General features: G+C 72.2%; 885 protein-coding genes, 7 tRNA genes, 3 rRNA genes, 6 pseudogenes and 3 riboswitches (2 of these 904 cut by a window edge). Of the genes and pseudogenes, 540 read left to right on the forward strand and 361 right to left on the reverse strand.

Annotation, left to right across the window (positions count from 1 at the left end; all coding sequences use genetic code 11):
* Positions 1-145: the end of a saccharopine dehydrogenase NADP-binding domain-containing protein gene (locus tag DSM112329_RS10255; RefSeq protein WP_354701723.1), read on the forward strand. Its footprint begins 1,001 nt before the window's first position; only the last 145 of its 1,146 coding nucleotides appear in the window; its start codon lies beyond the left edge, outside the window; its stop codon occupies positions 143-145.
* Between the two features lie 242 nt (positions 146-387).
* Here the strand turns inward: DSM112329_RS10255 and nhaA are convergent, their stop codons facing one another.
* From nhaA to DSM112329_RS10275, 4 genes are all read right to left on the reverse strand, one after another.
* Positions 388-1,617 (reverse strand): Na+/H+ antiporter NhaA, encoded by a 1,230-nt coding sequence (nhaA, locus tag DSM112329_RS10260; RefSeq protein WP_354701724.1) that lies wholly within the window; start codon positions 1,615-1,617, stop codon positions 388-390.
* Entirely contained in the window at positions 1,614-2,087 is a 474-nt protein-coding gene (locus tag DSM112329_RS10265; protein ID WP_354701725.1) for a CBS domain-containing protein, read from the reverse strand. The genes nhaA and DSM112329_RS10265 overlap by 4 nt, the downstream gene beginning before the upstream one ends.
* Before the next feature lie 12 nt (positions 2,088-2,099).
* The gene (locus DSM112329_RS10270; RefSeq protein WP_354701726.1) at positions 2,100-3,350 is read right to left on the reverse strand and encodes an ArsB/NhaD family transporter; all 1,251 of its coding nucleotides are present in this window, start codon (positions 3,348-3,350) and stop codon (positions 2,100-2,102) included.
* Positions 3,351-3,500: 150 nt separating this feature from the next.
* Complete coding sequence (locus tag DSM112329_RS10275) at positions 3,501-4,148, reverse strand: TetR/AcrR family transcriptional regulator (RefSeq protein ID WP_354701727.1); 648 nt, start codon at positions 4,146-4,148, stop codon at positions 3,501-3,503.
* Positions 4,149-4,279: 131 nt separating this feature from the next.
* On the opposite strand from DSM112329_RS10275, the gene DSM112329_RS10280 reads away from it, so the two are divergent.
* Entirely contained in the window at positions 4,280-5,767 is a 1,488-nt protein-coding gene (locus DSM112329_RS10280) for a lipase family protein (protein WP_354701728.1), read from the forward strand.
* A gap of 159 nt (positions 5,768-5,926) precedes the next feature.
* Here DSM112329_RS10280 and DSM112329_RS10285 read toward each other — a convergent pair whose 3' ends face one another.
* On the reverse strand, positions 5,927-6,907 hold the full coding sequence (locus DSM112329_RS10285; protein WP_354701729.1) for a zinc-dependent alcohol dehydrogenase family protein: 981 nt from the start codon (positions 6,905-6,907) through the stop codon (positions 5,927-5,929).
* 78 nt (positions 6,908-6,985) lie between these two features.
* On the opposite strand from DSM112329_RS10285, the gene DSM112329_RS10290 reads away from it, so the two are divergent.
* Positions 6,986-7,552, forward strand: a complete 567-nt coding sequence (locus DSM112329_RS10290; protein ID WP_354701730.1) for a helix-turn-helix domain-containing protein — start codon at positions 6,986-6,988, stop codon at positions 7,550-7,552.
* A 423-nt stretch (positions 7,553-7,975) separates the two neighbouring features.
* On the opposite strand, the gene DSM112329_RS10295 is transcribed toward DSM112329_RS10290, so the two are convergent.
* On the reverse strand, positions 7,976-9,484 hold the full coding sequence (locus DSM112329_RS10295) for a lipase family protein (RefSeq protein WP_354701731.1): 1,509 nt from the start codon (positions 9,482-9,484) through the stop codon (positions 7,976-7,978).
* 49 nt (positions 9,485-9,533) lie between these two features.
* Here DSM112329_RS10295 and DSM112329_RS10300 point away from each other — a divergent pair, with 49 nt between their 5' ends.
* The 3 genes from DSM112329_RS10300 to DSM112329_RS10310 all read left to right on the forward strand — a co-directional run bounded on the left by DSM112329_RS10300 (position 9,534) and on the right by DSM112329_RS10310 (position 12,536).
* Complete coding sequence (locus tag DSM112329_RS10300) at positions 9,534-10,133, forward strand: TetR/AcrR family transcriptional regulator (RefSeq protein ID WP_354701732.1); 600 nt, start codon at positions 9,534-9,536, stop codon at positions 10,131-10,133.
* Between the two features lie 157 nt (positions 10,134-10,290).
* Positions 10,291-11,082 (forward strand): phosphodiester glycosidase family protein, encoded by a 792-nt coding sequence (locus DSM112329_RS10305; RefSeq protein ID WP_354701733.1) that lies wholly within the window; start codon positions 10,291-10,293, stop codon positions 11,080-11,082.
* 44 nt (positions 11,083-11,126) lie between these two features.
* Positions 11,127-12,536: a glycosyltransferase gene (locus DSM112329_RS10310; protein ID WP_354701734.1), complete on the forward strand. Its 1,410-nt coding sequence runs from the start codon at positions 11,127-11,129 to the stop codon at positions 12,534-12,536.
* 253 nt (positions 12,537-12,789) lie between these two features.
* Here DSM112329_RS10310 and DSM112329_RS10315 read toward each other — a convergent pair whose 3' ends face one another.
* Positions 12,790-13,185, reverse strand: coding sequence for a cupin domain-containing protein (locus DSM112329_RS10315; protein WP_354701735.1), 396 nt, complete (start codon positions 13,183-13,185; stop codon positions 12,790-12,792).
* A 94-nt stretch (positions 13,186-13,279) separates the two neighbouring features.
* Here DSM112329_RS10315 and DSM112329_RS10320 point away from each other — a divergent pair, with 94 nt between their 5' ends.
* From DSM112329_RS10320 to DSM112329_RS10350, 7 genes are read left to right on the forward strand one after another with little or no spacing between them, the layout of a single operon-like run.
* Positions 13,280-13,915 (forward strand): TetR/AcrR family transcriptional regulator, encoded by a 636-nt coding sequence (locus DSM112329_RS10320; protein ID WP_354701736.1) that lies wholly within the window; start codon positions 13,280-13,282, stop codon positions 13,913-13,915.
* Positions 13,916-13,974: 59 nt separating this feature from the next.
* Complete coding sequence (locus DSM112329_RS10325) at positions 13,975-14,814, forward strand: lysophospholipid acyltransferase family protein (protein ID WP_354701737.1); 840 nt, start codon at positions 13,975-13,977, stop codon at positions 14,812-14,814.
* Positions 14,815-14,870: 56 nt separating this feature from the next.
* Entirely contained in the window at positions 14,871-15,815 is a 945-nt protein-coding gene (locus DSM112329_RS10330; protein WP_354701738.1) for a fumarylacetoacetate hydrolase family protein, read from the forward strand.
* On the forward strand, positions 15,815-17,356 hold the full coding sequence (locus tag DSM112329_RS10335) for a bifunctional 3-(3-hydroxy-phenyl)propionate/3-hydroxycinnamic acid hydroxylase (protein WP_354701739.1): 1,542 nt from the start codon (positions 15,815-15,817) through the stop codon (positions 17,354-17,356). Before DSM112329_RS10330 ends, DSM112329_RS10335 begins: the two co-directional genes overlap by 1 nt.
* On the forward strand, positions 17,353-18,243 hold the full coding sequence (locus tag DSM112329_RS10340; RefSeq protein ID WP_354701740.1) for an NmrA family NAD(P)-binding protein: 891 nt from the start codon (positions 17,353-17,355) through the stop codon (positions 18,241-18,243). Before DSM112329_RS10335 ends, DSM112329_RS10340 begins: the two co-directional genes overlap by 4 nt.
* A 3-nt stretch (positions 18,244-18,246) precedes the next feature.
* Entirely contained in the window at positions 18,247-19,170 is a 924-nt protein-coding gene (locus DSM112329_RS10345; RefSeq protein ID WP_354701741.1) for a VOC family protein, read from the forward strand.
* A complete protein-coding gene (locus DSM112329_RS10350; RefSeq protein WP_354701742.1) occupies positions 19,171-20,328 on the forward strand; it encodes a cytochrome P450 in 1,158 nt (385 codons plus the stop codon).
* A gap of 19 nt (positions 20,329-20,347) precedes the next feature.
* Here the strand turns inward: DSM112329_RS10350 and DSM112329_RS10355 are convergent, their stop codons facing one another.
* Entirely contained in the window at positions 20,348-20,974 is a 627-nt protein-coding gene (locus DSM112329_RS10355) for a TetR/AcrR family transcriptional regulator (RefSeq protein ID WP_354701743.1), read from the reverse strand.
* Positions 20,975-21,066: 92 nt separating this feature from the next.
* Between DSM112329_RS10355 and DSM112329_RS10360 the strand changes: the two genes are divergently transcribed.
* From DSM112329_RS10360 to DSM112329_RS10375, 4 genes are all read left to right on the forward strand, one after another.
* The gene (locus DSM112329_RS10360) at positions 21,067-22,269 is read left to right on the forward strand and encodes a lipid-transfer protein (protein WP_354701744.1); all 1,203 of its coding nucleotides are present in this window, start codon (positions 21,067-21,069) and stop codon (positions 22,267-22,269) included.
* A gap of 101 nt (positions 22,270-22,370) precedes the next feature.
* Entirely contained in the window at positions 22,371-22,805 is a 435-nt protein-coding gene (locus DSM112329_RS10365; RefSeq protein WP_354701745.1) for an SRPBCC family protein, read from the forward strand.
* Positions 22,806-22,812: 7 nt separating this feature from the next.
* Positions 22,813-23,691, forward strand: a complete 879-nt coding sequence (locus DSM112329_RS10370; RefSeq protein WP_354702465.1) for a MaoC/PaaZ C-terminal domain-containing protein — start codon at positions 22,813-22,815, stop codon at positions 23,689-23,691.
* A gap of 38 nt (positions 23,692-23,729) precedes the next feature.
* Positions 23,730-24,617 carry an SDR family oxidoreductase gene (locus DSM112329_RS10375; RefSeq protein WP_354701746.1) on the forward strand — a complete coding sequence of 296 codons (888 nt, stop codon included), beginning with the start codon at positions 23,730-23,732 and terminating at the stop codon, positions 24,615-24,617.
* Positions 24,618-24,665: 48 nt separating this feature from the next.
* Here the strand turns inward: DSM112329_RS10375 and DSM112329_RS10380 are convergent, their stop codons facing one another.
* Positions 24,666-25,616: a prenyltransferase gene (locus DSM112329_RS10380; RefSeq protein WP_354701747.1), complete on the reverse strand. Its 951-nt coding sequence runs from the start codon at positions 25,614-25,616 to the stop codon at positions 24,666-24,668.
* 191 nt (positions 25,617-25,807) lie between these two features.
* Between DSM112329_RS10380 and DSM112329_RS10385 the strand changes: the two genes are divergently transcribed.
* Positions 25,808-26,374, forward strand: a complete 567-nt coding sequence (locus DSM112329_RS10385; protein WP_354701748.1) for a hypothetical protein — start codon at positions 25,808-25,810, stop codon at positions 26,372-26,374.
* A 14-nt stretch (positions 26,375-26,388) separates the two neighbouring features.
* Here DSM112329_RS10385 and DSM112329_RS10390 read toward each other — a convergent pair whose 3' ends face one another.
* A complete protein-coding gene (locus DSM112329_RS10390) occupies positions 26,389-26,970 on the reverse strand; it encodes a TetR/AcrR family transcriptional regulator (RefSeq protein ID WP_354701749.1) in 582 nt (193 codons plus the stop codon).
* Positions 26,971-27,023: 53 nt separating this feature from the next.
* On the opposite strand from DSM112329_RS10390, the gene DSM112329_RS10395 reads away from it, so the two are divergent.
* The 6 genes and pseudogenes from DSM112329_RS10395 to DSM112329_RS10420 all read left to right on the forward strand — a co-directional run bounded on the left by DSM112329_RS10395 (position 27,024) and on the right by DSM112329_RS10420 (position 33,275).
* Complete coding sequence (locus DSM112329_RS10395; RefSeq protein WP_354701750.1) at positions 27,024-27,866, forward strand: alpha/beta hydrolase; 843 nt, start codon at positions 27,024-27,026, stop codon at positions 27,864-27,866.
* Positions 27,867-28,217: 351 nt separating this feature from the next.
* A pseudogene (locus tag DSM112329_RS10400) lies at positions 28,218-28,766 on the forward strand (ATP-binding cassette domain-containing protein); the annotation flags it as partial.
* A gap of 408 nt (positions 28,767-29,174) precedes the next feature.
* Complete coding sequence (locus DSM112329_RS10405; protein WP_354702466.1) at positions 29,175-29,942, forward strand: ABC transporter ATP-binding protein; 768 nt, start codon at positions 29,175-29,177, stop codon at positions 29,940-29,942.
* A complete protein-coding gene (locus tag DSM112329_RS10410) occupies positions 29,939-30,829 on the forward strand; it encodes a branched-chain amino acid ABC transporter permease (RefSeq protein ID WP_354701751.1) in 891 nt (296 codons plus the stop codon). Before DSM112329_RS10405 ends, DSM112329_RS10410 begins: the two co-directional genes overlap by 4 nt.
* The gene (locus DSM112329_RS10415; RefSeq protein WP_354701752.1) at positions 30,822-31,952 is read left to right on the forward strand and encodes a branched-chain amino acid ABC transporter permease; all 1,131 of its coding nucleotides are present in this window, start codon (positions 30,822-30,824) and stop codon (positions 31,950-31,952) included. The genes DSM112329_RS10410 and DSM112329_RS10415 overlap by 8 nt, the downstream gene beginning before the upstream one ends.
* Positions 31,953-31,970: 18 nt before the next feature.
* Positions 31,971-33,275: an ABC transporter substrate-binding protein gene (locus DSM112329_RS10420; RefSeq protein WP_354701753.1), complete on the forward strand. Its 1,305-nt coding sequence runs from the start codon at positions 31,971-31,973 to the stop codon at positions 33,273-33,275.
* Between the two features lie 90 nt (positions 33,276-33,365).
* On the opposite strand, the gene DSM112329_RS10425 is transcribed toward DSM112329_RS10420, so the two are convergent.
* On the reverse strand, positions 33,366-34,205 hold the full coding sequence (locus DSM112329_RS10425) for an arylamine N-acetyltransferase (protein ID WP_354701754.1): 840 nt from the start codon (positions 34,203-34,205) through the stop codon (positions 33,366-33,368).
* Positions 34,206-34,257: 52 nt separating this feature from the next.
* Here DSM112329_RS10425 and DSM112329_RS10430 point away from each other — a divergent pair, with 52 nt between their 5' ends.
* Positions 34,258-34,800: a hypothetical protein gene (locus tag DSM112329_RS10430; protein ID WP_354701755.1), complete on the forward strand. Its 543-nt coding sequence runs from the start codon at positions 34,258-34,260 to the stop codon at positions 34,798-34,800.
* Between the two features lie 90 nt (positions 34,801-34,890).
* Here DSM112329_RS10430 and DSM112329_RS10435 read toward each other — a convergent pair whose 3' ends face one another.
* From DSM112329_RS10435 to DSM112329_RS10460, 6 genes are all read right to left on the reverse strand, one after another.
* Positions 34,891-35,643, reverse strand: coding sequence for a dienelactone hydrolase family protein (locus DSM112329_RS10435; RefSeq protein ID WP_354701756.1), 753 nt, complete (start codon positions 35,641-35,643; stop codon positions 34,891-34,893).
* A 234-nt stretch (positions 35,644-35,877) separates the two neighbouring features.
* Positions 35,878-37,335 carry a hypothetical protein gene (locus DSM112329_RS10440; protein WP_354701757.1) on the reverse strand — a complete coding sequence of 486 codons (1,458 nt, stop codon included), beginning with the start codon at positions 37,333-37,335 and terminating at the stop codon, positions 35,878-35,880.
* Positions 37,332-39,134 carry a sulfatase-like hydrolase/transferase gene (locus DSM112329_RS10445; protein ID WP_354701758.1) on the reverse strand — a complete coding sequence of 601 codons (1,803 nt, stop codon included), beginning with the start codon at positions 39,132-39,134 and terminating at the stop codon, positions 37,332-37,334. Before DSM112329_RS10445 ends, DSM112329_RS10440 begins: the two co-directional genes overlap by 4 nt.
* Positions 39,131-40,123, reverse strand: a complete 993-nt coding sequence (locus DSM112329_RS10450) for a hypothetical protein (RefSeq protein ID WP_354701759.1) — start codon at positions 40,121-40,123, stop codon at positions 39,131-39,133. Before DSM112329_RS10450 ends, DSM112329_RS10445 begins: the two co-directional genes overlap by 4 nt.
* On the reverse strand, positions 40,120-41,931 hold the full coding sequence (locus DSM112329_RS10455; protein WP_354701760.1) for a sulfatase-like hydrolase/transferase: 1,812 nt from the start codon (positions 41,929-41,931) through the stop codon (positions 40,120-40,122). The genes DSM112329_RS10450 and DSM112329_RS10455 overlap by 4 nt, the downstream gene beginning before the upstream one ends.
* Complete coding sequence (locus DSM112329_RS10460; RefSeq protein WP_354701761.1) at positions 41,928-42,812, reverse strand: YncE family protein; 885 nt, start codon at positions 42,810-42,812, stop codon at positions 41,928-41,930. Before DSM112329_RS10460 ends, DSM112329_RS10455 begins: the two co-directional genes overlap by 4 nt.
* A gap of 277 nt (positions 42,813-43,089) precedes the next feature.
* Here DSM112329_RS10460 and DSM112329_RS10465 point away from each other — a divergent pair, with 277 nt between their 5' ends.
* From DSM112329_RS10465 to DSM112329_RS10475, 3 genes are all read left to right on the forward strand, one after another.
* Positions 43,090-43,701, forward strand: a complete 612-nt coding sequence (locus DSM112329_RS10465; RefSeq protein WP_354701762.1) for a TetR/AcrR family transcriptional regulator — start codon at positions 43,090-43,092, stop codon at positions 43,699-43,701.
* A gap of 156 nt (positions 43,702-43,857) precedes the next feature.
* Positions 43,858-44,544: a hypothetical protein gene (locus DSM112329_RS10470; protein ID WP_354701763.1), complete on the forward strand. Its 687-nt coding sequence runs from the start codon at positions 43,858-43,860 to the stop codon at positions 44,542-44,544.
* Positions 44,541-45,122 carry a DsbA family protein gene (locus DSM112329_RS10475; protein ID WP_354701764.1) on the forward strand — a complete coding sequence of 194 codons (582 nt, stop codon included), beginning with the start codon at positions 44,541-44,543 and terminating at the stop codon, positions 45,120-45,122. Before DSM112329_RS10470 ends, DSM112329_RS10475 begins: the two co-directional genes overlap by 4 nt.
* Here the strand turns inward: DSM112329_RS10475 and DSM112329_RS10480 are convergent.
* From DSM112329_RS10480 to DSM112329_RS10500, 5 genes are all read right to left on the reverse strand, one after another.
* Entirely contained in the window at positions 45,119-46,036 is a 918-nt protein-coding gene (locus DSM112329_RS10480) for a haloalkane dehalogenase (RefSeq protein ID WP_354701765.1), read from the reverse strand. The two genes, DSM112329_RS10475 and DSM112329_RS10480, sit on opposite strands and share 4 nt — an antisense overlap.
* Positions 46,037-46,085: 49 nt before the next feature.
* Positions 46,086-46,892, reverse strand: a complete 807-nt coding sequence (locus DSM112329_RS10485; RefSeq protein WP_354701766.1) for a methyltransferase domain-containing protein — start codon at positions 46,890-46,892, stop codon at positions 46,086-46,088.
* A 47-nt stretch (positions 46,893-46,939) separates the two neighbouring features.
* The gene (locus tag DSM112329_RS10490) at positions 46,940-47,299 is read right to left on the reverse strand and encodes a plasmid stabilization protein (protein WP_354701767.1); all 360 of its coding nucleotides are present in this window, start codon (positions 47,297-47,299) and stop codon (positions 46,940-46,942) included.
* Positions 47,300-47,374: 75 nt separating this feature from the next.
* On the reverse strand, positions 47,375-47,911 hold the full coding sequence (locus DSM112329_RS10495; protein WP_354701768.1) for a DUF6328 family protein: 537 nt from the start codon (positions 47,909-47,911) through the stop codon (positions 47,375-47,377).
* Positions 47,908-48,318 (reverse strand): hypothetical protein, encoded by a 411-nt coding sequence (locus DSM112329_RS10500; protein WP_354701769.1) that lies wholly within the window; start codon positions 48,316-48,318, stop codon positions 47,908-47,910. Before DSM112329_RS10500 ends, DSM112329_RS10495 begins: the two co-directional genes overlap by 4 nt.
* Before the next feature lie 72 nt (positions 48,319-48,390).
* On the opposite strand from DSM112329_RS10500, the gene DSM112329_RS10505 reads away from it, so the two are divergent.
* Positions 48,391-49,005 (forward strand): type 1 glutamine amidotransferase domain-containing protein, encoded by a 615-nt coding sequence (locus DSM112329_RS10505; RefSeq protein ID WP_354701770.1) that lies wholly within the window; start codon positions 48,391-48,393, stop codon positions 49,003-49,005.
* A 30-nt stretch (positions 49,006-49,035) separates the two neighbouring features.
* Here DSM112329_RS10505 and DSM112329_RS10510 read toward each other — a convergent pair whose 3' ends face one another.
* The 3 genes from DSM112329_RS10510 to DSM112329_RS10520 all read right to left on the reverse strand — a co-directional run bounded on the left by DSM112329_RS10510 (position 49,036) and on the right by DSM112329_RS10520 (position 52,305).
* Positions 49,036-50,232: an acyl-CoA dehydrogenase family protein gene (locus DSM112329_RS10510; RefSeq protein ID WP_354701771.1), complete on the reverse strand. Its 1,197-nt coding sequence runs from the start codon at positions 50,230-50,232 to the stop codon at positions 49,036-49,038.
* Between the two features lie 66 nt (positions 50,233-50,298).
* On the reverse strand, positions 50,299-51,453 hold the full coding sequence (locus DSM112329_RS10515) for a CaiB/BaiF CoA-transferase family protein (RefSeq protein ID WP_354701772.1): 1,155 nt from the start codon (positions 51,451-51,453) through the stop codon (positions 50,299-50,301).
* Between the two features lie 114 nt (positions 51,454-51,567).
* Positions 51,568-52,305, reverse strand: coding sequence for a sporulation protein (locus DSM112329_RS10520; protein WP_354701773.1), 738 nt, complete (start codon positions 52,303-52,305; stop codon positions 51,568-51,570).
* Positions 52,306-52,357: 52 nt separating this feature from the next.
* On the opposite strand from DSM112329_RS10520, the gene DSM112329_RS10525 reads away from it, so the two are divergent.
* Entirely contained in the window at positions 52,358-52,765 is a 408-nt protein-coding gene (locus DSM112329_RS10525) for an RNA-binding S4 domain-containing protein (RefSeq protein ID WP_354702467.1), read from the forward strand.
* A 40-nt stretch (positions 52,766-52,805) separates the two neighbouring features.
* Positions 52,806-54,218: an alpha/beta hydrolase gene (locus DSM112329_RS10530; RefSeq protein WP_354701774.1), complete on the forward strand. Its 1,413-nt coding sequence runs from the start codon at positions 52,806-52,808 to the stop codon at positions 54,216-54,218.
* A gap of 71 nt (positions 54,219-54,289) precedes the next feature.
* Here DSM112329_RS10530 and DSM112329_RS10535 read toward each other — a convergent pair whose 3' ends face one another.
* The 4 genes from DSM112329_RS10535 to DSM112329_RS10550 form a co-directional block, all read right to left on the reverse strand.
* Positions 54,290-55,123 carry an ABC transporter ATP-binding protein gene (locus DSM112329_RS10535; protein ID WP_354701775.1) on the reverse strand — a complete coding sequence of 278 codons (834 nt, stop codon included), beginning with the start codon at positions 55,121-55,123 and terminating at the stop codon, positions 54,290-54,292.
* Entirely contained in the window at positions 55,120-56,193 is a 1,074-nt protein-coding gene (locus tag DSM112329_RS10540; protein WP_354701776.1) for an iron chelate uptake ABC transporter family permease subunit, read from the reverse strand. The genes DSM112329_RS10535 and DSM112329_RS10540 overlap by 4 nt, the downstream gene beginning before the upstream one ends.
* On the reverse strand, positions 56,190-57,170 hold the full coding sequence (locus DSM112329_RS10545) for an iron chelate uptake ABC transporter family permease subunit (protein WP_354702468.1): 981 nt from the start codon (positions 57,168-57,170) through the stop codon (positions 56,190-56,192). The genes DSM112329_RS10540 and DSM112329_RS10545 overlap by 4 nt, the downstream gene beginning before the upstream one ends.
* Before the next feature lie 98 nt (positions 57,171-57,268).
* A complete protein-coding gene (locus DSM112329_RS10550; protein WP_354701777.1) occupies positions 57,269-58,318 on the reverse strand; it encodes an ABC transporter substrate-binding protein in 1,050 nt (349 codons plus the stop codon).
* 49 nt (positions 58,319-58,367) lie between these two features.
* On the opposite strand from DSM112329_RS10550, the gene DSM112329_RS10555 reads away from it, so the two are divergent.
* Genes DSM112329_RS10555 through DSM112329_RS10570 form a run of 4 tightly spaced genes read left to right on the forward strand, consistent with a single transcriptional unit; the run spans position 58,368 to position 62,350 of the window.
* A complete protein-coding gene (locus tag DSM112329_RS10555; protein ID WP_354701778.1) occupies positions 58,368-59,426 on the forward strand; it encodes an iron-siderophore ABC transporter substrate-binding protein in 1,059 nt (352 codons plus the stop codon).
* 60 nt (positions 59,427-59,486) lie between these two features.
* The gene (locus tag DSM112329_RS10560) at positions 59,487-60,314 is read left to right on the forward strand and encodes a hypothetical protein (RefSeq protein ID WP_354701779.1); all 828 of its coding nucleotides are present in this window, start codon (positions 59,487-59,489) and stop codon (positions 60,312-60,314) included.
* Positions 60,315-60,326: 12 nt separating this feature from the next.
* On the forward strand, positions 60,327-61,967 hold the full coding sequence (locus DSM112329_RS10565) for an AMP-binding protein (protein WP_354701780.1): 1,641 nt from the start codon (positions 60,327-60,329) through the stop codon (positions 61,965-61,967).
* A 53-nt stretch (positions 61,968-62,020) separates the two neighbouring features.
* Complete coding sequence (locus tag DSM112329_RS10570; RefSeq protein WP_354702469.1) at positions 62,021-62,350, forward strand: DoxX family protein; 330 nt, start codon at positions 62,021-62,023, stop codon at positions 62,348-62,350.
* Here DSM112329_RS10570 and DSM112329_RS10575 read toward each other — a convergent pair.
* Positions 62,328-62,999, reverse strand: a complete 672-nt coding sequence (locus tag DSM112329_RS10575; protein ID WP_354701781.1) for a hypothetical protein — start codon at positions 62,997-62,999, stop codon at positions 62,328-62,330. The two genes, DSM112329_RS10570 and DSM112329_RS10575, sit on opposite strands and share 23 nt — an antisense overlap.
* Before the next feature lie 153 nt (positions 63,000-63,152).
* On the opposite strand from DSM112329_RS10575, the gene DSM112329_RS10580 reads away from it, so the two are divergent.
* Positions 63,153-63,782 carry a PilZ domain-containing protein gene (locus DSM112329_RS10580; protein ID WP_354701782.1) on the forward strand — a complete coding sequence of 210 codons (630 nt, stop codon included), beginning with the start codon at positions 63,153-63,155 and terminating at the stop codon, positions 63,780-63,782.
* A gap of 8 nt (positions 63,783-63,790) precedes the next feature.
* Here the strand turns inward: DSM112329_RS10580 and DSM112329_RS10585 are convergent, their stop codons facing one another.
* Positions 63,791-65,380 (reverse strand): ABC-F family ATP-binding cassette domain-containing protein, encoded by a 1,590-nt coding sequence (locus DSM112329_RS10585; RefSeq protein WP_354701783.1) that lies wholly within the window; start codon positions 65,378-65,380, stop codon positions 63,791-63,793.
* A 33-nt stretch (positions 65,381-65,413) separates the two neighbouring features.
* Here DSM112329_RS10585 and DSM112329_RS10590 point away from each other — a divergent pair.
* The 6 genes from DSM112329_RS10590 to DSM112329_RS10615 all read left to right on the forward strand — a co-directional run bounded on the left by DSM112329_RS10590 (position 65,414) and on the right by DSM112329_RS10615 (position 71,195).
* Positions 65,414-65,497 (forward strand) — tRNA-Leu (locus DSM112329_RS10590).
* A 148-nt stretch (positions 65,498-65,645) separates the two neighbouring features.
* Entirely contained in the window at positions 65,646-67,016 is a 1,371-nt protein-coding gene (locus tag DSM112329_RS10595; protein WP_354701784.1) for an NAD(P)-binding domain-containing protein, read from the forward strand.
* Positions 67,013-67,594 carry a TetR/AcrR family transcriptional regulator gene (locus tag DSM112329_RS10600; RefSeq protein WP_354701785.1) on the forward strand — a complete coding sequence of 194 codons (582 nt, stop codon included), beginning with the start codon at positions 67,013-67,015 and terminating at the stop codon, positions 67,592-67,594. The genes DSM112329_RS10595 and DSM112329_RS10600 overlap by 4 nt, the downstream gene beginning before the upstream one ends.
* The gene (locus DSM112329_RS10605) at positions 67,591-68,517 is read left to right on the forward strand and encodes an alpha/beta hydrolase (protein WP_354701786.1); all 927 of its coding nucleotides are present in this window, start codon (positions 67,591-67,593) and stop codon (positions 68,515-68,517) included. Before DSM112329_RS10600 ends, DSM112329_RS10605 begins: the two co-directional genes overlap by 4 nt.
* Positions 68,518-68,627: 110 nt before the next feature.
* A tRNA-Glu gene (locus DSM112329_RS10610) sits at positions 68,628-68,700 on the forward strand.
* A 371-nt stretch (positions 68,701-69,071) separates the two neighbouring features.
* A complete protein-coding gene (locus tag DSM112329_RS10615; protein ID WP_354701787.1) occupies positions 69,072-71,195 on the forward strand; it encodes a hypothetical protein in 2,124 nt (707 codons plus the stop codon).
* A gap of 72 nt (positions 71,196-71,267) precedes the next feature.
* Here DSM112329_RS10615 and DSM112329_RS10620 read toward each other — a convergent pair whose 3' ends face one another.
* The 3 genes from DSM112329_RS10620 to DSM112329_RS10630 all read right to left on the reverse strand — a co-directional run bounded on the left by DSM112329_RS10620 (position 71,268) and on the right by DSM112329_RS10630 (position 76,374).
* Positions 71,268-71,939, reverse strand: a complete 672-nt coding sequence (locus tag DSM112329_RS10620; protein WP_354701788.1) for a helix-hairpin-helix domain-containing protein — start codon at positions 71,937-71,939, stop codon at positions 71,268-71,270.
* 309 nt (positions 71,940-72,248) lie between these two features.
* Positions 72,249-75,896 (reverse strand): M36 family metallopeptidase, encoded by a 3,648-nt coding sequence (locus tag DSM112329_RS10625; RefSeq protein ID WP_354701789.1) that lies wholly within the window; start codon positions 75,894-75,896, stop codon positions 72,249-72,251.
* An 88-nt stretch (positions 75,897-75,984) separates the two neighbouring features.
* Complete coding sequence (locus DSM112329_RS10630; RefSeq protein ID WP_354701790.1) at positions 75,985-76,374, reverse strand: PRC-barrel domain-containing protein; 390 nt, start codon at positions 76,372-76,374, stop codon at positions 75,985-75,987.
* An 89-nt stretch (positions 76,375-76,463) separates the two neighbouring features.
* On the opposite strand from DSM112329_RS10630, the gene DSM112329_RS10635 reads away from it, so the two are divergent.
* On the forward strand, positions 76,464-77,333 hold the full coding sequence (locus tag DSM112329_RS10635; protein WP_354701791.1) for a phosphatase PAP2 family protein: 870 nt from the start codon (positions 76,464-76,466) through the stop codon (positions 77,331-77,333).
* Positions 77,334-77,355: 22 nt separating this feature from the next.
* On the opposite strand, the gene DSM112329_RS10640 is transcribed toward DSM112329_RS10635, so the two are convergent.
* Positions 77,356-77,925, reverse strand: a complete 570-nt coding sequence (locus tag DSM112329_RS10640) for a cob(I)yrinic acid a,c-diamide adenosyltransferase (protein WP_354701792.1) — start codon at positions 77,923-77,925, stop codon at positions 77,356-77,358.
* A gap of 87 nt (positions 77,926-78,012) precedes the next feature.
* Between DSM112329_RS10640 and DSM112329_RS10645 the strand changes: the two genes are divergently transcribed.
* The 4 genes from DSM112329_RS10645 to pntB all read left to right on the forward strand — a co-directional run bounded on the left by DSM112329_RS10645 (position 78,013) and on the right by pntB (position 82,962).
* Positions 78,013-78,888, forward strand: coding sequence for a hypothetical protein (locus DSM112329_RS10645; RefSeq protein ID WP_354701793.1), 876 nt, complete (start codon positions 78,013-78,015; stop codon positions 78,886-78,888).
* Positions 78,885-79,847, forward strand: a complete 963-nt coding sequence (locus tag DSM112329_RS10650; protein WP_354701794.1) for a hypothetical protein — start codon at positions 78,885-78,887, stop codon at positions 79,845-79,847. Before DSM112329_RS10645 ends, DSM112329_RS10650 begins: the two co-directional genes overlap by 4 nt.
* A 166-nt stretch (positions 79,848-80,013) precedes the next feature.
* A complete protein-coding gene (locus DSM112329_RS10655; RefSeq protein WP_354701795.1) occupies positions 80,014-81,537 on the forward strand; it encodes a Re/Si-specific NAD(P)(+) transhydrogenase subunit alpha in 1,524 nt (507 codons plus the stop codon).
* Between the two features lie 6 nt (positions 81,538-81,543).
* The gene (pntB, locus tag DSM112329_RS10660) at positions 81,544-82,962 is read left to right on the forward strand and encodes a Re/Si-specific NAD(P)(+) transhydrogenase subunit beta (protein ID WP_354701796.1); all 1,419 of its coding nucleotides are present in this window, start codon (positions 81,544-81,546) and stop codon (positions 82,960-82,962) included.
* A gap of 181 nt (positions 82,963-83,143) precedes the next feature.
* On the opposite strand, the gene DSM112329_RS10665 is transcribed toward pntB, so the two are convergent.
* A complete protein-coding gene (locus DSM112329_RS10665; protein WP_354701797.1) occupies positions 83,144-84,091 on the reverse strand; it encodes a type I phosphomannose isomerase catalytic subunit in 948 nt (315 codons plus the stop codon).
* A gap of 53 nt (positions 84,092-84,144) precedes the next feature.
* Between DSM112329_RS10665 and DSM112329_RS10670 the strand changes: the two genes are divergently transcribed.
* The 10 genes from DSM112329_RS10670 (at position 84,145) to DSM112329_RS10715 (ending at position 97,860) form a co-directional block, all read left to right on the forward strand.
* Positions 84,145-84,867 carry a GntR family transcriptional regulator gene (locus DSM112329_RS10670; protein ID WP_354701798.1) on the forward strand — a complete coding sequence of 241 codons (723 nt, stop codon included), beginning with the start codon at positions 84,145-84,147 and terminating at the stop codon, positions 84,865-84,867.
* The gene (locus tag DSM112329_RS10675) at positions 84,864-85,301 is read left to right on the forward strand and encodes a hypothetical protein (protein WP_354701799.1); all 438 of its coding nucleotides are present in this window, start codon (positions 84,864-84,866) and stop codon (positions 85,299-85,301) included. Before DSM112329_RS10670 ends, DSM112329_RS10675 begins: the two co-directional genes overlap by 4 nt.
* 5 nt (positions 85,302-85,306) lie before the next feature.
* A complete protein-coding gene (locus tag DSM112329_RS10680) occupies positions 85,307-86,923 on the forward strand; it encodes a GMC family oxidoreductase (RefSeq protein ID WP_354701800.1) in 1,617 nt (538 codons plus the stop codon).
* 39 nt (positions 86,924-86,962) lie between these two features.
* Positions 86,963-88,693, forward strand: a complete 1,731-nt coding sequence (locus tag DSM112329_RS10685; RefSeq protein ID WP_354701801.1) for a glycerol-3-phosphate dehydrogenase/oxidase — start codon at positions 86,963-86,965, stop codon at positions 88,691-88,693.
* A 144-nt stretch (positions 88,694-88,837) separates the two neighbouring features.
* Positions 88,838-90,748, forward strand: coding sequence for a PKD domain-containing protein (locus DSM112329_RS10690; RefSeq protein WP_354701802.1), 1,911 nt, complete (start codon positions 88,838-88,840; stop codon positions 90,746-90,748).
* Positions 90,749-90,780: 32 nt separating this feature from the next.
* A complete protein-coding gene (locus DSM112329_RS10695) occupies positions 90,781-93,036 on the forward strand; it encodes a sigma-70 family RNA polymerase sigma factor (protein WP_354701803.1) in 2,256 nt (751 codons plus the stop codon).
* The gene (folP, locus tag DSM112329_RS10700) at positions 93,036-93,938 is read left to right on the forward strand and encodes a dihydropteroate synthase (RefSeq protein WP_354701804.1); all 903 of its coding nucleotides are present in this window, start codon (positions 93,036-93,038) and stop codon (positions 93,936-93,938) included. Before DSM112329_RS10695 ends, folP begins: the two co-directional genes overlap by 1 nt.
* A gap of 90 nt (positions 93,939-94,028) precedes the next feature.
* Positions 94,029-95,453 carry a Rho termination factor N-terminal domain-containing protein gene (locus DSM112329_RS10705; protein ID WP_354701805.1) on the forward strand — a complete coding sequence of 475 codons (1,425 nt, stop codon included), beginning with the start codon at positions 94,029-94,031 and terminating at the stop codon, positions 95,451-95,453.
* A 98-nt stretch (positions 95,454-95,551) separates the two neighbouring features.
* Positions 95,552-96,736, forward strand: coding sequence for a peptidoglycan DD-metalloendopeptidase family protein (locus DSM112329_RS10710; protein WP_354701806.1), 1,185 nt, complete (start codon positions 95,552-95,554; stop codon positions 96,734-96,736).
* A 17-nt stretch (positions 96,737-96,753) separates the two neighbouring features.
* Positions 96,754-97,860, forward strand: coding sequence for a hypothetical protein (locus DSM112329_RS10715; protein WP_354701807.1), 1,107 nt, complete (start codon positions 96,754-96,756; stop codon positions 97,858-97,860).
* Positions 97,861-97,887: 27 nt separating this feature from the next.
* Here DSM112329_RS10715 and DSM112329_RS10720 read toward each other — a convergent pair whose 3' ends face one another.
* Positions 97,888-98,358: a hypothetical protein gene (locus DSM112329_RS10720; RefSeq protein WP_354701808.1), complete on the reverse strand. Its 471-nt coding sequence runs from the start codon at positions 98,356-98,358 to the stop codon at positions 97,888-97,890.
* Between the two features lie 178 nt (positions 98,359-98,536).
* On the opposite strand from DSM112329_RS10720, the gene DSM112329_RS10725 reads away from it, so the two are divergent.
* The 7 genes from DSM112329_RS10725 (at position 98,537) to DSM112329_RS10755 (ending at position 105,342) form a co-directional block, all read left to right on the forward strand.
* Positions 98,537-99,259, forward strand: coding sequence for a response regulator transcription factor (locus DSM112329_RS10725; RefSeq protein ID WP_354701809.1), 723 nt, complete (start codon positions 98,537-98,539; stop codon positions 99,257-99,259).
* Complete coding sequence (locus tag DSM112329_RS10730; RefSeq protein WP_354701810.1) at positions 99,256-100,140, forward strand: ATP-binding protein; 885 nt, start codon at positions 99,256-99,258, stop codon at positions 100,138-100,140. Before DSM112329_RS10725 ends, DSM112329_RS10730 begins: the two co-directional genes overlap by 4 nt.
* On the forward strand, positions 100,137-100,853 hold the full coding sequence (locus DSM112329_RS10735) for an SAF domain-containing protein (RefSeq protein ID WP_354701811.1): 717 nt from the start codon (positions 100,137-100,139) through the stop codon (positions 100,851-100,853). The genes DSM112329_RS10730 and DSM112329_RS10735 overlap by 4 nt, the downstream gene beginning before the upstream one ends.
* 31 nt (positions 100,854-100,884) lie before the next feature.
* A complete protein-coding gene (locus DSM112329_RS10740; RefSeq protein WP_354701812.1) occupies positions 100,885-102,054 on the forward strand; it encodes an MFS transporter in 1,170 nt (389 codons plus the stop codon).
* Positions 102,055-102,297: 243 nt separating this feature from the next.
* The gene (locus tag DSM112329_RS10745) at positions 102,298-103,512 is read left to right on the forward strand and encodes a CpaF family protein (RefSeq protein WP_354701813.1); all 1,215 of its coding nucleotides are present in this window, start codon (positions 102,298-102,300) and stop codon (positions 103,510-103,512) included.
* A complete protein-coding gene (locus DSM112329_RS10750) occupies positions 103,509-104,366 on the forward strand; it encodes a type II secretion system F family protein (protein WP_354701814.1) in 858 nt (285 codons plus the stop codon). The genes DSM112329_RS10745 and DSM112329_RS10750 overlap by 4 nt, the downstream gene beginning before the upstream one ends.
* 112 nt (positions 104,367-104,478) lie before the next feature.
* Entirely contained in the window at positions 104,479-105,342 is an 864-nt protein-coding gene (locus tag DSM112329_RS10755; RefSeq protein ID WP_354701815.1) for a type II secretion system F family protein, read from the forward strand.
* 104 nt (positions 105,343-105,446) lie between these two features.
* On the opposite strand, the gene DSM112329_RS10760 is transcribed toward DSM112329_RS10755, so the two are convergent.
* Positions 105,447-107,030 (reverse strand): DUF3352 domain-containing protein, encoded by a 1,584-nt coding sequence (locus DSM112329_RS10760; protein WP_354701816.1) that lies wholly within the window; start codon positions 107,028-107,030, stop codon positions 105,447-105,449.
* A 511-nt stretch (positions 107,031-107,541) separates the two neighbouring features.
* Between DSM112329_RS10760 and mraZ the strand changes: the two genes are divergently transcribed.
* From mraZ to DSM112329_RS10800, 8 genes are all read left to right on the forward strand, one after another.
* A complete protein-coding gene (gene mraZ, locus DSM112329_RS10765) occupies positions 107,542-107,997 on the forward strand; it encodes a division/cell wall cluster transcriptional repressor MraZ (protein WP_354701817.1) in 456 nt (151 codons plus the stop codon).
* An 11-nt stretch (positions 107,998-108,008) separates the two neighbouring features.
* The gene (rsmH, locus tag DSM112329_RS10770; protein WP_354701818.1) at positions 108,009-108,956 is read left to right on the forward strand and encodes a 16S rRNA (cytosine(1402)-N(4))-methyltransferase RsmH; all 948 of its coding nucleotides are present in this window, start codon (positions 108,009-108,011) and stop codon (positions 108,954-108,956) included.
* A complete protein-coding gene (locus DSM112329_RS10775; RefSeq protein WP_354701819.1) occupies positions 108,953-109,786 on the forward strand; it encodes a hypothetical protein in 834 nt (277 codons plus the stop codon). The genes rsmH and DSM112329_RS10775 overlap by 4 nt, the downstream gene beginning before the upstream one ends.
* Before the next feature lie 2 nt (positions 109,787-109,788).
* Positions 109,789-111,471 carry a penicillin-binding protein 2 gene (locus DSM112329_RS10780; protein ID WP_354701820.1) on the forward strand — a complete coding sequence of 561 codons (1,683 nt, stop codon included), beginning with the start codon at positions 109,789-109,791 and terminating at the stop codon, positions 111,469-111,471.
* Positions 111,472-111,503: 32 nt separating this feature from the next.
* Positions 111,504-112,175, forward strand: a complete 672-nt coding sequence (locus tag DSM112329_RS10785; RefSeq protein ID WP_354701821.1) for a response regulator transcription factor — start codon at positions 111,504-111,506, stop codon at positions 112,173-112,175.
* 25 nt (positions 112,176-112,200) lie between these two features.
* Positions 112,201-113,613, forward strand: coding sequence for a HAMP domain-containing sensor histidine kinase (locus DSM112329_RS10790; RefSeq protein WP_354701822.1), 1,413 nt, complete (start codon positions 112,201-112,203; stop codon positions 113,611-113,613).
* Between the two features lie 169 nt (positions 113,614-113,782).
* Positions 113,783-114,118: a sulfocyanin-like copper-binding protein gene (locus DSM112329_RS10795; RefSeq protein ID WP_354701823.1), complete on the forward strand. Its 336-nt coding sequence runs from the start codon at positions 113,783-113,785 to the stop codon at positions 114,116-114,118.
* A 185-nt stretch (positions 114,119-114,303) separates the two neighbouring features.
* Positions 114,304-115,791: an NAD(P)/FAD-dependent oxidoreductase gene (locus DSM112329_RS10800; protein ID WP_354701824.1), complete on the forward strand. Its 1,488-nt coding sequence runs from the start codon at positions 114,304-114,306 to the stop codon at positions 115,789-115,791.
* Positions 115,792-115,820: 29 nt separating this feature from the next.
* Here DSM112329_RS10800 and DSM112329_RS10805 read toward each other — a convergent pair whose 3' ends face one another.
* A complete protein-coding gene (locus DSM112329_RS10805; RefSeq protein WP_354701825.1) occupies positions 115,821-116,132 on the reverse strand; it encodes an antibiotic biosynthesis monooxygenase in 312 nt (103 codons plus the stop codon).
* Between the two features lie 107 nt (positions 116,133-116,239).
* Between DSM112329_RS10805 and DSM112329_RS10810 the strand changes: the two genes are divergently transcribed.
* The 12 genes from DSM112329_RS10810 to DSM112329_RS10865 all read left to right on the forward strand — a co-directional run bounded on the left by DSM112329_RS10810 (position 116,240) and on the right by DSM112329_RS10865 (position 131,569).
* Positions 116,240-117,718 carry a UDP-N-acetylmuramoyl-L-alanyl-D-glutamate--2,6-diaminopimelate ligase gene (locus DSM112329_RS10810; protein WP_354701826.1) on the forward strand — a complete coding sequence of 493 codons (1,479 nt, stop codon included), beginning with the start codon at positions 116,240-116,242 and terminating at the stop codon, positions 117,716-117,718.
* Positions 117,699-119,051: a UDP-N-acetylmuramoyl-tripeptide--D-alanyl-D-alanine ligase gene (gene murF, locus DSM112329_RS10815; protein ID WP_354701827.1), complete on the forward strand. Its 1,353-nt coding sequence runs from the start codon at positions 117,699-117,701 to the stop codon at positions 119,049-119,051. The genes DSM112329_RS10810 and murF overlap by 20 nt, the downstream gene beginning before the upstream one ends.
* Positions 119,048-120,019 (forward strand): phospho-N-acetylmuramoyl-pentapeptide-transferase, encoded by a 972-nt coding sequence (mraY, locus tag DSM112329_RS10820; RefSeq protein ID WP_354701828.1) that lies wholly within the window; start codon positions 119,048-119,050, stop codon positions 120,017-120,019. Before murF ends, mraY begins: the two co-directional genes overlap by 4 nt.
* Positions 120,016-121,290, forward strand: coding sequence for a UDP-N-acetylmuramoyl-L-alanine--D-glutamate ligase (gene murD, locus DSM112329_RS10825; RefSeq protein WP_354701829.1), 1,275 nt, complete (start codon positions 120,016-120,018; stop codon positions 121,288-121,290). Before mraY ends, murD begins: the two co-directional genes overlap by 4 nt.
* Before the next feature lie 88 nt (positions 121,291-121,378).
* Positions 121,379-122,554: a putative lipid II flippase FtsW gene (ftsW, locus tag DSM112329_RS10830; protein ID WP_354701830.1), complete on the forward strand. Its 1,176-nt coding sequence runs from the start codon at positions 121,379-121,381 to the stop codon at positions 122,552-122,554.
* Entirely contained in the window at positions 122,514-123,593 is a 1,080-nt protein-coding gene (locus tag DSM112329_RS10835; RefSeq protein WP_354701831.1) for a glycosyltransferase, read from the forward strand. Before ftsW ends, DSM112329_RS10835 begins: the two co-directional genes overlap by 41 nt.
* Complete coding sequence (locus tag DSM112329_RS10840) at positions 123,590-124,885, forward strand: Mur ligase domain-containing protein (protein ID WP_354701832.1); 1,296 nt, start codon at positions 123,590-123,592, stop codon at positions 124,883-124,885. Before DSM112329_RS10835 ends, DSM112329_RS10840 begins: the two co-directional genes overlap by 4 nt.
* A gap of 753 nt (positions 124,886-125,638) precedes the next feature.
* Positions 125,639-126,472, forward strand: a complete 834-nt coding sequence (locus tag DSM112329_RS10845; protein ID WP_354701833.1) for an FtsQ-type POTRA domain-containing protein — start codon at positions 125,639-125,641, stop codon at positions 126,470-126,472.
* A 206-nt stretch (positions 126,473-126,678) separates the two neighbouring features.
* Positions 126,679-127,818, forward strand: a complete 1,140-nt coding sequence (gene ftsZ, locus DSM112329_RS10850) for a cell division protein FtsZ (RefSeq protein WP_354701834.1) — start codon at positions 126,679-126,681, stop codon at positions 127,816-127,818.
* A gap of 163 nt (positions 127,819-127,981) precedes the next feature.
* The gene (locus DSM112329_RS10855; protein ID WP_354702470.1) at positions 127,982-128,257 is read left to right on the forward strand and encodes a hypothetical protein; all 276 of its coding nucleotides are present in this window, start codon (positions 127,982-127,984) and stop codon (positions 128,255-128,257) included.
* An 11-nt stretch (positions 128,258-128,268) separates the two neighbouring features.
* Positions 128,269-130,083 carry a glutamine--fructose-6-phosphate transaminase (isomerizing) gene (gene glmS, locus DSM112329_RS10860; RefSeq protein WP_354701835.1) on the forward strand — a complete coding sequence of 605 codons (1,815 nt, stop codon included), beginning with the start codon at positions 128,269-128,271 and terminating at the stop codon, positions 130,081-130,083.
* Positions 130,084-130,147: 64 nt separating this feature from the next.
* Positions 130,148-131,569 carry an MFS transporter gene (locus DSM112329_RS10865; protein WP_354701836.1) on the forward strand — a complete coding sequence of 474 codons (1,422 nt, stop codon included), beginning with the start codon at positions 130,148-130,150 and terminating at the stop codon, positions 131,567-131,569.
* A 136-nt stretch (positions 131,570-131,705) separates the two neighbouring features.
* On the opposite strand, the gene DSM112329_RS10870 is transcribed toward DSM112329_RS10865, so the two are convergent.
* The 3 genes from DSM112329_RS10870 to DSM112329_RS10880 form a co-directional block, all read right to left on the reverse strand.
* On the reverse strand, positions 131,706-132,083 hold the full coding sequence (locus tag DSM112329_RS10870) for a DUF6636 domain-containing protein (RefSeq protein ID WP_354701837.1): 378 nt from the start codon (positions 132,081-132,083) through the stop codon (positions 131,706-131,708).
* 87 nt (positions 132,084-132,170) lie between these two features.
* Positions 132,171-132,851, reverse strand: coding sequence for an FHA domain-containing protein (locus DSM112329_RS10875; protein ID WP_354701838.1), 681 nt, complete (start codon positions 132,849-132,851; stop codon positions 132,171-132,173).
* A 7-nt stretch (positions 132,852-132,858) separates the two neighbouring features.
* The gene (locus DSM112329_RS10880; protein WP_354701839.1) at positions 132,859-134,670 is read right to left on the reverse strand and encodes a protein kinase; all 1,812 of its coding nucleotides are present in this window, start codon (positions 134,668-134,670) and stop codon (positions 132,859-132,861) included.
* 105 nt (positions 134,671-134,775) lie between these two features.
* On the opposite strand from DSM112329_RS10880, the gene DSM112329_RS10885 reads away from it, so the two are divergent.
* From DSM112329_RS10885 to DSM112329_RS10915, 7 genes are all read left to right on the forward strand, one after another.
* Complete coding sequence (locus DSM112329_RS10885; protein WP_354701840.1) at positions 134,776-136,044, forward strand: helix-turn-helix domain-containing protein; 1,269 nt, start codon at positions 134,776-134,778, stop codon at positions 136,042-136,044.
* Between the two features lie 45 nt (positions 136,045-136,089).
* Positions 136,090-138,300 carry an ATP-binding protein gene (locus tag DSM112329_RS10890; protein WP_354701841.1) on the forward strand — a complete coding sequence of 737 codons (2,211 nt, stop codon included), beginning with the start codon at positions 136,090-136,092 and terminating at the stop codon, positions 138,298-138,300.
* Between the two features lie 44 nt (positions 138,301-138,344).
* Positions 138,345-139,418 carry a glycine cleavage system aminomethyltransferase GcvT gene (gene gcvT, locus DSM112329_RS10895; RefSeq protein WP_354701842.1) on the forward strand — a complete coding sequence of 358 codons (1,074 nt, stop codon included), beginning with the start codon at positions 138,345-138,347 and terminating at the stop codon, positions 139,416-139,418.
* Positions 139,419-139,451: 33 nt separating this feature from the next.
* A complete protein-coding gene (gene gcvH, locus DSM112329_RS10900) occupies positions 139,452-139,838 on the forward strand; it encodes a glycine cleavage system protein GcvH (RefSeq protein ID WP_354701843.1) in 387 nt (128 codons plus the stop codon).
* Positions 139,839-141,236: an aminomethyl-transferring glycine dehydrogenase subunit GcvPA gene (gcvPA, locus tag DSM112329_RS10905; RefSeq protein WP_354701844.1), complete on the forward strand. Its 1,398-nt coding sequence runs from the start codon at positions 139,839-139,841 to the stop codon at positions 141,234-141,236.
* A 98-nt stretch (positions 141,237-141,334) separates the two neighbouring features.
* A complete protein-coding gene (gcvPB, locus tag DSM112329_RS10910) occupies positions 141,335-142,822 on the forward strand; it encodes an aminomethyl-transferring glycine dehydrogenase subunit GcvPB (protein WP_354702471.1) in 1,488 nt (495 codons plus the stop codon).
* Between the two features lie 71 nt (positions 142,823-142,893).
* Entirely contained in the window at positions 142,894-143,886 is a 993-nt protein-coding gene (locus DSM112329_RS10915) for a TIGR03617 family F420-dependent LLM class oxidoreductase (protein WP_354701845.1), read from the forward strand.
* Between the two features lie 125 nt (positions 143,887-144,011).
* Here the strand turns inward: DSM112329_RS10915 and DSM112329_RS10920 are convergent, their stop codons facing one another.
* Entirely contained in the window at positions 144,012-146,330 is a 2,319-nt protein-coding gene (locus tag DSM112329_RS10920; RefSeq protein WP_354701846.1) for an EAL domain-containing protein, read from the reverse strand.
* A gap of 133 nt (positions 146,331-146,463) precedes the next feature.
* Here DSM112329_RS10920 and trpS point away from each other — a divergent pair, with 133 nt between their 5' ends.
* From trpS to scpB, 3 genes are all read left to right on the forward strand, one after another.
* Positions 146,464-147,471 carry a tryptophan--tRNA ligase gene (gene trpS, locus DSM112329_RS10925; protein ID WP_354701847.1) on the forward strand — a complete coding sequence of 336 codons (1,008 nt, stop codon included), beginning with the start codon at positions 146,464-146,466 and terminating at the stop codon, positions 147,469-147,471.
* Between the two features lie 139 nt (positions 147,472-147,610).
* The gene (locus DSM112329_RS10930; protein WP_354701848.1) at positions 147,611-148,396 is read left to right on the forward strand and encodes a segregation/condensation protein A; all 786 of its coding nucleotides are present in this window, start codon (positions 147,611-147,613) and stop codon (positions 148,394-148,396) included.
* A 5-nt stretch (positions 148,397-148,401) separates the two neighbouring features.
* Complete coding sequence (gene scpB, locus DSM112329_RS10935) at positions 148,402-149,205, forward strand: SMC-Scp complex subunit ScpB (protein ID WP_354701849.1); 804 nt, start codon at positions 148,402-148,404, stop codon at positions 149,203-149,205.
* A 23-nt stretch (positions 149,206-149,228) separates the two neighbouring features.
* On the opposite strand, the gene rlmN is transcribed toward scpB, so the two are convergent.
* Positions 149,229-150,218, reverse strand: a complete 990-nt coding sequence (gene rlmN, locus DSM112329_RS10940; protein WP_354701850.1) for a 23S rRNA (adenine(2503)-C(2))-methyltransferase RlmN — start codon at positions 150,216-150,218, stop codon at positions 149,229-149,231.
* A 40-nt stretch (positions 150,219-150,258) separates the two neighbouring features.
* Here rlmN and DSM112329_RS10945 point away from each other — a divergent pair, with 40 nt between their 5' ends.
* From DSM112329_RS10945 to aroA, 7 genes are all read left to right on the forward strand, one after another.
* Positions 150,259-150,966 (forward strand): pseudouridine synthase, encoded by a 708-nt coding sequence (locus DSM112329_RS10945; RefSeq protein WP_354701851.1) that lies wholly within the window; start codon positions 150,259-150,261, stop codon positions 150,964-150,966.
* 488 nt (positions 150,967-151,454) lie between these two features.
* Complete coding sequence (locus DSM112329_RS10950; RefSeq protein WP_354701852.1) at positions 151,455-152,021, forward strand: hypothetical protein; 567 nt, start codon at positions 151,455-151,457, stop codon at positions 152,019-152,021.
* Between the two features lie 74 nt (positions 152,022-152,095).
* A complete protein-coding gene (gene aroH, locus DSM112329_RS10955; RefSeq protein ID WP_354701853.1) occupies positions 152,096-152,461 on the forward strand; it encodes a chorismate mutase in 366 nt (121 codons plus the stop codon).
* 12 nt (positions 152,462-152,473) lie between these two features.
* The gene (locus DSM112329_RS10960; RefSeq protein ID WP_354701854.1) at positions 152,474-153,562 is read left to right on the forward strand and encodes an aminotransferase class I/II-fold pyridoxal phosphate-dependent enzyme; all 1,089 of its coding nucleotides are present in this window, start codon (positions 152,474-152,476) and stop codon (positions 153,560-153,562) included.
* A gap of 280 nt (positions 153,563-153,842) precedes the next feature.
* Complete coding sequence (aroF, locus tag DSM112329_RS10965; protein WP_354701855.1) at positions 153,843-154,697, forward strand: 3-deoxy-7-phosphoheptulonate synthase; 855 nt, start codon at positions 153,843-153,845, stop codon at positions 154,695-154,697.
* A gap of 216 nt (positions 154,698-154,913) precedes the next feature.
* Positions 154,914-155,960, forward strand: a complete 1,047-nt coding sequence (locus tag DSM112329_RS10970) for a prephenate dehydrogenase/arogenate dehydrogenase family protein (RefSeq protein ID WP_354701856.1) — start codon at positions 154,914-154,916, stop codon at positions 155,958-155,960.
* The gene (aroA, locus tag DSM112329_RS10975) at positions 155,957-157,270 is read left to right on the forward strand and encodes a 3-phosphoshikimate 1-carboxyvinyltransferase (protein WP_354701857.1); all 1,314 of its coding nucleotides are present in this window, start codon (positions 155,957-155,959) and stop codon (positions 157,268-157,270) included. Before DSM112329_RS10970 ends, aroA begins: the two co-directional genes overlap by 4 nt.
* Positions 157,271-157,942: 672 nt before the next feature.
* On the opposite strand, the gene DSM112329_RS10980 is transcribed toward aroA, so the two are convergent.
* Positions 157,943-159,211 carry an MFS transporter gene (locus tag DSM112329_RS10980; protein WP_354701858.1) on the reverse strand — a complete coding sequence of 423 codons (1,269 nt, stop codon included), beginning with the start codon at positions 159,209-159,211 and terminating at the stop codon, positions 157,943-157,945.
* Between the two features lie 72 nt (positions 159,212-159,283).
* On the opposite strand from DSM112329_RS10980, the gene cmk reads away from it, so the two are divergent.
* From cmk to metK, 5 genes are all read left to right on the forward strand, one after another.
* Complete coding sequence (gene cmk, locus DSM112329_RS10985) at positions 159,284-159,871, forward strand: (d)CMP kinase (protein WP_354701859.1); 588 nt, start codon at positions 159,284-159,286, stop codon at positions 159,869-159,871.
* On the forward strand, positions 159,868-161,415 hold the full coding sequence (gene der / locus DSM112329_RS10990; RefSeq protein ID WP_354701860.1) for a ribosome biogenesis GTPase Der: 1,548 nt from the start codon (positions 159,868-159,870) through the stop codon (positions 161,413-161,415). The genes cmk and der overlap by 4 nt, the downstream gene beginning before the upstream one ends.
* Positions 161,408-162,502 (forward strand): ferredoxin reductase, encoded by a 1,095-nt coding sequence (locus DSM112329_RS10995; RefSeq protein WP_354701861.1) that lies wholly within the window; start codon positions 161,408-161,410, stop codon positions 162,500-162,502. Before der ends, DSM112329_RS10995 begins: the two co-directional genes overlap by 8 nt.
* Before the next feature lie 168 nt (positions 162,503-162,670).
* A complete protein-coding gene (locus DSM112329_RS11000) occupies positions 162,671-164,104 on the forward strand; it encodes a hypothetical protein (RefSeq protein ID WP_354701862.1) in 1,434 nt (477 codons plus the stop codon).
* A complete protein-coding gene (gene metK / locus DSM112329_RS11005) occupies positions 164,101-165,318 on the forward strand; it encodes a methionine adenosyltransferase (RefSeq protein WP_354701863.1) in 1,218 nt (405 codons plus the stop codon). The genes DSM112329_RS11000 and metK overlap by 4 nt, the downstream gene beginning before the upstream one ends.
* A 54-nt stretch (positions 165,319-165,372) precedes the next feature.
* Here the strand turns inward: metK and DSM112329_RS11010 are convergent, their stop codons facing one another.
* The gene (locus tag DSM112329_RS11010) at positions 165,373-165,843 is read right to left on the reverse strand and encodes a PH domain-containing protein (protein ID WP_354701864.1); all 471 of its coding nucleotides are present in this window, start codon (positions 165,841-165,843) and stop codon (positions 165,373-165,375) included.
* Positions 165,844-165,869: 26 nt separating this feature from the next.
* On the opposite strand from DSM112329_RS11010, the gene priA reads away from it, so the two are divergent.
* From priA to DSM112329_RS11070, 12 genes are all read left to right on the forward strand, one after another.
* On the forward strand, positions 165,870-167,969 hold the full coding sequence (gene priA, locus DSM112329_RS11015; RefSeq protein WP_354701865.1) for a primosomal protein N': 2,100 nt from the start codon (positions 165,870-165,872) through the stop codon (positions 167,967-167,969).
* Between the two features lie 149 nt (positions 167,970-168,118).
* Complete coding sequence (def, locus tag DSM112329_RS11020; protein WP_354701866.1) at positions 168,119-168,739, forward strand: peptide deformylase; 621 nt, start codon at positions 168,119-168,121, stop codon at positions 168,737-168,739.
* A 3-nt stretch (positions 168,740-168,742) separates the two neighbouring features.
* Entirely contained in the window at positions 168,743-169,630 is an 888-nt protein-coding gene (locus tag DSM112329_RS11025) for a methionyl-tRNA formyltransferase (RefSeq protein WP_354701867.1), read from the forward strand.
* Positions 169,627-170,916, forward strand: coding sequence for a transcription antitermination factor NusB (locus tag DSM112329_RS11030; RefSeq protein WP_354701868.1), 1,290 nt, complete (start codon positions 169,627-169,629; stop codon positions 170,914-170,916). The genes DSM112329_RS11025 and DSM112329_RS11030 overlap by 4 nt, the downstream gene beginning before the upstream one ends.
* A 49-nt stretch (positions 170,917-170,965) precedes the next feature.
* A complete protein-coding gene (locus DSM112329_RS11035; protein WP_354701869.1) occupies positions 170,966-171,193 on the forward strand; it encodes a zinc-ribbon domain-containing protein in 228 nt (75 codons plus the stop codon).
* Between the two features lie 26 nt (positions 171,194-171,219).
* Positions 171,220-171,876 (forward strand): ribulose-phosphate 3-epimerase, encoded by a 657-nt coding sequence (gene rpe, locus DSM112329_RS11040; RefSeq protein ID WP_354701870.1) that lies wholly within the window; start codon positions 171,220-171,222, stop codon positions 171,874-171,876.
* 52 nt (positions 171,877-171,928) lie between these two features.
* Positions 171,929-172,654 (forward strand): ABC transporter ATP-binding protein, encoded by a 726-nt coding sequence (locus tag DSM112329_RS11045; RefSeq protein WP_354701871.1) that lies wholly within the window; start codon positions 171,929-171,931, stop codon positions 172,652-172,654.
* Between the two features lie 3 nt (positions 172,655-172,657).
* Positions 172,658-175,207 carry an FtsX-like permease family protein gene (locus DSM112329_RS11050; RefSeq protein WP_354701872.1) on the forward strand — a complete coding sequence of 850 codons (2,550 nt, stop codon included), beginning with the start codon at positions 172,658-172,660 and terminating at the stop codon, positions 175,205-175,207.
* Positions 175,208-175,481: 274 nt separating this feature from the next.
* A complete protein-coding gene (locus DSM112329_RS11055; protein WP_354701873.1) occupies positions 175,482-175,847 on the forward strand; it encodes a hypothetical protein in 366 nt (121 codons plus the stop codon).
* Positions 175,848-175,866: 19 nt separating this feature from the next.
* Positions 175,867-176,646 carry a formate dehydrogenase accessory sulfurtransferase FdhD gene (fdhD, locus tag DSM112329_RS11060; protein ID WP_354701874.1) on the forward strand — a complete coding sequence of 260 codons (780 nt, stop codon included), beginning with the start codon at positions 175,867-175,869 and terminating at the stop codon, positions 176,644-176,646.
* Positions 176,647-176,674: 28 nt separating this feature from the next.
* Entirely contained in the window at positions 176,675-177,406 is a 732-nt protein-coding gene (locus tag DSM112329_RS11065; RefSeq protein ID WP_354701875.1) for a hypothetical protein, read from the forward strand.
* Positions 177,407-177,420: 14 nt separating this feature from the next.
* Positions 177,421-177,957, forward strand: a complete 537-nt coding sequence (locus tag DSM112329_RS11070) for a GNAT family N-acetyltransferase (RefSeq protein WP_354701876.1) — start codon at positions 177,421-177,423, stop codon at positions 177,955-177,957.
* Between the two features lie 408 nt (positions 177,958-178,365).
* Here the strand turns inward: DSM112329_RS11070 and DSM112329_RS11075 are convergent, their stop codons facing one another.
* From DSM112329_RS11075 to DSM112329_RS11095, 5 genes are all read right to left on the reverse strand, one after another.
* On the reverse strand, positions 178,366-178,953 hold the full coding sequence (locus DSM112329_RS11075) for a DNA-3-methyladenine glycosylase I (protein ID WP_354701877.1): 588 nt from the start codon (positions 178,951-178,953) through the stop codon (positions 178,366-178,368).
* Positions 178,954-179,007: 54 nt separating this feature from the next.
* A complete protein-coding gene (locus tag DSM112329_RS11080) occupies positions 179,008-179,742 on the reverse strand; it encodes a hypothetical protein (RefSeq protein ID WP_354701878.1) in 735 nt (244 codons plus the stop codon).
* Positions 179,743-179,865: 123 nt separating this feature from the next.
* Complete coding sequence (locus tag DSM112329_RS11085; RefSeq protein ID WP_354701879.1) at positions 179,866-181,227, reverse strand: hypothetical protein; 1,362 nt, start codon at positions 181,225-181,227, stop codon at positions 179,866-179,868.
* A complete protein-coding gene (locus DSM112329_RS11090; RefSeq protein ID WP_354701880.1) occupies positions 181,217-181,855 on the reverse strand; it encodes a class I SAM-dependent methyltransferase in 639 nt (212 codons plus the stop codon). The genes DSM112329_RS11085 and DSM112329_RS11090 overlap by 11 nt, the downstream gene beginning before the upstream one ends.
* Positions 181,852-182,916: a glycosyltransferase family 2 protein gene (locus tag DSM112329_RS11095; protein ID WP_354701881.1), complete on the reverse strand. Its 1,065-nt coding sequence runs from the start codon at positions 182,914-182,916 to the stop codon at positions 181,852-181,854. The genes DSM112329_RS11090 and DSM112329_RS11095 overlap by 4 nt, the downstream gene beginning before the upstream one ends.
* A 155-nt stretch (positions 182,917-183,071) precedes the next feature.
* Between DSM112329_RS11095 and DSM112329_RS11100 the strand changes: the two genes are divergently transcribed.
* From DSM112329_RS11100 to DSM112329_RS11180, 17 genes are all read left to right on the forward strand, one after another.
* On the forward strand, positions 183,072-184,607 hold the full coding sequence (locus DSM112329_RS11100) for a hypothetical protein (RefSeq protein ID WP_354701882.1): 1,536 nt from the start codon (positions 183,072-183,074) through the stop codon (positions 184,605-184,607).
* Positions 184,608-184,611: 4 nt separating this feature from the next.
* Complete coding sequence (locus tag DSM112329_RS11105; RefSeq protein ID WP_354701883.1) at positions 184,612-186,402, forward strand: glycosyltransferase family 39 protein; 1,791 nt, start codon at positions 184,612-184,614, stop codon at positions 186,400-186,402.
* A gap of 134 nt (positions 186,403-186,536) precedes the next feature.
* Positions 186,537-187,661, forward strand: a complete 1,125-nt coding sequence (gene ribD, locus DSM112329_RS11110; RefSeq protein WP_354701884.1) for a bifunctional diaminohydroxyphosphoribosylaminopyrimidine deaminase/5-amino-6-(5-phosphoribosylamino)uracil reductase RibD — start codon at positions 186,537-186,539, stop codon at positions 187,659-187,661.
* Positions 187,662-187,664: 3 nt separating this feature from the next.
* A complete protein-coding gene (locus tag DSM112329_RS11115; protein WP_354701885.1) occupies positions 187,665-188,303 on the forward strand; it encodes a riboflavin synthase in 639 nt (212 codons plus the stop codon).
* Entirely contained in the window at positions 188,303-189,622 is a 1,320-nt protein-coding gene (locus DSM112329_RS11120; RefSeq protein WP_354701886.1) for a bifunctional 3,4-dihydroxy-2-butanone-4-phosphate synthase/GTP cyclohydrolase II, read from the forward strand. The genes DSM112329_RS11115 and DSM112329_RS11120 overlap by 1 nt, the downstream gene beginning before the upstream one ends.
* Positions 189,619-190,062, forward strand: a complete 444-nt coding sequence (gene ribH, locus DSM112329_RS11125) for a 6,7-dimethyl-8-ribityllumazine synthase (RefSeq protein WP_354701887.1) — start codon at positions 189,619-189,621, stop codon at positions 190,060-190,062. Before DSM112329_RS11120 ends, ribH begins: the two co-directional genes overlap by 4 nt.
* Before the next feature lie 31 nt (positions 190,063-190,093).
* Positions 190,094-190,444, forward strand: a complete 351-nt coding sequence (locus tag DSM112329_RS11130) for a hypothetical protein (protein ID WP_354701888.1) — start codon at positions 190,094-190,096, stop codon at positions 190,442-190,444.
* 65 nt (positions 190,445-190,509) lie between these two features.
* The gene (rpmB, locus tag DSM112329_RS11135; protein ID WP_354701889.1) at positions 190,510-190,719 is read left to right on the forward strand and encodes a 50S ribosomal protein L28; all 210 of its coding nucleotides are present in this window, start codon (positions 190,510-190,512) and stop codon (positions 190,717-190,719) included.
* 77 nt (positions 190,720-190,796) lie between these two features.
* Positions 190,797-192,452 carry a DAK2 domain-containing protein gene (locus DSM112329_RS11140; protein ID WP_354701890.1) on the forward strand — a complete coding sequence of 552 codons (1,656 nt, stop codon included), beginning with the start codon at positions 190,797-190,799 and terminating at the stop codon, positions 192,450-192,452.
* A 119-nt stretch (positions 192,453-192,571) separates the two neighbouring features.
* Positions 192,572-194,695: an ATP-dependent DNA helicase RecG gene (locus DSM112329_RS11145; protein WP_354701891.1), complete on the forward strand. Its 2,124-nt coding sequence runs from the start codon at positions 192,572-192,574 to the stop codon at positions 194,693-194,695.
* A gap of 129 nt (positions 194,696-194,824) precedes the next feature.
* Positions 194,825-195,373 carry a 16S rRNA (guanine(966)-N(2))-methyltransferase RsmD gene (gene rsmD / locus DSM112329_RS11150; protein ID WP_354701892.1) on the forward strand — a complete coding sequence of 183 codons (549 nt, stop codon included), beginning with the start codon at positions 194,825-194,827 and terminating at the stop codon, positions 195,371-195,373.
* Positions 195,366-195,878 (forward strand): pantetheine-phosphate adenylyltransferase, encoded by a 513-nt coding sequence (gene coaD, locus DSM112329_RS11155; protein WP_354701893.1) that lies wholly within the window; start codon positions 195,366-195,368, stop codon positions 195,876-195,878. The genes rsmD and coaD overlap by 8 nt, the downstream gene beginning before the upstream one ends.
* Positions 195,879-195,918: 40 nt before the next feature.
* Positions 195,919-196,383, forward strand: coding sequence for an ATPase (locus tag DSM112329_RS11160; RefSeq protein WP_354701894.1), 465 nt, complete (start codon positions 195,919-195,921; stop codon positions 196,381-196,383).
* Between the two features lie 18 nt (positions 196,384-196,401).
* Positions 196,402-197,187: a hypothetical protein gene (locus tag DSM112329_RS11165; RefSeq protein ID WP_354701895.1), complete on the forward strand. Its 786-nt coding sequence runs from the start codon at positions 196,402-196,404 to the stop codon at positions 197,185-197,187.
* A gap of 35 nt (positions 197,188-197,222) precedes the next feature.
* Positions 197,223-197,552, forward strand: a complete 330-nt coding sequence (locus DSM112329_RS11170; protein WP_354701896.1) for a hypothetical protein — start codon at positions 197,223-197,225, stop codon at positions 197,550-197,552.
* 139 nt (positions 197,553-197,691) lie between these two features.
* Positions 197,692-198,825, forward strand: a complete 1,134-nt coding sequence (locus DSM112329_RS11175) for an exonuclease SbcCD subunit D (protein WP_354701897.1) — start codon at positions 197,692-197,694, stop codon at positions 198,823-198,825.
* A gap of 4 nt (positions 198,826-198,829) precedes the next feature.
* Entirely contained in the window at positions 198,830-201,793 is a 2,964-nt protein-coding gene (locus tag DSM112329_RS11180) for an SMC family ATPase (RefSeq protein WP_354701898.1), read from the forward strand.
* A 73-nt stretch (positions 201,794-201,866) separates the two neighbouring features.
* Here the strand turns inward: DSM112329_RS11180 and DSM112329_RS11185 are convergent, their stop codons facing one another.
* On the reverse strand, positions 201,867-202,370 hold the full coding sequence (locus DSM112329_RS11185) for a hypothetical protein (RefSeq protein ID WP_354701899.1): 504 nt from the start codon (positions 202,368-202,370) through the stop codon (positions 201,867-201,869).
* Positions 202,371-202,401: 31 nt separating this feature from the next.
* Here DSM112329_RS11185 and DSM112329_RS11190 point away from each other — a divergent pair, with 31 nt between their 5' ends.
* Both DSM112329_RS11190 and DSM112329_RS11195 read left to right on the forward strand, forming a co-directional pair.
* The gene (locus DSM112329_RS11190) at positions 202,402-203,337 is read left to right on the forward strand and encodes a hypothetical protein (protein WP_354701900.1); all 936 of its coding nucleotides are present in this window, start codon (positions 202,402-202,404) and stop codon (positions 203,335-203,337) included.
* 41 nt (positions 203,338-203,378) lie between these two features.
* Complete coding sequence (locus tag DSM112329_RS11195; protein WP_354701901.1) at positions 203,379-203,894, forward strand: DUF177 domain-containing protein; 516 nt, start codon at positions 203,379-203,381, stop codon at positions 203,892-203,894.
* Between the two features lie 21 nt (positions 203,895-203,915).
* Here the strand turns inward: DSM112329_RS11195 and DSM112329_RS11200 are convergent, their stop codons facing one another.
* Positions 203,916-204,791, reverse strand: coding sequence for a GNAT family N-acetyltransferase (locus tag DSM112329_RS11200; protein ID WP_354701902.1), 876 nt, complete (start codon positions 204,789-204,791; stop codon positions 203,916-203,918).
* Between the two features lie 46 nt (positions 204,792-204,837).
* Between DSM112329_RS11200 and rpmF the strand changes: the two genes are divergently transcribed.
* The 7 genes from rpmF to DSM112329_RS11235 all read left to right on the forward strand — a co-directional run bounded on the left by rpmF (position 204,838) and on the right by DSM112329_RS11235 (position 211,893).
* Positions 204,838-205,035, forward strand: a complete 198-nt coding sequence (gene rpmF, locus DSM112329_RS11205; RefSeq protein ID WP_354702472.1) for a 50S ribosomal protein L32 — start codon at positions 204,838-204,840, stop codon at positions 205,033-205,035.
* Between the two features lie 75 nt (positions 205,036-205,110).
* Positions 205,111-206,181, forward strand: coding sequence for a phosphate acyltransferase PlsX (plsX, locus tag DSM112329_RS11210; RefSeq protein ID WP_354701903.1), 1,071 nt, complete (start codon positions 205,111-205,113; stop codon positions 206,179-206,181).
* Complete coding sequence (locus DSM112329_RS11215) at positions 206,178-206,429, forward strand: acyl carrier protein (protein ID WP_354701904.1); 252 nt, start codon at positions 206,178-206,180, stop codon at positions 206,427-206,429. Before plsX ends, DSM112329_RS11215 begins: the two co-directional genes overlap by 4 nt.
* Before the next feature lie 39 nt (positions 206,430-206,468).
* Complete coding sequence (locus DSM112329_RS11220; protein ID WP_354702473.1) at positions 206,469-207,140, forward strand: ribonuclease III domain-containing protein; 672 nt, start codon at positions 206,469-206,471, stop codon at positions 207,138-207,140.
* Positions 207,141-207,143: 3 nt separating this feature from the next.
* Positions 207,144-210,443 carry an AAA family ATPase gene (locus DSM112329_RS11225; protein ID WP_354701905.1) on the forward strand — a complete coding sequence of 1,100 codons (3,300 nt, stop codon included), beginning with the start codon at positions 207,144-207,146 and terminating at the stop codon, positions 210,441-210,443.
* Positions 210,443-211,771: a hypothetical protein gene (locus DSM112329_RS11230; protein ID WP_354701906.1), complete on the forward strand. Its 1,329-nt coding sequence runs from the start codon at positions 210,443-210,445 to the stop codon at positions 211,769-211,771. Before DSM112329_RS11225 ends, DSM112329_RS11230 begins: the two co-directional genes overlap by 1 nt.
* Positions 211,771-211,893 (forward strand): hypothetical protein, encoded by a 123-nt coding sequence (locus DSM112329_RS11235; RefSeq protein WP_354701907.1) that lies wholly within the window; start codon positions 211,771-211,773, stop codon positions 211,891-211,893. The genes DSM112329_RS11230 and DSM112329_RS11235 overlap by 1 nt, the downstream gene beginning before the upstream one ends.
* Positions 211,894-211,911: 18 nt before the next feature.
* Here the strand turns inward: DSM112329_RS11235 and DSM112329_RS11240 are convergent, their stop codons facing one another.
* The gene (locus tag DSM112329_RS11240) at positions 211,912-212,382 is read right to left on the reverse strand and encodes a GNAT family N-acetyltransferase (RefSeq protein ID WP_354701908.1); all 471 of its coding nucleotides are present in this window, start codon (positions 212,380-212,382) and stop codon (positions 211,912-211,914) included.
* 20 nt (positions 212,383-212,402) lie between these two features.
* Between DSM112329_RS11240 and ftsY the strand changes: the two genes are divergently transcribed.
* The 13 genes and pseudogenes from ftsY (at position 212,403) to DSM112329_RS11305 (ending at position 223,521) form a co-directional block, all read left to right on the forward strand.
* On the forward strand, positions 212,403-213,428 hold the full coding sequence (ftsY, locus tag DSM112329_RS11245; protein ID WP_354701909.1) for a signal recognition particle-docking protein FtsY: 1,026 nt from the start codon (positions 212,403-212,405) through the stop codon (positions 213,426-213,428).
* Between the two features lie 73 nt (positions 213,429-213,501).
* On the forward strand, positions 213,502-213,936 hold the full coding sequence (locus DSM112329_RS11250) for an NfeD family protein (protein ID WP_354701910.1): 435 nt from the start codon (positions 213,502-213,504) through the stop codon (positions 213,934-213,936).
* 39 nt (positions 213,937-213,975) lie between these two features.
* Positions 213,976-214,950, forward strand: a complete 975-nt coding sequence (locus DSM112329_RS11255) for an SPFH domain-containing protein (protein ID WP_354701911.1) — start codon at positions 213,976-213,978, stop codon at positions 214,948-214,950.
* Between the two features lie 81 nt (positions 214,951-215,031).
* Complete coding sequence (locus DSM112329_RS11260; RefSeq protein WP_354701912.1) at positions 215,032-215,895, forward strand: hypothetical protein; 864 nt, start codon at positions 215,032-215,034, stop codon at positions 215,893-215,895.
* 40 nt (positions 215,896-215,935) lie between these two features.
* Positions 215,936-217,273, forward strand: a complete 1,338-nt coding sequence (gene ffh, locus DSM112329_RS11265) for a signal recognition particle protein (RefSeq protein ID WP_354701913.1) — start codon at positions 215,936-215,938, stop codon at positions 217,271-217,273.
* A 99-nt stretch (positions 217,274-217,372) separates the two neighbouring features.
* Positions 217,373-217,615, forward strand: a complete 243-nt coding sequence (rpsP, locus tag DSM112329_RS11270) for a 30S ribosomal protein S16 (protein WP_354701914.1) — start codon at positions 217,373-217,375, stop codon at positions 217,613-217,615.
* A 9-nt stretch (positions 217,616-217,624) separates the two neighbouring features.
* Positions 217,625-217,858 (forward strand): KH domain-containing protein, encoded by a 234-nt coding sequence (locus tag DSM112329_RS11275; protein WP_354701915.1) that lies wholly within the window; start codon positions 217,625-217,627, stop codon positions 217,856-217,858.
* 7 nt (positions 217,859-217,865) lie between these two features.
* Complete coding sequence (rimM, locus tag DSM112329_RS11280) at positions 217,866-218,372, forward strand: ribosome maturation factor RimM (RefSeq protein WP_354701916.1); 507 nt, start codon at positions 217,866-217,868, stop codon at positions 218,370-218,372.
* A complete protein-coding gene (gene trmD, locus DSM112329_RS11285) occupies positions 218,369-219,055 on the forward strand; it encodes a tRNA (guanosine(37)-N1)-methyltransferase TrmD (protein WP_354701917.1) in 687 nt (228 codons plus the stop codon). The genes rimM and trmD overlap by 4 nt, the downstream gene beginning before the upstream one ends.
* Before the next feature lie 179 nt (positions 219,056-219,234).
* Positions 219,235-219,723: pseudogene (gene rplS, locus DSM112329_RS11290) on the forward strand (50S ribosomal protein L19); the annotation flags it as partial.
* A gap of 137 nt (positions 219,724-219,860) precedes the next feature.
* The gene (gene lepB / locus DSM112329_RS11295) at positions 219,861-220,478 is read left to right on the forward strand and encodes a signal peptidase I (protein ID WP_354701918.1); all 618 of its coding nucleotides are present in this window, start codon (positions 219,861-219,863) and stop codon (positions 220,476-220,478) included.
* Between the two features lie 130 nt (positions 220,479-220,608).
* Complete coding sequence (locus DSM112329_RS11300) at positions 220,609-221,211, forward strand: ribonuclease HII (RefSeq protein WP_354701919.1); 603 nt, start codon at positions 220,609-220,611, stop codon at positions 221,209-221,211.
* Positions 221,212-221,382: 171 nt separating this feature from the next.
* The gene (locus DSM112329_RS11305; protein WP_354701920.1) at positions 221,383-223,521 is read left to right on the forward strand and encodes an MMPL family transporter; all 2,139 of its coding nucleotides are present in this window, start codon (positions 221,383-221,385) and stop codon (positions 223,519-223,521) included.
* 23 nt (positions 223,522-223,544) lie between these two features.
* Here the strand turns inward: DSM112329_RS11305 and DSM112329_RS11310 are convergent, their stop codons facing one another.
* Positions 223,545-223,916, reverse strand: coding sequence for a YraN family protein (locus DSM112329_RS11310; RefSeq protein WP_354701921.1), 372 nt, complete (start codon positions 223,914-223,916; stop codon positions 223,545-223,547).
* 132 nt (positions 223,917-224,048) lie between these two features.
* Between DSM112329_RS11310 and DSM112329_RS11315 the strand changes: the two genes are divergently transcribed.
* From DSM112329_RS11315 to ilvD, 6 genes are all read left to right on the forward strand, one after another.
* A complete protein-coding gene (locus tag DSM112329_RS11315; protein ID WP_354701922.1) occupies positions 224,049-225,578 on the forward strand; it encodes a YifB family Mg chelatase-like AAA ATPase in 1,530 nt (509 codons plus the stop codon).
* Positions 225,575-226,708 carry a DNA-processing protein DprA gene (dprA, locus tag DSM112329_RS11320; RefSeq protein WP_354701923.1) on the forward strand — a complete coding sequence of 378 codons (1,134 nt, stop codon included), beginning with the start codon at positions 225,575-225,577 and terminating at the stop codon, positions 226,706-226,708. The genes DSM112329_RS11315 and dprA overlap by 4 nt, the downstream gene beginning before the upstream one ends.
* 58 nt (positions 226,709-226,766) lie before the next feature.
* Positions 226,767-227,645: a bifunctional hydroxymethylpyrimidine kinase/phosphomethylpyrimidine kinase gene (gene thiD / locus DSM112329_RS11325; RefSeq protein ID WP_354701924.1), complete on the forward strand. Its 879-nt coding sequence runs from the start codon at positions 226,767-226,769 to the stop codon at positions 227,643-227,645.
* A 37-nt stretch (positions 227,646-227,682) separates the two neighbouring features.
* Positions 227,683-227,916: a hypothetical protein gene (locus tag DSM112329_RS11330; RefSeq protein WP_354701925.1), complete on the forward strand. Its 234-nt coding sequence runs from the start codon at positions 227,683-227,685 to the stop codon at positions 227,914-227,916.
* A 41-nt stretch (positions 227,917-227,957) separates the two neighbouring features.
* Positions 227,958-228,581, forward strand: a complete 624-nt coding sequence (locus DSM112329_RS11335) for a hypothetical protein (protein WP_354701926.1) — start codon at positions 227,958-227,960, stop codon at positions 228,579-228,581.
* Positions 228,582-228,665: 84 nt separating this feature from the next.
* The gene (ilvD, locus tag DSM112329_RS11340) at positions 228,666-230,351 is read left to right on the forward strand and encodes a dihydroxy-acid dehydratase (RefSeq protein WP_354701927.1); all 1,686 of its coding nucleotides are present in this window, start codon (positions 228,666-228,668) and stop codon (positions 230,349-230,351) included.
* Between the two features lie 70 nt (positions 230,352-230,421).
* On the opposite strand, the gene DSM112329_RS11345 is transcribed toward ilvD, so the two are convergent.
* Complete coding sequence (locus tag DSM112329_RS11345) at positions 230,422-231,387, reverse strand: alpha/beta fold hydrolase (RefSeq protein ID WP_354701928.1); 966 nt, start codon at positions 231,385-231,387, stop codon at positions 230,422-230,424.
* A 22-nt stretch (positions 231,388-231,409) separates the two neighbouring features.
* Between DSM112329_RS11345 and DSM112329_RS11350 the strand changes: the two genes are divergently transcribed.
* Together DSM112329_RS11350 and DSM112329_RS11355 are read left to right on the forward strand one after the other, a co-directional pair.
* Positions 231,410-231,982 carry a hypothetical protein gene (locus tag DSM112329_RS11350; protein ID WP_354701929.1) on the forward strand — a complete coding sequence of 191 codons (573 nt, stop codon included), beginning with the start codon at positions 231,410-231,412 and terminating at the stop codon, positions 231,980-231,982.
* Positions 231,983-232,123: 141 nt separating this feature from the next.
* Positions 232,124-233,167, forward strand: coding sequence for a L,D-transpeptidase/peptidoglycan binding protein (locus DSM112329_RS11355; RefSeq protein WP_354701930.1), 1,044 nt, complete (start codon positions 232,124-232,126; stop codon positions 233,165-233,167).
* 40 nt (positions 233,168-233,207) lie between these two features.
* On the opposite strand, the gene DSM112329_RS11360 is transcribed toward DSM112329_RS11355, so the two are convergent.
* The gene (locus DSM112329_RS11360; protein ID WP_354701931.1) at positions 233,208-233,501 is read right to left on the reverse strand and encodes a hypothetical protein; all 294 of its coding nucleotides are present in this window, start codon (positions 233,499-233,501) and stop codon (positions 233,208-233,210) included.
* Here DSM112329_RS11360 and DSM112329_RS11365 point away from each other — a divergent pair.
* The 14 genes from DSM112329_RS11365 to DSM112329_RS11430 all read left to right on the forward strand — a co-directional run bounded on the left by DSM112329_RS11365 (position 233,485) and on the right by DSM112329_RS11430 (position 245,698).
* Complete coding sequence (locus tag DSM112329_RS11365; RefSeq protein WP_354701932.1) at positions 233,485-234,432, forward strand: tyrosine recombinase; 948 nt, start codon at positions 233,485-233,487, stop codon at positions 234,430-234,432. The genes DSM112329_RS11360 and DSM112329_RS11365 overlap by 17 nt on opposite strands.
* Positions 234,433-234,453: 21 nt before the next feature.
* On the forward strand, positions 234,454-235,233 hold the full coding sequence (whiG, locus tag DSM112329_RS11370; protein ID WP_354701933.1) for an RNA polymerase sigma factor WhiG: 780 nt from the start codon (positions 234,454-234,456) through the stop codon (positions 235,231-235,233).
* A 64-nt stretch (positions 235,234-235,297) separates the two neighbouring features.
* On the forward strand, positions 235,298-236,140 hold the full coding sequence (locus DSM112329_RS11375) for a hypothetical protein (protein WP_354701934.1): 843 nt from the start codon (positions 235,298-235,300) through the stop codon (positions 236,138-236,140).
* A gap of 33 nt (positions 236,141-236,173) precedes the next feature.
* Complete coding sequence (locus tag DSM112329_RS11380; protein ID WP_354701935.1) at positions 236,174-236,389, forward strand: hypothetical protein; 216 nt, start codon at positions 236,174-236,176, stop codon at positions 236,387-236,389.
* Between the two features lie 259 nt (positions 236,390-236,648).
* Positions 236,649-238,469 (forward strand): PAS domain S-box protein, encoded by a 1,821-nt coding sequence (locus DSM112329_RS11385; RefSeq protein ID WP_354701936.1) that lies wholly within the window; start codon positions 236,649-236,651, stop codon positions 238,467-238,469.
* A gap of 3 nt (positions 238,470-238,472) precedes the next feature.
* The gene (locus DSM112329_RS11390; protein WP_354701937.1) at positions 238,473-239,324 is read left to right on the forward strand and encodes a PhzF family phenazine biosynthesis protein; all 852 of its coding nucleotides are present in this window, start codon (positions 238,473-238,475) and stop codon (positions 239,322-239,324) included.
* Positions 239,325-239,357: 33 nt separating this feature from the next.
* On the forward strand, positions 239,358-240,176 hold the full coding sequence (locus DSM112329_RS11395; protein ID WP_354701938.1) for an MBL fold metallo-hydrolase: 819 nt from the start codon (positions 239,358-239,360) through the stop codon (positions 240,174-240,176).
* Between the two features lie 71 nt (positions 240,177-240,247).
* A complete protein-coding gene (gene ggt, locus DSM112329_RS11400; protein WP_354701939.1) occupies positions 240,248-242,083 on the forward strand; it encodes a gamma-glutamyltransferase in 1,836 nt (611 codons plus the stop codon).
* A gap of 57 nt (positions 242,084-242,140) precedes the next feature.
* Positions 242,141-242,554: a phage holin family protein gene (locus DSM112329_RS11405; protein ID WP_354701940.1), complete on the forward strand. Its 414-nt coding sequence runs from the start codon at positions 242,141-242,143 to the stop codon at positions 242,552-242,554.
* Positions 242,551-243,024: a DUF3618 domain-containing protein gene (locus DSM112329_RS11410; RefSeq protein WP_354701941.1), complete on the forward strand. Its 474-nt coding sequence runs from the start codon at positions 242,551-242,553 to the stop codon at positions 243,022-243,024. The genes DSM112329_RS11405 and DSM112329_RS11410 overlap by 4 nt, the downstream gene beginning before the upstream one ends.
* 24 nt (positions 243,025-243,048) lie before the next feature.
* Positions 243,049-243,936, forward strand: a complete 888-nt coding sequence (locus tag DSM112329_RS11415) for a Ku protein (RefSeq protein ID WP_354701942.1) — start codon at positions 243,049-243,051, stop codon at positions 243,934-243,936.
* The gene (locus tag DSM112329_RS11420; protein ID WP_354701943.1) at positions 243,936-244,730 is read left to right on the forward strand and encodes a Ku protein; all 795 of its coding nucleotides are present in this window, start codon (positions 243,936-243,938) and stop codon (positions 244,728-244,730) included. Before DSM112329_RS11415 ends, DSM112329_RS11420 begins: the two co-directional genes overlap by 1 nt.
* Positions 244,731-244,803: 73 nt before the next feature.
* Positions 244,804-245,298, forward strand: coding sequence for a DUF1707 domain-containing protein (locus DSM112329_RS11425; protein ID WP_354701944.1), 495 nt, complete (start codon positions 244,804-244,806; stop codon positions 245,296-245,298).
* Positions 245,299-245,344: 46 nt separating this feature from the next.
* Complete coding sequence (locus DSM112329_RS11430) at positions 245,345-245,698, forward strand: hypothetical protein (RefSeq protein ID WP_354701945.1); 354 nt, start codon at positions 245,345-245,347, stop codon at positions 245,696-245,698.
* A 23-nt stretch (positions 245,699-245,721) separates the two neighbouring features.
* On the opposite strand, the gene DSM112329_RS11435 is transcribed toward DSM112329_RS11430, so the two are convergent.
* On the reverse strand, positions 245,722-247,542 hold the full coding sequence (locus tag DSM112329_RS11435; protein WP_354701946.1) for a hypothetical protein: 1,821 nt from the start codon (positions 247,540-247,542) through the stop codon (positions 245,722-245,724).
* A 74-nt stretch (positions 247,543-247,616) separates the two neighbouring features.
* On the opposite strand from DSM112329_RS11435, the gene DSM112329_RS11440 reads away from it, so the two are divergent.
* Positions 247,617-247,781 (forward strand): hypothetical protein, encoded by a 165-nt coding sequence (locus DSM112329_RS11440; protein WP_354701947.1) that lies wholly within the window; start codon positions 247,617-247,619, stop codon positions 247,779-247,781.
* Between the two features lie 29 nt (positions 247,782-247,810).
* Here the strand turns inward: DSM112329_RS11440 and DSM112329_RS11445 are convergent, their stop codons facing one another.
* Positions 247,811-248,215, reverse strand: a complete 405-nt coding sequence (locus tag DSM112329_RS11445) for a hypothetical protein (protein WP_354701948.1) — start codon at positions 248,213-248,215, stop codon at positions 247,811-247,813.
* 138 nt (positions 248,216-248,353) lie between these two features.
* Here DSM112329_RS11445 and DSM112329_RS11450 point away from each other — a divergent pair, with 138 nt between their 5' ends.
* Both DSM112329_RS11450 and DSM112329_RS11455 read left to right on the forward strand, forming a co-directional pair.
* The gene (locus DSM112329_RS11450) at positions 248,354-249,130 is read left to right on the forward strand and encodes a hypothetical protein (RefSeq protein WP_354701949.1); all 777 of its coding nucleotides are present in this window, start codon (positions 248,354-248,356) and stop codon (positions 249,128-249,130) included.
* Between the two features lie 94 nt (positions 249,131-249,224).
* The gene (locus DSM112329_RS11455) at positions 249,225-249,722 is read left to right on the forward strand and encodes a hypothetical protein (protein ID WP_354701950.1); all 498 of its coding nucleotides are present in this window, start codon (positions 249,225-249,227) and stop codon (positions 249,720-249,722) included.
* 22 nt (positions 249,723-249,744) lie between these two features.
* On the opposite strand, the gene DSM112329_RS11460 is transcribed toward DSM112329_RS11455, so the two are convergent.
* The 5 genes from DSM112329_RS11460 to DSM112329_RS11480 form a co-directional block, all read right to left on the reverse strand.
* The gene (locus DSM112329_RS11460) at positions 249,745-250,710 is read right to left on the reverse strand and encodes an MOSC N-terminal beta barrel domain-containing protein (RefSeq protein ID WP_354701951.1); all 966 of its coding nucleotides are present in this window, start codon (positions 250,708-250,710) and stop codon (positions 249,745-249,747) included.
* A 118-nt stretch (positions 250,711-250,828) separates the two neighbouring features.
* Positions 250,829-252,100 carry a helix-turn-helix domain-containing protein gene (locus tag DSM112329_RS11465; RefSeq protein ID WP_354701952.1) on the reverse strand — a complete coding sequence of 424 codons (1,272 nt, stop codon included), beginning with the start codon at positions 252,098-252,100 and terminating at the stop codon, positions 250,829-250,831.
* 24 nt (positions 252,101-252,124) lie between these two features.
* Complete coding sequence (locus DSM112329_RS11470) at positions 252,125-253,825, reverse strand: NAD(P)/FAD-dependent oxidoreductase (RefSeq protein ID WP_354701953.1); 1,701 nt, start codon at positions 253,823-253,825, stop codon at positions 252,125-252,127.
* A 181-nt stretch (positions 253,826-254,006) separates the two neighbouring features.
* Positions 254,007-254,411: a protease inhibitor I42 family protein gene (locus tag DSM112329_RS11475; RefSeq protein WP_354701954.1), complete on the reverse strand. Its 405-nt coding sequence runs from the start codon at positions 254,409-254,411 to the stop codon at positions 254,007-254,009.
* A gap of 236 nt (positions 254,412-254,647) precedes the next feature.
* On the reverse strand, positions 254,648-255,565 hold the full coding sequence (locus tag DSM112329_RS11480; RefSeq protein WP_354701955.1) for a haloalkane dehalogenase: 918 nt from the start codon (positions 255,563-255,565) through the stop codon (positions 254,648-254,650).
* Positions 255,566-255,752: 187 nt separating this feature from the next.
* Here DSM112329_RS11480 and DSM112329_RS11485 point away from each other — a divergent pair, with 187 nt between their 5' ends.
* Both DSM112329_RS11485 and DSM112329_RS11490 read left to right on the forward strand, forming a co-directional pair.
* Entirely contained in the window at positions 255,753-256,220 is a 468-nt protein-coding gene (locus tag DSM112329_RS11485) for an Hsp20/alpha crystallin family protein (RefSeq protein WP_354701956.1), read from the forward strand.
* Positions 256,221-256,421: 201 nt separating this feature from the next.
* Positions 256,422-256,946, forward strand: coding sequence for an endonuclease V (locus DSM112329_RS11490; protein WP_354701957.1), 525 nt, complete (start codon positions 256,422-256,424; stop codon positions 256,944-256,946).
* 94 nt (positions 256,947-257,040) lie between these two features.
* On the opposite strand, the gene DSM112329_RS11495 is transcribed toward DSM112329_RS11490, so the two are convergent.
* The 4 genes from DSM112329_RS11495 to DSM112329_RS11510 all read right to left on the reverse strand — a co-directional run bounded on the left by DSM112329_RS11495 (position 257,041) and on the right by DSM112329_RS11510 (position 259,341).
* A tRNA-Gly gene (locus DSM112329_RS11495) sits at positions 257,041-257,114 on the reverse strand.
* 108 nt (positions 257,115-257,222) lie between these two features.
* Positions 257,223-257,573, reverse strand: coding sequence for a hypothetical protein (locus DSM112329_RS11500; RefSeq protein ID WP_354701958.1), 351 nt, complete (start codon positions 257,571-257,573; stop codon positions 257,223-257,225).
* Positions 257,574-257,813: 240 nt separating this feature from the next.
* Positions 257,814-257,884, reverse strand: a tRNA-Cys gene (locus DSM112329_RS11505).
* A gap of 50 nt (positions 257,885-257,934) precedes the next feature.
* A complete protein-coding gene (locus DSM112329_RS11510) occupies positions 257,935-259,341 on the reverse strand; it encodes a cytochrome P450 (protein WP_354701959.1) in 1,407 nt (468 codons plus the stop codon).
* An 85-nt stretch (positions 259,342-259,426) separates the two neighbouring features.
* Between DSM112329_RS11510 and DSM112329_RS11515 the strand changes: the two genes are divergently transcribed.
* Positions 259,427-259,499 (forward strand) — tRNA-Val (locus DSM112329_RS11515).
* A gap of 270 nt (positions 259,500-259,769) precedes the next feature.
* On the forward strand, positions 259,770-260,342 hold the full coding sequence (locus tag DSM112329_RS11520; RefSeq protein WP_354701960.1) for a hypothetical protein: 573 nt from the start codon (positions 259,770-259,772) through the stop codon (positions 260,340-260,342).
* On the opposite strand, the gene DSM112329_RS11525 is transcribed toward DSM112329_RS11520, so the two are convergent.
* Together DSM112329_RS11525 and DSM112329_RS11530 are read right to left on the reverse strand one after the other, a co-directional pair.
* The gene (locus DSM112329_RS11525; RefSeq protein WP_354701961.1) at positions 260,343-261,425 is read right to left on the reverse strand and encodes an aminotransferase class V-fold PLP-dependent enzyme; all 1,083 of its coding nucleotides are present in this window, start codon (positions 261,423-261,425) and stop codon (positions 260,343-260,345) included.
* A 36-nt stretch (positions 261,426-261,461) separates the two neighbouring features.
* A complete protein-coding gene (locus DSM112329_RS11530) occupies positions 261,462-262,091 on the reverse strand; it encodes a transglycosylase family protein (protein ID WP_354701962.1) in 630 nt (209 codons plus the stop codon).
* 325 nt (positions 262,092-262,416) lie between these two features.
* On the opposite strand from DSM112329_RS11530, the gene thrS reads away from it, so the two are divergent.
* From thrS to DSM112329_RS11585, 11 genes are all read left to right on the forward strand, one after another.
* Positions 262,417-264,351 carry a threonine--tRNA ligase gene (thrS, locus tag DSM112329_RS11535; RefSeq protein WP_354701963.1) on the forward strand — a complete coding sequence of 645 codons (1,935 nt, stop codon included), beginning with the start codon at positions 262,417-262,419 and terminating at the stop codon, positions 264,349-264,351.
* Between the two features lie 148 nt (positions 264,352-264,499).
* Positions 264,500-265,420, forward strand: a complete 921-nt coding sequence (gene infC / locus DSM112329_RS11540) for a translation initiation factor IF-3 (RefSeq protein WP_354701964.1) — start codon at positions 264,500-264,502, stop codon at positions 265,418-265,420.
* Between the two features lie 76 nt (positions 265,421-265,496).
* Positions 265,497-265,700, forward strand: a complete 204-nt coding sequence (gene rpmI, locus DSM112329_RS11545) for a 50S ribosomal protein L35 (protein ID WP_354701965.1) — start codon at positions 265,497-265,499, stop codon at positions 265,698-265,700.
* Positions 265,697-266,068: a 50S ribosomal protein L20 gene (gene rplT, locus DSM112329_RS11550; protein WP_354701966.1), complete on the forward strand. Its 372-nt coding sequence runs from the start codon at positions 265,697-265,699 to the stop codon at positions 266,066-266,068. The genes rpmI and rplT overlap by 4 nt, the downstream gene beginning before the upstream one ends.
* A gap of 118 nt (positions 266,069-266,186) precedes the next feature.
* Positions 266,187-266,882 carry an RNA methyltransferase gene (locus DSM112329_RS11555; RefSeq protein WP_354701967.1) on the forward strand — a complete coding sequence of 232 codons (696 nt, stop codon included), beginning with the start codon at positions 266,187-266,189 and terminating at the stop codon, positions 266,880-266,882.
* A 1-nt stretch (position 266,883) separates the two neighbouring features.
* Positions 266,884-267,990 (forward strand): phenylalanine--tRNA ligase subunit alpha, encoded by a 1,107-nt coding sequence (gene pheS / locus DSM112329_RS11560; protein WP_354701968.1) that lies wholly within the window; start codon positions 266,884-266,886, stop codon positions 267,988-267,990.
* Positions 267,991-268,004: 14 nt separating this feature from the next.
* Positions 268,005-270,428 (forward strand): phenylalanine--tRNA ligase subunit beta, encoded by a 2,424-nt coding sequence (gene pheT / locus DSM112329_RS11565; RefSeq protein WP_354701969.1) that lies wholly within the window; start codon positions 268,005-268,007, stop codon positions 270,426-270,428.
* Positions 270,412-271,422 carry an N-acetyl-gamma-glutamyl-phosphate reductase gene (argC, locus tag DSM112329_RS11570; protein ID WP_354701970.1) on the forward strand — a complete coding sequence of 337 codons (1,011 nt, stop codon included), beginning with the start codon at positions 270,412-270,414 and terminating at the stop codon, positions 271,420-271,422. Before pheT ends, argC begins: the two co-directional genes overlap by 17 nt.
* Positions 271,419-272,669 carry a bifunctional glutamate N-acetyltransferase/amino-acid acetyltransferase ArgJ gene (gene argJ / locus DSM112329_RS11575; RefSeq protein ID WP_354701971.1) on the forward strand — a complete coding sequence of 417 codons (1,251 nt, stop codon included), beginning with the start codon at positions 271,419-271,421 and terminating at the stop codon, positions 272,667-272,669. The genes argC and argJ overlap by 4 nt, the downstream gene beginning before the upstream one ends.
* Positions 272,666-273,538 (forward strand): acetylglutamate kinase, encoded by an 873-nt coding sequence (argB, locus tag DSM112329_RS11580; RefSeq protein ID WP_354701972.1) that lies wholly within the window; start codon positions 272,666-272,668, stop codon positions 273,536-273,538. The genes argJ and argB overlap by 4 nt, the downstream gene beginning before the upstream one ends.
* Positions 273,539-273,543: 5 nt before the next feature.
* A complete protein-coding gene (locus DSM112329_RS11585; RefSeq protein ID WP_354701973.1) occupies positions 273,544-274,692 on the forward strand; it encodes an acetylornithine transaminase in 1,149 nt (382 codons plus the stop codon).
* 103 nt (positions 274,693-274,795) lie between these two features.
* Here DSM112329_RS11585 and DSM112329_RS11590 read toward each other — a convergent pair whose 3' ends face one another.
* Both DSM112329_RS11590 and DSM112329_RS11595 read right to left on the reverse strand, forming a co-directional pair.
* Positions 274,796-275,521, reverse strand: a complete 726-nt coding sequence (locus DSM112329_RS11590) for a hypothetical protein (RefSeq protein WP_354701974.1) — start codon at positions 275,519-275,521, stop codon at positions 274,796-274,798.
* Positions 275,522-275,643: 122 nt separating this feature from the next.
* The gene (locus tag DSM112329_RS11595) at positions 275,644-277,230 is read right to left on the reverse strand and encodes a hypothetical protein (protein WP_354701975.1); all 1,587 of its coding nucleotides are present in this window, start codon (positions 277,228-277,230) and stop codon (positions 275,644-275,646) included.
* 202 nt (positions 277,231-277,432) lie between these two features.
* On the opposite strand from DSM112329_RS11595, the gene DSM112329_RS11600 reads away from it, so the two are divergent.
* The 4 genes from DSM112329_RS11600 to DSM112329_RS11615 all read left to right on the forward strand — a co-directional run bounded on the left by DSM112329_RS11600 (position 277,433) and on the right by DSM112329_RS11615 (position 286,325).
* A complete protein-coding gene (locus tag DSM112329_RS11600) occupies positions 277,433-278,713 on the forward strand; it encodes an argininosuccinate synthase (RefSeq protein ID WP_354701976.1) in 1,281 nt (426 codons plus the stop codon).
* Between the two features lie 151 nt (positions 278,714-278,864).
* Positions 278,865-282,029, forward strand: a complete 3,165-nt coding sequence (locus DSM112329_RS11605; RefSeq protein ID WP_354701977.1) for a hypothetical protein — start codon at positions 278,865-278,867, stop codon at positions 282,027-282,029.
* 79 nt (positions 282,030-282,108) lie between these two features.
* Positions 282,109-285,966, forward strand: coding sequence for a DNA polymerase III subunit alpha (gene dnaE, locus DSM112329_RS11610; RefSeq protein WP_354701978.1), 3,858 nt, complete (start codon positions 282,109-282,111; stop codon positions 285,964-285,966).
* A 23-nt stretch (positions 285,967-285,989) separates the two neighbouring features.
* Positions 285,990-286,325 carry a stress response translation initiation inhibitor YciH gene (locus tag DSM112329_RS11615; RefSeq protein WP_354701979.1) on the forward strand — a complete coding sequence of 112 codons (336 nt, stop codon included), beginning with the start codon at positions 285,990-285,992 and terminating at the stop codon, positions 286,323-286,325.
* A 411-nt stretch (positions 286,326-286,736) separates the two neighbouring features.
* On the opposite strand, the gene DSM112329_RS11620 is transcribed toward DSM112329_RS11615, so the two are convergent.
* Positions 286,737-287,594: a deoxyribonuclease IV gene (locus DSM112329_RS11620; RefSeq protein ID WP_354701980.1), complete on the reverse strand. Its 858-nt coding sequence runs from the start codon at positions 287,592-287,594 to the stop codon at positions 286,737-286,739.
* A gap of 18 nt (positions 287,595-287,612) precedes the next feature.
* On the opposite strand from DSM112329_RS11620, the gene gltX reads away from it, so the two are divergent.
* Both gltX and DSM112329_RS11630 read left to right on the forward strand, forming a co-directional pair.
* The gene (gene gltX, locus DSM112329_RS11625) at positions 287,613-288,938 is read left to right on the forward strand and encodes a glutamate--tRNA ligase (RefSeq protein WP_354701981.1); all 1,326 of its coding nucleotides are present in this window, start codon (positions 287,613-287,615) and stop codon (positions 288,936-288,938) included.
* Positions 288,939-289,078: 140 nt separating this feature from the next.
* Complete coding sequence (locus tag DSM112329_RS11630; RefSeq protein ID WP_354701982.1) at positions 289,079-290,179, forward strand: HDOD domain-containing protein; 1,101 nt, start codon at positions 289,079-289,081, stop codon at positions 290,177-290,179.
* On the opposite strand, the gene DSM112329_RS11635 is transcribed toward DSM112329_RS11630, so the two are convergent.
* Complete coding sequence (locus DSM112329_RS11635) at positions 290,180-290,557, reverse strand: VanZ family protein (RefSeq protein WP_354701983.1); 378 nt, start codon at positions 290,555-290,557, stop codon at positions 290,180-290,182.
* A gap of 26 nt (positions 290,558-290,583) precedes the next feature.
* Between DSM112329_RS11635 and DSM112329_RS11640 the strand changes: the two genes are divergently transcribed.
* The 7 genes and pseudogenes from DSM112329_RS11640 to DSM112329_RS11670 all read left to right on the forward strand — a co-directional run bounded on the left by DSM112329_RS11640 (position 290,584) and on the right by DSM112329_RS11670 (position 296,564).
* On the forward strand, positions 290,584-290,976 hold the full coding sequence (locus tag DSM112329_RS11640; protein WP_354701984.1) for an Rrf2 family transcriptional regulator: 393 nt from the start codon (positions 290,584-290,586) through the stop codon (positions 290,974-290,976).
* Positions 290,977-291,840: pseudogene (locus DSM112329_RS11645) on the forward strand (SDR family oxidoreductase); the annotation flags it as partial.
* A 479-nt stretch (positions 291,841-292,319) separates the two neighbouring features.
* Positions 292,320-292,574 (forward strand): hypothetical protein, encoded by a 255-nt coding sequence (locus DSM112329_RS11650; protein ID WP_354701985.1) that lies wholly within the window; start codon positions 292,320-292,322, stop codon positions 292,572-292,574.
* 57 nt (positions 292,575-292,631) lie between these two features.
* Positions 292,632-294,290 (forward strand): FAD-binding oxidoreductase, encoded by a 1,659-nt coding sequence (locus DSM112329_RS11655; protein ID WP_354701986.1) that lies wholly within the window; start codon positions 292,632-292,634, stop codon positions 294,288-294,290.
* Positions 294,291-294,334: 44 nt separating this feature from the next.
* Complete coding sequence (locus DSM112329_RS11660; protein WP_354701987.1) at positions 294,335-295,156, forward strand: lysophospholipid acyltransferase family protein; 822 nt, start codon at positions 294,335-294,337, stop codon at positions 295,154-295,156.
* A 9-nt stretch (positions 295,157-295,165) separates the two neighbouring features.
* On the forward strand, positions 295,166-296,182 hold the full coding sequence (locus DSM112329_RS11665; protein WP_354701988.1) for an NAD-dependent epimerase/dehydratase family protein: 1,017 nt from the start codon (positions 295,166-295,168) through the stop codon (positions 296,180-296,182).
* 145 nt (positions 296,183-296,327) lie between these two features.
* Positions 296,328-296,564 carry a hypothetical protein gene (locus DSM112329_RS11670; RefSeq protein WP_354701989.1) on the forward strand — a complete coding sequence of 79 codons (237 nt, stop codon included), beginning with the start codon at positions 296,328-296,330 and terminating at the stop codon, positions 296,562-296,564.
* On the opposite strand, the gene DSM112329_RS11675 is transcribed toward DSM112329_RS11670, so the two are convergent.
* Positions 296,543-297,061: a hypothetical protein gene (locus DSM112329_RS11675; protein ID WP_354701990.1), complete on the reverse strand. Its 519-nt coding sequence runs from the start codon at positions 297,059-297,061 to the stop codon at positions 296,543-296,545. The two genes, DSM112329_RS11670 and DSM112329_RS11675, sit on opposite strands and share 22 nt — an antisense overlap.
* 150 nt (positions 297,062-297,211) lie before the next feature.
* Between DSM112329_RS11675 and cysK the strand changes: the two genes are divergently transcribed.
* On the forward strand, positions 297,212-298,135 hold the full coding sequence (gene cysK, locus DSM112329_RS11680; RefSeq protein ID WP_354701991.1) for a cysteine synthase A: 924 nt from the start codon (positions 297,212-297,214) through the stop codon (positions 298,133-298,135).
* Positions 298,136-298,186: 51 nt separating this feature from the next.
* On the opposite strand, the gene DSM112329_RS11685 is transcribed toward cysK, so the two are convergent.
* Positions 298,187-298,780: an alpha/beta fold hydrolase gene (locus tag DSM112329_RS11685; protein WP_354701992.1), complete on the reverse strand. Its 594-nt coding sequence runs from the start codon at positions 298,778-298,780 to the stop codon at positions 298,187-298,189.
* A gap of 74 nt (positions 298,781-298,854) precedes the next feature.
* On the opposite strand from DSM112329_RS11685, the gene epsC reads away from it, so the two are divergent.
* Positions 298,855-299,604: a serine O-acetyltransferase EpsC gene (epsC, locus tag DSM112329_RS11690; RefSeq protein WP_354701993.1), complete on the forward strand. Its 750-nt coding sequence runs from the start codon at positions 298,855-298,857 to the stop codon at positions 299,602-299,604.
* Positions 299,605-299,616: 12 nt separating this feature from the next.
* Here the strand turns inward: epsC and DSM112329_RS11695 are convergent, their stop codons facing one another.
* Positions 299,617-300,528, reverse strand: a complete 912-nt coding sequence (locus DSM112329_RS11695; protein ID WP_354701994.1) for a queuosine salvage family protein — start codon at positions 300,526-300,528, stop codon at positions 299,617-299,619.
* An 83-nt stretch (positions 300,529-300,611) separates the two neighbouring features.
* On the opposite strand from DSM112329_RS11695, the gene DSM112329_RS11700 reads away from it, so the two are divergent.
* The 16 genes from DSM112329_RS11700 to DSM112329_RS11775 all read left to right on the forward strand — a co-directional run bounded on the left by DSM112329_RS11700 (position 300,612) and on the right by DSM112329_RS11775 (position 316,063).
* Positions 300,612-302,882 (forward strand): UvrD-helicase domain-containing protein, encoded by a 2,271-nt coding sequence (locus tag DSM112329_RS11700; RefSeq protein ID WP_354701995.1) that lies wholly within the window; start codon positions 300,612-300,614, stop codon positions 302,880-302,882.
* A 38-nt stretch (positions 302,883-302,920) separates the two neighbouring features.
* Positions 302,921-303,769 (forward strand): bifunctional methylenetetrahydrofolate dehydrogenase/methenyltetrahydrofolate cyclohydrolase FolD, encoded by an 849-nt coding sequence (folD, locus tag DSM112329_RS11705; protein ID WP_354701996.1) that lies wholly within the window; start codon positions 302,921-302,923, stop codon positions 303,767-303,769.
* On the forward strand, positions 303,766-304,335 hold the full coding sequence (locus DSM112329_RS11710; RefSeq protein WP_354701997.1) for a hypothetical protein: 570 nt from the start codon (positions 303,766-303,768) through the stop codon (positions 304,333-304,335). Before folD ends, DSM112329_RS11710 begins: the two co-directional genes overlap by 4 nt.
* Before the next feature lie 60 nt (positions 304,336-304,395).
* Positions 304,396-304,680 carry an Asp-tRNA(Asn)/Glu-tRNA(Gln) amidotransferase subunit GatC gene (gene gatC, locus DSM112329_RS11715; protein ID WP_354701998.1) on the forward strand — a complete coding sequence of 95 codons (285 nt, stop codon included), beginning with the start codon at positions 304,396-304,398 and terminating at the stop codon, positions 304,678-304,680.
* 5 nt (positions 304,681-304,685) lie between these two features.
* On the forward strand, positions 304,686-306,116 hold the full coding sequence (gatA, locus tag DSM112329_RS11720; RefSeq protein ID WP_354701999.1) for an Asp-tRNA(Asn)/Glu-tRNA(Gln) amidotransferase subunit GatA: 1,431 nt from the start codon (positions 304,686-304,688) through the stop codon (positions 306,114-306,116).
* The gene (gatB, locus tag DSM112329_RS11725; RefSeq protein ID WP_354702000.1) at positions 306,113-307,570 is read left to right on the forward strand and encodes an Asp-tRNA(Asn)/Glu-tRNA(Gln) amidotransferase subunit GatB; all 1,458 of its coding nucleotides are present in this window, start codon (positions 306,113-306,115) and stop codon (positions 307,568-307,570) included. Before gatA ends, gatB begins: the two co-directional genes overlap by 4 nt.
* Positions 307,571-307,596: 26 nt before the next feature.
* Positions 307,597-308,466 carry a phosphotransferase gene (locus DSM112329_RS11730; RefSeq protein ID WP_354702001.1) on the forward strand — a complete coding sequence of 290 codons (870 nt, stop codon included), beginning with the start codon at positions 307,597-307,599 and terminating at the stop codon, positions 308,464-308,466.
* Between the two features lie 155 nt (positions 308,467-308,621).
* Entirely contained in the window at positions 308,622-308,846 is a 225-nt protein-coding gene (locus DSM112329_RS11735) for a hypothetical protein (RefSeq protein WP_354702002.1), read from the forward strand.
* 34 nt (positions 308,847-308,880) lie between these two features.
* Positions 308,881-309,582: a hypothetical protein gene (locus tag DSM112329_RS11740; RefSeq protein WP_354702003.1), complete on the forward strand. Its 702-nt coding sequence runs from the start codon at positions 308,881-308,883 to the stop codon at positions 309,580-309,582.
* Between the two features lie 90 nt (positions 309,583-309,672).
* A complete protein-coding gene (locus DSM112329_RS11745) occupies positions 309,673-309,840 on the forward strand; it encodes a hypothetical protein (RefSeq protein ID WP_354702004.1) in 168 nt (55 codons plus the stop codon).
* A gap of 53 nt (positions 309,841-309,893) precedes the next feature.
* The gene (locus DSM112329_RS11750; protein ID WP_354702005.1) at positions 309,894-310,064 is read left to right on the forward strand and encodes a hypothetical protein; all 171 of its coding nucleotides are present in this window, start codon (positions 309,894-309,896) and stop codon (positions 310,062-310,064) included.
* A gap of 10 nt (positions 310,065-310,074) precedes the next feature.
* Positions 310,075-310,386: a hypothetical protein gene (locus DSM112329_RS11755; protein WP_354702006.1), complete on the forward strand. Its 312-nt coding sequence runs from the start codon at positions 310,075-310,077 to the stop codon at positions 310,384-310,386.
* A gap of 120 nt (positions 310,387-310,506) precedes the next feature.
* Positions 310,507-312,189 (forward strand): biosynthetic-type acetolactate synthase large subunit, encoded by a 1,683-nt coding sequence (ilvB, locus tag DSM112329_RS11760; RefSeq protein WP_354702007.1) that lies wholly within the window; start codon positions 310,507-310,509, stop codon positions 312,187-312,189.
* Positions 312,190-312,194: 5 nt separating this feature from the next.
* Positions 312,195-312,752, forward strand: a complete 558-nt coding sequence (gene ilvN / locus DSM112329_RS11765) for an acetolactate synthase small subunit (RefSeq protein WP_354702008.1) — start codon at positions 312,195-312,197, stop codon at positions 312,750-312,752.
* A 136-nt stretch (positions 312,753-312,888) separates the two neighbouring features.
* Positions 312,889-314,394, forward strand: coding sequence for an alkaline phosphatase PhoX (locus DSM112329_RS11770; RefSeq protein WP_354702009.1), 1,506 nt, complete (start codon positions 312,889-312,891; stop codon positions 314,392-314,394).
* Between the two features lie 226 nt (positions 314,395-314,620).
* Positions 314,621-316,063, forward strand: coding sequence for an isochorismate synthase (locus DSM112329_RS11775; protein WP_354702010.1), 1,443 nt, complete (start codon positions 314,621-314,623; stop codon positions 316,061-316,063).
* Between the two features lie 3 nt (positions 316,064-316,066).
* On the opposite strand, the gene DSM112329_RS11780 is transcribed toward DSM112329_RS11775, so the two are convergent.
* The 5 genes from DSM112329_RS11780 to menD are packed head-to-tail and all read right to left on the reverse strand — an operon-like array spanning position 316,067 to position 320,241.
* Positions 316,067-316,480: a hypothetical protein gene (locus DSM112329_RS11780; protein WP_354702011.1), complete on the reverse strand. Its 414-nt coding sequence runs from the start codon at positions 316,478-316,480 to the stop codon at positions 316,067-316,069.
* Positions 316,481-316,485: 5 nt separating this feature from the next.
* Positions 316,486-316,899 carry a hypothetical protein gene (locus DSM112329_RS11785; protein ID WP_354702012.1) on the reverse strand — a complete coding sequence of 138 codons (414 nt, stop codon included), beginning with the start codon at positions 316,897-316,899 and terminating at the stop codon, positions 316,486-316,488.
* Between the two features lie 33 nt (positions 316,900-316,932).
* Entirely contained in the window at positions 316,933-318,081 is a 1,149-nt protein-coding gene (locus DSM112329_RS11790; RefSeq protein ID WP_354702013.1) for a radical SAM protein, read from the reverse strand.
* Positions 318,082-318,123: 42 nt separating this feature from the next.
* Positions 318,124-318,408, reverse strand: a complete 285-nt coding sequence (locus DSM112329_RS11795; RefSeq protein ID WP_354702014.1) for a hypothetical protein — start codon at positions 318,406-318,408, stop codon at positions 318,124-318,126.
* A 60-nt stretch (positions 318,409-318,468) separates the two neighbouring features.
* A complete protein-coding gene (gene menD / locus DSM112329_RS11800; RefSeq protein WP_354702015.1) occupies positions 318,469-320,241 on the reverse strand; it encodes a 2-succinyl-5-enolpyruvyl-6-hydroxy-3-cyclohexene-1-carboxylic-acid synthase in 1,773 nt (590 codons plus the stop codon).
* Positions 320,242-320,275: 34 nt separating this feature from the next.
* Here menD and DSM112329_RS11805 point away from each other — a divergent pair, with 34 nt between their 5' ends.
* The gene (locus tag DSM112329_RS11805; RefSeq protein WP_354702016.1) at positions 320,276-321,010 is read left to right on the forward strand and encodes an alpha/beta fold hydrolase; all 735 of its coding nucleotides are present in this window, start codon (positions 320,276-320,278) and stop codon (positions 321,008-321,010) included.
* A 34-nt stretch (positions 321,011-321,044) separates the two neighbouring features.
* Here DSM112329_RS11805 and DSM112329_RS11810 read toward each other — a convergent pair whose 3' ends face one another.
* The 3 genes from DSM112329_RS11810 to menB are packed head-to-tail and all read right to left on the reverse strand — an operon-like array spanning position 321,045 to position 323,807.
* Complete coding sequence (locus tag DSM112329_RS11810; protein ID WP_354702017.1) at positions 321,045-322,067, reverse strand: mandelate racemase/muconate lactonizing enzyme family protein; 1,023 nt, start codon at positions 322,065-322,067, stop codon at positions 321,045-321,047.
* 9 nt (positions 322,068-322,076) lie between these two features.
* A complete protein-coding gene (locus tag DSM112329_RS11815; protein WP_354702018.1) occupies positions 322,077-322,955 on the reverse strand; it encodes a 1,4-dihydroxy-2-naphthoate polyprenyltransferase in 879 nt (292 codons plus the stop codon).
* Between the two features lie 12 nt (positions 322,956-322,967).
* Positions 322,968-323,807 carry a 1,4-dihydroxy-2-naphthoyl-CoA synthase gene (gene menB, locus DSM112329_RS11820; protein WP_354702019.1) on the reverse strand — a complete coding sequence of 280 codons (840 nt, stop codon included), beginning with the start codon at positions 323,805-323,807 and terminating at the stop codon, positions 322,968-322,970.
* 24 nt (positions 323,808-323,831) lie between these two features.
* Between menB and DSM112329_RS11825 the strand changes: the two genes are divergently transcribed.
* From DSM112329_RS11825 to leuB, 18 genes are all read left to right on the forward strand, one after another.
* Positions 323,832-325,112, forward strand: a complete 1,281-nt coding sequence (locus tag DSM112329_RS11825) for an AMP-binding protein (protein ID WP_354702020.1) — start codon at positions 323,832-323,834, stop codon at positions 325,110-325,112.
* A 63-nt stretch (positions 325,113-325,175) separates the two neighbouring features.
* A complete protein-coding gene (locus DSM112329_RS11830; RefSeq protein WP_354702021.1) occupies positions 325,176-327,233 on the forward strand; it encodes a PKD domain-containing protein in 2,058 nt (685 codons plus the stop codon).
* 4 nt (positions 327,234-327,237) lie between these two features.
* Complete coding sequence (locus tag DSM112329_RS11835; RefSeq protein ID WP_354702022.1) at positions 327,238-328,098, forward strand: methyltransferase domain-containing protein; 861 nt, start codon at positions 327,238-327,240, stop codon at positions 328,096-328,098.
* A gap of 50 nt (positions 328,099-328,148) precedes the next feature.
* Positions 328,149-329,150 (forward strand): ketol-acid reductoisomerase, encoded by a 1,002-nt coding sequence (gene ilvC / locus DSM112329_RS11840; protein ID WP_354702023.1) that lies wholly within the window; start codon positions 328,149-328,151, stop codon positions 329,148-329,150.
* A 98-nt stretch (positions 329,151-329,248) separates the two neighbouring features.
* Positions 329,249-329,899 carry a hypothetical protein gene (locus tag DSM112329_RS11845; RefSeq protein WP_354702024.1) on the forward strand — a complete coding sequence of 217 codons (651 nt, stop codon included), beginning with the start codon at positions 329,249-329,251 and terminating at the stop codon, positions 329,897-329,899.
* 144 nt (positions 329,900-330,043) lie between these two features.
* Positions 330,044-330,131: riboswitch (ZMP/ZTP riboswitch) on the forward strand.
* Positions 330,132-330,157: 26 nt separating this feature from the next.
* Positions 330,158-331,306, forward strand: a complete 1,149-nt coding sequence (gene serC / locus DSM112329_RS11850; RefSeq protein ID WP_354702474.1) for a phosphoserine transaminase — start codon at positions 330,158-330,160, stop codon at positions 331,304-331,306.
* Positions 331,303-332,907 carry a phosphoglycerate dehydrogenase gene (gene serA / locus DSM112329_RS11855; protein ID WP_354702025.1) on the forward strand — a complete coding sequence of 535 codons (1,605 nt, stop codon included), beginning with the start codon at positions 331,303-331,305 and terminating at the stop codon, positions 332,905-332,907. The genes serC and serA overlap by 4 nt, the downstream gene beginning before the upstream one ends.
* A 183-nt stretch (positions 332,908-333,090) precedes the next feature.
* Positions 333,091-334,086 carry a diiron oxygenase gene (locus tag DSM112329_RS11860; protein WP_354702475.1) on the forward strand — a complete coding sequence of 332 codons (996 nt, stop codon included), beginning with the start codon at positions 333,091-333,093 and terminating at the stop codon, positions 334,084-334,086.
* Positions 334,086-335,618, forward strand: a complete 1,533-nt coding sequence (locus DSM112329_RS11865) for an FAD-dependent oxidoreductase (RefSeq protein WP_354702026.1) — start codon at positions 334,086-334,088, stop codon at positions 335,616-335,618. The genes DSM112329_RS11860 and DSM112329_RS11865 overlap by 1 nt, the downstream gene beginning before the upstream one ends.
* 144 nt (positions 335,619-335,762) lie before the next feature.
* Positions 335,763-337,289, forward strand: coding sequence for an APC family permease (locus DSM112329_RS11870; RefSeq protein WP_354702027.1), 1,527 nt, complete (start codon positions 335,763-335,765; stop codon positions 337,287-337,289).
* Complete coding sequence (locus DSM112329_RS11875; protein ID WP_354702028.1) at positions 337,286-337,702, forward strand: universal stress protein; 417 nt, start codon at positions 337,286-337,288, stop codon at positions 337,700-337,702. Before DSM112329_RS11870 ends, DSM112329_RS11875 begins: the two co-directional genes overlap by 4 nt.
* 40 nt (positions 337,703-337,742) lie before the next feature.
* Positions 337,743-338,744 (forward strand): zinc-binding dehydrogenase, encoded by a 1,002-nt coding sequence (locus tag DSM112329_RS11880; protein WP_354702029.1) that lies wholly within the window; start codon positions 337,743-337,745, stop codon positions 338,742-338,744.
* A 162-nt stretch (positions 338,745-338,906) separates the two neighbouring features.
* Positions 338,907-340,541, forward strand: coding sequence for a 2-isopropylmalate synthase (locus DSM112329_RS11885; RefSeq protein ID WP_354702030.1), 1,635 nt, complete (start codon positions 338,907-338,909; stop codon positions 340,539-340,541).
* Positions 340,542-340,636: 95 nt separating this feature from the next.
* The gene (locus DSM112329_RS11890) at positions 340,637-341,884 is read left to right on the forward strand and encodes a M20/M25/M40 family metallo-hydrolase (RefSeq protein WP_354702031.1); all 1,248 of its coding nucleotides are present in this window, start codon (positions 340,637-340,639) and stop codon (positions 341,882-341,884) included.
* 49 nt (positions 341,885-341,933) lie between these two features.
* Entirely contained in the window at positions 341,934-342,521 is a 588-nt protein-coding gene (locus DSM112329_RS11895; protein ID WP_354702032.1) for an XRE family transcriptional regulator, read from the forward strand.
* Positions 342,518-343,873 carry a 3-isopropylmalate dehydratase large subunit gene (gene leuC, locus DSM112329_RS11900; protein ID WP_354702033.1) on the forward strand — a complete coding sequence of 452 codons (1,356 nt, stop codon included), beginning with the start codon at positions 342,518-342,520 and terminating at the stop codon, positions 343,871-343,873. Before DSM112329_RS11895 ends, leuC begins: the two co-directional genes overlap by 4 nt.
* Positions 343,874-343,881: 8 nt before the next feature.
* On the forward strand, positions 343,882-344,442 hold the full coding sequence (leuD, locus tag DSM112329_RS11905) for a 3-isopropylmalate dehydratase small subunit (RefSeq protein WP_354702034.1): 561 nt from the start codon (positions 343,882-343,884) through the stop codon (positions 344,440-344,442).
* Positions 344,439-345,476, forward strand: a complete 1,038-nt coding sequence (gene leuB / locus DSM112329_RS11910; RefSeq protein WP_354702035.1) for a 3-isopropylmalate dehydrogenase — start codon at positions 344,439-344,441, stop codon at positions 345,474-345,476. The genes leuD and leuB overlap by 4 nt, the downstream gene beginning before the upstream one ends.
* A gap of 77 nt (positions 345,477-345,553) precedes the next feature.
* On the opposite strand, the gene DSM112329_RS11915 is transcribed toward leuB, so the two are convergent.
* Positions 345,554-348,016, reverse strand: a complete 2,463-nt coding sequence (locus DSM112329_RS11915) for a glycoside hydrolase family 3 C-terminal domain-containing protein (protein ID WP_354702036.1) — start codon at positions 348,014-348,016, stop codon at positions 345,554-345,556.
* 89 nt (positions 348,017-348,105) lie between these two features.
* Here DSM112329_RS11915 and DSM112329_RS11920 point away from each other — a divergent pair, with 89 nt between their 5' ends.
* From DSM112329_RS11920 to DSM112329_RS11945, 6 genes are all read left to right on the forward strand, one after another.
* Complete coding sequence (locus tag DSM112329_RS11920; protein ID WP_354702037.1) at positions 348,106-349,083, forward strand: branched-chain amino acid transaminase; 978 nt, start codon at positions 348,106-348,108, stop codon at positions 349,081-349,083.
* A 129-nt stretch (positions 349,084-349,212) separates the two neighbouring features.
* Positions 349,213-350,790, forward strand: a complete 1,578-nt coding sequence (cimA, locus tag DSM112329_RS11925) for a citramalate synthase (RefSeq protein WP_354702038.1) — start codon at positions 349,213-349,215, stop codon at positions 350,788-350,790.
* Complete coding sequence (locus tag DSM112329_RS11930) at positions 350,787-351,923, forward strand: DegT/DnrJ/EryC1/StrS family aminotransferase (protein ID WP_354702039.1); 1,137 nt, start codon at positions 350,787-350,789, stop codon at positions 351,921-351,923. Before cimA ends, DSM112329_RS11930 begins: the two co-directional genes overlap by 4 nt.
* Before the next feature lie 31 nt (positions 351,924-351,954).
* Positions 351,955-352,314 carry a hypothetical protein gene (locus tag DSM112329_RS11935; protein WP_354702040.1) on the forward strand — a complete coding sequence of 120 codons (360 nt, stop codon included), beginning with the start codon at positions 351,955-351,957 and terminating at the stop codon, positions 352,312-352,314.
* A gap of 38 nt (positions 352,315-352,352) precedes the next feature.
* Positions 352,353-353,693, forward strand: a complete 1,341-nt coding sequence (gene argH / locus DSM112329_RS11940) for an argininosuccinate lyase (protein ID WP_354702041.1) — start codon at positions 352,353-352,355, stop codon at positions 353,691-353,693.
* Positions 353,690-354,343, forward strand: a complete 654-nt coding sequence (locus DSM112329_RS11945; RefSeq protein ID WP_354702042.1) for a DNA-3-methyladenine glycosylase — start codon at positions 353,690-353,692, stop codon at positions 354,341-354,343. Before argH ends, DSM112329_RS11945 begins: the two co-directional genes overlap by 4 nt.
* Here DSM112329_RS11945 and DSM112329_RS11950 read toward each other — a convergent pair.
* The gene (locus DSM112329_RS11950) at positions 354,340-356,724 is read right to left on the reverse strand and encodes a transglycosylase domain-containing protein (RefSeq protein WP_354702043.1); all 2,385 of its coding nucleotides are present in this window, start codon (positions 356,722-356,724) and stop codon (positions 354,340-354,342) included. The genes DSM112329_RS11945 and DSM112329_RS11950 overlap by 4 nt on opposite strands.
* Positions 356,725-356,868: 144 nt before the next feature.
* Here DSM112329_RS11950 and tyrS point away from each other — a divergent pair, with 144 nt between their 5' ends.
* The 4 genes from tyrS (at position 356,869) to rrf (ending at position 363,685) form a co-directional block, all read left to right on the forward strand.
* Positions 356,869-358,056 carry a tyrosine--tRNA ligase gene (gene tyrS, locus DSM112329_RS11955; protein ID WP_354702044.1) on the forward strand — a complete coding sequence of 396 codons (1,188 nt, stop codon included), beginning with the start codon at positions 356,869-356,871 and terminating at the stop codon, positions 358,054-358,056.
* Positions 358,057-358,521: 465 nt separating this feature from the next.
* Positions 358,522-360,066 (forward strand): 16S ribosomal RNA (locus DSM112329_RS11960).
* A 402-nt stretch (positions 360,067-360,468) separates the two neighbouring features.
* Positions 360,469-363,464: ribosomal RNA gene (locus DSM112329_RS11965) — 23S ribosomal RNA — on the forward strand.
* A 104-nt stretch (positions 363,465-363,568) separates the two neighbouring features.
* A 5S ribosomal RNA gene (rrf, locus tag DSM112329_RS11970) occupies positions 363,569-363,685 on the forward strand.
* The 16S, 23S and 5S rRNA genes sit together here, the layout of an rRNA operon.
* Before the next feature lie 571 nt (positions 363,686-364,256).
* On the opposite strand, the gene DSM112329_RS11975 is transcribed toward rrf, so the two are convergent.
* Positions 364,257-364,562 carry a hypothetical protein gene (locus DSM112329_RS11975; RefSeq protein ID WP_354702045.1) on the reverse strand — a complete coding sequence of 102 codons (306 nt, stop codon included), beginning with the start codon at positions 364,560-364,562 and terminating at the stop codon, positions 364,257-364,259.
* Positions 364,563-364,692: 130 nt separating this feature from the next.
* On the opposite strand from DSM112329_RS11975, the gene DSM112329_RS11980 reads away from it, so the two are divergent.
* The gene (locus tag DSM112329_RS11980; protein ID WP_354702046.1) at positions 364,693-365,646 is read left to right on the forward strand and encodes a DUF389 domain-containing protein; all 954 of its coding nucleotides are present in this window, start codon (positions 364,693-364,695) and stop codon (positions 365,644-365,646) included.
* A 1-nt stretch (position 365,647) separates the two neighbouring features.
* Here the strand turns inward: DSM112329_RS11980 and DSM112329_RS11985 are convergent, their stop codons facing one another.
* A complete protein-coding gene (locus tag DSM112329_RS11985; RefSeq protein ID WP_354702047.1) occupies positions 365,648-366,754 on the reverse strand; it encodes an isocitrate/isopropylmalate family dehydrogenase in 1,107 nt (368 codons plus the stop codon).
* Between the two features lie 34 nt (positions 366,755-366,788).
* Positions 366,789-367,385, reverse strand: coding sequence for an HDIG domain-containing metalloprotein (locus tag DSM112329_RS11990; RefSeq protein ID WP_354702048.1), 597 nt, complete (start codon positions 367,383-367,385; stop codon positions 366,789-366,791).
* A 70-nt stretch (positions 367,386-367,455) separates the two neighbouring features.
* Between DSM112329_RS11990 and murA the strand changes: the two genes are divergently transcribed.
* From murA to hisF, 6 genes are read left to right on the forward strand one after another with little or no spacing between them, the layout of a single operon-like run.
* Positions 367,456-368,769 (forward strand): UDP-N-acetylglucosamine 1-carboxyvinyltransferase, encoded by a 1,314-nt coding sequence (gene murA / locus DSM112329_RS11995; protein ID WP_354702476.1) that lies wholly within the window; start codon positions 367,456-367,458, stop codon positions 368,767-368,769.
* A 25-nt stretch (positions 368,770-368,794) separates the two neighbouring features.
* Entirely contained in the window at positions 368,795-369,772 is a 978-nt protein-coding gene (locus DSM112329_RS12000; protein WP_354702049.1) for an ATP phosphoribosyltransferase regulatory subunit, read from the forward strand.
* The gene (hisG, locus tag DSM112329_RS12005) at positions 369,769-370,404 is read left to right on the forward strand and encodes an ATP phosphoribosyltransferase (protein ID WP_354702050.1); all 636 of its coding nucleotides are present in this window, start codon (positions 369,769-369,771) and stop codon (positions 370,402-370,404) included. Before DSM112329_RS12000 ends, hisG begins: the two co-directional genes overlap by 4 nt.
* Before the next feature lie 57 nt (positions 370,405-370,461).
* Positions 370,462-371,115: an imidazole glycerol phosphate synthase subunit HisH gene (hisH, locus tag DSM112329_RS12010; RefSeq protein ID WP_354702051.1), complete on the forward strand. Its 654-nt coding sequence runs from the start codon at positions 370,462-370,464 to the stop codon at positions 371,113-371,115.
* Entirely contained in the window at positions 371,112-371,885 is a 774-nt protein-coding gene (gene hisA, locus DSM112329_RS12015) for a 1-(5-phosphoribosyl)-5-[(5-phosphoribosylamino)methylideneamino]imidazole-4-carboxamide isomerase (RefSeq protein ID WP_354702052.1), read from the forward strand. The genes hisH and hisA overlap by 4 nt, the downstream gene beginning before the upstream one ends.
* A 21-nt stretch (positions 371,886-371,906) precedes the next feature.
* Positions 371,907-372,668 (forward strand): imidazole glycerol phosphate synthase subunit HisF, encoded by a 762-nt coding sequence (hisF, locus tag DSM112329_RS12020; protein WP_354702053.1) that lies wholly within the window; start codon positions 371,907-371,909, stop codon positions 372,666-372,668.
* A gap of 3 nt (positions 372,669-372,671) precedes the next feature.
* Here hisF and DSM112329_RS12025 read toward each other — a convergent pair whose 3' ends face one another.
* A complete protein-coding gene (locus tag DSM112329_RS12025; protein WP_354702054.1) occupies positions 372,672-374,231 on the reverse strand; it encodes a PQQ-binding-like beta-propeller repeat protein in 1,560 nt (519 codons plus the stop codon).
* Between the two features lie 46 nt (positions 374,232-374,277).
* On the opposite strand from DSM112329_RS12025, the gene DSM112329_RS12030 reads away from it, so the two are divergent.
* From DSM112329_RS12030 to dinB (DSM112329_RS12100), 15 genes are all read left to right on the forward strand, one after another.
* Positions 374,278-375,504 carry a hypothetical protein gene (locus tag DSM112329_RS12030; protein WP_354702055.1) on the forward strand — a complete coding sequence of 409 codons (1,227 nt, stop codon included), beginning with the start codon at positions 374,278-374,280 and terminating at the stop codon, positions 375,502-375,504.
* Between the two features lie 169 nt (positions 375,505-375,673).
* Positions 375,674-376,441 (forward strand): polyphenol oxidase family protein, encoded by a 768-nt coding sequence (locus tag DSM112329_RS12035; protein WP_354702056.1) that lies wholly within the window; start codon positions 375,674-375,676, stop codon positions 376,439-376,441.
* The gene (locus DSM112329_RS12040) at positions 376,429-377,070 is read left to right on the forward strand and encodes an alanine racemase (RefSeq protein WP_354702057.1); all 642 of its coding nucleotides are present in this window, start codon (positions 376,429-376,431) and stop codon (positions 377,068-377,070) included. Before DSM112329_RS12035 ends, DSM112329_RS12040 begins: the two co-directional genes overlap by 13 nt.
* A 69-nt stretch (positions 377,071-377,139) precedes the next feature.
* Entirely contained in the window at positions 377,140-377,685 is a 546-nt protein-coding gene (sepF, locus tag DSM112329_RS12045) for a cell division protein SepF (protein ID WP_354702058.1), read from the forward strand.
* A gap of 58 nt (positions 377,686-377,743) precedes the next feature.
* Positions 377,744-378,484, forward strand: a complete 741-nt coding sequence (locus DSM112329_RS12050; RefSeq protein ID WP_354702059.1) for a pyrroline-5-carboxylate reductase — start codon at positions 377,744-377,746, stop codon at positions 378,482-378,484.
* 3 nt (positions 378,485-378,487) lie between these two features.
* A complete protein-coding gene (locus DSM112329_RS12055; RefSeq protein ID WP_354702060.1) occupies positions 378,488-378,802 on the forward strand; it encodes a YggT family protein in 315 nt (104 codons plus the stop codon).
* 7 nt (positions 378,803-378,809) lie between these two features.
* Positions 378,810-379,331 carry a signal peptidase II gene (gene lspA, locus DSM112329_RS12060; RefSeq protein ID WP_354702061.1) on the forward strand — a complete coding sequence of 174 codons (522 nt, stop codon included), beginning with the start codon at positions 378,810-378,812 and terminating at the stop codon, positions 379,329-379,331.
* On the forward strand, positions 379,309-380,217 hold the full coding sequence (locus DSM112329_RS12065) for an RluA family pseudouridine synthase (RefSeq protein ID WP_354702062.1): 909 nt from the start codon (positions 379,309-379,311) through the stop codon (positions 380,215-380,217). The genes lspA and DSM112329_RS12065 overlap by 23 nt, the downstream gene beginning before the upstream one ends.
* Positions 380,218-380,525: 308 nt before the next feature.
* On the forward strand, positions 380,526-381,491 hold the full coding sequence (gene rpsB / locus DSM112329_RS12070) for a 30S ribosomal protein S2 (RefSeq protein ID WP_354702063.1): 966 nt from the start codon (positions 380,526-380,528) through the stop codon (positions 381,489-381,491).
* Complete coding sequence (gene tsf / locus DSM112329_RS12075) at positions 381,484-382,086, forward strand: translation elongation factor Ts (protein ID WP_354702064.1); 603 nt, start codon at positions 381,484-381,486, stop codon at positions 382,084-382,086. The genes rpsB and tsf overlap by 8 nt, the downstream gene beginning before the upstream one ends.
* 21 nt (positions 382,087-382,107) lie before the next feature.
* On the forward strand, positions 382,108-382,833 hold the full coding sequence (pyrH, locus tag DSM112329_RS12080; RefSeq protein WP_354702065.1) for a UMP kinase: 726 nt from the start codon (positions 382,108-382,110) through the stop codon (positions 382,831-382,833).
* Positions 382,833-383,399: a ribosome recycling factor gene (gene frr, locus DSM112329_RS12085; protein ID WP_354702066.1), complete on the forward strand. Its 567-nt coding sequence runs from the start codon at positions 382,833-382,835 to the stop codon at positions 383,397-383,399. The genes pyrH and frr overlap by 1 nt, the downstream gene beginning before the upstream one ends.
* Positions 383,400-383,471: 72 nt before the next feature.
* Positions 383,472-384,140: a polyprenyl diphosphate synthase gene (gene uppS / locus DSM112329_RS12090; RefSeq protein WP_354702067.1), complete on the forward strand. Its 669-nt coding sequence runs from the start codon at positions 383,472-383,474 to the stop codon at positions 384,138-384,140.
* Positions 384,141-384,938 carry a phosphatidate cytidylyltransferase gene (locus DSM112329_RS12095; protein ID WP_354702068.1) on the forward strand — a complete coding sequence of 266 codons (798 nt, stop codon included), beginning with the start codon at positions 384,141-384,143 and terminating at the stop codon, positions 384,936-384,938. It begins immediately after the preceding gene.
* 125 nt (positions 384,939-385,063) lie between these two features.
* Positions 385,064-386,137 (forward strand): DNA polymerase IV, encoded by a 1,074-nt coding sequence (gene dinB, locus DSM112329_RS12100; RefSeq protein WP_354702069.1) that lies wholly within the window; start codon positions 385,064-385,066, stop codon positions 386,135-386,137.
* A gap of 55 nt (positions 386,138-386,192) precedes the next feature.
* Here the strand turns inward: dinB (DSM112329_RS12100) and DSM112329_RS12105 are convergent, their stop codons facing one another.
* Positions 386,193-387,419 (reverse strand): SGNH hydrolase domain-containing protein, encoded by a 1,227-nt coding sequence (locus DSM112329_RS12105; RefSeq protein ID WP_354702070.1) that lies wholly within the window; start codon positions 387,417-387,419, stop codon positions 386,193-386,195.
* A 94-nt stretch (positions 387,420-387,513) separates the two neighbouring features.
* Between DSM112329_RS12105 and dxr the strand changes: the two genes are divergently transcribed.
* The 8 genes from dxr to DSM112329_RS12145 all read left to right on the forward strand — a co-directional run bounded on the left by dxr (position 387,514) and on the right by DSM112329_RS12145 (position 397,412).
* Positions 387,514-388,674, forward strand: a complete 1,161-nt coding sequence (gene dxr, locus DSM112329_RS12110) for a 1-deoxy-D-xylulose-5-phosphate reductoisomerase (protein ID WP_354702071.1) — start codon at positions 387,514-387,516, stop codon at positions 388,672-388,674.
* A 75-nt stretch (positions 388,675-388,749) separates the two neighbouring features.
* Positions 388,750-389,829 carry a M50 family metallopeptidase gene (locus DSM112329_RS12115; protein ID WP_354702072.1) on the forward strand — a complete coding sequence of 360 codons (1,080 nt, stop codon included), beginning with the start codon at positions 388,750-388,752 and terminating at the stop codon, positions 389,827-389,829.
* 71 nt (positions 389,830-389,900) lie between these two features.
* Positions 389,901-391,706: an AMP-dependent synthetase/ligase gene (locus DSM112329_RS12120; protein ID WP_354702073.1), complete on the forward strand. Its 1,806-nt coding sequence runs from the start codon at positions 389,901-389,903 to the stop codon at positions 391,704-391,706.
* A 49-nt stretch (positions 391,707-391,755) separates the two neighbouring features.
* Positions 391,756-392,733, forward strand: coding sequence for a magnesium and cobalt transport protein CorA (locus DSM112329_RS12125; RefSeq protein WP_354702074.1), 978 nt, complete (start codon positions 391,756-391,758; stop codon positions 392,731-392,733).
* Between the two features lie 182 nt (positions 392,734-392,915).
* Positions 392,916-393,809 carry a glycosyltransferase family 2 protein gene (locus DSM112329_RS12130; protein ID WP_354702075.1) on the forward strand — a complete coding sequence of 298 codons (894 nt, stop codon included), beginning with the start codon at positions 392,916-392,918 and terminating at the stop codon, positions 393,807-393,809.
* Complete coding sequence (locus tag DSM112329_RS12135; protein ID WP_354702076.1) at positions 393,806-394,141, forward strand: hypothetical protein; 336 nt, start codon at positions 393,806-393,808, stop codon at positions 394,139-394,141. The genes DSM112329_RS12130 and DSM112329_RS12135 overlap by 4 nt, the downstream gene beginning before the upstream one ends.
* On the forward strand, positions 394,138-395,427 hold the full coding sequence (locus DSM112329_RS12140) for a glycosyltransferase (RefSeq protein WP_354702077.1): 1,290 nt from the start codon (positions 394,138-394,140) through the stop codon (positions 395,425-395,427). Before DSM112329_RS12135 ends, DSM112329_RS12140 begins: the two co-directional genes overlap by 4 nt.
* A complete protein-coding gene (locus DSM112329_RS12145; RefSeq protein WP_354702078.1) occupies positions 395,424-397,412 on the forward strand; it encodes a hypothetical protein in 1,989 nt (662 codons plus the stop codon). The genes DSM112329_RS12140 and DSM112329_RS12145 overlap by 4 nt, the downstream gene beginning before the upstream one ends.
* Here the strand turns inward: DSM112329_RS12145 and DSM112329_RS12150 are convergent.
* Together DSM112329_RS12150 and DSM112329_RS12155 are read right to left on the reverse strand one after the other, a co-directional pair.
* On the reverse strand, positions 397,304-398,374 hold the full coding sequence (locus DSM112329_RS12150; protein WP_354702079.1) for a glycoside hydrolase family 16 protein: 1,071 nt from the start codon (positions 398,372-398,374) through the stop codon (positions 397,304-397,306). The two genes, DSM112329_RS12145 and DSM112329_RS12150, sit on opposite strands and share 109 nt — an antisense overlap.
* 294 nt (positions 398,375-398,668) lie before the next feature.
* Positions 398,669-399,736, reverse strand: coding sequence for a family 16 glycosylhydrolase (locus DSM112329_RS12155; RefSeq protein ID WP_354702080.1), 1,068 nt, complete (start codon positions 399,734-399,736; stop codon positions 398,669-398,671).
* 396 nt (positions 399,737-400,132) lie between these two features.
* On the opposite strand from DSM112329_RS12155, the gene DSM112329_RS12160 reads away from it, so the two are divergent.
* From DSM112329_RS12160 to DSM112329_RS12170, 3 genes are all read left to right on the forward strand, one after another.
* A complete protein-coding gene (locus DSM112329_RS12160) occupies positions 400,133-401,344 on the forward strand; it encodes a hypothetical protein (protein ID WP_354702081.1) in 1,212 nt (403 codons plus the stop codon).
* Complete coding sequence (locus DSM112329_RS12165; protein WP_354702082.1) at positions 401,341-402,273, forward strand: glycosyltransferase family 2 protein; 933 nt, start codon at positions 401,341-401,343, stop codon at positions 402,271-402,273. The genes DSM112329_RS12160 and DSM112329_RS12165 overlap by 4 nt, the downstream gene beginning before the upstream one ends.
* 64 nt (positions 402,274-402,337) lie before the next feature.
* Entirely contained in the window at positions 402,338-404,632 is a 2,295-nt protein-coding gene (locus tag DSM112329_RS12170; protein ID WP_354702083.1) for a hypothetical protein, read from the forward strand.
* Between the two features lie 15 nt (positions 404,633-404,647).
* Here the strand turns inward: DSM112329_RS12170 and DSM112329_RS12175 are convergent, their stop codons facing one another.
* On the reverse strand, positions 404,648-405,721 hold the full coding sequence (locus tag DSM112329_RS12175; RefSeq protein ID WP_354702084.1) for an alpha-hydroxy acid oxidase: 1,074 nt from the start codon (positions 405,719-405,721) through the stop codon (positions 404,648-404,650).
* A gap of 62 nt (positions 405,722-405,783) precedes the next feature.
* Between DSM112329_RS12175 and ispG the strand changes: the two genes are divergently transcribed.
* Positions 405,784-407,049 (forward strand): flavodoxin-dependent (E)-4-hydroxy-3-methylbut-2-enyl-diphosphate synthase, encoded by a 1,266-nt coding sequence (ispG, locus tag DSM112329_RS12180; RefSeq protein ID WP_354702085.1) that lies wholly within the window; start codon positions 405,784-405,786, stop codon positions 407,047-407,049.
* An 80-nt stretch (positions 407,050-407,129) separates the two neighbouring features.
* A complete protein-coding gene (locus DSM112329_RS12185) occupies positions 407,130-408,176 on the forward strand; it encodes a hypothetical protein (protein ID WP_354702086.1) in 1,047 nt (348 codons plus the stop codon).
* Between the two features lie 34 nt (positions 408,177-408,210).
* Here DSM112329_RS12185 and DSM112329_RS12190 read toward each other — a convergent pair whose 3' ends face one another.
* Complete coding sequence (locus DSM112329_RS12190) at positions 408,211-409,944, reverse strand: cellulase family glycosylhydrolase (RefSeq protein ID WP_354702087.1); 1,734 nt, start codon at positions 409,942-409,944, stop codon at positions 408,211-408,213.
* 243 nt (positions 409,945-410,187) lie between these two features.
* Positions 410,188-410,793, reverse strand: a complete 606-nt coding sequence (locus tag DSM112329_RS12195; protein WP_354702088.1) for a superoxide dismutase — start codon at positions 410,791-410,793, stop codon at positions 410,188-410,190.
* A 129-nt stretch (positions 410,794-410,922) separates the two neighbouring features.
* Here DSM112329_RS12195 and DSM112329_RS12200 point away from each other — a divergent pair, with 129 nt between their 5' ends.
* From DSM112329_RS12200 to DSM112329_RS12230, 7 genes are all read left to right on the forward strand, one after another.
* Positions 410,923-412,602, forward strand: a complete 1,680-nt coding sequence (locus DSM112329_RS12200) for a proline--tRNA ligase (protein ID WP_354702089.1) — start codon at positions 410,923-410,925, stop codon at positions 412,600-412,602.
* A 15-nt stretch (positions 412,603-412,617) separates the two neighbouring features.
* A complete protein-coding gene (locus DSM112329_RS12205) occupies positions 412,618-413,301 on the forward strand; it encodes a CDP-alcohol phosphatidyltransferase family protein (protein WP_354702090.1) in 684 nt (227 codons plus the stop codon).
* 65 nt (positions 413,302-413,366) lie between these two features.
* Entirely contained in the window at positions 413,367-413,636 is a 270-nt protein-coding gene (locus DSM112329_RS12210) for a hypothetical protein (RefSeq protein ID WP_354702091.1), read from the forward strand.
* A gap of 27 nt (positions 413,637-413,663) precedes the next feature.
* The gene (locus DSM112329_RS12215; RefSeq protein WP_354702092.1) at positions 413,664-414,143 is read left to right on the forward strand and encodes an FHA domain-containing protein; all 480 of its coding nucleotides are present in this window, start codon (positions 413,664-413,666) and stop codon (positions 414,141-414,143) included.
* The gene (locus DSM112329_RS12220; RefSeq protein ID WP_354702093.1) at positions 414,143-414,949 is read left to right on the forward strand and encodes a MerR family transcriptional regulator; all 807 of its coding nucleotides are present in this window, start codon (positions 414,143-414,145) and stop codon (positions 414,947-414,949) included. The genes DSM112329_RS12215 and DSM112329_RS12220 overlap by 1 nt, the downstream gene beginning before the upstream one ends.
* 5 nt (positions 414,950-414,954) lie before the next feature.
* The gene (locus DSM112329_RS12225; protein WP_354702094.1) at positions 414,955-415,476 is read left to right on the forward strand and encodes an adenine phosphoribosyltransferase; all 522 of its coding nucleotides are present in this window, start codon (positions 414,955-414,957) and stop codon (positions 415,474-415,476) included.
* A gap of 15 nt (positions 415,477-415,491) precedes the next feature.
* On the forward strand, positions 415,492-415,950 hold the full coding sequence (locus DSM112329_RS12230; RefSeq protein ID WP_354702095.1) for an SRPBCC family protein: 459 nt from the start codon (positions 415,492-415,494) through the stop codon (positions 415,948-415,950).
* A 27-nt stretch (positions 415,951-415,977) separates the two neighbouring features.
* Here DSM112329_RS12230 and DSM112329_RS12235 read toward each other — a convergent pair whose 3' ends face one another.
* Entirely contained in the window at positions 415,978-417,072 is a 1,095-nt protein-coding gene (locus DSM112329_RS12235) for a hypothetical protein (RefSeq protein ID WP_354702096.1), read from the reverse strand.
* Between the two features lie 82 nt (positions 417,073-417,154).
* Here DSM112329_RS12235 and DSM112329_RS12240 point away from each other — a divergent pair, with 82 nt between their 5' ends.
* A complete protein-coding gene (locus DSM112329_RS12240) occupies positions 417,155-417,568 on the forward strand; it encodes a PaaI family thioesterase (protein WP_354702097.1) in 414 nt (137 codons plus the stop codon).
* A 6-nt stretch (positions 417,569-417,574) separates the two neighbouring features.
* On the opposite strand, the gene DSM112329_RS12245 is transcribed toward DSM112329_RS12240, so the two are convergent.
* Entirely contained in the window at positions 417,575-419,308 is a 1,734-nt protein-coding gene (locus DSM112329_RS12245) for an NAD+ synthase (RefSeq protein WP_354702098.1), read from the reverse strand.
* A gap of 119 nt (positions 419,309-419,427) precedes the next feature.
* Between DSM112329_RS12245 and DSM112329_RS12250 the strand changes: the two genes are divergently transcribed.
* Positions 419,428-419,982 (forward strand): sigma-70 family RNA polymerase sigma factor, encoded by a 555-nt coding sequence (locus DSM112329_RS12250; protein ID WP_354702099.1) that lies wholly within the window; start codon positions 419,428-419,430, stop codon positions 419,980-419,982.
* 40 nt (positions 419,983-420,022) lie between these two features.
* On the opposite strand, the gene DSM112329_RS12255 is transcribed toward DSM112329_RS12250, so the two are convergent.
* Positions 420,023-420,682, reverse strand: coding sequence for a hypothetical protein (locus DSM112329_RS12255; RefSeq protein WP_354702100.1), 660 nt, complete (start codon positions 420,680-420,682; stop codon positions 420,023-420,025).
* An 85-nt stretch (positions 420,683-420,767) separates the two neighbouring features.
* Between DSM112329_RS12255 and DSM112329_RS12260 the strand changes: the two genes are divergently transcribed.
* The 4 genes from DSM112329_RS12260 (at position 420,768) to DSM112329_RS12275 (ending at position 424,911) form a co-directional block, all read left to right on the forward strand.
* Positions 420,768-421,904 carry an amidohydrolase family protein gene (locus tag DSM112329_RS12260; protein ID WP_354702101.1) on the forward strand — a complete coding sequence of 379 codons (1,137 nt, stop codon included), beginning with the start codon at positions 420,768-420,770 and terminating at the stop codon, positions 421,902-421,904.
* A gap of 76 nt (positions 421,905-421,980) precedes the next feature.
* Positions 421,981-422,180: riboswitch (cyclic di-AMP (ydaO/yuaA leader) on the forward strand.
* A gap of 11 nt (positions 422,181-422,191) precedes the next feature.
* Positions 422,192-422,911, forward strand: coding sequence for a septal ring lytic transglycosylase RlpA family protein (locus tag DSM112329_RS12265; RefSeq protein ID WP_354702102.1), 720 nt, complete (start codon positions 422,192-422,194; stop codon positions 422,909-422,911).
* 137 nt (positions 422,912-423,048) lie between these two features.
* Positions 423,049-424,110, forward strand: a complete 1,062-nt coding sequence (dinB, locus tag DSM112329_RS12270; RefSeq protein ID WP_354702103.1) for a DNA polymerase IV — start codon at positions 423,049-423,051, stop codon at positions 424,108-424,110.
* Between the two features lie 27 nt (positions 424,111-424,137).
* A complete protein-coding gene (locus DSM112329_RS12275; RefSeq protein WP_354702104.1) occupies positions 424,138-424,911 on the forward strand; it encodes an alpha/beta fold hydrolase in 774 nt (257 codons plus the stop codon).
* Between the two features lie 25 nt (positions 424,912-424,936).
* Here the strand turns inward: DSM112329_RS12275 and trxA are convergent, their stop codons facing one another.
* Complete coding sequence (gene trxA / locus DSM112329_RS12280) at positions 424,937-425,680, reverse strand: thioredoxin (RefSeq protein WP_354702105.1); 744 nt, start codon at positions 425,678-425,680, stop codon at positions 424,937-424,939.
* Between the two features lie 20 nt (positions 425,681-425,700).
* Here trxA and DSM112329_RS12285 point away from each other — a divergent pair, with 20 nt between their 5' ends.
* The 3 genes from DSM112329_RS12285 (at position 425,701) to DSM112329_RS12295 (ending at position 428,153) form a co-directional block, all read left to right on the forward strand.
* Positions 425,701-426,489, forward strand: a complete 789-nt coding sequence (locus tag DSM112329_RS12285; protein ID WP_354702106.1) for an alpha/beta hydrolase — start codon at positions 425,701-425,703, stop codon at positions 426,487-426,489.
* 88 nt (positions 426,490-426,577) lie between these two features.
* A complete protein-coding gene (locus DSM112329_RS12290; protein ID WP_354702107.1) occupies positions 426,578-427,408 on the forward strand; it encodes a thioesterase family protein in 831 nt (276 codons plus the stop codon).
* Positions 427,409-427,439: 31 nt separating this feature from the next.
* Positions 427,440-428,153: a hypothetical protein gene (locus tag DSM112329_RS12295; protein WP_354702108.1), complete on the forward strand. Its 714-nt coding sequence runs from the start codon at positions 427,440-427,442 to the stop codon at positions 428,151-428,153.
* 378 nt (positions 428,154-428,531) lie between these two features.
* Here DSM112329_RS12295 and DSM112329_RS12300 read toward each other — a convergent pair whose 3' ends face one another.
* Complete coding sequence (locus DSM112329_RS12300; protein WP_354702109.1) at positions 428,532-429,155, reverse strand: DedA family protein; 624 nt, start codon at positions 429,153-429,155, stop codon at positions 428,532-428,534.
* A 47-nt stretch (positions 429,156-429,202) separates the two neighbouring features.
* Between DSM112329_RS12300 and DSM112329_RS12305 the strand changes: the two genes are divergently transcribed.
* Together DSM112329_RS12305 and DSM112329_RS12310 are read left to right on the forward strand one after the other, a co-directional pair.
* Positions 429,203-429,343, forward strand: a complete 141-nt coding sequence (locus DSM112329_RS12305; protein WP_354702110.1) for a hypothetical protein — start codon at positions 429,203-429,205, stop codon at positions 429,341-429,343.
* Entirely contained in the window at positions 429,340-431,862 is a 2,523-nt protein-coding gene (locus DSM112329_RS12310; RefSeq protein WP_354702111.1) for a S8 family serine peptidase, read from the forward strand. Before DSM112329_RS12305 ends, DSM112329_RS12310 begins: the two co-directional genes overlap by 4 nt.
* On the opposite strand, the gene DSM112329_RS12315 is transcribed toward DSM112329_RS12310, so the two are convergent.
* The gene (locus DSM112329_RS12315) at positions 431,846-433,327 is read right to left on the reverse strand and encodes an MFS transporter (protein ID WP_354702112.1); all 1,482 of its coding nucleotides are present in this window, start codon (positions 433,325-433,327) and stop codon (positions 431,846-431,848) included. The two genes, DSM112329_RS12310 and DSM112329_RS12315, sit on opposite strands and share 17 nt — an antisense overlap.
* A 92-nt stretch (positions 433,328-433,419) precedes the next feature.
* Between DSM112329_RS12315 and DSM112329_RS12320 the strand changes: the two genes are divergently transcribed.
* The 3 genes from DSM112329_RS12320 (at position 433,420) to DSM112329_RS12330 (ending at position 436,365) form a co-directional block, all read left to right on the forward strand.
* Positions 433,420-434,889 (forward strand): wax ester/triacylglycerol synthase family O-acyltransferase, encoded by a 1,470-nt coding sequence (locus tag DSM112329_RS12320; RefSeq protein ID WP_354702113.1) that lies wholly within the window; start codon positions 433,420-433,422, stop codon positions 434,887-434,889.
* Positions 434,890-434,909: 20 nt separating this feature from the next.
* Positions 434,910-435,407 carry a hypothetical protein gene (locus tag DSM112329_RS12325; RefSeq protein WP_354702114.1) on the forward strand — a complete coding sequence of 166 codons (498 nt, stop codon included), beginning with the start codon at positions 434,910-434,912 and terminating at the stop codon, positions 435,405-435,407.
* Between the two features lie 61 nt (positions 435,408-435,468).
* Complete coding sequence (locus DSM112329_RS12330; RefSeq protein WP_354702115.1) at positions 435,469-436,365, forward strand: neutral zinc metallopeptidase; 897 nt, start codon at positions 435,469-435,471, stop codon at positions 436,363-436,365.
* Positions 436,366-436,392: 27 nt separating this feature from the next.
* Here DSM112329_RS12330 and DSM112329_RS12335 read toward each other — a convergent pair whose 3' ends face one another.
* Genes DSM112329_RS12335 through DSM112329_RS12345 form a run of 3 tightly spaced genes read right to left on the reverse strand, consistent with a single transcriptional unit; the run spans position 436,393 to position 439,488 of the window.
* Positions 436,393-437,214: a PPK2 family polyphosphate kinase gene (locus tag DSM112329_RS12335; RefSeq protein WP_354702116.1), complete on the reverse strand. Its 822-nt coding sequence runs from the start codon at positions 437,212-437,214 to the stop codon at positions 436,393-436,395.
* A gap of 4 nt (positions 437,215-437,218) precedes the next feature.
* A complete protein-coding gene (locus DSM112329_RS12340) occupies positions 437,219-437,734 on the reverse strand; it encodes a hypothetical protein (RefSeq protein ID WP_354702117.1) in 516 nt (171 codons plus the stop codon).
* Positions 437,731-439,488 carry a hypothetical protein gene (locus tag DSM112329_RS12345; RefSeq protein ID WP_354702118.1) on the reverse strand — a complete coding sequence of 586 codons (1,758 nt, stop codon included), beginning with the start codon at positions 439,486-439,488 and terminating at the stop codon, positions 437,731-437,733. The genes DSM112329_RS12340 and DSM112329_RS12345 overlap by 4 nt, the downstream gene beginning before the upstream one ends.
* A gap of 107 nt (positions 439,489-439,595) precedes the next feature.
* Here DSM112329_RS12345 and DSM112329_RS12350 point away from each other — a divergent pair, with 107 nt between their 5' ends.
* Positions 439,596-441,068, forward strand: coding sequence for a carotenoid oxygenase family protein (locus DSM112329_RS12350; RefSeq protein ID WP_354702119.1), 1,473 nt, complete (start codon positions 439,596-439,598; stop codon positions 441,066-441,068).
* A 9-nt stretch (positions 441,069-441,077) separates the two neighbouring features.
* On the opposite strand, the gene DSM112329_RS12355 is transcribed toward DSM112329_RS12350, so the two are convergent.
* On the reverse strand, positions 441,078-441,995 hold the full coding sequence (locus DSM112329_RS12355; RefSeq protein ID WP_354702120.1) for a YihY/virulence factor BrkB family protein: 918 nt from the start codon (positions 441,993-441,995) through the stop codon (positions 441,078-441,080).
* Between the two features lie 321 nt (positions 441,996-442,316).
* Here DSM112329_RS12355 and DSM112329_RS12360 point away from each other — a divergent pair, with 321 nt between their 5' ends.
* The 3 genes from DSM112329_RS12360 (at position 442,317) to DSM112329_RS12370 (ending at position 446,714) form a co-directional block, all read left to right on the forward strand.
* Positions 442,317-443,501 carry an MFS transporter gene (locus DSM112329_RS12360; protein ID WP_354702121.1) on the forward strand — a complete coding sequence of 395 codons (1,185 nt, stop codon included), beginning with the start codon at positions 442,317-442,319 and terminating at the stop codon, positions 443,499-443,501.
* A 103-nt stretch (positions 443,502-443,604) separates the two neighbouring features.
* Positions 443,605-445,299 (forward strand): FAD-dependent oxidoreductase, encoded by a 1,695-nt coding sequence (locus DSM112329_RS12365; RefSeq protein ID WP_354702122.1) that lies wholly within the window; start codon positions 443,605-443,607, stop codon positions 445,297-445,299.
* A complete protein-coding gene (locus DSM112329_RS12370; RefSeq protein ID WP_354702123.1) occupies positions 445,299-446,714 on the forward strand; it encodes an ATP-binding protein in 1,416 nt (471 codons plus the stop codon). Before DSM112329_RS12365 ends, DSM112329_RS12370 begins: the two co-directional genes overlap by 1 nt.
* Positions 446,715-446,791: 77 nt before the next feature.
* Here the strand turns inward: DSM112329_RS12370 and DSM112329_RS12375 are convergent, their stop codons facing one another.
* Entirely contained in the window at positions 446,792-447,793 is a 1,002-nt protein-coding gene (locus tag DSM112329_RS12375) for a phosphatase PAP2 family protein (protein ID WP_354702124.1), read from the reverse strand.
* Between the two features lie 49 nt (positions 447,794-447,842).
* Positions 447,843-448,745, reverse strand: coding sequence for a hypothetical protein (locus DSM112329_RS12380; RefSeq protein WP_354702125.1), 903 nt, complete (start codon positions 448,743-448,745; stop codon positions 447,843-447,845).
* Between the two features lie 37 nt (positions 448,746-448,782).
* Between DSM112329_RS12380 and DSM112329_RS12385 the strand changes: the two genes are divergently transcribed.
* Complete coding sequence (locus DSM112329_RS12385; protein WP_354702126.1) at positions 448,783-449,847, forward strand: PLP-dependent aspartate aminotransferase family protein; 1,065 nt, start codon at positions 448,783-448,785, stop codon at positions 449,845-449,847.
* On the opposite strand, the gene DSM112329_RS12390 is transcribed toward DSM112329_RS12385, so the two are convergent.
* On the reverse strand, positions 449,835-450,284 hold the full coding sequence (locus tag DSM112329_RS12390; RefSeq protein WP_354702127.1) for a hypothetical protein: 450 nt from the start codon (positions 450,282-450,284) through the stop codon (positions 449,835-449,837). The genes DSM112329_RS12385 and DSM112329_RS12390 overlap by 13 nt on opposite strands.
* Before the next feature lie 124 nt (positions 450,285-450,408).
* Here DSM112329_RS12390 and DSM112329_RS12395 point away from each other — a divergent pair, with 124 nt between their 5' ends.
* The 4 genes from DSM112329_RS12395 (at position 450,409) to DSM112329_RS12410 (ending at position 457,071) form a co-directional block, all read left to right on the forward strand.
* On the forward strand, positions 450,409-450,642 hold the full coding sequence (locus tag DSM112329_RS12395) for a hypothetical protein (RefSeq protein WP_354702128.1): 234 nt from the start codon (positions 450,409-450,411) through the stop codon (positions 450,640-450,642).
* 121 nt (positions 450,643-450,763) lie between these two features.
* Positions 450,764-451,339, forward strand: a complete 576-nt coding sequence (locus tag DSM112329_RS12400; RefSeq protein ID WP_354702129.1) for a TerD family protein — start codon at positions 450,764-450,766, stop codon at positions 451,337-451,339.
* Positions 451,340-451,435: 96 nt separating this feature from the next.
* Entirely contained in the window at positions 451,436-454,177 is a 2,742-nt protein-coding gene (locus tag DSM112329_RS12405; protein ID WP_354702130.1) for an AAA family ATPase, read from the forward strand.
* 128 nt (positions 454,178-454,305) lie between these two features.
* Entirely contained in the window at positions 454,306-457,071 is a 2,766-nt protein-coding gene (locus DSM112329_RS12410) for an AAA family ATPase (protein ID WP_354702131.1), read from the forward strand.
* 35 nt (positions 457,072-457,106) lie between these two features.
* On the opposite strand, the gene DSM112329_RS12415 is transcribed toward DSM112329_RS12410, so the two are convergent.
* Positions 457,107-458,639, reverse strand: coding sequence for an NAD(P)/FAD-dependent oxidoreductase (locus tag DSM112329_RS12415; RefSeq protein ID WP_354702132.1), 1,533 nt, complete (start codon positions 458,637-458,639; stop codon positions 457,107-457,109).
* Positions 458,640-458,724: 85 nt separating this feature from the next.
* On the opposite strand from DSM112329_RS12415, the gene DSM112329_RS12420 reads away from it, so the two are divergent.
* The 9 genes from DSM112329_RS12420 to DSM112329_RS12460 all read left to right on the forward strand — a co-directional run bounded on the left by DSM112329_RS12420 (position 458,725) and on the right by DSM112329_RS12460 (position 470,888).
* On the forward strand, positions 458,725-459,897 hold the full coding sequence (locus DSM112329_RS12420; RefSeq protein ID WP_354702133.1) for a helix-turn-helix domain-containing protein: 1,173 nt from the start codon (positions 458,725-458,727) through the stop codon (positions 459,895-459,897).
* Between the two features lie 201 nt (positions 459,898-460,098).
* Positions 460,099-460,980 (forward strand): hypothetical protein, encoded by an 882-nt coding sequence (locus tag DSM112329_RS12425; protein ID WP_354702134.1) that lies wholly within the window; start codon positions 460,099-460,101, stop codon positions 460,978-460,980.
* A gap of 88 nt (positions 460,981-461,068) precedes the next feature.
* Positions 461,069-461,998, forward strand: coding sequence for a DUF808 domain-containing protein (locus tag DSM112329_RS12430; RefSeq protein WP_354702135.1), 930 nt, complete (start codon positions 461,069-461,071; stop codon positions 461,996-461,998).
* Positions 461,999-462,124: 126 nt separating this feature from the next.
* Complete coding sequence (locus DSM112329_RS12435; protein ID WP_354702136.1) at positions 462,125-463,519, forward strand: MlaD family protein; 1,395 nt, start codon at positions 462,125-462,127, stop codon at positions 463,517-463,519.
* Complete coding sequence (locus DSM112329_RS12440) at positions 463,516-465,123, forward strand: MlaD family protein (RefSeq protein ID WP_354702137.1); 1,608 nt, start codon at positions 463,516-463,518, stop codon at positions 465,121-465,123. Before DSM112329_RS12435 ends, DSM112329_RS12440 begins: the two co-directional genes overlap by 4 nt.
* Complete coding sequence (locus DSM112329_RS12445) at positions 465,120-466,652, forward strand: MlaD family protein (RefSeq protein WP_354702138.1); 1,533 nt, start codon at positions 465,120-465,122, stop codon at positions 466,650-466,652. Before DSM112329_RS12440 ends, DSM112329_RS12445 begins: the two co-directional genes overlap by 4 nt.
* Entirely contained in the window at positions 466,649-468,121 is a 1,473-nt protein-coding gene (locus DSM112329_RS12450; RefSeq protein ID WP_354702139.1) for an MlaD family protein, read from the forward strand. The genes DSM112329_RS12445 and DSM112329_RS12450 overlap by 4 nt, the downstream gene beginning before the upstream one ends.
* Positions 468,121-469,455 carry an MlaD family protein gene (locus DSM112329_RS12455; protein WP_354702140.1) on the forward strand — a complete coding sequence of 445 codons (1,335 nt, stop codon included), beginning with the start codon at positions 468,121-468,123 and terminating at the stop codon, positions 469,453-469,455. Before DSM112329_RS12450 ends, DSM112329_RS12455 begins: the two co-directional genes overlap by 1 nt.
* Entirely contained in the window at positions 469,452-470,888 is a 1,437-nt protein-coding gene (locus DSM112329_RS12460; RefSeq protein ID WP_354702141.1) for an MlaD family protein, read from the forward strand. The genes DSM112329_RS12455 and DSM112329_RS12460 overlap by 4 nt, the downstream gene beginning before the upstream one ends.
* 7 nt (positions 470,889-470,895) lie before the next feature.
* On the opposite strand, the gene DSM112329_RS12465 is transcribed toward DSM112329_RS12460, so the two are convergent.
* Positions 470,896-471,558, reverse strand: a complete 663-nt coding sequence (locus DSM112329_RS12465) for a response regulator transcription factor (protein ID WP_354702142.1) — start codon at positions 471,556-471,558, stop codon at positions 470,896-470,898.
* Between the two features lie 111 nt (positions 471,559-471,669).
* Between DSM112329_RS12465 and DSM112329_RS12470 the strand changes: the two genes are divergently transcribed.
* The 3 genes from DSM112329_RS12470 to DSM112329_RS12480 are packed head-to-tail and all read left to right on the forward strand — an operon-like array spanning position 471,670 to position 473,392.
* Complete coding sequence (locus DSM112329_RS12470) at positions 471,670-472,713, forward strand: PAS domain S-box protein (protein WP_354702143.1); 1,044 nt, start codon at positions 471,670-471,672, stop codon at positions 472,711-472,713.
* Positions 472,714-472,767: 54 nt separating this feature from the next.
* On the forward strand, positions 472,768-472,992 hold the full coding sequence (locus DSM112329_RS12475) for a hypothetical protein (protein WP_354702144.1): 225 nt from the start codon (positions 472,768-472,770) through the stop codon (positions 472,990-472,992).
* 13 nt (positions 472,993-473,005) lie between these two features.
* Positions 473,006-473,392, forward strand: a complete 387-nt coding sequence (locus tag DSM112329_RS12480) for a type II toxin-antitoxin system VapC family toxin (protein WP_354702145.1) — start codon at positions 473,006-473,008, stop codon at positions 473,390-473,392.
* A 95-nt stretch (positions 473,393-473,487) separates the two neighbouring features.
* Here the strand turns inward: DSM112329_RS12480 and DSM112329_RS12485 are convergent, their stop codons facing one another.
* Together DSM112329_RS12485 and DSM112329_RS12490 are read right to left on the reverse strand one after the other, a co-directional pair.
* Complete coding sequence (locus DSM112329_RS12485) at positions 473,488-474,036, reverse strand: hypothetical protein (RefSeq protein WP_354702146.1); 549 nt, start codon at positions 474,034-474,036, stop codon at positions 473,488-473,490.
* Between the two features lie 143 nt (positions 474,037-474,179).
* The gene (locus DSM112329_RS12490) at positions 474,180-474,353 is read right to left on the reverse strand and encodes a hypothetical protein (RefSeq protein ID WP_354702147.1); all 174 of its coding nucleotides are present in this window, start codon (positions 474,351-474,353) and stop codon (positions 474,180-474,182) included.
* A gap of 97 nt (positions 474,354-474,450) precedes the next feature.
* Between DSM112329_RS12490 and DSM112329_RS12495 the strand changes: the two genes are divergently transcribed.
* From DSM112329_RS12495 to DSM112329_RS12525, 7 genes are all read left to right on the forward strand, one after another.
* Positions 474,451-478,194, forward strand: a complete 3,744-nt coding sequence (locus DSM112329_RS12495) for a DUF4132 domain-containing protein (protein WP_354702148.1) — start codon at positions 474,451-474,453, stop codon at positions 478,192-478,194.
* 24 nt (positions 478,195-478,218) lie between these two features.
* Complete coding sequence (locus DSM112329_RS12500; RefSeq protein ID WP_354702149.1) at positions 478,219-479,334, forward strand: AAA family ATPase; 1,116 nt, start codon at positions 478,219-478,221, stop codon at positions 479,332-479,334.
* Positions 479,335-479,337: 3 nt separating this feature from the next.
* Positions 479,338-481,683: a DUF5682 family protein gene (locus tag DSM112329_RS12505; protein ID WP_354702150.1), complete on the forward strand. Its 2,346-nt coding sequence runs from the start codon at positions 479,338-479,340 to the stop codon at positions 481,681-481,683.
* A complete protein-coding gene (locus DSM112329_RS12510) occupies positions 481,676-482,806 on the forward strand; it encodes a VWA domain-containing protein (protein WP_354702151.1) in 1,131 nt (376 codons plus the stop codon). The genes DSM112329_RS12505 and DSM112329_RS12510 overlap by 8 nt, the downstream gene beginning before the upstream one ends.
* Positions 482,803-484,812 carry a hypothetical protein gene (locus DSM112329_RS12515; protein WP_354702152.1) on the forward strand — a complete coding sequence of 670 codons (2,010 nt, stop codon included), beginning with the start codon at positions 482,803-482,805 and terminating at the stop codon, positions 484,810-484,812. The genes DSM112329_RS12510 and DSM112329_RS12515 overlap by 4 nt, the downstream gene beginning before the upstream one ends.
* A gap of 119 nt (positions 484,813-484,931) precedes the next feature.
* The gene (locus tag DSM112329_RS12520; protein WP_354702153.1) at positions 484,932-485,342 is read left to right on the forward strand and encodes a YciI family protein; all 411 of its coding nucleotides are present in this window, start codon (positions 484,932-484,934) and stop codon (positions 485,340-485,342) included.
* A 5-nt stretch (positions 485,343-485,347) separates the two neighbouring features.
* Positions 485,348-486,553, forward strand: a complete 1,206-nt coding sequence (locus tag DSM112329_RS12525) for a sigma-70 family RNA polymerase sigma factor (RefSeq protein WP_354702154.1) — start codon at positions 485,348-485,350, stop codon at positions 486,551-486,553.
* A gap of 27 nt (positions 486,554-486,580) precedes the next feature.
* On the opposite strand, the gene DSM112329_RS12530 is transcribed toward DSM112329_RS12525, so the two are convergent.
* The 4 genes from DSM112329_RS12530 to DSM112329_RS12545 form a co-directional block, all read right to left on the reverse strand.
* Positions 486,581-487,261, reverse strand: coding sequence for a TetR/AcrR family transcriptional regulator (locus tag DSM112329_RS12530; RefSeq protein WP_354702155.1), 681 nt, complete (start codon positions 487,259-487,261; stop codon positions 486,581-486,583).
* 57 nt (positions 487,262-487,318) lie between these two features.
* The gene (locus DSM112329_RS12535) at positions 487,319-488,821 is read right to left on the reverse strand and encodes an MFS transporter (protein ID WP_354702156.1); all 1,503 of its coding nucleotides are present in this window, start codon (positions 488,819-488,821) and stop codon (positions 487,319-487,321) included.
* A gap of 149 nt (positions 488,822-488,970) precedes the next feature.
* Positions 488,971-490,149: an NAD(P)/FAD-dependent oxidoreductase gene (locus tag DSM112329_RS12540; protein WP_354702157.1), complete on the reverse strand. Its 1,179-nt coding sequence runs from the start codon at positions 490,147-490,149 to the stop codon at positions 488,971-488,973.
* 32 nt (positions 490,150-490,181) lie between these two features.
* On the reverse strand, positions 490,182-491,159 hold the full coding sequence (locus DSM112329_RS12545; RefSeq protein WP_354702158.1) for an aldo/keto reductase: 978 nt from the start codon (positions 491,157-491,159) through the stop codon (positions 490,182-490,184).
* Positions 491,160-491,196: 37 nt separating this feature from the next.
* Between DSM112329_RS12545 and DSM112329_RS12550 the strand changes: the two genes are divergently transcribed.
* The 10 genes from DSM112329_RS12550 to DSM112329_RS12595 all read left to right on the forward strand — a co-directional run bounded on the left by DSM112329_RS12550 (position 491,197) and on the right by DSM112329_RS12595 (position 502,263).
* The gene (locus tag DSM112329_RS12550; protein ID WP_354702159.1) at positions 491,197-492,216 is read left to right on the forward strand and encodes a Gfo/Idh/MocA family oxidoreductase; all 1,020 of its coding nucleotides are present in this window, start codon (positions 491,197-491,199) and stop codon (positions 492,214-492,216) included.
* 239 nt (positions 492,217-492,455) lie between these two features.
* Positions 492,456-493,661, forward strand: coding sequence for an ROK family transcriptional regulator (locus DSM112329_RS12555; protein WP_354702160.1), 1,206 nt, complete (start codon positions 492,456-492,458; stop codon positions 493,659-493,661).
* A gap of 49 nt (positions 493,662-493,710) precedes the next feature.
* A complete protein-coding gene (locus DSM112329_RS12560) occupies positions 493,711-494,841 on the forward strand; it encodes a substrate-binding domain-containing protein (RefSeq protein WP_354702161.1) in 1,131 nt (376 codons plus the stop codon).
* Positions 494,842-494,923: 82 nt separating this feature from the next.
* Positions 494,924-495,697 carry an ATP-binding cassette domain-containing protein gene (locus DSM112329_RS12565; protein WP_354702162.1) on the forward strand — a complete coding sequence of 258 codons (774 nt, stop codon included), beginning with the start codon at positions 494,924-494,926 and terminating at the stop codon, positions 495,695-495,697.
* Positions 495,694-496,953 (forward strand): ABC transporter permease, encoded by a 1,260-nt coding sequence (locus tag DSM112329_RS12570; RefSeq protein WP_354702163.1) that lies wholly within the window; start codon positions 495,694-495,696, stop codon positions 496,951-496,953. Before DSM112329_RS12565 ends, DSM112329_RS12570 begins: the two co-directional genes overlap by 4 nt.
* Positions 496,950-497,927 (forward strand): Gfo/Idh/MocA family oxidoreductase, encoded by a 978-nt coding sequence (locus DSM112329_RS12575; RefSeq protein WP_354702164.1) that lies wholly within the window; start codon positions 496,950-496,952, stop codon positions 497,925-497,927. The genes DSM112329_RS12570 and DSM112329_RS12575 overlap by 4 nt, the downstream gene beginning before the upstream one ends.
* Positions 497,924-499,387 carry a xylulokinase gene (gene xylB, locus DSM112329_RS12580; protein WP_354702165.1) on the forward strand — a complete coding sequence of 488 codons (1,464 nt, stop codon included), beginning with the start codon at positions 497,924-497,926 and terminating at the stop codon, positions 499,385-499,387. The genes DSM112329_RS12575 and xylB overlap by 4 nt, the downstream gene beginning before the upstream one ends.
* Positions 499,384-500,541 carry a xylose isomerase gene (gene xylA, locus DSM112329_RS12585; protein ID WP_354702166.1) on the forward strand — a complete coding sequence of 386 codons (1,158 nt, stop codon included), beginning with the start codon at positions 499,384-499,386 and terminating at the stop codon, positions 500,539-500,541. The genes xylB and xylA overlap by 4 nt, the downstream gene beginning before the upstream one ends.
* Complete coding sequence (locus DSM112329_RS12590) at positions 500,541-501,428, forward strand: aldose 1-epimerase (protein ID WP_354702167.1); 888 nt, start codon at positions 500,541-500,543, stop codon at positions 501,426-501,428. Before xylA ends, DSM112329_RS12590 begins: the two co-directional genes overlap by 1 nt.
* A 361-nt stretch (positions 501,429-501,789) precedes the next feature.
* Entirely contained in the window at positions 501,790-502,263 is a 474-nt protein-coding gene (locus DSM112329_RS12595; RefSeq protein WP_354702168.1) for a cupin domain-containing protein, read from the forward strand.
* Positions 502,264-502,273: 10 nt separating this feature from the next.
* Here the strand turns inward: DSM112329_RS12595 and DSM112329_RS12600 are convergent, their stop codons facing one another.
* The 6 genes from DSM112329_RS12600 to DSM112329_RS12625 all read right to left on the reverse strand — a co-directional run bounded on the left by DSM112329_RS12600 (position 502,274) and on the right by DSM112329_RS12625 (position 505,423).
* The gene (locus DSM112329_RS12600; RefSeq protein WP_354702169.1) at positions 502,274-502,729 is read right to left on the reverse strand and encodes a hypothetical protein; all 456 of its coding nucleotides are present in this window, start codon (positions 502,727-502,729) and stop codon (positions 502,274-502,276) included.
* A gap of 262 nt (positions 502,730-502,991) precedes the next feature.
* Positions 502,992-503,372, reverse strand: a complete 381-nt coding sequence (locus DSM112329_RS12605) for a type II toxin-antitoxin system VapC family toxin (RefSeq protein WP_354702170.1) — start codon at positions 503,370-503,372, stop codon at positions 502,992-502,994.
* Positions 503,369-503,593: a type II toxin-antitoxin system prevent-host-death family antitoxin gene (locus DSM112329_RS12610; protein ID WP_354702171.1), complete on the reverse strand. Its 225-nt coding sequence runs from the start codon at positions 503,591-503,593 to the stop codon at positions 503,369-503,371. The genes DSM112329_RS12605 and DSM112329_RS12610 overlap by 4 nt, the downstream gene beginning before the upstream one ends.
* A gap of 27 nt (positions 503,594-503,620) precedes the next feature.
* Complete coding sequence (locus DSM112329_RS12615; RefSeq protein WP_354702172.1) at positions 503,621-504,037, reverse strand: YchJ family metal-binding protein; 417 nt, start codon at positions 504,035-504,037, stop codon at positions 503,621-503,623.
* 36 nt (positions 504,038-504,073) lie between these two features.
* Positions 504,074-504,949 (reverse strand): ion channel, encoded by an 876-nt coding sequence (locus tag DSM112329_RS12620; RefSeq protein WP_354702173.1) that lies wholly within the window; start codon positions 504,947-504,949, stop codon positions 504,074-504,076.
* 9 nt (positions 504,950-504,958) lie between these two features.
* Positions 504,959-505,423, reverse strand: a complete 465-nt coding sequence (locus DSM112329_RS12625) for a hypothetical protein (RefSeq protein WP_354702174.1) — start codon at positions 505,421-505,423, stop codon at positions 504,959-504,961.
* 160 nt (positions 505,424-505,583) lie between these two features.
* Between DSM112329_RS12625 and DSM112329_RS12630 the strand changes: the two genes are divergently transcribed.
* Positions 505,584-506,195, forward strand: a complete 612-nt coding sequence (locus DSM112329_RS12630; RefSeq protein WP_354702175.1) for a hypothetical protein — start codon at positions 505,584-505,586, stop codon at positions 506,193-506,195.
* Positions 506,196-506,270: 75 nt separating this feature from the next.
* On the opposite strand, the gene DSM112329_RS12635 is transcribed toward DSM112329_RS12630, so the two are convergent.
* Positions 506,271-506,897: a TetR/AcrR family transcriptional regulator gene (locus tag DSM112329_RS12635; protein WP_354702176.1), complete on the reverse strand. Its 627-nt coding sequence runs from the start codon at positions 506,895-506,897 to the stop codon at positions 506,271-506,273.
* Positions 506,898-506,972: 75 nt separating this feature from the next.
* Between DSM112329_RS12635 and DSM112329_RS12640 the strand changes: the two genes are divergently transcribed.
* Positions 506,973-507,530, forward strand: a complete 558-nt coding sequence (locus DSM112329_RS12640; RefSeq protein WP_354702177.1) for a hypothetical protein — start codon at positions 506,973-506,975, stop codon at positions 507,528-507,530.
* Here the strand turns inward: DSM112329_RS12640 and DSM112329_RS12645 are convergent.
* Positions 507,517-508,077, reverse strand: coding sequence for a VOC family protein (locus DSM112329_RS12645; protein WP_354702178.1), 561 nt, complete (start codon positions 508,075-508,077; stop codon positions 507,517-507,519). The genes DSM112329_RS12640 and DSM112329_RS12645 overlap by 14 nt on opposite strands.
* Before the next feature lie 38 nt (positions 508,078-508,115).
* Positions 508,116-508,607 (reverse strand): hypothetical protein, encoded by a 492-nt coding sequence (locus tag DSM112329_RS12650; RefSeq protein WP_354702179.1) that lies wholly within the window; start codon positions 508,605-508,607, stop codon positions 508,116-508,118.
* Positions 508,608-508,644: 37 nt separating this feature from the next.
* Here DSM112329_RS12650 and DSM112329_RS12655 point away from each other — a divergent pair, with 37 nt between their 5' ends.
* The 3 genes from DSM112329_RS12655 to DSM112329_RS12665 all read left to right on the forward strand — a co-directional run bounded on the left by DSM112329_RS12655 (position 508,645) and on the right by DSM112329_RS12665 (position 511,578).
* Complete coding sequence (locus DSM112329_RS12655) at positions 508,645-509,553, forward strand: alpha/beta hydrolase (RefSeq protein WP_354702180.1); 909 nt, start codon at positions 508,645-508,647, stop codon at positions 509,551-509,553.
* Positions 509,554-509,701: 148 nt separating this feature from the next.
* Positions 509,702-510,814: a hypothetical protein gene (locus DSM112329_RS12660; RefSeq protein ID WP_354702181.1), complete on the forward strand. Its 1,113-nt coding sequence runs from the start codon at positions 509,702-509,704 to the stop codon at positions 510,812-510,814.
* A complete protein-coding gene (locus tag DSM112329_RS12665) occupies positions 510,811-511,578 on the forward strand; it encodes an MBL fold metallo-hydrolase (protein WP_354702182.1) in 768 nt (255 codons plus the stop codon). The genes DSM112329_RS12660 and DSM112329_RS12665 overlap by 4 nt, the downstream gene beginning before the upstream one ends.
* Here the strand turns inward: DSM112329_RS12665 and DSM112329_RS12670 are convergent.
* Positions 511,568-512,140: a DUF4870 domain-containing protein gene (locus tag DSM112329_RS12670; protein WP_354702183.1), complete on the reverse strand. Its 573-nt coding sequence runs from the start codon at positions 512,138-512,140 to the stop codon at positions 511,568-511,570. The genes DSM112329_RS12665 and DSM112329_RS12670 overlap by 11 nt on opposite strands.
* Positions 512,141-512,197: 57 nt before the next feature.
* Positions 512,198-512,719: a hypothetical protein gene (locus tag DSM112329_RS12675; RefSeq protein WP_354702184.1), complete on the reverse strand. Its 522-nt coding sequence runs from the start codon at positions 512,717-512,719 to the stop codon at positions 512,198-512,200.
* 110 nt (positions 512,720-512,829) lie between these two features.
* Between DSM112329_RS12675 and DSM112329_RS12680 the strand changes: the two genes are divergently transcribed.
* Genes DSM112329_RS12680 through DSM112329_RS12700 form a run of 5 tightly spaced genes read left to right on the forward strand, consistent with a single transcriptional unit; the run spans position 512,830 to position 515,618 of the window.
* Positions 512,830-513,213 (forward strand): hypothetical protein, encoded by a 384-nt coding sequence (locus DSM112329_RS12680; protein WP_354702185.1) that lies wholly within the window; start codon positions 512,830-512,832, stop codon positions 513,211-513,213.
* Positions 513,214-513,247: 34 nt separating this feature from the next.
* The gene (locus DSM112329_RS12685) at positions 513,248-513,883 is read left to right on the forward strand and encodes a hypothetical protein (protein ID WP_354702186.1); all 636 of its coding nucleotides are present in this window, start codon (positions 513,248-513,250) and stop codon (positions 513,881-513,883) included.
* A 56-nt stretch (positions 513,884-513,939) separates the two neighbouring features.
* The gene (locus tag DSM112329_RS12690; protein WP_354702187.1) at positions 513,940-514,359 is read left to right on the forward strand and encodes a plastocyanin/azurin family copper-binding protein; all 420 of its coding nucleotides are present in this window, start codon (positions 513,940-513,942) and stop codon (positions 514,357-514,359) included.
* 46 nt (positions 514,360-514,405) lie between these two features.
* Positions 514,406-514,867 carry a group III truncated hemoglobin gene (locus DSM112329_RS12695; protein WP_354702188.1) on the forward strand — a complete coding sequence of 154 codons (462 nt, stop codon included), beginning with the start codon at positions 514,406-514,408 and terminating at the stop codon, positions 514,865-514,867.
* Positions 514,868-514,910: 43 nt separating this feature from the next.
* The gene (locus tag DSM112329_RS12700; protein ID WP_354702189.1) at positions 514,911-515,618 is read left to right on the forward strand and encodes a hypothetical protein; all 708 of its coding nucleotides are present in this window, start codon (positions 514,911-514,913) and stop codon (positions 515,616-515,618) included.
* 12 nt (positions 515,619-515,630) lie between these two features.
* Here the strand turns inward: DSM112329_RS12700 and DSM112329_RS12705 are convergent, their stop codons facing one another.
* A complete protein-coding gene (locus DSM112329_RS12705; RefSeq protein WP_354702190.1) occupies positions 515,631-515,843 on the reverse strand; it encodes a hypothetical protein in 213 nt (70 codons plus the stop codon).
* Between the two features lie 81 nt (positions 515,844-515,924).
* Between DSM112329_RS12705 and DSM112329_RS12710 the strand changes: the two genes are divergently transcribed.
* Positions 515,925-517,562, forward strand: a complete 1,638-nt coding sequence (locus tag DSM112329_RS12710; protein WP_354702191.1) for an ATP-binding cassette domain-containing protein — start codon at positions 515,925-515,927, stop codon at positions 517,560-517,562.
* A gap of 118 nt (positions 517,563-517,680) precedes the next feature.
* Here DSM112329_RS12710 and DSM112329_RS12715 read toward each other — a convergent pair whose 3' ends face one another.
* Positions 517,681-518,328 carry a DUF2461 domain-containing protein gene (locus DSM112329_RS12715; RefSeq protein WP_354702192.1) on the reverse strand — a complete coding sequence of 216 codons (648 nt, stop codon included), beginning with the start codon at positions 518,326-518,328 and terminating at the stop codon, positions 517,681-517,683.
* A 60-nt stretch (positions 518,329-518,388) separates the two neighbouring features.
* Positions 518,389-518,988, reverse strand: coding sequence for a helix-turn-helix domain-containing protein (locus tag DSM112329_RS12720; RefSeq protein ID WP_354702193.1), 600 nt, complete (start codon positions 518,986-518,988; stop codon positions 518,389-518,391).
* A gap of 66 nt (positions 518,989-519,054) precedes the next feature.
* Between DSM112329_RS12720 and DSM112329_RS12725 the strand changes: the two genes are divergently transcribed.
* Complete coding sequence (locus tag DSM112329_RS12725) at positions 519,055-521,199, forward strand: MMPL family transporter (protein WP_354702194.1); 2,145 nt, start codon at positions 519,055-519,057, stop codon at positions 521,197-521,199.
* A gap of 55 nt (positions 521,200-521,254) precedes the next feature.
* Positions 521,255-522,448 (forward strand): AarF/UbiB family protein, encoded by a 1,194-nt coding sequence (locus DSM112329_RS12730; protein ID WP_354702195.1) that lies wholly within the window; start codon positions 521,255-521,257, stop codon positions 522,446-522,448.
* Here the strand turns inward: DSM112329_RS12730 and DSM112329_RS12735 are convergent.
* Positions 522,416-522,595, reverse strand: coding sequence for a hypothetical protein (locus tag DSM112329_RS12735; protein WP_354702196.1), 180 nt, complete (start codon positions 522,593-522,595; stop codon positions 522,416-522,418). The genes DSM112329_RS12730 and DSM112329_RS12735 overlap by 33 nt on opposite strands.
* A 60-nt stretch (positions 522,596-522,655) precedes the next feature.
* Here DSM112329_RS12735 and DSM112329_RS12740 point away from each other — a divergent pair, with 60 nt between their 5' ends.
* Positions 522,656-523,003: a co-chaperone GroES gene (locus DSM112329_RS12740; RefSeq protein ID WP_354702197.1), complete on the forward strand. Its 348-nt coding sequence runs from the start codon at positions 522,656-522,658 to the stop codon at positions 523,001-523,003.
* 25 nt (positions 523,004-523,028) lie between these two features.
* Here the strand turns inward: DSM112329_RS12740 and pdxH are convergent, their stop codons facing one another.
* The gene (gene pdxH, locus DSM112329_RS12745) at positions 523,029-523,688 is read right to left on the reverse strand and encodes a pyridoxamine 5'-phosphate oxidase (RefSeq protein ID WP_354702198.1); all 660 of its coding nucleotides are present in this window, start codon (positions 523,686-523,688) and stop codon (positions 523,029-523,031) included.
* A gap of 79 nt (positions 523,689-523,767) precedes the next feature.
* Between pdxH and DSM112329_RS12750 the strand changes: the two genes are divergently transcribed.
* Positions 523,768-524,907 (forward strand): AI-2E family transporter, encoded by a 1,140-nt coding sequence (locus tag DSM112329_RS12750; protein ID WP_354702199.1) that lies wholly within the window; start codon positions 523,768-523,770, stop codon positions 524,905-524,907.
* Here DSM112329_RS12750 and DSM112329_RS12755 read toward each other — a convergent pair.
* The 5 genes from DSM112329_RS12755 to DSM112329_RS12775 all read right to left on the reverse strand — a co-directional run bounded on the left by DSM112329_RS12755 (position 524,897) and on the right by DSM112329_RS12775 (position 530,377).
* Positions 524,897-525,238, reverse strand: a complete 342-nt coding sequence (locus tag DSM112329_RS12755) for a hypothetical protein (protein WP_354702200.1) — start codon at positions 525,236-525,238, stop codon at positions 524,897-524,899. The genes DSM112329_RS12750 and DSM112329_RS12755 overlap by 11 nt on opposite strands.
* Before the next feature lie 422 nt (positions 525,239-525,660).
* Positions 525,661-526,770, reverse strand: a complete 1,110-nt coding sequence (locus DSM112329_RS12760) for a tetratricopeptide repeat protein (protein WP_354702201.1) — start codon at positions 526,768-526,770, stop codon at positions 525,661-525,663.
* Positions 526,771-526,789: 19 nt separating this feature from the next.
* Positions 526,790-528,076 carry an AAA family ATPase gene (locus DSM112329_RS12765; RefSeq protein WP_354702202.1) on the reverse strand — a complete coding sequence of 429 codons (1,287 nt, stop codon included), beginning with the start codon at positions 528,074-528,076 and terminating at the stop codon, positions 526,790-526,792.
* Positions 528,077-528,086: 10 nt separating this feature from the next.
* On the reverse strand, positions 528,087-529,832 hold the full coding sequence (locus tag DSM112329_RS12770) for an ABC transporter ATP-binding protein (RefSeq protein ID WP_354702477.1): 1,746 nt from the start codon (positions 529,830-529,832) through the stop codon (positions 528,087-528,089).
* A 137-nt stretch (positions 529,833-529,969) separates the two neighbouring features.
* On the reverse strand, positions 529,970-530,377 hold the full coding sequence (locus DSM112329_RS12775) for a hypothetical protein (RefSeq protein ID WP_354702203.1): 408 nt from the start codon (positions 530,375-530,377) through the stop codon (positions 529,970-529,972).
* 64 nt (positions 530,378-530,441) lie between these two features.
* On the opposite strand from DSM112329_RS12775, the gene DSM112329_RS12780 reads away from it, so the two are divergent.
* Together DSM112329_RS12780 and DSM112329_RS12785 are read left to right on the forward strand one after the other, a co-directional pair.
* Positions 530,442-531,056, forward strand: coding sequence for a hypothetical protein (locus DSM112329_RS12780; protein WP_354702204.1), 615 nt, complete (start codon positions 530,442-530,444; stop codon positions 531,054-531,056).
* 22 nt (positions 531,057-531,078) lie between these two features.
* The gene (locus tag DSM112329_RS12785; protein WP_354702205.1) at positions 531,079-531,789 is read left to right on the forward strand and encodes an SOS response-associated peptidase; all 711 of its coding nucleotides are present in this window, start codon (positions 531,079-531,081) and stop codon (positions 531,787-531,789) included.
* Between the two features lie 370 nt (positions 531,790-532,159).
* On the opposite strand, the gene DSM112329_RS12790 is transcribed toward DSM112329_RS12785, so the two are convergent.
* Both DSM112329_RS12790 and DSM112329_RS12795 read right to left on the reverse strand, forming a co-directional pair.
* Positions 532,160-533,491: an NAD(P)-dependent oxidoreductase gene (locus DSM112329_RS12790; RefSeq protein WP_354702206.1), complete on the reverse strand. Its 1,332-nt coding sequence runs from the start codon at positions 533,489-533,491 to the stop codon at positions 532,160-532,162.
* Between the two features lie 87 nt (positions 533,492-533,578).
* A complete protein-coding gene (locus DSM112329_RS12795; RefSeq protein ID WP_354702207.1) occupies positions 533,579-534,334 on the reverse strand; it encodes a peptidylprolyl isomerase in 756 nt (251 codons plus the stop codon).
* A gap of 79 nt (positions 534,335-534,413) precedes the next feature.
* On the opposite strand from DSM112329_RS12795, the gene DSM112329_RS12800 reads away from it, so the two are divergent.
* The 8 genes from DSM112329_RS12800 (at position 534,414) to DSM112329_RS12835 (ending at position 542,060) form a co-directional block, all read left to right on the forward strand.
* Positions 534,414-535,316: a diacylglycerol kinase family protein gene (locus DSM112329_RS12800; RefSeq protein WP_354702208.1), complete on the forward strand. Its 903-nt coding sequence runs from the start codon at positions 534,414-534,416 to the stop codon at positions 535,314-535,316.
* Between the two features lie 23 nt (positions 535,317-535,339).
* A complete protein-coding gene (locus DSM112329_RS12805) occupies positions 535,340-536,707 on the forward strand; it encodes a MurT ligase domain-containing protein (protein ID WP_354702209.1) in 1,368 nt (455 codons plus the stop codon).
* Positions 536,708-536,709: 2 nt separating this feature from the next.
* Positions 536,710-537,456 carry a class I SAM-dependent methyltransferase gene (locus DSM112329_RS12810; RefSeq protein ID WP_354702210.1) on the forward strand — a complete coding sequence of 249 codons (747 nt, stop codon included), beginning with the start codon at positions 536,710-536,712 and terminating at the stop codon, positions 537,454-537,456.
* Positions 537,449-538,225: a glutamine amidotransferase gene (locus tag DSM112329_RS12815; protein ID WP_354702211.1), complete on the forward strand. Its 777-nt coding sequence runs from the start codon at positions 537,449-537,451 to the stop codon at positions 538,223-538,225. The genes DSM112329_RS12810 and DSM112329_RS12815 overlap by 8 nt, the downstream gene beginning before the upstream one ends.
* Before the next feature lie 102 nt (positions 538,226-538,327).
* Positions 538,328-539,524, forward strand: a complete 1,197-nt coding sequence (locus DSM112329_RS12820; RefSeq protein ID WP_354702212.1) for an ABC transporter ATP-binding protein — start codon at positions 538,328-538,330, stop codon at positions 539,522-539,524.
* A 4-nt stretch (positions 539,525-539,528) separates the two neighbouring features.
* Positions 539,529-540,230 carry an ABC transporter permease gene (locus tag DSM112329_RS12825; RefSeq protein ID WP_354702213.1) on the forward strand — a complete coding sequence of 234 codons (702 nt, stop codon included), beginning with the start codon at positions 539,529-539,531 and terminating at the stop codon, positions 540,228-540,230.
* A complete protein-coding gene (locus DSM112329_RS12830) occupies positions 540,227-541,000 on the forward strand; it encodes an ABC transporter permease (RefSeq protein WP_354702214.1) in 774 nt (257 codons plus the stop codon). The genes DSM112329_RS12825 and DSM112329_RS12830 overlap by 4 nt, the downstream gene beginning before the upstream one ends.
* 37 nt (positions 541,001-541,037) lie before the next feature.
* The gene (locus tag DSM112329_RS12835) at positions 541,038-542,060 is read left to right on the forward strand and encodes a glycine betaine ABC transporter substrate-binding protein (RefSeq protein WP_354702215.1); all 1,023 of its coding nucleotides are present in this window, start codon (positions 541,038-541,040) and stop codon (positions 542,058-542,060) included.
* Positions 542,061-542,081: 21 nt separating this feature from the next.
* Here the strand turns inward: DSM112329_RS12835 and dut are convergent, their stop codons facing one another.
* Both dut and hflX read right to left on the reverse strand, forming a co-directional pair.
* Positions 542,082-542,564: a dUTP diphosphatase gene (gene dut / locus DSM112329_RS12840; RefSeq protein ID WP_354702216.1), complete on the reverse strand. Its 483-nt coding sequence runs from the start codon at positions 542,562-542,564 to the stop codon at positions 542,082-542,084.
* Positions 542,561-543,904: a GTPase HflX gene (gene hflX / locus DSM112329_RS12845; RefSeq protein WP_354702217.1), complete on the reverse strand. Its 1,344-nt coding sequence runs from the start codon at positions 543,902-543,904 to the stop codon at positions 542,561-542,563. Before hflX ends, dut begins: the two co-directional genes overlap by 4 nt.
* 127 nt (positions 543,905-544,031) lie before the next feature.
* Here hflX and DSM112329_RS12850 point away from each other — a divergent pair, with 127 nt between their 5' ends.
* Positions 544,032-544,409 (forward strand): hypothetical protein, encoded by a 378-nt coding sequence (locus DSM112329_RS12850; protein WP_354702218.1) that lies wholly within the window; start codon positions 544,032-544,034, stop codon positions 544,407-544,409.
* 74 nt (positions 544,410-544,483) lie between these two features.
* Here DSM112329_RS12850 and DSM112329_RS12855 read toward each other — a convergent pair whose 3' ends face one another.
* The 5 genes from DSM112329_RS12855 to DSM112329_RS12875 are packed head-to-tail and all read right to left on the reverse strand — an operon-like array spanning position 544,484 to position 548,112.
* Positions 544,484-544,876, reverse strand: coding sequence for a TOBE domain-containing protein (locus tag DSM112329_RS12855; protein WP_354702219.1), 393 nt, complete (start codon positions 544,874-544,876; stop codon positions 544,484-544,486).
* Positions 544,873-545,940: an ABC transporter ATP-binding protein gene (locus DSM112329_RS12860; protein WP_354702220.1), complete on the reverse strand. Its 1,068-nt coding sequence runs from the start codon at positions 545,938-545,940 to the stop codon at positions 544,873-544,875. The genes DSM112329_RS12855 and DSM112329_RS12860 overlap by 4 nt, the downstream gene beginning before the upstream one ends.
* Positions 545,877-546,713 carry an ABC transporter permease gene (locus tag DSM112329_RS12865; RefSeq protein WP_354702221.1) on the reverse strand — a complete coding sequence of 279 codons (837 nt, stop codon included), beginning with the start codon at positions 546,711-546,713 and terminating at the stop codon, positions 545,877-545,879. Before DSM112329_RS12865 ends, DSM112329_RS12860 begins: the two co-directional genes overlap by 64 nt.
* Positions 546,714-546,721: 8 nt before the next feature.
* Positions 546,722-547,459 (reverse strand): molybdate ABC transporter substrate-binding protein, encoded by a 738-nt coding sequence (gene modA, locus DSM112329_RS12870; protein WP_354702222.1) that lies wholly within the window; start codon positions 547,457-547,459, stop codon positions 546,722-546,724.
* Positions 547,460-547,479: 20 nt separating this feature from the next.
* The gene (locus tag DSM112329_RS12875; RefSeq protein WP_354702223.1) at positions 547,480-548,112 is read right to left on the reverse strand and encodes a hypothetical protein; all 633 of its coding nucleotides are present in this window, start codon (positions 548,110-548,112) and stop codon (positions 547,480-547,482) included.
* A gap of 153 nt (positions 548,113-548,265) precedes the next feature.
* Here DSM112329_RS12875 and DSM112329_RS12880 point away from each other — a divergent pair, with 153 nt between their 5' ends.
* On the forward strand, positions 548,266-548,613 hold the full coding sequence (locus DSM112329_RS12880; protein ID WP_354702224.1) for a hypothetical protein: 348 nt from the start codon (positions 548,266-548,268) through the stop codon (positions 548,611-548,613).
* 25 nt (positions 548,614-548,638) lie between these two features.
* Positions 548,639-549,679 (forward strand): ABC transporter substrate-binding protein, encoded by a 1,041-nt coding sequence (locus tag DSM112329_RS12885; protein ID WP_354702225.1) that lies wholly within the window; start codon positions 548,639-548,641, stop codon positions 549,677-549,679.
* Between the two features lie 43 nt (positions 549,680-549,722).
* Here DSM112329_RS12885 and DSM112329_RS12890 read toward each other — a convergent pair whose 3' ends face one another.
* On the reverse strand, positions 549,723-550,520 hold the full coding sequence (locus DSM112329_RS12890) for a DUF429 domain-containing protein (RefSeq protein ID WP_354702226.1): 798 nt from the start codon (positions 550,518-550,520) through the stop codon (positions 549,723-549,725).
* A 67-nt stretch (positions 550,521-550,587) separates the two neighbouring features.
* On the opposite strand from DSM112329_RS12890, the gene dapE reads away from it, so the two are divergent.
* Together dapE and DSM112329_RS12900 are read left to right on the forward strand one after the other, a co-directional pair.
* Positions 550,588-551,691, forward strand: coding sequence for a succinyl-diaminopimelate desuccinylase (gene dapE / locus DSM112329_RS12895; RefSeq protein WP_354702227.1), 1,104 nt, complete (start codon positions 550,588-550,590; stop codon positions 551,689-551,691).
* Positions 551,688-552,860 (forward strand): aminotransferase class I/II-fold pyridoxal phosphate-dependent enzyme, encoded by a 1,173-nt coding sequence (locus DSM112329_RS12900; RefSeq protein WP_354702228.1) that lies wholly within the window; start codon positions 551,688-551,690, stop codon positions 552,858-552,860. The genes dapE and DSM112329_RS12900 overlap by 4 nt, the downstream gene beginning before the upstream one ends.
* 67 nt (positions 552,861-552,927) lie before the next feature.
* On the opposite strand, the gene dapD is transcribed toward DSM112329_RS12900, so the two are convergent.
* The 4 genes from dapD to miaA form a co-directional block, all read right to left on the reverse strand.
* Entirely contained in the window at positions 552,928-553,845 is a 918-nt protein-coding gene (dapD, locus tag DSM112329_RS12905) for a 2,3,4,5-tetrahydropyridine-2,6-dicarboxylate N-succinyltransferase (protein ID WP_354702229.1), read from the reverse strand.
* Positions 553,846-553,872: 27 nt separating this feature from the next.
* Positions 553,873-554,709 carry a diaminopimelate epimerase gene (gene dapF / locus DSM112329_RS12910; protein ID WP_354702230.1) on the reverse strand — a complete coding sequence of 279 codons (837 nt, stop codon included), beginning with the start codon at positions 554,707-554,709 and terminating at the stop codon, positions 553,873-553,875.
* Between the two features lie 13 nt (positions 554,710-554,722).
* A complete protein-coding gene (locus DSM112329_RS12915) occupies positions 554,723-555,598 on the reverse strand; it encodes an NAD(P)H-binding protein (RefSeq protein ID WP_354702231.1) in 876 nt (291 codons plus the stop codon).
* 156 nt (positions 555,599-555,754) lie between these two features.
* Positions 555,755-556,648, reverse strand: a complete 894-nt coding sequence (miaA, locus tag DSM112329_RS12920; protein ID WP_354702232.1) for a tRNA (adenosine(37)-N6)-dimethylallyltransferase MiaA — start codon at positions 556,646-556,648, stop codon at positions 555,755-555,757.
* Positions 556,649-556,723: 75 nt separating this feature from the next.
* Here miaA and DSM112329_RS12925 point away from each other — a divergent pair, with 75 nt between their 5' ends.
* Entirely contained in the window at positions 556,724-557,515 is a 792-nt protein-coding gene (locus DSM112329_RS12925; protein WP_354702233.1) for an SDR family NAD(P)-dependent oxidoreductase, read from the forward strand.
* Positions 557,516-557,628: 113 nt separating this feature from the next.
* Here DSM112329_RS12925 and DSM112329_RS12930 read toward each other — a convergent pair whose 3' ends face one another.
* Both DSM112329_RS12930 and DSM112329_RS12935 read right to left on the reverse strand, forming a co-directional pair.
* The gene (locus tag DSM112329_RS12930; protein WP_354702234.1) at positions 557,629-558,660 is read right to left on the reverse strand and encodes a carbon-nitrogen hydrolase family protein; all 1,032 of its coding nucleotides are present in this window, start codon (positions 558,658-558,660) and stop codon (positions 557,629-557,631) included.
* Positions 558,657-560,150 carry an NAD(P)/FAD-dependent oxidoreductase gene (locus DSM112329_RS12935; protein WP_354702235.1) on the reverse strand — a complete coding sequence of 498 codons (1,494 nt, stop codon included), beginning with the start codon at positions 560,148-560,150 and terminating at the stop codon, positions 558,657-558,659. Before DSM112329_RS12935 ends, DSM112329_RS12930 begins: the two co-directional genes overlap by 4 nt.
* A gap of 76 nt (positions 560,151-560,226) precedes the next feature.
* On the opposite strand from DSM112329_RS12935, the gene DSM112329_RS12940 reads away from it, so the two are divergent.
* On the forward strand, positions 560,227-560,940 hold the full coding sequence (locus DSM112329_RS12940) for a TetR/AcrR family transcriptional regulator (protein ID WP_354702236.1): 714 nt from the start codon (positions 560,227-560,229) through the stop codon (positions 560,938-560,940).
* 36 nt (positions 560,941-560,976) lie between these two features.
* On the opposite strand, the gene miaB is transcribed toward DSM112329_RS12940, so the two are convergent.
* The 8 genes from miaB to DSM112329_RS12980 form a co-directional block, all read right to left on the reverse strand.
* Positions 560,977-562,302 carry a tRNA (N6-isopentenyl adenosine(37)-C2)-methylthiotransferase MiaB gene (gene miaB / locus DSM112329_RS12945; protein ID WP_354702237.1) on the reverse strand — a complete coding sequence of 442 codons (1,326 nt, stop codon included), beginning with the start codon at positions 562,300-562,302 and terminating at the stop codon, positions 560,977-560,979.
* A gap of 46 nt (positions 562,303-562,348) precedes the next feature.
* The gene (locus DSM112329_RS12950; protein ID WP_354702238.1) at positions 562,349-563,197 is read right to left on the reverse strand and encodes an aldo/keto reductase; all 849 of its coding nucleotides are present in this window, start codon (positions 563,195-563,197) and stop codon (positions 562,349-562,351) included.
* Between the two features lie 104 nt (positions 563,198-563,301).
* Positions 563,302-563,853, reverse strand: coding sequence for a RecX family transcriptional regulator (locus DSM112329_RS12955; RefSeq protein WP_354702239.1), 552 nt, complete (start codon positions 563,851-563,853; stop codon positions 563,302-563,304).
* Between the two features lie 48 nt (positions 563,854-563,901).
* Entirely contained in the window at positions 563,902-565,002 is a 1,101-nt protein-coding gene (gene recA, locus DSM112329_RS12960) for a recombinase RecA (protein WP_354702240.1), read from the reverse strand.
* 242 nt (positions 565,003-565,244) lie between these two features.
* Positions 565,245-567,272, reverse strand: coding sequence for a M14 family zinc carboxypeptidase (locus DSM112329_RS12965; RefSeq protein ID WP_354702478.1), 2,028 nt, complete (start codon positions 567,270-567,272; stop codon positions 565,245-565,247).
* Positions 567,273-567,320: 48 nt separating this feature from the next.
* A complete protein-coding gene (locus DSM112329_RS12970) occupies positions 567,321-568,640 on the reverse strand; it encodes a competence/damage-inducible protein A (RefSeq protein ID WP_354702241.1) in 1,320 nt (439 codons plus the stop codon).
* 73 nt (positions 568,641-568,713) lie between these two features.
* Positions 568,714-569,532, reverse strand: coding sequence for a helix-turn-helix domain-containing protein (locus DSM112329_RS12975; protein WP_354702242.1), 819 nt, complete (start codon positions 569,530-569,532; stop codon positions 568,714-568,716).
* A 32-nt stretch (positions 569,533-569,564) separates the two neighbouring features.
* Positions 569,565-572,408, reverse strand: coding sequence for a DNA translocase FtsK (locus DSM112329_RS12980; RefSeq protein WP_354702243.1), 2,844 nt, complete (start codon positions 572,406-572,408; stop codon positions 569,565-569,567).
* Positions 572,409-572,547: 139 nt separating this feature from the next.
* Here DSM112329_RS12980 and DSM112329_RS12985 point away from each other — a divergent pair, with 139 nt between their 5' ends.
* The gene (locus DSM112329_RS12985) at positions 572,548-573,234 is read left to right on the forward strand and encodes a response regulator transcription factor (RefSeq protein ID WP_354702244.1); all 687 of its coding nucleotides are present in this window, start codon (positions 572,548-572,550) and stop codon (positions 573,232-573,234) included.
* A complete protein-coding gene (locus DSM112329_RS12990) occupies positions 573,227-574,666 on the forward strand; it encodes a HAMP domain-containing sensor histidine kinase (protein ID WP_354702245.1) in 1,440 nt (479 codons plus the stop codon). The genes DSM112329_RS12985 and DSM112329_RS12990 overlap by 8 nt, the downstream gene beginning before the upstream one ends.
* 318 nt (positions 574,667-574,984) lie before the next feature.
* On the opposite strand, the gene DSM112329_RS12995 is transcribed toward DSM112329_RS12990, so the two are convergent.
* A complete protein-coding gene (locus DSM112329_RS12995) occupies positions 574,985-576,652 on the reverse strand; it encodes a ribonuclease J (RefSeq protein WP_354702246.1) in 1,668 nt (555 codons plus the stop codon).
* Positions 576,653-576,658: 6 nt separating this feature from the next.
* Positions 576,659-577,510, reverse strand: a complete 852-nt coding sequence (dapA, locus tag DSM112329_RS13000; RefSeq protein ID WP_354702247.1) for a 4-hydroxy-tetrahydrodipicolinate synthase — start codon at positions 577,508-577,510, stop codon at positions 576,659-576,661.
* Between the two features lie 140 nt (positions 577,511-577,650).
* Here dapA and DSM112329_RS13005 point away from each other — a divergent pair, with 140 nt between their 5' ends.
* A complete protein-coding gene (locus tag DSM112329_RS13005; RefSeq protein WP_354702248.1) occupies positions 577,651-579,780 on the forward strand; it encodes an ATP-dependent RecD-like DNA helicase in 2,130 nt (709 codons plus the stop codon).
* Positions 579,781-580,348: 568 nt separating this feature from the next.
* Here DSM112329_RS13005 and DSM112329_RS13010 read toward each other — a convergent pair.
* The 7 genes from DSM112329_RS13010 to DSM112329_RS13040 form a co-directional block, all read right to left on the reverse strand.
* The gene (locus DSM112329_RS13010) at positions 580,349-580,918 is read right to left on the reverse strand and encodes an SRPBCC family protein (RefSeq protein WP_354702249.1); all 570 of its coding nucleotides are present in this window, start codon (positions 580,916-580,918) and stop codon (positions 580,349-580,351) included.
* A gap of 2 nt (positions 580,919-580,920) precedes the next feature.
* Positions 580,921-581,316: a hypothetical protein gene (locus tag DSM112329_RS13015; protein ID WP_354702250.1), complete on the reverse strand. Its 396-nt coding sequence runs from the start codon at positions 581,314-581,316 to the stop codon at positions 580,921-580,923.
* A gap of 85 nt (positions 581,317-581,401) precedes the next feature.
* Positions 581,402-581,899 carry a GNAT family N-acetyltransferase gene (locus tag DSM112329_RS13020; protein WP_354702251.1) on the reverse strand — a complete coding sequence of 166 codons (498 nt, stop codon included), beginning with the start codon at positions 581,897-581,899 and terminating at the stop codon, positions 581,402-581,404.
* 17 nt (positions 581,900-581,916) lie between these two features.
* Positions 581,917-582,588 carry a dihydrodipicolinate reductase C-terminal domain-containing protein gene (locus DSM112329_RS13025; RefSeq protein ID WP_354702252.1) on the reverse strand — a complete coding sequence of 224 codons (672 nt, stop codon included), beginning with the start codon at positions 582,586-582,588 and terminating at the stop codon, positions 581,917-581,919.
* Positions 582,585-583,841, reverse strand: a complete 1,257-nt coding sequence (locus tag DSM112329_RS13030) for a pitrilysin family protein (protein WP_354702253.1) — start codon at positions 583,839-583,841, stop codon at positions 582,585-582,587. The genes DSM112329_RS13025 and DSM112329_RS13030 overlap by 4 nt, the downstream gene beginning before the upstream one ends.
* Before the next feature lie 8 nt (positions 583,842-583,849).
* Complete coding sequence (locus tag DSM112329_RS13035; RefSeq protein WP_354702254.1) at positions 583,850-586,129, reverse strand: polyribonucleotide nucleotidyltransferase; 2,280 nt, start codon at positions 586,127-586,129, stop codon at positions 583,850-583,852.
* 83 nt (positions 586,130-586,212) lie between these two features.
* Positions 586,213-586,749, reverse strand: a complete 537-nt coding sequence (locus tag DSM112329_RS13040) for a thioredoxin domain-containing protein (protein WP_354702255.1) — start codon at positions 586,747-586,749, stop codon at positions 586,213-586,215.
* Positions 586,750-586,783: 34 nt separating this feature from the next.
* Between DSM112329_RS13040 and DSM112329_RS13045 the strand changes: the two genes are divergently transcribed.
* Entirely contained in the window at positions 586,784-587,275 is a 492-nt protein-coding gene (locus DSM112329_RS13045; protein WP_354702256.1) for an SRPBCC family protein, read from the forward strand.
* A gap of 51 nt (positions 587,276-587,326) precedes the next feature.
* Here DSM112329_RS13045 and DSM112329_RS13050 read toward each other — a convergent pair whose 3' ends face one another.
* The 11 genes and pseudogenes from DSM112329_RS13050 to rimP all read right to left on the reverse strand — a co-directional run bounded on the left by DSM112329_RS13050 (position 587,327) and on the right by rimP (position 597,276).
* Positions 587,327-587,779 (reverse strand): redoxin domain-containing protein, encoded by a 453-nt coding sequence (locus DSM112329_RS13050; RefSeq protein WP_354702257.1) that lies wholly within the window; start codon positions 587,777-587,779, stop codon positions 587,327-587,329.
* Between the two features lie 9 nt (positions 587,780-587,788).
* Positions 587,789-588,511 (reverse strand): HAD family hydrolase, encoded by a 723-nt coding sequence (locus tag DSM112329_RS13055; RefSeq protein ID WP_354702258.1) that lies wholly within the window; start codon positions 588,509-588,511, stop codon positions 587,789-587,791.
* Positions 588,512-588,547: 36 nt separating this feature from the next.
* The gene (gene rpsO, locus DSM112329_RS13060) at positions 588,548-588,820 is read right to left on the reverse strand and encodes a 30S ribosomal protein S15 (protein WP_354702259.1); all 273 of its coding nucleotides are present in this window, start codon (positions 588,818-588,820) and stop codon (positions 588,548-588,550) included.
* Positions 588,817-589,719, reverse strand: coding sequence for a bifunctional riboflavin kinase/FAD synthetase (locus DSM112329_RS13065; protein WP_354702260.1), 903 nt, complete (start codon positions 589,717-589,719; stop codon positions 588,817-588,819). Before DSM112329_RS13065 ends, rpsO begins: the two co-directional genes overlap by 4 nt.
* The gene (truB, locus tag DSM112329_RS13070) at positions 589,716-590,555 is read right to left on the reverse strand and encodes a tRNA pseudouridine(55) synthase TruB (RefSeq protein WP_354702261.1); all 840 of its coding nucleotides are present in this window, start codon (positions 590,553-590,555) and stop codon (positions 589,716-589,718) included. The genes DSM112329_RS13065 and truB overlap by 4 nt, the downstream gene beginning before the upstream one ends.
* A 58-nt stretch (positions 590,556-590,613) precedes the next feature.
* Entirely contained in the window at positions 590,614-591,639 is a 1,026-nt protein-coding gene (locus tag DSM112329_RS13075) for a DHH family phosphoesterase (RefSeq protein ID WP_354702262.1), read from the reverse strand.
* Positions 591,636-591,983 carry a 30S ribosome-binding factor RbfA gene (rbfA, locus tag DSM112329_RS13080; protein WP_354702263.1) on the reverse strand — a complete coding sequence of 116 codons (348 nt, stop codon included), beginning with the start codon at positions 591,981-591,983 and terminating at the stop codon, positions 591,636-591,638. Before rbfA ends, DSM112329_RS13075 begins: the two co-directional genes overlap by 4 nt.
* Positions 591,984-592,007: 24 nt before the next feature.
* Positions 592,008-595,001, reverse strand: a complete 2,994-nt coding sequence (gene infB, locus DSM112329_RS13085; protein WP_354702264.1) for a translation initiation factor IF-2 — start codon at positions 594,999-595,001, stop codon at positions 592,008-592,010.
* Positions 595,001-595,213: pseudogene (locus DSM112329_RS13090) on the reverse strand (YlxR family protein); the annotation flags it as partial. The gene infB and the pseudogene DSM112329_RS13090, both read right to left, overlap by 1 nt.
* 26 nt (positions 595,214-595,239) lie before the next feature.
* A complete protein-coding gene (gene nusA / locus DSM112329_RS13095; RefSeq protein ID WP_354702265.1) occupies positions 595,240-596,853 on the reverse strand; it encodes a transcription termination factor NusA in 1,614 nt (537 codons plus the stop codon).
* A 6-nt stretch (positions 596,854-596,859) separates the two neighbouring features.
* Positions 596,860-597,276 carry a ribosome maturation factor RimP gene (rimP, locus tag DSM112329_RS13100; RefSeq protein ID WP_354702266.1) on the reverse strand — a complete coding sequence of 139 codons (417 nt, stop codon included), beginning with the start codon at positions 597,274-597,276 and terminating at the stop codon, positions 596,860-596,862.
* A 105-nt stretch (positions 597,277-597,381) separates the two neighbouring features.
* Between rimP and DSM112329_RS13105 the strand changes: the two genes are divergently transcribed.
* Both DSM112329_RS13105 and DSM112329_RS13110 read left to right on the forward strand, forming a co-directional pair.
* A complete protein-coding gene (locus tag DSM112329_RS13105) occupies positions 597,382-597,774 on the forward strand; it encodes a hypothetical protein (protein WP_354702267.1) in 393 nt (130 codons plus the stop codon).
* Between the two features lie 17 nt (positions 597,775-597,791).
* Positions 597,792-598,160, forward strand: a complete 369-nt coding sequence (locus tag DSM112329_RS13110; protein ID WP_354702268.1) for a tetratricopeptide repeat protein — start codon at positions 597,792-597,794, stop codon at positions 598,158-598,160.
* A 3-nt stretch (positions 598,161-598,163) separates the two neighbouring features.
* Here DSM112329_RS13110 and DSM112329_RS13115 read toward each other — a convergent pair whose 3' ends face one another.
* From DSM112329_RS13115 to mscL, 17 genes are all read right to left on the reverse strand, one after another.
* Positions 598,164-600,491: a transglutaminaseTgpA domain-containing protein gene (locus DSM112329_RS13115; protein WP_354702269.1), complete on the reverse strand. Its 2,328-nt coding sequence runs from the start codon at positions 600,489-600,491 to the stop codon at positions 598,164-598,166.
* A 96-nt stretch (positions 600,492-600,587) separates the two neighbouring features.
* On the reverse strand, positions 600,588-601,715 hold the full coding sequence (locus DSM112329_RS13120; protein ID WP_354702270.1) for a DUF58 domain-containing protein: 1,128 nt from the start codon (positions 601,713-601,715) through the stop codon (positions 600,588-600,590).
* A gap of 47 nt (positions 601,716-601,762) precedes the next feature.
* Positions 601,763-602,728 (reverse strand): AAA family ATPase, encoded by a 966-nt coding sequence (locus DSM112329_RS13125; protein WP_354702271.1) that lies wholly within the window; start codon positions 602,726-602,728, stop codon positions 601,763-601,765.
* Positions 602,728-604,026: a bifunctional phosphopantothenoylcysteine decarboxylase/phosphopantothenate--cysteine ligase CoaBC gene (gene coaBC, locus DSM112329_RS13130; RefSeq protein ID WP_354702272.1), complete on the reverse strand. Its 1,299-nt coding sequence runs from the start codon at positions 604,024-604,026 to the stop codon at positions 602,728-602,730. Before coaBC ends, DSM112329_RS13125 begins: the two co-directional genes overlap by 1 nt.
* Before the next feature lie 25 nt (positions 604,027-604,051).
* Positions 604,052-604,279, reverse strand: a complete 228-nt coding sequence (gene rpoZ, locus DSM112329_RS13135) for a DNA-directed RNA polymerase subunit omega (RefSeq protein WP_354702273.1) — start codon at positions 604,277-604,279, stop codon at positions 604,052-604,054.
* Positions 604,280-604,319: 40 nt separating this feature from the next.
* Positions 604,320-604,889, reverse strand: a complete 570-nt coding sequence (gene gmk / locus DSM112329_RS13140; RefSeq protein ID WP_354702274.1) for a guanylate kinase — start codon at positions 604,887-604,889, stop codon at positions 604,320-604,322.
* Positions 604,890-604,957: 68 nt separating this feature from the next.
* Complete coding sequence (gene mihF / locus DSM112329_RS13145; RefSeq protein ID WP_354702275.1) at positions 604,958-605,467, reverse strand: integration host factor, actinobacterial type; 510 nt, start codon at positions 605,465-605,467, stop codon at positions 604,958-604,960.
* Positions 605,467-606,375: a dihydroorotate dehydrogenase gene (locus tag DSM112329_RS13150; RefSeq protein WP_354702276.1), complete on the reverse strand. Its 909-nt coding sequence runs from the start codon at positions 606,373-606,375 to the stop codon at positions 605,467-605,469. Before DSM112329_RS13150 ends, mihF begins: the two co-directional genes overlap by 1 nt.
* 1 nt (position 606,376) lies before the next feature.
* Positions 606,377-607,180: a dihydroorotate dehydrogenase electron transfer subunit gene (locus tag DSM112329_RS13155; RefSeq protein WP_354702277.1), complete on the reverse strand. Its 804-nt coding sequence runs from the start codon at positions 607,178-607,180 to the stop codon at positions 606,377-606,379.
* The gene (gene carB / locus DSM112329_RS13160; protein ID WP_354702278.1) at positions 607,177-610,335 is read right to left on the reverse strand and encodes a carbamoyl-phosphate synthase large subunit; all 3,159 of its coding nucleotides are present in this window, start codon (positions 610,333-610,335) and stop codon (positions 607,177-607,179) included. Before carB ends, DSM112329_RS13155 begins: the two co-directional genes overlap by 4 nt.
* A gap of 3 nt (positions 610,336-610,338) precedes the next feature.
* Entirely contained in the window at positions 610,339-611,466 is a 1,128-nt protein-coding gene (gene carA / locus DSM112329_RS13165; RefSeq protein ID WP_354702279.1) for a glutamine-hydrolyzing carbamoyl-phosphate synthase small subunit, read from the reverse strand.
* Positions 611,463-612,818, reverse strand: a complete 1,356-nt coding sequence (locus DSM112329_RS13170; RefSeq protein ID WP_354702280.1) for a dihydroorotase — start codon at positions 612,816-612,818, stop codon at positions 611,463-611,465. Before DSM112329_RS13170 ends, carA begins: the two co-directional genes overlap by 4 nt.
* Before the next feature lie 19 nt (positions 612,819-612,837).
* A complete protein-coding gene (locus DSM112329_RS13175; protein ID WP_354702281.1) occupies positions 612,838-613,794 on the reverse strand; it encodes an aspartate carbamoyltransferase catalytic subunit in 957 nt (318 codons plus the stop codon).
* On the reverse strand, positions 613,791-614,339 hold the full coding sequence (gene pyrR, locus DSM112329_RS13180) for a bifunctional pyr operon transcriptional regulator/uracil phosphoribosyltransferase PyrR (protein ID WP_354702282.1): 549 nt from the start codon (positions 614,337-614,339) through the stop codon (positions 613,791-613,793). Before pyrR ends, DSM112329_RS13175 begins: the two co-directional genes overlap by 4 nt.
* Positions 614,340-614,674: 335 nt before the next feature.
* Positions 614,675-615,112: a PASTA domain-containing protein gene (locus DSM112329_RS13185; RefSeq protein WP_354702283.1), complete on the reverse strand. Its 438-nt coding sequence runs from the start codon at positions 615,110-615,112 to the stop codon at positions 614,675-614,677.
* Positions 615,113-615,118: 6 nt separating this feature from the next.
* Positions 615,119-616,069, reverse strand: coding sequence for a ribonuclease Z (locus DSM112329_RS13190; protein ID WP_354702284.1), 951 nt, complete (start codon positions 616,067-616,069; stop codon positions 615,119-615,121).
* A gap of 57 nt (positions 616,070-616,126) precedes the next feature.
* Complete coding sequence (gene mscL / locus DSM112329_RS13195; RefSeq protein WP_354702285.1) at positions 616,127-616,516, reverse strand: large conductance mechanosensitive channel protein MscL; 390 nt, start codon at positions 616,514-616,516, stop codon at positions 616,127-616,129.
* 104 nt (positions 616,517-616,620) lie between these two features.
* Here mscL and DSM112329_RS13200 point away from each other — a divergent pair, with 104 nt between their 5' ends.
* Positions 616,621-618,330: a glycosyltransferase gene (locus DSM112329_RS13200; protein WP_354702286.1), complete on the forward strand. Its 1,710-nt coding sequence runs from the start codon at positions 616,621-616,623 to the stop codon at positions 618,328-618,330.
* A gap of 22 nt (positions 618,331-618,352) precedes the next feature.
* Here DSM112329_RS13200 and DSM112329_RS13205 read toward each other — a convergent pair whose 3' ends face one another.
* The 3 genes from DSM112329_RS13205 to DSM112329_RS13215 form a co-directional block, all read right to left on the reverse strand.
* A complete protein-coding gene (locus DSM112329_RS13205) occupies positions 618,353-621,352 on the reverse strand; it encodes a DUF4394 domain-containing protein (protein WP_354702287.1) in 3,000 nt (999 codons plus the stop codon).
* Between the two features lie 342 nt (positions 621,353-621,694).
* A tRNA-Arg gene (locus DSM112329_RS13210) sits at positions 621,695-621,767 on the reverse strand.
* A gap of 211 nt (positions 621,768-621,978) precedes the next feature.
* Positions 621,979-622,917 carry an AIR synthase related protein gene (locus tag DSM112329_RS13215; RefSeq protein ID WP_354702288.1) on the reverse strand — a complete coding sequence of 313 codons (939 nt, stop codon included), beginning with the start codon at positions 622,915-622,917 and terminating at the stop codon, positions 621,979-621,981.
* 89 nt (positions 622,918-623,006) lie between these two features.
* On the opposite strand from DSM112329_RS13215, the gene DSM112329_RS13220 reads away from it, so the two are divergent.
* On the forward strand, positions 623,007-623,912 hold the full coding sequence (locus DSM112329_RS13220; RefSeq protein ID WP_354702289.1) for an alpha/beta fold hydrolase: 906 nt from the start codon (positions 623,007-623,009) through the stop codon (positions 623,910-623,912).
* 83 nt (positions 623,913-623,995) lie between these two features.
* Here DSM112329_RS13220 and DSM112329_RS13225 read toward each other — a convergent pair whose 3' ends face one another.
* Positions 623,996-624,220 carry an RNA-binding S4 domain-containing protein gene (locus DSM112329_RS13225; protein WP_354702290.1) on the reverse strand — a complete coding sequence of 75 codons (225 nt, stop codon included), beginning with the start codon at positions 624,218-624,220 and terminating at the stop codon, positions 623,996-623,998.
* 46 nt (positions 624,221-624,266) lie between these two features.
* Positions 624,267-625,178 carry a LysM peptidoglycan-binding domain-containing protein gene (locus DSM112329_RS13230; protein ID WP_354702291.1) on the reverse strand — a complete coding sequence of 304 codons (912 nt, stop codon included), beginning with the start codon at positions 625,176-625,178 and terminating at the stop codon, positions 624,267-624,269.
* A gap of 160 nt (positions 625,179-625,338) precedes the next feature.
* Here DSM112329_RS13230 and DSM112329_RS13235 point away from each other — a divergent pair, with 160 nt between their 5' ends.
* On the forward strand, positions 625,339-625,653 hold the full coding sequence (locus DSM112329_RS13235) for a hypothetical protein (RefSeq protein WP_354702292.1): 315 nt from the start codon (positions 625,339-625,341) through the stop codon (positions 625,651-625,653).
* Here DSM112329_RS13235 and ligD read toward each other — a convergent pair.
* The 4 genes from ligD to thrC are packed head-to-tail and all read right to left on the reverse strand — an operon-like array spanning position 625,650 to position 630,299.
* A complete protein-coding gene (gene ligD, locus DSM112329_RS13240; RefSeq protein ID WP_354702293.1) occupies positions 625,650-627,968 on the reverse strand; it encodes a DNA ligase D in 2,319 nt (772 codons plus the stop codon). The two genes, DSM112329_RS13235 and ligD, sit on opposite strands and share 4 nt — an antisense overlap.
* Positions 627,969-627,983: 15 nt before the next feature.
* The gene (locus DSM112329_RS13245; RefSeq protein WP_354702294.1) at positions 627,984-628,709 is read right to left on the reverse strand and encodes an acyltransferase; all 726 of its coding nucleotides are present in this window, start codon (positions 628,707-628,709) and stop codon (positions 627,984-627,986) included.
* Between the two features lie 15 nt (positions 628,710-628,724).
* A complete protein-coding gene (locus DSM112329_RS13250) occupies positions 628,725-629,000 on the reverse strand; it encodes a ubiquitin-like small modifier protein 1 (protein WP_354702295.1) in 276 nt (91 codons plus the stop codon).
* 33 nt (positions 629,001-629,033) lie between these two features.
* Positions 629,034-630,299, reverse strand: a complete 1,266-nt coding sequence (gene thrC, locus DSM112329_RS13255; RefSeq protein WP_354702296.1) for a threonine synthase — start codon at positions 630,297-630,299, stop codon at positions 629,034-629,036.
* Between the two features lie 58 nt (positions 630,300-630,357).
* Positions 630,358-630,474: riboswitch (SAM riboswitch) on the reverse strand.
* A gap of 170 nt (positions 630,475-630,644) precedes the next feature.
* Between thrC and DSM112329_RS13260 the strand changes: the two genes are divergently transcribed.
* On the forward strand, positions 630,645-631,619 hold the full coding sequence (locus DSM112329_RS13260) for a magnesium transporter CorA family protein (RefSeq protein ID WP_354702297.1): 975 nt from the start codon (positions 630,645-630,647) through the stop codon (positions 631,617-631,619).
* A gap of 31 nt (positions 631,620-631,650) precedes the next feature.
* Here DSM112329_RS13260 and DSM112329_RS13265 read toward each other — a convergent pair whose 3' ends face one another.
* From DSM112329_RS13265 to DSM112329_RS13280, 4 genes are read right to left on the reverse strand one after another with little or no spacing between them, the layout of a single operon-like run.
* Positions 631,651-633,117 (reverse strand): hypothetical protein, encoded by a 1,467-nt coding sequence (locus DSM112329_RS13265; RefSeq protein ID WP_354702298.1) that lies wholly within the window; start codon positions 633,115-633,117, stop codon positions 631,651-631,653.
* A complete protein-coding gene (locus DSM112329_RS13270) occupies positions 633,114-633,998 on the reverse strand; it encodes a hypothetical protein (protein WP_354702299.1) in 885 nt (294 codons plus the stop codon). The genes DSM112329_RS13265 and DSM112329_RS13270 overlap by 4 nt, the downstream gene beginning before the upstream one ends.
* Positions 633,995-634,549: an RNA polymerase sigma factor gene (locus DSM112329_RS13275; RefSeq protein WP_354702300.1), complete on the reverse strand. Its 555-nt coding sequence runs from the start codon at positions 634,547-634,549 to the stop codon at positions 633,995-633,997. The genes DSM112329_RS13270 and DSM112329_RS13275 overlap by 4 nt, the downstream gene beginning before the upstream one ends.
* Positions 634,550-634,609: 60 nt before the next feature.
* Positions 634,610-635,317 (reverse strand): methyltransferase domain-containing protein, encoded by a 708-nt coding sequence (locus DSM112329_RS13280; protein WP_354702301.1) that lies wholly within the window; start codon positions 635,315-635,317, stop codon positions 634,610-634,612.
* Positions 635,318-635,350: 33 nt separating this feature from the next.
* Between DSM112329_RS13280 and DSM112329_RS13285 the strand changes: the two genes are divergently transcribed.
* The 3 genes from DSM112329_RS13285 (at position 635,351) to DSM112329_RS13295 (ending at position 637,759) form a co-directional block, all read left to right on the forward strand.
* A complete protein-coding gene (locus DSM112329_RS13285) occupies positions 635,351-636,295 on the forward strand; it encodes a glycosyltransferase (protein ID WP_354702302.1) in 945 nt (314 codons plus the stop codon).
* 58 nt (positions 636,296-636,353) lie between these two features.
* Entirely contained in the window at positions 636,354-637,337 is a 984-nt protein-coding gene (locus tag DSM112329_RS13290; RefSeq protein WP_354702303.1) for a diacylglycerol kinase family protein, read from the forward strand.
* A 266-nt stretch (positions 637,338-637,603) separates the two neighbouring features.
* On the forward strand, positions 637,604-637,759 hold the full coding sequence (locus DSM112329_RS13295) for a hypothetical protein (RefSeq protein WP_354702304.1): 156 nt from the start codon (positions 637,604-637,606) through the stop codon (positions 637,757-637,759).
* 75 nt (positions 637,760-637,834) lie between these two features.
* Here the strand turns inward: DSM112329_RS13295 and DSM112329_RS13300 are convergent, their stop codons facing one another.
* From DSM112329_RS13300 to DSM112329_RS13320, 5 genes are all read right to left on the reverse strand, one after another.
* On the reverse strand, positions 637,835-640,243 hold the full coding sequence (locus DSM112329_RS13300) for a bifunctional (p)ppGpp synthetase/guanosine-3',5'-bis(diphosphate) 3'-pyrophosphohydrolase (protein WP_354702305.1): 2,409 nt from the start codon (positions 640,241-640,243) through the stop codon (positions 637,835-637,837).
* On the reverse strand, positions 640,210-642,666 hold the full coding sequence (gene recJ, locus DSM112329_RS13305; protein ID WP_354702306.1) for a single-stranded-DNA-specific exonuclease RecJ: 2,457 nt from the start codon (positions 642,664-642,666) through the stop codon (positions 640,210-640,212). The genes DSM112329_RS13300 and recJ overlap by 34 nt, the downstream gene beginning before the upstream one ends.
* Before the next feature lie 147 nt (positions 642,667-642,813).
* The gene (locus DSM112329_RS13310) at positions 642,814-643,110 is read right to left on the reverse strand and encodes a hypothetical protein (protein WP_354702307.1); all 297 of its coding nucleotides are present in this window, start codon (positions 643,108-643,110) and stop codon (positions 642,814-642,816) included.
* Entirely contained in the window at positions 643,110-646,025 is a 2,916-nt protein-coding gene (gene secD / locus DSM112329_RS13315; protein ID WP_354702308.1) for a protein translocase subunit SecD, read from the reverse strand. The genes DSM112329_RS13310 and secD overlap by 1 nt, the downstream gene beginning before the upstream one ends.
* Positions 646,026-646,055: 30 nt before the next feature.
* The gene (locus tag DSM112329_RS13320; protein WP_354702309.1) at positions 646,056-646,505 is read right to left on the reverse strand and encodes a hypothetical protein; all 450 of its coding nucleotides are present in this window, start codon (positions 646,503-646,505) and stop codon (positions 646,056-646,058) included.
* A 148-nt stretch (positions 646,506-646,653) separates the two neighbouring features.
* Here DSM112329_RS13320 and DSM112329_RS13325 point away from each other — a divergent pair, with 148 nt between their 5' ends.
* The gene (locus DSM112329_RS13325; protein ID WP_354702310.1) at positions 646,654-647,565 is read left to right on the forward strand and encodes a hypothetical protein; all 912 of its coding nucleotides are present in this window, start codon (positions 646,654-646,656) and stop codon (positions 647,563-647,565) included.
* A 17-nt stretch (positions 647,566-647,582) separates the two neighbouring features.
* Here the strand turns inward: DSM112329_RS13325 and ruvB are convergent, their stop codons facing one another.
* Genes ruvB through DSM112329_RS13350 form a run of 5 tightly spaced genes read right to left on the reverse strand, consistent with a single transcriptional unit; the run spans position 647,583 to position 652,113 of the window.
* A complete protein-coding gene (gene ruvB / locus DSM112329_RS13330) occupies positions 647,583-648,605 on the reverse strand; it encodes a Holliday junction branch migration DNA helicase RuvB (protein ID WP_354702311.1) in 1,023 nt (340 codons plus the stop codon).
* Positions 648,602-649,204, reverse strand: coding sequence for a Holliday junction branch migration protein RuvA (gene ruvA / locus DSM112329_RS13335; protein ID WP_354702312.1), 603 nt, complete (start codon positions 649,202-649,204; stop codon positions 648,602-648,604). The genes ruvB and ruvA overlap by 4 nt, the downstream gene beginning before the upstream one ends.
* Positions 649,201-649,707 (reverse strand): crossover junction endodeoxyribonuclease RuvC, encoded by a 507-nt coding sequence (ruvC, locus tag DSM112329_RS13340; protein WP_354702313.1) that lies wholly within the window; start codon positions 649,705-649,707, stop codon positions 649,201-649,203. The genes ruvA and ruvC overlap by 4 nt, the downstream gene beginning before the upstream one ends.
* Positions 649,708-649,756: 49 nt before the next feature.
* Positions 649,757-651,403 carry a hypothetical protein gene (locus tag DSM112329_RS13345; protein WP_354702314.1) on the reverse strand — a complete coding sequence of 549 codons (1,647 nt, stop codon included), beginning with the start codon at positions 651,401-651,403 and terminating at the stop codon, positions 649,757-649,759.
* Positions 651,400-652,113, reverse strand: coding sequence for an ABC transporter ATP-binding protein (locus tag DSM112329_RS13350; protein ID WP_354702315.1), 714 nt, complete (start codon positions 652,111-652,113; stop codon positions 651,400-651,402). The genes DSM112329_RS13345 and DSM112329_RS13350 overlap by 4 nt, the downstream gene beginning before the upstream one ends.
* A 100-nt stretch (positions 652,114-652,213) precedes the next feature.
* Here DSM112329_RS13350 and DSM112329_RS13355 point away from each other — a divergent pair, with 100 nt between their 5' ends.
* From DSM112329_RS13355 to DSM112329_RS13380, 6 genes are all read left to right on the forward strand, one after another.
* Positions 652,214-653,419 (forward strand): diguanylate cyclase, encoded by a 1,206-nt coding sequence (locus DSM112329_RS13355; RefSeq protein WP_354702316.1) that lies wholly within the window; start codon positions 652,214-652,216, stop codon positions 653,417-653,419.
* 9 nt (positions 653,420-653,428) lie between these two features.
* The gene (locus tag DSM112329_RS13360) at positions 653,429-654,226 is read left to right on the forward strand and encodes a DUF1524 domain-containing protein (protein ID WP_354702317.1); all 798 of its coding nucleotides are present in this window, start codon (positions 653,429-653,431) and stop codon (positions 654,224-654,226) included.
* 112 nt (positions 654,227-654,338) lie between these two features.
* The gene (locus tag DSM112329_RS13365; protein WP_354702318.1) at positions 654,339-654,977 is read left to right on the forward strand and encodes an AIM24 family protein; all 639 of its coding nucleotides are present in this window, start codon (positions 654,339-654,341) and stop codon (positions 654,975-654,977) included.
* Positions 654,977-655,642 (forward strand): AIM24 family protein, encoded by a 666-nt coding sequence (locus DSM112329_RS13370; protein ID WP_354702319.1) that lies wholly within the window; start codon positions 654,977-654,979, stop codon positions 655,640-655,642. The genes DSM112329_RS13365 and DSM112329_RS13370 overlap by 1 nt, the downstream gene beginning before the upstream one ends.
* Positions 655,643-655,656: 14 nt before the next feature.
* Positions 655,657-656,415, forward strand: a complete 759-nt coding sequence (locus tag DSM112329_RS13375; RefSeq protein ID WP_354702320.1) for an AIM24 family protein — start codon at positions 655,657-655,659, stop codon at positions 656,413-656,415.
* Positions 656,416-656,471: 56 nt separating this feature from the next.
* On the forward strand, positions 656,472-656,945 hold the full coding sequence (locus DSM112329_RS13380; protein WP_354702321.1) for a DUF4188 domain-containing protein: 474 nt from the start codon (positions 656,472-656,474) through the stop codon (positions 656,943-656,945).
* 95 nt (positions 656,946-657,040) lie between these two features.
* On the opposite strand, the gene DSM112329_RS13385 is transcribed toward DSM112329_RS13380, so the two are convergent.
* The 11 genes from DSM112329_RS13385 to grpE all read right to left on the reverse strand — a co-directional run bounded on the left by DSM112329_RS13385 (position 657,041) and on the right by grpE (position 669,087).
* Positions 657,041-657,856, reverse strand: a complete 816-nt coding sequence (locus DSM112329_RS13385; protein WP_354702322.1) for an HAD family hydrolase — start codon at positions 657,854-657,856, stop codon at positions 657,041-657,043.
* Positions 657,853-658,959, reverse strand: coding sequence for a cysteine protease StiP family protein (locus tag DSM112329_RS13390; protein WP_354702323.1), 1,107 nt, complete (start codon positions 658,957-658,959; stop codon positions 657,853-657,855). The genes DSM112329_RS13385 and DSM112329_RS13390 overlap by 4 nt, the downstream gene beginning before the upstream one ends.
* Positions 658,956-660,122, reverse strand: a complete 1,167-nt coding sequence (locus DSM112329_RS13395; protein ID WP_354702324.1) for a phosphoribosyltransferase domain-containing protein — start codon at positions 660,120-660,122, stop codon at positions 658,956-658,958. Before DSM112329_RS13395 ends, DSM112329_RS13390 begins: the two co-directional genes overlap by 4 nt.
* A complete protein-coding gene (locus DSM112329_RS13400) occupies positions 660,115-661,332 on the reverse strand; it encodes an HpcH/HpaI aldolase/citrate lyase family protein (RefSeq protein WP_354702325.1) in 1,218 nt (405 codons plus the stop codon). Before DSM112329_RS13400 ends, DSM112329_RS13395 begins: the two co-directional genes overlap by 8 nt.
* Complete coding sequence (locus DSM112329_RS13405; RefSeq protein ID WP_354702326.1) at positions 661,319-662,017, reverse strand: Tellurium resistance; 699 nt, start codon at positions 662,015-662,017, stop codon at positions 661,319-661,321. Before DSM112329_RS13405 ends, DSM112329_RS13400 begins: the two co-directional genes overlap by 14 nt.
* Before the next feature lie 29 nt (positions 662,018-662,046).
* Positions 662,047-663,159, reverse strand: a complete 1,113-nt coding sequence (locus DSM112329_RS13410) for a DUF475 domain-containing protein (protein WP_354702327.1) — start codon at positions 663,157-663,159, stop codon at positions 662,047-662,049.
* Between the two features lie 83 nt (positions 663,160-663,242).
* Positions 663,243-663,818, reverse strand: coding sequence for a TerD family protein (locus DSM112329_RS13415; RefSeq protein WP_354702328.1), 576 nt, complete (start codon positions 663,816-663,818; stop codon positions 663,243-663,245).
* 132 nt (positions 663,819-663,950) lie between these two features.
* A complete protein-coding gene (locus DSM112329_RS13420) occupies positions 663,951-664,496 on the reverse strand; it encodes a hypothetical protein (protein WP_354702329.1) in 546 nt (181 codons plus the stop codon).
* A complete protein-coding gene (locus DSM112329_RS13425; RefSeq protein ID WP_354702330.1) occupies positions 664,493-666,733 on the reverse strand; it encodes a hypothetical protein in 2,241 nt (746 codons plus the stop codon). The genes DSM112329_RS13420 and DSM112329_RS13425 overlap by 4 nt, the downstream gene beginning before the upstream one ends.
* Positions 666,734-666,737: 4 nt before the next feature.
* Positions 666,738-668,354: an Hsp70 family protein gene (locus DSM112329_RS13430; protein WP_354702331.1), complete on the reverse strand. Its 1,617-nt coding sequence runs from the start codon at positions 668,352-668,354 to the stop codon at positions 666,738-666,740.
* A gap of 4 nt (positions 668,355-668,358) precedes the next feature.
* Entirely contained in the window at positions 668,359-669,087 is a 729-nt protein-coding gene (grpE, locus tag DSM112329_RS13435; protein ID WP_354702332.1) for a nucleotide exchange factor GrpE, read from the reverse strand.
* An 89-nt stretch (positions 669,088-669,176) separates the two neighbouring features.
* On the opposite strand from grpE, the gene DSM112329_RS13440 reads away from it, so the two are divergent.
* The gene (locus DSM112329_RS13440; protein ID WP_354702333.1) at positions 669,177-671,060 is read left to right on the forward strand and encodes a hypothetical protein; all 1,884 of its coding nucleotides are present in this window, start codon (positions 669,177-669,179) and stop codon (positions 671,058-671,060) included.
* A 615-nt stretch (positions 671,061-671,675) separates the two neighbouring features.
* On the opposite strand, the gene DSM112329_RS13445 is transcribed toward DSM112329_RS13440, so the two are convergent.
* Positions 671,676-673,277, reverse strand: a complete 1,602-nt coding sequence (locus tag DSM112329_RS13445; protein WP_354702334.1) for a calcium-binding protein — start codon at positions 673,275-673,277, stop codon at positions 671,676-671,678.
* A 36-nt stretch (positions 673,278-673,313) separates the two neighbouring features.
* The gene (locus DSM112329_RS13450) at positions 673,314-673,997 is read right to left on the reverse strand and encodes a class I SAM-dependent methyltransferase (protein ID WP_354702335.1); all 684 of its coding nucleotides are present in this window, start codon (positions 673,995-673,997) and stop codon (positions 673,314-673,316) included.
* Positions 673,998-674,037: 40 nt separating this feature from the next.
* Here DSM112329_RS13450 and DSM112329_RS13455 point away from each other — a divergent pair, with 40 nt between their 5' ends.
* Positions 674,038-675,240: an adenylate cyclase regulatory domain-containing protein gene (locus tag DSM112329_RS13455; protein ID WP_354702336.1), complete on the forward strand. Its 1,203-nt coding sequence runs from the start codon at positions 674,038-674,040 to the stop codon at positions 675,238-675,240.
* On the opposite strand, the gene DSM112329_RS13460 is transcribed toward DSM112329_RS13455, so the two are convergent.
* Together DSM112329_RS13460 and DSM112329_RS13465 are read right to left on the reverse strand one after the other, a co-directional pair.
* Positions 675,149-676,402, reverse strand: coding sequence for an MFS transporter (locus tag DSM112329_RS13460; protein ID WP_354702337.1), 1,254 nt, complete (start codon positions 676,400-676,402; stop codon positions 675,149-675,151). The genes DSM112329_RS13455 and DSM112329_RS13460 overlap by 92 nt on opposite strands.
* A gap of 26 nt (positions 676,403-676,428) precedes the next feature.
* Positions 676,429-677,178, reverse strand: a complete 750-nt coding sequence (locus DSM112329_RS13465) for a YebC/PmpR family DNA-binding transcriptional regulator (RefSeq protein WP_354702338.1) — start codon at positions 677,176-677,178, stop codon at positions 676,429-676,431.
* 124 nt (positions 677,179-677,302) lie between these two features.
* Here DSM112329_RS13465 and DSM112329_RS13470 point away from each other — a divergent pair, with 124 nt between their 5' ends.
* Positions 677,303-677,797, forward strand: coding sequence for a hypothetical protein (locus DSM112329_RS13470; protein WP_354702339.1), 495 nt, complete (start codon positions 677,303-677,305; stop codon positions 677,795-677,797).
* A gap of 89 nt (positions 677,798-677,886) precedes the next feature.
* Here DSM112329_RS13470 and DSM112329_RS13475 read toward each other — a convergent pair whose 3' ends face one another.
* Genes DSM112329_RS13475 through DSM112329_RS13490 form a run of 4 tightly spaced genes read right to left on the reverse strand, consistent with a single transcriptional unit; the run spans position 677,887 to position 681,761 of the window.
* Complete coding sequence (locus DSM112329_RS13475; protein WP_354702340.1) at positions 677,887-678,594, reverse strand: methyltransferase domain-containing protein; 708 nt, start codon at positions 678,592-678,594, stop codon at positions 677,887-677,889.
* Between the two features lie 4 nt (positions 678,595-678,598).
* Positions 678,599-679,711 carry a glycosyltransferase family 4 protein gene (locus tag DSM112329_RS13480; RefSeq protein WP_354702341.1) on the reverse strand — a complete coding sequence of 371 codons (1,113 nt, stop codon included), beginning with the start codon at positions 679,709-679,711 and terminating at the stop codon, positions 678,599-678,601.
* Between the two features lie 32 nt (positions 679,712-679,743).
* Positions 679,744-680,739 carry a glycosyltransferase gene (locus DSM112329_RS13485; RefSeq protein ID WP_354702342.1) on the reverse strand — a complete coding sequence of 332 codons (996 nt, stop codon included), beginning with the start codon at positions 680,737-680,739 and terminating at the stop codon, positions 679,744-679,746.
* A complete protein-coding gene (locus tag DSM112329_RS13490; protein ID WP_354702343.1) occupies positions 680,736-681,761 on the reverse strand; it encodes an NAD-dependent epimerase/dehydratase family protein in 1,026 nt (341 codons plus the stop codon). Before DSM112329_RS13490 ends, DSM112329_RS13485 begins: the two co-directional genes overlap by 4 nt.
* Before the next feature lie 73 nt (positions 681,762-681,834).
* Between DSM112329_RS13490 and DSM112329_RS13495 the strand changes: the two genes are divergently transcribed.
* The 3 genes from DSM112329_RS13495 (at position 681,835) to DSM112329_RS13505 (ending at position 684,477) form a co-directional block, all read left to right on the forward strand.
* On the forward strand, positions 681,835-682,554 hold the full coding sequence (locus DSM112329_RS13495; RefSeq protein ID WP_354702344.1) for a methyltransferase domain-containing protein: 720 nt from the start codon (positions 681,835-681,837) through the stop codon (positions 682,552-682,554).
* A 13-nt stretch (positions 682,555-682,567) separates the two neighbouring features.
* Positions 682,568-683,368: a methyltransferase domain-containing protein gene (locus DSM112329_RS13500; protein WP_354702345.1), complete on the forward strand. Its 801-nt coding sequence runs from the start codon at positions 682,568-682,570 to the stop codon at positions 683,366-683,368.
* 65 nt (positions 683,369-683,433) lie between these two features.
* The gene (locus DSM112329_RS13505) at positions 683,434-684,477 is read left to right on the forward strand and encodes an SGNH hydrolase domain-containing protein (RefSeq protein ID WP_354702346.1); all 1,044 of its coding nucleotides are present in this window, start codon (positions 683,434-683,436) and stop codon (positions 684,475-684,477) included.
* Between the two features lie 153 nt (positions 684,478-684,630).
* Here the strand turns inward: DSM112329_RS13505 and DSM112329_RS13510 are convergent, their stop codons facing one another.
* Positions 684,631-685,401, reverse strand: coding sequence for a methyltransferase (locus tag DSM112329_RS13510; RefSeq protein ID WP_354702347.1), 771 nt, complete (start codon positions 685,399-685,401; stop codon positions 684,631-684,633).
* 35 nt (positions 685,402-685,436) lie between these two features.
* Between DSM112329_RS13510 and DSM112329_RS13515 the strand changes: the two genes are divergently transcribed.
* From DSM112329_RS13515 to DSM112329_RS13535, 5 genes are read left to right on the forward strand one after another with little or no spacing between them, the layout of a single operon-like run.
* The gene (locus DSM112329_RS13515; protein ID WP_354702348.1) at positions 685,437-686,258 is read left to right on the forward strand and encodes a class I SAM-dependent methyltransferase; all 822 of its coding nucleotides are present in this window, start codon (positions 685,437-685,439) and stop codon (positions 686,256-686,258) included.
* Positions 686,255-687,034, forward strand: a complete 780-nt coding sequence (locus DSM112329_RS13520) for a hypothetical protein (RefSeq protein ID WP_354702349.1) — start codon at positions 686,255-686,257, stop codon at positions 687,032-687,034. The genes DSM112329_RS13515 and DSM112329_RS13520 overlap by 4 nt, the downstream gene beginning before the upstream one ends.
* Before the next feature lie 4 nt (positions 687,035-687,038).
* Positions 687,039-687,947, forward strand: a complete 909-nt coding sequence (locus DSM112329_RS13525; RefSeq protein WP_354702350.1) for a glycosyltransferase — start codon at positions 687,039-687,041, stop codon at positions 687,945-687,947.
* Positions 687,944-689,503, forward strand: a complete 1,560-nt coding sequence (locus tag DSM112329_RS13530) for an oligosaccharide flippase family protein (protein ID WP_354702351.1) — start codon at positions 687,944-687,946, stop codon at positions 689,501-689,503. The genes DSM112329_RS13525 and DSM112329_RS13530 overlap by 4 nt, the downstream gene beginning before the upstream one ends.
* Before the next feature lie 17 nt (positions 689,504-689,520).
* Positions 689,521-690,294, forward strand: coding sequence for a methyltransferase domain-containing protein (locus tag DSM112329_RS13535; RefSeq protein WP_354702352.1), 774 nt, complete (start codon positions 689,521-689,523; stop codon positions 690,292-690,294).
* 60 nt (positions 690,295-690,354) lie between these two features.
* Here the strand turns inward: DSM112329_RS13535 and DSM112329_RS13540 are convergent, their stop codons facing one another.
* On the reverse strand, positions 690,355-690,981 hold the full coding sequence (locus DSM112329_RS13540; protein WP_354702353.1) for a hypothetical protein: 627 nt from the start codon (positions 690,979-690,981) through the stop codon (positions 690,355-690,357).
* A 27-nt stretch (positions 690,982-691,008) separates the two neighbouring features.
* Here DSM112329_RS13540 and DSM112329_RS13545 point away from each other — a divergent pair, with 27 nt between their 5' ends.
* Both DSM112329_RS13545 and DSM112329_RS13550 read left to right on the forward strand, forming a co-directional pair.
* On the forward strand, positions 691,009-692,388 hold the full coding sequence (locus DSM112329_RS13545; protein ID WP_354702354.1) for a phosphomannomutase/phosphoglucomutase: 1,380 nt from the start codon (positions 691,009-691,011) through the stop codon (positions 692,386-692,388).
* Positions 692,381-693,403 (forward strand): MBL fold metallo-hydrolase, encoded by a 1,023-nt coding sequence (locus DSM112329_RS13550; RefSeq protein ID WP_354702355.1) that lies wholly within the window; start codon positions 692,381-692,383, stop codon positions 693,401-693,403. The genes DSM112329_RS13545 and DSM112329_RS13550 overlap by 8 nt, the downstream gene beginning before the upstream one ends.
* Positions 693,404-693,532: 129 nt before the next feature.
* Here the strand turns inward: DSM112329_RS13550 and DSM112329_RS13555 are convergent, their stop codons facing one another.
* The gene (locus tag DSM112329_RS13555; RefSeq protein WP_354702356.1) at positions 693,533-693,964 is read right to left on the reverse strand and encodes an RpiB/LacA/LacB family sugar-phosphate isomerase; all 432 of its coding nucleotides are present in this window, start codon (positions 693,962-693,964) and stop codon (positions 693,533-693,535) included.
* Positions 693,965-694,209: 245 nt separating this feature from the next.
* Positions 694,210-695,109: a class I SAM-dependent methyltransferase gene (locus tag DSM112329_RS13560; protein WP_354702357.1), complete on the reverse strand. Its 900-nt coding sequence runs from the start codon at positions 695,107-695,109 to the stop codon at positions 694,210-694,212.
* 46 nt (positions 695,110-695,155) lie between these two features.
* Between DSM112329_RS13560 and DSM112329_RS13565 the strand changes: the two genes are divergently transcribed.
* Positions 695,156-696,361, forward strand: coding sequence for a glycosyltransferase (locus DSM112329_RS13565; protein WP_354702358.1), 1,206 nt, complete (start codon positions 695,156-695,158; stop codon positions 696,359-696,361).
* Positions 696,362-696,501: 140 nt separating this feature from the next.
* Here DSM112329_RS13565 and DSM112329_RS13570 read toward each other — a convergent pair whose 3' ends face one another.
* Positions 696,502-697,473 carry a glycosyltransferase family 2 protein gene (locus DSM112329_RS13570; protein WP_354702359.1) on the reverse strand — a complete coding sequence of 324 codons (972 nt, stop codon included), beginning with the start codon at positions 697,471-697,473 and terminating at the stop codon, positions 696,502-696,504.
* Positions 697,474-697,498: 25 nt separating this feature from the next.
* On the opposite strand from DSM112329_RS13570, the gene DSM112329_RS13575 reads away from it, so the two are divergent.
* Complete coding sequence (locus DSM112329_RS13575; RefSeq protein WP_354702360.1) at positions 697,499-698,749, forward strand: glycosyltransferase; 1,251 nt, start codon at positions 697,499-697,501, stop codon at positions 698,747-698,749.
* Between the two features lie 14 nt (positions 698,750-698,763).
* Positions 698,764-700,362: a hypothetical protein gene (locus tag DSM112329_RS13580; RefSeq protein ID WP_354702361.1), complete on the forward strand. Its 1,599-nt coding sequence runs from the start codon at positions 698,764-698,766 to the stop codon at positions 700,360-700,362.
* A gap of 9 nt (positions 700,363-700,371) precedes the next feature.
* Here the strand turns inward: DSM112329_RS13580 and pdxT are convergent, their stop codons facing one another.
* Together pdxT and pdxS are read right to left on the reverse strand one after the other, a co-directional pair.
* A complete protein-coding gene (pdxT, locus tag DSM112329_RS13585; protein WP_354702362.1) occupies positions 700,372-700,947 on the reverse strand; it encodes a pyridoxal 5'-phosphate synthase glutaminase subunit PdxT in 576 nt (191 codons plus the stop codon).
* Entirely contained in the window at positions 700,947-701,831 is an 885-nt protein-coding gene (pdxS, locus tag DSM112329_RS13590) for a pyridoxal 5'-phosphate synthase lyase subunit PdxS (RefSeq protein WP_354702363.1), read from the reverse strand. The genes pdxT and pdxS overlap by 1 nt, the downstream gene beginning before the upstream one ends.
* A 121-nt stretch (positions 701,832-701,952) precedes the next feature.
* Between pdxS and DSM112329_RS13595 the strand changes: the two genes are divergently transcribed.
* Positions 701,953-704,166 (forward strand): right-handed parallel beta-helix repeat-containing protein, encoded by a 2,214-nt coding sequence (locus DSM112329_RS13595; protein ID WP_354702364.1) that lies wholly within the window; start codon positions 701,953-701,955, stop codon positions 704,164-704,166.
* Between the two features lie 15 nt (positions 704,167-704,181).
* Here DSM112329_RS13595 and DSM112329_RS13600 read toward each other — a convergent pair whose 3' ends face one another.
* From DSM112329_RS13600 to DSM112329_RS13610, 3 genes are all read right to left on the reverse strand, one after another.
* Positions 704,182-705,063 carry a MurR/RpiR family transcriptional regulator gene (locus DSM112329_RS13600; RefSeq protein WP_354702365.1) on the reverse strand — a complete coding sequence of 294 codons (882 nt, stop codon included), beginning with the start codon at positions 705,061-705,063 and terminating at the stop codon, positions 704,182-704,184.
* A 108-nt stretch (positions 705,064-705,171) separates the two neighbouring features.
* The gene (locus DSM112329_RS13605) at positions 705,172-705,417 is read right to left on the reverse strand and encodes a hypothetical protein (RefSeq protein ID WP_354702366.1); all 246 of its coding nucleotides are present in this window, start codon (positions 705,415-705,417) and stop codon (positions 705,172-705,174) included.
* Between the two features lie 121 nt (positions 705,418-705,538).
* Entirely contained in the window at positions 705,539-707,020 is a 1,482-nt protein-coding gene (locus tag DSM112329_RS13610; RefSeq protein WP_354702367.1) for a calcium-binding protein, read from the reverse strand.
* Positions 707,021-707,306: 286 nt separating this feature from the next.
* Between DSM112329_RS13610 and DSM112329_RS13615 the strand changes: the two genes are divergently transcribed.
* A complete protein-coding gene (locus tag DSM112329_RS13615) occupies positions 707,307-707,720 on the forward strand; it encodes a hypothetical protein (protein WP_354702368.1) in 414 nt (137 codons plus the stop codon).
* Between the two features lie 27 nt (positions 707,721-707,747).
* On the opposite strand, the gene DSM112329_RS13620 is transcribed toward DSM112329_RS13615, so the two are convergent.
* From DSM112329_RS13620 to DSM112329_RS13640, 5 genes are all read right to left on the reverse strand, one after another.
* Complete coding sequence (locus DSM112329_RS13620) at positions 707,748-708,566, reverse strand: L,D-transpeptidase (protein WP_354702369.1); 819 nt, start codon at positions 708,564-708,566, stop codon at positions 707,748-707,750.
* 70 nt (positions 708,567-708,636) lie between these two features.
* Positions 708,637-709,344 (reverse strand): ferritin-like domain-containing protein, encoded by a 708-nt coding sequence (locus DSM112329_RS13625; protein WP_354702370.1) that lies wholly within the window; start codon positions 709,342-709,344, stop codon positions 708,637-708,639.
* A 12-nt stretch (positions 709,345-709,356) separates the two neighbouring features.
* Positions 709,357-710,037 (reverse strand): ferritin-like domain-containing protein, encoded by a 681-nt coding sequence (locus DSM112329_RS13630; RefSeq protein WP_354702371.1) that lies wholly within the window; start codon positions 710,035-710,037, stop codon positions 709,357-709,359.
* Between the two features lie 111 nt (positions 710,038-710,148).
* On the reverse strand, positions 710,149-710,703 hold the full coding sequence (locus DSM112329_RS13635; RefSeq protein ID WP_354702372.1) for an anthrone oxygenase family protein: 555 nt from the start codon (positions 710,701-710,703) through the stop codon (positions 710,149-710,151).
* Positions 710,696-711,571 (reverse strand): NAD(P)H-binding protein, encoded by an 876-nt coding sequence (locus tag DSM112329_RS13640; protein ID WP_354702373.1) that lies wholly within the window; start codon positions 711,569-711,571, stop codon positions 710,696-710,698. Before DSM112329_RS13640 ends, DSM112329_RS13635 begins: the two co-directional genes overlap by 8 nt.
* Positions 711,572-711,686: 115 nt before the next feature.
* Between DSM112329_RS13640 and DSM112329_RS13645 the strand changes: the two genes are divergently transcribed.
* Positions 711,687-712,646 (forward strand): AraC family transcriptional regulator, encoded by a 960-nt coding sequence (locus DSM112329_RS13645; protein WP_354702374.1) that lies wholly within the window; start codon positions 711,687-711,689, stop codon positions 712,644-712,646.
* 121 nt (positions 712,647-712,767) lie between these two features.
* Here DSM112329_RS13645 and DSM112329_RS13650 read toward each other — a convergent pair whose 3' ends face one another.
* From DSM112329_RS13650 to DSM112329_RS13665, 4 genes are read right to left on the reverse strand one after another with little or no spacing between them, the layout of a single operon-like run.
* Positions 712,768-713,445 (reverse strand): DUF899 family protein, encoded by a 678-nt coding sequence (locus DSM112329_RS13650; RefSeq protein WP_354702375.1) that lies wholly within the window; start codon positions 713,443-713,445, stop codon positions 712,768-712,770.
* Positions 713,442-713,846, reverse strand: coding sequence for a VOC family protein (locus DSM112329_RS13655; protein WP_354702376.1), 405 nt, complete (start codon positions 713,844-713,846; stop codon positions 713,442-713,444). Before DSM112329_RS13655 ends, DSM112329_RS13650 begins: the two co-directional genes overlap by 4 nt.
* A gap of 45 nt (positions 713,847-713,891) precedes the next feature.
* Positions 713,892-714,317, reverse strand: coding sequence for a hypothetical protein (locus DSM112329_RS13660; RefSeq protein WP_354702377.1), 426 nt, complete (start codon positions 714,315-714,317; stop codon positions 713,892-713,894).
* 46 nt (positions 714,318-714,363) lie between these two features.
* The gene (locus tag DSM112329_RS13665; RefSeq protein ID WP_354702378.1) at positions 714,364-714,597 is read right to left on the reverse strand and encodes a hypothetical protein; all 234 of its coding nucleotides are present in this window, start codon (positions 714,595-714,597) and stop codon (positions 714,364-714,366) included.
* 122 nt (positions 714,598-714,719) lie between these two features.
* Between DSM112329_RS13665 and DSM112329_RS13670 the strand changes: the two genes are divergently transcribed.
* Positions 714,720-715,439: an HAD-IA family hydrolase gene (locus DSM112329_RS13670; RefSeq protein ID WP_354702379.1), complete on the forward strand. Its 720-nt coding sequence runs from the start codon at positions 714,720-714,722 to the stop codon at positions 715,437-715,439.
* An 80-nt stretch (positions 715,440-715,519) separates the two neighbouring features.
* Here the strand turns inward: DSM112329_RS13670 and DSM112329_RS13675 are convergent, their stop codons facing one another.
* Both DSM112329_RS13675 and DSM112329_RS13680 read right to left on the reverse strand, forming a co-directional pair.
* On the reverse strand, positions 715,520-715,720 hold the full coding sequence (locus DSM112329_RS13675; protein ID WP_354702380.1) for a hypothetical protein: 201 nt from the start codon (positions 715,718-715,720) through the stop codon (positions 715,520-715,522).
* A 53-nt stretch (positions 715,721-715,773) separates the two neighbouring features.
* Positions 715,774-716,379, reverse strand: coding sequence for a glutathione S-transferase family protein (locus DSM112329_RS13680; RefSeq protein ID WP_354702381.1), 606 nt, complete (start codon positions 716,377-716,379; stop codon positions 715,774-715,776).
* 39 nt (positions 716,380-716,418) lie between these two features.
* Between DSM112329_RS13680 and DSM112329_RS13685 the strand changes: the two genes are divergently transcribed.
* A complete protein-coding gene (locus DSM112329_RS13685; protein WP_354702382.1) occupies positions 716,419-716,871 on the forward strand; it encodes a hypothetical protein in 453 nt (150 codons plus the stop codon).
* A gap of 45 nt (positions 716,872-716,916) precedes the next feature.
* Here DSM112329_RS13685 and DSM112329_RS13690 read toward each other — a convergent pair whose 3' ends face one another.
* Positions 716,917-720,906 (reverse strand): SpoIIE family protein phosphatase, encoded by a 3,990-nt coding sequence (locus tag DSM112329_RS13690; RefSeq protein WP_354702383.1) that lies wholly within the window; start codon positions 720,904-720,906, stop codon positions 716,917-716,919.
* Positions 720,907-721,045: 139 nt separating this feature from the next.
* Here DSM112329_RS13690 and DSM112329_RS13695 point away from each other — a divergent pair, with 139 nt between their 5' ends.
* Positions 721,046-722,113, forward strand: a complete 1,068-nt coding sequence (locus DSM112329_RS13695; RefSeq protein ID WP_354702384.1) for an ABC transporter — start codon at positions 721,046-721,048, stop codon at positions 722,111-722,113.
* 85 nt (positions 722,114-722,198) lie between these two features.
* On the opposite strand, the gene DSM112329_RS13700 is transcribed toward DSM112329_RS13695, so the two are convergent.
* On the reverse strand, positions 722,199-722,906 hold the full coding sequence (locus DSM112329_RS13700; RefSeq protein ID WP_354702385.1) for an SGNH/GDSL hydrolase family protein: 708 nt from the start codon (positions 722,904-722,906) through the stop codon (positions 722,199-722,201).
* Positions 722,907-722,966: 60 nt separating this feature from the next.
* Here DSM112329_RS13700 and DSM112329_RS13705 point away from each other — a divergent pair, with 60 nt between their 5' ends.
* Complete coding sequence (locus DSM112329_RS13705; protein ID WP_354702386.1) at positions 722,967-723,293, forward strand: YnfA family protein; 327 nt, start codon at positions 722,967-722,969, stop codon at positions 723,291-723,293.
* Positions 723,294-723,330: 37 nt separating this feature from the next.
* Here the strand turns inward: DSM112329_RS13705 and DSM112329_RS13710 are convergent, their stop codons facing one another.
* A complete protein-coding gene (locus tag DSM112329_RS13710; RefSeq protein ID WP_354702387.1) occupies positions 723,331-723,990 on the reverse strand; it encodes a response regulator transcription factor in 660 nt (219 codons plus the stop codon).
* Positions 723,987-724,976: a histidine kinase gene (locus DSM112329_RS13715; RefSeq protein WP_354702388.1), complete on the reverse strand. Its 990-nt coding sequence runs from the start codon at positions 724,974-724,976 to the stop codon at positions 723,987-723,989. The genes DSM112329_RS13710 and DSM112329_RS13715 overlap by 4 nt, the downstream gene beginning before the upstream one ends.
* Before the next feature lie 87 nt (positions 724,977-725,063).
* Between DSM112329_RS13715 and DSM112329_RS13720 the strand changes: the two genes are divergently transcribed.
* Together DSM112329_RS13720 and DSM112329_RS13725 are read left to right on the forward strand one after the other, a co-directional pair.
* Positions 725,064-726,239 (forward strand): potassium/proton antiporter, encoded by a 1,176-nt coding sequence (locus DSM112329_RS13720; protein WP_354702389.1) that lies wholly within the window; start codon positions 725,064-725,066, stop codon positions 726,237-726,239.
* A 48-nt stretch (positions 726,240-726,287) separates the two neighbouring features.
* Positions 726,288-727,370 (forward strand): hypothetical protein, encoded by a 1,083-nt coding sequence (locus DSM112329_RS13725; RefSeq protein WP_354702390.1) that lies wholly within the window; start codon positions 726,288-726,290, stop codon positions 727,368-727,370.
* 73 nt (positions 727,371-727,443) lie between these two features.
* Here DSM112329_RS13725 and DSM112329_RS13730 read toward each other — a convergent pair whose 3' ends face one another.
* Complete coding sequence (locus DSM112329_RS13730; protein WP_354702391.1) at positions 727,444-728,106, reverse strand: TetR/AcrR family transcriptional regulator; 663 nt, start codon at positions 728,104-728,106, stop codon at positions 727,444-727,446.
* A gap of 48 nt (positions 728,107-728,154) precedes the next feature.
* Between DSM112329_RS13730 and DSM112329_RS13735 the strand changes: the two genes are divergently transcribed.
* Positions 728,155-728,715, forward strand: a complete 561-nt coding sequence (locus DSM112329_RS13735; protein WP_354702392.1) for a cupin domain-containing protein — start codon at positions 728,155-728,157, stop codon at positions 728,713-728,715.
* 72 nt (positions 728,716-728,787) lie between these two features.
* Here the strand turns inward: DSM112329_RS13735 and DSM112329_RS13740 are convergent, their stop codons facing one another.
* Complete coding sequence (locus DSM112329_RS13740) at positions 728,788-729,834, reverse strand: iron-siderophore ABC transporter substrate-binding protein (protein ID WP_354702393.1); 1,047 nt, start codon at positions 729,832-729,834, stop codon at positions 728,788-728,790.
* A gap of 82 nt (positions 729,835-729,916) precedes the next feature.
* Positions 729,917-730,444: a hypothetical protein gene (locus tag DSM112329_RS13745; RefSeq protein WP_354702394.1), complete on the reverse strand. Its 528-nt coding sequence runs from the start codon at positions 730,442-730,444 to the stop codon at positions 729,917-729,919.
* Between the two features lie 192 nt (positions 730,445-730,636).
* On the opposite strand from DSM112329_RS13745, the gene DSM112329_RS13750 reads away from it, so the two are divergent.
* Together DSM112329_RS13750 and DSM112329_RS13755 are read left to right on the forward strand one after the other, a co-directional pair.
* Positions 730,637-732,295 (forward strand): ATP-binding cassette domain-containing protein, encoded by a 1,659-nt coding sequence (locus DSM112329_RS13750; protein ID WP_354702395.1) that lies wholly within the window; start codon positions 730,637-730,639, stop codon positions 732,293-732,295.
* Positions 732,296-732,335: 40 nt separating this feature from the next.
* Positions 732,336-733,199, forward strand: a complete 864-nt coding sequence (locus DSM112329_RS13755) for an MBL fold metallo-hydrolase (protein ID WP_354702396.1) — start codon at positions 732,336-732,338, stop codon at positions 733,197-733,199.
* A 104-nt stretch (positions 733,200-733,303) separates the two neighbouring features.
* Here DSM112329_RS13755 and DSM112329_RS13760 read toward each other — a convergent pair whose 3' ends face one another.
* Entirely contained in the window at positions 733,304-733,837 is a 534-nt protein-coding gene (locus DSM112329_RS13760) for a GNAT family N-acetyltransferase (protein ID WP_354702397.1), read from the reverse strand.
* 44 nt (positions 733,838-733,881) lie between these two features.
* Between DSM112329_RS13760 and DSM112329_RS13765 the strand changes: the two genes are divergently transcribed.
* From DSM112329_RS13765 to DSM112329_RS13795, 7 genes are all read left to right on the forward strand, one after another.
* Positions 733,882-734,415 carry an AAA family ATPase gene (locus tag DSM112329_RS13765; RefSeq protein WP_354702398.1) on the forward strand — a complete coding sequence of 178 codons (534 nt, stop codon included), beginning with the start codon at positions 733,882-733,884 and terminating at the stop codon, positions 734,413-734,415.
* 45 nt (positions 734,416-734,460) lie between these two features.
* The gene (locus DSM112329_RS13770; RefSeq protein ID WP_354702399.1) at positions 734,461-735,126 is read left to right on the forward strand and encodes an AIM24 family protein; all 666 of its coding nucleotides are present in this window, start codon (positions 734,461-734,463) and stop codon (positions 735,124-735,126) included.
* 57 nt (positions 735,127-735,183) lie between these two features.
* Positions 735,184-737,559, forward strand: a complete 2,376-nt coding sequence (locus DSM112329_RS13775; protein WP_354702400.1) for an excinuclease ABC subunit UvrA — start codon at positions 735,184-735,186, stop codon at positions 737,557-737,559.
* Positions 737,560-737,566: 7 nt separating this feature from the next.
* Positions 737,567-738,613 carry an endonuclease/exonuclease/phosphatase family protein gene (locus tag DSM112329_RS13780; protein WP_354702401.1) on the forward strand — a complete coding sequence of 349 codons (1,047 nt, stop codon included), beginning with the start codon at positions 737,567-737,569 and terminating at the stop codon, positions 738,611-738,613.
* A gap of 172 nt (positions 738,614-738,785) precedes the next feature.
* On the forward strand, positions 738,786-739,571 hold the full coding sequence (locus DSM112329_RS13785) for a hypothetical protein (RefSeq protein WP_354702402.1): 786 nt from the start codon (positions 738,786-738,788) through the stop codon (positions 739,569-739,571).
* A gap of 76 nt (positions 739,572-739,647) precedes the next feature.
* Positions 739,648-740,004, forward strand: a complete 357-nt coding sequence (locus tag DSM112329_RS13790; protein WP_354702403.1) for a PadR family transcriptional regulator — start codon at positions 739,648-739,650, stop codon at positions 740,002-740,004.
* A complete protein-coding gene (locus DSM112329_RS13795) occupies positions 740,001-740,753 on the forward strand; it encodes a LytR C-terminal domain-containing protein (protein WP_354702404.1) in 753 nt (250 codons plus the stop codon). The genes DSM112329_RS13790 and DSM112329_RS13795 overlap by 4 nt, the downstream gene beginning before the upstream one ends.
* A 79-nt stretch (positions 740,754-740,832) precedes the next feature.
* On the opposite strand, the gene DSM112329_RS13800 is transcribed toward DSM112329_RS13795, so the two are convergent.
* From DSM112329_RS13800 to DSM112329_RS13815, 4 genes are read right to left on the reverse strand one after another with little or no spacing between them, the layout of a single operon-like run.
* Positions 740,833-741,195 (reverse strand): hypothetical protein, encoded by a 363-nt coding sequence (locus DSM112329_RS13800; protein ID WP_354702405.1) that lies wholly within the window; start codon positions 741,193-741,195, stop codon positions 740,833-740,835.
* Positions 741,195-741,611: a hypothetical protein gene (locus DSM112329_RS13805; RefSeq protein ID WP_354702406.1), complete on the reverse strand. Its 417-nt coding sequence runs from the start codon at positions 741,609-741,611 to the stop codon at positions 741,195-741,197. Before DSM112329_RS13805 ends, DSM112329_RS13800 begins: the two co-directional genes overlap by 1 nt.
* A 10-nt stretch (positions 741,612-741,621) precedes the next feature.
* On the reverse strand, positions 741,622-743,088 hold the full coding sequence (locus tag DSM112329_RS13810; protein ID WP_354702407.1) for an ATP-binding protein: 1,467 nt from the start codon (positions 743,086-743,088) through the stop codon (positions 741,622-741,624).
* Positions 743,085-743,777: a response regulator transcription factor gene (locus tag DSM112329_RS13815; RefSeq protein WP_354702408.1), complete on the reverse strand. Its 693-nt coding sequence runs from the start codon at positions 743,775-743,777 to the stop codon at positions 743,085-743,087. The genes DSM112329_RS13810 and DSM112329_RS13815 overlap by 4 nt, the downstream gene beginning before the upstream one ends.
* A 151-nt stretch (positions 743,778-743,928) precedes the next feature.
* On the opposite strand from DSM112329_RS13815, the gene DSM112329_RS13820 reads away from it, so the two are divergent.
* Positions 743,929-745,689, forward strand: coding sequence for an alkaline phosphatase family protein (locus tag DSM112329_RS13820; RefSeq protein ID WP_354702409.1), 1,761 nt, complete (start codon positions 743,929-743,931; stop codon positions 745,687-745,689).
* A gap of 38 nt (positions 745,690-745,727) precedes the next feature.
* On the opposite strand, the gene DSM112329_RS13825 is transcribed toward DSM112329_RS13820, so the two are convergent.
* From DSM112329_RS13825 to DSM112329_RS13845, 5 genes are all read right to left on the reverse strand, one after another.
* Entirely contained in the window at positions 745,728-746,108 is a 381-nt protein-coding gene (locus tag DSM112329_RS13825; RefSeq protein ID WP_354702410.1) for a hypothetical protein, read from the reverse strand.
* A 107-nt stretch (positions 746,109-746,215) separates the two neighbouring features.
* Positions 746,216-746,428 (reverse strand): hypothetical protein, encoded by a 213-nt coding sequence (locus DSM112329_RS13830; protein WP_354702411.1) that lies wholly within the window; start codon positions 746,426-746,428, stop codon positions 746,216-746,218.
* 221 nt (positions 746,429-746,649) lie between these two features.
* Positions 746,650-747,495: an FkbM family methyltransferase gene (locus DSM112329_RS13835; protein ID WP_354702412.1), complete on the reverse strand. Its 846-nt coding sequence runs from the start codon at positions 747,493-747,495 to the stop codon at positions 746,650-746,652.
* A gap of 87 nt (positions 747,496-747,582) precedes the next feature.
* Positions 747,583-747,945 (reverse strand): hypothetical protein, encoded by a 363-nt coding sequence (locus DSM112329_RS13840; protein WP_354702413.1) that lies wholly within the window; start codon positions 747,943-747,945, stop codon positions 747,583-747,585.
* 55 nt (positions 747,946-748,000) lie between these two features.
* Positions 748,001-748,351: a hypothetical protein gene (locus tag DSM112329_RS13845; RefSeq protein WP_354702414.1), complete on the reverse strand. Its 351-nt coding sequence runs from the start codon at positions 748,349-748,351 to the stop codon at positions 748,001-748,003.
* Positions 748,352-748,473: 122 nt separating this feature from the next.
* Between DSM112329_RS13845 and DSM112329_RS13850 the strand changes: the two genes are divergently transcribed.
* From DSM112329_RS13850 to DSM112329_RS13865, 4 genes are all read left to right on the forward strand, one after another.
* Positions 748,474-749,682 (forward strand): MFS transporter, encoded by a 1,209-nt coding sequence (locus tag DSM112329_RS13850; protein ID WP_354702415.1) that lies wholly within the window; start codon positions 748,474-748,476, stop codon positions 749,680-749,682.
* A gap of 156 nt (positions 749,683-749,838) precedes the next feature.
* Positions 749,839-750,684: a hypothetical protein gene (locus DSM112329_RS13855; protein WP_354702416.1), complete on the forward strand. Its 846-nt coding sequence runs from the start codon at positions 749,839-749,841 to the stop codon at positions 750,682-750,684.
* Between the two features lie 68 nt (positions 750,685-750,752).
* Positions 750,753-751,970 (forward strand): glycerophosphodiester phosphodiesterase family protein, encoded by a 1,218-nt coding sequence (locus tag DSM112329_RS13860; protein WP_354702417.1) that lies wholly within the window; start codon positions 750,753-750,755, stop codon positions 751,968-751,970.
* A gap of 163 nt (positions 751,971-752,133) precedes the next feature.
* Positions 752,134-752,556: a hotdog fold thioesterase gene (locus DSM112329_RS13865; protein ID WP_354702418.1), complete on the forward strand. Its 423-nt coding sequence runs from the start codon at positions 752,134-752,136 to the stop codon at positions 752,554-752,556.
* Positions 752,557-752,588: 32 nt separating this feature from the next.
* Here the strand turns inward: DSM112329_RS13865 and DSM112329_RS13870 are convergent, their stop codons facing one another.
* The 4 genes from DSM112329_RS13870 to DSM112329_RS13885 are packed head-to-tail and all read right to left on the reverse strand — an operon-like array spanning position 752,589 to position 755,862.
* Positions 752,589-754,400 carry a hypothetical protein gene (locus DSM112329_RS13870; RefSeq protein ID WP_354702419.1) on the reverse strand — a complete coding sequence of 604 codons (1,812 nt, stop codon included), beginning with the start codon at positions 754,398-754,400 and terminating at the stop codon, positions 752,589-752,591.
* Positions 754,401-754,440: 40 nt separating this feature from the next.
* Complete coding sequence (locus DSM112329_RS13875) at positions 754,441-754,872, reverse strand: VOC family protein (RefSeq protein WP_354702420.1); 432 nt, start codon at positions 754,870-754,872, stop codon at positions 754,441-754,443.
* A 26-nt stretch (positions 754,873-754,898) separates the two neighbouring features.
* Complete coding sequence (locus tag DSM112329_RS13880; RefSeq protein WP_354702421.1) at positions 754,899-755,363, reverse strand: DUF1579 family protein; 465 nt, start codon at positions 755,361-755,363, stop codon at positions 754,899-754,901.
* 52 nt (positions 755,364-755,415) lie between these two features.
* Positions 755,416-755,862 (reverse strand): response regulator, encoded by a 447-nt coding sequence (locus tag DSM112329_RS13885; RefSeq protein WP_354702422.1) that lies wholly within the window; start codon positions 755,860-755,862, stop codon positions 755,416-755,418.
* A gap of 84 nt (positions 755,863-755,946) precedes the next feature.
* On the opposite strand from DSM112329_RS13885, the gene DSM112329_RS13890 reads away from it, so the two are divergent.
* Both DSM112329_RS13890 and DSM112329_RS13895 read left to right on the forward strand, forming a co-directional pair.
* Positions 755,947-757,257 carry an ATP-binding protein gene (locus tag DSM112329_RS13890; protein WP_354702423.1) on the forward strand — a complete coding sequence of 437 codons (1,311 nt, stop codon included), beginning with the start codon at positions 755,947-755,949 and terminating at the stop codon, positions 757,255-757,257.
* A gap of 96 nt (positions 757,258-757,353) precedes the next feature.
* Positions 757,354-757,746, forward strand: coding sequence for a GFA family protein (locus DSM112329_RS13895; protein WP_354702479.1), 393 nt, complete (start codon positions 757,354-757,356; stop codon positions 757,744-757,746).
* Between the two features lie 17 nt (positions 757,747-757,763).
* Here the strand turns inward: DSM112329_RS13895 and DSM112329_RS13900 are convergent, their stop codons facing one another.
* Both DSM112329_RS13900 and DSM112329_RS13905 read right to left on the reverse strand, forming a co-directional pair.
* Positions 757,764-759,020, reverse strand: coding sequence for an alpha/beta hydrolase family protein (locus DSM112329_RS13900; RefSeq protein WP_354702424.1), 1,257 nt, complete (start codon positions 759,018-759,020; stop codon positions 757,764-757,766).
* 89 nt (positions 759,021-759,109) lie between these two features.
* The gene (locus DSM112329_RS13905; RefSeq protein WP_354702425.1) at positions 759,110-760,360 is read right to left on the reverse strand and encodes a cation:proton antiporter; all 1,251 of its coding nucleotides are present in this window, start codon (positions 760,358-760,360) and stop codon (positions 759,110-759,112) included.
* A gap of 236 nt (positions 760,361-760,596) precedes the next feature.
* Between DSM112329_RS13905 and DSM112329_RS13910 the strand changes: the two genes are divergently transcribed.
* Entirely contained in the window at positions 760,597-762,591 is a 1,995-nt protein-coding gene (locus tag DSM112329_RS13910; protein WP_354702426.1) for a hypothetical protein, read from the forward strand.
* A 57-nt stretch (positions 762,592-762,648) separates the two neighbouring features.
* Here the strand turns inward: DSM112329_RS13910 and DSM112329_RS13915 are convergent, their stop codons facing one another.
* Together DSM112329_RS13915 and DSM112329_RS13920 are read right to left on the reverse strand one after the other, a co-directional pair.
* Positions 762,649-764,439 carry a DUF3556 domain-containing protein gene (locus tag DSM112329_RS13915; RefSeq protein ID WP_354702427.1) on the reverse strand — a complete coding sequence of 597 codons (1,791 nt, stop codon included), beginning with the start codon at positions 764,437-764,439 and terminating at the stop codon, positions 762,649-762,651.
* A 151-nt stretch (positions 764,440-764,590) separates the two neighbouring features.
* The gene (locus DSM112329_RS13920) at positions 764,591-765,442 is read right to left on the reverse strand and encodes a serine hydrolase (protein WP_354702428.1); all 852 of its coding nucleotides are present in this window, start codon (positions 765,440-765,442) and stop codon (positions 764,591-764,593) included.
* A gap of 133 nt (positions 765,443-765,575) precedes the next feature.
* Between DSM112329_RS13920 and DSM112329_RS13925 the strand changes: the two genes are divergently transcribed.
* The 6 genes from DSM112329_RS13925 (at position 765,576) to DSM112329_RS13950 (ending at position 770,536) form a co-directional block, all read left to right on the forward strand.
* Positions 765,576-766,121 carry a hypothetical protein gene (locus tag DSM112329_RS13925; RefSeq protein ID WP_354702429.1) on the forward strand — a complete coding sequence of 182 codons (546 nt, stop codon included), beginning with the start codon at positions 765,576-765,578 and terminating at the stop codon, positions 766,119-766,121.
* A 74-nt stretch (positions 766,122-766,195) separates the two neighbouring features.
* Positions 766,196-766,675, forward strand: a complete 480-nt coding sequence (locus DSM112329_RS13930; RefSeq protein WP_354702430.1) for a nuclear transport factor 2 family protein — start codon at positions 766,196-766,198, stop codon at positions 766,673-766,675.
* Between the two features lie 32 nt (positions 766,676-766,707).
* Positions 766,708-768,552 (forward strand): GMC family oxidoreductase N-terminal domain-containing protein, encoded by a 1,845-nt coding sequence (locus DSM112329_RS13935; protein ID WP_354702431.1) that lies wholly within the window; start codon positions 766,708-766,710, stop codon positions 768,550-768,552.
* 114 nt (positions 768,553-768,666) lie between these two features.
* A tRNA-Ile gene (locus DSM112329_RS13940) sits at positions 768,667-768,739 on the forward strand.
* 215 nt (positions 768,740-768,954) lie between these two features.
* A complete protein-coding gene (locus DSM112329_RS13945; protein WP_354702432.1) occupies positions 768,955-770,244 on the forward strand; it encodes a site-specific integrase in 1,290 nt (429 codons plus the stop codon).
* 64 nt (positions 770,245-770,308) lie between these two features.
* Positions 770,309-770,536, forward strand: coding sequence for a helix-turn-helix domain-containing protein (locus tag DSM112329_RS13950; protein ID WP_354702433.1), 228 nt, complete (start codon positions 770,309-770,311; stop codon positions 770,534-770,536).
* A gap of 711 nt (positions 770,537-771,247) precedes the next feature.
* Here the strand turns inward: DSM112329_RS13950 and DSM112329_RS13955 are convergent.
* Together DSM112329_RS13955 and DSM112329_RS13960 are read right to left on the reverse strand one after the other, a co-directional pair.
* Positions 771,248-771,880, reverse strand: coding sequence for a recombinase family protein (locus tag DSM112329_RS13955; protein WP_354702480.1), 633 nt, complete (start codon positions 771,878-771,880; stop codon positions 771,248-771,250).
* A 185-nt stretch (positions 771,881-772,065) separates the two neighbouring features.
* The gene (locus DSM112329_RS13960) at positions 772,066-772,614 is read right to left on the reverse strand and encodes a hypothetical protein (protein WP_354697162.1); all 549 of its coding nucleotides are present in this window, start codon (positions 772,612-772,614) and stop codon (positions 772,066-772,068) included.
* A gap of 251 nt (positions 772,615-772,865) precedes the next feature.
* Between DSM112329_RS13960 and DSM112329_RS13965 the strand changes: the two genes are divergently transcribed.
* From DSM112329_RS13965 to DSM112329_RS13975, 3 genes are all read left to right on the forward strand, one after another.
* A complete protein-coding gene (locus DSM112329_RS13965; protein ID WP_354697163.1) occupies positions 772,866-773,333 on the forward strand; it encodes a hypothetical protein in 468 nt (155 codons plus the stop codon).
* 49 nt (positions 773,334-773,382) lie between these two features.
* Positions 773,383-774,243 (forward strand): ATP-grasp domain-containing protein, encoded by an 861-nt coding sequence (locus DSM112329_RS13970; RefSeq protein ID WP_354697164.1) that lies wholly within the window; start codon positions 773,383-773,385, stop codon positions 774,241-774,243.
* 1,281 nt (positions 774,244-775,524) lie between these two features.
* Positions 775,525-775,965: a hypothetical protein gene (locus DSM112329_RS13975; protein WP_354697165.1), complete on the forward strand. Its 441-nt coding sequence runs from the start codon at positions 775,525-775,527 to the stop codon at positions 775,963-775,965.
* 186 nt (positions 775,966-776,151) lie between these two features.
* Here DSM112329_RS13975 and DSM112329_RS13980 read toward each other — a convergent pair whose 3' ends face one another.
* A complete protein-coding gene (locus DSM112329_RS13980; RefSeq protein ID WP_354697166.1) occupies positions 776,152-776,562 on the reverse strand; it encodes a hypothetical protein in 411 nt (136 codons plus the stop codon).
* 177 nt (positions 776,563-776,739) lie between these two features.
* On the opposite strand from DSM112329_RS13980, the gene DSM112329_RS13985 reads away from it, so the two are divergent.
* From DSM112329_RS13985 to DSM112329_RS14005, 5 genes are all read left to right on the forward strand, one after another.
* The gene (locus DSM112329_RS13985; protein ID WP_354697167.1) at positions 776,740-776,958 is read left to right on the forward strand and encodes a PLDc N-terminal domain-containing protein; all 219 of its coding nucleotides are present in this window, start codon (positions 776,740-776,742) and stop codon (positions 776,956-776,958) included.
* A gap of 98 nt (positions 776,959-777,056) precedes the next feature.
* The gene (locus DSM112329_RS13990; RefSeq protein WP_354697168.1) at positions 777,057-777,680 is read left to right on the forward strand and encodes a suppressor of fused domain protein; all 624 of its coding nucleotides are present in this window, start codon (positions 777,057-777,059) and stop codon (positions 777,678-777,680) included.
* A 98-nt stretch (positions 777,681-777,778) separates the two neighbouring features.
* Positions 777,779-778,054, forward strand: a complete 276-nt coding sequence (locus tag DSM112329_RS13995) for a hypothetical protein (protein ID WP_354697169.1) — start codon at positions 777,779-777,781, stop codon at positions 778,052-778,054.
* 237 nt (positions 778,055-778,291) lie between these two features.
* Positions 778,292-778,999: a hypothetical protein gene (locus DSM112329_RS14000; RefSeq protein ID WP_354697170.1), complete on the forward strand. Its 708-nt coding sequence runs from the start codon at positions 778,292-778,294 to the stop codon at positions 778,997-778,999.
* 143 nt (positions 779,000-779,142) lie between these two features.
* The gene (locus tag DSM112329_RS14005) at positions 779,143-781,932 is read left to right on the forward strand and encodes a DUF4365 domain-containing protein (RefSeq protein WP_354697171.1); all 2,790 of its coding nucleotides are present in this window, start codon (positions 779,143-779,145) and stop codon (positions 781,930-781,932) included.
* Between the two features lie 359 nt (positions 781,933-782,291).
* Here the strand turns inward: DSM112329_RS14005 and DSM112329_RS14010 are convergent, their stop codons facing one another.
* The 3 genes from DSM112329_RS14010 to DSM112329_RS14020 form a co-directional block, all read right to left on the reverse strand.
* On the reverse strand, positions 782,292-782,840 hold the full coding sequence (locus DSM112329_RS14010; RefSeq protein WP_354697172.1) for a hypothetical protein: 549 nt from the start codon (positions 782,838-782,840) through the stop codon (positions 782,292-782,294).
* Positions 782,837-784,153, reverse strand: a complete 1,317-nt coding sequence (locus tag DSM112329_RS14015; RefSeq protein WP_354697173.1) for an HD domain-containing protein — start codon at positions 784,151-784,153, stop codon at positions 782,837-782,839. The genes DSM112329_RS14010 and DSM112329_RS14015 overlap by 4 nt, the downstream gene beginning before the upstream one ends.
* Before the next feature lie 368 nt (positions 784,154-784,521).
* Complete coding sequence (locus tag DSM112329_RS14020; RefSeq protein WP_354702481.1) at positions 784,522-785,322, reverse strand: FkbM family methyltransferase; 801 nt, start codon at positions 785,320-785,322, stop codon at positions 784,522-784,524.
* A 448-nt stretch (positions 785,323-785,770) separates the two neighbouring features.
* Between DSM112329_RS14020 and DSM112329_RS14025 the strand changes: the two genes are divergently transcribed.
* The 5 genes from DSM112329_RS14025 to DSM112329_RS14045 all read left to right on the forward strand — a co-directional run bounded on the left by DSM112329_RS14025 (position 785,771) and on the right by DSM112329_RS14045 (position 789,292).
* Complete coding sequence (locus DSM112329_RS14025) at positions 785,771-786,292, forward strand: hypothetical protein (RefSeq protein WP_354697174.1); 522 nt, start codon at positions 785,771-785,773, stop codon at positions 786,290-786,292.
* A 233-nt stretch (positions 786,293-786,525) separates the two neighbouring features.
* Positions 786,526-787,083 (forward strand): sigma-70 family RNA polymerase sigma factor, encoded by a 558-nt coding sequence (locus DSM112329_RS14030; RefSeq protein ID WP_354697175.1) that lies wholly within the window; start codon positions 786,526-786,528, stop codon positions 787,081-787,083.
* Positions 787,083-787,766, forward strand: coding sequence for a TlpA disulfide reductase family protein (locus tag DSM112329_RS14035; RefSeq protein WP_354697176.1), 684 nt, complete (start codon positions 787,083-787,085; stop codon positions 787,764-787,766). Before DSM112329_RS14030 ends, DSM112329_RS14035 begins: the two co-directional genes overlap by 1 nt.
* Positions 787,767-788,239: 473 nt before the next feature.
* On the forward strand, positions 788,240-788,551 hold the full coding sequence (locus DSM112329_RS14040; protein WP_354697177.1) for a hypothetical protein: 312 nt from the start codon (positions 788,240-788,242) through the stop codon (positions 788,549-788,551).
* A gap of 189 nt (positions 788,552-788,740) precedes the next feature.
* Positions 788,741-789,292, forward strand: coding sequence for a hypothetical protein (locus DSM112329_RS14045; RefSeq protein WP_354697178.1), 552 nt, complete (start codon positions 788,741-788,743; stop codon positions 789,290-789,292).
* Between the two features lie 40 nt (positions 789,293-789,332).
* On the opposite strand, the gene DSM112329_RS14050 is transcribed toward DSM112329_RS14045, so the two are convergent.
* Complete coding sequence (locus DSM112329_RS14050) at positions 789,333-789,590, reverse strand: hypothetical protein (protein ID WP_354697179.1); 258 nt, start codon at positions 789,588-789,590, stop codon at positions 789,333-789,335.
* Positions 789,591-789,844: 254 nt separating this feature from the next.
* Here DSM112329_RS14050 and DSM112329_RS14055 point away from each other — a divergent pair, with 254 nt between their 5' ends.
* Positions 789,845-790,405, forward strand: coding sequence for an RNA polymerase sigma factor (locus tag DSM112329_RS14055; RefSeq protein WP_354697180.1), 561 nt, complete (start codon positions 789,845-789,847; stop codon positions 790,403-790,405).
* A 110-nt stretch (positions 790,406-790,515) separates the two neighbouring features.
* Positions 790,516-791,439, forward strand: a complete 924-nt coding sequence (locus DSM112329_RS14060) for a hypothetical protein (RefSeq protein ID WP_354697181.1) — start codon at positions 790,516-790,518, stop codon at positions 791,437-791,439.
* A 73-nt stretch (positions 791,440-791,512) separates the two neighbouring features.
* Here DSM112329_RS14060 and DSM112329_RS14065 read toward each other — a convergent pair.
* Positions 791,513-791,659, reverse strand: a pseudogene (locus tag DSM112329_RS14065) (PIN domain-containing protein); the annotation flags it as partial.
* A 78-nt stretch (positions 791,660-791,737) separates the two neighbouring features.
* Here DSM112329_RS14065 and DSM112329_RS14070 point away from each other — a divergent pair.
* Positions 791,738-793,009, forward strand: coding sequence for an IS110 family transposase (locus DSM112329_RS14070; protein WP_354697182.1), 1,272 nt, complete (start codon positions 791,738-791,740; stop codon positions 793,007-793,009).
* A gap of 201 nt (positions 793,010-793,210) precedes the next feature.
* On the opposite strand, the pseudogene DSM112329_RS14075 reads toward DSM112329_RS14070, so the two are convergent.
* Positions 793,211-793,465 (reverse strand): annotated as a pseudogene (locus DSM112329_RS14075) (PIN domain-containing protein); the annotation flags it as partial.
* Positions 793,462-793,722, reverse strand: a complete 261-nt coding sequence (locus DSM112329_RS14080; protein ID WP_354697183.1) for a type II toxin-antitoxin system prevent-host-death family antitoxin — start codon at positions 793,720-793,722, stop codon at positions 793,462-793,464. The pseudogene DSM112329_RS14075 and the gene DSM112329_RS14080, both read right to left, overlap by 4 nt.
* Before the next feature lie 125 nt (positions 793,723-793,847).
* On the opposite strand from DSM112329_RS14080, the gene DSM112329_RS14085 reads away from it, so the two are divergent.
* On the forward strand, positions 793,848-794,561 hold the full coding sequence (locus DSM112329_RS14085) for a DUF4375 domain-containing protein (RefSeq protein WP_354697184.1): 714 nt from the start codon (positions 793,848-793,850) through the stop codon (positions 794,559-794,561).
* Between the two features lie 110 nt (positions 794,562-794,671).
* Here DSM112329_RS14085 and DSM112329_RS14090 read toward each other — a convergent pair whose 3' ends face one another.
* Both DSM112329_RS14090 and DSM112329_RS14095 read right to left on the reverse strand, forming a co-directional pair.
* Entirely contained in the window at positions 794,672-795,217 is a 546-nt protein-coding gene (locus DSM112329_RS14090) for a hypothetical protein (protein ID WP_354697185.1), read from the reverse strand.
* Between the two features lie 102 nt (positions 795,218-795,319).
* Positions 795,320-795,706, reverse strand: coding sequence for a hypothetical protein (locus tag DSM112329_RS14095; protein WP_354697186.1), 387 nt, complete (start codon positions 795,704-795,706; stop codon positions 795,320-795,322).
* 129 nt (positions 795,707-795,835) lie between these two features.
* Here DSM112329_RS14095 and DSM112329_RS14100 point away from each other — a divergent pair, with 129 nt between their 5' ends.
* A complete protein-coding gene (locus tag DSM112329_RS14100) occupies positions 795,836-796,165 on the forward strand; it encodes a hypothetical protein (RefSeq protein ID WP_354697187.1) in 330 nt (109 codons plus the stop codon).
* A gap of 260 nt (positions 796,166-796,425) precedes the next feature.
* Here DSM112329_RS14100 and DSM112329_RS14105 read toward each other — a convergent pair whose 3' ends face one another.
* The 3 genes from DSM112329_RS14105 to DSM112329_RS14115 all read right to left on the reverse strand — a co-directional run bounded on the left by DSM112329_RS14105 (position 796,426) and on the right by DSM112329_RS14115 (position 799,130).
* The gene (locus DSM112329_RS14105; protein WP_354697188.1) at positions 796,426-796,983 is read right to left on the reverse strand and encodes a contact-dependent growth inhibition system immunity protein; all 558 of its coding nucleotides are present in this window, start codon (positions 796,981-796,983) and stop codon (positions 796,426-796,428) included.
* 691 nt (positions 796,984-797,674) lie between these two features.
* The gene (locus DSM112329_RS14110) at positions 797,675-798,049 is read right to left on the reverse strand and encodes a hypothetical protein (RefSeq protein WP_354697189.1); all 375 of its coding nucleotides are present in this window, start codon (positions 798,047-798,049) and stop codon (positions 797,675-797,677) included.
* Positions 798,050-798,446: 397 nt separating this feature from the next.
* Complete coding sequence (locus tag DSM112329_RS14115; RefSeq protein ID WP_354697190.1) at positions 798,447-799,130, reverse strand: sigma-70 family RNA polymerase sigma factor; 684 nt, start codon at positions 799,128-799,130, stop codon at positions 798,447-798,449.
* A gap of 637 nt (positions 799,131-799,767) precedes the next feature.
* Here DSM112329_RS14115 and DSM112329_RS14120 point away from each other — a divergent pair.
* Positions 799,768-800,445: an aminoglycoside phosphotransferase family protein gene (locus tag DSM112329_RS14120; protein ID WP_354697191.1), complete on the forward strand. Its 678-nt coding sequence runs from the start codon at positions 799,768-799,770 to the stop codon at positions 800,443-800,445.
* A gap of 55 nt (positions 800,446-800,500) precedes the next feature.
* Here the strand turns inward: DSM112329_RS14120 and DSM112329_RS14125 are convergent, their stop codons facing one another.
* Positions 800,501-800,806 carry a hypothetical protein gene (locus tag DSM112329_RS14125; RefSeq protein ID WP_354697192.1) on the reverse strand — a complete coding sequence of 102 codons (306 nt, stop codon included), beginning with the start codon at positions 800,804-800,806 and terminating at the stop codon, positions 800,501-800,503.
* A gap of 94 nt (positions 800,807-800,900) precedes the next feature.
* Here DSM112329_RS14125 and DSM112329_RS14130 point away from each other — a divergent pair, with 94 nt between their 5' ends.
* Positions 800,901-801,566, forward strand: a complete 666-nt coding sequence (locus DSM112329_RS14130; protein WP_354697193.1) for a hypothetical protein — start codon at positions 800,901-800,903, stop codon at positions 801,564-801,566.
* A gap of 135 nt (positions 801,567-801,701) precedes the next feature.
* On the forward strand, positions 801,702-802,169 hold the full coding sequence (locus tag DSM112329_RS14135; RefSeq protein ID WP_354697194.1) for a hypothetical protein: 468 nt from the start codon (positions 801,702-801,704) through the stop codon (positions 802,167-802,169).
* A 193-nt stretch (positions 802,170-802,362) separates the two neighbouring features.
* Here the strand turns inward: DSM112329_RS14135 and DSM112329_RS14140 are convergent, their stop codons facing one another.
* Both DSM112329_RS14140 and DSM112329_RS14145 read right to left on the reverse strand, forming a co-directional pair.
* Positions 802,363-803,289, reverse strand: a complete 927-nt coding sequence (locus DSM112329_RS14140; protein ID WP_354697195.1) for a hypothetical protein — start codon at positions 803,287-803,289, stop codon at positions 802,363-802,365.
* On the reverse strand, positions 803,286-803,843 hold the full coding sequence (locus DSM112329_RS14145; RefSeq protein WP_354697196.1) for an RNA polymerase sigma factor: 558 nt from the start codon (positions 803,841-803,843) through the stop codon (positions 803,286-803,288). Before DSM112329_RS14145 ends, DSM112329_RS14140 begins: the two co-directional genes overlap by 4 nt.
* Positions 803,844-804,075: 232 nt before the next feature.
* Here DSM112329_RS14145 and DSM112329_RS14150 point away from each other — a divergent pair, with 232 nt between their 5' ends.
* The gene (locus DSM112329_RS14150) at positions 804,076-804,339 is read left to right on the forward strand and encodes a hypothetical protein (RefSeq protein ID WP_354697197.1); all 264 of its coding nucleotides are present in this window, start codon (positions 804,076-804,078) and stop codon (positions 804,337-804,339) included.
* Positions 804,340-804,464: 125 nt separating this feature from the next.
* Here the strand turns inward: DSM112329_RS14150 and DSM112329_RS14155 are convergent, their stop codons facing one another.
* Both DSM112329_RS14155 and DSM112329_RS14160 read right to left on the reverse strand, forming a co-directional pair.
* A complete protein-coding gene (locus DSM112329_RS14155) occupies positions 804,465-804,785 on the reverse strand; it encodes a hypothetical protein (RefSeq protein ID WP_354697198.1) in 321 nt (106 codons plus the stop codon).
* 221 nt (positions 804,786-805,006) lie between these two features.
* A complete protein-coding gene (locus DSM112329_RS14160; RefSeq protein WP_354697199.1) occupies positions 805,007-805,405 on the reverse strand; it encodes a DUF4265 domain-containing protein in 399 nt (132 codons plus the stop codon).
* 167 nt (positions 805,406-805,572) lie between these two features.
* Between DSM112329_RS14160 and DSM112329_RS14165 the strand changes: the two genes are divergently transcribed.
* Both DSM112329_RS14165 and DSM112329_RS14170 read left to right on the forward strand, forming a co-directional pair.
* The gene (locus DSM112329_RS14165) at positions 805,573-806,367 is read left to right on the forward strand and encodes a hypothetical protein (protein WP_354697200.1); all 795 of its coding nucleotides are present in this window, start codon (positions 805,573-805,575) and stop codon (positions 806,365-806,367) included.
* Positions 806,368-806,780: 413 nt separating this feature from the next.
* Positions 806,781-807,206 carry a hypothetical protein gene (locus DSM112329_RS14170; protein WP_354697201.1) on the forward strand — a complete coding sequence of 142 codons (426 nt, stop codon included), beginning with the start codon at positions 806,781-806,783 and terminating at the stop codon, positions 807,204-807,206.
* 203 nt (positions 807,207-807,409) lie between these two features.
* Here DSM112329_RS14170 and DSM112329_RS14175 read toward each other — a convergent pair whose 3' ends face one another.
* Complete coding sequence (locus tag DSM112329_RS14175) at positions 807,410-807,919, reverse strand: hypothetical protein (RefSeq protein ID WP_354697202.1); 510 nt, start codon at positions 807,917-807,919, stop codon at positions 807,410-807,412.
* Between the two features lie 1,113 nt (positions 807,920-809,032).
* Between DSM112329_RS14175 and DSM112329_RS14180 the strand changes: the two genes are divergently transcribed.
* Complete coding sequence (locus tag DSM112329_RS14180) at positions 809,033-809,353, forward strand: hypothetical protein (protein ID WP_354697203.1); 321 nt, start codon at positions 809,033-809,035, stop codon at positions 809,351-809,353.
* A gap of 39 nt (positions 809,354-809,392) precedes the next feature.
* Here DSM112329_RS14180 and DSM112329_RS14185 read toward each other — a convergent pair whose 3' ends face one another.
* The 3 genes from DSM112329_RS14185 to DSM112329_RS14195 form a co-directional block, all read right to left on the reverse strand.
* Positions 809,393-809,785: a hypothetical protein gene (locus DSM112329_RS14185; protein WP_354697204.1), complete on the reverse strand. Its 393-nt coding sequence runs from the start codon at positions 809,783-809,785 to the stop codon at positions 809,393-809,395.
* A 386-nt stretch (positions 809,786-810,171) separates the two neighbouring features.
* Positions 810,172-810,651: a hypothetical protein gene (locus tag DSM112329_RS14190; RefSeq protein WP_354697205.1), complete on the reverse strand. Its 480-nt coding sequence runs from the start codon at positions 810,649-810,651 to the stop codon at positions 810,172-810,174.
* Positions 810,652-810,805: 154 nt separating this feature from the next.
* The gene (locus tag DSM112329_RS14195) at positions 810,806-811,030 is read right to left on the reverse strand and encodes a hypothetical protein (RefSeq protein WP_354697206.1); all 225 of its coding nucleotides are present in this window, start codon (positions 811,028-811,030) and stop codon (positions 810,806-810,808) included.
* Positions 811,031-811,259: 229 nt separating this feature from the next.
* Between DSM112329_RS14195 and DSM112329_RS14200 the strand changes: the two genes are divergently transcribed.
* The gene (locus tag DSM112329_RS14200; protein WP_354697207.1) at positions 811,260-811,985 is read left to right on the forward strand and encodes a hypothetical protein; all 726 of its coding nucleotides are present in this window, start codon (positions 811,260-811,262) and stop codon (positions 811,983-811,985) included.
* Between the two features lie 438 nt (positions 811,986-812,423).
* Here the strand turns inward: DSM112329_RS14200 and DSM112329_RS14205 are convergent, their stop codons facing one another.
* Entirely contained in the window at positions 812,424-813,695 is a 1,272-nt protein-coding gene (locus tag DSM112329_RS14205; protein ID WP_354697182.1) for an IS110 family transposase, read from the reverse strand.
* Positions 813,696-813,965: 270 nt separating this feature from the next.
* On the opposite strand from DSM112329_RS14205, the gene DSM112329_RS14210 reads away from it, so the two are divergent.
* Positions 813,966-814,502, forward strand: coding sequence for a DUF4375 domain-containing protein (locus tag DSM112329_RS14210; protein WP_354697208.1), 537 nt, complete (start codon positions 813,966-813,968; stop codon positions 814,500-814,502).
* A 65-nt stretch (positions 814,503-814,567) separates the two neighbouring features.
* Here DSM112329_RS14210 and DSM112329_RS14215 read toward each other — a convergent pair whose 3' ends face one another.
* A complete protein-coding gene (locus DSM112329_RS14215) occupies positions 814,568-815,374 on the reverse strand; it encodes a hypothetical protein (RefSeq protein WP_354697209.1) in 807 nt (268 codons plus the stop codon).
* Positions 815,375-815,479: 105 nt separating this feature from the next.
* On the opposite strand from DSM112329_RS14215, the gene DSM112329_RS14220 reads away from it, so the two are divergent.
* Together DSM112329_RS14220 and DSM112329_RS14225 are read left to right on the forward strand one after the other, a co-directional pair.
* Positions 815,480-815,803 carry an immunity 53 family protein gene (locus tag DSM112329_RS14220; protein ID WP_354697210.1) on the forward strand — a complete coding sequence of 108 codons (324 nt, stop codon included), beginning with the start codon at positions 815,480-815,482 and terminating at the stop codon, positions 815,801-815,803.
* 99 nt (positions 815,804-815,902) lie between these two features.
* Complete coding sequence (locus DSM112329_RS14225; protein WP_354697211.1) at positions 815,903-816,325, forward strand: hypothetical protein; 423 nt, start codon at positions 815,903-815,905, stop codon at positions 816,323-816,325.
* A gap of 55 nt (positions 816,326-816,380) precedes the next feature.
* Here DSM112329_RS14225 and DSM112329_RS14230 read toward each other — a convergent pair whose 3' ends face one another.
* Both DSM112329_RS14230 and DSM112329_RS14235 read right to left on the reverse strand, forming a co-directional pair.
* The gene (locus DSM112329_RS14230) at positions 816,381-816,620 is read right to left on the reverse strand and encodes a hypothetical protein (RefSeq protein WP_354697212.1); all 240 of its coding nucleotides are present in this window, start codon (positions 816,618-816,620) and stop codon (positions 816,381-816,383) included.
* A gap of 123 nt (positions 816,621-816,743) precedes the next feature.
* The gene (locus DSM112329_RS14235; RefSeq protein WP_354697213.1) at positions 816,744-816,956 is read right to left on the reverse strand and encodes a hypothetical protein; all 213 of its coding nucleotides are present in this window, start codon (positions 816,954-816,956) and stop codon (positions 816,744-816,746) included.
* A 316-nt stretch (positions 816,957-817,272) separates the two neighbouring features.
* On the opposite strand from DSM112329_RS14235, the gene DSM112329_RS14240 reads away from it, so the two are divergent.
* The 3 genes from DSM112329_RS14240 to DSM112329_RS14250 all read left to right on the forward strand — a co-directional run bounded on the left by DSM112329_RS14240 (position 817,273) and on the right by DSM112329_RS14250 (position 819,197).
* The gene (locus DSM112329_RS14240; RefSeq protein ID WP_354697214.1) at positions 817,273-817,791 is read left to right on the forward strand and encodes an RNA polymerase sigma factor; all 519 of its coding nucleotides are present in this window, start codon (positions 817,273-817,275) and stop codon (positions 817,789-817,791) included.
* The gene (locus DSM112329_RS14245) at positions 817,788-818,555 is read left to right on the forward strand and encodes a hypothetical protein (RefSeq protein WP_354697215.1); all 768 of its coding nucleotides are present in this window, start codon (positions 817,788-817,790) and stop codon (positions 818,553-818,555) included. Before DSM112329_RS14240 ends, DSM112329_RS14245 begins: the two co-directional genes overlap by 4 nt.
* Before the next feature lie 162 nt (positions 818,556-818,717).
* Positions 818,718-819,197, forward strand: a complete 480-nt coding sequence (locus DSM112329_RS14250) for a hypothetical protein (RefSeq protein ID WP_354697216.1) — start codon at positions 818,718-818,720, stop codon at positions 819,195-819,197.
* Between the two features lie 328 nt (positions 819,198-819,525).
* On the opposite strand, the gene DSM112329_RS14255 is transcribed toward DSM112329_RS14250, so the two are convergent.
* Entirely contained in the window at positions 819,526-819,906 is a 381-nt protein-coding gene (locus DSM112329_RS14255; protein WP_354697217.1) for a hypothetical protein, read from the reverse strand.
* A 103-nt stretch (positions 819,907-820,009) separates the two neighbouring features.
* Between DSM112329_RS14255 and DSM112329_RS14260 the strand changes: the two genes are divergently transcribed.
* The 5 genes from DSM112329_RS14260 to DSM112329_RS14280 all read left to right on the forward strand — a co-directional run bounded on the left by DSM112329_RS14260 (position 820,010) and on the right by DSM112329_RS14280 (position 823,737).
* Positions 820,010-820,594, forward strand: a complete 585-nt coding sequence (locus DSM112329_RS14260) for an RNA polymerase sigma factor (RefSeq protein ID WP_354697218.1) — start codon at positions 820,010-820,012, stop codon at positions 820,592-820,594.
* Positions 820,595-820,611: 17 nt separating this feature from the next.
* Positions 820,612-821,985 carry a hypothetical protein gene (locus tag DSM112329_RS14265; RefSeq protein ID WP_354697219.1) on the forward strand — a complete coding sequence of 458 codons (1,374 nt, stop codon included), beginning with the start codon at positions 820,612-820,614 and terminating at the stop codon, positions 821,983-821,985.
* Positions 821,986-822,195: 210 nt separating this feature from the next.
* The gene (locus tag DSM112329_RS14270) at positions 822,196-822,621 is read left to right on the forward strand and encodes a hypothetical protein (protein WP_354697220.1); all 426 of its coding nucleotides are present in this window, start codon (positions 822,196-822,198) and stop codon (positions 822,619-822,621) included.
* Between the two features lie 214 nt (positions 822,622-822,835).
* On the forward strand, positions 822,836-823,153 hold the full coding sequence (locus DSM112329_RS14275; protein ID WP_354697221.1) for a hypothetical protein: 318 nt from the start codon (positions 822,836-822,838) through the stop codon (positions 823,151-823,153).
* A 161-nt stretch (positions 823,154-823,314) separates the two neighbouring features.
* The gene (locus DSM112329_RS14280; protein ID WP_354697222.1) at positions 823,315-823,737 is read left to right on the forward strand and encodes a hypothetical protein; all 423 of its coding nucleotides are present in this window, start codon (positions 823,315-823,317) and stop codon (positions 823,735-823,737) included.
* Positions 823,738-823,843: 106 nt separating this feature from the next.
* On the opposite strand, the gene DSM112329_RS14285 is transcribed toward DSM112329_RS14280, so the two are convergent.
* The 7 genes from DSM112329_RS14285 to DSM112329_RS14315 all read right to left on the reverse strand — a co-directional run bounded on the left by DSM112329_RS14285 (position 823,844) and on the right by DSM112329_RS14315 (position 829,882).
* Entirely contained in the window at positions 823,844-826,192 is a 2,349-nt protein-coding gene (locus DSM112329_RS14285; protein ID WP_354697223.1) for a hypothetical protein, read from the reverse strand.
* On the reverse strand, positions 826,189-826,722 hold the full coding sequence (locus tag DSM112329_RS14290) for an RNA polymerase sigma factor (RefSeq protein ID WP_354697224.1): 534 nt from the start codon (positions 826,720-826,722) through the stop codon (positions 826,189-826,191). Before DSM112329_RS14290 ends, DSM112329_RS14285 begins: the two co-directional genes overlap by 4 nt.
* Before the next feature lie 282 nt (positions 826,723-827,004).
* Entirely contained in the window at positions 827,005-827,238 is a 234-nt protein-coding gene (locus tag DSM112329_RS14295; RefSeq protein ID WP_354697225.1) for a hypothetical protein, read from the reverse strand.
* An 89-nt stretch (positions 827,239-827,327) separates the two neighbouring features.
* On the reverse strand, positions 827,328-827,570 hold the full coding sequence (locus DSM112329_RS14300) for a hypothetical protein (protein ID WP_354697226.1): 243 nt from the start codon (positions 827,568-827,570) through the stop codon (positions 827,328-827,330).
* 233 nt (positions 827,571-827,803) lie between these two features.
* Positions 827,804-828,208: a hypothetical protein gene (locus tag DSM112329_RS14305; protein WP_354697227.1), complete on the reverse strand. Its 405-nt coding sequence runs from the start codon at positions 828,206-828,208 to the stop codon at positions 827,804-827,806.
* Positions 828,209-828,634: 426 nt separating this feature from the next.
* A complete protein-coding gene (locus tag DSM112329_RS14310; RefSeq protein ID WP_354697228.1) occupies positions 828,635-829,207 on the reverse strand; it encodes a DUF6636 domain-containing protein in 573 nt (190 codons plus the stop codon).
* Between the two features lie 270 nt (positions 829,208-829,477).
* Positions 829,478-829,882, reverse strand: coding sequence for a YrhB domain-containing protein (locus DSM112329_RS14315; RefSeq protein WP_354697229.1), 405 nt, complete (start codon positions 829,880-829,882; stop codon positions 829,478-829,480).
* A gap of 14 nt (positions 829,883-829,896) precedes the next feature.
* Here DSM112329_RS14315 and DSM112329_RS14320 point away from each other — a divergent pair, with 14 nt between their 5' ends.
* Positions 829,897-830,220, forward strand: a complete 324-nt coding sequence (locus tag DSM112329_RS14320) for a hypothetical protein (RefSeq protein ID WP_354697230.1) — start codon at positions 829,897-829,899, stop codon at positions 830,218-830,220.
* Positions 830,221-830,401: 181 nt separating this feature from the next.
* Complete coding sequence (locus DSM112329_RS14325) at positions 830,402-831,172, forward strand: nucleotidyltransferase domain-containing protein (RefSeq protein WP_354697231.1); 771 nt, start codon at positions 830,402-830,404, stop codon at positions 831,170-831,172.
* 86 nt (positions 831,173-831,258) lie between these two features.
* Here DSM112329_RS14325 and DSM112329_RS14330 read toward each other — a convergent pair whose 3' ends face one another.
* Positions 831,259-831,669, reverse strand: coding sequence for a hypothetical protein (locus tag DSM112329_RS14330; RefSeq protein ID WP_354697166.1), 411 nt, complete (start codon positions 831,667-831,669; stop codon positions 831,259-831,261).
* 177 nt (positions 831,670-831,846) lie between these two features.
* Here DSM112329_RS14330 and DSM112329_RS14335 point away from each other — a divergent pair, with 177 nt between their 5' ends.
* From DSM112329_RS14335 to DSM112329_RS14345, 3 genes are all read left to right on the forward strand, one after another.
* The gene (locus tag DSM112329_RS14335) at positions 831,847-832,065 is read left to right on the forward strand and encodes a PLDc N-terminal domain-containing protein (RefSeq protein ID WP_354697167.1); all 219 of its coding nucleotides are present in this window, start codon (positions 831,847-831,849) and stop codon (positions 832,063-832,065) included.
* 139 nt (positions 832,066-832,204) lie between these two features.
* On the forward strand, positions 832,205-833,173 hold the full coding sequence (locus tag DSM112329_RS14340) for an IS481 family transposase (protein ID WP_354702482.1): 969 nt from the start codon (positions 832,205-832,207) through the stop codon (positions 833,171-833,173).
* 46 nt (positions 833,174-833,219) lie between these two features.
* A complete protein-coding gene (locus DSM112329_RS14345) occupies positions 833,220-833,843 on the forward strand; it encodes a suppressor of fused domain protein (protein ID WP_354697168.1) in 624 nt (207 codons plus the stop codon).
* A 54-nt stretch (positions 833,844-833,897) separates the two neighbouring features.
* Here the strand turns inward: DSM112329_RS14345 and DSM112329_RS14350 are convergent, their stop codons facing one another.
* Positions 833,898-834,059 carry a hypothetical protein gene (locus DSM112329_RS14350; RefSeq protein ID WP_354697232.1) on the reverse strand — a complete coding sequence of 54 codons (162 nt, stop codon included), beginning with the start codon at positions 834,057-834,059 and terminating at the stop codon, positions 833,898-833,900.
* 169 nt (positions 834,060-834,228) lie between these two features.
* Between DSM112329_RS14350 and DSM112329_RS14355 the strand changes: the two genes are divergently transcribed.
* The 3 genes from DSM112329_RS14355 (at position 834,229) to DSM112329_RS14365 (ending at position 836,143) form a co-directional block, all read left to right on the forward strand.
* Entirely contained in the window at positions 834,229-834,756 is a 528-nt protein-coding gene (locus DSM112329_RS14355) for a hypothetical protein (protein WP_354697233.1), read from the forward strand.
* Between the two features lie 251 nt (positions 834,757-835,007).
* Complete coding sequence (locus tag DSM112329_RS14360; protein ID WP_354697234.1) at positions 835,008-835,712, forward strand: hypothetical protein; 705 nt, start codon at positions 835,008-835,010, stop codon at positions 835,710-835,712.
* Between the two features lie 77 nt (positions 835,713-835,789).
* Positions 835,790-836,143: a hypothetical protein gene (locus DSM112329_RS14365; RefSeq protein ID WP_354697235.1), complete on the forward strand. Its 354-nt coding sequence runs from the start codon at positions 835,790-835,792 to the stop codon at positions 836,141-836,143.
* A 112-nt stretch (positions 836,144-836,255) separates the two neighbouring features.
* Here the strand turns inward: DSM112329_RS14365 and DSM112329_RS14370 are convergent, their stop codons facing one another.
* Positions 836,256-836,633, reverse strand: a complete 378-nt coding sequence (locus tag DSM112329_RS14370) for a hypothetical protein (protein ID WP_354697236.1) — start codon at positions 836,631-836,633, stop codon at positions 836,256-836,258.
* Between the two features lie 1,070 nt (positions 836,634-837,703).
* Between DSM112329_RS14370 and DSM112329_RS14375 the strand changes: the two genes are divergently transcribed.
* From DSM112329_RS14375 to DSM112329_RS14390, 4 genes are all read left to right on the forward strand, one after another.
* Positions 837,704-838,225 (forward strand): RNA polymerase sigma factor, encoded by a 522-nt coding sequence (locus DSM112329_RS14375; RefSeq protein ID WP_354697237.1) that lies wholly within the window; start codon positions 837,704-837,706, stop codon positions 838,223-838,225.
* Positions 838,226-839,348: 1,123 nt separating this feature from the next.
* Positions 839,349-840,494 (forward strand): hypothetical protein, encoded by a 1,146-nt coding sequence (locus DSM112329_RS14380; protein ID WP_354697238.1) that lies wholly within the window; start codon positions 839,349-839,351, stop codon positions 840,492-840,494.
* Between the two features lie 287 nt (positions 840,495-840,781).
* Positions 840,782-841,831 carry a hypothetical protein gene (locus DSM112329_RS14385; RefSeq protein ID WP_354697239.1) on the forward strand — a complete coding sequence of 350 codons (1,050 nt, stop codon included), beginning with the start codon at positions 840,782-840,784 and terminating at the stop codon, positions 841,829-841,831.
* A gap of 54 nt (positions 841,832-841,885) precedes the next feature.
* Entirely contained in the window at positions 841,886-842,197 is a 312-nt protein-coding gene (locus tag DSM112329_RS14390; RefSeq protein ID WP_354697240.1) for a hypothetical protein, read from the forward strand.
* Between the two features lie 179 nt (positions 842,198-842,376).
* Here DSM112329_RS14390 and DSM112329_RS14395 read toward each other — a convergent pair whose 3' ends face one another.
* Positions 842,377-843,042 (reverse strand): hypothetical protein, encoded by a 666-nt coding sequence (locus DSM112329_RS14395; RefSeq protein ID WP_354697241.1) that lies wholly within the window; start codon positions 843,040-843,042, stop codon positions 842,377-842,379.
* 189 nt (positions 843,043-843,231) lie between these two features.
* Between DSM112329_RS14395 and DSM112329_RS14400 the strand changes: the two genes are divergently transcribed.
* The 3 genes from DSM112329_RS14400 (at position 843,232) to DSM112329_RS14410 (ending at position 845,686) form a co-directional block, all read left to right on the forward strand.
* Positions 843,232-843,639: a hypothetical protein gene (locus DSM112329_RS14400; protein WP_354697242.1), complete on the forward strand. Its 408-nt coding sequence runs from the start codon at positions 843,232-843,234 to the stop codon at positions 843,637-843,639.
* Between the two features lie 829 nt (positions 843,640-844,468).
* Positions 844,469-844,978 (forward strand): hypothetical protein, encoded by a 510-nt coding sequence (locus DSM112329_RS14405; RefSeq protein WP_354697243.1) that lies wholly within the window; start codon positions 844,469-844,471, stop codon positions 844,976-844,978.
* Positions 844,979-845,032: 54 nt separating this feature from the next.
* Positions 845,033-845,686 carry an Imm7 family immunity protein gene (locus DSM112329_RS14410; protein ID WP_354697244.1) on the forward strand — a complete coding sequence of 218 codons (654 nt, stop codon included), beginning with the start codon at positions 845,033-845,035 and terminating at the stop codon, positions 845,684-845,686.
* A gap of 126 nt (positions 845,687-845,812) precedes the next feature.
* Here DSM112329_RS14410 and DSM112329_RS14415 read toward each other — a convergent pair whose 3' ends face one another.
* Positions 845,813-846,103: a hypothetical protein gene (locus DSM112329_RS14415; protein ID WP_354697245.1), complete on the reverse strand. Its 291-nt coding sequence runs from the start codon at positions 846,101-846,103 to the stop codon at positions 845,813-845,815.
* A gap of 171 nt (positions 846,104-846,274) precedes the next feature.
* On the opposite strand from DSM112329_RS14415, the gene DSM112329_RS14420 reads away from it, so the two are divergent.
* Positions 846,275-846,706, forward strand: a complete 432-nt coding sequence (locus DSM112329_RS14420; protein ID WP_354697246.1) for a hypothetical protein — start codon at positions 846,275-846,277, stop codon at positions 846,704-846,706.
* Between the two features lie 49 nt (positions 846,707-846,755).
* Here DSM112329_RS14420 and DSM112329_RS14425 read toward each other — a convergent pair whose 3' ends face one another.
* The gene (locus DSM112329_RS14425) at positions 846,756-847,163 is read right to left on the reverse strand and encodes a type II toxin-antitoxin system VapC family toxin (protein WP_354697247.1); all 408 of its coding nucleotides are present in this window, start codon (positions 847,161-847,163) and stop codon (positions 846,756-846,758) included.
* The gene (locus DSM112329_RS14430) at positions 847,160-847,420 is read right to left on the reverse strand and encodes a type II toxin-antitoxin system prevent-host-death family antitoxin (RefSeq protein WP_354697183.1); all 261 of its coding nucleotides are present in this window, start codon (positions 847,418-847,420) and stop codon (positions 847,160-847,162) included. Before DSM112329_RS14430 ends, DSM112329_RS14425 begins: the two co-directional genes overlap by 4 nt.
* Before the next feature lie 196 nt (positions 847,421-847,616).
* Between DSM112329_RS14430 and DSM112329_RS14435 the strand changes: the two genes are divergently transcribed.
* Positions 847,617-847,967 (forward strand): hypothetical protein, encoded by a 351-nt coding sequence (locus DSM112329_RS14435; protein WP_354697248.1) that lies wholly within the window; start codon positions 847,617-847,619, stop codon positions 847,965-847,967.
* A gap of 161 nt (positions 847,968-848,128) precedes the next feature.
* Here DSM112329_RS14435 and DSM112329_RS14440 read toward each other — a convergent pair whose 3' ends face one another.
* Entirely contained in the window at positions 848,129-848,641 is a 513-nt protein-coding gene (locus DSM112329_RS14440) for a hypothetical protein (RefSeq protein WP_354697249.1), read from the reverse strand.
* Positions 848,642-848,852: 211 nt separating this feature from the next.
* Between DSM112329_RS14440 and DSM112329_RS14445 the strand changes: the two genes are divergently transcribed.
* The 3 genes from DSM112329_RS14445 to DSM112329_RS14455 all read left to right on the forward strand — a co-directional run bounded on the left by DSM112329_RS14445 (position 848,853) and on the right by DSM112329_RS14455 (position 850,333).
* Positions 848,853-849,167: a hypothetical protein gene (locus tag DSM112329_RS14445; RefSeq protein ID WP_354697250.1), complete on the forward strand. Its 315-nt coding sequence runs from the start codon at positions 848,853-848,855 to the stop codon at positions 849,165-849,167.
* A gap of 73 nt (positions 849,168-849,240) precedes the next feature.
* Positions 849,241-849,825, forward strand: a complete 585-nt coding sequence (locus DSM112329_RS14450) for a DUF4375 domain-containing protein (protein ID WP_354697251.1) — start codon at positions 849,241-849,243, stop codon at positions 849,823-849,825.
* 70 nt (positions 849,826-849,895) lie between these two features.
* The gene (locus tag DSM112329_RS14455; protein WP_354697252.1) at positions 849,896-850,333 is read left to right on the forward strand and encodes a hypothetical protein; all 438 of its coding nucleotides are present in this window, start codon (positions 849,896-849,898) and stop codon (positions 850,331-850,333) included.
* A gap of 52 nt (positions 850,334-850,385) precedes the next feature.
* Here the strand turns inward: DSM112329_RS14455 and DSM112329_RS14460 are convergent, their stop codons facing one another.
* Positions 850,386-850,742, reverse strand: coding sequence for a hypothetical protein (locus DSM112329_RS14460; RefSeq protein ID WP_354697253.1), 357 nt, complete (start codon positions 850,740-850,742; stop codon positions 850,386-850,388).
* Between the two features lie 179 nt (positions 850,743-850,921).
* Here DSM112329_RS14460 and DSM112329_RS14465 point away from each other — a divergent pair, with 179 nt between their 5' ends.
* Positions 850,922-851,833, forward strand: a complete 912-nt coding sequence (locus tag DSM112329_RS14465) for a hypothetical protein (RefSeq protein ID WP_354697254.1) — start codon at positions 850,922-850,924, stop codon at positions 851,831-851,833.
* A 68-nt stretch (positions 851,834-851,901) separates the two neighbouring features.
* Positions 851,902-852,426, forward strand: coding sequence for a hypothetical protein (locus DSM112329_RS14470; protein ID WP_354697255.1), 525 nt, complete (start codon positions 851,902-851,904; stop codon positions 852,424-852,426).
* Between the two features lie 57 nt (positions 852,427-852,483).
* Here DSM112329_RS14470 and DSM112329_RS14475 read toward each other — a convergent pair whose 3' ends face one another.
* Together DSM112329_RS14475 and DSM112329_RS14480 are read right to left on the reverse strand one after the other, a co-directional pair.
* On the reverse strand, positions 852,484-852,723 hold the full coding sequence (locus DSM112329_RS14475; RefSeq protein WP_354697256.1) for a hypothetical protein: 240 nt from the start codon (positions 852,721-852,723) through the stop codon (positions 852,484-852,486).
* Between the two features lie 161 nt (positions 852,724-852,884).
* Positions 852,885-853,868 carry a hypothetical protein gene (locus tag DSM112329_RS14480; protein ID WP_354697257.1) on the reverse strand — a complete coding sequence of 328 codons (984 nt, stop codon included), beginning with the start codon at positions 853,866-853,868 and terminating at the stop codon, positions 852,885-852,887.
* A 313-nt stretch (positions 853,869-854,181) separates the two neighbouring features.
* Between DSM112329_RS14480 and DSM112329_RS14485 the strand changes: the two genes are divergently transcribed.
* A complete protein-coding gene (locus DSM112329_RS14485; protein ID WP_354697258.1) occupies positions 854,182-854,454 on the forward strand; it encodes a PASTA domain-containing protein in 273 nt (90 codons plus the stop codon).
* A gap of 165 nt (positions 854,455-854,619) precedes the next feature.
* Here the strand turns inward: DSM112329_RS14485 and DSM112329_RS14490 are convergent, their stop codons facing one another.
* Positions 854,620-855,252: a hypothetical protein gene (locus DSM112329_RS14490; protein ID WP_354697259.1), complete on the reverse strand. Its 633-nt coding sequence runs from the start codon at positions 855,250-855,252 to the stop codon at positions 854,620-854,622.
* A gap of 205 nt (positions 855,253-855,457) precedes the next feature.
* Between DSM112329_RS14490 and DSM112329_RS14495 the strand changes: the two genes are divergently transcribed.
* Positions 855,458-856,045, forward strand: coding sequence for a hypothetical protein (locus DSM112329_RS14495; RefSeq protein ID WP_354697260.1), 588 nt, complete (start codon positions 855,458-855,460; stop codon positions 856,043-856,045).
* Positions 856,046-856,186: 141 nt separating this feature from the next.
* Positions 856,187-856,573 carry a hypothetical protein gene (locus DSM112329_RS14500; protein WP_354697261.1) on the forward strand — a complete coding sequence of 129 codons (387 nt, stop codon included), beginning with the start codon at positions 856,187-856,189 and terminating at the stop codon, positions 856,571-856,573.
* 23 nt (positions 856,574-856,596) lie between these two features.
* Here DSM112329_RS14500 and DSM112329_RS14505 read toward each other — a convergent pair whose 3' ends face one another.
* The 3 genes from DSM112329_RS14505 to DSM112329_RS14515 all read right to left on the reverse strand — a co-directional run bounded on the left by DSM112329_RS14505 (position 856,597) and on the right by DSM112329_RS14515 (position 857,670).
* The gene (locus DSM112329_RS14505) at positions 856,597-856,812 is read right to left on the reverse strand and encodes a hypothetical protein (RefSeq protein ID WP_354697262.1); all 216 of its coding nucleotides are present in this window, start codon (positions 856,810-856,812) and stop codon (positions 856,597-856,599) included.
* 114 nt (positions 856,813-856,926) lie between these two features.
* Positions 856,927-857,325 carry a hypothetical protein gene (locus tag DSM112329_RS14510; RefSeq protein WP_354697263.1) on the reverse strand — a complete coding sequence of 133 codons (399 nt, stop codon included), beginning with the start codon at positions 857,323-857,325 and terminating at the stop codon, positions 856,927-856,929.
* A 105-nt stretch (positions 857,326-857,430) separates the two neighbouring features.
* Positions 857,431-857,670, reverse strand: coding sequence for a hypothetical protein (locus DSM112329_RS14515; RefSeq protein WP_354697264.1), 240 nt, complete (start codon positions 857,668-857,670; stop codon positions 857,431-857,433).
* 374 nt (positions 857,671-858,044) lie between these two features.
* Here DSM112329_RS14515 and DSM112329_RS14520 point away from each other — a divergent pair, with 374 nt between their 5' ends.
* Positions 858,045-858,878 (forward strand): PP2C family protein-serine/threonine phosphatase, encoded by an 834-nt coding sequence (locus DSM112329_RS14520; protein WP_354697265.1) that lies wholly within the window; start codon positions 858,045-858,047, stop codon positions 858,876-858,878.
* 44 nt (positions 858,879-858,922) lie between these two features.
* Here DSM112329_RS14520 and DSM112329_RS14525 read toward each other — a convergent pair whose 3' ends face one another.
* A complete protein-coding gene (locus DSM112329_RS14525) occupies positions 858,923-859,183 on the reverse strand; it encodes a YrhB domain-containing protein (RefSeq protein ID WP_354697266.1) in 261 nt (86 codons plus the stop codon).
* A gap of 52 nt (positions 859,184-859,235) precedes the next feature.
* Here DSM112329_RS14525 and DSM112329_RS14530 point away from each other — a divergent pair, with 52 nt between their 5' ends.
* Complete coding sequence (locus tag DSM112329_RS14530; protein WP_354697267.1) at positions 859,236-859,616, forward strand: hypothetical protein; 381 nt, start codon at positions 859,236-859,238, stop codon at positions 859,614-859,616.
* 20 nt (positions 859,617-859,636) lie between these two features.
* Here the strand turns inward: DSM112329_RS14530 and DSM112329_RS14535 are convergent, their stop codons facing one another.
* The 3 genes from DSM112329_RS14535 to DSM112329_RS14545 form a co-directional block, all read right to left on the reverse strand.
* Positions 859,637-860,125, reverse strand: coding sequence for a DUF6301 family protein (locus tag DSM112329_RS14535; RefSeq protein WP_354697268.1), 489 nt, complete (start codon positions 860,123-860,125; stop codon positions 859,637-859,639).
* A 304-nt stretch (positions 860,126-860,429) separates the two neighbouring features.
* Positions 860,430-860,975 carry an RNA 2'-phosphotransferase gene (locus DSM112329_RS14540; RefSeq protein ID WP_354697269.1) on the reverse strand — a complete coding sequence of 182 codons (546 nt, stop codon included), beginning with the start codon at positions 860,973-860,975 and terminating at the stop codon, positions 860,430-860,432.
* A 273-nt stretch (positions 860,976-861,248) separates the two neighbouring features.
* Positions 861,249-862,586 (reverse strand): calcium-binding protein, encoded by a 1,338-nt coding sequence (locus tag DSM112329_RS14545; RefSeq protein WP_354697270.1) that lies wholly within the window; start codon positions 862,584-862,586, stop codon positions 861,249-861,251.
* A 1,537-nt stretch (positions 862,587-864,123) separates the two neighbouring features.
* Between DSM112329_RS14545 and DSM112329_RS14550 the strand changes: the two genes are divergently transcribed.
* Positions 864,124-864,501 (forward strand): hypothetical protein, encoded by a 378-nt coding sequence (locus DSM112329_RS14550; RefSeq protein WP_354697271.1) that lies wholly within the window; start codon positions 864,124-864,126, stop codon positions 864,499-864,501.
* A gap of 130 nt (positions 864,502-864,631) precedes the next feature.
* Here the strand turns inward: DSM112329_RS14550 and DSM112329_RS14555 are convergent, their stop codons facing one another.
* The 4 genes from DSM112329_RS14555 to DSM112329_RS14570 all read right to left on the reverse strand — a co-directional run bounded on the left by DSM112329_RS14555 (position 864,632) and on the right by DSM112329_RS14570 (position 866,638).
* Positions 864,632-864,757, reverse strand: coding sequence for a hypothetical protein (locus DSM112329_RS14555; RefSeq protein ID WP_354697272.1), 126 nt, complete (start codon positions 864,755-864,757; stop codon positions 864,632-864,634).
* A gap of 168 nt (positions 864,758-864,925) precedes the next feature.
* On the reverse strand, positions 864,926-865,183 hold the full coding sequence (locus tag DSM112329_RS14560) for a hypothetical protein (protein ID WP_354697273.1): 258 nt from the start codon (positions 865,181-865,183) through the stop codon (positions 864,926-864,928).
* A 71-nt stretch (positions 865,184-865,254) separates the two neighbouring features.
* The gene (locus DSM112329_RS14565; protein ID WP_354697274.1) at positions 865,255-866,085 is read right to left on the reverse strand and encodes a hypothetical protein; all 831 of its coding nucleotides are present in this window, start codon (positions 866,083-866,085) and stop codon (positions 865,255-865,257) included.
* The gene (locus DSM112329_RS14570; protein ID WP_354697275.1) at positions 866,078-866,638 is read right to left on the reverse strand and encodes an RNA polymerase sigma factor; all 561 of its coding nucleotides are present in this window, start codon (positions 866,636-866,638) and stop codon (positions 866,078-866,080) included. Before DSM112329_RS14570 ends, DSM112329_RS14565 begins: the two co-directional genes overlap by 8 nt.
* A 311-nt stretch (positions 866,639-866,949) precedes the next feature.
* Between DSM112329_RS14570 and DSM112329_RS14575 the strand changes: the two genes are divergently transcribed.
* The 4 genes from DSM112329_RS14575 (at position 866,950) to DSM112329_RS14590 (ending at position 869,670) form a co-directional block, all read left to right on the forward strand.
* Positions 866,950-867,357: a hypothetical protein gene (locus tag DSM112329_RS14575; protein ID WP_354697276.1), complete on the forward strand. Its 408-nt coding sequence runs from the start codon at positions 866,950-866,952 to the stop codon at positions 867,355-867,357.
* A 440-nt stretch (positions 867,358-867,797) separates the two neighbouring features.
* A complete protein-coding gene (locus DSM112329_RS14580; protein WP_354697277.1) occupies positions 867,798-868,235 on the forward strand; it encodes a hypothetical protein in 438 nt (145 codons plus the stop codon).
* Between the two features lie 122 nt (positions 868,236-868,357).
* On the forward strand, positions 868,358-868,753 hold the full coding sequence (locus DSM112329_RS14585) for a VOC family protein (protein ID WP_354697278.1): 396 nt from the start codon (positions 868,358-868,360) through the stop codon (positions 868,751-868,753).
* Between the two features lie 290 nt (positions 868,754-869,043).
* Positions 869,044-869,670 (forward strand): hypothetical protein, encoded by a 627-nt coding sequence (locus DSM112329_RS14590; RefSeq protein ID WP_354697279.1) that lies wholly within the window; start codon positions 869,044-869,046, stop codon positions 869,668-869,670.
* Between the two features lie 416 nt (positions 869,671-870,086).
* Here DSM112329_RS14590 and DSM112329_RS14595 read toward each other — a convergent pair whose 3' ends face one another.
* The gene (locus DSM112329_RS14595; RefSeq protein ID WP_354697280.1) at positions 870,087-871,736 is read right to left on the reverse strand and encodes an acetolactate synthase large subunit; all 1,650 of its coding nucleotides are present in this window, start codon (positions 871,734-871,736) and stop codon (positions 870,087-870,089) included.
* A gap of 450 nt (positions 871,737-872,186) precedes the next feature.
* On the opposite strand from DSM112329_RS14595, the gene DSM112329_RS14600 reads away from it, so the two are divergent.
* Positions 872,187-875,147, forward strand: a complete 2,961-nt coding sequence (locus tag DSM112329_RS14600) for a LamG-like jellyroll fold domain-containing protein (RefSeq protein WP_354697281.1) — start codon at positions 872,187-872,189, stop codon at positions 875,145-875,147.
* Between the two features lie 108 nt (positions 875,148-875,255).
* On the opposite strand, the gene DSM112329_RS14605 is transcribed toward DSM112329_RS14600, so the two are convergent.
* Positions 875,256-875,663 (reverse strand): hypothetical protein, encoded by a 408-nt coding sequence (locus DSM112329_RS14605; protein ID WP_354697282.1) that lies wholly within the window; start codon positions 875,661-875,663, stop codon positions 875,256-875,258.
* A 102-nt stretch (positions 875,664-875,765) separates the two neighbouring features.
* Between DSM112329_RS14605 and DSM112329_RS14610 the strand changes: the two genes are divergently transcribed.
* Together DSM112329_RS14610 and DSM112329_RS14615 are read left to right on the forward strand one after the other, a co-directional pair.
* Positions 875,766-876,194, forward strand: coding sequence for a hypothetical protein (locus tag DSM112329_RS14610; protein WP_354697283.1), 429 nt, complete (start codon positions 875,766-875,768; stop codon positions 876,192-876,194).
* Positions 876,195-876,299: 105 nt separating this feature from the next.
* Positions 876,300-877,250 carry a hypothetical protein gene (locus DSM112329_RS14615; protein ID WP_354697284.1) on the forward strand — a complete coding sequence of 317 codons (951 nt, stop codon included), beginning with the start codon at positions 876,300-876,302 and terminating at the stop codon, positions 877,248-877,250.
* Between the two features lie 991 nt (positions 877,251-878,241).
* Here DSM112329_RS14615 and DSM112329_RS14620 read toward each other — a convergent pair.
* Both DSM112329_RS14620 and DSM112329_RS14625 read right to left on the reverse strand, forming a co-directional pair.
* Positions 878,242-878,568: a hypothetical protein gene (locus DSM112329_RS14620; protein WP_354697285.1), complete on the reverse strand. Its 327-nt coding sequence runs from the start codon at positions 878,566-878,568 to the stop codon at positions 878,242-878,244.
* A gap of 579 nt (positions 878,569-879,147) precedes the next feature.
* Positions 879,148-879,543, reverse strand: a complete 396-nt coding sequence (locus DSM112329_RS14625; RefSeq protein WP_354697286.1) for a hypothetical protein — start codon at positions 879,541-879,543, stop codon at positions 879,148-879,150.
* A gap of 264 nt (positions 879,544-879,807) precedes the next feature.
* On the opposite strand from DSM112329_RS14625, the gene DSM112329_RS14630 reads away from it, so the two are divergent.
* Entirely contained in the window at positions 879,808-880,347 is a 540-nt protein-coding gene (locus DSM112329_RS14630) for a hypothetical protein (RefSeq protein ID WP_354697287.1), read from the forward strand.
* Positions 880,348-880,422: 75 nt separating this feature from the next.
* Positions 880,423-880,857, forward strand: coding sequence for a hypothetical protein (locus DSM112329_RS14635; RefSeq protein ID WP_354697288.1), 435 nt, complete (start codon positions 880,423-880,425; stop codon positions 880,855-880,857).
* A gap of 87 nt (positions 880,858-880,944) precedes the next feature.
* On the opposite strand, the gene DSM112329_RS14640 is transcribed toward DSM112329_RS14635, so the two are convergent.
* Positions 880,945-881,454 (reverse strand): hypothetical protein, encoded by a 510-nt coding sequence (locus tag DSM112329_RS14640; protein WP_354697289.1) that lies wholly within the window; start codon positions 881,452-881,454, stop codon positions 880,945-880,947.
* Positions 881,455-881,603: 149 nt separating this feature from the next.
* Here DSM112329_RS14640 and DSM112329_RS14645 point away from each other — a divergent pair, with 149 nt between their 5' ends.
* The 6 genes from DSM112329_RS14645 (at position 881,604) to DSM112329_RS14670 (ending at position 886,213) form a co-directional block, all read left to right on the forward strand.
* Positions 881,604-882,437 (forward strand): DUF1963 domain-containing protein, encoded by an 834-nt coding sequence (locus DSM112329_RS14645; RefSeq protein ID WP_354697290.1) that lies wholly within the window; start codon positions 881,604-881,606, stop codon positions 882,435-882,437.
* A gap of 368 nt (positions 882,438-882,805) precedes the next feature.
* Positions 882,806-883,045, forward strand: coding sequence for a hypothetical protein (locus tag DSM112329_RS14650; protein ID WP_354697291.1), 240 nt, complete (start codon positions 882,806-882,808; stop codon positions 883,043-883,045).
* Between the two features lie 453 nt (positions 883,046-883,498).
* Entirely contained in the window at positions 883,499-883,891 is a 393-nt protein-coding gene (locus DSM112329_RS14655) for a DUF4232 domain-containing protein (RefSeq protein ID WP_354702483.1), read from the forward strand.
* Positions 883,892-884,002: 111 nt separating this feature from the next.
* A complete protein-coding gene (locus DSM112329_RS14660) occupies positions 884,003-884,371 on the forward strand; it encodes a hypothetical protein (protein WP_354697292.1) in 369 nt (122 codons plus the stop codon).
* Positions 884,372-884,723: 352 nt separating this feature from the next.
* Positions 884,724-885,284 (forward strand): sigma-70 family RNA polymerase sigma factor, encoded by a 561-nt coding sequence (locus DSM112329_RS14665; protein WP_354697293.1) that lies wholly within the window; start codon positions 884,724-884,726, stop codon positions 885,282-885,284.
* A 53-nt stretch (positions 885,285-885,337) separates the two neighbouring features.
* Positions 885,338-886,213, forward strand: coding sequence for a hypothetical protein (locus DSM112329_RS14670; RefSeq protein WP_354697294.1), 876 nt, complete (start codon positions 885,338-885,340; stop codon positions 886,211-886,213).
* Between the two features lie 220 nt (positions 886,214-886,433).
* Here DSM112329_RS14670 and DSM112329_RS14675 read toward each other — a convergent pair whose 3' ends face one another.
* The gene (locus DSM112329_RS14675) at positions 886,434-888,653 is read right to left on the reverse strand and encodes a delta-60 repeat domain-containing protein (protein ID WP_354697295.1); all 2,220 of its coding nucleotides are present in this window, start codon (positions 888,651-888,653) and stop codon (positions 886,434-886,436) included.
* A 318-nt stretch (positions 888,654-888,971) separates the two neighbouring features.
* Between DSM112329_RS14675 and DSM112329_RS14680 the strand changes: the two genes are divergently transcribed.
* Positions 888,972-889,322 carry a GntR family transcriptional regulator gene (locus DSM112329_RS14680; protein WP_354697296.1) on the forward strand — a complete coding sequence of 117 codons (351 nt, stop codon included), beginning with the start codon at positions 888,972-888,974 and terminating at the stop codon, positions 889,320-889,322.
* 169 nt (positions 889,323-889,491) lie between these two features.
* On the opposite strand, the gene DSM112329_RS14685 is transcribed toward DSM112329_RS14680, so the two are convergent.
* The 3 genes from DSM112329_RS14685 to DSM112329_RS14695 form a co-directional block, all read right to left on the reverse strand.
* The gene (locus DSM112329_RS14685) at positions 889,492-889,899 is read right to left on the reverse strand and encodes a hypothetical protein (RefSeq protein WP_354697297.1); all 408 of its coding nucleotides are present in this window, start codon (positions 889,897-889,899) and stop codon (positions 889,492-889,494) included.
* A 144-nt stretch (positions 889,900-890,043) separates the two neighbouring features.
* Complete coding sequence (locus tag DSM112329_RS14690; protein ID WP_354697298.1) at positions 890,044-890,412, reverse strand: hypothetical protein; 369 nt, start codon at positions 890,410-890,412, stop codon at positions 890,044-890,046.
* 209 nt (positions 890,413-890,621) lie between these two features.
* Positions 890,622-890,954: a hypothetical protein gene (locus tag DSM112329_RS14695; protein ID WP_354697299.1), complete on the reverse strand. Its 333-nt coding sequence runs from the start codon at positions 890,952-890,954 to the stop codon at positions 890,622-890,624.
* Between the two features lie 671 nt (positions 890,955-891,625).
* Here DSM112329_RS14695 and DSM112329_RS14700 point away from each other — a divergent pair.
* The 3 genes from DSM112329_RS14700 (at position 891,626) to DSM112329_RS14710 (ending at position 893,723) form a co-directional block, all read left to right on the forward strand.
* Positions 891,626-892,168, forward strand: a complete 543-nt coding sequence (locus DSM112329_RS14700; RefSeq protein ID WP_354697300.1) for an RNA polymerase sigma factor — start codon at positions 891,626-891,628, stop codon at positions 892,166-892,168.
* Positions 892,165-893,127: a hypothetical protein gene (locus DSM112329_RS14705; RefSeq protein WP_354697301.1), complete on the forward strand. Its 963-nt coding sequence runs from the start codon at positions 892,165-892,167 to the stop codon at positions 893,125-893,127. The genes DSM112329_RS14700 and DSM112329_RS14705 overlap by 4 nt, the downstream gene beginning before the upstream one ends.
* A gap of 92 nt (positions 893,128-893,219) precedes the next feature.
* Positions 893,220-893,723 (forward strand): hypothetical protein, encoded by a 504-nt coding sequence (locus DSM112329_RS14710; protein ID WP_354697302.1) that lies wholly within the window; start codon positions 893,220-893,222, stop codon positions 893,721-893,723.
* Between the two features lie 95 nt (positions 893,724-893,818).
* On the opposite strand, the gene DSM112329_RS14715 is transcribed toward DSM112329_RS14710, so the two are convergent.
* Positions 893,819-894,379, reverse strand: coding sequence for a hypothetical protein (locus DSM112329_RS14715; protein WP_354697303.1), 561 nt, complete (start codon positions 894,377-894,379; stop codon positions 893,819-893,821).
* A 273-nt stretch (positions 894,380-894,652) separates the two neighbouring features.
* Between DSM112329_RS14715 and DSM112329_RS14720 the strand changes: the two genes are divergently transcribed.
* Positions 894,653-895,693 (forward strand): hypothetical protein, encoded by a 1,041-nt coding sequence (locus DSM112329_RS14720; RefSeq protein WP_354697304.1) that lies wholly within the window; start codon positions 894,653-894,655, stop codon positions 895,691-895,693.
* 74 nt (positions 895,694-895,767) lie between these two features.
* Here the strand turns inward: DSM112329_RS14720 and DSM112329_RS14725 are convergent, their stop codons facing one another.
* Genes DSM112329_RS14725 through DSM112329_RS14735 form a run of 3 tightly spaced genes read right to left on the reverse strand, consistent with a single transcriptional unit; the run spans position 895,768 to position 898,797 of the window.
* Positions 895,768-897,039, reverse strand: a complete 1,272-nt coding sequence (locus DSM112329_RS14725) for a hypothetical protein (RefSeq protein ID WP_354697305.1) — start codon at positions 897,037-897,039, stop codon at positions 895,768-895,770.
* Positions 897,036-898,262, reverse strand: a complete 1,227-nt coding sequence (locus DSM112329_RS14730; protein ID WP_354697306.1) for a hypothetical protein — start codon at positions 898,260-898,262, stop codon at positions 897,036-897,038. The genes DSM112329_RS14725 and DSM112329_RS14730 overlap by 4 nt, the downstream gene beginning before the upstream one ends.
* Positions 898,255-898,797, reverse strand: a complete 543-nt coding sequence (locus DSM112329_RS14735) for a sigma-70 family RNA polymerase sigma factor (RefSeq protein WP_354697307.1) — start codon at positions 898,795-898,797, stop codon at positions 898,255-898,257. Before DSM112329_RS14735 ends, DSM112329_RS14730 begins: the two co-directional genes overlap by 8 nt.
* 501 nt (positions 898,798-899,298) lie before the next feature.
* Between DSM112329_RS14735 and DSM112329_RS14740 the strand changes: the two genes are divergently transcribed.
* From DSM112329_RS14740 to DSM112329_RS14750, 3 genes are all read left to right on the forward strand, one after another.
* The gene (locus tag DSM112329_RS14740) at positions 899,299-899,616 is read left to right on the forward strand and encodes a hypothetical protein (RefSeq protein ID WP_354697308.1); all 318 of its coding nucleotides are present in this window, start codon (positions 899,299-899,301) and stop codon (positions 899,614-899,616) included.
* Between the two features lie 109 nt (positions 899,617-899,725).
* The gene (locus tag DSM112329_RS14745; RefSeq protein WP_354697309.1) at positions 899,726-900,220 is read left to right on the forward strand and encodes a hypothetical protein; all 495 of its coding nucleotides are present in this window, start codon (positions 899,726-899,728) and stop codon (positions 900,218-900,220) included.
* Positions 900,221-900,715: 495 nt separating this feature from the next.
* Entirely contained in the window at positions 900,716-901,084 is a 369-nt protein-coding gene (locus DSM112329_RS14750) for a hypothetical protein (RefSeq protein ID WP_354697310.1), read from the forward strand.
* A gap of 47 nt (positions 901,085-901,131) precedes the next feature.
* Here DSM112329_RS14750 and DSM112329_RS14755 read toward each other — a convergent pair whose 3' ends face one another.
* Positions 901,132-902,465, reverse strand: the 3' portion of a protein-coding gene (locus DSM112329_RS14755) for a type IV secretory system conjugative DNA transfer family protein (RefSeq protein ID WP_354697311.1). The gene runs 403 nt beyond the window's last position; the window shows 1,334 of its 1,737 coding nt (coding positions 404-1,737); the start codon falls outside the window, past its right edge — the gene reads right to left on this strand; its stop codon occupies positions 901,132-901,134.

Consider the following 902,465-nt stretch of genomic DNA (forward strand, 5'->3'; position numbering starts at 1 on the left):
GACGATCGCCGACGGTGCCGCCGCGCTCGGCGCCGAGAACTTCGCCGGCCGTGGGGTCCTGGCGCCCGCACAAGCGCTCGACCCCGCAACGACGCTCGACGCACTCGCGGAGTTCGGCGTCGAGTGGTCCGTCGATGCGCGCTAGTCCCGGCGGTGACGGCCCGGTCGTGACGCACTCGAGCCGCGGTGTCCGTGCACAGCCTGATCTACCTGGCCTAGACCCCTGGAAATGGGGTTCTCTGACCCAGCAGGACCCTCCTGATCTGGGTGGGCCCGGGCGGTCGCAGGTTCAAATCCTGTCTCCCCGACTCAGAGAAGCCCTGCAGAGCACGACGCGCCGGCGGTGCCGCTCTCGCCACGGCCCGCCCGCCGAGGCCGACCGCGCCGTCACTCGTGCGGCGTCGCCGCGGTCGGCGGGGGAGATCGCCGCAGAAGCATGATCCCCAAGATGCCGCTGAGGATCGACCCGGCGAGGATGCCGATCTTTGCCGTGTCGATCAGCGCCGGGTCGTCGTAGGCGAGCTGCGCGATGAACAGCGAGACGGTGAACCCGATGCCGCCGAGGGCGGCGGCGCCCCAGACCTGTGTCCGGGTCACCTCGGCGGGGAGCGTGCCCCAGCCCAGCCGCAGTGCCAGGAAGGTCGCGCCCGCGATGCCGAGGAGCTTGCCGACGACGAGGCCGGCGACGATGGCCCATGCCAGGGTGCTGTTCGCGGCGTCGGCGACTGCGCCGCCGCCGAGGTCGACGCCGGCGTTGGCCAGCGCGAACAGCGGGACGATGAGGAACGCGCTGTAGTTGTGCAGGCGGTCCTCGAGCTCCTCCAGGATGTTGCGGCCGCCGACCATCCCGGTCGGCGTCAGCAGGCCGAGCAGGACGCCGGCGATCGTCGCGTGCACACCGGACTCGTGCATCGCGACCCAGACCGCGAGGGCGAGCGGGACGTACTGCCAGGGGCGGACAAGGCCGAGCCGGCGCATCGCGAGGACCAGGAGGAGCCCGCTGCCCGCGCCGAGGAGCCAGCCGAGCTGGATGCCGTCCGCGTAGAAGACGGCGATGATCGCGATCGCGGCGATGTCGTCGACGATGGCGATCGTGAGCAGGAAGAGCTTGAGCGACGCGGGGATCCGGTCGCCCAGCAGCGCCAGGACGCCGACGGCGAACGCGATGTCGGTCGCGGCGGGGATCGCCCACCCGGACGCCGCCGGCGACCCGGTGGTGAGCGCGGTGAACACGAGCGCCGGCACGGCGACGCCGCCGATCGCAGCGACCACCGGGAGCGTCGCGGCACGCCGGTCCTGCAACTCGCCGCAGACGAGCTCACGTTTGATCTCCAGGCCGACGACGAAGAAGAAGACGGCCATCAGGCCGTCGTTGACCCAGTGACCGAGGTCCTCGGAGATCGCGAGGTCGCCGACCCCCAGCGTGAGGGTGGTGTGCCAGAGGTCGACGTACTCCTCGCTCCACGGGCTGTTGGCCCACACGAGCGCGACGACGGTGGCGATGGCCAGCACGATCCCGCCGGCGGCCTCGTCGTGGAGGAACTCCGTGAGCGGGTCGATCGCGCCGCGGACCTTCCGGGTCGCGGTGACGATCGGGCCGGGCGTGGCGTCGTTCATGCGTCGTCGGCTCGTGCGACCACGCGTGTCGCGAGCTCGCGGAAGAACGCCGTGCGGGTGACGACGCCGACTACGCGGCGGTTCTCGGTGACCGGGACGATGAGGACGCGGTGATGCAGGAAGACCTCGGCGAGCTGCGCGTCGGCCGCGTCGACGTCCACGTCGACGTGCTCGGTGTTTGCGTACGTGCCCACCGGCTCGGCGACGCAGCCCGAGCGACGGTCGATCGTGTCGTCCAGGCTGTGGGTCAGGAAGCGCGCGGAGCCGAGCTGGCTCAGATAGCCGGGGAACAGGGCGCCGATGAACTCGCGCTCCCCGAAGATCCCGCGGAACGCGCCGCTCTCGTCGACGACCGGGATCGCCGGGAGCCTGGAGTCGATGAGCAGCTGCAGCGCGTCGCTGACCGGCCGGCTCGACGTCACGGTCGGTGCGTCGCGCAGGATCGTGGCCTCGGTGATGGAGCGGGGCATGCGTCTGGTCTCCTAGACGTAGCGCAGCGTGATGTACGCGGTGGCGATGAGCAGGGACACGAAGGTCACGGGAATGCCGACCTTGAGGAACTCGACGAAGCCGATCCGCCGGCCGGCGCGCTCGGACAGGCCCGACGCGGCGACGTTGGCCGCGGCCGCGATGATGGTGGCGTTGCCGCCGAAGCACGCGCCGAGCGACAGCGCCCACCAATAGGCGGCGTCGTCGGTCTCGTTCAGCTGCTCGACCACCGGGATCATCGCCGTCGTGAAGGGGATGTTGTCCACGATGCCCGAGGCGATCGCGCTGAACCACGTGATGCCGAGCAGCTCGGCGGTCCGGTTGCCGCCGGTGACGTCCGCGATCGCGTCGGCCATCTCGCCGATCGCCCCGGTCTCCTCGAGGGCGCCGACCATGACGAACAGGCCGATGAAGAAGAAGATCGTCGGCCATTCGACGCTCGCGAGCGTCTTCTCGATGGCCTGGGTGGTGATCAGCAGCATGAGCGCCGCCCCGGCGAGAGCGACCGTGGCCGGCTCGATGTGGAGGGGCTTGTGGACGAAGAACAGCGCGATCGTCCCGAGCAGCACGGGGAGCAGGCGCTTCAGCTCGGCCATGTCCTCGATCGCCTTGTCCGCGTCGAGCTCCATCACGCGCGCTCGTGCCTCCGGCGCGACCTGCAGCCGCGATCGGTAGAGGTAGTACAGGAGCGTGATCACGACGACGAAGGTGATGATCACCACCGGCGCGAGGTTGAAGAGGAACTCCGAGAAGCTCAGGCCGGTCGCCCCGGCGATCAGGATGTTCGGCGGGTCGCCGATCAGCGTCGCGGTCCCGCCGATGTTCGACATGAAGATCTCGATCAGCACGAGCGGGATCGGGTCGATGTCCAGCGCGTCGGCGAGCAGGAAGGTGATCGGCACCATCAGCAGCACCGTCGTGAGGTTGTCCAGGAACGCGCTGAGCAGCGCCGTGGATCCGCCGAGCAGCAGCACGAGGGCCAGCGGCCGGCCCTTGCTCGCCTGACCGGCGCGAATCGCGAGATACGTGTAGAGGCCGGTCGTCTCGGTGAGCTTGACCACGATCATCATCCCGACGAGCAGGCCGATCGTGGCCCAGTCGATCGCCAGGATGGCGGCTTCCTGATCGATGGTCTGCGTCAGCAGCGCGATGACGGCGCCGGCGAGCGCGATCTTCGTGCGGTCGACCTTTTCGCTGGCGATGATCGCCAGCGCGACGACGAAGAGGATGATGGCGAACGTCACGGGAAGCGGGGCTCCTTCAGAGCAGGGGTCGACGTCGTGCCGACCAGGCTTCCCGGCTCACCGCAGCCGAGTCTACTCGGGCATCCTCGCGGGAGGGCTACGGCAAGCGCCCTGCGCAGGGCGCCGGCCGGGTGAGCGTCGACCGGCGAGTCAGCCCCGGGAGGCGGTCTTCGGCCGCGCGGCCCGGGCAGATCCCAGCGCGGCGATGCGCTGGTCACGGCTGTAGCGCCAGATCGCCTCGACGGCGGCCGGGTCCGATTGGCGGCCGACGAGCATGGCCAGCCCGCGCATCTCGGCGAGCGCGCTCGAGACCCACAGGACGAATTGCTCGCCGTCCGGCAAGGGGTCCAGCCGCTGCGGACCGATGGCCATGATGTCGTGCGCCAGCGCGAGCTCCAGCGGCGCGAGCGTCCGGAGCAACGCGGGGTCGGTTCGGGCAGCGATCCACACCTCGCTTGCGGCGTGCCACACGCGGCTCTTGTGCGCCTCCCAGACTGCGTCGAGCAGGAACGGGATCGGGTCGCCTTCGCCGTGACGGCTCAAGACGTCGAGCACAGCAGCGCGCTGCTGGTCCCAGAGTCTGGTGATCGTCGCGGTGAGCAGCTGCTCGCGGTCCGGGAAGTGATGAAGCACAGCTCCGCGGGACATCTGCGCGAGCTGCGCCACCCGCCCGAACGACAGTGCGGCATACCCCTCGTCGACCAGGCAGTCAGCGACGGCATCGAGGATCCGCTCCTGCGCGCCCGCGCTGCGCTCGGCCTGGGTGCGGCGTGGTGCGGCCGTCGGTCGTGCCGGCATCGGGGCAAGGTACCGCACCGGCCGGCAGTTGCCGACCGTTCGTCCGGTAACTTGCAGACCGATCAGCTTGTAAGTACGGTTCGCCGCCGCGGCAGTCGCCGCGCGGGAATCTGAGGAGGGGTCTGGCTCGCATGCTGCGTTCGGAACGGATGGCGGGACGGGTCGCACGGCGCGTGCTGGTGGCGACCGTCGCGTCGTGGATCCTGGTTTCCGGCTCTGCGGGTGCGCTCGTCCCGCCGGAGGACGATCCGTTCTACGTCCCCCCGGCCGGACTCGCGGCACAGGCACCCGGCACGGTGCTCAAGTCGCGGGCGGTGACGCTGATGGGCACATCGCCTGCGTCGACGGCCGCGGCCCATCAGCTGCTCTACCGCACGACCGACGCGCACGGCAAGCCGATCGCCACGGTGACGACCGTCCTGCTCCCGAGGGCGCCCGCACGCGCCGCGCGACTCGTCGCGTTCAATCAGGCCTACGACAGCCTGACCCTCGCTTGCGCACCGTCCTACAAGATGCAGTCCCCGCCGTCAGCTCTGCGCCTGGTCGAGGACGAGCAGGCCGCCGGCCTGCTCCGGCGAGGCTGGACGGTGACGATCGCCGACTACGAAGGGCCGGAATCGGCGTGGACGGTCGGACGGCTCAGCGGGCAGGCCACCCTCGATGCGATCCGCGCGACCTTGCGCTTCGCCCCCGCCGGCCTGGATGCGCAGACACCGGCGGCGAGCATGGGGTACTCCGGCGGAGCGATTCCGGCGATGTGGGCGAACGGCCTGTGGAAGACCTACGCCCCCGAGGTGAACTTCGTCGGGATTGCCGCCGGCGGCCTGCCGGCGGACCTCGAGGAGGCGCTGCGCCGCATCGACGGGAGCGTGTTCTTCGGCGCCGCGTTCGGCGTCCTGGCCGGCACCATCCGTGGCTACCCCGAGCACTCAGCCATCGTCGACCGCCTCCTGAACGCCCGCGGGAAGGAGGAGACCGCCAAGGCGGGCCGCGACGCCGGCGGCTGCAGCGGCTCGGTCACCCAGGCGCCGTTCGGCCGCGTCGCCGACTACTTCGTCGGAGTCAGGAGCGGTGCTGAGCTCGCCGACCTGTGCGAGGTCCAGCCCGTGCTGGCAAAGACGGCGATCACGTCCGGTCCCGTCTTCGGTGCCCCGGCGTTCCTCTACCACGAGCAGCACGACCAGCTGGCGCCGGTAAAGGCCGCCGACGACCTGGTGGCGTTCAACTGCCGCCGCGGAGTCCCGATCGAGTACGTGCGCGATCCCCTCGGCGAGCACATCGTCGGCGGGTTGACGTACGCCCCCGTCGCCACGCGATGGCTGGCCGACCGCTTCGACGGCAAGACCGTCCCCAACACGTGCACGGAGCGGTCCATGGCTGGGGCGGCGGCCGCCCCAGGACCGTGCGCGTCGCGCCGTGTGGTCCGGTACACGCTCCCGCGCGGCGCCACCCGTGTCCGGTTGCTGGTCGGGGGCAACCGCACGAAGGTCGTGCGCACCGGCCGTGTCCTGGCCGTCTCCCTGGTCGGCCTGCCCCGGGGGAGGGTGAGCGTGAAGATCACCGCACGCGTCGGGTCCCGCAACTACACGAGGCGCAGCACGCTGCACCCGTGCGCCTAACGGGCCGGGTGAGCAGCACTGGACGTCAGCCAGACGCTCAGGATGATTGCCAGAGCCTGCGCGGCTGACGCGCGGGGTCGGGACGCGGCACCTCACCGTTGGCCGCGCCTCGCACCTTGGGAAGACCGCCGGCCCCCCTGACGTCGGAGCAGGCTCGGCCTAGGCGATGCGCAGCAGGACCTTGCCGGTGCGGTCGGAGCGGGCGGCGTGCGCTAGGGCGGTGGCCCAGTCCGTAAGCGGGTAGGTCGCGTCGATCGACGTGGCGAGGGTGCCGTCGGCGACGAGGGCGCCAAGGGCGCGGTAGGTCTCGGCGACAACCTCGGGCGGGGTGGCGGTGAGCCAGTGGTTCACCCAGAAGCCGTGGATGTGGAGACCGCGGAAGACGAGGTCCAGGACGCCGGTCGCAAGCGGCTGCATGTTGCGTGCGGAGTACGCGACGATGCTGCCCCCGACCTTCAGCCGACCGGCGAGGGCGAGGACGGGCGCGCCGCCGACGGCGTCGATGACGAGCTCGAGCTGGTCGCCGCCCAGCAGCGCGTCGACCTGGGCGCCGAGGTCGTCCGATTCGACGAGGACGGTGTCGGCGCCGGTGGCGCGGAGCTGCTCGACGGACTCGGGGCGGCGGACGATGTCCAGGACGCGGAGGCCGAGGCTGCCGGCGATGGCGCGGACGTAGCCGGCGGTGGCCGAGGTGGCAGCGGTCTGGGCGACCCAGGCACCGGGCGCGAGGGTGGCGTACTCGTGGAGCATGGCCCAGCCGGTCGCGCCGTTGATCCCGAGCATCGCGACCTGCTCGGCGTCGGCGTTGATGGCGATCGCGTCGTCCGCGTCGACGGTGACGTGACTCTGCCAGGTCCAGTGGCCGCGGCTCGGGACGATGAGCACGCGTTCGCCGACGCGGGCGGGGTCGACGCCGGCGCCGGCCTCCACGATGCGGCCGCACCCCTCGGTGCCGATGGCCGACGGCAGCTCGGGGCGCAGGCCGTAGACGCCGTTGATGAGCATCAGGTCGGACGGGTTGATCGGGGTGGCCTCGATGGCCACGGTGACCTCGCCCGTCGCGGGTGGGACGGCGTCCACCTGGTGGAGCTCGATCGACGGTGCGTATGTGTCGAGGCGAAGTGCGTGCTGTTCGGACATGGCCTGGGGTCGCTTTCAAGCGTTGTGGAGCGGACGCTCTGGAACGTACCAGAGTGCTTGCTCTAGTACGCTGGCGACGTGGCCCGTCCCGATCGGCATCGCGCAGACCTGGTGGCGCAGTCGGCGCGGCTGCTCCGGCGCAAGGGGTACACGGCGACGAGCGTCACGGAGATCCTCAACGCGGCCGGCGCGACCAACGGGTCGCTCTACCATCACTTCCCCGGCGGCAAGGAAGACCTGGCCCGCGCGACCGTGCAGGGCGCCGGCGAGCAGATCCTCAGGTACGTCCAGCACCTGCTCGACACGTCGGACGATGTGGCCGCGGCGGCTCAGGCCTGGATCGACGCGATGATCGCCGCGCTCCGCGCCGACCCTCGCGACGGTTGTCCGATCGCTCCGGCGGCGATCGAGTCGGCCGGCATCAGCGAGCCGCTCCGCAGCGTCGCCGCCGACGCGTTCGCCGCCTGGGAGGAGGCCTTCGCGGCGGCGCTTGCCCGCGACCGGCCCCTTGCGACCGCACGCGCCCAGGCCGGCCTGCTGCTCAGCGCGCTCGAGGGCGCGCAGCTGCTCGACCGCACCGGGCGGCAGTGCGGGCACCTGCTCGCACTGCGCGAGGCCGTCCCGGCGCTGGTCGCGCGTCCGTGACAGATCGTCCGGTCGCGCCCGGGCGGCGCGTCGACGCAGAACGTCGACGACGGCCGCATCGAGCAGCCGGTCCGTTAGGACGCTTGTACTAGGTGTCGTCACGCGGCCGGGCGCCCACACCGAGATCGACGGCCCCCACCTCACGGGCGCGAGCTGCTCGTGGGGGCCGGGCATCGAAGGCGTCCTGCACAGCGGCGTCTACGCGGCCTCCACAGTCCTGGGCCGTGAACTCACCCGCGAGGTCCGAGCGGGCGCCGTCCTCGGCACCCGTCCAGGCTCACGCCGATGGGCATGACTGGGGTCCGCTCGCGGTCTAACGCCGGCTCTCCGAGAAGCGCCCGGGGCAGAGAACGGCGCTCCGTGCGACGTGGAGCATGCATCTGGTGCTCACTGTCGCACGGAGCGCGGGTGGCAAGTAGCGGGCTAGGCAGACCGCCCGGCGACGCGTGCGGTGGCGATCGTCTTGCCGCGAAGGAGCAGCCGTGCGGTGCGGGCCTTGGTGGAGCGGGCGACGGTGATGGCCGCCACGCCTTTCTGGTTCGTCCGCGTCTGCCGACCGCCGAAGCGGATCGTCGCGCCGGACAGCGCTCTGCCGGTTGCGGTGCGGGCACGGAAGCGCACCGTCATGCGGCGTCCGGCGTACGTGCGGCCGAGCACCTTCAGCGTGGCCTTCCGCGTCGTGGTGCTGGGGGGTGTGGGGAGAGCCGTCGTGTTGCGCGGTGGGCAGGTGCTCGGCGCGGGCCGCCCGGCGAAGCGGTCGTCGAGGTAGTCGATGGCGGGGACGACGTATCTGAGGCCGCCGATGGCGTGTTCGCCGAGGCGGTCGCGGACGTATTGGATGCGGGCGCCCTTGGCGCACTGGGCGGCGACGGCGTGATCGGCCTGCTCGACGAAGGCGAGCTGATCGCCGACCTCGTGGAAGAGGAACGCCGGTGCTGACATGGGCGGTGCGAGGGTCACGTCGCCGTGGGCGAAGGCCTTCTGGACCTGCAGGAGCGCCGCGAGCGCCTTGCCGTCGGGCAGCTTGAAGTAGTCGGAGGTCTTGCCGAGGGGCTGGGAGGTGACCACACCGCCGCACCCGTATCCGTCGGCTGCGGCGGTCGCGACGACGTCCTTGCCGTGGTCGTTGAGCAAGGCCTGGAGGCCCAGCTCGGGGAAGGCGCGATCGGTCCCGATGAAGACGCCGATCAGCGCGCCGAAGAAGGGGCTGCCGTCGATCCGCGGGAGGACCTCGATCAGCCGGGCCGGCAGGTCGGATGCGGCAACGCCGACGAGGTTGACGTCGGGCGCGTACTCGGCGCGGAGGATGCTCGACCACATCGTGGGGATCGCGCCGCCTGAGGTGCCCATGGCGGTCACCGGTGTGTCGGGGCTCATGCCGGCCTTGCGTGCGCGGGTGATCGCGCGGGCGCCGTCGAGCACGGACTGCCCGGCCAGGGGTGCGGCGGTCCACTGCGCCTCGAGGCCCTCGTAGTCGACGACCAGGACGTTCCAGCCCTGCCGCAGCAGCATGCCGTAGACGGGGCCCTCGATCACGGTCGCGAGCCCGACCCCGAACTCCTGCAGGGTGCGCGACGGGGAGCAGTCCAGCGACAGCGAGTCGTAGGCGGGGCTGTACAGCACCAGCGGCCTCGGCCCCGTCGGCGGCTTGGCCGGCTCGAGCAGCGTGGCGGCCGTCGCCGTGGGCCGGCCCGACGAGTCGGTCGTGCGGAAGAAGATCTGCTCGCTGTCCGCGGCCGCCCCGCCGAAGAGGCTGACGTTGGTCTGCACGGTGCGGCTGCGGATGACGGCGCCGGGGGACAGCGACGCGATGTTCGCCGGCACGGCGTAGAACGGGTCCTCGGACGCCTTCGGCAGCTGGGCGGACGCTGCCGTCGGCGCTGCCAAGCCCGCGGCGATCATGAGGACGGAGAGACGACACCGGAAGGACACGATACGAAACTAGCAGTGATCGTACTGTCATGTGTACTACGATTCACAGGTGGCTCTCATCGACGCGTGGCCTGCGACCCAACCGCGCCGGTTCAGCGAGCGCCAGCACGCCGTGCTCGACGCGCTCGAGCAGGTCTTCGACGAACGCGGCCTGAGGGCCGTCACGCTCAGCGATCTGACCGCGGCGGCCCGCTGCTCGCGCACGACGCTGTACGACATCGCTCCGGGCAAGGAGCAGCTGTTCCTCGTCGTCCTCGACCGCGTCATGCGCCGCATCGCTGCCGGCGGCCGCGACGCGGCCGCCCGCGTCGACGACCCGATCGAGCAGGTCGCTGCCATCACCACCGCGGCCGCCGCGGGCCTCGGCCGGATGTCCCCGGTATTCCTGGACAGCGTGAATGCCCACCCAGCGGCGACACTGCTCTACGAGCGTCACGTCAGCGACGCCCGCGACACCGTCGAGCGGGTCATGCAGCACGCCATCGACCAGCGCCTCTGCCGACCGATCCACCCGCGGGTCGTCGCCGACTCCCTGATCGTCCTGGCCCTCCACTTCGGTGGGCCCCGCGCGATGCCCGCGCACGATCTTGGGCCGACCGAAGCGCTCCGTCAGGCGCTCGACCTGCTCGTCGCCGGGCTACGCGCCTAAGCACGACCACCCACCGCCGGGCGAGCGCATACCCGCAAGCTCGGAAATGCCCGATGCGAGCGCCTCGCCGACGGCGAGACCCGGATCGTCACACCTTCCGCCGGTGGCGCCCTGAAGATGGACGAAACCCCTGCCGACCACGGGGGTACGGAGCATCGTGAGCCAGCAGCGCGCCCTCATACCCGCGGTTCCAGCCGCAGAGCCCGTCCTTCGGCCCTCGCTCGAGACGCTGCAGCCGCGCCTCGCGGACGGCCGGACGACCAGCGTCTACGTGGCCGCGTTCCCCCTAGCCGGCCTGCAGTTGAGCGTGCGCCGCCTCGACGAACCGGCGACGCTCGTGCGCTGGTGCCGCGATGCGGGCGTCCAGCACGCGATCGTGGGTGGCTTCTTCGTCCGGCCGCACAACTCGCCGCTCGGGGAGCTGCGCATCGACGGCCTCCCGATCGCGCACGTGCCCTTCACCGCTCCGTGGGACAGGGTGCGCGCAAGCGTCCACGCCGGCCCGGCCGGCGTCGCCATCGCGCGCCGGCACGAGCTGCCGGCTGCCCCGGACGGCGACCTGCTGCAGGCCGGACCGCTCCTCGTCCGCGACGGCGCGAGCGCCATCACCGCGCTGGACGAAGAGGGCTTCAGCGCAGGAGCGGACCAGTTCGACTCGGACATCAGCGACGGCAGGCACCCGCGGTCGGCTCTCGCGCTGACCGACACGCACCTGCTCGCGGTCACCTGCGACGGTCGTCACGAGAGCGACGCCGGGCTGACGCTCGGTGAGCTGGCCGCCCAGCTCGTCGCACTCGGTGCGCGATCGGGCATGAACCTCGACGGCGGGGGCTCCACCGCGCTCGTCTGCGACGGGGCGCTCGTCAACCGGCCCCGAGAGCAGCACGGGGTGGACCTGCTGGACGGGCGCCCGATCTCGACCGCGCTCGTCCTCTCGTACGGCGCCTGACGCCCGCGGAGCATCGCGGCACGCGGGTGCCATAGTGGAGGGACTTGACTCCTGGCCTACGCGTTGTCTCCGGAACCATCTTCTACCCCCGGGGCGGCTCGTCGTTCGTGACACGGGCGCTGACCCGCGGCCTCGCCGCCGACGAAGGCGTCGAGGTCACCCTGCTCGCGGGGTCGCGCCACGATCAGTCGGGCCACGGGGACGCCCGCCGGTTCTACACCGGGCTGGACCTGCACGAGGTCGACTTCACCCCGTCCCTCGCCGCCGCCGATCCGACAGCTCACCGGGCGACGGTCCCGGGCACCGCACCACTGCAGCCCTCCTACGAGGACCGGCCGAACGCCAGCGACCGCGTCTTCACCCGCCTGGACGCTGCGGCGTTCGAGGAGCACGTGAGCGCGTGGTCCCGCGAGCTCGTGGACGCGGGCGCGGCGACCGCCGACGTCCTGCACCTGCACCACCTGACGCCGCTGCACGAGGCCGCGGCCCGCGTCGCCCCCGACGTGCCGGTGGTGACGCACCTGCACGGGACGGAACTCCTTCTCCTGGAGGCGATCGAGGCCGGCGAGCTGGGCGGACCGCACGCGCAGGCGTGGCGCGAGCGGCTGTGCCGGTGGGCGCACACGAGCGCGTGCCTGATCGTCGCCCCGGGCAACCGCGCCCGCGCCATGCGCGTGCTCGACCTCGGCCGCGACCGGTTCGCGGAGCTTCCCAACGGCTTCGACCCGGTCACCTTCCGGCCGCTGCGCGTGAACCGCGAGGCCGTCTGGCGTCGCGTCCTGGTCGACGAGCCGCGTGGCTGGCTGCCGGATGCGGGGCCCGGGTCGATCGCCTACGACGCGGACGTCCTCGAGCGCTTCCGGCACGGACCCGTCGTGCTCTTCGTCGGGCGGTTCACCAGCGTCAAGCGGTTGCCGCTCCTGTTGGACTGCTTCGCAGCCGCCCAGGCACGAACCCCGCTCGGCGCGACGCTCGTCCTCGTCGGCGGGCATCCCGGCGAGTGGGAGGGTGAGCATCCGGCCGACGCCGTCGCCCGCCTCGGGCGCGACGACGTGCTGCTCGCCGGCTGGCACGAGCAGGACGAGCTGCCCGAGCTCCTGGCTGCGGCCGACCTGCTGGTGCTGCCGTCCGCGCGGGAGAGCTTCGGGCAGGTGATCGTCGAGGCGATGGCGTGCGGCGTCGCGCCGGTCGCGGCCGCGTCCCTCGGCCCCGCGAGGATCATCGAGGACGGACGCACCGGCTGGCTCTTCGACGTCGACGACGCCGATGCCCTGACGCACGCTCTCACCGAAGCGCTGTCGGATGCGGGTGAGCGGCAGCGTCGCGCCGCTGCGGGCGAGCGGTCCGCGCTCGAGCGGTTCACCTGGCCGGCGGTCGCCGCGCAGCTGGCGGACCTCCTTCGCGCGGCCGCCGGCGACGTTCCCCGCCAGACGCAGAGCACCCGGGACCGCTGACGCTCTTCGCTGCAAGTCACCAACCTGCGGCCGGTGCCGGCGTTCAGGTTCGTGCAGCGACGCTCGCGTCGGTCGCCCCGACCGTGGCGACAACAGCGTCGTCCACCACACCGAAAAGGAATCCGCATGCTCTACACCATCATCGCTGTCCTGCTGATCATCGCCCTCGTCATGTTCATCACGGGCCGCCGCCGGGTGTAGCTCGCGAAGCCGTGGGGCGCTGGGCGGCCGGGCGGCCGGGCGTCGATGCGTCTCAGGCGGCGTACTCTCCGTCGGTGACGTGTCGTCCCCACGTGACGGGGCTTCCCGATTCGTCGGTCTGCTGGATGGCGAGGTGCGCCATGAACCGCGTGGGGGAGGCACCGTGCCAGTGGTTCTCGCCGGGCTCGAAGAACACGCGATCGCCGGGACGGATCGTCTCGATCTCCCCGCCCTCGCGCTGGCACCGTCCGACGCCCTCGGTGACGAAGATCGTCTGGCCGTGCGGGTGCGTGTGCCACGCGGTCCGGGCGCCCGGGGCGAAGTGGACGAGGGCGGCGGCGTAGGTGGAGGTGCCGGCCGGGGCGGCCGCGGCGTCGATGTAGACGTCGCCGGTGAACCAGTCGGCCGGTCCCTTCATGGTGTCGATGTCGCTGCGCGTGATCTGCATCGGGTCAGCGTAACCGCGCGATCGCGAGCTCTCGGATGTCGACGCGGTGGCCGCACGGGGAGGTCCTGCTCAGCGGCCGGTAGCCTGCCCGCCGGTGAGCACCAAGCCCGACGGCCACGCCCGCCGCAAGGCCGAGACCCGCGTCAAGCTCCTCGACGCCGCGCGGACGGTCTTCGCGCGGCAGGGCATCGACGCCACCCGGATCAACGAGGTCACCGAGGAGGCGGGTGTCGGCTTCGGGTCGTTCTACAACCACTTCGAGAGCAAGGACGCCATCGTGGCGGCCGTGATGGAGGAGGTCGCTCGGGCGATCGGCGCCGCCATCGACGCGGCGACCGCGGACGTCGACGATCCGGCCGAGGTCGTCGCGATCGCCCACCGGGTCCTGATCGGCCAGGCGGTGGGCGACCCCGAGTTCGGCTGGCTGCTGCTTCGCCTGGAGCTCTCGCACGACCTCGCGACGACCGCGCTCGGCCCGTACGCGATCCGCGATCTCGAGCGCGGCGTCGCGAGCGGGCGCTTCGCTGTCGCCGACCCCCTGGTCGCGCTCGCGGCGACCGGTGGAGCTCTGCTCGGCGTGATCCGGGCGGTCCTGCAGGGCCGGGGCGGGGCGGACCCGGCCGAGCACCATGCGGCCGGTGTCCTGCGGATGCTGGGAGTGCCGGCCGACGAGGCGAGCGAGGTGGCCGCTCGGTCGCTCCCGGCGATCGAAGTCCGTCGCTCAACGTGATCTGATGACATCATCAGAAAAACTTGACGAAATGATCAGACTTGTGTCATCGTGGGTGCATGGAGCCCACCGCAAGCCTGCTGCCGATTCCCAGCTCTCGCGTCGCTGACACGCTCAAGGGCGTCCTGGACGTCGCGCACCGGGTGACGCAGCCGGTGTTCGTCGGCCTCGAGAACGTCCCGACGGACGGGCCGTTCATGCTCGTCGGGAACCACCAGCTGCTCGGGATGCAGGACCTGCCGACGCTCGTGCGGGAGCTCGAGGTCCGCCGCGGCATCCGCGTGCGCGGCCTGGCCGACCACTTCCACTTCGCGGTGCCCGGGTGGCGCGACCTCCTCGTCCGCATGGGCGCAGTGCCTGGCACGCGCGAGAACTGCGCCGCGCTACTGGCGGCCGGCGAGGCCGTCCTCGTCTTCCCCGGCGGTGCCCGCGAGGTGTACAAGCGCGCCGGGCAGCGCTACGAGCTGCTGTGGGGGGAGCGGACCGGATTCGCGCGGATGGCGATCGCGGCCGGCTGCCCGATCGTCCCGTTCGCCGCGTACGGCGCGGAGGACCGCTTCGACGTGCTCATCGACGTCGACCATCCCCTCGCGGCCCCCGTCCGGGCTGTCGCCGGCCGGCTGGGCCGGGACGACGTCGGCACCGTCCTCGTGAAGGGCCGCACGCTCGGCGTCCTGCCCGGCACCGACCGGCTGGCGTTCCGCTTCGGCGCGCCGATCGACACCGCCGAGTGGGCGGGCCGGGCCGAGGATGCGGATGCGCGCGCCGCCTGCCGCGACCGCGTCAAGGGCGAGGTCGAGGCCGGCCTCGCGTTCCTCGCGCAGCGGCAGGCCGCCGACCCGCGACGCACCCTCCTGCCGCGCGCGATCGACGCCGTCCGCGACGCGCTGCCCGTCTGATCGCCGCAGGCCACCGACGCCCCCGTCCGAGTCCCGCAAGACCAAGGAGCCCCACCGTGAAGCTGCGCACCACCCCGCAGGGCCTGATCGCCCACGACCCCGCCGACGACCGCTGGGTCCTGCTCGAGGGCGAGCACGACCTGCTGCAGTTCCTCGCCGACGGCGAGGCCGGCCGCGACCGCGCCGCCGCTGCGCTCGCCGCGCCGGACGCGACCATCGTCGACCCGGCGACCGCTGTCCTCCCGTTCCGGCCGCGATCGATCCGCGCCTTCATGCTGTGGGAGTCGCACGTGATCGCCTCCGCGCGGATGCTGGTCAAGAACTTCTTCCCGGCGCCCGCCTGGAAGGCCGTCGCGACCTTCGAGAAGCTGACCGGGAAGACGTTCCCGAAGCTCCGCCCGAACGACCGCTTCCGCGAGGCGCCGACCTTCTACGTCGCGAACCACACGGCGGTGCTCGCCGACGGCGAGGAGATGTGGTGGCCGTCGCACACCAAGGCCCTCGACTTCGAGCTCGAGCTGGCGTGCGTGCTCGTCAAGCCGCTGGTGGACGCCACGCCGGAGGAGGCGCTGGACGCCGTCGGCGGCTGGCTCATCCTCAACGACTGGAGCGCCCGCGACGTGCAGGCCGACGACGCGCGCCGCAACGTCTTTGGGCCGGTCGTCAAGTCCAAGTCGTTCGCCAACTCGATCGGCTGCGACGTCGTCACGCCCGACGCGCTCCCGGACTGGACGACCGCGACCGGTCGCGTCCGCGTGGACGGCGAGGAGTGGTGCTCGGGCACGACGGCGAACCCGCAGCACACGCTCGGCGCGATGCTCGCCTACGCGTCCGCCGGCGAGCGCCTGGACGCCGGCGACGTCATCTCGACCGGCACCATGCCCGGCTGCTGCGGCCTGGAACTCGACCGCTGGATCCGGACGGGGCAGACCATCGAGCTCGAGATCGACGGCATCGGCACCCTGTCCAACCGCCTGACGGACACCGCCGTCCCCGTCTGATGACGGACTACGACGTCGTCGTCTGCGGCCTCGGGCCGGTCGGGCAGCTGCTGGCGCTGCTGCTCGGGGACCACGGCGTCCGCACGCTCGCCTTCGACCGTGCGGCGGCGCCGTACCCGCTGCCGCGCGCAGCCGTCCTGGACGACGAGGTCCTGCGGATCCTGCAGTCCGTCGGCCTCGACGCGGCCGTGCTGGCCGAGTCCCAGGTCCAGCCGCGGGCCAGCATCGTCACCGCCGCCGGCCGTGCCGTCGAGGTGCTGAGCGCCCAGGACGGACTCCTCGGGCACCCGCCACTGATCTCGATCAACCAGCCGGCCGTCGAGCGCGCGCTGCTCGGGGCACTGCCGGCGCGGACGTCCGTCCAGGTCCGCCGGAGCCTGACCCTGGACGCGGTCGACCGCCGGGCCGAGCGAGTCGACGTCTACGTCCGCCCGACCGGAGGCGGCCGCTCGGAGCGGATCTCGGCGCGCTACCTGGTCGGCTGCGACGGCGGCGGCAGCGCGGTCCGCGCCCGGCTGCAGGTCCCCTTCGTCGGCAGGACCGCGGCGCAGCGCTGGGTGGTCGTCGACGCGACCGTCGACCGTCCGCTGCGCAAGGTCCCGCACCCGCACTTCGTCGGCCGCGCCGAGCGCCCCATCGTCACCCTGCCGATGTCGCCGGGACGCCACCGCTGGGAGTGGATGCTGCACCCCGGCGAGGATCCTGCGCCGTTCCTGCAGCCGGACGCGATCCGCCGGGGCGTGGACGAGTGGCTCGACGGCGAGACCGCGACCATCGAACGGGCGATCGTCTACACCTTCCACACCCGGACCGCCGCCACCTGGCGTCGCGGCCGGGTCCTGCTCGCCGGCGACGCCGCGCACGTCATGCCGCCGTTCGCCGGTCAGGGCTTCTCCTCCGGTGCGCGCGACGCGGCCAACCTCGCGTGGAAGCTCGCGGCGGTCCTGGACGGCGCGCCCGACGCGCTGCTGGACAGCTACGAGCAGGAACGGCGGCCGCATGTCGCCGCGATGCAGCGCACCGCGAACATGATGGGCGGCTTCGTCCAGGCGACCTCACCGCGCCGCGTGCGGCTGCGCGACGCGTGGCTGTCGGCGATCGACGGCACGCGCGTGCAGACCTGGCTCGCCGGCAACGTCAAGCCGCTGCCGACCTACGGTGCCGGCGCCTTCGCCGAGCGCCCGCACCGCCTCCCGTTCCGGCGGACGGTGGGCGCCCTGTTCCCGCAGTCGGGCCGCCTGGACGATCGACTCGGGTTCGGATGGGCGGCCGTGGCGGTCGACGACGTCTCGCGCAGCCTGCTCGCGGACGCGGGCATCACGGTCGCCGATCCGGGGGCGGACGGCGCGTGGCTGACCACCCGGGGGGTCGACTGGGCGCTGCTGCGGCCGGACCGGTTCGTGTTCGCGGCCGGGGGACCGGCCGACGTGGCGACGGCCTGCCAGGCGTGGCGACGGCTCGTCGCGCCGGACCGGCGGACCGGTGAGGGCTCGGTGAAGGTCCGGGACGCAGCGTCGATCCGAGCGGCGGTGATCGCGTGATCGCCGTCCTCGGCGCCACCGGGCGCGTCGGCCGTCATGTCGCCGCCGCGCTGTCCGGGCAGCCGCTGCCCGCACGGGCGCTCGTGCGCCGGCCGGACGCGGCGGATGTCCCGCTGCCGACCGTCGCGGCGGACCTCGCCGACGCCGCGTCGGTCCGCGCCGCGCTCGAAGGCGCGACGCGGCTGTTCCTGCTGACCCCGCACGGCCCGGACCAGGACCTGCTGGAGGCGGTCGCCGTGAGCGCCGCGGCCGACGCCGGGGTGCAGCACGTCGTGAAGGTCTCCGGCGGTGCCGCCTCGCTCGGCCCCAGCGGCACCACGGCGACGGCCACCGCGCACTGGCGGAGCGAGCAGCGCATCGAGCAGAGCGGCATGGGCTTCACGTTCCTGCGGCCCTCGTTCTTCCAGCAGAACCTGCTGACCGCCGTGGCGTCCGTGGTCGCGAGGACCGGCCTCCTGGTCGCGCCCTTCGGGCGTTCGCCGATCGCGATGGTCGACGTCCGCGACGTCGCCGCCTCCGCCGTCGCGGCGCTGACCGACCCCGATCCGCTGGATCAGGCGTGGACGCTGACCGGGCCGCGCGGCGTCACGTTCGACGACGTCGCTGCGCTGATCGGCGTCCGCTACGTCCCCGTGCCGCCGCGCGCCGCCGGGCGCACGCTGAGGCGGCGCGGAGCATCGGCGCATGAGGCCGACCACGCCGTGCGCATGGCCGCCTACTTCGCGGCGGGCTGCGACGGCACGCCGACCGGCCACGTCCGGCAGCTCACCGGCCGGGCACCGCGCCCGGTCAGCACGCTGCTCGCCGAGCACCGTGGCTGCTTCACCAGCCCGCTCCCACCCGCGCTGGCCCGCGTCCTGTCCCGCACCACGATCCAGAAGGCCTGAACCATGGTCACCCGCATCGGGCACATCGCCCTCAACGTCAAGGACCTCGACCGCGCCGTCGACTTCCAGCAGCAGGTCATCGGCATGGTCGAGACCGAGCGCACTGCCGGCGTCTCCTACCTGACCTGCAACGATCGCCACCACGAGCTGATCCTGATCGAGGCGCCCGCGGACCGGGGCTACGCTCACCTCGCGCTGGAGGTCGCCGACACCACGGTCCTCGAGGGCGCGACGAAGCGCCTGACCGCCGCCGGGGGCACCATGCTCGGCGGCATCTACGACGGCGAGCCCGGGATCGACCGCGCGCTCAAGGTCAAGTCGCCCGGCGGCCACGTGTACAAGCTGTTCTGCGGGATGGAGACCGTGCCCGCGCCCCCGGCCGGCGACCGCCCCACGCACTTCGAGCACGTCTCGACCAAGGTCCTCAACCACCGCGCCGAGGAGCGCTTCATCACGGCGGGCCTCGGTTTCCGGATGGCCGACCGGATGGGGGTCATGGCCTCGTGGTGGCACTGCGACGAGGACCACCACGGGATCGCGCTCACGCTCGCGCCGCGCTCGGAGCTCTCGCACTACGCGTACGCGTGGCCGGACCTGAACGCGCTCGGCCGCGTCGCCGACCGGCTGAAGGCCGTCCGCGGCCGCAAGTGCATCTGGGGTCCGAGCCGGCACGGCCCGGGCAACAACCATTTCCTCTACTTTCACGACGAGGACGGCGCGATGATCGAGTGCTGCTCCGAGCTCGCGCAGATGCAGGCCGACGACTACCAGCCGAGGACGTGGTCGATGCACCCGGGGACGATCAACCAGTGGGGTGGCCCGCCACCGCCGCGGTTCATCCTCACGGGCTTCCCGATCGCCGAGCCGCAGCCCGGGCGTCCCAGCTGGGCCATGGCACCGGGTCGCGCCCCGACCGCGGCCACCTGAGTGCGGGCCCCGGCGCTCGACGTCGACCTGTACGCCGACTCGGTCCTCGCCGACTCGACGGACCTCTGGGCGCGGATCCGCGACGCCGGGCCGGTCGTCTGGCTTCCGCGCCATCGCCTGTACGCGATGGGGCGCTACGCGGACGTCCGCGCTGCCCTGCGTGATGACGCCGGCTACCGCAGCGGACATGGCGTGGCCGCGAACCCGGTCGCGAACGCGCTGGGGAGGGACACGACCCTGGCGAGCGACGAGGACGTCCACGTCCGCCGCCGGCGGGTGCTGATGCACGAGCTCGGCGCCAAGGCGATCGCCGCCATCGACGGCCCGCTCCGCCGGGAGGCCGAGGACCTCGTCGACGACCTGACGTGCCGTCGCCACTTCGAGACCGCCCGCGACTTCTCGAGTCGGCTGCCGGTCAGCGTCGTCGCGGAGCTCGTCGGCGTCCGCGGCGGTGGCGAGCGGATGCTCGAGTGGGCAGCAGCGACGTTCGACGGCCTCGGCCCTGCCAACCCCCGCGGCCTGCGGTCGGCTCCGCGCGCGCTCGGACTGCTGCGCTACAGCCGCGGCCTGAGGCCATCGGCCGTGGCCCGCGCCAGCTGGGCCGCATCGGTCTTCGACGCCCAGGCCCGCGGCGAGCTCTCCGCGCGGGAGGCACGGGCGCTGATCATCGACTTCGTCGCCCCGTCCCTCGACACGACCATCCTCGCCGGGACCCATCTCCTCTGGGCGCTCGGCCGCAACCCCGACGTCTGGGACCGGCTGCGGGCGGACCCGTCGCTCATTCCTGCGGCGATCGTCGAGAACGTCCGTCTCGCCTCGCCGATCCGCGGCTTCACGCGCCGGCTGGGGGCGGACCGCGAGGTCGGCGGCGTCACGCTGCCGAAGGGTGCGCGGATCGCCCTGCTGTTCGCGGCCGCCAACCGCGACGAGCAGCAGTTCCCGGACCCCGAGCGCTTCGACCTGGGCCGCAGAGGCGGGCATCTGGGTTGGGGCAACGGCCCGCACACCTGCGTGGGGATCCACCTGGCCAAGCTCGAGCTGCGCGCGCTGCTCGAGGCGCTGGTTCCGCGCGTGCGGGAGATCGTGGTGGGCCGCCCGACGCAGCTGCGCAACAACACGCTGCAGGGGATCGCCGCCCTGCCGGCGCGGCTCCGCTGACCGACTGCGGAGGACCGCCTCAGCTCGCGATGAGCCGCGCGAGCCGCTCGCGTGTCGCCCGCCAGCGCTTGTTCATCGCGCGGGTGTTCTCGCCGCCGGTGATCCGCAGGAGCGCCAGACCCAGGATCGAGGAGACGACGAACTCCACGTCGTCGCGGAAGCCCGGCCGCTGCGCCGCGCCGGGCAGCAGCTCGGCGGTGAGCCGCATGATCGACAGCGACACCCCGCGCTCGAGGTCGGTGAGCGCGGCGTGGAGCTGAGGGTCCACGCGGGCGGCCACCCACAGCTCGATGGTCGCCACGAAGATGTCGCCCTGGTGGACGTCCCAGATCAGGTCGAGGAGCGCCTCGGGGCGGTTCTCGCCGTCCGGGAGCCGGGCGGCCTGCGTGGCGAACTCGGCGATGCGGCGCTGGGCCAGATGGTCGACCGCGGCGGTCACCATCGCCGCCTTGTTCGCGAAGTAGTGGACCTGCGCGCCGCGGGAGACGCCGGCCAGATCGGCGACGCGGGCCGTGGTCGCCTCCGCATAGCCGTACTCGACCAGGCACTCGATCGTGGCGTCCAGCAGCGCGGTTCGCGTGGCCTCGCGGCGCTCCGCCTGGGTGCGCCGGACGGGTCGAGAGCTTGCGCGGGTGTCCTGGGCCATGGTGCGCATCCTACGCGGTATCCGCTGGATATCGGCCGCTGCGAACAATTCGGCCGCTGCGAACAAACCGGCTAGCTGGTATATATATGCGCATGAGCCGCAACACGAACAAGGTCTACGTCGTCGGAGTCGGGATGACGAACTTCACGAAGCCCGGCCGCGAGGGCGCGCGGGACTACCCGGAGCTCGCGAAGGAGGCCGGCACCCGGGCCCTCGAGGACGCGGGGATCGACTACCGCGAGGTCGAGCAGGCCTACGTCGGCTACGTCTACGGCGAGTCGACCTCCGGCCAGCGGGCGGTCTACGAGCTCGGCATGACCGGCATCCCGGTCATCAACGTGAACAACAACTGCTCGACGGGGTCCACGGCGCTGTTCCTCGCAGCGCAGGCGGTCCGCTCCGGGACCGTCGACTGCGCGCTCGCCCTGGGCTTCGAGAAGATGCAGAAGGGCTCGCTGGGAACGATGTACGAGGACCGTGAGCAGCCGATGATGAAGCACATCCAGCTGCTGGCGGAGATCTCCGAGGTCAAGTTCCCGCCGGCCCCGTGGATGTTCGGGGCCGCCGGCCGTGAGCACATGGAGGAGCACGGGTCGACCGCCGAGCACTTCGCGAAGATCGGCTTCAAGAACCACAAGCACTCCGTGAACAACCCGTACGCGCAGTTCCAGGACGAGTACACGCTGGATCAGATCCTGGACGCGCCGATGATCTACGAGCCGCTGACCAAACTGCAGTGCTCGCCGACGTCCGACGGCTCGGGCGCGGCGATCATCGCCAGTGAGGACTTCGTGGCCAAGCACGACCTCGCCGGGCAGGCGGTCGAGATCGTCGGCCAGGCGATGACGACCGACTTCGAGAGCTCGCTCAGCACCCGCAAGGCGAAGGACATCATCGGCTACGACATGAACGTCAAGGCCGCGCAGGCGGTCTACGAGCAGGCCGAGCTCGCGCCGGAGGACTTCCAGGTCATCGAGCTGCACGACTGCTTCAGCGCGAACGAGCTGCTGCTGTACGAGGCACTCGGGCTCTGCGACGAGGGCGCTGCGGGCGACCTGATCGACGCCGGGGACAACACGTACGGCGGCAAATGGGTCGTCAACCCGTCCGGCGGCCTGATCTCCAAGGGCCACCCGCTCGGGGCGACCGGCCTGGCGCAGTGCGCCGAGCTCACCTGGCAGCTCCGCGGCACTGCCGACAAGCGCCAGGTCGACGATGTCGATGCGGCGCTCGCGCACAACATCGGGCTCGGCGGCGCGGCGGTCGTCACCGCCTACCAGCGCGCCGAGCGCTGACCGGCCCGCTTCGCGGGCCTGCGAGTTCCTCGGCTGCGCCTCGGAACATCGCGATCGCATCACCAACACACCTCCATCACCAAGAACAGGACACGATCACCATGGGCAAGATCAACGCCACGCACACCTTCCCCGCCGCTCCCGACAAGGTCTGGGCGGTCATCTCCGACCCGGCGCAGTACGAGAACTGGCTGACCATCCACACGAAGTGGAAGGAGGTCCCGGAGACCTTCTCGAAGGGCGCGAAGGCCTCTGAGGTCGTGACGATGCTCGGCATGCCGAACACGATCGAGTGGACGGTCCAGGAGTTCGACGCGCCGTCGAACCTGACGATCTCCGGCACCGGCATGGCGGGCGTGAAGACGACGTTCGCGCTGTCCGTGGCCGACGACGGCAACGGCGGGTCGACCGCGCAGATCGACGCCGAGTTCGAGGGCTCGATGATCACCGGCGCCCTGGGCAAGGCCGTCGAGAAGGACGCCCAGGCGAACCTCGACGAGTCGCTCGCGAACGTCGCGAAGCTCGTCGCGGCGTAGGGCGGCGATCGGCGTGGCGCTCAGCACGAAGCCGCTGAAGTTCAACGACGAGGGCCTGGACAAGTGGACGGAGGAGCACACGTTCACGGTCGAGGCAGACCGGCTGGCCGCCTATGCTGCGGCGACGAACGACCCGATTCCCGCGCACGTGGCGGGTGAGGTCGCGGCGCCGGTCTTCGCGATCGTCCCCGTCTTCGACGCGCTGCTGGAGCCGGCGCTGGACGTCGTCCCGCTGTCCGTCCTGGGGCGGGTCCTGCACGGCGAGCAGGACTTCCGCTTCCACCGGCCGATCCGGCCCGGGGAGGTCCTGACGGCGCGCGGCCGGATGACCGGCTGGGAGGGCCAGCCGAACGGGACCCGCGCCTGCGTGTACCTGGAGACGCGCGACGCCGAGGGCGAACTGGTGAACGAGCAGTTCGTCACCTTCTTCATCCGGGGCTTCGACGACGGCCGCGCCGTGGGCGAGCTGTCGCCGGGGCACAAGTTCGACGAGGCGCTGCGCGGCACACCGGTGGTTGCTGACGTGACCCAGCGGATCGACGAGGACCAGACGTTCCGCTACTCGCCGGCGTCGGGCGACCCGATGCCCATCCACCTGGACGAGCAGGTGGCGAAGGACTCCGGGCTGCCGGGGATCATCGCCCACGGCTTCTGCGTCCTGGCGTTCACGTCGCACGCGATCCTCGAGCAGCTCGGTGGCTCCGACGTCGCGCGGCTGAAGCGCCTCGCCGTCCGCTTCGCCAAGCCGGTCCTGCCCGGGCAGGAGATCCGCACCCAGGTCTTCAAGGCCTCGGCAGACGCAGACGGCGCGACGACGTACGCGTTCGAGACCACGGTCGACGGCGTCCCGGTTCTGCGCGACGGCCTCGCGGTCCTCGCCGACTGACCACCACCCTTCACCTCAACGAGACGAGACAGATGACCATGGGAACCCTGGACGGCCGCATCGCGGTCATCACCGGAGCAGGACGCGGCATCGGCCGCGAGCACGCGCTGCTCTTCGCACGTGAGGGCGCGAAGGTCGTCGTCAACGACCTCGGCGGATCGAACTCGGGGGACGGCGCGGACGCCGGTCCCGCGCAGGAGGTCGTCGACGAGATCGCCGCGGCGGGCGGCGAGGCCGTCGCCAACACGGACGACATCGCGTCGTGGGACGGGGCGAAGGGCCTGATCGACCAGGCCGTGAGCGCGTTCGGCGGACTGGACATCGTCGTCAACAACGCCGGCATCCTGCGCGACGGGTTCGTGGCCTCGGTCAGCGAGGCCGAGTGGGACTCCGTCATCCACGTCCACCTGAAGGGCCACTTCAGCGTCCTGCGCCACGCCGCGGAGTACTGGAAGAACCAGTCCAAGGCGGGGGAGACGGTCCAGGCGTCGGTCATCAACACCGCGTCGGCGTCCGGGGTCACGATGCCGAACGCCGGCCAGGCCAACTACGGCGCGGCCAAGGCCGGCATCGCGGCGATGACGCTCGTCGCCGCTGCGGAGCTCGAGCGCTACGGCGTGCGGGTCAACGCGATCGCGCCGATCGCCCGCACGCGCCTGACGCTGGCCACGCCGGGCATGGGCGCGATCTTCGCCGCCGGCGCGGAGGACGACACCGGCCACGACCTGTTCGACCCGTCGAACATCTCGCCGCTGGTGGCCTACCTGGCCGGCGCCGACTGCCCGTTGACCGGTCAGGTCTACGCGGTCCAGGGCGGATCGATCCAGGAGCTCGGTGGCTGGACCGTCGAGCGGACGATCGAGACCGAGGGCCCCTGGCAGATCGCCGACATCGCGGCGCGCCTGCCGGCCGAGGTCACCGCCTGAGCATCGCGCTCGGGCGCGGCGGCGACCGCGGCACCCGAGTGAGACCGCTCAGGCGCGGTCGATGACGACGCCGACGCAGGCGAGCACGCAGAACAGCAGGTGCAGCTGGGCGGTCTGCGGGGCGAGTGTGAGCAGGGCGCCGTCGCCGGCCGACCGCGCGCCGAGCGCCTGCCGGCCACGGGCGACCGCGACCGGCGCCAGGACGAGGGGCAGCAGGATCGCCGGGCCGAAGAGCCCGGTCGCCCACACCAGTGCCGTCGCGGCGAACGCGGCGGCCAGCGTCACCACGTAGAGCAGGCGCGCGCGGACGAAGCCGATCCGCACGGCGAGCGTCCGCACCCCGGCGGCGCGGTCCCCGTCGATGTCCGACAGGTTGTTGCCGGCCAGCACCGCGGTGATCAGCAGGCCCGGCGACAGCCCGACCCAGAACGCCGCGGCGTGGAAGGCGTCACCGGTCACCGCCGTGTAGGCGCCCTGGGTGAGCAGCGGACCCATCAGCAGCACGATCGCGGGGTCGCCGAGGCCGGCGTGCTTCAGCGACTTCGGTCCCGCGGTGTACAGCAGGCCGCCGAAGATCCCGACCAGCCCGTAGGACAGCAGGGCCGGCCCCTGCAGCAGGCAGATCGCCACGCCCAGGACGAAGGCCGCGGTGAACAGGGCCGCGTACAGGCGGCGCCCCTCCTCGATGCTCAGCAGGCCCGTGTTGAACACCTGCGAGTTGTCGACCTTGTCGGGCGCGTCCACGCCGTTCGCGGCGTCCTCGACGTCGTTGCAGACGTCGGTCGCGGCGTGCACGAGCAGCAGGGCGAGGAGGGCGACCGGGAGCAGGAGCCACTCCGTGCCCCCGGCGCCAAGGGCCACCAGCGCGCCGAGGAGCCCAGGGACCACGGAGGTCGGCAGGTACTGCGGGCGGGTGGCCCTGATCCACAGGGCGAGCCGGCCGGGCTCGCCGGCGGGCAGAAGCGTGACGTCGGGTTGATGGCCTTCTGCGGGGTGCACGTGAGCTCTCTGGTTGAGTCCCGGTCTCCTGCCCGCCGGCGCGCCGCTTCAACCGGAGCCGGAGCCCGACCGGCGCGTTGGCTCGATGTGCCACCACATGCCACCGGCGCACGTGCTGGCACATCGAGCGGGGTCGGAGGGACGCGGTCCGACGCCGGCCGGCGTGGGCGCGGCGAATATAGGCTCGGGCGATGCCCGAGCACGCGCACGACCCGCGCGGCCCCGCCGGCCGCGAGCTCCGGACCCCGCCCGTCCGCGACTGGGACTCGTGGCCGTTCGTCGGGGACGTCGAGCCCAAGGAGCTGCGCGCCCCCGAGCCCGAGCCGCCGCGTAACGGCGAGGGCGACCGCCCGTGCGAGGCGTGCCAGAAGCCGGACAGCGAGTACATCTGGACGGACACGCGCTGGCGGCTGCTCGCACTCCCGCCCAGCGGCCTGCCGTTCGTCTGCATCCTGGAGCCGCGCGTGCACGCCGACGGACCCCGGGACCTGCCGGACACGATGCTGGCCGAGATGGGGGTCATGCTCGCCCGCGTCGAACGCGCGGTGCTGGCAGTCCCGGGCGTCGAGCGCATCCACATCCTGCGCTACGGCGAGGGTGCCGCGCACCTGCACTGGTGGTTCATGGCCCGACCGACCGGGGTGCGCCAGGTGGCCAGCAGCCTCGCGATGATCTGGGACGACGTGCTGCCCACCACGCCGGACGACGTCTGGCACGCGAACGTCGCAACCGTGGTCGCGGCGCTGGGCCCCGCCTGAGCGTCGCCGGCGGATCACGAGGTCGGCGCCACCGCCCGGTGGACCAGGTCGGCGAGCCGGCTGCCGTCGTCCTCCGCGAAGGGCCGGGTCCGCAGGAGCCAGCGATGGAGCACCGGGCCGTACAGCAGCTCTACGGCGAGGTCGAGGTCGACGTCCGCGCGGATCTCGCCGCGTGCCTGCGACCGCGCCAGGCGCGAACGGGTGAGGGCCAGCAGCGGCCGCAGCAATCGGTCGGAAACCTCGCCCGCGAGCGCGGGGTCGTGCTGCATCGCGGCGGTCAGCGCGCGGTACGGCGCGTCGAACCGCGGATCGGTCATCCCGGCGATGGCCCTGGTGAGCAGCAGGCGCAGATCGGCGCGCAGGTCGCCCGTGTCCGGCAGCTCGGTGCCGCCGGAACGCTCCTGGAGGTCGAGGTACGCGTCGAGGAGGACGGCGTCCTTCGACGGCCACCAGCGGTAGATCGTCGTCTTGCCGACCCCGGCCCGGGCCGCGATCCCCTCGATCGTCAGCCGCTCGTAGCCGTCGTCCTCCACGAGCTGCAGGACGGCGGCGAGGATCGCCGCCTGCGACTGCTGGTTCCGGGGTCGCGGGCTCACGCGCCGAGCCTATAACGAAACGATGCGTATCGCCACCTGCTAGCGTCCTGAAGATGGAGCGAACGATCGACCTGCCGGGCGGCGACCGGCTCTGGACCGAAGCCCACGGCGACCCGGCGACGCCCGCCGTCCTGCTGATCATGGGCGCCAACGCGAGCGGCGTGGCGTGGCCCGACGCGCTCGTCGCCCGCCTCGCCGAGGCCCACCGCGTCATCCGCTACGACCACCGCGACACCGGGCGCTCGACCTGGCGGTACGACGAAGACCCCTACCCGCTCACCGCGCTCGCCGGGGACGCGATCGCCGTCCTCGACGCCCACGCTGTCGACCGCGCCCACGTCGTCGGGATGTCCCTCGGCGGGCTGCTGACACAGCTGCTGCTCCTGGACGCGCCCGGGCGCGTGGCGTCCGCGACGCTGCTCGGCACCGGGCCGCTGGCGGGCGTGCCCGGACAGCCCGAGGCCCCAGGCCCACGCGAGGACCTGCTGGCGGTCTGGCAGACAATGGGCGACCCGCGGACGCCGGAGGCAGACGCCGCGTGGCAGCTCGAGCACTGGCGGCTGCTGAACGGCCCGTCGATCGCGTTCGACCCGCAGGAGTTCACCGCGCTGGACATGCGCGTCGCGGCGCACGCCGGCGGTCGACCGTCCACGTACGCCCACGCGCGTGCGGACCAGTCAGGCTTCGATCGCGGCGCCGAGCTGGCCGGCGTGGGCGCCCCGGTCCTGGTCGTCGACGCGCCCGAGGACCCGGCGTTCCCGCCGCCGAACCCCGCGTTGCTCGCCGCCGCGATCCCGGGGGCACGGCTGGTCACCATCCCGGGCATGGGTCACGCCCTGCCGGCGGCCGTCGTCCCGCCGCTCGCCGACGCGATCCTCGGTCACACGGCCGGCTGACAGGCCGCGGCCGAGCGCCGCGGCGTGACCGGACGGGGCGCCATGCGCCTGTCCGCGGACGCTGAGCGCGCCAACGTGTCCACCTGGCCTGGACGCCGTTGAAGCGCCCGTCGTCCGGCGCGCCGGCGGCCCGGAACCTCGGTTCCACCACCATGCGTGCAGCTCGTCCGAAAAGCGGTCCATAAGCGCCGGCGGTCGCACCTGACGCGCGTCAGAACGCGAGGTTTTGCAGCCGATTTGCGTTTAGGGAGCCGTTGCGGAGAGACTCGCCGGGCGGGAGGTGTCGGGTCGCTCAGTCGGAGTCGACTAGGACGCTGCATCCGCGCAAGCCGGGCTCGGCCCGCCGCCACGATGACCTCCCTCGCCAAAGACAAGCCGCAGCCACCGACCGGCGCGACGGGGCGGCCGCTGCTCCGCATCCGGGACCTCCGGGTGACGTACGGCGACTCGGTCAACGCGCTGCACGGCGTCGACCTCGACGTCCCGGACGGCGCGATCGTCGCGGTGCTCGGCAACAACGGCGCGGGCAAGAGCACGCTGCTGCGCGCGATCTCCGGGACGCTGGCGCTCGAGGGCGGCCGCATCAGCGGCGGCAGCGTCGAGTACGACGGCAACGACATCACCGGAAACGACCCGGCCCGGATCGTCCGCGGCGGGCTCGTCCAGGTCCCCGAGGGACGTCGCATCTTCGCCGAGCTCACCGTCGACGAGAACCTGCGCGCCGGCGGGCTCGCCACCCGCGACAAGGTCGCGAAGGCAGAAGCGCGGGAACGCGTCTTCGAGCTGTTCCCCCGCCTGCAGGAGCGCACGGGGCAGAAGGGCGGCCTGCTCTCCGGCGGCGAGCAGCAGATGCTCGCCATCGGCCGGGCGCTCATGAGCCGGCCACGGCTGCTGCTCCTGGACGAGCCGTCGCTGGGCCTGGCCCCGAAGGTCGTCGAGCAGATCGCGACGATCATCGGGGAGATCAACCGGCAGGGGACGGTCGTCGTCCTGGTCGAGCAGAACGCCGCGATGGCGCTCCGGATCGCGGACGAGGCCGTCGTGCTCGAGACCGGGCGCGTCGCGCTGAGCGGGCGCGCAGCGGACCTCGCCGGGAGCGACGAGGTCCGCCACCGCTACCTCGGCATCGCCACCACGGACGACCCCGAGGGCACCGCTCCCGCCGCGCCGGCCGCGGGCGGTAGCGGCCTCACCAAGGCGCCGGCCGCAGACGCGGAGGCCGCAGGGCCCACGTCCCTCCCCGCCGGCACCCGCCGCGCCGCCGCCCAGCGCCTCAGCGTCCAGGACGTCACGGTCCGCTTCGGCGGCATCACCGCGCTGCAGGACGTGTCCTTCACCGTCGAGCCGGGGACCACCCACGCCGTCATCGGCCCCAACGGCGCCGGCAAGTCCACCTGCCTCAACGTCCTGACCGGCGTCTACCGGGCGACGTCGGGCACCGTCCGCTACGGCGACACCGAGCTCGGGGGACTGCGGCCCCACCGGATCGCACAGCTCGGCGTCGCTCGCACGTTCCAGAACCTCGCGCTGTCGGCCGAGGCGACCGTGGAGCGAAACCTGCTCGTCGGACGCCACCGGCTGACCAAGGCCGGGATGATCGCGACCGGGCTGAGCCTGCCGTCCGCCCGCCGCGAGCTGGCGGAGCAGCGTGCCCGCGTCCGCGAGGTCGCCGCCCTCGTCGGCCTCGAGAACGACCTCGATCGCCTCGTCCACGTGCTGCCGTACGGCACCCGCAAGCGCGTCGAGCTCGCCCGCGCGCTGTGCGCCGAGCCGGACGTGCTGCTGCTCGACGAGCCGGTCGCCGGCATGAACGCCGGCGAGTCCGCAGCGATGTCGCAGGCGATCGCGGACCTGCGCGGCGCGCTCGGCCTGACCATCGTCCTGGTCGAGCACGACATGCCGTTCGTCATGGGGCTCGCCGAGTCCGTCACCGTCCTGGACTTCGGGCGCTGCATCGCGGACGGCACCCCGGCGGACATCCAGCGCGACCCCGCAGTCCTGCAGGCCTACCTCGGCACGGTCGCCGCGGAGGAAGAGCTCTCACACGACGACGACGCAGGGGACCCCCAGCCGTGACCGAGTTCATCGAGCTGACGATCAACGGCTTCTCGCTCGGCGCGATCTACGCGCTGATCGCGATCGGCTTCGTGCTCGTCTTCAAGGCCACCGGGGTGGTCAACTTCGCCCACGGCTCCGTCCTGCTGCTGGGCGCCTACGTCACCGCGCGGACCCAGGAGGACCTCGGGTTCTGGGTCGCGCTCGTGGTGGGCGCGGCGGTGGCCGGCGCCGGGGCCGCGCTGATCGACGTCCTGCTGATGCGCCGCGTCCGTGCGGTCGACGCCGGCACGCTCGCGATCCTCACGCTCGGTATCGACATCGTGCTCGCCACCGAGCTGACCCGCCGCATCGGCCCGGACATCTTCCCGTCCGGGGCACCGTGGGGCTCGGAGGTCGTGCGGATGGGGGACTACGTGATCCCCGAGACGCGCGTCGCCGCGGCCGGGATCGCGATCGTGATCCTGACCGCGTTCTACACCGCGTTCCGCTTCACCGACTGGGGCATCGCGATGCGCGCGGCGGCCGCCGACGGCCGGACGGCAGCGCTCATGGGCGTCCGCCTGAACCGCGTCGCCGCCGGTGCCTGGGCGCTGGCCGGCGCGATCGCCGCGGTCGCCGGTGTGTTCTTCACGAGCTTCCCGGCGCCGGGGGTCGACAACGCGACGGGCCTCAGCGCCCTCGCGGCGATCCCGGCGGCGGTGATCGGCGGGCTCGACTCGCTGTTCGGGGCGCTGGTCGGCGGGATCATGGTCGGGCTCGTCGCCACGTACTGCGCCGGCTACCAGGACGAGCTGTCCTTCCTGGGCCGCGGCCTCGGCGAGATCGCCCCCTACACCGTGATGCTGATCGTGCTGCTCATCCGGCCGGCCGGGCTCTTCGGCTCGCGGGGTGTCACCCGTGTCTGACACGTCCGCGTCCGCGTCCACGGCCGCTCGCGGCCGCCGGCTGCCGTCGCCGGCGATGATCGTCGCCGCACTGGCCGGGCTCGCGCTGCTGCTCAGCGTCCCCTTCTTCCTCGGCGAGTTCTGGCTGCAGACCGGCCTGTTCTCGATGGCCGGCGCGATCGCGGCGATCGGGCTGACGATCCTCGTCGGCCGGACAGGGCAGCTGTCGCTCGGCCACGCGTTCTTCCTCGCGGTCGGCGCGTACGGCTACTGCTACTTCGCCGGCGGTGAGCAGATCCCGGGCCTGAAGGAAGGGCCGAGCGGCCTGGAGCTTCCGCCCGCGATCGCGCTCGTCGGCGCGATGCTGCTGGCCGGCGTCGCAGGCGCGCTGTTCGCCCCGATCGCCGGGCGCCTGCACGGGATCTACCTCGGCATCGCGTCGATCGGCCTCGTCTTCCTCGGCCAGCACATCATGTTCAACGCCGAGACCCTCACCGGCGGGTTCAACGGGCGCGACGCGATCGACTTCAGCATCTTCGGCTACGGGTTCGACGACGGCGACGGGACGAGCGACTTCGGCGAGCTCGAGAAGCTCTGGTACCTCGGCCTGTTCCTGCTCGCGGTCAGCGCCTGGGTCGCGCACAACATCGTCGGCGGGCGGCCGGGCCGGGCGTTCGAGACGCTCCGCGACAGCACGGTCGCTGCGGCGACGATGGGGGTCGACGTCCGCCGCACCCGGGCGACCGCCTTCGTCCTGTCCTCGATGTACGCGGGGCTCGGCGGAGCGCTGCTCGCGATCGCCTACGGCCGCATCGTCCCCGAGACGTTCGGCTTCGTCCTGTCGATCGAGTTCCTCGTGATCGTGGTCCTCGGCGGCCTCGGATCCGTCAACGGCGCGATCCTCGGTGCCATCGTGGTCTTCGGCCTCCCGCAGATCTTCTCGAACTACGCGGACTCGCTGCCCCTCGTCTCCGAGCCGGGCAGCGGCGGCGTCGGCCCGACGCAGCTGTCCCGCTATCTCTTCGGCGCCGCGATCATCGCGGTCCTGCTGATGGCCCAGGGCGGCCTCGCAGGCATCGGTCGCACCTTGCGGGCACGGCTCCACGCCCGGCACGCACCCCATGTCCCAGAACCAGCACCCTGAGGAGGGAGCTTGATGCCGATGAGGCTCAGCAGCAGATCTGCAGCGCTATTCGCAACCGCCGCGCTCGCGATGACGGTCGCCGCGTGCGGCGATGACGACGAAGGCAGCAGCGGTGCCTCTGGCACCGGTGCGGCGACGACCGCGACCACGGGCGGTGGTGGCGGCAAGGACGTCAAGACCGGCCCCGGGGTCACGGGCACGACGATCAACCTCGGTGTCCTGACCGACACCAGCGGCGTGTTCGCCGGCCTCGGCGTCCCGCTGAACGAGGGCAACCAGCTGTTCTGGACCATCCAGAACCGCAAGGGCGGCGTCTGCGACCGGACCGTGAAGCTCGACGTCAAGGACCACGGCTACGACCCGCAGAAGGCCGTCAGCCTGTACCGCGAGGTCGGCCCGCAGTCGCTCGCGCTCAACCAGCTGCTCGGCTCGGTCATGACGGCGGCGCTGATCCCGACGCTGCAGAAGGACAAGATGCTGTCGGTGCTGGCCGGCTGGCCGTCGCAGCTGCTCGAGAACCCGAACATCATCGTCGTGGGCGCCACCTACGACCTCGAGATGATCAACGCCGTCGACTACCTCGTCGAGGAGGGCAAGCTCAAGAAGGGCGACAAGGTCGGCCACATCTACTTCGAGGGTGAGTTCGGCGAGAACGCGCTCGAAGGCTCGAAGTACGCGGCGGAGAAGCAGGGCCTGACGATCGTCGAGCAGAAGATCAAGGCCACCGACCGCGACATGTCCGCCGCGGTGGGCACGTTCAAGAACGAGGGCGTCAAGGCCATCCTGATGTCGACGAGCCCGACGCAGACCGCCTCGGCGGCCGGTGTCGCCGCGGCGACGGGCCTGAACGTCCCGATCGGCGCGAGCGGTCCCGCGTTCGACCCGGCGCTGCTGAAGACGCCGGCGGCCAAGGCCCTCGAGGCGAACCTCGTCGTGAGCGCGGGCACCGCCCCGTACTCGCTGGACGCTCCCGGCGTGACCGAGATGCGCGACAACTACCTCAAGGAGTTCCCGAAGGGCACGCCCAAGTACTCGATCGCGGCCGGCTACGCCGAGTCGCGGATCATGTACGAGATCCTGAACAAGGCGTGTGAGAACGGCGACCTGACGCGTGAGGGCATGCAGACGGCGGTCCGGCAGCTCGACGGCCTGGACCTCGACGGCCTGGTGGCCGGCACGCTGAGCTACAAGGAGCTCGGGGTCCCGCCGTCCAAGGCGGTCTACATCTCGACGGTCGACACCAAGGCCGACGGTGGCCTGAAGGTCGACGGTGCGGCCCGCACGTCGACGAACGCCGAGGCGTACGAGGTCGGCGGCAGCTGACCTGACGGTGTCCCGGGCCGGGAGCGCTGCGGCGCTCCCGGCCCGGTCACCGGACGAAGCGGTTGCCGGGCAACCGTTTCGTGGTGGCGCTCACGCGCCGGCAGCGGTCCACGCGTCGTGCTGCGCGCTCGCCTGGTGCCACAGGCGCTCCAGCCGCGTGTCCCCGAGCGCGGCGGGATCGATCCCGAACGCGCTCAGCAGGGTGTCGGCGTAGTCGTCGAGGTCGGTGACCAGGCGCTGCTCGTCCACGTCCGGCCCGCGACGCGTGTACGTCCGCGCGCGGAGGGTCGTCACCGCGTGGTCGTCGGTCGACTGCACGACGACCGCGCGCTTGAACGACGAGTCCGGATGACAGGACAGGCGCTCGTGGTGCTCGGCGAAGGCATCGAGCCCGACCACGGCGTCGCTCATCACGAACCCGGGGAAGCTGCCCCACGGGTGATGGCGTATCCACCAGCGGTCCGTCTCGCGCTCGAGGGTCCAGCCCAGCCGTCCCGGGCCCGCCTGCACGCCGGGGACGAGCGCGAGCGGCTCCATCCAGCCCTCACCCAGGCCGGCGTCGGCGAGCCAGGCGGTGCTGCCGTCGTCGTCGCCCGGCACGCGGACCACGAGCGCGAGGTGGTTCGTCGGGCCGTCGTCGTAGCGGGGACCGACGCGCGCCTCGTGCCGCGAGACCTCGAAGCCGAGTGCCTCGAGCAGCCAGGCGAGCAGGCCGTTCAGCTCGAAGCAGTAGCCGCCGCGTCCGCCGTCCGTCACCCGCGCGAGCAGGCCGTCCAGGTCGAGTGGTGCGAACTCGCCGAGGTGGATCGCGAGCGTGTCGTACGGCATCGCGGACAGGTACGCGCGGTGGACGGCGCGCAGGCCGGCGAGGTCCGCGGCGGGTGCGGCGTCGAGGCCGATCCGGGCGAGCAGTCGTTCGACGTCGGGCACCGGCCGAGCATAGACACGGGCGGGGGCGGGGCGGTGGCTAATCTGCCGTGCCGTGGGGCGGACGACCTGGACACCGATCGAGGTGCACAAGGGCACCGGTCAGCGGTACCACTCGACGCTGCGTCGTGGTGACGGCGTGCTCGTCCGGCTCGAGGGCGGCAGCTACAACACGGTCGGCGGCCCGGTGCCGCGCGTCCCGCACGACATCGCGCATCTCGTCGTGGAACGCGGGCTGGGCGTGGACCGCGGGCTGTGGGGCGTCCTCGCCGCGGGCGGGCTGGTGCAGAACGCGTCGTTCGTGCAAGGTCGCCTGCCACCGCACGCCAAGCGGCAGGCCGGGGCGGTCAGCGACGCGGCCGGGGAGCAGCTGCGGCAGGCCGAGGTGCTCGTCCGCCTGTGTGCCGACGTCGCGGCCGCAGGGGTGCCGCGCGACCTGACGGCCCTACGGCGCACCGTGGGCGAGCGGTGGTGGTCGCCCGCCCTGACGCCGGACGCGCTGGGGGACGTGCGCCGCGAGCTGCACACCGCGGCGCGGGCATGGGACGAGCTGGCGCCCGGGGAGGCGCTCGAGCTGGCCTGGCGCGGTACGACCTGAGCGAGCCGCCTCGCCGCCCGGCTCCGCTCCGCGGAGGATTCGGCGGGCCTCACCCGCACGATGCTCCGGGTGACGGCGCCCGTCCGCGCGTCAGCGCAGCGTGCGGCCGAACAGCGACTGCAGCGCCTTGAAATGCCGTTCCGTCGCCGCTTCGTCGTACGCCGGGGTGTCCGCCATCGTGAAGCCGTGCGCCGCGCCCCGATAGACCTCGGAGGTGAAGGGCACGTACGCCTGGCGGAGCGCCTTCTCGAGCTGCGAGATCGCCTTCGGCGGCATCGACTTGTCCTTGTCGGCGTGGGCGGCGTAGACCTCGCCGTCGATGCGGCCGACGAGGCGGTGCACGCTGTCGGGCTTGTCGGTCGCGATCCGGCCGGCGTGGAACGTGCCGGCCGCGCCGACGTCCGCCGGGTGCTGCGCCGCCGTCCGTAGGGCCAGCGCGCCGCCCATGCAGTAGCCGATCGTCCCGAGGTCGCCGGCCGCGACGCCCTCCATGCCGCGCAGCGCCTTGACGTAGGCGCCGGCGTCACGCTGGGCGCGCCGCGCGTCGTGGGCGCCGAGCAGCTTCATCGCACGCGCCATGTGCGCCTCGCGGGCGCCCGCCTCGAGCAGGTCGGCCTGCGGCGCGAAGTCCGCGACCGACGTGTCCCGGTAGAAGACGTTCGGCACGAGCACGATGTAGCCCCACTCCGCGATGCGCTCGGCCATCTCGCGGATCCGCGGCCGCAGCCCGATGGCGTCCATGTACATCAGGACGCCGGCGTGCGGGCCGTCGCCGTCAGGACGGACGAGGAAGGCCTCGGCCTTGCCGTCCTGCGTGGGGACGTCGATCGTTGTGCTGTTCATCGCCTGACAGCGTACGTGCCGCCCGTCCCCGTCCATGTTGCCGTCCGTGATCCACCGCCGGACGCTCGATGTGCCACCACACGCCACCGGCGCACGTGGTGGCACATCGAGCGACCGTGTTGCCGTTTCGTCGACCCTCGATGTGCCACCACACGCCAACCGCGCACGTGATGGCACATCGACCGGGTCGTCACGCGGTGGCCGGGCCCGCCCGCGGTACCGACCCTGCGCGGCTCACCCGCTGTCCTTGAGTCGCGACAGCCCACCGAAGGACCCCGCGTACGCGGCGCCGTCGGGACCCAGGACCACCGGCCCACCGTCGCTGTTGAAGCCGAGCCCCTCGCCGGCGAGCGCCGTGAAGCGCAGCGCCCCCGTGCGCCAGTCGAGCGCTGCGAGATTCCAGGCGTCCGGCGCCGAGCGCGGCTTCAGCACGGTGTAGAGCAGGCCGTTCGCCCGCGACACGACGCCGGCGGCCGACGGTGAGATGAGCGCGCTGCGCCAGGCGGTCCGGCAGCCGTGCTTGCCGACGACGATCCGTGCCAGTCCGCCCGTGGTCGTGCGGCCGAGCTCCGTCGAGGCGAGCCCGTTGTATCCGTACGCGTTGGCGACGACGAGCGAGCGGCCGGCCACCACGAGCGGCGCCTCGACGCTGCCGGCGCCCGCGCCGAAGACCGGCACCGAGCACGCGAGCCGGCGGCTCTCCCGGCCACCGGTCCGGACGACGATGACGTGCGGCGGCTGGGCACCGTCGGCGACCGCGACGAACCCGCCCGCCACCATGGCCGGCGGCGTCCCCGGTCCGGTGTGGACGCGGCCCGCCTGCGGATCGCTCACACCCGTGACCAGCGGGTGGCGCCAGACGATGCGCGGCGTCCCGTCGGCCGCCGCGAGCAAGCGGTACAGGGCGTCGCGCGTGACGACGTAGGTCCCGGTGGGGTCGGTCGCGATGTCCTCCGCCACCGGCTCCCGCAGGCGTAGCGCGCGTGGGGCGCCGCCGCCGCGCGGCACGGTGATCACGGTGCCCTGCGCCCCCGCCACCCAGTCGTAGCCGTCGTACCCGGCACCGACCGCGAACGGTCGTTCTCCACGCCCCAGGACGGTGCCGAGACCGACCGCTCCGAGCTTGCGGAAACCGCCCGCGTCGACCGCCAGGTGCAGCAGGTCGCCGCCGTTCGTCGGCACCAGGACGGTGCCGTCGGCGCGGACCAGCAGGTGCGTCCCGCCGCCCTGGTCGGCGCGGTCCGCGCTCGGGCGGGCCGGCAGGGTGAGGGCCGCGATCGTGGCGAGGCCGGCCGGGTCGAGGATCCGCAGCACCGGGCCCGTGGGGACGCTGCACAGCGCGAGCAGGCGGTCCCGCTTGTCGAACGCCAGCGACGTGCAGCTGCCGCCCAGGAACGCGCTGCTGCGCTTCGTGCCGATCCCGAGCGGCCCGGGCAGGGGGGACGCGGCGCCGTTGCCGGCGGCCAGCCCCGTGCCGCTGCGCCCGTCCGCGGCGAGGGCCGGGTTGACCGGCCGCCACGGCCCCTTCAGGGGCTGGGGGGTCGCGGCCGCGCCGGTGAACAGCGGCAGCGGGCCGTCCAGCGGCCCGGGGATCTTGAGCGCGGGCTGCGGGGCTGCGACCGCGCTCACCGCGGCAGGCCCGGCGCCCAGGAGCAGGCCGGCCAGGAGCAGCACGGGGAGATGGCGCCTCATGGCATCAGCTCGCAGAAGTAGCGCGCCATGTCGACGCGGCCGGCCGTGCCTGGGGGGCCCCCGATCAGGGACGGCAAACCGCCTTCGTAGAGGAACGCCGCCGGCGTCGGCTGCTCGAACGGGACGACCACGTAGGACCCGGGCTGCGCGCCCACCCACGGGTTCGGGAGCCCGTTGCTGGTCAGGTTCGCGCTCGGTGGCTCGGGCAGCGCGGTGATCGGCGCCCGTGGACCGTACGCCGGGACGACGACCGGCCCGAAGTTCGCGGCCTCGCGCTCGAGCAGGTACGCGTGCAGGTCCTTGCGCAGCGCCGAGTACCCGGGGTCGTTCGCGAGGTTGCGGATCTCGTAGGGGTCGTTCCAGGTGTCGTACATCTCGTACTCCTGACTTGCGACGAGCTCGCGCCCGGCGAAGTGCTGGTCGGCGACCGCCACGTAGCGCGCGTACTTGTAGCGGCCGTCGTAGACCGCCCGCACGTGCGAGTTGGTCGGGATCGCGTTGCCGGTGTTGTAGATCGGGTACTCGTCGGTCCGGAAGAGGACGCTGTCCCGGGGACCGCGGGCGTCGGGGTCCGCCAGGCAGCCCGCGAGCGAGACGCCGCGCAGCCACGGCCAGCGTCCCACCGGGTCGGGCTGACCGGCGATCTCGAGCAACGTGGGGGTGAGGTCGACGGCCTCGCCGAGCGCCTGGGACCGGCGACCGCGCGGGAATCGCTTCGGGTAGACGACGGTGAACGGGATGCGGTTCTGCTCGTCGTACATCGTGGTGCCCTTGTTCTGCAGGCGGTGCGCGCCGCCGAGCTCGCCGTGGTCGGACGTGCGGACGATGACGGTGTCCTCGAGCGCTCCCTGGTCGATGACCTCCTTCACGACGGCGGCCAGCATCTCGTCCGTCCCGACGATCAGGTCGTAGTACGTGTTCTGGTGCCCGCGCCAGTACTCGGGGTCGTCGATCACGGCCTTCGGGGTGCCGGCAACGACGGCGGCGACGTCACGGAACTTCGACTGCGAGCTGGGCTTGTCGGCGAGGGTGGGCTCGGCCGCGAACGACGGGTTCAGCGGGGCGTCGTAGTCCGGCCGCTTGTAGTCGACGCGGAACCCGCGCGGGTAGAACTGGATGTCGTGGGGATTGAGCAGGCTGACGACGCACAGCCATGGCTGTTCGTCCTTGGCGTGGGCCCGCAGCCAGGTCTTCGCCTGGCCGGTCCAGACCGGGTCGTTGAGGTAGCCGTCGTTGTAGCCGCCGACGTCCGCGGGCGGGGAGATCACGGAGTCGTCGAAGCCGTAGCCCTTGAGCGGATTGCCCTGGGCCAGGTCGAGCGCCGCCTCCAGGTTCGTGGGCGGCTCGCCCGGGAACGAGAGGTGCCACTTCCCGAAGAACGCGGTCCGGTAGCCGACCTCCTTGAACAGGTCGCCGATCGTCGGGATCGACGGGTCCATCGTGAACTGCGTCCCGAGCACGAACGTCCCGTAGATGCCCTGCTGCGGCGCGTACATGCCGGTCCAGAAGCAGGCGCGTGACGGCGAGCAGGCCATCGACGAGGCGTGGAAGCGGTCGATGCGGGTGCCGTTCTGGTCCATCCAGCAGCGGAAGGGCGTGGGCAGGTGGTCCGGCAAGCGGTCCTGGTGGCGCTCCTGGTCGGTCATCAGGATGAGGATGTTCGGGCGGCGCCCGGGGACGACGGCGGCGTCCGCGTCCGCGGCGCCCCCGCGCGATCCCGGGCCGGCGAGGCCGGCGCCCAGCGCGATGCCGGCCGCGCCCGCGCCGGCCAGGAAGCCGCGGCGATCGAGCGGGGTCATGGCTTCACCCGGCGCACGGCGCCCGTGAGCCCGTCGACCGTCCAGGCCCGCGACCCGGCGACCGCGAGGCCACGCGGCGCTCCGGAAGCCCGGAGCCGACGCGGGCCGCCGCGTGCGCCGAGCACCACCACCGCCGCATCGCCGCCCAGCGCCACCAGACGCTGCCCGCGAGCTGTCCAGGCGACGGCGCTCGGCAGTCGCCCGGCGGCCCGTGTCCGCGTGCGGCGGGTCTGCAGGTCGACCTCGCTCACGTGGTCCGCCGTGCGCCCGCCGTGGGTCACGAGCAGCCTCCGTCCGCTCCGCGAAGCGGCGACGTGGTCGGGCAGGCGACCGGTCTGCTGGACGCGCACCACGCGCCCGGTGCGGGTGTCGACGCCGACGAGGCGGCTGTCGGCGTTCAGCGCGACCCACGCCAGCGCGGCCGGCGCCGGACCGGCGATCGCGATCCCGCGCGGGACGAGGCCGATCGGGCGCGACGTCAGCAGGGTGGAGGTCCGCGCGTCGACGATCCAGATGCGCCCCTCCTGCTCGCCGCCGGTGACGAGGATCCGCCGGCCGTCGCGCGTGAACGCCACGAACGACGGCGCGTCGCCCACGTCGACGCGAGCGCGGACGGCACCGGTCCGCAGGTCGACCAGGATCAACCCCGGGTGGTCCCAGGACGCGGTCGTGACCGCGGCGAGCTTGCCGCTCGGAGCGATGGCGACCTCGAGCGGCTGTCCGCCGACGTCGATCAGGCGGACCCGGCCGCGCGGCCCGCGGACCTCGATCGTCCGGGCCCGGTCGTGGGCGACGACGGTGCGGTCACCGCGCGGGCTGACCGCGATGGCGCGGCCGCGGCGCACGGTCACCTGTGTGGCCTTCGGCGTGGTGGCCGGCAGGTCGGCGCCGGCGGCGAGCCCGGGGAACACGGCGCCGCGCGCGGCCACGCCGGCGCCGACCGCCAGCCCGGTTCCGACCAGCAGGTCCCGGCGGGTGGGAGCGCTCATCGGCGCGTTCCGTTCGGGCGGACGGGCCCGAGCTCGCAGAGGAACGACGCCCGTGCCGCGGCCCGCGCCTCGGCGTCCGCGCGCGATGCGTCGGCGGTCTGCGGCAGCCGCTTGCCGGTGGTCCCGTCGTAGACGGCCTCCAGGACGTGCGGGTCGCCGATCGGCAGCTGGACGTAGGCGCCCGGGATGCCCTCGACCGGGGACGTCGAGTACGGGCCGCTCGAGTCCGGTCGGCCGAGCGGGTCGGGACGGATCGCCTCGATCAGCGAGGCGTCGCCGTAGGACGGGACCTCGACCTGGGCGAAGCGCACCTCCTCGAGCTCGCGCAGCCGCACGATCATGTCGTCCAGCAGCGGCTTGTAGGCGGGGTCCCCGGCCAGGTTGCGCAGCTCGTACGGGTCCTCGCTGAGGTCGTAGAGCTCGTACTCCTGGTCGGCCGTCTTCTCCTTCTGCGGCTTGCCGACCATGGCGACGTAGCGGGCGACCTTGAAGTGGCCGGACACGGCGGCGCGGACGTGCCGCTTCCACGCCTGCCCCTGGCCCGCGAAGTCCTGCGGCGACCAGACCTCGTCGCAGGTCGTCACCGTGAAGTCCTTGCCGCGCTCGGTGGCGGGGTTCTCGAGCGCGGGGACGAGCGAGCGGCCACGCAGCCACGGGTAGCGCGCGACGGCGTCCGGGACGCCGCTGAGCTCCAGGACGGTGGGGACGAGGTCGACGGCCTCCGCGAGGGCCTGCGTCCGGGCGCCGGCCTTGAAGCGGCCCGGCCAGGCGATCGAGAGCGGCATCCGGAGCTGCTCGTCGTAGATCAGCGGGCCCTTGCCGACTGCCTTGTGCGAGCCGCCCATCTCGCCGTGGTCGGCGGTGCGGATGATCACCGTGTCGTCCATGCCGCCGGACGCGTGCAGCGCCTTCACGACCGCGGCGATGTTGTCGTCGGTGTTGACGATCAGGTCGCAGTAGGTGTTCAGCAGGCGCTTCCACGTCGGCGTGTCGTCGTCCGGGATGCCGCCGCGGATGAGCGCCGCGCCGTTGGCGTACTGGCGATGCACCGTCGGCTTCGCGCTCTCGGGCGCGTCGAAGTTCGGCGGGAGCTTCACCTCCCAGTCCGGCCGCGTGACGTCGGCCGTGAAGCCGCGCGGGTAGTACGCGATGTCATGCGGGTTCAGCAGCGAGACCACGCAGAACCACGGCTGCTCACCGCCGCCGTGCTCGCGCAGCCAGTCGACACCCTCGCGCGTCCAGATCGGGTCGTTGTAGATGCCGTCGTTGTAGCCCGCGGGCTCGGTCGACGTGGACAGCGCCGAGTAGTCGAAGCCGTACGGGCCGAGGTAGTTGTTGCGCAGGTTGTCCGGGATGCCCTCCGGCAGGGAGGTGCCGGCCATGCTCAGGTGCCACTTGCCGAAGTAGGCGGTCTTGTAGCCCTGCTCCTTCATCAGGTCGCCGAGCGTCGGGATTCGCGGATCCAGGGAGAACTGCCAGCTCTGCAGGAAGTTCCCGAAGATGCCGTTCTGCGGCGTATAGAGGCCGGTCCACATGCAGGCCCGCGCGGACGAGCACTGCACGGCGCTGTGGTGGTATCGCTCGAAGCTCACGCCGCGCTGGTCGAGGAAGTCGCGCGCCGGGAGCGGCAGATCCGGTGTCCACTGCGGGTAGCGCTCCTGGTCGCACATGATGATCAGGACGTTCGGCTTGCGGCCGGGTGCGCCGGCAGCGCTGGCCGTGGTCCCCCCGAGCGCGGCGGCGCCGACGGCCCCGGCCGCACCTGCAGCCCCGGTGGCGAGCAGCTCGCGACGCGTGGTGCCGCTCATGCGCTGATCCCCAGGCCCACGGCGGTCAGCCGGCCGGTGCGGGCGTCGGCGACGATGCCGCGGGCGCCGCTGATTGCCACCGCCCGCGGGGCGCCGGGGGCCTTGACCGTCCGCAGCCGGCGGCCGGTCCGGCCATCGAGGACGGTGACCGTCCCGCTGCCGGCGCCGGACACGACGGCGCCGGCGCCGGAGCGCGAGAAGGCGACGCCGCCGGGGTCGGCCCCGACCCGCGTGCGGTGCACGACGCGCCGGCGTCGCAGGTCGATCAGCGACACGGCGCGGGCGCCGAAGCCGTTGTGGGTGACGAGCGCGCGGCGTCCGTCGGGGGAGATCGCGATCTGGGCCGGGAACGGCGCGGTCGCGATGCGGCGGATGACGCGGCCGCGCGTGAGGTCCACGACGGCGACGGCGGCGTCGCCGTTGAGTGCGACGAGCGCGAACTTCCCTGCCGGGTCGAGCGCGAGGCCACGCGGGTGGGCGCCGACGGCGATCGGGGTCGCCACCCGGCCGGACGCGGGGCGGACGCGGGTCAGCGTGCCGCGCGCGCCGCGGTCGACGACGTAGGCCGTCCTGCCGGTGCGCGCGAACGCGACCGCCCCGGGGTCGGCGCCGACGTCGAGGCGGTCGACCTCACCCGTGCCGAGGTCGACGAGCGCGAGGCCCGGCCGATCGGCGGCGGCGGTGGTCACGAGCGCAAGGGTCCCGTCGGGGGCGACGGCGATTCCGGCGGGCAGGCCACCGACGTCGATCGAGCGGCCGCGCTGAAGCGTCTTCACGCTGTGGGTGGCGATCGTGCTGCCGAACAGGTCGGTGGTCCAGACGCGACGGCCGTCCGGTGTCGCGGCCATGGCGCCCGTGGGGAAGCCGACGGGATCGGGCACGCACGGCTTGACCGGCGTGGCCGCTCCCGCTTCCGGCGCCCAGCGCGGGACGAGGACAACGGCGCCGCCGGCCGCGGCCGCCGCTGCGCCCAGCAGCCCACGGCGCGTGTGCGCCGCGGTCCTCCCGGACTCCCAAGCATGATCGTCCCCCACTGACCCCTCCCGATCCCATCGATGCCGCGCGCCCCGAGCGGCTTAGTGACAGGGCGTCATCACTGTAGGCGTCTTGATGACGCGCTGTCAACAGCACGCGGGACACGGGGTAATCTGCGTGGAGATGCCTGCCGCCGCCCAGCGCACCCGCCGCCGCCAGCCGCCCGAGGAGACGCGCCGCCAGATCCTGGAGGCGGCGCAGGAGCTCCTCCGCGAACAGTCCTTCCGCGAGCTGGGCATCGACACGCTGATGAGCCGGACCGGCCACACCCGCACCGTCTTCTACCGGCACTTCGACGACGTCCCGGCCTTGATGCTGGCGCTGATCGAGGACGTCGGCCGTGAGCTCGTCGAGGTGGCCGAGCACTGGGCGCAGACCGACCGGGTGGGTCCGGACGAGGCCCGTGCGCGCCTCGCGGGCTTCGTCGACTTCTACGTCCGCCACGGCCCGCTCGTCCACGCCGTGTCGGAGGCCTCGCATCACGACGCGGCCGTCGAGGCTGCCTACAACGGCATGGTGGAGGGCTTCGTCGCGCTCACGACGCAGACGATCCAGACGCGCATCGACAACGGGGACCTCGAGCCGCTGGACGCGCCCGAGACCGCTCGCGCCCTTGTCCGGATGCTGAACGGGTACCTGCTCGACGCGCTCGGCCGCAAGGGCAAGACCGAGCCGGACCGCGTCCTGGAGACGGTCGCGATGATCTGGGGCCGCACGCTGTTCCCCGCCGGCTGAGTGGGGGCGAAGCGGCCGCGACGGCGTTGACGGACCGGTGCCGTCCGCGCTACCGTCGCCGGCGATGCTTGATGACATCGTGTCACTAGAGATCGGCGGTCGGCCTACGGGAACGGTTCCGCTGGGGCAGCCGCGGGGCCCTGAGCGGGCAGCAGCATGAGCATCGGCGACACGATCCAGCGGCGCGTGATGCCGCGCACCATCGTCGGGCTTTCCACGGTCCGGGCGCCCGGCCGGGTGGCGGCGTCGGTGCGCCGTGCCCGCGGCGGCCGCGCGACCGTCCGGCTGTTCGTCGCCTTCGACGATCCCTACAGCGCCGTGGCGCTCCTCGGGCTGCGCGAGCGTCTCGCCCGCAGGCCGGCCGACCTCGTCGTCGAGGCGGTGGTGAAGCGCGGAATCAAGGACGATCCCGCCGTCGCCGCGAAACGGGCGCACGCCGTGACCGACGCACGGCGGCTCGCGCTGCGCGACCAGCGCATGCTCGTCCGCCAGGCACCGCTCGTGGCCAGGGACGTCGCGTTCCTCGCCACCTGGACCGCGGCCCTGCCGCAGGCCGGCGGCCGGCGCGTCGCCTTCGCCGCCGCCGCGCTGGAGCACCTGTGGTTCGCATCGGGCGGCGCGGTCACCCCCGGCCCGTTTCGCGCGCTGTGGCACGAGCACGCTGGCGGCGCCGAGCCGCCGGCCGCGCACCCCGGCGTCGCCGCGGCCGAGGCGACGATGCGCCGCCGCGGCCTCTACGACACGCCGATCGCCACCGTCCACGGCCAGTGGTTCTTCGCCCACGAGCGCCAGGCCCAGATCGAGCACCGCCTCGACGAGCTCGGCTGGGGGGCGGCGGCATGACCCTGGCGATCGACTTCTTCTTCTCCTTCCGCAGCCCCTACTCGTACCTCGCGGCCCCGCGGGCCTTCGCGCTGGCGGACGACCATGACGTCGAGGTCGCCTTCCGCGGCGTGATCCCGATGGCCATGCGCGGTCAGTCCGTGCCGCTGGCCAAGCGCCTGCACACCCTGCGCGACACCAAGCGCGAGGCGCAGCGCCTGGGGATGCCGTTCGGGCGCGTGCACGACCCGCTCGGCGACGGCGCGACGCGCTGCCTGCTGGTGGCCGAGCACGCCGTCGACATGGGACGGGAGCGCGACTTCGTCCTCGCGGCCAGCCGCGCGATCTGGGCGGAGGCCGTCGACGTCGCGACCGACGCCGGTCTGCGCGGGGTCTGCGAACGCGCCGGCCTGGACTGGTCGGCCTGCGCGGCCGCGCTCACCGACCCTGCCCTGCAGGCTCGTGTCGATGCGGACACCGCTGCGCTCGCGGCGCTCGGCCACTGGGGGGTGCCGGTGCTCGTCCTCGACGGTGAGCTCTACTGGGGTCAGGACCGGATCGAGGACCTCGAGCGCGTCCTCACGCGGCAGCTCGCCTAGTCGCCCGCCGCGACCGCAGCGCGCGCAGTGTCGGCAACGATCCGCGCGAGCTCGGGGCCCGCGTCCTCCTGGCAGAAGTGCGCCGCACCGGCGACCGTGTGATGGGTCTGCCCGGCGGCGCCGGCGACGAGCTTCTGGAACGGCCGGTCGCCGCCCCTGGTGATCGGGTCGCTGTCCCCGAACGCCGTGACGAACGGCCCGTCGAACGCCGCGAGCCCGATCCACGCGGCGCGGTTCTCCGCGGCGCCCGGGGCGTCCGGCTCCGCGGGCACGAGCGTGGGGAAGATGCGCGCCGCGGCCTTGTAGCTGTCGTCCGGGAACGGGGCGTCGTAGGCGGCGATCTCGGCCGCGGTGAGCTCGCGGCCCGTGCCGCCGTTGACGATCCCGCCGACCGGGAACTCGTCCACCTCCTGCGAGAACTTCCGCCAGGCCGCGAACGCCGGGCCGAGGTCCTGCTCGCCGGTCGGCAGCCCCGTGTTCGAGGCGACGACGGCACGGAAGCGGCCGGGCTGCTCGCCGACGATGCGCAGCCCGAGCAGTCCGCCCCAGTCCTGGCAGAACAGCGTGATGTCGTCGAGCCCGAGCGCGTCGAGCAGGCTGGCGACCCAGCGGGCATGCCGGTCGTAGCTGTAGCTCGCAGTCCCCACGAGCTTGTCGCTGCGGCCGAACCCGATCAGGTCCGGGGCGATCACACGGAAGCCGTCATCGGCGAGCGGGCCGATCATGAAGCGGTAGAGGAAGCTCCACGACGGCTCGCCGTGCAGCAGCAGGACGACGGGCCCATCGGACGGCCCGGCCTCCACGTAGGCCATCCGCACCGCGATCCCGTCCGCCTCGACCTCGGCGTAGGACGCGGGCCAGGGGAAGTCGGGCAGGTCGGCGAAGCGGTCTTCGGGCGTGCGCAGGATCTCCATGCCCGCGAGCGTATCGCTAGTGACAGGGTGTCATCAAGCGGGTTCGCTCCTACACCGCCCGGCCCACCCCCTTGAAGAACGTGTAGCTGAACACCCCGTCCGGCTCGGCGGTCCGGTGCAGGTCGCGGATGCCGGCATCGAAGTCGGCGGACGCGATGAGACCCGCGGCAATCGCAGGCTCCCGGACTCCTTCGATCATCGCCGTGAACGTGCGCCGCGTGAACCCGTCGGCGAGCGCGGGGCGGCTGCCGTCCACGTAGACCACGCGCGGGTCGACCCTCACGTCCGCAAGGCCCGCCGCGGCCAGCAGCGGGTACACCTCACGGCCGATCAGCGCGTTGCCCCCGGCCTGCGCCTGCAGCGTCACCTGGCAGGCGATCGCGGCATCGGCGGCGTCGCTGGCGGGGTGGAAGGAGGCGGAGCCGTGGTCGCCCTCGATCACCGTGATCGTCCCGCCGGGCCGCAGCAGGCGGCTCAGGATCTGCAGCGCGGCGACGGGGCGGGCGAGGTGCTCGAGGACGAAGCAGACGAAGACGTGGTCGAACGACGCCGGCGCGAACGGCAGGTCGAAGATGTTCCCCTGCTGGAAGGTGACGTTCGTGACGCCGGCGGCCGCGGCCCGCCGGCTCGCCTCGGCCACCGACTCGGGGGCGATGTCGACGGACGTGAACCGCGCGCCGGGACTGCGTTGCGCGAGCGGGACCGACTGCGCGCCGACGCCGCAGCCGGCCTCCAGCACGGCGGCGCCATCCGGATACGTGGTGTCGTGGTGCAGGAGGTCGACCAGCGTCCCGGCCTGGTCGTGGAGGCGCGTGCTCTCGCGCTCCTGGTAGCCGTGGACGTACGCGTCGTTCATCCGCCCATTCTGCGCGACCGGGAACACCCGCGCGCGAACCGCGTGCCTCAGCGCGAGCGCGCGCTCTTCTTGCCGGCGATGGCGCGGGTCAGCTGGTCCTTGTTCATCGACGACCGGCCCTCGATGCCCATGTCCTTCGCCTCGTTGTACAACTGGTCGCGCGTGCGGCCCTTCGGCTTGGCCGTCCCGGACCGCTCACCGCCGCGCTGCCCGGACGACTTGGGGTCCTCGGTGGAGGAGCGGGACGCCGTCTGCGACTCCCCGTGGCGGGCCTTCTCCTTGTTGACCGTGCGAGCGGCGACCTCCTCGGCCTTGCTCTCGGACGCGCCCTGCTCGAGCTGGCTGTCCTTGATGTGCTCGTACTGGCGGGCGCGCTTGGTGCCCTTCTTCACGCCGGCGGGTGGCATTGGCTGACCTCCTCAGGGTGGACGACGCTCTGCCGCCGGGCGTACCCGGGGGACCCGCGCGGGCAAACGGCCGTCTCAGCGGTGCAGGCTCGCGCGGCGGCGCAGCGGCAGGACGCACCACACCAGGAGGTACAGCGCGACGCAGACCCCGGGGACGACCGCCGCGACCGCACCCGGGTACATGACCGTCGCGATCAGCGCGATCACGCCGCAGATCGACACACCCACGAACGTGAGGCCGACGATCGTCAGCCGGTGGGACACCATGACGACGTACGCCTTGTCGTCCTGGCCGAAGAGCGCGCGGTGCCAAGCGCCCGGCGCGAGCAGGAAGAGGACGGCGACGCCGGCCGCGAGCAACGTGCTGAAGAACAGCAGCCGCTGCCCGTCGTCGAGGGTCGTGAAGCGGTTCGTGAACGGGACGCCCAGCAGGAACGCGAACAGCACCTGCACGCCGGTCTGCATCACGCGCAGCTCCTGCAGCAGGTTGTCGAACTGACGGTCGAGGCGCTCGAGCTGCGACTCGTCGCGCCCATCGCGTGCCGGGGAACCCGTACCCCGGTCGCTCGCGGCGGCGCTGTCCGTCGCGGCCCCGCCGCCGCGCCCGGTCACGACTCTGTGCGCTCCACGCGCCGCACCTCGACCGGGACGTTGAGCCGCTTGCGGGCGTCGTCGAGCTCGTCCTCGCGGTACGCCCGCTCGTCGTCCTCGTGGGCCAGCAGGAGGACCTTGTCGGCCGGGAACACCGCGAGGGCGTCCTCCGCAGCCTGCAGCGGCTCCGCCTCGCCGACGTCGCCGCGGGCGCTCACGCCACCGTCCTGGAGCTTCGCGACGGTCTCCTCCTGTGCGGTCTTCGCCTTCGCGATGGCGTCGTCGACGTCGCTGACCCAGAAGCGGAGGGGGGAGTCCTCGAGGGCCGGGGCGACAACGTAGACCTCGCTGTCCTCCCCGGCGTCCGCGATGACCTCGCGGATCGTCGCGGCGGTCGGGATCTCGGCGGCGATCAATAGCAGCTTCATCCTGTTTCGCGTGCCCTGTCACGGCCCTGACCAAACGTGTTGCCCGGCGAGCCGCCGGGTACGCGCGGCCGCATGTCACCCCGTGAGTCCGACACCACCGCCACCGGCCCGCTGACCGGCCGCCGCGTCGCGGTCATCGCCACCGACGGCGTCGAGCAGGTCGAGCTGACCGGCCCGCTCGGTGCGCTCGTCGATGCCGGCGCCCGCGTCGACCTGCTGGCGCTCGAGAGCGGCGAGATCCAGGCCTTCGACCACCTCGACCCAGGCGACACCTTCACCGTCGACGCAACCGTCGCCGGGTCCGACGTCACCGACTACGACGCGATCGTCCTGCCCGGCGGCGTCGCGAATCCCGACGCGCTGCGGATGGACGAGGACGTCGTCGCGTTCGTCCGCGCCCACGCCGAGCGGGGCGGCCCGATCGCCGCCATCTGCCACGCGCCGTGGCTGCTGGTCGAGGCCGGCCTGGCGCGCGGCCGGACGCTGACGTCCTGGCCGTCGCTGCGCACCGACCTGGCCAACGCGGGCGCGACGTGGGTGGACGAGGAGACCGTCGTGGACCGTGGCGTGCTCACGAGCCGCAACCCCGACGACGTTCCCGCCTTCGGCCGCGAGGCCGTCAAGCTGTTCGCCGCCGGCGACACCCACGATCACCGCCTCAAGGAGAACGTGGGCGCGATCGACTGATCGCCCGGCGACGGTCCAGGCGCGGACCGCTCAGAAGCCGTACGACTTCCCGATGACGTCGAGCATGATCTCGTCCGCCCCGGCGCCGATGCGGTAGAGGCGCACGTCGCGGTAGACCCGCGAGATGTCGTACTCCTTCATGTAGCCGGCCCCGCCGTGGATCTGGACGCACTGGTCGGCGACGCGGTCGGCGACCTGCGTCGCGAACAGCTTGCACATCGAGATCTTGCGCACGTCGTACTCGCCACTCGCGTAGGACGCAGCCGTCGCGTAGACCAGTTCGCGGGCCGCCTCGAGCTCGGTCGCCATCTGCGCGAACTTGTGCCGGATGGCCTGGTGCTGCCCGAGGGCGCGGCCGAACGTCTTGCGCTCGGTCGCGTACTCGACGGTCTTGTCGAAGCCGTACTGCGCGTAGGCGGTGACGCCGGCGGCGGCGATCGTGCGCTCGGCCTGGAGCTCCCACATGATCTGCTGGAAGCCCTTGCCGACGGTGCCGAGGACGGCGGAATCGGGGACGCGGACGTCCTGGAAGGCGAGCAGCGCGGTGTCGCTCGCGTGCATGCCCATCTTCTCGAGCTTCTGCTCGACCAGGACGCCGGGCGCGTCCATCGGGACGAGGAAGATCGTGAAGCCGCCGTAGCCGGCGTCGGGGTCGGTCTTCGTCACGAGCATGCACATCGATGCCCGCGTGCCGTTCGTGATGTAGGTCTTGGAGCCGTTGATGACCCACTCGCCCGCGGCGTCGTCGCGGACTGCACGCGTCTTGATCGCGGCGACGTCGCTGCCGGCGTCCGGTTCGGTGATGCCGAGGCAGAAGATCTCGTCGCCTGCCACGCCGGCCGGGATGTACTGCTGCTTCTGCTCCTCTGTGCCGAACTCGAGCAGCGGCGGCATGACCATGTCGGTGTGGACGCTCAGGCCCATCAGGAAGCCGCCGGAGCCCGCCCGCGCGATCTCTTCCGCGAGGACGATGTTCGTGAAGTAGTCGCCACCCTGTCCGCCGTACTCCTCCGGGATGCTGAGGCCCAGGAAGCCGAGGTCGCCCATCCGCTTGACGATGCTGTCGGGGAACGTGGTGTCGTCCCACTCCTGCACGTGCGGGACGATCTCCTTGTCCACGAAGCTGCGGATCGACTCGCGCAGCGCCTCGTGGTCCTCGCTGAAGATGCTGCGGCTGGGGGCTGCGGCGGACGGATGCTCGGTCGTGGCCATGCGGATCGTCTCCATTAAACGGACAGTGTGTACAGGCGGGCTGTCCGCGATGGTAGCAGGGGCCGGCGGGCCCCGGGACGGTCAGCCGATCGCGCCCGCGTCCCGCAGGCGCGCCTGGGCGTCGTCGTCGACGCCCCAGGCCGACAGGACCGCGCCGGACTCCGTGATGCGCGAGCGCGCGGCGCCGGGGGTGCGGCTGAACCGCGGTGCGGCCTGCGCCTGGACGACGCCGTCCAGCTCGACGAACGATCCGCGGGCGGCCATGTGCGGGTGCGACGCGGCCTCGGCGAGCGTGAGAACGGCGGTGGCGCAGGTCTCCTCGTGCTCGAGGATGTCGGCCCACTCCTGACGGGTCTTGGTGGCGAAGACCTCGGCGAAGCGGAGCTTGAACTCGGGCCAGCGGGCGGTCTCGAACTGGGGGACCTCCTCGTGCGTCAGGCCCATGAGCTCGATCAGCTTCGCGTAGAACTGCGGCTCGATCGCACCGCAGGCGATGTAGCCGCCGTCCGACGTCGCGTACGTCTCGTAGAAGTGCGCGCCGGAGTCGAGCAGGTTGGTGCCGGGCTTGTCCGCGGCCCACGCGCCGGATGCGCTCAGGCCGAGCATCAGCGACGTGAGCACCGCGGTGCCGTCGACCATCGCCGCGTCCACGACCTGTCCCTGACCCGAGGTGCGGGCTTCGATGATCCCGCAGAGGACGCCGAAGGCGAGGAACATCGCGCCGCCGCCGTAGTCGCCGACGAGGTTCATCGGGGCCAGCGGCGCCTCGCCGGTCCGCCGCATCGCGCCGAGCGCGCCCGCGACGGAGATGTAGTTGATGTCGTGGCCGGCGACGGGCGCCATGGGGCCGTCCTGGCCCCAGCCGGTCATGCGGCCGAAGACGAGCCGCGGGTTGCGCTCGAGGGCGACGTCCGGGCCCAGGCCGAGCCGCTCCATCACGCCCGGGCGGTAGCCCTCGATCAGCGCGTCCGCCTCGCCGATCAGGTCCAGGACCATGGCCTTACCCTCGTCGCTGCGCAGGTTCACGGCCACGGCGGCGCGGCCGCGCTTGGTCGGGTCGAACTCCGGCGGGAAGGCCAGGCCGGTGTCGCCCAGGCGGTCCAGGCGCAGGACGTCGGCACCCATGTCCGCCAGCAGCATGCCGGCGAACGGGTTCGGCCCGATCCCGCCGACCTCCAGGATCCTGACCCCGTGCAGCGGGCCGCGGGGTGCATCGGTCTGGCTCTCAGCGCTCATGACGCGCAGTGAATCAGATTCATCTTCACTTCGGGGGAGTCGATCGACGACGTCGAGCGGCTGACCTCCGTGATCGCGTCCAGGTGCCCCGGGGCCGGTCCGAACGCGCGGCCGTCAGGACAGCAGCGCGTGCAGCTGCGACGCCGCGCCCTGCACGTCCGGGCTGCCGGTCGGCAGCGAGAACACCTTCACGCGGTCGCCGCCGTCGAAGCCGAAGCGTCCGCGCTTGTCGATCTCCACCAGCACGCCGCACTCCTGCTCGGTCGTGACGAACGTGATCTCGACCTCCTGGATGCGGCCCTGCCCGTGGAACTCGTACTCGGCGTAGACGCCGAGGTGGCCCTTCAGGTGCCCGGCCTTGGCGTTGCCCTCCTCGAGGTCGGCGGTCTTCAGCGCGAACCCGAGGTTGCGCATGGCGCCGAGGACGGCTTCCTGCGCGGGCAGCGCGGCGACGGTCACCGGGTCGAAGTCGGAGGCGTCGCGGGCCTTGGCGAGGTCGAGCCGCGTGCGCAGTCCGAGCTTGATCCCGGGGAGCGAAACGCCGCCGACCAGGTTCGGCGGGCAGTCGATCGGGACCGGGATCTGGAACGGGATCTGCAGCGTCTGGCCGGCCTGCACGACACCGGCGTCGGGCAGGTCGACCTTCCCGAACTCCTTGTTGATCTTGTACTCGCCGTTCTCGGTCTCGCGCTCGGCGACGCACTCGAACGACAGCTTCAGGCCGCGCATGTCCTGCTCGCGGTCGCCGCCGGTGATGTGGACCTGTCCGCTCAGCATCCCTCCCGGCGCGACGGTCGGCGTGCCGAGCACGGCGTCGACAGAGGCGCCGCCGGCGCCGAGTGCATCCTTCATCCGCTTGAACATCGACCCATAATGCCTGATCGCGCTGGGGCGATGTGGCACGATCACGAGCGTGAGCGAACCGCTGCGCGTGGACAAGTGGCTGTGGGCCGCCCGCTTCACCAAGACCCGGGCCCTGGCGGCCGAGGCGGTCGGCGGCGGACGCGTCACGGTCAACGGCGTGAAGGCGAAGCCGGCCAAGATGGTGAAGCCGGGCGACGAGCTCGCGCTGTCGCTCGGACCGGTCAAGGTGGAGGTGATCGTCCGGGACACCAGCGGTCGGCGCGGTCCGGCCAAGGAGGCGGTGCTGCTGTACGACGAGACGCCCGAGAGCCTCGCGCGGCGCGAGGCGTACGCCGCGCAGCGCCGGTCCGAGCCGCGGCCCGTCGTCCGCGAGGGCTCTGGCGCCCGGCCCACCAAGCGCGACCGCCGCCGCTACGAGGCCGAGCGGCAGGAGCGGCGCGGCGCCTGAGTGGCTCGCCGGGCCGCAGCCCGGTTGTAGTGTCGCCGGGGTGTCCCACCTCTCGCCGCGCCGGACCGGCCTCGCGCTCGTCCTCCTCACCCTCGCCGTCGCCCCGTCCGCAGCGTCCGCCGCCACCACCGCGCCGGCGGTGTCCCTCCGGGGCGCGACGGCCGCGGAGCCGCTGAAGGTCTGCGGCGCGTCGCGATCGGCGGCGAGCACGACGGTCGGGGCTCCGCTGAAGGCGGTCGTCCGCGCCGGGCGGACCAAGGCCATCCGCCGCACGCGCCTGGGCAGCACGCTCACGATCGACCAGTGCGTCGCGGGTGCCTGGAAGCGGCTCGGGACGACGAAGGTCGGCGCCCGCCGCACGGCGCTGGTGAAGTCGCTGAGCACCGCCGGCGCCACCGACCTGCGCCTGCGCACGAAGCTGCGCACGGGCCGGACCGGGAAGGCCGCGTACGTGCGGGTCGGCGTCGGCGAGCTCGTCGACGTCCCCGTCAGCTTCAAGGTCGTCAATCAGAACCGCACGCCGGTGCCGTGCCTGGGCGGCCCGGACGGCAAGACCTATGAGGTCCGCGGCACGTTCGTCGGGCCGCGGGCGGCGCTGGACTCCGGCGACGCCGCGACGCTCTACGTGCACGGGGTCGGCTACTCGAGCTTCTTCTTCCGCTTCGGCGAGGTGCCCGGATACGACTACGGCCGCCAGCAGGCGGAGGCGGGCCACGCGTCGATCTTCGTCACGCGGCTGGGCAACCCGTCCGACCCCGGGCTCTCCGACGGCAACGCCACCTGCGTCCCCGCACAGGCCGACATGGCCGACCAGATGATCGGCCGGATGCGGGCGGGCGACTACACGCTGGGCAGCGGCACGGGCCGCGCGTTCAAGAAGGTCGGCCTGGCCGGGCACTCGCTCGGCGGGATGATCACGCAGGTCGCGCAGTACTCGTTCAAGAGCGCGGACGCGATCGCGGTCATTAGCTACACGGACACGCCGTCGCCGCTCGCGCTCACGCAGTTCGCCGACGCCAACGCCGCGTGCTTCACGACACCGGGGAAGGCCGGTCCGGGGGACGCGGGCCCGGTGAACTACGCTGCGTTCGGCCGCACCGACGGGGACTTCGCGGGCGCGCACTTCTTCAACATCGACCCGGCGGTGGCAGCGGCGACGCTGCGGCTGCACAACCGCGACGCCTGCGGTGACCTGACGTCGGCGACCGGGGCGCTGTTGGCGAACCAGCTGCTCATTCGCTCCATCACCGCGCCCGTGCTGCTGATCGGCGGCTCCAACGACGCGCTGTTCCCGCCGCCGACGAACCTGCTGGCGGCCACGACCGGGTTCCCGTCGTCGAAGAGCGTGAAGCTCGTCGAGATCCCCGACACCGGCCACGCGATCACCCTCGGCCGCACGCACCTCGCGTTCCGCGCCGCGATGGGGGACTGGCTCACCTCGCAGGGCCTCTGACCGCCTGCGCGGTCGCATGCTTGGGTCCCCGGTCCGCATATGCGGGACGCAGGACCCAAGCTCCCGGTCGGTCAGGCGTGCTTCGTCAGAGCCAGCGCCGCGGCCGTGCGGCGCGCGGCCCGTGCCGCCGGAACCACCAGCGGCGTCCCGGTCTCCGGGTCCTCGATGACTCGGCAGCGCAGGCCGAACACCCGCTCCACGAGCTCGGCGTCGACGACCTCGCCGGGCGGGCCCTGGGCCACGACGCGGCCGTCGGCCATCGCGATCAGGTGCGTCGCGTAGCGGCACGCGTGGTTCAGGTCGTGCAGGACGGCGACCAGCGTGTGCCCGCGCTCGGCGTGCAGGTCGGCGCAGAGGTCGAGGACCTCGATCTGGTGCGCGATGTCGAGGAACGTGGTCGGCTCGTCCAGCAGCAGCAGGGGCGTCTCCTGCGCGAGGACCATCGCGAGCCAGACGCGCTGCCGCTGGCCGCCCGACAGCTCGTCGACCTCGCGGGCGCCGAGGTCGTCGACCCCGGTCGACTGCATCGCGGCAAGCACTGCGCGCTCGTCCTCCCGCGACCACTGCCGCAGCAGGCCCTGGTGCGGGTAGCGGCCGCGCGCGACGAGGTCGGCGACCGTGATCGCGTCCGGGGCGGACGACGTCTGCGGCAGCAGCCCGAGCCGGCGCGCGACCTCCTTGGACGGGATCGACGCGATCGCCTGCCCGTCGAGCAGCACGGTCCCGACGGCCGGCTTCAGCATCCGCGCGAGCGCGCGCAGGACCGTCGACTTCCCGCACGCGTTGGGCCCGACGATGACGGTGAACGACCCGTCGGGGATGACAACGTCCAGCCCCTGCGCGATCACGCGCTTGTCGTAGGCCAGGGTCAGGTCGTGTCCGCGCAGGCGCGAGTCGTCGGTCATGCGGTTCCCTTCCGCCATTCGCGGGTCAGCAGCCAGATCAGGTAGACGCCGCCGGCGGCGCCGGTCATGACGCCCACGGGCAGCTGCGTGCTGGTGAAGATCTTCTGGCTCGCGACGTCCGCCCCGAGCAGCAGCACCGCGCCCATGACGAGCGCGGCCCCGACGCCCGGTCCCGCCGCTCGTGTCAGGCGACGCGAGATCTGCGGCGCGGCCAGCGCGACGAAGACGATCGGACCCGCGGACGCGGTGGCGACGGCGCAGAGGCCGACGCCGACGACCAGGAGCGCCAGGCGCGTGCGCTCGACGTTAACGCCGAGCGCGTGGGCAGCGTCGTCCCCGAGCTCGATCATCCGCAGCGGGCCTGCGAGCAGGGCGACCAGCGGCAGCAGGACGGCCATCGCGGCGGCGACCGGGCGCACGTGCTCCCAGCCGCGGCCGTTGAGGCTGCCGGTGATCCAGATGTTCGCGACCTGGGCCTCCTCCAGCGTCGACCGCGACAGCAGGAAGTCGGTCGTCGCGACGAGCATCGCGCTGATGCCGATGCCGATCAGGATCAGCCGGTAGCCCTGGACGCCGCCGCGATAGGCCAGCCCGTAGACCAGGACCGCCGTGAGCAGCCCGCCGACGACCGAGCCGGCCGCGATGGCGAACGTCCCGCCGCCGATCACGATGATCTCGAAGACCGCCGCGGCCGATGCGCCCTGCACGAAGCCGATGATGTCCGGGCTGCCGAGCGGGTTGCGGGTCAGGCTCTGGAAGATCGCGCCGCTCGCCCCGAGCGCGGCCCCGACGAGGATCGCGGTGATGGCCCGCGGCAGGCGCAGCGTCTCGATGATGAAGCGGGTGCTCTGGTCGCCGCCGCCCAGCAGCGTGTCGATGACCTCACCCGGCGGGATCGAGAACTCGCCCGTCCCCACCGCGAGGACCAGCAGCACGAGCAGGATCGCCGTGAGGACCAGCACGACGCCGATCGACCGCGGCTCGATGCGGACCACGATGCCGCCGACGGGCAGCCGCACGGTGCGGCCGAGTCCGGGCACGGTCCCGGGCCTGTGCGCAGTGGTGCTCACAGCTGCGCGATCCGGCGACGGCGGACGATCGCGATGAACACCGGCGCACCGATGACCGCGCTGACGATCCCGACCTCGAGCTCGCCCGGCCGGGTGACGATCCGGCCGATGACGTCGGCGCCGAGCAGCAGCACCGGCGCGAGCACCGCGCAGTAGGGGAGGACCCAGCGCTGGTCGGGCCCGGTGATCGCGCGCACGACGTGGGGGACGGTCAGCCCGATGAACACGATCGGGCCTGCCGCAGCCGTCGCCGCGCCGCAGAGCAGCGTGATCGACAGCGCGCCGAGGATCCGGACGCGGTTCGGGCTCAGGCCGAGCGCGCGGCCGGTCTCGTCGCCCAGGCCGAGCGCGTTGAGGGGACGGCCGAGCGCGAAGGCCAGCAGCAGGCCCGCCACGATGAACGGGGCGATCTGCAGGTTCAACGACGAAGGGTGGCCGGCAAGCGCGCCGATCTGCCAGAAGCGGTACTGGTCGAGCGCCTCGCGGTCCAGGATCGTCAGGCCCTGGACGTACGCGTACAGGGCGAACGTGACGGCCGTCCCCGCGAGCGCGAGCCGCACCGGCGTCGCGCCGCTGCGGCCGGCGGTGCCGATGACGTAGACGACGACGGACGCCGCGGCCGCTCCCAGGAACCCGAACCAGACGTAGCCGAGCGGATCGGTGATGCCGAAGAACGCGGTCGCGGAGACGACCGCCGCGGACGCGCCGGCGTTCACGCCCAGCAGGCCGGGATCGGCGATCGGGTTGCGGGTCAGCGCCTGCATCAGGCCGCCGGCGACCCCGAGGGCCGAGCCGACGAGCAGCCCGAGGACCGTCCGCGGGATCCGCAGGTCGTGGACGATGATCGCGTTGTCGGACCCGTCCGGGTGCCACAGCAGCCGCCAGACCTCGCCGGGCGCGATGCCCCGCGAGCCGACGGCGATGCTGAGCAGCGCGGTCACCGCCAGCGCGACCACCAGCGCCAGCAGCCCGAGCATCCGGCGGGACGTCGACGTCCGCGGAAGGGTGGGCGTGGGTCCCTCGGTCGGCGACGGGGCGGCTTTGCGGAGCGGGACGGCCGGCGCGGCGGGGCTCGTCACGCAGCGAGGGCCCGCCGGACGCGGGGGACGAGGCGCTCCAGCTGATAGGGCGTCGAGAGGACCGACGAGTACGACATGGCGATCGCCAGATCCGGCTCGGTGATCGTGACCAGGCGGCCGGACTTGACGTTCTTCAGCTGCGTCCAGACCCGCGTGGCCAGCAACGCCTTCGTCGGCCCCGTGTTCGAGCCGACCAGGATGATCAGGTCGGACTCGTCGAGGATGTCGAGGCGCTCCGCGCTGATCTGCGCGTAGAACTGCTCGCCGAACAGGCTGTCCACGGCGGCCGGCGGCTGCAGGCCGATGTCCTCCAGGAAGCGGCTGCGGACGTCCCCCGGCGCGAAGACGTAGACGCCGCCGGCGTCGTCGGGGTCGACGAGGATCGTCCTGGCCCGCGCGAACGCCGGGTTGTCGCGGCCGGCCTGGGTGCGCTGCGCACGCGCGGTCGCGACGAGCTTGCGAGCGGCGGCCAGCCGACCGACGGAGCGCCCGACCTGCAGCGCCATCGTGTCCCACGGGACGGTGTACGCCGCGAAGCCCTTCGGTGGCGCGATGGTCGCCGCGAGGTCGCTGAGCTTGTCGTAGTCGCTGCGCTTGAGGTCGAACTCGACGGCGGACACGAGGTCGGGCCGGGCGGCGGCGATCTGCTCGAAGCCGATCTCCTGGCTGCTGACGACCGTGGGCTCGGCGCCGCGCAGCAGCGGGCGCGACCACGGTCCCACGCCGCCGCCGTCGGCCTTCCAGGACGGCTCGATGTCCGGCACGACCAGCGGGACGATGCCCAGCGCCAGGAGCGTGTCGACGTCCCCGCCGCCGACGCTGGCCACGCGCTTCGGTGCGGCGCGGACGGTGGTCGTCCCGAACTTGTGCGGCACGCGGACCGGGAACGCGGTACCCGGCGCCGGGGTGACGGCAGCGCCGGTCCCGGGGGCGGACCCGTCGTCGCTGCCGCACGCACCGAGGGCCAGGCCAAGCCCGGCGGCGGCCCCGCCGGCGAGCAGGGTCCGGCGGGAGAAGGCGGGGTCGCGAGGTCGTCGGGTGGCCATCCGATAGGGCACCCTAACAGGACGGCGGTCCGTGTTAGGGTGCCCTACCATGCGTCGTCGAAGCCCCGTTCCCGCCCTCCGTCGTGTGGCCACCGCCACCGCCCTGAGCCTCGTGGCCGGCCTGTCGCTCGCCGCCTGCGGGGGCGATGACGACGGCGGCACGACCGCGGCGGCGACATCCTCCGGGGCGGCCACGACCGCCACCACCGCGGCGAAGGCCGCGTTCCCCGTCGAGATCGCCCATGCCCTGGGGACGACGACCATCCCGGAGGAGCCCAAGCGCGTGGTCGTCGTCGGCCTCAGCGACCAGGACGCGCTCCTCGCGCTCGGCGTGAAGCCCGTCGGCGCGATGGACTGGTTCGGCGAGGACACCTACGGCAAGTGGCCGTGGGAGGAGGCGGCGTGGGGTGGCGAGCCGGCGGCGCTGGTTTCCACCAAGAGCTACGAGATCAACTTCGAGGCCGTCGCCGCGCAGCGCCCCGACCTGATCCTGGGGCTCTACTCGAAGCTCAGCCGCAGCGACTACGACAAGCTCAGCAAGATCGCGCCGACGGTCGCGCAGGCGAAGGGCACCGCCTACACGACGCCGTGGCGGGACATGGCCCGTGTGGCCGCGAAGGCGGTCGGCCGCACCGACCAGGCCGAGAAGCTGATCAAGGAGATCGACGACCGGATGGCCGCGTTCCGCGAGAGCCATCCGAAGCTCCAGGGGCAGACCGCGCTCGTGGTCGACGCGGGCAACGGCCCGAAGTCCTACTACCCGTTCGCGTCGAAGGACCCGCGCGGCCAGCTGATCGCCGAGCTCGGGTTCAAGGGCTCGCCCGCGATCGACAAGCTCGCCGGCAAGGACGGCTTCGGCACGGAGGTCGCGCGTGAGCGGACCGACCTGCTGGACGTCGACCGGCTGTTCCTCCTGATCGACGCCGCCCCGCAGAAGCGGGTCGAGGCGGACAAGCTGTTCCAGCGCCTGGATGTGGTCAAGAGCGGCAACGTCACGAACCTGCCCTATTACAAGGGCACCCAGCTCGGCGCGGCACTGGCGTTCAGCACGCTGCTGTCGATCCCGTACGCGCTGGACGAGCTCGAGAAGGAGCTGCCGGCCGGCTGATCGACCGGCCGGCCGCGCCGGGCAGCGCACGCGCCTGCGGCCGGTTGCCACCATGGGTGCGTGTGGTTCTCGGCCGACAACCTGACGCTGACCGCGTGCCAGGCGCTGTGCGTCGCCCTGCCGGCCGCCGGCCTGCCGCGCTGGGGCGAGCGGCTGCGCGGCGGGGCGTGGGCGCTGATCCTGCCGCTTTCGATCGCGGTGGTGGTCGGGGCGATCGAGTTGGCGCCGGGGACGGCGGACATCCTCACCTGGGTCGCGCTGATCCTCGTCCCCGTCGGCTGTGCCCTGGCCCTCGGCTGGGCGGCACACCGGGCGTGGTGGCCCGCCGCGCTGCTCGCGGTCCCGCTGCTGGCGCTGGCCTGGGCGCTGCCCGACGACCGCTGGGGCCAGGCGGGGACGACGCTGCTCATCACCGGTTCAGCCGTGACCGCGGGCCGGCTCCTGGCCGGGGCGGCGCCGCTGACGCTGCTCAAGGCGGGCATCATCGCGATGGCGATCATCGACGCCGTCCTCGTGTTCTCGAACAACCTGCAGCCCGCGAACGCGGTGCTGGTGAGCGCCTCGCCCGGCGCCGGGCTGCCGCAGCTGCAGTCCGCCTCCTGGGGGCACTCGAGCCTCGGCTACGGGGACTTCTTCGCCGCTGCGGTCGTCGGCGGGATCCTGGCCGTCGAGGGCCGCCGGCAGTGGGTGGCGGCCGGTGCGGTGCTGGCGGTCACCTACGCGTGGGACCAGCTGTTCCTGATCTACGACGTGCTTCCCGCGACGGTCCCGCCGGCGATCGTCCTGGCGGTCTTCTGGGTGCGGCGCGAGCCCGTCGGGCACGGGCGGCCGACGGCGCCGGTCGGCACAAGGGTGACGCCAGCGTCACGATTTTTTCGCGCGGGGTAGGCTCCGCTGATCATGAAACTGGTCAACCGACTTGCCGATCCGGCACAGCGCGCGTCGCTCGAGGCGCGCTCCCTGCGTGCCCTCGCTCGCGCAGGAGCGCTCGGGCTCGAGAACCCGCACAAGTTCGCCCAGATCCTGAACGCGATGCGCAGCTACGGCCCGTACGGCGCGGCGCCCCGGATCGCGGCGCTGCGGCACGGCGGGCAGACCGCGATCGCCGACGAGTTCGGCCAGATCACGTTCGACGAGTTCGAGGAGCAGATCAACCGCCTGACCAGCGCGTGGATGCAGAAGGGCCTCGGCCCGGGAGCGACGATCGGCATCCTGTGCCGCAACCACCGCGCACCCCTGATCGCGTCCTTCGCCGCGTCCCGCCTCGGCGCCAACGCGGTCTGGCTCAACACCGCGTTCTCCACCCGCCAGGTGACCGAGGTCGCCGAGCGCGAGGGCGTCGACTTCCTCGTCTACGACATCGAGTTCACCGACGCCGTGGCGGGCATCTCGCCGGCGCGCGGCAAGCTCGCCTGCGCCACCGAGGACGCGGGCGACGACGAGCTGCGCAAGCTCATCGCCGGCGGCGACCCCAGGCTGACGCCGGCACCGGCGAAGCCCGGCCGCATCGTCCTGCTGACCAGCGGCACGACCGGCACCCCGAAGGGCGCGCCCCGCCCCGAGCCGAAGTCGCTCACGATCCCCGGGGCGCTCCTGGACCGCATGCCGATGAAGGCCCGCGAGGCGACGGTGATCGGGCCGCCGCTGTTCCACGGCACCGGCCTCGTCATCGCGCTGCTGGCGATCAGCCTCGGCTCGACGCTCGTGCTGCGCCGCAAGTTCGAGGCGGGTCAGTTCCTCGACGACCTCGCCACGCACAAGGCGACCGGCGCCTGCGTCGTCCCGATCATGCTCCAGCGCGTGCTGGCGCTGGGGGAGGAGGACGTCAGGCGGCGCGACCTCAGCGCCCTGCGGGTCGTCTTCTGCGCCGGCTCGCAGCTGCCGGCCGAGGTCGCCACCAAGGCCCAGGCGCTGCTCGGCCCGGTCATCTACAACCTCTACGGGTCGACCGAGGTGTCGGTCGCCACGCTGGCCACCCCCGAGGACGTCCGCGTCGCGCCGCAGTCGGTGGGCCGCCCGGCGCTGGGCGCGAAGATCCGCATCTTCGACGAGGCCGGCAAGGAGCTGCCGCAGGGCCAGACCGGGCGGATCTTCGTCGGCACCACGTCGCCGTTCGAGGGCTACACGGGCGGCGGGAAGAAGGACGTCATCGACGGCCTGATGTCGACCGGTGACGTCGGCCACTTCGATGCGAACGGCCGGTTGTTCATCGACGGGCGCGACGACGAGATGATCGTCAGCGGCGGCGAGAACGTCTTCCCGCGCGAGGTCGAGGAGCTGCTCGTCACGCACGAGGCGATCGCCGATGCGGCCGCCATCGGCGTCGACGACGAGGACTTCGGCAAGCGCCTGCGCGCGTTCGTCGTCCTCAAGCCCGGGCAGGACGTCAGCGAGGAGGCCGTGCAGGCGTTCGTCAAGGACAACCTCGCGCGCTACAAGTCGCCGCGTGAGGTCCTGTTCCTCGACGACCTCCCGCGGAACCCGACCGGCAAGATCCTCAAGCGGGAGCTGGCCGAGCTCGAGGTCCCGTCGTCGACCTGAGCGCTCCCCGGGCCGCCGACGCCCGGCTGCTGGCGGACCGGCAGACGGCGGCGATCGTCGCCGTCGTCGGCTGGGTCTTCATCGTCGCGTCGATCCCGAAGTTCGCGTTCTACGGCTGGGAGCTCGACAACTTCGAGCGCTTCGGCCTGCCCGCCGCGCCGGTCTGGGTGATCGCGGCCGGGGTCCTCGAGCTGGCCGGCGGCGTCCTGCTGCTGCGCGGCCGCCTGGTCGTGCCCGCAGCGCTCGTGCTGAGCATCGTGATGGTGGTCGCGATCGCCGTCTCCGGGGTCAAGGAGGGGGACGTGATCCCGTCGCTGACCGTCGCGCCGGCGTTGCTCGCCGCGCTCGTCGTGCTGCTGATCAGAGCCCGACGGGGTGCCTGACGACGTAGCCCGCGGTGGACGCCGGAGCGTTGCTCCAGCGTGAGCCGCCGCCGTCGAGGGCGGACGTGTCGAAGCGGCGGCCGTCGATCGTCATGAACGCGTGCTCGCTGTTGGCGTAGATTGTCACGTGCTCGCCGGGGCCGGGATCGCCGTACGCGGCGAGCGCGCCCGACGTCAGCGGCCGCTCGAGCAGGCCGGCGGCGCGCAGGACGTAGGACACCGAGCCCGAGCAGTCGTACGCGGCGGCGTCGAACGACCCGTGCCCGCCGCCGAGGACGTACGGGAGCGTCGCGATGCGGTCCCCGGCGGCGCGCATCAGCGGGAGTACGGCGCGGATCGGCAGCCGGCTGAGGCGGCGAGCGGCGTCCCACCGGGCCTGCTTGACCTCGACGCGCCAGCGGATGGGGCGGCGGTAGGCGTCGAGCTCGGCCGCCTGGACGCTGGCGAGGGTGGCGGCGGGCGTGCTCCTGAGGAGTCCGACCGTGGCGGCGGACAGCGGCGCGTCGAGGGGGGCGGGGCCGGTCCCTGCCGGGAAGGCGGGTCCGTCCAGCAGCGGTGCCAGCGCGGTCGCCGCGGTGATCGGGAGCGCGAGGGTCGCCAGCACGAGCGACGCGGCCGCGCCCTGTGCGCGCGTGATCGCGATCGTCAAGACGCACGTCCCCCGAGACCCATGCCGGGTGGTTTCGCCACCGCCGGTCGATCTACTTTCGACGCAACCGTCCTTGCACGCCAGGTCTGTCGCCCTGGTTCCGCGCCCGCTCAAGGGCTCGCAGTGGCTGCCGACCACGGGAGGGACCCGCCCGTGCGCACCCCCGTCCTCGATCCCACCCAGGCGCCCGAGCCGCTCAGCGGCCATCCGATCGACCTCGTCGTCGCCGGGGGCTGGCGGCTGCCGGTCCGCGTCCCGGCCGCGACGCTGCCGGGGGACGTCATGCTCCGCCCGCTGAACGACGAGGCGGTGATGCCCGGCGGCGTGACCAGCTGCCCGGCCGCGCTCGAGTGGCGCAGCGCCCGCGGGCTCGTCCGCCGCACCGGCGAGCTGCAGGTCCGGTCCGGCCGTCTCGTGCTCGTGCAGGCGGACGAGGCCGTGATCATGCAGCGACGCAACTTCGCGCGGGTCCGCTGCGCGGTCCGGGTCGCGGTCGTGAGCGAGGTGGCCGGCGAGGAGCTCATCACCCGCACCGTCGACCTCAGCGTCGGCGGCATGCTGGTGGAGCACGCCGCGCTGCTGGACCTCCAGGAGCGCGTGCGGTTCTCGATCCTGCTGCCGGACCACGGCGAGCTGCAGGGCGAGGGGGAGATCGTCCGCGCAACGCCGTTCGGCCATCGCGCCGTCCAGTTCGATCCGATGCCGCGCGGCGACGAGCAGCGCCTCGCGCGTTACGTGATGGCCCAGGAGCGCGAAGGACGCTCCGCGGCCGCGTACGCCTGAGCCGGCTGCTAGGCCCCCAGCGCCTCGAGCGCCGACCGCACGTCCGGCAGGGGGGTGACCTTGCCCTTGTGGTCCAGCAGCAGGAAACGGTCGAGCCGGCGCAGGAACGCCCGGTCGTGGGACACCGCCACGACCGTCCCGGTGAAGCCGTCGAGCGCCTGCTCGAGCGCCTCGCAGGACTCGACGTCGAGGTTGTCCGTCGGCTCGTCCAGGAGCAGCAGATTGTGCCCCTCGAGCTCGAGGCAGAGGATCTCCAGGCGCGCCCGCTGGCCGCCGGAGAGCGTCTCGACGCGGCGGTTCGACGCGTCCTGCAGGCCGTAACGGGCCAGGCCGCGCATCGCCAGCTCGTACGCACCGGTGCGCTCCTCGACGATGTCCGACAGCGTGCGGCCCGCGAAGTCGTCGCGCCGGTTCAGCTGCGTGAACAGCCCGGGGGAGACACGATTCCCGAGCATCACGCGGCCCGCGGCCGGCTCGTCGGCGCCGCTCAGCAGCCCCATGACGTGCGTCTTCCCGGAGCCGTTCGGGCCGATCAGCCCAACGCGCTCGCCGAAGTGGATCTCGTCGCTGAACGGCCGGACGAGGCCATCGATCTCGACCTTGTCGAGGGTGACGACCTTGCGGGCCGAGTCGCCGCCGAGCAGCCGCACGTTGATCGACTTCTCGGTGACGGGGGCGGGGGGCGGGCCCTCGGCCACGAACCGCTTGTGGCGCGTGTCGAACGCGTTGGCGCGCTTGGCCAGGTCGGGCGAGTACCGCGCCCGTTCCTTGAAGATGCGGACGAGCTCGCGCAGGCGCTTCTCCTCCTCGTTCCACTGCGCGAGGCGGTCGCCGAGCTGCTTCTGCCGCTTCGCGCGTGCCTCGGCGTACGTCGCGTACGAGCCGTCGTGGACCCAGGCGCCCCCCGCCTCGAGCGTGACGATCGTGTCGGTCGCGGCGGCGAGCAGCTCGCGGTCGTGGCTGATGAGCAGGATTGTCTTCTTCGTCGCGCGCAGCGCACCCTCGAGCCACTTCTTCGCCGGGATGTCGAGGAAGTTGTCCGGCTCGTCGAGCAGCAGGACGGGGGCGTCGGACGTCAGCAGCAGCTCGAGCACGAGGCGCTTGCGCTCGCCGCCCGACAGCGTCGTCGACGGCCGGTCCCCGACCTCGGTCAGCCCGGCGCGCGCGATCCGCCGGCAGACGGTGTCCCACTGGCCCTCGAGCTCGTAGCCGCCGACGTCGCTCCACTCCCCGATGAGCTCGCCCAGCCGGACGCCGGCGTCGGCGTCGCCGGCGGCGAGGTCGCGCTCACAGGCCAGGAGCGCGAGCCCGATGTCGCGGGTCCGCGGCGGTGCGCCCATGAGCAGCAGCTCGCGGACCGTCCCCTCGCCCGTCCCGACGTCCTGGGGCATCGCCAGGACCCGTCCGCCCATCGAGGCGTCTCCCGTCCCCGCCTTCAGCTCACCCGACAGGATTCCCAGCAGCGTCGACTTCCCGACGCCGTTCACCCCGACCAGGCCGGCGTGCTTGCCCGGCGCGAGCTTGAACGTCACGTCGTAGAAGAGCGTGTCACCGCCCGGGTGGGCGTAGCTGAGGTCGGTGACGTGGAGGTGGGCCATGTAGTGGTATTGTCCTGCACCTCGCCGGTCCCAGCGGATGTGGTGAAATTGGTATACACGCAGCGTTCAGGTCGCTGTGGGGGCAACCCCGTGGAGGTTCGAGTCCTCTCATCCGCACTGAAGTCCCGAAGGCCCCGCTCGCGGGGCCTTTTCGCGTCTTCAGGGGTCTGGACGCGTTCCTGCCGCGCGTGAGCGTTCGCCCGCCCGCAGGCGCCGCGAGCTAAGGTTTCCCCAGAAGTTGACGCGCGTCAAGTACGGTCGGGTGATGGCGACGACACCCACGGTAGCGATCATCGGAGCCGGGATCAGCGGGCTGACCTCCGGCAAGATGCTGACGGACTACGGCATCGACTACACGTGCTTCGAGAGCGGCGACCGCATCGGCGGCAACTGGGCCTTCGCGAATCCGAACGGGCACTCGAGTGCCTACCGCTCGCTGCACATCGACACCTCGAAGGACCTGCTGTCGTTCGAGGACTTCCCGATGCCGGACGACTATCCGGACTTCCCGCACCACAGCGAGATCAAGCGCTACCTGGACAGCTACGCGGACACGTTCGGCCTGCACGAGCGGATCCGCTTCGAGACCCCGGTCCAGCGGGCCGAGCGGCTGGACGGCGGCGGCTGGCGCCTGCGGACCGCCGAGGGCGAGCACCATGCGGACGTCCTCGTCGTCGCCAACGGCCACCACTGGGACCCACGCTCCCCCGAGTTCCTGGGGACCTTCGGCGGCGACGTGATCCACTCGCATCACTACATCTCGCCGACCGAGCCCCTGGACCTGAAGGGCAAGCGGGTCCTCGTCGTCGGGATCGGCAACTCCGCGGCGGACATCATCAGCGAGCTGTCCCAGCGCAGCCACGGCAACGAGGTGACCGTGTCCACGCGGTCCGGCGCCTGGATCATGCCGAAGTACATCTTCGGCAAGCCGGTCGACCGGCTCGCCCGCACGCTGCCCTACATCCCGCCGGCCTGGCAGCGCCGGATGGTGCGCCACGTCCCGCGGCTGATCTCCGGCAAGCCCGAGGACTACGGCCTGCCGCGCCCGCAGCACAACTTCCTGGAGGCCCATCCGACGGTCTCCAGCGAGCTGCTGCTGCGCCTCGGGTCGGGCGACGCGACTGTCAAGCCCGATGTCGAGCGGCTGGACGGGGACACGGTGCACTTCGTCGATGGGACGTCCCGCGACTTCGATGCGATCGTGTACGCCACGGGCTACAACATCAGCTTCCCGTTCTTCGACCCGGATTTCCTGAGCGCGCCGGACAACGCGCTGCCGCTGTACAAGCGGATGCTGAAGCCGGGGATCGACGACCTCGTGTTCGTCGGGCTCGCGCAGGCGCTGCCGACGCTGTTCCCGTTCGTCGAGAACCAGACGCGGCTGCTGGCGGCGTACGTGGCCGGGCACTACCGGCCGCCGGCACAGGCCGAGATGGAGGCGACGATCGTCGCCGACCAACGTCGCTACGCCGGGCACTACGCCGATCGCCCCCGTCACACGCAGCAGGTCGACTACTTCCTCTACGTGGACGAGATGAACAAGCGTGAGCTGCCAGCCGGCCGGCGGCGGGTCGACGAGCAGGGGCCGGTGCCGCTCGCCGGTCGGGCGGCGGCGGCCGCGGGAGTGTCCGCGTGAGCGCTCAGCCGACCACCGTCCGTGGACAGGAACGCCGCGGCGCGATCCTCGAGGCGCTCGAGCGCCTGCTGCGCGATCGGCCGCTGGCGTCGATCGACGTGGCGCAGCTCAGTGCCGAGGCGGGCATGACGCGGTCCGGGTTCTACTTCTACTTCCCCACGAAGGAGGCCGCGATCGAGGTGCTCCTCGGGGACCTGTACGAGGAGATGGTCGGCTTCGCGGCCCCGTTCTTCGACGGGGACGCACCGCCGAGCGTCGAGCTCCACGAGGCGCTCGGGCACGTCGCCGCGCTGTGGGCCACACACGAGCACCTGCTCGGCGCGATGGTCACCGCCGCGAGCACCGACCCCCGGGCGGGCGCCACCTGGGACGCCTGGACCGCGGCCTGGGTCGAGCGTGTCGCGACCACGATCGCCGCCGAGCGCCGCCGCGGCGTCGCGCCGGACGGCCCCGATCCGCAGGAGCTCGCGCAGGTCCTGATCGGGATGAACATCCACGCGTTCCAGCAGCCGGGTCCGGCGCCGCTGGACGCCCTCACCGCGGTCTGGAGCAACGCGATCTACGGGGTGCGGCCATGAGGCGCGACATCAGCGTCGGGAGCGGCGGCGAGCAGCTCGCCGTGTGGCACTACCCGGGGGCCGGCGACGCGCTGGCCGGTCCGGGCGGGCGGCCGTGCATCGCGATGGCCCACGGGTTCGGGGCCACGCGCGACAGCGGCCTCGAGGCGTTCGCCGAGGCCCACGTCGAGGCCGGCGCCGATGTCCTGCTCTTCGACTACCGCCATTTCGGGGCCAGCAGCGGCGAGCCCCGTCAGCTGATCTCGCCCGCGGCGCAGCGCGCCGACTACCACGCTGTCATCGCGCACGCGCGGTCACTGGATGGCGTGGACCCGGACCGGATCGTCGCGTGGGGCGTCTCGCTGGCCGGGGGGCATGTCCTGCAGGTCGGCGCCGAGGACCCGCGCCTGGCCGCAGTGGTCGCCCTGACCCCGGCGCCCGACGGCCTGGCGGCGATGCGGGTGGCGATCGCGCGGGACGGCATGGTGGCCGCGCTGCGGCTGACCGGGGCCGGGCTGGCCGACCTCGGTGCGTCGCTGCGCGGCCGCGCACCGGTCACCGTGCCGACGGCGGGCCCGCCGGGCTCGACGGCCGTCCTGACGGCGCCCGGTGCCGAGGAGCGCTGGCGCGCGGTCGTCGGCCCGACGTGGGAGAACAACGTCTGCGCGCGCGTGCTGCTGCAGTTCGGTGGCTACCGGCCGGGTCGCCACGCCGCGAAGCTCACGATGCCGTTGCTGGTGCAGATCGCCGACCTCGATCAGACCGCGCCGCCCGCCGCCGCGATGGTCGCTGCGCGCCGGGGCCGGGCCGAGGTGCGCCACCTGCCCGCGGACCACTTCGACGTCTATCCGGGCGGCCCGCACCACGAGGCCGCGGTCCGGCAGCAGGTCGACTTCCTGCGGCGCCACCTCGGGGCACCGGTTGCCGCGGCGTCGTCCGCGTAAGCAGGGGCGACGCGGCAGGTGAGCCCGGCGTGTGGTCAGAAGCTCCCTTAGCGAGCACTTCTGACCACACGCCGCCCAGCGGGCGGGCTTTGCTACTCTTCCGGCCCCGCGCCGCTATCGTCTAGGGGACTAGGACGCCGCCCTCTCACGGCGGAAACCGGAGTTCGAATCTCCGTAGCGGTACCTACGAAAGGCCTGCAAATGCGGGCCTTTTGTGCGTCTGGGGCCGGATCGAGCCAGTGTCGGACCGATGTCCGCCGCGTCAGCAACGACACGGTCACACGTAGACGCCTTGGCGCGCCGCCCCTACAGTGCGACCCACGCGCTGCCCTGGCAGGGGGCGGCAACGGCGGGCGTCGGGCGCCCAGGGAGAGGGTCACATGGGGTTTGCAAGCAGGCGTGTCGTTGCACGTGGGGTCTCGGCCGTGGCGGTTCTCGGGTCAATGGCCCTCGCGGCGCCAGCAGGGGCGGCAACGCTCTCGGTAACGACCGGCGGTTTGGACTCGCCGACGTGCGGCCCGAGCGGGTCGCCGTGCGCGACGGTGCAGCGAGCAGTGACGAACGCGATGTCAGGCGACTCGATCGCGATCGGTCCGGGCACGTTCTCCGGCAACGTCACTGTCGGCCCTAAGAGCCTCAACATCGGTGGGGCCGGGATCGGGCTCACGGTGTTGGACGGGCTGGACTCCACCACCGCCACCGGGACCGCCGCAGTCCTCTACTCCGGGAGGCCGACCACCGACCCCGGACCGAACGCCTGGACTCAGCAACTGCACGACCTGACGATCACGCGCGTCGCTCGCGCGACTCCGACCGCCCGTCGGCTGGCGGTCGTCGCCAAGCCGTCCATCGTCGGCCCGGGCAACGCAATCAACCTCACCGTCGAAGACGTTGCGATCATCGGCTCCGGTTCCGGCGAGACCGGGATCATCAGCGACAGCAACTTCGGCACGGCGGCCATCCGTCGCGTGCGCGCCACGAACTTCGGCGGCAACGCGATCCTGCTCGAGCAGCACATAGGTGCTGCGACCATCTCGGGAAATCGGGTCGAGACGGTCGTCGGTGACCGCGCGATCTTCGCGTGGGCGCACGCGCCGCTCTCGTCCGCTAGTCCGGCGTCGCTCGGCACCGTCACCGGCAGGCTCGTGATCAGCGACAACACCGTCAACGGCACAACCGGCATCTCCGTTCAGAACGGCAGCGCGACGTTGGCCGGCGGCGGCTTCACGGGCGGCGTGGACATCACCGGGAACCGCGTCACGGGTACCGGGACAGCGATCGCCGCGGCGAACGTCGTACCCGCCGCGGCGGGTACGACCCCGGACATCGTCGCCCTCAGAATCACCGAGAACGCCGTCATGGGGTCGGGCGCGGGCACCGGCGTCGCCCTCAGCGGTGCGATCACGGCGCCGCTCGTCGATCGGAACGCCATCACAGGGCGCGCACTCGGCGTCAGCGCTGCGCCGGCCGCTGCGACCGGCCTGAGTCCGAGCGGGACGACCGTGTCGTTCAATCGCATCATCGGGCCCGGCGGCGTGAGCAACACCGGTAACGCGGTCGACGCGCGCATGAACTGGTGGGGGTGCAACGCGGGACCGAACACGACGGGTTGCGGCACCGTCACAGGCAACACGATCTTCGATCCGTGGCTCCTGCTCGAGCTGCGGGCTCCCGCCCAAGCCACTGCCGGCCAGCCGGTCGGCGTACAGGCGGTGCTGACGCGAACCTCTGACGGCGTCGACCAGGCCGGCACCGGCCGCACCATCCCGGACGGCGCGCCCGTCGTGTTCGACGCGACCAACGGCGCGATCTCAGGTGCGGCCGCGACGCTCGTCAATGGAGTCGGCGGCGCGACCTTCACGCCGACCGCAGCCGGTCCGGCGACCGTCGGTGCCACCGTCGACGGGCAGCGTGTGGCGGCTGCGATCACGGTGCCGGCTCCGCCCGCGCCCGGCCAGCCCGGCCCACAGGGGCCGGTCGGCGGGACCGGGCCGACCGGGGGCACCGGGCCGACGGGCGGAACGGGACCGACCGGCAGCCCGGGGACGACCGGCGGCACCGGACCGACTGGTGCCACGGGCAGCACCGGCACCAATGGCACCAATGGCACGAACGGCACCAACGGCGCGGACGGCGCCAACGGCCAGGCCGGTCCCGCCGGGCCGGCCGGGCCCGCTGGGCCCGGCGCCGGTGCCCTCGTCACCGGGGCCGGCGGCACCGGTACCCCCGCCGCGGTCGCCGCCAAGCTCGTCGGCCTGCCGGCGGTCAAGGAGAACGGGAAGCGCGTGGCCGTCCGCCTGCGGTGCCCGGCGGCTGCCCGCGGGTGCACGATGCAGATCCGGCTCAACGTCGGCACGGCCTACATCGCCGAACGGCAGGTGACCATCCGCAGCGGCACGATCACACGGGTCCACCTCGACCTCACGGAGTACGCGCAGTCACGCCTGACCGCCGGGCGCACGGTCTTCGCGCGGCTCGCATTCCGTACGCGCGACGGGGCCGGCCGGCTCTCGCCGCACACGTCCCGACTGGTGACGCTCCGGGCGCCGGCCTGGCGGGCACTCGCGGCCAAGGCCAGGCGGGAGGCCGCGGCGGCGAAGCAGGCCAAGGCCGCACCCGCCGCGGCGAAGCGCGCCAGGCCCGTCGTGGCGACCGCCACGACGCCGAGCGCGCCGTAGGACGCGCCTGCCGGCGCCTCCTGAGCGCGCGGGCGGCGCTGCGAGCACGCTGCCCGCGACCTCGCCCAAGAGTCAGTCCCGCAGCGCCACGGCCCGGGTCCGCATCGACTCGACGATGCGGGGATGCAGGTTCATGAGCGCACCGAGGTCCTCGACCGAGTCGAACCCGCCGAGCTCCCCGCGCACCGACACGATCTCGGCAGCGAGCTCGTCGCTGACCCCGGGCAGGCTCGCGACGGTCCGGGCGTCGGCGTGGTTCACGTCGACCAGGTACCCGTGGCGGGAGCCGGGGAGGTCCGGTCGGCCCACGCCCAGGGCCAGTGCTCGTGCCGGATCACGGGCGGCGAAGGCCAGCATCGCGCGGCGCTCCTCGTCGACGTGCTCGGCAGCCGCGACGCGGTCGTCGTAGCCCGACTGCAGGGCCATCCGGCGCTCGAACGGACGGCGCAGCGCGAACGAGGTCGCTCCGTGGAGCATCCACGAGAGGATCAGCAGGCCGCCGCCGAAGCGGTTCGAGTCCTCGGCGCTCGAGAACGCGAACGCGAAGACGGCAAAGACGATGATCGCGATCCCGCCGGCCATCCAGCCCCGGCGCCGGGCGCGATACCCGGCGACCAGTGGGACCCAGGCACCGAAGCCGATCGGCAGCGCGACACCGAGCCACATCCACCGCGAGGAGACGTCCGCGGCATGCGGGGCGGGGACGGGATGACCGGCGGGCTCCGGATCGGGATCGTCAGGCACGGACGGGGACGCTACCCCAGCGTCCGGCCGTGCCGTGCCACCTCAGAAGAAGAAGTGGAGCACGCCCACGGTCGATGTTCACGGGCGTACTCCACATGCAATACAACGCAGCGAACGGCCAAAAGTTGGCCTAACCCGTGAGATGGCGCCTGTGAACGCACAGGAACAGAAACGGCGCCCGGACAGTCAACCGGGCGCCGCTTCCAAAACTGTCTTGCGGAGGAACCATCTGAGGGCGTCTCAAACCCTCGGTTCCAAGGTATCGGCGGACATTCAGCAGGGCTAAACGCGGACGGCTGCCCCGTCCCCTCAGGTCCCGAGCCGCACGACGTACGTCTTCGTGACCGCCTTGCCTGTCTTCGGGGTGACAACGACCCTGACCGTCACCTTCACCGCGGTCTGGCGCCTCGCGCGGGCCTTGCGCAGCACCACCGCGCCGACGGCGACGGCGACGGTCCGCTGCTTCGTGATCGCGCTCGTGGTCTTGGTCACGCGGGTCCTCGCCAGGCGGAGCCTGCGGGCGTCGAGTGCCGTCAGCAGCAGGGTCGTCTTCGCCCTGCACGGCACGGCGCTCGGGCACGCCACGCCGACGCGGACCTCACCGCGCCGCAGGCGCTGCAGGAGCTTGGTGGTGACCTTGGTCACGCCGCCGGTCGTCCCGCCGCCCGTCGTACCCCCACCTGTCGACCCGCCGCCGCCCGGCGCACCGCCACCGCCACCGCCGACCGGCGCCGCGGCCACGGTCACCGCGGCCGAACCCGAGCCCGCACCACCGCGGAAGTCCTTCACCGCGACCTTGGCGGTGAAGTTCCCGACGACCCCGTAGGCATGGTTCACCACAGGGCCCGCCGTGCTCTCGTCGACCGTCCCGTTCCCGTCGTAGTCCCAGTCGTAGCCCGTGATCGCCGAGTCCGGATCGGTGAACGACGCCGCGTTGAAGGCGACGGAGCCGCCGGGGGCCACCGTCCCGGGCGACGCCGTCAGCGTCCCGGTCGGGAGCACGTTCGGCGGACCGCCGAACACGGCCAGCTCGGCCACGTCGAGGTACCCGTAGGAGTTGTCCTGGGCGGACTTCGCCGTCAGCCGGACGAACCTGACGCCCTTGCCGTCGCCCGCGGGCGGGAACGCGTTCAGCTTGTGCGCGTCAGCAGGGGAGAACGTCCCTTCGGTGACCGTGACCCAGGTGGTGCCGTCGACGGACGACTCGAGCTTGTAGTCCTTCAGCTGCGCGTCGCCGCTGCTGCCGCAGCCCTCGCTCGGGTCGATGCCGAACGACGTCACGTCGGTCGGCGCCGCGAGCTCGATCGTCGCGGTCGGGAACGGGCCGCCGGGGGCGGGCGGCTCGACCTCCCAGACCGTGCCCGTGCTCGCGTCGTTCAGCTTGGACACGCCGCAGCCGTACTCCTCGCCGAGCGGGATCGTCTCGGTCGCCTTCCCGCCGAATGCGTACGTCTTGCGGACCGTCGCGTCCTTCGTCGTGGTCTGCCCGCCGGTGATCGCCACGTCCGTGATCTGCTGGCTGAAGTAGCCCGGTCCGGGCTCGAGGACGACCTTCGGGTACACGTGCTCGGGGATGCCACCGAACGAGTAGGCCCCGCCGGTTGCAGTCGTGCCCGCCAGGGCCCCCGCGAACCCGGGCGTCGAGAGCCCGCCGATGCCGACGCGCGACCCGGCGACCCCGAGGCCGCTGTCCTGGTCGACGACCGTGCCCTTCAGCGTGCCCTTGGGAGCGCTCGCGGCCGGCGGCAGCGAGAAGTCCTCCACGGGAGCGGTGTCGGTCCCGCCGCCGACCGCTGCGAAGTAGCCCATCCCGCGCTTGGCGAAGACCTGCCACAGGAGCGCGACGTTCGCCCCGCCGTTCATCGCGGTGTCCGTCTGGATGATCGCGTTGCGCTGATCGAGCATCGTGGGCTGCGGCGGGGACAGGCGCAGGCCGCCGGTGACCAGCCGCTCCGCCGCGTCCGAGCCCGCCGTCTGGCTGCCGGTCTTCGCGACCAGCGCCTCGCGCAGATCCCACAGGGTCTGCGCCCAGATCTCGCCGTCCGCGTGCACCTCGGGACCGCCGATGACGACCGCGCCGTCGCGCAGGCCGGAGTTCACGCGGCCGAAGTCGCCGTAGGTGTAACCGCCGGGGCCGGCGCCGGGGGTCCCCGGGCAGGCGGGCGCGCCCGAGCCGACCGGGCAGTCGATCGGCTCGGAGCGGACGATGTTCGGGATCGCGTCCGAGTACGCGCCGAGGTTCAGCTGACCGGGCGTCGCGGCGTCGTCCTGCAGCAGGCCGTCGCGGACGACGAAGTCGAAGGCGTACCAGTCGCTCCAGGCCTCGCCCATCGCCCCGGACTGGGCGGCGTCGAGCGCCTGGCTGCCGTCCGCGTTCTTCACGAGACGGCTGGTCAGCCCGTGCGTGTACTCGTGGTAGACGGTCGTCGCGTCGTCCGAGTTGTTGTTGTCGCGGAAGAGCCCGCTGTAGTCGTTCTCCGGGTCCTCGTAGGGCCGCGTGTCGTACGCGTTCAGGTACATCTGCATCGTCGGCGACTGGCCGTCGGGCGGCGTGCCCATGTTGGCGTTGTTCAGGAACGCGCCGCGCTTCTCGATCGGGACGGCGGCGCCGTCGTCGCTCTCGGAGATGACGAAGTCGTCGCCCTCGAAGTTGCCGGACGCCTTGTCGAACCCGATCGGCGCCGTCGCCAGGTGATCGTGGAAGACGTTGTTGAAGTAGAACTCCTGGACGGTCGTCTGGGCGCGGTTCGTCGTCCACGAGCTCGGGACGCTCGAGTCCCAGACGCAGATGGCGAACGTCTCGCAGCGCGACCCGCCCGCGAACGCCGGGGCGCCGGTGAACGGAGTGAGCGGGTAGGTGAAGGAGCCGCCCGGGGTGCGCCGGACGAGCTCGCCCTCGGACGGGTCGTCGCTGGCGTCGACGTCGGAGTAGGCGTGGGCGTTCGGTCCCTTCAGCTGATCCGCTCCGGGGGCCAGGTAGCCGCGCGCCTCCAGGTCGACGGTCACCGGTGTGCCGCCGGGCGCCGGGGCACCGGGGTAGTTGCGGTAGACGGAGGCATCCGCCGCTGAACGCGTGAGGTCGGCCCGGTACAGGACCCGGCCCGTGGCGGCGTCGACGACGGCGTCGTACCAGGCGGTTCCCGCGGTCTTGTAGGTCGCGTGCCAGGCGAGACGGGCCGGGGCGCCCGTCCCGAGGTCGAACAGGACCAGGCGGGCCATGTCGCCGTTCGCGAAGCGGGTCGCGCGGCGGGGGCCGGTCGCCGCCGACGAGACAGCCGGGACGGACGTGGCGCCGACGCTGCCGGCGATCGCGCGCAGTGCGGCGGTGGCGCTGAGCGTGGGCGTCGTCGCGGACGCCGCCAGGTCGTGGACAGGGGAGCCGCCGAGCGTGATCAGCCGGCCGGCCCGGTCGACGGACGCCGTCAGCGCGTTGTCGAACGCGGGGATCCCGGCGACCGCCTGACGGAACGTGAGGGTCGACAGGCCGGACGGGCCGGCCACGACCTCGGGCGTCCCCAGCGCATCGACGTCGGCGCTGTCGAGCCCGAGAGCGGTCGCGTTCGAGCGCGCGTACCCGCGGGCGATCGCGGCACGGTCGGCCCCGCTGGCGCCGGTGAGCGCCGCACCCAGGCGCAGGACGGACCGGGGGGTGCCGGTGCGCGGATCGACGGCCAGGACCCCGCGGCTGCCGAGGTCCTTGCGCAGCGCGGCCCGCGCGCTCAGGGTCCGCGCCGAGCTGCTGCGCCCCGGTGCCTTGGCGGCGGACGGCGCGGTCGCCACCCCGGCCGGCCCCGCGGCCCCGCGGACGTCCAGGAACGCCTTCGGCGCACCGGCCGCCGCTGTCCGCGGTTTCGACGCTGCGTGGACCGGGACGGCGCCGGCGCCGGTCAGGACGCACGACAGGGCGGTGGCGGCGAGCAGGCGCGGGCGCGTGCCGGCAGAGGGGCGATGGAGCACCTGGCCACCCTATGGCGGCGCCCGCGGCGTCGCAATCGCCGGTCTGGAAACCCACAACGACCAGGGGCGGAGTCAGCCGCCCGCGGCCTCAGTGGGCCATGCGGACGCGATCGTCGACCAGGCCCAGCGACGGTTCGACGATGCCGAGCCAGGGGCCGGGGGAGGAGCGGACGCCGTAGTGCGCGGCCAGCGCGCGGGCATGGTCGGCGGCGAGCTCGTTCGGCGGGCCGGCGGCGATCGGCGCGGTCCGCACGAGCGCGCGCGGAAGCGGGAGGTCGATGCCGCCGGGGTGGTGCCGGACACCGTCGGCCGGGGCCAGCACGAAGCGGTCGCTCGCCCGCAGCAGCACCAGCAGCAGCCAGGCCGGACGCTGCGTGCGTTCCTCGAACAGCACGTCGGCGACGTGCCCGAGGCGCGCGCCGATCTCGTCGTACGCACGCGCTCCGAGGAGGGACGGCAGCAGTCCGAGCGGCTCCATGAGCAGGCCTTTCGCGGTCCGCGTCCGGTCTCCTGCCCGAGGAGCGCGTCTTGAGGTCGCGCTCAGGGTCGGGACTACCCTGGATGCCCGTGCCCGTGCTTCGCAACCCCCGTTCCGCGCTCCTGGCGGCGTTCGCCTGCTTCCTCGGCCTCTGCGTCACGGGCGCCCTCGCGTACCTCGTCCCGATCGTCCAGGTCCGGGACGGCGCCACGCTGGCCGGCTTCAAGGAGCTCAACCGGCCGCGGCTGACGGAGCTGCTGGACCACGTCGCCCACCTCGCCGACCCGCGGCCCTACGCGCTGATCGGCCTGTCCCTCGCTGCGGTCGCCTTCTTCCGACGCCGGCCGCGTGTCGGCATCGCGATCATCCTGCTGCTGTTCCTCACCGGCTTCACGACCCAGTCGCTGAAGCAGGGCCTGGCGCAGCCGCGCTTCCAGGACTGGCTGGGGGATGGGCAGATCGCCGCTGCGTCGTGGCCCAGCGGCCATGCGACCGCATCGATGACCCTCGCCCTGTGCGCGATCCTGGCGGCGCCGCCGATCGCCCGGCCGACGGTCGCCGCGATCGGCGTCCTGTTCGCCGTCAGCGTCTCGTACTCGATCATGGCGCTCGCCTGGCACTTCCCCAGCGACGTCATCGGCGGCTTCTTCGTCGCATCGATGTGGACGCTGCTCGCCGTGGCGGTCCTCGCTGCGCTCCCGGAGCCGAAGGCACGCCCGGACGCGGTGACGCGACGCATGGCCGTGGTGGCGCCGAGCGTGGCCCGGGCCCAGGCGGCGTTCGGTCCGCTGGTCGTCGGGTCCGCCGTGCTCGCCGTGATGGTCTCCACGTGGCTCGCCCGGCCGGAGGCCGCATCGTCGTTCGCCCGCGAGCAGCCGTGGTTCGTCCTTGGCGCGCTGGGGATCGCGGCGCTGGCGACGACGCTCGCCGCCGGGCTCGCTCGCGCGGTCCGCGTCTAGGCTGCGTCGCCCGGCGGGTCGGTCAGCGCGAGGCGCCGGGCTGCCAGAGCGGCTCGGCCGCGCCCGACAGGTGGTTCGCCCCGCGGGCGAGGATGAACAGCAGGTCCGAGAGGCGGTTGAGGTAGCGGACCACCTCGGCGCTCCCGTCCGGGACGAGGATCGCGCGGCGCTCCGCGCGCCGGCAGACGGTCCGGCAGACGTGGAGCTGCGCCGCGGCGGCGGTTCCGCCGGGGAGGACGAACGACTTCAACGGGGCGAGGGTGTCGTTGACCTCGTCGCACCGCTCCTCGAGCCACGTCGTCTGCTCGGGCTGGGCGCGCAGGCGCTGCCGCTCGGTGGGCTCCTCGGGCTCCGGCACCGACAGGTCGGCGCCGAGGTCGAACAGGTCGTTCTGGATCCGGCCGAGCCAGGCCCGGTAGGCCTCGGGCAGCGTCGGCTCGCAGAGCAGGACGCCGATGTGGCTGTTGAGCTCGTCGATCTCACCGTAGGCCTCGATCCGCGGATGCGTCTTCGGGACCCGCGACATGTCGCCGAGGTGCGTCTCGCCGCCGTCGCCGAGCTTGGTGTAGATGCGGGTGAGGTTGACGGTCATCGGCGCCCAGTCTCCCACACGGCTCGCGGGGGACGGAACCCGGCCGGTGGGGCGCCGGACCGTCGGCTTCTGCCATCTTTCGCTTCGATGTCGCGCACGTGCAGACTCCCGCTCGCCCTGCTTGCGAGCCTCGTCGCCGGCCTGGCCGGCACCTCCGCCGCCCAGGCCGCACCGGCCCCGGCGAAGGTCCGGTTCACGGCCGAGGGCGCGGTCCGGACGCTGGTGTCGCAGCGCGAGATCACCACGACCGACGCACCCGCCCAGACCGCCGGCGCCCCCTGCCCGGGGACGAGCGCGGGCGGTGCGCTGGACGTCGCCACGTCCGGGAAGTGGACCGGCGCGGCGGATCCCGCGACCGGCGCCGCGGCCGTCACCTCGATCCTCGGGGACGTGTTCCCGAACGAGCTCGATCCGCGGAGCTTCGTCCTGATGGTCAACAGCGTCGTGGTGGCCGGCTCGCCCTGCAACCTGGAGCTCAACAGCGGCGACACCGTCCTCTATTACCTCAGCACGCTGCCGGCCGCGGCGATCGACCCGAGCTGCCGCACGAACGGCCGGGACGGGCTGTGCGGCAGCATCGACCGCACCGGCCCGCCCGCGCAGATCACCGCGATCAAGGAGCAGCAGCGGTTCGCCGCGGGGAAGGCGCCGCTGACCCTGTCCGGGACCGCGGGCGCCGACCCGAACGGCGTAGCCGACGTGCGCATCCGCCTGACGCGCGTGCGGGGCAAGAAGTGCCACTACTACTCGGGCATCGACGAGACCTTCCTGCGCTCGAAGAAGTGCGGCGCGGACGGGCAGCAGCTGTTCTCGATCGGCAGTGGCGCGACGTGGTCCTACCTGCTGCCGCGCCGTATGACGCCGGGCCGTTACACGCTCGACGTGCAGGCGGTCGACGCGCTCGGCAACGCCTCGGTCGTCGGCGCCCGGGGGCGCGACCGCATCGTGTTCTTCGTCAGATGAGCGGCCGCACGCGCCGAGGCGTCCAGGTGCCCGCGGCGGCCGGCGTCCTGCTGGCCGTCCTCGCGCTGGCCGGCTGCGGCGGCGACCAGGAGGGTGCCGGCGCGCAGCTCGTCGTCACGCAGGACTTCGGGACGCGGTCGATCGCCGACCTGCCGCAGCCGACCACCAGGCCAGGGTCGACGATCCTCGAGCTGCTGTCGGCGAATGTCCCCGGCGTGCGGACCGCCACGATCGCCGCCCAGCCGCAGCTCAGCGCCGTCGGGCCCGTCACCAACGCGACCGTCGACGGCCGGACCAAGCGCTGGACCCTGTTCGTCAACGGCGTGGGCGAGGACGCCGAGGGGCCCGGCCAGGAGCTCGACGACAACGACGTCGTCTGGTGGGACCACCACGACACCGGCGCCGCCGCGCGGGTGCCCGCGGTCGTCGGCTCGTTCCCGGCGCCGTTCCGCAACGGCGTCGAGGGCAAGCGCATGCCGCTGCGGATCGAGTGCTCGCCGGCCGACATCCCGGCCTGCCAGAAGGTGCAGGACGCGATGACCGCCGCCGGGGTGTTCGCGGCCCAGGGCGGGCTGCAGCAGTCCATCACCGACGAGACGCTGCGCATCATCGTGGGCCCCTGGGAGCGGATCCGGGACGACGACACGGCCCGCCTGCTGGAGGGCGGCCCCCGCGTCAGCGGTGTCTACGCGCGTCCCACGCCCGACGGGCGCTCGATCGCGCTGCTCGACGCGACCGGGAAGCAGACGCGCGAGCTCGGACCCGGAAGCGGGCTGATCGCGGCCACCCGGCTGCGGGACGGCCAGCCCGTCTGGTTCATCACCGGCCCCGACGTCGCCGGCGTGTCGGCCGCCGCGCAGGCGCTGGACCAGGGCAACCTGAAGGACCACTACGCCCTCGCGGTCGACGACGGCCGGGCCGTCGCCGTGCCCGAGGTGGGCGTCGCCGTTCGGCCCTGACGCGGCCTGCCACGAAAGCCGCAGGGCCGTCCGTCGAAGGGGGGACGGAACGAACAGGTCTCACCTCTGCTCCGTGGACGCCCACAATGGACAGACTGTCCGTTGTGGACAACCACTAAGGTCCCGGCCTGCCTATGAGACTTGTTGTCCGAAGGAGACTGCGCAGATGGTGATCGGTGTGCTGAAGGAGGCGGGGGCCGGGGAGACGCGCGTCGCTGCGACGCCGGCGACCGTCCAGCAGCTGCTCAAGCTCGGCTACGACGTGGTCGTGCAGGCCGGGGCCGGTGACGCATCGAGCTTCGCGGACGCCGCGTTCGAGGAGGCCGGCGCGAGCATCGGGGACCCGCTGTCCGCCGACATCGTGTTCGGCATCAACGCGCCGGCGAAGGAGCAGCTGGACGGGCTGAAGCAGGGCGCGACCCTCATCAGCCTGCTGTCCCCGCGCCTGGATCAGAGCATCGTCGACGACCTGGCCAAGCGGCCGATCACCGCGATGTCGATGGACGCCGTGCCGCGCATCTCGCGCGCACAGTCCCTCGACGTGCTCTCCTCGATGGCGAACATCGCGGGCTACCGGGCCGTCGTCGAGGCCGCCCACACGTACGGGCGCTTCTTCACCGGCCAGGTCACGGCTGCGGGCAAGGTCAACCCGGCGAACGTCCTCGTCTGCGGGGTCGGCGTCGCCGGCCTGGCCGCGATCGGTGCCGCCGGCAGCCTGGGGGCGATCGTCCGCGCCACCGATCCACGGCCCGAGGTCGCCGACCAGGTCAAGTCGCTGGGCGGCGAGTACCTCTCGGTCGAGTCCGCAGAGGCCGAGGTCAGCTCCACCGGCTACGCCAAGGAGATGTCCGACGACTACAACACGCTCGCCGCGCGCCTGTACGCCGAGCAGTGCAAGACCGTCGACATCATCATCACCACCGCGCTGATCCCCGGCCGGCCCGCGCCGACGCTGATCACGGCCGACATGGTTGCGTCCATGAAGCCCGGCAGCGTCATCGTCGACATGGCCGCGGCCAACGGCGGCAACGTCGAGGGCACGGTCAAGGGCGAGTCCGTCGTCACGGACAACGGCGTGACGATCATCGGCTACACCGACCTCGCCGGGCGCCTTCCGGCCCAGGCGTCCCAGCTGTACGGCACGAACCTCGTCAACCTGATGAAGCTCATGACGCCCGAGAAGGACGGCGTCCTGGTCCTCGACTTCGACGACGTCGTCCAGCGCGGCATGACCGTCGTCCGCGACGGTGAGCTCACCTGGCCGCCGCCGGAGGTGCAGGTCTCCGCCGCGCCCGCCGCGCCGGCAGCCGCGCCGGTCGAGAAGCCCGCCCCGCCGGAGCCGATGTCCGACGAGAAGCGCCTCGGCATCGTGCTCGGTGCGGCGCTCGTCTTCTTCCTGCTCGCGGCCAACGCGCCGGCTGCACTGATCCCGCGCCTGACCGTGTTCGCGCTGGCGATCGTCGTCGGGTACTACGTGATCGGCCACGTGCACCACGCGCTGCACACGCCGCTCATGTCGGTGACCAACGCGATCTCGGGCATCATCGTCGTCGGCGGGCTGCTGCAGATCGGGCACCACGACGGCGCGATCACCGCGGTCTCGACCGTGGCGATCCTGCTCGCGAGCATCAACATCTTCGGTGGCTTCGCGGTGACGCGCCGCATGCTCGCCATGTTCTCCAGGAGCTAGTGGCCCATGTCCGTTGAAGTGTCGGCTCAGGCCGCATACATCGTCGCGGCGCTGCTGTTCATCGCAGCGCTCGCCGGTCTCTCCAAGCACGAGACCGCCAAGGTCGGAAACCGCTTCGGCATCGCCGGCATGGCTGTGGCGCTCGCGGCCACGGTCGCGCTCGCGATCGACCGCGACATCGAGGGCATCGGCCTGGTCCTGCTCGTCGGCGCCGTGGCGATCGGCGCCGCGATCGGCCTCTGGCGCGCCCGGATCGTCGAGATGACCGGCATGCCGGAGCTCATCGCGCTCCTGCACAGCTTTGTCGGGCTGGCCGCCGTGCTCGTCGGCTGGAACGGCTTCCTGGAGGTCGAGAACAACCTCGACGGCGAGGAGGCCCTTCACCTCGAGGCGCTCGGCACGCTCGGCATCCACCACGCCGAGGTCGCCATCGGCATCTTCATCGGCGCCGTGACGTTCACCGGGTCGATCATCGCCTACCTCAAGCTGTCGGCGAAGATGGACTCCAAGCCGCTGGTGCTGCCCGGCAAGAACCTGATCAACGTGGGCTCGCTGGTCGTGTTCGCGGCGTTGACCGCGTGGTTCTGCGCCGACCCGGGGATCGTCCCGATCATCCTGGCGACCGTCCTCGCGCTCGCGCTGGGGCTGCACCTCGTCGCCTCGATCGGCGGCGGCGACATGCCGGTCGTCGTGTCGATGCTCAACAGCTACTCCGGCTGGGCGGCGGCGGCCTCGGGCTTCCTGCTCGAGAACGACGCGCTCATCATCACCGGCGCGCTGGTCGGCTCCTCGGGTGCGTACCTGAGCTACATCATGTGCAAGGCGATGAACCGGTCGTTCATCTCGGTCATCGCGGGCGGCTTCGGCATCGAGGCCCCCAGCAGCTCCGACACGGACTACGGCGAGCACCGCGAGGTCAACGCCGAGGGCGCGGCCGAGCTGCTCAAGAGCGCCAAGTCCGTGATCATCACGCCCGGCTACGGCATGGCGGTCGCGCAGGCGCAGCACGGCGTGGCCGACATGACGCGCAAGCTGCGCGACGCCGGGGTCGAGGTCCGCTTCGGCATCCACCCGGTCGCCGGGCGCCTGCCCGGCCACATGAACGTCCTGCTCGCCGAGGCGAAGGTCCCGTACGACATCGTCCTCGAGATGGACGAGATCAACGACGACTTCGCCGCGACGTCCGTCGTCCTGGTGATCGGGGCGAACGACACGGTCAACCCGGCCGCGGCGGACGACCCGACGAGCCCGATCGCCGGCATGCCCGTCCTGCACGTCTGGGAGGCCGAGAACGTGATCGTCTTCAAGCGGTCGATGGCCTCCGGCTACGCGGGTGTGCAGAACCCGCTGTTCTTCCGCGAGAACACGCAGATGCTCTTCGGGGACGCGAAGGACCGGGTCGAGGACATCCTCAAGTCGCTCTGAGCGCCGCGCCGCCCGGGCCCGCGGTCGCCCCGGCGGGCGACCGCAGGCCGGACCGTCACGGCACCATCACGTTGAACCCGGCGTCGTTCAGCACGCCGGCCTTGTCGTAGGTCTGCGATCGCGCCGGCGATCCGCCGGAATCCCGGGTGATCATGGCGCGGGCCGCCGCGCACGGCGTCCGTCAGCCCGGCAGCTCCGTCACCAGGACCGTCGCCTCGCCCGACACCGGGCCGACCGGCAGCTCCGCGCCCCCGTCCGCCGGAACCAGGAAGAACTGACCCGGCGCGAAGGTCGATGAGCCACAGTGCACGTCGCCGTCGACGACCGCGACGATCGCGCACTCACCCGGGGTCGTGACCATCGCGGGACCGGTCAGCGCGCGACGCGTCACGGTGAAGAAGGCGTTGTCGGCGATCGGGCCGTCGCCGGCGTGCAGCGGCGGCTCGACGTCGTCCCAGTCGATCGACGCCATCGACTGCGGGACGTGCAGCTCGCGCGGCTCCCCGTCCAGGCCCAGCCGATTGAAGTCGAACACGCGATAGGTCGTGTCCGAGTTCTGCTGGATCTCCATGATCAGGCAGCCGCCGCCGATGGCGTGGACGCGGCCGGACGGGATGAAGATCGCGTCGCCGCCGGTGACGTCGATGCGGTGGAGCATCGCCGAGACGTCCTCGCCGGCCTCCAGGGCGACGGTGAACGCCTCGCGCGTCACGCCCGCGCGGAGGCCGACGTACAGGTGGGCGTCCGGGGCGGCGTCGGCGAGGTACCAGAGCTCGTTCTTCGGCTCGCCCTGGAGCTCGTCGGCCAGGTGGTCCGGCGGGTGGACCTGCACCGACAGCGTCTCGCGCGCGTCGAGCAGCTTGATCAGGATGGGGAAGCGGTCGCCGAAAGCGGCTGCACGGGGCCCGAAGACCGCCTCGCGCTCGTCCGTCCAGAGCTCGTTCAGCGTGGCCCCGTCGCGCGCCCCGCCGATGACGACCGACTGCGCTTCGGGACGGTCGACGACCTCCCACGACTCGCCGATCGGCGGACCCTCCGGGAGCGGCTTGCCGTAGCGCTCCTCCAGGAGGCGGCCGCCCCAGATCCGCTCCATGAACAGCGGGGTGAACGCGACGGGCTCCGAAAACACGGCGCGAGCATACTCAGGAGAGAGTTCAGAACTGTGCTACGGTCGGCGGACCGATGAGTGTTCCGAACTCTTCTCTCGTCTCGGAGCAGGTCTTCGCGACACTGCTCGAGGCGCTGCTCGCGGGCCGCTACGCCCCCGGCGAGAAGCTGCCCCGCCAGCGCGAGCTCGCGGCGGACCTCGGCGTGACGCTGGGATCGCTCCGCGAGGCGCTCAAGCGGCTGGAGCAGATGGGCCTGGTCGAGGTCCGGCACGGGGACGCGACGCGCGTGCGGGACTGGCGCAGCAGCGGCGGCCTCGACGTCCTGGCGCATCTGCTGTTCCGCGGGGGGACGGTCGACCGCGGCGTCCTCGAGGACATCCTGGAGGCGCGGACGCTGATGCTCCGCGAACTGGCCGGCCTCGCCGCGACGCGCCGCACCGCCGACCAGGCAGCCGAGCTCGACCGCCTCGCCGCCGAGTTCGCGACCCACCCGGACGACGCCGCCGCGGCCGCCCACGTCGACTTCGCCTTCTTCACCGCCGTCACCGCCGCCGCCGGCAACCTCGTCTTCGTCCTGATCCTCAACGCGATCCGGGACCTCTACCTGGGGCACGTCGCGCTGGTGCCGGTGACCGCCCAGCCACGTGAGCTGGCGCCGCTCTACGCGGATCTCGCGGCCGCGATCGAGCGCCGGGACGACGGCGGGGCCCGCGCGACCGCGGCCGACCTCGCCGGCCGCCAGCGGGACCTCGTCGCCGCCGCGCTCGACTCGCTCCTGGGGCCCGCCGGCGGATGAGCCCGGACGGCCGGCTCACGGTCCTGCGCCCGCGCGAGGCGTCGATCCTCGCCGCGCTCACCGACGCGTTCGTCGCGCCGGCACCCCCGTTGCCGCACGTCCGGGACACCGACACCGCCTTCGCCGCCGACGCGAACCTCCAGGCCGCGCCGCAGGCGAACCGCCTCCTGCTGCGCGCGGGACTGCTGGCGATCGAGGTCGCCCCGCTGGCGCTGGGGTTCGGCGCTCGCCTGCGGCGCCTGGATCCCGCCGCCCGCACCGCGGCCCTCGACCGCCTCGAGCGCGGGCCGGCGGCGCCGCTCCTCAAGGGCCTGCGCACGCTGGCGCACCTGTCCTACTACGGCGACCCCGCCGTCATGCGCCTGCTCGGCTACGACGCGGACGCCGTGGTCGCCCGGGCTGCGGACCTCCGCGCTCGCGAGCGCCGCTGGTAGTGGCCGTGTCGATCCCGACCCCGACCAGAACCCCGCCGCCCACACGCGACACCGGGACCCCCGCGTACACCGACGGCACCGGCACCTTCCACCCGACGACAAGGCGCCTGGTCGCCGGCCGGACGCTCGCCGGGGAGACGATCATCACGGTCGACGCCTGCGTCATCGGCTCCGGCGCCGGCGGGGCGCCGGTCGCGAAGGAGCTCGCCGAGGGCGGCATGCGCGTGGCGGTCCTGGAGGACGGCGACTGGCACGAGACGGCGTCGTTCACCGCCCGGCCGCGCGACATGACCCCGCGCCTGTACCGCGACGCCGGGCAGATCGTCACGGTCGGCACCCCGCCGATCGGGCTGCCCCTGGGTCGTGCCGTGGGCGGGACGACGCTCATCAACTCCGGAACCTGCTTCCGGACGCCGGACCACGTCCTGACGCAGTGGCAGCGCGACTTCGGGCTCGCCGAGCTCACGACCGCGAACCTGGACCCGTTCTTCCGCCGGGTCGAACGCGAGATCAACGTCAGCCGGGTCCCGGCCGGGCTCGCCGGCAGCAGCGCCCGTCTCGTCCTGGAGGGCGCCGCGCGGCTCGGGCTCTCGGGCGGGCACCTCTTCCGCAACGCCAAGGGCTGCGTCGGCAGCGGCGTGTGCGCCTTCGGATGCCCGACCGGCGCCAAGCAGCACACCGGCATCACCTACGTCCCGCGCGCCTGGGCTGCGGGCGCCACCACCTACACGGGCGTCACGGCCCAGCGCGTCGTCCATCGGGACGGCCGCGTCGCCGAGGTCGTGGCGCGGACCGCGGCCGGGGGCACCCTACGGGTGCGCTGCCGCCACGCGATCGTCGCCTGCGGGACGCTCCTCACCCCGGCGCTGCTGGCGGCGAGCGGGGTGGGGCAGGCGTCCGGAGAGCTCGGTGGCAACCTCTCGATCCACCCGGCCAGCGCCGCGCGCGCCGTCTTCGACGAGGACCTCGACCCCTGGACCGGCGTCCCGCAGTCGGCCTACGTCGACGGCCTCCAGGCCGAGGGGATCATGTTCGAGGGGATCTCGGGCCCACCCGACCAGGCCGCGGCGAGCACGCCGCGGACCGGCGCCGCCCACCGTGACCTGATGCTCCAGGCCCGCCGGACCGCGTCGTTCGGCGTGATGGTCCACGACACCGCGCGGGGCTCCGTCCGCCGGCGGGCCGGGCAGACCGTCATCCGCTACGACCTGCACCCGGACGACGCGGCCCGGTTCCAGCGGGGCATGGCCGTCCTCGCCGAGATCTTCTTCGCGGTGGGCGCCCGCGAGGTCGTCGTCCCGCTGGCCGGGGTGCCGACGCTGCGCGGGGGCGACGTCGGCCCGCTGACCACAGCCCGGATCCGGCCGCGGGACGTCAGCGCGATGGCCTTCCACCCGCTCGGGACGGCACGGGCCGGCGCCGACCCCGCGACCAGCGTCGTCGATCCGGACCTGCGGATGCACGGCATCGACGGCCTGCACGTGTGCGACGGGTCGGCCGTGCCGTCCTCGCTCGGCGTCAACCCGCAGATCACGATCATGGCGCTGGCGACGCGGCTGGCGTACCACCTGCTCGGAAAGCCCGCACCCGAGCACGAACCCGTCCCGACCGCGATCGCGTGACCACCGGATCGCGGAGCCCGTCCGCATAGACTGCCCGGGGTGATCGCCAGAGGAGACGCCATCGCCGCGCTCGCGGCCGACGAGTTCGACGTCGTCGTCGTCGGGGGCGGCATCACCGGGGCCGGATGTGCCCTGGACGCCGCCACACGCGGCTACTCCGTCGCCCTCGTCGAGAAGGCCGACTTCGCGAGCGGGACGTCGAGCCGGTCCTCCAAACTCGTCCACGGCGGGCTGCGCTACCTACAGAACTTCGACCTCGGCCTGGTCCGCGAAGCACTGCTGGAGCGCCAGCTCAACGTCAAGCTCGCGCCGCACCTCGTGAAGCCCCTGCCGCTCGTGGTCGCCGCGTTCGACGGCGCACGCCCCGACCGCCTCGTCGGCGTCGGCCTGAACCTCTACGACGTGATGTCGGTCGACAAGATCCGCGGCCGTGTCGGCCGCCGCGGCGTCATTCCGGCGGGCGCCGAGGCGGCCACCGACCTCGATGGCGACGGGCTGGCCGACTGGGCGCCGGACCGCCATCGCATCATCACGGGGGAGGAGGTCGTCGAGCGCCTGCCCGCCCTCGCCGGCCGCGCGCCCACCTCCGGGTACCTCTTCTACGACTGCCAAACCGACGACGCCCGCCTGGTCCTGACCGTCCTGCAGGAGGCCGAGCGCTTCGGAGCGGTCTGCGCCAACGGCCTCAACGTCACCGAGCTGCACGAGGAGAACGGACGGACCCGCGGCGTCCATGTCGAGGACATGGCGACCGGTGACCGCTTCACCGTCCGGGCGGCGAACGTCATCAACGCGACGGGCGTCTGGGCGGACCGCCTGCGGCCGGACGAGCTGCACGACGAGGCCGAGGTCCCCCGGATCGCTCCGTCGCGGGGCACCCACATCACCCTCCGCCACGACCAGCTGCCCCTGGTCAGCGGCGCCATCGTCCCCGCCGGCGGTGGCCGCACGATCTTCGCGCTGCCGTGGCTCGGCGGCACGCTGATCGGGACGACGGACAACGACTACGACGAGAGCGCGACGCCGGACGGGCTGAACCACATCGCGCCGGACCCGGGCGACATCGAGTACCTGCTGGACGCGACGAACGGCTACTTCGGGACGAGCCTGACGGCGACCGACCTCACCGGCGCCTACGCGGGCGTGCGGCCGCTGATCTCCACCGGGGACCCGAAGAAGTCGGTCGACATCTCGCGCAAGGCCGAGCTCTACGAGACCTCCAGCGGCATGATCACGATCACCGGCGGCAAGCTCACCACCTGGCGACGGATGGCGAAGATGACGATCGACCGCCTGGTCGAGCGCGACGCACGCGACGCCCCCTGCCGCACCCACGAAATCCCGCTGGGCCAGTCCGTCGCCGTCGAGGATCTGCCCCGCGTTGAGGGCGTTCCCGAGGGTGCCTACGAGCAGCTCGCCGGCCGTTACGGGCACTTCGCCCACGACGTCCTCGCCATCGCCGCCGAGCGCGGGGAGTTCGCGCAGGCGGTGGTCCCGGCCGTCGAAGGGCAGGTCACGCCCGTCGACATCCTGGCCGAGGTCGTGCACGCCGCACGCCACGAGCAGGCCCGCAGCGTGGGGGACGCCCTCCTGCGCCGCACCCGGCTCGGCCTGACCGCCGCCCGCGTCGTGGCCGATCCGTCGGCGGAGACCGCACGGCGGGTCGCCGCGGCGATGGCGCCGGACCTCGGCTGGGACGAGAGCCGGGTCGAGGCGGAGGCCCAGGCGTTCCTCGCCGAGGCAGCCGCCGAGGGCATCGTCACCGGATGACGCGTCCGGTCGTCGTCCTCGGCCGTCCTGCCGAGGGCATCGTCACCGCCTGACGCTGCACCGAAAACTTTTCCGCACCCCCGCGTAAGTTCCCGGGTTGCACCCGGTTGAACTCACCGACACCCCCAGGAGTCACCCGTCCCGATGCGCCTGCGCACCCTGCTCATCCCCTTCGCCACCACGGCCCTGCTCACGGGCGCCGGACCGGCCCATGCCGCCTTCTTCAAAGCGGAGGCCATCGACAGCGGGGCCGGGATCAAGTCGGTGAAGGACCTCGACGTCGCCCGCGACAGCACCGGCGCGGTCGCCTACGTCAAGACGGTCGGGCTGGTGGACCACGTCTTCGTCTCGCGCATGGTCAACGGGGTCTTCCAGAGTCCCGAGCAGGTGGACGCGGGACTCACCGCGGCGGGCTCGGTCCCCGTCGCCGCCGCGTCCGACGGCGGACGCGTGGCGGTCGCCTACATCAGCGGCGGCGCGCTCTACGCCGCGGTCCGCCCGAACGCGACCAGCGGCTTCACGGCGCCGCAGCAGCTGTCCGGCCAGGCCTCCGACCCGTCGATCGACATGTCGATCAACGGCGTCGCGTACATCTCGTTCACCGAGAACGGGTCCTCGGCCAACGTCCGGGCCGCCCGGCTCGACGCCGGTGCCAGCAGCTTCAACGTGCTGCCGGACGCGCTCGACATCAACGTGCCGGAGGACGCCGGCGTCGGCGGCGGCCGCAGCGACATCGCGGTGTCGGCGGACGGCACGGCAGTCGTGGTGTTCGGCGAGTCCGGTCGCGTCTTCGGCCGCCGGGTGTTCGAGGGCCGGATCTCGACCGCGCCGCAGGACCTGACCGTCGACGCGCTCGAGGGCCACGCGGGCAACACCGGCAGCGCGACCGACCCGCACATCGACATCGAGGACGACTCGTCGTTCGCGTGGGTCAGCTTCCGGCAGTCGTTCGACGACAACCTCCCGCACACGGTCACGCGCCGGCTGGTCGGCTCGGCCTTCGAGCCGGCAGTCCTCACCGACGGGCTCGGCTTCGGCGGGGACCAGTCCGCGACCGTCTCGATCGAGATGAACGGCCGCGGCGAGGGGCTGGCGACCACCGGCAGCGCCGCGCAGTCCGCGCAGGTCGCGGTCCTCCACGACGACAAGCTCTTCCCGGCGACGCGGATCAACCAGGCCAACAACGTGCCGCCCCGCCCGCGCGGCGACCTGGCCGAGAACAACGACGGCTACGTCGCCTGGATGCAGGGCGCCACCGCCGCCACCGCGACGGTCCAGGCGGCCTTCTACGACGTCGTGCTCGACAAGCGCACGGTCCCGGGGCCGACAGTCCAGACCGAGATCTCGAGCACGGACTTCGGGCCGGTGGACATCAGCGGCGGCCTCGACGTCGCGGTCGACCGGGTCGGCGACATGGTCGCCGTCTTCGTCCAGGGGACCGGGGACGGGCGCCGGCTAGTCTACGGCGGCTTCGACCGCCAGCCGGGCGTCTTCACGACCTCGACCACTCCGCGGTTCCGCAACATCCGCAAGCCGCAGCTGGCCTGGTCGACGTCCTTCGACCTCTGGAGCCCGCTGACCTACGAGGTCCAGGTCGACGGCGTGGTCGTCGGTCAGACGACCGGCGCCACGCGGCTGCCGCTGAAGACACCCCTGGTCGACGGCGTGCACCCGTGGAAGGTCACCGTCAGCGATCGACGCGGCCAGAAGCGCGACACCACGAACGTCGGTCAGATCCGAGTCGATACGACGCCGCCCGCCCTGTCGTTCCGTGTCGACGGCGTCCGCAGCACGGGTCGCACGCAGACCGTGCGCGTCACGACCACCGACCCGAAGGCCCCTGCCGGGACCAGTGGGTCGGGCGTGGCGCGGGTCGTCGTCGACTTCGGCGACGGAAGCCGCCGGCAGACCTCCCGCAAGGCGCAGCACGCCTACCGGAAGGGCGGCACCTACACGGTCCGCGTGAGCTCGACCGACGCGGCCGGAAACGCGACCGTCGTCCGTAAGTCCGTGACGGTGAAGACGCCCAAGAAAACGAAAAAGAAGAAGAAGTGATGTCTGGTGAGCCGCGGCGTACCATCTTCCACATGGGGACCCTCGACGAGGCAGGTCTCGCTCGCGCCGCGGCTGCTGGGGACGGACAGGCGTTCGCCCAGCTGTACGACGAGTACGAAGGCCGGATCTACAACTTCTGCCTGCGGCTCGTGGGCGCGCCGGAGGACGCCGCGGACGCCACGCAGGACGCGTTCCTCAAGGTGCTCCAGCGGCTGCCGCGGATCCCTGCGGACCGCGAGCTCAACTTCGGCGCGTACCTCTTCACCGCGGCCCGCAACGCGAGCTACGACGTGATCGGCAAGCGCAAGAAGGCAGATCCCGTCGACCTCATCCCCGAGTCCGGCGCCAAGCCGCTGGACGGCGACGAGCGCGGGGCGATGGACCTGGACCCCGAGCGGGCGGCCATGCTCGGCGCGCTGCAGCTGCAGGTCCAGGCGGCGAACGAGCGCCTGCCCGAGCGCCAGCGCGAGGTGCTCGCGCTGCGTGAGCTCGAGGAGCTCAGCTACGACGAGATCGCCGAGATCATGGACATGAACCGCAACTCGGTGGCGCAGCTGATCTCGCGTGCGCGGATCCGGCTGCGGGACGAGCTGCAGGGCAGTGCGCTCGCGTCCATCGCGATGGCGTCCCCGGACTGCGAGCGGGCGCTGCCGCTGATCTCGTTGCGACAGGACGGCCAGCTCAAGAAGGCGGACGACCACGCCTGGCTGGATGCGCACGTCGCGGGCTGCGACACCTGCAAGGTCAGCGTCGAGGCCATGCACGAGGCGGGTATGTCGTACCGCGCCTGGGCGCCGGTGCTTCCGGCGGTCTGGCTCTGGAAGGCGACCGCGGCGAAGGCCTCGGAGCTGACGGGGAGCAACTGGGAGGCGCTGATGGACCGCCACCGCGACCTGAGCTCAGGCGGGTCGGGGTCGGGGGACCCGGGTGCTGGTCCGGGGTCGTCCGGGTCGGGGGACCCGGGTAGCGGGGCATCCGGCTCCAGCGCGGGTTCCGGCTCCGGCGCGGGTTCCGGCTCCGGCGCGGGTTCTGGCTCCGGCGCGGGTTCGGGCTCCGGTGCGTCCGGACCCGGGACGTGGTCCGGAGGGACCGGCGCGGCCGCGGGCGGCGCCTCGCGGGACTCGGCCGGCGGTCACGCCGGGGCGAGCGTCGCGGCCGGCGTCGGCGCCGGGGTGGGGGCGGGGCTCGTCACGGGCGCCGCGACCGCTGCCGCCTCGCGGAGCGCCCGCGCCGACCGCGCTGCGGCCTACCGCTCAGCGCGGCGGCGGCGCATGGGTGCCGGCATCGGCACGTTCCTCGTGGCCGCGGCGGTCCTGCTGATCGTCCTCGGCGAGCAGGAGGTCCCGGTGGACCTCGAGGCCGGCACCGTGCCGTCCGCATTCATCACACCTTCGACGTCGACGACCGCCGCGACGCCGCCGACCCCGACGCCGTCGGTGCCCCCGGCAGCAACGCCCGCCACCGGTACGGCGACGGCGCGGCCCGCGATCCGCCCGGTGGTTCGCGGCCCGGTCACGCCGGCCCCGCTGCGGCGACCGGCTCCGGCGCCGGCCAGCTCGTTCGCGACCTTCAGGGCCCCGGCGCTCGTGACGCCGGCAGCGACGCCCGCGCCGCGCGCCGATCCCGCCGCGCCGGCCGCCGTGGCGACGCCGGCCGAGCCCCCGGCCGCCCCCGCCGTCGTGCGGCCCGCGCCCGCGCGCACCCCGGCGCCGACGGCGGCGGACGGCCCGATGACGGCCGGCAGGACACCCGCCGCGTCCAGTGGCAGCGCCGGTACCGAGCCCATCGGTCGCCTGCCCGTCCCTGCCGCGGCGACCCCGGCGGTCGAGGATCCGACGGGGCCGGCGACGCGCCCGTCACCCGATCCCGGCCCGGCCGGCGAGGGCTTCTGCGTCCAGAACCCGGACGCGCAGGGCTGCGCGGCCGCCGTCCCGACGCCGGATCCGCGGCCGACCCCAACCCCAACCCCGGATCCCCAGCCGGACCCGACGCCGACGCCGACGCCCGATCCGCAGCCGGACCCGCGTCCGACGCCGACGCCCGATCCGCAGCCGGACCCGCGTCCGACGCCGACCCCGACGCCCGATCCGCAGCCGGATCCGCGCCCGACGCCGACCCCCACACCGACGCCCACGCCCACGCCCACCCCGACACCGACCCCCACGCCCCCGCGGCCGGTGCCGCCTGTGCCCGGCGGCCCGGGGACCACGATCCCGCAGCAGCGGACCCCGCCGGCGCCCGAGCCCGCGCCGGTCTCCGCGCCCGCGACGACGGACGCGCCCCAGTAGTGGACGTCCGGATCCCCGGAGGGCTGCTGTCGCTCGAGCCCGGGCGACCGGCCCTCATGGGCATCGTCAACGCGAACCCGGACTCGTTCTCGGACGCCGTCCGGCTGACCGCGCTCGAGCAGCAGCTCGCCCACGCCCGGCAGCTGATCGCGGACGGCGCGAGCATCATCGACGTGGGCGGCGAGTCCGGCGTGACCTACACCGGGGTGACGGCGGACCAGGTCGAGATCGACCGTGTGGTCCCGCTCGTCGAGCGGCTCGCCGCGGACGGCGTCGTCGTCTCGGTCGACACCTGGAAGCCGGCCGTCGCCGAGGCGGCCATCGCCGCCGGGGCCGCGATCCTCAACGACGTCAGCGGGCTGCGCGACGAGCGCCTTGCTGCGATCTGCGCGCGTACCGGGGCGGCCCTCGTGGTCATGCACACCCGGGCGGCGCCCAAGCAGGAGCACTTCCACGACTACGACGGGGACGTCGCGGGCGACGTGGTGCGCTTCCTCGCCGAGCGCTGCGCGGTCGCGCGCGCGGCAGGCGTGGACGACGAGCAGCTGATCCTCGACCCCGGGCCGGACTTCGCCAAGACCCCCGGGGAGACCGTCCAGTCGCTGCACGCGATCGACACCGTCAACGCCCTCGGCCGACCGGTGCTGCACGCCGTCTCGCGCAAGTACTTCGTGGGTGCCATCACCGGGCAGGCGCCCGCCGACCGCGGTGCCGGGACCCTCGCGGCCGCCGGCTGGAGCGCCGATCACGGCGCAGCGATCCTGCGCGTGCACGACGTCCGCGCGACAGCGGACTTCCTCGCGGTGAAGGGGGTCCTCGACGGCCGCGACCCGATGCCGTCGTTCGACTCCGGGGACGACCGCCTGAAGTGGATCCGCGCGGCACCGCAGAGCACGCCCTGACGGCGGCCCGTTAGGGTTCTCGGACCGTCGCCGGCCGCTGACGACAACGCGGCCGGGGGCTCACCGACGATCCACCAGGAGAACCACCAGATGTCCGTTTTCACCCGCGCCGCCCTCGAGGGCAGCCCGCTCGCCGACCTGCACACCATCGCCGGCGAGATCGGCCTCGACGGCTTCCGCCGCCTGCGCAAGGCCGAGCTCGTCGACAAGATCCTCGACGCCACCGGCGGCGACAGCACACCCGCGGACGAGCCGGCGGCCGACGCCGAAGCGGCGCCCGCGCCCCGCCGCCGTACGCGCGCCAGCCGCTCGTCCCGCAGCGCCGCCCGCGACACCGATCCGGGCGACGAGGACGCCGCCCCGGCGCCCGCAGCTGCCGACGCCGACTCCGACGAGGACGCCGAGCCGAAGCCCGCCCGTCGCTCCCGCGGTGGCCGTGGCCGTAGCCGCGCCGCCGACAAGGACGACACCGATGCGCCCGCGCCCGCCCCGACGGCGATCAAGGCCGACGAGGACGACGCCGCGCAGGCCGAGGAGCGCCCTGCCCGCCGCGGCCGTGGGGGTCGCGGCCGGATCGACGCCGACAGCGACAGCGGCGAGCAGACCGAGGACAAGGTCGCAACGGGCGTCGTCGAGGTCCTGAGCAACGGCTCGGGCTTCCTGCGCGTCAGCCCGCCCGACCCGTCCGACGAGGACATCTACATCTCCGCCGCGCAGGTGCGCCGCTGCGAGCTCGTCTCCGGCGACCGCATCACCGGCCCGGTCCGCCCGCCCCGGCGCTCCGAGCGCTACCCGTCCCTGATCCGGATCGACCAGATCAACGACCGCCCGGCCGACGAGGTGGCCGAGGGCACGCCGTTCGACGAGCTGCCCGCCGTCTTCCCGACCGAGCGTTTCGCGCTCGACAGCGAGGACCCGACCATCAAGGCGATCGCGGTGCTGACCCCGATCGGCCGCGGCTCGCGCGTCACCATCACCGGCCCCGCACGCGCCGGCAAGACCGAGGCGCTGCAGCGGCTCGCCGACGCCTTCGTCAAGCAGGACGGCATCGAGCTCACGCTCGTCCTCGTCGGGGTCCGCCCGGAGGAGACCACGGTCGCCCCCGAGGGCCTCGTCCCCGTCGCCGGCCTGAGCTTCGCGGCCAGCGCCGACGCGCAGGGCCAGGCCGTGGACCGCGCCGTCGACGGCGCTCGCCGCGTCGCGGCCCGCGGTGGTCACGCCGTGGTCCTCATCGACACGCTCGACGGGCTGCACCCCGCGGCCGCACGCAAGGCCCTGGCGGCCGCGCGGGCGCTCAAGGACAGCGGCAGCGTCACGGTCATCGCGACGGCGAGCGCCCCGCTCGGTGGCGAGACGACCGTCATCGTCCTCGACGAGACGCTGACGTCGGTCGGCCGCCTCCCGGCGCTGGACCTGGTCGCCAGCGGCACGATCAAGCCCGAGCTGCTGCTCGGCGAGGACGACGCGAAGTCCGTCGCCGCCGCCCGCGCCCAGGCGCTCGACGGCACCTCCTGAGGTTCGCGACGCGGCCCGCCGGCGACGGCGGGCCGCTCGCAGGACCCGTTGCAGGCGGCGGCCCGCGGCGCGCCACCGCCTAAGGTGAGGAGTCCCTCATGCGCCTGCGCCTGCTGCTTGTCTCTGTCCTGACCCCGCTCGTCCTGTGGGCCGCGCTCCCGATGCTGTCGGCAGCCGAGACGACCGCGCAGCTGGAGTCCAAGATCGACGCGACCCGCGGCAAGATCCAGATGCGCAAGGGCAAGGAGAAGGTCCTTTCGACGGACATCTCCCGCTACAACCGCCGGATCGAGACGCTCCAGGAGCGCATCGACCGCATCGGCGCCCGGCAGTCCGTGGTCCAGGAGGACCTCGACGTCAAGCAGGCCGAGCTGACCCGCCTGCAGACCGACCTGCGCTCCGAGCGCTCGCGTCTCACCCGTCTGAAGCTGCGCCTGACCGAGGCCCGGGGGATCCTGTCCGCCCGGCTGCGCGAGCTCTACGAGGCCGACCGGCCCGACCTGATGACGGTCGTCCTGAACTCCCGCGGGTTCGCCGACCTGCTCGAGCGCGGGCAGTTCCTCAGCCGGATCCAGGCGCAGGACAACCGCATCGTGAAGCTCGTCCGCCAGGCCAAGGCCGACGCGACCGGCGCGGCGGCCAAGCTCAAGAGGCTCGAGGCTCGTCAGGCGGTCGTGACCCGGCGCGTCGCGGCCCGCCGCAACGAGCTCTCCGACCTCAAGCGCGGCGTCATCGGCAACCGCGCGGTCTTCGCGCAGGCCAAGACCGCCAAGTCCTCGGCGCTGAGCCAGGTCCGCACCGAGCGCAAGGACCTCGAAGGCCACCTCGAGGGCCTCGAGAAGGAGCAGGCGGCGATCCAGGCCAAGCTCGCCCGCCAATCGGGCGTCCCGGCGCCGGCCGGCGGCTACACGGGCTCGGGCGGGCAGCTGTCGATGCCCGTCAAGGCGGTATTCACGAGCCCGTTCGGCCAGCGGTGGGGCCGACTGCACGCCGGCATCGACCTCGCGGCGGCGACCGGCACGCCGATCCACGCGGCCGACGGCGGGCGCGTGGTCATCGCCGCCCCGACCGGCGGCTACGGCAACTACACCTGCGTCCAGCACACCGCCGCGATGTCGACGTGCTACGCGCACCAGTCGCGCTTCGCGACGTCGGTCGGCGCGACCGTCAAGCGCGGTCAGCTCATCGGCTACCTCGGGAACACCGGCAACTCGACCGGTCCGCACCTGCACTTCGAGGTCCGCATCAACGGCGTCCCGCAGGATCCCACCCGCTACCTGTAGTACCGTCGCCGCCCATCATGGGCGTGTGGAAGACCGGGCTGGTCGTTGCGATGCTGTCGGCGCTGCTGGCCGGCTGCGGCGACGACGATGTGTCGACGTCGAACCTGAAGGACGGGCGGGCCACCGGCCCCGGCTACAGCTACGCGCTGCCCGACGGGTGGAAGTCCCTCGACCTGGGGGACAAGGCCGACCGCGAGCTGGCTGAGCGCGTCAGCGAGCGGATCAAGGGCCTGGACACCGCCGGCTTCGGCTACCGCTACTGGGCCAAGCCGGGGGACGACGAGCGCCGGCCGATCGTGAACGTCACCGCCGAACCGCTCACGGCCGACACCGAGACCGACATCGCGGCGCGGTCGGGCCGCGCCCTGATGGACACGCTCGGCCCGGACATCCAGGACGCGCCGCTGGCCCCGCCGGCCCAGTTCGACAAGGCGCCGACGCTCGTCGGGGTGCGCTACTCGGCCGAGGGCCGCGCGAACCGCGCGGTGTCGGCACGGCGCGGGACCTACGTCTACACGGTCACGGTCTCGATGCAGGAGAAGTACGCCAAGGACGTCGACGCGCTGACCGAGTCGATCGCGACGTCGTGGCGCTGGGCGGCGCTCGACGCCGCCGGCCGGCGCGCGCTGGAACCGCTCCGCCGGCTGCAGGGCGACGGCTACCGCGTGCGCCTGCCCTTGGGCTGGCGCGGGTCGGGCAAGGCCGCGCTGAAGGCGATGGGCGGCGCGTTCGCCGGTGCCGACACCCTCTGGCGCGGTGCCGTGACCGAGCAGAACTCGACCAACGCGACGGTGCTCATCTCGCCAGGTGCGTCCGGGACGCTGGACGCGGCGGCCAGCGAGGTCGAGGACGCCGAGCGGCAGACCGCGGAGCAGACGAAGGGCGCCTACGTGATCCGCGGCATCGAGCGCGGCACCGACACCACGGTCGGCGACGAACCCGCGGCCGTCCTGGAGATCCGCTCGGCCGCCGGGCCGGCGAAGGTGCCCCTGCGCCAGCGTGAGGTCATCTTCCGGCATGCGGGGCGCACCTACCGCGTCATCCTGACCTCGCTGCCCGGTCGCTTCGCGAAGGACCTGGCCGAGTTCGACAGCGCGCTTGCCACGTGGGCGTGGGTGCGCTGAGCTGACGCGCGGCGCGCCGGGACCGCGTCAGGCGCCGGCGGGGCTGTAAGCGACCCGGCGCCAGCTCGGCTCCGGGGCAAGCTCGACGGGTTCGCCACCGCGATCGGGCTGGACGTATGCGAACGCGTTCGACGTCGAGTCGAAGCGGACGTCCAGCTCGCCCTCCTTGACGCGCTGGTCGAGCCAGGCCGAGCGGAAGACGAGCCGCCGCAGCCAGTGCACGAGACTGCGATCGCTGGGGCCGACGAGGTCGGGCCAGCAGTCGTTGACGTGCTCCCCGAGCTCGGACGCGGGATCCTGGATCTCGCCGTTGACCGCGAGGTTCACCAGGTCCTCGAGCTCCCCCTCGTCCAGGCGGCCGCCGACGAAGCCGAGCTTCACCCCGGCCTGCTCGCAGCGCTCAGCGAAGTCACGTTCGTTGAACGTGAACCTGAGCTCCCCGTACTCGAGGACAAAGTCCTCGCCTGAATCGTAATTGCCGCGTCTGGTGTCTTCCATGAAGGCGTGAGAAGGTGACCTCGGGCGGGGGCAGGATGCCCACGGCGCTGGAGGTCACGCGTCGGCATCCTATGTCCGATCCCTCTATTGCCGGACACCATGCAACCGGTCTTGCACCCCGGGGCCGTGCGGCGCAAGTGGGTGGGGCGAGAACGCCTCCCGCTGCCCTAAAGAGGTCATGATCGACGACCCCCGCAGCACCCTCCTGGTGATCGAGGACGATCCGGCGACCCGGACCTTCCTCGCCGACAACCTCACGGCCGACGGCTACAACGTCTGCGTCGCCGGCGGGGTCCGGGAGGGGGCGCGCGAGCTGCGCACCCAGTTCCCGGACCTCGTCGTCCTCGACGTCGGCCTGCCCGACGGCTCCGGTCTGGACCTCGTCCGCGCGGTCCGCCGCGCCGACGTCGCCACGCAACGCGTGGACCCGCGCACCCCCATGCTGGTCCTGTCCGGACGCGGCGACGAGCTCGACCGCATCCGCGGCCTCGAGCAGGGCGCCGACGACTACCTGGTCAAGCCATTCGGCTACGGCGAGCTGCGTTGCCGCGTCGCGGCGCTGCTCAGACGCTCGCAGGATCGCACCGCGCGCGGGACGGTCCGCGTCGGCTCGCTGGTGGTCGACCCGCTCGCCCGCGAGGTGTGGCTCGACGACCAGCCCGTCGACCTCTCGCAGAAGGAGTTCGAGCTGCTGCGCGTGCTCAGCTCGGACCCGACCCGGGTCTTCACCAAGGACGAGCTCGTGCTCGCGGTCTGGCAGACCCGGTCGCTCGGTTCGTCGCGCACGCTCGACAGCCACGCGTGCCGGCTGCGCGTGAAGCTCGCCGCCAGCGAGCAGCGCTTCGTCCTGAACGTGTGGGGCGTGGGGTACCGGCTCATCGACGCGGGGCCGCGGTCATGAACATCACCGTCCTGATCGCGACCGCCGGATGGATCACGAGCGCCGCGCTGGCGCTCGACCTCGCGCGGCGGCGGTCGGCGGCCCGGCTGCGCGGCGACCGGCTCGCTGCGGTCATCCACGAGCTCCGCGGCCCGCTGCAGGCGGCAGCCCTCATCCTGAGCTCCGCGCAGCGCGTGGCCGGCGCCGCCGCCGGGCCGGCGCTGGGTGCGCTGGAGCTGGAGCTCGGTCGGCTGCGGCTGGCCGTCGGGGACCTGGGTGCCGCGGACGGACGGTCCGGGCGCCGGCTGTCGCGTCGTCCGTCAGGCCCGGTCGGCGCGGATGGGACGTTCGGCGCCGCGGGCACGGCTCGCCCGTCGGGCACCTCTGGCACGGCCGGCCCGGCGGCGCTGCGGCCTGTCGTGACCTGCGACGTCGCGGCGCTCGTGGGGGACCTGGCGGAAGGGTGGCGGCTGGCGGCGACGACGTGCGGGCGCGAGCTACGGGTGACGCGGCCGACTGGTCCGCTCTGGGCCGGCGCCGAGCCGCTGCGTCTCGTGCAGGCGCTGGGCAACCTGGTCGGGAACGCGCTCGAGCACGGTGCGGGCGCGGTCGACGTGCGCATCGAGCCGGCCGCGGGGGACGTCGTCCGCTGCGAGGTGCGCGACGAGGGCCGCGGCCTGCCGGCGCCGGTCGCCGCGCTCGTGGCGCGCGCGCCCGATCCCCACCGCGCACGCGGTCGTGGCCTCGGCATCGTCGCCGCGATCGCCGCCGAGGCCGGCGGTGAGCTGACGAGCGCACCGTCGGCCGCCGGCGCGCGGCTGGTGCTCCAGGTTCCCGGTGCTACCGCGGCCGGCCCGCCTGCGGCCGGGGCCGGGGCGGCTGCAGGCTCGGGCGCGCGATGACCCGTCGCCGCCGCGCGCTGGCGCTGACGGCGCTGTCCCTGCTGCTGGGCACGCTCGCCGCGTCGGCCGTGGCCCGGCGGGAGGCCGCGCTCGACCGCCGCGTGGGGCCGTCGGTGCCCGTCGTCGTGGCGCGCGTCGGCCTGCCGGTCGGCGCCGTCCTACGACCCGGGGTCCTGGCGGTGCGGCGGCTCCCGGCCCGCTTCGCGCCCACCGGGTCCTTCGCCCGGCCGGCCGAGCTCGCGGGGCTGACGGCGGCCGTCCCGATCGGTGCGGGGGTGGACCTGACCCCGGGCCTGGTCCGTGACCCGGATGTGGTCACCGCCGACGACGCGGACCCGTCGGCCGCTGCCGCGGGCACGCTGAAGCCGGGTCAGCGGGTGGCCGAGGTGACGGCACGCGGGGATGCGCGGCTGCTGGGCCCGGGTTCGCGCATCGACCTGCTGGTCACCCGCGAGGGCGCCGACGGGTCGGGCGGCACGACGCTGGCGCTCGAGGACGCCGAGGTGCTTGCGGCGACCCCGGTCGGCGGGGACGAGGACGGCTCGGGCAAGGGGGTCGCGGCCCTGCAGGTCGCGTTGTCCCTTCGCGTAAGCCTCCGCCAGGCGGTCGCGCTCGCCGCGGCACAGAACTTCGCCAAGGAGCTCCGTGTCCTGGTCCGGGCCGACGGCGACCGGCGCCGCGGGTCGCAGGGGCTGACGGTGCGCGACGGATAGGACGGGGCGGCCGGGCCGTTACGGTGGGCGCGTGCCCCGGCACCTGGTCATCCTCGTCAGCGCGATCGTCCTCGTCGACACGATGTTCTACGCCGTCGTGGCGCCGCTGCTGCCTGCGCTGACCGACGACCTGGACCTGTCGAAGGCCTCGGCCGGGCTGCTGAGCGCCGCGTACCCGGCCGGGACGCTGCTCGGGTCGCTGCCGGCGGGCCTGCTCGCGTCGCGCCGCAGTCCGCGCACTGCGGTCCTGCTCGGGCTCGGCCTGCTCGCGGGGTCGACGCTCGTCTTCGGCTTCGCGCAGCAGATCGTCCTGCTGGACCTCGCGCGCTTCGTGCAGGGAGTCGGCGGCGCGTGCTCGTGGGCCGGCGCGCTGGCGTGGCTGATCGCCGAGGCGCCCGAGGAGCGGCGGGGCGAGCTGATCGGCACCGCCCTCGGGTGGGCGATCGGTGGATCGCTCTTCGGCCCGGTTCTCGGGTCGCTGGCCGAGGCGACCTCGCACGAGCTGGTGTTCGGCTCGGTCGTGGTGTTCGCGGGCGGCCTCGCGCTGTGGGCGACGACCATGGAGTGCACGCACCGGAGCAGTCCGCAGGGTCTGGACGCGGTCATCAGCGCGCTTCGCCGACCCGACATCCGCACGGCGATGTGGCTCGTGACGCTGCCCGCACTGGCGTTCGGGGTCGTCGGCGTCCTCGGGCCGCTGCGGCTCGACGGCTTCGGCTTCTCGGGGACGGCCGTCGGGGCGACGTTCCTCGTCGCGGCCGCGGTGGAGGCGTGCGTCAGCCCCGTCGTCGGCCGGCTGTCGGACCGCCGCGGCCGGCTCGCGCCGATCCGCGTCGGGCTGGCCGCGGCCGCCGTGCTGCTCCTGGTGGTCACGCTGCCGGGGTCGGGCGTGCTGCTCGCCATGGTCCTCGTCCTGACCGCGGCGGCGCTCGGGCTGTTCTGGGCGCCCGCGATGGCGCTGCTGTCCGACCTCGCGGAGGACGCCGGGCTGGCGCTCGGCTTCGGGTTCGCGCTGGTGAACCTCGCCTGGGCGGCCGGGCAGGTGACCGGCTCGGGGATCGGCGGGGTGCTGGCGAAGGCGACGGGCGACGGCGTCCCCTTCGGCCTCGCGGCCGGCGGGTGCCTGGCGACACTCTGGGTGCTGACCCGCGGCCGGCGGGCCGCCGCCGCGGCGGCCGAGCTGCCGGTGCCCGCCGGCTGACCGCGGCCCCTGGACGGCCGCTCCCCGGCCGGGAACGGTGTCGCGACGGCCGGTCCCCGGCCAGGAGCAGCGGTCATCGCCGCCGGCCCGTCGAGGTGCCACCACGTGCGCGGGCGGCGTGTGGTGGCACATCGATGTGCCACCAGGTGCCTATACGGCGCCTGCTGGCACATTGAGTGACGCGGTTGCGGCCGGAGCGGCAACGGTGGGGGCGAGATCGCGGTCGCTGGGCCTAGTACCGGTATGGACTCCGCGCCACTCGACGACCTCGCGACCCAGCTGCGGGACCGGCTGCTGACCGGGGCGCAGGACCCCGCCGCCGCCGCGATCCCCGTCGCCGATCGCGTCCGCGCCCTCGTCGAGCGCGACGCGGCGCCGCTGGCGGCCGACGAGCGCGAGGAGCTCATCCGCCTGGTGAGCGAGCGCTCGTTCGGGCTCGGGCCGCTCGAGGTCCTGCTGGCCGACCCGACCGTCGACGAGGTCATGGTGAACGGCAGCGGCGCCGACCATGGCCGGGTCTGGGTGGAGCGGTCCGGGCTGATCGAGCCGACCGACGTCCGGTTCGGCGACGAGGCGCAGCTGCGCCACGCCATCGAGCGGATCCTCGCGCCGCTGGGACGACGCGTCGACGAGGCCCAGCCGATGTGCGACGCACGCCTGGCCGACGGCTCGCGCGTGAACGTCGTCATCCCGCCGCTCGCGCTCGACGGCCCCGTCCTCACGATCCGCCGCTTCCGCCGGCGCGCGTTCACCCCCGACGAGCTCGTCGCGACCGGGACCTGGACACCCCCGCTGCGCAGCTTCCTGGACGCTGCGGTCCGCAGCCGCCTGAACGTCCTCGTCAGCGGCGGCACGGGCTCGGGCAAGACCACCACGCTCAACGCGCTGTCCTCGTTCGTCCCGGCCGGCGACCGCATCGTCACGATCGAGGACACCGCAGAGCTGGCGCTCCAGCAGCCGCACGTGGTCCGGCTGGAAGGGCGGCCGCCGACCGTCGAGGGCCGAGGGGAGGTCACCATCCGGGCGCTCGTCCGCAACGCGCTCCGCATGCGGCCGGACCGCATCGTCGTCGGTGAAGTCCGCGGGGCAGAGGCGTTGGACATGTTGGCCGCGATGGCCAGCGGGCACGACGGCTCGCTCTGCACCGTCCACGCCGGGAGCGCCGAGGAGGCCCTGCGGCGGGTCGAGACCCTGGCGCTGATGGCGGACGTCGGCCTGCCGCACGCCGCGATCCGCGAGCAGGTCGCACAGGCGATCGACCTCGTGGTGCACCAGGCGCGCCAGGGGGACGGCTCGCGGCGCGTGACCGGGGTGAGCGAGGTGGTCCGCGTCGCCGGTGGCGCCGCGACGCGGGAGCTGTATGCGCTCCGGCGGGGGCGACCGACGTGGCGTGCACCACTCAGCCCCGAGCTGGCCGAGCGCCTCGGCGAGCCGGGGCTCGCGCAGGGCGCCGCATGACCGGGGCTGCTGTCGCCGCGGGGCTGGCCGGTGGCGCCGCGGTCCTCGCCGCGTGGGAGGGCCTGGGGCTGCTGGAGGCGTCGCGGTTGTCGGCCACGGTGCGTTCCGGGCTGCGTCCGCTGCGCTCGGCGGCCGGGGGCGCGCACGACGTCACCGCGGCCGAGCGCCGCCGCCTGATCGTGCTGCTGGCAGCGACGCTGGGGGCCGGCGGGTTGCTGCTCGGCGGTCTGCTGCCCGCGCTCATCGCAGCGACCAGCGGGCCGTGGATCACGGGCTGGGCGCTGGCGGGGCGGCGCGCGCGCTGGCGCCGGGGCATGGCCGACGGTGCCGCGGCAGCCGCTCGCGCGATCGCCGATGCGCTCGCCGGCGGCCACTCGGTGCGCGGGGCGATCGCCGACGCTGCGGCGGCCGGCGGTGCCGGGCGCGCTGTCGACGGGGAACTGCGGCGGGCGCAGGGCGCCCTCGCGCTCGGTGCCCCGACCGACGAGGTCCTCGACCACCTGCGCGCTCGCGCCGCCGGTCCGGCGTGGGACACCCTCGTCGCCGCGATGCTGCTGCAGCGCGACGCCGGCGGCGACCTGGCCTCGCTGCTGCGGGAGCTGGCGGCCGAGCTCGACGTCGCCCGGCGCGCGGAGGCCGACGCGCGGGCGGCGACGGCGCAGGCGCGCTTCACGGCGATGACCGTCGCCGGGCTGCCGCTGCTCGCCGCGGTCCTGGCCGAGCTCGGCGCGCCCGGGACGTTCGCCGGGATCGCCGCACACCCGCTCGGCCGGGTCCTGGCGGTGGGTGCCGTCCTGCTGCAGGTGGGCGGCATGCTGACGGTCCGCCGTCTCGCGCGGACGGAGGTCGGCTGATGCAGGTCGATGCGCTCCCTGCCGGCCCGGCCGTCGTCGGCGTGTGCGCGAGCCGCATGGGCGCGCCGACGCCGTTGCGCCGCCGCCGCCTCGCGCGGACGGAGGTCGGCTGATGGCGGACGCGCTCGTCCTGGCCGTCGCCGCGGCGATCTGCGCTGCGGCCGCGCTGCTCGACGCCCTCGACGCACGGCAGGCTCCCGACGTCCGGCGCCGCGCCCGGGCCCAGCGCCGCGCGGCCCGGCGGCGCCGCTCTCCAACCGCCAACGCGCTGGCCCGCCTCGGACGCCGCGCGGGACTGCCGCTGCGCGAGCCCGGGGACCTCGCACGCCGCGTCCACGCGGCCGGGCTGCCGCCGGCGGTCACGAGCGACGAGGTGATGGCGGTGAAGGCCGGCGCCGCGCTGGTCGGTGCCGCGCTCGGCCTCAGCGTCCTCATGCCCGCCGCCCCCGGACGCCTGGGCCCGGTCGTCGTCTTCGCGGCACCGGCCGCCGCGTTCCTGGCCCCCGACCTGTGGCTCGCCCGTCGCGCCCGGGGCCGGGCCCGGCTGCTGGCGATAGACCTGCCCGACGTCCTGGACCTCACCCGCGTCGCCGTCGCGTCGGGGCTGCCGGTGGTCCGGGCCCTGCAGGCGGTGGGGGAGCGCCGCGGCGGCCCGCTGGCCGCGGAGCTGACGGTCTGCGCGGCCCTGATCGAGGTCGGCGTGCCGCGCGCCCAGGCCCTGCACCGGCTGGCGGCACGGTGCCCGCTGCCGGGTGTCGCCGCGTTCGTCGCGGCCGTACAGCGCGCCGACCGTCACGGCACCCCGCTCGGCCCGGCGCTCGCGGCGCTGGCCGCCGACGCCCGCACCGACCGCGCGCGCCGCATCCAGGACCGCGCCGCCCGCGCGGCGCCGAAGATCCAGCTGGCGGTCGCGCTGCTGCTCGTCCCCGCCGCGATGCTGCTGCTGGCGGCGGCCCTCATCACCGGCACGCGCTAACCGTTCGTCCCGGCTAGCGGAACCCGGACCAGCGACGCAAGCCGTCCGCCACGGCCCGTGGCCGTGCCCCACCGGTCGGCGGGGCACGGACCACAGCGCGGGGCCTACTTCACCCCGACGACCACCGACGCCTTCGAGGAGGAGCCGGACTTCTTGCTGCCTGCGGCCAACGCCGAGAACGCGTCGAGGTACGGCTTGGCGACCGCGAACGTCGGGTCGCTGCCGACGGCGAGCCCGAGGAACTCCACGATCGTCTTGACGTCGACGTAGAGCGCCGGCGGGGCGCCGAGCTGCGTGGCGGTCGCCTTGAACTGCGCGCTGTCGCCCAGTGCGGCGGTCGGCTTGAGTGCCTCCGCCACCGACCCTTCGCCCACCGCGACGACGAACTTGCCCGAGCCCGTGGCCACGATCACCGGGAACGGGAAGCCGGGGATCGCCAGCTGCACGCCCTTCGCGCCGCCGCCGCTGAACGGCCTGGTGGTCAGGCCGAAGGTGCTGCCGAAGCCGTCGGCGAGCTGCTCTAGGCTGCGGATGAAGCGGGCGGACTTCTGCGGCGAGCTCGTGTCCACCACGAGCGCCCCGCCGATGTCGGTCAGGCCGCTCGCGCGCAGGAACAGGCCGCCCTTGCCCATCCAGGAGAGGACGTCCTCCTGCAGGTCGAGCCCGGTGATGGTCTTGAACTGCGAGAGCAGCGAGGTGTAGATCCCGCCGACCGCGCCGAGCGCGGTGATGCCCGAGGACGCCGCGTCGCCGATGTTGCCGAAGCCGGCCGCGAGGACGGAGCCGTCCGGCAACGCCGCGACGGTCTCGGCTGCGTCGTTGGCCGCACCGGCCGTCTGGGCCCCGTTGACGGCCGTCTCGAGGCGGATGGCGTTCGGCGTGGTCAGCAGCGCCGCGCCGAGGGCCGTGGATTTGCCGCCGCCGAGGAGGCTCTTGAGTGCGCCGGCCTGGGAGCCGAGCATCGCGCTCGCGGCCGACGCGAGGTCGATGACCGCGACCGGGTCGACGTAGAAGAAGCCGAGTCCGCCTGCCGAGACGCTCGACCGCGCCTGCTTGAGCTTCGCGCTCTTGGCGAGCGACGCCGCTCCCTTCTTGACGTCGATCACGCCCTTGATCGCGCGCTCGGTGGCGATGACCACGGTGCCGTCCGTCGCCAGGGCCGCCGCGTTGTCGTCCTTGTCGAACGAGTAGGTGACGTCCTTGTACTTGCGGTCCTCGAGGCTGTTGTCGCCGTTCTTCAGCGCCTTGACGCCCTTGTCGGGGTCGGTGGCGCCGATGACGATCGCGAAGTCCGGGCTCGAGGGGTTCGCCAGGCCGGTGATGGCGACGCCGACCCGGTCGCCGAGCCACGGCGCGACGTCGTCCTTGTAGTTGACGTCGTCCTCCTTCAGCACCGAGTCCAGGAGCTCCACGATCTTCGCGCCGGGGTCGTCGGTCTTGGCGATCTTCTTGGCGAGCGTCTCGACACTGGCCTTCAGGCTGCCGGTCGGCTTGACCGTGACCTCGCCGTAGAACGCCGACGTGGCGGGGACGATGGCCGAGGGGTCGGCGTCGCCCTTGCCGCCGCCGCTGCTGCTGTCGCCGCCGCCGCAGCCGGCGATCGGGAGCGCGACGGCGAGCAGTGCACCGGCGGCCAGCCGCCGGGCACGGCGGGACGAGGGACGACGGGTGGTCGTGCGAGTCGGCAAGAGAGGTGCTCCTAGAGGCGCTGACGAGCCGGCCCGTGCTGGGCCGACGAGGAAGGTTCGCGTCGGCCATGATAGGCGCCCCCTCACGCGCGCGCGACACCAACGGGCCCCGCGGGCGCCCGTTGTGCGACCCGCTTCGGCACCGTCCTGCGGGCCGCTTCGTGGCTGCGCCACCGCCTCCTCCACCAATCCCCACCGGGAGACACACCCGGCGGACGGAACCCCCCGAATCCTGCAATCGCGGCTGCAGACGCGGGCCCTGCAGGTGACGTTGCGGAATCTGGACGCACGTCCGACCCGCCCGTCCCACCCTGCTTTTCCCTGCACAACACCGGTTTTGCGACCAGTCCCGGAAGCCTTCCGGCGGAGATGTGGGGAGTTGTGTGCAATCGGAGTTGCTCGGTGGGGCGTTGTGGGCTAGCTTGTCGCAAGCGGACCGGGGTGGAGGGGCTCCTCCCACTCCTCCATCCCGGCCCGCGACCTTCTTCTGGCTTGTGCCGGGACGCGCACCATGGCCACCTTCCGCGGCACCTTCGACTACACGCTCGACGCAAAGAACCGGCTCACCGTGCCGGCCAAATGGCGTCCTTCGCTGGCGGACGGCATCGTCCTGTCGAAGTCGACCGCGAAGTGCATCTCCGTCTGGACACCCGAGCGCTTCGACGCCTACACCGAGACGGCGGTCTCGCAGCTCCACGAGCTGGACCAGCGCCGCGACAAGCTCGAGCGCTACTACCAGGCCAACTCGCACGACGTCGATCTCGATGCGGCAGGCCGCATCATGATCCCGGCGTTCCTGCTCGAGCACGCAGGCCTGAGCAAGGAGGTCGTCATCACCGGTGTCCGCTCGCGCATGGAGATCTGGGACAAGGCGACCTGGCAGGCCTACAACGCGGAGCTCGACATCGAGGAGCTCACCGCGCCCTTCACGAGCAACGTCGTCCCCTTCCCCGGAACGCCATCATGAGGCTGCAGACGATGCCCACTGCCCACGTCCCCGTGCTCGCCGGCGAGCTGATCGAGCTCACCGATCCCCAGCCGGGCCAGACCATCGTGGACTGCACGTTCGGCGGCGGCGGACATGCGCGCCTGATGGCCGGTCGCATCGGCGAGGAGGGGACGCTGATCGCCATCGACCGCGACCCCGCCGCCCGCGAGCGCTTCGACGAGTTCGCCGCCGAGGTCCCCTGCGCGACGCGCTTCATCGGCGCCGCGTTCGCGACCGGCCTGGCCGAACTGGCCGCCGAGGGGACGCAGGCCGACCTCGTCTACCTCGACCTCGGCATGTCGTCCATGCAGGTGGACACGCGCGAGCGAGGGTTCTCGTACGCCTACGACGCGCCGCTCGACATGCGGATGGACACGACCGACGACTTCAGCGCCGCGGACCTGGTCGCCACCTGGGACGAGCGCCGCATCGCCTCGATCCTGCGCGAGTACGGCGAGGAGCGGTACGCGCGGCAGATCGCCCGCCGGATCGTCCGCACGCGGGACGAGCACCCGATCACCACCACGACCGAGCTGGTCGACGTGATCACGCAGGCGATCCCGACGCCCGCCCGGTTCGCGGGCGGTCACCCCGCCAAGCGCTCCTTCCAGGCGATCCGGATCGCCGTCAACGACGAGCTGCGCGAGGTCGACGACGCGCTGCCGCTCGCCTGGGACTGCCTGAGGATCGGCGGCCGCCTGGCCGGCATCTCGTTCCACTCGCTCGAGGACCGGCGCGTCAAGCGCTTCCTGGCGGACCGCGCCCAGGGCTGTGTCTGCCCGCCCGACTTCCCGGTCTGCGTCTGCGGTCAGACGCCGGCCGCTGAGCTCATCACCCGCCGGTCCGTCGTCCCCACCCCCGGTGAGATCGCCGCGAACCCCCGCTCCAGATCCGCGCGCCTGCGCGTTGCCCGCAAGCTCCACGAGGAGGACGCATGACCCCGTCGACGATCGCCGGCCGCAGCACGCACGCCCGCACCGCGGCCACCAAGCAGGCCCGCACCGCGCCGCGCTTCGCGCGTCGGGTGTCCGGAGGGATGCCCGGGGCGACCTCGGGCGCGTCGCTGACGATGCCGGCCGGCGCGATGGCGGGCGCCGGCGGGACGGTGGTCCACGCGCCGTTCGGGCTGCGCGTCGCGCGCCGCTGCGCCGGGGTGCCGGACGCCCGCCTGCTGGAGCGCCTCGTGCGCGGCCGCCTGTGGATCCCGCTGATCGGCGGCATGCTGATCCTGCTCGTCTTCCTGCAGCTCACGCTGCTCAGCCTCAACGCCGGCATCGGTCAGTCGATCGAGACGTCGTCCGTCCTCGAGCGCAAGAACTCGGCGCTCGCGCTGCAGGTCTCCAAGCTCAGCGCCGGCCAGCGGGTCGAGGACGTGGCCGCCGAGCGCGGCATGGTCATGCCCGCCGCCGGCAGCGTCACCTACGCGGACGCCGGGAAGGTCCGGCCTGACGTAGCGGCGCGCGGCATCACCGCCCCGAAGGTGCCGGACCCGGTCACCCGCGCGGACGGCTCGGTCCTGCGGCACGACGGCACGGTCGTCCAGCCCGACGGCACCGTCATCCGGCCGGACGGGACGGTCGTCCCGCCGGGGACGGGCACCGACACCCCGACGGTCGACCCGACCACGGGCGCTCCCGCCGCCGCAACCGCCGAACCGGGAACGGCAGCGCCGGCCCCCGCGGCGCCGTCGGCCGCCGGCCAGGCCACGAGCGACCCGGCTGCGAGCGTGACCGCCGCGCCGATGGTCGCCTCGACGGGCGGCGGCTGACCGTGCCACTGCTCGACCGCCGCATCGGGCTGCTGTTCCTCTGCTTCCTGATCCTGATCAGCCTGGCGTTCGCCCGCGCGCTCTACTTCGGCACGGTCAAGGGCTCGGCGCTCGGCCAGGTGGCCACCAAGCAGCAGGTGTCGACGGACGTCGTCCCGGCCCGGCGGGGGACCATCACCGACCGCAACGGCGACGAGCTCGCCGTCAGCGAGCCGTCCGCCACGATCATCGCCAACCCGCGGCTGATCGACGTCGGCGACGTCCCGGCCGGCGTCATCGCGAAGCAGCTCGCGCCGCTGCTCGAGCTCGAGCCAGGCGAGGTCCTGCAGGCGATCACCAAGCCCGACACCGGCTACGTCCAGGTCAAGCGGCAGGTGCCGGCGGTCACGGCCGACCGCATCGCCGAGCTGAAGATCAACGGCATCACCCAGGAGGCCAGCGAGCAGCGCACCTACCCGCACGGCCTGCTCGCGGGTCAGGTGCTCGGCATCGTCGGGCGCAGCGACAAGGGCATCACGGTCGGCCGTGAGGGCCTCGAGTACTTCCGCAACAAGAGCCTGCGCGGGCGCGACGGGAAGGTCCGCACGCTGCGCGACGCCCTCGGCCAGCCGCTGCAGGTCGACGAGCTGCAGCCGTCCAAGCCCGGTGCCCGCCTCGAGCTCACGCTCGACGCGGAGATCCAGGACCGGGCCGAGAAGGTGCTCGCCGCCGTCGGCAAGAAGTACTCGCCGAAGTCGGCGACCGCCGTCGTCATGGACCCCGCGACGAACGAGGTGCTCGCGATGGCCAACTGGCCGCGCGTCGATCCGAACCGGCCCGGCGACGCCCCGGCGGACGCCCGCCAGAACAAGGCCGTCGGCATCACGTACGAGCCCGGGTCCACCTTCAAGGCGTTCACCGTCGCGGGCGCGCTGGAGGACAAGAAGACGACGCCGGACACCGTCTACAACCTCGACCCGACCATCAAGATCGCCGACCGCGAGATCGGGGAGTCGCACGACCGCGGCCCCGTCTCGCTGACCACCGGGCAGATCCTCGCCCAGTCCTCGAACGTCGGCGCGATCAAGATCGGCCTCGGCCTCGGCCGCGAGCGCTTCGATCACTGGGTGCGCGAGTTCGGGTTCGGCAAGCCGACCGGGGTCGACCTGCCGGGCGAGGAGCGCGGCATCCAGCCGACGATCAAGCAGTACTCGGGATCGTCGATGGGCAACCTGCCGATCGGCCAGGGCGAGTCGGTCACGTCGCTCCAGATGGCGACGGCCTACAGCGCGATCGCCAACGGCGGCATCCTGCGTCCGCCGCGCATCGTGCGCAAGATCGACGGCCGCCGGCTCGCGCCGCGCAAGGGCAAGCGGATCATCTCTGAGAACGTCGCGTCCGAGATCCGGAAGATGCTCGAGGGCGTCGTCGCGGCGGGTGGCACCGCGTCCGAGGTCAGCATCCCCGGCTACCAGCTGGCGGGCAAGACGGGCACGGCCAACAAGGTCGACGCCGTCACGCGGGAGTACTCACAGGAGGACTACGTCTCGTCGTTCGTCGGGTTCGCCCCCGCCGCGAAGCCGAAGCTGCTCGTCTCGGTAATGGTCGACCAGCCCCAAGGCGCGATCTTCGGTGGCGTCGTCGCGGCGCCGGCATTCCAGGACATCGCGTCCTTCGCCCTGCAGTACCTGAAGATCGCCCCGTAGCCGCGGCGACGCGGGACATACACTCACTGGTCATGCGCATCCTGGTGGTCGAGGACGAGCCTGCCATCGCGGACTTCGTCCAGCGTGGTCTGCGGGCCGAGGGCCACCAGGTCGAGGTCGCGCTGGACGGCATCACGGGGCAGGAGCGCGCGCTCGCCGGGGACGTCGACCTGGTCGTCCTGGACCGGATGCTCCCGGGCCGTGATGGCATCGAGGTCCTGCGGAACGTCCGCGCCGAGAAGCCCGGCCTGCCAGTGATCGTCCTGACCGCCCGGGCCGAGGTCGGCGACCGGGTGGAGGGACTCGACGCGGGCGCGACCGACTACCTCGCAAAGCCGTTCGCCTTCGAGGAGCTCGCGGCGCGCGTCCGCGCCCATCTCCGCGGTCCGGCCCAGGCCAAGACGACCGAGCTCGACGCCGGCGGCATCCACGCCGACCTGTTGACGCGCGAGGTCACGCGCGAGGGGCAGTCGGTCCACCTGTCGGCCAAGGAGTTCGAGCTCCTGACGCACTTCCTGCGCCACCCGAACCAGGTCCTCAGCCGCGAGCAGTTGCTCAGCGCGGTCTGGGGGTACGACTTCGATCCGCAGACCAACATCGTCGAAGTCTACGTCGGATACCTGCGCCGGAAGCTCGCGCTGCCCTCCAGCCCGGCGCCGATCCAGACCCTGCGGTCGGTCGGCTACCGCCTGCGCGTGCGCTGAGCCGTCCGCGCCGCCGCCGCCCGCGATGAGCATCCGCCGCCGCCTCACGATCGGGGTCACCGCGATCGTGCTCGGCTGCCTCGCGGTGGCGTTCGCGGCGGTCTACGCGGGAACGGGGGGCGAGGTCCGCACGCAGCTGGACGACGACCTGAACGCCGACATGGAGGCGTTCACGCGCGTCGTGGCGGTGGGGCCGTCCGGCATCCGAGCCGCTGCGACCGCGTTCGTCGACGGGCAGCCGTACGCCCCGAACGCGCGGCTGTTGTACGCGCGGCTCCCGAACGCACCGGTGCCCGTCACGAACGACCGCGACCTCGTCACGCCCAACAAGGCTGACCCCGACGGCGAGCGCGCCCGCCGCATCCTGGGCACCCCGCCGGGGGCGCGGGACGTCGACCTGCCCGACGGCCGCCGGATCCGGCTGCTGGTCCGGCGCGTGCGCACCGCGACGGGCGTCGTCACGCTCGGGGTCGGGGAGAGCACGCGCCTGGTCGACCGGGCGCAGGACGGCGTGCTGCGGTCGTTCCTGACCGCCGGCGGACTGGCCGTGGTCCTGGCGGCGCTCGCCGCGGTCGTGCTCGCCACGCGCATCGCCGGGCCGCTGCGGCGGATGGCGGGGGTGGCGGCGCGGATCCAGGAGGGTGACCTCGGCCGCCGGATGGCGCAGGGCCGGACGGCGGGGGAGGGGGACGACGTCACGGTCCTCGGCGACGCGTTCGACTCGATGCTCGACCGCCTGCAGGCCGCGTTCGACCGGCAGAACGCGTTCGTCGCCGATGCGTCGCACGAGCTGCGCACGCCGCTCACCGTGATCCAGGGACAGCTCGAGGTGCTCGCACTCGATGCCAACCCGCCGGGGGACGAGGTCCGCCGGGTGCAGCGACTCGTCCGGACGGAGGTGGTGCGGATGAACCGCATGGTCGACGACCTGCTGATGCTCACCCGGGCCCAGGACGACGGGTTCCTGCGGCCGTCGGCGGTCGCGCTGCCGGCGCTCACCCGGGACCTGCTGGAGGCGCAGCGCGCCACCGCGGAGCGCGACTTCCGCCACGAGAGCGACGTCGCCGGCGTCCTGCAGGCCGATCCCGACCGGCTCGCGCAGGCGATCCGCAACCTGCTGCGCAACGCGATCGAGCACACGGCCGACGGCGGGCTCGTGAGCCTGTGGACGCAGAGCGAACCCGGTGGCTGGATCGTCATCGGGGTCGACGACGACGGTCCGGGCATCCCGGAGGACGAGCGCGACCGGGTCTTCGGCCGCTTCCACCGCGCCGATGCCCGCGGGCCGCGGGGGTCGGGGACCGGCACGGGACTCGGGCTTGCGATCGTTCAGGCGATCGCCGCGGCCCACGGCGGCACGGTCGCAGCGCAGGCCTCGCCGGCCGGCGGCGCGCGGGTCGTCCTGCGCCTGCCGCAGTTCGCCGCCCGCGCTGGGTGAGCGTTCTCTCATGCGCGGCTCACCTGTGGCTCACGCGCACCCAGGATTCTCCTCCGCAGTGACCCGTCGCCATCGGATCGCGGTGCTCAGCATCGCCGGGCTGGTGGTACTCGGGGGATGCGGAAGCTCGTCGGACGACAGTGCGACGGGGTCATCGGCCGGTCGGCCGGTGACGCTCGGCGTAATTGCGGTGAACCTCAGCGAGTACAAGATCAAGGCAGTGCCGGCAAGCGCCCCCGCGGGACGCGTGACGTTCGACGTGACGAACGACGGTGCGATCCCGCACGAGTTCGTGGTGATCAGGACCGACAAGCAGGCGTCCGGGCTCCGCAAGGGGTCCGAGGCGGACGAGGCCGGCAACGTCGGCGAGCTGGACGAGAACGCGCTCCCGGTGGGCGCGGAGCAGGACCTGGCCCTCACGCTGGACGCGGGCCACTATGCGCTGATCTGCAACCTCCCAGGGCACTACCAGGGCGGCATGCACACAGATTTCACCGTCAGGTAGCGCACTGACGGAACCAAACGTCCACCGGTGCCCCGCACACTGGTTGGCGCGCGACGGCGAGCTTCGGCTCGCCGTCTGCCGTTAACGGGTGCTTTGCGGCTCCGGGCACCTTGGGGGTGGCAGCGCCAGGTGTCGAAAAACGACATGTCGCGCTGCCACACCCTTGGGCCGGATAGCGTCGGGCCATGACGCGCTCACTGTCCGTGGTGATCATCGGAGCCGGCTTCGGCGGGATCGCTGCGGCCATCGCCGCACGCGAGGCCGGGGTCGAGGACATCACGCTGCTCGAACGCGCCGACCGGGTCGGCGGCGTCTGGCACCACAACACCTACCCGGGCATCGCCTGCGACGTGCCCTCGCACCTGTACGAGTTCTCGTTCGCGCCGAACCCGGACTGGTCCCGCCGCTACTCGCCGGGCCACGAGATCCGCGACTACGCCGAGCGCCTCGCACGGGACCACGGCGTCCTGGACCGCGTCCGCTTCGGCGCCGCCGTGGAGCACGCCGCGTTCGACGACGACTCCCGGCGCTGGTCGGTGCGGCTCGCGGGCGGCGAGACGCTGACGGCCGACGTCGTCATCACCGCCGTGGGCCAGCTCCACGAGCCGGCGGTCCCGGCCCTCCCGGGGATCGAGACATTCGCAGGCCGCGCGTTCCACTCCGCGGAGTGGGACCACGACCACGACCTGCGCGGTCGGCGGGTCGCCGTCGTCGGGACGGGCGCGAGCGCGATCCAGTTCGTCCCGCGCGTCGCCGAGCAGGCCGCTGCGACGACCGTCTTCCAGCGGTCCGCGCCGTGGGTCATCCCGAAGGCCGACGCGGCCCTCGGGTCGCGATCGCGCGCGCTCTACCGGCGGGTGCCGCTGCCACGGGTCTACCGGCGGCTCTACTGGCGGCTGTTCGAGTCGCTGGTCCCGCTCTTCACGTTGGCCCCGGAGCGCCGCGGACGGGTGGTCGCCACCGCGGTCCGCGGGCTGGCGAACGCCCAGCGGCACATCCAGCTGCGCGGCGACCGTGCCCTGCTGGCGGCCACGCGGCCGACCAGCGAGCCGGGCTGCAAGCGGCTCTGCATCACCTCCGAGTGGTATCCGACGATGCGCCGACCCGACGTCGAGCTCATCACGGAGCCGATCCGCGAGGTCGTCCCCGAGGGCGTGGTCGGCGCCGACGGGACGCTGCACCGCGCCGACACGATCATCTACGGGACGGGCTTCCGCGCGAGCGAGCTGCTGGCGCCGATGACGCTGACCGGCCGCGGCGGCGTGACGCTCCGGGACGCGTGGTCCCGCGGCGCGGAGGCGTTCCTGGGGCTCACGATTCCGGCGTTCCCGAACCTGTTCCTGGTCTACGGGCCGAGCACGAACCACGGCACCGGCTCGGTCATCGCGACCCACGAGGCGCAGATGGCGTACCTGCGGGACGCGCTGCGGCTGTTGTCGGACGGGAACGCCGAGGTGCTCGAGGTCCGCGAGGTCGCCCACGCGCGCTTCCAGGCCGAGATGGCCGAGCGGACGGCGAAGTCCGTCTGGGCCACCGGCTGCTCCAACTGGTACGTCAACGCGGCGGGGCGGGTGACGAACAACTGGCCGGGGCCGAACGACGAGTACCGGCGGCGGACGGCGACCCTCAACGAGGCCGACTACCACCGGGAGCTGCCGGACCCGGTGGCCTGACCGGCCGCCGCCGCCCGACGTCGCCGGAGTCAGGCCGGGAGCTCGCTCTCGAGCAGGTCGAACGACCAGATCTCGCTCGCGGTCCCGACCGGGCCGTCCGTGCGGTGCTGCGCGTGGCCCGCCGCGAAGTCGGGGGACGCGACCCAGGCGCGGAAGTCCTCCTCCGAGCGCCAGCGGGTGATGACGAGGCAGACCTCGCGGTCGTCGTTCGGCCGCAGCAGGTCGAACGCCTCGAAGCCCTCGGCGTCGGAGACGCGCCCGGCCCGGGTGGCGAAGCGGCGCTCGAACTCCTCGAAACGCTCGCGGGGGACGGTGATCGCGTTGATCTTGACGATGCTCATAAGAGGATCCTCGCACGGCGCGCAGGGCGGGAGCGACTGCCGCCGGGGGTATCCTCCGTCGCGATGACCGGCCGCCACACCTCGCGCTCCCTCGGAGCCGGTCAGCCATGAGACTGGGCGCGATCCTGCCCGTCGCCGGCCCCCGCGATGCCGACGTGGAGATCGGTGCGCTGGCGTACGACAACCGCGCCGTGAACGCGGGAACGCTGTTCTTCTGCGTCCCGGGCTTCACCCGCGACGGACACGACTTCGCCCCGGACGCCGTCGCCCGCGGCGCGGCGGCGCTCGTGGTCTCGCGGCGGCTGGACGGCCCCGGGCTCGACGGCGTCCCGCAGGTCCTCGTGCCCGACGTGCGGACGGCGATGGCGACCGCCGCCGCCGCGTTCCACGGGGACCCCACCGCGACGCTGCAGACCGTCGGCATCACCGGGACCAACGGCAAGACCACGAGCGCGTACATGGTCCGCTCGCTGCTGGAGGCGGCAGGCCGGCAGACCGGCCTGCTCGGGACGGTCGCCTCCGTGGTCGGCGGCGTCGAGCAGCCGGCCGTCCGGACGACCCCCGAGGCGATCGACCTGCAGGCGACGTTCGCCGCGATGCGGGCCGCGGGCGACCAGGCGTGCGTGATGGAGGTCAGCTCCCACGCGCTCGAGCTGCGCCGGGCGGACGCGATCCACTGGGCCGGCGCGATCTTCACGAACCTCACGCAGGACCACCTCGACTTCCATCCGGGCATGGAGGAGTACTTCCAGGCCAAACGGCTGCTGTTCGCGGCCGCCGACCACCGGCGCGCGCCGCTCGTCTTCAACATCGACGACGCCTACGGCGAGCGCCTGGACGAGGAGTTCCCGCACGCGACCACGATCGCGATCGACCACCCGGCGGCCGACCTGCGCGCGACCGACGTGACGTTCGGCCTGACGTCGAGCACGTTCACGCTCGACGGCCAGGTGCTGTCCGTCCCGTTGCCCGGCCGGTTCAACGTGCTGAACGCGCTCGGGGCGATCGCCATCGCGCGGCAACTGGGCGTGGACGACGCCACGGTCGCCGCGGCGCTGCCGAGCGCGCAGAAGGCCCCGGGCCGCATGCAGTCCGTCGAGCGCGGCCAGGACTTTGCCGTCCTCGTCGACTACGCCCACACCCCCGACTCGCTGCAGAACGTCCTGCGGGCGGCGCGGGCGCTGGTCGAGGCGGGCCCGGCTGACCCAGGCCGCGTCCTCGTGGTCTTCGGCGCCGGCGGGGACCGCGACCGTGGCAAGCGCCCGCAGATGGGCGCGATCGCGGCGTCCGAGGCCGACCTCGTGTACGTCACGAGCGACAACCCCCGGTCGGAGGCGCCGGGCGCGATCCTCGCCGAGATCGTCGCCGGGATGGGCGGACGCGGGCCCGGGCGGCCCGGGGTCGAGGTGCTGGAGGACCGACGGGCGGCCATCGCCGCCGCCGTCGGCGCCGCGCAGGCCGGCGACGTCGTCCTGATCGCCGGCAAGGGCCACGAGCAGGGCCAGGAGTTCGCGGACGGCGTCAAGCTGCCGTTCGACGACGTGACCGAGGCGGAGGCGAGCCTGGATGCACGGCTGGTCGCCTGAGCAGGTCGCCGAGGCCGCCGGCGCGCGGCTCGTCGCGGTGCCCGCCCCCGACGCGGCCGGTCGCCCGGTCGCCGGGCCGCTGCGCGCGGTCATCGACTCGCGCGCGGTGGTCCCGGGGGACCTGTTCGCCGGGCTTCCCGGGGACAACGTCGACGGCGGGCGCTTCGCCGCGGCGGTGCTCGAGGCCGGGGCCTGGGGCGTCCTCGTCGGCCCGGACCACGTCGAGGCCGCCGCCGCCGCTGCGGCCAGGCCCGCGGGCGGTGCGGGCGTCGTACTGGCCGCGGACGACCCGCTGCTCGCGCTCCAGCGCCTGGCCACCGCCTGGCGCCGCGCGCTGGGCTGCCGCGTCATCGGCGTCACCGGGTCCGTCGGCAAGACGACCACGAAGGACGTCCTGGCGGCCATGATCGCGTCGGCGGGCGTGTCCGTCGTCGCCAACGAGAAGAACCTCAACACGGAGATCGGCCTGCCGCTGACCGTCCTGCGGGCTCCGGCCGGGACCGAGGTCCTCGTCCTGGAGATGGGCATGCGCGGCGCGGGCCAGATCGCCGAGCTCGCGACCATCGCCGAGCCCGACGTGGGGATCATCACCGCGCTCGGCCCCGTCCACCTCGAGCAGCTCGGCACGATGGAGGCGATCGCCGCCGAGAAGGCCGCGCTCGTCGCCGCCCTGCCGGCCGGGCGCGGGGTGGCCGTCCTGCCGACCGCGGAGCCGCTGCTGGAGCCCCACCTGCGCACGGACCTGACGACGGTGAGCTTCGGCGCGGAGCACGGGGACGTCACGCCCGCGGACCTCCATGGCCTGGGCCTGGACGACCAGGCCCTGCACGTGCGCATCGACGCCTGCGCCGCGCTCGCCGCCGCGCGGGCGGTCGGCGCCGAGCCCGTCGGTCCGGTCGCGCTGACCCTCAGCGAGATGCGCGGCCAGCGCCTGCACCTCGACGGCGACGTGACCGTCATCGAGGATTGCTACAACGCGAACCCGCTGTCGATGCGGGCGGCGCTGGATGACCTGGCCGCGACGGCGACCGGCCGCCGTGTCGCCGTCCTGGGGGACATGCGCGAGCTCGGGACCGACGAGCATGCGCACCACGAGCAGGTCGGCGCGTACGCCCGGGCGGCGGGCGTGGAGCTGCTGGTGGCCGTCGGCCCGCTCAGCGCCGCGTACGACGGCGAACACGCAGTCCCGGACGCGGCGGCCGCCGCCGCCCTCGTCCCCGGCCTGCTCGTAGCAGGCGACACGGTCCTCGTCAAAGCGTCCCGCGGGGTCGGCCTGGAAGCCGTGACCGGAGCGCTTCGCGACGCCGAGGCTGCGAAGCTCCGGGGCACATGATGGGCGAGATCCTGATCGGCGGCACCGCCTCGTTGCTGCTGTGCATCTTCCTGAGCCCGAAGTTCATCGCCTGGCTGCGGGCGCGGGAGTTCGGCCAGCACATCCGCGAGGAGGGGCCGGCCGGGCACCACGCGAAGGCGGGCACGCCGACGATGGGCGGGATCATCATGTTCATCGCCATCTCGGTGCCGTTCCTGATCCTGTGCGACTACGACTGGCGGGCGATCGGGGTCTTCGGGGCCGGGCTCGCGTCCGCCGCGCTCGGGTTCGCCGACGACGCGCAGAAGGTGTTCCGCCGCCGCAACCTCGGGCTTCAGGGCCGCTGGAAGCTGCTCTGGATGGTCGTCATCACGCTGTTCCTGTGGTGGGTCGCGGTCGACAAGGCGGGCCTGGACCAGACCGTCCGCCTGCGCTCGATCGACGCCACGGTGGACCTCGGGATCTTCTATCCGTTCTTCATCTACGTCGTGATCGCCGGGACGACGAACGCGGTCAACCTGACCGACGGACTCGACGGCCTCGCGGCCGGGTGCACCTCGATCGTGCTGCTCGCGTACATCGGCATCACGTTCATCACCAGCGGGCAGCAGGACCTTGCGCTGCTGGCGGGCTGTGGAGTCGGGGCCTGCATCGGGTTCCTCTGGTACAACGCGTTCCCGGCGACGATCTTCATGGGGGACACCGGGTCGCTGGGGCTCGGGGGGATCATCGGCGGACTGGCGATCATGACCAAGACCGAGGAGCTCCTCGTCCTGATCGGCGGCATCTTCGTCGTCGAGGCGCTGAGCGTGATGATCCAGGTCTTCTCGTTTCAGACCTTCCGCAAGCGGGTCTTCAAGATGGCCCCGATCCACCATCACTTCGAGATCGAGGGCTGGTCGGAGACAAAGATCATCCTGCGCTTCTGGATCGTGGCGGCCGTCTGCAGCGCGATCGGCTTCACGATCTACCAGCAGTCGGTGGCTTGACCTCGCGCGACGGGGCGGCACGCCCGCCGCTGCCGGAGGGGCCGTGGCTGGTGGTGGGCCTCGCGCGGTCGGGGCTGGCGGCCGGCGCCGCACTGGCGGCCCGCGGCCTCGCGGTCGTCGGGGTGGACAGCGGGACGCCGGCCCTCCCGGACGAGCCGGGCTTCCCAGTGCGGACCGGCGTCGACGGGCTGGACGCGCTGGCGGACGGCGTGCGCGCTGTGGTCAAGTCGCCGGGGGTCCCGCCGCGGGCGCCGGTGGTCCGCGCGGCGCGGGCGGCGGGCGTGCCGGTCCTGGGCGAGGTCGAGCTCGCCTGGCGCCTGGTGGACGCGCCCGTCGTGGCCGTCACGGGGACCAACGGCAAGACCACGGTGACCGAGTGGCTCGGCCACGCCTGGCGCTGCGCGGGGCTGCCGGTGCGCGTCGTCGGCAACGTCGGCACGGCCTACACGTCGCTGATCGGCGCGCCGCTCGACCCGGGCACGACCGTGATCCTCGAGGCCTCCAGCTACCAGCTGTTCGACACGCTGGCCTTCCGCCCGGACGTCGGCATCCTGCTGAACCTCGAGTCCGACCACCTGGACTGGCATGGCTCCATCGAGGCCTACGCCGCCGCGAAGCTCGACGGCATGTTCGGGCGGCAGCTCGCTGCCGACACGGCGGTCGCCCCGGCGGCCCTGCCCGTCCCGGGAGCAGCCGCTCGGGTCGACACGGACCTCGTCGAGCTCCCGGCCGAGCCGACCCTTCCCGGCGCGCACAACCGGGCGAACGCCCGCGCCGTCGTCGCCGCCTGCCGCTCGTGCGGGCTGCCCGAGGCGGCCATCGCGGAGGCGCTGCGGACCTTCACCGGCGTCGAACACCGCCTGCGTGCAGTCGCCGTGGTCGACGGCGTCACCTACGTCGACGACTCGAAGGCGACGAACGTCGCCTCGGCGCTCACCGCGCTGGCGGCGATCCCGGGCCCGGTCCACCTGATCCTGGGGGGCGACGACGCCAAGCAGGAGGACTTCACGCCGCTCCGCGGACCGGTGGCCGAGCGGGCGGCCTCGGTGCACCTGATCGGCCAGGCCGCGCCGCGGCTCGCGGACGCACTGCAGACCGGGGACGACCGTGGCGACCTGGCGGCGGCAGTCGCAGCCGCACGGGCAGCGGCACGGCCAGGCGACACGGTCCTGCTGTCGCCCGCGTGCGCGTCGTTCGGGCAGTACCGCAACTACGAGGAGCGGGGGCGCCACTTCCAGGCGCTCGTCGCAGAGTTTTCGTCCGGCGCGTGAGGATTCGGCGGGCGGGCGTCGAAAGCCCGCTCTAATGCCGCCGCCGCAGTCCCGCGATCGCGCTCAGCCGATCGAGGCCAACATCCTCATGACCGCGACCCTGTGCCTCCTGGCCGCGGGGGCGGTGATGGTCTACAGCGCCTCGAGCGCGAAGACGGTCGTCGCCGCCCACGGTGGGGACGGCGCCGCCTACCTCATCAAGTACGTCGGCTTCGCGTGCGTCGGGTTCGTCCTGATGCACCTGATCAGCCGGCACGGGCTGAAGTACGTCGCGCAGTTCACCGTGCCGCTGCTGTGCGTGTGCCTCGTCCTCCAGGCCCTGGTGCTCGTCCCCGGGATCGGCGTCGAGGTCAACGGCTCGCGGCGCTGGCTGGGCGCCGGGCCGCTGCAGTTCCAGCCCGCCGAGCTGCTGAAGTTCGCGCTCGTCCTGCACGCCGTCCGGATGCTGGCCATGAAACCGAAGATCGTGGCGTCGCCACGGCTGCTCGTCCCGCTCGCGGCGGTCGCGCTGTTCGGGATCGGCCTGGTGGCGGCGAAGGACCTCGGCACCGCGCTCGTGATGGCGTTCGCGCTGTGCGCGCTCCTGGTCGCCGCCGGGATGCCGCTGCGCTACCTGGCCGCGATCGCCGCCGCCGGGGGATGCGTCGTCCTGATCCTCGCGCTGATCGAGCCGTACCGGCTGCAGCGCCTGACGTCGTTCATGGATCCGTGGGCGGACGCCCAGGACAGCGGGCACCAGGCCGTGCAGGGGCAGATCGCGCTCGGGTCGGGTGGGTTCTTCGGCCGCGGGCTCGGCGAGTCGGTCCAGAAGGTCTACTACCTGCCCGAGGCCCACACCGACTTCATCCTCGCGATCATCGGCGAGGAGCTCGGGGTCTTCGGCGTGACGGTCCTGCTGTTCCTGTACGGGCTGATCGCCTACGCCGGACTGCGCATCGCCCAGGGCGCCCAGGGCGCGTACGGCAAGCTCCTGGCCGCGGGACTGACCTCGATGATCATCTGCCAGGCGATGCTGAACACCTTCACGGTCCTCGGCATGGTGCCTCTGACCGGAGTCCCGCTGCCGTTCATCAGCTACGGCTCCACGAACCTCATCATGCTGCTGATGAGCATGGGCCTGCTGATGAACATCGCGCAGGGAGGCGTCGTCCACGTGCGCGCCCTGCCAGGATCCGCCAGCGATGGCACGAGTGTTGATAGCCGCCGGCGGGACAGCCGGCCACGTGGTGCCCGCGCTGGCGGTCGCCGACGCGCTACGGGCTGACGGCCACCACGTCGCCTTCACGGGCGGCGACCGCGCGGAGGCGCGGCTGGTTCCCGCGGCCGGATACGAGCTGCACCCGCTGAAGGTCGAGGGCCTCTCGCGGTCCAACCCGCTGAAGGCGGCGCGGGGGGCGGCCCGGGCGGTCGCCGCGCTGGGGGCGGCCCGGCGCATCGTCAGGGCCGAGCGGCCGGACGTCGTCGTCGGCGGGGGCGGATACGTCGCCGGCCCGGTCGGCGCCGTCGCCTCCGCGCGCCGGATCCCGCTGGTGCTGACCGAGGCCGACAGCCACCTTGGCCTGACCAACCGGCTGCTCGCCCGCCGCGCCCGCCGCGTCTGCCTCGCCTTCCCGATCGCGGGCCTCGACGCACCGCTCTACCGGGTCACCGGCCGGCCTGTCCCGCCCCAGACCGCCGACCGGGCCGCCGCCCGGGCGCGCTTCAGGCTGGCCGACGGCGAGACGTGCGTGCTCGTCTTCGGCGGGTCGCTGGGCGCGCGGTCGATCAACGAGGCCGCGGTGGAGGCGTTCGCCACGCTGCGCCCCGGGCTGCGGATCCTGCACGCCTGCGGCGAGCGGGACTTCGCGGCGCTGCGCGCGCGGGTGGACGACCCCGTCCGCCCGGGGTACGACCTGCGGGCGTACATCGACGGCTTCGCGGACGCCCTGGCGGCGTGCGACCTCACGGTCGCCCGCTCCGGCGGGTCGGTCTTCGAGATCGCCGCTGCCGGCCGGCCCGCGATCCTCGTCCCGTACCCCCACGCGGCGGCCGACCACCAGACGGGGAACGCGCGCTGGATGGTCGACGGCGGCGGGGCGCTGCTCATCCCGGACCCGGAGCTCACCGCGGCGTCGCTCGGAGCCGCGGTCGACGGGCTGCTCGACGACCCGGGCCGCCTCGCCCGCATGGCGTCGGCGTCGGCCGCGCTGGCCCGTCCCGACGCGGCGGCGGACATCGCCGGTGAGGTCGTCGCCGCTGCCACGGCGGCTGACGGCGGGCGGGACGGCGCGGCCGGACCGGGCCGGGGACGGGGACGCCGATGACCGGCCAGGCACCCTGGGCCGGGCAGCGCCTGCACCTCGTCGGCATCGGCGGGGCGGGGATGAGCGCCTACGCGCGCTGCGCGGTGGCGCTCGGCGCGACCGTCTCCGGCTCCGACCAGGCCGAGTCGCCGGGGCTCGCCGCCCTGCGCGCGCTGGGCATCGACGCCCGCGCCGGCCATGTGGCCGCCAACGTCCCGGCGGGTGAGGGCGTTGAGGTCTTCCACTCCACGGCCATCCCGCCGTCGAACCCCGAGCGGACCGAGGCCGCCCGGCGCGGGCTCGCCGACCATCCGCGTGCCGAGCTGCTGCGCCGCTTCAGCGCGCTGAAGCGGACGATCGCGGTCGCGGGTGCGCACGGGAAGACCACGACGACGTCCATGATCGCCCACGCGCTGCTGGCGCTCGACGCCGCCCCGGCCTACCTGATCGGCGGCGACCTGGTCAGCACCGGGCGCAACGGCGAGTGGGGGACCGGGGAGTGGCTGGTCGTCGAGGCCGACGAGTCCGACGGCTCGTTCCTGTCGATCGACGCCGACATCGCGGTCGTCACGAACGTCGAGCTCGACCATCACGCCACCTACCCCTCGCTGGAGGCGCTGCGGGGCGTGTTCCGGACCTTTCTCGCCACACCGACGCACGCCGTTCTGTGGGACCGGCCGGATGTGCTGGCGCTGCGGCCGGCCGGCGCGCCGGTCGTCCCGTTCGACGCGCCGGCCGAGCCGCTCGAGCTGCTGGTCCCAGGCGACCACAACCAGCGCAACGCCGCCGCCGCGCTCGCCGCGCTGACGCTGGCCGGGTTCGACCCCGCCGCGGTCCGTGCCGCGCTGGCGACGTTCCCCGGGGCCGGCCGCCGGTTCCAGACGCTCGGCACCACGCGGTCCGGGGCGCGGATCGTGGACGACTACGCGCATCATCCGACCGAGGTGGCCGCAACCATCCAGGCGGCCCGGTCGCTGGCGCCCCGCCGCGTGGTCGCCGTCTTCCAGGCGCACCTCTTCAGCCGCACGATGCACCTGGCCGGGCGGTTCGGCGCGGCACTGGCGGGGGCGGACGTGGCCTGCCTCGTCGACGTCTACCCGGCGCGGGAGCGGCAGGAGGACTTCCCGCAGATCACCGGGCGCCTGCTGGTGCAGACGACGCTCGACGCGCGCCCGGGCATGCCGGTCTTCTGGCTCCCGGCGTTCGACGACGTGGAGCGGGCGCTGGCGCCACTGCTGCGGGACGGCGATCTGGTGCTGGTGATGGGCGCCGGCGACGTGAACCGCCTGGGCGCGCGCCTGGCCGCGGGCTGACGGACGCGGCCACCGGTCCCGCCGTCGACCGGTCCCGCCGTCCACCAGCCCCCGCCGTCGACCGGCCCGCGCCGTCCACCGGTCTGACGACCATTTTTGGCTGTCCTGACGACCAAAACTGGTCGTCAGACGTGCGTGAGGGTCCGTGTGGCCGGCGGCGCGCGCCGAGCCGACCGGCCGCGAGCGTCGGTCCCCGCCGTCGACCGGCCCCCGCCGTCCACCGGTCCCCGCCGTCCACCGGCCCTCGCCGTCGACCGGCCCTCGCCGTCGACCGGCCCTCGCCGTCCACCGGTCCCCGCCGTCCACCGGCCCTCGCCGTCGACCGGCCCTCGCCGTCGACCGGCCCTCGCCGTCCACCGGTCCCCGCCGTCCACCGGCCCTCGCCGTCGACCGGTCCCCGCCGTCCGCCGGTCTGACGACCATTTCTGGTTGTCCTGACGACCAAAACTGGTCGTCAGACGGCGTGAGGCTCCGTGTGGCCGGCGGCGCGCGCCGAGCCGACCGGCCGCGAGCGTCGGTTTTCCCGTGTGCTGGCGTGGGGGAATCGACGTTCGGTGCGGGGCGGCGGAGGGCGGGGGGTGTCGAGGTTCGGTCCAGCGCGGCAGGGACGCGCGCCGGCGCGTCGAACGAGGTCACCGCATGGCCAGTCGATCCGCATCGCTCCCTCATCCACGCTTCGGTCGTCGCGCATCGACGCGCGGGCCGCGCGGCGACGCAGCGCCTGCCTCCGGCTCGCCGACGGGACGCACCGTCGTGCGGCGCATCGTCGCCCTGCTGATCGTCCTCGGCGCGGTCGCGGCCGGCGGCTGGTTCCTGCTGCGCGACTCGTCCTTCGTCGCGGTCAACGACGTCACCATCACCGGGGTGTCCGGAACGCAGGCCGCCGGCGTGCGCGCCGCCCTCGAGGCCGCGGCGCGCGAGCAGACCACGCTGCGCCTGCAGCCCGAGAAGCTGTCGGCGGCCGTCGCGCGCTTCCCCGAGGTGAAGGCGGTCCGGGCGACCACCAGCTTCCCGCACGGCCTCAGCATCACGGTGATCGAGCGGACCCCCGTCGCGGCGCTGCGCGCCGGCGGACGCACCATCCCCGTCGCGGGCGACGGCACGCTCCTGCGGGATGCCTCCGCGAAGGGCCTGCCCACCGTCAGCGTGAAGACAGCGCCGGCGGGCGCCAAGTTGACGGACGGGCTCGCGCTCGCGGAAGTCCGCATCCTCGCCGCCGCCCCGGTCGCGCTCCGGCGCGAGGTGGTCAAGGTCTTCACCGGGTCCCGCGGCCTCGCGGTGCAGCTGCGCAACGGGCCGGATGTCGCGTTCGGGGCGCCGGAGCGCCTGGCGGCCAAGTGGGCCTCGCTCACCGCGGTCCTCGCCCAGCCGGCCTCCGCCGGCGGCACCCTGATCGACCTCAGCGTCCCCGAACGCCCAGCAGTGGCCGGGCTCGAACCGCTTCCTGACGGCGGCGGCACCGGGACCGGCAGCCCCGACGACGAACTCGGCGCGGCGCCCTCGGGTGCCGCCGGCGCCGACGGTGGTACTCCCGCCGCCGACGGCGCCACTTCGACCACCCTGACTCCCGATACTCCGACGCCGTAACCCAACCCTCGGCCTCTAGTCGAGGGTGAGATCACCCATAACCTTCAACCCAGCATCGAGGGTGGGGCCGACTGCAACGGTCGTTGCGGGCTAGACTTGGCGTTGACACAGGCCATAAGCCCTGCGTACCGTGCGCGTCGCCCATCTGGGCACTGGCTTACGAAACCTTCGACAATAGATCGAAGGTAGGACGGAACTTCTTCTTCATGGAAACCAGCGGCAGCTATCTCGCAGTCATCAAAGTCGTCGGCGTCGGCGGCGGTGGAACCAACGCGGTCAACCGCATGGTCGACGCGGGCCTCCGTGGGGTCGAGTTCATCGCGGCCAACACGGACGCCCAGGCGCTGCAGATGTGCGACGCCGACATCAAGCTGAACATCGGCATCGATCTCACGAAGGGGCTCGGCGCCGGCGCCAACCCCGAGGTCGGCTTCGGTGCGGCAGCCGAGTCGCGCGACGACATCAAAGAGGCGCTCAAGGGCGCCGACATGGTCTTCGTCACCGCGGGCGAAGGTGGCGGCACCGGCACCGGTGCGGCCCCCGTCATCGCGGAGATCGCGAAGAACGAGATCGGCGCGCTCACCGTCGGCGTCGTCACGAAGCCGTTCGAGTTCGAAGGCACGCAGCGCATGCGCCAGGCCGACGAGGGCATCGCCCGGCTGCGCGAGGTCGTCGACACGCTGATCGTCATCCCGAACGAGAAGCTGCTCGCCATCGTCGAGCGCCGCACGACGATCCTCGAGGCGTTCCGCGAGGCCGACAACGTCCTGCGCCAGGGCGTCCAGGGCATCACCGACCTCATCACGATCCCGGGCCTGATCAACCTCGACTTCGCCGACGTGCGCACGATCATGAGCGACGCCGGCAGCGCCCTCATGGGCATCGGCACCGCCGGGGGCGAGAACCGCGCCGCGGATGCCGCCAAGTTCGCCATCTCGAGCCCGCTGCTGGAGGAGTCGGTCGAGGGCGCCACGGGCATCCTGCTGAACATCACGGGTGGCCGCGAGCTCGGCCTGTTCGAGGTCAACGAGGCCGCCGAGATCGTCCAGGGCGCCGCCGACCCGAACGCCAACATCATCTTCGGCACCGTCACCGACGAGTCGATGGGCGACGAGGTCCGCGTGACCGTCATCGCCACCGGCTTCGACCATGGCCGTCATCGCAGCAGCAGCGCACCGGCCGCGCGCCGCGCGCCCGCCGAGCGTTCGGACCGCCCGCGCAGCCCGCGCGAGCAGACGGACGAGGCAGCGCGCCGGTCCCGCGACCGCCTGCCGCGCGCCGATCGCGAGCGCTCGTCGCTCGAGATCAGCGACGACGACATCGACATCCCGCCCTTCCTGCGCTGAACCCGGCCCGGCGGCCCGCATCGGCCGCCGAGTTGCGACGGGCGTCGTAGAACGCATCTCGGCCCGCGGGGTAGAGATGCGTCGTGCGATCGGACCGGGTTTTGCCCGAAATCGGGCAGGAATCGCCAAAACCGCGGTCGCGACCTGCCACACTCCACAAATCGTGCCGACGGACGGCAACCCGCTCGATCCACTTCTGGATCACCTCCAGCGCTCCTCCACCCTGCATCGCAGCGAGGCAGAGCGCGTCGTGATGGAGGTGATGGCGTGGTTCTCGGAGGACGCGAGCGCCTTCGTGCGCCGCCGCCACCGGGAGCTGCAGCGCCGCGGGACGCCGAACGCCGAGGCCTACGCCCAGATCGCCGCCGAGCTCGCCGCTCGCCCGGTGGCCGGGCCCAGCCTCTCGGTACGGCAGGTTCGTCGGGTCATCTACGGCTAGGAGCAACCCACATGTGTGGAATCGTCGGCTACGTCGGGCGCCACAACGGCGTCCCGGTCCTCCTCGAGGGTCTGCAGCGCCTGGAGTACCGCGGGTACGACTCCGCCGGCGTCGCGGTCGTCAACGGCGACCAGCTCCGCGTCCACAAGGCCGAGGGCCGGGTGCGGGACCTGGCGGAGGGGCTGCCCAAGCGCGTCAACGGGCACGTCGGCATCGCGCACACCCGCTGGGCGACCCACGGCCCGCCGTCGGACGTCAACTCGCACCCGCACCTGGACACCGAGGGCAACATCGCCGTCGTCCACAACGGCATCCTCGAGAACGCGGCCGCGCTGCGCGCCGAGCTCGAGGCCGACGGCGTGACGTTCACCTCCGACACCGACACCGAGGTCCTGGCCCACCTCATCGGCCGCTCGACCCACGAGGACCTCGAGGACGCCGTCCGCGACGCACTCGCGAAGGTCGGCGGTACCTACGGCCTCGCGGTGATCGACGCCCGCCAGCCCGACCGGATCGTCGTCGCCCGCAACGGCTCACCGGTCGTCCTCGGCATCGGCAACCGCGAGATGTTCGTCGCCTCCGACGTCGCCGCGCTGGTGCGCCACACCCAGCAGGTCGTGCTGCTCGACGACGGCGAGCTCGCGACGCTCACGGCGGACGGGTTCACGACCTCGACGCTCGACCGCCGCCCGACCCAGAAGGAGACGCTGGAGCTCGACGCCGATGTCAGCTCCTACGACAAGGGCGGGTACGACCACTTCCTGCGCAAGGAGATCGCCGACCAGCCGACGGCCGTGGAAGGCACGCTGCGCGGGCGGCTGGACCATCGCTTCGCGACCGCCCACCTGGGCGGCATCGAGCTCACCGCCCGTGAGCTGCGCGGCATCCGCCGCGTGAAGATCCTGGGCTGCGGGTCGGCGTACTACTCGGGCATCGTCGGGGCGAACATCATCGAGTCGCTCGCCCGGCTGCCCGCCGACGCCGAGCCGGCGTCCGAGTTCCGCTATCGCAACCCGGTGATCGACCCGGACACGCTCTACCTGGCCGTCTCACAGTCGGGGGAGACGTTCGACACCCTCGCCGCGGTGCAGGAGGTCCAGCGCAAGGGCGGCCGCGTCCTCGGCGTCGTGAACGTCGTCGGATCCTCGATCGCCCGCGCCTGCGAAGGCGGCGTCTACATCCACGCCGGCCCCGAGATCTCGGTGGCGTCGACGAAGGCGTTCACGTCGACCGCGGTGGCGTTCGCGCTGATCGCGCTGCACATCGGCCGCGTCCGCGACTTGAGCCCGGCGGACGGCGAGCGTCTCATCGGCGGCCTCGAGCGGCTGCCCGAGCAGCTCGAGGAGATCATGGCGACCGAGGAGCACATCGCCCGGGTCGCGGGCCGCTTCAGCGACGCGACGTCTGCGTTCTTCATCGGTCGCGTCGGCGGCTACCCGGTCGCGCTCGAGGGTGCCCAGAAGCTGAAGGAGGTCTCGTACGTCCACGCCGAGGCCTACCCGGCGTCCGAGCTCAAGCACGGTCCCCTGGCGCTGGTGACGACCGACCTGCCGACGGTCGTCGTCGCGCCGGACGACCACCTGGCTGCGAAGAACATCTCCGCGATCGAGCAGATCAAGGCGCGCGGCGGCCCGGTCGTCGCCGTCGGCCACCGTGTCCTCAGCGAGCTGGCCGACGACACGCTGATCGTCCCGAAGAACGAGCCGGAGCTCGACCCGATCCTGCTCGGCGTGCCGCTGCAGCTGCTGGCGTACCACGCGGCGCTCGTACTCGGCCGGGACGTCGACCAGCCGCGAAACCTGGCCAAGAGCGTCACGGTCGAGTGACCGCAGTGTGAGGTCCATCACACTGTCGGTTGCAAATCGCTACTGACGGTCCTACGGTGCGGCGATGTCCCGACGGTCACTCGCCCTGTTCGCGCTCTGCGGCGCCTCGTTCCTGGCGTTCCTCGACACGACGATCGTCAACACGAGCTTCCCCTCGATCGGCGAGTCGTTCGAGGACGCAAGTCCCGCTGAGCTGAGCTGGATCCTCGACGGGTACTTCATCGTCTTCGCCGCGCTGCTCATCCCGGCCGGGGGGATCGCGGACCGCGTGGGCCGGCGGCGCGTCTTCCTCGTCGGCGTCGCGGCGTTCACGCTCAGCAGCCTGCTGTGCGCGGTCGCGCCCACCTGGGAGGCGCTGATCGCGGCGCGCGTCCTCCAGGGCACCGCCGCCGCGGTGATCGCTCCGGTGTCGCTGGCGCTGATCCTGGGCCAGTACCCGGCCGAGCGCCGCGCCGCCGGGATCGGCGTGTGGGGTGCGTCCGCGGCGCTCGCCGCTGCCTGCGGCCCGCCGCTGGGCGGCCTGCTGGTCGAGGTCGCGGACTGGCGCTGGATCTTCCTCGTGAACCTGCCGATCGGGGCCCTGGTGATCGCGGCCGGGGTGCGCGCCCTCGACGAGTCGCGGGACGAGGACGCGACCGGCCTGCCCGACCTGCTGGCGAGCGCGCTCGTCGCCGTCGGCCTCGCGCTGCTCGCGCTCGGCATCGTCGAGGGGAACAACTGGGGGTGGGGGAGCCCGCGCGTGATCGGCGCGTTCGCCGCCGCCGCCGTGCTGGTCGCCGTCGTCGCGCGTCGATGCCTGACCCACCCGCGGCCGCTCGTCGACCCGGCCCTGATGGCGATCGCCTCCTTCCGGCGGGCGAACCTGGCGACGCTGCTGTTCGCGGCGGCGTTCTTCTCGACGATCCTCGGGAACATCCTGTTCCTGACCGGGGTCTGGGGCTACGACGTCCTGCACGCCGGGCTCGCGACGATCCCGGGGCCGCTGGCGACGACGTTCGCCTCCCAGCCGGCCGGGCGCCTGGCCGACCGCTTCGGTCACCGGGCCGTCATCGTCCCCGGCTGCCTGCTGTACGCGACCGGGCTGCTGGTGCTGCGCAGCGCCGGCGGCGAGCCCGACTGGGCCGGAACCTGGCTGCCCGGGATGGTGATCCAGGGCATCGGGGTCGGCCTGGCGTTCCCGACGCTCGGCGCCGCTGCCGCCGCGGACATCGACGAGGCCCGGTTCGGCGTCGCCAGCGCGGTCACGAGCGCCTTCCGGCAGTTCGGCGCGGTGCTCGGGACCGCGATCCTGATCGCGATCGTCGGGCAGCCGACGACGCTCGCCGCCGCGCTCGCGGCCTCCGACGACGCCTACCTGTTCGGCGTGGGGTCGGTGCTGGGCGCGGCGGTGGTGGCGGGGACGATCGTCACGCGGCGGGTGCTCGCGCCGCCGCACGACCCGCGGACGATCGCTGCGGGCCCGCCGGAGGCCGCGATCGGCGTCTGACCGCCGCGGTGCGCGGGGGTGGCAGCGCCTGGTGTCGCTCGCCGGCATCTGACACTGCCACCCTCGCCGCGGCGAGCGCGAGTGGCAGCGTCAGGTGTCGTTTTCCGACGTCTGACACTGCCACCCCCGCCGCGGGCTACCAGCGGTAGCGGGCCTGGACCGCCACGAAGAAGCCGTGGCCGCCGCGGTTGCGGCAGGTCAGGCCGTCGTAGCGGGAGGTGCAGCTGAAGGACCCGACCGTGACCTTGCGGCCGTAGCGGAGCGTCCAGTCGCCGCGGAGCGCCGGCCCCATCCCGTAGACCCGCGGGTAGCCGCGGCGGCTCATCTGGTAGGTGACGCGGGCGGAGTTCACGTCGCAGGCCATGTAGCCCGAGTAGCCGGTCGCGTACTGGCAGACGATGTTGCCGGTCGGCGTCTGGAAGCTGCCGGAGTACGCGTCGGCGGCGGCGGGTGCGGCGAGGGCGGCGGTGAGGGTGACGGCGGTGAGGGCGGCGCGGCGGATGATGGTGCGCATGGGGTGACTCCTGGGGGGTGGTTGGTCGATGTGTCCATCCTCGACCGCCGCCGCGCCCCCGCCCATGCCCTCACGGTGGGAAGTCCCTCACCCCTCCTGCGTCGCCCCCGGGGCGAAGTCCGCCTCCGTCAGCACCCCCAGGCCGAGTGCGATCTCGGCCAGCCGCGCACGCTTGGCGTTGTTCGGGATCTCGCCCACCGCGAACTGCTCGAACAGCGCCTTCAGGTGCGACTTGACGGTGTCGACGCTGAGCACGAGCGCCTCGGCGATCGCGAGGTTCGTCGCGGGCGCGGTGACCCCGGGGCCGCGGCACGGGCGGCTGAGCTCGACGAGGACCCGCCGCTGGGCGGGGGTGATGCGCAGCGTCGCCAGCAGCGGGCTGTCGGCGAGCGTCGTCCCGGCGATCGTGCCGGCCGACGGGTCGCGGAAGGTCAGCGTGCAGGAGCCGACGAGCACCACGTCGCCGTCGATCAGGCGCCGCGGGCCGCTGATGCGCGTGCCGTTGACGAACGTCCCGTTGCGGGGCAGGCCGTCGTCCGCCGTCGCCCAGCCGCCTGGCACGGGCCAGATGCGCAGGTGCAGCCGCGACACGCGCGCGTCGGCGAGCACGACGTCGCACGCGTCCGACCGGCCGACGGTCAGCTCGTGCCCCGGCAGGGGACGGACGACCGGCACCGCGTCCGGCGGCTGGACGACGAGGAACGGTGAGCCGGCGCGCTCGGCGGCCAGCAGGTCCTTCAGCGCCTGCGCCCGGGACGTCGTGCTCACCGCGGCGTCACGCCTTGCACTTGGCGGCGATCTCCGTGATGAGCCAGCGCCCGTCGGTCCGCCGCAGGACGAAGCTGATGGGCTGCGGGGGCAGGCGCTCGGACGTCGTGATCTGCGAGCGCGCCTCGATCCGCGCGCGCTCGCCGTCGACGCTCACGCGGGCGGAGGTGGCGTCGAGCAGGCGGTACTCGTTGACGTCGGCGAACTGCCGCTCGTAGATGGCGATCGCCGCGTCCCGGCCGGTGGTCGTCTGGCAGCCGCTGACGACCCCGTTGCCGCCGGTCCGCTGCACATCGGGGCTGAACAGCGCCCGCAGACGGCCCGAGTCGTGGTCGGTGAACGCGGTGGCGTAGGCCCGGACGGCCGACGCCACCTCGCGGCGCGCAGGCTCGGTGGCCGGGTCCGGCCCGCCCGCCGCCTGGGTGGTCGTGGGCGGACCAGTGCTCGTGGTGCCGTCCGTCGTCCCCGTGGTCGCCGTCGACGGCGTCGCGCCGGTCGCGCCCGTCGTCCCGGACGTCGAGCCCGACGTGGAGGTCGACGGGCTCGACGAGGTCGTCGACGTCGACGGGGTCGATGCCACGCGGGCGCCGTCGCTCGCGTCCTCGCGGGTGAGCAGCCAGGCCGCACCGCCGCCGAGGACGATCGCGAGCAGCGCGCAGACGGCGAGCAGCGCGCCGCGGCCGCCACCGGCCCCGGCTCCGCCGCCCGGAGAGCCGGCGACCGCAGGCGGCGCAGCGGACGGGACGGCGGTGCGCGTCGCCGGCGCCGGGCGCGGAGCCCGGGCGGCCGGTCGCACGGGGACGCCCATGACCGCGGTCGCGTCGGCGGCCGGCGACTCCCCGGCCAGGCCCGGCTCGGCGAGCGTCGCGTCGTCGTCACCGCCGGGCGGGGCGTCCGGCCCGGCCAGCGGCGGCGCCATCGCCGGCGCGACCTGCGCCAGCGCCCGCGCGAACGCGGCACCGTCCGGGAAGCGGTCGGCGGGGTCGATCGCCATCGCCCGGATGAGGACCGCGTCGTAGGCGGTCCCGAGCGCCGGGGCGGCCTCCGAAGCCAGGGGACGAGGGGCGGACGCGTGCGCGAGCAGCGTCGCCACGGGCGTCTCGCGGCGCAACGGCCGCTCACCCGTGAGGGCCTCGAAGAGCACGCAGGCCAGCGCGTACAGATCGGCGCGGCCGTCGAGCTCGCCGCCCTGGACCTGCTCGGGCGCGAGGAAGCCCGGCGTCCCGATGACGTTGCCGGTCACCGTCAGCTCCCCGCTGATGGTCTCGGCGTCGGTGCCGGCGACCGACAGCGCGCGGACGACGCCGAAGTCCGTGAGGTAGGCGTGCAGGCCGGAGCCCATCTGCCGCACGAGGATGTTCGCGGGCTTGACGTCCCGGTGCAGGATCCCGGCGCGGTGGGCGGTGTCGAGGGCGTCGGCGATCTGGGTCACGACCCGCACCGCGTCGGCCTGGGCCATCGCGCCGTGCTCGTCGAGGTGCTCGCGCAGGTCCTCGCCGTCGACCCACTGCATGGCGATCCACGCCACCCCGTCGGTCTCGCCCGCCCCGTGCACGCTGATGATGTGTGGGTGGTCGAGGCCCGCTGCGGCACGGGCCTCACGGGTGAAGCGCGTCCGGAAGGAGGGGTCGGCGGCGATCCGCCCGGCGATGACCTTCAGGGCGACGACGCGGCCCAGCGACTCCTGCCGCGCGCGGTAGACGACGCCCATCGCGCCGCGGCCGGCGACCGACTCGACGACGAACTCGGCCAGTCGGCGCCCAGGGGCCAGGTCGTCTGCAGGCGGCACGCCGCCGGAGGTGTGCTCGCGGTCCGTCACGACCTTGCTCACCCTACCCAGGGGCACGGCCGGCTGACACCGGGGTGCGGGGTCGTCGCGGTCAGGTGTGGCGCGCTGCCGTCCATGCCCGTTACGCTCGGGTTCATGAGCTCACGGATGGCGGTCAAGCAGGCCGCGGCCCACGATCATGAGTGGCACGACCGCCTGCGCCGCCAGACCGCGATCGAGCTGCGCCCGTCCCTCGACGAGATGGTCGACCAGTGCGTCGCGTACATCCAGGAGTCGATGCCCGAGCTGAGCCTCGACGAGGAGCTCGCCGAGGGCCTGCAGGAGAGCACCTACGACAACCTCGAGCGGATCTTCGACATGCTGTCCGACGGCGAGTCGCAGGAGGAGAGCAAGGCGCCCCCGGGGGCCATCCGCTACGCCGAGACGATGGTGCGCCGCGGGACACCGCTCGCCAGCCTGCTGCGGGCCTACCGCCTCGGGACGATGTGGACCTGGACGCTGTGGCGGCGGGAGATCATCAAGCGGATCGACGACCCGGACCTGCTGATGGAGGCCGTCGACCACTCGATGTCGTTCGTCTTCGGCTACGTGGACGCGGTCAGCGAGGAGGTCACCGAGGAGTACGCCAAGCAGCGCGAGCAGTGGGCCCGCAGCGCGGCCGCCCTGCGCCACGAGACGGTCGAGGCGGTGCTCAGCGACGAGGCGCTCGACCTCGACGTCGTCGCGGCCCGGCTCGGCTACGACCTGCGCGCCGAGCACGTCGCCTTCATCCTGACCACCCGCGCCGCCGACGACGCCGAGGACGTCGTCGCCCGGCTGGAGTCCCAGGGTCAGGCCCTGGCGACCCGCCTCGGCGCCCGCCGGACCCTGCTCGTCCCCGACGGCCGCACGCGCCTGTGGATGTGGTGCTCGTTCGAGGGCTGCCCCGACGACGAGACCGTCGCCGCCGCCAGTGCGGACCGCACGCTCCTGGACGGCATCGTCGTGACCAGCGGCACCGCGGCCGTCGGCCGCGAGGGCTTCACGACGTCCCACGAGGAGGCGCTCTACGTCAAGGAGCTGCTGCGCGTCGGCGGGCGGCACCAGGGGCACCTGGTCCGCTACGAGAAGGTCGTCGTCGCCTCGCTGCTCGCCGCCGACCTGCCGCGGGCGCGGCGGTTCGTCGCGCAGGAGCTAGGCGCGCTCGCCGACTCCGACGACGCCACCTCGCGCGTTCGCGCGACGGTGACCGTGTTGCTGGAGGAGAGCGGCCGCGGCACGGTCGCCGCCAAGCGACTCGGCATCCACCAGAACACCGTCAGCTACCGCGTCCGGCAGGCTGAGCGCCTGCTCGGGCACCCGCTGTCGGAACGGCGCTACGAGGTCGAGACCGCCCTCCGCCTGCTGCGCGCCATCGAGGGCTGACGTGGGGTCCCGGCCGCCGTCGACCGGCGACCGGCCGACCACCGGATGACCGCGCTGCGCCCCACGATCGTCCGGCGCGGCGGCGTGGCGCTGATGCTCCTGGCGACGATCGCCGGTGCGCTGCTCGCGCAGCACGCCGTCGACGATCGTCAGCACGCGCGCTTCGACTCGGAGGTCCGGCGGCTCGACACCGCGATCAGCGAGCGGATGCGGGCGTACGTCCAGGTCCTGAGGGGCTGCGCCGGGCTGTTCTCCGCGTCCGACGCCGTGACGCTGAGCGACTGGCGCCGCTACGTCGGCGGCCTGCGGCTGTCGGAGCGCTACCCCGGGTTCAAGACCCTCGCGTTCGCGCCCGAGGTCTCCGCGAGCGGGCTGCCGGCGTTCCTGCGCGACGTCCGCGCGCGTCCGACGCCGCCCGGCACGATCGCGGTGCGCGAGCCGCGCCGGTACGTGCTGCAGACCCCGACGCGCTCGTCGGGAGCGCCGGGGTTCCACGCGCCGATCCTGTACGTCGCGCCCTACCTGCCGGCGAACCAGATCGCCCTCGGCACCGACCTGCCGCGCGAGCCGCTGCGGCGCGCGGCGATGCTGCGCTCCCGGCGGGCGGGCACGGCCATCATCACCGCGCCGCTGCGGCTGGTCGGCAGCGACACGCGGTCGACTAGCTTCATCGCCTTCCTGGCCGTGCGGGACAAGTCCGGGCGCAAGGGCTGGGTGACCGCGGCGTTCATCGCGCAGGACTTCCTCGCCGGCGTCCGCAGCGGGGCGTCGGCGTCGCCGCTGCGGTTCGCCGTCGAGGACGCGGTGACCGGCGACCTGATCGCGTCGACCGACGGCGTGGCCGCCGCCTCCCAGTCGCCGCGGCCGCTGGCGTCCGTGGAGGACGCGGCGTTCACCCGGACGACGACCGTCGGTGTCCCCGGGCGGTCCTGGCGCGTGCGCTACGTGGCCCCCGACGGCTTCGTCCCGTCCGCGAGCCGGCTCGCCCCGGTGGGTGTCCTGGCCGGCGGCCTGCTGCTCTCGCTGCTGTACGTCTTCCTGTCGAGGCAGACGGTCATGCTCGCCCGGGCCCGGGAGGACGCCGAGGCGGCGACCCGGGCGAAGTCCGCGTTCCTGGCCACGATGTCGCACGAGATCCGGACGCCGATGAACGCCGTCATCGGGATGAGCAGCGTGCTCATGGACACCGAGCTCACCGCCGAGCAGTCCGAGCCGGCGGCCGTCATCCGCAGCAGCGCCGAGCACCTGCTGCACCTCATCAACGACATCCTCGACTACTCGAAGATCGAGGCCGGCGGGATCGAGCTCGAGCGCGCGCCCTACGCCGTGCGCGACTGCGTGCTCTCCGCCGTGCAGCTCGTCGCCGGGGACGCACAGCAGCGGTCGATCCGGCTCACGCACGCGGTCGCCGCCGACGTCCCGCCGTGGCTCGAGGGCGACGTCAGCCGCCTGCGGCAGATCCTGCTCAACCTCCTGTCCAACGCGGTGAAGTTCACCCCGGAGGGCGGGGCGGTCACGCTCGAGGTCACGACGTCGAGCTCGGCGGACGGCCGGCTGCAGCTGAGCCTCGAGGTCCGCGACACCGGGATCGGGCTGTCCGCCGGGGAGCAGTCGCGGCTGTTCACGCCCTTCGCGCAGGCGGACGCGTCGATCAGCCGGCGCTACGGGGGCACCGGCCTGGGCCTCTCGATCGTCGGCCGCCTGGTGGCCGTGATGGGCGGGACCGTCGCCGTGCACAGCGAACCGGGGGAGGGGGCGACCTTCCGCGTCACGGTGCCTGCCGCCGTCGTCCCCGCTCCGCCGCCGGCGGAGCCTGCCCCCGTGCACGTCCCCGCCGCCATCGGCGCGGCGCACCCGCTGCGGATCCTCGTCGCCGAGGACCACTCGGTGAACCAGATCGTGGCCCGCCGGCTGTTCGCCCGCATCGGCTACACCGTCGACATCGTCGGCAACGGGGAGGAGGCGGTCGCCGCCGTCGAGCGCCAGCCCTACGACGTGGTGTTCCTCGACGTGCAGATGCCGGTGATGGACGGCCTGACCGCCGCCCGGGTCCTGGTCGAGCGCTGGCCCGAGGGCGAGCGGCCGCACCTCGTCGCCATGACGGCCGGCGCCTGGGAGGAGGACCGGGCCGCCGCGCGGGCGGCGGGCATGGGGGACTTCGTGCCCAAACCGGTGACGATGGACGTCCTGGGCGCCGTGCTCGCACACTGCGGGCGGGTGACCCGCAGAGCGGCGGTCGCCGCACCGGACGGCTGACGGGCCGGGACGCGGCCCCGGCCAGTGCTAAGTTGCGCCACACCTTGGCCGCCACCGAGAACCCGTCCCTCAAACGCACCCCGCTCTTCGAGCAGCACGTCGAGTCCGGGGGCAAGATCGTCGACTTCGCGGGCTGGGAGATGCCCGTGCAGTACGCGGGAATCAAGGAGGAGCACGTCGCCGTCCGCACCGGCGTGGGCGTCTTCGACGTCTCGCACATGGGCGAGATCGAGACGTTCGGGCCCGACGCCGAGGCGTTCCTGCAGCGGATCCTGTCCAACGACGTCACGAAGCTCGAGATCGGCGGCGCGCAGTACAGCGTCCTGTGCCGCGAGGATGGCGGCGTCCTGGACGACCTCTTCACCTACCGCGTCGCGGCCGACCGCTACCTGACGGTCACCAACGCCTCGAACCACCCGAAGGACCTCGCCTGGTTCCGCAGGCAGGCGGCCGGGTTCGACGTCGCGGTGGTCGACTCCGCGGAGGCGACCGCGATGCTCGCCGTCCAGGGCCCCCTCGCCCGCGAGGCCGTCCAGGCGCTCAGCGACCAGCCGCTGCCCTCCAAGCTCCGCAGCGGCCGGCGCCGCATCGACGGCCTCGACATGCTCGTCGCGGGGACGGGCTACACCGGCGAGGACGGCGTCGAGCTCATCATGTACGCCGAGCACGCGCCGATCGTGTGGGACTCGCTGCTGCGCCGCGGGGCCAAGCCGATCGGCCTCGCCGCGCGCGACACCCTGCGCCTGGAGGTCTGCTACCACCTCTACGGCAACGACCTGATGGAGTCCCGCGGCCCGATCGAGGCCGGGCTCGGCTGGGCGTGCAAGGAGGACACCGGATACGTCGGGGCGGAGGCTCACGCCGCGACCCGTGCGGCCGGACCGTCCGAGAAGCTCGTCCCGTTCAAGATCGACGGCCCCGGCATCGCCCGTCAGGGCAATCCGGTGGTCGGCGGCGGCGAGGTCACGAGCGGGACGCTGTCCCCGAGCCTCGGCGTGGGCATCGGGATGGCCTACGTCCCCGCTGCATCCGCCACGGTCGGCACCGCCCTGCAGATCGACGTGCGCGGCAAGACGCGCGACGCGACCGTCGCCGCCAAGCCGCTGTACCAGCGTTAGTTCCACACCCGCCGCTTCAAGAGGAGAACGACCATGGCCGACGCCAGCTACCCCGACGACCTGATCTACCACCCCGACCACGACTGGGCCCGGATCGATGGCGACGTCGCGACCTTCGGGATCACGTGGTTCGCGCAGGACGCCCTCGGCGAGGTCGTCTTCTTCGACCCGCCGGCCGTCGGGACCACGGTCACCAAGGACGAGCCGTACGCCGAGGTGGAGTCCGTCAAGGCCGTCTCCGACGTCATCGCGCCGCTTTCAGGTGAAATTGTCGAGGTCAACGAGGGCCTGGGCGAAAACCCCGAGGCGATCAACGACGACTCCTACGGCGAGGGCTGGATGGTCAAGGTCAAGCTGAGCGATCCGAGCGAGACCGGCGTACTCCTGGACAGTGCCACCTACCAGGGAAGTCTGACCTAGATGAGCCGCTACACCACGACCACCGACGCCGACCTGCAGGAGATGCTGCAGACGATCGGCGTCGGCAGCCTCGACGAGATCTTCGACCGGCAGATCCCGGCCGGGGTGAGGTTGCGGGAGCGGCTCGACATCCCCGAAGGACTGCCCGAGCAGGACGTCTACGCGCATCTGCGCGAGCTGGCGGCCAACAACACCAGCGCCGAGGACGAGATCACGTTCCTCGGGGCCGGGATGTACGACCACTACGTGCCCGCGGTCATCGACATGCTGATGTCGCGCTCGGAGTTCCTCACGCCGTACACGCCCTACCAGCCGGAGATCTCCCAGGGTGGCCTGCAGGTGATGTTCGAGTACCAGACGACGATCAGCGAGCTGACCGGCCTGCCGGTCTCCAATGCGTCCGTCTACGAGGGCCCCAGCGCCGTCGCGGCCGCCGGGTACCTCGCCAAGCTCGCGAACGGCAAGACGCGGTACGTCGCGTCGGCCGGCCTGCATCCGCACTCGCTGCAGACCCTCAAGACCTACGCCCACGGCTACGACATCGAGGTCGTCGTCGTCCCGCTGAAGGACGGCGTGACCGACGCGGACGCCTGGGCCGCCGCGATCGACGGCGAGACCAGCGCCGTCTTCTTCGCGCAGCCGAACGTGCTGGGCGCGGTCGAGGATGCGTCGGCGCTGAGCGCCGCTGCCAAGAACTCGCCCGCGGTCGTCATCGCCCAGGTGGACCCGATCACGCTCGGCGTGCTCGCGCCCCCCGGCGAGTGCGGGGTCGACGTCGCGGTCGGCGAGGGCCAGGCCCTGGGCAACCGCCTGGACTTCGGCGGGCCGTCGTTCGGCTTCTTCGCCGCCACCACCGCCTACCTGCGCCGCATGCCCGGCCGCATCGCGGGGGAGACGAAGGACGTCGACGGCCGCCGCGGCTTCGTCCTCACGCTGCAGACCCGCGAGCAGCACATCCGCCGGGAGAAGGCGACGTCGAACATCTGCACCGCGCAGGCGCTGAACGCGCTCGGCGGGGTCGTCTACCTGGCCTGGCTCGGCAAGCAGGGCTTCCAGGAGCTGGGCGAGCTGCTGCTGCAGCGCACGCACTACACCCGTGAGGCGCTCGCGGCGCTCGACGGCGTGTCCAAGCTGCACGAGCAGCCGGTCGTCCGCGAGTTCGCGGTCACGCTGGACGTCCCGTCCGTCGCCGCCGTCATCGACCGCTGCCAGGACGCTGGGGTGCACCCGGGCGCGGACCTCGAAGCCCTGACCGGCGACCCGGCCCACCGCGGCGGGCTGCTCGTCGCCCTGACCGAGCAGCGCTCGCGCCGGGACATCGACAAGCTCGTCGAGGTGCTCGGCGCCGCGGTCACCGCGGAGCGAGCCGCCGGCGCGCCTGAGGAGGTGGCGGCATGAACAAGCCGATCGCCGACAACGTCCTGCACGGGGACCCGGGCATCGAGGCCCACACGCCCCATCACGAGCTGCCGATCGACGCCACCGGCGGCACGCCGATGCAGCGCACCGAGGTCCGGACCATCTTCGAGAAGGGCGCGCCCGGCCGCCGGGCGTTCTCCTGTCCGAAGGTCGATGTCCCGATGGTCGAGGGCCTCCTGCCCGGCGCGTACCGGCGCAAGCAGCCCGCCCGGCTGCCGGAGATCAGCGAGCCCGAGCTGGTCCGCCACTACGTGAACCTGTCGAAGCGCAACTTCGACCTGGACTCGGGCTTCTACCCGCTCGGCTCCTGCACGATGAAGCACAACCCGCGGCTGCACGAGCGCGTTGCGGGCCTGCCCGGCCACGCGCGCCTGCATCCGCTGCAGACCCCGAAGCGAGCCCAGGGTGCCCTGGAGCTGATGTACAACCTCGAGCGGGCGCTGGGCGCGGTCGCCGGCCTGCCGCACGTCGCACTGCAGCCGTCCGCGGGCTCCCACGGCGAGCTCCTGGGGGTCCTGCTGACCCGCGCCTACCACGAGGACCGCGGCGAGCACCGGCGCAAGGTCCTGACGCCCGACACGGCGCACGGGACCAACCCGGCGACCGTGACGATGGCCGGCTACGAGGTCGTGAAGGTCGGCACGAACGCCGACGGCGGCGTGGACATCGAGGACCTGAAGGCAAAGGCGACGACGGACGTCGCCTGCCTGATGCTCACGAACCCGAACACGCTCGGCGTCTTCGACCCGCAGATCGAGGAGATCGCCTCGATCGTCCACGGCGTGGGGGCGACGCTCTACTACGACGGCGCGAACCTGAACGCGGTCATGGGCATCTCGCGGCCGGGCGACATGGGCTTCGACATCGTCCACTACAACCTGCACAAGTCGTTCACGCAGCCGCACGGCGGCGGCGGCCCGGGGTCCGGCCCGATCGCGGTGTCCGACCGCATCGCGCCGTACCTGACCGTGCCGGTGATCGAGAAGCAGGACGACGGGTCGTTCACGCTGGAGTCCTCGCCCGGCGAGGGCCGTCCGGGGTCCAAGTCGATCGGCCGGCTGCGCGGGTTCCAGGGCAACTACGGCTGCTTCGTGCGCTCCTACGCGTACATCTGCTCGCTCGGCGCCGAGGGGCTGAAGGACGCCTCGGAGACCGCGGTCCTGAACGCGAACTACCTGCTTGCGAAGTTGCGGGCGCTCGGCGTGGCGGACAGCCTGCCGCTCGCCTTCGGCGACCTGTGCATGCACGAGTTCGTCCTGTCGGGCGCGCCGATGAAGAAGGACCTCGGGATCCGGACGCTCGATCTGGCCAAGCGGCTGCTGGACCACGGCTTCCACCCGCCGACGGTCTACTTCCCGCTGCTGGTCGACGAGGCGTTCCTGATCGAGCCGACCGAGACCGAGACGAAGGAGACGCTCGACGCCTTCGCCGAGGCGATCGCCGCCATCCTGGCCGAGGCGAAGGTCGACCCGCTCATCGCCCAGAACGCGCCGTACACGACGCCGGTCCGCCGCCTCGACGAGGCCGCGGCCGCGAAGAACCCGGTGATCCGCCAGCCGCTGTAGCCGCCCTCGCGCGGCCAGGTCGCTCGTCCTGAGTGACCTCGCCGCGCGGGTCCGCGTGGGATGCTGCGGCGGTGCTCGTCGACCTGACCCTCCGCGCGCTGCCGCTCACCGATGTCGCTGTCGCGGCGTCCCGGGCGGAGGCGCTCGGGTTCGACGGCGTGGGCGTCACGGAGTCCACGGGCAACCCGTTCCTGGCGGCCGCGCAGGTGGCGACCGCGACGTCCCGGCCGCGGGTGTCGACCGGCATCGCGCTGGCGCTGCCGCGCACGCCGATGGACCTCGCGTACACCGCCTGGGACCTGCAGGCGCTCAGCGGCGGGCGCTTCGCGCTCGGCCTGGGATCGCAGGTCCGCGCCCACGTCGAGCGGCGCTACGGCGCCGAGTGGACCCGTCCCGCCGCCCGGATGCGCGAGCAGGTCCTGGCGCTGCGGGCGATCTTCGACGCGTGGGAGTCCGGCGGTCCGCTGTCGTTCGAGGGCGAGTTCTGGACCCACACGCTGATGCCGCCGAACTTCCGGCCGCACCCGCACGGCTTCGGTCGCCCCCCGGTCCTGCTGGCCGCGGTGCGGGAGCGGATGCTGGAGGTCGTGGGGGAGGTCGCCGACGGCCTGCTGGGCCACTCGCTGCAGACCGCCGACGGTCTGCGGGAGATCACGCTGCCCGCCCTGGAGCGCGGGCTCGAGCGCGCCGGGCGCTCCAGGGAGGACCTCGAGATCACGGCGGCCGTCTTCGTCGCCTCGGACGACGCCGGCTGGGAGGGCATCCGCCGCCGCGTCGCCTTCTACGGCTCGACGCCGGGCTACCGGCAGGTCCTCGACCTGCACGGCCTGGGTGGCCTGCACGAGCAGCTCCACGCGCTCTCGCGCAGCGGCGGGTGGGACGCGATGGCGGGCCTGGTGGACGACGACGCGCTGGCGCTGTTCGCGGTGCGGGGGACGGATCCGGCGGCGGTCGCGGCCGAGATCCGCGCCCGGGTGGGCGGGATCGCAGACCGGGTGGCCCTGATCGGCGAGTCTCCGGACCTGGCGCTCTGGTCCCGGATCGCCACGTCCCTCCGGAGCTGACCCCGGGTTCCGCCACCGCGGCGGTGGTCAACGTCCGGACGACGCCGACCACCTACAGCTGACCCCGGGTTCCGCCACCGCGGCGGTGGTGAAAGTCCGGACGAGGCCTGCCCTCGGCGGCGCCCTCAGGCCGCCTGTGCGGACCCGGCCCCGGCCCCGGCTCCGACCGGCACCTCGACGCCGTCCTCAGCCGCGGACTCGACGACGACCGGCAGCGCCGTCGCCGCCGCCACCGTGTTCGGCGGCGCGCTGACGCCCCACGTCGCCGCCAGCAGCAGCGGGTCCGCCGCCGCGTCGGGCAGCGTGCGCCGCGCCCGCCGCTCGCGGGCGACCGGATCGCGCCACGCGCGGACCAGCGCCGGCGTCCGCCGGGCCAGGTCGATCGCGACGAACACGACGGTCAGGACGATCATGAACAGCGTGAACGCGGGCGCGTAGCCATGCTGCCACTCGCAGAAGACCAGGCCCTCGCCGGACGCCGGGCAGGCGCTCGCGGCCGGCATCTGCACCGGCAGCGCCACTGCCGCGCCGGCGATGGCACCCGCCGCGAGACTGCCGCCACGGATCGCCTGCTCGCGCCGGGTGAGCCGCACGCGCCGCGGTCGCCGGACCGGGCGCTCCTGGGCGACGACGTCCTCCGCCCACGCGAGCCACGCCCCCGCGGCCTCGGCGGGCAGCGGCTCGCAGAACAGGAAGCCCTGCACCAGGTCGACGTTCTCACCCTGGACGAACCGCAGCTGCTCGGTCGTCTCCACGCCCTCGGCGACGACCTCCAGGTCCAGCTGGTGGGCGATCGCGACGATCGCGCGGACGACCTCGGCGGCGTCGTGATCGTCGGCGGCACGTCGCACGAACGCACCGTCCACCTTGATCACGTCGACCGCGAACCGGGTCAGGTAGCCCAGCGACGAGTAGCCCGTCCCGAAGTCGTCGATCGCGACCCGCACGCCCAGGGCGCGCAGCCGGCGCAGCATCTTCGCGGTGCCCTCGGGGTCGGCGAACATCGACTCGGTCAGCTCGAGCTCGAGACGGTCTGCGGAGACCCCGCTCTCCGCGAGCGCGTCCGCGACGCGGGCGGGCAGCTCCGGCGAGCACAGCTCCCGCGCCGACAGGTTGACCGCGACGCGCACCGGCGCCAGGCCGCGGTCGTCCCACTCCCGCAGCTGGCGGCATGCCTCGCTGAGCGCGAAGGCCCCGATCTCCTCGATCGCTCCCGTCTCCTCGGCCAGCGGGATGAACTCCGCCGGCGGCAGGAACCGCGCGCTGCCGTCCGCGGTCGGCAGCTTCCACCGCACGAGCGCCTCGACGACCGGGATCGTGTCGTCCCCGAGCCGGACGATCGGCTGGTAGTGCAGGACGAGCTCACCGCGCGCGATCGCCGCACGCAGCCGGCGGGCGAACCCGCGGCGCGGTCCCGGGGCGGGCGTGGGATCGACGGCCGCCGCCGGGGGCGTCGTCGCGGCCACGGCCTCGGCGACCGTCATCGGCCGGATCTGGGAGACGGCCTCGCGGATACGCGGGCCGCCGCGGTGCGTCCCGGAGCCCGGGCCGGCACGCCGGTCGTCCGTCTCACGGGCGGCCGCGACCGCGATGGCGGTCGTCTCCGCCCGGACCGCCGTCGCGCGATCGACGGGGACGGCGACCTGTGGCGCGCTGCGACGCACCGCCACCTCGGCGGTCGGCGCGTCCACCGGCGCGAGGACCCAGCCGCAGGTGGCCGTCAGCGCGACGCGCTCCCCGCCGACCCGCACGGGCCGCTCCAGCGCCTGCACGAGCTCCTGCGCCAGGCCACGCGCCTCGGCCTCGTGGCCGGTGTCGGTTGCGAGGATGCCGTGACGCCCGTCGCCCAGGTCCAGCAGCACGTCGCCCGCGGCCAGCCGGCCCTCGAGGCGCTCGTGGACCGCGGCGACCAGCGTCGCGCGCTCCGCCGCCGACCAGTCGCGGGTGACGGAGTCCCGGCCGGAGACGTGCAGCTGCAGGACGGTGACGTCGACCGCCGCCTTGCGGGCGCTGCGCAGCGCGTCGCGGGTCGCGGACTCGAAGCCCGCGGCGGCGATCGCCCCCACGACCACCACGGCGAGGTCGTCCGCCCCGGTGGAGGACCCGTCGACGACCGCGGACACGCCATGGCCCATGGCCTGCCGGCGCAGCTCGTCCGTCGGCGCGTCGGCCCAGACCAGCAGCGGAGTGCCGCCCGCGAGGATCCGCACGGAGTCGAGCAGCTCGAGCCCGCGGGGTTCCCCGGGCTCGACGCAGACGAACACGACGGCGAACGACTCGGCCTGCAGGACGTCGAGGGCGGCGGCGCCGGAGCCTGCGCAGACGACGTCGGCCACGGTGCGGGCGTACGGCTCGCCGCCGGCAGTGAGCAGGGCGGTGATGTGGCGGGCGGTGGCGGGGTCCTCGGCCACCAGCAGCGCGCGCGTCTCCTGGAGCTGGCGCATCGTGTTCATCCTTGATCGTGGGTCACGACGCCGTCCGTGGCGTCGAACCGGTCATCGGCCCGCCCGCGCCGTCCTTGAGCCGCGTCCGCCGGACGGGCGCCGTCACCGTGCTGTCGCTACCGTCCGGGGCCGTATGACGAGGATCTTCAGCGGCATCCAGCCCACCGGCCGCAAGCACCTGGGCAACTACATCGGGGCCATCCAGCAGTACGTCGCCGGGCAGGACCGCGGCGAGGCGATCTACTGCATCGTGGACCTGCACGCGGTCACGGTCGCCTACGAGCCGGCGGAGCTGCGCCGCCGGGTGCTAGACACGACCGCGCTGCTGCTGGCGTCCGGCGTCGACCCGGCCCGCTGCGTCCTGTTCCGCCAGAGCGACGTGCGCGAGCACTCCGAGCTGACGTGGCTGCTGACGTCGGTGACGGCGGTCGGCGAGCTGAACCGCATGCACCAGTTCAAGTCCAAGTCGGCGGCCCAGCGCGAGCTGGTCGGGGCGGGCATCCTCTTCTACCCGGTGCTGCAGGCGGCCGACGTCCTCGCCTACCGGGCGGACGAGGTCCCGGTCGGGGAGGACCAGCGCGAGCACATCGAGCTCATGCGCGAGTGCGCCCGCCGCTACAACGCGCGCTTCGTCCCGGACGGCGGGACGACCGGCCTGGTCGTCCCCGAGCACCGCATCCCGGCGGTCGGCGCGCGGATCATGGACCTGCAGGAGCCGACGCGGAAGATGTCGACCTCGATCGGCGGCGACGAAGGCAGGATCTACGTGCTGGACGAGCCCGCGGCGATCCTCAAGAAGTGCAAGCGCGCGGTGACCGACTCGGAGAACGAGATCCGCGTGGGGCCGGACAAGCCGGGGGTGACGAACCTCGTGGACATCCTCGCCGCAGCGCGCGGGACCAGCGTCGAAGCGGCGCTCGCGACCCTGGCCGACGCGCGCGGCTACGGGGACCTGAAGGTGGCGGTCGCCGAGGCGGTGACCGACATGCTCGGGCCGGTCCGCGAGCGCTACGAGGCGCTCAGGGCCGACGAGGACGCGATCGAGGCGGCGCTCGCCGCCGGCGCCGCGAAGGCCCGTGAGATCGCGGCCGTGACGCTGCACGACGTGCGCACGGCGATGGGCGTCGGACCCCTGAGCTGACCGCCGCGACATCGCCGCAAGCCCGCACCGAGCGTGGTTTTCCCGCGCACCGCCATGCCCGCAAAATGCGGGGAAACCAGGCGTCATGCGGCTTTGTGGATGGTGAAGCCGACCGACGCGGCCTCTAGCTTTGGCGTCGATGGCGCGCATCATCGAAGAGCTCGAGCTCGACCTGGAGGTCTTCTCCGGGCCGTTCGACCTGCTGCTGACCCTCGTCCTGCGCGAGGAGGTCGACCTGCTCGAGGTCGAGCTGGCGGACGTCGTCGTCAGCTACATGGACTTCCTGCAGGAACGCGGCGAGCTGGACCTGGAGATCGCCACCGAGTTCCTGGTCCTCATCGCGGCGCTGCTGGAGCTGAAGTCCCGGCTGATGCTCCCGCGGGCCGAGGAGGAGCTGCTCGAGGACATCTCCCCGGGGGAGGCCGCCGAGGAGCTCCTGGCGCGTCTGATCGAGGCCAAGCGCTACCGCCAGGCCGCCGACCACCTCGCGGAGCGCCTCGCCGGCGAGCACGGCTACCGCTACCGCAGCGCGCCGCTGCCGGCGTTCCTGAAGAAGGTCACCTACGACGAGAACCCGGCCAAGGTCTACGAGCCGGCGCAGCTGGGCGCCGCGCTCGGCGGGCTCCTGCGGATGCCCGAGGCGGTCAGGCTCGATCACCTCACGATCCCGAGGGTGAGCGTCGCCGAGCGCCTCTCGCACCTGCGGTCGCTGCTGCGACGCGGGGCCTGCACGTTCTCGGACGCCGTCAAGGACGCCGACCGCGTGACCGTCTGCGTGACGCTGTTCGCGCTGCTGGAGCTCTACAAGCAGGGCGAAGCGACCTGGATCCAGGACGAGCCGTTCGGGGAGATCGCCATCACCGCCGCGACGCCGCGCCCGCCGGCGTCCCCGTTCGGGACCGTCGAGAAGGCCGCGACCGCGTGAGCGCCGTGACCGACGCGCCTCAGGTCGCGCTCGACGAGCTCGCCCGCACCGTGGAGGCGCTGCTGTTCGTGTCCCCCGAGCCGGTGGCCGGCAAGGACCTGATGGAGGCGTGCGGGTGTTCCGGCGAGGAGCTCGACGTGGCCCTCGGCCAGCTCCGCGAGGCGTACCTGCCGGGGCGCCGCGGCATGGAGCTGAAGGAGGTCGCCGGGGGCCTGACGTTCGCGACGTCCCCCGAGGCCGAGGATGCCGCCCGGCGGCTGCTGGCCAAGCCGCGCACCCCGCCGCTGACCCCCGCCCAGGCCGAGACGCTGTCGATCGTCGCCTACCTGCAGCCCGTCTCCCGCCCGGAGATCACCCGGATCCGCGGCGTCAGCGCGGACTCGGCGTCCGGCACGCTGCTCGAGCGGGGCCTGATCGAGGAGGCCGGCCGGTCGCAGTTCGGCGCGATCCTCTACCGCACGACCGCGCTGTTCCTGAAGCTGTTCGGGCTCGCGTCCATCAAGGACCTGCCCGAGGTGACCCAGTGGGACCCGACCCCCGAGGAGGCCGCCGAGCTGCGCGACCGCCTGCTGCGTGCCGGCGAGGCCCGCTCGGGGACGGCGCCCGCGCCCGTCCAGCCGCCCGGTGTCGTCGTCGAGCCGCCGCTGTCGGACCTGGCGGCCGGGGGCGGCAAGGCCGAGCGGGACGATGACGACGCGCCACTACCCGCGCCGACCCCGCTCCATGGGACGCCGCGCGAGCGGCCGCCTGTGCCGCCGGGCCCGGCGCCGTTCGGGGGGCCGCGCCTCGTGCCACCGCGCGAGGACTGACGGCCGACCACGCTGCCGCCGGCTCAGGCGGCCGCGGCCTTCACGGCCAGCTGCCCGCACGCGGCGTCGATGTCCTGCCCGCGCGTCAGGCGGATCGTGGCGCGAACTCCCCGCGCCTCGAGCACGTCGCGGAAGGCCGCGATCGTGTCCCGCGCCGACCCGTCGTAGATCGAGTCCGTCGGGTTGTAGGGGATCAGGTTGACCTTGTAGATGACCGGGTCCAGCACCGCCGCCAGCTCCTCGGCGTGGTGCGGCTGGTCGTTGATCCCGTCGAGCATCACGTACTCGACGAAGACCTGGCGCTTCTTCACCGAGTAGAAGCGCTCGCACGCGGCCAGGACGTCCGCCAGCGGATAGCGGTCGTTCACCGGCATGATCGCGCTGCGCAGATCCTCGTCGGCTGCGTGCAGGGAGAGCGCGAGGCGGATCGGCATGTCGGTCTGCGTCAGCCGGTCGATGCCGGGGATCCAGCCGACCGTCGAGATCGCGGTGCGGCGGTGCGTCACGCCGAGGTCGGGCAGCAGCCTGCTCGCGGCCAGCACGTGGTCGAGGTTCATCATCGGCTCGCCCATGCCCATGAAGATCACGTTCGTGATGTCCGTCTGGCGGCGGAAGTAGAGCGCCTGGTCGAGGATCTCGCCGGCGGTCAGGTTGCGCGCGAACTTCATGCGGCCCGTCGCGCAGAAGGTGCACGTCAGCGCGCAGCCGACCTGCGAGGACAGGCAGACGGAGCCGCGCCCGTCCTTGTAGCGCATGAGGACGGTCTCGATCTTGCGGTTGTCGTGCGTGCTGAGCAGGACCTTCAGCGTGCCGTCCTTGGAGCGCGTCTCGCGCTCGACCGTCAGCGTGCTGAAGGGCACCCGCTCGGCCAGCTCACCGCGCAGCGCCGCCGGCAGGTCGGTCATCTCGTCGTAGCCGGCAGCCCCGCGGGCGGCCCACGACCAGACCTGGCGTGCGCGGAACTTCGGCTGGCCGAGGTCGGCGAGCGTCGTGTCGAGCAGCGCGAGGTCCACGGCCACATCGTACGACGACGACGTAGAGTCCCTGGCCTCCATGCGCCTCGCCAAGCACCTCGCCCACGCCGGCGTCGCCTCCCGCCGAGCCGCCGAGGTCCTGATCCGGGACGGCCGCATCAGCATCGACGGCAAGATCGTCACCGACCCCGCGCGGGACGTCGACGGCACCGAGCGGATCGCCTTCGACGACGAGCTCCTGAACCCGCTCACGGGCAAGCGCGTCGTCTACGCCGTGCACAAACCCGCCGGCGTGGTGTCCACCGCGCACGACACGCACGGCCGCGCGAAGGTCACCGACCTCGTCGACAGCGACCACCGCCTGTACCCCGTCGGGCGCCTCGACGCCGACTCCACCGGGCTGATCCTCCTGACCGACGACGGCGACCTCGCCCACCGGCTGACGCACCCGTCGTTCGAGGTCCCCAAGACCTACCGCGTCAAGGTCCGCGAGCTGCCCGTGTCCGAGGGCTCGCTGCGGCGGATGCGCGAGGGGCTGCAGCTGGAGGACGGCCGCACGGCGCCCGCGGGCGTCCGCCAGAGCCGCCCGGGCATCCTCGAGATCACGATCCACGAGGGCAAGAAGCACCAGGTCAAGCGCATGTGCGAGGCGATCGGGCACCCGGTCGTCACCCTGACGCGGATCGCCATCGGGCCGCTGCGGCTCGGTGACCTGGCGGTGGGCGGCGTCCGGCGCCTGTCGGCGGCCGAGGTCCAGCGACTGCGGGACGCTGCCGGACCCGAGTGAGCCGCTGCGGCTGGTCCCGGTACGAACACCGGTGTCCGTGAATACCTGAACATTTCCTGCACCTTCTTGCGTTGCGCCTCGAGCGGAGGTAGCTTGGAAATCGAGGTAGGTGCACGGAGGGGGCTCCGATGCACAGCTGGTTGGCAGACCGGTCCCTCGCACATCAGGCAAAAGCAACCGGCGTCGTGGGCGACCCGGTGAACAGGGGGCAGAGGATGACTGTCGCTACTCGCGATCAGGCAGATCTCGGCACATCCGTGGAGCAGACCGGCTGGCAGGCCGGACTGGAGACACGTGGTGCCGAAACCAGGCGGTCGGGGGCCGGGCGCGGTGCGCTCGGCGCCACCCGGCTCGCCGAACGGGCACCGATCACGGTGCCACGCGTCGGGCCGGTGGCGGGTCCCGCGGGGGCGGCGCCGCGCGCGCCGATGCCGCCGCGGGACCCCGCGTTCCCGCGTTTCACGGAGCGTCGTTTCGTTCGTGATCCGATGGCGCCGCAGCCGGCGCCCGTCGTCGTCCCGCCGAGGACCCGGCGGCTGAAGCGCGACGAGGAGCGGCGCTACGGCAGCTTTGCCGTGTACCTCACGGTGCTGCTCGCGTCGGCGGTGGCGGGTGTGGTGGTCGCGTGGCTGTTCACCGCCCCGGCGGCGCGGATGTGCAGCGGCGGGGATGCGGTCGGGGCGTGCGTGAAGGACAACGTCTTCGCGCCCGCGCTGACCACGTTCGCCCTGATCCTCGCCATCGGGATGGTGCTCGCGACGCTCGTCGTGGACGTCATCCCCGACGCCCGGCGCAAGCGACGTGCCGGATACCGCCTGAAGCGCGACGCCCGGCCGGCACCGCCGCCGCGGACGGATGCCCCGCCGATGCCGGCCGACCTGCTCGCGGTCGCCGGCTGGAGCCCCGCGCAGGGGTCCGGGGCCGTCGACCGCGCATCGGCCGCCGCAGCGCTCCGGGCGATCAGGGCGATCTGCCCGACGTGCGTGACGGTGGTGACCGCCCGCGCGGGCCTGTGCCTGCAGTGCGGCGGGGCGGTGGTGGCCCGCCAGGGCTGACCCGCGCCGCCACGTCACCCGCGGCTCGGCCGGCGACAGGCAGCAACAGGGACGCGCCGTGCTTGAATGGCGCGGTGCGTCTCTTCGCTCTCCGCGGTGCTTCGTCGGTCGACGTCAACGAGTCGGGCGCCATCCTCGGCGCCACCTCCTGGTTGATGCGCGAGATCATGAAGCGCAACCAGATCGGGCCGGACGACGTCGTGAGCTGCATCTTCACGCTGACGGCCGACCTCGACGCCGAGTTCCCGGCGGTCGCCGCGCGGCAGCTCGGCTTCGACAAGGTGCCGCTGCTCTGCGCGAAGGAGGTCGAGGTCCCGGGGTCGCTGCCGCGCGTCATCCGCGTCCTGATCCACTACTACGCCGACGAGTCCCACGAGGCCAAGCACGTGTACCTCGGCGAGGCCCGGGCCCTGCGCATGGACCTCGAAGCGGCCCAGTAGGACACGATCGCGATGGCCATCGAGTTCTCCAAGCGGGTGGGGCGGACCCCCGCGTATCCCATGTCCGGCGCGCAGGCGCTGCCGGAGGACATCGTCCTGATGGCCTCCAACGAGTCGCCGGAGCCGCCGCTGCCGCAGGTCGTCGCCGCCATCCAGGGCGTCCTGGGGAACGCGAACCGCTATCCGGACCCGACGAACACGAAGCTCCGCAGGGCGCTGTCGGACCGCTACGACGTCCCGGCGAACCGCATCGCCATCGGCGCCGGGTCGTGCGACCTGCTGATGACCGCCGGGGACGTGCTGCTCGAGCCGGGGGCCGAGGTCGTCTACTCGTGGCCCTCGTTCAGCGTCTACCCGTACCTCGAGGCCGCGACGGGCGCCACCGGGATCCGCGTTCCGCTGAACGACGCCCACGAGCACGACCTCGACGCGATGCTGGCGCAGATCACCGTCGCCACGCGCCTGGTGATCGTCTGCAACCCGAACAACCCCACGTCCACGGCGCTTCCGCTCGACGCGATCACGCGGTTCATCGAGGCCGTCCCGCGCCACGTCTGCATCCTGCTCGACGAGGCGTACTGCGAGTTCAACACGCTCGACGACCCGGACTCGTCGGTCGACCTGCTCAAGAAGCACTCGAACCTCGTCCTGCTGCGGACGTTCTCGAAGATCTACGGCCTCTGCGGGCTGCGCGTCGGCTACGCGCTCTGCGGCGACCCGCGCTTCGTGGAGGCCGTCGACCAGGTCCGTCAGCCGTTCTTCTGCTCGATCACCGCGCAGGCCGCCGCGATCGAGGCGCTCAAGCACCAGGACGTGATCGCCGAGCGCGTCGAGCGGACGGTGATCGCCCGGGTCGAGCTCGAGAGCGCGCTGAACGACATGGGCATCGAGCCCGCGGCGTCGCAGGCGAACTTCTGCTGGTTCCCGCTGCCCGAGGACGGGCCGACCGAGCCCGAGGTCGTGAAGGGCCTCGTCGACCGCGGCGTCCTCATCCGCGGAGGGACGGGACAGGGCCGCGAGGGCTTCCTGCGCGTGACCTACGGCACGCCCCGCGACAACGACCGCTTCGTCGCCGCGCTCCGCGAGGTGCTCGGACAGTAGTTGCCGGGTGTGCCAGAATGCGGTCACCGCAATGGCGCATCACGCTCTGACCACGCGCAGTACTCCGTCCGGCCTTCAGGCCGACGCGCGTGTCGCTGGTGCCTCCTTTGCGGGCTTTGCCTGGTATCTGCGATTGAGCTAGGCGCTCGGTCGGCTGCGCGCACGCGCGGCTTCCACCACTCGGACCTCGGGTCGAGCGCCACCCCGGCGGACGTTGGACGTCCGCACGCCGTATCCCCAGTACTTTCCCGGCAGACGACCCGCAAAGGACGCAGCAGACATGAAGCCCCCCGTGATACCGCACGACGTGCCCTACAAGCTGGCGAACGGCGCCCTGCGCGACCGCTCCGTCTTCGAGATCGGCGGCCGTCTGGTCGGCGGCGATCACTTCGCGATGATCGCCGGACCGTGCACCGTCGAGTCGCGCGAGCAGCTCCTGACCAGCGCCGACGCCATGCTCGAAGCGGGCGCGACCATGTTCCGCGGCGGCGCGTACAAGCCGCGCACCAGCCCGTACGCCTTCCATGGGTTGGGCCACGAGGGGCTCCGCCTGCTGGCCGAGGCGAAGGAGCGCACCGGCCTGCCGATCGTCACCGAGCTGATGGACGTGCGGGACGTGGAGGCCGTCGTCGGGGTCGCCGACGTCATCCAGATCGGCGCGCGCAACATGCAGAACTACACGCTGCTGACCGAGATCGGCCGTTCCGGCGTCCCGGCGCTGCTGAAGCGCGGGTTGTCCGCGACGCTCGACGAGCTGCTGAACGCCAGCGAGTACATCCTCGCCGAGGGCAACGAGAAGGTCCTCCTGTGCGAGCGCGGGATCCGCACGTTCGAGACGGCGTACCGGTTCACGCTCGACCTGACGGCGATCCCGGTGCTGAAGGAGCTGACGCACCTGCCGATCATCGTCGACCCCTCGCACGCGGCCGGCCGGCGGGCCCTCGTCGAGCCGCTGTCGCTGGCCGCGGCGGCCGCCGGGGCGGACGGGATCATCGTCGAGGTCCACCCGGACCCCGACAACGCCGTCTGCGACGGACCGCAGCAGCTGCGGACCGACGAGTTCCCTGAGTACCTGCGCAAGGTCGAGCAGGTGGCCCAGATCGCCGGCAAGGTCCTCGGCGGCGTCCCGGTCTAGTGGCCCTCCCGGAAACATTCGCCGGGTTCAGTCGGCGCCGCGCGGCGCTGCGCCGCACCCGCCGATCCGCAAATACGCCCGGTATGAGCTGGATCGGCGGGCGCACCGCAGCATCCACGCTGCATCCGCCACGACCCGGCGAACGTCCCCGTGCAGGCCACTAGGGACCCGCGGGCGGGCAACGGACGAGACGGCGACGGAGCGGAGCGGATCAGCGTGCACGTCGCCGTTCTCGGAGTGGGCCTCATCGGCGGGTCGGTCGCGCTGGCCGCCCGTCGTCAGGACGGCGTCCGCGTCACCGGCTGGGACGCCTCGCCCGACGCGCTCGAGCGGGCGCTGGCGGCCGGCGTCATCGACGACACGGTGCCGGACGTCGCGTCGCTGGCCGGCCAGGGCGTCGACGTCTGCGTGGTCGCCGTCCCGCTCGGCGCGCTGGCGGCGACGGTCGCCGCTGCGTGCGCCGCGACAGCTCAGGAGGAGGCGATCGTCACCGACGTCGGCTCGACCAAGCTCGCGCTGGTGACCGGCGTCCCGGCGGCGACCTACATCGGCGGCCACCCGCTCGCCGGCGCCGAGACGTCCGGCGTGGAGCACGCGCGCGGCGACCTCTTCGACGGCGCCACCTGGTACCTGACGCCGAGCCCCGAGTCGTCCGGCTTCCTGTTCGAGCGGCTGCGCCGGTTCGTCGCCTCGCTCGGGGCGGTCCCGGTCGCCATCGACGCGGGTGCCCATGACCGCCTGATGGCCGCCGTCAGCCACCTGCCGCACGTCCTGGCGAACATCATGGTCCAGCAGGCAGCCGCCGCGCTGGGCGGCGAGACGCTGCCCGCAACGGGTCCGTCGTTCCGGGACGCGACTCGTGTCGCGGGCGCGAACCCCCTGCTGTGGGGTCAGATCTACAGCGCCAACGCGGCAGCGCTGGCCGACCAGATCGACGCCACCATCGCCGCGCTGCAGGACGTCCGCGGCCGGCTGCACGACCTCGAGGCATGGCAGGCCGAGGTCTCGGGCCTGCGCCGCGCGCTCCTGGAGGTCGGCCTCGACGGCGGCCCCCAGCAGGAGCTCCGCGTCTCCGTCCCCAACGTCCCCGGCGTGGTCGCCGACCTCGCGGTCACGCTCGGCCACGCCGGCATCAACATCTCCGACATGTCGCTCGCGCCGTCCCAGGACCGGCAGAGTGGCGTCGTCGGCGTCTGGGTCGCCGCCGCCGACGCGGACCGCGCCCGCCACCTGATCACCGCGAAGGACCTCCCCGTCACATGACTCCCACGACCGTCCGCTTCGATCCCGTCACCCGCCTGAAGGGGACGCTGACGCCACCGGCCGACAAGTCGATCAGCCACCGCGCGGCGCTGCTCGGCGCCATGGCCTCCGAGCCGGTGCGGGTCCACAACTACCTCGACGCGGCGGACACGAACTCGACGCTCGCCGCGATGCAGCAGCTCGGCGCGCTGGTCGACCAGCAGCCCGACCACCTCGTCATCCGGGGGACGGGGCTCCGTGAGGCGGCGCCGCCGGAAGGTCCGATCGACGTCGGCAACGCCGGCACGCTGATGCGGCTGCTGCCCGGCTGGCTCGCCGCGCAGGAGGGCCGCTCCTACGTCCTGGACGGCGACTCGTCGATCCGCGGCCGGCCGGTCGACCGCATCGCCGTCCCGCTGCGCCTGATGGGCGTCGGGATCGAGGCGACCGACGAGCGCTACCCGCCGTTCACCGTCCACGGCGGCAAGCTGAACGGCATCGACTACACGCTGCCGGTCGCGAGCGCGCAGGTGAAGTCGTGCATCCTGCTCGCGGCGCTGACGGCGAGCGGCCGGACGATCGTCCGCGAGCCCGAGCCGTCCCGCGACCACACCGAGCGGATGCTCCTGGCGGCGGGCGTCCCCGTGGTGCGGGCCGACGGTGCGGTCACGGTCGAGAACCAGGACGAGCTCGTCCTCGACGAGCAGATCGTCGTCCCGGCCGACCTGTCGAGCGCGGCGTTCGCCATCGCCGCCGGGCTGCTCGTGCCGAAGTCCCGGCTGCTGCTGCAGAACGTCAACACCAACTGGACGCGCACGGGCTTCGTGCGGATCGCGCAGCGGATGGGTGCGATCATCATCGGCGACCTCGAGGAGCACGGCGCGCCGCTCACCGCGGGCGAGCCGGTGGGCGACCTGGACGTGACGGCCGGTCCCCTGGTGGGGACGACCGTCGAGTCGTGGGAGGTCCCGCTGGCGATCGACGAGCTGCCGCTGGTGGCCCTGCTCGGTTGCTTCGCCGAGGGCGAGACCGTGGTGCGCGGGGCGGCCGAGCTGAAGGTCAAGGAGTCCGACCGGATCCAGACGGTCGTCGACGGGCTGAACGGGCTCGGCGGCCAGCTGGAGGCGACGCCGGACGGGTTCGTCGTCACGGGGACCGGCGGCCTGCGCGGCGGGACGATCCACTCCCACGGCGATCACCGCCTCGCGATGCTGGGCGCGGTCGCGGGCCTGGCGTCGCGCGAGGGGGTCGAGGTGGTCGGGATGGACGCGGCCGACGTCTCCTACCCGGGCTTCGCGGACGACATGGCGCGCCTGCTCCCGGGTTCCTGACGGGCCGCGGTGCAAAGCTGCTTTTGGGCGGGAAGCGCGGTCCTGGTGGTTGCGGGTAGGTGGCGCTGACGCGGGGGCTTGGTGGTCGGGGGTCGGTGGCGCCGACGCCGAGGGCCTGGTGGTCGGGGGGTCGGTGGCGCTGGCGCCGAGGACCTGGTCGGTCGCGATGACTTTGGGAACTGCGGGCGGCAGACAGCGGTGGACGCTGCGTGGCTGCGGGGTCGCGGGTGCGGGGCGTGGGTCCGGCGGCTGGCCGGAAGGGACGAGCAGCGGATCGCACGGGTCCTCGGAGGATTCAGGGGGGTATGCCCCCTGAATCCTCCACGCGTCCGGGGCGGGCCGGGCGATCGTGCGCCCTCGGAGGATTCGGCGGGGCATACCCGCAGAACCCTCCACGCGTCCACGCCTGGCCGGGCTACGGCGGTGCGTCGTCGCTCCCTGGGGCGTCTGACGTCCAATTTTGGTCGCTGCAGCAGCCAAGATTGGACGTCAGACGTGGCAGCGCGTCGGCTGCCACTCCGGCCCGCCCGCGGAGCCACGGCCTCCACCGCTGCGAACCCCGATCGCGCCGTCGTTAGAGGCCGGTTCGCGTTCTACGCCTGCGATCGCCTCCGGCAACGAACACTCGCCTTCTTCGCACCGGAAGGAACGCTGTGCTCCCACTAACGGGTGTTAACGAGCGGGCGTCGCGGCACCGGCCTGCGGCCAGAGCTCCGCGTCCCGGCGCAGGTCGGCCACGCAGACGTACAGCCCCAGGGTTCCCACGCAGCCCAGGACCCCCGCGCCGATCAGCGTCGCGTCCCGGCCGACGAGTGCGGCGATCGGGGCGGTGAGCGCGAACGACAGCGGCGTCAGGCCGATCGACACGAGCCAGTCCAGCGAGCCGACCCGGCCCAGCATGGTCGGCGGCACGCGGGTCTGCATCAGCGTGGCCCAGACGACCATCCCGGTGCTGGCCGACGCGCCGAACAGCGCCGCGAGGATCGCCAGCTGCCAGACGGAGCCGGCGATCGCATAGCCCGCGATCGGCAGCAGCCCGAGGCCCCACGCGAGGTACATCAGCCGCAGGTGCTTGACCGGCAGCCCGCGACGGGACATCAGCAGCGCCCCCGCGATCCCGCCCGCTCCGCCGGCCGCCAGCACGGCACCGAACGCGCTCGCCGGCGCGTCGAGGTCGTTGCGGATCAGGTACGGCAGCAGGACCTCGACCGGCCCGTAGAAGCAGAGCAGCGACAGCGACGCGGCGATCAGCGTGCCCCACAGCCACGCGTGCTGGCGGACGAACGCCCAGCCTTCGCGGACCTCGCGGAAGACGGCGCCGAGCCCTTGGTCCACCGTCTCCCGGACCCGCGGCTGCGGCGTGATCGCCAGCACGCACGCCATGCAGAGCACGAACGTCCCGCCGTCGATCAGCAGCGCGGTCCCCGGGCCGAACAGGCCGACGAGCACACCGCCGACGGCGGGCCCGGCGAGACGGATCGACAGGGGCCGCGCGACCTCCTGGAACGCGTTGGCCTGCATTAGGTCCTCCGCCGGGACGAGCTGCGGGATCATCGCGCCGAAGGCCGGGTTGAAGAAACCCTCCGCACCGCCGAAGAACACGGCCAGCGTGATCAGGTGCCACAGCTCGATCGTGCCCGTGACCGCGAGCACGCCGAGCGTGACGACGCAGACGAGCCGGACGGCGTCCGCCACGATCATGATCCGGCGCCGGTCGAAGCGGTCCGCAGCCACGCCACCGAGCAGGAGGCAGACGACGGTGCCGAGCGTCCACGCGACGCCGAACGCGCTCAGGGCACTCGGCGAGTCCGACAGGTCGTAGACCTGCCAGGCGACCGCGACCAGGAAGATCCCGTCGCCGATCAGGCTCGCCGTCAGCCCGGTCCAGAGCAGGGCGAAGTCGCGATGCCGCAGCGGGCGCAGGAGGGCCGGGGGCGACACCGTGCCATTATCACTGTCCATGGGTGCGCGCTGAGATTCGCGCCGCCTGCGATCAGATTTGGACTAGAGCAGATGCTTGTTGCCCTCGATGGACCCGCCGGGGCCGGGAAGTCGACCGTCGCCCGCGCGGTCGCCGACGCCCTCGGCTTCACCTACCTGGACACCGGTGCCATGTACCGCTGCGTCGGCCTGCGCGCGACCGCGAACGCCGACGCGGCCCTCGACGCGGCCGCCCTCGAGATCGTGTTCGACGGCGAGCGTGTCCTGCTCGACGGCGAGGACGTCACGGCGGCCATCCGCACCCCGGAGGCCGGCCTGGCCGCCTCCCGCGTCGCGACGGACCCGGCGATCCGCAGCACGCTCGTCGCCCTGCAGCAGAAGACGATGGCCGCCGGCGACTGGGTGGCGGAGGGCCGGGACATCGGCACCGTCGTCGCCCCCGACGCCGAGCTGAAGGTCTGGCTCACGGCCGACCCCGAGGAGCGCGCCCGCCGCCGGGAGATCCCCGTCGCCGAGCTGATGGAGCGCGACGAGCGCGACGCCGCCCGCGAGACGAGCCCGATGAAGCCGGCCGACGACGCGATCGAGGTCGACACCACCGGGCTGACGCTCGACGAGGTCATCGCCCGCATCACCACGCTGGTGGAGGAGGTCCGATGAAGGTCGCCGTGGTCGGATACCCCAACGTCGGCAAGTCCTCGCTGGTCAACCGCCTCACGCAGACGCGCGAGGCCGTCGTCCACGAGCGCGCGGGCATCACCCGCGACCGCAAGGAGGTCGCCTGCGAGTGGAACGGCCGGCGGTTCACGCTGATCGACACCGGCGGCATGGACTTCCAGGACGAGGACCCGATCAGCGGCTCGATCCGCGAGCAGGCCCGCGCCGCGATCGCCGACGCGCAGGTCGCGATGCTCGTGGTCGACGGCCGCGCCGGCGTGCGGCCGGGCGACGAGGAGATGGCCGACCTGCTGCGCCGCTCGCGCCTGCCGATCGTCCTCGCCGTCAACAAGATCGACTCCGCCCAGGACATCGCGAACACCGCCGAGTTCTACGGGCTCGGGATGGGGGACCCCGTCGCGGTCAGCGCGGCCCAGGGCCTCGGCACCGGCGACCTGCTCGACCGCCTCACCGAGCTGCTGCCCGACGACGACGACGCGCCGGACGAGGACATCGTCCGGCTCGCGCTGATCGGCCGGCCGAACGTCGGCAAGTCGACCCTGATCAACCAGTGGCTCGGGTCCGAGCGCGTGATCGTCTCCGACATCGCCGGCACGACGCGCGACTCGATCGACCTGCCGCTCGAGTTCGACGGGCGCAAGCTGGTTGTCGTCGACACCGCCGGCATGCGCCGTCAGGCGAAGGTCCAGGAGTCCGTCGAGTACTTCACGACGCTGCGCTCCCAGCGAGCGGTGGAGCGGGCGGACGTCGCGCTGGTGATCTGCAGCGCGGAGGACGGCATCACCGCGCAGGACATGCGCATCGCCGAGCTCGCGATGCAGGAGGGCTGCGCGACCGCCCTCGTCCTGAACAAGTGGGACGAGTTCGGGATGAGCGAGGACGACCTCATCCACGAGCGCGCGAAGGCCAACCGCAAGCTGCGCCTCCGGCCCAAGGTCCTGACCGCGAGCGCGCTGACCGGTCGCAACGTCGCCCGCGTGCTGCAGGAGGCGATCGTCCTCGGCGACCGCATGACCGGCCGCATCCCCACACCGGAGCTGAACCGGTTCCTCGCCGAGACGACGCAGACCCGGCAGCCGCCGGCCAAGCAGGGCCACCGCCTGAAGCTGATCTACATCGCGCAGATCGGCGAGCGCCCGCCGCGCTTCGCGATCCAGGTCAACACCCGCAGCCGCGTCACCCGCGACTACGCGTACTTCGTCGAGAACCGGCTGCGGGCCCGCTACGGGCTGGACGGCGTCCCGGTCATCATCGACTTCAACGAGCGCGGCTCGGGCCGCCGCGCGCCCGGCGGCGACCACCGCGCCGACCGCCTGAAGGCCGTTCAGGAGGACGTCTTCGAGGAGCTGGCCGACGTCGGCTTCGACGTCGAGCTCGGGGATGTCGAGGACGACCCGCAGGCGCGCGAGGTCGAGGTCTACGAGTACACGGACGCCGGCGACGACGAGGACTTCGCCGACGACGACGAGGACTTCGACCACGACGACGAGGACGAGGACGGACCGGAGCCCGCGCCCGGTGGCTGAGTCGGGGCTGCGACCGGTCGTCCCGCGCTGGCAGCGCGCGCTGCTGCGCGGCGTCGCGCCGCTCACGTCGCCGCGGACGCCGGACGACTACGTCCAGATGCTCAACCCGCGCTGGTCCAGCCGCGAACTGCGCGGCACGGTCGAGCGCGTGGACGCGGAGACCGCTGATGCGACCACGCTGACGATCCGGCCGTGCCGACCGTGGCCCGGCCACCAGGCAGGTCAGTACCTGCGGATCGGCGTCGACATCGACGGCGTCCGGCACTGGCGGGCGTACTCGCTTAGCTCCGACGCCGGCCGGACCGACGGCCTCCTGCAGATCACCGTCAAGCGGGTCGCCGGGGGCGCTGTCTCGCCGTACCTGACGAGCGTCGTGCGGCCGGGGACGATCGTGACGCTCGGCGGGGTGGAGGGGACGTTCACGCTCCCGGACCCGGCCGCCGGCCCGCTGCTGCTGCTCACCGCGGGCAGCGGGGTCACGCCCGTCATGGCGATCCTGCGCGGGCTCGACGCGCGCGGCGCACTCGACGACGTCGTCCACGTGCACTCCGCCCCGACCGCCGAGACCACGATCTTCGCGGCCGCGCTGACCGCCTTCGACGCGCGGCACCCCGGGCTGACGCTGCACGTCCGCCACACCCGCGCCGACGGCCGCCTGGCCCCGGACGGGCTCGACACGCTCGTGCCCGACTGGCGCACAAGGCAGACGCTCGCCTGCGGGCCGGCGAGCATGCTTGCCGCCCTGAGCGCGCACTGGGACGCCGCGGGACTGCGCTCACGGCTGCGGCTCGAGCACTTCGCGCCGCACCTCGAGCCCGGGGTCGGCGGCACCGGCGGCACGGTCACCCTCACGCGCAGCGGGGTCACGGCCTTCGCCGAGGGTGGGCAGCCGTTGCTAGCGGCCGCGGAGGACGCCGGCGTCGCCGCGCCGTTCGGCTGCCGCATGGGCATCTGCCAGACGTGCGTCCGCCGCCTGGTCTCCGGCCGCGTGCGCGACCTGCGCACCGGTGAGGTCCACGGCGAGCCCGGTCGGTTCATCCGGACCTGCGTCAACGCGGCCGAGGGCCCCGTCGAGCTCGAGCTGTAGCCGCGCGTGTCGCCGTCCCAGCCACCGGAACCCGACGCCGACGCCGGCGGTGCGGCCGACGCCGCGTCATCAGGACATTCGCCACCGCCCGGGGGCCGGAACCCGGGGTCAGCGGATTCCGAGGGGGCAGGGCGTCCGCGCATCGCGGTCCTCGCAGCGCTGCTGGCCGTGCTCGTGGTGCTTGTCGTCGGCCTCGCTCTGCTCGTGAGCGGGGGCGACGACCGCGACGGCGGACCACCCGCCGCGCTCGCCACGCGGCTGGTCCCCGCCGACGCGCTCGTCTACGTGCACCTGTCGACCGACACGGGGCGCCGCGGGACCGCGGCCGCCGAGCGGCTGGCGCAGGCCTTCCCGGGCTACGACGCGCTCCGCAAGAGCCTCGTGAAGCGCCTGTCGGCGCCTGGCTGCCCGGTCGCCGCCGACGCGCTCAAGAACGGCCGCGAGGCCGCGCTCGCGCTGATCGACACCGGGAGCGAGGCCGCCGGATCGCTCGTCTACGTCGACACCGGCAACACCGACAAGCTTCCCGAGCGGACCTGCGGCGCGGTTCAGACGGGCAAGTTCGGCCGCTTCCTCGTCATCGGGCAGCCGCAGACGATCGTGCTCGCGCGGCAGCTCGCTGCCGGCAAGGGCCGGTCGCTGGCCGACGTCGCGGCGTACCGCCGCGGGCTGGACGGCCTGCCCGCGGGCCGGGTCGCCGACGCATGGGCCACGGCCGACGGCGTCGACCGGTTGCTGGCGCCGCAGGGCGGCATCCTCGGCGTGGCCGGCTCGCTGCTGCGGCGCCCCGGCGGTGCGGCGACGATCGCCGCGGTCGTCCCGGCCGAGCAGGGCGCGCGGGTGATCGTCCGCACCCTGTCGCGCACGCCGGCGACGACGAGCAGCTCGAGCTTCCGGCCGTTCACCCCGACCATCCAGGGCGAGCTGCCGGACAGCGCGATGGGCTTCCTGGCCGTCGAGGGCATCAGCGGGGCGGCAGCGCAGCTGCTCGGCCTCGCCGGCCTGCGGACCCCGGGGCTCGGTGCGCTGCTGGCCCGGGCCGGGAAGGACCTGCAGCCGCTGGCCCGGCTGTTCGACGGCGAGGTCGGCGTCACCGTGACCCGGGCCACGCCGACCGCGATCCTGACGCTCGTCACCCGCACCCCCGACCCGGCGGCGGCCCGCCGCACGCTCGCGTCGCTGCGGCCGAAGATCGCGCGGCTGCTCGCACGCAGCCCGGACAACATCCCGGTCTGGAAGGCCGTCGGCAGCACGTACCGCCTGCGGCCGTCGTCCGGCCTCGAGCTCGACTACGACATCGTGGGCGACCTGATCGTGGTGTCCACGCGCCAGGCCGGGATCGACGGCGTCCGCACGCGCCAGGGCAGGCTGCCGGACACCGCGGGCTGGCGCGCCGCGGTGGGAAAGGCCTCAAATCCAGTCAGCTCGCTAGGCTTTCTCGACTTCAACCAGCTCCTGCGGCTGGGCGAGCAGACGGGTCTCGACGAGAACCGGGCGTATCTGGCGGCGAAGGCCGACCTCCAGAGGCTCAGGTCCGTCGGAGTCCGCTCGTCCACCGAGGGAGACGAATCCACCGTGGAGCTCTTCCTCTCCTTCCCATGAGCCAGTTCGCCGATAACGAGTACCTGTTCACCTCCGAGTCTGTGACCGAAGGTCACCCGGACAAGATCGCCGACCAGATCAGCGACACGATCCTGGACGCGATCCTCGCCGAGGAGCCGTACGCCCGCGTGGCGTGCGAGACGCTGGTCAACACCGGCCTCGTCGTCGTGTCCGGCGAGATCACCACCGACGCGTGGATCGACATCCCGCAGCTGGTGCGCGACACGGTCTGCGAGATCGGCTACGACAAGGGCGAGTACGGCTTCGACGGCAAGGCCGTCGCCGTCATCACCACGATCGACAAGCAGTCGCCGGACATCGCCCAGGGTGTCGACAAGGCGCAGGAGAACCGCGAGCACGGCGGCAGCGACGAGCTCGACATCGCCGGCGCGGGCGACCAGGGGATGATGTTCGGCTACGCGTCGAACGAGACCCCGACGCTGATGCCCCTGCCGATCTCCCTGGCGCACCGCCTGGCCGAGCAGCTGTCCGCGGTCCGCAAGGACGACACGCTGCCCTACCTGCGTCCGGACGGCAAGACGCAGGTCACGGTCCGCTACGTCGACGGCAAGCCCGTCGAGGTCGTCAAGATCCTGATCTCCACGCAGCACAGCGAGGACACCACGCAGGCGACGATCCGCGAGGACCTCTGGAACCACGTCGTCACCAAGGTCATCCCGGCCGAGCTGTACGACGAGTCCAAGCTGAAGACGAACGTCAACTTCCTGGTCAACCCGACCGGCATCTTCGTCATCGGCGGCCCCGTCGGCGACTGTGGCCTCACCGGCCGCAAGATCATCGTCGACACCTACGGCGGCATGGCCCGCCACGGTGGCGGCGCCTTCTCCGGCAAGGACCCGTCGAAGGTCGACCGCTCGGCCGCCTACGCCGCCCGCTGGGTCGCGAAGAACCTCGTCGCCGCCGGCCTGGCCGACCGCTGCGAGGTCCAGGTCGCGTACGCGATCGGCGTCGCGCACCCCGTCTCCGTGATGGTCGAGACGTTCGGGACCGAGAAGGTGTCCCGCGCGAAGATCGCCGAGCTCGTCGACACGCACTTCGACCTGCGTCCCGGCTCGTTCCGCGAGGAGCTCAAGCTCCACCGTCCGATCTACAAGAAGACCGCTGCCTACGGCCACTTCGGCCGCGAGGACGACGACTTCGAGTGGGAGAAGACGACGAAGGCCGACGCGCTGCGCGAGGCCGCGGGCCTCTAGCCCCGCCGCAGGTCCCCGGAGGATCTGGCGGGTCAGCCCCGCCGGGTCCTCCGCTCAGGCCGCCGGGCCGACCTCGGCCGCGCGCTGGGCCCGGTCCACCGCCGTGACGACCTCGTCCGGGTTGGCCACGCCCGCGAAGGTGAAGTCCGAGTCGTCGGTCCCGGCGGTGTCGAAGTCGACGGTCCCGATCTGCAGGACCCGCTCGAAGAACGACTGCTCGGTGTTGACGTTCTGCACGCGCTCGAGCTTCGTCTGCTGCACGGAGCGCGACAGCAGCCCGCGCCGGATGTGCAGGCGCTCGGAGGTGATCGTGTAGCTCGTCCCGATCCGCTTCAGGAACCCGACGGCGACCACGACGGCGAAGATCACGATGAATGCGACGACCGCCGTCCCCGTCGCGTCCGCCAGCTTCACGATCAGCGCGACGACGGCCGCGGCGACGAGCCCGACGACGTAGAACCCCAGGATCGATCGCCAGGACGGGCGGCCCTCGAAGATGATGGTCTCGCCGGGGTGTAGGTCCATGCCGCGGGACAATATCCTCGTCCGGAGTGTCCCGTGTGGTGCAGGTCGAGCCGATCACGACGGCTCGCGCGCTGCGCGGACCGTTCGACTACGTCGCCCCCGAGGGTGCCGCGGTCGGCATGCGGCTGGTCGTCCCGTTCGGCCACCGGGACGTGCCTGCGGTCGTGACGGCGATCGCCGAGGACAGCGAGCACGAGCTGGCCGACGTCCGCCGGGTGGTGGAGCCGGCGCTCCCGCCGGAGCTCGTCGAGCTGGCCTTCTGGATCGCCGACGAGTACTGCTCGACGCCGGCGCGCGGGCTGTCGCTGATGCTCCCGCCCACGGGGGTCCGCGCGAAGACCGCGCTGTGGGCGGCTGCAGTCGCCCCCGCCCCCGCCGCCGAAGCCGACCCGGCTGCCGCCGCCGAGGGCGAGGTGCGTCTCAACGACGCCCAGCGCGCGCTGCTCGCGAGCCTGCCGCGCTTCACCGGCCCGGACACCGCCGCGCTGCGGCGCCTCGAGGGCCGCGGCCTCGTCGCGATCGAGTCCCGGGTCGTCCGCCGCGCGCCGCTGAACGTGGAGGTCGGCGCCGTCCGCGAGCGTCCCGAGGCGACGGCCGAGCAGCAGGCCGCGATCGACCGGATCGTCGCCGCCGCCCCCGGGGAGCGGCTGCTGCTGCACGGCGTGACGGGCTCGGGCAAGACCGAGGTCTACCTGCGTGCCGCCGAGCGCGCGCTGGCCGCCGGCCGGACGGTGCTCGTCCTCGTCCCCGAGATCGGGCTCACGCCGCAGATCGTCGCCCGCTTCGCGGCGCGGTTCGGCGACATGGTCGCGGTGCTGCACTCGCAGCTCGGCGCCGGCGAGCGGTTCGACGAGTGGATGCGCCTGCACCGTGGCGAGGCGCGCGTCTGCGTGGGCCCCCGCAGCGCGGTGTTCGCGCCGCTGCGCGACCTCGGCCTGGTCATCGTCGACGAGGAGCACGACAGCTCCTACAAGCACGAGGGGGACCCGCGCTACGACGCGCGTGGCGTCGCCGAACGCCGCGCGGCGACGAACGGCGCGGTCCTGCTCGTCGGCAGCGCGACCCCGCGGCCCGAGTCGATCCACGCGATCCCGCGCCTGCGGATGCCCTCCCGGGTCGACGGGCAGCCGCTGCCGCCGGTGCGCGTCGTGGACATGCGCGCCGCGTCCCACGCGCTGCACCCGTCCACGCACGACGCGCTGATGGCGGCGCGCAAGGCGATCGTGCTGCTGAACCGGCGGGGCTGGTCGAACTTCCTCACCTGCCAGACGTGCGGCCGGGCCTGGGAGTGCCCACAGTGCGACGTCACGCTCGTCCTGCACCGCGACCAGCACGGCATGGCCTGCCACCACTGCGGCCACCGCGAGCGGATCCCGCGCGCCTGCCCGGACTGCGGCGGCATCTCGATCGCGCGGCACGGGCTTGGGACCGAGCGGCTGGCGGACGACCTCGCGGCCACCGGCGCGCAGGTCTTCCGCCTCGACGCCGACGTGGGCCGCGGGGCCGCGGTCCTCGCCGCGTTCGGGGCGGCCGAGCGCGGGATCCTCGTCGGGACCCAGATGGTTGCCAAGGGGCACGACTTCCCGGACGTCGACCTCGGCGTGGTCGTCGACGCCGACAGCACCCTGCGGTTCCCGGACTTCCGCAGCGAGGAGCGGACGTTCGCGCTCGTCACCCAGCTCGCCGGTCGGGCCGGGCGGGGAACTGGACCCACCCGCCCGCAGGTGCTGGTCCAGACGATGGACCCCGAGGCCGAGGCGATCCGCTTCGCCGCGCGTCACGACAGCGACGCCTTCCTGCGCGCCGAACTGGTCCGCCGCCGCGCGCTGCGCTACCCGCCGTTCGCGACGCTGATCCGCGTGGTCTGCGGCGCCGAGGCGCCGGGCGCGGCGATGGCGACGGCGCTCACCATCGTCAAGGCGCTGCGGGCGGGCGACGAGCCCGGCGTCCAGGTCCTCGGCCCCGCCGCGCTCTTCCGCCTGCGCGGCCGCGAGCGCGGCCAGGTGGTCGTCAAGGCGGACGAGCGGGGGCCGGCGATCGCCCTCGTCCGGGGGGTGGTGGAGGCGATCTCAGGCGACAAGGCGCACAAGGGCGTCACGCTCAGCGTGGACGTGGACCCGCAGTAGCGACGGCCCGACGGCGCGACGCCCGACGGGCCGGTCGGTGGCAGCGGCGACCGACCCCGATGCGTCTGACGTCCAATCCTGGCTGCCCTGACGACCAAAACCGGACGTCAGACCGTCGGGCGGGGCGCTCGGTACCCTTGGAGATCGCAATGGCAGATCAGGAACTCCAGGAGCTCGACCCCGCCGACACCGTCGCCGACGCGGACATCGAGGTCAGCCCCGCGCCGAAGCTCGACCCCGAGACCATCGCCCGCCGCCGCGAGGCGCTGCGGCGCGTGCGCAAGTGGGGCGATCCCGTCCTGAAGACGCGCGCCCTGGAGGTCTCCCGCTTCGACGACGCGCTCCGCACGCAGACGGCGACCATGGGCGCCCTGATGGACGACGCGCTCGGCGTCGGCCTCGCCGCGACCCAGGTCGGGCTGCTCCAGCGCCTGTTCGTCTACCGCGTCATGAGCGGCGCGCCCCTGAACGTCCTCGTCAACCCGGTGATCGACTGGTCCTCGAAGGACGAGGAGTGGCTCGAGGAGGGCTGCCTGTCGCTGCCCGCGGTGCACGTCGACGTCGAGCGTCCGGTCCACATCCGCGTCAGCGCCCAGGACGAATGGGGCGAGCACATCTCGATCGAGGCGAGCGGCCTCGAGGCGCGCATCATCCAGCACGAGCTCGACCACCTCGACGGCACGCTGATCCTGGACCGCACCCCGCGCAGCCAGCGCAAGGACGCGATGCGCGCCATGCGCGAAGCGCTCGCGGCCGACGAGCACCCGTAGCCCGTGCGGACCGTCTACCTCGGGACGTCGTCCTTCGCGGCGGCGATCCTCGAGCACCTGGCCGCGGGCGACCACCATCCGCAGCTCGTCGTCACCCGTCCCGACCGCCCGGCCGGCCGCGGGCGCAAGCTGACAGCGCCGCCGGTGGCGGATGCCGCGAAGGCCCTGCAGATCGACACCTTCCAGCCGGACGACGTCAACGCCCCCGAGGCCCGCGAGCGCATCGCCGCGGCGACCCCCGACGTGCTGATCGTCTGCGCGTTCGGGGCGCTGGTGAAGCAGGACCTCCTCGACGCGCACGAGATCCTCAACGTCCACCCGTCCCTGCTGCCGCGCTGGCGGGGCGCCGCGCCGATCGAGCGCGCGATCATGGCCGGGGACGACCGGACTGGCGTCTGCATCATGCGCCTCACCGCGGGGCTCGACAGCGGCCCCGTCGCCCTCACGGAGACGACACCGATCGGCCCGGCCGACACCTTCGGGACGCTCGCGGCACGGCTGGAGCAGATCAGCGGGCCGCTGCTCACGCGCGCCCTCGACGAACGCCCGGACTATGCCGAGCAGGTCGAGGATGGCTTGACCTACGCCGAGAAGATCGTCGCGGCCGACCGCACCCTGGACCCGGACGCCGGTGCACCCGCCATGGACCGCACCGTCCGCGCACTCACCCCGCACATCGGCGCCCGCATCGACCTCGGCGAGGACCGCGGCTTCCTCGGGGTCCTCGAGGCCCACCCGGTCACGGCCGGCGAGGGCGGCGCCCACGGAAGCGTCGTCCCCCAGGGCGACCGCCTCTTCTACGGCGACCTCGAGCTGCTGCGCGTGCAGCCGCCCGGCGGCCGGCCGATGGACGCGGCCGACTACGTGCGCGGCCAGGCGAACTCCCGATGACCCCGCCGCGGCCGTCCGGCCGCCCACGCAAGCCGCCACCGGCCAAGGCCCCCGCGCGGCTGACGCCCCCGGCCGCCCCGCGGACCTCGACCGTCAGCCCCGCCCGCCGCGCCGCCTGGGACGTCGTCCTGCGCACCCTGGCCGACGACGCCTACGCCGACCGCGCCCTGACGACAGCTGCCGAGGGCCTCGAGCCCCGCGACCGCGCCCTGGCCAAGCAGCTCGCGTTCGGCGCGGTGCAGCGCCGCGGCACGCTCGACTGGGTCATCAGCCGGATGGCGCCCGGCAAGCCGCTGGACCCGCCCGTCCGGGCCGCGCTCCACCTCGGGATCTACGAGCAGCTGTTCCTGACCACCGCCGACCACGCGTCCGTCGACCAGGCCGTCGAGCTCGCCAAGCCCAACTACGGTTACACGCTCGTCAACGCCGTCCTGCGCCGCCTGCAGCGCGAGCCGATCGAGCTGCCGCCGGACGACACGATCGCCGGCGCGGCCGTCCACCACTCCCACCCGCAGTGGCTCGTCGCCCTGTGGTGGAAGCAGCTGGGGGCCGAGACCACCCGCGCCCTGCTGAAGTCCGGCAACGAGCCCGCTGAGCTCGCGCTGCGGATCAACACGCTGGCGGCGGGCACGTACGACGAGGCCGACCTGCCGCCGGGCCGCCGCGAGGACGACGCGCTCGTCGTCGACGGGCCGTTCGACGTCGCCGGCTCGTCGCTCTTCCGCGCCGGGGTGATCACGCCGCAGTCCCGTGCCGCCCAGCGGGTGTCCGCCTACCTGGCGCCCCAGCCGGGCGAGCGCGTCCTGGACCTCTGCGCCGCGCCCGGGGGCAAGAGCACGCACCTCGCGGCGCTGATGGGGGACACCGGCACCGTCGTCGCCGTCGAGCGCCACCCCGGCCGGGCCCGTGCCCTGGGCGCCGCCTGCGCCCGGATGCACGCCACCTGCGTGGAGGTCGTCACCGGGGACGCCAAGCACTACGCGACCGACGAGCTGTTCGACCGGGTGCTCGTCGACCCGCCGTGCTCGGGACTGGGGACCCTGCGGACCCACCCCGACCTGCGCTGGCGGATGACGCCGGAGGCGATCGACGGCCTGGTCGTCGTGCAGGACGCGATCCTCGCCGCCGCGCAGGCCGCGCTGAAGCCGGGTGGCACGCTCGTCTACTCGACCTGCACGATCAGCGCCGCTGAAGACCGGCTCCAGTCCGAGGACCGCTTCCAGACGCTGCCGCACGTCGACGGCACCGACGGCTTCTCGGTCGCGCGGGTCAGCAGCAGCACCTGAGCCGCCGCGGCGGGCCGGGACGCCCGGCCCCTCACCTAGACTCCGCTGCGTGGAATCGTCCTCCGTCAACCTCGGGCCGTCCTGCCCGTCGTGCAAGGAGCCGTGGCTGCGTCCGTCGACCCTGCCCGGGCGCTACCGCTGCGTGTACTGCCTCCACCGCTTCGAGCTCCGCTCCGTCTGTCCCGACTGCGGCGAGCACGGCACCATCGTGCGGATGTCCTCGACCGCGATGACGACGTGCAACCACTGCGGCGGCTCGATGCTCACCGAAGTCTGACCGTCCTCAGCCACCCGGAGTCCCCAGTGCCCGACCGTCTCGTCGCCCCGTCGATCCTCTCTGCCGACTTCGCGCGCCTCGGCGCCCACGTCGACGAGGTCATCGCCGCCGGCGCCACCCTCATCCACGTCGACGTCATGGACGGGCACTTCGTCCCGCCGATCACGCTCGGCCCGGTGATCGTCGAGTCGCTCCGCCGGCACGTCGGCCCGGACATCGACCTCGACGTGCACCTCATGATCGAGCGCCCCGAGCGCTCGGTGGCCGCCTTCGCCAGCGCCGGCGCGACCGGCATCACGATTCACGCGGAGGCCACGCCGCACGTGCTCTACGCACTCGACGCGATCCGCGAGGCCGGCTGCCGCGCCGGCCTGGCCGTCTGTCCCGCGACGCCGCTGGGCATCTTCGAGGACGTCGCCGTCGACCAGGCGCTCTGCATGACCGTGAACCCGGGCTGGGGCGGGCAGCCGTTCATCCCGTCCTCGCCCGACAAGATCCGCCGCCTGCGGGCGCTGATCGGCCCGGATGTCCCGCTGATGGTCGACGGTGGCGTCGGCGTGAAGACCGCGCCGCAGTGCACCGAGGCGGGCGCCGACTGGCTCGTGGCGGGGAACGCGGTCTTCGGGGCGGACGACCCCGGCGCGGCCTACCGCGAGGTCGCTGCCGCTGCGGGCGTCGCGTAGCGGACCCACACCGGAAACACGAGCGAACGGTCCGCCTGCGAATCTGCGCGGCATGATCGTCTCCGCGACCGACGTCACACGCCGCTACGGGACCGGGGAGGCGACCGTCGACGCCCTCCGCGGGGTCAGCGTGGCGTTCCCGCCCGGGCAGTTCACCGCGATCATGGGCCCATCGGGCTCGGGCAAGTCCACGCTGATGCACATCCTGGCCGGCCTCGACCGGCCCACCGAGGGCTCGGTCGTGATCGACGGCACCGAGATCGTCGGCCTCGACGATGCGGCGCTCACGCAGCTGCGCCGGGACAAGCTCGGCTTCATCTTCCAGTCGTTCAACCTCCTGCCGGTCCTGACCGCGGAGGAGAACATCCTGCTTCCGCTGTCGATCGCGGGGCGCAAGCCGGACAAGGCCTGGGTCGACACGCTGATCGCGACGGTCGGGCTCGGCGACCGCCTCACGCACCGTCCCGCCGAGCTCTCCGGCGGCCAGCAGCAGCGGGTCGCCGTCGCGCGCGCCCTCGCGTCCCGCCCGGCGGTCGTCTTCGCCGACGAGCCGACCGGCAACCTGGACTCGAAGACCTCGGACGAGGTGCTGCAGCTGCTGCGGCGCAGCGTCGACGAGTTCGGGCAGACGATCGTGATGGTCACCCACGACCCCGAGTCGGCCAAGATCGCCGACCGGCTGCTCGTGCTCTCCGACGGCCTGCTGGCCGAGGACTCCGCGGGCGTGGCCCCGACGCCGGCCGCCGGGGCAGCGCCGACGGCTGACGCCGGGGCGTAACCCGTGCGCAAGGTCGCCCTCCGCGGGCTGCTGGCCCGCAAGACCCGCCTCGCGCTGACCGCCCTCGCGGTCGCGCTCGGCGTCACGCTGATCAGCGGGACCTACGTCTTCACCGACACGATCAACCGGTCGTTCGACCAGATCTTCACGGTCTCGTTCTCCAAGACGGACGTGGTCGTCAGCCCCGACGACGACCTCGGCGGGGACGACGGCACGACCATCCCGCTCACCAGCGACCTCCTGCGCAAGATCCGCGCCGTGGACGGCGTCGACGTCGCGGAGGGGTCGATCTCCGACATCAACGGCGTCGTGCTCGGCAAGGACGACAAGCCCGTCTCGAGCGGCGCCCCGATGTTCATCGCCTCCCTGCAGGGCCGCGTCTTCGAGGCGCTGACCGTCGCCGACGGCCGGCTGCCGACGGCCGCGGGGGAGGTCGCGCTCGACAAGGGCACGGCCGACAGGGAGGGCTTCGACCTGGGCGACCGCATCGCGGTCCAGGGCAAGGCGCCCAAGCAGGAGTTCAAGCTGGTCGGCACGACGACGATCGCCGGGGCGGAGTCGCTCGGCGGCGCCGCGTTCGCCACGATGACCCTGTCCGAGGCCCAGCGGATGACGGGCAAGGCCGGCAGGTTCGACCTGATCTCGATCGCGGCGGACGACGGAGTCGACCCCGCGGCGCTGACGGCCCGCCTGCGGCAGGTGACCGGCCCGGGCATCAACGTCAGGACCGGCAGCCAGCAGGCCGACAGCGCGTCGTCCGACATCCGCGGCGGGCTCTCGATCCTGACGACCGCGCTGCTGGCGTTCGCCGGCATCTCGCTGTTCGTCGGCGCGTTCATCATCTTCAACACGTTCTCGATCACGGTCGCCCAGCGCGCCCGAGAGTTCGCCCTGCTGCGGACGCTCGGCGCCACGCGCCGCCAGGTCCTGCGCTCGGTCGTGGGGGAGGGCCTGACCATCGGCGTGCTGGGCTCCCTCGCCGGGCTGCTGCTCGGCGTCCTCGTGGCCAAGGGCCTGAAGGCGCTGTTCAGCGCGCTGGGGATCGACCTGCCGTCGAACGGCACGGTGCTGCTGTCCCGGACGATCATCGTGTCGCTCGTGGTCGGGACCGTGGTGACGGTCCTCTCGTGCATCGCACCCGCGCTGCGGGCCACGCGCGTGCCGCCGGTTGCGGCGCTGCGCGAGGGCGTGGCCATGCCGGAGACGCGCTCCTCGCGGCTCGCGTTTCCGCTCGCCGTCGCGCTGACGGGCCTGGGCGTGGCACTGCTCGTGCTGGGGCTGTTCGTGGTCTCGGGCTCGACCGCGGCCCTGAGCCTGACCGGTGGCGGCGCGGGCGCCGTGTTCCTAGGTGTGGCGCTGCTCAGCCCGCGCCTGGTCGGCCCGCTGGCGGGCGTGGTCGGCGCGCCGCTGCAGCGGGCGTTCGGCCTGACCGGCCGCCTGGCGCGTGAGAACAGCGTGCGGCAGCCGGGGCGGACCGCAACGACGGCGGCGGCGCTGATGGTCGGCGTCGCGCTCGTCTGCTTCGCGTCGATCTTCGCGGCCGGCGCCAAGCAGACGATCGCCGAGGCGGTCGACAACGGGCTGCGCGGTCAGCTCATCCTGCAGAACCAGGCGGGCTTCGGCGCGTTCACCGCCGAGGCCGGCGAGGCCGTCGCGAAGGAGCCCGGGGTCGCGGTGGTCAGCCCGCTGCGCGGCGGGCAGACGCGGGTCGACGGCGTGCAGGGCAAGCAGCGCATCGTCGGCATCGACCCCGCCACCTTCGAGCGGGTCTACCGCGTCCAGATCCGCGAGGGCGGCGCGGAGGCGATCCGGTCGCTCAAGCCCGGCCAGGCCCTGGTCAGCCAGGACTACGCCGACGACAACGGCGTGGGCGTCGGCGACGAGCTGAACGTGCAGAACCCGCGCCGCGAGACGCTGAAGTGGCAGGTCACCGGGATCGTCAAGGACAAGGGCGGGCTCGTCGGCCCGCTGGTGGTCCCCAACGCCGTCCTGGCGGACGAGTTCAGCGTCACCAACGACCAGCTCACCTTCGTCGAGCTCGACCAGGGCGTCGACGCTGCGGCGGTCAAGCAGCGGATCGACGCGCTCTTCTCCCGCGACTTCCCCCAGGCCGAGGCCCGGACGGCCGAGCAGTTCAAGAGCGACCAGCGTGACCAGATCAACCAGCTCCTGGGTCTCATCTACGCGCTGCTGGCGCTGTCGGTGATCGTGTCGCTGTTCGGGATCGTCAACACGTTGGTGCTGTCGATCACCGAGCGCACGCGTGAGCTCGGCATGCTGCGGGCGATCGGGACCTCGCGCAAGCAGGTGAAGCAGATGATCCGGCTCGAGGCGGTGATCACGGCGCTGATCGGCGGCATCCTCGGGCTCGTCCTCGGTGTCGGACTGGCTGTCCTCGTGACCCGCGCGATCGACGACTTCAGCCTCTCGTTCCCCGTGGCCACGCTGGTCGCGGTGCTGATCGCGTCCGGGGTCGCGGGCGTCCTGGCGGCGATCATGCCGGCCCGGCGGGCGGCCCGGCTGGACGTGCTGGAGGCGCTCGCCTACGAGTGAGCACCGGCGCGGAAACCCGCAAATTGCGGCCGGAAGCCGCCGTCCGGTTAGACTTCCCTTCATCGAGATCATTCCGGAGACACGTCAGAGCGCGCCGCGGACTGCGCGCCAGCTGGCGCGCGCCGTCGGGGACGGCCGCAGCGTCGCCGAAGCCCTGCGGTACCTGCACATCAACTCCGAGGAGCCGGACGCCGACCTCGTCGCCCGTGAGCTCGCCTTCTTCCTGGTCGCGCGCTGCGAGGCGAGGCACGCCGGCTGGCAGGTCCTGCGGCAGGTGATCGTGGACGCCGGGGCGACCGCGCCATGGGAGAAGTGCGCCCGCCGCGCCGTGCCGCTGGTGATCGACGACCTGCTCCACCTCGCCCGCACCGCGGGCCGCACGCCGCTCGCCGGGGCGCAGCACCTCGCTGCCCGCCGGCGCGCCGAGACCATCGCCCCGTACGTCGACGCCGCCCCCGTGATGAAGGACCTCGCGATCGCCGCCCGTCCGGTCGGCGACGGCGAGTGGTCGGCCGCGCTGGTGGCGGCTGTCGGCTCCCGCTCGCGGGAGGCGGTGGCCCGCGCGATCGCGCAGGAGCTCGACGTCGCGGTCGCCGGGACGCAGGAGCCGCTGTTCGCGGCCGGCGACCCGGCGAGCTGACGCGCGCCCCCGTCCGGCCGTGCCTGCGCCGTCCGATCCCGCTGCGCGCCTGCACGTCGCAGCCACGCACGACGGGATCGACGATCGCGTCGCTGTCGAGGAGCCGCTGGAGATCCGGGTCGGCGACGAGGCGATCGCCGTGACCATGCGCACCCCGGGGCACGACGAGGAGCTCGCCGTCGGCTTCCTCCACGGCGAGGGGCTGATCGGCGCGGGGGACGTCCGCGGCGCGGGGCCGACCGATGACCTGGCGAACAACATCGTCGTCGTGGACGCAGACCTGCGCTCGCGTCCCGCCGCCCGCCGCTTCTACACGACGTCGTCGTGCGGGGTCTGTGGAAAGGGCGCGCTCGAGGAGGTCGCGGTCCACTGCGACCCGGTGCCGGACGGGCCCGTGGTGGCGCGCGAGCTGCTGGCCGACCTGCCCGACCGGCTCGCCGCGGCGCAGCCGGCGTTCGGGCGCACGGGTGGGCTGCACGCGACCGGGCTGTTCGACGCCGCCGGCACGCTGCTGCTGGCCCGCGAGGACGTCGGTCGCCACAACGCGATGGACAAGGTGATCGGCGCCCGGGCCCTCGCGGGGGCGCTGCCGCTCCACGGCCATCTGCTGTGCGTTTCCGGCCGGGTCTCCTTCGAGCTCGTGCAGAAGGCGGCGGTGGCCGGCGTCCCCGTCCTCGTCGCGGTGGGCGCGCCGACGTCGCTCGCGGTGCAGCTGGCGGGCGACCGCAACATGACGCTGTGCGGCTTCGCACGCGACGGCGGCGTCAACGTCTACACGGGCGCACAGCGCGTGCAGTAAGCGCAGCGGCGGTGGCAGACTTCGTGTCGTGCCTCCTGCGTCCGAACCGACCCCGCGCTGCATGTTGCTGGTGCTGCGCGACCGCACCCGCGCATCCTCCAAGGAGGTCCTGCTGCTCGCGGTCGGCGACCTGATCGACCTCGGACTCTGGCGGGTGGAGCAGCGCCGCCGGCGACTGCGGCGCACGACCGCGCTGGTGGCGACCGGCGACCCGGTCCCGGGCGACCTGCCCGATCCGCTGGCGTTCGTCCAGGACCTGCTGACCAAGGCGGCGGCCGACGCGGGCACGACCGACGACCTCGACAGCCTCGCGCGGTGGTTCGGTCGCCACGCGCGCCGGGCGGGAAGCGTGACCGCGACGCGGGCGCTCGAGCAGCTGGTCACCGACGGCCTGCTCGCCCGCGACCCCAAGCTGCGCGTGACCACCGCCGGCGAGGCCGTCCTGCGCGACGTGCCGCCGGGCGCCCCGAAGCCGGTGCTCGTGGCAGCGGGGTCCAAGCGACGCCGCGAGGACCCGGTCGAGCCGCTGCGGTTCGCCGGCGGCAGCGCGGCCGGCACCGTGTGGGCCGGGGCGGTCGGAGCGGGCATGGCGGCCGTCTGGGTCTCGGGCTACGACAACGGCGTGAGCGGCTCCGACGGGGGCGGTTGGGGCTTCGGCGGCGGGGACGGATCCGGCGGGGACGGCGGCGACGGCGGTGGGGGCGACGGCGGCGGCGGTTGCGGGGGAGGCGGCGGTGGGTGCGGTGGCGGCGGGAACTGACGCGGGGGGCCGACGTGAGCACCACGGAGATCCGTCCCGCGACCGCCGGTGACGCGGCGGCGATCGACGCGGTCGTCGACGCGGGCTTTGCGTCCTACTCCGTCTGGGCCCCGTCGGGCTGGCAGGCGCCCGGCGAGCACGCATCCGGGTGGGCGGCGCTGGCGGACGGCGCGAGCCCGGCCGACCGTGCGTGGGTGGCCGTCACGGCCGGGGACCACAGCGTCGCCGGCGTCGCCGGCGTCGCTCGGACGGCGCTGAGGTCGAAGGCGATACCGCACGCGCCCGGCGGCGCGGTGATCCTGCGGAACCTGTTCGTGGCGCGGGCCTGGTGGGGGACAGGGGTCGCGGACGCCCTCCTGGCCCACGCCCTCACCGCTGCGCGCGACGACGGCTATGGCGCGGTCTGGCTCGCGACGCCCGCGGGTGCCGTGCAGGCCCGCCGCTTCTACGAGCGCAGCGGGTTCACGGAGCGCTCGCAGCACGACGACCGGCCCCTGGGCCTGCGGCTGGTGGTCTACGCGCGGGGGACGCACGAGCGGGCATCCACCTGAGGTGGGCCAGCGTGTTCAGCGCCGACCGAAGGTGCATGTCGGACCACCGGGCTCGGAGCCGTGCGATCTGCCGGTGACCCGCCCCACCGGTGGGTGAATGTCGGTCCACCAGGCCCGGAGCCGTGTAATCCACCATTCACCGGTCCGGCCTGCGGAAATAGTCGGTCCACCCACCCCGTAGCCGCGTGACCGCCAAGTCCCCGTCCGATCCGCGGTGAATGTCGGTCCACCCGGCCCCGAGCCGTGCGATCCGCCACCCACCGTCCGGCCGCGCGGTGAGTGCGGATCTGTCAGGCCCGGAGGCGTGCGATTCGCCAGTCACCCATGCGATTCCGCCCCTGGGACAGAACTCGATGCCGTCCGCGTCGACAACCGCGCCCAGGGCCCCGCGGCCGACCAGCCGCCAGGTCAGCCCGGCCGCACCGCCGCCGCCTGCGCCGCCGCGACTGCGTCCCGCACCGGGCACGTCGCCAGGTGGTCGTTCACCAGGCCGCAGGCCTGCATCCCGGCGTACAGCGTCGTCGGGCCCAGGAAGCGGAACCCGTGGCGCTTGAGCTCCTTCGCCAGCGCCTTGGACTCCGGGACGTGCGCCGGCATGTCACCCGGAACGGCGGGGCCCGGATGCCCGACCGGGCGCTCGGGCCGGAAGGACCAGAAGACCTCCGGCAGCGACTGGGGTCCGTCGCGCAGGCCCAGCGTCGCCCGGGCGTTGGCGATCGTCGCCTCGATCTTCGCCCGGTTGCGCACGATGCCCGCGTCCTGGAGCAGGCGCTCGACGTCGTGCTCGTCGAACCGCGCGACGACCTCGGGGTCGAAGTCCGCGAACGCCGCGCGGAAGCCCGGCCGCTTGCGCAGGATGATCAGCCACGACAGCCCGGACTGGAAGGACTCGAGGCACAGTCGCTCGTAGAGCCCGCGCTCGTCGACCACCGGCCGGCCCCACTCGTCGTCGTGGTAGGCCTCGTACAGCTCGTTCCCGTCCCCGAAGCAGCGCATGCGGCGGCGGACGATGGCGGACGCGGCGGACGGCCCCGCCGCCCCCCGTCCGTGTCAGACGGTCTTGGACCGCTTCGTCCCGCCGTTGACCCAGGAGACCCTGCGCCCCCTGACCGACAACGACGCCAGGGGCAGCGCGCCGACCGTCGCACCGCGGTCGACGACCCTGAGCCCGCCCGGCCCGGGGACCGAGACCACGAGCCGCGCGCCCGTGACGCTCCCGCAGGCGTTGGGACGGTAGATCCCCGCCACCACGCCGGCCGGGCTGATCACGAACCGCGCCGGGTCGTAGTAGGACGCCCGATCGCCGCTGCCCGCGCCGTCGACGCAGATGTCGCCCTCGGCGGTCGGCTGGCTGTACAGGTTGCGCGTCCTTCCCGTGCGCAGGTCCCAGACCTGCTTGGACAGCTTCCCGAGGCTCGCGATGCCGCCGTCGGCGTAGGTCGTGGTGATCAGGTACCGCCCCGCGTGCTTGCCGACCGCGAACCGGGCGGTCGCCCCGGTGTCCAGGTCGATGTCGCCCTTGCGTCCGAGCTCGAAGACCCGCCCCCGCGGCGCCGCGCAGCCGTAGTAGACCCGCACGTCCGCTCGCTTCGTCTTCACGGCCCGGAAGCCGACGCGGATCGCCGTCGACCCCACGGCGAGGTTCCGGCCGCCGAGCTGATCGCAGCGCGCGGGCGCCGCAGCCTGGGCCGACGCGCTCAGCGCACCGCCACCGGCGCCGCCCCCAAGTACAGCAAGCAGCACCACGGTGGTCACGGAGTTCAGGCACGGCATGGGTGCGGGCATCGCGGTCCTCGGGTCGTCGGTCGGCGCAGCGTAGAACCCGCAACGTCGGCCGCACGGCAAAGTGCCGCGAACCCGGTCAGATGACGCAGACCCGCCGGCCGACCGGCCGACCGCTCGGCCGGGTCAGTCCATCAGCGGCGGCGGATCCGGCAGCGGCGCGACCCGGGCCGCGGGCTGCCCGGCCCGGTAGACCCACACCAGCGCGGCGCACAGCAGCGCGCAGGAGCCCGCGTAGCCGACCTCGGCCCGCAGCAGCGCCTCGTCGATCACGCCGACCGCCATCCACGCGACGAACACGACGGCCGACGCCGCCCATGCCACGGCCGCCAGCGACGCCTGACCCCGCGCCAGCGCGGCCTGGTTGAGCGTCCCTGCCGTCAGGTGCAGTCCCATCGCGACGCCGATCAGCGCGAGCCCCCAGCGCGAGTAGGTCCCCTCGACCGGGTAGAGCACGTCCATCGCGAACGGCCCCACGGCGAGCAGGCCCAGCGCGACAGCGCCCGCGAACGCCGCGATCGCCAGGACCGTCGTCCGGATCGCCTTGGCGAACGCCGCGCTGCCCTCGGTCGCCTCCAGGCCCGCGAGATGGGGGAGGAGCGACGTCTGGATCGACTGGAAGAGCTGCAGCGGCGACCGCGTGATGAGGAACGCGCCGAAGACGACCGCGAACTCGGCGCCGCGAGGCGCGAACAACGGCCCGGCGTTCAGGAGCGTCTGCTCCGCGAGCTGCACCACCGCGACGGAGCCGGCGAACGTCGCACCCTCGCGAGCGGCGCCCGCAGCCCGGTCGACCGGCTCGCGCGGCGTCCCGTCCCCGTCGGCCGACGACGGGCCGTAGCGCCGTACGGCGAGCGGGATGACCGCCAGTGACGCGAGGGGCGCCGCGGCGATCCCGAGCGCGACCGCGGTCTGCCCGGACGTCAGCCCGACCGCCACCGCCACCGGGAAGCAGAACCGCGCCACCGACTCGAAGAACACGAGTCCGCCGTACAGCGCGAACCACTGGTGCCCGGCGAAGTAGCCCCGCGCGAAGTACGACGCCGCGTAGGCCAGCGCGGCCACGATCAGGATCCAGAACAGCGCGTCCTCGCCGTCGAACGCGTCGATCAGGCGGCCCTTGAAGGCGAACGCCACCACCAGGAAGGCGAGCGCGAACCCCGCCTGGATCCGGGCCGCGTCCCGGAGCGGGTGACCGCCGGCGTGCCCCTGCGCGCGCCGCGTCGCGATCGACCGCGACAGCAGCTGCTCCACCGGCCGGTAGATCACCGAGATGGTGATGAACAGGATCGTCCACAGCAGGTTGATCCCGCCGAGGGCGTCGTCGTCGTCCAGCGCGTGGCTGGCGACCGAGAAGTAGGCGAAGGTGAAGAGGCCGGTGGACGCGATCCCGATCGACAGGATCTTCGCCCCGCTGCCGTACGACTTGGACGCGGGGCCCGCGGGTGGGCGGGCCGTCGTCTCGCGGGCCGGGCTGTCAGCCGCCAAGGCGGACGAGCAGCATCGTCCACGGGAACGGCGAACGGGCCTGGGTGACCTCGCCGTGCTGCGAGAGCAGCTGCACGAACGACTTCTTCGACCAGTGGTTGATGTGACCCGGCGTGTTGCCGAGCTCCTTCCAGTACGCGCCGCGGGCCATGTTCAGGCCGCGCCAGAGCGGCTCGCGGGGGACGCTCACGAGCAGCCACTTCGACGCGACGCGTGCCATCTCGGCGACCGTGTCGGCCGGGTCCGGCACGTGCTCGAGGACCTCGATCGCCGTCGCGACGTCGAACTCGTCGTCCGCGAACGGCAGGCCCTTCTGCGAGACGTCCATGATCTTGTACTCGAGGTTGTCGGCCTGGCGCTGGGCCCAGCCGGCCTGGATCGACTCCTCCTCGAGGTCGAGCCCGACGACCCGCGCAGGCGCGATCTGCTGCGCCCACTCGTGAATCAGGACGCCCTCGCCGCAGCCGACGTCGAGCAGCGACGTGGGGGCGGACAGCGTGAAGAGCTCGGCCAGCGTCGCCTCGAAGTTCTTCATGAGGCGCTTGACGACCGGGTTGGACGACCCGTACTTGTCGTAGGTGTTGCCGGTGACGACGCCCGAGTCGTCGACGGTCACGTCAGGGCTCATACGGCAGCCTCCTGGGGGTCGGAAGTGTGGTCGTCGCCCGCGCGGTGGCCGGCGCCGGCCCCGGTCGTCGGCGGCTGCCCGGTCGGCTTGGCACCGGGCTCGTAGTGGGACGGCGGCACGTTCAGCTCGAGCTCGATGCGGCGCACGCGCTCGAAGATCCGCTGGGACATGATCCGCTGGCTGGCCAGCAGGTCGCCGAGGATGCCGATCGCGAACAGCACCACCGCGGAGTTGAAGAGCACCGCGCCGAAGATCAGCGACTGCACGTGGCCCGCGCCCTCGTCCGTCGCGTACGCGTAGACGAACCGCGTGAACGGGATCAGCGACAGCGCGAAGAGCGTCAGCGACAGGCCGAGGAACACGCGCAGCGGCTCGTACTGCGCGTAGATGCGCGAGATCGCGACGGCGTTGCGGCGGACGTAGGCGCCCATCGACGGGAACAGCCGCGACTCGCGCGTCTTGGGGTTCGTCCGGATGGGGACGTGGGCCGTGGCGACGAGCAGCTTGCCGGCCTGGATGATCGTCTCGAGCGTGTAGGTGTACTTCGAGACGACCGCCATCTGGATCGCGGCCTCGCGGTTGTAGGCGCGGAAGCCGGACGTCGTGTCGGGGACCTCGGTGTCGGACGCGCGCCGAACGACCCACGAGCCGAGCTTCTGCAGCCGCTTCTTCAGCGGAGAGAAGTGCTCGATGTTGTCGGTCTCGCGGTCGCCGACGACCATGTCGGCCTTGCCCTCGAGGATCGGGACGGTGAGCGCCGGGATGTCGAGCGCCGAGTACTGGTTGTCGGCGTCCGTGTTGACGATCACGTCGGCGCCGAGCTTCAGGCAGGCGTCGAGGCCGGCCTGGAATCCGGCGGCCAGGCCCTTGTTGTTCGTCAGCTTGACGATGTGGTCGACACCGCCCTCGCGGGCGACCTCCAGCGTCCGGTCCACGGAGCCGTCGTCGATGATCAACCACTCGACGACGTCGAAGCCCGCGACGACCCGGGGCAGGTCGGCGAGCGTCGCCGGGAGCTGCTCCTCCTCGTTGAAACACGGGATCTGGATGATGAGCTTCATGGCAAAGGGCGACGCGGTCAGGGCTCGTGTTCGGGACGCTGCGGGGGCTGACCGGTGCGGGCGCGTGTCCGGCGAAAGGTGCCGTACACTCGTGCCAGTATCCCAGAGCCTTGCCCGCGGCGTCAGCCCGGCAGCGGCGTCTGGGACCTTTTTTCATGGAGAACGCGACGCTCACCCCGCGGCGGCAGGGCCCAGAGGTCCAGCCGCCGACGGCCGGTCCGCTGCGCGCACGGCTCTCGTGGCCGGCGGCGGCGTTCGCCGTGCTCTGCGGGATCACGGTCTGGATCTTCGTCGCCTACCCGACGTATCCGAACTACGACTCGGTGTACTCGCTGATCTGGGGTCGCGAGCTGCTGAACGGCACGACGCCGTCGTTCGAGGCCTACCGGGCGCCCACCGAGCACCCGCTCGCGATCGCGTTCGGCGCGGCGCTCGCGCTGCTGGGGGAGCCCGCGGACCGGGTGATGCTGGCGTTCACCCTGCTGTCGTTCCTCGGGCTCGTGGCCGGCCTCTACCGCCTGGGCCGCACCGCGTTCTCGCCGGTCATCGGCGCCGTCGCCGCCGCCATCCTCTGCACGCGGCTGGACTTCCCGTTCCTCGCGCTGCGGGGCTACATCGACGTCACCTACCTGGCCTTCGTCGTGTGGGCTGCCGCGCTCGAGTACGAGCGCCCGCGCACCGGGTACCGCGTCCCGCTGCTGCTCGCCGGCGCGGCCCTGATGCGCCCCGAGGCGTGGCTGCTCGCCGGCCTCTACTTCCTGTGGGCGGCGTGGCCCCACCGCCGCGCGCTCGTCTGCGGGCGAGTCCTGAAGCTGCTGGCCCTCGGGGTCCTCGGACCCGTGCTCTGGGTGGCGACGGACTTCACCGTGACCGGTGAGCCGCTGTTCTCGCTCACGCACACCAGCAGCCTGGCCGACGAGCTCGGACGTGACCGTCCCCCGAGCGAGATCCCGCAGCTGACCCTGAGCTACCTGCGGCAGCTGGCGTCGCCGACCGTCTTCGCCATCGGCGTCGGCGGGCTCATCGCCGCGGTCCTCGCGGCGCCGCGGCGCATCGCCGCGCCCATGGCGCTGCTCGTGATCGGGGTCGGGACGTTCTTCATGATCGGCGTCGCCGGCCTGTCCGTGATCGACCGCTACCTGCTCGTCGCGTCCGTCGTGATCATGCTGTTCGCCGCGGTGGCGATCGCCGGGGCGTCGCTGCTGAACCCGGGCCGCGTTCGCACCGCGGCGGTCGTCGCCGGTGTCCTGCTCGCCGCGCTCGCGGGCTACAAGACGAACTGGCACGTGAACCGGACCGACCCGTTCTCCGAACTGAACTTCCGTGGGGCCGTGCACGCCAAGCTCGTCGACATCCTCGAGAACCCGAAGGTGGTGGCCGGCCTGAAGTGCGGGCCGCTCTCGACACCCAGCCACAAGCTGATCCCCGAGGTCCGCTGGATCGCCGACCTGCCCGAGGACAAGGTCTTGGCCCGGACCGACCCCGAGCACAGCGCGGTCGACAAGGGCGTCCCGGGCATCACGTCGGACAAGGCCACTGCCACGGGCCTCGCGCTGCTGGTCACCACGCGGGCGACCCTGCTGCGGCAGGCGGTCGTGGAGGACAACGACACGCCGCTGGACAACATCCCGCCGGACGGCATGCGCCGCCTCGCCTTCAACGGCACCTACGCCGTCTACACGAGCTGCTAGCTGCGTGGCCGACCAGCTGACACGCCTCAAGCCCCGCAGCGACCGATCCCCAGGACTGGTCCCGCGCCGGCCCAGCCGCCTGCGCGCGCCCTCGCCGTGGACGCTCGCGGTCGCCGGCGTCCTGCTGGTGACGTTCCTGCTGCGCATCTGGGGCGTCAAGCACGGCATGCCGTACGCGTTCAACGCCGACGAGAACGCGCACTTCGTCCCGAAGGCGATCGGCCTGTTCGGCCACGGCTACAACCCGCACTACTTCGTCAACCCCCCGGCGTACACGTACCTGCTGCACATCGTCTTCCAGGTCTGGTTCGGCGGCCGGGACGGGGTCTACGAGACGTACGCGACGAACCCGACCGAGGTCTTCGTCGTCGCCCGCGTCACCGCCGGCGTCTGCGGCACCCTCGCCGTGTGGCTGCTCTACGTCGCCGGGACGCGGCTGTTCGACCGCCGCGTCGGGCTGCTCGCCGCTGCGCTCTTCGGCGTCTCGTTCCTGCCGATCTTCTACTCGCACCTCGCGCTGAACGACGTCCCGACCCTCGCGCCGATCTGCCTGTCGCTCGTCGGGGCCGCCGGCATCCTGCGCTACGGCCGGGTCAGCGACTACCTGGTCGCGGGCGCGGGTCTCGGGCTCGCCGCCGCCTTCAAGTACACCGGCGGCATCGTGATCCTGCCGCTGATCGGCGCTGCGGCCGCGCAGTTCCTGGCCCCGGGCGGGCGCAGCTCGGCCGTCCGCGGGCTCGCCTTCGCCGGCGGCGCGGCGTTCGCCGGGTTCCTGATCGCCAACCCGTACGCGCTGCTCAGCTTCAGCGAGTTCAAGGACGGCCTCGACCACCAGACGACCGTGGCCGACGACGCGATCGGCAAGCTCGGCCTGACGCAGGACAACGGTGTCCTCTACTACCTGTGGACGCTGACCTGGGGACTGGGCTTCGTCCCCGCGTTCGCCGCCCTGGGGGCGGTGGCGGTGCTCTGGCGGGACGAGCGCCGTCTCATCTGGGTGCTCGCGCCGGCCCCCATCATCTTCCTGCTGTTCATGGGCTCGCAGACGCGGTTCTTCGGGCGCTGGCTGATCCCGGTGTTCCCGATGATCTGCCTGCTCGCCGCCTACGGCATGCTCGAGCTCGCCGAGGCCGCCGGCCGGCGCCGGCCGGCGCTGCGTCCCACGCTGCTCGCGGTCGCGGCGCTCGCGCTGTGCGGGCAGGGGATCGTCTCGGCCCTCCACATCGGCCGGGTCCTCTCGCGGCCGGACACGCGGAACACGACGCGCGAGTGGATGGTCGCGAACATCCCGCCGAAGTCCAAGATCGTCGTCGAGCCGGTGGTGCCGGACGCCTGGGCGTCGGACATCGGCGCCCCCGTCCTGGACGGTGCGGGCAACGGCAGCCGCTGGGTGAAGTTCTCCACGTCGCGGGAGAACAAGGACCCGGTGACCGGCGCCGTGGTGCCCGGGGCCGGAGCGATCGTCAACGTCGAGAACTACGAGAAGGCGCTGACGCCGGAGCTGATCGACGCCTACGAGGCCCAGAAGTTCTGCTGGGTCATCACCGGCTCCACCCAGCGCGGACGGGCCGAGGTCGAGGCCAAAGAGGTGCCGAAGGCGCTCGAGTACTACGCGGAGCTCGAGAAGCGCGGCGAGGTCGTCCACCGCGACTCGCCGTACGCCGAGGGCAAGGGCCCGGTCGAGTTCAACTTCGACTGGTCCTTCGACTACTACCCGCTGGACTACGCGCGCCCTGGCCCGCTGATGGTCGTCTACCGCCTCTACGGCGGCCGGTGCGCGGAAATCCCGCGCTGAGCTGAGCGAGCCTCGCCTGCGGCTCGCTCGCCCAGCTCAGCGCCGCGAGTTCCTCGGCTGCGCCTCGGAACGTCGCAGTCGGTCGGGGCGATCCCTCGGCGGCACCACCTCGTAGACTGCTCAGGCAGCAGCCGATGCAGCGCACCGACACCGATCACGAGCATCTCGCCCGGGCGATCGACCTGGCCCAGAAGGGCCTCGGTCACGTCCACCCGAACCCCGTCGTGGGCGCGGTCGTGACGAAGGACGACGTCGTCGTCGGCGAGGGCTGGCACGAGATCTTCGGGGGCCCGCACGCCGAGGTGAACGCCATCGCCGCGTGCGGCGACACGGACCTGCACGGCGCCACGATCTACGTCTCGCTCGAGCCGTGCTGCCACGAGGGCAAGACGCCGCCCTGCACCGACGCCATCCTGCGGGCCGGCATCAAGCGCGTCGTCGTCGCCTCGGACGACCCCACCGAGAAGGCGGCCGGCCGCGGCCTCGGCATCCTCCGCGACGAGGGCATCACCGTCGACGTCGCCGGCGGCGAACTCGCCGCGCGAGCCCGCCTGCTGAACCAGGCGTTCCGCAAGCACGCGCGCACCGGTCGCCCGTGGGTGCTCTTCAAGTCCGCGATGACGCTCGACGGCAAGGTCGCCACCCGCACCGGCGACTCGAAGTGGATCTCCTCCTCGCAGTCGCGTGAGCTCGCGCATCGCTGGCGCGCGACCGTGGACGCGGTCGTCGTCGGCATCGGCACGGCGCTGGCCGACGACCCGCAGCTGACCGCACGGCTCGAGTCCGATCCGCCCGTCCGCCAGCCCCGGCGTGTCGTCTTCGACTCGACCGCCCGTCTCCCGCTGGACAGCCAGCTGGTCCGCATGGCGCCCGAGGTCCCGCTGACGGTCGTCGTCTCCCGCGCCGCGCCCCGCACCGCGACCGACGGCCTGGAGATGGCCGGCGCCGACGTGATCGTCGCCACCGGCGAGCACGAGCACGCACGGGTGCGCAGCGCGCTGGACCAGCTCGGGGACCGCGACCTGTGCTCGCTGCTGCTGGAGGGCGGCCCGCGGCTGGCCGGCGCGTTCCTGGACGCCGGCGAGATCGACGAGATCCGCCTGTTCCTCGCGCCGATCGTCCTCGGCGGCCGCGCCGCCCGCGACCCGCTCGAGGGCGAGGGCTCCGAGCGCATCTCCGACGCGCTGCGCGCCCTCACGCTCGACTGCGAGCGCTGTGCGGACGACGTCCTCATCAAAGCCCGCCTGAAGGAGTGGTGAGCGATGTTCACCGGTCTGGTTGAGGACCTTGGCCACGTCGACGCCGTCGACGCCACCGCCGACGGCGTCCGGCTCACGGTCCGCACGCGGCTCGCCGCCGAGCTCGGCCACGGCGACTCGATCGCCGTCAACGGCGTCTGCCTGACGGCCGTCGAGCTCGAGGCCGGCGGCGGTACCGCCTTCACGGCGGACGTCATGCACGAGACGCTGAGGCGCTCGTCGCTCGGCGCCGTCGCGGCCGGGCGCACCGTCAACCTCGAGCTCGCGATGCGTGCCGACGCGCGCCTCGGGGGCCACATCGTGCAGGGCCATGTCGACGGCCTCGGGGAGATCACCTCGGTCGTCCAGGACGGCTTCGCGCGGATCGTCACGGTCACGGTGCCGGGCGGGACGGACGGGCTGCTGCGGTACGTGGTCGAGAAGGGGTCGATCGCCATCGACGGGATCTCGCTGACGGTCGCCCGGATCGACGAGACGTCGCTCGACGTGTCGCTGATCCCCGAGACGCTGGAGCGCACGACGCTCGGCGTGGCCGCCCCGGGAACCCCGGTCAACCTCGAGGTCGACGTGATGGCCAAGTACGCCGAGAAGATGCTGGCGCCGCACCTCGCGGCGCTCCGCCGAGAAGAGAGCCCCACCTGATGAGCACCCCGCCCCAGGCCGCCCACGACGCGGTCGACTTCGCGACGATCGAGGAGGCGCTCGAGGACATCGCGGCCGGGAAGATGGTCGTCGTCGTCGACGACGAGGACCGCGAGAACGAGGGCGACCTCGTCATGGCCGCCGAGTTCGTCACCCCCGACGCGATCAACTTCATGACGCGGCAGGCCGGCGGCTGGATCTGCGTCGCCCTGACGCCCGAGCGGTGCGACGTCCTCGGCCTCGAGCTGATGTCGCTGAAGAACGACTCGGCCTACGAGACGCCGTTCACGGTCACGATCGAGGCCCGCGAGGGCGTCACCACCGGCATCTCCACGGCCGACCAGGCGACGACCATCCGCACCGCCGTCGACCCGGCCAAGGGCAAGGCCGACATCGTCGTTCCGGGCCACGTGCACCCGCTGAAGGCGCGGTCCGGCGGCGTGCTGGAGCGGACGGGCCACACCGAGGCGTCGGTCGACCTCGCGCGCCTCGCCGGCTGCGAGCCGGCGGGCCTCATCTGCGAGATCCAGAACGAGGACGGCTCGATGGCGCGGGTCGGCGACCTGGCCGCCTACTGCGCCAAGCACAGCCTCAAGCTGATCACGATCGCCGACCTGATCGCCTACCGCCGGCGTCACGACAAGCTCGTCGAGCGCGTCGTGCAGACCGCGATGCCCACGGCCTTCGGCGACTTCGAGGTCACCGGCTACCGCTCGCTCGTCGACGACAAGCACCACGTCGCCATGGTCAAGGGCGATGTCGCCGGCATGGAGGACGTGCTCGTCCGCGTCCACTCCGAGTGCCTCACGGGCGACGTGTTCCACTCGCTGCGCTGCGACTGCGGCGAGCAGCTCGAGTCCGCCCTGGCGATGATCGAGCAGGAGGGCCGCGGCGTCCTGCTGTACCTCTCGCAGGAGGGCCGCGGCATCGGCCTGCTCAACAAGCTGAAGGCGTACAAGCTGCAGGAGGAGGGGATGGACACCGTCGAGGCGAACCTCGCCCTCGGCCTGCCCGCCGACCTGCGCGACTACGGGATCGGCGCCCAGATCCTGGTCGACCTCGGCCTGACCTCCATGCGCCTGCTGACGAACAACCCCAAGAAGATCCACGGACTGCAGGGCTACGGCCTGCAGGTCACCGACCAGGTCCCGATCGAGCACCTCCCCAACCCGCACAACGAGGCGTACATGCGCGTGAAGGCGACGAAGATGGGCCACATCCTCCACCACCAGGGCCTCGACCTCGACGGGGCGATGATCGCGGAGGAGCACGCCCGCGACCGCGCCGCGCAGGCGGCGAAGGAGGAGGACGACCGATGACCTCCTACGCGATCGTCTGCGCCACGTTCTATCGCGAGCTGGCGGACAAGCTGATCGCCTCCGCAAGCGCGGTCTTCGAGTCCGCCGGCGGCACCGTCGACGTCTTCGAGGTGCCCGGCGCCTACGAGCTGCCGATGGCCGCGGCCTACGCGGTGGACTCGGGCCGGTACGCCGGCGTCGCCTGCCTCGGAGCCGTCATCCGCGGCGAGACCACGCACTACGACTACGTCTGCGGCGAGGCCGCCCGCGGGATCATGGACGTCCAGCTGTCCACCGGCGTGCCGTGCGCGTTCGGCGTGCTGACCGTCGAGAACATGGACCAGGCGCTCGCCCGGGCCGGGGGCGACAAGCGCGACCAGGGCGCCCACGCGGCGCACGCGGTGCTCGCGCTCGTGTCGCTGCAGGCACAGCTCGAGCCCGCCGAGCCGCCAGCCTCCTGAAACCGGGCCGCGGCGGCGCTAGGCTCACCGCGTGACCCTCACCAAGGACACGGAGATCATCGCCCTGGTGCTGACGGTCGTCGTGCACATCATCGGTGCCGGCGCGCTGATCTGGGGCATGATCGACCGCGACGACCCCGATCGGGGCTCGTGGCGGGACTGGTGGCCGAAGGACGACCGCGGCGACGACGGACCCGGTCCGGTCGCCCCGGAGCCGCAGCCGCAGGGGGGGCTCGTCGTCCCGGTGCTGCCGGAGTCGCGTCCGGCCCCTGCCCGTGTTCGTGAGGGTGGCCGCATCGGCGACCTCACGCCACGTCCCGCCCGCCGCCCGGCGCATCCGCCGGCGCCGCAGCCCGCACCGTCGCGCACGCCGGCCGAGTAGCGCGTCCCGCCGGCCGGACGGCGGAACGCGGGGGAGGGCACCCCGCCGCTACACTGCCTCGTCTTATGGCAAAGGTGTGTCACAGCTGCGGGAAGGGCCCCGCCTTCGGTCAGTCCCGAAGCCACTCGATGGTCGCGACCAAGCGTCGCTTCGATCCGAACCTGCAGAAGGTGCGGATCATGGTCGGCAAGTCCGCGTCCCGCGAGTACGTCTGCACGCGCTGCCTGAAGGCCGGCAAGGTCACGAAGGTCACGAGCGTCCCGCGCTCGGCCTAGCTTCTCCCGGCCGGCCCCTGCGGCCGGCCCCGCTGTCTCCCTCGCTCCACCTCCCAGCTCCCTCCCGGTGAGGTCCCATGCCTGATCCCAGCCTCGTTCGTTTCCGCGCGGTCGTCCATGGCGCCCTGGCCCACCTCGAGACACGGCGCCAGGAGATCAACGACCTGAACGTCTTCCCGGTGGCCGACGGCGACACGGGGGACAACATGGCGCTCACCCTCCAGGCCGTCCTGGAGGAGGTCGAGACGCTCGCCGCGATCGATGACCGCACGCTCGACGAGATCGGCCGCGAGGAGGTCTACGACCGCATCGCGCGGGCGGCGCTGCTGGGCGCCCGCGGCAACTCCGGCGTCATCCTCAGCCAGCTGGTCCGCGGCGCCGCCGAGGAGCTCATCTCCCGTCCCGGCGAGCTGATCGACCCGATCATGATCAGCTCGGCCATGGGCCGGGCGGCGCAGCGCGCCTACGCGTCGGTCCGGATGCCCGCCGAGGGGACGATGCTCACCGTGATGCGCGTCATGGCGGCCGCCGCCGCGACCGCGCTGGTGGACATCGACAACCCGCGCCTGGGCAGCGAGTGGAACGCCGAGCTGCAGAACCGGCTGATCGCCGACGTCCTCGAGCAGGCGATCGCCGCCGGGGAGGTCGCGGTGAAGGAAGGCCCGGAGCTGCTGCCCGTGCTGAAGGAGGCCGGTGTCGTGGACGCGGGCGGCTACGCCGTCACGATCATCTTCGCGGGCGTCGTCGCCGCGCTGCGGGGCGGGGAGGCGCCGGACCTCGACCACTACGCGCCGGCCCGCACCCACGCCAAGGTCAGCCATCCCGAGCACGAATCCTCGACGTACCGCTACTGCACGAACTTCGCGGTCACCGGGCACGGCCTGGAGTCCCAGCGCTTCATCCCGCTGCTCGAGAACATCGGCGACAGCGTCCTCGTCGTGGGGGATCAGCAGACGCTGAAGATCCACGTCCACACCGACGACCCGGCGACCGCGACGTCGGTCTTCGACGGCGCCGGCGAGGTCTCGCGGCTCGACGTCGCGGACATGCACGCGCAGGTCGTCCAGCGCGAGGCGCGCATGGCCGCCGGCGGCGGCGCCCAGCAGCGCACCGGGGCCCTGGCCGTCGTGTCGGCGGCCGGGGTGGGCGAGCTGTTCCGCTCCTTCGGCGTGCAGCCCTTGGACGGCGGGCCCACGATGAACCCGTCCACCTACGACCTGCTCGCCGGGATCCACGAGGTCGCGGCCGAGGAGGTCGTCGTCCTGCCCAACTCGCCGAACGTGATCATGGCGGCCGAGCGGGCCGCGGACCTGTCGGACAAGACGGTCCGCGTCCTGCCGCTGCGGTCGATGCAGGCAGGCCTCGCTGCCGCGGTCGCGCTCCAGAGCACGGCCGACGCAGCGGTGAACGCGGACGCGATGCTCGCCGCCGCCGCGCAGATCCGGACCGGCGCCGTCGCGCCGGCGGCACGGGTCGACCCGGCGGGCCGCTACGGCATCGGCGACGCAGTCGGGTTCGTCGACGACGAGCTCGTCGCCTGGGGACAGCCGCGCGACACGTTGCGGGGAGTGCTCGAGGCCCTGGCCTCCGGCGCCGAGCTGATCACGTGCATCGCCGGTCAGGGCGCGCCGCTGGGGGAGGACGCGGTCGCGTCGCTCCTCGACGGCGGGGTCGAGCTCGAGTGGGAGCACGGCGGCCAGCCCAGCTATTGGTGGCTCCTCAGCGCCGAATAGGCCGAACCGCTCGCGCTGCGCGCTCGGGTTCGGGCGAGCTCGCCCAGGGGGCTCGTTCGCCCTGTCTCCCGGATGCCGAGACGCGTGGACGCCGCGTGGTCGCTCATGATTGACCGGTCTTGCCGTCCCGTTTCGCCGACCCCGAGCCGCTGACCGACGCCGACCTGCGGGCGGCGCCGGTGCGCTACCCGCGGCCCTCGCGGCTGTCCGAGCCGCTCGACTGGGCGATCCCGACGGTCGGGGAGGCAGCGGTGCTGCTCGGCCTGGAGACCGTCGGGCAGCTGCTGAGCCACCTCCCGCGCGCCAGCGGTGAGGGGCGGACGATCGAGGAGCTCGTCGAGGACGAGGTCGCGACGGTCGTCGTCGAGGTCCGCCGGATCACGTCCCGGCCGGTCCGCCGCCGCGGGATGAAGCCGCTGGTGCAGGCGGTCGTCGTGGACGGCACGGGGGTCATGCAGGCCACGTTCTTCAACCAGCCGTGGCTGCAGCACCAGTACAAGGCCGGCACGCGCCTGGTGCTGGCGGGCAAGTACCAGGGCGGACAGCGCTTCCGGGTGAACTCGCACGCCGTCACCGACCAGCTGGTCGCGACCGGTGCGGCCGTCGCCCAGTACCCGGCGACCAAGGGCATCACGTCGATCCAGATCCTCGCCGCCGTGCAGGCGCAGCGCGCGCACCTGCAGGACTTCGCGGACCCGCTCCCGCCGGACCTCATCCGCGCCGAGCGGCTGCCCGACAAGGTCACGGCGCTGGCCGCCGCCCACTTCGGCGACCACGAGGGTGGCCGGCGCCGGCTCGCGTTCGACGAGCTGCTCGTGGATCAGATCGTCCAGCTGCGTCTCCGGGCGCAGCGGCGCGGCGCGCACGTGGCGAAGGCGCTCGACGCGCCGCCGACGGTGAGTGCCCACTGGCGCGCGGAGCTCCTGCCGTTCGCGCCGACCGGGGACCAGGCCCGTGCGATGGACGAGGTGGATGACGACCTGGCGCGGGACAGGCCGATGCAGCGGCTGCTGATGGGCGAGGTCGGCTCGGGCAAGACGGTCGTCGCCCTGCACGCGCTGATGCGGGCGGTGGACGCGGGCCGGCAGGGGGTGCTGATGGCGCCGACCGAGACGCTGGCCGAGCAGCACTTCGCCACGTTGTGCTCGCTGCTGCCGGGGCTCGACGACACCGGGCTGCTGGCGGGCGCCGGCGCGGGCGTGAAGGGCGCCCTGCTCACCGGGTCGACCACCACAGCGCGTCGCCGGGACCTGCTGGCGCGGCTGGCGTCGGGGGACCTCGACCTCGTCGTCGGCACCCACGCCCTGATCGAGCCCGACGTCGCCTTCGCCGACCTGGCGCTCGCGGTCGTGGACGAGCAGCACCGCTTCGGCGTCCGGCAGCGGTCGGCGCTCGACGCGAAGGCGCGGCCGGGTCACCTGCCGCACGTCCTGCACATGACGGCCACCCCGATCCCGCGGACGCTGCGCCTGGCGTCCTTCGGCGCGCTGGACGTCACCGCGCTGCGCGAGCTGCCGAAGGGCCGCCAGCCGATCTCGACGCACGTCGTCAGCGGGGAGCGCGGCCGCGAGCGCGCCTACGAACGGCTGCGGGAGGAGCTGCGTGCCGGCCGGCAGGCGTTCGTCGTCTGCCCGCTGGTGTCCGAGTCCGAGGCGCTGGCCGCCCGGGCGGCGACCGCCGAGTACGAGCGGCTGCAGGCCGGGGAGCTCGTCGACTTCCGCGTCGTGCTGATGCACGGGCAGATGAAGTCGCGCGAGAAGGCCGCCGTGATGGCGGCGTTCGCGGCCCGGGAGGCGGACGTCCTCGTCGCCACGACCGTGATCGAGGTCGGCATCGACGTGCCCAACGCGACGGCCATGCTGGTCGAGGACGCCGAGCGCTACGGCATCTCGCAGCTGCACCAGCTGCGCGGCCGGGTGGGCAGGGGGGAGCACGCGTCGCTCTGCCTGCTGTTCGGGCCGGCGGACTCCCGGCGCCTGCAGGCGCTGGCGGAGCACACCGACGGCTTCCGCCTGGCCGAGATCGACCTCGAGCTGCGCGGGGAGGGCGAGATCACCGGCACCCGCCAGTCCGGCATGGCCCGGCATCGCTTCGCGCGGCTGCCGGAGGACGGGGAGCTGCTGGCGCTCGCCCACGAGCGTGCGCAGCTGCTGCTGGACGCGGACCCGTCGCTCTCGGCGGTCGACCACGAGCTGCTGGCCGAGGAGGTCGCGCTGATCGAGTCAGCGGCGATCTCGGCGTAGCACTGCGCGCGCTCGGCAGCTGGAAGTCCGAACGCGGGCGGCCGCTGTCAGGTTGTGCACCACATCGTGGGCAGAAGCTGACATCGGGGCCGGCGGCGAGGCGGCACGTCCGCGGCTAGGGTTCCTCCGATGCGCGTGATCGCCGGAGCCTGGCGCGGCCGTCGCCTCGTCGCCCCGCCCGGGGATCACACGCGCCCGACCGCCGACCGCGTCCGCGAGGCCGTCTTCTCGATGCTCGGCCCGCTGGACGAGGACATGCGCGTCCTCGACCTCTTCGCGGGCAGCGGAGCGATGGGGATCGAAGCCCTCTCCCGGGGCGCCGGAACCGCGCGCTTCTGCGACGAGGACCGGGCCGCGGTCACCGCGATCCGGGCGAACCTGGCCACCCTCGACGCCGGGCCGGACGTCGCCACGGTGGTGCGCTCGGACGCGCAACGTCTGTTGCAGGAGGCGGCCCGGGCCGCAGAGGCATACGATCTGGTCTTCCTGGATCCGCCCTACCAGCTCGCCGAGGAGCTCGGGCCGGCACTGCAGGACGACGTGGCCGCTGTCCTGGCCGCCGGTGGACGGGTCGTCACCGAGTCCGGACGCCGCCGCCCCATGACACTCGACCGCCTCCCGATGAGCAAAGAACGCCGTTACGGCACCACCCTGATCCGGATCCACCTGCATGCCTGACACGCCTTCAAAGAAGTCCCTCGCCGTCTGCCCGGGGTCCTACGACCCCATAACCAACGGCCATCTCGACGTCATCGCCCGCGCGGCGCATGTGTTCGACGAGGTCGTCGTGGCCGTCGTCAACCTGTCCGTGCGCAAGAACAAGCCGCTCTTCGACATCGACGAGCGGCTGTCGTTCATCGAGGACGGGACGGCCCACCTGGACAACGTCCGGGCCGAGCCGTTCGACGTCCTCGTGGTCGAGTTCGCCCGGCGCGTCGGTGCTCGCGCGATCGTCAAGGGACTGCGCGCGATCTCCGACTTCGAGTACGAGTTCGAGATGAACCAGCTCAACCGCATCCAGGCCCCTGACGTGGACACGTTCTACGTCATGGCCTCACCGCAGTACAGTTTCCTGAGTTCCAGCGGCGTCAAAGAGCTCGCGACGTTCGGTGGGACGATCGACGGTCTCGTTCCGCCACGGGTGGCAACGCGCTTGCAAGAAGAGTTGTCGCGTCGCTCGTAGTGCAGGAACGTCCGTGAACAGCACGAAATAAGGCGAACCCATGGACGTCCTGGTCCTCATTGACAAGCTCGACGATCTCGTCCACAACGCCAAGCCGGTGCCGCTCAGCGACACCGTCCGCGTGGACAAAGAAGAGATCTACGACATCCTCGATCAGATGCGCGCCACGATCCCTGAGGAGATCAAGCAGGCGCGCTGGATCGTCAAGGAGCGTCAGGAGATGCTCGCGGAGGCCAAGCGCGAAGCCGAGCGCATCATCAAGGAAGCGCGCGAGAAGCAGGACCAGTTGATCTCCCAGGAGGAGATCACCAAGCAGGCCGAGCGCGCCGCCGAGGACATCATCGAGGACGCGCGGGCCCGTGAGCGCGAGATCCGGCTCGGCGCGGAGGACTACGCCGACGAGATCCTCAACACGCTCGAGGTCAACCTCTCGAAGTTCATCGCCGCCGTCGGCCGCGGGCGCGAGCGCCTGCAGGGCAAGGACGAGCCGGCCGAAGTCGGCTAGCGCGCGGCGAGCGCGCCGGTGTCGGACGGACCGGATCCACGCCCGTCCTGGGACGGGCAGTCGCGGCTGGACGCCGAGCTCAGCCGCCGTACGCCGTCCGGCCGCGCGCGGAAGGCCACGAGCGCGGGCGCTGCCGTCCCCCGCGGCTGGGCCCCCGACGTGTCCAGCGACGCCGGCCTGCGTGAGCTCGTCCGCAAGATCGACGCGTCGCCGCCGACGTTCCAGCGCGGCTTCGAGACGCTTGCCGCACTGCCGGAGCTGAAGCACGCCGGTGGTGTCTCGCGGGCGGACGACGTGCTGGCGAACCTCGCGGCGGCGAGCGGGGCTGTCGGCGGTGGCGCGGCACTGCTGTGGGCGGGCTGGGCGGTCGTCGCCGAGTCGCCCCCGGGCCTGGTGGCGCTGCTGGCGGTGATCGGCGTGGTGATCTTCCTGGCTGCGATGGGCGGGATGATGTTCGGCGTCGACCGGGGCCGCGAGCTGCCGATCGAGGCGGACGGCCGGACCGTGGCTCGCGTGCTGCCGCCGGCGGGTGCGGGCGGACGCCTGTTCGTGCGGGTCCGGCGGGACGGCGGCGACACCGCGGTCTCCCTGATCCACCTGGCGCTGCGACCCGGCTCGGCGTACGAGGGGCGCATCGAGTGGCGCACGGTCGCCGACCAGCGCTTCGGTCGCGGCGAGGAGCTCCTACTGGAGGACTGCGTCGCGGAGTGGAGCGAGCTCGCCGCCGTCCACGCCCACCTGGACCGCCGCGGGATCGCCGCGGCGGACAAGGCGGCCGCGCTGGCGCGGCACCTCAGCCGCTGACGCTCGCCGGCGCCCTCCAGCTCTACGCTGGGGTCGTGAGCGGTGGCAGCCCCCTCGAGGACGAGTTCGACAGCGCGAAGCCGCCCGCGGAGCCCGATGAGCTGCGTGAGGCGGGACGTGACCTGCCGGGACCGACGCGCCCGGACAAGATCTCGATCTGGCCCGTCGAGCGCGACCGCTTCGGCATCGACGTCCTCTACCACGGGACCACCGGTTTCCGGCGGGCCGACCAGGTGCAGCGCCAGCTGGAGGACTCCGGGGTGGCCGCGATGCTGCGACAGGAGCACGGAGACGGCTGGATCGTCCGCTTCGGTCCGGTTGAGCGCGGCCAGATGCTGACCGTGCTCAACGGCTTCGTGTGGTGACGCGGCCGGCCGGCGGGCCGGCCGGATCTGCGCCGTCGGCAACGCGCCTTGCAGCGGATCTGCAGCGCCGGTGCGGAGAAAGCGCGCGAGCGGGCATCGAGTGTCAGCTTCCGTCCGCCCCGCTCGACACCCTCGTGCGATGCGGTTCCTGCACACAGCCGACTGGCACCTCGGGCGCTCCTTCCACGGTGCCTCGCTGATCGACGCGCAGGCGGCCTGGGTCGACTGGCTGGTCGACACCGCACGCGAGAGCAGGCCGGACGCGGTCCTCGTCAGCGGGGACGTCTACGATCGCGCGCTGCCGCCGGTCGACGCGGTCCGGCTCGCGGACGACGCGCTGAAGCGTCTCGTCGAGGTCGCGCCGGTCGTGATGATCAGCGGCAACCACGATTCCGCGACACGGCTGGGGTTCGGCGCGGGCATGTTCGCGGACGCCGGGCTGCACCTGCGGACGGACGTGTCGCAGATCGGCGACCCCGTCGTCGTCGGGCAGGCGGCGATCTACGGCATCCCGTACCTGGAGCCGGACGTCGCGCGCCCGCTGCTGGGCGTGGAGGCGCGCGGGCACGGGCCGGTCATGGCCGCGGCGATGGAGCGCGTGCGGGCCGATCTGGCCACGCGGCCGAACGTCACGCGGGCCGTGGTGCTCGCGCACGCCTTCGTGGCGGGCGGGGCCGAGTCGTCCAGCGAGCGCGACCTGGCCGTGGGCGGCGCCGCCAGCATCCCGGGGTCGATCTTCGCGGGCGTCGACTACGTCGCGCTCGGGCACCTGCACGCTCCGCAGCGGGTGGGTGGTCGCGCACGCTACGCGGGGTCGCCGGTGGCGTTCTCGTTCTCCGAGGCGGGCCACGCCAAGTCGGTGGCGCTCGTGGACCTCGACGGCGCTGTGCCGGCGGTGGAGCTGCTGCCGTGTCCGGTCGCCCGACCGCTCGCGGTGCTCCGCGGGGAGCTGGAGACGTTGCTCGCGGACCCGGCCCTCACCGGGGCCGAGGACGCCTGGGTCCAGGTCACGCTGACCGACGCCGCTCGTCCCGCCGAGGCGATGGAGCGGCTGCGGGCCCGGTTCCCGCACGCCGTCGTCCTTGCCTTCGAGCCGTCGGGCGTCGTGGCCCGGTCCGAGGAGTCCTACGCCGTCCGCCTGCGCGGGCTCGACGACCGTGAGCTGGCCGCGGCGTTCGTCGAGGACGTCCGCGGCGCCGGCCCGTCGGCGGCCGAGCAGCGCCTGCTCGATGACGCGCTCAGCGCGCACCGAGTGGCCGAGGCGGTGAGCTGACCCCGTGCGTCTGCACCATCTCCGCGTCCAGGCGCTGCAGGCGTTCGCGGCCGCGGCCGAGGTCGACTTCGACACGCTGTCCGATGCGGGCTTGTTCCTGCTGCACGGCGAGACGGGCGCCGGCAAGACCACGCTCCTCGACGCCGTCTGCTTCGCGCTCTACGGAAAGCTGCCGGGGGCGCGGGGCGGGGACGCGCGCGAGCGGGCGGACCTGGCCGGCGCGGACGTCCCGACCGAGGTCGTCCTCGAGCTCACGCTCCGGGGCGAGCGCCTGCGGATCACGCGCAGCCCGCGACAGGAGCGCCCGAAGCAGCGCGGCACCGGCACGACGATGGTCGCGCCCACGGTGCTGCTGGAGGCCATCGCCCCCGACGGCGGCGCCCGGGCACTCGCGAACCGCGTCGAGGAGGTCCAGCACGAGCTCGACCGCCTGCTCGGCATGAACCGCGACCAGTTCTGCCAGGTCGTCCTGCTGCCCCAGGGGCAGTTCGCGCGGTTCCTGCACGCCCGCAGCGATGAACGGGAGGAGCTGCTGGCCCGGCTCTTCGGGACCGAGCGCTTCGAGGAGGCCGAACGCTGGCTCGCCGACCGGCGCCGGCAGGCCGACGAGGCGCTCCGCGGCGCGCTGCAGACGCTGCGCGACCTGGCCTCGCGGGTCGGGCAGGTCCTCGACGCCGAGCCGCCGGACGGCTGGGAGGACCAGCCGCCGCTGCTCGCCGCCTGGGCGGACGACGCCCAGGTCCTGGCGGACGCGGACCGCGCCGTCGCCGAAGAGGTCTGCACCGATGCGGCGGCCGCGCGGTCGGGTGCCGACGCGGCACTGCAGGCCGTGCGGGTGCAGCTCGAGCGGCGGGTCCGCCATGCCCGTGCTGCGCGCGAGCTCGACGACTTCGAGGCCGGCAGCGAGGCCCGGGCCGCCGACGCCGTCCGCCTCGAGCGGGCACGGTCGGCGGCGGCGGTGGCGCCGCTGCTGCGGGTCGCGGCCACGACCGCTGAGACGGCGAACACGGCGGACGAGGTCGCGGCCGGGGCGTGCGGGGCGGTCGGCGGCTGCGACCGCGAGCCCCCCGCGCTGCGCGCGCAGGCGGCCGGTGCACGGACGGCGGCAGGGGAGGCAGGCGGTCTGGCGACGGTGGAGCGGCAGGTCGCAGCGCGAGCGACCGCGCTCGCCGCGGCCGGCCGGGAGCAGATCGGCCTCCGTGACCGGGTGAGCGGTGCGGACACGTGGCTTGCGGCCGCGGTCGCCCGCCGGGCCGAAGCCCAGGCGATGGTCGAGGCCGGCCGCTTGGCCCTGGCCCGCCGCGAGGAGCACGCCGACGCCGCGGCCGCCGCCGTTGCCCGCGTGGAGGCCGCGACCCGCCGCGATGCGGCGCAGGACCGGCGCGAGGCCGCACTGCGCGCCGTCGTGACGGCGAAGGACGCCGAGCGCGAGCAGGTCGACCGCTGGCTCGCGCTGCGCGAAGCCCGCCTGGAGGGCATGGCCGCCGAGCTTGCGGCGACGCTCGACGACGACGTGCCGTGCCCGGTGTGCGGATCGGTGGAGCACCCCGAGCCGGCGGCGCACCTGGTGCGCGGCCGCGTGACCGCCGCCGAGGAGGACGCGGCGAAGGCCGTGGTCGACGCCGCCCGCGAGGCCTCCCGGGTCGCCGAACGCGCGGTGGCCGACATCGACGCGCTGCTGGCCGCCGCGGTCGCCGTCGCCGGGGAGGCGTCGCTGCTCGACCTCACCGTCCAGGCCGACTGGGCCGCGGCGCAGTCCGCGGCGACGGACCAGGCCGCGTCCGGGGCGGCGACGGCCGATCGTGCGCTCGGTGAGCTCACGGCCGAGCAGGCCGGCGTCGAGCATGAGCGCAGGACGGCCGCGGAAGCCTGCGCGGCGCTCGAGGCGCGCGTCGCGGAGCTCGAGGCGACGCAGGCCGACGAGACCACGCGCCTGCGGGCGGCGCTCGACGGCGCCGAGACGGTGGTCGGTCGGGTGCATGCACTGGAGGCCCGCGCGGCGGCGTTCGACGCGGCGGCCGCGGCCGTCGAGCAGGCCGCGGTCGCCCGTGAGGAGGCCCTCAACGCCCAGGCCCGCGCGGTGGCGGCGGCGGTCGAGGCCGGGTTCGACGGTCCGGACGACGCCGCCGGGGCGGTGCTCGACCCGCGCGCGATGACCGCGCTCGAGGCCGGCATCCGCGCCCACCACGACGGCCTTGCGGAGCGCCGTGCGTTGCTCGGGGACCCCGAGCTCGTCGCTGCCGTCACGGCACCGGATCCGGACGAGCCGGCCGCGATGGCCGCCGCCCGGGCGGCCGCGGCCGCCGACGCCGAGGCAGGCCACGCGCTGGAACGCGTCCGCGGCAGGGCCGAGGGGCTGCGCGCCCTGCGCCGCGAGCTCCAGCGCTGCCTGGAGAGCCACGGTCCCGCCGCCGAGGAGGCGGCGACGGTCCGCGCGGTCGCGACGCTCGTGGACGGCACCTCCTCCCAGAACCGCAAGCGCATGCGGCTGCGCGCATACGTGCTGGCCGCCCGCCTGGAGGAGATCGCCGCCGCCGCGTCGGTCCGCCTGGAGCGGATGACCGACGGGCGCTACACCCTGGTGCTCGACGACGAGCGGGCGTCGCACGGCCGGCGGAGCGGACTCGGGCTGCGGGTGGTCGACGGGTGGAGCGGCCGCGACCGTCAGCCGGCGTCGCTCTCCGGCGGCGAGACCTTCCAGGCGAGCCTCGCGCTCGCGCTCGGCCTGGCCGACGTGGTGGCGGCCGAGGCCGGGGGTGCGCGGCTGGAGACGCTGTTCGTGGACGAGGGCTTCGGGTCGCTCGACGAGCGCGCGCTCGACAACGCCCTCGAGGTCCTCGACCGGCTCCGCGAGGGCGGGCGCGCCGTCGGCGTCGTGTCGCACGTCGCCGAGCTGCGCCAGCGCATCACCGCGCAGGTCCACGTCATCAAGGACCGCGAGGGCTCGCGGGTGCAGCAGACGGTCTGACCCGCCGTTCATCCGGCGCGCGCCGAGCCCCCGGGGCCGTTCCCGCCCCGCGCCCGCCGGACCTACGAGCCGTTCACGCCCCAGACCGCCCGGGGTCCCGATCAAGCCACCAGCGATGCAGGCCCTCCAGCTGGTGGTGCAGCGGCTGAGCGCTCGGCTTGCGCACCTGGATCCGGTGCAGCGCCTCGTCGACGCCGACGCCGAGGTGGACCGCCAGGATCCCGGACGCCACGGTCGCCGACCGCTGCCACCCCGCGCGGCAATGCACGTACACCGTCTCCCCGTCGCGCAGCCACGGGACGGCCACGGCGACCGCCTCGTCCAGCGCGTCCGCGGTGACATGGCCGAAGTCGATCAGGTCGATCCGGTGCTCGCCGACCCCGAGCCGCGCGTACGCCGCCAGCACGGCTTCACGCTCGCCCGGCGCGTACTCCGCGTCCTGGCACAGGTTGACGACCCGCGTGACACCGGCCTCCCGCACGAGCTGCTCCACGTCGGCCCCGTCGGAGGGCTGGGCACCGCTCACCAGGCCGTCACCCACCACGCGGAAGTCGTACGTCTGAAACCACTCGGACACGACCATGACGGTACCCCGCTACGTTGAACCGATGGACGACTTGGCCGCCGCGCTGCAGGACGCCGGCGGCATGAGCGCCCCTCGCGAGCGCGCGGCGCAGCTCCGGCTGCTGCTCGCCGGTGCGCTCCGCAGCGGCGCGTCCGAGCTCCAGCTCGCGCGCTCCGGGTACGGCTTGCCGGTGACCGTCGTCATCACCGCGCTGCCCGCAGTGGACGACGCGCCCGCCGGCCTCCGGGCCGTCCTGCCCGTCGCCCCCCAGCTGCGGGCTGACCCCGACGCGATCAGCGAGCGCGCGTGGCTCCTGGCCGCCGCGACCGTCGGCGCCCTCGTGGAGACCGGCGCCACCGGCCCGGTCCAGGCCGGACGGCTCGGTGACGCGCTGGTCCTCGCCCTCGCCGGCGACAGCGACGCCGAACTCGCGGCGCTCGCCTTCGAGGACCACGCCGAGCCGATCGACCGGCTCCGTGCCCGCGCGCTCGCGGCGCCGGCCGCCGTCCTCGACGACGCCACCGACCTGCGCCCGCCGATCGGCGCCGGCCACCCCCTGCTCGTCGCGGCGGAAGTGGCGCGGCAGGGCGGTCGCCCCGCCGACCCCGAGTCCGTGCACGCGCTCGAGGACACGGTCCTGCAGCTGCTGGAGGTGTCCGTCCAGCCTGGCGCGAGCCGCCCGCACGACGATCCGGACCCCGCCCGGCGCGCGGCCCGGCGCATCCTGCAGCGGCTCGCCGGAATGGGGAAGTGGGGCGGTTACCACACCGAGTTCGCCCACCTGGCGCGCGGCTTCGCCCCGAGCGACCGCGCGCTCGCCGCCGCGGTGGGGGAGGCCCTGCTCGCCGCCGGCCTCCTGCTCGAGAAGCCGAGCGTGGGCCAGCGCCACGTGTTCCTCGACCCGCGCCGGGCCGGCGACATCCACGCCCTGACCGACCGCGGCGAGCTGCCGCGCGGGCTCGTCCTGCCCGATCCCTGACCCGGGGCCGCGTCCCCAGAACAGGCCCCTAGACTGACCGGATGCCCTCGAGCACCGACACCCTGGATCTGGCGCCGCTGAAGCTCCTCCCGGGCGAGGGACGGCGCCTGGAGCGCGACGTCAGCCTGGCCGACCTGACCTTCGGCGAGGACACCTACCTCGCCGAGCCGTCGCTGATCCCCGTGGCCATCGACCTGTCGCGCATGACCGGCGGCGGATGGGCCCTGCGCCTGCGCTTCTCGGCTGCGCTCAAGGGCCCGTGCATGCGCTGCCTGGAAGCCGCGTCCCCGTCCACGTCGGTCGACACCCGCGAGGTCGACGCGCCGGGCGGCGGCGAGGAGCTCACGAGCCCCTACGTCGACGAGGACGTCATCGACCTGCGCGCCTGGGTCCGCGACGCCTTCGCGCTCGCCCTTCCGGCTCAGGTCATCTGCCGCCCCGACTGCGCCGGGCTGTGCGCCGACTGCGGCGTGAACCTCAACGAGCACCCGGAGCACGAGCACGAGCGCGGCCCGGACCCGCGCTGGAACGCCCTGCGCGAGATCACCTTCGACTGACAACCCCCGGCGCGGGTGGGGTCAGAGGTAGGCGCCGGACGGCAGGTAGGGGGCCAGCGGACCGAGGTCACCGCGCACGAAGATCGGCCCGTCCGCGCTGATCGGCAGGCGGCAGCGCAGCGACACCGCCAGCGCCCAGTCGTTCCCCGCGGAGATGAAGTCGACGTGCACCGAGCCGCCGGGCGGGGCGGCCGCGAAGCAGGACCACAGCAGATCCGTCGCGGCCTCGTCGTCCAACGCCGCGAGCAGGAACGGCGAGCCCTCGCGGTGGAAGGCGAACCCGCGCCCCGGGTAGACCAGCAGCTCGCCGCCGGCGGCCTCGCACAGCTCGAGGTCGCGCTCGTGCGAGGCGCCCCGGACGAAGCGGGACGCGGCGGCGCAGGTCGCCAGGTCGGCCTCGTCGAGGCGGTCGCCCGGCCGGGACCGCAAGCCCGCCGGCAACCCGCGGCGGTCCAGCACCCCCGCGGTGGACACGCACGGCAGCAGCCGGAAGCCGGACAGGAAGTACCTCCGCGTGGCCGCCGGGTGCTCACTCGACAGGATGATCCCGGCCCGTGTCCCGTCCCCGTAGGCCAGCGACGGGGCGTAGACGCGGCTGCCGATGCCCTTCCCGTGGTGCTCGGGGTCCACGCCGAACAGCGAGAAGCCCCAGACGTCCTCGCGGATCAGCGCCAGCGCCGTCGCCACGATCTTCCCGTCGAGCTCCCCGACCCAGCAGCCGCCCGGGTCGGTCTGCTGCAGGTGCGCCACCCGCGCGCGCCCCCGCGCCACGCGGACCGCGTCGTTCACCGGGCGGAACTCCTCGGGCCACAGCGGGGACAGCGCCGCCCACGCAGCCGCCTCGGCGGCGTCCACGTCCTCAGGCAGGAGCGGGCGTACGATCAGGTCGTCGGCCATGCCGCAAGTCAAGCACGCCCGCGATTCCCTATTCTGGGTCCTCGCCATGGCCGTCCCTAAGCAGAAGCAGTCGCACTCGCGCACCACCAAGCGCCGCTCGCAGCACAAGCTGAGCGCGCCGACGTACAACTCGTGCCCCCAGTGCCACACCCCTCGTCGCCCGCATCGCGTGTGCCCCAACTGCGGGACCTACGGTGGCAAGACCATCGTCGCTCCGGACCACGGACACGACCACGACCACTAGCCTCTCCGGCCTGGTCCACGGCGGCGCTCCCGAGCGCCCCTGACCGGCCTTGGCGCGCCACTGACCTCGATCGTCATGGCTGACGTCACCATCGCAGTGGACGCCAACGGCGCGGACCTCGGTCCCGCCGAGGTCGCCGCGGGCGCCGCCATCGCGGCAGCGCGCGGCGTGAAGGTCCTCCTCTTCGGCCCGGCCGACCAGATCGGCGAGGTCCCCGACGGCGTCACCGTCGTCGACGCCCCCGTGTCGATCGCGAAGGACCCGGACCCGGCCCGCGCGGCCCGGTCCACCAAGGACGCCTCGATCGTCCGTGCCGCCCGCGCCGTGGCGGACGGCGAGGCCGACGCGCTCGTCAGCGGCGGGTCGACCGGCGCCGCTCTCGCCGCCGGCCTCTTCAACATCAAACGCGGCCGCGGCATCTACCGGCCCGCGCTGGCGATCCCCGTCCCGGTGCCCGGCCATCCGGTGACGCTGCTCGACGTGGGCGCCAACGCGGAGGTTCGCCCCGAGCACCTCGTCCAGTTCGCCTTCATGGGTGCCGTGCTCGCCAGCGCCGTGCTCGGCGTCGACAAGCCCCGGGTCGGGCTGCTCTCCAACGGCACCGAGGCGACCCGCGGCACCGACACCGTCATCGCCGCCTATACCGCGCTGGCCGAGCGGTCGTACGACAGCAGCGTGCTGACCTTCGTCGGCAACGTCGAAGGTGGGGACATCACGAGCGGCGAGCTCGACGTCGTCGTCACCGACGGCTTCACCGGCAACGTCGCGCTGAAGCTGATGGAGGGCGTGTCGAAGGTGCTGCTGGGCGCGGTCAAGGACGCGGCGCTGTCCTCGCCGCGCGCGAAGGCCGGCGGCCTGTTGCTCAAGCCCGCGCTCGGCGGACTGCGCGACGAGCTCGACCCGGAGGGCCCGGGCGGCGCCTACCTGCTCGGCCTGCGCCGGCTCGGCGTCGTCCCGCACGGGCGCTTCACGCGGTACGGCTTCTCACAGGCGATCCTGCTGGCGGCGCGCGGCGTCTCGGCCGACCTCGTCGGCACGACCCACGCCGCGCTCGACGCCGCCGGGGCGCTGAAACGCTCGCCTGCAGGGGAAACGTCGCCGGCCTCGCCTGCGTCCGGAGAAGCCTCTAGCGTGTCCGCGTCATGACCCGTGAGTCCGTCTTCGCGCTGATCCAGTCCCACCTTGCCGACGAGCTCGACGCCGACCCCTCGGCGATCGACGAGAGCACGCGCTTCAAGGAGGACCTCGAGGCCGACTCGCTCGACCTCTACACGCTCGTGCAGGAGCTCGAGGACTCGTACGGGATCACGATGAGCGACGAGCAGGCGGCCCGCATCCTGTCGGTCGCGCAGGCGATCGACTTCGTCCTCGAGCACGCCCCCGCGGCGTCCTAGGCCCGCCCGCTGCGCCAGCTCGTCACACTCCTGGACTCGCTGCCCGCGGACCTCAGTCGGCAGGTCTTCACGCACGCCTCGTGGACCGACCGCCGCTCGGACTCGTACGCGCGGCTGGCGTTCCTGGGGGACAGCGTCCTGGGGCTCGCGATCACCTCGCACCTGTACCCGCGCTTGGAGGCCGAGCGCTACGGCGCCGGCAGGCTGACCAAGATCCGCGCGCAGACGGTGTCCGGCGTCGCCTGCCGCGGGGTCGCCGAGCGCCTCGAGGTCCCGCGCCGGCTGACGGCCGCCGCGCCCGAGGGCATGAGCGCCGACGGCCTGAAGGAGACCGAGCGCGTCCTCGCCTCCATCGTCGAGGCCGTCATCGGCGCGATCTACCTGCACAACGGCTACGAGATCACGGCGGCCGCGGTCGTCGAGGCCTTCGAGCCGGAGATCACCGAGGCGCTCGATCACCCGATCGACTTCAAGTCCACGCTGCAGGAGCGCCTGGCGCAGCGCGGCGAGGTCATCACCTACGCGGTGACCGCGGAGGAGGGCCCGCCGCACGAGCGGACGTTCGAGGTGTCGGCCTCGATCGGCGACCGCCCGATGGGGGCCGGCCGCGGCCGCTCCAAGAAGGCCGCGGAGCAGGAGGCGGCCCGCGCCGCCCTGGCGCTGATGGACGTCGACGCGGACGTCGTCGGCGACGGCGTCGAGGGTGGCTGAGCCGTGCACCTGAAGTCGATCACCCTCAAGGGCTTCAAGTCATTCCCCGACCGCACCCGCCTCGAGTTCGGGGAGGGCGTGTCGGTCGTCGTCGGGCCGAACGGCTCGGGCAAGTCGAACGTCACGGACGCCGTCCTGTGGGCCATGGGCGAGCAGTCCCCGGTCGCGGTCCGCGGCCAGACGATGCAGGACATCATCTTCGGCGGCGGGCGCGGCGTGCAGGCGCGGAGCTCGGCCGAGGTCGAGATCGTCCTGGACAACTCCGACGCCACGCTGGACATGCCGTTCGGCGAGATCTCGATCCTGCGGCGGCTGGACCGCTCCGGCGAAGGCGAGTACCGCCTCAACGGGGCCAAGTGCCGGCTCGTCGACGTGCTGGAGATCCTGTCGGACACCGGCCTCGGCAAGGAGATGCACTCGGTCGTCTCCCAGGGCCGGGTCGAGGGCATCGTCACGTCCAAGCCCAAGGACCGGCGCCTGCTGATCGAGGAGGCCGCCGGCCTCGGCAAGCACCGCAAGCGCCGCCGCCGCGCGCAGCTGAAGCTCGAGCGCACGCAGGACAACCTCGACCGCGCGCTCGACGTGGAGCGCGAGGCCCGCTCCCGCCTGCGGCCGCTGAAGCGCCAGGCGGAGGCCGCCGAGCTGCACGAGCGCCTGGAGCGCCAGACCACCGAGGCGCGCTGGGAGCTGATCCGGGACACCGTCCGCGCGCGGCGCGCCGACCGCGAGACCGCGACGGCCGCCGCTGCGCAGGCGCGCGAGACCCGGGACGCGGCCCAGAGCGAGCTCGGCGTCGTCGCCACCCGGCGCGAGGCCGCCGAGCGAGCCCTCGCCGAGCGCGGGGAGCTGCGGGAGCGGCTGATGCGGCGCGCCTCGCAGGCCCGCAGCGCCGTGGATCGCGTGGAGCTGCGCCTGGAGCGCTCGCGCGACACGCAGACGTCCCTGCAGGAGCGCGTCGAGTCGCGCACCCGCCAGCTCGGGGTGCTGCGCGCCCAGGCCGAGGAGGACCGCCCGGACGACACCGGGCTCGAGCGGATCGACTCGCTCGAGGCCGAGCTCGTCGCCCTCGACGCGGACCGCGCCGCGGCCCTCGAGCGCGAGCTGGCCGCCCTGGAGGAGCAACGCGTCGCCGCGCTCGCGACGGTGGCCGGGGCCGACGCCGCCGTCACCACGGCCAAGGCCGCCCTCGCCGAGAGCGACGGCGCGACCGACACCGCCCGCCGCGCGCGCAAGGCCGCCGAGGTCAGTGCCGAGGCCGCCCGCCGCAACGCCTCCCGGCTCGGCGCCGAGCTCGCTGCGGCCAACCAGTTCCTGCGCTCGCACACGAGCGCTCCCGGCGGTGCCCGTGCTCTCGCCGACGAGCTGCAGGTCAAGGCAGGCTACGAGCTCGCCCTGTCGGCCGCCCTCGGCTCCCGCATCACGGCCGCCATCACGCCGGACCTCGGCGCCGCCGACGCCCTGCTTCAGAAGGTCGGCCGGGACGGTGGCACCGCGCTGGTCCTGGGCGACGACGCGCCGACCGGCGAGGCCGCGTCCGCGCCACCGGCCGCCCCGGTCGACGGCGCCGAGCACCTCCCGGCCCTGATCGACGGCCCCGAGCCCGCCCTCGGCCTGGCCTGCGACCTGCTCGCCGACGCCTGGGTCGTCGCCGACGCGGCCGTGGTCGCCGCCGTCCCCGGATTCCGCGGAATCGCGGTCACGCGCGACGGCCGCGCCTGGCTCGGCGCCACCCGCGAGCTCACGCAGGCCCCGCGCGGCGGTTCCGAGCGCGTCCTTGCGCAGCGCAACCAGCGCGACCAGCTGATCGGCCAGGCCGACGAGGCCGTCAAGGCCGAGCAGACCGCACTGCAGGCCGTCGAGGCCGCGCAGCTCGCGGTGACCGCCGCCGACACGACGCGCGAGCAGCACGACCGCACCGCCCGCGAGGCCGAGCGCGCCCGCAACGCCGCTCGCGAGGACGTCCGCCAGGCCGAGCTACTCCAGGCCCAGCGCCGTAAGGCGCCCGAGGACGCTGCCGGCGCGGTCCGCCGCGCGCAGATCCTGGGCGAGCTCGCGGCCGAGCGCCGCGTCGCCGAGCGCGCCTCCCGGGAGCGCGAGGAGCGCACGACCCGCATCACCTTCCTGGCCGGCAAGCTCGAGCGCGACACCGCCCTCGGACCCTGGTGCCAGCGGCTGATCGCCGCCCTCGAGGCGTCGCTCGAAGGGCTTCGCACACAGGTCACCGTCGCGGAGGCGGCACTCGCCGCCGAGCGCGAGGCGGGGGAGGGCGTCGCCGCCGAGCTCCGCGCCTGCGCGTCCGAGGAGGCCGCGATCCAGCAGCGTCTGCGCGCGGCCGGGGACAAGCTCACCAGCGCTGAGGTCCGCGCCCAGCAGCTGCGGGACCAGGCCGCCGAGGCCGACGCCGAGCTCACGCAGCTGGCCGAGACCCTCGGCCTTCCCGCCGAGCCGTCGACCGAGCCGCTCGACCCGCAGGCCGCCGAGCAGCTCCGCGTCCGCATCGACCGGCTCCGCAAGCGCCGCGAGCAGCTCGGCCCCGTCAACCCGCTGGCCAAGGCCGAGTACGACGAGGCGCTGACCCACGTCGAGGAGCTCGAGACGCAGCGCACCGACCTCGAGACGGCGCTGCGCGAGCTGCGGACCTTCATCAAGGACACCGATCGCCAGATCCGCGTGACTTTCGAGGAGACGTTCACCGCCGCCGCCAAGAACTTCGAGGAGCTGTCCGAGCGGCTGTTCCCCGGCGGCCGCGGCCGTCTGCGCCTGGTCCGCGAGGACGCCGGACCGCGCGCCGTCCTCGGCGGCCAGGACGCCGGCGAGGTCGATCCGGATGCTGCCGCCGAGGCCGCGGCGGACGCCGAAGCGGCTGCCGCCGAGGCCACCGCGAACGGCGACGGGGGCTTCGACCCCGACGACGACGTCGGCGTCGAGATCGAGATCACGCCCGCCGGCAAGGCGATGAAGCGCCTCACGCTGCTCTCCGGCGGTGAGAAGTCGATGACCGCCATCGCCTTCCTCTTCAGCGTCTTCCTCGCCAAGCCGTGCCCGTTCTACATCCTCGACGAGGTCGAGGCCGCGCTGGACGACCTCAACATCGGGCGCTTCCTCGACCTGCTGGAGACCTACTCCGGCCGCGCGCAGTTCATCGTCGTGACCCACCAGAAGCGCACCATGGAGGCCGCGGACACGCTCTACGGCGTGACGATGGGCGACGACGGGGTGTCGAAGGTGATCTCGCGCAAGCTGCCCCCGCGCGAGGTCGTGGCGGACGCGGTCGCCCGCCGCGGCGTCGAGACGCCCGCCTGATGGGCAAGCGCGGACGCCGGAAGGGCAGCGAGCCCGACGACGCGATCCGGGCCCTGGCCGGTGTCCCCACCAGCCCGGCCGACGGCGGCGCGAGCACCCCGGACGACCCGGCTGCCGCCGACGTCTCCGGGTCCAAGGGCAAGGACGCGACAGCTACCGGTGACGGCCCGCCGCCGCTCGAGCCGGACGCCCGCCTGCGCGAGGTGTCGTTGCTCGTCGAGGAGGTCGACTACGTCTACCAGCTGTACCGCTGGATCATGCTGACCGGCCAGGTCCCGAAGGCGCAGGAGTGGCTGAAGAAGGAGCCGTGGCCGCACCCCGACTACGTCATCGACGTCTTCGGCTCGTGGGAGAAGTTCCTCGGCCACGCCCACGTCACCGGGTCGCCGCTGCTGGCACGCCTGCGCGCCGCCGACGCCGCGGAGAAGGACATGGCCGCGGCCCGCAAGCAGGTGGAGAAGGAGCTTGCGCGCGTCGAGGACCTGCGGCGCCAGGCACAGACCGCAAGGCACGCCCGCGAGGCCGCCGAGGACGCGCGCAACGAGGAGCGTGCGCGGGCCGATCGCCTGCAGCGTGCCCTCGACGCCGCCGACGCCCGCGCCGGCGCGGCCGAGGACAAGCTCCACGAGCGCACCGTCGCGCTCCGGGACGCCGGCGACGCGCACGCGGACCCGTCCCAGGCGGACACCCGTGTGGCGGCGGTCACCGACGAGCTCGAGGCCGTGCGCGCCCACCGCGAGGAGCTGCTGCGTCAGGTCGAGGAGCTCCGCGAGCAGGCCGTCCAGGACGCGCGCAGCCTCAACCGGCTCTCGACGCTGCTGGCGGAGCTCGCGCCGGAGGACGGGGACAAGGCGCCCGGCACGGCCCCGGCCGACGCCGCGCCGGCGACCGTCCTGGAAGCCGTCGAGCGTGCCGCGGCCGCCGCCGTCCACCTGCGCTTCACCCCGGACGCGTTCACCTCTGCCGATGACAGCCCGTATCGCCGGCCCGCCGAGATCGTCAGCACCCTGGCCGTCCTCGACGACCTTGCGGCGCTCCACGCGGACCCGGACGGCTTCGGTCGATCGCTCACGCAGGCCGCGACCGAGCGCGGCCTCAACTACAAGCACGACGTCTCGGAGACGGCGCGGTCCCGTCACCCGCACGAGTACTCCACGACGATCGACGGCCACCGCGTCGACCTCGGCCCGCACGTGGCGCTCGGGTCCGGGTCCGGTGCCGGCTTCATCGCCCGGATCTACCTGCACGTCGCCGACGGCTCGGGCGAGGTGCCCCGCGGCATGTACGTCGGGCACGTCGGCCGTCACCTGCCCGACACCACCACCTGATGACGACCCTCGAGCTCGCCGCCGGCAGCACCTGGCAGACGGTGTTCGTCGCCGTGGTCCTGGCCCTCGGCTACATCTCGCTCGTCGTCATCTGGTTCGCGTTCTTCCGCGAGAAGAAGTAGCTCCAGCGCGCGGCGGCGTCAGAGCGCCTTCTCGCCGAAGTACGTCGCCACCGGGTTGGCGTTGAAGTTCGCGACCGGGAGGTAGCCCTCGGACTCGTAGATGCGCTGCGCGCCCGGCTGCCGGGGGCCGGTGTCGAGCCGCGCGACCGTGTAGCCGAGCCCACGCGCCAGGTCCTCGAGCGCGTAGAGGAGGGTCCGCGCGACACCCTGGCCGCGGGCGGCCGGCACGACGTACATCTTCTTGATCTCGCAGGCACCGTCCGGGAGGCGCTTCAGGCCACCGCAGCAGACGGCCTCCCCGCCGGCCCAGCCGACGACGAACGCGCCGCCGGGCGGGCCGAGCTCACCCGGGCCCGCCTTCGGCATGTCGGGCCCGTTCAGGTCGAGGCCGTCGTAGATCGCGGCGATCTCGTCCGCCATCGCCTGCGCGAGCAGCGCGCCCTCCTCCCGGTCGACGGCAGCGGGGCGGAACTCGACGGCGACGCTCATGCGGGTATCTTCGCGCACAGATGGCGCGCGACTGGAACGACCTGTTCATCACGGCGGAGGGCGCGGGCGACGCGGCGGGCGCCGACCCGGCCGACGATGCCGCGGCGCCGGAGAAGAAGAAGCGCTTCTTCCGCCGGCTGCGGGAGAACATGGCCAAGACGCGCGAGGCGCTCGGCGCCGAGCTGCAGGCGACCCTGTTCGAGGGCGACATCGACGAGGACACCTGGGAGCGCCTGGAGGAGGCGCTGATCATGGCCGATGTCGGGGCCAGCACGACCGCGAAGGTCGTCGGGCAGCTCGAGCAGGAGGCGACCGAGGGCGGCCTCGTCGGCGGCGAGGCGCTGTCGCAGCGGCTGACCGAGCTGCTCGCCGACCTCGCGCGGACGGGGGACGGCCGTATCGACGTCAGCCACGGGCCGACCGTCATCATGGTCGTCGGCGTCAACGGCACCGGCAAGACCACCACGATCGGCAAGCTGGCCTGGCACCTGCAGAAGGAGCTCGGGCTGAAGGTCGTCCTGGGCGCAGCGGACACCTTCCGGGCTGCGGCGGTCGAGCAGCTCGAGCAGTGGTCGGTGCGGGCGGGCTGCGAGCTCGTGAAGGGCCCCGAGGGCTCCGATCCGGGCTCGGTCGCGTTCGAGGCGGTCAAGCGCGGCCGCGAGCTGGGTGCCGACGTAATCATCGTCGACACCGCCGGCCGCCTGCACAACCAGGACCACCTCATGGAGGAGCTCTCCAAGATCCGCCGCGTGATCGGCAAGCAGCTGGCCGAGGCGCCGCACGAGACGCTGCTGACCGTCGACTCGACCACCGGCCAGAACGGCCTGCGCCAGGCGCAGCTGTTCTCCCAGGCCGTGCCCGTCGACGGCATCATCCTGACCAAGCTGGACGGCACCGCGAAGGGCGGCATCGCGATCGCGATCGCGGCCGAGACGGGCATTCCCGTGAAGCTGATCGGCATCGGCGAGGCGCTCGAGGACCTGCGGCCGTTCGACGCGGACGACTTCGCCGCCGCGCTGCTCTCGCGGGACCCCGCACCCGCCTGACACCCTCCCGGACGGCCGGCGTGAGACCGGTACGGGACGACGGGTGCCGTTGCCTGAGCTACGCTCAGCCCACATGGACTTGTGGTTGCTCTTCGTCATCGCCGGTCTCCTCCTTGCGGCAGGGGAGGTCGCGAACACGAGCTTCTACCTGGCGCCGTTCGCGGGCGGGGCGCTGCTCGCGGCCGCGGTCGACGGCGCCGGGGGGCCGCCCGCCGCGTCGGTCACGACCTTCGTCGTCGCCTCCGTCCTGCTGTTCGTCTTCCTGCGGCCGATCGCGCAGCGGCACCTCGAGATGCCGGCAGCGGCCCGTACCGGGATGGACGCCCTGATCGGGCAGCGCGTCCTCGTTCTCGAGGAGATCGCAGGCGGCCTCGGGACCGTCAAGCTCAGCGGCGAGGTGTGGACCGCCCGCGCCACCGCCGAGGGCGCCCGGATCCCGGCCGGGTCCCGCGTCGAGGTCGTCGCGATCCAGGGCGCAACCGCCGTCGTCGCCGTCCCCGAGACCTAGCCACCCACCCCGCCGACCACCCCAAGGAGAACCCCACACATGGCAGCTCTCATCGCCGCCGCCGTCTTCGTCCTGTTCGTGATCTACGTCGCCTCGCGGACGGTGCGGGTCGTGCCGCAGGCCCGTGCCGGGGTGGTCGAGCGCCTCGGGCGCTACAGCCGCACCCTCACCCCGGGGCTGACGATCGTCGTCCCGTTCATCGACAAGGTGAAGCCGCTGATCGACCTGCGCGAGCAGGTGGTCGCCTTCCCGCCGCAGCCGGTGATCACGCAGGACAACGTCTCGATCGGCGTCGACACCGTCCTGTACTTCACGATCACCGATCCGAAGTCGGCCGCCTACGAGATCGCCAACCCGCTGCAGGCGATCGAGCAGCTGACCGTGACGACCCTGCGGAACGTCATCGGCGGGCTCACCCTGGAGGAGACGCTCACCTCCCGCGACAACATCAACACGCAGCTGCGCGTCGTGCTGGACGAGGCGACCGGCAAGTGGGGCATCCGGATCAACCGGGTGGAGATCAAGTCCGTCGACCCGCCGGCCTCGATCCAGGAGGCGATGGAGAAGCAGATGCGCGCCGAGCGCGACCGCCGCGCCTCGATCCTCACGGCCGAGGGCGTCAAGCAGTCCCAGATCCTCACCGCCGAGGGCGAGAAGCAGTCGGCAGTCCTCCGCGCCGAGGGTGCCAAGCAGTCGGCGATTCTGCGGTCCGAGGGTGAGGCGAAGGCCATCGACACGGTCTTCCGGGCGATCCACGAAGGTGCCCCGGACGAGGCGCTGCTCAGCTACCAGTACCTGCAGATGCTGCCGCAGCTGGCCAAGGGCGAGGCGAACAAGCTGTTCATCATCCCGAGCGAGTTCACGCAGGCGCTCGGGAACCTCGGCGGTGCGCTCAGCAAGGCCGTCACGCCGCCGGTCCCGCCCGCGGCGCCCGGTACGCCCGCCGCGCCCGCGGCCCCGCCCGCGATCGACGGTCCGCCGGTCTACCGCAAGGACCCGCCCGCGGGCCAGTAGCCCGCCGGTCCGCAGGACCGCTCCCTCCGGCCGCCGGCGGGTCGGAGGGGCGAGTCCGCGGCGCAGCGCCCTATAGGAGGCATGACCACTCACCGCCTTCGCAATCTGTCCATCGCGGTCGCGCTCGGCCTGGCCGCCACTGCGATCCCGTCGCCGGCGGTTGCCGCGACCATCGAGCTGACCGCGGGAGCCGACCCGGTCGCCGAGGTCGGCGTCCCGGTCCGCGTCACCGGGCTCGCCGATCGCGATGCCCACGTCGAGATCCGCTCGGTCCGTCGCTCAGCGGACTGCGACGGGTCGGATCACGAGGAGGACGAGTGGTTCGACGCCGGGCCGTTCGAGCTCAGCGGTGTCGCGGAGTTCGACGAGCCCGGCACGTACACGCTCTGCGGCGTCGTCGACACCCTGGACGGCCGGCCGCCGGTCGTCACCGCGGTCCCGATCACGGTGCGCCCGCCGCGCACCGTCGTCGGCAGCGTCCGGGCGCCCGGCATCGTCCCGCTGGACGCTCCGGTCACGGTGGCGGCGACCGGAGCTGGTGACGCACCCCGGCACGTCACGACCGTGCTCGCGCGTCCGGGGACCGACTGCCGCGAGGCCGACGGACTCGGCGACAGCGTCGGCGGGGCCGACGTCGTGCGCGCCGGACGCTGGACCAGTGCCGGCGGCGGCGACCTCGACGAGTACGGCCGGTGGACGGCCTGCGTGGTCATCCGACGGGAGTTCGCGTCCGACCCGGTGGAGCAGGTCATCGCCGCTCCGGTCGTCGTGTCCGCGAGCTGCACCCGGGCCACGCTGCTCGCCGCCGAGGCCAAGGAGGCCTGGGCCGTGGCGTCCGCGGCCGGGGCCTCGCGTCCCGGGCCGTGGCGACTGCTCGGCGCCATCACCGGGGCGATGAGCCGCTGCGACCCGGTGCCGGCCGAGCGCCGTTCCCGCGCGTCCTAGACGGCGCTCGCCGCCCGGCACGCCGTAGACTCAGGCGACCGTGTTCGACGCCCTTTCCGAGAAGCTCCAGGCCACGCTCGCCGACGTCCGCGGGCGCGGCACGCTCACCGAGGACGACATCAAGAAGGCCATGCGGGAGATCCGCCTGGCGCTGCTCGAGGCGGACGTCAACTTCAAGGTCGTCAAGGAGTTCACGAACACGGTCCGCGAGCGCTGCATGGGCGCGGACATCATCGGCCAGCTGAACCCGGGGCAGCAGGTCGTCAAGATCGTCCACGAGGAGCTCGAGGCCCTCATGGGGGGCACGAGCGCCGGTATCACGTTCGCCGGCCGGCCGCCGACGGTCATCCTGATGGCCGGCCTGCAGGGCTCGGGCAAGACGACCGCCACCGCGAAGCTCGCGAAGCACCTGATGAAGGAGCACGGCTCCTCGGTCGCCGTCGCCGCCTGCGACGTGTACCGGCCCGCCGCGGTCGACCAGCTCGTGAAGGTCGGCGCCCAGGTCGGGGCCACCGTCTACGAGCAGGGCACGGATCGCAATCCCGTGGACATCGCCCGCTGGGCGCTCGACCAGGCCAAGCAGGACGGCAAGGACGTCCTGATCGTCGACACCGCCGGCCGCCTGCACGTCGACGAGTCCCTGATGCAGGAGCTCAAGGACATCCGCAAGGCGGTCACGCCGCACACGATCCTGCTCGTCGTCGACGCGATGACCGGTCAGGACGCCGTCAACGTCGCCGAGCAGTTCGGCGCCGCGGTCAACTTCGACGGCGTCGTGATGTCCAAGCTCGACGGCGACGCCCGCGGCGGCGCGGCGCTCAGCGTCAAGGCCGTCACCGGCAAGCCGATCCTGTTCGCGTCCACGGGCGAGAAGCTCGACGAGTTCGAGCGGTTCCACCCTGACCGGATGTCGCAGCGGATCCTCGGCATGGGCGATGTCCTCTCGTTCATCGAGAAGGCGGGCGAGCAGTTCGACGCCGACCAGGCCGCCGAGATGGAGCGCAAGCTCCGGCAGAACGACTTCACGCTGGAGGACTTCCTCTCCCAGCTGAAGATGATCCGCAAGATGGGCCCGCTCAGCAACCTGCTCGGGATGATCCCGGGGTTCGCCGGGCAGCAGATGAAGAACATGAAGGTCGACGAGCGGGAGATGGACCGCGTCGAGGCGATCATCCTTTCGATGACCAAGGAGGAGCGCCGCCGGCCGGAGCTCATCAAGGGCTCGCGGCGGCTGCGGATCGCCCGCGGCTCCGGGACGTCGGTCCAGCAGGTCAACCAGCTCGTCAAGCAGTTCGCGCAGATGCGCAAGGTCATGAAGCAGATGAACCGCGGCGGCAAGATGCCGGACATGGCCGCGCTCATGCGCCAGGCCCGGTAGCGACACCCCGCCGCACCCGCACGCCGCCCGGGAGGCAAGCCCGCTAACCTCCCACGTCGGTTTATCGCTAGGTCTTCGCAGTTCTTCGAGAGGAATCACGTGGCAGTTCGACTTCGCCTCACCCGCGTGGGTGGGCACAAGGATCCGGTTTGGCGCGTCGTCGTCGCGGACGGCCGTTCCCCGCGCGACGGGCGCATCATCGAGACGGTCGGGCAGTACAACGCCCAGACCGAGCCCTCCACGATCGTCCTCAAGGAGGACCGCATCCGTGAGTGGATCGCCAAGGGCGCGCAGCCGAGCGACTCCGTGCGCAAGCTGATGCGCACCCAGGGGATCAACTAGCCCCAGATCGTGCAGGAGCTGCTCGAACACCTGGCGCGCCAGCTCGTGGAGGATCCCGAGCAGGTCGCCGTCGAGCGCTTCGACGAGGAGGACGGCACCGTCGTCCTCGAGCTCTCGGTCGGCGCGGACGACTACGGCCGCGTCATCGGACGCGGTGGGCGCACCGCCAACGCGCTGCGCACCGTCCTGAAGGCGTCGGCCGTCCCGCAGCAGCGCCGCGTGCTCGTCGACATCGTCGACTGACAAGCGCGTGGCCGCAGCTTTAGACTGGCTCGAAGCCGGGCGCATCGGCCGCCCACACGGCCTCGACGGCTCCTTCTACGTGACCCAGCCCCGTCCCGCGCTGCTGCGAACCGGGCTCGAGGTGCGCGTGGGGGAGGTGGACGCCGAGATCGTCCGCCGCTCCGGCACCGACGCCAAGCCGATCCTGCGCCTGCAGATCGCGACGGGGCGAGAGGCGATCGAGGCCTTGCGCGGCGAGGCCCTCAACGTGCCGCGGGCCGCAGCACCGCCACTGGAGGACGACGAGTGGTACGCCACGGACCTCGTCGGCTGCGCGGTAGTCGACGCCGCAGCCGGGGTGGACGTCGGGTTCGTCCGGGAGCTGATGGCGCTGCCGTCCTGCGAGGCGCTCGCCGTCGCGCGGGTGGACGGCCCCGAGCTGCTGGTCCCGCTGGTGAAGGACTGCGTGCGGAGCGTGGACGTCGCCGCTGCGCGCATCGACATCGACCTGGCGTTCCTCGGGGACCTCGCATGAACCAACTGGACGTCGTGACCCTGTTCCCAGAGTGGTTCGACTGGTTCCGGACCCAGCGGCACGTGGCCAACGCGATGCGCGACGGCCTGGACATGCGGTGCATGAACCCGCGTGAGCACACGCCCCTGTCGGGCGGACAGGTCGACGACACGCCGTTCGGCGGCGGCGCGGGCATGGTGCTGCGCGTCGACGTCATGGACGCCGCTCTGCGCGAGTTCTACGGAACCGACCCGGTCGACCTCAAGCTCGAGCGACGCGTGATCGCGCTGACGCCGGGCGGCCGCGTCCTGGACGACGCGTACGTCGACGAGCTCGCCGCCGAGCCGGCCATCACGCTGCTCTGCGGTCGCTACGAAGGCTTCGACGAGCGGATCGTGCAGCGCTTCGCGTCCGACACGCTGTCGGTCGGCCGGTACGTGCTCAGCGGCGGCGAGCTGGCCGCGATGACGGTCGCCGACGCGGTCATCCGCAAGCTTCCCGGCGCGCTCGGGCACGCCGATTCGGCGGTCGAGGAGTCCTTCAGCGCCGCGCTCGGCGGGAACCCCGAGTACCCGCACTACACCCGACCGGCGCAGTACCGCGGCTGGGACGTCCCTGACGTCCTCCTCTCCGGGCACCACGAGGAGATCCGCAACTGGCGCAGGGCTCGCAGCGTGGAGCGCGGCGACGGGGGCCCCACTTAGCGGCTCGGCCCTGGCACGTTCCTCGTGCTGGGGCTCGGAACATCACGGTCGGTAGAAGGCTCGACCCGCGACGTGGGCACAGCGCGTGATCCCGGGTCCGTCCGCTACCATCACCAGTCCGCGCGCCGGCCCAGTGCGACCTCCGCACGCCCGCGCGAAACGCCTCCCCCTCTCTTCTTATGAGCACCGTCATCCAGTCCCTCGAGCGCGCGCAGCTGCGCCGTGTCCCCAGCTTCCAGCCGGGCGACCGCGTCAAGGTCCACTTCCAGGTCGTCGAGGGCACGCGTAAGCGGACCCAGGTCTTCGAGGGCATCGTCATCAAGCGCCAGGGCCACGGCGCCCGCGAGACCTTCACGGTCCGCAAGCAGTCGTTCGGCGTGGGCGTGGAGCGGACGTTCCCCGTGCACTCGCCGAAGATCGAGAAGATCGACGTCGCCGCCCGCGGTGACGTGCGTCGCGCGAAGCTGTACTACCTCCGCGATCGCGTCGGCAAGAGCGCCCGTGTGCGCGAGCGCCGGTACACCGGTCCGGAAGAGATCGTCGTCCCCGGGCTGGTCCACGACCCGGCCGCCGAGGCCGCAGCAGCGGAGGCCGCTGCCGCCGAGGCCGCCGAGGCGAAGGCTGCCGCGGACGCGAAGGCCGCCGCGGACGCCGAGGCTGCTGCTGCCGCGGCCGCTCCGGTCGAGGCTGACGCGCCCGACGCCGCACCGGTGGAGGCCGACGCGCCCGACGTCGTCGGCGACGCCGGCGCCGAGGCCGAGGCAGCCCCCGCGGCTGACCCTCCGGCCGACGCTGACGCCAAGGCGTGACGAAGGCCCAGAAGGGCGAGAAGTCCGCGACGGGCTCGCTGATCGAGCTCGTCGTCATCGTCGCGGTCGCCCTGGGCCTTGCGCTGGGCATCCAGGCGTTTCTCGTCAAGCCGTACCGGATCCCCAGCGAGTCGATGGTCCCGACGCTCACCGTCGGGCAGCGCGTCCTGGTCAACCGGATCGGCAACCGCTTCTCCGATCCGGAGATCGGCGAGATCATGGTCTTCCATCCGCCGGTGGGTGCCTCGACGCAGACGTGTGGCGAGACGCGTCGCGTTGCCGGCCGCGCTTGCAACAAGGAGACGCCGAAGAAGGACGACGTCAACTTCATCAAGCGCGTCGTCGCTGGCCCCGGGGACACGCTCGCGATCGTCAACGGCCGCGTGATCCGCAACGGCAAGCCGACGAAGGAGCCGTTCATCAAGGAGTGCGGGCAGCAGGACGACTGCAACTTCCCGAAGCCGATCACGATTCCGGCCGATCACTACTTCATGATGGGCGACAACCGTGGCGAGTCCGACGACAGCCGATTCTGGGGACCCGTTCCGAAGGACTGGATCATCGGCGGCGCTTTTGCCACCTACTGGCCTCCCAAGCGGATCGGCATCTTCTAGCTTGACCGACGTCCGCCCGGCTGACGCGGCGGTACCCGAACCGGCGAAGGCCCGCCGCGCGCCGAAGCCGAAGGCTCGCCGCAAGCGGCCTGCCGGTCGTAGGCTGTTCCAGCACGACCGCCGCCTTGGTGTGCGCTACATCGCCGGCGCCGACGAAGCTGGCCGCGGCTGCCTCGCCGGCCCGCTCGTCGCGGCCGGTGTCCTGTTCGACATGCACGCCCTCGGTGTCCGCGAGGTGCGCGCACTCTCGGCGCTCAACGACTCCAAGCAGCACTCGCACGCCGCCCGCGAGGTGCTCTACCCCCTGGTCATGCGCTGCGCGCTGCGGTCGGTGGTGATCTCCCGCAGCTGCGAGAGCGTCGACTCCCGTGGGCTGCACCGCACGAACCTCGCCGCGCTGCGCGACGCCCTGATCCGCGTCACCGACGGCATCGCCCCGGGCAATGTGCTGTGTCTGGTCGACGGCTTCCGGGTGGCCGACTTCGGCCGCGAGCAGCGAGCCATCGTCGACGGCGACGCGACGAGCGCCGCGATCGCGGCCGCCTCGATCCTCGCGAAGGTCTCCCGCGACCGGTTCATGGTGCGGGCCGACGCGCGTCACCCCGGCTGGGGCTTCGCCGAGCACATGGGCTACTCGACGCCGGTCCACCGCGACGCGATCCAGTCGATCGGCGTCTCGCCGCTGCACCGCATGAGCTTCGCCTCGACGGCGTACCAGCAGCTCGCTCTCTGACGGCGCTGCTCGCCGCGCGCCGCCGGGTGGCCGACCGGGGTGCGCGGCCGCCGATGACTTTCCGGGCGACAGGGTGTCATGGGCGACAACACCTTCGCCACGTCGAACGTCCGTTCGTGCACCTAGAGTGCACGCGTCCTCCGAAACCCGCCCGGATAGGCCCTCGCAACCATGACCAAGTTCCTCGCATTCCCTGCCGGCGCCCGCTCGAAGTGGGTCGTCCTCGGGGTGTGGCTTGTCGCCCTGTTCGTGATGTTCGGCACGAACCTGCCGGGGAAGTTCGCCGACGCCGAGAAGAACGAGTCCAAGTCGTTCCTCCCGGGTGATGCCGAGTCGACCGCCGCACTCGACATCGTCGAGAAGCTCCAGGACGGTGAGCAGGCGCCTACGGTGATCGTCTACCAGCGGGATGGCGGCCTCACTGCGAAGGACAAGCAGCAGATCGTCACGGACGTCGGTGAGCTGAACGCCACCAAGTTCCGCAACACGACGGAGTTCGGAAACCCCGAGGGCGCCGGCAAGGCCACCCCGTTCCAGCTCTCCGAGGACGGATCCACAGCGCTCATCGTCAACACGATCGAGGGCGACGGCGAGGCCGACACACTGCTGGACCCGGTCGACCGCTACCGCGAGATCGTCAGCGACCCGGGCGGCGGCCTGCAGGTGAAGGTCACCGGGCCGGCCGGCATCAGCGCCGACGCCATCAAGGTCTTCGAGAACATCAACGGCACGCTGCTCGGGGCCGCGGTCCTGCTCGTGCTGATCCTGCTGATCGCGATCTACCGCAGCCCGTTCTTCTGGTTCTTCCCGCTCTTCAGCGTCGTCATCGCCGAGATCACCTCGCGCAGCCTGGGCTACGGGGTGAGCGAGCTGGGGGCCACGATCAACGGACAGTCCTCGTCGATCACGTCGATCCTGGTGCTCGGTGCCGGTACCGACTACGCGCTGCTGCTCGTCTCCAGATACCGGGAGGAGCTCCGGACCCATGAGGACAAGCACGAGGCCATGGCCCTGGCGCTGAAGTCCGCGGGGCCGGCGATCATCGCCTCCGGCCTGACCGTCGCCATTGCGCTGTTCGCCCTGATCCTGGCGAAGGTGAACGGCACCGCCGGCCTCGGGCCGCTCGGTGCGCTCGGCGTGCTCACCGCGATGGTCGTCCAGCTGACCCTGCTGCCGGCACTGCTGCTCGCCGTCGGCCGCCGTCCGTTCTGGCCGCGGGTCCCGCACTACGGTGACGTCGGCATCGACGAGACCCACGGCCGCTGGCGCAAGCTCGGCGAGCGCATCGCGGTCCGCCCCCGTCGCATCTGGGTCGGGACCGTCGTCGTCCTCGCTGTCCTGGCAGTCGGGTTGCTGAACTTCTCGACGGGCCTGACCCAGGGCAACTCGTTCCGCGACGACGTGGAGGCCATCGCCGGCCAGAAGCTCGTCGAGAAGGCGTTCCCAGCGGGGCAGAGCGCCCCGACCGACGTCATCGTCCGCGATGCCTCCAAGGTCGACGCCATGGTGGCCGCCCTCGGCAAGGTCGACGGCGTCGCCCAGGTGGTGCCCACGCAGTTCCGCAGCGACGAGGGGACGCTGCTCGCCGCGTTCCTCGAACGCGACCCCTACTCGACGAAGGCCTTCGACCTCATTCCGGGCCTGCGCGAAACGGCCCGCGACGTCGACCCCAAGGCGCTGGTCGGCGGCCCGACCGCGATCGAGAAGGACCTCCGTGACGCCAGCGCCGACGACTCGATGCTGCTGATCCCGCTGACCCTCGTGATCGTCTTCCTGATCCTGCTGGTGCTGCTGCGGGCCGTCGTCGCCACGCTCCTGCTCATGGGCACGGTGCTGCTGAGCTTCGCGGCAGCGCTCGGCGTCGCGTCCGTCGTCTTCGACGTGGCTTTCGGGTTCCCGGGCGCCGACCCGGGGTTCCCGTTGTTCGCGTTCATCTTCCTCGTCGCGCTGGGGGTCGACTACAACATCTTCCTGATGGCCAGGGTCCGGGAGGAGACCGCCATCCACGGCACGCGGGAGGGCATGCTCCGGGGGCTCGCTGTCACGGGCGGTGTCATCACGAGCGCCGGAATCGTGCTGGCCGGGACGTTCGCGGTGCTTGCCGTGCTGCCGCTGGTGTTCCTCAGCGAGATCGGCTTCACCGTGGCGTTCGGCGTGCTGCTGGACACGTTCATCGTGCGGTCGATCCTCGTGCCCGCCCTGGTCCTCGACATCGGGCCCAAGGTCTGGGCGCCGAGCGCGCTCGCCAAGGAGGATCAGGGGCGCGGGCCCGCCCCGGGCTCTCCCGCTCCCGCGACGCCGCCGGGCTGAGGTCGGCGCCGGCGCCGTGGCCATCAAAACGCACCTTCCAGGTGCTGGAGATCCACGAGCCGCCCGCGGGGGTCGATCACGATCCCGATGGCGTCGAAGCGGACCTCGCGGGTCGGCGGGCGCCCCGCGACGTCATGCAGGTAGGCCTGGGCCATCTGCCGGACCTGTGCCTGCTTGCGCGCGTGCAGGGCGTCCCAGGGTGACGCTCCGGGGCTCTGGCGCCGCGTCTTGACCTCGACGAAGACGATCGTCCCGGCCCGGTGCGCGACGATGTCGAGTTCTCCGTAGCGCGTGCGGTGATTGCGCGCGAGGATCGTGTGTCCCAGGCGCAGCAGATGCTGGGCGGCGATCTCCTCACCAGCGTCTCCGAGGGTGCGGCGTAGGTCGGTCGACATGCCCCCGATGCTCGACGCTCGCCCCGTGACAGCGCTACCGCCTACCCGTTCCGAGAGTGCGTCCGCGGCACCGCTGATGGGTCGCAGGTACGGGGTAGCGGCCGCGCAGGCACCCCACCTAGCGTCCCCGGCGTGCTTGCCACCGTCCCCACCTTCGCGCTCATCGGCATCGAGCCACGCCGGGTCGACGTCGAGGTCGACGTCCGCCCGGGCCTGCCGTCGTTCACGATCGTCGGCCTCGGGGACCGCTCGGTCCGTGAGGCACGCGAGCGGGTTGCCGCGGCGATCGTCAACTCCGGGATGAAGGTGCCCCAGCAGCGCATCACGGTCAACCTCGCGCCCGCCGGGCTGCACAAGAGCGGCCCGGGCTTCGACCTGGCGATCGCGTGCGGCGTGCTTGCCGCCTCGGGCGTCATCCGCCCGGCCGACCTGGCCGGCGTCGCGGTCCACGGTGAGCTCGCCCTCAGCGGCGAGGTCCGCGCGGCACGGGGCACGCTCGTGGTCGCCGAAGGGGCGCAGGCCCACGGGCTCGAGCATCTGCTGGTCGCGCCCGATCGACTCGGCGAGGCGAATCTGCTCGACGGCGTGACGGGCGTCCCTGCCGCTGACCTGCGCGCGGTGGTCAGGGTGCTGAGCGGAGGACCGCCCACAGGAACGGCGACGTCATCGCCCCCAGGCGCCGAGCCGGAGGAGGCGGACCACACGGGCCCGGACCTCATCGACGTGCGTGGCCACGCGGCCTCGCTCGAGGCGGTCACCGTCGCCGCGGCCGGCGGGCACAACCTGCTGCTCAGCGGCCCGCCCGGTACCGGGAAGACGATGCTGGCCCGCCGGATTCCTTCGATCCTTCCGCCGCTCGGGCCGCACGAGGCGCTCGAAGTGACCCGTATCGCCAGCGTCGCCGGCGTCGCCACCGGTGGCCGTCTGCTGAGGGTGCGTCCCTTCCGGGCCCCGCACCACTCGATCTCCTCCGCCGGTCTGGTCGGCGGCGGATCCATCCCGCGGCCCGGCGAAGTGACGCTCGCGCACGCGGGCGTCCTCTTCCTGGACGAGCTGTCCGAATTCCCCCGAGGCACGCTGGAGGCACTCCGCCAGCCGCTGGAGGACGGGCGCGTGCTCGTGACCCGCGGTCAGCAGAGCGTCCTGTTCCCGTGCCGAACGATGCTTGTCGCTGCCACCAATCCGTGTCCCTGCGGCTACGGCGGCACCGCGCGGTGCCGCTGCACGACACATGAGCACGACCGGCATCGCCGCCGCCTCAGCGGTCCGCTGCTGGACCGGATCGACCTCACGGTCCGGGTCGACCGGCCGACCGCCGAGGAGCTTGCCGCGCCGCCGCTGCGCACTTCCGCGGCCGAGCGCGAGCGCGTTGCGGAGGCCCGCGACCGCCAGGCGCGGCGGCTGGCCGGCACCGACGTCCTGTGCAATGCCCATCTGGACGCGCGCCTCCTGCGGCTGCACCTCGCGCTCGACGATCTCGCCGAGCGGCAGCTGGCTCGGGTCTACGAGCGCGGCCTGCTCTCGGCCCGGGGGCGCCATCGCGTGCTGCGGGTCGCGCGGACGATCGCCGACCTGGCGGCCAGCGACCGCGTCCATGTCCCGCACCTGCTGTCCGCGCTGGCACTGCGCGAGGACACCGGCGCCGACGAGGAGGCAGCATGACGGAGCAGAACCTCAGCCTCGCGCGGACGCTGCCGTGCGACGACTGCACCAGGCGGGCGTGGCTCGTCGCCACGCTCGCTCCCAACCTCGAGCTGGCCTGGCGAGCTCGGCGGCCACTGCGCGATGTGCTCGGACTCGCCGACAGGACGCTCGTCGACTGCCTGGCCGGGTCGGCCGCCGACGCCCTGCTGAAGCGGTGGGAGGGCCTGGACGTCGACGCGGTCCGGGCGACCTGGGGCGCAGCGGGCGGCACGTCGGTCTGCCGGCACGACCCGCGCTACCCCGAGCGTCTGCGGACCGGGCCCGACGCACCGGCGGTGCTGTTCTGCGCCGGCGACCCGCGCCGGCTCCGCGCCTGGCTGGCGGGTCCCGCCGCCGGGGGAATGCCTGCCGTGGCGATCGTCGGGACCCGGCGACCGCTGCCGGAGGGCGCCGAATTCGCCCGCACCCTCGGCCGGGGCCTCGCAGCCGCGGGCGTGACGGTGGTGAGCGGCATGGCCATGGGCATCGACGCCGCGGCGCACGCCGGCGCGCTCGATGCAGGCGGGCCGACGGTCGCCGTGCTCGCATGCGGCCCGGAGCTGGCCTACCCGAAGAGCGTGGCGTCCGTCCACCGGCAGCTCGTCGCCGAGCAGCTGGTCGTCTCCGAGCTGCCACCGGGCGCGACGCCATGGCGCTGGGCCTTTCCTGCGCGCAACCGGATCATCGCGGCGCTCGGGGGTGCGACGGTCGTGGTCGAGGCCACCGAACGCTCCGGGTCGCTGATCACCGCGGACTTCGCGGCTGATCTCGGACGCGACATCGGAGCGGCGCCCGGCCGGGCCGGGAGTCCGCGGACCCTCGGCTCGAATCGCCTGCTCGCCCAGGGCGCCGCGGTGATCCTCGAACCCGGGGACGTCCTCGACCTCGTGTGCTCGATCGACCGGACCAGCGACACGCCGCCGCCGGTTCCGGCCGGGCTCGAGCCGCGTCTGCAGATGCTGCTAAGCCTGCTGCGGGACGGCGGCCAGCCGGTCACGCAGGCGCGGACACCGGAGGCGGCCGAGGCCGCGCGCGTGGGACTGCTGGAGCTCGAGCTGCGCGGCCTGGTGCGTCGCGTTCCCGGGGGTGGTCATGTCGCTGCGGGCTGAGCCGACCCTCGTCGACGCGGGGAATCCCCGGCGAGTGGCCTTCAATACGCTGCCCCGCGTGTCCACGCCTGCCCGCGCGATCCCGGTCTGCCTTTCGATCGCCGGCTCGGACTCGGGCGGCGGGGCCGGCATCCAGGCCGACCTGAAGGCGTTCGCCGCTTGCGGCGTCCACGGGACGACCGCGATCACCGCGATCACCGCGCAGAACACCACCGCGGTCACGGGGGTGTGGCCGCTGCCGACGGCCGCGATCCTGGCGCAGGTCCACGCGGTGGTCGAGGACATGGATGTGCGCGCTGTGAAGATCGGGATGCTCGGCAGCGCAGAGATCACGGCCGCCGTCGCCGAGGCGCTCGCGCTCCTGGATCCCGCGGTGCCGGTCGTCGTCGACCCGGTGATGGTCGCGGAGTCGGGCGCCCGACTGCTTCCGGAGGACGCGCACGCGGCCCTGATCGAGCTCATCCTCCCGCGGGCCACCGTGGTCACGCCGAACCTCCCGGAGGCCCGCGTCCTGGCCGGAGCGGCGGCCAGGGCTCCGGCGGACGCCGACGAGGAGTCCGCGGAGGCCGAGGCGCTGGCACGCGCAGTGCACCGGCTCGGGCCGGCGTGTGTCGTCGTCACGGGCGGGCATCGCGCCGCCGCCGTCGACACGGTCTTCGACGGTGCCGCCGTGACCCGCCTCCCGGGGGAGCGCCACCCCGACGGCGCCGCGCACGGGTCGGGCTGCACCCACGCGTCGGCGCTGGCCGCCCACCTGGCGCTGGGCTACCCGGTCGTCGAAGCCGCACGACGCGCGAAGGCGGTGGCTGCGGCGGCGGTCCGCGACGGGCTACGGAACGTCGGCCACGGCGCCGGGCCGGTCGACGCCCTCGGGGTCGCGCGCCGCGGTCCGGGCGATGGCACGCTCCTGGCGCGCGAAGCGGTGGGCGGCACGTGAGCGCTTTGGCATACTCGACCGGGTGAGGTTCCTGCGCATGAAGCCTGGACATGGCGAGATCGTTCTCGCTGAAGGTGACGTGGACGTCCCCGCGGACGAGCAGCTCCTCATCGACGAGTTCCGTGCCCAGCTCGACGCAGGCATGTGGGCCGCGGTGCCGCAGACCAGCAAGGCCGGCCGGCGCGAGGCGCGCATGGTCCAGGCGTTCGACGAGATCCCCCGCGACGCCGAGCGCGTCATCTTCTTCCCACGCGCCGCCGGCGGCGCGTGACGCGCTGAGCACCCGAACCCGCCGACCGACGCAGCCCGACGATGCTCCTCGCCCTCAGCGCCACCCTGATCGTCGTGTTCGTGCTGCTGTGGGAGGTCACCTGGCCGCAGATCTCCGAGGCGCTCGCCCGCCGGCGCGCGCGCCGGCAGCTCATCCCGGTCGATGCCTTCGACCCCGGGCGTGAGCGCCGCGCCGAGCAGCGCGCGCGGCAGCTCCTGCGGTCCTGCGTGAACGAGGAGGAGTGGGCCATGTACCGCGACCTCGGGTTCATCCGCGTCTGGGGCGGCCTCGCAGAGGGGCCCGAACCGGGCGTCAGCGAGCAGACCGACGGCGGGGCGCCGTACGCCTACCTCGTCTATCCCCACAAGCCGATCGTCGCCTACCTGCCGCAGACCCGGCAGCTGCTGAACGAGTACTGCGTCGAGTTCCCCGACGAGACGCGTCCCTACGGCAGCCCGCGACTCCCTGACAGCGACGACGTCCTCGCCAAGTGGATGGCCCTCACCGGTGACGAACGGCGGCTGATCGCAAGCTCCAACATGCACCTCCCGGGTCGCCAGGTCGACCCGAAGCAGGCCCGGCGGGACCTCTGGCGCCTCAGCGAGTGGGAGCGCTCGCGGCTCGCCCGCGAACGCCGCTCCGCTCCGAGCTCCCCCGCGACGTAGCTCCCAGCCCTCGCAGGACCGGGCCTGGCTGCTTGCACGACAGTTCCAGCGGCCCGCCCGGCGCGCGTTAGTGTCCGCGCGACCATGAGCACCAACGGCTTCGACCCCAAGCACCGCTCACGCGCGCTCACCGAAGGCCCGCAGCGCGCCGCCGCACGGTCCTACTTCAACGCCATCGGCTTCGACGAGGAGGCGCTGGCGAAGCCGATCATCGGCGTGGCGAACACGTGGATCGAGACGATGCCGTGCAACTACCACCTGCGCGCGCTCGCCAAGCAGGTCAAGGACGGCATCCGCGCGGCCGGGGGCACCCCGATGGAGTTCAACACGATCGCGATCTCCGACGGGATCACGATGGGCACCAGCGGCATGAAGACGTCGCTCGTCTCCCGCGAGGTCATCGCCGACTCGATCGAGCTCACGGCCCGTGGCTACCTCTTCGACGGCGTCGTCGGCCTGGCGGGGTGTGACAAGACGCTTCCGGGCGTGGTCATGGCGCTGTGCCGGCTGAACATCCCGAGCCTGATGCTCTACGGCGGCTCGATCATGCCCGGCACCTACCAGGGCGAGGAGATCACGATCCTCAAGGTCTTCGAGGCCGTCGGCGCCCACGCCTCCGGGAAGATCAGCGACGCCGAGCTGAAGGCCATCGAGATCGCCGCCAGCCCCGGGCCCGGAGCCTGCGGCGGCCAGTTCACCGCCAACACCATGGCGATGGCGTTCGAGGCGCTGGGCATCTCGCCGATCGGCAGCGCGATGGTCCCCGCCGTCGACGCGACCAAGGCGAAGGTCGCCTACGCCACCGGCGAGCTCATGGTCGACCTCCTGACCCGCGGCCTCAAGCCCGCGGACATCATCACCCGCGCCGCGCTCGAGAACGCGATCGCCACCGTCGCCACCGGCGGCGGCTCGACGAACGCCGTGCTGCACCTGCTCGCGGTCGCCCGGGAGATGGGCGTCCCGCTCGACATCGACGACTTCGCGGGCATCCTGGATCGCGTCCCGCTGCTGTGCGACCTCAGCCCCGGCGGCCGCTTCAACGCGGTCGACCTGCACAAGGCCGGCGGGATCGAGCTGACGCTCAAGCGCCTGGACGAAGGCGGATACCTGCACCGCGACGCGATCACCGTCACCGGGAAGACCATCGGCGAGCATGCGGACGGCGCCGTGGAGACCCCGGGCCAGCAGGTCGTGCGGCCGCTGGCCGACCCGATCAAGCCCCACGGCGGCATGGCCGTCCTGCGCGGCAACCTCGCCCCGGGCGGATGCGTCGTCAAGCTCGCCGGCCACGACCGTCGCCTGCACGTCGGGCCGGCGCGGGTCTTCGAGGACGAGGAGGCGACCATGAAGGCCGTCGTCGACGGCATCGTCAAGCCCGGCGACGTCGTCGTCATCCGCAACGAGGGGCCGGTCGGCGGCCCGGGCATGAGGGAGATGCTCGCGGTGACGGCGGCCATCAACGGCGCGGGGCTGGGGGAGGACGTGGTGCTCGTCACCGACGGCCGCTTCTCGGGCGCCACGCACGGGTTCATGTGCGGTCACGTCGCCCCGGAGGCCGTCAAGGGCGGCCCGATCGCGGCGGTCGCCGACGGCGACACCATCACGATGGACGTCGACGCCGGACGCCTGGACGTCGACTTGACCGACGCCGTCATCGCCGAGCGGGTCGCGGCCTACGTGCCGCCGGAGGCCGTCGACTGCACCGGCGTGCTCGCCAAGTACGCCAAGCTCGTGTCCAGCGCGACCGAGGGCGCCGTCACCCTGGTCTGAAGGTCGCCGCTGCGGACCCGCAGAGCGTCTGACGTCCGATCGCGGTCGTCCTGACGACCAAAATTGGTCGTCAGACCGCCGGGGACCGCGCGGACGACGCGAGGAAGTCGGCCACGTCCGCGTTGAACCGGGCCGGCCGCTCCAGCATCGCCATGTGCCCGGTGTCCTCCAGGATCTCCGCGCGCGACCCCGGGATCAGCTGCACGAACCGCGCCGCGTCCCGCACCGGGACGATCCGGTCCTCGCGGCCCCAGTAGACAAGGGTGGGACAGGCGATCGCGTGCAGCCGGCTGTCGATGTCGTGGTCGGTCAGCGCGTCGATCGCCGCCACGAAGCCCGGCTTGCCGTTGCCCTGGCGGATCTGCTCGGACATCAGCGCGTTCGGCAACCGCTCCGGGTGCCTGACGGCCAGGTGCATCGTCGCCTGCCGCAGCCGCGCGCGCCGCGCGACCGCATCGGCGTGGGTGGCGATCATCGCCCCGCCGGCAACGATCAACCGCTCCGCCCGGCGCAGCGTCCCGAGCAGCCGCTCGGGGCGCTGCGCCCGGGCGTCGAGCCCTGCGGAGGCGACGAGGACGAGGGCGGTGACCCGCTCCGGCGCGGACAGCGCGAGCTCCAGCGCGATGAATCCGCCCATCGAGTTGCCGACGAGGACGGCGGACGGGATGCCGAGGACATCGAGCAACCCGGCGAGCAGCGACGCGTACCCCGGGATCGTGATGCGGTCGTCGCGCGGCATCGGGCTCGCGCCGAACCCGGGCAGGTCGACCGCCACGACGCGTCGGGTCCGGGCGAACGCCGGCAGGTTCTCGAGCCAGTTCTGCCACGACCCGGAGAGCCCGTGGACGAACAGGAGCGGCGGTCCGCCGTCGCTCGCAGCCGGGTCGGGCCCGAGGTCGATCACGTTGACGATCTGCCCCCGGACCACGCGCCACCGCTGGTGCCGGCGCCAGTCGACCGTCAGCCACGCCGAGCGTCCCGCCGGCCCGTAGACATCCTGTCCGGGCACCGGGGGTGGGGAAGCCGGGCTCGCCATGGGTCGTACGATAGGGAGCGGGATGCGCATCGCGATCGACATCGACTCGACCCTGCACCACTACTGGGACGTCCTCTCGCAGACCGCGGTGGAGCGCTTCGGCATCGAGCTCCCCTATGAGGAGCAGTTCACCTGGGGCATCACGCGGCTACGGCCCGAGCAGCTCGAGGTCTGCATCGCCGCGACCCACGTGGAGGAGCGCATGCTCAGCTCGCGCCCGTACGCCGGCGCGGTGGAGACCGTCAACCGCTGGCACGCGGCCGGGCACTTCATCCACATCACCTCGCACCGGCCGGTGGAGGCCCACGGGGCCACCGCCCGGTGGCTCGAGCACATCGGGCTGCAGCACGACGAGCTCTACTGCAGTTCCGACAAGGTGTCCAAGTGCAGGGAGATCGGCATCGACCTGCTGATCGACGACAGCCCCGAGAACCTCCAGCGCGCGGTGGACTGCGGCATCGCCGCCGCGACGATCCTGCATCCGTGGAACCGGGACGTCGTGGAGGACGAGGGCATCCTCGCGGCCGAGGACTGGGACGGCCTCGCGGCGGCCCTCGAGGCCCAGCTGGAACCGCTGCGCCGCCGGGCCGCCTGAAGGCGACGCACGCTCGACAGGGTGTCAGTGCGCCTGAAACGACGCACGCACGTGAGGTAAGCGGTGCTGCGACGCACATGAGACCCGCGTCTGGTGGCCGAACGCCGCCCGAACACGTACTCTACGCGGGGGTATTCCGACATGGGCAAGCGTACATTCATCGTCATTGGGCTCGCGCTCACCATTCTCTTCGGCGGCGCGGGCGCGCTCTACGCCTATGACTCGTCGGGGACGGACAAGATCGCGAAGGGCATCACGGTCGGCGGCGTCGACATCGGCGGCCTGACCGCCGCCGAGGCGCGCACCCGCCTGAACGCCCAGTTGCTCGAGCCGCTGAAGAAGGACATCGTCGTCCACCACGCGCCGGACAAGTGGACGCTCACCGCCGAGCAGGCAGGCCTGAAGGCCAACGTCGAGGAGCTTGTCTCGACCGCGCTGACGCGCAGCAGCGAAGGGAACTTCGTTTCCCGTGGCTACCGCAAGCTCACCGGCGGCAGCGTCGAGACGACGCTCGACCCGGACGTGAGCTACAACGCGGCCGCCGTCGACAAGCTCGTCCAGGCGGTCCGCAAGGACGTCAACCGCGACGCGACCAATGCGAGCATGAGCATCTCGCTCGCCGGCTTCAAGAAGGTCGACAGCCGCATCGGGCTGCGCGTGAAGTCCGGCAAGCTCACCAAGGCGATCCTCGCGTCGCTCACCTCGCCGACCGCGAAGCGCAGCTTCGTCGCCGAGACCGAGCACCTGAAGCCGAAGGTCACCACGGGCGACCTCGCCAAGAAGGCCGGCACGATCCTCGTCGTGGACAAGAGCAAGTTCACGGTGCGGCTCTACAAGAACCTCAAGTTCGTCAAGCAGTACGGCATCGCGATCGGCGCGCCGGGCCACGACACGCCCGAGGGCACGTTCAGCGTCCAGAACAAGCAGGTCGACCCGGTGTGGTCGGTGCCGAACAGCCCGTGGGCCGGTGAGCTGGCAGGGAGCACGGTCGCCGGCGGCATCGCGTCCAACCCGCTCAAGGCCCGCTGGATGGGCGTGACCGACGGCGTCGGCTTCCACGGCACGAGCGACGACGGCTCGATCGGCTCAGCGGCCTCCCACGGCTGCATGCGGATGCACGTCAAGGACGTCATCGACCTGTACCCGCGCGTGCCGGTCGGCGCGACGGTCTACATCTCGCACTGAGGACGGCCGGTCGCCGCCACGAGCGGCGACCCGGCGGAGGCTACGCCTCCGGCTCCAGCTGCGCGGAGCGGATCTCGTCGACGGAGATCTCCTCCCAGCCGCGTTCCAGCAGCAGGGAGTGGTGGGGCGAGTGGCGAAAGACGAGGGACCCGATGAAGATCCCCTTCTCCTTGCGCCGCAGCACGGCGTACCACATGGTCGTCGCGTCGCCCGTCCCCTGGATGCGGAACCACGGCCGTGGCGGGATGCCGGCCTCGGGCGCGACTCCGGCCGCCACCAGTTGGTGCTGGGTCGCGACCTGACCGGTCGCCGTGTCGATGAAGAACAAAGCCATCACAGCCGAGGATACGTCCCCGCCCGCCGCCGACACGCTGACCCCGGCCTGGCGGCACGCGCTCGTCCTCTTCGACTCCGACCTGCACCGCCGCGGGATGGCCGACAAGACCCGGCGGGCCTACGGGACCGACCTCGGCCAGTTCTCGGCCTGGTGCGCCGCCCACGGGACCGAGCCCGACGTCGTGGTGCTCCGGACCCTGCGCCGCTACGCCCAGCACCTCTCGGAGGCGGGCATCCAGGCGCCGAGCGTCAGCCGCAAGCTCGCCGCCCTGCGCGCCTTCTTCCGCGTCCTGCGCGAGTACGGCCTCATCGAGCAGAACCCGGCGGACCTGATGGCCTCGCCGAAGGGCGAGAAGAAGCTGCCGCGCGTGCTCAAGCCGGGGGAGCTGTCCGCGCTCCTGGACCGCATCCCCGCATCGACGCCGCTGGAGCTCCGCGACCGCGCGATCCTGGAGGTCGCCTACGGTGCGGGTCTGCGTGCCGAGGAGCTCGTCGACCTCGAGGTCGGCGCGATCGACTTCGACGCCGAGCAGCTCCGGGTGGAGGGCAAGGGCTCGAAGACGCGCTTCGTCCCGCTCGGCGAGCACGCCGCCGCCGCGATCACCCGCTACCTGGACCGCGGCCGGCCCGCGCTCGACCGGCGCGAGGGGGTGACGGCGCTGTTCCTCTCCAAGAACGGCCTACGGCTCTCGACCTCCGACGTCCGGCGCCGCCTGCGCGTCTGGACCCGGAACGCGGAGATCCAGGGCGGGGTCTCGCCGCACGCCCTGCGGCACTCGTTCGCGACGCATCTGCTGGACGGCGGAGCGGACCTGAGGTCCATCCAGGAGCTCCTCGGCCACAGCAGCATCAGCACGACGCAGATCTACACACGTGTAGAGTCCGCCAGGTTGCGTTCGGCGTATGCAAACGCCCATCCTCGGGCCTGAGCGCGACAGGGGAGAAGACACGTGGAGACCAACGTCAAGGCCATCGAACTCAAGGACATGTGGCGCCGCTACAAGTCCTCGGGCGACGAGCGCGCACGCGAGCGCCTGGTGGTCGCCTACTCGCCCCTGGTGAAGTACGTCTCCGGGCGCATGGCGTCGGGTCTCCCGGCGCACGTCGACGAGGCGGACCTGATCTCCTACGGCCTCGTCGGCCTGATCAACGCCATCGAGCGGTTCGAGCTCGAGCGCGAGATCAAGTTCGAGACGTACGCCATCACCCGCATCAAGGGCGCGATCATCGACGAGCTGCGGTCGCTCGACTGGGTCCCGCGATCCGTCCGTGCCAAGGCCCGCGAGATCGAGCGCGCGAACGCGAAGCTCGAGCACCGGCTGCAGCGCGCGCCGACCGACGAGGAGATGGCCGCCGAGCTGGGCATCGAGGTCCAGGACTTCCTGGCGTCGCTGCTGCAGATCTCGAACTCGACGATCGCCGCGCTCGACGAGCTGTGGACCGTCGGCGACGCCTCCGGCGACCAGGTGTCGCTGCTCGACACGCTCCAGGACCCCGGGGCGCCCGATCCGGCGACCGTGATGGACCAGACCGAGCTCAAGGACCGGGTGGCCGACGCGATCGCGCGCCTGCCCGAGCGCGAGAAGCTCGTCGTCGCCCTGTACTACTACGAGAACCTGACGCTCCGCGAGATCGGCGAGGTCCTCGGAGTGACGGAGTCGCGCATCTCGCAGCTGCACACGAAGGCCGTCCTGCGGCTGCGCTCCCGCCTCACCGACGACGATCGCTGAGCCGCGGCCCAGGCCCGGCCGGGGCCCTGATCGGCGGCCCCCCGGTGCTACCCTCGGTCCCTCCGTGACCCGCAAGACCATCGTCACCAACATGGCCGTCATCGGCTGCGACATCTGCGGTCGCACGCTGCTGCGCGGCGAGAACGCCGACGTGTTCCTGCACGGTGGATCGCGCCGCACCGTCTGCGAGCTCTGCACCACCCGCGCCATGCACGAGGGCTGGATCCGCGAGGGGGTCGACGACACCATGGGCGGGCGCCGCGGAAGCGAGCGCGGCTCGGCCCGGTCCCTGCTCGGCCGCCTGCGCTCGCGCCGCAGCGAACGCGGCTACGACGAGGATCCGGTCGAGGCGGCCCCGGTCTACGACCCGGCTTCCTACGACCCCGATCACTACGCGCCCGATCAGGGTTTCGTAGACGAGGTCTACGTCGAGCCCGCGCCGGCCGTGCATCACGAGCCGGCACCGCCGGCACCCGAGCCTGCGCCCGTCGCCGGCGCGGTCGGCCCGGTCGCTCCGGCGCCGGCCGGGCAGGGCCGCCCAGGCGACGACGCCCCGCGCGACCGCGGCATCAGCGCGGTCCCGTCCAACGCGGAGCGCAAGGTCGTCCGCGCCCTCGAGGTCTTCAACCTGGGCGTCCACACCCGGACCGTCGCCGGCGTGGCGCGGTCCCTGGGTGCGCCGGTCGTCGCAGCGCGGCCGTCCGCGACCGAGGGCAGCGTCGTCACGATCGTCGTCGCCTGGGAGCTCAGCTGGTACCGCTACGAGGTGGACCTCGGCGACGAGGCATCGGGGGTGCGGGTCGCCGACCAGGGGACCGAGCTCAGCGAGCTGGCCGACGCCGACCGCGTCGCCACCGCCCGGGCCGATGAGGGCGGTTTCTTGCACCCGCTCGGCGAGCTTGCGTAGGGTCAGTGTCCCGAACGGCGAAGGTGTGAGTCGATGATCTACTGCGTTGTCCCTGAACCGCTGGCCGGTGAGCTCTTCGACAAGCTCGTCGCCTACTACGCCGACGACCCGAACGTCGAGGTCATCGTCGACCGTCGCGCGAGCGAGCGCCGCGCCCGCGGGGCGAAAGCCCCCGAAGGCACGCAGCGTACGGTCCGCGACCGTCGCCGGCCGCGGGTCGCCGGTGAGTTCCCGCCCACCACGGGCTGAGCTTGCGGGCGACGGCGGCGCAGGCAGTCGCCGAACGCGGGACGCAGCGCCGACGCGCCGGCGGTATAAGGTCGGTCCCGATCTGGGGGAACGGGGGCGGCTGATCACACGGGGGAAGGTCATCGACGCCGCGGACACGCGGCCTGCCGGCCGCGGTCAGCGGGCACGGATCGCGGCCGACGCCAGGCTGTGCGTCGTTCCGCTCGCGGTCGCGACCGGGGCCGCGGCCGGCGACGCGATCCTCGGACGGCCGGCGGTGATGGCCGCCCTGATCCTCGCGTTCGCCTACTCGCTCACCCTCTGGGTCACCGTCCGGCGCGGCGCCTGGATCCCGGGACGGATCCTGGAGGTCACCGACCCGGCGGTCGCGCTCGCGCTGGTGGCCGTCCTCGACCCCGGCCGCTCTGCCTTCGCGCGCACGCCGATCCTGCTGATGCTGATCGGCTGGGCGCTCCTGTGCACGCAGCGCGAGCTGTGGGTCCGCGGGCTCGGGGTCAGCGTCTTCGTCGGCGCGGTCGGCACCGCCCGCCACGACGTGGCGACCGGCGGGAAGGCCGCGGCGTACACGCTGGTCGTGCTCGCGATCTGCTCCGGCGTGGCGCGCCGGGTGGCCGAGCGCAGCGCGCGGATCGCGGCTCTCGAAGCCCGTGCGGGCGAGCTCCAGGCGGAGGTCGGCGACCTCGAGCGGCGGGAGCGTGCGCGGATGGCGCAGCTCCTGCACGACGACGCGCTCCAGCGCCTCCTGGCCGCGCGGCAGGACCTCGATCAGGGTCTCGACGGCGACGCCGAGGCGCTCGCGCGGGCCGTCGGCGGCCTGGGGGATGCGACGCACGCGCTCCGCGGGCTGACCTTCGTCGCGAACGACGACGCCCTGCAGGCCGCCGGACTCGAGAGCGCGGTCCGCCGCATCGTCGCCGACGCCGCCGCCCGGGCGGGGCTGCAGACGACCGTGCAGGTCGACCCGGGCCTCGACGGGACGCTCGGTCCCGTCGTCCTGCCGATCGTGCGCGAGCTCGTCTCGAACGTCGAGCGCCACGCGGCCGCGTCGGAGCTGCGCGTCGCGCTCGTCCGTCAGAGCGGCGCCGTGGTGATCGAGGTGGGCGACGACGGCCGCGGCGTCACCCGGTCGCGGCTGCACGATGCGGTCCGCGACGGTCACCTCGGGATCTCCGGGCTGCGGCGGCGGGTCGCCGGGCTCCACGGCACCATCGACATCGACGGTCGTCCCGGCGCCGGGACGGACGTTCGCGTCGTCCTCGCCGACGAGGAGATCAGGGCGCAGCGGGCGGTCGAGGACGCGCTGCGCAACGAGCGCGAATGGAACGCGGCGCTCGTCGCCGGCTTCCCCGACCCGTTCGTGGTGACCACGGTCGACATGCGGGTGGTGGACGTGAGCGACCGGTTCGTGGCGACGACCGGCTGGTCCCGTGCCGAGCTTCTCGCCGCGGGCCCAGGGCAGCTGCCGTACATCGAGCCGGAGGCGGCTGACGAGGTCCGCGAGCGCGCCGTCCGCCGGTCCGGGGAGCGCGAGTACGAGTCCGAGGAGGTTCTGGTCTGCCGGGACGGGCGGCGGCTGGACGTCATCGCGAGCGTCCACAACGTGCGGGACCCCCGGGGTCAGCGCGCGCTGCGGCTCGTCACGTTCAAGGACATCTCCGCCCGCCGCGCGACCGAGCGCCAGTTGCGTGAGGAGCGCGACCTCTCGACCGCCTTCCGGCGGATCATGCGGGAGGCGTACATGCAGACGCTCGACGGCGTGATCGTCGACGTCAACGACGCGCTCTGCGCGCTGCTCGGCTTCTCGCGCGAGGACCTGATCGGCGCCGAGCGCCCGTACTTCTTCTTTCCGCGCGAGGGCCTCCCCGATGCCTTCGCCTTCGCGACCGGCGTCGAGGAGCAGGGTCAGGCGGAGGCGACCCTGCAGGTGCGCCGCGCCGACGGGGTCGTCATCGAGGTGGCGGTCGTCGGCGTCGCCGTGCGTGCGGCGAACGGGCGCCGGCTCGGCCGGATGCTCTCGGTGCGGGCGGCAGGTCCCGTCCCGGCCATGGGCCCGATCGTCCCGCTCTCGCGGGAGGTCTGAGCCGTGTCTCCCCAGGCGCCCGCGAGTCGCCGTTTCGCCCAGGTGGACGTCTTCGGGGCCGAGCCGCTGCGCGGCAACCCGCTCGCCGTCGTCGTGGACTCCGGCGGGCTCGACACGGCGGCGATGCAGCGGTTCGCGAACTGGACGAACCTGTCCGAGACGACGTTCCTGCTCCCGCCGTCCCACCCGGACGCCGACTACGCCGTCCGGATCTTCACGCCGGCGCACGAGCTGCCGTTCGCCGGCCATCCGACTCTCGGCAGCTGCCACGCGTGGCTGCAGGCCGGGGGGCGGCCAGCGGATCCCGACGTCGTGGTGCAGGAGTGCGGGGCCGGGCTCGTCCGCGTCCGCCGCGACCCTGGGCGGCTCGCCTTCGCCGCGCCGCCGCTGCTCCGTTCGGGGCCGGTCGACGATGCGACGCTGCGACGCGCGCTGACCATGATCGGCGCCGATGAGGCCGACGTCGTCGACGCCGCCTGGGCCGCCAACGGACCGGGGTGGCTCGCGATCCTGATGGCCGACGCCGAGCGGGTGCTGGCGCTGCGGCCGGGTGCGGGCGACCTGGACATCGGCGTGGTCGCCCCGCGCCCGCCCGGGGAGGCGGCCGCCTTCGAGATCCGTGCCTTCTTCCCCGACCACGGCTTGCTGCTCGAGGATCCCGTGACCGGCAGCCTCAATGCATCCGTCGCGCAGTGGCTCATCGCGACCGGGCGGGCGACGCCGCCGTACACGGTCGTGCAGGGAACGGCGCTCGGGCGGGCGGGCCGGGTGGCGATCAGCGCGGATGCGGACGGGACGGTGTGGGTCGGCGGGGCGACCGTGACCTGCGTGGACGGCACCGTCGCGATCCCCTGAGCCCCCGCTGCGTGACCGGCATAGGATCCGGCGATGGCGAGCACCCGACCGATCCACCATCTGGACTGCGGCACGATGTGCCCGCACGCGGCACCGGCCCTCGGCCTCGTGGACCGCGCCGCCGGCCACCTCGTCGCCCACTGCCTGCTGATCGAGGGGGCGGACGGGCTCGTCCTGATCGACACCGGCTACGGCACGGGCGACATCGCGGACCCGCGGCGCCTGGGCCCGGCGCGGCTGCTGCTCAACGCGCGGCTGGACCCGGCGCAGACCGCGGTGGCGCAGGTCCGCGCGCTGGGTCACGACCCGGCCGACGTCCGGCATGTGCTGGTCACGCACCTCGACCTCGACCATGCCGGCGGGCTGGGGGACTTCCCCAACGCCGAGGTCCACCTGCACGCCCCGGAGCTCACCGCCGCCCGCGCCCGGAAGGCCGACACGAAGCTGCGCTATCGCCCGCGCCAGTGGGAACACGGCCCGCGCTGGGCGCCGCACGCCGTCGAGGGCGAGGCGTGGTTCGGCTTCGAGGGCGTCCGCCTGCTGCCCGACGTCGGCGTCGAGCTCGTGATGATCCCGCTCGCCGGGCACACCCTCGGCCACACCGGCTACGCGGTCAACAGCGGGGACGGCTGGCTGCTGCACTGCGGCGACGCCTACTTGCGTGCGGGGGAGATCGCGCTGCCGCCGGTCGTAGGCCCGGGCCTGAAGGTCTACCACCGCCTGAACTCCGCGAAGGAGGGGCTACGCCGTGAGAACGTCGCACGGCTCGCCGAGCTGGCCCGCGACCACGCCGCGGAAGTCACCGTCTTCTGCTCGCACGACCCGACGGAGCTCGCGGCCGCGACGGCCTGAACGGTCCCGGCCCCGGGCCGAAGGCGAACAGGTGCTGCGTCACCGGGGCGCCGACTGGGTAGGGGCCGGCGATGCTGACCAACGACGCAGGCCGTGCGCTCAGCCGCACCGCACTCGGCACCGCCGCCGTTCTCCTCGCCACGGCCGCATCGGGGGCCCCTGCGCGGGCCGCCGCCTCCGGCCCCGCCACGCTTCCGCAGCAGCCGGTCGCCTACGGCACCGGTGGCGGCGCCGCCACGATGAGCCCGTACGCGACCGCGTCGGCCATCGACGTGCTCAAGCGCGGCGGCAACGCGGTCGACGGCGCGGTCGCCGCCGCGGCGACGCTGGGCGTCAGCGAGCCGTTCGTCGCCGGTCCGGGTGGCGGCGGGTACTTCGTGTATTACCGCGCCCGCGACCGCAAGGTGTTCGTCATCGATGGCCGCGAGACGGCGCCCGCCGGCGCGCGGCCGGACATGTTCCTCGGCTCGGACGGCAAGCCCGCCGACTTCGAGCAGACCGTCCAGAGCGGGCTCAGCGTCGGCGTCCCGGGCAACGTCGCCACCTGGGACGTCGCCCTGAAGCGCTTCGGGACGCGGTCCCTGGCGCACGTCCTCAAGCCGGCATCGAGCGTCGCGCGACGCGGGTACCGGCTCGACCGCGCGCTCGTCGACGCGATCGCCAAGAACCGCGCGAAGCTCGCGCGCTTCCCGGCCAGCGCAAAGCAGTTCCTGCCTGGCGGCAACGTCCCCGCGGTCGGCCACCTGCTGCGCAACCCCGACCTCGCCACCACGTACGACCAGATCGGCCGGCGCGGGGCACGCTGGTTCTACACGGGGCCGATCGCCGCCGCGATCGCGCGCACGGTCCAGCACCCGCCGGCTACTCCCGGCACCCTGGCCGCCGCGGGCGGCAGCATGACGCCGCAGGACCTGGCCCGCTACACCGCCCCGGTCCGCGACGCGGTCGGTTGGACGTACCGCGGCTACCGGATCCACGGGATGCCGCCGTCCTCCAGCGGCGGGACGACCGTCGGCGAGGCGATGAACATCCTCGGCACCTTCGACCAGTCGGGCGACCGCACCGAGGCGCTGCACCGCTACCTGGAGGCGAGCAAGCTCGCCTACGCCGACCGCGGGCAGTTCCTGGGGGACAGCGCCTTCGTGAACGTCCCGGTCCAAGGGCTGCTGTCCACCGGCTTCGCGAAGCGGCGTGCCGGGCTGATCGGACCGTCGGCGCTGACGACCCCGGTCGCCCCGGGCGACCCCGCGCCGTTCAACGGCGGTGCGGCGGTGACGCGCTCGGCTCCCGGTCCGGAGGCCGAGCAGGAGCAGCACACGAACCACCTCGTGGTCGCCGACAAGGACGGCAACGTCGTCAGCTACACCAACACGATCGAGCAGATCGCCGGCTCCGGGATCACGGTCGCCGGCCGCGGGTTCCTGCTCAACAACGAGCTCACCGACTTCAACTTCCCCACCGGGACCGCGAACTCCGTGGCGCCCGGCAAACGGCCGCGCAGCTCGATGAGCCCCACGATCGTGACCCGCGGCGGCCGGGTGGTGGAGGCCATCGGCTCCCCCGGCGGCGCGACGATCATCACGACGGTCCTGCAGACGCTGCTGAACCAGCTGGACTTCGGCATGTCGCTGCCCGAGGCGATCGCCGCACCGCGGGCCAGCCAGCGCAACGGCGCCCGGACCGAGGCGGAGCCGGCGTTCATCAACACCTACGGCGCGGCGCTCCAGGCCAAGGGCCAGGCGTTCACCCCGACCGACTACATCGGCATCGTCGCGGGCCTGTCGTTCCTGCCAGGCGGCCGCCTGCAGACCGCGACGGAGTCCTGGCGTGGCGGCGGCGGCAGCGCGATGGTCGTCCGGCCCGAGAACCCCGATCCGACGATGGGTGCCGGCGCGCTCGGGGGCTGAGTGGTGGCAGTCGTGCACCCACGATTGTGGGTCCGGCGCACTGGACATACCCACCTCATGGAGACAGGGACCCGCCCGACCGACACCGAGGAAGCGTCGACCGCCCAGCTGCTCGGCAAGCTGCCGCAGCAGGTGTCGACGCTGATCCGCGACGAGCTGCGCCTGGCACAGCTGGAGATGCGCGAGAAGGGCAAGCGCGGCGGGCTCGGGGCCGGCATGATGGGCGGCGCGGGCCTGGCAGCGATGTACGGAGTCGGGGCGCTGATCGCCACCGCGATTCTCCTGCTCGCCACCGCCGTCGACGCCTGGATCGCCGCGCTGATCGTCACGGGGGTGCTGTTCGTGGTCGCCGGCGTCCTGGCGCTGCTGGGCAAGCGCCAGCTCGCCCAGGCCATCCCGCCGGCACCGGAGCAGGCCATCGACAGCTCCCGTCAGGACATCGCCGACATCAAGGAGGCCGCACACCGATGAGCGCCGCAGACGACCCCCGCCCGGACGATGCCACAGCCCCTGACGGCGCAGCCGCCCCCGGCTTCGACGTCGGTCCGGCTGACCCGCCGCCGCCGCAGACCACCGAGGAGGCGCGCCAGCGCATCGAGGAGACGCGCGCGGAGATCGCCGACACCGTCGAGACGCTCGCCGAGCGGGCCGACGTCACCGGCCGGGCGAAGACGAAGGCGCAGGAGCTGCGCGCCGACGCAACCGAGGCCGTGAACGGTCTCGCCGCAGCCGCCAAGGAGAAGGCACCGGACAACGCCGACGAGGCGAAGGAGCAGGCCGCGCAGGCCGCCCAGCAGGCGGGCGAGGCAGCACAGCAGGCGGCTCAGCAGGCGACGCAGGTCGCCAGGCAGAACCCGCAGTACGCGGGCGCCGCCGCCGGTGGCGCAGTCCTGCTGCTGCTTCTGGTCGTCCGTCGGCGGCGCCGTCGGCGTCGGGCCTGACGCCCGGGACCCCCGGACTCGCCGATGCCGCGTTCCCTGCTCAACGCCACGATCGTCTTCGGCGAGGTGTCGGTCCCGGTGAAGCTGCACACCGCGCAGACCTCGCAGAGCATCAGCTTCAAGGAGATCCATCTCGAGGACGGCGCGAAGATCGAGCACCGGCGGTTCTGCGCCGAGGAGGACAAGGAGGTCCCGTACGAGGAGATCGCCAAGGGTCACGAGGTCGCCGACGGGAAGTACGCCGTCCTGACCCAGGAGCAGCTGGCGGCCGCGACGCCGGGCGGGTCCAAGACGATCGCGGTCGAGGAGTTCGTCCCGGTGGACGACATCGACCCCATCCTCCATGACCGCGCGTATCACCTCGGGGCCGGGAAGGACGCCGGGGCCGCGTACCGCCTACTGCACGATGCGCTCGCGAAGACAAAGCGCGCCGGGATCGGGTACTTCGTCTTCCACGACCGCGAGCGGCTCGCCGCGATCCGCGCCCAGGACGGCATCCTCGTGCTGCAGACGCTACGAGCGGCGGACGCCGTCGTCGACCTCGACACGCTGAAGCCGGACGCGGCCGACGACGCACGCGCCCCGACGGCCAAGGAGCGGAAGATGGCCGAGCAGCTGACCGAGGCGCTGCATGAGCCGTTCGTCGCCGCCGACCACACCGACGAGCACCGGGAGCTCGTCCTCAAGCTGATCGAGGCAAAAGCCGCCGGCGAGGACGTCGAGCTGCCCGAGGTCGAGGAGCAGGACGCGCCCGACGACCTTGCCGCCGCACTCGAGGCGAGCCTGGCCGACCGCGAGCACAGCGGCCGGCGCCGGCGCGCGAGCCCGACGAAGAAGCCGGCCGCGGCTGCGAAGAAGCGACGGCGGTCACCCTCCTCGGGCGGCAAGGCCAGGAAGAGCAAGGGCAGCTGATGCCGCGCTACCTGTGGAGTGGATCGCTGTCGTTCGGCCTGATCAACGTGCCCATCCGACTGGTCAGCGCCGTCCAGGACCGTGACGTCCACTTCCGGCAGCTGCACGAGCCGGACGGGTCGCCCATCGAGACGCGGCGCTACTGCTCGGAGGAGGAGAAGGAGGTTCCGTTCGAGGAGATCGGTCGCGGATACGAGCTCGACGACGGGACGCTGGTCACGCTCACCGACGAGGAGCTCGATGCGGCCGCGCCCCGCAAGTCCAGGACCATCGACATCGAGGCGTTCGTCGACCGGTCCGAGATCGACCCACTCCTCTTCGACCACCCGTACGTCCTGCTGCCCGCGGGCGAGACCGACGGTGTGATGCGCGCCTACCGGCTGCTGGCCGAGGTCATCGACTCGAGCGATCGCGTGGCGCTCGGGCGCGTGGTGCTGCGCGCCAAGGAGCATCTGGTGACCGTGGGGGTGAGGGACGGGCTCCTCGCGCTGACCACGATGCGGTTCCACGACGAGCTGCGTCCCGCCGCCGACGTGGACAACGGTGGCCGCAAGCCTTCTGCCGCCAAGCTGAAGGCCGCAGTCGACGTCGTGAAGGCGATGTCGGCCGACTGGGACCCCGGCCGCTACGAGGACCGCCACCGGCGCCGGCTCGAGGACGCCGTCGCCGGCGCGGACCGCACCGAGGACGTCGAGGACCCGAAGTCCGGCGACGCAGAAACGCCGGACGCCACCGGCGCCCGCGACATGATGGACGTCCTGAAGGCGAGCCTGGACAAGGCCCGCGCCGGATAGTCCCGAGCCTGACCGGATCGGCGACTGCCCGGACTGAGGCGCCCGACCGCGCGGACGCCGTACTCTGAAGGGGATGGCGCTCCCGAACGACGGCAGCCTTCCGCGCGCACTGGCCCAGGCCGCCCAGAAGCAGCTGGTGGACGTCCGCCAGCAGAAGCCGGTGGACGCCGCCGCCAAGCGACGGATCGAGCGGCTGCTGAACCACAGCTACCGGACGGGCGCCATCGACACGCGCGAGCTCGAGCGCCGTCTGGACCTCGCCCTCACCGCCCGGACCGCGGGCGAGCTGCGCCGCGCGACCCGTGGGCTGCGCACTCCTGAACCGGAGATCCGGGTGCTGCGCGCGAAGATCGCGGGGCTCAGCACGCTGATCACCCTCGCGACGATCACGTGGATCGCGTTCGTCGCGTCGGCGGCGGTCCTGTGGGCGATCGGGACCGGCCCGATCATCGCCGGGATCCTGGCGGCGGCATTCACCGCGATCTTCGTCTACCTCATCCTCCCGGCGCGGGCGAAGCGGGTGCAGCTGCGGGCCGAGCTCGCAGGGCTGCGCGAGGCCTTCGAATGACGTAGGACGGTGGGTGACGGCGGCCGCAGCCGGGTAAGGCCTCGGCATGAAGCGGACCGGGCTGATCGCGTTCACCACCACGGCGCTGCTCGTGGCGACCGCCGGTGAGGCCGGCGCCGCAAAGGCCACGGCCTGCGGCGACATCCTGGCCGAGGGCGTCACGCCGACACGGGTCACGGCCGAGGGCACGACCTGCAAGACCGCCCGCCGGGTGGCGACGCGGGCGGCGAAGGTCCCGAGCTTCGGCGGCTGCGCGAAGGCATCGCGCACGCGCGTCACGATCAAGCAGCCGTGCCGGGTCCTCGGCTACCGGTGCGTCACGCTCAAGCCGTCGACGGCGCGCGACTCGGGATACATCCGCTGCGCCAAGGGATCCGCCTTCGTCCGCTTCCGCTTCTGAGGCGGGCGCCGCCGGCGCCCGCCTCAGTCGTCCGCGGTGGCGGGCGGGCGCACGGTGAACGGGCGCCAGGGCGTCCGCGCGGGCGCAAGCGGGGCGGCCCCGTCGTAGATGACGCGCACCCGCCAGCGGCCGGGGCGGGCCAGCGCCTGCGTGAACGCGAACGGCCGGTCGGCCGCGGCGCCGCCCTTGTGCCGGGTGACGTAGAGCGAGACGAGGCCGGTGCCGGTGGACCGTGGCCGCCGGATCAGCAGCTGCCACTCGATCCGCACGCGCCCGGCGATCGCGGTCCGCAGCGGGCCGGACACGGCGCCGCTGAGCGTGCAGGTCAGCCCGGCGCACCGCAGCGGGGCGCGCCTGGCGAGCGTGATCACCGACGGATAGGAGACGCCCCTGACGTACTCGGCGCCCTTGAGGACGGTGATCGAGGACCGCGACACGTTGCCGAGCCGGTCCTGCGCCTCGACGACCACCTCGTGCGGACCATCGGGAAGGTCGGCCGCGCGCAGCCAGTCCAGCCGCACGAGCTGGTTCTCGCGCAGCTTCTGGAAGCGGCTGATCGCCTTGCCGTCGACGAGAAAGCTCACGCGTGCCACTCCGGACGGGGTGACGCCGTCGCCGGCCGTGTCGCGTGCCCGCGCCTCGAGCCTGAGCGTCTGCGTGAACGGCGTGCGGTCCGGGGTCACGAAGCGGACGCCGGGCGGCCGGTCGTCCCCGCATGGTCGCTGCGGGCCGCCGCCGGCCGCCGCGACCGCGGCGAAGGCGGCATGCGCGGGCTTCTTCCCGCCGGCGCTGTCGAGCAGCCCGTAGTGCCCGGTCTCCTCGCCGGCGAGCGCGGCCCTGTCCTCCAGCGCGTACCAGGAGGCGACCGCGACGTACGTGTCACGGGCGAGGCAGCCGTAGGCCTGGGTGAGGAACGCGGCCTGCTGCGCGGTGGTCACGCCGCTCGGGCGCTCACCGGCCCCGGTCCCGCGGGTGCAGGACGTCGGGCCGCCGCCGGTGCTGCTCCAGCCGAGTTCGGACATCCAGATCCTCGGGCCGGGATCGTCGTGCGCGAGCATGACCTGGCGGACCGAGCGGTAGCCCAGGAACGCGTACTGCCCGATGCGCTGATCGGGTCCCTCGCGGTAGATCGACTCGGGCGGCAGGCTCAGGCACGCCGTGTCGGTCCGCACGGTCACGCCGTCGAAGCTGCCCTTCAAGCCCGCGGCGTAAAGACCCTCGATGAACGTCGCGTTGTTGCCCGTCGTGGGCCCGGCCAGGATCTGCGCGCCGTTCTGCGCGACGGGCTTGGCGGCGGCGTACGCGGCCTTCAGCAGCGCGCCATACGGCCCCGGGCCGACCGTCCCGTGCCATGAGTCCGCGGAGTCCACGCCGCTCCAGACCTCGTACGCCGCGACCTGCCCGACGCTGCTCGTGTGGGCCACGAAGCGCGCGAAGAACGCCGCGTACGTCGCGGGGTCGGTGGGCGGGACGAGCTCGTCGCCGCTGCTGCCGTTCGCCCACGCCGGGCTGCCGATCACGGTGAAGATCGGTCGGGCGCCCCCGGCGTTCAGGCGGCGCACGGCGTCGTCGATGTCGGCGGCCGCCTGCACCGCCGCCGGGTCCTCGGCCGGGACGGCGCCGGCGTAGGTGTCCGGGCCGGCCGGCTCCAGCTGGCGCCAGCTCACGAAGATCCGCACGTGGGTCGCCCCGGTGGCGAGCGCCGCGTCGACGCGCGCGGCGGACGGGTCGTCGATGTTGACCCCCGGGGCGGCGGCGTACGCCATGCCCGGTGCGGCCAGTGCCGCGACGACGACGGCGAGTCCGAACCGCCCGGAGCGGTGCAGCAGGCGGTGCTTGAGCATCGTGGACACCGTATCCCCGCGTGCGGTCGGCGCGAACCGCGCCGCAGCCCCGGCGTCGCGTGTACGGTCGGTGGGTGCTCTTCGCTGCCGGACTGGCAATGGTCATCGCGGGTGTCGGGGTGGGCGAGGTCCTGCTGACCCGCATGGGGTTGCTCCTGCTGGCGATCGGCGCGGTGCTTGCGGGTCTGCGCTGGCTCAACGCGGAGATGGGCGGCGACGACTTCCGCGGGTCGCAGTAGGCGCGACCGCCGCCGGCCGCAGACGCGGTTCAGCGGCGGCGCAGCAGGTGGACACGCAGCCAGATCGCGTGCATGACGCCGTTGAAGACGAACGCGGCGACGGTGACGAAGCTCTTCGGCGAGCGACCGTGGCGGATCTCCTGCCCGACGAGGATCGAGTCGCCGACCTCGGAGAGCTGGTTGATGAGAATCACGTCCCGCTGACGGCTCGGGTCCTTCGCCACGGCGAGCGAGTGCACCCCGATCGCGATGTCGCGGCTGCCCAGGAACGCGTTCCAGAGTCGCGCGTCCTCGTCGTCGGGGTCGAGCCGGAAGAACTTCGGCCACACCCGCGGCAGGAAGATCGCGACGACGCCGTAGACGATGCGGACAACGGCGACGAACTGGATCGATCGGACGATCTGCTCGTCGGCGGACGGGGTTCTCTGGGACACGCAGCGATGCTCGCAGGCGGGAAGCGGCGGGGGCAAGCCGCATCCCAGGTAATCGGACGCGCACCCTGTCCCGCGTGCTCGCGCGCCGCGGCAGCACGCGTGCGGTGTCACCCCGGCGGCGGTGGGTAGGACCTGCGCATGCGAATCCAGCACCAAACTCGACTCCTCGTCTGCGGGGCCCTCGCCGCATGCGTGGGCATCAGCGGCGCGGCGTCCGTCGGCGCCTTCGCAGCCGATCCCGGCGGGACGCCCGGCTCCTACTGGCTCGGCGAGCAGTTCGCCGGCCTCCCGCTGACCGACAGCACCGACTCGAACTACTCCTACGGCGACTGCGAGGCGAGCGGCGACGCCGGCTGCGCCCCGCCGCTGCAAGTCCAGAACCGGACCTCGTGCGACCGCAACCCGATCGGCCTGGACAGCGATCCGCCGCGTGTGACGACGCTGCGGGGCGGCGCGCTCGTCGCCCGGTACGGCGGCGGGACGGCCGATGTGGGAACCGGCCGGCGGACGGTCACCGTCTTCGCGGTGGACGAGCGGGCCCTGACGGCCGCGTTGCTCGGACTCCGCCGCCGCACCCAGGACGCACCGCCGAGCGCCCTGGCCCGTCCGGTCTACCCGCGTGCCGTCCTCCTCGAGATCCGGCGCGCGGTCGACGCGCGCAAGCTGGCGGCCAGCGTCCCGCTGATCGCCCAGCGCACCGGAGTCCCCGTCGCCGGCGTCCGCACGCGGCTGGCCATGGCGCGCGCGCTCGGGCCCGGCGCACTGCGCGGGGTTCCGGCGCCGAGGCGGTCCTGGAAGGCGGTCTCCGCGGACCGTCAGCTCGTTCTGGACGCGAGCCTCGGACGGGCACCGGCGACAAGCGCGAAGGTGAAGGCTGCTGCGGTCAGGGTCCGCGGGCTGGTCGGCGACTGCTGATCGGGCCGCGGGAGGATGCGGGAGGGTGACCCGGCGCGGACACGGGACTGATCTGAGACTCGACGCGGCGACGCCGGGCCTTTAGCTTCCGGCCATGGCGCGCGCGGTCACCCCGGCAGGAGTGCAGTTCCAGGTGCGGCGGCACGTGCTGCTGTGGCGGCCGCGGTACCGCTGGGACATGCTCGACGCCGACGACCCCATCACGCTGGTGCTGTCCGCGGTGTTCGGCCTGATCTGGCTGCCGATCGAGCTGCTGCTCGACCTCGTGCTGTCCGCGGTGATGCTCGTGCCGCGTCTGGTCGGCCTGGCCGGCTGGCGGGTGACGGCGGTCAGCGACGGGCGCCGCGTCCGCCTGCGCTGGCGGGTGCGGGGCTGGTCCGCCGCGGGGCGCAAGGTCGAGCAGGTGCGCTCCGAGATCACCGCGGGGCTGGACCCGTCGCTCCATGCGGATCGCTCCAGCCGGCGGGCTGTCGGCGCCGGGGGCGGCCATGACGGCACGCACGACTGGACCGACCACCACGGCGATGGCGGCGGGAGCGATGGTGGGGGCGACAGCGGCTGTGGTGGCGGCTGCGGCGGGGGTGGCGACTGACCCGGGCGCCGGATGAGCCGTGTCAGCGGCCCTTCGGCATGAGGACGTTCGACGCGCGCAGGCCGGCACGCCGGGCGGCATCCCCGAGCCGCGTCGCGACGGCGGCCAACGGGGCGGCTTCCGCGGCAGGCTCGAAGGTCAGCTCCTGGCCGACCTCGAGGCGTCCGCCGCTGACGACGTCCGCGTAGACGCCGAGGCAGCCGTCGGCCTGGCGGCGCACGGTGCGCACGACGTCCGGCTCGGCCTCCAGTCCCGGCTGCTCGCGGGCCGGCATCGAGCAGCGGATCGTGGGGATCTGCGGCCGCAGGACCGTTTCAGGGCTGGTCAGGGTGCCGCCCAGCCACCCGTTCTCGACGAGCCCCGGCGCATCGTCGCTCTCGAGCAGGATCGACGGGCGGAAGCGGCGCCGGTCGAAGTCCGAGCCCGGCGTGTGCCCATGCATCGCTGCCAGGCTGGCGCGGGAGAGCAGATGCAGGGGGTAGGCGTCGGCGAACGTGCCGACGGGTGTGGCGTAGCGGGCCAGCTCGGCGAGCTTGCGCACGGGGAACATCGTCAGGTCCGGGAGCGGCTCGTCGTCCGGGATGCCGAACTGGCGGCGCAGGTCGTTCTGCGTGGCCAGCGGGCCTCGGTAGGCCGCGCGGTCGGTCACCGGCGGCAGCGGCACGAGCCTGACGCGGCGGCCCGTGAGGGCGGACAGCAGCTCGTGGACGGCGGGGTCGCTGCTCGAGCGCTCTTCACCGTCGGGAAACGTGACGAGGACCTCGGCCCCCACGCCCGGTCCCGCGTCGGCGGGCGGTGCCCCGACGAACCGCGCCGAGCAGCCCAGGAGCATCGGCAGGCGCCGCGCCGTGGTCACGGCCCCGAGCTGGAGGTCGCGCACGGCCCACAGCCGGTCGGCGTGCACGCCCCGCTGGTCGACCTCGACCGCGTCCAGCTGTTCGCCGCCCATCGACTTGACCGGGTACCGCCACAGCTCCGCGATGCGCATCGGTTCATCGTCCCATCCGCGCCGGAGCTGCGCCTCGCGCTCGGCGCGATGACCCCCGGCTTGCGCGCGCCGACGGGGGGACCCGGGCCGGAGCCCTTGACCGGGGTCGAGACCGGCGTCAGGGCTCGGGCGGACCAGCGACCGACGCGCCGAGGACCGAGTGCAGGAGCAGGGCTGCGTTGACGTCGGCGCGATAGGCGCGCTCGGGCCCACCCAGGCTGGCCTCGGCGTTGCGGAGGCGGTAGGCGACGGTCTTCTCGTGCAGGCCGAGAATGGCGGCCGCGCCGCTCTTGCGTCCGCCCGCCTGGTCGTACGCCCGGAGCGTCTCGCGAAGCTGCCGGCTGCGCGCGGTGTCGTCGGCGAGCTCGCCCAGCACGGCGCGCAGGAACCGGTGAGCCCGCGGCTGATCGCTGAGCAGGGTGCCGACCAGCGCGACGTCCGCGTGCTCGGCGGCATGCCCGCCCGGGTGGGTGCGCTGTAGGACGCCGAGCGCCTCACGGACGTTCTCGGCGCCTTCGGAGAGCCCTCCGAGACCCGGGATGGCCGGGGCGACGGCACACCAGACGCCTGGCGGGACCGCGGCGACCAGGCTCCGCACCGCTGCCGGGTCGGCGGGGCGAACGGGCGCCAACCAGGCGAGCACGGTCCCCGGCGCCGGTTCGTGCGTGAGCGCCGGCGGATCGCCCATGACCGCGGCCAGACGGCGGACCACCGCCGCCGTCGTCGGACCGTCCGCGGCGGCGGACCGCAGCGCGAGGACGACCTGCGCCCGGTCCACGGGATGGTCGAGATCAACCGGGTCGACGCGCTCGCCGGCCAGCAGCGCGCGCACCGTCGCGTCGCGTCGCCGGTCGGCGAGCGCGGCCGTCTGCACCACCGTCGTCCAGCGGCGGACGATGAGCTCGGAGATGCGATCGACGTAACCGGCGACATGGTCGGCGGACGCGCGCACGAGGCGGTCGAGCTGCGCGGCGTCGCTCGTCTGACGCGCGAGGTGCGCGAGCCACGCCTGCAAGAAGCCCGCGGCGCCGAGGCGGTACATGCGCAGCATCTCCGGCAGCGCGTCGGCCTCACGGGCGAGGTGGTCCAGGATCGCGAGCGCGCCGTCCGGGACCTCGAGCTGATCCGGGGCCACAGCCCAGGTCAGGGTCGACACGATCGCGCCGATGTTGGCGTGGGTCGCGTCGACGACGGCGGCGTTGACGACGTCGTCGCCGGCGGGGACCAGGTCGCGGTGCTCCCGGGCGATGCCGGCGCCGACCGCCAGCGCGATCGCCCCGATCTGCGGTGTGAACCCGGCCGCGGCCCGCTCGAGCACCTGCCGGTCCGCGGGGCCGAGGCGGCCGGGTCCACCGACGATCTGCTCCCAGTCTGGCTCGCGCGCGGACACCACCGCCGAGCCTAGCCACCAGCGTCAGGCAGGGGCGGGCTCGCGTCGGCGGCCTTTCTTGACCGCGTGGCGGCGGCAGACCATGAACGGGTCCCAGTCCGGGCCGTGTTCGGGGAGCGCCGCCGGGTCGACGAGGACCTCGCCGCCGTGGAACGCCGCCATCAGGTCGCGGCCCAGGATGGCGGACGCGGTCCCCACCCCGCCGCGGAGCGTGAAGGCGACCCCGTAGAGGAAGACGGTCGAGGCACCTGCGAGGAACAGGCCGCCGATCTCGGTCCGCACCGACAGCCGCCGGCCAGGCCCGATCTGCTGCCTGCTGTTCAGCGGCCCGTACGGCATGCGCGAGAGCGTGTAGCGCTCGTGGGTCAGCGGGGTCGCCGACTCCTGCCAGACGACGTGCCCGCGCAGCTCGGGGAGCTGCTGCAGGGTCCGCTCCATGAGGACCTCCTCGATCTCGGCCTTGCGCTCCTGGTAGACCGGGCTGTCCTCATAGTCCTTCCCGGTCATCGGATCGCCGCCGCCCCAGAAGCTGTACTCGGCAGGCACGGTGGTGAACGCCTCGATCGAGCTGTGACCCGGTTCGCCGAAGTGCTGGCGGCCGCCGGTCTTCAGCGTGGGGGAGGAGATCGCCATCCACGCCTTCGGGTCCCACTCGCCGCGGTCGAGCATGCGGAACGTCTCCTGCTGGTCGTAGCGCCCGTGGTCGACGTAGTTCGTCGCGGGCCGGGTGGCGGACACGTCGATGTCCGCGGCGACGTACAGCGAGAAGATCGAGTGCGGCCGCTCGAACCGGCGCATGCGCTTCAGCGTCCGGGCCTTCAGGTGCTGCGGGGCAATCAGGTCCTGGAAGGTGCGGTGCGCGTCCGCGTTGCTGACGACGACGTCGGCGAGCAGCCGCTCGCCGTCGTCGAGCGTGACGCCCGTGACCCGGCCCGCGACGACGTCGATGGAGGCGACGCGGGCCTTCGTCCGGACGGTTCCGCCGTGGCTCTGCACGACCTCGGTGAGGTTTGCGGCCAGGACCTGGCCGCCCAGGCTCGGGAAGTACGCACCGTCCTTGAAGTAGTGCTGCAGCAACGCGGCGACCAGCAGCGGCGGGCAGCGGTCGGGCGGCGTGTTGTGCAGGTGCACAAGGGCGACGATCGCGTCCTGCGCCGGCACGCTGAGGCCGCATCGGGCGAAGAGCGCGGTGATGGGCTGCTCGAGTCCGCGAGCGATCTCGAACGCCTCGCGCGGGCGACGCGCGAGCGGAAGGACCGCGCGCACGGAGTGGGGGACGTCGTTGATGCGGTCGAAGCCCTCGCCCAGCCGGCGCAGTTCGCCGACGCAGCGGCGCAGGCCGTCGGCGTCCCCGGGGAACGCCTCGACGAGGCTCGCGAGGTAGCCGTCCCAGCTGGTGGGGACGCGGAAGCGATGGTCCGGTAGCTGCACCGTGTCCATGCCGGCGTCGTCCATCCGCGACCAGGCGATGCGGTCCTCGACGCCGAGCCCACGCAGCACCGTGGCGATGTGCCCGTCCGAGCCGGGGACGACCCCGCCGACGTAGTGCACGCCGACGTCGAACTCCCACTGCTTCTTGCGGCGGAAGACCTGGCTGCAGCCGCCGAGCATCTCGTGCTGCTCGAGGACGAGCACGCGCCGGCCCGCAGCCGCCAGGCAGGCCGCCGTCGACATGCCTCCCAGGCCGGAGCCGATGACGATGACGTCGAAGCGCTGGTCGCTCATTCCCCGACTCTCGCTCCCTGAGTGTCTCCCGGCCAGTGCACGAGCGGAGCAGGCACTACTCCTGCGCGGACAAACCGGCCGGCCGTCTGGCAGCGGGAAGCTCGACCTCCACGCTCGTCCCGGCGCCGACCCGAGGCCGGACCCGCTCTCGCCGTCGGTACCCATGGGGAGTCGGCCGCGGCTACTTCTTCACGGTGAGCCTCAGCGTGAACGTGGAGTCGCTCGTGCTCGTGGTCGACCGTGCGTAGCGCAGCTTCAGGCTGCCACTGCCCGCCTTGGTCGCGGTGTAGGTGAACACGCGCCGCCCGCCGCTGCCGACGATGCCCTCGGGTACGGCGTCCGCGATGTACTTCGACGACGCGAGCTTGAGGAACGAGGGCCTGCTCGTGGACTTCCAGGTGAACCCGGTCGACGGGTTCTCCGCGAGGTTGACGACGAGCTTGTCGCCGACCTTGAGGCTGACCGACTTCCCGGACGTCTTGACCGTGACGGTCCTCGCCTCGGCGGCAGGCGGCACGACGGCGAGGGCGCCGACGACGGTGAAGATGGCGAGAGCCACGGAGCGGCGGGCGATGGCGTGGGACATGAGCGGGGATCCTTCGGGTCGCTGAGCGATTCGGGACTGGGGGACCGGCGAGGCAGGGGTGGCCAGGCGTGATGACCGCGCCCTGCGGATCCTTCCACCAAACGTCCGGCTCGTCGCGATCCAGGCGCAGCACCGGATGAACCGGCTGATGACATCGTCGCCGCTACGGTCCGCCAGCAGCTCGCCGACGTGGCACGCCGGCGGGCTGAAGGCCGGCCCGGCAGGCCAGGGCGTGCTCAGCCGGCCGCCGCGAGCCCGGCGCGTGCCGTGTCGGCCACGATCCGCGCGAGCTCGGGTCCGGCGTCCTCCTGGCAGAAGTGCCCGGCGCCCGGCAGCGTGTGGTGCGTCTGGCCGGCGGCGCCTGCGACGGCGCTCTGAAGCTCGAGGTCCTTGCCGCGCATGATCTTGTCGCCGTCGCCGAAAGCGGTGACGAACGGACGCGCGAAGGCCGCCAGCCCGCGCCACGCCGCCCGGTTCTCGGCGGCTCCGGGGGCGTTCAGCGTGTCCGGCACGAGCATGGGGAAGGCGCGGGCGCCGGCCTCGTAGCGGTCGTCCGGGAACGGGGCCTCGTAGGCGGCCATCTCGGCAGGGGAGAGGTCGCGGCCAGAGCCGCCGTTGACGATGCGCCCGGCGCTGAACCGCTCGGTCTCCTGGCTGTATTTGCGCCACGCCTCGAAGGCGGGCCCGAGGCTGTGCTCGCCGGTCGGCAGCGTGGTGTTGGACGCGACGACCGCGGCAAACCGCTCCGGCTGCTCCCCGATCATCCGCAGCCCGAGGAGACCGCCCCAGTCCTGGCCGAAGAGCGTGATCTGCTCCAGTTCGAGGGCGTCGAGCAGACTCGTCACCCAACCCACGTGCCGGGCGTAGGTGTACGCCTCTCGCTCTGCGGGCTTGTCGGAGCGCCCGAACCCGATCAGGTCCGGCGCGATGACCCGAAACCCGTTCGACGCAAGCGGCCCGATCATGAACCGGTAGAGAAAGCTCCATGAGGGCTCGCCGTGCAGGAGCAGGACGACCGGGCCCTCGCGGGGCCCCGCCTCGACGTACGCCATCCGCACGCCGACGCCCTCTGCCGCGACGCTCGCGTACGAGGGTGCCCATGGGAAGTCGGGAAGGTCGGTGAAGCGGTGGTCCGGTGTCCGCAGGATCTCCATGCGGTGAGTCTGCCGTGCCCCAGCACGCGCCGCACGTGTAACGAAAGTCGACAGCGGCCCGACCCGTGGCGGGCCACCCCGCGCGCTCAACGCTGATAGTGCCAACGCGCCAGGCAAACTTGACAGACAGAGACTGAGATTTCATCATGGCTGGCGTCTTGACCACCCGACCTCTGGAGGTTTCAGAATGGCACTGATTCGTTGGGAGCCGGCGCGCGAGATCGACTCGCTGCAGACTGAGATGAACCGTCTCTTCAGCTCGTTCCTCGCACCGCCCGGCGCAGACCAGACGGCCCGCCGGTGGACGCCGCCGATGGACCTGCTGCAGACCGACAAGCACTACTTGCTGAAGGTCGACCTGCCCGGTGTGCCCCGCGACGCGGTGAGCATCGAGTTGGACCACGGGCAGCTGACGATCAGCGGCGAGCGCCGGCCGCACACCGACAGCCCGGACGACGGCACGATGCTCCGCAGTGAGCGTGCCGCCGGCCAGTTCGCCCGCACGCTGACCCTGCCTGACGGAGTGGACGGGGAGGCCGTGAGCGCCGCGTTCGTCGACGGCGTCCTTGAGGTCCGGATCCCGAAGCCCGAGCAGGCTGTGCCGCGCAAGATCCAGATCACCGCCGGCGACAGCGCACCGCTCGTCGAAGGCTGACACCGCCTTTCCCTGTCTCCTCGCGTGCCCGGAGGGCTCGTCCTCCGGGCACGCCCGGCTTCGCGCTCACGTTCCACGCGCGTCGGCGCCGACGGATGGTCGGCCGCCGAAACGGCACATCGCACGGTCTGCGGCGCCGGAGCTGGAGCCAAAGCCGCCGCGTCGCTCTGCGCCTGAGACGATGTCGACGTGGGACCGGCTATGACTGACGCGACGTGGTCGAGGCTGGCTGCCGTCGACGTCGACTACCCGACCGCCGGCGGGGCGAGCGCAGCGATAGTGGTCGCCGAGGACGCGCGCTTCGCGAGCATCGTGACCGAGCACGTCGTGCGGATCGATGACGTCGAGCCGTACCGCCCCGGACACCTCTTCGCCCGTGAGCTTCCGTGCCTTGAAGCCGCTCTCGCCGTCGCAGGAGAGGTCGACTTGCTGATCGTCGACGCATACGTCGACCTGGACCCGGAGGGGCGGCCAGGGCTTGGTGCGTATGCCCACACCACGTTCGGCATCCCGGTCATCGGCGTCGCCAAGACCGCGTTCCGCACGGCCACTCATGCGATCGCCGTTCACCGAGGGAACGCATCGCGACCCCTGTACGTCACCGCGGCCGGCCTCGAGGCCGAGGCAGCGGCGGCGATGGTGGCGAGCATGGTCGGTGAGTTCCGCATGCCAGACGCACTGCGTCGCGTCGACTCGCTTGCACGCAGAGGCACGCCGCCCGATTAGGAGTGCTACCCGCAGCTGCCACCCACGCCGTCCGGGTGCGGCGGGATCGAACCCCGGAACGAAAAAACCCCCGCGATTGCGGGGGTTTTGTCCAAGCGGCTGAAGAGACTCGAACTCTCGACCTTCTGCATGGCAAGCAGACGCTCTAGCCAACTGAGCTACAGCCGCGCTGGGCTGCGAAGTATAAGCATCGCCGCCGCCCGTTGCGTCGTGACCCTGGGGTCGGTGCGCTCCGGGCGGGTGGGGGGCTCCCGTCGGCGGTGATGCCCTGACTTCTCAGGCGCCGGCGGTGCGGACGATGTCCGCGAGGCGCGCCGGGGCGTTCACGGGTGTCGGGCGCGCCGGGAACTGCAGGACGTCGGCGTTGGCCGTCGCGGCCGAGCCGATCGGACGGGACACCGCGGGGGTGACCGGCGCGGCGACGACCGGGCGGCCGGCCATGACCGTGGCACGGGGAGCCTGCTTGCGGCCGGCGGCGGCCTCGAGGCGCGCGGAGCCGAAGGACTCCTCGGTGGCCAGCTTCTGCGCCTTCTTGCTGGGCGTGCTGATGGCCGTGCGGCCAAGGCTCGCGACGAGCGTGAGGAGCGGGACGATGACGAAGAGTGCGAGGGCTACGACGAGGATCATTGTGGTTTTCCCCCCAGGGAAAGTGTGGGTCGAACGGCGGCCGGCGGACTGCTGCTCCACCTGATGAAGGCAATATCGGGTTTATGACGAGATTCGGCCATCACCTGCACGGTCGGAACCTCTGCTGTATCTCGCTCATCCGATCGGACGATGGCCGTACCCACCGATCGGTCAGCCGGCCCGCGCGCCGAAGGCCACGGAACGAAGCGAGCCCCCGGGGTGACCCGGGGGCTCGAACGAAGGCGACGCCGGGAGTCGAACCCGGGTGGACGGCTTTGCAGGCCGCTGCGTAGCCACTCCGCCACGTCGCCGAGCAGCGGTCGCAGTGTACGGCTTCGGGGGCCGCGGGCGTCGTCGCGGCTTAGGCAGGCACAGCAGGTGCCGGCGCGCCGTCGGCCGCGAGGTTCGAGTCCGCGGGCTCCAGCCTCCGCCGCACCAGGACCTGCGTCCCGGCCGACGGCACCAGCGTGATGTGGTGGACGCGCTGCTCCTCGTCCGCGGTCCCGACCGCCACCAGGTCGACCTCGCGCAGGACCGTCCGCAGCACCTCGGCCATCTCCGCCATGGCGAACGTCGCGCCGAGGCAGCGCCGGACTCCGCCGCCGAAGGGGATCCAGGTGTACGGGTCGGCGCCGCCGTCCAGCCACCGCTCGGGACGGAACTCCGCGGCCCCCGGGAAGTGCGCGTTCGTCATGTGCATCAGGCCGATCGACGGCAGCAGCAGCGTCCCGGCCGGCAGCTCGTAGCCGGCGATCCGGGTGCGCTCGGACAACACCCGCGCCACGTTGTAGATCACCGGACGCACGCGCAGCGACTCCTTCACGACGGCCTCGACGTAGGGGTCCCGCTCGTCGCCGAGGCCCGCACGCACGCGCGCAAGCGCGTCCGGGTGACGCAGCAGCCGCTCGAACGTCCAGGCGAGGCCCGTCGCGGTCGTCTCGTGGCCGGCGACCAGGAGCGTCATGAGCTCGTCGCGGACCCACCGCTCATCCACCGGGTTCCCTGCGGCGTCGTGTGCGTCGAGCAGCATCGAGAGGACATCAGGCCGGCCCGACCGTCCGGGATCTGCGCGCCGGATGGCGATCTCGGCGAAGAGCAGCTCGTCGGCGGCGGCGGTCGCCGCCAGGAATCGCTTCCAGCGCCCGACGTGCTGCAGCTGCGGTACCGCCCACATCAGGAAGTAGCTGGGGTGGAACTCGAGCGCCCGCCGGAGCGCCTCGTGCAGGCGGCGTGCCCGCTCGGGGTCGTCGACCCCGAGCACCACCCGGATGATGATGTCCAGGGTCAGGGCCTGGGTGCGGGCGTGAAGGCCGAACGGGGTGTCGATGGGCCACGAGCGGACCTCGGCCTCGGTGACCTCCCGCATCGTCCCGATCGTCGCGGCGATCCGCTCGCCGTGGAACGCCGGCAGCTGCAGCTTGCGCTCGCGCAGGTGCTCGGCACGGTCGAGCAGCAGCACGGAGTGGTCGCCGACCAGCGGCGCCAGGATCGCGTTGCCCTCGCCCGCGAGGAACACGTCGGGTGAGCCGGTGAAGACGGCCTTGACGTCGAGCGGGTCGGTGAGGACGACGATCCGCCCGGCCATGAGGTCGCGCAGGGTGAACGTCTGCCCGTAGCGTCGCTGCAGGGCCGTGAGGAAACGTGGACGGGTGGTCCACAGCAACGCGGTCTGGAGGAAGGCCGGAAGCCGCGGTCCGGGCGGCAGGTGATCGTCCGGCCCGAGGCTGACCTTGGTGCGCTTGAACAGGGGCTTGGTGGACGCGGGCATCACGGGCTCCGGAAGCTCGGCGGACGGGCCTCAACGGTACCGGCGGTGCACATCTCCGAGCGCGTTGCTAAGATTCTCGACACCAGCGCGATTAGCTCAGCTGGGAGAGCACCGCCTCGACAAGGCGGGGGTCACTGGTTCGAGCCCAGTATCGCGCACTACAGGAAAAGCCCCGCAAAAGCGGGGCTTTTTCGTTCCCGGAACGGACACCGCGATCTGACGATCAAGGGAAACGGCGCCCGGACAGTCAACCGGGCGCCGCCTCCAAATCGGCACATCCGTCACGGGCGGCAGGAGGTGTCTCACGTCTCCTGCGCCTCACTCCCACCAACGGCACGCGGGACGCGATGCCGCAGCCGATCGGCGGGCTCTGGACAGATGCCCGAGGGAGTCCCGCCCAGCAGGGTCCGGCGGCATAGGCTTGCGCGATGCTCTCGCTCCCGCTGCGCCCCGCCCTGACCGTCGCCGCCCTGGTCGCGGCCGGCGCGGGCGCAGGAGCGCTGGGCCTCGCGGCCGCGCCGGCCGGCGGTGCCCAGGCGCGGGCGGCGGGCTCGGCGCCCACGGTCCTGCGCCTCGACGGCATCGGGCCCCTGAAGCTCGGCATGAGCCGGGCGGCCGCGGTCAAGACGGGTTGGCTCTCCGGCCGGGGGACCGGGTGCCCGCTCGGCGGCACGCCGCTGCCGGTGACCTACGCGCTGGATGGCAAGGGCGCCCCGGCGCCGATCAGCGGCACTGCGCAGTTCGACGGCGGGAAGCTCACGATCCTCACGTTCTCCAAGGGCGTGCGCACGGGCAACGGCACCGCGCCGGGCAGGACGACGACCACCCAGATGGCCGCGCGCTACCGCACGGCCGGCTTCAAGGTCAGGGCCGAGCGGTCGGAGCTGTTCGGCGGCACCTTCGTCCAGGCCAGCCGGGGGGACGTCCCCGTGATCGGCGGGTTCGCCCGGGGCAAGGTCGTCCAGGAGCTCGCGTTGCCGTCGGTCCCCGTCTGCGAGTAGCTACACGAGCTCCAGGAGCCGCCCGAGGTCGGACGCGTCGTTCCAGGCGCCGACCGACGCCCGCACGTACGGCGTGCCCGGCAGCGGCCGCACCACGACGCCGGCCGCCGCGGCGCGCGCGACGAACGCGGCGGGATCGGGCGCGACCCAGCTCACGAGCGTCGTCGCGTCACGGGGCGCGACCTCGCAGCCCGCCGCCGTCAGCCCCGCGACCAGCTCCGCGGTCAGCTCCTGCGCCCGCTCGAACACGGCGTCCCAGCCGAACGCGTCGAGGACGTCTGCGGCGGCCGCTGCCGCCGCAGCCACTTCGAAGGAGATCGCCGGCGCGTCGAAGGCACGCGCGTCCGGCCACGTGTCGGCGTCCAGGCCGTCGTTCGGGACGGCGAGGTTCGTGTAGCCCGGCGTGAGGCCGACCAGGCGCTCGTGCCACGCGGGGTCCACCCAGAGCATGCCCGTGCCGACCGGCCCGCACATCCACTTCTGGCCGGCGGCGGCATAGGCGAAGCAGCCGAGCGACGCGACGTCAAATCGCAGGGCACCGGTGCCCTGCGCCCCGTCGAGCAGGACGGGGACCTCACGGCCGACCTCGGCCAGGGCGGCCGGCGCCAGCGCACCCGTCGTCCAGTTCACGTGCGAGCACGCGACGAGCTTGGTCGTTCCCGGGTCGACGGCCTCGGCGATCCCGGCGAGCGGGGCCGTCCGGACGACCACGCCGAGGTGGCGCCGGGCGGCCGCGAGCGGACCGAGCAGGCCGGGGTGCTCGTCCGGCGCGGTCAGGACCTCGTCGCCGGGCTGCAGCCGTAGGGCCGCGATCATGGCTGCCAGGCCCTCGGAGGTGCAGGTGGTCACGGCGACGTCCGCCGCGGCCGCGCCCATCGGTGCGGCGTACGCGGCGCGCAGCCGGTCCACCGCCGTCACCGTCGCCAGGAAGTAGTCCAGGACGCGGCCCTCCTCGGCGGCCTGCAGGGCGACGTCCGCGGCGCCGCGGAGCGCCGCGCCCGGCAGCGGACCGCACGACCCGGCGTTCAGGTAGGCCGTCTGCTCGAAGACCGGGAACTGCTGGCGGAACGCGGCGGGGTCCATGGCGGCCAGCGTAGTGCCGCCCGCAGACCGGCGGGACTACCGGCCGCAGACGGGCCACTGGCCCGCGCCGGCCTGCGCGTAGAGCATCGCCGCGCGCCGGTCCTGCTCGGCTTCGGGCGCCGCGGCGGGGTCGCCCTGGCCGCCGACAGTGGCCCACGTGGCGTAGCTGAACTGGTACTTCCCGCGGTAGGTCCCGCCACCACCGATCGCGGCCGGGTCCCCGCCGGATTCGCACGCCGCGATCGCCGCGAGGTGGGCGGGGATCGGGACGTCGGGGGCGCCGCCGGTGCTGCGCCACTCGCGCACCTGCCGGCGCAGCCGCCGCTGCTTGGTCTTCAGGTGGGCGACCGAACGACGCTCGAGCTTCGCGCGGTAGCCGCGCGGGAGCTCGTCGCCGCGGACGCGCGCGGCGTTGCGCGCGGTCCGGAAGGTGCTGAGGACGGCGCGGTCGTGGCGGAGGGCACGGCGGTGCTCGGCGAGGTGCAGGTCGACGACGGCGGCGGTGCTGATGGGGGCGGCGAGCGCGGCAGGGGACAGCAGCGCCGGCGCCTGGCCCGCTTCGGCGGGTCCGGCGGCGGTGAGCGCGACGCCGGCAGGGGTGGCGACGGCGGCGGTAAGGCCGGCGAGCGCGACGACACGCCGCGCACGGGGAGCGAGGATGGTCATGTGAGGTCCTTCCTTGTGACCCCGGACGCCCGGGCGCACCCAGGAGGGCGCGGAGGGGAGTCGGGTGGGGCCGGTCGGGTGAGCCGGGACGGATCCGTCCGGAGTGCTCGCGGACCCGAACCCGTGCGGGCAGGACGCGGCACCCAGGCAGACGGCGCGCAGCAGGCGCGGACCGTCCCGGGGCCGGAGAAGCTAGCAGAGGTCGACGAACATCAGTTCGTATGTGTGACGCTCCTCACGCAAGAACGGCTGCAAACCGCGATGAGTGCCCGGCTGGTAAATCGCCGACGGCCGTCCTCAGACGCACTGTCGTAGCATCGGAGTCATGACGGTCACCCTTCCCGACGGCACCAAGCTCGACCTTCCCGCGGGCGCCACGGGGCTGGATGCGGCGGCCGCGATCGGGGAGGGCCTCGCGCGCGCCGCGCTCGCGGTGAAGTGGGACGGGGAGGTCCGCGACCTGAGCGCCCCGCTGCCCGACGGCGTCGCCCTGGAGATCATCACGCAGCGGTCCGGTCAGGACGCGCTGGACCTCGTCCGGCACGACACCGCGCACGTGTTGGCGGCGGCGATGCTCGAGCTCTACCCGGGGGTCAAGATCTCGATCGGGCCGTCGATCGACGATGGCTTCTACTACGACTTCGACTTCCCCGAGGGCGTGACGTTCACCGACGCCGACTTCCCGGCCGTCGAGAAGCAGATGAAACAGCACGTCAAGGCCGCAGAGGCCTTCACGCGCGAGGACGTCAGCACCGCCGCCGCACTGGAGCGCTTCAAGGCCGAGGACCAGCCCTACAAGGTCGAGCTGATCGAGGACCTGATCACCAACACCGGGGTCGAGACCGTCTCGCTCTACACGAACGGCCCGTTCACCGACCTCTGTCGCGGTCCGCACGCCCCGACGACGAAGCGCATCGGCGCCTTCAAGCTGCAGTCGGTGGCCGGCGCGTACTGGCGCGGGGACTCGAGCCGTCAGCAGCTCACCCGCGTCTACGGCACCGCGTTCTTCGACAAGAAGGAGCTTGCCGCCCACCTCGAGCTGCTCGAGGAGGCCAAGAAGCGCGACCACCGCAAGCTCGGCAAGGAGCTCGGGCTCTACCACTTCACCGAGGCCGCGCCCGGGTCGGCGTTCTGGACCCCGGCCGGCACGCGCGTCTTCAACCAGCTCGTCGCGCTCTCGCGCGAGATGGGGGATGTCCGCGGCTACACCGAGGTCAAGACGCCGCAGCTGTTCGACTCGAGCCTCTGGAAGACGTCGGGCCACTGGGACAAGTACCGCGACGACATGTTCCTGACCGAGACCGGCGACGAGCGCCAGATGGGCTTCAAGCCCATGAACTGCCCGGGCCACTTCGAGCTCTTCCGGCAGACCCGCTGGAGCTACCGCGACCTGCCCGTCCGCTTCAGCGAGCCGGGGTTGCTGCACCGCAACGAGCTCTCGGGCGCGCTGCACGGCCTGCTCCGAGTCCGCCAGTTCTGCCAGGACGACGCCCACCTGTTCGTCACCGAGGACCAGCTGCTGGACGAGATCACCGCGTGCATCGCCTTCGCGCGCGACACCTACGCGCTGTTCGGGTTCACCGACGAGGACATCAAGTACGAGCTCTCCACGCGGCCGGAGAACCGCCTGGGAACGGACGAGTTCTGGGACATGGCCGAGGGCGTCCTGGCCGAGGCCCTGACCGCGAACGGCATCGCGTACGAGATCGGCGAGGGCGGCGGCGCGTTCTACGCCCCGAAGATCGACTTCCACTTCACGGATTCGCTGAAGCGCTCCTGGCAGCTGGGCACCGTCCAGCTGGACTACCAGGCGCCGGAGCGGTTCGACCTCACGTACACGGGCGCGGACAACGCCGATCACCGGCCGGTGATCCTGCACCGCGCGCTGATGGGCTCCTACGAGCGGTTCATCGGGATCCTGCTCGAGCACACGGCGGGCGAGCTGCCGTTCTGGCTCACGCCCGTCCAGGCGATCGTCCTGCCGATCTCCGACCGCCACGCCGAGGCGGCCGACACTGCGGCGTCGACGCTTCGCGCCGCGGGCGTCCGCATCGAGGTCGACGTCCGCACCGAGTCGGTCGGCCGCAAGATCCGCGACGCCGAGCTGCGCAAGATCCCCTACATGCTGGTGGTGGGCGACCGCGAGGCCGAGGACGGCACCGTCAGCGTCCGCCGGCACCGCGAGGGGGACGAGGGATCCGAGGCGGTGGCGGCGCTCGCCGAGCGCCTCAGCGCGGACAGCGCGGACCGCCGCTACTGACCTGCGGCGTGAGCCGCACCTGAGCGGTTCCTCATACGCCTGTCCGCGCGTGGTTATACTTCTGCGGGTTGACTGCTAATAACCGCCGCGGCGCGCCGTCCACGCGCCCTCACAGCTAGTGCCGGTCCCTCGTAGGTTCGACCGGCGGATGCCGGAGCGCGATAACACGCGCATCAACGAACGCATTCGCGTCCCTGAGGTCCGTCTCATCGATGAGACGGGGACCCAGGTCGGCGTCATGCGCACCGACGAAGCCCTCCGGTACGCCCAGGGGAAGGACCTCGACCTCGTCGAGGTCGCCCCCGAGGCCAAGCCCCCGGTCTGCCGGGTCCTGGACTACTCCAAGTACAAGTACGAGCAGGCCCAGAAGGTCAAGGCCGCCAAGAAGCACCAGCAGCAGATCACGATCCGTGAGATCAAGTTCCGCCCGAAGATCGCGGAGCACGACTACGCGACCAAGAAGGGCCATGTGGAGCGCTTCCTGCGCCACAAGGACAAGGTCAAGATCACGATCATGTTCCGCGGGCGCGAGGTCACGCACCCCGAGCGCGGGGTGATGATCCTCGACCGCCTGGCGGAGGATCTCGCCGCGCTGTGCCAGATCGAGCAGCGTCCGATCCAGGACGGTCGCAACATGACCATGCTGCTCGGGCCGTCGAAGGCCGTGCTCGCCGGAACCCTGGAGGAGGAGGCCGCTGCGGCCGCCGCCGCTCAGGCGTCCCTGGAGGCTGCCGAGGCCGAGGACGCCGCGATCGCGGCAGCCGAGGCCGAAGAGCGTGGTGCGGCTGCGAAGGCTGCCGCCGCTGCTGCCGCGGACGACGAAGCGGCCGCTGCCGCACCCGCCGAGGAGGCAGAGGCCGAGGCACCTGCCGCCGAGGTCGAGGCCCCCGCCGCCGAGCACGAGACCCCGGCCGCCGAGGTCGCCGACGTTCCTGCCGAGGCAGAGGCCCCGGCCGCCAAGCCGGCCGCTGCCGCAGCACCGAAGGCGAAGGCCAAGACGACCAAGGCGAAGGAGCCGAAGGCCGCCAAGGCCGACAAGGCTGCCGCCGAGGACACCGCCGAGGCCTGACCTCGCCTGGTGCCGTTCGTCCGGTGCGGGGTGACCGCGCCGGACGGCCTGCGTCTGCCATACTTCCGCGTCCGCTATGCCGAAGATGAAGACCCACTCGGGCGCCAAGAAGCGCTTCAAGCTGACCGCCAAAGGCAAGGTCAAGGCGCGCCACGCCGGGATGTCGCACATCCTGGAGAAGAAGTCGCCCAAGCTCAAGCGCGCGAAGGGCAATGACCTTGTCCTCTGCGCCTCGGACGCCAAGACCGTCAAGAAGCTCCTGGGAGCGAAGACCAAGTGACCCGCGTCAAGCGCTCAGTCCACGCCAAGAAGAAGCGCCGCGCGACCCTCGAGCGCGCCAAGGGCTTCCGCGGACAGGCGAACTCCAACTACAAGCGCGCCAAGGAAGCAGTGATGAAGGCGGACGCGTACGCGTACCGCGATCGTCGCAACCGCAAGCGCGACTTCCGGCGTCTGTGGATCACCCGCATCAACGCCGCCGCGCGGCTGAACGGGATGACCTACGCCACGTTCATGCACGGCCTCAAGCTGGCCGAGATCGAGCTCGACCGCAAGGTGCTCGCGGACATCGCCGTCCGTGACCCCGAGACGTTCTCGCGATTTGTCGACGCCGCCCGCGAGGCGTCGTCGGCCCCGGTTGCTGCGTAGTCAGCTCGACCACCACCGACAGACAGCTTTCACGGGCGTCGCTCCTGGCAACAGGACGGCGCCCTTTCTTTTGCCCTGACCCGCCCGCCCGTCCGTTCGACCACAGACCGCACCGACCGTGATCACCAGCCCCCAGAACGCGAAGCTCAAGGAGGTCCGCCGGCTCGCCCGGCCGAGCGGGCGCAGCGCGTCCTCGCGGTTCGTCGCCGAGGGCGAGGACCTCGTCGTGGCCGCCGAGGCCGCCGGCTGGACCCCGCTCGAGCAGTTCGTCACGCCGGACTCGGACCTGCCGGGCGTGCTGGTGGAGCCCGAGCTCCTGAACCGGGTCAGCGCACTCGGGTCGGGGTCCCGGGTCATCGCCGTCTACGAGCAGCGCTGGGCGCCGGCACCTGCCGGCCCGGTCTGCGTCGCGCTGTGGGGCGTGGGCGACCCCGGCAACGTCGGGACCGTCCTGCGCAGCGCGCTCGCCTTCGGGGCGCAGTCGGTCGCGCTGGGACCGGGCTGCGCGGACCCGTTCTCCCCGAAGGCCGTGCGGGCCTCGATGGGCGCGGTGTTCGCGGTGCCGCTCGCGCGGGTGAGCGCGATCGACGAGCTGCCCGCCCCGGCGATCGCGCTCGCGGCACGGACCGGCGACCCGATCCGCGGCCCTCAGGCAGGGACGCTGGTCATCGGGGCCGAGCGCGCCGGCCTGCCGGACGACGTCCTGGCGGCGTGCGCGCAGACCGCGCACATCCCGATCAGCGGGAGCGCCGAATCCTTGAACGCCGCGATGGCGGCGACCGTGGGGCTGTACGAGATGACGAGGAACACCTGACATGAGCCAGACGCTCGACCGGATCACCGAACTGGCCGACGACGCCACCGTCGCGATCGACGCCGCCACCACCACCGCCGCGCTCGAGGAGCTGCGCGTCGGCTTCCTGGGTCGCAAGGCCGAGCTGCCGAACCTGCTCCGCGGCGTCTCGCAGCTGCCGCCGGAGGAGCGAGGCGCCGTCGGCAAGGCGGCCAACCAGGCGCGCCAGCGCCTAGAGGCCCTGATCGAGGAGCGCGGCGCCGCCCTCGCCGGCGCCGAGCTCGACGCCCGGCTGATCGCGGATGCGGTCGACGTCACGCTGCCCGGGACGCCGCCCCAGCCGGTCGGCCGCCTGCACATCCTCACCGCCACCCGGCGGGAGATCGAGGACGTCTTCTGCGGCCTCGGCTTCACGGTGGTGACCGGTCCCGAGGTCGAGCTCGTCCACTACAACTTCGACGCGCTGAACCACGACGCGGCCCACCCGGCCCGGGGTCGCAGCGACACCTTCTACGTCCGCCGGCCGCAGTCGGTGCTGGACGCCGTCGGCCCCGACCCGTCGCAGGAGGTCGTGCTGCGCACTCACACCTCTCCGATGCAGCCCCGTGCGATGGCCGCGCAGGCGCCGCCGATCGCGATCATCGTCCCCGGGCGCGTCTACCGCCGCGACAGCGACGCGACGCACACGCCGCAGTTCCACCAGATCGAGGGCCTCGCGGTCGACCGCGACATCACGCTCGCCGACCTCAAGGGGACGCTGCTGGCGTTCGCCCGGGCGATCTTCGGCGACGAGCGCGACGTGCGCCTGCGCCCGCACTTCTTCCCGTTCACCGAGCCCTCCGTCGAGGTCGACGTCTCGTGCTTCCAGTGCGGCGGCACCGGCGCGCTCCCGCGGACCGGCGCCCGCTGCAACCTCTGCAAGGGCACGGGCTGGCTCGAGATCCTGGGCTCCGGCATGGTCGACCCGAACGTCCTGGGGATGGTCCCGACGGGCGAGTACGACCCGGAGGACTGGCAGGGCTTCGCGTTCGGCATGGGCGTCGAGCGGATCGCGATGCTCAAGCACGCCGTCCCCGACCTGCGGCTCTTCTACGACAACGACCTGCGCTTCCTGGCGCAGTTCGGCTGAAAGGGGCTCGCGAGATGAGACTCCCCCTGAACTGGCTCCACGACTTCACGACGCCCGACCTCGAGCCGCGCGCGCTCGCGACGCTGCTCGCGATGACCGGCACCGAGGTCGACCGCATCGACCACCACGGCGTCGACGCGCTCGAGTTCTTCGTCGTCGGCAAGGTCATCAGCGCCGAGCAACACCCGGACGCCGATCGCCTGCGGGTCTGCATGGTGGACGTCGGCACCGGGGGCGAGCCGTCCCAGATCGTCTGCGGTGCGCCGAACGTCGCGGCGGGGCAGACCGTCGCCGTGTCGCTGCCGGGCGCGATCATGACCGACGGCAGCAAGCTGAAGGCGAGCAAGCTGCGCGGGCAGCCGTCCAACGGGATGATCCTCGCCGACGCCGAGGTCGGCCTCGCGGAGGAGCGCGCCGGCGGCATCATGGTGCTCGACGACGCGCTCGCCGCCGGGACGCCGCTGGCCGACGTCCTGCCGATCAGCGACACGGTCCTCGAGCTCGAGGTCACGCCCAACCGCCCCGACTGCCTGGGCGTCTACGGGGTCGCGCGGGAGGTCCATGCGGCCGCGGGCTCCGACCTGGCCGCCGCGCCCTGGACGGACGACCCGCACCCGGCGGGCGACAGCATCCCCGGCATCACCATCACCGTTGAGGTCCCCGAGCTCAACCCGCGCTTCACCGCGCGGGCGTTCGAGAACGTGAAGATCGGGCCGTCGCCGGACTGGCTGCGGGTCCGCCTGCTCGCCGCCGGCCAGCGGCCCATCAACAACGTCGTCGACATCACGAACTACACGATGTGGCTGACCGGCCAGCCGCTGCACGCGTTCGACCTGGACCGCGTCGCGGGCGGGACGCTGAACGTCCGGGCCGCGCGGGACGGGGAGACGCTCACCACCCTGGACGACGCCGTGCGCACGCTGGATCCCGACGTCGTCGTCATCGAGGACGGCGAGGGCCCGACGTCGATGGCCGGCGTCATGGGCGGCCAGCGCTCCGAGGTGCACGAGGGCACGACCCGTGTCCTGATGGAGGTCGCCACCTGGGACGGCCCGAACATCAACCGCACGATGGCGAAGTTCAACCTGCGATCCGAGGCCGGCGCGCGCTACGAGAAGGGGCTTGCCCCAGAGCAGACGCTCGAGGCCCAGGCGATCGCCTCCCGGCTGATGATCGACGTGGTCGGCGCCACCCCTGTCGGCGGGACGATCGACGTCGGCGGCCCCGGTCCGGAGCTGCAGACGATCCGGCTGCGGGACGCCCGCGTCGTGTCGCTGCTCGGCGCCCCGGTCGAGCGGACCACGAGCGCCCGGATCCTGACCGCGCTCGGCTTCGGCGTGAGCGAGGCCGCCGACGGCCTCGACGTCACCGTCCCCGCTTTTCGTCGCCGCGACGTCACCCGCGAGGCCGACCTCATCGAGGAGGTCGCTCGGCTGAACGGGTTCGACACGCTGCCGTCGACCGTGCCGGAGAACCGCACCGGCCTGCCCGGCCGCCTGACGGCGGCACAGCGGCTGCAGCGGCGTGCCGAGGACGTCCTCGTCGGCCGCGGGCTGCACGAGGTCGTCGGCTGGTCGTTCACCGAGCCCGCGCTGCTGGACAGGCTGCGCGTGCCGGCCGACCATCGCCTGAGGCAGGTCGTCGAGCTCGAGAACCCGATGAGCGCGGCCCAGTCCATCCTGCGCCCGACGATCGTCGGCTCGCTCCTGGACGTCGCGTCGCACAACGCAGCGCGGGGGATGGGGGACGTCGCGATCTTCGAGTCGGGGACCGTCTACCTGAAGGACGCCGATCCGGCGCAGCCGCTCGCGGACGAGCACCACGCGCTGGCGGCGCTGGTGACCGGGCCGACGACGCTCACCTCGTGGCGGGGCGGCGCGTCGCAGGGCGCGGACGTCTTCGTCGCCAAGGGCCTGCTGGAGGCGGTGGCCGCGGCTCTGCGCGTGACGCTCACGTTCGCCCCATCCGCCGACTGGCCGTTCCTGCACCCCGGGCGGACCGCGGAGGTCCTGCTCGACGGGACGCGCGTCGGCTTCGCCGGCGAGGTCCACCCGGCGGTCGCCGCGCAGTGGGACCTGGAGGCGCGGCCGGTGGGGATCTTCGCGGTCAACCTGCAGAAGCTCATCGCCGCGGCGCCGGACACGATCGCCTACCAGGACCTCACCAGCTACCCGGCCGTCCGCCAGGACCTGGCGGTCGTCGTCCCCGACACTGTGCCCGCCGCCGATGTCGTCGCGCTGGTCGGGCAGGTCGCCGACGAGGTGCGGATCTTCGACGTCTACACCGGCGAGCAGGTCGGCGCCGGCAAGACCTCGATCGCGCTGCGCGTGTCGTTCCGCGCGAAGGACCGCACCCTGGGCGAGGAGGACATCACGCGCCTGCGGAGCAAGCTCGTAAAGCGTCTGGACAAGGAGCTGGGCGGTGAGCTCCGTGGCTGAGCCCAAGACCTCGCGGGTCCTCGTCGCCGGCGCCTCCGGGTACGCCGGCGCGCTGGCGGCCGTCCTGATCGACAAGCACCCGCACCTCGAGCTGAGCGGCGTCACCTCGCGGTCGTACACCGGCCAGCGGCTGGACGAGCTCTTCCCGCACCATCGCGTCGCGATGGAGCTCGAGGAGCTGGACCTGGACCGCCACACCGACGGCGTCGACGCGGCGATCGTCGCCTACCCCCACGGCGCGGCGGCGCAGACCGTCGCGGCGCTGCGGGAGCGGGGACTGAAAGTCATCGACCTCAGCGCCGACTTCCGGCTGCGCGACCAGGCGGTGTACGAGGAGTGGTACGTCCCGCACACCGCGCCCGAGCTGCTGGACGGCGCCGTCTACGGACTGCCCGAGCGGTACCGGGACGAGCTGCGCGGGGCGGACCTCGTCGCGAACCCGGGCTGCTTCCCGACCGCCGCGATCCTCGCGCTGGCGCCCCTGGCCGGGCACCTGAGCGACGCTGTCATCGACGCCAAGACGGGCGTCTCCGGCGCCGGTCGCGCGGCCACCGACAAGACCCACTTCGTGTCCGTCACCGAGAACGTCACGCCCTACGGGGTCGGGCGACACCGGCACATGCCGGAGATCGACCAGGAGCTCGCCGCCGCCGGCGCGACCGGGTTCGTGTCCGCGTTCACCCCGCACCTGCTGCCGCTGGACCAGGGCGAGCTGCTGTCCTGCTACGCGACGCTGCGCGAGCCGGTCGACGTCCACGGCCTGTTCGAGGCGGCCTACGCGGACGAGCCGTTCGTCGAGCTCGTCGACCGCGCCCCCGGTGTGCGCGATGTGCGCGGGACGAACCTCTGCCGGCTGTTCGTGCACGTCGACGCGCGCACGCAGAAGGTCTTCGTCTTCGCCGCGATCGACAACCTCTGGAAGGGCACGTCGTCGCAGGCGATCCAGAACCTGAACCTGATGCTGGGCTACGAGGAGACGACGGGCATCCTATGAGCGACGCGGAGCCGTTCTTCACCAGCCGCTGGGTCGACGTCCCCGAGTGGGTGACCGAGGAGCCGCCGGGCGCGCTGCCGGCCGGGTTCCGCGCGGCCGGGGTCGCGTGCGGGCTGAAGGAGAGCGGCAAGCTCGACCTCGGGCTGATGGTCGCCGACGGGGACGCGCTCACCAGCGCGATCCGGTTCACGTCGTCGGCGGTCGTCGCCGCGCCGGTCGTCGTCACGCGCGACCGCGCGAAGGCGGACGCGATCCGCGTGGTGGCCGTCAACTCCGGCAACGCCAACGCGGCGACCGGGGGACGGGGGATGGACGAGGCCGCGCGCATGCAGGGCGCGGCCGCCATGACCACCGGGTCGCGGGAGGATGCGGTCGCGGTCTGCTCGACCGGGGTCATCGGCGTGCAGCTCGACGGCAGCAAGGTCGTGCGCGGGATGCTCGAGGCCGGCAAGGCGCTGAGCCCCGGCGGCGAGGAGTCGTTCGCCCGCGCGATCATGACCACCGACGCGTTCGACAAGCGCGCATCGCTCGTGGTGCAGCTGAGCGGCGGGCCGGTCCGGGTCACCGCACAGGCCAAGGGCGCGGGCATGATCCAGCCGCGGTTCGCGACGATGCTCTGCTTCGTCCAGACCGACGCCCTGCTCGAGGCCGCGACCGCCGACCTGCTCCTGGGCGTGTGCGTGAAACGCTCGTTCGACCGCATCAGTGTCGACGGGCAGCTGTCCACCAACGACACTGTGGTCCTGCAGGCCTCGGGCGCGTCCGGGGTCGCGATCGATCCCGAGAGCGACGACGAGCTGCGCTTCGGCCAGGCGCTCGACGCGTTGCTGCGACAGCTGGGGCTGCACATCGTCCGGGACGGCGAGGGCTCCAAGCGGGTCGGCCGCGTGACGGTCCGCGGCGGCAACCACGGCGGCGGCGAGGTCGTCGCCCGCGCCGTCGCCAACTCGCCGCTCGTCAAGGCTGCGCTGCACGGCGGCGACCCCAACTGGGGCCGCATCGCCCAGGCCATCGGCGGCGCGCTCTACGGCAGTGGGTCGATCGCGTTCGACATCGCGATCGAGGGCGTGCAGGTCGCGGTGGCCGGCGCGGTGATGCCGCACGACGAGGCGGCCCTGGCGCGGCTGGTCGACCGCGACGAGGTCGAGTACGTCATCGGCCTGCCCGGCGACGGCCACGAGACGGAGGTCTTCTTCTCCGACCTCTCCCATGAATACGTGACGATCAACGCGGACTACACAACATGAAGACCCCAGGCATTAGGCCATCGCGCGACGTCGGCACCCTCCTCGAGGCGCTGCCCTACATCCGCGAGTTCCACGGCCGCACGATCGTCGTGAAGTACGGCGGCGCGGCGATGACCGACCCGGCGCTCCGCGAGGAGTTCGCCCGCGACGTCGTGCTGCTCAAGTACGTCGGGCTCAACGTGATCGTGGTCCACGGCGGCGGACCGGACATCACCAAGTACATGCGCCGGCTGGACATGGACGTCGAGTTCGTCGACGGCCTCCGCGTCAGCGACGCGGACACCGTCGAGATCGCGAAGATGGTCCTGATCGGCAAGGTCAACAAGGACATCGTGCTGCGCATCAACCGCCATGGGCAGGCGGCGGTCGGGCTGAGCGGGGACGACGGCAACCTCTTCCGCGCGGCCAAGCAGCTCTCCTCGGGCGGGGCGGACATCGGCTTCGTCGGGCGCATCGAGAAGGTCGACGTCGACGTGCTGAACCACATCGCGCAGGACTACATCCCGGTCGTCGCCTCGATCGCCGCCGACGCGGACGGCGCCTCCTACAACGTGAACGCCGACGAGGCCGCGACGGCCGTCGCGCGGGCGATGGGCGCGTACAAGGTGATGTTCCTCACCGACGTCGAGGGCTGGATGCGCGACCCTGCGGACCCGGCCTCCGTGATCTCCGAAGCGCACGCCGACGAGGTCGAGGCGGCGCTCGACGGCATCAGCGGCGGCATGCGCCCGAAGCTGCAGGCGTGCATCGACGCCATCCACGGCGGGGTGTCGTTCGCGCACATCGTCGACGGGCGCGTCCCGCACTCGCTGCTCCTGGAGCTCTTCACGGACGCGGGCATCGGCACCAAGATCCGGGCCGCGAGGTAGACGGCATGGCCATCTCCGACGACTTCCTCACCCGCAACTACGCGCGCCAGCCGGTCGAGTTTGTCCGCGGCGACGGTGCGACGCTGTGGGACGCCGACGGCCACGAGTACCTGGACCTGCAGACCGGGCTCGCGGTCAACTCCGTCGGGCACTGCCACCCGGCGGTGGTGGCTGCGATCCGGGAGCAGGCGACGCAGCTGATCCACGTCGGCAACCTCTTCTACACCGATCCCATGGTGCGGCTGGCGGAGCGGCTGGCGTCCGTGTCGGGGCTCGGTGAGGGGACCCGCGTGTTCTTCACCAACAGCGGGACCGAGGCCATCGAGGCCGCGCTCAAGTGCGCGCGCAAGCGCCGTCGCGCGGGCAAGATCATCTCGGTCCACCGCGGCTTCCACGGCCGGACCTACGGCGCCCTGAGCGCCACCCCGCAGGAGTCCAAGCAGGCGCCGTTCGCGCCGCTCGTCCCGGGGTTCGAGGCCGTGGAGCCGACGGTCGACGCGATCACGGCTGCGGTCGACTCAGACACCGCGGCGCTCGTCCTGGAGCCCGTCCAGGGGGAGAGCGGCGTCTACGTCCTGGACGCCGACGTCCTGCGCGCGGCCCGCGCCGCCTGCGACGCCCACGGCGCCGCGCTGATCTTCGACGAGATCCAGTGCGGACTCGGCCGGACCGGCGACCTGTGGGCCTGGCAGGACAGCGGCGTCGTCCCGGACGCGGTCACGGTCGCCAAAGCGCTCTCCGGCGGGCTCCCCATCGGGGCGCTGATCGCCGGGCCGGCGATGGCCGACGTCTTCGAGCCCGGTGACCACGGCTCGACCTTCGCCGGTGGGCCGGTGCAGTGCGCGGCGGGCCTGGCGGTGCTGGACGTCGTCACGGACACCGGACTGCTGGCGCGCGTCCGCACGGCCGGCGAGCGGATGACGGCCCGCCTGGCCGACATCCCTGCCGTCCGCGAGGTCCGCGGCCGGGGGTTCATGCAGGCGATCGAGCTCGACGGCGTCGACGCGATGGCCCTGGTCGGCCGGGGGCTGCAGGAGCAGCGCCTGGTCCTCAACGCGACGTCGCCGTCGACCCTGCGCCTGCTCCCGCCGCTGGTGATCACGGACGCGCAGCTGGACGACGCCCTCACGCGTCTGGAGACCCTGCTGAGCTGACGACGCGCATCGTCGGGGTCGCTCGATGTGCCACGACGTGCGCCGGCGGCGTGTGGTGGCACATCGAACTCCGGGGTGGGGCACACGGGCGGCCGCAGCCTGCTCAGCGGCCCCGGTCGCAGGCCTCCACGTTGTCCGGCAGGACGATGCGGGCCACCGGGTCGCAGTCGTCGATGACCTGGCCGTCCGGCTCGTCGAGGGCCCCGTCGAAGAGGTCGCCCGCGTTCGCGCCGGACGGGCCGCCGTAGCGCCGGATGAACGCGCGACCCCGGCTGATCGCGGGCGCCGCCGCCTCGAACGACGCGCCGGCGGCGAGCAGCTCGTCGGCCTGCTTCGGCTCGGCAGCGGCGCTCCAGCCGGCGTCACGCCACGCGGTGACCGTCGCACAGGGGTCCGGGAACTCCGAGAAGGCGCCGGTCAGCGTCGGGGTCGCGCGCCGCACAGCGCGCACGGCGCTCGCCAGCACCGGGACGCGCATGACGGCCCGGGACGCCGCCATCCGCGTGATCCAGCGGACGACCAGCGGCCCGTCGACCGACCAGCGCGCCCCGGCCACCGAGCTGAAGTAGATCTCGCCGAGGACCCTGATGCGGGCCTTCGGCGCGCTCTGCCACACGTCAAGACACGTGCCGGCGGCAGCCCGCCGTGCCCGTGCCGCAGCGCGGGCCCGTGGATCGGCCGCGCTGCGCTCACGCGCGAAGCCGAACGTGATCCGGGTCGCGGCCTGCGCCGCGGCCCGTCGCTCGGGCACCGTCGAAGCCGCCGCGCCGGACGGCATCACCCCGCCGGCGACGCAGGCGATCAGGGCAAAGAGCAGCGTGGGGCGCATCGGTCGATCATCCCGGCCGCCTGCGCCCGCCGCCAGCCCGGAACGAGCCGGGGCGGCCAGATGGCCGCCCCGGGGTACTGCGTCGAACTCGATCGTGCGGGGTGCCGTACCCCGCGACCGGATCAGGCCTTCTTGCGCCCGATCAGACGGCCCTTGGCGGTGACGACCTGGCGGTTGCCCTGGGCGTCGGTCACCTGCACCGTGTAGTTGACCGCGACGCTCTTGAGGCGCGCCATCAGGTCGAACTTGTCCGGGGACAGGTACGCGAAGGCGAAGCCCTTGCGGCCCTGGACGATCTGGTACTCGAACGTCGCGATCGTCACGCGGCGCTTCGGCCGTGCGGGCGGACGCGTCGCCGGGTTGATCTTGTTGACCGTCTGGATCTTCACGGTGCCGGCGCACGCGCGGCCGGTCTTCGCGCTGCAGAAGATCGGCAGCCGGACCTGGCCCTTGAGGCGGCCGGTCGTCACCAGCGTGACGTTGCCCGGGGTGATCTTGAGCAGACTCTTGTTCGAGCCGTTCTGGATGATCGTCGTCTTGCCGGTCGACGATCCGCTGACGCCGGCCGATCCCTTGGGACCGGTCGCGCCCGTGGCACCGGCGGGGCCGGACGGGCCGGCGGGCCCGGCGGGGCCTGCCGCACCGGCGGGACCCGGGGTCCCGGCCGGGCCGGTCGCACCGGCGGGGCCGGTCGCACCGGCGACGCCGGTCGCACCCGTGGCGCCGGTGGCGCCCGTCGCGCCGGTGGCACCCGTCGGGCCGGTGGCGCCCGCGGCGCCGGTCGCGCCCGTGGCGCCGGTCGTGGTCAGCGTCGTGAACGCGGCATCCGCGGCCGGCACGTCGACGTCGTCCGGACGCGTGACCACGAGGCGGTAGTGGTAGGTCGTCAGCGGAGCGAGGCCGCCGATCGGCTCACCGGCGACTGCGCCGCTCGTGGTGGCCGTGCGCTCCGGGGTGACCGCACCGTAGGCCGTCGTCGGGCCGTACTCGAAGTGGTAGCGCGTCGCCGGCCCACCCGTCGTGACCGAGCCGTTCAGCGTCGCGCCGGACCCCGACACGTTGGTGGCCGCAGCGGTCGTTCCAGTCGGATCCACGCTGCCGTCGTCGACGGACAGCTTGACGTTGTCGAGCTGGACGACGTTGTCGCCGAGCGCGACCTCAAGCACCGGCGAGAACGCTGTGTTGAAACGGAGGTGGTAGACGTGACCTGCGATCAGCGTGCCGGCCGGGACGGTCGCCTGCCGCGCGACGAAGCCCGGGGTTGCGGTCACCGCATCGGTGGCGACGACGCGGGTCGTGCTCGCGGTCTCGTCTACGAGCGTCACCGTTGTCGTGACCGACGGCGGCACGAGCGAGAGCGGCTGTGTCGTGGAGAAGCGGCGGTCATAGTCGAGCGTCGCGACGCCGATCGGCGACTTGTAGCCGGCCACCGTGAACGACGGCGAGCGGTCAGCGACCGCGCCGGTGGTCAGCACCTGGCCGAGCAAGCCGGCGGCCGGCGAGAACTTCTGGAAGAGCGAGCCTGCCGGCTTGCCGTTGACGTCGTCGTGGCCGCTGGACACGCCGCACAGCAGGTCGGGGATCAGCCCGAGGAGCGTCTGGCACGACTTCCCGGCGTCGGTCCAGCCGTCGGTTCCGTCGGTGAAGGTGCTGCCCTTCGCCGTCGGGTAAGTGGTTGCTGCGGACGCCGTCGGTACGACGACGGCCATGGTTGCGAGCCCAAACGCGAGTCCACGCGCGGCCCGGTGTCCCGGAAGATGCATAGCTTCTTTGCCCCCCTGATTGCTGTGCCGTCCCCTGCCTGGGGCCGACCTTCCCCTACGGAAGTGGGCGCAATGCTACTCCCTCGTTGTAATAGCGCGCTAGGTGCAAGGTGGTTTGCCTGCGCACTCGCGTACCCTTCGCCGCCACATGACAGAAGGCACCCCCAGCGCCCCGAACACCCGCACCGCGAGCTACCTCGCCGAACCCGACGAGGTCAGCCGGGTCCTGCTGCTCTACTCGGGCGGCCTCGACACGAGCGTGATGCTCAAGTGGATCCAGGACGAGTACGACGCTGAGGTCGTCGCCCTCACCATCAACCTGGGGCAGCCGGGGGAGGACTACGACGTCGTCAAGGGCAAGGCCCTGCAGCTCGGCGCGGTCGCCGCCGAGGTCGTCGACGCGCGCGACGTCTTCGCCGAGGAGTTCATCCTCCCGGCCATCAAGGCCAACGCGATCTACGGCCTCGCCTACCCGCTGTTCACCGCGCTCGGCCGCCCGCTGATCGCCAAGCTCGCGGTCGACTACGCCCGCAAGCACGGCTGCGACACGGTCGCGCACGGCTGCACCGGCAAGGGCAACGACCAGGTCCGCATCGAGGCGACGGTCGCGACGCTCGCGCCCGAGCTGAAGGTCATCGCGCCGGTCCGTGGCTGGATGATGGGCCGCGAGGAGGAGATCGCGTACGCCCGCGAGCACGGCATCCCGATCAAGGGCGGCGCCGAGACGACCCCGTACTCGATCGACGACAACCTCTGGGGCCGCTCGTCCGAGGGCAAGTGGATCGAGCACCTCGACCACGCGCCGGACGACGACGTCTTCCAGCTCGTCACCCGGCCGGAGCTCGCGCCCGACGAGGCCGAAGTCGTGACGATCGGGTTCAACCAGGGACGGCCGGTCTCGCTGAACGGCGAGCAGCTCGGCCTGGTGGAGCTGATCACCCGCTGCCAGGACCTCGGGATCAAGCACGGCGTCGGCATCGTCGACCACATCGAGGATCGGATCGTCGGCCTGAAGGTGCGCGACATCTACGAGGTGCCGGCCGCGACCCTGCTGCTGCAGGCCCACGCCGAGCTCGAGCGGCTCGTGTGCACGATCCACCAGAACCAGTTCAAGGGCGAGCTCGACCGCAAGTGGGCCTACCTCGTGTACGCCGGGCTGTGGTGGGAGCCGCTGCGCACCGACCTCGACGCCTACATGGAGGAGGTCTCCAAGCAGGTCACCGGCGAGATCGGGCTGAAGCTCTACAAGGGGCACTGCCGGGTCGTGACGCGCGCGTCCCCGAACGCCGTGTACGACGCGCAGCTCGCGACGTTCGAGACCTCCGGCGGCCTGTTCAGCCAGCAGGCGTCGCCAGGGTTCATCGAGTTGTGGTCGCTGCAGTCGCGCTTGGCACATCGCTTGCGAACCAGGTCCGAAGGCGCCGGATAGCACGCAAAAACCCGCAATTTGCGGGAAAATGCAACGCAAAATGCGTGCAAAATGTGTCAGGGAAGCTACCGTTCGCGCGCAAGTGGACCCAGTCATTGAGCACGGCGATTCGGATGGACCCGACGCGGGGCGAGTAGTCGACCCCGCCGTGATGGCCCAGCTGCGCGCGCGACGAGCCGAGCTGAGCGGCGACGCGCTGCGTGACTACGCCGGCGAGGTCGAGGCGGAGCTGACCCGGGCACGGGCCGAGCTGGACGCCGCGCGCGACCAGCGTGCCGACCTGGCGGGCCAGCTCAAGCAGGCGGAGCGAGAGCTACGGGCGTCGCGGCAGAACGAACACGCCGAGACCGCTCGTCGCACCGAGCTGGAGGAGGACACGGCCGCCACCCGCCGCGAGGCCGAGGAGGAGGTCGTCGAGCTGCGCCGCGTCCTGGCGGCGCGGGAGCACCGCGTCGCGGAGCTCGAGGAGGAGCTCAGCCGGCTGCTCAGCTCCGGCGTCCACGAGCGGCTCCACGAGAACCAGCAGAATGTCGCCCGGCTGGAGCGCGCACTGGCCTCCGAGCGGTCCACGCGGGAGAGCGCGCTCCGCGACCTGACCGTCGAGCGCGAGCAGTCCCAGGCCGAGGTCACGCTGCTCCAGCACGAGCTCGACCGCCGCGGTCACGTGCACGACGCCGTCTCGCGCCAGCTCGTGGAGCTCCGGACCGAGCTTGACGTCACCCGCGCGCAGCTGTCGGTCGACGCCGGCCGCACCGCGGTCGCCGAAGCGGTCCTTGCCGACCTCGGGAACACCGCCGCCCAGCTGCGGTCCCAGCTCACCGACCTGGAGACCGAGCGCGCCGAGCTGCTGCAGCAGCTGGCCACCGCCCGGGCCGAGGTCGCGCAGCGCGACCAGCTGCTCCAGGCCGGTCACGCCGCCCTGCTGGCCGCCGAGGCCGCGCAGGAGCAGCTGCGGACGGAGCTGCGTGAGGCCGGTGCCGCCCTGCGGACCGCCGCGTCCGACGCGGCCGAGCGCCACGTCCGCCTGCAGGCCGTCGAGCAGGCGATGGGCGCCGCCGAAGCGCGCGCCCGGGACCTGACCAGGCGGCTCGAGACCGAGCGCCTGCAGCGGGTGCAGGCCGAGAGCGCGCTCAACGCCACGGTGGTCGAGGAGCGCGACGCGTTCCAGCGGGCCATCGACGCACAGCGCGCCGAGTTCGACGCGGCGATCGCGAGCGAGCGCCAGGCGTTCGAGACGCAGATGGCGGGTGTCCGCGACGGCGTCGCGAAGCTCCGCGACCGCCTGACCACGACCCAGGCCGAGCTGGCCGCCGAGCTCGAGGCCGAGCGCGCCGCCCGGTCTGCCGCGGAGCAGCAGGCTGCCGCCGAGCGCGCAGCACGCGACGCCGCCGACGAGCAGGCCGAGACCGAGCGCGTCGCCCGGGCCACCGCCGAGCAGCAGGTCCAGAACGAGTACGCGGCGCGGGTGCGGGCCGAGCAGGCCCTGGCCGAGCGCGCGAGCATTGAGCACGAGATCCTCCAGGGCGTGGCCGAGCTGCGCAGCGAGCTGGTCCGCGTGCGTGCCGAGAGCGAGAAGAGCGTCGCCCGCGAAGCGCACCTCGAGGGCCTCGTCGGCGAGCTCGTCACGACCACCGATGCGCTCAACGCGGAGTTCGAGCGTGAGCTCGCGGCGCTCGAGGCCGAGCAGGAGCAGGAGCTCGCCGGCCAGCGCGCGCAGTTCTCCACCCAGCTCAGCGAGCTCGAGAACCGCGTCGTCGACCTGCGCGAGCAGATGGGCGCCGCCACCGTGGACATGGTCCGCAAGCTCGAGGACGAGCGCACCGCGCGCCGCCGTGCCGAAGCGCTCCTGACGCAGGAGCGCGAGCGTGCGGACCTCGCCCTCGAAGCCGCCGAAACCGACGCCGACGAGGACGACGTCGTCGCCCAGCTGCGGTCGGAGATCAAGCGCAGCGAGCGGCAGAACACCCTCGCCGAGGAGCGCATCGTCGAGCTCGAAGACGAGCTCGAGCAGGCACGGATCGGACCGCCGGCCACGGCGACCGACAAGCCTGCCCCGCCGGCCGACCCCGCCGGATCGGTGGCCGCCGTCGCCGCCGAGGCCGACTCGGTGATCATCGACCTCGCCCGTGCCGCGGCCCGCCTGCGCGGGCGCAAGGCGGACGACGGCGCCCCCGCCGTGGAGCGGCCCGACACCGGGTCCGGCACGCCTGCCGCGCCGGCCGCTCCCCGCGCGACCGAGTCCCACGGGGCCGAGCCCGGGGCTGCGGAGTCGGACGTGGACCTCGCGAAGGCCCCGGCCGCCGGGGACGCCGCAGCAGCGACCCAGGTGCCCGACGCGGTCGTCGACGAGGACACCGCCAGCCCCGCCGCCGCGGACGCGGAGAGCTCGGTGCCGGCCGGCACCCCGCCCGCCCGTCTGCTCGAGGCCTCGCGCCGTGCCTCCCGTCGCCTCGACGATCCGGAGCCCGAGCCGGCCGAGTCGATCCTCTACACACGACCGTCTGCCGTCGCCGACGCGGACACCGCCGGCGAGCCGGACGCCGATGACGTCGAGCAGGTCGAGGACTTCGAGCTCGGCGCACGCCTGGGCCGCTTCGAGCGGCCGGACCCGCACCCGTGGCTCGCGCCCGCCATCGGGCTGCTCGCCCGCCGTGACCCGCGCGTCGCCGCGTCGGTCATCGAGGCGATGATCCCCTTGCAGGCCGCCCGCCTGCAGGAGGACCTCGCCTACGACATGGCGATCGCCGGCCACCCCGAGCTGCGCGTCGAGCTGCGCCGCGACGGGACGGCGGTCATCGCGCCGCGCGACGCGGACGACGCCGCCGACTCCGCCTCGTTCCGCATCGTGGGATCGCCGGTGGCGCTGTCGGTCTACGTCGGCGGCGGTGCCGCGCGACGCGGGACGCCGGGCGTCGCCATCACCGGCCGCAAGCGCCGCGCCAAGGCGCTGACCCGGGTGATGCGCGAGCCGGTCGTCATGCCCGAACTCGCGCTGCTCGCCGGGCGCCTGCCGTCCCTGACGCTGCTGACCTTGCTGGTCGCGACGATCGATCCCGCCGAGACCCGCGGGGACCACTTCACGCTCGCGTTCGCCGAGGGCGACAACGCGCCTGCGGTCCACGTGGTCGTCGCCAGTGGCCTGCCCGTGGTCGCCCGGTCCGGCGCGCCGGTCCACATCGCCGCGACCGTCCGGACGCCCGTCGGCGGGCTGGCGTCGTTCCTCGGCGGGCAGGGAGCGGCACGCGTCAACGGCGACATCAACGCCGTCGGGCGCTTCCTGGCGTGGGCGGACGGCGCGCAGGGTCTGGACGGCTGAAACCGACGTCCGCTCGTTGCGGGGACGACGGGCAGCGGGACGGCCGGACCATCCGCCGCGGGGCGTAACCTCGTAGGCCGTGAGCACCCCGCCCGTCGCCCATCTCCACGTCCACTCCGAGTACTCGCTGCTGGACGGCGCGTGCAAGATCAGCAAGCTGGCGCAGCAGGCCGCGTCGTTCGGCCAGCCGGCCCTGGGGCTCACCGACCACGGGGTGATGAACGGCGCGATCGAGCACTACAAGGCGTGCAAGGACGCGGGCATCAAGCCGATCATCGGCTGCGAGGTCTACTACGTCGACGACCACGCCGACCGCCCCGAGCCGGGGTCGGGCCGCCGGATCGAACGCAACCACCTGACGCTGCTGGCGCAGAACGACCAGGGCTACCGCAACCTGGTGAAGCTCTCGTCGCTGGGCTTCCTGGAGGGCCTCGTCAGCGGCAAGCCGGGCGTCGACATGGGGCAGCTGGAGCGGTACGGCAGCGGCATCATCGCACTGACGGGCTGCCTCGCCGGCCGGTTGTGCCAGCGGCTCGTGAACGACCGCGACCAGGAGGCGCGCGAGTACGCCGACCAGCTCGTGAACGCGTTCGGCAGCGAGAACGTCTACTTCGAGCTGCAGAAGAACGGGATCGCCGACCAGGAGAAGGCGAACCCCGGCATCGAGCGGATCGCCCGCGAGATGGGCGCCCAGATCGTCGGCACCGGCGACGTGCACTACCTGCGCAAGGAGGACTACCACCACCACACGGCGCTGCTGTGCGTGCAGACGAAGTCGACGCTGGCGATGCCGAAGATGACGTTCGACACGAACGAGTTCTTCCTGAAGAACAACGACGAGATGGCGAAGGACTTCGCGCAGTACCCGGGCGCCCTGGCGGCCACGGTGGAGATCGCGGAGCGGTGCAACATCGAGATCCCGCTCGGCGGCCAGCTGATCCCGCGGTTCCTGCCCGAGGGCGAGGACGAGCGCGAGTACCTCCGCGAGCGCGTGATGGAGGGCATGCACCGGCGGTACGGGATGCCGCTGCCGGCGGCGGCGATCGAGCGGATGGAGATGGAGCTCGGCGTCATCGACCGCATGGGCTTCAACGCGTACTTCCTGATCGTGTGGGACTTCGTGAAGTGGGCGAAGGACAACGGCGTCGCGGTCGGCCCCGGTCGTGGCTCGGCGGCCGGCTCGCTCGTGTCGTACACGCTGAACATCACCGACCTCGATCCGATCAAGCACGACCTGCTGTTCGAGCGGTTCCTGAACCCCGAGCGCGTGTCGATGCCCGATATCGACATCGACTTCTCGGTCCGCGGTCGCGAGCGCGTGATGCAGTACGTGGTCGAGAAGTACGGCCGCGAGTCGGTCGCCCAGATCATCACCTTCGGCAAGATGCTGCCGCGCGCCGCCACCAAGGACGCGGCCCGGGTGCTGGGCCACGACTACGGCGTCGGCGACCGCCTGGCGAAGCTGATCCCCGACCCCGAGCAGGGCCGGTCGCCCACGTTCGAGTCGTGCCTCGCCGACGGCATGGACCTCAAGGTCGCGTACGACAGCGACCCGACCGCCAAGCAGGTGATCGACGTCGCTCGCGGCCTGGAAGGCATCGTCCGCTCCAACTCGATCCACGCTGCGGCCGTCGTCATCGCCGGCATGCCGCTGACGGACGTGGTCCCGCTGCAGCTGGCGGACGCCCGCACCACGGACGAGAAGGGCAACAAGGTCTACAAGCAGGTCACGCAGTTCTCGATGAAGCCCGTCGAGGACCTCGGCCTGCTCAAGATGGACTTCCTGGGGCTGCGGAACCTCGACGTGATCGAGGACGCGCTGGACATCCTCGAGCGCTCCACGGGGGTCCGCCCCTCGATGGAGGACCTGCCGATGGACGACGTCAAGACGTACGAGATGCTCGCGCGCGGCGACTCGGTCGGCGTCTTCCAGTTCGAGTCCGAGGGCATGCAGAACGCCCTGCAGAAGGTCAAGCCGACGGAGTTCGACGATCTCGTCGCGCTCGTGTCGCTCTACCGCCCGGGCGCGATGGACCAGATCCCGACATACGCGCGCGGGAAGCGCGACCCGGAGTCCGTCGCCTCCCGCGACGAGCGCCTGGACCCGATCATCGGCCCGACGTACGGCGTGATCCTGTACCAGGAGCAGGCCATGCAGATCTCGAAGGCGCTAGGCGGGTTCTCGGGCGCCAAGGCCGACGACCTGCGGAAGGCCATCGGCAAGAAGAACCGCAAGGCGATGGCCGAGCTCGAGCCGGCGTTCCGGGAGGGCTGCCTGAAGAACGGCGTGGCGCCGAACACGATCGACTGGCTGTGGGAGACGAACGAGAAGTCGGCCGACTACTCGTTCAACAAGTCACACGCCGCGTGCTACGCGCTGATCTCCTACCGGACGGCGTGGCTGAAGGCCAACCACCCGGCCGAGTACATGGCCGCGCTGATCTCCTCGGTGATGGACACCAAGGACAAGGTCCCGTTCTTCGCCGCGCGCTGCGACGAGATGGGGATCGAGGTCCTGCCGCCGGACGTCAACCTGTCCGACCACGAGTTCGTGGTGGTCGACGGGAACATCCGCTTCGGCCTGCACGCGGTGAAGGGCGTGGGGGGTGCGGCCGTCGACGCGATCAAGGCCGCGCGCGAGGACGGCGGTCCCTACACGTCGCTGTGGGAGTTCTGCGAGCGGGTCGATCCGCGCGCGGTGAACAAGAAGGCGATCGAGTCGCTGATCAAGTGCGGCGCCTTCAGCTCGACGGGCGCCTCGCGCAAGGGCATGCTGGAGGTCCTCGAGCAGGCGCAGGGCGCGGGCCAGAAGGTCCAGATGGACGCGTTGATCGGCCAGGGCTCGATCTTCGACATGTTCGACGACGGCGGCGGTTCCGGCGGTTCCCCGGGTGCATTCTCGGCGCCGCTGCACCCGCCGATCCCGCCGGAGGAGTTCGAGCAGACCGAGCTGCTCGCGCTGGAGAAGGAGGCGATCGGGCTGTTCCTGTCGGCCCACCCGCTGAAGGAGGTCCGCGAGGCGCTGATCGTCAAGACCGACTACCGCCTGTCCGACCTGGGCAACGTCAAGGACCAGGAGTGGGTCAAGGTCGGCGGCATCGTCACGGCGGCGAAGAAGATCCGCACGAAGTCAGGCGACGCCATGATGTTCGCGACGATCGATGACCTCGAGGGCGCGGTCGAGCTGCTGATCTTCCCGAAGACGCTGCAGGAGTACGAGCCACAGGTCGACGAGGTCCTGATCGTCCGCGGCAAGGTCGACCACGGCGACAAGGGCACGTCGGTGATCGTCCAGGAGATGAAGCCGTTCACCCCGACCGCGCGTGAGGTCGAGGCGGCGAAGGAGGCCGTGGCGAAGATCCCGGTCGGCCCGCAGCCGATCAACTACCACGTCGATGCCGCATTGCTGCCGCGCACCATCATCGATGACCTGAAGTACGTGCTCGAGAACTTCCCGGGCGAGTCGGAGCTGGTGCTCGCCCTCCAGACGTCCCAGGGTCAGCGCTGGCTGCGGTTCGGGGACGCCTACCGCGTCAAGTCCTCGCCGACGCTGAAGATGGAGCTCGACGCGCTGCTGGGCAAGGCCGTCATCCGCAAGGCGCCGGCCGCGACGGCCGACGCCGCGCCCGCGGTTGCGGAACCCGCCGCGGCCGCTGCCGCGGAACCCGCGGCGCCTGCCGCCCCGGCGGTGACCGCGACGCCGCCCCCGGCCGCGGCACGCGAGCCGGCCGCGGCGCCCTGTCCGCCGCCTTCGCCGCAGGCCGTCCCCGTCGAGCCGCCGGTCGCCGTCCCGGTGGCGGTCGAGCCGGCTCTGGGCCGCGACGCTCCGGGGCCTGCGACGGTGAACGACGACGGCGACCCCGGCCCCGAGGAGCCGTACTTCGGTCCCGGCGACGACCAGTACGCGAGTGGCCGACCGGCCAGGCAGCACGCGTAGCCGACCGCTACTACGCTGGCTCGATGGCGAAACGGAGCAACGCCAAGGTCGTCTACTCGACGAGCGACGGGGACCTGCGCAAGGCCCGCGACCCGCAGCCGGCGGCCACCGGCGGCGGCGGTGGGCGGGTCAAGGTCCGCCGCGAGACCTCCGGTCGGCGCGGGAAGACCGTGACGAGCGTGTCGAACGTCCCCGTGACCGACGAGCAGCTGCGCGAGCTCGCCGGCCGGCTGAAGAAGCGCTGCGGCGTCGGGGGTTCGGCGAAGGACGGCGTCATCGAGATCCAGGGCGACCACCGCGACACGGTGCTCGAGCTGCTCAAGGCCGAGGGGTTCGACGCGGTCCTCGCCGGCGGCTGACGACGGCCTGACCAGCCGCGAGCGGGGCTCTGGTTCTCGTGCGGGGTGATGGTGTGATGCCGGGGTGACGGGCGATCGGTCATGGCCCTCCGCGGCTGGGGTGCTGCAACGCGCGGAGGGTCTGATGGGCCTGACCCGCCGAATCCTCCGAGCGTCCAACCGGGCCCGGCTGCGTGGAGGGTCTGGCGGGCCTGTCCCGCTGAATCCTCCGAGCGTGCCGGGTCGCCGGGGCGGCGGCGGTCAATGGCGTTCCACCGGGCTGGGAGCCGTGCGATCCACCCCTCGCCCCGCCCGGGCGCGGTGAATGGCGTTCCACCCGGCCGGGAACCGTGCGATCCACCACTCGTCCCGCCGGCCAGCCCCGTCCACCGCAAGGTGGGGGCTGACGGCCACCGGTCTGCCGCGCGCTCGTCAGCGTGCCGCCAGACCCCGCTCGCGGAGCTCCCGGCAGAGCGTGATCTCCTCAGGGGGCGTGCCCTTCTTGTCCGGCCCCGGCGTCTCCAGCACCACCGGCAGGCTCTCGAACCGCGGCTCGGACAGGAACACCGCGCAGCCGTCCTCGCCCAGCTCGCCCTTGCCGATGTCCGCGTGACGGTCGCGGTTCGAGCCGAGGCCGACCTGGGAGTCGTTCAGATGCAGCGACCCGAGCCGGCCGATCCCGACCTTCGCATCGCACTCGTCGAGGGTTCGGGTCAGTCCTTCCGCCGTCCGGATGTCGTGCCCGGACGCGTAGAGGTGGCAGCTGTCGAGGCACAGGCCCAGGCGCGGGTCGCCCCCTGCGGCGTCGATCAGCGCGGCCAGCTCGTCGAACGAGCGGCCGAGCGTCCCGCCGGCGCCCGCGGTGTTCTCCAGGTGCAGGGGGCACGCGCCGGACTCGGCCAGCGCCTCGCGGATGACCTCGCCTGCCCGGGCGATCGCCTCGCCGACGTCGCCCGTCTTCGCCGACCCCGGGTGCAGGACGACGGCATGCGCGCCCAGCGCGTCCCCGGCGCGGAGCGAGGCGGTAAGCGACGTGACCGTCTTGGCCCGGATCTCGGGATCGTCGGTGCCGGCGTTCAGCAGGTACACGGCGTGGATCAGCAGCGCGTCCACGTCGGACGCCGCCATGTCCGCCCGGAACCGCGCGACGTCCTCGTCCTTGTAGACGGTGGGCTTCCACATCCGCGGGCTCTGGTTGAAGATCTGCACGCACCGCGCGCCGCGCTCGATCCCGCGCGCGACGGCGTTGTAGACCCCGCCGGCAGGGGAGACGTGGCATCCGATGAGCATTGACTAGGTTCTACAGAAATGCGTGTTCGCTTCGCCCCCAGCCCCACCGGGGCCCTCCACATCGGTGGCGCCCGCGCCGCCCTCTACAACTGGCTGATGGCCCGCGGCAGCGAGGGGACCATGGTCCTGCGCATCGAGGACACCGACCGCGAGCGCTCAACGCCCGAGAACGTCGAGCAGATCCTCGACGCGCTGCGCTGGCTGCAGATCGACTGGGACGAGGGGCCGATCTCGCAGGTCTCGCGGTCCGGCCGTCACGAGGAGGTCCTGCAGCAGCTGCTGGACGGTGGGCACGCCTACCGCTCCACCGCGACCGGGGACGACGTGAAGGCGTACAAGGCCGAGCACGGCGCCGACAAGGGCTTCCGCGGGACAGCCGAGCCCGAGGGGGCCGTCCGCCTGCGGATCCCCGACGACGGGGCCACGGTCGTCCACGACCTCGTCCGCGGCGACACGACCTTCCAGCACGTCCATCTCGACGACCCCGTCATCGCCCGCGCCGACGGGACCGCGCTCTACAACTTCGCGGTCGCCGTCGACGACGCGGACGCCGGCATCACGCACGTCGTCCGCGGCGAGGACCATCTCTCGAACACCCCGAAGCAGCTCCTGGTCTACGTGGCGATGGGCATCGATCCGCCGCTCTTCGCGCACCTGCCGCTGCTCCACGGCCCTGACGGCAAGAAGCTGTCCAAGCGCCACGGCGCCGCCTCGGTGCAGGAGCTGCGCGACGCGGGCTACCTGCCGGCGGCGATCCGCAACTACATCGCCCTGCTCGGGTGGGGCGACACGGACGACGAGACGCTCATCAGCACCGACGAGCTCGTCGCGCGCTTCGACGTCGGGCGCGTCTCCAAGAACCCGGCGCAGTTCGACGAGAAGAAGCTGCGCTGGATGAACGGTCGTTACCTGCGCGAGCTGTCACTCGACGAGCTGACCGCCGAGCTCGAGGCGTTCACCGGCCGCACGGGCCTGCGCGACGCCGTGGAGATCTCGCGCGAGAAGATCCAGACGCTGGCGGACTTCTGGCCGCTCGCGGGGTTCATCTTCGACGGGCCGGCCACCGACGACGAGAAGGCGCGCGCGAAGTGGCTGACCGACGCCGGGCGCGAGTCGCTCACGGCCGCGCACGCCGCCCTGAGCGGGATCGACACCTGGGCGCACGAGCCGATCGAGAACGCGCTGCAGGAGCTGCTCGCCGCGCGCGAGGCGAAGCCGAAGGACGTCTTCCAGCCGATCCGCGTCGCCCTCGCAGGCACGGCGGTCTCACCCGGGATCTTCGAGACGCTGACCGTCCTGGGCCGGGAGGAGTCGCTGCGCCGGATCGCCGACGCCGCGGGCTGAGCCGGGCGCCGACCGGCGTCCCGCGGTCGACCGTTGCGGTGCCACGAACACCCTGCTGAGAAGTAACGCTCAATCATCCGTCCAGCCCTGCCGATAACGGGGTCATACCGATGTCCACGGATCTCACAGAGAGCGTTTCGATGAACTCAGCCACCGCCGCCCTCCCGACCCCTGACGCCGCGTCCACCTCGGGTGCGGACCAGGCCGGGTCACAGCGTCACCACAACGAAGGCCACGGCCGCCGACTGACGGCCGCCTTCGAGGCGCTGGAGGCGTTCCCCGCGCTGGCCGAGTCCCGCAACCGCCTGCTGCGCCTGGTCAGCGCCGACCGCGTCTCCACCAGCGACGTGGTCAACGCCGTCGAGTCGGACGTCGCGCTCGTCATCGCGGTCCTGCGCCTCGGCAACCAGGTCGAGGGCAAGACCCGCGGCCGCGTCGAGTCCGTCGTCCAGGCCGTCGAGCTGCTCTCGCCCGAGGCCGTCCAGTCGCTCGCGACCCGCGCCCGCACCTTCGACTTCTTCGAGCGCTCGTCCGTCTGGGACGCGGCGCCCGAGCGCTTCCGCCTGCACGGCGTCGCCACGCAGCGCGCCGCCGACCGCCTGGCGCAGGAGGCCGAGTACGAGCACCGCGACCGCCTCATGGTGACCGCGCTCCTGCACGACATCGGCAAGCTCGTCCTGATGCACGCCTACCCGGGCTACCCGCAGCAGGTCCACGCCGGCGCGCGCACCCCGGAGGAGCGGATCCACCGCGAGCGCCGCGAGCTCGGCGTCGACCACGCCCTCGTCGGCGGCGTCCTGGCCCGCCGCTGGGGCCTGCCGAAGTCGGTCGCCTCGGTCATCGAGCGCCATCACTCCGACGACGCCACCGGCGAGGCCGCGTTCGTCCGGCTGGCCGACATGCTCGCGCACTACGCGCAGGGCGGTGCCGTGTCCCCGACCGAGCTGCTGCGCTGCGCCCGCGTCATCGGCCTGGGGCCGACCGAGCTGCGCTCCGTCATGTACGACCTTCCGTACCCGACCAGCGGCCGCACCCGCCAGATCGACCCGTGCCCGCTGTCCTCCCGCGAGGTGGAGGTCCTCAAGCGCCTCTCCGAGGGCAAGGTCTACAAGCAGATCGCCCTCGAGCTCGAGCTCTCGACGAGCACGGTCCGCACCCACCTGCACAACATCTACGGCAAGCTCGGCGCCGTCGACCGCGCCCAGGCCGTCCTCATGGCCACCGAGCGCGGCTGGTTGTAGTCAGGGCCGCCGGCGTGCCTGGACGGTGCGGGTGATCGCCACGGCGATCGCCACGCCCGTCGAGTCGATGAGCACGTCGACCGGCGTCCCGTGCCGGCCGTCGACGAAGCTCTGGTGGAGCTCGTCCGTGCACGCGTAGGCGATCGTGATCACCGCGGCGAGCAGCTGCGGGCCCGCGCGGCGGAAGCGGACGGCGGGGACGCGGTCCAGCGCACGCAGCCACAGCCACCAGAGCACGCCGTACTCGGTGGCGTGCACGATCTTCCGGCCGATCAGGTCGACCGTCCCGAGGCCCGAGTTCAGGTCGGACTGCGCCGACAGGGCGAAGATCACGCCCATCAGCGCCAGTGGCGGCCCCCAACGGCCGATGCGTGCCATACGATCGATCCCGGAACCGTATCCCCATGATCTCGATCACCACCAAAAGCCCCTACGCCCTCAAGGCGCTGACTGAGCTCGGTCGTGCCGGTGACACGGGGCCCGTCCCGATCGGGGAGCTCGCGCGCCGCCGCGAGGTTCCCGTCCAGTTCCTCGAGCAGCTCTTCGCGACGCTCCGCCGGGCCGGTGTCCTGAAGTCCCAGCGCGGGGTCAAGGGCGGCTACTCGTTCGCCCGCGACCCGTCGACGATCACGGTCCTGGAGATCGTCGAGCTCCTCGACGGCCCGCTCGGCCGCGACTCCGAGGGCGTCTTCGCGGATGCCGCCGCCGCTGCGCGCAAGGTGCTGCAGGACACGACGATCGCCGATGTCGTGGCAGCCGAGGAACGGTCTGCCGGAGTCTCGATGTACTACATCTAGGTGGGTCGTCCGACCCGCCGGTCACAGGTAGGCCCGCGGCTCAAGACGACCGTCCGGCGGGCCGGGATGCAGCCGGAGCCCCACCTCCGGCGGGGCCGCGCCACGATCGACCTGCGCGGTCGGCGTGTCCTTATCACCGGTGCGTCGTCGGGCATCGGCGAGGCCGCGGCGGTGCAGTTCGCCGCCGCCGGCGCGACCGTCCTCGCCGTCGCCCGGCGCGAGGCGCTGCTGAACGCGCTGGTGGCGCGCATCGCAGCGCGGGGCGGCCAGGCCATCGCGCTCCCCGCCGACCTCTCCGACCTCGCGTCGGTCGACGCCCTGGTCGAGCGGGCGGGCCGGGTCGACGTCCTCGTCAACAACGCCGGCCGGTCGATCCGGCGCCCGCTGCTCGAGTCGCTCGAGCGGTGGCACGACATCGAACGGCTCACGACGCTCAACTACTACGCCCCGCTGCGGCTGATCCGCGGCCTCGCGCCCGGGATGATCGAGCGCGGCGACGGCCACATCATCAACGTCGCCTCCTGGCGCGTGCTCCCGGAGGCATCGCCGCTGTTCGGCGGCTACATCGCGTCCAAGGCGGCGCTGGGCGTCGTGAGCCGCGTGATCGAGACCGAGTGGGGCGATCTCGGCGTCCACGCCACGACGCTCTACTACCCGCTGGTGTCCACGCCGATGATGGCCCCGACCCGCGCCTACGACGGCGTCGCTGCGCTCACGGCCGACGAGGCCGCCGCATGGATGCTCGACGCCGCGCGCCGCCGGCCGGTCCGGGTGGCGCCACGCATGGCGCTCGCCGCGAAGGCGCTCGACGTCGTGGCGCCGCGGCTGGTCAACCACCTCCTGCGCCAGCGCCTCATCCAGCCGGAGCCCGACCTTCGGCGCCGCGTGCCGGTCGACGTGCCCGCCGGCGGCGACTCGGCGCCGCGCAACCGCCGGGCCGGCGACACGGCCCCGCGGGACCGGCGTGCCGCGGACGGGACACCGCACGACCGCCGCCGCGGCGACTGACCACGTCGCGTCTGTCCGGTCAGGACCGAAGGCGCGCAACGAGCAGAGGCAGGGGGCGGGGCGGCCCGAACGGGAAACGGGCGCCCCACCCTGCATCCGCCTCCCAGCGGGTTCTTCTCACACTCCACACCGACCCTCTCTCGCACCGGTGCACCACCAGCTAAGCCCGCGAATGTGAAGCGGACGTTGAGCACGGGTTGCGCTGCAGAAGCAGCGGTTCGGATGCCGACCGGGCCGTCCGTCACGCGTCCGGGGTGACCTCTCCGTGGGGGATCTACCCCCCGATGGGGGAGGGTCGCCCCCGCGGCCGATCGGCGGTCGGGTAGAACTGGACCATGGAATCCTCGAGCAAGTCGGACGCTCCCCCGCGCGCATCGGCCAACGGCCCGGCCGAGCAGCTCACCGTCGCCAGCAGCCTGCGTCCTCCCGGCGTGCCCACCAGCGGCCTGCGCAAGGAGAAGGTGGTCGCGCAGGAAGAGGACAAGCGCCCGTTCCCGGGCACCAGCGAGGACCTCTCGTCGGCGTTCTTCATCTCCGCGATGCTGATCTGCCTGATCATCGCGATCTTCTACTTCCTGCCCAGCACCTAGCGGCGGGCCGCCGGACCGCACGCCGCGCCGGACGGATCCGGCGTACGATCGCGGGACATGGCTGCGATGAAATGGTGGGGCTGGGGCGTCGACGGCGTGGCGTTCACGCACGAGGACAAGCCGGAGCTCCGCGACTTCATCATCGAGAAGATCGGGCTCGACGTCGGCGCGGCGACCGAGTCCCCGAAGACCTTCGACGAGCTCGACCTGCCCGCGCCCGACGTCGCGGACGACCTGCGCGCCGCGCTGGTCGCCGCCGTCGGCGAGGACGCGCTCAGCGACGACGGCCTGGACCGCGTCGTCCACGCCCGCGGGAAGTCGATCCGCGACCTGATCCGCCAGCGCCGCGGGGACCTGCCGCGGATCCCCGACCTCGTCGTCCGGCCGGCGGACGAGGACCAGGTGACCGCGGTCCTCGCGGCAGCGCTCGCGGCCGACGCGGTGGTCATCCCCTTCGGCGGCGGCACGTCGATCTCGGGCAGCCTGGAGGCGTCCGCGGCCGAGACCCGCACCGTGCTGTCCGTCGACATGAGCCGGCTCGACCAGGTGCTGGAGATCGACGAGGCCTCGCGGCTGGCCCGCGTCCAGGCGGGCGTCTTCGGCCCGCACCTCGAGGAGCAGCTCAACGCCCGCGGCTACACGTTCGGCCACTACCCGGACAGCTTCACGCACTCGACGCTCGGCGGCTGGATCGCGACCCGCTCATCGGGCATGCAGTCCGACCGCTACGGCGACATCGCCGACATGGTCCGCGGGCTGCGCGTCGTCACCCCCGCGGGCACGCTCGTCACGCGGCCGGTCCCCAGCACCTCGACGGGTCCGTCGATCCGCGAGATGGTGCTCGGCAGCGAGGGACGGCTCGGGCTGATCACCGAGGCGACCGTCCACATCCGTCACCTGCCGCAGGCGCGGACCATCCTCGGCTACCTCTTCCCGACCTTCCAGGCGGGGCTGGACGCGATGCACGCGATCGCGCTCAGCGACGCGTCCGTCTCGGTGACCCGCGTGTCCGACGCGCCGGAGACGCAGTTCTCGTTCGCCACGCGGAAGGCGTCGACGCGCCTGGACAAGGTGCAGTCCAAGGCGCTGACGACCTTCCTGACGAAGGCGAAGGGGTTCGCGCTCGAGGAGATGTGCCTGTCGTTCATCGGCTACGAGGGCAGCGAGGACCACGTCAGCGAGCAGCGCCGCAAGGTCGGCCGCATCGTCGGCGCCCACGGCGGCCTGTGCATCGGCGCGAGCCCCGGCCAGCTCTACGACCAGAAGAAGTTCGACACCCCGTACATCCGCGACTTCCTGCTCGACCGCGGCGCCGCTGCGGACGTGTCGGAGACGGCGGCGCCATGGGGCCGGCTCCGCGAGCTCTACGACAACACGCGCGCCGCCGGCCAGGCGGCCCTCGACGGCATGGGCGTGCGCGGCTACCTGATGTGCCACCTGTCGCACTCCTACCACGCGGGCGCGTGCCTCTACTTCACGTTCGCGTTCGAGCCGGCGCCCGGCACGGACATGATCGAGCAGTACGACGTCGTCAAGAAGGCGATCCAGCAGGCGTTCGTCGACAACGGGGGCACGCTGTCGCATCACCACGCGGTCGGGACCGAACACAGCGAGTGGCTCGAGCAGGACATCTCGGCGCCCGGTGTCGTCCTGCTGAAGGCGCTGCTGCACGGCACCGACCCGGGGGCGAACCTGAACCCCGGCAAGATCGTGTGAGCCGCGCCGGGAAACCTTCCCGGCGTGCGGGAGTAGGCCTAGGCATGGACTCCGGCGCCGACAGCATGGATCAGCCGTGGGCGCGGACGCTGCCCGCGCGCGTCGCCCGCGAGGCCATCATCTGCGGCGTCTTCGGTCCGCTCATGGACATCTACACGCGGCGCGCGGTGGTCGGGCACGAGCACCTCGAGACGCTCGACCAGCCGGTCATCTTCGTCGCGAACCACGCGAGCCACATGGACACCCCGGCGCTGCTGCGCGCGCTGCCGACCCGCTGGCGCCGCCGGACCACCGTCGCCGCGGCCGCCGACTACTTCTACGTCAAGCGCCACCTCGCGAACGCGGTCTCGTTGGCGTTCTGCACCGTCCCGCTCGAGCGCCAGGGCGGCACGCTGCACGAGGGCCCGCCCGCGCACCTCACCCGCCTGCTCGACGAGCGCTGGTCCGTCGTCGTCTTCGCCGAGGGCACGCGGTCGCGCGACGGCTCTGTCGGCCGGCTGCGCGCCGGCTCCGCGGTCATGGCGATGGCCTACGGCGTCCCGATCGTCCCCGTCTACGTCGGCGGGACGCACGAGGCGATGCCGACCGGTCGCAGCTGGCCGACCCGTGCGCCCGGCGGGCTGCTCGGTCACCGGCGCCCGGCGACCATCGCCTTCGGCGCCCCGATCACGCCGGCCCCGGGCGAGGGGCCGCGCGAGGTCATGGAACGCGTCCGGCTGTTCCTCGCCGCGTCCGGCGGCGACACGACGCCGGATCCGCGGATCGCGGCCGGCCGGGAGCGCGCCGCCCGCGCCGCCTCGGCCGCCGGCAACGACTCCGCCGACGACGGCTCGGGGCCGGTCGCCGACCAGCGCCAGCCGGCATAGCCGCAGCCCGTGGCGAAGGTCTTCCTCACCGGCGGGAGCGGGTTCATCGGCGGCCAACTGGCCGACCGGCTGGTCGCCCGCGGCGACGAGGTCGTCGGCCTCGCCCGGTCCGACGCTGCCGCCGCCGCGCTGAGCGCGCGCGGGGTGACGGCCGTCCGTGGCGACGTCCTGGACGCGGACGCCGTGGCCGCCGGGCTCGCCGGCTGCGAGCTCGCCTACCACGTCGCCGGCGTGAACTCGCACTGCCCCGCCGACCCCGACCGGCTGCTGCGCGTCAACGTCGAGGGGACGCGCACCGTCGTCGAGGCCGCCGCGGCCGCCGGGGTGCGGCGCGTCGTCTTCACGTCCTCGGCTGCCTCGCTCGGCGAGGCCGAGGGCACCGTCGGGACCGAGGACTGCGCGCATCGCGGGAGCTACCTGTCCGTCTACGACCGCTCCAAGCACGAGGCGGAGGGCGTCGCGTTCGCCGCGGCCACCGCGCACGGGGTCGAGGTCGTGGCGCTGAACCCGTCGTCGGTCCAGGGGCCGCCGCGCAAGGGCGGCAACGGCGCGATCATCATCGCCTACCTCAACGGCAGACTTCGTGCGTTCGTGGACACCCACGTGAGCGTCGTCGACGTCGAGGACGTCGTCGAGGCGCACCTGCTCGCAGCCGAGCGCGGGACGTCGGGCCAGCGGTACGTCCTCAACGGCGCGACGATCCCGTCGGCCGAGGCGCTGCGCATCGTGACCGAGCTGTCCGGCGTCGAGCAGCGCGTCCCGATGATCCCGCCGCCGGTCGCGCGGGCGGCGGCGAACGCGGTCGACCTCGTGTACCGCGCGCGCCGCCGGACGAACCCGATCTGCCCGGCCCGCGTCGGCACGATCCTGCACGGCCACCGCTACGACGGCTCGCGCGCGACGCGCGAGCTGGGGCTGGTCTACACCCCGGTGGCCGAGACGTTCCGGCGCACCATGGAGTGGGCCGTCGCCGAGGGCCTCGTCACCCGCCCACTGCCCGGCGCCGCCGTCCCGCCCGTCGGCTGACGCGGCCCGGCCCGGTCACCGGGCGCACAGGACGGCGGCAAGACCCGTCGTCCATCCGTCGAGAAGGGGTTGCCTGCGCTCAAGTGCGCGGCGGGGGGACCGATTGCCGGAGTGGTCACCCTTTCCCCGATACAAGGACGTCCCCATGACCTTCGTGCTCCTGATGGGCTACATCCCCCTGATGATCGCTCTGGTCGTCGTGGGCCTCTGGGCCTCGTCCCGGACCAACCAGAGCGCCGACGCACGGGCACTGGGCGACCGCATCGGCCGCCGCAGCGGCCTGGAACGCCGGTCGAGCGACCTGGCGTTCGTCGGCAACGACCGGCGCAGCGGCGTCGACCGCCGCAGCGCCGAGGCAGCTCAGGCCGAGCGCGCCGCCTGAACGTCGTCGTAGGCGAAGGCCGCCGGCGCCATCTCGGGCTGCCGGCGGACGGCGTTCATGGACTGCAGCAGCGCCTCCAGCTGCTCACGCTGCGCGTCGTCGGACGCGACGATCGGGCGGCGGGACGGGGCTGCGGGAGCGGTGCCGGCGACGGCGGCGGCCTCGGAGAGCGCGATGCGGCGGTCGGTGCCGACGAAGGGCAGGGACTGCTGACGGCGCTCGACGAACGGGGCGGCCGCCACGGGGGCAGCCGCGGGCGCGGCCTGGGCGGCCGCGAGGTCGCGGACGCGGGTGCCGGCCATCAGGGCGGCCGAGCCGCGGGAGGCGTTGCTGGCTGCGGCCGTCGCGGCCATCTCACGTGCCTTCGCCTCGCGACGGGGACCGTGCGGATCGCCGGCGAAACGGTCGGCGGGCTTGCGGCCGAGACGCAGCAGGTCGCCGACCAGGAGGAGGGCCGGGAGGCCGATGAGAACGCCGACGAGAATGATGGGAGCCATGAGAGTGGAGGAGTCGCCGGGACGGGTATGCGGCGATTCCCGACCTACATCGGCATGGGGTCGTGACCCCATAAGCGCTAAAGCCCGCCTAAGCCCAGAAGTTCGTCAGCGGACGGACGTTCGGTCGATGCTCTCGCCTAATATCTGATGATGGCCGGAATCCCGATCAACGTTTCGGCACTTGTCGGACGCACGCCGATGGTCCAGCTCACCCGCCTGGGCGTGGACGGCGTGGAGCTGTTCGGGAAGGTCGAGGTCAGCAACCCGGGCGGCAGCGTGAAGGACCGGATCGGCGTCGCCATGATCGAGGCCGCGGAGGCCGCGGGTCGGATCGAGCCAGGCCGCACCACGATCGTCGAGGCCACGAGCGGCAACACCGGCATCGCCCTGGCCTTCGTCTGCGCGGCCAAGGGGTACGAGCTCGTGCTGACGCTGCCGCAGGGAATGAGCCGCGAGCGGGAGGGACTGCTGCGCCTCTACGGCGCGCGCGTGGAGGTCGTCGAGTCGCTCGGCGGCATGAACGAGGCGGTCGGCGCCGCCCGCGCCATGGCCGAGCGCGACGACGTCTTCCTGCCCGACCAGTTCTCGAACCCCGCCAACCCCGAGGCGCACCGCCGGACGACCGGCCCGGAGATCTGGAAGCAGCTCGACGGCAAGATCGACGTGCTCGTGGCCGGGGTCGGCACGGGCGGCACCATCACGGGCGCCGGCGAGTACCTGCAGCACAAGAACCCGAGCCTGCAGATCGTCGCGTGCGAGCCGCGCAGCTCAGCGGTCCTCAGCGGCCGGCCCGCGGGCCCGCACCGCATCCAGGGCATCGGTGCCGGCTTCGTCCCGCCCGTCCTGAACCGGGAGATCATCGACGAGGTGATCGCCGTCAGCGACGAGGCCGCGATCGAGACGGCGCGCCGGTGCGCGCGCGAGGAGGGCCTGCTGGTCGGCCTCTCGTGCGGTGCCGCGCTCTGGGCGGCGCTCGAGGTGTCGGCCCGGCCCGAGTCACAGGGCAAGCGGATCGCCGTCGTGCTGCCGGACGGCGGCGAGCGCTACGTGTCGCTGCCGTTCTTCGCCTACTGACGCGTCGACGGTCGACGACGACGGCTGCGGCCGCTGCGGCGGAGCGCTGCGTCAGGCCGCGATGCGCTCGCGGCGGCCCATGACCCACTCGGCCATCGCGGGCCACGGGCCGTAGCCGGCCTCGAGGTTCAGGTGACCCTGGCCGGGGAGCAGGTCCGGCGTCAGGCCCAGTGGGGATCCCCAGTGGTCGGCCGCCCCGGTGCCCGGACAGTAGGGGTCGTCGTCGGAGCAGACGAGCAGCGTGCTGCCACGGGCGGCACGCTCGACGTCGTCGCGCTGGGCGCGGGTCGGGTAGAAGCGCGCGAGCTCCGGGACCTTCGAACCCGGGCAGGGCGGGGCGACGAGGACCACGCGGTCGACCACGTGCTCCGGCGCGAGGCGGTGCGCCTCGCGGATCCACAGCACGCAGCCGAGCGAGTGACAGCAGACGACGCGTTCGCCGTCGCCGGGCAGCTCGGCGAGGGCCTGCAGCTCCGGGTGCAGGGCGGCGCCCCAGCGGTCGGGACACGGACGGGCGCAGGCAGGGAGGTCCGGGAAGCGCACGGCGGCGCCGGCGGCCGTCAGCTCGGTCGCCAGCCAGCGCTGCCAATGCCCCGCGGGGGACCCGTTCCAGCCGTGGAGGATGAGGACGCGCGGCGCTGACATCGACACGCCGAGTATCGCGCACCGCTCCGTGCGCCCGCGGTAGGGGCTCGGTCAGCCCGCTACCCTCCGGACACATGCTTGGCCTGAGCACCATCGCCCGCGTGGCCGGTGAGATCCGCAAGGACGTCGCGGCCGTGCACGACCGCGACCCGGCGGCGCGCGGGGTCAGCTCGGCGGAGATCCTCATGGCGTGGCCCGGTGTGCACGCGTTGCTGGCCCACCGTGTCGCGCACGTGCTCCACGCCGCGCGCGTGCCGGTCGTCCCGCGGTCGATCGCGTCGGCCACCCGGTCGTTCACCGGGATCGAGATCCATCCGGCGGCCCGGATCGGCGACGGCCTCTTCATCGACCACGGCATGGGCGTCGTGATCGGCGAGACGGCCGAGATCGGCGACAACGTCACCCTGTACCAGGGCGTCACGCTGGGCGGCACGGGTTTCGCGACCGGCAAGCGGCACCCGACGGTGCAGGACAACGTCACGGTCGGCTCGGGCGCCAAGCTGCTCGGCCCCATCACGGTCGGCCACGGCGCGAAGGTCGGCGCGAACACGGTCGTCATCAAGGACGTCCCGCCGAACTCGACGGTGGTCGGCAACCCCGGCCATCCGGTGCGGGTCGACGGGCGGCGCCCCGAGGGCCCAGACGCGGACTGGATCCACCTGCCGGACCCTGTCGCTGACGCGCTGCGGGCGCTGACGACTCGCCTGGCCGCGCTCGAGGCCGCGGTCGGCGAGCTCGGTGGCCCGCAGGCCGACGTCGAGGCCGCGAAGGCCGAGGTCCGGCGGCTCCGCGCCGTGACGGGCCCGAGCCCGGCCGGCGGCTGACGCGCCTCGGCCTCAGTAGAAGACGCAGCGGCAGCGGTGCCGCGGTCGTGCCTTCATCTCCGGGTCCTGGCCGCGGTTCCACAGCCAGGTGTCGAGCACCCGCGCCGGCACGCCGAGCTGCGGGGCCAAGCGCTCGCAGGCGGTGACCGCACAGGCACGGATCTCCCGCTCCCAGCGGCGTCCGAACGGCAGCGTGCGGCCCGCGTCGATGTGGGCGGCCAGCGCCTCGTCGTAGACCAGGACGCCTTCGCAGCGCAGGACGTGGGGGACGAGGTTGTCGGCGAAGATCGTCAGGTCGTCCAGGTCCCGGAACCGCGCGACGCCGGCGAGCGCGAGGTCGTTCGCCGTGATCTGCGCGCGCTTGTAGAAGCCGTGGTCGGCGTAGAGCGCCATGCCGTCGGCCAGTTGCCGGGCGAGGGCGGCGGCTGACCCGTCCGCGGCCGCGACGACCTCGAGGGCGCTGCGGCCGCCCAGGAACACCCCGAGCGCGCGCAGCGCCTGGGCGTAGAGGCTCATCAGCTCGTGGTCGCCTGCCTGGCCGAGCAGCGCGGCGAGGGCGTCGGCGCGGGTGGCGCGGAGCTCGTCCGCGGTCCAGACGCCGTGCGCGCGATGGTGGTCGCTGAGGCCCCACGCGATCGTGATCGACCCGGACACCGGCCGGCCGGTCGCATGGTCGACACGCTTGCGCAGGGTGGGGAACCAGCCCGAGCCGAAGTTCACCGCGTCGGCGATCAGCATCGCGCGGGCGATGTCCTCCGCGTCGCCCTCGAGCAGGTGGCTGCGGGCATCGAGGCCGGGGTCGGCCACCGCCCACTCGCCGCCGGCCACGCGCTCGAGCGCCGCGTCGTCGATGCGGACGGCCGTCGCGTCGGCCGTCACGGCGGCGCAGTGGGCACGGACCTCGTCGGGGAGGGTGGCGGGCATCGCCGGCACAGGCTACGGGGGCGGCGGACCTCGCCGCCAGCAGCGGGCGGAGTCGGCCGGTGCCGGGCGTATCCTCGAAGGTCATGCCCGATGCCGCACCCGCCGCCAGCCTGGACACCCTGCTCGAAGGACTGAACGACCCCCAGAAGGCGGCGGTGGTCCACGGTGACGGGCCGCTGCTCGTCCTCGCGGGCGCAGGGTCCGGGAAGACGCGCGTGCTCACCCACCGCATCGCCTACCTGGTCCGGACCGGGCAGGCACGCCCCGGGGAGATCCTCGCGATCACCTTCACCAACAAGGCCGCCCAGGAGATGCGCGAGCGCGTCGGCCTGCTCCTCGGCCACTCCACCCGCGCGATGTGGGTCATGACGTTCCACGCGGCATGCGTCCGGATCCTCCGCAGCGAGGCGCCGCGGCTGGGCTACACCCGTCAGTTCACGATCTACGACACGTCCGACAGCCGCCGCCTCGTCAAGCGCTGCCTGGACGAGCTCGACGTCGACGCCAAGCGCTTCACGCCCGCCGCCGTCCTGAACCAGATCTCCGACGCGAAGAACAAGCTCCGTGACCCGGAGGCCTACAAGCAGCTCCAGGGCTCCTACTACGAGCAGACCATCGCGAGCGTCTACGAGCGCTACCAGCAGCAGCTGCACTCCATGAACGCCATGGACTTCGACGACCTGCTGAACAATGTCGTCGCATGCCTGGAGCTGTTCCCAGAGGTCCGCGCGCGCTATCAGGCGACCTTCCGCCACATCCTGGTCGACGAGTACCAGGACACAAACCACGCGCAGTACCGGCTGCTGCAGCTCCTGGCGGGCAAGGCGGGGGAGTCCCCGCAGAACCTGATGGTGGTCGGCGACGACGGGCAGAGCGTCTACTCCTTCAGAGGCGCGGACATAGGAAATATCCTGAACTTCCAGAAGGACTTCCCGAACGCCGTCCAGATCAAGCTCGAGCAGAACTACCGCTCCACCCAGAACATCCTGAGCGCGGCCAACGCGGTCATCGGCCACAACCGCAACCAGATCCCGAAGACGCTGTGGACCGACCAGGGGGAGGGGGACGTCATCGTCGTCCGCGAGCTCGAGGACGAGCACGCCGAGGCGCGGTACGTCGTCGGGGAGATCGAGCGGCTCGTGGACGAGGGCGTCTCGCGCGCGGAGATCGCGATCTTCTACCGGACCAACGCGCAGTCGCGGGTCATGGAGGACACCCTGGTGCGGCGCGAGATCGCCTACCAGGTGATCGGCGGGACGAAGTTCTACGAGCGCGCCGAGGTCAAGGACGCGGTCGCCTACCTGACGATCCTGGGCAACGGGCAAGACGTCGTCTCCTTCACGCGCGTGGCCAACTCGCCGCGTCGCGGCATCGGGCAGACGTCGCTCTCGCGCGTCATCAACCACGCGTCGACCATGGGCATCCCCGTGTGGGAGGCCGCCGAGGACCCGATGGGCGTCCCGGGGCTCGGGACCGCGGCGGTGAAGGCGCTCGGCCGGTTCATGGACACCATGAACGGCCTGCGGGCGAAGATGGACGAGGGTATCCCCGTCGGCGACCTGCTGGAGGCAGTCCTCCACGAGACCGGTTACCTGGACGCGCTCGAGGCCGAGCGGACGATCGAGGCGCAGGGCCGCAAGGAGAACCTCGAGGAGCTCATCGAGGTCGCCCGCGAGTTCGACCACGCGACCGCGCAGGACCCTGGCCTGGACGACACCGTCGACGTCTTCCTGCAGCAGATCTCGCTCGTCGCGGACGCCGACACCCGCGAGGACGACGAGGGCCTCGTGACGCTGATGACGCTGCACAACGCGAAGGGGCTCGAGTACCCGATCGTCTACCTGATCGGGGTCGAGGAGGGCGTCTTCCCGCACTCCCGCTCGATCGAGGAAGGGACGCTCGAGGAGGAGCGGCGGCTGATGTACGTCGGCGTCACCCGTGCGATGCGGTCCCTGACGCTGACCCACGCACGACGCCGCGCGGTCTTCGGCGGTGCGCCCAACTACGGCCTGCCGAGCCGCTTCGTCGCCGAGCTCCCCACGGACCTCGTCGACCGGCAGGGCACCGCCTCCGGCTGGGGGGCGGCGAACGTCGCGGCGGGGGCACCGCGGCCGCGCGCCGTCAGCTCCTGGGGCGCCTCCGGGCGCAGCGGCGGCGGCGGGGGTGGCGGCGGCTGGGGCGGCGGCGGCGAGGCCACGCCGAGCTACCGGACGGGGGACGACGTCGTCCACGCGGCGTTCGGGGACGGCGTCGTGACCGGCATGCAGCCGGGCGGCATGGTGACCGTCCGGTTCGCGAAGGACGGCTCGGAGCGGACGCTGCTGGCCGAGCACGCCCCGATGCAGAAGGCGTAGGACTTCGTCCCACGCCGAGCCGATATCGTCGCGGCCTCATGGCGGCGACGATCATCGACGGCAAGGCGGTGGCGGCGCGGGTGCGGGCCGACGTCGCTCAGGACGTGGCGGAATTCCTCGCCGAGACGGGCACGCAGCCCGGGCTGGCGACGGTCCTCGTCGGCGAGGACGCGGCGAGCGCGGTCTACGTCGGCGGCAAGCAGAAGGCGTGCGCCGAGGTCGGCATCCGCGGCTTCGACCACCGCCTGCCGGCCGACACGTCCCGTGAGGACCTGCTGGCGCTGATCGACACCCTGAACGCGGACGCCGCGGTCAGCGGCATCCTCTGCCAGCTGCCCCTGCCCGGGCACCTGGACGGCGTCGAGGTCACGAACCGCATCGACGCCCGCAAGGACGTCGACGGCCTGACCATCGCCTCCGCGGGACGCCTCGCGCTCGGCATGGCCGGCCTCGTGCCGTGCACGCCCGCGGGCGTGATGCTGCTGCTCGCGGAGGCCGGCGTGGAGCCGCAGGGCAAGGAGGCGGTGATCGTCGGCCGCTCGAACCTGTTCGGCAAGCCGATGGCGCAGCTGCTCCTGGCGGCCAACGCCACGGTGACGATCTGCCATTCGCGGACGAGCGACCTCGGCGAGGTCTGCCGCCGCGCCGACATCCTGATCGCCGCTGTCGGCGTCGCCCACCTCGTGAAGGGCGACTGGGTCAAGCCCGGCGCCACCGTCATCGACGTCGGCATGAACCGGCTCGAGAGCGGCCTGACCGGCGACGTGGACTTCGCGGCCGCGTCCGAGACCGCCGCTGCGATCACGCCCGTCCCCGGCGGCGTCGGCCCGATGACGATCGCCTGCCTGCTGCGCAACACCCTCACTGCCGCGAGGCTGAGCGCGTGAACGTCATGCGGCTGCGCCTCGGCGAGCTCCTGGCCGGCGCGGGCGCCGTCCTCCTCGTGATCCTGCTGTCCGCCGAATGGGCGCGGCCCGAGTTCCGCGTCCGCACCACCGGCGGTGTCGACCTGTCCTCGCCACTGCAGAACGCGAACGACACGGTCGCGGCCCGGTTCGCGAACCAGTACGCCGAGACGGGCTGGTCGGCGCTCGGCGTGGTCCTCGTCGTCTGCCTGCTCGTCTCGATCATCGGCGCCGCTGCGCTGGTCGTCCTCACGGTCGTCGAGCGCGACACTCCGGTGCTGCCGGTGGTCGTCGCGGTCTGCACCGCCGCCTGGTCGATCATCATCGCCGTCGTCCTGCTGCTGCGCCTGACGCTGTTCCAGCCGGGCCTCGAGATCGGCTGGGCCGATCGCGACGTGAACATCCTCGGCCCGGCGTGGTTCGGGCTGCTGGCCCTCGTGCTGATCGCCGCGGGAAGCTGGCTGACCCTGCGCGACGACCGTCTTGCGAGCCCGCTGAGCGTGCCGCCCGAGGTGCCGGTGCGTCCGGCCCCGCCCGTCGTCACCTGAACGCGGGGGCGCAGCCGGGAGGCCCGCGTTCTGCGGGCAGGCCCCTAAACTGGGCGGTCGATGATCGACCGTACGCAGGTCCTCCATGTCGCCAAACTGGCCCGGCTGCAGCTCACGGAGGCAGAGGTGGGGCAGATGAGCACCGAGCTGTCCAGCATCCTCGGCCACATCGAGAAGCTGAACGAGCTCGACCTGGGCGACGTCCCGCCGACGGCGCACGTCGTCGCCACCGACGGCACGCTGCGCCCGGACGAGGTGCGCGAGTCGCTGGAGCCGGCGGTTGCCTTCGCGCAGGCCCCCGACATCGCCGACGACGGCTTCCGCGTCCCCAGCCCGCAGGCCTGATCGGCATGAGCGAGCTGACCGACCTCACCGCCAAGGCGGCGATCGACGCGATCGCCGCGGGCGACCTCGACGCGACCGAGCTGTTCGACGCCTGCCGCGCCGCCGCGGCCGCCGACGACCTGAACGCCTTCACCTGGGTGGCCGACCAGGTGCCCGACCTGAGCGGCGCTGCTGCGCTTCCGCTGCGCGGCGTCCCGCTGGCCGTCAAGGACCTCTTCTGCACCGAAGGCGTCCCGTCCCAGGCCGGCTCGAAGATCCTCGAGGGCTACTGCCCGCCCTACACGGCGACGGCCGTCGCGCGCCTGGCCGAGGCCGGCACGAGCCTGCTCGGCAAGACCAACCAGGACGAGTTCGCGATGGGCTCGTCGAACGAGAACTCCGCCTACGGGCCCGTGCAGAACCCGTGGGACCGCAGCCGCGTCCCGGGCGGATCCTCGGGCGGGAGCGCCGCTGCGGTCGCCGCCGGTCACGCGCCGTGGGCGCTGGGGACGGACACCGGCGGCTCGATCCGCCAGCCCGCCGCGCACTGCGGGATCGTCGGCCTGAAGCCCACCTACGGCTCGGTCAGCCGCTACGGCATGATCGCCTTCGCCTCGTCGCTGGACCAGGCGGGCCCGTTCGCGCGGACCGTCGAGGACGTCGCGCTGCTCTACAGCCACATGCACGGCCGCGACCCGCGCGACGCCACGTCCGTCGGGCGGGACGACGCGATCGCGCTGCCCACCGCCGACCGGCTCGACGGCATCCGCCTCGGCGTCCCCGAGGACCTCACCGGCGAGGGCATCGAGCCCGGCGTCATGGCCGCCTTTGAGGCTGCGCTCGAGACGGCGCGCGGACTGGGCGCCACGGTCGAGCGCGTCGCGCTGCCCAACGCGCCGTACGGCCTCAGCGCCTACTACGTCATCGCACCGGCCGAGGCGTCGTCCAACCTCGCCCGCTTCGACGGCGTCCGCTACGGGGCGCGCGCCGAAGCCGACGACCTGCTCTCGATGTACACGAAGACGCGGCACGACTACTTCGGCCCCGAGGTCAAGCGTCGCATCCTGATCGGGACCTACGCGCTGTCGTCCGGGTTCTACGACGCGTACTACGCGGGTGCGCAGAAGGCCCGCACGCTGATCTCCCGTGACTTCGCCGCAGCGTTCGGCGGCGTCGACCTGATCGTGACGCCCACGAGCCCGGGCATCGCGTTTCCGCTCGGGGCCAAGACCGACGACCCGCTGGCGATGTACCTCGAGGACTACTTCACGGTGCCGATCTCCCTCGCCGGAATCCCCGCGCTGTCGCTGCCCTGCGGCCTCAGCGAGGGCATGCCGGTCGGCCTGCAGCTCGCCGGTCCGGCGTTCAGCGAGAACCGCATCCTCGCCGCCGCCCACGCCCTCGAGGGCGCGTTCGGCTTCGACAGCACCCCGTCCCGGATCGGAGCCACGGCATGAGCACCGCGACCGCTGTCGAGTACGAGACCGTCATCGGCCTGGAGATCCACGTCCAGCTGAAGACGAAGACCAAGATGTTCTGCGGCTGCGAGCTGACGTTCGGCGACGCACCCAACACGCACACCTGCCCGGTCTGTCTCGCGCTGCCCGGCGCGCTGCCGGTCCCGAACGCCGAGGCAATCCACCTGGGGATCATGATCGGCAACGCCTTGGGCTGCGCGATCGCGCCGCGGATGAAGTTCGACCGCAAGCAGTACTTCTATCCGGACAGTCCAAAGGGCTACCAGATCAGCCAGTTCGACGAACCGCTCTGCGCGGGCGGCGGCATCGGCGGCGTGCGGATCGAGCGCGTCCACCTCGAGGAGGACGCGGCGAAGACGATTCACGCCGGCGGCTCCGGGCGGATCCAGGGATCGGCCTCGTCGGTCGTGGACTTCAACCGCGGCGGCACGCCGCTGGCGGAGATCGTCACCGAGCCGGACATCTCGTCCGCCGAGCAGGCCGGCGAGTTCCTGCGCCTGCTGCGCACGACCCTGCGCGTGCTGGGCGTGAGCGACGTGAACATGGAGGAGGGCTCGCTGCGCTGCGACGCCAACATCTCCATCCGGCCGGTCGGCGCCACGGAGCTCGGGACGAAGACCGAGCTGAAGAACATGAACTCGTTCCGGTTCATCGAGAAGGGCATCCACGCCGAGGTCGCCCGTCAGACGGCACTCGTCAACGCCGGCGAGCAGGTCGTCCAGGAGACGCTGCACTTCGACCCCCGGACCGAGGCGCTGACGTCGATGCGCTCGAAGGAGGAGGCGCACGACTACCGCTACTTCCCCGAGCCCGACCTGGTGCCGGTCCCGGTCACCGGGGCCATGCTCGACCGCGCGGCGGCCGCGATGCCGGAGCTGCCGGCCGCCCGTCAGGCGCGCTTCGAGGCGGACCTCGCGCTGCATCCGGACACGGCGAAGCTGCTGGCGTGGCGGGCGGAGCTGGGCGACTGGTTCGAGGCCGCGCTGGCCGCGTCCCCGGACGGCGTCAGCGCCGCCGCGGCCGGTCCCCTGGCCAACTGGACCACGAACGAGCTGCTCAAGCGGCTCGGCGCCGACAGCGACCCGGCCGGGTCGAAGGTCACCCCGGCGGCGCTCGCGCAGCTGGTGGCGCTGGTCGGCTCGAAGGCCGTCACGGCGGCGGGCGCGCGGCAGGTCCTGGAGGTGCTGATCGCGGAGGGCGGCGACCCCGCGCAGATCGTCGAGGCCCAGGGCCTCGGCGCCGTCGGCGGCGAGGACACGCTCGCGCCCGTCGTGAAGGAGGCGCTGGAGGCCAACCCGGACATCGCCGACCGCCTGCGCAGCGGCGACATGAAGCCGATGGGCGTGATCATCGGGCACGTCATGAAGGCGACGAAGGGCCGCGCCGACGGCAAGGAAGTCACCAAGCTCGTCCGGACCCAGCTCGGGCTCTGAGCGCAGCGGCGACCGGGACCGAGCCCTTGCGCGTCCCGGCCGCCGAGATCGACATCGACGAGGGACTGGTCCGCGCGCTGCTGCAGGCACAGCACCCGGACCTCGCCGGGCTGCCGCTGGTCCGTGCCGCGGACGGCTGGGACAACGTCATGTGGCGGCTCGGGCCGGACCTGGCGGTGCGGCTCCCGCAGCGCGCGCTCGGCGCCGGGTTCGCCCGGGTCGAGCACCGCTGGCTGCCGGAACTGGCTCGTGCGGTGGCCGCGGACGTGCCGGCGCCGGTGCGCATCGGCACGCCGACCGGCGACTACCCGTGGACGTGGGCGATCGTGCCGTGGTTCGAGGGCCGGACCGCGGACGTGCAGCCGCTGTCGCCCGATGGCGTGCGCAGCCTCGGCTGGGCCCTCCACACGCTGCACACGCCGGCTCCGGCGGATGCGCCCGTGAACCCCTACCGCGGCGTCGGCCTCGTCGAGCGCGAGGATCCGCTGCCCGGCCTGGAGGCGCTGTACGACGGCGCGGTGCCGCCCGCGCTGCGACGTGGCTGGCTGCGGGCACTGGAGGCCGAGGCCGTCTCCGCGGCAGGCCGTCCGCTCTGGGTCCACGGTGACCTGCACGCGCGCAACCTGGTGGTGAGCGGAGGCGGCGACCTCCGCGCGATCATCGACTGGGGCGACCTCGGGGCCGGCGACCCGGCCGTCGACCTCAGCTGCCTCTGGACGGTCCTGGAACCCGGCCAGCACGGCCTGTTCTGCGCGGGCTACGGCCCGGTCGACGGTCCGCTGCTGGGGCGGGCGCGGGGCTGGGCGCTGGTCTTCGCGACGATCTTCGCGTCGCTGGAGGACGATCCGGGCGCGGTGGCCATCGGCCGGCGGACCCTCGGACTGCTGCAGGGCTGATGCGGGCGGCGGTCCGTCCGGTCTGCTGTCCTCGGAGGATGCCGCGGGTCTGACCCGCCGGATGCGCCGGGCGTTCCGGCCGGGCGCCGCGAGCGTCGTAGCGCCTGCGCGCCCGGGCCCTTGCGCCGCGCGACCGGCGGCGTAGCATCAACGGGATGTCCCGACTGATCCGCATGGACCACACCGGCCACACCGAGCTCGCCGAGTGGACCGCTGATGACCAGGCCAGCATCGACGCTGCGGTGACCGTCTTCCGCGCCGAGCTCGACCGTGGCTACTTCGCCGTCGTCAGCCAAGGGGAGGGACACGCCGAGCAGGTGCGCGAGCTGCCCATCGACGCAGGGCTCGTCATCCTCCGCCGTCCGATCTCGGGCGGCTGAAGCCCCGCCCCGCCGCCGACCGGCCGTCGGGCCCATGGCCGACCTCGTCCCCACCGCCGTCCCGCGTCCGTCGGCGGCCGCCGGCGGGCTGCCCGAGCTTGCCGGGATGCCCTGGCGCCGGCGGGTCGACGACGCCCGGCTGCGCCGCGCCGGCCGGGGCTGGACGGTGTCCACCACCGCGCACGTCGTCCCGTTCCTCACCGCGGGCACGGTCCTGTTCCTCGTCGAGCCGCTCGCGACGCCGGTGTCCCTGGCGTGCTTCGCCCACGCCTGGATCATCCCGGAGCTCTACGCCCAGCGCGGAGCCAACGTGGTCCGGCCGAAGCCGACCAAGGCGGGTGCCGGTCCGGAGGCGCGGGCACTCGGCCTGCTCGGCGACCTGGTCGGCCACGAGGCCCGCGACCTGCACGGCGAGACCGGCCTGATCATGGAGCGCGGCCGGCTGGGCGTCTGGCTCCTGGGCCCGGCCGGAGCCCTGCTGGTGCGGCCGGGGGGTCGACGCACGCACTGCCTGTGCGTGCGCGTCAACGATCCGCAGCTCCCGTCGGCCGATCGCATCGCCCACCTGCTGCTTGCCCTGCGGGCCGATGAGGAGGGCTTCGCCACCGTCGCGAACCAGTCGTTCAGCGGCGCCACGTGGCGGGTCCGCCGACGCCTCGCCGCGGTGCAGCGGCCGGCGCTGAAGGTCGCGGCTGCGGCCGCGCGCGCTCCGCGGGCCTCGGCCGACCCGGCCTGACCCGCACGGACCGGCCGTCGAAACCGGCCAGGGCGTCTTCCGACCGTTCGGCTATGGGAACCATGTGGTTTGCAGGGCAACATGACGGTCATGTCGCCGAACACCGCCGTCACCCGCCTGACACTCCTCCCGACGGCCCCGCGCACCCGCGGTGCCGACGAGCCGAAGATCCGCCGCTACCGCCTTGCCGCGGTTCGTCCCGAGCGCGCCGCCCGCGAGGCCGATCGCTTCGGGCACCTGAAGCGCGCCTACGACTGACCCGCGTCGCCCCGGGCGGCGGGGGTGCCGCCCTCCGTCGCTACGCTTGACGCATGCGAGATCGCGCGTCCAGCGTCGGCAACAAGGCCATCGCCGTCCTCGTCCTGCTCGTCGCGCTCTGGATCCTCGGCTCGTTCGTCATCGGGTTCATCACCGGGATCGTGAAGATCCTCGCCGTCCTCGCCGCGATCGTCGCCCTGTTCTGGGCACTGAACCGGCTCTGAGGGCGTAGGCATGGCCGGAGCGATCTACCTCACGCTGTGCATTTCCTTCGGGCTCGCCGCCGGCCTCGTGGGACGGATCAAGGGCAGCTCGTTCGTCCTCTGGGCCCTGATCGGGGCGGTGCTGCCCGTCCTGGGCCTCGTTGCCGCGATCCTCTACCGGTACGAGACCGCGGAACTGCGCCGGCAGTGCCCGCAGTGTGGCCGCGTCGTGATGCTCCACGACGCGATCTGCACGCGCTGCGGCCATGAGCTCGAGTTCCCGGACGTCGCCATCCAGCCCCTCGATCCGTCCCTGCCGGCGGCGCGTAAAGCGGGCGTTTGATGGCGCCCCGGGCACTGATACCCTGAACGGTCCGGGCCGCCAGTAGATGGCGGCTTTGTCGTTTCACACAAACCGGCTCCAAATGGAGCCATTGGACCTTTTTGGAAGGAGGTCGAAAGCATGCGTGCGGTTGATGCCGTGATGGAGTGCCTGAAAGCGGAGGGTGTCGACGTCGTATTCGGCCTCCCCGGCGGGGCGAACATCCCCACCTACGATGCCTTCTACGACAGTGGCATCCGCCACATCCTCGTCCGCCACGAGGCCGGCGGCGGCCATGCGGCCGAGGGCTACGCGAAGGCGACCGGCAAGGTCGGCGTGTCCCTGGGCACGAGCGGCCCGGGCGCGACGAACCTCGTCACGCCGATCATGGACGCGATGATGGACTCCGTCCCGGTCGTGTTCATCACGGGCCAGGTCAAGACCGAACTGCTCGGCACCGACGGCTTCCAGGAGGCCGACGTCATCGGCATCACGATGCCGGCCGTGAAGCACTCGATCATGATCCAGCACCCGAACGAGATCCCGCGGGCGCTGCACGAGGCGTTCCACATCGCCCGCACCGGGCGTCCGGGCCCGGTCGTCGTCGACATCCCGACCGACCTCTCGCGCGTGGACATCCCGTACGAGCCGATCACCGACGTGCACCTGCCCGGGTACCAGACGTTCACCGAGGGCAACACGAAGCAGATCCGCCAGGCGGCGAAGGCCCTCGCGGCCGCGCGCCGTCCGGTCATCTACGGCGGCGGCGGGATCATCAACTCGAACGCCGCCGAGGAGTTCACCGAGTTCTGCCGCACCGACCGCTTCCCGGTCACGTGCACGCTGATGGGGCTCGGCGCCTACCCGGCCCCGGACCCGCAGTGGCTCGGCATGCTCGGGATGCACGGGACGCGCACGGCCAACTACTCGATGGACGAGGCGGACCTCATCTGCTGCATCGGCGCCCGGTTCGACGACCGGATCACCGGCAAGCTGTCCGAGTTCGCCCCGCGCGCGAAGTTCATCCACGTCGACGTGGACCCGGCCGAGATCTCCAAGAACATCCCGGCACATATCCCGATCGTCGGCGACGCCAAGAACGTCCTGCTGAAGCTGATCGCCGAGTACCGCGCGCTGGAGACGGATCCGTCCCGGCTCGACGAGTGGTGGCAGCGCATCGACGGCTGGCAGAAGCAGTACCCGATCGGGAAGTCGTTCACGGACTCCGAGGACACCGAGATCAAGCCGCAGCGCCTGATCCAGGCCGTCTACGAGGCGACCGCCGGCGACGCGATCATCACGTCCGACGTCGGCCAGCACCAGATGTGGACGGCGCAGCACTACCCCTTCAAGGGCCCGCGCCAGTGGATCAACTCCGGTGGCCTCGGCACGATGGGCTTCGGCCTGCCGGCGGCGATGGGTGCCGCGATCGGCTGTCCGGACCAGACGGTCGTGTGCATCACCGGTGACGGCTCGTTCCAGATGAACACGCAGGAGCTCGCGACCTGCGCGCAGGAGGGGATCCCGGTCAAGGTGATCATCTCCAACAACGGCTACCTGGGCATGGTCCGTCAGTGGCAGGAGCTGTTCTGGGACAAGCGCTATTCGGCGGTCGACCTGGGCCAGTTCCCGGACTTCGTGAAGCTCGCCGAGGCGTACGGCTGCCACGGCGTGCGTCTCACGAACAAGACGACGCTCGTGGACGACCTGAAGGCCGCCATCGCCACGCCCGGCCCGGTCGTCGTCGACGTCCGCGTCACCCGCGAGGAGAACACGTATCCGATGATCTCGCCCGGCGCCGCCGCGCGGGACATGGTGGGATGACCGTCATGGGCGATCCCGGAACGAAGGACCTCCTGACCCTGGAGGAGCTCGAGGCATCGGGCTCCATCCGGACCGGCCGCAAGCACATCCTGTCGATCCTGGTCGAGAACCGGCCCGGCGTGCTGACCCGCGTCTCCGGCCTGTTCGCGCGGCGCGGCTTCAACATCGACACGCTGTCGGTCGGGCCGACCGACGACGACCAGGTCTCGCGGATCACGATCACGCTCGACGGGGCCAACCACCCCATCGACCAGGTCACGAAGCAGCTGCACAAGCTGATCAACGTCCTGAAGATCCGCGACCTCGAGCCGAGCGAGACGGTCGCGCGCGAGCTCGCGCTGTTCAAGGTCGCCGCGGACGGAAACGCCCGCGCCGAGGTCATGCAGATCTGCGAGATCTTCCGCGGCAAGGTCGTCGACGTGACGAAGCGGTCGATCATCATCGAGATCACCGGCACGACCGACAAGGTCGAGGCCTTCGAGCGCATGGTGCGCCCGTTCGGGCTGATCGAGATGATGCGCACTGGCGAGATCGCCATCGCCCGCGGTCGCGGCGAGACCTGACGCACGCGGATCTCGCCGGCCGTGCGGACTGGCGAGATCGCCGTCGCCCGCGGTCGCGGCGAGACCTGACGCGGCCGCGGTGCCCCGGTGACCTCGATTTCACATCGTGGTCACCGGGACGGCGTACGGTGCGTCGGTGCTTGTCCGACGCGACTTCCTGAAGAGTTCGGCGCTGAGCGCCGGGGTGCTGGCCATGGGGCCGGCGTACTGGCGCGAGGCGCTTGCCGCTGCGCCGGCGACCCCCGGCCGCGGACCGTACGGTCCGCTGGGCCCACCCGACGCGAACGGCATCGCCCTGCCGGCCGGCTTCAGCGTGCGGCAGATCGCGGCCGCAGGCAGCCCGGTCGCCGGGACGGGTTACGTCTGGCCGCTGTTCCCCGATGGCAAGGCGACGTTCACGCGCCCCGATGGTGGCTGGGTGCTGTGCGTGAACTCCGAGGTCCCGGTGATCGGCGGGGCGTCGTCGATCACCTTCGCCGCCGGGGGCCGGATCACGGGCGCTCGCCGGATCCTCGCGGGGACATCCACCAACTGCGGCGGCGGGGCGACGCCGTGGGGCACGTGGCTCTCCTGCGAGGAGATCGACCAGGGCCGGGTCTGGGAGTGCGACCCGCTCGGCCTGAAGCCTGCGGTCGCGCGCCCCGCGATGGGCGTGTTCACGCACGAGGCCGCCGTCGTGGACCCCGCCGGGCAGCGGCTCTACATGACCGAGGACGAGGGGGACGGCGGCTTCTACCGCTTCACGCCGACCGCGTATCCCGACCTCGGCGGCGGGGTGCTGGAGATCGCCACGCCAGGCACCGGTGGGCGGGTCGCCTGGGTGCGCGTCCCGGACCCTGGGGCCGTGTCGCTGGCCACGCGCCTCCAGGTCCCGACCTCGCAGAAGTTCCGGCGCGGCGAGGGGCTGTGGTTCGACACGGGCGTCGTCTACTTCTCGACGACCAGCGACGACCGCATCTGGGCGTACGACTGCGCGACGGAGCTGCTTGAGCTGCTCTACGACGGTGAGGCGATCGGCCCGGACGCCCCGCTGCGGGACCCGGACCAGCTCAACGCGCACCCGTCGTCCGGCGACCTCTACGTCTGCGAGGACGCCGACGACCTGCAGATCGTGATGATCACCCTCGAGCGCGAGGTCGCACCGTTCCTGCAGCTGTCCGGTCCGCTGCACCAGAACGGGACCGAGCTGGCCGGGACGACGTTCGACCCTGCCGGACGTCGCCTGTACTTCTCCTCGCAGCGCGGCGGGCTCGGCGGACTGACGTACGAGGTCACGGGTCCGTTCCGCGAGGTGCTGCCGCGGCGCCCGATCGTGCAGGTGAGCGCGCCGGCACCGCTCCTGCTGCAGGCCAAGCCCGCGGTGCGGCTCACCACGGTCCGCCGCGACGGCCTCGTGGTGTCGGTGGACGCGGACCGGAAGGGCACGTACGCACTCAGCGTCCGGGCCCGGGGCGTGACGGTCGCCCGCGGTACGCTCCGCGCGACGGGTCCGGGGCGGCGACGGGTGCGGCTGAAGCCCGTCCGTCTCGGACCGGCAGCGCTGCGGAAGCTGAAGGGCCGTCGCGTCGTCGGGCAGGTGGTGGTCACGCAGGGCAAGCGGCGCGCCACGCGGCCGGTCACGCTCACAGGCCCGCCGGCTTAGGCGCTCACGAGGTGCTCGATGTGCCACCACGTGCGCGGGTGGCGTGTGGTGGCACATCGAACCCCGCCGCGACAACGCGCTCGATGTGCCACCAGGTACTCATGTGGCGCCTGTTGGCCCATCGGACCCAGCGGCTCGCAACGTCGCGCTGGTGCCATGCCCGGCTTGTGTGACGCGCGGCACACGAGGCCGCCGATTCCCCGAAGCGGTCATATGATCGACAGAGATGGCCGTCGCCTCCGTCACCGGCTCGCCGTTCAGCCTCGCCCCCGCCGAGCGGGCGCGCCTGCTCCGGCACGTCGAGCTCGCCGCCAAGCGCGCCCGGCACCGCGGCGGATCGCCGGTCCTGGCGGGCATCAGCGTGCGCGTGGACGCGGGTGTCGACCCATCCGGCACGGTCGTCGCCTCGCGCCGGGGGGACGAGCCGTGGTTCGTTATGGAGCAGCCGGACCGCGGCGGGAGCGTCGTCGCTGCCCTCGGCTGCGCGGTCGCGATCGACGCCGACGGCCCCGATCGCTTCCGGACGGTCGCCCGGCGCTGGCGCACCCTGCTCGCAGCCGCCGCGGTCGACCCGCCCGCGGGCCCGCGGGGCAGCGGACCGGTCGCCGTCGGCGGTTTCGCGTTCGCCGACCAGGGTGGAGCGTCCCCGCACTGGCGCGGCTTCGCCCCCGGCTCGATGCACGTCCCCGAGCTGTCGCTCGCACGGCGCGGCGACGAGGTCTGGATGTCGCTGACGGCCCTCATCGCCGGGGCCGACAATCCCGACGCGCGCGTCGCCGACCTCGCCGCCCGGGCAGATGAGCTCGTGAGCCGGCCGCTGCCCATGCTGGACCCGGACCCGGTCGGCGGCCATGAGGTCGTCGGCGCCATGCCGCCCGAGCACTACGTCGGCGCCGTCGCCCGCGCCGTCGAGCGCATCCGCGCAGGCAAGCTCGCGAAGATCGTCCTCGCCCGCGAGGTCCAGGTGCACGCGTCGCAGGCCCACCAGGCCGGCGGTGTCCTCGGCATCCTGCGCGACGCGTTTCCGTCCTGCTTCGTGTTCTGCGTCGGCCGCGGTGAGCGGACGTTCATCGCCGCGAGCCCCGAGCTGCTGATCCGCCGTGACGGGCTCCGCGCCGGGACGCTCGCGCTGGCCGGGTCGACGCGGCGCAGCGCCGACCCGGCCGTCGACGACCACCTTGGCGAGCAGCTGCTGCAGTCGACCAAGGACCGCGGCGAGCAGCAGATCGTCACCGCCCGGATCCTGCGGGCGCTCCGTCCGCACAGCGTCTGGGTGACCGGGGCAGAAGAGCCTGAGGTCGTCCGCATGGCGAACATCCAGCATCTCGCCACGCCGATCCGCGCCCAGCTCGCCGCACCGGTCCCGGTGGTCGAGCTCGCGGGCCTGCTGCATCCGACGCCCGCCGTCGGCGGCGAGCCGCACGCGGTCGCGCTGCCGATGATCCCTGAGCTCGAGGGCCTCGATCGCGGCTGGTACGCCGGGCCTGTCGGCTGGACGGACGCCAACGAGGACGGCGAGTTCTGCGTCGCGCTCCGCAGCGCGCTCCTGGACGGTCCGGTCGCCCGCTGCTACGCGGGGGTGGGGGTCGTCGCCGACAGCGATCCGGCGGCCGAGCTGGCCGAGACCGAGATCAAGCTGCAGGCGTTGCTGCCGGTCCTCGCGCTCTGAGGGTCAGGCGGCCGCGGCCGGCGGCAGCCTGCGGTGCCGGGCCAGCTGCATCGCCAGCGCGAAGATCACCAGCCCGAGGATGATGTCCGCGACGATGTGCGCGTGCCGCCACCACGGGAAGGCGCTCGTCCCGCCGACGGTGTAGTGGAGGATCCCCACGAGCCCGCTGCCCGAGTAGACGGCCAGGCAGACGGCGGCGCGGCGGACCTCGCCGCGCTGCAGCAGCACCACTGCGGCGAGGCCGAACGCCGTGAAGAGGAACCACGACCCGCCGACGATGGCCGCGGAGGGATTCGGCAGCGTGGCGGACTCCGGGTAACGATCGTAGGCGGCGACGTTGTCGACGTAGTGCACGATCGACACGGCGACCGCGACCGCGAGGACCATGCAGATGCGCCGGTGGTCGACGGTGCTCACGGCGCTCAGCGTCCCGCCGTCGCGAGCGCGACCACCTGGCCGGCCTCGTCGGTGCGCAACCGGACCTCGACCGTGCCCGATCGGTCCGCGTGGAACGCGGCGGCGTCATAGGTGAAGCAGACGGCGTCGTCCTCCCGGACGACCTCGAGCCCGTCCGGCAGAGGGCCGTCGCGTGGGACGTCGACCTCACGACCGTTGAATGACGTCCAGGCCACCACACGCCGGCCGGTCACCGCGATCGCGCCCGACGTGCCCTGCTTCTTCCAATTGGACCGCTTGCCGGGCGCGCGGTAGTTCCGGTAGGTCGTCGATCCGGGCAGCTCCTCGAGGAGCAGGACGATGCCCTCGGCCTCGAGCGCGGTACGCAGGTCGTCGGGCAGGCGCCCGGAACCGGTGAGGAGGCGACGCAGGAAGGCCACGCCGGGAAGCCTAAGGGCCCGGGGCGCGCGCGGTCAGAACAGGACGCCCTGGATCGGCGGCACCCGCGGCGGCTCGCGCTCTGCGGCCGCCGGACCCGGACCCGGCGCCGGGGGCGGTTGCCGGGCGGGGTGTGCCGGACGGCCACGGGACGACCGGTCCCCGAATCGCACCGCGCGCTCGCTCTCCGGCCGGAGCGAGCCGTCCGCGTTGCGGCTCCGGAACAGGTCGAGACCCTCAAACGACCCCGGGTGCTCGAGCCGGCCCCGCGTGATCAGCCGGCTCAGCCGGACCCGTTCGGCCTCTGGCGCATATGCGCCGCGCGCGTAGAGCTCCTCGTACAGGGGCACGAGGTCCGGCCGCGAGGACCGCAGCCAGTCCAGGAAGACGCCACGGACCTCGCCCCGCAGGTGCAGCGCGATGCCGCCGACGTTCGTCGCGCCCGCCTCGGCGGCCAGCGCCAGGATCGCCTCGACCTGCCGTGGGTCGTCGTTGATGCCGGGCATGAGCGGCGCGATCAGGACGCTCGTCGGGATGCCGCTCCGGTTCAGCTCGGCGACTGCTTCCATCCGGGCGCGCGGGTGGGGCGTGTGCGGCTCGGTCGCCCGCCAGGCCTTCGGCTCCATCGTCGGGATCGACAGGCTCGCCATGAACGTGGTCACCGCCGCGATCTCCTTGAACAGCTCGAGGTCGCGCAGCAGCAGCGGCGACTTCGTCAGCACGGAGCACGGCGTCCGCGAGTCGCGCAGCGCCTCCCAGATCCCGGGCATCAGGCGGTATTTGGACTCGACCCATTGGTACGGATCGGTGTTGGTCCCCAGCGCGACGTGCTCGCGCTTCCAGGACGGCCGTCCGAGCTCGGCGCGCAGCACCTCCGGCACGTTCGTCTTGACCACGATCTCGTGGTCGAAGTCCTCGGCCGCGTTGAAGCCCAGATAGGTGTGCGTAGGCCGCGCGAAGCAGAAAGTACAGCCATGGGTGCATCCCCTGTACGGGTTCACCGTCCAGCGGAACGGCATCGCCGATCGCTCGGGCACCCGGTTCAGCGCCGACTTCGAGCGCACTTCGTAGAACCGGGTCCGCAGCGCTTCCGGTGCGTCGAACGTCCGCACGGTCGCCGGGTCGCGGTACCCCGGAAGGGGGGTGCCCTCGGCGGCTTCGATCGTCAGGTTCTCCCATCGCACGAACATATGTTCGCATGCCGTGCGGACGGGAGAGCGCGCCCTTCAGGGCACCTTGCGCCAGACCGTCAGGACCTCGCGGATCGTGCCGGTCCGGTGGGTGATGCCGCGCTGCAGCGGGTTGAAGACGATGTCGAACCGGCCCGACTCGCGCTGGTCGATCTCGGTGACCACCGCGTGGAACCGCCGGCCCTTCTTGTCCATCTCGACGATGTCCCCGGGCGCGATGCCCTTGGAGGAGAGGCGGCGGATCCGGACCTCGCCCTCGCCGGCGTCGGCCGGGATGTCGAGCAGGCGGGCCTGGCCATCGTCGTCGGGAGGAGCGTCCACGGCGCGTGACGGTACCCGGAGCCCCGGCGGCAGCGGGCGCGAGCTTGCAGCGGCCCGCCGTCAGGCAGAGGTCGCCGGACCCGAGAGCTCCGCCACGACGGCGTCGCTGATCCGCCGGTGCAGCCGCACGTTCTGTGAGCGGTCCGAGCGGACCTCGATCAGCGTCACCCCGTCGGACGCGAGCCCGTGGTCGAGGGCCGCGCGGAACTCCGTCACGGAATCGGCCAGCCGGTGCTCGAGCCCGAACAGCTGCGCCACGTGGGCGGGATCCAGCCCGGTGGGGGTGGCGACGTGCTCCTCGAAGGCATCCCGCTGCGAGGCCACCGGCAGGAAGTCGAAGATCCCGCCGCCGCCGTTGTCGACGACGACGATCGTCAGCGGAAGGCGCAGCCGGTGGGCGGCGAGCAGGCCGCCCAGGTCGTGGGCGAGCGTCACGTCGCCGACCAGCAGGACGACCGGTCCCGCCGACCCGGCAGCGACGCCGAACGCCGTCGACGTCGTGCCGTCGATGCCGTTCGCACCGCGGTTGGCAAGCACGCGCGGCCCGTCCTCGCGCACCGGGAAGAAGCTCTCGACGTCCCGGATCGGCATCGACGCCGCCACGAACAGGGTCGCCGCAGCGGGCAGACGCGCCCCCAGCTCCGCGGCAACGCGGACCTCGGTCAGGTCGTCACCGCCCGCACGCGCGATCGCGCCGGCGGTGCGCTGATCGGCCGCGCGCCACGCGTCGAGCCACGCCTGCGGGCCCACCGGGAGCCCGCCCCCGGCAACCGCCGCCGCCAGTGCCGGCCCGGCGGAGAACGGGAGCCGCAGGTCGATTCGCCCGGTCGGGTCCTGCCACGCGTCCTCGGCGTCGAGCACCACCTGGACGCCGATGGCCGGGTTCGCCAGCCACGCGCGAAGGGACTTGGAGGTCGGCAGGTCACCGACGCGGAGGACGACGTCGGGCACCGTCGCGCCGGCGAAGCCCTCGTGGCGCAGCATCAGGTCCCAGTGGGCGACGGCGGCGCTCCCGCGGCGCGCGCCGGACAGGGGATCGGCCAGCAGCGGCCACCCGACCGCCTCGGCGAACGCGGCAGCCGCCAGGCCCGCCGTCCCGCCGCCGCGCTCGTCGCGCCCGGCCACGATCACCCCGCGCGACGCCGCGCCGAGGATCGGACGCAGCGCCTCGGACGCGCTGCCAGGCCCGGTTCCGGCCGCACCGCCCGTCGACGCCGGCGACCGCGACACCCACGGTCGGCCGTCCGCGCGACCGCCGCCACCCACGGTCTCCTCGTCCGGCAGGTCCTGCGTCAGCACGAGCGGCTCGCGGAGCGCCAGGTTCAGGTGCACGACCCCCGGTCGCCCGTCGACCGCCGTCCACATGGCCCGGCACGCCAGCTGGCGGATCCAGCGCAGGCGGTCGGGCGTCGCGGGATGCGTCCCGACCTCGACGAACCACTTGACCGCGTCCCCGAACAGCTTCACCTGATCGATCGTCTGGCCGGCCCCGATGTCCCGCAGCTCCGGCGGCCGGTCGGTCGTCAGGACGATCAGCGGGACGCGCGCCTCGCGGGCCTCGATGATCGCCGGCAGGTAGTTCGCAGCGGCGGTGCCGGACGTGCAGGCGATCGCGGCCGGCCGGCCCGTCGCCTTCGCGACGCCGAGTGCGAAGAACGCGGCGCAGCGCTCGTCGACGTGCGACCAGGTCGGCACCCGATCGTGCCGGGCGAGGGTCAGGACGAGCGGCGTCGAGCGGGACCCGGGCGACGTGCACGCGCCGGCCAGCCCGCAGCGCGCGAGCTCGTCGACGAGGGCACGCAGGAGGAGGTACTGGTCGACGGTCTCGCTCATCGCCGTGGACCGTATACGCGCGATGATGTCCGCCGTGCCCAGCTCCGATCCGATCGTCCTGCTGCACGGGTTCGCCGGGACGGGTGCCACGTGGGACGCGGTGCGCGCGGAACTGGACGCCGGGCGAACTGTCCACACTCCCGACCTGCGCGGCCACGGTCGGCGGTCGGCGGTCCGGCCCGTCTCGTTCGCGGGCTGCGTCGCCGACGTGCTGGCGGACGCGCCCCCGCGGTTCGTCCTCGGGGGCTACTCGCAGGGCGGCCGCGTCGCGCTCCACGTCGCGCTCGCCGCGCCCGAGCGGGTCAGCGCGCTGGTCCTGCTCGCGACCATGGCGGGCCTGGAGGACCACGAGGCGCGCGCGGCCCGGCGCCGGTCGGACACCGTGCTGGCGCTGAAGCTCCAGCGGGACGGCCTCGAGGCGTTCGCGGCCGACTGGACGACGCAGCCGCTCTTCGCGGACGACCCACCGGCCGCTCGTGCCGCTCAGGTGAAGGACATCGCGCGCTGCAGCGCCGACGGGCTGGCGGCTGCCCTCCGCGGGATCGGGACGGGGGAGATGCTGCCGCTGTGGGACCGGCTCGGCGAGCTCACCATGCCCACGACGGTCCTCGTCGGCGAACGGGACACGAAATACCAGGCGCTCGGGGAGCGGCTCACCACGCTGCTCCCGGACGCGACGCTCACGATCGTCCCCGGCGCGGGCCACGGCCTGCCGCGGGAGGCGCCGCCGGCGGTCGCGGCTGCTCTCGCCGGGGACGCTGCTGCCTGAACCGTCACCAGACGGTCCGCGCCACACGGTCCGGTCAGACCCCCAGGCCCGGCCCCGTCGGCACGCGGATCATCCCGCCCCGCACGCGCAGCGCCTCCGGCACATCGATGTCCAGGGCCTCCAGCGTCGCCAGCCCGCACGCGGCCTGGACCCGCAGCGCCGCGGCCACATGCACCCCGGCCGCGATCCCCAGCGGGCCGTCGAAGGTGGACGCGACGTAGACCTCGGCTCCGCCGGACCGCACGAGGGCAGCCTGCGCCAGCAGCCCCGCGATCCCGCCGCAGCGCGAGATCTTCAGGCAGACCGCATCGGCCCCGCCGGCGATCAGCGCACCCATGTCCTCGGCGGTCTCGTCCATCGACACGCGGGCGGCCACGCGCTCGCGGACGGCGCGCAGCGCCTGCAGCCCGTGGACCGGCTCCTCGACGAACTCGAGGCCGGCGGGGGAGAGGACCTCGATCGCGCGTACTGCCTGCTCCACGTCCCAGGCGCCGTTCGCGTCCAGGCGGAGCAGCATCTGCGGCCCGGCGGCGGCCCGCACGGCCGCGACCCGGCCCGCGTCGTCCCCGACCCCGACCTTCAGCTTGATGCACGAGTACCCAGCGTCGCGGGCGGCAGCAGCCGCCGACGCCGCCGACTGCCGGTCCACCGCGCCGATCGTCGCGTTGACCGGGACGGCATCCAGCGGCTCGTCCGTGAGCAGCGACGCCACCGGCCGCCCGGCACGCCTGCCCGCCCGGTCCCACAGCGCGAGGTCGACGGCGGCGAGCGCCACGGGGATGTCCGCGGCCTCCCGGCAGGCGTCGAGCATCAGGACGCCGGGCGCGTCGTCGTCGTAGGACTGCAGGATCGACGCGTAGACCGCGAGCGCCTCGGCGCAGACATCGAGCGGCACGCCGTCGTACGGGGTCAGCGGCGCCGCCTCACCCCGTCCTGTGACGCCGTCGGCGCCGGTGAGCTCGAAGATCAGCAGGTCGCGCTCGCGGATCTCCCCGAACGCGGTGGGGAGCGGCGTGTGGAGCCGGATGCTCTCGTGGTGCAGCGCAACGGTGGGCAAGCGCCCAACCTACGTCAGCAGGATGCCGCCGGACAACAGCACGCAGAACACGAGCTGCAGCTGCCCGGTCCCTGCGAGCGCGCCGTTCAGGGTCGGCCCGTCGGTGTGGCTGTTGACGGTCCGGACGAGCTTGGCGGCCAGCGGGATCGCCAGGAAGCAGATGGCCGAGGCCCAGCTGATGGGTCCGAAGAGCGCCGGGATCAGCGCGGTGACGAACGCGCCGTAGATCATCGCCGCGTACATCTTGCGCGTCTTCTCCCGTCCCAGCCGGACGGCCAGGGTCTTCTTGCCGACGCGGCGGTCGGTGTCCATGTCCCGGACGTTGTTGACGACCAGGATTGCGCTGGCGAGCAGCCCGACGGGGACCGCGTAGGCCAGCGCCTCCCAGGGCCAGCGCTCGATCTGTGTGAACGTCGACCCGGCGACCGCGGCGACGCCGAAGAACAGGAAGACGAAGACCTCGCCGAGGCCTTCGTAGCCGTACGGCCGCGGTCCGCCGGTGTACAGGACGCCCGCCGCGATCGACAGGACGCCGACGACCAGCAGCTCGTAGCCGGCCTCGGCGACCAGGTAGAGGCCGCACAGGACGGCGAGCCCGAACGTGATGTACGTGGCGATCAGGACCTGCTTGGGCGGGACGAGGCCGCCGGCGGTCACGCGGACGGGGCCGAGCCGGTCCTCCGTGTCCGCGCCGCGCCGGGCGTCGGAGTAGTCGTTCGACAGGTTGGTGCCGACCTGGATGAACAGCGCCCCGAGGAGCGCGGCCAGGAAGATGAGGACGCTGAAGCGGTCGTCGAGCGCCTGGGCGACGGCGGTCCCGACGAGCACGGGGGCGACCGCGGCCGGGAGCGTGCGCACCCGGGCGGCCATGAGCCAGATCTTGACCACGACGTCGCCCGCCTACGCCCGCCGCGGGAACTGGCCGAAGTCGGGCTTGCGCTTCTCGCGGTAGGCGTTGCGGCCCTCCTGCGCCTCCGGGTTCCCGTAGAAGAGGAGGTTCGCGTCGTGTGCGAGCTGCTGGATGCCGGTGTAGCCGTCCTCGTGCGCGTTGAAGGACGACTTCACCAGCCGCAGCGCGAACGGGGACAGCTCGAGCATCTCGCGGCACCACTTGACCGTCTCGTTCTCGAGCTCCGCGAGCGGGACGACCGTGTTGACGAGCCCCATGTCCAGCGCCTGCGAGGCGTCGTACTGGCGGCAGAGCATCCAGATCTCCTTCGCCTTCTTGGTCCCGACGAGATCGGCGAGCAGGGAGGCGCCGAAGCCGCCGTCCCACGAGCCGACCCGCGGACCGGTCTGGCCGAACCGGGCGTTGTCGGCGGCGATCGTCATGTCGCAGCAGAGGTGCAGGATGTGGCCGCCGCCGACCGCATAGCCGGCGACCATCGCGACGACCGGCTTCGGCAGCCGGCGCATCTGGACCTGCAGGTCGGTCACGTGGAAGCGGCCGACCGCGGCGCGGCCGGTGGCGGACGGGTCGGTCATGTACCCGGTGTCGCCGCGGACGTTCTGGTCACCGCCGGAGCAGAACGCGAGCGGTCCCTCGCCGGTGAAGATGATCACGCCGACGTCGGGGTCCTCGCGGGCGACGTCGAACGCGTGCCCGAGCTCGATCAGCGTCTGCGGCCGGAACGCGTTGCGCACCTCCGGCCGGTTGATCGTGAGCTTCGCGATGCCGTCGCCGGACGTCTCGTAGCGGATGTCCTCGTACTCGCCGGCGGGGGTCCAGGTCACTGACATGAGCCGCAGGCTACTTTGACTTGCGTGCACGTCGATGCCTGGCTTCCCCGCGCGGCGCGCGCGCATCCGGACCGGCAGGCCGTCAACGGGCTCACCTTCGCGGACCTCCACGCCGCGGCGCTGCGGACGGCGGCCGGGCTCGACGGGGTGGCGCCCGGGGAGCGGGTGGCGATCGCCCTGCCGCCGGGGGACGACTTCGCCGTGGCGCTGCACGCGATCTGGCTGCGCGGTGCGGTCGCGGTCCCGCACGACCTGCGCCTGACGGACGCCGAACGGCCGTCGGCGGACCACGTCGTCGGTGCGGGGCCGCTGCCGTCCGCCGACCCGGCCGGGTTCGTCGCGGCGTCCCGTCACGACCTCTCCGCGACCGCCGCCATCATCCAGACGTCGGGGACGAGCGGCGCGCCCAAGCCCGTCGAGCTCACGTTCGGCAACTGGCTGTGGAGCGCGCTGGGCGGGGCCACCGCGCTGCGGTCGCCCGGCCCCGAGCGCTGGCTGTGCGCCCTGCCGCTGAGCCACGTCGGCGGCCTGTCGATCCTGGTGCGCGGGGTGATCACGGGCTCCGCCGCGCTGGTGCACGAGCGCTGGGACACCGCACGGGTGGTGCGCGCGCTGATGGAGGACGACGTCAGCCTCGTCAGCGTCGTCCCGACCACCCTCGCGCGGCTGCTGGACGCCGGCCTGACCGCCCCGCCCGCGCTGCGGTGTGCGCTGGTCGGCGGCGGCCCCGTGGCGCCCGACCTGCTGCGCCGGGCGGCGGCCGCCGGCGTCCCGGTCGCCCAGACCTACGGCCTGACCGAGACGTGCTCGCAGGTCACGACCCAGCAGCCCGGGGACGACCGGCCGGACGCGGGGGCGCCGCTCTTCTGCACGCGCGTGCGCGTGGCGGGCGACGGCGAGATCCACGTCCGCGGGCTCACCGTGGCCGGCGACGACCCCGCTCTCGAGCTCGCCACCGGCGACCTGGGCGTCCTGGACGGCGACGGGCGGCTGACCGTCGTCGGCCGCAAGGCCGACACGATCGTGACCGGCGGTGAGAACGTCGCGCCGACCGAGGTCGAGGCGGTGCTCGCCGAGCACCCGGCCGTCGCCGAGGCCGCGGTCCTGGGCCGGCCGGACCCCGAGTGGGGGGAGGCGGTGCACGCCCGCGTCGTCCTGCGCGCCGGCATGAGCGCCGACGCCGCGGGTCTGCGCGCGCACTGCGCGGCGCGGCTCGCCCGGTTCAAGGTGCCGAAGGACGTCGTCGTCGTGGACACGCTGCCCCGCACCACGTCCGGGAAGCTGCGCCGCCGGGACCTGCGCTGACCCCCGCACGGAGAAGCGGTGTGAAGGGGAGCACCCGTCCAGCCGGCGCACTACGATGCGCGGATGCTTCGTGGGGGGACACTCATCAGCGCTGCCGCGGCCGTTCTGGCGGCCGCCGCCGTGCCGGCGGCCGCGCAGGCCGCGGACACCTACACGGTGGACAAGGCCGCTGCTGAGGGGTGCAGTGCGGCGAAGGTCTGCAAGACGATCGCGGCCGCCGTGGCCGCGGTGGCCGACGGCGACGCGATCACGGTCCCTGAGGGCTCGTACGACGAGCCGGCCATCGCGCTCACCAAGAAGAACGTGAAGATCACCGGCGTCGCCGGGAAGACGACGGTCAACGTCGCGGCCCCCGCCACCGCCGGCGATCCCGCCTTCAAGATCATCGAGGGGACGCAGCTGGACGGGCTCACGATCGCCCCCGGCATGAACAGCGGCCCGGCGGTGCTCGTCACCGGGGTCGGGACGACGTTCCGCAACGGCGCCATCGTCCGTCTCAGCCCCTCCTCGTCCGACGCGCCGGCCTACAAGGTGGACCCGCTCGTGGGCTCCGGCGTGAGCACGCTGAGCCGCATCACGATCCTCAACGGCCCGGCCGGCTCGACGGGTCAGACGCAGCCGGCGATCGCCGGCAACGGCACCTCGTCGCTCGCGGTCAACGACGCCGTGGTGATCTCCGGCGTCGGGAACGGCCCGGCGCTCGGCATCACGGGCAGCGACACGACGGGCGCCACGCCCGCGCCGAACACGGTGCTGCGCAGCTCGCTTATCGCCTCGAACCCCGCGGCCGACGCGCTGTCGTTCACGAGCGCGGCCGGCTCGACGACCAAGAAGGCGCTGGAGGTCGACACCACCATCCTGCTCGGCGGCGGCAACGCGTCCGGTGTCAAGGTCGCAAGCCTCACGTCCGGCACGCCCACGGACTCGGCGGGCGACCTCACCGCGACCTTCAAGCACGTGACCATCAGCGGCGCCGGCAAGCCGTTCTTCGTCGACGCGGGCGCAGCGGCGCTCGGCACCGCGGTCGGCAACATCGCCGTGACCTTCGAGCGCTCGATCGTCCAGGGCAAGGCCCCTGGCACCGTGAAGGCCTTCACCCCGCTGCTCGGGCTGCTGGGCGCCGCGAGCACCGCCGACGTCACGATCAAGAACTCGGACACCGACACCGGCGCGTTCACCCAGGCCGGCGGCGGCAAGGGCAAGATCACGAAGACCGACAGCGACGGAAACACCGCGCCGTCGGGGCTCTTCGCCGACCCCGCCAAGCTGAACTACAACCTGCGCATCGACGCGCCGGTCATCGACAAGGGCGGCGCGTTCGTCCAGGGCGAGAGCACGACGGACGTCGCCGGCGTCGACCGCAGGACCATCACGACGGACCTCGGCGCCTACGAGTTCGTCAACCACGCACCGGTCGCCGGCGCGACGACGAACACCGTCAAGCCCAAGCAGAACGAGGTCGTGACGTTCGACGCGTCCAAGTCCTTCGACTTCGACCCGGGCGACCGGATCGTCTCCTACAAGTGGTTCTTCGGGGACACGCAGGTGGCCGAGACCACGACGCCGACCACCACCCACGCCTACAGCGTGCTGGGGATCTTCAACCCGACGGTGACCGCGGTCGACACGAAAGGCCTCGAGAGCCCGGCCGGCAAGATCGCGACGCTGGTCGTGGGCGACGGGGCCGCACCGGTCGTCGGCGTCTCCAAGCCGTCGCGCGGCGGCAGCTACGCGATCACGGTCAAGTCGCGGGTCGGCGGCAAGATCAAGAACGTCTTCGACAAGGACCTGCTTAAGAAGGTGATCTTCGCCGGCAAGGCGACGGACGCGTCCGGCATCAAGTTCGTGCAGATCTCCATCCAGCGCCTGGCGATCGGGTCGGCGACGGTGCCGGCGAGCCCGAAGACCTGCGTCTTCCTCGGCACGAACAAGACGACCTTCCAGACGGCCAGCTGCAAGAAGCCCATCTTCTTCACCGTGGCGAACAAGGACGGGGTCTTCAGCTACCACCTCAAGAGCACGGTGCGGCCCAAGGCGGGCAAGTACCAGCTCGCGGTGCTCGCGGTCGACGGCGCGGACGTGCTGTCGAACGCGTTCACCGTCCCGTTCACGCTGAAGTAGCCGGGTGAGCCTCGAGGACGACGTCGCCGAGTTCCGAGCGGCGAGCCGTGACATGTGGGAGGAGGGCGCCGCGGGCTGGTCCGCGCGGCGTGCCGCTTTCCAGGCCGCCACGGCGCCGGTGTCGGCGTGGATGGTCGACGCGATCGAGGCCCAGCCCGGGCAGACGGTCCTGGAGCTCGCGGCCGGGGCGGGGGACACCGGTCTGCTCGCAGCCGAGCTGCTGCGCCCCGGGGGCAAGCTGATCTCGACGGACGGCGCCGAGGCGATGGTCGCGGTCGCGCGCGAACGGGCCGGCGAGCTCGGGCTGATGGACATGGTCGAGGCCCGGCCAATGGAGGCCGAGTGGATCGACCTCGAGACGGCGACCGTCGACGCCGTCCTCTGCCGCTGGGGCTACATGCTCCTCGCCGATCCCGAGACCGCGCTACGCGAGACGCGCCGCGTCCTGCGGATGGACGGGCGTGTCGCGCTCGCGGTGTGGGACGTGCGCGAGGTCAATCCGTGGCTGGAGACCCCGTCCGCCATCGGCGTCGAGCTCGGGTTCATGGAGCCGACGCCGCCGGGGCGCCCCGGGCCGTTCTCGCTGGCCGACCGGGAGGAGCTCGAGGACGTCATCGCCACCGCCGGCTTCCAGGACATCGTCATCGACAGCGTGGACATCAGCTTCGCGTTCCCGAGCCTCGACGAGGTGTGGGAGACCCAGTTGGACATGTCCCCGACGCTCTCCGGCCTGACCAAGAAGCTGACCCCGGCGGATCACTACCGGCTACGGGACGCGTTCGACGCGCGCCTCGGCGAGTACGTCGGCGCCGACGGGTCGGTGGCCGTCCCGGGGCGCACGCTCGTGGCCGTCGCGAGCGCCTGACCCGGACCGCCCGACGGGGAGGCGCGGCGCGGCGCTATCGTCCCGCGCCCATGTTCTACGACGACGACGCAGACCTGACCCTCCTCGACGGCAAGACCGTCGCGATCATCGGCTTCGGGTCCCAGGGCCACGCCCACGCCCAGAACCTCAAGGACTCCGGCGTGAACGTCGTCGTAGGCCTGCGCGAGGACTCCTCCTCGGTCCAGAAGGCCAAGGACGCGGGCCTGGAGGTGCTGTCGATCGCCGACGCCGCCAGCAAGGGCGACGTCGTGATGATCCTCGTCCCGGACGAGCTGCACCGCACGGTGTGGGAGGAGGAGGTCCGCGACGGCATCGCCGAGGGCAACCTGCTGCTGTTCGGCCACGGCTTCTCGATCCTGTACGAGGAGGTCGACCCGCCCGCCGGCGTCGACGTCGGGCTCGCCGCGCCGAAGGGCCCCGGCCACCTCGTGCGCCGCCAGTACCTCGAGGGGTCGGGCGTCCCGGGCCTGATCGCGATCCATCAGGACGCGACCGGCAACGCGCACGCGCTGGCGCTGGCGTACGCCAAGGGCATCGGCTGCACGCGCGGCGGCGTCTTCTCCACGACGTTCAAGGAAGAGACCGAGACCGATCTGTTCGGCGAGCAGGCCGTCCTGTGCGGCGGCGCGTCCGAGCTGGTCCAGGCCGGCTTCGAGACGCTCGTCGACGCGGGCTACGACCCGCAGATGGCGTACTTCGAGTGCCTCCACGAGCTGAAGCTGATCGTCGACCTGATGTACGAGAAGGGCCTGGCGGGGATGCGGTACTCGATCTCCAACACCGCCGAGTACGGCGACTACAGCCGCGGCCCGCGCGTCATCACCCAGGACACGCGCGACGAGATGAAGAAGATCCTCAAGGAGATCCAGGACGGCGACTTCGCCCGCGAGTGGATCGCGGAGAACCGTGCCGGCCAGGAGAACTTCAAGCGCCTGCGCGCCGAGCAGGCCGCCAAGCCGATCGAGACGACCGGCAAGGAGCTGCGCAAGATGATGGCCTGGATCGACGACTCGGGCTTCGCGCAGGGCTGACCCGCCGCTTTTCCCTGCTTGTCCCTCGGGGCCGCCGGCGTGCGGCCCCGAGTCGTTCCCGGGTCAAGCCACAGGCCGCAGCTGCCGATGGGCGGGGAGTGTCGCGCGCCGCGCTCGCCCCTGTCCTGCTGGTGGTCCTCGCCCTGCTCGCGGTAGGAGTCGTCGGGCCGCGGACCCAGGCTCGCGTGGCGGCCGCGACTGCTCCGGCGCTGCCGGCCCGCGAGGCGGGGCTGCGCTTCGCCGCGGGGACGCATCCGCTGGACCAGCAGGCTGTCCTCGCCGCGATCGCCCGCGCGCAGCCCGAGGCACGGCGCCTGATCGACGTCGTCGACGGCGCGGTGACCATCGAGGTCGGCCCGGCAGATGCCGCCAATGCGGCCGGCGTCGCCCACATCCGGGGTGGCGAGGCCCGGGTCGTCCTGGACCTCGGGGTCATCAGCCGCCGGTTCGGCGAGCGCGGCGTCACACGGCTCGTGCTCCACGAACTGGCGCACGTCGTCGACCACCTCCTCGTCCCGGACGACACAGCCGCGGCCCTCGACGCGGCGGTTCCGCAGGGTTACGGGTGCGCTGCCGGCGACCGGGACCCGTCCTGCGCGGGCCGCTCGGACCGCGAGGAGCGGTTCGCGGAGTCGTTTGCGAAGTGGGCGGTCGGCGACATCGGCATGGACCTGGACTTCGGCTACCGCGTCCCGCCGCCGACGTCCCTGACGACCTGGGGCGCCCCGATGTCGTCCCTCTCGGGCTGACCCCTACGGCACGCCGGCCCCGCGCCCACCACCACCACCACGCGCTGGGGGGGCATGGCGGGCCGTATGGGGCGCCGTGGCCGCCGCAGACCGACCGGGAACGGGATCGCAACAGTCATGCCGCAGGGTGTCCGCTATCCTCCGGCAGGCCTTCGCGACTGGCGTTGTCAGGTGGGTCACCACCGGGGAGCGAGGGCGTTGGAACCACATGCCGCGCGCCTGGGCACCACCCTGTTCCCGACCTCCGCGGAGGCACCAGTGGCGCCGAGCACCGACATCCTGCAGATCCCTGCCGACCTCAAACCCGCCGACGGCCGTTTCGGCTGCGGCCCCTCGAAGGTCAGCCAGAGCCACTTGACCGCGCTCGCCACGGTGGGCGCCAAAGTCATGGGGACGAGCCATCGACAGGCCCCCGTGAAGAACCTCGTCGGCGAGGTCCGCGACGGCCTGGCCAACCTCTTCCAGCTCCCCGAGGGCTACACCGTCGCCCTCGGCAACGGCGGCTCGACCGCGTTCTGGGACGCCGCCACGTTCGGCCTCATCGAGCAGCGCTCGCTCCACCTGACCTTCGGCGAGTTCTCCAAGAAGTTCTCGAGCTGCGCGAATAACGCGCCCTTCCTCGACGACCCGATCATCGTCGCCGCCGACCCGGGCGGCGCGCCCGAGCCGACCACCGACGCCAGCGCCGACGTGCTCGCGTGGGCCCACAACGAGACCTCGACCGGCGTCATGGTCCCGGTCACCCGCCCGGCGGACGCGACGCCCGACCAGCTCGTCGTCATCGACGCCACCAGTGGCGCCGGCGGCCTGCCGCTCGACGCGTCGGAGGCGGACGTCTACTACTTCGCGCCCCAGAAGTGCTTCGCCGCCGACGGCGGGCTGTGGCTCGCCCTCCTGAGCCCGGCCGCCCAGGAGCGCATCGCGAGGATCGGCGCGTCCGACCGCTGGATCCCGGACTTCCTGAGCCTGACGACCGCCCTGGACAACAGCCTCAAGAACCAGACCTACAACACGCCCGCGCTCGCCACGCTGTTCCTGCTGAACGAGCAGGTCAAGTGGATGAACGACGGCGGCGGCCTGGACTTCACCGTCGGCCGGACGACCGCCAGCAGCGACCACCTGTACGGGTGGGCCGAGAGCAGCGATTACGCGACCCCGTTCGTGAGCGACGCCCAGAGCCGCAGCCTCGTCGTCGGCACCATCGACTTCGACGACAGCGTCGACGCCGCCCAGGTCGCCAAGACCCTGCGCGCCAACGACATCGTCGACACCGAGCCGTACCGCAAGCTCGGCCGCAACCAGCTGCGCATCGCGATGTTCCCCGCCGTCGAGCCCGACGACGTCAAGGCCCTGACCGCCTGCATCGACTACGTGGTCCAGAACAGCGACACAGAGGTGAAGGCATGACCAAGGTCCTCGTCGCCGAGAACATCGGCGAGTCCGGCATCGACCTGCTCAAGGAGCACTTCGACGTCGACGTCAAGACCAAGTGGGAGGACGGCGAGCTGGCGAAGGAGATCGGCCAGTACGACGGCATCCTCATCCGCAGCGCCTCCAAGCTGACCGCCGAGCTCCTCGCGGAGGCGACGAGCCTGAAGGCCATCGGCCGCGCCGGCGTCGGCGTCGACAACGTCGACGTCCCGGCCGCGACCAAGCGCGGCATCATCGTCGCCAACGCGCCGCAGTCGAACGTCGTGACCGCTGCCGAGCACACGGTCGCCCTGCTGCTGGCTCTCGCCCGCAACATCCCGCAGGCCCACGCGTCCCTGGTCGCCGGCCGCTGGGACCGCTCGAAGTACAGCGGCGTCGAGGTCATGGACAAGACGCTCGGGATCGTCGGCTTCGGCCGCATCGGGCAGCTCGTCGCGCAGCGCGCCCAGGGTTTCGGCATGAAGATCATCGCGTTCGACCCGTTCGTCGGTGCCGAGCGCTACAAGGAGATGGGCGTCGAGAAGGCCGAGTCCTCCGAGGACATCTACGCGGTCGCCGACTTCATCACGATCCACCTGCCGAAGACCCCGGAGACCGAGGGTTGGCTCAACGCCGCGGCGTTCGCGAAGATGAAGGACGGCGTCCGCATCCTGAACGTCGCCCGCGGGCCGCTGATCGTCGAGGACGACCTGGTCGCCGCGCTCGACTCCGGCAAGGTCGGCGGCGCCGCCCTCGACGTCTTCAAGACCGAGCCGATGACCGAGTCGCCGCTCTTCGGCCGCGAGAACGTCGTCGTCACGCCGCACCTCGGCGCCTCGACCGCAGAAGCCACCGACCGGGCCGGCTTCCAGGCCGCAGAGCAGGTCGTCGCCGCCCTCACCGGCGGCAGCGTCACGAGCGCGGTCAACGTCCCTGCCGTCGCTGCGGAGGACCTCGAGATCCTCGGGCCGTTCCTCCCGCTGACCCGCCAGCTCGGCAAGCTCGCCATGGCGCTGGTCGAAGGGACGTCCCTGGACGCCGTCGAGGTCGAGGAGTTCGGCCGGATCGCCGAGCGCGACACCCGCCCGCTCGGCCTGCAGGCCCTGCTCGGCGTGCTCGACGGCAAGACCGAGGAGGACCTCAACGAGGTCAACGTCCTGAGCACCGCCGAGGAGCGCGGCATCGAGCTCGTGGAGACCAAGCGCACGAGCGCCCGCGACTTCGCGGACCTCGTCCGCGTCAGCGTCGTCGCCGGGGACCAGCGCGTGCGTGTGGTCGGGACGGTCGTCGGCTCCAAGGCCCGGCCGCACCTGCTCGAGGCGTGGGGCCAGCGGTTCAACCTGCAGCTGTCGGACCACATCGCGCTGTTCCGCTACAGCGACCAGCCCGGGATCGTCGGCCGGGTCGGCATGGCGTTCGGGCAGCACGGCGTGAACATCGAGTCGTGCGCGGTCGGCCACGTCGAGGACGACACGATCGACGGCCGCGCCGCGGTCATGGTCATCACGACCGACGGCCCGGTGCCGCAGACGGTCGTGGACGAGCTGGTCGCCAGCGACGGCTTCGTCGACGGGCGCTCGGTGACGTTCCGCCACTAAGGGACAGGGTCGTCCGGGTGGGGCGTCGCCGCGGCGCCCCACGACGCGCAACCGCGTATCCCCGCCGCCGAGCGTCCCCGGCAGGAAAGAGATGTACAGCGCCGTACTTTCGCGCTACGCTCCTTCGTGGAACGCAACTTCGACGCGGCGCTCGCGCGCCGTCCGAGCCACGAGGAGCACGCCATGACCCCTGCGACGATCACCGCCCCGAGCCGCCAAGAGGCCTACGCGGAGATGCTGCACACCCTCTCCGAGGGGTCGGTCCACGTCCACTTCGACCCGTACGAGGACATCGCGTGGGACTCCCCGGAGCTCGCGGTCGACCCGCGGGACCCGCGCTGGACGCTCTCGCCGACCCTGGACCCGCTCGGGGCGACCGCGTGGTACCAGGCGCTGCCGCTCGACCGGCAGATCGACATCGGCAAGTGGCGGATGCTCAACGCGATCAAGGTCGGCGGTGCGTTCGAGAGCATCCTCATCCGCGGCCTCATGCACTACGCCATGGGGCTGCCGAACGGCTCGCCGGAGTTCCGCTACTGCCTCCACGAGATGACGGAGGAGTGCAACCACATCCAGATGTTCCAGGAGCTCGTGAATCGCGGTGGCGTCGACGTCCCCGGCATGCGCCCGCTGTTCCGCTTCTCGGCCCCGCTGCTCGGCCTCGCCGGCGGCTACCTGCCGGTGATCCTGATGATCGGGATCCTCGCCGGAGAGGAGCCCATCGACCACTACCAGAAGGCGATGCTCCGCGAGGGGGTCGACCTGCCGCCGGCCATGCTCCGGACGATGGAGATCCACATCGCCGAGGAGGCGCGCCACATCTCCTTCGCCGCCGAGTTCCTGCGCATGCGCCTGCCGCGTCTGGGGCGGATCGAGCGCGCCGTGATCTCGGTCGCGTTCCCGATCACGATGCGCTGGCTCGCCGGCGAGATCATGACGTCGCCGCGGCAGCTGCAGAAGACGTTCGACATCCCGGAGGACGTCTACCGCGAGGCGTTCTGGCGCAGCGAGCGGTCGCAGGCGATCATGGCGTCCTACTTCGGCGACATGCGCGCGCTGGCGACCGAGACCGGCCTGATGAACCGCGTCAGCCGCCGGGTGTGGAAGCGCATGCAGATCGCCGGCGAGCCGTCGCGCTACCGCGGCGAGCCCGACCGTCGCGCGGACGTCTTCGCCTGATGCCGCACGTCGTCACGCAGTCGTGCGTCGGCGACGGGTCGTGTGTCTTCGCGTGCCCCGTCAACTGCATCCAGCCGACGCCCGACGATCCGGCGTTCGAGCTCGCCGAGATGCTCCACATCGATCCGGTGACGTGCGTCGACTGCGGCGCCTGCGTCACCGCCTGTCCGGTCGATGCGATCAAGCCGCACACGAAGCTGACCGCCGACGAGACGGCGTTCGCGGGCATCAACGCCGAGTACCACAGCGTCACCCGCGCGCGGGCGCCGATGGCGCCGGTGCGCCCGCCGCTCCGTGTCCGCGACCGCGGCGAGCCGCTGCGGGTGGCGATCGTCGGCTCCGGCCCGGCCGCGATGTACGCGGCCGACGAGCTGCTCACGATCCCCGGCCTGCGGGTCTCGATCTACGAGCGCCGGCCGGTCCCGGACGGGCTCGTGCGCACCGGAGTCGCGCCCGATCACCGCCGCACACGGCGGGTCAGCCGGCAGTTCGAGCAGATCCGGCGGCACCCGGGGCTCACCATGCACTACGGCGTGCAGGTCGGCCGTGACGTGACCCACGACGAGCTGCTGGCCGGCCATCACGCGGTGATCTACGCCGTGGGCGCAGCCACCGACCGGCGCCTGCAGGTTCCCGGCGCCGAGCTTCCCGGGGCGATCCCGGCGACCGCGCTGGTCGGCTGGTACAACGGCCACCCGGACCACGCGGGCCGGACGATCGACCTCTCCCATCGGCGGGCCGTCGTCGTCGGCAACGGCAACGTCGCCCTCGACATCGCCCGGATCCTGACGGTCGATCCAGACACGCTGGCCGGATCGGACATCGCCCCGGCCGCCCTGGAGGCGCTGCGCGGGAGCCGCATCGAGGAGGTCGTCGTCGCCGCCCGCCGCGGGCCGGCCCACTCCGCGTTCACCCTGCCGGAGCTCGTCGGCCTGGTCGCCTCCCCGGGGGTGGCGCTCGCGGTCGACCCGCAGGAGCTCGCTGCTGCCGCCGCCGGCGACCCGAAGATCGAGTTGCTGCGCGGCCTGCCCCCGCACACGGGCTCCCCGCGTCGGATCACCCTGCGCTACAACCTCGCGCCCGCCGCGGTCCGCGGCGACGGCCGTGTCGAGGCCATGACCTTCGAGCGCACGACCGTCGACGAGCGCGGTGCCGTCGTCGGTACCGGCGAGCACGAGACGATCGACGCCGGGCTGCTCGTCACATCGATCGGCTACCGCGGCGTCCCGCTCGGCGGGCTGCCGTTCGACGACGCCGCCGGCATCGTCCCGAACCAGGACGGTCGCGTCGTCGACCCGGCGACCGGGGCCGCCGTCCCCGGGACCTACGTGGTCGGCTGGATCAAGCGCGGTCCGAGCGGCTTCATCGGCACGAACAAGGGCTGCTCGCAGGACACCGTCGCGGCCCTCGTGGAGGACCACAACGACGGGCGGCTCCCGTCCCCGCCCGCGATCGGCGACGGCCCACGGCCATCCGCGGCGGTGACGCATCGGCGGCGTGCCCGACGCGCTCTCACGCGCGCGCTGTCCTGAGAGCGCGGCGCCCGCGGGCAGCGGCTGCCGGATAGCCGCTGCGTACAAGACTCCCCGGGCGATGTAGGACACGTTGTTGTTGTCCCGCAGACAGCGTGGCACGTAAGGTCGGCGTTCCAGACCATTACGGGGAGCGAGGCCAGCGTGGAAGCAGCATCCGTGGTGAAGGACCCGGTCACCGGGCTCGGCGACGCCGCCGGTGACAAGGGCCTCAAGGCCGGCGCCATCAGCTACATCTCCGGCGTCGTCATCGCGGTCGCGTCCACGGCACCCGGCTACAGCCTGGCCGCGACGCTCGGCTTCATCGTCGCCATCCAGGGCATCGGCCTGCAGGCGCCGGCGGTCATCCTCATCGCGTTCATCCCCATGGGCTGCATCGCGGCCGCGTACAACTACCTCAACCGCGCGGACCCCGACTGCGGAACGACGTTCTCCTGGGTGAGCACCGCGATGGGGCCGCGGATCGGCTGGATGTCCGGCTGGGCCGTGATCGTGGCCGACGTCCTCGTCATGCCGAGCCTCGCGTCGATCGCCGCGATCTACTCCTGCGACCTCTTCGGCTACACGGACCCTGCCATCGGCGTCGTCCTCGCGATCGGCATCGCCTGGATCTTCGTGATGACGCTCATCTGCTACATCGGGATCGAGCTGTCGGCGCGGGTCCAGCAGGCGCTGCTCGCGATGGAGTTCCTCACTCTGTTCCTGTTCGCCGCGGTCGCGCTGGTGAAGGTCTACACCTCCGATCCCGAGGGCGCGATCAAGCCGCAGTTCTCCTGGTTCAACCCGCTGGAGATCTCCTCGACCAGCGCTCTCGCGGGCGGCGTGCTGCTCGCGATCTTCATCTACTGGGGCTGGGACTCGGCGGTCTCGGTCAACGAGGAGACCGAGGACGGCGCGTCCTCGTCCGGCAAGGCAGCCGTCTTGTCGACGTTCATCCTGCTCGGGATCTACGTCGTGGTCGCCGCCGCGGCGCAGGCGTTCGGGGGGACGCAGTCGCTGGTCGACAACCAGGACGACGTGTTCGCACCGATCGCCAAGGACGTCCTGGGGTCCCCGCTCGACAAGCTGCTCATCATCGCGGTGCTCACGTCCGCGTCGGCGTCGACGCAGACGACGATCCTGCCGGCCACCAGATCGTCGCTCTCGATGGCCCGGAAGAAAGCCCTCCCGTCGAACTTCGGCCGCGTCCACAAGCGGTACATGACGCCGTCCGACTCGACGATCTGGATGGGCGCGGTGTCGATCGCCGTGTTCGCGTTCCTGCAGCTCACGAGCGAGAACCTGATCGCCGACGCCTTCACGTCGCTGTCGATGACGATTGCCTTCTACTACGGGCTCACCGGCGCCGCGTGCGTGTGGTTCTACCGCCACCATCTCTTCACCAGCGCGCGGAACTTCCTCTTCCTCGCGTTCCTGCCCGGCCTGGGCGCGACGATCCTGGCCTACATCTTCGTCAAGGCGACGATCGACTACTCCAAGGTCGAGGGCGGCTACGCCAAGCCGTTCCTCGGCATCGGCTCGCCGGTCGTCATCACGATGGTGATGATCATCATGGGCCTCGTCCTGATGGGGCTGCAGTACCGGAGCAACCCGGAGTTCTTCCGGCGCAAGACCTCACCGGTAGACCCGGCCCTCGGCGCGCGGGTCACCGCGAAGGACTTCCAGTCATGACGGTCCTCGTGGTCGGCTACGACGGAACGGACGGGGCGGTCGCCGCCCTCGACGAGGCGCTGGTGCTCGCCGGTGAGCTCGACGCCACCGTCCACCTCGTCTTCGCCTTCGCGGCGCCGCGGCTGGGCGGTGAGCTGCGCGATCTCGACGAGGCGATCGCCGAACGCGGGCACACCGTGCTCGAGCGCGGCAAGCACCATGCGGCGGCCAAGGGGGCGGAGGTGACGACCGGCTTCCTGAAGGCCGACCCCGCCGAGGGCCTGATCGCCGCGGCGCAGGAGCAGGACGCGCGCTACATCGTCGTCGGCTCCTACGGAGAGCGCCCGCTCAAGAGCGCCCTCGTCGGATCGACGCCGACCCGCCTGCTGCACCTCAGCGACCGGCCGGTCCTCGTCGTCCGCGCCCCCGACTGAGCAGTCCACGGGCGACGCGCAGGCGGATAGGTTTCAGCGCATGCGCGTCGTCGTCATCACCCAGCCCGGCTCCTACGACGTCCTCCAGGTCCAGGAGCGCCCGAACCCGATCTGCGGTCCGGGCCAGGTCCGGGTGCAGGTCGCCGCGGCGGGCGTCAACTTCGCCGACATCATGGCCCGGCTCGGGGTGTATCCGGACGCGCCGAAGACGCCGTCCGTCGTCGGCTACGAGGTCAGCGGAACCGTCGCCCAGGTCGGGGACGGCGTGACGAGCGCCAAGGTGGGCGACCGCGTCATGGCCGGCACCCAGTTCGGCGGCTACGCCGAGCAGGTCGTCGTCCCGGCGGCCGACGTCGTCCCCCTCCCGGACCGGCTGACCTTCGAGCAGGGCGCCGCGATCCCGGTCAACTACGCGACCGCGTGGGCGGGCCTGGTCGGCTACGGCAGCCTGCGCGAGGGGGACCGCGTCCTGCTGCACGCGGCGGCAGGCGGCGTCGGCATCGCGGCGACGCAGATCGCCCGCAAGGCCGGCGCCGAGGTGTGGGGGACCGCGTCGCCGCACAAGCACGACGCCATCCGCGGCTTCGGCGTCCAGCATCCGCTCGACTACACGCGGAAGGGCTGGGAGAAGGGGCTGCCGTCCTTCGACCTGATCATGGACGCCGTCGGGGGCGAGTCCCTCCGCCGCAGCTACAAGCAGCTGCGCGCCGGGGGACGGGTCGTCGCCTTCGGGGCGTCATCGGTGGTCAACGGGGAGAAGCGCTCGCTCCGGACCGCCGCGCCCCAGGCGCTCAGGATGGTCCGCGGTTTCAACCTCATGGACCAGATGCAGGAGTCCAAGACGGTCATCGGCCTGAACATGCTGACCCTCTGGAAGGACCGCGGCACGCTGGAGCCGTGGGTGACCCCGCTGCTCGAGCTGATCGAGGACGGGACGATCGAGCCCGTCGTGTCGGACGCCGTGCCGTTCACCGACGCGGGCGAGGCGCACCGCATCATCACCGAGCGCCGCAACGTCGGAAAAGTCGTGCTCGTCCCCTGAACCGCGATGCTAGGATTTCCGAGCATGTCGCGCCGGCCGCTCCTTTCGCTGCTTCTCCTCCTTCCCCGCTAGGGGAATCAATCAGCGCGTGGCGGCCGCCTGAAGCCGCGAAACCACTGGAGAAGACACCGAAGGACAACGCCCGAAAGGCACCGTGACGACATGAGCACCACCCCGAGCAGCGACGCAGTACTGATCTTCGACACGACCCTCCGCGACGGGGAGCAGTCGCCCGGCATCTCGCTGAACACGGCCGAGAAGCTCGAGATCGCGCAGCAGCTCGCGCGCCTGAACGTCGACATCATCGAGGCCGGCTTCCCGATCGCCTCGCCGGGCGACTTCGAGGCCGTCCAGGCGATCGCGCGGCAGGTCCACGGCCCGGTGATCTGCGGCCTTGCTCGTGCCAACGCGGCCGACATCGATCGCGCGTGGGAGGCGATCCGCGACAGCGAGCGACCTCGGATCCACACGTTCCTGTCGACGTCGGACATCCACATCGAGCACCAGCTGATGTCCACGCGCGAAGACGTCAAGGGCCTGGCCCGGGCGTCGGTGGCCCAGGCCAAGGCGCTCTGCGCGGACGTCGAGTTCTCCCCGATGGACGCAACCCGCGCCGACGTGGAGTTCACCGCCGAGGTGCTGCAGATCGCGCTCGACGAGGGGGCGACGACGATCAACGTCCCCGACACCGTCGGCTACACGATGCCCGACGAGTACGCGGCCTTCCTGGCGCGGCTCTACGAGCTCGTCCCCGACCTGCGCAAGGCCGTCCTCTCGGTGCATTGCCACAACGACCTCGGCCTCGCGGTCGCCAACTCGTTCGCGGGCGTCCAGGCGGGCGCGCGGCAGGTCGAGACGGCCATCAACGGCATCGGGGAGCGCGCGGGCAACGCCGCCCTCGAGGAGATGGTGATGCTGCTGCACACCCGCGGCTCGAGCGTCGGCCTCCACACGAACGTCACGACGACCGAGATCGCGCGCACCAGCCGCCTGGTCAGCCGCCTCACCGGCTACGCCGTCCAGCCGAACAAGGCGATCATCGGGCGCAACGCGTTCGCGCACGAGTCGGGGATCCACCAGGACGGCGTCCTGAAGCACCGCGAGACGTACGAGATCATGGACGCCCGCTCGATCGGCCTGGACGCGAACTCGATCGTGCTCGGCAAGCACTCCGGCCGCGCCGCCCTCAAGCAGGCGCTGCAGGACCTCGGCTTCACGATCGACGGCGCGACCCTGAACACGGCCTTCAAGAAGTTCAAGGAGATCGCGGACAAGAAGAAGCAGGTCACCGCGATGGACCTCGAGGCGCTCGTCACCGACGAGCTGCGCGACGAGATCAGCGGCTACACGCTCGAGTGGTTCGACGTCGAGGCCTCGTCCCGCCGACCGCCGCACGCGACGGTCGCGGTGAAGACGCCCGACGGCGAGATCGTCGAGGGGCGGTTCACCGGGGATGGCCCGATCGACGCGATCTTCCGCGCCATCAACGCGGCGACCGGGGTCGACGCACGGCTGCGTGAGTTCCGGGTGGACGCCGTCACCGGCGGGCAGGACGCCCTCGGTGAGGCCAGCGTCGTCGTCGAGCTCGGCGATCCCGCGGCGGCGATCAAGGCCGACTTCGACGGGGTGCTCAAGGGCGAGCGCGTCACCGGTGCCGGCCAGGCGGTCGCCACCGACATCATCCAGGCGGCCGGCACCGCCTACGCCCGCGCGGTGACGAGCGCGGTCCACAAGGCACAGGCCGTCGCGCAGGCCGGCGACGCCGACGAGCGCGCCGCGCTCCTCTCCACGCCCTAGGCGACGGCGTGAGGACCGGGTCCGCTGCGAACGCGATGTCGTCGGTGACGCCCAGCGTCACTGACGGCATCCGGTCCTCCGGCGGCTGAGGCGGCGTGGCGTCCGGCGCCGAGGCCGTCGCGGCGCAGGCCGCGCTCGACCCGCAGCAGCTGATCGCCGACCTGCAGCACCTCGTCCGCACGCCCAGCGTGACGGGCGACGAGCGGCAGGTGATCGAGGCCGCCGCGGCGCAGGCCCGTGCGGCGGGCCTGACCGGTGTCGCCGTCCGCGAACACGATCTCGCGGCGCTGCGTGCCCACCCGGACCACCCGGGGGAGGAGGCGCAGCGCGACGAGCTCCTCGGCCTGACGGCACGACTGCCGGGCCGCACGGTCGACGCGCCCGTCCTGGCCCTCTGCGCGCACCTCGACGTCGTCGGTCCCGGCACCGCGCCCTGGCGCCACGGCTCCCCGTGGAGCGGCGTCGTCGAGGACGGCCTGCTGTACGGCCGCGGCAGCGCCGACATGAAGGGCGGCTTCGCCGCGGCGCTTCACGCGATGGGCGCGATGGCCGCGGCGGGTGTCGCCCCGGCCTGTGCCGTCACGCTGCTCGGCGTCGCGTCCGAGGAGGACGGCGGCCTCGGGGCATTCGCCGCGCTCGAGGCGGACCAGGACTACGCGGGCTGCATCATCACCGAGCCGACCGGCTTCGACGTCGTCTGCGCCCAGGCGGGTGCGCTCACGTTCACCGGCGTCGTGCACGGCGTCGCCGCCCACGCGGCCCATCGCCTGGAGGGCGCCAGCGCGATCGACCGCTACATCCCGGTCCACGCGGCGTTGCACGCGCTCGAGGCCCGGCTCAACACGGACGTCGAGCACGAGCTCATGCGGCAGCTCGACCTCCCGTACCCGATCCTCGTGGGGCGGGTCAGCGCCGGCGAGTGGTCCTCGTCCGTCCCCGACCGTCTGGAGTTCGAGGGCCGCGCGCCGGTGCGCGTGGGGGAGTCGGTCGCCACCGCGCGCGCTGCCGTCGAACGCGCGGTGGCCGGCGCCGGTGGCGAGCACGTGGAGCTGCGCTGGACGGGCGGCCAGTTCGACGCCGCGACGACGGCCACCACCGCGCCGCTCGTCCGGCTGACGCGGGAGGCCGTCCGCACGCACGGCCCGCCCGGCGCCGCGGGACGGCTCGCCGGCGTGCCCTGGGGGGCGGACATGCGCCTCTTCGCCGCACGCGGGATCCCGACCATCATGTGCGGGACGGCGGGCATCCGCGTGGCGCACGCGACCGACGAGCACGTCGCGGTCGATGAGGTCGTCGTGCTGGCCCGGGTCCTCATCGACGTGATCGGCGCGTTCGGCACCTGACCGCGGCGGCAGACGGGATACGTCTGTACGTGATAACGTACAAAGGGCAATGGCGACCGTCGACGACTACGAAGCGCAGGTCCACATCGGGCCCAGGGTGCGCGCGCTGCGCGAGGCGATGAGCCTCAGCCTGCGCGACCTCGCCGAGCGCTCCGGCGTCAGCGCCCCGATGCTGAGCCAGGTCGAGCGGGGGGAGACCAGCCCCACGCTCGCGGTCGCCAGCCGGATCGCACACGGCCTGGAGCTGAAGCTCAGCCAGCTGCTGCGCCTGGACGAGGCCGAGAACGTGTCGATCGTCCGGTCGGCCGAACGCCGCCGCGGCGGGGCCGGCAAGCACACGTTCGAGATCCTCACCCCGCCGCTGCCCGGCCAGCGCGCCGAGGTCAGCCGGCATGTGCTGAAGCCCGGCGCCAAGACCGGTGGCCCGGGCGATCCGCCCATGCACGAGGCCGGCAGCCGCGAGATCTGCGTCATCGAGCACGGCGAGGCGATCCTCGTCATCGACGGCTCCACCCATCACCTGCACGCCGGGGACTGCGTCACCTTCGACGCCGACCTCGCCCACCACTTCGAGAACCCGACCACAGAGGAGACTGCCCTGCTGAACGTGGTTTCAGCCGGGCTGCGCCGCTCATGACTTCCACACCGAAGACGCTTTTCGACAAGATCTGGGAGGCCCACGAGGTCGCGCCCGGTCTGATCTACATCGACCTGCACCTCGTGCACGAGGTCACCTCGCCGCAGGCGTTCGACGGCCTGCGCCTCGCGGACCGCAAGGTCCGTCGCCCGGACCGCACGCTCGCCACGGCCGACCACAACACGCCGACCGACGGCACGCCGACCGCGCAGCTCATCAAGGACGAGCTGTCCCGCAAGCAGGTCCAGACGCTCGAGGACAACTGCGCGGCGTTCGGCGTCCCGATCTACTCGCTCGGGTCCGACAAGCAGGGCATCGTCCACGTGATCGGGCCGGAGCTCGGCGTGACGCAGCCGGGGATGACCATCGTCTGCGGCGACTCGCACACCGCGACCCACGGCGCGTTCGGCGCGCTCGCGTTCGGCATCGGCACGTCCGAGGTGGAGCACGTCCTGGCGACCCAGACGCTCGGCCAGGTCAAGCCGAAGTCGATGCGCATCCGCTACGAGGGCGACCTCGGTCCCGGCGTCACCGCCAAGGACCTGATCCTCGCCACGATCGGACAGATGGGCGTCGACGGCGCGACCGGCCACGTCGTCGAGTTCGCCGGCCCGGCGATCGAGGCGCTCAGCATGGAAGGCCGTATGACCGTCTGCAACATGACGATCGAGGGCGGCGGACGCGCGGGCATGGTCGCCCCGGACGAGAAGACCTTCCAGTGGCTGCGCGACCGCGGCGTCGACGTCCCCGCGGAGTGGAACGACCTCTACACCGAGGACGGCGCGCAGTTCGACGCCGAGGTCGTCGTCGACGCCTCCGCGATCAGCCCGCAGGTCACCTGGGGCACGACTCCTTCGATGGTGGTCGGCGTCGCTGCGTCGGTACCGACCCCCGAGGACGCGGGCGACGAGCGCGCTCTGAGCTACATGGCGCTCGAGGCCGGCACGCCGATGACGCAGATCAAGCTCGACCGCGTGTTCATCGGGTCGTGCACGAACTCGCGGATCGGCGACCTGCGCGACGCGGCGTCGATGATCGGCGGCAAGAAGGTCGCAGACGGCGTCATCGCGATGGTCGTCCCCGGCTCGCAGCAGATCAAGAAGCAGGCCGAGGACGAGGGCCTGGACAAGGTCTTCATCGAGGCCGGCTTCGACTGGCGCGTCGCGGGCTGCTCGATGTGCCTGGGCATGAACCCGGACGTGGCCGCCCCCGGTGAGCGCGTGGCGTCCACGTCGAACCGCAACTTCGAGGGCCGGCAGGGCCGCGGTGCCCGCAGCCACCTCGTCTCCCCCCAGATGGCCGCCGCGGCCGCCATCGAGGGTCACTTCGTCGACATCCGCGACTGGAACTAGGAGCCACCATGGATCCCGTGAACATCATCGAAGGTGCCATCACCTTCGTCGACCAGGACGACGTCGACACCGACCAGATCATCCCCGCGCGCTACATGAAGCGCGTGGAGCGGACGGGCTTCGGCGAGTACCTCTTCCACGAGTGGCGCGCCAACGGCTACGACCTGCCCGCCAACCCGATCCTTGTCGCCGGGGAGAACTTCGGCTGCGGCTCGAGCCGCGAGCACGCGCCGTGGGCGCTCCTGGACTACGGCTTCGTGGCCCTGATCGCGCCGCGCTTCGCCGACATCTTCAAGAACAACTGCACGAAGAACGGCATGCTCCCGATCGAGCTGCCGAAGGCCGAGTGCGACCTGATCGTCGCGCGCGGCAAGGCGAAGATCGACCTCGCCGCGCAGACCGTGGACGAGTTCTCGTTCGAGATCGATCCCGAGATCAAGCACCGACTGCTGAACGGCCTGGACGACATCTCGATCACGCTCACGCAGGAGGAGCAGATCGCCGCCTACGAGCGCGATCGCGAGCGCAGCGGCCCGGTCACCACCGACCTGCAGGGAGCCGGCGTATGACCCACATCGTCACGCTGCCCGGAGACGGCATCGGGCCGGAGATCTGCGCGCCCGCCGTCGAGCTCCTGAAGCAGTTCGTCCCCGGTGTCACCGTCGAGGAGCACGTCTTCGGAGGCGCCTCGATCGACGCGCACGGCACGGCCCTGACCGATGAGGTCCTGGCCGGGTGCCAGAAGGCCGACGCCGTCCTGCTCGCCGCGGTCGGCGGCCCCAAGTGGGACACGACCGACCCGAACGCGCCCCGTCCCGAGCAGGGGCTGCTGGGCCTGCGCAAGGCGCTCGGCCTGTTCGCGAACCTGCGCCCGGTCCGCCCGCTGCCGGCCCTCTACGACGCGTCCCCGCTGAAGCGCGAGCGCATCGAGGGGACCGACCTGCTGGTCGTCCGCGAGCTCACCGGCGGCATCTACTTCGGTGAGAAGTCCCGCACCGACACCGACGCCTCCGACCTCTGCCACTACACCGTGGCCGAGGTCGACCGCATCGCCCGCGTCGCCTTCGAGGCGGCGCGCGGCCGCCGGAACCAGGTCGCTTCCGTCGACAAGGCCAACGTCATGGAGACCTCGCGCCAGTGGCGCCAGGTCGTCCACGAGGTGCACGCCGCCGACTTCAGCGACGTGGAGCTGACCGACGTCCTCGTCGACAACGCGGCGATGCAGCTCGTGTCGCGGCCGGCCGACTTCGACGTGATCGTCACCGAGAACCTCTTCGGGGACATCCTCAGCGACGAGGCGGCGATGATCACCGGCTCGATCGGCATGCTGCCGTCCGCGTCCCTCGGCAATCCGGACGGCCCGGGCCTGTTCGAGCCCGTCCACGGCAGCGCCCCCGACATCGCGGGCACCGGTGCGGCGAACCCGCTGGCGATGTTCCTGTCGCTGGCGATGCTGCTGCGCCATGGCCTCTCGCTCGAGGCCGAGGCCACGGCGCTCGAGGCCGCGGTGGACAAGGCGCTGGACGCCGGGCTGCGGACCCACGACTTGGGCGGCAGCTCGGGCACGGCCGAGGCGACCGCGGCGGTGCTCGCCCAGCTGTAGACCGCGCGACGGTTTTCCGTGAGACGTAGAGCATCCATGAGGAGCTCTGCGTCTCACGCAGACCGCTGCACGCCGCCTCAGGCGGCAGACCGCCGCGGCGTGCAGGTGCGGTAGGTCCGCGTCACCGTCCGGGCCTTCCCGCCGGCGCGCCGGACCGTCAGCGTCACGCGGACCGTGCCACGCGGCCGTCCGGCCAGCGAGACGACGACCGAGCGCCGGGCTCCGCGGAGCGTCCGCACCCGCTTGCCGCCCACCGTCACCGCGACCGACCGCATCCCGCGACGCACCGCCGCGGGCAGCGTGATGCTCACGCTGCGCCGGCTGGCGCAGGGGCGCACGCCGAGGGTCACCTTCGCCGCCGCACAGGCGCCCCGGCCGCCTGCCGCCACGACGGTGTTCAGCGGCAGGTCCCGCGACGATCGGCCGACGGCGAGCGTCACGCACCCCGGCGGCACGCGCCAGCCGTCGCCGGCCCACGTCGACACCGCCCGCTCCCCGATCCGGAAGGCCACGCGCCGGCTCTTGCCCGGGGCGAGCGTCAGCTTCCGGAAGCCCTCCAGCCGCCGCACGACGTCGTCCCCCGGCACGCCGACGTACAGCTGCGCGACGTCCGAGCCGGTCCGCTTCCCCGTGTTCGTCACCTCGACGCTGACCCGCGCGCCGCCCGCGATCGGGGACACGCGCAGCCCGCGGTAGCGCCACGTGGTGTAGGACCGCCCGAAGCCGAACGGGTAGGCGGGCTGGATGCCCTTCGCATCCCACCAGCGGTAGCCGACCAGGACGCCCTCGGAGTAGATGACGTCCTGGTCCGGCTCGCCCGGGTACTGCCCGCGCGAGCCGGCGGTCGGCAGGTCGGCCTCGCTGCGCGGGAAGGTCACCGGCAGCCGCCCGCCCGGGTCGACGTCGCCGAACAGGACGCGTGCGATCGCGGTCCCGCCGGCCTGACCCGGGTACCAGGACTGCAGCAGCGCGCCGACCCGGTCGCGCCACGGCAACAGCACCGGCCCGCCGGTCTGCAGCACGACGACCGTCCTCGGTTGCGCCGCCGCGACCGCCTCCACGAGAGCATCCTGGCCTTCGCGTGACGGCGGGCACTCGAGCGTCAGGCACGCCTTGTCCGCGCCTTCGGTCTGGTAGTCGCCGACCGCGACGATGACGACGTCACTCGACCGGGCGAGCGCGACGGCCCGCGCCACGTCGCTGCCGTCGTCGACCGCGGTCCGGACTCCGCTCCCGGCCCGCGTCGCCACGCCCGCCGCCAGGGACACCCGGCGGGTGGGGACCACCGACCCCGAGCCGCCGCCGGTGATGAAGGTCTCGGCGTTCGGCCCGATGACCGCGATCGACTTCGTGGCGTCGGTCAGCGGGAGCAGCCCGCGGTTCTCGAGCAGCACCGCGGAGCCCTCCGCGATCCGCTGCGCCGCCGCGTCGCCGGCGTCCGCGTCGATCGGCGATCCGGTGAGCGCATAGGGCTCGCGCTCGAAGAAGCCGAACCGCAGCAGGGTCTGGAAGATCCGGGCCACCCGGACGTCGATGTCCGCGCGCTTGACGCTGCCGGAGGCCAGCGCGAGCTTCACGAGCAGCGGCGTGTAGCTGAGCGGGCTGGGCATCTCGAGGTCGAGGCCCGCGCGCAGCTGGGCGACGAGGTCGTTCGCGTGGGTGGCCAGGATCCAATCCGACATCAGCAGGCCGTCGAAGCCCCAGCCGCCGAGGACGTCGGTGAGCAGATGCCGGCTCGCGCAGGCATACGGCCCGTTCACGCGGTTGTAGGCGCACATCACCGAGCCGACCCGGGCGTCGCGCACGGACGCCTCGAAGGCCGGAAGGTAGATCTCGCGCAGCGCCCGCTCGCTGACGACGGAGTTCTGGACGTACCGGCTGCCGACCGTCCCCACGCCGATCGGCAGCGCCGCGCTGCTGAGCAGGCCGGTCGGGTCCGACCCCTCCTGGTTGTTTGCCGCGTAGTGCTTGACAGAGGCGAAGACGCCGCGCGACTGGGCCCCCTCGATCCAGCCGACAGCGGTGCGGCCGGCGAGGTAGGGGTCCTCGCCGAAGCCCTCGAACGTCCGCCCGGCTCGCGGGTGGCGGACGATGTTCACCGTCGGCGCGAGGATGCCGTCGTTGCCCTTGCGACGGGACTCCTCGCCGATCGTGGAGCCGTGCAGGCGCGCGGCGGCGGGGTCGAACGTGGCCGCCTCGGCGATCGGGGTCGGCAGCGCGGTCGCCGGGCCCTGCCGGACGCCGACGGGTCCGTCGGTCACGTACGCGGACGGGATGCCCAGGCGCGGGACCGGGGCGATCGCGCCGGTGTGCCCGTTCGCGCTCGCGCCGGCGAGCATCGCGAGCGCCTCGTCCTCGGTCAGCGCGGCAGTGAGCAGCGCAGCGCGCTCCGCCGGGGACTTCGTCGTGTCGCACCATGGGTGCGCGCCGGCGGTCGGGCAGGGCGCCGCCGCCCATGCGGTCCCGCCGACCGCAGCACTCGAAGCCCCGACCGCACAGGCGACCGCGGCGGCCATCGACACGGCCCGCACCCGGAACATGGCGCGACGCTACACGAACGCCGACGTTCGTGGAAAGGGCTACAGCCCCGGACCCGGCGATCACGGGCTTCACGCTAAAGTCCGCCGCCATGGATGCCGCAGAACTCATCTGGCTGAACGGCGAGTTCGTCGCCTGGGAGGACGCGAAGATCCACGTCCTGACCCATGGCCTGCACTACGGCACCGGCGTCTTCGAGGGCGTGCGCTGCTACGACACCGAGTCCCACGGGCCGGCGATCTTCCGCCACCAGGACCACGTCGACCGGCTGTTCAAGTCCGCGTCGCTCTACTACATGGACATCCCGTACGACCGCGAGACGCTCCGGCAGGCGACGCTCGAGCTCGTCGGCCGCAACGGCTTCAAGGACTGCTACATCCGGCCGCTCGTCTACCGCGGCTACGGCACGATGGGCCTGTTCCCGCTCGACGCGCCCGTCGAGGTCACCCTCGCCTGCTGGAAGTGGGGCGCCTACCTCGGCGAGGAGGGCAAGCGCAAGGGCGTGCGCGCGAAGGTCAGCTCCTGGCGCCGGATCAGCCCCGACTCGCTGATCCCGCAGGCCAAGGCGTCCGGGCAGTACCTGAACTCGATCCTCGCGAAGATCGAGACGCACAAGGCGGGCTACGAGGAGGCCATCGTCCTCGACGACAAGGGCATGGTCTGCGAGGGCTCCGGCGAGAACATCTTCGTCGTCTCCGACGGCGTCATCTACACGCCGCCGCCGACCGCCTCGATCCTCGACGGCATCAACCGGAAGTCCGCGATCCAGATCGCGACCGACCTCGGCCTGCGCGTGGTCGAGCGCGACATCGCCCGCGCGGAGCTGTACCTCGCGGACGAGATCTACCTGACCGGCACCGCCGCCGAGCTCGTGCCGGTGCGCGAGGTCGACGACCACAAGGTCGGCACCGGTGAGCCCGGCGAGGTCACGCTGGCGGTGCAGAAGGCGTTCGAGGACGCGCTCCACGGGCGCACCCCGCGCTACGCCGACTGGCTGGACCCCATCCCCGCAGAGCACTACCCGGCCGCCGCCGGCGGCTCGGCGTCCTCCGGGACCGCGGCGGCCTGAGGACCGGCGTGATGGTGACGCGGCAGCAGCGAATTCGGGAGCGGTGCGCAGCCTGACCATCCGGTCAGGCCGCCGCGCCGCTGCCCACGCTCGCTTCCGCCACCATCTTCAAGAGGACCACCGCCAGCCATGACCCCCACGATCGAGCTCTACGACGCCACCCTCCGCGACGGCATGCAGGGGGAGGGGATGAACCTCACCGCCGAGGAGAAGGTCCGCGTCACCCACCACCTCGACGCGCTCGGCGTCGACATCATCGAGGCGGGCTTCCCGTCCTCGAACCCGAAGGACATCGAGCTCTTCAAGCTGCTCGAGCAGGAGCGCTTCCAGCACACCCAGATCTGCGCCTTCGGCATGACCAGCCGCCGCGGCGTGAAGTCCGAGAACGACGAGGGGCTGCGCATCTTGGCGGACTCCTTCGCGCCGCTGGTCACCATCGTCGGCAAGACCTGGGACCTGCACCTGGAGAAGGTCGTGAAGGTCAGCCGCGAGGAGAACCTCGTGATGATCTCCGAGTCGATCGAGTTCCTCATCCGTGAGGGCAAGCGGGTCATCTACGACTCCGAGCACTTCTTCGACGCCTACCGCTCGGACCGCTCGTACGCGATGCGATGTCTGCGCGCGGCGGCCAGCGCCGGCGCCGAGCGGATCGTCCTGTGCGACACGAACGGCTCGTCGCTCCCGCACCAGGTCGGTGCCGCGGTCGCCGAGGTGAAGGACGGGCTCGGCGGCAGCTTCCCGCTCGGGATCCACTGCCACAACGACCTCGAGTGCGGTGTCGCGAACAGCCTGGCGGCGGTGCTGAACGGCGCCACGCAGGTCCAGGGCACGATGAACGGCATCGGCGAGCGGACCGGCAACGCCAACCTCGTGTCGATCATCGGCAACCTGCAGACGAAGCTCGGCTACCCGGTCCTCACGGCGGAGCAGCTCGTGCGGCTGACGCCGACCGCCCATGTGATCGACGAGCTGCTGAACGTCGCGCCCGACCCGAACCAGGCGTTCGTCGGCCGCAACGCGTTCGCCCACAAGGGCGGGCTGCACGTCGCCGGCATCCGCGCCGACGCCACCACGTTCGAGCACATGCCGCCCGAGCTGGTCGGCAACGAGCGGGCGCTGCTGGTGTCCGAGCTCGCCGGCCGCCACACGATCATCGAGAAGGCGTCCGAGGCCGGCATCGACCTGACCGACGCGGCCTGCGCGAAGATCATGGACCGCGTGAAGGAGCTCGAGCACGACGGCTTCCAGTTCGAGGCCGCCGACGCCTCGCTGACGCTGCTGCTGCGCAAGGAGGCGGGGGAGTACGAGCCGCTGTTCCAGCTGCACTCGTGGCGGACGATCGTCGAGCAGGACGCCGACGGCCGTGTGTCGTGCGAGGCGACGATCAAGATCGACATCGACGGCGAGCGGTACGTCCGCACGGCGGAGGGCAACGGCCCGGTCAATGCGCTGGACGCCGCGCTGCGCGACGCGATCAGCGTCGTCCATCCGCACCTGAACGACGTCGAGCTCGTCAACTACAAGGTGCGGATCCTCGACGAGCACCACGGCACGACTGCGACCACGCGCGTGCTCATCGACTCGAGCGACGGCGACCGCACGTGGGGGACGATCGGCGTGGCGCCGAACGTCATAGCCGCGTCGTGGCAGGCGCTGGTGGACTCGCTCGAGTACGCCGAGCAGCCCGCCAAGGTACTGAAGTCGTGAGCGACGCCTCCTCCGCCGCCGCCGAGGACGTCCCGCTCGCGCAGCCCGTCCTCGGCGCGGAGGAGGAGGCGCTCCTGCTCGAGGTGCTCCGGTCCGGCTACCTGTCCCTGGGCCCGACCGGCCCCCGCTTCGAACGCGACTTCGCCGCGTTCGTCGGGGCGCCGCACGCCAGCGCTGTCTCCTCCGGGACGGCCGGCCTGCACCTGGCCATCCGGGCCGCGGGGGTGACGGACGGCGACGAGGTCATCACGTCCCCGTTCTCGTTCGTGGCAAGCGCGAACGTCATCGCCTACGAGCGTGCGACGCCGGTCTTCGCCGACATCGACCCGGTCACGCTGAACGTCGACCCGGACGCGGTCGCGGCCGCCATCACGGACCGCACCACGGCGCTGCTCCCGGTGCACATCTTCGGTTACCCGGCCGACCTGCCGACGCTCGAGCGGCACGGCCTGCCGATCGTCGAGGACGCCTGCGAGGCGCTCGGCGCCCGCCATCGCGACGGGCCGGCGGTGGGCGCGCGCGGCCACGCGGCCGTCTTCGGCTTCTACGCGAACAAGCAGCTGACCACGGGCGAGGGCGGCATGATCACGCTCGGCGACGAGCAGGCAAAGCAGCGCATCGACAGCGAGCGCAACCAGGGGCGGGCGCCCGACATGGGCTGGCTCGACCACGATCGCCTCGGGTTCAACTACCGCCTGACGGACCTGCAGTCGGCGATCGGGATCGCGCAGGTGGGCCGCCTGGCCGGCATGCTCGCCGACCGCGCGAAGGTCGCGGGCTGGTACCGCGAGGCGCTGGCGCCGCTCGCGGCGCAGACCGGGCTCACGCTCCCGTGCGAGGACAGCGGCGGCGACCAGCGCGGCTGGTTCGTCTTCGTCGTCCAGGTCCCGCACGAGCACGACCGCGACGACGTCATCCGCCGCCTGCGGGCCGTCGGCGTCCAGTCCAAGCCGTACCTGCCGGCGATCCACCTGATGAGCTTCTACCGCGAGACCTACGGCATGCGCGAGGGCATGTTCCCGGTCTGCGAGGACGTCGCCGCACGGTCCGTCGCGCTGCCCTTCTTCCCCGCGATGACGCAGGCGCAGGTCGAGCGCGTGAGCCTGGCGCTCACGAGCGCCCTGCAGTCTTGAACGATCGTTATCGGTCGTCATAATCCCCGGGATGGCGCGGGCTCTGGGACGGGACGAGCAGGCCCGCCGGCGCGCCGAGCGGGTCGGCGTCCTCGGTGTGCTCGCGGCTGCGGTGCTGCCGGTGCTGCTGTGGCACGAGGTGATCGCCGACATCGCGCAGGTCACCGCCGACCAGCGTGCGGCGGTTCTCCTGGTCGGCTGGGCACCCTGGGTGATGATGGCCGTCGGCGTCCTGTGCTCGGTCCCGGTGGCGGTGCTGTCGCGGCGCGCCCGCAGCGGCCGGTTCTACGGGCCGGGGCCCGGCGCCTGGCAGGGGTGGGGCGTGACGCTCTACGTCCTGGGCTTCGGGCTCGCGACCCAGGTCGCGCAGCTGCACGGGCTGAGCACCTGACCGCCACCGTTCAGGGCCGGAAATAGACTGCGGCGCAGATGTCACGCTTCTCGCTGCCCCAGGACGCCGCCTTCGCCGCGCTCAACACCTCGCTCGGCTTCGATCAGCGCCTGTGGCCGCACGACGTCGCGCAGTCCCGCGCCCACGTGCGGATGCTCGCGGCGCAGGGGATCATCTCGGACGCCGACCGCGACGAGATCCTGGAGGGCCTCGCCACCGCCGCCGGCGAGCTGGCCACCGGCACGTTCCCCTTCCAGGACGGCGACGAGGACATCCACATGGCGGTCGAACGCCGGGTCACGGAGCTGACCGGCCCGGCCGGCGGCAAGATCCACACCGGCCGCTCCCGCAACGACCAGGTGATCACCGACCTGGCGATGTTCACGCGCGCCGCCGCCGAGCAGGCCAAGGGGGACCTGGAGCAGCTGCGCCAGGTGATCCTGGCCGTCGCCGAGGCGCATCTGGACTGGCCGCTGCCCGGCTACACGCACCTGCAGCGCGCACAGCCCGTCTACCTCTCGCATCACCTGCTGGCCTACTTCTGGATGGTCACGCGGGACATCGAGCGCTTCGACGCGGTCCTCAGCGCGACGAGCCTCCTGCCACTCGGCGCGGGAGCGCTGGCCGGCGTGAACTTCGACACCGACCGCCGCATGGTCGCGGCGGAGCTCGGGTTCACCGGGGTCGTCCCGAACTCCGTGGACGCCGTGTCCAATCGCGACTTCGCCCTCGACCTGCTGCACGCGCTGTCCGTCACCGCGACGCACCTCAGCCGCCTGGGCCAGGAGATCGTGCTCTGGACGAGCACCGAGTTCGGCTTCATGACCCTGTCCGACGCGTGGTCCTCGGGCTCGTCGATCATGCCGCAGAAGAAGAACCCCGACGCGGCCGAGCTGCTGCGCGGCAAGGCCCCGCGGGTCTGGGGCCACCAGGCCGCGCTGCACGGGGTGATCCACGGGCTGCCGCTGACCTACAACAAGGATCTGCAGGAGGACAAGGAGCACCTCTTCGACGCCTTCGACACGGTGATCCTGTGCATCGCGGCAGCCGGCGGGATGCTCGAGACCGGGACCTTCCACCGCGAGGCGATGTCGGCGGCGGCGTCCGATCCGATGATCGCCGCGGTCGACCTGGCGGACTTCCTCGTCAAGGGCGGCATGCCGTTCCGCGACGCCCACGGCGTCGTCGCCCGGCTCGTGCGCGAGTCGGTCGACGGGGGGCTGTCGCTCGCCGACGTCACGACCGCCGACCTCGGGCCCGAGGCAGCGGCGATCTTCGAGCAGTCCTCCTGGCTCGAGTCGAAGGTCTCCGAGGGCGGCACGTCGCTGGCGCGCGTTCGCGAGCAGCTCGAGCAGGCCCGCGCGCTGCTGGCGACGTGACGCCCGCGCCGGCGGCGACGCTTCCGGTCGCGTTCTACGACCGGCCGGTGCTGCAGGTCGCGCAGGACATGGTCGGCTGCGTGGTCCGCCACGGCGACACCGCCGGCGTGATCCTCGAGACCGAGGCCTACCACGACAGCGAGGCCGCCTGCCACGCCCATATCGGGCTCACCCCGCGCACCCAGGTCCTGCTCGGCCCGCCGGCGATCGCCTACGTCTACCGCTCCTACGGGGTCCACGCCCTGCTCAACGCGGTCTGCGAAGCGGACGGCGTCGGCGCGGCGGTGCTGATCCGGGCGCTGCTGCCGCTGGAGGGGATCAAGCTCATGCGGCTGCGGCGCGGGGCCGTCCCGGACGCCCGTCTCTGCGACGGCCCCGGCAAGCTGACGCAGGCCCTCGGGTTCGACCTCGAGCCGCACGGGACGTCGCTGGTCGACGGACCGGTCACCTGCGAGCCGCGCCCGCCCGAGTGGGCCGGGGTCAGGCTGGTCGCCGGGCCACGCATCGGGATCACGAAGGCCGCGGACCTCCCGTGGCGCTTCTGCGCCGCCGGCGCACGCGGCGTGTCGCGGCCGTGGCCGGCGGGGTTGCTCGACGCGCCGGCGTCCGCCCCGGCGCCGAAGCGCGCGAGCCGGCCCGGCCCGGGCTAACCGGCCGGGGGGCCGGCGCCGCCGGTGGAGCCCGCATCGCCGCCGGGCGCGGGGCTGGCCGGGTCGGCGGGCGGCGTCACCGGCGTGGCGGGCGGCGTGGGCGTGGGATTCGGCGTCGGATTCGGGGTCACCGGCCGCACGTTCTCCTGCGGCTGCTGCTGCTGCTCGTCCGGAGTGCCCGTGCCGGTCTCGCCCGTGTCCTCGCCCGGTGCCGGAGCGGTGCCGTCGGCGGGCTCCTCGCCGGTGGGAGCGCCGTCGGTCGGGACCTCGCCGTCGATCGCAGTGGTGTCCTTCGGACCGTCGACCGGCTGCCCGTCCGGGGTCGTCTTCGTCCGGGCGTCCTCGTCCTCGTCGTCCTCCTGGTCGGTGTCCCCACGGGCGGCGCGCGCCTTCTCGGCCTGGGTCGCGAGGTAGTCCTGCGCCGGCGCCATGAAGTCGTGCCAGATCAGGGCGGGGAAGGTGCCGCCCTCCACGGGACCACCCTCGAACAGGTTGTCCATCGACTCGACCTTGTCCGGGAAGCCGACCCAGACCGCGACCGTCAGGCGATCGCTGAAGCCGACGAACCAGGCGTCGCCGTAGTCGGACGTCGTGCCGGTCTTCCCCGCCGCGAACTGCCCGATCTGCGCGCGCTTGGCCGTCCCCTGGGAGACGACGGTGCTCATCACCTGGGACGTCGTCTGCGCGACCGCCTTGGGGATGATCCGCTCCGTCTCGATCTCGTTCTCCACCTCGCGGCCACTGGCGAACTTGATCCGCCGGATCCCGACCGGCCCGGCGTTGGGCGCGCCGAGGCTGCCGGTCACGCGGAGCCCGCCGCTGGCGAACGTCTCGTAGGCATGCGCCATGTCCAGCGGCGTGACGCCCTGGCGGAAGGCGCCGAGCGTCATCGCGAGGTTCGAGGAGACGCTCGTCCGGATGCCCATCCGCTTGACCAGGCGCGCGACCTTCTTGGTCCCGACCTGCTGGCCGACGGTGGCGAAGACGCTGTTGTCGGAGAACGTGAGCGCGTTCGCGAGCGTCCGCTGCCCGACGTAGACGTTCCCGTCGTTGTTGACCGGGAACTGCTCCTTGCACTTGCCGGTCTTCTTGGACTTCACGACGCAGAAGACGCGCTTCTTCGACTCCCAGACGGAGCTGGGGGCGATGCCCTGCTTCAGGGCCTCCGCGAGGATGAACGGCTTGACGGTCGAGCCCGGCTGGCGCTGGCCCTGCGTCGCGAGGTTGAACGGCCGCTCGCGGAAGTCCTGGGTCCCGGAGACCATCGCCCGGACCTCGCCGGTCTCGTTGTCGATGGCGACGAGCGACGCGGTCGGGCCCTCGCCGTCCTCGCCCATCCACGCCTTCACAGCGTTCTGCGCGAACTTCTGCAGCTTCAGGTCGAGCGTGGTCCGGACGGTGAGGCCGCCCTCGAACGCCTTCTGCGCGCCGTAGCGATCGACGAGCTGCTGCCGGACCCAGGTGGTGAAGTAGGGCGCCCGCGAGTCGACCTGCGGCGGCTCCACGTTCTGCGGCAGCGGCAGGTCCTGGGCGAGCGCCTCGGAGTACTGCAGCGGCGTGATCGCCTTCTGATCGCGCATCTTCTGCAGGACGATGTCCCGGCGCGCCTTCGCCGCGACCGGGTGCGCGACCGGGTCGAATGCGCTCGGCGACGCGACGATCGCGGCGATCAGCGCAGCCTCGTGCGGCAGCAGCTCCTTCGCGCACGGCCGCTTGATCGTGCCGCAGCCGGGGCTCTCTCCGGTCGGCGCGTGGTCGCCGGTGTTGCCGAAGTACGTCTGCGCGGCGGCCTCGATGCCGTAGGCGCCGGTGCCGAAGTAGATCGAGTTCAGGTACTCCGTGAGGATCTTCTGCTTCGTCCACTTGCGGGTCAGGTGGTAGGCGAGCGCGGACTCGCGCAGCTTCTGGAAGACCGTCCGCTTGTCCTGGGCCTGGAGGGCGTTCTTGACGAACTGCTGGGTGATCGTCGAGCCGCCCTGCACGGCGCCGCCCTTGATCACGTCCTGCGTGAAGGCCCGCGCGATCGCGCGCAGATCGACGCCGGAGTTCGTGAAGAAGCGCTCGTCCTCCACCGCGACGATCGCCGAGCGCATGTAGCTCGAGATGTCGTTGTACTGGACGAAGATCCGGTGCTGGTCGGACGCGAGCCGGCCGATCGTGTTGCCCTGGACGTCGAGCAGGACGGAGTTCTGGCCGCCCTTGCCGTTGTTCTGCTGGTACTGGTCCTCGTTCTCCAGGGCCGGCAGGTCGCTGGCGACGGCCATCATCATCCCGAAGACCGTCGACACGACCGCCAGGCACCCGAGCGGGATCAGCAGCGCGAGCAGACGCAGCCACTTCAGGCGTGGCTTGACGCGCACCGCGGGGCGCTCGTCGGTCACGGGGCGGAGTATGCGGTCGGCGTCGCTCATCGCGGGTCGGCACGGGGCCGAAGGCGGGGATGGAAACGTGCGGCGGGCGCACACGATGCGGGAAGGACGGCGGCAACAGGCACTTCCCGGAGCTGAGACTAGCATTGGGTCCCGATGACCGATCCCGCTCAGCAGGCTGCGTTCCTGACGCGCAACACCGTCGAGGACCTGCCGAAGGGCGGGCTCGAGGCACGCTTACTCGCGGCCGCGCGCGAGGGACGGCAGCTCCGGGTGAAGCTCGGGCTGGATCCGACGGCGCCCGATCTGCACCTCGGGCACACGGTCGTGCTGCAGAAGCTGCGCGAGTTCCAGGACCTCGGCCACCGGGTCGTCCTGATCGTCGGGGACTACACCGCGCGGGTCGGCGACCCGTCCGGGCGTTCGGCGACACGGCCGCCGCTGACGGGGGCGCAGATCGACGCGAACGCCGAGACGTACAAGGCGCAGGCGTTCAAGGTGCTGCGCGAGGACCCGGACCTGCTCGAGGTCCGGCGCAACGGCGAGTGGCTCGACATGGCGATGGAGGAGCTCTTCAGGCTCGCGCGGACCACGACGGTCGCGCAGCTGCTGGAGCGCAACGACTTCGCCAGGCGCTTCGCCGCGAAGACGCCGATCAGCATCCTGGAGCTGCTCTACCCCCTGATGCAGGGTTACGACTCGGTCGCGATCCAGGCGGACGTCGAGCTCGGCGGCACCGACCAGACCTTCAACCTGATGCTGGGCCGCGACGTCCAGCGCGCCTACGGCCTGGCCGAGCAGTGCGTGCTCACGGTGCCGATCCTGCCCGGGCTCGACGGGAAGGACAAGATGTCCAAGTCCCTGGGCAACCACATCGGCGTCACGGACGAGGCGGCGGACATGTTCGGGAAGACGCTGAGCCTGCCCGACGACGCGATGCCGGACTGGATCCGGCTCCTGGCCCTGGACGGCATTCCCCAGGACGCCGGGCCGCGGGACGTCAAGCGCGCGCTCGCGCGCTCGATCGTCGAACGGTTCCACGACGCCGACGCGGCCCTGCAGGCCCAGGCGGCCTTCGACCGTCAGTTCATCGCCGGCGACATTCCGGACGAGATCGGGGAGACACCTGTCGTCCCGGCGGACGACGGCACCGTGCACCTGCCGGCCGTCATCGCCGCCGCCTTCGGGCGCTCACGCTCAGAGGGCAGGCGTCTGCTCGCCGAGGGGGCGGTCAGGCTGGACGGTGCCGTCGTGCGCACCGCGGATGTTTCTGCCGGCGACGCCCGGGGCAAAGTCCTCCAGGTCGGAAAGAGAGCGTTTACGCGCCTAACTCTGCCCGGCTGAGGGCGCCGAAACCCAGGATCTACCGGCTGTCCGGTGGGCCTGGACCGCCGGGACAGCACAGGCAGAACGCATGATCTTCACATCGTGTGTCACACTGCCGTGGCGGTTGGAGCGCAGCACACGAACGGAAGCGGCAAGCAACACGCCGCCCCGCAAGTGTGCTACAGTCTCCGCCCGGTCCGCAGGCAGCAGTTGGAGCCAGCGGGCTGCACCTCTTCAGAAGGCATCACCTTCCCGAGCTGGGTGCGACGGTCTTTGAAAACTCAACAGCATGCGCACCATTGACTCTCTGAGTCGTGGTGTGCGTCCAGGTTCGATCTGCCGGGCTCTTAGCCGACCCGGTGGACCTGAGAAGTACCTGTCACTGACGCTGTGCCCTGTGTATGGGGCATGGCTAAAAGGTCATGACAACTCTTTGTGCCGGCTCTCGGAGATCTTCGGATCGAGGGGAGGCGGATGATGTTCTTCACGGAGAGTTTGATCCTGGCTCAGGACGAACGCTGGCGGCGTGCTTAACACATGCAAGTGGAGCGACGAACCATCTTCGGATGGGGCAAAGCCGCGAACGGGTGAGTAACACGTGGGTAACCTGCCTTGATGATTGGGACAACCCCGGGAAACCGGGGCTAATACCAAATGTGCTCCTTCCCTTTGAGGGGAAGGTGGAAAGGAAGCTTCGGCCTCCGCATCGAGATGGGCCCGCGGCGCATTAGCTTGTTGGTGGGGTAACGGCCTACCAAGGCGACGATGCGTAGCTGGTCTGAGAGGACGATCAGCCACACTGGGACTGAGACACGGCCCAGACTCCTACGGGAGGCAGCAGTGGGGAATCTTGCACAATGCACGAAAGTGTGATGCAGCAACGCCGCGTGCGGGAAGACGGCCTTCGGGTTGTAAACCGCTTTCAGTTGGGACGAAGGTTCACGAGTTAATAGCTCGTTGGACTGACGGTACCTTCACAAGAAGCCCCGGCTAACTACGTGCCAGCAGCCGCGGTAATACGTAGGGGGCAAGCGTTGTCCGGAATCATTGGGCGTAAAGCGCGTGTAGGCGGCTCGATAAGTCTGCTGTGAAAGTCCAGGGCTCAACCCTGGGATGCCGGTGGATACTGTCGAGCTCGAGTCCGGAAGAGGAGTGTGGAATTCCTGGTGTAGCGGTGAAATGCGCAGATATCAGGAGGAACACCGATAGCGAAGGCAGCACTCTGGTACGTGACTGACGCTGAGACGCGAAAGCGTGGGGAGCAAACAGGATTAGATACCCTGGTAGTCCACGCCGTAAACGATGGGCACTAGGTGTGGGAGGTGTCGACTCCTCCCGTGCCGAAGCTAACGCATTAAGTGCCCCGCCTGGGGAGTACGGTCGCAAGACTAAAACTCAAAGGAATTGACGGGGGCCCGCACAAGCAGCGGAGCATGTGGTTTAATTCGACGCAACGCGAAGAACCTTACCTGGGCTTGACATGTGCCTGACCGGCCTGGAAACAGGTCTTCTCTTCGGAGCAGGTTCACAGGTGGTGCATGGCTGTCGTCAGCTCGTGTCGTGAGATGTTGGGTTAAGTCCCGCAACGAGCGCAACCCCCGTCGTATGTTGCCAGCATTTAGTTGGGGACTCATACGAGACTGCCGGTGACAAACCGGAGGAAGGTGGGGATGACGTCAAGTCATCATGCCCCTTATGTCCAGGGCTACACACGTGCTACATTGGCGTATACAGAGGGCTGCGATACCGTGAGGTGGAGCGAATCCCTTAAAGTACGTCTCGGTTCGGATTGTAGGCTGAAACTCGCCTACATGAAGGTGGAGTTGCTAGTAATCGCGGATCAGCATTGCCGCGGTGAATACGTTCCCGGGCCTTGTACACACCGCCCGTCACACCACGGGAGTGAGCAACACCCGAAGCCGGTGGCCTAACCCGCAAGGGAGGGAGCCGTCTAAGGTGGGGCTCGTGACTGGGGTGAAGTCGTAACAAGGTAGCCGTACCGGAAGGTGCGGCTGGATCACCTCCTTTCTAGGGAGCCCCATAACGGGGCCCGCTCGGAACCGCGCCTGCAGCGTCGACGGTGGATCTTGATCCATAGTCAATGACGACTGCCGGCTACGCCCGAGTGGCCTAGTATGTCGACCGAACCTGGACCAGACTGATGTCGCAGCTCTAATGAGCTGTGGCCGCGCCTTTCGGCGTGCCACACAATCGTGGGTCACGATCTGGAAGCGAGACCGAAAGGTCTTCCGCATGCTGTTGAGTTTTGAGAGACCGGCATGGTCTCCCACCCGAGCCATCGTGCTCCGGGTGGGTGCCAGCCCTCTCGGACGGTCCTTGAAAACTGCACAGTAGCCACACTTACCCGCTCTTCGATAAGCGAGCGGGTAAGCGGGTAATCACCGAGTCCAGAAATGGACTCAAGATCACCGTCAAGATAGTAAGGGCACGTGGTGGATGCCTTGGCACAGAGAGCCGATGAAGGACGTGGACGACTGCGATAAGCCACGGTGAGGCGTTGAACAGCCTTTGACCCGTGGATTTCCGAATGGGGAAACCCAGCGCTGGTAATGCGGCGTTATTTCTGCCTGAACACATAGGGCAGATAAAGGCAAGCGGGGGAAGTGAAACATCTCAGTACCCCGAGGAAAGTAAATCAACCGAGACTCCCTGAGTAGTGGCGAGCGAAAAGGGATCAGCCCAAACCTGTTACGTGTAAGCGATCATGCGTTGCGTAGCTGGTGTTGTAGGGCGTTACTTCCAGGTCATGATCGGCCTGGCGACAGTTACAAAGTTGTGTGGTAGTCGAATGGCGTGGAAATGCCAGTCATAGAGGGTAATAACCCCGTAGACGAAACTGCACAGCCTGTCGTGTGACGTTCCTGAGTAGGTCCGCACCCGTGAAACGCGGACTGAACCTGGGGGGACCACCCTCCAAGGCTAAGTACTCCTCTGTGACCGATAGCGGACTAGTACCGTGAGGGAAAGGTGAAAAGTACCCCGGAAGGGGAGTGAAATAGTACCTGAAACCGCGTGCCTACAAGCGGTGGGAGCAGACTTGTTCTGTGACCGCGTGCTTTTTGCATAACGAGCCGGCGAGTTACTCGTCTGCGGCAAGGTTAAGCGATGAGCGGAGCCGAAGCGAAAGCGAGTCCTAATAGGGCGATTTGAGTCGTAGGCGGTAGACCCGAAACTGAGCGAGCTACCCATGGGCAGGTTGAAGCGGGGGTAAGACCTCGTGGAGGACCGAACCGACCTAGGTTGAAAACTGGGCGGATGACCTGTGGGTCGGAGTGAAAGGCTAATCAAGCTCAGTGATATCTGGTTCTCTCCGAAATATATTTAGGTATAGCCTCAAGTAAATAGCGTTATGGCCGTAGAGCTACTGTTTGGTCTAGGGGGCCTACCAGCTTACCGAAATCAGGCAAACTCCGAAGACCATAACGTGTTCCTTGGGAGTCAGTTGCTGGGGGATAAACTTCAGCGTCAAAAGGGAAACAGCCCAGACCGCCAGCTAAGGTCCCTAAGTACTAGCTAAGTGGGAAACGATGTCCGAGTGCATAGACAACCAGGAGGTTGGCTTAGAGGCAGCCACCCTTGAAAGAGTGCGTAACAGCTCACTGGTCAAGTGTTCGGGCGCGGATAATGTAACGGGGCTCAAGCTAGTCACCGAAGCTGCGGATTCATCCTTCGGGGTGAGTGGTAGGAGAGCGTTCCCAGGCCAGCGAAGCGGCGGCGGAAGCCAGCCGTGGAGGCCTGGGAAGTGAGAATGCCGGCATGAGTAACGAAAGAAGAGTGAGAATCTCTTCCACCGATTGCGTAAGGATTCCTGGGTAAAGTTCGTCTGCCCAGGGTTAGTCGGGACCTAAGGCGAGGCCGAAAGGCGTAGTCGATGGCCAACAGGTTGATATTCCTGTACCACGTCGAATTCGTTTGACCGATGGGGGGACGGGGAAGGCTACGGGAACCCAGGCGATGGTCGTCCTGGGGTAAGCATGTAGGGGTGGTCCTAGGCAAATCCGGGACCGCATAACCTGAGGTGCGATGCCAGCTGGCTCAAGAGCCGGCGAGTCCCTTACGCCATGCCCTCTAGAAAAGCCTCTAGGGAGAATTCGCGTGCCCGTACCAAAACCGACACAGGTACGCAAGTAGAGAATACTAAGGTGATCGAGATAACCATCGTTAAGGAACTCGGCAAAATTGCCCCGTAACTTCGGGATAAGGGGCGCCCCAGTAGAGTGACGGACTTCGCGTCTTGAGCTCGAGGGGGCCGCAGTGAATAGGTCCAACCGACTGTTTACCAAAAACACAGGTCTCTGCTAAGTCGTAAGACGACGTATAGGGGCTGACGCCTGCCCGGTGCCGGAAGGTTACGTGGAGTTGTTAGGGCTTGACCCGAAGCAGCGAAGCTAAGCCCCGGTAAACGGCGGCCGTAACTATAACGGTCCTAAGGTAGCGAAATTCCTTGTCGGGTAAGTTCCGACCTGCACGAATGGCGTAACGAGTTGGACGCTGTCTCAACGATGGGCTCGGTGAAATTGCAGTCTCGGTGAAGATGCCGAGTACCCGCGGCTAGACGGAAAGACCCCGTGCACCTTTACTATAACCTGGTATTGCTGTTCGGTCCATTTCGCTCAGGATAGGTGGGAGGCTTTGAAGCACCGGCTGCGGCTGGTGTGGAGCCAACCTTGAGATACCACCCTTGGTGTATTGGACACCTAACAGCGCGCCGTGAATCCGGGCGCTGGACAGTGCCAGGCGGGTAGTTTGACTGGGGCGGTCGCCTCCCAAAATGTAACGGAGGCGCACAAAGGTTCCCTCAGTACGGTTGGAAATCGTACGCAGAGTGCAAACGCAGCAAGGGAGCTTGACTGCGAGACAGACATGTCGAGCAGGTGCGAAAGCAGGTGTTAGTGATCCGGCGGTAGCAAGTGGAAGTGCCGTCGCTCAACGGATAAAAGGTACGCCGGGGATAACAGGCTTATCGGGCCCAAGAGTCCACATCGACGGCCCGGTTTGGCACCTCGATGTCGGCTCGTCGCATCCTGGGGCTGGAGTAGGTCCCAAGGGTTGGGCTGTTCGCCCATTAAAGCGGTACGCGAGCTGGGTTCAGAACGTCGTGAGACAGTTCGGTCCCTATCTGCCGTGGGCGTTGGAGAATTGAGAGGATTTGCCCCTAGTACGAGAGGACCGGGGTGAACGGACCTCTGGTGTATCAGTTGTCCTGCCAAGGGCATCGCTGATTAGCTACGTCTGGATCGGATAACCGCTGAAAGCATCTAAGCGGGAAGCCGGCCTCGAGATGAGTTCTCCCATTCCCATAGAGGAAGTAAGACCCCTGGTAGACCACCAGGTTGATAGGCTGGATCTAGAAGGGTGGTAACACCCGTAGGAGACCAGTACTAATGGGTCGAGGGCTTGACGGATATTTGATTACCTTGTGGCAAACTGTGCAGTTTTGAAGGACCGCCGAGAGCGGTCACTCGTCTACGCGTACGCGCGTGGAGGCGTGACCGGCCTTTCATGAGTTTCCGGTGGTTTTGGCGAGAGGGAAACACCCCTTCCCATTCCGAACAGGGCAGTTAAGCCTCTCAGCGCTGATGGTACTTGGCTCGCAAGGGCCCGGGAGAGTAAGACGCCGCCGGTTTTAATAGTGCAAAGGGCCACCTTCGGGTGGTCCTTTGTCGTTAAGCATCGCTGGGACTGGGCGTGTGGTTAGCGCCTGCTGGGCGGATTGCGCGTGGTTCGCGCCTGCTGGGCGGATGGGCGCCGGGGCTTTCCGCCGAACGCCAGCGTGGACGTCAAGGCTCTCGTTCGCCGGCCATGGCGCCCCGGCGCCCGACCGCCCAGCAGACGCCTCGACTCGAGTGGCGGAGAGCACCTGCTGCCGCGTCGGGTGGTGCGGCTTCGGGCGGACCGCGGCCTGGAGGGGTGCTTGCGTCCGCTCGGCGGTCGGGCGCTGAGGCCCTCCCGCTGAAGGGAACCGGGGTGTCTGTCACCACCCTCTTCCATCGGCGCCGAGGGGGCTGCTGGGTCTTGGCGGGCGCTAGACACGGTCTCAGCAGCGAGAGCGCTCAACGGCCCTGCCTGTCGACTACCGGGCAAGGCCGTTGACCGCTCTCGTGCTTCAGGTCGCCGTTGACCGGGGCTGCGTCGTCGAGCTCGCCCCTGGTTGGCGCATGCTTCGCCAGGCGACCGTGCTCGTGAAGAGCACGGGTCTAGCGGGTGGGGACCGTCGACCGCCCGCCGTGCAGGCACACCGCCGGTGAAACCGGCGGCCTCCCATGCCCACGGCGACGGGCGGTGACGATGCGGTCCTCGGGGTGGCGCGGCTCGGGCCACGTCCACCGGTCCCCGTCCAGGTCGAACAGGGGCGCGTCAGCGCCGGCCGGGGAGGCGTGCGAGGGACCCGGGAGGGTGTAGCCGTCCAGGGTCGCGAAGGCGACGACAAGCTCAGCGGCGTTGCGCAGTGCGGCGCGCCACGGGTGCGGCGTCCGGCTCTGATCTTCCGTAGGGGAGAACATGTGTTCGCAAAGCTAGAAGTCCCGGCGGACGGAACGCGTGTTCGTGCGCAAGTTGCGGACTTTTTGGCTCTGCAGAGCGGAAGCTCACGCCGACGGTGCAAGGGATCTTGCGCGGGTAGGATGCCGGCGCATGGTCCACCTCCGGTTGGTCGTCCCGTTGACCGCCGTCGCGGCCGTGCTCGAGATCCTCGCGCGCTGTGCCAGCGTGATCAACGTCGTGCACCTGCCCGGGGTCGCGACCAAGCCGTCGGGCGACCTGGTGATGTGCGATGTGGCGCGGGAGGACGCGAGCGTGGTGATCGCCGACCTGACAGCGCTCGGGCTCGAGGAGAACGGCTCGATCGCGCTCGAGAACGTGGACACCTCGATCTCACACGCGTCGGTCGCCGCCGAGCGCGCGGCACCCGGGTCGCCGTCGGATGCCGTGCTGTGGGAGGACGTGACCGCGCGCACCTCGGAGTCGGCCACGATCTCCTGGGTGTTCCTGATCTTCATGGTGCTCGCGTCGCTGATCGCCGCGGTCGGCATCGTGCTCGACAGCCCCATCCTGGTCGTCGGCGCGATGGTCGTAGGACCTGAGTTCGGCCCCGTTGCCGGGGTCTGCGTCGCGCTCGTTCAGCGTGCCCCGCGCCTGGCCACGCGATCGCTCGCCGCGCTTGCCGCCGGGTTCCCGCTCGGGATCGCACTCACCGTGCTCATGACCGTGATCTTCAAGGCCACCGACGTGATTCCCGACGACTTCGATCCCGCGGCTCACAGCCTGTCGAGCGCCATCGCGCAGCCCGATTTCCTGGCGTTCTTCGTCGCCTTCAGCGCCGGCATCGCGGGCATGCTGTCGCTCAGCACCGCGAAGTCCGGCGCCTTGATCGGCGTCCTGATCTCGGTCACGACGATCCCGGCGTCCGCCAACGCGGCGGTCGCCGCCGGCTACGGCGACTGGAGCACCTTCGAGGGCTCGCTGGGACAGCTCGGGATCAACCTCACCGCGATGCTCGCCGCCGGGACGCTCACCCTCGGGATCCAGCGGTGGCTCTACGCCCGGCGCCGCGCGGGGTACCGCGCGCGCCACGGCGGCGCCGGCTGACTCAGACGGTGGTCCCGAGGGAGGACCAGACCTCGATCTTGTTCTTGATCCGGGTGATGACCTCGGACGTGAACTCGGTCGTTCCGTGGTGGCCGCCGAGGTCCGGCGTCTTCACCCCGGCGGCGGTCGCCTCCAGGACGGATTCGTAGATCGCGCGGGAGGCACGCTCGGCGCCGTCGTGGCCGGCCGTGGCCGCGTAGTGGAGCACGGCCGCGCAGCTCAGGATCATCGCCATCGGGTTCGCGACGTCCTTGCCCATGAGGGTGGGCGCGGTGCCGTGCGGGGCCTCGGCCATCGCGGCGGAGGTCTTGTACTCGTCGTCGAAGGCCAGCAGGACGGACTCGGCGCCGGCGATCGAGCCGAACATCGGCATGACGAGGTCCGAGAGGCAGTCGCCGTCGCGGTTCAGGGCAGGGATGACCAGCGGCGCCTCGCTCGAGCCGCGGATCAGCGCGGCGTAGGTCGCGTCGATCAGCATCGGCCGGTACTCGACGTCCGTGTAGGCGGCGGCAGCCTTGTCCATCTCCTCCTTGAGCATGCCCTCGTACACGGGGGAGACCGTCCACTTCGGACCGCCGAAGACCTGGCCACCCATCTTGCGGGCCTGCCGGAACGCGTACTCGGAGACGGCGCGGCAGACGGAACGGCTGATCTTCTCCACGCGGAAGGCGACCTCGTCCGGGCCGCCCTCCTCGCCCTCGCGCGACTCCTTGGCGCCGTAGGCGTCGCCGACCGCCATCCGCACGACCGAGATCGGGTGGTAGGTGCCGCCGATCGGGGTCACGCCCGGGATGCGGCGCCCGGTGCGGACGATGACCTTGCCGTCGATGCCCTCGCGCAGCAGGCGGTTGGGGGACCCGACGTCGTCCTTGCCCTCCGGGGTGATCGTCGCGGCCTTGATGCCGAACCCGCAGTCGCGCATCGCCTGCGCGGCCTCGGTGACGACGCCGTTGGAGGTCGCGCGGCGGTTCTCGAGCGACAGGTCGTAGTTGACGAGCACCGGCTCGAGGCCGATGACGTCCGGGGCGAGGACGCGGATGGCCTGCTCCAGGAGCTCCTGGCCGGTCTCGTCGCCTTCGAGGATTGCGATCTTCAGCGGGTCGGGCATATGCCGCCGGACCCTAGTGACTGGCCTGGGTCTTTCAAGCCCCCGGATCAGGCGCAGCCTCGGCGCCGTCGATGCCGAGCGCCTCGGCCTGCGGTTCGAGGGCGGCGATGACGAAGCGGATGTGGTCGTCCAGGTCCACGCCCAGCTGCTCGGCGCCGGCCCGCACGTCCTCGCGGCTCACGGCGGCCGCGAAGGCGACGGTCTTCAGCTTCTTCTTGACGGACTTGGGCGTGAGCCCGTGGATCCCCTGCGGCCGGACGTACGCGCACGCGAGGATGAAGCCGCTCAGCTCGTCGACCGCAAACAGCGACTTCTCGAGGTCGCTGTCGCGCGAGACACCCAGGTAGTCGGCGTGCGACGCGACGGCGCGGATCAGCTCCGGCGGGTAGTCCAGGCGCTCCAGCTCGGCCATCGCCATCCGCGGATGTCCGGTCTCGAGGTCCGGAAAGCGCTCGTAATCCATGTCGTGGAGCAGCCCGGTGACGCCCCAGAGCTCCTCGTCGGCTCCGCGCGCGGCCGCCATCGCGCGCATCGACGCCTCGACCGCGAGGCAGTGACGCCGTAGCGACTCTGACTGCACCCATTCAGTGAGCAGGGACCACGCCGAGGCGCGCGAAAGGGTCTGCGACATGGCTGGTACCCTAGCCCCGCGCCGCATGCCGGACCCGCACCCGGGTCACGTCCTGCGGTCGTCCTCGCTCATGGAGAAGTTCGTCATCGACGGGGGCGTTCCGCTGTCCGGCACGGTCACACCTGCCGGCAACAAGAACGCCGCCCTACCAATTCTGGCTGCGTCCGTCCTCACGGCGGACGAGGTCGTGATCCGCAACGTCCCGCGGATCCGTGACGTCGCGGCCATGATCGAGCTGCTGGAGCTGCTGGGCGTGACCGTCGACTGGCGGGGCGAGCACGAGGTCGCGCTGTGCGCGGCCGGCGTGACCGCCGACGCGCTGGTCGACGAGGTGGTGGCCGAGCGCATCCGGGCCTCCTTCCTGCTCGCCGGGCCGCTCCTGGCCCGCTTCGGCCGCGCCGCGATGCCGCCCCCGGGCGGCGACGTGATCGGACGACGGCGCCTCGACCCGCACCTGGACGCCTTCCGCTCGCTCGGGGCCCGCGACGAGATCGTCGATGGTCAGATCGTGCTCACAGCGCCGTCCGGCGGCCTGCGGGCCGGCGACGTCTTCATGGACGAGCCGTCCGTGATGGCGACCGAGAACGCGCTCATGGCCGCCGCGCTCACGCCGGGCGAGACCATCATCGGCAACGCGGCCTCCGAACCGCACGTCCAGGACCTCGCGCGGATGCTCGTGCACATGGGCGCCCGCATCATCGGCATCGGCTCGAACGTCATGCGGATCTCCGGCGTCGCCGAGCTCGGCGGCTGCACCCACGACGTCGGGCCCGACCACATCGAGATCGGGTCGTTCATGGCCATGGCCGGCATGACCGGCGGCGAGCTGCGGATCAAGGACACCGACCCCGGTGACCTGCGGATGATCATGCTCGTCTTCAAGCGCCTCGGCCTGCACACCGAGCTCGACGGGTTGGACCTCCTCGTCCCGGGTGGCCAGGACCTCGCGGTCGACCGCGATCACGGCGGCCACACCGCCAAGGTGCAGGACGGGCCGTGGCCGCAGTTCCCCGCCGACCTGACGTCGATCGCGGTCGCGCTTGCGACCCAGAGCCGCGGCCAGGTCCTCATCCACGAGTGGATGTTCGAGTCGCGCCTGTTCTTCACCGACAAGCTGGCCTCGATGGGGGCGAACATCCTGATCGCCGACCCACACCGAGCTCTGGTGACCGGCCGCACGCAGCTGACCGGCCAGCGCGTCGAGTCCCCCGACATCCGCGCGGGCATGGCCGTCCTCCTCGCCGCCCTGTGCGCCGAAGGCCGCACCGAGATCGGCAACATCCGCCAGATCGACCGCGGCTACGAGCGGATCGACACCCGCCTGCGCGCGCTCGGTGCCCGCATCGAGCGGGTCCCGCGCGACGGGCCGCCGCCCGCCGCCTGAGCCGCCCACCATCACCATGACCGCCATGCACCCCACGCCCAGCGGGACGCGCGACGTCCTGCCCGACGAGATGCGCGAGCTCCGCGCGATCACCGACGCGATCCGCGGGGTCTTCCACGAGCACGGGTACGGCGAGGTCTGGACGCCCGCCATCGAGTTCGAGAGCGTCGTCGGGCGGATGGACGGCCAGAACGGCGGCTACCGCCTGTTCGACGACCACGGCAGCGTCCTGCGGCTGCGGTCGGACCTGACGGTCCCGATCGCACGGGTCGCGGCGACGCGCTACGCCGGAGTGGAGCCCCCGCTGCGGTTCTGCTCGTTCGCCCACGTCTACCGCGGCGTCAAGCCCGGTCGCGGCCAGATGCGCGAGACGCTGCAGGCCGGCGTCGAGCTGATCGGCGCGCCCGGCGCCGGCGGGACGTCGGAGGTCCTGAGCGTCCTGTGCCAGGCGCTCGACGCCGCCGGCCTGCGCGAGTACCGGATCGGGATCGGCGACGCCGGGCTGTACCCCGCGCTGCTGGCCGAGGTCGGGGTCGACGCTGAGCGCGCCACGCGGATCCTCGACGCGCTCGTCCGGCGGGACCTCGTGCGCCTCGGGGTCGAGGTGCACCAGGCCGGTCTGGACGCCGCCACGACCGAGCTCCTCACGACCGTCCCCCTGCTGCGCGGCGGCGCCGGCGTGCTTGACACCGTCCCCGAGCGGGTGGCGACCGGGCGCCTGCGGGCGGTCCACGCCGCGGTGGCCCCGGCCGTCGCCGAGCGCCTGATCTTCGACCTCGGCCTGATCCGCGATCTGGACTACTACACGGGCGCGGTCTTCGAGGTCTACGACCCGGCCGCCGGCATGCCGCTCGGCGGCGGCGGGAGGTACGACGACCTCGTCGGGCAGTTCGGCCGCGACCTGCCGGCCGTCGGCTTCTCGATCGACCTCAACGGCCTGCACATCGCCCTCGCCGGCGAGGAACGCGGCGAGGCGCCGCGCGCGGAGGGCATCGCCGGATGAGCCCCTCCAACGGCCTGACCATCGCCGTCCCCCGCGGTGCGCTCATGAAGGACACGCTCGACGTCCTGGACCGCATCGGGATCGACACGAGCGAGGTCCGCGCCAACGACCGCAAGCTGCTCTTCAAGGACGTCGGCATCGTGACGATGCGGCCCTCGGATGTCCCGACCTACGTCGAGGCGGGCGCGGCCGACATCGGCTTCACCGGCAAGGACGTCCTGCTCGAGCAGCCCGAGCGTGCGGTCTACGAGCTGCTCGACCTCGGCTACGGCCGCTGCACGCTCGTCCTTGCGAGCGTCGCCGGCCCCGACCCGGGCGAGGAGGCGCTGCGCCGGCTGGGGGTCATGCGTGTGGCGACGAAGTACACCAAGATCGCGCGGCGCTTCTTCGAGGAGACCGGCCGCCAGGTCGAGCTCGTCGAGGTCAAGGGATCCGTCGAGCTCGCACCGCTGACTGGCCTCGTCGACGCCATCGTCGACCTCACGGCGACCGGGACGACGCTGCGCGAGAACGGCCTGGTGGTCCGCGAGGAGATCCTCGTCGCGACCGCGCGACTGATTGCGAACCCGGTCGCCCACAAGCTCAAGGCGGCCGCGATCGACGATCTGCTCGAGCGTCTGCGCAGTGAATAGCGGGCCGGTTTGACCCGCGCGACGGTCCTGCCGACCTTTCCGGGAGAATAGAGGGGCATGTCCGCCACGCCCGCCCCTGCCGCCGCTCCGACGATCGCGATCGTCGACTACGGCATGGGCAACCGGCGGTCGGTTGAGAAGTCCCTGCAGAAGGTCGGTGCGGCGACGGTCATGTCGCGCGATCCCGAGGTGCTGCGGGCGGCCGACGGCCTGCTGCTGCCCGGCGTCGGCGCCTTCCCGGCGGCGATGCGGATCATCCGCGAGCTCGGCCTCGACGAGCTGCTGAAGGAGCGGGCCGCGGCGGGGACGCCGCTGTTCGGGTCCTGCATGGGCATGCAGTTGCTGTTCGAGGAGTCCGAGGAGCACGGGGGAGCCGAAGGGCTCGGCCTGCTGCGCGGCAGCGTCAAGCGGCTGCAGGCCCCCGGCCTGAACCTCCCGCACATCGGGTGGAACGAGGTCCGCTGGGTCCGCGAGCACCCGCTCCGCGACGGACTTCCCGACCCGACGCATCTCTACCACGTCCATACGTTCGCGCCGCATCCCACGGACGAAGACGCGGTGCTCGGCGTGGCCGAGTACGGCGAGACCTTCGCCACCGTCGTCGCGCAGGGGAACATCTACGGGGCGCAGTCGCACCCCGAGAAGTCCTCCACGCACGGCCTCGGGCTGCTCGCGAACTTCACGAAGCGCTGCGCACAGGTGATCGCATGATCCTCTATCCCGCCATCGACATCTACGAGGGCAAGGCCGTCCGCCTCGTCAAGGGCGACTTCGAAGCCAAGACCGTCTACGAGGACTCGCCGCTGGAGGCGGCGCGGGCCTGGGTCGAGGCCGGTGCGCGCTTCCTGCACATCGTGGACCTCGACGGCGCCAAGTCCGGCAGCCCGAAGAACCTGCACCACATCGAGCAGATCGCCACCGAGCTCGGCGTGCCCGTGCAGTGCGGCGGCGGCCTGCGGTCGCTGGGCGCGGTCAAGGACGCCCTGGCGGCCGGGGCCGAGCGCGCGATCCTCGGCACGGCTGCCTACGCCGACCAGGACTTCCTGGACGACGTCCTGTCCCTCTACCGCGAGCGGATCATCGTGTCCGTCGACACGCGCGGCGGCATGATGTCGACGTCCGGCTGGACGGAGACCTCGTCGATGTCCGGCGAGGCCGTCATCGAGCGCCTGCAGAACCGTGGCGTGCGCTCGTTCGTCTACACGAACGTCGACCGCGACGGGATGCTGGAAGGACCCGACCTGGACGAGGTCAAGCGGATCGCGAGCGCCGTCCGCGGGCGGTTCATCTACTCGGGCGGCATCGGTAAGAAGGAGGACCTCGAGAACCTCGCGGCCCTCCGTCAGGTCAACCTCGGCGGCGTGATCGTCGGCAAGGCGCTGTACGAGCACAAGTTCACGGTCAAGGAGGGGCAGGCCGCCCTCGAGCCGCCGCGCTCGGACCGTCCCTACCGCCCGGCGTACGACGCCACGGGCGACTGACCGACCCCCGCCGGCCGCACCTTGCACCTCAAGCGCGTCATCCCCTGCCTGGACGTGGCGAACGGCCGCGTGGTCAAGGGGACGAACTTCGTCGACATCCGCGACGCCGGTGACCCGGTCGAGCTGGCCGAGCGCTACGACCTCGCCGGCGCCGACGAGCTCGTGTTCCTCGACATCACCGCCACGCACGAGAACCGCGACACGATCGTGGAGCTCGCGCGGCGCACGGCGGACAACGTCTTCATCCCGTTCACGATCGGCGGCGGGATCCGGTCGGTCGGCGACGCCCAGGCGGTGCTCGACGCCGGCGCCGACAAGGTGTCGATCAACTCGGCGGCGGTCGCGCGGCCGCAGCTGATCGACGAGCTCTCGACCCAGTTCGGCGCGCAGTGCGTCGTCCTCGCGATCGACGCGAAGGCCCGCGACGATGCCTCCGGCTGGGACGTCTACGTCGCCGGCGGGCGCAAGAACACGGGCCTGGACGTGCTCGAGTGGGTGCGCGAGGGCGTCGAGCGCGGAGCGGGGGAGATCCTGCTGACGTCGATGGACCGCGACGGGACGAACGACGGCTACGACCTGCCGCTGACCCGGGCGGTGTCCGACGCCGTGAGCGTCCCCGTCATCGCGTCCGGCGGGGCCGGCAAGCTGTCCCACATGGCGGAGGCGCTGCTGCAGGGCGGCGCGGACGCTGCGCTCGTCGCGTCGATCTTCCACTACGGCAAGCACACGGTGGCTGAGGCGAAGGCCGCCCTGGCCGCGGCGGGGATCCCCGTCAGGGCCTAGAGCCTAGGGGCGCTTACGCGGCCGGCAGACCGTCCGGCCGTCGGACCCCCGCTTGGCGCACAGCAGCGGTCGCGGTGCGCGGCAGCGGACGATGCCCTTCATCCTGGTGCAGAACTTCACCCCGGCCGCGATCTGCGCGTTGCGGCGGCGGATGAGCGCCCGGCGGGCGGCGACACGGCGGTTGCGGGCGTCGGCGCGCTGCAGCACCCGGCGGATCATCACCTTGCGCTGCGTCTCGCGGTACCGCGCCTGACGGTCCTTCAGCGCCTGCGGGCCGGTCTTCGGCGGCCGCCCGTCGAGGCCGTAGAGCGCGGCGTAGCCGACGAGGAAGATCCCGCGGCCCGTCGAGACGACCGGGTTGAAGCCGCCGCGCGGCGTGAACCAGATCTTCTTGCCGTCCTTCGCGCGCAGCGCGGTGGTCGTCCGGGCGAGCGTCGAGTAGAAGAGCAGGTCGCCCAGCAGCACCGTCCCGCCGGACACGCGGCCCTCGGTGTAGTGCTTCCAGATGACCGATCCGGTACGGGCGTTCAGCGCGTAGATGTTGCGGTCGTAGGAGCCGACGTACACGGTGGGCGGCGTCCCCGGGACCTGCGCGACGGCGGCCGACGAATACACGAAGTTGCCGGTCTTCTTGCGCCAGGCGAGCTTGCCGCTGGACTGCGCGAACGAGTAGACGAAGCCGTCGGTGTTGCCGATGTAGACCCGTCCGAACGCAGCGGACGGGGTCGCGTAGAAGTTGCCCGACCGCAGCCCGAACTTGCCGCCGCTGGTGCCGGACCGCCAGATCAGCTTCCCGTCCCGGGGCCTGAGCGCCTCGACGTTGCCGCCGTAGGTCGCCAGGAACAGGCGGCCGCCGTCCAGCGCGAGGCCGCCCTTGACCGCCCCGCGCGCCTTGTGCGTCCAGACGACCTTTCCGCGGCCGATGCCGAGGGCGTACACCGTCCCGTTCTCGGACCCGAAGTACAGCTTGCCGCGGTCGACGAGCGGGGAGGACTCGCTGCGGCTGGGCAGGCGCCGGGACCAGCGCGTGCGCCCGTCCTTCGCCGAGAGCGCGACGACGCGACCGGCACGGACGCCCTTTCCGCGCTCGAGCAGCGTGAAGTACAGGGTGCCGCGGGCGTAGGCCGGGGACGACGCGGCCAGGTGCCCGAGCTTGCGGCGCCAGCGCAGCCGGCCCGTCTTGCGCGAGCGCGCCAGGACGGTGCCGTCGTCGCGCAGGATGTAGAGCGACTTGCCGCCGAGCGCCGGCGGGAACTCCAGCAGGACGTTCCCGGGCGCCGCCCAGCGTTCGGCGAACGGCGGCCGGAACGGCTTGGCCAGCGGCAGGTAGCGGGTGCGCGCCTTGTCGTAGCCGTACACGGGCCAGGTGAACGACGCGGTCTCGCTGCCCTCGGTCGGCTTGACGGGCGCGTTCGGGTTCGTGTCATCCGCCCGGAACTCGACGTCGGGGTTCGAGAAGTCGCCCGGCTCGCGGGACGTGAGGATCGCAGCCGCCGCCCCCACAAGGGCGATGAGCACGACCGCGGCGAGGACCAGCCGCCGCAGGCGGGGATGCGCAGGCATCGACCCCATACGGTAGACAGGCCCCCCGTCCCGTGCTGAGCCCCCTGTGCTGACCCCCACCGCCGCCATCGACGTCCTGCGCCGCCTCCCGTCCGGGACCGAGGTGCTGGACGTGGTCGCGCGCACGCCCGGTGCCTGGGTGGTCGGCGGCGCGGTCCGGGACGCGCTGCTGGGCCGCGAGCCGCGCGAACTGGACCTGATGATCGACGGCGACCCGGCGCAGCTGATCGCCGGGCTGGGCGGCAGCGTCGTCGCCCACGAGCGGTTCGGCACCGCGACGGTCACCCTGCCCGGTCGCGGGCCGGACGGTGACCCAGTGACGGTCGACGTGGCCCGCGCCCGCCGGGAGCGCTACGCCGTCCCGGGCGCCCTGCCCGACGTCGAGCCGGCCCCCGCCGCGGAGGATCTGCGACGGCGGGACGTCACGGTCAACGCGATCGCACTGCGTCCTGCCGTGGCCGGCGGGGATGCCCCCGAGCTTCTGGCCGTCGACGGCGCGCTGGACGATCTGCGGGCGGGCGTGCTGCGCGTCCTGCACGACCGCTCGTTCGCCGACGACCCGACGCGCCTGTGGCGGATCGCCCGCTACGCCGCCCGCCTCGGCTTCACGGTTGACCCGCACACGGCCCAGCTAGCGGCCCGCGCCGACCCGCGCAGCGTCAGCGGCGGGCGCCTGGGCAACGAGCTGCGGCTGGCCCTGCGCGAGCCCGACCCGCTCGCGGCGCTGCGCGGCGCCGCGGCGCTCAGCGACGGCCTGCTGGTGGCCGGCCTCGACCTCGAGCCCGCGCAGCTGGAGTCGACGCTCGCGCTGCTGGACGGCATCGCCGACGTGCCGGTCCGGCGCGACCTCGTGACCCTCGCGGCGTGCTGCCGGGGGACCGACGCCGGCGCGTTGGTCGACTGGCTGTCCGCGCTCGGCCTCGGGCCCGGCGAGCTGGACATCGTCGCCGCCGGCTCGCGCGCGTCCACCTACAGCCCGCTCCGGCGGGCGCAGACCCCGTCGCAGATCGCGCGGGCCGCGAGCGGGGCGCCGCTCGAGGTGGTCGCGCTCGCGGGCGGCGACCAGGCTCGTCGGTGGCTTGAGGAGCTGCGGCACGTCCGGCTGCAGATCACCGGGGCGGACCTGCTGGCGGCGGGCGTCCCGCAGGGTCCGGAACTGGGGCGGCGGCTGCAGGCCGCGCTCGACGCCCGCCTGGACGGGCTGATCGACGCGGGCCGTGACGCGGAGCTCGCAGTGGCGCTGGCGGCGGACGTGGCGGCGGTGCGGCCGTGAGCTCGCGTGCGTCTTCAGTGCTCGATGTGTCACCAGGTCCCGATGTGGCGCCTGGGGGCACATCGAGTGAGCGGCGTGGCCGCGTGAGCCCGTGGCCCCGCGACGCTCGATGTGCCACCACGTGCGCCGGTGGCGTGTGGTGGCACATCGAAGCCGACGGGTGGCGCGGATGACCGGTCTGCCGGCGCCGTTCCGCTGGGACGGGCCGCTGCTCGCGGTCGCGCTCGACGGTGCCCAGGCGCGGTTCACCGGCCGGCCCGGCGGCGTCTCGACCGGGCCGTTCGCGTCCCTGGACCTCGCCCGCTACGCACCCGAGAGGGCGGCCGACGTCGCGCGCAACCTGGCCGCGCTGGGCGCGCTGACGGGCTTCCCGCCGGACCGGTGGGCCCAGAGCCACCAGGTCCACGGGACGGTCGTCCACCACACCGCCGCCGGCGACGAGCCCGGAGACCCGCAGCAGGAGGGCGACGGGCAGGTCGTGACCTCCGCCACGGTCGCCGGCGTCGTCCTGACCGCCGACTGCCTGCCGGTCGTCGTCAGCGGCCTGGGCGGCGTCGCGGTCCTGCACGCCGGCTGGCGCGGGCTCGCCGACGGGGTCCTGGAGGCCGGCGTCCGCGTGCTGCGCCGGCACGGCGTTGGCGGAACGCTGCAGGCCGCCATCGGGCCTGGCGCCGGCGGCTGCTGCTACGAGGTGGGGCCCGACGTGCGCGACGCCTTCGCGGCGGACGGCGTCCTGCAGCGGACCGGACCCGGCACCATCGACCTGAAGGCGATCGCCGCCCGCCGCCTCGCGGCGGCCGGGGTCGCCACGATCCACGACTGCGAGCTCTGCACGATGTGCACCACCGACGCCGCGACGGGCGACCGTCGCTTCTTCAGCCACCGCGCCGACGGCGGCGTCACGGGACGACAGGCGGCGATCGCATGGCGGAGCTGATCACCGGCCTCGACGCGGCGACCATCCGCGGGAACCTCGAGCGGATCCGCAGCGAGGTGGGGGACGCCGTCCAGATCCTCGCTGCCATCAAGTACGTCGCGACCGCGGAGCTCGGCGTCCTGGCCGAGGCGGGGGTCACGCTGGTCGGCGAGAACCGCGCCCAGGCGCTGGCGGAGAAGCACGACGCGCACGGGCCCGCCTTCACCTGGGACTTCATCGGGCACCTGCAGTCGCGCAAGGTCAAGGACGTCGTCCCGCTCGCGCGCCTGATCCACTCGGTCGGCTCCGACAGCGCGCTGGCGCAGGTGGGCCGGCACGGCGGGGCGGACACCCGCGTCCTGCTCGAGGTCAACGTCGCCCGCGAGGACGGCAAGAGCGGCGTGGATCCCGACGAGCTGCCGCGCATGCTCGACGACGCCGCCGCGGCGGGCGTGACGGTCGCCGGCCTGATGACGATGCCGCCGCTGGCCGCAGAACCCGAGGGCAACCGTCGGTGGTTCGCGGCGCTCGCCGACCTCGCGCGCACCCATGGGCTCGCCGAGCTGTCGATGGGCACGAGCCAGGACTACCGCGTCGCGGCCGAGGAGGGCGCGACCATCGTGCGCATCGGCTCGTCGCTCTACCGCTGACGGTCCCGTCCGGCGAATCTCCGGAAACGTGCAGGAGAATCGTCGCCGGCGGCTAACCTTGAACGCGGTATGGCCTTTCGCGACACATGGCATCGCGGGCTCGTCTACTTCGGCTTGGCCGAGGACCGCGACCCCGCCTACGACGACGAGCCGGAGTACGAGCCGGAGGCTGCGCTCGCGGAGAGCTACCGCGAGCGTCCCAACGTTCGCCGGCTCAGCACCACGCGCCGGCGCGGCGACGACTTCGACGACATCTTCGCGGACGACAGCGCCCGCACCACGCGCCTGCGCTCGGTCGACGGCGGTCGTGCGGCCGCCGGCACCCGGACGGGCAGCGACGTGCGGGTGCACCTCGTCATCCCCAAGTCCTTCAACGACGCCCAGCAGGTCGCCGACAAGTTCAAGGACTCGATCCCGGTCGTCCTGAACCTGCAGGGCACCGACAACGACCTGGCCAAGCGCCTGATCGACTTCGCCTCGGGCCTCACGTACGCCCTCGACGGCGGCATGCAGCGGATCGCCGACAAGGTGTTCATGCTCACGCCCCGCAACGTCGAGATCAGCGCCGAGGAGCGGGCCGAGCTCATCGAGAAGGGCTTCTTCAACCAATCGTGACCGTCGCCCGCCCCACCCGTGGGGCGGTGTGAAGGTGTCTGTCCGTACGATGGTCGGAATGCAGATCGGCCTCATCGGATCGGGGAACATGGCGCGGGCCATGGTGCGGGGCTGGGGTGAGCCCGTGCTCTGCACCGACTTCCTCCCGGAGCGCGCCCACGCCCTGGCCGCCGAGGTCGGGGGTGAGGCCGTCGCGTCGAATGCCGCGCTGGCCGAGCGCGCCGACCTGGTGATCCTCTGCCACAAACCGCCGCAGCTGCGGGACGTGGCGCTCGAGGTGGCGCCGCACGCGAAGGCCGTCGCGTCGATCCTGGGCGGTGTCCCGCTCGCCGACCTCCAAGCGGCCTATCCCGACGCCGCGGTGCACCGCTTCCTGCCGTCCACCCCGGTCGAGGTCCGTCAAGGCGTCGTGATCCACGCGCTCGGCGGGAGCGAGGACGACGCCGTCCTGCAGCTCTTCGCCCGGCTCGGCACGCTCGTCTCGCTGCCCGAGGGCCAGGTCGACGTCGCCATGGGGCTCATGAGCAACGCACCCGCGTACTGGGCGCTGCTCGCCGAGGCCCAGATCGACGCCGGCATCCGCCGCGGCATCCCGGCCGACCAGGCGGCCGCCCTCGTCGTGCAGACGATGGCCGGGACCGCCGCCCTGCTGCAGGAGCGCGACTTCGACACGCTGGCGGTGCGGCGCGAGGTCACCTCACCCGGCGGATCCACGGCTCGCGGCCTGGACGCCCTCGAGCGCGGAGGCGTGCGCAGCGCCTTCAGCGACGCCATCGACGCCGTCCTCGGAGGCCGCTGACCCATGACCCTCTCCTCGCTCGTCCTGGCCTTCGGCCGCGGTGACGTCGCCGACTACGTCAAGGCGGTGCTGCTGGTCTACACGCTGCTCGTCATCGCGTTCATCCTGCAGTCGCTGTACTTCGGCTTCGGTGGCCGCATGCCGTACTCGCGGTGGTCGGGCGCGATCATCGGCTTCCTCAACGAGACGGTCGGACCGTTCCTGGCCTTCTTCCGGCGGTTCATCCCGCAGCTCGGTCCGCTGGACCTGAGCCCGATGGTCGGCATCTTCTCCCTGCAGATCGTCGGCGGCATCGTCGTCGCGATCATCCGGGGCTGACCCCGACGTGGCCGATCGGTCCCCGAAGGCCCGGATGTGGCTCCGCACCGCCGTGGTGCTGGCGATCGTCCTCGTCGTCGACCAGGTGACGAAGGCGCTCGTGCGCGGCGGCGTCGATCGCGGGTCGGAGGACTCGGTCCTCCCCGGGGTCACGCTCGTGCACACGAAGAACCGCGGCGTGGCGTTCAGCGCCCTCGAGGGCAGGACCGGGATCATCAGCGTCGTCATCGCGGTCGCCGTGATCGCGCTGCTGGTCTACGTGGCGCGCAACGCGCTGACCCCCGGGATCTGGGTGCCGGCCGGCCTGCTGACGGGCGGGGCCTTCGGCAACATCATCGACCGGGCCGCGTTCGGCGAGGTCACCGACTTCATCAAGCTTCCCGCCTGGCCCGCCTTCAACGTCGCCGACATGGCGATCACGTTCGGGGTGGTCGCCCTGTTGTACGTCCTGGAGAAAGACCCCACGCCGGACGCCGCGCGCGGCACGTCGTCCCCGGGGGTGTCCGATGCGGTTGACAGCCGGTCCTGAGCACGCGGGCGAGCGCCTGGACGCCGTGCTGGCCGAGCCGCTCGGCTCGCGGACCCGCGCGGCCCGGCTGATCGCGGCCGGCTCGGTCACGGTCGGCGGGCGGACGGTGGCCAAGCGGCACATCGTCACCGCCGGGGAGGAGATCGCCGTCGAGGACGCGGCCATCGAGGCCGAGAAGCCACCGAGCCTGGACGACGTCATCGACCCCGACGCGCCGGTCGCGGAGTACACGGTCGCCTACGAGGACGAGCACCTGCTGGTCGTCGACAAGCCGGCCGGCGTCGTCGTGCACCCGGCGCGCGGTCACTGGCAGGGGACGCTCGCGCAGGCGCTGAGCGGGACCGCCGCCGGTGGCGAGGACGAGTGGCGCGCGGGCATCGTCCACCGCCTGGACAAGGACACGAGCGGCCTGCTCGTCGTCGCGAAGTCCGACGCGGTGCACGCGCAGCTGAAGACGGCGCTGCAGGCGCGCGACATCACCCGCGAGTACCTGGCGCTCGTCGAGGGGCGGCCGACGGCCCGCAGCGGCACCATCGACGCCCCGATCGGGCGCGACCGGCACGCCCGCACGCGGCACTCGATCGACACCGACCAGCCCCGCGACGCCCGCACACACTTCACCATCGAGCAGGTCCTCCCGCGCTACACGCTGCTGCGGGTCACGCTGGAGACGGGCCGCACGCACCAGATCCGCGTGCACCTGCAGGCGATCAAGCTGCCGATCGCGGGCGACCCCGAGTACGGCCGCGAGGGGCTGCTCGGCCTGGAGCGCCAGTTCCTGCACGCCACGACCCTCGCGTTCACCCACCCGGTGACGGGCGCCGCGGTGCAGTGCGTCTCGCCGCTGCCGGACGACCTGGTCGCAGCGCTCGCGGCCGCGGCCTGACGCCGCTCGTCCGGCGGTGGCCCGCCGACTCGGGACGGCTCCCGCGGGTGAGAGCCGCCCCGACCGGACGTCGACGCGGGCCCGATCACCTGACGTAGGGGAACGGCGAAGCAAGGCCCGCTGATCCTCCTAACGACGGTGCATCGCGGAACTTGCGTACACTCGTGAGGTCGTTTTCCCGATGTTCCCTACCCGCCCGGATCACCGGTCGCGGAGCTGCCCCACCACCGTCCCGACGACGGCCAGGCGGGGTCCGCGTCCTCCTGGGCGGCACCAGTACCCATAAGCCCAAGAAGAAGGAGCAGCACATGGCGACTCAGGTCGGCATCAAGGAGCTGCTGGAATCCGGAGTGCACTTCGGACACCAGACGCGCCGCTGGAACCCCAAGATGCGCCGGTTCATCCACGGTGAGCGTGGCGGCATCTACATCATCGACCTGCTCAAGGCCCAGGCTCTCCTGGCCCAGGCGCAGGAGTTCGCGCTGCAGACCGCGCACCGCGGCGGCACGATCCTCTTCGTCGGCACGAAGAAGCAGGCTCGTGACGGCATCAAGGAGATGGCGGAGGCCTGCGGGCAGCCGTACATCAACCACCGCTGGCTCGGCGGCCTGCTGACGAACTTCCAGACGATCCAGAACCGGATCAAGCGCCTGCACGACCTCGAGCGGTGGGAAGAGGCCGGTCAGCTCGCGCTGCTGCCGACGCGTGAGCGCATGGCGGCCCAGGCCGACCTCGCGAAGCTCCGCAACAACCTCGGCGGCGTCAAGAACATGACCCGTCCGCCGGACGCGATCTTCATCATCGACCTGAAGACCGAGCTCATCGGCGTGCAGGAGGCCAAGCGCCTGCGCATCCCGATCATCGGCCTCGTCGACACGAACTGCGATCCGGACGGGATCGACTACATCATCCCGGGCAACGACGACGCCATCCGTGCGTGCAACGTGATCACGAAGGCGATCGCGGACTGCGTCGCCGAGGGTCGCGGCGCGTTCGTCCAGGCCGAGCAGGAGCGTCAGGCCCGCGACGCCGCCGTCGCCGCGCAGCGCGCCGCCGACGAGCAGGCCCGCCGTGCCGCCGAGGAGGCCGCCAAGGCCGCCGCCGAGGCCGAGGCGAAGGCCGCCGCCGACGCTGCCGCCGCGGCTGCTGCCGTCCCGCCCGCCGACGCCGCGCCCGCCGCAGCGCCGGCCGCCGCCGAGGCACCCGCCCCGACCACCGAGGCCGCCGCGGAGCCCGCCCCGGCCGCCGCCCCCACGGAGACGACGAATGGCTGACATCACCGCCGCCATGGTCAAGGACCTGCGCCAGAAGACGGGCGCGGGCATGATGGACTGCAAGAACGCGCTGGCCGAGGTCGACGGCGACCTCGACAAGGCCGTCGAGCTGCTGCGCGTCAAGCTCGGCAAGAAGGTCGGCAAGCTCGCCGACCGCGAGGCCGCGGAGGGGACCGTCCAGTCCTACATCCACGCCAACGGCAAGGTCGGCGTGCTCGTCGAGCTCAACTGCAACACGGACTTCGTGGCGCGCAACGACGACTTCGTCGGGTTCGCCCGCGAGATCGCGATGCACGTCGCCGCGTCCCCGACGACGAAGTACGTCTCCTCGGACGACATCCCGCAGGAGGACAAGGACCGCGAGTCGCGCGTCTTCGAGCAGCAGGTCGCCGACAAGCCGGAGAACATCCGGCCGAAGATCGTCGAGGGCATGCTGAAGAAGTGGTACTCCGAGGTCGCGCTGCTCGAGCAGAAGCACGTCAACGAGGACAAGCACGAGTCGAAGACGATCGACCAGCTCCGTAAGGACATGTCGGGCAAGACCGGCGAGAACGTCGTCATCAAGCGCTTCAGCCGCTTCGCGGTGGGCGAGTAGCCAAGGAGCCGTTGCCCTCGCATGTCTGACTCAGATACCGCGTTCGGGCGCATCCTCCTGAAGCTGTCGGGGGAGTCCCTCATGGGCTCCCTCGACTACGGCACGGATCCCGCGCGGGTCCGTGCCGTGTCGAAAGCGATCAAGGGCGTCGTCGACCGCGGCGTCGAGGTCGCGATCGTCGTCGGCGGCGGCAACATCTACCGCGGCATGAAGGGCGCCGCGGCCGGGATGGACCGCGCGACCGCGGATTACATGGGCATGCTCGCGACCGTGCTCAACGCGCTGCCGCTGCAGGACGGGCTGGAGACGCTCGGCACGAAGACCCGCGTGATGAGCGCCCTCACGATCCACGAGGTCGCCGAGCCGTACATCCGCCGTCGCGCGATCCGCCACCTCGAGAAGGGCCGTGTCGTCATCTTCGCCGCCGGCACCGGCAACCCGTTCTTCACGACCGACACCGCGGCCGCGCTGCGCTCGGTCGAGATCCACGCCGAGGCGATCCTGATGGCCAAGAACGGGGTCGAGGGCGTCTATGACGACGACCCGCGGACGAACCCCGAGGCCATGCTGCTGGACCGCATCACGCACATGGACGCACTGCAGCAGGGCCTGAAGGTCATGGACTCCACGGCGCTCAGCCTCTGCATGGACAACAACGTCCCCATCCACGTCTTCAACATGGACGACGAGCGCAACATCGACCGGATAGTGTCGGGCGAGCGAGTGGGAACCCTGGTGAGCAGCTGATGAGCGAGATGACCGACGAGCTCCTGGTGGACGCAGGGGACCAGATGGGCAAGCGCGTGGAGGCCACGCTCGGCCTCTTCGGCACCGTCCGGACCGGGCGCGCCAGCCCGCAGATCCTCGATCGCGTCTCCGTCGACTACTACGGCGCGCAGACCCCGCTGAAGCAGCTGGCGACGATCAACGCCCCCGAAGCGCGCCTCCTCACCGTGCAGCCGTTCGACGCCGGGTCGATCACCGCGATCGAGCGCGCGATCTCCCTGGCGCAGCTCGGCCTGAACCCGTCCAACGACGGCAAGATCATCCGCCTGTCCGTCCCGGAGCTCAACGAGGAGCGCCGGCGCGAGATGGTGAAGATGGTCCGCGGGATCGCCGAGGACGGGCGTGTCGCCGTGCGCAACGTGCGCCGCGACACCATGAAGGACTTCAAGGAGCTGAAGGACGAGGGCGAGATCGGCGAGGACGACGAGCGTCGCGCCGAGGGCGAGCTGCAGAAGCTGACCGATCAGCGGATCGCGGAGCTCGACAGCGCGCTGAAGGTCAAGGAAGCCGAGATCCTCGAGGTCTAGTGGCATCTTCGCGCAGGGCGCTCAGATGCCACTGCGAGTTCGCCCAGGGGGCGAACGTCGCGAGGCGCCCAGATGTCTGAAGGCCCGAAGTACGTCGCCATCATCACCGACGGCAACGGCCGCTGGGCCCAGGCCCGCGGCGTGCCGGTGGTGGACGGCCACCAGGCCGGGGCGGACACCGTCAAGGCGCGGCTGAAGGACGCCGTCCGCCACGGGATCAAGGAGCTGACCGTCTACTCGTTCTCCACCGAGAACTGGTCGCGCAGCGCCGAGGAGGTCACCGCGCTGATGCGCATGTTCTCCCAGCGGCTCATGACCGAGACGCCCGAGCTCCACGCCGAGGGCGTGCGGATGCGCTTCATCGGCCGGCGCGACCGCGTGGCGTCCGCCCTGCTCGAGCAGATGGAGGCGGCCGAGGCGACGACCGCCGCGAACACCCGCATCACCCTTTTCATCGCCTTCGACTACGGCGGCCGGCAGGAGATCCTGGACGCGGCCGAGCGGTACACCGGCGGCGGGGAGGAGGCGTTCGGGCAGCTGCTCTACGCCCCGGAGATGCACGAGCCCGACCTGCTCATCCGGACGTCCGGCGAGCAGCGCGTGAGCAACTACCTGCTGTGGCAGGCGGCCTACAGCGAGCTGGTCTTCGCGCCCGAGCTGTGGCCCGACTTCGACAGCGCCGCCTTCGAGCGCTGCCTGGACGAGTACAGCACGCGGCAGCGCCGGTTCGGGGGCCGCTGAATGGACGCCGAGACCCGCGTCGACCTCGTCGCGCGCATCAAGGTCGCTGTGCCCGCGGCGATGCTGGCGCTATTCCTCGTCATCGCCGGCGGCGGGATCTTCGCGGCCGGCATGCTCGTGCTCGGCGCGATCATGCTGCACGAGCTGTTCCTCATGTTCGAGGGGGCGAACCCGTCCCGCCTCGGCGGCCTGATCGGGCTCATCGGCCTGATCGTGGCGGCGCAGCTCGGCGACCAGGGCGACGTCCTCATGGCGATGATGGCGTCGTTCCCGGTCGTCTTCGTCCTGATCCTCGTGCAGCCGCGAGGCGGCGCGCCGGGCATCTCGGTGACGATGCTCGCGATCGCCTGGATCGGGCTCGCGCTGGCGCACGCCGTCCTTCTCCGCCGCCTGCCTCACGGCGAGGCGATCCTCATCGACATCCTCGTCGGCACCTTCCTCGGGGACACCGGCGCGTACCTCGGCGGCCGCGCGATCGGGCGCACGAAGCTCGCGCCGCGGATCTCCCCGAACAAGACGGTCGAGGGCCTCGGGTGCGGGTTCATCGTCGCCGTGGTCGCCGTCTGGAGCGCCGGGCTCTACCAGGACTGGATGTCCGGGACGGACGCCCTGATCCTGGGCGTGGCGGTCGCGATCATGGCTCCGCTCGGCGACCTCTTCGAGAGCTATCTCAAGCGGGACGCGGGGACGAAGGACACCGGCAAGATCTTCGGGGCGCACGGTGGTGCGCTGGATCGGCTTGACGCGGTGATGTTCACGGTGGTGACGGGCTTTTACGTCTGGCTCGCGTTGCTCTGAGGGCGGGCGGCGTCCGCCGGATCCGCTGACAGCTATTGCCCACAATGGGGGGTAGGACCTGTCAGCGGGCGTTCCGGCAGCCGCCACGACGAGGGAACGACCGCGCTCGATGCGAACATACGTTCGTGATCTGGGCGCGGACGATCCTGCACGCCGACCTCGACGCGTTCTTCGCGTCCGTCGAGCAGCGGGACGACCCGCGGCTGCAGGGCAGACCGGTCATCGTCGGCGGCGGCGTCGTGCTGGCCGCCAGCTATGAGGCGCGGGCTCACGGGGTCCGGTCGGCGATGGGCGGTCGGCGGGCGCAGCAGCTTTGCCCGCAGGCGATCGTCGTCCCGCCGCGGTTCGAGGCGTACGTGGCCGCGAGCCGGGAGGTCTTCACGATCCTCGACGCGCTCGCCGGCCGCGTCGAGCACGCGTCGATCGACGAGGGCTACATCGAGCCCGGGGGTGAGCCGCTCACGACGGACGGGGTGCGGGAGTTCGCGTCCGGGCTGCGGCGGGCCGTCCGCGACCGCGCGGGCCTGCCGATCAGCATCGGCGCGGCTCCGTCGAAGGTCGTCGCCAAGATCGCGAGCGCGATGGCCAAGCCGGACGGGCTGCTGGTCGTCGAGCCGGACGGCGTGCTGGACTTCCTGCACCCGCTGGAGGTCGACCGGATACCCGGGGTCGGCCCCGCGACCGGCGAGCGGCTGAACGCGCACGGCCTCGTGACGGTCGGCGACCTCGCCGCGGCCGGCGAGGCAGCACTGGTCGAGGTGCTCGGCAAGGCGGGCGGCCGGCGGCTGCACGCGATCGCGCACGGCCGCGAGACGACGCGGCTGCAGACGACGCGGCGCCGGCGGTCCTACGGCGCGCAGCGCGCGCTCGGGCGGCGCCGGCTGACGGACGAGGAGCTGCAGGAGGCGCTCGACGGGCTCGTCGAGCGGGTGGCCAACCGGATGGCCGCGCGCGGGGCCAGGGGGCGGACCGTGGTCCTGCGCCTGCGCTACGCCGACTTCGAGCGCGGCACGCGGTCCTACACGCTGCCACGCGCGACCGGGGACGCCCGCGCGCTCGGCCGGGTCGCGGCGACGCTGCTCAGGGACGCCGCGCGCACGATCGAGCAGCGCGGCGTGACCCTGGTCGGCGTCACCATCAGCGGCATCGAGCGGGACGACGACGGGCAGCTGGTCCTTCCGCTCGATCCGGCGGCGTGAGCGGACCTCCCGCCGGGCCTCCCGGCCCTCGGCCATCAGGCGCGCCTGCGGCTGCTCAGGTGCCCGGGACGCGCCCGTCCGTCCAGCCGCGCGTGATGTCGTTCACCGCGGCCTGCAGGTAGGGCGCGAGGCTTGCGCTGTACGTCGTCGTCATGTGCGAGACGTCCCGCAGGACCAGCGCGCCGCCGATGACCGGCCGGCAGACCTCGCGCTCGCAGAAGAACCGCGACAGGTCCGCGACCTGCACGGCGCCGTTCAGGCGTGGCGCGGCCTGCACCATCGGGTCGGGGCGCAGCGCGTAGTCGCGCGCGAGCGCACAGCCGTCGCCGGGGGAGCTGCCCTGCGACATCGCCTGCTCGACGCAGCGCAGGGTCCGTCCCGAGATCCGCGGCGTGTCGCGGAACACCACGATGTGGCGCACGCCGCCGATCAGCAGACGGCGCCAGACGCGGGCGTAGCCGCCACGGCGCGTGGCCTCCATCGAGAGGCCGCGGGCCGGGATGACCGAGCCCAGGTGCGCACCCGTGAAGACCGCCGTGATGCTCGGCCGTGCCTTCAGGTAGGCGACGACCTCGCGGTTCCAGCGCCGGCACTCGACCTTCCGGCGCAGGCCGGGCAGGTTCGGATAGGCAGCTGTCAGCGGGCACCCGGCGCGCGAGATCGAGATGACCCGCCAGCGTTTGGCCTCCACGACCCGCTGCATCGCCGCCCGCCAGTGGGACGCGTGGCTGTCGCCGACGATCGCGATCGTCCGAGTGGCAGCGCGGGCCGTCACTCCCCAGAAGCAGATGCGCAGCAGATCACGCACGAACGTCCGCCGGCACGGCTCGATGCGCTGCGCGTCCGCGGCGCCCTGCGGCGTCGGGAAGACCGTCCCCGCCAGCCGCAGGTTGCGACACGGCCGCGCCGGGTCCATGGCCGCCGCACCGAAGCAGCGCAGGCCGGTCGGGTTCGCCACCGGGGCGGGCAGCGGGGCCGTCGCCTCCAGGGGCGCCGTCGCGCTCGTCGTGGGAACGGACGGCGGTGGGGGCGTGACGGTCGTCGTCTCGGGCCGCGGCGGGGGTGCCGTCGTCACCGACGGGACCGCTCCGGCCCCGGGCGGGGGCGGCGCTGCGGTCGACGGCGTTCCCGGCGCGGGCGTGGTGTCGACGGCGATGACGGTTGGAGCGGACGGCGACGTGTCTTCACGGGTCGCGTCGATGAGCTGCGCGGTGATGAGCCACGCGACCCCGGCGATCAGGACCAGACACGCGCACAGCCGAAGGGCGGCGAGCACGCGCATTCGCCGTGGACTCTAGGGCGACCGATGGCTCGGACGCGCCGACCCCGCGGTGGGGCAGGAACGGGGATGCGGCCCCGCTGGCATCATGCGCCGGGTGTCCGCGTCACGCCGTCTGCTCATCCTCGGCTCCACCGGGTCGATCGGGACCCAGGCCCTGGACATCGTCCGGCGCTCGCCGGACCTCGAGCTCGTGGGGCTCAGTGCGGAGCGGTCCTGGGAGCCACTCGTCCAGCAGGCGATCGACCACGGCGTGGACCGGATCGCGCTCGTCGACCCCGACGCCGCGGCCCGCGCCGGCGAGGCGTGGACCGACGGCGAGGTGCTGGTCGGCCCCGAGGGCCTCGTGCGCCTGGTGCTCGAGTCCGGGGCGGACCTCGTCCTGAACGCGCTCGTCGGCAGCGCCGGCCTGGGGCCGACCGTCGCCACGCTCGGCGAGGGCATCGACCTCGCCCTCGCCAACAAGGAGTCCCTGGTCGTGGGCGGCGAGCTCGTGATGCAGCTGGCCGAGGCCACCGGGGCGCAGATCCTGCCCGTCGACTCCGAGCACTCCGCGCTCCACCAGCTCCTGGCCGGCGAGTCGCCCGGCGCGGTCGAGAAGCTGATCGTCACGGCCAGCGGCGGGCCGTTCCGCGGCCGCTCGCGCGCCGAGCTGCAGGAGGTCACCGTCGCGCAGGCGCTCAAGCACCCCACCTGGGCCATGGGCGGGAAGATCTCGATCGACTCCGCCACGCTGATGAACAAGGGCCTCGAGGTCATCGAGGCGCACCACCTCTTCGGGACGCCGTACGACCGGATCGAGGTCGTCGTCCACCCGCAGTCGATCATCCACGCGCTCATCAGCCTCACCGACGGCGCGACCCTGGCGCACATGGGCTACCCGGACATGCGCGTCCCGATCGCGTTCGCGCTGCACCACCCGGAGCGGATGGACCTGCCGGTCGCCCCGTTGGACCTGGCAGCGCTCGGCTCCCTGACCTTCGAGCCGGTCGACCACGACGCGTTCCCCTGCCTGCGGCTGGCCCGCGACGCCGCGATCGCCGGCGGGACGGCCCCCTGCGTCCTGAACGCCGCGAACGAGGTCGCCGTGCACGCGTTCCTGAACGACCGGCTCGGGTTCCTGGGGATCCCGGCGGTGATCGAAGGGACGCTCGAGCGCCTGGACCCCGCGCCGATCCGGGCGTTCGAGACGCTCTACGAGGCGGACCGCGAGGCGCGCGAGATCGCGGCGGAGCTGGTCGGCTCCTACACCGTTTAGCGCTTGCAAAGCCGGCGATTGCCATAGTGAACCCGTGCCCCCGTCCCTGAGCACGCCCCTGCGGGCGATCGTCCGTTGAGCTACTTCCTGGCGTTCGCCGGCTTCGCCGTGCTCATCGTCCTCCACGAGCTGGGCCATTTCGCCGCCGCCAAGGCGGTCGGCATGCGCGTCGAGCGGTTCGCGCTGTTCTTCCCGCCGCTGATCGCGAAGGTCAAGCGTGGCGAGACCGAGTACGGCATCGGCTGCATCCCGCTCGGCGGCTACGTCCGGATCACGGGCATGAACCCGTCGGAGGAGATCCCGCCGGACGTCGCCCATCGCGCCTACTACCGCCAGGCGCCGTGGAAGCGGATCGTGGTCATCGCGGCCGGGCCGCTGGTCAACATCATCGTGGCGTTCCTGATCCTGTGGGCGCTGTTCGTCTTCAAGGGCGTCCAGGAGATCTCGCCGAACGTCGACCGCGTGAACACCGGCTCGCCCGCCGCCGGCAAGCTGATCGCCGGGGACCGGGTCGTCTCGGTCGACGGACGGACCGGCGGCGCCGAGCAGTTCTCGAACGCCGTGAAGACGCATCGCTGCGAGGGCCGGGCGACGAACGGCTGCAAGGCGACGACCCCTGCCCGGATCGTGGTCGACCGCGACGGCGCCCAGAAGGCGTTCAGCATCACACCGGTGTACGACGCCCAGACCGAGCGCACACGTCTGGGCTTCACCTTCGGGATCCAGAGCAACAAGGAGGGGATCCTCGAGGCGTCGAGCTCGTCCGTCTCCGGCATGTGGCGCGTCTCGAAGGCGACCGTCAGCTCGATCGGCCGGATCTTCACGAGCTCCGAGGCGCGCAAGGAGGTCTCTGGCGTCGTCGGCTCCTACGAGGTGACGCGTCAGACGATCTCCACGTTCGGGTTCGTCGACGCGCTCAACATCCTGGCGATCATCTCGCTGTCGCTCGCGATCGTGAACCTGTTCCCGTTCCTGCCGCTCGACGGCGGCCACATCTTCTGGGCGCTCGCCGAGAAGCTCCGGGGGCGGGCGATCCCGTTCGACTGGATGGAGAAGGCCAGCGTGGTCGGGTTCATGCTCGTCATCGCGTTGTTCGCGATCGGACTGACGAACGACATCGGGCGGCTTCGCGGCGAGGGCTTCGGCGTGCGGTAGGCTCGCGCCCCGCGACGACCTTGGAGAGGGAAGTCGCTCGCACTGTCGTCTCGCTATTGGGGAGTACCGATATGGAGTCCAGCACCGCGCCGAGGGCCGCCCTCGCGGCCGCCTCGATCGCCGAAGCCTTCCGCATCACCGCCGCAACGCAGGCCGATCAGGTCGCCGTCCGGACGCTCGACGACTCGATCTCGTGGACGTGGACCGAGCTGCGCGAGCGGGTCGACGTCCTGGCCCGCTCGCTGCACGGCCTCGGTCTCGCCAAGGGCGAGACGATCGCGCTGATGCTGTCCAATCGCCCGGAGTTCCACCTCTGCGACCTCGCGGCGATGATGCTCGGGGCCACGCCGTTCTCGATCTACATGCAGTACACGCCCGAGCAGGTGCAGTTCGTCGTCTCCGACGCGGACGCCCACGTGATCATCACGGAGCCGCAGTTCCTCGACGTGGTCCTCGAGGCCCGTAAGGACCTGCCGGGCCTGAAGCACGTGATCGTGCTCGGCGCCGGGGACGAGGGTGTCCCGGACGGCTGCGTCACGCTCGAGGACACCATGGCCGCGCCGGACACGGCGTTCGACCTCGACGCGTCCGTCGCGTCGCTGAACGGCGACGACATCCTCACGCTGATCTACACGTCGGGCACCACCGGCCCGCCGAAGGGCGTGCAGCTGACCCACCACAACCTGCTGACTGCGGTCGTCGGCGTCGAGGCGATGGTGCAGTTCCCGGAGAGCTCGCGGGTCATCTCGTGGCTGCCGAGCGCCCACATCGCCGAGCGCGCCGCCCACCACTACCTGCCGATCGTCTTCGGGCTGCAGATCACCTCGTGCCCCGATCCCCGCCAGGTCCTGGGCGTGCTGCCGCAGGTGCGCCCGCACTGGTTCTTCGCCGTTCCGCGGATCTGGGAGAAGCTGAAGGCCGGCCTGGAGACCGCGGTCGCGGGCATGCCGGACGAGCAGCAGGCCACGGCGCAGGCCGGGCTCGACGCGGCCGTCCAGCGGGTGCGCCTCCAGCAGAAGGGCGAGCCGGTCCCGGACGACGTGGCCGCGGCCGCCGACGCTGCCGACGTGGCGCTGTTCGCCGGCTGGCGCGCGATGCTCGGCCTGGATCAGGTCAAGGCCATCAACGTCGGCGCGGCGCCGACCCCGGTCGAGGTGCTCGAGTTCTTCCACGCGATCGGGCTGCCGCTGGCCGAGCTGTGGGGCATGTCCGAGACCTGCGGTGCCGGCACCGTCAACCCGCCGGACAAGATCAAGATCGGCACCGTCGGCCCGGCGGTCCCGAACGTCGAGATCAAGATCGCCGAGGACGGCGAGGTCCTGCTGCGCGGCGGCGTCGTCATGTCCGGCTACCGCAACCTGCCCGAGAAGACCGCCGAGGCGATCGACTCAGGCGGCTGGCTGCACACCGGCGACATCGGCACGCTCGACGAGGACGGCTACCTCAAGATCGTCGATCGCAAGAAGGAGATCATCATCAACGCCGCGGGGAAGAACATGTCCCCGGCGAACATCGAGGCGACGCTCAAGAGCTCGCACCCGCTGATCGCCCAGGCGTGCTGCATCGGCGACGCGCGGCTCTACAACACGGCGCTGATCGTGCTCGACGCCGACTTCGCGCCGGCGTGGGCGGCCAAGCACGGCATCGAGGACACGTCGCTGGAGGCCCTGGCGACGAACGACCTCGTCCGCGCCACGGTGCAGGAGGGGGTCGACGCGGCGAACGCCAAGCTCGCCCGGGTCGAGCAGCTGAAGAAGTTCACGATCGTCGCGGGCGACTGGCTGCCCGGTGGCGACGAGCTGACCCCGACGATGAAGCTCAAGCGCCGGCCGATCGACGCGAAGTACGCCGAGGCGATCGACGCGATGTACGCCTGACCCTCGGTCGTTCACCCGCGCACGGCCTGCCCTGTGGCAGGCTGTGCGCGTGATCGTCGATTGCGCCCTCTACCGGCACGGGCAGCGGGTCCCCGGCTCCATGGATCCGGCCGCGGCCTGTGCGGAGACGTTCGATGACGCGGACAGCTTCGTCTGGGTCGGGATCGCCGATCCGGTCGGCGAGGAGTTCGCGAAGATCGCCGACGCCTTCTCGCTGCCGGCACTGGCGGTCGAGGACGCGATGGAGGCGCATCAGCGCCCGAAGTTCGAGGTCTACGGCGAGACGCTGTTCGTCGTGATCAAGCCGGTGCGGTACGTCGACAGCGACGAGGTCGTCAGCGTCGGCGAGGTGCAGATCTTCATCCACAAGCGGTTCCTCGTCACGGTGCGCCACGGCGAGGCGACCGCCCTGGCCGACGTCCGGCACGAGGCCGAGACGAACCCCGAGCTGCTGAAGCACGGTCCGCCGGCGGCGCTGCACGCCATCCTGGACCGCGTCGTCGACGACTACGACCTCGTGACGGAGGGCGTGGAGCAGGACATCCAGCAGGTCGAGGCGCAGGTCTTCTCCGGCGAGCGGCACGACAACCCGGCCGCCCGGATCTTCGCGCTCGAGCGCGAGGTGCTCGAGTTCCAGCGCGCCGTCGCGCCGCTGCTGCCGGCGGTCGACCGGTTGGCACGCGGCCGGCTGGCGGAGGTCGTCCCCGAGCTCTCGCCGTATTTCCGCGACGTCCACGACCACCTGCTTCGGACCGCGAACCGCATCGACGGCTTCCGCGCGCTGCTCTCGAGCGCACTGCAGGCGAACCTGACGCAGATCACCGTCCGCCAGAACGAGGACATGCGGCGGATCTCGGCGTGGGTCGCGATCGCGGCGATCCCGACGATGCTGGCCGGGATCTACGGGATGAACTTCGAGCACATGCCCGAGCTGCGCTGGCAGTACGGCTACCCGCTCGCGCTGGGCGTGATGGCCACCGCGTGCGGCCTGCTGTACCGGCGGCTGCGGCGCGCCGGCTGGCTGTAGGTCGACGGCTGCCGTGCTCCGTCGAGGGGCGGGACCCCGGCAAACGACGGAGGCATAACGCGCCAAAGGCGCCGTGCCCCTTGCAGCCCCGCAGTAATGGTCTAAAGTCGATCTAACCGAGGAGGCAGTCCTTGCTCTTACAATGACGCGTCAGGCAGGAGCAGCCCAACATGCATGCAAGGATGCCGGAGTACGCGCCGCGTGCCGCGGCGCCGCCCAGCCAGGCTCTCCTCTGGACCCCCGCCGGGACCGTCGACGGTCAGGAACGGTCACGGAGCGCAGCCCTGGACGGCCTGTACTCCGCCCGAGCGGCAAATTGGTCCGACGGATACGAGCGGCGCGTCCGAGCGCCCCGTCTGTCGGTGGTGATTCCAGCTCTCAACGAAGCCCGTAACCTGCCGCTCGTGCTGCGTGTGATTCCGGCGTGGGTCCACGAAGTGATCGTGGTCGACGGCGCCTCGACCGACGGTACTGCCGAGGCGGCCCAGCGCGCCCTGCCGGGGGTCCAGGTGATCAGGCAGGGCGGGCGTGGCAAAGGCGACGCACTCATCGCCGGGTTCGGTGCGTCCACCGGCGACGCGATCGTCGCGCTCGACGCCGATGGGTCCACGGATCCGGCAGAGTTGATCCACTTCATGCGAGGGCTTGCGTCACCTGGAGTCGACTTCGTCAAGGGCAGCCGCCGTCTGCCCGGCGCCGGCAGCGAGGACCTCACACGATTTCGGTCGGCCGGGAACGTCGCGTTGACGCGCACGGTCAACGCGCTCTTCGGCACGAGCTACTCCGACCTCTGCTACGGGTACTTCGGTTTCTGGCGACGTCATCTGGAGACGCTCGACCTCAGCTGCACCGGCTTCGAGGTCGAGACCCTCATCGCTCTACGTGCCGCACAGGCTCAGTTAAGCGTCGCTGAGATTGCGAGCGTCGAACGTCCCCGGGTTCACGGACAGAGCAACCTGCGTCCGATACGCGACGGTACCCGGGTCCTCTCGACCATTCTCCAGGAGCGCTTCCGCCCGCCGTCGCCGGTGCGAGTCGACCAGCGGCAGTCGGCGGGGCCGCCAGCAGGCTCATGAGCCCACGTCCCGCGATCGCGATGATCCTCGTGGCCACCCTGGCTGCCCCGCTGCTGGTCGCGCTCTCGGGACCGCCGGCCGCACGCCTGGCGGCGATGCTGGTGCTGATCGGCCTCGCCCCAGGGGCTGCGCTCATCGGTCCGGGGTCCGCGTTGACCCCCGCCCGCGGGGGGCTCCTCGCCGGGCTGAGCCTGGCCATCTCGCTGCTGATCGCACAGGGGATGGTGTCGTTCGGCGGGTTCTCTCCGCGCGTGGCGACCTACGCCCTCGCCGCCGTGTGCGCGCCACTGTTGGTGGTGCGGCTGCGGCGCGGGACCGGTCTGGCATCTTGAGCGGCTTTGAACCGTCCTGGGTCACCGGGCTCGAACTCGCAGATCCGATCGCGGATCTGGAGGCTCCCGCGCGGACCCCCGGCGCGTGTCGCCGCGCGCATGTGCTGGTGACGCTCCACGGCGGTCCCCTCGGCTTCGTGGACGTCGACCTCATCGAGGGACGCTGCGACGGAGCCGACCTCCACGCGCTCGCGCGCGAACGGTTCGCCAATGAGGTGACGGCGCATCTGGCGTCGGACGGGACCCCCATCGCCGGACCGGGCGACCCGATCACCTGGCCGTCCGGGGCCCCCGCCTGCGTGCAGTCCGGTGCCCACGGTGAAGCCGGTGGGCACGCGACCGTCGTTGTCTGCACACGCGACCGGGAGGCGTCACTGCGCCGTACGCTGCTGCTTATCCTTGAGCTCGACTACCCGCAGTTCGACGTGGTGGTCGTCGACAACGCCCCCCGCACCGATGCGGCTCGCCGCGTGATCGCCGAACTCGACGATGCACGCCTGAGCTATGTGCTCGAACCGGTGAGCGGTCTGTCGCGCGCGCGTAACTGCGGGCTGGCACACGCCTCCGGGTCGATCATCGCCTTCACCGACGATGATGTCCTCGTGGATCGTCAGTGGCTCGCGGCCCTCGCTCGCGGCTTCACGCGGGCACCGCGGGTGGGCTGCGTGACAGGCATCGTCCCCGGAGCCGAACGCGAGACGCTCGCGCAGGCATACTTCGAGGCTCGCGTGCAATGGTCAGATCGGATGCAACCGGCACTGCACGATCTCGGTCGCCACCGACCTGCCGACGACCCGTTCTTCCCGTACAGCGCCGGGCGGTTCGGCACCGGGGCGAACTTCGCGGTCTCGCGAGCCGCGGCCGACGACATAGGCACGTTCGACGAGGCACTCGGCCCGGGTGTGCCGGCCACGAACGCCGACGACCTGGACTACTTCCTGCGCACGATCCTGGGCGGCTGGACCTTGGCGTACGAACCCCGGGCCGTCGCATGGCACGTGCACCGGCGTGAGATGACAGAGCTCGAGGCCCAGATGCGGACCTACGGGAAAGGCCTGTCGGCGTACGCGTTCAAGCATCTACGCACGCGGCGGGCCATCGTCCAGATCCTGCCGCGACTGCCCCGTGCCGCCCGCATCCTCCTGACCCGTGCGCGATCGGCGGAGTCGATCGACCCCGCAGCGGCCGGGCTGGTCAGGCTCGAACTCCGGGGAATGCTCGGCGGACCCTGGGGCTACGTCCAGGGTCGCCGGGCAGTACGCGCCCGCGCTCGCCGAGAGCGATGATCGCGGAAGGGGAGCAGACGGAACTGGCGGTCGCGCAGCTCGCGGCCGTCGACCAGCAGGATCTCGCGCGGGCCCGGCCGACGGTCAGGCAGACCTGGGGCACCGCCGCGCAACTGGTCGTCCTGGCCACCGCGCTGGGGCTGTGGGTCGCTGCGATCCGAGGTACGGACGTCGACGAGATGCGCGGCCTGGGGCTCCTCGACGCGCTCCCTGCGACGTACTACGTCGCTCTCGCCCTGGTTTGCGGCGGCTTCGCCTGCGCGGTCACGCGGCGCCGAGCACAGCCGTTCGTGCTGGGCCTGTATGTGCTCGTGTTGCTCTTGCTGCTGCGCGCGACGCCGGCGCTGCTGTACGACGAACCGCGCTTTCCCTGGACCTATCCCCATCTGGGCGTGATCGATTACATCGCCGCCCACGGGTCGGTCGATCGTGCGATCGACATCTACCACAACTGGCCGGCGTTCTTTGCGCTCGCGGCCTGGCTGGAGGAGGCTTCCGGCGTCCCGGCCGTCGACCTGGCGATCGGGGCGCAGGTGACGTTCGGGCTGTTGTCGCTGCTGGCTCTCACGTACGCCCTCTCGGCGTTCACGCGCGACGCGCGCCATCTTGCGCTCGCCGCGTTCCTCTTCACCGCGGCCAACTGGATCAATCAGGACTACCTCGCGCCGCAGGCGATCGGATTCGTCGTAGGTCTCGTCGCCATCGGGGCGCTAATCAGGGTGCGCCGGAGTACGCGGTGGATCGGTCTCGACCCCGCGGACCGCGCGACCCTCGTCGTCGGCGTGGCCAGCTGCGGTGCCGTGACCGTGGCGCATCAGCTGACCCCGGTCATGGTCGTGGCGAGCGTCGGGCTCTGGACGCTGGTCACCCGCCGCACACCACTGTGGGTCCCCGTCGCTATCGGCCTGCTGGTCGTGGCCTGGCTGATCCCGGCGCGCAACTACCTCGGCAGCCACGAGTCGCTCCTGTCCCTCAATCTCGGCCACACACCCGTGCGGACCAGCGCGCTGGCCGCCGACGCGCTGCCCGGACTGGCGGTCGTAGGCGACACGGCGAAGGCGACCACCGCGCTGATGCTCGTGCTGGCCTTCGCCGGGGTCATCTGGAGCCGCCGGACGAAGCACCCTGTCAATGGACTGATCGCACTCGCCTTCGCCCCCGCCGTCGTCGCCGTCGTGCAGCGTTACGGCGACGAGGGCCCGCTTCGCGCCTACCTCTTCGCGCTGCCATGGCTCGCGTACCTCGGAGCTATGGCCTGCCTCGCGCCGCTGCGGATCAGACCAGCTCTGGTCGCTGCGGTCACGGTCACGGTCACCGCGGGTGGCCTCTTCGCGGCGTTCGGGCTCGACAGCTTCCAGCGGGTTCGGAGCGACGACGTCGCCGTCGCCCGCTGGGCCGAGAAACACCTGCCGGCCGGGACGGCCCGTATCGTGCTCACCAAGGATTACGTCGGCAACATCAGCAAGAACTACGTCAAGTTCGTCGGGGCATGGAAGCTCACGCTGACCGAGGAACCGGAATTCGCCGGCCGGCGCTGGGGAGCACGGACCGTCGATCAGTTCGACGCTGTCTTCCGGTCGATCCCCGCGCCGCAGCACGTCGTCCTCGTCACACCGGTGCAGGTCGCGGACGTCGACCTCTACGGCCTGGCCGCACCGGGCTCGGTCTCACGACTGGACGCCGCGCTGAGCGCATCGCCCCACTTCCGCCTGCTGTACAGGCACGGTGCGGGGAGCGTCTACGGCTGGACCGGCCCTGCCGTCGTCACTCCCAAGCCGCCTAACTACGACGGGCTGTGTTACGACGCACCGTCGCCTCGTCTGCTCGTCCGGGGCCCGGCGCTCTACCTCCCGCTGAAGTTCCCGAAGCCGCCGGCTCAGCCGTACACCCTCACCCAGTCGATCACCAGGTTCGCCGATGAGGGAGTCGCCTGCGTCGGCGTGCCCGCGAACGTTCCTCCGACGGCAAGGTCGAGCAACAAGTAGAGCGGGTGCGCGTAGGCCCACTGGGCTCCGGCGGGCAGGCTCGCGCGTGTCTCCTGCGCGTACGGGACTCCGTCAACGGACCACGTCACCTTATCGGCGTTCCACGAGACACCGAAGACATGGAACGCTTGATCGGCCGGCACGCCGAGCTGCTTGCCGTGCCCCGTCGCGTAAGGTGTCGTCCCGTCGGCCATCGGCCCGTGCAGGGTGCCGTACGTGGTATTCGTGTCCGAACCGAGGATCTCGGTCAGGTCGATCTCGCCGCACAGCGGCCAGCCGACGTCCCAGACGTTGTCGCCCATCATCCACAACTGGCTGACGAAGCCCTGCCCGGTGGCCATCTTGGCGCGGATCTCCAGGCGCCCCTGTGCGAAGGCCGCGCGACCCTTGGTCGTCAGGCGGCTCGAGCTCCAGTCGCGGGTGAACCCGTCGGCACCGACGACACGCTCGCGACGCGCGGTGATCTGTAGGTTGCCGGAGCCATCGAGCGAGGCGTTCGACGTGGACGCGGTGTAGCTCTGGAGTTCGGCGTTCCCCCACCCGTGCCCGCCGACGTCGTGGGTCCAGCGCGCGGGATCGGGCGCCGACCCGCGCTTGCCGTCGAACTCGTCGGCCCACACCAGGCGGGAGAAGGCTGGCTCGACGATGGCCGGGGGTGTGGTCGACACGTTGAGCGTGATCGACGGAAGTTGGATCTGTGGTGCTGCCGGAGCCTGGGTCGGTGCCGGGGCCTCGACAGGCGAGGATGCCGGTGCCGGAGCGGGGGGCGACACCGGAGCGGACGGCTGTGGTCGCTTCTTCGCGGCCACCCGGAGGAGGGACACGCTGCCGCCCGTCACCTGAAGGCGGATCCGCAGGCGACGCGACGACACCGTGACGATCCGGGTGACGTGAGCCCGGCGGCTGTGTACGGTCAGCTTCCAGCGGCGATCGGCGACCTGCACCGTGAGGGTGCGCTGCAAGCGCGTCGCCCCTGCGGACCGAGCCGTCACGGTGACCGCGTAGCGACCGGGGCCGGGGACCGTCCGGTGGACGACCACAGGCCGGCCTTCCGCTACCCGGGGCGCCGCCGCCTGACCTGCGGCGGGTGCGAGCAGCGCGGCGGCTGAGGACACGGCCAACGCTGCGGCGCAGCGGACGCGGAACAGGAGGCCCATGCTCTTCCTGTCGGCTCTGCAGGGGCGAAGCGGAGACCCCAGGTGGTAACCGGACGGACGTACTACTCGCGGGAACCACCGTGCTACGAACGTCGTGGTTCAGCCGTTGACCGACACGTCGTCGACGATCAGGCGCGCGGGGAACGGTGTACTGAGCAGCGGAGGGCCAGGGAAATCGCCGCCGACGCTGATGTTCAAGAGGAGGTTGTAGGTCCGGTCGAGGGGCCACCTCGTCGCCACCGGCCGATCGGCACGGGTCATGGTCATCGTCCGCCGCCCGTCGAGCTGAAACTCGACCGCTCCCGGGACGCTGCGCATCGCGTAGTCGTGGAAGCCCTGGTCGAGGCGGCGGCTGCTGCGATGGGTGTGGCCGGTCTGCCACGCATCCGGGGCGGCTCGCGGCCCGCTGGCGCCGTGGATGAAGTTGTAGCTCAGACGGGGGTCGTTGCCGAGCTGCTCGACGATGTCGACCTCTCCGGACTCCGGGTAGGGCACCGGGTCGGCACCGAGGAGCCAGAACGCCGACCACAGCCCGACACCGGAAGGGACGCGCATGCGGGCGCGCACGAAGGACCGGGTGAGACGGATCCCAAGGGGAGCGAGCAGGCGCGCCGACGTGTAGTCGCGCGTTATCCCGTCTCGGCTGAACCGCTCCGCGCGAGCAGTGATCACCAGGTGCCCAGCGCCGTCCAGGCCCACGTTCTCGGGGCGACCGGTGGTCGTCTCCAGCTCGCCATGCGGGTAGCCGCCACCGTTCTCGGGGAACCAGCGGGTCGGATCGGGGAGCGATCCGGCCGGCCCGTCGAACTGGTCCGCCAGCACCGGCGCCACCTCAGGCATGTCGACCGGACCCAGCCGGCGCGCCTCGATTGCAGAGAGGACTGGCCGCCCCCGCAGCGGACGCAGACTGGCGCGCAGAACTCTTCCTGTGACCACCACCTCGGCGACTGCGTGCGTCGGTGACCGTGCAGTCCGTGGAGCGTACGCCTCCACATCGGGCGTCAGTCGCTGCTGTCCGAACGTCACTGCGAAGTGCCGCTGGTTGGGGGGCGGACTCGGATTGGCCATGTAGAGCACGACCGCGTAGCGGCCTGGACGCGGGACCGGGAGACGCACCTGCGCAACGCCGTCGCGGACCACGTCGTACAGCTTCGGGCTGCCGGTCACGAGCGTGCCACGTCGCGTCGCTCGGAGACTGCCTCCCGTGAAGACGCTGCCGGCACCAGCCCAGCGGACGCCGTGACCGTCCACGATCCCGCTTGGAGTCACGACCCTCCGGAGCACCGCGTCCGCGCTGGCCGCGGGGGCCGAGCAGCCCATGAGGGCGCCCACGAACGCAAACGTGACAATCGAGGCTCGCGACATCGAACCAACGGTATTGATCGCGGGAGGCGTCACACCACCGAATGACGCGGCGCGGCGCCACGTTGATGGCCGGAAAGAGGCGCCGCCTGCACGAGCGTTCATGATTGCCGCATCTCCGTCCCCTCGCGTGCCCACCTGAACCTGCCCGCGCGCGTACGACGTCACCTTCGCGAACCGCTCTACCTGAACTCGTACGCGATGATGGCCAGCACGGTCGTCACGGGCCTGCTCGGCATCGTCTTCTGGGCTGCCGCCGCTCGATCGGTACCCACCGCCGTCGTCGGCCGTGACGCCGTGCTCGTGTCCGCCCTCGTGACGCTGTCGAGCGTCTGCCAGCTCAACCTCGTGGATGCCATCGTCCGGTTTCTGCCTGCAGTCGGCGGCGAGTCCCGCTTACGACGGGTCATCCAGGCTTACAGCCTGTCGGCCGTAGCCAGCGTGGCGGGCGGGCTCGCCTTCGTGCTCATCGCACCGAACGTGTCTTCGCGCCTTGCGTTCATCGGCGATGGGAACGTCGCGTATGTGTTCGTCGGAGGACTAGTGCTCTGGGGGCTGTTCACGCTCCAGGATGCTGTGCTCACCGCGCTGCGCCAGACGGTCTGGCTGCCGCTGGAGAACGCCGGGTTCAGCGCGATGAAGATCGTCGTCCTCCTCATCCTGGCCGCGAACGGCTCCAGCAACGCAGTCTTCCTCGCGTGGGTGTTGCCGACCCTCGCGGTCGTGCCCCTGGTGAACCTCCTTCTGGTGCGGAAGGGCCTGCGCCGACGCGTTCCGCCCTCAGACCACTCGGAGGTCGTCACCACCCGCCGACTCATCGTGCGCTTCATGGCCCTCGACTACGGGGGGTACGTCTTCGGGCAGCTGACGACCATGCTGCTGCCGCTGATCGTTCTGACGTTCGCCGGCAGCACGCAGAGCGCGCTGTTCTACATGCCGTTCACGCTGATCGTGGCGTTCGACCTCCTGTTCTACGGCGTGGCCACCGCGATGACGGTCGAGGGTGCGTACGACGGAAGCCGAACCGCCGACCTCGTGCGCACCGTGGTGCGCCGCTTCCTCGGCCCACAGATGCTCGCAGCGCTGCTGATCGTCGTCGCCGCGCCGTTGCTGCTCGCGCCGTTCGGCACCGAGTACGTGGACGTGGGCACGCCCGTGCTACGGCTGCTGGCGTGCGCCAGCGTGTTTCGCGCCATCCTCAACCTCTCGTTGGCGGTGAACCGCCTGCGCGGCCACGGCGGTGCCATCGTCCTGGCGCAGCTCGTTCTGCTGGTGACCAGCGCGGCGATGAGCCTGGCGCTGGTCGGTCCGCTCGGTATCACCGGCGTTGCGCTCGGATGGCTCGCCGGGCACGTCGCGGCCGTTCTCGTGGTCGCTCCGAACCTCTACGGCGTCATCCGGGGTACACGATGACCGACGTCTCCGTCGTCATCTGCACGCATACGTTCGAGCGCTGGACGGACCTGCTCGCCTCCGTCGCATCGGTGCGCGCGCAGCGTGTTCCGGCCCGCGAGGTGATCGTGGTCGTCGATGGCAACGCCGAGCTTCTCGAGCGGGCGCAGGCAAACGTGGTCGGGGCGCAGGTCGTCCTCAACCGGCACCCGCGGGGGATCTCGGGCGCGCGAGTGACCGGGGCCGAGCACGTGACGGCGGAGGTGGTGGCCTTCCTGGATGACGACGCGATCGCCGAGCCCGGCTGGATCGCCGGCCTTCTGGACGTGTACCGCGATCCAGCTGTGATCGGCGCCGGCGGCTGGGTCACCCCACTCTGGCGGAAGCCGCCGCCGAAGTGGTTCCCGGACGAGTTCAACTGGGTGGTCGGGTGTAGCTACACGGGGATGGACGTTACCGGCGGGCGCATCCGCAACCCGATCGGAGCGAACATGTCGGTCCGCGCCGATGTTCTGTGGCGTGCCGGGGGCTTTGCTCCTGAACTGGGTCGAGTCGAGGTCGGGGGAGTTGTATCCGGTACGGCCGATGAGACCGAGTTCTGCATTCGCGCGGCGCGGCTGCATCCGGGTGGCTATTGGGCGTTCGCCCCTGCGGCAACGGTTCACCACGCCGTGACGCCCGCGCGCAGCACCCCTCGGTACTTCGTGCGCCGTTGCCGGCAGGAAGGCACCGCAAAGGCGCTGCTGTCCAGACTCACCGGCACTGAGGACGGGTTGGCCTCCGAGCGTCACTACACCCGCAGCGTCCTCCCGCGGGCGGTTGTGCGTGAACTGCGTGCCGCCGCCCGCGGCACCCCGGGCGCCGCTGGCCGCGCGGTCGCGATCGGCGTCGGCTTCTCGGTGACAGCAGGGGCATACGCCCATGCCCGCATCCGGCTCGGCCGTCGCTGACGCTCGAGCGCAGGAATTGCCAGGAGTTCGCGTAACAACCCTCGCCCCGGATCGTTGGACGCCCATGAGACTCGCGAAGCTGGTGCTGACGTTGCTCATCCTGCTCGCCGTCCCGCCCGCTGCCGCGAGTGCGCAGACCCCGCCGCCGGCGTCGGCAGGAGGCCTCACCGAGCTCACGGACCCGGCCACCTGCGCCATCGCGCCCGACACGGTCGACGACGAGGACGAGCCTGTGACCGGCTGTCAGAAGCTCGCCCCGCTGCTCGGGCCGCAGGCTGTCCTGACGTCGCCGGACGGGCGGTTCGTCTACGTCGCCGGCGGCACCGACGCCTTCACGATCTTCGGCCACGGCAGCGGCTACGGCGGCCTGACCGTGCTGGCCCGCGACGCCGTCACCGGGACGCTCTCCCGCGTCCAGTGCCTGTCGAACGACACCTCCGACGGCGCCGGTACCGGCGGGTGCGACCCGCTGACCGCCGGCGTCGACCTGGTCGACCTCGCGATGACGGCCGACGGCAGCGCGCTGGCCGTCGCCGGCTCGGGCAACGGGTCGGTGACCTTCCTCAGTCGCGACGCGGGGAGCGGCCGGCTGACCGAGGTGGCGTGCGTGCAGGAGTCCGTCCCCTTCGGCGGGCGCTGCGCAGGATCGCCGTCGCTGGAGGGCGTGAGCTCCGTCGCCTTCTCGCCGGACGGCAAGGACCTCTACGCCGCATCGGGCCACCACTCGTCGATCGTGCAGCTGCGCCTTGCGGACGACGGGGCACTGGTCAGGAAGTGCATCTCCGCGGACGGCAGCTCCGGCTCGTGTGCGCGGGCGCCGCAGCTGATCGCGCCCGGCTCGCTGCGCCTGAGCACCGACGGGCGCAGCGTCTACGCCCTCACGACGAGCGGCATCACCTGGCTCACGCGCGACACCTCGACGGGCGTGCTGTCGCCGGGCGGCTGCGTCGTGCCGGACACGGGCAAGGCGTGCCCGAGCGGCCGCACCGGCGGCTCGACGTACGCATCGGCCACGGACTCGGGGCAGGCCCTCGCGATGTCGGGCGACGGCCGGACGCTCGTGACGAGCAACGGGTACTACGCCGACGCGCAGCTGAACGTGCTGCGCCGCAGCGAGGCCGACGGGTCGCTCGCGCTCACCGGCTGCGTGACGCCGCTCCCGTACGAGGAAGAGGAGTCCGAGGAGGAGGAGGAGGTGACCGGGGAGGACGAGGATGCCGACGCCGAGACCCGCACGGCGAGCACCCGGCAGGCGCCGGCCTGCGTCCAGGCGCCGGTCGTCCCGGTCGGCGGCGCCATCACCAGCCTGAGCGACGGCCGCTTCCTGGCGATCGGCTACGGATCCGCGGCGGTCCTCACCGTGAGTGCCGAGGGAGCGCCGGTGGTCGACGGGTGCCTGGCCCCGGACGACAACCGCTGTGCGTCGACGCGGCTGGCCGGCTCGGCCGCGGGTGCCGCTGCGCTGCCGGGGGGCAGCGCGGTCCTCGTGGGGCCGTACGGTCTCTCGCAGGTGGGCCCCGCGCCGCGGGCGACGGCACGCGCCTTCGGGCGCAGCATCCGGATCCGCGTGGCCTGTCCCGCGGCCGGTCCGGGATGCAGCGGGGTCGCCAAGGTCGAGCGCTACGGGGCGAACTTGCGCGCGGCCGCTCCGGCGTCCGCTGCGACCGGTGGCCGGGCGCGGTTCACGCTCGCGCCGGGGACGCAGTCGACCCTCACGGTGAAGCTGTCGAAGGCCCCGCGGCGTGCTGCCGCGTCGCTGACGGTCCGCCGCGGTGGCCGAACCGTGCGCGTCCTGTCCCCGGTGACGGGGCTGCGCGGGGTGGCGGTCCCGCTCGCTCCGCGGGCCTGCCCGTCCGGCGCCGTGCTGGCCGGGTCCGGCACGACGACTCGGGTCGTCCGGCGGGGGAACGGCGCCGTCGTCGGGTGCCTGGCCGGGTCGCGTCCGGTCCGCCTCGACCGCTTCGGCGCGTCCGCCGGCGGCCCGGTCCGGATCGCGGGACGGTTCGCGGCGGTCGTCCTCAGCACGCCCGTGGCGGGTGACCGCACGCATCGCGCGGTCGCGGTGTTCGACCTGCGCCGCGGGACGGTCCGCCGCCTCGCGGGTGCGGCCGGGTACGCGACGGACAGCGGCGTGGCGTCGCTGGTGCTGAAGCCGAGCGGTGCGGTGGCGTGGACCGCGTGCGTCGGTGCCCGGTCGGGCCGCTGCGTCGGGGGCCGCGGCGACGAGCTGCACATGCAGGACGCGCGGGGCGCCCGGACCCCGGTCCTTGCCCGTCACCGGATCACGGCGCTGCGGCTCAACGGGTCCGAGCTGCGGTTCCAGGTGGCGGGGGGCGCGAGGACGCTTCCGCTGACCTGAGGTCCCCACCCCGGGTCAGTGGCCGGTGGCGGCCAGGCGGTCGCGCGTGAGGTCCGCCACCGTCGCGCAGCCCAGCAGCGTCATCGCCAGCTCGATCTCGGCCTGCAGGAGCTGCAGGACGCGCAGGGCACCCGCCTCGCCGCCGACCGTCAGGCCCCACAGCGCCGGCCGGCCCACCAGGACAGCGCGGGCCCCGAGCGCCAAAGCGGCGCAGACGTCGGTCCCGCGGCGGATCCCGCCGTCGACGAGGATCTCGGCGCCGCCGTCGACCGCGTCCACGACGGGGCCGAGCAGCGACGCGGTCGCGGGGACGTTGTCCAGCTGCCGCCCGCCGTGGTTCGAGACGACCACCCCGGCGGCCCCGCGCTCGACGGCCCGGCGCGCGTCGTCCGGGTGGTGGATGCCCTTGATGAGGACCGGCAGCGGGCTCTCGGCGACGAACGCCTCGAAGTCGTCCCAGGTGAGGGTCGTGTCCATCAGCGAGAAGAAGCCGGCGGGGGTGATGCCTGCGGTCTCGCCGACGGCGGCGGTGACGGCAGGCATGTCGATGCCGGGCGGGACGCCGAAGCCGCTGCGCAGGTCGCGCTCGCGCCGGCCTGCCCGCGGCGCGTCGACGGTCAGGACGAGGGCTTCGTAGCCGCAGGCCTCGGCCTCGTCGACGAGCGCACGGGTGACGCCCCGGTCGGCCAGCACGTAGACCTGGAACCAGCGCGGCGCGGGCGGTGCGCCGGCGGCCACCTCGGACGGGGTCGACGTCGCGATCGTCGACAGCGTCATGATCGTCCCTGCCGCGGCGGCCGCCCGCGCCATCCCGGCCTCGCCGTCCGGGTGCGCCATCTTCTGCAGCGCGACCGGCGCCACCAGGACGGGCATCGCGACGTCCGTCCCCAGCACCGTCGTCGCGGTCGAGACGCCGGAGACGTCCACGAGGACGCGCGGAAGCAGCTGGTGGTCGCCCCAGGCGGTCACGTTCGCGCGCAACGTCCGCTCGTCGCCGGCGCCGCCCGCGAAGTAACCGTGCGGACCCGGCTCCAGCAGGTCGACGGCGAGGGCCTCGTAATCGGCCAGGCAGCACGGATCGGATGTCATCGACTCGTGACCCTATCCGGCAGCCGTGCAACCAAAAGGAGTGCCCCTCGTACACTCCTTACATGGCTTCGCAACGGCAGATCAACGTCGGCGGCGTCCTCATCGGGGGCGGCGCGCCGGTCGCCGTGCAGACGATGACGAAGACGGAGACGGCGAACCTCCCGGAGACCCTGGCGCAGATCCAGCGGGTCGCCGACGCCGGGGCGGACATCGTGCGCGTCGCCGTCCCGCGGGCCGAGGACGTGGAGGCGCTCAAGACGATCGTCGCCAAGTCTCCGATCCCGATCATCGCGGACATCCACTTCAACCACACCCTGGCGATCAAGGCGATCGAGGCCGGCGCGCACTGCGTCCGCCTGAACCCGGGCAACATCGGCGGCGCCGAGAAGGTCGCCGAGGTCGCGAAGGTCGCCAAGGCGCACAACACGCCGCTGCGGATCGGCGTGAACTCCGGCTCGCTGCCCGCGCACCTGCGCGACCTCGAGTACTCCGACCCGGTCGAGGCGTTGGTCAGCGCCGCGGTCGGCTTCGTCGAGCTCATGGAGCGCCTGGACTTCACCGACTTCAAGGTCTCGATGAAGTCCACCAGCGTCCCGAACACCATCGCCTCCAACCGCCGCCTCAGCGAGCGGATCCCCTACCCGCTACACCTCGGGGTCACCGAGGCGGGGACGAAGTGGGCCGGATCGCTGAAGAGTGCCGTCGGCCTCGGCACGCTGCTGGCCGACGGGATCGGCGACACGATGCGGATCTCGCTGTCGACGTTCCACGCCGAGGAGGAGGTCAAGGTCGCCTGGGAGATCCTTAAGGCGCTCAAGCTGCGCGAGCGCGGCCCCGTCCTGATCGCCTGCCCGACGTGCGGCCGGCTGCAGTTCGACATGGACTCGGTCGTCAACGAGGTCGAGCAGCGCCTCGAGGCCTACGCCGACCCGATCGAGGTCTCGGTCCTGGGCTGCGGCGTGAACGGCATCGGCGAGGCCCGCCACGCCGACTTCGGGATCTCCGGGGCCAAGGACGCGGGTGTCGTCTTCGCCAAGGGCGAGCTGATCCGCAAGGTCCCGACCGCCAGCCTCGTCGACACCCTGTTCGAGGAGATCGACAAGTACTACGCCGCGGGGCAGAAGGTCGTCTTCGACGCGCGGGAGACCGCCGCCGCGAAGCAGTGGCTGGTCGAGAACGAGGACATGACGGCCGACACGCCTGAGCGCCGCGCCGCCGAGGAGAAGGCCAAGGCCGAGGAGGAGGCCGCCGCCGCCTCCGCCGCGCTGACGCCGATCGACGAGGACGCCTCGCCGACCGCAGGCCGCCGCTTCACGCGGGCCTCCTGAACCCGGCGCCGGTCATAGCCACGTCGCTCCAGCCGGCGGCCGTCGCCGGCGGCCCATCTGCGTCCACGCCGCCGGTCCGCGTGGACCCGCGCAGGGTCCTGCTGATCTTCGCGGTCTGCAGCTTCGCGATCTGGCTGCTCGACGCCTGCGTCCGCGACGAGGCCACGTCGCGCGGCGACGACCAGATCTACGAGCTGATGGCGCAGGACCCCGCGACGACGCACACGTTCCCGTTCGCCTACCGGGTGCTCGTCCCGACGATCGTCCACGTGCTGCCGTTCGGGCACACGTTCTCCTTCAGCCTGCTCGCCTGGCTCTGCAGCGGCGGGGCGGGGGCTATCACCTACGTCCTCCTGCGGCGCTTCGCGGTCCGCGAGGCGCTGGCCGCGGCCATCGGCCTGATCCTGGCGACGTCACCGGGCCTGCTGGTGGTCAGCCTCCGCGACGGCCGCAACACGGACGCGGCGACGGTCTTCCTGATGCTGCTCGCCGTGCTCCTGATGGTCGACCGCCGCCCGCGGGCGCTGGCGGCGACGCTGCTGGTGGCGGCGCTCACGCGCGAGTCGGCGATGTTCCTCGTCCCGCTCACCTACGCGCTGTGGGCCGCGCGCCCGGTCGACGTCGACGCCGCCCGGCTGACCGCGGTCGTCTGCGCGCCCGCGGTGACGGTCTACGCGGCGCTGCGGCTCGGCATCCCGACGGTCGGTCGCGAGCAGGTGCTGGGCTACGGCGAGGGGCTGATCGAGGGCCGCATCGAGAACCTCCGGCGCGGGCTGGACCGCTGGACGACCGAAGGGCGGCGGATCTTCACGCAGTTCGGCCCGCTCTGGCTCGTCGCCCCCCTGGCGCTCCGCGACACCCCGTTCGTGCGCCGCGGCCTGGTCCTGTTCGCCGGCTGCCTGGTGTCGATGACGTTCGCGCTCGACTGGGGCCGGATGATGCTGCTGGCCGCGCCGGTCGTCGTCGTCGCCGCGGGGGTCGTCCTGCAGCGCCACGGCCGCCGGGTCGTCGTCCCCGTGCTGGTGGGCTGCGCGCTGCTGAACGTCGGCTACGCGGTGCACATGCACCGCACGGGCGTCGCGGAGGGGATCGACAACAACAGCCTGCCGCCCTACCCGGTCCGCTGACGCCGCCACCGCGACGCCAGCGAACCCCGGGGCGCTAGCGCGCTGCCGTGGGTGTGGGTGTGGGTGTGGGCGCCGGCTCCGGAGTGGGAGTCGGCGTCGGCGTCGGGGTGGGCTCCGGGGTCGGAGCCGGCGGCGGCGCAGGGGCCGGCGTGGCCGTCACGGCCGGCACCGGCTGCGGCAGGGACGCCAGCGCGTACGGCTGGGCCTGGCCGCTCCAGACCGCGCGGACCTCGCCCGGGCCGGGCAGCACCGCGGTCGCCTGGTAGTAGCCGACGACGTTGGTGACCGTGATCGGCTCGCCGAAGTCGACGAAGCCCGGGGCACCGACGGCCTTGTACTGCAGGCGCACGGTCTGGGCGAACTGCTCGGACAGGACGTTCGGCAGGAACCGCAGCTGACCGAAGATCGAGGCCACGGGCTGACCGAGCTCGTTGCCACCGGTCACGTTCGCCAGGAACGGCATCTTGTAGGCCGCCGCGGCCGGCTTCTCGGTGCCGCCCGCGGTGAGGATGCCGGACTGGTACGTGGCCCAGTAGTTCTTGCCGTTCTTCTTCTTCGTCTTGTCCGGCTTGACGTCCCGGAGCAGGAACTGCGTGTTGCCGATGATCCGCGGGTTCAGGAACGTGATCAGGTCGGCGAGCTGGTTGAACGTCGCCTGCTGCGCCAGGGAGGTCGCCGCGAACGGGTCGGGCGGGTTGGTCTCGTAGCCGAACTCGGTGGACATCAGCGGCAGGCCGGCCTTGATGTTGCCGGTGCTGGCGGCCAGCGAGTCGAGCTGCGCGAGGAGCTGGTCGATGTTCGCGAGCGTGTAGACCTCGGGATCGGGGTCGGGCTGCAGCGGCGAGAGCTTCTTGGTGTACGGGTGGTGCGCGTACGCGTAGGTCTGGATCGGCCCTTCCTTCTGGAAGGTCGAGCAGCCGGTACCGCTGGAGCCGGGCCCGCAGAGCGTCTCGTTCAGGAACGTCCGGGGACCGATGGCGGACGTCGTCGTCTTGCGGCTTGCGGTGTTCGCGGGCGCCGTCTCGCCGAACAGGATGATGTCCGAGCCGTGGCCGGTGCTGACCAGCGCACGGCGGCCGAAGAGGTACAGGTCGCGGTACAGCTGCGGGGCGACCGGCTTGTTGTTCAGCCACTGGGGACGCAGCCAGCCACCCTGGTTGGGCTCGTTCCACAGCGACCAGAAGCCGACGCGGGGCAGCGTGTGCGGCGTGTTCTCGTCCCGGTACTTGCCGGTGTAGCGCTTCGAGACGGCCTGGACGAACTTGTAGAACTGGCGCGGGTTGGGCTTCCACCACTTCGCGTCCTTGGCGTACTTCTTCGGCGGCTTGCCGTGGGCCCAGCGCGGCCCGGGGCCGGTCACGTTCAGGTAGCAGGTCAGGCCGAGCGTCTTGCAGGCGCGCACGAGCCCGTCGTAGCGGTCCCAGTTGCTCTTCGGATAGGCCTTCGGGTTGTCCGCGCCGAGCTTCTTGAAGCGCTTCTTCTGCGCCTTCGTCGCCTTGCCGTCGTTCGCGTTCTCCGCCACGACGCTCCACAGCACGGTCACACGGACCACGTCCACGCCCATGCCCTTCATCTGGCGCATGGTCTGGTCGCGGACGGTGTCGCTGCGGTAGACCAGCAGGTCGTCGTCCATCATCATCGAGAGCTGGGTCGCGCTCGCGTGCGCGGACGTGGTGCCCCAGGCGCCGAGGGCGGTCAGCGACAGCCCCAGGGTCAGGAGCATCAGGGCGAGCGCCGAGGCGCGGGCGGGACGGACGATCTGCGGCATGCGGGAGGACTCTCCGGGGGTGGGAGGTGAACGTGGACCGGTTCGCGCGGGCCCCTGCCTGGCGCACCCGTCCTGTGAGCAAACGCGAGGCTACCCAGAAAGTTTTGCCGCCGCGCCACGGCTGGACGACCGTCCCATGGGGTCCAGGACCCATCTGGCGCGTCACCGCGCCATCGCACGGGTCGTGCCGTCAGCGCGTGCACGGGGCGCGGCCGTCGAGCGGCCGCGCCACCGGTGCGGGTGCTACTTCGCGGCGTCGTACCGCTTGGCGACGACGTCCCACGCGACGACGTTCCACCACGCCTTGAGGTACTCGGGGCGGCGGTTGCGGTAGCTCACGTAGTACGCGTGCTCCCAGACGTCGTTGCCGAGCAGCGCGACCTTGCCGTCGCTGATCGGGTTGTCCTGGTTGGCCGTCGAGGTGATCTTCAGCTCGCCGCCGTCGAGGACCAGCCAGGCCCAACCGGAGCCGAACTGACCGACGCCGGCCGCCTCGAACTGCTCCTTGAAGTCGTCGAACGAGCCGAAGGCCGCATCGATCGCAGACGCGAGGTCGCCGCTCGGGGCGCCGCCGCCGTCGGGGCTCATCGACTCCCAGAACAGGGAGTGGTTGAGGTGGCCGCCGCCGTTGTTGCGGACCGGGCCCTTCTTGTCGGCGGGGACGGCGTCGAGGTTCGCGATGACCTCCTCGATCGGCTTGTCGGCCAGGTCGGTGCCCTCGAGGGCGGCGTTGACCTTGTCGACGTACGCCTGGTGGTGCTTGTCGTGATGAAGCGTCATCGTCTCGGCGTCGATGTGCGGCTCCAGCGCGTCGTAGGCGTAGGGCAGTGCGGGGACGTCGTAGGCCATGTAGGTGCTCTCCTGAACTTGAGAAAACGTTGCGGGGTGTGGGAAGGGACTACCCGCCCGAGCATAACCCGACCCGTCAGCGGGCCGACATCACCGGGTGGGGGGCGCGATCCGTAGGCTGTCCTGCAGATGCGTCGCTCCACCCTGTTCCTGCCCACCGAGCGCCAGCCGCCCGCCGATGCGGAGGCGCTGTCGCACAAGCTGATGGTTCGAGCCGGGCTGGTGCGTCAGCTCGGCGCCGGCCTGTGGAGCTGGCTGCCGGCGGGCTGGCGCGTGCACCAGAAGGCCGTCCAGATCATCCGCGAGGAGATGGACGCCATCGGCGGCCAGGAGCTGCTGCTGCCGGTCATGCACCCGCGTGAGCTGTGGCGCAAGACGGGCCGCGACCAGATCGAGGAGCTCTTCACGCTCGAGGACCGCAAGGGCTCCGAGATGGTCCTCGCGATGACGCACGAGGAGGCGGTCACCTTCCACGTCGGCGCGGCCGTGAAGTCCTACCGCGACCTGCCGCTGACGCTCTACCACTTCCAGGTCAAGGAGCGCGACGAGGCCCGCCCGCGCGCGGGCATCCTCCGCACGCGCGAGTTCATCATGAAGGACGCGTACTCCTTCGATCGCGACGAGGCCGGCCTCGACGTCCAGTACCAGGCGTTCCGCGCCGCCTACAAGGCGGTCTACGAGCGCACGGGCCTGGAGTGGTTCGAGTGCCAGTCGGACGTCGGCATGATGGGCGGCACGGTCGCGCACGAGTACATGGCGCCCTGCCCCGCGGGGGAGGACGACGTCGTCCTCGCGCCCGGGTACGCGGCGAACCTCGAGGTCGCGTCCGCCGACCCGCAGCCCGTCGCGCTGCCGGACGACGCCGAGCTCACCTCGGTCCAGACGCCCGGCACGACGACGGTCGAGGCGCTGAGCGGGGCCCTCGACCTGCCCGCCGGCGCGCTGCTGAAGGCGTTCCCGGTGATCGTGGCCGACGACGGCCGCCTGGTGCTCGTCATGGTCCGCGGCGACCACAGGGTCAACCCGGTCAAGCTCCAGAACGCGCTCCGCTCGGCGTTCCGGCCCGCCGGCACCGAGGAGATCGCGGCCCAGCTCGGCCCGGCCGGCTTCATCGGCCCGCACGAGGCGACCGTCGAGACGCTGTACGACGACGCGGTGGGGGACGGGCCGTACGTGATCGGCGCGAACGCGGCCGACGCCCACCTGCGCGGCTTCCGGCCGCCTGCCGACGCGGCGCGCGCCGACGTGCGGTCCGTCGAGCCCGGCGACACGATCGGCGGCGAGACGGTGCGGATCGTGACCGCGATCGAGATCGGCAACATCTTCAAGCTCGGCACGCGCTACACCGACCCGCTCGGCGCCACCTACCTGGACGTGGACGGCAAGCCCCAGAAGATCGTCATGGGCTCGTACGGCATCGGGCCGGCCCGGATCGCGGCCGCTGCCGTCGAGCAGTTCGCGGACGAGAAGGGCATCTCCTGGCCGCTCGCGCTCGCCCCGTGGGCCGTCAACCTCGTCTCGCTCGGCAAGGCGGGCACGCCCGAGCGTGCCGCCGCGGACACGCTCTACGACGAGCTGCGCGCCGCCGGCATCGAGGTGCTCTACGACGACCGCGACACCGGCAACGGCGAGAAGTTCGCCGAGGCCGAGCTCCTGGGCTGCCCGGTGCGCCTGACGCTCGGCAAGCGCTCGCTGGACTCGGGCGTGGTCGAGGCCCAGATCCGGCGCGGGCTGCAGGACGTCGACGGGGGCGTCCCGCTCGACGGCGCCGCCGCGGCCGTCAAGGCGCTGCTGGAAACGGTCGCCTGAGGGTACGTGCCAGGGATGAGCGACGACGAGACACCCGCCTGGCGCAACCCGCAGCTCACGCTGCGTCGCTTCAGCGGGCTTGACCGCAGCGGTCCGCCGCCACCGGCGACGCTCGCGGGAGCGCCGCTCAACCCGTGGACGATCCCGAACGCGATCGGCCTCGTCCGCGCGTGCGGCATCCCGATCTTCCTGTACCTGTCGTTCACGTCGGGCGACGGGACCGACCTGACCGCCGCGATCATCTTCGCGCTCGTCGCCTGGGGCGACCAGCTCGACGGCATGGCGGCCCGGGTGACGGGCCAGTACAGCCGTCTCGGCGCCATGCTCGACCCGATCCTGGACCGCGTCCTGATCGTCAGCGGCGTCATCGTCTGCTTCAACTACGACCTGCTGCTGCGGTGGGCCCTCGCGATCCTCGTCGCCCGTGAGCTGTTCATGCTCGCGGTCGGGCCGGTCGCCGTGAAGCGCGGCGTGGACCTGAAGATCAACTGGCCCGGGCGCTGGAGCGTCTGGCCCCTGATGATGGGCATCGGCTTCGGGCTGATCGACCTGCGGACGCTCGGCTCGATCGGCCTGCTCCTCGGGGTCGCGCTCTCGCTCTGGGCCACGGCGCTCTACGCGGTTGATGCCCGGCGTCAACTTGCCGATGACACCGGGAGTGGGGACGCGAGTCCCCGTGCACCCTCAAGCTCAACTTGAACCTGGGGCCCGAGCCGCTGGTATGCTCGCGCAGCCCCGCGCAAACAGAGGAGATCGTCGCGCACATGGAGACTTTCCCGGACCTTGGCTCACTGACCGATCAGGAGCTCAAGGACCTCATTCAGAACCTGACCGAAGAGGAGATCGACATCTCCTACAAGCGCCGCATCCTCCACGGGAAGATCGACATCCTGCGCGCGGAGCTTGTCAACCGCCTGCGCAAGAAGCACGAGGGCGGCGAGGACGTGATCACGGGCGCCGACGTCCAGCGTCTCACGGACATCCTCTCCGGCCGCGCGGCCGCGTCGGCCGCCGACGACGACGCCGCGAGCTGAGCGCGAGCGGACTGGGGGCTGATCGCGGTGGCCATCCACTGCCCGGAGTGCGGGTTCACGAACATCGACGGGGCCAACTACTGCCAGAAGTGCGGGAGTTACCTCGGCGATCGCGCCCCCGAGGATCCGTCTGCCGAGCCGCAGACCGCGACCTACCGCGTCGGCGAGACCGGTGAGTTCATCCCGATCGACGTCGGTGACGTCGTGGAGGCCGAGGGCGCTGCGATCGTCATCCGTGCCGGCGGCGGACGGGTGGGGGAGTCCTTCCCGATCCACGCCGACCGCCTCGCGATCGGCCGCCGGCCCGACTCGGACGTCTTCCTCGACGACGTCACCGTCTCCCGCGACCACGCGCTGCTGGTCCGGCGCGGCGACGTGTACTACCTCGACGACCTCGGGTCGCTGAACGGGACGTACGTCAACCGCAAGCGCATCGAGTCCGAGCAGCTGCACGACGGCGATGAGCTCCAGGTCGGCAAGTACAAGCTCACGTTCCTCGCGCGCTGATGGCGCTGACCGACCCCGTCCCCTCCCGCGAACGCCCGCCGGACGCCGCGGAGTCGCCGCGGGCGAAGGCCATGACGATCGGCGCGGTGTGCAAGGCGCTCGAGCAGGAGTTCCCCGACATCTCGATCTCCAAGATCCGGTACCTCGAGGACCAGAAGCTGCTCACCCCGCGGCGCACGCCCGGCGGCTACCGGCTCTACGCCCAGACCGACGTGCAGCGGCTGCGGACCATCCTGCGCCTGCAGCGCGACGAGTTCCTGCCGCTGCGCGTCATCCGGCAGGAGCTGGCGGCCGGCCGCGAGGCGGCCACCGCGGCCCCCGCCCCCGCCGCCGCCCCGGAGACCGGCGACCCACCCACGGACCCGCGTCCGCGGCGCCGCGTGAGCATGTCGGTCCAGGGACGCGGGGCGTCGTACTCGCTGGAGGACGTCCTGGAGGAGACGCAGGCGCAGGCCTCCCTCGTGGCGGAGCTCGAGGACTACGGCGTGATCCGCGGCGAGATGCGCGGCGGCGTGAAGTACTTCGACGAGACCGAGCGCGAGATCATCCGCGCGGTCACGGAGCTCGCGCGGTACGGCGTCGGCGGCCGCAACCTGCGCGCCTTCCGCACGTCCGCCGACCGTGAGGCGGCGCTGCTGCAGCAGATCCTCGCGCCCGCGCTGCGCTCGCGGAACGTCGACCGCCGTAAGGAGGCGCTCGACGCGCTCGAGAACCTCGCCGCGGTCACCACCCACCTGAAGCACCTGCTGCTGATCCGGGACCTGCGCAAGATCGTCGGCCCGCCGCTCACGCCGCCCGACCGCTGACCGCCATGGACCTGCGCAGCTTCATCCGCGACATCCCGGACTTCCCGGAGCCGGGGATCGTCTTCCGTGACATCACGCCGCTGCTGGCGGACGCGGCGGCGCTCGACGCGGCGGTCGCCGGCCTCGCCGACATCGCCCGGCCGCTGAAGCCCGACGTCGTCATCGCCGCCGAGGCGCGCGGCTTCGTGCTCGGCGCCGCGATCGCCCGCGAGCTCGGTGCCGGCTTCGTCCTCGCGCGCAAGCCGGGCAAGCTTCCGCACGACACCACGAGCGCCGAGTACGCGCTCGAGTACGGGCGCGACACGCTCGAGGTCCACACCGACGCCATAACGCCGGGCTCGCGTGTCCTCGTGCACGACGACCTGCTCGCGACGGGCGGCACCGCCGGCGCGCTCTGCGCCCTGGCCGAGCAGCTCGGCGGCGAGGTCGTCGCGTGCGCGTTCCTGATCGAGCTCGGGTTCCTCCCGGGCCGGACGTCGCTCGCACCGCACGCTGTCCACGCGCTGATCGTCGACGACACGGAGTAAGGGAGAGACCACGACGTGCCCAAGATCAGCCGGAGCCGCACCATCCCCGCCGACTCGACCGCCGTCTGGTCGGTCGTCGGCGACCCGTACAACCTGCGCCGCTGGTGGCCGCGCGTGGAACGGGTCGAGCAGGTGAGCGACGGGCAGTTCACCGAGGTCCTGCGTAGTGAGCGCGGCCGCGCGATCCGTGCCGACCACCGCCTCACCCAGATGTTCGAGGAGCGCGAGATCACCTGGGAGCAGGAGATCGAGGACACGCCGTTCGCGCGCGTCATGACCTTCGCCTCGACGTCGATCACGCTCGAGGCGACCGGCGACGGCCGGACGAAGGTCACGATCACGCGTCAGCAGACGATGCGCGGCTGGGCCCGGTTCGGCGGCGGCATGATGGTCCGCCGCGCGACGGCCCGCGTGCTCGATGACGCCCTCGAGCACCTCGAGGCCGACATCGCGGACCTGCTGGCCAAGTCCTGACGGCGCCGGGGCGGCGCCGCCGCTCGCTCAGGTGGGCTTGACGATCGGGCCCGCGACGACCACGGTCGTCGGCGCCTTCGGATCGGTCCCGGCGGGCTCGCGGGAGACGACGAGCTCCTTGTAGGTGTAGATGTCCTTCAGCGCGGTCCGGATCAGGTTCGCGGTCTCGATGCCCGCGGCCTTCTCCTTGGCGTCCTTCGAGGCCTCGGCGGCCTTCTCGATCTGGTCCGGGTCGGCGCCGGTCACGAGGCGGCCCTTGTCGGCGCCGGAAGCGGCCACGCCGGCGCCCACGAAGCCCAGGCGGACGGCCTTGGCCTTCGAGGTGTACAGCCAGACGGCGTAGTTGAACTTGCTGCCGTCGGTCGCCGGGAAGCCCTGGCCGTTGATGCCGAGGACGCGGGTGTTGCCCTGCTTGAGGACGAAGCCGGCGGCGACCGTGTCCTTGTTGGCGGTGGACGTCATCGGGATCTGGACCTCGATGCCGCCGTTCGGGTCGGTGGGGGCGGCCGCCCCGGTCCCGGTGTCGGTGCCTGCTGCGCCGGCGCCGGCGGCCGCGCTGGTCTGCGTGGCGACGGGGGTGTCGTCAGAGGACGCCGAGTCGTCGTCGTCGTCGCCGCCGAGGCGGGAGACCGCCAGGACGACCAGGACAGCGACGATCGCGGCCGCGCCGATGAGCAGGATGATCCCGCCGGTCTTGGAGGACTGCTCCTGGCGCTCACGGGCCGCGCGACGCGCGGTGACGGCCTCGAAGGCCTCCTCGGTCTCGACGGCGTCGGCCGGGATCTCGGGCAGGCTGTCGCCGGCGAGCCCGCGGACCTCGGCCGCGACGGCGCGCGCCCAGGAGCGGCCGGCGGCCGAGCCCTCGAGGAACGCGCGGGTGGCGGCGCGCGCGGAGGCGGACTGCTGCGAGAGCAGGTAGTCGGACACCTCGTCCTGACGCTCTGGCGAAAGGCCGTCGACGTTCTCCGGCCCGAGCGCGTCGAGGGCGTTGAGCGCCCGGTCCCGGACGGCGCGTGGCTCGAGGCGGAGCAGCGCTGCGAGGTCGTCGTAGCTCTTGCCCTGCTTCAGCAGCAGCTGGAGCGTGGCCTTCTGGTCGGCGGGAAGTTCGTCGAGACGGCTCATCGACCGACAAGCCTAGTCCGGAGCGCCCGGTGCTGCGGCGCAACCTCCCCTGCGCGCGTGCGCGCATAGACTCCGCGGCCTCATGGACTTCGAGCCCGCGATCCCGTACGAGCAGACCTTCGACGCCCTCTACGGGCTGCAGCTCGGCGAGGTCACGCCGGAGCGGGTCACGGCGACCGTCGAGGTCAGCGATAAGGTCAAGCAGCCGATGGGGCTCGTCCACGGCGGCGTCTTCGCGTCGATCGCCGAGTCGATCACGTCGATCGGCACCGCGCGGGTCGTCATCGAGGACGGCATGTCCGCCCAGGGCCTGAGCAACCAGACGTCGTTCCTGCGCCCGATCTTCGAGGGCACGATCCACGCGACGGCGATCCGGCGCCACAAGGGACGGACCACATGGGTCTGGGAGGTCGAGATCACCGACGACGCCGGTCGCCTGTGCTCCCTGATCCGCATGACGATCGCGGTGCGGCCCCTGCCCACCGCGCCGGTCTGACCCGGGTCAGCCGCGCCAGCGGCTCGTGATCGGCAGCCGCCGGTCGCGCCCGAACGCCCGCGGGGTGATCTTCACGCCGGGCGGCTGCTGGCGGCGCTTGTACTCCGCGAGGTCGACGAGCCGGACGATGCGCCGCACGGCGTCCTCGTCGTGTCCCCGCGCGATCAGCGCGTCCGGGCCGAGGTCCTGCTCGACGTAGCCCTGCAGGATGGGGTCCAGGACGTCGTAGGGCGGAAGGGAGTCGGAGTCCTTCTGGTCCGGGCGCAGCTCGGCGGACGGCGGCCGCGAGACGATCGAGTCCGGGACCGGATCGCTCGCGTCACGCGCGCGACGCCACGCGGTGAGCTCGTACACCAGCGTCTTGGGGACGTCCTTGATGACCGCGAAGCCGCCCGCGCTGTCCCCGTAGAGCGTGGAGTAGCCGACGCTCATCTCGGACTTGTTGCCGGTCGTCAGGACGATCCAGCCGAACTTGTTCGACAGCGCCATCAGCAGGTTGCCGCGGATGCGCGCCTGCAGGTTCTCCTCGGTCAGGTCGGGCTCGCGGCCGGCGAAGACCTCGCCGAGCAGCGCCTCGTAGGTGAGCATCGGCTGCTCGATCGGCAGGTCCAGGCACTGGACCCCCAGGTTCGCGGCCAGCTGTCGCGCGTCGCCCTGGGTGCCGTCGGAGGAGTAGCGCGAGGGCATGACCGCGACGCTGACCCGGTCGGCTCCGAGCGCGTCGACGGCGATCAGCAGGACGAGGGTCGAGTCGACCCCGCCCGAGAGGCCGAGGACGACGCGCTGGAACCCGTTCTTGGCGATGTAGTCGTGGACCCCGAGCACGAGCGCCTCGTAGACCTCCTGCACGGCGGGCGGGCGGACGGCGATCGTTCCGGCCTGCGCGTGGCTCGTCGCCGGCGCGAGGACGTGGTCGGGTGCCGCGGTGGTGAAGGTGCCGCCGTGCTCGTAGACCGGCGGCTCCTCGCGGGCGGCCAGCCGCGGGCGGGTGTCGTGGAGCCGGGCGCTGCCGGCCGCGTCCGTGTCGACGTCGCACACCAGCAGCGCGGGCCGGAACTGCGGCGCCCGGGCGATCGGCAGGCCGTTGTGGTCGACGACGACGGACGAGCCGTCGAAGACGAGCTCGTCCTGGCCGCCGACGAGGGCGCAGAAGGCGACGGCCGCGAGGTTGTCCCGTGCGCGCTGCGCGAGCATCGTCTCGCGCGCGGAGGCCTTGCCGGCATGGAAGGGCGACGCGGAGATGTTGAGGATCAGCCGCGCGCCGGCGAGCGCCTCCGGGGTCGCCGGTGCACCCGGCATCCACAGGTCCTCGCAGATGGTCAGGCCGACGGTGACGCCGTCCACCTCGATGACCATGGGCATGGTGCCGGCCTGGAAGTAGCGCAGCTCGTCGAAGACGCCGTAGTTCGGGAGCCGGAGCTTGCGGTAGATCGCGCGGACGCCGCCGTCCGCGATCACGGCTGCGCTGTTGTAGACGTCGTCCGCGCGCTCGGGGAAGCCGACGACCGCGACGATGCCGTGGGTCTGCGCGGCGATCGCCTCGAGCTCGGCCCGGGCGGCGGCCAGCAGGTGCTCCTTGAGCAGCAGGTCCTCGGGCGGATAGCCGGTGATCGCCAGCTCGGGGACGAGGATGATTGCCGCCCCGGCGGCGCGGGCATCCGCGATCGCACCCTCGATCAGGGCGCGGTTTCCGGGCAGGTCGCCGACGGTCGTGTTCAGCTGGGCGAGGGCGATCCGCATGGGCGCGGGATTGTCGCAGCATCGACTCATTGAAGACCTTGTTCATCTTGTGTAAGGTTGGGTAACAGCGTGTTGAAGGTTGCTACCGCTTCCCCTCACTTCCATTGGATTCCGCCGCCATGAACCTTGCCGATCACACCACCTTCTCCCGCGCCTACGACGAGCACCACCGTGGCGTCTACGGGGCCGCGTACCGCATCCTGGGCAACCAGGCCCAGGCTCAGGACGTCGTGCAGGACGTCTTCGTCAAGGTCTGGCGCAGCCCGGCCAAGTTCGACGCCCGCCGCGGCGAGCTCGGCAGCTACCTGCGTCTGATGGCCCGCTCGCGCGCCCTCGACCTGTGGCGCGAGGGCCAGGCCGCGGGTCGCGCCGGGGACCGGCTGAAGCTCGTCGTCGCCCACGACGAGGCCCGCGTCGAGGAGCGGCCGTCGGCGATGGTCGAGCGCGAGGGCGACCGCTCGGCCGTGCAGGAGGCGCTGCGGCAGCTGCCCGAGGCCCAGCGCGAGGCCGTCGTCCTGGCCTACTGGGGCGGGCTGACCGCCGACCAGATCGCCAAGCGCGCCGGCGTCCCGCTCGGCACCGCGAAGAGCCGCATCCGCCTCGGGCTCACCAAGCTCCGCGACGACCTGCTGGCCGAGGGCCGCATCGGCGCGCTCGTGGCCGACGCCGCGTAGCGCCCGGCGGCCCCGTCCATGCGGGGCGCCCGTCCGTCTCTCAGTTGCGGGATGCGCGCAGCCGCTTGGCCTCGAGCTCGATCCGCTCGCGCGTCGCCCCGTCGATCGGCAGCTGCAGCCGCAGGTCGCACGCGTGCTCCGCGTTCGCGAGGTCGCCGGCCAGCCAGGCGTCGACCGCGAGCCCGTTGAGCAGCGCGAAGGCCAGCTGATGTCCGCAGCGGCGCACGAGCGGGGTCGGGACGGCGTCACCGGTGAGGATCGGCCGCGCCGGATGCGCGAGGTCGAGCGCGACGGGGCCGGCCGGTCCTGTCGGGCCGCGGAAGACGAGCAGGTGCTCCTTGCCGCTGGCACTGACGCCGAACCGCAGTCCCGCGCGCGCTGCGACCTCGGCGCCGATGACCACGAGCAGGAGCGGGTCGGCACGCAGGTCGGCGACCGCCATGTCGACGCGGAACGCGCGGGTGCCGTGGCCCGTGGGGGCGCGGTCGATGTCGCACAGGGCCGCCCGCAGCGCGGTCGCCTGCGCGAGCGCGTCCTGGCCGCGTGCCGGCATCGCCTGCAGCGCGCGAGCGTCGAGGTCGTCGTCGACGCGGCCCGTGGTCGTCGCCCCGAACTCGGCGGCGAGGGCGAGCAGCACGTCCCCGAGTCCCGGGCAGGCCTGTTCGGAGATCGTGGACAGGAAGCGCGGGCGCGGGCTCATGAATGCCGACCCTACCAGTTGGTATTAGGGATACCTAACGAATGACGCCAGGCCGGCCGACGCAGGCGGCCAATAAGCTGGCCCGATGCCCGTCAACGGACTGCCGCAGGCGCGGTCGATCGCCGCGCTCCTGCGCGAGGACACCGGCGACCTCACCTGGCGCGACGCCCACCTGCACATCGGTCACAACGATCCGGACGGGGTGAAGGGGACGCTCGACGAGATCCTCGAGGGGCTCGACGCCGCCGGGCACGCAAGCGGGCTCGTGTATCCCATGCACGAGCCCGGCGGCTACCCGCCGGCCAACGACATGATCGCCGCGCAGGCAGCCGCATCGGCCGGCCGGCTCGACTGGCTGCTGCGCGTGGACCCGAACGCGGAGGGCGCCCTCGACGAAGCGCGACGCGGGTTCGCGGCCGGCGCCGCCGGCATCAAGCTCCATCCCCGCAGCGACGCGTTCGGGGTCCCGCACCCGGTCGTCGAGGAGCTCGTCGCGCTGGCCGGGGGCCGACGCGCCCCGGTCCTGCTGCACGCCGGGCGCGGGATCCCGAACCTCGGACTGGCCTGCGCCGACCTGGCGCGGCGCTACCCGGAGGCGCGGATCGTGCTCGCGCACGCCGGCATCAGCGACCTCGGGCTGCTGGCGGGCGCGGCGGCCGAGCTCCCGAACCTGCTCTTCGACACCTCGTGGTGGCTCGCGCCCGACCTGCTGGCGCTGGTGACGAGCATCCCGCCGGGTCAGATCCTCTACGCGAGCGACATGCCGTACGGGCCTGGGCTGATGGCTGCGTTCCTGCTGCGGCGGTGCGCGCGGCAGGTGGGCATCGACGGCGCCGCGATGGCGTCGATGGCCGGTGGTCAGCTCGCGCGCGTCATCGCGGGGGCGGACCTCGAGGACCACGGGCCGGCGCGGGGCGAGCACGGCCTCGGGCCACGCCACCCGGCGCTCGAGCGCGTCATCGCCCATGCTGCCGCGGCGGTGCACGTCGCGATCGCCGAGGCCGACCCGACCGAGCCGCTCGCGCTGGCCCGTCTGGGTTGCCAGCACGAGGCCGGCGCGGACCTGGCTCCGCTGCTCGACCTCGTCGACGGCCTGCTGGCGCTGGCGCTGCGCCAGTACGCCGAGGCGCCCGACGAGCGGTTCGCGATCATCCCGGCGGTTGCGTCCGCGATCGCGCTGGCCGCCACGCCCGGCGTCGCGGTGCCGCGCGCCCCGATCTGACGCACGGCGTCGCACCTCATTGCTGTGTGACCAGCAACACACAAGCTGCAGTTGCGTTCGCTACGCTGAGCGAACAACTGTTCGATCGCCGAGTCGTCTCCCATCCATGCGGGGACGAGCGGGGGACCCACTACCGGGGCTGCGCAGAGCAGAACCGGATGGGGCGAATCGCCGGCTCTCTGCCGGTGTAGCGGCACGACCACGACACGCACGGTGCGTGACGGGTGGTGTTGCGAGCCCGACAGCTAACCCCGTAGGCGACATGACACAGAAGGAGGTCGACCTCCATGAGGCCGACGAACATGTCCCGTGCCCGCCTGACGGCCGGCGCGACAGCCGTCTGCGCCACGCTCGCCGTGGTGCCCACCACCGGCGCAGCCGATACCACGCGCGCCGCATCATCCGCGAAGGCCACCGGCGGTGCTGCGAAGCAGCAGACCAAGCGCGAGCGAAAGCGCACGCAGGCCAGCGTCTGGGTCCAGCAGGTCGGGCGCAACGTGACCATCGGGCGGACCACGTCCGTCCGCGGCAAGCTCCAGCCCTCGCTGCGCGGCCGCGTCGTGCGCCTGCAGGTCCGTCGCGGCAACGGCTGGTCGACCGTCGACCGGACGCTCACGCGTCAGGGCGGCCGGTTCAGCTTCGCCTACAAGCCGCAGCGTCCCGGGGTCCTCACGCTGCGCGTGCAGTTCCCCGGCGACCAGTTCGACAAGCGGACCGCGCGGGCGGCCGGCCGGATGAACGTCTTCCGCCGGGCGTACGCCTCGTGGTACGCGCTGTACGGCAACCCGCTCGCCTGTGGCGGCACGCTCGGCTACAACGAGCTCGGTGTCGCGCACAAGACGCTGCCCTGCGGCACCAAGCTGACGCTCCGGTACCGCGGCAAGTCCGTGCGCGTGCGCGTCATCGATCGCGGCCCGTTCGTCGGCGGCCGCGAGTTCGACCTCACGGGCGCCACCAAGCGCGCCCTCGGGTTCGGCGACCTCGGGACGGTCCTCGCGACCAAGTAGGGCCGCGGCTGCGCGCCGCCGCGACCTGCGGCGGTCTGCGCGGCCGGACCCGACATCACCCCGGGACGACCCTTCCGCATGGTGCGAACGTCTGTTCGCACCATGCCGTCCTGGGCGGCACGTAGCCTGTGACGCGCGTGCCCCCGGTCATCGCCCACCTCGACATCGACGCGTTCTACGCGTCGGTGGAGTTGCTCCGGCGCCCTGAGCTGAAGGGCCGGCCGGTCGTCGTGGGCGGATCCGGGCCGCGGGCCGTCGTGACCACCGCGAGCTACGAGGCGCGCCGGTCCGGCGTCGGCTCGGCGATGCCGATGTCCCGCGCGCGCCGCCTGTGCCCGGAGGCGGTGGTCATCCCGCCCGACTTCCCGGCCTACCGCGAGCAGTCGGCCGTCGTGATGGGCCTGGTCCGCGGGGCCGTCGACGAAGTCGAGGTCATGGGCCTCGACGAGGCCTACCTGGACCTCACAGGCCTGCTCTCGCCACGAGCGAGCATGCGCCGGCTGGTCACGCAGATCCGCGCGGCGACCGGGCTCGACGCCTCGGTCGGCATCGGCCCCAACAAGCTCGTCGCGAAGGTCGCCTCCGAAGCCGAGAAGCCCCAGGGGTTCGTCGTCCTGACCCGCGAGCAGGCGTGCGTCCGGTTCGCCGGATCCCCGCCGCGCCTCGTGCCGGGGATCGGCGCCAAGACGGCGGAGCGGCTGGACGAGCTCGGGATCACGACGCTCGCCGCGCTTGCTAAGGCCGATCCGGACGTGCTCACCGGCGCCTTCGGCCCGCGGCAGGGTCCGTGGCTCGCCGCGCGTGCCCGCTTCGAGGGCTCGACGCACGTGGAGGCCGTCCGGGAGGCGGTGTCGGAGTCCCGCGAGACCACCTTCGACGTCGACATCACGGTGCGCGACGAGCTCGAGGCGCAACTGCACCGGCTCGCGGACCAGCTGTGCAAAGGGCTGCAGAAGCACGAGCGGGCGGGGCGGACGATCGCCATCAAGGTCCGCCTCGACGACTGGACGACCGTCACGCGCGCCCGCACCATCGCGCACGCGACGAACGAGGTCGAGCACGTCGGCCAGGTCGCTCTCGAGCTCCTGCGCGAGTACGCCCCGCCGCGGCCGGTGCGGCTGCTCGGGGTCCGGGTGGCCTCGTTCGGCGGGACCGAGGAGCCGGCCCCCGAGCCCGTGCAGCTCGCCCTGCCTGTCTGAGCCTGGGCGTCGGTAGGGTCGCCGCCCATGGACCTGCACTTCACCCGCGGCGGCACCGGCGAGCCCCTGCTCCTCATCCAGGGCATGAGCGGGACGCACAAGTCCTGGGGCGACGAGTTCCTCACGGCGCTCGCGCCCGACTTCGACGTCGTCGCCTACGACCACCGCGGGATCGGGCTCTCGCCGGCGGTCGACGAGGGCTTCTCGATCGTCGACCTCGCCGACGACGCCGCAGCGCTCCTGGACCGGCTCGGCTGGGAGTCCGCGCACGTCCTGGGCATCTCGATGGGCGGCATGGTCGCGCAGGAACTCGCGCTGCGCCACGGCTCCCGCATCCGCAGCCTGACGCTCGGCTGCACGTACTGCGGCGGACCGCAGTCGGTCATGACAGGGCCGGAGACGATGCAGAAGCTCGGCGCCGCAATGACCTCCGGCGACCGCGAGCTGGCATTCCGCGCCGGCTACGAGTGCAACGTGTCAGCGGGCTATCGCGCCGACCCGGCCCACTTCGAGGCGTTCCGGCAGATGGCCCTCGCCGCACCGGCGAAGGTCGCGACGATCATGCTGCAGATGCAGGCGATCGCCGGGCACGACACGAGCGCACGCCTGCCCGGGGTCGACCGGCCGACGCTGGTCCTCCACGGCACCGAGGACCTGATGCTGCCCGCAGCCAACGGCGAGCTCATCGCGTCGCTGATCCCAGGTGCCCGGCTCGAGCTGTGGGACGGCGTCGGTCACATGTTCTGGTGGGAGCAGCCGGAGCGCAGCGCGGCGGCGCTGAAGGCCCACGCCCTGGGCTGAGGGCGGGCCGGCCCTGCCCGCCCCGTTAGTAGAGCGCGGCGGCCAGGCGCTTGCGCGTGTCCCGTGCCAGCGGGTCGTCGACGCCGAGCTCGTCCAGGACGCCGACCACGATCGCGCGCAGCTCGTCGCGCTGGGCCGGGAAGCGCTGCACGCGGTCGATGAGCAGGTCGAGGGCCTCCTCGCGGCGCTCGTCGTCGAGCGCCGTCAGCGCGGCACCGAGGTCGAGCTCGGGATCCGCGGCCAGCCGGATGCGGGCGATGAGCCCGTCCGCCTGGTAGCTGCCGCGGACCTTGCCGAGCACCTCGAGCGCCGCCGTGTCCTCCCCGCGGCCCAGAAGGATGTGGGCCAGCGCCAGCGAGGCGTCGGCCCGGCCCGGCTCGGCTGCGAGCGCGCCGCGAAGGCTCTCCTCGTCCCCGGCGGCGACCAACACCGCCGCCTTCGACGGCACGAGCTTGGCGAAGAAGCGCTTGACCTCGGCGGGCGGCTGCGCCCCGACGAACTCGTCGACGACCTTGCCGTCCACGAACGCCTTGACGGCCGGGATGCCCTGCACGCCGAAGGACTGGGAGATGGCGGGGTTCTCGTCGGTGTTGACCTTGGCCAGCACGACGGAGCCCTCCGCCTCGGCGGCGGACCGCTCGAGGAACGGGGTCAGCTGCTTGCACGGGCCGCACCACGGCGCCCAGAAGTCCACCACGACGGGCATCTCATGCGACCGCTCGATCACGTCGCGCTGGAAGTCGGCTTCGGTCGTGTCGATGACGGTCATCCCACTAGGTTAGGCCTCGCATGCCTGCACCTGCACTTCACGTGTCCGAAGCCGGCGAGGGCCCGGCCGTCATCCTGCTCCACGGCCTGACCGCGTCGCACCGCTACGTCGTCATGGGCTCGCGCTCGCTGGAGCGTGCCGGGCACCGGGTGATCGCGTACGACGCCCGCGGCCACGGCGCCAGCACGCCGGCCGACGAGTACACCTACCCCGCGCTCGCCGACGACCTACGGCAGGTCATGGACGACCACGGCATCGACCGGGCCGTCCTCGCCGGGGCGTCGATGGGCGCGCACACCCTGCTGCGGTTCGCGCTCACCGACCCGGGACGCGTGGCCGGCCTGGTCGTCATCACGCCCGCCTTCCACGAGGACGCCGCCCCCGACCTCGAGCGCTGGGACCGGCTGGCGGACGGCCTGCGCACCGGTGGCGTGGACGGGTTCGTCGCCGCCTACGGGGAGCCGGGCGTCCCCGAGCAGTGGCGCGACACGGTCGTGAAGGTCCTGCACCAGCGCCTGGCACAGCACGAGCACCCCGCTGCGGTGGCGGACGCCCTGTCGCAGGTGCCGCGCTCGCAGCCGTTCGACGTCGTCGCCGATCTCGACGCGCTGCCGGACGTCCCGACGCTGATCGTGGCCGACCGCGACGACGCCGACCCCGGGCATCCGCTGTGGGTGGGGGAGGCCTACGCGTCGACGGTCGCCGGCGCGCGGCTGGTGGTCGAGGACGAGGGCAGCTCGCCGATCGCGTGGCAGGGCGGGCGGCTGTCGAAGCTGATCGCCGGCGTCGTGGCCGACGCCGACTACTGAGGCCGACTAGCCTGGCGCCCTCGATGATCCCGACCTCGTCCACCCGAACCGCGAGCTGCGGCGCCGCCGACCTCGGAAAGGGCCTGCGATGAGCGGTTCGCGCGCCCCGTTCCCCGAGGTCACCGCGGATGCACCGCTGTTCCGCCGCGAGCGCGAGGTCTTCGTCCCGACGGCTCACACGCGCGGTCCGTGGGATGCCGGCCAGATGCACGGCGGAGCGCCCACCGCGCTGGTTGCGCAGCACCTCACGGCGCTGGCGGGCGAGGCGCGCCTGGCGCGGCTGACGTTCGAGTTCCTCGGGCCGGTGCCGATCGCGCCGGTCCGGGTCGCGACCTCGGTGCTCAAGCCGGGCCGCAACTTCCAGCTGCTGGAGGCGACGCTGAGCGACACCGTCGGGCGGCCCCTGCTGCTGGCGCGGGCGGTCGCGCTCGCTCCCGGGGAGGTCGCGCTCCCGGGTGCGGCGGCCCCCGTCCCGCTGGACCCGCCGCCGGCACCCCCGGCCGACGGGGTGCTGTCCCCGTTCCCGGGACTGGACGATGCCCCGCCGGAGGGCATGCACCGGACGGGGATGGAGCTGCGCTTCATCGCCGGCAGCGTGGCGGAGGACGGGCCCGCCCGCGTGTGGATGCGGCTTCCGCGCGACCTCGTCGACGACGAGCCTCCGTGCCCGGCCGCGCGCGTCTGCGCCGCCGCCGACTTCGGCAACGGGGTGAGCCGCGTCGTGGGGTTCGGCACGCACCTCTTCGTCAACACCGACCTCACGATCACGCTCCTGCGCGAGCCGGCCGGCGAGTGGGTCCTCATGGACTCCGTCACGAACATCGAGCCGACCGGCGTCGGCTGGGCGGCGTCCACGCTGCACGACGAGTCCGGGCCGATCGGCCATAGCCACCAGACGCTGTTCGTCCGCGCGCGCTGACCGGCGGGCGGCGCGGGATAGTGTGATGAGCATGAGCGGCGGGGCCCAGGGCACACTCAGGCGGGCGGCGGGCCTGCTGCGGGACCGCCAGCAGGCCGCAGCGTTCCGGCGCGCGGTCGTGGTCGCGGCCCAGCCGGGCATGGTGACGGTCGGCGATCTGCGCGGTGGCGGCTTCGAGGTCCCGGGCCAGGCGCTCGGTCCCACGAGCGTCGTCTACGTGGCGGGGGCCGGGTCCGACGGCGGCGTCGCCCCTGGGATCGTCGCGCGCTTCGGCTGCACGGTGAACCTGTACGACGCGGACCCCCGTGCCGCGGAGCACGTCGCGCGTGTCGCCGCCCGGGAGCCGCGGGTCGCGTTCCACCCGGTCGCACTCTGGGACGCCGACGTGACCGTGACCGTCCACGCACCGCGGCTCGGCGGCTACCAGGCCCACCGGCCCAGCGACCTGCCGGGGTCCCACGAGTCCTTCAGCGCCCCGGCGCGGTCGCTGGCCGACGCGCTCGCCACGGACGGGCACGATCACGCGGACCTGCTGTGCGTCGCGGTCGACGGCGCCGAGTACCGGCTGGTGGACCACATCCTGCGCGCGCCCGTGGACGTGCGGGCGCTGTGCCTGCGCTGGGCGCAGCCGGCCCCGCTGGAGCGGGTGCTCGAGTCCCTGGGCCGCCTGCGCGGCGCAGGCTTCGAGCCCGTCGCCCGGTCGGGGGACGCGACGGCGTGGAAGACCACGCTCATCCGCACCTGACGGCCCGCCGGCCTGGCCAGTGGCGGATCGCACGGCTGGGACGCGGGTGGATCGTCATTCACCGCGGGTCGGCCGGGGGAGTGGTGGATCGCACGGCTGGGACGCGGGTTGATCGTCATTCACTCGTCTCGCCGTCGGCGGGCGCGGCGCGGCGGGGCGCGGGCGCCGACGGGGTCGCGGGAGGGGGTGCTCGATGTGCCACCACGTACCGCCCGCGCACGTGGTGGCACATCGGGCACCGCCCGGCCCGTCGGTGGCGTGTTGCACGGCTCCGGATCCAGTGGATCGTCATTCACCGCGGGTCGGCTGGGTGAGTGGTGGATCGCACGGCTCCGGGGCGGGTGGATCGACATTCACCCGCGTGTGCGGGCCACGGGGTCACCCGGCGTCGCGGGCGCGTGAGCGGCGGCGGACGATCAGCGCCAGGACCACCACCGCGCAGACCAGCACCGCGCCGGCACGGCCGAACGTCGAGGACGCGCCGTCGACCGAGCCGGCGAACGCGTAGCCGATCAGCACGTAGGACCAGCCCCAGACCGCGACGCCGAGCGCGTCCCACGCGAGGAACCGCCGGCCCGTCATGGCGCTCGACCCCGCGAGGAAGGGTGCGAACACCCGCACCGGGCCCACGAACCGGCCACCGACGAGGACGACGCCCCCGCGGTCGGCCAGCAGCTGGTGGACGTGGGCGATCCGCCGTCGCGGGATGCGCAGCCGCAGCAGCAGGCCAGGTCCGTAGCGCCGTCCGAGCCGGTAGCTGCACCCGTCGCCGATCATGCCCGCGACCCAGACGATCGCCAGCAGGGCGACCAGGTCCAGCGAGCCGCTGCCGGTGCTGGCCGCGCCGGCGACCGCCAGGACGGCCTCGCCGGGCGACAGGATCCCGAGGCCGACCGAGGTCTCCAGCAACACCACGCCGGCGACGATCGCGTACGTCCAGTAGCCGGCGCTCTCGGCGAGGTCGCGCAGGACGGCGAGGGGATCCGGCAGCCAGTCCAGCACGTCCGGCCCACGATGACCTGGTCGCGCCGGGACGATGTCACGCGCTCGTGAACCGGCGCCACCGGATCGCCGCCGACCGCGCCGCGGAGGACGCGACGCGGTTCGCGCCGGTCCACGACCGCGCCACGAGGGAGGTCACCCGCCGGGTGGCCGTCCCGCTCCGCGCTCGTGGCATCATCGGGTCATGACGCCGAGGGCCCTGTTGGCAGTACTCGCCCTCGCCGCCGCGGCCCCCGTCGCGGGCGCCTCGGCGGCCACCGCCGTGGCGGCCGCTCCAGCAGCAGCAGCGGGCGGTCCCGTCCCGGCCCGGTCCGCGCCGATCGAGTCGGCACTGCGCGACCTCACCGCTCCGCAGGCCACCGGCAAGGCCGCGGCGCCCGGGCGCGCGACCGGGCTGCAGGCCCGCGCCGGACGCGTCCTCATCGACGTGAGCGTCGACGGCACCGCGACCGCTGCGGCTCGCCTGCTGCGCGAGCTCGGCATGACGGTCACCGCGACGAGCGACGCGCTGCCCTACGCGGCGGTCGAGGGCTGGCTCGAGCCCGGGCGCCTGGACCGTGCCGCTGCGCTGCCCGTCGTCCGCGCCATCGAGGCGAGCTGGGCCCCGGTCGCCGACGTCGGGCCGGTCACGACCCAGGGCGACGCGGCGCACCGCACCCCGCCCGTCCGGGCGCTCGGACCCACGGGCGCGGGGGTGACGGTCGGCGTCATCTCCGACTCCTTCGACTGGCAGACCGCGGACGCCACGTTCCCCGCGGGCGGCGAGTTCACGAGCGCCGTGGCGATCCTCACCGACGACGATGCGGCCGGGCAGGACGAGGGCCGTGCCATGGGCGAGATCGTCGCCGACCTCGCCCCGGACGCGACCCTGAAGTTCGCCAGCGGCCGCGGCGGATCGGTGGCCAAGGCCGCCGCGATCGACCAGCTGGTCGCGGCGGGCGCGCGCATCATCGCCGACGACGTCGTGTACCTCTCCGAGCCGTTCTTCCAGGACGGCCGGATCGCGCAGCGCGTCGACGCGGTCCGCGCCGCCGGGACGGTCTACCTCGCCTCGGCCGGGAACCGCGCGCGCCAGAGCTGGGAGGGCACGCTGAGCCCCGGGGCCGACGGCTACCACGACTTCGGCGGCGGGGACACGACCCAGACGCTCGCGACCGTGCCGCCGGGCGCGACGGTCACCATCGAGCTGCAATGGGCCGAACCGTGGGGCCGTGCGGCGACGGACGTCAACGCGATGCTCGTCGACAACGCCACCGCGGCCGTCCTGGCCAGCGCCGGCACGGTCAACCCGCCGACCGGCAACCCGCGCGAGCGCGTGGAGTGGAAGAACACCACCAGCGACCCGGTCGTGCTCGGGCTGCGGATCCGGCGCGCGTCCGGCACGGGCACGCCGCTGCTGAAGTGGATCCAACAGGACGACATCGCCGGTAGCCCGGTCGCCGAGTATGCGACGCGCTCGGACACGATCAACCCCGAGGCGGCATCTGCCAGGGGCGGGCTCGCCGTGGCGGCGGTCCGCTGGAACGACCCGGGCACCGACACGCCGCAGGCGTCGAGCTCGCGCGGGCCGAAGACGCGGCTCTTCAGCGCGAGCGGCGCACCGCTGCCCGTCCCCGAGGTCCGCGCAAAGCCGGACCTGGCCGCCGCCGACTGCGTGGCGACCAGCGTCGCGACGCCGCGGCCGTCGAGCTACCTGACCTTCTGCGGCACGAGCGCCGCCGTCCCGCACGCGGCCGGGATCGCCGCCCTGCTGCGGTCGGCGAGGCCGCAGCTGACCGCCGACCAGGTCGTGGCGATCATGACCAGCCCCGCGAACGCGATCGACTGCACCGCGTCGGCGGGGGTCCCGGACAGCGACTGCGGCGCCGGCTTCGTCCTGGCCGACCGCGCCTTCGGTGCGCTCGACACGACGCCGCCGACCGTGACCGCGGCCGTGACCCCGCCGGCGCCCAACGGGAACAGCGGCTGGTACCGCACCCCGCCGACCGTGACCTTCGCCGTCGGCGACCCCGAGTCGGCCGTCACGGGCAGCGGCTGCGAGCCCACCCCGGTCACCGCCCAGGGCTCGGTCACCGTGACATGCAGCGCGACCAGCGTGGGCGGGACCACGCGCGTGCCCGTCACGCTCAGGGTGGACACGGCCGGGCCGGCCGCGCCCGTCGTGACCGGGCTGCGTCCCGGGGCCACGTACCCGGCCAACGAGGTGCCGGCGGCCGTCGCCTGCACGGCGACCGACGCGACCTCCGGGATCGCCGGCTGCGTCGCGGGCCGGCCGGTCACCGCGAGGGGTCCCCGGCAGCTGCGCCTGCAGGCCACCGACGTGGCGGGCAACGTGACGACCGCATCGGTCCCCTACACGGTGGCGGCCGCGGTCGACCGGATCCGCCGGCCGCTGAGCACCGCGCTGAAGCCGACGCCCACGGTCGCGCGGCTGCTCGGCGCGACCGGGTACCGCGTCACCGCGCAGGGCGTCCCGGGCGGCCGCCTGACCGTGAAGGTGCAGCGCGGGGGGACGACGATCGCCACCGGCACCGCTGTGGCCCGCGGAGGGCGCGTGGCGGTCCGGGTCCGCGCCACGTCGGCAGGCGCGCGCAGCCGCGTGCGCCGCGCCCGTGGCCGTCAGGTGTCGGTCAGCGCGACGTTCGTCGCGACCAGCGGGTCGACCCCGCGCAGCACCGTGCGGCGGACGATCAAGAAGCTCCGCTGACGGGCGGCGTGGCCCCGCCGCCAGCCGCGGCCGCCGCGGCCGCCGCTGCCGCCGCGTCCCGCCGGGCCGGCAGCACGAGCAGGACCACGCACGTCACCGCGCCGAGCGCGCCGATCCCCGCGCCGACCGCGAACGCCCGTTGGAAGCCGTCGGTCAGCGCCTCCAGCGGCGGGACGCTGCCGCTCACGTCCGCGGTCCGCTGCGTGGCCACCGTGGCGAGCAGCGCCAGGCCGATCGAGCCGCCGACCTGCCGGAACGTGTTCACCAGGCCGGAGGCGAGGCCCGCCTCGGCCCGCGCGACGCCGGTCGTCGCCGCGATCGTCACCGGGACGAACGAGAAGCCGATGCCGCCCGCGCACAGCAGCGACGCCAGCAGGACATCCCCGAGGTAGGTGCCGTCGGCGTCGACCCCGGTGAAGAGCAGCATGCCGAGCGCGATGCTCGTCATGCCGGCGGCCAGCACCGGGCCGGGACCGAGGCGGCTCGTGAGGCGCGACGCGATCTGGGAGGCGGCGACGATCACCAGCGTCATGGGCAGGAACGCGAGGCCGGCCCGGATCGGCTGGTAGCCGAGGACCTTCTGCAGGTAGAGCGAGACGAAGTACCACATCGCGAACGCCGATCCGCCCATGCAGAAGACGACGAGGTTCGCACCGGTGACGGGGCGGGACGCGAAGATCCGCAGCGGCATCAGCGGCGCCTTGGCGAGGCGGCCTTCGACGGCGACGAACACGACGAGCAGCGCGGCCCCGGCGGCACCGACCAGCAGTGTCTCCGTGGACGCCCACCCGTGCTGCTCGGTGCCGACGATGGCGTACGTGAGGACCACCAGGCCCGCGGTCACCGTGAACGCGCCGGCGAGATCGAAGGACCTGCGCGCCGACGCCGCTGCCCCGGTCGCGCGGGGGACGAAGACGCGCAGCGCGGCCACGGCGACGACGAGGCCGACCGGCACGTTGATGAGCAGGATCCAGCGCCACGAGAGCGTCTCGGTGAGCAGCCCGCCGAGCAGGCCGCCGGTCGCGCCGCCGACCCCGCCCATCGCGCCCCAGAGGCCGAGCGCCCGGTTGCGCTCGGCCCCCTCGGTGAACGTCGTCGTCAGGATCGACAGCGTGGCCGGCGCGACGATCGCACCGCCCAGTCCCTGCGCCGCCCGCGCGGCGATGAGCATCCCGTCGCTCTGCGCGGCGCCCCCGATCAGGGACGCGACGGCGAAGAGGCCGATGCCGGCCACGAAGACCTCGCGGCGGCCCAGGAGGTCCGCGGCGCGTCCGCCGAGCAGCAGGAACCCGCCGAACGCCAGCGTGTACGCGTTGACGACCCACTGCAGCCCGGCGTCCGAGAAGTCCAGGTTGTCCTGGATCGACGGAAGCGCGACGTTCACGATCGCGACGTCGAGGATGACCATGAACTGGGCCAGGCAGCACAGCACGAGCGTGAGCGATCGGCGCCGGTCGGAGGTCACCCCCGTACAGTTGCACAAACAACCACTGTGACACCGGTCGCGGCGTGGCGTCGCCATTGCGCCGGATACCCGGGACCGGATAGAACCGGGGGATGCGACAGCTCACCAGCCTCGACGCGCAGTTCCTCGCCATCGAGAGCGCGACGACCACCGGTCACGTCGGGGGGCTGGCCATCTTCGACCCGTCGACGGCGCCGGGCGGCGCGGTGACGCTGGAGGACGTCCTGGCGATGTTCCGCGAGCGCCTGCACCTGCTGCCGCCGCTGCGGTGGCGGCTGGAGCAGGTCCCGCTCGGGCTCGACCGGCCCTACTGGATCGAGGACCCGGACTTCGAGCTCGAGTTCCACGTCCGCGAGCTGGCCCTGCCGGCGCCCGGCGACGACGCGCAGCTCGCGGAGCAGGTCGCGCGCATCAGCTCGCGGCACCTGGACCGGGCGCGGCCGCTCTGGGAGTGCTACCTGATCCACGGGCTCCCGGACGGCCACTTCGCGATCCAGACGAAGATGCACCACGCGATGATCGACGGGATGTCCGGCGCCGAGATCATGGGCATCATGTTCGACCTCGCACCCGAGGGCCGCGAGTTCGCGGACACCGAGCCGGCGTCGTGGATCGGGGACCGGGTCCCGGGTCAGCTGGAGATGCTGGGCCGCGGCGTCGCCGCGCTGCCGCTGCAGCCGCTGCGCATGGCGCGCGCCGCCCCGGGCGTCCTGCCGCACCTCGACGTGGCGCCCTCCGTGTTCGGCGTCCCCGGCGCCGAGACGATGAGCCGCACGCTGTCGAAGATGCGCAACATCGCGAACGGCACGCGCGACGGCGACGTCCTCGAGCGCCCGAAGATGCGCGCGCCGCGGACGTCGTTCAACGGCAAGATCTCGCCGCACCGGCGCTTCTCGTTCGGGTCGCTGTCGCTGCCGGCCGTCAAGGCGCTGAAGAAGGCGTACGGCGTGACCGTCAACGACGTCGTCGTGACGCTGACGACCAGCGCGATCCGCGACTGGCTGATCGCCCACGACGAGCTCCCGGAGGATCCGCTGCTGGCCCAGATCCCTGTGTCCGTGCGGACGGACGAGGAGCGCGGGACCTTCGGGAACAAGATCAGCATCATGATCGCGCCGCTGGCCACGCACATCGCGGACCCCGTCGAGCGGCTGCGGTTCACGCACGAGGCGATGAAGGCGGCGAAGGACCGCCACCGCGCGCTTCCGGCCAAGGCGCTGCAGGACATCACCGCGTTCATCCCGCCGGCGATCAACGCCCGTGCGGCGCGGGTCGCCCTGCAGATGGGGACGCGCCAGGGCATGCGGCCGCTGTACAACGTGGTCATCTCGAACGTCCCTGGCCCGCCGATCCCGATCTACATGGCCGGCGCGCAGCTGCAGCACAACTACCCCGTGTCGGTGGTGACGGACGGCGCCGGCCTCAACGTCACGGTCCTCAGCTACCTCGATCACCTGGACTTCGGACTGATCGCCGACCGGGACCAGATGCCGGACCTCCAGACCCTGATGGACGGGCTGCGCACGGCGCTCGCGGACCTCGAGGCCGCCCTTCCGGCGTGAGCCTTGCCACCATGTAGGGCGTGAACGTCCGCCGGAACCTGTTCCTCCCGATCGTCGCGCTCGTGCTCTGCGCCGGCGCGGCCGGTGGCGTGCTCGCCGGCTGCGGCGGCGATTCGGACCCGGTCAGCCAGACGACGCCGTCGTCCTCGACCGAGCGCACGACGACCACCGACACGGACGGGACGGTGAGCACGCCCAGCGTCCCGGCGACGACCGCCACCACGGCCACGCAGCAGACCACGCCGACGGCGACCGGGTCCACGCCGACGACCCAGACCCCGCCTGCGGACGGCACGGATGGCGGCGTCACGCCCGACGACACGCCCGACTACAACGACGGCGGCCTCGAGCCGGGCGACGAGTCCGGGACCGGCGTCGGGACCCCGTCCACCGGCACGCCGACCACGACGCCCGCGCCGAAGCAGGATCCGAACTGCAAGGCCGGGACGGGTGCGGGCTTCCCGAACCGCCCGCAGTGCGAGCCGGTCAGCGGCCCCGACGCGCGCGACGAGGGCTGAGGCACCGCCGGGCGGGTGAGCGGGCGCGGGCGGCGTTCCTGATCCTGGGAGACTCCCCGGCGTGAAATGGTCACCGCGCGGTTCCAGCCCGGACGTCATCGATCAGCGCGGCGGTGGCGGTGGGGGTCGCAGCCGCGGTCGCGGCGCCGCGATCGGCGGCGGCGGTCTCGGCCTGGGCGGCATCCTGATCGTGGTCCTGCTGCAGGTCCTGGGCGGCGGCGGGGGCGGCTCCGGGTCCGGCTTCGACATCGGGCAGGTCCTCCAGGGGGCCGGGGGCGGGCCGGTGGCGGGCGAGCCGATCCCGGCCGGCGAGGACCCGGAGAAGGACCTCAAGGACTTCTCCGCCTACGTCTTCGGCGACGCCCAGGACCGGTGGACGGCGATCTTCTCGGAGCAGGGCCGCGACTACGGCCGCGCGAAGCTCGTCCTGTACCGGTCCGGGGTCTCGACCGGCTGCGGCGATGCGTCGTCGGCCGTCGGGCCGTTCTACTGCCCGGCCGACCAGCGCGTCTACCTGGACCTGTCGTTCTACCAGGACATGATCGACCAGCTGAAGGCGCCGGGGGACTTCGCGTGGGCGTACGTCATCGCCCACGAGATCGGGCACCACGTGCAGCAGGAGCTGGGGACGGCGGCCGAGGTCGACGCGGCTCGTCGCAAGGATCCGTCGGACGCGAACGCGCTGTCGGTCCGGCAGGAGCTGCAGGCCGACTGCTACGCCGGCGTCTGGGCGCGCGGCGTCTACCAGGCGGGTCAGCTCGAGCCGGGTGACGTCGACGAGGCGTTCACCGCGGCGGAGTCGGTGGGGGACGACCGGCTGCAGCGGCAGGCCGGCGGCCGCGTCCAGCCGGACTCGTTCACGCACGGCACGTCCGAGCAGCGCCGCCGCTGGTTCACGACGGGCCAGACGACGGGCGACCCGTCCCGCTGCGACACGTTCGCGGCCGACGACATCTGACCGCCCGGAGCGGAACGGGCGGCCAGGTCAGGCCGGGATCTTCAGGCCCTCGACGCCGTCCGGCGCCGGCGGGAACTGCGGGTCCATCCGCTCGAGGGTTTCCACCAGGACGGTGAGGACCGCCCAGTTGCGGTACCAGTTGCGGTCGCCGGGGATGACGTACCAGGGGGCCGCGGTGGTGCTCGTCGCGGCGATCGCGTCGGTGAAGGCCGCCTGGTAGTCGTCCCAGTGGCGGCGCTCGGCCAGGTCGGCCTCGTTGAACTTCCAGCGCTTGGCGGGGTCGTCGATCCGCTCCTGCAGCCGCTCCCGCTGCTCGTCGCGGGAGATGTGGAGCATGATCTTCACGATCTCGGTGCCCTCGCCGTGCAGCAGCTCCTCGAACGCGCGGATGCGGCGGTAGCGGGCGCGCCAGACCGCCTCGGGGACCAGGGCGTGCACGCGCGTGATGAGGACGTCCTCGTAGTGGCTGCGGTTGAAGACCGCGATCTCCCCGTCGGCCGGCGTCTGCGCGTGCACGCGCCAGAGGAAGTCGTGCGCGAGCTCGTTGGCGGTCGGCGCCTTGAAGCTCGCCACCCGCACGCCCTGCGGGTTGACCCCGGCGAAGACCGCGCGGATCGTGCCGTCCTTCCCCCCGGCGTCCATCGCCTGCAGGACGATGAGCAGCGAGCGCGAGCCCTCGGCGTAGAGCGCGGCCTGCAGCTCGGTCAGGCGCCCGCGGAGCGTGTCGCAGGCGGCCTTGGTCGCACCCTTGTCCCCGGGCGCGCCGGCCGTCGAGCGGGTGTCGACGGCGCTCAGGTCGGGCGCCGTGCGGGCCGGGACGCGCCAGCGGCGGGAAGGATGCTTGGGCATCCGCTCAGCCTATTCCGGCCTTCACCGCCGTCGGGAGCACGAGCCGGCCCTTGCCGTAGTCGACTGCGGCAGGACGTCGCTTGTCGCTCCCGCGCGGCAGCGACCAGGAGATCGCGATCGGCGCGGTCTGCCCGGGCGCGACCGTGATCAGCAGGCCGAGGCGCCGCAGCTCGCCCGGCGGGATCGGGTCGGGCTTCTGGAACGCGCCGTAGAGCCCGTGCGCAAAGCCCGCGGCGTACTGGCCCGCGCTGCGCAGCCGCTTGCCGTCGGCGTCGACGACCCGCAGCGCGGTCGCGTTCAGCTCGACCGGCCTGTCGGTCGTGTTGCGCACCGAGCCGACCGCCACCCGGTCGTCCGGCAGCGCCTTGGTGGCGAAGACCTGCGGCGGGGCGGTCCAGGCGAGCGGGGGCGGGCCGTCCCCGGCGTCCTCGCCGCCGCCGCAGCCGGTGGCGAGGATCAGCGTCAACCCGGCCGCGACCGTCGCGGCGGCCGCGAGCGCCCGACGCCGCGCGGCGGTCACGACGGCTTGACGGGCGTCGTGAACCAGTCGCACGCCGGCGGGTTGGTCAGGTTCTTCGGGTCCCAGGCGGAGCACGCGAGCATCGGCGCGAGGACGGCCAGGTTCGTCACTTGCTGCACCGTCGCGCCGGGGCAGGCGGGGAGCGCGGACGGGGAAGGCGCGTGCGCCGCTCCCGAACGCATCCGGTTGCCCTCCCAGCAGTTGCCGGACCCCTGCTCGTCCCAGATGAACTCGCGGCCGTTCGGCACCCGCTTGCCGGCCGGGTCCGCGCCCATGATGTTGTCCAGGAAGCGGTTGCCGTTCGAGGTGTCCGTCTGGTGCGTGGGGTCGTAGTCGCCGCGCAGCGCCGCAGGGACGCCGAACAGCAGCGCTCCGACGCGATGGTTGTCGTAGATGTGGTTCTCGCGGATCAGGTTGCGGTTGCCGCCGGCGATGATGATCCCCGTGCCGACCGGGGTCTGGAACTGCGGGCAGACCATCTCCCGGGGCCGCAGCCCGAACGGCGTGTCGGCGCAGAACTTCTGGTGCTCGCGGGTGAAGATGTTGTTGTTGTTCGAGCGGATCCGGTTGTTCTCCCACTTGACGCACTCCTGCGGCATGCCGGGATGGCCCGCGGCGAACGAGTCGGTCGACAGGCCGGTGGCGTTGTCGTGGAAGTCGTTGTCGTGCACGTAGGTGGAGTTGCCCGCCGTGCCCGAGTAGCCGAGCGTGTTGCCGTAGCTCTCGGAGTCGCGGATCTCGATCGAGTAGAACGCGCAGCCGCGGTTGCCGTCCCCGAGCGCCGCGGCGGGCCCGGCGAACGCGCCGCACGTCCCGTAGAGGTTCGGGTTGACGTTGCAGCCCTTCTCCGTCGAGCCGGGGTAGATCCCGGAGTCCCCGTTGTTGTAGGCGACGACGTGGTCGTAGAGGCCGTTCGTCGACGCGAAGCTCAGGACGCCGTAGTCCTGCGCGTAGCGGGAGACGATCTTCGAGATGCGGAAGCCGTTGACCTCCACCAGGTCGATGTTGTTGAAGGCCGACTGCTCGACGGCGAAGTTGCGCAGGTAGATGCCCCAGGCGCGATCGACGCGCAGCACGTCGCTCTTCTTGCGGTCGCCCTTGATGAGGACGTCCTCCGGCTTCTTGCCCAGGCCCTCGATCTGCAGGTTGCACTTCTGCAGGCACTTGGGCAGCGACGGGTTGATCGGGTCGGCCTCAGGAGTGGGGTCACCGACCACCTCGATGAGGTTCTTGGCGTTCGGGCACTTGACCTGGTGGTTGCGGTCCGGGCGGACCGGCGGGTCGTTGGAGCGCGGGCCCACCGGGGGCGGCGCGCTGTTGAAGCCCTCGGTCAGGACGTAGTCGTTGCCGCAGGTCGAGCCGTCCTGGTAGCTGCCGAACGGGATCTTGCGGCTGGGGATCTCCTCGTAGACGCCCGGCATGAGCAGGACGCGGTCACCGGTCTTCGCCGCGTTGACCGCCGGCTGGATGTCGCGGAAGCGGCAGCGCTTGAGCGTCTTCAGGCGGCTCTTCAGGATGCGCCGCGTCTTCGGGCCCTTGCCCTTGTAGATGCGCTGCAGCAGCCTGCGCGACTCCGGCTTGCAGACGACGACGCTGGGGCCGCTCGAGCGGTACTTCGGGATCGCTCCGGGAGCGGGCGGCTTGAGGTCGATGGACGGGAACGAGGTGTTCCGCTCCGGGTGGGCCGTCGCCACACCGGCCGGGAGCAGCGCCCCTGCGAGCAGCAGCAAGGGCACCACGAGGAGTCTGCGCATGCGGCGAGCATACGCCGACGCGGCGGCGCTTCACACCGACTTTGTGTCCATCAGGACGGTCCCCCGAAATCAGCGCGGCAGCTCCTGGCGCGTTAGCGTCGACGGCCATGGACGCCCGCCGCCACGCGCAGTACGCCGGGACCCTCCCGGCCGACGACACGCACCCCTACCGCACCGGCCCGTGGCGGCCGCAGACCACCGAGTGGGACGCGACGGGGCTCACGGTGATCGGGGACCTGCCGGACGACCTGAACGGCGTGTACCTGCGCAACACCGAGAACCCGCTGCACGACGCGCTCGGGCGCTACCACCCCTTCGACGGGGACGGGATGCTGCACGCGCTGCACCTCCACGACGGGCGGGCCGACTACCGCAACCGGTTCGTCCGCACGAAGGGCCTCGAGGCGGAGCTCGCCGCCGGCCGCTCGCTGTGGCCGGGCATCACCGATGACCCGGCCAAGGCGCTGGCGCCGTCACCCGGCCCGAGCGCCCGCGCCGGCACCAAGGACGCGTCCAGCACCGACGTCACGGTCCACAACGGGCGCGCGCTGACGTCGTTCTACCTCTGCGGCGACCTCTACGCCGCCGATCCGCGCACGCTCGAGCCGCTCGGCACCGAGCCGTGGGTCCCGCCGGACTGGGGCGCCTGCTCGCACCCCAAGGTCGACGCGGTCACGGGCGAGCTGCTGTTCTTCAACTACTCCACCGAGTACCCGTACCTGCACTTCGGCGTCGTGAGCCCGGCGGGCGAGCTCGCGCACTACGCGCCCGTCCCGCTGCCCGGGCCGCGGATGCCGCACGACATGGCCTTCACCGAGCGCTTCGTCGTCCTCAACGACCTCCCGATGTTCTGGGACGAGCGCGCGCTGGCACGGGGGCAGTACGTCAACCGCTACCACCCCGACATGCCGTCCCGGTTCGCGATCGTCCCCCGCCGCGGGGGCGCCGACGACGTGCGCTGGTTCGAGGCGTCGGCCACCAACGTGCTCCACTGGATCAACGCGTTCGAGGACGGCGACGAGGTCGTGCTGGACGGGTTCCACCAGGGCTGCCCGGACCCGCGTCGCGCCGGCGACGACCGCTGGACGACCACCCGGCGCTACCTGGACGCGAACGAGCTGCAGACCCGCCCGCACCGCTGGCGCTTCAACCTGCGGACGGGCCGGACGACGGAGGAGTTCCTGGACGACAGCTACCTCGAGTTCGGCATGATCAACGCCGCTCGCGGCGGCCGGTCCTACGGCCACGTCTACACGATGACCGCCGAGCCCGGCTGGTTCCTCTTCAACGGCCTGACGAAGTTCGACGTGCGGACCGGTGCCAAGCAGGAGTGGCGCTTCCCGAAGGGCGTCTACGCCAGCGAGTCGCCGATGGCGCCGCGGGCGAGCGGCGGAGCGGACGCGGCGGAGGACGACGGGCACGTCCTGAGCTTCGTCACCGACATGAACGCCGGCACCTCCGAGTGCCACATCTTCGATGCGGCGGACGTCAGCGCCGGACCGGTGTGCCGCGTCCTGCTGCCGGAGCAGATCTCGAGCGGGACGCACACGGTGTGGGCGCCGGAGGAGTCGCTCACCTGACCCGGCCGGTCAGCCGTCGGCCGAACGTCGCCGGGGTGGCAGCGCGATCACGTTCGCGTGCTGCTCCTCGAGCGTCGGGTCGTCGGCCCCCGGGACGTGCGGCTCGTTGAGCTCGCGCCCGGTCGGGCCGCCCAGACGGCGGTGCACGCGGGCCGCGAACGCGCAGCCGAGGAGCATGGCGTGGGCCAGGATCGAGCAGGAGAACACGACCACGGCGAGCGTCGTGAAGACCGTCACGACGGTCAGGCGCTCCTGGCCGTCGACGTAGATGCCGATCAGCGGGGGCAGGAGCTGCAGCGCCGCGGCGGGCACGACGCCGCCGATGAGCGCCGCACGCCAGCGCAGGCGCTTGGGCCCGGACAGCCGCAGCAGCAGCGCCATGGCGAAGACCGTCAGGACTGCGGGCAGCCAGCCGCCGAGCGTGATCGCGTTCGGGGCCGGGATGCGGTCGAGCACCTGGGTCGCCGTCTGGGCGCCGACGACGAAAGCGAGCAGCAGGCCGGCGACGCCGCCGGCCAGGCCGACCTGGCGCAGCTTGCCGTGCAGCGGGTTCGGGCGCTCCCAGTCCAGCTGGTCGGCGAGGACCCGTTCGAGGACTGCGACCGCGCCGGAGCACGTCCACAGCATCGTCCCGAGCGAGAACGCGATCAGCATGGGCGAGTCGCGCTTGGCCTGCTTGACGAGGCTGATGATCTGGTCGCGCAGGGCGGGGGGCAGGACCTCCGCAGCGCGCTCGGTCGCGAGCTGCCCCTGGGTGTAGTCCCCGAAGAAGAGCGCGCCGAGCACCGTCAGGCCCAGTGCGAGCGGGACGAGGCTGATGATCAGGTAGTAGGTGAGCGCCGGTGCCTCGACGGCCAGGCCGGGGCGCCACCAGAAGGCATCCGCTCGCTCGACCGCGCGGGAGGCGGCCCGTTTGAGGGATCCCATTTCTTCATTGTGCAGGGTTTTTGACCCGTGCGCGATCAATCGGCGTCAGCGCTGTGCGAGTACGGCGGGGGTCGGACGCTGAGGGACGGCGGAGCGGTCGTCCAGCGCGCAGTGGATGGCCGGTGTCACCGGGCACGCGGTGGCGTCGGGGACGCCCTGCGTGCCGCTGGTGGAGCCACGTCACTGGTCATGCGCTGGATGGACCATCTCTTTCTCCCTCGGTGTCGATGGGGGAACTCTCTCGCGGCGGGGCGCGGGCGTCGTTCGCGGCCACGACACCCCGAATGTCACGGTCGCGACACTTCTCCTACGGTCAGGGCCATGCTCCGTCATCCCTGGCAGCGGGTCACGCTCGCGATGTTCGCCGTCGGCTGGGGCGCGAACCAGTTCGCGCCGATGCTCGTCGTCTACCGCGACGAGCTCGGCCTGTCCGCCCAGACGCGCTCGCTGCTGTTCGGGATCTACGCGGTCGGGCTGATCCCCGGGCTGCTCATCGGCGGCACCGCGTCCGATCGCTGGGGCCGCCGCGCGGTGACCGTCCCGTTCGTCCTGCTCTCCCCGCTGGCGACCCTCCTGCTGGTGCTGCTGCGGCACGACACCGTCGGCCTGGGCGCGGCCCGGCTGCTGGTCGGCGTCTGCTCGGGGGTGGTGTTCGGCGCCGCGAGCGCGTGGGTCGCCGAGCTCTCGACCGGCGAGGCGGAGGGGACGGGGGCACGCCGCGCCGCGGTGGCGCTGTCGGCCGGGTTCGGGACGGGGCCGCTCGTCGCGGGCCTGGTCGGCGAGTGGGCGCCCCACCCGCTCTGGGTCCCGTACCTGCCGCACATCGTGCTCGGCACGGTCGCCGCCGCGCTGCTGCTGTCGGCCCCTGAGCCGCCCGGGGTCCGCCGCGGCGCAGGCCCGCTCATCCGGATCCCCCTCGTCACCCGGACGCGACGTTTCCTGACCGCGGTCGCCCCGGTCGCGCCGTGGGTCTTCGGCTGTGCGGCGATCTCGGTCGCGTTCCTCCCGGGCGAGATCGGTGGTGGGACCTCCGGCGCGGTGGCCTTCGCCGGGATCACGACCGGGGTCACGCTCGGGACCGGCGTGCTGATCCAGCCGCTCGCGCGCCGGATGGACGACCGCCGCGCGCTCAGCGGCGGCGTCGCCGGTCTGCTGTTCGCCCTCGCCGGGACCGGGGTCGGCATCCTCGCGCTCACCCTGGACTCCCGGGCGGTGGTGCTGCTCGGCGCGCCCCTCCTGGGCGCGGGCTACGGCTTCTGCCTGGTGTCGGGGCTGCGGGAGACCGAGCGCCTGTCGGCCCCGGACGAGCGCGGTGCGACCGTCTCGATCTTCTACGCGCTGACCTACCTCGGGTTCGCCGTGCCCTACCTGCTGGGGCTCCTGTCGAGCCTCGGGACGGGGGAGCGGGGGGCGCTCGTCGTGACGGCGGGGGTGGCGGTGGCCTGCCTGCTGGTGGTGTCGGCGGCCCTACGCCGCCCGTCGCCGGCACCCGCCGCCGGCCCCTGACGGCGTCGATGTGCCACCAGGTGCCATACCGGTACCTGGTGGCTCATCGAGCGCGCTCGGGGTGGTCGCCGAGAACGGCGATCCGGTGGCTAACCTGGCACGTGTGAGCGATGTCAGTGCAGCAACCACCCCGACCGCCGCCGCCGCCGATCGGCGCACCCGGCCCGCGATCGTGGTCGTCGACGACGAGCCTGCGGTCCTCGCCGCCGTCGCCCGCGATCTGCGCCGCGGCTTCGGCGAGCGCTACCGGATCCTGCGCGCGTCCTCGGGCCCGGAGGCGCTCGACATCCTCAAGGAGCTGCGCACCCGCGGCGACCAAGCCGCTCTCCTGGTGGCCGACCAGCGCATGCCCGGCATGCCCGGCACCTCGTACCTGATCGAGGCGCGGAAGATCTTCCCGGACGCCAAGCGCGTCCTCTTGACGGCCTACGCCGACACGGAGGCCGCCATCGCAGCCATCAACGAGGTCGCCCTCGACTACTACCTCCTGAAGCCGTGGGATCCGCCGGAGGAGCAGCTGTACCCGGTCGTCGAAGACCTCCTGACCACCTGGGAGTCCGGCGCCGCGATGGAGGCCGGCGGCCTGCGGATCGTCGGGCACCGCTTCTCGAAGGAGTCCCACGACCTGCGCGACTTCCTGGCTCGCAACCGCGTGCCCGCCCGCTGGCTGGACGTCGAGCGGGACGGCGAGGCCCGCGAGCTGCTGACCGTCGCGGGCGTCACGGCCGACCGGCTGCCCGTGGCGCTGCTGGAGGACGGCGCGGTGCTGGAGCGGCCGACCGTCCTCGAGCTCGCGGAGCGCCTGGGTGTTGCGCTGGACGCGACCCAGGCCCACTACGACCTCGTCATCGTCGGCGGCGGCCCGGCCGGGCTCGCCGCCGCGGTCTACGGCGCGTCCGAGGGCCTGCGGACGATCATGGTCGAGCGTGAGGCGCCCGGCGGGCAGGCGGGACAGTCGAGCCGGATCGAGAACTACCTCGGCTTCCCGGCGGGGCTCTCGGGGTCCGACCTCGCGCGCCGCGGCACCGATCAGGCCCGGCGCCTGGGCGCGGAGCTGCTGTCGATCCGCGACGCCGTCGGCCTCCGGGTGGAGGGTGCCGGCCGGATCGTGGAGCTCAGCGGCGGGACGACGCTCAGCGCGAGCTGCGTCCTGGTCGCCTCCGGCGTCTCCTACAACCAGATGGCCGCGCCCGGGTTCGACGAGCTGACCGGCGCCGGCATCTACTACGGCGCGGCGATGACCGAGGCGCGCGCCTGCGAGCAGCAGCACGTGGTCGTGATCGGCGGGGCGAACTCGGCCGGGCAGGCCGCGGTCCACTTCAGCGCGTTCGCCGCCAAGGTCACGATGCTGGTTCGCAGCCCGCTGCAGAAGTCGATGTCCCACTACCTCATCGAGCAGCTCGCGGCGCTCCCGAACGTCGAGGTGCTGACCGGCGCGCAGGCCGTGGCCGCCGAGGGCGAGGACGGGCGCCTGGCCCGCCTGCAGGTGCAGGACGCCGACGGGGAGGTCGCGCCGCTGGACGTCGATGCGTGCTTCGTCTTCATCGGCGCGGCCCCGCGCACCGAGTGGCTGGCCGGCGTGGTCGCCCGGGACGAGCGGGGGTTCATCCTCGCCGGGCCCGACGCGCGCGACAACGGCTGGCCGCTGGCCCGCGACCCGTACCTGCTCGAGTCGACGGTCCCCGGCGTGTTCGTCGCCGGCGACGTGCGGGCGCGCTCGATCAAGCGCGTCGCCAGCGCGGTCGGCGAGGGCTCTATGGCCGTCTCGCTCATGCACGAGTACCTGGCGGGCGCCTGATGGGTGCGGTCACGCCGGCGCCGTTGACCCTCGAGGAGCTGCGGCTTGTCGACCTCTTCGACGACATCGACGACGGGCTGCTGGGGGAGTGGCTGCAGATCGCGCAGCTCGAGTGCCGCGACGCGGGCGAGCTGATCGTCGAGCAGGGCGCCGCGCTTGCCGGCGTCCACCTGCTCCTGGAGGGGACGGCGCAGACGATCAAGGTCCTCGGCGAGCGCACGGAGCCGGTCGGCGACCAGCATGCCCCGACGTGGATGGGCGCGATCGGCACGCTCACGCGGACGCCGTTGTCGGTGCGGATGGTGGCCCGGACCGAGTGCCGCCTGGCGCTGCTGCCGGCGGACGACTTCCTGCGGCTCGCGCTCGCGCAGCCGCCGGTGCACGCGCGGGTCATGCACCAGGTCGCGCCGGTCATGCAGCGGGTCGCCTCGATCGAGGCGGGCCGCGACCGGCTGGAGTCCCTCGGGACGATGGCTGCCGGCCTCGCGCACGAGCTGAACAACCCGGCCGCCGCCGCCAAGCGTGCGGCGGCGCAGATGGCGGACGCCCTGGACATCCTCTCGGCGAGCCTCGGGAGCTTCGTCGACGCCGGCGTCGAGCGGGCCGACGCGCAGCAGCTCGTCGACCTGCAGCAGGAGGCGCTCGCGCGCAAGTGCAGCCTGACCGCCCTCGGGGCGCTGGACGCAGCCGACGCCGAGGACGCGCTCGCCGACCGGCTCGACGAGCTCGGCGTGTCGGGCGGCTGGGAGCTCGCCGAGCCGCTGGCCGCCGCCGGTCTGGACGAGGACTGGCTGCAGCGCCTCGCCGATCACTCCGGCCCCGGTCTGGACGGCGCGCTGCGCTGGGTGGCCGCGTCGCTCACCGCCCGCGGGCTCGCGCTCGAGCTGCAGGAGTCGACCGCGCGGATGTCGTCGCTCGTCGGCGCCGTCAAGCAGTACACGTACATGGACCGCGGCAGCCTCGTCGAGGCCGACCTGCACGAGGGCCTGGAGACGACGCTGATCGTCCTCGGCCACAAGCTGAAGCAGACCCAGATCCAGGTCGTCCGGGACTACGACCGCAGCCTGCCGCCGCTGATGATGCGCGGCTCCGAGCTGAACCAGGTCTGGACGAACCTGCTGGACAACGCGATCGACGCGCTCGGGGACACCGGCACCATCACGATCACGACGGGGTGGGACGGCCCGTGCGTGGTGGCGCAGGTCAGCGACGACGGCGACGGCATCCCTGCCGATGTCCTGCCGCGGATCTTCGACTCGTTCTTCACGACCAAGGACGTCGGGAGCGGGACGGGGCTGGGGCTGGCGACCGCGCGGCAGATCGTCGTCGACCGGCACGCGGGGTCGCTGACGGTGGACAGCGAGCCGGGGGCGACGACGTTCCGCGTCCGTCTGCCGGTCAGCGGCCCGGCCTGATCCGGCCGTGAGCCGCGCCACAGCGGTCTGACGTCCAGTTCTGGTCGTGGGAACGACCAGAACTGGTCGTCAGACGGTCAGACGGTGGGCGGCGTGGCGCGGGCCGGGACCCGCTCTGCCCGGCGGACCCAGAGGCGGGTGGCGAGGGCGACGACGCCGAAGACGACCCCCACCATCGCCCAGCCCGCGACGATGTCCAGGACGTAGTGCTCGCCGCCGTACACGAGCACCGTCCCCATCCCGAGCGTGTAGAGGCCCAGCGGCACGCGCGCACGCCAGCCGGAGGACCAGAAGAACGCGAACAGCAGCGCCGGGTAGGCCGCGTGCAGCGACGGCATCGCCGCGACGACGTTGACCAGCGACGCGTTCTCGTAGACCGACTTCACGGTCCCGACGCCGAGCTCGCCCCAGACCGCCGGGACGATCCGGTGCACGGGGGCGATCGCCCCGTCCTGCGCCGCCAGCCACGGCGGCTCGGCCGGGTAGAGCCAGTAGGTCAGGAACGCGCCGAGCGTCAGCAGGACCGTCACCGCGACGAAGCGGCGGAAGCGGTCGTGCGCCACCCGCCACAGCACGGCTGCCACGGTCCAGACCGCGAAGAAGTGGGTCATGTAGACGACCCAGACGGCGTAGTCGTACCAGTGCAGGCCGGCGGGGGTCCACAGCTGATCCTGGAGCCAGACGGTCGGGGTGTCGTGCCCGAAGAAGAAGCGGTCGAACGCGATCTGGTCGCCCTGGTGCGCGCGTTCCGGGCTGACGGCGACGGCACCGCGCAGCACGTCGTAGAGGACCAGCAGGCCGAAGAACGGCGCCCACTCCAGGAGCATCCAGCCCCAGGTGCGCCAGCGCCCGACGCTGAACGCGAGCATCCCGAGCGCGAGCCAGAAGAACAGCTGGTCGCGGGCGATCGGCAGACCCCAATTGGCGATCGTCAACGCCAGCGCGACGAGGTAGGCGGCCGGCGTGCCGATCACGGCCGCGCGGCGCACGGTCAGCCGGCGTGACGGTCCCGCGTCGTCGTGGGCGTGCTGCGCGGGGAGCAGCTCCTCAGAGCGGACGTCGGTGCCGGTCGCTGCCACGGGCTCCGACTCTAGAGGGCGTTCACGCGAAGTTCACGCCCACGAGCGGCTACTTCCTGACGTGGACCTGCAGCTTCGCCTTGCTCACGCCGAGCGTGACGAGGAAGTTCGCCTCGAGGTACCCGTGGCCGATGAACGCCTTCCTGAGCCGGGCTTTCGACGCCGCGGTCGTGCCGAGGAAGACCTGCACCGTCTCACCGGCGCGGACACCGCGGGCCACTGCGACCACGGGGATCGTGGCGCCCTTCGCGGTCCGCACGCTGCCGCGCAGGCGAAGCGTCCCGGTCTTCCCGACGACCGCGGTGATGTTCACGCCGCCGGTCTTGAGGATCCGCTGCATGTCCTTGGCCTTGAGCGAGATGCCGCCGCTGCCACCGCCACCGGACGAGGATCCGCCGCTCGAGGTCCCGCCGCCGCTCGTCGTCCCGCCGCCGGACGAGGTCCCGCCGCCCGACGAGGTGCCCGTCGAGCCGGGGCGTGCGAGCACCCCGAGCGTCGCCGTGACCTGGTTGTTCCCGCCGCTGGGCTCGAGGATGTCGTTGCCGAAGATCTCGGCCTTGGCGAGGTAGGTCCCGACCTTCGTGGCCTCGACCTTCACCTTGACCACCGTGGTCTGGAACGGCTGGAAGTCGCCGAGCTGGCACTCGACGAAGGTCCCGCTGACGTTGCAGCTGCCGGCGCCGTAGACCTCGGTCCCGAGGATCTTCAGCTCCACCGGGATCGTCGTCTGCATCTTGACGGCGAGCGCGGAGTCCGGGCCTTCGTCCTTGATCGTGAACTTGTACGCGCTCTGCTCGCCGACCCGGATCGGCTGCGGCTCGGCGTGGCCGCCGACGGACAGGTCGGCACGGCAGGCCTCGGTCTCGCTGCAGCGGCCCGCCTGAGCCGGAGCGGCAGCGACGGTGCAGGCCGCGAGCAGCAGCCCGAAGAGCAGGAAGATGCGCGATCGCATCCCGAGAAGGTATCGCGAAGGAACTACCGTGCACGCCATGCTGCGACGTGACGATGTCAGCGCCGAGACCTGGGCGATCGTGGGTGGACGCCCGCTGGACGTGCCCGGGGCGACGCTCAACACCCCGCTCATCGCGGCATCGAACTTCGTCCTCGGTGGGGAGCGGATCTACAGCCGCAACGAGGCGACCGAGGCGTGGGAGTCGCTGGAGGCCCTGATCGGTGGCATGGAGCACGGGCACGGCGTCGCGTTCGCCTCGGGGATGGCGGCCTGCGCCGCGGTGCTCTCCCAGCTGCCGACCGGCGCGCACCTCGTCCTGGGCGACGACTGCTACCAGGGGGTCGCCGGGCTGGCCGACGCCGGCGCGCGCGACCACGGCTGGCGCGTCGACCGGCTGCCGGCGAGCGATCCGGCGTGGCTCGGCAAGGCGGCGGAGGCCGACCTGCTGTGGGTCGAGTCGCCGTCAAACCCGCTCCTGGACGTGGCCGACGTCGCCGCGATCTGCGCGGCGCCGCGACGGCCCGGGACACGGGTCGTGGTCGACAACACGTTCGCCACGCCGCTCGGCCAGCAGCCGCTGACCCTCGGCGCCGACATCGTCGTGCACTCCGCCACGAAGTTCATCGGCGGTCACTCGGACCTGCTCCTCGGGCTCGCGGTCGCCGCCGACCCGGCGCAGGCGACGCTGCTGCGGACCGCGCGCCAGCTGAACGGTGCGACGCCGGGCACGCTGGAGTGCTTCCTCGCCCTGCGCGGAGCGCGGACGCTGCCGCTGCGCCTCCGGCAGGCCGAGGCCTCGGCACGGGTGCTGGTGGAGCGACTCGGCGGCCATCCCGCGGTGGGGCGGGTGCGCTACCCGGGCTTCGGCGCGATCGTCAGCTTCGAGCTGGCGGACGCGCCGGCCGCCGACGTGGCGTGCCGGGCGACGCGGATCGTCCGTCACGCGACGAGCCTGGGCGGGGTCGAGACGACGATGGAGCGCCGCGGCGTCCACGTCGGCCAGGAGCACATCCCGGCCGGCCTGATCCGGATGAGCGTCGGCTGCGAGGACGCCGAGGACCTGTGGGCGGACCTCGGCGCCGCGCTCGATCAGCTGCAGTGACCGAACGGCGTGACGAACACGCCGTGGCGCTTGTCGGGCAGCTTGATCGACGCGCCGAACTTCACGCACTGCCGCGGCGCCTTCACGTACACGGGCCCGGCGTAGTACTGGTAGTCGCCGAAGTCGACGACGAACGGCGAGCGCGCGCCCGACTTCTTCAGGGAGACGGCCGTGTAAGAGGGCTTGCCGACCGCCTTGCTCTTCAACACCACGGCGCAGTTCTTCTTCGTCGCGCCGCTGTACAGCAGGTAGCCCGTGCCGAGCGCCGTGCCGCCCGCGGTCCGCACCACGCGCTGGTCGATCACGCCGTAGCCCGCGCCGCAGACCTGCCCCGGCGAGTAGGGGTTCTTCGCAGCCGAGGCCGGGCCTGCGGCGAGGCCGAGGGTCGCGGCGGCGACGGTGAGGGCGAGGACAGGTGTGCGACGGGTGCAGGGCATGCAGGAGCTCCTTGGTCCGGGGGTGGCGCCTCGAGCCGTACCCGGACCGCGTGGCGGTCCGCCCGGTTCTCACGGTCCTCTCACGATCGCCGGTCGGCCTCCCGGGTCGGCGGCGGACCGGTCCGTGCGGCCGGATAGGTTCCGAGCGTGTCGACCGACGACCCCCGTTCCGCAGGAGCTGGCCGACGAGCAGGCGGCTCGTGAGCAGGTCGAGCGCGAGCGCGTGCGGGCCGCGTCCACCGGTGCCGAGGAGCAGGCCGCGCTGCGGCGCGCCGACAAGGCCGCCTACCTGCAGGACAAGCTTGCGGAGCAGGTGGAGGCGGACGCCGAGCCGGGCGATCACGGCCGCGAGGGGTGAACGCCGTGTTGCCGCGTGGCGAAAAGCCGCTCCGACGGGGCGCGGGGCGGATAGATTGGCCCTGCGCCGGCTCCGCCGGCGTGCCGCACCTCGAAACGACCCCAGGAGGAAGTTCCCCAACATGCCCGTGAGCTTGAGCAAGGGCGGCAACGTGTCGCTCACCAAGGAGGCGCCCGGCCTCACCAACATCCTTGTCGGCCTCGGCTGGGACACCCGGACGACCGACGGCGCGGCCTTCGACCTCGACGCCAGCGCGATCGTCGTCGGCCCCGGGGAGAAGGTCCTCTCCGACAAGCACTTCATCTTCTTCAACAACCTGAAGTCGCCCGAGGGTGCCGTCGAGCACGTCGGCGACAACACCACGGGCGAGGGCGATGGCGACGACGAGGCCATCAAGATCAACCTGACGACGCTCCCGGCCGAGGTCGAGAAGATCGTCTTCCCGGTGTCCGTCTATGAGGCCACCGAGCGCGCGCAGTCGTTCGGCCAGGTCCGCAACGCGTTCATCCGGATCGTGAACGACAGCAACCAGAGCGAGATCGCCCGCTACGACCTGTCCGAGGACGCGTCGACCGAGACCGCGATGGTCTTCGGCGAGGTCTACAAGTCCGGCTCCGAGTGGAAGTTCCGCGCGGTCGGCCAGGGCTACAACGACGGTCTCGCCGGGATCGCGCGCGACTTCGGCGTCAGCGTCTAGCCAATACGCGCTGGACGACGAGCAGTGACGAGGGCGCCCGGCGGGCGCCCTCGTTCGTTCGGCGGACGGCGCCGCCGCGCCATAACATCGGGTCCCGTGACGGTGTTCGGCAGGACGGCGGAGCAGGCACGGCTGCAGCAGCTCGGGCACGGCCTGCGCGCGGGCCGCAGCTTCGCGGTCCTCCTGGAAGGACCGGCCGGCATCGGCAAGACGACGCTGCTGGACGACGCCGCAGCCGACCTCGGGGTCGCGGTCGCCCGTACGGTCGGCCACGAGGCCGAGACGCACATCCCGTACGCCGCGCTGCTCGATCTGACCGGGCCCCTGCTGCACCTCCGCGACCGCCTGGAGCGGCCCCAGGTCGACGCGCTCGCATCGGCGTTCGCACTGGACGCCGCCGGCGCCCCGGCGGACCCGTTCGCGGTACCCGCAGCGCTGCTCGCGCTGCTCGGCGCCGCCGCCGAGGACGGGCCGCTGCTGGTGATCGTCGACGACGCGCACTGGCTCGACGACGCCTCGCGCGACGCCGTGCTGTTCGTCGCCTCACGGCTGGAGGCCGAGGGCGTCGGCATCCTCATCGCGGCCCGCGACGGCGAGGGGCGGCCCTACGACCAGCCGGAGCTGGAGCGGGTCGCGCTCGGCGGGCTGGACGACCGCGCGGCCCGCGACCTGCTGGCGGACGGCCGGCCGCTCGCCCCCGACCTGGTCGAGGCGCTCATCGCGGCCGGGGAGGGCAACCCGCTCGCGCTCCGGGAGCTCGCGCGCGCAGTCGCGCGAGACGAACGCGAGGGGCGCGGTGCGTTCGTCGTTCCTCCGCGCACCCGCGCTGCCGCCCAGGCGCTGTTCGCGCGGCGGCTCGACAGCCTCGCACCGAGTCCTCGGCGTGCTCTCTGCCTGCTGGCGGCCGCGGGCGGCGACGGGCCGGACACGGTGTCCGCCGGCCTGGCCGCGCTCGGGCTTCCGCCGGACGCCCTGTCCACCGCCGAGGCGGCAGGCCTGATCGACCGGGACGGGTTCCGACACCCCCTGCTCGCTTCGGCGGCGTACCACGGCGAGGCGGACACCGAGCGCCGTGCCGTCCATCGGGCGCTGGCCGGCGTCACCGCCCATCCGGGTCGCCGGGCGTGGCACCTGTCCGCGGCCGCCGCAGGCCCGGACGAGGCGGCGGCGACCGCGCTCGAGGGGGTCGCCGCGGCGGCCGGGACCCGCGGCGCCCACCGCGATGCCGCCCGGGCCGCGGCCCGGGCGGCCGAGCTGTCACCGGGCGCCGGCGATCGCGGGCGCCGGCGGCTGCAGGCCGCGCGCCAGTACGTGATGGCCGGGGAGACCGGGTCCGCCGTCGCGCTCGCGGCGACGATCGTCGTCGACGACCCGGGCCTCGAGCCGCAGACCTCGCTGCTCCGCGCCGAGGTCGCCGTGCGCGACGGCCGGCCCGACGAGGCGGTGACCCTGCTCGAGACCCGTGCCCGGGTTGCGGCGGAGGCCGGGGACCGCGCCGGAGCCGCGCAGGCGCTGCTGCAGCAGTCGCTCGCACACATGTTCACGGGCGACATGCGGGCGCTGGTCGCCACCGGCGAGCGGGCCGGGGCGCAGGCGCGAGGGCACGTCCCCGAGCTTGCGGCGCTCGCCGACCTCATTCGCGGGGAAGGCCTGGCGGCGCTCGGCGCCGACGCGGAGGCCGCGCCGCTGCTCGCCGGCCTCCCGGCCCTCACCGCCGACGACGAGCCGGCGCTCGAGCTCGCCGAGGTGATCGCGATGGGCGCCCTCTGCTCGGCGTGGCTCGAGCGCTTCGACGTCGCTCAGGTAGCGCTCGACACGCTGATCGCGCACGCGCGTCGCCGCGGTGCCGCCGGCCGGCTCGCCTACCCGCTCGCGGTGCGCTCGCACCTGGGCTGGCGGCGCGGGCGCTGGCGCGCCGCGGCGGCCGACGCCGAAGAGGCGGTGCGGCTCGCCCGCGCGACCGGGCAGCTCGGCGTCCTGGCGGCCGCGCTGCCCGCCGGGGCCCGGGTCGACGCGAGCGCGGGCCGCTTCGAGAGCGCCCGCGAGCAGGCCGGCACCGCGCTGGCCCAGGCCGACGCGGCGGGGGCAGAGGCAGTCGCGCTGTGGGCCCTGGCGGCGCTCGGCTACTGCGAGCTGGCCGCGGGCCGCCCGGACTCCGCGGTCGCCCCGCTGGAGCGCGCTGCCGCGATCGCCGCCGGCGGCCTCGGGCAGCCGGCGCTGACGATGTTCGCTGCGGACCACGTCGAGGCGCTGGTGCGCGTCCGGCGCGAGGACGACGCGCGGGCTGCCCTGCGCGGGCTGGAGGCGACCGCCGCGCGCGGCACCGGGACGTGGGCGCACGCCGCGGGCGGCCGCTGCGCCGTCCTGCTCGCGGAGGACGACGAGATCGACGAGCGGGCGACCGCCGCGCGCGCGTGGCACGCCCGCGCGCCGTTGCCGTTCGAGGCGGCCCGCACCGAGCTGGCGATCGGCGAGCGGCTGCGGCGAGCGGCCCGGAGGGGGGACGCCCGTCCCGCGCTGGAGACCGCCCTGACGACCTTCACCCGCCTCGGCGCGGGCCCCTGGGCGCAGCGGGCGCGGCAGGAGCTGGACGCCGCCGGGGCGCCGCCGCCCGGCCGCGGCCGCCCGGCTGCCCCGGCCGACGCGGAGGCCGGCGAGCTCACGGCTCGTGAGCTGCAGATCGCCCTCCTGGTGAGCGAGGGGCACACCAACCGCCAGGTCGCCGCGTCGCTGTTCCTGAGCCCGAAGACCGTCGAGCACCACCTCGGCGCGATCTACCGCAAGCTGGGGCTCCGGTCGCGCACCCAGCTGGCGACGTTCATGGCCGAAGCGCCCTGAGCACGCGCCGGCCGCGGGGGAACCGACGGTCGGCTGCGGTTCGGCACCCGGTCCGCCGAGCGCCGCTGACCCGGGGGAGTCCCTCGACGTGCTTGCGCGGCCGGACCCAGGCGCGGAAGATTCGCTCGGTGCCGCAGCCCGCTCTCATCGGTCGCGAGTTCGAGCTCGGCGTCCTCGCCGAGCGCCTCGAAGCCGTCCGGCGCGCCCGCGGGTCGACGCTGATCCTGCGGGGCGACCCGGGGCTGGGGAAGACCGCGCTCGCCGACGCCACTGCGGCTGCCGCCTCGGCCGACTGCATGGTGCTGCGCGTCGCCGGGATCGAAGCCGACGTCGCCCTGCCGTTCGCGGGCCTGCGCCGCCTGCTCGCTCCGGCGATGGACCTCGTCGCGTCGCTCCCGGACGCGCAGCAACGTGCCTTGGGCACCGCGCTGGAGACCGAGCCGCCGACCGCGCACGACCGCTTCGCCGTTCCGGCGGCGCTGCTCGGGCTTCTGCGCGAGGCAGCGGCAACGGCCCCTGTCGCGGTCATCGTCGACGACCTGCAGTGGATCGACGATGCGTCGCGCGAGGCCATCCTCTTCGCCGCCCGCCGGGTCGCCGGGCTCCGTGTCGCGTTCCTGTGCACCACCCGGGCGGCGCGCGGGGACGCCGAGACCGCGCGCCTGGAGCAGCACACGCTCGCGCCGCTGCGGGACGCAAGCGCCAGGGAGCTGCTGCAGCGGACCGCGCCGTGGCTGCGCGCGGCGGTCGCCGGTGAGCTGCTGGGGCATGCCGCCGGCAACCCGCTCGCGCTGCTCGAGCTCCCGCAGGCGCTGACCCGCGACCAGCGTGAGGGCCGCGCGCCCCTCGACATCACGGTCCGCCAGGGAGCGCACCTGGGCGGCGCGTTCACCCGGCAGCTCAGCGCGCTGCCCGGCGACACGGTCCGGGCACTCGCCGTCGCGGCCGCGCTCGACCGCGGGCCACTGGCCTGGCTGCTCGCGGCCATGGCCGAGCTCGACCTGCCCGAGGCCGCCCTGGCCCCCGCCGAGCGCGCCGGGGTGCTCGTCCACACGGGTGACGACGTCGGGCTGCGCCATGCGCTGCTGCGGACCGCCGCCTACCACCTCGCGGACGAGACCCAGCGCGCGGCCGCGCATCGCGCCCTGGCCGCGACGACCGACGACCCGCGGCGCCGCGCGTGGCACCTGGCCGCAGCGGCCACGCGCGCCGACGACGCAGCCGCCGGGGCGCTCGACGAGGCCGCGCGCCGGTCCCGCGCCGTCGGTGGGCATGCGGAGGCCGCCGCGGCCTCCCTGCGCGCGGCGCAGCTGTCGGCCGATCCGGCCGACCGGGCCGGCCGCGAGCTGGACGCCGCCCGCGACTTCGCCGTCGTCGGACGGGTCGAGCAGGCGCTGGCGCTGCTCGACGCCGCCGAGGGACGCATCGGGCCGGGACGCCGCGGCGAGCTCACCTTCGTCGCGGGCAGCGTGCGTGCACGCTGCGGCGACCCCTTGGGCGCGCTGCGCATGCTGACCGCCGAGGCCGAGCGGCAGCTCGCCGCCGGGGACGGGACGACCGCGACCACCCTGATGCTGGAGGCCGTCGTCGCCCAGACCATGAACGGCGACGAGGAGCTGCAGCGCCGGACGATCGCCGTCCTGAGCCGGGTCGCCGCCGGCGCCCAGGGCCCGGTTCGCACGCTCGCCGACCTGACGGTGGCCCAGGACCGGCTGGTCGACGGCGACGAGCGCGGCGGCCGGGTCGCGCTTGACGCGGCCCGCGGTCGCCTGCGGGACGCCGACCCGCTCCGCGTCACCGAGCCGCTCGCGCTGACCGTCCAGTGCTTGATCTGGGCCGACGACCATGCCGCCGCCGAGGACGAGCTGACACCGCTGCTGAACGCGATCGACCGGGCGAGCGCCCTCGGTCGCCGGCCCTATCCGCTCAGCCTCAGGGCGACGCTGCAGCTGCGCCGCGGCGACACCGCGGCCGCCCGTCAGGACGCCGAGCAGGCGGTCGCCCTGGCGCGCGACACCGGACAGGAGACGATGCTCTCCTACGTCCTGACGGTGCTCGCGCGCGCCGCCGCGCTGCAGGGCGACGTCGACACGGGGCGGGCGGCGGCCGCGGAGGCGCTCGACATCGCGACGCGCCGCGGCGCCGGTGGACTTGCCGCTCACGGACACGCGGCCCTCGGCTTCGCGGAGCTCGCGGCGGGCCGGCCGGCCTGGGCGGTGTCAGCGCTGGAGCGCAGCGCAGTGCTCGCCGCGCGCGCGGGGTTCCGTCATCCGGCGGTCACCGCGTCCGCCGCCGACCTCGTCGAGGCGTTGCTCCTCGAAGGTCGCCGCGACGAGGCGGCCGGCCGGGCCTGCGGTCTCGCGCAGGCCGCGGCGTCGTCCGGAAACCGCTGGGCGGCAGCGGCGAGCGCACGCTGTGAGGTCCTCCTGAACGGCGACGACGCGAGGGTCGACGCGCTGACCGCGGTCGCGAACGAGCGCGCCGCCGTGCTCGAGCAGCCGTTCGAGCAGGGCCGGACCGCGCTTGCCGTCGGCTTCCGGCTGCGGACCGCAGGCCGGCGGGCCGACGCCCGCGCGCCGCTCCAGCAGGCCCTCGACGCGTTCGTCCGGATCGGCGCGGTGCCGTGGGCGCGCCGGACCCGGCAGCTGCAGCGTGCCGTCGGCGAGCGGCCTGCCCCGTCGTCGCTCTCGACGCTGGACCCGGAGGCGCAGCGGATCGTGCTGCTCGTCACCCGCGGCCTCACCAACCCGGAGGTCGGCGCGGCGCTGCACGTGAGCCGCAAGACGGTCGAGCGGCGCCTGACCGCGATCTACGCGCAGCTCGGCGTCCGCTCCCGCACCGAGCTCGCCGCGATCGGACGCCGGGATGCCGCGGGTGACGCCGAGCGTCACTGACCGCGCCCGCGCGTGGTGGGTCGGTGCGCGGACCTTCAGCGGTGCCCGGCGAGCGTCGCCGCGGACTCGTCTTCCCCTGCGGCGCCGGTGGCCCGGTCCGCCGACCGGGGGACGTGCACGTAGCAGGCCGGGTCGAAGCGGCGGGTGCGGCGGCCGTACTCGACGTGCGATCCGGTCCAGACCTGCGTGACCTTGCCGGACGCCGTGGCGTACCAGCCGGGGCACCCGGTGGTGAAGACGGTACGGCCCAGGCGCTGCTGCAGCTCCGCGTTGAAGGCGTCGTGGACGTCGCTGCGGACGTCGATCGCGCCGCCGACCCGGGCCAGGTGCTCGATGGCCTGACGCATGTACGACGCCTGCTGCTCGAGGAGATAGACGATCGTGTTGGTCAGCGAGTTCGTGTTCGGCCCGTAGCTCATCAGCAGGTTCGGGAAGCCCGGGGTCGAGAGGCCGAGGTAGGCCTCGGGGCCGTCCGCCCACGCCTCGCGGATCGTCTGCCCGCCCACGCCCCGGATCTCGATCGGGGCCAGGTACTCGGTGGCCGTGAACCCGGTGCACCAGACGATCACGTCGGCGTCGACGCGCGTGCCGTCGTCGCAGGTCAGCCCGCCGGCGTCCATCGCGGACAGGCCGGCGCCGACGACGTCCACGTCCGGTCGCGCGAGCGCCGGGTACCACTCGCGGGAGAGCAGCAGCCGGTTGCAGCCCATCTCGTAGCCGGGGGTGGCGGCCGCGACCTTGCGCGGGTCCTTCAGCGTCCGCCGGATGGTGCGGCGCAGCTTCGCCTCCCAGACGCGGCGCAGCGGTCGCAGGCTGCGCTTGACCACCGGGTAGCGCGACTCGAACCAGAGCCACATCGCGTTGTGGTAGGCGCGCTGCGCCGCCGGGGAGCGCATCAGCCGCTGCTCGAGACGGCCCGGTGTCCAGTCCCACTTGTTCACGACCCACGACGGGGTCCGCTGGACGACGGTGACGTGCGCTGCGGCGTCGACGATCGCGGGGACGACCTGGATCGCGGAGGCCCCGCCGCCGACGACCGCCACGCGCTTGCCGGTGAGGTCGACGCTGTGATCCCACTCGGCCGAGTGGAACTGGGCGCCGCGGAACGCCGCCCGCCCGGGGACGTCGGGCGTCTTCGGCCGCGACAGCTGACCCGTGGCCCCGATCAGCACGTCGTAGTTGGCGGTCACGCCGTCGTCGGTGCTGACAGCCCAGGTCGCCGTCGCCTCGTCGAAGACCGCGGCGGTGACGGTCGTCCCGAACCGGATGTGGGGGACGATCCTGAACTCGACGGCGACCTGCTCCAGGTAGGCGCGGATCTCGTCCTGCGTCCCGAACCGGCGTGACCAGTCGGGCTTCAAGGCGAAGGAGAACTGGTAGATGACGGACGGGACGTCGCACGCGGCCCCGGGGTAGCTGTTGGCCTGCCACACGCCGCCGACGCGCGAGGAGCGCTCCAGGACGGTGAAGCTGCCGATGCCGTGGCGCTTCAGTTCGATCGCGGCGGCCAGGCCGCCGAAGCCGGCGCCGATGATCGCGACGGTCGGGGTCGTGGTTGCAGTGGTCATGGGGACGATGCTCGCCGGTGCCGCACACCACGAGAAGGGTCGATGTGTCGCCGATCACCGCTGAAATAGTGCAAACTGCACCACCATGGACGACCTCGAGGCGCTGCTGGCGGCCGACCTGGACACGGCGCTCCCCGCCTATTCGGGTGCCGTGATGGCCCGCATCCAGGCCGAGCTGCCCGACCTCGTCGCCGATCCCGACGTCGAGGCCGCGGCGCGCGCCGGCACCGAGTCGCTGCTGCGAGAGTTCGCGACCGTGCTGCGCCTCGGCCTGACCGGCGGCTTCGTCACCCCGCCGCAGTCGCTGGCCTACGGTCGTCGGGTCGCCCGCGCCGGCCTGCCCCTGGCCCAGATGCTGCGGTCCTACCGCCTCGGGCAGGCGACGATGTTCGCGCGCGCCGCCGAGCTCGCCGACCGCCACGGCGTCGCCGACCCCGGCACGGCGATCGTGCGGATCGGTGCGCTGTCGTTCAGCTTCGCCGACTCGGCCATGACCGACGTCACCGCCGAGTACGAGCGCGAGCGCGACGCGCACCTGCGGTCCGCCTTCGCCCGCCGGGACGCCACGATCGCCGCGCTGCTGGCCGGCACGGTGACCGACGTCGCCGCGGCCGAGGCCACGCTCGGCCACCGCCTGCAGACCGCGCACCGGGCCGTCGTCGCGTGGCGGCCGGCGGACGCGGACGGGGAGGACCTGCGCGAGGTGCTCCGTGACGCGCTGGGCCAGGCCGGGGTCCCGCGTCCGCTGCTGTTCGGGGACGGCCCGGCCGTGACCGCGTGGCTGCACCCCGGCCGGCCTGTGGACTGGGAGGGCCTCACCCGCACGGTGGCGGTGGCCGGCGCCCAGCTGGCGGCGGGCGAAGAGGCGGACGGCGTCGCCGGCTTCGTCCGCTCGCGCCAGCAGGCCGAGCTGGCCCGGTCGGTCGCCGGGCGCGGGGCGGTCCGGCGGCCGCTGACGCACTACGCGGACGTCGCGCTCGCGGCGCGGCTGACCCGCGACCCCGCCGCGGCGCGGGCGTTCGCGGTCGACGAGCTCGGGGGCCTGTCCGCGCCGACCCCGGCGATGGCGCAGCTGCGCACGACGGTCGGCGTCTACCTGGCGGCCGGCCACGACCGCACGCGGACGGCGAGCCTGCTCGGCATCCACCGCAACACGGTCGCGCGACGGCTCGCGCGGGCAGGGGACCTGCTGGGCCACGACCTCACGACACGGGCGCGCGAGGTCGAGGCGGCGCTGGTGGTCGTGGACGCGCTCTGACGGCCGGCCGATGTGCCAAGACGTGCGCCGGTGGCGTGTGGTGGCACATCGAGCAGCGATCGGGCCGCCCGACGGTGAGCGCCGGGCCGGTCACGACTGCGGTTCCGGTGCGCCCTGAACCGCCGGTCCACGACCGGCAGGATGCGCACCGGATGCCCGCCGGCCGGTTCGCGCCCACCCGCGCAGGGGTAGCGCCGGGCGATGTCCCGCTCCCGCCGTCGCCTTCGCCGTGCCCCGCTCCTGCTGCCCGCCGTGGTCGCCCTGACGCTCGTCCCGGCCGCGATCACGGCCGGCCCCGCCGCGGCCGCCGACCCGCCCCGGTACAAGCTCTACTACGACATCTTCGACCGGGGCGACACGAAGATCCCCGGTCACGACACGCGCTGGGTGCCGCAGGGACTCGCCTATTGGCCGGCGCGCGACGCCCTCGTCATCTCCTACTACGACGGCGAGGGCAAGAAGAACAGCCGCCTCGCCCTGATCGACCGCCGCAGCGGGAAGCGCCTGCAGCTGTTCGAGCTTCCCCGCCGCGGGCACGTGGGGGCGCTCGCGATGTCCGACAACTACCTGTGCGTCGGCGACGGCGGCAGCATCTCGCGCTTCCACACGGCCGTCCTGAGCCGGACAGGGGAGCTGCCGTTCCTGCAGGCCGCCGGGAGCTACAAGGTCAAGGCCTCGTCGTTCATGACCATCGTGGGCAAGCAGATGTGGGTCGGCAACTACGACAAGCACAAGGACTCGACGGCCTACCGCTACACCTTCGTCAAGGGCGGGGTGCCGCGCTACGACAAGGTGACGATGAACGTCCCGCGGCGCGCGCAGGGCATGGCGATCACGGGCAGCCAGGTGATCTGGAGCGTCTCGACCGGCGAGGACGCGGACAGCAGGCTGATGGTCCGGCCGCTCACCGTCCCGACCGCGCCCCGCGGCCGCGACATCGTGGCGCCGAACATGTCCGAGGGGATCGTCATCGCCGGAAACGAGCTGCACGTCCTCTACGAATCCGGGGCGGCGAAGTACAAGGGCGCCGACTACAAGGTGCGGACCGTGCACCACGGGCTGGTGGCGTCCGTCCTGGGGTGACGCGCCCGGCCGCTGCCCCGCGGTCTACCCTTTGCGCCGTGCGGACAGCGAACACGACCCTTCCGGCGACCGTCAGCGGGGCACGGTCATGAGCGCCGGGATCGCCGCGCTGCTGGACGACATCGCCGTCCTGGCCCGTGCGGCCGCAGCGTCGATCGACGATGTCGCGGCCGGGGCCGGCCGGGCGAGCGTCAAGGCCGCCGGCGTGATCGTGGACGACGCGGCCGTCACGCCGCGCTACGTGCAGGGCTTCCAGCCCGAGCGCGAGCTGCCGATGATCAAGCGGATCGCGATCGGCTCGCTGAAGAACAAGCTCCTCTTCATCCTGCCGGCGGCGCTCGTACTGAGCGAGTTCCTGGACTGGCTCCTGACGCCGATCCTGATGGTCGGCGGCGCCTACCTCTGCTTCGAGGGCGCCGAGAAGCTGTGGGAGACGGTCGGCCCGCACCGCCACGAGCAGGCGGCAGCGGACGCCGAGCCGCCGGACGAGGAGGTGCTCGTCAGCGGGGCGATCCGCACCGACTTCATCCTGTCCGCGGAGATCATGGTGATCTCGCTCAACGAGGTCTCGGACGAGCCGATCGTCGCCCGCGCGCTGATCCTGATCGCGGTCGCCATCCTGATCACCACGCTCGTCTACGGCGCGGTGGCGATGATCGTGAAGATGGACGACGTCGGCCTCAAGCTGGCCCGGACGCGTGAGGGCGCGGTCGCGTCGTTCGGCCGCGGCCTGGTGAAGGCGATGCCGGTGGTGCTCTCGGTGCTCAGCACGGTCGGGATCGCCGCGATGCTGTGGGTCGGCGGCCACATCCTGCTGGTCGGCCTCGACGACCTCGGGCTGCACTGGCCGTACGACCAGGTCCACCACCTCGAGGAGGACGTCCACCACGCCCTCGGCGCGCTGGGCGGCGTCGGCGGCTGGCTGACCAACACGGCTGCCTCGGCGGTCCTGGGGCTTGCCGTCGGGGCCATCGTCGTCGCCGTCATGCACCGCCGGCACAGCGCCGGCGGGCACTGAACGCGCCGGCGACCACGGGTCGCGGTTCGCTCAGAAACCGAAATCCGGTGTGCCCTGGGTGGGCATTTCGTCCAGCCCCCGGACCACCGCGACGCGCGCCGGGCGAACGTATGTAAGCTCGCGCTCATGGCGGGGAGGGCCACCGGGGACCGTGCGCGCGAGCGCCGGACGTTGCAGGTTGCGGTCGTTGCCGCGATCGTGCTCCTCGTCGCCGTCGTCTGGCTGTCGCGGAGCGACTCGCCGTACGAGGTGACCGCGCGGTTCGCCTCCGCCTCCGGCGTCTCCAAAGGCGGTCTGGTGAAGGTGGCCGGCCGCCGGGTCGGCACCGTAGAGCGCATCAGCCTCAGCGACGACGGTCAGGCCGAGCTGCGGCTGCGGATCACCGACGACGCCGTGACACCGCTGCGCCGCGGCACGATCGCCGCGCTGCGCACCCCGGGCCTGTCCAGCATCGCCGGGAAGTACGTCGACCTGCGGATCCCGAGCGGCACCGGGGCGGAGATCCCCGAGGGCGGTGTCCTGGGCCGGACGCAGACCACCTCCTCGGTCGACCTGGACGCGTTCTTCAACCTGTTCGACGAACGCACACGCGCGGGACTGCGCAAGGTGGTGCGGGGGTCCGGCGAGATGACGAAGGACCGCGAGCTGCTCGCGAACGAGGGCTGGAAGTACCTGAGCCCGTCGCTGGCCGCGTCGCAGCGCCTCTTCCGCGAGCTCGGTGACGACCGCGCCGTGCTCGAGCGGTTCGTCGTCGACTCCGCGCGCCTGGTCACGAACGTCGCCGCGCGGCGCACCGACGTCACCAAGCTGGTCGACGGCCTGGCGGACACCACGCAGGCGATCGCCAGCCGGGACGACGAGCTGTCGGATGCGATCGGCCAGCTCCCGGACTTCCTGCGGACCGCCGACACGACGTTCGCGAACCTCCGCGGGACCGTCGGCGACCTCGACGGGCTGCTGGCCGACACGAAGCCCGTCGCGCCGAAGCTGCGCGCGACCGCCGCGCAGCTGCGGCCGTTCGCCGCCGAATCGGTCCCGACCCTGCGCTCGCTGGCGTCGCTCGCCCGCCGACCCGGCGCCGGGAACGACCTCGTGGAGCTCTACCGCGCGTTCCCCGCACTCCGGGACATCGCCACGAAGAAGGCCGAGCGCAATGGCCAGGAGCGCGACGGGTCCCTGCCGGCGGCAGCGGCCGCCCTGCGCGAGGCGCGCGAGCCGCTCGGCTTCCTGCGGGCCTACGGCGTGGAGCTGACGGGCTGGTTCGACGACTTCGGCCACTCCGGCATCTACGACGGGTTCGGCAACGCCAGCCGCGTCGAGACCGTCATCGCGCCTACCAAGACGCTCCTGGACCTGCTGCCGCTGCCGGCGTCGCTCACCCAGGGCCTGCTGAAGCAGACGCTGTCGGTCCAGCGCGACCGCTGCCCGGGCGCCATGGAGCGGCCCGCGCCCGACGGATCGAACCCGTGGAAGCCGACCCCGGAGTTCGCGTGCGACCCCAGTGAGAAGCCGATCGGATGACGCGTGCGCGCATCATCGGCCCGAGCGTCCTGCTCGTCGTGGCGGCACTGCTGTTCATCGGCCTGTCCAGCGGCGCCTCCGACGACGACGGCTCGCCCCGCTACTTCGTCGAGCTCGACAACGCGTTCGGCCTCGTGGACGGCGGCGACGTGAAGATCGCCGGCGTCCGGGCGGGGACCGTCGCGAGCATCGGGCTGCAGCGCAAGGGCATGCGCGCCCGCGTCGAGATCGAGGTCACCGACCGTGGCTTCGGCGACCTGCGCACCGACTCCCGCTGCGAATCGCGGGCGCAGTCCCTGCTCGGCGAGTACTTCCTGGACTGCCAGCCCGGCGTGAAGGCCGAGCGGATGCAGGACGGCGACACGATCCCCGTCGAGCGCACCGCCGGCACGGTGCCGCTGGACCTGATCCAGGACATCATGCGCCGGCCGACGCGCGAGCGGTGGTCGATCTTCCTGTCCGAGCTCGGCGTCGGGCTCGCCGGCCGGGGGGAGGACCTCAACACGACGATCCGCCGCGCGGACCCCGCGCTGCGCGAGACCAACCGCCTCCTGAAGGCGCTCGAGGACGAGCGCACCACGATCCGCGACCTGTACCAGGACGCCGACACGGTCCTGGCCCGGCTGCGCACGCGACGGGCCGACGTCGGCCGCTTCTTCGCGGAGTCGCGCGACACCGCCCGGGCCACGGCCCGCGAGCGCCCCGCGCTGGCGCGGCAGTTCCAGCTGCTGCCCGGTTTCCTGCGGGAGCTGAGCCCGACGATGAACCGCCTGCGCGAGGCCGCGGTCGCGCAGCGCCCGGCCGTGCAGAAGCTGGGCGAGCAGGCGACGCGGCTGGCCGGCCTGCTCGACGCCGTCCCCCCGTTCGCGGACGCCGCCCGGCCCGCGACCGCCGCGCTGGCGAAGGCCGCGCGGGAGAGCCGCCCGGCGCTGCTCGACGCGCGCGCGCCCATCGGCAAGCTGCGGCAGGCGGCGCGGACGCTCCCCGAGGCCACGACCAACCTGCGGTTCATCCTCGAGCACCTCGACGACCCGGCCTTCGCGGTCGAGAAGGACGAGCGCGCCGGTCACGGGAAGGACGGCGGCTTCAGCGGGCTCGAATCGCTGATGCGGTACGTGTGGGCGCAGAGCCAGGCGATCAACGTGTACTCGGGGACGTCGTACAACCTCAAGGTCACGACCTTCAGCGACGGGCGCTGCGGCCCGTACGCCGACGCCGCCCGGGCACAGGACTCCGAGAGCGCGCGGTGCCGCGCCTGGCTCGGCCCGAACCAGCCGGGCGTCACGTCCCCGGACTTCACGAAGTACTTCGAGGAGGAGCAGGCGCCGCAGTCCGCGGCGACGATCTCCCAGCGGGACGACTCGGGCGGCGCGGCCCGCCCGGAGCGACGGCCCGCGCCGGCGACCACCCCTGCGGCGGCACCCGGCGCCGCGACCGCGCCGGCGGCACCGTCGAAGGCGCCGTCCGTCCCGGAGGCGCTCGACCGCCTGCTCACCGGCGTCCTCGGCGCCGGCGGCCTCCTGCCGAAGCGGGCGCCGCAGCCGGCCCCGGCACCGCCCCGCGAGGGCCAGGCGTCCCTCCTCGACTTCCTCCTGAAGCCATGAACCGCCGATCCTCGAGCGCGCTCACCGCCAACCCCGTGCTGATCGGCGCGGTCGCCGTGCTGGTCGTCGTCACGGCGGTCTTCCTCTCGTACAACGCCAACAAGGGCCTGCCGTTCGTGCCCTCCAAGAGCTACAAGGTCCAGGTCGCGAGCGGCGCGAACGTGCTGCCGGGAGCCGACGTGAAGATCGGCGGTCAGCGGGTCGGGTTCGTCGAGGACCTCAAGCCGGTGCAGGACAGCCGGGGGAAGGTCGTCGCGGAGCTCGCGGTCAAGCTCGACGAGAGCAGCGGCGCGGTCCCCGTCGACTCGGTCTGGCGGGTGCGGCCGCGCTCGCCGATCGGGCTCAAGTACGTCGAGCTGACGCGCGGGGCCTCGACCCGGATCCTGGCCGACGGGGACACCGTCCCGACGACGCGGACCAGCTTCGCGACCGAGCTCGACCAGTACCAGAACATCTTCGACGAGGAGACGCGCGCCGGGGTCGGCAAGGTCGTCCGCGAGTCGGGCAACACGTTCGCCCTGCGCGGCATCGCCCTGAACGACACGCTGTCCGACGCGCCGCGGCTGCTGGAGCACCTGGAGCCGGTCGCCCGGAGCCTCACGGCGCCGGGCACCCGGCTGCGCGAGCTGTTCCGGGAGCTCGGCGACGGCGCCCGGGTCGTCGCGCCGGAAGCCGAAGCGTTCGCGCACTCCTTCACCGCCGGCGCCGACACCTTCCAGGCCTGGTCGTCCGACGAGGACGCGCTGGCGGAGTCGATCCGCGAGTCCGCGCCGACGCTGGCGGTCGCCACCCCCTCGCTGCGCGCCCAGCGCCCGCTGCTGGTCGCCCTGCGGGAGAACGCCGCGGCGATCGAGCGCGTCGCCGACGTCCTCCCGGCCGCCGCGCCGCCGCTCACGCGGGCGCTGGCCGGCGCACCCGAGCCGCTGCGCCGGGCACCGGCGCTGTCCGGCCGCCTGAGCGACAACGTCCAGGCCCTCGGTGTCCTGAGCCGCGACCCGGCCACCAGCGCCACGTTCGTCGGCATCCGGCGGCTGGGGGACATCCTGCGCCCGCTGACCCGTCACGTCGGGCCGTACATCACCGTCTGCAACTACTTCAACTACGCGTTCACGCACGCGGGCGAGCACCTCACCGAGCCCGACCCGACCGGCACCGCGCAGCGCACGCTGCAGAACTCCGCCTCGCGCAACCGCGACTCGGGCGCCCCGTCGATCGCGACGCCCGGGGCGGTGCGGCCGCAGAACGGCCAGGCGACGTCCTCGGGGGTCCCGATCCACCTGCACGGCCAGTCCTACGGGCCGGCGGTGTCCGCGTCGGGCGCCGCCGACTGCGAGGCCGGTCAGCGCGGGTACCTCAAGCGCCTGAACACGCAGACGAAGGACCCGTCGCTGAACATCGTCCGCGACCCGCACATCCCGGGCAACCAGGGCACGACCTTCACGGGCCGCGCGCGGGTGCCGAAGGGGCAGACCTTCGACCGCAACGCGCAGACCGGTCCGCGCCTCGCCGACGAGGTGGACAACCCATGAGGCCCGGACGCCGCGGGATGTCGAACGTGACGGTCGGCGCGCTCGTGCTGGCCGTCGCCGCGCTGGCCACGTACCTCGCGTTCACCAAGCGCAACCCGTTCGCGGACCGCTTCGAGGTGAAGCTGGCCTTCTCCGAGACGATGCAGCTGCAGAAGGGGTCGCCCGTCCGGGTGGCGGGCATCGACATCGGCACGGTCCGCCGCGTCGAGAGCGTCCCCGGGTCCGGCCGGGCGTCGCTGGTGACGATCGAGATCGAGGAGGGCGCGGGGCTGCACACCGACGCGACCTTCAAGGCCCGGCCGCGCATCTTCCTGGAGGGCAACGAGTTCATCGACGTCAAGCCGGGGTCGGCGTCGGCTCCCGCGCTGAAGGACGGCACGACGATCGCCGACGGCCAGACGTCCGCCCCGGTCGGCCTCGCCGACGTGCTGACCCTCTTCGAGCGCGACGGCCGCGCGAGCCTGCAGCAGATCTTCGACGAGTACGGCCGGGCGCTGGAGAAGGGCGGCGCCGAGGGCTTCAACCGGTCGATCCGCTGGTGGACCCCCGCCTACCGCGACGGGGCCGTGATCGCCGACGCCACGATCGGCGAGCAGCCCGGCGACCTGCGGCGCTACCTGTCCTCGTCCGCCAAGGCCGCCGCGGCGCTCAGCCGCGACCCGGCCGCGCTGCAGGGGCTCGTACGCGACTTCGCCACCACGGCGTCGGCGATCGGCTCCGAGCAGAACGCCCTCGCGGACGCGATCGGCGAGCTCCCCGGGACGCTGAACGTCGGGCGCCGCGCCCTGCGCTCGCTGGACACGGCGTTCCCGCCGCTGCGCAAGCTGGTCCGCGAGCTGCGCCCCGCGGTCCGCGCCTCCGGGCCGTCGCTCGACGCGCAGCTGCCGTTCGTCCGCGAGCTGCGGCAGGCCGTCCGCCCGCAGGAGCTCGGCGGGCTGGCCCGCGACCTGCGCGCCGCCGCCCCCGACCTCGTGACGCTGACCGAGGACGGCGTGAAGCTGCAGACCCAGTCGCGGCTGCTGTCCTCCTGCCAGCTGTCGGTGCTCGGCCCGTGGCAGCGCGACCGCGTCCCGGGGCCGTTCCCGTCGACCGGCCGCGTGTTCGAGGAGGGTGTGAAGTGGCTGCCCGGCATCGCCGGCGAGTCGCGCAACTTCGACGCGCACGGGCAGTACATCCGCTCGCAGATCAACGGGGTCAACATCGCCTACCCGATCGGCGACCGCCTGCTGCTGTCCGCCACGCCGCTGAAGGCCAACCCGCCCAAGTCCGCGCAGCCGCTGTTCCACCCCGAGACGCCGTGCGAGACCCAGGAGCGCCCTGACCTGCGCTCGAACCCGCAGGACCTCGAGAACGCCATCCCGATCAGCCAGAGCACCCCGGCCGCGCAGGCCCGCGCCGCACGGACGCTCGAGCGCGCGATGCCGCAGCTGCGCCGCCTGGTCGGCCGGCCCGCGAAGGGCGGTCGCTGATGCTGTCCGTCCGCCGCGACGTCTTCGCGCTCATCGGGCTCATCGTGGTCAGCCTGCTGGTCGGCGGGTACATCCTGGGCCAGCAGCGCCTGCGCTTCCCGTTCATCGAGGACACGCCGGTGCGCATGAGCGCGGAGCTGTCGACCGCACAGGCCGTCACGCCCGGGCAGGGCCAGACCATCCGCGTCTCCGGCGTGCGGATCGGCGACATCGGCAAGGTCGAGCTCCGGGACGGACGGGCGTTCGTCGAGCTCGTCATCGACCGCGAGTACGAGGACCTCATCCGCACCGACGCGACCGCGCTGCTGCGGCCCAAGACCGGGCTGAAGGACATGTTCCTCGACGTGAACCCCGGGTCCGAGGAGGCGCCGCAGGCCAAGGGCGGCTTCACGATCCCGGTCCGCAACACGCTGCCGGACGTCAACCCGGACGAGATCCTCGCCGGCCTGGACCACGACGTCCGGGGCCACGTGGCGCAGCTGCTGAAGGGCGCGAGCACGGGCCTCGACGGCCGCGGCGCCGACCTGCGCTCGGTCCTCAAGCGCTTCGAGCCGACGCACCGGTCGCTGGCGCGGGTCGCCGGGACGGTCAAGGCACGGCGCGTGGAGCTGCGCCGCCTGGTCAGCTCGCTGGCCGACGTCAACACGGAGCTCGCCCGCCGCGACGACGACCTCGCCGAGGTGATCGGCGAGTCCTCCAAGGTCTTCCGCACGCTCGCGTCGACCCAGGACGGGATCGCCGCCAGCATCCGCGCGCTGCCGACGGCGCTGCGCAGCACCCGCACGGCGCTGACCGAGGCCGACCGCCTCGCGGTCGTGCTGAAGCCTGCCAGCGAGCGGCTGCTGCCCGTCCCTGACGCCCTGAAGCGCGCGAACGACAGCCTGGCCCCGCTCGCGCGTCAGGCGACCCCGCAGCTGCGCAGCGACATCCGCCCGTTCGTCCGGGCGGCGCGTCCCGTCGCCGCCGACCTGCGGCCCGCCAGCCGCGACCTCGCCGCCGCCGAGCCGGGCCTGACGCGCTCGCTGAAGGTCGTCAACAACCTGGTGAACATGCTGGCCTACAACCCGGGCGGCCGCGAGGGCCCGGACAAGGCCGGCCGCAACGAGGGCTACCTGTTCTTCCTGGCGTGGCTCGGGCACCAGTCGCTGAACCTCTTCTCCCAGAGCGACGCGCACGGCGTCTTCCGGCCGATCGTGCTCTCCGCGCCGTGCCAGCTACTGGCGCAGGCGGCCAAGACCAGCCCGCTCGAGAGCGTGATCCTCGGCGTGTCCGGGGTCCTCGAGAACACCGCCGCGTGCGGTGAGGCGTCCGGGGCAGCGGAGGCGAAGCGGTGAACAAGCAGGCACCGACCCGAGGCCAGATCGCAGCGATGGTCGCCTTCGCCGTGTCGTGCTTCGGCCTGATGCTGTTCCTGTGGGTCAGCTTCGGCGGGACGACGCCGCTCCAGGCGAAGGGCTACCGCATCCACGTGCAGTTCCGTCAGGCGACGCAGCTGGCGACCGAGGCCGAGGTCCGGGTCGCCGGCGTGGCGATCGGCCGCGTGGCGGACAAGGAGGTCGCGCCCGGGCCGGACGGCCTCGTCGACGCGACGCTGGAGATCGACCCCGAGTACGTCCCGATCCGCCGCGACGCGCGGGCCATCCTGCGCGAGAAGACGCTGCTGGGGGAGACCTACGTCGAGATCACGCTCGGGACCGGGAAGGCGACGCTGCCGGACGGCGGGCGGCTGGCGCTGAACCGGGTGCAGCCGACCGTCAAGCTCGACGAGATCCTCGACACGTTCGACCCGTACACCCGCGCGGCGTTCCGCACCTGGCAGCAGACGCTGGGCAAGGCGCTGGACGAGCGCGGCGGCGACCTGAACGACGCGGTCGGCAACCTGCCCGGGTTCGTCGAGTCGGCCGGCGACCTCGTCGAGACCCTCGACCGCAACCGCGCCGACCTGCGCGGCCTGGTCCGCAACACCGGCGTCGTCTTCGAGGCCCTGACGGCCGACGAGCGCCAGCTGGCGCGGCTCGTCACCGGCGGCGACCGCACCTTCAGCGCGATCGCCCGGCGCAAGGAGGCGTTCGCGGAGGTCTTCCAGGAGCTGCCGCCGTTCCTGCGCGAGTCGCGCCGGACGTCCGCCGTCCTCGAGGGATTCTCCGGCCGCGCCACCCCGGTGCTGCGCGAGGTCACCCCGGCGCTGCAGGACACGGCCTCGGCCGTCGGCGCGCTGGGCCGGTCGGCCCCGGACCTAGACCGCTTCCTGCAGTCGATCACGCCGCTGGAGGCCGCGTCCAAGGCGGGTCTGCCCGCGTCGACGGAGATCTTCAAGGGGCTGCGGCCTGCGCTGCAGTCGGCCGAGCCGTTCCTCGGGGAGCTGAACCCGCTGCTCGGCTGGATCGGCCAGCACAGCTACACGCTGACGGACATGTTCTCCAACCTCGGGGTCGCCACCGCGGCGAAGACGGCCAGCCGTGACCCGAAGGCGACGGGGCACTACCTGCGCCAGTACAGCCTCATCGGGACCGAGTCGCTGGGCGGCGCCGCGAAGCGCATCGCGTCCAACCGGGGCAACGCCTACCTGAACCCGCTGGCGCTGACCGGCCGCGTCACCGGTGAGGCCGGGATCTTCCCGGCCTGGGACTGCGCGAACGCGACCCCGAACGTGGGGCCGCCCTGCCGGATCGACCCCGGGTACCGGTTCCAGGACCAGCTGCGCCGGTTCCCGCACGTGCAGTCCGAGACCTACCGCAGCGGACGGGCGAAGCCGACCGGGAAGTAGCCGGTCGTCAGCCGCGCTGGGGGGCCAGGACGCTCAGGACGGCCATGACGCGGCGATGCTCGTGCGGCTCGCCGGTGAGGTCCAGCTTGTGGAAGATGCGCGTGGCGTGCTTCTCGACGGCGGCGACGCTGACGTCGAGCGCCGCGGCGATCCCGCGGTTGGACCGGCCCTCCGCCATCAGGCCGAGGACGTCGCGCTCGCGGGGGGTCAGCCGCTCGAGGGGGTCAGACGCCCGGCGGCGGCCGACCATCAGCCCGATGACCTCGGGGTCCAGGGCGGACCCACCGGCGGCGACCCGGCGGACCGCGTCGGCGAACGCGTCCACATCGACGACCCGCTGCTTGAGCAGGTACCCGACCCCGCGCGCGTCGTCGCCGACGAGGTCCAGGGCGTAGCGCGCCTCGAGGAACTGCGACAGCACGAGGACCCCGATCTCCGGGTGCTCGGCGCGGATCCGGATCGCGGCCCGCAGCCCGTCGTCCGTCTCGTCCGGCGGCATCTGCACGTCGACGATCGCGACATCGGGCCGGTGCGCAGCGGCCTTGCGGAGCAGATCCGGGGCGTCGGCGGCCTGGGCGACGACGTCCATCCCGAGGTCCTCGAGGAGGCGGCCGATGCCCGTGCGCAGCAGCACCTGGTCCTCGGCGATGAGCACGCGCAGCGGGGGCACCGGCTCGACACTACCGCGCCCCGCTCGGTCGCCCGACGTCATCCGTCACGATGCGCGGATGCACGCACGCGACGGGCAGGGCAGCATGCGGCGCCGGGCCCGGTCGATCACGTGAGCGCGGCGCCGCCGGCGTTCGTCGATGCCCTGCTGACGAGCATCGCGGACGGTGTCTACGTCGTCGACGCCGACGGCCACGTGAACTACGTCAACCCCGCAGGCGCGCGGATCCTGGGCTATCCGTCCCCGGACGACCTGCTGGGCCTCCCGAGCCACGAGACGATCCATGCCCACCGGCGGGACGGGTCCCCGTACCCGGAGGAGGAGTGCCCGCTGCTGCGCCCGCGCCGGACGGGGGAGACCGTCCACGTCGACGACGACTGGTTCGTGCGCCGGGACGGGTCGATGGTCCCGGTGTCCTACTCGTCGGCGCCGGTCGACGTCGACGGTGGCCGGGGCGCGGTGGTCGCGTTCCGCGACGTGACGCTCCAGCGCAGGGCCGAGGCGGACCGGATGACGGCCGAGCGCGACCGGGTCCACGCGCTCGAGCTCGTCGCGTCGCGCCGGCGGCTGATCGAGGCGGCCGACCGCGAGCGGAGCCGGCTCGGCCGCGACCTCCACGACGGCGCGCAGCAGCGCCTGACCAGCGTTGCGATGACGATCGCGGCCGCGGCTCGCCGGCTGCCGGAGGGGGACCCGGCCCACGCGCTGGTCGCCGACGCCCTGGCGGAGGCGAAGGTCGCGATCGCCGAGCTGCGGACGTTCGCGGCGGGCCTGCACCCGACGCTGCTCACCACTCGCGGGCTTGCGGGCGCGGTCGAGTCGCTGGTCGTCCGCATGCCGCTCCCCGTCACCCACGAGGTGACACCCCGGCGGTATCCGCCCGAGCTCGAGATGGCCGCCTACTTCGTCGTCGCTGAAGCGCTGGCGAACATCGGCAAGCACGCGCGGGCGACGGCGGCGTCGGTGGTCGTGTCCGAGGGGCCGGACGGGCTGCTGGTCCGGGTCGAGGACGACGGGGTCGGTGGCGCCGACCCCGTCGCCGGCAGCGGGCTGATCGGCCTGCAGGACCGCGTCGCGGCGCTCGGCGGCGGCCTGCGGCTGACGCCGGGGGCGGCCGGCGGGACGGTGCTGGAGGCCGCGCTGCCGCTGGGTTAGCGCCGACGACACCCACAATGGGTGCAGGACACCCAGATTGCTACCTTCGCCTCCGTGAAGACCATTCAGATCCGCAACGTGCCGGACGGTGTCCACGCCAAGCTCCGCGTCCGCGCCGCAGCAGCCGGGAAGTCACTGTCGGACTACGCGCTCGGCGAGCTCGAGCGCGTCGCCGAGCGGCCCGCGGCGTCCGACGTCCTGCGGCGCGCCCGCGCCCGCTCGGGCTCCGTACCGGCCGAGGCCATCGTCGAGGCCGTTCGCGCCGGTCGCGACCGCTGAAGCCGTGCTCGTCGTGGACACCTCGGCACTGCTGCAGGCGCTCATCGGCGCCGACCCGGCGGTGCTCGAACGGCTCGCGGGGGACGGCGACCTGCACGCGCCGCACCTCCTCGACGTCGAGGTCCTCGACGCGCTGCGCCGTCTCGTTCGCTCCGGACAGCTCGGCGAGGACCGGGCGAACGACGCGCTCGCCGACCTCCGAGACCTTGCGATCATGCGCTACCCGCACGAACCGCTGATGGAGCGCATGTGGGAGCTCCGCCACGACCTCTCGGCGCACGAGGCCGCGTTTGTGGCGCTTGCGGAAGGCCTCGGGATGCTCCTGGTCACGTGCGACGCGCGGCTGGCAGCAGCGCCGGGTGTGGGGGCGACGGTCGAGGTGTTGGGAACGGCCGGCTGACGTCGCCACCGCGTCAGGTGCGGTCCACCGCTGCGGCGTGCGGTCCAGAAAATGCATGGTTCTCCAGGCCACACGCCGCCGACAGAGCGCCGGCATCAGGTCTGCGTGTCGATCAGCTCGCCGAGTGGGACGGCTTCATCGCCGGGGGCGGCGCGGTCCCGGACGCGGGTCAGGCCGGTCGCGAGGCGGCGGAGCAGCTCCTCGCGGCCGATCGCCTCGGCCGCGGCGCGGCGACGGCGTGCCGTCACGGTCTGTGCGATCCCGGCCACCAGCAGGGCGGTGAGCGCCACGTACTTGCCGACGGCGAGGACGACGGACAGGACCGCGCCGAGCGCGTCGCCGATACTCCTGAGCCAGCCCGGAGCGGTGATCGACGGCCACGGGATCGACGGCCACGGAATCGACGGCGGGCTGAACTGCAGGCCGGCCACGCCCAGCAGGGCCCACAGACCGGCGAGGAACGCGAGCAGCGGCAGCAGGACGAGCGCGGCCAGCAGCGGGCCCAGGACCGGCCAGACCACCCGGCCGACGCCTTCCGCGGCGTGTCGGAGGTCGTACAGCCGGGGATACCGCGCTTCGAGACGCCGCTCGAGCTGCCCGACGCGCGCCTCCTGAACGCGAAAGGTCCGCGTCGCGGCCTCCACGAGCCGCCTCGGGCGGGATGGAGGGACGCGTGGGTCAGGACGGAAGGGGTCGTCGGCGATCGCGATGGTGTGGGGGTCCCAGCTGCCGCGACGGACGAACCGCGCGAGTGTCCGGTTCCTGCCGCGCCGGACGGTGCTCGGCCTCAGCGACCCGGGTTGGAGCGGCCCTGCGAGCCACGGGCGGCGAGGCCACCGCCGATCACGGCGGCGATGATGGCGGCGGCGATCGGCGCCGATACGTCGGCGGCGAGGCACAGCGCGGCGACGACGATCGCGATGACGGCACAGCTGAGGGCGATGCGGGCATTGGCGGACATGGGGAGTCCGTACCCCCGCGACCGGCGCCCGACACGCCCCGGTCAGGACGCCTGCCGGGCGGCCGACGGGCGGCACCCGACGTGAAAGACTCGCCCTATGCGCAGGTTCGAGTACGTCGGAGGCACATCGGCCAAGTTCTGGGAGATCGAGCAGGACGGTGCCGAGCTCAGGATCCGCTTCGGCCGCATGGAGACCGCCGGCCAGACGCAGGTCAAGGACCTGGGGACCGCCGAGAAGGCCACGGCGCAGGCCGAGAAGCTTGTCGCGGCGAAGGTCGGCAAGGGCTACATCGAGCAGGCGACGGACCCGAGCACTCCGGCGCCGACCGCGGCGGGGCCTGTCCCCGCTACCGCTGCCGCTCCCGCCGCACCGCCCGCTCCCGCCGCATCCTCCGCGCCTGCCGTCCCCGCGCCTGTCACGCCGCCGCCCGCGCCCGCCACACCGTCGGAACCCGCGGCACCACCGCCGGCCACTCCCGCTCCGGCCGCGCGCGACGAGCCACCGGAACTCCCGGACGAGGAGACGTTCGCACTCCCGTCGGCCTGGGCACGGCAGGCCGAGCCGTTCCGCGGTCGCCGTGCCGCCAAGCCCGTCGAGCTGGATCCGGCACCCGACGACCTCCTCGTGCGTCTCGACAAGGCGGTCGCGGAGGTGCTCGAGAACCCGAAGACCGACGCCGATCTGCGCGAGCGCACCGAGCTGCACCTCGGCACCCGGCGGACGGGCGTCCTGCGACGGCGGGCAGAGCAGGCCGACGACGTCCTGGGCGCGGCGGTGATGCTACTTGCGCGACCGGCGGTCGCGGACTGGCGACAGCGCGAGGTCCTGGCGCGGTCGGCCGACAACCTGATCGCGGCCCACGGCCTGGCGTTCGCGGCCGAGGCGTGCGCGCTCACGGGGTCGGTCGCCGTGGAGTGGACCACCGGCGTCGGCGCCTACGGGCACGGCGACGGCAAGTGGCTGCAGCGGGCCGACCCTGCCAACCCGCGCACCTGGGTGACCCGGGACATCCTGCAGCGGATGCGGGCGCACCTGGCGAGCACCGACGAGGCGACGTACGACGATGCCGTCGCCCGGCTCGCCGCGGTGCGGGCCGGCGCCGGCGCCGGCGTGCGGCTGCTCACGAGCTACCTCGCGCCGACCGAGCAGCAGTGGGTGGACGAGGACCTCGCCGACGCCCAGCAGCCGTCCAGCGACGACGCAGCCCTGCGCCTGGCCTCGGTCACCACCGCCGCCCAGGCCGGCGCGATCCTGGACGCAACGTCCAGGTGGGAGGTGCTGCGCCATGCCGAGCTCGTCTACTCCCTCGTCGCCAACCTCGGCCCTGACGCAGCCGCTCCGATCGCGCGGCTGCTCGACCCGAACCTCGACGCCGCCACGATCAAGCGGCTCCTCGGCCTGCTGGCGCAGCTGCCGACCGACGACGCGCTGACCGCTCTGCTGGACCGCCAGGACGAGAAGTACGTGTCCGCGGCGCTCATCGAGGCGATGCGCCGCTACCCGGTCCGGGCCCTCCGGCTGCTCGCCGGGCGGGCGACGGACGGGGGCGGCTCGGCCCGCGCAGGCGGCGACCTCCTGCGCGGGCACCTCCTCAGCCATCCCGGACTCGCCGACCGCCTCACCGACGCGCAGCTCGGCCCTGCCGCCCGTGCCGCCGTCGACGCCCTCCGAAGCGAGGCCGTCGGGACCGTCGCGGACCCGGCCCGCCTGCCGGCCGTCCTCGTGGCCCCGCCGTGGACGACGCGCACGAAGCGGGCCAAGCCGGTCGTGGTCCCGGGTCTGGCGGCGACAGCACCCGTGGCCCTGCGATGGGCGCCCGGGGAGCAGCAGCAGCACGCGAGCACCCGCATCCACGAGTGGCACCGCACCGACGACCTCGCCACCGCGATGCGGGGGTCCTACGCCGCACTGCACATCCTTGCCGCCGCCAAGCCGCGGCACGCGCGCCCGTACCTGGCGACGTGGGCGCCGACCGACGTCTACGACGGGCTCGTGCCGCTGCAGCGCATCCTCGCGCAGCACGAGGACGAAGCAATCCCGCTCGTCCTGCGGACCGTGGCGCGCCAGCCGTCGTCCCTGGCCGCGGCGCTGCTCCCCCTCGAGGGCCCACCCGTCGCCGCGCTGATGGCCGAGTGGCTCGTCCGGACCAAGTCGGTACGGCCGATCGCCCGCGCCTGGCTGGCCCGGCACCCGGCGGCCGCGGCGCGCGACCTCGTCCCCGCCGCGCTGGGCAAGCCGGGCAAGGAGCGGGCGGCGGCGGAGACGGCGCTGCGCGTGCTGGACGGCGCGGGGCACCGGGACGCGATCCGCGCAGCCGGCGCGTCCCACGGTGAGGCCGCGCTGACCGGGGTCGACGCGCTGCTGGCGGCCGACCCGCTGGAGCGGCTGCCGGCGAAGGTCCCGTCGCTACCGGGGTGGCTCGACCCGGCGCACCTGCCGCAGGTCCTGCTGCGCGAGCGCGACGCGGTCCTCCCGGTCGCGGCCACCGGCCACGTCTGCACGATGCTCGCGCTGTCCGCCCCCGGCGACACCTACGCCGGCGTCGAGGTCGTCCGCGACGCCTGCGACGCGGCATCGGTCGCCGAGATGGCGTGGGGGCTGTTCGAGCGCTGGGAGCAGGCCGGGTTTCCCGCCAAGGACGGCTGGGTGCTCGAGGGCCTCGGACTGCTCGGCGACGACGAGACGGTGCGCCGGCTCGCGCCGAAGATCCGCGCCTGGCCCGGCGACGGCGGCCACGCCCGGGCCGTGGCCGGCCTGGGCGTCCTGGCCGAGGTCGGCACCGACGTCGCCCTGATGCACCTGCACGGCATCGCGGAGAAGGTGAAGTTCAAGGGCCTGCGGACGAAGGCGCAGGAGCGGATGGCCGAGGTCGCCGACGGGCTGGGCCTGACCCCCGAGCAGCTGGCCGATCGCCTCGTGCCGGAGTTCGGCCTCGACCGGGACGGGACGCTCGTCCTGGACTACGGCCCGCGCCGGTTCCTCGTCGGCTTCGACGAGCAGCTGCGCCCGACGGTCGCCGACGCGGACGGGACGCGCCGCAAGACGCTCCCGAGGCCGGGGGCCAAGGACGACGAGGCGCTGGCGTCGGCGGCCTACGCCTCCTTCCGCGGGCTGAAGAAGGACGTCAAGACGATCGCCACGGACCAGATCCGCCGCTTCGAGCGGGCGATGGTCGCCGGCCGCCGCTGGACGGCGGAGGAGCAGCGCACCCTGTTCGTCGAGCACCCGCTCCTGTGGCACGTCGCCCGGCGCCTGGTGTGGGCGACGTTCGACGACGGCGGCGCGCCGACCGGCTCGTTCCGCGTGGCCGAGGACCGCACGCTCGCGGATTCCGCCGACGAGGAGCTCGTCCTGGACGACGCCACCCGCGTCGGGATCGCCCACCCCCTGCACCTCGGCCCGGCGCTCGGGACCTGGTCCGACGTCTTTGCCGACTACGAGATCCTGCAGCCGTTCCCGCAGCTCGGCCGCGAGACCTACGCGCTGACGGACGTCGAGCGCACCGGCCGGACGGTCCGCCGGCTGGACGGGCTGAGCATCGACACGGGCCGCGTGCTCGGCCTCTCGCACCGCGGCTGGGAGCGCGGCATGGCGCAGGACGCCGGGATCAGCGGGGTGGTGCAGAAGCCGCTGGCGGACGGCAACTGGCTGGTGATGAACCTCGACCCCGGGCTCATCGCCGGCGCCGCGATGGAGTGGGACAAGCAGAAGATCCCCGAGATCTGGATCAGCCCGGAGTCGGTCGACTGGGGCGAGAGCAAGGGCAGGCTGCGCTTCGACACGCTCGACGCCGTCACCGCGTCGGAGCTGCTCCGCGACGTCGAGCACCTGCGTGGCTGATCGCGGCCTGCGAGCCTTCCGCCCATGACGCGCGCCACGACCGACAGCGAGGACCCGGCTGCCCGCGTCCAGCGGCCCCCGGCCGAGCTCCGCTGGGCCGACGAGCTCGAGCGCCTGCGTACCGGCGACGAGAACCCGCGGCCACCCGGCTGGCAGCTCAGCGTCACCGCCGCGCGCCGCTTCATCATCGGCGACCGCAAGCTGGGCGTGACCCGCAAGTTCGTCGGCGACCCGTCGCTCATCGACCGGGCGCTGATCACCCTCGCGACCACCCGCGGGCTGCTGCTCGTGGGGGACCCGGGCACGGCGAAGTCGCTCCTGTCGGAGCTGCTGGCGGCAGCCGTCTCCGGGGACTCGACGCTCACGATCCAGGGCGGCGCGGCCACCACCGAGGACCAGATCCGGTACGGGTGGAACTACGCGCTCCTGGTCGCCGAGGGCCCGTCGACGCGGTCGCTCGTCCCCGCGCCGATCCTGCGCGGGATGTCACGCGGCAGCGTCGTCCGCTTCGAGGAGATCACGCGCTGCCCGCTGGAGGTCCAGGACTCGATCCTCTCGGTCCTGTCCGACCGCGTCATGGCGATCCCCGAGCTCGCCGGGCCGGAGGGGACGGCGTTCGCCCGCGAGGGCTTCAACGTCATCGCGACCGCCAACACCCGCGACCGCGGCGTCAACGAGATGAGCGCCGCCCTCAAGCGCCGCTTCAACTTCGAGACGGTCTTCCCGATCCCGGACTTCGACACCGAGCTGGAGCTCGTCGAGTCCGAGGCCGCGACCCTGCTGGCCCGCTCCGGAGTGCAGGCGGCGCCGCGCCGCGACGTCCTCGAGGTGCTCGTGACGACGTTCCGCGAGCTGCGCTCGGGCACCACCGATCACGGTGACGCGCTGGACCGCATGTCGTCGGTCATGAGCACGGCCGAGGCCGTCGCGGTCGCGCACGCCGTCGGCCTGCGCGGCTGGTTCCTGCGCGGGGAGCCGGGCGACGAGAGCGACATCGTCGCCTGCCTCGGCGGGACGGCCGCCAAGGACGACGCCGACGACCTCGCGCGCCTGCGGCGCTACCTCGAGCAGCAGGTGCCGCGCAAGAAGGGCCGCCACTGGAAGCGGCTGCACGAGGCGCGGCACGGCCTGCCGGGCTGACGAATGCCTGCGACGTTCATCGGCGTCCGCCATCACAGCCCGGCGTGCGCCCGGCTGGTCCGCGACGTCATCCGCGACCTGCGTCCGGCGCACGTGCTGATCGAGGGGCCGTCGGACATGAACGACCGCCTCGACGAGCTCCTGCTCGGGCACGGGCTTCCGGTCGCCGTGTTCACGAGCTACCGCGACGACGAGCGCCACCACGCCTCGTGGTCGCCGCTGTGCGAGCACTCGCCCGAGTGGATCGCGCTGACGGAGGGGCGCGCCGCCGGTGCCGACGTCCGCTTCATCGACCTGCCGGCGTGGCACCCGGCGTTCGCGTCGCTGACCAACCGCTACTCGGACGCCGAGCTGCGGCACGCCCGCGCCATCGAGCGGCTCTGCGAGGAGTTCGCGGTCGACAACGTCGACACGCTCTGGGACCACCTGTTCGAGATCGACCCGGACGCGCAGCTCGCCGACACGCTCGACGCCTACTTCGACCTGGTGCGCGGCGACGCCGTGGCGTCCGGCGAGGACGGCGCGCGTGAGGCGTTCATGGCCCGCTGGGTGGATGCAGCGGTGGCCGACGCCGGGGAGCGTCCCGTGGTCGTCGTCACCGGCGGGTTCCACCGGCCGGCGCTCGTCGCCGCGGCCGGCGCCGGGGCCGGGGCCGGAGCGGCGGGCGGGACGGGCGGCTGGCCGGACGTGCCGGCTTTCCCGCCGGGCGCGGTCGGCGGCAGCTACCTGGTGCCGTTCTCCTTCAAGCGCCTGGACGCCTTCGACGGCTACCAGTCCGGCATGCCCTCGCCGCGCTACTACCAGCGTCTGTGGGAGGCCGGGCCGGACGCCGCGGGCGACGAGATCATGCGCAGCGTCGTCCGCCGCCTGCGCGACCGGCGCCAGCCGGTGTCGACCGCGGACCTGGTCGCCGCCCGCACGCTGGCCGGCGGCTTGGCGCGGCTGCGCGGCCACCGGCACCCCGGCCGAGCAGACGTTCTCGACGCGCTCGTCGGCGCGCTGGTGAGCGACGCGCTCGATCGGCCGCCGCCCTGGACCTCACGCGGCCGGATCGCTGCGGGGACCGACCCGGTCATCGTCGAGATGGTCGCGGCACTGGCGGGCGACGTCGTCGGCCGGCTGCATCCGGACACGCCGCACCCGCCGCTCGTGCACGCGGTCGCGGCCGACCTCGAGCGGCTCGGGATTCCCGAGCGCGGGCAGCTGGCCCTGACGCTCACCGACGAGCCGGACCGTGCGCGCAGCCGGGTCCTGCACCGGTTGCGGCTGCTCGAGATCCCCGGCGTGGAGCGCACCGCCGGCCCCGCGTCGGGCGCGGACCCGACGCTCGACGAGGCCTGGACGCTCACGCAGACCGACCTGCGCCTGCCCGCGCTGATCGAGGCCGGCTCCTACGGCGCGACGCTCGACGCTGCGGCCGCCGCCGCCCTCGGCGGGGCGCTGGACGACGCCGGCGCCGACCCCGGTGCACTGGCGCGCGTGCTCTTCGACGCGGCGCTCTGCGGGCTGGACGCGCTGTCCGAGCAGGTCCTCGAGCGTGCGGCCGCCCTGATCGGCGGCGTCGGCGAGCTCGGCGGACTCGGCGAGCTGCTGGCGACCGCGCTCGGGCTCTGGCGCCACGACCGGCTGCTCGGCGCGCACGGCAGCCCCGCCCTGGCGACCGTCGTCGCCCGCTGCACCACGCGCGGCCTGTGGCTCGTCGAGGGCATCCGCGGCGGACCGGCCCCGGCCGACGACACGCGGCTGCGCGCGGTCGTCGCGCTGCGTGACGCGCTGCTCCATGCGGACGCGGTGCTGCCCGTGCCGCGCGATGCCGCGGTCGCCGTCTTCGCGCGGTCGGTGGCGGCCGACCGGCCGCCGGACCTGCGCGGTGCCTCGGTCGGGGTCACCTGGGTCTTCGCCGCAGCACAGGACCAGAGCCCAGACGCGGACGTGCGCGACGACGACGCGGCGCTGGAGCGTGCCGTGCGCGGCGCGGGCCGCCGCGAGACGCTCGGCGACTTCCTCGCGGGCCTGTTCGCCGTCGCCCGCGAGCAGGTCCTCGCCGCCGGGCCCGCGGGCGTCCTGGGGCTGCTGGACGAGCTGCTCTGCGAGCTGCCGGAGGACGACTTCCTGGTCGCGCTCCCGGCGCTGCGCCTGGCCTTCTCGTGGTTCCCGCCGCGCGAGCGGGAGCTGATCGCCGGCCGCCTGCTGCAGCGGCGCGGCGTGCAGGGGTCGGCGGGCTCGCTGCTACGGCTCGCCTCCGACCCGGAGCTGCTGCGCCGCGCGCGCACCGTCGAGGCGCGAGTCGACGAGCTGCTGGCGCGCGAGGCGCTGCTCGCCCCGGCCGAGAGCGCCGGCGATGGCTGACCCGGATCCCGAGCTCGAGCGCTGGCGGCTCGTCCTCGGCGAGGCGGCCGACGCGTGCACCGGCGGCGCCGGCCTGAGCGGCACGGCACGCTCGCGCGACGCCGCCCTGGACTGGCTCTACCAGCAGGACGGCGACCTCGATCGGCGCGACGTGCGCCGGTCGGCCGGCCACGGCCCGTCCGTGCTGACGACGCTCGACTGGCTCGAGGACATCCACCGGCTGTTCCCGCGCGAGACGATCGAGCGGCTCGAGCGCGACGCCGTCGAGCGCTACGAGATCCACGACGTCGTCACGGACCCGAACGTCCTGGAGCGCATCGAGCCCAACGCCACGCTGCTGAAGGCGGTGCTGCGCACGAAGCACCTGATGAATCCAGATGTCCTGCGCCTCGCCCGCCGGATCGTCGAGCAGGTGGTGCGCGAGATCATGGAGCGGATGGCGAGCGAGGTCCGCCACGCGTTCGGCGGGACCCGCGCGCGGACGCCGAGCCACCGGCCGCGCGCCAACGACTTCGACTTCCGCCGGACGATCCAGGCGAACCTGCGCCACTACCAGCCCGAGGAGCGCCGGCTCTACGTCGAGCGCGCGTACTTCCACGGCCGCACGCGGCGGCAGCTCGAGCAGTGGCAGGTGATCCTCGTCGTCGACCAGTCCGGGTCCATGGTCGGGTCCGTCATCCACTCGGCGGTCACCGCCGCGTGCCTGTGGGGCCTTCCGGGCGTGCGAGCCCACCTGGTCGCGTTCGACACCGACGTCGTCGACCTCACCGCCGACGTGGACGACCCGGTCGAGCTGCTGATGAAGGTGCAGCTGGGCGGGGGCACCGACATCGCCGGTGCGATGGCGTACGCGGCGGGGCTGGTCGACCAGCCCCGCCGCACGATCGTCGCGCTCGTGACCGACTTCTACGAGGGCGGGGACGAGTACCGGCTCGTGCGGACCGTCAAGGCCCTCGTCGAGCAAGGGACGCACGTCCTCGGCCTGGCCGCGCTCGACGAGGAGGCGAACCCCGCGTACGACCGCGAGCTCGCGCAGCGGCTGGCGGACGTCGGGGCGCACGTCGGCGCGATGACCCCGGGCGAGCTCGCGGGCTTCGTCGCCGACCGGATCGCCGCGGGATGAGCCCACGGGCGGACGTGCTCGCGCTCGACGACGACGCGCTGGCGTCGCTCGCGAACCGCGGCATCGTCAAGCGCGCCTCGCGCGAGGTCGCCGACGGCCGCGGACCCGCGGTGACGGACGACGCGGGGACCCTGACGGCGACCTTCGCAGACGGGACGCTGGTCGTCCTGCCGCCGTCCACGGTGCTCGAGGAGGCGCGCTGCAGCTGCCCGGCGTCGGGGGTGTGCCGGCACCGGGTCATGCTCGTCCTGGCCTATCGCGCGGCCGGTGACGACGGTGGTGCGGGCGACCCGCCGGCGGCGGACGAGCCGGCTGCGGCGGGCGACCCGGGTGCCGATGCAGCCGCCGCCGGCGCAGCGGCATGGTCCCCGGGCGCCTTCACGGACGCCGAGCTCGAGGCGCACCTCGGAACCCGGCCGCTGGCGGCCGCGCGACGGGCCCAGCGTGCGGGCTACCGGGCGCGGGTGCGGCGGGCCACGGCCGCCGACCCGATCGCGTCCGTCGAGCTCGCGTCGTGCACGGTGCGGTTCCTCGTCGCCCGCGAGCTCGGCTATGCGCGCGTCGACGCGGCCCGGGGCGAGCGCGCCGACGCCGTCGCGCTCGCGGTCTGGGCCTGTCGCACGGCGGACGCGTCCGGCGACGCCGCCGCGGTCGTCGAGCTGCAGGTCGGCGGCACCGGGTCCGCGGCCGGCGGGTCGGGGGCCGAGCCCGTCCTGGCGGTGATCGAGGACCTCCTCGCCGACGGCGTGGCCGCGACCGCGCCGGCCGCGGCGACAGCGATCGCCGCCGTCCGGCGGGCGCTCGAAGCAGTGAACCTGCGCTGGCACGTCGACCTGCTGGACGACCTCGCCGATCAGGTCGACGCCTACCGGACCCGCAGCGCCCGGTACGACCCGGCGCTCGCCGCTGCGTACGCCGCCGAGGCGATCGCGCGTCACCGCTCCGCGACGGGCGGCGGCGCCGCGCTGCGCGTGCAGGTCCTGGGGACCGAGGAGACCGCCGAGACCCCGCTACGCCTCCTGCGCCTCACGGGCCTCGGCGCCCGCGTGCACGGCGACGAGAGCTCCCGCACCGTCGAGGTCTACCTCGCCCACGGCGAGGCACGGGTCGTCCTGGCGCTGCGCCGCCGCGCGGACGCCGGCGGCGGCGCGGCCCCCACGGCGGCCGAGCTGGGACGTCGCAAGGCCGGCCGCGCGCGCCTGAGCGCGATTGCCGCGGGCAACGTCGTGACCGAGTCCGCGGTCCGGGCGGCGAACCGCATCGTGCGGATCGCCGACAGCCGCGTCGCGCGGACGACCGTCGCCCCGTCCGGCGGACGCTGGGACGACCTGCCGCCGGACCTCGTCGTCGAGGACCTCGAGGCCGAGGCGGCGCGGCTGGCCGCACTCCCGCCGTCGCTGGTCAGGGCCCGGGTCGTCGCAGACACGGTCCGCGCGGTCCGCGTGACCGCCGTCGAGGACCTGCACTTCCGGCCCGGGACGCAGCAGCTCGTGGCGACGATCCGCGCGCCGCACGGCACAGCGCGCCTGGTGGCGTCCCACTCCGCCGCGACGCCCGGGGCGATCGACGCGCTCGCGCGCGCCCTGTCCGGCGATACGGGTGAGGTCCGCTTCGTCGCCGGGCACCTGCGGCGCGCCGGTGGGGGCGTCGACCTCGAGCCGACCGCGGTGGCCGCGGGGTCCGACGTCGTGGTCCCTGCGTTCGCCGAGGCGTCCGGAGAGGCGCTCGGGGCGGGAGCGCCGGCGCCCGACGATGCGCTCGCGGCGGCCGTCAGCGAGGCGCTCGCGCTCACGGCAGAGCTCGTCCACCGCGGCCACCGGCACCTCGCGCCGGGGTGGGCCGCGCGCGCCGGGGCGTCCGCCGAGGTGCTCCGGCGGACCGGGCTCACCGCCGCCGCGGCCGCGGTCGACGCGCTCGCCGCCGCCGTCCGGGCGGGCGGGACGGAGCTCGTCGACCGCTGGGCCGACGCCCACATCCGGCTGCTCGTCACCGCCGAGCAGCTGTGACGTCGCCATGTTCGCGGTCCTCGCGCGGCCGGGCATGTCGAGAACGCGGGGGCGGCTCCGCTCATCCAGACAGAGGCCGCCCACCATGGTGCAGCCCACGACCGAAGGACGAGACCAAGATGCCCAAGTACCTGCTCCTCAAGCACTACAGCGGCGGCCCCGAGCCGCACCACCCGTTCCCGCCGCTCGACCAGTGGGCCCCGGAGGACGTCGAGGCGCACTTCGCCTTCCTGCGCAACGTCGGCGAGGTGCTGAGGGAGAGCGGCGAGTACGTGGACTCCCAGGCACTGACGCCGGCGCAGACCTGGGTCCGCTACGGCGGCCCCGACGCGGCCCCCGTCACGACCGACGGCCCCTTGCCCGAGACCACCGACCTGGTGGCCGGCTGGTACATGGTCGACGTCGACTCACGCGAGCGGGCGCTCGAGATCGCGGCCTACATCTCCTCCGAGCCCGGCCCTGGCGGCGGGCCGCTGCACGAGTGGATCGACGTGCGGGAGATCATGTCGCACGCCCCCGTGGCCGACTGACGGACATGCGCGACCGGCCTGGACAGCACCCCGACGAGCGGGCCCTGCGCGCGCTCGTCCCGCGGGTGCTCGCCGGCCTGGTCCGGCGCGGCGAGGACTTCGACGCCGCCGAGGACGCGTTGCAGGAGGCGCTCATCGAGGCGCTGCGGGCGTGGCCCGAGCACCCGCCGCAGGACCCGGCCGCCTGGCTTGCGACGGTCGCCACGCGGCGGATCGTCGACGCCCGTCGCAGCGAGGCCGCCCGCCGCCGCCGGGAGGACGTCCTCGCGGCCGAGCCCGAGCCGTCGCCGCCATCGCAGGCCGGTGTCGTCGACGGCGACGACACGCTCTTCCTGCTCTTCTGCTGCTGCCACCCGCACCTCACGCCCGCGTCGCAGGTCGCGCTGACGCTGCGCGCGGTCGGCGGCCTGACCACGCGGCAGATCGCCGACGCGTTCTACGTCCCGGAGGCGACGATGGCGCAGCGGATCAGCCGCGCCAAGCGCACGCTGTCGGGGGCGCCCGCCCTGCGCCTGGACCGGGCGGGCGACCTGGCCGTCGTCCTGCGGGTGCTGTACCTCGTCTACACGACGGGGCACGCGGGCCAGGTGGACCTCGCCGACGAGGCCATCCGCCTGGCGCGGCAGCTCACGCTCGCGACCGAGGAGCCGGAGGCCCGCGGGCTGCTGGCGCTGATGCTCCTCAACCACGCCCGCCGGGATGCGCGCATGGACGCCGAGGGTCGCATCGTCACGCTCGACCGGCAGGACCGCAGCCGCTGGGACACCCGCGAGATCGCGGAGGGGGTGCGCGTCCTGCAGTCGGCCCTCGCCGCGGGGCGTCCCGGCCGGTACCAGGTGCAGGCCGCGATCGCCGCGCTGCACGACGACGCGGCAAGCGCGGCCGAGACCGACTGGGTGCAGATCCTCGCGTGGTACGACGACCTGGTGGCGCTCACCGACGACCCCGTGCACACCGACCCCGCAGCGGTGCTGGGCCGCGCGGTCGCGGTCGGCCACGTGCTCGGCGGCGCCGCCGGCCTGCGCGAGACCGACCGGCTGCGCGAGGTGCTCTCGGGCCGCCATCGCTGGCATGCGGTCCGCGGCCACCTGCACGAGCTCGACGGCGACCTGGCCGCGGCCGGTGCCGCGTACGCCGAGGCCGCCCGCCGCGCGACGGACGTCGCCGAGCGCGAGCACCTGGTCCGCCAGGCCGCTCGCTCCCGCGCGTGACCGCGGGGCCTCAGGCCGGCGCGGTGCTCAGGCGGACTTCAGCGCGGTCAGCTGCGCCGGGGTGGGCGCCGGGACCGGCAGGGGGGAGGCACCGGCGGGCCGCAGCCCGTCCAGGACGATTCCCAGGTAGCGGCGCCAGAGGTCCGGGCTGATCGCGCCGCCGCCGCAGCACTTGCCGGTGACGCCGCCGACCGCGTAGAGCAGGAACGGGACGTCCTCGGCCTCGAGATCCCCGCGGACGACACCGGCGTCCTGCGCCCGTCCGATGAGCACGCCGAGCTGCGCCATCATCGCGTGGTGGCGGCGCTGCAGCTGCGGCTCGAGGAACAGCTCAGGGCCGACCGACTCGAGGAACCCACGGTCGCGCGCCTGCATCTCCGCGCACGCCGTGACGACGTGGACGATGCTGTCCCACGGGTCGTCGAACGTCTCGGCCCGGGTGATCGCGTCGGACAGGTCGTCGAGCCCGAGCTCGAGGGTGGCGAGCAGCAGGTCGTGCTTGTTCGGGAAGTGCCGGAACAGCGTTCCCGCGCCGACGCCGGCGCGGCGAGCGATCTCCGCCACGCTCGCGTCGGCTCCCTGCTCGGCGAAGACCTCCGCGGCGGCGGCCAGAACCCGCTCGCGGTTGCGCTTGGCGTCGGCGCGCAGGGGGCGCACGGCGTCGCCGCAGTCCCCCGTCTCAACGTCGTGCGCCGGCACCGTGCTCATGATCAGAGCCTAGCCGGACCATGGTGCTCTGCGTTGCAGATCACCATGGTCCCGGGCTCAGGCCGCCTCCGAGTACGCCGGCAACGACACGTCTGCATCGGCCCGCTCCAGCTGGACGGCATCGGCCGTGTCGACGGCCGCGGCCGGCACGCGCTCGTCCTGCAGCACCAGCGCCGCAGCGACGATCGCCAGCGCCGCGATGGCGGCGGCGATGTAGAAGGCGACGTGGAAGCCCGCGTTCAGGGCGGCCAGGTCGGTCGCGCCGGCCTCGAGCTTCGCCGTGGTGCGCTCGGCGGCGAAGGTGGCCAGGACCGACAGCGCGATCGCGCCGCCCACCTGCATCGACGTGTTCACCAGGCCCGACGCGATCCCGGAGTCCTCCGGCGTCGAGCCCGACATCGCGAGGCCCATGATCGACGGGAAGCTGAGCCCCGCGCCGAGGCCGAGCAGCAGCATCGACGGCAGGATGTTGACCGCGTACGAGCCGTCGACCGGCGCCAGCGAGAACAGCAGGACGCCGGCGACGATCAGGGTCAGGCCGCCCATCAGGACGTTCCGCGGGCCGAAGCGCTCGGCCATCGGCTGCGCGCCCTTGGTGGAGACCCCGCCCAGCAGGAGCGTCATCGGCAGGAAGGCCAGCCCGATCTCGATCGGGCTGTAGCCCAGGATCTCACCGGCGTATCGGGCACCGAAGAAGAAGATGCTGAACATGCCGGCGAGCACGCCGAGCAGGACGAGGTTCGCGCCGGTGACGTTCCGCGAGCGGAAGATCCGCAGCGGTAGCAGCGGGTGGGCGATCCGCGCCTGGCGGACGACGAAGCCGGTCAGCAGGACGGCCGCCACGGCCGCGAGGCCGAGCGTCTGGGTGGAGCCCCAGCCCTGCTTCTCGACGCCGACGATCGCGTAGACGGCGATCATCAGGCCGCCGGTCAGCATCGCCGCGCCGGGCACGTCGACCTTGTTCTCCTTCAGGCCCAGGCCGGGACGGTCGGGGACGAGGCGCTTGGCCAGGACGACGGTCGCGACGCCGATGGGCAGGTTCACGAAGAAGATCCAGTGCCAGCTGAGGACGTCGGTGAGCAGGCCGCCGAGGAGGAGGCCGACCGAGCCGCCGGCGGAGGCGACGAACGAGTACACGCCGATCGCCTCGCCCTGGGCGCGGGGCTCCTTGTACATCGTGATGATCATCCCGAGGATGACGGAGGAGCCGAGGGCGCCGCCGACGCCCTGCAGGAAGCGCGCGCCGATCAGCATCTCCTGGCTCTCGGCGAGGCCGCAGAGCAGTGAGGCGAAGGTGAACAGCGACATGCCCCAGAGGAACATGCGCCGCTGCCCGATCAGGTCACCGATGCGGCCGGACAGCATCAACAGGCCGCCGAACGGGATCAGGTAGGCGTTCAGCACCCAGGTCAGGTTGCCGTCGGAGAAGTTCAGGCTGTCCTTCAGGACGGGGAGTGCGGTGTTCACGATCGTCCCGTCCAGGACGATCATCAGCATGCCCAGGCAAAGGATGTAGAGCGCGATCCTGTCGCGGCGGTGGGCGGTGTCGGCGGGGCTCATGGAGCGTCTCCTGCGAAGTGGGTGGGGGTCTTGGGAGGGACCGCGCACACCAAGCGGAGCACGCGATCCGCTTGGACAGTACCAATACCGGATCGCGTGCTCCGTTTACATCTGTGAACGCGCAGCCGCCCCGCGCCCCGGAGCCTGCGCTAGACGACCTGCGCCGCCGCGTGTCCAGAGGCCCACGCCCACTGGAAGTTGAACCCGCCCAGGTGACCGGTGACGTCCAGCACCTCGCCGATGAAGTAGAGGCCCGGATGCCGGCGCGACTCCATCGTCTTGGGCGACACCTCTCGGGTGTCCACGCCGCCCAGGGTGACCTCGGCGGTGCGGTAGCCCTCGGTGCCGGCGGGGACGACCGGCCATGCCCCGAGCCGGTCCGCGACCTCGCGCAGGCCGGCCGGGGTGAACTGCTTCATCGGTTTCGCGGCGAACCAGCGCTCGGTCAGGAGCGTCGCCATCTTCTTCGTGAAGACCTCGCTCAGCACGGTCCGGAGCTCGGCGTCGGGGCGCGCGGCCTGCTGGCCCTGCAGCCACTCGAGCGCGTCGCGGTCCGGCAGCAGGTTGATCTGCACCGCGTCGCCCAGGTGCCAGAACGAGGAGATCTGCAGGACCGCGGGACCGCTCAGGCCCCGGTGGGTGAAGAGGATGTTCTCGCTGAAGCTCTGGCCGTTGCAGCTCACGACCGCGGCCACCGAGGTCCCGGACAGCTCCGTGCAGAGGTCCTTCAGCTGGTCGGTGATGATGAACGGCACCAGCCCGGCGCGGGTGGGCAGGACGTCGTGGCCGAACTGGCGCGCGATGTCGTAGCCGAACCCCGTCGCCCCGAGGGTCGGGATCGACAGGCCGCCCGTGGCGATCACCAGGGACTCCGCGACGACGTCACCGAGGTCGGTGTGGAGCAGGTAACCGGCGTCGGTCCGCTCGACCTGCTGCACCGTGGTGTTCAGGCGCAGGTCCACGCCGGCCTGCGCGCACTCGTCCAGGAGCATGTTGAGGATGTCCTTGGCCTTGTTGTCGCAGAACAGCTGGCCCAGCTTCTTCTCGTGGTACGGCACGCCGTGCCGGCTCACCATCGCGATGAAGTCCCACTGCGTGTAGCGGGCCAGGGCCGACTTGCAGAAGTGCGGGTTCTGCGAGAAGAAGTTGTCCGGTTCGGCGTACAGGTTCGTGAAGTTGCACCGCCCGCCACCGGACATCAGGATCTTCTTGCCGGCCTTGTTCGAGTGGTCGACGAGCAGCACATCGCGGCCGCGGGCGGCGGCGGTCAGGGCGCACATGAGGCCGGCGGCACCGGCGCCGATGATCGCGACGTCGACGGGCCGCACGCCGGCATCATGGGCACCGTCCTGGGCGCGTGTCACCAGCGCTGGTGGACCGAGGGCGCGATCCGCTCCTGGTAGACGCGGGCGACGGCCGCCATTGCCTCGTCACTCAGCGCCGGGAGCTCGGCTGCGGCGGCGTTGCCGGCCGCCTGCTCGGGGGTGCGCGCGCCCGGGATCACCGTCGACACGGCGTCGTGCATGAGGATCCACCGCAGCGCGAGCGCGGCGAGCGTCCCGCCTTCGGGCACGAGGGCGCGCAGCTCCTCGACCGCATCGAGGCCGACGTCGAACGGGACCCCGGCGAACGTCTCGCCGACGTCGAACTGCTCGCCGCTGCGGTTGAACGTCCGGTGGTCGTCGGCGGCGAACGTCGTCGCCTTGTCGTAGCGGCCGCTGAGCAGCCCGGACGCGAGCGGGACCCGCACGATGACCCCGACGCCGCGGGCGGCGGCCTCGCGCAGGAAGAGCGTCGCGGGCCGCTGGCGGAACGCGTTGAAGATGATCTGGACGGTGGCGACGCCCGGGTACTCGATCGCCTTCAGCGCCTCCTCGACGCGTTCGACGCTGACGCCGTACGCCGCGATGCGCCCCTCGCCGACCATCGCGTCCAGGTCCGCGAAGACCTCCGGGTGGTAGTAGAGCGCGGTCGGCGGGCAGTGCAGCTGGACGAGGTCGAGCGTGTCCACGCCGAGGTTCTGGCGGGAACGGTCGTTCCAAGCGCGGAAGTTCGCGGGGGAGTAGTTCTCGACCGTCTGGTCCAGGCGGCGGCCCATCTTCGAAGCCGCGACCAGGCCTTCGCCGGCGCGCTCGCGCAGCAGCCGGCCGACCAGGCGCTCGGACCGGCCGTCGCCGTAGACGTCGGCGGTGTCGAAGAACGTGACGCCCGCGTCGGCCGCGCCGTGCAGCGTGGCAAGCGCGGTGGCCTCGTCGACGTCACCCCAGTCGGCGCCGATCTGCCACGCGCCGAAGCCGATCTCCGAGACGTCGTAGGGGCCGAGCTTGCGAGTGCGCATCGCAAGAGCGTAGACGCCGTCTGCGAGCATCGGCCGCATGACGAGAACGCGCATCGGGCTGGCCGGCTACGGCTTCGGCGGGCGGATCTTCCACGCGCCGCTCATCGCGGCCGCGGACGGCTGCGAGCTCGCCGGGGTCATCACGCGATCCGCCGAGCGCCGGGCCGAGCTGGCGGCCCAGCACCCAGGTGTCCCTGCCTACGACTCGCTCGCGGCGCTCGCCGCCGACGGCGTGGACGCGGTCGCCATCTCGACGCCGGCGGACACCCACGTGCCGCTCGTCCTGGAGGCGATCGGGCTCGGGCTGGCCGTCGTCTGCGACAAGCCGTTCGCGCTCGACGAGGCCCAGGGGCGCGCCGCGGTCGCGGCGGCCGCAGCCGCCGGCACGGTCCTCACCGTCTACCAGAACCGGCGCTGGGACTCGGACTTCCTGACCGTGCGGCGCCTCGTGGACGACGGCACCCTCGGCGACGTCAGCCTGTTCGAGTCGACCTTCGAGCGCTTCTCGCCCGATGCGGGTCCGTCGCCGTCCGGCGCCGGCATCCTGCGCGACATCGGCAGCCATCTGGTCGACCAGGCCCTGCTGCTGTTCGGCCCGGTCGCGTCCGTTTACGGCGAGCTGCACATGCGGGGCGACCTGGACGATCGCTTCTTTGCGGCGCTGCGACACGCGGGCGGCGTGACCACGCACCTGAGCGGTGACTGGACCCAGGGCGCGCCGGCGCCCCGATTCCGCGTGCGCGGGTCTGCGGGCAGCTACGTGACGTGGGGGATGGACGGCCAGGAGCCCGCGCTCATCGCGGGCCGGACCCCGGCGGCCGACGGCGCGGGGTGGGGGATGGAGCCCGAGGCGCGTTGGGGTCGCCTGCAGCGCGGCGAGCAGGGCGAGCCCGTCCCGAGCGAGCGCGGCCGCTGGGACTCGTTCTACCCCGCGTTCGGTGCTGCGGTCCGCGGCGAAGGCCCGGTACCGGTCGATCCGCAGGACGCGATCACCGCGCTCACGGTGCTCGACGCGATCCGCCGCAGCGCGACCGAGGGCCGCTCGCTCGAGCTCTGAACCCGGTCGTCAGGCGCGGCGCCGTCGTTCGACCACAGAGAGGATGAACTTGGCCGGTCGAGTTGGACATCTTGTCGAATCAGGGCCGCCTGAGGAACTCCGGGGCGCCCAAACGCGGCAGGCAGGCCCTGATCGTGGCAGGAGTTACCTCTGTGCCCGTCGCTATTCGCGGGCTGCGGTAAGTATTTCGTTTGGAGACTTGACAAAAGGGTGGCGTGGCGGAGATGGTCGTCCCAGCCGTGTCCGATCCCCGTCCGTCCTCCATGCAGCTGCTCCGCGCGAGCAACCACCTCCAGGTCGTGCACGTGATGACGGCGCTCGGGCAGACGACCCGCGCGGAGCTCTCTCGTCGCACCGGCCTGTCGCGGACGACGATCTCCGCGATCGTGGGCGACATGCTCGAGGTCGGCGTCGTCGTCGAGCAGGAGGCGGCGGCCGCGGGGCAGATCGGCCGCCCGCCGATCATGCTGACGCTGCAGCCCGGCGCCGCCCACGCGATCGGGATCGACTTCGACCACGACAAGGTGCACGTGGCCATCAGCGACCTCGCGGGGGCCGTGATCGCGGAGGGGCACGCCTCGTGGGACGTCGACGGCGACGCGCGCGGTGCCATGAACTGCGCGGGCTCGCTCATCGAGCAGGCCGTCGCCACCGCCGGCGTGGACCCGACCCGGGCCCTCGGCGCCGGTGTGGCGCTCGCCGGGCCGATCGACCCCGCTACCGGTGCGGTGCACCCGGCGTCGGGCGTCCTGCCGAGCTGGCTCGGGCTGGATCCGCGTGCCGAACTCGAGCAGGCGCTGGGGACGAAGGTCTACATCGACAACGACGCCAACCTCGGGGCGCTCGCGGAGTTCACGACCGGTGCCGGACGCGGGGCGACCGCCCTGGCGTACATCGCGATCTCCGCGGGGGTCGGCGCCGGGTTCCTCATCGACGGCCAGCCGTTCCGCGGGCACCGCGGGCTGGCCGGGGAGTTCGGCCACATCCTGATCGACGCCTCGGGCACCCTGTGCCGCTGTGGCAACCGCGGCTGCCTGGAGACCGTCGTGTCGGGACCGGCGCTCACCGCCCTGCTGCACGCGGGGCAGGGCATCAGCCTGACCACCGCCGAGCTCGTGACGCGGGCCCGTGAGGGCGACCGCGGCAGCCGGCGCCTGATTGCCGACGCCGGCCAGGCCATCGGCACCGCGCTGGCGTCGCTGGTCGCCGTCTACGGCCCCGACGTGGTCGTCATCGGCGGCGACCTCGGCGAGGCCGGCGACCTGCTGCTGGACCCGGTCCGCGAGACCGTCCGCCGCTTCGCACCGCCGGCGACGACCGAGGGCCTGCAGATCGCCCAGGGCGCACTGGGCGACCGCGCGATCCTGCTCGGCGCGCTGGCGCTGGTCGTCCGGCAGTCCGGCGAGATCGTCGCCGGCCGCGTCGCCGAGGCGATGGCCTCGTGACCCACAACTTCCCCACGACGTGTCCCAACAACAGGAGGAGAGAACTCTTATGCGCAGGTTGAAACTAGGCACCGTCGCCGCGTGCGGCGTGCTCGCGATGACCGGGCTGGCCGCGTGCGGCAGCGACGACGAAGGCAGCTCTACGGGTTCGGCGGCCGGTACGTCGACGGGGACGAGCACCACCAGTGAGAAGAAGGCCGGCAAGGTCGCGGTCCTCCTCCCGGACTCCAAGAGCTCGGTGCGCTGGGAGACGGTCGACCGCCCGTTCCTGAAGAAGGCGTTCGAGGACGCCGGGGTCGAGGTGTCGATCTCCAACGCCGAGGGCGACAAGTCCGCGCAGCAGCAGCAGGCCGAGCAGGCCATCACCAACGGCGCGAAGGTGCTGCTCCTGGTGAACCTGGACTCCGGGTCCGGCGCGGCGATCGAGGCCAACGCCAAGTCCCGGGGCGTCAAGGTCATCAACTACGACCGCCTGACGCTGAAGGGCTCGGCCGACTACTACGTGTCGTTCGACAACGAGGCCGTCGGCAAGCTCCAGGGCACCGAAATGGCGAAGGCGCTCGAGGGCAAGGCCGGCGCACAGGTCGTCGAGCTGAACGGCTCGCCGACGGACAACAACGCGACGCTGTTCAAGAACGGCTACGACTCGGTCCTCGACCCGCTCTACGAGAGCGGCAAGCTCAAGAAGGTCGCCGATCAGTCGGTGCCGGACTGGGACAACCAGAAGGCGCTGACGATCTTCGAGCAGATGCTGCAGAAGGCCAGCAACAAGGTCGACGGCGTCGTCGCGGCCAACGACGGCCTGGGCAACGCGGCGATCTCCGCGCTCAAGCAGCGCAAGCTGCCCCAGATCCCGGTCACCGGCCAGGACGCGACGCTGCAGGGCCTGCAGAACATCATCGCGGGCGACCAGTACATGACCGTCTACAAGGCGATCAAGAAGGAGGCCGACGCGGCCGCCAAGCTGGCCATCGCGCTCGCCAAGGGCGAGGAGCCCGCGGCCGGCCTGGTGAACGGCGAGACGGCGGACGGCTCGCGCCAGGTGCCGTCGGTGCTGCTGAAGCCCGAGGCGGTCACCAAGGAGAACGTCGGCACGTTCTTCGGCCAGCCGGACTACCCCAAGCGGGACGAGGTCTGCGCGGGCAAGCTCGCCGCTCCCTGCAAGACGCTCGGCCTCTAGCCCGAGCACCGATTCGGCAGTTCCGCCCGCCCGGACGCCAGCGCGCGTCCGGGCGGGCGACCCGCCACCCGAGGAGAGAACGATGTCCACAACCCCCCTTCTGCAGCTGCGCGGCGTGTCGAAGCACTTCGGCGCCGTCCAGGTCCTGCAACAGGTCGACTTCCACGTCAGCGCCGGTGAGGTGATGGCGCTCGTCGGCGACAACGGCGCCGGCAAGTCGACGCTGATCAAGTGCATCGCCGGCATCCACCAGATCGACGGCGGCGAGATCGTCTTCGACGGCAAGCCCGTCACGATGAGCGGGCCGAAGGACTCGGCCGACCTCGGCATCGAGGTCGTCTACCAGGACCTCGCGCTGGCGGACAACCTCGACGTGGTGCAGAACATGTTCCTCGGGCGCGAGGAGCTCGGCTCGCGCCGGCAGCTCAACGAACCGCTGATGGAGGCGCGGGCGAAGAAGACGCTCAGCGACCTGTCGGTGACGACGATCAAGTCGGTCCGCCAGACCGTGGCGGGCCTGTCCGGCGGGCAGCGGCAGTCCGTCGCCGTGGCCAAGGCGGTCATGTGGAACTCGCGCCTGGTGATCCTCGACGAGCCGACGGCGGCGCTCGGGGTCGCGCAGACGCGGCAGGTGCTCGACCTCGTCAAGCGCCTGGGGGAGCAGGGGCTCGCGGTCGTCCTGATCTCCCACAACCTGCACGACATCTTCGAGGTCGCCGACTCGGTGACCGTGCTGCGGCTCGGCCAGAACGTCGCCGAGTACCGCGTGGCCGACACCACCTCCCAGGAGGTCGTGCAGGCGATCACCGCCGGCAGCATGACGTCCGTCCCGGGCCTGAAGAAGGAGCTCTCATGAAGTTGACCAAGAACCCCGCTCCCGAGCCGGCACCGGTCGCGCCCTCGGGCGGCCACGTCCCGGAGTCCCAACGGAAGATCGGCGACTACGCCCGCGACTACGTGGACGGGATCAAGGGCGGTGAGCTCGGCTCGCTCCCGATCTTCATCGGGATGCTGATCATCTGCATCGTCTTCCAGTCGCAGAACGACCAGTTCCTCACCTCGGGCAACTTCGTCAACCTGATCCTGCAGTCCGCCGCGTTCATGACGATCGGCATGGGCGTCGTCTGGGTCCTGCTGCTCGGGGAGATCGACCTGTCGATCGGCTACGTCTCCGGCGTCGCGGGAGTGATCACGGCGATCCTCCTGACCCCGGACGGCAACACCTCGCCGACCGCGGTGGCGATCGTCATCGCGATCCTGTCCGGCACGGCGATCGGCACGTTCCACGGCATCCTCTTCACGAAGATCGGGATCCCGTCGTTCGTCGTGACCCTGGCCGGCCTGCTGGCCTGGAACGGGGTCGTCCTCCTGCTCATCGGCTCGCGCGGCACCGTCACGCTCCAGGACGACTTCACCATCGGCCTGGCCAACGACTTCCTGTCCCCGGAGCTCGCCTGGCTGGGGGTGGTGGCCGCCGCCGGGATCTACGCGGGGGCGCAGCTGAACGAGGTCAGGGTGCGGCGGGCGGCCGGGCTCGGACACGAGCCGATGCTGCTCGTCGGGCTGCGGATCGGTGCGCTCACGCTCGCCCTTGCCGCCGTGGTGGCGATCGCGAACGACGACCGCGGCATCCCGTGGGTGTTCGTCCTCGTCGGCGCGCTGCTGCTGTTCTGGACCTACATCCTCAAGCGGACCAAGTTCGGGCGCTACGTCTTCGCCGTCGGCGGCAACGTCGAGGCGGCCCGCCGCGCCGGCATCAACGTCGACCGCATCCGGATCTCGGTCTTCGCGATCGCGTCGACGATGGCCGCGATCGGCGGCATCATCCTCGCGTCGCGTCTGCGGTCGGTGGACACGAACGCGGGCGGCGGCTCGATCCTGCTCTACTCGATCGCGGCGCCGGTGATCGGCGGCACGTCGCTCTTCGGCGGCCGCGGCACGATCAAGTCCGCGATCCTCGGCGCGATCGTCATCGCGTCGATCGACAACGGGCTCGGCCTGCTCGGATTGGGGTCCGGCGAGAAGTTCGTCATCACCGGCGGCGTCCTGCTGCTGGCGGTGACCGTCGACTCGCTCTCGCGTCGCAAGCAGACCGCCTCTGGCAGAGCGTGACCCCGCTCAGGGTCGGGCTGCTGTCGACCGCGCGCATCAACCACAAGCTGGTCGAGGGCGCGCGGCAGGCAGCGGACGTCGAAGTGGTGGCCGTCGGCTCGCGCTCACGCGAGCGGGCGGCGGCACACGCATCCGAGCTGGGGTTCGAAGGCGTGCGCGTGCACGCGTCGTACGACGACGTGCTGGCCGACCCGGACGTCGACGCGGTCTACGTCGCGCTGCCGAACGGCGACCACGTCGCCTGGTCGATCCGCGCGCTGGAGGCCGGCAAGCACGTGCTGTGCGAGAAGCCGCTGTCCCGCCGGGCCGCCGACGTTGCCCGGGCGTTCGACGTGGCGGAGCGCGAGGGCCGGGTCCTCGCGGAGGCGTTCATGTGGCGTCACCACCCGCAGGTCACGCGCCTGCAGGAGCTCATCGCCGACGGCGTGATCGGCGAGGTGCGATCGGTCCGGGCCGCGTTCTCCTTCTCGCTGGGCCGGACCGGCGACGTGCGCCTCTCGGCTGCGCTCGACGGCGGGGCGCTCATGGACGTGGGGTGCTACTGCGTGTCCGGCACGCGGCTGGTGCTGGGCGAGCCCGAGCTGGTCGGCGGCACGCAGGTGCTGGGCGGCGACGGCGTTGACGTCCGGTTCGCCGCGTGGCTCCGCTTCCCGGGTGACCGCACCGCGACGATCGACTGCGCCTTCGACCTGCCCGCACGCGACGAGCTGGAGATCATCGGCTCGGCGGGAACCCTCTTCCTCGACGATCCGTGGCACGCCCGGAGACCCGTGATCGACGTCCGCCGGGGGGAGGACGTCGATCACGTCGAGGTGCCGTCCGCCGACCCGTACGCCTGCGAGCTGACGGATCTCGCGGCGGCCGTCCGCGGCGAGCGCGCCCCGCTCCTCGGGCGCGCCGACGCCGAGGGGCAGGCGCGGGTCATCGAAGCCCTGTACCGCAGCGCGGCTGAAGGCCGCGCGGTCGCTCCATGAGCGCGGTGATCGGCCTGGACGTCGGGACCTCCGGCGTCAAGGGCATCGCGCTGGCGGAGACGGGGGAGGTGCTGGCGCGCGTCGAGCGCGGCTACCCGCTGTCGACCCCGCGGCCCGGCTGGTCCGAGCAGGATCCCGAGAGCTGGTGGCTGGCAGCCGAAGCGGTCCTGGCCGAGCTGCAGGACATCGCCGGCACACCGAGCGGGATCGGCCTGTCCGGGCAGATGCACGGGCTCGTCACGCTCGACGCCAAAGGGCGACCCGTCCGGCCGGCGATCCTGTGGAACGACCAGCGCACCGCGGCGGAGTGCGCGGAGATCGAGGAGCGCATCGGCCTGGACCGCCTGATCGAGCTGACGGGCAACCGGGCGCTCACGGGCTTCACCGCCCCGAAGCTGCTGTGGCTGCGCCGCCACGAGCCGGACGCCTACGCGCGCATCGCCTCGGTGATGCTGCCGAAGGACTACGTGCGCCTGCGGCTCTGCGGGGTCGCCGCCACCGACGTCGCCGACGCCAGCGGCACCCTGCTGTTCGACGTCGCCGGGCGCCGCTGGAGCAGCGCGGTCTGCGACGCGCTCGAGGTCGACCATGGCTGGCTCCCGCCCGCGCTCGAGAGCCCGGAGGTGTCCGGCCGCACGGCCGCCGGTGTCCCCGTCGCGGCGGGCGCCGGCGACCAGGCGGCCGGCGCCCTCGGCGTCGGGGTCGTCGACCCGGGCGGGCCGCTGTCCGTCGTGCTCGGCACGTCCGGCGTGGTCTTCGCCGCGCTGGGGGACTTCGCCGCCGACCCGGCCGCGCGCGCCCACACCTTCTGCCACGCGGTCCCCGGGACGTGGCACGCGATGGGCGTGATGCTCAGCGCCGCCGGATCGCTGCAGTGGCTGCGCGACGTCGTCGCCCCCGGCGTCGACTTCGGCACGCTCGTCGCGGAGGCCGCCGCGTGGGAGCCCGGGGTGGAGGGCCTCACCTTCCTGCCGTACCTCGCCGGCGAGCGCACCCCGCACGCGGACCCCGAGGCCCGCGGCTCGTTCACCGGCCTCACGCTCCGCCACGACCGCGGCGCGCTCGTGCGGGCGGTCCTCGAGGGCGTCGCCTTCGGGCTCGGCGACTGCCTCGACGTCCTCACCCAGACCGGCGCGACGCCGACCTCCGGCCTGGCCGGCGGCGGCGGCGCCCGCAGCGACCTGTGGCTGACGATCGTCGCCTCCGTCCTCGGGCTGCCGCTCGCGCGGACCGCGGTCGACGAGGGCGCCGCGTTCGGTGCCGCGCTGCTCGGCGGCTGCGCCGGCGGGGTCTGGTCCGGCACCGCCGAGGCCGTCGCCGCCACCGTCCGGACGACCTCCCAGGTCGAGCCCGACCCGGACTGGACCACGGCCTACGCCGAGGTCCGCGGGCGCTACCGCGCGCTCTATCCAGCCTTGTCCCACCTGTCCCACACCCACCACCAGGAGGCCACGTCGTGAGCGACCTGACCGCACGCCCCGAGCACAAGTTCACCTTCGGCCTGTGGACGGTCGGCAACCCTGGCCGCGACCCGTTCGGGGACCCGACCCGCGCGCCGGTCGACCCCGTCGACTCGGTCCACCGGCTCGCCGAGCTCGGCGCCTGGGGCATCTCGCTCCACGACAACGACCTCGTGCCGTGGGGGAGCAGCGCCGCGGAGCACGAGCGCATCGTCGGTCGCTTCGACGCCGCGCTGAAGGAGACCGGGCTCCAGGTCGGCATGGCGACCACGAACCTCTTCGGCCATCCGGCCTTCAAGGACGGGGCGTTCACCTCCAACGACCGCGGCGTGCGCCGCGCGGCCATCGGGAAGGCGATGCGGTCGATCGACCTGGGTGCGCAACTCGGCGCAAAGACCTACGTCTTCTGGGGCGGCCGGGAGGGCACCGAGGTCGGCGTCGCCAAGGACCCGCGCGACGCGCTCGACCGTTACCGCGAGGCCATCAACGTCCTCGCCGAGTATGCCGTCGAGCAGGACTACGGCATGCGCTTTGCGCTCGAGCCCAAGCCGAACGAGCCGCGCGGCGACATCTTCCTGCCGACCGTCGGCCACGCGCTGCACTTCATCTCCACCCTCGACCGGCCGGAGATGGTCGGCGTGAACCCCGAGGTCGCCCACGAGACGATGGCGGGGCTGTCGTTCCTGCACGGCGTCGGGCAGGCGCTGTGGGCGGAGAAGCTCTTCCACATCGACCTCAACGCCCAGCGGATCGGCCGCTACGACCAGGACTTCCGCTTCGGCGCGGAGGACCTCAAGGAGGCGTTCCTGCTGGTCCGGCTGCTGGAGTCCGCGGGCTACGACGGGCCGCGCCACTTCGACGCGCACGCCTACCGCTCGGAGGACGCGGCCGGGGTCTGGGACTTCGCGCGCGGCTGCATGCGGACCTACGTCGCGCTCGCCGAGAAGGCACAGCACTTCGACTCCCTGCCCGAGGTCCAGGAGGCGCTCGCGGCGGCGTCGACCCCCGACCTGGGCATCGCGACCTGTGACGGCGTCTCGGAGGCGGAGGTGCTCAAGGGCGAGGTCGACGGTCTGGACGCCCTCGGCGAGCGCGGTTATGGCAACGAGGCGCTGGACCAGCTCGTGATCGAGGTCCTGCTCGGCGTGAAGTGATGCCGGACCCCGAGGTCACCCTGCGGGCCGGCGGCGACGCCGATGGCGGCGGCGAGGCGGTCGTCGTCGTGCAGGGTGGGGACCTGCTCGGCCTGCGGTCCTGGTCGGTCGACGGGCAGGAGCTGCTGGCGGCCCCGGACGCGCTGCCGCCGGAGTACTGCGTGCACGGCCGCCGCGCCGGGGTGACGCTTCTGCACCCGTGGGCGAACCGCCTCGGCGCCGACGCGTTCACGGTGGCCGGACGTGAGGTCCGGGTGCCGGACGACGAGACGGTGAGCCGGGACGCCGGCGGCCTCGCGATCCACGGCCTGGCGGTGCCAGGGGCGTGGATCCCCGAGCAGACCGGGGCCGGCGGCTGCCGGGTACGCCGCGTGGTACCGGCCACCGCGGCGTTTCCGTTCGCCCACACCGTCGGGGTCGTGATCGTGCTCGAGGTCGGCGGAACGGTGACGGTCGCGACGTCGCTGCAGGCGCTGTCCGATCCGCTGCCGGTCGCGGTCGGCTGGCACCCGTACCTGGTGCCGCCGGGGCCGCGCGCCGAGTGGGAGCTGCGGCTCCCGGCCTGCACGCGGCTACCCGCCGACGCGGCAGGCCTGCCGACAGACGCCCGTGTGCCGGCTGCGGCGGAGCGGGCGCTCCTCGGGGAGCGTGAGCTCGACGACGGCTTCGCCGACGCCGGGTCCACGACCTGGTCGGCCGGGCCCGTCGTCGTCGAGCTCGACGCGGCCTATACCGCGGCGCAGGTCTTCGCGCCCGGGGACGCGCACGTCGTGAGCCTCGAGCCGATGACCGCCCCGACGGACGCGCTGCGCACGGGCCGCGGTCTGCGGGTCCTGGCCCCGGGTGAGCGCCTCACCGCGACGTTCGTCCTGCGACACAACCGCTGAGGCACAGGTCCGGGACGGGGGTGCTGCACGGTGATCCTGCACTACGACGCCGATTTCGAGCGTCTGGCCGAGTACACGGACCTCGCTGCGACCACCGAGCTGCTGGCACCGCTGGGCAGCCTGCCCTGACGCCGCCACCTCCTGCGCTCGATAACGATCGTTATGTAACCTCGAAACGAAGCGCCGATGTCGTTCCCCGAGAGCTCGCTGCGTGACCGCGCGCTTTCTGGGCGTTCGGGATGTCCAGGACTGGATGGTTCTTGCCGGTGGACCGACGTACCGTGCCTACGACGCAGACGCGGCGGTTCCGGCCGCTCGTCCTCGCGCTCGTGAAACTGAGTCCACCGAGAGGTCGTCCCCGATGTCTGCCGAGCCGATCTGGTTCCTCGCCAACCTGATGGAGATCCACTATCCCGCCGACGGTGATCAACCGGGGCTGATCGAGGTCACTGCGCCGTCGGGCGACATGCCGCCGCTGCACGTGCACGCGGACGAGGCCGAGGCCTTCTACGTGCTGGAGGGCTCGCTCGAGGTCTGGGTGGGCACGGGCGTGCACCGCACGCTCGCAGCCGGCGAAGCCGTGCGGGCGCCCGCCGGCATCCCTCACACCTACCGCGTGGGCCCGGCCGGCGCGCGGTTCCTCGTCCCTGCCAGCGCCCGGTTCGAAGCCTTCGTTCGCGCGGTGGGCGAGCCGGCGCCGGAGCGTGTGCTTCCCACGCCCGCCCCGCCCGACCTCGAGCGCCTCGGCGCGCTGGCGGCCGCTGCGGGGATCACGCTTCTCGGCCCTCCGGGTGCGTTGCCGACGAGCGACGCGGCGGTCGCCGCGTCGGCCTGATCAACCCAGGTCAGGCGCTGAACCAATCGGTGAGCACCGGGCCGAGGATCGCCGGGTCGACCATGTGGCCGCCCGCTGCGAGTCGGTGCCGTTCAGCGGCGGGCATGGCGGCCGCGATCGCGTCGGCGGAGCTGCCGATGAAGTCGCCCGCCAGCTCCTGCATGGCGGCGTCGGCGCCCGGACCGGTCATCACCAGCGCCGGCTGGCCGATCCCGCCGAGCCGATCCGCCGGCGGCGGGCCGTCGCCGAGGCATGCCGCGTCGTAGGCGAGGCTGGGTGCGAGCTCCCGCATGCCCGGCCAGTACGCCGAGCCCTTGACCTGCTCCAGGACCTCCGGCGGGGTCCCGGCGAGCCGCATGAAGAGCTCGAGGGCCTGGTCCCGGTCGTCCCGGGCGAGCGCTTCGCGCAGCGCGGCGGCGTACTCCTGCCACGCGGCGATGGCGTCCGCGCCAACGGCGTACGGCACCTCCCATCGTCGACCACCGCGGCAAGGTCCTCGATCTCGCGCTCGAGCGAGTACGGCGGCGTGTCCCCGCTGCCTCCGCGGCCGCGACGCGCGTAGTTGGCCACCGTGAACGAGCCGGCCAGCGCCGGGATCAGCGCGGCGTTCTCCGTCCCGTCGTCCAGTCCACCGCCGATCAGCACCACCGGCGGCCCGTCGCCGTCGCGGGTGAACGCGATCGCCGTGCCGTCCTTCGCCTCCACACGATGCATCGTGCCCGCTCCTCTCACCAGTGTCTGTGAACTCCGTACTCGTCCAGTGCGTCGTCGGCGCTGATGATCCCGAGCTTCTCGCAGTCCGCCTGCGCGACGAGCAGTCGATCGAACGGGTCCTTGTGCCTGCCGTGCGGCAGGCGACGCACGGCCCAGGCGTGCTCCGAGGAGATCGCCAGCGTCAGGAAACCCTCTGCGGTGATGATCGCCGGGAGGTCGTGCGGTGCCTGCAGCTTGCCGAGGCTGGACTTGATCGCGATCTCCCAGAGCGACGCGGCGCTGACGAGCAGGACCTGGTCGGCGCGCTCCATCGTCGCCTTCGCGTCGGCGGACAGCTGCGCGTCGTCGGTCAGGAACCACAGCAGCGCGTGTGTGTCGACGAGCCAGCTCGTCACCCCGTGTACTCCTCGAACCCCTCGGGAACGGCGTCGAAGTCGGGTGCGAGCTTCAGCACGCCCTTCAGCGCGCCGGCACGGCGCGGCGCGCTTGCGGAATACGGGACGATCTTCGCGACCGGGACATCTCCACGCTGGACGATGATCTCCTCGCCCGCCTCCACCTGCGTGATCAGCCTCGAGAAGTTCGTCTTGGCTTCGTGGATCTTGACGGGCTTCATTCGACCAGCGTACCCAACTTAGTCCGGTTAGTCGACCGATCCGACGTAGTACCACTGGCCGTCCTCGCGGACGAACTCGCTGTGCTCGTCCAGCCGGCCCCGCTCGCGTGCGGACGTGTCCCAGTAGTGCGCGACGAAGTCGACCGTGCCCGTCCGGTCGTCCTCGGCACCGGCGGTCACGGCGACGATCTCCAGCCGCCGCCACTGCAGGTCGAGGTCGAGGTCCAGCGTCGCCGGCCGCGTCGACGGGTGCCAGCTCGCCAGCAGGTACACCGGGTCACAGACCGCGAACGCGCTGAAGCGCGAGCGCATCAGGCGCTCGGCCGTCGGGGCCGTCACACGCGCGGAGCCGCGGCCGCGGTGCAGCGGACCGCAGCACTCGGTGAACGGGGAGCCGGAGCCGCAGGGGCAGTCGTCGGGAACGCGAGGAGAAGTTGGATCCACCGCCGCAGGATCGCACGCCGCGAGCGCCGGCGCGGCCTACTCGGTGGTGCCCTTCTCGAGCCGCTCCAGCCGCTTGCTGATGCCGTCCAGCGCCGACAGGATCGCCTCGTCGACGGCCCGCAGCGACCCGACCCCGGCGGTGACGTCGCCGACCTGGGCCTCGATCTCGTCGACCTCGCGCTCGACCTCGTCGACCTTCCCGGCGATGCCGGCGGTGGCGACGCCGACCTCGGCCTCGATCCGCCGCTCGGCCAAGACCGTCGCAGTGCCCGCGATCATGCCGATGAGCACGGGACCGATGCCCATCAGGATCATCCCGAGCACGCGGCCCTCGGTCGTCCGCGGGAAGAGGTCGCCGTAGCCGGTGGTGGTGATCGTCACCCAGGCCCACCAGACCCCGTCGAACCCGTTGTTGACGCCGTCCTGGTCGGACTCGAGCTCCGCGAACGCCAGCCCACCGCCGAAGACGGCGAGGAACGCGAGCGTCGCCGCGTAGCGGAACCCGTTGACGCGGAAGACCTTCCCGAGCACCGGCAGCAGGTCCAGGATCCGCAGCAGGCGCAGGATCCACAGCACCTGCAGCACCCCGGGCAGGAACGGCGGCGTCACCACCAGCAGGACGAGGTCGAGCTTGTTGTGACGCACGTACGCGCGGTCGTCCGGGCAGAGCCGGAGCATGAGGACCGTCTCGCCCAGGAACGTCAGCCAGATGCTCCAGTTGAGGACGAGCGAGACGACGCCGAGGGCGCCGTCCGGATCGGCGGAGTGCAGTGCGAGCGACGGGACCGTCAGCAGGACGGCGACGAGGACCGGCAGGTCCAAGCGCGCCGCCCGCGCGGCCTGCTCGTCGCTCATCCCCGGGACGTAGTGCACCCCGTGGTACGACGTCCGCTCGGAGACGAGCTCGCTCATGGTGTGCTGCTACCGCTTGCGCTTCTTGGACTTCTTGCTCGACGAGGACGACCCCGACCCGGAGCCGGACGACTTCGGCTTGGCCGCCTTGCTCGCCTTCTGGATCAGCGCGGTCGCCGCGCCCGCCTTCGCGCGCTTGGTCGTGTGCTTCTTGATCTTGCCGGCGGCGAGCGCCGCCGCCAGGACACCGCCCGGTCCGTACGCGCTGTCGCAGTCGCTCGCCGCGTAGAGCGTCGTCGGGACCGTCGTCTCCACGCCGTCCGGGTCGTGGTCGCAGACCAGCGCGGTCGGGACGTTCTCGCCCTCGACGCTGATGCTCGTCGGGGCGACGCCCTCGGCGACCAGGACCTGCTGCGCCTCCTGCAGCGTGAGCCCCTCGGTGTCGGCGGTCTTCGGCGGCGAGTCGCTGCTGCCGCAGCCGGCGGCCAGGAGTGCGGCGGAGACAAGTGCGGCGGTCAGGCTGAGCGCTTTCATCGAGGTCCTTGGTCAGTGGAGGCGGAAGCTGGCCGGAGATCGTAGAGCGCGGCGGTGGTCCGCGCTGGGATCTGTGGCGTTTGACCCAGCGGCACCCCGTCCCGCGGCAACGTCCGTCCAGGCGGGTCCAGGGCAGCCCGGGCCCCGCCGATGGACCGGCATGGACCGTGAAGGGCTCCGTGCCGGTCACCTGCTCGCGCTTTCCGGCGCCGGGCTGCTCCTGCTCGCGCTGTGGCTGCCGTGGTACTCGCTCAGCCTGGGGCCGGCCGAGCGCGGACGCCTCAGCGGCGGCGCCGCGCAGTTCGGGGGCGCATCCTTCGCCGCCCTCGCCGACGGCCTGCTCGCCCGGCTCGACGGGCTGCGGCTCACGGCCTGGGCCGTCTTCGGCGGGACGGATGTGATGCTGGCGGTCGCCGCGGGCATCGTCGTCGTGGTCGTGCTCGCCGCGGCGGGCGCGGCCGGCCCCGGCGTCCGCATCGACCACGACGTGGCCGCGCGCATCGCGCTGGCGATCGGCGTCGTGGCCGTCGGGCTCATCCTGCTGCGCGCCGTCGACCGGCCGGGCCCGGCCGGGATCCTGGACCCGGGTCCGGGGATCTGGGTCGGCCTGGCCGGCGCGAGCCTGATCGCGGTCGGGGGTGCCCTCGGCCGCGGACAGGACCGCGCGCTGCCACAGTCCGTGTGGGCGGCGCCCGCGCCGGCGGCGCCGCTGTCGCCGGGCCGCCCCGGCAGCACGCCACCGCCGGGGATGCGCGCCGCGCCGGATGCGTGAGCCGGGGAGCTTGGGTCCTGCGTCCCCGAATGCGCGGACACGGGACCCAAGGTCCCCGTCACGGGTGAGCGGGACTCAGGCGAGGCCCTCCAGGTGCTCGCGCAGCGCGGCCCGCACGCGCGCGCCGCTCGTCTCCCCCGGGTAGAGCGCCAGGTGCAGGCAGAGGCCATCGAGCAGGCCGTGCAGCGCATCGGTCCGGCGGCGCAGGACAGGATCGCGGTAGCCGGCGACGAGGGTGCGCTGGTCCTCGGCGAGCGCCATGACGACCGACACGCAGATCGATCGGATGTCGCGATGCGCCGCGAGGGCGACCGGGCGAAGGTCCGGTGACGTGCGCGCCAGCAGGACCAGCTCGAGCCAGACCTCGAACTCGGCCCGGCGCCGCGCGTCGAGCGGCGCGACCTCCTCGAGGATCGCCGCGAGGGCGTCCAGCCGTTCGGCCGCCGGCCTGCTGCGAAAGTCGCCCAGCGCGGTCAGCCGCGCCTGCACCCGGCCCGCGACGGCGTCCGTCATGGACTCGACCGCGAGCCGCAGCAAGGCGTCCTGCGTGCCGAAGTAGTGGCGCAGTGCGCCGGCCGAGATCCCGGCCTCCGCGGCGACGGTCCGCACCGAGGTGCCGGCCATGCCGTCGCGCTGCACCACCCGCCACAGCGCGGCCACGATCGCAGCGCGGCGGGCTTCGTGATCGACGACCTTCGGCACCCCCACGTTTTAGCACAGCTGTGTTATCTTAGTTTGCAACACGACTGTGTTGCAAAACGAAGAGGGAGTCATACCGTGCTCATCACCGTCATCGTCGCCTGCGAGGTTCTCTTCTGGGTCGTCCTCCTGGGCGGGCTTGCCGTCCGGTACCTGCTGCGGCGGCCGCGCCTTGGCGGCATCCTCCTGGCGTGCGCCCCGCTCGTCGACCTGATCCTCCTGACCGTCAGCATCCTGGACCTGCGCGCCGGCGGCACGGCGACGACCGCGCACACGCTCGCGGCGGTCTACATCGGCGTCTCCGTTGCCTTCGGCCACCGCATGGTCCGCTGGGCGGACGTGCGGTTCGCACACCGATACGCAGACGGCCCGGCGCCGACCCCCAAGCCTCGTGACGGTCGTGCGCGTGCGGCGTACGAGCGCAGCGCCTGGCTGCGGCACCTGCTGGCCTGGGGCGTCGGCACCGCGCTCATGCTCGCGGCGGTGCTCGTCATCGACGACCCGTCGCGCACCGACGCGTTCGTCGCGACCGCGAAGGTCTGGACGCTGATCCTCGCGATCGATGCCGCGGTGGCCGTCAGCTACACCGTCGCGCCGAAGGGCCCGCGGCCCACGACGCCGCTCAGCCGTCGCTGAGCGACTGCCGCGACTCGCGGCTCAGCTGCTCGATCGCGTCGGCCAGGTGCACCATGTCGATGTTGTAGTCGCCGCGGCTGACGCGGATGCGATGGGCGGCAAGCAGGACGTCCGCGTGCGTGAAGCCGTGCGGCGGGACGAAGCGGTAGGACGCGAGCTCGATCAGCAGGCCCAGCGGGTCCTTGAAGTAGATCGAGTCCATGAAGCCGCGGTCCTTGACGCCGCTGTGGTGCACGCCGCGTTCGTCCAGCCGCTCGACGGCCTGGGCGAACGTCGCCGCCGACAGCGAGAACGCGACGTGGTGAACGGCGCCCGGGTCGGTCGACGTGCGCTCGTTGGTCCCGGTCCGGCTCTCGTCCGTGAAGATCGTGATCAGGCGGCCGTCGCCGGGATCGAAGTACAGGTGGCTCTCCCCCGGGTTGTCGAGGTTCGGCTGCTCGAAGACGAACGGCATGCCGAGGACGCCCTCCCAGAAGTCGATCGACGTCTGGCGGTCGGCGCCCACGAGCGTGATGTGGTGGACGCCCTGACTCTGCAGCTTGCGCATGGGCGCAACATATTGCGTGCCGGCGACGCGCGCGCGAGTCAGGGGAACGTCGCCTCGATCGCCGCGACCCGTGCCGCAGGGATCCCCCACGGCTCGGCGACCCCGACGGCCGCATCGAGGTCCCACAGCACGCAGCGCTCACCCGGCCCGCGCACGAACGACCACGCCACGACGGTGTTCGACAGCTGCTGCGCCATCGTGGGGCCGGAGGCGGCCGACGGCAGGCCGCCGCCCTCGGGGTGGTGGTGCAGGAACCTGCCGTAGGCAGCGTCGCAGAACGCGGCGTAGCGCGCGGTGCAGAGGATGAGCCCGTGCCAGGCCTCGTCGACGGCGCGGGACGGCATGCCGATCACCTGCCGGTCCTGCAGCGCGGCGCCGGCGCAGCGCAGCCACTGGCGGAGCCCCTCGGCGATGAGCTCGCGCGGCTCCCACGGGCACGTCTTCCAGATGGCAGGCGGCAGGTCGAGCTCCGCGACCGCGGCGCGCGTGCGCTCGGGGTCGACCGTCGGGCGGCGCGGGTTCAGGCGCATGGCCCAGCAGGCTAGACGCCCGGTAGCTTGCGCAGGCGTGAGCACTCCCGAACGCCTCCGCATCGACGCCAACGGCCTGGGCTTCGGCGCGCTCGCCTGGGGCGACCCGGCCGCGCCGCTCGCCCTGCTCGTCCACGGCTACCCGGACTCGGCGTGGACCTGGCGCCACCTCGGGCCGTACTTGGCCGAGCGCGGCTGGCGCGCCGTGGCGCCGTTCACGCGGGGCTACGCCCCGACCGACCTCGCGCCGGACGACAGCTACCTCGTCGCCGACCTGCGGGACGACGTGCTGGCGCTGCACACCGCACTCGGCGGCGACGAGCGCTCCGTGCTCGTCGGCCACGACTGGGGTGCGGTGGCGGCCTACGCCGCGATGGAGGCCGACCCGAACCGGTTCCGCGCCTACGTGACGCTCGCCGTCCCCCCGCCCCCGGCGATCCTGAAGCCCATGACCACGCGGGCGACCGCGCGCATGGCGGTCCGCCAGACGGCCATGAGCTGGTACTTCGTCTTCAACCAGCTCCCCGGCGCGGCACGGGCGCAGGACCGCGTGATCCCGCGGCTGTGGCGGGACTGGTCCCCGGGCCACGATGCCCGCGAGGACCTGACCCGGGTCTTCGAGGCGCTGAGCGGGCCCGGGCGCCGGCGCGCCGCCGTCCGCTACTACCGCAACAACCTCCAGCGCGGCCTCAAGGCGACGTTCACCATCAGGCCGAAGGCGCCCGTCCTGTACCTGCACGGCGAGGGCGACGGCTGCATGCAGGCGGACATCGCGACGTGCTTCCCGGACGCGCTTCCGGCCGGCAGCCGGTACGAGCGCGTGCCGGGCGTCGGCCACTTCCTCCAGCTCGAGGACCCCGAGCGGGTGAACGCCCTGGTGAGCGATTGGATCGGCTCGCCGACCGGGGCCGACCGCCCCGACCCGGGCGTCGACGCGGCGATCTGACGACCGGGGCGGCGTCCGCTGCCTCGAACGCGCCCCGACCGCCCGGCCCCTGCCCCCAGGGGATCGGTCCACTCTAAGCCGTATCGACGTCTGACGCGAACCTGGCGCATGCCGCCTGCACGCGTGTGCGGCGCGTAGATTGTGGGGCTTGACCGAGGCCGTCTTCGTCGCCGTCGTCGCGCTGCGGCTGCTGATCCCGCTGGGGATCCCGAAGTACCCGCTGCCGTTCATCATCGCCGCACTGCTGCTCGACGGGGTCGACCAGACCATCTTCCAGGCTGTCGACGCCACGAGCGTCCTGGACAACTACCAGGACTACGACAAGGCGCTCGACGTCTACTACCTGACGATCGCCTACGCGTCGACGTTCAGGAACTGGCTGGATCCCGACGCCTTGGCGGTGGCGCGCTTCCTCTTCTACTACCGGCTGGCCGGGACGCTGGCCTTCGAGCTGACCGGCGTGCGGGCGCTGCTGATCATCTTCCCCAACACGTTCGAGTACTTCTTCATCTTCTACGAGCTCGTGCGGCTGCGGTGGAACCCGGCCCGGATGAGCCGCGGACTGGTGATCGGGGCCGCCGCCGCGATCTGGATCTGCATCAAGCTGCCGCAGGAGTACTGGATCCACATCGCCGAGCTCGACGTCACCGACGAGCAGGCAGCCAACCCGTGGCTGCTGCCGGCGTTCCTCGCCGCCTGCGCGCTGGTGGCGAGCGGGCTGTGGCCGCTGCGCTCGCGGCTGCCCCCGGCCGACCGCACCCCGGACCTGCACGTCGACGCCTACATCGACCGGCCGACCAGCTGCGCGGTCACGCCGCGCCGGGACATGAACGCGATCCTGAGCGTCGCGACGGCCGAGAAGGTCCTGCTGCTCGCCACGATCGCGGTCATCTTCAGCCAGGTGCTGGACGGGATCCGGGCCAGCTCGTTCCAGCTCGTCATCGGCGTCGGGACGATCGTCACGCTGAACGCGGTCATCAGCCTGTGGCGCGTCGAGCGGGGCTCGCGCTACGGCTCGACCGTCGCGCAGTTCACCGCGATGGTCACCGTCAACCTCGCGATCCTCGGGGCCGGGGTGCTCCTGCGCCGCACCGCCGGCGTCTCGGCGTACCTCCCGATCGCCGACGCCGCGTTCTTCCTCCTGCTCATCAGCATGGTGATCGCGATGTACGACCGGTACCGCATCATCGGGAACCTCTCGCTGGACAAGCGCCCGCGCCTGCGGCGGCGGCTCCGGGACATGCGTCAGGTCGCACATTGACCCCGGCCACGGCCACGGGACGGACCCTCACGTGGCTGGGACACGCGACGGCGCTCATCGAGGTGCGCGGGGCCCGCATCCTCACCGACCCGCTCCTGCGTCCGCGCCTGGCGCACATCACGCGCCGCGTGCCGCCGGTCGCCCCGGCCTCGCTCGGCGGCGTCGACGGCATCCTCATCTCGCACGTCCACCTCGATCATCTCGATCGGCCCACGCTGCGGGCCCTGGGGTCGTCGGTGCCGATCATCGCGCCGCGCGGGGCGGCCGCCTCGCTCCGCGGGCTGGGGCCTGTCCACGAGCTCGACGTCGGCGAGACCGCGACCCTCGCCGGCGTCGAGGTGACCGCGACACCGGCGGTCCACAGCGCGAGGCGCCGCGGCCGGCGGGTGCCGGCGCTCGGCTACGTGGTCGACCGCGACCTGTACTTCGCCGGCGACACCGATCGGTTCGACGCGATGGCGGAGCTCGCGCCGCTCGAGCTCGCACTCGTCCCCGTGTGGGGCTACGGACCGACGCTCGGGCCCGGTCACCTGGACCCGCAACGGGCCGCCGAGGCCACCGCGGTGCTGCGGCCGCGGGTCGCGGTGCCGATCCACTGGGGGACGTACTTCCCTTTCCCGCTCGGGCTCCGCGGGCACCCGCTGCTCCACCAGCCGCCGCGGGCGTTCGCGGCGCGTGCGGCCGTCCTGGCGCCGGCGACGGAGGTCGTCGTGCTCGAGCCCGGCGGCAGGCTCGAGCTGCGCCCGCGTGTGGCTAGCCCTTGAGGAAGCGGATCGTCATCGGATAGCGGTACGCCTCGCCGCGACTGGCTCTCGTCGTGGCGATGACCGTGAGCACGAGCCACGCGATCGCCCCCGCGACCAGCACCGGGATGAGCAGCAGCCCGACGAGGACGAAGATCAGGATCAGCGTGATCGTTCCGCCGACGATCAGGTACAGCAGCGCGGACAGCTGGAAGTTCAGCGCCTCGGTCGCCTCCTGCTTGACGAACGGGTCGCTCGACCCCTTGATCGCCAGGACGAGCAGCGGACCCACGAACGCCAGCGCACCGAACCAGCCGAAGACGAGCGGCGAGACGTGCGCGAGCGCGGCCCACGTGCGGCCGTCGCCCGAGCTGCCCGACAGCTGCGATCCGGCGGGTCCCCCGGGCACCGGCGCTCCGGGCGAGGTGTGCGCGGTCCACTGCGAGCCGTCCCACCAGCGGCTTGAACCACTGCCGTCCGGATCGGGGTAGTAGCCCGGGGACGGCGTGGGCCCGACGGCCGTCTGCGGCGCCGGTGGTGGCGGGGGCGGCGGCGACGAGGAGCCGGGCTTGCTGAAGTCCATGCGCCCAATGATGCCGGGTCCGCGGGCTGCGGACGAGGAACTTCCCGCCTGAGGGCCTCAGGACAGCCCGAGGGCGGCGGCGGCCGGCGCCTGCGAGGGCGGTGCGTCCGGGACCCCCGCACCGGTGCGGCTCGGCTCGGCGAGCTCCCGCAGCAGCGCGAGCGTGCGGTCGTGCGCCGCCGCGTCCCGGCGGACCGCCTGCGCGCTGCGGGCGCCGGCCTGCGCCAGCTGCCCCGTGAGCCCGTGGGCGCGCCACCGCGAGGGGCGGCCGACCAGCGGCGGCATCGTGGCCGCGTGCGCGAACAGGCGGCCGGCCCGCTCGCGCCGCCAGGCCGCGTCGTCGGTCCGCGACCCGACCAGGATCAGCGCCAGCGTCGTCAGCTCCTGCCGGCGGACGTCGTCGAGGGCATCGTTGTAGCCGCGGGCGAAGGCCGCGAGGAGCGGGCAGGCGCAGTGCGGTCGGTCGCTGAACCGCTCGCCGGCGAGCATCGAGCAGAGCTCCATCGTGCACACGCCGTCCGCGGGCGCCAGGTGCGCTCCGGCGGTGAGGCGAACGGTTTTGACGTTGACGTCGACCATCGGCGTGCGGCCCGAATCTAAAGCAGGGCGGCCGCCGCAGATAGGCCGCGCGGGCGCCGGGTGTTGCCGGGCGCACGGGTGGGCGGGGAGGCGGAGCTAGGCTGGCGCGTATGAGCGCGCTGATGACCACGGAGCGGGCGACCCGGACGGCGATCGGCGCCGGGGTGACGACGTTCGTGTTCGGCGCCGCGCTGGTGGCCGCCCCCGAGCGGGTCGGTCCGGTCGGGGGCCTCGTCGATCCGAAGGCCGCTCGCCTGATCGGCATCGCCGACCTCGTCCTGGTGCCGGGGCTGGTCGCGGGCCGCGCGCGCGGGCCGTGGATGGCGGCCCGTGCGGCGCTCAACGTGGCGATCGTCGCGTACGGCCGCCGCCTCGCGCGGGCCGGCACCCCGCGCATCGGCGTGGTCGCCTGCGCGGTGTCCGCGATCACCGTGGTGGACGCCGCCGCGGCCGTCGTCCTGCTGCGCGCGGAGTCCCGCGGCGCCGGCGGGTGACCAGGACACGGGCCGATCTGCCAGCGTGTCGGGCATGCGGACGAACCTCCTGATCCCCCTCTCGCCGGCCGAGGTGTCGGGCCTGACCCGGGGCCTGCCGGACGGCCCGCCGGAGCGGCTCGCCGAGCGCGCCCTGCTGCAGCTCGGCGGCCTCGGCCCGGCCGGCCGGGCCGGTCGCGTGCGGCGACGCTGCCAACTGCAGGTGTTCGCCTGCGGCCTCGGGGGCCTCTGGACCGCGCCGCTGGGGATGGCGTGCCAGCTGGTCGCGGCCGGCCGCCTGGCCGCCGTCGTGCGGCCCGACCTCCCGGACGCCGAGCGGGCCGCCTGCCTCGCGGTCGCGTTCGGCGCGGCACCGGACGCCGCGACCGCGCGGGGCCAGCAGTCCGGCGACGCCCCGCCGATCGCGCGACACCTCGCAGCTCAGGCCAAGGAGGCGGCGGCGGCGCTGCGCGGGCCGGGCGGCCTGAAGCAGGCGGCGCGCCTGCTGTGGAAGCTCCGTGCCGCCCGACGGGCGCTGCGGGCCGGGGCCTCGCGGTCGATCCCGGTGCTCGCGTGCGTCTGGGGTGCCTGGGAGGCGCGCGGGCAGCTGCGCGACCTCGAGCGCGATCTGCGCGCCTGGTCCGCTCCCGCCGCCCCGCCCGCGCCGAAGACGCTCACCGGCACCGCTTGAGCGCCTGAGCGCCGCGCCGCCCCGTCGGCCGGCCGAGTCCGGCACGATAGGCGCTGATGCTGCCTTCCTCGCGCGCCCTGTCCCTGCTCGCCGTGCTGGCCTCGGTCGTCGCCGTCACCGGCTGCGGCGGGGACGACGAAGATTCGGGCGGCGGCGGCACCACGTCCCTCAACCGCCAGGAGAGCGGGCTGGCACCGACCAAGGCCGACGGCGCGGTCCACGTCCGCATGCGGCTCGCGCAGAGCGGCAACTTCAAGTACGTCCCGCAGACCGTGACGGTCAAGAAGGGCCAGAAGATCGTCTGGACCAACCCGCAGGGCTCGACGACGCACGACGTGAAGGGTCTCGACGACGACTTCCGGTCGGACGAGCTGAAGCGGGGCGACACGTTCACGTACACGGCGGACAAGACGGGCCTGATCGACTACGAGTGCACGATCCACCCGGGGATGCTCGGCACGATCATCGTGCAGTAGCCGGCACGGTGCGGGTGGCCGGCGGCGAGGCGCCATAGTGGTCGGGATGACCGAGCGCGCCGTCCTGGGCGACATCGAGAGCCGCGCCGACTGCGAGCGCCTGGTCCGCGCCTTCTACGGCCGGGCCCTGACCGATCCGGTCATCGGCTTCATCTTCACCGACATCGCCCGGCTGGACGTGGAGGCGCATGTGCCGGTGATCGCCTCCTTCTGGGAGACGATCCTGCTCGACGCGCACTCCTACGGCGGCGGTGCGTTCCGCCCCCACGCCGAGCTGCACGCGCGCGTCGAGCTGCGGTCCGGCCACTTCGAGCGCTGGCTCGCGCTGTGGCGGACGACGGTCGACGAGCTGTTCGCGGGTGAGCGCGCCGACCTCGCGAAGTCCCACGCCCAGCGCGTCGCCGGCGCGTTCGAGCGGCGCCTGCCGCAGCGCGGCGCCGCGCCCGCCGGGGATCCGGTCGTCGGCGGGCTGCTCGTGATCGAGCCGCGCCCGCGCGGCGGCAGCTGACGCCGGGGTACGCTGGCGCCATGTCCCGACCCGGCGACCGCGGATGCGCGTGAGAGCAGCGGACCTCGTCCTGCGGCAGTCCCGCACCGCTGCCCAGCGCCGGCGTGCGGCGGCGGAACGGCGCACCCGCATGCTGGCCGGCGTCGCGATCGTGACCACCGGCGGCGTGGTCGTCGGTGAGGTGTTCCGGGTGTGGCACCGCGGCGACGCCCCGCTGCTGGCCGAGACCGATGACGTCGTCCTGGCCGCCGAGCAGGCGATCGAGCAGACCGTCGAGGTCGCGAAGGCCGGCTACCGCGGCGGCTCCACGCGCGAGAACGCGCTCATGAACCTGCTGCTGTCGTTCACGGGGACGTTCGCGGTCGTCCGCGCGTCGACGACCATCATCCGCCGGCGCGGGCGCTTCGGCCCGTTCCGCAACCTCGTGGTCGGCGACGACCACATCCACCACTTCGTCCCCGGGATCGCGACCGCGTTCATCGCGGGCGGGATCTCGATCCTGTCCCGCAACGAGAACCTCGACCCGATCCTCGCCGTGCCGTTCGGCGTCGGGGTCGCGCTGACGCTCGACGAGTCGGCGCTGCTCCTCAAGCTCGACGACGTCTACTGGACCGAGGACGGCATCGTCAGCGTCCAGATCACGCTCGCGACGCTGGGGATGCTGTCGTCGCTGGCGCTCGTCCTGCGGGTCCTGCGCCGCGGCGAGGCGGAGGTCCTGGACCCCGACCCCGTCGACGAGCCCGCGATCTGACGGCCCTGCCGGTCAGTCCGCCGACAGGCTCGTCTGGCCGGGCGCGACGCGCGGGACGACTCCGCCGGCGGTCGCTGCACCCGCGTCGGCGCCCGGTGCGGCGGCCGGCTGCAGGCGGGCCGATCGGGCCGCAACGACCTCGTGGTGCGGCACTGCGCGGCCGTCGATCGTCAGCTGGAGCTCGTTCCCGGGGCCGACGAGCGGAAGGTCATGCGTGCCGGACATCCCCGCCCAGGTTCGATGCGGGGACCGGCTTCCCTCCCTGGTGGCGCGCCGCCGCGCGCGCCGATGAGGCAGTCTTGTCGCGTGTCGACGATCACCCCCCAGGTCGAGGAGGCGGGCATCACCGCCCACGCCGTGAGCGTGGAGGCGGGCGGGCAGACGATCCTGCGCAGCGCGTCGCTGACCGTGCCGAGCGGCGGCCTCGTCGCGCTCATCGGGCCGAGCGGATCCGGAAAGTCGACGCTGATGCGGGCGATGGCGGGCGTGGTCGTCCCCAGCGGCGGTGCCGTCCGCCTCGACGGCCATCCGATCCGCGAGCGCATGACGGACGTCGGCTACGTCCCGTTCGGCACGCTGGTCCACGCCGAGCTCACCGTCCGCGAGGCACTGCGCTACGCGGCGGAGCTGCGGCTCCCCCACGCCTCGTCCGCCGAGCTCGACGCCCGCGCCGACGAGGTCATCGGCGAGCTGCAGATGGAGGACCAGGCGGACCTGCGGATCAAGCAGCTGTCCGACGGCCAGAAGCGGCGGGCCTCGTGCGGGGTCGAGCTCGTCGGCCGGCCATCCGTCCTGCTCCTCGACGAGCCCGCGACCGGCCTCGACCCCGCGCTCGAGCGGCGCATCATGCGCCTGGCCCGGCGGCTCGCCGACGAGGGTCGCGGGGTCCTGGTCGCCACCCACGCCACCAGCAGCCTCGGGCTCTGCGACACGGTCGCCGTCATGGCCCGCGGCGGGCACCTGCGCTTCGTCGGGACACCGGAGGAGCTGCTCGTCCGCTTCGGCGTCGCCAACTACGACGAGGTCTACGAGGCGCTCTCGCTCGAGGAGGAGGCCGCCGGCGGCGGGCCCGCGAACGAGGCGCCCGGCCCGTCCCTGGCCCCGCCCCGCGCCCGGGCCCCGCGCGGCGTCGCGCCGCCGCTGGCGACGCAGGCCCGCGTCCTGGCCTCGCGGTACGCGAGGTGCACCTGGCGCAGCCAGCGGACACTCGCGCTGCTCGTCGGCCAGGCGCCGGTGATCGGGATCGCCATCGGCCTCGCGATTCCGTCCGGCGCGCTCGGCGACCAGGTCCTCGGCCAGTACTACGGCGTGATGCTGTGCTTCCTGTTGCTCGTCGGCGCGGTCTGGCTCGGGCTGATCGCCTCCTGCCGGGAGATCGTCAAGGAACGGGCCATCCTGGACCGCGAGACCGCGGTCGGGGTCCGCCTCGACGCCTACCTGATCGCGAAGTGCCTGGTCCTGCTGCCGCTGGCGACCGCCCAGGTGGCGCTCCTCGTGCTGCCCGTCCTGCTGCTGCAGCCGCTCGGCCTGGGCGGCGCGGTCAACTTCCAGGTCCTGCTCATCTGCGTGATCGCCGGCTGGGCGTCGGTCACGATGGGCCTGTGGCTGTCGACGGCGGTGAAGACGAGTGACCAGGCCACGAGCTCCGTCCCGCTCGTCGCGATCCCGCAGATGCTGTTCGCGGGCGCGGTCATCCCGATCGCGTCGATGTTCGCGCCGCTCAAGTTCCTCTCGGCGCTCACGGTCTCGCGCTGGGCGCTGACCGGCCTGGGCTCCGCGCTCAGCCTCGACACGCGCCTCTCGCAGGACATCGGCACGGTCACGGGCTTCGACCCGAACTTCTACACGGTGCCGGTGCCCGTCTCCGTGGGCGTCCTGCTCGGGATGATGCTGGTGATGCTGTCCGCGGCGGGCTTCCGCCTGGACCGCGACCTCAGCCGCTGACGGCTACCCGCCGTCCCGGTCTGCGCCGTGGGGATCACCGCCGCGCTCCGCCGAGCCGAACGTCGGTTTCCCCGCGTCTGGTGACGGAGACCCGACGGTCGCCGCCGTCCGCCGGGCTTCAGCGCGAGGTCGCCTGCGTCGGTCCCACGTGCCGCCGCAGCCAGTTCACCATCGGCGTCGCCGCGTCCAGCGACTCCCGGATGTGCGCGTACGCCGCCGGCTTGTGCAGCCAGGCCGCCGGGGGCATCGTCACCGACACGGTCAGGCTGCGACGGCGCAGCAGCTCCGCCCGCGGATGGTCGGCGTCGAAGCCGCGCGGGACGCGCAGCAGGTCCGGGTCGTTGAGGGTGAGGCCGGCCGCCCGCGCGACGGCCAGGCCACGGGTGAGCGCTGCCGCCTTGCGCCCGTCGTCGATCGCGGCGCGCAGCCGCGCGACCTGGTCGGGCTTCGGGCTGTGCAGGCCCGCGGCGATCATCACGCCGTCGAGCGCCAGTTGCACGTACCAGCCACCCGCTCCCTCGTAGCCGACCGCGAGGCCGACGTGCTCCTTGAGCGGCGGACCGGGCCGGAACCGCGTGTCGTTCCAGGGCCGGAAAAGCTTGGGGGTGCCGAGGTCGCTGAGGTCGGCGCCGAGCGCGAGCGCGGGCTCGGCGCAGCTCGCGTCGTAGCGCCCGCGATTGGCCTTGAACCAGTCGCGATCGTTGTTGGCCTCGAGATCGGCGAGGAACGTCAGCGCCTCCTTCGGCCAGCCGGAGAAGGCGGGCATCCCCCTACCCTTGCGGCTCGCCGCGTCCCCGTCTAGAGGACTGGACGCAAACCGGGCGGGTCAGCCGTCGTCCAGCGCGGCCAGACCACCGCGCAGGAAGGCGAGCGCGAGGTCCAGGCGGGCGAGGATCTCCGGAAGCTCGTAGACGGCGTTGTCGACCGGATGGGTGGCGTCGAGCGCCGCCGCTGCGGTGGCGGCCACGAGCCGCGGGCGCAGGTCGTCGGCGGTCTCCCCCAGGTCGGCGGCCACCGACTCGCGGATCAGGACCTCGAAGCGGGCGAGCAGGTGGCGCTGATGCGCCAGCAGGACGGGCGTGCCCGCGACCACGTCGCGCTGGAGCTGCTTGCGGCCGGCTTCGGCCTCGAGGTCCATGACGCCGAGCATGCTGACCAGCCAGGTGCGCAGCGCGTCGAGCGTCTGCTGCCCCTCCGGCCGCTCGGCGAGCGCGATCTCCAGCGTCGAGAACAGCAGCTCGTCGTCCGGGAACATCACCTGTTCCTTGGACGGGTAGTGCGAGAAGAACGTCCGGGGCGAGACGCCGGCGCGCTCGGCGATGTCGGCGATGGTCGTGGCGTCGTAACCGCGCTCGGAGAACAGGTCCAGTGCGGCGTCGGCCAGTGCGGATCGCGTCTGTTCCCGCTTGCGCTCTCTCAGTCCCATCTGGTCACACCATAGTTGCATTCAACGCAAGATTGCAACCGGTGCAAAATTGCGTACACTGCAGAAATGCGCTCACTCGCCGCCTGGTGCCACGACCGGCACCGCCTCGTCATCGGAATCTGGATCGCCGCCGTGCTGCTCGCCGCCGGCGGGGCCGGTGCCTCGGGCGGGGGCTTCGTCGACAACTTCTCCCTGCCCGGCAGCGAATCGCAGAAAGCGGTGGACCTGCTCAAGGACAAGTTCCCGCAGGCGGCCGGCGACTCGAGCCAGATCGTCTTCAAGGCCGAATCGGGCACGCTCGCCGACCCGGCCAAGCAGAAGCGGATCGGCGAGGTGGTCAAGGAGATCTCGGCGCTTCCCAGCGTGGCCGCGGTCGTCCCGCCCGACGCCAAGACCGGCTCGGTCAGCAGGGACGGCACGATCGGCTTCGCGACGCTCGCGTTCGAGGCGCAGGCCTCCGACCTCGAGAAGAAGGACGTCGAGACGGTCATCGAGACCGCCGAGGCCGCCGCCGGCAACGGCCTCGACGTGAACCTCGGCGGATTCGCGATCAAGTTCGCGCAGCAGCAGGAGCAGTCCGCGACCGAGCTCATCGGCATCGTGGTCGCGATCATCGTGCTCGTCCTGGTGCTCGGCTCGCTCGCCGCCATGGCGATGCCGCTGATCGTGGCGATCTCCGCCCTGGCCGTCGCCATGAGCCTGGTGTTCGCGTCCTCCGCCGTCTTCGACATCGCGAGCTTCGCGCCGTCGCTGGCGGTGATGATCGCCCTCGGTGTCGGCATCGACTACGCGCTGCTGGTCATCAACCGCTTCCGCGGCGAGCGCACCCGCGGCTCGGACATCCGCGAGGCGACGCTGACCGCGATGGACAGCGCGGGCCGGACCGTGCTGTTCGCCGGCACGACCGTCGTGATCGCCCTGCTCGGGATGCTGCTGCTGGGCCTCTCGTTCCTCAACGGGCCCGCCATCGCCTCGGCCCTCGCGGTCGCGCTGACCATGTTCGGGTCCCTGACGCTGCTGCCCGCCCTGCTCGGCAGCCGGATGGGCCGCCGCGTGAAGCTCGGCTCGACAGTTGATGCCGAGGACCGCAAGCGACCGTTCGGCCGCTGGGCCCACGCCGTCCAGCGCCGGCCGCACGTCGTCGCGATCGCCTCCATCGCCCTGCTGCTGGTCGTCGCCTCCCCCATCCTCGGGATGCGCCTGGGCAGCAGCGACTCGGGCAGCGATGCCAAGGGTTCGACGACCCGCGTGGCCTACGACCAGCTCGCCGAGGGCTTCGGGGCCGGCTTCAACGGCCCGCTGCTGCTCGTCGCACAGCTCGAAAAGCCCGGCGACACGGACGCGCTGGCGCAGCTGCGGACAGCGGTCGAAGGCACGAAGAACGTGGCCGCCGTCGCCCAGCCCGTGCTCAACGGCGCGAAGGACACCGCGACCCTCACCGCCTTCCCGAGCTCCAAGCCGCAGGACGAGGCGACCGACGACCTGCTGAGCACCCTGCGGGACGACGTCATCCCCGGCGTCGAGAAGTCCGCGGGGATGCAGGTCAGCGTCGGTGGCTCCACCGCCACCACCGCCGACTTCAGCGACAAGCTCGCCGAGAAGCTCCCGCTGTTCATCGCGGTGGTCGTCGGCCTCTCGCTGCTGCTGCTCATCATCGTCTTCCGCTCGTTCGTCATCCCGCTGAAGGCCGCCGCGATGAACCTGCTCAGCGTCGGTGCGTCGCTCGGCGTCATCACGTTCGTCTTCCAGGACGGGCACCTCGCGTCCCTGATCGGCGTCGACAGCACCGGGCCGATCGAGTCGTTCTTCCCCGTCTTCCTGTTCTCCGTGGTCTTCGGCCTGTCCATGGACTACGAGGTCTTCCTCGTCAGCCGCATGCACGAGGAGTGGGAGAAGCACGGCGACGCGACTGCCGCCGTCCGCCGCGGATTGGCCCTCACCGGCAAGGTCATCATGGCCGCCGCGATCATCATGATCAGCGTCTTCGCCTCGTTCATGCTCGGCGGCGACCGCACGATCAAGCTGTTCGGGCTCGGCCTGGCGTCCGCGATCCTGTTCGACGCGTTCGTGATCCGGCTCGCGCTCGTGCCCGCCCTCATGTTCCTGTTCGGGAAGTGGAGCTGGTGGATGCCGTCGGGCCTGGAGCGGCGCCTGCCCCGGCTCTCGGTCGAGGGCCCGTCCGAGACCGCCGCCTCGGGCACCACCGCCTGACGCCAGATTCGCGGGCACGGGGTTGCCCGTGCCCGCAAAGCGGTAGAACCCGCGGATGGCCGACGACCGTCTCCCGCCCGCCGTCCGGACGCTCATCGGCGCGGGCGTCAAGCTCGCCCGCAGCACGATGTCCGGCCGGGTGGCGTTCGCCCACGCGCACGCGGTCGTCGATCCGGCGGCGGTGCCCGCCCCGATCCGGGCGCGGGTCACCAGCGAGCTGGACGAGGCCGCGGCGGCGGTCGAGCCCCTGAGCGCGAAGGCGGTCGCCAAGGCGCTGAAGGACGCCTGGGGCCGCGACCACGGCAAGGTCGTCGACGGCCTCGACCCGGCGCAGCCGCTGGCGGTCACCCCCGGCGCACAGACCCACCGCGCCCGGCTCGACGGCGAGGAGGTCGTCGTCAAGGTCCTGCGCCCGGGGCTGCGCGAGTCGATCCGCTCGGACCTCGGCCTGCTCGAGACGCTCGCCGCACCGGCACGCGCCGCGTTCCCCGCCGTCGACACCGGCGCCGTCATCCGCGAGGTGCGGGAACGGATCCTGGACGAGCTCGACCTCGAGCACGAGGCGTCGACGCAGCGGACGGTCAGCCGCGCCCTGCGAAGCAACGCGACGATCAGCGTCCCGGCGCCGGTGACCGAGCTGTGCGAGGAAGGCGTGCTGGTGACGGCCTACGTCCCCGGCCCGACGCTGGCGGGCGGGATGCCGGCCGACGCCGATGCCGGCGCGATCACCGCAGCGGTGCTGCGGGCCGCGATCGGCCTGCCGCGCACCGCGGGCATCGTGCACGCCGACCTCGAGCCCGCGAACGTGATCGTGACCGGGAAGGACACGGTCGCGCTGGTGGATCTCGGCGCCAGCCGGCGCGTCGATACCGCGCGCCTGGACCTGGGCCTCGACGCGCTGTCGGCGCTGCGCGCGGACGACAGCGCGGCGTTCGCGACTGCCGTGCTCGCCCTCGGTGTCCTGCCCGACGCCGACGCGTGCGCGAAGGCCTTCGCGCTCCTGCGGGACGTCGGCGCCCACCTGCTGACCGGCGCCGCCGTCCTGGACGCGGACGCCCTGCTGGCCCTCGGCGAGCGTGCGGAAGCGCAGCTCGACGGCGCGCTCGCCCTGGCGATGAAGGCGACGCTCGACCCGCAGGACCTGTGGGCGCTGCGCATGCTCGGCACCCTTGTGGCGACCCTGGCCCGGTTCGGCGTGGAGGCCGACTGGATCGCGCTAGCGATCGACGCCGGCCGCGAGGGCTGCTGACCGGTCCTCCGCCCCCGTGAACACCGTCGGGTAGGGCGGTCCCGACCGCTCGATCGCGGCACCGCAGCGCGCGCACTCGTCGCGGGTGGACCAGCGCGCGGCGGTGTAGGTCGGCAGCTCGCAGCGGTGGCAGCGCAACAGGGGCATGGAGGCACAACGCCCGGGCGGCCGAAAGATCACGGGAGGTTCCCGTAAGGTCCATCGTCCATGCCTGATCAGCTCCGCCCGCTCTTCGACCGCATCGTCATCAAGGAGCTCGAGCCCGACCGGATGCGCCAGTCCGGCCTGGTGGTCCCGGCCGGGACGCACGAGCCGCCGCCGCAGCACGGGATCGTCCTCGCGGTCGGTCCCGGGATCGACTGGTGGGAGAGCGCCGGCCTGCGCATGCCCGTCACCCCCGGGGACCACGTCGTCTTCCCGGCGTCGGCGGGCGCCTGGATCGAGGTGTCGGAGGAGCGGCTGCTGGTCTGCCGCGTCGGCGAGCTCCTCGGGGTCATCGAGCGCGGTGGGGACAAGCCGCGCGTCACCGAGGACCGGGACGAACGCGAGGCCTGAGCGCTCGCGCTGCTGCCCGGGGTGGTCAGGGCGCGAGGCGCTCGACAACCCACGCGCCGCCGTCCGCCCGGAACCGCAGGCGGTCGTGGAGGCGGTCGGGCCGGCCCTGCCAGAACTCGACGCTCGACGGCCGGACCCGCAGGCCGCCCCAGTGGTCGGGACGCGGGACCGGCGTGCCGGCGGGATGAGCTCGCTCGAGCTCCGCGCGGGCGGCGGTCAGGACGTCGCGCGCCGCGATGACCGTCGACTGCGGGCTGACTGCCGCGCCGAGCTGCGAGCCGTGCGGGCGGCTTGCGAAGTAGGCGTCGGACTCCGCGGCATCGACCGGGACCGCTGTTCCGCAGACCACGACCTGGCGCTGCAGGTCGACCCACGGGAAGACGAGCGAGACGGCGGGGTTCGCGGCGACCTCGCGGCCCTTGCGGGACCCGAGGTTCGTGTAGAGCACGAGCCCGCGATCGTCGAGCCCCTTCAGGAGGACCGTGCGCGCACTGGGTGCGCCCGCCGCGTCGGCCGTCGCCAGGACCATCGCGTTCGGCTCGGTCACCCCTGCGGCGACGGCATCCGCGAGCCAGCGTTCCAGCTGGGGAAGCCATCCGCCGGCGAGGTCCGCCTCGTCCAGGCCGCCACGCTCGTAGGTCCTGCGCATGTCCTGCAGGTGCGTGGTTCGTGTGGGCTCGGACACCGCGAGCCAGCATAGGCCGCGGCTGTGGCGTGGTGGTGCCGGGTGTCGTCCGGCGCCGGCCCGATACTCCTCCGCGGTCATGTCCTCGCGCGAGCTCACCCGCATCATCCTGCGGGTCGTCACGATCGTGTTGCTGTTCGCGGGGGGACTCCTCCTGCTGTGGATGCTCCGCGGCCCGATCAGCTGGATCGTGCTCGCGCTGTTCGTCGCCGTCGCCATGTCGCGGCCGGTCAACTTCCTCAGCCGCTACGTCCCGCGCGGCGCCGCGATCGCGGTCAGCTACCTGGCGCTGGTCGCCGTCCCGTTCGCGATCGCCGCGGCGATCATCCCGCCGATCGTCGACGGCGCGAACGACCTCGCCAAGGAGGCGCCCGGGTACGTCAGCGACCTGCAGGACTCCGTCAACAAGAACGAGCAGCTGAAGGACCTCGACGAGCAGTACGGCATCACCGAGAAGCTCGAGGAGGAGGCGGCGAAGCTGCCGAACAAGCTCGGCGACGCGGCCGGCGTCCTCAAGGACGTCGGGATCGGCGTCATCAACTCGATCTTCGCGGCGTTCACGATCCTCGTGCTGAGCATCTTCATGGTCGCGCGCGGACAGACCTGGGTGCAGGCCGCCCTACGCGCGATACCCGACGAACGCAGACGGGTGCGCGTGCAGCGCGCCCTGGACACGTCCGCCGGCGCCGTCGGCAACTACGTCGGCGGCATCCTGGTGCAGGTCACCATCGCCGGCGTGTCGACCTGGATCGTGCTGACGATCCTCGGTGTGCCGTTCGCCGCGCCGCTCGCGGTCCTGACCGCGTTCTTCGATGCGATTCCGCTGATCGGCGCCACGCTTGCGGCGATCGTCATCGGGGTCATCACGCTGTTCTTCGACTTCCCGGGCACGACGATCGCCTGGGTGATCTGGGCGGTCATCTACCAGCAGATCGAGAACTACCTCATCCAGCCGCGGATCCAGGCGCGGGCGGTCGACGTGCAGCCGTTCGTGGTCCTCGTGTCCGTGCTCTTCGGCTCGTCCCTGTTCGGGATCGCCGGCGCGCTGCTCGCGATCCCGGTGGCGGCGTCGCTCCAGATCGGCATCCGCGAGTACCTGCACTACCGCGCGGAGGTCCGCGAGAGCGGGATCCTGACCGGCGCCGGCCCGCCGGGGTCGGGGCCGCTCATCCCGCGGGTCCCGCCCGACGCGCCGTCGTCCGGCGTGATCAGTCCATGAGCGCGAGCGGCAGGCCGCCGGTCGCCTCGCCCCGGACCGTCACGATGCGCCGGCCGGGCTGCACCGCCTGACGCACGGCCCCGGCGCGCTCGCCGAGCAGCGCGACCGCGGCGTCGAGGTCGCCGACCAGGACGGTGAGGCCCCAGAGCGTCGCCGGCCCTGCGCCGGCGCCCTGGAGGGGTCCGACGACCTCGACGATCGCCTCCCCGTGCCGGAAGAAGCCCTGCCGCAGCGCACGGCTGCCCGTTCCGGCGGTGCGCTCGTGCCGCAGCTGCATCCCGACAGCCTTCAGCGCGGCGAACGTCCGCTCGGTGTCCGGGGTGCTGACCACGACGTGATCTAGCGTGGCCGCGGTGTTCGCGTGGTTCGCCGCGGGCCCGGGGGGTCTCGTCCGTCCAGCGTGTGGGGATCCCGTCCACGGCATCCGGGGCGGCGGATCCCGGCGCGGTGCGCAGGACCCAGGCACCGAGCAGCGATGGGCTGGGGGCGGCGCCGTCGACCGCCGGAGCGGGCGCTGCTGCGGGCGGGGTCAGGCGAACCGCGGTCGCGCCGATCCGGCTGATTCCGTCGCCGTCCACGGTGAACCCGAGGCCCGTCCAGGCGCCGGGGGCCATTGCGAGGTCGACGGCGGCGACGGCGGGTCCGGGCACGCTGCGGATGCTACGCGCCGCGCCGGGCGAGGACCCGCGCCGGTGCTCTCATGACCGAGCGTCAGCGCGCACGGTCCGGGCGCCCTCAGGCCCGGCGGCCGTTCTACGACGCGTCGTAGAAGTCGAGCGTGGCCGTGGCGTGGCGCCGGGCGCGCCACCACAGGTACGTGACCCAGCCCGCCAGCGCGACGAAGGCGAGGCCGAGCCCGAGGTTGCCGGCGGTCGTCGCCTCCTCGTCGGGGGCCGCGACGAACGCGAGCGCTGCGAGCCAGCACGCGACCGCCCGGGCGGCGAGCGGCGTGCGGACCAGGATGCGCCACCACCACGGGCGGAAGCCCGCCGGCCCGGCGGACTCCCACGCCGAGCGCTGCCGCGCCCGCCGGTTGAGCAGGCGGCGGACCTCGGGCGGGAAGTGCGACAGGCGCCGGACGCGGGCGCCGCCCACGGCGACCAGGGTCGCGGCGCCGATCGCGACGCTCGGCACGCTCGTGGCCGACAGCAGCGTGATCACGAGGATCAGCAGCATCACGGGGAGCGTGGCCAGGCCCCACGCCGCGCCGCGGACGTAGCGCAGCATGTCCTGCTGGATCGTCTCGTCGCGGACGTTGGCGCGCGCGGCGAGCTGCAGGAGCTCGGCGGCGTCGGCTGGACGTCCGCGCGCGGCGAGCGTCTCGCCGAGGGTGCTCAGGGCGTTGCTGTCCTGCGGATCGAGGGCCAGCGCGGCGCGCAGCGCCTGCTCGGCGGCCGCGTAGCGTCCGCTGCGGTGCAGCACCACGCCGAGCGACAGGTGGACGAAGGCGTCGTCGGGCGCCAGGCCCACGGCGCCGATCGCGCGTTCGACGGCGTCGTCGTCGTTGCCCTTGCCGGCGTCGAGCTGCGCGAGCAGGGCGTGCGCACGGGCGCGGTCAGGGCCCAGGCGCACCGCCTCGATCGCCCACGCCCGGGCCGCGTCGAAGTCACCCGCCCCGTTCTCGATGACGGCGAGCAGCAGCGCCGCGTCGGACGACTCGGGGTCCGCCTGCAGGGCCAGCCCCGCGGCGGACCCCGCGGCGTCCCAGCGCTCGGCCGCGATGTGCGCCCGGGCGGCCAGCAGGTGCGCGACCGGGTTGTGCGGGTCCTGGCCGAGGGCCTGGTGGATCAGGACGAGCGCCTCGTCCGGCCGGTGGACGTCCAGCAGGGCGCCCGCCCGCGCGAGCAGCGCTCCCGTGCTCATCGCGCCGGCCCCGGGTGCGTCACGCGAGGCGGTGCTTGCGGATGTACGCGAGCAGCCCGTCGTACTCCCCGCCGTCGTTCGCGAAGGCGGCGAAGTTGTAGGCGAGCTTGAACCACGGCGCGGTCGACGGACGCGTCTCGGCGATCGCCGCGTCGAGGTCGGACTGGCGCACCGGCCGCATCGTGCCGCTCGCCATCGCGTCCTCCATCACGTTCGCGGTCGCCGTCCGGCAGACGAGCGCGACGTCCGCGCCCGAGAAGCCGTCCGTCCGCTTCGCGAGGCGCTGCACGTCCACGCCGTCGACCGGCCGGTCGCGCAGGTGCAGCGAGAAGATGGCCGCGCGCGCCTCGGCGTCCGGCGGCAGCACGAGCACGCTGCGGTCGAAGCGTCCGGGCCGGCGCAGCGCGGAGTCGACGTCCCACGGGTGGTTGGTCGCGGCGAGGACGAAGACGCCGTCGTCCTGGCTGTCCATGCCGTCCATCTCGGACAGCAGCTGGTTCACGACGTTGCGCCCGGCGCCGCCCTTCAGCTGGCCGCGCTTCTGCCCGAGGGCGTCGACCTCGTCGAAGAACAGCACGCACGGCGCGTGGCGGCGGGCGTAGCCGAAGGCCTCGTGGAGCTTGCGTTCGCTCTCCCCCAGCCAGAGGTCGAGCACATCCTGCAGCCCGATCGAGACGAACTGCGCGCCGAGCTCCCCGGCGACCGCCCGCGCGAGCAGCGTCTTGCCGCAGCCGGGCGGCCCGTAGAGCATGAGCCCGCCGCCGAGCGACGCGCCGTAGTGGGCCGTGAGGTCGGGGTGCCGCAGCGGACCCAGGAACGAGCGCTCGAGCTCGCGCTTGACGTCGGTCATGCCGCCCACGTCGGCGAGCGTGACGTCGCTCGCCCGCTCGACGAACAACCCGCCGCTGTCGTTCGGCGCGTCCTCGTCCGGTGATTCCGGGTCCGCGGGGTCCCGGTCCTCCTCGTCGCCGCGGGCGCTGATCCGCGCCGGGCCGCGCGGGCCGGTCCCCGGTCGCTGCCGGCCGCCCCCGGCGCGACCGCCGCCCGTCCCGCCCGCCAGCGCGTCGCGCAGCTGGGCGTAGCCGGCGGCGACGTCGTCCTGCCCGTTCGCGCTCGCGGCCCGGGCGGCCACGCCGAGCGCCGGGGCGTCCGCGGGCGACGCGGCCAGGACGGCGCGGGCGTGCAGCAGCGCCTCCTCCGCCTCGCCCTGCGCGAGGAGCGCCTCGGCGAGCTGGACGCGGACGGGAGCGTTCTGCGGGGCGGCCTCGACGGCGGCGCGCAGGGCGTCCACGAGCGGATCGGTCACGGGCTGAACCCTACGACAGCGCGACGGCGCCGTCGGCCATTCCGGCCTTCGATGCGAGCCGCGCGTACGCACCACCACGGGCGACGAGCTCGTCGTGCGTGCCCCGCTCGACGATCTGCCCCTTGTCCATGACCACGATCTGGTCGGCGTCGCGGACCGTGGACAGGCGGTGGGCGATCGCGATCGTCGTCCGCCCCGACGCGAGCTGGTCTAGGGCCTCCTGCACGGCTCGCTCGGTCTCGTTGTCCAGGGCGCTGGTGGCCTCGTCGAGCAGCAGGACGGGCGGGTTGCGCAGGACGGTGCGGGCGATCGCGATGCGCTGCTTCTCGCCGCCGCTGAAGCGATAGCCGCGCTCGCCGACGACGGTGTCGTAGCCGTCCGGGAGCCGGCTGATCTGCTCGTGGATGCTCGCGGCCCGGGCGGCGGCGACCAGCTCGTCGTCCGTCGCGTCGGGCTTGGCGAAGCGCAGGTTCTCGGCGATCGTCGCGTGGAAGAGGTAGGTCTCCTGCGAGACCAGGCCGACCGTCGCCGCCAGCGAGGCGAACGACAGGTCGCGCACGTCGACGCCGTCGATGGCGACCGTGCCCGACGACGCGTCGTAGAGGCGCGCGGCCAGGTAGCCGAGCGTCGTCTTGCCCGAGCCGGTCTCCCCCACGATCGCCGTGGTGGTCCCGGCCGGGATGTCGAGGGTCACGCACGCAAGCGTCGGGTGCTCGGCCTCCTCGTCATAGGCGAACGTCACGTCGCTGAAGCGGATGTCGCCCCGGACGGCGGCGGGGTCGAGGACGACCGGGTCGGCGCGCTCGTCGATGTCGACCTCGAGGTCGAGGTACTCGAAGATCCGGGTGAACAGCGCGAGCGACGTCTGCATGTCGATCCCGACGCTGAGCAGCGACTGGATCGGGAACAGCACGCGGGTCTGCAGCTGGGTGAACGCGACGAGCGTCCCGATCGAGATCGCGTCCGAGCCGCCCGCCAGGGACTGCCCCGCGAACCAGTAGACCAACGCCGGCATGATCGCGAAGCTCATCTGGACGGTGGCCATGCGCCAGCGGCCGGCCATCCGCGAGCGGACCTCGAGGTCGGCCAGCTCGCGGCTCTCGCGGGTGAACCGCTCGGCCAGCTCGTCCGACCGGCCCATGGTCTTCCCGAGCAGGATCCCGCTGACCGAGAGCGACTCCTGGACGAGCGAGCTCATGTCCGCCAGGCGTCCCTGCTTCTGCGAGGTGATGCGCTTGCGCTCGTTGCCGACCCGGCGCGTGAGCGCGACGAAGAACGGCAGCAGGACGAGGGTGAAGGCCGCGAGCCGCCAGTCCAGGATGACCATCGCGATCACGACGGCCAGCACGGTCGTGACGTTGGAGACGATCGAGGTGGCGGTCGACGTGACGACGTTCTGCACGCCGCCGATGTCGTTGGCGATCCGCGACTGCACCTCGCCGGTGCGCGTGCGGGTGAAGAACGCGAGCGACAGGCGCTGCAGGTGCCGGTAGACCGCGGCGCGCAGGTCGTGCATCACGCGCTGGCCGACGACGTTCGAGAGGTACGTCTGCGCGACGCCCAGGACGCCGCTCAGGATCGCCGCCACGACCATGCCCGCAACGAGCAGCGTCAGGAGGCCGGTGTCGTTCTGCGGGATTGCGGTGTCGAGCACGCCGCGCAGCAGGAACGGCGAGGCCATGCCGATCGCGGCGGAGATGGCGATGAGGACCAGGACGCTGGTCAGCGTCCGCCGGTGCGGGCGGAACAGCCGCATGACCCGCCGCACCTCACCGGGCGGTGCGGGGGTGTCGTGGACCGCGAGCGGGTCGGGGGTGGCGGGGCCGTTGCGCACTGACGTGAGTCTACCAACTATTAGTTGAGATCCTCAATCGTTCGCGTGCGCCACGGTCCTCAACGGTTGTGCTTGCGTGCCTGCCGCTGCGCCTTCGCCTTCTTGCGGTTCTTCGCCTTGCTCTGCGCCTTCCGTGCACCGGCCGGGGAGGGCTTGTGGGCGCCCTCGAGCTCGGCCTCGGACACCGGTGCCTTGCGCTTGGCGTCGCCGACGATCGCGACCCCGATGCCGGTGAGGAGCGCGATGCCGGCCAGGAAGATGAGCACCTCCTGCCAGCGCTCGAGGCCGTCGTCCGTCGTCGTCGTGCTCGTCGACGTGGAGGTCTGGAGCGTCGACGTGTCGACCGGGGCGGGCGGCAGTGGCGTGAAGGGGTTCGCGCCCTGGGCGCCGGCCACGCCGGCGCAGGCACCGGTCGTCAGCAAGGCGAGGCAGCCGACGACGAGGATCCGGGACAGGAGAGAGCGCATCGCCGGCGGAATCTACCGGCCGCCCGTGCCGTCACGTGGTCCCGACGCTCGCTAGATTCACGGCATGGCCAAGCAACGGCAGGTTCGGATGGAGCAGCGCGGGGCCCTGGCCGCGATGCAGGCGCTCGAGACCAAGAGCGACGACGAGCTCCTGCGCGAGACCCGCTTCAAGGCCGCGGCCCAGGCGATCCTCGGCGCGCGTGCCGCCGAGCGCTACGACGCGGACGCCGCCCGCACCCACTTCCGCACCGCGATCGCGGCCGCGCGTCCCCAGGAGCGACTGCAGCTGCAGCGGATGGCGAACGCCTCGCTGGCCCTCGCCGAGCGCCGCCCCGACGATCTCAAGCGCGCCGTCCAGGCCCTCGGCCAGGAGGCGCCGTCCAACCGGCAGCTGTTCCTCCTGCGCGTCATGGGCCTGCTCGCGCCGCCGAAGAACGCCTCGACGGCGATCAAGGCGCGGAGCTTCGCGCTGATCCTCGCGATCGTCGTCGGCCTGCTCCTGATCGGCCTCGGACTCGTCCTGCTCATCTCGCTGCCGTTCGGCGGCGGGGTCGGCATCGGGGGCGGCCTGATCCTCGGCTTCTTCCTCGTCATCCTGATCCTCGCCGTCCTCGCCTTCTGGGGCCGCCGCAAGCAACGCAAGGCGCTCGCGGCGCGCGGGACGGCCAAGGTCAAATAGCCGCGGGCTAGCCTGAACCGCGATGTGCGGTCGCTACTCCCTGGCGGGGCCGAACCCCGCGAACCTCCGCGAGCGCTTCGCGCTGGGTGACGAGGTGCCGGTCCGCCGGCGCTGGAACGTCGCGCCCGGCGACGACATCCTCGCCGTGACGACGAGCCGCGAGGGCGAGCGGCGGCCCGACATCCTGCGCTGGGGGTTCGTCCCGTTCTGGGCGAAGGACCCGAAGGTCGGGTACAAGATGATCAACGCCCGTTCGGAGACCGCGGCCGAGAAGCCCGCCTTCCGTGACGCCCTCTCCCGCCGGCGCTGCCTGATCCTGGCCGACGGCTTCTACGAGTGGCAGCCGCGCGCTGGCCAGAAGAAGAAGCAGCCGTTCTGGATCACGCGGGCCGACGGGGAGCCGTTCGCGTTCGCCGGGCTCTGGGGCACCTGGCACGCGCCCGACGACTCGGTCCTGCGCAGCTGCACGATCATCACGACGGCGGCCAACGACCGCCTGACCGCGATCCACGACCGCATGCCGGTGATGCTCCCGTCCGCCCATGAGGAGGCGCTGTGGCTGGACGCGTCCACCCCGGCGCCGCTCGTGCAGGCGCTGATGGCGACGCTGCCGTCGTCGGCGGTGACCGCGCGCGAGGTGGGCTACGCGGTCAGCGACGCGCGCCACGACGAGCCCGATTGCCTGGACCCACCGCTGCCCCCGGCCGAGACGGCGGAGCCGACGCTCTTCTGAGGGAGCTTCGACGAGGGTGACGGTGACGGGCGTCGGCTCTGGGCGAGGCTGACCGCCCGGCCGTGCCCCGGACGCGCGGAGGATTTGGGGGGTATGCCCCGCCGCATCCTCCGCGGACCCGAGCGCGCCGCTCATCCCGCCCCGGTCCGCCGCCCGCCCCACGCCCCGCACCCGAGACCCCGCAGCCTCCCAGCGCTCTCCGCCGTCTGCAGGCCGCAGTTCCCAGAGCCGCCACCAGAATCCGGTCCTCGGCGTCAGCGCCACCGACCCCCGACGATCAGGCCTTCGGCGTCCGCGCCACCAACCGGCACGAACGCGAGCATCACCGCCCGTCCAGCGCTGGCTACGGACGCGCCGCCACAAGGCAGCGTCAGAGGCCCGGCGGGATGTGGTCGGGGCGGCTGATGCCCTCCTCGACCGCGGCGGCGCGCACAGCTTCCGCGACCGCCGTGTGCACCGACTGCTCCAGGACGTCCGGCACGAGCTCCCCGTCGGGCGCCAGTGCCGCGATCGCCCACGCCGCCGCGAGCTTCATCTTCGTCGAGATGAACGGCGCTCCCGCCAGCAGCGCGCCGCGGAAGATGCCCGGGTAGCCCAGGACGTTGTTCACCGAGCGTCCGTCGGCCGCGAACGCCGCACCGGCCGCGAGCGCGATGTCCGGGTCGATCTCGGCGACCGGGTTGGTCAGCGCGAGCATCACGCTGTCCTTCTTCACCTGCTCGGGCTTGATCAGCCCGGCGCGCCCCGTCGTCGCGACGACCACGTCCGCCTGGTCGAGCAGCTCGTCCATGCTCACGATCTCGATGCCGTGGGCGCGCGCACGGGCGTGGCTGCCCTCGTCGGGGTCGTAGGCGATGACGCGGGCGGCGCCGCCGTCGTGCATGAGGGACGCGATCCCGAAGCCCGCCGCACCCAGGCCGATCTGGCCGACGACCGCGGCGTCCAGCCGGCGGTCGACGTGCCGGCAGGCGGCGATCGCGGCCGCCACGGTCACGACGGCGGTGCCGTGGACGTCGTCGTGCATCACCGGCTGCGGCAGCGCGGCCAGCAGCCGGCGCTCGATCTCGAAGCACGACGGCGCGCTGATGTCCTCCAGGTGGATGCCCGCGAAGCCGCCCGCGATCCGCAGGACGGTCTCCACGAACTCGTCCTCGTCCTTCGTGTCGATCAGGATCGGCATCGCGTTGATGCCCGCGAACTGCTTGTAGAAGAGCGCCTTGCCCTCCATCACCGGCATCGCCGCACGCGGCCCGATGTCCCCCAGCCCCAGGACGCGGGTGCCGTTCGTGCAGACGGCGACCGTCGTGCCGATCATCGTGTAGCGGGACGCCAGCGAGTCGTCGTGGGCGATCGCGGTGCACACACGCGCCACGCCCGGGGTGTAGACGTCGCGCATCTGCTGCGGGGTCGTGACGGGGACGACCGGGTCGATGCGCAGCTTGCCGCCCTCGTGCCGCAGGAACGCGCGGTCCAGGTGCCACAGCACGCTGACCCCGTCGATCGCGTCGAGGTCCTTCGCGAGCGCGGCCGCCGCGGTCAGGTCCGGCATCTCCACCGTGAGCTCGCGCTCGGTGCGCTCGCGGCCCAGGTGAATCGTGAGGATGTCGCCGATCAGCCCGTTGTGGGTCGAGATGACCCCCGTGACGCGGGACAGCTGCCCCGGCCGGTGCGGGATCTGCATGCGGTAGGTGACGTCGAGCACGGCCGGGACGCTATTCGTCCCCCGGCCGCGATGTCCGGCGGGTCCTGCGAACGCCGCGGGGGCGGGCGCGCCGGGCGGCGGGCCGAATCACTTCTCCGCGAGCGTCGCCTTCTCGATGATGACGTCCTGGCTGGGCGGGCCGTCGGGGGCGCCGTCCGCCGGCGGGATCGCGCCGATCGCGTCGACGACCGCCTGGCCCTTGGTCACCTTGCCGGCGATCGCGTACTCGGGCGGCAGGCCGCCGTCGCCGGTCATGATGAAGAACTGGCTGCTCGACGAGCCGACGGGGTCGGCGCCGCTCTTGGCCATCGCCAGCGTGTACTTGGGGTACTTGGCGTTCGTGCCCGGCTCCTCGACGACGTCGTACGACGCGCCGCCCGACTGCGAAGCCGTCGGGTCGCCGGCCTGCAGGACGAACCCGGGCGCCACGCGCAGGACGCCGAGGCCGTCGTAGAAGCCGTCCTTGACGAGGGTGCCGAACGACGTGGCGGTGATCGGGTGGTTCTTGACGTCGAGGGTCAGTTCGATGTCGCCGCACGAGGTCTTCATCGTCACCACGTACGTCTTCGACGCCGAGAACTGGCTGGTCGGCTTCTTCGAGTCGCGCTTGAGGGGCTTCTGGGCAGCGACCTGCTTGCACTCACCGGCGCCGGCCGGGGCCTCCTCGGTCGTCGTCGGCTCCGGTGCGGTGGTGGGCGTGCTCTCCTCCGTCGCGGTGGACGCGGTGGTCTGCGCCTCGGTGGCGGTGGACGCGACCGTGCTGCCTGAGTCGTCGTCGGATCCGCAGGCGGCGAGGCCGAGGACGAACGAGGTGAGCAGGACAGGGACGAGGCGTCGGGTCACGAGGCGGCAGGATAGTCGAGCACCGGGGCGCGGTGCCCCGGCGGGCCATCCGCCCGGTGGACCCGCAAAGATGCCGGGTGTGCCGGCGCCCGTCACCCTGCTCGTCAACCCCGCCTCCGGCGGCGGGCGGGCGCTCAAGGCCCTGCCGGCCGTCCAGGAGGCCCTGCGCACGTCCGGTCTGGCCGTGACCGTCCAGCACACCGAGAGCCTCGAGCACGCGCGCGGTCTCGCCACGGCGGCGGCGACAGACGGCAACACGGTCGTCACGCTGTCCGGCGACGGCCTGGTCGGCGTGGTGGCAGGAGCGCTGGCGGACGTCCCGGGTGCGGTGCTCGGCGTCCTGCCCGGTGGTCGCGGCAACGACTTCGCCCGCATGGCCGGCATCCCGCTCGACGCCGTCGCCGCCTGCGCGGTGATCGCGACCGGCGTCCCGACCCCGGTCGACCTGGGCGAGGTCGACGGCAAGCCGTACGTCGGCATCGCCTCGCTCGGCTTCGACTCCGACGTGAACCGGATCGCGAACGACGCCCCGTCGTTCCTGGGCGGGCAGGCCTACACCTACGGCGCGCTGCGCGCCCTGGTCACCTGGAAGCACGCCACCTTCACGGTCGGCATCGACGGGGCGCAGCGGACGTTCCGGGGATGGTCCGTCGCCGCCGCGAACTCCAAGGCCTACGGTGGCGGGATGCTGCTGGCCCCCGCCGCCGACCTCACCGACGGCCTGCTCGACATCGTCACGAACGACGAGTGCTCGCGGCTGCGGTTCCTGACGATCCTCCCCAAGGTCTTCAAGGGCACGCACGTCGACGCGCCGATGGTGCAGGTGCAGCAGGGCCGCGAGATCACGATCAGCGCCGATCGCCCGTTCACCGTGTACGCCGACGGCGATCCCATCGGCGAGCTGCCGGTCACGATCCGCTGCCGCCCCGGGGCGGTCACGGTCCTGCTTCCGGCAACACCGGGCGGGCCGTCCGCCGCATGAAGGGCGCCGGCTGGAGGGGAACCGTGGCCCGCGCGGCCGGCCGTGCCTCGCGGCTGAGCGGCCGCGGCGGCACGTCGATCCCCGGCAAGGTGCTGCTGAAGCTCGACCCGGACGCGATCGGGACGCTGTCCGCCGGGCTCGAGCGGCGCGCCGCGATCTCGGCGACCAACGGCAAGACCACGACCGCCGCGATGGCCCACGCGATCCTCGCCCGCGGCGGCGCGCAGCTGGTGCACAACAGCGCCGGCGCGAACATGGCGGGCGGCATCGCGTCGACCCTGCTGTACCAGCGCGGCGACACAGGGCTGTTCGAGATCGACGAGTTCTGGCTGCCCGGGATCGTCCCCCGCCTGAAGCCGCAGGCGTTGCTGCTGGGGAACCTCTTCCGCGACCAGCTGGACCGCTACGGCGAGCTCGAGACCATCGCCGACCGCTGGGCGGCGATGGTCGCCGGGGCCGACCCCACCACGACGCTCGTCCTGAACGCCGACGACCCGCTCGTCGCCGACCTCGGCCGCGAGCGCGTCGCCCCGGACCAGCGCGCGACCATCGCGTCGGCCGCCGGCGCGCCCGGCGTCCTGACCTACGGCGTCCAGGACACCGCGCTGAGGCTCGAAGGCCTGCAGCACGCGTCCGACTCCACGCACTGCCGCCGCTGCGGCGCGCCGCTGCGGTACGACGCGGTCTTCCTCGGCCATCAGGGCCACTACCACTGCGACGCGTGCGGGATCACGCGGCCCCGACCCGATGTCTTCGCCACCGACGTCGTCCTGGACGGGGTCCGCGGAGCGCGGTTCGTCCTGACGACACCGGCCGGGACGGCGCCCGTCACGCTGCCGCTCCCCGGGCTCTACAACGTCTACAACGCGCTAGCGGCGGCCGCGCTCACGCACGCGCTGGGCGCCCCGCTGGCGGACGTCGTCGCCGGGCTGAAGGACGTCGCCCCCGCCTTCGGCCGCGCCGAGACCGTGACGATCGCCGGCCGCGAGCTCTCGATCCTGCTGGTCAAGAACCCGGCCGGGGCGAACGAGGTCCTGCGCACGCTCGCCCTCGAGGACGGCGTCCACGACCTGTTCGCCGTCCTCAACGACAACATCGCCGACGGCCGCGACGTGTCCTGGATCTGGGACGCGGACTTCGAGCTCCTGGCCCCCCACGTCCGGCGCGCGACGTGCGCCGGTACCCGCGCGGCCGAGATGGGCCTGCGGCTGAAGTACGCGGGGGTCCCGCCGGAGCAGATCACCGTGGTCGACGCCGGCCTCGCCGCCGGCCTGGACAGCGCCCTGACCGCGGGCGACGGTCGGCTGTTCGCCCTGCCCACCTACACCGCCATGCTCGCGCTGCGCGAGGAGCTCACGCGGCGGGGCGTGACGGGGAGCTCGTTCGGCTGATCATGTCGTCCACCACCGCCCCCACCCCCGACGAGCTGCTCGTCATCTGGCACGAGATCGAGTGCGGCAGCTACGACGTCGACCTCTCGCTGTGGCAGGAGCTCGCCGGCCGCGGGACCGTCCTCGACGTCGGGGCCGGGACCGGCCGCGTCGCACTGCACCTCGCAGCGCGAGGGGCACAGGTCACCGCCCTGGACCTGCACGAGCCGCTGCTGGCCGAGCTGCGGCGCCGCGCGAGGGGTCTGGACCTCGTCGTCCCCACCCTGGCCGCCGACGCCCGCACGTTCGACGCCGGCGAGGCCCGGTTCGACACCATCCTCATCCCGATGCAAACGCTTCAGCTCCTGGGCGGCGAGTCCGCCCGCGCCGCGTTCCTCGCCGCTGCCCGGCGCCACCTGAACCCGGGCGGCATCGTGGCCGCGGCGCTCGCCGACGCGCTGGAGGCCTTCGACGAGGACCACAGCGAGCCACCCCTGCCGGACATGCGGGAGGTCGGCGGCGTGGTCTACTGCTCGCGGCCCGTCGCCGTCCGCGAGCACGAGCGCACCGTCTCGATCGAGCGGATCCGCGAGACCGTCGACACGGCCGGCCGGCGGACGGTCAGCGGCGACATCCTGCACCTGGACCGCGTCACGGCGGCGCAGTTCACGGCGGAGGGCGCGGCGCTCGGCTTCACGGCCCTTCCGCCCCGGCAGATCCCCCAGACCGACGAGTACGTCGGATCGTCGGTGGCGATGCTCCGTGCCTGAGACGCTGATCGTGTCCGAGCCGCGGGACGGCCGCCCGGAGCACACGCTGCGCGTCTGCGCGCTCTACCCGGACCTGATGAACATCTACGCCGACCGCGGCAACCTGCTGCTGCTCGAGCGGCGCTGCGCCTGGCGCGGCATGGGCTTCGTCCTCACCGGGGCGGGGCTGGGCGAGGCGGTCGACCCGGACGCGCACGACCTCTTCTACATGGGCGGCGGCCAGGACCGCGATCAGGCCCTGTGCGCGCAGGACCTCGTCGACACCAAGCGCGAGGCGCTGCACGCCGCCGCGGCGCGCGGTGCCGTGGTCCTGGGGGTCTGCGGCGGCTACCAGCTGCTCGGGCACTCCTACGAGCTCGGGGACGACGTCCTGCCGGGCGTGGGCCTGCTGGACCTGAAGACCGTCCGCCACGAGGGCCCGCGGCTGATCGGCAACGTCGCGATCGAGGTCACGCTCCCGGATCTGGACGGAGCGCGGACCATCGCCGGCTTCGAGAACCACGGCGGCCGGACACACCTCGCCGCCGGTCAGGGGTCCCTCGGACGGGTCCTCGCCGGCCGCGGAAACACGGGCGACAGCGGCGCCGAGGGCGCCCGCAGCGGCAACGTCGTCGGCACATACATCCACGGTCCGCTGCTGCCGAAGAACGCCTGGCTGGCCGACTGGCTGACGCACCGCGCGCTCGGTCTGGATCGCCCGCTGGCGCCGCTGGACGACGCGATGGAGGACGCCGCCCACGCGTCCGCACGCGCCGCCGCGGGCCTCTGAGCGCGCTTCCGCGCACATCGCGGCATTTCCACCGCCTGACTCGGGTATAGGGTTCTCGCACGTCCTTCCCGGACGCTCCTCCCAGCCGGAGACCCTTCTTCTGTGACATCTGACGACACCGCCCACAACGAGGGGACATCGGCGAACCGCCAGGCCGCCACCCTCGAGCTCCGTGGCATCACGAAGCGCTACCCCGGGGCCGATGAGGCCGCGATCGACAACCTCAGCCTCGAGGTCGCCGCCGGCGAGATCTGCGTGCTGGTCGGTCCTTCCGGCTGCGGCAAGACCACCGCGATGCGGCTGGTCAACCGCATGATCGAGCCGACCTCCGGCGACATCCTCGTCAACGGCGTGTCGATCATCGACCGCAAGCCGAGCGAGCTGCGGCGCGAGATCGGCTACGCGATCCAGCAGATCGGCCTGTTCCCGCACCAGACGATCGCCGAGAACATCGCGACCGTCCCGAAGCTGCTCGGCTGGGAGAAGAAGCGCATCGTCGCCCGGGTCGACGAGCTCATGGACCTCATCGGGCTCGAGGCCGCGATGGCCCGCCGCTACCCCGGCCAGCTCTCCGGCGGTCAGCGCCAGCGCGTCGGCGTCGCCCGTGCCCTCGCGGCCGACCCGCCGCTGATGCTGATGGACGAGCCGTTCGGCGCGATCGACCCGATCAACCGCGAGCGCCTGCAGAACGAGTTCCTGCGCCTTCAGGGTGAGATTCGCAAGACCATCGTCTTCGTCACGCACGACATCGACGAGGCGATCAAGATGGGCGACCGTATCGCGGTCCTGCGCAAGGGCGGCATCCTCGCCCAGTACGCGACCCCCGCGGAGCTGCTGATGGCCCCCGCCGATGCGTTCGTCGAGGACTTCGTCGGCGCCGACCGTGCGCTGAAGCGGCTCGCGCTGCAGCGGGTCAGGGACATCGAGCTGTGGGACGCCCCCACCGTCCGGGTCGGCGACCCGATGGCCGAGGCCCGCGAGCGCGCGATGGCCTCCCCCATCCGGCACGCGCTGCTCGTCGACGACGACGGCCGCCCGGTCTCCTGGCTCGGCGACACCGACCTCACCGGCGACCGCGTCGTCCACCACGACGGCCGCGTGACGATGGTCGAGCTCGACGACATCCTCCGCGACGCGCTCGCGGACCTGCTGCAGGGCCAGGTCATGTTCGGCGTCGTCACCGACCACGGCGGCCGTGTGGCCGGTGTCCTGTCGGTCGAGGTGATCTCGGAGTTCCTGACACACCAGACCGCCGGCCACATCGACGAGGCCCCGGCCCCCGCGGAACGGCTGGCCTGATCCCGTGCTGACGCTGTCCCAGGTCGTCATCCGCGACCGCACGAACGACACCAGCTGCGTGGCCAGGGACGGCTTCTGCCCGGACTGGATCCGGGACCACATCGGCGACTACATGAGCCCGCTGCTGCGCCACCTCGAGCTCACCGTGGCGAGCGTCGTGGCCGGGTTCGCGATCGCGTTCGCCCTGGCGCTGCTCGCGCACCGTCGGCGCTGGCTCACCGGGCCGATCACCGGCGTCACCGGCGTCATGTACACGATCCCCAGCCTGGCGCTGTTCGCGATCCTGCTGCCGATCACCGGCTTCGGCTTCGTGACGGGCGTCGTCGCGCTGACGTCGTACAACCTGCTCGTCATCTTCCGCAACATCATGGCCGGGCTCGACAACGTGCCGGAGGCGGCGAAGGACGCTGCCAGCGGCATGGGCATGACCGACCGCCAGCGGCTGTGGCGGGTCGAGCTGCCGCTCGCGATCCCCGAGATCGTCGCCGGGGTCCGCGTCGCGACGACCACCACCGTCGGCTTGGCGGCGCTCGCGTTCGTGGCCGGCGCCGGCGGGCTGGGCCAGAAGATCATCGAGGCGCAGAACTTCAAGTCGAACATCGTCACCGCGAGCGTGCTCTGCATCCTGCTCGCCGCCGTGCTCGACCTGCTGATCCTCTTCGGCGAGCGCACCGCGCTGCCCTGGCGGAGGGCGACATCGTCATGACCAGCGGACTTGCCATCGCGTCGGTCTTCTCCGACTTCTCTGACGGCCTGGACTTCCTCTTCCACCAGCGCGAGTCGGTCGCCGGCGGCGTGCAGGTCGGCGGCTCGGAGAACCTGCCGCTGCTGTGGAAGCACCTCGAGGTCGTCGGGCTCTCGATGCTGTTCGCGATCCTCATCGCGGTGCCGCTCGGCCTGTTCCTCGGCCACACGCGCCGCGGGTCGTTCCTGGCGTCGTCGATCTCGAACGTCGGCCGGTCGGTCCCGGCGATCGCGCTCGTCCTGTTCTTCAGCAGCTACCTGGGCCTCGAGCTGAAGAACCTCGTCTTCGCGATGACGCTGCTGGCCATCCCGCCGATCTTCACCAACACCTACGTCGGCGTGCGCCAGGTGGACGAGGACGTCGTCGACGCCGCCAGCGGCATGGGGCTGTCAGGCGTGCAGGTGGTCCGCAAGGTCGAGCTGCCGCTCGCCCTGCCCCTGGTCTTCGGCGGCATCCGCACGTCGGTCGTGAACGTGATCGCCACCGCGACGCTCGGCCCCTTCGCCGGGGTCCTGACGCTCGGCGACCCGATCATCAACGCGTCCGTCTACGGCGAGGCGGGGCGCATCGGGACGGCGATCCTGGTCGCCGGCCTGGCCGTCGTCGCGGAGATCCTGTTCGCGCTGCTCCAGCGCGCCGTCACCCCTGCGGCCCTGCGGCCGCCGCGGCGCGGCCTGCGCGACCGGCTCGCGTCGCCCCGGCTGGCGCGCGTCGCCGACTCCCCCACCTGACCATCTTGAATATCCCGAGACACAACGAGGCACAGCCATGAGGCATCGCAGCATCCTGTCGGTCCTGAGTACCGTCGCAGTCGTCACCACCCTTGCCGCGTGCGGCTCGGACGACAACGACAGCGCCTCCACGTCCACCCCGGCCGCGGCCGGCACCACGGCGTCCACCGCGTCGACGTCCGCCGCCCCCGCCGCCGATCCCAAGCTGATCGTCAACAACCCGGAGAACGGGTCGACGCCGCAGCTGACCATCGGCTCGAAGAACTTCACCGAGCAGTTCATCCTCGGCGAGATCTACGCGCAGGCGCTGCAGGCGGCCGGCTACAAGGTCAAGAAGCAGCTGAACCTCGGCTCCGAGCAGATCGCCTACAAGGCGCTGAAGGGCGGCCAGGTCGACGCGTACCCGGAGTACGTCGGCACGGCGCTCACGAACTTCTTCAAGGTCAAGAGCGAGGACGTCCCCAAGGAGCCCGAGGCGGCCTTCACGGACGCGAAGACCGAGTTCGCCAAGGCGAAGGTCACCGCGCTGCCGCTGACCCCGTTCACCGACTCCAACGGCTTCGCGATGTCGCAGGCGTCGTGGAAGAAGGCCGGCAGCCCGAAGACGATCTCCGAGCTCGCGCCGAAGTTCAACACGCTGACCCTGTCCGGCTCGCCCGAGTGCCGCTCGCGGCTCGACTGCAAGCTCGGCATCGAGGAGTCCTACGGCGCGAAGTTCAAGAAGTACCTGCCGGTGGACCTCTCCAAGCGCCACGAGGTGCTGAGCAACGGCCAGGCCGACGTGTCCGTCGTCTTCACGACCGACGGCGCGATCGCGGCCAACAAGGAGGTCCTGCTGGAGGACGACAAGAAGTTCCTGCCGCCGTACAACGTGTCGTTCCTGGTCCGTGACTCGTCGCTGCAGGCGGCCGGCCCGGACTTCGAGAAGGTCATCGACCAGGTCCAGGAAGGCCTGACGACGCCGGTCATGCAGGAGCTCAACTCCCGCGTCGACCTCGACAAGCAGAAGCCGGAAGCGGTCGCGAAGGCCTACCTGACGGAGTCGGGCTACATCAAGTGAGGACGCCGGCGGTCTTCGGCTTCAGCGTCCGCTGGAGCCGAAGCCGCCGGAGCCGCGCTGCGTGTCGTCGAGGCTGTCCGCCTCGACGACCGGCGGCGCAGCGACCGCGATCAGCACGAGCTGCGCGATGCGGTCGCCCGCAGACCAGTCGAACGTGGCCTCGCGGTCGCTGTTCAGCAGCAGCACCCGCAGCTCGCCGCGGTAGCCCTCGTCGATCAGGCCGGGTGTGTTGACGAGCGTGACGCCGTGCCGGGCGGCGAGCCCGCTGCGCGGGACGACGAGCGCGGCGTGGCCGGCCGGCAGCGCGATCGCCAGGCCGGTCGGGACGAGCTCCCGTGCACCCGGGCCAAGCGTCCCTCCGTCCAGCGCGCACAGGTCGAGGCCCGCGTCGCCCGGGTGGGCGCGCTCCGGGAGCGTCGCCCGCGGGTCCAGCCGCTGGATCCGGAGCTCGTCGGCGGGGACGGCCGCGGCGCCCCCTGCGCCGGCGGCCTCGGCGTCGGTCATGTGGCCGGGGCGCTGTCCGCCACGACGAAGCGGCCGTAGCGCTCGGCGACGCCCTGCGGGACACGCGCCTTCACGCGGACGCCGTCGGGCGTGTCCTCGCGCTCGAGGTCGCCGACGATGTCGTGGAGCTCGGCCAGGCGGGCGCCCTCCTGGAAGGGCAGCAGCAGCTCGATGTCCTGCAGCCGGCGCTCGAACTCCTCGGCGATGCGCTCGCCGAACGACTCGATGCCCTCACCGGTCGCGGCACTGAGCATCACGGCGTCGGGGAAGCGGCGCTGCAGGACCTCCTGGGCGTCGGGCTCGAGCGCATCCATCTTGTTCAGGACCAGCAGCCGCGGCCGGTCGCCGGCGCCGATCTCCTCCAGGACCTCGTCGACCGCGCGCATCATCTCCTCGCGGTCCTCGTCCTCGGCGGACGCGTCGACGACGTGCAGGATCAGGTCCGCGCGGCGCGTCTCCTCGAGCGTGGCGCCGAACGCCTGCACCAGCTGGTGGGGAAGCTTGCGGATGAATCCGACGGTGTCGGTGACCAGGTAGGTCCGGCCGAGCAGGCGCCACGTGCGGGTGGTCGGGTCGAGCGTGTGGAACAGCCGGTCGCGGACGCCGACCTCGGCGCCGGTGAGCTGGTTCAGGAGCGTCGACTTGCCGGCGTTCGTGTAGCCGGCGAGCGCGATCTGCGGCAGGTGCGCGCGCTCGCGCTCGGCGCGCATCGTCGCTCGCGTCCCCTTGACCTCCTCCAGGCGTGCCTTGAGCGCAGAGATGCGGTTGCGGGCCAGGCGGCGGTCGGTCTCGATCTGCGACTCGCCGGGTCCGCGTGTCGCGAACCCGCCGCTCGACACGCCGCCCAGGCGCTCGAGGTGGGTCCACAGACCCCGCATGCGGGCCATGTTGTACTGCAGCTGGGCGAGCTCGACCTGGAGCTTGCCCTCGGCGCTGTGCGCGTGCGCGGCGAAGATGTCCAGGATCGTCGCGGTGCGGTCGACGACCGGCATGCCCAGCACGCCTTCCATGTTGCGCTCCTGCCGCGGGGACAGCTCGTCGTCGACGGCGACGAAGTTCGCGTCGGCCGCCTTCGCGAGCTCCTTGATCTCCTCGAGCTTGCCGGGGCCGACGTACGTGTTCGGGTGGACCTGCTCCCGGTTCTGGAGCTCCTGCCCGACGACCGCGACGCCCGCGGTCCGCAGCAGCTCCTTCAGCTCCGCCAGCTCGTCACCGTCGTCGCCGCTCTCGAGCACCCCGATGCAGAACGCGCGCTGCTTCGCGCGCGCGACGTGATCGGCGGCTCCAGCTCCATGGCTGCGGGTCTGCTCGGTCCGCCCTTGGCGGCTTCGGTTCGGCACCGTTCAAGTCTAGTGCGGGCGGGCACGGGCGATTCCGCGGAATCGCGGACCGCGGCGTGCCTCTCGGCGCGAAGCCGACGCTGGTGCGCCCTTGTCCCGTCGCAGGAGCGGCCGGGACGCTTGAGTCATGCCAAGTACATCTGCTCGACGCTGCCTCCGCGGCGAAGCCTTCCACGCCGACGACGTCGTCTGGGGGCCGCTGGTCGGTCTCCTTGGCGAGCGTCTCGCCGGCGACTTCATGTACATGTACGCCACCGCGATCCCGGGTGGCGTCGTGGTTCACGCCTACAAGCACTGCAGCAGCCGCGAATACCTGTTCTTGGACGACGTCGGGGATGCGTACCGCTATCAGCCGGTTTGCCGCGGCTACTCGCGGGTCCGTCTGGACACCGCCGTCTTGGATCCATACGCGTTCGACTTGCTCTTCGGCCAAGTCGATCCTGAGGCGCTGGTCGAGCTGCGCGGGGTCTACGAACGCGCAAACCGCATTGCGAGCTCGTCGTAACCGCGAGGCGTGAGTCGACCGGCGAGTCGCTGCGCAATTGATCTCGTCGACGCTCACCGCCACCCGCCGGAGTGTCAGCCGCTGCGCTCGACCACCACCGTGGTCGCCTTGACCGACGCCGTCGCTGTGTCGCCCGGCTTTAGATCGAGCTCGTCGACCGCCTCGCGGCTCATCAGCGACACGATCCGGAACGGGCCGCACGCGAGGTCCACCTGCGCCATCACGCCGTCCCGCTGCACCGCGACGACGACGCCCGTCAGGCGGTTGCGCGCGCTCGAGCGCGTGTTCGTCCCGCGCTCGCGCAGCAACCGCGCGAGCTCCGCCGCGGGCAGCGAGCGCCGGTTGCCCACACGGTCGAAGGTGATGCGGCCGTCCCGCTCCCACCGGCGCAGCGTGTCGACGCTCACGCCGAGCGCCTGGGCAGCGGCGCCGATCTGGACCCCGGACGCGTCGGGCACCTGGCTCATGGCGTCAACCCTACTTCCGGCTGCAGGTCGTCCTGGCGACGCGGGAACACGCGCACGGACTGCGGCGGGACGGTGGCGTGGAGCGCCGCTTCGGGCTGGGCGGCGCGCAGCTCCGCCAGTGCGTCGGCGGGGAGCTCGGCGATCAGGCACCCGACGCGCACCCGCACCCGCCCGCCCTCGGGCACCACCCGGCCGGCGATTCCCGTGACCCGCGGCGCGTCGCCCGCCGGCGGTGCGGCGTCCAGCAGGACCTCCCACGGATGGACCGCGACGCTGACCGCGCCGCTGGCCGGCCGGTCGCTGGCCAGCCAGCCGCCCTGGTCCAGCGCGATCCGGGCGCCGCCCCGCCCGTCCGGCGTCGCGTGCCCGGTGACGACCGTCGCACCGGTGAAGCTCGCGACGAACGCGTCAGCCGGGTCGGCGAGCAGCTCGGCCGGGCTGCCGACCTGGCGGATGCGCCCGTCGACGATGACGGCGACCCGGTCGGCGAGCACCGCGGCGTCGCGGAAGTCGTGCGTGACGAGCACCGTCGGGATCGCGAGCCCGCCGAGCAGCTCGTCCAGCTCGTCCCGGACGGCGCTTCGCGTGTGGGTGTCCAGCGCGGCGAGCGGCTCGTCGAGCAGCAGGACGGCCGGCTCCCGGGCCAGCGCCCGGGCCAGCGCGACCCGCTGGCGCTCGCCGCCCGAGAGGCCCGCGGGCTTCGCGCCGGCCAGGTGCGCGATGCCGAAGCGCTCGAGCAGCGGCACCGGCGCGGCGCCGCGGGCGAAGGCGACGTTGGCGGCCACCGTCATGTGGGGGAACAGCGCGTACTCCTGGAACACGAGCCCGACCGAGCGCTGCTCCGGAGGCAAGTCGACGCGGGCGGCAGCGTCGAACCACACCGCCTCCCCCAGCCTCACGTGTCCGGCGTCGGCGGTCCGCAGCCCCGCCAGCGCCCGTAGGACGGTGGTCTTGCCCGCCCCGGACGGCCCCACGAGCGCCAGCGTCTCGGCGCCGACGGTCAGCGCGACATCGAGGGTGAACGACCGAAGGCGGGCGCAGAGGTGGAGGTCGAGCTGCGCCATTGGGACAGCAGTTTGTACGACAGGAGCGTGCCGGCGCTCAGCACGACGAGCAGGACGCTGATCGAGAGCGCGACGTCGAAGTCGGTGTCGAGCGTCTCGTAGACCGCCAGGGTCAGCGTCTGCGTCTCGCCATGGACGTTGCCCGCGAAGACGATCGTCGCCCCGAACTCGCCGACGCCGCGCGCGAACGCCAGCACCCAGCCGGCGGCCAGCCCACCCGCGGCGAGGGGCAGCGCCACCCGCGCGAACGTCCGGGCCGGGGAGGCGCCGAGGGTCCGGGCGGCGTCGGTCAGCGTCGGGTCGACCGCCTCGAACGCGGCGATAGCCTGCCGCAGGTAGAACGGCGAGGCGACGAACGTGATCGCCAGCACGACGGCCCACTCCGAGAACGGCAGCACGAGTCCCGCGTCCTGCAGTCCCCCGCCGAGGAGCCCGCCGGCTCCGAACGCGGCCAGCAGGCCGATCCCCGCGACCGCCGGTGGCAACACCAGCGGCAGCTCCACGAGCGTCACCACCAGCGCCCGGCCGCGGAACCGGCGCGTCGCGAGGAACCAGGCCGCGGGGGTGCCGAGCGCGAGGATCAGGACGTTCGCGATCGCGTTCGCCCGGATCGTCACGACGAGGGCGTCGCGGACCGTCTCGGTGCCCAGGAGTCCCGGGACGTCCGCCAGCGGCGTCTCGGTGAACAGCGCCACCAGCGGCAGCGCGAGGAACGTCAGCAGCACGCCGAGCGCCAGCGCCTGCAGGGCGACGAACCCGCGGACCCGGCGCACGCCGCCGCTCAGCCCTTCGGGGGCAGGCCGAAGCCGTAGCGCCGCAGGACCGCGCGCCCGGCCTTGGACGTCACCTGGCGGATGAACGAGTTGGCCGTCCGGGTCTCTGCCCCGTCCCGCCTGACCGCGCACATCTGGTAGCGGACCGGCGGCTGCGCGTAGCGCGGGAGCTGGATCGTCCGGGTGCGGTCCGCGGCCGCGCGGCCGTCGGTGCGGTAGACGAACCCGACGTCCGCCGACCCCAGCGCGACCTTCGCGGTCACCGAGTTCACGTTCGTCTCCTGGCTGACGGTGTTGTTGCGCAGCACCGAGGACAGCCGCAGCCGGGCGAGCAGCTTGCGGGTGTAGGCGCCGACCGGGACGCCTGCGGTGCCCACCGCCACGCGCTTGCCGCCGCCGCGCAGCGAGTAGACCGACCTGATCTTCCCGGGGTTGCCGTTCGGGACGATCATCACGAGGACGTTCGTGGCGAACGTGACCGGGCGGGCGCAGCGCCCGCCGGCGAACAGCGTCTGGGCCTCGGTCGGGGACGCCGAGGCGAAGACGTCCGCGGGGGCACCGCGCTCGATCTGCGCCTGCAGCGTGTTGGACCCGGCGAAGCTGTACCTCGGGCTGCCGCTGATCTCCGGAAACGCGGTGCTGAGCGAGGCGGCCGCGTAGACGTTGTAGGCCGAGGCGCTGGCCGGGACGCCGAGGACGGCGGCGACCACGGCGGCGACGAGGCTGAGGACGTTCGGGCGGGTCACGGAAGGATCTCCTAAGAGCCTCAGACGGGCGGCTCGGCGTCGGCGAGGTAGGCGTCGAGGCGGGGCACGGCGGCCTCGAGCGGGATGGGGACGGGCAGTCCGCCCGCGACGGAAGGCAATCCGCTCAGGACACGGAGCGTCGACACCTGCTGGGCCTGCGACCACAGCAGCCGGCCGTGGAGGCCACGGGTCGCGGCGTCCACCGTGTCGCTGACCGCGGCCAGGTAGACGCCGGCCAGCAGGCCCGCGAGGTCGAGCGAGGTCGCCAGGCGCGCCTTCGGCGTGCCGCCAGGCGGCGCCGGCACCTGCAGGTCGAAGTCCCCGAACTGCGGCGCGTCCGCACCGAGGACGAGGGACAGGCGCGCGAGGTGGCGCTTGCTGCCCGCCCGGAGGGCCTGCAGGCGCTGCCGCTGAGCGGCGGTGAAGCCCGGGGCCTGCAGCAGCGTCGTCCCGAGGCTGACGGCGACCAGCTCGCCGGTCGCCGTGAACTGGAGGTACCCGACGTCGTCGTCCACAGGCACGGGGGCCGGCAGCCCCGCACGGGCGGATGGAGCGACGAGCGCCGTCCCCGCTACCGTGGCGGCACCGACCATGCCGGCCCGCAGGAACGCCGCGCGGCCGAACGTCTGAACACCACCTTCATGCATAGGCATTGCCTAAGAACATATCGGACCGCCTGTGCGGTCCTCCTTACGGTCTGCGGACTGGCGGCTGCCGGCTGCGGCGAACGCCACGACTCCTCGCCGGCCGCCCAGTCGGCCAGCGGCCCGCCCCCGCGGAACGCCGCGCGCGCAGCGGCCCTGGCCGTGGGGCCGAAGCGTCCCGGCGAGGTGCTGGTGACGGGCGAGGGTGCCCCGCGGGCTCACGGCCCGTACGTCCTCAGGGGCCGCTACCGGGTGCAGTTCGAGCAGGTCGACCCCGATGACGCGTCGCAGACCTTCGCGGACCAGACCACGTTCGTGGTGGTCGCCGCCCCCGCGGCGGACCAGGAGACCGGTGCCGGCGTGGTGCAGCTCGTGCGCGGCGCCGCGCGGACGGGCGGCGGCGTCGTCCGCCTCGATGGCCGGCTGTGGATCAACGTCGGCTTCGGCGACTTCCCGTATGTCGTCCGGCTGACTCCGGTCAGCCTGCTGAAACGGGCAACGCCACGCTGACGCGCGTTGTAAGGTAGGCCTTATAATGCGCCTACGCCTCTTTCTCCTGTTGTTGATCGCCGCCTTCGCCGTCTCGGCCTGCGGCTCGGACGACGACGGGGACGCCACCACGCCGGCGGCCTCCACGAGCACCGCCGCCAAGGCCGCGTCGGCCTTCCCCGTGACCGTCGAGCACCAGTTCGGGTCGACCACCGTCCCGAAGACGCCGCAGCGCATCGCGGTGGTCGGGCTCACCGAGCAGGACACGGTCCTCGCGCTCGGCTTCAAGCCGATCGCCACCACCGAGTGGTATGGCGAGCAGCCGTACGCCGTCTGGCCGTGGGCCCAGGCCGCGCTCGGCGACGCGAAGCCGACGGTCCTGTCGAACAAGGACGGGTTCGAGTTCGAGAAGATCGCCTCCCTGCGGCCCGACCTCATCATCGGCACCAACGCCGGGATGAAGCGCGCCGACTACGAGAAGCTGTCGGCGATCGCCCCGACGATCACCTCGGAGAAGGGCAGCACCGAGTACTTCGACCGCTGGGACCGCCAGACCGTGCAGGTGGCGCGGGCACTGGGCAAGGAGGCGGAGGGGCGCCAGCTCGTGGCCGACGTGAAGGCCGGCTACGCGAAGGTCGCCGCCGAGCACCCCGAGTTCGCGGGCAAGACCGTCACGTTCAGCCAGAACGGCTTCTACGGCGGCCTGATCTACGTCTATCCCGCCGGCCTGAACACCGAGTTCCTCACCTACCTGGGGCTGAAGGTCAACCCGAAGATCGGGCCGTTGGCCAAGCCCGGCGAGCAGGCCGGGATCTCCGCCGAGAAGCTCGACGTCCTGGAGGCGGACGCGATCCTCTTCGCCACCGAGGCGCCGAAGGACATCAGGGCGCTGCTGAAGGTCCCCACCTTCAAAACCCTCGAGGCCGTCGCCGAGAACCGGTCCGTGTACACCGACGGCACTCTCGCCGGCGCGATCTACTTCATCAGCCCGCTGAGCCTGCCCTACGTCCTCGAGCGCCTGCCGGACCAGCTCTCGGCCGCGCTCGCGGGCAAGGCGCCGCGGAGGATCATCGACACCTCGCGCTGACCGCGCGCGAGCGGTCCGCCCGCCCGCTCGACCCGGCGTGCGTTCAGACGAGCGGGTGCCGGCCCGGCGGCGGCAGCTTCTGGTACTTGTCCTCGAGCTCGGGGACCGGGAGGACGATCACGCCCTCCCGTGGGTCGCCGACCCAGGAGCCCAGGCCGTTGGCCATGGCGTACGCGGCGTAGGCAGCGGCGCAGGCGTCGAGCTCGTCCAGGGTGCGGTGCCAGAGGCCGCCGTCGGCGTCCACGACCCCGCGCAGCTTCAGCGCGGCGATGCGCTGCTGCAGGCCCCACGGCGTCCGCTTGGGGGACGGTCGATGGCCCAGCAGCGAGCAGAAGATGGCGTCGGGGTAGGTCTCGGCGAGCCGACCGAAGCGCAGCGCCCCGTCCCCCACCGGTGCCATGACGACGTCCGGCGCGCGCTCCGGCCGGTACAGGCCCAGCGGCGCCAGTAGCTCGAAGATCCGGAAGCCGACCTCGATCCAGCGCTCCCAGGCCGTCAGCTGCTGGCCGACGGCGGGGACGGGGTACAGCGGCAGCGAACGCCGGAAGAGCACGGCGTCGCAGACCCGATGGCGCTCATAGCGGCCCTCCGGCAGCTCGAGCTGTGCACGCAGCGCACGGCCCGGGGCCAGGAGGTCCAGCCGCGGGCCGCTCGGGGCGTCGACGGCGACCACCGCCTCCCCGCCGAAGCCCAGGACGGTGCGGGCGATGGCCTCGGGGTCGCCGGGCTCGTAGAACGTGGCGACGAGCTCCTGGTCGCCGTCGGCGCCCCGCCTGCGGTGGAGCGTGACCAGCTGCTGGTTGCCCGGGCGGGCCGAGACATCTATGCCGCAGTACCGCATGCCGACGGGACGATAGTGCCCGTCGGCGGGCGTGGGCCCGCAGCGGCGCTTGTATAGCCTGAGCCGGGTGTTCGAGCACCTCAGCGACGCGGAACTCGGCGAGCGGCTGGCGGCCCGGACGCTGGAGCTGATCGACATCCCGTCGGAGTCGCGCAGCGAGGACGTGATCGCCGCCCACGCCCTGCAGGTCCTGCGGGCCGGCGGCGTCCCGGCGCGTGACGCCGGCGACACCTGTGTGGTGACGGACGACCTCGGCCCGCCGTCCGGGCCGCTCGTGGTCCTCGGCGGCCACTTCGACACCGTCCCGGGGCAGGGCAACATCCCGGGCAGCCGCGATGCGGACCACGTGTACGGGCTGGGCGCCGCCGACATGCTGGGTGCCGTCGCCGTCGCGATGGAGGTCGCGCTCGCCGCGGCGGAGCCGGGCCGGGCCGACGCGCTCACCGCCCGGTTGGGGCTGTGCCTGTTCGGTCGCGAGGAGCTCGCCGTCGCGGAGTCGGCGCTGACCCCCTTGCTGGGCCGTGAGCCCGGCCTGCGCGCGGCCGACCTGGTGCTGATGATGGAGCCGACGGACAACACGATCCACGCCGGCTGCCTGGGCAACGTCAACGCGACGTGGTCCTTCCACGGCCGCTCGGGGCATTCGGCCCGGCCGTGGCAGGCGGACAACGCGATCGACCGGGCGGCGGCCGGCATCGCCCGCCTGAACGCCGCGGTCACGCCCGAGGAGCACGTGTTCGACGGCCTCACGTTCACCTCCGTCGTGTCGGTCACGCAGATCAGCGGCGGCATCGCGCAGAACGTCATCCCGGACCGCGTCGACGCGCACGTGAACCAGCGATACGCCCCGGGGACGACCCCGGAGGCGGCCGAGGCGCTGCTGCGCGAGCTGTGCGGCGGTGACGGCGAGACGCTCGAGATCACGTCCAACGCCCCGTCCGGCGCGGTCTGCACGGCGGACCCCCTGGTGCAGCGGCTGATCGCGTGCGGCGACCTGCCGGTGGCGCCCAAGCAGGCGTGGACCCCGGTCGCCGAGTTCACCGGCCAGGGGATCAGCGCGGTCAACTTCGGCCCGGGCGCGCCGCGCTTCGCCCACCAGCGGGACGAGCAGATCGCCGTCGCCGCCCTGGTGCAGTGCGCCCGCACCCTCGACGCGTTCCTGACGGCGTGAGCGGCCCGGCGTCGGGCGCGGTCGCGGTCCCGCTGAACCCGGTGCTGGAAGGCCTGAGGGTCTACCCGTTCACGCGGCTCACGGACGCCGCTCGCGCGCTGCGGGAGAAGGGCGTCGACGTCATCGACTTCGGCATCGGCGAGCCGCGCGAGCCCACGCCGCTGTTCATCCGCGAGGCGCTGGCGGCCGCGATCACGCCGCAGTCGCCCTACCCCGTGGCCGCGGGCCTGCCGGAGCTGCGGTCCGCGATCGCCGCATGGGCCGGGCGGCGCTTCGGCGTCGCGCTGGACCCCGCGACGCAGGTCGTCCCGAGCCTCGGCGCGAAGGAGGTCATCTTCAGCCTGGCGCAGGTGATCGGTCCGGGTGCCGTCGCGGTGACGACCCCGGGCTATCCCGTCGCCGAGCGCGGTGCGCTGTTCGCGGGCCAGCGGGTCCACGAGCTGCCGCTGACGGCCGAGCGGGCGTTCCTGCCCGACCTGGACAGCCTGCCGGACGACCTGGCCCTGCTGTGGCTGAACTACCCGAACAACCCGACCGCCGCCACGGCGGACCTCGCGTTCTACGAGCGCGCGGCGGCGCTGGGGCGTGAACGGGGGTTCGCGGTCGCCAGCGACGAGGCCTACAGCGAGCTGTCGTTCACGGACGAGCTGCCGGCCAGCGCCCTGCAGGTCGCCGATCTGACGAACGTCCTAGCGATCAACACGCTCTCCAAGCGCTCGTCGATGCCGGGCATACGGTCGGGCTTCGCGGCGGGCGACCCGCGGCTGGTCGGCGCGCTGAAGCGGTACCGCCCGAATGTCGGCGTCGCCCCGCAGGAGTTCGTCCAGCGCGCCGCGGCCGCCGCCTGGGCCGAGGAGGACCACGTCACCGCGGTCCGTGAGGTCTACCGGTCCAAGCGCGCCGCGCTGCTGCCGGCGCTGGAGGACATCGGCCTGAAGCCCGCCGGCGGGGACGCGACCTTCTTCCTGTGGCTCTCGCTGCCGGAGGGCTGGACGTCGAGCGAGGCGTTCGCGCTGGCGCTGCTGGACGAGGGGCTCGTGGTCGCGCCGGGCGCGTACTTCGGCCCCGCAGGTGAGGGCTACGTCCGCGTGGCGCTCGTCCCGACGCTCGAGGCGTGCGCGGCAGCGGCGGCCCGTCTGCGGGCGTGGACCGCGCCCCCGCCCGTCTGACGTCCAACTTTGGCCGTCCCGACGACCAGAACTGGACGTCAGACGGTCACGCCGGGCCCGCTGCGCGTCAGTCGTTCGCGTGCAGGGCCGCGTTGAGCGCGCCCCAGGTCCCCGTCCTCGGGACGACCTCGACCGCGCCCGTCCGCGCGTTGCGGCGGAACAGCAGGCCGTCGCGCCCGGAGAGCTCACGGGCCTTGACGACGGTCTCGTCCGGCAACCCGACCGGTGCGCCCGCGGTGACGTAGAGCCCGGCCTCGACGACGCAGTTGTCCCCGAGGGAGATCCCGACGCCGCTGTTGGCGCCGAGCAGGCAGCCGGCGCCGATCGAGATGACCTCGCTGCCGCCGCCGGAGAGCGTCCCCATGATCGACGCGCTGCCGCCGATGTCGCTGCCGTCGCCGACGACGACCCCCGCGCTGATGCGGCCCTCGACCATCGACGCCCCGAGCGTCCCGGCGTTGAAGTTCACGAAGCCCTCGTGCATCACGGTCGTGCCCTCCGCCAGGTGAGCGCCGAGGCGCACGCGGGAGGCGTCGGCGATCCGGACGCCGGTCGGGACGACGTAGTCGACCATCCGCGGGAACTTGTCCACCCCGGCGACGTGGAGCGGTGTCCCGGCGGCGCGGGCACGCAGCCGGGCGGCGGGCAGCGTCTCGGGCAGGACCGGCCCGATCGACGTCCATGCGACGTTCGTCAGGACGCCGAAGAGCCCGTCGAGGTTCAGGCCGTGCGGGGCGACGAGCCGGTGGCTCAGGAGGTGCAGGCGCAGGTAGGCGTCGGGGACGTCCTGCGGCGCGGCGTCGAGGTCGATCCGCGCGACCACGGCCTCGGTGCGGGTGCCGCGAATCGGGTCCGGGTCGCCCAGGACGTCGATCGGGGTGACCTCGGACGCGTCGAGCGACGGGTCGGGGAACCAGGTGTCCAGGACGGTGCCGGTGACCTCGTCGATCGTGGCCAGGCCGGCTGCAGTGGCGATCCGCGTCATGCGACTGGACGCTACATCGCGCGCGGGCTACATGGCCTCCAGCTCGGCCAGCAGCTCGGGCGTCACGTCGCCGGCGAAGACGGGCACCGCCCAGCCGCTGAGGTCCACGTGCAGCGCTTCGGAGACGTCGACGGTCAGCTCGCCGCCGTCGAGCACGACACGGACGGGCGACTCGCCGCCGCGCAGGACGTAGGCGATCGCGGCACCGGTGGCCCCGGTGCCGGACGACATCGTCTCCCCGACCCCGCGCTCGTAGATGCGGGCGCGGATGACGCCGGGCTCGAGCTCGCAGAAGAACGAGACGTTCGTGCGGTTCGGGAACAGCGGGCTGTTCTGGATCGGCGGGCCGACCGTCGCCAGGTCGAGCGCGTTCAGGACGTCGAGGTCCGGCTCGTGGATCGCGCACTGGGGATTGCCGACTTGGACGTGCTGGAAGCGCCGGCCCTCGACCTCACCGCGGCCGTCGTCGGGGCCGTCCGGGTAGTCGGCGGACGCCAGGCGGGCCCGTCCCATGTCGACCGTGCACGTCGTGTCCGAGGTGATCGTCGGCCGGATCTCGCCGGCGACGGTCTGGATCGAGAACTGGCGGCGGTCCGTCCAGCCCGACCGGCGCAGGTACATGATGGCCTCGCGCGCGCCGTTGCCCGACAGCTCGGCCTCCGAGCCGTCCGGGTTGAAGATCCGCAGCCGCGCGACGAAGCCCGGCTCGTCCGGGGGCGCGAGCTCGAGGATGCCGTCCGATCCGAGGCCGAGGTGCCGGTGGCAGAGCCGCTCGACACGGACAGGCGTCAGCGGGAACGGCAGCTTGTCGCGCTCGACGATCAGGTAGTCGTTGCCCAGGGCCTGCCACTTCTCGAAGTGCATGATCCGCAGGACCCTACGTGGACCGGACGTGGTCGAGGCTGCCCGGATAGCGGTCCAGGATCTCGCGCAGGCCGACCGGGTCCCGGCCGGTGAGGTCCTTCACCGCCGTCGAGACGGTCGCGAACTCGCCCTCCTTGATCGCGAGGTAGGTCGTGACCCACGCGTCGATCATGAAGTCCGGGACCTCGGGGTCCATCCGGGACTCGAACGCCTCCTGCAGCGCCTCGTTGTGGAAGGCGATCGGCTTGCCCGAGTGGTCGGCCATGAGCTCGGCGGCGTCGGCGAGCGTGAACGCCTCGGGGCCGGTGAGGTCGTAGGTCCTGCCCTCGTGGCCGCTCCCGGTCAGGACGGCGACCGCCGCATCGGCGACGTCGTCGCGGGCGACCGCGCCCACCTGGCCCTTGCCGGCGGGCCCACGCAGGACGCCGTCGGGCCCGACCAGGCCTGGGACGAAGTCGAGGTAGAGGCTGTCCCGGAGGAACGTGAACGGCAGGCCGGCGTCGCGGATCGCGGCCTCGGTGTGGTGGTGGTCGCGGGCGAGCGTGAACGTCGCGTGCTCCGCGGCACCCAGGAAGGAGACGTAGACCAGGTGCCGCACCCCGGCCGCCGCGGCCGCGCCGACCGCACTGCGGTGCTGCTCGAGGCGATCGGGGGCCTCGGCCGCGGAGACCAGCAACAGCGTGTGGACCCCCTCCAGCGCGGCGGCGAACTGACCCGCGGCGCCGTAGCCGCCGGGTGCCGCGCGGACCTCGGCGCCGTCCAGCTCGGGTGCGCGGGCGGCGTCGCGCACGATCAGCCGCTGCGCGACCCCCGCTGCGGCCAGCCGGGCGGCGACGCGGCCCCCGATGCCGCCGGTCGCGCCGGTCACCCCGATGAGCTGCTCGGTCATGCGTCCACCCTACGACCGCCCTGCCCGCCGCGCCGCCCGGCCGCCCGCCCCCGCCCTCCGCCCCCGCCGAGTGATGGCTGACGCACACCCGTCCGTGCGTCAGCTATCACGCGACGGGCGGGGGTCCCCCACCCGGGCCGCGGCACACCCCCGCGGTCAGGGGAGCAGCTGCGCCGCCACGTCCTCTGCCGAGCGGCCCGTGACGTCCACCAGCTCGACGGCCGGGAGCTTGCGCATCCACGTCAGCTGGCGGCGGGCGTAGCGGCGCGTGCCCTGCTTCATGGCCGGGACGTCCCCCGCCAGCAGCTCCCGGAAGCCGAGCGCCTTGCGCGCCGTGTCCGAAGCGCCGGCGGCGTCTGCGGCGCGCACCTCCGCCTCGACGCCGGCGGCGACCATCGCGTCGACCCGCGCATCGATCGCCGCGTCCAGCGCGGCCCGGTCCATCGTCAGGCCGATCAGCCGCGTCGGGTGCCGGGTGTCGGTCGTCCACAGCTGGGCGTCGCCGGGCCGCGGCGGGACGTGGCCGGCGTCCAGCAGCTCCAGCGTCCGGACGAGCCGGTGCGCGTCGGCCGGTGCGGTCCGCGCCGCCAGCTCGCTGTCCCGCCGGGCGAGCTCGGCGTGCAGCGCCCCCGGTCCGTCGGCTCGCAGCCGTGCCGTCCAGCGCTCCCGGACCGCGGGATCGACGGCAGGCCGCAGGTCGAGCTCGGCGAGCGCCGCGCGCAGGTAGAGGCCGGTCCCCCCGACGACGATCGGCGTGACGCCGTCGTCCAGCAGCGCGTCGATCTCGGCGTGGGCCTGCTCGGCGTACGCGCCGGCGCTGAACGTCTCGGTGACGGGGACGACGCCGACCATGCGGTGCTCGAGCCGTGCGCGGTCGGCGGCGTCGGCGGCGCCGGTCAGCAGCTCGAGCCCGGCGTAGACCTGCAGGGCGTCGGCCGACACCGCGACCGGGCGCTCGCCTCGCGCCCGCAGCCGGTCGGCGAGCGCGTGCGCCAGCGCCGTCTTGCCCACGCCGGTAGGCCCGAAGATCGCAAGGACGGTGGGCGGCATCGTCCCCGGATCATCGCGCTGCGACGCCCGCGGCCGTCGTCCGGTGCGCGGGGGCACGCGCGTATGCTGCCCGCCATGGATGTCACCGGCCGTACCGTCCTGCTCACCGGCGCCACGGGCGGCATCGGCCACGCCATCGCGCGGCGGCTGCACGCCGCCGGAGCAGTCCTGGTCCTGACCGGCCGCCGCGCCGAGGTCCTGGAGCCGCTGGCAGCGGAGCTCGGCGCGACCGCCGTAGCCTGTGACCTGGCCGACCCGGCCGCGATCGACGCGCTGGTCGCCGCCCACCCCGACGTCGACGTCGTCGTCAACAACGCCGCCCTCCCGGCGTCCGGTCCGCTGTCCGGCTTCACCCCCGCGCAGGTCGACCGCGCGATGCAGGTCAACCTGCGCGCGCCGATCGCGATCGCGCACTTCTACGCGTCCCGCATGACGACCCGCAGCAGCGGTCACCTGGTCTTCATCTCCTCGCTCTCGGGGAAGTCGGCTGCGCCGGGCACGTCGCTGTACAGCGCGTCGAAGTTCGGCATGCGCGGGTTCGCATGGGGCCTGCGCGAGGACCTGCACGGCACGGGCGTCGGCGTGAGCACCGTCTTCCCCGGCTTCATCCGGGACGCGGGCATGTTCGCGGACAGCGGTGCGGTCCTTCCGAAAGGCGTCGGGTCCGCGACGCCCGAGCAGGTCGCGGACGCCGTGCTGCGGGCGATCCGGAAGGACAAGGCGGAGATCGACGTGGCCCCGGTCAGCCTGCGTGTCGGCGCGGCGTTCGCCGGTGTCGCGCCGCAGCTCAGCGCGAGCGTGTCCCGGCGTCTGGGCGCCAGCGATATCAGCTCCCAGATCGCGGCAGGGCAGGCCGACAAGCGCTGAGCGCGGCCCGCCGGTGCCGCCAGCCGAGCGGTCACCGGCACCCCGATTGCCCGTCTGACGTCCGGTCTTGGTCGTCAGGACGACCAGAACCGGACGTCAGACGGCGGGGACGTTCAGGCGGAGGTCGCCACGGCGCCGTTCGCCGGGTGGGACGCCGGGATCTCGTCGGGCAGGTCGCCGGACGGCCACGCCTGCCAGGCGAAGCCCTTGCGCGCGTGGCGGATGCGGTAACGGAGGTTGCCGTGGGCGTTCATGCCGTACCACGCCATGTTCGTCAGCAGCGTGAAGTCCTGGATCCAGAGCTTGTCCTCGATCGGGTCCAGCGGCGTCGCCGGACCGACCTCGACCTCAGCGGAGACGTGGCCCTCGCCGTCCTCCAGCGACAACCGCGCGAGGACCGTGCCGTCGCGCTCGCAGATCTGCGACCCACCGACCATCACGGTCGGCCAGGACAGACCGGGCGCGAGGGGGGTCTCGCCCGTGATCGGCCCGACGTGGGCGGCCTGCGCGACCGCGACGCCGGTGCGCCGTGCCACGAGGCCGGGGAGCTCCGAGGCCTGACGGACCCAGATGCCGTGCTCGTGCTCGGTCAGCTTCCGCAGCGGACCGGGCCAGTTGGTCGGGAAGGACGGCCAGCACATGCCCCCCAGCACGAGCTGCGCGCCGCCGGCCAGAACGCGGCCCGACGTGCGGTTGCGGGCCCATTCCCAGCCGGACATGAGGCCGACGCGGGCCCCGAGCGCGGTGCTGTCGACCACGCCCTCGTCGTCCCCGCCCTTGTAGTAGTTCTGCTCCCAGGCGGTCGGGATGTCCTTGTCGTGCAGGTGGACGGATCCGTCCGGCTCGGCGAGGACGTACGTGCCGTAGCTGTGCTTGCCGCGCACGGCGAGGAAACCGCCGCCGATCACGCAGTCGAGCTCGCGCGCCAGCCGCGTCAGCAGCTGGAACGGCTGGCCGTCCACCGGCCGCGGGCCGTTCAGCAGCAGCTTGGAGTAGACGTTCGGGGACGAGCACCCCTCGGGGACGAGGATCACGTCCGGCGAGTGCTCGCGGTGCGCGTCGCGGATCAGATCCTCGACGCGGGCGAGGTTCTGCTCGACCTGGGCCAGCGCGAGCGCGGGCTGGACGACGGCGATGCGTGTCATGCGGGGACCCCCTGCGGGATGGTCTCGGTCGGGGCCGGGACAGCGGTCAGGTGCGGGGCGGCAGAGGTCGCTGCGCTCGGGGTCCGCACGCGCGCCCGCACGACGGGGGGCTCGGGCCAGCTGGCGCCCGGGTGATCGGAGCCCCAGACGAGGCGCGACTCGCGGAACCGGTCCGCGTAACGCTCGCGGCGGATCTCGAGCTGGGTCCGCAGCTCTCGCGGCGTGCTGCGCAGGTTCTCCAGGCGCGACCGGTCCCCCCGGACGAACGCGACGACGGCGTTCTTCGCCAGCCGCGGTAGCGGTGCGATCTCCTGCAGCGTGCGGGCCCGGCCGAAGAGGTCGCCCAGGTCGGGCTCCATGGTGCGGCCACCGTCCCGGATCAGCTCGCACACGATCGGCGTCTGGACCTCGACCGCGGTGTCCATGTTCGCGAAGTGGTACGCCGGAAGGCAGTGACGGTCGCGGTCGGCCTCCCACCGTCGGGTCGCCAGGTCGACCGCGGTCGGGTCGTCGAGCGCGGGGAGCACCTGCTCGGCCAGCGTGCGGCCCATCCACATCGCGTCCCGCATCCCCTGCCCGGTGACCGGGTCCTTGAAGTGGGCGGCGTCGCCCGCGAGCGCCCAGCCCGGGCCGGAGGACGCACGGAAGAAGGCCGGCGTCTCCCCGGTCGACCGCATCTTCGTGTAGGTCGACGGATCGAGTCCCTCCAGCCGCTCGCTCAGCCGCGGATGCTCGGCGAGCTTGCGCGCCCAGTAGCCCTCGGGATCCTTCCGCGCCTCGCTGGCCTCGTCGCGATGGCCCATGAAGAGGATCAGGATCTTCCCGGCCGGGGAGCTCGGGAACGTGAAGCCGAACGAGTCGCCCTCGCGCAGCGCGAAGAACGTGTCGCCGCCGAACGAGTCCGGTGACGGGTCGTCGGCGTAGCGGAAGACGAGCCCGCGACCGTTCTGCGAGAGCCGGTAGGGCGCCCAGGCCCCGACCGCGGCGGCGACGTTGGACCGGCGCCCGTCGGCGCCCACGGTCAGGGTCGCGGCGACCTCGTGCTCGGTGCCGTCGGAGTCCGTGTAGACGATGCCCGTCACGCGTCCGGCGCGCCAGGTCAGCGACTTGAAGGTGCAGCGCTCGCGGAGGTCGACCCCCTGCTCGCGGGCGGCTTCCACGACGCACATGTCCTGGTCGACGCGGGGGACGCAGAGCCCGAAGTCGGTGCCGTCGCCGGCCGGCCGCAGCCGCTCGTCGCAGACGGCATGCTCGGCCGAGGCGCGCACGTGATGCACCTTCGTCGGGTTCAGCGCGAGGATCCGGGGCAGCGCGCCGAGCTTGGAGAGCTCGCTCACACCGGCCGGCATCAGGAGGTGCGTGGACAACTGGTCCGACGGGAACGTCATCTTGTCGATGACGATCACCTTCCGGCCGGCTCGGGCGAGCGGCGCTGCGAGCGCGCACCCAGCCAAGCGACCTCCGACGACGACGACGTCTGCATGCTCCATCGGTTTCTCCTCTCGTTCTCCCAAACGACAAGCGCTACTATGCACGAACGCCAGTGAAAAGTAAAGCCATTCAAAAATGAATCCACTTGCAGAAAGCAACGCGACGCGGGGTGCCCGGCGCCGGGCGCGTACCGGCGCGGCGATCCTCGACGCGGCCGAGCGCACCTTCACCGATGCGGGCTACCGCGGGGCCAAGATGGAGGACGTGGCAGACGCGGCGGACGTGGCGGTCGGCTCGATCTACTCGCACTTCGGCAACAAGGACGGCCTCTATCTGGCCGTCGTGGAGCGGGCCGTCGAGCTGTTCAGCCGCTACATGGACCAGGCCTACCAGGACGAGTGGACGCCGCTCGAGCAGGTCATGGCCTGCGGCGACGCGTACCTGCGCTTCCACTTCGAGCACCCAGGGGCCTTCCGCTTCCTGGCCTTCGACGACATCGATCCGGCGGCCGACATCGACGCCGAGCGGCGCGCTCGCGTCGCCGCCGGGATCGACGCCCTGATCGAGGAGTTCTCCGGGAAGATCCAGGAGGCGGTCGACGCGGGCGAGGCACGGCCCCTCGACGCCCGGCTGACGGGTCGCTTCCTCTGGGGCGCCTGGAACGGCATGGTCGCGCTGACCCAGCGCAGTGACGGGCTTGCGCTGACCGAGGTCGAGCTCGACGCCGCGATCCTGCAGGCGCGCGTGATCGTGAACGCGGGGCTGTGCTCGACCGCCGCGCGTGGTCCCGACGGCGAGCCGCGCGCGCAGCTGCGGACGACGCAGTCCCCGCCGCCCGCGGTGGACTGAGCCGCCGCGCGCGCATGGCCGGCTCCCTGCGGACGCTCAGCGCACGCCGGCGCGGGCCAGCAGCGATTCCTCACCGGCGAGCGTCTGCGAGGTCGCACGCTCGATCTCGACCATCACCAGCTCGCCCGGCTGGCCGAAGCCCGTGAAGTTGACGGTCTTGTTGTGCCGGCTGCGGCCCCGCAGCCGCGACGGGTCGGTCCGCGACGTCCCCTCCACGAGCACCTCCATCGTGCGGCCGACGAAGCGCTGCGCCCGTTCGTGGGCGCGCCGCTGAACGACCTCCACGAGCCGCTCCATCCGCTCGACCTTCACCGGGTGCGGGACCAGGCCCTCGGTGATGAGCGCCGCCTCGGTCCCGCGGCGCGGGGAGAAGACGAACGTGAACGCGCTGTCGTAGCCGACCTGCTCGCAGACGTCGAGCGTCATCTGGAAGTCCTCTTCGGTCTCCCCCGGGAAGCCGACGATGATGTCCGTCGTCAGGGCGCAGTCGGGGACGTGCTCGCGGATCAGCGCGACGCGGTCCAGGTAGCGCTCCTGGTTGTAGGTCCGCTTCATCGCCTTGAGGATCCGGCTCGAGCCGGACTGCAGGGGCAAGTGGATGTGCTCGCAGACGGACGGCAGCGTGGCGTGCGCGAGGATCACGTCCTCCTTCATGTCCTTCGGGTGCGGCGAGGTGTAGCGCACGCGCTCGATCCCGTCGACCGCGTCGACCGCGTGCAGGAGCTCGGCGAACGTCCGCTTGGCCGGCCGCAGGTCCCGCCCGTACGCGTTGACGTTCTGGCCCAGGAGCGTGACCTCGCGGACGCCCTCGGACGCGAGCCGCTCACACTCGGCCACCACGCCGTCGAACGGGCGTGAGGCCTCGCGCCCGCGGGTCTGGGGCACGATGCAGTAGGAGCAGTTGCAGTTGCAGCCGACGCTGATCTGCACCCAGCCCTGGTGGTCGCGGGTGCGCTTGTCGGGAAGGTCGCCCGCGAAGCCCTCGAACTCGAAGAACCCCTGCGCGGTGAGCGAGTCGGACGTGAGGAACTCCGCCAGCTTGTGCACCTGGCCCGGGCCGAACGCGACGTCGACGAACGGGAACTGCGCGAAGACCTCGTCCTTCAGCGACTGCGCCCAGCAGCCGCCCACGCCGATGATCGTCTCCGGCCGCTCGCGCTTGACGCGCTTGGCGTGCCCCAGGTGCGCGACGAACCGCGAGTCCGCGGTCTCCCGGATCGAGCACGTGTTGAACAGGATGACGTCGGCCTCCTGCTGCTCGGCCGCGGCCTGGTACCCGAGCGACTCGAGCATCCCCTTCATCCGCTCGGAGTCGTGCTCGTTCATCTGACACCCGAAGGTGGTGACGTGGTAGCGCTTCATGCGCGCACAAGGTTAGTGCGCGCCGCCCCATGCCCGCGGCCGGGCGTCAGCCGCCGGGCCGCACGAACGTCTCCGGGTCCGGACCGGTGCGGACGCCGGTCTCGAGGGCGTCGAACGCCGCCATCTCCTCGGCGCTGAGCTCGAAGTCGAAGACGTCGAGGTTCTCCTCGATCCGCTCGGGGGTGACCGACTTCGGGATCACGATGTTGCCGAGCTGCAGGTGCCAGCGGATGACGACCTGCGCCGGCGACTTCCCGTGGGCCGCGGCCGCGTCCTTGACCGCGGGCTCCTCGAAGGTCTGGCCCTTGCCCAGCGGGCTCCAGGACTCCGTGTGGATGCCGAGGTCGGCGTGCTCGTGGCGGAGCCCCTGCTGCTGCAGCTCCGGGTGCAGCTCGATCTGGTTGACGACCGGGGTCACTCCGGTCTCCTGGACGAGACGGTCCAGGTGCGGCGCGTTGAAGTTGCAGACGCCGATCGAGCGCACGAGCCCTTCGGACTGCAGCTCGATGAACGCCTTCCAGGTCTCGACGAACTTGTCCTGCGAGGGGACGGGCCAGTGGATGAGGTAGAGGTCCACGTAGTCCATCTCGAGCCGGCCCAGGCTGGCCTTCAGGGCGCGCTTGGCCTGCTCGTGGCCGTGGTCGTCGTTGAAGCACTTGGTGGTGATGAAGACGTCGCCACGATCGAGGCCGGCGGCGTGGATGGCCTGTCCCACGCCGGCTTCGTTCTGGTACGCGGACGCCGTGTCGATGTGGCGGTAGCCGGCGAGCAGCGCGCGGGTGACGGGCTCGACGGTCTCGTCCGGCGGAATCTGCCAGGTGCCGAAGCCGAGCTGCGGGATCTTCGCGTCGTCGCGCAGGGTGACGATCGGGGTGTCGGTCGCTGAGGCGCTCATCCTCTTGGACTGCCCGTCACCTCGAGGCACAAACGTCCCACTGCGCTCCACGGCGCGTCCGCGCGCCCTGGGAGCGGCGCCCGGGCTGCCGGCGCTGACCGGCGTCAGGCCGTGCGCTCGAACGCCCGCACGGCGTCGTAGGCCAGCTCGAGGTCGTAGCCCTTGCGGACCAGGATCCCCAGCGCGCGGTCGCGGCTCTTCTGGTCCTCGGCCGGCCGCGTGAACCGCCGCCGCAGGATCGCCAGCGCAGCGTCGAGCTCGTCGGCGCTGTCCCGGGTCGAGAGTGCAGCGGCGATGTGCTCGGGCGCCACGCCGAGCGCGAGGAGCTTGCGCTCGATGCGATCCGGGCCCCAGCTGTCCAGCGTGCGCCGGTCCTCGGCGAAGCGCTGCGCGTAGCGCCCGTCGTCGAGGTAGTTCAGCTCGAGCAGCTCCGCGACCGCTGCGTCGATCGTGGCCGGCTCGGTCCGCTTGGATTCGAGCTGGGCCCGGACCTCCGCGACCGTGCGGTCGCGGCGGGCGAGCAGCGTGTAACCGATGTCGAGGGCGGCCTGCAGGCGGACCTCGGGGTCGACCGGGCGCTCGCGGTCGGCGCCGAACGCCGCCGCGTGGGCACCGTCACGCTCCTGCGTGCCGCTGCCCACCTGCTCGTCCCACATCAGCCGTCCGCCCGCTTCGCCCGCATCCGCTCTCGGTACCGTCCGGGCCTAGGCGGCCACGCCGGGGTCGGTGACGCCGGGAACGGCGGCGTTGGGGGTCTGCCGGGTGCGATCGTCGCTCTTCAGCAGGTCGCGATCGATACCGAGCGCCGCGTAGATCTTGTCCTCGATCTCCTTGGCGATCTCCGGGTGGTCGTTGAGGAAGTGCTTCGCGTTGTTGCGGCCCTGGCCGAGGCGATCCTCCCCGTAGGAGAAGAACGAGCCGGACTTGGTCACGACGTTGTGCTCGATGCCGAGGTCGATCAGGCAGCCCGCGGTGGAGATGCCCTTGCCGAACTCGATGTCGAACTCGGCCTGGCGGAACGGCGGCGCGACCTTGTTCTTGACGACCTTCACGCGGACCCGGTTGCCGACCGCCTCGGTGCCCTCCTTGAGGGTCTCGATGCGGCGGATGTCCAGGCGCTGCGAGCAGTAGAACTTCAGCGCGCGACCACCCGGCTGCGTCTCCGGCGAGCCGAACATCACGCCGATCTTCTCGCGGATCTGGTTCGTGAAGAGGATCACGGTGTTGGTCCGGTTCAGGTTGCCGGCGAGCTTGCGCATCGCCTGGCTCATCATGCGGGCCTGCAGGCCGACCGTGGTGTCACCCATCTGACCCTCGAGCTCGGCGCGCGGCGTCAGGGCCGCGACGGAGTCCACGCAGATCACGTCGACGGCGCCGGAGCGGACGAGCATGTCCGCGATCTCCAGGGCCTGCTCGCCGTAGTCGGGCTGGGAGACCAGCAGCTCGTCGATGTCGACCCCGATCCGCTCGGCGTAGAGCGGGTCCATCGCGTGCTCGGCGTCGATGAAGGCGCAGACGCCGCCGAGCTTCTGGGCCTCGGCGATGACGTGATACATCAGCGTCGTCTTACCGGAGGACTCCGGGCCGAAGACCTCGATGATGCGGCCGCGGGGCACGCCGCCGATGCCGAGCGCGAGGTCGAGTGAGAGGGAGCCGGTCGGGATCGCCTGCACGCGGACCTTGGCGTCGGGGTCCCCCATGCGCATGACCGAGCCCTTGCCGTACTGGCGTTCGATCTGCTGCAGCGCGCCCTGGAGGGCGGTGTCGCGGGCCTTGGCGGCCTTCTCGTCTGAGGTTACGGCCATGTGGGGACTGCCTTTCTCATCTGTGGTGAGCGCAATATGCCCGTCGCGGCGGACGGAACGGGACGCTATGGCCGCCGCCTGCGGCAGCGAAACCCCGAGCGTGTGCCGGGAATGCACGGTGACTGCGCCAGCCCCTGCGTCTCGCACAGGGACCGAACGTCTGTTCCCGTCAGATGATGCACCATGCGGCGGCGGAACCGCTCGGGGTGCTCAACCGCCCACCGGAGCGGGAACCGGCCGCCCTACTTCAGCTTGACGGTGCGCACCAGGGTCGCGCTGTTCGCGGCCTTCGTCCGGATCACGACCGTCGCACGCAGCGAGCGTGGCGCTCCGCCCCGCCCCAGCCGCTGCCGCCCGGCTGCTGACAACGGGACCCCGATGGTCGACGCCCGCTTCGCCCGCAGGGCCACGGACGCCCGCCGGCCCACCGCCGCCGACCCCTGCGCGAGGGTGACCGACGCCGTGCAGGCGACCGGGCACGTCACCCGCACCGACACCCGCCGGGCGCGACGGGCCGCCGACAGCCGCTGCCCCGGTGACCCGACCGCCACCCGGGCGACCGCAGGCGACTGTTTCGGCGCGCCCGTCCGCGGAATCGATGCGGGGTCGCACGGGTCGACGTCGACGACCTGGCCGCGGTCGGCGAACACCGCCTTGCGGGCGACCACCGAGCCGTCCCGCTCGCAGGTCAGCTCGAACGTCTCGCGCCGGCCCGCGGCCCGGACGAACGGCCGCGTCGACGGACCGGCGTGCCAGAGGAAGACACCGCTCGACGGCACGGTCACCACCGTGTCCACCATGTCCGGCACCTGCTGCGCGGGCAGGACGGGGCCGCAGGCGTCGCCGCTCAGGGTCTCGGAGCACAGCGGGCTGGTGGCCGTGGTGAAGGACTTGTGCAGCCGCAGCAGGCGCCCGGGCGGTGCGTGTCCGCGGACGACGACGTGGTCCCGGCTGTCGGCCGCCTGCTCGGCGGCGAGCAGCAGCGCCTCTCGTACCCCCTTGCCGGCCGGTCCCGGGGACGCCCCGCCGCCGAGGTACTGGTCGACGACGTGGCTCGTGTACGCCCCGTGGAAGTCCGTGTCACCAGGCCCCGCCCCCGCCGTCTCGATCGTGTAGGCGAAGGCGCCCTGGGTGACGTAGTTCCAGTCCTCGGTCGCCCCGGTCACCTCGTAGAGCTCGTACCCGTACTGGCTCTGGTAGCCGGTGGCCGCGGCCATCGCGTCGCCGAGCGCCTTCAGCTTCCGCTCGTCGGGTGCGAGCCCGAGCGCCCGGAAACCCGGCGGCCGCAGCACGAGCCCGGCGATGTTGTGGAGCGACTGCACGCCGGTGACGGGGAGCCGCTGGGTGTACTCGTGGAACGCCGCCGCCTCGGGCTCTGACCAGGGCGCGGCGCCCCGGTAGGTCTCGTCGCTCGTCGACGTCGACGCGCCCAGCCCGCCCCAGAAGGCGCCGTAGTTCCGGTTCAGGTCCACGCCGCGATGGGCGGCGCATGAGCCGCCGGCCGGGTCACCGGCGACCGCGCGGCAGTTGCGCCGCCGGATCGCCGCCAGGGCATCGAGCTGACCGCCGGCCGCGTTCCCGCGCGAGTACTGAAAGCCGTCGGGGTTCTCGACGGGGATGACGACGATCCGCAGGTTGGTCAGCAGCGCGGCGATCCGCGGCTCGGCCTGGCGCGCCACGAGGTCCATGGCGAACTCGAGCGGGAGCTCCGCCGACGGCCACTCGCGGGCGTGGTGGGCGCCGACCACGACGTACACCGGCCGGCCGTCGTCCGCGCGGTTGACGTCGCGGGCGAGCTCGACACCCGTGATGGCCCGGCCCTCGATCGACCGGCGCGGCAGCTCCACCCGGCGGACGAGCCCCGGGTGCGCGGCCACCAGCTGGTCCAGCGCCGCCTGGATCTCGGCTGCGGTGCGGTAGGTCGTCCGGCCGCTCGGCAGTCCCGAGGCCCGCAGCGTGGCCGTGGCCGGTGCGGCACGGGTCCCGCGCGTGCGGAGCGCGTGCTGCCGGCGCAGCCGCGCCGCGAGGTCCGAGACGACCGCGACCGGCGCGAACCCGGCCGCCCGCAGGCGACGGCGCTCGGCGCCGGACCGCAGGATCACCGTCGCGCTGCGGGCGCTCACGTCCTCGGTCACCTCGATACCCATCCGCTCGAGCAGCGGGACCTGCAGCCGCGGCGCGTTCAGCGCGACCCGCTCCACCGACACCCGCGGCGCGTCCGCACGCGCCACACCCGACGATGCCGGGGCAAGCAGGCCCGCCGCCAGCACGGCGGCCAACCTCAGCCCACGGCGGCCGGACGCGGCGCGCACCACCGCTCAGCCCTGCGACGCCGCGCCGGCCGAATCGGCGGGCTGCTCGACCAGCGCACGCCGCAGCAGGTGCAGGGCGACGGTGGTCGACAGGTCGCGCACGTCGTTGCGGCGACCGGGCAGCGTGCGCTGGTGCGTGCTGACGACGCCGTCCGCGGTCGCGACCGCGAAGCAGACGGTCCCAACTGGCTTCTCCTCCGTCCCCCCGTCCGGCCCCGCGATCCCCGTGACCCCGATCGCGAGGTCGACGCCGAGGGTCGAGATGGCCCCGGTGGCCAGCGCCTCGGCCACCGGGATCGACACGGCGCCGTGCTCGGCGATCAGCGCCTCGGGGACGCCGGCCACGCCGCTCTTGGCGTCGTTGGCGTAGACGACGAGCCCACCGGCCACGTAGGCGGAGGACCCGGCCAGCTCGGTGAGCCGCGCTGCGATCAGGCCGCCGGTGCAGGACTCTGCCGTCCCCACCCGCCAGCCGCGCTCACGCAGCAGCGCGGCGATCTGCACGTCGACCGAGGAGCCGTCGTCGCTGAACAGCGTGTCCGCGTGCCGCTCGCGGATCAGGGCGACGAGCGCCGCATAGGTGGCCGCGGCATCGGGCTCGTAGCGGGTGACGATCTCCACCTCGCCGCGGCGCAGGCAGGTGGTGACCTCGAGCGTGTCGAGGTCGACGCCGGCCGCCGTGGCCTGGCGCAGGGTCTCGGCGATCTCGGACTCGGGGATGCCGAACAGGCGCAGCATCTCCTGCTGGTAGCTGGTGCGGCCGGCGGTGGCGGCCGCGAAGGCGTCCGTCTGCGTGGCGGCCTCCCACATCGGCTGCAGCTCGCGCGGCGGCCCCGGGAGGACGACGACAGCGGGGCCGGAGCGCCCGTCGACGGGCGTCACGACGAGGCCGGGCGCGGTCCCTACCGGCTCCAGGATCGTCGCGCCGAGCGGCACCACGGCCTGCTTGCGGGTGCCCTCCTCCAGCGCGGCCTGGTCCAGGTTCGGCCAGCGCTCGGCCATCGGCCGCAGGATCTCCCGGATGCGGCCCTGCAGCGCCTGGTCCAGGACCGGCTCACGGCCCTGGAACTCGCCGACGACCGCGGCAGTCAGGTCGTCGGCCGTCGGGCCCAGGCCGCCGCTGGTGACGACCAGGTCGACGCCCTCCGAGGCGAAGAACCGCAGCGCGCCGGTGATGTCCTGCGGCCGATCACCCACGATCGCGATGTGGGCGACGTCCACGCCGAGCTCCCGCAGGCGCTCGACCACCCACGGCCCGTTGCGGTCGATGACCCGGCCCGTCAGGACCTCGGTGCCCGTCACGATGATCCCGGCGCGGCTGCTCATCCGCGCATTCTCGTCCTTCTCGCGCACGGGCGCGGCGCCAGCCTCCAGGCCCTGCGGCCCGCCGGTCGCGGGGCTACGTGGCGCAGCTGGGCCGGATCGACTTCGGCAGCGCGCTGAGGCCCTTGCGGGTGATCTGCACGAACACGCCGTCCGTCGTCCGCGCCGCCGCCGGGATCCGCCGGACCTTGTTGTTCACGCGCAGCTCGACGCTGTCATTGCCGAGCAGCAGCCGGAAGCGGCTGGACTTGTAGGTCTTGCGCGGGGTGTCGGGGCTCAGGTTGACGCCGTCGATGAGCTTTCCGGGTTGGCCCTTGGCGACCATGCACGCGTAGACCTCGGCCGTCGCGACGATCCGGAGGCTGACGACGGTCGAGGCCGGCTTCTTCTTCTTGGGTGGCGTCGTGACCGGGGTCGCCGGCGTTGTGGTCCGCGTGGCCGGAGTGGTGTCGGCCGGGACCGACGGCGTGCTGGACGCGGCGGTGTCCGGGTCGTCGCCACCGCCGACTCGGCTGAGGATGAAGACCACGACGCACAGCGCCAGAACGACGCCGGCGATCAGGTAGGACCGCGGGAGCAGCGGCGGTGGCTGGCTGCGGCCGCGCCCGGCGGGCGTCGCGCGACCCGGGCCGATGGGCCGCGCGAGCTCGTTGTCGGACAGCCGCTCGTGCCGGAGCTTGTACTCCTCGACCAGGAGCTTGGCGTCCAGGCCCAGAGCCTCGGCGTACGTGCGCAGGAAGGTCTTGACGTAGGTCGGGCCGGGGAGCAGGTTCCACTCCTCGTTCTCGAGCGCGCGCAGGTACTTGGCACGGATCTTCGTCTCGGTCTCGATCTCCGAGATGTCGATCCTGGCGCGCATACGCGCTTCCCGCAGCGTGGCTCCGATCTCGGGCATCCGCGACTGAGGCTATCGAGGCGCGGCGGCGGTCATTGATCCAGGACCTCCGCAGCGTCGGGAAGCACCGTGTCGACGGCCTCGGCAGCGAGCTCGTCGCCGTCCGCCGCGCCGTCCGCCGCGCCGTCCTGCGCGCCGCCGGCGAGCGAGGCCAGCACGCGCGGCAGGTCGCCGGCGCTGACCAGGACCGTGCGGGGCTTGGAACCCTCGTAGCCCGAGATGATCCCCCGACGCTCGAGCATGTCGACCAGGCGGCCGGCGCGCGTGTACCCGAGGCGCAGGCGGCGCTGCAGCATCGAGGTCGACGCCGTCCCCATCTCGACGACGAGCGCGATCGCCTCCCCGAGCAGCGGATCCTCGTCGGGGTCGAAGCCGTCGTCGTCGGTCTTCTTCTCCGGCTCCTCCGCGGTGACCTCCTCGAGCAGGTCCTCGCGGATCTCGGGCTCGCCCTGCTCCGACCAGAACTCGGTCAGCTTCGCGATCTGGGCCTCGTCGATGTACGCGCCCTGGATGCGGTGCAGCTTCGACGAGCCGACGGCGCTGAACAGCATGTCGCCCATGCCCAGCAGCGACTCCGCGCCGTTCTGGTCCAGGATCACGCGCGAATCCGTCTGGGAGGAGACGCTGAACGCGATCCGGGACGGGACGTTCGCCTTGATCATGCCGGTGATGACGTCCACCCGCGGCGACTGCGTGGCGAGCACGAGGTGGATGCCGACCGCACGCGCCTTCTGCGCGATCCGGATGATCGAGTCCTCGACGTCGCCGGGCGCGACCATCATCAGGTCGGCGAGCTCGTCGATGACGCACAGGATGTAGGGCAGCGACTCCTGCTCGTTCTCCAGGCGGTGCTTGTTGAGCTCCGGCAGCGACCGCGAGCGGGCCATCGCCATGATCCCGTAGCGCCACTCCATCTCGCGGACGAGGTTCTGCAGCGCGTTCGCCGCCGCCCGCGGGGACGTGATCACCGGCGTCAGCAGGTGCGGGACGGCCTCGTAGTGGTTCAGCTCGACCTGCTTGGGATCGACCAGGATCAGCCGGACCTCCTCGGGAGTAGCCCGCAGGAGGATCGAGCTCAGCATCGCGTTGATGCAGCCCGACTTGCCCGCGCCGGTGGTGCCGGCGACGAGCAGGTGCGGCATCTTCGCGAGGTCCGCGTGGATCGACGCCCCGCTGACGTCCTTGCCGAGCCAGACCGTCAGCGGCGAGGAGCCCTTCGGCGGCGGGCCGTAGACGTCGCCGAGCGTGACCATCTGGCGGTTTATGTTCGGGACCTCGACGCCGACGGCGGTCTTGCCGGGGATCGGAGCGAGGATGCGGATCTCGGTCGCGGCGAGCGCGTACGCGAGGTCGTCCTTCATCTGCGCGACCTTCGACATCTTGATCCCGGGCGCGAGCTTGAGCTCGTAGCGCGTGATGTGCGGGCCGGAGACCGTGCCGATGACCTTGGCCTCGACGTTGAAGTGCGCGAGCGCCTCGATCAGGCGGCGGGCGGTGTCCTCCTGGCCCTGCAGGTCGGGGCGCTGCAGCTCCGCGGAGGTCCGCGTGAGCAGCGCGGCCCCGGGGCGCGTCCACTCCACGAGATCGTCGCCGAGCGGCAGGCTCGCCTGTGCGCCGGGCGGGACGGCGGCGGCGATGGGGTCCTCGTGCAGCGGGTCGCGCGGCGGGCCGTCGTCCTCGGGCTCCGGACCCGGGAGGGGCTTGACGGCGGCGGGCCGCGGGCGGGACGGGACGGGCGGCAGGTCGGCCTCGACGTCCTCGAAGGGGTCGTCGAGGACGTCGATCGACTCCTCGCGCGGCGGGCGACGGACCTCGTCCGGCAGGTCGGGGACGGCGGGCGGCGGCGCCGCGGCGGGCGGCGGGGACTGGCGACCGACGATCTGCGGCGTGGGGGCGTCCCCGAAGAGGTCCGGGTAGCGCAGGGCGCCGTCGAGCTGGGTCGCGTACTCGGCGGGCCTGATGATCACGTCCACGAGCTCCTCGTCCGGTGGGGCGACCTTCTTCGCCCGCGCCCGTGTCCGCGAGGCCGTGACCGGCTGCTCGTCGTCGTCCGCGAACGCGCCGGCGACGGGGTACTCGCCGATGTCCCAGGCGCCGTCGGCGGCGTCCTGCTCGTGGTCGTCGAGCTCGTCCTCCTCGGGGTGGGCGTATGCCGCCGGCTCCCGGCGGCTGACCGGCGCGACGGTCCGCAGCACGCCGGTGGCGTCGGCGGCGGCGGTCGCCGTGGCCTGGAGCACGCCCGCGATCGACGCACCGGTGAGCAGCAGGACGCCGGCGGTGAGCAGGAACACGCAGACGATGTGGGAGCCGATCGTCCCGAGCAGCGTGGACGTGCCGTAGTAGATGGCCTCGCCGGCGATGCCGCCGCGCAGCTCGAAGACGTCGCGCTGCCAGAACTCGGTGCCGTGCGTCCCGGCGGGGCCGAGGCCCAGCGTGCCCGCGCTGAGGCCCAGCAGCAGGGCACCGATCAGGCACAGGGCGCCGGCGCGGAACGGGCGCAGCGTCGGCAGCACCGGGTTCAGGACCAGCAGCCCGCCGGCGGCCACCAGCAGCACGGGTGCGCCGTAGCGGAGCTCGCCCGCGAGGTACGCGAGCCCGTCGACGACCCCACCGCCGGCGGCGCCGCCGTCCCAGCCCAGGTACAGCGGGAACGCGAGGAAGACGCCGGCCGCCACGAGCGCCAGCCCGATCAGGTCCAGTTGCCGCTGTTCCAGCAGCGGGAGCCGCGGTGCCCACGTGGCTGCGGACCGGTGCGCGCGGGCGCGGGACCGTGCCGCCGGCTGCTTGGCGGACGGGCGCTTGGCAGCGGTCTTCTTGGCAGCGGGACGGCTGCCGCGGGGGCGCGCGGGCGGGGGTGTCTTACGGGCTGAAGGCATGGTCGTCCGCCCTCCGTTCGACGTCGGCGGCGCTGACCCTGCCTGACCGGACCCTCACCCATCGCCCCAGGGGCCCTCCCCCATGTCCCTGCAAGGACCCTTGAAGTGCGCTTCATGCCTTGCTCGTACCATTGCGCGCATGACGGACACCGACCGTGCCGCCCGCGTCCTCGTGGTCGAGGATGACGCCGACATCGCCCAGGCCCTGCAGCGGTCGCTCCGCCTCGAGGGCTACGAGGTGAAGATCGCGGCCGACGGGCAGGCCGCACTGGACACGGCGAGCTCGTACGTCCCCGATCTCGTGATCCTGGACCTCGGGCTGCCCAAGATCGACGGCATGGAGGTCGCACGGCGCCTGCGGGCCGGCGACGACGTCCCGATCCTCATGCTCACGGCGCGCGACGCGCTGGACGCGCGCGTCGAGGGGCTGGACTCCGGCGCGGACGACTACCTGGTCAAGCCGTTCGAGCGCCAGGAGCTGCTGGCGCGCCTGCGCGCGCTCCTGCGGCGCCGGCCGCCGCGCGGCAGCGCGTCCGTCGTGGTCGCCGACCTGTCGCTCAACCCGGACACCCACGAGGTCAAGCGCGGCGACCGGGACGTGGAGCTCACCCAGCGCGAGTTCGAGCTGCTCGAGTACCTGATGCGCAACGAGCGCATCGTCGTCCCCCGGCAGCGGCTGCTCGAGGAGGTCTGGGGCTACGACCCCTTCGCCACCACGAACACCATCGAGGTCTTCGTGAGCAACCTGCGCCGTAAGCTCGAGGCCGGCGGCGAGGCGCGCCTGCTGCACACGATCCGCGGCGCGGGGTACGTCCTGCGTGCTTGAGCGGTACCCGATCCGGTGGCGCCTGGCCGGCATCTCCGCGCTGCTGACCTTCGTGATCCTCTCGACGTTCGCCGCGGTCGTCGGCGAGCTGACGGTCCGCCGGATCCGCAGCGACTTCACGAACCAGCTGCAGGTGGCGGCGGACAACCTCGCCAACGAGCTGAAGGTGACGATCGACCTGCGCACCGGTCGCGCGTCCGCGGAGCCGGACCTCGATGCGGTCGCGGCCCCGCAGAACGCGTCGATCCGCATCCGCGCCGCGGGGTTCCAGACGCTCGCCCTCTCCAAGGGCGCGGCGATCCTGGGCCCGGAGCCCCACCTGGGGCTCAGCACCTACGACGGCCAGCAGGTCGTGACCAAGCGGCTTGGGCTGTTCAGCCGCGGCACCGGCGAGCGCTACGGCGACGTGTACCTGCAGTACGGCCGGCGGCTGTCGGACCTGCAGGCGACGGTCGGCCGCGTGCGCCTCTTCCTGTTCGTCGGGATCGTCGGCGGGACGCTCGTCGCGCTGGTCGGCGGCCTGCTGCTGGCGCGCCGCGCGATGAAGCCGATCGCAGACCTGACGATGGCGACGCGCGAGATCGCCCGCACGCGGGACCCCAACAGCCGCGTCCCCATCCCCGACGCCGACGACGAGGTCGCCGAGCTCGCCCAGACCCTCGACGAGATGCTCCGCGCCCTGGAGTCCTCGCGCGCGGAGACGAGCGCGATGCTCACGCGCCAGCGGGCGTTCGTCGCGGACGCGAGCCACGAGCTGCGCACACCGCTGACGAGCGTCCTGGCGAACCTCGAGCTGCTCAGCGAGGTCCTCGACGGGGACGCCGGCGACGCCGCCAACAGCGCGCTGCGGTCCTCGCAGCGGATGCGGCGGCTGGTCGCCGACCTGCTGCTGCTGGCCCGCGCGGACTCCGGGCGCGAGTCCACCCGCGCGACCGTGGACCTCTCGGCGGTCGTCCGCGAGGCCGCAGGCGAGCTGCAGTCGATCGCGGGCGAGCACGCGTTCGCCCTGGACCTGGACGAGTTCGCGCCCGTCCATGGCGTGCGGGACGACCTGCACCGCGTCGCGCTGAACCTGATGGAGAACGCGCTGCGCTTCACCCCGGCCGGCACCCGGGTCGAGGTCAGCGTCCACCTGGACGAGGACCGCGCCGTGCTGGCCGTCGAGGACGACGGGCCCGGCGTCCCCGAGGAGCTGCGCGAGCGGGTCTTCGAGCGCTTCGTGCGGGCGGCCGGCGACGGGGGCGGCTCGTCCGGCCTCGGGCTCGCGATCGTGAAGGCCGTGTCCGAGGGACACGGCGGCACGGTCGACATGGCGGAGCCGCTCGACGGGGTCGGGGCACGGTTCGTCGTCACGCTGCCGCTGCTGCTCAGCGCGCTGCCGCCTGTCGACGCGCCCGATGTCGTGGCGGGCTCGTCGCTGTTCCGCGACTGAGCCCCGGCGGCGACGCGGGTCAGCCGACGCGGTCGACGAGGCCGCTGACGACGAGCACGAGCCCCACGACGCCAAGCACGCGCCGGAAGGCGTTGTCGCCGCGGACGAGCTCCTCGTACGCCCAGATCGCCAGCGCGACCCGCGAGACGGCCCACGCGTAGTCCGCCGCGGTGCCGCTCAGCGCGCCGTGCAGGACGGACGCGACCAGCGAGACGATCAGCGGGACGTTGGGGAACTGGACGACCGGATACTCGGCCGGCCAGCCCCGCTGCCCCCGCGCCCACGCGGACCCGACGGCCGCGCGGTCGACGGCGATGATCAGACCTCGACCACTACAGGCATGACCATCGGGCGGCGCTTCAGCTTCTTGAAGACGAGCGCGGCGAGGTCGTCGTGGAGGATCGACTGCAGCGCGTCGAGGTCGTGGACCCCGTCCTTCGCCGCCTGGATCAGCGAGGCGTCGACGCCGTCGCGGATCTCGTCGATGAGCTGCTCCTCGTCGACCGAGTAGGGGACGCCGCGGAAGATGACTTCCGGGTCGGCCACGGACTCACCCGTCTGCTCGCTGATGGTCGCGACGACGACGAAGATGCCGTCGGCGGACAGCATGCGGCGGTCGCGCAGGGCGGCGTCCGCCTCGTCCCCCAGGTCGACGCCGTCGACGTAGATGACGCCGGACTTCACGGGCTCGACGAAGCGCGCGCCCTTGCCGTCGATCTGCAGCGGCTTGCCGTTCTCGCCGCGGAAGATGTTCGCCGGCGGGACGCCGACGGCCTTCGCGAGGTCCGCGTGCATCTGGATGCGCTTGTGGTCGCCGTGGAACGGCATCACGTACTTCGGCTTCGTGAGGTTCAGCATCAGCTTGACCTCCTCCGCGTAGCCGTGACCGGACGCGTGGATCGGTGCGTCCTTGGTCGTGATGACCGTGCAGCCCATCTCGTACAGGCGATCGACGGTCTCGTTGACGGCGCGCTCGTTGCCCGGGATCGGGGTGGCCGAGAAGACGACGGTGTCGCCCTTCTTCAGCTGGACCTGATGGTGGTCCTTGTACGCCATGCGGCGCAGCGCGCTCAGCGGCTCGCCCTGGGAGCCGGTGAGGACGACGACGACCTTGTGCGGCGGGAACTGCTCGATCTCGCGCGGCTGGATCTGGATGCCGTCGGGGAGGTTGATGTGACCGAGGGACTTGCCGATGTTCGTGTTCTTCTTCATCGACCGGCCGATGAGCGCGACCTTGCGGTTCAGCCCGGCGGCGGCGTCGACGACCTGCTGCACGCGGTGGATGTTCGACGCGAAGCACGTGACGAGGATGCGGCCCTCACAGCGGGAGAAGACGTCCTCCAGGTGCGGGCCGGCGACCGATTCGCTGAGCGACCAGCCGGCGCGGTCGACGTTCGTGGAGTCGCCGCAGAGCAGCGTGACGCCCTCCTTGCCGATCTCCGCCAGGCGGGCGATGTCGGCGGGACGGCCGTCGACCGGCGTCTGGTCGAACTTGTAGTCGCCCGTGAACAGGATCGTGCCGCCCGCGTTGCGCAGGACGACGGCGCTCGCGTCCGGGATCGAATGGGTCATGTGGACCATCTCGAGCTCGAACGGGCCGATCTGGTACCGCTCGCCGTCCGTGGTGTCGATGCACTCGACGTCGCGCAGGCGGTGCTCGTCGAGCTTGGACCGGGCCATCGCCATGGTCAGCGGGCCGCCGTAGATCGGGATGTCCTGCGTCTTGAGGTCGCGCAGGATCCACGGCAGGGCGCCGAGATGGTCCTCGTGGCCGTGCGTGACGATGATCGCCTCGATGTCGTCGACGCGGTCGCGCAGGTAGCTGAAGTCAGGCAGGACGAGGTCGATGCCGACCATCTCCGCGGTGGGGAACCGCAGGCCGACGTCGACGACGATGATGCGGTCGTCGAGCTCGACGACCGTCATGTTCTTGCCGATCTCGCCAAGCCCGCCGAGCGGGATGACGCGAAGGGTGGGGGTGCTCATGTGAGGTTAAGTCTCCAAGAGGCCGCGTCCGACGAGCATCGCGCGAATGGTGGCGGTCTCCTCGGGGTCGGCCTCGACGTAGGGCAGTCGCGGGGTGCCGGCGCGGTGGCCGAGCAGGTTGAGCGCTGCCTTGATGGTCATTGCTGCGGGGCCCACGCCAAGGGCGGCGTAGACGTCCTGAAGTTCTTCGTCGATCGCGGCCCGGTTCTCGGGCTCGTCGACCATGCGTCGCATCGTCGGGCCGACCAGGTGGCTGCCCGTGAGGATGCCGCCGGCGCCGCCCAGATCGAGCGTGCGGCCGAGGACCTCGTCGTTGCCGGCGTACAGCTCGAGGCCGTCCACCAGCGCGAGGTTGTCGTTGTTGGCCTGCTTGACGCCGGCGATGTGGTCCAGCTGCGCCAGCTCGGCGAGCAGGTCGTTCGGCATGTCCGAACCGGTGCGGCCCGGGATGTTGTAGAGGACGATCGGGCGGTCGGCGGCCTTGGAGACCTCCGTGTAGTGCGCCACGATCCCGCGCCGGTTGGGGCGGTTGTAATACGGGTTGACGGACAGCAGGGCGTCCGCGCCGAGCTCGCACGCGCGCGTGGTCAGCTTGATGGCGTGGCGCGTGTCGTTCGCGCCGACCCCGCCGATGATGCTCTTGCCGGCGGGCCTGTTCTGCACCGCGAGCTCGATGACGGCAAGGTGCTCGTCGTCATCGAGGGTGCTGGCCTCGCCGGTCGTGCCGCAGACCACGAAGCCGTCGCTGCCGTTGTCGGCCAGGTGCTTCATGAGGTCCACGAAGGCCTGTTCGTCGACGGCGCCGTCCTGGTCGAACGGCGTGACGATCGCGGTGATGATGGCTCCGAGCTGCGTCATGGCCACCCCAGTATCCCAGGGTCGGGTTCGTCTCCCCCGCTCCCTCCCCTGCGACGGACTGCGCCGCAGGTGTCACGCGCAGGGCTCCGAACCGTCCCGCCGCGGCGATCCGGCTGGTCGCGCGCGTACCCTGGCGGGCGATGGCTGCCGATCCGGACCCCGCCCAGCGGGAGCTCATTGCGGAGATCACGACCTCGCGTTGGCGCGCCGAGGACGGGGACTTCGCGATCCTCGGCGTCCTGACGGACGACGGCGTCGACGTGACCGTGAAGGGGCCGATCGGGCACGTGCAGGTCGGCGAGCGGGCCACGCTCGGCGGCAGCTGGCAGCGGCACAGCAAGCACGGCTGGCAGTTCGTGGTGACCCGCGTGATCATCGCCGAGCCGGTGGGCGACGCAGCCCTGATCGCCTACCTGGCAGCGATCAAGCACGTCGGTCCGCGCGGCGCCGAGTGGCTGCTGGAGAAGCACGGCGAGACGGTCCTGTCGGTCATCGACTCCGATCCCGAGCGCAAGCTGCGGCAGGTCCCGGGCATCGGGCCGGCGAAGCTGGGGGCCGCGGTCCGGTCCTGGGAGTCCCAGGGCGAGCTGCGGGCGGTGCGGCTGTTCCTGGAGCAGCACGGGGTCCCGGCGGCCGTGGCGGCCAGGATCTACCGCACGCTCGGGAACGCGGCCATCGACAAGCTGCAGACCGACCCGTACTCGCTCACCGAGGTCGACGGCATCGGCTTCGCGACCGCCGACGCGCTGGCCCGCGCCCTCGGCGTCGGCGCCGACAGCCCGGGCCGGCTGGACGCGGGCGTGGTCCACACGCTGGAGCTGGCCGAGCTCGACGGCCACTGCTACCTGCCGCGTGGCGAGCTCGTCGGGCGCTCGCGCCGGCTGCTCGGCGGTGTGGTCCCGGTCGAGGACCGGCTGGCGTACCTGGCCGCCGCGGGGCGCGTGATGCTGGAGGACGAGCGCGTCGCCGAGGCCTCGATGTACGCGACCGAGCGGGCGCTGGCGCGACGGGTCCGCGGGCTGCTCGACGACGAGCCGGCCTTCAAGCTGAAGGACGTCCAGCGGCCCGTCGGCGGCGCGTTCGTGCCGACAACGGCGCAGTGGGCCGTCGTCGACCATGTCCTGAGCGGCCGGCTGTCGATCCTCACGGGCGGCCCCGGAACGGGCAAGACGGCGTCGATGGGGACGGTGGTCGACGTGCTGCGGCAGCACAAGAAGAGCGTCAAGCTCTGCGCCCCCACCGGCAAGGCGGCCCGGCGCCTGACCGAGACCACCGGGGTGGATGCGACGACGATCCACCGGCTGCTCGAGTGGGTCCCGGGCGAGGGCTTCACGCGTGACCGCGAGCATCCCATCGACGGCGCCGACGTCCTGATCGTGGACGAGGCGTCGATGCTGTCCGTCCGCCTCGCCGAGTCGCTGCTCGACGCGGTCGGGCACCGCACCCATGTCCTGCTGGTCGGGGACATCGACCAGCTGGCGCCGGTCGGGCCGGGACGCGTGCTCGAGGACCTGATCGACTCCGGCGCGGTGCCGACCGTGCGGCTCACGGAGATCTTCCGCCAGGCGGCGCGGTCGATGATCGTGCGCGCGGCCCACGCGATCAACTCCGGCGAGGCGCCCCCCACGAAGCCGGACACCGACGACATCCACGACTTCTTCGTGATCGCACGGGACTCGGCCGAGGCGATCTTCGCGGAGATCGTGCAGCTCGCCGCCGTGCGGCTGCCCGCCCACTACGGCCTGGAGCGGCACACCGACGTGCAGGTGCTGGCCCCGATGCACAAGGGCCCGGTCGGGATCGATGCGTTCAACGTCGCGCTCCGGGACAAGCTGAACCCCGACGGCGGGACGGTCGCCGGGACCTCGTTCCGCGTCGGCGACCGGGTCATCCAGACGAAGAACGACCACGAGCACGAGCTGATGAACGGCGAGCTCGGGGTGATCGTCTCCTACGACGACGACCGCGACGCCGCGATCCTGGCGTGCGACGACGGGCGCACGCTGCGCCTGCCCGTCAAGGACTGCGGGACGCTGCGCCTGGGGCACGCGATCTCGATCCACAAGTCCCAGGGATCGCAGATGCCGGTGGTGGTCGTCCCGCTGTTCCGCGGACACCACGTGATGCTCACGCGCAACCTGATCTACACCGCGCTGACGCGGGCCGAACGGGCGGCGGTCTTCGTGGGCGACCTCGGCGCGCTGGACCTGGCGCTGGGTCGCCGGGACGCGGGCAAGCGGTACACGCGCTTGGCGCCACTGCTCGCCTGAGCGCCTTGCCGTGCAGAGCGGGCATGGTGGCTGTTCGCGGGCAAAGAAGGCGAGGGCTCCGTTGCCGGAGGCGATCGCCGGTGTAGGACGCGAAACGGCCTCAAAGACGGCGCGACGGGCGTTTGGCGGCGGAGCGTGCCGTGGTGGCCGCGGGCGGGCCGCGGTGGCAGCCAAAGGGGGAGCGGGGCTCCACCGGCTGGCCGCTGCCACGCGTGGAGGGTTTGGGGGGTATGCCCCGCCGAATCCTCCGAGGAGGCACTGCCGCCCGGCCACGCCCCGGACGCGTGGAGGGTTTGGGGAGTATGCCCCGCCGAATCCTCCGATGACCCATGCGATCCGCAGATCGTCCTGCCCGCCGGCCGCCGACCCCATGCCCCGCACTCGAGACCCCGGATCCTCCCAGCGCCGACCGCCGTCTACAGCCCGCAGTTCCCAAAGCCGCCAGAGCAGTGACGGTCCTCGGCGTCAGCGCCACCGACCCCGACCACCAGGCCTGCCGCGTCAGCGCCCTCGACCACGACGTCCCTTCCCGCGCAAGTGAGCAGCGCGCTCGACGACCTCCCGCCGATCAGAGCGGCGCCGGGACCTGACCCGCGTCGCGAAAGCGGCCGATGAGGCCGCGCTGGCGCCCGGCGACCTCGGCCTCCAGCCGCTCGAGCGACCGCTGCAGCGTCTTCTGCTCCTTCGCCGCCGCCGGTCCGGCAGCCGCCTCGGCCAGTCCGGGAATGACGGTGACCACCGTGCAGGACAGCTGTGTCCCGGGCGCGTCGGTCGTGAGGTCGTACGTCACCGTCCGCGTGTAGCCGGTCGTGTCGGCCTCCAGCGGAACGCCGCCGGAGCTCAGCTCGATGAGCGTGTAGGCCCGCACGACGCGTTCGGGCCCGAGCGTGGCGAGCGTGCCTTCGAACAGCCAGCCGGCCTTGCCGCCGACCGACGCGATGACGCGGATGCGGTCGCCCACGGCTGCGGCCTCGTCGTCGGCCTTGTCCAGCACCACGATCCCGTCCACGCCGACCATCCACCGGTCCATCAGGTCCGGCGTGACGAGCCACGGGACGACCCCGGCCGGCGGCGCCGCCAGGCCGATCGAGGCGGTCAGCGTGTAGCCGCCGGCGGCTGGGTCCCCGGACCCGGACATCGTCAGTCGCGGTCCTCGGCCCAGCGTCCGCGAGCGGTGACAGCCCGGTCCGAGTCCTTGAGCGCGTTCGTGAACTGCCTGCCCACGCGCGGCGGGCCGACGCCGTCCTCGCCCTCCCACAGGGTGATGACCAGCGCCTCGCGGCCCGCACGGTCATACCGGCAGACGAACACCACCGCGCGGTCGACGAGGTCACGGACGTAGACCGACCCACGGCCCCCCTTCGCGCCCGGCGGCGCCTCGTCGCTGACCCGGCCCGCAGCCCAGGCGCGGGCGACGCGGGTCGCGACCTCGGTCTTGACGTCGACCGCGCCGGTCCGCGACCCGACCCGCTGGCGGAACCGCTCGGCGGCGTGGTCGGTCACCGCGACGAGCGGCGTCGGCGGGACATCGCTCATCGGACCGTCCTCGACCTGCGCGACCGGTTTCCCGGGGCGGGATCGCCCGGCCGGACCCGGGCGCGCAATGCGGGCGGTCCGGCGGTCACAGCTCGCGCCGGTACAGGACGTGGGCCGTGTCCCAGTGGTGCAGCTCGGCGCTGCCGTCGACGAACGACCAGCCGTGCCGCTCGTAGAAGGTGCGGGCCAGGCCGTTGTCGCGGAGGGTGCGCAGGACGCCGGCGCGGTGGCCGGCGGCGCGCAGGGCCTGCTCGGCTTCCGCCATGAGCCGTGTCCCGACCCCGGCGCCCTGGGCAGGCGGGTCGACGTACAGCGCCCACAGCTCGCCCTCGTCGCCGGCGGCGTCCTGCTCCCGGCTCGGGCCGACGGTCGCGAACCCGCAGACGCTTCCCGCGACCTCGGCGACGAACGTCTCGCTCAGGCCCGTCACGAGCGTGTCGACCCATTGCGCTGCGCGGGACTCCTCGTCCCATTCCAGGAAGTGCTGCGTGTCGACGATGTCCTGGTAGTTGCGCCACCAGGCGCGCAGCTGCACCGCAGCGATCGGCCGGGCGTCGGCGACGGTCGCGCGGCGGGTGATCATCGCGGTCGCCGGCGGCCTTACGCGGGGAACAGCAGGTGCTCGAGCCCGACCAGGAACGGCACCGGTTGGTCCGCCACGCGGCGGACCGCGAGCAGCACTCCCGGCATGAACGACTCGCGGCTGAGCGAGTCGTGCCGGACGGTGAGCGTCTCCCCCAGCCCGCCCAGGATGACCTCCTGGTGGGCGACCAGCCCGGGCAGGCGGACCGAGTGGATCGGTACGTCGCCCTCCATCAGGGTCGCTGTCCGCGCCGCGGTCCCGCTCGGCGCGTCGAGCTTCTGGTCGTGGTGCAGCTCGATGATCTCGGCCTTCTTCATGTGCTTCGACGCCTCCGCGGCGAAGCGCATCATCAGCACCGCGCCGATGGCGAAGTTCGGCGCGAAGAAGGCGCGGGCCCCTGACGGGGAGGCGGCCGCGGCGGCCGCCACGGCGTCCTGGTCGAAGCCCGACGTCCCGATCACGACATGCACCCCGGCGGCGAGGCACAGCTCGGAGTTGCCCTGGGCGATGTCCGGGCGGGTGAAGTCGACGACGACATCGACGTCCCCCAGGATCGACTCGAGGGTCGTCCCCAGGGCGGGGTCGGCCTGGCCGGCGAGGGTCATGTCGTCCGCGCCGTCGACGGCCCCGCAGACGGACAACCCCATGCGGCCGGCGGCCCCGGCGACCCCGACGCGGATCGCGGTCATGCGGCCAACGCCTTGTCGAACACCGACTCGTCGGTCCCGATGCCCACGATCGACATCCGCTCGGGCGCGTAGAGCTCGCGGGCGAGCCCCAGGACGTCGTCGAGCGTGACCGCGTCGATCTTCTCCTCGAGCTCGTCGACGCTCAGCAGCGGCATGTCGCTCAGGAGCGAGGAGCCCAGCCGGTTCATGCGGGCGACCGTCGATTCCAGCGACAGCAGGATGCGGCCCTTGACGTTGTCCTTCGAGCGCTCGAGCTCGTCGGCGGCGATGCCGTCCTGCCGCAGCTTCTCGAGCTCGACGCGGACCACGTCCATCGCCGTCTTGACGTTGTCCGGGCGGGTGCCGACGTACAGGCCGACCTGGCCCGTGTCGGCGTACTGCGCGGCGAACGAGTAGACCGCGTAGGCCAGGCCCCGCTTCTCGCGGATCTCCACGAACAGCCGGGAGGACGACGTCCCGCCGAGCACGTTGTCGAGGATCCGCAGCGCGAAGCGCCGCTCGTCGCCGCGGGCGAGGCCGGGAGCGCCGAGGCACACGTGGTACTGCTCGGTCTCCTTCTTCAGGAACTGCGTGCGGGCCTCGAGCTGCACGGGCGTCGCGACGTGCGGGATCTTCGGGCTCGCTGCCGGCGACGAGTCGCGCACCATCGCGACGAGCGCGTCGTGGTCGACCGAGCCGGCGGCCGCGACGACGACGTTGCCGGGGACGTAGCGCTTGCCGTGGAACGCGGCGAGCCCGGCCGCCGGGGTGCCGGCGACCACGTCGGCGCGGCCGATGATCGCCCGGCCCAGCGGGTGGTCGCCGAAGACCGCGGTGCCGAGGACGTCGAAGACCTTGTCCTGCGGGTCGTCCTCGTACATCGCGATCTCTTCCAGGACGATCTCGCGCTCGGCGCTGAGGTCCTCGTCCGCGAACTTCGGGCGCCAGACCATGTCGGCGATGACGTCGAACGCCCGCTCGAGGTGGTTGTCCAGCACGCGGGTGTAGACCGACGTGGACTCCTTGCCCGTGCCGGCGTTCAGCTCGGCGCCCATCGCGTCGAAGATCTGGTCGATCTCGAGCGACTCGAAGCGCGGGGTCCCGCGGAAGAGCATGTGCTCGATGAGGTGGGACAGTCCCGCCTCCTCGTGCGTCTCCGCGGTGGAGCCCACCCCGATGAAGACCCCGAGGGCCGCGGACCGCACGGAGGGCATGACCTCCGTGACGATCCGCAGCCCCGAGTCCAGCTCGGTGATGCGGTGCTCTGAGAGCACGTCAGGTACTACGCGTCGTCGCCGCCGGAGCGGTGCCGCGGGCGACCGGAGCCGCGCGGGCCACGGTCACGGTCGCGGCCGCCGCCACCCTCGCGCGGGCCGCGGGGCCCGCGGGGACCGCGATCGCCGCCGCCCCCACCGCCGCCGCCACCGGAGCCGACGTTCGCCAGCTCCTCGACGGTCTTGCCCGCGACGTCCGGGTCGTCCGCCATGCGCAGGCCGATGCGGCCACGCTCGCGGTCGACCTCGACCACGCGCACGTCGATCTCGTCGCCGCGGTTGATGACCTCTTCCACCGTGTCGACGCGCTTGCCGGGCGACACGTTGGAGATATGCAGCAGGCCGTCGGTGCCCTTGGCGAGCTCGACGAACGCGCCGAACGTCGTGGTCTTGACGACCTTGGCGCCGACGAACGAGTCGCCGACCTCGACCTCCTTCATCATCGAGCGGATCCGCTCGGTGAGGGCGTCGGCGAGCGCGCCGTTGGCCGAGTAGATGAGGACCTGACCGTCGTCGTTGACGTCGATCTGCGACTCGAACTCCTCGCACAGGCCGCGGATGGTCTCGCCGCCCTTGCCGATGAGCAGGCCGATCTGCGACTGGTCGATCTTGATCTTGGAGATGCGGGGAGCGTGCTGCGAGAGCTCCTCGTTCGGCGCCGCGATGACGTCGTGCATCTGGCCGAGGATGTCCAGGCGAGCGGCCTTGGCCTGCTCGAGGGCGTCCTTCATGATCTCGAACGTCACGCCCGTGATCTTGATGTCCATCTGCAGGGCGGTGATGCCCTCGGCGGTGCCGGCGACCTTGAAGTCCATGTCGCCGAGGTGGTCCTCGACGCCGGCGATGTCGGTGAGCACGACGTAGTCGTCGCCCTCCTTGATCAGGCCCATGGCGATGCCGGCGACGGGCGCCGCGATCGGCACGCCGGCCTGCATCAGCGACAGCGACGAACCGCAGACCGACGCCATCGACGACGAGCCGTTGGACTCGAAGATGTCGGAGACGACGCGCACGGTGTACGGGAAGTCCTCGATCGACGGGATGACCGGAACGAGCGCGCGCTCGGCCAGGGCGCCGTGGCCGATGTCGCGGCGCTTGGGGCCGCGCATGAAGCCGGCCTCACCCACCGAGAACGGCGGGAAGTTGTAGTGGTGCCAGTAGTACTTCTTGGTCTCCAGGCCGAGGGTGTCCAGGCGCATCTCCTCCTTGAGCGTGCCGAGGGCGGCGACGCTGAAGGCCTGGGTCTCGCCGCGCGTGAACAGCGCGGAGCCGTGGGTGCGTGGGGCGACGCCGACCTCGATGTTGATCGGGCGGATCTGCGTCTCGCCGCGGCCGTCCGGGCGCTGCTTCTTCACCGCGATGCGCTCGCGGATGATCTGCTTCTCGACCGCGTTGAACGCCTTCGCGGCGGCGGCCTTCTTGTCGCCGTAGTCCTCGGCCTCGGCGTCGCCGGCGTACTGCGCGACGACCTCGTCCTTGACCGCGTCGATCGCGGCGTAGAGCTCGAGCTTGTCCGTGTTGGACGTCGCCGTGTCGAGGGCGGAGCCGTGCGACTTGGTGATCTGCGCGACGAGGTCCTCGTCGACGAGGCCGGCCGTCGAGACCTCCATCTTCGGCTTGCCAACCTTCTTGGCGAGCTCGTGCTGCGCGGCGCACAGCTTCTTGATGGCGTCGTGCGCGATGTCGAGCGCGTCGAGGATCTCGGCCTCGGACACGATGTTCGCGCCGCACTCGACCATCAGGATGGCCTCTTCGGTGCCGGCGACGATGAGGTCCATGTCGCAGCCCTCGAGGAGGTCCTCCTCCTTCGGGTTGACGACGAAGTTGCCGTCGACCTTGCCGATGCGGACCGCGCCGACCGGCTGCGGCAGCGGGACCGGCGAGATCATCAGCGCCGCAGAGGCGCCGTTCATCGCGAGGATGTCGTACGGGTGCTCGTGGTCGACGCTCAGCGTCGTGGTCACGAGGTGGGTGTCGAAACGCCAGTTCTTCGGCAGCAGCGGGCGGATCGGACGGTCGATCATGCGGGCGGTGAGGGTGCCCTTCTCGCCGGAGCGGCCCTCGCGCTTGAAGAACGAGCCGGGGATCTTGCCGGCGGCGTACATGCGCTCTTCGACGTCGACGGTGAGCGGCAGGAAGTCGATGTCCTTCAGGCGGCCGACCGTCGCGGTCGACAGGATCATCGTCTCACCCTGGGTGACGACGACGGCGCCGGAGGCCTGGCGGGCCATGCGCCCCGTCTCGAAGCTGATCTCCGAGCCGGCGATCTCGACGGTGACCGTGGTCACGGCGTCATTACTCATATGTAGTCCCTTCGTGCACGCCCGGATGGCATGCGTTGATGCTTCTCGTATCGGAAGTGGGCCAGAGTCTACCGACTTGCCGGATGGCCTGGCCCGGTGGTCCAGCGCGCCACAGTGGCCATATCGGGCGGGCCGGGATGGATCTCGGAGAGTCCGTCGCCGACGAAGAACGTGGGCGTCACGGTGACGCCGGCGCGCAGTCCGCTGGTCACGTCGTGCCGCACGCGGGCCAGCGCCGTGTCGTCCCGCCGGTCGGCGTCGAAGCGCTCCACGTCGATGCCCAGCTCCGGGCAGCGCGCCCACAGGTGCGGGTCGTCGGTGCGTCCCGGGTCGGCGTAGATCGACTCCGCGAACGGCCAGAACCGGTCCTGACGAGCGGCGGCCTCGGCCGCGCAGGCCAGCGCGACCGCTCGCGGGTGCTTCGCCTTCAGCGCGAGGTGGCGGAAGACGATGCGCAGCGGTGCCCCCGCGAGCCGGGACCACGCGAGCGCGCAGCGCGGGCAGGTGAAGTCGGCGTAGACGACGAGGAGCGGGGCGCCCTCCGGGCCGCGGACATGATCCTCGGGACGGGGCGCCGGGACAGGTGCGCTGCGCAGGTCCGTCATCCAGTGCAGCGTAGTGCGACGTACCTTCAGCACGATGCGCATCCACACCCTCCACCGCGAGCAACTCCTGGACGGCACGCCCGAGGAGGTCTTCCCCTTCTTCGCCGACGCCTTCAACCTCGAGGCGCTGACGCCGCCGCTGCTGAAGTTCCGCGTCGTCACCCCCCGGCCGATCGAGCTCTACGCCGGCGCGCTGATCCAGTACGCGCTGAAGCTGCGCGGCGTCCCGGTCTCGTGGCTCACGAGCATCCAGCGCTGGGACCCGCCCCACGCGTTCGTCGACACCCAGATCAAGGGGCCGTACGCGCTGTGGCACCACACCCACACGTTCGAGCCGACCGCCGACGGCTCGGGCACGCTGATGAAGGACACGGTCCGCTACGGCATCGCCTTCGGCCCGATCGGGGACCTCGTGCACGCGCTGTTCGTCAAGAAGGACGTGGAGGGGATCTTCGACTTCCGCGCGGTGGAGATCCCGCGGCTCCTGGCGGACTTCCGCGCGGCGCAGGCCACGCCCGCGACCTGAGCGCCCGGTACCCGAACGAAGCGGTTGCTCAGCAACCGCTTCGTTCCGCTGTCAGAGGTTGTCGAACAGCAGGTTGACGCCCGGGAGGTCGCCCGGGGAGTCCGCCAGGTGCGACCAGGTGACGGTCTTGTCCGGGCCGACGATCACGAGCGCGCGGTTCGACATGCCCGCCGGGTCGAAGTAGGCGCCGAAGGCCTTCGACGTCGCGCCCTTCGGCTCGAAGTCGGAGAGCTGCTCGATCGACACGCCGAGCTTCTCCTTGAACGCCGTCTGCGACCAGGTGGCGTCGGTGGAGACCCCGTAGACGACCGCGCCCTTGGCCTTCAGCTCGTCGATGACCTCGTCGTAGATCTGGAACTGGTCGGTGCAGACCGGGCTGAACGCGAACGGGTAGAACACGAGGACGGTCGTCTTCCCCTCCAGGTCGGCGGGGGTGAAGTCCTCGCCGTCCCCCGTCTTCAGGACGAAGTCGGGGACAGGGGTTCCGGGAGCGATGACGGCCATACCGCCACCCTAGACGTTGGCCCCGGTGAGCCCCAGCGCCGCGAGCGCCGCGTGGGCGTCGTCCGCCACCAGCGCCCCCGCCGGCAGCTCCTGCAGGCCATCCGGCAGCGGACGGACCAGCACCGCCGCGGCGAAGCCCGCGTCGAGCGCGCCGTGGATGTCGTTGCGCACGCTGTCGCCGACCATCGCCAGCTCGCCCGGGTCAAGTCCGAGCGCCGACGCCACCGCCGCGAAGGGCACCTTCGACGGCTTCGGCGCACCGGCGGCCTCCGACGTCACGAAGGCGTCGGGGGCGGTCGCGAGCCCCAGCATGGCGAGCTTCGCGCGCTGGCCGGCCTCCTCGCCGTTCGTCAGGACGCCGATGCGCAGACCGGCGGCACGGGTGGCACGCAGCGCCGCCTCGGCGTTCGGGCCCGCCCAGACCTCGCGCTCGAAGCGCTTCTTGTGGCGGACGTACGTGTCGATCAGCTCGTCCGACGGCGCGATGCCCCACGGCTCCAGCGCGTGCGTCAGGCGCGCCCGCTGGAACGCGGCGAGGTCGAAACGACGGTGGAGCAGGTCCTCGTAGAAGCGCTCGAGGTTGCCGCGGTGGCGGACCGTCAGCAGGTCGGGTTCCACCTCGGGATGCGCAGCGACGATCGACGCACACGCCTCGGCCCAGATCTCGATCTCGAGTCCGCGGTGATCGGTGAGCGTGTCGTCCAGATCGAAGACGACGCCGCGGATGCGCATGCCGGAACGGATCCGGGCGCTGCTCCGCGGATCCGGCTACTTGCGGAGGCCGAGCTCCTTGATGAGCGCGCGGTAGCCCTCGAGGTTCGACTTCTCGTAGTAGCGCAGGAGGCGGCGACGCTGGCCGACGAGCATCAGGAGGCCACGACGGGAGTGGTGGTCCTTCTTGTTCGAGCGCAGGTGCTCGGTGAGGTCGTTGATGCGTGCCGTCAGCAGCGCGACCTGGACGCGGGTGTTCCCCGTGTCCTTCGGGTTCTCCCCGAACTGGGTGATGATCTCTTGCTTGCGCTCTGCGGAAAGGGTGCTCATGGGCGACGTGGAAGGCTAGCAAAGGCCCTGGTGTCTTCGACGTCTCGTGCCATCTGGGCAAGCAGCGCGTCGACGCTCTCGAAGCGCTTCTCGCCGCGTAGGCGCTTGAGGAACTCGATCCGCAGCGGCTGGTCGTACAGGTCGCCCGTGAAGTCCAGCAGGAACGCCTCGATCAGGACGCCGAGGCCGGTCTGGAACTGCGGCCGCACGCCGATCGAGGTCGCGGCGGCGTGCCAGGCGCCGTCGGCGGTCCGTGCGTACGACGCGTAGACGCCGTGGGCGGGCGTCACGTACGCGTCGTCGGGGACGAGGTTCGCGGTCGGGAAGTTCAGCGTCCGCCCCCGCTCCTCGCCGTGCGTGACGGGTCCGTCGACGGCGAAGGTGTAGCCCAGCAGCGTGTCGGCGTACTCGACGGCCCCGCCCATGATCAGGCCGCGGATGTGGCTCGAGCTGATGACCTCGGCGTCGGCTTCCAGCAGCGGGATCTCGCGGGTCTGGAAGCGCGAGTCGGCCCGCAGCAGGTCCGGGCTGCCGACCGCCTTGTGCCCGAAGCGGAAGTTCTCCCCCACCGCGACGTCGGTCGCGCCGAGCTTCCCGACGAGGATCTCGTCGATGAACTCCTGCGCCGTCTGGGCGGCGAAGGCGGCGTCGAACGGGATCACGACGAGCTCCTTGACGCCGAGGTCGCCGACCAGCTCGGCCTTACGCTGCAGCGTCGTCAGGAGCTTCGGTACGGCGCCGGGCGAGATCACCGACACGGGATGCGGTGAGAAGGTCAGGACGGTGTCCGACCCCTCGATCACCGCGCGGTGGCCGCGGTGCACGCCGTCGAAGCTGCCGACCGCGACGCGCCGGGGGCGCGGCGTGACCTGCTCGATGGGGACGATCGTCGCGGTCATCGGTCCCTGAAGCCTACGACGGGCTTGAGCAGGCCGCCCCGCGGCTGCGCCAGCGCGATCGGCCCGTCCGGGTCGCGCAGCAGGACGTGCCCCTCGCAGAGGTCCTCGACGGGCGCGGGAACGGGCACCGCCACCCCTGACGCGGCACGTGCGGCGGCGCCCGGGTCCAGGTCGACGGACGGCAGGAAGCGGGCGAGCGCGTCGCCCAGCGGGATGCCGTCCTCCACCGTCGCGTGCTGCGGGCTGTCCTCGACGCGGAACGGCCCGATCGCGGTACGGCGCAGGCTCGTGCAGTAGGCGTCGCCCAGGTCGGCGATCAGCGACCGCACGTACGTCCCGGAGGAGCACTCGATCGCGAACGCGTCGGCGGGCGGTGCCGGGAGCTCCTCGAAGCGGTGGACGGTCACCTCGCGCTCGGGCATCTCGACGTCCTCCCCCCGGCGGGCGCGGGCGTACGCGCGCTCGCCGTCGATCTTCACCGCGCTGTAGGCCGGCGGGCGCTGGCGGACCAGGCCGGTGGGCAGGACGAGCGGCCGCTCCGGGAGGACGCCCGTCTCGGTGATCTCGCCCTCGGTGTCGCCGGTCGACGACACCGCGCCGAACCGTGCGGTCGTCGTGTAGGTCTTGCGCAGGCCCATGAACAGCGACTGCGCCTTGGTCGCCCGACCGGTCAGCACGATCAGCAGCCCGGTCGCGAACGGGTCCAGGGTGCCGGCGTGCCCGACGCGGATGACCCCGGGGCCCTTGCGCGGACCGCCCACGGTCCGCCGGACCGCCGCCACGAGGTCGTGGGAGGTCTTGCCGGCGGGCTTGTCGATCAGGAGGACGCGGTCCATGGAAGAGGTCCCGCGCCTGCCCACCCCTGGGGCGCGGCAGGGCGCGGTGAGCGGTCGGTCAGACCTGCGAGAGCGGGCCCAGCTGCAAGGCGACCTGCTCGCGGAGGAACGCGACGAGCTCGGTCTCCGACAGCTGGGTGTTGAAGCCGGCGGCCTGACGATGCCCGCCGCCGCCGCCCGCGCGGGCGATGACCGACACGTCGACCTCGCCGTCGGTCGCCCGCAACGAGACCTTCTTCTTGCGCGCGCCGTCCCCGTCCTGCGTGGGCGCGAGCAGCTCGCGGGCGACGGCCGCGACCTTCGTCCCGCGGACCGAGCGCAGGTGGTCGATCAGGCCCTCGGAGTAGCTCTCCTCGGCATCGGCGGCGTGGAAGTCCTCGCGGTGGAGGATCGTGAACGTCAGGCGCCCGTCGTCGTGCCGGGAGAGGTTGCCCAGACCGAGGGCCAGCAGCTCGAGCTTGCTGTACGGCATCTCCTCGTACAGCCGCCGGTAGATGGCGTTCACGTCGACGCCGGCGGCGATCAGCTCCGCGGCCATGACGTGCGCCCGCTCGCCGGTGTTCTCGTACATGAACTTCCCGGTGTCGGTGACCAGCCCGACGTAGAGCGCGTCCGCAATCGTCGGGGTCGGCGCGACGCCGAGCTCGCGCATCAGGTCCCAGACGATCTCCGCGGTGCACGAGGCCGCCTCGACGACGTGGTCGATCAGCCCGAACCGCGTGTTGTCGTGGTGGTGGTCGATGTTGACGATCCGCGCGCCCTCGCCCTTGACCTCGTCGAGCGGGTTGCGGTCGATGTTGCCGCAGTCGAGGAAGATGACCGTGCGCTGGTCGAGGTCCGGCGGGGCCTGGCTCACGAGTCCGTCGAAGACGAAGAAGCGGTACTCGTAGGGCAGCGGGAACTCGTCCGCCGCGACGAACATGACCGAGTCCTTGCCGAGGGCGAGCAGCACCTCGTGCATGGCCACGAGCGAGCCGAGCGCGTCGCCATCGGGGTGCTCGTGCGTCACGAGGATGAACCGCTCGCCCGCGCGGATCTCGGCGAGCGTGGCGGCGCGCGAGTCCGCGGCGCCGTCCGCGCTCAACTGTCGCCTCGCGGTTCCGATACGAGCCGTTCCACGCGCGCGGCCCGTTCGGCCGTGTCGTCCAAGATGAACGTCAGCGCCGGGGTGTGCTTCATCCGCAGCTGCCGCGCGAGCCCGGCCTGCAGGAAGCCGTGGGCCGACTGCAGCCCGTCCAGCGACGCCTGCTGCTCCTCCGCGCTGCCCAGCACGCTCACGAACACGCGAGCGTGCCGCAGGTCGGCGCTCGTGCTGACCCCGGTGACCGTCACGAAGCCGACGCGCGGGTCCTTGAGGTCGGTGGTGACCGAGGCGCTGAGCACCTCGCGCACCGCCTCGTCCACCCGCCGCATCCGGTCGCTGGCCACCTGTCTGTCGCTCCGGTTCCGGAGCTACTTCGCGAGGACGCGGTCGACCTTGCGGGTCGCAAACACCTCGAAGACATCGCCTTCCTGGATGTCCTGCGTGCCGACGAGCGTGATGCCGCACTCGAACCCGGTCGCGACTTCGCGCACGTCGTCGTTGAAGCGCTTGAGCGAGTCGATGCGCGTCTCCGTGAGCACGCGGCCGTCGCGGACGACGCGCAGCTTGGCGCCACGCGTGACCTTGCCGGACGTGACCATGCAGCCCGCGATCGTGCCGATCTTGGAGGCGCGGAAGATCGCGCGGACCTCGACCTCGCCGACGGCGTCCTCGACCTCCTCCGGATCGAGCAGGCCCTCCATCGCGTCGCGGAGGTCGTCCATCGCCTTATAGATGACCGAGTAGTTGAGGATCTCGACGGCCTCGCGGTCGGCGGCGCCGCGGGCGTCGCCCACGGGCCGGACGTTGAAGCCCATGATCGTCGCCTCGGAGGCGGTCGCCAGCATGACGTCGGACTCGGTGATGCCACCGACACCCGAGTGGATGATGTTGACCTGCACCTCCTGCTGGGGGAGCTTGGCGATCTCGTCCTCGAGCGCCTCCAGGGAGCCCGCCACGTCGACCTTGACGATGAGGTTGAGCTCCTTGTACTCGCTGCCGAGCGCACGCTTGAAGACGTCATCGAGCGACACCTTGCGGCCGGACCGGCGCGCGAGCGACTCCGTCTTGAGGCGATGCCCGCGCTCGGCGGCCAGCGACCGCGCCTTGCGGTCGTTCTCGACGACGCGGACCTGCTCGCCGGCGGCGGGAACGCCGTCGAAGCCGAGGATCTCGACCGGGTCGCCGGGGACCGCCTGCTTGATGCGGGCGCCGGTGTAGTCGTGCATCGCGCGGACCTTGCCCCACTGGGGACCGGCCAGCAGCGCGTCGCCGACGCGCAGCGTGCCGCGCTGGATCAGGACGGTGACGACCGGGCCACGGCCCGGGTCGAGCTTGGACTCGATGACGACACCCGACGCCTCGGCGTCCGGGTTGGCCTTCAGGTCCTCGAGCTCGGCGACGACGAGCAGCGTGTCGAGGAGGTCCTCGAGGTTCGTGCGCGCCTTGGCGGACACGTCGACGTACTCCGTGTCCCCGCCCCACTCCGACGGCTGCAGGTTGCGGGTCGTCATCTCGGTGCGCACCCGGGTCGGGTCCGCGCCTTCCTTGTCGATCTTGTTGACCGCGACGACGATCGGGACATCGGCCGCGTGGGCGTGGTCGATGGCCTCCTCGGTCTGCGGCATGACGCCGTCGTCCGCCGCCACGACGATCACGGCGATGTCCGTGACGCGCGCGCCGCGGGCACGCATGGCGGTGAACGCCTCGTGGCCCGGCGTGTCGAGGAACGTGAGGATCTTGTCGTTGTGGTGGACCTGGTAGGCACCGATGTGCTGCGTGATGCCACCGGACTCGCCGCCGACGACGTCCGCCATGCGGATCGCGTCCAGCAGCGAGGTCTTGCCGTGGTCGACGTGGCCCATGATCGTGACGACCGGCGGGCGGAACATCATGTCGGCCTCGTCGTCGTCGTACTCGATGACGTCGTCGTCGTCGGACGCGTGGACGATCTCGATCTCACGGTCGAACTCGTCGGCGATCACCTGGATGGCGTCGTCGGCGAGCGTCTGCGTGAGGGTCGCCATCTCACCGAGCATCATCAGCTTCTTGATGACGTCGGGGATCGGGACGCCGAGGTACTCGGCGACGTCCTTGACGGTCGAGCCCGAGTTGATCTTGATCAGGTCGATCGACGTCTGTGCCGAGACGTCGAGCTCGTTGACCGAGTCGTTGTACGTACCGCGACGGCGGCGACCGCGGCGCTGGCGGCGCGGCGGCTGGTTGGCGCCGGGACCGCCGGGGCCACCGGGACCGCCGGGACCGCGACGGGCGGCCTGCGAGTCGATGACGACGCGGCGACGGCCGGCGGCACCGGTCGTCGGGGCGCCCTTGCGGCCGCCCGGGAGGTTCTGGGACTCGTCGCGCTTGGGCCGCTTGGGCGGCTCGGGCACGGCGAGGATCTTGGGGCCACGACCCGCGTCGGGCTTGTCGCCGATCGTGATCGACGGCTTGCCGTCCTTGTCCTTGTCGCCCTCCTTCGCGGCGGCAGCGGCGGCTGCGGCGGCCGCAGCCGCAGCAGCGTCCTCGGGCGTCTGCGCGGCGGCCTGGGCGGCCGCCGCGGCGGCGGCAGCCTCTTCGGCGGCCTTCTCGGCGGCCAGCGCACGTGCCGCGATCTCGCGCGGGTCCGGCGGCGGCTGGAGCTTGGGAACCGGGACCGACGGCGGTGCCGGGGCGTCCTGGCGACGGGGCGGTGCCTGGCGCGGGGCGGGCTTCTGCGGCGCACGCGCGGAGGGAGCCTCCTCGCGGCGGGGCTTGGGCTTCGGCTTCGCGGCCGCGTCGGGCTGCGCGATGATGCGCGGGCCGACAGCGCCCTTGGGCGCAGGCTTGGCGGGCGGCTTCGGCGGTGCCGGGGCGGGCGTCGCGGGCGCCGAGGACGTCGGCGCAGGGGCCGGCTTCAGGGTGGGCGCCGGAGCGGGCTTCAGCGGCGGGATCGGGGTCGACGCCGGAGCGGCCGGTGCCGGTGCAGGCGTGGCGCGCGGCGGCAGCGGAGCGGGCGCAGGCGTCCGCGGCGCCGGGGTCGGCTGCTCGATGACGCGCGGACCGGGCGGCGGGGCCTGAGGGGTGCTCGTGGGTGTGGGGATCTGGATCTGGGGCTCGATCGGCGGTGCCGAGGGCGCGGCCGGGGCGGCCGGCTGCTCAGCGACGGCAGGGGCGACGTCGGCCTCATCCGCCTTGGGCGTCGGCACGAACGGCTGCTCCACCTTGGGCGCACCGCCCAATCCGAGCTTGCTGAGGACCTCGTCCTCGTCGACTTCCTGTGCCGCCGCAGTGACGTCGAAACCGGCATCCCGGAGCTGCACGAGCAGCTCCAGGGCGGTGAGTCCCTGCTCTTTGGCGATCTTGTGTACGCGCTTGGTTGCCACTAACTCGTTGATTCTAGAAGGGATGGGTCGATCGACACAGTGCGCCTAAAGGCGCGGGTGACCGCGCGGCGCTTCAGCGCCTGGTGCCAACACGTGCGATCGCAGACATACGCACCACGTCCCGGCAGCACAGCCCGGGGGTCCAGCACCACCGCGTCGCCCGCTACGGCGAGCCGGAGAAGCTCCGTCTTGGGACGGAGCGCTCCACAGCCAACGCAGCGACGGGTGGGGACGTGCCCTACGACGCGGCCTCCGGCTCGGAGGGCGCCGCGTCTTCGACGATAGCGTCTCCCGTCGCCGGCTCCTCGGTGAGCTCGGCGGCGACCTCGGCGGCCTCCTCCTCGACGCCGGCGACCTCGGCCGCCTCTGCCTCGGCGGCGTCTGCGACCGGTTCCCCGCCCGCAGCGGGGACCTCGGCGGCCTCGGCATCCTCGGCCTCAAGCGCATCGACGTCGACCTCGCCGTCCTCCGGCAGGGCGCCGGCGGCCTCGTCCTCCGCGACCTGTGCCTCCACGCGGGTGACGATCTCCGTCACGTCCTCGTCGAGGGCGGCGGGGTTGTTGAGGAAGTCGATCTCCTCGTCGCTGAGATGCGCGAGGACGACCACGGAGTTCGTGTTGAACACCGAGAGCGCCTGGTGCGGCGAGAGGCCGCAGAAGCGGGTCCCGGGCTCCGTGGCGTTCGGGCAGCGGCGGCCGTTGGAGAGGACGGCCGCGCAGCGGCCGGACTCCTGCTCCTGCTCGAATGTCTCCTCACCGGAGGACTGCGCGAAGTCGGTCTCGGACTTGATGTCGATCCGCCACCCGGTCAGGCGGGCGGCGAGGCGGGCGTTCTGCCCCTCGCGGCCGATCGCCAGCGAGAGCTGGTCGTCGGGGACGATGACGGTCGCCTGGCGGGCGTCGTCGTCGACCAGGACCTCGCGGACGCGGGCCGGCGAGAGCGCCTTGGCGACGAAGCGGGCGGGCTCGTCGTTGTAGGGGATGATGTCGATCTTCTCGCCGCGCAGCTCGGAGACGACCATGCGCACCCGGGAGCCGCGGGGGCCGACGCAGGCGCCGACCGGGTCGACGCCGTCCGCGTGGGAGACGACCGCGATCTTCGAGCGGTAGCCGGGCTCACGCGCGACGTTGGCGATCTCCACCAGGCCGTCGGCGATCTCCGGGACCTCGAGCTCGAAGAGCTTCTTGATCAGCTCGCCGTCGCGGCGGCTGACGATGATCGACGGGCCCTTCGTGGAGGCCGAGACCTCCTTGATGACGGCCTTCACGCGCTGGTTGTGCTCGTAGCGCTCGCCGTCGACCTGCTCGCTCTTGGGGAGCAGCGCCTCGACGCGCTCGCGCAGCTGGATGAGCGTGTAGCGCGCGTCCTTCTGCTGGACGATGCCGGTGACGAGCTCGCCGACGCGGTCGCGGTACTCCTCGAACATCATGTCGCGCTCGGCCTCGCGGACGCGCTGCAGGATGACCTGCTTCGCGGTCTGCGCGGCGATGCGGCCGAAGTCGTCCGGCGTGACGTCCTGCTCCTCGATCTGGTCGGCGTACTCCTCGAACTTGTCCGCGCCGATCTCCACCTCCTCGGGCTCGACGAACTCGCCGGTCTCCGCGTCGAGGTAGGTGTTCTCGTCGATCGTCTCGACGATCATGTGCGCCTCGAGGCGGTCCGGCACGATCAGCTCGATCACCCGGTAGTCGCCCGTCTCGGCGTCGAGCTGAACCTTGGCGTACTTCGCCGCGTCCGGCTGCTTCTTGTAGGCAGAGAGGAGCGCGTCCTCGAGGGCGTGCTGGAGCTTGTCCGGGGCAATGCCCTTCTCACGGGCCAGGGCGCCCATCGCTTCCAGGATCTCGCGTGACATGGCGGGCTACTCCTCGACGAGGTTGGAACGGTGGATGTCGACGTACGGGATCGCGATGATCCCGGTGTCGGCGGCGATCGTGACGGCGTCGTCCGAGGCGCCGACCAGCTCGCCGGTGAACGACTTGTGGCCGTCGTGCTGCTCCCGGGTGCGCACCTTCGCGCGCCGCCCGAGGAACCGCCGGAAGTGCTGCGGCTTGGTGAGCGGACGGTCGCGTCCCGGGGACGAGACCTCCAGGGCGTACTGCTCGCGGATGTCGGCGAGCGCATGGGTCACGCGCTCGCAGATTGTCAGCGTCACGCCGTCCGGGTGGTCGACGAACAGCCTGATGTGGCTGCCGCTGACCTCGGCCAGCAGCACCTCGACGTCGGGTTCGGCCGACGCGAGCGTGGCCTCCACCTGGTCTTGGATGCTGCTGGTCATGGACTCTCCTTGGGACATAAAAAAGAGCGGGCGGGCGCCCGCTCTCACCGACAGCCGGCGCATAGGCGCAGGCAACGAAAGCTGTGTGGCAAACATAGCAAGCTGATGCTCATCGAGTCGTTCCTGCACAGCCTGGGCCAACCGTGGCGCCGGACCGGCGCTGACGCGTGGGGCCTGACGCTTCCCGAGGTCGCCGGGTGGCCGCTCGACGTGGGCCTCGCGGTCCGCGGGCCCGCCCCCGCGCTGCTGCGGATCCAGGCCCCGGTCTGCGAGCCGGGGCTGCTGGACGCGGCCGACCTGCTGCACCGCGGGCGGCGCCTGGTGCTGGTCCGCTTTACCACCACGCGCGCGGGTGAGGTCTGGCTCCAGGGCGAGTTGCCCTGGCCGGTGCCCGATCCGCTGCTGCTCGACGTGGCCCTGTCGACCCTGGTCACCGCGGCCGAGGACGCCCGCCGGCTCGCCGCTGTCGCGCGGAGCGGACGCCCGCTGCCGAAATAGACTGGAGCACCGATCCCATGGACTCTGCGTATGAGCTCTTCCAAGCCGGCACCAGCCTCCTCGACGGCAACGACTTCCACGCCGCCGTCGTCCCGCTCACCCGTGCCGCGGAGCTCGAGCCGGACAAGACCAGCGTCCGCGAGGCCCTCGGCCGCGCGTACTTCGGATCGCAGCGCTACCGGGAGGGCGCAGAGGAGTTCCGCGTGGTGGCCGAGCGCGAGCCGACGAACGACTTCGCGCTCTTCTGCCTCGGACGCTGCCTGCAGTCGCTCGGGGACCACGTCGAGGCACGTAAGCCGCTGACGATGGCCGCCACGCTCCGGCCGGAGCGCAAGGACTACCGGGAGTACCTCGAGCGCTCCGTTCGCGCGACCGACGCGCCTTGACCTTCAGCGGGCCCGCCGCGGGAGCCGCGGCGGGAGCGCGTAGAGGCCGCGCAGACGGCCGGCCAGGCCGCCGCCCGTGAGGCCGCGGCGCAGCGCGCGCCGGGCCGCGCGGTCGGGGTGGAAGGGTGCCGGCGCGCCTGAGGTGTCGTAGCGGGCGCGGGCCAGTGCGCGCACGTAGGCCCCGGCCTCGGGAGCCATGACGAACGACGCGGCGACCTTTGACAACGTCCCGCCGGGCGGGACCGGCCGGCCGGCCCGGCTCAGCGCGCGGAGCAGTTCGTCGAGGGCGGGGTCGGCCCCCGGCCGGGCGGCGCGGCGCCGGGCGCGCACCCAGGCCGCGGTGGCCGCGGCGGCGACGGCGGCGAGCAGGAGGCCGCCGATCAGCCACGGCACGACCGACCCGCCGTCGCTGTCGCCGGAACCGCTGATCGGCGTGAGCCCGGCCGTGTCGCCGGCGCCTGAGGAGTCGCTCCGGTCGTCCCCCGGGGTGGCGGCCGCGGCGTCGTCCTCCTCGAGCTGGGTCTCGACCTGGGAGGCCGCGGGGGCCACGGCGGGCGTCGGGTCGATGACGGTCCAGCCGATGCCGGGCATGTACACCTCGACCCACGAGTGGGCGTCGGAGTCGCGGACGACCCATTCGCCGCGGGCGGTGTCGAGCGTGCCCGGCGCGAAGCCCTCGGCCACGCGGGCGGGAACGCCGCCCATCCGCAGCAGCAGCGCCATCGACCCGGAGAACTGCTGGCAGTAGCCACGCCGGGAGTCGAACACGAAGGACTCGAGCGGGTAGCGCGCCGCCGGCGGGCGCTCGTCGTAGGACGCGCCGTCGCGGAGGCGCTCCTGCACCTTCAGGATGTAGTCGTACGGCGAGGTCGACGTCGCGCGCAGCCGCTGGGCGAGGGCCCACATACGCGCGTACGGCGAGCTGCTGAGCTCGGCGGAGCCGTCGTCGGCGAGCCCGCCGGGACGATGGAACGCGCGCGGGCTGCCGTCGCTGCCGAACGCCGGGAACGCGATCACGGTCCGCCCGAACCCCTGGCCGAACGTCCCGGTGGACCCCTCGGGCAGGCCCGACCGGCGGCCGCGGCGACCGCTCGGCGGCGGCGTCGGCGTGCTGCCCTGAGGTGACGGGACGACGCGCGGGGTGGCGCTGCCGGGGGTCGTGTCCGGCAGCTCCATGGTCAGGGCACGCGTGACGCTGTAGGGGTAGTCGGTGCCCGCGCGGCGCAGCTCGGCGTCGGTGGGCGCCGGTGCGTAGACCGTCGCGAGGTAGTTGTCCCCGCGGGTCATCTGGCGCCGCGCGGTGACGACCGTCCCGGGGGTGTCGGGCCGGACCTTCATGCTCGAGCGGTTGATCTCGAGGATCTCCCCGGGTGCGTAGAGCTGGGTCGAGCGCATATCCCGGACCGCGACCGAGACCCGCAGCGACCAGCCCGGATGGGTCGACGAGCGCTCGTCCGGCGTGGTCCCCGCGATCGGATTCCGCGACCGCGTCCAGCGCGTGCCGTCGAAGCTGTCCAGCGACACGCCCTTCCAGTACGCAGGCCGGCTGGCGCGGACCCGCAGGACCTGGCGCCCGTTGCGGCTCCAGGGCAGCGCGCCGTAGGAGTGCGACCAGTCGAAGCGGGTGGTCGGCCGCTCCCCCAGTTGCTCGGTGAGGCTGCGGTAGTCGACCCACGGGCGCTCGCCGTTCAGGACCGGCAGCGCCAGCGCCGCGACGCCGATGCCCATCGCGAGGGCCAGGCCGGCGGTGCGCGCCTGGCGCAGCTGCACGCGGTCGCCCAGGACGAGCAGCCCGATCAGCGCGGCGAGCATCAGGCCGTCCCCGAGGGCGCGGTCCTGCTCGACCTGGATGACGGCCAGCGTGTAGGTCCCGATGAGCACCGCCGTCGCGGCGATGGGGCGGCCGCGCCCGTGGAAGCAGCAGACCGCGGCGAGCACCAGCAGAAGCGTGCCGCCGAGCCCGATGGTCGAGCGGATCCACTCGTCGTCGCCGCGGTAGGGCACGCGCAGGTCGGGGACCGCGCCGATGCCGTTCCCGATGCCGCCGGCGAGGTCGTCCCACTGCCGCGGCTTGAGCAGCGACGGATCGATGCCGGAGACCAGCAGCGCCGCGACGAACGTGAGCAGCACGGTCACGGTGAGGGTCGCGGCCCGCGCCCGCCGGGACCCCAGCACCTGCGGCAGCCCAAGCAGCGCCATCCCGACGGCGGTGGCCAGCGCGGCGCCGAGCAGCAGCTCGGTGCCCAGGTTCCCGTCCGTCAGCCGGCCCCAGCGCTGGCCCACGAGCACCGCGAGGAACGCGAAAGCGACGACGCGGACTGGCTGGGCCATGAACAGCATGGCCGGCGGCGGGCCCAGGACCGGCGCCGGGGGCGGCGGACCGACGGGGCTCGTGGACCTCGGCGGGGTCGCGGTGGCCATGACCGGCTAGGCCGCCGTCCCGTGGACGGCGCCACGCGGCGCCAGGTCGTAGCCGCTGCAGCCCGCGACCTCGAAGGTCGGCGTCCGTCCCGGCATGCCCGCCGGGACGACGAGGACGCGGCCGTTCCCGGCCGCGTGGGCGAGCACGCGCGGCGTCCCGGTCAGCGGCTGGGCGCTGACGTAGAAGATCACGCCGATGCGGCCGGTGAGCGCGCCGGCGGCGGGCGTGCCGCCACCGCGCACGAGGGCCAGGCGGATGTGCTGCCGCGGCCAGCCGCCGAGCCCCGGCTGGAGCGCGACCGGCTGGCGGTCGCCGGGCAGCAGCAGCGAGCAGCCGCCACGGCCCGCCAGGAACACGCACAGCGACGCGGTCGCGCGAACTGCCGCGTCGAGCTGCTCGTCGGCGTCGATGGTGGTCTCACCGGGTCCGGCGCCCGGCGACGCGGTGCGCGTGTCGAGCACGACGATCGGCCGGTCGTCCCCGTCCGGCCGCAGGTGACGCTCGTACATCTCCCCCGTCCTCGCCCAGACCGCCCACGAGATCCGCGCGGCCGAGGTGCCCGATCGCAGTGGCCGCAGGCCGTCGAGCTCGACCTCGGCCGTCACCCGCGAGCGCGCCTGGCGCCGTCCGATCGCGTCCCCGTCGCCGCCGCCGTCGGTGCGCAGCACAGGATGGATGGCCGGCAGCACGAGCAGCTCGTGCGGGTGACCGGCCACCGTGCGCACCGCGAGCCCGAACGGGTCGCGGACCGTCACCTCGGGAGGTGGCAGCGCGATGCGGCCGCGTCGCGGGAAGCGGGGCGTCGCGTGCAGCACCCGCACTCCCCGGTCGCGGCCGCCCTCGAGCGCGACCGGCTCGCCGAGCAGTCCGTCGTCGAGCGTCCCGGTCGGGGTGAGCAGCCACGGCGAGCGGACCTCGGTGCGGACGGTGATGGGCGCGCCCTCGACCACGGTCGTCGAGCCGACGGCGCGGGTGACGCTCAGGCCGTGCGCCGCCGCCCATACCCATCCGCAGGCGCCGGCCGCGATCAGCAGCAGTGCCACGCCGGGGACGAACAGCGGCTCGGCGTCGAGCGCGGCCGCGACCAGCGTCAGCGCCGCACCGAGCCCGCCGAGCCGCAGTGCGCCGCCCACGGGTCAGCGGCCCCGTCCGGTCGCAGTGGGGGCGTGGGCTGCGGCCATCAAAGCGCCGGGACCGCGCGGACGGCGTCGGCCACCACGCCGGCGGACGTCGCGTCGATCGCGTCGGGCGCGAGCAGCAGGCGGTGCGACAGGACGATCTCGGCGAGCTCCTGCACGTCGTCGATGGTGGCGTGCCGCTCGCCGGCCAGCAGCGCGCGGGCCTTGGCGGCGCGCAGCAGCATCAGTCCGGCGCGGGGGCTGGCGCCGAGGTGCACGCGGGGGTCGGCGCGTGTCTGCCCGAGCAGGGCGACGACGTATGCGCGCAGCGCGTCGCTGGCGACGACCCGGCGTGCGGCGTCCTGGGCGGCGAGGAGCTCACCCGGCCCGGCGACCGCGCTGACCTCGTCGACACGGTCGTGGGACTCGTGCGCGCGCAGCATGGCCGCCTCGGCGGCGGGACCGGGATAGCCGAGCGAGATCCGGGCCATGAAGCGGTCGACCTGGGCCTCGGGCAGCGGGTAGGTGCCCTCGAACTCGATCGGGTTCTGCGTCGCGAGGACGACGAACGGCCGCGCGAGCTCGTGCGAGTGCACGTCGACCGTGACGCGCCGCTCCTGCATGCACTCGAGCAGCCCGGACTGCGTCTTCGGCGAGGCGCGGTTGATCTCGTCGACGAGGACGACGTTCGCGAAGATCGGGCCGGGCCGGAACTCGAAGCGCTCCTCGCGGCGGTTGTAGATGTTGGTGCCGACGACGTCGGCGGGCAGCAGGTCGGCGGTGCACTGCACGCGGGCGAACTGCAGCCCGAGGGACCGCGCGAGCGCGCGGGCCAGCGTCGTCTTGCCGACACCCGGCAGGTCCTCGATCAGGACGTGGCCCTCGGCGACGATGCAGACGAGCAGCTGGTCCAGCAGGCCGTCGCGCAGCTCGACGGCGGCACTGACGGAGTCCGTCAGCCGTCCGACGAGCGCGGCCGTGGCTGCGAGCTCGTCGTCCGAGACGCGCTCCGCTCCCCCGGCCTCCATCAGGCGGGGGTGGGGTCGAGCTGCGGGACGCCGCGCCCGAGCGCGTCGACGGTGTCGAGGATCGCGGCGGCGATCTGCGCCTTGTCGCTGCGCGCGATGTGGGTGTCGCCGGTCGCGGTGACGATCGTCACCTCGTTGTCGGGCGTGTCGAACCCGATGCCCGGCTGGGCGACGTCGTTGACCACCACCGCGTCGAGGCCCTTGCGGGTGAGCTTGCCGCGGCCGTAGGCGACGGCGCCGTCCCCCGTCTCGGCGGCGAAGCCGACCAGTGTCTGGCCGGGCCGCCGCTGCCCGGCGAGCGCGGTGAGGATGTCGTCCGTGGGCTCCATGGTGATCGTCAGCTCCGTGCGTTCGGTCTTCTTCAGCTTGATGTCCGAGACGTCGATCGGGCGGAAGTCGGCGACGGCCGCGCTCATCAGCAGGACGTGGCAGCCCGGGAACTCCTGCAGGCACGCGGCCTGCAGCTGGGCGGCCGTGGCGACGTCGACGTAGCGGACACGCGGGTCGCGGGCGAGCGCGACGTTCGCGGCGAGGACGGTGACGTCGGCGCCGCGATCGGCGGCGGCAGCGGCGAGCGCGAAGCCCATGCGGCCGCTCGAGCGGTTGCCGACGAAGCGGACGGCGTCGATCGGCTCGCGGGTCCCGCCGGCAGTGACCAGCACGCGCCGGCCGTCCCACGGACCCGGGGCAGCGGGGTGCGGCGCGTCCGGCACGGGCGGTGTCCCGACGGCCACCGCGCGCTCGGCGGCGGCGAGCAGCTCGGCGGGCTCCGCGAGCCGTCCGACGCCCCACTCGCCGAGCGTCCCGAGCGCGCCGACGCCCGGGTCCACGATCGTGACGCCGCGGGCGGCCAGGGTCGCGACGTTCGCCCGCGTGGCGGCGTGCTCCCACATGGCGTCGTTCATGGCCGGCGCCACCAGGACGGGACAGCGCGCGGCGAGCGCGGCCGACGTCAGCAGGTTGTCGGCGAGCCCGTGTGCGAGCTTGGCGATCGTGTTCGCCGTCGCCGGGGCGATCAGGAGGACGTCGGCGTTCTCGACCAGCGCGAGGTGGCTGGCCGGGTCGTGCGCCGGGGGCTCCTGTCCGGGGAACGCACCGCGGGCGGGGTCGCGTTCGAACTCGCTGGTCAGGACCGGCGCGCCGGTGATGGCGGCAAACGAGGCGGCGCCGACGAAGCGCTGCGACTCAGGGGTCTGCACCACCCGCACCGCGTGCCCCGCCTTGACGGCGAGGCGGGCGGTCTCGAGCCCCTTGTAGGCGGCGATCCCGCCCGTGACACCGAGGAGGATCCGCGCCACGGCTGCCTCCCGCTCGGCGCGGGTCCTAGCGGTACTGGTACTTGATCTTGCCCTGGGCGACTTCCTCGAGGGCGATCGTGAGGTAGTTCTTCGACGCGCTCTCGACCATCGGGGGCGGGAACTCGTCGAACGTCCCCTCACCGAGGTTGTGGTAGTACGAGTTGATCTGCCGGGCGCGCTTGGCGGCCACGAGCACGGAGGCGTAGTTCGAGTCGACGTGCTCGAGAAGGTTGTCGATGCGGGGCTGGATCACGGGTCCAGTGTAGCCGGTGTGCGGGGGAAACCCGCCGCTCCTACGGGTGGGCCTGGGCGGCCGTCTCGGCCCGCACGATGTCGACCAGCTCGCGCACCGCGGCGTCGAGGTCTGCGTTGATCACCTTGTGGCGGAACTCGTTCTGCGCCGCGATCTCGTCGACCGCCACCCGCAGGCGGGCCGCGACCTGCTCGTCGTCGTCGGTCCCGCGGCCGGTGAGGCGCTCGCGCAGCGTGTCGGTCGACGGCGGGGCGATGAAGATCTGGACGGCTTCGGGCATCGCCGTGCGGACCTGGCGTGCGCCCTGCACCTCGATCTCGAGGACGACGGGATGCCCGGCGTCCGTCCGGCGGTCGAGCTCCTCGCGGAGGGTGCCGTAGCGCCGCCCGGAGTACTCGGCGTGCTCGACGAAGTCACCGGCATCGACGCGGCGGGCGAACTCGTCGGCGTCGAGGAAGTGGTAGTCGACGCCGTGCTGCTCGCCGGTGCGCGGGCTGCGCGTGGTGGCCGAGACGCTGAGCTCGAGCTCGGGAAGCGCCTCGCGCAGCTTGCGGATCAGCGTGCCCTTGCCGACGCCGCTGGGACCGGTGATGACGAAGACGCGAGCCACGGGGTCCGGGAGCGTAGCTGGGCCGGGAGACGGACCGTCCGCCCCGGCGGCCTGCGGCATCGAGCCGGTCAGCGCTTGAGGAGCGTGACGAGCTCGGCGCGCTGGCGCTCGGAGAGCCCGCCGATCGTCTTCGACGGCGAGATGCGGCAGTTGACCAGCACCTTGTTCGCCTTCACGCGGCCGTACTTCGGAACGGCCAGCAGCATCTCGAAGACCTTCGCCGTCTCGAGGTAGTCCGGCGGGTCCATCAGCAGCTGATGGATCGACACGCGGCCGGCCTTCAGGTCACGCTTGAGCTGCGCACGCTGCGTGCGAATCGCGTTCGCGCGGGCGAGCGCATCCATACGCTGGTTCAGCGACCGCTCGGGTGTTGCGGTCTGCTTCGACGGGGTATCGGCGGCCAGCGGCATCGGCGTCGGAAGATACAACGTGCGCGGTCCGCGTGGCGCCCGATCGACCGAATTCACCTCGACCTCGAGTCGAGCTTGATGCTTCTCGACCGTACTTGACAGTTTTTCGCGGATTTGCAGGCTATCCGCGATACACCGCTGTCCAGAGCCAACGCTCTGGACGTGCATCAGGCGGTCTGCGCCAGCAGACGCTGCAGCTCGCGGGCGATCCGGGTCCCGGCTGCCGGATCGCGGAACGACTCGGTGCCGACGGCGACGAGCGTCGCGCCGGCGCGGAGGAACTGCGCGGCGTGCTCACCGCGCTGGATCCCGCCCATCCCGATGACCGGGATCGCGACCCGCTGCGCCACCGCCGTCACCTGCGCCAGCGCGACGGCGCGGATCGCAGGGCCGGACATCCCGCCGGTCACGCCCCCGAGCCACGGGCGACCGTCGCCGCCGGGCGCCTGAGCGGTCGCGCGCAGCGTGTTGACGAGTGCCACGGCGTCGGCGCCCTCCGCCTCGGCCGCGGCGGCGACCAGCGCCACGTCGGCGGTGTTCGGGGTGAGCTTCACGATGAGCGGCTTGGTGGTCTGCGGGCGGACGGCGCGCAGGACCTCGGCCAGCGACACCGGGTCGGCGCCGATGTCCAGTCCGGTCTTGACGTTCGGGCACGACACGTTCAGCTCGATCGCGCGGATCGCGTCCTGCGCGTCGCACGCGGCGACGAGCTCGCAGAGCTCCGCTGCGGTCGAGCCCATGACGTTGGTGATCAGTGGGACCGGCAGCGCGGCAAGCTTCGGCAGGTCGTGTTCGAGGTACCCCGCCAGGCCCTTGTTCGGGAGGCCGATCGAGTTGATCATCCCGCTCGGCGTCTCCCACAGCCGCGGCGGCGGGTTGCCGTCCCGGACGGCGAGCGTGATCGTCTTGGAGACGAACGCGGCGAACGGGAACTGGTCGAGGAAGGAGTCGCCGAAGACGGCCTGGGCGGCGATCGCGTCGAAGGTGCCGGAGCCGTTGACGACGGGGTGGGCGAGGTCGAGGCCGCAGAACGTCGTCGGGATCGACGGAGGCGGCGTGTCGGTCGTGGTCGCCATGTCAGTGGGCCGGGACGTGGTCGAGGGCGGTGGCGTCGAGGACCGGGCCGTCGACGCAGACGCGGGCGTAGCCGCCGGCGGCCAGCGGGACCACGCAGCCGAAGCAGGCGCCGAAGCCGCAGGCCATGCCGGACTCCAGGGCGAGCTGGGCAGGGACCTCGCGCTCGACGCAGATGCGCCGGATCGCCTCGAGCATGCCGGGCGGGCCGCAGGCGTAGACGGTGGCGTGCGGGTCGTCGTCGAGCTCGCGGATCAGCAGCTCGGTGACGAGGCCGTGGTGGCCGACGGAGCCGTCGTCGGTCGCGATCTGGACGGTGTCGAACGACGCGGCGATGGCGGCGTGCTGCGTGTCGCGGAAGCCGAACTGCAGCGTCGGGGCGATACCCTGTTCCACCAGCGCCTGCGACAGGAAGATCAGCGGCGGGACGCCGACCCCGCCGCCCGTGAGGATGGGCCTGCGGGCGGGGGTGGGTGGGGTTCCGATTCGGAAGCCGTGACCGAGGGGACCGGTCACCCAGAGCGGCTCGCCCTTCTGCAGGCGGGCCAGCCGGTGCGTGCCGGGGCCGATGTCCTCGAGCATGAACCAGAGGCGTCCGTCCCGGCCGCCCATGGCGCTGAACGCGCGTGGGAGGAACGGCCGCTCGTCCTCCCCCGCCCCCCAGCCGGAGGTCGCGGCGAGCATGTAGAACTGCCCGGGCTCGGGGTCGGGCCCGTGGCGGTCGACGACCTCCAGCAGGTGGTAGGAGCCGACCTTGCGGATCGCGGCGAGCACCGCGCGCCGGCGGCCGAAGGGTGCGACCGTCACGCCGTGGCCTTCTCGGCGGGTGGGGTCCGTCCGTGGAGATCCTGGAGGGCGATGACCTCCGGCTCCCGGCCCCCGGCCGCCGCGATCGCGCGCGCCGCTGCCATGCCGCCGGAGAGCGTCGTCAGGCACGGGATCCCGCGGGCGACCGCAGCCCGGCGGATCTCCCAGCCGTCGGTCCGCGCGCCCGACCCGGTGGGCGTGTTGACGACGAGGTCGACGCGGCCCTCCTCGATCCAGTCGACGACGTGCGGCGAGCCCTCGGCGATCTTGTTCAGGCGCTCGCACGGGATGCCCATGCGCTCGATCGCGGCAGCCGTGCCGGCGGTGGCGACGACCTTGAACCCCTGGTCGCACAGCTGCTGCGCGATCGCGACGGCGGACGCCTTGTCGTGGTCGGTCACCGTGATGAAGACGGTGCCGGACGACGGCAACGGCGAGCCCGCCGCGGCCTGCGCCTTGGCGAACGCCGTCGGGAAGTCGCGGGCGACGCCCATGACCTCGCCCGTCGAGCGCATCTCCGGGCCGAGCAGCGCGTCCGAGCCGTCGAAGCGGTCGAACGGCAGGACGGCCTCCTTGACGCTGACGTGCGAGCCCGCCATCGGATCCACCGGCAGGTCGAGGTCCGCGAGCCGCTCGCCGAGCATCAGGCGACAGGCCATCTTGGCGAGCGGGACGCCAATCGCCTTCGACACGAACGGGACGGTCCGCGACGCGCGGGGGTTGGCCTCGATGACGTACAGGTCGCCGTCGTAGACGGCGTACTGCGCGTTCATCAGGCCGACGACGCCGAGGCCGAGGGCGATGCCGCGGGTGTGCTCGCGGATCTTGTCGAGCATCGCCTCGCCGAGCGAGTGGGGCGGCAGGACGCAGGCGCTGTCGCCGGAGTGGATGCCGGCTTCCTCGACGTGCTGCATGATGCCGCCGATCCACACGTCGGTGCCGTCGCAGAGCGCGTCGACGTCGACCTCGATCGCGTTCTCCAGGAAGCGGTCCAGGAAGATCTCGGCGCGGTCGACGCCGGGCGCCGGGGCGTGGCGCTCCAGGTAGTCGGCGAGGCCGTCGCGCGAGTAGACGATCTCCATCGCGCGGCCGCCGAGGACGTAGGACGGACGGACCAGGAGCGGGAAGCCGACCCCGTCCGCCGCGTTCAGCGCGTCCGGCACCGAGTGTGCCGTCGCGTACGGCGGCGCCTTGAAGCTGAGCCGGTCCAGCAGGTCGCCGAAGCGGCCCCGGTCCTCCGCCAGGTCGATCGCGTCGACGCTCGTGCCGAGGATGTTGATCCCCGCGTCGAGCAGGCCCGCCGCGAGCTTCAGCGGCGTCTGGCCGCCGAACTGGACGATGACGCCCTCGGGCTGCTCGACCTCCAGCACGCCGAGGACGTCCTCCAGCGTGAGCGGCTCGAAGTACAGCCGGTCGGACGTGTCGTAGTCGGTCGAGACCGTCTCCGGGTTGCAGTTGATCATCACCGCGTCGCGGCCCGACGCGCGGACCGTCATCGCCGCGTGCACGCAGCAGTAGTCGAACTCGATGCCCTGCCCGATGCGGTTCGGGCCCGCGCCGAGGATCACGACGGACGCGTTGTCGCCGCGCTCGACCTCGTGCGACTGCTCGCGCTCCCAGCCGGAGTAGAAGTACGGCGTGGACGCCGGGAACTCGGCCGCGCAGGTGTCGACTGACTTGAACGAGCGGTGACCGGCGAAGACCTCGTCCGGCTTCAGCGCGAGGTCCTGGAGCTCGCGCAGGAACCACAGGTCGATGTGCGTCTGCGCGTGGATCTCGTCGATCGTGACGCCGCGCCGCAGCGCCTCGAGCAGGATGTCGTAGCGGTCGCTGGACGGGCGCTCGAGGGACTCGACGAGGACCTCGGTCGACATCGACTCCACGTGCGGGACGGTGTCGAGCTCACGCGAGCGCATCGCCTTCGCGAACGCCTGGCCGAAGGTGCGGCCCATCGCCATCGCCTCCCCCACGCTCTTCATGTGGGTCGACAGCACCGAGTTCGCGCCCGTGAACTTCTCGAACGCGAACCGCGGCCACTTCACGACGACGTAGTCGATCGTCGGCTCGAACGACGCGGGCGTGACCTCGGTGATGTCGTTCGTGATCTCGTCCAGCGCGTAGCCGACGGCGAGGCGCGCGGCGATCTTCGCGATCGGGAAGCCCGTCGCCTTGGACGCGAGCGCGGACGACCGGGAGACGCGGGGGTTCATCTCGATGATGAGGATCTCCTCGGTCTCCGGGTTGACCGCGAACTGCACGTTCGAGCCACCGGTCTCGACGCCGACCGCGCGGATGACGGCGATCGCCTGGTCGCGCAGCTGCTGGTACAGGTGGTCGGTCAGGGTCTGCTGCGGGGCGACCGTGACGCTGTCCCCCGTGTGGACGCCCATCGGGTCGATGTTCTCGATCGAGCAGACGATCACGACGTTGTCGTTGTGGTCGCGCATCACCTCGAGCTCGAACTCGCCCCAGCCGATGACGGACAGGTCGACGAGGACCTGGCCGATCGGCGACGCCTCCAGACCGCGGCGGACGATCTGCGTGAACTCCTCCGGCGTGCGGGCGATGCCGCCGCCGCGGCCGCCGAGCGTGAACGCCGGGCGGACGATCGCGGGCAGGCCGACGATCTCCGTGGCCTCGGCGATCTGGCGGACGATGTCCTCGTCGGGCAGGCGGTCGCCGTCCGCGCCGTCGCCGACGCGGCTGTGGATGATCATCGACGCGGGCATCTTCAGCCCGGCCTTCGCCATCGCCTGGGCGAAGAGGTCGCGGTCCTCGGCGCAGTTGATCGCGTCGTAGTTCGCGCCGATCAGCTCGACGCCGAACTCCTCCAGCGTGCCGTTCTCGGCCAGCGCCTTGGCGAGGTTCAGCGCGGTCTGGCCACCGAGCGTCGGCAGCAGCGCGTCCGGCCGCTCGCGGGCGATCACCTGGCGGACGGGACCGGGCAGCAGCGGCTCGACGTAGGTCGCGTCCGCGAACTCCGGGTCGGTCATGATCGTCGCCGGGTTCGAGTTCACGAGGACGATCTCATAGCCCTCCTCGCGCAGCACCTTGCACGCCTGCACGCCGGAGTAGTCGAACTCGGCGGCCTGGCCGATGACGATCGGGCCGGAGCCCAGAATCAGGATCTTCTTGATGTCGTCTCTGCGGGGCATGTCTCAGGCGCTCCTGACGGCGTCGAGGAAGCGGTCGAACTGGTAGAGCGCGTCGTTCGGACCGGGCCCGGCCTCGGGGTGGTACTGGACGGTCGCGCTGTTGACGTCGAGCAGCTGGAGGCCCTCCACAGTCCGGTCGTAGAGGTTCACGTGGGTCAGCGCCGCGGCGCCGAAGTCGGTTTCCCAGCGGACGGGCTCGTCGGCCTCGATCCGCAGTCCCCCGTCCGGCGCCTTGACGGCGAAGCCGTGGTTCTGGGACGTGATCTCGATCTTGCCCGTGCGCAGGTCCTTGACCGGGTGGTTGCCGCCGCGATGGCCGAACGGCAGCTTCTCGGTGTCCAGGCCGACGGCGCGGCAGAGGAGCTGATGGCCGAGGCAGATCCCCCACACCGGCCGCTTGCCGATGAGCTGCCGGACGTTGTCGACCACGTAGTCGAGGGCGGCGGGGTCGCCGGGACCGTTGGCGAGGAAGAAGCCGTGCGCGTCGGTCGCGAGCAGCTCCTCGGCGGTGACGGTGCACGGGTAGAGCGTGACCTCCGCGCCGCGGGCGGTGAGGTGTCGGACGATCGACCCCTTGATGCCGGTGTCGATCGCGGCGATGCGGACGTCGCCGCCGTAGCCGAGCGTGTGCGCGGCCTCGGGCGTGACGACCTTGGCGAAGTCCGCGCCGACCATTGACGGCTCGGCGGCGATCAGGTCGCGGGCCTCGGACTCGGAGATCCGCGCCGGGAAGATCCCGCCGCGCATGGCGCCGGCTTCACGGATGTGGCGGACCAGGCGGCGCGTGTCGACGCCGGTGATCGCCGGGATGCCGCAGTCGAGCAGCCAGTCGAGCCAGCCGCGCTCGGCCTCGGGGGCGTCCTCCCGGTTGACGGCGGCGCGCATGATGACGCCGCGGGCCCAGATGCGGTCAGACTCCATCGCCCGTTCGCTGATGCCGTAGTTGCCGATGTGCGGGTAGGAGAAGGCGAGCAGCTGACCCGCGAACGACGGGTCGGTGACCGACTCCTGGTAGCCGGACATGCCGGTGGTGAAGACGACCTCGCCGGTGACGTGGGCGTCGGCGCCGCAGGCATCGCCGTCGAAGCGGGTGCCGTCCTCGAGGAGGACGTACGCGGAGGGAGCATTCATACGGTGACTTCCGAGGTGGCGGTGAGCGATGTGTCGCGGTGGGCGATGGACCCGGCGGCGACGGTCAGCAGGACACGTCCGCTGAGCGTGCGTCCGGCGAAGCAGCAGTTCTCCGAGCGGGAGGCGTAGCCGTGCTCGCCGACGACCCACTCGCTGTCGAGGTCGACCAGCGTCACATGGGCCTGGGCGCCGACCTTGATGCGCGGCACGGGCAGGTCCAGCAGCGAGCCGCCGACGGTGAGCTTCTCGACGACGAGCGCCAGATCCAGGACGCCGGGCAGGACGAGGTCGGTGTAGACGGAGGCGAACGCGGTCTCCAGGCCCGTCGTCCCCATCGGCGCCTGCTCGAACGGGACCTCCTTCTCGTCGCGGGCGTGCGGCGCGTGGTCGGTCGCGATGCAGTCGATGGTGCCGTCCTTCAGCCCCGCGATGAGCGCCTGGCGGTCAGCCTCGGTGCGCAGCGGCGGGTTCATCTTCATGCGCGTGTCCATGGTCCGGACCGCCTCGTGCGTGAGCGTGAGGTGGTGCGGGCTGGCCTCGCACGTGACCTGCACGCCGGCCGCTTTCGCGGCGCGGATGGCGTCGACCGACTCGATCGCGCTGAGGTGCTGCATATGGACGCGGCCCCCTTCGTAGCCGGCGATCGCGCAGTCGCGGGCGACCAGGGTCGACTCGCTGATCGACGGGATGCCGGCGATGCCGAGCTGTGCGCTGACCTCGCCCTCGTGCATCGCCCCGGCGCCGCTGAGCGACGGGTCCTCCTCGTGCAGGGCGAGCACGCCGCCGCAGAGGCGCTGGTACTGCAGCGCCTTGCGCAGCATGCCGGCGGACTGCACGGGCTTGCCGTCGTCCGTGAAGCCGAGGGCGCCCTGGGCGCGCAGCTCGGCCATCTCGGTGAGCTCCTTGCCCATCATGCCGACGGTGATCGCGGGCATGAACCCGACCGGGATGCGCGCGTCGCGCAGGGCGGCGTCGCGCAGCGAGCGGAGGATCGACGTGGAGTCGGTGACGGGCGTGGTGTTCGGCATCGCGACGACCGTGCAGTAGCCGCCCGCGGCCGCCGAGCGCGTGCCGGTCGCGAGGTCCTCCTTGTGCTCCTGGCCGGGGACGCGCAGGTGCACGTGCGGGTCGACGAAGGCCGGGAACAGGTGCCTGCCGGCGCCGTCGATGGTCTCGGCGCCGTCGGGCGCCTCGAGGCTGCCGGCGTCCCCGATCCGGGCAATCTGGCCGCCACGGACGAGGACGTCGTGGACGCCGTCGAGGCTCTCGCGGGGGTCGAGGACGTGCGCGCCTGTGATGAGGATGTCCGCGGCGGGTGCAGGCGCGCGGACGAGATGGTCGATGAGGCTCATGGTTCGGTGTCCTCCGGCGCTAGGCCAGCTGGGCTTCTGGGGTGGCGGGCTGCGGCGCGGTATCTCGAACCCCGCCCACCCGGGCGCCGGCGAGGACCTCGTATAGGACGGCCATGCGGACGACGACGCCCGCCTGGACCTGCTCGAGGATCGCGGCCTGCGGGGAGTCGACGACGCCGCCGCTGAGCTCGACGCCGCGGTTGACCGGCCCCGGGTGCATCAGGACCTGACGCGGCAGCAGCCGCTTGTCGTTGATCTGGTAGACGGCCGCGTACTCGCGCAGGGTCGGGATCCAGGCCTGGTCCATCCGCTCGTGCTGCATCCGCAGGGCGTAGACGACGTCCGCGTCCGGCAGGTCGTCGAGCGTGTAGCGCACCTCGCAGCCCATGGCCTCGATGCCGCGCGGGATCAGCGTCGGCGGGCCGCAGACGGTGACCTCGGCGCCCATCTTCTGGAAGGCGAGGATGTTCGAGCGGGCGACCCGCGAGTGCAGCACGTCGCCGACGATCCAGATCTTCGCCCCCGCCAGGTCCCCGACGCGGCGGCGCAGCGTGTAGACGTCCAGGAGCGCCTGTGTCGGATGCTCGTGCTTGCCGTCCCCCGCGTTGACGATCGCGGCGTCGGTCCAGCCGGCCACGAGCTCGGCGGACCCGGCCCACGGCGTGCGGATGACGATCGCGTCCGGCCGGTGCGCGTTGAGCGTCAGGACGGTGTCCTTGAGCGACTCGCCCTTCTCGACGCTCGAGCCGCTCGCGACGAAGTTCACGACGTCCGCGCTGAGCCGCTTGGCAGCGAGCTCGAAGCTCGACCGGGTGCGGGTCGAGGCTTCGTAGAAGAGGTTCAGGACGGTGTGACCGCGCAGGGCCGGCACCTTCTTGATCTCCCGGTCGGACGGGCTCGCGAAGGTCGCCGCGCGCTCGCAGATGCGCTCGATGGCGACGCGGTCCAGGTCCTCGATCGACAGCAGGTGCTTCATGCCGGCCCGCCTTCCGGGGTGGTGATGGTGACGCCGTCCTCGCCGTCGAGCTCCCTGACCGCGACGTTCACCCGCTCCTCGCGGGAGGTCGGCAGGTTCTTGCCCACGTAGTCGGGGCGGATCGGCAGCTCGCGGTGGCCACGGTCGGCCAGGACCGCGAGCTGGACGCGCGCGGGGCGGCCGTACTCGAAGAGGGCCTCGATCGCCGCCCGGACGGTGCGGCCGGTGTACAGGACGTCGTCGACGACGATGACCGTCCGCCCCTCGAGCGGGAAGTCGACGGTCGAGGAATGGACGACGGGCTGCTCGGGGCGCAGTGCGACGTCGTCGCGGTAGAAGCTGATGTCGAGCGCACCCTGGGCGACGTCCGTCTCGAGCAGGTCGCCGAGGAGCTCGGCGAGGCGCTGCGCGAGAATCGCTCCGCGGCGATGGATCCCGACGACGGCGAGCTGCTGCGGCTCGGCGTTCTTCTCGACGATCTCATGTGCGATGCGCACGAGCGTGCGCCGCATGTCGTCCTGGTCGAGGACCACTTTGTCCGTCATCTACGTCCTTCCTGGCCTCACGGGACCGGGTTAAAGGATGGCTTATGGAGACCCTATCAGCGGGGGTCGGACGGTCTCGTTGCCCTTGCTGCTCGTTCGGATTGGTGGCCGCGGTCGTTCGGCGGTCGGGCCCCAGGGCTTTCCGCCGCAATGCCCTTGTGGACCTGGCGGCCTCTGCTCGGCGGCCATGGCGCCCTGGCGCCCGACCGCCTTCCGGCCGCTGCTTCGCGGCGGGAGGGTCTCGGTCGTCCCCCCGCTCGCTCTCCGGTACAGCGTGGGAGCTAGGGGCGGCCGTGGCCGCCGCTGTCGCTCTCCGGTACCGCGGAAGAGCTGGGTCAGCCTCGTTCGATGCGGAGGACCACGTCGGCTCCCGTCGCCAGGCGGGTGCCGGACGGGGGGTCCTGCTGGACCACGACCCAGTTGGTCTCGTCGACGACGCCGAACGTCCCGCCGCCGAGGACGCTCGCGCGAAGCTGGAGGTCGTCCAGACGGTCCTGGGCTTGGTCGAGACGGGCACCGACGAGCTCCGGCACCGTCGGGAAGGACGGCCCCGGGTCGGACGGTGGAGTCGTGAGGGTCTGGGCCGGCGCCGTGACCGTGACGGCCTGCGTCGTCGTCTCGCTCACCGTCGTGGTCGGGGTGCCGCCGAGGGCCGCGACGAGCAGGACGCCGGCGAGGAAGCCGCCCGCGCCCGCGAGCGCGACGGTCAGCCGCGAAGGGCGCCACTGGCCGGCGGGACCGGCCGGATCGATGTGGGTGTGTTCGTCGTGCACGGCGGATCAGGTCGCCGGCGCCACGCGCGCCGGGGACTCCCAGCGTACGAGCTCGGGGTCGCCCTTCTCCGGGAACGGCACGTCGATGCTGTCGAAGTCGCGCGGCAGGACGGTGTGCTCGAAGACCCCGCGCGCCTCGTCGAGGACCGCGCGACCCGGGTAGCGCCCCGAGAGGTGCACCAGGGCCAGCAGTCCCACGTCCGCTTCCTTGGCGGTCTCGGCGGCCTGGGTGGCCGTCGAGTGGCGCGTGTGCGCGGCGCGGGCCGTGTCCTCGCGTAGGAAGGTCGACTCGTGGACGAGCAGGTCGGCGTGGTGCGCGGCCGCAGCCAGGCCGTCGCACGGTGCGGTGTCCCCGCTGAGGACGATCTTGCGGCCGTAGCGACCGGGCCCCATGACCTGCTCCGGGGTCACGTCTCCGACGGTCTCACCGCGCTGCAGCCGGCCGAAGTCAGGGCCGGGAGCGACCCCCAGCGAGCCGGCGAGCTCGGCGTCGAAACGGCCGGGGCGGTCGTCCTCGAGGATGCAGTACCCGTAGGCCAGGCCGCGGTGGCGGACGTTGAAGCTGCTGATCTCGTAGTCGCCGAACTCGACGACCTCGCCCGCGTCGAGCTCGCGCAGCGTGAACGGGAACGGCAGCGTCCCGAGCACGAACTTCAGGTTGGCGACGAGGTCGCGCAGCCCCGGCGGGCCGTAGAGGGTCAACGGCGCGGTGCGGTCCCGCAGCGCGAAGGACTTCAGCATCCCGGGCAGCCCGAGCCAGTGGTCGGCGTGGTAGTGCGTGAAGAAGACCGCGTCCACGTCGGTCAGGCCGACGCTCCGGGCGAGCTGACGCTGGGTCCCCTCACCACAGTCGAAGAGGATGCGATCGCCGCCGCGGCGCAGGAGCACCGCGGGCAGGCCGCGGCGCGGCGTGGGGACAGATCCGGCGGTCCCGGCGAAAAACAGCGAGAGGTCCATCAGCAGGCGGCAGGGTAGCGGCGGGCGTGCCCTCCCGCCGCCTGCGGGCGGAGCCGTTCAGATACGCCGGGCGCGAAGCTCGTCGCGGATCTCGGCAAGCAGGACGGCCTCGTCGGTCGGCGCAGGGCTCTCCTCAGGCGTCTGGCCGCGCTCCATCATGCGCTTCAGCGGCAGCACGAGGACGAAGTAGATCACCGCCGCGACGATCACGAAGTTGATCAGCGCGGTGAGCGTCGACCCGTAGATGATCTTGGAGTCGTTGATCGTGAAGCCCGCCCGGCCGAAGTCCGGCGAGCCGCCGATGACGCCGATGATGCCGCCGACGAAGTCCTCGGCGAACGCCTTGACCACCCCGCCGAAAGCGGCGCCGATGATGACGGCGACGGCGAGGTCGATGACGTTGCCGCGGAGCAGGAACTCCTTGAAGCCCTTCAGGATGTCGTTCATGGCGGCTGACCCTACCCGCCGTCCCGGAGGGCCTACGAATCCTCGGATCACGACCTTTCGTCTGATCTTGCTAACCGATGGTCAACAGTGGTGTATTCGCTCCCATGACCCGCTCCCAGCTCTTCCGCGCCGCTTTTGCCGTCGCCGGCGTCGGCGGCCTCTCCGTCGTGGTGTACGGCCAGCGCGACGCGCTCGCGGACCTCCCCTGGTCCAGCCGGCCCGGCGACCTCGCCGTCGCCGCGTTGCTGTTCTCGCTCGCGCCGCTGCTCCAGGCGCTGACCTTCCTGGTCGGGCTGCGGCGGCTGGGTGTCCGCAGCGACGCAGGCGCGGCGCTGCGGCTGTGGTCGCGCTCGTTCCTGCTGCGGTACGAGCCGAGCGGCCTGCTCGGGTTCGCCTATCGCGTCCGCGAACGCGACCGGCTGGGTGCGACCGCGCCGCAGATGCTGACCGTCACCGGCTACGAGCAGCTCGCGGCCGTGGCGGCCGGAGCGCTGGCGGCGGTCGGCGGGTTCGTCGTCGCCGGCGTGCGGCCGTCGTGGCCCGCGCTCGTGCTGCTCGGACTGGTCCTCGCGCTCGCGGCATCGCTGCGGCCGCAGTGGCTCGGCGGACGTCTGGTGGGGTTGCTCGAAGCGCGCGGGCTGCGCACCGCCGGGCTGCTGCCGGGCCGGACGCTGGCCGCGTTGGTCGCGGTGGACGCCGCGGGCTGGGTGGCGACCGGCGCCGGGGCGGTGGTGCTGTCGCGTGCGCTCGAAATCGACGGCCTCGGGACGGGGCTGCTGATCGGGGCGTTCGCGCTGTCCTGGCTGCTCGGGGTGCTCGTACCGCTGGCGCCCGGTGGGCTCGGACTGCGTGACGGCGCGTTCATCGTCGGCGTCGGCGTCGCCATCGGCGCCGGTCCGGCGACCGCGCTGGCCGTCGCGCTGCGCGTGGTCTCCCTGGCGGGCGAGCTGCTGGCGGCCGGGATCGTGGAGGCCGGGGTGGCGGTCGCGGGCGGGATCGGTCGGGCGGCTGCGACGCAGCGGATCTCGTCGGCGATGGTGGCGGGCTTCGTCCCGCCGGCCGCCGGCACGGTCGCCGCCCGTCCACGCCGCGCCGGGTCGGTCGTCGTCGTCCCCACCTACGAGGAGGTGGAGATGCTGCCGCGGTTCGTGGAGCGGTTCGCCGCCACCGGGCTCGAGCTCCTGATCGTCGACGACGCGTCACCGGACGGCACGGGCGCGCTCGCCGATGCGCTGGCGGCCGAACGGCCATGGATGCACGTCCTGCACCGGGAGGCGAAGGACGGGCTCGGGATGGCCTACCGGGCCGGGTTCGACTGGTGCCTGAAGCGTGGCTACGCCGTCATCGGCCAGATGGACTGCGACCTCTCGCACCCACCGGAGAAGCTGCTCGACATGCTGGCGGTGCTGGAGGCGCGCTCTGCTGACCTGGTCATCGGCAACCGCTACCTCCCTGGTGGCGGGACGGCGGGCTGGTCGCGCGGCCGGCGCGTGCTCAGCCGGGTCGGCTGCACGGGGTCCAAGCTCGTGCTCGGGCTCCCATACGACGACCTTTCCGGCGGCTTCAAGCTGTGGCGCGCGGACTGCCTGGCCGGCCTCGGGCTCGACGGCATGCTGTCGGCCGGCTACGCGTTCCAGGTCGAGACGACGCAGCTCGCGCACCTGACCGGTGCGCGGATCGAGGAGGTCCCGTTCGTCTTCTCCGAGCGTGTGGCCGGGGAGTCGAAGATGTCCCTGGCCGTCACGCTCGAAGGCGTGCGCGTGACTTTCGCCCTGCGGCAGCGGGCGCGCCGGTCACGGCGGTGGGGACCGTGACCGGGCGGCGGATCGATCCCCCTCAGCCCACCGTGATCGCGAACAGCCGGCGGGCCTGCTTGCCACCCGCGGTGCGGTAGGTGACGGTGACGGTCAGCCTCTGCCCGTCGGCGTTCCTGAGCAGGCGGCGCCCGACGGCCGTCAGCGTGACCTGCAGCTTCTGCGTCCGGCCCGCTCGCACGCTGTACGCCTTCTTCGTCGACCCGATCGTGATCAGGCGGCCGCGACGTCCCCGGACACCCACGCGGACGCTCGTCGTGCAGGCGCTCGACCGAGTGGTGGGGCAGGCGACCACGATGCCCGTATTGAGGCTCGTGCCCCCACCGGTCAGGGCGGCCTTGCCGCTGCGGGTGAACCGGGCGTTCGCGGCGACCGCGGGCTTGGCGGGCGCGGCCGGGGTCGCCGGCGTGCCGGGCGCCGCCGTCGCGGGCGGGACCGGCGCCGACGGGACCGCCGGCGCGGTGGGTACGGGAGCCTGTGAGGCCCCGGGGCCGGGCGCCGGAGTCGCCGGCGGGTCCGGGATCACCACAGAGGCGGTGCGGCTCGTGCCTCTGCCGGAAAGCTGGACGGTGGCGGTAGCGGTCCCGGCGGTCACCGAGAGCGTGGCGACAGCGTCACCCACCGTGGCTGGATCGAAGGTGATCCGCACGGTGCACGTCTCACCCGGCGCGAGTACCGTCCCGACCTTGCAGTCACCGGTCTCGGCGGCGAGGAGCGCGAACGCCGCCGCGTCCGCCCCGGTCAGGGTCAGGCCGCTCAGCGTCAGCGGCGAGGACCCGCCGTTCCTGACGGTCGTCGTCAGCGGCGTGCTCGTGCCATCAGCCACATCACGCGATCCGAAGTCCAAGGTGCCTGGGCCGGCCGCGAGCGGGTTCGCCGTCCCCGAAGTGCCGGTGCCGCTGCCACCGGCGCCACTGCCGCCGTTGCTCCCGCCGGTGCCGCTGAGCGCGACCGTGAGTGCCGGAGCGTTGCTGCTCACCGTGAGCGTCGCAGAGCGCCCGCCCACGTTGGACGGGTCGAACGTGACGCGGACGTTGCACGTCGCGCCGGCGAGCAGGACGGTCCCGACGGCACAGTCGGCCGGGCCGCCGGTGAGCCGGTTGAAGTCGCCGGCGTTGGTCCCGGTGACCGCCAGGGCCGTCAGCGTCGCGGGGCTTCCGCCGTCGTTGGTCACGACCGTCGTCTGCACCGCGGACGGGCCTGCGTTGACCGCCCGGGATGGGAATGCGAGCGCTGCGGGCGCCGCGGAGAGCACGGCCGGGTCGCGCTGGGCGTCGCCGACGGCGATCGACCGGGCAAGGACCAGCCCGGTGCCGATCGGCCCGAGGCTCGTGAGTGCCCCGGTGGAGAGGTTCACGGTGTACACCCTCGTCGTCCCGGCGACGGTGCCTGCGATCAGGCCGTCGCCGACGGCGACGGCCGTGCTGGTCGCCACGGCCACGTCACCGGGGATGTCGAGGCCGACGAACGCGCTGAAGTCGACCGGGCTGCCCCCGAGCGTCAGCGGCAGCGGCGTCGTCTGCGTCCCGTTGTTCGGCGGGTTCTGGATGTACAGGGAATCGGTCCCCGCGTCGAGCGTGTACTGCGTTGTGGTGCCACCGATCAGCGACTGCGTGAACGCGTTCGTGTAGCTCGTGGCGTTGACGCCGGTCACGCCTCCGCCGTTGATGTTCCCGTCCGGCTGGGTTCCGGCCGCGCCTGCGTTGCCGTCGACGGTTGCACCGGTGACAGGGTTCGCGCGTGCGTTGAGCCCGCCTGCGGTGACGATCCGGACGCGGTCGACCGTGGGGTTGAAGTCGATGCCGTAGGCGACAGTGGCGGGGCTCGGCAGGTCGATGGTCGCGCCGCCGTTGTCGACGTAGCCGGTGGGCCCGGCGCCGATTGCGGTGCTTGCACCGGACTGCGGGTCGACGACGTAGAGCCTGATGGTGTCCGCGCCGGCGTTGACCCCGACGCCGATCAGCTGGCCGGTCTGCGGGCGCCAGGTGACGCCGACGAGCGTGTCACCTGCGACGAGGCCGGTGACGGGCGCGACGGTCGCGACCGACGGCGTGGCGCTGTAGAAGCGCAGGAGCGCGGCGCCGTCCGACGTCAGCGCGATCGTCGGAAAACCGGCGCGGTCGAAGTCGTCCTGGAGCGCGAGCCCCTGGATGGCGGTCGTGCCCGCGCCGATGGTGCCGATCAGCGTGGCGTTGCCGCTCGCGAGGACGATCGAGTAGAGGCTCGTCGTGCCACCGACGTTGAGCGCCGCGAAGGCGACGGACCCGGCCGGCGCAGCCATGTTCGACGCCGGCGCCAGGACCGCGGCGTCGATGTCGAAGCCGGAGACGCCCGTGAAGTCCAGGGGGTTGCCGTTCAGCGTGATCGGCTGCGCCAGCGTCTGGGTGCCGTTGTTCGGGGGGTTCTGGATGTAGACGGCGTTCGAGGCCGCGTCGAGCGTGTAGAGCGTGGTGATGCCGTTGTTCGCGACGTTGTTCGTGTAGGCCGCGGCGTCGACCGTGCTCGTCCCGCCGTTCGTGTTCCCGTCGGCCGTGAACCCGTTGCCGAGGTTGCCGTCGTTGTCGACCGGGCCGCCGGTGTTGGGGTTCGCGCGGAAGTCGAGGCTGCCTGCGACCACGCGGATGCGGTCCACGGCAGGGTTGAAGTCGAAGCCGTACCCGACGGTCGCCGGGTCGGGCAGGTCGATCGGGGTCACGCCGTCGCCCGGGGCGACGAACGCGATGGCACCGGGAGTGCCCACGGGCGACGCGACTCCGGTCCGGCTGCCGATGACGTAGACCGTCGCGGTGTCCGCGCCGGCGTTCACGCCAAGCGCGTAGAGGCGGCCGTTCTGCGGGCGGACGTCGATGCCGACGAGCGTCTCGCCGCCGACGATCCCGGAGATCGCGACGGTCTGGGTCGTCCCGGGCGTGGCCGGGTCGAACGACAGCAGGTTCGTGCCCGAAAGCCCGTAAGCGACCTTCGCGGGCGCGGCGTGCGCTCCCGGGGCGATCGCGGCTCCAGCCGCGACGGCACCGATCAAGACAGCGGACAGGCGCCTGCAGGCGGACGAACGAGACATGGCGGCTCCCCGAAAAGCGGATAAGAAGATCCACACCTAAACAGATGTACGACCGCGGCAGGAAGAAAAGCGACCAATCGGGCGCGGCGGCGTCCGGTGGGGACCCGTCAGGCGTTCAGACGCGATCTGCGAAGCGAACCGTCACCTTGCCGGGACGTTCGCGCAGGCGTTGTCCCGCGCGATTGCTGGCGGCGTCCAGGATGACCGTGGTGAGCGAGGCGGCGAGAACCACGCGGCGCATGTGGCCCTGGCACACCGCAATCCCGAGTGACGAATACCCCGTGTCGACGGGGGTTTCGACAGCGCGCCCGGCTGGATTCGAACCAGCGGCTTCTTGCTCCGGAGGCAAGCACTCTATCCACTGAGCTACGGGCGCTGGGGCTGCTGGAGCCTAGCGGATCGTCGCGCGCGACCGACCAGAACGTACGTTCTGTCCGATGGGATGCGCACGATCACCGGCATATGACGCCCGGACCTGCGGGGGCATAGCCGACGCGGCTGTCCTCCACACGCTGACGGCGGCCGGCCTGGCGGTTCTCGGGCGCTCGGTCCCTACGACGCTGGCCGTCGAAACCGCCCCGTGCCGGCTAAAGCCCCGTGAGGGCCTCGGCGCCCAGGTCCCAGACCGTCACGGTCTGCTCTCCCGCGGCGAGCCGCACCGTCCGCCCCTCATCGATGCTGCCGCACGCTGCGCACGCGAGCCCGCGGTCGGTGAACGCCTGCACGGCCCGCGCCGCGTGCTCCGGGGGGGCGGCGAGGAGGTAGCCGTAGCTCGGGAAGGTGAGCAGCCAGCGCTCCAGGGCAGCGTCGTCGGGCCGCGGGAGGCGCTCGACGTCGAGCGTCGCGCCGCAGCCTGCGAGCTCCACCATCTGCAGCAGCGACCCGGCCGCGCCGGGCATCGAGATGTCGCGGGCCGCGTGGCACCAGCCCGCCTCGGCGACCTCGACGAGGGCCTCGCCGTCCGTCCGCAGCAGCTCCGCCGGGCGGTCGTGCAGCGACGTGAAGAAGGTGCCCGTTTCGCTCATGAAGCGGCCCTCGGTGGCGTACGCGACCAGGAGGACGTCCCCCGGCCGGGCGGCGGCCGCACGGAGGGGGACGCGGACGGTCCCCGTGCACGTGGCCGACAGCGCCGGGGCGTGCCCGATGGTCAGGTGTCCCCCGACGATCGGGACATCGAGGAGTCCGGCCGCCCACTTCAGCCCGGCAAGGACGGTTCGCGCGTGCTCGTGGTCGGGGCTGACGATCATGTCGACGATGCCGAGCGGCCGGCCGCCCATCGCCCGCACGTCGCTGACGTTGGTCACGACGGCGGCCGCTCCGGCCCCGAAAGGGTCGGCCAGCAGGAAGCCCGGCGCCATCGCCTCGCCGCACAGCACCAGGTAGCCGTCGCCGTGCGGGACGAGGGCGGCGTCGTCGCCGTCGATGCCGGCATCGAGCTCGGCGATCAGGGTCAGGTCACGCTTGCCCTCGACGCCCGCCGCGGTGCGCACGGCCGCCGCAAGCGCTGTGAGTTCCGCCTCGGTCATCGCGCCCAGTATGCCGAGCCGCGATGCGCGCCAGACAGGTTGACGCGCATCGCATCTCGGCGCTCGGAGGCGCTCACTATCTTTGCAACATGGCCGAACAGCATGCGACCGCCGGGCAGATCGACCTCTGCTACGAGACCTTCGGGGACGCTGCCGACCCGACGATCCTGCTCATCATGGGGCTCGGCACGCAGATGCTCGCGTGGCGAACCGAGTTCTGCGAGCTGCTGGCGGGCGAGCGCTACCACGTCATCCGCTACGACAACCGCGACGTGGGGCAGTCGACCCACTTCAGCGCCACGCCGCCACCCGGTCCGCTCGAGCTGATCCTGCGCCGGCCCCGTAGTCCGGCCTACACGCTGGACGACATGGCCGACGACGCGGCGAACCTGCTGGCTGCGCTGGACGTCGAGTCCGCGCACATCGTCGGCGTGTCGATGGGCGGGATGATCGCCCAGACGCTGGCTGTCCGGCACCCCGGTCGCGTACGTAGCCTGGTGTCCATCATGTCGACGACGGGCGCGCCCCTCGTCGGGATCCTGTCGCCGCGCGTCCTGCCCTACCTGCTCAAGCCGGCCTCGGCCGAGCGCGAGGAGGCGATCGCCCGTTCGCTGGCCCTCGCCGACGTCATCCACTCGCCCGGCTTCGAGCGGGACCGCGAGGGGACGCGCGAGATCGCGGGCGCGAGCTTCGACCGCTCGGGCGACCGCCGCGGGACCGCCCGCCAGATGGCTGCCATCCTCGCGTCCGGCGACCGCACCAAGGCCCTCGCGGGGATCACGGCGCCGACGCTCGTCGTCCACGGCGACAGCGACCGCATGGTCGCGGTGTCCGGCGGCAAGGCGACCGCAAAGGCGATTCCGGGGGCGCGCCTGGAGGTCGTCGCGGGCATGGGCCACGACCTGCCGCGCGGGCTCTGGCCGCGGCTCGTGAAGCTCATCGCGGATCAGGCGAGGGCGGCGGACGGCGGCCCCGCGCCGCTGCACGCGCGATGACCCTGGATCTCCTCGAGGGACCGAAACCCGACGAGCATCGGACTGGGTGATGAGGAACGGGTCTCGGCGAGACCCCGTGGCGGCTACGTCGGGCAGGGCGTGATGCGCACCGGCTCGTCGTCCCCCTTGAGCGCGACCACGTCGCCGGCCCGCAGCTGACGGCCACGGCGCGACTCGGGCTCGCCGTTGACCTGCACGAGGCCCTCGGTGAGGACGTGCTTGGCCTCGGTCCCGGAGTCCACCAGGCCGCTGTACTTCAGGAGTTGTCCGAGGCGGATGACCTCGTCACGGATGGGGACGTCGCGCACCGGACCAGTATGCCGCCTGGGTCGGGCCCCGCCGGCCAGCCCCGGTTCAGCCGCCGAAGCGGCCGCGGAGCGCCATGACGTTGGCGACGTAGCGCCGAGTCTCCGGCAGCATGCCGATGCGCCGCACCGAGTTGATGCCCTGGTAGTACCCGGCAGCGGCGAGCGCCTGGTCGCCGCCGGTGTCGCGCAGCAGCGACCCCAGGTAGAGGACGCCCGCGCCGACGTTGTCGATCGCCGACGAGGGGTCCAGCCGGCGCTTGGCGAGGTTTGCCTGCACCCACTCCCACGTCCCGGGCAGCACCTGCATCACGCCGCGGGCGCCGGCGGACGACACGACGCCGTTGCTGAAGCCGCTCTCCTGCCAGGCGATCGCCGAGGCGAGCGACGCGTCGACGCCGTTGCGGCTGGCGACCGCGGCGATGTCGCCGGCGCTCACGCTGCCCGTGGTCGGCTCGGGTGCGGCGGCCGCCGTCCGCGCGGGCGGCGCCGGCGCGCTGCTCTGCGCGGGGGCCGGCGTGCCCGCCGGGAGCTTCATGACGGTCCCGGCGACGAGGAACCCGTCCGGGTCAAGCCCGTTCGCCGACGCCATCTGCGACACGGACACGCCGGTCTGCGCCGCGAGGGCGGAGAGGGTGTCCCCCGGGCGCACGGTGTACGCACCGAGCGGCTGCGGCGCGACGGCGGCCGCCGTCGGCGTGGCTGCCGCGGACGCCGCCGGCGCGACGGGTGCAGGTGCGGGTGCGGCGCCGATGGCCGGGATCTGCAGCGTGGTCCCCTGCAGGAGCCCGGCGTCCGGCGGCAGGCCGTTCGCCGCGGCGAGGGCGGCGACGGTCAGCCCGTCGGCGGCCGCGATCGACGACAGGCTCTCCCCCGCCGCGACCGTGTGGACCGCCGCCGGCGCGGAGGCGCACACGGTGGCGAGGGACAGGACGGCGAGCAGCGTCGCGCGGCGGAGCATGCCCCGAGCCCTACCCACGGTCCGCCGGGCCACAGCTCCGCGAGCGTGGTTACGGAGCGTTGACAGCGCCGTTGCAGCGCCCCGCCGGACCGCCCGGCGATTCCCGCTGTTTGCGGGAATGGCTCGTGATGCCCTCCGCCACGCATGCGAACATACGTTCGTGACGTCGTCCGGCTCTGCCTACCAACGCTTCCGCCGTGCCCTGGCGACGCAGAACCTGATGCTGATCCGCGCGGCTGCGGCCGAGCTACCCCAGGTTCGCCTCGACGACGCGCTGGAGGTCTGCGTCCTGCTGCGCGACCGCGAGCCCGAGCGCTACGAGCGGGCCGCGGTGCGCTGGATCGCCCGTTTCTGCGTCGAACGGCAGGAGGTCACGGTCGAGGACGTCAGCCAGGCCAGCACCGCGTTCGCGCTGATGCGCACCGACCCGGTCCGCGCCCTCACGATCCTGCAGGTCCTTTGTGCTGGTCCCTAGCCAGGAAGTTGCTGGACCAGCGTGGCGACCGGCGCGAACAGGTCGCCGTCCCGCGCGACGCGCTCCAGGACGTCGGCGGGCGAGAACACCAGCGCCTCGGCGTCCCCCGCGGCGACTTCGTCCCAGCTCAGCGGCGTGGAGACCTGCGGCCGCGTCGTGGCCCGCGGCGAGTAGACGCACACCGTCGTGCGGAAGTCCTCGTTCTGCGCCCAGTCGACCAGCACCTTGCCCTTGCGCAGCGCCTTGGACTGCGTGGCGACCACGAGCTCGGGCGCTTCCTTCGCGAGGAGCTCGGCGACCATGCGCGCCATCCCCTTCGTCTGGGCGTACGTCGCCGACGGGTGGTTGAGCGGGACGTAGACCTGCATGCCCTTGGAGCCCGACGTCTTCGGGAACGCCTCCAGGCCGAGGCCGCCGAGCATGGCCTTCAGCCACGTGGCGACCGTGCAGCACTCCGCCAGGCCGGCGCCCTCGCCGGGGTCCAGGTCGAAGGCGAGGATCGTCGGGCAATCGACCGCGTCGGCCCGCGCGAGCGGGGTGTGCAGCTCGAGGTCGGCGATCTGGCCGAGCCACGCGAGCGCCGCCGCCGAGTCCGCCACCACGAACCCCTCGGACGTCGTCACCCAGTCCGGCCGGTGCGACGGCGCGTTCTTCTCGTAGAAGTGCGGCTTCTCGACGCCGTCCGGATAGCGCTTGAGCGTCAGGCGACGGTCGCGCAGGTGCGGGAGCAGGACGTCGGCGATCGCGACGTAGTAGTCGACGAGGTCCCGCTTCGTGAACCCGCTGGCGGGATAGAGGACCTTTGTCGGGTTGGACAGCGGCACGTCCTCCGCCCGCGTCCCGTCGGCGACCACGGCCCGGCGCGCCGGCCGAGCGGGCGTCGTGTCGACGAGGCCCTTGTAGGACGGGCCCCGGACCGTGCCGGCCGTCGTCCACTCCAGGAACTCCACCTCGCAGGTCAGGTCCGGCCGGCAGTAGATCGCCCCCTTCGGGATCTTCGCGGCGCCCTCGATGTCGGCGAACGGCGACTGCTCCTGCTCGCGCTCCAGCAGCAGCGCGCTCAGCCGCTTGAGCTCGGCGTCGTTGAATCCCGTCCCCACCCTGCCCACCGACCGCAGCCCGCCGCCGTCGACCGGCTGACCGAGCAGGAGCGCCCCGACCCGCTCGCGCCGGCGCCCCTCGCCCGGGACCCACCCGCCGATGACGAGGTGCTCCCGCCGCAGCAGCTTGTGCTTGCGCCACGCCCCGGTCCGGCGCCCCTGGTCGTAGGTCGAGTCCAGGCGCTTGGAGATGATCCCCTCCAGGCGCTGCGCCTTCGCTGCCGCCAGCAGCGCATCGCCCTGGCCGACCACGTGGTCGGGCGTCTTCCAGCGCTCGCCGTCCAGCCCGAGCTCGGCCAGCGCGGCTCGGCGCTCGAGGTACGGCAGCCCCATCAGCGAGTGCCCGTCCTGCCACAGCAGGTCGAAGATCATGAACGTGACCGGCAGCTCCTTCGCGAACCGCTTGCGGGCTGCGTCGCGGGTGACGTGCATGCGCTGCTGCAGCGCGCCGAAGGACGGGCGACCGCCCGAGTCGAGCGCAACGATCTCCCCGTCGAGGATCACCTGGTGCTCGTGCAGTGCCCGGTTCAGGCGGTGCAGCTCCGGATACTGGGCGGTGATGTCGTTGCCGGCGCGCGAGCGCAAAGTGATGGTGCCCGGGATCGAGTGGGCGATCGCGCGCACGCCGTCCCACTTGACCTCGAAGGCCCACTTCGCCTGCTCGCGGGCGGGCGGCAGCGCCTTCGCCATCTGCGCGAGCATCGGCGTCAGCGCCTTCGGCATCGGCTCCCGGTCCGGGTCGGCCGGCGGGTCCATCCGGTGGATCATCCACTCCGGATCCCCGTCCTTCTTGCCGATCGGGAAGAGCGCGTAGCGGGCGGACTCCCGGGTGCCGTGCAGGTGGACCTCGATCTTCTCGCCCTCGACCCACTTCAGGACGTCGTAGGTGCCGTGGTCGAAGATCGTCATCGTCCCGGCGCCGTAGCTGCCGGCCGGGATCTCGCCGTGGAAGTCGAGGTACTTGAGCGGGTGGTCCTCGGTCCGGACGGCGACGTGGTTCGTGCCGGGCTCGGGCGGGAGGCCGCGGGGGACGGCGAACGACGCGAGCACCCCGTCGCGCTCGAGGCGCAGGTCCCAGTGCAGGCGGGTGGCGCTGTGCTCCTGGACGACGAACCGCGGGGCGTCGCCGGCGGCGCTGGTGCTGTCGTCCGCCCCGGGCTCGGGGGTGGCGGCGAAGTCGCGCTTGGCGGCGTAGTCGTCGAGCGGGGCGGCCATCGGGGACCGCCGACTCTACGACCCCGCCCCGCCGCCGAGAGCCTTCAGCGCCCGCGCCGGCGTCCCCGCGATGACATGGCCGCCCGGGAAGTCGCCGCCGTTCAGCACGGCGCCCGCAGCGGCGACGCTGTTCGCGCCGATCGTCGTCCCGCGCAGGACGACCACGTTCGTGGCGAGGAAGACGTTGTCGGCGAGCGTCACGGCGGTGCTGCGCAGCGGCTGCTCCATGAAGAACGTGCCGGACCCGTCGAAGCCATGGTCGGAGTCGATGACCGTGACGCGCTCGGCGAACCCGCAGAGGTCCCCGATCGTGATGGCCGTCTCGCAGTGCACGGTCGTGGTGCGCCCGAGGATCGAGCGGCGTCCGACCCGCAGCTCGCCCGCGGACTTCAGCTCGCAGCGATCGCGGACCTGCGCGTCCGCGGCCAGGCGGATCGCGCCGCCCCACGGCTGCAGGCGCACGCCGTTCTGGAAGGTCACGCGGTCGCCGATGTCGATCGTCCCGTCGAGGCCGGCACGCACGTCGAGCACGAGATCCCGCCCGATCTTCACGTCGCGGCCGATCCGCAGCGTGAGCGTGCCGGGGTAGCCGTCGATCTCCAGCCGCGGCGGGCTGAGGAACCGCGGCACCTCCGCGACCTCGAGCACGAGGCGCCCGCCGAGCCGGCGCAGCCGCGCCTGGACCGTGAGCGCCCAGAGGCGGAACCGCAGCGCGCGCAGCAGCTGCAGCGCGGCGCTCACGAGCGTGAGGACCGCTCAGCCACCCGCCACGGCGGGGAGGATCTGGACCTCGCCGCCGGCGGGGACCGGCGTGTCCAGACCCTGCTCGAAGCGGATGTCGTCGCCGCCGACGTAGACGTTGACGAACCGGCGGAGGCCGCCCTCGTCGTCGTAGATCCGCTCACGCAGCTCACCGTGCACGGCGAACAGCGCGTCGAGGACCTCCGTGACGGTGCTGCCCTCGACGGTGACGACGCCCTCGCCGCCCGACATCGCGCGCAGCTGGGTGGGGATCTTGACCTTGACGCTCATGACGTGGTGCTTTCCTGGTTCCTGGGTGGGGCTCTAACGGGACCCGGCGACGGCGAACTCGGCCTCGAAGGCGTCGTAGTTCGGCTCGATCGTGTGGGTCGTGAAGCTGTCGCGGACAGCGTCGAGGGTCTTCAGGCCCTCGCCGGTGATGACGATGACGACGCGCTCGTCGGGATCGATGTCCCCGCGGTCGGCCAGCTTCTTCAGCGTGGCCGTCGTCACGCCGCCGGCCGTCTCGGTGAAGACGCCGGTGGTGCGGGCGAGCAGCGCGATGCCCTCGCGGATCTCGTCGTCGGTGACGGAGTCGATCTTGCCGCCACTGCGGCGGGCCAGCTCGAGCGCGTACGGGCCGTCGGCCGGGTTCCCGATCGCGAGCGACTTGGCGATCGTGTCGGGCTTGACGGGCCGGCAGACGTCGTGGCCGTTCTCGAACGCCGTGGCGACCGGGGAGCAGCCGAGTGCCTGCGCGCCGTTCATGGTCGGCAGCTCGCCGGTGGCGATGCCGAGCTCGAGCCACTCCTCGAAGCCCTTGGCGATCTTCGTGAAGAGCGACCCGGAGGCGATCGGGGCGACGATGCGATCGGGGGTGCGGAAGCCGAGCTGCTCGGCGATCTCGTACGCGAGGGTCTTGGACCCCTCGGCGTAGTACGGGCGCATGTTGACGTTCACGAACGCCCACCGGTCGCGCTCACCGGAGAGCTCGGTACAGAGGCGGTTGACGTCGTCGTAGTTGCCCTTCACGGCGACGACGTTCGTCCCGTAGACCCCGGTCGCGAGGATCTTCTGCTCCTCGAGATCGGACGGGATGAAGACGTAGGAGCGCATGCCGAGCGCGGACGCCTGGGCGGCGACGGCGTTGGCGAGGTTGCCGGTCGACGCGCAGGCGAGCGTGTCAAAGCCGAGCTCCCGGGCGCGGTGGGTGGCGACGGAGACGACGCGATCCTTGAAGGAGTGCGTCGGGTTGGCCGCGTCGTTCTTGACCCAGACCTCGTTGAGGCCGAGCTCCGCCGCGAGGCGGTCGGCGCGGATCAGCGGGGTGCACCCGGCCGGGAGGCCGGAGCGGGAGGCGCCGCGGGTGGAGGCGCCCGGCGAGCCGCCGGCGAGCGGCAGGAAGTCCGCGTAGCGCCAGATGTTCTGCGGCCCCGCCTGGATGCGGCGACGCTGATGGTCCGGATCGCCCGCGAGGGCGCTGTAGTCGTAGGCGACTTCGAGAGGACCGAAGCACTTCTCGCAGACATAGCGCGCCTCCAGGGCGTACTCCGTCTTGCACTCTCGACACTTCAGGGCTGTTGCCGGCATGAAAAAACCTCCGCGTGATTCGTGGCGGAGGTTCGGTGCGGCAAGGCTCTGAACTCCGGCCACATCTGTCAGGAATTGGCACCTTTCCCGCTGCTGTTCACCGATGACGGTGCGTCGCGTGCGGTTGGTTGCCGGGGTTTCGTCGGGCCAGTCCCTCCACCCCTCTGGATGTGTCCAGCTATGTACGACCGAGTGTACACGTTCGATCGGCACGGACCAACGGGGCTTGAACCTCGCGCGCACGTCGCCCGGTAAACTGTCGCACGACGCGTCCCCGACCCGTCGCCGCCATGCCCCTGACCGACGAGCCCCGAAGTCCCCGTGCCGAACCTGCCCAAGCCACGCTTGCGGAGGACCGCGCGCACCCGCGGGTCGGGAGCCTCACGGCCGCCTGAGCAGGACGACGCCCCGCGCGTCGAGATCGTCGAGCACGACGGTCTGCGCTGGATCAACATCGAGCGGCCGCGGCAGGACGAGCGCGCCTGGCTCGAGGAGCACTTCGACTTCCACCCGCTGGACTACGAGGACGTCTACTCGCGCAACCAGCGCCCGAAGGTGGACGAGTACCCCGACTACCTCTTCGTGGTGCTGCACTTCGCGGCGTTCGACAAGAACGTGGGCCGGCTCAACGCCGCCGAGCTCGACATGTTCGTCGGCCCCGACTACGTCATCACGCTCCCGAACGAGGCGCTCGCCCCCGTCGAGTACCTCTTCGAGCGGACCCGGGCCCGCGAGGACTTCCGCGAGCAGCTGTTCTCCAAGGGCGCCGGCTACCTGCTCTACAAGATCGTCGACGACTGCGTCGACGCGTCGTTCCCGATGCTGCGCAAGATCGGGAACAAGCTCGAGCGCCTCGAGGAGGACATCTTCGAGGGCCGCTCCAAGGAAGTCGTGCGGGACATCTCCAACGCCAAGCAGGAGATCATCAACTTCCGCAAGATCGTCCGGCCGCAGCGCGCCGCCCTGGGCGACCTGGAGCGCACGAAGCGCTACATCCCCGAGGGCCTGGACATCTACTTCGACGACATCAACGATGCGTCCGAGCGGATCTGGGACATGCTCGAGAACTTCAAGGAGGTCTCGGAGGGGCTCGAGTCCACCAACGAGTCCGTGCTGTCGCACCAGCTGAACGACATCCTGCGCGTCCTGACCGCGTTCAGCGTGGTCCTGCTCCCGCTGACCCTGCTGGCGAGCATCTTCGGCATGAACACCGGCGTCCCCGGTGAGGGGCACATCGCCGGCTTCTGGGCTGTTGTGGGCGTGATGGTCGTGCTGCTCGGCGGGATGCTCTTCGCATTCCGCCGGCGCGGGCTGCTGTAGCCCGCGCCGGCCGGCCGCCGTTCGTCGTCGGTCAGGGTGCCTTGGGGCGCGCGGGCACCGGGGCGGGCGCGCTGGGCCGCGACGGTGCCGCGGCGGGCGCGGGCGGGCGCGCCGGGACCGGTGCCGCAGGGCGTGCCGGGGCAGGGGTGGCGGGGGTCGCAGGGCGCGGGGCCGGAGCCGCCGGGCGGGGTGCGGGGGCAGGCGTCGCCGGCACGGGCCGCGTCGTCACGGGCGGCCGCGGGGCCGGAGCCTTCAGGACCGGCGGCCTGGTCGGGTAGGCCTGGGGCACCGGGAGCACGCGGCCCGGCCCCGGCCGGACGGCACGAAGGGCCGGCAGCAGGCGCATGGTGGAGCCGTTCGCGTAGACGACGGAGTCGAAGCCGCCGGCTGCGGGGCTGACCCGCGGGAGCTTGGCGACGGCGGCCGGACAGCGCACCCCGCCGGTGATCGCCGGCACGGTGTCCACCGCGGTGACCTGCGGCAGCCCGCCCTTCGTCCACGTGACGTAGCGCTCGCGGACCGTCCGCGCCGGCGGGACGATGAAGGCGTAGGCGTTGTTCTGCACCGTGGTCTTGATCGCGGTGCCGTCGGGGGCGGTCAGGAAGGCCTCGCGCACGCCGTCCGGGGCCAGGCCGCTGATGGCCACGAGGCGCCCGCCGGGGCCCGAGCAGCCCTCGACGGTCGGACGGGCCCGCGCACGGAGCAGGTCCGCGACGGAGCCGCCACCCCCGCTCGGCGCGTCGCCGAGCGCGACGACGACCGCGCCCTCGAGCGGCTTGTCCGTCGCCGCGATGGCGGCCCTGGCCGCACGCAGGCGCTTCGCCGCAGACCCGCCGCGCAGCCGCGACGGCAGCGGCTTGGCCGGGACGGTGAGCGCCGGAGACCCACCGGCGACGGGGGCCGCAGGCAGCGCCGGGACGGCGAGCGGGCGCAGGCGACGGACGGCAGGCGCTCCCGACCGGGCGGGAGCGGTGCGCAGGAAGCGCTGCAGCACCTTGCTGCGTGCGCGCAGGGCGCGGACGTCGTAGAGGACCGACGCCGGCGCGACCCCGCCGCAGTCCACGGCCCGGATGTCGGCCACCGGCACGAGCCACGCCTGTCCGCCACGCGGCGTCGTGCGGATCAGGCGGGCGCGCGTGGCGTCGAACTCAGCACCGGTCACGCGGAGACGCTCGAGCGCGGCCTTCGGCAGGGTGTCGCCGGCCGTGCGGGGCCGTCTGAGCACGCTGAACGCGTCCAGCAGCCGGTCGCTCGGGACGGGCTTCGCCGCGGTGGCCGGGGCGGCCGGCGCCGCGGGCCGGATGAGCTTGCCGTTGCGTGGGTTCAGCCGCACGATGGCGGCCGGCGAGGGCAGGCAGCCGGCGACGCCGAACGGGACCGGGCTCGCGTACCTGACCGGGGGCCGCCGCTCGTTCGCCCCTGAGGCGAGGCTCACCGCGGTCAGCCCTGCGGCGCAGGTGACGCCGACGACGGGCAGGGTGTGGCGGGCGCGGATCACGGGCGGGACTCCTCGGGTGGTGTGGGTGTGGCGGGAAGGCAGCGGCCGGCGCGGGTGCACCGCAGGACCACGGAGCTGTCCGGGCCGGCCACCGTGGTGGCGGTGACCTCGCGGGCCCCGGGCAGCGCGACGGCGAAGACGGACAGGCCGGACGGGACGCCGCGAGGGACCGCGCGCGGATCGATCGCGACGGCCATCGCACGCGTGGTGGCGCCCGGCGCACCGGCGACCTCGAGCGGGCGGGAGCGCACAGCGGCGGCGGTCGCGCCCGCGGGCAGGACGCCGAAGACCCAGGTGACGTCCGCGACCGGGTCGATGTAGGTCTGGATGCGGCGGTCGCGCAGCGCGGCCGGCGAGGGAGCACCCGTCGCGGATCCGGTCGGCAGGCCCCCGCGGCGCGCGGCGACGTCGCAGCGCGAGCCGGCCCCGCCGCCGGGGACATCGAGGAACAGCCCGACGGCCTGAACGGTCCCGTATCGGCACAGCGACGCCGACAGGCGCCACGGGATCCCGCGCGCGCTGCCCGCGGCCACGGCGACCGGCGTCCCGGCGGCGTCCGGCGACAGCGCCCCCGGGCCGTCGAGCGACCCTGGCGCCGCCGGCGGGTTGGTGCCGAAGAGCGTGTCGTGGGTGGCGACCGCGGTCGGCCCGACCAGCAGTGCGGCCACCGCGCCGAGCCCGATCCAGCGGCGCCGCCCGACGACCGGGTGGCGGCCGAGCGCCCCGCGGACCCGTTCCGCGCCGTCGCGGAGCCGCGCGGCGCCGCGCAGTTGCGCCGGGGCGGCCGCGTACGCTTGGTCCAGGCGCCGCCCGAGCTCCGCCAGGATCGCGTCCGGGTCCCGGTGCTCGCGCGTCTCGTCGTCGCGCCGGTCCGGGCTCATGACGTCCCCTCGGCGGGCCGGTGGCCGTCGAGGGCGGTTGCCAGCAGGCGCAGCCCGCGTGAGACCCGGGCGCGCGCGGCCTGCTCGCTGATGCCGAGCCGCTGCGCGATGACGTCGTAGCCCAGCTCGCGTTCGACCCGCAGGCGGACGGCGTCGCGCTGCTCCTGGCTGAGCTCGTCCAGCGCGCTGAGCAGCGCGACCTTGAGCGTCCCGAGCTCCGCGAGGTCCTCGACGCGGAGCAGCTCGTCGTCGGTCAGGACGACGCGCTCGACGCCGAGTCGCTGCATCGCCCGTCGCTCGGCTGCACCCTGGCGCAGGGCCTCGTGCAGCGTGTTGCGGGCGATGCCGAAGAGCCAGGCGCTGAGGGCGTCGTCGTCCCCGCCGGCGAACCGGCGCCGCGACGCGAAGGCGCGGGCGAACGTCTCGCCGACGAGGTCGGTCGCCAGCTGCGCGTCGTAGGTCCGGCGCGTGAGCCACACCAGCAGCCGGCGGCCGTCGCGCTCGTAGGCGGCGCTGAGGCGTTCGGGGGTGAGGCGGTCGGCAGCGGGCATCCACAGTGACCTTGACGCGAGCGCCGATTCTGTGACGCAGCGATGTGCGTTTGCCCTGCTTCAGGCGCGGCGGCGGAGGCGGACGACGCAGAACTGCGTGCCCTCCCCCACGGTCTTCTCGACGTCGCAGCCACCGTCGGCCGCCGCGGCCGCGAGGCCGTCGAGCGTGACAGCGCTGCCCCGCCAGGCCGGATCGTCCTGCCCGCGCGGCGCCCGCCGCACGAGCTGCTTCAGCCGCGAGGGCATCTTGTAGTCGCGACTGTGGATCGTGGGGTCGTTCGAGACGTGGATCGCCGCCCAGCCGCCCGGCTTCAGCACCCGGCCGATGTCGCGGATGTAGCCGAGCGTGACGTCCGGGTCCGGGATGTGCTGGAAGACGACGATCGAGATGACGCCGTCGACGCTCGCGTCGGCGACGGGCTTCAGGGAGAGGCCGTCGCCGTGGTGCAGCGTGACCGGGAGGCCCTCGAGGTTCGCGCGGGCGCGGTCGACCATCTCGGCGGAGACGTCGATGCCGATGGTCTGCGCGACCTGCGGCGTGAGCGCCTTCAGCAGCCGTCCGACGCCGCAGCCGACGTCGAGGACCGTGTCGCCAGGCTTCGGTGCGACGTCCAGGAGCTCGAACATCTGGGCGAGGTCACGCGCGCCCTGCTCCCAGAACATCCCGTCGTCGCCGGCCCCGTACTGGATCCGGTTGTCGACGAAGTAGTTGGCGTCCTCGCGGGCACGCGCGTCCCAGAAGCGGGCCATGTGATCGGCGTCGGCCATCCGGCGGGACCGTAGCGGCTGTACGGTTCGGACGTGCCCGCGGTCAGCGTCATCGTTCCCGCGCGCGATGCCGCCGGGACGATCGGCGCGCTCTTGGAGGCGCTCGCCGGGCAGCTGCCCGTCCCGGGTGACGTCGAGGTGATCGTCGCGGACGACGGCTCGGTCGACGGCACCGGCGACCTCGCCCGCGCGCACGCGGTGGTCGCGCAGGTGGTCCGCACCGGCGGGGTCGGTCCCGGTGCCGCCCGCAACGCGGCGATTGCCGTGGCGTCCGGGGACGTGCTGGCGTTCACCGACGCCGATTGCGTCCCGGCGCCGGACTGGCTGCAGCGCGCGCTCGCGGCGCTCGGCGACGGAGCCGACCTGGTCCAGGGAACCGTCGTCCCGGCCGGCCCGGCGGGTCCGTTTGACCGGACCGTACGCGTCGGGCAGCTGACCGGCCTCTACGAGACGGCGAACCTCGTGGTGCGGGCACCGTGGGTCGCGCGGGTGGGTGGCTTCCAGCCGTGGCTCAGCCCGCGGCGGTCGAAGGAGCTCGGCGAGGACGTCTGGCTCGGCTGGCGGATCGCGCGGGCCGGCGGACGGGTCGCGTTCGCCGCCGACGCGCGCGTCGCGCATGCGGTCTTCCCGGGGACGGCGGGGAGCTTCGTCGCCGAGCACGCCCGGCTGCGGTACTTCCCGGTGATGGCGGCCCGGATCCCCGAGCTGCGCGGGACGTTGTGCTTCCGGCGGGCCTTCCTGAGCCGGCGCACGGCGGCCTTCGACCTCGGGCTGCTGGGCCTGGTGTCGGCGGTGCTCCTGCGACGCCCGGTGCTGGTCCTGGCCGCCGGCCCGTACGCGCGGATCGTCTGGCGTGGCGCACGGCCGTGGGGCCTGCGGCGGCTGCCGGTGGTGGCGGCCGCGCGGGTGGGCGCGGACGTGGTCGGCGCGGCGGCGCTGGTCGCGGGCAGCGTGCGTGCGCGTCGCCCGTTGCTCTGAAGGGCCGTCGCGGGCCCGCCGGTGGTAACGGTCCGGTCGATCAGGTGTACTCCCGGCCATGCCGCCGATCGACACCCTCGAACGCCTGGGCGAGAGTTTCGCACTCGACGCACCGACTGACCGCAAGCGCATGCTGGTGATCGTCAACCCGTACGCGACCACCGTGTCCGACCGGCTGAAGAACCTCGTGGTCTACGCGCTGCAGGGCCGGTACGAGGTGGACGCGATCGACACGAAGGGCAAGAACGACGCGACGGCCATCGCCCGCGAGGCCGCGCTCGAGGGCTACGACGTCGTGGTCGCGTTCGGCGGGGACGGCACGGTGAACGAGGCGGCCAACGGCCTGCTCGGGTCCGACACCCCGCTGTCCTGCCTGCCGGGCGGCGCCACCAACGTGTACGCCCGCCTGCTCGGGATCCCGAACGACATCGTCGACGCGACCGAGCACCTGCTGCGCGTCGCCGACGACTTCACGCCGCGCAAGGTCGACCTCGTGCAGGTCAACGACCGCGTGTTCACGTTCTGCGCGGGGCTCGGGCTCGACGCCGCGGTCACCGAGCGCGTCGACAGCCACCCGCGCCTGAAGCATCGCTTCGGCGCCTACTACTTCATGTACGCCGGCCTGGCGATCTTCACGACGCGGTACGTCGCGAAGCCCCCGCGCATGAACGTCACGCTGCCGGACGGCACGGCGCTCGAAGGCGTCACCGCGCTCGTCCAGAACGCCGATCCGTACTCCTACTTCAAGAAGATCCCGCTGCACCTGGCCGAGGGCGCGTCGCTGAGCAGCGGCGACGTGTCCGGCGTGGTGCTCAAGCGCTCGACGCCGACGATCATGCCCGGGGTCATCTACCGGATGCTCGCCCCGAACGCGCACCTCTCGAGGCACCGCGCCGTGGAGGAATTCGCCGGCGTGGACGGCCTGGTCGTCACGAGCACCGACGGCCGGCCGATCCCGCTGCAGGTGGACGGCGACCACATCGGCGACGTCACCGAGGCGCGCTTCACGGTGCTGCCGCAGGCGCTGACCGTCGTCGGCTGACGACCGGGCCTGGCTGCGGACCGCGGGCGCGTGAGCGTCGGTTTCCCCGCGGGTGAGGACGGGAGAACCGACGTTCGCATTGCACGGGACCGTCGAAGGAGCGTCTGCGGCGGTTGGCGTCAGGCGCCGGTTGGGCGGGTAGCCCGTTGACGTGGTGCCTTCCGACCACCGACCGGAGGCCGGCGCGGGCAGCGCCGGCGCGGGGCGTCGACGCGTTGGCGATGCTCCGCAGCCTGCGATCCCGGAGGGTGTCGTCGTCGACTGCCGTGCCGAGACCTTCTTCGGCGGATGTCCGCGAGCAGGCTCCTCACCCGGCCGACGGCGGGCCGGGGGTCGTCCTGCTCGGTGGCACGTGGTTCGGCGACGTCCGGATCCAGGCCAAGCGACTCCGCGAACGCATCGCCGAGGTGCTCCGTGCCTGAGTCGCAGGGGTCTTCGGCGATTCCGCGGAATCCGATTCCGCGGAATCGTCCCCGCCGCCCAGCCCCAGCAGAGGGTCAGCCCGCGCCCGGGGTGACGCGGTAGGCGTCGAAGACCCCGTCGATGTTGCGCAGGCGGTTGACCGTCGCCTTGAGGGCACGGGTGTCCGCGACCTCCACGACGAAGCGGTTCTGCACCATCGGCGACTGCACCAGGCAGCGCGCCTCGACGATGTTGATCCCGGCCTCCGAGAAGGTCCGGCTCAGGTCCTCGAGCAGGCGGTGGCGGTCCCAGCCGTCGACCTGGAGCTCGACCTTGAAGGACGTGACGTGCTCGCCCTCCCAGTGCACGCGGCAGAACCGCTCGGGGTCCTTGCGCAGTGCGGCGGCGTTGGGGCAGTCGTCGCGGTGGATCGTGATTCCGCGGCCGAGCGAGACGTAGCCGACGATCGGGTCACCCGGGACGGGCCGGCAGCACTTCGCCATCCGCAGCAGCACGTCGTCGACGCCCTCGACGACGATGCCGTACTGGTTCGAGGAGCCGGTCGGCTGCCGGCGCTCGCGCTTGGTGGAGATGAGCGACTCGACGGTCGTCGCCTGCTCCTCGGCGGCCTCGCCCTGCTTCAGGCGCTGAAGGACCTTGTTGACGACGACCTTCGGCGAGACCTTCGCGCCGCCGAGCGCGATGTAGAAGTCGTCGGCCTTCTTGAAGCCCATCTCGCGGATGACGTCCGCGAGCAGCGGCGAGCCGGCGATCTTCTGCGGGGGCAGCCCGGCCTTGCCGAGGTGCTCCTGCAGGAGCGCGCGGCCGGTGTGCTCGGTGTCGTCGCGCGACTCGGCCTTGAACCAGGCCTTGATCTTGTTGCGGGCGCGGGTCGTCTTGACGACCGCGATCCAGTCGCGTGACGGCCCGCGCTCGCGGTTGGCCGTCAGGACCTCGACGATGTCGCCGCTCTTCAGCTCGTAGTGGAGCGGGACGATCTTGCCGTTGACGCGGGCGCCGACGCAGCGGTGCCCGATCTCGGTGTGGACCTCGTACGCGAAGTCGAGCGGGGTCGCGCCGGCCGCCAGCGACTTGACCTCGCCCTTGGGCGTGAAGACGAAGACCTCCTCGTCGAAGAGGTCGACCTTCAGGCTCTCCATGAAGTCCGAGGGATCGGTGAGCTCGCGCTGCCAGTCGGCCATGGAGCGCAGCCACTGCAGCTTGGCCTGGCCCTCGGGCGCCCCGCCCGCGCGCTCGTCGCCGCCCTCCTTCGGGCCGGCCGACGTCTTGTTCGGGTCCTGCTTGTAGATCCAGTGCGCAGCCACGCCGTACTCGGCCTGGTCGTGCATCTCGCGGGTGCGGATCTGGATCTCCAGCGGCTGGCCCTCGGGCCCGATGACCGTCGTGTGCAGCGACTGGTACATATTGAACTTGGGCATCGCCACGAAGTCCTTGAAGCGGCCGGGCAGCGGCTTCCACAGTGAGTGGATCACGCCGACGGCGCCGTAGCAGTCCTTCACCGACTCGACGATCACGCGCATCGCCGTGAGGTCGTAGATCTCGTTGAACTCGCGACCCTTCTTGGTCATCTTCGAGTAGATCGAGTAGAAGTGCTTGGCCCGGCCCAGGATGTCCGCGTTGATGCCGAGGGCCTCCAGCTCCCGCGCCAGGAACGCGCCCGAGCGGTCGACGTAGACCTCGCGCTCCTCGCGCTGCTGGTTCACCAGGCCCTTGATCTCCTGGTACTTGCGGGGATGCAGCGCCGCGAACGCGAGGTCCTCGAGCTCCCACTTGATGGCGTGGATGCCGAGCCGGTGCGCCAGCGGTGCGTAGATCTCCAGGGTCTCCTTCGCCTTGTCGATCTGCTTCTGCTTCGGCATCGCGCCGATCGTCCGCATGTTGTGCAGGCGGTCGGCGAGCTTGATGAGGATGACCCGGACGTCGGAGGCCATCGCGACCATCATCTTGCGGTAGTTCTCCGCCTGGGCCTCGTCCCGCGACTGGAAGGTGATGCCGGTGAGCTTGGTGACGCCGTCGACCAGCGCGGCGACTTCCTCGCCGAACCGCTCCCGGACCTCGTCGAGCGAGGCGGTGGTGTCCTCGACGGTGTCGTGCAGCAGCGCGGCGACCAGCGTCTCGGTGTCGAGCCGCATGCCGGCGCAGATCTTGGCCACGCCGACGGGGTGCGTGATGAAGTCCTCGCCGGACTTGCGGCGCTGGTCGGCGTGGTGCTCGCAGGCGAACAGGAACGCGTCGCGGACCCGGTCGCGGTCGACCGTGAGCGCCGCGTCGTGCGCGTGCTCGGTGACGATCGCGAACAGGTCGGCGAGGAGCCGCTGCTCGATCGGGGTGAGGTCCTTGACCTCGCCGTCGGCGACCACCAACTCGGCGGCGGCGGTCGCCGTCGCTGTGGCGGATGCGGTGGCGACCGCGTCGACCGGGGCACGGTCGGCCGCGGAGCTGGCGGCGGTCAGGCCGCCTTCGGCCTCGCGCTGGTCAGCCATCGATCCCCCTGCCCGAGTCGCTGGACGCAGACACGGTGCGTCGCGGACAGCTCGAGGTCGACCCGGCCAGCGATCGGAAGCAGCTTCGCCTGGAGGCTGTCGACGTCCACGTCGGCGAGCCCGGCCTCCGCGAGGACGCGGAGCAGTCGCCCGGCCAGGACCGGGTCACGGGGGGACGCATCGTCCCCGCGCAGCGCGTCGTGGCAGCTCGTCCCGTCGCGCAGGGCGCGGTAGACGGCCGCGAGCGGCTCGCGGAGCTGGTGGAGGACGGTGTGGACATGCAAGGAGAAGCCTAGCTCGTCAGGACCCCACGCCAGATGGGCCATCAGGTCCGGACATCCGGTCGTCACGGCCGCCAACAGGGCCGGGTCGGCCGGTGGGTCGAGGACCACGAGGTGGGCATGGCCGGCGGCGAGCGCGGGATCGGCTTCCAGCTGCGCCCAGCCGGCGACGCCGACCCCGTCGACCAGGCGCGCCAGTGCAGGCGCGCGGACGCTCGTGGCGGCCACGGCCACCAGGACCGGACCGGTCCCCGACGCCACGAGTGCCGCGATCGTGCCGGCGGCCCCGTGACCGCGGCGATCGCGGACCGGCGTGCCGCCGGCGACGGCGGCACCCGGCCACGGGTCGCGGCCGACCGCGGTCGGTGGCGGCAGCGCAGGGACCGCGTGAGCTGCGTGTGCGCGCACCGCGTCGCTCCAGTCCTCGGGCTCGCCGACGACCGTCACCGCCCCCGCCTCGCCCGTGGACATGACCTTGCGCAGCACGAGCCGCGGCTCGATCGTCCCCTGCCATTCGTTGCGCTCCAGGCGGAACGTGGCCCGCACCCCGTCCTCGCAGCCGTCGGGGAGGGCGGGCATGCCGAAGGCGACGGCGCGCGCCTGGATGCCCCCGGCCCTGACGGTGAAGCGGACGTGCTTGCCCTCTCCCATCGGGCGCGGGTCGACCAGCCGCGCCCCCGGGACGAGCAGGTTCGGCGTCGGGTTCCCCATCCCGAACGGCGCAAGGCGCAGCAGCTCGTCGGCGAGTTCGAGGCCGAGCTCGTCGCCGCTGACGACCGCGTCGACGCGCTCGCGCGGCACGAGGTCCTCCGGCCGCAGCGTCGCCTCGGCGTGCGCGACGAACGCCGCGCGGAACGCGTCGACCTGGTCACGGGCGATCGTGCAGCCGGCGGCAGCGCGATGCCCGCCGTGCCGCAGCAGGTGCGCCGCCGACGCGTTCAGGCCGCCGAGCAGGTCGAACCCCGGGATCGAGCGCCCGGAGCCCGCGCCCTCCTCGCCGTCGAGCGCGATGATCACGACGGGCCGGTGGTGGCGCTCGGCGATCCGGCTCGCGACGATGCCGATGACGCCCGGGTGCCACTCCTCGCCGGCCAGCACGAAGGCGGCCGGGACGCCGTCCGCGCACGCCTGCGCGACCTGCGCCTCCGCGGAGAAGACGATCCGCGTCTCGGTGTGGCGGCGCTCGGCGTTGAGGTGGTCGAGCTCGTCGGCGACGGTGGTCGCGCGGTCCTCGTCCTCGGTGAGCAGCAGCTCGAGCGCTGCGTCGGCCCGCAGCATCCGCCCGGCGGCGTTCAGCCGCGGGGCCAGCCGGAAGCCGATGGCGGTCGCGTCGATCGCCCCGGGATCGGCCTTGGAGACCCGCATGAGCGCACGCAGCCCCGGGCGGGCGGTCCGGCGCAGCGCCCCGATGCCGGCGCGGACCAGGCGGCGGTTCTCCCCCACGAGCGGGACCAGGTCGGCGACGGTGGCGAGCGCGACCAGGTCCAGCTCGGCATCGGCCTCGAGGGGGTCGCGTCCTGCCGCCGCCAGCAGTGCTCCGGCCAGCTTGTAGGCGACACCGGCAGCGCACAGCTCCGGGCAGGGGTAGCCGCAGATGGTCGGGTGGACGATCGGCGCGTCCGGGAGGCGGCCGTCGGCCCGCGGGCTGTGGTGATCGGTCACCACCACCTCCATGCCGGCGGCGACCGCCAGAGCGACCTCCTCGACCGCCGTGATGCCGCAGTCGACCGTGACGAGCAGCCGCGTCCCGCGCGCCGACAGCCGCTCCACGGTGGCCGGCTGCAGGCCGTACCCGTCCTCGGCCCGCCCAGGCAGGTACCAGTCGACGTCGGCGCCCAGCCTCCGCAGCGTCGTGACCAGGATCGCGGTCGAGCAGACGCCGTCGACGTCGTAGTCCCCGTGGAGCGTGATGCGGGTCCCGGCAGAGACGTGCCGCAGGATCGTGGCGACCGCGACGCCGATGCCGTCGAAGTCGGCGACATCGTGGGCGTCCGCCGCAGCGAGCCATGCCCGGGCGGCTGCGGGGTCGCCGAGCCCGCGGCGAGCGAGGATCTGCGCGACCGGGAAGCTGACGCCGAGCGCCTCCTGCAGGCCGCAGGCGGCGTGTACGTCGAAGGGTGAGATGTCCAGCCGCACGTCCATGGCTGCACCGTAAGCGGCGCCCCCGACGGAACCGGGTCCCCGGGCGCCCGGGTCCCGCACCTTCCGTGAATCCGTCGCAGGATCGGCGCGATCCTGCGACGTCCGGCGGGCCGTCGTGCCCCGTAGGGCACGACGCTCAGGGCCCGATCAGCCGGGAACCCCGGCGACCGGCTTCTCCGCCGCGGCCTGGTTCTCCTGGCGCACGCCGAGGTAGTAGACGATCGCGATGCCGATGATCGAGCCCGGGATGCCCTCGAGCGCGGTCAGGATCTCGGTGTCGTTGCGGCCCGGGATCGTGAAGCCGTTGATGGCGAACGCGAACAGGAACGAGCCGATCAGCGCCCCGAGGAACGCCCCCACGATCCCGGCCCAGAAGCGGTCCGGCAGGAAGATCGTGAAGTGCCAGAGGGCGAGGCCCATCATGACCCAGGAAAAAGCACCCATTACCGCGGCCTCCCATGGTTCTTGTTACGTGGCTTGGGCGCCTTGGTGCGCTTCGGCTTGTCCTTCATGACGAGGTCCTCCGGCGTGGCGTCCGCGGTCGAGTCCCGCTCCTGGGCCGTGGTGGCCCGCGGCGCGTCGACGTGCAGGTCGTCGACCAGCTTCTTGAACTCGCTCGGGGAGACGCCCGCGTTCGGGTCGTCCGGCGTCGTGATCCGCTTGGCGGACCGCTTCTTCTCGGCCACCTCGACGACCTGGCCGGCGGACCCCGTGGCGTACGCCGGGACGATCCCGCCGTTCTCGGCCCGGATGCGCTCGGCGCGGCGCCGGTACACGGGCTCGCGCTCCTTCCAGTGCTGGAAGACCGGGGCGGCGATGAACAGCGACGAGTACGCGCCGGACAGCGTGCCGATCAGCAGCGCGAACGCGAAGTCCTTCAGCGTGTCGCCGCCGAACATGAACAGGGCGAAGATCGGCAGGCCGGTCGAGAACGACGTGGCCAGCGACCGGGTGAAGACCTCACCCATGGACCGGTTGACGATCTGCGAGAACGCCGCGCGCGGCATCCGCGGGATGTTCTCCCGGATCCGGTCGAAGACGATGATCGTGTCGTACAGCGAATAGCCCAGGATGGTGAGCAGGGCGGCCACGGTCGAGGTCGTCACCTCCCGACCGGTCAGCGAGTACACGCCCGCGACGATCAGGATGTCGTGCATCAGCGCTATGAGCACCGGCACGGCGTACTTCCACTCGAACCGCAGGGTGATGTAGGCGCTGATCACGAGCAGCGAGACGATCACCGCGATGATGGCGCCGCGGGCGACCGTGTTGCCGAACGTCGGCCCGATCGACGTCGTGTCCGGCTGGCCGCGCACCTGGAAGGCGGCGTCGAGCTGGTCCACCACCCGGCTCGTCTCCAGCGGCTTCAGCTGCTTCGTCGAGACCTGGAAGGCGTTCGCACCCAGGTCCTCGTCGGTGACACGCTGGATCTCCGCGCTCTTGTCGACCCCGGCCTTGTCGAGGACCTCGCGGATCTCGCCCTCGTCGGTCGGCTGCACGAACGCGGCCTTGATGCGCGTGCCCGAGTCGAAGTCGATGCCGAAGGTCATGCCCTTGCCGCCGATGGCGAGCGCGCCGATCAGCAGGATCACGCCGGAGACGGCGAAGAAGTACTTCGAGGCGCCGGTGAAGTCGAAGCCCCTCCACGGCAGCCCCTCCTTCTTCTCCGCGGACGCGCCCAGGGTCGCCGGGGCGGCCAGGATCCGTGTCTTCGACAGGACCGCGAGGATCGCCTGCGTGAGCAGGACGGCGGTGAAGAGCGACACGAGCGTGCCGATGCCGAGGATCAGGGCGAAGCCCTTGACGCCCGCGGTCGCGAGCACGAAGAGGATGAACGCCGTCATGAACGTCACGACGTTGGCGTCGATGATCGCCGAGATCCCCTTCTTGTAGCCCGCGGCTACGCCCGCGGGTATCGATCTGCCCGCGCGTATCTCTTCCTTGACGCGTTCGAAGATGACGATGTTCGCGTCGGCGGCGACGCCGATCGTCAGGATCAGGCCGGCGATGCCCGGCAGGGTCAGCGTGACCGGGATGAGCTTGATCAGCGCGAAGAAGTAGATCGAGTAGACGACCAGGGCGGTGACGGCGATCGCGCCGAGGACGCGGTAGAAGATCAGCAGGAACAGCGCGACGATCAGGAAGCCCGCGGCACCGGCCGCGATGCCCTCGTTGAGCGCCTGCTTGCCGAGCGTCGCCGACACCTGCGCCTGCGAGATGAGCTCCAGCGAGACGGGCAGCGCGCCGTACTTCAGCTCGTTCGCCAGTCGCTGGGCGGTCTTGATCGTGAAGCCGCCGGAGATCTCCGACCCGTTGGCGCCGTCGATGCCGTCGCCGTTGCGCGAGTAGTCGATGTACGGCGCGGAGACGAGCTCGTTGTCGAGCACGATGGCGAAGTGCTGGTACTTCTGCTGCGGATCCGTCAGCGGGGCGCCGTCGGAGTTGGCGATCAGGCTCGAGCCGCGCTGGGCGATCTCACGCGTGGTCTTCTGCCACTTCTTGCGGCCCGCATCGGTGAAGTTGAACGTGACGTTCGGCGCCTGCGTCTGCTGGTCGAAGTTCTGCTCGGGGTCTTTGATGTCCGTGCCGCGCAGCGCGAAGGAGTCGTTCAGGACGTAGAAGCAGTCGGGCGCCTGGAACTTGTTGCCGTCGTCGTCCTTGTTCTTCGCCTCCTGGTCGGTCAGCTCACGCCGGACGAGGATGGTGCCCTCGTTGATGTACACCGGGCGGAACTTCGTCTTGACCTTCTTCTGGGCGGCGATCGTCTCCTCGTTCGTCCGCATCGCCCTGACCGTCGAGTCCGGGCCGTCGACGACCTTCCGGGCCGCGTCGTCCACGAGGTACCAGCGGCCGCCGGTCGACGACGTCTGCGCGTTCTGCGCCGGGCGCCGCTTGGCCCGCGCGAGGGCGTCGAACTGCTTCAGGCAGCCGGTCTGGCCGGCGGCGGGGCCGCCGGTGACGCCGAAGTTCGCCGGCTCGGGCTTGCCGCTCTTGCCGACGACGTTCGCTTCCCAGTCGTAGAAGAACAGCTGGGCCGTGGTCCCGACCTGGTCCTCGGCGTCGTCGGCGTTCTTCACGTCCGGCAGCGACACCGTGATCTGGTCGCGGCCCGACCGCTGGATCTCCGGCTCGGAGACGCCGAGGGCGTCGACGCGCTTGCGCATGATGTCGATCGCGCGATCGATGGACTCGGGCGTCAGCTTGGCGAACTTCGTCGCCTTCGCCTCGTACGTGAGCTCCACGCCGCCCTTCAGATCGAGTCCGAGGCGGGTCTTCTTCGTGGCGATCATCGTCACCGACCCGATGAGCAGCACGAAGACGAGTCCGAGGATGAAGAGATTGCGGCGGCGGTCGGTCATGAAAAAGCCTGTGTTAAGTGGTTCTCGCCGCTACGACTTCGGGGTCAGGACGAGCAGGAGCCCGCCGTCGTCGTCGTAGGCGGGGAAGATGTCGGCGACGGCACGCGCGGGCAGGTCGCCCTCCGCGTTGACCTGCACCGGTTTGTCGAGTTGCCGGACGCCCCATTCCAGGGCGGTCGCGACGGGGTCGGGCGCGGCGTCGAACCGCAGACCCAGGACGGACGCCACGGGGCGTCCGATGACGCCCTGGTCGTCCAGGCCCGTCAGCTCGTACGACCCACGGCCGCAGGCGATGACGTTCCCCTCCTGGTTGCAGGCGAAGAACGCCGCATTCGGAGCCGGGTAGTAGTCGTCCAGGAGTTCGAAGAGGAAGCCGAAGCCGCATTTGTCGCAGCCCTTGGGCTGCCCGCGGAAGCCGGCCTTCGCGTCGTTCGCGGCCGTGCGGTTACCGCAGTTGGGACAGATGAAGAAGTGGGCCATCGGGAAGACGACGCAGGGGCAGGGTCGTTGGACCGCCCCCCGTCGTAGCTGCACAGGGTACGCGCTGCGCGGACGGCGGGCGTCGCCGCGTGGACCAAAGCGCCCGAGCCCGGCCTTCGCGGCCCGTGTCTGGTAGACCCTCCCGTGCATGGTGGAGCTCCCATCGGACCTGCCGGTCCCCCTCGCCGACGTCGAGACAGCGCAGCGCATCGCCGAGGCGGCACGCACCGGCCGTCCCGTCGACCGCAGTCCCACCCTGGAGCAGCTGCTCGCCGCGTTCGGCGCAGACCCAGGGACGGGCCCGGGCACCCGCGTCCGGGTCGAGCGGGCGCTCGCGCTCGCCGGGGTCGCCGTCAGCCCGCCGCTGGCCGACGCGGTCGAGGGATCACGCGTCTTCCTGACCCCGGGCCGCGGACCCCGCAAACGGCGTCGCGCACGGGCGCTGATCCTCGGTCTGCTCGTGCTCGCCGTGGTGATCGGGGGCGTGACGGCGGCCGCGCTGACCTTTGCGGACGACGACGGCGACGACCGCGCGTCGTCCCTGCCGGCCGGGACGACGAGCACCTCGTCGGCCACCAGCGTCCCGACGACGACCTCGCCGGCTGCCTCGACGTCGACGTCGGCTGCGACGTCCGGGACGACCGGGACGACGGACACCACCGCCGCCGCGGCAGTCGCAGAAGCCGAGAAGGAGCGCGCGGCCGAGGAGAAGCGCGACGCGGCCGCTGAGCGCAAGGCCGCCCGGCAGCGCCGCGAGAAGGCCGCTGCGGACCGCCGCCGCGCCGAGGCCCGCCGGCGCGTCGTGGTCAGCGTCACCCCCCGCGAGCCGACGTACCTCTGCGCCGAGGACGGTCGCGGCCGGGTGCTGTACGAGGGCACCCTCAGCCGCAAGCGGATCTTCCGCGCGCCGACCGTCCGCCTGAACGTGGGCGCCTCATCGGCGCTCGTGAAGGTCCGCGGCAATGTCTTTGCGCTGCGCGGCAGCCCGGCCGGCGTCGTGGCGCGGGCGGGAGACAGACGCCCGCAGGCGCTGGCCAGCGGGCAGCGCCCGAGCTGCTGACCACGACGCAGCCCGAGTCAGAACAGCGACGGGTCCGTCGCCGGCGGCTCCAGGCCGAGATGCGCGTAGGCGCGGTACGTCGCCACCCGCCCACGCGGCGTGCGCTTGATGAAGCCGCACTGCAGCAGGTAGGGCTCGTAGACGTCCTCGAGCGTGTCCGTCTCCTCCTGGACCGAGACCGCCAGCGTCGACAGCCCGACCGGCCCGCCCTCGAACTTGTCGCAGATCGCGTGCAGGATCTCGCGGTCCAGCCGGTCGAGGCCCATCCGGTCGACCTCCATCAGCTCGAGCGCGGCGTCGGCGACCGGCGCGGTGATGACGCCGCCCGCCTTGACCTCCGCGTAGTCGCGGACCCGCTTCAGCAGGCGGTTTGCGACGCGGGGCGTTCCCCGGGAGCGCGCGGCGATGGCCTCGGCGCCGTCGGGGGCGAGGTCGACGCCCAGGATCGCGGCGCTGCGGACGACGATCAGGCCCAGGTCGACGGTGTTGTAGGGCTCCAGGCGGTGCTGGATGCCGAAACGGTCGCGCAGCGGCGTGGTCAGGCGGCCGGCGCGGGTGGTGGCGCCGACGAGCGTGAACGGCGGCAGGTCGAGCGTCATGACCCGTGCCCCCGCGCCCTGCCCGACGGTGATCGGCAGCTTGCCGTCCTCCATCGCCGGATAGAACGTCTCCTCCAGGGCCCGCGGCAGCCGGTGGATCTCGTCCACGAAGAAGACCGACCGCGGCTCCAGGGCCGTCAGAAACGCGGCGACGTCGCCCTTGCGCTCGAGTGCCGGCGCCGCGGTGGCGACGCACGGGACGCCGAGCTCCTCGGCGAGGATCTGCGCGAGCGAGGTCTTGCCCAGCCCGGGCGGGCCGGCGAACAGCACGTGGTCCATCGCCTCGCCGCGGGCACGCGCGGCCTCGATCGAGACCGCCAGCTGATCGCGCAGGCCCTGCTGGCCGACGAAATCGGCCAGGCGGCGGGGGCGCAGCGAGGTCTCGGCGACGAGGTCCTCCTCGAGCACGCCCGGCGTCTGGATGCGCGGGAAGTCACTCATTTGCGCGACGCCGCGGCCTTGAGGGCGTGGCCGATGAGCTCCTCGGCGGACAGGCCGGGGGCGGCGCCGGACAGCAGGCGGTCGGCCTCGATCAGGTCGTAGCCGAGCTCGAGCAGGCCGTCGCGGGCCAGCAGGCGCGGGTCGTCCCCGCGCGACGCCGAGACGTCCCCGATCGCCGGCACCATCTCAGTCGGGACGCCGACCTTCTCGCGCAGCTCGACGATGATCCGCTCGGCGGTGCGCTTGCCGATGCCGGGGACGGCCTGGAAGCGCGCTGCGTCGCCGGCCGCGAGCGCGGTCACCAGCTCCCGCGGCGACCCGCCGGAGAGCACCGCCAGCGCCATCTTCGGCCCGACCGACTGCACGCCGAGCAGCATCGTGAACAGGTCCTGCTCCTCCTCGGTCGCGAAGCCGTAGAGCGCCATGCTGTCCTCACGGACGATCAGCTCGGTGTGGAGGCTGACCGAGCCCCCGACCGCGGGCACCTGGTCGAGCGTCGAGGCGGACACGGCGATGCGGTAGCCGACCCCGGACGCGGTCTCCACGACGATGTACCCGTCCCGGCGCGCCGCGACCTCCCCCGCGATGCGCGCGATCACGCCTGGGCCCCCGCGAGCGCGGCCGCCTCGAGCAGCGGCGCGTGGTTGCCGTGGCAGATCGCGACGGCGAGTGCGTCGGCGGCATGGTCGGGACGCGGGAGCTCGGTGAGCCCGAGAAGCGACTGCACCATGCGCCCCACCTGGTCCTTGCCGGCGCGGCCGGACCCGCAGACCGCGGCCTTCACCTGCTGCGGCGTGTAGCCGTGGCAGCCCAGCCCGCGCTGCCCGGCCGCGAGCAGGACGACCCCGCGCGCCTGCCCGACCGCCATCGCGCTGCCCACGTTGGCGCCGAAGTACAGCTCCTCGAGGGCGACGGCGTCCGGCTGGTGGGTGCTGAGGAGCTCGGCGATCCCGTCGAAGATCTGCTTCAGCCGCAGCTCCGGGCTGGTCTGCGCGGATGTCGTGATGACGCCCCCGTCGAGCGCCACGAGGCGGCCGGCACGCCGCGCGACCACGCCGAAGCCCGTGTTGGCGAGCCCGGGGTCGATGCCGAGGACGATCATGTGTTCGTATTCTCCAGGGCGGGCCGGATGCCTTCCGCCTGCCGCCTGGTCAGGGACGCTTGGACCGGCGCAGGATGGTGATCAGGATCGCGGACATCAGCAGCTCGAGCGTGAGCGCGGGCTGGAGCGCGTCGACCCCGCTGCCCGCGACGATCGCCGCGGGCGCCCCTGCGCCGATCACGGCGACCAGCGGCCACATGAGCAGCCAGCCGACGATCACGAAGCCGCCGCTGCCGCCCATGTCGCTGCCGGTGGCCATCGACAGGACGCTGACCGGCAGCCGTCCGCCGCGCCGCGCCGAGAGCGCTGCGGCCAGCGTCGCCGGGACGACGCCGAGGACGGCCACCACGGCCAGCGCGCCGGCGTCCGGAAGGGCGGAACCCGTCCCCACGCAGATCGCGACCGCGAGACCCGCCGCGACGAGCAGCAGCACCAGCGGCAGCACGACGTGGCCGACCAGGATGCGGCCCCACGGGAACGGCATCAGCAGGCGCGCGCGGCCGGGCATGTCGATCTCCTCCCGCAGCGGCTCCAGGACGCGCGTGGCGGCGACGTAGAGCAGCAGCCCGCCGATCAGGCCGGCGGTGGCGCGGTCGGACGCGGTCAGGAGCAGCGCGACGGCCCCGCCGGCGACGACCAGCGCCTCGGCCGCGCGGGCGGGCGTCCGGCGCAGTGCCGTGGCCCCGCGCCAGGCGATCAGCAGCTCGAGGCGGCCGCGGCCGGCGAAGTGCAGGCGCCCGGTCGCGCGCGGCGGCTTGCGGGCGGCGACGTCGCGCAGCGCCCGCCGCGTGGAGCGTGCGTCGAACCCGGCGAGGGACGCGGCCGCCCCCGCGCGGGCCTCGGCACGGCGCAGGTGTCGTTCGGTCGGGGCGTTGCCACAGCGCCGCAGCACGGCGGCGGCCGCGGCGGCGGCGGTCACCACCACGAGCGCGAGCCCGATGGGCCACTGCGCGCTGTGGACCGGCGTCACCGCCCAGCCCCAGGGCCCGGACCACAGCTCCACGTCCCGGACGGCGTCGTTCGTGCGCCCGAGCGCCCCTGCTCCCGCGCCGACGACGAGGACGACCCACGTCAGCGGACCGAGGACGCGCTCGACGCGCGCGGACGCCTGCACGCACCACGCTGCGGCGACCGCGATCACGCCGACGGCCCCCAGCGCGGCGATCAGCCCCGCCCCGCGGGCCGCGCTGATGCCGTCGTCGTGGCCGGCGATCCCGACGACCGCGACGGCGCCGAGCGCCAGCCCCACCAGCGCGCCGACCGCGAGCGCGAGCCCCAGGCGGCGGGCCGCCAGCCCGCGGCGGCTCAGCGGCGCGCCGAGCAGGTGGGCGACGTCCGCCACCGCGAAGACCACGGGGCCCTGATAGGCACCCCAGCGGGCGGTCACGACGACCCCGAGCAGGACGACCGCCGGGCCCCACGTGGCGGTCCCGTCGGTCGACATCACCTCGGCGAGCGCCGAGTGGACCGCGTCGAAGAGGCCCGTCCCGAAGATCGCGCAGGTCAGGACGAAGACGTAGACCGTCTCCGCGCGCTGGCCGAGCGTCGCGCCGGCCACCGTGCGGTCGATGTACCCGCGGACCGCCTTCAGGCGCTCGCGGCTGCCGGGCGCCCCGCCGCTGGCGCTCGAGACCAGCGGCTCGAGGTCGTGTGCGTCCGCGGCCTCTGCCGGCGGCGTGGTCACGGCGTCGCTCACTGCCAGCCGCGGGCGCGGGCCCGCTCGCGGACCTTCGCCCACGGTCCGGTGTCGAGGACGACCCCGTCCTGCAGGACGACCGCACGGTCGGCGAGCCCGTCGGCGAACGCGAGCTGGTGGGTCGTGAAGAGGACCGCCGTCCCGCCGGCCTTGGCCTCCTTGAGCAGCGTGCCCAGCAGCTCCTGCGAGGGCGGGTCCAGGCCGACGACCGGCTCGTCGAGGACCAGCAGCTGCGCGGGCCGGATCAGCGCACAGGCCAGCTGCGTCTTCTGCCGCATCCCGCGCGAGAGCTCGCGCGGGAGGAAGTCGCGCCGCTCCCCCAGCCCGAGGCGTTCCAGCAGCTCCGGGATGCGGGTGGTCAGCTCGTCGTCGGCGACGCCGTGCGCCAGCCCGACGAGCTCGAGGTGCTCGGCGACCGTCAGGTCGTCGTAGAGCATCGGGTTGTCCGGGACCAGCGCGAGCGCCGCGCGCGCCTGCTCGGCCTCCGGCTCGGCGTGCGGGTCGGCGCCGGCGATGCGCACGGTCCCCGACGTCGGCGCCAGCAGGCCGGCGATCACCCGGACGGCCGTCGACTTCCCGGACCCGTTGGCGCCGATCAGCGCGACGCACTCACCGGGCCGCACGTCGAGGGTCAGGGCGGCGAGGGCGTCCAGGCGGCCGTAGCTGTGATTGAGGGTCCGCGCCTGCAGGACCGGCGGGACCTTTGCCATTCGCGCGACGATATCCCCCGGCTCCTCGGGCTGCTCCGCCCCTACGGGTTTGTGAAGGAACTCTCAAGCCCCGTGCCGAGCGGTCGATAGGGAACGTGGCATGCGTCGCCGTCCCTTCGCCGAAGACCCAGAGCTGATCAGCCTGCGCGCGCAGCTCGCGGACGCCAACGAGCGCATCCGCGTCCTGGAGTCCGAGCGCACCGCGACCGCGACACGGGATCCGGCGACGCAGCTGCTCACGCGCGGCGCGTTCCGCGAGGCCGCCGAGCGGGAGCTCGCGCGCACGCGTCGCAGCGGGAGCCCCGCGACCCTCTTCGTCGTCGACCTCGACGGCTTCCGCGAGCTGAACGCCGCGCACGGCAGTGAGGCGGGCGACCGTGCGCTCGCTGCGGTCGCCGCGCAGCTGCGGGAGGTCACGCGGACGAGCGACATCGTGGGCCGCACCGGCCCCGACGAGCTCGCCGTCCTGCTGCCCGACACGGCGCTCCCGGGCGGGACGCTGTGCGCCGGGCGACTGGTCGACCGGCTCGACAAGGCCGAGCTCACCGCGCTGGGTCCCGTCACCGTCTCGGCCGGCGTCGCCGAGCACCGCCGCGGGCACAGCCTCGAAGCGCTGCTCAGCCGCGCCTCGGTCAGCCTCGACCGTGCCCGGCGCGCGGGCGGGGCCCGGGTCGACGACGGCGTCCTGCACGCCGGCCCGGGCGACGAGGAGTCCTTCCACAACCCCCACGCGGACGTCATCGAGGCGCTCGCGGTGACCCTGCTCGAGCGCGACCGCTACACGGGCGAGCACTCCGAGTCCGTCGTCGCGATGGCCCGCAGCGTCGCCCGCGGTCTCGGTATGCCGTCGAGCGACATCGAGCGCGTGGGCGCGGCGGCGCTGCTGCACGACATCGGCAAGGTCGCGATCCCCGACCACATCCTGAACAAGCCCGCGAAGCTCGACCCGCAGGAGTGGGAGCTCATGCGCGAGCACCCTGTGATCGGCGAGCGGATCCTGCGCGCGATCCCGGGCATGGGCACCGTCGCGCGGATAGTGCGGCACGAGCACGAGTCGTTCGACGGCTCCGGCTACCCTGACGGCCTGTCCGGCGACGCGATCCCCCTCGGCAGCCGCATCATCCTCGCCTGTGACACCTACCACGCGATGACCTCCGACCGGCCCTACCGTGCCCGCATGCCGCACGCCGACGCGATCCACGAGCTGGCCCGATGCGCCGGGACGCAGTTCGACCCCCGGGTCACCGAGGCGCTGATCGGCGTGCTGCACGGGCTGCGTCAGTCCGGCTCGCCGCTCGTGGCCTGAGCACGCGCGGTGCTCGTCCTCCGGCTCTCCCACCGCGGCGTTGCCGCCGCCGCCGCGCTGGCCTGCCTCGCAGGCACCGGCTGCGCGGCCCCGGCCGGGACCGCGAGCGTCGCCGCTTCAGCCACGGGCTCATCGGTCCGGGTGGCGCCGTCCACTCCCCCGCCCGGGTCGCGTCCGGACCGCGTGAGCCCGCTGCGCGACCGCAGCGGCCTGCATCCCGGGCTGACCGCCGTCCCGCCGGCCGAGCTGGGCAGCGCCCGCGCGCAGATCCGGCGGGTCGCCGTCGCCCCGCGGGTCGACGCGCCGGGGTACGACCGCGAGGCGGGCTTCGGGCCCGCGTGGACCGACGCCGTGGACGTCACGTGGGGCCGCGACGGCTGCAAGACGCGCGAGCAGATCCTGCACCGCGACCTGAAGGCGATCGACTTCCGGGCGGGGACCCGCGACTGCGTGGTCCTCGGAGGGATCCTGCAGGAGCCCTACACCGGCCGGACGATCGAGTTCAGCAAGTCCCGGCCGCAGGAGGTGCAGATCGACCACGTCATCCCGCTGTCCTTCGCCTGGGACCACGGCGCGGCCCGCTGGAGCGCGAGCAAGCGGCTGCGGCTGGCCGGCGATCCGCTGAACCTGCTGGCGGTGGACGGGGCGGCGAACCAGTCCAAGAGCGACAGCGGGCCGTCGGCGTGGCTGCCGCAGAACCGTCCGGTCCACTGCGCCTACGCCGTCCGGTTCGCCCTGGTCGCGCGGAAGTACGGGGTGACCGCCAGCGCGGCCGACCGCCGGACCATGCTCCGCGCGTGCGCCTGACCGGACCGCCGCGGGCTGACGGGCGCGCGACCGGGTGCGCGAGACCGGGTCGAGACCCCGGCTAGACGAATCTCTTCCAGACCGGCAGCCGGGCGCGATAGCTTTCCGGCCCATGGCGTCCTTCTCCCTCCAGGGATCGAAACTCCTCGTCGTGGACCTCGCCGGTGACAGCGTACGCGCGCTCACCGGATCGATGGTCGCCTACGACGGCGAGGTCGACTTCAAGAAGCAGTCGATGGGTGGCGAGGGGGTGATGGGCGCGATCAAACGCAAGGCCACCGGCGAGTCCCTGTCGTTCATGGAGATGAAGGGACGGGGCAAGGTCTACGTCGCGATCAACGCGAGCGAGGTGCAGCTCGTCCAGCTCCAGGGCGAGACGCTGTTCGTCGAGGCGTCCTCCCTGCTGGCCCTCGACATGTCGCTCAAGACCGGGACGAAGTTCACCGGCCTCGGCGGCGGGCAGACCGGCAACGGCGTCTTCACGACGACCGTCGACGGCCACGGCTGGGTCGCGTTCACCGCGGACGGCCCGCCGATCGCCCTGCGCGTGACGAACATGGACTCCGTGACCGTCGACCCGCAGGCGTACGTCGCCCACATGGGCAACCTGCAGCAGGACTTCGTCCAGGACATCAACTTCCGGACCATCGTCGGACAGGGCTCGGGCGAGACCTTCCAGCAGCGGTTCTCCGGCGAGGGCGTCGTGTACATCCAGCCGGCCGAGCGCGCCGGATTCGCGGGGGACATGTGATGAGCTGGACGCAGATCAACTCCAAGATGATCGAGGTCCCGGCGTCGGACGGGGTCCTCGCACGGCACGGCTCGATGCTGGCCTACAAGGGCGAGGTCGTGTTCGCCCCGACGGCGGGCAGCGGTGGCGTCGGCGGCTTCGTCGGGCGCATGGTCCGCGGCGAGCAGGTCTCGATGATGCAGGTGCAGGGCCAGGGCACCGTGCTCTTGGGCCACGCCGGCCTGAACATCGAGATCCTCGACGGCGGCGGCGAGCAGATCATCGTCGAGGCCGACCGGCTGCTGGCCTACGACAACTCCAAGCAGGCGGCGACCCGGTCGCTGTCGCAGGCGTCGGGCGGCGGGGGTGGCGGCGGCCTGCGCGGCGCGCTGCGCGGTGCGGTCACCGGCGCCGTGACGGGCCAGGGCATGTGGACGACCGTCCTCACCGGCCCCGGCGGCGTCGCCGTCCTGAGCCACGGCCCCGTGTTCTCGCTGCCGGTCGGCGGCGGCGAGGTCAAGGTCGACCCGCAGGCGTTCGTCTGCGCCGTCGGCCAGGTGAAGGTCGAGGTCAGCGCGAACGTCGGCTTCCGCGAGATGACCGGGCGCGGCTCCGGTGAGGGGATCCAGCTGAAGTGCAGCGGGTCCGGCAAGGTCTACGTCCAAGCGTCCGAGCAGAAGCTCTAGGGAAGAGGAACGTCATGCAAGGTGGAATCGACGCGCTCGACCGCAGCTCGCTGCCGGCGGCCGACAACATCAACCCGTACGCGTTCTCGATCGCGGTGAACGGCGAGCTGATCATCCAGAAGGGCAAGATGATCGCCTACTACGGGAACCTGAAGTTCGAGGCGCTCACGCAGTCCGCGTTCGCCTCGTTCGTCAAGACGCACTTCAACTCGCCGATGTACGCCGGCGACTTCGTGATCGTGACCGGCCAGGGCCAGCTGATCCTGGGCGACCGCGGGTTCGACATCAACAGCTACAACATCGAGGCGGGCAACCTGACCGTCCGGGCGGCGAACCTGCTCGGCTACGGCGGCGACCTGCAGCTGAAGCAGTCGATCATCCCGGGCTACGTGGCCCTGATCGGCACGGGCATCATGATCGCGGCGTCCCACGGCGCCGTGCACTTCATCGAGCCGCCGTGCCGCGTGGACCCGCAGGCGCTGCTCGGCTGGGCCGACGCCCCCTCCCCCTGCCATCACTACGACTACCAGTACGTGCAGGGCCTCATGGGCGCGCTCGGGTCGGCGATGGGCCGCTCGTCCGGCGAGGAGCACCAGCTCGACTTCGTCGGCGCCGGGACGGTCCTGATGCAGAGCTCGGAGACGATGGTGAGCGACGGCAAGCTGCTCCAGGTCCTGGACGGCCAGAGCGCGACGCTGAGCCTGCCCGGCATGCAGCAGCTGCACCAGCGCATCGGCGCCCGCATTCAGCAGCAGCAGTCCTCGCAGTACTGACGGCCGCGCCGGACCGCCCCTCGTCCGGTGACGGGGCGGTCCGGTAGCGTCGGTCCATGGCGACCTTCGAGGGCCGGTACCGCGCGCAGATCGACGAGGACTACGTCGTCTTCATCATCGGCTTCCGGCCGAACAAGCTGTGGCAGGCGCGGCGGTGGGTCCCGGTCGGCCTGGCGATGCCGCCGATGGTGCGGGAGCTGCGTGCGCAGGCCCCGGCGGCCGGGATGCTCGCCGTCAGCTACGGGATCATGTACGGGTCGCTGACCCTCGTGCAGCACTGGCGGTCCTTCGAGCACCTCACCGCGTACGCCCAGGACGCCGAGCAGCGCCATCTGCCCGCGTGGCGCCGGTACAACCAGGCGTGGCGCGGCAACAACGCGGTGGGCGTCTTCCACGAGACCTACCGGGTGCGGGCCGGCGAGTACGAGGCGATCTACGTCGACATGCCGCGCGTGGGCCTGGCCGCCGCGGGCGATCACCTGGCGGTCGGCAGCTCGACCACGGCGGCCGAGCGCATGGCGACGGGCTGACCACCGCTTGGCGGGGCGGGCGGGCGGCCGGCCGGCCGGAGGATTAGGCGGGCTGAGCCACACGATCCTCCGAGGACCGATTCCAGCGGCTCGGCTCAGGCGCGAGCGGGGAGCAGCGCCAGCGTCTCCGCGGCGATCTGCGCCCCCGCGCGCACGTGGCGCTCGGCCGTCACGCGGGCGGTCGACGGCACCGCTCCGAGGTCCACCAGCTCGGCGTCCGCCGGAACCCAGGCGACGTCGGCGGCGGCCATCAGGTCCACGTCCAGCAGCGAGTCCCCCGCCCCCACGACCGTCTCGACCTGCAGCCGGTCCCGCAGCCAGCGCACGGCGTGGCCCTTGCACAGCTCGTGCGGCAGGACGTAGAGCTTGCGGCCGTGCAGGACGGCGCGCCAGCCGATGGTCGCCATCGCGGACTGCGCGGCCGCGGCGAGGTCCGGCGGGATCCGCGCGAGGTCGAGCGTCGAGTACAGGAAGCGCTCGTCGCAGTCGCGCAGCAGCGGCATCCAGTCCACGCGCTCCGGGGCGCCGATCTCGGCCTCGAACAGCGTGCGGGCCTCGTCCAGCGGGGCGCTGGCGTGCAGCTGACGGGCGACCTCGGCCGTCCAGTCGGGGTCCTCGACACCGCGACGCATCACGGACGCCCCGTTCGCGCAGATCGCCCACTCGGTGCCGAGCTCCCAGATCGCCGTGATCCGCTCGAGCTGGGCCCGTGAACGCGTGGTCACGGGGACGAACGCCCCCGCGGCCGTCAGCGCCTCCAGGTCGGCCAGCGCGGCGTGCGAGGCCATCGTGATCCCGCGGCCGTCGTAGATCTCCACGACGCGGGCCTCCCCCTCCCACTCCGGCGGGAACGTCCGCGTCGGATGGATCAGGGTGCGGTCCAGGTCGCTGGCCAGCAGGACGGAGGTCACGCTCCGTCGCTCTTGTCGGCGATCAGGCCGAAGCAGGCGTAGACGTCGTTCTCGCGCTCCACGATCGGGACGCCGCGGTCGCGGGCCAGGACGAGGATGTGCTCGAGCCGGTCCGCATGCCGGGGGTCCACGAGGATGCGATCCGGCATCCGGCGCAGCAGCACCCGGGTCGTCTCCCCGATGCCGGGCTTGACGCGGTGCACGTCGTCGATCCCGTGCTCGGCCTGGACCGCCTGCACCTCGCGCAGCCCGCGGCCGTCGGCGGGGGCCAGGTCAGGGATACCGGCGAGCAGCGCGTCGACCGCGGACGCATTGCCGTCGAACTCCGCTGCAATCGCGTCGACGTACGCCCGTGACCGGTCCCGGCCGGCGAACTCGTGGTAGACCTTGACGCCGTGGAAGGCGCCCGGCCCCAGCAGGTCGGGGCGGATGACCGTCCGGCTGATCAGGCCGCTGACGGTGGAGTTCAGGCACGCGGACGGGATCAGCTCGTCCTCCCGCGAGGCGCACAGCTGCGCGACGTGGGCCGGGTCGGTCAGGACGGCCAGCGTCGCGGGGAAGTCCGCGCCGCCGGCGTCGCGGTACTCGCGCAGCGCCTCCTCGAGCTCCCATTGAATCGCCCCCTTGCCCGTCCAGCCGTCGACGAAGACGATCCGCTCGGCGGGGTACTGCTCGGCGAGGTAGTCCAGCGCGTGACGGTCCAGGCCGCGCCCGCGCACGATGGACACCGTGTAGTGCGGGGCGTCGATGCCGTCCCGTGTCAGGGCCCGCCGCAGCGCCACGCCGACCGGAGTCCCGGCACGGGCGAGGGACACCAGCACCGGCTGCGCGTGGTGCTCGGCGACGATGCGCCGGGCCAGCACCTGGGTCAGCAGGGCGATGCGCGCGGCCGAGCCGGCGAGCAGCCGTTCGAACAGCGCCTCGTACTCGGCGGTCGGCTGGTACTCGATCGGCAGCGACTCGGAGTAGTGGCCGCCGTTCTGCATCGCGGCCTCGCGCTCTTCGACGGGCCGCTCGAGGGACGGGTCGCTCAGCTCGGTGAGCAGCATAGTCACGTCGTCGGGGACGTAGGACCCGATGATGGGCGGGGTCGGGATGCTCATGCCATGGTCACCGCGATCAGCTCGCGGGCGCCGTCGCGGGCGAGGGCGGCGAGCAGATCCTCCCCGCGCTCACGGTGCTCCCGGTCGGGGAAGTGGACGACGACCGCGGGCCGCGACCCCGCGCGGACGTTGTAGGCGTAGCCGGGGACCCCGGGGCCGTCCGGGTTCGCGAACGCGAGGCCGGCGGTGATCGGGTATCCGTCGCTGCCGGCCACGAGGACGGGGCTGCGGGTGGTCGAGCTCGTCAGCGCGCCGAGCGCGGCGGCGTGGTGCTGCGCGGCGGCGAGGTGCTCGCCGGTGCCCAGGACCAGGGCGCCGGCGCCCAGGTCGCGCACGGGCGTGGCCGCGGCGGCCTGCGCGAACGCGAGGCGCTGCGACCGGTCCTGCCCCGCGTGCTGACGCGGACCGGGGCAGGTGACCTCGACCTCGCGGACCACCGCGTGCCGGGTCGGCGGCTGGGCAGGTGTCTGCGGGAGGGTGCCGCCGCTCCAGCCGGCCGGCCGGTCCGGCGTGGGGCCACGGCGTTCCAGCGCGATCACGTCGATCCGGGCCCCGAGCGCGGCCGCGGTGGCGTCCAGCGGGCCGTCGGCCCCGTCCGGGCGGCTGTCGACGAGCGCCGCGACGACGTAACGCTCCCGCGGGGAGACGCCGTGGATCGCCTCGACGAGGCGGGCCGCGGTGGCACCGGTGCTGAGCTCGTCGTCGACCAGGACCATGACGCCGTCCGGCCAGCCGCCTGCGGGCGCGAGCACCCACTGCTCCGGGGCGTGGGAGTGCACCTCGGCGAACGGCAGCCCGGCCGCGCCCTCGGCCCGGCGCGTGGTGGTCTGCCACCACACCGCGTCGGCGCCGGCCGCGACCTGCTCGCCGAGCGCCGTCGCGGTCTCGGCGAACCCGATGACCACGATCGGCTCCGTCGGCGCGGCCGGGGTCGCGGTGAGCTCGGCGCAGCAGCGCTCGATCGCGGCGGCGTCGGTGCCGAGCAGCGCCTCCTGGGCGGCGGCGGCGCGCGGATCGCCGGCGACGACCAGGCCGAGCGTCAGGCCGGCCAGGCGGCAGCGCGCCCCGGCGACCGGGACGTGCTTCCCGAGGACCGTCGACACCAGCAGGAAGGAGCGCTTCGGGTTCGACCGCTCGGCGATCAGGACGAGCGAGTCACCCACGGCGGGGATCCTGGAGCAGCGCCAGGAACGAGTGCTCCGGCTGCAGGACGCCGAAGGCCTGCGCCCGCAGCATCGTCCGGCGGGCCCACGGAGCGTGCGGCTTGGGCTCGTTCATGCGCTCGCCGCCCCGCAGCGAGCCGACGCCGTCGCCTGCCTCGACCGCGCTGAGCACGGCGCGGGCGCTCTCCCACTCCTCGTGGGAGACGACGTGCGCCGCATCGACGTAGGCGGCATGCGAGGGGTGGATGATCGTCTTGCCGTGCAGGCCGTTCGCACGATCCAGGAGCGTCTCGCGCAGCAGCCCGTCGAGGGCGGCGGTCACGAGCTCCAGCCGCACCTGCTGGCCCTGCTCGCCGAACTCGTCCTTGAAGGGCGTCTCCCGTAGGCGTGGCTTGAACACGCGGGCATCGCGGATGAACTCCCAGACGACCCCGCTGATCGCCACCGGCGACGGCTCGCGGCCCATGACGTTCACGACGTCGCCGATGATGTCGCGGACGACGCCGACGTCGTAGATGGTGAAGTCGCGCGGGCGCCGCAGGCCCCACAGGCCGGACAGGTCGGTGCCCCCGATCCGCACGCACGGGATCAGGTCGCTGTACGCGTCGAAGGCGGTCCGCAGCCCGGCCAGGGCCTCGCCGCGGGTCTCGCGCATCGCGAAGTCCTCGCCTTCGAGGATCGGCAGGATCGACAGCGCGCGGTCGCGGCCGGAACGGGCGGACGCGGCGAGCTCCAGGTACGGCGCCAGGCCCGCGGCGCCGATCTTGGGCGCGACGACACCGTCGAGCTCCGACTGCAGGTCACCCCACATGCCGAGCAGCCGCTCGAAGTGCTCGGGCGTCCGGACGCGGACGAAGATGAAGGGAAGCCCGGCGCGGCTGCCGGCCGCCTCGACCTTCTGCCGGACGGCACGCAGGACCTGCACCACCTGGGCCTCCCCGGCGCCGAGGTCGCGGTCGGCGATCGCGTCCTCCAGGCAGAAGACCATGGCGGTGATCGACGGCCACAGACCGCCCAGCAGGCGCTCGGCGGCCCGCGGCGAGTTCGCGGGCGAGTACAGCACGGCGCCGAGTGCGGACCCGAGCTCGCGCGCCGACCCGGCGGCCCGGAGCGCTCCGGGCCGCACGGCGAACAGCTGGTCCTGAACCTCGTCCCGCAGATAGGAGAACCGACGCAGGGCGGTGCCTGCGGTCAGCTCACTTGCTTCCACGAGTCCAGTTCATGCCCCAGCCGTACAGGTTGTCGAGGTCGCGGTGGCCGCCGACGTACTGCACCTCGCGCTGGACGACGTAGCCGCTGTTGCCGCCCTCGACGGTGCAGATGCTGCACATGCCCTGGCCGTCCTGCGCGCCGTCGAGCTCGATCTTGATCGGGGCGCCGCCGGGCGGGTGGATCGTGACGACCGCCGCCGCCTCCGACCACTTCTTGACGCCCTGGTAGATGAACGCGAAGACGGCCACCCGGGCGATCTGGGCGCTGTGCGCGTCCGAGATGAAGAGGTTCTCGCCGTCCGTCGCCGTTCCGGAGCGGTCGTCCTTGTCCAGCAGGATCCACGGCGCGCCGTCGAGCGACCCGAACGCGTTGCCGAGCGCCTGCACGACGCCCTTGCGCCCGTCGGTCAGCTCGAACAGGCAGCCGAGGTCGAGGTCGATGCCGCCCCCGCCGCCGGCCGCCGCCTGCAGCTTGTTCATGAAGCCCTTGCCGGCGGGCTTCTTGCCGGCCTGCTGGTCCCAGTTCAGGTTGATGCGGACCGGGCCGCTGCCGCCGCCGCCCTTGGTGAGGCTGACCTGCTCACCGCGCTTGGTGAGCGAGATGGGTCCGGACGGGGGCGGCGTTGCGCCGCCGCCCCCGCCGCCGGCGGACTTGGAAGGGCGCTTGGAGTAGTCGATCGACATGTGGGGCTCCAGGGGTGGGGTGCGAGACGTCAGGCGGGATGGAGTTCGGCGTCGTCGCGACGGTTCGCGACGACGGAGGCGGCGAAGGCGCTGATGATGAGCAGTGCGCCGACGAGCCCTGTGACGACCTCGGGAACATGGTGCTCGATCCCGACGAACAGGATCACGGCGAGCACGCCGATCGCCCAGTGCGCGCCGTGCTCCAGGAAGCGGTACTCGGACAGGACGCCCTGGCGCACGAGGTAGACGGTGAGCGTCCGGATGTACAGCGCGCCGAGCCCCAGGCCGACCGCGATCACGATGATGTCCTTGGAGATCGCGAAGGCGCCGATGACGCCGTCGAAGGAGAACGACGCGTCGAGGAGCTCGAGGTACATGAAGGTGGCGAAGCCGCCCTTCGCCACCACGCCGGCAGCGGCCGCAGCGGCCTGCGAGCCGGTCGGGCCGTCAGCGGCGGCCCCGCTGCTGCCGGCGTCCATCGCCACGGCCGGCTGGTCGTCGTCCTCGTCGAGGCCCTCGGGCTCGAGCCGGTCGGCGAGCCCGTTGGCCACGAGGAACGCCACGATGCCGGCGAGGCCGGCGACGAGGACGTCCTGCTCGGCCGCCGGGGCGACAAGCTGGCTGATCAGCAGCAGCGCAGCCGCGGCGATGGCCGGGACGATGCCGTCGACCGATCCGATCTTGGCGAGGATCCCCTCGCCCGGAAGCCAGTGGTGATCCTTCTCCTCGTCGAAGAAGAAGCTGAGGAAGACCATGAGCAGGAAGATGCCGCCGAAGCCCGCGATGATCGCGTTGGCGCCCTCGAGGTTGTGCGCGTAGACGTCGGGCTGGTTCAGCGCCTGGTCGACGACGGTCGGCAGCGAGAGGCCGGCGGCGACCGCGACGATCAGGATCGGGAAGACGAGCCGCATCCCGAAGACAGCGATCAGGATGCCCCAGGTGAGGAAGATCTGCTGCCAGTGCTCCGACATGTTCTTCAGGATCGCCGCGTTGACGATCGCGTTGTCGAAGGAGATCGAGATCTCGAGGACGGCCAGCAGGGCGACGATCGCACCGACCTCGGCGCCACCGATGATGGCGGCGGTGACGATGGCGATGACCGTCATGGCAAGCGGGACGCGGAACGTCTTGATCGGCGGCAACAGGGCTCCTAAAGCTCGGAGCGGGCAAGGCGCGTCTGGCGCCCGGCCCGCTCCGGGAGAGTCAACGAACGGTGGTGCGGAGGTTAGACGTTGACGCCGTAGTCCTTCGCGATGCCCGCGAGTCCGCTCGACCAGCCCTGGCCGACGGCACGGAACTTCCACTCCTCGCCGTTGCGGTAGACCTCGCCGAAGACCATCGCGGTCTCGGTCGACGCGTCCTCGGACAGGTCGTAGCGCGCGATCTCGCTGCCGTTGGAGTCGTTCACGATCCGGATGAACGCGTTGCGGATCTGGCCGAAGCTCTGCGAGCGGGTCTCCGCGTCGTAGATCGACACGGGGAAGACGACCTTCGCGACCTCGGCCGGGACCGTGTTCAGCGCGATCTTGATCGCCTCGTCGTCGCCGTCGCCCTCGCCGGTGAGGTTGTCACCGGTGTGCTCGACGGAGCCGTCCGGCGACTTCAGGTTGTTGAAGAAGATGAAGTGCTTGTCCGAGACGGCCTTGTCGGCCGTGTCCACCATGATCGCGCTGGCGTCCAGGTCGAAGTCCGCGCCGTCCGTCGTACGCGTGTCCCAGCCGAGGCCCACCAGGATGTTGGTGAGGCCAGGGGCCTCCTTGCTCAGCGACACGTTGCCGCCCTTGCTCAGCGAGACGCTCATCCGCTCTCCTAAATTGCTTGATCAGGTGTTGTCTCGGCCCGCTTTCCGGGCCGATCCGTCGAGGTGGTACCCCGCGCGGCTAGTAAACCAACCTACCCGTCGCTCATGCAACCAGGCGTCACCCGCGGGGTGTCAGCGGAGCTCGCTGTCCTCTTGGACGGCGGCAGCGACGCGTAGGAGGCTGATCACGCCGATGGCGACGAACCGCTGGATGGCCTCGTCGTAGGTGAGCCCGAAGGACCGCGCGTGCTGCGCGTGTTCGGCGGCCTCGACCACGCCCGAGACGAACGCCAGCGCCCGCGCGGCGTTGCCGAGGAGCTCGGATCCGTCGGCCGTGTCGTCCACGTTGCGGGCGATGTGCCGCAGGCCCTGCTTCAGCGGCTCGCCGGCCAACCGTGCGTGCTGGCCGGTGAAGCGCGCACGCAGGCGGACCGCAAGTCCCCAGTAGGCGAGCGCGGCCTCGACGACGGCGAAGGTCGCGGCGCTGACGCGCAGCCGGGTGTCCTGGTTCTCGAACGGGCTGGGTTCGGCGTCGAGCTTGCTGAGCGCGACCTCCGTCTCGGCGAAGCGGCGGGCCACCAGCAGGTAGTGCCGCGACATGTCCAGGCCCTCGGGGGCGAGGCGCTCGTCCGCCGACGCGAGCATCCCGTCGAGCAGGTCCCAGAGGGCGTCGCTCATGGCGCGGTGCCCCGGGAGGTCGTGTGCGCTGCGCCCCAGGCGAGGGTCCCGGCGGGGTCGCGGCGGCCCGCGAAGACCGCGACGTGGGTGCCGCCAGGGATCCCGTCGAGGAACGCGCCGCCGTCGAGCTCGTACCGCATGTTGGTCACTTTACGGCCCTGCCCACCCGCTGTCTGCGGTGGCGTGCTCCCCCAGGCGACGTAGGCCTCGGTCACGCCGGTCGGCCAGTCCCACGTGACGCGGGTGCGGCCGTCGCCCTCGCGGGTGACGCGCACGCCCTCGATGAGGACGCCGGGTGGCCGGGGTGGGTCGGGGGTCGGCGGCGGTCCGGGGGCGGGGGGCTCGGCCGCCTGCTGCGGCGCCGGCGGCGCGGGTGCCGGCGGGGCGGCGGCCGGCTCGGGCTGTGGTGCGGGTGGCTCCGGCGGCGCGGCTTCCTGCTCCGGCGGCAGGGGTTCCACCGCCGGCGGTGGGGGTGCGGGCGATGCGGCGGCCGGTTCCGCCGCTGAGGGCGCGGCGGGCTCCGGCGCGGCGGGCGCCGACGCCGACGGGAGCACCTCGTCACCGCTGCCCGCCACGAGCTCGAGCAGGACCGCCGGGCCGTCGTCGCCGACCAGCGACACGCGGTAGACGTAGGTGCGGCCGCGCCCGACCTGCCGGTCGCGGTAGCCGCCGGGGTCGACGGAGATGCGGCGCTCGACGTCCCCGTCGTCCCGGCGCTCGGTCCGGTGCAGCACCACGTCGGCGCCGGGCGGTGCGGTCCAGCTCAGCTCCACGGGGATCGACGCCCGGGCCCGCACGCCGGTGAGCCCGCTGAATTCGGGCGCGGATGGGGTGGCAGTACTGGGTCTCGGAGAGCGCGACGCGGCACTGCCACGCTCGTCGGCGCCGGCCGGGGTGGCAGTACCGGGTGCCGGAGAGCGCGATGTGGCACTGCCACCTCCTTTCGGGGGCGCGCCTGCGAGGACGGGGTCGGAGGCCCGCTCGCCCCGCAGCACCCGCACCGACCACGACACGCCCGGGACGACCGCATTGCTGTCCGTCCACGTGGTGAGCGTCGTCCGGCCCAGGACCCGGGTCGAGCCGCCGGCGGTCCGTTCGACCAGGTAGGCGTCGACCCCGGACTCGGCACTGGCGGGCCAGGTGAGCACCGCACCGTCCTCGGTGCGGTCGACGGTGACGTGGGCGACCGGTGCCGGGGGCGCGTGCTGGGCGGCCCGTGCGGCCTCCCGCTCGGCACGCACGGCAGCCAGCGCCGAGCGCGGCTCGTCGAGGTTCGCGCTGCACGACGGGCAGCGCGGCAGGTCGGCGGGCGAGACGGTCCGGCAGGCCTCGCACTGCACCGTCAGATCGCCGCGGCAGCCGGCGCACGCGGCGGCCCCGACAGCGTTGACGGTCCCGCACGACGGGCACCAGGTGCCGAGGCCGGCGGCGCTCGTCGCCAGTGGCGGCCCGCCGGCCGCCGCCCGCTCGCGGGCGGGCGCAGCGACCTGCGCGATCAGCGCCGCGTCGGAGGTCCCGGCTGCGCGAGCGGCGGCGACCGCCTCACGCGCGCCGTCGATGTCGCCGGCCAACAGCGTGTCCGCCACCCCGCCGGCGTTGTCGGCCTCCAGGCCGGCCATGTAGGCCCGCGGGTCGCCGACCACGAGCAGCTCCCGGGCCTGCGCCAGCAGCTCGTCCGTCAGCGAGCGCTCGCGGTCCGCGCGGCGGCGGCGGTTGACCTCGCCGATCTTCGCCAGCCGCTCCTCGATCGTCGCCGGCGTTGCCGACACGGGCAGCCCGAGCAGCGCGAAGAGGTCCTCCGCCAGCTCGGGCTCACCGCGCAGACGGGCCAGCTCGCGCAGGTTGGCCGCGACCTGCCGGCGGCGGCGGGCGACCGGGTCGTCGCTGCCCGCCGCTTGCCGCCGGCGCGGCGCCGCGGTCGGGGCAGGGGCGTCCGGCGTCCGCTCGAGGCGGTCGCGCAGGGCCCGGCGGGTCGGGGTGTCGGTCAGCGCCTGCTCGACCCGCGGCCACTCCTTGAGCACCGCCGAGGCGACGGCGGCCTGCCGCGCCCGGCTGAGCTCTTTGTTCAGGAAGCCCTTGGCGGCGCTGAGCCGCTCCCGGATCGCGCGGTCGTCGTCGAGCTCGCGCGGGATGTGCGCGAGCCAGAACAGGTCCTCGACCTCGGACGGACTGCGGTCCCGCAGCGAGGAGAGGACCTCCTTGCGGTACGCCGATCCGTCGAAGGCCGCGGCTGCCACGTCGTCAGAGGTTCTTCTTGTGCAGCGACACGGCGCTGCGCTCGGCCGCGATCTGCTCAGGCGTCATGGAGCTGGTCGTGTCGACCTGGAGCGTCAGGGGCTGCAGCTGCCCGGCGTGGTGGGCGGTCACGGTGAGGATCCCGTCGCGGCCCATCTGCATGCGGACGGTGACCGCGGTCCCCTGCGGGTAGCCGGGCGGCAGGTCGGTGATCTGGCCGCGGATCAGGACGTTGTTGTCCGCGGGCGACTCGGACTCCTCGGATCCGCCCTGCTCGAAGACCTCGACGCTGATGAGCGACTGGTCGTCGACCATCGTGTAGAAGGTCTCCTCCACCTGCACCGGGACCGCGTCGTTCTGGTGGACGAGGAAGATCGCCGTGTCGACGTTGTCGCGCTGGGCGACGACGCCGAACCCGCGTGAGCAGACGTTCACGATCTGCGTCTCGACGACCGACTTGACGGCCTCGCTGGTCATCCCGTGCGCGGCGGCGGCGTCGGCCATCGCCTTGGTCAGGTCGACCCCGCGGCCGGTCGCCTCCTCGACCGTGCGCTCGAGCATCAGCTTCTGCCCGAACAGCGCAGCGCCCTTGGCGACGGCCAGGTCGGGGTCGGCCAGCTGGCCGTCGTAGCCGAAGGCCTCCTTCAGGCGACGGGCGACGGCCGGCATCTTCGACGAGCCGCCGACGAGCAGGACGCGGTCGATCTGCGTGACGCCCTCGCGGGCGGCGGCGTCCACGGTCCGGCGGGTCAGCTCGATGGTGCGGTCCATCAGCGACCGGGTGACCTCCTCGAAGTCGCCGCGGGTGACCGACACCGACGCGCGGTCGGCGCCGCTGACCACGAGCACCTCGGCGGTCTCGCGCTGGGTGAGCGACTGCTTGACCTCCTCGGCCTGGGTCACGAGGTCGGCCTCGCTGTAGACGTCGTCGAACGGATCGGACGCCTGCGGCTGGGCGGACAGGAAGCGCTCGGCCAGCAGCCCGGCGAGCTCGGCGTCCCAGTTGGCGCCGCCCAGCTCGTGGTCGCCGTCGGTCGCGACGACGCGGATGTTGCCGCTGCCGAGCGCGATGATCGTCGTGTCGAACGTCCCGCCGCCGAGGTCGTAGACCAGGATCGTCTCGTTCGCGGAGCCGTCCTGGGCGAAGCCGTACGAGTAGGCCGCTGCGGTGGGCTCGTTGATGATGTCCAGGACGTTCAGCCCCGCCAGCTCGCCGGCGAGCTTGGTCTGCTCGCGCACCTCGGTCCCGAAGTAGGCCGGGACGGTGATGACGACGTCCTTGACCTGCTCGCCCGTCGCGCGCTCGGCGTCCTTCACCAGCGCGCCCAGGATCAGGGCGGAGACCGCGGGGGCCGACCACTCGCGCCCGCCGGCGTGGAAGCGCCAGGCCGTGTCCCCCATGTGCCGCTTGACCAGCTGCGCGACGTTGTCCGGGTCGATCCGGGCCGAGCGCTTGGCGAGCTTGCCGACGACCACGTCGTCTCCCTGGAACTGCACGACGCTGGGCGTCGTGTTGTCCCCGTCCATGTTGCTGATGACCTCGGGCCGGCCGAAGCGGTCCATCTGGGCGATGCACGAGTAGGTGGTGCCGAGGTCGATGCCGAAGACCTTGTCGATGCTCATGGCTCTACGTCTCTTCCGTGCTGGTGGGTGAGGCCGGGTCCGCCGGGGTGATCGGCGTGATGTAGCGGTGGACGACGACCTCGGCCGCGCGCAGCATGCGGCCGTCGTCACGGCGCAGGCCGCTGCGGCGGATCTCGGCGATTGTGCGGTCCAGGTGCGGCTCGTCGGTCGTCGCCGATCCGGCGGCTTGGTGGGTCTGCGGGTCGAAGGCGTCGCCGATCTGCGGAACGAGCTGCGTCACCCCGGCGTCGTGGAGCAGCTCGTCCACCTGGCCGGCAAGGTAGGTGAGGTCCGCGTTGGCGCCGTCGACGGCGCGCAGCCTCGAGAGGTCGTCGGCCAGGCGCGCGAGGCCGCGGATCAGCGGTGCGACGGCCTCCCGTACCTCGCCGGTGCGCAGCTGCCGGTTCTCGGCGTGCAGCTCGTCCGCCATCTCGGTCTGCTTGCGGGCGATGGTGGCAAGCTCGTCGGCGCGCCGGGTGGCGGCGGCGGTCTCGTCGGCCTGGCCGCGCACCGTGTCGAGCGCCTGCTTCAGCGCCTCGCCGAGCTGCTCGCGCGTCGGACCGCTCTGGGCATCCGCCTCGGCTGCGGGGGCGGCAGGCCCGGGGTCGGCGGTGGCGGCCGGCTCGGCGGGCGTTGCGGGGACGTCCGCCGAATCGTCCGTCGCCTGCCCCGCCTCGGTGTCCTCGTCGGGCGCCGGGGCGCCCGCTCCCGGGCGGTCTGGATCGATGCTCACGGGCCGAACCCTAAGCCCTCGGTCCCGCGACGACAAGCCGCAGCAGCACCGATGGAGAGGGGGCGTGCCTGGTGATACGTTGACCCTTCGTGAGTCCGATCGTCACGCTCGCCGCAGGCGCAAACCAGCCGCTGGAGGGGCAGCAGATCACGATCGACGTGCACGCTGTGAACCTCGGCGGCGTGGTGGTGCTGGCCGAGGAGGACGGCGCGCTGCGGGCCCTGCCTGCGGCTGACGCACTCGCCCCGGTCGACCTGCGCTCGGAGACCGCCGCGCGGGTCCTGGTCGACCTCGCCGCCCTGCCCGCCGGGATGACGCGGCTGCGCGTCCTCGCCTGGTCGGTGGCGCGGACGCGGGTCCTGTCGCCCGCGGGCGCGCAGGTCGCCGTCGACGGCGTGGCGGTGATCAGCGTCCCGGTCGCCGACGCGGGCGGGACGCTCCGCAGCGCCGAGATCCTCGAGGTCTACCAGCGCCACGGAGCCTGGAAGCTCCGTGCGATCGCGTCCGGATGGGAGGGGCACGTCCCGGCGATGGCGCGAGCCGTCGGCCTGCCCGAGGCGACGTTCGCTGGTGCCCCCGGCGGCGGTGCGGGCATGGGTCCCGGGGGTCGCTCCCCGTCCCCGCCGGGCGGTGCCCGCGGCACACCGGAGTCCTCCCCCCTCCTCGGCCCTCCGGCTCTGCGCGGCATCGCCGACAGCATCGTCGGTCCGGGCTGGCGGGACGGCGACGGCGACTCGCTCTTCTTCGAGGTCGCGGGCATCGTCGTGCACCTCATGTACGAGAACCGCGGCGGCATCGTGCAGCTGGTCGCGATCATCCCGATGGGCAGCGGTCCGCGCACCGACGCGACCGCGGAGGTCGCGCTCCGGGTGACCGGGGCCGCGCCGATGTCACGGGTCGCGCTGCTGGGCGACGGCGGCGCCATCGTCACGGCGGTCGTCTACGTGCAGGACCACCAGCTCGACAGCGGCGTCGTCAAGGCGCTGCTGAGCGACGCGTGGGTGACGGCCGCGGACTTCGGAGCTCGCGCGCGACCGCTCGGGTGGGAGGTGACCGACCGCCTGACGCCCGCCCTTCCCCGCGAGCTGCGGCTGGGCATCGGCGAGGAGCTGCAGTCCGTCGAGGAGTGGCGGGGTGTCCGCGAGCGCCTGCTGATGAACGACTGCATCCCGCTCGCCGACGAGCCGGCGGCGCTGCTGGCGGTCGACCAGGAGGGCCAGCTGTGTATCGGGCCGAGCCTGCTCGCCGGATCCAGCCGGGCGTGGGCGATCGTGGTCGAGCGCGTCCTGCGGTCCGACGTCGTCGCGCGCAGCGGCGTGTGGAGCGCGCTGGCCGACCGCAACCAGCCGATCAGCCCGGTCCGCTTCGGCGTCGTGGACGAGGTCGGCGTCGGGGGGCCGCCGGCGATCACGGTCAGCTACGCCGCACTGCAGATCCCGCGCACGCAGGTGCTTGAGGACCTGCAGCGCGGGCTGGAGGCGGTCGACGCCGCCTCGAACGACATCCACGGGCTGCTCACGACGCTCACGCCGGACGCCGACTGGCAGCGCAACAACCTGCCCTGGGTGCCGACGCGGCGCTGGAACGGCCCGGGGACGGAGTTGCGCGACGCGCCGCTCGTGCGCGAGCTGTCGACGCTGCCGGACGGAACCCCTCCACCGAGCGCCTACGCGACCCGTGTACGTCATCAGGCGTCGGCGGTCGGGCGCCCGACGGTCGCGTGGATCGCGCACCTGGCGCTTCTGCGGGCCGAGGCGGATCCCGTGTCGGACGACTGGAAGGCCTGCGCGAAGGCGCTGGTCGGGCTGGCCCCCGTGAACGGGCCGGGCGAACCGAGCGCGACAGCGTCGCTGCACGTCCGCCTGGACCGGCTGCTGCATCCACAGCCGGTGCGGTCGGGGGGCGGCGCCCCGCCGTCGCCGCCGCCGTCGGGCGCGCCGCGCTCGGGTCGGCGCTGGCGGATCTTCGGCTGAGCCGCGGCGGGACCTTTCGGGCGCCGACGGTGGTGCCGGCTCGGGGCGCGCGCGGGCCGGCGGCGGATCGCACGGCTCCGGGCCGGGTGGATCGTCATTCACCCCTCCCGCTTGGGTCAGTGGCAGATTGCACGGCTCCCGGCCGGGTGGATCGGCATTCACCGCCTGGCCGCTGGGTGAACGGTCAATCGCGGGGCTCCGAGCCTGGTGGATCGGCATTCACCGCGGACGCGCTTGGGTCAGTAGCGGATCGCACGGCTCGCGGCCGGGTGGATCACCACTGACGCATGGCCGGGGTCGGTGGCGCTGACGCCGAGGACCCGGGTGGTCACGGTGACTCCGAGAACAGCGGACTGGAGATAGCGGAGTACGTGGCGCGGTCGTCCGGGCCCGGCACGGGGCGCGTGCCCGGTCGCCGGCGCCGGGACGAGTGGCGGATCGCAGGGCTCGGAGCCTGGTGGATCGGCATTCACTGCGGACGCGCTTGGCCAGTGGCGGATCGCAGGGCTCGGAGCCGGGTGGATCGGCATTCACCGCGGACGCGCTTGGCCCAGTGGCGGAGCGCAAGGCTCCGAGCCCGGTGGATCGGCATTCACCGCCCGACCCGACCGGTGGTCAGCGGCGAGGGCGGAGCACGAGCCTTCGCACCGTGCCGCGGGGCTGCCCACCGGCCGTGGTGGTGCTGATCCGCAGGGTCGCCCGGACCGAACGCCGACTGCGCAGCAGCTTGCGGGCCGCGGGCGTCAGCAGCAGCCGCGCGGTGCGCTTGCCCCCGGCGTCGAGCTTCGTCGTCACCCGGGCCAGCTCGGTCGAGCCGACGACCAGGCGGGCGGTCGTCGTGCAGGCCGCACGGCAACCGACGACGACCGCGATGCGATTCGTGCTCGACGCACGCAAGGTCGGGACCGCGCGCCGGACCTCGCCGCACTTCTTCTGATCGACGACCCGGTCGTCCTGGTCGAGGTCGACCGTGTCGTCGCCACCGAGGCAGTGGACCGCGTCGTCGACCGACGCCACGTCGGTGAGCGGGATGGCGACGCTCGCGGCCGCGGCGGCACCCTGGTCGCGGGCGTCGAGGACGTCGGTGCCGGGGCCGCCGTCCAGGAGGTCGTGCAGCCCGCCCCGGCCGACGATGCGGTCCTCGCCGTCGCCGCCCTTCAGCTGGTTCAGCCCGTCGTCCCCGATCAGGACGTCGTCGAAGCGGCTGCCGGTGATCGCCTCGACGGTCGCCAGCACCCGGTCGCCCTCGCCCGGAGCGCCGTCGTCGACGTCGTCCCCGACGGTCACGGTGACGCCCTGCGGGCTGTCGAAGTAGTCGAACGAGTCGAACCCGGGCCCGCCGTCGATGACGTCGCCCCCCGGGCCGCCGTGCAGGTTGTCGTCGTCCTCCCCGCCGAGCACCCGGTCCGCCCCGGGGCCCCCGTCCTGCTTGTCGCTCCCGGTCCCGCCCGTGAGGACGTCGTTGCCCTCCTCGCCGTACAGCGTGTCGCTCTCGGGCGCGTAGAACTGCCCCGGCACCGTCCGCGACCCGACCGCCCCGGTGAGGATGTCCCCCGCGATGCGGTCGTCACCGGACCCGCCGCGGATGGTGTCGCGGCCGGCGCCGCCGTCGATCACGTCGTTGCCCGCGCCGCCGTCGAGCTGGTCGTTGCCGGCCCACCCGACGATGACGTCGTTGCCGTCGCCGCCGCTGAGGTTCTCCCCGAACTCGTCGATCTGGGGCGTCGTCGACCCGTTCAGCGCCGCGATGACGTCGCCGCCCTCGAGCGTGTCGTTGCCCGGCCCGCCGTCGACGGTCCCGCCGCCGGGTGCCGCGGCGTGCGAGCGCAGCGTGTCGTCGCCGGGACCGCCCATGAGGAGGAAGAGCCCCTCGTTCGAGGAGAACGAGCGGTCGACGAACCCGCTGTCGTCCCCGCCGCCGAGCTCGACCGTGAGGATCGGCGGCGGCGTCTTGGCGTACGGGCACCGGGCGGTGTGCGCGTCGATGCGCTCGCAGCCGTCGGTGCTGTCGAGCGGGACGGCGGCGTCGGTGATGGTCACCGCGGTCGGCGTCTTGCTGATCCGCACGTCGTTGGCCTCGCTGCCGGTGTCCTGCAGCGTGATGATGGAGGCGCCACCGGTGAGCGTGGCGGCGAGCCCCGGCTCGGCCGCGCCGGCGAGCGCTGCGAGCGACATGGCGGTCGCGACGACCCACCTGACCGGAAACGAGTGCGGCACGCGCGGCAATGTACCTGCGGCCACGGCGCGTCTGCGTCAGGAGCGCTCGGCGACCAGGATCTCGAGCGTGCCTGCGGGTGTCCGCAGGCGCTCCACCCGCCGCACGTCCCGCAGCCCCGCGGCCGCGATCCGGGCCGGCAGCAGTCCCCGAGCGTGCTCGCCGGTCGGGCCGAAGCCGTCCAGGAGCTGCAGGCCGAAGAAGGCCGCGCGCATGACCGGGTCCTGCGGACGGCCCCAGTCGGCGACCACCAGACGACCGCCGGGCTGCAGCACGCGGCGGCATTCGCGCAGCGCCGCGATCTTGTCCCCGGGCAGCAGGTGGTGCAGCACGAGCGTGCAGGTCACCCGCTGGAAGGTCCCGGCGGCGAACGGCAGCCGGCCCGCGCGCGCCTCGCGCCACTCGACGCGGACGCCGGCCCGGTCGGCCTTGGCGGCGGCGCGCTCCAGGATCGCCGGGTCCACGTCCACCCCGGCCACGACCGCACCTGGCAGCCGCTGCGCGAGCGCGACCGCCAGCGTCCCCGTCCCGCACCCGAGGTCCAGGACCCGGTCGACCGGCACCGGCGGATCGCCCGACGGCCGCTGGACCTCTTCCAGGACCCGTGCACGCCAGCGCTCCTCGCGCATGGTGAGGGCGACGACCGGGTCGTACAGCGCCGTCAGCCCATGACGGCCGGCGGCGGGGACGAACGCGGCGGGCTGATCGCGGGCGGGCGGCACGGGCGTCATCCTGCCACGGGCTTCGCGTAGCCTGCCGATCGTGACCGACGAGCCCGCACCGCCGACCGACGCGGAGCTCCTCTCCGCCGGGCTCCTCGAGGGCCTGGCCGGCCAGGGTCGCCGCGAGCGCCTGGACCTCCTGCGCTGGCTGCTGGGCGAGGGCTTCGCGCTCGCCGACCTGGAGCGGGCGACCGCGACCGAGACGCTCGTCCTGATGGCGTCCGAGCGCGCCATCGGCGGGGGCCAGCGCTTCACCGAGGCCGAGGTCGCGTCGAGGGCGGGGGTCACGCCGGAGTTCCTGCGTGCCCTCGAGCGTGCGAACGGGCTGCGGACCGACGCGGCCCAGGGCGCCGCCGACTCCCCGCAGTTCACCGACATCGACGTCCAGGCCGCGACGATCGCGCAGGGCTACATGGCGGCCGGGCTCAGCGAGGAGCAGGTGCTCACCGTCGCGCGGGTGATCGGTCGCGGCTTCACGCAGATCGCCGAGCACATGCGGCAGATCACCTTCGAGCTCGTCGTCCGGCCGGGCCTCACCGAGCTGGAGCTCGCGCAGAACTACCGGGCGGCCGCCGAGGCCCTGGTCCCGTCGCTCGGACCGCTGCTGGAGACGACGCTGCGCCTGCACCTGCGGCAGGCCGTCGGCTCGGAGGTCCTCACCGCCCAGGAGCGCACCACGGGCGACCTTCCCGGTGCCCGTGAGGTCGTCGTCGCCTTCGCCGACCTGGTCGGCTTCACGCGGATGGGCGAAGAGGTCCCGCCAGCGGTCCTGGGCGACGTGGCCGGCCGGCTCGAGGACATGGCCGGTGAGGTCATCGACGCCCCGGTCAGGGTCGTGAAGACCATTGGCGACGCCGTCCTGCTCGTGAGCACCGACGCGCCGGCGATGGTCGAGGCGGCGCTGCGTCTGGTGGAGGTGGCAGCCGCGGAGGGCGAGGACTTCCCGCAGCTCCGCGTGGGGATCGCGTCGGGCCTGGCGGTCAACCGGTCGGGCGACTGGTTCGGCGCCCCGGTGAACCTCGCGAGCCGGGTGACCGGCGTCGCCCGAGCCGGCAGCGTCCTGGCGACGAACGAGGTGGCCGACGCGGTCCCGGACGGCGTCGAGTGGTCGCTCGCCGGCGCCAAGCGGCTGAAGAACGTGGCGAGTGAGGTCAGGGTGCAGCGGGCTCGGCGTCCGGCGGCGCCCGCAGCGTCCGAACCGCCGGAACCAGGAGCAGGCCGAGGGCGACGGGGACGCCGATGACCGACATCGCGTAGAGCGTCTCGTGCAGGCCGAACGTGGTGGCCGCCGGGCCCGCCAACGCCAGGCCCACGGGCAGCAGGCCGGTGGACAGCGTGTAGTCGTAGCTCGACACCCGCGAGATCGCGGCCGGCGGGATGTGCTGCTGCAGCGACAGCTCCCAGAGCGTGAAGTACATCGCCACCGCGACGCCCGTGACCGCCTCCAGTGCCGCGATGCCGGCGATCGGCAGCCCGCTGCCGATGATGATCGCCTGGCACGAGGCCACGGTCAGCGCGCAGGTGCCGACCAGCAGCGGCCGGGCGAAGCGCACGCGGATCACGATCAGGTCCCCCACGATCGATCCGGCGCCGAACGCGGCCGTGACGATCGCCCAGCTGGACGCGCCGCCGTACTCGCGCTCGGCGAGCACGGGTCCGAGGACGAAGATCGACGGCAGCACGACCACGTGGTAGACGGAGATACCGACCAGGCCGGTCCAGACCCACGTCCGCGACCGGACCTCCGCGAACCCCTCGCGCAGCTCGGCGAAGAAGTCCGGGGCGGCTACCACCTCGCCGGCGTCCCTGGGGTCAGGCTCCCGCGGCTGCAGCGTCGACAGCGCGAGCGCACTGGCCGCGAACGTGACCGCGTCGACCGCGAGCGCGTACCCCGGGCCGGCGACCGCGATCAGCACGCCCGCCACCGCCGGGCCGGCGACCATCCCGGTGGACATGACCAGCGATCGCAGCCCGGTCGCCGCCTGCAGGTTGTGGGGCGCCACGGTCAGCGGGACGAGGCCCGTGATCGCCGGGCTGAAGAACGCGTCGGCCGTGCCGAAGACCGCGAACAGGACGGCGAGGTGCCAGACCTCCGCCGTCCCGCTGATCAGCAGCGTCGCCGCGATCGCCTGGACGACGAGCCGGATGAGGTCGGTCAGCATCATCAGGCGGTGGCGCCGGACGCGGTCCGCGATCACCCCGCCGACGAGCGTGAAGACGAAGAACGGGACTGTCGCGGCGGCGATGACGAACCCGACCTCGGCCGCGTCACCCCCGATCGAGAGCACCGCGAACGGCAGCGCCACGAACGTGATGCGGTCGCCGATCGTCGACAGCGCCATGCCGGCGAACAGCCGCCGGAACTGGGGCTCGTCCCGTAGGACGGCCGGAAGCAGCCGCGTCATGGCGTCACGACGCGGCCACGGCTACATCAGCCGTGCAGCTTCTCCATGATCGCGTCGTCGACGTCGTAGTTGGCGTGGACCTCGCCGACGTCGTCGTTGTCGTCGAGCTTCTCGAGCAGCCGGAAGAGCTTGCCGGCGGTCTCCTCGTCGACCTCGGTGCGGACCTGCGGGCGCCAGAGCACCTCGCTGGAGGCGATCTCGATGCCCGCGGACTCGATCGCCTTCCGGACGGCCTGGAAGTCGGACGGCTCGCTGATGATCTCGAAGTGGTCCTCGGCGGCGACGATGTCCTCCGCGCCGGCGTCGATGGCGACCATCAGGTCGTCCTCGGACGCGTGCTCGGTCTCCACGATCACGACGCCCTTCTTGTCGAAGAGGTAGGACACCGAGCCGGGCTCGCCGAGGGCCAGGCCGGCCTTGGTGAAGATGTTGCGCACGTCCGCGCCGGTGCGGTTGCGGTTGTCGGTCAGCGCCTCGATCAGCAGCGCCACGCCGCCGGGCCCGTAGCCCTCGTACATGACCTCCTCGAACGACTCGGCGTCGGCGCCGGCGCCGGTCCCCTTGTCGATCGCGCGCTGGATGTTGTCCTTCGGCATCGACGCGTCCTTGGCCTTCTGGACGGCGAGCGCGAGCGACGGGTTGCCCTCGATGTCGCCGCCGCCGCCCTTCGCGGCGACGGTGATCGCGCGCGAGAGCTTCGTGAAGGCCTGGCCGCGGCGCGAGTCCTTGATCGCCTTCTGGTGCTTGATCGACGCCCACTTCGAATGTCCCGACATACGGAGCAGGCTACCGGGAGCGCCGGATTTCAGGCTCTCTTAGGTTTCGCTCAGGCCGCGCTCAGGTGCCTCCGGGAAGCTGGATGCACCCCACCATCCCAGCCGACCTTCCAGGAGCCACCCCATGCGTGCCGCCCTTCCCAGCCCCGTCCCGCCCGCCGCCGCGTACGACGACGTGCGCCGCATCCTCGTGGTCGCGAACGAGACCGCCGGGTCGGAGGTCCTGCACGACCTGGTCCTCGGCGCAGTCGGCGGCGGCCGGGAGAGCGAGGTGTTCCTGATCGTCCCCGTGCTGCACGACGGGCTGCTCCGGGTCCCGTCGCACGTGGCCCGCACGCCGTTCGGGACGCACGACGCCGCCGCCCGCCTGCGCGCCGCAGTCGACGAGCTGCTCGCTGAGGGCGTCCCGACCAGCGGGCGCCTGGTCCATGTCGACCCGCTCCACGCGATCTCGCAGGCGCTGCGGGACTTCCCGGCCGACCTGGTGGTCATCGCGACCCACCCCGCCTCGCGGTCCGCCTGGCTGGCGCATGACGTGGTCGACAGGGCGGCGCGGGCGTTCGGGCTGCCGGTGGCACACGTGGTGGTCGACGACCTGGCGCTGGAGCCGGTGGCCTGACCGCCGCGACGTCCTCGCTGACAGGTTCGGCACCGCATACGTGGCCGAACCTGTCACTCGGCGCGCGGGTGCGAGCGCCGCGGCGGCGCTCACCGCCCGCGCAGGCGGCCTCGTAGGCCGCGGCGGCCACCGGAAAACGCCGGCGGCGCCGCGCCGCCGTGGGCGTCCAGCAGGCCCGCCAGCCAGGGGTCGAACTCGTCCGCCCCCACGAGGACCTGCTCCCGGACGGGCAGGACGCCGTCCCACCACAGCGAGATGACGCGCTCCTCGGGGCTGAGCGCCGCCGCCGTCCCCGCCGCCAGGTGCCGCCCGTCCGCCACCAGCAGGTGCGGCTTGAAGGTGAAGCGCAGCCCGTCCCGACCCTCGGGGTCGCGCTCGGGCTCGGTGATCCAGTGGTGGTGCGTCCAGCCGACCCACGGTCCGTGGACGCCCCAGGTCAGCTCCTCGACGGCAGCGGGGACCTCGACGTAGCCGGCCCGGGCGACGCGCTGCAGCTCGCGGCAGACCCAGACCGGGTCGCGGACGTCCTCCAGGGTGTGCGAGCAGACGGCGACGTCGAAGGCGCCGTCGGCGAACGGCCACGGCTCGTGGTCGCAGATGTCGCGCTGGATCCAGGTCTCGTCCGTGAAGCGCTCCGGCGTGTCGTCCTCCGCGCCGTACAGGCCGCGGGTCGCGTACGGCAGCAGGTCCAGGACCGCGTCGGCCCGCGGCAGCGGCTTGGCCCAGCCACCGACGTCGAGGACGCGGGCGTCGTCCGGGGTCTCGCGCAGGAGGCGCTCGCGGGCGGCGTCGAGCATCGGCTCAGCCGGCTCCGAGCTCGCGGTAGAGCGCCAGGTGGGCCTCAGCGCACGCGGCCCGCGAGAAGCGCTGCGCGCGGGCGACGCAGCGCGCCGCGGTCTGGGGGTCGCGCGTGAGGTCGATCGCGGCCAGCAACGCGGCGGCGAGCTGCTCGGGCGTGTCCGCCTCCGCGGGGAACAGGACCCCCGTGCCGTCTTCGACGCCGACGACCTCCGCCTGGGCGCCGACGACCGGCGTCCCGCAGGCGAGCGCCTCGGCGAGGACGAGCCCGAAGGCCTCCCCGACCGACGGCAGCGCGTGCACCCACGCCGACCGGTTGGCGGCGGCGAGGGCGGCGCGGTCGTCGAGGTCGACCTCGTCCACCCCGTCGGCCGGCCACGAGCCCACCCCTCCCGCGCTCGCGACGCGCGTCAGGACGAGCCGCGCGCCGGGGTGCTCGCGGCGCACAAGCGCCAGCGCATCCACCAGCAGCCCGACCCGCTTGCGCGGCTGCGTGTGGTCGGCCGCGCAGAGGATCGTCGGCGCCTCGGTGCGTGCGGCGGCCGGGTCGGCGGCGGGCGTGAACGTGTCGACGTCGACCGGCGGTGCGATGACCCGCGGATCCACGCCGAGCCAGGTGCGGAAGTGCTCGGCGGCGAGCTCGCTGAGAGCGACGACGGCGTCGGACTCCGCGCAGGCCTTCACGACGAGCTCCTTGCGCAGGCGCCGGTTGGCGAGCGAGACGCGGTGCGGCAGGCCCATGTAGCTGAAGACCACCGGGACACCCGTCGCGCGCTTGTAGCGCAGCGCGGCGGCCGCATCGGTGGCGTAACACGGCTGGACGACGGCGGGCCGAGGGTCGCGGCGCAGCGCGGCGTAGGTGAGCGGCACGTGGGCGAGGTGCTCCTCGTAGAGCCGACGGCGCAGGCGGCCCTCCACGGGCGGGCGCCACACCCGCGTCACGGTCAGCCCGTCCTCGAGGCTCGTCACCGGCCGCGGCGACCCGCCGGCACGGCTCGTGATCAGCCGGGGCCGGTGGCCGGCGGCGAGCAGGCCGTCCGCCAGCTCGCGGATCACGCGCTCGGATCCGCGGCGGACCTCGGGCCAGAAGACGGGGTTCAGGAAGGTGACGTCCACGGTGCGCCGTTCAGGCTTTCACAGCGACGCGGTCACAGGAGGAGCGAGCGGTGCCGGACGGAGCCACGGGCCAGCGCGGCGACCTCCACCACGTCGAGGACGGCGCTGCCCGGCAGCTCGGAGACCGCGCGCGCCCGGCCGCGCCAGCTGCTGCCGTACCCCGGCATCGAGCCGGCGGCCCACGGCACCGTCGCTACGAGCGCCGCGGCCGGACGCCCGCGCAGCAGCAGCGTGGCCGCCAGCAGCAGGAACGGGACCTTCGTGTGCTGCGGCTTCCAGAACCAGCCGCCGCCGGCGTAGGAGCGGCGGATCTCCGGGTGCTTGCGCGTCAGGTACGGCAGGTGCTGCCAGCGCCACGACTCCCGCGCGCGGGCCACGAGCGTCGCCGGCTCGACGCAGTGGAACGTCAGCATCGCGGGTGCGCCGACCATCTCCACGCCCTGCTCGCGCGCCCGCCACGCGAGATCCGTGTCCTCCCCGGCCGCGACGGGCAGCGCGTCGTCGAACCCGTCGCACGCCGCCAGGACGGCGCGGGGATAGGCGATGTTGCAGGTCTGGGCCCAGATCGACGCCTGGCCGCCGACGAGCTCGACCACCTGGGTCCGCGCGTGCGGGGCGTGCAGCTTGACGACCAGCTCGTCGGGGTCGATCTGCGTCGGCCCCTGCACGATCGCATCGGGCCGGGCGCGCACCGCCGCGAGCGCGTGCTCGAGCCATTCGCGGGGCGGGCGGCAGTCGTCGTCGGTGAAGAGCACGTGCGGCGCGCGGGCCGCACGCCAGGCCGCGTTGCGCTTCTGCGCGGGGCCGGCGGTCCCGGCGTCGAAGGCCAGCGCGCGCAGGACGCCCGCCGCCGTCAGCGGATGCGCGGCGAGCAGCGCATCGGTCTCCGGGCCGCGCGAGTCGTGCGCGACGATCACCTCGAACGCGTCCCGGTCCAGGGTCTGGTCGGCGAGGGCGTTCAGCAGCCAGCGCAGCCGCAGCGGCCGGTCGTGCGAGGGGACGACGACGCTGAGCGCGGGGCCCGTCACAGCGTCCCCGGGTGGTCGCGGTACCAGGCGACCGTGTCGCGCAGGCCGTCCTCCAGGGATTTCCGCGGCGCCCAGCCGGTGAGGGTGCGCAGCCGGGCGGTGTCGGCGGGCTCGCGGTCGACCTCACCCGCGGTCACCGGCGCATCGCCGTACTCCGCGGTCACGCCCGCTCCGGCGATCCGGATGAGCAGGTCGGTCGCGTCGCGGACGCTCGTGACCGTTCCGCCGCCGGCGTTGAACGCCTGCCCGGCGGCGGGACCGCCGGCCGTCGCCGGGGACGACTGCGTCCCGGCCCCGAGCATGCCCGCCACCGCGAGCGCCGCGGCGGCGGCGTCGGAGGCGTGGAGGAAGTCGCGCTTGGGGCTGCCGTCGGTGTGGATCTGCGGCGAGCGGCCGGCCAGGACGGCCCCGACGAGCTCGGGCACCAGGCGCGAGCGGTTGAGGTCGCCGCCGCCGTAGACGTTCGTGAACCGGACGACGCCGACCGGGAGCCCGTAGGTGTGGAAGTAGGACCGTGCGATCAGGTCGGCGGCCGCCTTGGACACGTCGTACGGCTGGCGGGCGTCGAGCGGCATGCCCTCGGCGTACGGCAGCGCGCGCGGCGGGCCGTACGCGCGGTCGGTGGACGCCACCACGACCCGCTCCACCTCCTGCACGCGGCAGGCCTCCAGCAGCAGCCACGTCCCGCGGACGTTCGTCTCGAAGGTCGGGATCGGCGACTGCGCACCGGCCCCCACGATCGACTGCGCCGCCAGGTGGAAGACGGAGTCGACCGCGTGCTCGGCCAGGGTCTGCTCCAGCAGGCGCGCGTCGAGCAGGTCTCCCTGGACCACCGTGCAGCGGGCGTCCAGGCCGTCGAGGCGCAGGGCGGTACGGGCGGCGCTGTCGCGCTGGAGGACGACCACGCGCACCTCGCGCGCGAGCAGGGCCTGCACGAGCCAGTACCCCAGCAGGCCGCCGGCACCGGTGACGAACGCGGTCCGCAGCGGGTCCGTGCCGGCCGCCGTCGGGGAATCGGGCATACCGGGCGGAGCGTATCGGGGCGGTGGCGCGCGAGCGGTCATGCCCGCCACGGTCCGCGTAGGCTTGCGGGCGATGCCGATCGCCGAACGCGCAGCAGCCCTGGGCTGGTACCACGTCCTCGAACTGGCCCCTGGGGTCGTGACACCGGGGATGTTCGACCTCCGCGGTTCCGAGCACCACTACCACCTTCCGGAGGACATGACCGGGATGCGGGCCCTCGAGGTCGGTACGTGGGACGGGTTCTGGGCCTTCGAGATGGAGCGCCGCGGCGCGACCGTCGTCGCGATCGACCTCGACGACGAGCGTGAGCTCGACTGGCCCCCGCGCCGCCGCCCGACCGAGTGGCCCGAGCGCGCCCGCGGTGCCGGCTTCGCGCTGGCCAGCGAGGTCTACGAGTCCAAGGTCGAGCGCGTCATCTGCTCGGTCTACGACATGACGCCGGAGAAGCTCGGGGGCCAGTTCGACCTCGTCTTCTGCGGGTCGGTCCTCATCCACCTCCGCGACCAGCTGCTGGCCCTCGAGCGCATCGCCGAGCTGACGAAGCCCGGCGGGACGTTCATCAGCGCCGAGGAGTACGACCCGTGGCTCTCGCGCCTGCCGGTCGCCCTCTCGCGCTACCACGCCGACCGCGACGCGGCCGTCGTGTTCTGGATGCCGTCCGTCCGGACCTGGAAGGCGATGCTGTGGACCGCCGGCTTCGACACCGTCGTCGAGAAGGAGCGCTTCAAGATGCAGGCCACCGGCGACTTCAGCGTGCGCCACGTCGTGCTGCACGGCACGAAGAAGCGCTGAGGGCGCTCGGCTGATGGCCTCAGGCGAAGGCCTGCCCGACCCCGTCGTCCCGGCCGACGCCTACGACGAGGCCTACTACCTCGAGTGGAACATGGGCTACGAGGAGTGGAAGGCCGACCCCGGCGCGCCGATCCACGGCACCTACTCCTACGCCCTGCAGCGGGCCGGGCTGGCCGCCGGCGAGGTCCTGGTCGACGTCGGGACCGGGCGCGGCGAGCTGCTGGCGCTCGCGATGCAGCGCGGAGCGGCGCGTGCGGTCGGGCTGGAGTATTCCGAGGCGGCGGTCGCGCTCGCTCACCGGACCCTGGAGGCGCACGGCGCCGACGCCGAGGTGCTGCTGGCCGACGCCCGCGCGGTGCCGCTGCCGGATGCCGTCGCCGACCTCGTGACGATGCTCGACGTGGTCGAGCACCTGTCGCAGGACGAGCTGCACCGCGCGCTGTGCGAGGCGCGCCGGATCCTGAAGCCGGGCGGCCGGATCATCGCGCACACCTTCCCCAACCGCCTGATCTACGACGTGACCTACCGCTGGCAGCGCCGGCTCGTCCCCGGCCGGCGCGCCCGCTGGCCGAAGCAGCCGCGCGGCGAGCTCGAGGCGTCGATGCACGTCAACGAGCAGTCACGTGGGTCGCTCCGCAAGGCCCTGAACGCCGCGGGCTTCCGCGACGTGCAGGTCGGGTTCGGCCACATGATCCACGACACGATCGTGCCGGAGGCCGACGCCGGCGCCCGGACGACGCTGCACCGCCTGGCGGCCCACCGGCCGACGCATCCGTTCGGCCGGGCCGACCTGTGGGCGCGGGGCCTGGCCTGACGGGTCGTGCCCTGCGGGGCGCCATGATGGCGCGGCCACCGGCGGCGGCACCTAGAATCGCCGCCGTGCGCCGACCCGGACCCCGCCACCGTCGTCGCCTCTCTGCGCTCGCCGGCGGCGTCCTGGCCGCGACCGCCCTGGCGATCTCCGGGCAGGCCCCGGCGCAGGAGCCGGCGCCGGCTCCGTCGTTCCCGGCTCAGGGCGACCCGCAGTCCCCCCTCGGGCAGCCGTGCTTCGGCGCCGCCGCGGTCGACCCGAACAAGCCCTGCTCGAACCCCGGGCTCGCGCTCACGGTCTACCCGCTCCCCCGCGAGGCCCGCGCCCTGCAGAAGACCCAGGGCTGCGACCACCGCGAATCGGCGGCAGCCGGGCTGCTCGACATCTGCTTCTTCGGCGCCACCCCGCGGGAGGCGACGAGGACCGTCGCACTGCTCGGGGACAGCCACGCCGCCCACTGGCGCAACGCGCTCGACACCGTCCTGGCCAAGCACACGTGGCGGGCGATCTCGATCCAGCGCGCCGGCTGCCCCCTGACGCTCGCGCGGCCGAACCTGCCGAGCCCCGATCGCATCAGCGGCTGCATGAACTTCAACAAGGCCGTCCAGGCCTGGATGGCCGCCCACCCCGAGATCGACGTGGTGTTCACCTCGCAGCACCGCGGCACCGTCATCCCGCGCAAGGGCGTGTCGCAGAACGCGGCGCGGCACAAGGGCTACATCAAGGCGTGGCAGGGCCTGCTGTCGAACAACGTCCGGCAGATCGTCGTCATCCGCGACACACCCCGGATCTCGAGCACCACCATCGCCTGCGTGCAGGGCGCGATCGACGCGCGGGTCCCGCCCGGCGAGGCCTGCGCGCTGAAGAGCTCCTACGCGCTGCGCTCGGACCCGGCGGTCGAGGCCGCGCGGATCATCGACACGCCGCAGGTCCAGGTCGCCGACCTCGGGACGTTCTTCTGCCGCAAGCGGATGTGCCCCCCGGTCAGCGGTGGCGCGCTGATCCTGCGGGACGTCACCCACATGACGACGACCTACAGCACGACCCTCGGGCCCTACCTGCTGCAGCGGGTCGACAAGCTCATGGAGAGCTGGCCGGCGCTGCGCCGCTGAGCGCGAGTCGGGTTCTCGGGAGCGGGGCGTGGGACGGGTGGCCGGCCAGGCGAACCGCGGCGATCCGGGACCTCGCGTCCCAGCGCACGTCATACATGCACCAGCGCGCAAGGTCCCCGACGCTGTGACCCCGGCCGCACGGACCTGCCGCCGTCACCCGGTCGCGCGGGCTCCCCGCAGCCGGACGGCACGGCTGCGCAGCCGCGCGGCCAGGCCGAGCGACTGGGCAGGCGCACCGCCGCGGTAGAGCACCAGGTGCGAGCGGCCGCCGTGGAAGCGCCGGTAGCGGACGAGGCCGCGGGCCGTCGCGTGATCCAGCAGGTCGCGCACCGGCAGCTCGTGGTGCAGCGCGGTCTCCCCTGGCTCGGGCTCCAGCAGGTTGACCAGGACGAGGTCCGCGGCCGCCTCCATCGAGGCCAGCAGCGCGAACGGCTCCTCGACGTGCTCCAGGACGTCGAAGGCGTAGGCCAGGTCGTGCCCGTCCGGCAGCGACTCCCGGTCCAGGTCGACGATCCGCGCGGCGGCACCGGCCTCGCCGAGCGCGGCCAAGCGGGTGCGCAGGTAGGCGACGCTCGGGTTGTCGAAGTCGGCGAACGTCACCTGGTGGCCACCCCCGCGCATCAGCGCGAGGCCGTCGGCCCCGATGCCGCAGCCGACGTCCACCAGACGCCCGCCGGCCGGCAGCGCGGCGTCGATCCACTCGCGGTACGGGTCCTTCGTCCCGGTCATCGCGAACGCCGTCAGGTTGTAGAGGTAGCCGACCGATCGGCGGTACAGCGCCTGCTCGTCGCCGATGTCCGCGAGCTCGGTCTCGAGCTGTGCCTCGTAGTGGACGAGGCGCTCGTGGTCGTACGCGTCGCCGAGGTACGCACGCAGGTCGGCCGCTTCGCGGTCAGGGTCGATGGTCGAGCGCAGGAGAGCCACAGAGAAGGACGCCGGTGTCTAGGGTGTCAGGCCATATGGCGCTCGCATTGGAAGAGATCCGAGAGCGCGTCGGGGCACGGCCGCAGTGGTACCACACCCTGGAGCTCGCACCCGGCGTGGTGACCCCCGGCTGGTTCGACCTGCGCACCGTCGCACCCCAGGTGCTGCCGTCCTCCCTGGCCGGGAAGCGCTGCCTGGACGTCGGGACGTTCGACGGGTTCTGGGCGTTCGAGATGGAGCGTCGCGGCGCTGCTGAGGTGCTCGCCGTCGACATCGTCGACCCGCGTGCCTGGGACTGGCCGATCACCGCCGGCGACGAGCTCGTCAAGCTGCTCGAGGACCGCAAGCAGGGCGGTGCCGGATTCGACATCGCGTCCGACGCGTTCGGGTCCTCCGCGCAGTACCGCGAGTGCTCGGTGTACGACCTCGACGCGGCCGAGGTCGGGACGTTCGACTTCGTCTTCATGGGCAGCCTGCTGCTGCACCTGCGCGACCCGATCCGCGCGCTCGAGAAGCTGCGGTCGGTCTGCGCCCCGGGCGGGATCGTCTGCACGATGGACGCGATCGACCCGACGATGTCGCTCCTGTTCCCGCGGCGGGCGATGGCGACGTTCGACGGCGACGGACGGCCGTGGTGGTGGATGCCGAACATCGCCGCCTACGACAAGATGCTGCGGTCCGCGGGCCTGGCGCCGGTCACGAAGCCGACGCCGGTCCGCCTGCCCCGTGGCGGTGGACACCCCATCGTCAAGCCCTCCAAGGCCGTCCTCATGAACCGCGAGGGCCGTCGCCTGCTCGCCGCCACGCACCGCGGCGACCCGCAGGCCTGGGCCCACTCGAAGGTCGTCGGCGCATGAGCCCCCGCGTGCTCGACGCCCTCAAGCGGCGGCTCGGCGGCGGCAGCGGTGACCCGACCCCGGGCGCGGACGGTCCCTGGCGCCCGCCGCTCGTCCCGCTCAAGCTGAAGACCATCGACGAGGCGTTCGCGCTGCCCGCCGTCGAGTCCGTCGCCGACCTCGGCGGCGTCTGGGCGGTCGAGGCCGGCTACAGCTTCCACGCGCTCGAGAACCACGCCCCCGAGCGGGCCGTCCTCGTCGACGACGACATCACCGCCGGCGTCCGCGAGCGGGCGGCCGCGTTCCCGCAGTTCCAGCTGCTGGAGCAGAACTTCGGCCTCGAGCGGACCCCAGCCGACGTCGGGCCCATCGGCGTCGTGCTGCTGTTCGATGTCCTGCTGCACCAGGTGAACCCCGACTGGGACGAGATCCTGCGCCGCTACGCCCAGCACGCCCAGGCGTTCGCGATCGTGAACCCGATGTGGTCGCCCGCGGATCTGCCGCACGGCACCGGCGACACCGTCCGGCTGCTGGACCTCGGCGAGGAGCGCTACCGCCAGGCCGTCCCGCCGCAGGACAACATCGACGGGCTGTTCGACCGCCTGGACGAGGTCAACCCCAAGCGCGGGCGACCGTGGCGCGACGTCCACGACGTGTGGCAGTGGGGCATCACCGACGCGGACCTGCGCGCGAAGCTCGACGAGCTCGGGTTCGTCGTCGCGTTCGCCGAGCAGCACGGCCGCTGGCGCGGGCTCGCGGACTTCGAGGACTGCGCGTACGTCTTCCACCGCGCCTGAGCCGATGGCGCCGGCGGTCTCGGTCGTCATCCCGACCTACCGCCGTGCCCCCGTCCTGCGCCGGACACTCGATCACCTGCACCGTCAGGCGGACGGGCGCCTGGAGCTGATCGTCGTCGACGACGCCCAGGACGACGACACGGCGGCCGTCGCCGCCGCGGTCGACGCCGGGCACCGGCCGTTCCCGGTGCGCATCCTGCACCGCCACGCGCCGGGCGTGGCCGCCGCGCGCAACGCCGGCTGGCGCGCTGCGCAGGCCCCGATCGTGCTGTTCCTCGGCGACGACATCTTCGCGGACCCCGGGCTCGTCGACGCCCACCTGGCGGCCCACGCGCGCTGGACGGACCACGCAGTTGGCGTGCTCGGGAACGTGCGCTGGGCGGACGAGCTGCGCGTCACCCCGTTCATGCGCTTCCTCGAGGAGGGGGCGCAGTTCGACTACGCGCACATGCAGGCCGGCGACGCGGGCTGGGGCCGCCTCTACACGTCGAACGTCTCGTTCAAGCGCACGCTGCTGGAGAAGGTCGACGGGTTCGACGAGTCCTTCACCTTCGGCTACGAGGACCTCGAGATCGGCCTGCGGATGGCCGCCCACGGCCTGCGGCTGATGTACGAGCCGGGCATCGGCGCGCAGCACCTGCACCCCACGAGCATCCCGGCCTGGGAGCGGCGGATGGTCGCGGCCGCCCCGGCCGAGCGGGCGATGGTCGCCAAGCACCCGGACGTGCGGCCGTACTTCCACGATGCGCTGCGCGACTGGCGCGGCGTGGCGACGTCGGCCCGCGCCGCGCGGCTGGCGGACGTCGTCCCCGAGCGGGTGCCGGTCGTCGGCCCGCGTGTCCACGCCGCGGCCCGCGCGCACTGGAAGGCGACGCTGGCAAACGCGTTCTTCCGGGGCTGGGAGACGTCGTGAGCGGGTCCGACGAGGTCGACCTCACCGGCCCGCCCGAGCCGATCGAGCCCCACGGCACGCTCGAGGTCCCCGAGGACGTCGCTCCGGACCCGAACTCCGGCGGGCCCGACCTGCGCCGCCGTGCGGCCCGCGGAACGCTCATCAACGGCGTCTTCCTCATCTCGCTGACCGCGCTGGGCCTGATCCGCGGGTTCGTCCTGGCTCGCTTCCTCACCCAGGACGACTACGGCATCTGGGCGGTGCTCGTCACCTCGTTCGGGACGCTCGTCTTCCTGAAGGAGGTCGGCGTCAGCGACAAGTACATCCAGCAGGCGGACATGGACCAGGAACGCGCGTTCCAGCGGGCGTTCACGATCGAGCTGATCATGACCACCGCGGTCACGATCGTCATCGGGATCGCGATCCCGCTCGTCGCCTGGGCCTACGGCCGGTGGGAGATCGTCCCCGTCGGCTTCGTCGGCCTGCTTGCGATCCCGGCGCTCGCGCTCCAGGCGCCGCTGTGGATCTGGTACCGGCGGATGGACTACTTCAAGCAGCGGCTGCTGAGCTCCGCGGACCCGATCGTCGGCTTCATCGTCGCCGTCGGCCTGGCCGCAAGCGGGGCCGGCTACTGGGCGCTCGTCGGCGGGCTGCTGGCCGGTGCGTGGGCGACCTCGCTGCTGGCCGTCGTCACCTCGCCCTACAAGCTGCGCTGGGTCCTCGACGGCGCCGTCGTCCGCGAGTACGTGTCGTTCTCGCTCCCGATCCTGGCTGCGTCGATGGCCGGGCTGATCGTGGCGCAGGGGTCGATCATCGCCACGTCGGCGACCCTGGGCGTCGCCGGTGCCGGCGTCGTGGCGCTGGCGTCGACCGTCATCCAGTTCGCCGACCGGGTCGACGCCATCGTCAGCGGCACGCTCTACCCCGCGATCTGCCGCGTGGCGGACCGGACGGACGTGCTGTTCGAGTCGTTCGTGAAGTCCAACCGGCTCGCGCTGATGTGGGCGATGCCGTTCGGCGTCGGCCTCGCGCTGTTCGCGGAGGACCTCGTCCGCTTCGGGATCGGCGAGCGCTGGCGCGACGCGATCCCGCTCCTGCAGGCCTTCGGGCTGATCGCCGCGGTCAACCACCTCGGCTTCAACTGGAGCTCGTACTTCCGCGCGCGGGCCGACACCAAGCCGATCGCGGTCACGTCCGCCGTCTCGACGGTCGCGTTCGTGACGATCACGCTGCCGCTGCTGATCTTCGGCGGCCTGGAGGGCTTCGCGGTCGGGATGGCGGCGATGATGCTCGCCCAGCTGGTCTGCCGGACCTATTACCTCAAGCGTCTGTTCAGCGGCTTCAAGCTGCTGCCGCACGCCGTCCGCGCGGTCACCCCCGTCCTGCCCGGCGTGGCCGCCGTCCTGGCCGTCCGCGCGCTGTCGGACGGGCCGCGGACCGCGTGGATGGCCTTCGGGCAGCTGGCGCTGTTCGCCGCCGTCGTGCTCGTCGCGACGGTGATCGCCGAGCGCGCGCTGCTGCGCGAGGCCCTGGGCTACCTGCGACCCCGCCCGGCGGGCGCCGTCCCCGCTGCCTGAGAGCTAGGGTGCCCTGCGTGCTGCCCGACTCGCTCGCCCGGATCGACGCCCTGCCCGACGACCTTGTCGTCCTCGACGTCGGTGGCTGGGGGGCGCCGCTGCACCGCGCCGACCATGTGCTCGACGTGCGCCCGCACGCCACGCGCGGGGCGCTCGGCTACTCGTACGGGTCGGGGCCGGAGCGCTTCTCCGCCGACACGTGGCACATCGCCGACATCTGCGCCCGTGACCCGTGGCCCTTCGAGGACAAGCAGTTCGACTTCGCCACCTGCGTCCTCACCCTCGAGGACATCCGCGACCCGATCGGCGTCTGCCGCGAGCTCTCGCGGGTCGCGAAGGCCGGCTACGTCGAGGTCCCCACGATCGAGGCCGAGCTGATCTACAACGTCGAGTGGCAGGGGCCGTTCCTCGGCCACGAGCACCATCGCTGGCTGATCGACCGCGACCCGGAGCTCAAGCCCGGGGACTCCGGCCTCGTCTTCCGCCACAAGAGCCACATGCTGCACCAGGACTGGCGGGTGCGCGTCGTCCCGCGGTGGGTGGAGCAGATGAGCCTGGAGGACCACCTGCTGGGCGTCTTCTGGGAGGGCGAGATCGCAGCCCGCGAGGAGTTCGAGCTGCTGCCCGACCTCGACGCGCTGGCCGCGCGGGTCCGGGCGAAGTTCAACCCGTCGCCGAAGGAGCTCGCGCTGAAGGAGGCGCGCGTCAAGGCGGCGCACCTCGTGGCGCGCGGGGTGCGGCCGGTGCGGGCGAAGGTCGCCGGCGCGCTGGGCCGCCTCGACTCGCGCTGACGCCGGCGGTCTCCCTGCGACGCAGAGCACGACATGCGTGCTGTGCGTCGCACGGAGCGGTCACCCTGGCGCGGGCCGTGCCGCGACCGCCAGGTCGAGCCGTGCCGTCACCGCTGCTGCCCAGCCTGCCGCGTCGCCCGGCGGGTCGACGTGCACCGCCGCGGGGTCGACGCGGTCGCCCAGCGCCGTGAGGGCCGCGTCCCGGAGCGTGACGTCGCCGCAGGTCCAGGCCGTGACGGCCGCCGGGTCCCACCCCTCCTGCCGGGCGCGCAGGTCGACCTGCGGCCCGTAGACCGGCCAGTCGTCCAGGACGCACGCCAGCTCGGGCAGTCCCGTGGCGCCCGCGAGCGTCAGTGGAAGCCCGCCGAGCGCGACCCAGACGACCGCCTGGGGACGGAACGACTGCTCGATCTCCCCCAGCCGCAGCAGCGCGCGCCGGCTGATGCGCGACGCCTCCAGCCGAGCGGGACGGCGCCAGGACCCGTCCGCCGCGCGGAACCAGTGCAGGCTGCGATCGACTCCGTCCAGCTCGGGGCCGGAGTCGTCGGTGGTGAGGATGCTGACCGTGTCACCGCGGCCACGTAGCGCGGCGACGAGCGCCGGCCACAGGCGCGCGCCGACGTCCGTGGCCGCGTCGGCGCGGTAACGGTCGCCCACCGTGAGTATCCGCAGGCCGTCGCTCGTCACGGTCGCGAGCATAGGATGCAGCGCAACATGAGCGTCCCCCCCGAGATCTTCAAGGCCTACGACATCCGCGGGCTCTACGGCGACCAGATCGGGCCGGACACGGCCTACGCGATCGGCCGCGGGTTCGCCCGCGTCATCGCCGGGCTCGCCGGCAAGCCGGTCAGCGAGACGACGCTCGGCCTGGGCCGTGACATGCGCTTGACCGCGCCTGAGCTCGCCGGCGAGTACCGCCGCGGGATGACCGACGAGGGCGCGGACGTGGTCGACGGCGGCCAGGTCGGCACGGAGATGCTCTACCACCTGGTCGGCTCCCGCGGCCTGGACGGCGGGCTCATGTGCACCGCGTCCCACAACCCGAAGGCCTACACGGGCGCGAAGCTCGTCAAGCAGGGCGCGATCGCCCTCAGCGGCGACGAGGGCATCCAGGACATCCGGAAGCTCATCGAGGACGGGCTCGGCGACGTCGCCGCCACCCCCGGGTCCGTCACGGACGTCGACCTCTACGAGGAGTTCCAGGCGGCGGCCCTGAAGTTCATCGACCCGGCGAACGTCAAGCCGCTGAAGGTCGCGGTCGACGGCGGCAACGGCATGGCCGGGCCGATGGTCGGCCCGCTGCTGACCCAGCTCGGCCTGCAGCTCGACGAGACCTACTGGGTCCCGAACGGCGACTTCCCCGGCCACGAGCCCAACCCGCTGCTGCCCGAGAACCGCCAGTTCATCATCGACCTGGTGCGCGAGTCCGGCGCCGACCTGGGCATCGCGTGGGACGGCGACGCCGACCGCTGCTTCTTCATCGACGACACCGGCGAGTTCGTCGACGGCGACTTCCTCACGGCGATCCTCGCGCAGCACCTGCTGGCCAAGTCCCCCGGCGAGACGATCCTCTACGACGCCCGCGCCTCCCGCGTGGTCGCCGACCTCGTCACGGCGGCCGGCGGCACGCCCGAGGTCAACCGCGTCGGGCACGCGTTCTTCAAGACCCGTATGAAGCGCGAGGGCTCGCTCTTCGGCGGCGAGGTCTCCGGCCACTACTACTTCCGCGACTTCCACTGCGCCGACAGTGGCACGATCCCCGCGCTGCTGATCCTCGAGAAGCTGTCCAGCGAGGGCGCCAAGCTCTCAGAGCTGCTCGCACCGCTGCGCGCGAAGTACTTCATCTCGGGCGAGATCAACTCGACCGTCGCCGACGGCCCGGCCAAGATGGCCGAGATCGAGGCCTCCTACGGGTCGCTGCCGGGCGCCGTGGTCACCCACGTCGACGGCGTCTCGGTCGACTTCGAGGACTGGCACTTCAACGTACGCATGTCGAACACCGAGCCGCTGCTGCGCCTCTGCCTGGAGTCCCTGAACTCGCAGGCGGACATGGAGGCAAAGCGCGACGAGGTGCTCGGCGTCATCCGTGCCTGATCCCACGCGGGAGCGCGATATCGCGGCAGCGGCGGCCGCCGGCATCCACCTGATCGCGGTGCCGACGCCGTTCGCGGTCGGGCGGGTCAACTGCTATCTGATCGAGGACGACCCGCTCACGCTCGTCGACACGGGGCCGAACTCGGGCACCGCGCTCACGGTCTTGGAGGCCGGGCTGGCCGCCCACGGGCGCCGGGTCGAGGACCTCGAGCGGATCGTTCTCACCCACCAGCACATCGATCACATCGGCCTCGCGCAGATCCTGGCGGACCGGTCCGGCGCGGAGGTCTGCTGCCTGGACGCGCTCGTCCCGTGGCTCGCGACGTACGGCGAGCAGACGACGATCGACGACGCGTTCAGCAGCATGCTGATGCGCGCACACGGCATCCCGGACGACATGGTGCTGGCGCTGCGCAGCGTCTCGATGGCGTTCCGGGCGTGGGGCACGCGGGTCGACGCGACGGTGCCGCTGGTGCCGGGGACGACGTTGGACTTCGCCGCGCGGTCGCTGCGCGTCCTGCACCGGCCCGGTCACTCGCCGTCGGACACGATCTTCCACGACGAGGAGCGGTCGCTGCTGATCGCGGGTGACCACCTGATCGCGCACATCTCCTCCAACCCGCTGATCGCCCGTCCGCTCGCGAGCACGGCCCCCGGCGCGGTCGGCGACCGGCCGCAGGCGCTCGTCGCCTACCTGCGGTCGATGGCGCAGACCGCGGAGATGGACCTCTCGCTCGTCCTACCTGGTCACGGCGACCCGATCACCGACCACGTCTCGCTCGTGGCGTCGCGCGTCCGGTCCCACGACCGCCGGAAGCAGAAGATCGGCGGCCTGATCTCCCAGGGGCCGCGGACCGCGTATGAGCTGGCCACGGAGATGTGGGGCAACATCGCGGTCACGCAGGCCTACCTGACGCTGTCGGAGATCCTGGGCCACGTGGACCTGCTGCTGGCGGACGGCACGGTCGTCGAGGCGACCGACGCGGCGGGCGTCGTCCGTTACGGGCCGGCCTGACCGCGGGGACCGCGTGTCCTGACGCACGTCGTGCCTGCGCGGGGGCCACGGTCCCTCCCGCAGCGTCGGGCGGCGGCCGGCGAGCGCTCGCGCGGGCCGGGGCGGCCGAACGTGGCCGATGGGCTCGAGTCAGCGGCTCACGCGGGCGATGTTCGCGGCGTCGGCCGGGTCGGTCGACGGCGTCCCGGCGAACCACGCGTCCAGGATCTCCGCCAGGACGGCCGCGGACGTCGTGCGCAGGCTCAGTGCCAGGACGTTGGCGTCGTTCCACTCCCGTGCGCCGGCGGCCGTCGGCGCGTCCCCGCAGAGCGCCGCCCGGATCCCCGCGACCTTGTTCGCCGCGATAGACGCCCCCGTCCCCGTCCAGCAGCAGACGATCGCCTGATCGGCGCGTCCCTCGGCGACGTCCCGTGCCGCCGCCTGCGCACACCACGCCCAGTCGGGGCGGTCGCCCTCGCGCAGGGCGCCATGCGGGAGCAGCTCGTGGCCGCGAGCGGTGAGGAGGGCGAGCAGGACGTCGGCGACGCCCGTGCGCTCGTCGGCAGCGACAGCGATTCGCATCGGTGGAGCGTAGGCGCGTGGCGGTCCCGGCGCGCTGTCCGTCCGGCAACCGGGGTGGCGTCGCCGGCGCGGCGACTGCGCGGGCCCCCGGAGGTCGAACGTCGGTTTCCCCACGCCCAGACGCGGGGAAACCGACGTTCGGCCGCACCGCCTCCTCGCCCGCGATTCGAGCGTCGGTTTCCCCGCGCCCTCACGTGGGGAAACGGACGTTCGGCCCCGCAGGGGCGGTCGCCCGCCGACGCGCGTCACCCCGCCCGGTGGGCCAGGACGAACTGCGAGTTGCCGCGGCCGGTCCGGCGGGCGACCGGGTAGGCGATCCGGTGGACGACGTCGAAGCCCGCCCGCAGCGCCCGCCGCTTGCGGCCGTGGCCGATCCGCTGCGGCGAGAGGGACGTCGACTCGTAGAAGTCGTACGGCGTGGCGAAGGTCCGGACGGCGTCGACGTCGTAGTCGAGGGACTGCAGGAGCCGGCGCGCGGTCCGCGGAGAGAAGTCGTAGAGGTGCACCGGCAGCTCCGGGTACTCCCAGACACCGGTCCGCCGCGCGAACAGCCTGTAGGTCAGCCGCGGGTAGAGGCCGTCGACGTTCGGGAACGTCGCGGCGACGTGACCACCTGGCGCCAGCAGCCCGGCCGCGAGGCGCAGTTCGTGCCGCGGGTCGGGCAGGTGCTCGAGGACGTCCCAGAAGCTGATCAGGTCGAACCGCTCGCCGGCCAGCGACGGAAGGACCTCGTCCAGGGTGCCCGTCCGGACGTCGAGCCCCCGTTTACGCGCGCCGGCCGCCGTCGCCGCGCCCAGCTCCACGCCGATCCCCGTCATCCCGGCCTCGGCGGCGACCTCGAGCCACGCGCCGGACGACGCCCCCACGTCCAGGATCCGCAGACCCGGACGCAGGACGCCCGTCGCGCGCAGGTGGCCCAGCTTCTCGCGCGCCCGCTCGAGCGTCGTCCCCCGCAGGTCCCCCAGCAGCGCCTGGGCGAAGCCCGCGTCGTGGTAGTACGCCTGCTCGAGCAGCTCCGGACCGGGCGGCGGGTCCTGGAAGACGAGCGTGCAGGACGGGCAGCGGACGAGCGTGAAGCCGTCGCGCGCGTACAGCTCGCGGAACGGCGGGGCCTGCCCGCAGACGATGCACTCGCGCTCGGTCATCGGGGGAGCAGCCTAGTGACGTAAGGTCCGCTGCGATGGCCGCGCGATGAGGATCCTGACGATCGGGAACATGTACCCGCCCCAGCAGCTCGGGGGCGCCGAGCTCGTCTGGCAGTCGTGGGTCGAGCACGCCCGCGGGCTCGGGCACGACGTGCACGTCCTGACCAGCGACGTCGCGCTGCCCGGCGCCGTGCTCACCGAGGCGAGCGAGCGCGGAGTGGAGCGCTCGCTGCGCTGGTACTGGCGCGACCACGAGTTCCCGGTCCTGAGCGCGCGCGAACGGCTGGCCATGGAGCGGGCCAACGGCCGCACGCTGAAGCGCTCCCTGCGCGAGGTCGACCCGGACGTCGTCGTCTGGTGGGCGATGGCCGGCATGTCCTTCAGCCTGGTCGAGCGGGTGCGCCGGCGGGGGCTGCCGTCGGTCGCCGTCCTGGGCGACTACTGGCTGCAGTACGGGCCGGACGTGGACGGCTGGATGCGCGCCTTCAAGTCACGCCCGCGTCTGGGCCGCGTGGTCGACCGGGCGACGGGCCTGCCCACCCGCGTGCTCCTCGGCCGCGACATGAGCTACGTCTTCGTCAGTGAGACGGTCCGCGGCCGGGCGCGCGAGGCGTTCCCCGACCTGACGGACGATGAGGTCGCCCACCACGGGCCCGACCTCGACCTCTTCCGCTGGGCCGGCGAGCGGCCCCCCTGGCGCTGGCGACTGCTCTACCTCGGGCGGATCGACGAGCGCAAGGGCGTGGCCATCGCGATCCGTGCCCTCAAGGACCTTCCCGACGAGGCGACGCTCGATGTCGTCGGCTCGGGGGACGACGCCCATCTGGACGACCTGCGCGCGCTCGCGGCGGACCAGGGCCTGGCCGACCGCGTCCGCTTCGTCGCCCGCCGTCCCCGGACCGAGCTCCCTGCCGTGATGGCGGAGGCGGACGCCCTGATCTTCCCGGTGACCTGGGGCGAGCCGTGGGGTCTGGTCCCGAGCGAGGCGATGGCCGTCGGGCTGCCCGTGATCGGCAGCGGCCGCGGCGGCTCCGGCGAGTACATGCACCACGGCGTGAACAGCCTGCTCTTCGATCCCGACGCGGGCCCGTCGGACCTGGCGGCGCGCGTCCGCGAGCTGGCGGCGGACCCGTCCCTGCGGACCCGGCTGACCGCAGCAGCACGGCAGACGGTCACCGCGCTGGCGGAGGAGTCCTTCGACGATGCGGTGCAGCAGGCGGTCGAGCGGGTCGTCCGTCAGCGCGTCAAGTGACCGCTCAGAGGCGCCGGCCGCGGTCCCGCGCCGCCCCACCGACGGTCTGACGTCCGGTTTTGGTCGTCAGGACGACCAGAACTGGACGTCAGACGGATGGGGACGGCGCGAGCGGCAACCGCGGAGGGTTCGGCTGAGGGTCACTCGGCGGTCGTGGTCGGGGACGCCGCGACGGTGACGGGCGCATGCCGGAGCGACCGCAGGCCGGCCGCGTGACGGGCCGCATGCGCCAGCGCGCGATCCCGCCGCCAGCCTGCCGGCGCACGCCGCGCCTGCCCCCGCGCGCTCGCCCACCCCGCCAGCGCCAGCACCGCCGTACGGCGCCGTCCGTACCGCGACCGCATCCACGCGTAGGTCGCCGCCTGCTTGCGGTCCTCGCGGGCGCCGTCGTCCGCCCAGGCCTGCTCGGCGGCTGCGCTGACCGCGTGCGTCACCCGCGCACCGGGCTCGTACCGGGTCCGCCATCCGGCGCGCGCCAGGCGCCAGGCGATGTCCACGTCCTCGGCGTACAGCCACTGCGCGGCGTCGAAGCCGCCGATCGCGTCGAACGGGCCCCGGCGGACCAGCAGCAGCGCCCCGTGCGCCCAGTCGACGTCGGCGCTCCGGTCCGGGTCCCAGGCGCCCTCGAGCACGCGTCCCGCCGGCAGGACCCGCGCGGCGCCCGGCAGGTGCAGCGCCGCGAGCGTTCGCAGCGACGGAAACGGGTGGACGTGGTGCTGGGTGCTGCCGTCCGGGAGCAGCAGCCGCGGGGCGACGACGGCGACGCCCGGGTCCGTGTCGCCGGTCGCCACCAGGCGGGCCAGCGCCCCGGGGTGGACGGCGACGTCGGCGTTCGCCGGGACCAGCCAGCGCGGAGCCGGCCCGGGAGCGTCCTGGGCGGCCCCCAGGTTGATTGCAGGCCCGTACCCAAGGTTCGCCCCCGCGCGGACGAGGCGGACCCACGGATGCCGCTCGGCGACCAGTTCCGCCGAGCCGTCGGCCGAGTCGTTGTCGACCACCGTGACGTCGGCCAGGCCACTCTCGTGATCGGCGCGGAGCGCCTGCAGGCACGTGTCCAGCAGCGCCGCGGTGTTCCACGACACGACGACGACGGACACGGCGGCGGACGGCACGCGGGATAGGGTATGCGTGCCGCCGATGACGCATGCCTCCGCCCCACCCTCGCGCCCGCGTCGCGCGCTCGAGATCTGGTGTGACGCCTTCCCGTCGGTCTCGGAGACCTTCGTCCTGGCCGAGGCGCAGCACCTGGCCGCGCTCGGGCATCCCGTCCGGATCGGCGCCGGATCGCGCGGGGACGGCCCCGACACCTCCGGCCTGCCGGTGAGCGTCCAGTGGGAGGAGACGACGTCCGCGCGCCTGGCGGCCCTGGCGCGGATCGTCGTCCGGCACCCGGTCCGCTGCGCCGCCGACCTGCTCGCGCGCCGCCGCTGGCGCCGCGAGGAGAGCGTCCCGCCGCTGCGCACGCTCGCCCCTGCGATCGTGCGGCTGCAGCGCTCGGGTGCGCTCGTCCACGCGCACTTCGCCACCGCGCCTGCCCTGCGTGCCCTGCGCGCCGGACGCATCCTCGGCCGGCCGTGGACCCTGACCGCGCACGCCTACGACATCTACCGCACCCCGGCCAACCTGCCGGAGAAGCTGCGGGCGGCTGCCTTCGTCACCTCCGGCTGCGACTACACGGTGCGCGACCTGCAGGCGCTGGCCGGTCCCGACCACGCGCCCGGCGTGCACCGCATCGTCATGGGCGTCGACCCGGAGCGCTTCCGGCGGACGCAGCCGCTCCCGGGCGGCCGGCGGATCGTCGCGGTCGGCCGCCTGGTGCCCAAGAAGGGCTTCGCGCTCCTGCTCGATGCCCTGGCGCATCCGGCGCTGGACGCCGCGGAGCTCGTGCTCGTCGGCGACGGGCCGCTCGACGCCGACCTGCGGGCGCGCGCGGCACGGCTGGGCATCGCCGGCCGGGTCAGCTTCGCCGGAGCAGTCGGGGTCGACGGGGTCCGCGACGCGCTCGAGCGCGCCGACGTCCTCGCGATGCCGTGCGTGATCGCCCCCGACGGGGACCGCGACTCGATGCCGGTCGTCGTGAAGGAGGCCATGGCGATGGAGGTGCCCGTCGTCGTCAGCGATGCCGTGGGCCTGCCTGAGCTGGTCCGTCCGCGGTTCGGCGGGGTGGTGCCGGCCGGTGATGCGAGCGCGCTGGCTGCCGCCCTGGTGGCGGTCCTCGCGGCCGACGCGGACGGCCGGGCCGCGATGGGACGCGCCGCCCGGGAGCATGTCAGTGCGTTCGCGAACGTCGCAACGGAGACCGGACGGCTCAGCGATCTGCTCGGGAGCGTCCGCCCCCTGAGCGATGCTGTAGCCGCCACGCCAACATCCTCACCGCCGACCGACTAGATTTGATCGCTTCGATGGACGGTTCTCCGCAGGCAGCCGTGACGCCCGAAGGGGTGCGCGACGGCGATCCAGCCGTGCTCGCAGCGCTCGTGGCGCGGCGGGGCCCTGCCGTGCTCGCTTTCTGCGACGCCGTCTGCGAGCCCGATGTCCTTTCGCACGCGATCGCCGAGGCGTTCGCGCGCTTCCGTGCACTGGTCGCGACCGTCTCCGACCTCGGGGACTCCGACCCGGACGCGTTCCTGCTCGGCGCGACCCGGCATGCCGCCGCGTCCATGGCCCGCGTCCCGAACGACAGCCGCGGCGTCTTCCGCGTGCTCGGTCGCGGTGCCAGCCCCGAGACCTACGCCGCGGTCCCCGGCCTGCTCGCGGCGCGGGCGGACTCGATGCTCGGGGCGGACGACCTCGAGCGCCTGTCCCGCCTGCTGGAGAAGTCGGCCGCGGCCCGCGAGGTCGAGGCGGCGTTCCGCCGGGCCGAGCGCGGCTACCGCAGCCCGCCGGCACGGCCGATCGGCCCCGAGCGCACGGCACACGTCATCGCGGCGATGCAGGCCGCGGCACCGATCGCCGAGCCGTTCGCAACGCAGCTCGCCGAGCAGGCTCCCGCGGCTCTCCCGGACCCGGAGTCCTCTTCCGCAGGGCACGCCGCCGCTCCCGGCGCGTCGTCGGCCGGTCCGGACACCGGCGCGGCCGACCGCGACGACGGCGAGCCCGCGAGCGACGCCCGCGTCCCGTCGTCGCTCACGCCGGCCGACGCCCCGGACGCGGGCGCCACGGCGCTGCACCCGGTCGTGCCGGCGTCGCCCGAGCCGGAGCCCGAGCAGGACCTGCACGAGCCCTACGAGGACGAGGACGAGTACGACGACGCCCTCGCCGACGACGAGCCCGGGCTCCCAGAGGACGACGCGCCCCTGGACGAGGACCGCCACGCGGTGATCGTCCCGCCCGGCGACCCCGTCCTGGCGGAGCTCGAGGCGGGCGGCGTGCCCGTCGAGTCGCCGACGCGCGTGTACCGCGCCCGCCGCGGCCTGCCGCGGGTCAGCCTCCCGAGCGGGGGCGGCCGCAGCATCCCGCGCCGGGCCGAGGAGGTCGCCACCGCGGACGCCGGTGCCGCAGCCGACCACGGACCGGTGTATCGCCTGCTGCTGCCGGCCGTCGCCATCCTGATCGCGGTGCTCGTGATGCTCGCCATCGCCGGGGTCTTCGGCGGCGGGGATCCTGCCCCCGCCATGGTCCTGAAGCCCGCGATCGCCACGCAGCTGCCACCGGACGACACAGCTCCGACTCCGCCGCCGCGGACGACGACGACGACCACGACCACCACCCCCACCCCGGCGACCAAGAAGAAGTCGCAGCGCCCGTCCACGACGACCGAGCAGCCGCCGCCGGCGACGTCGACCACGGTCGCCCGGACGAACGGCGACGACGCCGCTCCGTCCCCGTCCGCCGCCCTACCCACTGGCCCCGCGTCCGCCACCCGCAGCGTGGGAACGCCGGCCGCGCGGACGGCGACACCGCCGGCCGCCCCCACCGTCGCCCGGCCGCCGACCAGCAGCACGGTCGACGACGACTACCGGCCGTACGACCCGAGCCGCCAGCCCGCCTACGGTCCCTGACAGGGCCGGCTAGCGGCCGGCCCGCGCCCGGACGCGGTCCAGGAACGCGGCGTGGAGCCGGTCGTCCCCCGTGATCTCAGGGTGGAACGACACCGCCACGACGTCGCCCTGACGCACCGCGACCACGTGGCCGTCGACCGCGGCCAGGACCTCGACGTCAGGACCGTGCTCGGCGACCCACGGCGCGCGGATGAAGACCGCGCGCATCGGCCCGGACTCGTCGGTGATGCCGGCGAGGTCCAGGTCGGCCTCGAAGCTGCGGATCTGGCGACCGAACGCATTGCGCTCCGCTGTGACGTCCAGCACCCCCAGGTGGGTCCGGTCGAGCATGATCAGCCCGGCGCATGTCCCGAGCAGCGGCACGTCTGACGCAGCGAGGTCCTGCAGCGGACGCTCCAGCCCCTCCCGGGCGATGCCGAGGGTCATGGTCGTCGACTCCCCGCCCGGGATCACCAGGCCCTGCAGTCCCTCCAGGTCGGCGGGGACCCGCACCTCCCGGACGCCGGCGCCGAGGGCGCGGAGCATCCGGGTGTGGGCCCCGAAATCGCCCTGCAGGGCGAGAACGCCGACCAGCGGGCCTGCCACTACCAGCCGCGGCCGGCGAACGTGGCTCCGCTCTCGAGCTTGCGCGCCTCGAGGGACTGCATCGCCGCGCCGAGGCCGGTGCTGGCCTCCGCCACCCGCAGCGCGTCACCGAAGTGCGTCGTCGCCTCGACGATCGCGCGGGCGCGGACCTCGGGGTCGTCGCTCTTGAAGATGCCGGACCCGACGAAGACCGTCTGCGCCCCGAGCTGCATCATCAGCGATGCGTCGGCCGGGGTGGCGATGCCGCCCGCGCTGAACAGCGGGACGGGCAGCGCGCCGAGCTCGGCGGTCAGGCGGATCAGCTCGAGCGGAGCCTGGTGGTGCTTGGCGGCGGTCGCGAGCTCACCGCCGTCAAGGCCGCGGAGCGCGCGGATGTCGGAGTTGATCGAGCGCATGTGGCGGACGGCCTCCACGATGTCGCCGGTGCCGGCCTCGCCCTTGGAGCGGATCAGGGCCGCGCCCTCGCCGATCCGGCGCAGCGCTTCACCGAGGTTGGTCGCGCCGCAGACGAACGGGACCTCGAAGGCCCACTTGTCGATGTGGTTGGCCTCGTCGGCCGGCGTGAGGACCTCGGACTCGTCGATGTAGTCGACCTCGAGCGCCTGCAGGACCTGCGCCTCGGCGAAGTGGCCGATGCGCGCCTTGGCCATCACGGGGATGGTCACGGCCTCCTGGATGCCCTTGATCATGGCCGGGTCGCTCATCCGCGCGACGCCGCCGTCGCGGCGGATGTCGGACGGCACGCGCTCCAGCGCCATGACCGCCACGGCGCCGGCATCCTCAGCGATCTTGGCCTGTGCGGCGTCGACGACGTCCATGATGACGCCGCCCTTCAGCATCTCGGCGAGACCGGTCTTGACCCGGGCGGTGGCTTCGTCGCGCATGCCGAAAGTGTACCGGGGCGGTCGGGATTCCCGGCGCCCGGTCCGTCCAAACCGCGCCCGCGGGGCTCGCCGGAACGGCCGAACCTCGACGCCCGCCCGGCACCCTGGCAACCTTGTGCCCATGCGGGTTCCGGGAGTGGTCATGACGGTGTGCGCGACGCTCCTCGCGCTCGTGCTCGGGGCGACCGTCGAACCGTCACCGGCCTATGCTGCCGCACGCACGCCCGCTGCGAGTGTCCTCGACGTGGCGCCCGGCGGGAGGGGCAAGGCCTGCACCCCGCGCCGCCCGTGCAGCCTGAAGACCGCGCAGCGCGCCGTCCGCGGGCGGACGGCGACGATGCGCCGCAGCCTCACCATCCGCCTCGCCGACGGGACCTACCACCTGAGGTCCCCGATCACGCTCGGACGCCGGGACTCGGGGCGACGCGGTCACCGCGTGCGCTGGACGGCGGCCCGAGGGGCCACCCCCGTCCTCAGCGGCGGCCGCGTGCTCGACCGGCTGACGCCCGGCGCCGGCGGCGTCTGGTCGGCGGGCTTCCCGGCCGGCGTCCCCCTCCCTCGGCAGCTGTACCTGGGCGATCGCCGCCTCGTGCGCGCAGGCGGCAAACCACCGACGATCATGAACCGCACCCTCGCCGGCTACGAGGATCCTGCCGGCGGGATGCGCGGCTGGAAGCACCCGGAGCTGATGGAGCTCGTGTTCCGGGGCGCGAACGGCGCCTGGTCGGAGCCGCGCTGCGGCATCGCGGGCATCGACGGCGTCCGCATCACCCTCGATCAGCCGTGCTTCGCGAACCTCGCGCCCGCGACCCGCCCGGCCGGTGCCGGGCTGTCGACCGGGCTGATCCCGCCGCCCTCGCGCGTGGAGAACGCGCTTGAGCTGCTCGACGCGCCCGGTGAGTTCTACGTCGACACGGACGAGCGCCGCGTCCATGTGATCCCGCCGATTGGTGCGGTCCCGACCCGCGAGACGCTGATCGCCCCGGTCCTCGAGACGCTCGTCACCGGGGACGGCACCCCTCGCGCCCCCGTCCACGACATCGACTTCCGCGGCATCACGTTCGCGCACAGCTCCTGGCGCAAGCCCGACGGGCCGGACGGCTTCGTCGAGGTGCAGGCGAACACCACCCTGAACGGGCCCGGCGCGGCGCAGAGCCAGGGTTACTGCGCGACCATCACCCCGGCCGGCCGCTGCCCGTTCGGAGGATGGGACGTCACCCCCGCCGCGGTCGTGTTCACCGCGCCCCAGCGGGTCCGGTTCGTCGGCAACCGGTTCGTCCACCTGGGTGCGGCCGGGCTCTGGCTGCGCCGCGGCGCAGCCGGGAACCTTGTCGCCGGCAACGAGCTGACCGACATCTCCGGGAGCGCCGTCCAGCTCGGCGACACGGCCGACCCGCTGCCGTCCGCGGAGGACGGCGCCGCAGGGATCTCACGGGACAACAGCATCGAGGACAACTGGGTCCACGACGTCGGCACGGAGTTCCGCGGTGCCGTCGGCATCTGGGTCGCATACGCGCGCGGGACCCGGATCGCCAACAACCAGCTCGACCACCTGCCGTACTCGGCCATCAGCGTCGGCTGGGGCGGATGGCGGACGAACGCACAGAATCCCGGCGCGATGCCGAGCGTCCTCTCGGACACGCGCATCGAGCGCAACCTCGTCTTCGCCTACATGCAGGTCCTGCAGCCTGATGGCGGCGCCATCTATCTCAACGGCGCCCAGGGCACCTCGCGCGACGGCGGCACCGTCGTCGCCGACAACCTCGTCTTCGACGGCGTCGGCCTGAACGCGTACTACCTCGATGCAGGGGCGGCGTACGTCCGGCTGACGGGCAACGCCGCGTACCGCAACACGCAGAACGCCGTGGGCGGATGCGCGCCGGTCGGCCACTTCCACCTGCGTGGCAACTTCTTCGCGCAGCCGTCGAAGGCATGGGTATGTGCCCCGGCGCCCGTCGACGTCGACGAGGCCGGCACCACCGCGATCGCGGACCGTCCGGGCCCCACTGGCCTGCCGCGCGCCCTGCTGGCGGGTGCCGGGCTTCGCGGCGGGACCCGGGCGCTGCTCACCGCCCATCGACCGTCGGTGCGGCTGACCAGCCCCGCCTTCCTGCCCCGCGGCGCGCAGCTGCTGGTGCAGGGTGCGGGCTTCGACCGTGCGACCACTGCTTCCGTGGACGGGGTGGCCGCCCGCGACGTGGAGGTGCTGTCGGCGAATGCGCTCCTGGTGCGGATCCCGCCCGGCGCGAGCCTCGGGACCCGCGTGGTGACCATCACGAGCGCGAAGGGCGCGAGCCCCTACGCGGACGGCGCCACGTTCCGGGTCAACGGCTGAGCCGCCCGGAACGGGCTACTTCAGGCGGAAGGCCTTGATGCGCTCCTGGTACTGGTTGGCGTCGCGGGCGTACACGCCGTAGGCGAGCGCCTGGATGATCGACAGCAGCGCCGTGTGGGACCGGACGTAGGCCGGGCTGTTGGACGAGTAGTACAGGCGGATTGACGCGAGCTTCGCGACTTCCGACAGCGTCGCGTCCGTGATGGCCACGGTGCGCGCCTTGCGGTGGCGGGCGAGCTTCATCGCGCGGACCACGAGCGGGTGCGGGCGGCCGGCGCTCAGGCCGATCACCAGCGTCTGCTCGTCGATTCGGCCGAGGCGGCTGAGCGCCTCCTGCGACGGCGACGCGACGATCTCGGCCCGCAGGTCGAGCAGCATCAGCAGGTGGCGCAGGTAGCTGGCGAAGAACGCCATCTGGTCGGTGCCGACGATCAGGACGCGCTCGGCCGAGGTGATCGCGTCGATCGTGGCCTGCACGTCGCTGCGCGACACCTTCCGCGCCGTCTCCTCGACGTTCACGTGGTCGGAGGCGATCGCCGTCTCGAACTCGTTCTGGTCGAGGCTGAACAGCGGCTCGACGACAGCGCCGCGAGCACCCTCGGGCGCCGTGTAACGGCGCCGGTACTCCTGGCGGGCGGAGTCCTGCAGCTCCGGGAAGCCTTCGAAGCCGAGGGCCTGCGAGAAGCGCACGACCGTCGAGCTCGAGGTGTTCGCCCGGCGGGCCAGCTCCTCCGCGGTCTGGAAGGCGACCTCGTCCAGGTGGTCGACGATGTACTGCGCGACATCCTTCTGAGAGCGCGAGAACTCGTCGAAGCGGGCCTGGATGTAGGCCGAAAGGGTCTGGTGGCCGTGCGCCTCGTGGGGCGCGGCCTGGGCGGTGATTGCGGTCCTCTTCATGGGCGAACCCGATGTTCGACGCCGCATGCACGCGTTCCTTCAACGCGGCCGACCGATGTGCGCTAGCGGCCCCGCCCGGGCCGCTTGGACGGGACCGGCTCGGCGGCGTCAGGCGAGGTCGTCGTACGCGCGCGACCGCGAGCCGCCGTCGGCCTCGCCGTACTGCGAGTCGTCCGGCTGGCGCTCCTCGATCCAGTGCTCGGCGTGGCTCGTGATGCGCGCGGTCCCCGCGTCATCGCCGTGGCTGGCGTGCTCGATCAGCTCCGCCTCCGCCATCTCGAAGCCCTCCGACTCCCCACCCCCCGCTTCGAGCACCGGGACCATCGCGGGATCCTTCGGATCGTCGAATCGCATCGTCCGAGCGTAACCGACCCTGTCAAGCGCCTGGCGGGGTTCATGCGGTCCCAGGTACGACAGCGGCCGGCACGCCCCTCTCGGGCGACGCCGGCCGCGTCCTACCGGATGTCCGCGGGGACTACCGCTGGATCTTGTTGTCCGCGAGGACGTAGGAGATCTCGCAGCTGCGGATCTTGCGCTTCTCGTTCTGGTTCAGGCGGATCTTGTCCCGCCCGGAGCCGCAGTCGACCGTGGCCGTCGGACCCTGCACCGCGACGTTGACGATGTCGTTGCCGCTGCCTGCGGTCACCCGGTCGGCGCCGAAGCCCGCGTTCAGGATGTCCGCACCCGTGCCACCGACCATGCGGTCCGCGCCCGAGCCGCCGTTGACCTTGTCGTTGCCGGCGCCGCCGTCCATGTTGTCCTTGCCCAGGCCGCCGGTCATGGTGTCGTTGCCGAGGCCGCCGAGCAGGCGGTCGTCGCCGATGCCGCCGTTGAACGTGTCGTTGCCGTTGTTGCCCTCCATGCAGTCGTTGGCGCGACCGCCGTCGAGCGAGTCGTTGCCGCCGAGGCCGAGGATCCGGTCAGCGGTGTTGGTGCCGGTGATCCGGTCCGCCTTGTTCGTGCCGACGACGGCGTACTTCGGTCCGGAGCTCGTCACGAGGCAGGGCTGGCGACCGTACTTCTTGATCGCCTCGGCGAGGCCGATGACCGTGCCGCCGCTGGGGCCCTGGAACGGGCGACCGACCACGATGATGCCGCTGCCGCCGACGACCGCCGGGATGATGCAGAAGCCGCTCATGGAGTCGTAGTTGGAGCCGGTCGGGCAGATCTTGCCGGTGAGGCCCGGGATCTGGCCGTTGGGGTCGCAAGTGGAGGCGTCGCCCGTCACCTTGCTCTCAGCGATCACGATGTCGGCGAGCGGGGCGCTCGTGCCGTCGCCGCGCAGCACCTTGATGTGCGCCGCCCGGACGAACAGCGAGCCGTTCTCGCGCACCTGCTCGTTGAACTTCACGTCGACGAGGACGCCGAGCGGCTGCAGCACCTGCTGCAGGCCGCCGAGCAGGCCGTTGAGGGAGATCGGGACGCCGCCGAGGGTGAGGTCGGCCATCGAGCTGGTGCCCTCGAGCTTGGCCTGACCGTTCTCGCAGACGCCGGTCGCCGTCGAGTTCGCGGCGCCGACGCCGATCAGGACCGTGGTCCCGCCGAGCGGCAGCTTGAGGTTCTCGACGCGGGAGACCGAGGTGACCTTCTGATCGATGGCCTGTCCGAGCTCGGGCTCGATCGTGGTCTTCGCGCTTGCGGTCTGCGCCCCCACGACGCTGTCCGGGATGCCGAGCGGCGTGGCGAGGCTGTCGGCGCCGGCCTCTTCACTGGCGCACTGCGCGCGGTCGGCGCTCTTGTTGCCCGAAGTGCTCGAGTTGCCGTTGGCGACGAGCGGCTCGACGCGGTTGTTCCCGGCGATGGATGCGTACAGCGCGGAGGCGCGGCAGTTCCAGACGGGCGCCGACGTGAACGCAGAAGCGCTCGCCGGGATGATGGCGAGCAGCGTGCCGCAGAGCAGCACCAGCCCCATCGCGTTGCGACGCGCAGTGGCGCCTGACTTGAAAACGGTACGCACGAAGGTGTCCCCCTTGGGATATGGCAGGTAGCGGCGCGGTGCGGCCCCTGCACCGCGCTGAAAGAAACGAATCCGGCCCGTCACCGGACCGCTGATGGCAGCAAGCATACGCGGGAGTCTCCCGCCGGACGAAGCCGCGCAAGGGGAATGCCATAAATGTGCCAACTTGAAACCTGACACCGAAAACCCGCTTTTCATCGGGGATCTCAACGCACAACTGGACGTTTAGGATCCCGGGACACCGTCGTCCAGGCCGATATCTCCGTGTCCGCGTCATGCTGCGGGGGTGAACGGCATGCGCCTGCAGGAGGTCGTCGACTGGTCGCTTGCCGGCATGGCGGGAGCAGACGAGCCGCCGGAGATCGTGCTCACGGTGGACGTCGCCGCCGATCCCGAACTGGGCCGCGTGCTGGCCGACGCGGCAACCGCGGGCGGCCGCGGCTTCGCGGGCTCCTGGCGGGCGGGAACGAAGGACGACACCCCGATTGTGAGCTTCCTGCTGCTGGAGGACACCGACGACGGGCTCGAGCGTGCCTGGTGGACCGAGCGCCTGGAAGTGCGGATGCTCACCGCCGCCACCACCGTCCCCCACACCGTGCGGCTCGTCCCCGTCGACGGCGGCGGCAATGGTCTGCTCGTCGAGGTCGACCATGCGTCCGCTCGGGTCACCGAGCTGCTGGCGACCCTGCCGCGCACCTGATCCCGTCCTGCCGACGCCGGGCGACGATCAGGCGGTGATGCGCACCGGGGTGCCGAGCGGCAGCATCTTCGCGAGCTTCCGGATGACCTTGTTGTCAACGCGGATGCAGCCGTGGCTCACGTCCGTCCCGATCGCGGACGGCGCGTCGGTGCCGTGGATCCCGATCTGCCCGTCGCCCCCGGCGAACTCCGTGAGGACGGTCGAGAAGGCCGAGAGCCCGAAGGCATACGGCCCGTAGAAGGGATCCGTCGATTTGACGAGGTCGGCGAGGAAGTAGGTGCCCCGAGGCGTCGGCGACACGGCGCGGCCGACGCCGATCGGCTTGCTCATCACGAGGAAACGGCCGCGCTTGACGAGGATCCGGTGGCGCTTCAGCTGGATCGTCACGCGGAAGTTGGTCGCCGAGATGCGCACGGAGCTACGGCGGATCCAGGCGGCGGCACCGTTCGGCCGGGACGGGAGGCGGACCCGGAGCCACCCCGGCCTGCGGTGGCTGTCGGTCACGGTCATCACGAGCGGGTGGCGCTTGGTGCCGAGCGTCCGCCGGTTCAGGATCCCGATCAGCCGCATGCGCTTGGTGCCGGCGCGCGGCGTCTTGTAGATCCGCAGCTTGCTGTGCCGGGCGGTGGCGATCAGCGTGGTGTACCGCGTCCGGTTCGGCTGGCGGATCGCGTCGGCCGAGAACCGTTCCGGCGGCGTGACGTTGACGTCGCTGCGCAGCTGCGGCTGCGAGGACCCGTCTCCGAAGACCGCCGGCGCCACGAACAGGCCGACCGCGGCGGCCGCGAGGACCGTCGCGACGCCACGGGCGACCGAGACCGCGGAGAGGGAGCGAAGCCAGGACATCGTCGTCCGGCCCGGGCCGCGGCCGGCGAGCGGGGTGCAGCCCGCTACGCCGGCGCGGTCCGGGGCTGGGTCAGCCGGTCACGCTCGGCGCGCCGGTGGTGCCGGGCGAGGCCGAGGCGCTCGCCAGCGCCGGGATGAACCCGGTGCCCTTGACGGCCGCCAGGATCGTGTTCATGTCGGCGCCGGACTGGAAGTCCTCCGGGGCGGGATCCTGCTTGAGGATGTTCGCGACCCAGGCGGCGTGCCGGGCCTCGACGCTCAGGATCGACGCGGCGGAGCTGAGGACGTCCTTGCTCTTGATCGCGCCCGCCTGCCCGAGGTACGCCTGCACGCCCGCGTCCTCGAGCGTCTTGGCGGTGGCCAGGAACGTGGCCTCGTCCCCGGTCGAGCCCTTGAAGTCGAACGTCGGCTTCTTGGTCGCGGAGGACCCCAGGACCTTCTCGAGGGCCGTGACGTGCGCGTCCTCGTGCTCGCCGGTGACGCGCGCGAACCGCGCGGCCTGGCCGCTCAGGGCGCCGCCGCTGTTGGCGGACTGGTAGAACGCCGCTTCGAGGTACTCGAGGGTCAGCGCGTAGTTGAGGATCGCGACGTCGCCAGAGGACTGCGCGATCGCGAAGCCCGGTGCGACGGCGCCGATGACGGTCGCGCCGCCGACGAGGGCGGCGACCTTGCCGAAGAAGGCGGCACGGGTGTGGGCGTCGACGTGCGACGCGGCTTCGGCGATGGCGCCGTCACGATCGAGCTCGGCGAACGTGGGGAACATGTCGGTCATGGTCATGTCCTTTCTTGGCTACTGGATGAACCCGGTCGCCTTCACGGCGGCCAGGATCTCGGACATGGGCTTGCCGGCGTCGAAGCCGTCGGGGGCGGGGACGGGGGACTGACCCCGGCCCTGGATGTCGCGGATCCAGGCGGCGTGACGCGACTCGATCGGCAGGATCGATCCGGCGGCCATCAGGATCGCGGCGGTCTTGATCTTCGTGACCTGGCCGAGGTACGCGGCGACGCCGGTGTCCTCGAGGGTCTGCGCGGTCTTCGCGAACGTCCCGGAGTCGTCGGTCGTGCCCTTGAAGTCGAACGTCGGCTTCTTGATGGCCTTGCTGCCGAGCGCCTTCTCGAGCGCGGCGACGTGGGCGTTCTCGTGACCCGAGACGACCTGCGCGAAGTTCGCGAGGCTCCCGGTCAGGGCGCCGCCGGCGACGGCCTCCTCGTAGAACGCGGCCTCGAGGTACTCGAGCGTGAGCGCGTAGTTGAGGATCTTGATGTCACTGGCGGGGATGCCGCCCTGCCCGATGGACAGCGCGACCGGCAGCGCGCCGATGGCGAGTCCGCCGCCGACGAGGATGCCCGTGCGCTTCAGCGCATGCTTGCGGGTCGACACGCTCTCGGCCGCGAGCTCGGACGTCTCGAGCAGCGCGCCGTCCTTGTCGAACTCGTCGAGCACCGATGTTCCTTCGTCACGTATGGCCATGACGTCTTCCTCCCGTTGGTTGGCTCAGCAAGCCCTCGACCTGGGTCGCCGTCAGGGACGGACGCGTGTCGTAGGCCACGCCCGCTGTATCGCGGCGCGGGTCAAGACGGATCACTCAGCCGCGATGACCGACTGACCGTGGAGCATCAGCGCCCGGCCCAGGCAGCCGAACGCGGCCACGCAGGCGACGGTCCGCACGACGTTCCAGAGCACCCAGGTGTCCTCGAACCGGTCGCGCAGCGCGGCGAGGTCCGTGCCCTGGCGGGAGAGGTCCGCCCGGGCGAGCTCGTCGTTCAGCGGGACGTTCGCGGCGCCTGTGACGACGACCACGACGCCGTAGAGCACGAGCCCCGCGAGGACCCAGCGCGCGACCGGGCCGGCGCCGTCCCGGTGCTCGAGCACGAGCGCCACGAGCGCCGCGGCCGGGGCGCCCAGGAACCCGGCGAAGAAGACCGGGTTCATTATCGCGGTGTTGATGCGCTGCATGGCCTCAAGCGCCGTCCGGTCGCTCGCCTTGGCCAGGCCGGGCATGACCGAGCACGCGTAGGCGTAGAAGAGGCCCGCCATCAGGCCGGTGGCGAGGACGGCGACGCCGAGCGCGAGGCCCGCCGCATCCACCGTCTGCGGGGCGGCGGCCGCGGCCGCGGCGGGCGTCCGGCTAGACATCCCAGGGACCGGCTGCGGCGGCGGCCTGCGCGTAGTCCGCGAAGTCCCGCGGCGGCCGCCCGAGCGCGCGCTGCACGCCGTCGGCGAGCGACGCGTTGCGCCCGTCGAGCACCTCGGTGAACAGGTAGCCGAGGAGGGCGATCACCTCCGCGGGGGTGCCGTCCGCCGCCAGCCCGGCCGCGAACGCGTCGAGGGTGATCGGCACGAACTCGAGGTCGCGGCCGCAGGCACGGGCGACCTCGCCGACCGCCTCGGCGAACGTCAGCAGCCGCGGCCCGGTGAGCTCGTAGACGCGGCCGGCGTGACCGTCCTGCGAGAGAGCGGCGACGGCGACGTCGGCGATGTCGTCCGCGTCGACGAACGGCTCACGGACGTCCGGCGCGACAGGCAGCGCGAGGACTCCGCCCAGCAGTGGCTCGCGGAACACACTCTCGTCGAAGTTCTGGCAGAACCAGCTGCAGCGCACGACGGTCCAGTCGGCACCGGACTCCTGCAGGACCCGTTCGGCCGCCTGCGCCTCCGGTTCGCCGCGGCCGGACAGCAGGACCAGTCGGCGGCACCCCGCGTCCAGCGCAGTGCGTGCGAAAGCGTCGATCGCCGCGGGTGCGCCCGGCACGGCCAGGTCCGGCGCGAACGCGATGTACGCGGCCGAGGTGCCGGCGAGCGCGGTCGCCCACGTGGCGGGGTCCTCCCAGTCGAACGGCCGGTCGGCGCCCCGCGAGCCCGCACGGACCGGGAGGCCGAGCGCCTGCAGCCGGGCGGCCACACGTCGGCCCGTCTTGCCGGTGGCGCCGACGACGAGGATCGGGCCGGGCGCGGTCTCGGCCTGCGTGGCTGCGGCGGGGTGGGTCAGCTGGTGGTTGTGCATGGGGTCCAGCTTCACGCCGATCCGGCGGACGATCTATGGCCATGGCTCGCTGATTCATGCTCGGACGTCCAGGCTCCTGGACGTCCGGTGTTTCACCCGGCGATACTCCTGCCCCATGGACACGCCCGATCGCTTCGCGCCACCGGACCCGCTCGCGGAGGCGCTGCACGCCCTGCGGATGGACGGCGCGTTCTACTGCCGCAGCGAGGTGACGGCGCCGTGGGGGCTCACCATGCCCGCGATGCCGGGATACCTCTGGTTCCACGTGGTCACCGCCGGCCACGGGTACCTGGCCACGCCGGGCGACAAGCCGCGTCCGCTGCGGGCGGGGGCGCTCACGCTCGTCCCGCACGGCGGCGGCCATGCGGTCGTGAGCGAGCCGGGCGCTGCGGCGCCGGACGTCCTCGACCTGGACCGCGAGCTCGTCAGCGACCGCTACGAGGTCCTGCGGCACGGCGGTGGCGGATTCCCGACCAGCATGATCTGCGGCGCGGTCCGGTTCACCCACCCGACCGCGCGCAGCCTCGTCGCGCTGCTGCCGGCCGTGCTGCAGGTGCAGGCGGACGACACGCTGCAGACGGATCGCATGCACGCCACGCTCCGGCTCATCGCCGCCGAGGCCCGCGAGACCCAGCCCGGGGCGGAGGCCGTCATCACCCGCCTCGCGGACATCCTCGTCATCCAGGCCGTGCGCGACTGGATCCGTACCTCACCCGGCGCGCAGACCGGCTGGCTCGGCGCGCTCAAGGATCCGCAGATCGGGCACGCCATCGCCCTGCTGCACCGCGAGCCGGGCCGGGCATGGACCGTCGGCGAGCTCGCACGGGAGCTCGCGATGTCCCGCTCGGCGTTCGCGGCGCGCTTCACGGCGGTGGTCGGCGAGCCGGTCATGCAGTACGCGACGCGGCAGCGGATGCACGTCGCGCTGGACGCGCTCCAGGAGGAGGGCGCGACGGTGGCGCAGCTCGCGGACCGCCTGGGCTACGCGTCCGAGGCGGCGTTCGCGCGGGCGTTCAAGCGGACACTGGGCGTGGCGCCGGGCGCGGCGCGCCGCGGTGCGCCGATCGCGGCCTGAGCCATGCGCTCCGCGGCAGCGCGGGCGTGCAGGCGGAGCAGCGCCCACGACCCCGCGCCCGTCGTGAGCGTGGCCAGCAGGCCGAGCTCCTCCACAGGGAACCCGGCGACGTGGGCGAGGATCATGCGCGCGCCCCGGCGGACGCGTACTCGTCGTGCAGGCGCCACCACTCGTACGGCGGGGTCTGCTCCACCCAATCCGGCGCGTCCTCCCAGGTCTCCTGGCGGCCCATCGGCGTCAGGTCGAGGAACGTCCACGTGCTGCCCAGCTTCTCGGTGCCGCGGCCGCTGACGGTGTAGGTCCGCAGGATCCGGTCCCCCTCCTGGAGGAACACGTTCAGCGCGAAGCCGCTGCCGATGCCCAGCTCCTCGTAGAACGCCGTGTTGCCGGCGGTGGAGTAGAACGGGATGTCCCCCCACCCCATCCGGGCCTGGAGTGCCTGGATCGTCGCGATCGGTGCCGGGGCGATCAGCGCCAGCGTCGTGTCGCGCTGGTGCAGGTGAGCCAGGTGGCCGACCTGGTCGGTGAAGAACGAGCAGCCGCCGCACGGCTCGCTGCCGGCGTCCGGGAGCATGAAGCTGTAGAGGATCAGCTGGCGACGGCCCTCGAACAGGTCCGAGAGGCCCACCTCGCCGCCGGGGGCGGCGAAGACGTGGCCCTTCCCCATCGCCATCATCGGCGCCCGGCGGCGACGTGCCGCGAGCGCGTCGGTCGCGCGGGTGTGGGCCTTCTCGGCCGCGAGCAGCTCGGCGTGGGCCGTCTTCCACTCGTCGGGGCCGACAACCTCGAGGGCGCTCACGAGGCGGCCTCGTCGACGACGACCACGGTGTTCCCGTCCGGGTCCCGCAGCATGAACATCAGCGGGGCGCCGGGGGTCTGCATCGGCGCAGGGTCGAGGTCGACGCCGCCGACCGCGGTCAGCCGCGCGTGCTCGCCGAGCACGTCCGCGGTCTCGACGCCGATCGAGCTGCCGCCGGGAGTGCCGCCCATCGGCGGGTTCAGCGCCAGCCGCGCCGTCGAGCCCGGCGGAGCCACTTCGAGCCAGCGGTACTCGCCGTGCTCGCCGAAGGGGACATCGCCGCGGACCTCGAAGCCGAGCTTCTCGGTGTAGAACGCGAGCGCCGCGTCCTGATCGGTGACGGTGCACATCGCCACGCCGATGTTCTTGAGGGTGGTCGGGGCCTGGGTGAGATCGCTCATGGTGCAGAGACGATCCGGCCGCCGAGAACTCATCGGTGCTGCCGATCAGAACAGCGTGAGGACCTCGTAGCGGCCCAGCGGATAGAGGCCGGTCGGGGCCGGCGGCGGTTCGGCGCGCCGCTGTCGCTTGCGGCGCGGGACGCGGGGCGTCAGGAAGAGGGCGATGTTCCGCGGGTGGTCGAGCCACTCCAGGTGCTCGATGTCGGCCGGGCGGTAGGAGCGTGTGGGCTGCGTCCGGCGCCAGGTCCGCCGGTCGTCGAGTCGCGCGGCCCAGTCCCGGAACGCGTCCGCCTGCTCGGCGTCCAGGATCCGGTCGCGTGCGAAGAACCGCATCGGGGGACGGAAGCCATGCGGGTTCGGAGCCAGCGCGTCCGGGGCTCCGAGGAGCTGCCCGATGAGCCCCTCGGTCCACCCGCGCTGGCGCTTCAGGTCGCTGGCGCTGATGAGCGCGTAGGCGGTCGCCGTCGGCACCTCTCGAGGGTACCGCGCATGGATCGGCCGACGGGACCGCTTGCGCCTACATGTCCTCGACGAAGCGCACGATCTGCGGGTAGCCGACCATGAACGCCACGCACAGTAGGAGCGTGATCGCCGGGCTGAGCGCGATGCCGATGAGCAGGATCACGGCGAGCGCGACCGGCAGGATCCAGAAGGTCCGGGTGCGGACGGCGTCCCCGAGGGCCTGGTGCTGCTGCGTCTGGTAGACGTGCAGGCCGAGGCAGGCGAGGGGCAGCAGGAAGGAGATGGCCATGACGGACGTATACCGCGTCTGCGCCTGATTGCCTGCCGGTTCGCCTGCGCAGGCCCAGAACGAGGGGCCGGCGCCGAGTCGGGTCGCGGCGCCGCGGCGACGCGCTCCGCGATGATGCGGCGGTGAAGATCCGTGCCGTCACCCTGGACCTGGACGACACGCTGTGGCCGTTCGCCCCGGTCGCCGTGAACATCCAGTCGGCCCTCTCGGCCTGGCTCGCCGAACACGCGCCGCGGACCCACGCGAGCTTTGATCCCGCCGCCGTGGCGCCGATGCTCGCCGCGATCCGCAGCGAGCACCCCGAGATCGCGCACGACCTCGGGGCGGTGCGGCGCGAGGTCCTGCGGCGCTCGCTCGCCGCTGCCGACGAGGACCCGGGCCTCGCCGAGGAGGCGTTCGCCGTCGTCTTCGCCGCCCGCCAGAAGGTCGAGCTGTACCCCGACGCCGCTGCCGCGCTGGACCGGCTGGCCGCGCGGGTGCCGCTGCTGGCGCTCACGGACGGCAACGCCGACCTCGAGCTGACCGGCGTCGCCCGCTGGTTCACCGGCCTCGTAAACGCCGGCGACGTCGGCGTCGCCAAACCCGACCGACGCATGTTCGACGCCGCCAGCGCGCACCTCGACGTCCCGCCTGAGGCAATCCTGCACGCCGGCGACAACCTCGACCTCGACGTCGGCGGCGCGCTCGCGGCCGGGTTCCAGGCGGCCTGGGTGCAGCGCGAGCAGGACGGGTCGGCGCCGGCGGGGGCCGTCACGGTCCGCGACCTCACCGGCCTGGCGGACCTGGTGGACGATGAGGCGGAGACGGCGGCGGGTGGCGGCCCGGCGCCGCGCCAGGCTTGAGCGTCGGTTTCCCCGCGCGTGTGGACGGGAGAACCGACGTTCGACGCGCGGCGGACAGCCCGGATCCGACTACGCGACCGCTATGACGAGTGCTTCGACCGGCGCCGCCGGCCCTCGTCGATGCCCGCCGTCAGCGGTCCGTAGCCGAGCGCGAAGATCACGCCCGCCGGGAGGCTGGCGAGCACCAGGCCGACCACGAGCCCGAACGCCAGCGCACGCCAGGCGTGGAAGCGGACGCGGTCGTGGAGCGAGGCTGAGGGGTCGAAGCGCCACCAGGGCATCGGTCGAGCGTACCCGCCGTCGCGCGCCCCAGGGCCGCGGTCCGGCCGGGTGGTCAGGTGAGCGCGGCAGCGTAGGCGGGCCGCGCCTGCGCCGCGGCGATCACCCCGCGCAGCCGCGGGGCGACATCGTCCGGCAGGCCGAGCACGCCGAGGTGCTTCCCGCGGGCGCCGAGCGCGCAGTCGGCGATCGTGAACGCGCCGACCGCGAACGGGCCGTCCGGATCCAGCAGAGCGTCGTACGCGTTCAGGGCGACCACGAGGGCCGCCCGCCGCCGGACCTGGTCGGCTGCGGCGATCGGCGCGGCGTAGAGGACGAACTCCTCGACGCCCCACAGTGCCGGACGGACCTCGAGCGACAGCGTGTCCAGCAGGTTGTCGATGCGCGCACGCGCCGCGGCATCGGCCCCGCGCAGGTCGTCGCGGCCCGCTCGCTCGGCGAGGTAGCGCAGGGCGACGTTCGACTCGGTGATGACGAGGTCGCCGTCGACCAGCGCCGGGATCAGCCCGAACGGATGGATCGCGAGGTAGTCGGGGGACCGCTCGCCGCGCAGCGGGACCTCGTGGCGCTCCGCGTCCAGCCCGAGCTCGGCCAGCAGGAAGCGGACCTTCAGCGCATTGGTGGAGTCGACGTGGTCGTGCAGGATGAGGCCGCTCGGCATGGGGTGATCCTCGCAGCCTGCACCTGCGAGGATCAGCCGGTGTCGGACGACTGGCTCCAGCTGATCCCGACCGACCCGGAGCTCGTCCCCGCCACCGGCGCGATCACGGCCGCCCGCGCTGCGTTCGAGGTGCTGGTCGGGCCGGCGGACGAGGTGCTCGTCACCGTCACCGACCATGTGTGCTTCATCGATGCCGGCGCCAACCACGAGCGGATATCGTGCCCGCGCTGCGAGGCCGAGATCGACCAGGCGTGGTGGGTCCGCGCGCTCGATGCCGCCTCGGACGCGGCGTTCGCCGACCTGACCGTCCACGTCCCCTGCTGCCGGGCACGACTGTCGCTCAACGACCTGGTGTACGACTGGCCGGCGGGCTTCGCGCGGTTCGTCCTCGAGGCGCGCAACCCCGACGTCAGCGAGCTCGAGCCGGCGCAGGTCGCGGCGCTCGCCGCCACGCTCGGCACGCCGCTGCGGGTGGTCTGGACCCACATCTGACCGCCCGCCGGAGCGATCGCCACCGGCGTGTGGTCAAGAGCTCCCTCAGGGGGCACTTTCGGCCGCACGCCGCGGCGAGGCCGCCGCCCCGGCAGGCCGCCGCTCGATCGCCAGCAGCGCGGTGTCGTCCGCCTGCGGCCCGCTGCCGAACGCGTCGAGCGCCGACTGGACCCGGGCGACGGCGTCGGTCGCGCCGGCGCTGCCCGCGAGCGTCGCGCGCAGCCTGTCCTCCCCGAAGTGCTCACGGCCGGCACGGACGTCGAGGACGCCGTCCGTGTAGATCACCAGCACGTCCCCCTCGAGCAGCGGGACCGCGGTGGTCGTGAAGGTCGACTCCCAGGCCCCCAGGAGCGGGCCGAACTCGCCGGCCAGCGAGACCACACCGTCGCGGACGAGGCACGGGAGCGGGTGCCCGGCGCAGGTGATGGCGGCGGTCGCGCCGCCGTCCTCGCCGACGCGGACCAGGACGGCGCAGACGGTGCACAGAGCGGGCTCGGCCCGCGGCACGAGCAGCCGGTTCAGGTGCGCCACCGCCGCGACCGGGTCGCCGGACGCCTCGGCGATCGCGCGCAGCGTGTGCCGCGCCTGCGCGGTGAGCGCTGCGGCCCCGGCGCCGTGGCCGGCGACATCGCCGACGATCGCCATGAAGCCGTCCGCGACGTCGAACACGTCGTAGAAGTCGCCGCCGACCCAGTTCTCCTCCCCGGCCGGCTGGTAGCCCGCCGCGAGCGCGAAGCCGTCGATCTCGGGGAGCGCGTCCGGCAGCAGGCTCGCCTGGAGCGTCGCCGCGATGTGGGAGCGCTCGGCGTGCAGGCGCGCGTGGTGGACGGCGGTGCCGGCGCGGCGACCGAGCTCCTCGGCCAAGGCCAGGTCGGCTGCGGTGAACACCCGGTCCGACCGCGAGTTCACCAGGCTGAGGACGCCGAGCGTCGCGCCGCCGATCGGCGCCATCGGGACCTGGACGACCGAGCGCAGCCCCAGCCGGCGCAGCGCGGCACGCTGCTCGGGATCGGCGGTGGCCCCGTCGACGAAGCTGTCCGGCAGGTCGGCCATCAGCGACGACGGCTCCCCGCGGAGGATGGCGGCGGCGCCGCCGGGGTCACCAAGGCGCTCGGCCCAGCGGCGGTCGTACTCCGCCAGGACCGGCAACTGGGCGGGGTCGGTGTGGGCGACCGCGACCTGGCGGATCGCGCCGTGCCCGTCGGGCATCACCACCGAGGCCCAGTCGGCGAGCTCCGGGACGACGAGCGCCACCAGCCGCGGCAGCGTCTCACCGACGTCCAGCGACGCGGACAGCACCTCGCCGGCCTGCGCGAGCAGTCGCTGGGTGAGGATCGCGCGCCGCGCTTCGGTGATGTCCTCCGTCATCGAGACGACCATCGCGAGCTCGCCGTCGCCGCCGAGGACTGCGCGGGCGCGGATCACGCGCCAGAACTCGCGGCCGCTGAGCCGGTGGACCGAACGGACCGTGAGCGGCCCCGCCGTCCGCGCCCCGGCGAGCAGCTGCGCATTCGGGTACCGCTCCGGGTCGATCAGGTCGCCCGCCTCATCGAACGTGTCCCAGCCGCCCGCCAGCTCCTCCGGGCTCGCGGCCACCATCGCCTGCGGGGACGCCACGCCCATTCCGTCCGCCGCCGCCTGGTTCGCGTAGATGATCACCCCGTCGGGCTGCTGGATCAGCACCCCGACGGCCAGACCGCCCAGGACGTCGGCGACCGCGTCTGCGTCGCCGCCGGCAAGGGTGAGCCGGTCCAGGCCGCTCTCCGCGAGCGGGTCGGGATCGCGGCGGTCGCTGACGTCGACGACCACGCCAATCCAGGTGAACGTCGCGGGGTCGACGACCGTCGTGCCGATCAGCACACGCACGCGGGTCCCGTCGCGGCGCCAGTACTCCTTCTCGTAGAGATCGGCGGTCCCGGTCTGCCGCAGCTGGGCGACCGCGCGGGCGTCCGCCACCGCCCACTCCGGCGGGGTCATCTGCGGCCACGGCGGCAGCTCGTCGGCGCTCTCGTAGCCCAGCAGGTCCAGGTAGGCCGCGTTCGCCTCGACGATGCGGTCCTCGACACCACGGATCAGCCCGCCGAAGCCGGCGTCCGCCACCACGCGCAGCCGGCGCAGCGACTCCTCGAGCTCGGCGTGCGTCCGCGCGCTCTCGGACTGCTGCACCGCGCTGTCGACCGCGATCGCCGCGCGGTGTGCGAGGTCCTCGGCGAGCGTGACGTCGCCGTCCGCGAAGACGCGGCCGCTGACGTCGTTGGACAGCGTGAGCGTTCCCAGCAGCTGGCCGTGCAGGGTCAGGGGCACGGTCGCGATCGACCGCAGGTTCGCCTTCCGCAGCGCGTCCAGGTGGGCCGGGTCGTGGGCCTCGCGCCGCAGGTGCCCGTCGGTGAGCCCGTTCAGGACGCCGGGGCGGCCGGACGCCAGGACGTCGTCCGGCGTGTCGGTCCGCGGGCGGCGGCCGGGGGCGCTGCCGGGCGGATAGCGGCGGCGTAGGTCGTCGAGGACGGCGGCCTGAACCGGGTCGACGTGGTGCACGCCCCCGAGCCGCAGGGCGCCGTCGTCCAGGAGGTCGACCACGCAGCCGTCCGCGATCGCCGGGACAGCCAGGCGGGCGACGTCCTCGACCACCTCCGGCCGTCCGAGCGAGGCGGCCAGCAGGTCGGCGGCCTGGGCCAGGAGGCGCTGGCGCTGCTCGTCCGCGGTCGCGGCCGTCGCGTCCTGGATGACCGTGACGAGCAGCGGGCCGTCCTCCAGCGGCGTGGCCGCGCAGCGCAGCCAGCGCGTCTGTCCGGTCGCGCGGTCGACCGTCCGGAGCAGGCGCGGCAGGCCCGCGCCCGACCGGTCGAGCCCGGCGGGCAGGACGTCGGGCGGCAGCGGCGCGCCCACGGGATCGGTCACGATCAGGTGCTGGGTCAGGGCACCGGAGGGCCCGTGCAGGAGGTCCCCGATCGACGGCGCCCCCAGCAGCGTGGCGGCGGCCAGGTTGGCGTAGACGCCGCGGCCGTGGTCGTCGGTCACGACCACCGCCTCGGTGAGGACGCCAAGGATCTGCTCCAGGCGGGTCTGCGTCCGGCGCAGCTCGTCCACCAGCCGCGCTGTGGCGACCAGGCCCGCGGCCTGCTCGGCGATCTGCTCGACCGTCGCCACGACGGTGCCCGGGGTCGCGGACCGCCCGGCGATGGCGACCGACCCGACCGCACGCCCCCCGGCCCGGAGCGGGACGGCGGCCCACCAGCGCAGCCCCAGCGCGAGCAGCTCCTCCGCGCGCTGGGCATCCGGCGCGACCGCGTAGCACCACTCGCGGTCGATGAAGGTCACCTGCGTGCGGCCGCTCTGGGCGGCTTGGTTGGACGGCGACGCGGCCACGTTGACCGGGAACTCCATGGCCCAGCGGGCGGCATCGGCGTCGAGCGTGCCGTCCGGGCGTGCGACGCTCGCGCTGATCCGTCGCGCGGTCCCGTCGGCGTCCAGGAGCGTGACGCTGCAGAAGTCGCCCAGGCGCGGGACGAGCAGCTGTGCCAAGGCGGAGATGTCCGTGCTCCCGAAACCGTCGTGCCCGAGCGTCCCCGAGAGCGCGTCGAGGACCTCGCGCAGGTGCTGCTCCCCGTCGTCCGGCCGCGGACCCGGACGTAGACCCGGGGCGTCGAACACCATCCGCACCTCGGTGCCGCCGCCGTCCGGGCCGGTCGCCAGGTCGACGGTGGTGCACAGCCGCCCGATCAGCGACACGCCCATCCCGAGCCCCGGCGAGTCGGGGCGCGGCCCCATCCCGCGGCCGTCGTCGGTGACCCGGACCTCGAGCAGGTCGCGGTCTGTCAGCGCGGTGACGGTGACGCTGCCGGGCTCGCGGTCGATGAACCCGTGCATGACGGCGTTCGTCACGGCCTCGCTGACGGCCAGGCGGACAGCGTGCATGTGGGCGTCGTCGACTCCGAGCGCTGAAGCCCAGTCGACCAGCGCGTGCCGTAGCTGGGGAACCGACGCGGGGACGGCTGGCAGGGTGCGTTCGAAGTGCGGGGTGACGGCGGTGTCCACGGGCCCGCCCTCCTCTGGCGACGACAGTCGGCGGCCGCGCGGAGCCTACCGGCGGTTCGTCGGGCCGCGGGCGCCGGCGCGGGCACGCGGCGCGCGCCCGTTCGCATGGGCCCCGGCCACCGTGTGATAGACCGCGCCGATGGGACTTCTCTCGCTGGCGGTGCTGCCCCTCCGCGCGACCGTGGCCGCCGCCGAGTTGATCGTCGCTGCCGGTGAGGCCGTGCGGCCCAGCGGCCCGATCCGGCGCCCGGGCGGCTACGGCGAGCGCCTCGAGGTGCTGCTGGCGGAAGGCGGCCCGCTCGAGCAGCTCGGCGCGCTGTCGGCGCCGGACGGGCCGCTCGCGCGCATCGAGCAGCTGGCCCGCCTGACGAGCGACGACCGGCCGCTCGGGCGGGCGCTCGCGCCCGGCGGCCCGCTGGACCGGCTGCTGGCCGACGCCGGCGTCGTGGACCGGCTGCTGGCCGAGGGCGGCCCCCTCGACCTGCTGCTCGCCGAGGGCGGCGCCGTCGAACGGCTGCTCTACGTCGGCGGCCCGCTGGACCGCATGCTCGCGACCGGCGGCCCGCTGGACCGCCTGACCGCGGAGCACGGGACCCTCGACCGCGTCCTGGAGCAGGGCGGCGTGCTGGATCGCCTCTTCGCCCCCGACGGCCTGGTCGAGCAGCTGCTGCGGGCGGACGGCACGATCGAGCGCCTGCTCACGCCGGACGGCACGGTCAACCGCCTGCTCACGACCGACGGGACGCTCGACCGCGTGCTTGCCCCCGGCGGCGGCGTCGAGCGCCTGCTGGCCGACGGCGGGCCGCTCGATCAGCTCGGCGACCTGTCGACGACCCTCGCGCGGCTGGCGGACCTCGACGACACCCTCCAGCGTCTCGGCGCCCTTGAAGAGACGCTGCGCACCCTCGGGACGCTGGGCGACTCGCTCGAGCGCCTCGCCGCCGTGGCGAACGCCCTGGAGCAGCTCGCGGAGTCCACGCGCGAGCTGCCGGCGCTCGGGGACCGCGTGCAGGGCGTCGAGGCGCAGGTCGTGTCGATAGGCACGCAGTTGGAGAGCCTGGCGCCGGCGCTCGACGTCCTCGGGACGAGCGTGGCGAGCCTGCAGGAGTCGGCCGCCCAGCTCGGCGGGGCGGTCGTCCCGCTCGGCCGGCTGGTCGAGCGCCTCCCGGGATCGCGGCGCCGGCTGGGTGCGCCGCCCGGCGAGTGACCGCCCGGGTCGCCGTCCGGGGTGGCGCTCGTCGCTGACGCGGTCGACGGCGGCCGCTGTCGCTGTCGCTGTCGCTCCGGCGAACCTACCCGCGGCTCGCACCGCCACGGGGCCGGAGCCGGGCGCCGATCGGCCCGGTGAACGTGGCAGCGAGCCGGGCGTAGGCGGCGTCGTCCGGGTGGAAGCGGTCCTCGGCGACCTCGCCGGCCGCGAACGACAGCGGCACCGGCACGACCCGCGGGTGCCGCTCGACGCGCTCGGCCACCTGTCCCAGCCGGCCGCGGCCCGGGGTGGTCGCGACGAGGGTCCCGTCCGGCACGCGCTCCAGCAGCTCCTCGTAGCGCTCCACCAGCTCGCGCCTGAGCGACCGGCGCAGGAGGTCGTTGCTGCCGACCAGCAGCGTGGTCACCGCCGGCTCTGCCCCGGCCGCTGCGAGCGCCGCGAGCTGCCGCTCGGCGACGTCGGCCACCCGGGCGCCGCTGAAGGACAGGTTCAGGACGCGGACTCTCGTCCCCCGCCCCTGCAGCGTCTCCGCGACCTGCGGGACCCATCCGCGCTCCACCGCGGACGCGCCGATGCCCTGCGACATGGAGTCGCCGAGCACCACCCACAGCGGGCCGGCGTCGGCCCCGTCCGCCGCGAGCGCCTCGCGGTTGCGGGCCTGCCACCACGCCGCGTACGGTGCGGCCTGAGCGGCCACGCGGCCGACGCCGGGCAGCAGCCGGCGCAGCGTGGCGTTCACGGCGTTGGGCCGGCGGTGGTTCAGGTTCTCGTACTCGAAGCTCGCAGCCATCTCATCCTGTTTCGCACGTCGTGGCGAAGTGGATTGGTCGCCGGGTGCGACGATGGGCGCGTGACCGGCCGCTCGATCGCGCTCTTCCTCATCGCCGCCGTGACGGAGATCGGCGGTGCGTACCTGATCTGGGTCGGGGTGCGCGAGCACCGCGGCCTGCTGTTCGTAGCGGCGGGAGTCGTCGCGCTCGGCCTCTACGGCTTCGTCGCGACGCTGCAGCCGGACAACACGTTCGGCCGTGTCCTGGCGGCCTACGGCGGGGTCTTCGTCGTGGGATCGCTCGCCTGGGGCGCTGCGTTCGACGGCTTCCGGCCCGACCGCTACGACATCCTCGGCGCCGCGATCTGCCTGGCGGGGGTCGGGACGATCATGTACGCACCGCGCTGACCGCGGTCGGGTCGGGGTCGGCGGGTCGGCGGGAGGGTCAGGGCTCGACGAGCCCGCGGCGGATCGCCCAGCGCGTGACCTGCACCCGGTCGCTCATCCCGAGCTTGGCCAGGACGTTCTCGCGGTGGCGCTCGACGGTCCGCGGGCTCAGGTGCAGCAGCGCGGCGATCTCGTCGGTCGAGTGCGCCTCGGCCACGAGCTTGACCACCTCGAGCTCGCGCGGGGTGAGCAGGTCGCGCTCGACCGGCTCGCCCGCGGCAGCGGCATCCAGGTGCTCGCGCAGCAGCGCCCGCACCGCGGGCGGGTACAGGAACGGCTCGCCGCGCAGCGCCTTGCGGCAGGCGCCGATGAGGTCCCGGTCGGCCTCGCTCTTCAGGACGTAGCCGCACGCTCCGACCTTCAGCGCCTCGAAGAAGTACTGCTCCACGTCGTGCATGGAGAGCATGAGGATCTTCAGGCCGGGCCGCCGCGCCGCCAGCTCGCGCGCCGCCTGCAGCCCGGTCCGGCGCGGCATCGCAACGTCGAGCACGGCGAGATCGACCCGCTCGTCCAGGCCACGCTCGACCGCCTCGATGCCGTCGCTGGCCTCGGCGACAACCTGCAGGTCCGGGGTCGCGTCGAGGACCAGGCGCAGGCCGGACCGGACCATGCCGTGGTCGTCGGCGATCAGGACGCCGGCACGCAGGGGGACGCTCATCGGACCGCCACCCGCAGCTCGACCGCGGTGCCGCGGCCGCCGTCGCCGGGTCCCGCGCTGAGCGTCGCGCCGATCGCGGCGGCACGCTCGCGCATGCCCTCCAGGCCGCTCCCGGCGGAGCCGTCGAGACGGCTGCCGGAAGCGCCGGCCGGCGGCAGCCCGCGGCCGTCGTCGACCACCCGCAGCACCACGACCTGACCGCCGGCGTCGGGCTCGCAGCCCAGCTCGAGCGCGACCTCGTGCGCCTCCGAGTGGCGTAGCACGTTGGTCAGGCTCTCCTGCGCGACGCGGTAGATGGCGAGCTCCACGTCGTCCGGCAGGTCGGGCAGCGCGCTGCCCCCGGCGATCCGCCGCGTGACGTGAACCGGCGAGCGGTCCGCCGCCGACGACGCGAGCGCGGTGAGCGCGCTCCGCAGACCGAGGTCCTCCAGGGCGTCCGGCCGCAGGCCCCGGGTGATCTCGCGGATCGCGTCCAGCGCATCGTGGACCCCCTGCTGCGCGCGCTCCTGACGTGCGTCGGCCGGCGCGTCCCCCGCCGCCGGCTGCAGCTGCAGCAGGACGCCGGTGAGCAGCTGCCCGATCTCGTCGTGCAGCTCGAGTCCGATCCGCCGGCGCTCGGCCTCCTGCGCGGCGATGGTCCGCCGTCCGCTGTCCCGGCGCTCGCGGTCCAGGCGGTCGAGCATCGCGTTGAACGCCGCTGCGAGCTCGTCGACCTCGGCCGTCCGCCCGCCGACGGCGATCGGCGTCGCGCGGTCGCTGGGCAGCGACGCGGCGGACATCGCGTCCCGCAGCTCCTCGAGCGGCCGCAGGGCGCGCCGCAGGACGATGACCTCGACGGCCAGTGCCACGAGCGCCCCGGCGACGAGCAGCACGACCTCCAGCACCGTGGCGCGGTCGGACACCGACGCGGGCGTGAGCACCAGCACCAGGACGGCGGCCACGACGACAGCGGCGTGCGCCGCGAACAGACGCCAGAAGATGGGCACCCCGACATCGTCCCGCACCGCGCCCCGCGGGGATATGGGGAGCGCCCCGTATAGGCCGCAGCACCGCTTTCCAGGAGCATGTTCCCGGTGAGCGAAGAGCATGCCATCCTCATCGGCGGGGCCCTGCTGGCAGCGGGTGTCCTCTGCTCCACCCTGGCCACCCGCGTGCGTCTTCCCGCACTGATCGCCCTGATGGCGGTCGGGATGCTGCTCGGGACGGACGGCATCGGCGGACTGCACCTGGAGGACTACGAACTTGCCCGCACCATCGGCGTAGTCGCGCTCGCCGTCATCCTGTTCGAGGGCGGCCTGGCGACGGGCTGGGCCCCGATCCGGACGGTCCTGCGACCCGCCCTCGGCCTGGCGGTGGTGGGCACGATGCTCACCGCCGCGATCGTCGGACTGGCGGCGCACCTGCTGTTCGGGCTCTCGCTCCTGGAGGGCCTCCTGCTCGGCTCGATCCTCTCCGCGACCGACGGTGCGGCGGTCTTCGCCCTGCTCCAGGGCGCGTCGCTGCGCAAGCGCCTGGCGCTGACGCTCGAGGGCGAGGCCGGCTTCAACGACCCCGTCGCGATCTTCCTCGTCCTCGGGTTCGTCGAGTGGCTGCTGCTGCCCGACTACGGCGTGCTGGACATGGCGAAGCTGTTCGTGCAGGAGATGGGCATCGGCGCCGTCGTCGGCATCGCCGTCGGCACGCTGGCCGCCCGCAGCCTCGGGCGCTCCGCGTTCACGACGCCGGGCCTGTACCCGGTCGCGTCCCTGGCCTCGCTGATGCTCGCCTATGGGCTCGCGGCGACGCTGCACGGCTCCGGGTTCCTCGCGGTCTACCTCGCCGGCCTGGCGGTCGGCAGCGTCAAGACGCCCGAGCGCGCGAACCTCGTGAGCTTCCACCAGGGTCTGGCCTGGGTCGCGCAGGTGGCCATGTTCGTCATGCTCGGCTTGCTCGTCTTCCCGAGCCAGCTGCCGGACGCCGCCCTGGAGGGCACCGTGCTCGCCGTCGTCCTGATGCTGATCGCCCGTCCGGTCGCCGCGTTCGTCGGGACGACGGGCGCGGGGCTGGAGCCCGGCGAGCGATTCCTGATCGGGTGGGCGGGCCTGCGCGGCGCGGTCCCGGTGGTGCTCGCGACGTTCCCGGTGATCGACGGGGTCCCCAACAGCCTCGAGTTCTTCAACATCGTGTTCTTCGCGGTCGTGCTGTCGACGATCCTGCAGGGCACGACGGTCGAGGCGCTCGCCCGCCGGCTGCGCCTGACCGACCCGTGAAGCGGACGTTCACCCACGTGAGCGCCCGGCTCGGGCAGAATGCCCGGCGTGCTTCGCTTCACCGACCTAGAACTGGAACGCAACGAGGCGTCCGACCTGTACCCGGTCACGGACGCCACGGTGCTCGACGCCCACGGCTGGGACCTCGCGTACTGGGTGTTCCTGGACGAGGACCAGCTCGACGACGCGATCGTCCTGCTCGGTCACACCCGCGGCGCCGAACTCGACGACGGCTGGGAGCACCGCCCGGTCGCAACCGACTGCGGGGACGCGGCGAACCGCACGGACGACTCGGAGGCGTCCGCCGCCTTCGACGGGCAGGTCTACGTGATCGGGTCGCACTTCGGCGCCAAGCGCGGGCCGCTGCAGCCGGCGCGCCACTGGTTCGCGCGGTTCCCCGAGGACGCGCTGGCGCAGTACGGCGGCCGCAGCGACGCGGGGCCGATCGACGTCCACGTGATCCGCGACAAGCTCCGCATCCACCGGCTGGTCAACGACGCGCTCGCCCCGCTCGCCGATCACCTCGCCCCGGTCGAGGACCGGATGTCCGAGGCGTTCATCGGCGCCGCCCGCGCCCGCGGCGAGGCGAAGGGGAAGAAGTGGGCCGCGCGCCTGCACGACGGCGATCACGCGTTCAACATCGAGGGCGCGGCGTTCCGGCCGAACGGCAACCTGCTCCTGGGCCTGCGCTTCCCGGTCCAGCTCAACGGCGCGCCGGTGCTCGTCGAGCTTGCCGGCGTCCCGGCGATGTTCGACGACGGCACCTGGCCGACGGTCGTCGGCGTCTGGCTGCTGCAGGGCCCCGGCGGCCCCGAGAAGTGGACCGGGATCCGGGCGATGACGAGCCAGGGCGACGACGTGTTCGACCTCATCACGGGCAACCTCGACGCCGTCGACAAGTCCAGCCTGCTGCACGACTGCTACCCGCTGGGGAAGACCGCGGTCTCCGAGCACTGGCGCTTCAGCCTCAAGCGCCGTGTCAACCCGGGCCACGTCAAGGCGCGGTTCGTGCACGCGTTCCCGGACGGCGAGACGCGTGTCGAGGGCCTCGCGCACGGGCCGGACGACCACTTCGTCTACGTGGTCGACGAGGACGGCCGCGTGCACGTGAAGTTCCTCGCGGTCGCCTGAGCGCCGACGACCGTATGGCAGCGAACCCCACGCATGTCGTGGGGTTCGCTGCCGACAGCCTCGGGGCGCGGTGTCAGGGCGTCGGCGGCGACCAGCGCTCGCCGCCGATGGTCCGTTCGAACCCGAGCCAGAGCGTGTTCATCGCGATCGCGACGATCGCCTCGGCGGGGATCTCGGGGTGGTCGGTCCACCAGATCGCGAGCTCGGTCAGCCCGCCGCGGATGATCTCGGTCGTCATCGCGAGCGCGGTCGCCGGGACGCCGCCGTCGTCCGCGCTCGCGCCGGAGCCGGTGAGCCCCCCGATGATCGCCGCCAGCGCGCCGTTCGCGTCGGCCGCGATCGCGCCATGCGCCTGCTTGATGTCCTCGACGCCCGTACTCTCGCGGAAGAACATGCGCGGGGCGTACGGGTTCGCCTGCACGTAGGCGGCCCAGGCGGTGAACGCGCGGACGAGTTGCTCCTCGAGCGTCCCGCCGCCGCCGAGGTTCTGCCGCCACATCGCGAGCAGCTCGTCCCGGGTGCGCTCCAGCAGCCGGGCGTGCAGCGCGGCCTTGGACGTGAAGTGGTCGTAGAGCACCGGCGGCGTGATCCCGGCCTGACGCGCGATCTCGTCGATGGCGGTGCCGTGGTAGCCGCGCTCGGCGAACAGGGCGATCGCCGCCTGCTCGATCAGCTCGCGCCGCTCGGCCGCGGGAAGACGCCGGCGGGGCGTCCGGGGTGGCAAGTTAGTGGGCACTAGGTATATCCTACTCGTGACTAGGTAATCGACCGCTCGGAGACGATCATGCCCGACCAGCTCACGGAGGACCCCGTCCTGGGGATGCGCAGCCGCTTCTGGGAGGCCGCCGGCGACGACGGGACACCGGTGCTGCACGTGGAGACGTGGGTCGACCCGGGCGGCGGGGTCACGCCCCACGTGCACCCGGTGCTCGAGGAGCGCTTCGAAGTGCTCGAAGGCACACCGCAGTTCCTGTCCGGCCGCCGCTGGGAGACCGTGCAGGCGGGGACGACGGTCGTCGTCCCGCCGGGGACTCGCCACGCGTTCCGCAATCGCTCGGGCGAGGTGGCCCACTTCGTCTGCCGCGTGACGCCGCCGTCGACGCTCGAGGCATTCCTGACGGACGCGGCGGCCATGTCCCGCGCCGGCTGCATCACGCGCCGCGCACTGCCGCGCGGCCTCGACGGCCTGCTGCAGGCCGCGGTCCTGGCGCACCACCACCGCGAGATGGTCACGCTCCTCGCGCCGCTTCCGCCGCCGCCGGTCCAGCGGCTCGTCATCCCGCTGCTGGCGCGCGCCGGCGCGCGGCGCGGGCACCGCCCGGGCAGCCTCGGCGACCGGCGGTGACGGCGGCGCTCGATGTGCCACCACGTGCGCCGGTGGCGTGTGGTGGCACATCGACGACCCGCGGCCGCCCTGTCACTCCCCGTCGGCAGGAACCTTCGTGGCCGGGTCCCCGTCGACGGCTGCCGCGATCCGCGGCACCGCGAGCTTCAGCAGGTACGGGCGGCTGAGCGGGCTGTTGTAGCCCAGGGCGCCGGCGAACGCCCCGGCCCCGTCCACCGCGACGACGCGGCCCTCGCGGCTGGCCTTCAGGCGCTGGAAGACGCGCTCGTCCTGCAGGTCGCGGCCTTTGTCCTGGATCAGGATGACCACGTCGGTGTCGATCTTCGACAGCTGCTCGGTCGAGATGTTCTCCTCGAAGCCGGAGCCACTGTAGGCGTCGGGTGTCTTCAGCCCCAGGTCGGCGAAGTACTGCGAACGCAGGTCACTCTTGTTGAGGACGAAGGTGCTGCCCGCGGAGACGTAGGCCACCGTGACCGTCTTGCCGGCGAACTCCGGGTGGGCCTTGCGCGCGGCGGCGAACTCCGCGTCGACCTTTGCGACGACGCTCTTGGCGCGGTCCTCGAGGCCGAGCACGCGGCCGGTCTCCAGCAGCTGCGCGTCCCAGGGGGTCGCGCCCTCCTCGAAGTCGGCGCTCTGCGCGACGGTGGGCGCGAGCCGCGAGAGCTTCGCGTAGTCGGTGTCCTGCATGAACGAGTAGATCCCGAGGATCAGGTCCGGACGGGCGGCCGCGACCTTCTCGAACTCGATCTCCCCGCCGCCGACCTCGGACGGGACCGGATCGCTGTTGGCCCCCGGCGCCCACGGCCGGGTCTTGTACGGGAACGACCCGATGAACTGGCGGACCGCGACCGGCTTGACGCCGAGGGCCAGGGCGAAGTCCTGCTCGTTGAAGCCGATCGCGACCACGCGCTTCGGCGGCGCCTTGACCGTGGCGGTGCCGAACTTCGACTTGACGGTAACCGGGAAGGCAGCGGCATCGGGCGCTGCGGCCGCGGTCGACGTGGCGGCGCCGGCCGGCGTGGAGGCGCTGGGCGTGGTCGAGCCGCCGTCGTCGTCCCCGCCGCAGCCGGCGAGGAGGCCGACGGCGAGGACAGTGGCCAGGGAAGGAAGGACGCGCATATAAGGGCAACCTAACAACGCTTGCCGGTTTGCTGTCCGCACGCTGACCGGGTAGGCGAGCGACGGCGGTGGGGCCCCGTCTCTACGGGATCGACAGGAACCCGGTCAGCGAGCGCAGCAGCCGCCGCCCCGCCCCGGGTGCCCCGACGCCGTACCGCGTGGCCAGCGCATGGCCGACGCCGACCACGCGTGGGTGGACCCCGGGCTCCCACTCGACCGTGTAGTGCTGCCGGTCGTAGGGACGGTGGTCGCGGGCGCGCTGCGAGGCCTTCAGGTTGGCCACCGGAGTGCCGTCGAGCAGCAGCCGCGCCGCCCGGCGACGACGGTGCGCGAGCTTGACCTCGCGACCGCCGACGACGACGGACACGTTGTCTGCGGCGCGGCGGCCCCATCCCTTGGGCGGGTGCAGCGTCCCCGGCGTCTCCCCCACGAGCACCGTCCGCTCGCTCTCGTCGAGCAGGACGCGCCCGATGTCCGGCCCCTCGACCACGTACGGCATCCCGGTCCGGACCATCAGGCCCGGGAACGCCGGATCGTCGATGGGCTCGTGGAGCGCTTCGCCGATCGTGGCCCGGGCGAACCCGCTCGTCAGCCGGGAGATGCTGCGCATGCGCGAACCGTACGTCAGCGCCGCCCCGCCGTGTCCGCACGCGTGTGCTTTCATGGTTGGCGGGCCCTACGGCCCTCCTATGCGCAGCTGAGCACCGCCACCACCCCGAACCGCCGCCGCAGCCACCTCCCTTCGAGGTGGCGCGTGCCGCGTGGTGGCGCCCTGCTCCTTCCGCGTCCCTGGAGGTCCTCCATGTCTGTTCTGCTCGACGCCACCGGTGTCGGCCTGTCCCACGGCCCCCGCACGCTGCTGCACGACGTCCGCCTGCACCTGGCCGCCGGCGAGCGCGTCGGCCTGGTCGGCCCCAACGGCAGCGGGAAGTCCACGCTGCTGCAACTGCTGGCCGGGCTGACCCCGCCGGACACCGGCGTGATCCGCACCGCTCCGGGGACCCGGGTCGCGTTCCTGCCGCAGGTGACCGAACCCGCGCCGTCGGTGCGCGCGCTGCTGCTCGCGCGCAGCGGCGTGGCTGCCGCGGGCGCCCACCTGGACGCACTTGCCGACGCCCTCGCAGTGGGCGATCTCAGCGTGCTCGACGACCACGCCGACGCGCTGGCCGCCTGGCTCGCCCTGGGTGGGGACGACATCGACGCGCGGATCCCGGCGGCGGTCGCCCGGGTCGGGCTGGACCCGGTCCTGATCGATCGCCCGGTCGCGACGCTCTCCGGCGGCCAGGCCGCCCGCGCCGGTCTCGCCGCCCTCGCGCTGGCCCGCCAGGACGTCCTGCTGCTCGACGAGCCGACCAACCACCTCGACGCCGCCGGGCTCGCGGTGCTGCGGGACCTGGTCCTCTCGGCACCCGGCGCGGCGGTCATCGTCGCGCACGACCGGGCGTTCCTGGCGGCGGTGACCACGCGCGTGGTCGAGCTGGAGGACGGGATCGCCACGGCCTGGGCGGGCGGCTGGGAGGCGTACGAGCGCGAGCGCGGCCGGGCACGGCGTGCGGCAACGGTCGCCCACGAGCGCGCGGTCGCCGAGCGCGAGCGGCTGCGGGTGGCCGAACGGCATCGCCGCGATCAGGCCGCCGCCGGCGAGCGGCGGGCCCGGCGCTCACCACACGACCCCGACAAGTCCATCCGGCACCTGAACATCGAGTCCGCGCAGCACGGCATGGGTGCCTTCAGCCGGCGGTCAGAGCGGGTCGACGTCCCCGAGCGCCCGTGGGAGCAGGCCGCGTCGCGACTGCTCCTGCACGCCGCGCAGGACGGTGACGGCCTGGCGCTCGTCGGCGCTGTGCTGCCGGTCGGGGACCTGCGGATCGGGCCGGTCGACCTCGTCGTCCCGCCGGGGCGGCGGCTGCTCCTCTCCGGTCCCAACGGGAGCGGCAAGTCGACGGTCCTGCGGGCACTGGCGGGCGCGCTGGTCCCGGTCGCGGGCCGGCGGACGGGCGGCCGCGCGGCGTGGCTCGGTCAGGCGCGGGGAGCGCTGGACGGCGACCTCGAGCTGGCGACCGCGCTGCGCGTCGCTGCCAGACTCGACGAGGCGGCCGCCCGCGCGGCGCTGGCCGCCGTGCGCCTCGGCGCCGACCTCGCCGAGCGCCCGGTGTCCACGCTGTCCCCAGGCGAGCGGACCCGCGCGGAGCTCGCGCTGCTAGCCCACCGCGGTGCCTCCTGCCTGATCCTGGACGAGCCGACGAACCACCTCGACGTCGAGGCGCTCGAGGTCCTGGAGACGGCGCTGCAGGGGTGGCGCGGGGGCCTGGTCATCGCCACCCACGACCGGCACCTGCGGACGGCGCTCGCGCTGGACGAGGAGGTGGACGTCACGCGCTGGTCCACGCGCCGAACTGACCGTGCGGCGTCGACCGGTCTCCGGACGGTCGGCGCAGCACGCCCACGGTGGGCGCCCTGAGCGACGCGGGGGCCCGGGACGACCTGGGAGGATCGGCCCGGTGCCGACCGTCGACGTCCTCCCGCGCCTGACGCCCGCCGCGACCCTCGCGCTCGTGGGCACCGTGCTCGTCGACACCGGCGGCGGGATCGCCGACAACGTCGCCCGGGTGGAGCGGTTCCTCGCGGGACGGCCCGTCGAGCTGATCGCCCTGACCCACCCGCACCTGGATCACGCCGGGGGCGCGGCCGCGCTGCGGGACCGGCTCGGCGCGCCGATCGCGATGCACGCGGCGGACGTGACGACGCTCGAGCGCGACGCCGAACGCCTCCGGCAGCCGCTGCAGCCGTTCGCGGTGGACCGGCTGCTCGCCGACGGGGACGTGCTGCCGGGCGGCATCGAGGTGATCGCCACGCCGAGCCAGACTCCCGGCCACACCGCCTTCTGGGTCCCGGACGCCCGGACCGTCCTGACCGGCGACCTGCTGCAGCGCGACGACGTGGCCTGGCTGCCGCTCGGCGACGAGGTGCTGGACGCCTCCATCGCCTCGATCGACCGGCTCGCGAGGCTCGGGGCGCAGCGCGGTGTCCCCGGCCATGGGCCGGAGGTGCACGACGTGCCGGCGGCCGCTGCGGCGACGATCGCCCGCTACGAGCAGTGGCGCGTGCGGCCCGACCGGCAGGCGTGGCACGCGGGCCGGCGCATCACGGCCGGCCGCATCGCGCTCGACGACCCCACCCCGGCCCGCGCCGCCGCCGTCGACCTCGTGGCGGGGATACCGATCCTGGCCGAGTACGCGACGGCGGTCGACCTGTCGCCGCGTGCGTTCGCCGAGCAACTGGTGCAGCAGCTCCTGGAGTCCGGGGCGTTCGCCGAGCGCGACGGGCGCCTGGCCATCCGCTTCCCCTGCGAGCGCGTCGGCTGAACGCTCGCGCTCGGGCCGTGCTCCGGCCGGTGGCCTGCCCCGAACCTGAACCCGGGTTCCGCCACCGCCGCGGTGGTCAAGGTACGGACGACGAGCTCGGCGGATCACGGTCGGCTGCCGCACGGCCTGCGCATCGCCACCCGCGGCCAGCGGTCCAGCCCGGCAGCAGCCTCGGCCGACCGGACCGCGCGCAGTCCGGGGCCGAGCCGCGACTCCGGCACCACGTCGAATCCCAGCCGCGTGTAGTACGGCGCGTTCCACGGGACCTCGGCGAAGGTGGTCAGCGTCAGCGCCGGAAGGCCACGCTCCACCGACCACCCCGCGAGGTGGTCGACGAGCGACGCGCCCAGGCGCCTCCCGGCGGACGCCGGGTCGACGGACACCTGCTCGACGTGAGCGTCGCCGTCGACCACCGCCGCGATCAGGTAGGCCAGCGGGCCGTCGCCGGGGCCGACCGCCACCCAGGCCCGCCCGGCGTCCACGAACGCGGCGAGCTCGGTGTCCGACGGTGGCTCATCGTCGGCGACGGCGGCCATCCCGAGCGCGCGGAACGCCTCGCCCGCGGCCCGCTCGATGGCCTGCAGGCGCGCGATGTCGCCGTGGCGGGCGGCGCGGATGGCTGTCCCGGCGGCGGGCACGGCGACCAGCGTACGTCCCGACCGGCGATGAGGCCTTTAGGTCGATGGTCCATCATCCGGTGATGGAGATGCGGGTGGAACCGGACGCGGTGCTGGTGGTGGCGGGCGTGCCAGGTGCGGGCAAGACGACGTTGATCGACCGCGCCGTCGACCGGGCGGCCACCACCGTCGTCGACACCGACGACCGTCGCCGCGAAGGTCGGGCGTCCCGGTACAAGCCCGTGCGCGTCGCCGGCCACTACCGGCGGATCGTCGCCGCGATCCTGCTCCGCCGGGGCGCGCCGGTGGTCGTCCACAGCCGTGGCACGACCACGCTCGCCCGGCGCGCCTTCCCGCTCCTCGCCCGGGTCCGCGGCCGGCCGGCACACCTGGTCCTGCTGACGGTCTCGACCGAAGCGGCCCTCGCCGGGCAACGGCAGCGCGGCCGCATCATCCCCGGACGGGAGATGCGCGGACACATCGAGCGGTTCGGCGCTGTCGTCGCCGACCCGGAGCGGCTCGCGCGCCGCGAGGGCTGGGCGTCCGTGACGGTGCTCGACCGCGAGCGCGCCTCGGCGCTCGCCCGCATCGGCGCCTGACACCCCGGGTTGCCTCCCGCGCCGCGGTGCGACAGGCTCGTCGGCATGGACAACATGCTCTCCCAGTTCGACGAGACCACCTCGTCGCAGGCGTTCTCCCTGCAGAACGACAAGCTCCTGAAGGTCGCCCTGAACGGGATGACTATCCAGTCCAAGCACGGCGCGATGGTCGCCTACCAGGGCGACGTGACCTTCACGCACGCCGGGGGCGGGGGCCTCGGGCGCATGGTCCAGAAGGCCGTCACCGGCGAGGGGACCACGCTCACGAAGATCTCGGGCTCGGGTGAGGTCTTCCTCGCCGACACCGCCAAGGACATCCACATCATCCGGCTTCAGAGCGACAAGCTGACGGTCAACGGCTCGAGCCTGCTTGCGTTCGACGCCGGGATCGACTGGTCGATCGAGCGGATGAAGGGCGCGGGCGCGATGGTCGGCGGCGGGCTCTTCAACACGTCGCTCTCGGGCACCGGCGCCGTGGCCATCACGACCGACGGGCCGCCGGTGCGGCTCGACGTCGCCTCCGCCCCCACCTTCGTCGACCCGCAGGCCGTGATCGCGTGGTCCTCGGGCGTGACCGTCTCGATCAAGACGGCGATGTCCGCGAAGAACCTGATCGGCCGCGGGTCCGGCGAGTCGATCCAGCTGGCGATGGGGGGCATAGGTTGGGTGCTGGTGCAGCCGTCAGAGGGACGGCCGGTCGCCGCCGGCTGACCGTCTGACGCGTTCCGCGTCGCCCGTCCCGGCGGCGGCGTGCGACGATTCTGCGACATGGCCGCGACGACCACCACACAGGCGCACGCCGCTGACACCCACGACCTGATCCGCGTGCACGGCGCGCGTGTGAACAACCTCAAGGACGTCAGCATCGAGATCCCGAAGCGCCGCCTGACGGTGTTCACCGGCGTCTCCGGGTCGGGGAAGAGCTCGCTGGTCTTCGGGACGATCGCCGCCGAGTCCCAGCGGCTGATCAACGAGACCTACAGCGCGTTCGTGCAGGGCTTCATGCCGACGCAGGCGCGGCCTGACGTGGACGTCCTGGACGGGCTGACGACGGCGATCATCGTCGACCAGGAGCGGATGGGCGGCAACCCGCGCTCGACGGTCGGCACCGCGACCGACGCCAACGCGATGCTGCGGATCCTTTTCAGCCGCCTGGGACAGCCGCACCTCGGCTCGCCGCAGGCGTACTCGTTCAACGTCGCCTCGATCTCCGGGACGGGCGCGGTCACCGTCGACCGCGGCGGCGCCACCAAGAAGGAGAAGCGCAGCTTCAGCATCACCGGCGGGATGTGCCCGAACTGCGAGGGCCGCGGCGCCGTCAACGACTTCGACCTGTCCGCGCTGTACGACGACACGAAGTCCCTGAACGAGGGCGCGCTGACGATCCCCGGCTACACGATGGAGGGCTGGTACGGCCGCATCTTCCGCGGCTGCGGCTTCTTCGACCCTGACAAGCCGATCCGGAAGTACACCAAGAAGGAGCTCCACGACCTGCTCCACAAGGAGCCGACGAAGCTCAAGATCGACGGCATCAACCTCACCTACTCGGGCCTGATCCCGCAGATCAAGAAGTCCTACCTCGCCAAGGACGTCGACGCGATGCAGCCGCACATCCGCGCGTTCGTCGAGCGCGCGATCACGTTCACCACGTGCCCGGACTGCGACGGCACCCGGCTGAGCGAGGCGACCCGCGGCTCGAAGGTCCACGGGAAGAACATCGCCGACGTCTGCGCCATGCAGATCAGCGACCTCGCCGAATGGGTATCCGAACTGGACGAGCCGTCCGTCGCCCCGCTGCTGACCGCACTGGGCCACACCCTCGACTCGTTCGTGGAGATCGGCCTCGGCTACCTGAGCCTCGACCGGCCGGCGGGCACCCTGTCCGGCGGCGAGGCGCAGCGCACGAAGATGATCCGGCACCTGGGCTCCTCGCTCACCGACGTCACGTACGTCTTCGACGAGCCCACGATCGGCCTGCACCCGCACGACATCGAGCGGATGAACAGCCTCCTGCTGCGCTTGCGGGACAAGGGCAACACGGTTCTCGTCGTCGAGCACAAGCCCGAGGCCATCGCGATCGCCGACCACGTCGTCGACCTCGGTCCGAGGGCCGGCAGCGGCGGCGGCGAGGTCGTCTTCGAGGGCACCATCGAGGGACTGCGCGCGAGCGACACCCTCACCGGCCGCCACCTCGACGACCGCGCGCAGCTGAAGGCCGACGTCCGGACGCCGACCGGCACCATGGAGGTCCGCGGGGCGGACACCCACAACCTGCAGGGCGTCGACGTCGACATCCCGCTGGGCGTGCTGGTCGTCGTCACGGGCGTGGCCGGCTCGGGCAAGAGCTCGCTGATCCACGGCTCGGTCGCCGGCCGCGACGGCGTGGTCGCCGTCGACCAGGGGGCGATCAAGGGCTCGCGGCGGAGCAACCCGGCGACGTACACGGGGCTACTGGACCCGATCCGCAAGGCATTCGCGAAGGCCAACGGCGTGAAGCCGGCGCTCTTCAGCGCCAACTCCGAGGGCGCCTGCCCGAACTGCAACGGCGCCGGGGTCATCTACACCGACCTCGCGATGATGGCGGGCGTCGCCAACCCGTGCGAGGTCTGCGAGGGCAAGCGCTTCCAGGCCGAGGTCCTCGAGTACGAGTTCGGCGGACGGGACATCAGCCAGGTCCTGGCGATGCCGGTGGCGGAGGCCGCAGGGTTCTTCGGCACCGGGGACGGAAAGATCCTCGCCGCGCACAGGATCCTCACCCGGCTCGATGACGTCGGGCTCGGCTACGTCAGCCTCGGGCAGCCGCTCACGACGCTCTCCGGCGGCGAGCGGCAGCGGCTCAAGCTCGCCACCCACATGGCGGCGGAGGGTGGGGTCTACGTGCTCGACGAGCCGACGACCGGCCTGCACCTCGCCGACGTCGAGCAGCTGCTCGCCCTGCTCGACCGGCTCGTCGACTCCGGGAAGTCCGTGATCGTGATCGAGCACCACCAGGCGGTGATGGCGCACGCCGACCACCTGATCGACCTCGGCCCCGGCGCCGGCCACGACGGCGGCCGGATCGTGTTCCAGGGCACCCCGGCGGAGCTCGTCGCGAGCCGCTCGACCATCACCGGCGAGCACCTCGCGGCCTACGTGGGCACCTGACCCGGCGGTGCGGCGACGCGACCTCGCGGCCTGGGCGCTCGCCGCGGCGGTCGCCGCCACCCTGTGGTCGTCCTACCTCCCCTGGCCGGTCCGCGGCCGCCTCGACGCGGTCGCGCCGTTCACCCAACTGCTGGCGATCCGGCCGCTGCTCGCGACGGTCGCGCTGGTCAGCGGGATCGCGGGCCTGGTGGTCCTCCGGCGCCTGCGCTGGACGCCCTACCCCGCGCTGCTGCTGCTCGTTGCGGCGAGCGCAGCGCTCGGCCAGGTCGCGCCGCGTGCCCTCTCCCGGGCTGACCCGGCGCCCGCGAGCGCGCCGCGGCTGACGATCGTGGTCGCGAACCTGCTGCGCTCGAGCGTCGCCCCGGCGGTCCTCGTCGACCTGCAGCGTCGCACCGGGGCGGACGTCCTCGCGCTGCCTGAGACGAACGTCCGCCGGGCGCGCGGCGTCGCCCTCGGCCTGAGGGCGGCGACCGGTGAGGCGTGGGTCGCCGAGGGCGACCGCGTCATCGGCTCGCCGACGAGTCGCACCGCGCGGCCGACGGCGCTCGTGGTCCGGGCGTCCCTAGGCCCGGTGCGCCTCGCCGAGCGCGCGTCGCGGCCCGGGTCCGGGTCCGGCCGGAACGGCCAGGTCCTCGTCCGGCTGACCCGCATCCCGGACAGCGGCGGCCGCCCTGTCCGCGGAGCGACCGCCACCGTCGCGGCCGTCCACCCCCGGCCGCCCCTCCCGGGCCCCGGCCAGGCGACCTGGCGCAGCGACCTGCTCGCCCTCCGCGACGCGTGCCGCCGTGGTGTCCTGGTCGCCGGCGACCTGAACGCGACGATCGACCACTCGCCCATGCGTGCGCTGAAGCGTGCAGGTTGTGAGGACGCGGCGGCGGCGACGGGTGCCGGGCTGCAGACGACCTGGGCGGGTGGCCCCCTGCGCCTCGTCCGCCCGACGATCGACCACGTCCTGACCAGCGGCGACTGGCGGGCCACTGACGCCGGCGTCCTGGACCTCCGCGGCAGCGACCACCGCGCGGTCTGGGCGACCGTGGTCGCGGCGCCAGGCTGACGACCGCCGCCGCCGGCGGCACCCCAGGGGGTGGCAGCACCAGCTGTCGGAAAACGACATCTGGCGCTGCCACCCCCGCTTCCTGCGCGTCTCGCGGCGGCCTGAGCTGAGCCGACGCGTTCGTCACGTGCTGCGGCTTCAGGATCCGCCCCGGCGCGCCGATGGGCCGGTCATGGGTACACGGGGCAGGTACGCGGCCGCGCTCGCGCTGATGGTCGCCGCGTTGGCGGGCGGATGTGGTGGCGACGCCGGCGGCGATCCGACGTCGAGCGGTGGCGCCGCGGCGTCCACCGCCACCTCGGCGAAGGCCACGAAGCGAACCCCGTCGCCGTCACCGGGTCCGTCAGAGCTGGAGGCCGGGCTGGCCGAGGCCCGAACCGCCTTCGAGAAGCAGGGCGTCCCCACGTCGGTGATCGAGTGCACGGTGCGCCGCATCCGCACCCAACTGCCGAAGGTGAACGTCAGGCTCGACACCCCGGCCGCCGAGCGCCTGTCCGACCGGATCTTCGGCAGCTGCATCGCCGACGACGACGAGGGCATCGACTGGTTCCGCCGGAACCTCGCCGTCGAGATCGGCGGCGCGAAGACCACGAAGGACGCGCCGGCCGACTACCTGGCCTGCATCCGGACCCGTATCGCCGCACTGCCCGCGAGCCAGATCCGAGAGGCCCTCTCGAAGGAAGGTGCGGTCTCGACGAAGGCCGTCGTGACCCGAATCTCCTACCGCCCGATCGCCTACTGCTCCTCCATCTCCAGCGTCGCGCCAGGCATCGCCCAGGCAATGGCCGACGGCCTCGCGGAAGAGGCTCGGTCATTTGGTGGGACGGCGATGCGGCCGTGCCTGCGCCGGTACTTCGACAAGCTCCCGGCGGCAAAGCTGGAGCAGGCATTCCTCGGCCGTGCGCTCCGCCTGAAATCCGGCTTGGCCGTCTATCAGCAGGCCCTCGCCGCCTGCTGACGCTCCCGGCGTCGGCAGCAGCGGCCCGCGCCCAAGGGGTTGGCACTCCCTGGCACCGCCAGCTACCATGCGCCACATGACAGTCGCGACCGATCGTTCACGCGGCAGCCAGGTTCTCCGCGGCGCACTGGACGTCTGCCTGCTCGCGGTGATCAGCGAGGAGCCGGTCTACGGCTACGCGATCACCAAGGCGCTGACCGACCGCGGGCTTGCGTCGGTCGGCGAGGGGTCGATCTATCCGGTCCTCGGCCGGCTGGAGCGCGCCGGCCTCGTGCACACCTTCCGGCGCGAGAGCGAGAGCGGCGGCCCGCCGCGCAAGTACTACGTCCTCAGCCCTGACGGTGAGACCGCGCTGGACAGCTGGCGCGAGCACTGGGTCCAGACCCGCTCGGCCATCGACCGAGTCCTGCAGACGACCAAGGAGCACCGATGAGCCCGTTCGTCACCACCTGCCGTGAGACCTGGCGCGCGCTCGGCGTCGCGCAGCTCGCCATCGACGAGATGGCCGCCGAGCTCGAGGCCGACCTTGCCGACGCACAGGCCGACGGCGTGCCCGCCCGCGCCGTGACGGGGGACGACCCCGTCCGCCTCGCCACCGACTGGGCCCACGCTCGCGGCCTCGTGCCGATCGGCGACGACGACCCGACCGCGCGACCCGCCGTGCCCGCGGCACCGTCGGCACCGGATGGGGGTCGCCGCAGGCCGCGGGTGGCGACCGTCGTCGCGGTCGCCGCCTCGGCCGTCAGCGTCCTCGCGTTGGCCGTCGCCTACCTCGCCGTCGACGGGCGGGACGACAGCACCGCCCGGACTCAGGCCGTCGTCCCCCGTGCGGTCGCCCCCGCCGCGAGACCGGCGCCGATCGCGGCGACCGCCCCGCAGCGGCGCGCCCACCGCGTGAGCGTCTACAACGGCACGCGCGTCTCGGGGGTCGCCCGGAGGGCCGGCCAGCAGATCGAGGCGGCCGGCTACCCGCTCGATCAGGTCGGCCAGGCGCTGGACTCCCGGCGCGCGACCAGCGCGGTCGCCTACGCCCCCACCGGCCGGGCCGCCGCGCTGGAGATCGCACGGCTCCTGAAGCTGAGCCCGGCCGTCGTCGCCCCCGTGACGAGTACGGCGCCGGCGCCGACGAGCCGCGAGCCCGGCGCGGTCACGGTCACGCTGGGGTACGACGCGGCGCGCTGAGTCGCGCGCCGGCGCCGGTCCGCCGTCGGCGTGTGGTCAAAAGCGCCCCCTGGGGGAGCTCTGGACCACACGCCGCCTCTTAGTCCGTCTCCGTGCCGACCACGCGGAGCTTGTCGTCGAGCGTGACCTCGATCAGCAACCCGCGGGCGTCGCGGACCTCGACCTGCGCGAGGTTGTCGTCGCGCTCCACGCTGACCGCGTCACCCGGGACAGCGCCGACGGCGGCGGCGACCATGCGCCGGGCCTCCGCGTCGCGGATGCCGTCCTCGACGACGAGACGCGGCGCGGTGGACGGCGACGAGCCGGCCACGCCCGGCGCCGGATCGGCCTGGATGATGCGCGTGGGCTCGTCGTCACCGGTCAGCTCGCCGACGGCGAGCGTCCCCGCGATCCCGACCGCCGCAGCGGCCAGGATCAGCCCCACGTTGCGCAGGCGGCGCATCAGTCGTCCTCGCGCTCGAGGCGCTCGCTCGAGGTGCGGGTGGTGCAGCGGTCCGCCCGGCAGGCGCGGACGCGGATCGAGACGCGGTCACCGGCACCGGCACCGCGCGCGGCGACGGCCCGCGACCAGTCGCGCGTGCGGTCCTCGCGGTCGGTGTCGGTCAGTCGGCCGGCGCCCGCGCGGCCCAGGTAGGTGAACGTGACCCGGGTGGCGGTGTCCGCCGTCTCGGCCTCGAGGCGCAGGCGGCCGTTCCGCAGCAGGTCGGCGTCGATGTCGGTCACGCGGGGGGCGGCGACCTTGGCGGCCAGCGGCTGGGGAGCGGCCGACGCGGGGGCGGCGGAGGCCGTCCCGGCGCGGTCGGTGGCGGCCGAACCGCTGAGCAGCACGGCCGATGAGAGAAGCGATGTCAGGAACATGTCCTGTGTTCTACGCGGCTGCAGATGACGGGACGATGACAACCGCCTGCAGGCCGCCGCCCTCCCGGGAACGCAGCTCGGCCGTCCCGCCGTGCGCCTCCGCGATCGCCCGGACGATGGCCAGGCCGAGGCCGCTGCCGGCTGACGAGCGGGACGAGTCGGGCCGGCTGAAGCGCTCGAAGGCCCGCTCGGCGAAACCGGCGGGCAACCCGGGGCCGCGGTCGGCCACCCAGAGCTCGACGTCCGCGCCGGTCGCCTGTGCCCCGAGCTCGACCGGCCCCGCGCCGTGCTTCAGCGCGTTGTCGACAAGCGCCACCAGCGCCTGCTCGAGCCGGTCACGGTCGCCGTGGACCACGAGGCCCTCCGGTGCATGGACCGCCAGCGTCCTGCCGGCCGCCGAGGCCGCCGCCCCCACCCTGGCCCCGACGCCGTAGAGCAACCCGACAGCGTCGAGCGGCTGCGGTCGCACGTCGAGCGCGCCGTCGTCCCCGCGGGCCAGGAGCAGTAGGTGCTCGGTCAGCCCGGTGAGCTTGACGGTTTCCTCCAGCGCGGACGCGAGCGCCGCCCGCAGCTCCTCCGGGGACCGCTCACCCCGCAGCGCGAGCTCGAGCTCGGTCTGCTGGATCGCGAGCGGCGTGCGCAGCTCATGCCCCGCGTCCGCCACGAACGCCCGCTCGTGGCGCAGCGCGGCCTGCAGCCGGTCGAGCATCGCGTTCAGCGTGGTCCCGAGGCGGCCGACCTCGTCGCGTGCCGCCGTCACCGGAAGGCGCTCGTCGGACGCGTCGCCGCCGATCAGCGCCGCCCGCCGCCGCATCGACTCGACCGGCCGCAGCGCCCCCGCGACCGCGCCGTATCCGACCAGGCAGGCACCGAGCAGCACCAGGGGCCCGGCGATCAGCAGGACGCGGGTCAGGGCGTGGAGCGCGTCGTCGGTGTCCTCGAACGTCGTCCCGGCGATGATCGCGTAGCGGCGCCCCTTGACCGTCGTCGAGCGGGCGAGCAGCCGGGCGAGGTCCTCCTCGAAGGCTTCTGGCGCCGTCTCCTCCAGGGCCTCCAGGTCCACCTCCTCGACGTCCTCGGCGTCGTCGAGCTCGATCCCGCGCAGCCGGACGGTGAGCCCCTCGACCGCCGAACGGCGCCCGGGCGCATCGAGCAGCGGCGTGCGCGGCACCCCCGGGGTGGCGAGGACCACGCGGCCCTCGGGGTCGAGGATCTGGGTGAAGCTCTCCCCCGGGTCGTCGATGCCCGCGGTCAGCCCGGCCCGGGGTCCGCCGGCGTCGCGCAGCAGCCGGCCGGCGATCGCCACCCGGGTCTGCAGACCGTCGTCGACCGCGTCGGTCAGCTGGTCCTCGAGGCCCTCGCGGACGGCGATCCCGGCGGCCAGCAGCAGGACGGCCGCCGCCAGCGCGAACGCGGCGACCACCCGCACCCGGACGCCGACCCGCGCCGCGAAGGCCCGCGGCGACCGCATCTTCATGCGACGTCCAGCCGGTAGCCCCGGCCGCGCACCGTCGTGAGCTGGTCGACGCCGAACGGCCGGTCGACCTTCTCGCGCAGCCGCCGCATCACGACGTCGACCACGTTCGACCTGTTCTCGTAGCTGTGGTCCCACCCGAGCTCGAGCAGGACACCGCGCGAGAGCACCTCCCCCGGCCGCCGCAGGAACGCCGCGAGCAGCAAGAACTCCTTCGCCGACAGCTGCAGCTCGGTGTCGCCCCGCCAGGCCCGGCCGGCGGCCGGGTCCAGGCGCAGATCGCCGGCCGTGAGCTGTGGCGGCCGCTCCCGTGCCCCGCGCCGCACGAGCGCCCGCAGCCGCGCCAGCAGCTCGTCGGCGGCGAACGGCTTCACCAGGTAGTCGTCGGCGCCCGTGTCCAGGCCGTCGACGCGGTCCTCCACGCTGCCTCGTGCCGTCAGCATCAGGACGGGCGTCCAGACGTCGGCGTCGCGGAGCCGGCGGCAGACCTCGAGGCCGTCGATGTCGGGCAGGTTCAGGTCCAGGACGAGCGCCTCGTAGCCGGTGGACTCCGCCATCCACAGCGCCTCGGCTCCTGTCACGGCGACGTCGACGACCGCGCCATCCTCGCGCAGCAGCCGCGCGATCAGCGCAGCCATCTTCGCTTCGTCCTCGACGACCAGGATCCGCACCAGGACATCTTGCCGAGTCACGCGCGCCCCGGTCGCGGCGGGACGTGCCGTACCGCGGTCGCTCAACGCTGCGGCGCACACGCGGGATCGGTGTCCCCGGCGACGCGCCCGGATGTCCACGTACCCGACCGGGTCCTACACCGGCGACACCTGAAGCCGTAGGTTTCCACGCGTGCCTGGTCCCCTGTCCCGGGTGGCGACGACGCTCGCCGCCACCGCAGCGCTGACATGCGCCGCCACGCCGTCCGCGGTCGCCGCGACGAAGGGCGACGAGCGGCCGCTCGTCTACCTCATCGTCGTCGACGGCCTCGACGGCGACCGCTACGACAGCGGTCGCCTGCCGTTCCTGCGGTCGCTCGGCGGGACGTACTTCCGCGAGTCGCGGTCGGTGATGATCGCCGAGACCAATCCGAACCACACCGCGATGATCACCGGCGCCTACGGCGACACGTCCGGCATCCCCGGCAACGCTTTCGCGCTCTTCGCCCCGCTCGAGAACGAGGACAGCTGCCGCGCGACCGGCCCCGAGGACCTCACCAAGGGCCCGACGATCACCTCCGGCGAGAACGCCAACTGCCTCCAGGCCGAGACGCTGTTCGCGGCACTGAAGCGGCAGGCCGGGACCCGCTACGGCAGCGCGTTCGCGACGGGCAAGCCCAAGCTCGGGCGGCTGTTCTCCGGCCGCACGCGGGACCCCGCGCGCAGCGACGCCGACGTGATCTTCGCGCCGTGCTCCGGTGACGACCTGCCCGGCGAGGCGGCGTACTGCTCCGGCGTCCCGCTGAACCCGGTGTCCGGCTACGCGCTCGACGACCGCACGGTGATGGACGCCGTCCTCGCCCAGCTGTCCCAGGGTCCCGGGGGCGCGCGACCGGACTTCTCCTTCGTCAACCTGCACCAGGTCGACTCGATCGGCCACATCAGCGGCACCGGCCCGCTGTACGACGCGGCCGCCGGCGAAGCCGACGCGCAGCTGCGCCGGCTCGTCGACCGCCTCAAGGCGCGCGACGAGTGGAAGCGCACGGTGATGATCGTCGTCAGCGACCACTCGATGGAGACGACGCTGACCAAGTCCACGCTCACATCCCGCTACACGGCCGCCGGCGTGCCGGCGAGCGCGTTCACGGTGGTCCAGAACGGCTCTGTCGACATGGTCTACCTCAACGACCGCACCTCCCCGGAGCGCTTCGCGCTGCTCGCGAAGCTGCGCGCGGCGACGCTGGCCGGCGGCGGGACGAGCGAGGTCCTCTACCGCGAGCCCAACCCCGTCGACGGCGGGACCACCCACACGATCGGAGCCGTCCACCCGGCCTGGCACGCGGGCGGCCCCCGCCACGGCGATCTGTTCGTCACCGCTGCGCCGGGCGGCGCCTTCTCCGACCCCGGCGAGTTCTCGAACCCGATCCCGGGCAACCACGGCGGTCCGCAGACGCGCGACAACCTGTTCGTCGTGACCGGCGGCTCCGCTGCGGTCCGCAACCAGACCGTGACCGGCGTCACCGGGCCGTTCCTGGACGACACCCTCACGAACGTCACGAGCGCGGAGAACGTGGACCCGGCCGCGACCGCCGCTGGGCTGCTCGGCGTCGAAGCGCCGGCGCAGAGCCAGGGCCGCTTCCTCGCCGAGGCGTTCGACCTGGGCAAGCTGCCCGGCGGCGGGCGGCCCGAGGTGCTGCCGACGCTGTCGCTCAGCCGGCCCTCGCGCGGCACGGTCCGCGTCCAGACCTTCCGCGTCGGCAGCCGGGAGGCGCGGGTCAGCCTGCGTGACCTGCGGACCGGTCGTGTGCGCCAGGTCGCGAAGCGGACGGGACTGCGGACCGTGCTGGTGCGGGGTGTCGCCGGCCGTCGCTACGAGGTCCGGGTGCGGGTCCGCAGCACGGCCACGGGGGTCCTGTCGGACACGGTGCGTCGCCGGGTCACGCTCCGCCGTTAGCGGCCCGCGTGGGCGGTCGCCTCTCGCGGGCGCGCCGGTCAGCCGCCCGCGGGCACGATCCGCGGCGTTCCGGTCTGGAAGCCGTCCCCGGGCGTGTAGGTCAGCGGCACCGTGACGGTCCGGCCGTTCGCGATGTCGCCGACGCAGTCCACGCGCAGCGTCACGCCGTCGACCCGCAGGCCGGAGGTCGGGCAGCGCACGTTCGTGAGCCCCTTGATGTCGGCCACGTCCCCGAAGGCACGCTGCGCCGCTGCGACCGCGCCGCCGTTGTCGAACGCGTCGATCGCCGCTTTGGCGGTCTGGACCGCGTTCTGCGCGCTGTCGACGCTCTGGCGGACCTCGGCGATCTCCTCACCGCAGCCGGAGGCCGCGAGGGCGACCACGGCGAAGGGCAGGGCGAGCCGGCGGGACGTTCGCATGGCCGTCAACGGTACCTGCGCGAACATCGCGGCGCATCAGCGGCTCTGGTCCGCGAGCGATGCCCAGCGCACCGCGGGAGGGGAGACGGACGTCGCGGCGGCTCGGCTCAGCGACCGATGGCGACACGGGCCGGCCAGCCCGTCACGTGGACCGTGGTCCAGTCACCGCGGATCAGCGTCCGGGGAGACAGCCCGAGCCAGCCGAGCCACGCGAACCGCACGTCCTCGATGACGGCGCCTCGACCCGCTGCGTCCGCGACCACGTCGCCCGGGCGGAGCCCGCTGGCGGCGATCGGAACGAGGGTCAGCACTCGGGCCATGTGAAAGACCATACGATCAGATACTGAACCGCGGATCAACGTGGAACCCGCCGGGTCGCGGCGCCGGTCGCCCCAGGCGGGCCCCGACGGTCCGGCTGCGAAAGACGCGAAGCGTCCGGTCGCCTGTCAATCGGCGTCCGGCAGCACCATTGCCGGCCAGGTCCTGGAACGAGTGCAGGCACGCCGCGTGGGCCGGGGGCGTCCGCCCGCGTGCGCCGCGCTCACGGGCCGGGGTGCCAGGCGACCACGTGGGTCGGACCGGCATCCCGGGGTGCCGCCGGGCCGTCGAGGTTCTGCAGCACGTAGCCGTGTCCCTCGAGCAGGTCGGCCACCTCGTGGTTCGTCTCGTGCAGCTCGATGACAAGCACCGGTCGCACGTCGGCCAGGAGCCCGGACATGCCCTGCAGCGCGGCCCTCTCGGATCCCTCGACGTCGAGCTTGATGAGCCGTGGCGGGCCGGACGCACCCCAGTCCAGCGTGTCGAGCGCGACGACGTCGACGTCGATTGTCGCGACCGCCCGGGCGTGGCTGCCGCGGTCGGCGAGGTGCGACCAGCTGTGCTCGTCGACCAGCAGGAACGGGGCGCGACCGGCGGCGGCGCCGACCGCCGCCTGGTGGACGACGACGTGCTCGAACCCGTTGACCTGCGCGTTGCGGCGGCAGGCGCCCGCCTCCCGCGGGGACGGCTCGAACGCATGGACCCGCCCGTCCGGCCCCGTGAGCCGGGCGAGCACGAGCGAGAAGAAGCCGATGTTGGCGCCGACGTCGCAGACCACGTCGCCGGGCGACACGTGGCGGCGCAGCGCCTCCTGGACACCGGGCTCAAGGGTCCCGCGGACCAGGCCGTGGGCCTGCACGTGACGCAGGGGCAGCGCGGGGCCGAAGAGGTGCAGCCCCGCGGCGATCCCGCCGCTGATGCGCACGTCGCCGCGGCCGGCCAGCGCCTCGCACGCCCTCAGCGGCCGGTCGACCACCGGATGCCGCCGGGTCTGCTGGACGCGGTCGTACGGGAGCCGGGAGAACGCGCGATAGAGGCGGCTGCGCGCGGCCGGGAGGAGTGCGTTCATCGCCCTAAGCCTTGCAATCGTCCCGCTCGCCGCGCACGCACGCGGATCCTGGGCCCGGACATCTGACCTCCGACCGCCCGCGCGGGGTCAGGCGCGCTCGGCCCGGAGCAGGCGAACGGCCGTCGTCGCGTCCATCACGGCGAGGCCGGCCAGGACGCAGGCGGCGGTGCGCGCCGCTGCGGACCGCGTCGAGGTCGCGGCCACGCCGTCGAGGTACGCCGCCTGCACGACGCTGACCGCAGCGCGCCCGACCATCCAGGCGGACTGCGGACGGCCCAGGGCCAGCCCCGGCACGAGCAGCAGGTCGGCGAGCCCGACGGCGCGGATCCCGCGCTCGTGCCCCTCGAGTCCGAGGGGGCCGGCGGCGACCTGGGGGCTCGCGGCGAGCGCGACGCCGGCGACGAGGGTGATGCCGGCGATGACCTTGGGGACCTGCTGCGGGGTGACCATGTCCGGATGCATACCACGCCCCCGCGCGCGCGTGCGGGACCCGGCGCCGCGGGCGTCACGCCCCGATCGGCGTCCGCTCCCACTCGCGACGCTGTGTGTCGAACGCACCCCAGTCGAGCCCGTCGTCGCCGCCGCGACCGTCCGGGCCGGACGGGTCGTTCGGCCGATTGCCGCCCGGTCCGTCGCCGCCGCCGCCGTCGTCCTCCGGCGGCTCGCTCGCGTAGGCGTAGAGCAGCGACGGGGGCAGCGCGGCCGACAGCACGCCGAGCCCGCCTCCGCTCAGCATCGGGTCGCCGACGATCGCCCCCGCGATCGCCGCGAGGCCGCAGACGACCAGGAGGAGCAGCGGCACGAGCAGGCGCCGGGGCCGCGGCGGGCGCAGGTTGTGGAGGACGAGGGCGAGCATCGAGCGCGAAGAACGCTGACGCCCGGACGCGCATTCGTCAACCGCGCCGCTGCGCCATGGGCCGACGGATCCTGATGCGGCGGGCCTCGTGGCGCGGCGGGCATCTGCGACGCTGCGGCGCGATGGAGGGAGTCGACCGCTACCAGCAGCTGCTGCGTGCGCCGCACGTGACGGCGATGACGGCGGCCGCGCTGCTGGCCCGGATGCCGCTGGGCATCGTCGGCCTCGCGCTCGTCCTGTTCTTCCGCGAGGAGACCGGCTCATACGCCACCGCGGGCGCGGTCGCAGCGGCTTTCGCGGTCGGCAGCGCCGTCGCGGCACCGGTCGCGAGCCGCGTCGTCGATCGGCTGGGGCCGCCGCGCGTGCTGCTGCCGATGAGCGTCGTCCACGCGGTGACGCTGCTGGCGACCGTCGCCCTCGGGTACGCGAGTGCGCCGACCGTCGCCTGTGTGGCGACCGCCCTCGTCTCCGGCACCGCGCTGCCGCCCATCTCCGCCGTGATGCGAACGCTGTGGCCGGGTCTGCTCGGCGGGCGGGAGGACCTCGTGACCACCGCGTTCGCTCTCGACGCCGTGATCGTCGAGCTGGTCTTCGTCTCCGGGCCCCTGACCGTTGCGCTGCTGACGGCCATCCTCGCCCCCGCCGCCGCCCTCATCGTCTCGGCGGCCGTCGCGCTGATCGGGACGCTCATCTTCGCGACCCGTCCCCCGTCACTCGCCCGCGAACCGGTGCCGCGCGCCGCCGACGCCACGGCGTTCGGCGTCCTCCGCGCCCGCGGGCTGCAGACCCTGGTGTTCGGGACGCTGCCGCTCGGGTTCGCGCTGGGGTCGACCGAGGTCATCCTCCCCGCTTTCGCCGAGACCGAGGGGCACCGCGCCCTCGCCGGCGTGCTGCTCGCGGTCTGGACGATCGGGAGCGCCGCCGGCGGCATCGTCTACGGCGCCCGAAGCCACGAGCGCCCGCTGGCGGATCGGTTCGTGGCCTACGCGCTGATCATGCCGCTGACGCTGCTGCCGCTCGCGCTCGCGCCGTCGCTGCCCGTGATGCTGCTGATGGTCCTACCCGCGGGGGCGATCATCGCGCCGACGCTCGCCGCCGCCAACCAGCTGGTCGCCCAGGTCACGCCCCCGGGCCAGCAGACCGAGGCCTACTCGTGGCCCCTGACGGCGCTCGTGCTCGGGGTCGCCTCGGGGAACGCGGCCGGCGGCGCGATCGTGGAGGCGGCCGACTGGCAGACGGCGTTCGTCGTCGCCGGGCTGACCGGGCTCGCCGGCGGCGCGCTGCTGCTCGCACGTCGCGCGACGCTGCGCCCGCTGCTGCCGGCCGTCTGACGGGGCGCCCGCCCCTCCCAACGCCGGGGCTGCCTCCCCCGCCGGTGGGACGCCCTCACGTCCAGCCGCGCCTATGGTCGGCTGGTCGACTCCGGTACGTCGCACCCGAGCGGGTGCGGGCGAGGTCGATCCGCGAAACGAGACCGAGGAGATCACATGGGCCGTATGTCCCCCGAGGTGATGCAGCATCCGCTGGACACCGCATGGCAGAACGTCTTCACCTACGCCAGCTGGGGCATCGTCCTGATCATGGTCGTGATCGCGGTGCGCAAGGCGAAGACGGAGCGCACGCCGTTCTACCTGATGGCGATCGTCGCGGCCGGCGTCGGCGCCTTCGCCGAGCCGCTCTACGACGTCGCGTTCGACCTGTGGTTCTACGACGCGAAGGCCGACGGCACCCCCGGTGCCGCGCAGGCGCACTTCACCGCCTTCGACATCGTGCAGCCCAACTGGACGCACAGCGGCTACATCATCCTCTACGCGATGGCGTGCCTGTACGCCGGCAAGCGCATCTACGACGGCCGGATGACGCGGGTCAACCTCTTCCAGATCTGGCTGCTGGAGATCGCGGCCTCCTGCGTCTTCGAGGTCATCGGAACCGGGGTCAACGTCTACACGTACTACGGCCCCTACGAGCTGCGGATCGGGAACTACCCCCTCGTCATCGGCGTGCTCGAAGGCACGCAGGTGATGCTGTTCACCGTCCTCGCGGTCCAGATCTGGCGGCGCGTGAAGACGGGCTGGGGAACCGCGGCGCTGATCCCCGCGTTCCCCATCACGATGCTCGGCGGGAACTTCGGGCTCGGATGGCCGATCATCATCGCGCTGCACCTCGACGAGCCGTCCTTCAGCAGCACGATCGTGTGGATCGGGACCTTCGTCTCGATCGGCCTCTGCGCGCTCGCCGTCCGCGGCGCCAGCCTGTTCCTCCCGGAGCCGCCCGAGGACGAGGCCCCGGCCCCGGTCGCGCCGCCCCCGGTCCGCGAGCGCGTCCCGGCCTGATCGACCTCTCCGGCCGCGTCCCTGCGGGGGCGCGGACCGTGCCGCGGGCGCGCCGTACGATGCGGCGCATGCCGCAGCGACGCCTGCCCGCCCTGCTCACAGCTCTCGTGGCGCTGGGCGGGACCGCCGTGGCGGTACCCAGGCCTGCCGCCGGCGCCCCCGTGATCCACGCGCACCGCGGCGGCGTGCTCGACGACGGGGTGCCGGTCCGTCCCGAGGACACGCTCGAGGCGTTCCGGCACACGGCGGCTGCGTATCCGGACGCGTGGCTCGAGCTCGACGCCGTCGTCTCCCGGGACGGTGTGCCGTTCGTGATGCACGACTCGACGCTCGACCGGACGACCGACTGCGAGGGGGCGGTAGGCGAGCGGACCGCCGCCGCCATCGACTCCTGCCGGGTGGACGTGATCGGCACCGCGCAGACGCTCGCGCCGCTCCCGCCCGGCGCCGCCCCGGTCCGGGTGCCGTGCCTGGCGGAGGTCCTTGCGTTCGCGCGCGAGGCGGGCAGGCCGGTCAACGTCGAGATCAAGCGGATCCCCGGGGACCCCGGCTACGTGCCACTCGACGAGGCGTTCGCGACGGCGGTCATGCGCGTCGTCGCCGCCGCGGACCTGGACCCGGCCAAGCTCATCGTGCAGAGCTTCGACCCGACGAACCTGGAGACCGCCAGGCGACTGCTGCCGGGGGTCCAGCTGTCGTTCCTGACGCTGCGCGCGGCCGACGCGATCGGCCCGGCGGTGGCGTCGGCCCTCGGCTACCAGTGGGTCTCGCCGGGCGGTGTCCCGGACGCGGCCTACATGGCGCAGGCGCGCGCGGCGGGCCTGAAGGTGGTCCCGTACACGCTGAACACCACGGCCGAGGTGCGGGCAGCGGCCGCGGCGGGCGTCGACGCGATCATCACCGACGACGTGCCGGTGGCACGGCGGGCGCTGGGGCTGCCGGTCCCGGCCGTCAGCGCCGCTGTGCCGAGCACCTCGGGAGCGGCCGGCGGGACGGTCGGCTTCCCCGCCCGGACACGCCGGCAGGTGCTCGCCCGCGGCGGGGTCGCGGTCGCCCTGCGCAGCAGCGGCCCGCCGGCCCGAGCGACGGTGCAGCTCCGACGCGGCCGGGTCGTCGTCGCGGCCGGGACCGTCCGGGTGGCCGCGGCCGGGACACGGCGTTCGCTGATCCGGCTCACGCCCGCCGGGCGCCGCGTCCTGCGCGCAGCCCGCCGCCCGCTGAAGCTGCAGGCTCGCGTCCGGGTCGACGGGCGGCGAACGGTCGTCCGGGCGATCACGCTGCGCTGAACCGAAACGATCGCCTTCGTCTGCCGCCCGCTGCCCGGCGGTCCGCCGGCCACCGAGCGCCGGGGCCTTGGGCAGGTCCGGTCGACCACGCCGCCACGCCGCCGCGGTTCCCCCGGGAGTGGGTCCGCGCAGCGCCCGGGGTGATGCGGGAGAGTTCCGCCCCATGCCCGAGCAGCAGATCGCCCAGGACGCCGTCCATCGCTTCCTCGCGGGCGACTGCGCCGCGGCGGCGCTCGGCGTCACGGTCAGCCACGTCGCTCCCGGGGAGGTCACCGCGCACATGACCGTCGGGGACGCGATGGTCAACGGTCACGGGAGCGCGCACGGCTCGGTGCTGTTCGCGCTCGCCGACATCGCCTTCGCGATGGCCTGCAACTCGCACGGCTACCTGGCGATCGGCCGTTCCTGCCAGATCGAGTACCTCGCCCCCGCATTTCCCGGACAGGCCATCACCGCCACCGCCGTCGAGCGTTCGGTCGTCGGGCGCGGCGCGATCTACGACGTCGCCGTCACGCGCGACGCGGACGGGCTCCTGCTGGCGGAGCTGCGCGCCAACAGCCGGCAACTGGCCGACCGCCCCGCCTGAGGTCGCGGGTCGACCGCTGCCGGCGGCCGCCGTCAGTCGCCGAAGTCGACCTCGGCGGACGCGACGATGTCCCCGCCGCGGGCGGACGCCGCCAGCTCGCCGTCCTCGACCAGCGCCTCGAGCAGTCGCCGCTCCTCGGGGTCGGCGCCGCTCTCGTCGAGCAGCCGGCCGACGTCGAACTGCAGTCGCGTCGCCGCCGGGTCCTCGCGCGACGTCCTCACCGCTGCGACCTTCCGGGCCAGCGCCTTCGACGACGCCACGACGAAGACATCGCCGATGACGCCGTAGACCACGCCGTCCGCCCCGGTGACGTTCTCGGCGGCGTCGACACCCGACACGCTGTAGAGCAGCTCGTCCGTGGACGTCGGGTCCTTCGGGTCGCCACCGATCAGCTTCAGGGTCACCGCCCCGAGGAACGACGCCGCTTCGGGGACCAGCGGTGCGTCCGGGGCGACGAGCAGCAGGCCGGCCAGGCCGGTCGACCCCAGTCCGTTGAGCCCGTCGAGGATCGCCGGGAGCCGCGGGACGAGGGTCGGCAGCAGCTTGCGCATCGCCGCCGGGTCGCGGAGGCTGCTGCGCGCGGCGAACTCGGTGGTGCCGCGGTCGGTCGGCATCAGCAGCGACTGGCTCGGCCCCGAGAACTGCTGCAGCACTCCGGTCTCGAACGTGAGGCCGGTGTCGGCCTCCAGCGCTTCGACCGCCTCGACGAAGTCCGAGTCCGGGTAGACCGCACGCACGAGCCGCGCCAGGAAGACGGTCGTCAGGCTCTGGTCCGCCGAACCCGAGCCGAGGCCGACGCCCGTCGGCACGTCGACGGCACGCGCGGCCGGGAGTGGCAGGCGGCTCGCGGGCAGGCCGTCGAAGTCGACGCGCGCGTCGGCTTCGACGCCGTCCTCGTCCAGGCCCAGCGTCGCCGTGACGCGCCGGAGCGCACGGCCGGGCGGTGTCGCCTTCGCCCGCGTGAGCTCGCCGCTGTCCAGGAGCGCACCGAGCGCGTCGGGCTGCAACCGGACGTCGAGCAGGGCCTTCGTCCGCGGCAGCAGGGCAGCGGACACCCCGCGGCCGGCGAGGATGCGGCTCAGCGCTGCGCCGTCGTCGTCGTCGTCGGACAGGCTCAGAACCAAGGTGTCCCCGCCGGCCAGGGCCAGGCCGTCGGCCAGCTGCACGGCGTCCTTCACGCCCGGGAGGGCCGTGCGCGAGAGGCCCTGCTTCTCGAGCTTCTCGAGGACGCGGTCGAGCGCCTTCGTGTCCGGGACGCGGTAGACGAGCGCCCCGTCGATCGTGGGCTCGCTGTCGGCGGCGGCCGTGAGCGCCCGCCGGATGGTCGCTTCGGGGAGGTCGCGGACCCGGCGCCCGCTGCGGTCGACGTAGTACCCCCTGCCTCGGGCGTCGGGGTTCTCGTCGAACACGGGCGTCGGGTCCACGCGCTCGACGATCCGCTGCTGGTCCGGCGGCAGCGCCGGCGCCGGGGTGACGGCCGCGCCGCCGACGAGGTGCCCGCCGAGCAGCGGCTCGATGTCGTCGGTGAACGAGAGCCCGACGAACCGCGCCGCGATGTCGAGCGCGCCATCGAGGGTCGGTGGGGACGCCGCGATGCCGAGCACGCCCGGCAGTGCGCCGGTCTTCGCCACGCGGGCGTAGAGCGTCTTGAGCGCCTGCCACTGCGGACCGTCGTAGTCCAGATCAAGGGTCGCTGCCGCGTCGGTCCCCGCCGGGAGGTAGCGGGCCGCGAACGCCGCAGCGTCCGGGCTGCGACCGCCGTCGTCGCCCTCCTCGCCGCAGCCCGTGCCAAGCCCAAGGGCCACCGCCGCCGCCACGATCCCTGCCGTCCGCCTCGCGCGCATGCCGGGACGCTACCCGGACGCGCACAACGCGAACACGGCGTCAGGTCTGGGTCCAGAGCACGAACGTGAGCAGGTTGCCGTCGAGGTCCAGCGCGTGCAGCTCGCGCGTCCCGAAGTCGGTCGACGCGACGTGCGGGTGGGACGGATGCAGGACGCCCCGGGGCTCGAGCTCCGCGTGCAGGGCGTCGACGTCCCGGACCTGGATGCGGCAGCTGGCCGTCCCGGCGAGGAACGACTCCGCGCCGCTGCGGACCGGGCTGCCGGACGCGGCCGACCGGCTGGACCACGAGGCGTCGGATGCAGCCCAGAGCTGCAGGACGACGTCGTCCCGCGAGAGGATCGCGATGTCGTCGGAGAGGTGGCCGATGGTGAAGCCGAGACGCACTTCGTAGTCGGCCGCGGCGGTGCGGACGTCCTTCACGGGGAGCGCCGGCATCGCGTTGTGCAGGCCGGCAGCAGCATGGGCGGTCATCGACACAGCATGGCGCGGCGCGTGGTTCAGGCGCGCGCCAGGGTCGCCGCCATCGCCGGGTAGCTGCCGGCCGCCATCGACTCCGTCGCCTCCGACTCCGGGATCGTGTTCTCCATCGTGAGGGCCAGGACGTCTGCGCGTGACGCATCGAGGGTGATAGTCCAGCGCCAGTCGCCGCTGTAGTCGTATCCGACGGACAGCACGTCGCCGGACAAGGTCCCCTCCAGGACCTTCGGCTCCGGATGCTGGTGCCATGAGTCGCCCCAGAACGCGGTGACGGTCCCGTCGGCCGGGCCACGTCCCACCACGAGCAGCCCGGACTGCGCACCGTCGCGGGGATGGCCCCACGTGTACGCGACTTCGAGCAGGTTGCCGCCGGCGGCGACCGACACCCGCGCGCTCGCGACGGCGTCGTGCGGGGGGTCGTCCGGCATCAGCCGGAAGGCGTTCGTCCCGGCCCAGGTCCCGGCGCTGCGCGCGAGTTGCTCCATGTGCGCAAGCTACCGGGAGCACAGCCGGCGGCCGGGCCCGACCGGTTGCCCGCTAGGCCAGCTCGGCCCGCACGAACCAGAAGTCGTACAGGTGCCGGATCGCCGCGAAGAAGTCGTCGAGGTCGACCGGCTTGCGGAAGAACGCGTTCGCATGCCGCTCGTAGGCTGCCTGCCTGTCGGCCGGGGCCGCCGACGTCGTCAGGACGATCGTCGGGATCGTGCGCAGCCGCTCGTCGGCCTTGATGGTGGCGAGCAGCTCCAGCCCGCTCAGGCGCGGCATGTTGAGATCGAGCAGGATCAGGTGCGGACGGTCCGCGGCCGCGTCGTTGAGGAACGCCAGGGCCTCGTGCCCGTCGGCGACCGTGTGCAGGCGATACGGCTCGCCGAGATCCGCGAAAGCGAGCTCCAGGAGACGCCGGTCGGCCGCGTTGTCGTCGGCCGCGAGCACGAGCGGCGCAGTGCTCCCCCCTGCCCGGACGTCCGATGTCTGACCTGCCATGCGGTGTACGTTACCCCGGCCACTGCGACAGGGAGTCGCGCTGCCGGTGCAGCCGGGCGGCGAAGATGCCGATGGTCTTATGACGTGACGAGCCAGCGACTGTCCATCCGGCGTGCACTGCCCAGCGGCGCGACCCTGCCCGACGAGGAGTTCGCGCGACGCCATCGCCTCCTCACCATCGTGCTGTGGGCGCACGTTCCGGCGCTGTTCGCCTTCGGCCTGGTCCAAGGGGTCTCGCCGTGGCACTCGACCCTCGAGGCCGCGATCGTCGCGACACCTGCGGCGCTCGCGCAGTTCATCTTCACCTCGCGCAAGGAGTCCGCGGCGCTGGTCGCGGTCGGCCTCATCACCGCGTCGGCGATCACCGTCCACCTCGCTGACGGCCAGATCGAGGCGCACTTCCACTTCTTCGTGATGATCGTCGCGCTCACGCTCTACGAGGACTGGGTGGCGTTCGGCATCGCGGCGGCGTACGTCCTCGTCCACCACGGGCTGCTCGGGACGCTCAGCCCCGAGACGGTCTACAGCCACCAGGAGGCCATCGACCACCCCTGGCGCTGGGCGGCGATCCACGCCGGGTTCGTCGCGGCCGCCGGTGCGTTCGGCGTGATGTCGTGGCGCCTCAGCGAGGACGCCCGGGCGCGGCAGGCGGAGGCACTGACACGCACACTGGTCGCGGAGGCGGAGGCGAGCGCCACGGCGACGGACCTCGCCCGGTCCAACCGCGACCTCGAGCGCTTCGCCTACGTCGCCTCCCACGACCTCTCCGAGCCGCTGCGGACCATCTCCTCGTTCATGAAGCTGCTCGACCGCCGGTACGGGGCGGACCTCGACGACGAGGGCCGCGAGTACATCACCTGGGCGGTCGACGGCACCCAGCGCATGCAGGCGATGATCGACGACCTGCTGCGCTTCTCGCGCGCCGGCCGGCTGGAGCCCGAGCTGCGGCCGATCGACCTCGAGGCGCTGGTCGCGGACGTCGTGCTCGGGCTCCGCGCCCAGCTCGAGGACGCCGATGCGACGGTCGTCGTCGGGTCCCTGCCGAGGGTGTCGGCCGACGCCGCCCAGGTCGGGCAGGTCGTGCAGAACCTGATCGCGAACGCGGTCAAGTTCGCGGCCGACCGCCCGCCGGAGATCCACATCGACGGTGTCACGCGCGACGGCCGCGTCGACATCGCGGTCGAGGACAACGGCATCGGCATCGCGCCCGAGTACCGCGATCAGGTGTTCGAGATGTTCCAGCGCCTGCACAGCCGCGACGACTACCCCGGGTCGGGCATCGGGCTCTCGGTCTGCCAGCGTGTCGTCGAGCGCCACGGCGGCCAGATCCGGATCGAGACCCCGGACTCCGGCGTGGGCACGCGGTTCGTGTTCAGCCTCGCCGCGTCGGCCTGACGTGCGGCGCGCCGACAGCCCGGTGCCCTCGGCGTGTGGGAGCATCGGGCCCATGCAGGCGTGCGCACGTCAGACGCTAGAAGGGCCGCCGCTGTGCTGAGCCCCGACCGGTTCACGGGCGGCTGCCTCTGCGGCGACGTACGAGTCGTCGCGACGGGCCAGCCGTACCGGGTCGGCGTCTGCCACTGCCTGGACTGCCGCAAGCATCACGGCGCCCTCTTCCATGCGTCGGCGATCTTCCCGGAGGACGCCGTGACGGTCGAAGGCGAGGTCCGTGACTACGAGGGGCGAGCCTTCTGCCCCCGCTGCGGCTCGTCCGTCTTCGGGCGCAGCGCCGACGAGGTCGAGGTGTACCTCGGGACCCTCGACGCGCCGAGTCGGTTCACGCCCACCTACGAGAGCTGGACCGTGCGCCGTGAGTCCTGGCTCCCCGCGTTTCCGCTCGAGCGGCGGTACGACCGCAGCCGCACCGCCACCGGCCGGTCCTGATCTGCCCCGACGTCGCTTTAGCTGCAGCGCTTGGGCAGGCGCCGGTCGAACGGCAGCGTCGCCGTGAGCCGGCAGCCTCCCCGCGCCGAGATTCGCAGCGTTCCGGCGCCGGTCCCGCGCAGGCGGCGCCCGCGGCGCTCGAGCACCGTGAGCGCGGTGGCCGGGCGGTCCAGGCTGAAACGGAACCCCCAGGCGACGCCCGACCGTGCGGCGGTGGTGAACGTCCACGCGGCGGGGGCCTTGGGCGGCGGAGCGAAGAAGTCCCAGCGGCGTGCCGCGTCGAATCCCCGGTTGAACGTGTCCCACCAGTGGATCCCGCAGCCCAGCAGCTTGGTGGGCTTCAGGCCGGCGGCCTCGGACCGCGCGATGAACCGATCCGTTTCGTTGCGCACGAGCGTCTCGAGGAAGTAGAAGAGGGCCGGGCCCTCCAGCGCGGCGAGCGGCGGCGCGAACGCCGGCGAGCCCTGGGGACCCAGGCCCGTGAAGTCGGTCGGCGCGACATCGTCCCCCGCGCACGGTGCGGCGTTACCCGCGCTCACGAACAGGCGCGTGGCGGCCAGGTTGCCGAGCGTGAGCGACGGGTTGTGCCCGATCGCGTTGAAGCCGTCCGGCGGGCCGAAGATCTCCCGGTAGCGGAAGTCCGGGATCGCGAGCCCCAGGATCGACTGCGCGACGAGGTCGAGCTGCTGGTCGTCCTGCGGGCTGAGCACCCCTGAGAACGACGCGGCGGACCCGAAGTAGTCAGGCCGCTGCCCGGCCAGGTACATCGTGCCGTACCCGCCCATCGACAGGCCCGCGATCGCGTGCCAGCGGCGGCCGGGACGCACGCGATAGCGGGCCTCGATCGCGGGGATCAGCTCACGGAGGATGTAGCTCTCCCATCGGGGACCGCCTGGCCCGACCCAGTCGGAGTAGAAGCCGGCGACGCCACCCTGGGGCATGACGACGATGCCGGGGAAGTCCCTCGCACGCTTCCGGATCTCGCCGTAGCCGTCGGCGGCCCAGTGGTCGTAGGCCTGCGCTGCTCCGTGCAGGAGGTACAGCACGGGATAGCGCCCCCGTGGGTTCGCCGCGTACCCGTCCGGGAGCAGGACGTTCACCGCCAGGCTGTTGGCCCGCGGCGCCCCCCCGGGCGGCGGGGCGCCCAGCGCCACCCGCTTCGCGTCGACGAACCGGCTCGGGACGACAACCGTCTCCAGCGTGCCGGCCGCGGCGGCGCCCGTGCAGGCCAGCGACGACAGCACGACCCCCAGGACAACAAAGATCCCTCTCATCGCGCGAACGTAACCAGGCTGCACCGACCGGGTCAACGCGACGGCGCCCGTCGATCGCCCGCCGCTCCCGCGTAGCCCGGTCGACCGGCTCAGCCGCTCGCAGCAGCGTCCCGCTTGAGGCTCATGAGGCCCGCCTTGGCCGAGATGCCGTGGACGACGATCGAGACGAGCACGGTCGCCATGACGGTCCACAGCACCAGCTGCGCCTCGCCCGCGGCGAGCGTCCCCGTCCCCACGGCAGCAGCGACGTAGTAGACCGAGCCGAGGCCGCGGACACCGAAGAACGCGACGAACCGCCGCTCGGTGCCCGAGTCCAGGCACCAGTTCCCGAGCGTCGCCGCCGCCGCGACCGGTCGGACGACGAAGACGAGCAGCGCTCCCAGGAGCCAGCCCTTCCACCCCGGTACGCCCAGCCCGGAAAGGGTGAGCGAGCTGGCCACCAGGACGATCGTGCCGAGCTCGAGCAGCTGGACGATCCGCTGCGCCCCGGCGTGGAGCTCCTCGTGCTTGGCGTGGTCCTTCTCCCGCCGGCGGAACGCCAACCCCGCCGCGATCGCCGCCAGGAACCCGTACGAGCTGAGGACCTGGGCGACGCCGTAGACGGCGAGTGCGATGGCAACCGTGAGCCAGCCGTCGAGGTCGGCGTTGAGGCGCTCGCTGCTGCGGAGCGGGAGGACGACCCCGGCAGCGAGGTGCCCGAGCACCGCCCCCACCAGCAGGCCGACGACGAGCTTGTAGGCCACGTCGATCGCCAGCCACGATCCGATCCAGCCCGTCCCGCCGTCGGCGGCGATCGCCAGCCCGGCGATCAGGAACGGGAACGCCAGGCCGTCGTTGAAGGACGCCTCCGCGGTCAACGAGAAGCGCGCCTCGGGATCGTCCTCGCCCGGCGGCCCGACCCCGACGTCGCCGGCCAGCACCGGGTCGGTCGGGGCGAGCGCCGCCCCCAGCACGATCGCCGCGCCGAGCGAGAGGCCGAGCAGCCCCATGCCGAGCAGCGCGACGGCGGCCACGGTGAGCGGCATCGCGACGAGGAGCAGCAGCAGGACGCTGCGCCAGGCGACGAGGTTCAGGTCGCGGTCGATCTGCAGCCCCGTGGCGTAGAGCGTCACGACGACCGCGGCCTCGGCGACGTGCTCGATGACGGCGGTGTCCTCCTCGATGTCGATCCAGCCGACGTCGAGCCCGTCGATCGCCACCGCTGCGGCGAGCCCCAGCGCGACGTAGACCATCGCGCTCGACCACCAGCGGTCGTCCTCGTTCGCCCGCGCGAGGATGCCGATGCCGACGATCAGGCCGAGGGCGAGGAAACCGAGGGCGGCCGGCTCAGCCCAGGTCAAGCCGGGGCCAGCGGCAAGAAGGGCCGTGCTGAACGTCACCGTGGCCGCGTACCCCGCGGGCGTGGCCGGCACCCATCCCGGGCGTCTAGAGTCCGCCTCCCCCGACCGTCGCGAAAGTCCAGCCGATCGGCCATATGCGGGAAGCGCGATCTGACGTATCGTTTTGCACGGGTTTGCGCACGCACCGAGTTCCCCCGGGCTTGCGGGCGCAGAGATCATCTAGGGACGGAGTTTTGATGCGCGTCGGATTTTCGGTGGTCCTGTCGATGCTGGTCGTCGCGATCGGGGCGGCGCCGAGCCAGGCCGCCGGTCCGACGGCCATCGGTGCTGACAGCGCCGGAGTTGTCTACGCCGGGTTCGCCGGCGGCGGGCAGATCAAGCGGTACCAGGGCAACGACGGTGCCCCGCTGCCCAGCTGGGGCACGCCCGGGTCGGCCGCCGGGCAGATCGGCGGGGTCGTCGCACTCGACGCCGCGCCCGGCTCCGCCGGCAACATCTGGATCCTCGACACCAACCGGCGTGTGCAGGAGTTCTCCCGCACCGGGCAGTTCGTCCGCGGCATCCAGCTCGACGCCTGCGACAGCGGCGTGACGCCCGATCCGCTGACCCGCGGCGGGCTCGACGTGACCAACGACGACGTGTTCGTCGCCCACCCCTGCGCGAACAGCGTGCTGCGGCTGAACAAGAGCGACCTGCAGACCGTCAGCACCGGCTCGCTCAGCGCGCCCAAGGGCATCAGCGCACAGCTCTACCCCTCCGCGCCGGAACCGACCCGCCGGACCTACGTCGGCCAGCCGTCGCTCAACCGCGCGACCAAGCTGCAGCCGTCGCTGGCGACCGACGGCTCGGTCGGCACGACGGGGTCGCCCACCGACACGTTCATCGACGCGTTCGGCGTGCTGTTCGTGAGCGAGCGCACCGAGAACAAGGTCCGCCTGTACGACTCCAATGGCGGTGAGTTCCGGTGGATCGGCGGTACGGGGTCGGACATCGGCAAGCTCGACAACCCGACCGCGATCGACGTGTTCGAGCAGACCTCCGACCTCGCGGGCAACGTCTTCGTCGCCGACTACGCGAACAAGCGCATCCAGCGCTTCAACCCGTACGGCTACACCTTCTGGGCGGCCGCGGCGGACGACGCGGTCGGCGGTGGCGGCAGCAGCGCACCGGTCAACACCGACGTGCCGACCATCACCGGGACCCCGGTCAGCGGGTCGCCCGTGACCTGCTCCGACGGGACGTGGAGCAACTCCCCGACGAGCTTCACCTACACGTGGAGCCGCAACGGCACGCCGATCGCCGGGGCGACGGCCAGTCCGTACACGATCCAGAGCGCGGACGTGTCCCAGGCGCTCAGCTGCACGGTGACGGCGACAAACACGACCGGGTCCGGCCAGGCGACGTCGGCGCCGGTGACGCCGACCGCGGCAGCGCAGACCCCGGTCAACTCGGTGCCGCCGGCGATCACCGGCACGCCCTCGCCGAACAACACGCTCGCGTGCTCGACCGGGACGTGGTCCGACGACCCCACCGCCTACGCGTACCAGTGGCAGCTCGACGGCGCACCGATCAGCGGCGCGACGGCAGCCACCTACGCGGTCGCGGCCGGTGACGCCGGCCACACGGTGACCTGCAGCGTGACCGCGACCAACGCCACGGGCTCGGGGCAGGCGACATCCGCACCCGTGACGATCACGACGACAGCGTGCGCCAGCGGCCGGGTCGGTGTGACGATCAACAACGGCGCGCAGTTCACGAACGACCCCACCGTCACGATCACCGCGCATGAGCCGGCCGGCGTGTTCGGGATCTGGATCGCGGGCGACGGCGCCTTCGACATCGGCAACCACCCGTCGCAGGTGACGTGCACGGACACGTACCAGTGGTACTTCGCGGGCACCGGCAGCGAGCGCCTCCCGAAGACGATCTACGTCCGCTTCGGCGACAGCGAGATCAACTACACGGACGACATCATCGTCGACACGCGGCCGCCGTCGACCACGTCCGCCAGCCTGCGGGGCCGGATCCTGCGCGTCGCGGCCCGCGACGCGTCCGCGGGCGTCGGCCGCCTGCAGATCGCCGGGAAGAAGACCGGTCCGTTCAAGACCATCGCGTACAAGCGCGTGGTCCGCGTGAGCGGCGCCAAGGCCGCCCGCTGGGTTCGGGCCATCGACCGCGCCGGCAACTACAGCAGCTGGCGCCAGGTCCGCCAGGCACGCCAGGGGCGCTGACGGCCAGGTCGCTGATGCGGGCCCCCGGCACACCGCCGGGGGCCCGCATCCGCCGCGCTACTTGACCCCTGCGACGGGGGCCCGCGGCGCCCCGCCGGCGCTGGGTGCCTCCTCGGCGCGAAACTCCACGTCGATCGGGAACCCGTAGTTCAGGTCGAGCCACGGCTGGTGCTCGATCATGTCCTTGACCTTCACGGTCCCCTCTTCGACGAGGCCATCGACCGCGTCGTAGATGCGGTACCGCTGGAACTGCTTATGGATCGGCTGCGACTCGAGCTCGATCACCCGCACGTCGCCCGGCGCGAACCGGCACTGCTCCTGGACCGCCGCGAGCGTGTTGTGCCCGTGCCAGTGCGCGTCCCCGAAGTTCCAGCCGACCAGGACGCCGGACAGGAACTCGCCCTCGCGGACCGTGTACGCGTCGACGTCGCCACCCGGCGCCGCGTGCTTGAGGAGCCCGTTGAGGGCGCGGCCGTGCGGGTGCATCGAGCGGAACGCGCGGGCCTTGTCGAGGAACAGCTCGGCGGCGTCCGGGTCGTAGAGCGTCTCGAGCTGCTTGACGATGAGCGGCGAGGACTTCACGAGGGTCGAGTCGAGCTTGTCCTCGGCGGCCGTGTCCTTGCGGAAGAGCCACTGCGTAGTGGCCCAGTTGCCCGCGTAGTACCGCATCGCCGGCAGGAACGAGACCTGGTCAGGGCGCATGTTCCCCCAGATCGGGATCGCGACCCCGACCACGAGCAGGACCAGCAGCAGCGGCGTCGACTCGAGGGTGTTGAGCGGCACCGCCCCGTAGTGGTCGAAGAGGAACAGGATCCCGAAGATCATGAACAGGTTCCACTCGAGCGGCACCGCGATCGGCAGCGTCGAGGTGATGTGGATATGGAAGATGACCATCACGACGACGGCGATCTTGCCGACCGTCCCGCCGTAGGAGAACAGCAGCACGAGCGGGACGAAGAACTCGATCGCGAAGCCCGCGTGCGCCGAGTACTCGGCGACCTTGGAGGCGCGCAGGTCCTCGGGATAGTTCCGCCACAGCATCTTCTTCGCGGTCTTGGATCGCTGCCACGGGGTGTTGGCCACCATGACGGCCACGACCGAGCCGAAATGCCGTGTCAGCTTCGACGCGGCAGCGCCGAGCCAGATGCAGACGATCGCGATCTGCCAGCCGACGATCCAGTTGGCGGGGTCGAACAGGCAGACGAACAGCATCAGCCCGTAGACCTCCGGGCGGCCGCAGAGGAACGGCACCTGGTCACGCACGCCAAGCGCGGCCCAGACGACGAGCAGGATCACCAGGATGGTGGTGTCCAGGCGCAGGATGCCGGTGGCGTCGTCCGTGGTGCCGTTCGAGAACAGCAGGTACGCCGCGAGCCCGAGGACGCCGAGGTAGAGCGCGACGTCGACGATCGAGCGGCGGTTGCCCGGCGACCCGGCGAGCGGGTTCTGCGCCTGCCACGGCGGCACGCGGAGCGTCCCGGGGCGCGCCCAGTACCAGACGTTGCCCATCGGCGGGATGAAGCGGAAGCCGAGCGGACCGGTGCTGGACCCAAAGCCGAACATCTCGTAGAGGACCATGTAGCAGAGGGCCTTCTGGAAGACGATCGGCTCGGTCCACCAGTCGCCGACGTCACTCACGCCACCCAGGCCCTCGGTGCGGCCGATGATCAGGATGCCGACGAAGACGAACGCCGCCAGCTTCAGGAGGTACAGGACGTACAGCGCGGACGGGCTGCCGAACCCGTTGACCGCCCAGTCCTGCGCGATCGGTTTGATCCGCTCGAGCTCCGGCTTGTCGCGGCTCTGCAGGACGTTGTCAGGCGGCACGGCCGGATTGATGAATCCCATTCTGGATCTCCTGGTCTCCTGGGCGCCCCCGGGACGTCGCGCCCGTTTGGCGAACCCTAATCCGCGTGCCAGACGCCGGGCGTATGCCGAAGCGCCAAATCCACGCGGCGAACTTGGCCGCGCCCCCTGACAGCAGCGGGTCGCCGGCGGTCTAACGCAGGCCGTGCAGGAGCCGGACGAAGGTCCCCCGCAGGGTCTCCTTGCCGTAACCGTGCGATGGGGAGCCGGCGATCATCACCGACAGCGCGACACGGCGGTTGCCGCGGACGAGCAGGACGCTCTGGTGCTCGACGGCCCCGGTGCCGGAGCCCCAGCCGCCCTTGAAGTACAGCCGCCACCCCGCCGGGAGCGCGACGCGGCCGATGCCCCAGCGCTGCGCCGCCACGACCGTGGCCAACAGACGCATGCCGTACGCACGGTGCCGGGCGGGCATCAGCCGGTCGATCCGCAGGAAGAACCGGGTCTGGTCGGCCGGGGACGAGCGGCTCAGCCCCCACACCGGACGCTCCTCGAAGCGGCGCATGCCGAAGGCGCGGGACAGGCGCACGAGCGCGCCTTGCCCGAGCCGGTCCCGCAGCACGGTGGCGGTGACGTCGTCCGAGCGGCGGACCATCGGATCGAGCAGTCGCCGGTCGCCGGCGGTGAGCGGCCGGTCCGCAGCCCGTCGCAGCCAGCCGACGAGGAGCATCGCCTTGACCAGACTGGCCGACGGGGCTCGCGCGTATTCGCGGAGGCCGAGCGCCGCACCGCCGGAGGTACGGATGGAGATGCGCGTCGTGCCGGCCCGGTCGTCCGCGAAGGCGCTCGCGGCCCTCAGGTCCGGGCGCCAGGCCGCCGTCGCCGCGCTCGCTGTCGGGGGCGGCAGGACCGTTGCGGTCCCGGCGAGGGCGAGGAACGCGCCGATGGCCGCCGGCAACAGGCGTCGCCCGCGGGGTGCGCGCCGCGGGCGGTGCCCCTGCGCGGGTTCCCAGGGACTGCCGCACGTGTCGGCGTGAGCGAGCACGCGCGGATCCTACGTCAGGGTCCGTGGCCTCAGGCCGGCGTCGGTCGTCCGTCCGCTGCCCGTCCGGCCGACCACTGCCTGGACGTGGGTCTGCTTCACGTCCGCTTCACGCGCGTCGTCCTACGGTCGCGGCATGAACCGAATCTCTCTCGCACTGATCCTCACCGTCGTCGCCTTCGCCACCGGCGAGCAGGCGGCCGGCGCCACCGCGTGTGGTGTCACCAGCAAATGCGCAGGCCACGAGTTCTGGCCGGCGATCGACCGCAGCAACGTCCAGATCGCGGGCCCTGAGGGCGTCACCTTCTACGCCGCGCGGGACGCGAGCAGCGAGCTGCTCGGCTACCACGGCTCCGACACGCTCTACGGCGGTGACCAGGGCGACGTCCTCTGGGGCGACTACATCGGCGACGGCCAGCCGACCGGGCAGGTCGACAAGCTCTACGGCGGCGGCGGCAGCGACTTCCTGTACTCCTCGCACGGGCGGAACACGCTCGACGGCGGGCCGGGGAACGACGCCATCAAGGCGCGCTACGGCCGCGGGACGGTCAACTGCGGCCCCGGACGCGACATCGTCCACGTCCCGAGGTCGCGCAAGGCGAACTGGAAGTTCATCGGCTGCGAGAAGTTCGAGTACCGCAGCGAATCCGCGACCGGTCAGGGACTCAAGCCGCTGCCCTAGCGGGTCCGGGTGCGATGATCGGCAGGACTGCGGCCACACGTCGCCCGTCCACGACCGAAGGGGAAGTCCGGCGCATGAAGATCACGAAGGAGTACCTCGAGGGCTGGGGTTCCGCATGGAGCGATCCGCAGCGTCAGGGCCTGCTGGACTTCTACGCACCGGACGCGCGCTACCGCGACGTCGGCTCGGACCTCACCTGCGACGGGCACGATCAGCTGGCCCGGTTCCACGCGTTCATGCTCGTGTTCGCGCCGGACTCGGAGATCGTCTTCTTCGACGCGTACGGGAACGACGAGGGCTTCGCGGCGCTGTGGGACTGGAGCGGTACAGCGACCGCTTCGCTGCGGGTCAAGGACGAGCTGATCCCGGTCACCGGCGAGCGCTTCAGCGTCCGCGGCGTGGCGCACTGCACGCTGACCCCCGAAGGACTGCTCGCGTCCCATGCCGACTACTACGACATGTACGACGTCATCCGGCAGGTCCGCGTCACGAGCACCGCCGAGGCCGGTGCCTCGGCAGCACCGCGTCCCGCCGTCGACCTACCGGAAATGTGATCCTTGTGGACCGGCGTAGGTAAGGTCGCGCCATGAGCGATGCTTACGACGTGGTGGTGGTCGGTGGGGGCTCAGCTGGAGCCGTGATCGCGGCGCGCCTGTCGGAGGACCCGACGTGCCGCGTGGCCCTGCTCGAAGCCGGCGAGGCGCCGCCCGCGGCCGAGGTGATGCCGATCGCGTGCGCGTCGCTGCAGGCCAACCCGGAGACCGACTGGCAGTACACCGCCGACGCCGGCGGCGCAGGGCGCGGACTCCGCGACGGACGGATGATGGTCCCCCGAGGGAGGATGCTCGGCGGCTCTTCCGGCATCAACTACATGGCCTACGTCCGCGGGCACCCGGGCGACTTCGACGCCTGGGCCGACGGTGGCGCCACCGGCTGGGGCTACGACGACCTCGTGCCGTTCTTCCGCAAGAGCGAGGGCCTGCAGCCGAGCGGCGACATCGTCGTCGACTTCGACGCGCACAACACCGAGGGGCCGCTCGGCGTGTCGGTGCGCGGCCCGGTCCTCCCCGCGGCCCAGCAGTTCGTCGCGGCCACCGTCGCCGCCGGGATCCCGATGGGCGACTACAACGGCAGCGATCGCAACAACGCGGACGGCGTCACGTCACTGCTGCAGACCACAACCCGCGACGGCAGGCGAACGAGCACCTACCACGCGTTCCTCGAGGGCGAAGCCGAGCAGCGCGAGAACCTCGACGTGATCTGCGGCGCGCAGGCGACCAGGCTCGTTATCGAGGATGGGCCTGACGGCCTCCGCGCCACCGGGGTCGAGTACCGGACCGCGGCCGGCGAGACCGTGGTGATCCACGCGGCGAAGGACGTCGTGCTGAGCGCCGGCTCCGTCGGGTCGCCGCACCTCCTGCTCCTGTCGGGAGTCGGTCCCAGGGCCGAGCTCGAGGCCGCCGGGGTCCCGTGCCGGCTCGACGCGCCCGACGTCGGCAAGCACCTTCAGGACCACCTGCAGCTCGCGCTCATGTTCCCTGCACCCGGGCTCGGGCTGTCCATGACGGACGCCGCGATCTCGATGGGTCCCGACGCGCTCCGCGCCCCGGTGGGACCGCTGCCCGCCGATCCGGCCGACGACGCCGGCCTTCCCCCGGAGCTCGAAGCGCTCCGGGCCGAGGCCGAGCGGCGCGTCACCGAGTGGGCGACGACCGGTCGTGGCATGGCGTCCTCGTCGCTCTACGAGGCCTGCTCCTGGTACTCGACGGGCCTCGGCGACGAGCACACCCACGACGCGCAGCTCGGCTTCATGGTCTGCGGGTACAACCCCGACCTGTGGCGCGACCTGATGCGGATCGACGCGACGGAGTACTTCGCCGATCCCGAGGTGGCGATCGGGCCGGACGCCCAGAACGTGATCGTCCTGGCCAACCCCGTGAAGCCCCACAGCCGGGGCGAGATCGTGCTGACGAGCAGCGACCCGGCCACCGCGCCCGAGATCCGGATGAACTACTTCGGCGACCCGCACGACCTCGACGTCATGGTGGCGGTCGTGCGCAGGGCACTGGACGTCGTCGACCGCTGGCCCGATCCCGACGCGCTCGGTCCCCTGTTCGTGCCCCCGGCCCTCGCGGCCGAGCACGGTCACGCGCCCGGCGACACGTTGACCGACGAGCTGATCGTCGACATGGCCCGGCACTATGCGACGACCGTCTACCACCTGACCAGCACCTGCCGGATCGGGGACGTCGTCGACGCGCGCCTGCGGGTGCACGGCGTTGCCGGTCTGCGGGTCGCGGACGCGTCCGTGATGCCGGACGTCATCAGCGGGAACACCAACGCCCCGGCGATCATGATCGGCGAGAAGGCCGCCGAACTGCTCGCCGTCGACCACGGCTTCTCGCTCCGGGAGCACGTCGGCACACACTGACCGCCGCCCCCGGAGGCTCCACTCCGAGGCCTTCGGTCTGCCGTCCCGGCCTGTCTGTTGAGCCGCCGCGCGTCCCGCGGTCGCGCCGCGGCAAGCCGGTAGCCTGCGCGCGGCGGGGCGGTAGCTCAATGGTCAGAGCCGCGGACTCATAATCCGTCAGATCTAGGTTCGAATCCTAGCCGCCCTACCTCAAATCTCCAGTGTTCATCGGTAGTTTTGCGCGACTCGGCGTCGCGGACTACCGAATTGTTTTCTAGAATTGTTTTCTAGCGGGACAGCGCAATGGACCAAGGTGGCTCCGTTTCGCGAGTACTAGCGGCTCTCCGGCGAACGCGTACGGGGGCCGGAAACACCACCGGGGAACCGTATGAATCATCACCGCCGCAGCCTCTCGGGCACGCGATGAAGGCGAAGAACATCGTCGGTCACGTCGTGGTCAACGAGCGCGGCTCAGGTCGCGCGTACGTCGCGAACTACATGACGGCCTCCGGCAAGTCCACGCGGAAAGTTCTCGGCCAAGCCTGGGTAAAGGATTCCGGCCGGCGAACACCGCGCGGGGCGGTGATCTGGCGGGCAGCGCACGGTCCGTGTCCTGAGGGCTATGTAACGCCGAAGTCGGCCCAGGCACTCCTCAATGAGCTCCTTGCCCAAGAGCGGAGCCGGCCCCAGGCGAGCGTCATTAATCACGATCGTACGCTTCAGGACGCAGTCGACGCCTGGCTGCAGCACCGCACGCACGAGCGCCGTCTGAAGCCCTCGACGCTTGCCAGCTACAAGAACGACGCCGAGCGCTACATGCTCAAACCGCTCGGGGCCAAGACGCCTCTGAGACGCGTGACGCAGGAGCGCCTGGAGAAGCTGCAGTCCGAGCTGCTCATGCGCGACCTGTCCCCGCGCACCGTGCAGAAGGCGATGGTGCTACTGCACGGCGTCCTTGAGCTCGCAAAGCGCCGCGGCTGGATCCCCGTGAACCCGTGCGCGAATCTCGAGCGGGTGAAGGTCAAGCGTCGCCGCGACCTGCTCGTCCTGGATCCCGATCAGGTCTTCGCGGTTGCGACCGCCGCGGCGACCTCACAGACCGCGGTCGACAAGGACCGCCGCGAACTCTACGCGGCCCTGATCGTGTTCTCCGCGTTCTCCGGCCTGCGGATCGGCGAGGCGCGCGCACTGCGCTGGGAGGACATCGACTTCGCCGGCAGCCGCATCCAGGTCCGTCGAAGCCTTGCCGCCGGCACGCAGCAGGAGACGGCCCCGAAGTCGGGCCTGGCCCGCATGGTGCCGCTGATCCCGCACGCCGCCAAAGCGCTGGATGACCTGTCGCGGCGCCCGCTGCTCGTCGGCGCGACCGATCGCGTCTTCCCGACCGAGACCGGGGACGCGCTCCCGGAAGGCGCAGCGCGGATCGCCCTCTACGACGCCCTGGCCGGCGCCGGACTCGGGCACTTTCGCGAGCGGCAGATCCCGTTCCGCTGGCACGATCTACGCCACACGTTCGGCACCCTGGCGGCGGAGGCGTTCGCGATCCGCGACGTCATGGCCTACATGGGCCATGAGGACATCAGCACCACGCTGATCTACCTGCATCACGTCCCGCAGAACGACGCCGCCGACCGGCTCGGCGCCCTGATCGACCGCAAGCGCGCGCCACTGGGCGTCGCGGGGACTGAGCGCATCGGCCACGACGGAGTCTAGGCACCTGACCTACCCGGGCCTTCGACGCGTGCGCAGCCTGCGGCCGCGCGTTCGCTCATCAGGCATGAGCTCCAAAATTCTCGACGATGTCGACGACCCCCTGGTCTTCCCCCTTCTCACCGCGGCCGAGGTCGGACGCGACCTGCTCGGCGGCGTCCCCGCCAAGACGGTCCACCTGTACGCGCGCGAAGGCCGACTGCCCTGCGTCTGGATCGGGAAGCACCAGCGCTTCAACCGACCCAGCGTCGAACGGACCCTGAAGAGCCTGGCTCGCACCGGACGACGGCTGTAAGGGAGGTTCAGAGCGCGGGGCCGTGCGGCCCGTCTCAGCGGGACACTGCACGCGACCGACCCCAAGACCCCGCGGGGACTGGTTGCGTCGGCTGCGGAACCGCGGTGCGTTTCGGCCAGGCACCGGCCACCGGAACGTCGCCGCCAGCCGCGTCCCCACATGAGCGGCACGATCCGCGGGGTGCGGCACGGCGTCACCGGCCGCGATGCGCGCCGGCACACAGAGCGCTGACACCACGCGAGCGCTCACCGCTACTTCGGCTGGGTCGGCGCTGCGCCTCTCCGCCGCTCGGGTGGTCCTGACCCCAGGGCCGCGGATTGTGCGGCGGTGCCTCTCCCCCGCTCTCGCGTCGCGCGACTTCGACGTGTCCTCCGACAGGCTGTCACGGGCGCCGACCGCGCGGGCTCTGCGTCCCGTATGACGTCCCATCACCGGACCGGTCACCGGACGGGCCTTACGGGACGACGTCGATCCTGCCGGTCATCGCACGTCAAGGTCCATCGAAAATCGAAGGCATCGCACAACGTTCGAGTGTCGTGGCCGTGCCCCGAATGGGTCGCCCGGTCCATCACCCGAGGGTCGGGCTCGCGGGCGACGACACTGGAGGTCACTTCAGGGTGACGCGGACCGTCCGCCGTCAGCCGCTTGCGCACCCCGCCGTACCTGCCGGTCTTAGCCTTCGGGCGGCCGCGTGGCCGGCCAGTCGGTGCCTCAGGGCTCGGGATCGTGCGTGCTGCCGGCCGGCTCATCAGCGAACTCGACAAGCTCAGCAAGCGCCTCGCAGCGCGCCGCGTCGCGCTCTAGCGCTCGGTACACCGTCGATCGCCCGACGCTGAACAGCTCCGCGAGTTCGGATGTCGTGTGCTCGCCAGCGCGGTGCAGCTTGACCAGGTGCGCCTCTTGAGCACGAGAGAGCTTCGGCGGCTTTCCGCGGAGTCGCCCGCGCGCCTTGGCGAGCTTCATGCCTTCCCGCGTCCGGGCGCGGATCAGATCAGACTCGAATTCGGCGATCATCGCCAGCACGTTGAACAGCAGTCGGCCGACCGGGTCGCTCGGGTCGTGGACTGACCCACCGAGGGAAAGCTTCACCCCGCGCTCTGTTAGCTCCTGGACGATGTCGCGCGCGTCAGGCAGAGAACGGGCAAGCCGGTCCAACTTGGTGACGATCAGGGTGTCGCCCTCGCGGCATGCCGCCATCGCCTCCCGCAGGCCAGGCCGGTCACGGTTCGTGCCCGTCAGTCCATGGTCCATGTAGATCCGTGACGCCCCGAGCTCCGCGAGCGCGTTGCGCTGCACGGTCAGGTCCTGCTCGTCGGTCGACACGCGGGCGTAGCCGACACGGATGCCCGGCGCCGTGGCTGGCCCAGCACCGAAGCTCGACGGCAGCGGTCCGACCTCGCTATGTCCCACGGCTCACACCTGAATGCATCGGCTCGCCGCTGCAGGGTGGCAATAGTCTCCAGCGTGAGACGGTCCCGGCCGACGCGCCCGGACGCGCCCAACCGCGACAGCAGGCGCGAGGCTTCACCTCACTTCCCGTCGCCGTCGACCAACCAGCGGCCTCCGTGGCGAACGAGACGCGTAGGCAACTCATCGACGTTTCGCCACGCGGCGTCGAGCTCGGCTGGGAAGACAATGTCCGAGTCTGCGATCTCCGCCGTGTTCTTGCGGACGGTGGCGCGCCCGACTCGGATCTTGGCGACCGCTGCCCGCTGGTCATCCGGCATCGGACTCATGCCGGCAGCCATCGCCTCGGGGCAGCCGCGCCCGCTAGACGCGGGAGCGAGCTGTTCGCGGAAGCGCGCGGTGAACAACGCACACGCCGCCTCGGTGTCGCCGCTCGCCATCTCGCGCAAGGACCGCTCAAACACGGCAACGGGACCAGCGGAGTCGAGCTGGTCCGGACCAGCGCCGCAACCGGCGAGCGACACGGCGCACAGCAGCGCCGCACAACGCGGACGGCCGTAGGCCAGCCGTCGGCACAAAGCCGCCAGCCGCGGCGGCAACGGTGGCGCCTGCATCAGTCCGCGTGCGTTCGTCGAGCCCTGACGTTCGGCTTGCCGGTCGGCTGTTGGCACGGTGGCGAACTCCCGGATAGCTGTTTGCGCGTGACACGGTCTGCGTCGACGGCCAGCGCCTGGTGGCGCTGTGCGTCCATCAGCTCCCAAGACGCGATGTGTCTCACCCGTCGTCCCGCGCGACAGGCGCCACGCCCGTTGCCGCCGCGAGGCGCTCATCCACCCCGCGGCCGCTCTTACCGCCGGCAGGGGCTTGGAGTTGAGGGTTCCGATGGGGACAGGCGTTGAACGCAGTCTGCGACGATCGACCCGTGGGCCACATCGACTGGGACGACGCTTCCCTCGCATCCGAAGACGAGCACGTGCGCTGGAGTCGGTACAGGCAAATCGCCATCGAGGCCGGCCGCGACGAAGCTGTTGCCGGCGAGCTACTGCAGCGGCTTCCCGCTGACCCAGACCAATCGATGGTTTCCGCTGTCGCAGTCGAACTCGTCACGGCAACCGCTAACCACCTAGCGCGGCACGAGGACCTTGCATCCTGGGCGGCCCGCCACGGCGATGCCCTCCGGGCTTACCCCTTCGCCGCAGCGCGATGTGACGAATGGCTTGTCCGCAAGAGCATCGATAAGGGCGGCGACCCGGCCGATCTCCGGGGTGCGGGCGACTGGCTGCAACGAAGCGTCGCGGAGTGTTCGACCTCAGCAACAGCGCTCGCCCTCTTGGCAGTGGAGGGGAACACGAGAAGCATCCGCCGCACGGCAGCGGCCCGCGGCCGGTAGGGGTTCCGGTGCGGGCGCCGCTGGACGGACCGTGCCGTACGGTCTGCTGGTGACGTCCGCCTCGCCTCCTGCCGCGCTGCTGGTGCCCTGCGATCCGACACGTCCTCGCGCGGCTGACCCGTCGTTCGCTGCAGACGTCGCCGCCGCACGCGAACGCGGTATACCCGTCGGCCTGTACGACGACATGAACCACAAGCTCGTCCGCTCGCCGGCACCCACGTCGGACAGCGAGGCTGCCGCGGCGTTGCGCGGCTGGATGATGACCACTGCGCAGTACGCCAAGCTGCACGCCAGCTGCGCGGCCAGAGGGGTGCGCTTGCTCACCGACCCCGACCAGTACGCCCGTGCACATCACCTCCCCGGCTGGCAGGCCACGTTCGCCGAGCTAACGCCACACAGCGTGTGGCTGCCTCTCCCGGTCGATGTCAACGAGGCCGTGCGAACGGTCGCGCAGCTCGCCGGGTCGGCGATCGTCAAGGACTACGTCAAGACGGTCAAGCATCTCTGGGACACCGCCGTCTTCATTCCAGACACCAAGGACCCTGTCGCGGTCCGCGACGTGATCAAGGCGTTTCTGCGCGAGCGCGATGACCAGCTCCAAGGCGGCCTCGTATTCCGTACCTTCGAGCGATGGCAACACGAGGAACTGCGCTCCTGGTGGCTCCACGGCGAGCTCGTCCTGCTGAGCGCTCATCCAGACACCCCGCACGCGACACCCGCGCACACGCTGCCGATCGCGCAGCTCAGCCAAGCGGTCCGAACACTTGGCTGCCCGCTGGTCACCGTCGACCTCGTTCGCAGCACCGACGGCGACTGGCGCGTAGTCGAAGTGGGCGACGCCCAAGTTTCCGGCCTTCCATCGACGACCGAACCTGGCCGGTTGCTGGACGCCCTAATCACACCGTCCTGAACAGGCGCGGTGTCCGATCGAGGTTCCTCAGCGACACGAGCACAAGACACGCCGGCGCGAGCGAGGACTGGCCCACAGAGCTCAGGTGAGCGTGTCGGTCATCCGCCGATCGGCTTGCTGTCGACCGGCGACAGGAGCCATCGGCTTCCTACACGTCTGAAACGCACTCCTTTGGACGCGGCGCGGTTACCGGTCACCCCGACCCCGGCAACGGTCAGCGAGATCGGTGTCGGACCCCCGAGATCTCGGAGCCCATCGGCGCACGTGTCGAACGTCTGCCCATCAAATCCTTCCATCGCCGCCCTTTGGCTCTCGGCAGTCAAGGCTTGGCAGGCCGCGGCCCAGTCCTTGGTGCGCGCGGCCCTGTTGAAGTACTCGTTGATATCAACGATCTGCTCGGCGTCGGATCGGCCTGCCGTGGACGGCAACCCGGCAAGCGACGCTTCATCGCGACTCCCGCAGCCGCCTACGCACGTCGCGGTAGCGGCGACTGCGATGGACCTCCTGAGCGACCTGGTCACGGTCACCGCATTGCCCCAAGCACGAATGCCGCCACCGTTCTAGCGAACTGCGACCGGTCCAACGAACGCCAGCAGGTGAGCCGGTCTATCACGGCTCTGGCGTACCCGCAGATTGAAGGTCGGCAACCTGCGATCTCGGCGTCCGCTCAGGGTTCGGTGCGGGCGTCTATTGAAACTCGACACCGAGCAAGAGCAGCGACGGAAGGACCGCCCCGGCCGCAGCCCACACCATCAAGGTTCGCCGCTGGGTTGAGCCATCGTCGAACATGTCAGCGACGATGACCGCGAGTACAGCGACCGCGATGAACGACAGCCCCCAGCGCGCGACGTTCCCCTCTGCTCCCTGGATCCCTAGCGGGACGATGCTAAGCAGAAGCCCGACACAGAACACCCAGAGGCGCGATCTCACTCGGCCGACGATACCCGCCGCACGGCCGCCCGCCCGCCGAGCGGAAACCGCTTGTCAGGAATTCTGCCCCGGTCGAGGTTCCCCGTCGGTCCGCTTGCCGGTCTTCGACGCCATCCGGTAAGGCGACCGAACGAGCGAGGCTCGTCGCATAGCGTGTGGCTGGGTAGTTGGGTCCGCTGCGACGGACCCGCTGGCAAATAGGGTCTCCAGATCGACGCCGACCACGACAACCCGGCCGCAGACGACGACCCTGAGGATGTCCTCGCCCAGGTCCGGCGCGATCGCGACGACCTCCGTGCCGTTGGAATCGAGGTCGTGCTCTCGTCGCCTGATGTGCGGACCGGTCGGGCCATGCTGGAGATCGTGGCCGCCGATGAGGACGCGGCCCGGGCGACGCTGCGCGACCGCTACGGCGCAGGGGTCGACGTCCGGCACTGTGCGCCCTCACGGATGATGCCGAAGGCGCGCGCGTTCCGATCTTGGGCTGCTGAGGGTCGGCGCCTGAAACTCTTCTACGAGATCGACTTCAACGGCGAGGAGCCGCACGGGGTCAAAGTGGTCGAGTCCGAGCAGGAGGTGCGCGTCACGGTGACCATCCTCGCGCCCGCGGTGGGTGCAGTGACCCGGATCGGGGGCACACAGCCGCGGACGGCGACAGCGGACCTCGCCCTGTCGGTCGGCCAGCGCAAGGTCATCGACGCGAGCTGCGGCCGGCAACGGCCGGAGTCGGATCCCCAAGACGGGCGAGGCAGACGCGCGCGATGGTGGCGGTTAGCGCGTCCGCGCGGGTGAACCCCGGGCTCCCGGGTCTCCCTCGTCAGCCCCTACTCAGGGCTAGAGCACCTGATCGAGCCCGCTCGACGGCTGTCGGTTCGCAGTCGCTACGTCGTTCTGCCCCGCGCCGACGTCCCGATTGATGACGTCCGATTGACGTTACTCGGCGAACGCAGCGACCGCTTGGCGCAACTGACTGGCGTTCTACTCCTGAAAGAGACCCCCGGAGACGTACCAGCGTCCGTCGCGCTTCAGGAGCTGTGCGGGCTTCGCCCCTTCCCGCAACTCAACGGTCGCGCGAGCGTCGGAAGCAGCTATCAGCCGAACCTTCGTTTCTCGAACCTGCGTCCGCTCGGCTTCGCTAAGGCGCGTCAACAACCGCGTGAGCGCCTGACCGCACGTCTTCGCGTCGAGATCGGGGAAGTTCCGTGCCGCCGCTCGGAGGGTCGCTTGTCGCGTCGCTTCCGTGAGCTGGGCGCACGCTCGCTCGCCGTCGCCGTCCGCGACCGCGCTGAGATAAGTCGACATGACCGCAGCGGGGCCGGCGGGCTCGTCACCGCCGCAGCCGGACAACACACCGACGATCAGAACCGATGCAATCGTCGCCGCGCGCACTCGTCGGATCTTAGGCTTCCACCACGGTCCTCAGGATCGCCATTCACAGCCACTCTCCCGCGGCACGGTGCCCAGCCGAAGACCAGACGACTCGTCGCGTGCAGGCACGACCGGGGAGAGTTCCTGAGCGCGCGCCGGTCTGGCGTAGCGGCTTGGCCCCGCGGGTATCGCTGCCTCATGAGCGTTGTGGTCGCCCTTCTCGCCCTTGTCGTGATCGGTGTGGTCTTGGGACTGTGGATCAGGGCTTTGCTTGAGCTGCGTCGCAGCACACTTCCCCAGACCGAGAAGCTCGTGTGGCTGATCGTGCTTGTCGCCGTCCCTGGGCTCGGGTTGATCGCGTGGCTCGTCATGCGCCCTGCCGGACGCAGCGTCGTCGGTCCGAACCATGCCTCGTAGATCGACGACGACCGAGTAGGCGGACGGAGGCTAACCCGGTCGAGGTTCCGAGCGGGCACCTGGCCGAGGGCGTGCTGGTGGAATGCGAGACTTCGCGGATGGGATTGTTCGGGCGAAAGAAGTCGCCGCCGGCCAGCGATGTCGACGACAGCTCGCCGGGCTGGGAGAGCATCCAAACGGCGTTCGCGGTGGCGTTTCCAGACGTGGAGGATCTCCACTTCGCTCCGGGCGCGCCGGTGTCTCTCGGAGGTGCCCTCGACGGCATCAGCGCATACCCGACGGCGGCCGGCTGGCACTTCGTCACCTTCGGTCTGACGGAGCTCCACACCAAGCAGTCCGAGGACACAAAGCTCAGCGGATGGGGCTACGAGCTCACGCTGCTGACACCACCGTCCGACGAACCTCCGGCGTGGGCGCTGCGGTTGCTGCACGGGCTCGCCAAAGCCACGTGGTCCAGCGGGCACCCTCACGACATCGGGGATCGCATCGCCCTTGGCGGACCGCTCGACGGCGACGAATCGAAGCTAACAGCCATCGCCGTGATGAGCGAACCCGCCGCAACCCCAGGCCAGTTTCCCCTCGGCCACTACGCCTTCCACCGTCTCGTCGGCATCACAGACGGCGAGCTTCAAGACATGAAGGACTCGAGCACCGAGACCGTCCTGCAGAGACTGAGCGCAACGAACCCGCTCCATGTGACAGACCCCGGTAGAGCCAGCTAAGACCGACAACCGGACGCTCAGGGCGTCCGCTCAGGGTTCCGGTCCGAGCGGGCGGGAGAGCGGTGCCGGAGATATCGGGGCGTCGTAGCCTCTGTCTAATGAGCACCCCGGCGTCCACCGAGCGGATAGACCGAGTCGCGCGGGTACTCCTAGACCGCTGGGACGTCCTGGGCATCCGTGACCTCGACGATCAGCCGGTACGCGAGTACGCCAGCGAGGCCGCAGCGCTAGTCACTCACTTCGACGCTGGGGCCAACGAACAGACGCTGGCGGCGGCCCTGGCCGAGTTCGCGCGAGACATGGGTCAGGTACCCGACGCACGACGAGACCGCGCAGCTGCACGGTCGGTGTTGGCCGAACTGCGCGTTGGTTAGGAGTCGCTTCCCCGTCCGGTAGGGGTTCCCGACCGGACGGCGTCGGCATGCCCGGGGCGGTGCAACCAGGCACGCGGCGAGTAGAACTACCGCGCCTCTTTTCTGCGCCAACGTTGAGCGAAGCGAGAGGTCCCGTGAGCGTCGGATCGACAGGACGATCGGGGATCGGGGAGGCTTGCGCCCGTGCCGTCATCTCTTAGCGAACGGAAAAGCCGCTTCTGCTGCAGCGTTGTTGGCGTGCTTCTCCTCGCGCTTGTCGTCGGACCGGGGAGGGCCGGGGCGGGCCGCCCCTGCGGTGGGGTGGCGTCGGACGCCGTGCTGAGCGCGGCGGGTGTCCAGGTCTACCGGACGGGGGCGGGATCGATCCGTGCGTGCGGCACCCGCTCCGGCCGTGAGCTTGCCCTGGGGGATCAGCGGACGAGCTTCGTGTTCGAGCCGCCGGCGATGGCTGCCTCCGCTGGGCTGCTCGCATACGGAACCTATGTCGAGTTCGACGTCAACGAGACCGACAACACGAGCATCGAGGTCGTCGACTTGAACGGGCCGAGGGAGTCGGTTCGGCGCCGTCGCTCGTACCCCGCCGGGGCCACGTACGGGATCGTGCGCGTGATCCATATGGTGCTGCGGCCGTCCGGCGCCGCGATCTGGACGTCGTGCGCGTCGGCGCGGATCCCGCCTGCGGTCGCGCGCTTCCGCGGAACGCGCTGCCCGCGGCCGGCGGGCAACGGCATCCACCCAGTGACGGCGGTGCGATTGGCGTTTCCTTCTGGCGGCACCCGGACGCTCGCCCAGAACGACCGCATAGATCCAACGACGCTGCGTCTTCGCGGCGACACCGTTACGTGGCGCGAGTCCGGCCGACTGCGGACCTTTTCGCTCAAGTCGCCGCGGCCCCGATGTAGCACTGCGTGGACTAACTGGCCTTGGAACGACTTTTGCCGCTAGCAGGGCGTCCGGTGGGGGTTCCTCAACGGACGTCAGGCTGGTCGCCAGACAAGTGGCATAGTCGGCAGAGAGCCCGATCTATCGCTTCGCCGCAAGACCACCGGCCTAGTTGCGATTTTGCCAGCGCTCTGATGCCGCAACTAATGCCAGACGACCAGACGACCATCCCTGATCCTATCCGTGCCGCCAGGACCAGCGACACCGGTAACCGAGGAGAGACGAGGGCCCTAGACGCCTTCGCCGACCTTGACTGGCCCGGAACCCTGACCACCTCAGCCCAGGACCTGGGCACTGACATTTTGGTCGCGGCTCGTGACCGGCGCTTTCACCGCGGGGAATACCTCGGGGTGCAGTGCAAAGCTGGGTCGTCCAACCTGGACGAGCCCATCCGCGAAAACGGCCAGCACGTCGGCTGGTGGGTCCGGGTGGAGGTGAAGCACGCCGCCTATTGGGCCGACAACGCACTGCCCCACGTGCTGGTGCTGTACGACTACACCACCAAGCTGTGCCACTGGGCGCCCCTGACCCAGGAAACGATCGAGTCCACCGGGGTCGGGCGCAAAGTCAGGGTGCCGGCGGCGAACGTGGTCTGTGGCGAGCAGCACGACGAGCTCCTCGCGGTTGCTGCGACCATTCGTCCTGCGGTGCCGCTGGAAGGCACGGTCTGGACCGGAGCGACGCCGAAGGGACCGAGCGACTTGCTGCGCTTCGCACTCGTCGCACCGCGTCTGATCGCCCCTCACCCTAACTCCGGCATCGATCCCACCACCCCGTATGAGGTGGTGGCCCTGCTCATGCAAGCACGGCGAGACCAGATCTGGTCTCCGATCAAAGAGCCCAACTGCATTCCGACAAGGGCCGAGACCCGCGACCATCCCGAATGGGTTTGGCGATTTGTCGGGGCAGTCGACGATTGGGTCGCGGGGGCCAAGGACCCGGACTTCGCGAGGCTCAGACACGAGGCCGGGCCCGCGCATGAGAGGTCCGCGGTGACCGCAATCATTGCTCATCGGCTGCTCTCCCGAGGCGATCCAAGAGCAGCCAGAGACGTCCTGCTCTCAGAGATCGAGAAAGACGGCGCCGCCCCAGTCGATCACGCGTGGCTTCATCTCCACCTCGCTCAGACCCACCAAGAGCTCGCCGCGCTGGAAGACGCCCGCGGAGCCGCCGCCTTGAGCGTGGCCATCGGCGCCACCCAGCGCCACGACGTCACCGCCACCGCTATCCGCGGCATAGCCGCAGCCATCTTGTTCGACATCTCGCCTTGGGGCGAGTACGACATCGGCACCACGGTTCAGTTCAACGACACCGCGGTGGCCTGGTGGCGCTCACAAACCGCGTTCTACGGAGCGTCCGCCCTCATCCAGACCGTCTTTGACGCCGCGGTCGGCCACAACCCGTCCGCGCGTGACGATGACAAGGCCAACAATCAGTTCTTTGCCGCTTCCATCCAGGCCGGCGTGCTTGGCTCACACGGTCAATGGCGCCACTACTCCGGCCTTCTCGCGCGCCAGCAGCTCATCAACGCGGCTAACCAGCCAGCTGACGACCTCACTGGCACACTGGACTTACTTCGCCGCTGCGGAGACGAGAAAGCCCTGACCCGGGCCACGCGCTGGATCGCCGGAGCCGGCCCAGCAGATGCAGTTACCGAGGCGACCCGGCGCATCGACTTCTCGCAGAGCAGGTCGAGCACAATCCTCGCTGAACTGAACATGCTCAAAGTCGCCGGTGACGTGGCCGACGAGCGGGTCGCCGCAGCGGCCGCGGACTGGCTAATCGACGCGCTTAGCGACCCGACCCATCTGCGTCGACTCACCCACCGGCACGGCTACGACGTGCACCAATGGGTCGGCGAGCGCCTAGCCGGCATCCTGCAGGCGCTCCCGACCACCGGCGCCTCAATCGCGGTCAACGCGGTCGAAGCTCATCGCGATCAGATTCAGAATCTTGCTGCCGACACCTGGGGAGAGGTCATCGCTGCAGCCCCGCGGCCCGGATGGACGGATGGACTTGCCGCCCGCCTCGCCGTAGCCACCACCGACGCGGAACTACCCCTGCAGGTCGGCGCCGACTACGTCCTGCAGCGGTACGACAGCGATCGGCGCCAAGCTCTCGCGCAACGCGTCATCGGCGGCAAGCTGCGCCTGCTCTCCTACATCGACGATCTCACTGCTCTGACTCCGGCGAGCCTTGATGCCATCCGCGACGCCTACCTAACTCGAGTGCGCGACGACCTGGTCGCCACCCACGCCGATGCGTTGTCACACCAGGTCGGGGTCAGCCCACTCAGCGGCCTGGTCGCCATTCTCTCCGCCTACGACGAACAGGCCGCCGGGTGGGACCTGGTCGGCATGGCTCTTGCTGACCCGCTCGTCCCGCGCTGGTTCAAACGAGGAGCCATCATGGGGGTTACCCGAGCGGAGCTGGACAAATCGACACGGGGCCTGCTGGCAGATGCGATCGCAGAGGCACACAAGCACGGGAACCCGCGCCTGGCTTTTAACGGGGAGCCAGATCTCACCGGCGAAGTGGCCTACGCGAACGTCATCCTCCGCGGCGACCAGCAGCATGCGCCCGGTCAGATCGCTCGCCTCGCCGCGGGCGATTACCGGCGGCGTATGTGGGCTGCCCATCTGGCCAGCGAGACTCGGGACTGCGGGTCTCTGAGCATTTTGGCCGCCGACGCAACGCCCGTGGTCCGAGGCGAAGCCGGACGGGGATTAGTGTTGTGCATCCTCGACGGACACGACACCCGACGCTCCCGCGCCGCTCTCACCGAGCTGCTCAAGGATCGGGGACGCACTAGCGCGCTTGCGGTGGCCGGCGTCATTGAGGAACACCCGCAGTCGGCCGACCTCGACGACATCCGCGCCCTGCTTGCCGACCATGCGTCCGCAACCGTGCGGCGCATGGTTGCCGACGAGGCGTGATCGATGCTAGACGGCGCTTCACCTCTTGGACGCTGGTTGCGATCATCGGTCCAACCATTGTGCGAATCGGGGTCCGGGACCGCGAGTCCCTCGACGTCGTCGGGTTCGACGATCTACCCCTGGCGACGTCTACTGCGTCCAGTCGAAGCGGTAGCCCCGGAGTGGTGACGACGGCCGGGGTCGCTGCCGCGATCTGGGCCGGACTCGCCGCAGGGTGGGCGCCCGACAAGCCTGGGCCACCGTTCCGCCACGCCGGCTAGGTCTTTGCAGGAGAGCGAGCGGCGACGGATCTATCGGGCCAGTCCGATCCGTCGAAGGCGTCCGGTGAGGGTTCCCACCAGCGCGGGCTGCCAGCGCGATCAGATGATGGAGGCTGCGCGGGCCTTGTCCCGGATCGCGTCGACCTGGCTCAGCGCATCGAGAGCGTCGGTCACCGAGACGTGCGGCTTATAGCTGTGTAGGAGAGCAGCGCGCGCGCTCGCGTCGCCGTCGGGGAGTTCGAGCTTCACCATCAACGCGGTGGCCAGCCTCTCCAAGGTGCCGACGCCGTACTTGCCGATCTCTTCAGCCACGAAACTGACATGCGGGTCGTACGTGCGGACGGTCTTTGGGAAGCGTGTCCGCAGCTGCGGGGCGCCGTCGTCGAGGGTCAGCTTGGGGCCGTACGGCGCTGGCTGCGGTTCTAGCCGCAGCTGCCGCAGGCTGCGCATCTGTCCGAGGAGGTCGCGCAACTGAAATGCAAATGGGCCGAACTTGTAGAGCTGAAACTCGAAGCCAAGCGGGACGTCGAGCATCTCCTGCAGGAAGTACGCGGTCTTCTGGACGTGTGTCTCGCCAGCCCAACTACCGTGGTCGCGCAGCTGTCGGACGAGCTCGGCGACGATAGCCGCCTGTCGTGCTTCGGTCATGACGCCTCCTCCCCGTCCTCGTCTTCTTCCGCCCGAGGGGCCGTGATCTCGTATTGGTTCGCCTCAACCCACGCTGCTATCTCGTCGGAGAGCTCTCTCGCGACGAACACATGGTGGGTGACGATCGCTGGGATATTGCCGAGGACGTCGGACGCCGTCGCGGACGACACCACCTTCGCGTCCCGTCGCAGCACCGGGAAGTCGCCGGAAAAGCCGGCCTTTCGCTCGCTCGAGTACCTGACGTGCTCGGCACCGAACGTCTCCGCGATTGCTTCGCTGAGCTGCTTCGCACCCGCGGCATTTCGGACGAGGTCCTCAGTGGTCGGGGTGTAAACGCTTCGAAAGTGCTGCCGGTCTGTGATGCGACGGGCGTGAACGTGGCCGGGCAGGCGTGGGTTCCGCGCCGCCTCCCCGATGGCGGAGAGCACCTCGTTGTCGGTCATCGCCAGGTGCGGTTCCAGGTCGATGGAGTACCCAGCTTCACCGAGCCACGCCTTCAGGAAGTCGACGAGATGGACGTCGTAGATGCGGCGGGTGCGCTGCAGGTAGACCTGGGAGAACATGAAGTAGCGGGCGAGCAGCAACGCCTCTGCCGCGTGGATCCCGCCTTCCGTGATGCCGAGCGTCGGTGCCGCGCTCTGCCCGTCCTTGCCGCCGGCTCGGGCAGGCAGCAGAATCCGCAGCGACTCGATCAGCCTCAGGTGGTCAAACCGCCCGTAGGCGACGCCCGCGTGGTACGAGTCGCGGAGCAGGTAGTCCATGCGGTCGGCGCCGAACGCGTCGCCGGTAATGATCTCCTTAACGATCTCAATCCAGGCCATGTCGCCAGTCGCGCGCGTGGCTGGGCCAACGGCGACAGCGACGATGTCGTCCGGGTAAAGCTTCATCTCTGTCCAGACGGCCTTCATCTCGTCCGAGGTGATGCACAGCTCACTTAGGGTCTCGTGATCGCTTCCGTTAGGCAGGAGACCCTCGGCGGCATGCGAAAACGGCAGATGGCCGGTGTCGTGCATAAGCGCTGCGACGCGAACGACCTGTCTCCAGTAGTCCAATCTGTCGGCCGGCACGACCTCGCGGACCTTGTCGGTCAGGTGGCTCTGGTTAGTGATGACGTCGAAGGTGCGCGTGGCGAGCTCCATCACGCCCAGGCTGTGCTCGAAGCGGCGGTGGGTCGCGCCCGGGTAGACGAGCGATGTCATCGCAAGCTGTTGGACATGCCGCAGTCGCTGGAACGGCCGGGAGTCCAGCACGCGCTGCTCGGATCCCGTCACTTCGATGAAGCCATGAAGCGGGTCGCGAATCTGCAGCACCATCAGTCACACGCTACGTGTCAGGCACGACGGGATGGCCTGGGCGGTCTGACGGCTCATCCGGGGGCACGCGAAATGTGCGATAGATGCACGGTGACGCCGCGGCACTGTCCGCTGAGGTTCGCCAGCCCCCGCGGAGACATCGGGTCAGCTAGGTTGCGCGTCTTCTCGACGCGGCCATGCCAGTTCGAGCCGAAGAAACGCACAGCGACCCGTGCCCAGCGGGCCCTCTGACACTGGGCTAGGTCCGTGGGCGGCGGTCAAACATCACTTCGGCGGCAGGCACGCGTCACGAGCAACTTGCGGCGACGCCGCGTCCGGTCAAGGTTCCTTTTCCGGCCGCCGCGACCAGGACCCCGGGGGGCAACGCGCTACCGAAGCGTCGCTCGGGGCACGGCGAGGGCGTGAGCGTTCGGAGTCGTCGTTGCGATGGCGTCGGGTCCATCGAGGTTGGTCACGACGTAGTCCAGTTCCCGCATCCGCTCGGCGAACGCGGCATTCGTCCCGTGCATCTCGCAGATGATCGCCGGGCGATGGCATCGAATCGTCTCCCGCATGCCGTCAAGGACCAGCAGCTCCGCACCCTCAACGTCGATCTTCACGGCGTCTACTCGGTGTACGCCGTGACGTGCCAGCAGCGTGTCGAGGGTCACGGCCGGCACGACGTCCCGGCGCACCTCATGAACGTCCTCGCTCACCGACGCCAGACGCGTCCACAGCGACTCCGGCGCGACGATGATCGCCGCGCTCCCGTCCGAGGCGGACACCGCCGCATGCACCGCCGTGATCTGACCCATCTCGTTCGCGACCGCGTTGGCCCGAGTCGCCATCACGGACTCAAGTTGAGCATCGACGGCGATGACCCGTCCACCCCCGCCGACGAGTCGCGCCCCGGTCAGCGCGGTCACTCCGATGTTGCAGCCGACGTCAACGAACGTGCCACCCGCAGGCAGCGTCCGCCGCATCGCCTCCTGCACCATCGGCTCGTGGACGCCGGCGAGCATGCCGAACGACTGCGTCTCCCAGTACGGGAAGTGAGCAGCGTCAAGACGCAGGTTCACGCCCAGGCCACCCAGCACCTGCACGTCACCACGGCCGGTGACGGCGCCCACCGACCGCAGGACGAGGCCGCGGCGCAGCCGCCGCAGCCCGGTCGGCGAGCAGGTTCGCATGAGCAACCAGAGCACCCTCGTGCGGACCTTGACCACCTGAGCAACCTAGCCGACCGACGGTCATCGACAAGCGAGGCAGTAGGTCGGGCAGACACTCGCGCGACGTCCGCTCAAGGTTCTCATGTGCGACACCGTTAGTCGTCCCCAAACGGCGACCCGAGGAAGAGCCAGCCAGCGGTCATCGCCGCTAGCGCCAGCAAGGCGATCCAGGCCCCGGCAGCAACGCCCACGGTCTGAAGAGTCAGTCCGAGCACGAGCAGCACTACGAGCACGGCCAGCCACCGCATCGAGAACACGAGCCGGAGTATGGCTTGGCCTGGTGACGTTCGATCATCGCCGGCCGGCTTTCTCCGCAGTGTCGATGGTGCGAAGGTCTGGCGGGACAAGGCCAACCGTCAGATCGGAGTGTGTGATGAGCAGCCCTTGTTGGGCCAGACGCGGCGCCGGGGTGAGCGTGATTGCCGTCGCCGCCCTTTGCGCCGTGGGCACATCCGCGGCAGGCGCCGCTACCCGCTCGTGGACGAGCTGCTCCAAGGCGCAGGGCCTGATCGCTGCTCGCCAAGCACGAGTTCCTCAAACGATGAACACCGATCGGGTGCTGCGCCGGGTCTTCTTCGAAACCAAGCCCAGCAACGTCTACCGTCGGCCAAGCACATCGCTCTGCGGCGACTTTGACGGCGACGGGCGTACCGACCGTGCGCTTCATTTTCAGTGCTGCACCGTCTCCTCACCGGCGCCGTGGGTGGTCCTGCGTGGCCGTGCCGGTGGCTGGAAGATCGTCTATAAGCGCCTGTCGGACACGACCTTTCGGCTTGAAGGCGACGGCACGCACTTGGTGACCACCGAGCCGAAGTACTCGCGAACCGACGCACTGTGTTGCCCCACCCGTCTGCGGATCGGAACGCTGCGGTGGAACGGTGGGCGCTTCATTCGCACCTTCACGCTTGAGTTCACGGATGAGAACTCCTAGCGGCCGGTCGGAAAACCCCTGTGTCCGCTCAGGGTTCGTGTGCGGCGCGACCGGTCCGCTGCCACGAGCGGCTGCGGCGGTCCAAATCCCCCGCCCTCGGCGGGGCTGGCCGTGACGCCCGTGCGCTCGGGGAGACGAGGCGACAGTTTGTCCCCGGCGTCGTTTCGTCCATATCCCACCTCGGATCGTGACCGGTCGGTCACAGATCGGCGGCGTGGTGCAATGGGCTCTCGATGATGTCGAACGGCCGCGATGACTCCGATGCCGATCTGCTCGCGGCCTCGGGCGTGGACGGCCGGGCGTTTGAGGCGTTCTATCGGCGGCATGAGCGGCTGGTGCTCGGCTGGCTGATCCGTCGCGCCCCGACCGTTGAGGACGCGGCCGACCTGACCGCGGAGACGTTCGCCGCTGCGTGGCTCGCCCGCGACAAGTTCGTCACGCACGAGGCGGGCGCCGCTCCGTGGCTGCTCGGGATCGCCCAGAACAAGCTGCGGATGAGCGCGCGCCGGCGACGCATCGAACGGGACGCGACCCTGCGCCTCGGACTCGACCGGGTGAGGCTCGACGAGCGGACGCGCCGTGAGATCGAGCAGCTGTTCAGCGACGCCGACGCATGGCTCGCCGACCTGCCGGCCGACCAACGCGAAGCCGTGTCCGCCTTCGTGCTGGACGACGAGCGCTACGCGGACATCGCGCAGCGACTCCAAATCGGTCAGCCGGCAGTCCGCAAGCGCGTCAGCCGCGGCCTCGCCCGCCTGCGCCACAACCTGACCGACCAAGGAGCACGCTAGTGACCCTCCTGCCCGACCTCGAGCGTGCCCTCGGTACTGCCGTAGACCGCCAGGTCCGTACGCCCGCGCATCCCCGCCAAAGCGTGCGGCGTCGGGTGAAGCTCGCGGTGGCGGCGGCGGGAGCTGCGTTGTCGCTCACCGCGATCGCCGTCGCTGCGGAGCTGGTCGGCGATCGTGAGCCGGCGCCACGGGCCGAAGCGCAGCTGCGAATCGCCGGAACTGATCGCTTCACCTCGCTCGCGGAGTTCCGCGGCAAGCCGCTGGTGGTGATGTTCTGGGCGAGCTGGTGTGAGCCGTGCCGCGAGCAGGCCGCCGTCGCCGACGACCTCAGCCGGGAACTGCGCGAGACGGGAACCGGGGCGGTCGTCCTCATCGACCACCCTTCGGACCCACCATTTCGCGTCACGGCCGGACGCCGAACCTCGCGTCTTGAGGCGGTGCGGGCTGCCGGGCTCTCCCTGCCTTTGCTTCTCGACCCGAAGGATGAGATCGCGCACGCCTATGGACTGTCCGGGCTACCGCAGACCTTCGTCCTCGACGCAACCGGGAACATCGCGTGGGTCGCCGAAGGCGTTGTCGATTTGCCGGGCCTTCGGGCGGAGGTCGCACGGGCTATGGACCCGGCCGGGAACGGTCCCAGCAACCCGACCTCGCCCGGTCTCAACACCACGACCCAGCCGTGAAATCGAGAAACGACGACGTCCGCTCCGACCAAGCGCCCGGGCGTCCTGCGGTCCGCATGAATCCGCCATCGCAGCGCGCCGCTCGACCGCTTCGACAGCGGGCCGTCGTTCGCCGCGACGGCCCGACACAGCGTCCGGTGAAGGTTGCTCTGCGGCGGTGCCGCGACATACTCCTGGCATGACTCCTTACGTCGGTTTCGCGCTGGGTGTCGTCGCCGCTGTTGGGATCGTGCTTGGCTTAGTCGGCGTCTCGGTCGGATGGACGCTAGTGCTCCCCTTTTTGGTCTTTGTGTTTGTGGACGACTCGGCCGAAGCCACGCGGAGAGTCCGCACCAGCCTGGCGCGTCTCGGCGCCAGGAACCGCAGCCGGTGAGGGTTCCGTCAACAGGGCGAAGGTCCGTCCCAGCGGTCGGCCCGTCAACCCGTCTGACCGGGGCTAGTCTCAGATCGTGCGTTCTGTAGCACTTGCGGTGTTGCTCACGGTCGTGCTCGGGGGGTGCGGCGATGAGCGTCCTTGCGTCGGCGTCGCTGTCACGGGCAAAGAAGTGCAGCCAACTTCAACCATTGGCGGCACGGCCACCGGCGCGTATGCGAAGTTCACGCGACCGACCGAGCGGCAGGTGTGCGGCTGGCTCGGCGCCCCGGACAGGGTCGAGGTGCGAAAGCACGAAACGTTCTGGCGATACTCATCCGGACGCTTCGTCACGTTCGAGAACCGCCAGATGACCGGCTCCGGCCAAGGTGACCCCTTCGACCAGAAGCCAGGACGAATCGTTGGCGGATAAATGGTCGGACGACGCGCCCCCTGGCACCGCACGACGCCTGCGGCCGGCGACGGCGACGGCGACGGCGGCGCCGGCGCGGCACTGCCGTGCGGCTCAGCGGGCCCCACCTCGGCTCGAGCGCGCACGTCAAGTCCGTCCGGTGGGGCTTCAGCGGCGGACATTCTCGGTCGGCTCGTGGATGATCGACTGGTGGACTCCGTTGCCGCCATCCTCGATCGCTTCACCCCGGAACTCCTGGACTGGTTCTGCGTGACCGAAGAGGACGACGACGCGCCCGAACTCCACGTCGTCGGCCTTCGGGGAAATGACCTCAGCATCCTGTTCCAAAGGATCGCCGCCGACGTCACCGCGTGGAGTGGGCGGACGTTCTGGCTGGAGCCGGAGGAGCTCGACGTGACGGTCGCGCAGCGTCCAGACGTTGCCGATCTCATCCTCGCCGGCCGCAGCTCTTCGGTCTGCGTTGGCGCGCTGAGCATGAACATCGAAGGCATTGAAATCTCGGTCCTTGAGATGTTCCTCTATGCCGACGAGATCCAGTTCTTTTGGTGGCCTCAAGATGGCCGCTGGGGTCCTGTCCAAGCCGCCGCGATCGTGAGACTCGTTGGGGAGCTGCTCGAGCTCGCACCCGCGGCCGAGGTACGTCCTGACCCTCGGTATCCAGAACAGCAGAGGCTGCTCGCTCCTGCCCTCGCGCAAGCGCTCGGCAGCGGGCCGCCCCTCGACTCTTCGCGTGTCCGGTAGGGGTTGGCCGGCGGACGATACCCACGGGTGAGCTAGACGTTCACCCGTCGAACGAGTCTGCGATGACAGCCGCGTAGTCGTCGGGACTTAGCACTTGGCCTGCCGCGGCGGCCGCCGCTGATAGGTCGACCCACTGGGTCCTGACGTCCTCGGGAAACGTCGGCGGCAGCTCCAGCGCGTCGTCGAGCACTCCCTGCCAAGTTGACGCGGCCGAGCCGAACGTCTCCCGGAGCTTCGGCGTCATCGCCTGGACCCTGGTGCGGTCTTCGTCAGGGAGGAGGGCCAGGACGTCGAGCACGTACAGCTCGATCAGTCGAAGAAGCGGCTTCCCTGCATACCGAGCGCTGCTGCCCCGCTGGTCCGGCTGGTTGTCGCGGGAGCTACGCCGAAAAAGTGCCATCGCCGCAACGGTCTCAAATCGTTGTCGGCCAGTCCAGCGGCTCGGCAACCGGCTCTGCCGGCAACTGTCCGGATGGGGTTCCCGTGCGGGCGGGCGGGCGTTCCCCCTGATGCGTCGGTCACACTTTCGGCTTGCGGCAGACATACCACGTGATGGCCCTCGAGAACCCATCTGACGAATCGCTCCTGGCGCTTGTGCGCCGCGAGCAGGACGGCACGGCGTTCGCAGAGTTCTACGAGCGCTACTTCGATGTCGTTCTGGCGTATTTCGCGCGGCGCACGTCGTCCGCGGACGTGGCGGCGGACCTCACGATGGAGACCTTCGCCGGCGCGCTGGTGTCGGCGCAGGTCGGTCGCTCGACCCTTCCGGACCGGGCGGCGCCTTGGCTGTTCGGCATCGCTCGCAACGTGCTCGCCGACAGCTACCGCGCCGGACAGGCCGACAGCACGATGCGCAGCCGGCTGGCTCTCCAGCCGCTGCACCTGAACGACGAGGACCTGCAGCGGATCGACGAGCTCACGGAGGAGACCCACGTGCTTGCGCTGCTTCAGGCGCTCGCCCCCGATCAGCGCACCGCCGTACACGCTTACGTGATCGAGGACCGCAGCCACGAGCAGATCGCCCGCGACCTCGGAACCTCAGCGTTCGTGATCCGCAAACGCGTAAGCCGCGGGCTCGCTGTCCTGCGCGAGGCCCTCGGAGGCCAACGATGAACTTCAAAGACGAACTACGCACGCAGCTGCTCCGCGCCAGCCACGAGCTGCGCTCCGAAGACCATCCCGCTCGTCGCCCCGCCGCCGGCCCGCGCAGCCTGCGCCCGCGCTTGCTCGTCGCCGCCGGCGCACTGGTGCTGGCCGGGTCGGCCGCGGCGGCGGTGGCGACGCTGGAGCGCGAGCCGTCCAGGGAGCTCGCCGGAGTTGCGCCGGGATTCGGGTCCTCTCTGCGCGAGTACCGCGTCGAGCTGCGCCCCAACCTGTCGGCGGGCACGATCGGCTGGTGCGGCAACATCCGCATCAAGGGGATCGGCGGCGGCAGCGGATGCGGCCTGGCCGCCCCGGCTTCTGCCCCAGTGATCTCCAGCGGAGGCCTGATCCGCGGCAAGGACGCGGAGGGCACGTCGCTCAACTACGCAGTCGTCACCGCGACCGTGAGCGCGATCCGCCTGAGCGACGGCCGCCGGATCGTGACCGCCCGCGATACGCGCCTGCCGTCCGGATGGCGCGCGGCGGTGTGGACCGAACGTCAGCGTGTAGGACGCCCGCCCGCCATCCCGATACCACTCGACGCCGCCGGACAGAACATCGCCGACGAACGAGCGCAGCACGGTACGGCCAGCGGCCGCCGGCTTGCCATCAAGCAGGTCTCCCCCACCCGCCCGCCGACCGGCGGGCCCTGCGCAATCACCGTCCCCCGGATAACCGGCAGATACGCGGGCAGCGAACAGGTCATCACGCGCCTGCCAAGCCGCCAGCCTGATGTAGCGGGCCGCCCGTTCCTCGCATGCGCGACGACCGTCTTCTATGACCGCGACGCTCGCTATCGGGCGGCGCTGCTACTCGACGCACGAAACCCCGCGACTCGAGCCGACCGGCTCCCCGGCCAGCGGCCGACCAAGGCACCGGGCATCGCCGCCGCCTTCGGTGACCTCACCCTGCGGAAGGCGGGACCGGGGTGGCTCGTGATCGAAGGGCGCTCCGAGCGCGGGCGTCTGCGCGTGCTGAGGCAGCTCCGCGCTCGGACACCTTGATGCACCATCGCTCCTTCAGGTTCGACAGCGCTTTAGGTATCGGTAGGGGTTCCGGACCGGACTGCTGGCTAGGTCAGACGCGAATGACCTGGAGGCCGCCCGCGCCCTCCAGCGGTGCGAAGTCGTCGTCTTGGCTGACTACCGGAACTGCGTTGGCCAGGGCGGTCGCGGCGATCCACAGGTCGTTGACGTTGATCCGCCGACCACGCTCGGCTGATAGATCAGCAGTCCGGTTGTTGAGAGGTCCTTCTCGGCGGTGTCGGGGAGGGTCTTCTTCTTTGTCCTGAGAGGGAGAGAGATGGACGGACTGCTGCGGACGGAGGTGCCGGCGTCGACGTTGGTGATCGCGATCGATCCGGGCAAGGCGGTGAATCGTGTGTGGTTGACCACCGGGGAGCGTGGGTTGATCGGGGAGCCGGTGTCGTTGCCGGTGCTTCGTGACGGGATCGAGGAGCTCGAGCGGTTGATCGCGGAGAGCCGGGTCGGCGGGCCGCCGGTGATCGGGATGGAAGAGACCGGGGCGTTGCATCGGGCGTGGGCGACGGAGATCCAGCGACGCTGGCCGGGGTCGCTTCGGTTGTTCGCGCCATCGGAGACGACCGCGGCCAGGGCGCAGCTTGGATCGCGGCGGTTTAAGACTGATGACCGCGATTGCGCTGCGATGGTCTGGCTGCTGAGGCAGGGTGCCGGCCGGGCCGCTGAGCCGGATGCGGTCGAGGCGTTGTTGGGGACGGTTCGTCATCGCCGCCAGCTCGTCGACGCGCGCAAGAAGCTGCAGCAGCGGCTGCACGATCAGCTCAATGCGCTCTGCCCGGGCTTGTCCTCGCCGGCCTGTCAGGGTCGGGCGTTGCTCATCGACTCGCCGACCGGACAGGCCGCGCTTGCCTGCGCGGTCGCGTTCACCGGTCGAGCACCGTCCGCGCGGTCGCTCTTGGCTCGCGCACCGGGCCGGATGACCGAGGCGACCGCCGCGTTCTGGGCACAGCGCTGGAAGCGGCTCCTGGCGCCGCCGGTCGATGCCGAGCTGCGCGCGCAGCGGCTCGGTCGCGACCTGCGTCGCTGGCAGGACCTCCAAGCCGACATCGCGGTCTGCGAGACCCAGCTTGAGGCGCTCCTTGCGCAGACGCCGGGTCAGGTCCTGACCAGCCTGCCCGGGGTCGCGGTCGTTCGCGCTGCAGCGTTCAGCGCGTTCACGCTGCCGATCGAGCGCTGGCCCACCCCCGAGCATCTGTACTCGGCGACGGGTCTGGCGCCGGCGAGCTATCAGTCCTCGACAATCACCCGGCGCGGCAAGATCGCCAGGACCGGACTGGCCGAGCACCGCGACGCGCTGATGGGCATCGCCTGGGGCCTCTCGCTCTACGCCCCAGCGTTCGCCGCCCGCAACACGCAGCTGACCGCGCGCGGGATGCGCCCGATGCAAGCGCGCGTTGCGCTTGCCCGGCACGCCTGCCGGCTCTGCTGGCGCCTTCTTCAAACCCAACAGCCCTACGACGATCGGCGCTACGCTCGCGCTCGGCGCGCGGGCGGTGACGGCGTTCCGGCTATGCCGCTCGACGGCGCACACTAGCTTGCCGCCCGCCCGCGCAGCCGCTCTCTGACGGCGCACACGAAAGCCTGCCGCACGACGGCGCCTCATCAGCCTGCCGCACCCAGAGCGACCTGCCGGGGCCCGCAGCCCGATCCACGCAAATACCGCGATTGCCAGTCGCGGCGATGACCTACGGCCACCGCCGCCCTTGACCGACCCCGCGAAAGCTAGATGGACGCGCAGCATGGCCCAGGCCGCAGCGACGTGTGCGTCGACCGCCAGGATCTCGATGTCGGCAACCGCCTCGAGCGTCGCCAGGCGTCGCGCCCTGACGTCGACGTCGGCCGCAGTTAGGACCCCGGCCTGCAGCTCGCCGATGGTGATCGCGCTCACGACGCTCTCGTCCGGGAGCAGATCGGCGAGCAGGGGCCGTCCGGACTCTGAGGCGATGAAGACGCTCGTGTCGAGGAGCCCCCGCGTGGCGGCGGGTGTCACCGGATCGGATCGAGGTCGTCAGTCGTGTCTCCGGCCAACGTCGCCAGGTCGTCTCGCAACCCGGGGTCGGCCTGAGCTACGCCAAGACGGCGGACGAGTTCCGTGCGCCCGATCGGTGTGCGGCGGGCAGCTCGCACCGGAATCAGCTCAGCGACGGGGCGGCCGCGCGATGTGATGATCACCTGCTCGCCGGCCTCGACCCGCCGCAGGACGTCGGCCGTCTGGTTGCGAAGCTCACGAGCCGCGATCTCGGTCATGCGACAAATGTAGCACGACCGTCGCACACCGCAATATGAGGCGGCCGCCGAGCACTCGCCGCGCCCGGTGAAGGTTTGGCTGCGGACGGCTTGGCGGGACAGCAGATGTGCGAGAGACTTGACGGGTGACGCATCCGGACGCCGAGCGCTTGTCGACGATCTTCGACGCTGTGTGGACCCTCGACGAGGCCGAGCTCACCGACGGCCTACGTGGTCTGCGCGGCCTGCTCGTCATCGCCGGTGCGGTCGAAAACGGCGGCTTCACGTTGCTCATGGACGCCGACCCAAACGAGGTAGGTGGCCATCTGCAGGAGGCGATCGACGGCGCGGAGCTTGTTGGCGCCCGAGCCCACCGCCACGTCCTCAACGTCTTCGCCGAGATCGGTCCGATGACGAAGGCCGCAGCCGCTTGGCGCCGCCGCGAGGCGTCAGGCGAATCCCACCCGGCGGAAATCGGTGATCGACTCGCGGCTCTCGACGAACGCTTCTACGCACTCCCGTCGATCGATGAGCCGCTGGCCCGGTACGTCGACGCGCACCCGGCCGCCTTCGCCGCCGCAACGCAGAGCATCGCTTCAACCAGCCGGGAGCGGCGGGCGGCGACGCCGATCTTCGCAGTCTGCGCCGAGCTGACAGACCAGGCCGCGATCAACGCCGAGATCACGTCACTGAGTATCGCCACGCTGCGCACTCACCCGAGCGCAGACCCAGACGACGTCGCCCAACTCGCCCGGGCGCACATCCTAACGTGCCTCTCAAACGCCGCCGAGGCCACAGCCATCGTCACCGTTGAGCAACTGCGCGAGTCCTGGCGGCAGACAGCGACTTACCTTGTCTAGCCGCGTCGAGGCGTCCCAAGAAAGCTCACGCCAACCTTCGCAGCGTCCGGTGAGGGTTCGGTGCCGGGACAGGTGGCCGGCGTCCCGAGCGGTCGCATCCGGATCCGGCGTCAACTGAGCGGCCGTCTCGTCATCGCTTCCGGCGCGACGTCGTGCTCGTAGTAGTGCATGAGAACGTCGGTGGCGCTCGCGGCGTCGAAAACCTCGTGCCGATGGACGGTCAGCGAGTTCCCGCCGAAGGTGATTGTCTCGGCGTTCTGCTGCGCGGCCCCATGTCCCAGAACGTCATGACGGATCACGTCGTTAGACACGTGGCGTACTTCGATGGTCAACCGTATGGCCGATCCGGCGACCTGGACGAACTCCGTGATCTCGAGACGGTCGACGGTGTGCAGTGCAGTGGGCGATGGCAGGCGAGCCAACGCGTAGGCGAAGTAGCGTTCGCCGTCGAGCAGCGCGAGCGATCGCGCGATCCGGTCCCTCACGCCCTCGGGACTGGAGGCGCGAACGCCGCGGAATCGGTCACTGGTGGCTGAGTCGGCGTGGGTGACGATGATCGGGTCACCGAGAAACGTCAGCGCCAGCTCGTCGAACGTCCCACCTTCGAAGCTGAACCGCTCGGAGACGCCGGCGGTTGCGCGGGCCCGGGCCAGCACGCGAGCATCTTCACGACGCCCCATCGCGATAAGCCAAGCGATCCGCTCAATCTCAAAACCACCACCAGCGGCGTTCAGCAGCGGCTCGAAGTCATCAAGGTCTCAATAATCGGCCCGGTGCTGCCCGAATGCAGCCTGCAAGTCGTGGACGACCTGGGTTGCCGTGACAGTCTCGTCGTCGCCGGTTGGACGAGCCATTTCGGCGACCGTTGCAAGCCGGAGGGTGAATGCCCCCGCAAGCCGAAAGCCGGCTCGCTTCTTTGTGAGCTCCGAGAGCCCGACCACCTCCCAGAACACTGGGTCAACGCCCATCGGCTTGACGGACAATCGGCCGCGAGTCTCACCGCGTTCCCTGCGATTGGTCACGGACAGCTCGTAAATGTAGTCGCCCTGAACGCGATAGAGAAAGCCTCCACCGCCGGTGCGCCAGCCGTGAGCTACCGCCGCAGACTTGACCGCCTCGTCGAACGCCCTCCCCGCTCGCACCATGCCGGGACTCTAGCCTCACCCCGCGACCCATTCGCGGCGCTCTGCAGTACGTCCGGTGGGGGTGGGCGCGTAGGTGCACGGCGCGTGCACGCACTTCCGGTAAGGGTTCCGCTGCAACACTGCGGCTCGATGTTCGAGACCGTGAACAAAGCACTGCGCACGCGGTCCGGCGCGCTCCTGCTCAACGGCCTGGTCGACCTGCTCCAGGAGGGCGAGACCGAATGGAGGAAGGACTCTCGCGATCTCATGATGGCGATCGCGCCATTCCACGACTGCGCGCAGCGCATCGGCCTCGACCCCGCCACTGTCTTCGAGGAAGCCGCCGCACGCGGACCGGCGTCCTTCGCCGACGTCGTGCGGCAGTTCGGCGCCCGCACCGACATCACTCCGGCGGGGTTTGCCTTCGTCCTTCGGACCACGCCGGATGGCCCGGTCTACACCATCGATCGCTCGATCTAGGCGCGAAAGCAGACACGGCCACCTGCGCCGGAGAGGGTTCCGCAACGGGACGGTCTTCACCGCACACAGGTTCAAAAGCGGACAGGCATCGTTGCCAGCGCCGGCGAGCAAATCCCCGGCACAAGCAACCGACGGCCTGGTCTCCAGGCGTTTGGTTGCTAGGAACGAGTCGGCTGCTCTCAGCAGGACCCATCAGGCCAGCCACGCGCCCCGCATGTAGAGGCGTCTGATGGCAGAGGGCCGGGTGGGCACAGTGGCTTTTACGCCTGGAGGAGTGTCGTCGGCGGGAGTTCAGCCTCGCGTAGCCGTACGGCTAGTCGGTCGAGCCACTCAAAAATGGTGTAGCCATCACCGGGAGGCCAATAACCGGTTCCAAGCTCGTCTACCAGGACCGTCCGGAGTGCATTCTCGTTGAGCCCGCGTGAGATGAGCCATCGGACATCCAGCCTCGCCGCCAGAACCTGTGCCATGCCTTCCCCGGTCACGAACGCTTGCACGCCGTCCCAAACCGTTCCGTAATCGTAGGGCCAATCTTGGTGCAGGTAGCCCCCGAGTAGAACTCCGAGACCCGTCGTCGACGTCCCCGGCTCCTGTGCTGAGAGGGACGACTTTGTGAGCTCATCGCGGCCTTTCTTCAGCCCTCGCGCTCGAAGCCCCGTTTCTAGGTCGACGAAGCCAGCCGATGCACTGGCGCCCAGGCTCCACGCGGCGTCGCATTCGTCGCAGACGATCAGCTCCTCCTGGCTGACTACAACGCGAAATCGCCGGACGGGTCCCTGGCCGCAGCGGGGACACTCAACTTCAGCCGTACTCGTCACGATTGAAGCATGCCACCCAGGTGGTCTGAGCATCGGACGAGCGCGCCACAGAGTGGGACTACCGCAGCGTCCCGGCCAGCCTCAGGCGGAGGGGCTGAGCTGCGGATGATCTCCTGGGTCCGTGTCGATCACGACCCAGAGGCTCGCGCAAGATTTCAGTCGACGGCGCGGCCTATCGATGGACAGTCTGCCGACGGGCCTTGCAGATGTAGCTCGCGGGTACGAGTCTCCGATTTGCCGTAGCGGGGTCTGATCACCGGCAGGTACTCGTGGTGGACACCGGCCAGATGCGTGCGGACAGCGTTGCGGAACTCAGCGGCCCTGGAGTCGTGACGCCGGCCCGTGTCGCTGCCGCGATCCGAGCTGGCCTCGCCGTAGGGTGGGCGGCCGACAAGCCTGGGCCACCGTTCCACCACGCAGGCGAAGACAGACGCTGCCGTCGCTGAGCACCTGCTGCCGCAGCAGCGCGACCACGGGTCAATAGGCCATGCCGCCCAAGAGTCGTGCGCAAACGTTGTGTGCTCCCTTCCCCGTCCTGACTGGACGTCCCTCGTGACGCGCCTGCTCGAGTGCCGCTCCGCGTGTCGGGGGGCGACCTCAACGTGACCCCTACGCCCGTGGAGGTCGTGACGCCGGGCCCGACGAGCGAGGAGCGACGTTGTTCAGCAGCGACGCCGGTGACCGACTTCGGTCACTTAGGCGAGGGCAACGGCGTCGGCGGCAGGGTGCGGCCGACGGCCCTGAACATCTCGCGGGCTCGACGTGCCCGCGCGCGGTTCGTGTCGAGCCCGTAAGCGTAGTCGAGGAACGCCGCACTGGAGCCACCGACGTGGACTGTGCCGCGACTCGGCATCTCGACGAGGGACGGCAGGAAGATCGTGCGGCCCTGATCGCGGAACGCCACCACCACCTGGCCCGCCCGCAGGCGTCCGGTCTGGTCGCACCGTGTCACCCGGTAACTCCCATCAGCGAACCGGAGCGTTGTTTCAGAGCCCGCGGCGCTCTGCGCGTTGACGACAGACGAGGCACGCTCAACGTCTGTCTGTGGCGTGCCGCCGTTGGTCATCGAGATGGACCGCGGCCCGGGTGGGGTACACGCCGGCGCGGGGTGCAGGTCCACCGCGCGCTGCCGCGGCGATGTGTCGCCTGACGACCCGCAGCCGCCGGTGCAGACGGCTGCCGCTGCTGCCAGCACCCCGCCGATCATCCGAACGCCGCACACAGACAAACCGTAGTTGAGATCCCGACGCAGCACGCCGATGACCGGCAGCGTCAGCCCTACAGGGAATCTCGCTTCGGGCCGTCGTGATCGAGACGGTTTCGAGGAACTCACCGTCGTCCGGTGAGGAACGTTCCAGATTTCGCGCGCACAGCGCACGCAGCGAGAGGCGAATGACTCGTAGCTCCTCGCAGTTGTGGTGCACGCGTAGCGGCCAATGGCGGCGGCACGGCATCCATCGCTGTCAGGGGTTGATCGCAAGCGCCGTGTGCCGCAGCGACGAGCGGGCGCGATTGATCAGGCTCTTGGTCGCTGGCACTGTCGTGTGTAGGCGGCGCGCCACAACGGCGTGCGGCTCACCGTCCAGCACATGCTGCACGAGCGCCTGACGCTGCCGGCGCGGGAGGCCCGCCACCGCGCGGCCGAGCTGGAGCAGTTCCTCGGCCTGCACCGCCAGTGCAAGCGGGCCGTGACCGCCGGCCGTCGCGTCCTCGTCAAGCGGCGTCTGCGGCCGGCGGGTACGCCGCAGCTCGTCAAGGCAGCGGTGACGCACGACGGTATGAAGCCACGCACGCAGGGACAGGTCATGGTGCACCGCACGCGGATCGTGCAGCATGAACCGATGGGCGCGCACGAACGCCTCCTGCACCATGTCCTCGGCGTGCGCGTCACCGACCACGCGCCGCGCGTGCGCGCGAAGCTCAACTGCGTACCGGGCGTGCAGCGCGGTAAACGCGTCGGGGTCACCGGCCCGATGCCGCCGGGCAAGCTGCGCGTCGCCGCTCGCCGGAACATCGCGGCGATCGCAGGCCGGCGCGCCCCCGCCCGCGGTCAGCGGCGTGCGGCAGACAGGGCACGGCTCAAGCCCTGCCCAGGCCGCCGTCACATAGGACCCGGCGGAGCATCGCGTGCAGATGAGATCTGGCATCAAAGAACTAGTGGCGCACGGCATCGGATCTGTGACACACGCGGCGAGTACGGATGATCCGCGTCCGGTCGCCGGACGGCGTGTCCGATGCCTGCCGGGGTGCCTGTGAGCAGCGGTGCCTGCGATGCGGTGACCGCACAGCTGTGACGTGGAGCGTCGACTGTCCCGAAGAGACTCCAGACGGCACGCGGCCCTTCGACGGCTACGCAAGCGGCGGCTTCCGGGAGTCAGGGCTCTTGATGGCTCATTGGACACTCGCCCCTCTGCCGTGGCCTCAGCTGCCGGTTAGCCGCGGAGGCGTCCGCTGACGGTTGGCGAGCTGACAATCACGTGGCGGAACCGATGTCGGGCCAAGCGATCGCGGCCGACCGAGGCACCGTGGCACTGGGCGGGCAGCCCTCCGCCCGGTGGCAACCGCGCGGCCCGGGTAAGTTCGTGACCGGTATCCCTGGATGACCTACGATCTTGACCAACGCGCTCTGACCGCAGCTCGCGCGATAGCGGCCGCTCACGGTGTAGCGCACGCCGGGGCGACCGTGATTCATGCCTCCAGCAACGTTCTGGTGCACCTGCGGCCCGCACCTGTCGCGGCGCGCGTCATGAGCGGGACGATCGCGATACACGACGATCCTCAGAGATGGCTCACACGGGAGACGTCAGTGCTCGAGTTCCTCGCGCCATCGGGCTCGTCGTCCGGCCGAGCGCGCTGCTCCCGCCAGGACCGCATAACCACGACGGCCGATGGATGACGTTCTCCGAATGGATTCCCGGCGTCGACCCGACGCCGCGCGTCGACGACGCGGGCCAGCTCGGTCGCGCGCTGCGAGACCTGCACGACGCTCTGGCGGCTTACGACGGCGACCTGGCGAACATGAGCGATCTCGGCAATGACATCGAACGTTTGCACAGCCTGCTTCGCGCAGCCGACGACGAGGAGGCCGGCATCATCAGGTCGCTGCACGATCGCCTCCAGATGCTCAAGGACGAGGTGTTCACGTCCGCGCTACCCGCCCAGGCACTGCACGGCGACATCTCGCTCGGCAACCAGCTTCGCACGCCCAGAGGTCGCTTCTGGAACGACTTCGAGGACACCTTTCGGGGACCGATCCACTGGGACGTAGCGAGCTGCGTGATCAGTCTGACGAATCACGGGGCCACCTCAGACCACGTCCGCAAGATGCTCGACGGCTTCGATGGGACCACGCCAACGACCTCAGGCCTTTCTTTCGCGCCCACGCCGTCTACGACCAGATATGGAGCCTGTACGACCGACAGCGAAGGCGCGACCCAGAGATCTGATCTCAGCGACTGCTGACTCAAAGCAAAGCCTCCGTCCGCGCAGGGTTCCGCTGCGAGAGGTTCGGCAGCGCTCAGCCGGTGGACGGCGTCGTCAGCGCTTCAGCGACTTTGGCAGCGAGGTAGCGATAATCGGTCATCAAGGGACCGGCCGCCTGCGGGTCGTCCTCCAGGCGGTCCCGTAAACCCCTCGCGAGATCCTCTACGCGGGCCCCGACGCCACCCGGTGGCGCGCGATGCCGGCGGTCATACGAGAGCCATCGCCGGTGAGCGACCTCCGCGATCTGCCGGACTTCTCCACCAGCGACCGGGCAGCCCTCAGCCTGAGCCAACTCAACGGCGCGCGCGATGCGATCGCGGACATCGTCTGGGTCGGTCACGCTCTCATTCTTCCAGAGCCGTGTCCGGTCAGGGTTCTGATGCGGACACGTCGCCCCGCGGATCTTCGTGCGCCGCGGTAGTACGGTTGACGCGGTGGCAGGCACCAGCCATCCGGCCAGGCTCAACGCTCCGTCCCGGGAGGGTGTGCGCGGCTGGCGATACGGCGCGCGACGGCTCATGATGTGTGGCGCTGCAACCGCTCTGGCCCTGACTGGTGCCGGCTGCGGCGAGTCGGGCGGTCAAGACGATCAGGCGGCCGTGCGCAAGGCGGTTACCGCGGGGCTCACCGGAGCCGCTCAGCAGCGGTGCGTCTCAGCGGCAACACCGCGTTTGATCGCCGCGTTGTATCGCTCGCGCGACCGATGCACCTACCTCGTGTCCAGGACTGGACCGGACACGGACACCAGTGTTCGTGTCACCGGCATCGACCGGAACGAGGATCGCGCAAAGGTCAACCTCCGTCTGGACGGCGGCGACTTCGCCGGTTCTGTAGGCCACGTCGAAGCGCTGCGCGGACCGTCGGGCAGCTGGCGGCTAGACGAACTCGGAACCGACCTGCTGCGGTCGATGCTCGCCGACCCTGCCCGGACTACCGACCCGGTGGACAAACAGACCTTCGGTTGCGTAGCCCGCACGACCAGTGGACTCAGCGATCCCGCATTCCGTCGTGTTGCTCACGCTCTCATCGGCGCGAGACCAAGGGACGTACCGGCCGCGGTCAAAGCGTGCTTCTACCCCGCACGCGATGACTCGGACTGACGCGGGTTCCATCCGGGCTTTGCTCGCCAAGAAGCTGGTGCCGACTTGGGTGAGAACGAGCAGACGCGACCCTCGCGGTTCTGGCCAAGCCACTTGCTAAGGGGTCCCTCCGGGAACGTCGATACGGTCGTGTTGATGGTGGTCTACGAGATCGTTCCGCATGTCGGCGTTGGCGCGGTGAATCTCGGCATGTCGCGTGCCGACGCTCGTGCCGTGATGCCGGAGCTGCGACCGCTTCTGCTGTTCGACGGGTCTGTCCCGGACGGCGACTATCGGGATCTTGCGCATGACAACGCGTTCCAGGTCACCTACGACTCACCCGATGGCAAGATCGAGTTCATCGAGCTCGGCCAGACCGCAGCCATGGGGGTGACGTTCGCAGGTCAACTGATCCTGAGCCTTGACGCCGACGAGGCCCTCGGCATCCTCACCGCCCAGGCGAGCTACGACGAGACAGACCCCGAACTCGGCCATAGCTACATCTTCCCCGCGCTCGAGTTGTCGGTGTGGCGCCCATCCGTCCCGAAGGACGACGGGGATCTCGACGGCCGGCACTTCGCCACCATCGGTATCGGCGTGGCCGGTTACTGGTCTGCGGCCTAGGGTTGACGCCAAACTCGTCTGGTAACGGTTCCCGATAAGGCACGGCAGTCTCAGACATCCGTGGAGCGTCGGAGGCTTCAGCCTCCGACGCTGGCGGCGGCGTCCGCGGTCCTGGCTTTCCCACGAAGCCTCACCGCGTGCGATGCCGTTCCGATTTGGCAGGGCTTTCGGGCTGGCGTTGGCGCTGACGAATCTACGGGCGTGCGCGGTGGTCGATGCGTGTTCCGGCGGCGTCATACCAGATCGTCCCGAGCTGGGACTGGATGCCTGGAACGGCGAAGCGGTAGACGTTGTCACGCACGGGGACGGTCACGGTACGACCGCGCCGAAGGTTGATCGTCACCTTCGCGACGCCGTCGGGCACGAGCGTGGCGTAATGCGTGAGCGGACCGTGCTCATAGTCCACCGGGCCGGTCATGACCCGTCCGGCGTTGTCGCCCGCCCCGGCCCGGATGCCGGTCGTGCGCAACGTCGAAGTCGTCCCGCACGTCCCTCCACCGCCGTAGCCGCCGCCTACACGCCGACGGCGCCCGCCGGCCGTCACTGTCGTTGGCGCAACGAAGGCGACCGTGTGCAAGCAGAGGACGTCGCGCGCCGCGAGGTTTGCGTAGCGCGGCTCGTACGGGCCGGTGCGTTCGGCGGGGATCAGGATGGTTGCCGAGCGCCGTCCCTGGTCGATCACGCGGATCGCCTCGACATGGACGCCGTTGGCGAGCGAGCGGTCCAGGCTCCGCAGCGCGATGCGCACCAGCGGCCCGCGATCGCGGTCGGTCTGCGGCCGGCGCAGCACGGCGAGCGCCGCGAGCTGCTCAGCAGGGACCGGGGTCGCTGCGGCTCGGGGGCGATCTCCGCGCCCGGGCGTGCCGAGCTGCGGGTCCCAGCCGCCGGTGCTTGCCGCGACGGCTGTGCCGCTGATAACGACTAAGCCGATCGCGAGCAGGCCAGTGCGGCGGGACGGTCGGCGACCCCCCTGTCTCTGACCGCCGGTAGCTCTGGATGGCGTTGCGGAGTCCTCCTCGGCGTAGGCAGCCTGCAGGCGGGCGACGGTGGCCGCTGGCGGCTCCGCGCCAGGGAGGTCCGGGTAGGCGCGCTTCAGGCACGCGAGGTCGTGGTCTGTCATGTGGTGCTCCGTCCCGGCCGCACCGCGGGACGGGCCGGTTCGAGGGTCGGAAGAGAGCGGCGCAGGTGGGCGCGCGCCCGATGCAGCCGTGAGCGGACGGTCCCGACACGGATGTCGAGCGCAACGGCGATCTCCTCGTAACCGAGGTCCGCCCATGCGTGCAGCAGCAGGACCTCGAGCTGCTCGCGCGGGAGCTGCCGCAGCAGCTCCCCGAGCGCAGGGTCCGCGGGTAGGTCTGGGGCGGCCACGCTGACGGCTTCTGGCGCTGCTGCACGCGAGCGGCGGTGGCCAGCGCGAATCTCGTCCCGCAGCAGGTTCGTGGCGATCTGGAACAGCCACGCACGCACACCGTGGCCTTGATCGCGAAACCGGGCGCGGGCAGCGAAGGCACGGACGAACGTCTCGGCCGCGAGATCCTCGGCGAGCGCCGCGTCTCCTACCCGCGCGTGCAGGTAGCGCCGGATCGCGATGTGGTGGCGGACGAATAGCGCGTCAAACGCGGCCGGCTCGCTGACCGACCGTCGCAATGCTTGGATGTCGTCATCGCTCGTCATGCACAGGCTGCAACGCCAAGCAGCATCATGAGGTTCCCACCTGTGACGACTGTCCCCCCCACCGCTGCCTCAGGAACGAGCCGAAAGTGTTCCGCGCCGTCACGCGGGAACCGTTCTGTGGCGCGCATCGCCGCGGCGCGCGACAATCGCTTGATGATCACGGCCAAGACCACGAGACCTCGCTCATGCAGTGGCGGCCCTTCCTTGTCGGTCGTGCTCACTGGCTGTCGCTGTGACGGAGCTTGACCGCAGGCGACGGACGCGGCTCTGGCGCTGGACCTTGGGGGCGGCGCTTGCGTTCGTCGCTTTGCTCCCAGTCGCGATCGTCGGCATGCTGGCGGCCTTCCGCTGCGACGGCCACAGCATCTGCGACGGATTCGACGCTTCCGCTGCAGACGCCGGAGTCGTGGCCTTCTGCGCACTGGTGCTAGATGCCGCGATGCTGCTCGTCCTCGCAATCGTCGGCGGGCTTCGACGCCGCTCGAACGGCCGCTGAGGACCCGGAGTCGGACCCCCTCCGACGGCGTGGGGCAGCGGCGGCGACCGAGTTACGCGCTCATGCGTCACCGACGGCGCGAGCTTCCCGACAACATTCCACGGCGCGTGCGGTCAAGGTTCCCCCTACCGCGCTCGGTAGCGCTGCTCGAGCGCTCGGCTGATCGGGTGATCGGAGTACTCGTCCACAACATCCCAGATGTGGTCGGTCGCATCGTCGTCGAGCGTGCTCAGCGCTTGCCAAAGCAGTCCGACGGTCCCTGGAGCATCTCGGAGGATCAGCGACACGGCCGCCGCTTCAGTGATCGCCGTGTCGTGAGCATTAAGCGCCGCCGCGAGGGCGCGTGACACATCGTCACCTGGCGTTGCCCGGAGACACTCGGCCGCTTGCACGGCCACCTCCCAGCTGCCGGATCGCAAGTCCGCGATCGCCCGCTCGACATCCATCAGCAGACCGTAACGACCAGGGCGCGAGCTGCGACGTGTCTTTCGCGGCGCCGAGGGTGTTGGCACTCCGCGCCAGGACCGACAGTTCCGTTCGCCGCCGCCGTCGGTCACGCGCGTCGTGGTGAGAGTTTCGTTGTCGTACGGCGGCGCTACGGCGGCGCTACGGCGCTGCCCACCAACCGAGCGGCGCCCCGTCGTGGTCATACACGTTTGTGAATATTCTATTCCACGCCCTCGGCGCGTCCGATCGCTGCCGTCACGGCCGCCTCGACAGCAGCGAACCCAGCCTCGACCGGGACATGACAAACGATCACGCGCGGCTGGCCGCCCTGGACTGCTCCACCGATCTCGCCAAGTCGGCTCCTGAGCTCCTCCAAGAGGTCACCGCCGCGACCGGCGGGAAGGTAGACCTGGATCTCAAGAAGGCCAGTGCGCGCCACGATCTTGACGATCCGACCATCGTCGACTTCGGCGACATCGCCGAGTGCCACGCCGTCAGCGACCGCCGGCGTCGCGAGCAGCCGCACCGTTCCATTCGGCAGTCGCTCGACCGCGACTTCCTCCATCACCGCCGTACCGTCAGGTTTGTGCCCTGCCAGCAACCTGACGTGCTCGTGCATCCGCGGACCCGACGGGCGTCGTCCAGCCCGCCCGGTCAGGTTTCTCCGCCAAGCGGGCCGGACTCCGGGTCTGCCCGGGAGACGGAGCAGAACTAGCGCAGCCGGACAATCAGGGGCTCGGAGGCTTCTGCCACGTAGTCATTGCCTGGGAACCATTCGATATGAAGGTGAGCGCCTCGGTCGGCAGACGCCGCGTCGCTCACGAACCCCTCCAGATTCTCCGCGAACAGTTCGAGCGCAGCACGATCTCCAGCGACCACAAGCTCGGTGTCTTCTACGAGCAGACAAAGCGGTCCATCGCTGCGGCTCAGGCGGATGGACGTCAGGGACACGTCGTACGGGAGGGGACCTCGGGCGCTCAACTCGCTGGTCAGCAGTCGTCCCGACGCGAGTTCGCGTGCCAGAGCCCGCAGCGACTCCGTTGGTCCGGAGAGTTCGACCCGGTATTGCTCGCGAAGACCGCGGATAGCACGGTCGTAACGTACCTGGGGACGATCTTCACGCGCAGTGGATCGACCGCGTCGCGTCCGGTCGGGATCCGTCACAGGACTGTGAACAGCGCTAGCCTCGTTGCCGTGCCGGCGAGTGTCTACGTCTCCCGTCGCCGGCTCGTTGATGCCGGGTGCGGAGCGCTGGCAGCGGCACTTGCTTTTGGAATCGCCGAGGTCGCGGAGACCCACTGGACCACGTTCATCGTGCTCCTCACGGTCGCGCCAGTGGCTGCATTCACGGTCTCGATTCTGCGCGGAGGTTGGTTCATGATCGGCGCACTGATCATGGGCTGGCTGCTCCTCTTCGCGTTCACCGGTGACTCCCCCGGCGACACCGTCTGGAGCGGCATCCTCTACTGGATGGTGCTGATGGCCGCAGCCGGAGCGGCGGCGATCGTCGTCATCGTCCGGTGGGCGTCCGCGTGGCTACGGAGAGCCCGCGCCGCGCCTCTCGGACAGCATCGTCCGTAGCCAAACGTCGCCGCGGGGGGCAGCTGCTCACGCACTCGCGACCCTGCGACGGTCCTCCCGGCGATCCTGGCGTCGAGCATCGCACGGCAACATCACGCTTCGAACGTCTCGGGCTACGCTCCTGGGGTGCGCCTGCGGATGGTCATCGGCGGCTTAGCGGTGGCGGCCTTGGTCGCCGCGCTGATCTCCGTGATGGGGCTGACCGCGTCTGCGGACGAAGGCGGTCCGCGTCTGATTTCGCCGCGCGGTTCGGTGTGCCCCATCGCACGCCACCCGCCGCAGTACTACGAGAGCGAGTTCCTCCCTCCGGGTTGCCCACGTGTTCGCCCGCCAGCCACGGGCGTACGGTGAGGGCTCGACAACGGCAACCGCAGAGTGCACGACCCGTTGCCCTCGTTAGTGTTTCCTCCACCGTGAAACGCGCCTTCATCCTGTTGATAGCTGCCGCGCTTTCGATCGCCGCCTGCGGCCGAGACGGTGACACCACCACCGAGACCGTCACGGCTACCGCCGCCGCGTCGGCACCTGACCCCCAGACCCCGAAGTCCATCGACGCAGATGCCAAGTCCAACGCTCGGAACATGGTCACGCGAGTCGAGGTCTGTTACGTCGACACAACTGACTATGACGAATGCCTGAGCGGTTCTTCGCAGCTCGACGACCCAGAGAACACAGACACCCTGGTCGAAGAGAGTCCAAACGGCTACAGGGTCGTAAGCAAGTCCATGACGGGCAACACCTTCACGATCACGAAGGACGCGGACGCCGCGAACGGCTACAAGCTCACCTGCACGGATGACGGCTATCGCAACGCAGGCTGTCGCAACGGTACGTGGTAACCGCCAGCGTCTATGACCGACCGCGTGCGCCTACTGCCAGCAGCTGATTTCGCTGCCCGTCCGGCAGAAGTTCCGTTGCAAGCGGCCCCGTCCGTTTGTTGCGCGGTGCTTCAGTCGCAGGCCGCGGGAAGAGCTGCCGAGGGCCGCCATGGCGTGATCGAAAGAACTTGGATCCGGACGAGCGAGCAGGCGCGTTCGAGCTGTCAGCACGAATAGGGACTGGTGCTTTTCAGCGGCACGACCTTGGATCTCCAGGCGATGCCGTCCGCGCGGGGTCCCGCCACGAGGACGGCGCCATGTCTGGCGCGCGCGGTCGCGACGGTTCGGTTTCCGGCCTTCAGCTGAACGGTCCGCACGCCCAACGGCACGACGCCCGAAACGATGACACGGCCCGGGGCCCGGGACGCGCAGGGCTCAACGGAGAAGAGCCCGTCGCGTGCGACCCGGCTTGAGTCCTTGCATGTCTCGTTAATCAAGCCGTAGACGTGGTCGCGCGCCTGCAGACACGAGCTCACCGTCCCAGGTGTAAACCAGATCCGAGGATGGCGCAGCCCGCGACGAAGGTCCGGGCGCATCAGCGGCGGTAGACCGCCGTAGTCGCGCGTCAGCAACCTGGGCGGCAGACCGCCTTGGGCCCGGGCCACCCCGCCGTCCGCGGCCGATTTCGGCCGGCGAAGAATGTCGAGGCTCAGGACCCCCGGCTGCAGCGGCACCAAGCACAGCTTCAGCTCCCGCTTGACCCATCGCGTGTCTAGCGCCGCCGCCGCAGGCGGCAGCTCCCGCAGATCGTCGCAGCGCCTGTCCCTCAGGAGAACGTTGTACTCCCGCAGCTCGCGTCCAGTGCCCTGGCTGGCTTGCGCGGACCCCGTTAGGCGCCGGCCTCCCAGCGGATCCGGCAAACGCACGGTGGTCTGGTCAGCCAGACGGTAGTCCAGCGTGGTGCTGCAGACTGCCTTGAAGGGCCCGGCTCGGAGCGAGACGCGGACTGTCGATGGCGTGCTGCGCACCGAGGACGTGGTCGGCGCGCAGCGGATATCAGGACGCGCCAACGTCAACACGCGTCCGTCTGGAGACACGCCAACAAGCACCCACGGCAACGACGAACGGCCCGGGAGAGGACGCGTCCCGAGACCGAAGGCGGCGCCGCAGGAGACCGCTAGCGAGGCCGCGAGATATGCACCGCGCCGTCCTTGGCCCCTCACACCGCGATCCTAACGGCGCTGGCAGTCCGTATCCGGACGACAACCAAGTCAGCGTGCAGCGACCGGTGGGATGCGGTGCGATCGCTGCCGCTCAGTGGAGGCACGCCAAGCGGAAGCGCCTCGGCCTAGGTGTCGTGATCAGGGCCATCCGGCTCACAAGCGGTCTAGCTCCGGCGGTCAGCGGGTGCCCGGTAGGGGTTCCCCAGCGGACGTGAGTCCGTGGTTCGACGTAGCCAGCAGTCTGCGGATACCGTCGCGAGATGCTCCGGCCCGCGCGCCTGACCTTGCTCATGCTGGTCGTAGTCGGCCTCGTTGTCGTCGGCGTGGGCGGGCTTCACGACTACAACCGTAGGCACGGAACGTACGGGTGCTACGGACCGTCGCCTTCAGATTGCCCGGGGCTGCCGTCCTCGCCCGGCAGGTTCTACCTCGTCGGCACAGGCCTGCTCATCATCGGAGCTGCCGCAACCGTGATCGGTCGCCGACATGAACATCGCGGCCGAGCTGAACCGCCCGTCGATACGCCGGGCGTCGGGTGACCCCACTCATCTCGGGGCCGCGGAGCTAGCCCGTCCGGTGAGGGTTCCCTTCCAAACTAATGGGCGCCCCGTGTACGGTCGGGCAGTGCGCGTCCTCGGTGTGCCCATCGCCGTTGCGCTCGTCCTGGTTACCGGGTGCGGCGGCGGCTCACAGTCGCCTGATGACCCGCCTCAGACCGACGCGCCAGCGGGCCGCGTCGAGCGTCGACCCGGCGAGCGCCTCATCGTCCGCGTCACTTCACGGGATGAGGCCGCGTCGACCTGCGCGCGTCTGCAGGCCTCTCCGCCGCCCGAAAGCGCCGGCGGGCTCGTCGAAATCTTGGTGGGCGATCGCGTCGTCGAGCGCTGTCCAACCGAGCTCATCAGCGAGAGCAGTATCTCCTCGCCGCCGATCGGGGAGCCTTAGCGCCGCGGCGTCCGCTTGAGGTCCCGTTGCCGGCGCCGATCAGTCGACGAGGGCGCGCTGCAAGAAGTGTCCGAACGTCGCGTATGCCGTCGTCTTCGGCCAAGGCGGAGTCCCGTGTCCGCTCCACGTCAGATGCACGACGAACACCTCAGGGCTCGCGGGGTCCGCAAACAACACGTCATCATTGGCGTCACGCTTGGCGATGGCGAGCAAGTCCCGATCGAACAGCTCGTGTCCCCGCTTGAGCTCCCGCCGCAGTTCGTCGTCGAGCGCCGACGCCAGCTTCTCAGCGTCCCCCGGAGCTACCCAGTCGCTTTCAAATCCTGCCCAGTCCGCGGGCCATGCCTCCGGCGCTTGCAACACCGCCGCGCGCGACTGCCGCGGAATGGTCGCCGCCTTATCACGTGGTCTGAAGGCGCGCCATAGGCTCACACGTCTCATGCTGCCAGGTCAGTACCGCCGCGTCCGGTCGAGGTTCGTTCGCGCGGACGAGTCGTCGCTGCTGGATGATCGTTCCAATGCTCGGGACCCGACTCTCATTCGAGTGCAGCGACGCTCCCAGCTGCACAGTGATCTTCGAGCCCGACGGTTTCGAAGCGAAGCTAACGAACGGCGACGCGTTGAGGGCCGAGTTTCGCGGCGGCGAGGAGTTGGGCGTTATCGAGGTCACGCACCGTCCCAACAGCATCTCCGTCTGGGCTCGGTCCGGAGCAGAGACGTCGGTGTGGAGAAAATCGGGCGAGCAGATCTACTAAACGACGCGGAACCGACAGGCGTCCCAGTAGAGGTTCCGAGAAGAGGACGCAGGCTCCGTAGGCTCACCGCTGCTCCGTCGCTGCTGAGGCGAACGTGAGCAAGCGGCCCTCGTCGCCTGCCCCGAGCCCTCGGTCCCCAGGGATCGGCAGCAGCAGCGTCGGCTGCGGCCGATGCTCTGCCCACACCGCCGCGACATCGCCGATGTCGTCGTCGACATACGCAAACGGGCGATCGACGACGAACCGACGGATCGCCGGCAGCTTCCACGAGTCACCCAAGCTGGCTTCGTTACCGAACATGATCACCGGGAGCGGCGGGAGGCCGAACAGCGGCGCCAGTACCTCGTTCGCCTCTTCCTCCCAGGTCGTGGCCCACACGAGTCGGAAGACCTCGGACAGGCGACGAAGCCGCGCGGGCGTCTCCGCACGGTAACGCAGGTGCTCATGGCCCGGAACGCGGACCAGCGGAACGTCCCCTCGGTCACCCAAAGGAAGCAGAACTCCGTCAACGTCGAGGAGCAGGTCGGGACGACGCAACCTCACCGCGCCTCCGCTTCCGTCGTCATCACTGCGTGTCTTGACTCGACGCCCAGCCGGCCCGGCCGAGCGCCTGCCAGCACGCACAAGTCAGCGGCTCCCACGCTCACGACCATACCCGGGCATATCGCCGCGGCCCGTGTCCGTTCGGGGTTCCCTCTCAGCCGTCGGGACGCTTGCCTCGTGCGGCTCGACGCGAGTCGTAAGCAACGAACGCCCAGAGCACAACCCCAACGACGAACAGCGAGGAAGCGAGCGCCACATAGCTCAGCAGCGGGCCGTCCTCGACGGTGCCCTGCAGACCCTTGATGTAGATGGCGACCGCTGCACCGACCGCGCCGATGGCGAGAACCACGAGCACCAAATGCGCGGGCCGCAACTTCATCAGTCCACCCTCCGCCCGTGACTCCTGACGTCGCCGACGTCCGCCGGTCTTGGCAGCCCCAGCGGCTGTCGCTGAACGAGCGAACCGTGGGTTGCCCGGTAGCGGTTCCGCTTCTCGCGCAGAGCGGAACATGGCTGCCGAGGCGCGGTCGGCGAGATCAGCGGGTGGCGGGATGCTGCCTGACGTGCCAGGGGCCGCTGCCGATGGCGGGGTGGCTTAGGCTGACGCCATGAAAGGACGCAACGTGGCGGCGGCCATCCAGGTTGTTCTGCTGGCAGCGATCGCCATGCCATTGGCGGGATGTGGGGGCGCAGCCGGTGCCGCTGCTCCCGCCGCGGTACTTCGGGATTACCTCGATGCCCTCGCTGACGGCGACGCAGAAGGTGCGTGCGATGCGCTGGTGGATGAGCTGAAGCAGCGGATGTCGAAGTTGACGAAAGCCAACGACACGCCCGCAGCGGTCTGCGAGTCGGCTCTCAAGGCCGCGAAAACGGGATTGACCGACGAGCTAATGCAGGAAGCGCGCGAGACCAAGTTTGCGACGACAGTTCAGGGCGACAGAGCGTTCGTGAAAGCCATCGGCGGCGGCGACGACGCTGTGGGCCTGAAGAGGCTGAACGGGCGCTGGTACATCGCGAGGGGCATCTTGGGACCTTTGGAGGGTCCTTTGACCCGCCGCAGCGATATGGCGGCACAGAAGGCCGTACGCAACACAGTGACCCTCGTCGAAGCTTGCGGGGCCAGAACGGGGATCTACCGGAAGTGCAAGCCGCTCAGGCGGGAATACATAGGCCCGACGGGCGACGCGACCGCGGAAACCCACTTCGACGGCTTTAAGGCGACCGCTACATCTGACACCGGCACGCGCTTCAATATCACGCGCTCCGACCTGAACTACGTGCAATCGTGCTCGCCTGCCGGTGCCGGCCTGTGTCAGGCGAATGGCTCGTGGTAATTACCGCACCCTGACTGCTGCTTCCGCGATAAAGCGGACAACACCGTGACCGCATCCCCTGGGGTTCCCCGACTGCAGCGAGTGCAGAGGTCGCGCGCGAACTGGAGACCTGACTACCCCGAGTTCGCCGTTCCCGCCAGTCGACCGGCTGTGAGCCGGTGTCCCGCTCGACCTCCGGTCCAGCGTAGAGCGGAATCCCACAGCTGCGGCCGTCCCGCAAATCCATTGCCCGAACACCGGTGCCCCCTAGCTTTCGCGGGGTCGGTCAAGGGCGGCGGTGGCCGTAGGTCATCGCCGCGACTGGCAATCGCGGTATTTGCGTGGATCGGGCTGCGGGCCCCGGCAGGTCGCTCTGGGTGCGGCAGGCTGATGAGGCGCCGTCGTGCGGCAGGCTTTCGTGTGCGCCGTCAGAGAGCGGCTGCGCGGGCGGGCGGCAAGCTAGTGTGCGCCGTCGAGCGGCATAGCCGGAACGCCGTCACCGCCCGCGCGCCGAGCGCGAGCGTAGCGCCGATCGTCGTAGGGCTGTTGGGTTTGAAGAAGGCGCCAGCAGAGCCGGCAGGCGTGCCGGGCAAGCGCAACGCGCGCTTGCATCGGGCGCATCCCGCGCGCGGTCAGCTGCGTGTTGCGGGCGGCGAACGCTGGGGCGTAGAGCGAGAGGCCCCAGGCGATGCCCATCAGCGCGTCGCGGTGCTCGGCCAGTCCGGTCCTGGCGATCTTGCCGCGCCGGGTGATTGTCGAGGACTGATAGCTCGCCGGCGCCAGACCCGTCGCCGAGTACAGATGCTCGGGGGTGGGCCAGCGCTCGATCGGCAGCGTGAACGCGCTGAACGCTGCAGCGCGAACGACCGCGACCCCGGGCAGGCTGGTCAGGACCTGACCCGGCGTCTGCGCAAGGAGCGCCTCAAGCTGGGTCTCGCAGACCGCGATGTCGGCTTGGAGGTCCTGCCAGCGACGCAGGTCGCGACCGAGCCGCTGCGCGCGCAGCTCGGCATCGACCGGCGGCGCCAGGAGCCGCTTCCAGCGCTGTGCCCAGAACGCGGCGGTCGCCTCGGTCATCCGGCCCGGTGCGCGAGCCAAGAGCGACCGCGCGGACGGTGCTCGACCGGTGAACGCGACCGCGCAGGCAAGCGCGGCCTGTCCGGTCGGCGAGTCGATGAGCAACGCCCGACCCTGACAGGCCGGCGAGGACAAGCCCGGGCAGAGCGCATTGAGCTGATCGTGCAGCCGCTGCTGCAGCTTCTTGCGCGCGTCGACGAGCTGGCGGCGATGACGAACCGTCCCCAACAACGCCTCGACCGCATCCGGCTCAGCGGCCCGGCCGGCACCCTGCCTCAGCAGCCAGACCATCGCAGCGCAATCGCGGTCATCAGTCTTAAACCGCCGCGATCCAAGCTGCGCCCTGGCCGCGGTCGTCTCCGATGGCGCGAACAACCGAAGCGACCCCGGCCAGCGTCGCTGGATCTCCGTCGCCCACGCCCGATGCAACGCCCCGGTCTCTTCCATCCCGATCACCGGCGGCCCGCCGACCCGGCTCTCCGCGATCAACCGCTCGAGCTCCTCGATCCCGTCACGAAGCACCGGCAACGACACCGGCTCCCCGATCAACCCACGCTCCCCGGTGGTCAACCACACACGATTCACCGCCTTGCCCGGATCGATCGCGATCACCAACGTCGACGCCGGCACCTCCGTCCGCAGCAGTCCGTCCATCTCTCTCCCTCTCAGGACAAAGAAGAAGACCCTCCCCGACACCGCCGAGAAGGACCTCTCAACAACCGGACTGCTGATCTATCAGCCGGTCCTGACGAGAGGAACGGCGCGTCCGGTCGCGGTTCGATAGCGGGCATCTTCGTGATCGCGGATGATCCACCGGTGTGGGTGTCGAAGCGACGAAAGCCTCAACGGGTCCGCGCCGCCGGTCGGTATGACCCGCGGATCCCGCGGGCTACGTATGACGCGGCCGTCAGCTACGGGCAACGGATGGGCGTCCTGCTCGATGCGATCTACGATGCGTGCCCGGACGGGGAGGCCTCACCGGAGCATCTCGGGCGGCTTTCGCCCGCGCACCGAGCGGTGTTCGTCGTCGAGTGGGCGATGAGCGAGATCTACAACGGCACGCTGGATCAGTACTTCTTCAACTCAGCCGGCGACATGGCCGCTGACCTGCCCGCCGCGGCCAGGTTCCTCGGCGCCGATGACTACGCGGCGATCTTCGATGACGCGGTCGCGTTCTTCGATCCGTCGCGCATCACCGACCGCAGTTACCGCCAGGCAACACTCCGGCAACTCGAGGAGGCACACCGACTCGACGAACTCGGTCAGGTCAACGACCGGATCTACGAGCTCGAGGATGCCGGGCGGATCATCTACCGGCAGATCTGCGATACATCGACGACCACAGCGGCGTGTTCTTCCGCGACTCGCCGCCCGATTGAAGCTCGAGGGCGCAGCTTCCCCGAAAGATCGATGTACCGCGGTCCCGACCAGACACAACAGGTGTTCGTTGCGCGGTGGTAGGTCCTGGCCTGCCGCCGAGCATGGTAGTGGTCGGAAGGCGGGCGGGACCGGCCCGTCGGTCGGTCTTACTGCGCTCGGGCGAGCCGGTCAAGCTCCCCCAACATGCTTTCCACCGTGGTGACCGTGGGCACGCGCGCCTCGTATGCATCGATCGCAGTCTCGTACTCCTGGGCGAGCTGCGCGAGTTGCTCGGTGATGTCGTCGCGCGAGTAGATGATCAAGGAGTCGTAGTTGCCAATGTCTACGCCGATCGTGAGATCAGCGAAGAGGTCGCCTTCTGAGAGCAGATCCTCAAGATCTGGAGCGCGCGGTGCGCGGAGAGCGTCGACCAGATCGTCGCGCAGGCCGCCTGCGGTCGCGAACACGGATATCTCAGCCGACGCGTCGCCGAGCGTAGCTCGCGTCACGCCCACGAGATCGTCATAGGTGTCGACGCGGAACAGCCCGGCTTGCGCGCGATGCTCCCACTCAAAGGCAGTAGGTTCGGGACGGATCGGCACTGCCGAGCGAGCAGGAATGAACCCCCGGTCGCGGCTGTTGCTGTCGACATCTTCCGCGTCTACTTCGTACTCCCACGCGACGAAGAGGCACCCTTCGCCGAGGATGCGCGTGGCGTCGTCGCGGTAGTAACACGGGATGGCGTGGCGTGCGCGTCCCTGCGTCAGCCGCCATATGAGGCCGAGGTATACGGCGACCTCTTCCGTGTTGTTGTTGTTGACCGCGTGCCGCATGTACGGCGTGCGATCGTCATCGGGCCAGTCACCGCACAGCACCGCCCAGTTCGACTCCTCGACAACGACGTCGCTGCCAGGAACATGCGCGTACCGGTGGAGGGCACCGCGAGTCGTGTGGTGGAACACGAGCGGCCGCATCCCAGCAGCCTAGACCTCCCACGCGCGAGCTCCCATAACCGCCGGGCTGCCTGCTCCTCAGACGCCCGGACGGTGTGCCCAACACGCGCCTGCGATGCTCCGCGCGTGCCGCCCGAACACCACGCACTTGAGCGACTGCAAGCCTGGTACGTCGAACAATGCGACGGCGAATGGGAGCACGAGTTCGGGATCGAAATCGACACGCTCGACAATCCCGGGTGGCGGGTCGAGGTCCAGGTCAAGGGGACCGCACTCGAGAACGAGCCGTTCAGCCGAACTGAAGTCCACCGCAGCGAGCATGACTGGGTCGTTTGCTGGACCGACACCGAGCGCGGCGTATTCCACGCCGCCTGCGGCCCGAGGAACCTGAACGAGGCGTTGCCGAGCTTCCTCCACTGGGCGGAGGACGCACACGCACCGGAGCCGTAGGGACGCCCGGTAGAGGTTCCGAAGCGGACGGCCTCGTGACAATCCGGCATCGCGTACCAGTCTCTAGCCCAAGACCGCCCGGCGCGGGATACTCAGCGCGTGCTGGACGACGACGTGGTTCTTGCCGACCTTGCTGCCGTTCTGCCACAAGCGGTCCCTCCAGCCGACATGAGCTGGTATTTGGATACCGACGGACGGCCGTTGCTGTACGTCGCGTTTGGGGACGCGCGCGAGTGGATCGAAAAGAACGTCCTGGTTCACGCGTACGTGAGTGAGCCGCGCACGAGCGTTCGGCCCGCGCATCGCGCAACGTTCGTCGAGTTCTGGGAGCTCGTCGAACGTGCGGCCGAAGACGCTGATCGAGACCGTCGTCTGCTCCTGATGATCGAGCTGTACGAGCATGTCGGCTGGACCGACGACGTCCTGGCGTATCTCGGCCCGAACGCGCTCGAACTCCTTGACGCCGCGCGCACCGAGTTGGCTCATAGCGCTCGTCAGATCGGCCGTTGGGCAGCACCGTGAACCGCCTACCAGACACGTCGAGGCCGAGCGGCGTGGGGCGTCCGCTGAGGGTTCGTCAGCGATACGAGCGCTGGTGACAATCGCCTGGGCCCTCGTAGACGTCGACCACGCCCAGCTTGTCGAGAACCCGCAGCGCAAAATCGCCGGCGATCGCCGTTGAGTCCGGCCGGTCGGCATCGTCGATGGCCATTCGGCGCTCGGCGTCCGCCACCTTCTCGGCGGTCCAGTAGCCCCTATCGAGATCAAGGTCCCGATACACCTCTGCGATCGCTTTATAGGCCAGTTCCCTTCTCATGCCCGGATTCTCGCGCTCGCGTCAAGCACCACGGCCACTGACAGCGAAGCGCGTCCGCTGAGGGTTCGTTGTCGGCCGGGCCGGTCTCTAGCCGGATTCGGCGAGCAGGAGAGCCGAACCCGACTACCAACCCACCGTGTCGACCTGCGTGAGCACTCCCGGCAGCTGTTCCAGGAAGTCGATCACGACGTTCGTCGCTGCGACCGACTCGTCGTAGCACGACATCAGGATCTGGAAGCCGACCACAGCGGTTGGTTGGCCCAGGTGCTCGCGCACCTGCTGGCGAGCGTCGTCCGTCCCGTCCAGGCCATCGAGCTCGTCCGCGAGTTCCCTCAACTTCCTCCGCGGTCTCATCGCGTCCAAGCGTCAGATCGCCGGCGACCACCGTGCGACCTTTCCCGTCGGCCAGCTTAAACTCGCTCCAGCCCGCACTCCCCGCGGTCACGACGAACGTCCCCTCGGCTGCGACCCAGTTCCGCAGCGCATCGAAGTCTCTGTCGGCCCACTCGCTCGCGACCGCTCGCATGTACACGCTCACGCGAGAATCCTCGCACCGCCGCAACGCCTCCGGTCAAGGTTCCGGCAGTGGGGAAATCGGGTCATGTTTCGGAGCGGGTGTGACATTGACCGGGTTCCCGGACACTTAGGAGCTGTGGCCGGAGATCGCGAGGAACTCGAGCGCATGGTCCGCGCGCATCACGATGCCGTACGCGCATACCTCGTGCGGCGAGCTTCGGCCGAGGACGCCGCCGACGCACTGTCCGAGACCTTCCTCGTTGCGTGGCGCCGCATCGATGAGCGACCCGACGAGACCATGTGGTTGCCCTGGCTCTACGGCATTGCACGACGCACCCTCGCCAATCAACGCCGCGCGCAACAACGACAAGGCGCCCTCATCGAACGCCTACACGGGCTAGGGGCCATAGCCGGCGACCAATCACCGGACACCGGACTCATGACGGCTCTGGCCGCGCTCGGACCGGCGGATCGAGAGGCGCTGATGCTGGTCGCCTGGGAGGGCCTCTCCACCGAGGACGCCGCGCACGTCCTCGGCTGCCGGGCCTCGACGTTCCGGATGCGTTTGGTACGCGCCCGCCGGCGGCTTGCTGTCCTCCTTGACGATCCGCCTGAGACTCCCCGCACTCAATCTCCTGTGGAGCACCGCTCATGACCACACCTTCCGAACGCCTCGCGCGCGCGAATCCCGCGCCGAGGATCACCACGCCCGAGGCGGAGATCGAAGCCTTGATCCAAACGGTGCTCCACGCGGCAGAGCCCGAAGCCCGACAGCCGCGCCGGCGCCAGGTCAGCCCCGTCGCGGCTCTCGCGGCACTCATCCTGCTCACCGGCGCCGGTGTCGGCGTCGCAGCCGTCGGCGGCTCGCTCCTGGGATACGGCCCAAACTCACCAGACGACCCGCCACTGCAGGCCCACCGCTCAACCGGCAAAGCTCGACCCTCCACTCCCGCAGACCGCGCTGCTCGAAAGCGGCAACGCGAGCGCGAGCCGCAACTCGACGCAGCCCGCTACTTCTCAGCACTACGCAACCTCCGCGACGACCGCTACGCCACGATCTACACCGCGGCGTCCGGATACACCGTGCAGGCAAAGGCCAGCGACCGCGAGACCTGCATCCAAGTCCTCCCCTCGCCCCGGTCCAAGAACAGCACGCGAAGCTGCGTGCCTACCTCCTACGCGAGAACCCACGGAGTGATGACGTGGAGGCAGTGCTTCGATCCGCCGTACCGTCCCCAGCGCCGCCTCGTCGCCGGCCTCGTCCCCGACGGCGTCGCACGAGTGACAGCCACACGCAACGGAAGCATCCAAGCCACGGCCACAGTCACTCGCAACGCCTTCGTCCTGGTCACCGACAACCCGTTCGACACGATCAACCTTGGCCGCGCCACGCAACGCCTTGGCCCGATCATCTGCTGAGCCAGTAACGGGCAACCGGCTACCGGGTCGACCACTCCGCATGACGGGCCCGCTCGTCAGCAGCTGGCGAGAACCGGCAGCCCCTGGCCGCATCCGGATCCGCGCTCGTCTGGGACCTAGAGCGTCCGGTGAAGGTTCCTCGCGAACTACGCTTGGTGGCTGATGGCAAGGATGACCCACATCACGCGCGACAGCAACGCCAAGGCCATCCTCGGCGCCGGCATCAGGACGTCGGCTCGCGGCGACGGTCTGGCTGGAGTCTTCGCCATGCCAATCCTCCCGAACTACTTTGTCTCCCATCAGTGGCTACGGGAACTCAAGCGACATCAACCGGTCCCCCTCGTCGCCATCGACTTCGTCGTGCCAGACGACGAACCCGTCATGGCTGGCCACTACTCCGCCACACTCACCGCCACGACTGCGGCGCAAGCAGCAGGCGTCATCTTGGCCGCCGAGGATCCCCGCGGTTTCGAGATCGTCATCCCCCGCAAGATCGCCGCCAACGAGATCAAGCGCACCCGGCCGGTGAACAACGTCGTCGGCTGGCGCTACTGGCCCCAAGCTCACGGTCGACCACCTTGCACCCGTCCGTACTGCCAGGCCGGCACCTACGGAGCCGCGCAGCTGCGCAGCCGCGACTGACGCCGCGTCCGGAGACGGATCCTTTCGCGCATGACCTATCCGCTCACAAGTGGGAGGCTGCGAGGTCGGGCGGGCTGTGGGCTTCGAGGCGGTCACCGCGCGCTTGGCCGGCGGTACCCTCATTCCGTGCCCGCTCGGAATGCATCCGCTCGGCCGACGACTCTCGTCGCTGCGTTCGTGGTGTGCGGGGCGCTGACGCTCGCATCGTTCGTGTACTTCAACAGCGGTTCTCGAGGCATCGACGTCTGTCTGGAGAACGGCTACGCGGGCCCTGGGCACCTGTCGTGGTGGCAGCCAGGGACAGAGTGCACCGGCGGCGAGCCGCAGATCACCGAGGTGCACTCAGGTCGGCTGCGACCTTCGCCGTGAAAGCGCGGATGCTGCGCTCAACGTCGGGCCAATCGGCAGGCGTACATGCGTCGGCTGCCTCGAACACAGTGCCAAGGATCCATCCGCGCGCCGAGCTGCGGACCCTCACAGCGCCGCGTTCCTCGAAGGACATCGAGTCGAACTCGAAGTCGACTCGCTGTGGGTCGTTCACCCACTGGAGGAGCGCTCGTGCCAACTCCACAACAGGGAAAGCCAGCTCCTCGAACACGCACCGGTCGTTGTCCACTACGCGAAAGTCAGCCTGGACCGACACCAGGTAGTCGGCCACGGACGTGCCCCGTAGCTCGGAAACGTCGAGACGGTCGTAGGTCAGGAGCATCGGCAGCGCTGATAGTGACGGGTAACGCGCCCGGAGAGGGTTCCCGCGCGGAGGCGCCAGCTTCTGTCGTCACAAGATCTGGTGAAGTCCGCACTTCGGTGTAGTGACGACGTATGACCCCGACACCCAGCGGCAGCTCGCCGTGCCTGTGCGCGAGCCGGCGGGGTTCGTGGCGTTGTACCGGCGCGAGTCCGAGGCGGTGCTGGCGTTCTGCGCCCGTCGGGTGCTTGACCCGGAGACGGCGATGGATCTGACCGCTGAGACGTTCGCTCAGGCTTACCGAGGCCGTCGTGGGTTTCGCGGGACGACCGAGCCGGAGGCCAAGGCGTGGCTGCTCACGATCGCGCGCCGGCAGATCGCGTCGTTCCTCAAGCGCGGGTCGATGGACCGGCGAGCGACGCAGCGGCTGGGGATTCAGACACCGACGCTGACCCCAGACCAGGCCGAGGAGATCGAGCGCCGTGTCGGGCTGCCGCAGCTACGTGTGGTGCTCGGCGAGGAGCTCGCGCGCCTTTCGGTCGATCAGCGCGACGCGCTTCGCCTGCGCGTGGTCGAAGAACGCTCCTATGAGGAGGTCGCTCGGTCCCTCGGCATCTCCGAAGCGACCGCGCGCGCCCGCGTCTCGCGCGGGCTGCGCGCGCTTGGCGTCGCACTCGGGCACACGACGATCGAAGAGGCAGGGCTGTGATGAGCGACGAACGACGCATGCCGGCACTCGATGAGCTGGGCGCGGAGATCGAACGCGTCGCCTACGCCGACGCCGAGCGCCCTCGTGGCCGACGCAGGCGCTGGGCCCTGTTCGCGGTGCCCGCGGCCCTGACCCTCGCCGGCGCGGCCTACGCTGCCACTGAGCTGCTTCGCGGCGAACCGCTGCGCAACCCTCCCGGCGTGGTCTTCCGCGCCGACGAAGGAGTGGGTGTCCCGAAGAAGGTCGCCGGGGCGGTGGTGGCGCCGTTGCGGTTTGCCGACCCCGACGGCGGCCCGCCGTGGGGTGTTCGCGTGCTGAAGACCACACGCGATCACGGCTGCATCCAGATCGGCCGGGTCGACGAAGGCGACTTCGGTGTCCTCGGCCAGGACGGCCTCTTCGGCAACGACGGCCGCTTTCACGAGTGGCCCGCCGATGTCGTCGGGGAGAGCAGCTGCGCCCCGAACGACGCCGCCGGCCACGCGTTCCTGGCGATGTCGTACTCCGGCCTGCCCGCCAGCGGCACGCCGAAAGGCTGCACCGTCCCCGCGCAGCTGCGCTCCGCCGGACGCTACCGCGACCGCATGCCCGCCGCCTGCCCGGCCCGGGACCTGCGCAACGTCTACTACGGGCTGCTCGGCCCCCTGGGCAAGAGCGTCACCTACCGAGGCGACGACGGCAAACCGCACACCGTCCCTGCCACCCCTGGTGACGGTGCCTACCTCGTCGTCGTCAGACCGACCAGACAGCGCCCAGCCCGGGGCATGTTCATCCCCAGCGAGACCCCGCTCACCGGGCTCATCAGCGTGCAGTACCGCGACGGGCGCGTCTGCCGCATCCAGTTCCAGCCCCGTTCCGGCCACGCCGTCCCGTGCCCACGCGCCGGATACGTCCCGCACCCCCCGCGCACCGTCCCCGCCGGCGCAGTCCGCTCCGCCGTCAGCCTCAGCGAAGCACCCAGACCCGTCGCCTCACGCCGCCTCCCCGACGGCAACATCAGGTCCGGCTACCGCCGGATCACCATCCGCTTCACCGCGCGCCTGGCCAGCGACAGCCACTCCACCTACCGATACGACCTGCGCCTGCGCCACCGCCCAGAAGACCGCTGCGACACCGTCAACAAACGACGCGCCCGCTGTCAGACGGGCGACACCGCAGGGACCATCCGCCGGGACATCTCCGCCGGCGAAACCGTCAACGAGACGCTCGTGGTCTCTCAGCTCCGCAGCGACCCGATCCTCGAAGTCACCGTCCGCTACTACCCAGTCGACCCCGGTCTCGGCGGCCCCGGACAGGGCTTCGTCCCCGACGGTGGAGTCCTCGTCGGACGCGCCACCCTCCCGCTTCGACGCATCCCGGCCGCCGAGAGAAACAGGCTGCTCCACCCGTGACGGCTAACCGGAGAAGGTTTCTGGTCCAGTGCATGCGGCCCGCATCGCTCAAGGGCTCTACCGCTCGGTAGCACGCAAAATCAGCGGTTGGCGTCGGGCGTCCCCTCGGGTGGCGGCCAGCGGCATCCGCCGCGAGTTCCTTCCGGCTTGCGGCTGGGCGCACATCGCCTATGGCTTCGCCGTCCGCCGCCTCATACTCGGAGCATGGCCATGAAGAGCACGCGCAGCGCGACCGACGGCCGTTCGTGGCTCCGGCTCCTAGTCGTTGCTGTGTGTTCCGTCGGTGTAGCGGCCTGCAGCGAGGAGCAGCGCACCTTCGTACCCAGCGCCGTGCAACGGACGCTGCCCGTAGGGCTTGACACAGCAAGCGCGGAGCTCTGCCCTGGTCGCCTTCCGCCCGGCGAGGGCGCCGAGATCCGACGGAGGGCGCTCGCCCGGGTCGACGCGCTCCTTCGCGCCTATGAGCGATATCCCGACCACTACGCCATCGCTGACACGAGCTCCCCGGACGACGGGCCAAGCACCACGGACGTCACGGTCCGCGTGTTTGCTAGGACTTGGGCACGCGGCGCGTACTGCGACCCCAAGACACGCGCCCGCATGCTTCGAGTTGTCGGCCACATCCAGGAACCGTAGCTCCCGCACCACCAAGGCCGGACGCGCCCGGCGCAGGCGGATCTGACCCACGGAAGGCGGGCGTCCCCAGGTTCAACGCCCCGTGCGTCGCTGTCATACGCATGAACCCGCCGAGCGTCCGGTGAGGGTTCCGAACCGTGCACGCCCCCCTCGTGCCAGCGCGCACTCGTTTCGCGGCGCGTCGAGGGAAGGCCGTTGGCATAGGCTCGCGCCTATGCGTGCCGCCATCGTGGCCACAGTCGTACCAGCCCTCATCGCCCTCACCGTTGCTGGCTGTGACAGCTACGACGACCACCTCGGTGGCGCGCCCGAGGTCCGCGGCCAGGACAACGTGCGTGCCGTTCGTGAGCTGCAGCGCGCGGGCTGGAAGGTGACCTTCTGCGGGAAGCCGTCCCTGGCCCTCTTCGGCAACTTCAGCCCCGGGGATATCCGGGTTGTGCGTGAGCGAAAGATCGCAAGCCGGCACGTCGATCTCGAGGTCGAGTTCCGCGGCAGCAACACGTGCGACGAGGAAGGCACCCGGCCGCGCTAACCGGGCCGGAGCGCACCGATGACCGCCACCGCCGAGACTGATCGTGCAACTAAGCGGCGGGACCACGTCCGGTTGGGGTTCCGAAGCGGACGGCCTCGTGACAATCCGGCATCGCGTACCAGTCTCTAGCCCAAGACCGCCCGGCGCGGGATACTCAGCGCGTGCTGGACGACGACGTGGTTCTTGCCGACCTTGCTGTCGTTCTGCCACAAGCGGTCCCTCCAGCCGACATGAGCTGGTATTTGGATACCGACGGACGGCCGTTGCTGTACGTCGCGTTTGGGGACGCGCGCGAGTGGATCGAGAAGAACGTCCTGGTTCACGCGTACGTGAGTGAGCCGCGCACGAGCGTTCGGCCCGCGCATCGCGCAACGTTCGTCGAGTTCTGGGAGCTCGTCGAACGTGCGGCCGAAGACGCTGATCGAGACCGTCGTCTGCTCCTGATGATCGAGCTGTACGAGCATGTCGGCTGGACCGACGACGTCCTGGCGTATCTCGGCCCGAACGCGCTCGAACTCCTTGACGCCGCGCGCACCGAGTTGGCTCATAGCGCTCGTCAGATCGGCCGTTGGGCAGCACCGTGAACCGCCTACAAGACACGTCGAGGCCGAGCGGCGTGGGGCGTCCGCTGAGGGTTCGCGACCGGACGCTGCGAACGGGTAGGTGCTGTTCTAACGACGAAGCGCTTGGTCAACGGCGGCTAAGCGGTACTCGCTTGACGACCGTCCGGCCGTTGCGCTGGTGCGAGGTCGCGACGATCTCGCCGCCGTAGAACGGACCGTCGTAGACCGCGAGGAACACGCCGCTGCGAGGGTCGGGGACGAGCGTGCGCACGTCGCGTGGGGTGCGGAGCGTGATGCTGGTGACGCTCTTGAGTGCGATTCCCGTGATCGTCGTGCGGCCGGGGAGCGTGCGCCGGGCGATCTGCGCCGGGGTAGTGGGACCTGTGTCGCGCTGGGTCTGGTCGGCGGCGGACCGGACCTCGACGATGACCGGGTGGCCGGGCGAGAGGAAATTCGCGCCGGTGCCGCCTACCGCTGCCGAGCCGGGGCCTGGGTATACCTGTGCACGGCCGTCCGCGACGGACGCTAGACGACCGCCGACGAGCCGGCCAACGTAGCGACAGGGTGCGGTCTTCGGTGATGGACCGCGCTGGGACGGTCGCCGTATCGACTGCACGATGGACGCGGACGTGGTGCCGATGCCGGCGATCCAGGTTGGTCCGCCGTCGGGATCGGCGACCCGGACCGGGGGTGACCCGATGCGGCATGCGGCCTCGCTGACCTCGCTGCGTGAGGTCCGGACTGCTCCCGTCGCGCGGACCTGCCGTACCCGCAGGTCCGCGCCCGCGAAGCGCGGATCGAGGACGAGCAGGAACGACCCGTGCGGCCCGAGGGCCAGCGCCCGTGGGGCGCCGGCTCCGAGGAGCTCGGCTGAGCGGACGTTGTCGCCGAGGAGGCCGGCGACGACGACGCGGACAGGCTTCGGTTCGAGAGCGCCAGGGTCGTCGACATACGTGAGCACGGCCGGTACGGCCGGGTGTGTCGCAAGCCAGTCCGGTCCGTTGCAGCGCCCGTCCGGCTGGCCGGCGCCGACGGCCCTGGTACGGCCGCCGTCGAGTGGTTCACGGAGGCTGTTTCCGGTGCCGCGTTGTCCGACAGCGAAGCACAGCAGGTCGCGGCCGTATCCGCGGGGAGCGTTGGTCCGGGCGTCGATGCGGGCTTTCCATGTGCGGATGCTCCAGGCCGGGCCGCCGGCGACGTCTTCGGCGTCCGCGCCCTCTTCGACGGTTCCGGCGATCAGGCGGAACGGGTCGGGCTGCGATTGTGCGGCCAGGACGCTGGCGACTGAGCGCCATGCCGGGACCGGCGGCGTGGCCAGGCGTTGTCCGCGGCGCCCGACGGCGGTCGTGCCGCGCAGTGTGCGGTTGCCGATCCGGACTGAGAGCCGTCGAGGATCGACCTGACCGGGGAGCACGGCCATGAACGCGCCGGTCGCGCGGTCGACGGCGACCTTTGCGCTGGCCCCGAGGACGGTGACTTTCTGTGCGCCGCCGGTGGCGCCCCAGACGATCGTCCGCGAGACATTCGGCCCCCAGAAGAACGCGTAGGGCACGCCGACGCGGGGAACGTACGGCACAAACCGCTGAGTTGCTACGAACGCGGTGCCGCGCGGGCCGCAGCGCACCGGGACCTGGGCAGTGCTGAGGCCGAGGTAGCGGCTCGGAGTAGGCGAATCCGGGCCCTTGGTCCGGTTGCCGACCACGCAGCGCAGGTCCGGTCGGCGAGCAGGCGTAGCTTCGACTGCCCACGGCGCGCCGCCTGACGGGTCGGCCGCGAGCGTCTGCCCGGTGTCGGCGAACCGCAAGGTGCGGCTGCCGCCACCGGCGAGCGTCGCCGTCACCCGCGGGCGGACCGCATCGGGCTGGCCGGTGAAGATCGCCAGGAACGCACGGCCGGGCCCGAGCTGCAGCGGGCGTGAGCTGCCCGCCGCGGCCACGCGCACCGTGCGTACACCGCGGCCCGCGACGCCGCTGACGACGGTAATCCCGGTCGTCCCGGACCGCCCCCGAAAGCCACGCGCACCGGCCAGCGTGAAGCCGTCCTGCTGCGCAACCGAGCAGGCGTCGGCGGCGCCCGCCCGGAGAGCGTGGAAGGTGCCGTCGAGCCCGACGATGCCGAGCTCACCGTCGAAGACCTGCCCGACGGTCGCGCAGACCGCACCCGTCCGGCTGCGCGAGGTGCGCACGTCCCATACCGGCCCGCCGTCGGGTGCAGTGACGTTCAGCCCGTTCAGGACGGCGGTACCGGCGCGGGGGGTGAGCTCCGGCGGTACGTCGCTCCCGCGCGGCGTCGGGAGCGGGTCGCCACGCTTGATGATCGCCGCCGCCGCGACGGCGACGCCGGTCGCGGTCAGGAGCCCGAGCAGCGCGAACAGGACGGTCCGCCGAAGCGACCGTGCTTGGCCGGCACCCCGGCGGCCCTCGGCGTCGTGAGCGGCCCGGCTCAGTTCGTCGCCGAGCTCGTCGAGGATCCTCATGCGCCGCTCCTGCTCGAGTGCTCTAGGCCCTGAGCGAGTGCTCGTAGGCCTCGCGAGACGCGCGCGCGTGCGGTCGGCTCGGATACACCAAGCGTCCGGGCGACCTCATCATATGATCGCTCCTCCACGACCCGCAGCCGCAGCGCCTCACGTTGATCGCCGCTCAAGCGGGCAAGCTCGTTCCCGATCGTCCGACGCAGCTCGGCCAAGCCAGCCCGGTCTTCGATCTCCTGCAGGTCGTCCTCGTGCATCTGCGGAACCGTCGCCCCGAGGGAGGCCAAAGCCTTGCGCTCCACCACGCCGCGACGGACGAACCCAGCGAACTGCCGCCGCGCGATCGTTAGCAGCCACGCCCGCTCCTCCGGCGCGCTTGACCCACGAAACGACCGCCGATCACGGAACGCCTGCGCGAACGTCTCGGCCGTGAGCTCCAGCGCGAGCTCCGGATCGAGGGTTCGGCGGGCAAGGAACAACAGCACCATCTCTGACTCCCGGCGGTAGACCGCGTCGAACGCGTCGGCATCCTGCATCGTCTAAGAGTGGCGCGAGCGCAAACCTTGTGACGAGCGATCGTCCCGATCCTCACGCCAGAACGTCGAATTGCCGACTTGGCCCGCCTGCCGGTCACGACCGCTCACGCCCGGCGCGCGTCGACACGCTGCGCGCGCGCTAGCGCATGGAGCAATACGTCAGCGGGTAGCGGTTCCCCGGACCGCTTAGGCGCGCCTTCTCAGGATCCGATTCGCGGGTTGTGACCGCCGCCCCGGCAGGACGATGAAGTGTCCGGTAGAGGTTAGTTCGTGAAGCGTCAACTAAGTGCGCCGGCTGCTGAGCAGGACCACGGCTCCGTAGGCGATGGTCGTAACTGCCGCGAACGCGACCGCGGCGAACCAGAGCCAGTCCAGCAGGACGCCGTCGTCGCACCGCGCGTCCTCGGTGTACTCCAAGACAGTCTTCGGGCAGCTATCCGGCAAGGCGAAGACCGAGACGCGCAGGCCGTAGTACGCCAGAAGCACTACCCAAATCACCAGCAGAACGCGCGCCACGTCGGCAGCCTAGCCGCGTCACCATGCCGATCACCGTCGTCCGAGGCCCGCTGACGGTTCCTCTCTGTGCCCAGGATGCTGGATTGCTGTCAGTCGCAAGACCGATCAAACGCCTTGACGAGCAGGCTCGCGAGCCAGCCCACCGCGCCCGAGACGACCACGCTCACGACGAAGGGCCACGGCGCCGCCCGCTCAAGCCACAAGGTCGTGTCCGAGCAGACCTCATAACACGACACCTCTCCGGCAGCAAGGACGGCTCCGATCAGGAGCACTAGCCACGTCAGTCCGGCTGCCACGAGGAAAACCACGAGCCGCAGAACGGTCCAGAACATCTGATCAGGCTACGCGCTCAGTAATGGCGCTCTGTGCGCTCCGCTACCCCACGCGGCGCGGTTCATGCTGAAGCGCTCCCCGGCCGTTCGGCAGTGGTTCCCGGTCGGACAGCCGCCCCGGATGTGGTGCGCGCGTGCGACCGGCACGCCAGCCTGTCCTTGGTCTGTGGTCGGGGTGCCGGCAGTCCGCATCGTCTGGAGTCAGTCGGACGTGAGTTCGCCTGCGGGGCCGCTCACTCGCGCGGCAGGTACTCGCCGCGCGCGATGGCAGCAAGCGACGCTTGGTCCGTAGGCCGCTCTCTCGGCGGCACGTCGATCCGAACGGCCGCGATGACCTGGTCGGCCACAGGATCGAGCAGCACCGTCCAGGAGTTACGCGCGGTATGAAAGCCGGCCAGGCGGACCGGGGCTGCGTGCCGACTCCGCAGGACGCCGATGAACGCGTCGAATCCGGCACAAGGCGGGACGCCCTCCTCGCGCCAACGAGCATGCCGCACCGAGTACGTGTGCAGGAGCTCCTTCGCGGGTACCGACCTCGGGCCCGAGACCGTGGTCGCGAGGGCGAGGTCATCACCGATACCGCGGGGCACCGTCGGGGCGACATCCGTCAATGCCCGCCGAAGCGAGTCCTCGTCCACGTGGCTCACCGCTACAGCATCGCGCACGATGACCCGGCTGCCAACGTCCGGTGGGGGTTGCGGAGCGGCCGTGGTTACCTACTACCTCGGCCATCCTCCCACGGCAACAGGGCAGGGTCGGCTTGAGCCATCGCGGGGTCCCGATCAAGGACGAACTTGGGGTGAACGGTCACGCGGACTCCCCGCGTCGTGCCTCAGCAGGAACACCATGAACTTCGGGATCGACGACGCCACGACGTAGTCGAGCTTCGACGGGTCCTCCGCGCAATCAACGAAATTGATCGGATGCTCGGTGATCCGCTCGAGCGCGCGGAGGATGTACGCGTTGCCGCATCCGTCGCCGGCTCTAGGGACCGAGCCCAACGCCCGCCAGTCGTCGACGGCTGCGTGAGCGTCGCGGAGAGCCGCGCGTCGATCCGTTCCTGATCAGAAGACGTCGTAGGTCTGGGCGCTCAACGTGAATCCGTGACCTCGTCCGTTGCGGCAGGTCACGCCGGAGGTCCTCGATGTGCAGGTGATGCCGCCGCGGGTCACGGACTGTCCGTACGCCAGTCGGCGCAGGCCCGGCGGGGGGAGCGCGGTGTCACCAGCGCAGACAACCCGACCAGCACCGGCTGAGGTCACCTCGAGGCCCTGCCCGTAGTCGTACTCGCAGCTCGCCGGCTTCGCAGGCGCCGACCACGACTTCGTCTTGATGTCGCATCTCGCGTAACTCGGTCCGACCGCGCAGCCGATGTTGCGAGAGGGCGACGCGAACGACGTCAAATCGTCCACTGGGGATGGGCGGACAGCCTCGCTCGGCTCGACGCTACCGCTGCCAGGAACCTCTACGATCTTGCCGGACTCTTGACCTGCGCCAGTAGCCTCGGTGATCGTCACGGTCGTCGGCTTGGCTGCGACGGTTACCGTCGCCGCGCCGTCACCGCCGCACCCCGACGCGACCAGCGCCAGCCCGATCGTGAGGAGCGAGGCGGTGCGAACACTGATGGTAGGAGTCACGCGCGCATCCTACGGTCGTGAGCTCGCTGCACCCGTGCACCGGGGCGCGCACACTGTGCCAGCGGTCCCCGGCCTCCTCAGGCGGACTGTCGGGAGGCGCAGTGCCGCGCGTCCCGACGGCACCCGCCCGGTGTCCCTCGGACGCCGCGGGCGCCCGCTTGTCTTCAGCACCGTCGTCAAGCCTGGCTACGCCCGATAGCCGTTCCGTTACGCGCGGGAGCCGCAGGTCGACCTGACTCGTCCGCTGCAGGCTCTGCAACGTGCGCGGATTCACCACGCCCGGGCGAACGAGCCTGTCGCGCGGTAGCGAGCGACAGCAGTCTCCCAAGACTCCCCAGACCAGACCATATGAACCGGATCTCCCGAACGGGCGACGAAAATCGGACCACCTCCCCCGAGCGCGAAATCCTCGTCTCCCTCGACGTGACGTCGGTCGTCCCAAAAGAACACCCAGCCCTCCGTGAGTTCTTCCGTCATCTCGTCCGACACGATGAGGTCAAGGTCGGGTCCGCGTACCGGCTCGAGGGCGAGTTCCGCCAGAGCACGGGCCGCTTCAAAGGTGATGGTCACAGCACCAGAATCCCACGCGCGCATCATGCCCGTGAATGTGGAGCCCGCGTCCGCCGAGGGTTCCCGACCGACCACGAAGCTAGCTTTGTCTTGTGCGGCTTCCACGCCCTCTGACCGCGGTGGAGCGAGCCGTCGCGTGGGAACTCTTGGAGAAGGCCCAAGCGCCGGAACTTCATCTGTTGGCAGCCCAACTCGACGCGGCAACGGTCGTCAACGAGTGCGAGTGCGTCTGTCCAACTGTGAGCATCGCCATCGACGCCTCGTCCGCTGAGCATGTCTCGTACTCCGCGCGCCCAGTAGCCACCGCCGACTATGACGGCGGAAGCGTCATGGTCTGGATCGAAGACGGCTGGTTGAGCCACCTCGAGATCTATTGGTGGTCAGACAGGGCGCCGACCGAGTTCCCCGAACTCGCGCAGCTGACCGCACACCGCCTCGGATGACGAGGTCATCGAAGATCACGACCTGACCGGCGTCCGCCAAGGTTCCGCACGCAGGCGAACCCCGGCCGAGCAGAAGATTCGAATCCGCTGAAGTCCTGGCGCAACCCGTTCCGGCCGTCGGCGTCGGCTCATTGGTTCTGGCCCCGGGATCGGTCAGGATCGCCCAGTGACGTTCGTAACCGTGAACAGCCGAGAGCCAGACCGCGAGCGGGCCTTGCGGGTCGCTGAGGACAACTGCGTGCTTCGGGGCCTAGTCGGATCGACCGTTCATGGTCTGTCGAACCCCGGGACCGACGACCGGGACGAGATGGGCGTGTGCATCGAGCCTGCGGAGTATCTACTCGGCCTGCGTCGCTTCGAGCATTGCGTCGCTCGCACTCAGCCCGAAGGCGCGCCCTCTGGTCCCGGCGACGTCGACCTGACGATCTACGGCCTGCAGAAGTTCTGCCGGCTAGCGTCGAAGGGCAGCCCAACGGTGTTATTGCTGTTCTACGTCCGCGGCAGCGACGTCCTGCACACCTCCCCACTCGGTGAGCAACTGCAATCCCTCGCTCCCGCCTTCCTCTCCAAACGGACTGGCAGCGCGTTCCTTGGATACCTCGACGCGCAAGCCCGCAGCCTCCGAGGTGAACGGCACGCAACCCGAACACGCGAGCTCTCCGCGACGCACGGCTACGACACGAAGTTCGCCATGCACGCGTTACGCATCGGTCACCAAGGCCTTGAGCTGCTTGAGACCGGACGCATCACTCTGCCGGTCGCCGAGCCCGCGCGAAGCCGGCTACGTGACGTCCGGGCAGGTCTACCACCGCTTGAGCAGATCCTTCACGAGATCGACGACGTCAGCAGTCGGCTACGCAACGCGACCGACGCCGCCGATCTACCCGCCTCGGCCGACGAGGACCGGATCAACTCGTTCCTCGAACACGCCTACACGAGCCACTGGGGATAGCCAACGCTCGCAAAGGCGGCAACGTCCGTGTCCGGTCAGGGTTCCTCGGCGAACGCAGCGACCGCTTGGCGCAACTGACTGGCGTTCTACTCCTGAAAGAGACCCCCGGAGACGTACCAGCGTCCGTCGCGCTTCAGGAGCTGTGCGGGCTTCGCCCCTTCCCGCAACTCAACGGTCGCGCGAGCGTCGGAAGCAGCTATCAGCCGAACCTTCGTTTCTCGAACCTGCGTCCGCTCGGCTTCGCTAAGGCGCGTCAACAACCGCGTGAGCGCCTGACCGCACGTCTTCGCGTCGAGATCGGGGAAGTTCCGTGCCGCCGCTCGGAGGGTCGCTTGTCGCGTCGCTTCCGTGAGCTGGGCGCACGCTCGCTCGCCGTCGCCGTCCGCGACCGCGCTGAGATAAGTCGACATGACCGCAGCGGGGCCGGCGGGCTCGTCACCGCCGCAGCCGGACAACACACCGACGATCAGAACCGATGCAATCGTCGCCGCGCGCACTCGTCGGATCTTAGGCTTCCACCACGGTCCTCAGGATCGCCATTCACAGCCACTCTCCCGCGGCACGGTGCCCAGCCGAAGACCAGACGACTCGTCGCGTGCAGGCACGACCGGGGAGAGTTCCTGAGCGCGCGCCGGTCTGGCGTAGCGGCTTGGCCCCGCGGGTATCGCTGCCTCATGAGCGTTGTGGTCGCCCTTCTCGCCCTTGTCGTGATCGGTGTGGTCTTGGGACTGTGGATCAGGGCTTTGCTTGAGCTGCGTCGCAGCACACTTCCCCAGACCGAGAAGCTCGTGTGGCTGATCGTGCTTGTCGCCGTCCCTGGGCTCGGGTTGATCGCGTGGCTCGTCATGCGCCCTGCCGGACGCAGCGTCGTCGGTCCGAACCATGCCTCGTAGATCGACGACGACCGAGTAGGCGGACGGAGGCTAACCCGGTCGAGGTTCCTAGCTGTAGTTCCTAGGAAGGTTGTTCATCCGGTCCTCCCTGGAGGCTGGGCGTTGCGAGACGTTCAGCACCAAGGAGAACCGGATGAGGATGCACGCTAACGCGCGGCTCAGTCCGATCGGTCGGCAGTTGCTGGTCGACAGGATCGAGAGGGAGAGATGGTCGGTCCGCGACGCGGCCGAGAGCGCAGGGATAAGCGAGCGGACTGCGTGGAAGTGGCTGGCGCGGTGGCGGAGCCATGGCGTAGAAGGTCTGCAGGATCGGTCGTCGGCGCCGAGGGTCGTGGCAGGCAAGACAAGCCCGGAGACGGTCGCGGCGATCGTCGCTTTGCGGCGGGTCAGGTTCACCGGCGCGGAGATCGCTGAGCTCTTGGAGAAGCCGCTGTCGACCGTCAGCGCGGTCCTCAAGCGCGAGGGGCTCGGGAAGCTCTCGCGCCTGGACGCGGAGCTCGTCCAGCGGTACGAGCGCGCCCGGCCCGGGGAGCTGATTCACATCGACGTCAAGAAGCTCGGCCGCATCAAAGGCGGCGCCGGTAAACGCGTCCGCGGCGGCAAGAAGGCGCACTACAACCCGCGCCCGGCTGACGCCGCCGGCGTACCCCGAAAGCAGGTCGGCTGGGACGCCGTCCACATCGCGATCGACGACGCCACCCGCCTGGCCTACGCCGAGGTCCTCCCGAACGAGACCGGACACACCGCCGCCGGGTTCCTGCGCCGCGCCGTGGCGTACTTCGCCTCATACGGCATCACCGTGGAACGACTGCTGACCGACAACGGCGCCCCGTACATCTCTGCGATCCACGCAGTGACGTGCAGCCAACTCAGGATCCGGCACCTGCGCACCAGGCCCTACCGGCCGCAGACCAACGGCAAGGCCGAGCGCTTCATCCGCACCATGCTCGAGGGCTGGGCCTACGGGGCGATCTACGGCTCAACCGAAGAACGCACCCGCGCACTTGACGGATGGCTCTGGCACTACAACCATCGCCGACGACACCAAGCCATCGGACGACTCACACCGGCCACCCGCCTGAACAACCTCCTTGGGACTTACACCTAGCGGGCACCTGGCCGAGGGCGTGCTGGTGGAATGCGAGACTTCGCGGATGGGATTGTTCGGGCGAAAGAAGTCGCCGCCGGCCAGCGATGTCGACGACAGCTCGCCGGGCTGGGAGAGCATCCAAACGGCGTTCGCGGTGGCGTTTCCAGACGTGGAGGATCTCCACTTCGCTCCGGGCGCGCCGGTGTCTCTCGGAGGTGCCCTCGACGGCATCAGCGCATACCCGACGGCGGCCGGCTGGCACTTCGTCACCTTCGGTCTGACGGAGCTCCACACCAAGCAGTCCGAGGACACAAAGCTCAGCGGATGGGGCTACGAGCTCACGCTGCTGACACCACCGTCCGACGAACCTCCGGCGTGGGCGCTGCGGTTGCTGCACGGGCTCGCCAAAGCCACGTGGTCCAGCGGGCACCCTCACGACATCGGGGATCGCATCGCCCTTGGCGGACCGCTCGACGGCGACGAATCGAAGCTAACAGCCATCGCCGTGATGAGCGAACCCGCCGCAACCCCAGGCCAGTTTCCCCTCGGCCACTACGCCTTCCACCGTCTCGTCGGCATCACAGACGGCGAGCTTCAAGACATGAAGGACTCGAGCACCGAGACCGTCCTGCAGAGACTGAGCGCAACGAACCCGCTCCATGTGACAGACCCCGGTAGAGCCAGCTAAGACCGACAACCGGACGCTCAGGGCGTCCGCTCAGGGTTCCCACGAGCGACACCGTCAGTCGTCCCCAAACGGCGACCCGAGAAAGAGCCAGCCAGCGGCCATCGCCGCTAGCGCCAGCAAGGCGATCCAGGCCCCGGCAGCAACGCTCACGGTCTGAAGAGTCAGTCCGAGCACGAGCAGCAATACGAGCACGGCCAGCCACCGCATCGAGAACACGAACCGAAGTATGGCCTGGCCCGGTGACGGTTCCGAGTCGGACGCATCGCTTGCGCGTTGTCCGCTCCCCGCAGAGGATCTGTCGACGTCTGGAGGGTGGACCTGGTCCGACGGCTCCGGGTGCACGCCCCCCCCCCTACAAGCGTTGGAATGCGCATCGCCCGCAATCATGATCATCAACTGGGACGAATGGACGGCCTTTGAAGACGCGCCCGGTCGCCCGCTAGCCGAGGTCGATCGTGCCACAGCGCAGCGCTACTTCGCCACGCTCATGGCGGCACGACGCGCACGCCGAGACCACCTACTGGCATTGCTGGCGCTCAACGGAGTTCAGATCTCGACCGACAACGCGGGGCTGCAGCGGCTCAACGACTGGTACCGGGCACACGTTCAAGGCTCAGAGCCAGACCTCCTCGAGGATCGGTGGTACGCCGTCGGTCTCGATGTCGGACTCTTCCTCGGCGAAGCGATGATCGAGCGCGCGCCGACGCTCGAGTGGCGGGTGTTCACCGGGGTAGCGCACGATGTCTCCTATCAACGACCGGTGGTGATGGGCTTCGAGCGAGCCCGAAACCGTCAGTACAACGTGGACCCCGAGTTCTTGGTCAGTATCCACGGCCGCCGCATCGTCGCCGGCGATGACGAGCCCGCTGACTACTTCGTAGCGTTAGTCGACGCAGCGGTAGCCCGACGGTGACGCGGATCACCGAGCGTCCGTCGGTAACGCCTCCGTTGCGGACACCGGTCGAAGCGAAGTTGGTAGGGGCGCGAGCGGCGGGAAACCGTGGTGGCCGTCGCCCGAGCGCCCCTCTTTGCTGCCCCACGGTGGTCAGCCGCTGCAGATACTAAACCGACCGAGGCTCGCCGGTCCAAGCGCGTCCGGTCGAGGTTCGGGATCGGGCGCAGATTCGCCCTCTGCCGGTGCGGCACCGTAGATACGGTCACCTCGTGCTCTACGAAAACATCGTTCAACGCGTCGGCCGCGAGCGCTACGAACGCGCCTGCCTAGTCGCTCAGGCGGCCGATGCGTCCTACGGTAAGGAGGTCGACACGCGAGAGCCCTGGCCCGACAATCTGGAGGAGGTCCCGCACGAGGTCTCGGACCTCTGGTTCGAGACCGGCGTTGCCTTCGACGAGCGCCTCGCAGCCGGACTGCGGGCCCTGCGCGAGATGCCGTGTTACGCCACGACGATGTACATGACCGCCTTCTTCCATGAGATGACGCCGGGGCAGCAAGAGCGGCTCTGGGATGCCTACCGCGAAGCCCTCGAGGCGTCCGAGCCGGCGCGGGCGTGCACGGTCGGCTACTCGCTGTGGGTCGACTACTTCGAGGACGCGTCGACTTCCGGTCAGGCCTTCACTCAAATGACCGCCCCGGGCGGGAAGCGGGACGTCCGCATCGAACCCGTCCTCGCCATCGCAGGACCCGCGCCGTGGAGCGAGAAGCGACGGCTCTTTCAGGCACTGATCCCTGAGCCGCGATGGCATGCGCCGATCCTGCGAGCGATCTCCGGAAGCCTCTTCGATGCCTACGGAGGTGTCGGCGATGACGTCGCCGAGGTGCTCGCGCAACTCAGCCTGCACGACGCGCACCCGGGCTTGGAGCAAGCCCGTGCCGCGGCGGCAAGATCAAGCGCTCGACCGTCCCGATAGACGTTCCTAGCCGTTCGGGTTGTCTGCTGCTGAGAGGGCCTTGGATCGACGGGCCGCCGACGTGCGAAGATCGGTCCGTGTCCGTCACGCTCCCGAGCGGCCTGAGACTCGGTGATTTCCACGCTGAGGACGACTTCGGTGAGCGCTGGACGAATCCGTCTGCCTTCCAGGTCTGGCGGTTGCTCGGTGCATGTCGGGACAACGGCGGCTACCTCATTGTCGAGCGGGCCGGCCCACACCCTCGAGCGTTCTGGCAGATCGTCTGGCTCTCGAAGACGGACTTTCTCGTCGAGGTCCGTGACTCGGCAAACTCCAATGATGTCCAGGGCCGCACTGACGACTTGAGGATCGCCCTCATCTCCGTCCTCAGCTGGCTCGCTAACGACCCGTCATGGCAGCACGCTTTGGACTGGCGCCCTTGTGAGTCGTGAGCGCGTCCGGTGCGGGTTCCTCTGGGGATCAGTCTCGCTGAGCTGACCGGCCCACCGGGTCCTCGCAAGTGTGCGCGGCACGGTTGGTCGCACCGAGGCTGACCCTCCCTGCTCAGAAGTCGACCCCGGCCCACTGCGAGTCGTCCTCGTCCGCCAGCAGCGAGAACGCCTGCGTGAACTCCCCCTGGGCCCGCAGATCGCGGATCGTCTCTCTCAAGATCGCGGCGGAAACCGCTTGGACAAGGACCATGTCCACCGACCAGTAGTAGGTCCCGTTCGCACATTCGCCTGTTCTCGCGTTCTTGTCGAACAGAGTCGCGAGGTTGGTGAGCGTGAAGACGGTTGCCCCCCACCGCCCTCGCTCGTCGTGCACCTCAACATCGACGTTCGTGTCCGGGTCGGGTACGGACAGGTCGCTAGTTGTGAACACCAAGATCAATGGATCTTCGGCTATGCGCTGGATACCTCGGATGTCGTTCGAGCTGTCCATGTTGAGCGTCGACCAAGACTACGGCGGCGCAACCCACCTTACGGTCACCATCACCGACCCGTGAGCGACGCGACGCCGCTTCTAACGCCGAACCGCGTCCGGTGGAGGTTCCCGCTCGGATCGCTAGTCCAGTGCAGGCAGGCCATATCGCCCAGAAAGGGCGATATGGCTCGGCATCGCCCAAGAGGGCTATGCCGCGCTTGCGCTTTCCGCTTGGTCACGCACGTGAGCGCTAGCAGCGGGGCGCGGACGAGCGTTCGGGGGCGGCCGGCGTCGCGAGTTCCTCCTGGCGCGCTGCTGGGACGCACATTGCCTATGGCTTCGCCGTCCGCCGCCTCGTAATCTCGAAGCATGGCCATGAAGAGCACGCGCAGTGCGACCGACGGTCGTTCGTGGCTCCAGCTCCTGGTCGGTGCTGTTTGCCTCGTCGGTGTAACGGGCTGCAGCGAGGAGCAGCGCACCTTCGTACCCAGCGCCGTGCAACGGACGCTGCCCGCGGCACTTGACACGGCGAGCACGGAGCTCTGCCCTGGTCGCCTTCCGCCGGGCGAGGGCGCCGAGATCCGACGGAGGGCGCTCGCCCGGGTCGACGCGCTCCTTCGCGCCTATAAGCGATACCCCGACCACTACGCCATCGCTGACACGAGCACCCCGGACGAGGGTCGAAGGACCACGGAGGTCACGATCCGTGTATTTGCAAGGACTTGGGCACGCGGCGCGTACTGCGACCCCGAAACGCGCGCCCGCATGCTTCGAGTTGTCGGCCACATCCAGCAACCCTAGCTCCCGCATCATCAAGACCGGACGCGCGGCATACGGCACGGGGGACGCATGCGGCGCGCCATCCAGGAGACGGCGCGGGCGCGGCATCCGACGACTCTCACGAGCGGCACAGACCCCCACGGTCGACCCGGGACACTACGCGCAGCCCTGAACAGCGATCGTGGACCGATGGGCAGCCGCCGTGACGGCGGCTCCGGCGCGGCTAGCCTTCTCGTCCTGTCACAACTTCGGCGCTCGCGCGAGAGATAGACATGTCCGACGGCGACGACGAGCTGCTCGCCCGCCACGTGGCGGGCGACGCCGACGCTTTCGTTGCGTTCTACAGGCGCCATCTCGCCGCGATCGTCGGCTTCTTTCTGCGGCGGACCGCGGACCGGGAGCTGACGGCGGACCTCACCGCCGAGGTGTTCGCCGCCGCGTTCTCCGGCGCGCACCGGTACCGCCCCGGGGAGCGACCGGCCCTCGCCTGGCTCTACGGGATCGCCGGTCACAAACTCGCCGACAGCCGCCGGCGCGGCCGGGTGGAGGACCAGGCCCGGCGACAGCTTCAGATGCAGCCGCTGCTCGTCGACGACGAGGCGCTGGCACGAGTGGACGAGATCGCAGGTAGCGACCTGGGGCAGGGCGTCCTGACGGCCGCGCTCGACGCGCTACCCGCTGATCAGCGCATCGCTGTCGTTGCCCGTGTCGTGGATGAGCGTGCGTACTCGTCGATCGCGGCTGAGCTCGCGTGCTCAGAGCTTGTCGTGCGCCAGAAGGTCAGCCGGGGCCTGAAGCGGATGCGAACTCAGATCGAAAGCGACCGATGACCGACTTCTTCGACGCGCTCGAACAGCAACTGCGGGAGGCTCCACGCCCTGAGGCCGAGGCCATCGCGAGGAGTCCGTGGTGGCGCCGCCGGCGAACCCTCAGTCTGCTCGCCCTGATCTCGGTCGTTGGTGTCGGGTCCCCTGCGGTAGCTCGCGTCACCGGCGTCTGGGCACCAGAACGCGACACGCCCCGTCGGCCCGCTCGGACGGTCACGGCAAACGTCCCGGCCCCCCAAGCCAGTGCGGCCGGCGCTTCGATTACGGAGTTCACGTGCGTAGGTGACCCAGGTCCCGGGCCCACCACGTACACGGACAGTCCCACGGACCCGGCGCTGCTCGCGATCCTCAGTGTGCTCAGAGCGCCCGCGACGGCGGCCGACCGCCTCGCCCGGTCGAGGTTGTCGCGTACCAGTATGGGCCTGGTGAATCCGGCCGCGATCAGGGTTCTCGGGACCGCAGGCGGCAAGACGTACTACGCGATTCCTGCGCGCGGCAAGCCCGCCCCTCTAATCAAGGACTGTCTTGAGCGACTCTCGCCCTCCGATCGTCGAGAAGCGCTCAGGCTCAGCGCAGAGCGCCGACACCGGCTCGCGCAGCCCCACCTCTGCGTACAGACACGTTCAGGCGGCGGCTGCAGCGCCACAGCCAGCACCTTGGCAGCCGCAGGCGCGCACGGGAGCGCGGGAGGCAACGAGCGGTCTGTGCACTGGGGAGTCGTCCCGGACGGTGTGTCGAGCGTCCGGGTTCGGTACAGCGGCGAGAGCCGGACCTTCCCGGTGCGGCGCAACTTCTACTCGTTTGAGATCCGCCGAGGCGCGGATGAAACTCCCACCCAGGTCACCTGGGTCCGGACTGACGGCACGACGAAGGTCGTCCCGCGCAGATGAGCTGCGCCTCGCTGATGGATACGTTCGCCGCCCTCGACGGCACCGTCTCGGACCAGGTCCGACGTCGTGATGGTCAAAGACGGCAAGCGAACTCGGGCGCCATGCGCCGGCCGCTCATCAACGCCCGATGTGCCTGACCAAAGGGCCGCAATACGGACCGGCGGTCCGCAGCGTCGGTCACAACCCGGCGTGGCGTGCGAAGTACAGAAGAAGCAGTTTCTACGCCAAGGAGTCGCATGTTTCGTTCGAACGAGCCCACCCCGAGTCAACCAGGCAAAAGCGCCCGGCGGACCGTGCGCGTCGCCTTCGTGACCGGCGTCGCGGCCGGCGCGGGCATCGCGGGCTGCGGCACGGACGACGACGGCGCATCCGCCCCGGGCAACGCTGCCGCGATCAGGACTAGCGCGGTCACCGCGATGGCGACGACTACTCCCAGCCGCACAGCGGTCGTGCCGGCCACCAGGACGACCAGCTCGGTGCCTGCCGCTACCAAGCAGACGACGACGACCGTAGCCGTCACCGACTCGGCGCGGGCTCCGAAGGACGCTGCGGCGCAGAAGCGCATCGACGACCGCGCCTCCGCGCTCAGGCTGCTCCGCCGAGCTGAGCAAACCGTCCGCACACGGATGCCGTCCTGCCGTCCACAGCAGCCCCCGCAGACCCCCGCCACATCCTCAAGCGCGACGCCGAGCCGCACGCTGCTGAGCAGCGTCGCCGCGCTTCGGCAACCTCCTACCACTGCTGACGCCGCGGTGGCCAAGACGCTGCGCGGCAGCCGCGCACTGACCTTCGTGAGGCGTGTCTACACGCGGTACATCCGCGAGCTCGTTCCCGGCGGCAAGGCGCGCTACGCGATCGTGGCCGCGACCGGACGGGCGCCTTCTTGGACCCCGCCCGCTGCCTGCACCGCTGCGACCGGTCGGGAGCTCGAGCGGCTGCTCGGCGGCCAGCCGGCGACCGTGGCGGCCGCTGGCCGCGAGGCATACACGACCAGCCGCCGCGAGACCACTGCCCGCCCGCAAGCCGAGATGGTGCTGTTCTTTACGTTGCGGCACGGCCGGATCTCGACCGGCACCAGCGGCGATGTCGCAAGCCTTCAGGACCGCGGAATCTTCGTCAGCGCCGGTGGCCGGAGAGGCGCACAGCTCACCGGCCTGATCCCTGACGGCGTCGCGACCGTTCAGTTCCGGTTCCCGCGGACCGTCAGCCTCGGCAAGGACTTGCGCCCTCGCGACTTCGGCGCCGCCTACACGCGCACAGTCCACGTCCGCGACAACGTCGTCGATCTCCACGTGCCTCGCCCCGCCGAGTTCGCGCTAAGCGCGACAGCGATCTGGCGCGCCCCCAACGGCGTCTTTGTCAGAACCGTCAAGGGCAGGTAGTACGCGCCTGCAGACCTCCTCGAGGCTGCGCAGTGCGTCCCGCGGTGGTCCTTCGCGTAGAACCGATCCGCCCACGGCGGAGGCGCCCGCGCGGGCTTTGGTCGGCGGTGCCGTCGATCCGGTGATGGCGTCGGAATGCACTCGCCCGATCCACGTCGCTCGTCGCCGCGCACGATGGTCGGTAACCCGCACAGGCCAGCGTCCGGCGGAGGTTCCTCGGCTGGGTCGCAGGTAGCGTGAGGTCGGCAACGCGCGCTCATCGACAGCGCCAGGGCCGCAACTCGCTCATGTCGGCCACGTTCCACTCCACGATGCCTCAGCTCGCGAAGAAGACCACGAAATCGACGATCTGTCTCGTCGCTGTGGCGATCACTGCGGTGACTCATCAAGAAGCGGTAGCGAAGACCGGGCCGGCCCTCCGGCACCTTTCGTTCGCCCAGACGCCTGCAGCCTCAGACGGCAGTCGATACGCGGTGTGGCTCGATCGCAGCGGTCGGGCCGTGATCCTCGACACAACGACTAACAGGCGAAAGACCACCCAGCGGCTGTGTTCCCCCGCACCAGCGGCAGGCCACGCGCTGACACCGGTAGCCGGTGACGGGCTGGCGATCATCGCCTGCGCCCCCGGCGCGACCACCTACCAACGCCTCAACCTCAGGACCGCCGCGTCGTCGCCGCTGAACGTCCCAATCTCCCTAAAGAGGATCACCGCGGCCGGCCGCTACTGGCTCAAAGGCAACGGTGACACCACAGACCCCCGGACCGGAGCGCATGCCGCTGTTGACTTCTTCATCAACCGTGCCACCGGCCGGCTGGTCTCCGAGCGCACCGTCGCCGACGGCTCCAGCACCACGTTGCCGGCCCGCGACCCCGACACTCGATCGCTGGCAGCAATCACAATCAGCACCGAGGCCACACGCATGCTGCTCAGCGGCGCCCCGCTGGACGGCATCCCGTCCAACTCGCTAGTGATCCGCGACCCGCGACGCACGACCAACACCACCGTCAGGACGGACTGCGAGCAACGCTGCGGGGTGCCCTTCGGCCGCGTCGGACGCCTCACCTATGTGCGGTACGCGCTCCAGAAGCCCGTCATCGAGTTCGTGCAGTCCCGCAAACCGACGCTCTCCTGGACGTTTGGACCGGCCTACTCCCAGGTCGGCGGCTCCTCAGCAGACGACGTCAACCTCGAGACCTTCACGGTCCAGCCTGTCCTCACAACCAACCACCTCCTCGCCTCGCTCTACGTAGGCAGCCGAGGCTGGGACATCCGCGCAGCCGATCTGTCCAGATCTCAGCCCCAACCGCAGGGTCGGAGACTCGCTGGTGTCCGGTAGCGGTTGCAAAGAGGACGCAAGGCCACCGCCGTTCCTGGCGGTAGCGTCACGGGCGTGCCCGATCAACGCGTACGCATGTTGCTCTCGGTGCAGCGGGCACTCGTCGGAGCCACATCCCCCGCGCTCTACGGGGTCTGCGCGGATCTGTCGGATGAAGCGAGAATCACGCTCACCTTCTACGTAGCTCCCGACACGACCCCAGATGAGCGCGACGACTTGTCGGTAGTCGGCACGGAGGTCATCGCAGATTTCGCCGACGATTTCACCCTCGAGGAGCACATTCTTGTGGTTGCCGACATCAGTCAACGTCTCGGAACCGTGGGATTCTGGGTGTATCTCCAGCGAGGGTTCCGGACTGACGCCTGAGCATCGCTTTGCGGTGTCCGCTGCGGGTTCGTCAACGAGACGTTCCGCGGCGCTCAGTCAGCGCGGATCGAACCACGGTCGACCATCGGCTATCCAGATGCCCCGGAGTCAAGTCGCGTGTGGTGCCCATCGCGTGCTGCGGGGGGGGGGGGGGCTCAGGCGAGATGCGGACCAGCGGTCTACCGAGCGGAGCCGTGTGCGGCCCGGGCGTGGCCGACAGCGCTCACAGCACCCTGCGCGACGCGCGCGGCGCCCGACGCAACCAAGCGGGCGACGCTAGGCTCCGGCCGTCTGGCCGGAGGTGGCGGGACGGTGCCGGCGGGCACCGCATACGCCCGGCCCCGAAGCTGCTCGAACGCCTGGCTCTCGCTGGCGCGGCTTACGAGCTTGATCTGCGAGCCGTCGGTGAGCGCGATCGTGACGTTGACGACGAGCCCGCGCGAACCGTCCCAACCCATCTCCCCCACGATCCTCGAGCCCTTCGTGCGGCCGACCGCGACGCCCGCGACCATCCCGTAGGGCACCGTCAGGACATGATCGCCGACCATCTGACCCATCGCACGCACGCGGAACAGGTGCACGTCGTGCTCGGTCACAGCGAGCGTCATCCGGGTCGCAAGACCGGTCTCCTGCGCCCGTCGCCGCTCCTGCATGCGCTGCATCGCTGACATCGCGGCGAACGTGGCGACGATCGGCGCCGGAGACAGCTCGCCCGCCAGACCGGCCAGGTAGACCTTGCCGCCTCCGACCGCGGGCCTGACCGACGCGACGGTCTCCACCGGGCGGCCGACCCTGGCGGAGAGCTTCTCGCGCTGCTTGTCCTCGGTCTCTGTGGCGTGGGCCATCTAGGTCAGCATCGGCAGCAGGGGCCGCGAGCGTGACCCGCGCGGGCTGGCGACGTTCACGCGCGTTCAGTCGAGGTTCCGTCGCAGTCACGCCCTCGGACCCCCCCGTAAAGCGTCCAGCGCATCAACCTTCTGAGAAGAGCCGAGCCGAGAGCCGTGAATCTCCGGCCGATGAGACAATCGGCATCCGTGACCATTCAGAGTTCCTCGGAGTTCGCCCGGCTGCGGCAGAGCGAGGACCCCGCCGACCAGCGACGAGCGACCCACGAAGACGCTTCGGTCGATGTGTGGCGAGCGGTCATTGCCGACTACCCCGAACTGCGGGAATGGGTCGCGCACAACAAGCAGGTGTCCGTCGAAATCCTTTGGGAGCTGGCCCACGACCCGTCCGTTCGCGTGCGCTCCTCCGTCGCAATGAAGCGCAAGCTCGACCGGCGCACGTTCGACCTCCTCGCGGCCGACCCGGTCGAGACCGTCCGCTGCCGGATCGGCTGCAACCCCAGAGTGCCGGCGGATCTCGCCGAGCGACTCGCCGAGGACCCTGACGCGTGGGTGCGGGGAACCGTCCGCGAGCGGCTCGGACGGCGGGCCAGTTGAGCTGACCGAATCCGTCCGGTCCGGTTCCGCTTGTCGGGCAAAGGCCCAGCACGGCGCATAGGCTGCGTGCATGCGCACACCGTCAGCGTTGCTCTGCCTGGCAGTCGTTCTGTCTGCAGTCGCTTGCGGCGGTTCCGCGACTGAGCGCCACGGTGGGCTAACCCGTAGCGAGGCTGAGGCCATCGCGCGCGACATCAACACAGGGGATTGCCCAGAGTCAAGGCGGAAGGAGCTCCGGGTTCGGTGTCAGCCGCGATCCGCCGCATGGCGTTGCCGGACCAGCGGCAGCGACGGCTACGAATCGTTAGACGACATCGCGAATAACCTGCCCTTGACCGGCACCATTTGCTGAGGCCGGAGCGGCGCCGGTCGTGCGCAGCGCGAAGGCGAAGCTGCGGCTGCTCCTTCCGCATGAAGGCGGAAGCCTCGGGTGTCCGGTAGCCGTTCCGATCCGGGCGTGTAGGCGTTGACAGCCTCTTGGCCCACCCTCTACGGACTTCACCAGATCCGAGCTGGCGGCAACGGTGGATCGCGCTCCACCCGTGCCGCGTCTGCGCTCACTTGCCAGCCGATCTCATCACCACGCGGCCCACGCACTGTTACGTAGTAGAACGCAACCTTGGTCCCGGTCCGTCGGCGGCGCTCTACCCGGATGACCGTCAGGCTTGAGACGTCGGTCTCAAGGACTTCAGCCGTCGGCCCTAGGGTGGCACGGGCGGCTGCCGTTTGGGCCGGGTCAGTCATCGGCCGATGTTAACCCGCAAGTAGCGCCCGCTGGCGTCTGTTAAGGGTTCCTGGCCGGCCGGGTAGGCGCGGTAGTTTGTTCGCCGTGACGTCCGGCGATCTCATCGTCATGTTCGAAATCGGCCGAAGCGGTGAGAGTGATCTTGTCGTCCCACTGCCGGCCGGCGCGGCGCGCGTCGTGGACGATGTCCAGATCAGGTTCGACCATCAGGGCGCGCTCGGCTGGCATGCCCGGGTGTGCGCCCCTGATGCATCGGTCGTATTGAACTTTCCGTGGTGTGACCACGTGGATGCCATGCTGCGCGGGGAGGTCGCCAACGAGCTCCCGAGCGAGCTCTCTGAAGCCGGGTGGACCGGTCTCGAGCAGGGCTGGTGGGCGTCGATCCAAGTTCGCGGCCAGGACTGTCTGCTGGCGGAGACCAGTCTCGACGCCCTGATCGAGATCAACGGCGCTCCCGAGACGCTCGTGGTGGGCCCGGGCCAGATCGAGGTCTCCGGAGTGCCTGTCATGTGGACGCGAGTGCCACTCGCCGCGTACACCGCCGCGTGGGCCAGCGCCATCGAGCGATGTACTCGGGGCGCGCCTGCCGAATAGAGCTCGCGTCCGATAGGGGTTCCTGTCGGACGGCCCAGCCGGGATGATGTGCGGGTGTTCGCCATCGGCTGGATCTGTGTGCAAGAGGCGGAGTACCCCGACATCGCGGACTACCCGACCTCCGAACCCCGAGACCACGTGATCGCGCTCGTCCGGGCAGCGATCGCACGGCACCTGGACGCCACGTGGCCCGAGTTCGAGCAGGCCGATCTCCGCCACGCGAACGGCACCTGGACCCTCCAGATCAACGCGCATCGCAACCATCGCAAGAGCTGGCCCACGGCGCTGTTCAGCGAGATCGGCGAGCTAGCGGCCGGCTCGTTTGGCCATCTCCACCTGTGGGACGACGAGCACCCGACGGAGGATGAGAGGTTCATGCGCTGGACGATGGTGCACGGAGTTGTGACCGCGGAGGAAGACATCGCCCTTCGACCGGTCGTTGCGCGTTGGTTTGACCGAGTCGACGACGCGAACGAGACCGAAGCCGTCGCCTCGCTACCTCGAGAGTGCCCCGCCTGCCGGCACTCCCTGAGCGAAACCGCGCATCTCGACGGTCGCGACCCCGCCGGCCGGCCGCAGACGGTCGTCCTGTGGGAGTGCCCGCACTGCCGCGGTCGATTCTCGGCGGTCGTCGATCTCACCGACCCGGCCTCGTTGAGCGACGCGGTTCCTCTGCCCTGGACGAGTGAGCTGGGCTGGCCGGGCTGACGCCGCGAAAAGGTGGCCGCCCGGTAAGGGTTTCATTACCGGACACGCGGCGTCGACGTCGTTGACCGGCTGCGGTGGACGGGATGCGTTCTCGGGTAGCGACCCGAACGACGGACGACGCAACCGTCAGCAAATGGTGCTGGTCCGCGGGGCCCCCTCCGCGATGTCTTCCGTGATCGTGTCGCCATCCATTAACTCGGTCGTGCAGCGCCAGGCATCCGGAACGCGGCGGCAACGTACTCGCTTCACCACTCTTGCGGGGCATCGTTCGCCTGACGCCGGCCGCGCATTGATCTCCGCTATCTCGCGTTCGGCCTCCCCGCGCGTATAGCCGACGTACCTATCGTCGTCTCCGCAGCCCACGAGGAGCGCCCCGATCAGCAGCAGCAGCAGCAGTGCCGTCGGCGATGAGCGCATGGTCCAAACCTACTGTCAGCAGCCGGCAGCAGCGCGCGGTCTCCGTCGAACGTCGAGCCCTGACCGATCCGGGCAGCTTGCCTAGGTATCGTCGGCACCGTCCGTTCGGGGTTGCCTATCGCGCAGCGCCTGTCCACTCGTGCGAGCGTCGGTCGACGTTAGGCTCAGCGCATGTCCCGCCGGGCAGCAATCTGTGCGCTCTCGTTGTTGGCTGCACTCCTAGTAGCCGCGGCTGGTTGCGGTTCCTCGGACCCGGACTCAAACGACCGCTCGACCTTGGCGAGCTGCATCCAGACGAGCGGCGTACCCATCGCGCACAAGCGGGCCGATCTTGACTTCACGCGTGACCGCTCCCTCACGCGGCCGACGTTCAGCGGCAGTCGCGAACTGCGAAGCGGCGATTTTGCCTACTTCTACAGCAGTGCACAGCCGCACGCCTACCGCGTCTTGATCATCTTGAACCAGCGTGACAACGGCACGCTGATAGGCGAGGCGCTCCTCAACCCTTCGCGAGCACGAACCGTCGCCTACCTGCGGCCCGACGACGAGCCTCGTGCCGCTGCCCTGGAGCGCTGTGTCGAAAGTGCGGGGCGCGCCAGCTGACGAATCCCATACCACCCGGTCAGGGTTCCGGACCGGACTGCTGGCTAGGTCAGACGCGAATGACCTGGAGGCCGCCCGCGCCCTCCAGCGGTGCGAAGTCGTCGTCTTGGCTGACTACCGGAACTGCGTTGGCCAGGGCGGTCGCGGCGATCCACAGGTCGTTGACGTTGATCCGCCGACCACGCTCGGCTAGATGGACGCGCAGCATGGCCCAGGCCGCAGCGACGTGTGCGTCGACCGCCAGGATCTCGATGTCGGCAACCGCCTCGAGCGTCGCCAGGCGTCGCGCCCTGACGTCGACGTCGGCCGCAGTTAGGACCCCGGCCTGCAGCTCGCCGATGGTGATCGCGCTCACGACGCTCTCGTCCGGGAGCAGATCGGCGAGCAGGGGCCGTCCGGACTCTGAGGCGATGAAGACGCTCGTGTCGAGGAGCCCCCGCGTGGCGGCGGGTGTCACCGGATCGGATCGAGGTCGTCAGTCGTGTCTCCGGCCAACGTCGCCAGGTCGTCTCGCAACCCGGGGTCGGCCTGAGCTACGCCAAGACGGCGGACGAGTTCCGTGCGCCCGATCGGTGTGCGGCGGGCAGCTCGCACCGGAATCAGCTCAGCGACGGGGCGGCCGCGCGATGTGATGATCACCTGCTCGCCGGCCTCGACCCGCCGCAGGACGTCGGCCGTCTGGTTGCGAAGCTCACGAGCCGCGATCTCGGTCATGCGACAAATGTAGCACGACCGTCGCACACGGCAATATGAGGCGGCCGCCGAGCACTCGCCGCGCCCGGTGAAGGTTGGGCTACGGACGGTCGCGGCGTCCGCCGCGTGAACACCTTGTCGACGGACACGCTGGAGACGGTCCTGCGCGTCGTTGCAGGCTCGATGTCGTGCGTGCCGCCGTGCTTGGATAAGCATCATGGTTCCGCGCCATCGCCGCGAAATGTTCTTGATTGTGGGCTTCGGCGTCGCCGCCGTAGCGGTCTACGTCGCGGCGAAGGCAGTGTCCACGCCGTTCAACCAGTGCGACAACATTGCTGGCACGTGTCTGCGCGATCGTCAGATATCGGCCGTGATGCTGGTGCAGTCTGCGTCGGTCCTTCTCGCGTTAGGGAGCTTGGGCGGAGCAGCCGCGCGCTTACGTGGGAAGGGGCCGCGAAAGGCGATAGACGCGGTCCTATCTCTCGCCCTCATCTTTGCCGTCGCATACCTGGCGCTTGACCCGATCGTGCAGTTGAACGACAGCCGCAACGGCTGGCTATCCCGATAAGGAACGGTCGCGGTCAGCGGTGCGTAAGCGACAACGCTTGCACGCCGTCTGTTGAGGTTGGGCTACGGGCGGGCTGAGCAGATCGCCAGCGCTCCCGAGATGCAGCCCGCTTGCGCGCCTCACCGGACGGTACGAGTCTCCCTAGCCAACGATCGCGACCGTCATTCGTCGCTGCGGACTTGGAACCGTTCCGCCCCGCTCACACGAAAAGCCTGAAACGCCTCCGTGGCCTCGGCAGCGGCGATCCATTCCGCGGTCCCACCCACCCATGTAGGCAGGTCGTGCTCGACGTCGCGAATCCCCGGACGGGCCGGCCCGGCACACCCGAAGATGCTGCGCGTCAGGGGCTGAACACCGGCCACTGGAGCGCACGCGATCTCCAGGATCATCGGTATCCGATAAGGCTCGTCGTCCTCGTAGGTCGAGCAGGTCCGGCCGGCACCCAGCACCAGCCATTCGCCTGCAAGACCATCAAACGCGCCGACACGCGCATCAAAGCTGAGCATGTCGTCGTCAATGTCATCGCCAATGCTCTCCATCGGCTCAGCCGCGAAGGAACAAAACACGCGCCAGGCCTCGGGCGCCGCGTTGCCCTGGCCGATCCCACCCTCAAGCACCACGCCGCTCGCTGCGAGCGCGTGAACGAGTGCTTCAAGACCCCCGGCCGGCTCCATCCGGCCAGCCTAACGCGCCGACGCGGCGCCGCTCGCTGTGCCGGTCGTCGTTCGGACCCCCGCGCGCGGCGTCGAGGCGCGCCGTTACCCACCGAGTGCTTGACCGTCCGGTAGGGGTTCCATTCGCGCACGACCGATCCGGCTGCGGGGTCGAGTGGGCTGTGGACTTCGAGGCGGTCACCCCGCACCTGGCCGGCGGTACCCTCATTCCGTGCCCGTTCGGGAAGCATCCGCTCGGCCGACGACTCCCGTCGCTGCGTTCGTGGTGTACGGGGCGCTGACGCTCGCATCGTTCGTGTACTTCAACAGCGGTTCTCGAGGCATCGACGTCTGTCTGGAGAACGGCTACGCGGGCCCGGGGCACCTGTCGTGGTGGCAACCAGGGACAGAGTGCACCGGCGGCGAGCCGCAGATCACCGAGGTGTACCTCAACACCACGTTCGTGGTCGTGCCCGCGATCGTCGTGTTTCTCGCTCTCGCAACGTGGGCCATTCGCCTCGCCCGCGACCCACGCGGCACGCACTGAGGCGCCGGCGTTACACGGCGATCCACTCCCGCGAGGCGTAACGTCCGGTCTGGGTTCGATAGCGGGCATCTACGTGATCGCGGATGATCCACCGGTGTGGGTGTCGAAGCGACGACAGCCTCAACGGGTCCGCGCCGCCGGTCGGTATGACCCGCGGATCCCGCGGGCTACGTATGACGCGGCCGTCAGCTACGGGCAACGGATAGGCGTCCTGCTCGATGCGATCTACGACGCGTGCCCGGACGGGGAGGCCTCACCGGAGCATCTCGGGCGGCTTTCGCCCGCGCACCGAGCGGTGTTCGTCGTCGAGTGGGCGATGAGCGAGATCTACAACGGCACGCTGGATCAGTACTTCTTCAACTCAGCCGGCGACATGGCCGCTGACCTGCCGGCCGCGGCCAGGTTCCTCGGCGCCGATGACTACGCGGCGATCTTCGATGACGCGGTCGCGTTCTTCGATCCGTCGCGCATCACCGACCGCAGTTACCGCCAGGCGCGACTCCGGGAACTCGAGGAGGCACACCGACCCGACGAACTCGGTGAGGTCAACGACCGGATCTACGAGCTCGAGGATGCCGGGCGGATCATCTACCGGCAGATCTGCGAATACATCGACGACCACAGCGGCGTGTTCTTCCGCGACTCGCCGCCCGTTTGAAGCTCGCGGGCGCAGCTTCCCCGAAAGATCAGCGCGCTGTCGCAGGCGCGGCGTGCGATGTACTGCCGACATGCGGCGACATCTGACCGTCGAAGAGGCCGAGTTTGCGTTGCGTCGCGGAGGCAGCGTCGGCGTGTGGCTCGGACCGAGCGAGCCGGTCGCCGACGGCCCCACCGTCGCGTGGGTGGAAATCGCACCGCCCGACCGCCACGAGCACCGGGTGACCGTTCGCTGGTGCCGCGCCATGGACGCTGTCGAGGAGCCCGTGACCTATGACCTGCTTGCGTTGCCGGAGCTCGGACCGGACTACGATCTCGAGCCGTGGGATCCGGGGTTCGACAGCGATGTCGCCGACGGCATCACCCGCCACCAGACACTCACTGCCGCACTGGACACGCTCACGGCCGTTGACCCGAAAGTACCCCAGCGACTGGTCAACCTCAGCGTCATACACGACGAGTACGGCGACTGGGTCCGAGCCGGCCGGCCCGCTTCGAACGCCCGGTGAGGGTTCCCCGATCTCACGCGGCGCCTAAGTGCTGCGGCCGACGCTAGCGGCGCTACAGAAGGTCGCGTTCGGGATCTAGTCCGTCGAGCCCAAGCGTGGTCGGCCAGACGGCTTGGAAGGCTTCGGCTTGCGACAGCATCAGAGACAGCGTCACGTAGAACGCATGCGCGACGCCCTGCGCGAAAGCGTCATCTCGATGGGCTCGTGCATGAGCCGTCGCCTCAAGGGCCTGCTCACGCAGATGAACGCCCAGTTCGCCGAGGTACTGAAGAGGAGCGGTGGATACGGGGCAACCGGCAATCCCGCAGTCGCTGTCGGGATCGTGCTCGAACTCCATGTGAAAACACAGGTAGTGCATCCGGTCGAAGATGTCGTACTGCTCCCGCTCACCACAACGGGTCGTCCGCATCGGACGCAGGCGAGGGTCTGGTCGCTCACGCCCCCATCTTGTCGTGTCTCGCCCAGAGCGGCAGGCCGCGTCCGGCAGGGGTTCCGCTGCAGACGCGACCTCGGCGACGTGCTCGGCGTCTGGGTTGGATTTGAGGTGCCCGGGCGCACCGGCGGATGTTCTCGTCGATGATGGATGTGATGAGCTACGTCTTGCAGCTCGACGCCTCACTCGCGGATCCGGCTGCTGCCGATCTGCTCGTAGCGACGGCAAGCGGCCCCGAGTTCATCTCGCTCGTTCCCGAGAGGCGCTGGCCTCGGTTCACGAGACGGACGCCGAGGCTGTGCTTTGACCCGCGCCAGGCAGACGAGGTCCTCGATGATCAGGCGACCCTGACCCAGGAGGCCTTCACACTCTCGGTTCGCCGCGAGGCGCTCGCTCGGACCGTGGTGCTGCTCGCCGCTGACCTTCAGTCTGAGTGGACGCTGCGCTCTTGCTGGGTCGGCGACAAGGTTCGCGACGAGATCCACGTCACCGCGTACGACCTGGCGGACCTGATCGAAGACAGCGCCGTAGAGCGACATGCCGTGTACCGCGTCACGCCGACGAGCGCTCCACTGCACGCCTTGGCCGAAGCGCTCGCCGAGCTGCGCTCCGTCGAAGCGTCGTTGCCGTCGTTCCCACTGAACGAGGTCACGATCGAGCCGCGCGGTCCCGCGAACGGCACGCTCCGCTGGCGCACGAGAGCGCGACGGCCGGCCAGCGCCTCGACGTACACGGAGGGCGAATGGACCGACGGCGGCTGCTCGCTGGACTGGTCACCGGCACAAGACCTCCTGCTCCAGCCAATCCCCGACGTCGGAGAGACCGCCGGCCCCGCGTTCCTCCCGCGTGCAGACCTTCTCCGCCTCCTCGCCGCGACCTCCGGACAGCCCATCGCCCAGCGAGCCGTAGCAGCCGCGCTCGTCACCGCCCACTTGGATTTCGACCCCGAGAGCCTGTCGCCAGCCGTCCGCCTAGCCAGCACCCATGACTGGGACCGCTTCATCGGCCACCTTCAGCAGCAGGAGTACCTGCCCCAGCTTTACGCCGACGCCCTCAGATCCCACTGAACGCGTCCGCAGGGTTCCCGTGCGGCGCATTCGTTCGCGAGAGACCTCCGGTCGAGGATGATCCAAGGATGGCTGTCAGTTCACGCGTCGAGTACCGGTTCAGCTGGTGGCATCAGGGCGTCTTCCTCTTCGATCGGCTGTACGTATGGGCCGAGGACTGGCCGGAGTACGAGGAAGCGACGACGGAGGGTGCCGTGTTCGGGCAATCGCGCTCCCGGGGCGTGACCTTCATCAGCCCCGGCGGAAGCACGTTCGGTGCTGACGGCGCTCGGTTGGTTGTGGAGGTCTACGACCAGGACCCCGAGCTCCCTCTCGCGGCGGGATCCGACACCGTGGGCGAGTTCGACCTGGACGCGATTTCTGGCGATTTCGCCCTGGAGGAGTCCGGAGGCGGGACGGGTGATTCTCCAGCGGTTCTCGGGACACCTCCGGGACGCTTTCGTGCTCGGTGGTCCGGCTTCGGCGAGGAGGCGGTCGAAGTGCTTGACCGAGAAGGCGGCGACGAGGACGCTGAGCGCCCGGACAGCTACCTCCTCCAGATATGGCCACGGACGACGGACACGGAGATCGCGGTCTTGCGCACCCGGGAGTGAAACCCGTCCGGTCAGGGTTCCGATGTGGACATTCACCGACAGACAGGTCGCCTGTGATCAGTTCTCAGCGATCACGAGCAGAAGCAGGTACGAAGCGCTGCCCAGCGCGACCGCGAAAAGGTACAGGCGCCATGCGCCTTGCGAGTCGTCCGCAGTCGCGACCGCGAGCCCACTGAGTGCGGCTACGACCGCCCCGCCAGCGAGGGCTACCACGATCGCTTGACCGACCTGGCCTATCGGCGAACCTTCGCCGGTCGCCCAAAGGGCATAGCCACACGCCACGATTGCCGCGCTCACCGCCGCTATCCCACTGAGTAGCGTGAAGGCCCTAGTCACAACGCCCAGTATGGCCTGCCCCCTCCTCCTCGGGAGCATCGCACGCTGGCTGTGCCTGACTCTCGAGAATGGGCTCGGTCAAGGTTCCCGCATTCGCCTGCGGGCGGCACGTCACGGGCGACTTATGGTCCGCAGTCGGCGATGGCTCGGCCGATTGCGAACCGCACACGACCGAGCGTCACGCTGTCCGGACGACGACCGGCCACCCGAAACACGCCGTCGCGAACGACTCCCGAGGCTACGACGCGATTGTGCCGCCGCATCTGCACCCGACGCACCCCCGCCGGCACGATCCCGGCAACGCGCACAAGCCCATCGCTGCCGCCATCGCACGGAGACACGACTGTCAGTCCGCGTTTGCCCACGCGAGCAGACTGGTCACACCGCTGCTGCACTGGCTCGCCTCGCCGGCCGCGCACCTGAACGCAAGTGATACGCGGACCGGGGATCACCCACAACCGCGCGGGACGCCTGACCCCGCGGACAAGGTCGTCGCGTAGCACCTCGAACTGCACGTCCTGATCGGCGAGGTCGCTCGGGCTGCGGCCCCGGTCGGCGGCCGACGGAGCCCGCCGCATGATCGGCAAACGCAGGACCGAATCAAGCACGGGCGCGCGACAACGTCGCAGCTTCGCCCGCCCCCACCGTGTGCGGAACACCCCCGCGGAAAGCTCAAGCCGCAGCAACCGCCTGCACAGACGCGGCTCTCCCGAACCCACAAAGCTGCGCCAGGCGCCATCATCGTCCGCAACCGCCGGCTGCTGCAGACGGCGACTTCCTAAGGGGCGAGAGAGCGTTACGCGGTCCCGTGTGACCCTGAGGTCCGAGGTGCAGGCGATCGTCGCGTCCGGCGGCGCGTCCCTGACGTACATCACACCGATAGACACGGCCGCCCCGCCCTCACGAACCAGCGGCTTACCGGCGTGGCCGCCGCAGTGCGGATCCTCGTGAAGGATCGTGACGGTGCGCGCGTCAGCAGAGATGTCGGTCAGCGCCCACGGAATCGCTGGCAGCTGCTCCCGGCTCTCGCCGAGTGACACAGCAGCCGCGCCGGCGATAAGCAGCGCCAGAGCCGGATACAACGAGGTACTCAGCACACGCCGCACAGCGCAAACGGTAGCCCCCTTTCGCGTGACCGGCGCGCCAACGGCTTCGAACCGGCCAGCACCCATCCGCTTGCCAGTGGCCCCGTCGGACGGGCCAGGCGTCCGCGCCCCAGAACCGGACGGTGAGGATCTTCGCGCCGTAGTGGCGAGGACGCCCTGGCACCTGCGGGCCCCGGTCAGGGTTCCCGTACGGCCGCCGCCAACCTGCCCTTGGTGACGGCAACTCGCGGACTGAGGCCGGCGATCCCGTCGGCGTTCCGCGCAACGAGCGCTGATGCAGCCCCCGCCCGTCCGCGGGTACGCTCCGCCACGCATGCGTGCTGCGATACCTGCGACCTGCCTCGTTTTCCTGCTCGTTGGCTGCGGCGGCGAAGACACCGCGCGTGATGCGCCTGATGTACGCGGGACCGATCTGATCGCTGCGCTCGAGACCCTTCGGGCTGCTGGGTACAAGGTCGATCTCTGCGGCCCTGAGTACTCCTCCGGGTTCCTGCGGGACACGGTCACCGATCAGCGAATGACGGCGCCTCGGACCGTTCAGCTCGAGACCGACGACGAGCTCTCAAAATGCGACTCCGGCGACTGACTACTCCCGGCGCGGGACGTCACGCGATTCATCAAGCGCAATCCAGGCGAGGCCCTCTCCCAGCGGTAACCCCCCAGCAGCACCACCCTGCAGCGACGCATCCGCCCGCGGAAACGAGAAAGCTGCTTGAGCCGGTGCAACGTCCGGTCGAGGTTTGGCTGCGGGTCAGTGCGCGATGGCCAGGAATTGCTCAGCGATGACCCAGCTGTCGCCAAGGACGAGCAGAGTGAGGCTGGCCGGCGGCGCGACCCATGTGCCTTGGCGCTCGGACCAGCGCTTCGGCGGGCCTGCCGGCAGGATGTTTGGCGCGACGCCGTGGGCGAGAAGGACGTCGGCAAGAAGCGTCATTGCTGCCTTGGACCCACCGGCGAGTTTGCCGTAACCGCCAGCGATGTGGCGACGCAGGCCTTCAGCGGTCTCGTTTACCTGATCCTCGAACGCGACGAACATGCCGAGGTGACGGTCGTGCGCTGCGCGGAGAGCGTCGGTGAGGGCCGCTGGGTCGGCGGCTACGCCGCGGAAGTAGAGCTCTGCCTGTTCGTCCACGATGTCAAGGAGCGCGGGATGATCGTCCAGCAGCTCGGCCTCAACAATGGGACTCTCGGTGATCGCCCAGCGGATGGGCGAATGGCACGCGATGGACCACTGGCCAGCTCCCGTGTCCGGTGTGGGCCGCGCCCGGACAACAATGTCGAATCGCTCGGCTTCCGGGAGCCAGGTCGTGCCGACGATCACCCCGACGTGATCGAACTCGTTCTCGCCCAGGACCTGTTCGAGTACTTCAAGATCGTGATCCACCTGCGAAATCATCAACGATGTAGCGACCCGAGCGGCCTCCGGTCAGGGTTCCGACCCGGTTATGGCCGGAGGCTGACGTCTTGGGCGCGCCCGTCGCCTGAAGTAACGCGCGTCGTCATCATCGCGTCGTGGCGGTTGACCCGCTGTCGATGCAATGACGCCCGCTCTCAAGTAGGTAGCCGACCTTCTCGATAGAAGGTGAGCCATGCCTGAAGCCTCTGACCAGAACCTGGAGGCGGCGACGCACGCGATACGAGCGGCTGCCGATCACCCCGAGACGCTGAGTGAGTACGTCGCCCTTCTGGAGCGCGCTTGTAGAGACCATCCGGACAGCGCGGAGTTCGCGTACCGGTTGGCGGCTGAACTCCAAAGCTCGGCTCCTACTCGTGCCCTCGAACTGGCCCGCCGCACGATCGATCACGAGCACGACAATCCGGGAACTCTGATCAATGCCGGGGAGATCCTCTGTTCTGCCGGCGATGTTGACGGCGCGTTGCTTGCCGCGAAGCGAGCGTACCTGCTGGTCGACACCGAGCCCATCCATGAGGCAGCGGGATCGCTGATGTACTTGTACGGGGTTATCGCAGGTCGGCGCGGCATGACCGCTGAGATGCTCGAGTGTTTCGAAGCAGCGTTCGACTGGGACCCGACGCACCGAACGTTCGGATTCATGCTGGCCACGGTTCTGCGCGTAGACGGTGACGAAGAGCGGGCCCAGCGTGCTGCGCAGCGAGCGCTGCAAGGGCGGCCCGGAGACGCGCGGCTGACCGAGTTCCTCGCCGAGCGCACCTGAGCGCCGTCGGGACGTCACCGGCCGCGAGGTCACAGCACGGCGCGCCCTCTAGTCGACTGGGCGCCCTGACGAACGCCCGGTGAGGGTTCGGCTCCGGACGTCACGCTCAGACCGTACCTCTGCTCTGTCGATACTCGAGGTGTGGTCTTCGCAGAACGGTTCCGGCGCGCGCTCGCGTCAACAACTCTCGTGCTGTGCGTCTCGACAGCGCTGTTGGCTTGCGGAGATACCGGTGGCGGATCCCGTGCCGCGCAAGTCTGTGACGGGGTCAAGCGCACGGGTATCTACCCAGGCTCGCGCACCATCATCCAAGGTGATGGGAAAACCACCACGGCGCGGTTCATCGCGCCCTCCGCGCGCGCCGTCTGCGCCTGGATCGGTGAACCTCAGCGTGTCGAGAAACTCGGCGCCCAGCGCGACGCGTGGCGTTACGGCGACCGCGGCACCGTGGTGGTCGAGAACGGGAGGGTCGCGTCAATCGACATCGAGGACGAGGGCGGGCGCGTTCAGCAGCCGGTCGGGGGCTGATAAGCGCGGGTCCGCAGAGGCCTTCACGGACGGCGCGACCGTGTCACGAGGTACGCGACGATCGCGCCGACGAAGATGACTGCCGCCGCCATTTCCACTGCAGCGACGGCGCGCGGTGTATCGCAGGAGCCGCCGCCCTCCGAACCGCAACCCGCGTAGTGCGTAATGCGGGTCACGCTGGCGGCGACGTACAGGGCCAAAGAGGTCAGCACCGCAAGTACGAGGTGGTACCGCCGCATCTGAGGATCGTCGCAGAGCCAGTGAGCGCTATACGCCCGACCGCGGGCGTCGGGTACAACCCACGACGCGTCCGGAGAGGGCTCGAAACGGGACGCGGGCCTGAGGCCCTAGGGTCAGCTGGACTCGTTCACACGCGCGGAGCAGCGCCCGCACAAGGTGACCTCGTGACCGTTGTGGTCTCGCCACTCGCCAGGCGAGCCGCACGCCTCGCAGATCGTCGCTGATCGCTCACGAAACAAGTCGGTCAGTTCGTCTACCGCCGCCATTTCGGCAAGCGGCCAGCTGCCGCCTGGATAGTTCTCGCGCGGACCCGGGAACGCCTGGAACGCGAGCTCGGCGTACTTCTCTTTCACCGCGTGCAGCTCGTAGTCCGGGAACCTCCGGACGACTGCCTCGTGACATTCGCGGACGAGGCGTAGCCAGCCGTCGCCGACGTACATCTCGAACGTGCCGCCGTCCACCGCGTGCTTGCGCAGATCAGCGAGAAGCTCCGGGTCGTTCAGGTTCGACACGCACCCAAGCCTGCTGACCGCACCCGCGCAGCGCAACTACGGTCGGCCCTCGCCCGTCCGGCAAGGGTTTCCAATGTGGGCATTTGACGCCCAATGGTCGTGTGATCAGTTCTCAGCTATGGAAAGCAGAAGCAGGCATGAAGCGCCGCCCAGCGCGACCGCGAGGAGGTACAGGCGCCATGCGCCCTGCGACTCGTCCGTAGTGGCGAGCGCGAACCCACCGAGTGCGGCTACCACCGCTCCGCCAGCGAGGGCCACCACGATCGCCTGGCCCATCTGGCCTATTGACGAACCTTCGCCGGTCGCCCAAAGGGCGTAGCCACACGCCGCGACCGCCGCGCTCACCGCCGCTACCCCACTGAATAGCGCGAAGACCCTCGTCACAACGCCCAGTATGGCTTGCTCCCCTCCTCTTGGGCGCATCGAGCCCTGGCTGTGCCCAGGCTCGCGATCCTGGGGCCCGGTCAGGGTTCCTTGGCAGAGAACTGCGCGCGCTGGCCTTCGACGTGCGTTCTTGCGGCGGAGATCCAGCAGCGTGGCGAAGGCGCCTGGTGGGAGGAGCGATGGATCGAGGACCTGGCCGCCATCCGGTGACGGCTACTCAACGCTCCTGAGGCGGGCCAGACTCAAACCAAGACCTCCCGAGCGGACGTGCTCCATAGTGCCTGATGGACGCTGAGTTCAGGCCGTCGTTGGTACGCCGGTAGCCTCGAGAGGTAGTGAATGGCGCCGGGCACTCTGAAGCAGATCGCGCGCGCCCTCACCGCAACGAGGACGGCTGGGCGGTGGACGGCCCGGCCGCCGTGTGTCTGGACGGGCTCGGCGGTCATCGGGATGGCCACGTCGCGTCGCAGGTCGCGACCCACGCCTTCCGCACCGCGACCAACCCGGACCTCGGAGACCCGTCGGGACGCCCGGCCGTTGAGCGATTCGATGTGCTTCGCGCAGCGCTCCTCCAGGCCAGGGACAAGGCTCGTCGCGGCATCGGGCCGGGAAACCCGTCCATGACTTGTGCCGCCGTCGTCGCCGTGCTCAACCCGGTTGCCGGGAGTGTCGACGTCTGTTGGGCGGGCGACTGCCGCGCCTACCGCTTCGACCCCGCCGCACCGGTCCGGCTTGTGCAACTGACCTACGACCACGACCTCGTCTACGACCAGTGGCTTCACGGCCGGATTGACGACGCCCGTGCCGGTCGCGTGCGCTGGGCCCTGGACCGGGCCCAGACCAGCTCCGAGGCGTTCCACCTCGGTGGCCCGCTCGCCAAGAAGGCCTTCAAGAAGCGCAACGTGATGCACGCCGAACTCGCGATCGGCGAACCGTCCTGGACATCCGCGCCAGCAGGCCCCGGTTCGCTAATCCTGCTCGCGACCGACGGCATCCACGACAACCTCACGCCGGACGAACTCACGGCAGTCATCGATGAGCACCATGCGCGCAACGCCGGCCTGAAGCAGCTACCTCGCGCGGTGTGCGAGGCAGCGCTGCAGCTGGCGCTCGCAGGGCAGGGTCGCGCGCACCACGACGACATGACGTGCGTCGTCCTTCGCGCATAACCGCTGCGTCCGGTGACGGTTCGTCGAATGGACCGAACGCTGGTTTAGTTGAGCTGCTCGTCGATCGGGCTGCCCGACGACGCGAGCCACGCGGGGCGTCCGTCCTTCGGGACCACCACTGGCCCGTTACCGACCATCGAGTCGGAGATAGAGCCGTGTTCGAGGAAGCTGCGAGCGTTGTATCCGAATACCCATGCCTGTCTGAACTCGTCGCAGGCGCACAACACGATCTCGTCAAGCTCATCCGGGCGAACGTGCCGATCGAGATAGTCCTGTGCAGCCAAGTAAGCGTCTTGGAAGGTCACGTCCTTGGGTCCTTCCCCAACAGGCGAGGTCGTGACCCCATAGCCTGCGGTCGTGCGCGTCGCCGAACTGGATCCTCACCTCTCTGTTCTTCCTGACGCTGTGCGCAGAACCGCCGTCGTGTTTGCGAACGGCGACGTCGCCTGGCTCAACGAACACGCTGACGCAGCCATCAACGCGATCGCTGACGCCCAGAGACTCATCGTTGGTCTAGACGCTCGGACCATGTTCTCAGACGGCGGATACACGGAGACCCCGATCAGCGCGTGGACCGAGGCTCCGAACGAGGGGAGCGACGACGCAATCGAGCGGGCTCGCGGAGAGGCTCTGGACGCGCTGCTACTTGCCAAGTCTGAAGGCACGCACGTGCTCCTAAACTGGTTGAAGGAGCGGGACGCGATTCGCGCAGATGGGTGCGGCGAAGACGTCCGCTGAGGGTTCAGTTCCGGACGCGTCTACGTCTCCCAGTAGCGGCTGACGGGCACTGCGAACGTGGTGCTGGCTGGGAACGCCCAGAGCGACACGTCGAGGCCGAACTGGATGTCGAACTCGTCCTGGACCAGCACGAGAGATGCGTCGGGCCGAGACCACCATGCATAGCCGTAATCCCACCCGGTTCGCTGCTCGTCCTGGTGGCGTCCCGTGAAAGTCGGTGCACCGAGCGTCTGAGCGAGTGCTGCGCGGATGTTGTCGAACGCGTCGTGCATTGCCGCGACGCCGGGACCTGTCTCGTCGAAGTAGGCGAGTGCGGCGAACGCAAGCGGCGGGCAACCGGTCTCGCGCGCCTCGACCGCGACGACCCGCGGCTCTCCGTCCAGCATGAACTGGAAGTTCAACACAACGCCGTCATCATCCAGAACCTTCCAGCCAGCCTGAGCCGCGAGACGCCTCGTGCTTGCCGCCGCGAACCCCGCGTGCGCGACGGCGCACAAGCCCTCGGCCAACGAGTCAAGGCGAGTTGGCCGCGCACTCATGACGGGATGCTCGCAGCTGGCGACAGCGTCCGTAGCAGGCGGAAGCCCTCGCGTCCGGTCAGGGTTGCCGAGCGGACTGCGCTCGTCTGGGACCATGGCCGCTGTGAGCGACTCCCGCTGGTACGTCGACTTGTCGTCCCGCTCGACCGGACGATGTTCGACGCCTGCGCAGCGCAAGCGCGGAGCTGCTGGAAGTCGTGGGCGAGCAACGAAGCCGGGTCGGCTGGGAAGACAAAAACCTGGCGCGGCATCTACGAAGCGATAGTCAAACCGCTCAAGGCGGCGACGACGTCGCGCCGCCCGGAAACGTGATCCGGTGTGACGGAATGTGATCGCAGAGCCACACGCCGTTTGACGCGCGGTAGAACACGGTGCCTGTCTCGGCCATGCCTGCGGCGTCGACCTGGAGCACGATGGCTGCTCCCCGCCGCGAACCGACCTTCTCCGCGGTTTCGGGGTCGAGAGACAGGTGGACGTGGTGGCGCTTCATCGAACGGAGACCTTCACGGTGGATTGCCGGCAGCGCCCCGGAGTGGGTTCCGTGGAACAGGCGAGCCGGCGGCGCGGCAGGCTCGTAGGCGAGGTCCACCGCCACTGAGTGCCCCTGCGCGGCACGGATCCGTGTGCCTGTGGGGTCGAACGCGAACCGCTGCTTCGGGCTCTCCGCCACGACGCGATCAAGGTCTCCACGCGTCACCTCGCGCCCAGCGGCACGAACTCCGAGCAGCAGTGCGTCGACGTCGACCCAACCAGCCTCGTCGAGCTCAAGCCCCGCCGCCTGGGGCCGATGCCGAAGCACGAGCGACAGGAACTTGCTCAAGCCGACATCGTCACGCTGGCCCATCGCACAGACGCTACCTGCGAGTGGGGCGGCTTGCGCGACCGCCGAGCTCCGCGGGCGCCGAGATCTCGTCCTAATCAACGGTGGCGGGATTCGGGCTCGGTCGTCCGCACACGCCACGTCGTCGGGTCAGCGTTCGCTTGCGACCGTCCGCCCACGCTCAGCATCGTGGAGTCCGCAGCGCTCTTCGACCGCAGACGTACGCCGACGACCCACCGATCGCGGTCCGCGGGTATCGGGGCAGCCGCCGGGCTACAACCGGATCTGCCAGCTCCCGCTGAACGGGGGACGAACACCGGCGCCACCGAGACCGGCTTTTGCGCCCGCCTTAAGGGCACCGTAGCCACTGAGGTCGACGGCGACCAGTGGATGCGCTCCGGCGGTACGCAGGGCGCGGCGGATGGCCGCGCGCGGTCGGATCGCGAGTGTTGCGCGATGTCCGCGGCTCATTCCGATCTTCGCCTGGCCGAGCTTGAGCGGGGTGCGGCCCGGGCGGCGGAGCGTCGCGGTGACCGTGCCGCGGCAGGTCGCGATGACTGCCTGGGTCTGCGGACGGCAGTACACCGCGACGGTCAGCGCTCCGTTCGCGGTGCGATGGGGCGCGGTCGCCATCGAGAACAGGTCGCTAGCGAGGACCGCGAACTGCTCACAGCCGTCGACGCGGCGATCGGCGGTGCCCGGTCCGGCGACGGTGTCGTTCCCGGCACCGCAGTTGAAAGCCGTCGGAGCGACCGCCAAGACGAGTGTGTCGTCGCCATCTCCGCCGGCGACGACCGCGGCGGGACCATTGACCGTGAGCCGGTCTGAGCCGAGGCCGCCCGCGAGGACGTCGCCCGGGTCGTTCGCAGTGAGTTGGTCGGCCCCGTTCCCGCCGTCGATACGGTCGGCTCCCGTACCGTCGTAGAGCGTGTCGCCGCCCCCGCGGCCCACGAGCATGTCATCGCCCGCGCCGCCGCTCAGCGTGTTCGGGCCGTCGTCGCCCGCGAATGAATCTGCACCGCTCCCGCCGGTCACCGCCTCGACCCCGTCGAGCTGGTCGCGCTCGCCCGCCGTGCCGGCAGTCCCGGCGGCGAGGTCCGCGGCGATCGGGGCGGTACGCGATTCGTACGTCGCGAGGTCCACCCCCGCCCCACCTTCGAGGACGTCGTCGGAGCCGCCCGCATCGCCGGCCGTCTCGGTCCCGTCGCCCGACAACGTGTCGTTGCCCGCACCGCCGCGCAGGACGTCGCGACCTGGGCCGCCACGTAACCGGTCGGATTGGGAGGACCCGATCAGCGTGTCGTCGCTGCTTCCTCCGGAGAGCCAACCGGCGCCCTGAAGGAAGTCGTTCCCGTCGCCACCTTCCACCTGGTAGGCGGGTACGTCGTCCGGAACGCGGACGCTGTCGTCACCGTCCCCGGCGAAGACCGACACCGCCATCGCCTGGGCGTTGGCGGCCGTGCAGCCGGCGGTGTGCTCGTCAATCGTCACGCAGCCCGTCCCAGGGATGACGGGGGCACCGTCGTCTTGGAAGAGCCACGTTCCTCCGGTCTTTGCCGCGGCGACGGTGACGCGGTTCGCCTCCCCTGGCGCCGCGGCGTACACGACCACCGATTGGCCTGGCCCGTATCTGTCCGGGGCGCTGGTACCGACACGCACCGTGGCGGCACCAGCGGCAGTCGGCGCGAGGAGCAACACGGCGACGGCGGGAGCCGAGAGCAAGCGGGACACGCCAGGTGGAACGACTATGTCGTCGCAGAGTTGCGCGTGAGGTGAGGCAGATCCGTCTGGGTGCACCGCCCGTGAGGTGAGCCCTGGCCGATCAACGGCACGGCCGATGACACACAAGGGGGTCCGGTAGCGGTTTTGCCACGGCCACCGGTGGCCTTCTAGAGCCGTTCGATGACGACGTTGCCCGAATCGTCGTCCAACTCAAAACCCGGATCGAAGTGCGCGTGGACTCCCGGCGGGACGTGTTCTTGAGTCAAGGTAAGGAGATGCTGGGCGAGCGATCGAAGTCCCTCGCGATTGCCACTGGATGAGGATCCCCTCCGCGCTCGCGGACACTCGCAGCTCGTACCCAGCGACCCAACTAAGCTCGAGCCCGCGCTCCGCGTCGTAGGTACCAAGCTCGATCGGGGCGTCCACGGTGGGATGGTCTCAGACCAGGAGACCGTCGGGTCACCGTCCCCATTCCGAACACGCGACAAGGGCCGTTCTGCGCCCACCAGCTAGCCGGATTTCGCTATGGCGCGGGCAAGTCTCCCCTCGTATCGCCTGAAGCATCGCTGCCGGCGGCTAGGACGCGATGCGTTGCTCCGGAGGACTCTGAGCCCGATGTCTGCGTACTCACGCACAGTCACGTCCTCATCTAGGTCCCCGGGCTCGTCGGAGCTCGCGACGAGCATCCTGAACAGGTGCTCGGGCTTGCTGGGCAGGAGCTGCTCCAGCCGTCCTACTGCGGCACGCGCTTGGGTCTGGGTCTCTGTCGGCTTAGCCTCACAGACGAAGTCAAGGAGCGTCCCGTAGCCGAAGAACGCCGCCTCCTTCTGTGTCAGGCGTGGTCCGTCTTCCTGCTCGTAAGAGGACCCGAGCGGGGCGCATCCCGCAAGCAGGGCCGCGCACAACGAGGCGAGGAGTAGAACTCGAGCGGGGATCCGTCGAGTATCAGGCAAAGGGTCCCCGGTCGCCGTCCGGCTAACCGGGCAGCACGCCGGCCGTCGAAGGCCACCGGGGGGTTCAACCGCAGGCCTCGCCGGCCCACGTCCGGTCATGCGAGGGGTCCTTCTACGAGGCTACGCCCGCGTCTAGAGAGGGTTCCCGACCGCTCAGCTTCGTCGCGCCGTGCGGGACAAGCGCAGTGCTGCCAGACGCTACGTCAGGGGCGCGGTAACCGCGGTCGTTCTACCCGGCACCACGAGTCGCTGATCGGCCCTAAGACCAGCAGCCCGGGACGGGCGGCAAAGCCGCTCACGACCACGCACAGCAGCGGGAGCCGTGCTCAGCATGGAACAGTCCGCTGATGGCTTCGCCAACGCTTGGACATCTTCTATCGGCCCTAGCCCACGGACATAGCGTCCAGGTGCACCCTCCCGCAGGGGAGCCGACCGTCAGTGCCCCGGCCGTCCTGACTGCCGACCTGGCTCAGATGTACGCCATGTGCGGCGGACTCGGGCCGCTCGGAGAACGCGCCTGGCAGGTCTGTACCCCGCCCGCGTTCGAGCGGGCTTCGCCAAGGCTGCTCACCCCGTCGATCGACCGCGAAGTATCCGCGGACTATCCCGATGATGTGACCGTCCACTGCTACGTCTTTGCCGACGACGGCGAAGGGTCCAGCACTGGTCCGCACTTAGTCGTGGACCTACACCCTGCCCGCGCCGGCCGGTTCTATGACGTCTTTTGGGACACCTACGGCCTGGTCGGCCAGATGCCTGTCGTGGCGACGAACGCACACGACGCCCTCGTCTGGCTCCTTGCGGCCGACGACGACAAGCCAAGTCCTCTCGGCGACGCGTACGACAAATAGTCGCGAGTCACGTTCGGCATCGTGAACGCACGCACCTGCTCAGCCCAGAGGCGTACGGAAAGGGTTTCCTGACGGGTCGCTTGAGAGACTGAGACGCCGGCTTCGAGCAGCGCCTCAGCGCATCCGAGTCCTAGTCATCGCGGGCGAGCCCGTCCAGGCTGCTGGCCAGATCGAACACGACCCACAATCCGACGAACGCAAGCGCCACGACTAGGAGCCCGATAGCGGCCACCGCGACCCATTTCGGCGTGAGCACTCCCGCAGCCTACGTCTCCACGGCGGGCGAGGTCACTCACGAGTTCGACAGCCCGCACCCGGCCCGTCAACTCAAGCCGTGCCACTGCTGCAGGAGCGTTGGGCAGGCGACGCCGACAGATCATCCGCGGAGCGCGGACCACGCTCAAGGATGGGTCCGATTCGGAAGCTAATCGGAGCTATTTGAGGGAGCGTCCGCCGGCTCGAGGCCGTATCCATCGCCGGAGCCTTGCCACACAGCGACACCGTCGTCAGTCACGTAGATCTCGAGATGCGGCTGCTCGGCTCCCGGCGAGTAGACCGCCTCCCACTGTCCGTCGACGTCCAGATCTTGGAAGTAGCCGAGGGGCTCGAGCGACGCCGTTACGCGGCGGCTGGTCTCGTTGATGAGCGTGATCCGGATAGGCGTGCTGGTGGGCTGCGTCATCGGCCAAGTCTGAGGCCGAGCTCAGACGGCTCGTTGGGTCGAGTGCGCTCGCGTCCGGTGACGGTTGCCGATCAGGGCGACGAAGTCGCCACCACCTCGCCTTCCCTGTCTTTGAAGACGATGCTGCGGGTGGTTCGCTCAGTGCCGAGGCGGACCTCGTACAGACCTCGGGTGACGGAAGTGATCGCCACGAGCTGGCCTGCATAGTCACGCGCCTCGACGGTGGCTGCGTCGGCCGGCGCGATACCGCGTTTGCGCGCTTGGCCCGGAGGCTCGCGCGGCATGGTGAAGTTCTGTGCGCCGCGGCGCCGGGCCTCTCGCAGCCGGCGGCGGAACTCTGAGGCGTAGGCCTTCCGCGCCGCGCTGGTCAGCCGGACCGGCTTGATGATCATCAAGCCCGAGCGTCCTGAAGCGATCACGTGCGCTGGGTTGCAGCTCGCGCCGCTGGTCGTGATCAGGCAGGCACCGGCGTCGGCCGACGGCACCACGATCCAGTGGTTGCGTCCATCGGGTGCGAGAACGCGCCGCGCCCGGGCGACGACCGGCGTAAAGCCCTCGCCCCGGGCCGTCGCGATGATCCGACGCTGCGGGGCGGTCAACCGCACCGGCTCCCCCGCGGTAAGCGCCGCCGCGACGGCCGCTCGTGATCGCTGTGCGGAATCGCCCGAGAGGGCGGTCACGGCCGCCGCAGTCCCTCCCGCCGCCGCCAGTAGCCCCCAGGCCATGAGGAGCCCCGCGCGGCCGCGACGCATCACGCTGCGACGAGACGGTGCCGGTGCCGGTGCCGGTGCCAGGGTCTGATCAAGCCGCTCGACCACGCGCTTCTCGACAGAGTCGCTGTCTGTGACAGCCGTGGCTTGCAGGAGCGCGCGCAGCTGAGCGTCGATGTCGAGGTCAGGCATCTCCGCCTCCTGTGGTGTGGTCGTCGTGTGCGAGTTCGGCCTTGACTGAGCTCCGGGCGCGAGCGAGGCGCGAGCGGATGGTCCCCACCGGGACGCCGAGCGCCGCCGCTGTCTCTTCGTAGGACAGCTCCCCCCAGACGTTCAGCAGCAGCGTCTCGCGGTCCTCGAGCGACAGACGCTCCAGCGCTCGGACGAGCATCGGGTCAAGCACGTGCGCGGCACCCCCGGCATCCTCGCTGGAGGGCTGAGAGTGGCTGTGCTTCCGAAGCACTTTCAGCTGTCGCTGCTCGTGCCGCCGGTGATCGGCGACGACGTGCGCGGCGATCCCGTACAGCCATGGCAGCGCTGTCCCATGCCGTTCGTCGTACCGGTCACGCTGCCGGAACGCGCGGAGGAACACCTCGTGCGCCGCGTCCTCGGCGAGATCCGCACCGAGCCGGCCGCGCAGGTAACGCAGCACCGGGCCCACGTGGGCACGGTAGAGCGCGCCGAACGCCTCGGGCTCCTCAACCGACCACCGCAAGGCGCGCGCATCGTCAGTGCTCAGCGGCATCTACACCCTTATCGTCGCTCGCCCCCAGAAAGTTCGCGTCGGCCCAACTTCATCAGAGCCGGCGCGATAGCCGCTCGGCTCAGGATCGGTAAGCGTCCGATGGAGGCCACGACGCGGGTGGACTCCCCGCTTCCTCGTGACCCCGGATCATCGTGTGCGGAGCGTGCGTGTTGTCGGCCTCCTGCTGGATGTGCTGCTAGACCCTTGCCGGCCTGACCGGTCGATGGCCGCGGTCCGGACGCCCGGGGTCCGCCGCGACGCCTGACTGCAGGCCGCGAGTCGAGGGCGGGGCCGCTGTAGGCTCGCGCGGCATGAAGACCACTCGCGGATCGGCCCGGCGCCTGGCTCCCGTCGTGCTCTGCGCGCTCGCGGCAGCGTTCGTGGCCGCCCCTGCCCAGGCGGGGAAGTGGCGGCGCTGCGAGGTCGAGACGGCGTTCCCGGTCCGGACGTTGTCGACCAGCGCGATGACATGCTCGGAGGGGAAGCTGGTGTTTGGTCGCCTGTTTCGCGACAACCCGAAGGCGAACCAGCTCCCGTTCGGCGCGGCGCGCCGGTTCAAGACCACCGGTCGCACCCGCGGCAGGGTGCGCTCGCTCACCTGCTCGGTCAAGTTCGGTGCTGAGACCGGCGCGAACCGCGGCGGCGTGAAGCTGACGGTCCGGTGCCGTGACTTTCGCGGTGACGGCATGAACTACACCGAGCAGCAGGACAGCGTGTAGACCCGAGGTCGAGCTCTGGGCCGAAGCGAATGCACGAGGGCGCATGCCCGCTCGGCACTCCCGATCGAAGTTCGGATTGGGCGTGCTCCCCAGCGCGAGAGGGTCGCGCCGGATGCTAAGAACCTCGAGGTGTCCTCTAGGCGCGATCCCGTCGCTGTCGTCCTCGGTCTCGCGTCTGCGGCGATGGCCGTCGTCGTCGTGGTGATGACGTTCCCTGAATACCAGCAAGCCGAGGTACCCGGCAACGTCGATGGCTGCGGGCGCCCGTGCCAGCCAGCGGGGCGGGTCTGGGACGGCGAGGCGTGGCTCGGACTGGGCCTCGCTACGTGCCTCGCGCTGATCGCCGCGGCGGCCTTGCTGTGGGGCCTCCGTCGTCGAGAGCCCCGAGCACGGAGCGGTTGAGCTTCCTTCTCGCGGCGTTTGCTGAGACTCTCGCACCGATGTCAGAAGACTTCGTCGCAGCCGCACTCGTTGCCGGCCTTCGGCCGCACCTCCCAGCCGGTGTCACGCTCACGGCGTTTCCAGGCGAGCGGATCGGGCTGCGCTTTCGCGAGGCCATCAAACCCAGCGACGGGCATCGGAGCTCCTCACCCCTAACCTTCGACCTCGTTGAAGCGACCGCAGACAACAGCCATGTGAACGCTGTCGCGAGCGCAGTTCGATGGATCCTCTCCTCGATCCAAACCGAGGTCAGCGAATGGGTCGGCTACCGATGGCCGGAGATCCCGGAGAGCTCGTCGGCCAGCGGAGGCGGAGAAGCGTACGCCGTCCCCGACCACGAAAAAGCCGTGTTGCTTGTCGGGCTTGAGCGCGAGGATGGCTGGTCTCTGCGCATAGCGCAGCTCCCAATCGCTGAAGGCATCGTGGGCCGCCGCTGAACGCTTACCGCCGCCGTCCCAGCAGGCGCACACATCAGCGACGCTTAGGCACGGTCGCCGGCGGCGAGCTCTGCCGCCGATTGATGCAGCCGGATCGCGCCCGACACGGCTACGTTTCGGGCATGCACGTGGAGCATGTCACCGTGGTGGTCGACGACTACGACCAGGCGATCGCGTTCTACGTCGACGTCCTCGGATTCGAGCTTGTGGAGGACTCGACGGCGACCACGACCGACGGCCGCGCGAAGCGCTGGGTCATCGTCCGGCCGCCCGAGGCCCAAACAGGCTTGCTCCTGGCACAGGCGGACGGGGACGAGCAGCGGGCGGCGGTCGGCAGGCAGTTCGCCGGCCGCGTCGGCTTGTTCCTACGAGTGGACGACTTCGACGCCGCGCACACACGGCTACGCCTCGCCAGCGTCACCATCATCGGAGAGCCGCGATCTGAGGCCTACGGTCGGGTCCTCGTGTTCCGAGACGTTGCAGGCAACCACTGGGATCTCCTTGGGCCGCCGGACTAACCCAAGCCCACCTGTGCGGTGGGTGCTCCCGCTGCGAACAGGGATATCCCCATGTCCGGGCCGGGTCGATCTCGACCGGTGGCTCCGGCTCACCGGCGCTCAGACAACAACACAACCGAGGCGATCGTTGGCATCGCTGCTTCGCGTCGTTCGCGCTGCGGGCGCGGCGCACCATGCCCGAGGGGCAGCGCCAGCGGCGCTTTCCGAGGCGGCTGCGGTCTGGGAGCTATCGGGCGGCAGAACCCACGGTGAATACCGCGACTCTCCACGCGGGAGTTCGTTGTGCAGTCATGCGCATTCGCTGGCTTGGCACCATCGCAGCGGCAGCTGTTGGCCTGACTGTCTGCGTCGACGCGAGTGCTGCAGGTGCGCCACCGCGATGCCGCCCCGACGGCGCGGTTCGCTTTCAGAACCGCGAGATCGTCGTCTTCTCGAAGGACCAAGACGTAGTCGGCTGCCTGCGTCAGACCGGGCGGCGGACACGACTCGGTGACTTCTACATCCCGCAGGACAGCTCTACCGAAGCCGGTGGGCTGAAAACCATCCGCGCGCGCGGCCACGTCGTCCTGACCGTCGAGACCGTCGAAGCGCCGACCGGGAGCAGCGCCAGAGTCAGCGTCGTGAACCTGCTCACCGGCCGACGCACGTTCACCGTCTTCGTCGCTCCACCCTCAGGGCAGGGCAACGCTGCGGTCACTGCAGAGCGCCTCGGTCCCGGCGGCACGCTGGCGTTCATCGCCGAGATACAAACTGACCACGAGCTGCTGCGAACGGTCCGGGTGCACGACGCCCTCGGTGACCGCGTGGTCGACCACGGCGTCGCGATCGACACCCGATCGCTGAGCATTCACGGCACAGACATTCGATGGCGCTCGTCCGGCGCGACACGCTCGATCACGCTTCAGCCGCCCGCCTGACGGATCTGTCTGGACGGAGAGCCGTAGCGCCGGAAACCGCGCCCGATGTGGGCCCATCACGATCGTCGGATAGCGACGCTGCACGGACGTCGTCGCCGGCGGTGTGTCCGGGTGGGTACTAGGACGTGTCGGCGAGGTACTGCATGAGCGGCTCAGCCCCCAGGCAGCGCGCATGCCTTTGAGGATGGCGATGGTGACCTTGCAGTTGGGCGCGGGGAGTTTCCATGACCAGCCGCGAATGTCTGCGTCGGTGATCGGGCGGACGCCACACAAACGAAGGGGTCCCTGTTTCTAGCGCTCGGTCAGCTTGGCAAGCGCTTCGTCGCGTATGTCCGTCGTAGACGCAATGGCGCCAGCGGGCGGCGAAGGCTTGTGCGACCCACTCGAGGGCCGCTTGCGTGATCGGAGTCCGGAGCCTATGAGAGCGACTCGTCCAGGGCCCCGAGCGCGTCGGTGAGCGCGAGGTTCGCCTGATAGTTGACGGGGCAGGCGATGACGGTGACGGTGTCCCGCGCGAGCGCGTCCTTTAGGGCAGGTAGCAACTCCTGCGCCGTCCCGATATGGACGCCGCGAGCGCCGAAGGATTCTGCGTAGGTGACGAAGTCGGGGTTGGAGAATGCGGTGTCGGCGTGGTGGCCAAGCTCAAGGTCCATCTTCCACGTGATCAGCCCGTATTCGTCGTCGACCCAGATCAGGATGACGATCGGGACCTGCTCGCGCAGCGCCGTTTCGATCTCCTGGGAGTTCATGAGAAACGCGCCGTCCCCGGTGGCGACGAGCACCTTGCGGTCAGGCATCGCAAGCTTGGCGCCGATCGCGCCGGGAACGGCCCAGCCCATCGTCGACAGGCCGTTGGAGATCAGGCACGTGTTGGGAGCGTAGGTCGGGTACAGGCGCGCCATCCACATCTTGAGCGCGCCGGTGTCGACCAGGACGATGTCCTCGCGGCCCAGGGCGCTGCGGGTGTCGGCCACGATGCGCGTGGGCGACAGCGGGAAACTGTCGTCCGCGGCGCCGCGCTCAAGCTCGGCGCCGATCCGGCTGCGGATCGCGCTCTCGTTAGCGTCCGGGGCGAAGCGTTTGCCGACGGCGTTCCCGAGCGCGTCGAGCGTGCGGCTGATGTCGGCCTGCAGCCCGACTTCGACGGCGTAGCTGACGTCGACTTCGGCTGGGAAGCGATGGATGTGGATGATCCGCTTGTCGCCCTGGGGGTTGATCTTCTTGGGGTCGAACTCCTGCAGCTCGTAACCGACCGCGACGATGACGTCGGCCTCATCGAAGCCGAAGTTCACGTAGTCATGGCGCATGAACCCGACGGCTCCCAGGGCGTTGGGATGGTCATCCGGGATGACGCCTTTGCCGTGGAACGTCGTCGCGACCGGGACGTCCAGGCGCTCGGAGAACCGCCGCAGCGCGGGGCCAGCGCCAGCCCGGGCGGCGCCATGCCCAGCCAGGACGATCGGGTTCTCGGCGGCCGTCAGTACCTCCGCCGCGCGGCGGATCTGGTCAGGTGAGGGCTCGTCGGGGCGCGGTCGGTTGATCGGTAGCGGCTTCGCGTCTTTCGGCTGCGGCGCGGCTTCGATGTCTTCCGGCACCGCTAGGTAGACCGCGCCAGGACGCTCGGTCTGGGCGAGTTTGAACGCCTTGCGAAGCATCTCAGGCACCGCCCCAGGGGTGGCGACCAGCTCAGCCCACTTGGTCACCGGATCGAACATCGACACCAGATCAACGCCTTGATGGGACTCCTTGAAGGACCGGTTCATCCCGACCTGGGCACTCAGCGCCACGAGGGGCGTCGAGTTGGTCGTCGCATCGGCGACGCCGAGCAACAGGTTGATCGCGCCCGGGCCAAGGGTCGCGCTGCAGACCCCAGCTCGACCGGTCAGCCGTCCGTAGACCTCGGCCATGAATGACGCACCCTGCTCGTGGCGCGTCAGGACGTAACGGATGTCCGACGCGGCCAGCGCGTCGATCAGACGGATGTTCTCCTCGCCTGGGATGCCGAACACGTACGTGACACCCTCGCTTTCAAGACATTCCACCAGCAGATCGGCGACGAGCGGCATCAGCTGAGCCTAGGCCTCCGGTCTGATCGTCGACGCGTGCGCGTCAGCTTCGATGGTTCGCACGGCTCCGTACAAGCGGCCCGCGAGCCCGCCCTGGTCTCTGGCCCAAAGGCGGCCCCGACCTTCGCGAGAAGCTCCGTCGGACGGCCGGCTTCGCGCGCTCGGTGGACAGAACCCGGGCTGCTGACCACATTCCCGAGTGCTCGTCCAGCGGCGGGTGACGGCCACCGATGACGCGCCAAGACCGCCGGCTACGCCGACTGGTATGTCGTGGCCCGGATAGCCTCAGCCGATCCGCGCGTTCCTGCTCAGTTCTGTTGCGCTTTCGATCCGCCTGGCGGACGGCGACGCGCGCGCCCGCCAGACGATCGCAGCGACCGCTGTGCTGCAGGCACCCGCCTCGCCGGCCGGCGTGACGACGGCGTGACGCCGCCCCGGAGCATGTCCGCCGTGGCGCTTGTGTGCGTCATCTGGGCGGCGGGGGTCCCGTCCGCCGAGGCCCGCGGGGCGTGGCCCGCGCCGCGCGACGGCACCATCCGCGGCGACGTGATGCGAGGCACCGACCGCGCTGATCGTCTCCGTGGCCACGGGGGGCCGGACGTGATCCGCGGCCGGGGCGGGAACGATCTGCTCACCGGCGGCACCGGCGGAGACGAGGTTGCTGGCGGCAGCGGCGAGGACACGATCACGGGGGCGGCCGGCGGGGACACCCTCGACGGCGGCCCAGGCGCGGACATCGTGGTCGGCGGCTTCGGCTCAGACCGGATCTCCGGCGGGAGCGGGGACGACAACCTCGAGGGCTCCAACGACGCCGATGTCGTGCACGGCGGCGCAGGCGACGACGTCATCCACGGCGGGTCAGGGCCGGACATGCTGTTCGGGGACGCGGGCAACGACATCGTGTACGCCGACAGCGGCGGCGACACCCTGATGGGTGGGCCGGGCGACGACACCCTGTTCGTCGACACGAGCTCCCCTGCGACGATCGACTGCGGACCGGGCGAGGACACGCTGTACCTCGTGCAGCCCGCGGGACTCTCCGAGGACGTGCCGCGCGAGTCACGCCGGGTCCTCGGATGCGAGCACCCCCTCATCCTCGACGCGATCGTCGACCCGAACACGGGCGTGCGGTACCTGGCGCCGTCGACCGGCGGGACGCGCACCGGCTCGGCGAAGGACGACCTGTTGCTCGGCGGGCCTGGCCCGGACACACTCCGCGGCGGTGCCGGCAACGACGTGCTGTGGGGGCTGCGGCAGGCCGGGCTGACCTCGACCGCGCGCGACGTGCTCGACGCCGGCGCAGGCGAGGACACCATCTACGGCGGCCCCGGCCCGCAGCAAATCCAGGCAGGGGCCGGCGATGACTTCGTCAACGGCGGGCTCGGGAGAAACGACATCGACGCCGGCCCGGGCAACGACACGATCCGCCTGCGCGGCACGAACATCTCGACCATCCAGGGCGGAACGGGTGACGATGAGATCTACGCGGGCGGACCGGCACGAGCGCGGGTGCGCTGCGGGCCCGGCCGCGACACCGTCCACGCCGACAGCGGCGACGCCGTCGCCGCGGACTGCGAGCGCATCGACGCCCCCCGCGCATCGCGACCACAACGACTGCGCGCGGGCACAGCGCTGCGTGCCGCCGCACGAGTCACCTATGCCGACCTCGTACGCGCCACGGCGGACCTCGCCCACTGGTGGCGCCTCGGGCCCGCCCCGGCCCTCCCGGGCGCAACGCCAAGCACGGTACGCGACGAGGTCACGGGCAGCGTCGGGACCGCGCCCGGGGACCACACCGAGCCCGGGGTCACCGACGACGGCGATGGTGCGTGGCTGCCGCGCGGCCCGCTTGAGACCCGCGTGTCCTCGGCCCCGCTGCAGGCGCCGACCTCGACGCTCGAGGCGTGGGTGCGTACGCCATCCACACCGGACGCCCAAGAGGTCCTGAGCGCGCGGTTCGCCGGCGCCGCCGTCATCGCGGTCACCGTTGACGCGAACGGCACGTTCCAGGCGCTCATCAGCCGTGGGAGCACGGGCCCGGATACGCGACTTGCTGGCTACGGCAGCACCGCCGGCCAGGGCGTCTGGCACCACATTGCGCTCACGCGCGCAGGAGGCCTGGCGACGCTGTACGTGGACGGCGTTCGGACCGATTCGGACGTCGACGCAGACCTGGCCGCGCTCCCAGCCACCAGCGACCTGCAGTTCACCTCTGCCGACCCGTCCACCGCGACCGCGATCGACGAGCTCGCCCTGTACACGCGCGCGCTCACCGCCGCCGAAGTGGCAGCGCACGCCGGCGTCGGCCGCGAAAGCTCCACCGCGCCGATCACGGTCCCGGACCCACCGTTTGGACGCTACCTGCAGGCCGGGTTCGCGACGCGCCTACACACCGGATCGGCCGGCTCCTCCTACCAGTGCCTGCTCGACGAGACCATTCAGCTGCCGTGCGCCGAGCGGTTCGTCCTGCCGGTCCTAGAGAGCGGCAGCCACACGCTGAAGATCACTGCGACCGACCGCTTCGGCCGGGTCGAGACCACACCTCGCACCCACACATTCGCTTACGCGCGAGCGAATCCCTACACGGCCGGGGCAGCCGTGATCGGGGTCACGGGCGCCGTGCCGACGCTGCTAGCGATGGGCTCCAACGACCGACAAGCCACGTTTGAGTGCGCGTTGGTCGCCTCGGTCTACTCCGAGCCGACGCCACGCGAATGGATTCCGTGCACGAGCGGCACACCGCTGCCGGAAAACGTCACCGGCGTCGTGCGGTTCCGTGCGGTCAGCGCCAGCGGACTGCGGGACCCGACCCCAGCGCTGCTGCAGCTGCGGCCACGCGCGCAGGCGGCGTCCGGGCGTCCCGGGGCGTTCGGCGGCGCGCGGGCGGAGCTTCAGATCGCCGCGGAGGACTCAAGGCCGTCCGCCTACCCGTACACCTGTGCCCTGGACGGCACGCCGCTCGTCGACTGCCGCAACGGGAACGCTCTTCCCGTCCTGCGGCAGGGGACGCACACGCTGCAGGTCACCCAGCAGACCGCCGTGCTGCCGGATCCGATCGTCATCGCTCCGCTGCGCTTCACCGTCGGCACACCCGCCGCGTTGTCCCTGACGGCGTTGCAGTTCCCCGCCGTCGTCGAGACAAGCGCGGCGCTCGCCAGGCGCGTTCCGCGGGTTCGCCTAGCGCTGGATGCGCCCGCGCTGCTGACCCTCACGATCACGCGAGGCGACGGCCGGCAGGTGACCTCATCGGTCACGGTGGGCACGGCTGGCCCGAACACCGTGAAGATCCCCGCCAGCGCCCTGCGCCGCCTCGCCCTCGGCCGCTACCAGCTCGAGGTGACGGCGGCCGGCGTGGCCACGCCGCCCGCGGCGGCGCGCGTCCCCTTCGCGATCATCCCGCGCGAACGCTGACGCGCCCCCGACCCCGCTGAGCTCGCGCGGTGAGACGTCCACTGCGGGCGGCCGACACGAACGCTCGTCGGCGGCGCCGCGGTCCGCCTGGCCGACTGAAGCGGCTCGTCAAGGGCGTCTGATCGGGGAGAGCCGCAGCGAAACTCCGTCGGCGCCGACCCCGGTGAATCCGAGCTCGATCCGATGCGGACCGACCCGCACGTACGGCTGCACGACGGTCCTACCGTCCTGTTCCCACGGCGCCGGCCACTGGTCCGTCGTCCACTCCGAGATGTCCGCCTGCAGCTGATCGAGCACCGTCCAGAGCCAGGCAGCGACAGAGCCGCCGGACGCGAGCCGGAAGAGCGTGATGCCCTCGTCGTCACCGGCTCCCACGCCGACGCCGTCGCTGCGCCGCTGCACGTGAACGCCGTCCGGCAAAGACCCGGCGAGCGACCTGGCCAGCTCGTCGAGATACCACTCCGCGTCGGCGTCGGACTCGGCGAAGATCACGTCATCCTCGTCATCCTCCGTCATGCCGACAGGTTCGCATCCTGGCGGTCGGTCGGGCCGTCCGTTCGCCCGGCCGCCCTCTGTGGCTGACAGCTCGCGTCGTTCGCGGGTGCGATGCTGCCTTACGTGCGCGACTGCCTCGGGCGAAAGCTGCCGGACGGCGTGCTGATTACGTTTCGCCGCGATGTCCTCGCCGAAAGTCTGTGGGAGTACGGCGAGGTCGCGCTAGCCGAGCGTGCGCTGCACCTCAACGACGCTGAGCTCTACGAAGTCGAACTCCTCACGGTCTGGCACCACCTCAACGATGTCGAGCCAGACGCCGGTCCGAAGCTGCAGAACGGGCGCGTGATGGCGCGCGCAGCGATCGAGTTCCTCGAAGGGCAGCCGCGTGACACAACCCGGCAACGTCGCAGGACGCGTCCGAATGACGAGCGCTACGACACGATCTGGGCCTCCCGGCCCAACTCGGCCGAGGAGCAACGCGCACCGCACGAGCCTCCGCCCCAGCGAGCCGCGCACCGCCGACCCCGCCGCTGGCAACGCTATAAGCCGTAGCCCAACCGCAGCTATCGTTCCGGGGATCCGGTCGCGTGACCCCGCTTTACCCAGGTCCCGCAGACCGGCGGACCGCGTCGATCGGGCCGCTACAGTCCGGACGCCGTGAGCGTCCCTCGAGCGATGACCGCGATCGCCGTGCTGACGGCCGTAACCGCGACGGCCTCAGGATGCGGCGACTCGCCCGCCCCACTGCCGACGGGGCACGCGTTCAAGCTCGACTCGCAGCGGCCGACACCAGACGCGGGCCGCCGTGACATGTTCGCCTTCAGGCGATTCGCCATCCGCCGGTTCGCCGACACCGAGATCTGGACCGCTCGCCTCCGCGGGCCCGGCCGACAGCAGGTCCAGCTGCGGCGCATCCGCGCAAGTGAGTCATCCGGGCCGTCACCTCTGCTCTCTCCCGACCGCAGATATCTCATCAGCACACGCGGCGCCGAAGGAAGCGAGCGCTACTTCATCGATGACCTGCAGACCCGGACATCGCGGCCGCTCACCGGCCGCAAGGTGACCGGATGGGCACCCGACGGACACCACGTCACCGTCACGACGACCGGACCCCAAGGACCGGGGATCTACGCCCTGAACATCACCTCGCGAGAACTCAGCCCGCTCCTGACCGGCATCAGGCACCCCTCGCCCGCGCACTGGGCGCCCGACGGAACCCGGCTACTGGCCTACGACGGTGAGCTGATCGAACTCGACCTCCGCACGGGCCGGGCACGACGCCTCGCCCTGGCGCACAGCGTCGATGCCGCCGGCGCCGCCTACTCGCCGTCGGGCCGACGCATCGTCTACGCAACAGACGATGACAAGAACGGCGACATCTCCGAGAACGAAAGCGACCCCTACACCGCCCGGGAGCTGCACATAGCCGACACCGACGGCCGCAACGATCAGCGACTCACGCGCTCCCTCGACGACGACGAAGACCCGATCTATCTCACCGAGCACACGGTCGTGACCCGGACGTCGTACGCCGTCCTCGCCGTCGACACCCGGACCCGCCGGGTGAGAACGATCGCCCGAGTTAGTTACCTCCCTAGATCGCGTTGAGAACGACACACCACGCGGGACTGGACGGCTCGTCTGGCCTCTCGTCGAGGAACGGTGGCGTCCACCTGGCTTGCGCTCGCCCGCCGAGCAGCACGAGCAGCCGCCTGCGCGACGAACCTCCGCGACGTCTTTCCCACGCGCGAGCTTTGCCAGTCGCCTGGCGCGTCGCGAGCGGCTACCAGTGCGCGGTCTGCGAGCGTCGTGCCCTGGGCCTGCCCATAACCTTGCCTCATGTCCTCGTCCCGCGGCGCCGATCGTGTCCGTCACGCAACGGCCTGTCTGCGCGCGCGACCGTCTGGACCGACGTACTTCCGGACGGCGGTCGCCGGGCTGTTAGCCGCGATTGCGGGCTCGTCGCTCGCTTGCGGCAACGAGGACCTGGCGCAGAGCGCACGCGGCACAGATGGCCCGCCGCTGCTCGTCGACGCCGCTGCTGGGCGCCTCGGAACGCTCAGGATCGGAAGTGCTCGCTCATCGGTGGACGCGGTGTTCGGGTCACACCGGCGACAGCGAGTGGACGATGAGGGCTATCACCTCGGGCGCCCGGGTACGTACCGCAATCCGCCGAGGTGCAGCGCGGGTCGATACACCGTTGCGGACGTCGTGCACGCCGGAGCCAAGGTCAGCTACTGCAATCAGCGCGTGTACGTGATCGCTGTCACAAGTCGCGGGACGAGGACAACGCGAGGCGCCCGGATTGGTCAGTCACTGGACGAGGCGGCAACCCGGTACCCAAGCCTCACGTGCTCGTCCGCGGTCCGGGGCGACCCTGCGGTACCGGTGTACCGCTACTGCACAGGCGAGGTGGTCCCCGGCACCTACCTCTGGTTCGGTCAAGACCCCGTGAGCACCATCGCTCTATCGAGCGTGCCACTGCAATAGCCGGAGCTCACCCGGGGTCGCGCGAGCAGGCCGGTCGCCGGCAGACTGCCACCGAGACCGAGTCCCGCGGGGCCAGGCGATATCGGCGTGGCTCCGGGAGAACCATGAGTCATTCCGGAGCACAGACCTGTAGGCCGAGAGCTCGTGCGGCTCGGTCGCGACGAACCTTGAGAGCGAGCAGGCGGCGGCGCGCCTCAGTAGCCGCAGGAACGTCGTTGCGTTCAACGGCAGCGGCGAACTCGTCGTACCCGGCGCCGAGCCGATCGTAGATGCCGAGAAGGGTAAGCGCCATCGGCTTGGTCCCGTCGGGGATCCGCACGGCCCGCAGCGCCGCATTGCCGGTCCGGTACTCCTGAGCGTAGACACGGAACCCCCGCCCCATGCGCGCATCGTCTTCGGCGGCGATGGCTTCGTCGATCTCGCGATCCAGCGGCACAAGGTCCGCGGTCTGCGTTCTGCAGAGGCGATCGATCTGCGCGACGTATTGTGCTCGCGTCCGCGGGGCTGGCAGCGTCGCAGATGACGGCGCGGCACTCGTCGGCAGGGGCTCACCGTTGCGACCGCTCGCAGACCCACAGCCCACGAGTAGCCCGCTCAGACCGGCCACGACCAACAGGCTCGGCAGCACCCTCGCGGCACGCCCCTGGATCGAGCGTGTCGTCGGATTCGATGTGCCTGCTGTCAGACATGTCCACGTCACACACCGATTCTCGCAGGGCATGCCCCGGCGCCGGCAATGCCAAGTCGACGCGCGCGTCGACGTCGACGCCGTCCTCGTCCTGCCCGCGAGCCGCCTGCAGATCCAGCAACCCTCGGCCGGTAGCTCGCGCGGATATCCGGCGGTGCCGCCGACAGCATGGGTCGCGCTTCATGACGATCTCGGTGACGACGCCTCGAGCGTCGTCGTGTGCATCGACCCCGAGCCACCAGGTAGCGACGTCCTCCGCCGAGCAGGCGCAGCTGAGCCGTGACTGCCCGGGTCTGCACGTGTCGTCATCAGGTCCATGACGCGCTGCTACGCCCACGCCCAAGTCATCCGCCACTCGTTTCCGGTCCGGCGGAGGCCGCAGCTTCCGTCTTTGGTCACGGCGTGCGCGGTCTGCTGCGCATCGTCGACGTCGACTGATCGGATATCGAAGTAGCGCGCGGGGAAGCTCTCAAGGCAGCGTTCCTGGATGTGACGGGCGAGCTCGGGGTGAGGTTCCACGATGCGCTCGGCGCTCGGACGGAACGACGCTGTGCGCGCGGTGGCGTCCGCGACCTCGCCTAGGTCGTCCGCGTTGTAATTGCCGCCGATGATGTTCGTCGGCCGCAGGTGAAAGTCGCTCGCCATCAACGCGCAGGCGGCAGGGATGTCGGCGTCGAGAAGCAACGCCCGGTAGAAGCCAGCCACGACATCGCGTGCGGTCACGCTCGAATGGTAGTCCTCCGGACGCCCGCGGCCACCGGCCAGTGCCTTCGGCCAACAGCCCGCCGGCCGCGACGTCCCGCGCGGTGTGTCGGCGGTCAGCGGGATCAGATGTCGGAGCTGGCCGTACGCGCGGCAAGGGTGCAGAGTCCGGCGTCGCTGAGCAGACTCAGCCTGACCGCCAGCATCTGCCACGCCGATTCGCGCACTAAGGCCTCGGGACGGCAACCGGATGCGGGGCAGCGGTCCGCAGTTAGGGTCGCGGGTATGCGACCGCTCGACGCTGAGACCCGGCTCATCACGATGCTCGCCGACGCCGGGGTCACCGTCACCGATGGACGCGGCGCAGGCGAGAACGCGCCCGCTGCCTGGCAGGCATTCTGCGAGCTTGCCCACGAGCCCGCCGATGAGCCCTTCCGTGACGGTGAGCGGACGTACCGGGTGTCGGACGACGAGGACTGCGACCTGCTCCTGCACGAGAGCTTCGCCGGAGACGAGAACGACTACGTGATCGCCTTCACACGTCAGTTCTCGCTCGAGGGTAAAGACGGAGAGTACGTCGGGATGAGAGCCCTCACCCTCCAGCTGCAGTTCGCTGAGCTGCCCGCCGGGCGCGTCCCGAAAGCGCAGCGCTGGGGGTATGCCGGGCGACGACGCGAGGGAGTCAGCGACTCCGAACACAGCGAGATCAGCAACTGGGCCGGCTACGTGGACAACTGGAAGGCCGCGGTCGAACGCTCAAACTCGTTCCGGGTGATGGACGACCTCCAGGTCCAGGGGTTCACGATCTCGCAGGGCGACATCTGACCGCGCCGCCATCCTCACCCGCACCTTTGTTCTTTTCCGGGTCTCGACGAGCCCCCTGGCGACTACGGTGCCCGCATGGATGGAGACACGCCGCCACCTCGGGAGGAACGGATCGCCCCAGACCGAGCTGATCCGGTTGCGTGGTGCGGTTACGCCGAGGAGAGCGCCCTTGTCCTGCTCGTCGCGACGACCTCCCATTTGGACACCGCCCTCGGCTGCCTCGTCCGAGAGAACAAGGAAGCCATCCACATTGCGCTGTTCGAGGTCTGGCCCGCGCCCGACCCGCACGCTGACTGGATCAAGCAGACCCGCAGCATCGGCGCTGACACGCTTGTGCGCGTCCGCCTCGGGGCACCGGTCGCAGGGCGCCGCGTGATCGACCTGACCACAGGCCAGCAGCACACCCGGATTGCGCCGGCCGGGGCTGTCGTTGAGGCGTTGCGCGTGGCTGACGACTACGGCTGCGCCGCAGTTCTGGCGGCGTTCAGCCGACATCCGCCGTCCGCTTAGCTGCGCCACTCGGCACGGTCGCGAGCGCAGTCCGTCATCAACCGCAGATCAGCGCCCAAAGCCTCGGCTCGGTAGGGAGCCGCCGGCTCAGTCACGACGGTCGACGCCGCGACGCTTGAGAGCTCGACCGGCCGCGGCGTCCATCACCGTCACGACGGCGAGCGCCGAGAGCGCGAGGCCGACGACCACCGTCGGAAGCGCGACCAGTTGACGATTGTCCACGCCACCGTAGACCGATGCTCCGTAGCCCCGAAGCACATACACAACGTCGACCGTGGCCACGTGTCGTCCCAGAAGCAGCGCCGCCATCGCGATGACGATGCTGGTGCATGCAGCTGCAGTCCGCCGCAGCCGTGTCCGCACCGACACGCCGGTGAGCGCGAGCGCTGCCGCGCACACGAGCATCACCCCGGCGAGAGCGCTGTGCTCCCATAGCGAGGTCGACGGATCAGGCGGCGTCACGCCATCAGCGGCCTCCCCCACCACGCTGCGGACCAACGCGCCGCCGTTCCCATCGTTGAACCACTCAAGCCACGGAGCCGCGGCAAGCCCGACAGCGGCGGCAAGGCGCACCCCGTGATCGACGCGTCGCAGCATCGAAACAAGCGTCGCAGGTCCTGGCCGAAGCCCGGACGATCCGCCCTCACGACCTGTCCTGTGGGCGCACCTCCCTCGGACGCGCGAACGCTCCAGGCCCCGCGCAGGTGAGAGTTCCCTGCGCCCGCAATCCGCCCTACGCTTGCGCGATGATGATCGATCGTCATGCCGTGGCCGCGGCTGCCGTGGCCCACGGGCTGTCCGACATCGCAACGCAGGTCAGCGATCTGGCCCGCATGTCGTGGCGCGTTTCCGTGCAGCCATCGGCGGGACACCAGTTTGCGCCCGGTGACGCCAAGGCAGGCGGCGTGCCAGATCTCGCCCCAGGCGAGAGCTGGCCACTCAACCGCGCTGGTCAGCCGCTGGTGTTCCTTGCGCAGTACAGGCCAGCCACACTGCCGCCGATCGATCAGGCCGGCCAAGCCTGGGGCCACCGCGGGGAACTCATCCGCATCTTCGCCGACATCGCCGCCGAGCCGGTGGAGCCCGCGCGAGCGATCGCGCTCTCCACGGCGGCGACCGCGCTCGCCCCGGGCGCCCACCCGGAGTTTCCACCAAACGATGTGGGCGCCGAGTTTCCGCTGGCCCCGGCACATCTTGCGTTCCTCCCATGCCTGACGGTGCCTGCGGTCCACCCCACCCTCCGTGACCTAGACAGCCACTGGATGGACCCCCGCTCAGAGCAGTACGACCTGTTCCGCGCGGCCCTGCAGCCGCACCGCTTCGACAGTCAAATCCTCGGCTGGCCCGAGGACGGCCACGAGGACACCATGGCCGTCGGCCCATGCGTCGAGGACGGCTACTCCACCTCGGAGTGGACGACCCAGCCCTCCGACTGGCGACTGCTTCTGCTCCTGCGCTATCACCTCAGCAACGACGAACCATACGACGACGTCGACGAGTTCTTCGCCGTCACGATTCGTGCGACGGATCTCGCCGACGGCCGCTACGACCGCCTGGCCTGTGACGTGATGTTCGGCTGACGCCGACTCCGCCTCGGCACGCGCGGCGTACCGGCCGGAGCGCAGCTGCAGCAGACGGGCAGTCCACCTGGGCCGGCCAGGCGCGGACCGGCGGCATGTCGACGACAGGGGCGGCGCAACACCCCTCGCGCACTGGGGTAGGGAAGATGATGCCGCCCGTTTGCCGCCTGCGTTCGTGACTAGCCTGCGCGATCACGATCGGCGCTCTCGCTCTTGCCGGTTGCGGCGACCAACGCGACGCGGGCAACGCTCGCGCCTTCCAGGCGGGTCAGCGGGCGCTTGATCGTCTGGATCCGGTGCCTGCCGCCGTACGACTGAAACCTGACGAGCGGTCCGTCCTGGGGGACGACGGTGCGCCAGGCGAGACGGTGCAAGGCGCAACGCGCCGCTGGCGGCTCACGCGCACGACGCAGACCAACCGCATAGTCATCGCCCACTACAGCGCGCAGGTACGGCGCCTGGGCTACCTGCGCGGGACCCGGCCTGGCGACTCGAGCTCCTCGCATCGCAGCTGGTTCCGGGGCGATGCGTGCATCCGCGTGCTCATCACCACCGACCGGCTGATCATCCTGACCGCGGAGGAGGAGTGCGCCGGCGGCAGGCCCTGAGCCCGTGGAGCTCCCGCTTACCACCGCAGGGCTCGCGTGCTGGCGAGCGTCCGCCCCCACGCCGGCCGACCTGCGTCGCGGCTCCACCACATTCCCTCCGGGATCAGTTCAGCGACGGCGCCTGTCGCGCCGCAGAGGCGCGGAGCTGGAGTCCCTCCTAAAGACCGGACGCCAGCGACCAGGCGAAGGTCTGGGCTTGAGCGGTCACTCGCGAGAAGCCAGACGCCTCTCAGGTCGCGCCGCGCTCGGCTTCACCGGCGCGTCGAAGTCCGGGATGATCGGCAGATCGCGCGCCGAGTTCATCGCCTAGGCCGGATCACGGCCGCCGTGGCTGTTGCCGTGGGGCTCGCGGCCGGCGGGTGCGGTAGGAGTGACCGGCCGGCGGCAAAGACCCGGCAGTCGAACGTCGGTACCTCGACGGCGACGTGCGCGTGGGAGGTCGTGTACACCGGCATGGGCTCTGCGGCAGGCACTCGCAGCGCCACCTTGGAGATCGAAAACGGCTCCTCCGTTCCCTGCCGACTTTCGGGCCGACCGACCGTGCAGCTGCTCAACGTGCACGGCCGCGTCATGCCGGCCGCTCAGCGTCTTGACCGCAGCGGGGCGTTCGGCCGTATCCGCCCCCTGGCCGGCGGCACCGTGCCACCTGGTGGACATGCGATGTTCGTGGTCACCATCGAGAACGACCCCGCGTTTCGGGGGGCTCCTTGGCCCGCCGTCCTCGTGGCTCTCCCTGGAACCCGCCAAGCGATTCGCGTTCCGCTCAGCGCGCGCGGGACCGATCGGGTTTTTGACCCGAGCCCGGATGCCGGATTCTCCGTCACACGGATCGGACGCCTCCCCTGAGTGATGCCGAGGGACAGGTGTTGGCACGGGCAGCGCGCTGCCGACGCGTGCCGTGCGCTGCCCAGCTCGCGGGCCATTGACGAACCGCATCGCGCTGGCCAGGATGGGCCGGTGGCCGGGGCCAACACCATGCGCGAGGCGCGCGCGGCGACGCACACCGCGGCCGCAGGGCTCGCGGCGTTCATCGCGCTCGCGGCCGTGTCCCTCCTGAGCGCCGCAAGCGCGCACTCGTCGTGCACGAACGCGCCGCCGCCGGTGATGCGGCCGGTGGCCGGAACGCCCCGAGCCGACCTGTGCGGCGTCATCGATTCCGGCAGGTACCTCCTGCTCCCGGTCATCGCGCCGCTCGTCGTTTTCGGCGTGACGCTGCTCGTTACCCGCTCACGCCGGGTGGCGATGCTCGCGTGGGCCCTCTGTGCCGGCGTGTCCGTCGCGATAGCTCTCGCAGCGGGGACGCTCGAGCACGCTGTCACCGTGTGAGCCGGCCTCCCCGCCGACGGTCTGAACGACCTGCGCGAGGACACGACGGACCGATCTGATGCTCCTGTCTGGTCGCGTTTCACGGTGCCTTCGGGGCGTGCCGTTCCGTCATCGTCGACGTCTACAGACATTCCCGCGAGCGGCCGTCGGCGTTCGGCTTCCAGCGCACCCCGACGGCCGGCGGCGTCGCCTTGACCAGCTTCGCCGTCGGATCACGGCCCGGCACCCGCGGGCAGCCCCGGAAGCTCACCTCTGGTCCGCGCGTCCGGGTTCTCGCCGAGGACGGTCATCGTGTGACGGGAGGCTCATGGGAGTGCTGTCACAACTCAAGGCGCCCGTTCCATACTGAGTCATGCCGCGTCTGTCGCTGACCGCCGAAGTGCTCGGGGAAGTCTTCTCCGAGCACGGCGACGCGCTGGTGGCGTACTTCGCTCGACGCACCTTCGACCCCGAAGTGGCGTTTGACCTGACGGCCGAGACCTTCGCCGAGGCCGTCGCGTGTCGGCATCGCTTCAGGGGAGAGCACATCGACCAGGTCATCGCGTGGATCTACGGGATAGCCGCCAACCAGCTGCGCACGTTCGTCAGGCGCGGGCACATCGAGCGACGCGCGCTGCGGCGGCTCGGACTGGAGCGACCGTCGCTGACCGACAGCGACCTAGAGCGCATCGAGCGCGACGCCGGACTGCAGGATCTGCGGGAGGTGATCGCGGCATCGCTGGCCCAACTGCCGCTGCATCATCGTGAGGCTGTGCGCCTGCGCGTGCTCGAGGACCGCAGCTACGCCGACACGGCCGCCGCACTGCAGATCTCTGAGCAGACCGCGCGGGCGCACGTCTCGCGGGGCCTGCGCCGTTTGGCCAAGGTCGTGCCCGCCGCGACCCTCACCCACCTCAACGAGGGACGTTCATGAGCCCAACGCCGTCCGACCCGATACAGCGCCTAGTCCGCGACCTGCAGCACGAGATGCGGAAGCAAGACGCTCGCGCCGCCCGGCGATGGCGCCGCCGCCGAGGCGCACCCCTCCTGGCGGCCGCCGCCAGCCTCCTAGTCGCCGGCGGCGCCATCGCGGCCGTCGCCGCCGGCGTCCTCGACACCGGTGCGCCCGTCCCAGGCACCCCGCAGGGCAGCTCCATCACCCGCGGACAGGTCAAGCCCGGCACCGCGCTCGTGCTGCCGCTGCGTGTCGCTGACCCCGACGGCGGCCCCCCGTGGGGGATCGCCGTCTACGACACCGAGAACTCGCTGCGGCCCGGCGCCCGCCCTGCGAGCTTCCGCTGCCTGCGCACAGGACGGGTACAAGCCGGACGCCTGGGCGTCGTCGGGCGCGACGGCGTCTTCGGCAACGACGGCAAGTTTCACCCCGTCGCCGACGAGACCGCTCTGGGCGGCGGATGCAGCCGGATCATCGGCGGACAGACCCTGAACGTCAGCGGGGGCGGACCCCCGGTGCCCGCTAGTGGCTACACGGGCTCGCCCGGAACCGCGATCGGCGGCTGCCTCAAGCACCCGGTCCTCAGCTCCGCCTCCGCGATCACCAAGCGCCGGCTCGGCGGCCGGCCGCTCTGTGACCCGGCCGGCGGACGTCTGGTGCGCGCCGGCCTCGCCGGCCCCCTGGCGACCCGCGTCACGCTGAGCAACGACCGGGTACGACGGACCATGACCCCCGGCCCGGGCGGCGCATACCTCTTCGTCCTGAAGCCCGGGACCGCCGGCGTGCAACCACTGCAGCTGACCGCCACCTACCGCGACGGCACCGTCTGCAGCGAACCGCTGCACATGACCCGCCGCGGCCACAACCCGACCCTCGATCCCAACTGCCTCCCTGTCCCAGGATTCTGATCCGGACGCCCGGCGTTCGCGTCGTCAAGCGTGTGAGGATCAATCCTGCGCGCCGCACCAACGCCGCACAGCGCCCCACCCCTGCCGGTGCGGAGTCGGTTGCGTCATGCACGTGCGCAGGCGCAGCTCTCGGCCGATCCCCAGCGCGGGACCCGCATCCAATCGGCGGCGCGGGGCGAGCGCCGCAACGCCGCTCGCACCCCTTTCTAGCGGCGGCCTCCTATGGCGCGTCGATGGTGCCGGCGAACGTCAACGGAGCGGTCGCGATGAACGACGACGGCTGCCGACGCGACCCGACGGCGAACCACCGGTCGGCGCTGACCGGCAGAGCGAGGTCGAGCGCGGTGAGCTGCGCCGTGCGGGCGGGGACGGCGGCGCCGGAGCCGGTGGAAAGCGCGGGTAGGTCACGCGCGAGCCTGCTGCCGCGAAGTAGCAGCGCCGGCCCCGCCCGCTGCAGACGCATGCCGTTGTAATCGATGGCGCGGCGGCCTTGAATGGATGCCGGCGTCCAGGTGCGGTCCGGGGCACCGGTACGCGGGTCGATGGCGAGCAGGCCAAGGCGCGGTTGGGAGAACAGGCCGGCGAGAAACAGGCGCCGCCCGTCGGTGGCAAGCGACTGGACTGGCCCGTTGACGTGCGGGTCAAAGGCCGCGTCCGGTCGGCCGGTGACTGGATCGATCTTGACGACGGCGAGGTTCGCGGGCTGGCGGCCCCGCGTGCGCACGAAGCTGCCCGCGACGTAGACGCTGCCGTTCACCACCGCGATATCGGAGATGTGACTGCCTCCTGCGGAGGGGTACGGCTGAGGCAGCTCGACGACGCGGCCGGTGACGCGGTCGATGGAGACCAGCTGCGACTGGGTGCCGGGCCTGGTGAGGGTGACGTTCTTGCGCAGGACGATGATGCGGTCTTGTGCGGCGGCGAGCTTGACCTGGGCGAAGCGGCCGTAAGCCGCCGGGTAGCGGGGGTTTCGGGCTGGCGGAGCCAAGCGCACCTGCCGGCGGACCCGGCCGGTCACCGGGTCGATCGCCCGGACCTCGCGGGTCGAGGCCGCCCAGAGCACACCGTGGTCAGCGAGAAGCGCTTCGGTCTGCATGTCGCTGCCCAGCGACGGAACCGGTCCGCGCGGCGCACCGGTGAGCGCGTCAAAGCGGGCAACTGCGGCGGCTTTCGGCGTCGCGGACCAGAACGAGCCGCCGGCAAGCAGCCCGCCGTCAAGGGGGACGAGCGCGTTGACCGGCAGGTTCGGCTGCGCGGCCGGGCCGGTCGCCGCGCACGTCTCGGGATCAACGGCCTGCAGCAGGCCGGTGCGGTCAGGGGCGCCGTACGGTGCGGCACGCTCACCGGCGAGCCACAGCCGTCCCCCGCGCAGTGCGGCGTCGTAGACCGCCAGCCCATCGACCGGAGAGCCGGGTAGCTGGCAGTTAAAGCGCCGGTCGATGCGCCCTGAGGCACGATCGATCACCACCGCGCCGTCCGACCGCAGCCCGGGTACCCGGTGGGTGATCACCGCGACATTCGCTGCTCGCACCCGTGCTGACGCGCGCCGCAGACGGGTCCGCTGACTGGCGGTAGGCCGGAACGGGTCGCGGGCACCAGTGCGCCGGTGGCGAGCCCGGGCGGCGCGGACGTCGATGTTCGCGGCGCGTGCCTCGGCGATCGCCGCCCGGTAGCGGCGACGTGCGCTCAGCAGCGCTCGGTCCTGGGCCGCCGTCCGGGGAATCGCCGCTGCCACAGCACCGGCCACCAGCAGCTGGCGCCCCCCGAGCGGCAACAGCTCATCAACACGGCCACGGACCGTGCCGACGGCAGCGACCCGGCCCGTCCTGAGGTCCACCGAGCGCAGCGTGTTCGCACCAGCAGACCCGCTGCTGTGGCCGCCGACCCAGAGCCGGCCAGCGACGACCCGCAGCGCCGCGACCCGCCCGGTCACAAGGCGCCGAGGCGTGCCGCCCCGGATCGGGACGGCGAGCAGCCCGCGAGCCGCACGCACACGCCCCGGTCGAGGCAGTGGATCCGGCTGGCTGGTCGCTCCCGCGTAGAGCGTGCTGGCCGTCACGGCGAGCTCCGTCACGAACGTCTGCCGCGGCAGATACGCGCGCCGCAGCCGGCCGGTGCGCGCGTCGTAGGCGACCAACCCGCGGCCGGCCGCGTAGACACGTCCACCCCGCACGCGCACCGCGCCGACAAACCCGCGGGCGCGGGGCCGAAACCGCTCGTCCAGCGAGCCGTCCCGGCGCAGATGCGCAAGGTGCGGACGCCGAACACCGCCGACATGCTGAAAGTCCCCGCCGATGTACACCCCGCCGCGACCGTCCGGGGCTGCGTCCGAGATCTGGCCGTCCACCCGCGCCGCGAGCGGGGTGACTGCGCCGCCGGGGCCGACGGTCAGGCCGCTGCCGGTGTACGTGCCGTACCAGCCGATCCCCGCCGCGAACACGTCGCGCCCGACACGCGCGAGTGACAGCGCTGGGGCACCGGTCGCCGTGAGCTGCGCGCGCGGCCCAGCAGCTACCGGGGACGCCCCTGCTCGCGGCGCTGGCTCAGCACGGTCGTTCCCCCCATCCTGTCCGGTGATCACGCCGGCCCCGGCCGCGCCGAGCGCAAGCACCGCGACCGCTCCGAGGATCAATGCTCGGCGGCGCCGCGCTTGCTGCCGGCGCCGGGCTTCAGCGATGATCGCGTCCTGCGGGTCGGGAGCAGTGGACCGGCTATCGGTAGCAATCATCGACACGATGGAACTACTATCACTAGGACCATGCTCGCCGTCAAGCTCGATCGCAGTGCCGGGGCCGCTGAGCTGCACGAGCAAGTCGCCGCGGAGATTCGCCGGGCGATCGCCGAGGGCGAAGCACACCCGGGCGACCGGCTGCCGCCCGCCGTCGACCTGGCCGCCGTCGCTGGCGTCAACAAGAACACGGTCCTGCGTGCTCTGCACCTGCTCCGTGACGAGGGCCTGCTCGAGTTCCGCCGCGGACGCGGCGTGACCGTCGTCGGCGAGCCCGAACGCGGCGCCGTCATCCAGCGCGCCAGGGACCTCGTGGCGTTCGCACGTCAACAGGGGTACGCCAAAGACGAACTGCTTGCGATCATCGCCCGTGTGGACTGACAAGCGCGGCTGGAAGGGCGGATCCGTCCCGTGTCTCCCGATCTGCGCAGACAAGCGCAGCAGGAACGCCGGGCAGCACGCCCTGCCGTAGCACCGGAGCCGGCAACCCGCCCGTCCGCGGTTGCAGCAGCCTCCGCCTGCGTCGTGCGGCGTGGTCGGGTGTCGGGGGCTACTCCCAGGTGTTGCCGGCGCTGCGGTACCACGTCAGGACGGCATCGTGGCCAATGGTGAGCGTGAGGACGCGCGCCGCTGCTGGCGGCGCCGGTGTCAGGCTCCACTGAGCGTCGCGTTCGGTGCCCGACCCGCCAGCACGCTTGCTGTCCCAGCGGTAGGCGGTGTTGCAGTCGTCCGTCAGCGACCCGTCGATGTCGTTGAGGAACGCAGCCGGCTCTGCCGGGGGATCACCACACGGTCGACCCGCCTGATCACGGCGAGCTCCCCACGCGCGAAAGCTCGCATCCCACGCCGACAGACGGCGGGCGAACTCGTCGTCATCGACGATCTCAAGCCGCACCTCCACGCGGTTAGGGCGTGCGGCTTCGACGATCTCCCGAACGATGACCGTGAGCCCGTTCAAGCAGACCTCTCGTTGATCAGACACGCACGGGCCACACTACCCGCGGCCCCGTTCGTACTGTCCGGCGAGCGCTCTTCAGAGCCAGGTCAACGCGTCTACGCCGACGTGTGCACCGGCGCCGCCCCGAGGAGGCCCAGGGTGCGCTCAGTCGCGCATGTCGTACACCGCACGGGACCCGCGGTCGGTCAGCCCCGGCTGGGCGAACGGTGCAAGCGTCCCCGCCACAGCGACCGCCACAGTCGCGGCAGCGAGCGTGCGGCCAGCGCGCGTGCGCGGCCCTGCGCGCCGCGCCGCAAGCGTCGCAAGGACGACGCCCCCAAGCAACGCTGAGAAGCCCTGCAGCACCAGCAGCAACTGGTGTTCTCGCGGATGCTCGTAGACGAGCACATCGGGGCAGACACCACTGACGTTCGGCGGCAGCCCGCACGGACCAGGAGACGTGGTGACGTGCACGGCGACGGCCAGCCGCCAGCCGCCGACGAGCAGCGCCGCCGCCGCAAGCGCCCAGAGCACTGCGCGCCAGCGGCTCCGTGTCCGCGGAAGGTCAGGCTCCGCCCAGTGCGTCCTCACCCGCAGGTCCATCCCCGGTGCGTGAGGGGCGTGACGCTACGGGAGCTGAAGCTGGACGTCGTCATGCGACAGCCCGCGGATGATCGCGACCGGCTCGCGGGCCTTGTGTCCCCGAGTGCGGGCGAGCGCGGCAGCCCGCGCGGCGCATGCCGTCAAGACTGAGGATTTGCCACCTGACCCACGAGCGAGTCCTGCGCCGCGATGACCGCCGCGGCCACCGCAAGCGCAACGCCGAGCAGCCTCATCTGCAGCCGCCCACGCGTGGTCGCTGCCACCGTGGACGCGAAGAACAACAGCAGACCCGCAGCGGCAGCCAAGGCAGCATCGAGATAGATCCAGACGGGATGACGCGCGATGAACTCAGACGCGAACGTCGCTCGCCGCACGATCAGCACCGACGCCCCGAGCCCGAGGAGCAGCGCGGCAACACCGAGACCGGAGCCACGAACCGTCTGCTGCCGACCGGAAGCGTGGCTGCGTCCCATCCGACGAGGCTACCCGGCACAAGGCCCCAAGCGACGCGCTCGACAGCCTCTACCGCGAAGCAAAGCGGGACTCAAAGCACGGTCGCCACTCGCCCGGGCCGCCGAGATCCCGGCAGGTAGGCCGGGTCCGAGGACTGGGTCCCGGCGGACGGATGCCGGCCGAGCACTCGCGGCTTCTGGCGCCCGCATCCAGTGGCCGCAGGCAGCGTGCCCTACGCGCGGACCTGCGTCAGCGGCCGGCTCTCGCGTCCATGGCCGGTCACACGTTCCGGCCAGGACCGACAGAACACGTGATGGCTCTCCAGACACCATCTGACGAGGCACTCCGCACCCAGGTGCGTGTCGCGCAGAACGCCGAAGTATCCGCGGCCTACGTGGCCACTGACCTGACGATGGAGACGGTCGCCAGCGCTCATCTCAGCGCAGGTCGGACGCTCAGCGCTTCCAGGCCGGGCGGCGCCGTGGCTCTCCGCAGTCGCCCGCAGCGTGCTCTCCGGCGGCTGCCGCGCCGGACAGGCCGACAGCAGCATGCAGATCGGTCTGCCGGGCCGGTCCTTGAGCTTCGGCCAGCGCCCGAACGACCCCGTCTCGCGGCCGATCGGCGGCCGGCCCGGACCAGTCACCGCCGACGGGATGTCACAACTGTCGTCCGCGGCGCATAGTGCTTGGTGATGCGCGGTGACGAAGAGCTTCTGCGTGGTGCCGCCGGCGGTGACGCTGACGCGTTTGCGGAGTTCTACCGGCGGCTGCTTCCCGTGATCGTGACGTACATCCGCCGCCGTGTTGACACCCCTGAGCTTGCGTTCGACGTCACCGCGGAAACGTTCGCCGCCGTCGCTGCGAACGTCGGCGACTTTGACCCGGGCCGCGGGTCGGCCCGCGGATGGGTGTTCGCGATCGCCCAGAACGAGCTGCGGCAAGCGTGGCGGCGCGGACAGGTCGAGGACCGTGCCCGACGCCGGCTGGCCTACGAGCCGATCGAGCTCGACGACGATGCCCTGGACCGGGTCGAGAACCTCGTTGACGACGGCGCGCTCATGGCGGCGCTCGCCGAGCTGCCGCAGAAGGAACGTGCCGCCGTGAGCGCCCATGTCATCGAGGAGCGCGGCTACTCCGAGATCGCGGCGGAGCTGCGCTGCTCGGAGTCCGTTGTGCGCAAGCGCGTCTCGCGTGGACTTCGCCGACTGCGTGATCTTGTGGAGGAGCGTCCATGAAGAAGGACCCGTTTGACCGTCTGGAGGCACAGCTGCGCGGCACGATCGACGGGCGCCGGGATCGCCGGCGCTGGCTGCGCCGCCGCGGCGGCCTGGCGCTTGTTCTTGCTGCCGTGGTCGGCGGCGGCGGGCTTGCGACAGCGAGCGTCCTGCGCGGCGACTCGCAGTCGGACGTTGAGCGGGCTATCCAGGCCGGCCAAGAGGCCACGGTCGACGCAGCTGCGTGCAAGGTCACCGGGCTCGGCCGTCCGAGAGGCTCGGCCATCGCCACGAAACCCGGTTCGGCTGACCCGCGCATCGCCGCGCGCTACCGCATCTTCCGCCGTGCGACACGGCCGGCAGAGCGCCGGGTGGACCTGCGGTTCGCCGCGTTCGGCGGGGCGGTGCTCCGCAACACCGTCCGCATCGCCGTCGCGCACAACGGCGCACGCTTTGAGCTTGCCATCACCGAGGGGCGCCCACGCTTAGGCCGCATCGACGGCGTCGCATGCGGGCAGGCGGCCAGCCGGGCCGCGGTCGCGTCTGTTCCCGCCGCGAACACCCGCCTGCGCGAACGCGTGGCACGGATCATGAACGGCCGTGTTGCAGCCACCCGCCGCGCCAGCGCACCCACCGCGCAGCAGCTGTCGCTGGCCAGCCATTCGCGCTTTAACCGCAGCGGCAGCGCCGGCACCGGGTCCATCACCAACGGACGGCTGCCGGCGATCGGCGGATACCGCACCGACGCCGACGGCCCGAGCCGCTTCAAGGTCCTGTTCGGCCTTGTCCCCGATGAGGTCCGCTCCGTCCAGCTCGTCGACCAGGCCGGCCCCGCGGGTGAGCGCGCGGCAACGGTCACGGTCCCCGTCCGCGACAACGTCTACGACATCCGTGCGCCGCGACGTATGGGACCCACGATGCTGCTGCGCTGGCGCACCGCCGACGGTCACACGGTCCGCGTCCTCCACCCGAGGTTCTGAGCCGACGCTGGCAGCACCGGCGCTGCGTCGACAGCGGGCGACCGAACCCTCCCGCTGGCTGGGAGCCGACCGGTCGCTCTACGCTCTGCACGATGCGACCCGGCCCCGTCTCCCCTCGGCTGCTTGCGGCCGGCGGGCTGGCGCTGGCGATGGCAGGAGGGCTTGCGGCCGTCGCGTCGCTGTGGTCGGCGTGGGCGGTCGACGGGACCGAGCGGCGCTCCGGGTGGTCGTGGATGCAGTACGGCGATGTCCTGCTTCTGAGTGCCGCAGCGACAATCCTGGTGCTCGTGCTCGTGGTCGGCACGGGCGCGGGGCGCGGCCTGATCGGCACCCTCGCGGCGGTCGCTGCGATCCTCCTGATCGCCGCTGCCACCGTCGGCGTCATGGCGGTCGTCGTGCTCACGGAGTACTCCCTCGCGGTCTTCGACGACGACGCAGCCCGTCCCCAGTACCTCGCCGGCCCGGGACCGGGGCGCGCCGGCGTCGGACTTGCCCTGATGCTCGCCGGCGTGCTCACCGCCCTGCTGGCCCGCACCACACGCGAACGCCGCGCCTCGCCCTCCTCATCCAGCGAGGAGCACCCGCCGCCTGCCTAAGTCGCGCGCGTGTGCGCTGCACGGGACGGCGCGCGCACAGGCCCCGGTGGCCGGGGACTACAACGGGCGGCGCGGGTGGGCGCCGCCCGCTGCGTTCAGGCGTCGCTGCTAACGGGATGCAGCTTGGCGCCGTCCTTGCGCAGCGCCCCGTCGGCGACGAGCTTGCGGACAGGGTGGTAGAGGCCGGTGGCGTCGACCCCGAGCTGCGTTCCGAGGTCCTTGACGGTCACGCCCGGAGTCTGCGCAACGAGGTTCTGGATCTGGGCCGCGCGGCCGCCCCGCGGCGCGCGCGAGCCACCCGGCCGCTTGGCCTTCGCCCGCGGCGTGGCCTTGGCGGCCTGCGCGGCGCGCGGCTTCTTGGTCTTCGCGGCGGCCTTCGGACGGTCGTGCGTTGTGGGCGTGTCGCTGGGTGCCGGCACCGCCGCGACGGGCGCAGCAGCTGCGCGCCGTCGGCGAGTTCCGGTGGCGGTGCGCTTACGGCGTGTCTTCTGGGCGGGCTTCTCGTCGGTAGCGTTGCCGGCGGTCTCGGTGGCGCTGAGCCCGCGGCGCTCAAGCTCGGCGACGAGCGCGGCATGCTCGCGCACCAGCGGCTCAAGTTCACGCACGCGCGCGATCAGGTTTTGCTCGGCCTGCTGAAGTGCTTCAAGGACAGTCATGGGGCTGTGGTGCCTCTCTCGGTGAGTCAGGTGACCCATTCAAAATAGACTGGCCGGCCAGCCAGAGACACCACTGCAGTCCTTCGCCCAGGCAGCGCAACGTGCGCCAGCGATGACGTTTGCGAGCGGGCACACAGGAGGTGGCGCCCCCACCAGGTGGACGACGCCGCCCTGCGGCACCGGCCCCGCGCCCCTGGCAGCGCCGGCGTTGACGCCTGCGAGCGGCGTTCGCCACGGCACGGGTCGCCGCGCTAGGAGAGCGGCGACGTCACCATGGTCGAGGTGCTGCGTTCGGAACGCATGAGGTTTGTGATCGTTGCGACGCTCGTCGCAGGCCTTGCCGGGTGCGGCGCGCGCGCTGACACGCCGACCTCGGCGGCAAGCGCCAGAACGACCCAGGAGCGTCGGCCGGCGGCACCGCCGGCCACGGCCGTGCCGCTTCCGCCTGAGGTCCGCAACGCGGAGCTGCTGGTGTCTGCCGCCCGGGCGGACCCGGACAACCCCGACGTCACCTACTCCCGGGTCGAGCTTGTCGGCGCTGACGGCCGTCGCCGGACCGTGTTTCGCGGGGGCTGGGGTGCGCGATGGTCTCCCGACGGTCGTCTGGTCGCACGTTACGAGCGGGGTGGTCACGCAAACAGCTACGGCGGCTACAGCACGAAGCTGGTCAGCTCTCGCCTGGACGGCAGCGGCCGCAAACTGTTCAAACTGCCGCGACGTCGCGGCTCGCCGCTCAGCGTCGAGGGCTTCTCGTGGTTTCCAGACTCGCTGCGCCTCGCGGTCAACGCCGTAGTCAGCGACGGCGAGGAGCCCCCACGCACGGTGCTTGTCGGCGACCGAGACGGGAGCGACCGATCGACGCTGCGGCTTCCGTGCCGTGAGGCCTCCAGCGTCAGCGTGTCGCCCGACGGGAAGCGCATCGCCTACGGCTGTGGCGCCGCGGCTCTCATCGCGAGCGCGAGGGACGACACGCCTCCCTCGGTGGTCCGAGACGCCTCAAGGAGCGAACTGACGCTTAGCCGCGCCGCCACGCTCGCGTGGCGACCGGACGGTCGCCAGATCGCTGTTGACCTCGAGGACCAAGGCCAGCGGGCACGAATCATCTTGGCCCGCACCGGCTCCGGCTCCCGCGTGAGCTCGCCTCCTGTGACGGTCCGTCAGGCCGAAGACCTGAGCTGGTCTCCGAGCGGCCGCTACGTCGCCTACGTCCCGTCCGAGGACGCAGACGCGGTCCTGATCGCGCAGACGGCCGACGGCAAGGTCATTCGGCGCCTCCCGCTAGCGGGCGCAGGCAGCGTATCCTGGCGGCCGTAGGCCCTTGGGGGGGTCGACTTGCGGCCGCCTGCCCATCACCGCACGCGACCGCTTCCATACGGACGACGTGCTGCTCATCGCTGCACGATCCGCTGGACACGGGTGGTTCGGTCCTGGAGGGTCGCGGTGATGGTGACGGTCTCCAGTGGCAACTCTCCGTTGTAGGCGGTGATGAACGTCCCGGTGACGGGGTCGGGCTGCAGCGTGCGCACGTCGCGTGAAGTCGCCACTTCGAGGGTGCGGACGTCGCTGCGGGCCTGCCCGGAGATGAGCGTCGTGCCGGACTGGCTGCGGCGCTGAACGCGGTCGGTCTCCGCGTCGTCGGAGCGGCCCTGGCTTGCGCTGATCGACGCTCTCAGCGGTGCGTCGTCGGTGAGCGGAAAGCGGTCGTTGGGGCAGGTCACCGCGGTGACTCCGGCGCGGAAGACGCCGAGAGCGCGGTCCAGGCTGCCAACGCGGCGGCCGACGACGCGCCTCGGCTGGGCCGGGCACCACACGCCGGCGGTCTTCGCTTTGCTGACGGCGATCCCGAACGGCGGACCGCCGGCCGGATCGGGAGTTCGCGCGGCGATCCGCTCGGTTCCGGGGATCGGGGTCTCTTGGTGGCCGGTGTCGGTGGGGCCGCCGCGCCTGATGCCCGAGAGGTCGCGGTCGATCGATGCCAGCCCTCGGAAGCGCAGCTGCAGGCGCAGGTCGCGCGGTCCGGGGTCCGGGGGTCCGAAGAGCAGGAACGCTCCGCCGCGGACGGTCCCGGTGATCGGCCGGCCGCGGTCGGTGAGCGTGACGTCGGCGGTGGCCGGGCCGGTCCGGCCGAAGGCGACCGTGCGGGCCGCGTCGACCTCACCGTCGGGGGCGGTGCGGATCAGCGAGATCAGGTCGCTCGCGGCATCGCGGCCAGCGAGCCGGCGGGCGGACCCGCAGGTGTGCGGCACGCTGTCCAGTGCCGTCGGCGCGACGGGGGTGAACGCGCCGGTGTCGTTGATCCAGCCAAACCGTCCGTCCACGATGCGGCCCAGATGGGCGCAGCGAAGCCACGCACTGGTGTAGATCGGGGCGCCTGGCGTCTTGACGACGGCGCGGCTCTCCACCAGCCGTACCGCCCAGTCCGGGCGCCCGTCAGGATCCGCGACGCGCAGCGCGATCCGCACCGGGCCGCGCACCTCAAACCGCGGGTCCCCGGGCTGGCGTGCGTGCACGCTGCCGGCGCTGACCGTCAGCGTTGCCGGCTGTCTCAGCGGTGCCGGGGCCTGGTCCTCGCGCAGCGTCAGCGCCAGCAGGGTTCCCAGCAGCAGGCCGGCAAGGACTACCGCGGTGACCGCGCGCCCCGGCCGGATCGGCCCGTTCATGGTGCTCCCTTCCGCAGCTTCGGTGCCGGGATCTGGCCGGCGCCTGGCCGCAGGAGCCGGGTGGGCGCGCCGTCGGCGGGCCGCAACCGGATCCTGACGGAGCCAAGGGCAGTGCGGGCGGGCAGGACCGCGATGTACGTCCCGTCGGCGGCGACCGCGACCTGCTGCGTGCGCCCGTCGCGCAGCAGGCTCACGCGGGCGGGGCGCCGCAGCCAGCCCCAGATCAGCGTGCGGCTCGGAGCGCTGCCCCAGTTCCAGAGGAACAGGTCGCTACCGGTCTGCCCGGTGGTGACCTGACGTGCCGCGACCAGGGCGCCGTCGCGGGTGCGTCTCGTGCAGGCAAACGGCCCAAGCGGCCTCCCTGGCCGGATGCGCACGCCCATCACCCGCACGCAGATCGTGGTCCCGAACGCCGAGGGACGGATCAGGTCGGTGGTCAGCGCCGGCCCGCCCAGCGGGTCGCGGACCACCCCGTCCAGGCGGCCGAACTGCTGCTCCTGCACCGCGCCGCCGGCAAACCGCAGCGTCAGCCGCGGCGCGGCGTCTTCCGGGAAGCCGCGAAGGACCGCGAGGAACCGTCCTGCGGTGTCGACCGCAAGGCGCCGGCGGCCGCCCGCTGTGCGGAGCTCTGCGCTCTCCAAGGCCGGGCCGGCGACCCCGCTGAGGATGCTGCGCACGTCAGCGTGCCGGTCGGCGTCGAAGATCCGCACGCTGAGCAGGCTGGCGCGGTCCCGCACCGGGCTGCCGCACGCGTCCACCAGCCGCTCGGGCAGCAGCCGGAACCGGCCGTCAAGCCCGACGATCCCGAACTCGCCGTCGACGAGCTGCCCGACCGTGCTGCACACCAGCCCGGTCTGGCTCCGCGTCGTGCGCAGCGTCCACCGCGCCCCGCCGCCCGGGTCCGGGGCGCTGACCGCGCTCAAGACGCCCGTCCCCGGGACGGCACGCATCGCCGACGGCACATCGCGGACGGCCGGGGCGGTGATCACCGTCGCCCGCAGCGCGAACAGCGCCGCCGCAGCCGCCGTCGCGCCGAGCCCGAGCGCGATGAGAACAAGGACCGGCAGGCGCCGCAGACGCCACCCACCGAGCCCGACGACCCAGCTGCCGATGCGCTGCAGCACCCCCGGCTTAGGCGGGGCAGCCTCAGCACGGAGGAACGCCGCGTCTAGCGCCTGGCCGAGCTCCCCGAGAATCGGCAGATCGTCGAAGCGCTCAGGCACGGCCCGCTCCCGTCGACGGCGGCCCGGTGTCCAGCTGCCGCTCCAGTGCCCGCAGGCCCCGCGAGACCCGAGCCCGCACCGTCTGCTCCGAGACGCCGGTGCGCTGCGCAACCTCCGGATAGTCGAGCTCATCGACGACGCGCAGCCGTACCGCCTCGCGCTGGTCGGCCGGCAGCGTTGTCATCGCGGCTGCGACCCGGGCGCGCAGCTCGGCCAGGCCGGCGAGCTCCTCGATGCGCTCAAACTCCTCAGGGCGCAGCTCGCGTCGCTCGACCCCCAGGCGCGCGACCGCCCTGCGGTGCACATCCCCGCGCCGATGATGCGTGCCGACCACGTTGCGCGCGATCCCGTACAGCCACCCGACCCGCTCGGCCTCCACGGACCCCCGGAACGTGCGGCGCTGCTCGAACGCAAGGGCGAAGACCTCAGCGACGAGGTCAACCGCGGTCTCCGCGTCAAAGGTGCGGCGCGCGCAGAACCGCAGCACGCCGCGGGCGTGATCTGCATACAGGCGAGAGATGTCCTCGGCGTCCAAAGGCACAGGCAGGCAGCTAGCCTCGCGGACGTCCCGGCGGCCAGGCCCGGGGCGCCCGCGACGCTAGCCGCTCGGATCAGCGGACATGCGGCCTTTGAGCCGTTGTTCACGGTCGATCACCCCCTCCCCCCGCGCCGGTCCCCGGCGATCGCCCGCCGCACACGCCGCGCCGCCGCTCGCCGCCCGCGCCTCGGAAACATCGCGAGCGGCAGTGAAGACCGGCGCCGCCGAGAACACGGTGCGGCAGACGGGGCAGCACGCCGCAGGAACGAGCGTTGGCACGGCATAGGAGCGCGCTGCGCAGCGCGAGCACTGCAGATAGGGCATCGCTGGTAGGTGGCGCAGCCCCATCGCGCTGTGACACCCGGTCCTGAGGGCGCCTGGTTCCTCCACCGGCTGGGGCACGTGACGTGCCGTCCCCGATGCCGGTCACAGAATTCCGGGGTACGCGACGTACGTGGTATGCCATCGACTCGCAGACTCGCCAGCTATGCGGCCGCCGTGGCCGCCGGGGCCGTCCTCACCCCCGCCCTCGGATACGGCGCGGGGAGCAACGCAAGCCAGCCGTTCGCCGCAGGCCACACCTGCGCCGCGCCCGGCACAACCAGCAAGACGACGATCGCCTACGGCACCCGGTGCGACGTCGGTCAACGGGTCCTGCGGGCGTACCTCGCTGCGGCGCCCCCGGCGAACTCGAGGAAGTACATCCGCGGGCATCGCTGCGTCACCCGCAGCGCGAAGCCGGCGAGCACCAGGACGACGGTTTCCGTGCGCTGCCTGCAGACCCACGGCATCCAGTTCGTCGCACCCAAACCGTAGGACCGCTCGTCACGATCGCCTCTTCCTCTCCCGCGGCGAAACGATCCTCCGCCGCCGTTGACTGCTCTCGCCGGACCGCTCCACGTCTCCTCTCTCTCGAAAGCGCCCCATGACCTTCAAGCCCGTCCGCTCCCTTGCCCTCCCCGTCATCGCTTCGGCGGTTCTCATCGCGCCGCCCGCTGAGGCTCAGCAGGCGGCGGACACGATCACCGTGGCCGGGACCGCCCAGGTCGCGCCGAAGCCGCTGAACCGCAACAGCAACGCATCAATCGCCAAGGCGGTCAAGCGTGCGCGGACCGCCGCCACACCGCTCGCCCTCGCCAACGGTCAGGCCCGGGCCACCGAGCTGGCCTCCCTCGCCAGCCTGAAGGTCGGCCGGCTCCTGGCCATCACCGAGGGCTTCGGCGCGGCACCGTTCGGCATCTACGCGTTCGGTCAGGACGGCACGTTCGGCAACGGCCAGTACTGCGGCACCGTCCGCCGCTCCCGCGTAGTGACGAAGAACGGAAAGAAGCAGCGCGTCGTCACCTCAAGCCGCATCTGCCGCGTCCCGCAGCAGGTCATCGCAACGCTCACCCTGACCTACAGCACGGGCCCCGCGTAGACGCGGACGGGCTCATCAGGGCCGGTCGCGCAGCAGCCGACGACGGCACGTTCGATGCGTCCCGCGCCTACTGGGTACTCGTGGACCCATACCTCTCGTTGAGGCGCGGGGAAGAGCGCGGTGACCAGACGCGGACCGAGCATCAGGGTCGCGCAGCCTACGTCGGGGCACAGGCGACGTTCCGTACCGACTGGGTGCATCGGCGATATAGCCTGAGTCAAAGTACGACGTGCATGTTCCGCGACGAGCGCTCCTGAAGACCTGTCACCAAGCGATCTGGCTCACGCAGAGCGCCCGGGTGTCGGTGCGTTGGTCGCCGAGGCCGTGGCGGTCTCTGATCCCCTCGAGAGTGAAACGGCCGCGGCCTGCGGCCGGCGACCGTTCCCCTCCCGAGGGGTCGTAAACAGCACGCTCGCCTGCGCGAGGGACGAGCGCCCGGTTCACGAGTGAGTGTCGCTGCTGCGCATGCAGCCCGGGGCGCGTCGCCTACCGGGCATGACCACAACTGAACACACTTCTGATGAGAACCCAAGCGGCCAGCCGGAGAACCAGGGGTCGGTCCCGCTGCCCCCGGCGGGCTGGGTGGCGGTGCCGGTCCGTTACCCGCGGGTGAGTGCCAAGGCGATCGTTGCGCTCGTCCTGGCGGTGGGGGGTCTGCTGCCGGTGTCGCTGGTGTTGGGGTATCAGGCGCGGCGCGAGATCGACCGGGCCGGTGGTGAGCTCGCGGGCCGGTGGGTGGCGACCGCCGCGATCTGGGTGAGCTGGTGCCTGGCCGCGGTCATCGTGTCGGTGATCGGCCTGGTGTGGTTCGTCAACGAGGCCAGCATCGGCGTGGTCTGCGCCGGCAGCAATCTGGACTGCTGAACGGCAGCGGCTGTTGGGTGATCGCGCCGTACACCGGGCGCACGGCGCTACCGGCCGCGCCAGATGGCCGGTAGCCGCCGACGGGCTGGCACGTGAGCTCCGGCGTCGATGATGCGGGTGAGGTCCTCGCGCTCCCACCACCGGGCGACGCGTCCTTTGACGGGCAGGTCGCTGCCGTTGATGAGGATCGCGACGCCGGGCGGGAGCTGCTGCAGCGTTTGCGCTGAGGCTTTGGCCTGAGGGCGGGCGTGCGCGGTACGGGCGCGGCGTCCGCGGAGGGCATCCAGGTCGTAGGTGACCTCGTCGCGGGTCTCGGTGTCGAGCAGGGCGGTGAGGTACTCGCGGGTGCCGGGGTCGCGGATCGGCCCGAGGAACATCTGGGCGAGGGAGTTGCCGAGGATCGCGTCGGTCTGTTTGCCGTAGCGGCTGGTGATCTGGTCCAGGTTCTGCCAGACGGTGGCGATCCGCACGCCCCAGCCGCGGGAGACGGCGAGCAGGTGCGGAAGGTTGTCCAGGGCGGCGAGGTGACGCGCCTCGTCGAGGATGACGCGCAGCTCGGGTTTGAGCGGCTGGTGCTCGAGGGCGTGCATCTCGGCGGCGCGGAAGATCGCGCCGAGCAGCGCGGTGAAGAGCGGCCCGACGAGCTGCTGTCGCCCCTCGGGCGCGACGAGGTACAGGGTGCCGCCGGCGAGCAGCTGCTCGGGGGTGAAGTCGCGTCGGTCGGTGCGGGCGATCGTCTCGTACTCATAGGCGTCGATGAGCTGGCCGGCGGACGCGACCGTCAGGCTGCGGGCGCGGTGCTCCATCTGCGCGAACCCGTCCAGGACGTCGTAGGCGCGGTCGGCGCCAGCGCTCTTCAGGATCGACATTGGCACGGCGTCGCCGGTGCGCAGCCAGCGGTTGACGTCGCTCATGGTGTGGTCGCCGAGCGCCGCCGCATGAAGTAGCGGGGCGAGAAGACGGCCGGCTTCGTGGGTGTAGAAGCGGGCGCCGTCTGATTGCTCCCCGTCGCCGCTGCCGGGGGTGCTGGCAAGCCAGCCGCCGGTCATCTGGGCATGCTCCCAGTTCTCGCAGCCGGTCAGGGGCGTCCAGCCGCAGGCCGGCATGCCCAGCGCGTGGTCAGGAACTCCGGGTGCGTAGATCCAGACTGGGCCCTGTGCGGCGCGGGCGTTGGCGGTGAGGTGGACGATGTCGGCCTTGGTTGAGGTGATGATCGCCGGCCCGTGGTGCTCGAGGGTCCAGGTGGTGACCGGCCCGGTGGTCTTGCCGGAGCTGGTCGGGGCGATCAGCAGCACGTGGCTTTCGGGGCTTGACCCGATGAGCTGACCGTCCAGGCGCAGCATCGTGAACGAGTCCGGGTCCCCGGTGCACAGGTGCGCAA

This window comes from Paraconexibacter sp. AEG42_29 (genome assembly GCF_040581415.1).
Lineage (GTDB): Bacteria > Actinomycetota > Thermoleophilia > Solirubrobacterales > Solirubrobacteraceae > Paraconexibacter.

Coding starts and splice junctions, on each gene's coding strand:
- nhaA (WP_354701724.1), bottom strand. CDS start 1,617: ATGAACGACGCCACGCCCGGCCCGATCGTCACCGCGACCCGGAAGGTC.
- DSM112329_RS10265 (WP_354701725.1), bottom strand. CDS start 2,087: ATGCCCCGCTCCATCACCGAGGCCACGATCCTGCGCGACGCACCGACC.
- DSM112329_RS10275 (WP_354701727.1), bottom strand. CDS start 4,148: ATGCCGGCACGACCGACGGCCGCACCACGCCGCACCCAGGCCGAGCGC.
- DSM112329_RS10280 (WP_354701728.1), top strand. CDS start 4,280: ATGCTGCGTTCGGAACGGATGGCGGGACGGGTCGCACGGCGCGTGCTG.
- DSM112329_RS10285 (WP_354701729.1), bottom strand. CDS start 6,907: ATGTCCGAACAGCACGCACTTCGCCTCGACACATACGCACCGTCGATC.
- DSM112329_RS10315 (WP_354701735.1), bottom strand. CDS start 13,185: ATGCAGATCACGCGCAGCGACATCGACACCATGAAGGGACCGGCCGAC.
- DSM112329_RS10325 (WP_354701737.1), top strand. CDS start 13,975: ATGGAGCCCACCGCAAGCCTGCTGCCGATTCCCAGCTCTCGCGTCGCT.
- DSM112329_RS10335 (WP_354701739.1), top strand. CDS start 15,815: ATGACGGACTACGACGTCGTCGTCTGCGGCCTCGGGCCGGTCGGGCAG.
- DSM112329_RS10345 (WP_354701741.1), top strand. CDS start 18,247: ATGGTCACCCGCATCGGGCACATCGCCCTCAACGTCAAGGACCTCGAC.
- DSM112329_RS10355 (WP_354701743.1), bottom strand. CDS start 20,974: ATGGCCCAGGACACCCGCGCAAGCTCTCGACCCGTCCGGCGCACCCAG.
- DSM112329_RS10360 (WP_354701744.1), top strand. CDS start 21,067: ATGAGCCGCAACACGAACAAGGTCTACGTCGTCGGAGTCGGGATGACG.
- DSM112329_RS10365 (WP_354701745.1), top strand. CDS start 22,371: ATGGGCAAGATCAACGCCACGCACACCTTCCCCGCCGCTCCCGACAAG.
- DSM112329_RS10375 (WP_354701746.1), top strand. CDS start 23,730: ATGGGAACCCTGGACGGCCGCATCGCGGTCATCACCGGAGCAGGACGC.
- DSM112329_RS10385 (WP_354701748.1), top strand. CDS start 25,808: ATGCCCGAGCACGCGCACGACCCGCGCGGCCCCGCCGGCCGCGAGCTC.
- DSM112329_RS10395 (WP_354701750.1), top strand. CDS start 27,024: ATGGAGCGAACGATCGACCTGCCGGGCGGCGACCGGCTCTGGACCGAA.
- DSM112329_RS10420 (WP_354701753.1), top strand. CDS start 31,971: ATGAGGCTCAGCAGCAGATCTGCAGCGCTATTCGCAACCGCCGCGCTC.
- DSM112329_RS10435 (WP_354701756.1), bottom strand. CDS start 35,643: ATGAACAGCACAACGATCGACGTCCCCACGCAGGACGGCAAGGCCGAG.
- DSM112329_RS10440 (WP_354701757.1), bottom strand. CDS start 37,335: ATGAGGCGCCATCTCCCCGTGCTGCTCCTGGCCGGCCTGCTCCTGGGC.
- DSM112329_RS10445 (WP_354701758.1), bottom strand. CDS start 39,134: ATGACCCCGCTCGATCGCCGCGGCTTCCTGGCCGGCGCGGGCGCGGCC.
- DSM112329_RS10450 (WP_354701759.1), bottom strand. CDS start 40,123: ATGAGCGCTCCCACCCGCCGGGACCTGCTGGTCGGAACCGGGCTGGCG.
- DSM112329_RS10455 (WP_354701760.1), bottom strand. CDS start 41,931: ATGAGCGGCACCACGCGTCGCGAGCTGCTCGCCACCGGGGCTGCAGGT.
- DSM112329_RS10465 (WP_354701762.1), top strand. CDS start 43,090: ATGCCTGCCGCCGCCCAGCGCACCCGCCGCCGCCAGCCGCCCGAGGAG.
- DSM112329_RS10470 (WP_354701763.1), top strand. CDS start 43,858: ATGAGCATCGGCGACACGATCCAGCGGCGCGTGATGCCGCGCACCATC.
- DSM112329_RS10475 (WP_354701764.1), top strand. CDS start 44,541: ATGACCCTGGCGATCGACTTCTTCTTCTCCTTCCGCAGCCCCTACTCG.
- DSM112329_RS10480 (WP_354701765.1), bottom strand. CDS start 46,036: ATGGAGATCCTGCGCACGCCCGAAGACCGCTTCGCCGACCTGCCCGAC.
- DSM112329_RS10485 (WP_354701766.1), bottom strand. CDS start 46,892: ATGAACGACGCGTACGTCCACGGCTACCAGGAGCGCGAGAGCACGCGC.
- DSM112329_RS10490 (WP_354701767.1), bottom strand. CDS start 47,299: ATGCCACCCGCCGGCGTGAAGAAGGGCACCAAGCGCGCCCGCCAGTAC.
- DSM112329_RS10500 (WP_354701769.1), bottom strand. CDS start 48,318: ATGAAGCTGCTATTGATCGCCGCCGAGATCCCGACCGCCGCGACGATC.
- DSM112329_RS10505 (WP_354701770.1), top strand. CDS start 48,391: ATGTCACCCCGTGAGTCCGACACCACCGCCACCGGCCCGCTGACCGGC.
- DSM112329_RS10510 (WP_354701771.1), bottom strand. CDS start 50,232: ATGGAGACGATCCGCATGGCCACGACCGAGCATCCGTCCGCCGCAGCC.
- DSM112329_RS10515 (WP_354701772.1), bottom strand. CDS start 51,453: ATGAGCGCTGAGAGCCAGACCGATGCACCCCGCGGCCCGCTGCACGGG.
- DSM112329_RS10520 (WP_354701773.1), bottom strand. CDS start 52,305: ATGAAGGATGCACTCGGCGCCGGCGGCGCCTCTGTCGACGCCGTGCTC.
- DSM112329_RS10535 (WP_354701775.1), bottom strand. CDS start 55,123: ATGACCGACGACTCGCGCCTGCGCGGACACGACCTGACCCTGGCCTAC.
- DSM112329_RS10545 (WP_354702468.1), bottom strand. CDS start 57,170: ATGCTCGGGCTGCTGGCGCTGGTGGTCGCGCTGGCGGTGACCGCGCTG.
- DSM112329_RS10550 (WP_354701777.1), bottom strand. CDS start 58,318: ATGGCCACCCGACGACCTCGCGACCCCGCCTTCTCCCGCCGGACCCTG.
- DSM112329_RS10555 (WP_354701778.1), top strand. CDS start 58,368: ATGCGTCGTCGAAGCCCCGTTCCCGCCCTCCGTCGTGTGGCCACCGCC.
- DSM112329_RS10565 (WP_354701780.1), top strand. CDS start 60,327: ATGAAACTGGTCAACCGACTTGCCGATCCGGCACAGCGCGCGTCGCTC.
- DSM112329_RS10585 (WP_354701783.1), bottom strand. CDS start 65,380: ATGGCCCACCTCCACGTCACCGACCTCAGCTACGCCCACCCGGGCGGT.
- DSM112329_RS10595 (WP_354701784.1), top strand. CDS start 65,646: ATGGCGACGACACCCACGGTAGCGATCATCGGAGCCGGGATCAGCGGG.
- DSM112329_RS10605 (WP_354701786.1), top strand. CDS start 67,591: ATGAGGCGCGACATCAGCGTCGGGAGCGGCGGCGAGCAGCTCGCCGTG.
- DSM112329_RS10630 (WP_354701790.1), bottom strand. CDS start 76,374: ATGGAGCCGCTCGGACTGCTGCCGTCCCTCCTCGGAGCGCGTGCGTAC.
- DSM112329_RS10640 (WP_354701792.1), bottom strand. CDS start 77,925: ATGACCGTCAACCTCACCCGCATCTACACCAAGCTCGGCGACGGCGGC.
- DSM112329_RS10645 (WP_354701793.1), top strand. CDS start 78,013: ATGTCGCGCACGTGCAGACTCCCGCTCGCCCTGCTTGCGAGCCTCGTC.
- DSM112329_RS10650 (WP_354701794.1), top strand. CDS start 78,885: ATGAGCGGCCGCACGCGCCGAGGCGTCCAGGTGCCCGCGGCGGCCGGC.
- DSM112329_RS10655 (WP_354701795.1), top strand. CDS start 80,014: ATGGTGATCGGTGTGCTGAAGGAGGCGGGGGCCGGGGAGACGCGCGTC.
- pntB (WP_354701796.1), top strand. CDS start 81,544: ATGTCCGTTGAAGTGTCGGCTCAGGCCGCATACATCGTCGCGGCGCTG.
- DSM112329_RS10670 (WP_354701798.1), top strand. CDS start 84,145: ATGAGTGTTCCGAACTCTTCTCTCGTCTCGGAGCAGGTCTTCGCGACA.
- DSM112329_RS10675 (WP_354701799.1), top strand. CDS start 84,864: ATGAGCCCGGACGGCCGGCTCACGGTCCTGCGCCCGCGCGAGGCGTCG.
- DSM112329_RS10690 (WP_354701802.1), top strand. CDS start 88,838: ATGCGCCTGCGCACCCTGCTCATCCCCTTCGCCACCACGGCCCTGCTC.
- DSM112329_RS10695 (WP_354701803.1), top strand. CDS start 90,781: ATGGGGACCCTCGACGAGGCAGGTCTCGCTCGCGCCGCGGCTGCTGGG.
- DSM112329_RS10705 (WP_354701805.1), top strand. CDS start 94,029: ATGTCCGTTTTCACCCGCGCCGCCCTCGAGGGCAGCCCGCTCGCCGAC.
- DSM112329_RS10710 (WP_354701806.1), top strand. CDS start 95,552: ATGCGCCTGCGCCTGCTGCTTGTCTCTGTCCTGACCCCGCTCGTCCTG.
- DSM112329_RS10715 (WP_354701807.1), top strand. CDS start 96,754: ATGGGCGTGTGGAAGACCGGGCTGGTCGTTGCGATGCTGTCGGCGCTG.
- DSM112329_RS10720 (WP_354701808.1), bottom strand. CDS start 98,358: ATGGAAGACACCAGACGCGGCAATTACGATTCAGGCGAGGACTTTGTC.
- DSM112329_RS10725 (WP_354701809.1), top strand. CDS start 98,537: ATGATCGACGACCCCCGCAGCACCCTCCTGGTGATCGAGGACGATCCG.
- DSM112329_RS10730 (WP_354701810.1), top strand. CDS start 99,256: ATGAACATCACCGTCCTGATCGCGACCGCCGGATGGATCACGAGCGCC.
- DSM112329_RS10735 (WP_354701811.1), top strand. CDS start 100,137: ATGACCCGTCGCCGCCGCGCGCTGGCGCTGACGGCGCTGTCCCTGCTG.
- DSM112329_RS10745 (WP_354701813.1), top strand. CDS start 102,298: ATGGACTCCGCGCCACTCGACGACCTCGCGACCCAGCTGCGGGACCGG.
- DSM112329_RS10750 (WP_354701814.1), top strand. CDS start 103,509: ATGACCGGGGCTGCTGTCGCCGCGGGGCTGGCCGGTGGCGCCGCGGTC.
- DSM112329_RS10755 (WP_354701815.1), top strand. CDS start 104,479: ATGGCGGACGCGCTCGTCCTGGCCGTCGCCGCGGCGATCTGCGCTGCG.
- mraZ (WP_354701817.1), top strand. CDS start 107,542: ATGGCCACCTTCCGCGGCACCTTCGACTACACGCTCGACGCAAAGAAC.
- rsmH (WP_354701818.1), top strand. CDS start 108,009: ATGCCCACTGCCCACGTCCCCGTGCTCGCCGGCGAGCTGATCGAGCTC.
- DSM112329_RS10775 (WP_354701819.1), top strand. CDS start 108,953: ATGACCCCGTCGACGATCGCCGGCCGCAGCACGCACGCCCGCACCGCG.
- DSM112329_RS10785 (WP_354701821.1), top strand. CDS start 111,504: ATGCGCATCCTGGTGGTCGAGGACGAGCCTGCCATCGCGGACTTCGTC.
- DSM112329_RS10790 (WP_354701822.1), top strand. CDS start 112,201: ATGAGCATCCGCCGCCGCCTCACGATCGGGGTCACCGCGATCGTGCTC.
- DSM112329_RS10800 (WP_354701824.1), top strand. CDS start 114,304: ATGACGCGCTCACTGTCCGTGGTGATCATCGGAGCCGGCTTCGGCGGG.
- DSM112329_RS10805 (WP_354701825.1), bottom strand. CDS start 116,132: ATGAGCATCGTCAAGATCAACGCGATCACCGTCCCCCGCGAGCGTTTC.
- DSM112329_RS10810 (WP_354701826.1), top strand. CDS start 116,240: ATGAGACTGGGCGCGATCCTGCCCGTCGCCGGCCCCCGCGATGCCGAC.
- murF (WP_354701827.1), top strand. CDS start 117,699: ATGCACGGCTGGTCGCCTGAGCAGGTCGCCGAGGCCGCCGGCGCGCGG.
- mraY (WP_354701828.1), top strand. CDS start 119,048: ATGATGGGCGAGATCCTGATCGGCGGCACCGCCTCGTTGCTGCTGTGC.
- ftsW (WP_354701830.1), top strand. CDS start 121,379: ATGACCGCGACCCTGTGCCTCCTGGCCGCGGGGGCGGTGATGGTCTAC.
- DSM112329_RS10840 (WP_354701832.1), top strand. CDS start 123,590: ATGACCGGCCAGGCACCCTGGGCCGGGCAGCGCCTGCACCTCGTCGGC.
- ftsZ (WP_354701834.1), top strand. CDS start 126,679: ATGGAAACCAGCGGCAGCTATCTCGCAGTCATCAAAGTCGTCGGCGTC.
- glmS (WP_354701835.1), top strand. CDS start 128,269: ATGTGTGGAATCGTCGGCTACGTCGGGCGCCACAACGGCGTCCCGGTC.
- DSM112329_RS10865 (WP_354701836.1), top strand. CDS start 130,148: ATGTCCCGACGGTCACTCGCCCTGTTCGCGCTCTGCGGCGCCTCGTTC.
- DSM112329_RS10870 (WP_354701837.1), bottom strand. CDS start 132,083: ATGCGCACCATCATCCGCCGCGCCGCCCTCACCGCCGTCACCCTCACC.
- DSM112329_RS10885 (WP_354701840.1), top strand. CDS start 134,776: ATGAGCTCACGGATGGCGGTCAAGCAGGCCGCGGCCCACGATCATGAG.
- DSM112329_RS10890 (WP_354701841.1), top strand. CDS start 136,090: ATGACCGCGCTGCGCCCCACGATCGTCCGGCGCGGCGGCGTGGCGCTG.
- gcvH (WP_354701843.1), top strand. CDS start 139,452: ATGGCCGACGCCAGCTACCCCGACGACCTGATCTACCACCCCGACCAC.
- gcvPA (WP_354701844.1), top strand. CDS start 139,839: ATGAGCCGCTACACCACGACCACCGACGCCGACCTGCAGGAGATGCTG.
- gcvPB (WP_354702471.1), top strand. CDS start 141,335: ATGCAGCGCACCGAGGTCCGGACCATCTTCGAGAAGGGCGCGCCCGGC.
- DSM112329_RS10920 (WP_354701846.1), bottom strand. CDS start 146,330: ATGCGCCAGCTCCAGGAGACGCGCGCGCTGCTGGTGGCCGAGGACCCC.
- trpS (WP_354701847.1), top strand. CDS start 146,464: ATGACGAGGATCTTCAGCGGCATCCAGCCCACCGGCCGCAAGCACCTG.
- DSM112329_RS10930 (WP_354701848.1), top strand. CDS start 147,611: ATGGCGCGCATCATCGAAGAGCTCGAGCTCGACCTGGAGGTCTTCTCC.
- DSM112329_RS10945 (WP_354701851.1), top strand. CDS start 150,259: ATGCGCCTCGCCAAGCACCTCGCCCACGCCGGCGTCGCCTCCCGCCGA.
- DSM112329_RS10950 (WP_354701852.1), top strand. CDS start 151,455: ATGGCGCCGCAGCCGGCGCCCGTCGTCGTCCCGCCGAGGACCCGGCGG.
- DSM112329_RS10960 (WP_354701854.1), top strand. CDS start 152,474: ATGGCCATCGAGTTCTCCAAGCGGGTGGGGCGGACCCCCGCGTATCCC.
- aroF (WP_354701855.1), top strand. CDS start 153,843: ATGAAGCCCCCCGTGATACCGCACGACGTGCCCTACAAGCTGGCGAAC.
- aroA (WP_354701857.1), top strand. CDS start 155,957: ATGACTCCCACGACCGTCCGCTTCGATCCCGTCACCCGCCTGAAGGGG.
- cmk (WP_354701859.1), top strand. CDS start 159,284: ATGCTTGTTGCCCTCGATGGACCCGCCGGGGCCGGGAAGTCGACCGTC.
- der (WP_354701860.1), top strand. CDS start 159,868: ATGAAGGTCGCCGTGGTCGGATACCCCAACGTCGGCAAGTCCTCGCTG.
- metK (WP_354701863.1), top strand. CDS start 164,101: ATGAGCCAGTTCGCCGATAACGAGTACCTGTTCACCTCCGAGTCTGTG.
- DSM112329_RS11010 (WP_354701864.1), bottom strand. CDS start 165,843: ATGGACCTACACCCCGGCGAGACCATCATCTTCGAGGGCCGCCCGTCC.
- def (WP_354701866.1), top strand. CDS start 168,119: ATGGCAGATCAGGAACTCCAGGAGCTCGACCCCGCCGACACCGTCGCC.
- DSM112329_RS11030 (WP_354701868.1), top strand. CDS start 169,627: ATGACCCCGCCGCGGCCGTCCGGCCGCCCACGCAAGCCGCCACCGGCC.
- DSM112329_RS11045 (WP_354701871.1), top strand. CDS start 171,929: ATGATCGTCTCCGCGACCGACGTCACACGCCGCTACGGGACCGGGGAG.
- DSM112329_RS11075 (WP_354701877.1), bottom strand. CDS start 178,953: ATGCGCTGCTTCGGGGACGGGAACGAGCTGTACGAGGCCTACCACGAC.
- DSM112329_RS11080 (WP_354701878.1), bottom strand. CDS start 179,742: ATGCCCGCACCCATGCCGTGCCTGAACTCCGTGACCACCGTGGTGCTG.
- DSM112329_RS11090 (WP_354701880.1), bottom strand. CDS start 181,855: ATGAGCCCTGACGTGACCGTCGACGACTCGGGCGTCGTCACCGGCAAC.
- DSM112329_RS11095 (WP_354701881.1), bottom strand. CDS start 182,916: ATGAAGCTCATCATCCAGATCCCGTGTTTCAACGAGGAGGAGCAGCTC.
- DSM112329_RS11100 (WP_354701882.1), top strand. CDS start 183,072: ATGGAGAACGCGACGCTCACCCCGCGGCGGCAGGGCCCAGAGGTCCAG.
- ribD (WP_354701884.1), top strand. CDS start 186,537: ATGCAGCGCACCGACACCGATCACGAGCATCTCGCCCGGGCGATCGAC.
- DSM112329_RS11115 (WP_354701885.1), top strand. CDS start 187,665: ATGTTCACCGGTCTGGTTGAGGACCTTGGCCACGTCGACGCCGTCGAC.
- DSM112329_RS11120 (WP_354701886.1), top strand. CDS start 188,303: ATGAGCACCCCGCCCCAGGCCGCCCACGACGCGGTCGACTTCGCGACG.
- ribH (WP_354701887.1), top strand. CDS start 189,619: ATGACCTCCTACGCGATCGTCTGCGCCACGTTCTATCGCGAGCTGGCG.
- rpmB (WP_354701889.1), top strand. CDS start 190,510: ATGGCAAAGGTGTGTCACAGCTGCGGGAAGGGCCCCGCCTTCGGTCAG.
- DSM112329_RS11140 (WP_354701890.1), top strand. CDS start 190,797: ATGCCTGATCCCAGCCTCGTTCGTTTCCGCGCGGTCGTCCATGGCGCC.
- rsmD (WP_354701892.1), top strand. CDS start 194,825: ATGCGCGTGATCGCCGGAGCCTGGCGCGGCCGTCGCCTCGTCGCCCCG.
- coaD (WP_354701893.1), top strand. CDS start 195,366: ATGCCTGACACGCCTTCAAAGAAGTCCCTCGCCGTCTGCCCGGGGTCC.
- DSM112329_RS11160 (WP_354701894.1), top strand. CDS start 195,919: ATGGACGTCCTGGTCCTCATTGACAAGCTCGACGATCTCGTCCACAAC.
- DSM112329_RS11175 (WP_354701897.1), top strand. CDS start 197,692: ATGCGGTTCCTGCACACAGCCGACTGGCACCTCGGGCGCTCCTTCCAC.
- DSM112329_RS11190 (WP_354701900.1), top strand. CDS start 202,402: ATGGACGACTTGGCCGCCGCGCTGCAGGACGCCGGCGGCATGAGCGCC.
- DSM112329_RS11195 (WP_354701901.1), top strand. CDS start 203,379: ATGCCCTCGAGCACCGACACCCTGGATCTGGCGCCGCTGAAGCTCCTC.
- DSM112329_RS11200 (WP_354701902.1), bottom strand. CDS start 204,791: ATGGCCGACGACCTGATCGTACGCCCGCTCCTGCCTGAGGACGTGGAC.
- rpmF (WP_354702472.1), top strand. CDS start 204,838: ATGGCCGTCCCTAAGCAGAAGCAGTCGCACTCGCGCACCACCAAGCGC.
- plsX (WP_354701903.1), top strand. CDS start 205,111: ATGGCTGACGTCACCATCGCAGTGGACGCCAACGGCGCGGACCTCGGT.
- DSM112329_RS11215 (WP_354701904.1), top strand. CDS start 206,178: ATGACCCGTGAGTCCGTCTTCGCGCTGATCCAGTCCCACCTTGCCGAC.
- DSM112329_RS11230 (WP_354701906.1), top strand. CDS start 210,443: ATGGGCAAGCGCGGACGCCGGAAGGGCAGCGAGCCCGACGACGCGATC.
- DSM112329_RS11235 (WP_354701907.1), top strand. CDS start 211,771: ATGACGACCCTCGAGCTCGCCGCCGGCAGCACCTGGCAGACGGTGTTC.
- DSM112329_RS11240 (WP_354701908.1), bottom strand. CDS start 212,382: ATGAGCGTCGCCGTCGAGTTCCGCCCCGCTGCCGTCGACCGGGAGGAG.
- ftsY (WP_354701909.1), top strand. CDS start 212,403: ATGGCGCGCGACTGGAACGACCTGTTCATCACGGCGGAGGGCGCGGGC.
- DSM112329_RS11250 (WP_354701910.1), top strand. CDS start 213,502: ATGGACTTGTGGTTGCTCTTCGTCATCGCCGGTCTCCTCCTTGCGGCA.
- DSM112329_RS11255 (WP_354701911.1), top strand. CDS start 213,976: ATGGCAGCTCTCATCGCCGCCGCCGTCTTCGTCCTGTTCGTGATCTAC.
- DSM112329_RS11260 (WP_354701912.1), top strand. CDS start 215,032: ATGACCACTCACCGCCTTCGCAATCTGTCCATCGCGGTCGCGCTCGGC.
- trmD (WP_354701917.1), top strand. CDS start 218,369: ATGAACCAACTGGACGTCGTGACCCTGTTCCCAGAGTGGTTCGACTGG.
- DSM112329_RS11305 (WP_354701920.1), top strand. CDS start 221,383: ATGACCAAGTTCCTCGCATTCCCTGCCGGCGCCCGCTCGAAGTGGGTC.
- DSM112329_RS11310 (WP_354701921.1), bottom strand. CDS start 223,916: ATGTCGACCGACCTACGCCGCACCCTCGGAGACGCTGGTGAGGAGATC.
- dprA (WP_354701923.1), top strand. CDS start 225,575: ATGACGGAGCAGAACCTCAGCCTCGCGCGGACGCTGCCGTGCGACGAC.
- DSM112329_RS11330 (WP_354701925.1), top strand. CDS start 227,683: ATGAAGCCTGGACATGGCGAGATCGTTCTCGCTGAAGGTGACGTGGAC.
- DSM112329_RS11335 (WP_354701926.1), top strand. CDS start 227,958: ATGCTCCTCGCCCTCAGCGCCACCCTGATCGTCGTGTTCGTGCTGCTG.
- ilvD (WP_354701927.1), top strand. CDS start 228,666: ATGAGCACCAACGGCTTCGACCCCAAGCACCGCTCACGCGCGCTCACC.
- DSM112329_RS11345 (WP_354701928.1), bottom strand. CDS start 231,387: ATGGCGAGCCCGGCTTCCCCACCCCCGGTGCCCGGACAGGATGTCTAC.
- DSM112329_RS11350 (WP_354701929.1), top strand. CDS start 231,410: ATGCGCATCGCGATCGACATCGACTCGACCCTGCACCACTACTGGGAC.
- DSM112329_RS11355 (WP_354701930.1), top strand. CDS start 232,124: ATGGGCAAGCGTACATTCATCGTCATTGGGCTCGCGCTCACCATTCTC.
- DSM112329_RS11365 (WP_354701932.1), top strand. CDS start 233,485: ATGAAGAACAAAGCCATCACAGCCGAGGATACGTCCCCGCCCGCCGCC.
- DSM112329_RS11360 (WP_354701931.1), bottom strand. CDS start 233,501: ATGGCTTTGTTCTTCATCGACACGGCGACCGGTCAGGTCGCGACCCAG.
- DSM112329_RS11380 (WP_354701935.1), top strand. CDS start 236,174: ATGATCTACTGCGTTGTCCCTGAACCGCTGGCCGGTGAGCTCTTCGAC.
- DSM112329_RS11385 (WP_354701936.1), top strand. CDS start 236,649: ATGGCCGCCCTGATCCTCGCGTTCGCCTACTCGCTCACCCTCTGGGTC.
- DSM112329_RS11395 (WP_354701938.1), top strand. CDS start 239,358: ATGGCGAGCACCCGACCGATCCACCATCTGGACTGCGGCACGATGTGC.
- ggt (WP_354701939.1), top strand. CDS start 240,248: ATGCTGACCAACGACGCAGGCCGTGCGCTCAGCCGCACCGCACTCGGC.
- DSM112329_RS11405 (WP_354701940.1), top strand. CDS start 242,141: ATGGAGACAGGGACCCGCCCGACCGACACCGAGGAAGCGTCGACCGCC.
- DSM112329_RS11410 (WP_354701941.1), top strand. CDS start 242,551: ATGAGCGCCGCAGACGACCCCCGCCCGGACGATGCCACAGCCCCTGAC.
- DSM112329_RS11415 (WP_354701942.1), top strand. CDS start 243,049: ATGCCGCGTTCCCTGCTCAACGCCACGATCGTCTTCGGCGAGGTGTCG.
- DSM112329_RS11420 (WP_354701943.1), top strand. CDS start 243,936: ATGCCGCGCTACCTGTGGAGTGGATCGCTGTCGTTCGGCCTGATCAAC.
- DSM112329_RS11425 (WP_354701944.1), top strand. CDS start 244,804: ATGGCGCTCCCGAACGACGGCAGCCTTCCGCGCGCACTGGCCCAGGCC.
- DSM112329_RS11430 (WP_354701945.1), top strand. CDS start 245,345: ATGAAGCGGACCGGGCTGATCGCGTTCACCACCACGGCGCTGCTCGTG.
- DSM112329_RS11435 (WP_354701946.1), bottom strand. CDS start 247,542: ATGCTCAAGCACCGCCTGCTGCACCGCTCCGGGCGGTTCGGACTCGCC.
- DSM112329_RS11450 (WP_354701949.1), top strand. CDS start 248,354: ATGCGAATCCAGCACCAAACTCGACTCCTCGTCTGCGGGGCCCTCGCC.
- DSM112329_RS11455 (WP_354701950.1), top strand. CDS start 249,225: ATGGCGCGCGCGGTCACCCCGGCAGGAGTGCAGTTCCAGGTGCGGCGG.
- DSM112329_RS11460 (WP_354701951.1), bottom strand. CDS start 250,710: ATGCGCATCGCGGAGCTGTGGCGGTACCCGGTCAAGTCGATGGGCGGC.
- DSM112329_RS11470 (WP_354701953.1), bottom strand. CDS start 253,825: ATGAGCGACCAGCGCTTCGACGTCATCGTCATCGGCTCCGGCCTGGGA.
- DSM112329_RS11475 (WP_354701954.1), bottom strand. CDS start 254,411: ATGTCCCACGCCATCGCCCGCCGCTCCGTGGCTCTCGCCATCTTCACC.
- DSM112329_RS11480 (WP_354701955.1), bottom strand. CDS start 255,565: ATGGAGATCCTGCGGACACCGGACCACCGCTTCACCGACCTTCCCGAC.
- DSM112329_RS11485 (WP_354701956.1), top strand. CDS start 255,753: ATGGCACTGATTCGTTGGGAGCCGGCGCGCGAGATCGACTCGCTGCAG.
- DSM112329_RS11490 (WP_354701957.1), top strand. CDS start 256,422: ATGACTGACGCGACGTGGTCGAGGCTGGCTGCCGTCGACGTCGACTAC.
- DSM112329_RS11500 (WP_354701958.1), bottom strand. CDS start 257,573: ATGATCCTCGTCGTAGCCCTCGCACTCTTCGTCATCGTCCCGCTCCTC.
- DSM112329_RS11510 (WP_354701959.1), bottom strand. CDS start 259,341: ATGCCCGCGTCCACCAAGCCCCTGTTCAAGCGCACCAAGGTCAGCCTC.
- DSM112329_RS11520 (WP_354701960.1), top strand. CDS start 259,770: ATGCTCTCGCTCCCGCTGCGCCCCGCCCTGACCGTCGCCGCCCTGGTC.
- DSM112329_RS11525 (WP_354701961.1), bottom strand. CDS start 261,425: ATGGACCCCGCCGCGTTCCGCCAGCAGTTCCCGGTCTTCGAGCAGACG.
- DSM112329_RS11530 (WP_354701962.1), bottom strand. CDS start 262,091: ATGACCATCCTCGCTCCCCGTGCGCGGCGTGTCGTCGCGCTCGCCGGC.
- thrS (WP_354701963.1), top strand. CDS start 262,417: ATGACGGTCACCCTTCCCGACGGCACCAAGCTCGACCTTCCCGCGGGC.
- infC (WP_354701964.1), top strand. CDS start 264,500: ATGCCGGAGCGCGATAACACGCGCATCAACGAACGCATTCGCGTCCCT.
- rpmI (WP_354701965.1), top strand. CDS start 265,497: ATGCCGAAGATGAAGACCCACTCGGGCGCCAAGAAGCGCTTCAAGCTG.
- pheS (WP_354701968.1), top strand. CDS start 266,884: ATGAGCCAGACGCTCGACCGGATCACCGAACTGGCCGACGACGCCACC.
- pheT (WP_354701969.1), top strand. CDS start 268,005: ATGAGACTCCCCCTGAACTGGCTCCACGACTTCACGACGCCCGACCTC.
- argJ (WP_354701971.1), top strand. CDS start 271,419: ATGAGCGACGCGGAGCCGTTCTTCACCAGCCGCTGGGTCGACGTCCCC.
- argB (WP_354701972.1), top strand. CDS start 272,666: ATGAAGACCCCAGGCATTAGGCCATCGCGCGACGTCGGCACCCTCCTC.
- DSM112329_RS11585 (WP_354701973.1), top strand. CDS start 273,544: ATGGCCATCTCCGACGACTTCCTCACCCGCAACTACGCGCGCCAGCCG.
- DSM112329_RS11590 (WP_354701974.1), bottom strand. CDS start 275,521: ATGCGCCCCACGCTGCTCTTTGCCCTGATCGCCTGCGTCGCCGGCGGG.
- DSM112329_RS11595 (WP_354701975.1), bottom strand. CDS start 277,230: ATGGCCGTCGTCGTACCGACGGCGTCCGCAGCAACCACTTACCCGACG.
- DSM112329_RS11600 (WP_354701976.1), top strand. CDS start 277,433: ATGACAGAAGGCACCCCCAGCGCCCCGAACACCCGCACCGCGAGCTAC.
- DSM112329_RS11605 (WP_354701977.1), top strand. CDS start 278,865: ATGGCCCAGCTGCGCGCGCGACGAGCCGAGCTGAGCGGCGACGCGCTG.
- DSM112329_RS11615 (WP_354701979.1), top strand. CDS start 285,990: ATGGCGAAACGGAGCAACGCCAAGGTCGTCTACTCGACGAGCGACGGG.
- DSM112329_RS11620 (WP_354701980.1), bottom strand. CDS start 287,594: ATGCTCATCGGATGCCACGTCTCCCCTGCCGGCGGGGTCTACAACGCC.
- gltX (WP_354701981.1), top strand. CDS start 287,613: ATGCGTGTTCGCTTCGCCCCCAGCCCCACCGGGGCCCTCCACATCGGT.
- DSM112329_RS11630 (WP_354701982.1), top strand. CDS start 289,079: ATGAACTCAGCCACCGCCGCCCTCCCGACCCCTGACGCCGCGTCCACC.
- DSM112329_RS11635 (WP_354701983.1), bottom strand. CDS start 290,557: ATGGCACGCATCGGCCGTTGGGGGCCGCCACTGGCGCTGATGGGCGTG.
- DSM112329_RS11640 (WP_354701984.1), top strand. CDS start 290,584: ATGATCTCGATCACCACCAAAAGCCCCTACGCCCTCAAGGCGCTGACT.
- DSM112329_RS11650 (WP_354701985.1), top strand. CDS start 292,320: ATGGAATCCTCGAGCAAGTCGGACGCTCCCCCGCGCGCATCGGCCAAC.
- DSM112329_RS11655 (WP_354701986.1), top strand. CDS start 292,632: ATGGCTGCGATGAAATGGTGGGGCTGGGGCGTCGACGGCGTGGCGTTC.
- DSM112329_RS11660 (WP_354701987.1), top strand. CDS start 294,335: ATGGACTCCGGCGCCGACAGCATGGATCAGCCGTGGGCGCGGACGCTG.
- DSM112329_RS11670 (WP_354701989.1), top strand. CDS start 296,328: ATGACCTTCGTGCTCCTGATGGGCTACATCCCCCTGATGATCGCTCTG.
- DSM112329_RS11675 (WP_354701990.1), bottom strand. CDS start 297,061: ATGGCTCCCATCATTCTCGTCGGCGTTCTCATCGGCCTCCCGGCCCTC.
- cysK (WP_354701991.1), top strand. CDS start 297,212: ATGGCCGGAATCCCGATCAACGTTTCGGCACTTGTCGGACGCACGCCG.
- DSM112329_RS11685 (WP_354701992.1), bottom strand. CDS start 298,780: ATGTCAGCGCCGCGCGTCCTCATCCTCCACGGCTGGAACGGGTCCCCC.
- epsC (WP_354701993.1), top strand. CDS start 298,855: ATGCTTGGCCTGAGCACCATCGCCCGCGTGGCCGGTGAGATCCGCAAG.
- DSM112329_RS11695 (WP_354701994.1), bottom strand. CDS start 300,528: ATGCCCGCCACCCTCCCCGACGAGGTCCGTGCCCACTGCGCCGCCGTG.
- DSM112329_RS11700 (WP_354701995.1), top strand. CDS start 300,612: ATGCCCGATGCCGCACCCGCCGCCAGCCTGGACACCCTGCTCGAAGGA.
- folD (WP_354701996.1), top strand. CDS start 302,921: ATGGCGGCGACGATCATCGACGGCAAGGCGGTGGCGGCGCGGGTGCGG.
- gatC (WP_354701998.1), top strand. CDS start 304,396: ATGATCGACCGTACGCAGGTCCTCCATGTCGCCAAACTGGCCCGGCTG.
- gatA (WP_354701999.1), top strand. CDS start 304,686: ATGAGCGAGCTGACCGACCTCACCGCCAAGGCGGCGATCGACGCGATC.
- gatB (WP_354702000.1), top strand. CDS start 306,113: ATGAGCACCGCGACCGCTGTCGAGTACGAGACCGTCATCGGCCTGGAG.
- DSM112329_RS11735 (WP_354702002.1), top strand. CDS start 308,622: ATGTCCCGACTGATCCGCATGGACCACACCGGCCACACCGAGCTCGCC.
- DSM112329_RS11740 (WP_354702003.1), top strand. CDS start 308,881: ATGGCCGACCTCGTCCCCACCGCCGTCCCGCGTCCGTCGGCGGCCGCC.
- DSM112329_RS11745 (WP_354702004.1), top strand. CDS start 309,673: ATGTCGCCGAACACCGCCGTCACCCGCCTGACACTCCTCCCGACGGCC.
- DSM112329_RS11750 (WP_354702005.1), top strand. CDS start 309,894: ATGCGAGATCGCGCGTCCAGCGTCGGCAACAAGGCCATCGCCGTCCTC.
- DSM112329_RS11755 (WP_354702006.1), top strand. CDS start 310,075: ATGGCCGGAGCGATCTACCTCACGCTGTGCATTTCCTTCGGGCTCGCC.
- ilvB (WP_354702007.1), top strand. CDS start 310,507: ATGCGTGCGGTTGATGCCGTGATGGAGTGCCTGAAAGCGGAGGGTGTC.
- ilvN (WP_354702008.1), top strand. CDS start 312,195: ATGGGCGATCCCGGAACGAAGGACCTCCTGACCCTGGAGGAGCTCGAG.
- DSM112329_RS11775 (WP_354702010.1), top strand. CDS start 314,621: ATGGCCGTCGCCTCCGTCACCGGCTCGCCGTTCAGCCTCGCCCCCGCC.
- menD (WP_354702015.1), bottom strand. CDS start 320,241: ATGAGCGAGACCGTCGACCAGTACCTCCTCCTGCGTGCCCTCGTCGAC.
- menB (WP_354702019.1), bottom strand. CDS start 323,807: ATGTCAGTGACCTGGACCCCCGCCGGCGAGTACGAGGACATCCGCTAC.
- DSM112329_RS11830 (WP_354702021.1), top strand. CDS start 325,176: ATGCTTCGTGGGGGGACACTCATCAGCGCTGCCGCGGCCGTTCTGGCG.
- ilvC (WP_354702023.1), top strand. CDS start 328,149: ATGTTCTACGACGACGACGCAGACCTGACCCTCCTCGACGGCAAGACC.
- serA (WP_354702025.1), top strand. CDS start 331,303: ATGACCAAGGTCCTCGTCGCCGAGAACATCGGCGAGTCCGGCATCGAC.
- DSM112329_RS11860 (WP_354702475.1), top strand. CDS start 333,091: ATGACCCCTGCGACGATCACCGCCCCGAGCCGCCAAGAGGCCTACGCG.
- DSM112329_RS11865 (WP_354702026.1), top strand. CDS start 334,086: ATGCCGCACGTCGTCACGCAGTCGTGCGTCGGCGACGGGTCGTGTGTC.
- DSM112329_RS11875 (WP_354702028.1), top strand. CDS start 337,286: ATGACGGTCCTCGTGGTCGGCTACGACGGAACGGACGGGGCGGTCGCC.
- DSM112329_RS11880 (WP_354702029.1), top strand. CDS start 337,743: ATGCGCGTCGTCGTCATCACCCAGCCCGGCTCCTACGACGTCCTCCAG.
- DSM112329_RS11885 (WP_354702030.1), top strand. CDS start 338,907: ATGAGCACCACCCCGAGCAGCGACGCAGTACTGATCTTCGACACGACC.
- DSM112329_RS11895 (WP_354702032.1), top strand. CDS start 341,934: ATGGCGACCGTCGACGACTACGAAGCGCAGGTCCACATCGGGCCCAGG.
- leuC (WP_354702033.1), top strand. CDS start 342,518: ATGACTTCCACACCGAAGACGCTTTTCGACAAGATCTGGGAGGCCCAC.
- leuD (WP_354702034.1), top strand. CDS start 343,882: ATGGATCCCGTGAACATCATCGAAGGTGCCATCACCTTCGTCGACCAG.
- leuB (WP_354702035.1), top strand. CDS start 344,439: ATGACCCACATCGTCACGCTGCCCGGAGACGGCATCGGGCCGGAGATC.
- DSM112329_RS11915 (WP_354702036.1), bottom strand. CDS start 348,016: ATGTTCCGGGTGCGGGCCGTGTCGATGGCCGCCGCGGTCGCCTGTGCG.
- DSM112329_RS11920 (WP_354702037.1), top strand. CDS start 348,106: ATGGATGCCGCAGAACTCATCTGGCTGAACGGCGAGTTCGTCGCCTGG.
- cimA (WP_354702038.1), top strand. CDS start 349,213: ATGACCCCCACGATCGAGCTCTACGACGCCACCCTCCGCGACGGCATG.
- DSM112329_RS11935 (WP_354702040.1), top strand. CDS start 351,955: ATGGCGCGGGCTCTGGGACGGGACGAGCAGGCCCGCCGGCGCGCCGAG.
- argH (WP_354702041.1), top strand. CDS start 352,353: ATGTCACGCTTCTCGCTGCCCCAGGACGCCGCCTTCGCCGCGCTCAAC.
- tyrS (WP_354702044.1), top strand. CDS start 356,869: ATGACCGATCCCGCTCAGCAGGCTGCGTTCCTGACGCGCAACACCGTC.
- DSM112329_RS11975 (WP_354702045.1), bottom strand. CDS start 364,562: ATGTTCTCCCCTACGGAAGATCAGAGCCGGACGCCGCACCCGTGGCGC.
- DSM112329_RS11980 (WP_354702046.1), top strand. CDS start 364,693: ATGGTCCACCTCCGGTTGGTCGTCCCGTTGACCGCCGTCGCGGCCGTG.
- DSM112329_RS11985 (WP_354702047.1), bottom strand. CDS start 366,754: ATGCCCGACCCGCTGAAGATCGCAATCCTCGAAGGCGACGAGACCGGC.
- DSM112329_RS11990 (WP_354702048.1), bottom strand. CDS start 367,385: ATGTCGCAGACCCTTTCGCGCGCCTCGGCGTGGTCCCTGCTCACTGAA.
- murA (WP_354702476.1), top strand. CDS start 367,456: ATGGAGAAGTTCGTCATCGACGGGGGCGTTCCGCTGTCCGGCACGGTC.
- DSM112329_RS12000 (WP_354702049.1), top strand. CDS start 368,795: ATGCACCCCACGCCCAGCGGGACGCGCGACGTCCTGCCCGACGAGATG.
- hisG (WP_354702050.1), top strand. CDS start 369,769: ATGAGCCCCTCCAACGGCCTGACCATCGCCGTCCCCCGCGGTGCGCTC.
- hisH (WP_354702051.1), top strand. CDS start 370,462: ATGTCCGCCACGCCCGCCCCTGCCGCCGCTCCGACGATCGCGATCGTC.
- hisA (WP_354702052.1), top strand. CDS start 371,112: ATGATCCTCTATCCCGCCATCGACATCTACGAGGGCAAGGCCGTCCGC.
- DSM112329_RS12025 (WP_354702054.1), bottom strand. CDS start 374,231: ATGCCTGCGCATCCCCGCCTGCGGCGGCTGGTCCTCGCCGCGGTCGTG.
- DSM112329_RS12035 (WP_354702056.1), top strand. CDS start 375,674: ATGACCGGTCTGCCGGCGCCGTTCCGCTGGGACGGGCCGCTGCTCGCG.
- DSM112329_RS12040 (WP_354702057.1), top strand. CDS start 376,429: ATGGCGGAGCTGATCACCGGCCTCGACGCGGCGACCATCCGCGGGAAC.
- sepF (WP_354702058.1), top strand. CDS start 377,140: ATGGCCTTTCGCGACACATGGCATCGCGGGCTCGTCTACTTCGGCTTG.
- DSM112329_RS12050 (WP_354702059.1), top strand. CDS start 377,744: ATGCAGATCGGCCTCATCGGATCGGGGAACATGGCGCGGGCCATGGTG.
- DSM112329_RS12055 (WP_354702060.1), top strand. CDS start 378,488: ATGACCCTCTCCTCGCTCGTCCTGGCCTTCGGCCGCGGTGACGTCGCC.
- DSM112329_RS12065 (WP_354702062.1), top strand. CDS start 379,309: ATGCGGTTGACAGCCGGTCCTGAGCACGCGGGCGAGCGCCTGGACGCC.
- rpsB (WP_354702063.1), top strand. CDS start 380,526: ATGGCGACTCAGGTCGGCATCAAGGAGCTGCTGGAATCCGGAGTGCAC.
- tsf (WP_354702064.1), top strand. CDS start 381,484: ATGGCTGACATCACCGCCGCCATGGTCAAGGACCTGCGCCAGAAGACG.
- pyrH (WP_354702065.1), top strand. CDS start 382,108: ATGTCTGACTCAGATACCGCGTTCGGGCGCATCCTCCTGAAGCTGTCG.
- frr (WP_354702066.1), top strand. CDS start 382,833: ATGAGCGAGATGACCGACGAGCTCCTGGTGGACGCAGGGGACCAGATG.
- uppS (WP_354702067.1), top strand. CDS start 383,472: ATGTCTGAAGGCCCGAAGTACGTCGCCATCATCACCGACGGCAACGGC.
- DSM112329_RS12095 (WP_354702068.1), top strand. CDS start 384,141: ATGGACGCCGAGACCCGCGTCGACCTCGTCGCGCGCATCAAGGTCGCT.
- DSM112329_RS12105 (WP_354702070.1), bottom strand. CDS start 387,419: ATGCGCGTGCTCGCCGCCCTTCGGCTGTGCGCGTGTCTGGTCCTGATC.
- DSM112329_RS12120 (WP_354702073.1), top strand. CDS start 389,901: ATGGAGTCCAGCACCGCGCCGAGGGCCGCCCTCGCGGCCGCCTCGATC.
- DSM112329_RS12130 (WP_354702075.1), top strand. CDS start 392,916: ATGCCGGAGTACGCGCCGCGTGCCGCGGCGCCGCCCAGCCAGGCTCTC.
- DSM112329_RS12135 (WP_354702076.1), top strand. CDS start 393,806: ATGAGCCCACGTCCCGCGATCGCGATGATCCTCGTGGCCACCCTGGCT.
- DSM112329_RS12145 (WP_354702078.1), top strand. CDS start 395,424: ATGATCGCGGAAGGGGAGCAGACGGAACTGGCGGTCGCGCAGCTCGCG.
- DSM112329_RS12160 (WP_354702081.1), top strand. CDS start 400,133: ATGATGGCCAGCACGGTCGTCACGGGCCTGCTCGGCATCGTCTTCTGG.
- DSM112329_RS12165 (WP_354702082.1), top strand. CDS start 401,341: ATGACCGACGTCTCCGTCGTCATCTGCACGCATACGTTCGAGCGCTGG.
- DSM112329_RS12170 (WP_354702083.1), top strand. CDS start 402,338: ATGAGACTCGCGAAGCTGGTGCTGACGTTGCTCATCCTGCTCGCCGTC.
- DSM112329_RS12175 (WP_354702084.1), bottom strand. CDS start 405,721: ATGACATCCGATCCGTGCTGCCTGGCCGATTACGAGGCCCTCGCCGTC.
- ispG (WP_354702085.1), top strand. CDS start 405,784: ATGGCTTCGCAACGGCAGATCAACGTCGGCGGCGTCCTCATCGGGGGC.
- DSM112329_RS12190 (WP_354702087.1), bottom strand. CDS start 409,944: ATGCCGCAGATCGTCCGTCCCGCCCGCGCCTCGGCGCTCGCCCTGATG.
- DSM112329_RS12195 (WP_354702088.1), bottom strand. CDS start 410,793: ATGGCCTACGACGTCCCCGCACTGCCCTACGCCTACGACGCGCTGGAG.
- DSM112329_RS12200 (WP_354702089.1), top strand. CDS start 410,923: ATGCGTCGCTCCACCCTGTTCCTGCCCACCGAGCGCCAGCCGCCCGCC.
- DSM112329_RS12205 (WP_354702090.1), top strand. CDS start 412,618: ATGAGCGACGACGAGACACCCGCCTGGCGCAACCCGCAGCTCACGCTG.
- DSM112329_RS12210 (WP_354702091.1), top strand. CDS start 413,367: ATGGAGACTTTCCCGGACCTTGGCTCACTGACCGATCAGGAGCTCAAG.
- DSM112329_RS12220 (WP_354702093.1), top strand. CDS start 414,143: ATGGCGCTGACCGACCCCGTCCCCTCCCGCGAACGCCCGCCGGACGCC.
- DSM112329_RS12225 (WP_354702094.1), top strand. CDS start 414,955: ATGGACCTGCGCAGCTTCATCCGCGACATCCCGGACTTCCCGGAGCCG.
- DSM112329_RS12235 (WP_354702096.1), bottom strand. CDS start 417,072: ATGAGCCGTCTCGACGAACTTCCCGCCGACCAGAAGGCCACGCTCCAG.
- DSM112329_RS12240 (WP_354702097.1), top strand. CDS start 417,155: ATGGACTTCGAGCCCGCGATCCCGTACGAGCAGACCTTCGACGCCCTC.
- DSM112329_RS12245 (WP_354702098.1), bottom strand. CDS start 419,308: ATGCGGATCGCCCTCGCCCAGCTGAACACGACCGTCGGCGACCTGCCC.
- DSM112329_RS12250 (WP_354702099.1), top strand. CDS start 419,428: ATGAACCTTGCCGATCACACCACCTTCTCCCGCGCCTACGACGAGCAC.
- DSM112329_RS12255 (WP_354702100.1), bottom strand. CDS start 420,682: ATGAGCCCGCGCCCGCGCTTCCTGTCCACGATCTCCGAACAGGCCTGC.
- DSM112329_RS12260 (WP_354702101.1), top strand. CDS start 420,768: ATGCCCGTCAACGGACTGCCGCAGGCGCGGTCGATCGCCGCGCTCCTG.
- DSM112329_RS12265 (WP_354702102.1), top strand. CDS start 422,192: ATGAGGCCGACGAACATGTCCCGTGCCCGCCTGACGGCCGGCGCGACA.
- DSM112329_RS12275 (WP_354702104.1), top strand. CDS start 424,138: ATGGACCTGCACTTCACCCGCGGCGGCACCGGCGAGCCCCTGCTCCTC.
- trxA (WP_354702105.1), bottom strand. CDS start 425,680: ATGACCGTCATCGACACGACCGAAGCCGACTTCCAGCGCGACGTGATC.
- DSM112329_RS12285 (WP_354702106.1), top strand. CDS start 425,701: ATGCCTGCACCTGCACTTCACGTGTCCGAAGCCGGCGAGGGCCCGGCC.
- DSM112329_RS12290 (WP_354702107.1), top strand. CDS start 426,578: ATGAGCGGTTCGCGCGCCCCGTTCCCCGAGGTCACCGCGGATGCACCG.
- DSM112329_RS12295 (WP_354702108.1), top strand. CDS start 427,440: ATGAGCGGCGGGGCCCAGGGCACACTCAGGCGGGCGGCGGGCCTGCTG.
- DSM112329_RS12310 (WP_354702111.1), top strand. CDS start 429,340: ATGACGCCGAGGGCCCTGTTGGCAGTACTCGCCCTCGCCGCCGCGGCC.
- DSM112329_RS12320 (WP_354702113.1), top strand. CDS start 433,420: ATGCGACAGCTCACCAGCCTCGACGCGCAGTTCCTCGCCATCGAGAGC.
- DSM112329_RS12335 (WP_354702116.1), bottom strand. CDS start 437,214: ATGCCCAAGCATCCTTCCCGCCGCTGGCGCGTCCCGGCCCGCACGGCG.
- DSM112329_RS12345 (WP_354702118.1), bottom strand. CDS start 439,488: ATGCGCAGACTCCTCGTGGTGCCCTTGCTGCTGCTCGCAGGGGCGCTG.
- DSM112329_RS12350 (WP_354702119.1), top strand. CDS start 439,596: ATGGACGCCCGCCGCCACGCGCAGTACGCCGGGACCCTCCCGGCCGAC.
- DSM112329_RS12355 (WP_354702120.1), bottom strand. CDS start 441,995: ATGGGATCCCTCAAACGGGCCGCCTCCCGCGCGGTCGAGCGAGCGGAT.
- DSM112329_RS12360 (WP_354702121.1), top strand. CDS start 442,317: ATGCTCCGTCATCCCTGGCAGCGGGTCACGCTCGCGATGTTCGCCGTC.
- DSM112329_RS12370 (WP_354702123.1), top strand. CDS start 445,299: ATGGGTGCGGTCACGCCGGCGCCGTTGACCCTCGAGGAGCTGCGGCTT.
- DSM112329_RS12380 (WP_354702125.1), bottom strand. CDS start 448,745: ATGCGATCGCGCATCTTCCTGCTCTTCGGGCTGCTGCTCGCGGCCTGC.
- DSM112329_RS12385 (WP_354702126.1), top strand. CDS start 448,783: ATGCTGCGACGTGACGATGTCAGCGCCGAGACCTGGGCGATCGTGGGT.
- DSM112329_RS12390 (WP_354702127.1), bottom strand. CDS start 450,284: ATGCCCTGCACCCGTCGCACACCTGTCCTCGCCCTCACCGTCGCCGCC.
- DSM112329_RS12400 (WP_354702129.1), top strand. CDS start 450,764: ATGCCCGTGAGCTTGAGCAAGGGCGGCAACGTGTCGCTCACCAAGGAG.
- DSM112329_RS12415 (WP_354702132.1), bottom strand. CDS start 458,639: ATGACCACTGCAACCACGACCCCGACCGTCGCGATCATCGGCGCCGGC.
- DSM112329_RS12420 (WP_354702133.1), top strand. CDS start 458,725: ATGGACGACCTCGAGGCGCTGCTGGCGGCCGACCTGGACACGGCGCTC.
- DSM112329_RS12425 (WP_354702134.1), top strand. CDS start 460,099: ATGTCCCGCTCCCGCCGTCGCCTTCGCCGTGCCCCGCTCCTGCTGCCC.
- DSM112329_RS12430 (WP_354702135.1), top strand. CDS start 461,069: ATGAGCGCCGGGATCGCCGCGCTGCTGGACGACATCGCCGTCCTGGCC.
- DSM112329_RS12435 (WP_354702136.1), top strand. CDS start 462,125: ATGGCGGGGAGGGCCACCGGGGACCGTGCGCGCGAGCGCCGGACGTTG.
- DSM112329_RS12440 (WP_354702137.1), top strand. CDS start 463,516: ATGACGCGTGCGCGCATCATCGGCCCGAGCGTCCTGCTCGTCGTGGCG.
- DSM112329_RS12445 (WP_354702138.1), top strand. CDS start 465,120: ATGAACCGCCGATCCTCGAGCGCGCTCACCGCCAACCCCGTGCTGATC.
- DSM112329_RS12450 (WP_354702139.1), top strand. CDS start 466,649: ATGAGGCCCGGACGCCGCGGGATGTCGAACGTGACGGTCGGCGCGCTC.
- DSM112329_RS12455 (WP_354702140.1), top strand. CDS start 468,121: ATGCTGTCCGTCCGCCGCGACGTCTTCGCGCTCATCGGGCTCATCGTG.
- DSM112329_RS12490 (WP_354702147.1), bottom strand. CDS start 474,353: ATGTCCGCCAATGCCCGCATCGCCCTCAGCTGTGCCGTCATCGCGATC.
- DSM112329_RS12495 (WP_354702148.1), top strand. CDS start 474,451: ATGCGCAGGTTCGAGTACGTCGGAGGCACATCGGCCAAGTTCTGGGAG.
- DSM112329_RS12500 (WP_354702149.1), top strand. CDS start 478,219: ATGACGCGCGCCACGACCGACAGCGAGGACCCGGCTGCCCGCGTCCAG.
- DSM112329_RS12505 (WP_354702150.1), top strand. CDS start 479,338: ATGCCTGCGACGTTCATCGGCGTCCGCCATCACAGCCCGGCGTGCGCC.
- DSM112329_RS12510 (WP_354702151.1), top strand. CDS start 481,676: ATGGCTGACCCGGATCCCGAGCTCGAGCGCTGGCGGCTCGTCCTCGGC.
- DSM112329_RS12515 (WP_354702152.1), top strand. CDS start 482,803: ATGAGCCCACGGGCGGACGTGCTCGCGCTCGACGACGACGCGCTGGCG.
- DSM112329_RS12520 (WP_354702153.1), top strand. CDS start 484,932: ATGCCCAAGTACCTGCTCCTCAAGCACTACAGCGGCGGCCCCGAGCCG.
- DSM112329_RS12525 (WP_354702154.1), top strand. CDS start 485,348: ATGCGCGACCGGCCTGGACAGCACCCCGACGAGCGGGCCCTGCGCGCG.
- DSM112329_RS12530 (WP_354702155.1), bottom strand. CDS start 487,261: ATGAGCACGGTGCCGGCGCACGACGTTGAGACGGGGGACTGCGGCGAC.
- DSM112329_RS12535 (WP_354702156.1), bottom strand. CDS start 488,821: ATGAGCCCCGCCGACACCGCCCACCGCCGCGACAGGATCGCGCTCTAC.
- DSM112329_RS12545 (WP_354702158.1), bottom strand. CDS start 491,159: ATGCGCACTCGCAAGCTCGGCCCCTACGACGTCTCGGAGATCGGCTTC.
- DSM112329_RS12550 (WP_354702159.1), top strand. CDS start 491,197: ATGACGAGAACGCGCATCGGGCTGGCCGGCTACGGCTTCGGCGGGCGG.
- DSM112329_RS12560 (WP_354702161.1), top strand. CDS start 493,711: ATGCGCAGGTTGAAACTAGGCACCGTCGCCGCGTGCGGCGTGCTCGCG.
- DSM112329_RS12565 (WP_354702162.1), top strand. CDS start 494,924: ATGTCCACAACCCCCCTTCTGCAGCTGCGCGGCGTGTCGAAGCACTTC.
- DSM112329_RS12570 (WP_354702163.1), top strand. CDS start 495,694: ATGAAGTTGACCAAGAACCCCGCTCCCGAGCCGGCACCGGTCGCGCCC.
- xylB (WP_354702165.1), top strand. CDS start 497,924: ATGAGCGCGGTGATCGGCCTGGACGTCGGGACCTCCGGCGTCAAGGGC.
- DSM112329_RS12590 (WP_354702167.1), top strand. CDS start 500,541: ATGCCGGACCCCGAGGTCACCCTGCGGGCCGGCGGCGACGCCGATGGC.
- DSM112329_RS12595 (WP_354702168.1), top strand. CDS start 501,790: ATGTCTGCCGAGCCGATCTGGTTCCTCGCCAACCTGATGGAGATCCAC.
- DSM112329_RS12610 (WP_354702171.1), bottom strand. CDS start 503,593: ATGAAGCCCGTCAAGATCCACGAAGCCAAGACGAACTTCTCGAGGCTG.
- DSM112329_RS12620 (WP_354702173.1), bottom strand. CDS start 504,949: ATGAGCGAGCTCGTCTCCGAGCGGACGTCGTACCACGGGGTGCACTAC.
- DSM112329_RS12625 (WP_354702174.1), bottom strand. CDS start 505,423: ATGAAAGCGCTCAGCCTGACCGCCGCACTTGTCTCCGCCGCACTCCTG.
- DSM112329_RS12630 (WP_354702175.1), top strand. CDS start 505,584: ATGGACCGTGAAGGGCTCCGTGCCGGTCACCTGCTCGCGCTTTCCGGC.
- DSM112329_RS12645 (WP_354702178.1), bottom strand. CDS start 508,077: ATGCGCAAGCTGCAGAGTCAGGGCGTCCACCACATCACGCTCGTGGGC.
- DSM112329_RS12650 (WP_354702179.1), bottom strand. CDS start 508,607: ATGCGCCTGAACCCGCGCCGCCCGACGGTCGACCCCGAGCGCACGCGC.
- DSM112329_RS12670 (WP_354702183.1), bottom strand. CDS start 512,140: ATGGACTTCAGCAAGCCCGGCTCCTCGTCGCCGCCGCCCCCGCCACCA.
- DSM112329_RS12675 (WP_354702184.1), bottom strand. CDS start 512,719: ATGGTCGACGTCAACGTCAAAACCGTTCGCCTCACCGCCGGAGCGCAC.
- DSM112329_RS12680 (WP_354702185.1), top strand. CDS start 512,830: ATGAGCGCGCTGATGACCACGGAGCGGGCGACCCGGACGGCGATCGGC.
- DSM112329_RS12685 (WP_354702186.1), top strand. CDS start 513,248: ATGCGGACGAACCTCCTGATCCCCCTCTCGCCGGCCGAGGTGTCGGGC.
- DSM112329_RS12690 (WP_354702187.1), top strand. CDS start 513,940: ATGCTGCCTTCCTCGCGCGCCCTGTCCCTGCTCGCCGTGCTGGCCTCG.
- DSM112329_RS12695 (WP_354702188.1), top strand. CDS start 514,406: ATGACCGAGCGCGCCGTCCTGGGCGACATCGAGAGCCGCGCCGACTGC.
- DSM112329_RS12700 (WP_354702189.1), top strand. CDS start 514,911: ATGCGCGTGAGAGCAGCGGACCTCGTCCTGCGGCAGTCCCGCACCGCT.
- DSM112329_RS12705 (WP_354702190.1), bottom strand. CDS start 515,843: ATGTCCGGCACGCATGACCTTCCGCTCGTCGGCCCCGGGAACGAGCTC.
- DSM112329_RS12715 (WP_354702192.1), bottom strand. CDS start 518,328: ATGCCCGCCTTCTCCGGCTGGCCGAAGGAGGCGCTGACGTTCCTCGCC.
- DSM112329_RS12720 (WP_354702193.1), bottom strand. CDS start 518,988: ATGGGACTGAGAGAGCGCAAGCGGGAACAGACGCGATCCGCACTGGCC.
- DSM112329_RS12725 (WP_354702194.1), top strand. CDS start 519,055: ATGCGCTCACTCGCCGCCTGGTGCCACGACCGGCACCGCCTCGTCATC.
- DSM112329_RS12730 (WP_354702195.1), top strand. CDS start 521,255: ATGGCCGACGACCGTCTCCCGCCCGCCGTCCGGACGCTCATCGGCGCG.
- DSM112329_RS12735 (WP_354702196.1), bottom strand. CDS start 522,595: ATGCCCCTGTTGCGCTGCCACCGCTGCGAGCTGCCGACCTACACCGCC.
- DSM112329_RS12740 (WP_354702197.1), top strand. CDS start 522,656: ATGCCTGATCAGCTCCGCCCGCTCTTCGACCGCATCGTCATCAAGGAG.
- DSM112329_RS12750 (WP_354702199.1), top strand. CDS start 523,768: ATGTCCTCGCGCGAGCTCACCCGCATCATCCTGCGGGTCGTCACGATC.
- DSM112329_RS12760 (WP_354702201.1), bottom strand. CDS start 526,770: ATGAGCACGGGAGCGCTGCTCGCGCGGGCGGGCGCCCTGCTGGACGTC.
- DSM112329_RS12770 (WP_354702477.1), bottom strand. CDS start 529,832: ATGCGGCTGTTCCGCCCGCACCGGCGGACGCTGACCAGCGTCCTGGTC.
- DSM112329_RS12775 (WP_354702203.1), bottom strand. CDS start 530,377: ATGCGCTCTCTCCTGTCCCGGATCCTCGTCGTCGGCTGCCTCGCCTTG.
- DSM112329_RS12780 (WP_354702204.1), top strand. CDS start 530,442: ATGGCCAAGCAACGGCAGGTTCGGATGGAGCAGCGCGGGGCCCTGGCC.
- DSM112329_RS12785 (WP_354702205.1), top strand. CDS start 531,079: ATGTGCGGTCGCTACTCCCTGGCGGGGCCGAACCCCGCGAACCTCCGC.
- DSM112329_RS12810 (WP_354702210.1), top strand. CDS start 536,710: ATGTCGTCCACCACCGCCCCCACCCCCGACGAGCTGCTCGTCATCTGG.
- DSM112329_RS12830 (WP_354702214.1), top strand. CDS start 540,227: ATGACCAGCGGACTTGCCATCGCGTCGGTCTTCTCCGACTTCTCTGAC.
- DSM112329_RS12835 (WP_354702215.1), top strand. CDS start 541,038: ATGAGGCATCGCAGCATCCTGTCGGTCCTGAGTACCGTCGCAGTCGTC.
- dut (WP_354702216.1), bottom strand. CDS start 542,564: ATGACCGACGCCGAGGCCGCCGGCGCAGGGGGCGCCGCGGCCGTCCCC.
- DSM112329_RS12850 (WP_354702218.1), top strand. CDS start 544,032: ATGCCAAGTACATCTGCTCGACGCTGCCTCCGCGGCGAAGCCTTCCAC.
- DSM112329_RS12855 (WP_354702219.1), bottom strand. CDS start 544,876: ATGAGCCAGGTGCCCGACGCGTCCGGGGTCCAGATCGGCGCCGCTGCC.
- DSM112329_RS12860 (WP_354702220.1), bottom strand. CDS start 545,940: ATGGCGCAGCTCGACCTCCACCTCTGCGCCCGCCTTCGGTCGTTCACC.
- DSM112329_RS12875 (WP_354702223.1), bottom strand. CDS start 548,112: ATGCCTATGCATGAAGGTGGTGTTCAGACGTTCGGCCGCGCGGCGTTC.
- DSM112329_RS12885 (WP_354702225.1), top strand. CDS start 548,639: ATGCGCCTACGCCTCTTTCTCCTGTTGTTGATCGCCGCCTTCGCCGTC.
- DSM112329_RS12890 (WP_354702226.1), bottom strand. CDS start 550,520: ATGCGGTACTGCGGCATAGATGTCTCGGCCCGCCCGGGCAACCAGCAG.
- dapD (WP_354702229.1), bottom strand. CDS start 553,845: ATGACGCGGATCGCCACTGCAGCCGGCCTGGCCACGATCGACGAGGTC.
- dapF (WP_354702230.1), bottom strand. CDS start 554,709: ATGCACTTCGAGAAGTGGCAGGCCCTGGGCAACGACTACCTGATCGTC.
- DSM112329_RS12915 (WP_354702231.1), bottom strand. CDS start 555,598: ATGACCGAGCAGCTCATCGGGGTGACCGGCGCGACCGGCGGCATCGGG.
- miaA (WP_354702232.1), bottom strand. CDS start 556,648: ATGCCGCCCACCGTCCTTGCGATCTTCGGGCCTACCGGCGTGGGCAAG.
- DSM112329_RS12925 (WP_354702233.1), top strand. CDS start 556,724: ATGGATGTCACCGGCCGTACCGTCCTGCTCACCGGCGCCACGGGCGGC.
- DSM112329_RS12930 (WP_354702234.1), bottom strand. CDS start 558,660: ATGACACGCATCGCCGTCGTCCAGCCCGCGCTCGCGCTGGCCCAGGTC.
- DSM112329_RS12935 (WP_354702235.1), bottom strand. CDS start 560,150: ATGGAGCATGCAGACGTCGTCGTCGTCGGAGGTCGCTTGGCTGGGTGC.
- DSM112329_RS12940 (WP_354702236.1), top strand. CDS start 560,227: ATGAATCCACTTGCAGAAAGCAACGCGACGCGGGGTGCCCGGCGCCGG.
- miaB (WP_354702237.1), bottom strand. CDS start 562,302: ATGAAGCGCTACCACGTCACCACCTTCGGGTGTCAGATGAACGAGCAC.
- DSM112329_RS12950 (WP_354702238.1), bottom strand. CDS start 563,197: ATGAGCGCCTCAGCGACCGACACCCCGATCGTCACCCTGCGCGACGAC.
- DSM112329_RS12955 (WP_354702239.1), bottom strand. CDS start 563,853: ATGTGGGACGAGCAGGTGGGCAGCGGCACGCAGGAGCGTGACGGTGCC.
- recA (WP_354702240.1), bottom strand. CDS start 565,002: ATGGCCGTAACCTCAGACGAGAAGGCCGCCAAGGCCCGCGACACCGCC.
- DSM112329_RS12970 (WP_354702241.1), bottom strand. CDS start 568,640: ATGAGCAGCCGCGCCGGGATCATCGTGACGGGCACCGAGGTCCTGACG.
- DSM112329_RS12975 (WP_354702242.1), bottom strand. CDS start 569,532: ATGCCCGAGATCGGAGCCACGCTGCGGGAAGCGCGTATGCGCGCCAGG.
- DSM112329_RS12980 (WP_354702243.1), bottom strand. CDS start 572,408: ATGCCTTCAGCCCGTAAGACACCCCCGCCCGCGCGCCCCCGCGGCAGC.
- DSM112329_RS12985 (WP_354702244.1), top strand. CDS start 572,548: ATGACGGACACCGACCGTGCCGCCCGCGTCCTCGTGGTCGAGGATGAC.
- DSM112329_RS12995 (WP_354702246.1), bottom strand. CDS start 576,652: ATGAGCACCCCCACCCTTCGCGTCATCCCGCTCGGCGGGCTTGGCGAG.
- dapA (WP_354702247.1), bottom strand. CDS start 577,510: ATGACGCAGCTCGGAGCCATCATCACCGCGATCGTCACGCCGTTCGAC.
- DSM112329_RS13005 (WP_354702248.1), top strand. CDS start 577,651: ATGGCTGCCGATCCGGACCCCGCCCAGCGGGAGCTCATTGCGGAGATC.
- DSM112329_RS13010 (WP_354702249.1), bottom strand. CDS start 580,918: ATGTCCGGGTCCGGGGACCCAGCCGCCGGCGGCTACACGCTGACCGCC.
- DSM112329_RS13015 (WP_354702250.1), bottom strand. CDS start 581,316: ATGAGCGATGTCCCGCCGACGCCGCTCGTCGCGGTGACCGACCACGCC.
- DSM112329_RS13020 (WP_354702251.1), bottom strand. CDS start 581,899: ATGATCACCCGCCGCGCGACCGTCGCCGACGCCCGGCCGATCGCTGCG.
- DSM112329_RS13025 (WP_354702252.1), bottom strand. CDS start 582,588: ATGACCGCGATCCGCGTCGGGGTCGCCGGGGCCGCCGGCCGCATGGGG.
- DSM112329_RS13040 (WP_354702255.1), bottom strand. CDS start 586,749: ATGACGGACCTGCGCAGCGCACCTGTCCCGGCGCCCCGTCCCGAGGAT.
- DSM112329_RS13045 (WP_354702256.1), top strand. CDS start 586,784: ATGCGCATCCACACCCTCCACCGCGAGCAACTCCTGGACGGCACGCCC.
- DSM112329_RS13050 (WP_354702257.1), bottom strand. CDS start 587,779: ATGGCCGTCATCGCTCCCGGAACCCCTGTCCCCGACTTCGTCCTGAAG.
- DSM112329_RS13055 (WP_354702258.1), bottom strand. CDS start 588,511: ATGCGCATCCGCGGCGTCGTCTTCGATCTGGACGACACGCTCACCGAT.
- rpsO (WP_354702259.1), bottom strand. CDS start 588,820: ATGAGCACCCTTTCCGCAGAGCGCAAGCAAGAGATCATCACCCAGTTC.
- DSM112329_RS13065 (WP_354702260.1), bottom strand. CDS start 589,719: ATGACCGCGACGATCGTCCCCATCGAGCAGGTCACGCCGCGCCCCCGG.
- truB (WP_354702261.1), bottom strand. CDS start 590,555: ATGGACCGCGTCCTCCTGATCGACAAGCCCGCCGGCAAGACCTCCCAC.
- nusA (WP_354702265.1), bottom strand. CDS start 596,853: ATGTCACGCGAGATCCTGGAAGCGATGGGCGCCCTGGCCCGTGAGAAG.
- rimP (WP_354702266.1), bottom strand. CDS start 597,276: ATGACCAGCAGCATCCAAGACCAGGTGGAGGCCACGCTCGCGTCGGCC.
- DSM112329_RS13105 (WP_354702267.1), top strand. CDS start 597,382: ATGCTCATCGAGTCGTTCCTGCACAGCCTGGGCCAACCGTGGCGCCGG.
- DSM112329_RS13110 (WP_354702268.1), top strand. CDS start 597,792: ATGGACTCTGCGTATGAGCTCTTCCAAGCCGGCACCAGCCTCCTCGAC.
- DSM112329_RS13115 (WP_354702269.1), bottom strand. CDS start 600,491: ATGGCCCAGCCAGTCCGCGTCGTCGCTTTCGCGTTCCTCGCGGTGCTC.
- DSM112329_RS13125 (WP_354702271.1), bottom strand. CDS start 602,728: ATGGAGGCCGGGGGAGCGGAGCGCGTCTCGGACGACGAGCTCGCAGCC.
- mihF (WP_354702275.1), bottom strand. CDS start 605,467: ATGCACGTCCAGAGCGTTGGCTCTGGACAGCGGTGTATCGCGGATAGC.
- DSM112329_RS13150 (WP_354702276.1), bottom strand. CDS start 606,375: ATGGCGACCACGACCGACACGCCGCCTCCGTCGATCCCGACGACGTTC.
- carB (WP_354702278.1), bottom strand. CDS start 610,335: ATGCCCCGCAGAGACGACATCAAGAAGATCCTGATTCTGGGCTCCGGC.
- carA (WP_354702279.1), bottom strand. CDS start 611,466: ATGAATGCTCCCTCCGCGTACGTCCTCCTCGAGGACGGCACCCGCTTC.
- DSM112329_RS13170 (WP_354702280.1), bottom strand. CDS start 612,818: ATGAGCCTCATCGACCATCTCGTCCGCGCGCCTGCACCCGCCGCGGAC.
- DSM112329_RS13175 (WP_354702281.1), bottom strand. CDS start 613,794: ATGAAGCACCTGCTGTCGATCGAGGACCTGGACCGCGTCGCCATCGAG.
- pyrR (WP_354702282.1), bottom strand. CDS start 614,339: ATGACGGACAAAGTGGTCCTCGACCAGGACGACATGCGGCGCACGCTC.
- DSM112329_RS13190 (WP_354702284.1), bottom strand. CDS start 616,069: ATGGACCTCTCGCTGTTTTTCGCCGGGACCGCCGGATCTGTCCCCACG.
- mscL (WP_354702285.1), bottom strand. CDS start 616,516: ATGAACGACATCCTGAAGGGCTTCAAGGAGTTCCTGCTCCGCGGCAAC.
- DSM112329_RS13200 (WP_354702286.1), top strand. CDS start 616,621: ATGACCCGCTCCCAGCTCTTCCGCGCCGCTTTTGCCGTCGCCGGCGTC.
- DSM112329_RS13215 (WP_354702288.1), bottom strand. CDS start 622,917: ATGACCGAGGCGGAACTCACAGCGCTTGCGGCGGCCGTGCGCACCGCG.
- DSM112329_RS13220 (WP_354702289.1), top strand. CDS start 623,007: ATGGCCGAACAGCATGCGACCGCCGGGCAGATCGACCTCTGCTACGAG.
- DSM112329_RS13230 (WP_354702291.1), bottom strand. CDS start 625,178: ATGCTCCGCCGCGCGACGCTGCTCGCCGTCCTGTCCCTCGCCACCGTG.
- ligD (WP_354702293.1), bottom strand. CDS start 627,968: ATGGCCGCCCCGCTCGACGACTACGCCGCCAAGCGCGACTTCGCCGCC.
- DSM112329_RS13250 (WP_354702295.1), bottom strand. CDS start 629,000: ATGAGCGTCAAGGTCAAGATCCCCACCCAGCTGCGCGCGATGTCGGGC.
- thrC (WP_354702296.1), bottom strand. CDS start 630,299: ATGCCGGCAACAGCCCTGAAGTGTCGAGAGTGCAAGACGGAGTACGCC.
- DSM112329_RS13270 (WP_354702299.1), bottom strand. CDS start 633,998: ATGAGCCCGGACCGGCGCGACGACGAGACGCGCGAGCACCGGGACCCG.
- DSM112329_RS13275 (WP_354702300.1), bottom strand. CDS start 634,549: ATGCCCGCTGCCGACCGCCTCACCCCCGAACGCCTCAGCGCCGCCTAC.
- DSM112329_RS13280 (WP_354702301.1), bottom strand. CDS start 635,317: ATGGCCGACGCCGATCACATGGCCCGCTTCTGGGACGCGCGTGCCCGC.
- DSM112329_RS13290 (WP_354702303.1), top strand. CDS start 636,354: ATGCCGCCGATCGACACCCTCGAACGCCTGGGCGAGAGTTTCGCACTC.
- DSM112329_RS13300 (WP_354702305.1), bottom strand. CDS start 640,243: ATGGCTGACCAGCGCGAGGCCGAAGGCGGCCTGACCGCCGCCAGCTCC.
- recJ (WP_354702306.1), bottom strand. CDS start 642,666: ATGGACGTGCGGCTGGACATCTCACCCTTCGACGTACACGCCGCCTGC.
- DSM112329_RS13310 (WP_354702307.1), bottom strand. CDS start 643,110: ATGGGTGCTTTTTCCTGGGTCATGATGGGCCTCGCCCTCTGGCACTTC.
- secD (WP_354702308.1), bottom strand. CDS start 646,025: ATGACCGACCGCCGCCGCAATCTCTTCATCCTCGGACTCGTCTTCGTG.
- DSM112329_RS13320 (WP_354702309.1), bottom strand. CDS start 646,505: ATGGCCCACTTCTTCATCTGTCCCAACTGCGGTAACCGCACGGCCGCG.
- DSM112329_RS13325 (WP_354702310.1), top strand. CDS start 646,654: ATGGTGGAGCTCCCATCGGACCTGCCGGTCCCCCTCGCCGACGTCGAG.
- ruvB (WP_354702311.1), bottom strand. CDS start 648,605: ATGAGTGACTTCCCGCGCATCCAGACGCCGGGCGTGCTCGAGGAGGAC.
- ruvC (WP_354702313.1), bottom strand. CDS start 649,707: ATGATCGTCCTCGGCATCGACCCCGGGCTCGCCAACACGGGCTTCGGC.
- DSM112329_RS13350 (WP_354702315.1), bottom strand. CDS start 652,113: ATGGCAAAGGTCCCGCCGGTCCTGCAGGCGCGGACCCTCAATCACAGC.
- DSM112329_RS13355 (WP_354702316.1), top strand. CDS start 652,214: ATGCGTCGCCGTCCCTTCGCCGAAGACCCAGAGCTGATCAGCCTGCGC.
- DSM112329_RS13365 (WP_354702318.1), top strand. CDS start 654,339: ATGGCGTCCTTCTCCCTCCAGGGATCGAAACTCCTCGTCGTGGACCTC.
- DSM112329_RS13370 (WP_354702319.1), top strand. CDS start 654,977: ATGAGCTGGACGCAGATCAACTCCAAGATGATCGAGGTCCCGGCGTCG.
- DSM112329_RS13375 (WP_354702320.1), top strand. CDS start 655,657: ATGCAAGGTGGAATCGACGCGCTCGACCGCAGCTCGCTGCCGGCGGCC.
- DSM112329_RS13380 (WP_354702321.1), top strand. CDS start 656,472: ATGGCGACCTTCGAGGGCCGGTACCGCGCGCAGATCGACGAGGACTAC.
- DSM112329_RS13390 (WP_354702323.1), bottom strand. CDS start 658,959: ATGAGCATCCCGACCCCGCCCATCATCGGGTCCTACGTCCCCGACGAC.
- DSM112329_RS13405 (WP_354702326.1), bottom strand. CDS start 662,017: ATGTCGATCGACTACTCCAAGCGCCCTTCCAAGTCCGCCGGCGGCGGG.
- DSM112329_RS13415 (WP_354702328.1), bottom strand. CDS start 663,818: ATGAGCGTCTCGCTGAGCAAGGGCGGCAACGTGTCGCTGAGCAAGGAG.
- DSM112329_RS13420 (WP_354702329.1), bottom strand. CDS start 664,496: ATGAGCGACGCCCTCTGGGACCTGCTCGACGGGATGCTCGCGTCGGCG.
- DSM112329_RS13430 (WP_354702331.1), bottom strand. CDS start 668,354: ATGAGCATCGACAAGGTCTTCGGCATCGACCTCGGCACCACCTACTCG.
- DSM112329_RS13460 (WP_354702337.1), bottom strand. CDS start 676,402: ATGACGCGGCTGCTTCCGGCCGTCCTACGGGACGAGCCCCAGTTCCGG.
- DSM112329_RS13465 (WP_354702338.1), bottom strand. CDS start 677,178: ATGTCGGGACATTCGAAGTGGGCGTCGATCAAGCACCAGAAGGCGATC.
- DSM112329_RS13470 (WP_354702339.1), top strand. CDS start 677,303: ATGCGTGCCGCCCTTCCCAGCCCCGTCCCGCCCGCCGCCGCGTACGAC.
- DSM112329_RS13475 (WP_354702340.1), bottom strand. CDS start 678,594: ATGCTCGACGCCGCCCGCGAGCGCCTCCTGCGCGAGACCCCGGACGAC.
- DSM112329_RS13490 (WP_354702343.1), bottom strand. CDS start 681,761: ATGCCCGATTCCCCGACGGCGGCCGGCACGGACCCGCTGCGGACCGCG.
- DSM112329_RS13495 (WP_354702344.1), top strand. CDS start 681,835: ATGCCGATCGCCGAACGCGCAGCAGCCCTGGGCTGGTACCACGTCCTC.
- DSM112329_RS13500 (WP_354702345.1), top strand. CDS start 682,568: ATGGCCTCAGGCGAAGGCCTGCCCGACCCCGTCGTCCCGGCCGACGCC.
- DSM112329_RS13515 (WP_354702348.1), top strand. CDS start 685,437: ATGGCGCTCGCATTGGAAGAGATCCGAGAGCGCGTCGGGGCACGGCCG.
- DSM112329_RS13520 (WP_354702349.1), top strand. CDS start 686,255: ATGAGCCCCCGCGTGCTCGACGCCCTCAAGCGGCGGCTCGGCGGCGGC.
- DSM112329_RS13525 (WP_354702350.1), top strand. CDS start 687,039: ATGGCGCCGGCGGTCTCGGTCGTCATCCCGACCTACCGCCGTGCCCCC.
- DSM112329_RS13545 (WP_354702354.1), top strand. CDS start 691,009: ATGAGCGTCCCCCCCGAGATCTTCAAGGCCTACGACATCCGCGGGCTC.
- DSM112329_RS13555 (WP_354702356.1), bottom strand. CDS start 693,964: ATGCGAATCGCTGTCGCTGCCGACGAGCGCACGGGCGTCGCCGACGTC.
- DSM112329_RS13560 (WP_354702357.1), bottom strand. CDS start 695,109: ATGACCGAGCGCGAGTGCATCGTCTGCGGGCAGGCCCCGCCGTTCCGC.
- DSM112329_RS13565 (WP_354702358.1), top strand. CDS start 695,156: ATGAGGATCCTGACGATCGGGAACATGTACCCGCCCCAGCAGCTCGGG.
- DSM112329_RS13575 (WP_354702360.1), top strand. CDS start 697,499: ATGACGCATGCCTCCGCCCCACCCTCGCGCCCGCGTCGCGCGCTCGAG.
- DSM112329_RS13580 (WP_354702361.1), top strand. CDS start 698,764: ATGGACGGTTCTCCGCAGGCAGCCGTGACGCCCGAAGGGGTGCGCGAC.
- pdxS (WP_354702363.1), bottom strand. CDS start 701,831: ATGCGCGACGAAGCCACCGCCCGGGTCAAGACCGGTCTCGCCGAGATG.
- DSM112329_RS13595 (WP_354702364.1), top strand. CDS start 701,953: ATGCGGGTTCCGGGAGTGGTCATGACGGTGTGCGCGACGCTCCTCGCG.
- DSM112329_RS13600 (WP_354702365.1), bottom strand. CDS start 705,063: ATGAAGAGGACCGCAATCACCGCCCAGGCCGCGCCCCACGAGGCGCAC.
- DSM112329_RS13605 (WP_354702366.1), bottom strand. CDS start 705,417: ATGCGATTCGACGATCCGAAGGATCCCGCGATGGTCCCGGTGCTCGAA.
- DSM112329_RS13620 (WP_354702369.1), bottom strand. CDS start 708,566: ATGTCCTGGCTTCGCTCCCTCTCCGCGGTCTCGGTCGCCCGTGGCGTC.
- DSM112329_RS13625 (WP_354702370.1), bottom strand. CDS start 709,344: ATGACCATGACCGACATGTTCCCCACGTTCGCCGAGCTCGATCGTGAC.
- DSM112329_RS13630 (WP_354702371.1), bottom strand. CDS start 710,037: ATGGCCATACGTGACGAAGGAACATCGGTGCTCGACGAGTTCGACAAG.
- DSM112329_RS13635 (WP_354702372.1), bottom strand. CDS start 710,703: ATGTCTAGCCGGACGCCCGCCGCGGCCGCGGCCGCCGCCCCGCAGACG.
- DSM112329_RS13640 (WP_354702373.1), bottom strand. CDS start 711,571: ATGCACAACCACCAGCTGACCCACCCCGCCGCAGCCACGCAGGCCGAG.
- DSM112329_RS13645 (WP_354702374.1), top strand. CDS start 711,687: ATGGACACGCCCGATCGCTTCGCGCCACCGGACCCGCTCGCGGAGGCG.
- DSM112329_RS13655 (WP_354702376.1), bottom strand. CDS start 713,846: ATGAGCGATCTCACCCAGGCCCCGACCACCCTCAAGAACATCGGCGTG.
- DSM112329_RS13665 (WP_354702378.1), bottom strand. CDS start 714,597: ATGGCCATCTCCTTCCTGCTGCCCCTCGCCTGCCTCGGCCTGCACGTC.
- DSM112329_RS13675 (WP_354702380.1), bottom strand. CDS start 715,720: ATGCCCTGGTGGCGCTTCGACCCCTCAGCCTCGCTCCACGACCGCGTC.
- DSM112329_RS13680 (WP_354702381.1), bottom strand. CDS start 716,379: ATGCCGAGCGGCCTCATCCTGCACGACCACGTCGACTCCACCAATGCG.
- DSM112329_RS13695 (WP_354702384.1), top strand. CDS start 721,046: ATGGGACTTCTCTCGCTGGCGGTGCTGCCCCTCCGCGCGACCGTGGCC.
- DSM112329_RS13700 (WP_354702385.1), bottom strand. CDS start 722,906: ATGGCTGCGAGCTTCGAGTACGAGAACCTGAACCACCGCCGGCCCAAC.
- DSM112329_RS13710 (WP_354702387.1), bottom strand. CDS start 723,990: ATGAGCGTCCCCCTGCGTGCCGGCGTCCTGATCGCCGACGACCACGGC.
- DSM112329_RS13735 (WP_354702392.1), top strand. CDS start 728,155: ATGCCCGACCAGCTCACGGAGGACCCCGTCCTGGGGATGCGCAGCCGC.
- DSM112329_RS13740 (WP_354702393.1), bottom strand. CDS start 729,834: ATGCGCGTCCTTCCTTCCCTGGCCACTGTCCTCGCCGTCGGCCTCCTC.
- DSM112329_RS13745 (WP_354702394.1), bottom strand. CDS start 730,444: ATGCGCAGCATCTCCCGGCTGACGAGCGGGTTCGCCCGGGCCACGATC.
- DSM112329_RS13750 (WP_354702395.1), top strand. CDS start 730,637: ATGTCTGTTCTGCTCGACGCCACCGGTGTCGGCCTGTCCCACGGCCCC.
- DSM112329_RS13765 (WP_354702398.1), top strand. CDS start 733,882: ATGGTCCATCATCCGGTGATGGAGATGCGGGTGGAACCGGACGCGGTG.
- DSM112329_RS13770 (WP_354702399.1), top strand. CDS start 734,461: ATGGACAACATGCTCTCCCAGTTCGACGAGACCACCTCGTCGCAGGCG.
- DSM112329_RS13775 (WP_354702400.1), top strand. CDS start 735,184: ATGGCCGCGACGACCACCACACAGGCGCACGCCGCTGACACCCACGAC.
- DSM112329_RS13785 (WP_354702402.1), top strand. CDS start 738,786: ATGGGTACACGGGGCAGGTACGCGGCCGCGCTCGCGCTGATGGTCGCC.
- DSM112329_RS13790 (WP_354702403.1), top strand. CDS start 739,648: ATGACAGTCGCGACCGATCGTTCACGCGGCAGCCAGGTTCTCCGCGGC.
- DSM112329_RS13795 (WP_354702404.1), top strand. CDS start 740,001: ATGAGCCCGTTCGTCACCACCTGCCGTGAGACCTGGCGCGCGCTCGGC.
- DSM112329_RS13800 (WP_354702405.1), bottom strand. CDS start 741,195: ATGCGCCGCCTGCGCAACGTGGGGCTGATCCTGGCCGCTGCGGCGGTC.
- DSM112329_RS13805 (WP_354702406.1), bottom strand. CDS start 741,611: ATGTTCCTGACATCGCTTCTCTCATCGGCCGTGCTGCTCAGCGGTTCG.
- DSM112329_RS13810 (WP_354702407.1), bottom strand. CDS start 743,088: ATGAAGATGCGGTCGCCGCGGGCCTTCGCGGCGCGGGTCGGCGTCCGG.
- DSM112329_RS13825 (WP_354702410.1), bottom strand. CDS start 746,108: ATGCGAACGTCCCGCCGGCTCGCCCTGCCCTTCGCCGTGGTCGCCCTC.
- DSM112329_RS13830 (WP_354702411.1), bottom strand. CDS start 746,428: ATGGCCCGAGTGCTGACCCTCGTTCCGATCGCCGCCAGCGGGCTCCGC.
- DSM112329_RS13835 (WP_354702412.1), bottom strand. CDS start 747,495: ATGAACGCACTCCTCCCGGCCGCGCGCAGCCGCCTCTATCGCGCGTTC.
- DSM112329_RS13840 (WP_354702413.1), bottom strand. CDS start 747,945: ATGGTCACCCCGCAGCAGGTCCCCAAGGTCATCGCCGGCATCACCCTC.
- DSM112329_RS13845 (WP_354702414.1), bottom strand. CDS start 748,351: ATGCTCGCCCTCGTCCTCCACAACCTGCGCCCGCCGCGGCCCCGGCGC.
- DSM112329_RS13850 (WP_354702415.1), top strand. CDS start 748,474: ATGGAGGGAGTCGACCGCTACCAGCAGCTGCTGCGTGCGCCGCACGTG.
- DSM112329_RS13855 (WP_354702416.1), top strand. CDS start 749,839: ATGGGCCGTATGTCCCCCGAGGTGATGCAGCATCCGCTGGACACCGCA.
- DSM112329_RS13860 (WP_354702417.1), top strand. CDS start 750,753: ATGCCGCAGCGACGCCTGCCCGCCCTGCTCACAGCTCTCGTGGCGCTG.
- DSM112329_RS13865 (WP_354702418.1), top strand. CDS start 752,134: ATGCCCGAGCAGCAGATCGCCCAGGACGCCGTCCATCGCTTCCTCGCG.
- DSM112329_RS13870 (WP_354702419.1), bottom strand. CDS start 754,400: ATGCGCGCGAGGCGGACGGCAGGGATCGTGGCGGCGGCGGTGGCCCTT.
- DSM112329_RS13875 (WP_354702420.1), bottom strand. CDS start 754,872: ATGACCGCCCATGCTGCTGCCGGCCTGCACAACGCGATGCCGGCGCTC.
- DSM112329_RS13880 (WP_354702421.1), bottom strand. CDS start 755,363: ATGGAGCAACTCGCGCGCAGCGCCGGGACCTGGGCCGGGACGAACGCC.
- DSM112329_RS13885 (WP_354702422.1), bottom strand. CDS start 755,862: ATGGCAGGTCAGACATCGGACGTCCGGGCAGGGGGGAGCACTGCGCCG.
- DSM112329_RS13900 (WP_354702424.1), bottom strand. CDS start 759,020: ATGAGAGGGATCTTTGTTGTCCTGGGGGTCGTGCTGTCGTCGCTGGCC.
- DSM112329_RS13910 (WP_354702426.1), top strand. CDS start 760,597: ATGCGCGTCGGATTTTCGGTGGTCCTGTCGATGCTGGTCGTCGCGATC.
- DSM112329_RS13915 (WP_354702427.1), bottom strand. CDS start 764,439: ATGGGATTCATCAATCCGGCCGTGCCGCCTGACAACGTCCTGCAGAGC.
- DSM112329_RS13925 (WP_354702429.1), top strand. CDS start 765,576: ATGAACCGAATCTCTCTCGCACTGATCCTCACCGTCGTCGCCTTCGCC.
- DSM112329_RS13930 (WP_354702430.1), top strand. CDS start 766,196: ATGAAGATCACGAAGGAGTACCTCGAGGGCTGGGGTTCCGCATGGAGC.
- DSM112329_RS13935 (WP_354702431.1), top strand. CDS start 766,708: ATGAGCGATGCTTACGACGTGGTGGTGGTCGGTGGGGGCTCAGCTGGA.
- DSM112329_RS13945 (WP_354702432.1), top strand. CDS start 768,955: ATGAAGGCGAAGAACATCGTCGGTCACGTCGTGGTCAACGAGCGCGGC.
- DSM112329_RS13950 (WP_354702433.1), top strand. CDS start 770,309: ATGAGCTCCAAAATTCTCGACGATGTCGACGACCCCCTGGTCTTCCCC.
- DSM112329_RS13975 (WP_354697165.1), top strand. CDS start 775,525: ATGCTGGAGATCGTGGCCGCCGATGAGGACGCGGCCCGGGCGACGCTG.
- DSM112329_RS13985 (WP_354697167.1), top strand. CDS start 776,740: ATGAGCGTTGTGGTCGCCCTTCTCGCCCTTGTCGTGATCGGTGTGGTC.
- DSM112329_RS13990 (WP_354697168.1), top strand. CDS start 777,057: ATGGGATTGTTCGGGCGAAAGAAGTCGCCGCCGGCCAGCGATGTCGAC.
- DSM112329_RS13995 (WP_354697169.1), top strand. CDS start 777,779: ATGAGCACCCCGGCGTCCACCGAGCGGATAGACCGAGTCGCGCGGGTA.
- DSM112329_RS14005 (WP_354697171.1), top strand. CDS start 779,143: ATGCCAGACGACCAGACGACCATCCCTGATCCTATCCGTGCCGCCAGG.
- DSM112329_RS14010 (WP_354697172.1), bottom strand. CDS start 782,840: ATGACCGAAGCACGACAGGCGGCTATCGTCGCCGAGCTCGTCCGACAG.
- DSM112329_RS14015 (WP_354697173.1), bottom strand. CDS start 784,153: ATGGTGCTGCAGATTCGCGACCCGCTTCATGGCTTCATCGAAGTGACG.
- DSM112329_RS14020 (WP_354702481.1), bottom strand. CDS start 785,322: ATGCGAACCTGCTCGCCGACCGGGCTGCGGCGGCTGCGCCGCGGCCTC.
- DSM112329_RS14030 (WP_354697175.1), top strand. CDS start 786,526: ATGATGTCGAACGGCCGCGATGACTCCGATGCCGATCTGCTCGCGGCC.
- DSM112329_RS14055 (WP_354697180.1), top strand. CDS start 789,845: ATGGCCCTCGAGAACCCATCTGACGAATCGCTCCTGGCGCTTGTGCGC.
- DSM112329_RS14070 (WP_354697182.1), top strand. CDS start 791,738: ATGGACGGACTGCTGCGGACGGAGGTGCCGGCGTCGACGTTGGTGATC.
- DSM112329_RS14080 (WP_354697183.1), bottom strand. CDS start 793,722: ATGACCGAGATCGCGGCTCGTGAGCTTCGCAACCAGACGGCCGACGTC.
- DSM112329_RS14095 (WP_354697186.1), bottom strand. CDS start 795,706: ATGGTGCGAGCGGGGAGGGCGTTCGACGAGGCGGTCAAGTCTGCGGCG.
- DSM112329_RS14100 (WP_354697187.1), top strand. CDS start 795,836: ATGTTCGAGACCGTGAACAAAGCACTGCGCACGCGGTCCGGCGCGCTC.
- DSM112329_RS14110 (WP_354697189.1), bottom strand. CDS start 798,049: ATGACCAACGGCGGCACGCCACAGACAGACGTTGAGCGTGCCTCGTCT.
- DSM112329_RS14115 (WP_354697190.1), bottom strand. CDS start 799,130: ATGCCAGATCTCATCTGCACGCGATGCTCCGCCGGGTCCTATGTGACG.
- DSM112329_RS14120 (WP_354697191.1), top strand. CDS start 799,768: ATGGCTCACACGGGAGACGTCAGTGCTCGAGTTCCTCGCGCCATCGGG.
- DSM112329_RS14135 (WP_354697194.1), top strand. CDS start 801,702: ATGGTGGTCTACGAGATCGTTCCGCATGTCGGCGTTGGCGCGGTGAAT.
- DSM112329_RS14140 (WP_354697195.1), bottom strand. CDS start 803,289: ATGACAGACCACGACCTCGCGTGCCTGAAGCGCGCCTACCCGGACCTC.
- DSM112329_RS14145 (WP_354697196.1), bottom strand. CDS start 803,843: ATGACGAGCGATGACGACATCCAAGCATTGCGACGGTCGGTCAGCGAG.
- DSM112329_RS14155 (WP_354697198.1), bottom strand. CDS start 804,785: ATGGATGTCGAGCGGGCGATCGCGGACTTGCGATCCGGCAGCTGGGAG.
- DSM112329_RS14160 (WP_354697199.1), bottom strand. CDS start 805,405: ATGCACGAGCACGTCAGGTTGCTGGCAGGGCACAAACCTGACGGTACG.
- DSM112329_RS14195 (WP_354697206.1), bottom strand. CDS start 811,030: ATGAAGTTGCGGCCCGCGCATTTGGTGCTCGTGGTTCTCGCCATCGGC.
- DSM112329_RS14200 (WP_354697207.1), top strand. CDS start 811,260: ATGAAAGGACGCAACGTGGCGGCGGCCATCCAGGTTGTTCTGCTGGCA.
- DSM112329_RS14205 (WP_354697182.1), bottom strand. CDS start 813,695: ATGGACGGACTGCTGCGGACGGAGGTGCCGGCGTCGACGTTGGTGATC.
- DSM112329_RS14210 (WP_354697208.1), top strand. CDS start 813,966: ATGGGCGTCCTGCTCGATGCGATCTACGATGCGTGCCCGGACGGGGAG.
- DSM112329_RS14215 (WP_354697209.1), bottom strand. CDS start 815,374: ATGCGGCCGCTCGTGTTCCACCACACGACTCGCGGTGCCCTCCACCGG.
- DSM112329_RS14230 (WP_354697212.1), bottom strand. CDS start 816,620: ATGAGAAGGGAACTGGCCTATAAAGCGATCGCAGAGGTGTATCGGGAC.
- DSM112329_RS14245 (WP_354697215.1), top strand. CDS start 817,788: ATGACCACACCTTCCGAACGCCTCGCGCGCGCGAATCCCGCGCCGAGG.
- DSM112329_RS14250 (WP_354697216.1), top strand. CDS start 818,718: ATGGCAAGGATGACCCACATCACGCGCGACAGCAACGCCAAGGCCATC.
- DSM112329_RS14255 (WP_354697217.1), bottom strand. CDS start 819,906: ATGCTCCTGACCTACGACCGTCTCGACGTTTCCGAGCTACGGGGCACG.
- DSM112329_RS14265 (WP_354697219.1), top strand. CDS start 820,612: ATGCCGGCACTCGATGAGCTGGGCGCGGAGATCGAACGCGTCGCCTAC.
- DSM112329_RS14270 (WP_354697220.1), top strand. CDS start 822,196: ATGAAGAGCACGCGCAGCGCGACCGACGGCCGTTCGTGGCTCCGGCTC.
- DSM112329_RS14275 (WP_354697221.1), top strand. CDS start 822,836: ATGCGTGCCGCCATCGTGGCCACAGTCGTACCAGCCCTCATCGCCCTC.
- DSM112329_RS14285 (WP_354697223.1), bottom strand. CDS start 826,192: ATGAGGATCCTCGACGAGCTCGGCGACGAACTGAGCCGGGCCGCTCAC.
- DSM112329_RS14290 (WP_354697224.1), bottom strand. CDS start 826,722: ATGCAGGATGCCGACGCGTTCGACGCGGTCTACCGCCGGGAGTCAGAG.
- DSM112329_RS14300 (WP_354697226.1), bottom strand. CDS start 827,570: ATGTTCTGGACCGTTCTGCGGCTCGTGGTTTTCCTCGTGGCAGCCGGA.
- DSM112329_RS14335 (WP_354697167.1), top strand. CDS start 831,847: ATGAGCGTTGTGGTCGCCCTTCTCGCCCTTGTCGTGATCGGTGTGGTC.
- DSM112329_RS14340 (WP_354702482.1), top strand. CDS start 832,205: ATGCACGCTAACGCGCGGCTCAGTCCGATCGGTCGGCAGTTGCTGGTC.
- DSM112329_RS14345 (WP_354697168.1), top strand. CDS start 833,220: ATGGGATTGTTCGGGCGAAAGAAGTCGCCGCCGGCCAGCGATGTCGAC.
- DSM112329_RS14355 (WP_354697233.1), top strand. CDS start 834,229: ATGATCATCAACTGGGACGAATGGACGGCCTTTGAAGACGCGCCCGGT.
- DSM112329_RS14370 (WP_354697236.1), bottom strand. CDS start 836,633: ATGGACAGCTCGAACGACATCCGAGGTATCCAGCGCATAGCCGAAGAT.
- DSM112329_RS14380 (WP_354697238.1), top strand. CDS start 839,349: ATGTTTCGTTCGAACGAGCCCACCCCGAGTCAACCAGGCAAAAGCGCC.
- DSM112329_RS14385 (WP_354697239.1), top strand. CDS start 840,782: ATGTCGGCCACGTTCCACTCCACGATGCCTCAGCTCGCGAAGAAGACC.
- DSM112329_RS14395 (WP_354697241.1), bottom strand. CDS start 843,042: ATGGCCCACGCCACAGAGACCGAGGACAAGCAGCGCGAGAAGCTCTCC.
- DSM112329_RS14415 (WP_354697245.1), bottom strand. CDS start 846,103: ATGCGCTCATCGCCGACGGCACTGCTGCTGCTGCTGCTGATCGGGGCG.
- DSM112329_RS14420 (WP_354697246.1), top strand. CDS start 846,275: ATGTCCCGCCGGGCAGCAATCTGTGCGCTCTCGTTGTTGGCTGCACTC.
- DSM112329_RS14430 (WP_354697183.1), bottom strand. CDS start 847,420: ATGACCGAGATCGCGGCTCGTGAGCTTCGCAACCAGACGGCCGACGTC.
- DSM112329_RS14435 (WP_354697248.1), top strand. CDS start 847,617: ATGGTTCCGCGCCATCGCCGCGAAATGTTCTTGATTGTGGGCTTCGGC.
- DSM112329_RS14440 (WP_354697249.1), bottom strand. CDS start 848,641: ATGGAGCCGGCCGGGGGTCTTGAAGCACTCGTTCACGCGCTCGCAGCG.
- DSM112329_RS14455 (WP_354697252.1), top strand. CDS start 849,896: ATGCGGCGACATCTGACCGTCGAAGAGGCCGAGTTTGCGTTGCGTCGC.
- DSM112329_RS14460 (WP_354697253.1), bottom strand. CDS start 850,742: ATGCGGACGACCCGTTGTGGTGAGCGGGAGCAGTACGACATCTTCGAC.
- DSM112329_RS14465 (WP_354697254.1), top strand. CDS start 850,922: ATGAGCTACGTCTTGCAGCTCGACGCCTCACTCGCGGATCCGGCTGCT.
- DSM112329_RS14470 (WP_354697255.1), top strand. CDS start 851,902: ATGGCTGTCAGTTCACGCGTCGAGTACCGGTTCAGCTGGTGGCATCAG.
- DSM112329_RS14485 (WP_354697258.1), top strand. CDS start 854,182: ATGCGTGCTGCGATACCTGCGACCTGCCTCGTTTTCCTGCTCGTTGGC.
- DSM112329_RS14495 (WP_354697260.1), top strand. CDS start 855,458: ATGCCTGAAGCCTCTGACCAGAACCTGGAGGCGGCGACGCACGCGATA.
- DSM112329_RS14505 (WP_354697262.1), bottom strand. CDS start 856,812: ATGCGGCGGTACCACCTCGTACTTGCGGTGCTGACCTCTTTGGCCCTG.
- DSM112329_RS14550 (WP_354697271.1), top strand. CDS start 864,124: ATGTACGCCATGTGCGGCGGACTCGGGCCGCTCGGAGAACGCGCCTGG.
- DSM112329_RS14560 (WP_354697273.1), bottom strand. CDS start 865,183: ATGACGCAGCCCACCAGCACGCCTATCCGGATCACGCTCATCAACGAG.
- DSM112329_RS14565 (WP_354697274.1), bottom strand. CDS start 866,085: ATGCCTGACCTCGACATCGACGCTCAGCTGCGCGCGCTCCTGCAAGCC.
- DSM112329_RS14570 (WP_354697275.1), bottom strand. CDS start 866,638: ATGCCGCTGAGCACTGACGATGCGCGCGCCTTGCGGTGGTCGGTTGAG.
- DSM112329_RS14575 (WP_354697276.1), top strand. CDS start 866,950: ATGAAGACCACTCGCGGATCGGCCCGGCGCCTGGCTCCCGTCGTGCTC.
- DSM112329_RS14580 (WP_354697277.1), top strand. CDS start 867,798: ATGTCAGAAGACTTCGTCGCAGCCGCACTCGTTGCCGGCCTTCGGCCG.
- DSM112329_RS14585 (WP_354697278.1), top strand. CDS start 868,358: ATGCACGTGGAGCATGTCACCGTGGTGGTCGACGACTACGACCAGGCG.
- DSM112329_RS14590 (WP_354697279.1), top strand. CDS start 869,044: ATGCGCATTCGCTGGCTTGGCACCATCGCAGCGGCAGCTGTTGGCCTG.
- DSM112329_RS14595 (WP_354697280.1), bottom strand. CDS start 871,736: ATGCCGCTCGTCGCCGATCTGCTGGTGGAATGTCTTGAAAGCGAGGGT.
- DSM112329_RS14605 (WP_354697282.1), bottom strand. CDS start 875,663: ATGACGGAGGATGACGAGGATGACGTGATCTTCGCCGAGTCCGACGCC.
- DSM112329_RS14630 (WP_354697287.1), top strand. CDS start 879,808: ATGCGACCGCTCGACGCTGAGACCCGGCTCATCACGATGCTCGCCGAC.
- DSM112329_RS14635 (WP_354697288.1), top strand. CDS start 880,423: ATGGATGGAGACACGCCGCCACCTCGGGAGGAACGGATCGCCCCAGAC.
- DSM112329_RS14640 (WP_354697289.1), bottom strand. CDS start 881,454: ATGCTGCGACGCGTCGATCACGGGGTGCGCCTTGCCGCCGCTGTCGGG.
- DSM112329_RS14645 (WP_354697290.1), top strand. CDS start 881,604: ATGATGATCGATCGTCATGCCGTGGCCGCGGCTGCCGTGGCCCACGGG.
- DSM112329_RS14655 (WP_354702483.1), top strand. CDS start 883,499: ATGGGCTCTGCGGCAGGCACTCGCAGCGCCACCTTGGAGATCGAAAAC.
- DSM112329_RS14665 (WP_354697293.1), top strand. CDS start 884,724: ATGCCGCGTCTGTCGCTGACCGCCGAAGTGCTCGGGGAAGTCTTCTCC.
- DSM112329_RS14670 (WP_354697294.1), top strand. CDS start 885,338: ATGCGGAAGCAAGACGCTCGCGCCGCCCGGCGATGGCGCCGCCGCCGA.
- DSM112329_RS14680 (WP_354697296.1), top strand. CDS start 888,972: ATGCTCGCCGTCAAGCTCGATCGCAGTGCCGGGGCCGCTGAGCTGCAC.
- DSM112329_RS14695 (WP_354697299.1), bottom strand. CDS start 890,954: ATGGGACGCAGCCACGCTTCCGGTCGGCAGCAGACGGTTCGTGGCTCC.
- DSM112329_RS14700 (WP_354697300.1), top strand. CDS start 891,626: ATGCGCGGTGACGAAGAGCTTCTGCGTGGTGCCGCCGGCGGTGACGCT.
- DSM112329_RS14705 (WP_354697301.1), top strand. CDS start 892,165: ATGAAGAAGGACCCGTTTGACCGTCTGGAGGCACAGCTGCGCGGCACG.
- DSM112329_RS14710 (WP_354697302.1), top strand. CDS start 893,220: ATGCGACCCGGCCCCGTCTCCCCTCGGCTGCTTGCGGCCGGCGGGCTG.
- DSM112329_RS14715 (WP_354697303.1), bottom strand. CDS start 894,379: ATGACTGTCCTTGAAGCACTTCAGCAGGCCGAGCAAAACCTGATCGCG.
- DSM112329_RS14720 (WP_354697304.1), top strand. CDS start 894,653: ATGGTCGAGGTGCTGCGTTCGGAACGCATGAGGTTTGTGATCGTTGCG.
- DSM112329_RS14725 (WP_354697305.1), bottom strand. CDS start 897,039: ATGAACGGGCCGATCCGGCCGGGGCGCGCGGTCACCGCGGTAGTCCTT.
- DSM112329_RS14745 (WP_354697309.1), top strand. CDS start 899,726: ATGACCTTCAAGCCCGTCCGCTCCCTTGCCCTCCCCGTCATCGCTTCG.
- DSM112329_RS14750 (WP_354697310.1), top strand. CDS start 900,716: ATGACCACAACTGAACACACTTCTGATGAGAACCCAAGCGGCCAGCCG.